The sequence below is a fragment of the Sinomonas terrae genome, assembly GCF_022539255.1.
Classification (GTDB): domain Bacteria; phylum Actinomycetota; class Actinomycetes; order Actinomycetales; family Micrococcaceae; genus Sinomonas; species Sinomonas terrae.
The window spans coordinates 335550-1249984 of record NZ_JAKZBV010000001.1; the positions used below are offsets into that span (position 1 = coordinate 335550).

Consider the following 914435-nt stretch of genomic DNA (forward strand, 5'->3'; position numbering starts at 1 on the left):
CGTCGTCCTCGTGGGTGGCGTCGAGTCGATGAGCCGCGCGCCCTGGGTGCGCCCGAAGACCGAGAAGCCGTACCCAGCTGGCGATATGAAGCTCTCCTCGACCACGCTCGGCTGGCGGCTCGTGAACCCGAACATGCCCTCGGAATGGACCGTCTCCCTCGGCGAGGCGACCGAGCAGCTGCGCGAGCGGCACGCCATCGGCCGCGACCGGCAGGACCTGTTCGCCGCGCGCTCGCACAACCTCTCGGACAAGGCGTGGAACGAGGGCTTCTACGACGAGCTCGTCGTCCCTGTGCCCGGCACGGATCTCACCCGTGACGAGGGCATCCGCCCGGGCTCGAGCGCGGAGAAGCTCGCGGGCCTCAAGACGGTCTTCCGCCCGGACAACGGCGACCGCTCCGGCTCGACGAAGGGCGGCACCGTGACCGCGGGCAACGCCTCGCCGCTCTCCGATGGCGCGTCCGCCGTCCTGCTCGGCTCCGAGGCTGCGGCCGGCACGCTCGGCCTCGAGCCCATCGCCCGGATCGCGGGCCGCGGGGCGGCAGCGAACGAGCCGCAGTTCTTCGGCTTCGCCCCGGTCGAGGCCGCGAACCGCGCCCTCGCGAAGGCGGGAATCACGTGGGACCAGGTCGGCGCCGTCGAGCTCAACGAGGCGTTCGCAGCGCAGTCGCTCGCGTGCCTCGACGCGTGGAAGGTCGACCCCGAGATCGTCAACCAGCACGGCGGCGCGATCGCGATGGGCCACCCGCTCGGCGCGTCCGGCGGTCGCATCCTCGGCACGCTCGCCCGCAGCCTGCAGCGCAGCGGAGAGCGCTGGGGCGTGGCGGCCATCTGCATCGGTGTGGGGCAGGGGCTCGCGGTGGTGCTTGAGAACGTCGCGGCTGCCAAGTAAGGACGGAAGAGATGCTGGAATTCAAGGAGACCGTCGCCGAGGCCGTTGCCGGCGTTCAGGACGGCTCGACGGTCATGATCGGCGGCTTCGGCAACGCAGGGCAGCCGTTCGAGCTCATCGACGCCCTGCTGCAGAGCGGGGCAACAGGCCTCACCGTGGTCAACAACAACGCCGGGCAGGCCGACGAGGGCCTCGCGCTCCTCATCAAGGAGGGCCGGGTGCGGAAGATGATCTGCTCCTTCCCCCGGCAGAGCGACTCGTGGCACTTCGACGCGAAGTACCGAGCGGGGGAGATCGAGCTCGAACTCGTCCCGCAGGGCAACCTCGCCGAGCGCATTCGGGCGGCGGGCGCGGGGATCGGCGGCTTCTTCACGCCGACCGGCTACGGCACCATGCTCGCCGAGGGCAAGGAGACTCGCTTCCTCGACGGCAAGTGGCAGGTCTTCGAAACGCCGATCCACGCAGATGTCGCCCTCATCAAGGCGCTCAAGGCGGACGGCAAGGGCAACCTCGTCTACCGCAAGACGGCGCGGAACTTCGGGCCCATCATGGCCGCGGCTGCGAAGCAGACCATCGCGCAGGTGTCCGAGATCGTGCCCATTGGCAGTCTGGACCCCGAGAACGTCGTCACGCCGGGCATCTACGTCAACACGATCGTGAAGGTGGGCTGAATCATGGCTGAGACCTCGATTTCCTCTGTGCACAAGACCAGCGATGCACCCCTCGGCCGCGACGACCTCGCGCGGCTCGTGGCCCGGGACATCGCCCCCGGATCGTTCGTGAACCTCGGCATCGGCCAGCCGACCCTGGTCTCGAACTATCTCACCGAGGAGCAGAACATCACGCTCCACACGGAGAACGGGATGCTCGGCATGGGCCCGGAGGCGAAGGGCGACGAGATCGACCCGGACCTCATCAACGCGGGCAAGATTCCCGTGACCGAACTCCCCGGGGCGAGCTACTTCCACCACGCCGACTCGTTCGGGATGATGCGCGGCGGGCACCTCGACGTGTGCGTGCTCGGCGCGTTCCAGGTCTCCGCGACCGGCGACCTCGCGAACTGGCACACCGGCGCGCCCGACGCGATTCCCGCCGTCGGCGGCGCAATGGACCTCGCGACCGGCGCCAAGGACGTGTATGTCATGATGACTCTGCTCACGAAGGACGGGAAGTCCAAGCTCGTCCCCGAGTGCACGTACCCGATCACGGGCGTCGGCTGCGTGACGCGGGTCTACACGGACAAGGCGGTCTTCCTCATCACGGACGACGGTGTGCGGGTGCGGGAGACGTTCGGCGTCACCTTCGAGGAGCTCGAGAAGCTCATGGACGTCCCGCTGCTCGCGGTCTGAGCACATAGTGTTGCGAGGTGAACGGTGATGGGTGAGACGGTAGCGGCGCCCGGCGATCAGTTCGTGCAGTCGCTCGCGCGGGGACTCGCTGTCGTCCGCGCGTTCGACGCCGAGCATCAGGAGATGACGCTCTCCCAAGTCGCCGCCCGGACCGATCTCACCCGCGCGACGGCCCGGAGATTCCTGCACACGCTCGTCGAGCTGGGCTACGTGCGTACGGACGGGCGTCTGTTCGAGCTCACGCCCCTCGTCCTGCAACTCGGGTACGCGTACCTCTCCGGCCAGCGGCTGCCCGAGCTCGCGCAGCCGTTCCTCGAGGACCTCTCGCATCGCGAGGGCGAATCCACATCGATGGCGATCCTCGACGGGACGGACATCGTGTACCTCGCGCGGATCCACACGCGGCGCATCATCTCGGTGGGGATCTCGCCCGGGACCCGTTTCCCGGCGCACGCCACGTCGATGGGTCGGGTCCTGCTCGCGGCCCTCTCACCCGCCGACCTCGATGCATACTTCGCCGCCGCACGTCTCGACGCACTCACACCCCGCACCCTCACGTCGCGCGAGGCGATAGAAGCGGAGCTGGCGAGGGTGCGGGCGCAGGGATACGCCGTGGTCGACCAGGAGCTCGAGGTGGGGCTGCGTTCGCTGGCCGTGCCTGTCCTCGCGGCAGACGGCCGGACGCTCGCGGCGATCAACCTCGCCCTGTCCGCTCGACTCGAGGAGAGCGAGGATCGCGACGCGGACGTGCAGCGCCTCGTTCCAGAGCTGCGGAAGACGGCGGCCGGAATCGCGGATGCGGCGCGGGCCGCAGGGGTAGCCTAGGGCGCTGCCCGTCTCCTCGCGCTCCGGCCCACTTCTGTCCGCTGGACCCCGCAACACGCCGACGATTTCCCGGCGACACGGTTTTGGCGGCGCAGAAACGGGCTGGAGCGCGGCGGATCGGCGCCGGCGGCAGGATCAGGCGAGCCGCAGGAACGTGTCGAGGATCCGGAACGCGTTCTCTGCCCGCCGGAGCGGGTTCGGCCGCTCCTGGAGCCGGTCGAGCAGACTCCCGTTGTGGCTGAGCCGTCGGCGCGCGCGGCTCAGCGCGGACCGGGCCACGGTGACATCGCCCGGGTGGCGCAGGATCGGCTGCGTCACCCCCTGCATGGAGCGGAGGCCTACTGCCAGAGCGTTCGCCTCCTTCTGGCGACCGGCTGCCCGGTGCCGGCGGAGTTCGTCGGCGAACTCGTCCCACACCTTGCTCGCGGCGATGCGGGCTACTTCCGTTCGAGCCTCGCTGTCGCTGAGGCCTTGTCCGACGAGCACGAGCCGGAGCCTCTCCCAGCGGGAGACCAGGTCGTCATCGACCGGCGGCTGCGGGGGAACGTCGTGGGATGGCTGGTGATTCGAAGGGTGTGCCCGAAGCGAGCGCGAGCGGGAGGTTTCTTCTTCCGAGGGCAGTGCATGGAGTCGGGGACGAACAGTGGCGGGGGTGTCGGCGAACATGCCGTTTCCTTTCCACGGCCGCTACCGTCAGTGGGCGGCCAAAACTACATCGATCTGTCCGCGGGAACCGCTGCCTGATTCCCAGCTAAGGGGCGGACGGTGCATCCTTCGGCCTCGCAATCTGAGGACCCGGGCGGGACAGCACCTCCATCAGGATCGCCGATGTGACCTCGCGCACTATAGGGCTAAAAGTCCCTATTCGGCGTGATTGAGGTGAATTTCGGCGAGTTGGGGCCCATCGGGGCCGCGCGGACGACGCCGACCACTGACTTTGGTCCCTAGCCTTCGCTGCTCGCTCGGTTCCAGACTGAGAGCTTGCTGCTCGGTGAAGGGCCTGGAAGCCCCTCGCCGTGCGCTCGCGCGTGGGGGCGTTGCGAAGCAAGGGGAGTCATCGAAGCGATGGGAGACGGTCTCGGCATGACAACAACAGCAGTGGAGGACACGCGCATCGACGCGATCCGCGTGTTCATCCTGGATGACCACGAGCTCGTGCGTCAGGGTCTCCGCGACCTGCTCGAACACGAGGGGATGGACATCGTGGGGGAGAGCGATTCCGCCCACGAGGCGGGCCGCCGCATCCCGGCCTTGAAGCCTGACGTCGCCGTGCTGGACGGGCGGCTGTCCGATGGCACCGGGATCGAGGTCTGCCGCGAGGTGCGCTCGGTAGACCCCCGGATCCGCTGCCTCATCCTCACGAGCTACGACGACGACCAAGCCCTCCGTGCCGCGATTCTGGCAGGCGCGTCAGGCTATGTCCTCAAGCAGATCCGCAGCCATGATCTCGCCAACGCGATTCGGCGAGCGGCCAAGGGCGAATCCCTCTTCGACCCGATCCTGCGGGACGCCGCGCTTAGGGGGATCGTCGCCGGCGGAATGCCCGACCCGCGGCTGGACGTCCTGAGCCCGCAAGAGCGCCGAGTCCTTGAGCTCATCGGCCACGGCCTGACGAACCGTCAGATCGGCGAGGAGCTCCGGCTCGCGGAGAAGACGGTCAAGAACTACGTCTCGTCGATGCTCGCGAAGCTCGGCTTCGAGCGCCGTACGCAGGCGGCCCTGTACCTGACCCAAACGGGGCAGGCATAAGCCGGGCCTGCTCCGCCTGGTCGGCCTGCTCTGCCTAGCCCGGCCTACTCCGGGAGCGGGACTCGCCAGGTGATCTTCGTCCCCTCGCCGAGGGCGCTCTCGAACACGCTCGTCCCGCCGAGGGAAGCAGCCCGGTGCTCCATGTTCGCGAGGCCGCTCAGGCGCTCGGGATCTGCGAACCCCTGCCCGTCGTCCTCGATGATCACCTCGAGCGACGCGTCGTCGCTCGTGACAGAGACGCTCACTCCTTGGGCCCCTGAGTGCCGCACCGCATTGCTCACGGCCTCGGAGACGACGGCGAGGAGCTGGCGGGCGATGGGCCCGGGGACCTCGTCGATGCGGCCAGCAACGCTGATCCGTGGCCGGATCGGCGAGTTCAGGAGCCCCTCCTGCACAGTGTTCAGGAGGGTGCGCGAGAACGATTCGTCCTCTTCCTCCTCCGCCCGCAGTGAGTAGATGGTGTTCCGCAGCTCCCGGATGGTCTCGTCCAGCTCCTCGGTGACCTTGGTAATGCGGGCCTCGGCGGTGGGATCGGTCGTGAAGCGCCGCAGGTTCTGAACGCTGAGCCCGGCGGCGAAGAGCCTCTGGATCACCAGGTCGTGGAGATCCTGGGCGATGCGATCCCGGTCGACCGAGAGCAGCGCGTGTTCGCGCTGGCGGTTGGCACGGTTGAGGTCCAGGGCGAGCCCGACATGGGAGCCGAACACTGCCGAGGAGTCGAGGTCCGACGGCGGGTAGGGGCCAGTGCCCTCGCCCCGGGCCAGGATGAGAAGCCGGTTCCCCATCCCGCTGTGGCCGAGCGGCACGGCAAGGATCTCGCCGAGCTTCTCGGCACCTTCCGGCCCGAAAACCTCCTCGGCGTCGCCGATGATGACCGGTTTGCCCTGTTCGTCGACCTGTTGGAGGGCGGGGGAGAAGGGGATGTCTTCCCCTGCGAGCAAGGCCAGGGCGCCGACGGCGGTGCGCACCTCGAGGTGGTCATCGCCGGGCCGGGCGATGACCGCGAGCACCGAATCGCTCGCGTGGAGGGCTCGTTCGGCGACGAGGTCGAGATCGGCGGAGGCGTCGAGTTCGACCGTCACGTCGGCGCCGGAGACCGCCCCGCCGGGGGCGATGAGGGTCGTGCTGGCTTCCATGCTCGCCTCGAGCCACCGCTGCCGCCGTCGGCTGTCGTCGTAGAGCCGCGCATTCTGGATGGCGACGCCGGCCGCCGCGGCGAAGGCCGTCGCGAGCTCTTCGTCCTCGACCGAGAAGTCCTCCCCGTCCTCCTTCTCCGTCAGGTACAGGTTGCCGAAGACGGCGTCCCGGACCCGGATGGGGACCTCGAGAAGCGTGTGGAGCGGCGGGTTGTCCGCGGGGAATGCGGCCGAGACCGGAAGTTCGCGGAGATCGTGGAGGCGCACGGGCCGGGGGCTGTGCAGGAGGTCGCCGAGAGCTCCTTCCCCCGAGGTGAGCTCGCGGAGAAGCTGGGCCGTCTCCTCGTCGGTCCCCGCTGTGACGAAGTGGCTGAGCGTCTGGCCGTCAGCTATGACCCCAAGGGCGCCGTACCTGGCGCCGACAAGGGCGCGGGCGGATTCCACGACCCGCTCGAGAACAGACTGGAGGGCCAGATCCTCGGCGATCGAGACGACCGCGGAGAGCAGGCCGTTCATGTGCTCCTGCAGGCGCATGAGTTCCTCGGCGCGGGAAACGAACTCGCGGAGCAGGCCTTGAAGGCGGCGGGGTAGACGGTCCGGCATGGCAGCAACCTCCGATTCAGTTGTCGGCTCTCACCGCTGGGAACTGCGCCGGAACGGATCGGCACAGCTCCTGACCGCGAAAGCAGGCGCCCGGTAAGGCGTCTGGGACGTCCGGCAACTGCCCGGCGGCTGCTTCACCGGGTGGCCCGAAGGCCGTTGCTTTCCATCCTCAGGTACGAACGGAACAAGACCAGTCTGGCCGAAGGGCACATCCTCGGGAAGAGTCACGCGTCAGATTTCAAGCGATTGGACAAACGTGGCGGCTCGCTTGCGCTCGGCGTGCCTGAAAGGGCAAGGTAGAAGCTTGACCTTCCATTGAATAGAAGGAACGTTCGGTGGCTAATTCGAGCTCGGGGGACTCCGTCATCGACCGCGTCGTCCGCGTCCTGGAGGCGTTTCCCGAAGGCGTCAGTTCGCTTCCGCTGACCGAACTCGCCGATCGCGCGGGACTTCCCCTCACGAGTGCGCACCGCCTCGTGCGCCAGCTAGCGGATCATCGGCTGCTCGAACAGGCCCCGGGCGGAAAGGTCCAGCTCGGCCTGCGTCTGTGGGAGCTCGTGAATCGCAACTCGCCGATCCTCCTCCTGCGGCAGGCGGCGCTCCCTTTCATGGACGACATCCATCAAGTCCTCCATCAGAATGTCAACCTCGGGGTCCTCCAGGGCGACGACGTCCTGTTCGTCGAGCGACTCTCTCGCCGAGGTTCGGTGGCGAACCGAGCGAAGGTGGCCGGGCGCATGCCGGTCCATGTCTCGTCGGCCGGGGTCGCGCTCATGTCCGGCCAGCCCCGCGCCGCGCAGAATGCCTACCTTGCGCGGTTTCGGGACCCGACGGGGAAGGTCGACGCCGACCACGTCCGGCGGCTTCTCGCGACCTCGGCGGAGAGGGGCTATGCGGAACTCGCCGGTGTTGTCGACCCGGAGACCTGGGGCATCGCTGTGCCCATCGAGGATCGCCAGCGGCGCACGGTGGCGGCGATCGGCGTCGTCGTCCCGCTCGCCGAAGTGCGCATCCACCAGATCGTGCCAGCCCTCCGCACGGCCGCCCGCGGCATCGGCCGCCAGCTCGGCACGCTCTCCCCAACCCCCTAGCCCCTGAACCCCCAGCCCCCTAGCCCCCGAACCCCCAGCCCCCGCCCCACCCTGTCGTCTCGGGTACAGATAATCCCCTGCTCAGACGTTTCGGGTACGCCAACCTCCCCTCCAGAGCATTTCGGGTACAGATAACGCCCCACATGGTTCCGTTGAACGGAAAGCCGATAACGCCGTCGTCGTGATTCGGCGCACACTCGAAGTAGACGTTCGCCGCCGCCCAAGGACGGGCGCACCGGCCGGAAGGAAGCAGAAAGCGAGTGACCACGATGACCGAGCGCAAGACCCACAAGACCCAGGTGGCGATCATGGGGGCGGGGCCGGCCGGCCTCATGCTCTCGCACCTGCTGTCCCGCGCAGGGATCGACAGCACGGTGGTGGAGGTCCGGAGCCGCGACGCGATCTCGCGGACGGTCCGCGCGGGCATCCTCGAGGCGGGGTCGGTGGACCTCCTGGTCGGATCCGGTGTGGACAACGTGCTTCGCAACGGCCACGAGCACGAGGGCACCGAGTTCCGTGTCAACGGCGAGGGGCACCGGATCGACTTCAAGGGGCTCACCGGCCAGTCCGTCTGGCTCTACCCGCAGAACGAGGTGTTCGACGACCTCTCGGCTCGGCGCGAGGCCGACGGTGGCGATGTGCGGTACTCGTGCTCGGAGACGCAGGTCAGCGACCTCCTCGGGCGGCCGAAGATGCAGTTCAAGGACGCCGAGGGCCAAGAGTGGGAAATCGAGGCCGAGATGCTCGTCGGCGCGGACGGCTCGCGCTCGCATTGCCGCGTCCACATCCCCGAGGCTGAGCGCACCTGGTATTTCAACGAGTACCCCTTCGCCTGGTTCGGCATCCTCACGGAGGCACCCCGGAGCGCTCCCGAGCTGATCTATGCGAACTCGTCGCACGGCTTCGCCCTCATCAGCCAGCGCACCGACACGATGCAGCGCATGTACTTCCAGTGCGATCCGAAGACCAACCCGACCGACTGGACCGAGGAGCAGATCTGGGAGCAGCTGCGCCTGCGAGTCAACGGCAACGGCTTCGAGCTCAAGGAGGGGCCGGTCATCGACAAGGTCGTGCTGCCGTTCCGCTCCTTCGTGCACACTCCGATGCGCCACGGAAACCTCTTCCTCGCGGGCGACGCGGCCCATACCGTCCCGCCGACCGGTGCGAAGGGCCTCAACCTCGCGCTCCACGACGTCCGCCTGCTGTTCGAAAGCTTTGACTCGTACTTCAAGAGCGGTTCGACGGCGCTCATCGACACCTACTCGGACCGTGCCCTGGATCGGGTGTGGAAGGCGCAGTACTTCTCCTACTGGATGACCACGCTCCTGCACACCGTCCCGACCGAGGAGAACCACGGCTTCTTCCGCTCGCGTCAGCTCGGCGAACTCCGCTCGCTGCTCGAGTCGGAGCATGGGCGTGCCTACATCGCCGAGTGCTACACGGGGTGGCAGGGCAAGTAGCCCCCCGTCTCCCGTTGCGTCGTCACCTTCGCAGGGTGAGCGGACGACGGCGGCCGGGATCCCGCCGTCGCCCGCTCGCCGCTCGCTGTTTCCGACCTTGATTGAAATGCGCGCCCCGGAGTGTCGCGAGGGACACGCCGTTCCCGCCCGGACCTGGCGGGCAATCAAGGTCGGAAACCGGGCGGCGCCGCAGCAGAGGCCCCGGATTCGGGTGAAAGGATGCGTCTATGGCAGACGCACCTGGCACCCGCACGTCCTTCTACCTCGACAAGGCCGACCCGGCGTCGTGGAAGGCGCTCAACTCGCTCGCCGCCGCCGTGCGGGATACGACGAGGGCGGCAGGCTTGGGGCGCGACGTCGTCGAGCTCGCGAACGTCCGGATCTCCCAGCTCAATGGATGCGCCTACTGTCTGGATCTCCACGTGCGCCTCGCGGAAGAAGCCGGCGTCGCGGCCGTGAAGCTGCGCGTCCTGCCGGCCTGGAAGGAGACCTCGATCTTCACCGAGACCGAGGAGGCCGCGCTGACGATCGCCGAGGCGGTCACGCTCCTGCCCGACGAGGACGAGCGGGTGGCCGCGCTCGATTCGGCGCGATTCGTGCTCGGGGACCAAGCCTATTCGGCCCTGTGCTGGGCTGCGGCGACGATGAATTCGTTCAATCGAGTCTCGATCGTGAGCCGTCATCGGGTCAGATCCTGACCCAGCCGAGCCCGGAAGGCCCTGCACGCAATGAGCGTGCGGGGCCTTTCTCATATTCGTAGGCCTTGTTCTTCGACAGTCACCGATATATCGTTAAGCACCGGATCACATCCGACCCGAATTCCGTTAACGCTCAGGAGGACACCATGCGCGGACATCCAGAACACCACCATCACGAAGGGCGCGGCTTCGGCCCCGGCGGCCCGGGCGGCTTCGGTCCCGGCTTCGGCGGCCCGGGGTTCGGCCCCGGCTTCGGGCGCGGACACGGCTTCCCACCCGGTTTCGGCCCCCGGGGAGGCCGCCGCGCGAGCCGCGGCGACGTGCGGGCGATGATCCTCTCGCTCCTCACCGAACAGCCCCTCACCGGCTACGGCATCATCCAGGCCGCGAGCGAGCGCACCAACGGCATGTGGCGCCCCAGCCCCGGCTCCGTCTACCCAACGCTCCAGCAGCTCGTCGACGAGGACCTCGTCGAGCAGGCGGGCGAGGGAAAGCGGACGGAGTACACGCTGACCGAGGCGGGCCGGGAGTACGTCGCCGGCCACGCCGAAGAGCTCCGCAAGGCCTGGGAAGCCGCTCCGGGGCGGAGCGAGGAAACCGATGCCTTCATGGAGAGCGCCATGAAGTTCATGGGCGTGCTCCACCAGTTCAAAGTCGCCTCGACCGACGAGCAGCGCGCGAAGGCGGCGGCCGCCATCGACGAGGCGCGCAAGGCGCTCTACCTCATCCTCGCCGAATAGGGCGATCGACTAGCCTAGGAGGCCTATGTCCCACAACGTCCCGGGGCGACCACCCGCCGTCGTCCGCGGGGGCCGCATCTCGAGCGGTGACGCGGCCCTTCAACGGAAGCTCAACGCGGAGGCGCCGCGCATTCCGCACCTCTTCCGCCGGATCTCGGAGCTGTTCGCCCCGCACAAGTATTCGCTCCTCCTCACCGTTGTCCTGGTCCTGGTGGGGGCGGCGCTCTCCGTCGTCCCGCCGCTGCTCACCCAGAGGACGTTCGACGACGGGCTGTTCCCGCCCGGCGGCCACCCGAACCTTCCGCGGTTGGCGCAGCTTGTGGGGCTCATGATCGGCGTCTACGTCGTTTCCGCGCTGCTCGGGGTTTGGCAGACGTACGTGACGTCGACTGTGGGCAACGCCGTGATGGGCTCGCTGCGCGTGAAGCTGTTCAGCCACCTGCAGTCGATGGAGCTGAGCTTCTTCACGCACACGAAGACGGGCGTCATCCAGTCGCGACTTCAGAACGACGTCGGCGGCGTCGCCAATGTCCTGGCCAACACGGTCTCGGGCGTGGTCGGCAACGTCGTCACGGTCGTCGCGGCGTTTGTCGCGATGCTCGCGCTCAATCCGCAGTTGACCCTCATCGCCGTCCTGCTCATGCCGCTCCTGGTCGTGGCCCAGCGGCGGGTCGGCCAGGTGCGTGCCCGGATCGCGACGAAGACCCAGGAATCGCTCTCCGACATGACGGCGATCACCCAGGAATCGCTGAGCGTCTCCGGCATCCTCCTCTCGAAGAGCTTCAACCGTCAGCGGGACGAGATCGGGAAGTACTCCGCGGAGAACCGCAACCTCGTGGGCCTTCAGATCAAGCAGGCTATGAGCGGCCAGTACTTCTTCGCGCTCGTGAGCATCTTCCTCTCCTCGATCCCGGCGATTGTGTACCTCGTCGCCGGGTGGCTCCTTTCGGGAGGCTCAGTCAACATCACTGCGGGCACGATTGTCGCGTTCACGACCGTCCAGGCCCGGCTGCTGTTCCCGCTCATCGCGATCATGCGGGTGGCGCTCGATTTGCAGACGTCCGGCGCGTTGTTCGCCCGCATCTTCGAATACCTCGACCTGCGCCCCGCGATCGTCGATGCACCGGACGCCGCTCCGCTCCCGGCGGACACGCCGCGCCTCGGGGAGGTCGAGTTCGATCGGGTGTCCTTTCGCTACCCGGACGCTCGCGGCGAGGAGCGCGCCACGCTCGACGACGTCTCGTTCTCCATCCAGCCCGGCCAGTTCGCCGCGTTCGTGGGGCCGAGCGGCGCGGGCAAGACGACCGTCTCCTACCTCATCCCGCGCTTCTACGAGGCGAGCGCCGGGTCCGTCCGGTTTGCGGGGCGGGATGTGCGGGAGATCGACAGGGAGTCGCTCGTGAGTCACATCGGGATCGTGAGCCAGGAGACGTACCTCTTCCACGCCACGATTGCCGAGAACCTGCGGTACGCGAAGGTCGACGCAACCCAGGAGGAACTCGAGGCAGCCGCCCGGGCGGCCAACATCCACGAGACGATTGTGACCTTCCCGGACGGTTACGACACCGTTGTCGGCGAGCGGGGGTACCGGCTCTCGGGCGGCGAGAAGCAGCGCATCGCGATCGCCCGCGTGCTGCTCAAGGACCCCGAGGTCCTCGTCCTCGACGAGGCGACGAGCGCCCTCGACACCATCTCCGAGCGCATCGTCCAACAGGCCCTCGACACCGCCGCGCACGGCCGCACCACCATCGCGATCGCCCACCGACTCTCGACTATCGTCGGCGCGGACGTCATCTATGTCGTGGAGCGGGGGCGGATCGTCGAGCACGGATCACACGCCGAGCTCCTCATTGCAGGCGGCGCCTACGCGAGGCTCTACGCGGAGCAGGCGGCGGAACCGTCGGCGACGGGACAGCTCTAACCCAGCTCTAACCCCCCACCCCCGTATTGCCGTCTCGGGTACAGATATTCCCCTCCCTGGTCGTCTCGGGTACAGATAATCCCCTCCTTGGCCGTCTCGGGTACGGATAATCCTCTCCTAACGCGCGCACGACGGCGGGTTCGCCGCATGCGAGGCCCGGGCACCCGGCGTCGTGCGTCAGGAGAGCCGGGGGCCCCGGCGGATCTGTACCCGAAACGATGGAACCTGCGCGGATCTGTACCCGAAACGACGAATCGTGCGCGGATCTGTACCCGAAACGACGAATGGTGCGCAGATCTGTACCCGAAACAGGCAGTGGGCGGGGCAGGAGAGCGGAATCATAGTCGCCCGATTGGGAATCACGAAAACCGGCGTGGGATGATGGACGGGATGACTTCCCCCACTCGTACCCCGAACACCCCCGTGACCTCCGACGCCGGCGAGCGCCCTCAGGTGCGCCCCGCGGCCGAGGGCTGGGAGCAGCAGCGCACGGCGGAGGGCCGGCCGCTGCTTCAGTTCGCGTCCCCGCGGGTGAAGCAGCCGCCACAGCACCTCGCGGACCTCACCCTCGCGGAGCGTCAGGCGAAGCTCAAGAAGCTCGGACTCCCGGCATTCCGGGCGAAGCAGTTGAGCACGCATTACTTCCAGCACTGGACCACGGACCCGGAGCGCATGAGCGACCTGCCGAAGGCCGGCCGCGAGGAGCTCGTAGAGGCGATGTTCCCGCCGCTCCTCACCGAGGTCCGCCGCCTCCGCACCGACGACGGCAACACCATCAAGTTCCTCTGGCGCCTCTTCGACGGCGCGCTGGTCGAGTCCGTCCTCATGCGCTACCCGGGCCGGATCACGCTGTGCGTGTCCTCCCAAGCGGGCTGCGGCATGAACTGCCCGTTCTGCGCGACGGGACAGGCGGGGCTCACGCGCAACATGTCCACGGCTGAGATCGTGGACCAGGTCGTCGCGGCGAATCGGGTCATCGCGGCGGGGGAGCTAGGCGTCACCGAGCACCCTGATGAAAGGGTCACCAACATCGTCTTCATGGGCATGGGCGAGCCGCTGGCGAACTACAAGCGCGTCATGGCCGCCCTGCACCGCTTCGTCGACGCTTCGCCCGAGGGCCTCGGCATGTCGGCGCGCAACATCACGGTCTCGACCGTCGGCCTCGTCCCCGCGATCCGCAAGCTCGCCGAGGAAGATCTGCCCGTCACGTTCGCGCTGTCCCTCCACGCGCCCGACGACGAGCTCCGCGACGAGCTCATCCCGGTGAACAACCGCTGGAAGGTCGATGAGGCGATCGACGCCGCCTACGACTACTTCCGCCAAACGGGTCGGCGAGTGAGCATCGAATACGCGCTCATCAAGGACATGAACGACCACGCGTGGCGCGCCGCCCTCCTCGCGAAGAAGCTCAACAAGCGCGGCCGCGGCTGGGTCCACGTCAACCCGATCCCGCTCAACCCGACCCCCGGATCCATCTGGACGTCGTCCGAACCCGAGGTTCAGGACGAGTTCGTCGAGACGCTCCGCGCCGCCGGCATTCCCACGACGCTGCGCGACACGCGCGGCAAGGAGATCGACGGGGCCTGCGGGCAGCTTGCCGCCGTCGAATGAGGGGCGCAAAGACTCCGGACACCTCAGGAAGCGCGGGAAAGCCCGCGGAGGCGGACGACGGCGGAGCTCGCCAGCGCGCGCCGCTCGCCGTCGTCGGCCGCTTCCTGCATGAGGTGCTGTTCAGCATCGGCCCGGGGAAGAACGACCATCACGCGGCGCTCCGCGCGGCGGCGGGGCTGTTCATTCCGCTGCTGACCCTCACGCTCACCAACCGGCTCGACCTCGCGATCTTCGCGAACTTCGCCGCGTTCACGGGGATCTACGGCCGCAATGAACCGCATCGCGTCCGTCTCGTGGCCCAAACGCGGGCAGGGCTGCTCATGATCGGCGTCATCCTCGCCGCGACGCTGTCAGCCCGGCTCAGTCCGGGTGGGGCGCTGGGTCCTTGGGGGATCGTCGCTGGAACGACGATCGTGGCCTGGGGGTGCAGCGTCGTCGTCGGCTATTGGCGGCTCCGACCTGCCGGCTCGCTGTTCCACATCTTCGCGTTCGCCGCGATTGCCTCGCTTCCGCATCAGCCGCCGCTTGCCGACGCGACACTCACTGTCGTCGCGACGTTCCTTCTGTGCCTTGCGATCGGCGTCGTTTCGCGCGTGCACCCTGGGCACCGGACGCCCTTGGCGTGGAAGGGGCTGCGGGCGGCCTGGCGAGTACGTCTCGGAGCCACGGAACGGCGGGTGCTGTGGCTCGAGTCCATCGGGTATTTCGTGGCGTCGGCCGCTGCGGGCTCCGCGGCCACGGCTGTGGGCCAGGCGCTCGGCTTCGGGCACAACTATTGGGCGATCGTTGCCGCCGTCGTGCCGCTCGTGGGCCACTCGACCCGCCACCGCGTGAACCGCGGGCTCCAGCGCGTGCTGGGAACCGTCGTCGGCCTCGCGCTCCTCGCCGGGATCGCGGCGCTGCGACCGGAGCCTTGGGTCATGGTGGTGCTCATCGGCCTGTGCCAGTTCGTGGTGGAGATGCTCATCGCGCGGCAGTACTTCCTCGCGCAGGTGTTCGTGGCGCCGCTCGCGCTGCTCTCCACCCTCCTCGTCGCGCACACGAGCCCCGGCGCGCTGCTTCACGACCGGTTCATCGACACCGCAATCGGCTCCGCGGTCGGTGTGCTCGTGGTGCTCGCGCCGAGCGCGTACCGGCGTTGGGCGGCGCGCTGGGAGCCTGCTCGCGTTCGTTCCTGACCTTCATTCGCCGGCCCGTTGGCCCCCAAATCGGCGTGTCGCGAGGGACGCGCCGATTGGGTGTCTGAAAGACGGTCGGAATCGGACGGCGAACCGCCGGGTGAGGCGCCCTCTCAGCTCGCGACGGCGTGGATCCGCACGGGGGACATGATCGGCTTCGCGTAGCAGGTGGACTCCTCGACCTCCTGATACGGCCCGAAGTTGGGGACCTTCCGGTAGCCTGCCGCCTCGTAGAACATCCTGCCGTCGGGCTGCGCGGAACCGGCCTCGGCCATGATGAGCGTGATGCCGGCCTCGTGGGCTTCCGCCTCGAGCGCAAGGAGGATGGAGCTCGCAACACCGGACCCCCGCGCATACGGGAGAACGTAGACCCGCTTGACCTCCGCCGTCGTCCGGTCGAACCAGCGCAGCCCGCCGCAGCCGAGGGGTTGGCCAGTGGCGCGCTCGTAGGCGATGAGGAACACGGCGATGTCGGCCGCCGTGGGAGGCGTGCCGGCTTCGTGCCCGGAGTGGCCGAACCGTGCGTCGAGCTCCGCCTGCTGCGCGGCGCGGAGGTCGCGCCCCACGGGGTTGAACCATGACGTTCTGCGGATTGTCAGCTTCGGATGGGTCTGCATGCCGCCTCCTGATTCGGGGGTATGCCTCTCAACGCTAGGCCCCTGCCGTTTCCGTGCCGTTACGCCCCTGTGAGTTCTGCGGAACGCTTTGCGGCGCGAGGGCTCCCTGCGGAGGCGGACGACGGCGGGCGCCCACCCGCCGTCGTCCGCTGACTCAGCCCCCGGCGCCGTCCGCCGGCACCGTCCGCTGGGGCCGTCCGCCGTTCGTGACCTTCATTCGGACGGACTCATCGGCGCGTCGGTGGCGACACGCCGATGAGGCCCGGAATTCGCGGCCAAAGATGGTCGGAATCGGGAAGCAAGCACAGCCGCGGAAGGCCGCGGATCGGCGAGCTAGCGAACCGCAGCGATCGCCTCGTCGAGGGCGCCGAGAATGAGCGTCACAGAGGCCGGGGTCGCGTTCGGCCCCATGAGCCCGATCCGCCAGACCGATTCCGCGTACCGCCCCACGCCGGCCCCGACCTCGATGCTGTACCGCTCGAGCAGGTGACCGCGCACGCGGGCTGAGTTCACGCCGTCGGGCACCTTCACGGTGGTGAGGCTCGGGAGCCGGTGGCCCTCTGCGGCGAAGAGTTCGAGGCCCATCGCCTCGAGACCGTCGCGCAGCGCCGCCCCAGCCGCCTCGTGCCGGGCCCACACGTTCTCGAGCCCCTCGGCGAGGATCCGGTCAAGGCCGGCCTCGAGCCCAGCCACCATCGTCACCGGCGCCGTGTGATGGTAGGTTCTGCTGTGCCCCTCAGCCGCGCCGACGTACCCACCGAGCAGGCCGATGTCGAAGTACCACGAACGTGGATCCGTCACGCGCCGCTCGAACGCGCGCTCCGAAACCGTGAACGGCGAGAGGCCAGGCGGCACTCCGAGGCACTTCTGGGTGCCGGCGTACCCGATGTCAATGCCCCACTCGTCGGCGCGGAGTTCGAGACCGCCGATCGAGGTCACGGCGTCGACCAGCAGGAGGGCGTCACCCTTGCTGGCGCCGAGCGCGGCGATGTCCGAACGCACACCCGTCGAGGTCTCCGCATGCACGGCGGCTATCACCTTCGGGTGCGGGTGCGCGCTGAGGACCCGTTCGGCGTCGACCGGTTGGCCCCACTCGTGGTCCACTCGGACCACCTGCGCGCCGCAGCGTCGCGCGATCTCGCACATGCGCTCCCCGAAGAGGCCGTTGACGGCGATGACGGCGACATCGCCGTCCGACACCATATTGACGAAGGCCGCCTCCATGCCGCCCGAGCCGGTCGCGCTCACAGGCCAGGTGCGGGCGTTGCGGGTGCCCCACACGCGCCGGAGGCCCTCCGCGACCCGGTCCAGCCTGTCGATGAAAGCCGGGTCGAGATGCCCGATCACCGGGTGGGACAGAGCCGCCATCACTTCGGGGTAGGCGTTGCCCGGACCGGGGCCGAACAGATAGCGGAAGGGCAGGATTTCGGGCACGCTTCACTGTCTCACACAGCACCGGAACGGGCGACGGCGCGAAGCGGCGACGGCGATTCGCAGCACAGCGGCGGCGCCCCCCTTCGTGCGGAAGGGGAGCGCCGCCGTCGTGCGCTTTGAAGAGGTACCGCGTTTGATCAAGCGCCCCGCAAGCTAAGCCGTGACTGACTCGGCGTCGAGCTCGACGGCGTCCTCCTCCCGCATGCTCACGTTGATCGTCTGGCGGAAGCCCCGCGTCATCACGAGGAGGCACACGATGCCGATGCTGAGCCAGATGGCGCCGTAGGTGAGGGCGTCGGCCTGGAGGTTCGCCCACAGGACCCCGGTGAGCCCCATGCCGACCACGGGGAGCACGATGTTCCGGAAGACGTCGCGCGGCGAGCGGAACTGCTTCCGGCGGAAGACGAACAGGATGATCACCGTGAGGTTCACGAACGTGAACGCGATGAGCGCGCCGAAGTTGATCATGGAGGAGATGAACTCGAGCGTGAAGGGGATTGCGAGGAGCGAGACGGCTCCGACGAAGAGGACCGCGTAGGTGGGGGTCCGGTACTTCGGGTGCACGAACGAGAAGAAGCGCGAGACCGGCCCCCGGCCGTTGCGGCCCATGACGTAGATCATGCGCGACACCGACGCGTGCGAGGAAAGGCTCGAGGCGACCGTTGCGGCGAACGCGGCGGACGTGAAGAGGATCTTGAAGAACTCGCCGCCGACCTTGAGCGCCATCTCGGGGAGGGTGTCGTCCGTGTTCTGGAAGCCGTCGAGCGTGGGGAAGACCGACTGGCCGAACCACGCCGCGACGAAGAAGATCGCGCCGCCGATGAGGAGGGCCAGGACGATCGCCTTCGGCACGGTGTTGGTGTCCTTGGCCTCTTCCGTGTACATCGTGATGGCGTCGAAGCCGATGAAGGAGAAGCAGACCACCGTCGCGCCGCTGATGACCGCCGACATGTCCACGCCGTCGTGGAAGAGCGGGGCTGAGGAGAAGAGGGAGGCGTCCCCGGCTCCGTGGGTGAGGGCGTTCCAGGCGAGGACCACGAAGACGCCGATGAGCACCACTTCGAAGACGACGAGGATCCCGTTGACCTTCGACGTCGAGTTCATGCTCCAGAGGTTCATCACCGTGATCAGCACCACGTAGGCCACGACCCAGATCCACGCGGGAACGTCCGGGAAGAACGACTGCATGTAGATCCGGATGAGCAGGGCGTTGACGAGCGGGAGAAGAAGGTAGTCGAGGAGCGAGGCCCAGCCCACGAGGAAGCCCACGTTCGGGTGGATCGTCTCGGAGGTGTACGTGTAGGCGGAGCCGGCGGACGGATAGATGCGGGTCATGCGGCCGTAGCTGACGGCCGTGAAGACCATGGCGACGAGCGCGACGAGGTACGCGAGGGGCACCACGCCATTGGTCTCGCCGGAGACGATGCCGAACGTGTCGAAGACGGTGGTCGGGGTCATGTAGCCGAGACCAAGGCCGACGATCGCCCACAGGCCGAGTGACCGTTTGAGCGCTGTTGAATTCTGAGACATCAGAGGCCATTTTCTTTCGTGCGATCCGCGGCGGCAATGCCAGCGGATGGGCGGTGGCCAGAGGACGGCGGGGGGACCGGCCTCGGGCCCTGGGGAGTATCACTCCTTGGGTGCGAGTGCTTCTGCCTGAAGGGCAGTTGTCTGAAGGGCAGTGCGGGGACAGCGTCAGGCCGGGTATGGCCCTTCGTCGCGGCTAGGCGATCAGTGGGTCCTGCCGGACGCGGGCTGCTGCTGGGTGATGCAGTGGATGCCGCCGCCGCGGGCAAAGATGACGCGGGCGTCGACGGCGGAGACCTGCCGACCGCGGTAGGCGTCGGCGAGGAGGCGCAGGGCCTTTTCGTCCTGAGCGTCGCCGAACGAGCAGGCCACGACCCCGTCGTTCACGGCGACGTGGTTGATGTAGCTCCAGTCGACCCAGTCCTCGCCGTCGTGCAGTTGCTCCGGCGCCGGGACCTCGGCGATCTGCCAAGGCTTGCCGTCCGCGGTTCGCGAGGCGTGGAGGACCTCGAGGAGTTCGTGGCTCACCTCATGGTCGGGGTGCTCCGGATTGGTCTGGACGTGCACGAGCAGCGCCCCCGGCGACGGGATCGCCGCGACGAGGTCCACGTGGCCGCGCGTGCCGAACTCCTTGGTGTCCCTCGTGAGGCCACGTGGGAGCCAGACTGCGTGGCGGGCGCCGATTGCACGCTCGAACTCGGCTTCGACGTCGGCCTTCGTGAGGCCGGGGTTCCGGAATGGATCGAGCTGGACTGATTCCGTGAGGAGCACCGTACCGAGGCCGTCGGTCTGGAACCCTCCGCCCTCGTTCACCAGCGTGCTCCGGACGATCTCGGCGCCCGTGGCTTGGGCAACCGTCGCTCCGATCGCCGAATCGTGCTCCCACGAGGCCCAGCTCTGCTGCCCCCAGCCGTTGAAGACCCAGTCGACCGCCCCCAGCCGCCCGGCGTAGTCCTTGACGAAGCTCGGGCCGATGTCACGCATCCAGGCGTCGTCGAGCGGCGCCTCGACGACGCCGATCCGGGCATCGAGGTAGGCCGCTGCGATCGCCCGGTCCTCCGGGCGGACAACCATGGTGACGGGCTCGAAGCGGAGGGCGGCATGGGCGACGGCGGCCCAGGCAGCGCGCGCTTCATGGGCTTCGGCGTCGGTCTCTCCGAGCGTGTAACCGCCGGAGGGCCACGCCATCCAGAGCCGCTCCTGCGGCTCGGTCTCTGCAGGCATGCGCCAGGTCATGCTCGGGCGCCTTCGAGTTGACGGGCGACGCCGGGTTGACGGGCGACGCCGAACGGAGCGTCCGCGTCGACCGGTGCGGTGAGCGCGGCGTAGGTCTCGGGACGGCGCGTGGTGAGGAACGGGAAGAGGGCGAGCCAGTCGCGGCGCTGGTCGAGGTCGAGGTCGGCGATGAGGACGGCCGAGCCCTCTCGCGGGGCTCGGGCGAGGATGCGACCGTAGGGGTCGGAGATGAAGGACGAGCCGTAGAACGTCACGAGGCCCTCGCTGCCCCAGCGGTTGGGGACGACCATGAAGAGGCCGTTGGCGATCCCGTTGCCGACGATCACCTGACGCCAGAGCGGCTCGGTGTCGAAGTCGGGATGCCCCGGCTCGGAGCCGATGGCCGTCGGGTAGGCGAGGATCTCGGCGCCGTTGAGCGAGTAGACGCGGGCGAGTTCGGGGAACCACTCGTCCCAACAAGTGGGCAGGCCGAGGCGTGCGCCGCCGAGTTCCGCCGGAGCGTGGATGGGGTAGCCCTCGTTGGCCGCCTGCGGTTGGCCGGGCTGGGGGCCCTGATGGAAGAACTTGTCCTCGTAGTAGCCTTCGGTGACCGGGATGTGGAGCTTGTCCGTCGCGGCGAGGAGCGAGCCGTCCGGGCCGACGAGGATGGCGGTGTTGAAGCCGCGCTCGTCGCCTGCCTCGCCCTTTCGGTAGAGGCTTGCGTGGACCGCGACGCCGTGTTTCTGGGCGGTGCGGCGGGCGAAGGCGAGCGTGGGGCCGGTCTCGAGTTCTTCGGCGATGCTGCTCGGCGTGTAGTCCGGGAGCATGTCCGCGGGGTAGCGCGAGAGCGTGAGCTCGGGGAGGAAGACCACCTTCGCCCCGCGGGCCGCGGCCCGGCGGATGCCTTCCTCGAGTTCGGCTTCGGTCTCGGCCGGGTCCTCGTGCCAGCGGTGCTGGACGAGCGCAACGCGCAGTGGTTCTCTGCGTTGGCTGTGGCCTTCGGCCGCGTCGCTCGTGCGGGCCCACGACACCGGGGGCTGCAGGGCAAGGATCTCGTGCATGGGGTCCTTCTTGAGAGTGGGAGTCTAGGGAGTCACTAAATGAATGACGTTCGTTTATTAGAGCAGTGACGCAGCCCACGGTCAAGAGCGTGAACTCGGGGCGTCCGTCCCCGCTGGACAAGATCTGCCCACTCGTCGCGTAGGAAGTGCCCACTCGTCGTAAGGGGGCGAGTGGTCACGTCTTGCCCGACGAGTGGTCACCTTTCGCCCGACGAGTGGTCACCTTTCACCCGACGAGTGGTCACGTCTTGCCCGACGAGTGGTCAGCTCCGGGTCGCCAGCGTCGCGGCGAGCGTGCCGCGGAGGCCCGCGATGAGAGCGTTGAGCCCGAGGGCGAACGCGTCGTCGGCCGCTTTGCGCCCGCGGCCCCGCCGGGCCGCCACCGCATCCGCGAAGGTCGGAGCGAGGTCGCGCTGCTCGCCGACGTCGAAGATCCATTCCGGGGCCGCAACGTCCATGGCGGAACCGAGCACGAACGACTCGACAGCCACGATCGTGTCGATGACCAGGTCCTCCGGCCATCCGCCGGCTCGCAGGCCTTCGGCCACGCGTTCGTACATCTCGAGCGTGTGCGGTGCGCCCGTGATCGGGAGGACGGCGATGACCGGGATGAGCGGCGAATGCTGTGCGAACGCGTCCCGGTAGGAGTAAGCCCAGCGCACTAAGGCGACATCCCAGGGGTCGTGGCCGAAGGCCGAGGTGTCGATGGTGTCGTTGACGTCGTCCTGGACCCAGTTGAGGACCTCGTCCTTCGAGGCCACATGGTTGTAGAGGGCCGACGGCGCCGTCTTGAGTTCGCGGGCGAGGGCCGCCATGGTGAGCCCGTCGTAGCCTGCCCGGCCGATGATGGCGAGCGCCGCCGTCGTGATCTTGGCGCGCGAGAGGACGGGCCTCGAGGGACGTCCACGCCGCCGCGGCGCGGGCGCGCCCGTCGCCTCGGGCGCATCGGGCAGGGCGGATTCCATGTCTCGGAGTCTAGGCGACGGGAAGGGTTGCGCCCGCAGATAAATGAACTATATTCATTTAGAGACCTCCACCACTTTTCGCGAAGGGAACACCATGGCAGAGCAGAAGCCGGAGCTCCAGGCCGACGTCGTCGTCGTAGGAGCCGGACCAGCAGGCCTCATGGCCGCACGCACGCTGACGAAGGGAGGCGAGCGGGTTGTCGTGCTCGAGGCCCGGGACCGGGTCGGCGGCCGCACATGGAGCGACACGGTCGACGGCGCGTGGCTCGAGATCGGCGGCCAGTGGATCAGCCCGGACCAGACCGAGCTGCTGGGCCTCGTCGAGGAGCTCGGCAAGGAGACGTACCAGCGCTACCGCGAGGGCCGAAGCGTCTTCGTGGCGGGCGACGGCGCGCGCACCGTCTACGAGGGCGCGGACTTCCCCGTCTCGCCCGGGACCCTCGCCGAGGTCGAGCGCCTCACAGCCATCCTCGATGGGCTCGCCGCCGAGCTCGGGCCGGAGGAGCCGTGGGCCCACGAGAAGGCCCGCGAGCTCGACACCATCTCCTTCCACCACTGGCTCCGCATCCAGTCCGCCGACGAGGACGCGTGCGAGCTCATTGGCATGTTCATCGCCGGCGCCATGCTGACCAAGCCCGCCCACGCCTTCTCCGCGCTCCAGGCGGTCCTCATGGCCGCCTCCGCCGGGTCGTTCAGCAACCTCCTCGACGAGGACTTCATCCTCGACCGCCGCGTGATCGGCGGGATGCAGTCCGTGAGCCAGGCCATGGCCGCGGAGCTGGGGGACGCCGTCGTCCTCAACGCCCCGGTGCGTACCCTCGCGTGGGGCGGGGACGGCGTTCGCGCCGAGGCCGACGGCGTGACCGTCACCGCGCGCCGTGCGATCCTCGCGGTCCCCCCGACCCTCTACAGCCGCATCTCCTACGAGCCGCCGCTGCCGCGCCGCCAGCACCAGCTGCACCAGCACCTCTCGATGGGCCTCGTCATCAAGGTCCACGCCGTCTACGAGCGCCCGTTCTGGCGCGACGAGAACCTTTCGGGCACGTGCTTCGGCGTTGGTCAGATCGTGCAGGAGGTCTACGACAACACGAACCACGGCGACGAGCGCGGAACCCTCGTCGGCTTCGTCTCCGACGAGTACGCCGACGCGATGTTCGCCCTGAGCGCCGAGGAGCGCAAGGCCGCCATCCTCGGCTCGATCGCCCACTACCTCGGCCCGGAAGCGCTCAACGCCGAGGTCTACTACGAGTCGGACTGGGGCTCCGAGGAGTGGACCCGTGGGGCCTACGCTGCGAGCTTCGACCTCGGTGGCCTTTCGCGTTACGGCGCCGACCAGCGCACCCCGGTCGGGCCGATCCACTTCGCCTGCTCGGACATCGCCTCAGAGGGGTACCAGCACGTCGACGGCGCCCTCCGCATGGGCCGGCGCGCCGCCGAGGAGATCCTCGCCGCCCGCGTCTGAGCCAGTCAGTCCCGTGTGGCGCCCACGAGGTGCCACACGGGCCGGTCCTTTCGGTACCGTGGGACGAGCCCCCGGCTCCGCACGACGTCGACCATCGCCTCCGGCGGGTGGACGTACCCGCGGAAGGACCGTCCCGACGCGTTGAGCATCGCGTTCATGCTCCTGATGAAGAGCCGCGACACCGGATTGGCGGTCGGGTAGCTGAACACGAGCGCCCGGCGCGCGTGGTCCGCCGCCGTCCCCAGCAGGCGAGCGTAGTCCGGATAGCAGCACACCACGCGGTGGAGGACGACGACGTCGGCGGGCTCGACGTCGTCCGGCGCCTCGGCGATGTCCACGCCTAGGCGGCGCTGCACACGTCCTTCCAGCCCCGCGGCCGCGGCGAGCCGCCGCGCGTCGTCCTCGTATCCGGCCGACAACTCGAGGTTCGTTGCGCGGGCCGCCCCGCGTCGGAGCAGTTCGAGCTGGATCTCGCCGACGCCGCCGCCGATCTCGAGCACGGACGCGCCCTCGATTCCCGCGCTCGCGAGGAAGTCGACCATGCCCTGCTCGACGGGCCCGAGGCCCTTGCGCCCGTAACGTCGCGCGACGGCTTTCGAGAACCGCGCGTCGAAGATGGCGTCGTACCCCCGGGGATCGCGACCGGGGACGCGGGGGCCGCAGCAAGAATCCATGGCACGAGTATCCGCCTTCGTTGACGTTGCGTCGCCTGGACGGAAGGCTGGGCTCTGTTCCCGATGGAAGGGCCCAACACGTGCGGAATTCCCTCGACAGTGACGTCATCGTTGTCGGCGCAGGCCTTGCCGGGCTCGTTGCTGCGGTCGAGGCCGCCGAGGCTGGCCGCCGGGTGACCATCGTCGAGCAGGAGCCCGAGCAGTCTCTGGGCGGGCAGGCCTTCTGGTCGCTCGGCGGACTGTTCCTGGTGGACTCTCCTGAGCAGCGGCGTATGGGCGTGAGGGATTCGCGGGCCCTTGCAGGGCAGGACTGGTTCGGGAGCGCCCAGTTCGACCGCCCCGAGGACTACTGGCCGCGCCTCTGGGCCGAGGCGTACCTCGATTTCGCGGCGGGGGAGAAGCGCGCGTGGCTGCATGGGCTTGGCGTCCGGTTCTTCCCGGTCGTCGGCTGGGCCGAGCGAGGCGACGGGCGCGCGGATGGGCACGGAAACTCGGTGCCTCGATTCCACCTCACGTGGGGTACCGGCCCGGGCGTTCTGGAACCCTTCGTGCGCCGGGTCCGTTCGCACGTCGATGCTGGTCGCGTCCGTCTGCTCTTCCGGCACCGGGTGGACGCCCTGCTCACCGAGGGAGGCTCCGTCGTCGGCGTGCGCTGCGCCGTGCTCGAGCCGTCGTCGACGCCGCGCGGGACGGCGAGTTCCCGGAGGGTTACCGGGGACGCGCAACTGCGGGCCCGTGGCGTCGTGGTCGCCTCGGGCGGGATCGGGGGGAATCACGACCTCGTGCGGAGGATGTGGCCCGCACGGCTCGGGACCCCGCCGTCGTCAATGATCGCGGGGGTGCCGGCTCATGTGGACGGGCGAATGCTCGGAATCGCCGAGTCGGCTGGCGGGCGGCTCATCAACGGGGACCGGATGTGGCACTACGTCGAGGGACTGCGGAACTGGGACCCGGTGTGGGAGAACCACGGAATCCGGATCCTCCCCGGTCCGTCCTCGGTGTGGCTCGACGCGACCGGGCGACGGCTCCCTCCACCTCTGTTCCCGGGCTTCGACACGCTCGGCACGCTCCGGCATCTGCGGGGCACCGGGTACGACTACTCCTGGTTCGTCCTGACACAGAAGATCATCGAGAAGGAGTTCGCGCTCTCCGGCTCAGAGCAGAACCCCGACCTCACAGGGAAGGACCTGCGGCTCCTGCTCGGGCGTGTGCGTGGTGGTGCTCCCGGGCCGATCGCCGCTTTCATGAGGCACGGCGCGGATTTCGTCGTGGCGACGTCGCTCGGCCAGCTTGTGGAGGGGATGAACCGCGTGGGCGAGCCGGGCCTCATCTCGGAGAAGGGGCTGCGCGCTGTGCTCGAGGCGCGGGACCGCGAGATCGAGAACCCTTTCGGGAAGGACGCGCAGGTGATGTTCCTGCGCGGGCACCGGCGGTACCGAGGCGACCGGCTCATCCGGGCTGCAGCCCCGCATCGGATCCTGGACCCCTCCGCCGGCCCTCTGATCGCGGTTCGGCTCAACATCCTCACGCGCAAGACTCTGGGCGGTCTCGAGACTGATCTCTCGGGACGCTGCCTCTCGGCCTCCGGCCAGCCGGTGCCGGGGTTGTTCGCCGCGGGGGAGGCCGCCGGATTCGGGGGCGGCGGGATGATGGGCTACAACGCCCTCGAGGGGACCTTCCTCGGCGGGTGCCTCTTCTCAGGCCGGGTGGCCGGGCGGGCGGCGGCTTCTGTTTGAGGCGGGGCGGCTCCGGGTTCGCGCTCCTGCTCGTTTCTCTGGTGCCCGTTGCCCGCTTCAGCCCGTTTCTGTGGTGCCGTCAGCCGTGGCGGCGCGAGACACGCCGATTCCCGAGTGATTGGGAAAACACAACCGGGCGGGAGCGCGGCGGCGCGAGGACTTGAGGGGGAAGGCGAGGATTTGATGGGCCAAACGCGAGGACTTGAGGCGCGAAAAAGGCCCCGGATCCAATCGGATCCGGGGCCACACGTGGTTGCGGGGGCAGGATTTGAACCTACGACCTCTGGGTTATGAGCCCAGCGAGCTACCGAACTGCTCCACCCCGCGGCGCTTGATCTACTTTACCCGCTCGCGGCTCAGGACGCGAATCGACGGCCCGCGGCCTACGCCCGGCGCCCGGCCTGCACCAGGCGCCCGGCCCGCGGCCTGCGCCCGGCCTAGGCCGGCCACGTCTGGGCGAACAGAGGCGGCCGGAGGATCAGCGGAGGTGATCCACGAGGTCGCTGGCGATCCCGTTGTACGAAGCGGGCGTCAGGGCGAGGAGCCGGGCTTCGGCGTCGGACGAGAGTCCGAGGCCCGAGACGAACTCCTTCATGCGTGCGGCATCGACGCGGTGGCCCCGCGTGAGGTCCTTGAGCCGCTCGTATGGGTTGTCCATCCCTGGGACGCCCGCGATGGCTTCCGCCCTCATGACCATCTGGATGGCCTCGGCGAGGACTTCCCAGTTCTGGTCGAGGTCGGAGGCGAGGACATTCTCGGCTACATCGAGCCCGCCGAGACCGCGCACGACATTGCTGATCGCGAGCAGCGAGTGGCCGAATGCGACTCCGATGTTCCGCTGGCTCGAGGAATCGGTGAGGTCGCGCTGCCAGCGGCTCGTCACGAGCGTCGAACCGAGGGTGTCGAGGAGGGCCGAGGAGATCTCGAGGTTGGCCTCGGCATTCTCGAAGCGGATGGGGTTGACCTTGTGCGGCATGGTCGAGGACCCGGTGGCGCCCGCGACCGGGATCTGTGCGAAGTAGCCGATCGAGATGTAGCTCCAGACGTCGGTGCAGACGTTGTGCAGGATCCGGTTGAAGCGCGCCATGTCGGCGTACAGCTCGGCCTGCCAGTCGTGGCTCTCGATCTGGGTAGTCAGCGGGTTCCACGTGAGGCCGAGGCCTTCGACGAACGATCGCGAGACCTGCTGCCAGTCGGCGCTCGGAACCGAGGCGACGTGGGCCGCGAAATCGCCCGTTGCGCCATTGATCTTCCCGAGGAATTCCGTTCGCTCAACACGGTCGAGCTGGCGACCGAGGCGGTGCGCCATGACGGCGAGTTCCTTGCCGAGGGTGGTCGGCGTGGCAGGCTGCCCGTGAGTGCGGGAGAGCATCGGCACGTTCCGGTTCTCGCGTGCCATGGCCCCGATCTGCTCAACGAGCTTGCGTGCCGCAGGCAGCCAGACTTCCTCGACAGCGCCCTTGATGCCCAGCGCGTAGGAGAGGTTGTTGATGTCCTCGGACGTGCAGCCGAAGTGGACGAGGGCGGTGAGATTGCCGAGCCCCAGCGCCTCGAGCCGGCGACCGATGTAGTACTCGACGGCCTTGACGTCGTGCACAGTGACAGCCTCGATCTCGGCGAGCTCCTTGACGGAGTCGGCATCGAACTCCGTCACGATAGACCGGAGCCCTGCCTCCTGCTCCGCGGAGAGCGCTCGTGTGCCGGGAAGCACGGAGTTCCGCGTGAGGTGAATGAACCACTCGACCTCGACCGCGACCCGGTCACGGTTGAGGGCAGCTTCCGAGAGGTAGTCGACGAGGGGGGCGACCGCCGGACGGTACCGACCGTCGAGGGGGCCGAGCGCGATCTGCTCAGAGGAGCTCGCGAGGGACAGCCTGCCGGAAGGAATACGCGCGGGGGTCTCAGCCATGGCCTCCATTCTTCCAGATCTGCCGCGCTGAGGAGGGTCGCCTGTGGATAACGGGCCGCCTGTGGATAACACAGTGCCGGACGAGAGGACTTCAGGCGGTTTTCCACATACGACGGCGGAGGCCAGCGGAGCGACGGGCAGCGCGCCTAACGTCGATTGCGGGACGTGCGAGCGGCGTGCGGACTAGCGAAGGGGGACACATGCAGTGCCGTCACGATGAGGCGCTTCTCCGGGCAGGCCAGGAGGGCCTCGCCCGGGTGGACGCGGAGGTAAGGGAAGCCGAAGCGGCGCAGCGCCGGGCGGACGACGCCGAGTGGGAGGGTGCCGCTGGAGACTCCTTCAGAGCCAGGACCGCATTCATCGCGGCTGAGCTCGCGGCAGTCACGGCCGGCGTGGCCGCACTCGGCTGCTTGTTGGCCTCCATTCAAGGTGAGCTGCGGGATTGCGAAGCCAAGCAGGCCACGACGGCGGCGACTTCCGGTGGGCTTCCGCTCGGGGGACCACGCTTGCCCATAACCTCTGCTGGGCGTCCTCTCCTGCCGACTGGGTCTTCAGGTTCTCTCCTCCCACAGGTCACGCAGTCACCGCTGCTCCCTTACCAATCAGCGTTTCCGGCTGCGCCTTTGGCGAGCGGGCAGGAGCTCTGCCGGTGATGGCCGGGCCGGTCAGGGCAGGAAGCGAGGGCTTCGTCGTGACGGGAGGACCACGCTTTGTCGTGACGCTCGAGTCTCTCGAGGCTTCGGCCGTTGCACTGAGGGCGGCGTCATCGAGCCTCGAACGGGCCGGGCGAGGCCTCTACGCGAGTCGGCAGTCGGTGATCGCGGGCGCGTGCTGGCCGTCGAATCTCGCGTTGCGGTTCGACGATGAAGCCCGGCGGGTGGACGTGCGGGCAGCGCGGGCACGTGAGGAGTCCGAGGGCTGGGCTGCCGCTGTGGCGAGAGCCGCAGAGACCTACAGGAAGGAGGAAGCGGCTCGGGCCAGGGCGATGGACGGGCTGCAGAACATCGTCTTCCAAGCGGGAGCCATTCCAGGCCTCCTCGACGTGCTGGGTCTTGGGGGACTCAGTGTGGCAGGAGCGAGGGTCGTTCCCGGAACGACGCTCGCAACCCTTCTTCGGTCTCTTCAAGCCGGGCGGCTTGCAGGCTCTGCCGGCGAACCCGCAGGGGTGAACCGCGCCTCGATCGCGGCGGGAACTGGGGACCCGAGTTGCTTCTTGTACGCGGTCTCGAGCCTCCGCCGGGCCCAGGGCCAGGAACCGCTCGAGGACGGAAGCTTCGTTCCCCCTTCGTCGATCCTCGTGGAGAGGGTCCCGCGCGCTGACGGGAGCATCGCCGTCATGGTGACAGTGCCCGGAACCCAGACGTGGGCTCTCGACCCTGAAGACGGCAACGTCTTCGATTCCGAGGGAATCCTTGATGGCATGGCGTACCGCGACAGCCAGGTACGCGGCCTCATCGACGAGGCCCTCCGGGACCAGAACCTTGGGGCAGACGATGTGGTGCTCTTCAACAGCTACAGCCAAGGCGGGATCCACGTGCTGGGGCTCCTCGAGGACCAAGAGTTCCTTGAGCGGTACCGGGTAGCCGCTGTGACCACCGTTGGAAGTCCCGTCTCAGCTTTCGCGATCCCGGAGGGCATTCCGGTCCTGAGCCTGACCAACGCGGACGACATCGTTCCGACCGCGTCCGGGCAGGTGGTTGAACCCAGCGAATCCGTCGTCAACGTCCGCTCGCCGAGCCGGGCCGGTCCCGCCGCCCTCCTCTTCCCGCAGGAAGTCGTCGCCAAGGCTCACGACCTGGGGAATTACGCGCACGACGCAGAGCGGCTCGACGAGTCCGCCGACCCCGCGGTCCTCGGGCACCGAGCAGCAGTCGGAGCCGCGCTGGGAGTGGGGGTTGCTGCGGGCGCCGCGGCTGGTGCTCCCCAGACGGGGAGCCCTCAGCGCGAGCGCTTTGCCTACACAGCCACGGACCCCAAGACGAAGAGCTGAAGAGCCGCCCTCGGCGCAGAGCATCAGCGCTTGCGATTGGCTCCGAGGATCCACCCCATGATGGCGGAAACGATCGAGATGATGATCGCTCCGAAGATCGCAGTCCAGAAGAAGGAATTGATGGTCAGATGAACAGGCGTGTAGCTGCTCAGCCAGGCAGTGAGAGCGAGCATCGCGGCGTTGATGATGAGCGCGAAGAGCCCGAGAGTCAGGCACGTGACGGGAAGGGAGAGGACTTCGATGATCGGGCGGACGAGCGCGTTGACGAGGCCGAAGATGAGGCCGATGAACAGATACGCGAGCACAATGCCCACCACGTCACTGTGCTGGCCCGCGCCGTGATTGGCGGCGAGGTCCGTGACGGCCGTGGAGTTGATCTTGATCCCCGGCAGAATCCAACTGGCCACCCACAATGCGATGGCGTTCACGACGACGCGGATCAGGAATCGCAGCATGCGCCCATCGTTCCACACGGCGTCCTCCACGTCTCGGGACCCGGTTACGCTTGAAACCATGACTTCTGCACTCAACAGTCACGACGGCGTCGAAGCAGCCGCCGTCGTCGCAGCCGGCCCCGAGGGCAACACCCAGAGCCCTCTGGTCGTCGGCCCGCGTCCCGTCGTCGGCCGCCTCCCGAAGTATGCAGCTGGAAAGCCGCCGGCTCCCGTTGAAGGGCTGGAGAGCTTCAAGCTGTCCTCCAACGAAAACCCCCTCCCGCCGTTGCCAGCAGTTCTGGAGGCGATCGCCGCCGAAACCGCCATCAACCGCTACCCGGATCCCGTCGCAAGCTCGCTTCGTGCCCGGCTCGCCGACTTCCTCGGTGTCCCGGCCGAGGACATCGTCACCGGCGGAGGAAGCCTCGGGGCGCTCAATCAGCTTCTCGCCGCGTTCGCGGGCCAGCAGGACGACGGCGTCCAGGACGAGGTCGTCTACGCTTGGCGGTCCTTCGAGGCGTACCCGATCTCGGTGGGGCTCGCGGGTGCCAAGAGCGTCCAGGTTCCGGTGAAGGATGACGGCCGCCACGATCTTGAGGCGATGGCGGCAGCGTTGACGGACCGGACACGCGTTGTGCTGCTCTGCACCCCGAACAACCCCACTGGGCCGATCCTGCGAACGAAAGAGACCGAGGCCTTCATCGAGTCGGTCCCGGAGGACGTCGTGATCGTCATCGATGAGGCCTATCAGGAGTTCGTGCGCGATCCGGAGGCCGTCGACGGTCTCCGGATGTACCGCAAGTACCCGAACGTCGTGGTGTTGAGGACCTTCTCGAAGGCCCATGGGCTCGCGGGACTCCGCGTGGGCTACTCGATCTCGCGTCCCGAGATCACCCAGCACCTTCGGGTCGCCGCAGTTCCTTTTGCCGTCTCGTCGGTAGCAGAGCGGGCCGCGATCGCCTCGCTCGACCACTACGGGGAGGTTGTAGAAAGGGTACAAAGCCTGGTGGACGAGCGGGATCGTGTCACGCAAGGGCTCCGCGAGCTCGGATGGTCGGTTCCCGAGGCGCAGGGGAACTTCGTCTGGCTCAAGCTGGGCGAGGCGACCCCGGCCTTTGCCGCGGAAGCCGCTGCCCGAGCCCTCTCTGTGAGGGCGTTCGGGACCGAAGGAGTGAGAGTCAGCATCGGCGAGGTCGAGGCCAATTCTCGCTTCCTCGAGCTCTGTAGGACGTTCACAAAAGCCCCCATCGCTTCCTAGCGGTTAGGCTGAGCCGGCGGCCCGGCTGCACTCGGTAGAGTTGCAGCTGGGCCGACCGCATATATTCCAGATGCAGTACGTATTCCCCCGGCGGAATATCTGGCCCGGTGCACGCCGTCCGGGGCGGAAAGACGATTACGGCAGGAGGCGGCGGAATGGCAGGAGAACTGCCCACCACGGAGTTCGACGACATCCCCGAGGAATTGCTCGACGAGCTCGAGGCCCTCGCTCACGAGCGCACCGAGGGCCACGTCAACATGGTGCAGCTCCTCGACGAGGACGGGCGCTTCCTCAACCGTTCTCATTTCGCCGAGCGGGCCGCATCGCTGAGCGTCGACGAGCTGCGCGCGCTCTACCGCGACATGGCGATGATCCGACGGTTCGACGCCGAGGCGACGGCGCTCCAGCGCCAGGGCCAGCTCTCGCTGTGGGTTCCGGTCAGAGGTCAGGAGGCGGCGCAGATCGGTTCCGGCCGCGCGACGCTCCCGCAGGACTACATTTTCCCGACCTATCGCGAACATGGCGTCGCGCTGACGCGGGGAGTCGAGCTCGGTGAGCTTCTGCGGCAGTTCCGGGGCGTGTCGAACGGCGGCTGGGACCCGAAGGAGAACAACTTCCACCTCTACACCCTCGTCCTTGCGGCACAGGTGCCGCACGCGGTCGGCTACGCGATGGGCCTTCAGCGCGATGCGTCCCGTGCCGCAGCCGCGGGCCGGGAACTCCCTGAACCCGCAGCTACGATCGCCTACTTCGGCGATGGAGCGAGTTCCGAAGGCGACGTGCACGAGAGCATGGTCTTCGCCGCGAGCTTCAAGGCGCCGGTTGTCTTCTTCTGCCAGAACAACCAGTGGGCTATTTCGGTCCCGACCCAGGTGCAGTCGCGCATACCCCTGCACAACCGCGCGAAGGGCTATGGCTTCCCCGGCCTTCGGGTGGACGGGAATGATGTCCTTGCCGTCCGGGCCGTGACGGAATGGGCCCTGGAACGGGCGCGGAGCGGCAAGGGGCCCGTGCTCATCGAGGCTTACACCTACCGCCAAGGTGCCCACACCACGGCCGATGATCCCACCAAGTATCGGCTCACGGCCGAGGAGGAGTCCTGGCTGGCGAAGGACCCGATCACGCGCTTCGAGAAGTTCCTCCGTGCTGAAGGCCATGCCGACGAGGCCTTCTTCGCCGAGGTTGCAGCCGAAGCGGAAGCGCTGGCAGCCAAGTCCCGCAGGGACGTTCTCGCGTTCGAGGCTCCGAGTCTGGCGGCCGAGATGCAGAACGTCTACGCGGAGCGGCACCCGCTCGTGGAGGAGGAGCTTGCGTGGCACCTCGAGTACGAGGCCGGCTTCGCTGATGCCGATGCCGGTGCTGATGCCAATGCCGATACCGACGCTGCGGAAGGCGGTCGCTGATGCCCACGATGACTCTTGCGAAGGCCATCAACGCTGGCCTCAGGGACGCCTTGGCCGCCGACGAGATGGTCATGCTCATGGGCGAGGACATTGGTTCGCTCGGTGGTGTCTACCGAGTGACCGAGGGACTCAAGGCCGAGTTCGGCGAGGATCGGGTCGTTGACAGCCCACTCGCCGAATCGGGGATCGTCGGGACGAGTATCGGTCTTTCCCTGCGCGGGTACCGTCCAGTCGGCGAGATCCAGTTCGACGGTTTCGTGTTCCCGGGCTTCAACCAGATCACGACCCAGCTAGCGAAGCTCCATGCCCGCAGCAGGGGCCAGCTCACCGTCCCGGTGACCATCCGCATCCCGTACGGCGGCGGCATCGGGTCGGTCGAGCACCATTCGGAGTCGCCCGAGGCACTTTTCGCCCACACTGCGGGACTCCGGATCCTCACGCCGTCCAATCCGCATGACGGCTACTGGATGACTCGCCAGGCGATCGAGTGCGAAGACCCCGTCATCCTCTTCGAGCCGAAGCGCCGTTACTGGCTCAAGGGCGAGGTGGACTTGGAGGATCCGGGCACGTCGGCGGACCCGTTCCGCGCACACATTGTGCGCGAGGGCAGCGACGCGACGGTCGTGGCCTACGGCCCGCTCGTTCCAGTGGCGCTTGCGGCGGCGGAGGCGGCAGCGGAAGACGGTCGCAGCGTCGAAGTCGTCGACCTCCGGTCGCTTTCACCCATCGATTTCGAGACCGTGACGGCATCCGTCCGCAAGACCGGTCGGCTCGTCGTGGCCCATGAGGCACCGACGTTCGGTGGCCTCGGCGGCGAGATTGCTGCTCGCGTGTCCGAACGAGCCTTCCTGTCGCTTGAGGCCCCCGTGATCCGGGTGGGCGGCTTCCACATGCCGTACCCGGTCTCAAAGGTCGAGGGCCAGTACCTTCCGGACATCGACCGCATCCTCGAGGCCCTCGACCGGGCGTTCGCGTACTAGGAGCCCCATGAGCAAGCAGATCTTCACCCTCCCTGACGTCGGCGAGGGGCTGACCGAGGCAGACATCGTCGCCTGGAAGGTCAAGCCCGGCGATACCGTCGCGATCAACGACATCCTCTGCGAGATCGAGACGGCGAAGAGCCTCGTCGAGCTCCCGAGCCCGTTCGAGGGCACGGTGCTCGAGCTCCTGGCTCCCGAGCACGAGACCATCGAGGTTGGCTCGCCGATCATCGCGATAGGCGCGGCCTCCGATGCGGTCCCTGCAACGACTGCCCCCCTCTCCAACGCCCCGGCCTCCAACGCTCGTGCTTCCAAGGCCCCGGCCTCCAAAGAAGCGGACGACGGCGGGAGCGCACCTAGCGTCGCCGCCGCACCGTCGTCGTCCTCCAGCGCAGCGAGCCGAGCGCCTCAGGTGCCCACGGGAGAGACCGTCAACGCCCCCGTCCCGCACCTCAACGAGCCGGGGATCGAGAGCGGCCCCTTGGTGGGCTCTGGTCCGAAGGCAGACGCCATAAGGCGCCGCCCCCGCAAGCAGCAATCAACGAGTCCGAGCTTCCCGCTCCCTAGCGCCTCCCCCCAGCAGCCGACGTCCCGTCAGCAGCCGGCGACTCCGCAGCAGCCTGCGCACCCCCAGCAGCCGGCGACTCCCCAGCAGCCTGCGCACCCCCAGCAGCGGACCATGCACCCTGCTGCCGATCCGACCGCTCGAGCCGGGGCGGACGCGCAAGAAGCGAGCACCGCCGTCGCCCGCCTGCTGACCCGCGTCCTCGCCAAACCCCCGGTCCGCCGGATAGCGAAGGAACTCGGCATCAACCTCGCCGATGTCCCGGCAACGGGTGCGCGCGGGGAGGTGACCCGCGCGGACCTGGAGTCCTACCAGGTGCAGCGCGAACGTGAGATCGCCGCCGCGCCGACGTTCTGGGAACCTGCGAAGAAGCCGCTGGACCAGCGAATCGAAGTTGTCCCGGTTCGGGGTGTCCGCAAGGCCACGGCGAAGGCGATGGTGGATTCGGCCTTCACAGCGCCGCACGTGAGCATCTTCGTGGATGTGGACGCGTCGCGGACGATGGAGTTCGTTCAGCGGCTCAAGAAGTCGCGCGATTTCGAGAACATCAAGGTCTCCCCGCTGCTCATCCTCGCGAAGGCGGTGATTTGGGCGGCGGCGCGCAATCCGAGCGTGAACTCGGAGTGGGTCAGCTCGCAGAGCGGCGACGAAATCCACATCAAGCACTTCATGAATCTCGGGATCGCTGCTGCGACACCTCGTGGACTACTCGTGCCGAACATCAAGAACGCCCAGGACCTTTCCCTCAAGGAACTGGCGGTCGCGCTCAACGATCTCGCGACAACCGCCCGCGCAGGGAAGACGAAGGCCGCCGACATGCAGGGCGGAACGCTCACGGTCACGAATATCGGTGCTCTCGGCATCGATATCGGCACGCCGATCATCAATCCGGGGGAGGTCGCGATTGTCGCCTTCGGCACGATCAAGCAGAAGCCGTGGGTGGTTTCAGGCGAGGTGATTCCACGCTGGATCACGACCCTCGGCGGCTCGTTCGACCACCGGGTGGTCGACGGCGACCTTTCCGCGCGCTTCATGGCGGACGTCGCGGCGATCATGGAGGAGCCGGCTCTCCTGCTCGACTGACGGTCCGGGACGAGGGAAGCGGCCGCGGCTCCGAGTTGCGTACTGCGCCTTGTATCGCCGGTGGTGCAGGCGCACAATGGCGCCAGCAGCCGGGGCAGTCCTGGCACGGTACGCGCCACCCCGGGTGTGGGAGGTTGATCCATGTGAGCTCGTCCATGGACGCTGGTTCCGTCAGCGCCCCCTCAGGGGAGCAGATCGTTGCCCGACTCGAGCGGCTTGAGGTGTGGAGTCTTTCCTACCTCTTCATCGGGATCATTGGGCTTGGATTCCTTTTCACGTTCTACGACATCTTCGACATCAACGTCTCGTTCATCCAGACCTGCGTGGAGCTGAACAAGGGCTGCACCCCAGAGAATGCGCTGGGTGCCCTGCCGCTTCCAGTGCTCCTCAATCTCGCCGGGTACGTGGTCGGCACCCTCGTGTTGAGCCCGATCGCCGATCGTGTGGGCCGGCGCAACATGCTGATGGTCACGATGCTCATCACGGGCCTCGGCTCCCTCTACAACGCATTCGTCGGCGACTACGCGAACTTCAACATCGCCCGCATCATCACGGGCATGGGCATCGGCGCCGACTTGGCGATCGTCAACACTTACGTGAACGAGGTGGCGCCTCGGAGATCGAGGGCTCAGTTCACGACCATCATCTTCATCATGTCGGCCCTAGGCGCCTTCGTCGGCATCTGGCTCGGCCTCATCCTGACGACGCCGCCGACGCCCTGGCCGCTCGGGCTCCCCTTCGCGGCGGCCGGGCCGGGGTTCGACTCCGGTTGGCGGTGGATGTATGGGATCGGTGCGATTCTGGCCGTCATCGCCGTCCTGCTCCGGTTCGAACTGCCCGAGTCGCCGCGATGGCTCATCGGGCAGGGGCGCTTTACTGATGCGGACGCCGTCGTCCGCGCGATGGAGGTGCGCGCCGCCCGGCGCGGACCGCTCGCCGAGCCGCTCCTCGCGGACACCTACGGCGCGACTGTGCCGCCGTCGCCCGTGCCGTACCGTGACCTGTTCGGGCGCGCGCTGTACGTGCGCCGCATCATCCTGCTGTTCCTGATCTGGTTCATCGGCTACATCACCGTCTACTCGTTCGCCTCGGGCTTCACGGCCGTCCTCGCTGCCCTGCGCTATCCGCCGCCTGAGGCCGGAGTCATTGCCGCTGTGGGCACGATCGGTTTCGTCGCTGAAGCGGCGGTGATGAGTGTGATCGTCGAGAAGCTCGAGCGCCGCTACTGGCTCCCCATCGCCGCAGCGGTGACGATCATCGGTTCGCTCGTCGTCGCCTCCGCGGGCACCAACATCTGGGTTTCATTCATCGGCGCGATCCTCATCTTTGCCGGGTTCAACCTCTGGGTCTCACCGACGTACGCGCTCACGGCCGAGTCCTTCCCGACTCGGGCCCGCACGACGGGCTTCGCCCTCGTGGACGGCGTCGGCCACATCGGCGGGGGCATCGGCGTCATGATTATCGCGCCGATCCTGCCTCAACTGTCGGTCGTGTGGGCCCTCGGTCTGATTTCCGTGTTCCTTGTGGTGGCGGCGATCTTGGTCCAGTTCACTCCGCATACGCGGAATCGGCACTTGGACCACATTTCGCCGTGATCTCGGCCTGTCCCTCGAGCGCCACCGTCTGACGCGGCTCGAGTCCCTCAGGAAGCGAGTGCGCGATGAGGATGACGAGCCGCGTGCTGGCCCATTCGGCGAGTTCGCCTACAAGGGTCTGGACCCCGTGGTCGTCCATGCCGTTGAAGGGCTCGTCGAGGATGACGAGAGGCGTGGGCAGTGCGGTGCACGCGAGGAGCCAGAGCTTGCGCTGGTTTCCCGTAGAAAGCTCGGCGGCAGCCACCTCGAGCCAGTCGCCGAGGCCGTAGCGTTCGGCGCGCGCGAGTGCGGGGGCCAACTCGGTGCGCCGGCAGCGAGCGGCGAACGCAAGATGGTCCCTGGTAGTCATCGACGGGTACAGCGCTGGGGCCGTCCGGCAGACGCTTCGGAGGAGCCGTGCCTCAGGCGCGCCGGCACGCGTCCCAGAGATGCGGACCTCGCCGTCGAAGGGAGCGAGGAATCCCGAGACGAGTTCGAGCAGCGTCGACTTTCCGCTGCCGTTCGGGCCAGCGATGCGGACGAGGCCCGGACCCTGCAGCGAGAGGCTCAAGTCGCTGAAGACCGGCTGCTCGCGATCGTAGCCCGCGCGGACCGATGTGAATTCGAGGTGAGGTGGCTGAGGCGATAGCGAAGGCAAATGAAGGCTCCCAGTGTCAAAGCGAGGGCGTAGAGGGTCACGAGCAGTTCGGCGAGGTACGGATCGAGGACAAGGGCCGCAAGGCACGGCGTCATCAACCCGTAGGCGGCGACGCTGCCCGCGATATCGAAGGTGCGGCTCCCGTCCGTGTTCGGAAGGGGAGCGACAAGTGACTCGCCTGCGGTCTCCGCCGCGGCGCCCACGAGGGCGACCGCGAGCGGCGAGATGAGGACGTGCCCGGTGAGAAGCCATGCGGCGAGGGTGGCGAGCGCTCCCATTGGCAGAGCCATGGCGACGTAGAGACCGAGCAGCGACGTCGCAGCACGCTGGACGGGGATCCCGCTTTCGAGGGCGAAGCGCGCGTGGTAGATCTTCGCCGTAGGACCGATGCGTTCGAAGGCGATGGCCAGCACGCATGAGCAGAGTAGGAGGACAGCTCCGACGACGGAGCGCAGCACGTCAGTCCGGGGCAACGAGGCGAGCGAGGGGACCGGGAGCAGGGCAGAGGCGCCAACCAGGCCGCTGCAGACGGTGATCACAGCGAGGTAATACACGGAAACGAGCGTCCCGTGCGGCGTTCCGGCGAGGTCCTGAAGGAACGCCATCGCGAGGCCCCTCGCTTGACGGTCCCCCGAGCGCTTCCGCCTCGAGGGCAGGAGAAGCGCCGCATAGTGGCCTGCGTTCAGGCAGACAATGGTGGCCGCGACGAATCCAATTGTGGCGATCATCGCCATCGTCGTTAGCATCGGTACCGCAAAAGGAGGCAGCGCTGGCACGCTTATGACCGCGCCTGAACCGAGTGTCACCGCAGTTGCGGCCCCCAATGCGAGTCCGACGACGGCGCACGCCACCGCGCGAGCCCATGTCGCCGATCCGCGGCGCGGGGGATTCAGCGCGCACCATGCCGCGATGAAGCAGGCCGAGGCGGTGGCACAGAGGGAACCGGGCAACAGCCAGGCGTAGGCTGCGGTCCGGGCTGGGTCCTCCGCACCGAACACAGCGACAAACAACGCTGTCGCCACCGGGAGCGGCGCCGCGGCGAGTCCGGCAGGGAGTACTCCATAGCGCAGGGCGACGTGGGAGAGCGGCAGGTCGAGGTCGCGGAAGAGTCTCAGGTGCGGATTGGCGACCACTGCGAGTCTTCGGCTCGTGAGCAGGCCCGATCCAACCACAACGGCCGAGACGTACAGGACCACGAGCGACCACAGCTGCCATGCGAGATCCCGATCATGGCTGAAGACGCTGTCCCGCAGTACTCGAAGCGTCAGGAACCACAAGACGCCTCCCACAAGGGTGCCCACGCCGACCCCAGCACTCGCCAAGAGCTTGAAGGCCCCGAGGCTGAGCGGGAGTCGGAAGGAATTGACTATCTCGAAGGCACGAAAATCGCGCGCGAGCCGAAAGTCGGTGATCCAGACGGAACGAACCATGCTCAGAATTTGCTTTTAGGGTCGTTCGCCAAAATTGATCCTTGCAGCTCAAGAACTTGTCCGGCTGCCAAGAGCGTGCAGACGGCGGCTGCCAGAAATGATGCTGCGGCCTGAACCGGCGTTGCGAGGTAGGGGCTCAGGCTCAAGCCGTGGGATACACCGGCGAGGGTGTAGACCACGAGCTTGAGAGAGGACAGCGTGGAAGTTTTGGTGAACATGAAGATGAATGGAATGATCGCACCGAAGAGCGACACGCCGGAAATGGCGATTGTCTTGGCGGCGACGGGATCAAGGTTTTTGAGGCCCGTTGCCAGAGGTGCGAGCCATAACCCCGCAATAGCGACTATCGAAGAGACAACCAGTGCCCCAAGCTGGATCTTCGCAAAGAGCGGAAAGAAGCGGATATACAGTTTCTCGAGCATCCTTGTTCACCGCCTCATCCGAAGCTGATAAGAAGGGGGAGTACGACTGCGGTCGCCACGGCGAGCACCTTCCTGCCTACGGTGAACTCCCACCAATAGCGCCGATAGGCGACGAGGGCGAGAACTCCGACGAGCGGAAAGTATGCGTAATAGCCTGGGACTCCGCGCAGGTCGGGGTACTGCGTGACAACGCTCGCGAGGTGTACCGGCACAGTGCTCAGGATGGCGACGACGAAATAGAGCCCAACCCTCCACTTCCCCCACACCACTGGCTTGGTCAGAATGATCCGGCGGTCAAGGAAGGCGGCGAGGAGCAAATAGAGGGCAATGATCACGGTGTAAACGAGGACGAACATGATGCCGCCCACCGTGGTGGAAAAGTTGACGAGCCTTTCATCGCCGATCTCCGCCTTAACATCCTCGGGTATTTGAGACGCTGCTTGCCGAAGGACGAGCGGGAGTCGCGCGAGCACGAGGGCCATGATGAGGAGGTAAGCGAGGACCCACAGGAGTCGTGGCGTCTTCTGCTGGCCGTCGTCTGGCCGTTCCTCGGGTTTCATCTGGCCAACGTGTGCGACGGTGACCAGAGGTTCTTCGTAGCGCGGGGATTCTTGAGGGCGAGGAGGCTCGGGGGTTGAGATGCTCATTGTTCCTAGATGGTTCGGAGGGAGATGAGGGTCGCCTCGATCGCTGCGGCCACGAGAATCAAGGCCAGCGCGAGAGCGAGGGTGCGAAGTGAGTCAGCGAAATCGCGATGAAGTGACGCGAGCGAGATCTTGTCTCTGTCGATCAGGACTAACCTGACCGCGCCGCATGCTGGCTGGAGCCCGGCGGTGGCGGCGAGGACCAAGCCCCCGAACTCGAGAGGCACATACAAGGCGACGTCTGATGCGAGTTGGGCGACGCCTGTTGAATGGACGCCGAGGGAAACTGTCGCACCGACGTACAGAGCGAGGATTCCACCGGCAACGAGCGTCGTCAGCCCAAGCGTCACGACGCCGGAGTACAGCACGAGCGCCGCTCCCGCGTTCCGCATGAGGATCTGAAGGAATCCTCCTGAGAACAGGGAGCTCTCCTCGAAAGCAGCATTGTCTGCAATCCACGAAACGTCGAGCGCCGCATATGCTGCCCAGGCAACCGCCGTCATGCCTGCCGCCGTGCCGAGGAGCAGGCCCATGGGCACGCTCCTCAGCACGGCGACCATTTTCGTTGAGCGCACTTACCGAATCGCCGCAGCAGCGCCGAAGCGCATGAGGAACGCGCGCGTGGACGCAATGACGATCCCGGCAATTCCGGCTCCGACTATCGCTCCGACGATCGCGAGCGCCCAACCTCCGAGCGCGGTTGCTTGCACAATCCGCTCTGCCGCTCGTTGGGACAAATTCTGGGAGGCGATAAGCCAGCTGACAGCGACCGAGGTGCTGACGAGGCCTGTCGTTCCCAAAAGCAAGGCAGTAGCTGTAGCTCTGGGCGCGAAACGATTGATCTGAATGCTTGCCACTGGACTCCTCTTCGACTTGCCTGCCATGCCTCAGGCGACGGCCTGGGCGCGTCCCCAGCGGAGCGCGACCGAGCGGGCGGTCGCGATGAGCGCACCGGTGATCCCGGCACCGAAGACAGCGCCGATGACCACAAGGGCCCAGCCACCGACCTCGATAGCCTGCATAATCTGGCTTGCAGCAGCGGCGGAGATTCCGAGCGAGCCAGCGATCCACGAGACGGCCAACGATGCGCCCAGCAGCCCGACGATGCCGAGCACAGCTGCAGCTGCAGTCGTCAGAACCGCGCTGCGTTCGGTGGACGTGGTTTCCATAGCGATGCCCTTCCTGTTGGTTGCCTAATGACAATTCGCACAGTAGCAATCACCTCTTTCAAAGTTTCAAGCCACTGTTGCCTGGGGGACTTGTCAGGCCCGACAACATGGGGGAAATGGCGCCGAACTCAGTGGCTCAAAGCGTCCCGGACGGGTTCACGGATGGGACCGTCAGTGACCGGTCAGTGGAACGCTCCCACCCCTGTGAGCTTCTGGCCGAGGATGAGGGTGTGCACCTCGTCGGTGCCCTCGTAGGTGCGCACGGATTCGAGGTTGTTCGCGTGGCGCAGGGGCGAGTAGTCGAGGGTGATGCCGTTTCCGCCGAGGATGGTGCGGGCCTCGCGGCAGATCTCGATGGCCTCGCGGCAGTTGTTGAGCTTGCCGACGCTGATCTGGTGCGGCTCGAGAGTCCCCGCGTCTTTGAGTCGGCCGAGGTGCAGGGCGAGGAGGAAGCCCTTGTCGACCTCGAGCGCCATGTCCACGAGCTTCTGCTGGGTCAGCTGGTAGGCAGCCAGCGGCTTGCCGAACTGGAGTCGCTCCTTCGAGTAGGCCAGGGCGTCCTCGAACGCGTCGCGGGCGGCGCCCATCGCGCCCCACACGATCCCGTACCGGGCCTCGTTCAGGCACGAGAACGGGCCCCGTAGCCCCACGACCTCGGGCAGGACCGCCTCGGCCGGGAGCCGCACGTCGTCCAGCGCCACCTCACACTGGATCGAGGCGCGCATCGACAGCGTGGGCTCGATCGGGGTCGCCGTGTAGCCGCGGGTGGAGGTCGGGACGAGGAAGCCGCGGACGCCGTCGTCCGTCTGCGCCCACACGACGGCGACGTCCGCGATGTTGGCGAGCCCGATCCAGCGCTTGGTCCCGGAGATGACCCAGTCCGAGCCGTCGCGGCGGGCGAAGGTGCGCATGGACCCGGGGTCGGAGCCCGCCGTCGGCTCGGTGAGCCCGAAGCAGCCGATCGCCTCCCCGGCCGCCATGGCAGGGAGCCACTCCTGCTTCTGCGCCTCCGAGCCGTGCTTGGAGATCGCACTCATCGCGAGCGAGCCCTGGACCGAGACGAACGTCCGCAGCCCTGAATCGCCGGCCTCGAGCTCGGCGGCAGCGAGGCCGTACTCGACCGCCGAACGTCCCGGGCACCCGTAGCCTTGGAGGTGCATCCCCAGCACGCCCAGCTTCGCGAGCTCCGGCACCAGCTCGAGCGGGAACCGTGCATCCTCGTACCAGCGGGCGATATTCGGCTTGATCTCGACGCGCACGAAGGCGCGCACGCGCTCGCGGAGGTCCAGTTCGTCGTCGCTGAGGAGGGAGTCGAACGAGATGAGGTCGGCGGCGTCCATGGGGCAAGAGTAGCGGCGCCGCTCCCGGGCGTAGGGTGGAGGGCGTGACAGAGACCACCCACACGGCTCCGCTCCCTGCCCACCTCCGCCTCGCGGCGTCCCCGAAAGCCCAACCGGCCGCCGTCGTCCAAGGCCCGAACTACCGTTTCACGGTCTTGACTTCCCAGCTCATCCGCCTCGAATACAGCGCGGACGGAGAGTCCGAGGACCGACCGTCGCAGGTGGTCCTCCACCGGGACCTCGACGTCCCCGACTTCCGCGTCTTCGACAAGCCGGAGGCGCTCGAGATCATCACGGAGCACGTCCACCTCGTCTACGACAAGCGCCCGTTCACCCCGCACGGCCTGTCGATCAAGGTCCTCGGCAACGTCAGCAATTACCACAGTGTGTGGCACTACGGCGAGGTCGGCGAGAAGAACCTGGGCGGCACGGCGCGCACCCTCGACGGGGTCGACGGCGCGTGCGAGCTCGAGCCGGGCCTCATGTCCCGCTACGGATTCGCGGTCCTCGACGACAGCGAGACCCTCGTCTTCGACGACGCGGGCTGGCTCGATACCCGTGGCGAAGGGAGAACCGACCTCTACTTCTTCGGCTACGGCCGCGACTACCGCAAGTGCCTCCGCGACTTCTATCGCATCTCGGGTTTCACGCCGCTCGTGCCCCGGTTCACGCTCGGCAACTGGTGGAGCCGCTACCACCGGTACACCGAGGACGAGTACCGCGGCGTCATCGAACGGTTCGCGGCCGAGCGGATCCCGCTCTCGGTCGCCGTGCTCGACATGGACTGGCACCTCACGGACATCGATCCGGTGCACGGTAGCGGCTGGACGGGCTACACGTGGAACCGCGAGCTCTTCCCTGACCCTGAGGGCTTCGCGCGCTGGCTCCACGATTCGGGGCTCGCGCTCACGCTCAACGTCCATCCTGCCGACGGCATCGCGGCGCACGAGGAGGTCTACGCCCGCACGGCCGAGGCGCTCGGCCTCGACGCCGAGGCAGGCGACGCCATAGCCTTCGACCCCACAGACCCGGAGTTCCTCCGCGCCTACCTCGAGGAGGTCCACCACCCGCTCGAGGAGGCCGGCGTCGACTTCTGGTGGCTCGACTGGCAGTCCGGCCCCTACTCCCGCATCGAGGGCCTCGACCCGCTCTGGGTCCTCAACCACATCCACTTCCTCGATTCGGCGCGGAACGGCAGGCTCCCACTCACGTTCTCGCGCTACGCCGGCCCCGGCAGCCACCGCTACCCGATCGGCTTCTCAGGCGACACGATCGTCACGTGGGAGTCGCTCGCGTTCCAGCCGTACTTCACGGCGACGGCGTCGAACATCGGCTACGGCTGGTGGAGCCACGACATCGGCGGCCATATGTGGGGGTACAAGGACGACGATCTCGCCACCCGTTGGGTCCAGCTCGGAGTCTTCTCGCCGATCAACCGTCTGCACAGCTCGTCCATGCCGTTCACCGGCAAGGAGCCATGGCGCTTCCGTCCGGATGCGGAGGCCGCGATGGGCGAGTTCCTGCGGCTCCGCCATCGCCTCGTCCCGTACCTGCACACCATGAACCACCGCATGGCCTCGGGAGGCCAGCCCATCGTCGAGCCGATGTACTACGAGTATCCGGAGGTCGACGAGGCCTACGAGGTGCCGAACCAGTACCTGTTCGGCAGCGAGCTCATGGTCGCGCCGATCGTCGCTCCCCGCGAGCGGGCCTCCAACCGCGCGAGCGTTGACGCTTGGCTCCCTCCGGGGCAGTGGATCGACTTCTTCACGGGTGTGCGCTATCGGGGAGGCCGCAGGGCGCGGCTGTTCCGCACCCTCGACTCCATCCCGGTCCTCGCGAAGGCCGGCGCGATCGTTCCCCTGGTCCACGGGAAGTCCTTGGGGAATGGCGTGGCGGAGCCCGAGCAGCTTGAGCTTCGTGTCTTCGGGGGCGCCTCGGGGGCGTTCACGCTCATTGAGGACGACGGCGGCGCCTCGGCGGGGGAGCGCGGCCACCAGGTCCGCACCCCGATCGAGTTCGACTGGGGCGCGGGCGAGCTGCGGGTCCGTCCATGCGAGGGAGCGGCCGACGGCGTCCCCACCGTTCGCTCGTACGACGTCGCCTTCGTCGGCGTCGAGGAGCCGTCCGCTGTGCGGGTGCTTTCCGGCGATCGCGAGGTCTCGGCTTCCGTCTCCTACGACGAGGCGGCGGGGACTCTGCAAGTGCGCGTGGACGGCGTCGCCGCGCACGTGGGCTTCACCATCGCAGTAGATGGCTCGCTGGCCTTGGCACCCAACTCGACGGTCGACGCCGTCGAACGCCTCCTCGAGGACGTGCACGCCAAGTTCACTGTGAAGGGGGATATTTTCGCAAGGATTGCTTCTGGCGAGTCTCCGGCCGCCGTCGTCGCTGCGCTCGCCGGGATGAACCTCGACGCGGACCTTTTCGGCGCGCTCGTGGAGCTCATCCTCGCGGACGCGGGTTAGCCGACGTGGAGGCACCGGCCCCAGCCCGACGGTTCGCTGTCGCGCGGGCGATCACCGAGGCGCTCCAGCCGCCGATCGTCACCGCCGTCCTCATGCTCCTCAGCCCAGCCGGCAGCCCCGGTTTCCCTGGCACGCTCTGGTACGGGTTCGTGGCGGCGGCCTTCACGTGCCTCCTGCCGTTCGGGATACTGCTCGTGCTCGTTCGGGTCGGCAAAGTGACGGACCATCACGTGAGCGACCGCCGGCAGCGCGGCCCAGTGCTTGCCGCCGCGATCCTGTGCGTCCTGCTCGGCCTCGCCGTGCTCCTTCTGCTCCGGGCGCCCGCGAGCGTGATCGCCATGGTGCTCGCGCTCATCGGAGGCCTAGCGCTGCTTGCCCTCGTGAGCCTCGTCTGGAAGGTCAGCGGGCACGCCGCCGCGATCACCTCGGCCACCGTCTCGGTCCTGTTCCTGTTCGGCGTGGGCTGGTGGCCCGTGCTGCTGCTCGTTCCCGCGGTCATCTGGTCCAGGCTCGTGCTCCGCGCCCATACCCCCGCGCAGCTGGCCGCCGGGGCGCTCTTCGGCGGTGCTGTCATCGTCGGACTCTGGCGGGGGCTTCTCGCCTGGATGGGCTGAACGCCCGGAAGGCTTAAGCTCCCTCACCAGAGCCGATGGCTCGCATTGCCTGAGGCCCTCCACGCGGCGTCCCTCAGCCCGTCGGTGGTCTGGGACATCTCGCCCCCTCGCCGCCAAGCCGTCCGCAGGTCGGTGAGCGCGCGTCGGAGCGGCGAAACGCGATGTATCGCGCTTTCCTCTGGCACCTCTGACGGCGCCGCGGATGGGGTCCAGACGTGCTTCGGATGGGAAGTTAGAGCTGCCGACCCCTGACGGGCAATGGTTGACATGGTGGTCCCCTCTTGGTTGGTCTTCGCTTCGTGGTTCTTCGGTTGTTGCCGACTACCGAGCTTCCCCCTGCTTCAAGTCTCCTAGCTGAGCAGGACAGGTTCGGTCCGCTAGATTTCGAGATATAACGCGTTGTTCGATTCACGATATATCGCGAGTTCGGGGAAGGCAATGGTCTCATCCTCTTCCTCCTTCTTCCTTCTCTTTCTCCTCTGTTCCGGACAGTTTCTGTCCTAATTCAGAGGGATGATTGACCCATGGGTGACACGACTCAACGCGTGCTGAGCCTGCTCAACCTGCTCCAGCAGCGCCCCGTTTGGACCGGAAGCGAGCTCGCCGACAGGCTAGGAGTCACGACCCGCAGCGTCCGCCGCGACGTCGAACGCCTCCGCGCCCTTGGATACCCGGTCCGAGCCGAGCATGGGACGGGCGGCGGGTACCAGCTCGGGGCGGGCAAGGCCCTCCCGCCCCTCCTCCTCGACGACGAGGAGGCGGTCGCTGTCGCCGTAAGCCTGCGCCTTGCGGCGGGCGGCACCGTCGCGGGCCTCGGTGAAGCCGCCGTGCGGTCACTCGCGAAGCTCGACCAAGTGCTGCCCGCCCGGCTGCGGGCCGAGGTCAAGGGCGTCATCGAGGCGACCGTGAGCCTCGACAGCCCGGTTACCGCCGTCGACGCGGATGTCCTCGTCGCCCTCGCCCGGGCGATCCGTACCCCCGAGCGCGCGACGTTCGACTACACGAAGGCCGATGGCGGCCACGGCGAGCGGCGCGTCGAGCCCTACCGGCTCGTGGCGGCGGCGCGCCGCTGGTACCTCATGGCGTGGGACCTCGACAGGGATGACTGGCGGACGTTCCGACTCGACCGGATGACGGCGGCCCGCGGTACAGGCTGGCGCTTCAAGCCGCGGGACGCGCCGGACGCCGTCGAATTCATCCGCTCCTCGATCACGCAGGCCCCCTACCGCTTCGTCGCCAAGGTGAGGATCGAGGCGCCGGCCCACGAGGTTTCGCAGTTCGTGCCCTCGACCATGGCCGTCGTCGAGCCCGACGGTGACGGCGGTTCTATTCTCACCGCGGGGGCCGACGATCTCGATTACGTCGCCTACCACGTAGTGCGGCTCGGCTGGCCGGTCACTGTCATCGATCCGCCCGAGCTCAGGGATGCGATGCGGAGCCTGGGCGAGAGGCTGAAAGCGGCGAGCGGGTGACCCTGCGCGAGATCACGCCAGCATTCTTCCGCTTCCTTCCTTGATCATCCCCTCGCCGACGGGTGCAATGGACCTCGACGGCCTGAGCGCGCCGTCGCCGTTGCCGCGTCGAAGGAGCCTTCATGTTCACGAGCCCGTTGCCAGACGCCGAGATTCCCGAGTCCACGCTCTACGACTACCTCTTCGGGACTCTGGGCGACGAGGACCTCGACCGCGTGGCCGTCATCGACGGCACGAGCGGGGCCGAGCTGAGCTATCGCGGCCTCGTTCAGCGCATCGACGCTCTCGCGGGATGGCTCGCGAGCCAAGGCGTGGGCGCGGGGACCACAGTGGCACTGTTCAGCCCCAATATCCCGGCGTTCGCCGTCGTCTTTCACGGAATTCTCCGCGCGGGCGCCGTCGTCACCACGGTCAATGCCCTCTACACCGCCGAGGAGACTGCGCGGCAGCTCTCCGACGCCGGTGCCGAGTGGCTCTTCACGGTCTCGCCCTTCCTCGAACGAGCCTGGGCCGCTGCCGAGGAAGCGGGCATTCCCGCAGAACGCCTCGTAGTGCTCGACGGCGGAGAGGCGGCCGCCGCTGGGGGGCACCCCTCCCTGGCCGACGCGCTCAAGGCCGGACTTCCGGCGCCGGACATCCGCATCGACCCCCACGCCGTCGCCGTCATCCCCTACTCTTCCGGGACAAGCGGCTCGCCCAAGGGCGTCATGCTGAGCCAGTACAACCTCGTGGCCAACGTCGCGCAGGCGCACGCCCTCGTGGGAGTCACTCGGGACGACGTCCTGCTCGCAGTGCTGCCCTTCTTCCACATCTACGGCATGACGGTTCTGCTGAATGTGGCCCTGCGCGAGCGCGCCCAGCTTGTCACGATGCCGAAGTTCGACCTCGCCGAATTCCTCCGCCTGGTGCAGGACTTCCGCTGCACTTACCTGTTCATCGCGCCGCCCATCGCCGTCGCCCTGGCGAAGCATCCGATGGTCGATCAGTACGACCTCTCGTCCGTCCGCGCCGCGCTCTCCGGCGCCGCGCCTCTCGACGGGGAGTTGGGGCACGCCGTCGCCCGTCGCCTCGGCTGCATCATGCTCCAGGGCTACGGCATGACCGAGCTGAGCCCGATGTCCCACGCCATACCGCTCGAGACCGCCGACCGGTATCCGCTTGATTCCGTGGGCATCACCGCCCCGAATACGGAATGCAAGCTCCTCGACCCCGCCACGGACGAGGAAATCCCGGTGCCTACGGAGGGCGAGAGCGCACGTGGCCAGCTCCTGGTCCGCGGCCCGCAGGTCATGCTGGGCTACCTCAACCGGCCCGACGCGACCGCGGCGACGATCGATCCAGACGGCTTCCTCCGCACGGGCGACATCGCGACCGTCTCGGCCGATGGCGCCGTCACGATCGTCGACCGACTCAAGGAGCTCATCAAGTACAAGGGCTACCAGATCGCCCCTGCCGAGCTCGAGGCACTGCTGCTCACCCATCCGCAGGTCGCCGACGCGGCGGTCATCGGAGTACAGGCGGACGACGGCGAAGAGGTGCCGAAGGCGTTCATCGTGCGGCAGGCGGGGGCCGAGCTGGGCGACGAAGACATCATGGGGTTCGTCGCCGAACACGCGGCCCCGTTCAAGCGCGTGCGGTTCGTCGAGTTCGTCGACGCCATCCCGAAGTCGTCGTCCGGCAAGATCCTGCGGCGTGAGCTGCGGGGGACGAAGGCTTAGCTCTCACTGCTTCGAGCTGGATTCGTCGAAGCCTGTTCCCGCGCTCACCGACTCCCACACCTCGATGTCGGCCGCCTGCGCCTTGGCGACCGCACGGTAGCCAGCGAGGGCGTCTTGGCCTAGCAGGAGGAAGCGCGGTGTGTTCTCCGCTTCGACTGCGGAGATGATCGCTTCAGCGGCCTTCGCGGGATCTCCGGGCTGGTTGCCGTGCGCGGTGTCATGCTCCTTGCGGCGCTTGCCGGCCGTCTCGGCGTAGTCGCCGATCGGCTCGGCCGACTGGGTGAGCGAGCGGCCGGCGAAGTCGGTCCGGAAGCCCCCGGGCTCGACGATCGTGACCGTGATGCCGAGCGGCTCGAGTTCCTTCTGCGCTGATCCGGAGAGACCCTCGAGCGCGGCTTTGCTTGCGGAGTAGTAGCCCGATCCGGGCGCGCAGCCGCGCGCACCGATGGACGAGATGTTGACGATTGCGCCGCTGCGCCGGGCACGCATCCCCGGGAGCACGGCCTTCATCATGGCGACCGGACCGAAGACGTTGGTTGCAAACAGGCGCTGGACATCGTCGTCGTCGCCCTCCTCGAGCGCCGCACGGTAGCCGTAGCCGGCGTTGTTCACGAGGACGTCTACCGTGCCGAACCGCTCCTCCGCGACGCGCACCGCCTCCGTGACCTGAGAGGGATCGGTGACGTCGAGGGCCAGAGCGAGGGCCGTCTCGGGGTAGGCGGTAGTGAAGTCCTTGACCGCATCGACATCGCGGGCGGTGACGACGGCGCGGTGTCCCTTCGCGAGGACCGCGTCCGCGAGGGACCGGCCGAGGCCCGTAGAGCAGCCGGTAATGAGCCAAGTGGTCGAGTTGTGCGAGGCCATGCGTTTCCTTCTTTTGGTTAGGGATGTCACTCGGGGACGTGACTGGAGGATGTCACTTGGGGATGTCACGTCAGGTCGTTTGCCTTCCTCACGCTATTGTCCCCGTGCTCTTTGAGGGAGGGCCTGACAGTACATGGATCGCCCAGTGCATGGGTCGTCGCGGGGACCCGGGTTGTGTCGATGCGGAGGCTTCAAAACGGTGGGGGCTCTGGCGGAGGCTGCGGTTGGAGGGAATCGGGCTGAGGGGGTTCGGGCTGAGGGGGTTCGGGCTGAGGGGAATCGGGCTGAGGGGGTTCGGATTGAGGAGGATCTGATTGAGGCATGCCATGCTCCGCCCGATCGGGTGCGGCTGTCACGATGTGCTCGCGCTGCATCCGCCTTCGCACGATCGGATCGACGACGTGAACTGGCTCAGTCGAGAAGGTGCGGCCGAGGGGTGAACGCCAGTGGAGGATGCCGTCTGGCCGGTGATGGCCTGCGGGGTGGCCTTCGGGGTCATGGCCTTCCCGTTGGTGGCCTTCCCGGTGGTGGCCTTCAGTGTGGTGGTAGGTCCAAGCGCCGATGGATTTGAGGGCGTGATGTTTTCGGCACAGCAGGGCCAGGTTGTCGGGGTCTGTTCCTCCTCCGTCCTGCCATTCAATAGTGTGGTCGGGTTCGCACGCCCTTGGTCTACTGGTGCAGCCGGGGAAGGTGCATCCGCCGTCGCGGTAGGCGAGGTAACGGCGCAGGGCCTTGGGCGGCCGGTAGGCGGTCCTCCCCATGCCAAGCAGTGCCCCGGTGTCCCAGTCGGTATAGATCCGGTCCCAGTTCGGGGCAAGGGAGGCCAGCCGCCGGGCAGTCGCCGAGTCGATCGTCCCGTAACCTTCCAACTCAGCGAACCCCGAATCGGCAGGCGACGCAGCCTCGCCACTGCTCGACAGGGATTCCGACTCAGCTTGGGTCATGTTCGTGGCTGTGCAGCTCTCCGTCGCCCCGTTCTGGGCTGCGTGGTTCTGGCCTGCGTGGTTCCGGACTGCGTGGTTCTGGCCTGCGTGGTTCTGGACAGCGCGATTCGGGGCTGCGTGGTTCGGGGCTGTGTGGTTCTGGACTGCTCTATTTTGTGCCCTGTCGCCCGCCGTCTTGTCGTCCTCGGTGGGGACGACTGTCCGGACGGGGATGGTGAGGGTGACGTGGGGGCGGAACGGGCCGGGGAAAGCGGGGTCGAGACTGCCGAGGAGGCGGTGGACCAGGGCGTCCGCGCGCAGCTGGGACAGGGTCCTCTCCTCCGCGGCCAACCTCAGCGGACCGGCGCCTTCAGCGCCAGAACTGCAGGCCTCTGCGTGATGGTCGGGGAGGGTGCCGTCGTCGATGAGGGCTTCGGTGTCGTTGAGGGCGCTGGTGCCAGTGAGGGGGCCGGCATCGGCGAAGTGACCGGTGTCGGCGAACGCACCCGTCGCAGCCACTCCTGCCCTCGCCAGCACACGGCCAGCGTTGCGGGCGGCGCGGGCATCGGCGTCGAGGCCGTTGTACAGGGCGAGGCCAGCCTCGGCTGGCAGGAATGCGGTGAGGCTGCACATCCCGTCCGGCTCACGGGCGAACCAGACCCCGCGGTCCTGTACCGCTGCCTTCTTCCGCGTTTGGATGCTCTCCGGGTGCTCCCGCTCCCGCAGCCGGCGCAGGGTGGAGCGGAGCTCCGCGGGGGTTCGGCGCCGCCCGGTGCGGGTGGTGGCGCGTTCGAGGGCGTCGTGGGCGAAGGTGGCTGCGTGCTCGGGTGGGAGGGTTCTGGACTGGTCGAGGATGACCTTGGCGTGCTGGAAAGAGAGCCGTCCATCCTGAAGGGCGTCCAAGACGGGGCGTTGGGGCCCCGTGAGGTCGGCGGCGTCGTGCAGGAGCCGGGCGGCCGTGGCCTCGGAGACGGCAGTGGAGGTTGCAGTCTCGGCCACGGCCAGAGCATGGACCTCTGCCCCGCCCAGACGCACGGGCTGGCAGTCCCTTCGTGGGGTGGGCTCGTGCGCGAGTGCCTGTTCGAGGCGGGCCAGGGCGCGCAGCTTGAAGGCGGTGGCCCAGCCGATCACGCGCTCGGCACACTCAGCGACGGCTAGAGCGGCATCGGCGGTCAGCGCCTCGGTCGCCGGCAGACCGACCGAGCCGAAAAGGGGCGAGTCCGGCCTGTCACCGAACACCACCACTGAGTCCCACGCCTCGGCACGCGGCAGCGCAGGAACGGGCAGCGCAGGAACGGGCAGGGCGGTCTCCTGGAATGGGTCCTCCGTCCACTCGCCGGTGGCAGACGCGGTGAAGTTCTCGGACTCGTTCTCCAGCCAATCCTGCGGCCAGTCATCGGGCCAGCCCTGATCGCCAGCGTCGGTCTCAACGCTCATTCTCTTCACCCCCGTCCCGTTCACGGATTCGTTCCCTTGAACTCTGATCCGAGCCTACAAAGGTGCTCCGACAAAATAAGGCGGGCGCCGAGGCCGGGCGACTGCGGGGTCGATCCCGGGCTGGCGCCCTACTGCCACGACGGCCTCGCCACCCGGTGTTTCGGCTGCGTACACCTCGCCAGCCGTTTCAAAGGTCCGCGTGACTTCGACCCTGAACTCGCACAGCAGTACGCGCAGCGCGCGATGCACGAAGCTCGGCAGCGAGCCCACGCGCCTAGACGAGCCACGCGCCTAGAGGAGCGGCGCCACGGCTACGACCTGTGGCCGGCCCGGCCCGGGACCTGGCTCCATGTCGACGAGCGCGAGTTGGGTGAGGCGCAGCCGGACGCTCTCCTCGGCCGCTCCACGCGTCGTCGTCGTGATGTGCGGCCGGAAGCCCTCGCCGGCGTAGTGAGGCGAATCGAAGGAGGCGCCGAGCGGGGCGAGGGCATCGAGGAGGGCGTCGTGCAGGAGGCGGATCGCAGGGGAGTCAACCAGGGCGGCCGGGGTGTCGTGTCGGGGCCCGAAGAGTTCGTTGCCGCCGACGACGACGTCGATCACCGCGTGCGCGGAGGCGACCTCACTCATCCGGGAGGCGAGCATCGGGGTCGTCGCATCGGTCGAGAAGACAGGGGCAACAGTGATGTGCAGCGGCCAATTGCGCACGGCGTACCGCTCGCCCACCTCCATGGGGGCCAGGGGGAGGACGACGGCGAAGCGGTGCACCTCCCGATCCTACGGTCGGAATGTCGGAGGTGGTCGCTAGGCTGAGCAATATGACCACGACACCCCGCATCGCGATCCATGGCGAGCCGCTGCCCTTCCTGATCGACGCCATCGCGGGGGGAGGCGGCGCCGTCGTCGGCCTCAACGAACAGCCGGAGGGGCTGGTCCTCGACCACGGCAACGACAAGCGAGCCCTCCAAGGCATCCTCGACTCGACGCCCTCGATCCGCTGGGTCCAGCTGCCCTCGGCCGGCATCGAGTCCTACGCGCACTCGCTCGCCACGCACCCCGACAAGATCTGGACGAGTGCAAAGGGGGCCTACGCGAAGCCGGTTGCCGAGCATGCGCTCGCCCTCACGCTCGCGCTGTTCCGGCACCTTCCCGAGCGCATCAACGCGCGGAGCTGGGGCAAGTCGGCAGGGACGTCGCTGCACGGCCTCACCGCCCTCGTCATCGGTGCGGGAGGGATCGGGCTCGAGCTTCTGCGGCTCTTCTCTGCGTTCGACATGGAGGTCGACATCGTCCGCCGCACCGAGGCGCCCGTTCCCGGCGCGCGGCGCACGACGACGGCGGACCACCTCGCCGAGCTGCTCCCGGAGGCCGACGTCGTGGTCGTGGCCGCCGCGCTCACGCCCGGGACGTCGAAGCTCATCGGAGAGGCGGAGCTCGCGGCGATGAAGCCCGGCTCGGTGCTCGTCAACATCGCGCGAGGCGGTCTCATCGACACCGACGCGCTCGTGGCCGAGCTCGCCGAGGGGCGCCTCCTCGGGGCGGGACTCGACGTGACAGACCCGGAGCCGCTGCCCGATGGCCACCCCCTGTGGGACGAGCCGCGGGCGATCATCACCCCGCACACTGCCGACACTATCGAGATGATCCGCCCTCTCCTCGGCGAGCGGGTCGAGATCAACGTGCGGCATCTCGCGATGGGACTTCCACTCGAGGGCGTCGTGGACTCGGCGGCGGGGTACTGAGGTGGAGTACACCATCCGCTCGGGCGGTTACACCGCCGTCGTGACTGCACGCGCCGCCGCCCTGCGAAAGCTGACGTACCAAGGCCGCGATCTCGTGGTTCCCTTTCCCGAGGGCGGCCCTATTCCGGACTATCGCGGGGTCGTCGCGGCGCCTTGGCCCAACCGTATCGAGGACGGCCGCTACACCTTCGACGGCGTAGCCTTCCGGGTCGAGGCGAACGAGACGGAGCGGGCGTGCGCCCTGCACGGCCTCGCGTTCCCTCTCGACTGGGACCTCGTCGCCGAGGACGAGCATTCCGTGACGCTCGCCGCTGAAATCGCGGGTGATGGCCGCTACCCCTCGTCCCTTCGGCTTGAGGCGACGTATTCACTGGAGGGCGAGGACGGGCTCGCCTGGGCGGTGCGGGCAGCCAACACGGGCGACGCCGCGGCCCCCTACGGCGTGTGCCCCCACCCTTATCTTGTGGCGGGTGAATCGCCTCTGGACGCATGGGAACTCGAGGTCCCGGCCGAGCGGTTCCTCGAAGTCACTCCTGACCGCCTCCTGCCGTTGGGGGAGCGGAGCGTGGAGGGGCACGAGTTCGACTTCCGGAAGCCGCGCCCCATCGGGGCCACCGAGATCGATCACGCCTTCACCGCAATCGACTTCGAGCCCGACGGGACCGCTCGAGTAGCAGTGCGGGACGTCGAGCGGGGCACCGGCGTCGGGATGGAGTGGGATCGCAGCTGCACGTGGCTCCAGATCCACACCGCGGACAAGAAACCGCCCGCGCCGAATCGCCTCGGCCTCGCGGTCGAGCCCATGACCTGCCCGCCGGATGCCTTCAACTCAGGCACCGACGTCATCCGCCTCGAACCGGGCGCCGAGCACACCGCAAGGTGGAGGATCTATGCCCTCTGACGACTCCCCGCGCAGGCGCATCAACGCGGTGCATACTGGATAGCGATGCCGATGGGGGCTAGCTGGGAGGAACCGAAATGATTGCGGTCTCGGTCGAAGAACATGAGGGTTACTCCGAGATCGTGGTCAAGGGCCGCCTGACCATGACCGGCGTCGGCCATCTCAAGAGCGCAGTCGCGGACGCGATCGCCCAGGGCCACCGTCTCCTCGTCCTCAACATGCGCGAGACGGAGTTCATGGATTCCTCCGGGCTCGGCGCGATCGTCGGCTGTCTCAAAGTCGCCCGCGAGGCCGGAGGCGATCTGCGACTGGGCCAAATCAGCGAAGGGGTTGGCGCCGTCCTGACGAGGACCAGCATGGACAAGGTCCTCGCCCCGAACGGCGCCAATTCCGCCGCGACCTCTACAGAGGAGCCGTAGCCCGCCGCCGCCCTGCTCCTCGGCCGCGTTAGGCCCGGGTCTGATGGGCCGGGATCTGATAGGCCCGGACCTGCTTAGAGCAGACCGCGCTCGGCGTTGCCTGCAGCAATCGGCGTCATGGTGGTGACTGTGGTGGGCTGCGAGATGAACGGGTCGACGGCCTTTCCGAGCGCCTCGACCGCCGAGCCCTTCGAGTGGGCTTCAAGGGCCTCCGCTGAGCTCCACTTTTCGATCATGGTGACCGTGCCGTCCTGAGCGTCATGGATGGCATAGAGGAGGCAGCCGTCCTCCTCGTGCACGGCGGGCATGGTGGCTTGGAGTGCCTCGATCAGCTGATCCTTCTTGCCCTCCGCGGGGTGGAAGATGGCGGTGACGACGACAGGCATGTTGCTCCTTCTCAGGTATGTGCTGGGACTGGTTGGTGAACGTGTGGGTGGTCCGTCGAATCGTGGGGGATCAGTCGAATCGGACAGGGTCCCACGCGAGGATGCGCGGCGACGCGAGCCCCTCGGTGACGAACGGATCGCTCGTGACGAAGCGTTCGGCGTCCTCCCGGGAGGTGAACAGGCCCATCGACCCGTTGACCACCGGATTCTCGAACGTCCCGAGGGCCTTTACACCCCCGCCCGCCGCGTGGAACGCCTCGTAATACGCCTTGTGCCGCGGAAAGACCTGGGGCAGACGCGAGACGTCGGCGCCCGGTCGGATGTCATAGAGGACCACGAACTCCATGAATCGATCCTATAAGCGCGGGATACTGGGAGGCATGCCTCAGAACATCGTGGGTGACGCCGCGACCGTCGTCATCCTCCGCGACGCCTCCGGACCCGCAGGGGAGACCTGGGTCGAAGTCCTGCTGCTCGAGCGTCCGGGGCGCGGCTCGTTCGCGGGCGCGTGGGCGTTTCCGGGCGGGCGTGTTGACCCCGAGGACGCGCTTCCCGAGGACGCGCTTCCCGAGGATGCGCTGCCCGACGACGGCGGCACCTCGCCGCAGCCTGCGCCCATCGCCGCCCGCCGTGCTGCCGTTCGCGAGACGTTCGAGGAGACGGGCCTTGAACTGCAGGAGGAGGCAATCGTTGACCTCTCCTGCTGGGTGCCGCCGCAGGAGGCGAAGAAGCGGCTGCGCACGTGGTTCTTCCTCGCGGCCGACCCGGGGGGCGACGTCGTGCTCAACGTCGGCGAGCACATGGCGTTCGTGTGGATCGCCCCCGCCGTCGCCCTCGCCCGCCACGCAGCGGGGGAGATGACCCTGTTCCCGCCGACCTGGGTGACCCTCCATGGTCTGCTGGGGGCCGAGGCGTCCGCCCTCGCGATCGCGGATGCTGCCTCACGCGAGCCCGAGCTCTTCGAGAGCCTTCAGCTGTACGCCGAGGACGGCCGGATTGAGGCCGTCCTCTGGGCCGGGGACGCCCAATACGGCAATGAGGCCGCTCAGGGGCCGGCGCGCCATCGGCTGCGGATCGGCACGTTGCCATGGGACTACGAGCGTCGCGACTGACCGGGAGGTGGCCCTTGAAGCCTCAGTTTGACTTCGCCGCCTGAGCTTCCACGGCCGCGCAGATCACGGGAGCGAGGCGGCGGACGCCCTCGTGGATCTGCTCTGGCGCGACCCCGCTGAACGCGAGCCTGAGCTTGCTGCTGGGCTCGTCCGACGGCGTGAAGGCGGCTCCCGGGATGAAGACGACGCCGGCGTCGATCGCCTGATAGAGGAGGGGGTATGTGTCGATCCCCTCCGGGAGGGTGACCCACACGAAGAAGCCGCCCTCCGGCGTCGTCCATGTGGCCTCGGCGGGGAAGTACTCGGAGAGCGCCTCGAGCATTGCCGCGCAGCGCTCCGCGTAGTCGCTTCGGGATTCGGCGAGGTAGGAGCGCCAGTCGAAGACGCGGAAGAACTCGGTGACGATGAGCTGCGTGAGCGTCGACGGGCAGAGGACGACGGCCTCCGCGGCGAGGTAGAAGCGGCGGTAGAGGTGCCGCGGAACGAGGGCCCAGCCGAGGCGCACGCCCGGGGAGAAGATCTTGGAGAACGATCCGCAGTAGATGACGTCGTCCGGGTTGTCGGCGCGCAGGGGCGTAAGGGGATGGCCGTCGAAGCGGAGCATGCCGTAGGGGTTGTCCTCGAGGACGAGGATGTTGTGGTCGCGGCAGATGTCGACGACGCGCTGGCGGCGCTCGGCCGCGAGCGTGATGCCCGAGGGATTGTTGAAGCTCGGGATCGTGTAGAGGAGCTTGATGCGCTTGCCCTCGGCCTCGAGCGCGGCGATGCGGCTCTCGAGATGCTCGGGGATGAGGCCGTTCTCGTCCATGAAGATCGGCTCGACCTGGACTTGGTACGCCTCGAAGGTGTTGAGCGCGCCCACATAAGTGGGGTCCTCGACAAGCACCACGTCGCCGGGGTTGCAGAAGACCTTCGCTGCAATGTCCTGGGCGGACTGTGAGCCCGTGGTGACGACGACGTCCTCCGGCGAGGCGCCGAGGATCCCCTCTTCGGCCATGATCCCGCAGATGAGCTCGCGGAGCTCTTCGGTGCCCTTGCCTCCGCCGTAGTGCAGGGCCGTCATCCCGTGCTCGCGAATGACACGGGACGCGGTCTCCGCGACAAGGTCCACGGGCAGTTTGGACAGGCTCGGGGAGCCTCCGGCGAGGGAGATGAGGCCCGGGCGGATGGAGATGTCGAAGACATCGCGGACGGCCGACTGCTTGATGTTGTGCGCGCGCTCCGAGTACAGCGCTTCGTGGCGATGGCTAGCTTCGGCACGCTCGAGCGCTGTCTGGGTTTCGGCGGTCAGTTCCACGGTGGTGTCCTGTGATGTCACCCACATAGGGTAACGCGAGGTTTCCGAATATGCACCCTTTGTTGTTCGCAATCACTTCTCGAGGGGTCTGCTCAACATCCGAAGTGACCTAGATGCGGCGCAGGTCACACTCTCATGCCTACCATTCAGGTATGTCTGCCTACACCGTCACGCGCAGCGCCTTCATCCCCGCCCCGCCCGATCAGGTCTTCCGGCACGTGAACAGCTTCCGCAGATGGACCGCGTGGTCGCCGTGGGAGGACCTCGACCCGCAGATGGAACGCGTCTACACCGGGCCCGAGGAGGGGCCAGGCGCGCAGTACGCGTGGATGGGCAACCGCAAGGCCGGCTCCGGCCGGATGGAGATCGTGGAGTCCGTCGAGCCTAGGAGCATCCGGATCCGGCTCGAGTTCCTCAAGCCGTTCAAGTCCCTCAGCCCGACGGGCTTCACGTTCGAGCCGCAGTCGGGAGGGACGCGCGTGACGTGGTCGCTCGCAGGCGAGGTCCGGGGCGCCGCGAAACTATTTGCCCCGTTCATGAACCTGGACAAGATGGTCGGGAAGGACTTCGAGAAGGGCCTCGCGCGTCTCTCCCAGATCGCGGCACCGCGTTAGCTCGGCGGCCTGCGTCTGCCTGTCTGTGTCGGGCCCACTCGGTCGGGCACTCGCCCGCCTAGGGCCTACTCGTCGTCGGCGCCCTCGGCCGGGTCCTCCGAATGGGCACGGATCTCCGTGGCGTCCAGTTCGTCGTCGCCCTCAGCCGGAGCCTCGGTGTGGATGCGGTCTTCGTCGCCTTCGATGCGTGACATCTCAGCGTCGCCTCGATTCTGTCCTTTTGTCGTTTGTTCCCCCGCATCCAGCCTAGGCGCGTCCCGCGGCGGGGGCCATGGCGAGGAGAGAACCAGTCCCGGTGAGAAGCCGCGCGCATGAAAGAACCGCCGCTGGCACCCGAAGGCGCCAACGGCGGTTTCTCTGCGAAAGGGCTCAGTCGTCCTTGCCCTTGAAGGAGTCCTTCACATGTTCGCCAGCCTGCTTGAGGCCTGCCTTGGCCTGATCGCCGTGGCCTTCGGCCTCGAGGCTGTCGTTTCCGGTTACCTTGCCGGTCGCTTCCTTGGCCTTGCCCTTGAGCTCTTCGGCCTTGTTCTCGATCTTGTCGTCGGCACCCATTGCTGCTCCTTCCGTCGGGAGTTGTCGGTCTGACAGCTTCCGCCTTCGCGGATGTGCCACTCTGTTCCCCAATCCGGGATAGGTCCAAACATGGCGCGGGAAGCGCGTCTGAGTTTGAACAGACTAGTCGGTCTGCCTAGTCTGAAGAGTCGAGCAGCGGCACCCCTCCCTTCCTACGGAGTTATGCCGATATGCCCTCAACCCGAGCCGAGGACGGCCCGGGCCCCGAATGTGCGCCCGACCTGACAGCTGCCGACCGAGCTGAGCTCGTCCTCCGGCACCTCGGCCTTGCCGATTCCCTCGCCCGTCGGCATGCAGTGCGCGGCCATGACCTCGCCGATCTGGTCCAGGTGGCGCGGCTCGGGCTCCTCAGTGCGGCCAGCCGCTATGACGCGGGTGAGGGCGAGTTCGTGAGCTTCGCCGTCCCGACGATTCTCGGTGAGATCCGGCATTACGTGCGGGACTATTCCTGGGTGGTCAGGCCGCCTCGCGGTATTCAGGAGCTTCGCTTGCGGGTCAACGGTGCGCGTGTGGACCTTGAGCAGGCTCTTGGCCGCGAGCCGACGACGGCGGAGATCGCCGAGCATCTTGACCTCACCCTCGCTGAGGTCGCCGAGGCGGTGGTCGCAGACGCGGCGCTCGTGCCGCATCCGCTTGCGGGCGGCGAGGAGGACGACGGCGCCCCCGAGATGGGCGTCCTGGATCCCGGCTTCCGCGAGGCCGAGCTTCGCGTCATGGTCGAGAACATTCTTCAGGACGTCTCTGCCAGGGAACGGCAACTGCTCCACCTTCGGTTCGTCCGGGAGATGAGCCAGAAGGAAATCGCTGGGGAGCTCGGCGTAAGCCAGATGCAAGTCTCCCGGCTGCTCCGGAAGGTCCTGCAGCGCCTCCGGGAACGTCTCGGCAAGGAACCGCGTCTTGACGGGCCGCCGTCGGAAGTCCAGCCTGAGGAGCAGGACAGCTGGTGAGGAGGCCACCGCATGATCATGGAGGAGTCGCCGTCGAGCGGCCCGCTGGGAAATGAGCTCAAGAACGTCCTTGTCACCCACGACGACCTCCAAGAAGTCATGGATGAGCTCGCCGCTTCGACGGCCCGCTGGCTCTCCAAGCACGCACCAGATCTTCAGTGCGGCATCGTCGTGGAGCGGCCGAAGCACAAGACGGTCGTCTCCGGAAGCACGGCCGAGGCGGCGCGCCTGCTGACGTACTGGGTTGAATCGCGCAACGAGGCGCTCTACAGCGCGCTCGCGGACGGGCGGACCGTCGTCGAGCGTGCCGAAAGCGGGCGCATGCCTTGGCCGGGGTTCGTCCGACCGTTGTCGCTCATCGTCATGCCAGTCGATGCGGACCACGCCGGCCGCGGCGCCATGGTGCTCATGGGCCGCCTTTCCCGCGGGCCGAGCAGGCGACTCATCGGCCTCGCAGGCGGTGCGCGCAACCAACTGAACTGGTCGCTCCACCTCGCCGCGAGGTATCAAGAGCAGCGTGAGCTCGCGGCGAATCGGGCGAAGGCAATGGAGAACAGAACGGTGATCGACATCGCCATCGGCATCATCATGGGGCAGAACGGCTGCACCTCGGAGGAGGCCTTCGAGGTTCTGCGCCGCGCCTCGAACGCGAGGAACGAGAAGCTCCAGGACATCGCCCGCGAACTCGCCCGAAAGGTCGGGGGCGGAGACGTGACGACGAAGTTCGAGGCCTAGCGCGGCGAACTCCAGATATGGCGAACTCCAGATATGCCGAACTCCAGATACGCCGAGGCCCGCTACGCGACGCGCAGCGGGCCCGGCGCGGCGAGATCCGGAGATGCCAAATCCGGCGCGGCTAGATCCGGATCAGGCCGAGACGAGACCGTGCCAGTCGGCGGCGAGCGGAAGGCCGTGCGCCTCCGAGACGGAACGGTTCGTCACGCAGCCGCCCGCGACGTTCAGGCCCGCGGCAAGGGCCGCGTTCTTCTCGAACGCCTTCTCGACGCCGAGGTCGGCCAACAGGACCGCGTACCGCAGCGTCACGTTCGTGAGTGCGTACGTCGACGTGTTCGGGACCGCGCCGGGCATGTTCGCGACGCAGTAGAAGATCGAGTGGTGGACCGTGAAAGTCGGGTCCTGGTGCGTCGTCGGGCGGGAGTCCTCGAAGCAGCCGCCCTGATCGATCGCAATGTCGACCAGCACAGAACCCGGCTTCATGCGGGAGACGAGCTCGTTCGAGACGAGCTTGGGGGCCTTCGCGCCCGGGATGAGCACCGAGCCGATCACGAGATCCGCCTCGACGAGCGACTTCTCGATCTCGTACTTGTTCGAGGCGACGGTCTTGATGCGCCCGTTGTACAGGGCGTCGATCTCCTGGAGCCGCGCGATGTTGATGTCGAGGATCGTGACGTCCGCTCCGAGGCCCATCGCGACCACGGCGGCGTTGGTCCCGGCGACGCCGGCCCCGAGCACGACGACCTTCGCCGGGCGCACACCGGGCACACCCCCGAGGAGCACTCCCTTGCCGCCGTTCGGCGCGAGGAGCGACTGTGCCCCGACCTGGACCGAAAGGCGGCCTGCCACTTCGGACATGGGTGCGAGGAGCGGGAGCGCGCGGCCCTCCTGCACCGTCTCGTACGCGATGGCGGTGACGCCCGAGTCGATGAGCGCCCGGGTGAGCGCGGGCTCGGCTGCGAGGTGGAGGTACGTGAACAGGATGAGGCCCTGGCGGAAGTGGTGGTATTCGGAGGCGATCGGCTCCTTGACCTTCATGACCATGTTGGAGCGCGCCCAGACGTCCGCTGCGTCCTCGACGATCTCGGCGCCGGCCACGCGGTACTCGTCGTCGGCGATCCCAGAACCGAGCCCTGCGCCGCCCTCGACGAGGACAGTGTGACCGTGCGACACGAACTCGTGCACGCCAGCGGCCGTGATGGCCACCCGGAACTCGTTGTTCTTGATCTCCTTGGGGACTCCGATGATCACTTTCGTCTCCGTACTTCGGGGCCTTGCGGGGGCCGTGTGAGAGGTTTCTTCCGCGGTGTATCCAGCGTAGGCATGGTGTGAGCTAGGCAACACCGGTCAGGCGATGCCTGGGAAGGCGACTTCCGCGGAATTCCGGGGATCTTGCCGTCGTGCGTTCGACATCTGTTGCAGCTAGGGGCGGCAATTGTCCCCGCGTGTGGGGTGTTCCCCGTATGCTGGAGGGCATGCGTGAAGGGGTCGAGGAACTCGTCGAAAAGGCCGCCACAACACTCGGGAGAGGACTCTCCGTCGAGGACCTCGACGGGCTGCTCGTCGCGTACTCCTCGAACCAAGCCCACGCCGACCCCGTGCGCGTGAACTTCCTGCTCAGCAAGCGCGTGCCCGCTGACGTCAGCGCCTGGCAGCTCTCACACGGGATCGCGACGGCGGTCCGGCCCGTCACAGTGCCGCCGAACCCGGACCTCGGCATGTACGGGAGGGTGTGCGTGCCGCTCCTGGTCCGCGGGTTCCGCGTTGGCTACCTCTGGGTGCAGCAGGAGCCAGACGAGGAAAGTGCGACGGCGATCCTCGCCGCCCTGCCGAGCGTCCGCCTTGAGATCGAGCTCATCGCGGCGCTCCTGCTGGACTCGAACACTGCGGCGTCTGCCCACCGTCGCCAGCGCGAGTCGCGGTTCCTCGCCGCGGCGTCGGGGGAGAAGTCCGCGCAGGCCGAGATCGCGGGCTGGCGCGAAGTCCATGGGCATGCGCCGTGGCAGGTGGTCACGCTGCTTGACCCGGACGGTGCCGACCCCGAGGATCCGCAGGCCGCCGTCGTCGCCACGAGCACCGCCGCCATGCTCGCCACCGCGGGCATCGACCCGGCGCTCTTCACCGCTGGGACCGAGACGCACGCCGTCGTCCTCTTTATGCACTCGACCGGCCGCGCCAACCACGCCGCCGTCCTGACCCACTACGAGCGAGAGCTCGCGAAGCGCTCGGGGAGGCCCGCGGGGCGCGTGCTCGTGGGGATCAGCGAGCCGTTCACGAGCCTGCGCGCGCTTCCCGACGCGTACGTCCAGGCCAAGGTCGCAGCTCAGGCCGCCGCCGTCGACCCTGCGCTCGGCGAGCTCGTCGACGTGCGCTCGGTCGGCGTCTACCAGCTCATGGGCTCGGTCGCATCGGAGCCGTCGAGCGTATTCGCCGATCTGCTTGCCGAGGAGGACCGTGACGGGGAGCTGCTGCCGGTACTCGAGCAGCTGTACGACAGCGACGGCGCCGTCCAGATCGTGGCGGACCGGCTCCACATTCACCGTTCGACCGTCTACCACCGGGTGGCCCGGGTTCGGAAGCTCCTCGGCGCCGACCCCCTCGGCGGCCGCGTCCGCCAGGAGCTGCACCTCGCCCTGAAGGCGCGGCGCTGGGCTGGGCGGCCGCGGATCTAGGACGGCCTGAGCTGCCTAGTCGGTTGCGCCCTTCTGGCCCGCGACCCACGCGAGGACGTCCTCGCGCCGGATGCGCCGGTGAGTCCCTCGATACTCGACCGGCCATACCCCCTGATCCGTGAGCTTGCGGACGTAGCTGTGGCTGATGCCCGCGAGCTCGGCGGCCTGCGCGACGGTCAGTACCTCTTCCGCGCTGCTGACCGTCACCGATTCCCCGCGGGCCAGCCGGGCGAGGAGGTCCAGGACTGCGTCCCGCGCTGCGTCCGGCAGGCGGTAGGCGGTGCCGTCGGCAAAGACCGTGACGTCGCCAGCGCCGAGTGAGCGCGCGAGCGCTGCTGCGTCGGCGGGGTCGAGGGCAGGCGCGGTGCGCGGGGCGAAGCGGCTCATGAACGTCAGCGTAGCCGCCGGTGGGTGGCGGTCGGGTGGCGGGGGCTGGCGACGGTCAGCGGCTGGGGTGGCGGTCGGCGTCTTTGGCTATCGGGTGGCGGTGGCCTGTGGTCGGGGGAGGTGGATGGCGGCGTCTTTGCGGCGGACCCCCTTCCCCGATCCAGTTCCGCCGGTTGGCCGGACTTTCGGGGGTGGCCACCCCCTCCTTTGCGGCCAGCCCCCTTCCCCGATCCAGTTCCGCCGGTTCACCGCTTTGGAGGGGCGAGGTGGTGGACGTCGGTGGGGGCTGGCGGCGGTCAGCGGCGGGGGTGGTGGGTAGTGGTCGGCGTCTTTGCGGCGGACCCCCTTCCCCGTCTCAGTTCCGCCGGTTGGCCGGACTTTCGGGGGTGGCCACCCCCTCCTTTGCGGCCAGCCCCCTTCCCCGATCCAGTTCCGCCGGTTCGCCGCTTTAGAGGGGGCGAGGTCGGAGCGAGTAGGTGTACCCGAGATGGTCGGGGTGGGGGGGGTGGTGTACCCGAGATGGTGGGGGGAGCGAGTATGTGTACCCGAGATGGTCGGGGTAGGGGGTTGGTGTACCCGAGATGGTCAGGGAGGAGAGTTGGTGTACCCGAAACGTCTAGGGGGTGGGGACGTCCTCTCCGCGCTCCACGTCCTCCTCGCGCTCCTCACGCTGCCGCCGCTCCTCACGCTGCCCCTGCTCCCAGCGCTCCCTGCGCTCGTCGCGAAGCGTGCCCGCGTGGGCGGCGATTCGTGCCTGGTGCAGTGGCGAGCGGCGCAGCACGAGCCACGCGACGCAGAGGATCGCGAACCAGATCGGGGTCACGAGGAGCGCGATGAGAGTGTCGGGCTGGGTCGTGAGGGCCCACACGAGGAACGCGAAGAACGCGTAGACGACCCACACCATCACGGGTCCGCCGGGCATCTTGTAGCTCGAGGCCTCGTGCAGTTCGGGGCGGCGCTTCCGGAACACGAGGTAGCTCGCGAGGATCACTGACCACACAAACATGAAGCACACGGCGGAGACAGTGGTCACCATGTCGAAGGCCGTGCCGATGTCCTTGCCCGCGTAGAGGAGCACGACGCCGGAGAGCAGCAGAATGCAGGAAAGGAACAGCGCGTTCTGGGGAACCTTGCGCGAGGAGAGGCGCCCGAACACTGATGGCGCGTCGCCCTCTTGGGCGAGTCCGTACACCATCCGGGACGTCGAGTAGATGCCCGAGTTCGCGCTGGACATCGCCGAGGTCAGGACGACGAGGTTCACGAGGGTCGCGGCGGCGCCGAGGCCTGCGAGGGAGAACATTCCGATGAACGGCGAGTGGCCGGCGTGGAACTCGGTCCACGGGGTGACGGACATGAGGATGATGAGCGCCCCGACGTAGAACAGGCCTACGCGGATGGGAATTGCGTTGATCGCCTTGGGGAGGTTCCTCTCCGGGCTCTTGGTCTCCGCCGCTGCCGTGCCGACGAGTTCGATGCCGACGAACGCGAAGACCGCGATCTGGAAGCCGGCCACGAAACCCATGAACTCCTTCGGGAACAGGCCACCATGCTGCCAGAGGTTCGTGAACGAGGCCGTGCCCGCGGCGGACGTGAAGCCGGAGAAGATCATGATGAGGCCCGTCACGATGAGCGCGAGAATGGCCACGATCTTGATGAGTGCGAACCAGAACTCGACCTCGCCGAAGGCCTTGACGGTGGGCAGGTTGAGGGCGAGGAGGATGAGGATCGTTGCGAGTCCGGGGATCCACAGCGGGATGCCGGGCCACAGGGTGTCCGCGTAGCCGGCGATCGCGACCACGTCGGCAACCCCTGTCACGACCCAGCAGAACCAGTAGGTCCACCCCGTGAAGAAGGCGGCCCAGGGCCCGAGGAGGTCTCCCGCGAAGTCGCTGAAGGTCTTGTAGTTGAGGTTGCTCAGGAGGAGCTCGCCCATGGCCCGCATGACGAAGAACAGCATGAAACCGATGACCATGTAGACGAAGATCACCGAGGGCCCCGCGACGGAGATGGTCTTGCCCGACCCCATAAACAGGCCCGTGCCGATGGCGCCCCCGATCGCCAAGAGTTGGATATGGCGGTTGGAGAGGCCGCGGTTCAGCCCCTCTGAAGCACCTTTTTCAGGTGTGATCTTGCTCATAGTGCGAAGGCCTTCTCGTGATAGCTGGAAATGTGATTCCCGTAACAGGTTTCTATGTACATTACCGCTACCTGTACGGCTCAAAGAGCATGCAACCTGCCGAAGATTCGGCAAGGTACTTGCGAAGAGCCAGCAGGCTTACCCTAGACTGGACGATCTGAAACACAACTCTTGACTCGGAAGGAGGGTGCGCATGTCCCCCGATGTGCACCACCATCACAGCCTGAGCGTCGTCGTCGACCATGCCCATGAGATCGACGCCGCACTGGGCACCGCAATTGAGACGCTTCAGCAGACAGCTGTCGCGAACCCCTGCTGCGGGATCCTCGTGACTCGCGAGGCCGCCGGTCAGTTCACCGTGGCCCACGACATGAGCGTCCCCTTCGGGATGACGCACCAGCGCATCGCCTGAGTCGAGACGACCGACCCCCCAGCGGCCGCCTCACCTGCAGAAGCACGACGGCGCGCGGACCCTTCCAGCGGAAGGGGCCGCGCGCCGTCGTTCTTGTCCGGTCTTCTCATTCCGGTTCCGCTCGCGCGGATGCCGCATCAGCGGGAAGCCGTGAAGAGCAGTCCCTTCGGGTGGATCTCTGCGAGCTGGGGGATCGGGGTGAGCGAACCGTCGGAGAGGTTCACGGAGGCGAGGTAGTCCGCGCCGGTATCAGGGGTCACGGACGTGATCGCCTCGCCGGAACGGAAGTCTCCGTCAACGGCGTACACGGTGTTGTGGTCCGGGTCCGTGATCCACAGCTCGCGGTGCGACTGCGTGGCGAAAGCCGTGTCGTCGACCGGAGAAGTGAGGTTGAGGACCTGGAGCTGCTCCTGCGGCGTGCCGGAGTGCTTGGCGAAGACCAGCTGCTGATCACCCTGGGAGTCGAGCAGGAAGTCGTTGGCAAAGCGGGCGCTCTGCGGCGGGACGACGGTGCTCGAATCCGGGTCCGTGAGGGCTAGCGCGGTGGAGGTTCCGGCTTGGGGGCCGTTGGCGAGGACTGCCTTGGCGTCGTCGGCGAATACGGGGGTCAGGGCCGCAGTCGAACCCGAGAGCGTGACCTCGTAGACGGCGGGCCCCGTGCTGTCTGCCGGGTTGGATGCCGAGACGAAGATCTTGCCTTCGTAGATCGTGACGGCGTCGGTGCCGCCGCCGTGCGTGATACCGGAGTACGAGAAGTCGCTGACGCCGCGGGCGCCCTCCTCGGGGGTGACCGTGTGGAAGGACGAGTTGCCATCCTCGTTCGTGGTGACGAGCAGGCGGTGGCCCGCCGCATCAGCCCCCATCCCGTCGATGCGTCCCGGGATGCTCCAGGTTCCTCCCGGCTTGCCATCGAGGGAGTACTGCTGGATCGTGCTCGCGGTGGCCCCGCTCGTCGAGGCCTCGCCCATCGGGCCCACGCCGTTCTGGTACGCGACGTAGATGCTGTCGCCGAGGCGTGTGATGTCGTCCGGGACGGATTCACCCGACTGAGCCGGAAAGGCCTTGACGGTGAAGGCCGATGCCGGTTGAGCGGGGGCCGGGGCAGCGAAGGCTGGAGTCGCTGTCAAGGCAAGCGCCGCGCTCGCGGTGAAGGCGGCAGCAGGCAAGAGGGTTCTGCGGGAGATGTTCATGTGGTCCTCCGTGATTGGTCGCAATCCGTCCCCCACCCAAGGGAAGAGTTCGCCCAATCCCTTGCCGGAGGATGGCGCAAGGGTGAACCTGCGGTGGACTCCACGTGGGAGCAAGCTGGGAAAGCGATCGCGAAGGCCGCGGCCTAGGCGGTGGCGGGCTCCTTGAACGCCGCCTTCGGGTCCTGGAGTTTCGCATTGGGGAGGGCCAGCGTGATGAGGAACGCCACGACCATGAGGCCTGCTGCCGTAAGCATTACGACGTCCACCGACTGCGAGAAGCCGTCCTTGATCGGATGGGTGAGCACTGAGTTCGCCTTGGAGAGCCAGCTCGTGTCGTTGAGGTTGTCAGCGCCGAGGCCGCCACCCGAGGTGCCGCCCTTCAAGAGGTCGAAGAGCGGCTTGTTGGCTGGGTCCGCCAAGACTGCGGGGTCGTGAAGCGTCTTGAGGAAGTCGGGCTGCGTCACAGCCGTCTTCATTGCCGAGGTCACTTTGTCCGCGGCGAGGCTGAACAGCATCGAGATGAAGACGGCGGTGCCGAGCGCACCGCCCATCGATCGGAAGAAGGCCGCGGTCGAGGTGCCGACCCCCATGTCCTTGAGCGGAACCGAGGTCTGCATGGCGAGCACGAGGGGCTGCATGCAGCACCCGAGACCCATGCCGAAGAAAACGGCGATGGCAGCGGGCACCCACAGGGGCGAGTCGGCCGTGAGGGCGAACCCCATCGTGGTCGAGGAGCCGGCCAGTAGGAGCGTTCCGAGGACTGGCCAGATTTTGAACTTGGAGGTCCGCGAAATAGTCCGCCCAGCTGTGATGGACGCGGTCATGATGCCGACGGTGAACGTGATCATGAGCAGGCCGGCCTCGGTCGGGGTCAGCCCCTGCACGAGCTGGAGGTACAGCGGGAGCATGGCAATCGCGCCGAACATCCCGATGCCGATGATGAAGTTCAAGAGTGCCGAGAGGCTGAACTGCGGGTTCTTGAACAGGCGCAGCGGGATAAGGGCATGGTCCCCGGCGCGCTTCTCGAACAGCACGAAGGCGGCGAGGCCGATTGCGCCCACGATGTAGCACGCGAAGGAATTCACGGAAGTCCAGCCCCAGCCGCGTCCCTGCTCGGCCACGAGGAGCAGGGGCACGAGGCCGATCGTGATCGCCGCAGCGCCCAGATAGTCGATGCGCTGGCGCGCGTGCCGGGTGGGCAGATGTAGGAAGAGGAAGACGGTGATGAGGGCCGCGACGCCGACGGGGATGTTGACGTAGAACACCCAGCGCCACCCGGTGATCCAGAGGATCTGGTTGGCCCCCGCGAACGCGCCGCCGACGACGGGGCCAAGCACCGAGGAAACGCCGAACACCGACATGAAGTAGCCCTGGAACTTCGCGCGCTCCTCGAGCGGGACGATGTCGCCGATGATGGCGAGCGCGAGGGCCATAAGGCCGCCGGCGCCGAGGCCTTGGATGCCGCGCGCGACGGCGAGTTCGTTCATCGAGTGAACCGAACCGGAGAAGATCGATCCGCCGAGGAAGATCGCGATGGCGGCGATATAGAGGGGGCGACGGCCGAAGATGTCCGACAGCTTGCCGTAGAGCGGTGTGCTGACCGTCGAGGTGATGAGGTAGGCAGTGGTCGCCCACGCTTGGAGGCTCAGGCCGTCCAGATTGTTGGCGATGGTGTAGATGGACGTCGCGACGATTGTCTGGTCGAGCGAGGCGAGGAACATGCCCAGCATGAGCCCGACCATGACGCCGGTGATCTGGCGGCGGCTGAGTGCTCCTGGGGCGGCGGCGGACGATGCGGCGTGGGACACGGAGTGCTCCCGAAGAGGAGAAGGGAATCAGCAGGAGGAGAGAGGGAAAGGAAGCGCAGGAACATCGTTGCGAACCGTAACCATCGTGCGGCTGATTCTCTTCCCGAATTTCCGGAAAATTAGTTCGAGGTGGCTTTTCCGGGCCGCACGAAGAGGGTTTCCGCCTGCTCGAGCGACATGCCGTTCGTCTCCGGAACCTTCGCGAGCACGAAGAAGAACGAGAGTGCGGCGAACAGGGCGTACATCCCGTAGGTGATCGGGAGCGACCACGCGGCCATGGGCGGGAACGAGACCGTGATGAGGAAGTTCGCGATCCACTGTGCGGCGGCCGCGATGCCGAGACCGCGCGCGCGGATCGACGGCGGGAAGATCTCGCCGAGCAGAACCCACACGAGCGGGCCCCACGAGGCGCCGAAGCACACCACGAACACGTTGGCGGCTACCAGTGCGATGGGACCCCAAGCTCCTGAGAGGGCAGGCTCGCCATTGACGAGGCTGGCTGTGGAGAACGCGAGGGCCATGGTCCCGAGCGAGACGGCCATGCCGATGGACCCGACGAGGAGGATCGGACGGCGGCCCACGCGATCCACGAGCGCGATCGCGATGAGCGTGACGAGGATGTTCGTGATCGAGGTGACCACTGAGATGGTGAGCGAATCCTCCTCGCGGAAGCCGACCGACTTCCACAACGTGGTCGAGTAGTAGAAGATCACGTTGATCCCGACGAACTGCTGGAACACCGAAAGCGCAATCCCGACCCACAGGACCGGCTTGAGTCCGAAGGCGTGGCCCCGGAGGGCGCCTCGACGTTCGGAGAGCTGATCCTCCTCGATGGCCTGCCGGATGTCGCGGATCTCGCGCTCGATGTCGTCGTCGGGGGCGATCGACCGGAAGACATTGCGGGCGCCCTCGTCATTGCCGCGGAGCACGAGGAAGCGCGGCGACTCCGGGAGGACGAAGGCGATCCAGCCGTAGACGACGGCGGGCACCGCGCCTGCGATGAACATCCACCGCCACGCGTCGACGCCGAACCACAGCGTGTGCGTAGCGCCGCCCGCCCCGTTGGCGAGAAGGGCGTCGCTCAGGAGTGCGGCGAAGATGCCGGTCGTGATGGCGAGCTGTTGGAGGGAAGCGAGGCGGCCACGCATCTGCCGCGGCGAGATCTCCGAGATGTACGCCGGCGCGATGACCGACGCGAGGCCGATGCCGAGGCCTCCGACGAGCCGCCAGGCGATGAGGTCCCACAGCCCCACAGAGAAGCCGGTGCCAATGGCGCTTGCGAGGAAGAGGAGCGCCCCGAGCTTCATCGCGGGGATTCGCCCGAAGCGGTCGCCGACGGCGCCGGCGAGCCAGGAGCCGACGGCGCAGCCCAGCAGTGCGACAGCCACGGCAAAGCCAGTGACGGCGTGGGAGAGCGAGAAGCTCCCCTGAATGGCGTCGACGGCGCCGTTGACGACCGAAGAATCGAAGCCGAAGAGGAATCCGCCGACAGCTCCCGCAACAGCCAAACCGACGACTTTCCCGTGAGAGGCCTTCGGCGCCGACGAGACGACGGCGTGTTCTTGAGGTTCCTGCACCACAGTGGGCCCTGCCTTCGCATGTTCACCTTGCACCTGCCTGGACGAACAGGTGTGCGCGCTGGACCCACCAGCGGGCGCGCAGAGCGCCGTGCCAGTCTGCCACTCCTCGTATCCGGGCACCACCACGGGGAACAGAAGTGTCCTTTCTGTGACAGAGTCCGTCATCGGCGAGGTCTATGCCCGCCCCCTCACGCCCGTCCGGTCCCGCCGTCGGACGTCCCTCGTGGTGCGCCCCTTCAAGCGCGGCGGCGTCGCGATGCATGGTTCGGCCTCCCACCGGGTAGCTAGAACGCAATTCCCTAGCTGAAAGGCACGACAATGCCGCAGCCAACCCCGTCCGTCCCGTCCGTTCCGCAGACCACCTCGCACATCTCAGAGAACACGCCCCCGCGCCCGAGTCTCGCAACCCTCTGGACTGACGGTCTGGGGAAGGCGAGCATCCGCTCAGTCCAGGCGCTCGCGGTCGCGGCGCTCGTCGTCGTCGTCCTCTGGGCGATCACGCGGGTGCCGCTCGTCCTCATCCCGGTGACGCTCGCGCTCATCCTCGCGTCGGCGATCTCGCCGCTCGTGCACTTGCTCGCCCGCCGCCACTGGCCGCAGGCGCTCGCTGTCGCTGCGTCCTTCCTCGCAATCCTCGTGGTCTTCGGCGGCGTGGTCACCGGGGTCGTCTACCTGATTAGGGCTCAGGCGAGGGAGCTCGCCGTGCGGTTCACGAACGGGATCCAGCAGCTCCATGACCTCCTCAACAACGGACCTGTCAAGGTGAGCGACGCCCAGCTCAACAGCGCCCGCGACTCGATCCAGCGGTTCTTCACCAACGGCAGCATCGGCGCCGAAGCGCTGAGCGGGGCCAAGGCCGTGGGCGAGATCTTTGCCGGCGTTGTGCTCATGGTGGTCATCCTGTTCTTCTTTCTCAAGGACGGCCCCAAGATCCGCGGCTTCTTCGTCGGCTTCATGCCATCCGCGCACCAGGCCACCGCGCACCGCGCCCTCGAACGCAGCGCCCGCGTCCTCGGCGGCTATGTGCGCGGCACCGCGCTCGTAGCGCTGACCGACGCCGTGATCGTCGGCGTCGCGCTGCTCATCCTGCATGTCCCGCTCGCCGTGCCGCTCGCCGTGTTCGTCTTCATCGGCGGCTTCATCCCGATCGTGGGCGCCACCGTCGCCGGGTTCCTCGCCGTCGTCGTCGCGCTGGTCTCGAACGGACCCGTCGCCGCGGTCGTCGTGCTCGCGGTGATCATCGCCGTGAACCAACTCGAGCACCACGTCCTCCAGCCGGCGTTCATGGGCCGCGTCCTCAGCATCCACGGCCTCGCCATCGTCCTCTCGCTCGCGGCCGGCACGATGCTGGCCGGGATCGTCGGCGCTCTGCTCGCCGTTCCCGTCACGGCTGTCGGCTGGACGATCATCAAGACGTGGAGAGGGCGGGACGAGATTCAGGCCGCTTAACGTTCGCCCAGAGCCTCCCGCACCGTCTTGAGCAATGAGCCGAAGCGTTCGTTCCGGGGGAGCTCGTCGAGCAGGATCGCCTCGCCGTCCGGACCGGCGAGCGGGATCCGCCAGTTCGGATACTCGTTCTCGGTGCCTGGCTGGTTCTGGGTGCGCCGCTCGCCGACAGCGTCGACGAGCGCGATGCCGAGCAGGGCCGATGGCGTGAGGGCCGTGAACGCGTAGAGGGCCTCGACCGTCCGCTGGACGCCCGCCTCGGACTCCAGGGGCGGCAAGAGCCCGCGCTCGCGGACACGCGCGAGGACTGCCTCCCGTTCAGCCGCGTCGGCAGCCCGCTCCTCCTCGACCGGCCGGCGGAGGAGGCCGAGCGATTCGCGCAGCTTCACGTGCTCCCCGGCGAGGTAGCCCGCCGTCGGGGGCAGGTCGTGGGTGTTGACGCTCGTGAGGCAAGCCCGCCGGTACTGCTCCGGCGCAAGCGGGCCGCCGTCGTCGTGCTCGAACCACAGAATGGACGTGCCGAAGATGACCCGTTCGGAAAGGTAGTCGCGAACCCACGGCTCGAACACACCCAGATCCTCGCCCACGACAATCGCGCCCGCGCGCTGCGCCTCGAGGGCGAGGATCCCGATGAGGGCCTCATGGTCGTAGTAGACGTACGTGCCTTCCTCAGGGCCGCCGCCCTCGGGGATCCACCACAGGCGGAAGAGGCCCAGGATGTGGTCCACCCGGATGCCGCCTGCGTGGCGGAGGATCGTGCGGAGCATATCGCGGTACGGCGCGTAGCCGGCCGCCGCGAGCCGCGCCGGGTGCCAGGGCGGCTGGTTCCAGTTCTGCCCCTGCTGATTGAAGACGTCCGGAGGGGCGCCCACCGTCACTCCCTTGGCCAGGACGTCGGAGAGCATCCACGCGTCCGCGCCGTCCAGCTTCACCCCCACGGCGAGGTCGTGGACAATGCCGATCTCCATGCCGGCCTGCTTCGCGCTCCGCTGCGCCCGCTCGAGCTGCTCGTCGCAGATCCATTGGAGCCAACGGTGGAATTCGATGCGGTCCGCGAGCTCCTCCCGCAACTCATCGGCGCGGCGCGAGGAGGGCGACGACGCCGCGGCCCACTCCGCGGACGACGGCGGCAGCGTCTCGGCCAGTGAACACCAGAGTGAGAAGTCGTCGAGGCCACGGCCCAGCTCGGCTCGGAAACGCTCGTACTGCCGCTCCCGAGAGGGGCTCCGCGGGACGGCGAAGACGAGCCTGAGCGCGGCGAGCTTCGCGTCGAAGCTCGTGGCCCGGTCGAGCAGGTCGGCGGCCCGGTTGGCCGGGTGGAGGCGGTCCGCGAGCCGTTCGATCTCCTCGCGTGCTGCGGGCTCGAGATAGCCGTACTCGGGAATGTCCTCGATACGCACATAGAGCGGATTGAAGAACCGGCGTGTGGCCGGAAGGTACGGCGAATCCTCGACGGGAGGCTTTGGCTCGGCCGCATGCAGCGGGTTGACGAGGACGAAGCTCGCGCCCTCAGCCCCGGAGATCGCGCCCAGATCGTTGAGGTCGGCGAAGTCCCCGATGCCCCACGAGCGGGACGACCGAACGGAGTAGAGCTGGGCCATGAGTCCCCAACTGCGGCTGTCTTGCAGCCGGTCGGTCGTCGCGAGCCGCGCGGGCGTCACGACGAGCGGGCACTCCGAGACCCGGCCCTCGTTCTCCGCATACAGGGTGTGCCATCCCAGCGGGAGGCCGAGCGGGAGGCTGAATGTCGCGCGGCCGGTCAGGACGCCGTCGACCTCTCGCGGCGACTCCCAGTCATCCGTCTGCGCGACATCGAAGCGGCGGCCGTCCTCCGCCGAAATCCACACTCGGAGCGCGCTGCCGTGGGGGACATGCAGCGGGACGCGGCTTTCCTGGCGTTCACGGACGACGACGACGGGCGGCAGGAGCCGGCGCCATGGCTCGAGCGAGGCGTCGGCAAGGGAGGTTTCGACCTCCTCGGAGGTGTTCGCCGGGACGCCGAGCGCGGTGAGGACCTTGCGCAGGGTCTGGGACGAGACGGCGCGCTCTTGGCCGTCGAAGCCCCAGAAGGAGGTGGCAACGCGGTGGGCAGAGGCCAGTTCGCGAAGGAGAGTGTCGGTACGGTCGTGCTGGATCTGCTCGGTTCCGGCCATGGCCCCACTCTAGGCTGCGGTCCGGCGTGCAACTAGGAAGGCCGGCTCGGGAGGGCGGGTTCGGGAGGGCACTGCTGGGAAGTCCTCACTAGGAAGAGGGAGTACCGTGTCGGTCTGTGACTTCCCTGAACAGCACCAAGGTAGAGATTTCTACCGCCGACGGCGTCGCCGACGCCTACTTCACCCATCCCGACGACGGCGCGGCGCACCCGGGCGTGCTCCTCTACATGGACGCGTTCGGGCTCCGTCCGCACCTCGAGGCCATGGCCGACCGCCTTGCCAAGGCGGGCTATGCGGTCCTCGTGCCGAACGTCTTCTACCGCAGCGGGCCAGCTCCGGTCTTCGACCTTCCCGAATTCATCGACACCTCGCAGCGGACGGGCATCTTCGAGCAGATCGGCCCCGTCATGCGTGAGCTGACGTCCGAGCGCGCTGTGAGCGACGCCGAGGCGTACCTCGCGTGGCTCGCCGACCGGCCCGAGGTCACGGAGGGACCCGTCGGCGTCACGGGCTACTGCATGGGTGCGCGCCTCGCGCTCCGCACCGCAGGCGCTTTCCCCGATCGGGTAGCGGCCGTAGGCGGCTTCCACGGCGGCAACCTCGCGACCGACGACGCCGACAGCCCCCACCTCGTGGCCGACCGCATCAAGGCCGAGCTCTACTTCGGACACGCCGACCACGACCACTCTCTCCCGCCGGAGCAGATCGATCGGCTCAACAAGGCGTTCACGGACGCCGGTGTGCGGTTCCGGGCCGAGGTCTACGAGGGCGCGAGCCACGGCTACACCCAGGCGGACACCGCCTCGTACAACCGTGACGCTGCGGAGCGCCACTGGAAGGAACTGTTCGCGCTGTTCGAGCGGACCCTTCCCCAAGGCTAACCAGAAGCCCCGCAAACCCAAGGCAGGACCGGCGGATTCGTCCACCGGTCCTGTCGTTGCATAGGGCCTCTCGGGCGGACCCTCCGGCAGTTGGCTGCTGATTCGCCGGTTGGCCGCAGGGGCGCCGGTTGGCCGGAGCAAATCCGCCGGCTCGCTGCAGATCCGCCGAGTGCTCGCTGCAGATCCGCCGGTCTGGTGCAGATCCGCCGAGTGCTCGCGTCAGATCGGCCGGTCTGGTGCAGATCCGCCGAGTGCTCGCGTCAGATCCGCCGGTGTTCGCGCAGATCCGCCGGTTGGCCGTGGGGGAGCCGGTTGGTGCCCCCTCTTTTGCGGCCGACCCCCTTCCTCGACGCAGCTTCGCCGGTTGGGCGCAGTTTCGCCGATCGGCCCGGAACAGAGCCGCCGGTTGGGTGCAGTCTCGCCGCTTGGCCGGAGCGGATCCGCCGGCTCGCCGCAGGTCCGCCGGTTGGCCGTGGGGGAGCCGGTTGGTGCCCCCTCTTTTGCGGCCGACCCCCTTCCTCGACGCAGTTTCGCCGGTTGGGCGCAGTTTCGCCGATCGGCCCGGAACAGAGCCGCCGGTTGGGTGCAGTCTCGCCGCTTGGCCGGAGCGGATCCGCCGGCTCGCCGCAGGTCCGCCGGGTGGCCGCAGGGGAGCCGGTTGGTACCCCCTCTTTTGCGGCCGACCCCCTTCCTCGTCGGAGTTTCGCCGGTTGGCAGCAGTTTCGTCGATCGGCCCGGAATAGAGCCGCCGGTTGGCAGGAGTTTCGCCGGTTGGGCGCAGTTTCGCCCGAGGACCGAGTTTCGGCGGAGGGAGCGAGCGTGATCGTGCATGGGGAGCCGTCCCGTGCCGCCGAAGTCGCAGAGCGGCAGCGGATCACGGCTGGGGAGCCGTTCGCTGCCGGCGCGGTGGACGAGATCGTAGAGGAAGGGCTGGATACGCGTCGGCTCTGTCGCCGGGTGGCGGAGGCGGTGGCGCGCCAGCTAGATCAGTGAGCCACGCGCTCAGTCCAGGCCTTCGGTGATAGTCCCATAGGGATTGTTCTCATCGACGAGTGCCTGCACGCTTCCGCCCGTGAAGCGGACGTGCACTCCGTGCCTCTGACCCGCGGCGGACTGCTCGAGTATCGGCCGCACAGTCTCGACGAAGGCGGGGTCCTTGTCCGCGAGGTACGCGGCGTACTGCTCTGGAAGCTCGGGCATCGAAGGTGGTTCCCTTCTGCTGTCGTTGAGGTCGTTTCGCAATGATTGCGTAATCGCAAGAGTACGTCGCGAACTGGGTCGAAGAAAAGGCCGGCCTCGACGGCAGCGGGCGGTGGCCTCAGTGGCTGTGGTCGCCGCGGCTGTATTCGAACACCCACCCCAGAAGGCCGATGATGGCGAAGGCCGCGCCGATCGGGACGAGCCAGAACGCTATGGCCACGCCGAGCACCGATATCGCGCAGGCGGCTCCGAGCGAGATGGGCCACCAGCTCCAGGGGCTGAAGAACCCCTGATCGCCCGCGCCCTCGTGGATCTCGGCGTCCTGGCGGTCCTCCGGCCGGGGGCCAACCCGCCTTCCGGTGACCCAGAGGTAGGTCGTGATCATGAGGGCGAGCCCGGCCACGAGAGCGAGCGGCACGCCGCCGGCGAATTCCGCGAAGTGGGTCATGAGGGCGTAGATGAACCCCACGATGAGCAAGAAGACGAAGATCGCTCCGAAAAGCAGGGACTCTATCTTCATGACCGCTCCTCCAAGAGGCCTCGCGGCGCGGTCGGAGTGGGCCGCACCGCCATGCCAGATTAGGCACCTCGGGTGCCAGATAAGGAAGCCCCCGGCACGAATTCTCCCGCTGCAATTCGGGACCGTCCTCAACGCGGTGCAGGCTCTGCATGTGCGCTGGAAGCCTCCACCATTGCCGAGGCGCAAGGAGGTCACCCGAGCAAAACCTATCGGATATTCGATATAGGATTTGAAGGTTTGGTTGGGATGTCCGTGCACTGCCGGCACGGGTAAAACCCAGCAAGTAAGGAAGGAGTGCGCCGTGGATCGGAAGCCCCGAGTCGTCGTAACCGACTTGGACCAGCCGTCGCTGGCGGAGGAAGAGGCGGTCAGCGCCGCCGAGGGGTTCGAACTGGTGCGGACCGACTGCCGCACTGAGGACGACGTCATCCGCGCCGGCGAGGGAGCCGACGCCCTGATCGTGCAGTACGCACCCATCACGCGCGCCGTCTTCAAAGCGCTGCCAGGCCTCAAGGTCGTTGCCCGCTACGGCGTCGGCGTGGACACCGTCGATCTCGAGGCGGCCACCGACGCCGGAGTCGCTGTCTGCAACGTCCCCGATTACGGCACTGAAGACGTGAGCGACCATGCGATCGCCCTCGCGCTGAGCCTCGCGCGCGGCGTCGTGGGTCTCGACCGCGAGGTGCGCCGCGGCAACTACTCGCTCGCACCGGTCCAGCCGCTGCACCGCGTTGCCGGTCGGGTCTTCGGCGTCGTCGGGCTCGGTCTCATCGGCGCCGCAACCGCGCGCAAGGCGCGCGGCGTGGGCTACGAGACCGTCGGCTTCGACCCCGTCTATGAGCCGGGGACGACGACGGCGGAAGGCACCGCCGTCGTGAGCTTCGACGAGCTGATCAGCCGCGCGGACGTCATCTCGCTCCACGTGCCCCTCAATGCCCACACGCGCCACCTCATCAATGCCGACGTCCTCGCCGCCATGAAGCCGGGCGCCATCCTCGTCAACACGTGCCGGGGCGGCGTCGTCGACACGGAGGCGTTGATCGAGGCGCTGCGCTCGGGCGGCATCCGTGCCGCCGGGCTCGACGTCTTCGAGGAGGAGCCGCTGCCGAAGGACAGCCCGCTGTTCGATGTCCCCAACACCGTGCTCACGCCCCACGCTGCCTGGTACAGCGAGGAGTCGCAGGTCGAGCTCAAACAGAGGACGGCGCAGAACGTCGCGGACGTGCTGGCCGGACGGAAGCCCAGGAACATCGTGAACCCGGAGGTATTGGCATGACGACGATGAGCCCGAACACAACGCCGGCCGCACCCAAGGCCGGAACAGGCGCTCGGCCTGAGGTGAGCCACAAGCCGGGCAGCGCCCCGGCTGTGCAGGCTCCCGACGCGCGCGTCGCGGTGCGCCGCCAGCTGCCCAAGATCTCCGAGGTGCGCGAGCTCCTCCAGTTCCGTGCCCCCGTCCTGGACCCGGTTCGGCGTCGCCTCGAGGGTGCGCTCACGATCGGGGACCTGCGCAAGATCGGCCGCCGGACCACGCCGCGCGCGGTCTTCGACTACGTCGACGGTGCGGCCGAGTTCGAGATCACAGCCCAGCGCAACCTCGCGGCGTTCCGTGACGTCGAGTTCGTGCCGGAGACCCTCAACTCGGTGGCCGAGCCCGACCTCTCGACCGAGCTGTTCGGCGAGCGCATCGCCTTCCCGCTCGTCTTCGCACCCACGGGCTACACCCGCATGATGCACCACGAGGGTGAGGCCGCCGTCGCCCGCGTCGCTGAGCGCAGCAACCTCCCGTACTCGCTCTCGACGGTCGGCACCACGACGATCGAAGAGGTGCGGGACGCCGCCCCGAACGGGCAGAACTGGTTCCAGCTCTATCTCACGAACAACGAGGCGCTCAACGAGGAGATGGTGGGCCGGGCCCTCGACGCGGGCTGCAAGACCGTCATCCTCACGGTCGACACGGCCGTAGCCGGCGGCCGGCACAAGGACACCCGCAACGGCCTGACGATCCCGCCGTCGCTGACGGTGAAGACATTCCTCGACATGTCTCGCTTCCCGTACTGGTGGTTCAACAAGCTCACGACGGCGCCGATCAACTTTGCGCTGCTCCGTGACTACCCGGGGACGTCGGCAGACGTCGCTGCCATGCTGTTCGATCCGGGGCTCAACTACGAGGATCTCGAGTGGCTGCGCAAGGCCTGGCCGCACAATCTCCTCGTCAAGGGCATCACGAACCCGCAGGATGCTGCGCGCGTCGTCGAGCTCGGCGCTGACGGCGTCGTCGTCTCGAACCATGGCGGCCGGCAGCTCGACCGGACGCCGGCGACGCTCGACGTCCTTCCCGCAGTCCGGGAGGCCGTCGGAAGCGATGCGACCCTGCTGCTCGACAGCGGCGTACGCAACGGGCAGGACATCGTTGCGGCGATCGCGCGCGGTGCGGACGCCGTGATGATCGGCCGCGCCTACCTGTACGGCCTCATGGCCGGCGGCGAGCGCGGCGTCCAGCGGGCGGTCGAGATTCTGCAGACCGAGTACCGGCGCGCGCTGCAGCTGCTTGGGCTCAAGGAGACCTCGCAGATCGCGTCGCGTCACGTGCGAACGCGGGGCTGACCTCTCCGGCGAGGCGGGACAGGGGCGGCCACTGAGGGTTTCGCGGCGGGAGACGCAGAGGCGTGCCGCGCGTCGGTTAGGGTCGATGCAACTGACCCGTTCTTCGAAGGCAGGGGAGTTATGCGCGCAGAACCGCCAGTCGATGGCCTCATGGGCCCACTCGAGCTCCTATTCACCGGGACCGTGTGGGCCGAGGGCCCCGTCTGGGTCCCGTCGTCGCAGACCGTCCGCTGGAGCGATATCCCCAACAACCGCATCCTCGAGTTCGATCCGGTCACGGGCAAGGTGCGGGACTACGCGACGGAGGTGGAGTTCACCAACGGCCGCACTCTCGACGCCGATGGGAGCGTCGTGCAGTGCAGCCACGGGCGGCGTCGGGTCGAGCGGGACCGCGACGGCGACGTTGTCGCCATCGTCGATTCCTTCGAGGGCAAGCGTCTCAATTCGCCGAACGACGTGGTCGTCGCACGAGACGGCACTATCTGGTTCACCGATCCGCCCTACGGCATTCTCCCTGGGACAAACGAGGGCCATGAGGGGGAACAGGAGTACGGCGCCTGCTACGTCTTCCGCTGCGGGTCTGGGGGAGAGGACCTCACCCCCGTGGTGACAGACCTCGTGCATCCCAACGGCCTCGCCTTCTCGCCCGACGAATCGCTGCTCTACGTCGCGGACACCGCCGGACTGCGCCACAACGTTCCGTTCCGCATCGCCGTCTATGACATCGTCGACGGCGCGTGCCGTAACGGCCGAACTTTCGTGCAGTTCGACGACGGGCACCCTTCGGACGGGTTCCGCGTGGACGTCGAGGGACGGGTCTGGACCTCGGCCGGCCCGTCGGTGCGCGTCTACTCACCGGACGGCACACTCCTCGCCGAGACGGAGCTGCCCGAGACGGTCTCCAACGTGTGCTTCGGCGGCCCGGACGGGCACGATCTCTACATCACCGCCACCACGAGCCTGTACCGCCTGCGAACCGCCACCCGCGACGCTGTCCAGGCCCGCCGCGCCAGATGAGGGCCGTGCTCGCGCTGCTCGTGCTGCCCCTAGTGTTGGGGCTTCTGGGTATGCACGCCCTGGCCGCGCACGCGGTCGAGCCCGCTGCGGCTCCCGGACAGGCCGCTGCCGACCACTTCGCTGCCGGGCACAGCTCTAGCTCCGGAATGGACGACGACGCCTGCCACCCCGGCTGCCCACCTTCCGGCGCCGCCCATTCCTCTGACTGCATCCCCGCACCGGGGGCCCAAGCGCCCACAGTGCCCGCCGCCGTCGTCCTTCTGCGCTCGGACGCAGTCCTGACGGGACCCGCGGGGTCTGTCGCACCCCGCCCGGATCGCCTGGGCGCCTCTCCCGCACCTGAGCTTCACGACCTGTCGATCAGCCGAACGTAGGCCGAGCCCGCCGCGGCCATCGATCCAACAGCGCCTTGGCCGCGCTCGCGCGTTCCCGACATTTCTCATCGACAGGAAGACCATGACCACACTTCAGCACACCCATGCCCGCCGTCGTCCGCTCGGCTTGACGCTCCTCGCGGTGGGCGCGCTCGCGCTCGCGGGGTGCGGGGCACCCGCCGCGACGCCGGCGTCGACGGCCACGGCCGACATCCATAGCGGGCACTCGATGCCGAGTGCCTCGGCCGGATTCAACAGCGCCGACGGGATGTTCGCGCAGATGATGATCCCGCACCACGAGCAGGCGGTGCAGATGAGCGAGATCGTCCTCGCGAAGCCGGGGCTCGACCCACGGGTCGTCGCCCTAGCCCAACAGATCAGGGCCGCGCAGGCTCCCGAGATCGCCACGCTCAAGGACTGGCTCGCCGCGTGGGGCCAGCCTGAGAGCATGCCCGGCCATGGTGCGGGCGAGGCGATGAGCGGAATGATGAAGGACGAGGACCTCGGCCAGCTCCGTTCGGCCGAACCGGCCAAGGCATCGAAGCTGTTCCTCACGCAGATGATCGCCCACCACGAGGGCGCCGTCGAGATGGCGCGCACGGAGACGCAGGAAGGGCAAGATGGCGGCGCCGTTGGGATGGCTTCGGCGATCGTGGCGTCCCAGAGCAGGGAGATCGAGGAGATGAAAGCGATCCTCGCGCAGCCCTAGCACTGCTCTGCATGCACGTCCCGCGGGGGAACCAGCGGGATCGCCGCGAGCGGTGCCGCCGCGACGAGGCAGAACGCAAGGGGGTAGCCGAGGACGGTGACGAGGGCGCCCACCGCGGGTCCAACGCCCGACGCCGCGATGAACTGCCCGGTGTTTTGCGCCCCGAGCGCCTTGCCCGACCAGCGCGGTCCCGCCGCCTCGGCGACGGACGTGAACGCGAGGCCGTTGTCCGCGACGCTGACAATGGTGGCGATCACGAACGCCGCCACAGCGGCGGCCCGCAGGGACGCGACGTCGGTCGCGGCCGCCAAACCCATGGTCACGGCGGCCGCGACCGCGACCCAGCGGAGGAGCCGCACCCGGCTCCCGAGGCGATCGCTCCACACGCCGACCGCGATGCGCCCGAACGCTCCCACGACCTGCGCGATGCTCACAGCCGCGCCTGCCGAGACGCTGTCGAGACCGACGTCGGCGATGAGCCACACGAGCCCGAACGTCGAGAGAGTGAACTGCGGGACCACGAGGAGCACCGAGACAGCATGGATGCGCAAGAGGAACGAGCCCGCGCGATACGGGTTCGGCCCGCTCGCGGAGCCGCCGCGGCTGGGGGTCCGCGGCGGATTGACGAGTCCGAGGCCGCAGAGGACAGCGAGCACAGCGTTGAACACGAGCGGGAGGATCAGCGCTGCGCTCGTCCCGTGCCCCGCAGCGATCCACGGGACAGTGAGCGCCGCGACGGTCACGCCGAGCGGCTGGGCCATCTGCCGGATCCCCATGGCCAGCCCCCGGCGGCTCCGCGGGAACCAGCCGACGACGACGCGCCCACTCGCCGCGTTGCTGCTGGCCGCGGGTCTCCCGATTCGCTCCCTTGGCCATGCCGTCCATGCCGCGCCCCTTCCGCCACGGCCATCGTGCTCCAATGTCCACTAGGTGAGCATTTTCGTCTCACTATTCGGAAAATGACTAGCGGCGCGGCAGGTTGTGACTTCGCCGCCGTCGTTTCGCCGCGCTCCACGCGAGGTAGCCGCCGAGGCCGCCGAGGGCCGTGAGCCCGGTCCGCATGAACGGTGCGCGCCACCCCGTCCACCGCTCGCGATCGATGGAGACGAGTTCTCCGACACCACGGATGAACGCCGCCGTGATCACGCCCGCCACCACGCGGTCGCCGATCTTCTCCGCGCGGATGAGGAGCGGCTCGAGCTCGGCAGCGCGGAGGCGCACCTCGAAACCACCCGAATCGACGATCCGCACGAGCCCGTCGACGAGGTGCGGGAGATCCTCGACGAGGTCCATCGCGCCCAGCCCCGCGTCCTTGAGCCCCTCGAGGATCGCCTGGGGCGAGTGCCGCTCAATGAACAGGTCGACCACGTAGGGCTGGAGCGCCTGGCTGAGTCGGAAGCTCGGGTCGAGGACTCGGCCAAGGCCTTCGGCCATGACCAGCATCTTGGAGATGACGGCGATCTCCTCCGGCAGCTGAAGCCGGTGCGTCCGCACCACCGTTAGCAGCCGCTGCACAAGCCGGGCCGTGTCGACGTCCTGCAGATCCACCCGGTCGTAGAGCGAGATGAAGTCGGCAACGTCGTCGGCCAGGTCCGGGAGATCGGCCTCGTGGCTCCCCGCTGACATGTCGAGCAGCGTGCGCGCGAGCCGTCGAGCGTCCTTGCGGGCGACGGCGAGGAGCAGGCGGCTCAGCTGATCGTGGAGCCGGGCATCGATCTCCCCGATCATGCCGAAATCGATGAGCGCGATCGCGCCATCGGTCTGCACGAACATGTTGCCCGGGTGCGGATCCGCATGGAAGAAGGCGTCCTGGAAGACCATCTGGGCGAGGGCGCTGGCAGCGTTGAGCGCGAGCGAGGAACGATCGAAGCCAGCGGCGTCCAATCCTTCGACGTCGTTGATCTTGAGCCCCTCGACCCGCTCGAGCGTGAGCATGCGCGATGTCGTGGTCTCCCAGAAGACGCGCGGAATCCGGATGTGGGGATCCTCGGCGAAGTTCGCCGCAAAGCGCTCGGCGTTGCGGGCCTCCTGGAGGTAGTCGAGTTCCGCGAGGATCGTGCGGCCGAACTGCTCGACGAGGCCGACGAGGTTGTAGTCGGCCGCCGCGGACCACTGGCGGCTCGCCGACGAGGCGAGGTTCCGCAGGATCTCGAGATCCTCGCGGATGCGGTCCACCGCACCCGGCTTCCGGACCTTGACGACCACGCGCGTCCCGTCCGCGAGGCGCGCACCGTGGACCTGGCCGATGGACGCGCTCGCGATCGCTTCGTCGTCGAACGTCGCGAAGGCCTCCTCCACGTCGACGCCCAGCTCCTCGCGGACGACGGCGCGGATATCCTCTGCGGGGACGGGCGGCACCGCGTCCTGGAGCTTCGCGAGCTCTGCCTGATACGCCTCCGGCACGAGGTCGGGGCGGGTGGAGAGGATCTGCCCGAGCTTCATGAACGTCGGCCCGAGCTCCTCGAGGGCGAGGCGCAGGTGCTCGGGGCCGCCGGCCGTCGCGTCAACAGCGTCGCCGAGCAGGTTCGTGGGGGACCAGCGGCCGAGGCCGGTGGCGTGGAGAAGGTGCCCGAGGCCGTGGCGGGTCAGGACTTCGCCGATCTGGGCGTAGCGGGCGGCGCGGGAGCCGGAGATTCCGAAGGCCATGCTCTACTCCGGGAGTCTTCCGGCCAGGCCGTCAATGACGGGTTGGCGGCCCAGTTCGATATGCGACGCGGCGAGCGATTCTGCGAGTTGGGTCCGGCCGGCGAGGATGGCTTCTCGCAGCTCGTCGTGCTCGATCGTGTTGAGCTCGACCGGCCGGCTCACGCCCAAGCCGAAGATCCATCGAGTCAAGCCTTGGAGCGGCCGGAGGGAACGGGCCAGGAGGCGGTGGCCGGCGACGTTGACGATTTCCGCGTGGAATTCCGTGTTGAGGTCAGAGGCCAGCTCGTCGTCGCCCGCTGCCGTTGCCTCTTTGGCGAGCTTGAGCAGCTCGCTCAGCCGGCCGCCGTCGGCCCCTGCAGCGACGCGCTCCGCGGCGCGGCGGGCTGCGAACGATTCGAGGATCACGCGGAGGTCGAAGAGCTCCTCGACGTCGGTGAGCGTCAGCTGGCGGACGACGGCGCCCCGGCGCGGTGCGGTGACGATGAACCCATCCTGCTCGAGCCGGTGCAGGGCCTCCCGCACGGGGATGCGCGAGACGCGGTGCTGTTCTGAGAGCTCCCGCTCGCGGAGGCGCTGCCCCGGGGCAAGCCGTCCAGCGACGATGTCCTCGAGGATGAGCTGGTAGACGTGGTTCGCAAACGCCTCCTCGGGGGCGGCCTGCACAGGGGTCTCCATGAGGGAGACAATACCGGTGCCGCGGTCGAGGGGCGCTGAGCCGAGAGCGGAGGTTTGGCGCGAAGGCGCAGGTTTTCCGCGAGAACGCACGTTTGGGGGCGTTCAAACCTGCGCCCTGAGAAGAAACGTACGTCTTCGGATGCAACCTGCGCACTCGCGTCACGGCCTCTTGGGCGACGCTCCCGGACGAACAATAAACCCACCCCAAGGGGGCCGGGCGGTATGGACTTACACTGACACAGTGTTAGTCGAGGTCCGCTCCCGACCCTTGGCTTTGCCGTCACCGTGGCGTGGCACCGTCGAGGATCCCTCAGCGATCAACCGCAAGTGAAAGGCCTCCCATGACCGACATCCTCGATGAACGCGAGTCCCGGAAGCAGCCGAGCGAAGCGGACCTCCGCGAGCGCATTGGCTGCTTGAACCTCGAGGAGAAGGTCCGCCTCCTCACGGGCAGTTCGTTCTGGTCCATTGAGGCCGAGCCGAAGGCCGGGCTACGCCGTTTCGTCGTCTCGGACGGCCCCGTCGGTGTGCGCGGCGAGACCTGGGATGACCGCGACTGGTCCGCCAACGGCCCCTCGCCCACAGCCATCGCAGCGACGTGGGACCCCGAGCTCGTGGAGCGGATCGGTCACGCGATGGGAGCCGAGGCCCGGCGCAAGGGCGTCGACGTCATCCTGGCCCCGACCGTGAACCTGCACCGCACGCCCGTCGGCGGACGCCACTTCGAGTGCTTCTCGGAGGACCCGCTGCTGACGGGCGCGATCGCGGCGGCCTGGGTGCGCGGGGTCCAGGGACAGGGCGTCGGCACGTGCGTCAAGCACTTCGTCGCGAACGACCAGGAGACGGAGCGCATGGGCGTCGACAACATTGTCGACGAGCGCACCCTCCGCGAGCTGTACCTCGCGCCGTTCGAGCACATCGAGCGAGAGGCGAAGCCGTGGTCCTACATGGCCGCCTACAACAAGGTCAACGGAACAGCCATGACCGAGTCACCGCTCCTCGACGACGTGCTCAAGGGCGAGTGGGGCTCGGACGCGCTCGTCATGTCCGATTGGTTCGCGACGCGCTCCACCATCGAGTCGGCGAACGCAGGCCTCGACCTTGCCATGCCTGGGCCCGTTTCCCCGTGGGGCCAGGCGCTCGTGGATGCGGTGCGCGCGGGCGACGTCGACGAGACGAAGGTCGACGAGAAGCTCCTCCGCCTGTTCCGGCTCGCCGCGCGGACCGGTGCGGTCGAGGGTTTCGAGGGCAGAGAGGCCCAGCCGGTCTCTGAGGAGGAGATGGACGACCTCCTCCGAGAGGCCGCGGCGGCGGGGTTCGTGCTGGTCAAGAACGATTCCGTACTCCCGCTTCCGGACGTGACCTCGCTCGCCGTCGTGGGCCCGAATGCGGTGCGTGGCCGCGTCGCCGGGGGCGGTTCAGCATCGGTCATGCCGAAGCACGTCGTGCATCCGGCCGAAGCCCTCGCCGCGGCACTTCCCAACGCCAAGGTGCGCACAGCCCTCGGCGTCCGCTCCACGGAGCGGGTCGGCGTCCTCGAGGGAGCCGCGGCACAGCTCCCAGACGGCTCCGGCGAGGGCCTGCTCGTCGAGTTCCTCGATGCCGAGGGCAAGGTCCTCGGGAGCGAGCAGCGCCGCATCGGGCAGTTCGTGTGGATGGGAGACTTCGCGCCCGGCATCCCCGCCGATCGGGTCGCCACGGTACGGACGACGACGCGCGTCACTGCAGCACAGCCCGGCACCCACCGCTTCGGCGCCTCGGGCGTCGGGCGCATCACCGTCGCGCTCGACGGCGACATCCTCGCCGACGAGGACGTGCGGCTTCGCGAAGGCGCCGACATCGTGGAGGCGCTCATGCTTCCGCCGCAGCTCCTCGTTGAGCGCGAGCTCGCGGAAGGCGAATCGATCCTGCTGGCCACGACCTTCGCCGCCGTCGCCGACCCCACGACCGGTGCCCACTTCTGGGCGACCCTCGTCAATCTCGAAGAACCCCACGGGACGGACGACGAGGAGATGGCCGCCGCCGTCGAACTCGCGCGCTCCTCGAACGCCGCCGTCGTCGTCGTCGGCACCACCGAGGAGGTGGAGTCGGAAGGCTACGACCGCGAGTCCCTCGGCCTCCCCGGGCGCCAGGACGAACTCATCGAGGCGGTCATCGACGCCAACCCGAACACGGTCGTCGTCGTCAACGCGGGCGCCCCGGTTCTCATGCCGTGGCTCGCGAAGGCCAAGGCGGTGCTCCTCGTGTGGTTCCCGGGGCAGCAGATGGGTGCAGCGCTTGCGGATGTCCTGACGGGCGCCGTCGAGCCCGGTGGCCACCTGCCGACGACGTGGCCCGCGCCGGGCGGCATCGTCCAGCCCGAGAACGTCCCCGTCAAAGGGACGGTCGGGTACGAGGAAGGCCTCGATGTCGGCTACAAGGCCTACCTGCGGCGCGAGATCCAGCCCGCAGTCCCGTTCGGCCACGGACTCGGCTACACGACGTGGAGCCTTTCGAACCCCGAGACTGCTGGGGATGCAGTGAACGTGAGCGTGACAAACACAGGGCACCGTGCGGGTGCCCACGTCGTCCAGGTCTACGTGTCCCGCCCCGACTCCGCCCTCGAACGTCCGGCTGCTTGGCTCGCAGCCTTCGCCAAAGTGACGCTCGAACCAGGGGAGACGCGCCGCGTCGAGATCCCGATCCCTGCCCGCGCCTTCGAGCACTGGGACGCCGAGGGTCACAGCTGGACAGTGGAACCGGGCGAGTTTGTGGTCGAGGTCGGCCCTTCGATTGCTGAGCGGACTCGGGCCGGCAGCGTGGTGAGATGACCTCACGTCTCATGCCCGGGCTCAAGGCGCGCTTGGCGTTCGGGCTCGAAAGTCACGTTCTCGGATTACTCTGAGTCCGGGTGCCGCCTCTGTGCCGAGGGGGCCACGACCGTCGGGAGCCACGCATGAGTGCAGACGCCTCACCGCAGCCTGTTCCCCAGTCCGCGCTCGCCGAGCCCGTACGGCGAGTCGGACCCCTCTGGATCACCGGTCTCGTCCTGGTCAACGTCGGCATCAATGCTGCGTTCTTCGGGCCCATCCAGGTCCTCCTCGGCCTCCAAGCGCAGGCGTTCGACCCAAGCCAGAAGGAAGCGATCCTCGCCCTCATCACGGGGGCGGGGGCCGCCGTCGCCCTCGTGGCGAATCCCCTCTTCGGTGCTTTCTCCGACCGCACGTCTGGCCGCTTCGGGCGCCGTCGGCCATGGGTCCTCGTCGGCGCGGTGCTCGGGACGATCGCCCTCGTCGGGCTCGCTGGTGCGCCCAACGTCGCCGCCGCGACCGCGCTGTGGTGCCTCGTGCAGGCGGGCTGCAACGGCGCCTACGCGGCGATCACCGCCGCCATTCCTGACAGGGCGCCCATCGAGCAACGAGGGATCGTCGGCGGTCTTGCCGCGATGGGCCAGACGGCCGGAATCCTCCTCGGGGCGGTGATCGCCGCTGTCGTCGCCGGGAGCTTCGCGCTCGGCTACATAATCTGCGCGGTGGCACTCGTGCTGGGCGTCATCCTGTATCTCACGACGGCGGCGGACGATCCCCTTCCGCGCTCGGCTGTGGGCCCCTTCTCGCTCGCCCGCTTCTTCGCGTCATTCTGGGTCAGCCCCGCAAAGCACCCCGACTTCGCGTGGGCCTGGATCACGCGCCTGCTCGTCAACATCGGAAACCACATGGTGACGCTCTATCTGCTCTTCTTCCTCACCGATGAGGTCCGGCTCAAGCAGACGCAAGGCCTCGACCCCGCGACGGGCGTCCTCATCCTCACCGGCCTCTATGCGGTGTTCGTCATCATCACGAGCGTGATCGGCGGGAAGCTCTCGGACCGGCTTGGCCGCCGCAAGCCGCTCGTCATCGGCTCCTCGATCATCATCGCGATCGCCTCGCTCACCATCGGGTTCTTTCCCGTATGGCCGGGCGCGATCGTGGGCGCGTGCGTGCTCGGCATCGGCTTCGGGACGTATCTGGCTGTCGACTTCGCCCTCATCACCCAAGTTCTCCCCAAGGCGAGCGACCGCGGCAAGGACCTCGGCGTCATCAACATCGCCAACTCGCTCCCGCAGGTCATCGCACCGCTCATCGCCTATCCCTTCGTCGCGTACTGGGGCGGCTACATCTCGCTCTACGTGGCGGCGGCCGTGATCGGCCTGCTCGGGGCCGTCTTCGTGACCCGCATCCGCAGCGTGAATTGAGCGGGCTGGAGCAGGTCAAAGGGCGCCGTCGGGAGGACCCGCCTACGGGTCTCTGAGGCTCGGGCGCTATAGTTGGGAAGACCCATTGCGCCATGAGCCGGGGCGCAGCCATGGGTTCGGACCGTTGCCGGACGACAGCCGGAAAGAGGTTGCTGCGAGTGCTCGAACTGCCCAAGGACCTGGTGTCGATGGAGGCTCCACCGACCACACCTCGCCTTGCCGAGCGTTACCGCAGAATGCTCGATGCCACGGCAGAGTTCGCGCGGCTCGAATACCCGCAGGTTGAAGTTTCAGCGATCGCCACCCGCGCGGGTGTCTCTCTCAGCACCGCCTACCGGTACTTTCCGTCCACGGCCCATCTCCTGCTCGCGCTGCACCGCCGGCAGCTCCTCGAACTCCGCGAACGCGTGGAGAGTCGAGCGCGCAATGCGCGGGGCAGGGGGATCGAGGAGCGCTCGCGGCAATTGGCCGGCGCCGCTATCGAGCTACTGCAGATGCGACTTTCGCAACCTGCCGTCAACAGCTGCCTCGACGAACTCGTCGTCCCCGCGGATCACGAGCTCGCCCGCATGATCGGCGAAGTCGACGAGCTCTCGTGGTCCGTGCTGGGCCGCTTGGGTGGCGGCGCCGCGCGCGGCAAGAGCATCGTCCTCATGGTGTCCGGGCTTGTCTCTGCGATTCGCACGGGCCGCCTCCTGCCCTACGAGGCGGAGCAGCAGCTCAAGGAAGCGTGCGCGCTCCTCGAGCCGCGGGCTTCCGCCGCACGGCTGGCCTGACAGGGCCCGCCCGGCTCACAGTCACCGTAACTTCCGCGTCCGTAACTTCCCCCGGTAATTTCCGCTGCGCGGAAACCGGTGTTGCGGAAACTCTCGGCCGCGCCCGTATGATGGGGATACCTCCTTCCCCGAGGCCAGCCACGCGGACATCCCCGCATCGCCGAGTCTCCCGGAAGCGCCTCATCCGGCGCATTACCCCCGGAACCTTCACTTGCCACTTACCTGATGCGGTTGCGCCCTGCCCGACGAAGTACAGGACGCTCCCGCAGCAGCCGAGTGGCGCCGTCGGCCGCTCGTGCCGGCGACCGATCCAGGAGACAGCGCGATGTCGACTTCTTCCACCTCTGTTTCGTCCACCCCCGCCAGCATCAGCCAGCCCTCGCGTCCGCAGGGCGAGCAGTCCGCCGAGCCGATGGGCAACGAGCCGATCACGAGCGAGGAGATCTTCGCCGCGCATGAGGGCGGGAAGCTCTCGGTCGCGGTCGGCCGCCCGCTTGCGAGCAAGCGGGACCTCTCGATCGCGTACACCCCTGGGGTGGCCGAGGTGTCCCGGGCGATCGCGGCCGATCCGGATTTGGCCCGCACGCACACGTGGGCGTCCCGGCTCGTGGCCGTGGTCTCCGACGGGACGGCGGTGCTCGGCCTGGGCAACATCGGCCCGAGTGCTTCGCTGCCGGTGATGGAGGGCAAGAGCGCCCTGTTCAAGACCTTCGGCGGGCTGGACTCGATCCCGATCGTCCTGAACACGACCGACGTGGACGAGATCATCGAGACCCTGGTCCGGATCTCCCCGAGCTTCGGGGCCGTGAACCTCGAGGACATCGCCGCCCCGCGCTGCTTCGAGCTCGAGCGGCGCCTGATCGAGGCCCTCGACATGCCGGTCATGCACGACGACCAGCACGGCACCGCCGTCGTCGCCCTCGCGGCCCTGGAGAACGCGGCGAGGGTCGTGGGCAAGGACCTCGGATCGCTGCGCACGGTGATCGCCGGGGCGGGGGCGGCGGGCATCGCCGTCGCCGAGATCCTGCTCACCGCCGGGGTGCGCGACGTCGTCCTGCTCGACTCGAAGGGTGCCCTGCACGCCGGACGGGGCGACCTGACGGGGATGAAGGCCGAGTTCGCGGCCCGGACCAACCCGCGCGGTGTAGCCGGTGGCACGGCGGAGGCCCTGGCCGGGGCGGACGTGTTCATCGGCGTCTCCTCCTCGAAGGTGCCGGAGGAGCACATCGCGGCGATGGCCGAGGGCTCGATCGTGTTCGCCCTCTCGAACCCGGACCCGGAGGTCGCGCCCGAGATCGCCCGGCGGCACGCCGCCGTCGTCGCCACCGGGCGCAGCGACTTCCCGAACCAGATCAACAACGTCCTGGCGTTCCCCGGGATCTTCCGCGGCGCGCTCGACGCCGGCGCCCGGCGGATCACCCCCGCGATGAAGCTCGCCGCCGCCCGCGCGATCGCCGCCCTCGCCGAGGACAAGCTCTCCGCCGACTACATCGTCCCCAGCCCTCTGGACCCCCGCGTGGCCCCGGCTGTGACCGCGGCAGTGGCCGCCGCCGTCGTCTCAGGGGAGTAGGCCGGACGCCGAGATCGCAGCCAACGGACGAGACCGCAGCCAACGGACGGGACCGGAGATCGTTCCTTGCGGTCTCGTCCGTTGCGTGGGTGTTCGCTAAGCGAACTGGCCGCTGGGCTAGGCTGGGGTCCCGTGGACGGACCCGCTCTCGCTGCCTTACTGACCGGCCTGGCCCTCGCTGTCGCAGTGGTCGGCACGATCGTGCCGGTCCTCCCCGGGAGCCTGCTGGGAATCCTCGCGCTCCTCGAATGGGCCCTCTTCGGTCGCTCGGGCTCGGGCGGCTGGATCGTCTTCGCAGTAGGGACCGTGCTCTTCGCCGCAGGGATGGGCGCCTCCTGCGTCCTCACTGGCCGAACACTGGCGGCCCGGAAGATTCCGAACAGCTCGATCCTCGCGGCGACCATCGTCGGCGTCGTCGGGATGTTCGTCGTGCCGGTGCTCGGTCTGTTCATCGGCTTCGTCGTGGGGCTTCTCGGGAGCGAGTGGCTGCGCACGCGCGACTTCCGTGCGGCCACATCGTCGTCGCTCCTGGCTCTCAAGGCCATCGGCATCGGCCGCATCGTCGAGTTCGCGTGCGCGGCCAGCGCGGTCACCGTGTGGGTCATCGCCGCCTGGATCTACTTCTCGAACCGGTGAACGCCTTCGTTAGCATGGAAGCCATGGCTTCCAGCGATGTGGACCGCCAGCGCACGTTTCACGATCCCCGTGACCTCACGCCCTTCCGAGGCGTGCGGGTCTCCACGCCTGTCCACGATATCCTCGATCGTTTCGCACGGCGGTCGCGCAGCCCCCGGCTGCGAAGATTCCCGGCGAAGGTCGAGCGGGCGGTGTTCGACGCCGTCTTCCGCTCCCACGAGCCCGAGCGGCTGGTTGTGCTCGCCCGATCCCACTCCGGCTGGTCTGGCCTCTGCTACGTGCTGGCCGGGCTGCTCGCGTACCGCGCGCATCAGCATGCGCAGGCTGCCGAGCTCCTCCAACGCGGGCTCGCGGGGGAGAACGAGCCCGCCGCCGCGCAGTTCGCTGCCGACTACCTCGGCGCCTGGTCGCAGTGGATCGAGCTCTCAGAGGGCGTGAGCGTCGAGGTGCTGTTCAGCGAGGAGGCCGTGTGCCTCGCCCTCGCCCACAGCCTCCGCGAGATCGGTCACCCCGGCGAAGCCCTCACGGCCCTCGCCCCGCTCCCGCCGTCCCTGCCGACCACGCTTGCAGGTGCGCGGCTCGCAGAGATCCTGGGCCGCCCCGTCGACGTCGTCTCGTGGACGGAAGGGCTCACCAATCGCGACGACCTCGCAGCGGCCCTCCTTCTGCTGCGGGCGCGGGTGCTTCGCTCCCTCGGGCGCCGCGCTGACGCTCAGGAGGCCGTGCGCGAGGTCCTGCGCCGTCGTCGTACACCCCTCGTGCTGCGCCACGCAGCCATGACGGAGCGCGCGCTCCTGCTCGTCGGCGTCGGCCGTCGCCGTTCCCTCCGGAAGGCGCACGACGCCGGGCAGCGCCCGGGTGCGAAGCGAACCAAAGACGCGGAGGTGCGCGAGCTGTGGCTCCGTGACTTCGAGCGGCTCACGGGGGAGCGCCCCGAGTAGTCGCTCTGCCTACACCGAGGGCCCCTGATCCGACCGCATGATGTGGTCAGGTCAGGGGCCCTCAGCTGTGTGAACAAGAAGCTGCGAATGCGGCCGGGCCGGTCGGTGCCCGTTGTCCGGCTCCATGCGGTGGTGTGCGCAGGGGCCGTAGCCTGGCTCAACGGTCTCGTGAACCGTTGAGCGGATTGCCAACATTCCAGCAGTGTGGCAACAGTTCGTGCAAGAGTCACGAGCTAGACTGGTCGATCTGACCAACCGCAGCACGCTTGTCCCGGGAGAAGTGATCAGATTGCCTCAGCTCGACGCGACCGACCGCAGGATCCTTCTCGCGCTGGATTCCGATCCGCGCATGCCGATCATGGTCCTGGCCCAGCGCCTTGGGCTGGCCCGCGGCACCGTTCAGGCACGGCTCGAGCGAATGACGGCGAGCGGCGCCCTCCGGCTCCACAGCACGAGGGTCGATGCGACGGCGCTCGGCCGCGGCGTCTCCGCCGAGGTTGCGGCCGAGCTCGACCAGAGCCACCTCAACGAGGCGATCGCGGCCCTGCGCGAGATCCCCGAGGTCCTCGAGTGCCTCGCACCCGCCGGCGACACGGACCTCCTGATCCGGGTCGTCGCGACGAGCCCCGACGACCTCTACCGCGTCTCCGAGGAGATCCGGCTCTGCCCGGGGATCACGAGGACTTCGACCCGGATGATCCTGCGGACCGTGATTCCGTATCGGACGACGGCGCTTCTGGCCGAAGGTGAAGAGCAAAGGTGAAGAGCCGGGGTGAAGAGCGGGGCTGAAGAGCGCGGCTGAACAGCCGCCATGCTGGGTCGGCAAAGCAAAGGACGGGATCCTGCCCCTGCAGGATCCCGTCCCTCGGACGTGGTGGTCTGACGAAAAGTGTGCCGCTCCGAAGGTCAGCCGGCTTTGACGAGGGGCTGGGTCCCCGTGAACGGCCCCGTGCGGTCCGGGAAGGCGAGGGTGAGGGCTGCCTTTTCCGAGACGGCAGTCGCACGGGCTGCGGGAGCCTTCTCAGCCTCGGTCTTGGCTGCCCGGCGCATCCGCTCAGCCTCGGCGGCAGCGGCCTCCTCGGCCTTTGCGACCGCAGCCGATTCCTCGGCCTGCACCCGCGAGGCCGCGAGGATCGCGTCCGCCTTGGCGAGCACCGCGTTCCGCACGTGGGCCGGCGTCGAGTCCTCGACCGCCGTCGTCTGCTCAGGCCGGTACACGAACAGCCGCTGGCCGAGCTTGACGAGGGAGATCAGCGTCTGCGTGACCCCGGCGATGAGCATCGTGCCGACGAGCGAGACGAAGATTATCACCAGCATGACGCCACCGATCACGAGCGTGCCGCTATACACGAGGTTTGCCACAACGGTTGCGTCGTCCACGCTGTCTCCCATCCCCAGAGAAGTGTGTGAAGGAAGTCCTGAGAGCCGCCTGCGTCTCGGACAAGATCCATTGTTGCTTACCCCGTCAGGTGCTTTTCAATGGTGTGACTGTGATGTTGTGGAAAAGCAATGGAGACGTTATCGAACGTGACAAACATCTCGCTCGGTGTGTGAAGAGGGCCACACCAACAGTCGGGGCGGGAACAAGACCAGCGGTCCCAAGGTTGCCTAGCGTGTGACTGCGCTCTCCGTCCTCGACCTCGCTCCCATTGTCCAAGGCTCCTCCGTCGCCGACGCGCTCTCGAGCGCCACGCGCTTCGCCCAGGTCGTCGAGGAGGCGGGCTACGAGAGGCTCTGGTACGCGGAGCACCACAACAGCGCGGCGCTCGCCTCGAACGCGACGGCGCTGCTCATCGCGAATGCGGCGGCGAACACGCGCACCCTCCGAATCGGTTCGGGAGGGATCATGCTGCCGAACCACTCGCCCCTCGCTGTCGCGGAGGCGTTCGGCACGCTCGCCAATCTCTACGGCCCGCGCATCGACCTCGGCCTCGGCCGCGCGCCGGGCACGGATCCGCGCACGGCGGCGATCCTCCGTCGGGGCGCGAGGGACGACGACGAACAGCACTTCGCGCGGAGCATCCAGCTGCTGGCGTGGTACTTCGGGGAGCAGGAGGATGACGCCGAGAGCGTCCAGCTCTCGTTCGGCGTCCACGCCGAGGTCGCGCGCAACACGCACGTTCCGCTGTGGGTGCTGGGAAGCTCGACGGCGGGCGCTGCGATCGCCGGCCAGCTTGGCCTGCCGTACGCGGCGGCGAGCCACTTCGCGCCGTTCCAGCTCAGCGAGGCGATCTGGACGTACCGCCAGATGTTCAACCCGTCCGCCCCCACTGCCCAGATCGCGGAGCCGTACGTGATGGCGGGGGCGAACCTCATGGTCGCGCCAAGCCATGAGGAGGCCGAGTACCTGTTCACGTCGCACCAGCAGATGTTCCTGGGCATCCGGCGCGGCGAGCGCGGCCCGATCAAGCCTCCCGTCGCCGAGATGGACTGGGCGCCGCACGAGCAGCAGATGGCGGAGTCCGCCCTGCGCGTCTCGGCCGTGGGCGCGCCTGCAGAAGCGGCCGAGTTCCTCCGGACGTTCGCGGCTTCCTACGGGGTGGACGAGATCATCCTCACCGGCTATTCGCACGATCCGGCTCTGCGCGAGCGCAGCTTCCGGCTGCTTGCCGAGGAGTGGGGAAAGGTTCCCGCCGCCTGACCGCGGTTCGGCGTGGCGTCAGCGTCGCCGCACGAGGCCGATGGTCATCGTGAAGCCGAACTCGCGCCAGATCTGCCCGTCATCCCACTCCTCGGGCACGGACTCCGCGCGCAGCTCAAGCACGGAACCGATGCGCAGGAGCGTCAGCACCGTTCGCTGGCCCTGGGCGAGCGATCCAGCGACGGCCGCGGTCGCGCCGTCGAACGTCTGCACGGTGAGCGCCCCCGCTCCGGCGATGAAGAGGGCTCGCCGGAGCTCGCGCACATGCCGCAGCACGACGACGGCGTCCCGGTTCACGTAGCCGACGAGCGGGCGGCCGCCAGTGGTCTGGAGGGTCGTCCCGATCTGCTCCCGATGGACACTCTGCGCACCGGTGATGCGCGCGTTGTCCTCCCACGCGGTGCCCCGTGAGCCTGTGACAAAGAGCGAGCCGATCGCCGACTGCCGCGCGTTCAGGCGCACGACGGCGTCCCTCGCCGTGAGCTCGGGCCGAACCCCGAATGCGGGGGCCGGGTAGAGGCGTGGCTCGGGAGGGGCGGACGCGAAGTTCCCTCCGGGGGCGCGGGGGAGGGTGAGGCCGTCGTCGTGATGGCCGGGCGCGATGCGGCGGGTGAGGTAGGGGAAGTCGAGGGGGTGCTGTTCGGGCATCACACATCCAGCCCGAACTCGGCCCCGACGCCCGCGAGGCCGTTCTCGTACGCGCGTCCGAGGGCACGGAATGCCCATCCGTCCTCATAGCGGTACAGTTCGCCGCACAGCACGGCCTGGGCGTCCTCGGGGCTTGCCGGCGAGGCATCGAAGCGGACGAGCTCCGAGCCGTCCGGACGCACGACGCGCAGGTGCAGCCCCCCGACCTGAGCGAAGGAGCCGGCTCCGCGGACTTCGGGATCGATATAGGTCACGAACGCGATGCGGGCTACCTCGGGCGGCACCTGGGAGAAGTCGACGTCCACTTGTTCGGCGTCGGCGGCGTCCCCGTAAGTCGCCCGGTTGGGGTCCTGGGCGGCGAAGGCCACGCCGGGGGACGCCGTCGTGAGCTGGTTGAAGAACACGAGGTGCTCGGGCGTGAGCGCGCGGCCGTCGTCCCCGCAGACGATCGCGAGCGGAACGGGCTCCGGCTGGGCTGCGGAGACCGGTTCGACCCTCCAGCCCATGGCGACCATGACTCCGGTCAGCCCGGGGTCCTGCCCGGTGAGCCCCACACTCTCGCCAGCGGCCAGCGTGCCCATCAGCGTGACTCTTTCGTGCCGGGATGGATGCGGACGCCGTCTACATCGAACCTGTCGCGCAGGAAGCGCCCGTGGGCGCTGAGCTCGGCGATCGCGCCCGTGCGGACCTGGTGGTCGAGGTCGAGGGCGGTCGCGTAGAGGATGTCGAGCTGCTCGAGCAGCTTCTCTGTCTCGGGGCTCGAGTCCGTCTGGGTCTCCGGCGGGAGGGCGCGGTACACGCGGAGAGAGGTCGGCAGGTAATCCGAGGCGATCGCGTGGAGCAGAACGCGCTGCTCGGTCGAGGCGCCGTGCTCGGCGACATAGTCGAGCAGCAGGCGCAGGACGTCATCGATCTGGCGCATGTGCGAAGACGCGAGCGGTGGCAGGAGCGAACCCGCCCGCCGGATCGAGCTGCGCAGCTCAGCGAGGGCCTCGCGCGTCTGCTCGAGCTCCTCGGCCTGAGTGGTGGGCAGGTCGTCATCGAGGATGCGCTCTGGTTCCCGTCCACCGCCGAAGAGCGATCCGAAGAACTTCGCCATGGACTCACGATAGCCGCTCGGCCTGAACGGTGGCCCGGTGCGGGGATCTGAAGGCAAACTGTAAAGATTCCTTCAAGTGTGCTTGGGTGGAGGGGTGGAAGATCCGGTGGCCACGAAGGGCTTGTCAACCGGCGGAGACGCCCCGCCCACGAGCGCAGCCTCCGCCCAGGTGGCGGCCGAACTGCGCGGTGTGCTGGGCCGACTGAACCGGCGGCTGCGGCAGCAGGCCGACGTCGGCGACCTCACGCGCTCCCAGCTCAACCTCATCTCCCGCATAGAGCGCGACGGGCCGGCAACCGTGAGCGACCTCGCCCGGGCCGAAGGCGTACGCCCCCAGTCGATGGGCGCGACTGTGGCCGCGCTTGAGGAGGCGGGCTACCTCCGCCGGGACCCCGATCCCGGCGACCGCCGCAAGACGGCGATCTCGCTCAGCGACTCCGCCCGCGAGCAGATCGCCGCGAGCCGCCTCGTCCGCCAGGACTGGCTCCAGCGGGCCTTGAACCGCGAGCTCACGCGCGAGGAACTCGAGCAGGTCCGTCAAACCATCGGGCTGCTCGCGCGAATTGTAGGCAACACCTGAACTGGCGTTTCCGTTTCTCAGCGCAGCGCTTCCTCAGCGCAGCGCATTTTCAGCCCAACCCCTCAGTAGAAGGAGTCCCGAGTGACCATCTCCGCCCTCGACCCGAAGACTGCCCTCGTCGTCATCGACCTTCAGAATGGGATTGTGAATCGCCCGCAGCCTCCGGCCGACGGCGCGAGCGCCCCCTCGATTGCCGAGGTCGTCTCGAACTCCAAGGCCCTCGCCGACGCATTCCGCGCGAACGGCCTGCCGGTCGTCCTGGTGAATGTCGCGGGCGCGCCCGCCGGCCGCAACGAGACGCCGCGCCGTATGCCGGCCGATGTCCGGGCCGACTACTTCAACCTCATCGACGGCCTCAACACCTCTGAGGACGACATCCTCGTGACCAAGCGCAGCATCGGCGCGTTCGCCACGACCGATCTCGACGATCGCCTTCGTGAGAGTGGAGTGACGCAGCTCGTGTTCACGGGCATCGCCACGAGCATCGGCGTCGAGTCGACGGCGCGCTACGCCTACGACCTCGGGTACAACGTCGCGTTCGCCCGGGACGCGATGACGGACCTGACGGCGGCTGCTCACGAGAATTCCGTCAGCACCGTCTTCCCGCGGATCGGCGAGTCCGGAACGACCGAGGAGATCCTCGGCCTCCTCGCCGACCGGGCGTGACCGAGCAGGAGCGCGCACCCGCCGGAACCGTGGCGCAGGAGGGCAAGGCCTTCGGCATCCGCTACCTCGGGCCGCTCCTGCTCGGCTCCACGCTGAATCCGATCAACAGCTCGATGATCGCCACGGGCCTCATCGGGATCGGCAGCGAGTTCCATCTCGGACCGGGCCAGACGGCGTCGCTCATCTCGGTGCTGTACCTGTTCAGCTCCGTCATGCAGCCGACGATGGGCAAGCTCGCGACGCTGCTCGGGCCCCGCCGTGTGTTCGTCTCGGGGATTGTGATCCTGCTCGTCGCGGGCCTCGTGGGTGCGCTCGCGCCGTCGTTCGCGTTCCTACTCGTCTCGCGTGCGCTCATCGGCATCGGCACCTCGGCCGCGTATCCCACGGCGATGGCGCTCGTCAGGGCCCGCGCGGACGCGCGCGGCGTCGGCGTCCCGAGCCGGGTGCTCGGGGCCTTTTCGATCGCTGCCCAGGTGACGATCGTCGTCGGCCTCCCACTGGGCGGCATCCTCGTCAGCACGCTCGGCTGGCGGGCGCTCTTCAGCGTCAATGTGCCGCTCGCGCTCGTGACGCTAGCGGCGACCCTCGCCGGCGTCGAACGCGACGCCAAGCGGTCCCAGACGTCGTGGAGAGCGCTCCTCCATGCGCTCGACCTGCCGGGCATCGCGCTGTTCGGGGGCGCCGTCGTCGCCCTCCTCATATTCCTCTCGGGCATGGCGGAGCCGCAGTGGTGGCTTGCCGCCGTCGCCCTCGTTCTCGCCGCTGGGTTCATCTGGCGCGAGCGCCACGCCTCGAGTCCGCTCATCGACGTCCGCGCGCTCGCGAGCAACGGGCCGCTCCAGCGGACCTACTCGCGGCAGCTCCTCGTGGGTCTCGGGATCTATGCGTGCATGTACGGGATGAGCCAGTGGATGGAGGAGGGGCGGGGCCTGGATGCCGCGGCGGTCGGGGTCATCATGATCCCGCTTTCGCTCGTGAGCATCGTGGTCGCGCGGCTGGTGTCGCTGCGCGGCTGGGTGCGCACGCCGCTCATCCTTGCCGGTGCCGCCTTTGCGGGGACTGCCCTCATGATGGGGACGGCGAATGTCGGGACCTCCGTGGTGCTGCTCGTCGTCATGACGAGCCTCCTCGGCCTCACGAACGGCTTCGCGGGGTTCGCGAACCAGACTGCGCTCTACGTGCAGGCGCCCGGGGAGGGCATCGCCGTCGCCGCCGGGCTCTACCGGACGTTCAACTACATGGGGGCGATCTTCTCGTCGAGCCTCATCGGTCTCGTGTTCGGGCCCCGCGCGACGGACCCGGGGTTCCACTCGCTCGCGTGGGTCCTGGTGGGGATCGGTGTGGCAGTGCTCATCATGACGATCCTGGACCGGAGGATCCCGCGGATCGCGAAATGACAGCGTCAGGCGAAATGACAGCCTCAGGCGATCAGCGCGAACCGATCGGGGACTCGCGGGCTCAAGCTGGCGTACTCTCTTGGCATGCCAAAGAGCCGCACCCGCAAGCCCAAGAGCCGTTCGACGAGCCCGGGGGACCGGCGGCAGCGCCGCGTCGACGCACTCATCGACGGTCTCGCCGACGACTACGCGACGTGGGCCGTCAACTCCGCTGAGGCAGACGGCGCCGACGACGCCGCGCGGAGGGACTTCATGGTCTTCGCGCGGGGGCAGCTCGACATCGTCAAGTTCCTGTACGGGTTCCTCGGCGCCGGCGAGCGCTTGGTGCCGAACCTGAGGATCGATCCGGGGGCGCTTCCCGATGCGCTCGACGGGCTGCTCGACAGCGACGACGTCGACGACCTCCGCTACTACATCGGCACCCTCGTCGACTGGGTCTCCTTCCTCGAGGAAACCGAGCGCTGGGAGGGCACGGCCGAGGACCTCGAGGCCGTGACCGAGCTGCTCGACGCCGAGGCCGAAGCCGTGGGCGGAATTGTGGACATCGGCCTCGATGAGGACGGCGAGGTTGTGCCGCGCCGCGAGCCGAGCGAGGAGGAGGCGCTCGCTTTCGCGACGGCGTCGCCCCTTGTGAAGCATGCGCGAGCTCTGCTCGACTGGGTCGGCGAAGGGCGGGCCGTGGCGTCCGACGGCGCGCTGACGCCGGCTGAGGCGACCGAGGCCGCAGCCCTCGTCGGCGAGGGATCAGCCGACCCGGCCCGGCGCCTTGCCCGACTGTGGGCAGCCCTGCATCACGCCGAGCTCATCGAGATCGACGAAACACGGGCTCCCGACGACAGCGGGAGCACCGCCCGTCTCGGGGAGGACGCGGCGCGCCTCGGGTCCGGGGACGCCCTCGGTCGGCTCGAGGCCCAGTTCCTCGCAACCGAATTCATCATCACGACGTGCTCCCGCGCCCTGTACACGCCCGAGGGAGACGCGGTCGAGGCCGCCCTCGCGACCCTCCTGACGCGTGCCGTCCTCGAGGACCCCCTGCCCCTGACCGTCGTCGAGGACCTCGCCGTCGATGCGCCCGACGACGCCGACCCGGCCGAGCTGCAGACCGTCTCCGTGGTCCTGCTCGACGAGCTGCGCGAACTCGCGGCCCTCGGCCTCGTCGACCTGCGCGCAGGACTCGTCGACGTCCCGGCCGCGGCGCTCGACGCTGTGTACGACGCGTTCGAATCGCCCGAGGGTGACGAGGACTGGGAGGACGACGTCGACTGACAGCTCCCCGGTGTGCCGCCCAGGAGCACGGGGCGTGCGGCGACGTTCGGCGCAAGCCAATCAGCCGTCGTCGTCCGCCTAGCTGGCGTTGCCCTCCTGGCGGCGTACGCGCTCGATGTGCGGGCGGGCCTTCTCAAGCCCCTGCTCGAGGGCTTCGACGGTGCTTTCCATGCTCTTCGCGGCCTGGGAACGGAACGTGTCGATCGCGTCCATCGTCTGGTAGAGGTTCGAGAACGCGCGCTCGAGGGTCTCGACTGAGACGCCCGAGCTGGTGGCCTGCTGGTGGATGCGGCCGGTCTGCTCCTTGAGCATCTCCGACGTGCGCAGGATCATCGCGTTCGTGGTCGTGTTGATCGCATCGATCTGGTCGAGGACGAGCTTCTGGTTCGAGAGCGCCTGGGCCGTGATGACCGCGGTGCGCAGGGCCGAGACTGTGGTGGCGCGGGCGCGGTCCACGCCCTTGATGAGCTCGTTGTTGTTCTTCCTGATGACGTCGATCGCGAGGTAGCCCTGCACGGAGACCGCGAGCTGCGTGAGGATGTCCTGACGGCGCTGGCGCACCGGGAAGAGGACGTCTGCCTCGAGCTGCTGCGCGTGCTCGGTCTGGCCCTGGGCACGGACATCGCCGATCTTCGTGACAGTCGCCCGGTCGAGCTGCTCCGCGAACACCGCGTACTCGGAGAGCTGCTGCATGACCTCCCACAGGTTCTGCTTCTCCTGCGCGAGCGCGGCGTTGTCGCGGAGGAGCTCGTCCTGGCCTGACATGAGGGCCTTGATGATCTTGTCGAGCTGCGTCTGCGCCGACTCGTAGCGCTGGAAGTACTTCGCGACCTTCTTGCTGCCCGGCACGAAGCCGAGGATCTTGCGCCCCGTGCCGAGGTCCGCACGGTTGGGGGTCAGGCTCTCGACCGTGCTGCGGAGATCCCCCAGCGTGGTTGCGACGTAGGTCTGGGCGCTGTCGCCGGATTTCTTCGCGCCGCGCACGGACGTCGACGCGCGGTCGAGGAGGCGGCCGGACGCGTCCGAGGACGCGATCATCTCGCGGCCCGCGACCTTGTTGATTCCCTCGACCTTCCGCGCGAACTCCGGGCTGCGAGAGTCCATCGCCGCTACCTCGGCCACCCACGCCTTGGCCTGCTCGGCGATCTGGGCCTGCCGGTCGGGTGCGACAGGCACCATCCCGGGCGCGTCTTCTTCGCGGACCACGGGGGCCGCGTCGGAGGCCTGCAGCACGAGGGCGTCTTCGCTGGGGTCTGGAGGGGTCAGAGGGGTGCTCATCGGGTTCTCCTTGGTCACTGCCCGGACGAAGTCAGGCTATCTCGCCCAACGGGGGAGCGTGAGGGGAGGTTCCCGGAGGCACCCCTGAGGTGCCCCTGAGCCCTGGCCGGGGTGTGCCGCGTGTTTTCCCGAAACCGTAGGAAACGGACGACGCCGCACCTCATCACCTCGGGTTTCGTCAGTTTGCTGCCGGTTCGGGATGCGAACACACGGGGTTTATCCACATACGGGTCCTGGGCCGCCTTCTTGGGGCACTGAAGCTGCGAGATTCGGATTATGCAGCTCGAGCTCCCTCATCCAGGACCATGGCAGGCCTTTGAACTCGCCGACCGCCTCGCATCGCCCAAAGCAGCGGAACGCCTCGTGCAGGCTGGGGTCCTCGTTCGAATTCGACACGGGGCGTACTTCGTCGCCGACGAGTGGCGGAAGCTCTCCCCGGAGAACAGACATCTCGCGGCGCTTGCGGCCCACTACGACAACGCGTCCCGCAGACGCGAGATTGGGTTCGACTACAGCCACCTGAGCGCGGCCAGACTCCACGGCATCCACCTCTGGAATCCGGACCCCTATGTTCACTTGACGATGCCGCGATGCCCTAGCAACCAGGGGCGGGCGAGTGATGTCAGGGTCCACTCGGCGATCTTGGGGGAGGACGACCGCAGCTCCATCCGAGGGCTACCGGCAACGTCGCTCGAACGAACCGTCGTTGACTGTGCGCGAATTCTCCGACGGGGCCAAGCACAGATCGTCGTGGACCACGGTGTCCGCCTTGGAGCAGACCCTTCCCGGGTCACAGAACTCTTGGCCGACGCGCAAGGCAAGAGGGGCGTCCGCATTGCTCGGGCTGCGTGGGACATGGCGTCCGGCCTCTGCGAATCGCCCGGCGAAAGTCTCCTGCGTTACGTGCTGAGCCGGATGCCATTCCCGCTGCCAGCTCAGCAGGTAGAGGTCCCGACGCGCCTCGGAACGTACCGACTCGACTTCGCGTGGGTGAAGATCAAACTGGGCCTGGAGTTCGATGGAGACGTGAAGTACTTCGCCTACGATCCCACTGCTGATGTGCTGCTTCGGGAACGGAAGCGTGAGCGGGCGCTCATCGAGGAAGGGTGGATCCTGCTGAGGGTCGAGTGGAAGGATCTCTTCGACGAGGCTGCGCTTCGTCGGCGCATTGGCAGCGCTCTGGCCGCGGCGGGACTGTGAGCGGCGTTCTCCAAACCGTAGCTATCGGCCGACGACGCGGGTAACGGACGACGGCGCAGGTAACGGACTGCGGTTTGGTCCGTTTGCTCGGGTCTCGCGAACCACGTCCCGCGAACCACGTCGGCGAGAGGGAGGCGCGGCGCCGGTAGACTGGGCTGCCGTGCCAGAACCCGCCCCGAGCCGCCACCGCCCTCCGTCCGGGGCGCCGTCGTCGGCCGCGATGCTCGGGCGGCTCGCGGAACTCGAGGTCCTCACCAAGGGCCCCGCGTGGGCGCTCACCCGCTCGGCGCCATGGGTCATCGCAGCGCTCCAGACCGCGTTCACGCGCAACCGGCCCCACGTCGAGCTTGAGGCCTTCCACGACGAGATCGATGAGTTCCTCGCGGAACTCCGTACCCGGGACGCCTCGATCGGGGCGCCCAGCACCGCGGGGACTCTCACGGGCCGTCTCGTCGCCGACGATTGGACGCGCCGCCGTTTCCTCGCCCGCCGCGCCCAGAGCGGCCGCATCGTCTACGAGCTCACTGAACCTGCTGCCCGCGTCCTTGCCTTCCTGGATTCGCTCTCCTCCGACCGCTCCACCCTCACCGGCTCGCGCCTCGGCACGCTCCTTGCGGATGTCGAGAAGCTCGCCCAGGAGACCAATCCCGATACGAGCGCGCGCGTGGAGACCCTCGAGGCCGAGATCGGGGAGCGGCGCGAAATGATCCGCGGCCTCGAGACCGGCGAGATCGAGGCTGCCCTCGAGACGGACGACGCCGTCGAGGCCGCAGAGAACATCCTCGACCTCGCGGCTGGGCTCCCGGCGGACTTCAAGCGCATGCGCGACCGGATCGAGGAATCCGTCGGCCAGCTGCGCAACCAGATCATCGAGGAGTCCCTCAGCAAGGGCGCCACGATGGCGCAGGTGCTCGAGGCCGACCGGCGGCTGCGCGAGTCGAGCGAGGGTCGCACCTTCCGCTCGTTCACCGCGTTCCTCGAGAACCCCGAGCAGCAGCTCCGCTTCCGATCCGCCATCGCAGAAGTGCTCTCCCGCGACTTCGCGGACCGCCTCGGAGCCGAGGAGCGCCAGACCCTCCGGCACCTCGTCGCCGAGCTCCGCGACCAGCACTCCGAGATCCAGGGCATCTACGGAAAGCTCTCGGAGAGCCTCAACACTTACGTGCAGAGCGATGACTACCGCCAGTCCGTGCGGCTCCGCGACGCGATCCGCCGCGCTGAGCAAGCCGTGCGTCGCTTGCCGTACCAACGCGAGCAGACCGGGTTCGCTCCCGCGCCCGAGCTGTTCGGGGCCGAGTTCGATTCGCTCTCCATGGTGAAGCTCTTCGACCCCGACGAGTACGTCGCCCCTCCGCGATTGGCGGAGCCGATCGCGTTCGCCGAGGAGGATCGCGTCCGCTCCGCCCGGACCGGCAAGGCGAAGGCCGCGGCGCTGCGGCAGGCGTTCGACGTCGCGCTCGCTGCGGGAGGCGGGCGGGCTACGGCGGCGAGTGTGTGGCGCGAGCTCCCGCCCGAGGAGCAGCACATCAACTCGATCCGCGCCCTGCTCGGCGAGCTTCTGCACCGGGGGGCGGCGTTCGCGGGAGAGCCGGGCGAGGGCTCGGTTGGCGAGTGGGAGGCCCTCGACTTCGAGCAGGTGGACGGTTCGACCCGGCGGGCCTACGTGCCGGCCGTGGAGGTTGAAGCGCGGGAGGGCCACGGGGCCGATGTTCAAGAGAGGGGAACGGCATGAGCGAGGACGTTGAGGCGGAGGCCGAGGTCGCGCCGGAGCTCGAGCGCGGGTTCGAGGCGGGCACGCGCGAGCCCGAGGCCGCTCTTGGCCGGCTCGCGAATGCGGCGGCGCTGTACGACGGCGACACAGGCGTGCTTCCGCTGCGCGTGCGGCAGGTCCTCGTTCGCCTCCTCAAGGGGCCCTACCTCGACGGCGGCCGCGACGAGCGTCTCTGGACCACCCTGCTCGACAGCCAGGACGTGCTCCGCTCCCGCCTGTCGGAGCTGTTCCTCGGCCTGCACGTCGACCACGCGCGGAAGATCGCCGTCGTCCGTCCTGTCGATCCCGAGCTGCTCGGGGCGGCCTCCCGCTCGACGATCCTCCGCCAGCAGCGCGCCCTGAGCCGGGTCGAGACCATCCTGCTCCTGCGCCTCCGGCTGCTCCTCGACCGCCACACGACGGCGCAGACCGAGCCGACGGTCACGCTCGAGGAGCTCTCCGACGTCGTCGCCCATTACCAGCCGTCCGACCAGCGCGACGCCCTCCGCGACGCCGATACTGTCTCGCGCGCCGTCCAGAAGCTGCAGGCCCGCCGGCTCCTCCTGCCCACGCCGCTCGAGGACGTCTACCTCATCTCCAACGCGCTCCCGCTCGCGCTGCCGTTCGAGAACATCGGGGACGTCGCCCGGCACCTCGAGGCGCTGGCCGAGGCCCCGGACGGGGCGGACGACGACGGAGCCAACCCGACGCTCGACCTCGACGGCGGGGCATCGGGTCAGGAAGGCGAGGCCGACGAGGAGGGGATCGAATGAGCATCGCGACCATGCTCCCGCTCGACGACCAGATCAACCCGGGCCAGTTCCGGCTGACCCAGGTCCAGATCGTCAACTGGGGCACGTTCCACGGCGCGCACACGATGCACGTGGACCGCGCGGGAACCCTCCTGACCGGCAACTCGGGCGTCGGCAAGTCGACGCTCTTCGACGCGATCGCCCGCGTGTTCGACGCCCGCCCCCGCTCGAACGAGGCAGCCGCAGCGCGCACCGGCCAGAGCGAGGACCGCCGTACGACGTTCACCTACATGCGCGGGAAGGTCGGCGACGTAGCAGTCGGCGAGAGCCAGGCCAGCGCGTTCCAGCGCCCCGGGGCGACGTGGAGCGCGATCGCCCTCACGTTCGACAACGCCGCAGGCACCCGCCACACCCTCACGGCCCTGTTCGACCTGCCGAAGAACGGCACGGAATCGAGCCTCGGCCGCTTCTTTCTTCTCGACTCGGCCTCGCTCGACGTCCACGCGATCGAGGGCATCGCGGACCGGCGGTTCACGCGCGGATCGCTCGAAGCGCTGTTCCCCGGTGCCCAGGTGTTCGACGTGCACAAGAACTTCGCCGAGCGCTTCCGCCGCCTCCTCGGCATCTCCTCGGATCAGGCGCTCCCGCTCCTGCGCGTCATCCAGGCCGGCAAGGGACTCGGCGGAAGCGTCAACAGCTTCTTCCGGGACCAGGTCCTCGACCCGCCCGAGACGCTCGCGGCTGCAGACCAGGTGGTCGAGGAATTCAGCAACCTCATGTCCATCCGGCAGCGGCTCGAGGATGTGCGCGAGCAGCGCGACCAGCTGGCCCCCGTGCCCGGCCTCAACCAGCAGTACGGGCAGGCCCTCCTCGACGCCAACCGCCTCCGAGACCTCTCGGGCGAGGCGTTCGAGCGGGTGCGGCAGCAGCTCACCGTGGCCGTGCAGGAGCGGATTGCGGCCCGGGCCGCGGAGGCCGCCCAGTCGAAGGCGGCCGAGCTCGCCGCCGAACGCAAGGTCCGGGACGCGCTCGCGAAGGAGCTCCGTGCCCTCGAGGCCGAGTACAACAACGCGGGCGGGAACCAGATCAGCGCGCTCGAGCAGCAGGCCGAGAACGCACGCGTGGGCCTGCGGCTGCGGCGCGAGGTCGAGGCCGCGGCGCGGCAGGGCCTGGACGACGCCGGGCTGGAGCTTCCGTGGTCGGCTGAGGGCTGGGCGGCAGCCCACGAGGAGGCCGCGGCTGCGACCGAGTCGCTCGAGGGTGATTCCGCCGCGCTGCGAGAGGCCCGCTTCGAGGCCTTCGACGCGCATGCTTCCGCCAAACGCGACCTCGCCGAAGCCCGCCGCGAGCTCGAGTCGATGGCCGTGCGCAAGAGCCTCCTGCCGCCGTCGTCCGTTGAGAACCGGGCCGCGATCGCCCAGGCGACCGGCATCCCCGAGGAAGCGATGCCGTTCGCGGGGGAGCTCATCGATCTCGCCGAGGGGGAGGATCGGTGGCGCCCGGCCGCGGAGCGGGCGCTCCGTTCGCTCGCGACGACGTTGCTCGTCCCCGGTGAGCACTTCGCTGCCGTCACACGCTACCTCGATGCCCACGCGGTCCGCGGGGCGCTGCGGGCCGTCGATCTCTCGGTCCCCGTCGCGGGTTCCGCGCAGGCGCTCGACGACGTTCGTGCCGATGATCTGCTCACCAAGCTCCAGATCCTCGACGGGGAAGCTGGAGACTACGTCCGCGCCCGCATCGCGAGCGAGTTCGCGTACCCGTGTGTGGAGGATCCGGACGAGCTCGCGCTGCGGGACCGGGGGCTGAGCCTCGGCGGCGTCGTCAAGCGGCACCGTGGCACCGTCGAGAAGGACGATCGCTTCGCTTCCCGCCAGGACTGGGTGCTCGGCTTCGACAACGCCGTGAAGGTCGCCGATCTCACGGCGCGCATCGGGGAGCTCGAGGCCGTTCTCGTCCGGGCTGCCGAGGCGGCGCAGGCGAGCGAGGACTCGCATCAGGGGATGGCCCGGCGCCTCGAGGCTCTTCGCCGGGTCGCGGCCGATCCGCGGCCCTGGGAAGAAGTGTCCGCCGCCGTCGCCGAGGAGGAACTCCGGCGGGCCGAGAAGCGTCTCGAGGACGCCCTTGCGGGACAGGCGGACCTCGAGCCGCTACGCGCAAAGGTCGAGCGAGCGCGGGCCGATCACCAGGCTTCGACAGAGACGGCGGCCGTCCTCCAGAGCGAGCATCGCCAGCTCGACGCCGCCGCATCATCGGCGGCGCGCCTGCTCGACGCCGCGCGGGAGCAGCTCGCCGGGATGCGGCGGCCGGTCTCGGGCGATTCCTTGTCTGGGGACGAAGCCCTTGCGCCGTACTTCGAAGGTGCCGCAGAGCTCACCGAGCTCCACGCGCTCGACACTCTCGCCGGCGATGTCCGGGCCCGCCTGCTCGAGGAGCTCCACGCCGCCGAGAGCCGTGGCCAGTCCGCGGGGGAGCGGCTCACCCGCATCTTCGAGGCGTTCGAGCGGGAATGGGGCCCGGGCGTCTCCGCGGACCACGGCGTCTCGGTGGCCGCGGCGGGCGCCTTCGAGGCGCGGTACCACGAGATCGTCTCGGAAGGGCTGCCCACCCAGGAGGCCGAGTTCCGGCGCTTCTTCCAGCAGCGCACCCACGAATCGTTCAGCACCCTCCTGCACCTCCTCGACGAGGAGCGCCGCGCTATCTCGGCCCGGATCCTGCCGCTCAACAGCATCCTCGGCGGGGTCGGGTTCCATGAGGGCAGCTACCTTGAGCTCGACATCAAGCAGACCGTTCCGGCCTCGGCACGCCAGTTCAAGGAGGCCATCGTCTCGGCCCTCAAGGCGCGGCACGCCGTCGAGAGCGCCGAACCGGCTGGCGAGGACGCCCTCGCGGCTCGCTACAAGACCCTTGAGACGCTCGTGAAGCGCCTCGCCTCCTCGGCTCCCGAGGATCGGCGCTGGCGAGCGGAGGTCCTGGACGTTCGGACGCACGTGTTCATCTCGTGCAAGGAACACCGCGCCGTCGCCCTTCCCGGCGGTCAGACACGGGACGAAGTCTTCGTCCACTCCGATACCGGCAGCATGTCCGGCGGCGAACGGCAGCGCTTCACTGCGTTCATCATGGCTGCGGCGCTCAGCTACCAGCTCGGCATTGCGGAGCAGGGCTTCACTACGTATGGCACCGTGATGATGGACGAGGCCTTTGTGCTGGCCTCAGAGGAGTTCGCGGGCGCGGGCATCTCAGCCCTGCACGAGTTCGGTTTCCAGCTCCTGCTCGCGGCGCCGGAGAACGTCATCGACCTCTCGCGGCACCTCGGTTCCGTCACGGAGATCCTCCGCGACCGCCGGACCAACCGCTCGGGACTCCTCGAGGGCCTCGGGCGCCCCGACGCCGGGCGCCCCGACGCCGGGGGGCCCGTGTCGCAGGCCAACCCCGTCGACATCGTGCTCCGCGCGCCCGTGTAGCCCGAGCCTGACGCGGGTAGCGTGATGCTGTCATGGCTACCGAAGAGCGCTCGGCGGGTGGAGGACACGGGTGGCGAGCCGTCGCCGTCGTCCTCGTGGGAGCCTTCATGGCTCTTCTCGACACCACGATCGTCAACGTCGCGCTGCCGTCGATCCGCTCCGGGCTGCACGCCTCGCCCGCAAGCCTCGAGTGGATCGTCTCCGGCTACGCGCTCGCGTACGGACTCGTGCTGGTCCCAGCCGGCCGCGTCGGCGACCGCATCGGCCACAAGCGGCAGTTCATCGCGGGCCTAGCGCTGTTCACCCTCGCCAGCGTCGCGTGCGGCCTCTCAGTGACCCAAGGGCAGATCATTGCCGCGCGCATCGTGCAGGGCCTCGGCGCGGGCGTGTTCTATCCGGCCATTTCCGCGACGATCCAGCTCTCGTTCACGGGCCATCAGCGGTCGAAGGCCTTCGGGACGATGGGCGCGGTGATCGGCGTCGCGACGGCGCTGGGGCCGGTGCTCGGCGGCCTCATCATCCAAGCTGCGGGTCCCACCAACGGCTGGCGGTGGGTCTTCCTCGTCAACCTGTTCGTCGGCGTGGTTGCGCTGCCGGTCGCCGCCTGGCTCCTGCCGCGGCCGACGTCGCACACCCGCCGCAGCATTGATCCCGTGGGGCTGGGGCTGCTCACCGTGGGCCTCCTTCTCGTGCTGATACCGCTCGTCGAGGGGCAGCCGAGCGGATGGCCCCTTTGGACGTATGTCGCGTTCGGAGCGTCCGTCCCAGTGCTGGCCCTCCTCGTGCTGTGGGAAGTGCACACCGACCGGCGCGGCGGCGACGCGCTGCTGAAGCCGGGCCTGCTTTCTCGCTCGTCGTTCTCGGCGGGGGCGGTCTTCGCCGTCGTCTATTTCGCTGGGTTCACGAGCGTCCTGTTCACGCTGTCGATCCTGTGGCAGGTCGGGCTGCAGCGCAGCGCGCTCGCGAGCGGTCTCGTGTTCACGCCGTTCGCCCTGGGCAGCCTGGTCGGGGCCTCCAACAGCGCGAGGCTCTCGGCGCGGCTTGGCCGCTCCGTGCTGGTCACGGGGTGCCTTCTGGTCGCGGCGGGCCTCGCCGGCGTGACCGTCGTTCTCTATCTCACGGCACCGAATCCCAGCGGGTGGGGACTGGCCGGGCCCTTGGCGGTGGCAGGATTCGGGAGCGGGATCGTGATCGCACCGAACCAGGACTTCGTCATGGCCTTCGTCCCGCCGGCCGAGGCTGGCACTGCCAGCGGCACCCTCACCACGGCCCAGCGCGTCGGCAACGCGATCGGCATCGCCGTGGTCGGCACCGTGCTGTTCGGCACGGTCAGCGTCCGACCCGGGCCGGACGGCGCGGCCCGTGCGTTCGCCTCGAGCGCCCAGCTCGCCATGCTCGTGAGCGTGGCCTTCGTTCTCGTTTCCCTGTTGCTCGTGATCGCCCTCCCGCGCCAAGTGCCGTCCCGCCGCTGAGTCGGTCCCTGAGCCGCCCCCGAGCCGTCGGCGAGGCTCTCCACGTAGGCCCTCGGCGCCGTCGTCCGCCTGCAAAATAACCGCGAGTTGTCTGGAGAGGCGGCGAGCCTCTCAGCTTTCACAGAGTTTGCATCGCTAGTGTGGGCCAGCGCGCCTTAGCGGGCGCGCGTCCTGAAGCCAACCTTAGGGAGCCGCATGCGGCGCAAGCCTGACACCCAGAGGGACAGCAGCCAGAGCAACGAGCCATGGCACAACCTGTATGGGCAGCTCATCGATCGCGACCGCCGCCGGAAGTTCCGGCGGCGCAGAACGCTCGTGCTCTCGATGGCTCTCGTCATCGCCCTCGTGGTCGGTGGCGGGGTCTTCGCGCTCACCACCTACATCAGCTTCGAGAACGGAATCCGCCGCTCACAGGCGCTCACGGGCGGCGCGGGGCTCGACCAGGACCTCAACATCCTCGTCATGGGGCTCGACAGCCGCCTCGACGAGAACGGCAACCCGCTGTCCCAAGAGGAGTACGACGCGCTCCACTCGGGAGATTCGTCCGACGGCGGGTACAACAGCAACGTCCTCATGGTCCTGCATGTCCCGAAGGACGGAAGCCAGGCGACCGTCATCTCGATTCCCCGCGACGACTACGTGGACCTCGCGGGTTCGCCGGACGGCATCTCGCAGGGCAAGATCAAGCAGGCCTACGGGTATGCGATGGACGACGCCATGAAGAAGCTCAAGGCGGATCCCCAGGGCAAGAGCGACTCCCAGATCTATCAGGAGGCGCGCGACGACGGCCGCAAGGCCGAGATTCAGACGGTCCAGAACTTCCTCAACATCAAGATCGACCACTTCGTCGAGGTCACGATGGGCGCCTTCCTCGATGTGGCGAAGGCCCTCGCACCGATCACCGTGTGCCTCCAGGAAGCCACGCAGGACACGTACTCGGGGGCCAACTTCAAGGCTGGCGTCCAGCAGCTCAACGCCCAGCAGGCCGTCGCCTTCGTCCGGCAGCGCCGCGACACGACGGGCTCCGGCGTCGCCCTCAGCGACCTCGACCGCGAGCGCCGGCAGCAGGCGTTCATCTCCTCGCTCCTGACGCAGCTCAAGCAGAAGAGCACCTTCACCGACCTCAACAAGATCGAGGGCATCCTCAACGCCGTCAAGGACAAGATGGCCGTGGACCAGTCCCTCAACCTCATCGACTTCGGCCTCAAGGCGAAGCAGCTCACGGCGGGCCACATCCGCTTCGCGACGCTGCCTATTGTGCAGTTCGGCACGTCCGACACCGGCGAGTCGGTGAACATCGTGGACAAGGGCGCCGTCCAGGCCCAGGTCGCGCAGCTGCTCTCGCCGCAACCCACGGTTACTCCGACGCCGAGCGCCGTCCCGGACTCGGGTTCGCAGAATTCGGGCACGCCGGCCCAGCAGGCGCCGGCTCAGCAGGCCCCGGCTCAGCAGGATTCGTCGGCTCAGCAGGCGCCCGCCCAGCAGGCACCGGCTGCGCAACCCGCTGCCACTCCTTCGCCCTCGTCGTCGAACGGCACCTTCAACGCTGGCGATTGGTCGAACGTCCTCCAAGGCGGCGGGATCCCCTGCGTCAAGTAGCGGCGTTTACCTGATCGTCGCCGGGCCGTTGCCTCTGCTTGGCCTTGCGTGCCTAGAGTGCGGCGCGTGGGCGGTAGCGTTCGACGGCGGTATGTCGCCCTCGGAGATTCCTTCACCGAGGGCGTGGGCGATCGAAATCCGAACCTGCCCAACGGCGTGCGCGGCTGGGCGGACAGGGTTGCCGAGAAGCTCGCGAAGCACGAGAAGGGCTGGGAATACGCGAACCTCGCCATCCGTTCGAAGCGTCTCCGGCAGATCATCGACGAACAGCTCGAACCCGCCGTCGCCCTCGAGCCGACCCTCGTGACGCTCTACGCGGGCGGCAACGACATCCTCGATCTCGGCACCGACATGGACCGGCTCCTCGAGGAGTACTCGGGCTTGGTAGGGCGGCTCGCGGGGACGGGGGCCACGCTCGTCCTGTTCACGGGCTACGACGTCAAGGTCAACCCCCTTCTCGAGCCTCTCCGACGGCGCAACTGGCAGTACAACGCGCGCGTACGGGAGCTCGCACGGGAGCACGGAGCGGTGCTCGTGGACTACTGGTGCTTCGACGAGTACAACGACAAGCGCATGTGGGACGCGGACCGGCTTCACATGTCCACCGCTGGCCACAAGTTCCTCGCACGCCAGGTCCTCGCCCACCTCGGTGTGCCCACGACCTTCAAGCCGCGCGATGGGGAGCCCGTCGCGCCGCGGAACGCGCGCGAGTGGGTTGCCGCACAGCGTGAGTGGATGAACGACTGGGTCGTTCCGCTCATCGGCCGCAAACTGAGGGGCGTCACCCTCGGGGACTTCCTCCTCCCGCGGTGGCCCGAACCCGTGAAGGTTCCGCGCAAGGGCGGCCTGCGGCGGTACGCGCTCGAGCATCCGGAGGTCCTCGAAGGGAGGACGGTTCTTCGCGGATCCTGAGTCCTGGATGCCGGGCCGAGTCTGGATGCCGGACCGAGTCTGGATGCCGGACCGAGTCTGGATGCCGGACCGAGTGCGTCCCTACGGCGCGGGTAACTATCCTGTCAGGGCACCCGGAAGAACCCGAGAGGACTCGAGAACCCGACATGCCGCTGCCTGCCCTGAACCGCGCCGGGAACCTCAGCGCCGCTTGGCTCCTGGTCCTCGCGTTCCTCGCGACGACGGCCCCGCTCTCGACCGACCTCTACCTCCCCGGCTTCCCCCGCGTCCAGCAGGACTTCGCCGCGAGCGCCTCCGGAGTCCAGCTCACGCTCACGGGATTCCTCGCGGGGATGGCTTTCGGCCAACTCGGGTTCGGAGCGATCTCGGACAAACGAGGGCGCATCGTCCCGCTCCTGTGCGGCAACGTCCTCGCCCTCGGCTCCTCCGTGCTCGCGGCCCTCGCGCCCTCGATCGAGGTGCTTATCGCGGCCCGGCTCCTTCAGGGCATCGGTGGGGCGGCCGGCGTCGTCATTGCCCGCGCCATCATCGTGGACCTGACCCACGGCTCCGAGTCCGCCCGCACGATGAGCCTCATGATGACCGTCGGCGGCATCGCGCCGATCGTGGCGCCCTCGCTCGGCGCTCTCCTGCAGGGACCGGTCGGATGGCGCGGCGTCATGTGGACGCTCGCGGGCCTCTTCGCGCTCATGATGTGCGCCGTGTCCCTCGTGTTCCGCGAGACGCGACCCCCGGAGGCGCGGGACGGTTCGAGCCTCCTCGGCGGCCTGCGGGCCGTTGTCCGGGAGCCCCGATACCTCCTGTTCGCGGCCCTGTTCGCCACGACGTTCGCGGTCATGATGACGTATATCTCTGCGTCGTCGTTTGTCTACCAGGACGTGATGGGCTTCAGCCCCATCGGGTATGGGCTCGCGTTCGGCATCAACGCCGTGGGGCTCATCAGCTCGGGCTACATCTCGTCCCGGCTCGCGCGGACCGTCGGGCCTCTCGCCACAGTCCGTGTCGCGGTGCCGCTGCTCCTGGCATTCAGCATCCTGACCCTCGTGGCCGCCGTCCTGCCCGGCCCGCGGTGGCTACTCGCCGTGCCGATCTGGCTCTCGGTCACGACGGTGGGGTTCATCATGGGCAACTCGTCCGCGCTCGCCCTCGACGCCGTGCGGCACGTCTCCGGGAGCGGCTCGGCCGGGCTCGGTTTCGCACAGTTCGTGTTCGGCGCGGTCGTGTCGCCGCTCTCGGGCATCGGCGGCGCTGGCACCGCTCTGCCGATGGCCGTGATCATGACCGTTGCGGCGGCCATTGCCGCGCTGCTCCAGGCCGCTGCAGCCCTCCGCGCGCGGCGACGCACGACGGCGTCGACCACCCCCTGAACGGCGCCGCCTGACAGCGCGGGCCGGGTGAGGGACGACGGCGCGGGCTACTGCCCGAGGTCCGCGACCTCGAAGCTCCACAGCTCGGCGGAGACGCCGACGGGCCGCTGGCGTTCCTGCGCTGCGCCTTCTGTGCCCGCGCCTTCTGCGGCTGCGCCTTCTGTGCCCGTTGCACTTGCCGCGCTGGCACCGGCAGTTGCCTCGCTGCCCTCGGCGCCCTGTGCGCCGCCGCCCTGCGCGCCGCCGGGACGCCCGTGGCCGTGCCCGAACGAGGCCGAGTTCCGCCACGCCTCGTAGCTCTCCTCGTCGGCCCACCGGGTCACAACGAGCCACACGTTGCGGCCGTCGCTCGGCTGGAGTAGCTCGAAGCCCTCGAACCCGGGCTGACCGTCCACGGCGTTCGCACGGCCGGCGAAGCGGCGTGCGAGTTCGTCGCCGGAGTCGGCGGGCACGGTGATGGCGTTGATCTTGACGATGCTCATGCTGACCATTCTGGCAGCCGCCACCCGGCCGAAGTCACCTTCTCGCGGAGAAGTCACCCTCAAGCGAACTTCTCGGCGAGAAGGTGACTCCAATCCGATGTGAAGCGCCCCGCTACGCCCCCGCAACCCCTCGGCCACGCGCCGCCGCTACACTCGGCACCAGGCCAGCAGCGCAAAGGAGCACCCGCATGACCACGTGGCGGATCCGGGACTTCCATCCCTCGGACCTTGACGGCATCCTCCATCTGTGGAGCGCCATGATGGAATCGGGCATCGAGCCTGTGTATTCCCTCTCGGAGGTGCTCGCGAGCTGCCAGGCCGACTACGCCGTCGTCGCCGTCCACGGTGAGGACATCGTGGGGGCCGCGGTCGGACGCGCTGCGCATGAGCAGGGGTGGATCGTCTTCCTCGCGACCCTGCCCGAATGGCGGGGGAGGGGCATCGGCACCGGGCTCCTCGCGGCACTCGAGCACCGCATGGCGCCGCTCGGCCTCGCGAAGCTCTCGGCGCTCATGCCCGACACTGAGACCCGCATCGACGCGTTCCTCAACCGCGGCTTCAAGGACGTGAAGAACCTCCGGTTCTTCGAGCGGCAGATCCCGGTGCAGCGGGCGGAACTCGGCCCGCTCGCGCAGCTCGGAGGCCGCGTCCTGCCGCGCAATCTGTGGGACAACGTGGCCGGGATGCAGCGCGAGAAGCAGCTGCTCGAACGCCGGCTCGTGCTTCCGCTCGCCGAGGCGGAGCTCGCGGACGAATTCGGCGTCGTGCCGCCGCGCGCCGTCGTCCTCTTCGGCCCTCCCGGCACGGGCAAGACGACGTTCGCGAAGGCGATCGCTTCCCGCCTCGAGTGGCCGTTCGTGGAGGTCTTCCCGTCTCGTCTTGCCGCGGACTCGGAGGGCCTCGCCGGCGCGCTCCGCCGCACGTTCCTCGAGATCGCCGAGCTCGAGCACGCCGTCGTGTTCCTTGACGAGGTGGAGGAAATCGCCTCGCGCCGCGCCGGCGATCCGCCCAGCCCCACTCAGGGCGTCACGAACGAACTCCTCAAGATCATCCCCGCGTTCCGCGAGCAGCCGGGTCGGCTCCTCGTGTGCGCGACCAACTTCATCCGGGCCCTGGACCCCGCGTTCCTCCGGCACGGGCGCTTCGACTACGTCGTGCCGATCGGGCTTCCCGACGCCGAGGCGCGGCGCGCTATGTGGAACCGCTTCATTCCCGAGGCCGTTCTGGGGGGTGTCGACGTGGAGCTCCTCGTCGAGCGGACCGAGGGCTTCTCCCCGGCAGACATCGAGTTCGCCGCGCGTTCGGCGTCGCAGCGGGCGCTCGAGAAGGCGGTCTACGCCCCCGCCGAGGCGGCCGCCGCCCGCAACGGCCGCCGAGGCCCCACGACCGAGGACTACCTCGAAGCCGTCTCAGAGACGAAGACGACCGTGAGCGAGGAGGTCGCGGCGGCCTTCCTCGAGGACATCGAGGAACTCGCCCGGGTTTGACCCCTCCCCTCGCGCCGTCAGCTCTGCAGGGTGATCACCGCGCAAAGCTGACGGCGCAACGGGTTCTGCGACGGGCCACCAGCCGTGGCAGAGTGTTGCGCATGACTGGAGCGCTCCTGAAGGCCGCCCACCGTGTCGGCGACCGTGTCCACGCCGCCCAGACCGTGTGGGCGCGGAGGCTCGGCTTCGTCCCGCAAGTGGTGGCGTACCGGGGTTACGGCACCACGTCTCGGGTACGGATCCTCGCGCGTGTCCTGTATGGCGCCCCGGGTCTGCACAGGATCGGCGCGAATGCGACGACGGCTCCCGACCGTGGACGCGGGCGCTGCCGCGACGCGGGCTGGTACGAGCCGCCGACGCCGAGCGGGTGGACCGGCACCGAGGACATCCGCGGATGGCGCGCGTTCACGAGCATTCCGATCGAGTATTCGGCCGTCACCATTGAGGTCGGGGGGCATACGACGACGGTGCGCGCCGACTTCGGCGGCGTCATCGACGCCATGGTGCATGTCTCGCTCGAGCCCGGATGGCACGACGTCAAGATGAGCGCCGAGGGCGCCGAGCCGGCCGTGGGCCAAGTCCTCGTCATCGATCCGTCCTCGACATTCGGGATCGTCTCCGACATCGACGACACCGTGATGGTCACGGCCCTCCCGCGCCCGTTCCTCGCCCTCTGGAACACCTTCGTGCTGAGCGAACGTGCACGGACCCCCACGCCAGGGATGTCCGTGCTGCTCGACCGCCTCGCGGCCCACCACCCCGCGGCCCCCGTCATGTACCTCTCGACGGGCCCGTGGAACGCGGCCCCCACCCTCGCTCGCTTCCTCGGCCGCAACCTCTACCCGTCCGGCCCGCTCCTCCTGACCGACTGGGGCATGACGGCGGACAGCTGGTTCCGCAGCGGCCGCGAGCACAAGGCCCGGAACCTCGCGCGCCTCGCCGCCGAGTTCCCGGACCTGAAATGGCTCCTCATCGGCGACAACGGCCAGCACGACGAGTCGATCTATGCCGAGTTCGCTCGGCGCCATCCCGAGAGCGTCGCGGCCGTCGCGATCCGCGAGCTCTCCGCGGGCGAGGCGGTGTTCTCGGGCGGCACAACGCACGACGGCGGTCCCACCCCGGTCCCGGGCGTCCCCTGGGCATCCGCGCCCGACGGCGCCGGGTTGGCAGAGCAGCTCGAGAAGTTCGGCCTCCTCTAGCCTCCCGCCGGGAGGTGACGCTTGGACGTTTTCGGCCGAGAGCAATACCCAGCCCCTTGCCCTCGCCGTCCCTCCCGTAGAGAGAATGGCCCATGACAGTCCTCCTGAGGTCTCTCCAAACCGCTGTCCCTCCTACGGTTCTCAAGCAGGCGGAGGCGCGCGATGTCTTTGCGGCGCAGGAAGGCCTCACGAGGCTCGGGACCCGCTTGGTCCGCACGTGCTTCGATGCGGCCGCCATCGACACCCGCCACTCCGCCGTCGCCGAATTCTCATGGGACCTCCCCGAGACCGCCCCCGACTTCTTCGACCCATCGACCGGCCGCATCCTGAACCCGAGCACGAAGACGCGCAACGACGTCTTCGTGTCCGAGGCCACCCCGCTCTTCACCGAGACCGCACGCGCCGCACTCGAGGCCGCCGACGGGATCGGTCCCGAGGACGTCACCCACGTCATCACGGTCTCGTGCACGGGCTTCTTCAACCCCGGTCCGGACTATCGAATCGTCCGGGAGCTCGGCCTCCGCCCGTCGGTCCAGCGTTTCCATCTCGGATTCATGGGCTGCTACGCAGCCTTCCCGGCCCTGCGCGCCGCCAAGCTCTTCTGCGAGGCGGATCCGAACGCCGTCGTCCTCGTCGCCATCGTCGAGCTCTGCACACTCCACGTCCGCAGCTCGAACAACCCGGACACCATCCTCGGCGCATCCCTCTTCGCGGACGGCGCCGCGGCCGCCGTCGTCACCGCACGGGATCTCCCGCTCACTCGCCCCGCCCTGAGCCTCGATGCCTTCGAGACCACCCTCACGCCCGTGGGCGAGGACACGATGGCGTGGAACATCGGCGACCAAGGGTTCGAAATGGTGTTGGGCTCCTACGTCCCGCACATCATCGACGACCACATCACAGGCGCGCTCGAGCCGCTCCTCGCCGGGGACCCCGCGCTCGCAGGACGCCCCCACAACGGGATCGAGCACTGGGCGATCCACCCGGGCGGCCGGAGCATCGTCGACAAGGTCGTGGCCCGGCTCGGCCTGAGCGAGGCGCAGGCCGAGCCCGCGCGCGAGACGCTTCGGGAATTCGGCAACATGAGCAGCGCGACCATCATGTTCGTCTTCGAGCGGATCCTCGGCCTGCCTCGGCCAACCGGGCAACCGGCGGGCCCTGACGCGGAGCGGGTGTGTGCGATGGCCTTCGGCCCCGGCCTCACGGTCGAGACGGCGCTGCTCACCCGCGTGAACCCTTGACCTCTGGCATCGAGACCTCTGGCATCGAACGCCACGAGGTCGTGATCGTGGGCGGCGGCCCCGTCGGCCTCTGCCTCGGCGTGCTGCTCGCGGACCGGGGGATCGACGTCGTCGTCCTCGAGTCCCGTGCCGAGCGGAGCCAGCACTCGCGGGCTATCGGCATCCATCCGCCCGGACTGCGCGTTCTCGCGGCAGCGGGGGTCGCCGAGACGCTCAAGGCTGCGGGCGTGGAGCTCACCGAAGGCAGAGCCCGTTCGCAGGGGCAGGAGGTGGCGCGGCTCGAGTTCGATCCCCCCGTCCTCTCCGTCCCGCAGTGGCTCACCGAGCAGACGCTTGAGGCGCGGCTCGCCGAGCTTGCGCCGGGGGCGCTCCGGCGAGGAGTGCACGCGGTAGGGCTCGGAAAGGCGGGCGGGGCGGGTCAAGGCGGTGCCGCCGTCGTCCGCGCTCTCGACGGAGGCAGCGAGGTGAGCGTCGCCGGCCGCTGGGTCGTGGCGGCCGACGGCGCGCGCTCGCCCCTGCGCGGCGCCCTCGGCATTCCGGTGCGGGAGCGGCAGTACCCGGACGCCTATCTCATGGGCGACTTCGCGGACACGACGCCCGACGGCGCGGCCGCCGTCCTGCACCTCGAGCCGGAGGGCATCGTCGAGTCCTTCCCGCTCCCGGGTGGCGTGCGGCGGTGGGTCGTGCATACGGACGCGCTCGAGACGGACCCGACTCCCGAGCGGCTCGCGCGCCTCGTCGTCGAGCGGACGGGCCTCGCCGTGGATCCGCGGACCAGCACGATGCTCAGCGCGTTCACCGTGTGCGAGCGCTTGGCGGCGGCGATGCTTCGCGGCCGCGTCGTGCTGATCGGCGACGCGGCGCACGAGGTGAGCCCGATCGGCGGCCAGGGCATGACCCTCGGCTGGCTCGACGCAGAGGCCTTCGCACCGCTGCTCGCCGAGGACGTCCGGGCGGTGCGCTACGGGTGGGAGTCCGATGGCGCAGTGGCCTGGCCCGCCCTGCGGGCTCGGGTCGCCGAAGGACGACGGCGGGCGGCGGCCGAGGCGGCCCGGCATGCCGCCCTCAACATGGCCCTCGGGCGCCCGCTGCCGCCCACGCTCATGGCGGCGCGCAACGCGGTCTTCCGTGGGTTGTACGGGGCGCCGGTGATCCGGGGCTGGACGTCGCGGCGCTTCACCATGCAAAGCTGACGGCGCGAGCTCGAGGACCGCGACCCCTCTCGTCGCGCCGTCAGCTCTGCAGGGTGCGCTCCTGTCGCGCCGTCAGCTCCGCAGGGTGCGCTCCTGTCGCGCCGTCAGCTCCGCAGGGTCGAGAACCCACGGGTCTCGCGGCAGCGCGGCTGCCGAGAACGCCTCGAGAGCGGCGGGAAGCGAACGGGGCAGGCCGAGGGACGCGAGGAGGATCTCCGCGACCCGCTCGGCCGGAACGCCGTGAGCCGCGAGAGCGGCGAGCGTCACGGCGCCGTCGCGCTTCGCGAGCCGCCGCCCCTGCGGGTTGAGCACGAGCGGAACGTGCGCGTACTCCGGCACCGCGTATCCCAGCAGCCCTGCGAGGTAGGCCTGCCGCGGGGTCGAGGGCAGGAGATCGTCGCCGCGGATCACCTGGTCCACGCCCTGCGCAGCGTCGTCGACGACCACCGCGAGGTTGTACGCGACCACCCCGTCGTTGCGCCGCAGCACGAAGTCGTCGACGAGGCCCACGTACCGGCCGTGCAGCACGTCCGCGACCGCCCCTTCGGTGACCCCGGCACGGAGCCTGACGGCAGCGGGACGCTCGGCCCGCCGTCGTCCGCGCTCCGCCTCAGTGAGGTCGCGGCACGTGCCCGGGTAGGCGCCCTGGGGTGCATGGGGGGCACTGGGGGCCTCCTGGATCTCGCGGCGGGTGCAGTAGCACTCGTACGTGAGTCCGGCGTCGGTGAGGGCGTCCAGGGCCCCCTCGTAGAGCTCCGTGCGCTCGCTCTGCCGCACGACCGGCCCGTCCCAGCCGATCCCGATCGCCGCGAGGTCCCGGAGCTGGGCTTCCTCCGCTCCCGCGCGGGCGCGGTCGAGATCCTCGACGCGGACCAGGAACTGGCGCCCGGTCGACCGGGCGAACAGCCACGCGAGCAGTGCAGTCCTGAGGTTCCCGAGGTGGAGTTCGCCGGAGGGGCTGGGGGCGAAGCGGCCGGCGGGCATCATGGCCACAAGGTTAGCCCGCCCTCCTGCGCTCCCGATTTGAGGGTGCGCTACCGCACGCGCCTATGCTTGATATCCGTGACAGATCCCCGCTGGCTCTCGGCTGAGGAGCGCCGCGCGTGGCTGGCCCTCTTGAGCGTGACGACGCTCCTGCCGGCCGCCCTCGACGCCCACCTCATGTCCCTCGGCAGACTCTCGCTCTTCGACTACAACGTCCTCGCGATGCTCAGCGAGGCGGACGGCCGCTCCCTGCCCATGAAGGAACTCGCGGCCCGCACCTCGGCCTCGCTCTCGCGCCTCTCCCACGTGGTGACGAAGCTGCAGAGCCGCGGCTGGATCGATCGGCAGCCCTCGCCCGACGACGCCCGCGTCACGAACGCGCACCTCACCGACCTCGGGTGGGAGACGATCGCCGACCTTGCGCCTGAGCACGTCGAGCGCGTGCGGGAGATCGTCTTCGACGGGCTCGGCGCAGAGGATGCGCGCCGGCTCGGCGATATCGCAGAGAAGATCGTCGCCCAACTCGACGAGGCTTCCTGGATCTTCCGGGACAGCGAGCGGGACTCCGGCCTTCCGTGTCCCACGCGGCGCGTCGTGCGGGAGACACCTCGAACAGCGGACGACGGCGGGAGTGCGGCATGAGCGGGGAGTTCACGAAGCGCTGGGTCGCCCTGGGCGACTCGTTCACTGAGGGTGTCGGTGACCCGGATGCGTCACGGCCGAACGGTGTGCGCGGGTGGGCCGATCGGGCCGCCGAGCAGCTCCAAGCCGCTGATCCCGATTTCGGGTACGCCAACCTCGCCATCCGCGGCAAGAAGCTGCGTCAGGTGATCACCGAGCAGCTCGAACCGGCCCTCGCGCTCCGCCCGACCCTCGTGACCCTGTACGCGGGTGCCAACGACATCCTGCGTCCGAAGGTCGACATCGACGGACTACTCGAGGAATACGACGCCGCCGTGGCCCGCCTCCAGCAGGCCGGAGCCCAAGTGCTCCTGTTCACGGGGTTCGACGCGGGGACATCGAAGATCTTCGGCGCCATGCGTGGTCGCACCGCGATCTACAACGAGCAGATCCGCTGGATCGCCGACCGCCGCGGGGCCATGCTCGTCGACTACTGGCGCTTCCACGAATTCCAGGACTGGCGCATGTGGGCCGAGGACCGCATGCACATGTCCAGCCTGGGCCACGCGACCATGGCCAACCGGGTCCTGGGGATCCTCGAGCACGAGGGCCTCGCAGACCTGCCCGACGTGCCCGAGCTCCCGATCCTGAGCGTCCGCGAACGGTTCCGCGCCAACGCAACGTGGGCCCGCGAGTTCGCCGGTCCGTGGGTGATGCGGCGGCTCACCGGCCGCTCCTCGGGGGACAACCTGAGCCCGAAGTACCCGGAGCTCGTGAGACTCTAGCCGCTCGGACGCCACCTCCCGCGTGTGGGGAGGCGTTCGGTTCGACGGCTCTTCCGCCGGGTTCCCCGGTTTCTGGGCCGGGTTCCCCAGTTTCTGGGCCGGCTTCCCCAGTTTTTGCGCCGGGTTCCCCAGTTTTCTGGGCCGGCTTCCCCAGTTCTTGACCCGGCTTCCCCAAGGTCTCGAGTCTTGACCCGGCGTGTCGCCCTGTCTTCGCGGCGAGTCGCCTCGTCGTCGGCCTAATGGTTGGTGAGCGCGGCCGGGAAGTTGGGGAGGACGGCGCGGATGGTGGGGAGGACGGCGTAATGGTTGGGGAGTGCGGCCGGGAAGTTGGGGAGGACGGCGTAATAGTTGGGGAGCGGGACGCCGCACCTAACGCGGGCCGCCGGCCGCGTTACGTGACCAACGAAGGGCCCGCCCCGCCTACGCCGCGCGCGGGGCGCGGAAGCCGGGGGTGGCGAGGAGGCCGCCGTCGTTCGTCACGGCCAGCACGTCCACGTCCCACTGCGCCGTCGCGAGGTCGAGCATTTCGCGCCCTCCCGCCACGATCGCGGTCGCGAGGACGTCGGCGGTCTCGATGTCCCCGGCCGCGACACTGACCTGCACGAACTCCGGGCTGCCGCCGCCCACCGCCCAGATGTGGTCGCCGCGCTCGGCGCTGCCCGACGTCGCGAGCGCCCTCCGCGCCACGCAGCCCGGCGCCCCAGCCAGCGGGTAGGCGCCCAGCAGCGTGCGCCGGTCGTCAGGGTCGACGACGCCGGCGAGCCACGGGCGGCCGGCGTCCCCGCCGGGAGTGGCGTCCGACGGCGATGGCGTGCCCGAGACCAGCACGTCACCGCCAGCGTTGAGGCACCAATCGGTGAGGCCGAGTGCCACGAGGGAGCGCCCCGCCTCGGCGATCGCGCGGGCCTTGACGATGCCGCTGAGGTCGAGGACGCCGTCGGGCCGTTCAGGGGTGAATGAGCCGTGGGTCCGCCGCCGCCACTCGATCGCGTCGGTGTATACCGCCCGCGTCTCAGCGCTCGCGTTGGCAAGACGCAGGACGCCCCGTGCGAGCGCGCTGGCCTCCGAGTCCTCTCGGAACAGGCTGAACCGGTCCTCGAGGGTTGCGAAATCGGCCTCGATGATTCGGACGGCCGCGTCGAGCCGTCTCGACGCAATGGCCGCGCCGTCGGGTCGGGCAGGGAAGGCGGCGCTCAAGCTCACGACCGTCCCCATCGCCAGGAACGTCCGCGCGTTGAGGCTCGTCGGCTGGGTCTCAGGCATGGGCTGCATTGAGGGCCGCCTGCAGGGACGCCACGTAGCCCTCCGAGGTGTAGGTCGCGCCGCTCACCGTGTCGACGTTTGCCGACTGCGCCTGGAGCACTTCGGAACGGAGGATCGGCGCCGCCTCGGAGTTGATCATGTCGGAGCGCATGTCGTCGCCGGTCAGCTGGGGCGTCTGCACGTCCGTGATCTTCCCGCCGGACACCACGACCTGCACCTGGACGATCCCATAGCGGGTTTCTTCCGCGGTCCCGGTGAACGTGCCGTTCTTGAGCGCGGACGACGTCGACGCCTGGCCCCCGCTGCTGGCCGATCCCGAGTTGGAGGTGCTTGAGCCGCTGGTTCCGCTGGACCCTGTGGTTCCAGAGCCTGTGGTTCCAGAGCCTGTGGTCCCAGCAGCCGCCCCGTTCGTACCAGAGCTTCCCGTCGAGGTCGACGATCCGCTGGAGGCAGTTCCCGCGTTCCCGTTCGTCGCCGAGTTCGTGACGCCGGTGACCTTCGAGGCTTCGATGCTCTGCGCGCCGGCCTGCCAACCGATGGCGAGGATTCCGAAGGAAGCGAGGGCGGCTGCGGCCGCTGCCCGGGCCCTCACCAGTCGAACCTTTCGTGATGGAGCTGCTCGTCCGAGAGGCCTGCGGACTTTGCGTCTTCGAGGACGGCGTCCGCCCACTTCTTGGGGCCGCAGACGTACACGTCGGACGCCCTGAGGTTCGGCACGTAGTTGCTCAGGGCAAGGCCGGTCTGGTGCCGGGGCAGCCAGGGGTTGCCGTGGCGCGCACGCTGGCCGACGAGTTCGTACATGGTTGCTCCTCTCTGCCTGCAGAGTTCGGCGATCTCGTCGCGGAGGTAGAGGGTCTCAGGGGTTGAAGCACGGAGGATCACGGTCGCCTCGCCGGGCTCGAACTCGGCGCGCTCGAGGATGGCGCGGAGCGGGGTGATGCCGATCCCGGATCCGACGAGCACGAGCCCCGGGCGGGTCCGCGCGGCATGGCCGAACAGGCCGTAGGGACCGGATACGGCGACTTTGGTGCCGGGCTTGACGGACGTGAGCGCCGCGCTGCCCTTGCCGAGGTTCCGGACGGTGATCCGGAGTCGTCCGGCGGCCGGGTCGGCCGAGAGGCTGAACGGGTGGTGGTGCCACCAGAGCCGCGGGGCCAGGAAGCGCCAGATGAAGAACCTGCCGCCTGCTCCGGCGAGTTCCTCGAGCCGCAGCCCTGTGAGCTCGATGCTCACCGCGCCGTCGCCCGCCGACACCACCCGTGTGACGCTGAGCTGGTGGCGGAACGTGAGGGCCACTGGAGCCCAGACCCGGTAGCGGAGCAGCGCCGCGAGCACCACGAGGTAGAACACGATCCAGTACCACCGCTGCCACTGGCCCGGGCTGAAGAGCTGGCCCTCGCTGAACTGGTGGGGCAGGGCGGTCAGGACCGCGGCGTACGTGAGGAGGTGGACCACGTACCAGAATTTGTACGGGTACCTCTTCCTGACCGCGACGAGCGAGGTCACGACGACGAGGATGAACAGCACCATCGAGATGAACGCGATCCACATGTCCGGGAGGCTGTTCCACATGGAGACGCCCTCGGCGATCGGGTTGAGCCTGTCTGTGAGACCGTAGCCGATGAGCAGGAAGACCATGTGCGCGAGGATCAGGTAGAGCGCGGGCTTGCCGAGCTTGCCGTGGATCTCCATGGCACGGTCGTGCCCGATGGTGCCGTCGATCAGGGGGATCCGCGCCGCGAGCAGCAGCATGACCAGCACGAGATCGGTGCCGATGAGGCCGGTGATGATGCCGACCGAGGTCGTGGCGGTGGTGAAGTTGTTGAACTGCGCCGCCCCGCCGTCGGCCAAGTAGAGCGCGACCGAGGCCGCCGCGGAAGCCCAGGCGAGCGTCGTGAGGAAGTCTTCGCGCAGCAGGCGGCGCCGGCCCCTTTGGCGCAGCTCACGGGCGAGCCCGTTGCTGCCCGGACGGGGGCGGGGCGGCGGTGCGGGCCGCTCGGCGGATCGGAATGCTGTGGTCATGCCATTAACTTTCGGCTTCAACCCTGTTGAAACCCTGTGACCGCGCTTGACGCCGAGTATGGGAGCCCGCTAAAGGGTGTGATGTGCCTCCTACCGGCCCGGGAAGACTGCCGCGCGCTTCTCGATGAACGCCGTCGTGCCCTCTTTCATGTCCTCCGTGCCGAAGGCCGCGCGGAAGGTGCGGGCCTCGATGTCGAGGCCCTCCGTCGTCGTCCTGCCGGTGGCCTGGTTGATGGAGCGCTTCGAGAGGGCGACGGCGGTCGGGGACTTGGTGGCGATCTCGCGGATCGTCTCGGCTGCGGCTGCGAGGAGTTCCTCGCGGGCGGGAAGCACACGGTTGACGAGGCCGAGGCGGTGGGCCTCGTGGGCGTCGATGCGGCGGCCCGTGTAGATGAGCTCCCGTGCCATGCCGAGGCCGATCCGCTGCTGGAGGCGCACCGAGCCGCCGAAGCCGGGGACCAGCCCGAGGTTGACCTCGGGCTGACCGAACTGGGCGCGTTCGCTCGCGTAGATGAAGTCGGCTGCGAGGGCGAGTTCGCAGCCTCCGCCCAGAGCGAATCCGTCGACGCAAGCGATGACCGGGACCGGGACCGTCTCGAGCGCGAGGGTCACGGCGTGCATCGATCGGGCGTAGAACTCGGCCTGGTCGGCGTCCATGCCGGTCATCTCGCGGATGTCCGCGCCGGCCACGAAGGCCTTCCCGCCCGCGCCGGTGAGGATGACGCCGCGAACCGGCCACGCGCCGTCGTCCGCCGTCCCGTGAACGCCTGTGGATGCGGGGCTCGTGCCCGTCCCGCCGAGCCTGTTGAGCACCTCGCACACCCTTGCGAGTTCCTCGACGACCTTCCCGGAGAGGGCGTTGAGCGCATCGGGGCGGTTGACGGTGACGGTCGCGACCCCGCCTGACGTCTCAATGGCCAGGGTTTCGAAGCTGCCGAAGTCCATGGATCCTCGTTCCTCATGCTCGTCGTCGGGCCGGGGCTGGAGGTATGCCCGCTGTCACAGGCTAGCGGAGGGCGTGGGAGTTGGTTCAGTACCGCGAGGCTCAGTGATCGGCCACGGAGTCCTGTCGCGGCCTGCTTACGGTCTTGGCGTCCATGCTGCACATCGAGGAGGACCAATGAAGCTCGCCATTCTCGCCTCAGCGGCCGGCGAGCGGATGACGGTGGCGGGGCACCGTCTGCACGCCAGCGCCACTGCGCTCGTCTCCGAGGCGGGGCTAGGCTGGGGCCATGTCGACGGAGCAGACTCAGTCCCAGTCCCCAGCAGCGTCAGGCACCGACAGCACAGCCACCTACAGCACCTCGGGTTCCTACGTGCACAGCGGCGAGGAGTTCACGCGCGACACGAGGTACATCGAGGACAGGATCACGCGGGACGGCACCTTCCCGCCCGGATCCCGGGCCCCGGAAGGGGCGAAGGCCTGGCCGGTCGAGGCCGGCCGCTACCGCCTCGTGGCCGCCCGAGCCTGCCCGTGGGCGAACCGCACGATCATCGTCCGCCGGCTCCTCGGCCTCGAAGGCGCCATCTCCCTCGGCCTGCCCGGCCCAACCCACGACTCCCGTTCATGGACGTTCGATCTCGACCCCGACGGCCGCGACCCGGTCCTCGGCATCGAGCGGCTCCAGGAGGCCTACTTCAAGCGCTTCCCCGACTACCCGCGCGGCATCACGGTCCCCGCGATCGTCGACGTGCCGAGCGGCGCGGTTGTCACCAACGACTACCCCCAGATCACCCTCGACTTCGGGTCCGAGTGGACGGAGTTCCACCGCGACGGCGCTCCCGACCTCTACCCGGAGGCGCTCCGCGACGAGATCGACGAGGTCAACGACCGGGTCTTCAAGGACGTCAACAACGGCGTCTACCGCTGCGGCTTCGCGGGCTCGCAGGAGGCCTACGACCGCGCTTACGACCGTCTCTTCGACGCGATCGATTGGCTTGAGGAGCGCCTCACGAGCCGCCGCTATCTCGTCGGGGACACGATCACCGAGGCGGATGTCCGCCTCTTCACGACGCTCGCGCGCTTCGACGCCGTCTACCACGGCCACTTCAAGTGCAATCGGAACAAGCTCAGCGAGCAGCCAGCCCTCTGGGCCTACGCCCGCGACCTGTTCCAGACCCCCGGCTTCGGCGACACGATCGACTTCGTGCAGATCAAGCGGCACTACTACATCGTCCACGAGGACATCAACCCGACGCAGATCGTCCCGAAGGGCCCGGATACGTCCAACTGGCTGACCCCGCACGGCCGCGAACAGCTTGGAGGCCGACCGTTCGGTGACGGCACGCCTCCCGGGCCGCCGCCCGAGGACGAGCGCGTCGCCGCGGGCCATAACCCGCTGTACCCGGGGGAGCAATCGTGACGCCTCCGCGCATCGCGGTCACCTGGCCCGGGTCTGCGCCCGCCTACCCCGAGTGGTTCCATGCCGAACTCGATCGCCTGACCAAGAGTGCGGCGGACGCGGTCGAACGCGCAGGAGGTACCGCCGTCGTCTTCGACGCCGCCGATCCACAACTCGCGGGGGCACTCCTGCGGGACGACGACTGGGACGGCTTGCTCGTCATGGGCGGTGGGGACGTGGACCCGCTGCTGTACGACGGCGACCCGCACCACCCGAGCGTGTCCGACGTCGATCCCACAGCGGACGCTTTCGAGGCCTCGGCGGTGGTCCACGCCCGCGCGGCCGGCCGCCCTGTCCTCGGGATCTGCCGTGGCCTCCAGATCATCAACGTCGCACTCGGTGGGAGCCTTCATGAGGACCTTCCGTTCGAGGGCACGCCGCACCGCAACTATGCGGACCCGAGCGGACCGATGGTCCCGCACGAGGTCACGATCGAACCCGGTTCCCGCCTCGCCGCTGTCGTCGGCACGAGCGCCACCGTTCCCTCCGGCCACCATCAGGCCGCGGCGCGCGTCGCCGACGGACTCCGCGTCGTGGCGCAGGCCCCGGACTGCGTCATCGAGGCGCTCGAGGCGGAGGACCCAGGGGAGTGGATCGTCGCTGTCCAGTGGCACCCCGAGGACGCCCAAGGCGATCCCGAGCAGCTCGAGGCGATCATGGGCGCGCTCGTCGAGGCGTGCCGCCAGAAGGGGACCCGCGGCGCCGAGCACGCGCGGGAGGAGGCGGTCCAGTGAGCGAACACCTCCGTTCCGAGGTCCGCGGCGGCCTCGGCATCATCACCCTCGACCGGCCGAAGGCCCTCAACTCGCTCGACCACGGCATGGTCCTCGCCTTCGAGCGGCAGCTCCGCGAGTGGGCGGAGGCGCCCGAGGTGCGGGCCGTCGTCGTCCGCGGCGGGCCTCGGGGGCTGTGCGCGGGCGGCGACGTGCGCTCGCTGTACACCGGGGCCGACGACGACGCCGTCCGCTTCTGGGCGGACGAATACCGGCTCAACGCGCTCATCGGCGCCTACCCGAAACCGTACATCCCGCTCATGGACGGGATCACGATGGGCGGTGGCCTCGGCATCTCGGCCCACGCGCCCAAGGCCTCGGGATCGGTGCGCGTCGTGACCGAGCGGACGGTCGTCGCGATGCCCGAGACGCGGATCGGCTTCACTCCCGACGTCGGCATGAGCCTTCTGCTCGCGAACGCGCCCGGCGAGCTCGGTACGCACCTGTGCCTCACATCAGGGCAGGCCGGGGGAGCGGACGCGATCCACCTCGGGTGGGCCGATGCGATGGTCCCCGCCGAACAGCTCGACGCGCTCGTCGACGCGCTCGCGGAGGCGACGGCGGCGGACTCCTGGATGGCGGCCGGTGCGGACGACGTCGTAGCCTCCTTCGCCGTCGAACCTCCGCCCGCGCCGCTCGCCGAGGTGCGCGCCTGGGCGGACGACGCATATGCGGGCGATTCGGCGACCGCCATCGCTGCGCGCCTGGAAGAGCTCGCGGCGTCCTCCGGACCGCACGCAGACGCCGCCGCGGCCGCACTCAAGGAGCTCCGTTCGGTGTGCCCCTTCTCGGTCGCGGTGGCACTCGCGGCCCTCCGGCGCTCCCCGAAGCTCGGTTCGCTCGAGGCCGTCCTCGAACAGGACCTGGCCCTCGGCACCGCGATGGTGGCCCGCCCCGACTTCCGCGAGGGCATCCGGGCGCTGCTCATCGACAAGGACGGGGCGCCCGCGTGGAACCCGGCCCGGATCGAGGACGTGGATCCGGCCGAGGTCTCGGCGGCCTTCGGCCCCTAATCCGTCGGTTGGTCGCCTCCCGCGAGCGCCTGCTCCCGCCTCCCGCCGCGCCGGCGGGACCTGACCATCGAACGCTAGTCGCCCACCCGCCGTCGCACGTCCGGCTTCCCGCTGGCACCCTCGCGGCGCTCGGCGATCCACGGCCCCGTTCCCTCGGACTGGTCGAGGATGCCCTCCTCGAGCCACGTGAAGTCCCCGTCGAGGACGCGGCGGGTGAGCCGGTGATCGGCGGGATCGGTGTTGACCCAGAGCGCGTCGAAGAGCGCTTCGACGCGGTGTCGGGACTGCTCGCAGAATGCGTCGGCGAGGTCGCGCGCGCTGTCCCCGCCCGGCGCTCCGCTGGTCCGGAGGAACTCGGCCCGACTGCAGGAGGCCGCCATCGCGAACAGCTCGGCTCCGATGTCCACGATCCGGCCGAGGAACGCCTGCCGGTGCTCGAGGCCGGCCTGCCACCGCCCCATCCCGGCGAAGGTGTGCCGCGCGAGCCGCCGCGAGGCGCGCTCAACGTAGCGGAGGTGCTTTCCGAGCGGACCGAACTCGCGGAATGACCGCGGGTCGAGGCCTGGCCCCGCGAGGAGCTTGGGGAGCCAGCGGGCGTAGAAGCCGGAAGCGTCCTTCGCGGCCCGGGCCTTTTCGGCGAGGGTTGCGTCCGGCCGGGCGAGGTCCCCGGCCGCGGCCAGATGGGCGTCGACGGCCTCGCGCGCGATGAGCAGCTGCATGATCTCCGTCGATCCCTCGAAGATGCGGTTGATCCGGATATCCCGCACGAGCTGCTCGGCTGCGACCCCGCGTTCTCCGCGTGCCATGAGGGAATCGGCCGTCTCGTACCCACGGCCGCCGCGGATCTGCACCAGCTCGTCGGCCACCCGGTAGGCCATTTCGCTCGCCCACATCTTCGCGAGCGCTGCCTCGATCCGCACGTCCTTCATGCCGGCATCGGCGAGGGCAGCGGAGAGCTCGAAGACGGACTCGAGCGCGAATGCAGTGGCCGCGATGAAGGCAATCTTCTTCCCGACCGCCTCGTGCTGGCCGATCGGCCGGCCCCACTGGACGCGGGCCTGCGACCATTCGCGCGCGATCTTGAGCGACCACTTCCCTCCGCCCGCGCACAGGGCTGGGATCGAGAGGCGCCCCGTGTTCAGGGTGGTCAGCGCGATCTTGAGCCCTTGCCCCTCGCGGCCCACCCGGTTGGCTGCCGGCACGCGCACGCTGTCGAAGCGCGTCACCCCGTTCTCGAGGCCCTTGAGGCCCATGAAGGAGTTGCGGTTCTCGACCGTGATCCCGGGGGTGTCCATCTCGACGACGAAGGCGGTGATGCCGCCCTTCCCGGCTGGCACGTCCCCCGCCTCGTCGTGGGGGAGGACCTTTGCCATGATGACCACGAGCTCCGCGACGACGCCGTTCGTCGTCCAGAGCTTGGAACCGTCGAGGACGTAGCTCTGGCCATCTTCGGCGAGCTGCGCCGTCGTCGTGAGCCTCGCGGGGTCGGAGCCGACGTCGGGCTCGGTGAGCAGGAATGCCGTCACGGCTCCGGCCGCGCACCGCGGGAGGAAGGCGTGCTTCTGTTCCTCGGTGCCGAACATCTTCACGGGTTCCGGGACGCCGATGGACTGGTGAGCGGAAAGCAGAGCGCCAATGCTCGGGTGCACGGTTCCGAGGAGCATGAGTGCGCGGCCGTAGTAGACGAGCGAGAGCCCGAGGCCCCCGTACTCCTTCGGGATCTTCATTCCGAAGGCGCCGAGGTTGGCGAGGCCGCGGATGTACTCGTCGGGAATGCGGTCCTCGGACTCGATCCTGCGCCCGTCCATCCCCCGCGCGAGCTCTTCGAGGCGCCGCAGGAACTCCTCGCCCTCGGCCACCTCCTCCTGCGGTGCGACCGGCGGCGGGTACAGGAGGTCCCACTGGAAGTCCCCGAGGTAGAGGGCCTTCGCGAAGCTGGGCCGCGTCCACGTCGTCTCCCGGCTGGCCTCCGCAACGGCGCGGGACTCCTCCCACCCCGGCTCGTGGCCCTCGGGCTGCGACTCCGGCTGGGGCTCGTTCGGGTCGGATTCGGCGTGGGTCCCGGTCGTCGTCGTGTCCGTGGTCATGGCAGCTCCCTCGCTCCCGGGGCCGCCGTGGGCCGGTGACCCTTCAGCTGTCTTTCTATGTTACGCCGGGGTACTACCCGCGGGTAGGGCGCCTCTCGGCGCTGTGCCCAAGGGACGTACGACGACGGCCGCGCACCTTTCGCGCGCAAGCTGCGAAGTCCGCGTTAAGGACGCGCTAAGAACGCCGGTTCGCCGCGTATCGGACGGTAGCCTTACTGGCGGTTGATGCGGGCATTCCCCCATACGTCCGCATCGCCGCCTGTGGTCGCCCCGGCGCGTGTTTCCCCCAAACGCACGCTGGGGCGACCCTTTTTTGCTGGCCGTTTTTTTGCTGGCCGGTTTTCTGCTGGCCGGAACCTATTGCGGCCCACCCTCGCCACGTCCGGGCGGATAGGCGTGGCGCCGCCCGACCACGGTCATCCCGAGCGCCACCGCGGCCGGTATGGCGGCGGCGAGCGGAACCAACTGGGCGCCGGCGACGCTGAGGGACAGCGCCCCGTAGGCCGCGCCGAGCGCGATGCCGAGCTGGATCGTCACGACGCTCAGCCCGTTGGCGGCCTCCCCCTGTTCACCGCCCGCCCGGAGGATGGCTGCCTGGTTGTAGATGCCCACCGCGCCGATCCCCGCGCCCCACAGCGCGGTGAGCGTGATGAGGCCACCCCACGTCCCCGAGAACAGCGGCATGGCGGCGAAGGCAATCGCGATGACCGCGATGGTCACGATGAGGGACCTGCGCGGGAAACGGTCGGCGGTGATGCCCGCAGCCCAGATCCCGAGCAGACCCGCGACTCCGATGACGGAGAGGGAGACGCTCGTGGCGGCATCGGGCAGTGCCTCGGCGCGGACGAACAGGGCGATGTAGGTGAAGAGCGCGAAGTGGGCGAAGAGGAGAAGCGGCCACGCCGTCGCGACCGTCACGACGCCGGGCTGACGGACGGCCAGGCGGATCGAGGGGCGCGCGCTCGCGGCGCTGAGGCTTATGGCAGGGAGCAGCAGGATCGCGAGCACGCCGAGCACCGCGGCCACTCCGGCGAGCACGAGGAAGGAGGCTCGCCAGGACATGATTCCGCCGAGGAGCGTCCCGAGCGGGGCGCCCGCGGCCATCGCGATGCTGTTGCCGCTGAAGACGACGGCCATGCCACGGCCCATGGCGTCGGCCGGCACGATCTTGGCCACATAGGGCGCCATGGTGGACCACAGCAGGCCGTGCGCGATGCCGCCCAGGAGGCGCGCCGCTACGGCAAGCGCGAGCACGGGGCTGGCCGCGAGCAAGACGTTGCTGAGCGCGAAGAGGAAGACGACGCCGACGAGGAGTCGCTTCCTCGGAACCCTTCCCGCGAGGAACTTCGAGAGCGGCAACGCCGTGACGACAATGACGCCGGCATAGGCGGCCGTGAGGGAGCCCACCGTCGACTCTCCGACCTGGAGGTCGCGGCTGATCTGGGGCAAGAGCCCGGACGGGAGGAGCTCGGTCGTCACGGCCGTGAACCCCAGCGCTGCGAGCACCACGAGGGGGGCCCACGGGAGGTTCCGGGAACGGACGGGCGGCGAGGGGCGAACGCTGCTGGCCGCGGTGGCTGTGGGCTGCTTCTCGGCAGCCATGGGGCAGTCCCTTCTGCGGGACTCGCCTGCGGGCTGGCCCGCTGGTCGTTCAACGTGTTCTTTCTAGAGAACCACAGGCCGAGTGCGGGCGGGGCGCCGAAAGGTGGTCCTAGGAGTCCTAGGGTGGCTTGACGCGTAGGAAATTTCCTACGTATGGTGGAACCCGTGCCACGGCAGAGCAGGGAGACCCCGACGGACCACGTGTTCGGAGCCCTCGCGCATCCCGTGCGCAGGGACCTGCTCGCTGCGCTGCTCGAGGGGCCGCAGACCGCTCAATCGCTCGCCGACCGCTACGAAATGGCCCGGCCGAGCGTTGCCGAACACCTCAGGGTGCTTCGCGCCGTCGGCCTCGTCGCCGAACGGCAGGCGGGGCGCAACCGGTACTACTCCCTCACTCCAGAGCCGCTCTCGCTCCTGCGGGCGTGGCTCGAACCCTACGAGCAGTTCTGGCGGGGACGCGTCTCGCGGCTCGCCGCGCTGCTCGACGAATCCGCTCAGGATGAATCCGCTCAGGATGAATCCGTTCAGGATGAATCCGCTCAAGAAAGGGACACTTCCCGTGACTGACGCCAACTCCGCCGATCCCACCGAGATCCGAGTCGACGACTTCCTCCCGCACCCTCCCGCCGTCGTCTGGCGCGCTCTGACCACGCCCGAGCTGCTCGCCAAGTGGCTCATGCCCAACGACTTCGCACCCGTCGTCGGCCATCGCTTCACGTTCCGGAGCGCGCCGATCGAGGCGACCCGCTTCTCGGGCGTCACCGCGTGCGAGGTCCTCGAGCTGCGCGAGCCGGAGCTCCTGGTCATCTCGTGGGCGGATGCATCGCCCGGGAATGACATGAAGACCACGGTCACCTTCCGCCTCGAGGCGCACGACGGCGGCACGCGCCTGAGCCTTGTGCAGGCAGGCTTCCGCCCAGATCACGAGAACGACCAGCTGGCCCGTAAGATCATGGGCGGCGGCTGGGGAGGCCACCTGTTCCGCCGTCTGCGGGAAATCCTGGACGAGGGGGCGGGCGTCTCACCATCCCAGACCGCCTGATTTGCAGGCCCCGCACGCGCGGCCTAGTATTTAACGCTGTCGTATGCAGTGGAGTCCACTTCTCGGCACTGAAGACACCGTCTAACCCGCGGCGAGGAACTTCGGCTGGCTCTCACCCCGCCTGGTCACCCTCCGGAAAGCTGCAGAACTACGGTGCATCAAGGTGGCGGGACGCATCTGCGGACCGTCATTTTTACTGCAACTGTTGACTACAACTTGGAGGAGCGAACTGTGGCAGCTCATTGCCAGGTGACCGGGGCCAAGCCCGCGTTCGGTCACTCAATCTCCCACTCGCACCGCCGCACCAAGCGTCGGTTCGATCCGAACATCCAGAAGAAGCGCTACTGGGTGCCTTCCCTGCGCCGTAACGTGACCCTCACGGTCTCGGCCCGCGGCATCAAGACCATCGACGTGCGCGGCATCGACTCGGTCGTCGCCGAGCTGCTTGCGAAGGGTGTGAAGCTCTGATGGCCAAGAAGGACAAGGACGCACGTCCGATCATCAAGCTCAAGTCCACCGCGGGCACCGGCTACACGTACGTGACCCGGAAGAACCGTCGGAACGACCCCGATCGTCTCGTGATGAAGAAGTACGATCCGGTCGTCCGCAAGCACGTCGACTTCCGAGAGGAGCGCTAAACCATGGCCAAGAAGTCCAAGATTGCCCGCAACGAGCAGCGCAAGGTCATCGTTGAGCGCTACGCCGCGAAGCGTGCCGAGCTGAAGAAGACCCTCGTCGACGAGAACGCGTCGGACGAGGCCCGCGAGGCCGCTCGCCTCGGCCTGCAGAAGCTTCCGCGCGACGCCTCGCCGGTCCGCCTCCGCAACCGCGACCAGATCGACGGCCGCCCGCGCGGCACGTTCCAGAAGTTCGGGATCTCCCGCGTGCGCTTCCGTGAGATGGCGCACCGCGGCGAGCTGCCGGGCGTCACGAAGTCGTCCTGGTAGAGGCCTGCGCTTCCTGAGCGCAGCGTCAGCCACGTCCGAAGGGGCGGCACCCGATGGGGTGCCGCCCCTTCGGCGTTCCCGGAACCCTCTTCCGTTCGCGGCGCTGGGCCTTCCGTTCGAGGGGCGGGGCCGGGCAGCATGGGACCCATGGAGAGCATCTATCCGTCCGTCTACAAGCTCCAGCGGAGCGTCGGATCCAACGGCTATGCAGTGGTCGACGGCGATGCGGTCGCCGTCGTGGACCCCGGAATGCCCGCGGGGAGTGGCCGGGTGATCGAAGAGCTGACGAGCGCAGGACTGCTCGACCGTGTGACGGACGTGCTAGTGACCCATGCGGACCTCGACCATGTGGGAGCCGCGGCGGCCGTTCAAGGCGCTACAGGTGCCAGGGTGTGGCTCGGGCGTGCTGACGCCGAGATTCTCGAAGGGAAGCGACCGCCGGCGACGTGGTTCCGTCGGCTCCTTGCGCGGCGGGAGGCGCCCGAGGTTGCAGGGGGTCTTGAATTGCTCGACGGCGGGGAGGAACCATTCCCCGGAGTGAAGGCGATTGCCACTCCCGGGCATACGCCGGGGCACATGGTCTTCACTTTCGAGGAGGTCGTCTTCGCCGGGGATGCCGTGCGCGGGACCGACAAGGGCCTGCGACTCATGCCGCGGGCCCTCACGAGTGACCTGAGCGAGGCCAAGGCTTCCCTCGACCTGATCGCCGGACTCGGTGCGCGATGGCTCTGTCCTGGGCACGGGCGCATCCGCGAGTTGTCGGCCCTCTGAAGCACGGGGTTGCCCGCGGGGTGCTGGCGGTATGCGAGGGCTTTGGCTGGGCGGGTGCGGACGGGCGCGGAGCCCACGGGCGACCGATTTGCGAGGCCCTTGGGGAGCCTGTAATGTAGTCCGGGTTGCCGCCGAGCAGTGAGCGGCACGAATCCTTGAAATCCGAACCTTCAACAGTCGAGTTGGACCATGTCCGAATCGGCTGGGAACGGGCGAAAAGGAGCCCCTCTTGGCAAATTCGAGCGGATAGCGCGGATTTGCGGGAGAGCGGGAAAACCGATAAAGTTTTACCTCGTTCGGTTGGGAGATATCCCGGGTTTTGGTGCCTGGGGGATGTACTTTCTGGGCCTGTTGTTTGAGAACTCAATAGTGTGCCATGTTCGATTGACGCCATTTTTTTTGATGGCTGTATTGCCTGGCCTGTGCGCCCTCGTGTGTGCGGGCTGGGTTTTTGGCTTGGATCTGGTGGTCGGGGGTGTCCTTTTCCGGGGCGTGCCGGCTGCCTGTGCTTTTTTGTTTTTTGACGGAGAGTTTGATCCTGGCTCAGGATGAACGCTGGCGGCGTGCTTAACACATGCAAGTCGGACGATGATGCCCCTTCGGGGGTGGATTAGTGGCGAACGGGTGAGTAACACGTGAGCAACCTGCCCTTGACTCTGGGATAAGCCTGGGAAACTGGGTCTAATACCGGATGTCCGCTTCCTGCCGCATGGTGGGGGGTGGAAAGCCTTGTGCGGTCTTGGATGGGCTCGCGGCCTATCAGCTTGTTGGTGGGGTGATGGCCTACCAAGGCGACGACGGGTAGCCGGCCTGAGAGGGTGACCGGCCACACTGGGACTGAGACACGGCCCAGACTCCTACGGGAGGCAGCAGTGGGGAATATTGCACAATGGGCGCAAGCCTGATGCAGCGACGCCGCGTGGGGGATGACGGCCTTCGGGTTGTAAACCCCTTTCGGCGGGGAACAAGCCGCTTCGGTGGTGAGGGTACCCGCGGAAGAAGCGCCGGCTAACTACGTGCCAGCAGCCGCGGTAATACGTAGGGCGCGAGCGTTATCCGGAATTATTGGGCGTAAAGAGCTCGTAGGCGGTTTGTCGCGTCTGCTGTGAAAGCCCGGGGCTCAACCCCGGGTCTGCAGTGGGTACGGGCAGGCTGGAGTGCAGTAGGGGAGACTGGAATTCCTGGTGTAGCGGTGAAATGCGCAGATATCAGGAGGAACACCGATGGCGAAGGCAGGTCTCTGGGCTGTAACTGACGCTGAGGAGCGAAAGCGTGGGGAGCGAACAGGATTAGATACCCTGGTAGTCCACGCCGTAAACGTTGGGCACTAGGTGTGGGGGGCATTCCACGTCCTCCGCGCCGCAGCTAACGCATTAAGTGCCCCGCCTGGGGAGTACGGCCGCAAGGCTAAAACTCAAAGGAATTGACGGGGGCCCGCACAAGCGGCGGAGCATGCGGATTAATTCGATGCAACGCGAAGAACCTTACCAAGGCTTGACATGGGCCGGACAGGGCTGGAGACAGTCCCTCCCTTCGGGGCCGGTCCACAGGTGGTGCATGGTTGTCGTCAGCTCGTGTCGTGAGATGTTGGGTTAAGTCCCGCAACGAGCGCAACCCTCGTTCCATGTTGCCAGCACTTGAAGGTGGGGACTCATGGGAGACTGCCGGGGTCAACTCGGAGGAAGGTGGGGACGACGTCAAATCATCATGCCCCTTATGCCTTGGGCTTCACGCATGCTACAATGGCCGGTACAAAGGGTTGCGATGCTGTGAGGCTGAGCCAATCCCAGAAAGCCGGTCTCAGTTCGGATTGGGGTCTGCAACTCGACCCCATGAAGTCGGAGTCGCTAGTAATCGCAGATCAGCAACGCTGCGGTGAATACGTTCCCGGGCCTTGTACACACCGCCCGTCAAGTCACGAAAGTCGGTAACACCCGAAGCCGGTGGCCCAACCCCCCTGTGGGGAGGGAGCCGTCGAAGGTGGGACTGGCGATTGGGACTAAGTCGTAACAAGGTAGCCGTACCGGAAGGTGCGGCTGGATCACCTCCTTTCTAAGGAGCCCCTCCCCGTTGCGGGTGCCGGCGCGCTGCGCCGGTGTGCCCGTGGGGCAGGTGGGAGCCCGTTGCGCAGGCGGATGCCCTGCGGCGGGTGCTCGTGGGTGGAACGTCATATCGGATGGCCTGGCGCCCTGTGGGGTGCCGTGGTGCGAGTACGTCCCGTGCCCTCCCTGTTCCCGTCTCTGTGCGGGTGCGGGGGGTGTGCTGGGGCTGGAAAGCGGCTGCGGTGCCCGGTGGGGCCGGGCCGGCGCGTGCGCCTTCCCTTGGTGGGGGGTGTGCGGGTGGTGGCACGCTGTTGGGTCCTGGGGCAGCAGTCCCGGATCTGTTCCCTTCCGGGTCCTCCCCGTTGTCCCCTTGTGGGGTGCGGGGGGCCGGTGGGGGTTGTTGTTTGAGAACTGTATAGTGGACGCGAGCATCTTGCGGTGCCATGGGCCCGGGTGCCTCCCTTTCTGTGGGGGGTGCGGGGGTCGTGTGGTGCCGTGTGCAATTTCTTCTTTTTGTTTCTTGGTCCTGCGCCCTGCTGCTTTCGGGTGGTGGGGTTGCGGGCCTTGTTCCTTGGAAGTGTTTTTTTGTGCCCGTGTGGGTGCGAGGTTTTCAAGGGCGTACGGTGGATGCCTTGGCATCGGGAGCCGATGAAGGACGTGGGAATCTGCGATAAGCCTGGGGGAGTCGATAACCGGACGGTGATCCCAGGGTGTCCGAATGGGGAAACCCCGCCGCATGTCATGTGCGGTGACCTGCCGCTGAACGCATAGGCGGTGTGGGGGGAACGCGGGGAAGTGAAACATCTCAGTACCCGCAGGAAGAGAAAACAACAGTGATTCCGTCAGTAGTGGCGAGCGAACGCGGACGAGGGCCAAACTGTGCGCGTGCGATACCCGGCAGGGGTTGCGCGCATGGGGTTGTGGGGTCCTGCTTGGTGCGTCTGCCGGCGTGCCGGGGCGTGGTGGGGTATAGGCGAACGGTCTTGAACGGCCGGCCGGAGTGGGTGTGAGTCCCGTAGCCGTGAATGCCCTGCTTTTCGTCCTTGCGGGTGTCCCCGAGTAGCACGGGGCCCGAGGAATCCCGTGTGAATCTGTCAGGACCACCTGATAAGCCTGAATACTACCCGATGACCGATAGCGGACCAGTACCGTGAGGGAAAGGTGAAAAGTACCCCGGGAGGGGAGTGAAAGAGTACCTGAAACCGTGCGCCTACAATCCGTCAGAGCCGGCTTGTTCCGGTGATGGCGTGCCTTTTGAAGAATGAGCCTGCGAGTTAGTGCCGTGTCGCGAGGTTAACCCGTGTGGGGGAGCCGCAGCGAAAGCGAGTCTGAACAGGGCGTTCAGTGGCGCGGTCTAGACCCGAAGCGGGGTGATCTACCCATGGCCAGGTTGAAGCGACGGTAAGACGTCGTGGAGGACCGAACCCACTTCAGTTGAAAATGGAGGGGATGAGCTGTGGGTAGGGGTGAAAGGCCAATCAAACCCCGTGATAGCTGGTTCTCCCCGAAATGCATTTAGGTGCAGCGTTGCGTGTTCCTTGCCGGAGGTAGAGCTACTGGATGGCCGATGGGCCCGACCAGGTTACTGACGTCAGCCAAACTCCGAATGCCGGCAAGACCAGCGCAGCAGTGAGACCGCGGGGGATAAGCTCCGTGGTCGAGAGGGAAACAGCCCAGACCGCCGGCTAAGGCCCCCAAGCGTGTGCTAAGTGGGAAAGGATGTGGAGTCGCAGAGACAACCAGGAGGTTGGCTTAGAAGCAGCCACCCTTGAAAGAGTGCGTAATAGCTCACTGGTCAAGTGATTCCGCGCCGACAATGTAGCGGGGCTCAAGCACACCGCCGAAGCCGCGGCAGTCCCATGCGTCCCTAGCCTTCGTGGTTCAGGGGTGGGGCTGGGTAGGGGAGCGTCGTGCGGGCGTCTGAAGCCGCCGGGTGACCGAGCGGTGGAGCCCGCACGAGTGAGAATGCAGGCATGAGTAGCGAAAGACGGGTGGGAAACCCGTCCGCCGGATGATCAAGGGTTCCAGGGTCAAGCTAATCTGCCCTGGGTGAGTCGGGACCTAAGGCGAGGCCGACAGGCGTAGTCGATGGACAACGGGCCGATATTCCCGTACCGGCGAAGGACCGCCAGTGCCGGAGGGCCGATGCTAACCGACGGATCCCCGTCGCCCTTCCCGCCCTTCGGGGCGGGGGGTGCGGGGTGAGCGCGGGAACCGAGGCCCCGAGGCAAGCGCATTAACAGGTGTGACGCAGGAAGGCAGCCCGGCCAGGCGATGGTTGACCTGGTCCAAGGATGTAGGGCGGACGGTAGGGAAATCCGCCGTCCATGTGCCTGAGGTCCGACGGGACCCCCGCGAGGGGGGATCGGGTGATCCTATGCTGCCGAGAAAAGCATCGGCGCGAGGTCCTAGCCGCCCGTACCCCAAACCGACACAGGTGATCAGGTAGAGGATACCGAGGCGATCGAGAGAATCGCGGTCAAGGAACTCGGCAAAATGCCCCCGTAACTTCGGGAGAAGGGGGACCCCGACCCTGGAGGCCACGCGCTGGCCCGAGGGGGGAGGGGTCGCAGAGACCAGGGGGAAGCGACTGTTTACTAAAAACACAGGTCCGTGCGAAGTCGCAAGACGATGTATACGGACTGACTCCTGCCCGGTGCTGGAAGGTCAAGAGGACCCGTCAGCCCCCTCCGTGGGGTGAAGCGGAGAATTCAAGCCCCAGTAAACGGCGGTGGTAACTATAACCATCCTAAGGTAGCGAAATTCCTTGTCGGGTAAGTTCCGACCTGCACGAATGGAGTAACGACTTCCCCGCTGTCTCGACCGCGAGCTCGGCGAAATTGCACTACGAGTAAAGATGCTCGTTACGCGCAGCAGGACGGAAAGACCCCGAGACCTTCACTACAGTTTGGTATTGGTGTCCGGAGCGGCTTGTGTAGGATAGGTGGGAGACTGCGAAGCGGGCACGCCAGTGCCGGTGGAGTCGCCGTTGAAATACCACTCTGGTCGCTTTGGGCATCTCAACCTCGGCCCGTGATCCGGGCCAGGGACAGTGCCTGACGGGTAGTTTAACTGGGGCGGTTGCCTCCCAAAGGGTAACGGAGGCGCCCAAAGGTCCCCTCAGCCTGGTCGGCAACCAGGTGGCGAGTGCAAGTGCACAAGGGGGCTTGACTGTGAGAGAGGCATCTCGAGCAGGGACGAAAGTCGGGACTAGTGATCCGGCGGCACCTCGTGGAAGGGCCGTCGCTCAACGGATAAAAGGTACCTCGGGGATAACAGGCTGATCTTGCCCAAGAGTCCATATCGACGGCATGGTTTGGCACCTCGATGTCGGCTCGTCGCATCCTGGGGCTGGAGTAGGTCCCAAGGGTTGGGCTGTTCGCCCATTAAAGCGGTACGCGAGCTGGGTTTAGAACGTCGTGAGACAGTTCGGTCCCTATCCGCTGCGCGCGCAGGAGATCTGAGAAGGGCTGTCCCCAGTACGAGAGGACCGGGACGGACGAACCTCTGGTGTGGCAGTTGTACCGCCAGGTGCACCGCTGCTTGGCTACGTTCGGATGGGATAACCGCTGAAAGCATCTAAGCGGGAAGCCCGCTTCGAGATGAGATCTCCAAGGACATCTGTCCTGAAGGCCCCCAGCAGACCACTGGGTTGATAGGCCGGACGTGGAAGCAGGGACCAAAGACCTGCGAAGCCGACCGGTACTAATAGGCCGACAGCCTCACACACACACAACGGCACTGCCCGCGTCCACTCTACGGTCCCCGGACAACAACCCCACGGGACACCCCCCAAAAGGGGAACACCCCCCCAACGGGGGACCAGCACGACCGAACACAGCACAACCGAACACAGCACCGCGCACCAGCGCACCGCGACCGCACGCTTCCCCACCACTCCCGCACAGCCGGGGGCCGGTGCGAGGAGAGAGGGTTACGGCGGCCATAGCGTGGGGGAAACGCCCGGACCCATCCCGAACCCGGAAGCTAAGCCCCACAGCGCCGATGGTACTGCACCCGCCAGGGTGTGGGAGAGTAGGACACCGCCGGACAGCACCACACGCCGAGGGCCCCACAACGACCGTGGGGCCCTCGCCGCACTTAAAAGGACCACCACAGGCACCCAGAGACGACCACAGGCAAGCCGGGCCCCGCGCCCACCGGCCCGCCCGCATCCCCGTCTCGGGTACAGAAAACCGCCCCCACAGGCATCTCGGGTACGCGAACCCACCCCCACAGGCGTCTCGGGTACAGGTCATCTGTACCCGAAACCGGACGGGCGGGGAGCTACCGCACCCGGGCGGGTCGCTCCCAGAGTCGAATCCTTCGGCGAATCGCTCTCTCAGGCGAATCGTTCGACGACCCGTGCGAGCATCTCGCGACCGTTTTGCTCAAAAGGTGCGTCACCGACGTCGTGCGCCCAGACTATGGTGCCCAGCGACTGAAGGAGGTTGTCGAGGAGCCAGGAGCCGGGTTCATCTTCGGGATCGCGCCGATATGCGCCTAGGAAGGCGCTCCTCAATTCAGGATGGTCCGTGAAGTACGCGTGCTCGAGTCGTACGAGGTCTGTGACCCACGGGCGGTAGCCGGCGCGACCGAAGTCGATGACCCGAACGACGCCTTGGTCTTCGACCCAGTTGCGAGGTTGGTAGTCGCCATGCGTCGCATAGAGCATCCGGGGCGCCGGGCGGTGCGTTCGGAGCAGATGGCGTGCGGCTTCGAGGTGCGGCTGCGGCGCAAGGCGATCGGCTCGATTGAGGAAGTCGCCGATCTTGTGAATGGCAGCCGGGTCATAGCTTGGTGTCTCTTGAACTGGCCGGTGGAGGAGCGCCAGGAGTTCGCCTGCTTGCCGGAACGTTTCCGGTGAATATTCGTGCGCACCGCCTTCAACGAGGTGGCCGGGGAGCCAGGTCGCGACTATGAGGCCAACTCTGCCGTTGCCATACAAGAGGCGCGGGGACCGCGTTCCGAGGGGCTCGGTCATATCCCGATATGCCCTGATCTCCCGCTGGATGTGATGCAAAGTCGGGCTGGCCTTCACGACGACAGGACCTTCGGGGCTCCTCACACGGAGCACTCGGATGTCCTGCACACCCCACGACATGTCCTCCTCTAGATGCCATTCGCCGAGCCAATGGTCGAGGAGACGGAGCTGCTCCCGCGGGAGAAGATCGGCGCGTGAGACGGTCACGGCACCACGCTACGCCCCTGATCAGGGCCCCAAGGGCACCATTTGGCCCAAAAATCCTTGAAAACACGCGGAATCTGCTGGCGCGCCGCGCATTAACTGGTAGTTTCGTCACCAGCAGTTCCGGGCGAACGCTCGCGGGCTGACGTACCAACCGACGTCCAGGAGGACACATGGCTAAGAACCGCAGCGAGCTTGTTGCCGAGGTGGCGGGCAAGACCAACCTCAGCCAGACTGCCGTCAACGGTGTGCTCGACGCACTGTTCGAGGTCTTCGAGAGCTCCGTCGCCAATGGCGAGAAGGTCAGCATCCCCGGCTGGCTCGCCGTCGAGCGCACCGAGCGTGCTGCCCGCACGGGCCGCAACCCGCAGACCGGCGAGGAGATCCAGATTCCGGCTGGCTTCGGCGTCAAGCTCACCGCTGGCTCCAAGCTCAAGGCCGCCGCTTCCACCAAGTAGCACCACACTTTCTGCCCTCGGGGGCGGCGGTTACGATCGCCGCCCGCGAGGGCTTTTTGCGTCCTGCGCATGCTCGACCTCGTGGTCTTATCCACATAGCGAAGATCCCGGCTCTCAGCTCCCCGCGCATCTGGGAGAATGGTGGGGTGCCGAGCTCCACACGATCTGCCCCCGCCCCCTCAAACGTCAGCAGTGAGGAGCGCGGAACCGCAAGGGGCTATGTGTACGGGGCGGTCGGAGCGGCGGTTGTCGTGCTCGTTGCCGCCCTGGTGTTCTCTGGCGCGGCAGGTGCCCGGCAGGTTCTCGACCCCGGAGCCCTGGTCAGGTGGGGCTTGCCGATCGCCCAGACCGCCCTCAACATCTCTGCATCGCTCGTCATCGGAGGGCTGGCTTTCGCTGTCGGCATCCTTCCTCACGTAAAGCGTCCGGAGCGCGTGTACGGCGGTTCGCGTGACGACGGGTCCAGTCAGCCCGAGGAACACCCTGCCTTCAGCCGCGCACTCCGGATCGCGACCGTAGCCTCGCTCGTTTGGACCGCAAGTGCCGTAGCCGTTCTTGTCTTCACCGATTCGGATCTGATTGGCCAACCGGTCTCGGGCAGCTCGGACTTCACAAAGCAGCTCGTCTTCTACATGACCCAGCTGGACGTTGGTCGGGCCTGGCTCATCACGGTCATCGTCGCCGCGACAGTAGGCACACTTCTGTTCGCGGTGCGCTCGCTCACCGGCCTCGCACTGACGTTTCTGCTGGCTGTTGGCGGTCTCGTCCCGATGGCCCTGATTGGCCACTCCGCGAGCTCGGGAGACCACGAGGCGGCAGTCAACTCGTTAGGCCTTCACCTTGTAGGTGCGGCTTTGTGGGTTGGGGGCCTGGGGGTGCTTGCGCTCCTCGGGGGGACACTCGTCGGGCGTGTGCGAACCGTTTCGGGGCGAACCTCCGGGCCCGATCTGATCGAGGCAGTCCTGCGACGCTACTCTGCGCTCGCCCTGTGCTGCTTCATCCTCGTCGTCGTCTCTGGCATCATCAACGCCTCCCTGCGGGTGTCCAGTTGGGGAGCGTTGTTCGGGTCGTCTTACGGTCAGCTCGTCATCGGGAAAGTCGTGTTCGCGGTCGTCCTCGGAGGGATCGGCTACATGCACCGGCGATGGGTCATCCCACAGCTCTCGCGAGGGGCTTCGCCGAGACGCGTCCTGTGGCAACTCATCGGCGTGGAGGCGATCGTCATGGGCGGCGTGTCCGGCCTCGCGGTCGCGCTGAGCCGGTCGGCGCCACCGCAGCCCACGTCGTACGCCTCGGATGCCTCGCCTGCCTTCATCCTCTCTGGCTACAATCTGCCGCCGGAGCTTACGACGCCGCGCTGGTTCACAGAGTGGCGACCGGACTGGCTGTGGGTCGCCATTGCGGTCTTCGGAGCGCTCACCTATGCGCTCGGTCTTCTGAAGGTGCAGCGTCGCGGTGACGGGTGGTTCTGGCCGCGGAGCGTCTCGTGGTACGCGGGGCTCGTTGTCTTGACCTACATCACGAGCGGCCCTCCGGCGGTGTACGGGCGCGTCTTGTTCTCAGCGCACATGGTCGACCACATGATGCTCACCATGGTCGCGCCGCTCTTCCTTGTGCTCGGCTCGCCGATCACACTCGCGCTCAAGGCGCTTCAGCCGCGGCAGGATGGCAGCCGAGGATTGCGCGAATGGATCCTCGTCTTCGTGCATTCCTGGTGGTCGAAGCTCATCACGCACCCGCTGTTCGCGGCCGCGAACTTCGCTGGCTCGATCATCATCTTCTACTACTCCGACCTGTTCGGGTACGCGATGCGGGACCACATCGGCCACGAGCTTATGAACGTCCATTTCACGCTCACGGGCTACATCTTCATCCTCACGATGATCGGTTCGGACCCCCTCCCACGCCGCGCCCCGTACCCGCTCCGGTTGCTCCTCCTCTTTGCGACGATGGCCTTCCACGCCTTCTTCGGTGTCACCCTCATGGGCTCGAATGTGCTCCTCCAGCCGACCTACTTCGGCAACCTTGGCCGATCGTGGGGCCTTTCTGCCATTGCCGACCAGCAGCAGGGCGGTGCCGTCGCTTGGGGCATCGGCGAGATACCGACGCTCGCCGTCGCGATCGGGGTGGCCGTCATGTGGTCGCGCTCCGACGCACGCGAAACAAAACGACGGGATCGCGCTGCCGACCGTGATCACGACGCCGAACTCGAGGCCTACAACGCGATGTTCAACAAGCTCGAGGAAAGGGACCGTACCCGCGGCATGTGACGCGGAGCTACGCAACCGGATGGGTACCGGAACAAAGCCTTCGATAATGGGGTTGCCCCTAAACGACCCTTTATCCGCCGACACGTCAGGAGTGCCTGTGACCGCCGAGTCTGCCGAGTCCGTCAACGCCAGCACCGCTGGTCTGCGTACAACCCATCGCGTACGCGCGAGCGAGCTCGCTGGCCGGGGCTGGCTCAACACCGGCGGGACTGAAGTCGATCTTGCTTCCCTGCGCGGCAAGATCGTGATTTTGGACTTCTGGACGTTCTGCTGCATCAACTGCCTCCACGTCCTTGACGAGCTGCGCCCGCTCGAGGAGAAGTACGGCGACGTCCTTGTGACCGTTGGCGTCCACTCACCGAAGTTTGAGCACGAGGCGGACCCCGTTGCGCTGGCCGCCGCGGTCGAACGGTACGAGATCCACCATCCGGTGCTCGACGACCCAGAGCTCCTCACATGGCAGGCGTACACCGCCCGCGCGTGGCCGACGCTGGTCGTCGTCGACCCGGAGGGCTACATCGTCGCGCACCTCTCAGGCGAGGGGCATTCTGCAGGCCTGGGAGTCCTGGTCGAGGAGCTCGTCGCGGAACACGAGGCGAAGGGCACCCTCCACCGCGGAAATGGCCCCTACGTCCCACCCGAGCCGGTCTCCCGCACCCTCCGGTTCCCGGGCCAGACCGTCCCCCTTGAGAACGGTAACTACCTCGTGGTCGACACAGGCCATCACCGCCTCGTAGAGCTGCGCGCCGATCTTGAGACGGTCCAGCGCGTGATCGGTTCCGGGACAAAGGGCTATGCGGACGGCGCGGCCCAGGCTGCCCAGTTCAACGAGCCCCAGGGCATCGCAATCCTCCCCGCCGACATCTCGTGGCAGACCGGCTACGACGCCGTCGTCGCCGACACGGTCAACCACCGCCTTCGCGGGGTGACGTTGAGCTCGGGCCATGTTGAGACGATCGCCGGCAACGGAATCCAGCGGCTGCTCGACGCCGGCCCAGCTCGTGTCGACGGCGATGGAGCCGGGACCTGGGCTGGAGGACGGGCGACGGCGAAGGTCGCCCCGGGAGCCGCAGGCGCTTCTGATGGGACGAAGACGGCTGACGACGATGCCATCTCCCCCGCGCTCGGCGAACACGCCAATGACTATGCTGGCGACGCGTTCGACATCGGTTACGTGGGCCACGGTAGGAACGTTTCGCTGTCATCCCCTTGGGATGTCGTTTGGAGCGAGAAGCTGCGCAAGGTGGTGATCGCGATGGCGGGGACGCATCAGCTCTTCACCTTTGACCCGCTGACCAACGAGGTCGCGATCCTTGCGGGCTCAGGGCTCGAAGGCCTGCTGGACGGAGGGGGTCCGGAGGCTTGGTTCGCCCAGCCTTCTGGACTCGCCGTTGACGCCGAGGGAAACCTCTGGGTCGCGGACTCCGAAACCTCGGCACTCCGCCACGTGGTGATTGACGTCGACGCCGACAGCTCAGGGGGCGGCGTTCGGGTTGAGACTGCTGTTGGCAAGGGCTTGTTCGACTTCGGCTTCCGGGACGGCGACGCTAAAGAAGCCCGCCTCCAGCACCCGCTCGGTGTCACAGTGCTGCCCGATGGCTCAGTTGCTATCGCGGACACGTACAACGGCGCCGTCCGCCGTTACGACCCTTCCACGCAGACAGTTTCGACGCTTGCACGGTCCCTCGCTGAGCCGAGTGACGTCGTCGTCGTTCGCCCTGAGGAGGGTGAGCCGCTGCTCCTCGTGACCCAGAGCAACCGCCACGAGCTCACTCTCGTACCGATCCCCAAGGACGCCCAGCAAGTCGACGAAGGCGCGAGCCAGACGCAGCGGCCCAAGTCAGCACTCGCGCCGGGCGCCCTCGGCCTGACGGTTCGCTTCAAGGCGCCGACCGGGCAGAAGCTCGACGAGCGCTGGGGCGACCCTACCCAGCTCAAGATCTCGTCGACGCCTCCCGAGCTGCTGCGCGCTGGTGCAGGGACCTCACAGGGGCTCCTCCGGACCCTCGAGCTCAATCCCGAGGTGGTCGAGGGCGTACTGCACATCACCGCCCGTGCGGCGGCGTGCGACGGCGCTCCCGGGGAGGAGATCCCCGACCACGCGGCCTGCCATCTGTATCAGCAGGACTGGGGCATCCCGGTCGTGCTGCAGGAGGGTGCCGAATCTGAGCTCGTCCTGGACCTGCGCGGAATGAACTGAGCGCGCTCCCTACTTCATCGAGCGAGGGGGTCTTGGGGCGGAGCCTCAGCCGAGGACCGGAGTCATGGTAATCGTGGTACCCGAGACGCTCAGATCCACCCTGAAGATAAAGTCTGTATCAATATTCAGCTGGCTCACCTGGCCGGTGAAGAGGTCGATCTGCCGCGCCGTCAGATGCGCTTTTCCCGATAGCGGCGAGACGGTCCATTGGCCGCTGAACGGCGTGACGCTTGCGCTTGGATACTGGGTGATCGACCACGCGATGGTCCCGTCGACGATGCGGTTGTCCGTCGAATAGGAGAACGGGCAGTCAGGCTGCAATCGCTGCTGCGACGAGGCCGTCTTGGCGCATTCGTCGAGGAAGTCTTTGGCTTTGGCGTCTAATGCAGTGGTGAGGGCGGGGGTGGCTTTGGTGTCGAGTGACATCGATTCGGGGCTCGTCTTCTGCGAGACGACGGTCGTTACCGGACTGGCAGCAAAATACTCGCCGGGGAGCGAACCGACGTAGCTTCCCGGATAGAAGACGGGAAAGGAATTGTGGCCGGAGGGCATGTTGACGGCGGCGCCGTTGATGGTGGCCCGCGATGAATTCACGACCGACGCCTGGAGGGTCGGCAGTTGGTCGGGGACGATGCTCCAGCGGGGGAAGAAGATCCAATCTGACCCCGTCTCCTCCACGAGGAAACTGCTCGTGTAGCTCTTCCCGCCGGACGTGAAAGTAACAGGCACCGACTCTTTGCCGTTGGCCGCCGGCCGGGCGGCCCCGACCTCAAGATCATGGACGCGGGACATCGAATCGCGGAGGGGGCCCCCGTCGAGGAGCGCGGCGCTGCCGGACGGCACCTGGGCGTGGAGGGCACCTAGGGCGCGCCCGCCGTCGCCCGCTTGAAGAGCGTCCAGATACGCGCGGACTGGCTGGTCCGGTCCCTGCGCACCGGCCACAGCCATGATCGAGACAATTCCAGCGATCACTGCGAGCACGAGGCCCAATCCCCAGAGCAGCGCGACCCGCAGAGGGCTGGTCGGCATCCGCGTCCCCCCACTCACGGACGCTGCACTCACCGGCGGCTCGTCGTGGCCTCGGCCACGCACATGGAACTCGTGCGGATGTGGGTCGAAGGCAGAGCAAGCATGTCGCTAGCCTAGCGGCCCGCGGCTTTCAGACCATTTCGGGTACGGATACTCCTCTTCCTGAGCGTCTCGGGAACAGCTAATCCCACCTCCGCGGCTTCCGGGTACGACGACGTCGCCGCCTTCCGAGCGAAAGGCGGCCCTCGTCGTCGTCCGCCTGGGTCTTCACGGCCGAGGGAGGGGAGTTTGTGTACCCGAGACGGGCGGGGAGGGGAGTTTGTGTTACCCGAGACGGGCGGGGAGGGGAGTTGGTGTACCCGAGATGGTTAGGGAGGGGAGTTGGTGTACCCGAGACGGGGCGGGTGGGGGGTTAAGAGAGCAGTCCTGCCATGATTGCCATTGCGGGGACGGCCAGGACCGTCGTGATGAGCACCGTGTCCTTCGCGACGACCAGACCGTGCTGGTATCGCTGAGCCGCGACGTAGACGTTCTGCGCGGTGGGCAGGCCGGTCGTCACTACGGCGGCGAACAGGGCATGGCCCCCCATGCCGAGGCCGAACCGCGCGAAGGCGAAGGCGATGAGCGGATGCACCACGAGCTTGATCCCTGAGGCGAGCATCGTGTCGAGGCGCCGCCCGTCGTCGGCCCGCAACGGGCGCGAACCGTGGAGGGATATTCCGAAGGCCATGAGGATCGCCGGGATCGCCGCGCCCCCGATGAGGTGGATCGGCTGCATGATGAGGTCAGGCAGCTTCCAGCCCGTACCGGCAAGCACGAGGCCGATGGCGGATCCGACGATGTTCGGGTTCGTCACGACGGGGAGCACGAACTGGAGGGCGCGGGCCGCACCGGGCTTCGCGGTCGACGTCGTGCCGTCGAGGATGAGCAGGTACGACGGCGTGAGCAGCGCGAGCTGGAAGATCAGCAGGGGTGCCACGTAGCTCGCGTTGCCGAGGACGAAGACGGAGATGGGGATGCCCAGGTTTCCCGAGTTGGCGATCGACGAGCTCATCGACGCGACGAGGGCCTCTGGCAGTTGGCGTCGCCGGATGAACCGGAACGCGCCGAACGAGACGATCCCGACGAGAGCCGAACTCACGGTGATGACGAGCAGGTGGGACGAGAAGACCGTGCGGAGGTCGGCGTTGCTCAGCGTGTCGAGCAGGAGCGCTGGGCTCGCAACGAAGAACGAGAGGCGGCTGAGCACCGTTTGGGCGCCTTCTCCCAGAAGTTGCTTCCGTGCTACAAGCCATCCGGTACCGATGATCGCCCAGACGACGAAGAATCCGGAAAGGACCCCTAGCACGGCGCGCTGCCGCGTGTTTTCAGGTCAGTCCTTTGCACGGGGTACAGCCTAGAGCACGTTTCCCGACGGAAAGAAACCGATTTCGCATGTCGGCGCGTTGGGGTCGAATCGGAGGTTCAGCGGGCCTAGTTGAGGTGCGCCTGGATGGCGAAGGGCGGCCGCATGAGGCCGGGCGTGATGCCATCTGCGGGATCCGTGCCGAGCTCGACGACCTTGTTGTCAGCATCGACGTGCACGACCGTTGGCACGAATTCCCGTGCCTCCTCGTTGCTCATGGCCGCATAGCTGATGAGGATGACGATGTCCCCCTCGTGGATCAGGTGCGCCGCGGCGCCGTTGATCCCGATGACGCCCGACCCGCGCTCGCCAGCGATGGTGTACGTCTCGAGGCGCGCCCCGTTCGTGACGTCGACGATCGAGACCAGCTCGCCGGGCAGGATGTCGGCCGCCTCGAGCAGGTCAAGGTCAACCGTCACGGAGCCGACGTAATGGAGATCGGCGTGCGTGACCGTCGCGCGGTGGATCTTCGACTTGAACATTGTGCGGTTCATCGCACGCAAGTCTACTCCGGCGGCCTTGGGCGCGCCGTGGCGAGCCTCACTCGAGAGGCGCGCTGCGCCGTCGTGCGCTCCCGCCCTGACGCCTTAGGTACGGCTCAGCGTCCGCCCCATGATCGCGTCCGTCAGTGCGTCGACGGCAGCGGAATTCGCGAGCGGATTGCGGATGAGCGTGAAGTCGACGTCGCCCACCGGCGGAAGGTCGAAGCGGCGCGTGATGATCGAGAGGTCCTCGGGGACGAGCGTGGTCGGCATGACGCCGACGCCGAGGCCCGCGCGCACCGCGGCGAGGACGCCGGCGATCTGCTTCGTGCTGCACGTGACCTTCCACGTGCGGCCGCTGGCCTCGAGCGCCTCGATCGCGAGCGTCCTGCTGAGGCTCGGCGCGGGGTAGACGACGAGGGGGACCGGCTGGTCTCGCTCGAGGACGGTCTGCTCGACGCCGACCCAGGAGAAGACGTCGTGCCGCACGACCGTTCCTTCCTGTGCGCCGGCGACCCACTTGATGAACACGAGGTCGAGCTGGCCCGCCTTGAGCCGACGGTGCAGGTCATCGCTTTGGCTGACCGTGAGCTCGAGGTTCAGCTGCGGATAGGCGCGTCGGAATTCGCGCAGGATCTTTGGCAGGCCGGTAATGGCGAGGTCATCCGCTGTGCCGAACCGGAGGCGCCCGCGCATGGCCGAACCGCGGAAATAGCGAAGCGCTTCGTCGTGGGCGGCGAGGATCGTCCGGGCGAAGCCAGCCATCGCGTCGCCGTTGTCGGTGAGGCGAACCCCGTGGGTGTCGCGGATCAGGAGCCCCCGACCCGCGGCCTTCTCCAGCTTCGCGACGTGTTGGCTCACCGTGGGTTGCGCGATTCCGAGCCGCTCTGCCGCGAGGGTGAAGCTGAGGTGTTCTGCGACGGCAAGGAAGCTGCGGAGATGGACGGGATCGAACATGTCTCCTATCCTCTCGGGGCAAATTGCAGAACGCAATAGCTCTTATACGGCAAATAACCTTCCGCAATGGTTTCCGGGCTGTCTAGCGTGGAATTACTCGAACGCTCAAACTGACCCGAACGAAACTTCAGGACTCTTCCGTGACCTCGCCCAGCTCTGCCATGCCCTCTTCCGCGTCCGACTCCTTCCGAGCCTCGCTCTCCCCGGGTCCAATGAACCCCTCCACCGAGCCCATCGCCGTCGTCCCCGAACGGCTGCCGTGGCGACACACGTTCATCTCGCTTCGGGTCCACAATTACCGGCTCTTCGCCGCCTCGAATTTCATCGCAGTGATTGCCGTCTGGATGCAGCGCATCTCGCAGGACTGGATCGTGCTCCAGCTCTCGGGCTCCGTCGCCGCCGTCGGCGTCACGGTGGCGATGCAGTTCACGCCCGTGCTCCTGCTCGGTCCGTGGGGCGGGCTCATGGCCGATCGGTTCTCGAAGCGGCGCCTCCTCCAGATGTGCCAGGCCACCGCCGGACTCTGTGCCGCGACGCTCGCCTTCCTCGCGCTCACGCACTCCCTTCAGGTGTGGCACGTCTACGCCATCGCGGTCGTCCTCGGGCTCGTGACCGTGCTCGACCAGCCGTCTCGCCAGGTGTTCGTCAACGAACTCGTGGGGCCGCAGTACCTGCGGAACGCCATCAGCATGAACTCGACCATCTTCCAGCTCGGCGGCCTCATCGGCCCCGCTGTCGCTGGCGCGCTGCTCTCCGCCGTCGGGGGCGGGTCTGCATTCGTCTTCAACGCCGTCGCCTGCACGTTGACCGTCGTCATGCTCTCGTTGCTTCGAGTGGACGACCTGCACACCGCGCCTCCGACGCCCAAGTCGAAGGGCATGCTGCGGGAGGCCGTGCGCTATGCGTGGGCGAAGCCCACGATCCGCTGGCCCTGGGTGCTCGCGGGCGCCGTCGCGGTCTTCGCTCTGAGCCTGCCGGTGCTGCTCGCCGGCTACGCCGACCATGTCTTCGGGATCGGGGCGAGCGGCTATGGCCTGCTCAATACCCTCGTGGCCCTCGGCTCGCTGACCGGCGCCGTGGCCTCGGCGCGCCGCCGGCTTCTGCGGCTCAGGACCGTGGTGTTCGGCGCAGGGCTCTACGGGGCGCTGCTCGCACTCGCCTCGTTCATGCCGTCGCTCCCCGTGTTCGGCGCCCTCATGGCGGTCTCCGGGTTCTGCGCCCTGACCTTCCTGACCTCGGCGAATCAGCTCGTCCAGACGAGTGCCAACATGGCAATCCGCGGCCGCGTGATGAGCCTCTACACGATGGTCCTCATGGGCGGGCAGGCACTCGGCGGCCCCATGCTCGGCGGGCTCGCCCAGCTGTGGGGGACGCGCTGGGCCCTGCTGCTCGGCGGCACGGTTCCGGCTGTCGTCGCCGGTCTTCTGGCCCTGTGGCTGCGGGGGAAGCACGAAGAATGAGCGCTTGGCAGGCGGCAGCCCGCGCTCCAGCCCGTTTCTGAGCTGGCCGCCGTGCGATTCCCTCCGGACACGCCGCGTCCCGCCCGATTGGGAAATCACAACCGGGCGGGACGGAGGGGATGCGAGGTGCTCAGGCGGTCTTGGCGGCCGCTCCGGCCTCGTGGCCGACGGAGCGGTCAGCGGTGTCGAGCGCATCGAGGCTCAGGTGCGAGGTCTCACGGGTGGCCCACGTCGCGATGGCCGAGATCACCGCGAGCCCGAGCGTGAGGCCGCCGATGAGCAGCGGGACGTTCGCCGATCCGGGAGGCGCCACGAGGGTGAAGATTGTCGGCAGGAACGCGACGATGAGCAGGCCGATGTTCTGCGAGATCGCGAAGCCCGTGACGCGGGTCCGCGTCGGGAACAGCTCCTGGAAGAAGCTCGCGAACGTCGCATTCCACATCTGGTACAGGACGCCCCACATGAGGATCGCGAGCACGAGCGTGAGCACCACGTTCCTCTGGCTGATCGCCCAGAGGTACGCGAAGGAGAGCACGCCGGAGCTGAGCGAGCCGAAGATCATGAGGGGCCGGCGGCCGATCCGGTCGGAGAGCTTGCCGAAGAAGGGGATGAGGATGACGGCGACGATGTTGGCCATGACGGGCATCCACAGGTAGGTCGCGGGGCTCATCTTGATCCCGTACGAGGGCTGCGTGGCATAGGCGGTGCCGAAGACCGCGGCAGTCGTGCCGATGACGTTCGTGAGGCCCATGAGGATCGCGCGGAAGATGGTCCAGCCGCTCTCGCGGACCACCTTGACGATGGGGGCCTGCGGCACCACGTGCTCCTTGGCCTCCTGGAGGAACACGGGGGTCTCCGCGACGCGGCGGCGGATGAGGTAGCCGGCGATGACAACGAGCGCGCTGAGCAGGAACGGCACGCGCCAGCCCCATGAGTGGAAGGCCTGGGCGGGAAGCATCGCGGAGAGCGGGATGAAGGCCGCGGAAGCCAGGATGCTGCCCGCTTGAGTGCCCTGGAGGCTGAAGCTCGTGAAGAAGCCGCGGCGTCCGGCGGGCGCGTGTTCGGCGATGAGGGCGCTCGCACCGCTCAGCTCACCCGCGACCGCGAAGCCCTGGATGAGGCGCAACGCCACGAGAAGGATCGGGGCGAGGATGCCGACCTGGCTGTACGTCGGCAGGAGGCCGACGGCGAACGTCGAGAAGCCCATGAGGAGCAGCGCGAAGACGAGGACGTTCTTGCGGCCGTGACGATCGCCCCAGTTGCCGAGGACGAAGGCACCGATCGGACGCGCCACATAGCCGACGGCGTAGGTCGCGAGAGATGCGACGAGGGCCACCGTGGGGTTGCCGCTCGGGAAGAAGACCGAAGGGAAGACAAGCGCGGCGGCGGAGGCGTAGATGGAGAAGTCGTAGTATTCCAGGGTGCTGCCTAGGAAGCCGCTCAAGGCCGCCTTCTTGTGCATGTTTCCGGGCTTCTGCTGCTGCTCTGGGCTTGATTGCCCGCGCACCTCTTCGTGCATGAGACCCTCCTAGGTCATCGTGACTGTAACGCTCGTCCGGTGCCTTGGCCCCTGGTGGAAGCGGTCCGGATAACGCTTGGTAAGCGCTTTCCAATGAACCACGCCACATCCGTGCTGTCAATCCCTTCGCATCTCGTGGCGCCGTTCCGGGTGGCCGTCTGGCGGGTCTTCGAACGGCCTTCCAGAGTCCTCCCGCAACCTTTCACGCAGTCAGAGCGGCGACCCGGGATAAGGCCCGTGGGCCAGCTTCGGCGGGAGATCGTTGTGGCGTCGGAGAGCGAGCCGCAGCCCGACGAGACCCACCGCCGAGATGATGATGATCCCTGCAAAGTAGAAGACCGAGGAGAGCGACGAGACCTCGGCGGAGGTGCCGGGCCGCAGGAAGCCATACTGGAGCGCCGGCACCGCGTTCCCGGTGACGACGACGGCGATCAGCGCGGCGAGCCCGCCCATTGAGTCCCAGAGGGCGTGCAGGATCACGACCACGATGAACGCGACAATGACCCGTCCCGTAAGCCTGTACTTCGCGGTCCGGCCAGTCGCGCCGAAGATCACGGCTCCGAGGAGCGCGGTCCACAGCACATGGCAGACGGGCGTGAGGATGGACCGCATCGCCTCGGTCTGAAGCATGGACGCCAGATCGATCCCCTGGGAAGTGACCGCCGCATTGAACGCATACCCCGCCGATTCGAAGGCTGCGAAGCCCGCCCCCACCGCGGCGCCGAGGAGGGCCCCCTGACGCGCCGTCTTGGGCACCACAGAACGGCCGACGACGAGCAGCACCACTGCCTTCACGGCCTCCTCGATGAGCCCGACCCGGAGGTAGATCCAGGTCGTCACGTGCAGGTCGGCCTCGAGCAGCGACGCGGCCAGGACCCCGACGACGCCGCCCGCGAAGAAAGCGAGGAACACGTGGATCGGGGCGAGATTCCCCGTAACGCGTTCAACGGCGAACAGGACCACGCTGAAAGGCACGAGGAAGCTTCCGAGCAGGATGAGCGTCGGGATCAGATTCGTGTTCAGGGTTGACGCCGTGACGAAGATCGTCGCGATCCACAGCGCAAGCCCGATGAGGAGGGCCTTCCACCACCAGCCGTGGCGATGGGTGCGTCGGGCAGGGTAGTAGTTAGCGTCCACGAGGCGGCAATACCCGGCCGTCTGCACCCGAAACGCCCCCTGAACAGGCCTCAGACGACGATGTCCCCGCGGCCAAGGGCTGCGGGGACATCGTGCACATGGAGCGGCCGACGGGAATCGAACCCGCGTATCAGGCTTGGGAAGCGTGCGCTCTGCCATTGAGCTACGGCCGCGTTGCCCCGGAGGGCTCCACCCAGCTTACCGCACCGGGTGGAGTGCTCCGTGCAAGGAAATCACCTCCCGCGGAGGGGTCGGTTGGCGATGACGGGTGCTGTTCCGGTGTGGCCGTTGCGGGTGGCGGCGATGTGGTGGATGCGGTCGCGGCAGGCGTGCCAGCCGATGACCATGAGGATGATGGCGATGGCGGTGGCCAGGAGGGTCCAGGGGGAGTCGGCCAGGATCATGGTCAGGACGACGGCGAGGAAGGCCAGGGTGAGGTAGCCGGTGTAGGGGGCGCCGGGCATGCGGAAGGCGGGGCGTTCGAGCCAGCCCTTGGCGGCCCAGCGTTGGAGCTGGATCTGGCAGATGACGATGGTGGCCCAGGTGGCGATGATGCCGACGGAGGCGACGTTCAGGACGATCTCGAAGGCGTCGGCGGGGACGAGGTAGTTCAGGGGGACGCCCAGGAGGGAGACGGCGGCGGTGATGGCGATGCCGCCGTAGGGCACTCCTGCCTTGTTCATGCGCAGGGCGAATTTGGGGGCGGAGCCGGCGGCGGCCATGGAGCGCAGGATGCGCCCGGTGGAGTAGAGGCCGGCGTTGAGGGAGGAGAGGGAGGCGGTGAGGACGACGAGGTTCATGATGACGTCGACGCCGTTGACGCCGATGTGGCCGAAGAAGGTCACGAAGGGGCTCACGCCCTCCTGGTAGTCGGTGTAGGGCAGCAGGAGGGAGAGCAGGACGACGGAGCCGACGTAGAACACGGCGATGCGGGCGACGACGGAGTTGATGGCCCGGGGCATGATCCTGGCGGGGTTCTGGGTCTCCCCGGCGGCGGTGCCGACGAGTTCGACGGAGGCGTAGGCGAACACGACGCCCTGCATGAGCAGGATCATGGGCATGATCCCGGCGGGGAAGATGCCGCCGTGGGCGGCGATCAGGCCGGGTCCGACGGGGCCGCCGGTGGGGGTGCCGAAGACGACGAAGTAGATGCCCAGGGCCAGGAAGGCCAGCAGGGCGGCGACCTTGATCAGGGCGAACCAGAATTCCATCTCGCCGAAGACCTTCACGGAGACCAGGTTCAGGGCCAGGACCAGGACCAGGGCGATCAGGGCCCAGGCCCATTGGGGGACGGTGTCGATCCAGGGCACGTACCGGCCGAAGAAGTGCATGTAGAGGGCGGCGGCGGTGGTGTCGACGATGGTGGTCATGGCCCAGTTGATCCAGTAGAACCAGCCGGAGACGAAGGCTGCCTTCTCGCCGAAGAACTCGCGGGCGTAGGAGACGAAGGACCCGGAGGAGGGCCGGTGCAGGACGAGCTCGCCCAGGGCGCGCAGGATCAGGAAGACGAAGAGGCCGCAGATCGCGTAGGAGAGCACCAGGGAGGGCCCCGCGGCGGCCAGGCGGCCGCCGGCGCCGAGGAACAGGCCGGTGCCGATCGCGCCGCCGATCGCGATCATCTGGATCTGGCGGGCCTTGAGGCCCTTGTGGTAGCCGGCATCCTCGGCATGGATCACATGGTCCGTCGAATGCGCATGGCCATGATCCTCAACGTGGTCTAACTCGGGCTTGGGGGACGACATAAGGCTCTTTTCGGAAGGGAGAGAGTTTCCGAGGCGACAGTGTGCCACAGGCCACGTGCTTGGTGCCACACGAGCCCTGATTCAGACAAGAGGGGTCCGCATGTTGGATACATGGCCAAAGTGTGGACGCAAAATTTGGACCAGACTGACTAGGCGACGGCCGCCGAAGAGCTGAGGGTCGGCGTCGTCCGCTCCTCGCTCAGGGGACGCCGAAACCCGTTCCCGCCCTCCGCTACGGTATTTTGGGGAGGTGCTCCTCTCCGACCGCGACATCCGAGCCGAGATTGACGCCCAGCGGATTGTCCTCACGCCCTACGAATCGGCGATGGTCCAGCCGTCGAGCGTCGACGTGCGGATCGACCGGTTCTTCCGGCTCTTCGACAACCACAAGTACGCGCACATCGACCCCGCGCTCGAGCAGCCCGAGCTGACGCGGCTCGTCGAGGTCGGTGCTGATGAGCCGTTCATCCTGCACCCGGGCGAGTTTGTCCTCGGATCCACGTTCGAGACGGTGAGCCTGCCCGACGACATCGCCGCGCGCCTCGAGGGAAAGTCCTCGCTTGGCCGGCTCGGACTCCTCACGCATTCCACCGCTGGCTTCATCGACCCCGGATTCTCCGGCCACGTCACGCTTGAGCTCTCGAACGTCGCGACCCTGCCGATCAAGCTGTGGCCCGGCATGAAGATTGGCCAGCTCTGCTTCTTCCGGCTCACCTCAGCCGCCGAGCACCCGTACGGCTCCGGCGCATACGGCAACCGCTACCAGGGCCAGCGCGGACCCACCGCCTCGCGCAGCTACCTGAACTTCCACCGCTCCCCGGTCTGACCTGCTCAGAGCGTCTGGGCGTAGAACCACTCGATGTGGTCCCGCACGAGCCGCGCGGCGCGGTCGCCGTCGCGGGCCTCGACGGCCTCGAGGATCTCCCAGTGCTGGCGGCGCAGTTCGGCGACGATGTCATTCCACTGACCCCGGGTGCTGACCGCCTGGTCGACGTATTCGCGGATCGACTCCCGGAGGGAGTCCATCATCGTGCTCACTACGGAGTTGCCCGCGAGGGCGCTGAGTGCGACGTGGAACTGGGCGTCGAGGGCCGTGAATGCGGGGGAGGGGAGGCTCGGATCGTCCATCGCCTCGAGCAGGCGGCGCGCTTCCTCGGCCTGGCTCGGCTCCCACTCGACATCTGCCGCGTGAGCCAACGACCACGTCTCCATCATGACTCGCGCCTCGACGATGTCCTTGACTGGGAGGCGTTGGCTCGCAACATGCAGCCGCAGCGCTGAGCCGAGGGCAGACGACGGGTCGGAGACGACAATCGTGCCAGCGTTGGGACCAGAGCCGGTCGCCGAACGGACGATGCCCATGACCTCGAGCGCGCGGATGGCGTCCCGGACTGAGGCCCGGGAGATGCCGAACTGTTCGGCGAGGGCCCTCTCGCCCGGCAGCCGGTCTCCCAGCTTGAGCCCCCCGGACCGCAGGCTGTCCTCGATGTGGCGGAGGACCGCGTCGTGGGCACGTTCGCTCGCGCGTTCAACAGACATGGGTCCATCTTGCCGCAGGCCGATTGCCGGTGGCGCCGCAGGCCGCACTTCCGGTGGCGCCGCGGTCTGGCCCACTTCTGCCGGGGACTCCGGCTCCGCAGCGGCGTGTCGCGCGGCGACACGCAGTTGGCGGCCTCAGAAACGGGCTGGAGCGAGACCCTCTTTGGATTGCGGCGGCCGGAAATGCCTGACAGTATGGTCAGACCACATGGTCCGGTCCTCCTGCCCGGGCCGGAGAGGACACCATGAAGATCGCGCTCTTCGCCACGTGCATCGTCGACGCGATGTATCCGCGCGTTGCGCAGGCCACGGTCCAGATTCTGGAGCGGCTCGGGCACGAGGTCGTGTTCCCGGCCGGGCAGGCGTGCTGTGGGCAGATGCACTTGAATTCGGGCTACTTCCGCGAGGCGCTTCCCGTGGTCGAGAACCATGTACGGGCGTTCGAGGCCGGGTTCGACTCCGGCGAGTACGACGTCGCTGTCGCGCCTTCCGGTTCGTGTGTCGCGTCTGTGAAGCATCAGCACGCGATGGTCGCGCAGTGGGCGGTGGAGCGAGGGGGCAGCGGACGTGCCGACCCGACGCTCGCCGCGCGCGCCGACGCCGTTGGGCAACGCACCTACGAACTGAGCCAGCTCCTCACCGACGTCCTCGGTGTCTCCGACGCGGCCGCCCAACTCGGCTCCTACCTGCCCGGCACGATCACGTACCACCCCTCGTGCCACGGAATGCGGCTCCTGCGCCTGGGCGACCGGCCGCTCAGTCTTCTCCGCACGGTGGAGGCGCTCGACGTTGTCGCGCTTCCCGAGGCAGACCAGTGCTGCGGGTTCGGTGGCACCTTCTCCATCAAGAACGCCGACGTCTCCTCGGCGATGCTCGCCGACAAGGTCGCAAACGTCTGCGGGACCGGCGCGGGGGCGTGCGCGGGCGGCGACGTCTCATGCCTCATGCACATCGGCGGCGGCCTCTCGCGGGAGGGGCGCACGACGGCGGAGGGCACGCCCGTGCGGACCGTCCACCTCGCGGAGGTGCTTGCATCGACGCGCGAGAATCCGCTTCGCTTCGATGGTGAGTTCGCCCTGGTGGGAGGTGCGCGATGACCACGGTGAATCTCGGCCTCCCCGCCGTTCCGCCCCGCGGCTTCGGCAACATCTCCGCAACCGAGCCGTTCCCGAAGGCTGCCCATCGCGAGCTCGGCAACGCCCAGCTGCGCGCGAACCTCGGCCACGCGACCCACACGATCCGCGACAAGCGTCTCCGCGTCGTGTCCGAGCTTCCTGACTGGGAGGCGCTGCGGGACGCCGGCTCGGCAATCAAGACCGATGCCATGTCACGTCTGCCCGAACTGCTGGTGCAGTTCGAGGAGCAGTTCACCGCTCGTGGTGGCACGGTGCACTGGGCCCGGGATGCAGCCGAGGCGAACGCGATCGTCGAGCGGCTCGTGCGCGCGACCGGCTCGCAGGACGTCGTCAAGGTCAAGTCCATGGCGACGCAGGAGATCGGGCTCAACGAGTACCTTGAGGAGCGTGGGATTTCGGCCTTCGAGACCGACCTCGCCGAGCTCATCGTCCAGCTCGGGCACGACAAGCCGAGCCACATCCTCGTCCCCGCGATCCACAAGAACCGGACCGAGATCCGCGACATCTTCCTGCAGGAGATGCCCGACGTTGACCCCGAGCTGACGGACGAGCCGCGCCGCCTCGCGATGGCCGCCCGCGCCCACTTGCGCAAGAAGTTCCTCTCCGCGAAGGTCGCAATTTCGGGTGCGAACTTCGGTATCGCCGAGACGGGGACGCTCGGCGTCGTCGAGTCGGAGGGCAACGGGCGAATGTGCCTCACGCTGCCCGAGACCCTCATCACGGTCATGGGCATTGAGAAGGTGCTCCCGCGGGCCCAGGACCTCGAGGTGTTCATGCAGCTGCTCCCGCGTTCTTCCACGGGCGAGCGCATGAACCCTTACACGTCGCTGTGGACCGGGGCCACTTCGGGCGATGGGCCGCAGAACGTCCACGTCGTCCTGCTCGACAACGGCCGCACCCGCGCGCTCGCGGATCGTCATGGTCGCAGCGCGCTACACTGCATCCGCTGCTCGGCGTGCATGAACGTGTGCCCCGTGTACGAGCGGACGGGCGGTCACGCCTACGGCTCGACGTATCCAGGGCCGATCGGCGCGATTCTCTCGCCGCTGCTCACCGGCGTCGAGGCCGAGGAGAATTCCTCGCTCCCATACGCATCGTCCCTCTGCGGCGCGTGCTTCGACGCTTGCCCAGTCAAGATCAATATCCCCGAGATCCTCGTGTACCTCCGCGGCGAGGACGTCGAGGCGAAGCATGGGCGGGGCCGGGCAGCCGGTGAGGCCGGCGGCGCGTCGGATCTGAAGGGCAACGGACGACGCCGGAGCCTCCCCACCCAGATGGACGTGGCCTTGGGCGCGGCGTCTTGGGCGCTGTCGTCGGGTGACCGGCTCGGACTGCTCGAAAAGGGGCTGCCGGTGGCGCGGGCGCTCGCCGGGCGTGATGGGAAGATCTCGCGGCTCCCCGGCCTCGCGGCTGGCTGGACTCAGAGCCGGGACGTCCCGGCTCCGCCGAGCGAATCGTTCCGGAGCTGGTGGAAGAAGCGGGCGACGGGTGGCGCACCCGGCGAAGGTGACGGCGCGAGGAGGGGAGGCGCTCCGGGAGGGGGCGCCGCACCCGGCGAAGGTGACGGCGCGAGGAGGGGAGGCGCAGAGTGAGCGCGCGTGAGGAGATTCTGGCCCGGGTTCGTGAGGCGCTCGGCGACGATTCCCAGCCGGTCACACAATCCGTGGCGCCGTCAGGTCCGCAGGGTCGTGCGGAGGGTGCGCCTGTCGCGCCGTCAGGTCCGCAGGGCCGTGCGGAGGGTGCGCCTGTCGCGCCGTCAGGTCCGCGGGGTCGTGCGGAGGGTGCGCCTGTCGCGCCGTCAGGTCTGCAGGGTGCCGCCTCACCGACGGCGGGTGCCGGGGAGCGGGGCTATCGCACCGCCTCTGGCCTCGACGAGGACGCTCTCGTGGAGCTGCTCGTCGATCGGCTCGTTGACTACAAGGCACGCGTCGAGGTCGTGGGACCGGATGCCCTCGCGGGAGCGATCCGCACCCGTCTGGAGGGCAAGCGTTTCGTCGTGCCGGAGGGCCTCCCGTCCGAGTGGCTGGACCCGAGCCTCGCCGGTGTGACGGTGACGGATTCACGAGAGGCGCCCATCGGCGTCGAACGTCTCGATGAGCTGGACGGGGTCGTGACGTCGTCGGCGGTGAGCATCGCCGAAACCGGCACGATCATCCTCGACGGCTCGCCGGATCAGGGCCGGCGGGCGATCTCGCTCGTGCCGGACCACCACGTGTGCGTGGTCCCGGTCGAGACGATCGTGGGGATCGTGCCCGAAGGTTTCGCACGGCTGGACACGACTCGGCCGCTGACGCTCATCTCGGGCCCGTCGGCGACGAGTGATATAGAGCTCGAACGCGTCGAAGGCGTCCATGGTCCACGAACACTCGACGTCATCATCGTGCGGTAGGCGCCAATTGGGGACCAATACCCCTATGAACCGTTGCTCCATCGGGGCACAATGGCGCCATGAGCGACGCTGCGGTCGTGGCGATGCTGCCGGTGCTCGTCTTGGCGGGCGGCCTCGCGTTCTGGGCGATTTCGATCCTCGATTTCGCGCGAAGTGATGCTCGCGTGGTGCGGACCTTGCCGCGCGACGCGTGGGTCGTGATTCTCGTGTTGGGCAGTGTGGTCGGAGCTGCCGCCTGGTGGACGTTCGGCCGCCCGCGCCATTAGTTGCCGGCCGTCCAGGACCTCGGGCTCAAGGGATCGGCGCCGTCGCTTCCTTGCGCGCACGGCGGCTGCGGCGAACGTTCTGAACCGTCCGCATGGCTGGGTCGACGAATCGCGCCCCGAGCGGGCCGATGACGGCCATGAGCAGCACGTAGGCGGTCGCGAGCGCTGCGAGATCGCTCGAGACAGCACCCGAGGTCACCGCGAGGCCGGCGATGACGATCGAGAACTCGCCCCGCGGGATGAGTTCGACGCCGGCCCGCGCCCGGCCCGGAATGCCTATCCCGGCCCTGCCTGCCGCCCACCAGCCGGTGGCGATCTTAGTAAGCGATGTGACGACGGCGAGGAGAAGCGCCCATCCGAGCACAGGCGGGATTGACCGGGGATCCGTGTTGAGCCCGAAGGCGACGAAGAAGATGGCGGCGAACAGGTCGCGGAGCGGCTCGAGCAGGCGCGAGGCGAGGTGCGCCGTCGTCCCCGAAATGGCGATGCCGAGCATGAACGCGCCCACAGCCGCCGAAACCTGCATCGCGGAGGCCAGCCCCGCCACGAGCAGCGCGAGCCCCATGACGTTGAGGAGGAAGACCTCGGAATTCTCGCTGTGGACCGCACGCGAGACCTGGTTCCCGAGACGCAGCGCGACCACGAGCACAACCGTGATGACGGCGAGCGAGATGGCGACAGTCTGGAGGCCGCCGAACCAGCTCACCCCCGCGAGAGTCGCCGTGAGGATGGGCAGGTAGATCGCCATCGCGAGGTCCTCGAAGACGAGGATCGAGAGGATGGTCGGGGTCTCCCGGTTGCCGAGTCGGCCAAGGTCCGTGATGACCTTCGCGACGATCCCGGAGGACGAAACATACGTGACGCCGCCGAGGACGATGGCGCCGATCGGCCCCCAGCCGAGGAGCAACGCGAGCCCGACCCCGGGCGCCATATTCAGCAGGCCGTCCACCACGCCCGCCTGCCACGACCGGCGCAGCCCGGTGAAGAGCTCCTTCGCCGTGTATTCGAGGCCAAGCAGCAGCAACAGGAGGATGACGCCGATCTCGCCGGCCAAGTGCGAGAACTCGCGGACCCCGCTGAGGTCGACCAGGCCGCCGGCGCCGAAGATGAGGCCGCCGAGGAGGTAGAGCGGAATGGGGGACATGCTGATCCGCCCAGCGAGGCGCGCGAGCAGCCCGAGGGCGAACACGACGGCCCCGAGCTCGATGAGAGCGAGCGCGAGCGGATCCATGGGTCAGCCGTTGCGCAGGATCGTCGCGGTCTGCTCCAACCCTTCCTCGGTTCCTACCGCGACGACGAGGTCACCCTTGCGAAGGACGACGTCGGGCCCCGGCGAGGGCACGACCTCACCTTCACGCATGATCGCCACGATCGAGACGCCGGTGCGAGTGCGGATGCTCGCATGGCCCATGGGCTGGTCACGGTACGGCGAGTCCGCGAGGATGGTGAACTGGCGAGTCACGATCCCGGGCACTTCCTTGTGCTCCTCGGTGAGCTGCATGACGATCCGCTGGCTTCCGAGAAGATTGCCGAGGGCTGTCGCCTCGTCGCCGGTGAGCGGAATGGACGCCTGACAGGAATCGGGATCGTCCCACGTCGAGATGATGAGCTCGGTTTCGCCGTCGCGATGGGTGACGACACCGATGCGCCGCCCCGCCTGCGTCATGAAGTCCTTGCGAACGCCGAACCCGGGCAGTTCGGTCTCCTCCACGTTCATGGAACAACTCTAATCCGGGCCTCCGACAATCCAGCGGAGAGTCGGGAGGCGACGGGTGGGCGGGCCAGCCTAGAGCTCGGGGACGACGGCGGTCGCGACCTTCGCGGGCGGCCGCACGGGGAGCAGCACGAGGAGGCCCGCGAGGAGCACGACCATGATGCCGAGGATGCCCCAGCGCTGGGCCTGGCCGCTAGCGACGAGGGGTGTTGCGACGGCGATGGAGAGGCTGAAGAGCGTCGGCGAGAGGAAGCTCACCGCACGGCCGGTCGTCGCGTACAGGCCGAACAGTTCGCCGGACTCGCCGTCGGGCGCGAGCCGGGCCAGATAGGCGCGCGCGGAGGCCTGCGCCGGGCCCACGAAGAGGCACAGGAACAGCCCGAACACCCAGAAGGTCGCTGCTCCCGGCCACGTGAACCCCCCGAGATCGTAGGTCCCGTTGCCGAGCGCCAGTACGGCGAAGCCCGCGATCAAGAGCCCAATGAGCGACCCGACGATGACACGTTTGGGACCGATGCGGTCGTCGAGGATCCCGCCGAGGATCGCCCCCACAGCCGCCACGACGTTCCCGAAGACCGCGAAGAAGATGACCTGGCTCAGTGAGAACCCGAACGTCCCGGCTGCGATCACCCCGCCGAACGTGAACACGGCGGCAAGCCCGTCCCGGAACACCGCGCTCGCGATGAGGAAGTAGAGCGTGTGCGGGCTCGTCTGCCAGATCGCGCGGATCCTGCGGAACAGCAGCGCATACGAGGCGACGACTCCCAGCTTGGCCGCGCGCCGTCGTCGTACTTCCGGCACCGAGACCATGACCGGAACGGAGAAGACCACGATCCACAGCATCGAGAACACGGCGACGAGCCGGATGTTGAGGCTCTCCGCCGTCGACGATCCGAACCAGTGGAAGACGGGCTGGACGAACAGGACGAGGACAAGCAGGAGCGCGACGATGCCGCCGAAGTACCCTGCCGACCATCCGAGTCCCGAGACGCGGCCGATGGTCTTCGGCGTCGCGATCTGCTCGAGCATCGCGTTGTAGTTGACGCCCGCGAGCTCGGAGAACACGTGGCCTGCAGCGATGAGGCCGGCTCCGTACCAGAGGAACTCCGGGCGCGGATACGCAAAGAAGCACAGGCCGGTCAGCAGCGCGACCACAGCGGTGTGGATCCCGAGCCACAGCTTGCGGCGCCCGCCCGCGTCGGAGCGCTGGCCCGAGACGGGGGCGAGCAGCGCGATGAGGAGGCCACCGATGCCGAGCGCGAGGCCGAGCACCGAGGAAGCGTGGTCGGAACCACCGAAGGCCGAGGACGTGAGATATACGGTGAACACGAACGTGGTCATGACGGCGTTGAAGGCGGCTGACCCCCAGTCCCACGCGGCCCACGCGAGGACTTGGCCCTTCCGGACGGGCGCAATGTGGAGCTCGAGCTCCGAGGGCTGCGGCGCGGCAGTCGACATAGCTCGCATGCTAGCGCTTGATAGGCTGATGTTCCCGACAGCACCGAACCCAACTGATGATCGCCCGACCCCAACTCCCTTTGACTCGATACCGACTGACGTAGCGGAGGCGCCCTGTGGTACCAGTCATCGCCCTGCATTATGCGGTGGCGGCTGGTGCGCCCTGGATCTTCCGGCGGTGGGGCCGCGCGTCGTTCCTCATCCTCGCGGCGGTGCCCGCGCTCTCCCTCGTCTGGCTCGTATTCCAACACGGCGCGGCCTACGGGAGCGGCTTCGTCGAGACGTACCCGTTCGTCCCGGCGCTGCACTTCGACGTCGCGTTCCGCATCGATCCGCTTGCCTGGGTCATGGAGCTGCTCGTCCTGGGCGTGGGCGCGCTAGTCCTCGCCTACTGTTCGCGGTACTTCAAGGACGACGACGACGGCCTCGGCGGATTCGGAGGCCAGCTCCTCGCGTTTGCCGGGACCATGTTCGGCCTCGTCGCTGCCGACGATCTCGTCTCTCTCTACGTCTTCTGGGAAATCACGAGCGTCCTCTCATTCCTCCTCATAGGCTTCGCGCGCACACGGCTCACGGCGCGGCGCTCCGCGGTCCAGGCGCTCATCGTGACGACGGCGGGCGGCCTCGCGATGCTCGTCGGGATCGTCCTGATCGGGACGGCGGCCGGCACTTACCGCATCTCCGAGATCCTCGCCAGGGCGGATCAATTGACGACGGCGCCCGGCACCTCGGGCGTGATCGCGGCGGGGGCGCTCTTGCTCCTCGTGGGCGCGTTGAGCAAGTCGGCGCTCGTCCCGTTCCATTTCTGGCTGCCTGCCGCGATGGCCGCACCGGCTCCGGTCTCGGCGTACCTGCACGCCGCCGCGATGGTCAAGGCAGGGGTCTACCTCGTGGCGAGGCTCGCGCCCGGCTTTGCGGACACGCCGTTCTGGCGGCCGGTCGTCCTCGGCCTGGGAGCGGCCACCCTTCTCGTCGGCGGCTACCGCGCCTTGCGCCAGACTGACATCAAGCTGCTCCTCGCGTTCGGCACGGTGAGCCAGCTCGGGTTCATGGTCGCCGTCGTCGGCCTCGGCACGCCCGAAGCGACGCTCGCGGGGCTCGCACTCGTCGTCGCCCACGCCCTGTTCAAGGCGGCGCTCTTCCTGATCGTCGGGATCGTCGACCACCAGACGGGAACGCGCGACATCCGCCAGCTCTCCGGCCTCTACCGCCACGCCCCACGGCTCACGGTCCTTGCGGTGCTCGCCGCGGCGTCCATGGCCGGGCTCCCGCTCTTCGGCGGCTTTGTCGCGAAGGAGAGCATCTTCGCGGCATTCACCGAGGCGTTCGGGGCGCACGGTCCCCTCTCGGCACTTGCGGGAGTCGCCGTGCTCGCGGCGCTTGTCGTTGGTTCCGCCCTCACCGTGGCGTACAGCGCGCGTTTTGTGTGGGGCACGTTCGCACGCAAGCCAGGTCTCCCTGACACTCACTTCAAGCCCGTCACCGCGCTGTTCGTCGCGGCGCCGCTGATTCTCGCAGTGCTCGGGCTCGTGTACGGGGTGTGGCCGGCCGCCGTCGATGCCTGGGTGAGCCCGTACGCGCACGCCGCGAGCCACCTCTCGGCCTGGCATGGCTTCGAACTGCCGCTCGCCCTGTCTGCTGCCGCGTGGGCCGGCGGTGCCCTGCTGTTCTGGGCGCGCGAGCCTGTCTACCGGCTCCAGGTCGCGCTCTCGGGACTGCCCGACGCCGAACGGGCCTACCGGGGCCTCGTCGGTGCCGTCGACGACGCTGCGATCTGGGTGACGGGCCGCACCCAGCGCGGTTCGCTCTTCTTCTACCTCGCAGTCATCCTCTCGGTCGCGACGCTCCTGCCGCTCGTCGTCATGCTCTTCACCCGCCCTGCCATTCCAAGCGGTACCTACTTCGTCGACCCGAAATCGCCGCTGCAGGCGGTCATCGGCGTCGGGATTGTGATCGGGGCGCTCGCCGCCGTCCGGGCCAACAAACGCTTCCTCGCTGTCCTCATGGTCTCCGTGACGGGCTACGGGATCGCACTCATCTTCGCGCTGCAGGGTGCGCCGGATCTCGCCATGACCCAGCTGCTTGTCGAGACGATCGTGCTCGTCGCGTTCGTGCTCGGCATGCGCCGGCTGCCAGCGCAGCTGCGCGGGCGAACCGGCGGGGCCTACCGCGTGACGCGTGTGATCATCGCCGTGCTGTTCGGCGCGGTCATCGTGTTCGCGGGGATGTTCGCCATGGGGGCGCGGACGGACGCGCCGATCTCGCTCCGGTTCCCCGAACTCGCCTACACCGAGGGCGGCGGGAACAACATCGTCAATGTCACGCTCGTCGACATCCGCGCATGGGACACCTTCGGCGAGATCTCAGTCCTCGTCCTCGCAGCCACGGGCATCGCGAGCCTCATCTTCATCAGCCACCGCGGGCGCCGACCCGGACCCACGCACGAGGTGGAGACGGGGAGCATCGGGCGCGTCCGCGGCGTCGACCCCACTTCGCGCGGCGGTGCGGAGCTCGCTGTTGCCCGGACGTTTGCCTCAGTCGAGCGCGATGCCTGGCTCGTGGCCGGCCGGACCCTCGCTCCCGAACGGCGATCCATCATCTTCGAGGTCATCACCCGGCTCGTGTTCCACAGCATGGTGCTCTTCTCGCTCTATCTCCTCATCGCGGGCCACAACGCGCCGGGGGGCGGGTTCGCGGGCGGACTCATCGCCGGCATCGCCCTGACGATCCGCTACCTCGCAGGGGGACGGTTCGAGCTGCACGAGGCCGCGCCGTTCAACCCTGGCATCCTCCTCGGCGCCGGGCTCGCGACGGCGGCGCTCTCTGCCGCGGTTCCCCTGCTGGTGGGCGGCCAGATCCTCCAGAGCGCGATCATCACCCTGTGGCTCCCCGTCTTCGGCGATGTGAAGTTCGTGACGTCGACGATCTTCGACGTCGGCGTGTACCTCATCGTCGTCGCCCTCGTGATCGACGTCCTGCGCAGCCTCGGCTCGCGGATTGACGAGCAGCTCGAGGACCAGGCGCACACCGAGGCTGCGCACGACCTCCGGAACCTGAGTGAGCGCGAGCAGGAGAGGGAGCGCGCATGAACCCCAACGTGACCCTGCTCATCATTTCCGGCGTGCTCTTCGCGTGCGGGATCTACCTCGTGCTCGAGCGGAGCCTCACGCGTGTGCTCCTCGGCCTCATGATGCTGACGAACGGCGCCAACCTCCTGCTCCTCACGACCTGCGGCTATGCGGGCCTCGCGCCGATCTTCGCCAAGGGCACGGACCCACGGGCCTACACGGATCCGCTCCCTGAGGCGTTCGTGCTGACCTCGATCGTCATCTCGTTCGCGGTGACGGGCTTCATGCTCGCCCTCGTCTACCGGACGTGGCAGCTCGGCCGCGGTGACGAGGTCGCCGACGACCTCGAGGACCGGCGCGTCGCGGCCCAGACCGGCTCGCAGCCGGAGGAGGACGCGATCCTCCCGGAGGACGTGAGCGAGTTCATGGACCGCGAGGAGGCGGCGGCAGCGGATCGGGCCGCGGTCCATAGCGCGCGCCAGAAGGTCATGGCGCGAGAGGCGGCCGTGCCGCTGGGCGCGGCTCATGATCCAGCACCCGACGGCGTAGCCCGCGACGGGGAGGACGCCGAGTGAATCTGGCCAGCCTGGCGCCGCTCGCCGTCGTCCTCCCCCTCTTCGGCGCGGCGGTGACGTTCGTGCTCCTGCGGCAGGAGCGCGCCCAGCGGATCGTGAGCATCGGCGTCGTCGCGCTCACCCTAGCGCTCGAGGTGACGCTGCTCGTCTCGGTGTGGGGCGGTGGGACCGTCGCGGTGCCGATCGGGGAGTGGGTTCCCCCGTGGGGCATCACGCTCGTCGTTGACCAGTTCTCCTCGCTCATGCTCGTGATTTCGAGCTCGGTGAGCCTCGCCGTCCTCATCTACGCGGTGTCCCAGGGCATTGCCGACGGCGACAAGGACGGCCCGATCTCCGTCTTCCACCCGAGCTTCCTCATCCTCATAGCGGGGGTCTCCGACGCGTTCCTCGCGGGCGACCTCTTCAACCTGTACGTCGGCTTCGAGATGCTCCTCACCGCGAGCTATGTCCTCCTCACCCTCGGCGGCACGACGGCGAGGATCCGCGCCGGGGTGACGTACGTCGTCGTCAGTGTGGTCTCGTCACTCCTGTTCCTCATCGCGATCGGGATGGTCTACGCCGCGACGGGCACCGTGAATATGGCCGACCTCGCGGTCAAGCTTGGGCACCTGAGCCCGGGCATGCAGCTACTCCTGCACGTCATGCTGCTCCTCGGGTTCGGGATCAAGGCCGCCGTTTTCCCCCTCTCGTTCTGGCTGCCGGACTCGTATCCCACCGCTCCCGCGCCGGTCACCGCGGTGTTCGCCGGCTTGCTCACGAAGGTGGGCGTGTACGCGATGGTGCGTACCGAGACGCTCCTGTTCCCCGAGGACCAGCTCAACGCGCCTCTCATGGTGGTCGCGCTCCTCACCATGGTCGTGGGCATTCTGGGCGCGCTCGCGCAGACGGACATCAAGCGCCTTCTGTCCTTCACCCTCGTGAGCCACATCGGGTACATGGTGTTCGGGCTTGCCATGAGTTCCGTGATCGGTCTCGCGTCCACGGTGTTCTACGTCATGCACCACATCACGGTGCAGACTTCCCTGTTCCTCGTCGCCGGGCTCATCGAACGCCGCGCGGGATCCGCCTCGATCGACCGGCTCGGCGGCCTCGCGAAGCTGTCCCCGCTGCTCGCCCTCCTCTATATCCTGCCAGCGATGAACCTCGCAGGCATCCCTCCGCTTTCCGGCTTCCTCGGGAAACTCGGTCTCATCCAGGCTGGCGTCGCGCTCGGCACCCCGCTCGCGCTCGCCGTCGTCGTCGCTGGCGTTGCGGTGAGCCTTCTGACGCTCCTTGCGCTCGCGCGCGTGTGGGCGCGCGCCTTCTGGCGGACGCCGGACGACGCCGAGAATCCCGACCGCGCGCTCCTCGCCCCCGCGCACGCCGGTTCGATGCCCCGCGCCATGGTCGGCGCGACGACGGGGCTTGTGGCCCTCGGCCTCCTGTTGACGGTTTTCGCGGGCCCGCTCTTCAGCGTGAGCCAGCAGGCCGCGAACGACATGCTCAACCGCACGCCGTACATCACGGCTGTGCTGGGACAGCAGGCGGCGCAGGAGGCCGCGCATCAGGCTGCGGAGGCGGGGGTGGCGCAGCCATGAGCCCGGTTCGTCGCATCTCGCTTCGCACGGAGCTGCCTCTGCTGGCGTGGCTCGTGATCGTCTGGGGTGCCCTGTGGCAGGACTTCAGCGTCGGGAACCTCGTGTTCGGGCTCGTGCTGGCCCTGCTGGTAACCCGGTTCCTGTATCTGCCGCCTGTTGAGCTCAACGGCCGATTCAACGTGTTCCATGCCCTGCGCTTCGCGTTCGTCTTCGTCTGGCACATCATCGACGCGAGTCTGAGGCTGCTGCTGCTCGCCCTCGTGGCGGGACCGAAGGCGAGCAGCGCCATCGTCGCCGTGCCCCTGCGGAGCCACAGCGATCTCATGGTCACCGCCACGGGCCACGTGATCTCGCTCATTCCCGGGTCCCTCATCGTGGACGTGGACCGCGCCAATGCGACGCTGTATGTCCACGGAATCGATGTTCCGGACGCCGCAGCCGCCGAGAAGCTGCGCCGCTCCGTGCTTGCCGCCGAGGCAGAACTCATCCGGATCATGGGGTCGCAGGAGGACCTGAAGGCGCTGCGGGACGAGGAGGCGATGCTCGTGTCGGGGCGGGGTCCGTCGGGAACAGACTCGTCGGGGCCCGGCTCCTCCTCCGCTGGAAGGCGGTCCGACTCGTGACGTTCCTCGACGGAAGTGTTCTCGCGTGCGGCGTGCTGCTCGCGCTCGCTGCGCTCGGTGCCGTCGTCCGGATGATCAAGGGGCCCGCGCTTCTCGATCGCGTGCTCGCGGCGGACGTGCTGCTCGTGGTCCTCGCGTCCGGCCTCATCGTCAATATGGCGGTCAGCAGGAACACCAACAATCTCGCCCTCGTCGTGGCGATCACGCTGATCGGCTTCGTCGGCTCGGTGACCGTGGCACGGTTCGTGCAGGACCGGAGGCGGCCATGAACTCCAATTCGATCGTCGACGTCGTGGCTGGCGTGCTCATGGTGCTAGGTGCGCTCATGTCGCTTGGCGCGGCTGTCGGCCTCCTTCGCTTCCCCGACCTGCTCACCCGGATGCACGCCGCAACGAAGCCCCAGGTGCTCGGGTCGCTGCTCCTGCTGACGGCGCTCGGGCTTGAGCTGCGTTCGTGGGCGCTCGTGCCGCTCCTTGTCGTCGCGTGGATCTTCCAACTGCTGACCGTCCCGGTGTCTGCGCACATGGTGGGGAGAGCCGGCTACCGGACCAAGCACGTCGACAAGGCGCGCCTCACCGTCGACGAGCTCGACGACGTCGTCGCGCGTGTCGAGCGGGCCGACGACGACGCGTAGGTCCCGGGAGGCGGGCCTCCCCAGTTTCTGTGGCCGGTTTCCCCAGTTAGTGTGGCCGGCTTCCCCAGCTCTTTGGCTGGTTTCGTGCCGGCTTCCCCAGTTCTGTGGCCGGTTTCGTGCCGGCTTCCCCAGTTCTGTGACCAGCTTCCCCAGTTTCCGCTCCGGCTTCCCCAACTTCTGCGCCGATGACGACGCCGCGGGCCCGGTTTTCCGCGGCTGACGGCCTTTACTCGAGCGAGTAGTTGGGGAGGACGGCGGAGAACCTGGGGAGGACGGCGGGGGAGTTGGGGAGGACGGCGGAGAATCTGGGGAGGCCGGTACGGAGCCCAGAAAGATCTCTCAGCCAACTTATCCACATAGCTAGGCTCCGGCGTCGTCCGGGCATGGTGAGGTTGGCACGATGGCTTGATGGCCGACGTTTTCGAGGTGCTCAGACGATGGGGCGGCGTCGCACGCCGCGGCGACCTCTTCAAGGACGGGATCACGCGGATGGAGGTGGAGGCTGCCCTGACAGCCGGCACGCTGGTGCGACCGCGGCGCGGTATCTACGCGGTGCCCGATGCCGACCCACTCCTCGTGCGATGTGCGGCCACTAGCTCTCGGCTCACCTGCGCATCGGCGGCGCGACATCACGGCTTCTGGGTGCTCCGGGAGCCGGACGAGGTCCACATCCTGAGGACGGATGGCCGGTACGACTCAGGACGAGCCGTCGTTCACCGACAGTCGTGGTGGCCACCCGAACCGCGAAGCCATGTGGCTTCTCGCGCCGACGTGCTGCTCCATGCGCTCCGGTGCCTTCCAGAACTCGAAGCGTTGGTGATGGTTGAGTCTGCCGTGCAACAGGGGTTCTCGCTTGACTTCCTTCTGGAACGACTTCAAGGACGGCGGAATGGGCCAGCCCGGAGAGTATTGGAAGCCGTCGAACCCGGTGCTGACTCCCTCCTCGAGACTCTCGCGAGGGAGCAGTTTCGGCGGGCCGGCCTGAGCGTTCAGACACAGGTCCAGGTAGAAGGGGTTGGCTGGATGGATGTGCTCGTCGAGGGCTTCGTCGACGTGGAGACCGATGGACAAGTCCACAACGAACCTCTCCAGCGCGCGAAGGATTACCGACGCGATCGGGCGGCGCAGCTTCGGGGATACGAAGTACTGCGTTACACGTACAGCGACATCGTCGAACGTCCTGAGGCGATGGTGGCAGAGGTGCGTGAAGTGGTTGCGAGGCGCCGGGCCCTCGGCGGACTCACAGCCGTCGGATGAGTCCGCGTCGTCGCCGAGTTCCCCAGCTTTCGGCGCCGTCTTGCCCAGCTTCTAAGCCGAACTCCCCAAGATCATCGGCGGGCTCCCCAACAGCTGACCCGAATTCCCCAGCTACTCATCCGACCTCCCCAACTTCAAGGCCGACGACGCCGCGCGTTCCCGAGAAGTCCCGGTCGCGAACGGTTGGGGCCAGCCAAAGGGTGGGGATTCCGGCGCGGAACGTGGGGAGCCCGGTTCGAGAGGTGGGGAAGCCGGTTCGAGAGGTGGGGGATCCGGCGTGGAAGGTGGGGAAGCCGGTTCGAGAAGTGGGGAGCCCGGTGCGTCCAAAGGCGAGTGGGGAGCCGGGCCCGGGAGCGGCGACGCCAGCCCGAGACCCGGCTCCAGCCCTAGCCCCGGCCCGGCCCGGCTCCAGCCCTAGACCTTCTCGGGCGAGTTGTTGAAGCGCGCAACCGCCTTCTGCGTGTACCGCTGAGTGAACACCTGCACCACGGCGCCGACGGCCGATGCGACGAGCGCGAACACGAGTGTGTCGCGGAGGCTGGCCTCGAGGTTTGTGGGGTCCTTCGGCGGCTTGTGCCCCGTCCCCTTCTCCCAAGCCTTGTCAAGGACCTTCGTCGCCACGAAGCCGGCTCCGATGCCGATTACCGTCCCGAGCATTTTGATGACCACAGTCACGTCCGTCTCTCCTTCGCGTTCGGTACAGTTCCGCAGCTAGCCAGAGCTTTCCCGCTCAGCCTAGCGGTAGACTGGCTCCACTTCATACGACAGGGGAGCGCCGTGCCGCCGGGCCAACCGGGGGCAGAGGGCGCTGAGAGTGCGGACCACCGCAGACCCTCGAACCTGCTCCGGCTAATACCGGCGAAGGGAGTCGAGTTCTCAGGCAGTCGCACTGCCGCCCCTCCTGATCCCAGGGGGAGAAAACTATGAGCACCACCATCAAGAAGCGCACCGCATCCTGGCGGGTCGTAGACATCGTCGTCGCCGCCGTCGTGTCCGTGGCGTGCGGCGTCATCTTCTGGCTGTGGGACCAGGCTTACGCCGGGGTCGAAGTCGCCACTGCCGCCTTCGCACCCCTCAGCGGCCTCTACTCGGGCGGTTGGCTGCTGGCCGGCGTCCTGGGCGGCCTCATCATCCGGAAACCGGGGGCGGCACTGTTCTGCGAGATCCTCGCGGCCGTCGTCGAGGCGCTCCTCGGCTCCCAGTTCGGCGTCACGGTCCTCCTTTCGGGCCTCGTCCAAGGCCTTGGGGCCGAGGTCGCGTTCGCGATCTTCGCGTACCGCCGTTGGAACCTGGGCGTCGCGCTGCTGGCCGGTGGCCTGTCCGGCCTGGCTCTCGGCGTGAGTGAGGTCATCCAGTTCTTCCCGGCCTGGGAGTTCGGCTGGCAGGTCGCGTACACGGTGTTCGCCGTGATCTCGGGCATTGTGATCGCAGGCCTCCTGAGCTGGCTCGCGGTCAAGGCGCTCGCGAAGACGGGAGCCCTTTCCGCCTTCGCATCGGGGCGCGCCGCGGACGTCTGAGATGCCCCACCTCCCTTCCGGCCCGGCCCGGGTCTGCGCGAGCGGTTGGGGTTGGCGTCACGCGGGCCGCAAGGCCTTCGCCGTGAGCGGCGTCGACCTGGATATTTCTCCCGGCGAGCGGGTCCTGCTGCTCGGCGCGTCCGGCGCCGGCAAATCGACCCTTCTGCACGCGCTCGCGGGCGTGGTCGGGGCCGCCGAAGAGGGCGAGGAGCGGGGCGAGCTCAGGGTCGACGGCGTCCCCGCACCTGCCGCACGGGGACGTGCCGGCCTCGTGCTTCAGGATCCGGACGGCCAGATCGCGATGGCCCGCGTGGGCGACGAGGTCGCGTTCGGCTGTGAGAACCTCGCCGTGCCCCGCGACGAGATCTGGCCGCGAGTGCATCGGGCGCTCGACGACGTCGGCCTCGACGTCCCCCTCGACCGATCGACCGCCGCGCTCTCCGGCGGGCAGAAGCAGCGTCTCGCCCTCGCCTGCGTCCTCGCGATGGAGCCGGGCTTGGTGCTCCTCGACGAGCCGACCGCGAACCTTGACCCCGAGGGCGTCGAGGAAGTCCGTGAGGCCGTGCGGCGCAGTCTCGACCGCACTGGGGCGACGCTCGTCGTCGTCGAACACCGTGTCTCGGTGTGGGCGGAGCTTGTGGACCGCGTCGTCGTCCTCGGCGCGGGAGGCGGACTCCTTGCGGACGGCTCGCCCGAGCGTGTGCTCGGCGATGCAGACGTACGACGGCGACTGGCCGCCGCGGGCGTGTGGGTCCCCGGCTGGCATCCGCTCACCGGAGAGCTCGCCCCGCGTGCCCTCCGAGGCGAGGCCTCTGCCGGCGAGGCCTCTCCCGGCGAGGACGGCCATGCCGAGCTCCTCAGTGCTCAGGGCCTCGCGGTCGGGCGATCCCCGAAGTCGACGCCCGTCGTCGGCGGGATCGACCTCGTGCTCCGCGCGGGGCGGGCCGCGAGCGTGACCGGGCCCAACGGGGCTGGGAAGTCGACCCTAGCCCTCACGCTCGCTGGCCTGCTGCCTGCCGTCGGGGGCCACCTCGAGGCGCTCCCGGCGCTCGCCCGCGGGGCCGGGACGAGCCCTCACCGCTGGCGCTCGAGCGAGCTCGTGAGCCGGATCGGCACCGTGTTCCAAGAACCAGAGCACCAGTTCCTCACACCCCGCGTGCTGGATGAGCTCGAGTTCGGCCCGCGCAGGGTGGCGCGGAGGCCGGAAAAGGAGGTGCGGGCGCTGGTCGACGGACTCCTCGAGCGGCTCCGCCTCGAGCGGCTTGCCGAGGCGAATCCGTTCACGCTCTCGGGCGGCGAGAAGCGCCGCCTCTCCGTGGCCACGATGCTCGCGACCGAGCCGAGCCTGCTCGTGCTCGACGAGCCGACGTTCGGGCAGGACGCGCTCACATGGGCCGAACTCGTCCGACTCCTCGCGGAACTGCTCGAACAGGGCACATCGCTTCTCGCCGTGACCCACGACGAGGACTTCACCAACGCCCTCTCCGACACGGTGTACCGGGTGGACGGTGGCCGGGCGGCCCGGGTGGAGGCGGTCGCATGATCTCGCGGGTCTCCACCCGCTGGGCCCGGCAGGATTGGGCGGACCCCGCATGAGCGTCGACATCCTCACGCCAGAGCTCGCGAACTCCGTCCTCACCCGCGCCAACCCCGTCGCAAAGCTGGCCGCGGCGCTCTGCATCACCATCACGCTGCTGCTGAGTGTCGACTGGGTTTCGGCCTCGGTGGCGCTGGTGTGCGAGCTGTTCATGCTGCCCCTGCTAGGCGTGCGTCCTGTGACGTTCCTCCGCCGTACCTGGCCCCTCGCCGCCGCAGCAGCGGTCGCGGCGTACTCGACCGCCCTGCTCGGTGCGAAGCTCGGTCCGGTCTGGCTTCAGATCGGCCCGGCGGTCTTCACCGAGCACTCAGTGCTGACCGGCATTGCGATCGGCCTTCGCGGCCTCGCCGTCGCGCTCCCCGGCGTCTTCCTCCTGTTCTCCACCGATCCCACGGACCTCGCCGACGGTCTCGCACAGAAGCTCCGCCTTCCCGCACGATTCGTGCTCGGTGCGCTCGCGGGGATGCGCCTCGTAGGCCTCCTCGTCGACGAGTGGCGGACGCTCGGCCTGGCTCGGCGGGCCAGAGGGGTTGGGAGCGGCCACAGCCCGATTGCGCGGTTCAAGGCGTTCCTCGGGCAGGCGTTCGCGCTGCTCGTCCAAGCCATCCGGCGCGCGACGCGGCTCGCGGTCGCGATGGAGGCGCGCGGCTTCGGCGGAACGGTGGACGGCCGGCCAGCCCCGCGCACGTGGGCGCGCGAGTCGAGCTACTCGCGCCTCGACGCCTGGGTGCTCGCCGCCGGCGCCGGCGTCGCCGCGCTCTCGGTGGGGGCCGCCGTCGTGCTCGGAACGTGGAATGTGGTGTGGGGCTGAACTGGGGCGCAGCGCCTCTGGCGCGCCGACGCGGGTGAGTGGGATCGTAGCCGCGGGGAGGAACCGCGAACGAAGGAGTGAGCGATGGTTGAGATCGTCGGTTCGTTCTCGAGCTTCAGCGTGGACGATATTCCGAAGGCCCGCGAGTTCTACGCCGAGACCCTCGGCTTCAAGATCGAGGAGGTCATGGGCGGCCTCCGGATGACGCTCCCCGGTGGCGGCCAGGTGTTCGCCTACCCCAAGCCGGACCACGTGCCCGCGAGCCACACCGTGCTGAACCTCGTGGTCGCCAACGTGGACGACGCCGTCCGCTCGCTTCATGAGAAGGGCGTCCGGACAGATCACTATCCGAGCAGCGAGCAGATGCCATTGGATGAGAACGGAATCCTGCGTGACCGAGAGGGCGGAGAGGGCCGCGGAATCGCGTGGTTCAAGGATCCGGCCGGCAATGTTCTCTCAGTCGTGACCGATTAGTGACAGGATCTTTATCTCATGGTATGACGCTTTTGCGGTCTAGACCGGTCGGACGCGTCCAATGGTGTGTCGATTTGCAGTCGGCTATCGCATAGGTGATATTTTGGCTTTATGGCACAACAGACTGCTGAGACCGTCGGCGCGATCCTGCGCGGAGTGCGCAGCGACAGGGGATGGACGCAGGGGCAACTGGCTGCCGAGCTAGGGACGAGCCAGAGCGCCATTGCCCGGATGGAGCAGGGCAAGCAGAACCTGAGCCTCAAAATGCTCCAGCGCATCGAGGACATCCTCGGGCAGCGAATCCTGAATATCGGCCCGTCCAAGATGACGCACCTGCGGGTCGAGGGCGGCCGCCGCCTCTCCGGAGCCGTCGACGTCAACACGTCCAAGAACGCCGGCGTCGCGCTCCTGTGCGCGAGCCTCATCAACCGCGGCACCACGACGCTTCGCAACCTTGCCCGCATCGAGGAGGTCAACCGCATCGTCGAGGTGCTGACCTCGATCGGCGTCGAGTGCACGTGGCTCCCCGGTGCCCCCGGCGCCCAGCCGCGCGACCTCCAGATCCGCCGTCCTGCCAAGCTGAGCCTCGAGGCCATGGACGTCGAGGCCGCCCGCCGTACCCGGAGCGTCATCATGCTGCTCGGGCCCCTGCTCGACGAGCGCAGCGAATACAAGCTCCCGTACGCCGGCGGCTGCGATCTCGGCACCCGCACGGTCGAACCGCACATGCAGGCGCTCCGCACCTTCGGCCTCGACGTCGAGGCCTCGAACGGCTTCTACTCCGTCAGAGCGCCGGAGGCGGACCAGCACGACCGCACCTTCGTCCTCGCCGAACGAGGCGACACCGTCACGGAGAACGCGATCATGGCCGCCGCGCATCGCGAGGGCCTCACGGTGATCCGCAACGCCTCGCCGAACTACATGGTCCAGGACCTGTGCTTCTACCTTCAGAGCCTCGGCGTCGAGATCGATGGCATCGGGACGACGACGCTGCGGATCCGCGGCCGCTCGCGCATCGAGCAGAACATCGACTACTTCCCGTCGGAAGATCCGATCGAGGCGATGAGCCTCATCACGGCGGCGATCGTCACGAACTCCGAGGTGACGGTTCGGCGCGTGCCGATCGAGTTCATGGAGATCGAGCTCGCCACTCTCATGCAGATGGGCCAGAAGCTCGAGATCTCGGGCGAGTACATGGCCCGCAACGGCCGCACCCGGCTCGTCAACGTCACGACGCTGCCCTCCGAGCTCGTCGCGCCGACGGACAAGATCCACCCGATGCCGTTCCCCGGGCTCAACATCGACAACCTGCCGTTCTTCGCCGTCATTGCGGCCAACGCGACGGGGCAGACCCTCATCCACGACTGGGTCTACGAGAACCGGGCCATCTACCTCACGGAGCTCAACCGTCTCGGCGGGCAGGTCCAGCTCCTCGACCCGCACCGCATCTACGTCAACGGCCCCACCAAGTGGCGTGCCGCCGAGGTCGGGTGCCCGCCCGCGCTTCGGCCCGCCGCGTGCATCCTGCTGGCCATGCTCGCCGCGCGCGGCACGAGCGAACTCCGCAACATCTACGTGATCGAGCGCGGCTACCAGGACCTCGCCGAGCGCCTCAACTCCATCGGCGCCCGGATCGAGTACTTCCAAGACTGACCGGCGGCGGCCCGCCCGAACCCGGCGCGCCCAAACCTCCCGGTTGCGCCGTCACGTCCGCAGGGTAGTGACCCTGCGGAAGTGACGGCGCAACGGGATGTTGAGGAGAATCGGGCTCATGAAGGCGATCATGTACAACCGCACGGGGGACTCCTCGGTGCTCGAACTCCGCGAGCGCGAGATCCCCGAGCCGGGAGACGGAGAGGTGCGCGTGCGCATCGCCGTCTCGGGCGTCAACCCCACGGACTGGAAGGCCCGGGCCGGCGGCACGTATGGCAAGCTCGAGGGCTGGCACGTTCCGAATCAGGACGGCGCTGGGGTGGTCGACGCCGTGGGGCCGGGTGCCGAGGGGTTCGAACCCGGGCAGCGGGTCTGGCTCTGGGACGTCGCGTACGGCGGTTCGGAGGGGACGGCCCAGGAGTACGTCGTGGTGCCCGGCGAGAAGGCGGTCCCGCTTCCTGACGGCGAGACGTTCGACGCCGGAGCTTCAGTCGGGATCCCGGCCCTCACCGCGCACCGGGCACTCACCGCAAGCGAGCACGGTCCGGCCCAGCTCGCTCCGGGAGCGCTCGAGGGCCAGACGATCCTCGTCACGGGTGGCGCTGGAGCGGTGGGCCACGCCGCGATCCAGCTCGCAAAGTGGGCTGGGGCGACCGTCATTGCGACAGTGAGCGGGGAAGCGAAGGCCGATCTCGCGCGGAAGGCGGGTGCCGCCGTCGTCCTCAATTACCGCGAGCAGGACGTCGCCGAGGAAGTCCACAAGGTCGCTGAGAAGGGCGTCGATCTGATCGTCGACGTGAACGCCGCGGCCAACCTCGAATCCGACCTCAAGGCCCTCAAGAACGGCGGGACGATCTCGATCTACGCCTCGTCCAAGAATGACGAGGTCCTGCAGGTCCCCGTGCGGCCCAGCATGAGCAAGAACGTGCGCTTCCAGTTCATCCTCACCTACACGGTGACCGACGAACAGAAGCAGGCCGCGGTCTCGGCCGTCTCTGCGGCTCTCGCCGACGGCGCGCTGCCGGTCGGTGCCGAGCACGGGCTTCCGCTGACCCGCTTCCCGCTCGAAGAGACTGCTGCGGCGCACGACGCCGTGCAGGAGGGATCCGTGGGCAAGGTCCTCATCGACGTCGCGGGGGAGGGCGTCGGAGAGGCCCCGGTGGGCTGACTTCCGCGTTTGACGGGCGCCTCCCGCGGATGGACCCGCAGGAGGCGCCGGTGAACACGGGTCAGGCCGCGGCGAGCTCCGTCATCGACTCGAGGGCGTCCCACGCGAAGCTCGCGAGCCAGTGGGTCGACATGAAGTCGTCGCTGCTGAGGGCCGCGAGCCCGGCACGCAGAAGCGGCTCGAGCGCTCCCGCGAGCACGGGCTCGGTCGCCGAAGCGGCCGACGCACCCTTGAGCGCCTGCACGATCCGCGCGATCTGGCCTGCGCGGCTGAGGTTGAGGCCGTGGAGGTGCACCATGTACCCGTCGGACTCGTCGGTCACGCCAACGACCGAGAGCATCCGCGAATCGGCCCGCAGCCCCGGCAGGAACCGCTCAAGCCACGCCGCGAACTCGTCGGCCGGGAGCACGCGCTGCATGAGGTCGGCCTCGCTGAGCCCGGCCGAGAGGAAGTCCTGGCCGCTGAGCTCCCACTCGCTCGCCCAGCCCGCGTCAGACCCGAACCAGCCCCGCGCCGCTGCCTCGCACGCCTCCACGGCGTCCGTCCGGCCGAGCGAGCGGAACGCGTCGAGCAGGAAGGCGACGCCGAAGGCTGAGTTCGTGTGCAGCCCGTGCCGCACGGGGTACTCGGCCTTCGCGAGCCACTCCTTGACCAGTCGGGCGACGACGTCGACGCACCCCTCGAGATTGCGTCCCCAGCCTTGGATCTCCTCGTCCGGGGAGGCAGCGCAAGCAGCCGCGAGACGGACGAGCCAGGCCCAACCGTACGGCCGCTCCCACGACGGGTTCGCCGCGAGATACTCGGCCTCGACGGCGAGCTTCTCCGCCGTGAGGTTCTCGCCCAAGGCGGCCCGCAGCTGAGCCGCGGTCGCAGCGTCGAGGCCGCGTCCGCCGTCGTCCGCTGCGCCGGCGTTGCCCACACCCAGCACGGAGTTCAGCACGCTCACGCCCAGCCAGTGCATGTGGACGCACGAGTGCCAGTCGAACGACGTGTAGAACGAGGGGTGCAGCTCGGAGGGCGTCGGGCGGTCGTCGGGCGAACTCTGGGTGTGGTGCGCCGAGTACGGGTACGCGCGGCCCAGGTTGTCGAGGACGACGCCGGCGCAGTGCTCGGCGGCGGAGGGGAAGAGGTCGAGTTCCATTCAGGTGCTCCTAGAAGGCGAGGAAGTACATGAGGGCGGTGTTGACGACGAGGAGCGGGAAGGCCGTGCCGAGCTGCGCCCCGATGACGCCGTACTTGTTCTTCATTTCCAGGAGAGCCGAGGGGACGAGGTTGAAGTTCGCCGCCATCGGGGTGCAGAGCGTGCCGCAGAATCCGGCGAGCATGCCGATCGCGAAGACGATCGGCGGGTTGCCGTGGAACTGCTGGACGAGCACGGGCCAGCCGATGGCTGCCGTCATGATCGGGAAGGCCGCGAAGCCGTTGCCCATGAGCACCGTGAACACGAACATGCCCACGCAGTACACAATGACGGCCGCGAGAAGCGAGCCCTTCGGCATGACGCCCGTGGCGAGCGTGCTCACCGCGGTGCCCACGCCGGCCTTCGTGAAGAGGATCCCGAGCGTCGAGAGCATCTGGGGGAGGAGCGCTGCCCAGCCGATGGATTCGAGGATGCGGCGGCTTTCGAACACCGGCGTGAGCGGGTGCTTGGGCCGGAGGATGAGGAGGGCGACGACGGCGGCCGCGACCGCGCCGATGGCCAAGGCCACGAGGGTCGTGTTCTTCGGGTCGAGGATCGGGGTCTTGCCGATGTTGAGCACGGGCGCGAGCAGCACGAGGATGACCGTGACGATCGGCAGCGTGAGGGCCGGGATGAAGAGCTTGTTCCCGAAGCGCGCGGCGAAGGCCTCGCGCTGTTCACCGCTCGACGTCTTGGCCCTGCCGTCCGCGAGCTGCCCGGACGCGGCGAGCGCCACGAGCACGAGGACGGCGATCCCGAGGATCCAGCCGGGCGCAGTGCCGGCCTGGACCCACGTGCCGTAGAAGAAGCACAGGCCGAGCAGGCCCCAGAAGGCGGAGCTTCCCCAGCGGCGGGGATGATTCGGGTCGCGCACGATGAGCGCGGCCCACGCGATGAACAGGATTCCGATGAACCAGTAGACGGCTTCGACGTTGATCACTTGGCTTCTCCTGCAACCGCGGGTTCCGTGGCCTCGAGCTTGCGGTATTCCTTGTCGAGCTGCTTGTCCAGCCGAAGGAGCCGGAAGCCGTGGATGAGGAACGCCGCGATCGCGCTGGGGATGGCCCAGAGGGCGAGCTGGAGAGGCTCGAGATGGAGGTGGTACGTCGTGTCGACGAAGGTCGTGATGAGCAGGATCGAGCCGACGGCGACGAAGACGTCCTCGCCGAAGAAGACGCCCACGTTGTCCGCGCCGGCCGAGTGCCCCTTGATGCGCTCCTTGATGTGCTCGGGAACGTGGCCGTAGCGGCGCAGCGCCGCGCCCTCGGCCATCGGGAAGACCAGCGGGCGCACGGTCTGCGCGTGGCCGCCGATGCTGTTGAGGCCGACCGCGGCCGTGATCTGCCGCACGGCGAGGTAGCCGAGGAGCACGCGGCCGGCGGTGAGCTTCGCGAGCTTGCCGATGAGGGTCTTGGCCTGCTCTTGGAGGCCGAAGAACTCGATGATGCCGACGACGGGCAGCACCGCCACGAAGATCGTGACCGAGCGGCTGCTGGCGAAGCCGCTGCCGAATGCGTCGAGGATCTGGACTGGGTTGAGGCCCCCGAGGAGGGCGGTGACGATGCCGGCGACCGTGACGACGACAAGTGGGTTCAGGCGGATGGCGAAGCCAACAATCACCAGAAGAACCCCGATAAGTACGAGCATGATGATCCGTTCCGGAGGGAGTGCTGTCCTGGGAAGGGGGTGCGCCGAAATGGCGTGTGATCTAAAGCATATCCTTTTGTTCAACAATCAGGCAAGAGCTTGTTGAACAATCGCCGTTCTCGCACTGTGCGCGGCAGTTCCCGACCTTCTTTCGCCACGCAAAAGAGTGCACGACGGCGTGGCGCGCGGCGTGTCGCAGAAAACGGCGTTGAAAGAAGGTCGGGAACGGGCGGCGCAAGAGCGAGAAGGGGGCGCGGCGAGGAACGGGCGGCGCACGAACCAGACAGGGGCGCGGCGAGGGACGGTTGCGCGTGAGGTCGGGTGTCAGGCCCCGACAGCGGCCAGGAGTTGGCGTTCGGCCCGGTCGAGGTAGTCGGCCATGAGCTCCGCGGCCTCGGCGGGGTTGCCGGCCTCGAGGAGCTCGACGATCCGGGCGTTGTCCTCGACATACGGCGCGTGGAACCGCGGATCGGAGCCCATGGTCGCGAACACGAGGCGCATCTCGGCGAGGATCTGCTCCATGAGGCTGTCGAGGCGCTCGCTCCCGGCGCGGGCGACGAGCGCCCGGTGGAACTCCTGGTTCGCGTTCGCCATCGCAGGCACGTCCCCGACTTCGGCGGCCTTCCGGGCTTGGCGCACGATCTTCCCCAAGTGCTGGGTCGGGCCAGAGGGCGACCACAGGAGCGACGCCGGCTCGACGAGCCGGCGGGCACGGTAGATCTCGCGGATGTCGTCCGGTGTGGGGTGGGAGACGAAGACACCGCGATTGGGGATGCGGGTGACGACGCGCTCGGCGTGCAGCGTCGCGAACGCCTCGCGCAGGGTGTTGCGGGATACGCCGAGCGCCTCGCGCAGGGCCTCTTCGGCGAGTTTGGCGCCGGGGGCAAGGTCGCCGTCGGCGATCCGCTGGCGAAGCTGTGCGGCGACCCAGGTGCTCGTCTCGGCGTGCTTCGTGCTCCGCGCCTGCGCACGCAGACTGGCCAGAACCCCCTCGGATGTCATGGCTCCACCCTAATGGCGGTCAGGGGTGTGGCCCCCGATCACAGCTCGGCGGGCTTCCACGCCCGTCCGGCCTCGATGAGGATCTTCCGCATGGCTGTCCCGGCTGGAGTGAGCCGCTCCCCCCGCCGGTGGGCCAGCACGATGCGCCGGGACGGCGGCTTCGGCGAGACGACCCTGAGGACCCGGGTGTCATTCCGGAGGCTGTAGAGCGAGAGTCTGGGCACCAGGGCGATGCCCATGCCGACGGCGACCATGGCCTGCGCTTCCTGGTAGCTGCGGGCTTCGAAGGTGACGATCGGGTCGAATCCGGCCGCCTCGCAGGCTGTCTGGAGCAGGGCGAGGACGTTGGGCGAGGTCCGGATGATCCATGGCTCGTGCCTGAGCTCGTCCATCCGGACCGTTGACCGGTCGGCGAGTGGATGGCCGGCGGGCACGAGGAGGACGTTCGGGTCGCGGAAGATCAGCTCGCTGCTCAGGCCGGTCGCAGAGGTGCCGTCGGAGCCGTCTCGGTCCCAGGTGATCGCCAGCTCGATCTCCCTCGCCTCGAGCAGATGTTCCAGACCCGAGAGCTGGGCGCTGTGGATCCGCAGGTCTACGCCCGGGTGGCGCTCCCGGAAGGCCGAGATCGCCGTGGGAAGGAATGACTCGGTGACTGTCGGGATCGTCCCGAGCCGGAGCCTGCCCGAGTTGAGCCCGGCGAGGTCGCGCAGCTCCTCGTGCGCGGCGGAGACGATCCGCTCGATCTTCTCGGCGTGGCGTACGACGGCGTTCCCCGCCTCGGTCAGGGTCACGCCCCTTGGGCGGCGCTCGATGAGGGGTTGGCCCGCCTCGTCCTCCAGCTGGCCGACCTGCTGCGAGACAGCGGAGACCGTGTAGTTGAGGGCCGCGGCCGCCGCCGTCAAAGAGCCTGTCCGGGCGACTTCGACCAGCACGAGCATGCGCCTGATGTCCATTCCCATGCGTCGATCCTACAGCATAGCTAAAGGAGACTTCAGAAACTTTAGCTGGTTCAAATCCTCCTCGCACTTCAGGCTTGATCTGGAAGGAATCAGTCAAAGGAGTCGCCGTTGAATCCGAATCCAACAGAGGCCATGCTCGACATCGCGGGAGCATGGGTGCGAGGAGGCACGAGCAAGTGCTGGATCTTCGCCGCCGAGGCGGTGGAGGCCGCCCATCTGGACCTCGATGTCCTGCTGGAGAACGCCCTTGGATCGGGCGATCGCCGACAGGTCGACGGCGTCGGCGGCGCCACCTCGACCACATCGAAGGTCGCGGTCGTCTCCCGCTCTGCCCAACCGGGCGCGGATGTCGACTACCTCTTCGGGCAGGTGGGAATCGAGGACCGCGTGGTCGAGTGGGGCAGCAACTGTGGAAACTGTGCCACAGCCGTCGGCCTCTACGCCGTCCAGGAGGGCCTTGTCGCCATCGAGGGGGAGACGACGACCGTACGCCTGCGCAACATCAATACAGGCGCAGCCCTGCAAGTCGCGGTCGCGACGCCGGGCGGCCTCGCCCCCCGCGCGGGGCAGGCCCTCGTGCCCGGCGTCGGATCGGGCGGAGTGCCGGTCGAGCTGACGTTCCACGGTCCGTTCGACTTCGCGGGAGCCTTCCCCACCGGCCAGGCGCGCGAACTCGTCAGGGCCGGCGAGGTGGCCGCCGAGGCGACCATCGTCAAGGCCGGGGCGCCGGCGATCCTCATCGACGCGCACAGCGTCGGGATGACCGGGACCGAAAGCGCCCGGGACATCGCGGGGATGCTGCCCATGCTGACAGGCTTCCGGGCCGCTGGTGCGGTGCTGCACGGCCTGATCCAGCCGGGCGAGCCCGCCCCGAACGCGGTGCCCAAGACGGGCGTCGTCGGACCGGCGACGGACTACCGCGCCTCGGACGGAACCCTTATCCGGGCCCAGGACTACGACGTGGCGGTGCGGATGCTCTCCATGCACGCAGCCCACCCGGCGATCGGGCTGACCTCGGCGGTGGCAGTCGCCACGGCTGCGGCCACCCCCGGGACCGTCGTGCACTCCTCCGCGTGCAGCCGTGGGAACAGGCTGCGGATCGGCACCCTCTCGGGGGTCGTCGAGGTGGAATGGACGACCTCCGAGGACGGCAGCATCGAAGGCGTGTCCCTGCACCGGGCCGCACGCAGGCTCGCCACCGCGATCCTGCACGTGCCGACCGCAGCCGACCCCCGGCTCATCAAGGCAGCCGCAGGGGATTCCAAGGCATCGACGGCCAAGCTCGCCGTCCCAGCCTAGAAGGGCTCCCCCGGAGCAGCCCTGCCTTCAATCCATCGACTACCCCTAGGCGGCGGCGAAAATGTCGCCGACCATTTCTATCAAGGAGGATAGATTGCTCACCCCATCCATGACGGCAGCACGGCTGGACCGTCTTCCCATCACCAAGGCGCACAAGATCGCCCTGGTGACCCTGTCCTTCGTGTTCCTCTTCGAGTTCGGAGACTTGAACACCTTCGCGTACGTCGCTCCGGCGCTCGCCAAGCACCTCAAGTTCTCGGTCCAGGACATTGCTGTGGTCACCTCGGCCGCGTTCCTGGGAATGGCCGTCGGCGCCATCTTCGGCGGCCGGGTCTCGGACATGATCGGACGCAAACGCGCGCTGCTGTATTCGACCCTGATGTTCTCGGTCTTCTCCCTCCTCAACGCGGCTGGGTTCAATGTGCCGACCTTCATCGTTTTCCGCTTCCTGACCGGGGTGGGCCTCTCGGCGATGGTCGTCGCCGCCACGACCTACATCTCGGAGGTCATGCCGGCCCCACGGCGCGGGCGCATGCAGTCCGCCGTCATGGCAGTCGGTCTGGCCGGTATCCCGTTCATGTCGTTCTCGGCCAGGGGGATCGTCCCGATCGGCAGCGAGAGCTGGCGTCTGGTCTTCGTCCTCGGCTCGGCCGCGCTGCTGGCCGTCCCGGCCCTGCTTCTCCTGCCCGAGAGCCCTCGCTGGCTCGTCCACAAGGACCGCCTGCAGGCCGCCGAGGCCGTCATCGCACGGCTTGAGCGTCTGGCCGGTCCCCTCGCACCCCTCGAGGAGACGACCGCGGCCGTGTCGGCGACGCAGCCCAAACTCGGGTATCGGCACCTCTTCCGCGGCCGGACTGGACGCACGACGCTGTTCCTCGCCGTCGTGTGGATCTTCCAGACGCTCGGCTTCTACGGCTTCGTGGCCTGGGTCCCCACCCTCCTCGCGCAGCACGGCTTCAGCGTCGCAGAGTCCCTGGGCTTCTCCGCCCTGACCACCATCGGCGCCGTTCCCGGAGCGCTGCTGGCGTGGCCGGTCACGGACCGCCTCGGGCGCAAGGTTCCCCTCGTCGTCGTCTCCCTCGCCACCGCAGCCAGCGGTCTGGCCTACGGGCTGACCTTCAACCCCGTGGCGATCGTCGCCTTCGGCTTCTGCGTGAACCTCCTGATCCAGACCTTTGCCACCCTGCTCTACGCGTACAGCCCGGAGCTGTTCCCGACCGGGCTGCGCAATGCCGGCCACGGCCTCGTCTATGGAACAGGGCGCCTCGCGAACATCTTCGGCCCCATGATCGTCGCGGCGATCTTCGCGGGAATGGGCTACCAGGCCGTCTTCGTCTACATCGCAGCCTGCTGGCTCGTCGTCGCCCTCGCGATCGCCTTCTTCGGGCCCCGCACCGGAAAGCAGCCGCTCGAGGCCCTCTCGCAGGAGACCGTGGAGACGGTGAGCGCACCGAAGCCCGGCACGCGCACGGAATCCTCCCCGGCCTGACCGCCACCACAGAACCCACACCAGTCCGGCGCTGCCCTGCGCGGCAGCGCCGGATGCAATGAAAGGCACACACTCTTGAGCGAGTCCAAAACACCCAAGAACCCGAACAAGGCCGCGGACGTCATCGTCGTCGGGGGAGGCAACGCTGCCTTCACCGCGGCACACGCAGCAGCAGTGCGCGGCCGGAAGGTCCTGCTCCTGGAGAAGGCGCCGCGGGAGCTCTTCGGCGGAAACAGCTACTACACCGCCGGAGCCACGCGCATCGCCCATGAAGGACTAGCCGACCTGGCGGACTTCATCGAACCCGACGAACGCCACGCGCGAACAGAAGTTCCGCCCTATACGCCTGCGGACTACACGCGGGACATGGAGAAGGTCACCAGCGGCCGCAACGACCCTGACCTGACGCAGGCCCTGGTCAACGAGGCCGGACCCGGTCTGCGCTGGCTGAACTCCCTCGGCCTGAAGTATCGCCTGATGTACGAGCGCCAGGCCTACGAGCGCCACGACGGCACGTACCTGTTCTGGGGCGGCCTGCACGTCGGAAACGTCGGCGGTGGGGAAGGGCTCATGCACGACCACCTCAAGGTCGCCGAACGGCTCGGCACCGAGGTGCGCTACAGCCAGGACGTCTTCGACCTCCTCGTCGAGGACGGGGCCGTGAGGGGAGTCAGGGCCCGGCAGCAGGACGGCACCGTGCAGGAGCTGTTCGCAGAGTCCGTGATCCTGGCCTCAGGCGGGTTCGAAGCGAACAGGGAGCTGCGTCGTGAACACCTGGGCCCAGGCTGGGAGAACGCCAAGGTCAGGGGCACTCCCTTCAATACCGGCCAGATGCTAACGGCCGCCCTCGAGCTCGGCGCGGCGAAGGGAGGGGACTGGGGATCCTGCCACTCCACCCAGTGGGACGCCTTCACGCCGGGGAACGAATCCAACCGGGAGCTGACCAACAGGCTCACGCGGCAGAGCTACCCCCTCGGCATCATCGTCAACAGCCGAGGCGAACGGTTCGTCGACGAGGGAGAAGACTTCAGGAACTACACCTACGCGAAGTTCGGCAAGGACATCCTCGAGCAGCCCGGTTCGATCGCCTACCAGATCTTCGATGCCGCCCTGCGGCCGATGCTGCGCTCGGAGGAATACGAGATGCCCGGCGTCTCGGTCGAGACGGCCGACACCCTCGAGGAGCTCGCCGAGCGGATCGGCCTGGACCCGGAGGCCCTGGCCAAGACGGTCAATGACTACAACAACTCCATCGACCCCTCGATCCCCTTCGACCCCAACATCAAGGACGGGCGCAGGGCGAACACGACCCCAGTGAAGAGCAACTGGGCCACGCCCCTGGCCACCGGACCCTTCTACGCCTACCCGGTCACCTGCGGGATCACCTTCACCTTCGGCGGCTTGAAGTCAGACACGCAGGGACGGGTCATCGACACCGCCGGCGATCACATCCCGGGGCTCTACGTCTGCGGCGAGATGCTCGGGGGCCTCTTCGCCGGTAACTACCCGGGAGGCTCAGGACTCGCGGCCGGCGTTGTCTTCGGCCGCCGCGCAGGCTCGATCGCCTGACCACGACCTCCGGCGCCGGCACGCATGGGAGAACTCGCAACAAGCACCTCGAAAGCCGAGGGCCGGCGCCGGAACCCCTCTCCCGACGATCTCGCACTTCGGTCTCGGGTACGGATACTCCGGGTACGGATATTCCGGGTACGGATACTCCGGGGTCGCCTACTCGATCGTCGTGAGAACAGCTCCCGGAACGACGGCGTCCCCCGCCGCCACTGCGTGCTCGCCGAGGGTCCCAGCGCGGTGGGCTTGCACGGTCGTCTCCATCTTCATCGCTTCGACGACGACGACGCCGGTCCCCGCCTCGACTGCCTCACCCGGGCCGACGAGCCACTTCACCACGGTGCCGCCCATGTGCGCCGTGAGGTTCGCGGCCGAGGCACCATCCAACGCCGCGCCCGAGGCGCGGGCGGCGCCGTCGTCCGCCGCCGTCGTCGTGCGCTCGCCGGTGCCCGCGCCGGCCCCGCGGGTTGCGGCGCCCACGGCCAACCCCGCGAACAGCGCCTCGGGGACGCCGAGGGAGACGCGGCGTCCGTCGACGTCGATGGCGAAGGTTCGGCGCCCGCTTTCCGGCGCGGCGGGGCTGAACTCGGGGTTCGCGGCGAGCTCGGAGGCGAACTCGGACTCGATCCACGTCGTGTACACGCCGAGCTCGTCCTCCGCTGCGAAGGCGGGGCTGTCCACGACGGCCCTATCGAACGGGAGGACGGTCGCGAGGCCGTGGATCTCGAATTCACGGAGGGCGCGCCGGGCGCGGCGGAGGGCCTGCTGCCGGTCGGCGCCCCACACGACGAGCTTGGCGAGCAGCGAGTCGAACTGCCCGGGCACCACGGAGCCGTCGCGAACGCCCGAGTCCACCCGAACTCCGGGACCCGTCGGCGCCGCAAAGCGGGTCACGGTCCCCGGCGAGGGCAGGAAGCCTCGCCCGGGATCCTCGGCGTTGATCCGGAACTCGATCGCGTGGCCGCGCGGCTCGGGATCCTCGAGGACGGGCAGGAGGCCGCCGTCCGCGATCATAAGCTGCGCGGCGACGAGGTCGACGCCGGACGTCTCCTCGGTGATCGGGTGCTCGACCTGGAGGCGCGTGTTAACCTCGAGGAAGCTCAGGGTGCCGGTGCCGTCGAGGAGATACTCGACGGTCCCGGCGCCGACGTAGCCCGCCTCGCGGCAGATCGCCTTGGCCGACTCGTGGACGCGGGCCCGCTGCTCGGAGGTGAGGAACGGCGCGGGGGCCTCCTCCACGAGCTTCTGATGCCGCCGCTGGAGCGAGCAGTCCCGGGTCCCGACCACGACGACGTTCCCGTGCGTGTCCGCGAGAACCTGCGCCTCGATGTGCCGCGGACGGTCGAGGAACTTCTCGACGAAGCACTCCTCGCGCCCGAACGCCGCCCGGGATTCCCGGACGGCCGAATCGAAGGATTCCTCGATCTCGCCCATCGTGCGGGCGACCTTGAGCCCGCGGCCGCCGCCGCCGAACGCCGCCTTGATCGCGACCGGCAGGCCGTGCTCCCGAGCGAACTCGCGCACTTCCTCCGCGCTCGCCACCGGCCCGTCGCTGCCCGGTGCGAGGGGCGCACCGGCACGGACGGCGACTGCACGCGCGCTGACCTTGTCGCCGAGGAGCCGGATGGTCTCGGGGGAGGGGCCGATCCACGTGAGACCAGCGTCCAGGACCGCCTGGGCGAAATCGGCGTTCTCGGACAGGAAGCCGTAGCCGGGGTGGACGGCGTCGGCGCCTGTTCGCGCCGCGACAGCGAGGATCTTCTCGGCGTTGAGGTACGTCTCGGCCGGGGACGTGCCGCCGAGCGCGTACGCCTCGCTGCAGACTGAGACGTGCAGTGCGTCCGCGTCCTGGTCGGCGTAGACGGCCACGCTTTCGAGGCCCGCATCGTCGCAGGCGCGGGCCACGCGGACGGCGATCTCGCCGCGGTTGGCGATGAGGACTTTACGCATCGGTGTTCCTTAGATGGATCGGTGTTCCTTAAGCGGTTTGCGTACGTACTAGTGGGTGGCGGCCGGCGGCGCGACCATCACGAACCGGACGCGCGCCCCGGGCGGGAGCTGGGCGGCGAGGTCGAGGTCGGCATCGACGACGACGCCGATCACCGGGTATCCGCCCGTCACGGGGTGGTCCGCGAGGAAGAGGACGGGCTGTCCGTTCGGCGGGACCTGAACGGAGCCGAGGACGGTCCCCTCGCTCTTGAGCTCGCCGTCGCGGCACCGCTCGAGCTGCGGTCCGGCGAGGCGCAGCCCCACGCGGCTGGACTGCGGCGTCACGCTCCACTCTTCCGAATAGAACGCCTCGGCCGAGGCATCCGTGAACCAGTCCTGCCGCGGCCCGGGGACTACGCGGAGTACCGCCACGCCCTCCGGCAGGGGCGGCGCGCTCTCGGGGGCTCCGACGACGTGAGCGCCCGCAGGCGGGAGGACCGCGAGCGTGCTTCCGGCGCGGAGGGGCTCGGGCCCGATCCCCGAAAGCGTGTCGGTCGAGCGGCTGCCGAGGATTTCGGGCGCGTCGAGGCCGCCGCGGACCGCGACATAGCTGCGCAGGCCCGCCGTAGGCGCGCCGAGCGTGAGGGTTTCGCCCGCGAGGAGAGCGAACGGTGCGTCGAGCGAGGGGTGGCGTTCGACGGCGGGCGCGCTCCCGCCGTCGTCCGCGCTGCCGCCGTCGTCCGCGCTCGCTTCGGCGCGGCGGACGCTGAGCGGCACGCGCGCGCCCGTGACGGCGAGGACCTGGTCGCGTTCGGCTCGCACGACGAGGCCGCCGAACAGCACCTCGAGCCCAGCCGCGGTCTCGGGATTGCCGGCCAGGCGGTTCGCTCGCCGGAGCGACGAGCGGTCCACCGCACCGGCGGCGCTCACTCCGAGCGCGGCGAGCCGGGGCCGGCCGAGGTCCTGGACCGTGCTCTGCAGCCCGGGGGAGACGATGACGAGTCCCGGGTTCGCGGCGGGCCCCGCGGACGAGGGCGCGGGCGTCGTCGTCGGCTGGCTGCCCTGTGTCTCGGCGAGCCGCGCGCTTGCCCGCACAGGCTCGAAGCGGACGCGGTCGCCGGGCCGGATGAGCGCCGGGTTGGCACGCTCGAGGTCCCACATGACGGCGGACGCGCGGCCGAGGAGCTGCCACCCGCCTGGCGACTCCCGTGGATACACCGCGGAATAGGTGCCCGCGATCGCGACCGATCCGGCCGGGACCGCCGTCCGGGGCGAGGACCGGCGCGGGACGTCGAGGCCGCCGTCGCCCGCGAGATAGGCGAAGCCAGGCGCGAAGCCGCCGAACGCCGCGTTCCACACTTGCCCGGAGTGCGCGGCGACGACCCCTTCACGGCTCAGCCCGGTGAGCTGGGCAACCTCGTCGAGGTCGGCGCCGTCGTACACGGTCTCGATGACCACGAGCTCGCCCGCGCGCTGCTCGCCCGAGGCGAGGTCGAGCGAGCGCACCCGACGCGCGATCAGGGCGAGCGCCTCGGGGGAGTCGGCGACGACGAGCACGGTCGTGGCCGCCGCGACGACGTCGAGCTGGCCCGGGAGCGGTTCGGCGTCGAGCTGGCGCTGGAGGCTCAGGACAGCGTCGAGCGAGGGGAGCTCGATGAGGACGGCGCGGTCGCCGGCGGGCCGGAGGCCGACGACGGCGGCTCGGCTCGGGGCTGCGACCGAACCCTCACGACTGGGCAGGTGAACAGACATGGCCTACGCGAAGCTCCGGATCTCGACGCCGGCCTCGGTGATCGCGGCGCGGATGCGCGCGGCCATGGCGACCGCGCCTGGGGTATCCCCGTGGACGCAGATGCTCTCGGCGCTGATCGGGACGACCGTGCCATCGACCGCATGGACCTTGCCGTCGAGGATACGGAGCACGTGCTCGACGATCGCGTCGAGGTCGTGGAGCACCGAGCCCGGCTCGCGGCGGGAGACGAGGGTTCCGTCCGGGTTGTAGGCGCGGTCGGCGAAAGCCTCGACGACCGGGCGCAGGCCGATCTTCTCGGCGGCGCGCTGGATCTCGGAACTGGGGAGGACGAGGATCGGTAGGTTCGGGTCCACCTCGTGGACCGCACGCGCGACGGCCTCCGCCTGGGCTGCGTGGTGGACGATCGTGTTGTAGAGGGCGCCGTGGGGCTTGACGTAGCGGACCTCGGTGCCTGCGGCGCGGGCCAAGCCCTGCAGTGCGCCGATCTGGTACACGACTTCATCCGTCAGCTCCCGCGGGTCCATGTCGATGAACCGGCGGCCGAACCCGGCCAGATCCCGGTACCCCGGATGGGCCCCCACGGCGACGCCCGCCGTCGCCGCGGCTTCGCACGTCTTGCGGATGTGGTGCGGGTCGCCGGCGTGGAAGCCGCACGCCACGTTGGCGCTGGAGACGCTCGTGAAGATCGCCGCGTCGTCGCCGAAGGTCCAGTTGCTGAAGGACTCGCCGACGTCGCTGTTGAGATCGATGCCGAAGCGATCGCGCCCGAAGCGCTCGCGTCCGAAGCGGTCGCCGCCTGAGCCGTCGATGCGTGCCAATGTGACCTCCGTCGCAGATGTGATGCTTCAAGCATGCACGATCCCGACGGATTGTTCAACAATTTAGCGTGTCTTACTCGCTGACCCGCCGCCCGTCGACCATCCTCGCCACTCCGAGGGGGTTCTCCTCGCGGAGAGCCTCCGGAAGGAGATGCTGCGGGAAACCCTGATACGCCACGGGGCGCAGGAAGCGCTCGATCGCCGCCGTACCCACGGACGTCGAGGTCACCGCTGTCGTTGCAGGGTAGGGGCCGCCGTGCTGCTGGGCGTAGGTCACCGAGACTCCGGTGGGCCACTGGTTCCAGAGGACGCGGCCGGCCTTTCGCGCGAGCACGGCGACGAGGTCCGCGACCTCGCACGTGTCGGTCCCTTGGATCGTCGCAGTGAGCTGACCCTCGAAGGACTCGGCGAGCGGCACGAGTTGGGACTCGTCGTCGTACTCCACGATGACCGCGGTGGGCCCGAAGCATTCCGTCTGAAGCGCGTGCGGCTCGGCGAGCATGTCCGCGGCCGTGGTCAGGAGGAGGGTCGGCGTGGGCGGGTCGGCCAGCGGCGAAGGTCCCTCGGCAAGGACCTTGAGGCGCGGGTGCCGCTCGAGCGTGCTGAGGACTTCGACGTAACCGGATTGGATCCGTTCGTTGAGCAGCGGCGCGGCGGCCGGAAGCGCGGTCCGTCGGAGGGCCTCGACGAGGCGCGAGGCGGCAGGGACGAAGAGTGTCCCGGGCTTGGTGCAGAATTGCCCGGCACCGAGGGTGAAGGATGAGACGAAGCCTTCCGCGATCTCCTGGCTGCGCGCCGCGGCTGCCGCCTCGGTCACGAACACCGGGTTGTTGCTGCCGAGCTCGCCGTAGAACGGGATCGGCTCGGAGCGCGAGTTCGCGATGTCGAAGAGGGCACGACCGCCCGGGATTGAGCCGGTGAACGAGCCGGCCTTGACTCGGTGGTCTTTGAGGGCGGTGGAACCGGCCGCGGTGCCGACGATGAGAGCGAACGTACCTGCAGGGGCGCCGGCCGCGGCGAGCGCCGAAGAGACGATTCCGGCGGTGAGTCTGGACAGCCGCAGATGGCCAGAGTGCGCCTTGAGCAGCACCGGGCAGCCTGCCGCGAGGGCCGAGGCCGTGTCGCCGCCCGCGACCGAGAACGCGAACGGGAAGTTGCTCGCGGCGAAGACGACGACGGGCCCGAGCGGGATGCGAACGCGGCGAAGGTCGGGGCGCGGCGCGCCCATGGGCCAGGCAGCGTCGGCGTGGTCGATGCGCGCGTCGAGGTAGTCCCCGTCGCGCAGGACCTCGGCGAAGAGGCGGAGCTGGAAAGTGGTCCGCTGGAGCTCGCCCCGGAGCCGTCCTTCGGCGAGATGCGTTTCGGCTTGGGCGACCGGCACGAGTTCGTCCGCGGCGGCGTCGAGCGCGTCCGCCACGGCTTCGAGGAACCGGGCGCGCTCGGCGGGGCGCAGGGCCGCGAGCGGCGCGGCCGCGCGGTGCGCCTCCTCGAGGAGGGTCTCGAGCTGCTCGTCGGTGGTGGGGGTGGTCGTCGTTTCGGTGGCGGATGGGGAAGTCGCGGTCATGCGAGAGTTCCTTTCTGCGAAGTCGGTCTAGGGTCAGTCGGTCTAGGGTCAGTGGACGGCGCCCTCGGCGGCCGCGTCTTCGAGACTGGCGAGCTCGCCGAGGCTCACGGGCGCGGCGAGGGGACGCCTCGCCGTTGCCGCAAGGGAGGTTTCAGAGGGCTGATTCCCTTCCGCCAGGCACGACGCCGCGAAGCCGCACACGCGGCCCTGGCACCAGCCCATTCCCGTGCGGGTGAAGGATTTCAGGCTGCGGGAATCGGCGGCTTCGAGGTCGCTGCGGGCCGCGACGATCTCCCCGGCCGTGACTTCTTCGCACCGGCACACGATCGTCTCGGGAGTCAGCCAGTCAGACCATCCGGCCGGAACGGGGTGGGCCTCGTGCATCGCGCGGGCGAAACGGCGGTGCCGTGCGGCGCGGGCGGCGGCCTTGGCTGGCAGGGCCGAGCTGCCTCCCGCAGCAGACCCCGCGGCGAACCCTTCGAGGACCGCGAGTGCGGCTCCGCCGACGCCGGTGACCTCGCCGGCAAGGAAGAGGCCCGGGACGCTTGACTCCTGCCGGTCGTCGACCACGCCGACGAGGGATCCGTCCGCGTCCACCCTCGTGCGAACGCCCAAGGAGACGGGAAGCTCGAGCTGCGGCGTGAAGCCCCACCCGAAGCCCACGACGTCAACGTCCTCGTAGACGCGCTCAGAACCGGGCAGCACTCGGCCGTCGGCGTCGGCCCGAGCGGTCCGCACCGCCTCGACTCGGTCGGAACCGAGGACCTCGGTGACGATGCTCCTGGTGCGGTAGGGGATGCGATGCCGGGCGAAGACGGCGGCGTAGGCCGCACCCTCGAGCGCCTTCTCGGGGACTCCGGCCGCGGCCTTGAGATGCGGCAGCCAGGCCGACGGCGCCGAGGCCTCAAGCACCGCGACGACTATGCCGCCAGCCGCGGCGATGCCAGCCGCCACGGGCAGGAGGAAGGGACCGGTCCCGGCGATGACGAAGCGTCTTCCGGGCAGCGAGCCGTTGGCCTTGACGAAGGCCTGGAGCCCACCGGCCGCCATGACGCCCGGCAGGTCCCAACCGGGCACGGGCAGCTGTCGGTCGTAACCTCCCGTGCACAGGACGAGGCGACGAGCGCTCACAGCCCCGGCCCCCGCCCCGGCCCCGCCCCCCTCTGCTTGCGCCGTCACGTCCGCAGGGTGTGCACCCTGCGGACGTGACGGCGCAACGGGAGCGGGAGAGGCGATGGTGGGCGTCGTGCGGAGGGTGAATCCGCCGTCGTCCTTCTGCGCCATCCACACCGAGCGCCCCGGAAGATACGTGATCCTCCCCAGAGCCCGGGCGGCGTCGAAACGGGACCGGAGGTCCAGGTACACCGACCAGTCGTGATGCCCGTGGCCGTCGGGCTCGGGCACCACAGTTTCGGGCCGGTGCCGCCAATACTGGCCGCCGGGCTGGGCGGCGGCATCGACGACGGCGACGCTCGCCCCAGCTTCCGCCGCGGCGACGGCGGCTGCGAGGCCCGCAGGACCGGCGCCGACGACGGCGACGTCGGCATGGGTCGAGGCCGCGGTCACGCGAGACCTCCCCGAGCCGCCTCGGACCCCTCGATCGCCATGCCGTCGCGCACTTCGGCGAGGCACGCGCGCTGGTTGGGGGCGCCGTCGACCGTCACGAGGCAGTCGAAGCAGACGCCGATCCCGCAGAAGAGGCCCCGCGGGCGGGCGCCCTTGCGCGTGGTGCGCCAGGCCGTGATCCCGTTGGCGGTCAGCGCCGCGCCCACGGTCTGTCCCGGGCTCGCTTCGACGGGCCGGCCATTGAAGGTGAAGGAGATGCTCATGCGTAGGCCTTTGCGAATCGGGCGGGGGAGAAGGGGGCGAGATCGAGGTCGGGCGCCTGCCCGGCCAGGGCTTGGGCCAGGAGCTTTCCGGTGCCTGCCGAAAGGCCGATGCCGGCGCCCTCATGGCCGGCCGCGTGCCACAGCCCGGGGGCGCGCTCGTCGTGGCCGATCACGGGAAGGTGATCCGGGCAGTACGGCCGGAAGCCGTGGTAGTGCCGGATCGCCTTGACATCGGCGAGGAAGGGGAAGAGCGAGACGGCGTTCCGCGCGAGCAGGCGGAGGGCTTCCGTGCTCACGGTGCGATCGAAGCCCACCCGCTCGCGGGTCGAGCCTATGAGGATCGTGCCGCTCGGCGTCCCCTCGACGACGGGCGAGGCCTGGAGCCCGGCGTCGGAGCTGCCCACGTTGTCGATGTACTCGGCGGCGTAGACCTTGTGGTGCACCATCGGCGGGAGCGGTTCGGTGACCATGACGAAGCCGCGGCGTGGCATCACAGGGACGTCGACGCCGGCGAGCGAGGCGAGATTCCCCGCCCACGTGCCGGTGCAGTTGACGACGGCCGACGCCGGGAAGTCGCCCCGCGCTGTCCGCACGCCTGTGACGCGGTCGCCCGAGCGCAGGAAGCCGGTGACGGGCGTGTCCGCGTGGAACTGGGCCCCGGCTTCCTTCGCGAGCCGGACGAGATGCGCGGCCACGAGCATCGGCTGGACTTGGCAGTCCTCGGGGTAGTAGGCGCCGCCGAGCGCGTCACCCGTGATGTTCGGCTCCGCCTCACGGAGCCCGTCGCGGTCGAGCTCCTCGACCTGTACTCCGAAGGTCGTCTGGACGGCCATCGCACGGTGGAGGGACGCGAGACTGCTCTCGCGGGACGCGACGATGACCCCACCCTTGCGCTCGAACTCCCACAGGTGCTCGTGTTCTGCGAGATCGCCCTGCCAGACGCCCAACGAATAGCGAGTGAGCTCGAGCTCGGGGCCGCGCTCCTTGTCCGAGACGAGGATGTTGCCCTCGCACGCCGATGAGGTCCCGCTCGCGGGGCGCCCCTTGTCGAGGACGGTGACGCTCAGGCCCTGCCGAGCGGCGAAGTAGGCGGTTGCGGCGCCCATCACGCCCGCACCGACGACGACGATGTCGCTGGGTGGGTTCATGCTCTCTCCTAGTGTGGTTGCTCCTGCTCGCCCGTGGCCCAGAGGCCGCGCGCGTGGCTGATGTGGCGCCGCATGAGGGCGAGGGCGGCCTCGCTGTTGCCTGCGTCGAGGAGGTCCAGGAGCTCGTGATGCTCCTGTGCCGAATCGGCGAGGCGGTTGGATTCGCTCAGGCTCTTGAGCCCGTACATGCGCGTCTTCATGCGCAGGCTCGTCGCGAGGTCCACGAGCTGGGCATTGCCCGCATACCGCAGGACCTCCGCATGGAAGTCACGGTCCGCGGCCAGGTACGCGGCGAGGTCACCCTCCCGGGCGGCGGCGACGATCGCGTCCGCGAGGGCGCGGAGGGAGGTGATTCCCTCCGGCGGGATGCTTCCCGCGATGTCGGCGACGACGGGCGGCTCGAGGAGCAGGCGGATCTGGGTGATCTCGTCGAGCTCCCGGTCGCTCATCCTCGTGACCCGGAAGCCCTTGTTCTTCACGGTCTCGACCAGCCCCTCGCGGGCCAGATCCATCATCGCCTCGCGGACCGGCGTCGCCGAGACACCGAAAGCGGCGCCGAGGGCAGGAGCTGAGTAGAGCGTCCCCTCTTCGAGGGAACCGGCGATGATGGCTGCGCGGAGTGACTCGGTCACGGATTCGCGCAGGCTCCGCTGTGGGCCTAGCGGTGCGATGGGAAGGTTGTTGCTGGCTGCCACGGCGGACACTCCTTGGGCGGGCGTCATTTTCTCGTGCCCCCTTCATACACCAAGGCCGCGATCACGAGGTCTTCCCAAGCCATGCCGACTCCCGCGTACAGGCACGGCCGCCCGGGTGTCCTCGCCAACCCACCCTGCACGAGCTCCCGGAGGTTGGCCGGCTTGATCGCTTTCCACTCCTCGGCACTTCGTGCGGGAATGAGGTCCCCGGCCTCGCGCAGCGCCGAGGCGCGGCCTTCCACGACGATGTCGCTGCGCCGCACGAGCGTCGCGTCGACCTCCCGCGCGTCGAGCCCGTGTTGCCCAACCGCGGCAATCACGGCGTTCGGGGCCACGAGAGCGCCGTCGAACAGGGGAGCGGTGGACGTCGTCGTGCAGAGGACGACGTCGGCGTGAGGCACTTCTTCGACCCTCCCCTCCCGCGCGTCGATCCCCTCCTCGGCGAGCGCCGCGATGAGCTCGCGGACCCTTTCGGGACGGCGGCCGACGACGGCGAAGCTCGCCTCGGGCAGGAGCGCGTGGGCCGCGCGAACGTGGTTGAGGGCCTGTATCCCGGCGCCGAAGACGAGCACTCGCGGCCTCTCGGGCTGGCCGCCTGGCGTTGCGGCGAGGATTCTGCTGACTGCGAGAAGCGTGGTGGCGGGCGTCCGTACGGACGTGAGCTCGGTGCCGTCCATGACTGCGAGCGGGGCGAGGGTGTCAGAATCGATGAGCACGTACACGCCCTGGATCTTCTCGAGGCCGCGGGCCGGGTTGCCCGGCGCAACCGTGAGGGCCTTGACTCCGCTGTACCCGGCGCCAGATGCGGGCATGAGAAGGAATTCGCCGCCCGGCGCTGGGCTGAACAGTCGCGGGCTGTCCTGCTCGGGGTCCACAGCGCCAAGGAGGGCGCGCTCGAGGGCCGCGACCGCCGTCGTCCATGGAGCCGCCGTCCGCACGGCGGCTGCGCCGAAGTAGGGGAGATCCGCCGTCTTCGGGCTCTCAGCCTTCGCCGTCACAGCAGGAACCCTGCTGGGAAGGGGTCGGTGGGGTCGAGGAAGTACTGCGCGGTGCCGGTGAGCCATGCGCGGCCGGTGACGGTGGGGACGACGGCGGGGCGCCCGGCTACCTCGGTCTCCTCGACGAGGCGGCCGATGAATTGGGAGCCGATGTAGGACTCGTTGACGAAGTCGGCGCCGAGGGCCAGCTCCCCCCGGGCGTGGAGCTGGGCCATGCGGGCGCTGGTGCCCGTACCGCACGGGGACCGGTCGAACCAGCCGGGGTGGATGGCCATCGCGTGCCGGGAGTGCTGCGCCGTCGAGCCCGGCGCCTTGAGGTAGACGTGGTGGCAGCCCCTGATGTCCTCGCGCTCGGGGTGCACGGGCTCGCCGGAGGCGTTGATCGCATCCATGACCGCGAGCCCCGCGCGGAGGAGGTCGTCCTTGCGCGCCCGGTCGAACGGCAGGCCGAGGGCGTCGAGGTCCACGATGCCGTAGAAGTTCCCGCCGAACGCGAGGTCGTACCGGATGCGGCCGTAGCCGGGGACCTCGACGCTCGCGTCGAGCCTGTCGACGAACGAGGGCACGTTCCGGATCGTGACCGATTCGGCGTGGCCGTCCTTGACGGCGACGTCGGCGAGGACGAGGCCCGCCGGGGTGTCGAGCCGGACGGTCGTGACCGGTTCGACGACGTCGACCATGCCGGTCTCGACGAGGACCGTCGCGACGCCGATAGTGCCGTGCCCGCACATGGGCAGCAGGCCGGAGACCTCGATGTAGAGGACCCCGTAGTCCGCATCGGGCCGGGTCGGCGGCTGGAGGATGGCCCCGCTCATCGAGGCGTGCCCGCGGGGCTCGTACATGAGCAGCGTGCGGATCCAGTCGCTGTTCTCCATGAACCACAGCCTGCGCTCGGCCATGCTCTGGCCGGGGATCGTGCCGACGCCTCCCGTGATCACGCGCGTCGGCATGCCCTCGGTGTGGGAGTCGACGGCGTGGAAAATGCGGCTCGTTCTCATGCTCCGCTCCTGCTTGTCTGTATGGGGTCGGGGCCGCCGGGCCGGCACCTTGGGTGTTGCACCTTGGGGTGTTGCACCGTGGGGTGCCGGGCCGGCGGACTGGGCTGGCTGGCTGGACTGGGCCGGGGAGGGCCTACTTGTAGCCCTTGGCGAGGGCCGCCTCGGTGTCGCGGGTGATGGCTTCGCGGATGTCGGGGGCGAGCGGGCCGCGCGGGGGCCGGCAGGTCCCGCCCTTGCGGCCCACGATGTCCATCGAGAGTTTGATCGCCTGGACGAATTCGGTCCTGCTGTCCCAGCGCAGGAGCGAGTGGAGGTCGCGGTAGATCTCGCCCGCCCGCGCCAGATCGGCCGCGTCCCCGGAGGTCGAGAGCCGGTAGAGCTCGAGCGTGGACTCCGGGATCGCGTTCGGGTAGCCCGCGATCCAGCCCACGGCCCCGGCCAGGCCCATCTCGAGCACGGTGTCGTCCGACCCGATGAGCATGTCCAGCCCGGGGGCGAGCTCGCGGGTCTCGTAGGCGCGGCGGACATCGCCGCTGAACTCCTTGACCCCGACGATCAGGCCCTCGCCGTGCAGGCGCGCGATCAGCCGGGGAGTGAGGTCAACCTTGGTGTCGATGGGGTTGTTGTAGGCGACGATCGGCAGGCCGACCGAGGCCGCGCGCCGGTAATGGTCCACGACCTCCTCTTCGTTCGCGCGGTACGTGTTCGGCGGCAGGAGCAGGATCGAGTCGGCCCCGGCCTCCGCGGCCTGCTCGACCCAGCGCTGGGTCTGGAGGCCGCCGTATGCGCCAGCGCCCGCCATCACGCTGAAGCCCTCGGGCGCCGCCTCGACCGCCGTCGTGATGACCCGGGCGCGCTCGTCATCGCTGAGCGTCTGGTACTCCCCGAGCGAGCCGTTCGGGGCCACACCATCGCAGCCCGCCCCGGCGAGGAACCGGACGTGCTCGGCGTACGCGTCGAAGTCGACCCCGAGGTCATCATTGAAGGGGAGAGCGGTCGCGACGAAGACGCCGTGCCAGGGCTTGCGGTTTTCGGTCATCTTGATTCCTTTCGAGGAGGCCCTCCGAGCGGCACCTTACAGTGCTTGCTGTGATCGGCCTCACTAGTATCTTACTATGTGACATTGCACAGATAGGGGTAGAAGAAGCCGCGGCGAGTGGCCGCGGCTTCTTCCGGGGCTTTTTCGGGGCTGGGCTCAGCTTGAGGGAACCACGTACTGCTGGGCACCCACCTTGCCGAGGCCTGCCGAGAGGCCGGCGTCCGTCAGCAGCTTCGTGATGGTGCCGTCCCGGCGCTGGGCGAGGATTCCGTCGTCGAGCGCCTGCTTGAGGCTCGTGTTGCCCTTGGTGAGGGGGAAGGCCGCTTCCGGTGCGTGGGTGATCGCGCCGACGCGGGGATCCGGCTTGTCGTTGGCAAGCGACACCGTCACTCCCTGGACCCCCTTGAACTGCAGGACCTGCACGCCGTAGGCGTCGACATCGCCCTGGATGCGCCCTGCGTCGAAGTCGGCCTTGAGCTCGACACTGCTCGGGTACGTGACGAGCTTGTTGCCGAGGATCTTCTTGAGATCATCGACCCAGAGGTAGCCGTCGATCGTGCCGACCTTGCTCATCTTCTCGAGGTCGGACACGGTGGCCGCGCCGCTCTTCGAGGCGATGCCCATCCCGTCGAGGTACGTCGACGCGGAGAAGTCCCCGGCCTTGAGGCGCTTCTCCGTCGCGTCGATCGTGCCGACGGCGAGGTCGATGTTGCCGCCCGAGATCGACTGGACGGCGTCCGCGTAGGTGGCCTGCTGATAGGTGGGGGTGAGGCATTCGTCCTTGGCGATCTTGTTGACGATCGAGATGTCGATGCCGGTCGGGTTGCCGCTGTTGTAGCTGCTGAACGGCGGGATGTCGATGACGCCGATTGTCAGCTTCCCTGGCGAGACCGTCTGTACGCCCTGGTGCTTGGGCGTGCAGTCGGATTGAGCGGCGCTCGTACTGCCTCCGCAGGCAGTCAGGCCCATGCCGGCGGCGAGGACGACGGCGGCAAGGGCGCCAGCGCGGGCCAGATGTCGGTTCTTCATGATGGTTCCTCTCATGAGGGTTAGGGCGGGTGAAAGGGCAGGGCGTAGTGGCGGGTGCCTAGGCGTGGCGGGCTGTGTACTTGGCGAACTCGGTCAGGCGTGGCGTGCCATTCGCTTCTCAAAAAAGACAGTGATCCACGTGGCCGGCATCGAGATGACGGCGTAGCAGATGCCAGCGAGGGTGAAGATCTGCAGATAGTTGAAGTTGTCGCTGCCGATGTTGTACGCGGACTTCATCAGCTCGGGGACGGCGATGGCGTAGGCCAGGGACGTTCCCTGGAACATCTGGATCGCTACGCCCATGAGCCCGGGGACAGCCGAGCGCATTCCCTGAGGCATGATGATGCGGAAGAAGGTATCGCGGGAGGAGAGGCCGAGGGCGTTGGAGGCCTCGAGCTGGCCGCGTGCTACGGACTGGATTCCGGCTCGCATGATTTCGCTCGAGTACGCCGCGGCGTTCCAAGTCAGCGCGAGGCATGCGGCAGTGATGCTGCCGAAGGTCACGCCGAACTTGGGAAGCCCGTAGTAGAAGAGGTAGAGGATAACGAGCGCGGGGGCGCCCCGGCCGATTTCGACGACGGCGAGTCCGAGGGTTCGCACCGCGAGGTTCTTCGCCGTGACCATGAGGCTGAGCGCGAGGCCCAACGGGTAGCCTGCGGCGATGGAGATGCCTGCGATCATGAGGCTCACGCCGAGTCCGGACATCATCTGTGGGAGGTATCCCACCCAGTCTGTGAGCCAGCTCATGCGAACACTGCCTTCCTCATACGCGAATCGAGCCGACGGGACAGGTAGGCGATCGGCAGGCTCAGCACGATGTACAGGACGCCGACGATGATGTACGGCAGGATGCCCTCGACGGTCGGGTGCTGTCGGGCGAAGGACTGCGACTGGAAGACCATCTCCGAAACGATGATGGTGGAGGCGATCGAAGAGTCCTTGAGCAGGCCGACCAGATACGTTGCGATCGACGGCGACACGATCCGGAAGGCCTGCGGGGCCACGACCCCGGCGAAAGTTGTTCGGTTTGCCAGGCCCAGGGCATGGGAGGCTTCAAGCTGCCCGCGTGGGACGGCCTGCAGCCCGCCACGGTAGATCTCGGCGAGGTACGCGACCGAGACGACGCCCAAGCCCACAATTGCCACATTGACCGGGTTGAATCTGAAGGTGCCAGCGTGGATGCCGAACTTGAGCAGGAACAGCCAGACGATGATCGGGACGCCACGCACGAGGTCGACGAACAGCCGGGAAACGAGTCGGAGCGGGGCGAGCCGCGATGTCAGGCCCAGCGCCAGCGGGACAGCGCCGACAATGCCGATCGCGAAGGCGGACAGGGTCAGGATCAGGGTCATCGGCAGGCCCTGGAGCACTGCGGTGAAGGGGTTCATGTCAGCGCTCCAGCACCGCCCGGAGGAAGCGGCGAGTGCGGGCTTCCTGCGGGTCGCTCATGATGGCGCCCGGATCGCCCTGCTCGATGATCTTGCAGTCTGCCATCACCACCAGGGTGTCCGAGACGTCTCTGGCGAACTGCATCTCGTGCGTCACCACGACCATCGTCATCCCGTCTGCGGCCAGCTCCCGCATGACGGCGAGAACCTCGAGGCCGACTTCGGGGTCGAGGGCGGAGGTCGGCTCATCGAACAGCATGATGGACGGGTCCAGCGCGAGAGCGCGGGCGATGGCGATCCGCTGCTGCTGTCCGCCAGAGCATCGGCCCGGGTGCTGCCCGGCCTTCTCCTTGAGCCCGACGCGGTCCAAGAGCTGCATTGCCCGCTCGTCGGCTTCCGCCTTGCAGCGTCCGAGGACGCGCTGCTGCGGATAGCTGATGTTCTTCAGCGCCGTCATGTGCGGGAAGAGGTTGAAGGACTGGAACACCATCCCGACGCTGCGCCGTAGCGCCGCGAGATCCCGAGCCGTCACATTCTTGCCCGGTTCGATGGTGTGCCCGGCGACGCGAATCGTTCCCGAGTCCGGTCGCTCGAGGAGGTTGATGCACCGCAGGAATGTGCTCTTGCCTGCTCCCGAGGGTCCGATGAGTGCGGTGACGGTACCCGGCTCCACATTGAGCGAGACGTCGTCGAGGACCACATGGTCCCCGTACCGCTTGGAGATGTTGTTGAGTTTGATTCCTACGTGTGAGGCTCTTGCCTCGTCTGTGGTCGCTGAGACAGTCATTGTCATGCTTCCCTGATCTTCCGCTTGCGATCCGAGACCCTCGACCGAGTGGTCGGCGTCACACCATGTGAAATGTTACATTGCACAGTGCCCGTGTCAAGAGGTCTTCCGGAGTTCAGTATTGGGGCGCGAGAGCATAAGGAAAATCAATGTTTTTCGCACGGTATCGATCAGCTCTGTCGAAGGTTCCCCTCAGTTCGCCTTCTCGGCACCTCTGGAACCCGGGCGCTTGCGGGCGCTTTCCCCTCTGACGGGCGCTTTCCCCGCTCAAGTGCCGCTGCCCCACGGCACTTATGAGGGCCAGGGCGTCACGTGAGGGCGAGGGCGTCACGTGGGGGCCAGGGCGCCAGATGCGGGCGACGGCGCCAAATGCGGACGACGGCGCGCGGCCGGCCAGGCAGCGCAGTTGGCCAGGCGCGGCCGGCCGGACGCGCAGTTGGCCAAGCGCGGGCGGCTAGGAGCGTGGCCTCGGGCCGAGAGCACGGCCTCGGGCTCGCCTCTCTTCGGACATGCGACGCCGGCGGTCACCTTCGCGCCGCTAAAGACGTCGCGCCGTCACGTTTGCGCGGTCCTCACCGCGCAAACGTGACGGCGCAAGCTCACGCCTCCAGGGTCACATCCTGCGGGTCCTTGTCCGGTCGCCAGCCCCGCCACACGGGATGGCGCAGCCGCCCCGCGTCCGTCCACTCGCCGTAGCGGACCTCGCCGACGAGCTTCGGCTGGACCCAGTGGACGTCGACGGTGTCCTCGCGGGGGATGTCGCCGAATGGCGTCGTCTTGCGCTCCAGACGGTGGAGCTTCTTCGCGATTTCGACCAGATCCCGCTCGGAGAAGCCGGTCCCGACCTTGCCCGCATAGCGCAGGCCGCCGTCGTCGTCCGGGATCCCCAGGAGCAGGGAGCCCACCGTGTTCTCCCGGTTGCCCTTGCCCTCGCGCCAGCCGCCGATCACGACTTCCTGCATACGCTCGTGCTTGATCTTGAGCCACGCCCCCGAGCGCTTGCCGGGCTCGTAGCGCGCGGAGAGCCGCTTCGCGACGACGCCCTCGAGCCCGTGCTCAGCCGAGGCCTCGAGCACGGAGTCGATGTCGTCGTGGAAGATCGGGGAGAGCTGCACGTTCTCGGGAAGGCCGCCCTCGGCGAGGACTTCGAGAGCCTCGCGCCGTTCGCGGAACGGCAGGGGAGTGAGGTCGCGTCCCTCGAACTCGAGGAGGTCGAAGAGCACGATCTGCACGGGATAGTTGCGTCGGGCGGCCGCGACGTCGGTTGGGTCCGTGAGGCCCATGCGCTGCTGGAGCCGGGAGAACGAGGGTCGGCCGCGCGAATCCATGGCGACGATCTCACCGTCGAGGATGGCGGGGCCGAGTTCGGCGAGGCCCGCGAGTTCGGGATAGGTCCCGGTGGTGTCGAGGCCGCGCCTGCTGATGAGCTTGAGCTGGTCTCGCGCGTCGACGACCGCGCGGACGCCGTCCCACTTCATCTCGAGGGCCCAGTCGTCGCCGTGGACGAGGCCCGGTGTGCCGATCTGGGCGAGCATGGGCGACGGCGCCGCCCCGCCTCCCGTTGCGCCGTCACCTTTACCGTGTAGACGTGACGGCGCGACCGGGGGACCCTGCGTAGGTGACGGTGCGACAGGGGTGGGTTCGGCGCTGGGGGTGGGCTCGGCGCCCGGGGTGGGTTCGGCGGCGTCGTCCTCCTCGTGGTGACGCGCGCCCTGTCGCCAATGGCCTTTCGCCTGGTCCTTCATGAGGTGGATGAGCCAGTTCTTCTCGTCGCCCCCGCTGCCAGTCTGGATGAGCGCGATCCGCACGGGCCTGCCGTCGGCGATCGAGGCGAGGCCGCCGCCCTCGCGACCGTGCAGGATCGCGATGATCTCCTTGTCGCGCCACTTCTCGAGCTCGTAGGTGCCGGTGTCCCAGATGAACATGTCGCCGGCGCCGTATTCGCCCTTCGGGATGCTCCCCGAGAACGTGAGGTACTCGATCGGGTGGTCCTCGGTGTGCACGGCAAGATGGTTGCGCCCTGCGTCGGAAGGCACGCCCTTCGGCAGCGCGAACGAGGCGAGCACGCCCTCATGCTCGAGCCGCAGGTCCCAGTGCAGGCGGCGCGCGTGGTGCTCATGGATCACAAAGGTGTTGCCCTCGCCGGGCGTGGGGGATTCCATCGGCACGGGCTCGGGAGTCGCGGCGGCGTCCCGCTTTGCGCGGTAGGCAGTGAGGGAGTCGTTGCCGCCCTTAGTGGTGGTGGCCTTGGAAGGCGCGGACGACGGCGGGGGCGGGCTGCCGTCGTCGTGCGCGGCCTTCTTGCGGCTCCCCGAGCCGTGGTCGTCGGACGAACGCTCCACGGGGTCCGACAACAATGGCGCGAACAGGTTCCCGTACTTCTCGATCCGCGCCGCCATCTGGTCGTAGCGCACATGTGCCAGATCGGGCGATTCGAGCTCGGCCCATGTCCTCGGGGCCGCAACCATCGGCTGGGCCCGGCCGCGCAGCGAGTACGGCGCGATCGTTGTCTTCTGCCCGCTGTTCTGGCTCCAGTCCACGAGCACGCGGCCTTGGCGCAGCGTCTTCTTCTGGTCGCTCACCACGAGGTCGGGGTGGTCGGCGGCGAGGGATCGGGCGAGTTCGTGGGCGACGGCGGAGACCTGTTCCCACTTCTGGCTCATGTCGAGCTTGGCGTAGAGGTGGATGCCCTTGCTGCCGCTCGTCACAGGAACCGTGGTCATACCGAGATCGTCGAGGATCGGCTTGATGAGATGGGCGACTTCGACGCACTCCGGAAGCCCCGCGCCCGGGCCGGGGTCGAGGTCGAGGACAAGCCTGTCGGGGTGGAGCATCTTGTCGTCGCCGGCGACCCGCCACTGGGGCACGTGGATCTCGAGGGCGGCCATCTGGCCGAGCCAGATGAGGGTTGCGAGGTCGTTGACCAGGGGATACGTGTTGGTCGAGTGGCGGTGATGGAGCGTCACCCGCTTGACCCAGCGGGGAGTGGAATTGTCGAGGTTCTTCTGGAAGAACACCTGACCGGGCTCCTCGGCAGTCCCGACGCCGTGCACCCAGCGCTTGCGGGTCGCAGGCCGATCCCTCACGACAGGGATCATGAGCGGTGCGACCAAACGCAGGTAGTCGAGGATCTCGGCTTTGGTGACCCCGGCCTCTGGATAGAGCACCTTGTCCAGATTCGAGAGGCGGACCTCGCGGCCTTCGACCTCGACGATCTCGCGATTCGCTGCCATGGCGTCACCTTTCCACTCGGCGCGGCAAGAGTGAAGGGTTGCCTGAAAACGCCTCCGCTCTGTTTGAATACCCAGAAGCGACGCAGGATATCGGCATGGACCTTCCTGTGATGCCGCCCATCGAACCGATGCTCGCCAAAGCCGTGCCCGAGATCCCGGACGTCGGCCACAGTGAGCCAAAATGGGACGGCTTCCGCACGATTGCCTTCAAGGACGGCGACGAGATCGTGCTCGGCAGCCGAAACGACAAGCCGATGACCCGCTATTTCCCGGAACTCGTCGAAGAACTTCGCCGGGCCCTTCCCGAGAAATGCGTGCTCGACGGCGAAATCGTGCTCATCCGCGATGGGCGGCTCGATTTCGAGGCACTCCAGCAACGTATTCACCCTGCGGAAAGCAGGGTCAAGCTGCTTTCGAGGGAAACTCCTGTGGCACTCGTTGCCTTTGACGTCCTCGCGCTCGGCGACTCGAATCTCATGCGCAAGCCCTTCGAGGAGCGCCGCGACACGCTCCGCGAAGCCCTCGACGAGGGAACGGAATCGGTATTCCTCACGCCCTCGACCAATGATCTCGAGCAGGCGAAGAAATGGTTCCGAGAATTCGAGGGAGCAGGCCTCGATGGAATTGTCGCGAAACGGCTCGACAAGCCCTACGAACCGGGCAAGCGGACCATGTTCAAGGTCAAGCACGAACGGACAGCCGACTGCGTTGTCGCAGGATTCCGGTGGCACAAGACCGGTGGCGTAGTCGGCTCGCTGCTCCTGGGGCTGTACGACGGCGAAGGCCGGCTTCATCACGTTGGCGTCGCCGCCTCCTTCCCCATGGCGAAGCGGCGGAGCCTCGTCGGGGAACTCGAGCCGCTCGTCGAGAAGGATCTCTCAGCCCATCCGTGGGGAGACTGGGCGAACCAGGAGGCGCATCAGGGAACGAGGATGCCGGGCGCGGTCAGCCGCTGGAGCGCCGGGAAAGACCTTTCGTTCGTCCCCCTGCGGCCGGAGTTGGTCGTCGAAGTGGCCTACGACCATATGGAGGGCGACCGCTTCCGCCATACCGCGCAATTCCGCCGCTGGCGCACCGACAGGGATCCCGAGAGCTGCAACTACGCGCAGCTCGAAACCGCGGCATCGTTCGACGTCGAGAAGATCCTGGGCAGGTAATTCGCCACCCGCAGCGCGGGGGAAAGCGCGCGGGAAAGGGGGACGCCGGCCCTCCCCGGATTTGGGACGGCCGGCGTCGACTGCTTTCAGCGAGTTCTAGGCGCGAACTCCGAGTTCTTGCCACGAACTCCTTTTTAGTCGTGCTTCTTAAAGGCGTCCTTGACGTCCTCGAAGGCGTCCTTCACCTTCTCGCCGGCCTGCTTCAGGCCCGCAGACGTCTGATCCCGCTGGCCTTCTCTCACGAGCTCAGGGTCGTCATTGGAGCGGCCCAGCGCTTCTTTGGCCTTGCCGCCGAGTTCTTCGGCCTTATTGCTGGCCTTGTCGTCGATTCCCATGCTGCCCTCCGTTCCAGCGGGCACTTTGCCTGGCCCGCTTCTTCAGTCAGATCGGCGCTCGCGATGCGGCGGGCGCCAGCGCTTGGGTCGGGGCTGCTCTGTTCCTTACCCGGAAGGGTGGGATTCAATCCGCTAGGAGAGCCGAGAGCGGAGGAGTTGGTGAAGCGAAGGGGCTGATAAGGGAGGGCGCCGACCGATCGCGGCAGTTGCCCGGCTACTGATCGCTGGGCGGTTTGCGTCGATGGAATAAGTATCGCTGCGGAACAAAAAACCAGAACAGGAAGAGGATCATTAGAAGAATGACCACGACGTCCGCATTGAGCAACGTCTTCCCCGTCGCAGCCCAGAGGAGGATGTATCCAGAACTGGTTGCGCCGACGCAGGCAACGTAAGTGACTAGGCGACTCATCGGCGTGGACGGAGTTCGTATATCCCTTACGCGACGAATTCTCCCCCTGCTGGGATCTCGAGGGCGGAACCAATATTGCTGCGGTAACCAAAAGACATAAAGCGGCGACGCCGCGCTCACAAGCACGCCCGCTAGGCTCCAAAGGGGAAAATTTGGCGAAATCAATGGCCCACAAAAGCCACAATGTTCCCCAAAGGGCGATGCCAACACATAGCGGTGGTAGCAGCGTAGTAGCCGCCTGCCGCGAACCATGCCCATCCGCAGCAGCTCCGGGCCGTCTACACCGCCAAGGACCCCGCAGCCGGAAGGAGGACTGTAGAGGGGTCCTGGCCGTCTTCCCGGCCTGCCCGATCCCCGAGATCGGGCGGGCTCGGGAAGACCCTGCGCCGTTGGAGGAAGGCGTTCCTGCCTACTTCACGCCAAGGACGCTTCCAACGGACCCACAGAGGACGTCGACGGAGTCATCGAGATAACTCGGCGGGTCGCCCGCGGCTTCCGCGACTTCGGCATCTACCGGCAAATATGCCTACTCTCAGCCGGTGGCCACCGGGCCTGGAGGAAGGCCCCCCAGCCATGCTTAGATCCGAAGCTCCCCTACACCGCGTGCGCCGACTCCCGTTCCCGGACAACAGGGGCAGGCTTGAGTGGGGTCAAAGTAAGCCCGATCAGCTGCGCCGTCCCGCCGACCGCGTAGACGGAGGCGCCTGTGCTCGCAGAACCGGGGAAGACCTGCTCCGCGAACGTCACCAGCCCTCCCTGAGCGAAGACCTCGACCGAGCCTGCGTCGACGTAGATCTCGAGCCGGAGCCGGTTGCCGACCAGCTCCACTGGTGCCCCCTCGACGGAGGGGAACAGCGGATGGAGTTCGGCGTGCCCGGAGGCGCGCCGGTCCAGCACAAGTTCACCACGTTCGACGTCGTAGCACAGTCGTGTTCCTTCCTCGCCGGATTGCTCTCCCGGCTGCAGAAGCACAAGGCCGAATTCCTCGGCGGAGCCGGCGTCGAACGTCGCCTCGACGAGGCACGGCTCGGCGCCGCACTCCACGGGAAGCCGGTGGACGCCTTCCGGCACGTCCAAGAGGCCGAGCGATCGAGCGGCGCCAGTCGCCTCGAGGCCGGGCACCACGCGCTGCTCGAGCACCAGACGCCCCGCACGAGTGCGGAGGGCGGCCTCGCGGGGGAGGGCCATCGAGCCGCGCCAGGGGGAGGTGGGCAGGCTGCGGGCGTAGTCCCAGTTGTTCATCCAGCCGACGAGGATCCGGCGGCCATCCGGGACATTGTTGAACGAGACGGTCGCGTAATAGTCCCGGCCGAAGTCGAGCCACCCGTATTCGGCGGCGGGAGCGCCGTCGTCGTCCGCCGAGGCCCCCACACCTGTGGAGGTGAACGTCATGCCGTCGAAATCGCCGAGGAAGTAGATCCCGGCCGAACCGCCCTCGCCGTCCTCACGGTGGAGGTTGATCACGAGGACCCACTTCACGTGCTCGGGGTTGCCGTCGACGGCAAGGGGGAACAGATCGGGGCATTCCCAGATGAGCCCCACCTTGCCAGCCGCCTCGAAGTCGCTGAGGTGGCTCCAATTCCGCAGGTCGTCGGAGCGGTACAGAACCGCCTTCCGCTCGACCGCCTCGACCGCAACCATGACCCAGTACGAGCCGGCAGCCCCCGAATAGCGGAACACCTTGGGGTCGCGGAACTCGCGCGAGCCGCGGTCCAAGACGGGGTTGCCCTCGAACTTCGCCCACGTCTCCCCGCCGTCGAGGCTGTACGCGAGCGACTGCGCCTGCAGGCCGTGGAACCGCGAGTCCTCGGCGTACGCGCTCGTGTAGATCGCGACGAGGGGCGAGCTTCCCGGCTCCCCGAAACCGCTCGTGTTGCCCTCGTCCACCACCACGCTGCCGGAGAAGATCTGCTCCTCGTCGTCACACAGGATGGCTACGGGCCGGTCGTGCCAGTGGATCAGGTCGCTCGAGACCGCATGGCCCCACGACATGTTGGCATGGGTGGTTCCGTACGGGTTGTTCTGGAAGAAAAGGTGGTACAGGCCGTCCGCGTAGACGAGGCCGTTGGGGTCGTTGATCCAGGTGTCGGCGCCCGTGTAGTGGATCTGGGGTCGGTAGGCTTCCTCGCCGAAGGAAACGGGCTCGCCGGAGGTGGAGGGCGGGGTCGGTTCGGTCATGGTCTTCTTTCAGGTGTGGTCAGCGGAACGAGCCCGCGGTGATGCCTTCGACGAAGTAGCGCTGGGCGAGCAGGAAGATGGCGATGCTCGGGATCAGGGCGATGACGATGCCGGCCAGGACGATCGAGATACTGCCCGTGCCGAAGTTTCCCTGGAGGGAGACGAGGCCGACGGGGAGGGTGAAGTTGTTGGTGGACTGCAGGAAGATGAGAGGCCGGAAGAACTCGTTCCAGTAGGCGGAGAAGTTCAGGACGGCGAGGGTCGCCATCGGCGGGAGCGCGATCGGTGCGTAGATCCGGGCGAAGATCTGGAAGTTCGAGGCCCCGTCGACGCGGGCCGCCTCGGCGAGCTCCGACGGCATCTGCAGGAAGTACTGCCGCATGAGGAACGTCCCAAAGGCCCCGCCGACGGCCGGGATCACGAGCGACCAGAGGTTGTCCGAGAGTCCGAGGTAGCGGATGAGGATGAAGATCGGGATGATCGTCGTCTGGGCCGGGACCATCATGGTCGCGAGGACCATGGCGAACACCGCGCCCTTCCCACGGAACCGGACCAGGGCGAACGCGTACCCGCTCATCGTCGACGTGATGAGCTGGAGGATGACGATCGCGCCCGTGACGATGACGCTGTTGAGGAAGAAGGTCGCGAGCGGCACCTGATCGAACACGGCCGAGTAGTTCGACCAGACAGGGTTGAGCGGGATCCACTGCGGCGGATTGTCGAAGGACTGCGCTGGGATGCGCAGCGACGTCGAAATGGTCCAGAGGATCGGCAGGACGAAGACGGCTGCGATGACGATCAGGAGGACGAGGCCGAGGCCCCGGTACACCTTCCGCCGGCCGACGTGGGGGATCCGCGCCTTTTCGATGGTCGACGACGGCGGGGCCGGCTGGGGCTTGATGGCAGTGCTCACGAGTAGAACACCCACTTCCGGGAGATGAGGAACTGCAGCCCGGTGAGGACAAGCAGGAGCACGAACAGGACAACTGAGATGGCCGAGCCGTACCCGAACTGTATGTTCTGGAAGGCGGTGCGGTAGATGAGCATGACGGTGGTGGTGGTCGCGTCGCCGGGACCGCCCTTGGTCATGACGTAGGGCTGGTCGAAGATCTGCATCGCGTTGATGAGGCCGATGACGGCGGCGAAGAAGATCGTCGGGCTGATGAGCGGGAGCTTGATGGAGAAGAACGTCCTGATCGGGCCGGAGCCGTCGAGGGAGACCGCCTCGAGGATGTCCTTGGGGAGGGACCCCAGAGCGGCGACGAACAGGATGAACACGAACCCGAGCTGCTGCCACACGGCGACGATGACGATGGTCGCCGTCGCGCCGCCGGAGGAGCTGAGCCACTGCACGGCAGGGAGGTGCAGAAGCTGCAGATAGTAGTTGATGACGCCGAAGTGATCGTCGAAGAGGTAGCTGAACACGATCGAGATCGACGCCGCGGAGACGAGCAACGGCAGGAAGAACGCGGTGCGGAAGATCGAGCGTGCCCACATGGACTTGCGCTGTTGGACCAGGAGGGCCATGGCGAGGCCGACGACGATCTGCAGCACCACGATCAGCGCGGCCAGCAGGGCGGTCACCCCGAAGGAGTGGATGACCGACTGGTCGGCGGCGAGGTGGGTGAAGTTCTTCAGGCCCACGAACTGGGGCGGGCTGATGATGTCCCACGAGAAGAACGAGAGCACGAACGTGAAGACGATCGGGGCGGCCGTGAAGACGAGGATCGAGGCGGCCGAGAGGGAGATCATGGCCCATCCGAACGCCCCTTCGCGGCGTGCGGCGCGCTTGCGATTGCGGGCCCTGTCCCCTTCAGAGCCGGGAGCGGCCCTGAAGGACTTGGTGCGGGTAGTGAGAGTGGTCATGGCTAGCTTCCGACTGATGCTGCTGCGGTTTCGAGGTCCTGCTGAAGGCCGTCAAGGGCGGACTTCGCGTTGCCCGAGGACATGGCCTGGGTGGTGCGCTGGTTGAGGGCGTTCGCCATCGCGTTGTAGTAAGGCGGGGCTGGGATGGGTGCGGTGTTGGGGAGCTTGTCCAGGGTGTCGTAGAAGACCTGCCAGTTCTTCGGCCCGGTGCTCGCGTAGCGGTCCGCCGTCATCATGGAGCGGCGCGCCGGCGTCGTCGAATTGCCCGCGGTCAGCACGCCAATCGCGGCCGGGTCGACGAGGGACTTGAGGAACTCCCACGCGAGGTCCTTGTTCTTCGAGGACTCGAAGATGCCGTAGCCGCCCGTGCCGAACAGGTGCCGCTGCACCTTCCACTTCGGGAAGAACTGGACGTCGAACGAGCCGTTGGGCATTCCGGCGTTATGGAGGCCGCCGGCCCAGAATCCGCCGCCGATGCTCATGCCGATCTTGTTGCTCGCGAAGAGGCCCTGGAGGGTCGAGCCGCCGCCGACGTCGGGCTTCGCGGAGAGCCCGCTGTTGGCGAGCTCGACCATGTAGTCGAGGGACTCGACGACGGCGTCCGAGTTCGCCGTCGGCGCGCCCCACTTCCAACCGCCGCCGCGGCCTGCGGCGGCCGGATCGTTGGCGTAGAACTGGCTCCAGAGCCAGTCGCCGCCGTCGTACTTGCCCTCGGTGACCAGATTGCCGCCGTTCGCGTACATGAACGAGGTCCACGAGCCCCACAGCCGCACGACCCAGTCGAACGGGATAGCGCCCGAATTCGACTTGAGGCTCGTGGCGACGGTGTGGAAGTCGTCCATGGTCCACGACGATGAGGGCAGCTGGAGGCCGGACTTCTGGAGGAGGCTCGTGTTGAAGTACATGTTGCCGGCGTTGAAGTCGGTGGGCAGCTCGTACAGGTTGCCCTGGTACATCATGGCCTCGACGAGGCTCGGGTGGACGTCCTTGAAGTAGGGGGCGAGCTGGTCCTTGTCGCGCTTGACGTAGTCGTCGAGCGGGTGGGCGAGCTTCTTCTGGGCGAAGAGCTGGACGCCCTCCGTCGCGACGCTCACGATGTCCGGCGGGTTGCCTGCCGCGATCTGCGTGAGGACCTTCGTGAAGAAGTCGTTCCAGTCCGTGCCGTTGATCCCGTTGAACTTCACCGTCACACCGGGATTGGCCTTGATGAACGGCTCGGCCACCTTGGCTGTCGCGTCCGCGGCTTGCTGGGTTCCGAAGTAGGCGACGTTGAGCGTCTTGGAGCCCGACGACGACGCCCCCGACGGGCTGCAGGCCGAGAGGCCCGCCGTCCCCAGGAGAGCGGCTCCGCCGATCAGCACTGACCGTCGGCTGAGCGGCGACGAAAGGAAGGAAGTCATTGTGGCCCTCTCTATTCATACGTATGAACGACCTGATGCGAATGAGTGTGACGCACATCTCGGAGCGGTGTCAACCCCGCTTTCGGGAGGCGGAGTTTTGAAACGATCTGAAGCGGGTACGCTCGCCAGCTCGTGCTAAAAGGGCCTCTCGGAGCCGCCTGAGGAGGTGTTCTAGCGCCGGGCTGGCGCGGCTACTGAGCCTCGGCGAACGAGGGCGCCGGGGATGGTCGCACCCTTGGGGGCGCGCCCCGAATCGAGGGCGTCGAGGAGATGTTCGACGGCGGTGCGTCCCATTTCGTAGTGGGGGATCGTGACCGTCGTGAGGCCGGGGGCGATCTGGTCCGCGAGGTCTTCCTGGTCGTCGTAGCCGACCACCGAGAGATCCTCCGGAACCCGCAGCCCATGCTCGAGCGCGGCGGTGATCACGCCCACCGCCATGCGGTCGTTGCCGCAGACGACGGCGGTCGGAGAGTTGCCGCCGTCGAGGATCCGGGTCGCTAGGTGGTGCCCGCTGCTAATCTGGTAGTCCCCTGAAAGGACCCATTGCTCGTTGACCGGAATTCCGGCGTCGGCCATCGCTTTCCGGAAGCCGGCTTCGCGCTCTATGCGCGCCGGGTCGTCCTTGGGTCCGCCGAGGAAGGCGATCCTCTCGTGCCCCGCCTCGATGACCGCGCTCGCGGCGAGCCGGCCGCCTTCGGTCTCGGCCGGAACGATCGCCGGGATCTTGCGGCTGCCCGAGGGCCAGGCGTTGACCAGAAGCGACGGGAGCTTCGTGAAGCCCGCCGATGCGTCGACCCCGCGCCATGACATCGCGGCGTAGAGCATGCCGTCGACCTGGCGCGCGAGCAGGGTGTCTACGGCGGCGGACTCGATCGACGGATCCTCCTTCGCGTCGACGAGCAGCAGGAGGTAGCCGCGTTCCCATGCGAACTCTTCCGCGCCGCGGAGCACACGGCCGGCGAACGGGGAGGAAGCGATGCGGTCGGTGACCATCCCGATGGTGTGGCTGCGGCGAAGACGCAGGTTTCGGGCGGTCTCGTTGGGCCGGTAGCCGAGTTCGCGAATCGCCTCGCGGACGCGCTTCTCGGTTTCTTCGGGGATCTTCCCCGTCTGGTTCACCACGTGGGAGACGGTGCTCTGGGAAACGCCCGCGAGAATTCCGACGTCCCTCATCGTGGGCTTCGCGGATCGGACTCCATGCGGCGGCATGGCTCTAGGTTAGTGGTGCCTCCGCAGAGGCCGTTCATATCGATTGTTATTCTTATCGGTGGCTCGCGGATAGCTGGACCTGGGGGGAAGATGGCTGACATCTACATGTACGCGGACGAAACCGGCAATCTCGATTATGACGCTGGTACCAAAGATGGAGCTTCTACTTACTTTGGCTTCGGGACAGCTACCTTCGATGGCGACCACGGCGATGCGCTCTTTCAAGGGTTGCGCCTGAGAGCAGAGCTCGAAGGAGTAGGCGTCCAGCTCAAGGATGGGTTCCACGCCAAGAACGACAGCGCTCGAACGAAGAGTCAGGTGTTTGAAGTCATTAAGGATCAGGCGCCGCGGTTCGATACGACGTTCCTCCTCAAAGCTGCGGCAACTCCAGCTGTTCGGGAGAAGGGACAGAATTACCTCTACAAGCTCGCTTGGTACTTGCACCTTAAGCAGATTGCCCTCCAGGTCTCCTCCAGGAGGGACACTCTCTACGTCATCGCTGGCAGCTTTGGGACGGCGGCTCGGCAGACGGCAGCCCGAGTCGCTCTGGAAGACGTCTGCAGTCAGGTGGCACGAGATATCCGCCTGTGCGTGTGGAGCGCTGCGTCCTCGTGGGGCTTACAGGTCGCAGACTATGGCCTGTGGGCAGTTCAGCGCGACCTCGAAGGCAAGCGGTGCGGGTGGCTCGGATCGAGTGTGGAACCAACTCTGCAGTCCGTGTTCATGCCGTGGGGCACGACGGGATGATACGCAGCTAAAGGTAATGCCGGCTATCCCTAAGGAAGACATCCCCTGGACGTCTTATCGCCGGCCACTCCATCGTCTGATGCACTTCAGGCTCACGTCAAGTGCGGGTCACTCGCCAAGCCCGGGATTCTGCGGTTCACTGGGGTCATGCGGTCGATCTGGAAGGGCGCCATCAGCTTTGGGCTGGTGAGCGTGCCCGTGAAGGTGTACAGCGCCACTGAGGACCACGACCTGAAGCTCCACCAGGTCCACGACAAGGACAAGGGGCGCATCCGGTATCAACGCAAGTGTGAGGTGTGTGGCGAAACCGTCGAGTACGGAGACATCGACAAGGCGTACGAGGAGGGCGGCCGCACGGTGGTCCTCACGGACGAGGATCTCGAGTCGCTCCCCGTCGAGCGGAGCCGCGAGATCGAGGTAGTCGAGTTCGTCCCCGATTCGCAGATCGATCCGATGCTCTTCGAGAAGAGCTACTACCTCGAGCCCGAGAAGATCGGCGCGAAGCCGTACCAGCTCCTGCGGAGGACCCTCGAACAGACCGAACTGACCGCCGTCGTGAAGTTCGCCCTCCGGCAGAAGACGCGGCTCGGCGCGCTCCGCGTCCGCGGCGACGTCATGGTGCTGCAGGCCCTGCTCTGGCAGGACGAGGTGCGCGAGGCCGAGTTCCCGATCCTGTCCGAGGACGTGAAGATCTCGGACAAGGAACTCAAGATGTCCTCCTCGCTGGTCGAGAGCCTCTCGACCGATTTCACCCCCGACCAGTTCACTGACGAGTACCAACAGCAGTTGCGCCAGCTCGTCGAGGCGAAGCTCGAGCAGGGCGAGGCCGTGGACACCGAGGCAACGTTCGGCGAGGCCCCCGAGGAAGGCGAAGGCGCCGAGGTCCTCGATCTCATGGAGGCCCTGCGGCGCAGCGTCGAGAGCAGGCGGAAGGCCTCGAAGGGCGCCAAAGAGGGCGAGGAGAAGGAGACGACGGCGGAGAAGCCCGCCGCGAAGAAGCGCACCCGCAGCGCGGGGTGACTCCACCGTCACTTCTGCAGGGTCCCCGTCGCCAAACCTCAGCAAACGGACGAGACCACAGGGAACGCCCTGCGGTCTCGTCCGTTGGCTGCGGTCTCGTTAGTTGCGGTCTCGCGATCCCAGGAACTGGTCGGCTGAGGTGTGGTGTGCCGAAGGCGGACGTTTGGTGCCGAAGGCGGACGATTGGCACGAGAGCGCAGGTTTCAACGCGTTGAAGGTACGTGCTCGTCGCAAACCTACGCCCTCGGGCTGAACACCTCCCCGCGACCACGTCGCCCCGTCACCTCTGCAGGGTCCGCGCCGCCAAACCTCACCAAACGGACGAGACCACAGGGAACGCCCTGTGGTCTCGTCCGTTAGCTGCGGTCCCGTCCGTTTACTGCGGTCTCGCGATCCAGGAACTGGGCGGCTTGGAGTGTCGGGCGCCGAAGGCGGACGTTTGGTGCGAGAGCGCAGGTTTCAACGCGTTGCAAGCTACGTGCTCGTCGCAAACCTACGCCCTCAGGCTGAACACCTCCGGCGAGTACGTCGCCCCGTCACCTCTGCAGGGTCCCCGCCGCCAAACCCCAGCAAACGGACGAGACCACAGGGAACGCCCTGCGGTCTCGTCCGTTAGCTGCGGTCTCGGTAGCCGCGGTCTCGCGATAACCCAGACCCGGGACCCCGCCCCTACGCCCGCGCTCGCAACTGGACGCGCCCGTCCTGGACCCGCGCCTCGTAGCTCGGCTCTGGCGCGGCGGCGGGGCCATGCACGGCGGCGCCGTCGGAGAGGCGGAACTGGCTCCCGTGCCAGGGGCACGTGACGCAGCCGTTCTCGATCGTGCCCTCGTTGAGCGGGCCGCCCTCGTGGGTGCAGATGTTGTCGAGGGCCCGGATGATTCGGCCGTCGCGCACCACCATGACCTGCACGTCGCCGAGCGAGGCGAGCTTCGGCTTCCCGTCCTCGAGGTCGCTCTCGGCGAGGGCGTCCTGCCAATCGGTGGGCGCCTCGTGCCACGCGGTGTGGTTGACCTTCACGCCCTTCGTGTACGCGAGGTGGCCGCCGAGGTAGCCGCTCGCGAGCAGGACGCCGAGGCCCGCGAGGGCGAGCGTGCAACCAGCCCCGCGTCGGCCGGCCTTCCTCGCGACGAGCGAGGTCGCGTAGAAGCCGAGGGCCGTTACGTTCAGTGCGGCGTGCGCGACGCCGATGCGGCTCGTCTCGCCGAAAGTGTCCGACCAGTCGTTGAGGCCGGAAGCCGCTGTCGGGACCGCGGCGACGAGCCCCGCCCCGATGAGGACGTCGGCCGCCTGCTCCGTCGATTGCCCTCCGACGAGGTCGAGCAGCGAGGCCATCGTCCATGCGCCGATGGGGATGTCGGTGATGACGGCGTGCAGCGGATGCCCGGTCGGGATGCCGCTGAGAAGATTTCGGACCATGCGGGGCTTGACGGCGACCTGGGTCGCTTTGCGGAGCGGATCCCCGACCTTGTCGAGGAGCGGCCAGCGTTCGAGGCGGCTGACGGCGGCGTCCAACACGTTCATTGCGTCCTCCTGTGCTGCGGACAGAGACACCGGAAGGTTACCCCCGTGGCAATGATTGACCCAGACCCTACGCGGGTACTGGCCCGGCATGAGCGAGAACGACCTGAACAGCGACGAGAGCATGGCTGAGAACCAGTACAAGCCAGGCAACCCCGACGACGAGCCCAAGGACTCGGGCGATCAGGCGAACGACATTCGTTTCAGCGAGGAGGAGCAGCTCATCCGCGAGCAGGCTCACGGGAACATGCCGCAGAAGGACGATGTCCCGCGCGATATGACGAATATCGATCAAGCCATGGCCGGAGTCGACGTGCCCGACGCCGACATCAAGGGCGGCGACGCGAGCGACGACCCGGCGCACTACGGCGAAGAGCAGTAGTCACCTCGTGAGCAGCTGGGCGAGGCTGAGCGGTCGGCGGCCGGTGAGGCGTTCGACGTCGTCCGTCACCTCGGCGAGCTCGCCAGCCGCGATCGCGGTGTAGGTCGAGACCCAGGCGTCGTATTGCCACGGCGGGGCCGGCCACTTCTTCCGCGATTCGTAGGCTTCGTCGATCGTCTCGTTGTGGAAAGTGAACGGACGGCCGCGGACAGTCGAGATGACGTCCGCGGCCTCCGCGAGGGTCAGTGCGGGGCCCGTGAGCGTGTACGCAGTTTGCGCGTGCGCTTTCGGGTCCCGAAGCACCGCTGCGGCTGACCGGGCGACGTCGGCCTGTGCCACCGCGGCGACGCGGCCGTCGTCGGCCGGCCCCCGGATGACGCCTTCCGGGCCACCGAAGGGCTCGAGGAAGTCCAGGTAGAGGCAGTCGCGGAGGAACGTGAAGCCGAGGCCAGCGGCCTTGATGTGTTCCTCCGTGTGGAAGTGGTCGCGAGCGAGGGTGAAGACGGCGTCCGGCGCCGCTCCCATGAACGACGTGTAGACGATCTGCCGCACGCCAGCAGCCTTCGCCGCATCGATGAACGCCTTGTGCTCGTCCAGGCGGTTCTCGTTCTCCCGGCCCGACACCATGAACAGGGTTTCGACACCCTCGAGCGAGCGCTCGCAGAGCGCGCGGTCGCCGTAGTCGCAAGGAAGGACGACGGCGCCAGGCAGCTCGGGTGCCTTCGCCGGCGTCCGCGCTAGGAGCCGTAGCTCGACGCCAGCCTCGGCGAGTAGGCGGGAAACAAGGCCTCCAACGGTGCCCGTGACACCCGTAATGGCGAGCGGGGGAGGGGTGCTCATGAGGGGATCGTACGCTCGGTTCAACGAACCCTCGAATAGTCACCTGCCCTATGTTGTGTTGCCGATTGCAGGTCTACAGTGTGCGCATGACAGAGCAGCGTGACACCCCCAGCGAGCCTCCTGACGACGACGCCGAGTCCCGCCCCGAGCGCAAGGACACGGGCCCAGGCGATTCTGGCGACGAAGCCAACGACCTCCGCTTCTCCGAAGAGGAGCAGCTCATCCACGAGCAGATCCGCCGGCACCGCGAGGAGCGCGAGCGGCGGGAGCGGGAGCAAAAGGGGTAGCTCCGCTAACCCGCGACTGCATTGGCCACCGCGAATACGTCCGCCGGCATGGGACGCTGAAGGCGCCACGTGATGGCAATCGGGCGTTCTCCGTTGTGCTGGACATAGTCAACTGGCCCAAGACACGTATATGGAACACCGGTCCCCCAGTCGTCCTTTGCAGCGCGACGCGTGAAGAGCAGGACCGTTGAGTCTCCGCTCAAGTACCGGCGCGCCGCCGGTGACGCGAGTGTTGTCGTACTCTGCGATTCCCAATGGAACAGCTCGGGCGAGATCGCATAGTCTCGGTACATTGTGGTCGGTGAATGTTGGGCCTCGTCCTTATCAAGTGTCACAAAGAAGACATCCGCGCCCGTGTTCTCGCACCACGCGACGCCCTCACGGTGGCTTCCGATTCGAGAGTCGTCCAAGCCCAACGCAGCAAGTACCTCATACCGGTTATAGGTGGCGTGTGTATACAGCGGCACCTGAGCTAGGCCAAAGTGCGAGCTTCCTGCAGTTCCGAGCGTTCGTGGTGCATGGGCAGCATTCCGCACTCCGAGCTCGACAACCTGTGAAATCTCCCTGCACACCCATGGGAAGCTTCGTACGTAATCAAGTCCAGTGTCGTACGCCTCCTCACCCAGTCCGAACTTTCGCTGCAATTCGAGCGTGAAGAAGATCATGCGTGCGAAAGCCTGCTCCCGCACGCCAAGCTCTTGGTAACGTGAGCCCACTGAGCTGAGCAGGGCGGTGTATGAGTCGGCACGTTCTCTGTCATCTACATGCAGGAAGCGTCCTATTTTGCGCAGCAGCTCTTGTTCGGCTTCCTCTGCCCCGACCGCAAGGGCAGCGGCGGCGACCTGCTCGAATATTGAATCCGGACTGATGAGCCTTGCTGTCCTCAGGTAACCCGTCCAGGAGTCTGCCGTGCCGCGGTAGACGTCTCGAAGCTCGCTGCCTGAGCGATCAAGATAATCCGCGAGGTAGGTGGTGCCGTAGGAGCGGATGTCTTCTGAAAGGGCGCGGCGAGTCAATCGTAATTGGGCGCGCACTCCTTCTAGCACAGTGCGCTGGGCGACACGGTCGAGGACGAGCTGGCAACCCGATGGTAGGGATGGGAACTCGGCTTCGATCTCCCGCCCTAGCTGCTTGCGCCCGATCCCAAGCAGCGCGCGATATTTGAGGTCGAAGCGGAACTGGCGATGCTGCTGACCGATAAAGTCGAGCACGGTTAGACGGTATGGAGTAACCGCCTTTCGTGGGTGGTTGCGGGCCGGGGCCTCGCTCACGCAGATTCGTGGGTTACCGAGCAGAGTCCCCTGCTCGGCCTATCCGACATGCGTGGGAGGTCCCGAATCTTCTATGTCGCGTCAAGCTGCTGCGAGTGCGTCGCGGTGGAGTGCGTTGAGGGTGCGGTAGAGGTGGCGGGCGAGGTATCTCTTGAGGCAGCGACGGATCTCGCGTGTGGTTCTGCCTTCGGCTGTGCGTCGTTCGGCGTAGGCACGGCTGTCGGGATCGTGGACCATTCGGGTGATGGTGGCCATGTGCAGGGCCCGGTTGAGGCGTCTGTCGCCTCCTCGGTTGAGCCGGTATCGGACGATGTTCCCGGAAGAAGCCGGGACGGGGCTGACCCCGGCAAGAGTGGCGAAAGCGGCCTCGGAGCGGACCCTCCCGAGGTGTGACCAGGCGGTGTAGACCACGGCGGCGGTGACCGGTCCTATGCCGGTCATCTCCAGCAGGGGCGCGGCGGGGCTAGCCTTGACGAGCTCGGATGTGCAGTGCTGGTTGTCCGCGAGCTCCTCGTCCAGAACGCGGATTCGTTTGGCAAGGCGGACCGCCTCCGTCCGGGCGGTGGCAGCCGCGACGCCCTCTTCCCGTGCCCGCCATCGCGCCATCTCCGTGACCTGGGTGGCTGAGAGGGGCCGGCGGGCGTCGATCCCGAGGTCGACGGTCCGGGCCAGGGCAGTGAGTGCGTTGACCTTGGCCGTGCGCTCGAGCGTCATCTGCTCCCTTGCCGCGATGAGCACTCGCAGGGCAGCGCGCACGCCCTCATCCTGGCGTGGGATACGCAGGCGGGTGCCCTCGAGCGGGAGGGCTGCGGCCGCGATCGCGGCCGCGTCCAGCGGATCGGATTTCCCTGTGGTGGTTCGTGAGCGAACGTAGCCCCTGGGGGCTTCCACAGCCTCGAAGCCGGCCTTCACGACTGCCGCTGCGAGCTGGGCTCCATAGCTGCCGATTCCCTCGATGACCCAGAGTGCGTCTGCGTCTCCTCCCGTGCGGCGGGCCGCCCAGTCGAGGGCCCTCCGCATGCCCGCCGCGGTGGCCGGGAATTGCTGGCAGCCGAGCTGTTCACCGGTCGCCGCGCGGACCATGGCAAGGGTGTGGGTGCGGGCGTGGGTGTCCACGCCGATGACGAACGGGCGCGTCTGTGCGACAGTAGTCTTCGCGGCCACGGGGTTCCTTCCTCGAGTAGGGGCAGATGCTTCTGGCCGCGGCGCGGCCGGCGTCGGCCCGGGTGAAGGTCACTCCGAGGCATTCCTGTGATGGGCCACGGCCCCGCAGGGGTCGGGCAGTCTTCTGATCAAGCCATCGGTGTGGGCCGGGCGGGCGCCGGGCACCAACCCCATGGCTGGACAATTCGGGGCGAAGGCCTATGAAGGGGCCAGTGTTCATTCGAGTCACAGCCGAGGAGAAGGCGTCCAGCACCTACCCTGCCAGCCGGTCCCGGACCAGCCGCTCCAAGACTCACAGGTGTTCATTGAGCGTACGAGTGTTGGGCTGGATGTGCACGCCCGTTCGGTTGCCGCGGCGGCGATCGACGGGGTGACCGGCGAGCTGGTGCAGGCCAGGCTCGCCCCGTCCGAGGAGGCGATCACGGGCTGGCTTGCTGGTCTTCCGGGCCCGATCGCCGTGGTCTACGAAGCCGGCCCGACGGGGTTCGGACTTGCGAGGGCCTTGACCTCACAGGGAGTCAGGTGCGTGGTCGCCGCACCGTCGAAGCTCCAGCGGCCATCGGGAGACCGTGTCAAGACCGACGCCAGAGACGCGGTGCACCTGGCCAGGCTGCTGCGCCTGGACGAGATCACTCCCGTGGCGGTCCCGACCATATCCCAGGAGTCCGCGCGTGATCTGGTGCGGGCCAGGGAGGACTGCCGTGGGGACCTGATGCGCGCTCGGCACCGGCTCTCGAAGCTGCTGCTTGTCAGCGGCCATGAGATTCTCCCCATTGGCGGCCAGATAGTTCCCCGCTGACGGCCAGTTCTTTCTCCCCGTCCACGGCCAGTTGTTCTCCCCGGGTGCGGGATTCCTTCCGCCGGTCGTGGTGATGATCGCGGATGAAGAGCAACGAGGAGATCATGGAGATTCTTGAGGCGTATGACCTCACCGGCAGCTACCGTGCCGCGGCGGAGCTCGCGGGGTGTGACCATCACACGGTGGCCAGGTATGTGAAGCTGCGGGCTGCCGGAGGGCCGGATCGCGAGAAGGGGCAGCGGGCCAGGCCGATCGACGGGTTCCTGCCGAAGATCGAAGAACTCGTCGAGCGCTCGGGAGGCCGGGTCCGGGCGGATGTGGTCCATGAGCGGCTGGTCGCGATGGGGTTCACCGGCGCGGAGAGGACCACGAGGCGCACGGTCGCGGAGGCCAAGGCGCAGTTCGCGGCGGGGCGGCGGCGCGTGTTCCGCCCCTGGATCGTCGAGCCTGGGCTGTGGCTGCAGTGGGACTACGGATGGGGGCCGAGGATCGGGGGCCGGGCGACGCTGCTGTGGTGCGCGTGGCTGGCGTGGTCGCGGTTCCGCGTCGTGATCCCGATCTGGGACAAGAGCCTGCCGACGGTCGTGGCGTGCATGGATGCCACGCTGCGCAGGATGGGCGGGGTCCCGGCGTTCGCGCTGACCGACAACGAGCGCACCGTGACCGCCGACCACATCGCCAGGGTCGCGGTGCGCAACCCGCAGATCGTGGAGATGGGCCGCCACTACGGGATGACCGTGCGCACCTGCGTTCCCGCCGACCCGCAGTCCAAGGGCGGCTCGGAGTCCACGGTGCGGATCTCGAAGGCGGATCTGGTGCCCACGGCGGCGAACCTGCTCGAGGAGTACCGCACCTTCGGGCAGTTGGAGAAGGCGTGCCACGATTTCTGCGACGAGGTCAACGCCCGCCCGCACCGGGAGACACGGCAGGCGCCGGCGGCGATGCTCGCTGCGGAGCGGGAGCGGCTGCATCTGCTTCCGAAGGCGCCGTTCACGGTGGTGTTCGGGACCACCCGCCGGGTGAACTGGGACGCGACCGTGTCGATGAACGGGGTCCGGTACTCGGTCCCGCACGAGCTGGCCAACACCAGGGTCTGGGTGCGCGAGGCGGGCGAGGAGGTCATCGTCACCTCCGTGGCCGAGCGCGGGGAGGCCCGCGAGGTGGCCCGGCATGCGACCGGGCGTCCCGGGACCCCAGTCCTGGACGACGCGCACTACCCGCCCCGGGCGGATGAGGCCGCGGACCGCCAGCCCAGGGCGACCACCCCGGAGGAGGCAGCGTTCCTGATGCTCGGCGCGGGTGCCAAGGCGTGGCTGGTCGAGGCCGCCGCCGCGGGAGCCAGGCGGATCCGGGCGAAGATGGCCGAGGCCGTCGCGTTCGCCAAGCTCTACGGCACCGACCAGGTCGACCGGGCCCTGGGCACGGCCGCGACGACGGGCAGGTTCGCCGACAGGGACCTGGTCTCGATCCTGGGCTACCAGGCCGGGCTCGCCCACGTGGAGCCCTCCCGGGCCTCCGAGGCCCATTCCCTCCAGCCGGGCACGGGCGGCTGGGGCCGCCTCGATGGCTCAGAGCCCGCCGCCGCCGACATGACGGGCGAGGAGGAGGGCCGGTGACGATCACAACGATGCAGACCGTGGTCGCCCGCGCCCACGGCGACCCGCTGGCCGAGGCCCTGGAGCTGACCCGCCGGCTGAAGCTGCCCCACATGCGCAAGGCGCTCACGGACCTGATCCCCACCGCGAAGGCCCAGCGCTGGGACCCAGCCGAGCTCGTGCGGGTCCTGCTCGCGGAGGAAGTCGCCGGCCGCGACCGCGCCAACCTGATCACCCGCCGCAAATCCGCCGGCTTCCCGGCAGGGAAGACCTTCGGCGACTGGGACGAGGAGCTCTCCCCGATCCCGCGCCCGACCCAGGAAGCACTCAAGTCCCTCGAATGGGTCCGCCGGCGGGAGAATCTCGCGATCTACGGGCCGTCGGGGACTGGGAAGTCGCACTTCTGCGAGGCGCTCGGCCACGCGGCAGTCGAGGCCGGCATGATCGTGTCCTGGTTCGGGATCGAGGATCTCGGCGCCCTGGTGCGCAAGCACCGCGCCGACGACTCCATCGCCCGGGCCCTGACCAGGGTCGTGCGCAGCGATCTGATCATCGTGGACGACATAGGCCTGCTCCCGGTCTCCCCAGACGCCGCCGAGGGGTTCTACCGCCTCGTGGACGCCGCCTACGAGCGCCGGGCGATGGCGGTCAGCTCGAACCTCGCCCCGGCCGGATTCGACGAGATCATGCCCAAGACCATCGCGACCGCGACGGTGGACAGGTTCATGCACCACGCCCACCGGGTCGAGACCAAGGGCGAGTCCTACCGCCTCGCCCAAGCCGCCTCCGGCAAGGGGGTGACGCCCTTCCGCTGACCCGACAGACAGTCCAAACCCGAACCGGGGAATCAACTGGCCATACGTGGGGAGGAAAGATGGCCGCCACCGGGGAGAACAACTGGCCGTCCACGGGGAAAACCAACTGGCCGTTGACAGCTGCTGCGCCACGGGATCGTCTACGAGGGTGGGGACGCCTGGACCGGCGCCCACGATGCCTGGCTGCGGAAAGAGGCCGCTCTGCAGCTGGGGTCCACGGCTACCCGGACGGCCTTCGACTCCGGCTACGAGGCCGCCCTCGCCACGAAGTCCCGTCGTGGCCGGCTCGACTCCGCGATCGAAGAGCTGGCCGCCGAGAGCGAGTTCGCACCCGTCGTGCGCCGCCTGGGCTGCCTGCGCGGTGTGAGCACCCTGACCGGTTTTGCCCTCGCAGTGGAGATCGGGGACTGGCACCGGTTCACCGGGGCTACGATCGGCTCCTTCGTCGGACTCACCCCGTCCGAGCACTCCTCGGGCTCCTCCCGCGCCCAAGGACCGATCGCCAAGACCGGCAACTCCCACGTCCGCCGGCTCCTGGTCGAAGCGGCTTGGCACCACAGGGCCCGCTACACCGTCGGGAAGACCATGCTCGACCGGTGGGATCTGGCCCCCGCCGCCGCGCGGGTCCGGGGCGATGAGGGCAACCGTCGCCTGCACGCCCGATGGGTGAAGTTCCTCGAGCGCCGCAAGCGCCCCACCGTCGCGAACGTCGCGATCGCTCGCGAGCTCGCCGGCTGGTGCTGGTCCCTGGCCGTCATGGACGACGACTGAGCCCCCGCTGACTGCTTCGCCCGGGGTTGGGTGTTGGCGGCAGCGCGTGGAGCCACCCGCGAGAGTTCTATGAGCAGGGCCGAAGGCCTCACGCTCGTTCTTAGACACGCGGACCGGCTCCAGCCGAACCACCGTCCTGCGGTAGCCAACCCGCGCATATCAGTGTGACCGCGCGTCGCCCAATGACACGCTCGACCAACACCCCCCGCTCGCGAAGCAGCGAGGCGCCGCCGGGAAACCTCCCGACGGCGCCTCACCATGCCCACTTGACAGCAGGCCACTCCATATCAGTACTGCCTTGCCCTCTGCTCGTCGCAGCCCGCGCCCGAGCTGCTGGAGAAACACAGTCGCGCTTTGGGTGGGTCGGAGCAGCAATACTGTGTCGATTTCGGGGACGTCGAGACCCTCGTTGAAGAGGTCGACAGCGAAGAGGCAGTTGATTTCACGATCGCGCAGCTGGCGAAGGGCCTCGTCACGCTCTGGTTGGGAGGTGGAACCTGAGACAGCCGACGACGGGATGCCGGCGCGAGTGAAGACCTGCGCCATGTATTCGGCATGTTGAACCGAGACACAGAATCCGAGTGCTCGCATCTGGGAAATATCTAGGACTTTGTCACGTAATTCCGCGATTACTTTTGCGGCCCGCGCCTCATTTCCGGTGTACAAGGCGGAGAGCTGGGCTATCTCGTAATTACCGCGCCGCCATTCGAGGTTCCGAAGATCGGTCTCGTCGGCAACTCCGAAATAGTGGAAAGGCACCAGGAGGTCCTCGCCGAGAGCATCCCACAGCCTGAGTTCGCTCGCGATGCGTCCCTCGAAGAACTCGTCGGCCACACTCTTGCCGTCCCCGCGTTCCGGCGTTGCAGTAAGTCCGAGGAGGTGGGTCGGTCTCAGGTGCTCGAGAAGCCGTCGATAGGTCGGAGCGTCGGCATGGTGGAATTCGTCAATCACCACTACGGCGAACCGAGAAGGGTCGATCTTGTCCAGCCTCTCCGGCGTCAGGGACTGGACTGATGCGAAGACGTGAAGCCACTCGGTGGGTGCCTCGCCGCCTACGAGCAGTTCGCCGAAGCTGCCATTGTTGAGGACCCGGCGGTAGGCGCGCAGAGACTGCTCGAGGATCTCACGCCGGTGGGCGACAAATAGCAGAGTGGGGAGGCGGCCTAAGCCATCTGCCAGGCGCTTGTAGTCCAGCGCAGCGACGACAGTCTTTCCTGTGCCGGTTGCTGCAACAAGGAGGTTCTCCTTGAAGCCCTTTGTGCGGGCTGCATCGAGGTCCTCGAGCATCTCCTGCTGATGAAGGAACGGGACGACTTCGAGTCCAGTGGGGCCGAATTCTCGGCTGGGAGTCGTGCCGCCTGCCCTACGCAGAGCATCATCGAGGCGCTCAGCATCCGTCGCCGGATCGTACGGGACGAAGTTGGCCTTCTCCCAATACGAATCGAACGTGATCTGGAACTTCTGGACGAGCCGCGGGGTGGCCACCCCGGAGAGGCGGACATTCCATTCGAGGCCGTCGAGCAAGGCCTGCTGACTGAGATTCGAACTCCCGACGTATGCAGTGTGGAAACCAGTATTCCGCTTAAAGAGCCACGCTTTCGCGTGGAGCCGCGTCGCGTTGGTCTCATAATTGATCCGGATTTCGGCGTTATACCGATTGGCGAGTTCGTCGAGGGCGTGGCGCTCGGTGGCTCCCATGTAGGTAGTGGTGATGACACGAAGTCGAGCGCCTCTTTCGGATAGCTCTTTGAGAGCCCCTTCGAGGAGGCGGAGGCCGCGCCACTTGATGAAAGCGCAGAGCAAATCAACTTGATCTGCAGATTCGAGCTCACGTCGCAGCTCATGGGCAAGATTCGGGTCCTCGTGACTCGCTGTCAGCAGGGCAGCATCGCTAAGCGGCGTAGTTGGCCGGCGGAGGGCGCGGCGGCGGATCTGCTTCGTGTCGTAGACCGCGTGTAAGACCTGCGGCGGATCGGTTATGGCGTCAGCTCGGGCGAGGTTCGACAGGAGCTGATTGGCCAGTTCGAGGCGGGCACCGCTCGGTGCTGAAGAGAGAGCCTTGCGGACCACTCGTCCGATATGGCGAGCAAGAGCCTCAGGAGCTTCCTCCTCCGAGACGGTTTCGAACTGGGTGGCCAGTCCTTCGCCAAGGTGCTTCAAGTTTCGCTCGATGTGCTCGGTGCGAAGGGTTTCGTATAGCCCCTGTGGCAGGTCTTCTTCTAGTTCATCCGGCACGGCGGATCCCCCAACGGTGAGTCATTTGACCAGGCTATTGGTTGACGAAGGTCCTTCAGTGATCGGCACGCGCTTCGAGAGGCGCTCATACTCCTCAACGATGAATCCTGCATCGAACTCGGTAGCCACGGCCCTGACTAAAGTCATGGGTCCGAAGAGTGCGACGTGATTTTGGATTTGCAGTCCAAGGAGGTGATCAAGGGGTGCTGGCGAGCCAGAAGAATCGCCGATGAGGCATTCCAATGCATCGGCGGCATGGTTCTTGAGGGTGTCTGGACTCTGGGCGGCGCAGATTGTATGGATCGCCCACGTCAGTTCGGCGTGTAGAGACAGGAATGCTTTCACGGTTTGACTCTCACCCGCATAGCGCATCGCGTCGCTCCCACTCGGTCACGTTGTCTCCTTTGGTCAGCCTTCCTCTAGGAGGGTAGAGGTCCCGACCGACAAAACAGCGTGGGCCTGAAGGTGCATACTCACGAATAGGATGAGACGTGTCCGACTCCTACCTTGAGATCCCCCTCCCCGGCGGCGACGTCACCGAGGGCGTCGTGCGCGTGGGCAACACCGTGCGCCGGCCACTCGGCCGGCACTCGCCACTCGTCCACGCGATTCTTCGCCACCTTGAGCACAAGGGATTCGACGGCGCACCCCGCTTCCTCGGCATCGACGACCAAGGCCGCGAAACCCTGACCTTCATCGAAGGCGAGGTCGCGAACCGGCCTCACCCGGACTGGCTCGCCGACGAGACTCGCCTCGTCTCCCTGGCCCGCCTCGTTCGGCGACTCGACGACGCCATGGTTGGCTTCGCGCCGTCGTCGGACATGCTTCAAGCAGCGGCCTCCCCGGAAATCCCAGGAATGCCGCCTGCTCCGCCCGAAGAGCCGGAATTCATCGGCCACATGGACATCACCCCGGAGAACGTCGTTTTCCGCCAGGGCGAGGCGGTCGCGCTGATCGACTTCGACATCGCCAAACCGGCCACCCGGGTCGACGAGGTCTTCAATCTGTGCATGTGGTGGGCACCCTTCGCGCCTGACGAGGACCGCAGCGAACCGCTCAAGGGGGTCGACGCCGTCGCCCGCACGCGCCTCATTGCCGACGCGTACGGTCTCGGCCGCGAGGACCGTGGGCGCCTGATTCCCACAGCCCTCCGCCGCAGCGAGCGCAGCTGGTACCTCATGAAGTACCGCGCGGAGCACGACGGCGGCGGCTGGCTCCGAATGTGGCAGGAGGGGGCGGGGGAGCGGATCCAGCGCCGCGTCGCGTGGCTCGAAGCGGAGGGGGAGCGGTTGGCCAAGGGGCTCGCCCTCTAGGCAAGAGGCCGAGCCCAAACGGGCTCTACTCGTCCCGGCTTCCGCCAAGTAGTGCCACGGCAAGAATCCCCCGGGCGACGGCGGCGCGAAGCCCGGCGGGCACCTCAAGGGCGCCCGCGGAGGCGCCGGTGACGAGGCCGGCCGACTCGAGGTTCCGCAGCGTCCACACTGGACCTCCGCCGGTAATGCCGGACTCCGTCTGGTTCAGCTCGAAATCCTCCGGCGCGAGAGCATGCATCAGCTGGGCGACGGATTCCTTGGCGATGATCGCGCCGAAGGCGCCCTGGTCCAACGGGCGCGTCAGCGTCTCTGCGACGAACATTGCCGCGACGACCTCGGCCAACTCGAGCGGCGGAACCTCCTCGGTCTTCCACTCGGCGGCTGCCGGCCCTGGCCGCACGCGGGAAGAGTTGGTCTCGATCACCTCCGTGATCGAGAGCGCCTCCCACCACTGAGCGAGCAGGCGAACATCGGACATCGACCGCGCCTGGATCGGCGCGTTCTCATGGGTTTCGAAGCCGTCCCGCTTGGCGACTCCAACGGCGCGGACGCCCAGCATCCTTGCAACAGTCTCGATGTCCGCTCGGCGCACACCACCGGTCTGCGTGACCGGCCTGCCGGTGCCGATCCACTCGAGCAGCTCGCTGACGGCCGCGATGAGCGGAGTCCGAGCGAGGGCGCCGCGGCGCGCTTCGGGGTCGACCTCCTCCGCCCGAGCGAGCACCGCGGCGAGGGCTTCCGATGGGCCGCTGTACTCGTCGAGCGCAGACTCGATCGCCTCGTGCGCCTCCTCCCATCCCGCAAGGTCCTGGCCTTCGTCGAGGCGGAAGTGCACGTAGTCGTGAAGTGTCTCGAGCACGCTCTCGAGCGCCTCGGCAGGCTCGCTGTCCTGAGGGTCGAAGAGCAGGTCGACTAACCCCCCGACGTCGGGCCCGCGGTGCAGATCGAGGCCTTGGCGGCGCGCGAGGTCCACGAGCGCCTGCATCACCTCCAGCTCCTCGGCCACGGAAGGCGCGGCGATCGACGGCTCTTCTTCGAGCCACGCGCCGAAGCTGCGCCGCAGCGCGCGGTCGACGGACGGTGGTGTGCCATCGCGCTGAGGAGCTCCGGCGCGCCGTGCCGTCGCACTGCGCTCCGGCTGGGGGCGCATGAAACTGCTTCCCGGCGCATGGGTGGACGCGGCCCGCGGGACGAGCGGCACCGGAAGTTCGCCCGACTCGCCGTCGACCAGCATGCGCCCGGCGACCTCGCGCACCGATGCCTTCTCGCTCGCCGCGCACGCCATCAGGGATGCCGCCACGACAAGCGCCGATCCCTCGAAGAGCGCCAGCCCTCCATGCCGGTGCAGTCTGTTCAGCGACGCGAAGGCGCGCCCCTTGCGGGCGAGGGCGAGGACATCGGTCGCCGCACCGCGAGCGGCGCGATTCCACTTCGGCACGCGTGTGGCCGCCAAGGCAGCACGCAGCGCGGGGTCGGTGTGCCAGCCGTCGAGGAGCCCGAGAGAGACACCGATGACGTGCGAGATTGCCGGCGCATCGCCCGCCGGTTCGCTCTCGACGGCGGCAAGCACGGCAGCGGCGTGGGCTTCATCGCCCTCAGCGAGTGACTCGGTGAACGCCCGGAGAACCGCAAGGGCCCCGGCACGCTGTGCACCGACCGGGGTGAACAGCATGAGGTTGTGCCGTTCGGTCGCACGGGCGAGCGCTGCATTGAGGGCGTCGAGGTCGCCGTCGAGGTTGTCGAGGTCGATCCCGTCCTCGGCGAGCAGTGGCGCGAGGTCATCCATCATCCTGGCCGCCATGCCAGGCGTATGGACAATGCCCATCTCAGCCATTTTCGCGACGAACTCGGGGTCTTCGAAGGGCGAAGTCACCCGACTAGGGTACGCAGGCTTGGCCGGCGCGCGAGCATTCGGGCGCCGGCGCCCCCAGTACATGGACCAGCATGACGGCGGTTACTCGTCACCTCTCGAGGAGCAGGGCGTCGCCTTGCCCACCGCCGCCGCACAGCGCAACAGCCGCCCGCCCGGTGCCACGGCGCACGAGCTCGTGCACGGCCGTGACGACGAGCCGGGCGCCCGACGCGCCGATCGGGTGCCCGAGCGCGATGGCCCCGCCGTGGACGTTGACGCGCTCGAGGGGCACTCCGAGGAGCTCAGCCGAGTGCGCGGCGACGGAAGCGAAGGCCTCGTTGATCTCGACCAGGTCGAGGTCGCCCTGGCTCCAACCCTCACTCTCGAGCGCAGCAGTGATGGCGCCCGCCGGCTTGTCGGGAAGCGTCGTGTCCGGTCCCGCGATCTGCCCATGAGCGCGCAGTGCGGCGAGGATTGGCAGGCCGAGGCGTTCAGCGGTCGCGCGGGTCGAGAGGACGACGGCGGCGGCGCCGTCCGTGAGCGGCGAGGCGTTGCCGGCCGTGACGGTTCCCTCGGGCGAGAACGCGGGCCGGAGCCGGGCGAGGACCTCGGCCGAAGTCTCGGAACGGATGCCCTCGTCCTCTGCGATCTCAACGAGCGCGCCCTTACGCTGCGGGACTTTGACCGGCACGATCTCCTCGCCCCACACGCCTGCCTCTCGAGCAGCCGCGGCGCGCTGATGCGAGGCGGCCGCGACAGCGTCCTGCTCCTCTCGGCTGATCCCAAGCGCAGCGTTGGCCCGGTCCGTCGCCAGACCCATCGCCTCGTGGTCGAACGCATCGGTGAGGCCGTCACGAGCAGTGGAGTCCAAGAACTCGAGCGAGCCGTACGCCTTGCCTTCGCGGGTGCCGCTCACGAGCCGCGGTGCCTGGCTCATCGACTCCTGCCCGCCGGCGACGACGATGGAGGCCTCCCCGAGCCGCAGCATCCGGGCCGCTTCGATCACCGCGGAGAGCCCTGAGAGGCACACCTTGTTCACCGTGACAGCCGGGGCGGTCAGCGGGATCCCGGCGGTGACGGCGCTCTGACGGGCCGGATTCTGGCCCGCCCCGGCTTGGATCACGTGACCCATGACGACGGCGTCAACGGCCTCAGGTTCGACCCCGGCCCTTGAGAGTGCCCCGGCGATCGCGGCACCTCCGAGCTCCACGGCCGTCAAAGAGGAGAGCTGGCCGAGGAGCCGGCCCTGGGGCGTCCGGGCCGCCCCCACAACGACTACGTCAGAGCCGCTGGCGCTCAGGTCCGAGCCCCTCAGGCCAAAGCCGCTCAGGCCCGAGCCACTCACGCCGTCACCCTCTCGGCCAGGAGCGGCGTGAGGCCGCCCTGGGGGTAGTTGGCGCCGAGCACCATGCAGAGGTCTAGGTCTTCGGCACTGCCGACGGCGCCTTCCTCGAGCATCAGCTGGACCTCCTCGGCCAAAGCGGCCCGGACACGTTCGCGCACGTCCTCCGGATCGACGTCGTGCGGCTCGGGAAGCAGCTCGCGGACTTCGGGCCGCAGCGTGCCGTCGGCGCGGAGGAACCCCGGAAGGCCCGCCGCGACGACCGCGGCAAGCGAAGCCGGCTCGCGGAATCGGTCCGGGAAAGCCGCGTGCAGGGCAGTGCAGATGTGCGCCTGGACGGCTGGGCCGATGTAGTCGATGAGCGCCAGCGGCGTCATGGGCAGTCCCCACGGGACCAAGGCGCGGTCGACGGCGACGGGGTCTCCGCCGTCGTCGATCTCTTCCAGCACCTCATCGAAGAGCCGCGTAAGGAGGCGGTTGACGACGAACCCGGGGGAGTCTGCGACGGGGACCGCGGTCTTGCCCAGCCGCTCCGCGAGCCCGGCGGCCGCGGCCATCGCCGCCTCGGAGGCGAACGGTGTGCGGACGAGCTCGAGGAGTGGAAGGACAGCGACCGGGTTGAAGAAGTGGAACCCGACAACCCGTTCGGGGTGCCGCAGCCCTTCCGCCATGGCCGCCACCGACAGGGACGAAGTGTTGGTCAGGAGGAGCGCCTCCGGGCTGACAACGGCTTCAACCGCGCGGAAGACGCCCCGCTTGACCTCCAATTCCTCGAAGACCGCCTCGATCACGGCGGTGCAGCCGGCGAAGTCGGAGGGATCGGTCGTGCCGGAGATGAGCGCAGCGATCTGCTCTGCCTCCGCTGGCCCGAGCCGCCCCCTGGCCGCGTCCCTTTCGAGGCGGGACCGCATGCGGACCACGGCGTCCCGGACACGTTCCTCGGAGAGGTCGCTGATGACCACGGGAACGCGCAGCTTCCGGGCGAAGAGGAGCGCGAGCTGGCTGGCCATGAGGCCCGCACCGACCACGCCGATCTTCGCGACCCCGAGGGAATCGCTTCCCGTCACTGGCCTGCCTCCAGGATCGAGGCTTCGCCGCCCGCGGGAGCGGCGTCGGATTCGAGGCCACGGTCGGCCTCGGCGACCCGACGGCGCTCGTCCTCGAGATCGAGCGAGCGGGTCAGGATCCAGTAGACGACGACGGCGACCGCCAGGCCGATGAGCATCGAGACGTCGACGCCGCCCATCGCCTTCGCGACGGGGCCCTCCATGGTGCCGACGACGGCGAACGGCATCATCGAAGCGAAGCCGATCACGTAGGCGAGAAGCCCCCGCCAGTTCCACCGGCCGTACATCCCACGCGGATTGAAGATTTCACGGATGGAGTAGTGGCCCTTCCGCACGACATAGAAGTCGACGAGGTTGATCGCGGTCCACGGGGTGAACAGGTAGCCGAGCACCGTGAGGAAGTCGCCGAACTGCGAGAGGAAGCTCTCGCTGGAGGCGAAGGCGATGACGGTTGAGAGGCCGCCGATGACGAGGAGGGTGATGACGCGCGTCCGGACCGTCAGCTTGACCCGCTTGATGGAGTCCATCATGGACAGCAGCGTGAGGCTGCCGCCGTAGAAGTTGAGCGTTCCGATGGTGATCAGCGGAAGCACTGAGATCACCAGGAGCGCCGTGCCGAAGTGCGGGAAGATCTGGTCGCCGGCAGCGATCACCGCGGGCACGACGTCGTCCTTCGGGAACATCCCGGCAGCCAACGTGCCGACGAGCATCATCCAGGCGCCGCCGACGCCCGCGCCGAGGTACGTCCACCAGAAGGAGGCGCGCACGCCGACGTTCGGCGGCAGGTAGCGCGAGTAGTCGGAGACGTAGATCGACCAGGAGAGCTGGTAGACCGCGGCGGTGAAGAACTGAATGAGGAACGGGGTCAGCGCGAACTGGCCGAGATCGAGCTGCGCGGCCGTGAGCGGGTGGACGGCGATCATGCCGATGCTGAACGTCATGAGCACGACGAACATGAGCATCGTCAGCCAGCGCGAAGCCTTGTGGATGACGTCGTAGCCCACCACAGCGAGCACGACGCCGACGACGGCGTACCCGACATAGCTGACCCAGCTGGGCACTGAGGCGAGGCTGCTCAGCGTGCTCCCGACGAGGATCTGGTTGAAGCCGGTGTAACCGACGTAGGTCACGAGCGCGACCACCCACACCAGGAGGGCGCCGAGGAAGCCGAACTGCGGCCGCGACTGCACCATCTGCGGAAGGCCGAGCTGGGGGCCCTGCGTCGAGTGGAACGCCATGAAGAACGAGCCGAAGAACGAGCCCAGAACGACGGCGATCGCGGACCAGATGAGGTTTCCGCCGAGTGAGATGCCGATGACGCCGACGGCGATCGTCGCCAGGTGCGCGTCGCCCGCGAACCACACCGGGAACAGATGCCAGACCTTGCCGTGGCGTTCCCGGAGGGGGACGTAGTCGATCGAGCGGGCTTCGACGCGCAGCCGGGATCCGTGGGCCTCGGCGCTGGGGGTCACTGTTTGAGGATAAGTGTTGACAGAGTCGACCATGACAATCTCCTAGAGGAGGCCTGCAGCGGGACGGCGTCAGTGCGGTCCGGCCACAGGGATGGGTCTTCTTGGCTGGTGCGGTTCTTAGCTGGTGCGGTTCTTAGCGGGGCTGGTTCTTGGCTGGTGCGGTTCTAGCTGGTGCGGTTGAGTACGGCGTACGCGAGCTGTTCGAGCAGCAGCGCGGTGTGGTGCGACGATTCGGCGGCCGCGTCGATGACCTGACTCGTGAGGGTCAGCGCGAGCGGCGGCGCCTGGAGCAGTTCGTCGGCGATCTGCAGGGCACGCTTGAGATGGGTTCCTGCGCTGACCGTCTCGGTGATCAGGCCCCACTGTTCTGCGAGCGCGGGGTCGAAGCGGCGACCGCGGAGGATCAGGTCGCGTGTACGGGCGGGGCCGATAGTCCTAACCGCTCGGGCCACGCCGCCCGAGGAGGGCAGGATGCCCAGTCCGATCTCGGGGAAGCCGAAGACAGCCGTGTCGTCGGCGACCCGGAAGTCTGCGGCCAGTGCGAGCTCGAGCCCTCCGCCGAGGCAGTAGCCGGCGATCGCGGCGATGGTCGGCATGGGCAGCGAGGCGAGCTGCTCGTAGACGGCCCCCGAAGAGCGGTAGTAGGCGCTGATCGCTTCGGGAGTCATCTCCCGCAGCTCGGTGATGTCCGCGCCCGCGGAGAACACCTGGTCGCCGCCGGTGATGACGACGACGCGGCTCGTCGCGACCGCTTCAGACGCGAGCTGCTCGGCGAGCTGGGCCTCCAAGCCGGTCGAGAGCGCATTGCGCTTGCGCTCGCGTCGAAGGGTGACGACGGCGATCTCGCCCTGCCGCGTCACTCCGACGGTGCCGGTGTCCTCCGCGGGCATCGCTCACGCCTCCGGGCCGAGGAAGGAGACGAGGCCGGCCAGGCCGCGCTTCTTGGTCTCGTTCGCGATGACGAGCCGCTGGATCTCCGAGGTGCCTTCCCAGATGCGGTCGACGCGGAGCTCGCGCCACAGGCGCTCCACAGCGTAGTCGCGCATGTAGCCGCGGCCCCCGAAGATCTGCTGGGCGCGGTCGACGACGCGGTTCGACGCTTCGGACGAGGCGAGCTTGACGGTGGCTGCCTTGGCATGCAGCGTCTTGCGGACGTTCGGGTCGGTGAGGTCCGAGTTGTCGAACTCCCACGCGACCTGGTGCGTGAGGGCGCGGTTGGTCGCGATGTCGGCGACGGAGTCCGCGATCATGCCCTGGATCAGCTGGCGGTCGATGAGCTTCTCGCCGCCCTGCTCGCGCTGCTTGGCCCATTCGATGGCGAGGTCGAGGGCGCGCTCGGCGGCACCGATGGTGCGGGCGCCGATCATGAGGCGCTCCTCGGTGAACCAGTCACGCGTGAGCTCGTAGCCGTTGCCGACACCGCCGAGCACGGCGTCCGCGCCGACGCGCACGTTCGTGAAGTGGAACTCCGGGTGCTCGTAGACGAAGGTGTGGGTGTAGCGGGGAGTCTTGGCAACCGTGACGCCGGGCTGGTCGACGTCGACCAGGAACATCGTCGGCCCCTCATCGGGAACGTTGGCCAGCACGAGCAGGAAGTCGGCGACGTCGCCGACCGTCACGAACCACTTCTCACCGTTGATGACGAAGCCCTCGCCGTCGCGGTGCGCCGTCGTCCGAATCCCCGACGGATCCGAGCCCGCGTCCGCCTCGGTGATTGCGACCGCGTCGCGCCGCTCGCCGCGAGCCTCCGGGATGAGGTACCGCTCGCGCTGCTCCTCGGTCGCGTGGGCCAGGGGATTCGCCGGCCGCCAGACGGCGTCCCAGAGCGCGTTGGTGAGCTTGCCCAGCTCGTCCTGGACGACGACCTGCTCGAGGACCGTCAGGCCCGCGCCGCCGAACTCGGCGGGCGTGTTGATTGCCTGCAGCCCGGCGCTCAGGACCGCCTCCTTGATCACGGCATGCGATTCCGCCGACAGGCCGTTGTTGGCCTCGCACTCGTCCTCGAACTGCATCATCTTCGTGGTGAGGTCGCGAGCGCGCTGCTTCAGCTCGACGAGCCTGGGTGTGTAGGCGAATTCCATTGCTCGTTCTCCTTGGGTGGTGAGGGCTTAGTGCCCGGGTGCCCCGGGCACGGGTCTTGTTGGGGTCTTTGTGTCTTGTGGGGTCTTCGTCTGGCCTAGTGAGCCAGGACGATGCGGGCGTCCAAGCCGAGCGCCCCCGACGGGGTTGCGAGAAGCGGGTTGACCTCGAGCTCGGCGATCTCCGGATGGGCAGCCGCGAGCTCGGTGACACTCGCGATTGCCGCCGCTGCCGCGTCGAGGTCGACGGCGGGCCGCCCGCGGACGCCGTGAAGAATGGCGGCAGCGTGCAGCGACTCCAGCAGCTCCCGGGCCGATTCGGCGTCGATCGGTGCGAGGGCGAAGGCGACGTCTTCGAGGACTTCCGTCATGATCCCGCCGAGCCCGACCATCGCGACGGGCCCGAACCGCGGATCGGTCTGCACCCCGACGATGAGCTCGACGCCGTCGGTGAGATCGGCCATCGCCTCGACGCAGTATGCGGGCGCGGCCAGCCGCCCGTCCATGCCGGCATAGGCGGCGCGAAGGGCGACGGCGTCCTTCAGGCCGAGGGCGACCCCGCCGGCGTCGGACTTGTGGAGCAGGCCCATCGCCTTCAGGACGACGGGGTACCCGGCCCGCTCGGCCGCCGCGACGGCGTCGTCGGCGGAACCGACCATCTCGGCCGCTGGGTACGGCAGGCCGGCCCCGGCAAGCAGCTCCCGCGCCTCCCAGTAGCTGTCGCTCACGGCGGGCAGTGCAGCGGGCACTTCGGCCGGTGGGCGCGGAGCCGCGGCTCCCCGCGCGAGGATGCCCAGGGCCCTCGCCGCGTCCTCGACTGCGGAGAAGACGGGCACTCCCTGTTCGGCCAGCACGCGGGCCGCGGGGGAGGAGGCCCGCATCGTGTGCACGGCGACTGGCTTCTGGTGTTGCCGCGCGACCTCGGCCAGCCGGTGCGCGGTCTCGATCTCACGGCGCGCGAGGCCCTCGCCGTATTCGCCGTACCCACCGAAGTAGCCCGTCATGAGCACCGCGTCCACGTCGGCGTCGGAGAGCATCGTCTCGAGCACCCGGCCGAAGGACGTGATGTCCTGTTCTCCGGCGCCCGCCAGGTCGACAGGGTTCGCGACGCCCGCCGAAGGGGGCAGCTCCGCGGTCAGCACCGCTTGGGTCGCGGGCGCGAACTCGGGCACGGACAGGCCGGCGGCAGTGGTGACGTCGGAGGCGACGCTCGCGTGCCCTCCGCCGTCGGCCAGAACGCCGACGGAACGCACCGGGCGCGGCGGGCAGCTCAGGAGCATGGCGACGACGCCGGCCAGCTCGCGTGGGCTGTTCACGCGGTAGACGCCCGCGGCCCGGCAGGCGGCGTCGATCACGGCCGTGTCCGAGGTGAGGGAGCCCGTGTGGGACTGCGCTCCGCGCACCGACGCCTCGCTGCCCCCGACCGTCAGCAGGACAACCGGCTTGCCCGCCTCACGCGCCGCCGCCGCCGCGGCGACGAAGTCGCGGCCGTCGCCGAAGTCTTCGCAGTAGGCGGCGATGACGTGCGTGCCCTCGTGCTCAATGCATGAGCGGATCAGATCGGCGACCCCGACGTCAGCCTGATTGCCCAAGGAGGCGAATCGGGCAAAGCCGAGGTTGTGCTCGCTCAGGAACTGGCTGAGCTCAAGGGCCATGTTGCCGCTCTGGGACAGGAGCGTCACCGGGCCGGCTGGCAGCGGGTTCGAAGCGAGAGTGAGACCGACGGTCGAATCGATGACCCCAAGACAGTTGGGCCCGAGAAGGACGGCACCTGCTTCGCGGACCTTCGCGACGATGCGCTCCTGGGCCGCGCGGCCCTCGGCGCCGGTCTCAGCGAAGCCCGCCGTCACCCCGACGAGAGCCCGCGCTCCGGCGAGGAGCGCGTCGTCGACCGCTGCCTCGAACGACTGCGCCGGGACGGCGATCACGGCCAGATCGACGGGCTCGGTCAGCTCGGCGAGGCTCCGCACGGTCGGGCGGCCGAGTACCGGCTCGCCGCGGCGGTTCACCAGATGCACCGTGTGGGTCTCGACCATGCGCAGGGCCTGGACGCTGAGCCAGTTGCCGTACTTCGTGTGATCGTTGCTCGCGCCGATGATGGCGACTGATCGGGCATCGAAGAGTGCGTTGATGTCGCGTTGCGTGGCCGTCTTCATTGGTGGCCTCCTTCCGGCGTCGGAGCGGCGTGTCCGATGCCCCAGGCATCGGCGCCTCCGTCCACCACGATCGTCGTTCCAGTGATGTAAGAACCGCCAGCGGAGGCGAGGAATGCGACCAGCCCGGAGACGTCTTCCGGCGCGCCGAGGCGGCCCATCGGGACGGCCTCGGCCCAGCGCTTGCGGTCCTCGTCCGTGTAGTTGTCGCCAAGGCCCTCGGTCGCGATCGTCCCCGGGGCGATGCAGATGCTGCGGATGCCATAGCGGCTCCATTCCAAGGCCAGGCCCGCGGCGAGGTTCTCGACGGCGGCGCGCGCGCTCGCGGCGTGGACGAAGCCCGGAATGCCGCGGCGCGGGGAGAAGGCCATGAAGAACACGACCCCCGACCGGTTGGGGATCATCGAGCGCGTCGCGACCTCGCGAGTCAGGGCCCACGTGGCGTCGACGGCGAGTCGGTGGACCGCGCGCCAGCCCTTGAGAGTGATGTCCTCGGCGGCGGCGCTGAACTGGCCGCCCGCGTTGTTGACGAGGATGTCGATGCGGCCGAACTGGTCGAGTGCTTCGGTGACGAGCGCGGCGATCTGGTCTTCCTCCCGCACGTCTGCGACGACGGCGAGGCCCCGCGCCCCGAGGGACTCGATCTCGGCGACCACCTTCTCGAGCAGCTCGAGCCGGCGTCCCGCGACGACGACGTCGGCGCCCGCACGGGCGAGGTCGAGCGCCGTCGCCCGGCCGATCCCGGTACCTCCGCCTGTCACGAGGGCGACTTTGCCCTGCAGTGCATCGGGCTGCAGAACTTCCCGATCTTCGGGTCTGGGTGCAACAGTCATGGCTTCAAAACCTCCGGTCTGACTGGTCAGTCAGTCAACGCTGATTCTGGGGGACTGTCAAGAGTCTGAGAGAGATGATTTCTCGATCTCAGATCCCCTGAGCCTTTGTTTTCCGCAGGAATTCGCGGATTCTCCCGGCGGAGTCATCGTGGTTTGCGTCGCTGCCATAGACCTGACTCTAGCGTCAGATATCCCCTTACTGACTCTAGCGTTGGTAAGCTGTCCCCGTCGGGTCGAAAGGAGATCGCACGTGACTCAGACTGCTCGCGAAGACCGTATGGGCGCCCGGGGCTCCAACGACGAGGTGCGGAAGGCTGCCATCTTGGACGCCGCCGCCCAGCTCATCGCAGAACGCGGATACCACGCGGTGCGAATCGCCGACATCGCGAAGATCGTCGGAAGCAGCACCGGGGCGGTCCACTACTACTTCCCAGGCAAGAGCGATGTCCTGCGCCTCGCGCTCAACCATGCGATCACGCGCGCGTTTGCGAGGCAGAGCGCCGAGCTCAAGAACATCCCCTCGGCCCGCGAGCGATTGCTCAAGCTGATCGACATGCAGCTGCCGCGAATCGGGCAGGTCCGGGACGAATGGTCTGTGTGGGTGCAGTTCTGGGCCGAGGCTGCGGTCCGGCCCGAATTGCGACCCGAGCACAACGAGTTCTATGCACGATGGCGAGAGACCGTCGAACGCATCATCGAGCGCGGGCAGCGCGCCGGCGAGTTCCGCGCCGACGTCGACCCGAGTCTCGTCGCAATGCAGCTCACTGCGATGACCGACGGCGCCGCGATCCAGGTGCTAACGGGTTCCCCCGGCCTGAACGTCACCGCGATGCGGGAGCTGCTCATCGCATTCGTCCAGAGCGCCCTCGTCGACTGACCCTCCCTGAGGGGCCGGCGGCGGCTCCCAAGCTGCCAACCCCGCCGTCGCTCCGCGCGCGAGTTCGCGCTCCGCATCTTCCGTGCGGAGCAGCCACGTCTTGCGTCCCCGGCTGACTACGGTCCGCCTGCCTCGATGGAGCACATCGCAGAGGATCTGGTCCCAGTGGCGGTATTGCACATCATGCCCCTCGTTGGCATAGAGCCGGACGAGGGGCTGCTCGGGAAGCACCTCCACCCAGCGGCGCAGGTGGGCGGTCGGCACCACGGCGTCGTCGTTCCCCCAGTAGAGGAATGCCGGCGCGCTGAGCCCGGAAAGGCCCGGCAAGTCCCCGTGCTCATAGAGCTCCAATGCCTGCCGCAGTCCGTCCGGCGTCGAGGATGCGCCCTGCGCGAGCAGGGCGTGGGTCGCCTCCTCAACGGCCGACGCCGCGAATCCAGGGATGCGGTGCACTGGGCTCGAGGCGGGGAAGGCCCACCATCCGACAGGATCCGCGATGACAGCGTCCAGATCGACGTGCAGAGGAGCGCCCGCGCCGTGATCGGAGAGCGTGCAAGCCAAGTGCACACTCGTGACGCGCTCGGGCCGTGCCGCTATCACATGGGCCGCGTAGGGGCCGCCGCCGGAGATCGCAACGACCGCGACCCGCTCTACGCCAAGCCTGTCCAGCAGATCCCACACGTCCCCCGCATGCTCGGCGGCCCCGCACTCCGGGTCGAAAGGCGTCAGGCCGAGCCCGTTCCTCTCGACTGCCACGAGCCGTATGCCCAGCTCCTCGCGAAAGCTGCGTGCGAACTCCAGAAGCCGGAGGACACGCACCGAGGTTCCCGCCCCGCCGAAGACGAGTGCGACCGGCCACGGCTCCCGTCCCTCGTCGATATATCTCACGTGCCGCCCCGAAGCGAGCTGACAGGTGCGGACGGTCGGCCCGAGGGGGTCGAATGCCGTCGATCCGACCTCGATGGCTGAGGGGCCGAGCGGGACCCCATGCTGAACCACGGCACCCTCCTTGGTGTCGTTGACTGTTGTCGAAGCGCATCTGACGCTTGCGTCAGTGTTCGATTCTCGTTGGATGCTTCAGGGCCTGTCAATGGGCGTCGTGGCTTGCGATTCGGGCTTCAAGCGATGATTGACGCGCGAATCAGATTCCCGGTAGTTTGAGGGCGTTTGAGAGGGAGGCAACCATGGGCGCAGCCGAGATCGAATTCAGACCTGACGAGACGGGCCTCGACGCGGGCGCGGTGCCCTCGCTCGAACAGCTTGCGCTGCGGGCGGCCGAGCGGCTCGCCGATCGGCCGCACCGCGAGCTGCCCCGTGCCCCGCACGAGCGGCAGGCGGCGGTGGCGATCACACTGATCGAACGCGCCGGCGTCCCCTGCGTGCCCGTGATCAAGCGAGCCGCGCGCGGACGCAATGCCGGTCACTGGGCACTTCCCGGTGGACGAGTGGAGCCGTCCGAATCCAGTGAGTCGGCGGCGCTGCGGGAACTCGCCGAGGAGACCGGCCTGTTGTGCGAGCACGACGACGTCCTCGGGCGCCTCGACGACATCACCACTGCCACCGGTCATGTCATCAGCCCTTGGGTGGTCGCAGCGCCCGGGAAGCGTCCTTTCAAGCGGAGCGCCGCGGAAGTCGCCTCGCTCCATCCCATCCCGGTGGCCCGCCTGCTCGCGCCGGGCGTTCCTCGCTGGCGCGAAACTCCCGAGGGCTCGCTTCTCCAGATGCCGTTGCGTCATGACATGGTCATCCACGCGCCCACCGGGGCGATTCTCTGGCAGTTCGCGGAAGTCGTGCTTCGAGGTCGCGACGTTGACTTCGGTCATATCCTCGAGCCTGCCTTCGTTGGGCGCTGACAGGAGCGACGCCGTCCAGCAGGGAAGCCGTCCCGCAGGGCAGGTCGCCCACCAGGGCAGGTGGATCAGTCGCCCCTCAGGAGCCTGAGCGCATCGATCCGGTTCGTGCACCCGAGCTTCGAGTAGGCGTGTTCGAGGTGCTTCGCCACCGTCCTGGGACTGATGCCGAGCAGGTGGCCGATCGCCATCCCTGTCAGCCCTTTGCTGAGGAGGCGCAGGATTTCCTGTTCCCTGCTCGTCACGTCGTGCTCCTCGGCCACCCCCTCCCATCGCTGGCCGAGCCGCCCGTCTGAGCGCGCCGCCTCGAGAAGCCTGAGAACAGGTTGGAGGTGCCGAGCGAGTTCCACCTCATCGTCCGTGAAATCCATGCCGAGCCGGTTCATCGTCCAACCTTGGATGCGGAGCGGAGACGTCCTCCGGGCGAGGAAGGAGAGCTGCCTGTTCGTCCCGAGCTGGGCGAGCCCCTCGCGGTACGCGCGGGTCCGGTACAGCTGCTCATCGGTCACGAGATCGCTGAGGCGCCGGGGACTCCAGATTTCTTCGCCCCGGGCCTCCAAATAGCTGAGAACCAGAGGATGGTCCTCCCAGAGCTCAAGCAGGATCCGGGCCACGTCGGCATCGGCCAGAGGACTTCCCGGGTAGGCGCGGACTTCGGCGCTCGGCGCCTCTGCGTCCAGCATGTTCCATGCGACGTTCTCGCCGGGGAAGAGCTTGAAGAGGAGTTCGCTGGCGGCGCGGAGGTACTCGTCGTGGTCTGGGAGGCCGAGGAGGTCGGCCGCAAGTTGGGCGCGTGGCTCCATGACAAGCCTCCCGACTCTCTGCTCGATCGGATGGCAAGAGAGTAGGAACGTTGCGCTATACGTACAAGTGCGCATTGCGCGGAGAATGCGCAGGACCTCAACACCTTCCCCTTGGCGACTGGCTGAGGGCAGGGCCCGAGACTTCGCACCAATTTCTTCAGACTCCCCGGGTAACACAAGCGATCCCGAGGTGTCGGGTTTGTGAGAGCTTGGCGAAGAAGAGCGCAAACCCTTGAAAAAGAGCCACGGGCTGGGCACGGCTCTAGTGCGCCGCGGGGAGACAGCGCACTAGAGGTATTGGGGGCTATCGGCTCAATTCGCGACGCTCTTGATGATGAGATCGTCGATGTAGGAATCACCCATTTGCTGGTAATGCTCGGCACCGAGCTGCACCTTGGTGGCGGATGAAGCCACCGTGCTCACGCTCGAGCTCGAGTAGACCTTCAGACCGTCGAACCACACCTCCACGGTGGACGCACTGCCATTCGGGATGACATGCATCACGACGTGGTGCCAAGCGCCCAGTGAAATGCTGGACGACAGCAGCCGCGTGTAAGTGAACGACCCGCTGGGTGCCAGAACGCGCAGCCACAATTGCCCATTGCTGTTGTACCGGTAGACGTCGACGAACCGGGTGCTTCCGGAGAAGAAGCGGAAGTACGGGACGTCGTTGCCAGAGAGACCGGCTGTCGTGATGTTGAACCAGGCCTCGGCGTAGACCTGCCGAGTCCCCGAGGGCAAGGCGGCCGAAAAGTCCGCGAGCGAACCCGGGTCCGAGGTCACGTGCAGGTAGGCGGAGCAGGCCCCATCGTGGGCCCGGGCCGAGGAAACCGTTGCGGTTCCCGTCCCGCTCGTTTGGACGGAGTACCCGGACAGGGTCCCTGATTCAAAGTTGTTGGCCGTCACGACGGTGCCGGGGTAGCCGTCCGTCGGTGTGCTCGTCCCCGGCAAGCAGGTGACGGCATTCGCTGGAGCGGCTAGGACCGCTGACCCTCCGGCCACTGGCAGGGTGAGTGCGGCCGCGGCGGCCAGAACACGAATGAGCTGTCTCGATGATGGCATGGTGAGGTCTCCTTCAAGCGGCCTGTCATTGGCTCGGGGGTGCGTATTGCCGGATCCAATCCACTTGCATCCACGAGAGCTGTGGTGGGGTGGTGTAGCCCGCGGGGAACCAGTCGAGCTGGACCGTCTCATGCATCGGCACGGTCATCGACTGGGCAGCGGCACTCGTGTCGCTGAACCAGAGCACGCCGTCGATCCAGCCGCGGATGCCGCTGCGAGACCATTCGACCGCGTAGTTGTGCCACTGGGTTGTGTCGATGGTCACCGTGGAGGAGTTGCGCAGCCCGCAGGTGGGGTAGTGCAACCAGAAGTGCATCTGAGTGGTGTTCTGGGTCCCTTCGGCGTAGTCAATCTCGGAGCACCCGGTATTGGAATCCGGCCACAGGATCAGGACCGGGTGGTACTGGGGGTCGCGCTGATTGGTCCGCATGCGGGCTTCGATGCGCTGGTACGGGGCGATGTTCCGGTCCCAGATTGCAGACATTCCGCCGGTGTTGCCGCTTGAATCGCCGGTCACCTGGGCCACCGACCCGTTGACGTACCAGGCCTTGGGGGTGCGGATGCCGTTTCCATTCTGGCCTGGGCTGCTGTAGACCCTCCATTTGGTGGGATCGGGCGCACCGACGTAGTTGAATTCGTCGCCGTTGATCACCGGCCCCCATCCGAGCACGACGGCGGCCTGCGTCCCATCAGTGCTGGAAGTCGTGGCGCCGACGGCGGGAGTGCCTATTGCGAACGTGGCCGCGAGGGTGGCGAACATCAGGGCAGAAGACGTGACGAATGCGAGGATTTCTTTTTTCATGGTCTCCCCGATCAAAGGCCGACAAATGCGCCGGGGGGAGGGAAGTTCGGGTGGCAACGGTGAGGCTGTCCCGCGCCGGGTGTCCGAGGGTGCGGCGGAGACCTTCGGATGGTTGAAACGCTTCCGGGGTACATGCTCCGTCCGCAGCAATTTTCGAGCAATACGCAGTTGTACGTATTCGGTGCGGTTCTCAGACTGGTCAGAGGATTCGGAATCTAGGAGGACCCCGTGACCGCAGAAGGCATCATTGACACCTCAGCCGCCCTTCGTTCCTACTACGCGGTCCTCCTCGGCGGCATCAAGCGGTACGGCGAGGGCGGCGAACTCCTCCCGCTCCTCGCCGAGGACTTCACCTTCGACGGGCCTCTCGCAGGCCAAGTCTCCGGCGCGGACCGCTTCGTCAGGGGCGTCAAGGGGTTCATCGAGGCCGTCCGCGAGATTACCTTCATCGAGGCGGTGGCAACGGACGACGGCGCGGCCCTGCTTTACGACGCGGAACTCCCCAATGGGACGGTCCGCTTCGCAGAATTCTTCGAGCTCCAGGACGGAATCATCAAGACGATTCGCATCCATTACAACGCCGCCGACTATCTGGCCGCGGGCGGCCACTAAGGGGATCGTGCCGCGAGAGCACGGTCCGCTTTGCCGTGGCCTAACCGGCCGAAACCTTCCCGGCCTCGGCGGCGGCTGCCAGGGCACCGTTGCGCCGGATGATGTCGAGGAGTTCGCCCGTCCGCGCGATGAACTCGTCCCGGCCCGCGAGCTCCTCGCCGAGCAGGTGCTGCTCGCCGAGCACTCGGCTCGCCAGCTCGGCGGACGACGACGACAGCTCAGCCGCGCGGGCAAGCATCGGCCGAGCCGGATCGACCATAGCGGCGGCGTGAGGCCCGGGGTCGAAGCCGGGCAGGGGAGCGAGACACGCGAGGTACGCGGCGGCAGTCAGCGCGAGGAAGTGCGGCGCCCGGCCGGAATCGAGCGCGGCGAGGGCCGGAACGGGGATCCGCTGGCGGAGCTTGAGCGAACCGTCCGAGCCGACCTGGCTCGTCCGATGCCCCAGCGCCGTGTTCCGCCAGCGCGTGAAGAGCTCTTCCTCGTAGGCATCGAGGTCGACGCCGCGCGGCGCCGTCACGCTGGGGCGGTACTCGTCGCGCAGCACGGCCCGTGCTGCGGCTTCGATCTCCGGTTGCCGAACGGACTCCGGGATGGTTGCGGCGCCCGTCAGCGCCCCGAGGTACGCGATGAGCGAGTGCGTGCCGTTGAGCAGCCTGACCTTGAGCTCCTCGTACCGGGAGACCTCGTCCGAGAACACGGCCCCGCCAGCTTCCCAAGCGGGCCGCCCCGCCGCAAAACTGTCCTCGAGGACCCACATCGTGAACGGCTCTGCAGGCACCGGCACGTCATCGCGGTAGCCGCATCCCTCGGCCACGAGCCGACGGTAGTGGTCCGCGGTCGCGGGCACGATCCGGTCCACCATCGTGGACGGGAACGTCACGTGACGCTCGATGAACGCGAGGGTCTCGGCAGCCTCGCCTTCAGGCAGCAGGCTGGCGAACTCCTTCACGAGCCGCTCCGTGTGGTGCCCGTTGTCGGCGAGGTTGTCGCAGCTGAGCACCGTGATCGGCGCGCCATGGCCGCGCGCCCGCGACTGGAGCCCGCGCACGATCTGCCCGATCGGCGTCGACGGACGCGCCGCCTCGGAGAGGTCCCGCTGGATGGCCGGATCGTCGACGGCGAGGTGGCCGGTCCGGGGGCTGTAGTAGTAGCCGTTCTCGGTCACCGTGAGCGAGACGATGCGGGTCTCGGGGGCGCCGATCGACGCGACCACCCGCTCGGGCTCGCCAGCGGCCGTGAACACGTCAGTGTGCACCCCCGGGATCGAGAACGACTCGCCCTCGGGCGAGATCTCGATGACCGTGTAGAGCAGATCCTGGGCCTTCATCGCGTCGGGAACGGCCGCGGACCGGCTCCCGACGCCGATGATGCCCCAGTCCGAGGCGCCATCGGCGCCCGAACCGGCAGCCTCGAGAGCGGCCCGCGTGTAGACCGCCTGGTGCGCGCGGTGGAAGTTGCCCAGGCCGAGGTGGACGATCCCGGGACGCAGGGCACCAAGGCGAGGGGCGCCGTCGTACGCGGCGGAAAGGCGAGGAAGTGGGGAAGCGGCCATGCTCACCAGTCCCTCATGGTGCCGTCGAGGTCCCGGGCGATTGGCAGGTAGGCGGGGGAGTAGGGGAAGCGGGCGGCGGCGGCCTCGTCGACCTCGACGCCGAGCCCGGGCTCGTCGCCGGGGTGGAGGTAGCCGTCCTCGAACGTGAAGCTGCTGCGGAAGATCTCGGAGACGAGCGGGTCGTAGCCCATGTACTCCTGGATGCCGAAGTTGGTCGTCGCGAGGCCGACGTGCAGGGAGGCGGAGAGGTTGACGGGGGAGACGTCCGAGGGCCCGTGCGGGGCGCCCTTGACCTGGTAGACCTCGGCGAGGGCGAGGATCTTGCGGACGTGGGAAATGCCGCCCGCGTGCACGACGGCCGTGCGGATGTAGTCGATGAGCCGCTCACTCAGCAGCTGCTCGCAGTCCCAGATCGTGTTGAACACCTCGCCGATCGCGAGTGGGACCGTGGTCTGGGCGCGGACGGCGCGCAGGAGCTTCTGGTTCTCCGCGGGCATGACGTCCTCGAGCCAGAACAGGTCCACGTCCTCGAGCGAACGCGCGAGCCGGCCGGCTTCCGTCGGGGTGAGGCGATGGTGCACGTCGTGGAGGAGCCTGAGCTCGGGACCGACGTGCTCGCGGACGGCGTGGAGCACCTTCGGGGCGTGCCGCAGGTACGCGGAAGTGTCCCAGACCTCTTCGGCCGGGCCGCCGCCGCGGCCCGCGGGCTCGTAGGACGCCTCGCCCTTCGTGACGCCGTAGACCTTGTCGAGCCCCGGCACCCCCGATTGGGCGCGGACCGCGCGGAAGCCCTGCTCGCGCCGTCGTTCGATGGAGTCCAGCAGCTCCGGCAGATCCCAGCCGGTCGCGTGCGTGTAGGTGAGGACCTTGTCCCGCGCCGCGCCGCCGAGGAGCTGGTAGACGGGCACGCCGAGCGCCTTGCCCTTGATGTCCCACAGGGCGAGGTCGACGGCGCCGACCGCGGCCATCGTCACCGGCCCGCGGCGCCAGTACGCGCCGCGGTAGAGGAACTGCCACGTGTCCTCGATGCGATCCGCGTCCCGGCCGAGCAGCGCGGGCGCGAGGTGGTCGCGGAGGTAGGCGGCGACGGCGAGCTCGCGGCCGTTGAGGGTCGCGTCACCCCAGCCGACGATGCCGTCATCCGTGGTGATCTTGAGGGTGACGAAGTTGCGCGACGGGCTCGTGATGAGGACGTCGACGGCGGCAATAAGACGGGTCATTCTCACTTCTTTTTCGAGGGGATGGGGGAGATTCGAGGGGCGGAGGTGGAGCCGCGGACGATCAGCTGGGACCCGAGGCGCACGGGTGCGGCCGGGCGGGGCTTGCCGGCGAGCTGCTCGAGCAGGAGGTCGAGGGCGAGGGCCCCGCCGCGCTCGATATCGACCCGCACCGACGTCAGGCCGGGCTCGGCGGCGGCAGCGACATCGAGGTCGTCGATGCCGACCACGCTGAGGCCCTCCGGGCAATGCCTGCCGAGCTGGCGCGCGCCCGCGAGCAGGCCGATGGCCACGAGGTCGTTGTACGCGATTGCTGCCGTGGCACCGCTCGCGACGACCGACGCCGCCGCCGCCAGCCCGCCGTCGACCGTCGCATTCTGGTGGCCCACCGAGGCGAGCTCGATCTCCCACTCCTCGCACAGCCGCGTCACCGCTTCGAGGCGCTGAGCGTCCGCCCAGGACGTCGGCGGCCCAGGCACGTAGGCGAGCTTGCGGTGCCCGAGCGCGAAGAGATGCTCGACGGCTTGGCGGAGTCCGTCCCCGGCATCGAGGAGCACGCTCGGCGCGCGCTCGGCTTCGCCGTTGACGACGACGGCGGGCACCGGCCCAACCAGGCCCCGCAGTTCGTCGGCGGGCAGGCGCGGCGAGCAGAGGACGACGCCGTCCGCCACCGCTGCCAGGGCAGCGACCTGTTCGCGCTCGCGGTCGGCCGACTCGGCGGTGTCGGCGAGGAGCATGCGGTGCCGGCCCGGCCACGCCCGCTCCTGGATCGCCTTGATCAGGGCCGCGAAGACGGCGTTCGCGACATCTGGGACGACGACGCCGATCATGCGGGGTCCGCTCTGCCCCGGGGCCTCGTAGCCGAGTTCCTCAGCGGCGGCCGTGACCTTCTGGCGTGTAGCGGCGGCGAGCCTGCCCGGCTCGCTGAAGGCCCTCGAGGCGGTGGCGAGGGAGACGCCTGCGCGTTTTGCAACGTCGGTGAGCGTCGCGGGCATCGGGGCCTCCTCAGGTTCGCATCATTCGTCTTGGCAAGACTTGTGCAAGGTTATCAGGGATCTTTCACTTGTCTTGTGACCTTGAAACGTTCTTGTTACTTTCGTTATACGGAAATATGATTCCCTCTTGTGGAATAGCCCAAGGCGCGCCTACGCTGGATTCGTCCATACAGCGTGAGGCAGTTCACATCGAACTCCTCTTCGACACGAGAATGGCAACCCCGTGACCCCCACCCCCCACAGCGCGCTGAAGGCGAGTTCGGCGCGCGGCGAGAACCGGCAGCGTAGCCGGTCCTCTCGTCTCCTGATCGCCCGTGTGGCCCCGAATCCGAAGGCCGCAAGCGGCCGTCGGGCGGGGCTGTGGCCACAAGCCCCGGGCTCAGGAATCTCTCGTTTCTGCAACTGATTCCCGCGAAGCCTTAGCCTTGATCCACCGATCCGCGGCCGTTCCTGAGTGGTTCTGGGGAGCAGCCCAGGTCATTGTTATCGGGCGTGGGGTATCGGCCGGCCTCGCTGCTGACGCGTTCCACGGTGGCTGTGTTCTGGGCCTGATCGGGCCGGCGGGCGGGTTCCTATGCCGTTCGCGGAGGTGCGTGGGCGGTGATGAAGAGCTTTTCCCACGCGGCCTGCCATGGCCAGGAATCGGGCAGGCGGAGGCGGATCTTTCGGGCGCTTGAGGCGATCCGGGCCGGGATGTTGACGAGCTTGCGGCGGATGGTGCCGGTCCTGGCCTTGATGAAGGGTCCGGCGGCGAGGATCCCGGCGGCCCGGGCGAGGTTGAACGCCATGGCCGCGGCGACGAGCCAGGCCGAGTTCGCGGCGAACTTTCCGGAGGGCAGATGGGCCAGGGCCGAGTCCTTCAGATCGGCATGGACCTGCTCGATGACCGCGTGGCCCCGGTGGGTCGCATCCGCCGCGACGGTGCCGAGGTCCTCGGCGGGGACGGTGGTGAAGAACGCGTGGTGACGGTGGGTGGCGAACAGGGTTCCCTGCCCGTTCTCGGCCTTGGGGTTCAGGTCCGGGATCCGGCGCACGACGAGCCGCCCGCTCACGCGCTCGGCCTTCTTCCGGGAGGCGAACGCGGTGAAGGGCACCTCGGCGACCTCCGCCTTCGAGACCCAGGCTCCGGCTGCCTCGTCGAAGACCGCGTCGGTGTACTCGATCGTCGTCCACGCCTCGTCCCGGATGGAGCTGATGGCGCGCTTGATGGCCGGGTCCAGACGGACCGTGACCGAGATCTCGGCCCCTGCGGCGCGGGCAGCGGAGACGGTCGGATGCCCGTAGAAGGCCGAGTCGGCCCGCACCAGCACCCGCCCGGCGGTGCCGGTACGGCGCAGGGCCGAGAGCGCATCGGCGACCAGCCGGGAGGCCCCGCGGGAGGAGTTCGCCGCGCCCTTGCGCAGCCGCTGGGCCAGGATGACCGGGGCGGTGTCCTGCGTGGTGGCCGTGGCCAGCAGGGCGTTCAGCCCGCGGACCCCGGAGTACCCGTACCCGGATCCCTGCTTGGCGTAGCCGTGGACCTCGACGATCGTGTCGTCGAGGTCCACGAACACGAAGTCCCCTTCCTCCCGGTTCCCAAAAAGGGGTGCCCGGGCGGCCAGGCTGGCCAGGAACCGTGCCGCGACCGCGTCGAGCTGGCGGACGTGGCCGAAGGCGAACGCGCGCAGGAACGAGCCCAGGGTCGAGGGCGCATAGCAGCCTTTGAACAGCTTCTTCATGCCCCCGTGCCGCAGCAGGGCCATGTCGTCGATCGAGTCCGCCCCGGCGACCATCCCGGCCACCAGCGCGCCCAGCTTCAGCCCGGCATTCGCGCCCTTGTCCGTCGGCACGCTCAGGTGCTCGTCGGCGAGAGCCTGGAGACCGGCGGCCTCGGCCAGGCGCATCACCGGCACCAGCCCCGCCGCGGAGACCAGATTCGGCTCGTCGAAGGACGCCGCCACCGCGGCGCGAGTGTGGGAAACTAGCACCTACGAGATGCCCTCTCATCCTCAGGCAATTGGTTCTGTCGCAAGTCCAATTTTCCCCGAGATGGCGGGCATCTCGCCTTTAATTACGCAGCGCTACTCACAGGCCCCATCGGTGGATCAAGGCTTAGGAGCTAGCTGTGTCCTCTCAGCTTTCCAAGAAGTCCCCTCACGAGGGCCGGAAGAACCGCCCTCATCCAGGAGCCCAGACTGCGGCTCGCTCAGAAGCCCAGGCTGAGACCATCGCCCGGCCCCGAGGCAAGGCGCGCTGGAGCATCGCCCTGCTCATGGGCTTCGGCATCCTCATCAACTACGTCGATCGGCTCTCCATCTCGGTCACGCAGAAGCCCCTGACTCATGACTTCGGGCTGACCGCCACGGAATTCGGCATCCTCTCGTCGGCCTTCCTCTGGTCCTACGCGATCATGCAGATCCCGTCCGGGATGCTCCTCGACCGCTTCGGCGTGAAGAAGATCTGGGGCGGAAGCGCTGTCCTGTGGACGATCGCCTCGGTCCTCACGGCCGTTGCCTCCGGTGCGTGGATCATCGTCATTGCGAGGATCCTGCTCGGCGTCGCCGAGGCACCCGCCTTCCCGGGCGCCATGAAGGCCACGGGCCAGTGGTTCCCGCGGCATGAGCGCGGCCTGTGCACTGCGATCTTCGACAGCGGCACGCGCCTCGCCAACGTCATCGGGCTTCCCCTCATCGCGTTCACGGTCGCGACTTGGGGCTGGCGTGAGGCGTTCTGGCTCCAGGCGGCGCTCTCCGTCGTCTTCCTCGTCGCGTTCCTCTGGCGCTACACCGGCCCGAAGGCGCGCCTCGCGAAGGGCCGCATGTCGGAGGAGGAGTACGGCTACATCGTCGATGGCGGCGCGTCGAGCGAAGAGATCCGCCCGTCGAGCGACTGGGCCACGGTCGGCTACCTCCTGAGGCAGCGCAAGGTCTGGGGCCTCTCGCTCGGACTCGCAGGTGCCGGGTACGTGCTGTGGATGCTGCTCACCTGGCTCCCCGGCTACATGCAGACGAGCATGAACCAGAGCGTGCTCCAGAGCGGCATCTACGCCGCGGTCCCGGCCTTCGCGATGTTCGTCTCGGAGATGACGATCGGCGGCTGGTGGGTCGATCGCGTGATCGGCCGGGGCGCGAACCCGGACAAGGTGCGCAAGGGCATCCTCGTGGCTGGAATGATCGTGGCCCTGTTCACGGTCGGTGCAGCGTTCTCGAACACTCCGGTCGTTGCGATCATCTGGATCGCGATCGGCAGCGCAGGCATCGCCCTCGTGTACGTCACGAGTAACTCGCTCCCCGCGCTCATCGCCCCCGAGGGCAGCGCCGGCTCGCTCGCTGCGATCGTGAACTGCGTGAACCTCCTCGCGGGCGTCGCGGCTCCGATCGTGACCGGCTTCGTCGTCGACACCACCGGGCACTTCTTCTACGCGTTCATCATCGGCGGTATCGCACTCATCGGCGGACTCGCCTCGTACGTCCTGCTCATGGGGAGGATCGAACCGATCCCGGCACGCGGCGTCGTCCGCGAGCCCCTCGAAGGATAGGCGCCTCGAAGGGTAGAGAACGGACATAGAAGGGGCCCAGCATTTGGCTGGGCCCCTTTTTTGTCCGTCAGGGGGTTAATCTCAAAGGGATGACTTTGGAACCCCATGTCCTGCGCGAGCTCGCGATTCAATTGCGCGAGCTCGCTGGCGTGCCTGAACCGGCAGCCGTGACGCTCCCCGAGCTGGCCCACCCCGTGCCGCGGCCGGCGCGGGCCCCGGGTTCCGGCGTCGAACTCCGGCCCGAATTCCAGCGCCGCCTCACCGCCGTGGCCCATTTCAAGGCCGAAAATGGGCGTCTTCCCCAGACCGGCGGCATCATCACGCCCGCAGAGCGGTCCCTCGGCGTCTGGCTCCTGCGCCAGCGACGGCGGAACCAGGGCGGGCGGCTCCCCGACCCCGAGCGGGACGCGCTCACCACGACGCTTGGCCCCGCGTGGGTGCTCCCGCCCGGCGACGCCTGGTGGGCCGAGAACGGCGGGGACGCGAACGGCGGGGACGAGCTGGAAGAAGCGCGGCCGCGTCGGCGGAACCGCGCGACGGCCGACGACGACCGCCACCGGGCCCCCTGGTCACCCGAGGAGGAGGACCTCGTGCTCAACGCGGACCTCTCGCTCGCGGAGATCGCGGCCAAGATCGGGCGGACTCACGCCGCCGTCAGGAACCGGCGGCAGATCCTCCGCTCTGCAAGCCGCCGGACTTGGTAAGGGGCCCTCGCGGAGCCTGGCCGGAGGCCCTCGCGTGCATGGCGAGGGGCCTCGCGGAAGACCCGCCGGCTGCCCTCAGTTCCGCCGGTTGGCCGCACTTCCGCCGGTGGGAGCCCCCTCTTTTGCGGCCGACCCCCTTCCCGGACGCAGTTCCGCCGGTTGGCCTCACTTCCGCCGGTTGGAGCCCCCTCTTTTGCGGCCGACCCCCTTCCCCGACGCAGTTCCGCCGGTTGGCCTCACTCCCGCCGGTTGGCCTAGCTTCCGCCGGTCGGGACCCCCTCTTTTGCGGCCGACCCCCTTCCCGGACGCAGTTCCGCCGGTTGCCCTCACTCCCGCCAGTTCGCTGCAGTGCCGCCGAGAGCCCATCACGTCGCTGACCTATGGGGGCAGCAACTGTCAGGTGGGTTTAGGCCGGTTCTGGGGGCGAGACCGCTGCCGAAAGCCGCATCTCCTTGGTAAATCCCGGCCGGAGATGCGGTCGAGGGCAGCTGTTGCGGCTGACGGCAGCATCTGGCGGGATTGCCTGGCTGCCTGAGGCTGCTCATGACGGCTGGGAGCGCCACAGACCCAAGCGACATCGTGTCCGGTGGGGGAGTCCCGCCAGTCGACCCCAGTTCCGCCGGTCGGCCTCAGTTCCGCCGGGGTGCTGGAGTTTCGCCGGTTGGAACCCCCTCTTTTGCGGCTGACCCCCTTCCCGACGCAGTTCCGCCGGTTGGGCTCAGTTCCGCCGGTTGGGCTCAGTTCCGCCGGTCGGCCGCCCTCACGCCCCCGGGCGCACCACGTACGTGTTGACCGGCCGGCCGGTGGTCCCGTACTCGAGGGTCAGCTCGAGCCGCCCCTTGCGCTCGAGCTCGCTGAGGTACCGCTGGGCCGTCGGCCGCGAAATGCCGATGAGCTCGGAGACGTCCTGGGCGCCGAGTGGCCGCTCGGCCGCGCGGACGGCGTCGAGCACCTTCTGCATGGTCGGCGGGAGGCTGCGCGCGGTGGGCCCCGGGGTCGGCGCGTGCCGCGCGGCGAAGAGCGCGTCGACGTCGTTCTGCCCCGATATGTGACGGGAATCCGCCTCGGTGCGCCACCGACGGTAGGCCGCTAGCTGCGCGGTGAGCTGGTCGAAGCCGAACGGCTTGACGAGGTAGTAGACGGCGCCGCCGCGCATCGCGGCACGCACGGTCCCAACGTCGCGGGCGGCGGTGATGATGATGGCGTCGACGTCGTGCGTCTCGCGGAGGGAGCGCAGCAGGGCGATCCCGTCCTCGTCGGGCAGGTAGACGTCGAGGAGCAGGAGGTCGGGTTCGAGGCGGGCGACGGCGTCGCGCGCCTCCGCGGCGGTGTGCGCCTCGCCGATGCACTCGTACCCCTGAACCCGTGCGATGTGCGCGGCATGGATTCGCGCCACCCGGTAGTCGTCGTCGACCACGAGGGTTCGGATCATAGAGCCGCAGCTCCTTCCGTTCGGTGGGCCGGCGCCGGTGCCGGCACCCATACTTCGAAGCGTCCGCCGGGGCCGGCGAACACGTCAATCGTGCCACCAGCACGGTGCACAATCCGCGCCACGAGCGCGAGCCCGATCCCGCGGCGCATCCCGGGGCGCGGCACCTTGGTCGTGTAGCCGTCGCGGACGACGGCGTCGATCGCCTCGGCCGGCACACCGGGGCCGTTGTCGGTCACCGAGATGAAGATGCCGGACGAGTCGTCGAGCTGGAGAGTCACCTCGCGCGGCGCGGGCTGGCTCACGACGGCGTCGACCGCGTTGTCGAGGAGGTTGCCGACGATCGTGACGAGGTCCTGCGTGCCGAGGAACGGCTGGCGGAGCTGCGAATCGTCGGTCACGGTCAGCTTGACGTCCTGCTCACCGGCGACCGTGATCTTCGCCAGGATGAGGGCCGCGAGCTCGGGCGGTTCGACGCGGCCGCGCAGGCCCTCGCCGAGGGAGCGGGAGGTGTCCGCGACGCCGGAGATGAAGTTGCGGGCCTGATCGACCTCGCCGAGCTCGAGGAGGCCGCTCACCACGTGCAGCCGGTTCGCGTACTCGTGCTCTTGAGCCCGGAGCGCCTGCATGAGGCCCTCCGTGGAGCGAAGGTCGCGGACAAGCGCTTCGACCTCGGTGCGGTCGCGAAGCGTGACAACGGCCCCGATGCTCCGACCGCCCACGCTCACGGGCATGCGGTTCGCGACGAGCAGGGCATCGTCGGTCAGCACCGCCTGGTCCGCGCCGCGAGTGTCCCCCGTGAGGATGTCGCGGAGGCGCCCGCCTGGCAGAAGCTCGTCGATCTTCTGGCCCAGCGCGTTGCCCTCAAGCTGAAGGAGGCGCCGGGCCTCGTTGTTGATGACTGTGACCCGATCGTCGTCGTCGAGCCCGATCATGGCCTCCTTGATCCCGTGCAGGAGCGCCTCGCGATCCTGCAGCAGCGAGGCGATCTCAGCCGGCTCGAGCCCGAAGGTCGCGCGCTTGATCGCCCTGCCCAGCAGGAGCGAGCTGACGGCTCCGATGAGCAGCACGAGAGCGGAATAGCCGACGATGAGCCCGGCCTCACGGCCAATCGCCGAGTTCACGTTGGCCTCGAGGATGCCGACCGAGACCTCGCCGATGACGTTTCCGCGCGAGTCGAAGATCGGTGCCTTGGCGTTCGCCGAGTTGCCCAGACTTCCCGGATCGGTGCCCAGATGGGTCTGGCCGTCGAGGACCGCGACGGGTTCTTCGAGTCGCTTCCCGATGAGCGCGGGGTTCGGGTGGGAGTACCGAATGCCGTTCCTGTCGGCGACGACGACGTAATCCGGCTGAGCGTGGATCATCACCTGTTCGGCGAGGGCCTGGATCTGGTGATTCGGGTCCTTGGCCTCGAGGTCGGCGACGATCTGGGGCATCGCGGCGACCGTGGTGGCGATTCCGAGGGCGCGGAGACGGTATTGGTCGTCGAGGACCTGCCGGGTGATCTGGCTCGTGACGAAGCCGCCGAGGGCGACCGTGAGCAAAAGTATGCACAGCGTCCACACGAGGATCTGCGAGGCCACGGGCCGGGCGCTCCACCATTTTCGCGGGCTTTTCATCGTGATGCGCCTTGGATGATCAAAAGGCTCAAAACCTGAATGAAAGCTAATAATCCTCGCAATCCGCGCAACTCTGGCCGCACCCTCGTGGTCCTTTCTACGGTTGTACCAGTCGCTGTGATTCAGCTCACCGGGTACATAGAAAGGATCCCGCAGCCAAAGGCATCCGCGCAAATTACCGAGTATGCCGAATCGCAGCCAACCTGCACTGAAAGACGCAAAGCTCTTTCCCGAAAGACAGAGAGGTCTTTGACCATGGGTGGAAATCATCCCCGCCGCACACCGGCGGCCCCAGGCCAAGCCGACGAGCCTGCAGGCATCGAAATTGTCGGTCTCACCAAGCGCTATCTGACCCCGAAGGGGGAGACCTTCACGGCCATCAAGGACGTGACGGTCTCGGTCGAGCCCGGCCAGTTCTGCTCGATCGTCGGGCCGACGGGCTGCGGCAAGTCCACCACGCTCGCCCAGGTCTCGGGCCTCGAGCGGCCCAGCGCCGGCTCGGTCAAGGTCGGTAGCCACATCGTGGACGGCATCACGAGCGGTGTGAGCTACATGTTCCAGGCGGACGCGCTGTTCCCCTGGAAGAGCGTGCTCAACAACGTCATGATGGGCCCGATCCTGCTCGGCACGCCGAAGCGCGAGGCCACCGAGCTCGCCATGGACTGGCTCCGCCGCGTCGGGCTGGCCGGCTTCGAGGACCGCTACCCGCACCAGCTCTCCGGCGGCATGCGCAAGCGCGTGGCGATGGCCGCGGCGCTGATCAACAACCCGCGGATCCTCCTCATGGACGAGCCGTTCGGCGCGCTCGACGTGCAGACCAAGGCGATCATGCAGAACGAGCTCCTCAAGCTCTGGGAGGAGCTGCGGCCCTCCGTCCTCTTCATCACCCACGACCTCGACGAAGCGGTTGCGCTCTCCGACCGGGTCGTCATCATGACCACGAGCCCGGGCTCGGTCAAGGACATCTTCGACATCGACCTGCCCCGGCCGCGTGGCAACGTCCAGGAGATCCGGCACGAAAAGCGCTTCCTCGACCTCCAGGGTCAGATCTGGGACTCGCTCAAGGACGAAGTGACCCGAGCGTACGCCCGAACGGCAGGTGCAGCAGCATGACAACAGCAATCAATCCGGCAAGGACTCCTGTGGTTGAGCGAGCGACCGACATGCAGGCGGCGGGACGCCGCAAGGCACGGCGACGTACGACGGCGATCTGGGCCGGCCGTGCGGCCCTCGCCGTCATCGTCGTGGGCGGTTGGCAGTGGTTCACCGAGATGGGCTGGGTCGACAAGTTCTTCTTCGGCCAGCCGTCGATGATCTGGGACAGCCTCGTCAAGCTCTTCACCGAGGGCACCGCGTTCGGCTCCATCTGGGACAACCTCTGGGTCACCGTCCAGGAGGCCTTCCTCGGCTTCCTGCTCGGCACCCTCGTCGGCGTGGTGCTCGGCATCCTCCTCGGCTCGAACAAGTACCTCTCCTCGGTCATCGGCCCGTACATCCGGATCGTGAACTCGATCCCCCGAATCGTGCTCGGCTCGATCTTCATCGTCGCGTTCGGCCTCGGGGTGTTCCCGAAGATCCTGCTCGCGGCAGTCCTGGTCTTCTTCGTCGTCTTCTTCAACGCCTTCCAGGGCGTCCGCGAAGTCGATCAGAACCTCGTTGCGAACGTGCGGGTGCTCGGAGCCTCACCGCTACAGGTCGCGATGCACGTGACGATCCCCTCGGCGATGACCTGGATCATCGCGAGCCTGCACACCGCCTTCGGCTTCGCGATCATCGGCGCCCTTGTCGCGGAGGTGCTCGGCGCCCAGAAGGGCGTGGGCCTGATCATCAGCCAGGCGCAGGGGACCTTCGACCCGAATACGGTCTTCGCCTGCATGGTGATCATCGCGATCGTCACCCTCGCGGCCGAATACCTCATCAGCCTCCTCGAGCACAGGCTGCTCAAGTGGCGTCCGCCGAACCGCTCCGAGGCCCAGGCAATCTGAGGCCCAGACAATCTAAGGCCTAAGCGATCTCATCGCAGATTTCCGAACCGTGGATTTCCGAACCGCAGATTTCCCCACGAAGTTTTCCATCACAACACCCGAATCAGAACAAAGGAAAAGTGCGCCAATGAAGAAGCACACGATTTTCTCCGTCGCAGCTGCAGGAGTGATTGCGCTCGGCCTCGCGGCCTGTGGCAGCAACAGCGCCAGCAGCGGTTCCGCCAGCGGCGGCTCGAGCGGCAGTGCCAACGCCTCGATGCCCACCGTCAAGATGATGGTCGGCGGCATCGACAAGCAGATCTACCTCCCGTACCAGCTTGCAGAGCAGCTCGGCTACTACAAGAAGTACGGCGTGAACGTCCAACTCTCCACGGAGCAGGAGGGCGGCGTCGGCGCCGAGGACGCGATGGCGTCGGGCCAGGTTGACTTGGCTGGCGCCTGGTACATCCACACGATCGACTTCCAGTCGAAGGGCAAGGATGTCATCAATCTCGTGCAACTCTCCGGCGCTCCGGGGGAGCGGATCATGTGCAACCCGAAGGCCAACGTCCACTCGGGTGCGGATCTCAAGGGCAAGACTGTCGGCGTGACCGACCTGGGTTCCGGCACGGATGAACTGACCCAGTTCATCGCCGCGAAGGCCGGCGTGTCGAAGAACGACTACCACACCATCGCCGTCGGCGCTGGCTCCACGGCGATCGCGGCTATCCAGCGCGGCTCCGCCGACTGCGTCATGACCACCCAGCCAACCGTCGGCGCACTCGAAAGCAAGAACCTTGCTGTTCCTGCGATCGACCTCGCGACGGCTGACGGAGCCAAGGCCGCCCTCGGCGGCACGCTGCCCTCGGCGGGTCTCCTGGCCCGTGCCGACTGGGTCAAGAACAACGAGGACACGGTGCAGAAGGTCGTGGATGCGCTCGTCGACACGATGCACTGGATCAGCACCCACTCGGCGGCCGACATCGCGGACAAGCTCCCGCAGTCCTTCGTCCAGAACAGCACCATCACCAAGGACCAGTACGTTTCGGGTCTGAACCAGGACAAGGCGCAGTTCCTGCCTGACGGCATCATGCCGGCCGGCGGCCCGAAGACGATCTTCGACGAGGAGAAGACCATCGGCGTCGATACCTCCAAGATCACCTACGCCGACACCTTCACCAACAAGTACGCCCAGGCCGCGCTCAAGCTCGAGGGCTACACCGCAAGTTCGACGCCGGCTGGTGACAATGGCTAACCACCTCCGCGCTCGATAAACTCCCCGGGGCCGCGCCCCCCATCGGGCCCGGGGAAAGCGGCGGGCTCGCACCTCGAAAGGTGCGGGCCCGCCGTCGTGCGCCCAGGGCGGAGAAATCACCGGGAGTCGCTCCGAGGACTTGACGTGGGGCACACCCCAAGGGGTTGGCTGGAGGCATGACTGAGCAGACGCGAACCCTCGGTACCGTTTCCCCTCTGACTGTTTCCTCCATGGGCCTCGGCTGCATGGGGATGTCCGAGTTCTACGGAGCGCCGGACGAGGCCTCGGGCATCGAAACCATCCACCGCGCACTCGACCTCGGCATCACGTTCATCGACACGGCTGACATGTACGGGCCGTTCACGAACGAGAAGCTCGTGGGCCGGGCGATTTCCGGCCGACGCGACGAGGTCCAGCTCGCGACCAAGTTCGGCAACGTGCGCGGTGAGAACGGCGAACGGCTCGGCATCAACGGAAGCCCCGAGTATGTGCGCTCGGCCTGCGATGCCTCGCTCGCCCGGCTCGGCGTGGACCACATCGACCTCTACTACCAGCACCGGGTCGATCAGAAGGTCCCAATCGAGGAGACTGTGGGCGCGATGGCGGAGCTCGTCGAGGCCGGCAAGGTTCGTCACCTCGGCCTCTCGGAGGCTTCCCCGCAGACCATTCGCCGTGCGCATGCCGTGCACCCGATCACTGCCCTGCAGACGGAATACTCGCTCTTCACGCGTGACCTCGAAGACGAGATCCTTCCGACAATCCGCGAGCTCGGCATCGGCCTCGTGCCGTACTCCCCGCTGGGCCGCGGGATCCTCACGGGCCGCCTCACAGCCGAGTCGCTCTCGAAGGAAGGCGATGCGCGCAGCAGCCGCTACTTCCCACGGTTCCAGGGTGAGGCGCTTGAGGAGAACCTCCGGCTCGTCGACCAGATCAAGGCGATCGCCGAGCAGAAGGGCGTGACCCCGGGCCAGATCGCTCTCGCGTGGGTCCTAGCTCAGGGCGACGACGTGGTGCCGATTCCCGGAACCAAGCGGGTCAAGTACCTCGAGGAGAACGCGGCCGCCCGCGATATCCGCCTCTCCGGCGACGACCTCAGGGCCCTCGAGGAAGCCGTGCCGCGGGGCGCCGTCGTCGGCTCCCGCTACGGCGACATGAGCAGCATCGACCAAGGCTGAGGTGCTTCGGGCGCCTCCCGGCCGCGAGACGGGAGGCGCCCGCATCGTGTCAAGATCCCTTATGCGGGCAGAATGGCGTCATGCGCACCTTTGGGGTAGAGGAAGAGCTCCTCGTCGTGGATCCCACGACGGGCCAGGCCCTTCCGCTTGCCGATCGCATGCTCGCGGTGGCCGGCAGACCACAGGACATGTCCCACGAGTTCAAGCTCGAGCAGATCGAGATCCAGACCGTCCCGTGCCGCGATCATGACGAAATCCTCGGCGCCCTGTACACCGGGCGGCGGCTCGCGGACAGGGCGGCCCGCGCGTGCGGCGGCCGGATCGCAGCCCTTGCCACCTCGCCCCTCCCGGTCGAGAGCTCGCTTACCCCGAACGATCGGTTCGCCCGGATGAACCACGAATTCGGGCTCATCTCCCGCGAGCAGCTCACATGCGGCCTGCACGTGCATGTCGGCGTGGACTCGCCGGCCGAAGGCGTCGCCATCCTCGACCGGATCCGGGAATGGCTCCCGGCTCTCGTCGCGCTCACGGGCAACTCGCCTTATTGGTTCGGCATCGACACCGGCTACTCGAGCTTCCGGACCCAGGCCTGGAACCGCTGGCCCTCCTCAGGCCCCCAAGAGATCTTCGGGGAGGCCGCGACCTACCGCAAGCGGGTCGACGCCATGATCGCAACGGGCGCGATCCTCGACGAGGGCATGGCCTACTTCGATGCGCGGCTCTCGCGGCTCCACCCGACCGTCGAGGTCCGGGTCGCCGACGTGCCGCTTCTCGCCGCCGATTCCGCGCTGGTCGCCGTCCTCGTGCGCGCACTCGTCGAGACGGCGGCGCGGGAAGCGAACGACGGCGTAGCCCCCTTGGGCACTTCCGTCGCCCTCCTGCGGCTCGCCGCATGGCGCGCGAGCCGTTCGGGGCTCGACGGCGAGTTGGTGCATCCCGCGACGTGCCTCCCTGTCCCCGCTGCCGAGGCGCTCGATGCACTCCTCGCGCACGTCGCCCCCGTGCTCCGCGAGACGGGCGAGTTTCGCCGCACCGAGCGGGCTTTCGCCGAGGTGCTTGAGCGGGGAACCGGGGCCCGGGCGCAGCGCCTGGCCGCCGAGGCGGCCGGCATCCCTGCAGCCGTCCGGATGGCGCTCGAGCGCACAGCGTCCCCCGAAGGGACCTGGGACGACGGCAGCAGGGTCGCGCTGAGCGTCGTGCGCCGGGCGACCAATGTCTTGAGCGCCTAGCGTTCGGCAGCCTCAGGCCGGGCGTGTCCCAGCGCGCGTCTCAGTCCGGGCGGGTCTCAGTCCGGGCGCGTCTCAGTCCGGGCGCGTCTCAGCGCGCGCCTCGTCCGGGCGCGTCTCGGTCCGGACATACCTCCGTAGCCGCGAGCCCTCCGTTTCCCGCCGCCCCATCTCCTGCCGCTGGGCGGCGGCGGCCTCGTATCCGCTTCCGCCCCCGCCCGTGGCCGCGTAGCCGGTGGCGGTCGTCGCGGCATCAGTGATCGGCCTCTCCCCGGCGTCGGGGCCGCGGCCGGTCCATCCGAGGCCACGGTAGTAGTCGTAGAGGCGGTCTTCCTCGTCTTGCTCCAGCCGATTGTCCGGGTCGATGTGGGGCGCGTCCTTCACCTGGTCCTTCGAGTAGGGAACCACCAGGTCATCGTCCTGGAGCCTCGCCTCATCGAGCGGAACGAAGGACTCGTGGGTCCCGAACAGGCCGGTCTTGACTGTCAGCCAGTTCGCCTCGCCCGTCTCGTCGTCGAGGTAGAAGTGCCCGATTCCCCCGATTTTCTCCCCGTCCGGGGTGACGACGTTGCCGCTCTTGTCCGTCAGGCTGTCGATCTGATCGTTGGTGAACATTGACCCTGATTACCCGCCGAAGCGAGTCGGCAAGCACCGGCCGCCGGGCTTTCACCCGCGAAGCAGCCGCTTGAGCGTGACCCAGTACGCGGGGCGGGCGACGGCGAACGCCGCCAGGCCTACGATCCACGGGAAGCGCGACAAGCCGAAGTCCTGGACCCAGCGCACCGTGGAGCCCGCCGTCGTCCGTTCTTCGGGGTGACCCGCGGCGCCTCCGCGCCCCGGACTCACAGTGACCTCGATCGAGCCGCGGACGAGCTTGCCCGACTTCACAATCCGTGCGTGCCCCGCGCGGGAGCCCTCGGGCGGATCGATCTCCTCAACCGTCATGACGTCGTTGAACCCGAGCAGGCGGCCGCGGAAGCCAACACGGGTGAGCAGCGTGCACGCAACGAATCGGTGGCCTGGCTGCAACTCGTCCGCGGAGGCGAGGCCCTCGATGATATGCGTGAACGGGATGAGCCGGTCGTGGGCCCGGAGATCCAGGATCCGGGCCCACGCGACCGGGGCAGGCAGCGGCGTCTCGAGCCGGAGTTCGAAGTGCCGCAGCCGCCCGGGCACGCTCAGGCCTTGAGAGCCTGCTCGAGGTCGCCGATGAGGTCGCCGACGTCCTCGAGGCCCACGCTGAGCCGCAGGACGCCGTCGCCCAGCCCGATCGCCGCGCGGCCCTCGGGACCCATGGCCCGGTGGGTCGTCGTCGCCGGATGGGTGACGAGCGACTTCGAGTCGCCCAGGTTGTTCGAGATGTCGACGATCCGCAGCCCGTTGAGGAACCGGAACGCGGCGTCCTTGCCGCCGCCGTCGGGCGCGTTGAGCTCGAACGTCAGCACGGTGCCGCCCGCGCTCATCTGCTTGCGGGCGAGCTCGTACTGCGGGTGCGACTTGAGGTGCGGGTACTTGACCCAGCCGACCTCCGGCTGCGCCTCGAGCCACTCCGCGATCGCGAGCGCGTTCGCCGACGAGTGCCGCACCCGCAGGCCCATCGTCTCGAGGCCCTTCGTGAGGACCCACGCGTTGAACGGGCTGAGCGCTGGGCCCGTGTGCCGCATGAGCTGCTTGACCGGGCCTTCGATGTAGTCCTTCGGCCCGAGGATCGCGCCTCCGAGCACGCGACCCTGACCGTCGATGTGCTTCGTGCCCGAGTACACGACGACGTCGGCGCCGAAGTCGAGGCTCCGCTGCAGGAGCGGGGTCGCGAAGACATTGTCGACGACGACGGTCGCCCCAGCCGCGTGCGCAAGGTCCGCAACCGTCTGGATGTCCACGAGCTCCTGCATCGGATTCGACGGCGACTCGAAGAAGACCGCCTTTGTCGGTACCGAAAGCGCCTCGCGCCACTGGTCGACGTCGGGGCCGTCGACGAAGACGGTCTCGACGCCCCAGCGGGGGAGGATTTCGTTGAGGATCACGAAGCACGAGCCGAAGAGGCTGCGGGCCGCGACGACCCTGTCGCCAGCCCCGAGCAGCGCACCGAGCGCGGTGAACACGGCCGACATGCCGGAGGCCGTCGCGAAGCACGCCTCGGTGCCCTCGAGGAGCCGAAGCCGCTCTTGGAACGTGGCCACGGTCGGATTGCCGTAGCGGGAGTAGACGAAGCGCTCGTCCTCGCCGGTGAACGCCCTCTCGGCTGCCTCCGCCGACTCGTATACGAAGCCGGAGTTGAGGAACAGGGCCTCTGAAGTTTCCTGAAAATTGCTGCGGTCAAGCCCGCCGCGCACAGCCTGGGTGTCTTCGCTCCAGCTCGCGGCGTCGATGTTGAAGGTCACTGACTACTCTTGTCCTACGTTCGTGGGGAGGCCCCGGTTCTTCCATCCGTTCACGTTCCGCTGCCCATCGGGCCCGGGCACGCCCTCGAAGCCCTCGAGCACGTTGTACGCCCTGAAGCCGAGGTTCGTCGCGGCGGCCGCCGCCGCAGCGGAGCGCTGGCCCGAGCGGCACAGGAAGAGCAGCTCAGTCTCGCGGTTCTCCGGGCCTTGGAGCTCGAGTTCGATGACGAAGTCCGGGTTCGGAATGCCGCCCGAGAAGACCCACGGGATGAACAGCGGGTCGTTGTCCGTCTGGCGCGTGTCGGGGATCCCGATGTGCGCCCACTCTTCCTCGGTGCGCACATCGACGAGGACGGCGGAGCCCGACTTCAGCTTGTCCCAGGCCTGCTCCGGCGTGAGGTCACCTTCATAGAGGCTCATGCGTGGCCCTCCCCGTCGTACTCGCCCTCGCTGGTGATTCCCTCTGCGAGCTCGTCGACGGCGGAGGCCACGGCCGCGTCCGCCCGGGCGACGGCGTGGGGGAGGATGATGGCCTGGGCGACGATCACGTCCGTGCCGTTGAAGGTGGCGGCAGGGCTCCCGTGGAGCACGTAGCCCTCGGCAAGGGCTTGGGAGATCCGGGCGCAGAACTCGCGAGTGTCCGGACCGGTGAGCAGACGGTAGGCGAGGCGCTCCTCGGAGGCGCTCGCCGGTGCGGCGGGATCGTTGAGCGGTGTGGCGGCCGCCTCTCCCGTCTCTGTGGCAGTGTTGGACATGGGCGGGCTCCTTCTGGCTTGCGTATCGATGGTCGAATTGCCGAGTCGTCACCTGAGGCACCCCGCCGGATGGAGGGTTGCCGGCCAGCAAGTCAGGGCAGTGCGACCGCGCGGGGAGGCCCCGCCGTCGCGCGCTGGCGCTCGTTACTCTGGCTTGAAAGTAGCACGCGACCACGGGGCCAGCCACGGCGAGCCGGTAACGATTGGCAACACCGCGAAACACGCGCGCCGAGCCGTTTCTAGCTTTCTCCTGTGAGAAGGCCGGGGGCACGAGCGGAACGCTTCCCTGCAGCCGCCGGAGACCTATGCTCATGGTGGAGGAACTGAATAACACGACGCGGAGGTAGCCCGGGTGAGTGAGGCAGAGCGGCCCACAGTTCTCGAGGTGCAGGATCTCGTTGTCCGCTACGGTCAGCAGACCGCAGTGGACGGACTCGGCTTTTCCATTCTGCGGGGTGAGATCTTCGGGCTCCTCGGCCCGAACGGGGCGGGAAAGACGACGACGCTGAGCGTCATCGAGGGCCTGCGCAAGCCCTACTCCGGACGGGTTGTGATCGATGGCGTCGAGACCGTTCACGCTCCGCTCGCCGTCAAGGCGAAGCTCGGCGTGCAGCTCCAAGCTTCGAGCTTCCAGTCCGAGCTCACGATCGAGCAGATTGCGCGCCTGTACGCTGGGCTCTACGGGCTTGACCTCCCGCAGCGGCAGATCAGGGAACGGCTGGCGGACGTCGGGCTCCAGCAGGAGATCACGAAGCCGTTCAAGAAGCTCTCGGGTGGGCAGCAGCAGCGTTTCTCGCTCATGGTCGCCACGATCCACAATCCCTCGATCCTGCTCCTCGACGAGCCGACCGCAGGCCTCGACCCGCAGTCCCGCCGCCAGCTCTGGGACCGCATCGAGGGCTCGCGGCAGAGAGGCGGAAGCATCCTCCTCACGACTCATTCCATGGAGGAGGCCCAGGCGGTCTGCGACCGGGTCGCCATCATCGACCACGGTCGGCTCCAAGCCCTGGGCGCCCCGAAGGAGCTCGTCGCCATGCACCGCGACGATCCGCGCGTGCTCGCCGTCGCCCACGGCGACGTGACCCTCGAAGATGTCTTCATCGGGCTGACAGGAAGTGCCATCCGTGACTGAGACCATCGCCCCCGTCGTCCCGCCAATCGGGCTGACCCTGCGCTCGCTCCTTCGTGCGGACGCCACCGTCCTGCTCCGCAGCAGGCAGGCCTTCGTCCTCAACCTCGCCGTCCCGATCCTCATCCTCATCGTGACCAACCGCGGCGGGAGGCTCGGAAATCCGGGCTTCCTCATCGGCATGGCGCTCACCTACGGGCTGCTGTCCTCGGCGCTCATCGGCTACTCGATCACCGTGGCGCGCGACCGGGAGGCAGGCGTCTTCCAGCGGCTTCGGGTGACGCCGACTCCGACGTGGGCCATCATGGCAAGCCGCCTCGCAGTGCAGCTCGCGGCAAACCTGATCGTCTCCGTGATCGTCATGATCGTCGGCAGCATCATGCACAGCACGACGTTTTCGTTCGGCGTCTACCTGCTCATGTTCGCTGTCTCGCTGCTGGGCGCCGTCGTCTTCCTCAGCATCGGGCAGGCGCTCGTGGGGCTCGTGAAGAACGCGACGGCGGTCAACGCGGTCGGCAGGGTCCTGTTCATCCTGCTGATCCTCACCGGCATTCTCGGCTCGACCGGCATCCTCGGCGACGACTTCAAGAACTTCGCCTCGTGGACGCCGGTCGGTGCCCTCATCAACCTGTTCTCGGCGGTCCTGAACACGTCGGCGTGGGGCGCCGACCAGACGGACGGCATCATCGCCTCCATCGGCTACATCGTGGTCTTCGCGGGCATCGGCATCCGGTGGTTTCGCTGGGAGCCGCAGTAGGTCTGGCTCGAGGTCTTCAGGATCCGGTCTCCAGCAGGTGGTTCGGAAGGCGGTTCCCCGGGGCCCGGCCTCGGATCTCGAGGAGCTCGCGGGCATGCGCCCACAGCCGCCGGTCCTCGTCCGAGACCGGCACCCAGGGCCTGACTGACCGGGCGGTGCCGTTCTCGTCGCGCGCCACCATGACGGTGAGGCAGTACGTCGTGAGGTGCAGCTCGCCTCCCTTGGGGCTGCCTGACCGGACGTGGACAGCAATGTGCATGCCCTTGTTGCCGGTGTAGACGAGACGCGCCTCGACCTCGACCACGTCGCCGATGAGCAGGGGCCGGTAGAACCGGACACCGCCCGAGAACACTGCCACCGTGTCTTGGCCGGAATACCGCGCCGAGCACACGTACGCGGCCTCGTCGATCCACTTCATGACGGTGCCGCCGTGGACCTTGCCGCCCCAGTTGACGTCGGTCGGAGCAGCGAGGAAGCGCAGGACCACGCGCTCCGCCGTGCCCGCCTCCGTGTACACCTGGCGGCCCATTGATTCGACGATCTCGTCGCGGACCTCGATCCGAGCGACCGCGTGCGCCTCGGCCTCCCGCTCCGCGTCCGTGCTCGGCACGAACTTCGGCACCTCGACAGGCTTCCCGTCAGTCCCGACGGCTACGAAGATCACGAGGCACTGGCTGCGCATCGTCGGCGTGCCGCCCCTCGGATCGCCCGAGGAGACGACAGTGCTGATGTGCATGGACGAGCGGCCGGTGTACACGATCGTGGCCGTGACCTCGACCATGTCGCCCACGTTCACGGGATCCGCGAAGTGGATGTTGCCGACGTAGGCGGTCACGGCGTACGTCTTCGACCAGCCGACGGCGGCTGCGTAGGCGGCCTTGTCGACCCACTCGAGGACGGTTCCGGCATCGACCGAGCCGGAATGCCCGACGTCGGTCGGCGCGGCCAGGAAGCGCAGGGTGACTGTGTTGCTCTCAGGCTGGGTCACGCCGTCGTCCGCCCTCAGCCCCAGAGCCGCTCGGTGGCGAGGCGCGCGCCTTCGGAGAGCGCCTCGAGCTTCGCCCATGCGATCTGCGGGTGCACGCGGCCGAGGATCTGGGCGAAGCGCTCGATCCGGTCCGCGACGAGCTCGGGGTGCTCGATGACGTTCGTCGCGTGCGAGACGACCCCGGGCACGACGGTCTTCTCCTCGGGCAGCGTGAGGTCGCGCCACACCTTCCACTCATGCTCGTGCCGCACGTTCGCAGCCTCGAACGAGTAGGAGCCGGCATTGATGGAGAGCATCGTCTGGGCAAGGTCCGCGAACGGGAGGTCGGTCGTGTGCGGGCCGTGCCACGAGCCCCAGCACAGGTGGAAGCGGATCTGCTCCTGAGGCAGGTCGCGGATCGCATAGTTGAGGGCCTCGACGCGCAGCCGGGTGAACGCGAGGTAGTCCTCGACGGTGGGCTCCGGGTTGATCATGTCCCAGTTCTCGGCGATCGAGGGGTCATCGATCTGCACCGTGAGGCCGGCCTCGACGATCGCCTTGTACTCCTCGCGCATCGCGTCGGCGCACGCGTAGACGAGCTCCTCGTCGCTCTTGTAGTACTCATTCGCAATCCGCGATGCGGAGCCGGGGGAGAGGGCGGGGAGGAAGCCGGTCTCGAAGCCGTTCGCCGCGAGGGCCTCCTTGAGGTGCGCGATGTCGCGCCGGACGGCGTCCTGCCCCGTGTAGGTGATGGGGCCCGTCACGGAGGGCTGGGGTACGGCCTTGCGGCCGGTGAGGATGAACGAGTTCGGATCGTTGTAGGCCTCGTCGAAGCGCACCCGGTCGCGGCGGTCCCGCATGCTCGTGAGGCGGATCTTGCCCGGCTCGGAGCGGACCCTCTCCGTGCTCTGCCACCGGTCGACGCCGCCGGGAGTGAGGCCGCCGAGGCGCGAGAAGGAGTAGTTCCACCAAGCCCCGTAGTCAACGGAGTTCGACATCGTGTGGCCGTACTCGCCGTCGTTCGGGAAGGTGATGCCCACCTCGCGCTGTCGCGCCACGACATCCTTCACCGAGCCCGCGAGCAGCTCTTCGAACGCCGCCGGGTTCTGCGGGTTCTCCGTCATCGCTGCGTTCGCGGCGAGAAGCTCGGGTGAGCGGGGCAGGGAGCCGGCGTGCGTCGTCTGGATGAAGTCGGTGTTGTGCATGGGGCCAGTCTGGCCCATCGCACCGACAGAATTGTCGGGTTACGGCGGGTTAAGCAGTGCCGCCCCCGCGGCAACCCGACAATTCCGCCAGGAGTGAGTCAGTCGCGGTCCTCGTCGCCGAAACCGGTCTGCGTGTGGCCCCCGCTCTCGGAAGGGATGCCCGCGGCCCCCGCTGTCCCGAGCCCAATCCCGCTGCCACGCCGGCGCCGCTCGCGATGCGGAGGCTCCTTGGCCTCGCCGTCGGTGTGCGGGTGGTGCAGCAGCATGGACTCCTGATTGTGGCCGTAGCCCTCGTCCTGGTTGTAGCCCTCGCCCAAGCCCGGGTCGTCGCCGTAGACCGGAGTGTCGATGTTGGCTGGCTTGGTCGAGGGGGCGGGCTGGCTGGCTTCGGTCTCGGTCACTTCGCTCGGGTCCATACCGGAACCGTAGGCATACGACGGCGAAGGGCGCCAGATGCGTCCGCCCTCGGCTGAGCGGGGCCGACCGGGCGCGCCCTCAGACGAACGCCGACTTGCCCGTCACGGCCCGCCCGACGATGAGCGAGTTGATCTCGTAGCTGCCCTCGTACGTATAGAGGACCTCGGCGTCCCCGAAGAGCTTCGCCATCTCGAAGTCGCTCGAGATCCCGTTGCCGCCGAGCAGAGACCGGCCGAGGGCAACGGATGCGCGGGCGAGGCGCGTCGTCGTCGCCTTCGCCATGGCGGCCTGCGCCATCCCGAGGCGGCCTTCCTGTTGGAGCCGCGCGATCTCGAGCATGAGCGAGAGCGAGGCGTGCGCGTTGCCGAGGATCTCGGCGAGCTGCTGCTGCACGAGCTGGAACGAGGCGAGCTCGCGCCCGAACTGCTGCCGGCCGAGCGCGTACGCGCGGGCGACGTCGAACGCTGCGAGCTGGATTCCGGCCGCCTGCCAGCCAACCCACGCACGCGAGTCGCGGAGGAGCTCGTTCGTGTGCGCGAAGCGCGTCGCTCCGGGCAGCCGATTCCCCTCGGGCACGCGCACCTCTTCGAGCGAGATGTCCGCGTTCTGCATGATCCGCAGCCCGATCTTGTGCGGGATCTTGCTCGCGCTGAACCCGACGCGGTCGGTCTCGACGATGAAGCCCTTGATCTCGTGGTCCTCTTCGTCGCGGGCCCAGACGAGCACGAAGTCCGCGACCGTCCCGCTTCCGATCCAGCGCTTCGCGCCGTTGAGGATCCAACCCTCGCCGTCGCGCCGGGCCGTCGTCGCAAGGCCGCCCGCGATGTCCGAGCCGTGCTCGGGCTCCGTGAGCGCGAACGCGCCGAGCGCGGCGAAGCTCTCGAGCGGGGCGATCCAGCGCCGCTTCTGCTCGGGCGAGCCGAGGGAGCCGATCATGCCGAGGATGAGCTCGTTGTGGATGCCGACGAGCGCCGAGAGCGAGACGTCCGCCCGTGCAACCTCGGCGTAGACGAGGCCCTTGAAGAGCGCCGACGTGCCGTCCGTGTGCAGCTTTGCGAGTCCGGCGTCCGCGAGGCCAGGGAGCAGCTCGTGGGGGAAGGCCTCGTTGTTCCAATGCTCGATGCTCGCGGGCCGGATCACGCTCTGGAGATAGTCCCGTATCGCGTGGTAGCGGCGCTGTTCGCCGGACGGGAGCAGGTCGACGACGTGGAGCAGGTCGGCGTCGGGGAACGGCGGGGCCGCGGGCGGGCTGGTGGGCGACGCGAGGGCTGGTTGGGGCAGCAGTGGAACTTCGAGCATGGGTGGCACTCTCCGTGGTGGGGCTTCCCGGCCCTTGTGAGGCGGGAAGCAGTCTTCCGAACCGTTGGACGTCCTAGTATATTTCAGGGTGACGTGGATCACTAGCTCGGGTCCAAGGGGGAGCGCGGGCGAGGGCGAGAGGCGCAGCATGACAGTCACCGACGACTTCCGGGCGGCCCGAGACCGGCTCCTGGCGCTCCGAGAGGATTACGCCCAGGCTCACAGCGAGTTCGAATGGCCGCAGCTCGCAGAATTCAATTTCGCGACCGACTGGTTCGACCACCTCGCCGCCGACCCCGAGCGCGGTCCGCAGCCAGCCCTCGTGATCGTCGAGCAGGGCGGCGCCTCCACGCGGCGGACCTTCGCCGAGCTCGCCGAGAGCTCGCGGCGAGTGGCCTCGTGGCTCCGCGAGCAGGGTGTGCGGCGCGGCGACCACATGATCATCATGCTCGGCAACCAGGTCGAGCTGTGGGAGCTCATCCTCGCGTGCATTCGGCTCGGCGCCGTCATGATCCCCACGACGACCCTCATGGGTCCTCGCGATCTGCAGGACCGCGTCGAGCGCGGCGCCGTGCGATGGGCCGCCGTCGGCGCGGCCCACGTGGGCAAGTTCGACGACGTCGCGGGCGACTACGAGCTCATCAGCGTCGGCAGTTCGGCGCAGCCAGCGAGAGGTGCGGACGACGACGGCGCGCGGCAGGGCGGCGTCGTCCGCTCTGTCCTCGACTACAACCAGACGGCGACAGCGGGCCCCGACTTCGAGCCGGACTCCCCGACCCGCGGCGACGAGACGCTCCTGCTCTACTTCACGTCCGGGACCACGTCGAAGCCCAAGCTCGTCGAGCACACGCACACGTCGTATCCCGTGGGCCACCTCTCCACGATGTACTGGATCGGGCTTGAGCCGGGCGACGTGCACCTCAATGTCGCCTCGCCGGGGTGGGCGAAGCACGCGTGGTCGAACGTCTTCGCGCCGTGGCTCGCCGAGGCCACCGTGTTCATCTACAACTACGAGCGCTTCGACGCGCCCGCTCTCCTCGAGCAGATGGGCCGCGAGGGCGTCACGAGCTTCTGCGCGCCGCCGACGGTCTGGCGCATGCTCATCCAGTCGGACCTCACGCGTCTGGCCACGCCGCCGCGGAAGGCTGTCTCCGCGGGCGAGCCGCTCAACGCCGAGGTCATCGAGCAGGTCGAGCGAGCGTGGGGCCTCACGATCCGCGACGGCTTCGGCCAGACCGAAACCACGGTCCAAGTCGCCAACACACCGGGCCAGCCCGTCGCCGCCGGTGCGATGGGACGGCCGCTCCCGGGCTACGACGTCGTCCTCGTCGATCCCGCAACCGGCGAGGAGGGCGACGACGGCGAGATCTGCCTGCGCCTCAATCCCCGGCCGGTCGGGCTCATGGCGGGGTACCACGGGGACCCCGAGCGGACTGCCGAGGCGTTCCGCGGAGGCTATTACCACACGGGCGACATGGCGCGGCGGGACGCCGACGGCGTCATCACGTACGTCGGCCGGGGCGACGATGTCTTCAAGTCCTCGGACTACCGGCTCTCGCCGTTCGAGCTCGAGAGCGTGCTCATTGAGCATCCCGCCGTGGCGGAGGCCGCCGTCGTGCCGTCGCCGGATCCGGTGCGCCTGTCCGTGCCGAAGGCATTCGTGGTGCTAGCCCCGGGGTATCAGGCTGGGCCCGAGCTCGCGGAGGAGATCCTGCGGTACTGCCGCGAGCACCTCGCGCCGTTCAAGCGCATTCGCCGGCTCGAGTTCAGCGAGCTTCCCAAGACGATTTCGGGCAAGATCCGTCGCGTCGAGCTGCGGCACGGTGAGGAGGCGCGGCATTCGGGGGACTTCGCCTCTGATGGGGGCGTTGAGTACTCCGAGGCCGACTTTCCGAGCCTGAAGGAGTAGCGGTGGGCGCTCCGCTTCCGCGCGATCCGATCGGCGATGCCCAGCGCAACTGGGAGCGGCGCGGGTGGGGCGAAGTCGCCGCGCCCATGGCTGCCATCACGGCCATCATGCGGACCCAACAGATCCTGATCGGACGCATCGAGGAGGTGCTCAGGCCGTTCGGCCTCACGTTCGCACGCTACGAGCTGCTCGCGCTGTTGAGCTTCGCGCGCGGGGGTGCCCTCCCCATGAGCCGGGCGAGCGCCCTCCTGCAGGTCCACCCGACCTCGGTGACCAACGCCGTCGACCGCCTCCAGGACGCCGGGCTCGTGGAGCGATCGCCCCACCCCACGGACGGCCGCACGACTCTCGTCGGGCTCACCGCCGAGGGCCGCTCCCTCGTGCAGCGGGCGACGGCGGCGCTCAACTCCGAGGTCTTCGCCCAGTCGGGCTTCACCGACGACGACGTCGAGCAGCTCATCCGCGTCCTGCACGGCTTCCGACGCCGAGCAGGAGACTTCACAGACCCCTAACCTCCCGCCCTTTCCTCGTTTCGGGTACAGAAACTCCCCCTCTTTTTTCGTTTCGGGTACGGATAATCGCCCCATTTCTCCATTTCGGGTACGGATAATCGGCCTCCGGATCATTTCGGTACGGAGCGGGAATGCCCGCGGCGTGGGTTATCTGTACCCGAGAGGGGTTTGGGGTGGGTTATCTGTACCCGAGAGGGGGTTGGGGTGGGTTATCTGTACCCGAAACGAAAAGGGGGTTAGGGGTTGGAGGAGCGGTCGCGGATGTCGGTGATGATGCCCGAGAAGTCTCGGTGCGCGCCGTCGCCCGCTGCGAACTCGTCGTAGATCTTCGAGGCGAGCGGACCCATCTGGGCCGCGACGCCCGCATGCTCGATCGCCTGGAGCGCGAGCCGGAGGTCCTTGGCCATGAGGGTGCCAGCGAAACCCGGCCGGTAGTCGCGATTCGCCGGGCTCGTGGGAACCGGACCGGGGACGGGACAGTTCGTCGTGAGGGCCCAGCATTGGCCGGAGGCATGCGCAGCGACGTCGAACAGCGCCTCATGGGTGAGGCCGAGCTTCTCACCGAGCACGAACGCCTCGGACACCGCGATCATCGAGACGCCGAGGATCATGTTGTTGCACACCTTGGCGGCCTGGCCGAGGCCGTGGCCGCCGCAATGCACAACCCGCTTGCCCATGAGACCCAGGAGCGGCTCGACCTCGGCGAAGTCCCTGCCCTCCGCGCCGACCATGAACGTGAGCGTCGCGGCTTCGGCCCCGACAACCCCGCCTGATACAGGCGCGTCGACAAAGCGGTGGCCAGCAGCGACCGCGACTTCGGCGGCCTCGCGGGCCTCCACGACGTTGATCGTCGAGCAGTCGAGGAACAGCGTCCCGGGAGCCGCGCCAGCGAGCAGACCCGGATCCCCATCGCCGCCGCGGTACAGGCCGAGGACTTGTTGGCCAGTCTGCAGCATGGTGAGGACGACGTCGGCTCCCTCCGCCGCTTCGGCCGCGGACTCCGCGACCTCCACACCGAGGGCGCGAGCAGCCTCGGCGGCCGGCGGGAACGGGTCGAAGCCGACGACCTTCTTCCCGGCCTTCACAAGGTTGGCAGCCATGGGGGCACCCATGTGCCCGAGTCCCAGGAATGCGATGCGCCCGCTTGCGGCTCCGTTCTCGCTCATCTCAGCTCCCTTCCGGCATCACGAAGTGGGCGCCTTGCCGGATGCCCGAGGGCCAGCGGCTCGTGACGGTCTTGGTCTTCGTATAGAACCGGAAGGCGTCTGGGCCGTGCTGGTTGAGATCGCCGAAGCCTGAGGCCTTCCAACCTCCGAAGGTGTAGTACGCGATGGGCACTGGGATCGGCACGTTCACCCCGACCATCCCCACCTCGACCCGGCTCGCGAAGTCCCGGGCGGAGTCGCCGTCGCGCGTGAAGATCGCGACGCCGTTGCCGTACTCGTTCTCGCTGCAGAGCCGTAGGGCATCTTCGTAGTCCTCAGCGCGGACCACGCTCAGCACGGGCCCGAAGATCTCGTCGCGGTAGATGCTCATTTCCGGGGTCACCCGGTCGAAGAGGGTGGGTCCGACCCAGAAGCCGCCCTCGTAACCCTCCACCGAGGCGCCGCGGCCGTCGCTCACGAGAGTCGCGCCCTCCTCGACCCCCGCCGCGATGTAGCCCTCAATCCGTTCCTTCGCGGCCGGCGTCACGACGGGACCGAAATCCGAGCCCTTGTCGAGACTTGGGCCGACGGTCAGGCCTTGGATGCGGCTTTCGAGTGCGGCGATAAGGCGATCTCCAGTCTCCTCGCCAACCGGCACCGCGACGGAAATGGCCATGCAGCGCTCGCCCGCGGAGCCGTAGGCGGCGCCGATGAGGGCGTCAGCGGCCATGTCGAGGTCGGCGTCCGGCATGATCACCATGTGGTTTTTCGCCCCGCCGAAGCACTGCGCGCGCTTTCCGTGCGCTGCGGCGGTCGCGTAGATGTACTGCGCGATCGGCGTCGACCCGACGAAACCGATCGCCTTGACGCGCGGGTCCTCGAGGAGAGCGTCAACGGCTTCCTTGTCCCCGTTGATCACGTTGAACACGCCGTCCGGCAGACCCGCTTCGGTGAAGAGCTCTGCGAGCCGCAGCGGCACGGAAGGGTCGCGCTCGGAGGGCTTGAGGATGAACGCGTTGCCCGCCGCGAGGGCGGGGCCGCACTGCCACAGCGGGATCATGGCGGGGAAGTTGAAGGGCGAGATGCCGGCGACGACGCCGAGCGGCTGCCGCAGTGAGTGGACATCGATGCCTTGGCCCACGCCGTCCGAGAATTCGCCCTTGAGGAGGTGCGGTGCTCCGGCGGCGAATTCCACCACCTCGATTCCACGCTGGACGTCGCTTCGGGCATCCGCGAGCGTCTTGCCGTGCTCACGGGCGAGGGGCTCGGAGAGCTCGTCGAGGTGGGCATTGACGAGGTCCACGAACCTGAGAAGGATGCGGCCCCGGCGCTGCGGATTGAGCGCCGCCCATTCGACCTGGCCCTTCTCGGCGCTCGCGATGGCGCTGCGGACTTCCTCCGCGCTGGCCAGCGGGACTCGCCCCTGAACCCTTCCGGCACACGGGTCGAAGATGTCGCCGAAGCGTCCCGACGCGCCCTCGACCCGCTGGCCGCCAACGTAATGGGAAAGCTCGTACACCGTCTGGGAAGGCTGCTGCACCATGACGGAACGCTCCTTTGCATCCGGTCGGGGTTGTGATCCGCGTCTCTTCGGGATCTAGGACCGAAGATACTCGGACTTCCAACTAATGGCCAGAGCCTGGGGCGCGGGGGCCAGGCCCGGCTCGATGCGTGCTCTCAGGGAGGACGACACCTCGATCTAGCCGGAGGACATGGTCGGCCGCCGCAATGTCGGCTCGATCATGGGTGACGCAGAGAACTGCTATGCCGCGATCGGCCTCCTCGGCGAGGATTCGGCGGGCACGAGTCTGGCTCTCGTGATCGAGGCCCGCGGCGGGTTCGTCGAGAATGAGGATCCGGGCGGAGCGGGCGAGTCCCTGAGCGAGGAGTGCTCGTTGGCGTTGGCCTCCCGAGAGGGCAGAGAACGGGCGTCGCTCCAAGCCGCCCATCTCCACCCGAGCGATGGCACGGCTCACGTTTCGGGCGCGTTCGCGGGAGGAGCGGGCCCCACGTCCATATTTCCGATCACCCCAGGTTCCCATGGCGACCACGTCCTGGACGGTGAGGCTGAGCGTTTCGGGTGCGGCTGGCCGCTGGACGACGAGTGCGACATCCGCGTCACGCTCGATGACTCCTCCAGCCGGCCGGCGGACTCCTGCTAGCAGTTCCACGAGCGTCGACTTCCCTGCACCGTTAGGACCCGTCAACGCAGTCACCGTGCCCCACGGCACCTCCATGCTCACGCTCTCGAGCACTCGGTTGCCGTCGAAGGCGTAGCAAAGACCCCTTGCTTGGATTGCTGGTCGCATCACATCGATCTCCCGTTTTGAGAATGAATCTCATTAATCTTAGACTCTCGGACATGCCTTCGCTCGCGGATCCTCCAGTCGCCGACTTTCTCGTTCGCGCGTTGGCCGGGGGGATGCTGGCCGCGCTGATCTGCGGAGTCGTAGGAACGTGGGTGGTGATCCGCGGGATGGCCTTCTTCGGAGAAGCCATCGGGCATGGCATGCTGCCCGGCGTCGCCGTCGCAACGGTGCTCGGCATGCCCGCCCTCGTAGGCGGCGCCCTCAGTGCGGTCGCGATGAGCGGAATGATCGGCCTACTCCAGAAGCGTGGGCGTCTTTCCTACGACACGAGCATCGGACTTCTGTTCGTTGGGATGCTCTCCCTCGGTGTCATCGTCGTCTCGCACTCACGAACATTCGCCACAGACGCCACAGTGATGTTGTTCGGGGACATTCTTGCCATTGGTGGGAGCGAGATTCTCGTACTGGCCGTCACCGCCGCGCTGACGATCGCGATCGCCGTTGCGTTCCATCGATCGTTCGTCGCTGTGGCGTTCGACGAGCGGATCGCCCAGGCTCTCGGGCTGCGGCCCCAGCTGGCGAAACTCCTGCAGGTGGGACTGGTCACGCTTGCGGTCATGGCGTCATACAAGGCAGTGGGATCGCTGTTGGTGGTTGGTCTTCTGCTCGCCCCAGCGGTAGCGGCGAGTCCGTGGACCAACAGGGTTCCCATCCGAATGTGCGCAGCTGTCGCATTCGGAACAGCCGCCGTCGTTCTCGGCCTGACCGTCTCCTGGTACGCCAGCACTGCTGCTGGCGCCTCGATCGCCGCAGCGGCCATTCTCCTCACCTGCTGCTCCGCGAGCGCCCACCGACTCTGGGTCCGGCTCGCGTTCCTGCGGGCCGCCCGCCACGACCAAACGCATCTGTCGATCGACCGTAAGAGGGAAAAGCATCCATGAATCGTCGCCTCGCCCCAGTGCTCGCCGCTCTGGTGCTCACAGCCGCGTCAGCGTGCTCGAACACCGCGCCGTCCGCCGAAGTCTCTCCGAGCTCGGGCACGCCGTCGGGCAGCGGCCACGGGGCGGTGACTGGAGCGGCGGAAGTCGCTGAGCCCCAGCTGCACCTCGTGGCCATCGATCAAACCGGCAACGTCGGCATGCTCAATTTGCTGGAGAACAAGGAGACAAAGATCGGTACGGTTGGCGCCCCGTCGGCTGTGGCAACCGATGGGCGTTACGTCTTCGCCACGACCTCGAAAGGGGTCGAGATCCTCGACGGCGGCACGTGGACCTGGGACCACGGTGACCATTTCCATTACTACCGGGCCGCGCCAGCACTCCTCGGGACAGTCCCCGGCGGCGGTGCCCCAGCCGTCTCGACCGGAATGGTCTCCACCGCGGGTGGTACCGGCCTGTTCTTTCCAGAATCAGGGGATGCTGTGCTGCTCGACAACGCTTCGCTGTCGCGAGGTGAGATCCGGGAGAGGTTCCGGGCGCAGTTGTCGCCGCACCAGGGGCTCGTCGTGCCGGTAGGTGAAGGCGCAATCGTGACTACTCCGGATGCCGAGGGAAGACCGGCCGCTCTGCAGTATCACGACGCCGGGGGGAAGCCGGTGGAGGGGGCCCGCGCCGATTGCCCCGAGGCGCGAGGCAGCGTCGTGACGCGAGTCGGCGCAGTCGTGGGCTGCGGCGACGGTGCCCTCGTGATCACCACGCAAGATGATGCCCCGGCCTTCGAGAAGATCCCGTACCCGAACGGGGCTTCAGCCAGCGCGGCCGTCAAGTTCGACGCGCGCAAGGGCCGGCCGACTGTGGCGGGCGTTGGCGGGCCTACCGGAGTGTGGTTGCTGAGTACCCGGCAGCGCTCCTGGCAATGGTTGCCAACGCCCGTCCCGATGGTGCACGCGAGCGCCGTCGACGACCAGAAGGGCCACGTCGTCACCCTCGACGCCGAAGGCCGGGTGCACGTCTACCTCGCAAAGACCGGCGAAGAGGTCGGCGTCACTGAGCCGTTGCTGCCGAAGACCCTTTCCACCTCACCGTCGCTGGATAGCGTGAGCCTGACGGTCGACGCACAGCGTGCCTACGTGAACGCCCCCTCGGAAGCGGTGGTGTATGAGATCGACTTCGCGGACAGCGCCCGGATCGCTCGAACACTCTTACCTTCCGTGCAGCCGGCGTTCATCGCGGAGACGGGCCGGTGAGGCGCGTTCTGGCCCTCGCGCTTGTTGTGGCAGCTGCACTGCTTTCCGGATGTGCCCCAAGTGGTGGTGGCGACAAGCCCCAGATCGTCGTGACCACCAACATCCTCGGCGACGTCGTCCAGCAAATCGTCGGCGACGGGGCCCAGGTTACAACGCTCATGAAACCGAACGCAGACCCCCATTCGTTCGAGATTTCCGCCCAGCAGGCGGCCCGGATGGGCGAGGCGGATCTCGTCGTCGCGAATGGACTCGGCCTCGAAGAAGGCCTCCAACAACATCTCGACCGCGTAGCCAGCGTCGGCGGAAGGGTGTTCACGGCCGGAGACCACTTGAGGCCGCTTCCCTATTCGTCGGGCGAGTCCGAAGGAACGCCCGACCCGCACTTCTGGACCGACCCGGGCCGAATGATCGACGTCGTGAAGGCCTTGGAGGGAGCGCTTTCCGGCATCAACGGCATCGAGCCGAATGGCCTGAGAGAGCGGGCCGCCGACTACCGCGAAAGGCTCCAGCGGCTTGATCGCGAAATGGAAGAGTCCTTCGCCGCCATACCACCCAGCCAGCGGGCCCTCGTCACCAATCACCATGTCTTCGGCTACCTCGCTGACCGCTTCAACTTCCGGGTAATCGGTGCGGTGATCCCGGGCGGCACAACCCTTGCCGCTCCGAGCGCCGCCGACCTGCGAGCCCTCGCGGAAGCGATCAGGCAGGCCGGCGTGCCCGCGATCTTCGCAGAATCGTCGCAACCCGATCGACTCGTTCAGGTGCTGGCCCGAGAGGCGGGCATCAACGTCGCCGTCGTCGCCCTCTACACGGAATCCCTGTCCGAATCGGGCCAGGACGCCGAAACGTATCTCGCGATGATGCGGACCAACACAGACCGAATCACCAAGGCACTGACCACAGCGTCCGTCCACTAGAGAGGAACACCCATGAAGAGATCACGATCCGTGCGCCTTGCCGCCGCGTCAGCCACCGCAGCAGCGGCGCTCGCCCTCAGCTCTTGCGCCAGCACAGCGACCCAGACTTCGCCCAACTCCGAATCGGCGGCAGCCGAGACCGCGGGACGAGTGGCGGTGGCCTACAAGAACGGCATCGCTGTACTCGACGGCAAGACCCTCAAGGTCGTTGGAACCTTCCCCACTGAAGACTTCACCCGCGTCAACGCAGTGGGGGACGGGCGTCACGTGCTCGTCACAACTTCACAGGGGTTCCAAGTCCTCGACACCGGCAAACCGGCGCTCACCGACGCTGTCTTCAAGGCCACCACCCCTGGGCACGTCGTGCGCCACGCAGATCACACCATCCTCTTCGACGACGGAAGCGGCACCACCACCATCTTCGACACTCGCGCACTTCTCAACAGCGGAGGCAAGCTTCCCAGCACAGAGACCTACACAGCAGCGGCGCCGCACCACGGGGTCTCCATTCGGCTCAGCGACGGCACCCTCCTCACCACGGTGGGGGACAAGACCGGGCGAACAGGAGCCGCAGCCCTCCGCCCCAACGGTGGAAAGTGGGACAAGGTGTCCGAGAACAGCGAGTGCCGTGGGATCCACGGCGAGGGGGCTGCAGCTGACGAGGCCGCCGTCTTCGGCTGCGAAGACGGCGCACTGCTCTACCACCATGGAAAGTTCGAGAAGTTCGCTGCCCCCGACAAATACGGCCGCATGGGCAACGCCTACGCCACGGAGACAAGTTCCATCGTCGTCGGCGATTACAAGAACAACCCGGATGACGAAGGCTATCTTTTGAATGCCGTCACTCTCATCGACACCGCGAAGCACACGTACAGGGTCGTGAACCTGCCGGACAACGTTCACTACACCTGGCGCGATGTAGTCCGGGGTTCCGATCACCGCGCCTATATCCTCTCCACCGACGGATCAATCCACGTGCTCGACCCGGCATCGGGAGAAATCGTCAAGGAATACCCGGTGATTGCGCCCTGGGAGGGTCCAGCGCACTGGCAGGACCCTCACCCCGCGATCGCGGTGAACGGCACTACCGGCTACGTCACCGAACCCGGCAGCAGCACGGTGCATGCTGTTGACCTCAAGACGGGCGAAAAGCTCGGGTCGGTGAAGCTGTCCGCGCCACCGAACGAAATCACGGTAGCTCTCGGCTGACCGGCCAGCCCGTCACGCGATCCGGTCGAAGAGCCCCGCGAGCTCCTCTGTGAGGGTCCTGACGAGCGAGGGCTCGCCGATCGGCTTGCCGTCGAGGTGGTTCACTGGGGTGAGCAGTCGCACCGAGGAGATGAGCCAGACGGCGTCGGCGTCGAAGAGGTCCTCGGGCTCCAACGGCCCGTAGCCGAGCTCCCACCCGGCCTGCTTCGCGGCGGCGAAGAGCGCCCCCTGCGACGTGCCGGGCAGAATCCCGGAATCGAGCTGGGGGGTGACGAGCCTCTTCGCGGTGACCCGGCCGTCGTCGTCCGTTTCCGCGTGGGCGACCAGAACGGTCGAGGTAGGGCCCTCGAGCACCTGGCCGTCCGAGGACGTGAAGATCACATCGTCGGCGCCCTGCGAATGGGCGTAGCGCAGCGCAGCCATGTTGACCGCATAGCTGAGCGTCTTCGCCCCGAGGAGGAGCCACGGCGCGCGCTCGGCGATGTCGGAGTCGTAGCCGCGGTCAAGGAGGACGACGTCGACCCCCTCCTCGCGCTGCCGCTTCGCCGAGTGCGCGGGGGCGAAGGCGGCGACCCAGCAAGTGGGGGCGTGCTCGCCCTCCACGCCTCGCGTCGCGACGAGCCGCACAACGACTTCGTCGAGCACCCCGACCGTCCGCTGGTACTCGGCCAGAGCCGTCACGATCGCGCGCTCCCAGACGTCGTGTTCGGGGACGCCGAGTTCGAGCATCCGCGCGCTCGAATGGAGCCGCGCGAGGTGCGCAGGGAGCTTGCGGACGTGGCCGTCCAGCACAAGGAGGGTCTCGAAGACGCCGTCTCCGCGGGTCACGCCAAGATCGGTCGCGTAGAGCGTGGGCCTACTCGCGTCCTCGACACGTCCGTCGGGATAGGCGGGGTCGAGGAAGACAAGTACGGTCTGAGTCATGGGGACAGCTTAGGCTGTGCCCATGCTGTTCCAGCTGCCTCTCATCGGCCTCCTGCCGGACTGGGCAACGTTCCTCATCGCGGTCATCGACCTCGTGATCCGCATTGCCGTCGTCGGCATCATCCCCGGCAACCGCCGTCCGACCACCGCGATGGCCTGGCTGCTGGCCATCTTCGTGATCCCAACAGTCGGGCTCCTGCTGTTCCTCATGTTCGGCAACTTCCGCCTCTCGCGGAACCGGCGTGAGCAGCAGCAGGAGGTCGACAACCGCGTGCGCGCTACGCTCGCGAGCTCGGACGACGTCGACACTCGCTTCCCGGGGGCGGACTGGCTTCACTCGGCCGCCGCGCTCAACCGGCATCTCGGTTCCCTGCCGATGGTCAACGGCAACAACGTCCGTCTCATCCCGGGCTATGAGGACGCGATCGCCGAGATGGCCGAGGCGGTGCGGTCCGCGAAGCGCTTCGTGAACGCGGAGTTCTACATCATGAGCTCTGACGATGTGACCGACAAGCTTTTCACTGCTCTCGAAGAGGCCGCGGAGCGCGGAGTCGAGGTGCGGCTCCTCTTCGATCACATCGGGACCGCCCGCATCCACGGGTATCGCGGGCTCCTGCACCGGCTCGGCGCATCGAAGATCCAGTGGCGGCGGATGCTCCCGCTTCTTCCGCTTCTGGGTCACTGGCGCCGTCCCGACCTGCGCAACCACCGCAAGATTCTGGTCGTCGACGGCCAGATCGCGTTCACGGGTTCGCTCAACCTCATCGAGCGCTCGTACCGGAATCCGCGGCACCGCCGGGTGGGCCGGAAGTGGGTCGAGCTCATGGCCCGGCTCGAGGGGCCCGCCGTGACAACCCTCAATGTCGTGTTCGCGACGGACTGGCTGAGCGAGACGGGTCAGCTTCTGGCCGAGCAGATGGAGCCACCGGAGCCGGTGGGGGAGATGCCGGCGCAGGTCGTTCCGAGTGGGCCTGCTTTCGCAAACGAGAACAATCTGCGGCTCTTCAACACCCTCATCTACTCAGCGCAGCACCGGCTCTCGATCTGCAGCCCGTACTTCGTCCCCGACGACTCCCTTCTCTACGCGGTGACGACGGCCGCGCAGCGAGGGGTCGACGTCGAGCTGTTCGTGTCCGAGCAGGGCGACCAGTTCCTCGTCCACCACGCGCAGCAGTCCTACTACGAGGTGCTGCTCGCGGCGGGGGTGAAGATCTATCGCTACCCGAAGCCGTACGTCCTCCACGCGAAGCACTTCACGGTCGATGACGACGTCGCGGTCCTCGGCTCCTCCAACATGGACATGCGCTCGTTCTCACTCAACATGGAGGTCTCGCTCATGCTGCCGGGGGCGAGCATCGTCGCCCAGATGCGCCGGGTCGAGGACATGTACCGCGAGATCAGCCTTCCGGTCGATCTCCACATGTGGCGCCAGCGTCCGCTCCTGAGCCGCTATGTGGACAACGTCGCCCGGCTCACGGCGACGGTGCAGTAACGGAGACAGCGCAGTAACGGGGACCAGTGCAGTAACGGTGACCAGCGCAGTAGCGGGGACCGGTGCAGTAAGGGGGACCAGCGCAGTAGTCGTCTGGCCAGGAGCAGGGCGGACCGGGCGTCGGACAGGCAGCAGTCACTTCGGGAATTGAGCACTCAGTGTGCTGAGGACCGCGAACGACTTGGCGCGGATCTCGTCGTGCTCGGCGTCCGGATCGGAATCGGCGACGACGGCGCCGCCCACCCCGAGCGAGAGCCGCGCGGTGCCGTCGGGGCGTTCGACGACGACGAGGGTGCGGATGACGACGGAGAGGTCGGCAGCGCCTGTGCGCGAGAAGTAGCCGATCGCGCCCGAGTAGACGCCCCTCGGCACTCCTTCGAGCCGGTCGAGGATGTCCATGGTGCTGATCTTCGGGGCGCCGGTCATCGAACCAGGCGGGAAGGCCGCCGCGACGGCCTCCGCCCGCGACGCCCCAGGCCGGAGCTGGGCCTCGATGGTGCTCACGAGCTGGTGGACCGTGGCGTAGGTTTCGACGGCGAAGAGCCGGGCCACGGCGACCGATCCGGGGACAGCGAAGTGGCTGAGGTCGTTGCGGAGCAGGTCGACGATCATGAGGTTTTCGGCGCGGTCCTTCGGGTTCCCGGCCAGTTCCGCACGAACGAGAGCGTCCTCCTCAGGCCCTGCCCCGGCCGACCGGCGGCGCGTGCCCTTGATGGGTTCGGCGCGGAGACCGCCGTCGTCCGTGATGCTCAGGAACCGCTCCGGCGACGTGCTTGCGATAGCGACCGAACCGAAGCGGGCGAACGCCGCGAATGGCGCCGGGCTGCGGCGCCGCAAGGATCGGTAGGTAGCCCAGGGGTCGAGCTGATCGGGGGCAATGTCCGCCTCAAGCGCCGTCGTGAGGCAGACCTCGTACGTGGTGCCCTCGGTGATCTCCGCCTTGGCCGCGCGGACCTTGTCCCGGTACGTACCGCCGTCGTCCCTCGCCCGGAAGGCGGGGGCGGGGGCGAGCTCAAGGGGCGTGTCGCTGGCCTCGGCCGCGGGCGCCCGGACGGCTCGCTCTGCCTCGTCGAGCCAGGACGCGGCATCGGGCGCGGCGAGGGCCAAGAGCCACACGCCACCGCGATCGTGGTCGACGACGACGGCGCGGGCAGCGTAGACGAGCTGGGCGTCGGGGATCCCGCTGTCTGGAGGGGAGGCGGTGCTGACATTGTTGCCACCGCACTCGCGCTTGAGCTCATATCCGAGGTACCCCAGCCAGCCGAGCGCGAAGCCGCACTCGAGGCCCTCGGGCGGTGCTTCTCCACTGTGGCCCCATGCGCTGTCGAGCCAGCGGAAGAACGGCTGGTCGAAGCGCGCTGTCGCGGGCGAGGGCGTTTCGGGCCCGTAGGTCACGCTCGTGACCCCGTCGCTGTGCACCGCCCGCCGACCAAGGAGGCCACCGTCGTCGGCCATGATGCTGAAGCGGCTCCGCGTTCGGGTGCTGGGCGGCCGCGCGTTGGGCCCTTCAGCGCGGTCGGAGTCCGGCCGATCGGAGGAGTCCAGCCATATCGCATGCTCCGATCCGCCGAACAGGGTCTCGAAGAGCGCGACCGGCTCGGGCGCGGCCGCGATCCGGCGGACGACGACTTCGGGGGACTCGCGCTGGGCACGTTCCGGCGCGAGGGCGTCGCGGAACGCCGGGAGTTCGGCGAGCGCATCGAGCACGCGGCGAGTGGCCTGCTCCGACCGCGCAGCACCGGGGGAGGAGACGACTGTGACGGTAGCGGCAGCCGCGACGTCGTCGGCGGCGAGCCAAGCATCCTCCTGCGCGGCCCAGCGCTCCCAGTGGGGCGCGTACGTCTCGCCGTCACGGTCGAGCGCACGGCGGCGGCGCTCGTCGGCCGGGGACTCGAGCCAGACGACGGCGTCGGCGAGGCCGCGCAACTGCTCCGCGCCGGCCCCGACGCCTTCGAGCACGACGATCTCTGCGGGTTCCGTGACCCGCTCCTCGCCTTCGTCCCCCGTGAGCCAGTCCCATGCGCGCCAGCGCGCGGTCTCGCCTCGGCGGAGCGGTGCGAGGATGTCAGTGGCACAACGTTCGATGCCGCGCGCTAGCCCGTCCCACCCCGGGTAGAGGTCTTCGAGGTGCACCAGCGCGACGGTTCGGTGCTCTCGCAGTGCCGCGACGAGTTCGACGGCGAGTGACGTCTTCCCAGCACCCGAGCGGCCGTCGACGGCGATCACGCTCGAGTGGGCGACGTGCTGCCGGGTCACGCCTCGGCGAGCAGCGGCGGCCGGTGCGTGAGCTCGTGGCGTACGTGCTCGACGATGCCGGGGACTGCCGCGTTGAGGAGCTGCCACGTCGTCTCGAAGTCGCTCTGGTCGCCGAACCAAGGGTCTTCGATCCCTTGGTCGAGCGCATCGAGATGGGCGACGGCGGGGTCGAACGAGCGCAGCATCCGCACCTTCTCCGCGGCCCCCTCGGGAGCAAATTCGCGGAGGTGGCCGTAGTGGTCGATGTCGAGCGCGAGAATGAGGTCCCGCTCGACGTACCACTCGGGCCGGAACTGGCGTGCGACGTGCTTGCCAGGACGGAGCCCATGGGCGTCGAGGACGCGTGCGGCGCGGGGATCGATCGGTCGCCCGGCCTCGTAGTTGGTGGTGCCCGCAGAATCCACGACAGCCCGGTCCGCGAGGCCCGCCATGCGCAGGGCGTAGGCGAGCATGAACTCGGCCATGGGCGAGCGGCAGATGTTCCCGGTGCAGACCGTGATGATCCGGTAGGGGCTCGCCGTCGAGTTCATGGATCAAGCATAGGGTTACGAGTCCCCACTGCCGGAATCGGGCGGCTAGATGGCGGCCAGCAGAATGCCGACGCCTACGAAGAGCGACCCGAATGCGCGGTTGAGCACGAGCTGCGCGCGTTCGTTGTGGGTGAAGCGCTGGAAGCTCTTCGCTGCGAGGGCGAAGAAGAACCACATGACCACGATGTCGACGCCCACGATCGTCGCCCCGATGACGAGGTATTGGCTCCACAGTGGGTGATCCGGCCGCACGAAACCCGGGATGAACGCGAGGAAGAAGACGATCGCCTTGGGGTTGAGCAGGTTGACCCAGAGCCCCCTCTGGGCCATCGACAGCGCGGACTCGTTGACCAGGGCGGCTGCAGCGGCTTCGGAGGCATCCGGCTTGCGGAGGAACTGACGCACGCCGAGGTACATGAGGTAGGCCGCACCGAGGTATCGGATCACATTGAAGGCGATCGGCGAGCTCGCGACGAGGACCCCGATGCCTGCCGCGACGATCGCAAGATGAACTACGAGAGCGGCCTGCTGGCCGAGAATGCCCCAGACGGACCGACGGAAACCCGCCGTCAGCGAGTTGCTCATGGTGTTGATGGCGCCGGCGCCGGGAGTGAAGCTGATGAGGAGGCAGGCACCGAGGAGGGCGGCCCAGATCGAGAAAGGCACCTTTCAAGATTAGTGCCCCCAATCACCAGAGGATGTCGAGGCCGTCCAAGGCCGAGAAGACCGGGTCGGCGGTGATCAAGGTGAATCCCTCGACGAGCGCTTGCGCCGCGAGCAGGCGGTCGAAGGGGTCACAGTGGTTCCAGGCGAGCCGTCCAGCTTCGAGAGCGTGTTGCGCGGTGATCGAGATCTGGTCCGAGACGAGTGCCAGCACGTGCTTCTCGTAGCCGGTGAACAGGCCTTCGAGGTGCGTGATCTTGCCGATCCGGCGCTTGTTCGAGAGCTCGTATGCGGAGACTGCCGAGGCCACGAGCTTGGAGTCTCAGGATTCGAGGGCATTCCGGGATTTCCGCGAAAGCCGCTCTGGTTCCGTCAGCGCCCAGACGAGGACGTGGGTGTCGAGGAGATAAGCGGCCCTTCCCATTCCGAGAGTTCCTCCTCACTCATCGGCTCGAGGAAGTCGTCCGGAAGGTGTCCCTTGATGAAGCCGAGCGGCCGTTTCTTGGGGGAGTCGATCCTGACGAGGCGAGCGACCGGGCGCCCCGCCTTCGCGATCACCACGTCTTCGCCCGACTCGAGCCGATTGAGCAGCTCGGAGAGCCGCGTCTTGGCGTCCAAGATGTTGTATTGCCCCATGCTGGTCAACTCTACTTGGTCAAGAAGGGGGCTGGAAGTTCTCATGCCTCGACGCTACGGCGCTTGGCTTCCGGGAAGGCGTGCTTCGTCGTCGTATGTGGACGACCCGCCACGGCGGGCATTGTGGAGGGGGAAACGGGCTTAAGCGCGCCCGATGACCTCCCCATTGGGGATGAGGAACCAGCCGTCCGCCGAGGAGCCCCAGCGGTGCCAGCCCGCGGCGATCCGGTCGAGGTCCGCTTGGTCGGCGAAGCCGTAGGTGAGGGCCTGCTCTGCAAAGGCCGAGTGCAGCACCCGCTCGCTCCAGACCCGTGCCTGCCACGCCCGGAGCTGCGGGGTCGCGTAGAGCCAGTTGCTGCTCGACGGTGCCACGTCGCTGAAACCGGCCTCCTGCATCCAGCTCACGAGCCGCCGCCCGGCGTCGGGCTCCGCTCCGTTGCGCCGCGCAATCCGCTGATACAGCTCCATCCATTCGGCCAGTTCGGGGATCTCGGGGTACCAGCTCATGCCGTGGAAGTCGGCGTCCCGGACCGCAACGATGCCGCCGGGCTTGGCCACTCGCCGCATCTCCCGCACTGCCGCGACGGGATCCGTGAGATGCTGCAGCACTTGGTGCGCGTGCACGACGTCGAACGACTCGTCCTCGAGGTCGAGGTCGTACACATTGCCGACGCTGAAGCTCACGTTGCCGATCCCACGGTCCTCGGCCAGAGCGCGTGCTTGGGCGAGGACATCCTCGGAACGGTCGAGGCCGACGACCTCGCCGGGCGCGGTGAGCACCGCGAAATCGCACGTGATGCTTCCCGGCCCGCAGCCGACGTCGAGCACTCGGACTCCTGGCACGAGATGGGGGAGGACGAAGGCGGCCGAGTTCTCAGCCGTGCGAGCCGCGTGAGCGCGCACAACGCTCTCGTGGTGACCGTGGGTGTAGACGTCCTCGGGGGTGGTCTGCGGGCCTTCCATGGCACAACGTTACGCAGGACACCCCGGAGTCGGTGATAGGCGCGACAGACGCCCGTGATCTTGGCTACGAAAAGGCCGTCTCTGCAAAAACTGCAAAGACTACCCGCCTACGCTTAAAAGGCCAAAAAGAAACGCGGCGGGCAACGGTGCCCATTCTCCGCAGCGAAAGGAGCACCATCCATATGTCCCTCTTGGACAGCCACACCCCGCACCGCCGCAAGGGCCGCTTCGGCCGCCGCACCATGCGCCTTGGCGAGGATATCCTGCTCGCTCGCCACGGCTCGCACATCAGCCGCATGAGCCACGATCGGCGCAACCACCGGATGGTCGCCGTTCTGGACAACGGCACCGTCGACTATGCCTCAAATGTCCTCCTCGCCCCTCGCCAGACGCCCATCGTGCGCCTTCAGCAGCAGATCCAGGACGTCCGCGACGACGTAGCGCCCATCAAGAAGGCAGACCTCCGCGTCCTCGGCTGGTTCACGCTCGGATGGGCCGTGATCTCGGCACTCTTCATCGTGGGCATCATCGCCCTCGCTTCGACGTCCGACGGCGCAGCGTTCGCTCAGGCAGCAACCACCTTCCCCTCGTACTGACCGAGCCCCTCGTGCTAACCGAGCGGGCCCCTAGCCCCACGGGGCATGGGCCCGAGACCGCAGGAGAAGGACCAGGCCGCAGGCAATGACCTGCGGCCTCGGCATTTAACCGCCTGTTCGCGTTGTGGACGGCTTATCCCACATCACGGACGCGAGCGTAGGCTGGATCGGTGACCCAGCCCGCGGGCCAGCCAGCCCAGCCCGAGACGCCCTCTGCCCCCACCGCGGCATCTTCGTGGAGTCCTCGGCTCGCGCTGCTCGTCGCGGCGACGTACTTCATGGAGTTCCTCGACGGTACGGCGCTCTCGACGGCGCTTCCTGCCATCGGCTCGGATTTCCGGGTGGTTCCGGCGGACGTGAACGTGGCGATGACGGCCTACCTCATCGCCGTCGCGATGGGCATTCCGTTCAGCTCGTGGCTCGCGGAGCGGTTCGGGCCTCGGCGCGTGTTCTGTTCGGCGATCGCCGTCTTCACCATCGCATCGCTCCTGTGTGCCATGAGCCCCAACCTCTTGGCCCTCACAGGGTTCCGGGCGCTCCAGGGCTTCGGTGGCGCGATGATGGTGCCCGTCGGCTCGCTCGTGGTGCTTCGAGGAACCCCCAAGGACCAGCTCCTCAAGGCCACCGCATATCTCGTCTGGCCCGGCCTGCTCGCGCCCGTGCTGGCCCCGCTCGTGGGCGGCGCGATCACCCAGTTCCTTTCGTGGCACTGGATCTTCTTCGTGAACCTCCCTCTCGGTGCGGCAGCGTTCGTGGCCGCGCTGCGGCTCGTTCCCTCTGGGGGAGCGGACCGTGGGCGGCGTCTCGACTGGGCTGGCCTTGCGCTCACGACGCTCGGTGTCGCCGGCGTCGTCGTCGGCCTCGAGCTGTTCAGCGAGGGGCGCCCCGTCGAATGGGCGGTGCCCGCCATCCTCGCGGGCTTCGCTTCGCTGGCCGCCGCCGTCGTCTGGATGCGCCGCGCGCCTCGGCCGCTCTTCAATTTCTCGGTCCTGCACGTCCGCACGTTCCGGGCGACGCAGACGGGCGGCTTCGTCTACCGCCTGACGATTCAGTCCGTCCCCTTTCTCCTCCCGCTGCTCTTCCAGGACGGGTTCGGCTGGGACCCTGTCCATGCGGGCCTGCTCGTCGCGGCGGTCTTCGTGGGCAACATCGGGATCAAACCGGCGACGACGCCGCTCATCCGCCGCTTCGGGTTCAAGCCCGTGCTCGTGGTCGCGGCCGCGGCCTCGGCCGCGACCTTCGCCGCATGCGCCTTCCTCTCGCCGGATGACCCGGACCTGCTCATCGCCCTCCTCCTGCTCGCTTCGGGGGCGTTCCGCTCGATCGGGTTCTCGGCCTATATGAACGTGCAGTACGCCGATGTCTCGGCCGAGCAGCTCCCGAGCGCGAACGCGATCGCGAACACGCTCGTCCAGCTCGCGGCGGCGCTCGGCGTCGCCATCGGTGCCCTCCTGATCCGCGCGGGCATCGCGTTCCTGCCGCGGGGGACCGACCATGCGGGCCCCTATCGGGTGGCCTTCGCCGCCATCGCGGTCCTCATGCTTGTGAGCGTTGTCGACAGCCTTCTCCTTCCTCGGCACGCGGGGACCCAGGTGAGCGGCCGCGGCGCCCGAACTTGAGCCGTCTGCACTCAAGTCCATTTGACACTGGGCACAGAGCGCGTAGAGTTGAGTGCAGATCGCTCAACTTGACCGTTCGACGTCGGTGACGGCGCCGCGGGCGGGTTGGCCTCTTTCGAGCATCAGCAATCAGCAGGAGGAACTATGTCCCGCGCAGTCGGTATCGACCTGGGAACCACCAACTCCGTCGTGTCCGTCCTCGAGGGCGGCGAGCCGACGGTCATCGCGAACGCTGAAGGCGGCCGCACCACGCCGTCCGTCGTCGCGTTCTCCAAGACCGGCGAGGTCCTCGTCGGCGAGATCGCCAAGCGCCAGGCCGTGAACAACATCGAGCGCACGATCTCCTCGGTCAAGCGCCACATGGGCACTGACTGGACCATCAACATCGATGACAAGAAGTACACGCCGCAGGAGATCTCGGCGCGCATTCTCATGAAGCTCAAGAACGACGCCGAGTCGTACCTGGGCGAGAAGGTCACCGACGCTGTCATCACCGTCCCGGCCTACTTCAACGACGCCGAGCGCCAGGCCACCAAGGAGGCCGGCGAGATTGCGGGCCTCAACGTGCTCCGCATCATCAACGAGCCGACCGCGGCCGCGCTCGCGTACGGCCTCGACAAGGGCAAGGAGGACGAGCTCATCCTCGTCTTCGACCTCGGCGGCGGCACGTTCGACGTCTCCCTCCTCGAGGTCGGCAAGGACGAGGACGGCTTCTCGACCATCCAGGTCCGCGCGACCGCCGGCGACAACCGCCTCGGCGGCGACGACTGGGACCAGCGCGTCGTGGAGTACCTCCTGAGCCAGCTCAAGGTCAAGGGCATCGACCTCTCGAAGGACCGCATCGCGCTCCAGCGCCTGCGCGAGGCTGCCGAGCAGGCCAAGAAGGAGCTCTCGTCCTCGACGAGCACGAACATCTCGCTCCAGTACCTCTCCGTCACCCCTGACGGGCCGGTCCACCTCGACGAGTCGCTCTCCCGCGCGAAGTTCCAGGACCTCACGAAGGACCTCCTCGAGCGCACCAAGAAGCCGTTCCACGACGTCATCTCCGAGGCCGGCATCAAGGTCGCGGACATCAACCACGTCGTGCTCGTCGGCGGTTCGACCCGCATGCCGGCCGTTTCCGAGCTCGTGAAGGAGCTCACGGGCGGCAAGGAGCCGAACAAGGGTGTGAACCCGGACGAGGTCGTGGCCGTCGGCGCCGCCCTCCAGGCTGGCGTCCTCAAGGGCGAGCGCAAGGACGTCCTGCTCATCGACGTCACCCCGCTCTCGCTCGGCATCGAGACCAAGGGCGGCATCATGACACACCTGATCGAGCGCAACACGGCGATCCCGACCAAGCGTTCGGAGACCTTCACCACGGCTGACGACAACCAGCCGTCCGTGTCGATCCAGGTGTTCCAGGGCGAGCGCGAGTTCACCCGCGACAACAAGCCGCTCGGCACGTTCGAGCTGACCGGCATCGCCCCGGCGCCGCGTGGCATCCCGCAGATCGAGGTCACGTTCGACATCGACGCGAATGGCATCGTCCACGTCTCCGCGAAGGACAAGGGCACCGGCAAGGAGCAGTCGATGACGATCTCGGGCGGCACCGCGCTGTCCAAGGAAGACATCGACCGCATGGTCGCCGACGCCGAGGCCCACGCGGCCGAGGACAAGAAGCGCCGCGAGGCCGCCGACACCCGCAACACGGCCGAGCAGCTCGCCTACTCCGTGGACAAGCTCATCGCCGACAACAAGGACAAGCTGCCGGAGGAAGTCCGCAGCGAGGTCCAGGGTGACGTCGATGGCCTCAAGAAGGCCCTCGAGGGGACCGACGACGACGCCGTGAAGGCCGCGTTCGAGAAGCTCCAGCAGTCCCAGTCCAAGCTCGGCGAGGCGATCTACGCGTCGCAGAGCGCGGCGTCTGCTGACGGTTCGCCCACCGCCGACGGCGCTGGCTCGGCCGGTTCCGGTGCGGGCGGTCAGGATGAGGACATCGTCGACGCGGAGATCGTCGACGAGGACGAGAAGAAGTAAGCCATGGCCCCCCACCACGGCAACGAGGAAGAGCACGAGGTCCGCGGCGAACCGCAGAAGCCGGTGATCCGGGACAACCGCAAGGTTGACCCGGTCACCGGCGGGGTGCGGCAGCCTGACCAGGACCAGCCGGAGACCGCCCCTGCGGGAGCTGCCGAGGCTGGCCAAGCCGGACCGACGAAGGCAGATGTGCCCGAGCACGAGGAGATTCGACCTGTGGACGATGCCCACGACTCGGAGGACGTCCTCGCCCAGGCCGAACGGATCCTGAGCGAAGCGGAGGGGGTCCAGAACGAGGCCGCCGAGCTGCGCGCTGATCTCCAGCGGCTTCAGGCCGAGTACGTCAACTACCGCCGGCGTGTCGACCGTGACCGGGCTGTCGCTGGGGAGGCTGCCGTCATGGGCGTCCTCTCCTCGATCCTGCCTGTCCTCGACGACATCGATGCGGCGCGCGCCCACGGCGACCTGACCGAGGGGCCGTTCGCGTCCATCGCTGCCAAGCTCGAGGGGATCCTCACGAGCCACGGCCTCGAGCGGATCGATGCGACCGGCGTCGAGTTCGACCCCAACATCCACGAAGCCCTGATTCAGCAGCAGGGCGAGGGGATCGAGGTCGACACGGTGCAGCAGGTCCTCCGGGCCGGCTACCGGACCCAGTCGCGCGTGATCCGCGCGGCGCAGGTCATCGTAGCCGTCCCGTAAGGGCAACCGCGGAGACGTCGGTTGAACCGCGGCAACTGCGGAGACGTCGGTTGGACCGCGGCAACCGCGCACGGACGACGGCGGGCGCCCACCCGCCGTCGTCCACCCCTTTCCGTTTCGGGTACAGATAATCCCCTTCGGAGACGTTTCGGGTACAGATAGCCTCGAGTTGGCGTACCCGAAACGGGGAATGGGGGCATTATCTGTACCCGAGACGATAAGAATTGATGCAGAGACGAGAAGGAGGCCTCAGTGGCTAGTCAGGACTGGGTGGAGAAGGATTTCTACTCCATTCTGGGCGTGCCCAAGGACGCCTCCGACGCCGACATCAAGAAGGCCTACCGGAAGCTCGCCCGCAAGTACCATCCTGACCAGAACCCCGGGGATGCCGAGGCCGAGAAGAAGTTCAAGGACATCACCGAGGCCAACTCCGTCCTGAGCGACCCCGAGGAGCGCCAGCAGTACGACGCGATCCGCGCCATGGGCGGTGCGCGCTTCACGGCAGGCGGTCCGGGTGGCGCGGGCCAAGGAGCCGCGGGCTTCGAGGATCTCTTCGGAGGACTCTTCGGCGGAGGCGCGGGCAGGCATTCGCGAGGGTTCAACACGGGCAACCTGCCGCCCGAGTTCGCCGACCTGTTCGGCGGCTTCAGCACCGGGGGCGGCGGATTCCAAGCCCCGCCCCAGCGCGGCGCCGACCGGCAGGCGAGCACCACCATCTCGTTCGCGGGCTCCATTCGTGGAACCACCGTCGGCCTGCGCGAGCAGAACGGCGAGGTGATCGAGGTGCGGATCCCAGCCGGCATCCGCGACGGACAGAAGGTCCGGGTGCGCGGCAAGGGTGGGCCGGGATCTGGCGGAGCGGGCGACCTCATGGTCACCGTGAACGTGACCCCGCACCCGTTCTTCACCCGCGACGGCGACAACATCCGGATCCACGTGCCCGTCAGCTTCGACGAAGCCGCGCTCGGGGCCCAGATCGAGGTCCCGACCCTCGACGGTCATACCGTGCGGATGAAGGTCCCCGCGGGCACGAACTCAGGCCGGACCCTCCGCGTGAAGGGCCAGGGCGTCAAGACTTCGAAAGGCACGGGCGATCTCCTCGTGACGGTCGACGTCGTCGTGCCTCAGAACCTCTCGAAGGAGGCGGAGGAGGCCGTCAGGGCCTTCGCGGCTGCGACGGCCAAGAACTCCGAGTCCAACCCGCGCTCCGGCTTGGCAGCAAAGGCGAGGCTGTAGACCATGGCCATCGATCCGTACGCTCCGATCTTCGTGATCTCCGTGGCGGCGGAGCTGGCCGAGATGCACCCTCAGACCCTTCGCCAGTACGACCGCATGGGCCTCGTCTCGCCATCGCGCCAATCGGGGCGCCAGCGGCGCTACTCGCAGCACGACGTCGAACTCCTCCGCGAGGTCCAGCGACTTTCCAAGGGCGGCGTCTCTCTCGAAGGCATCCGTCGCATCCTCGAGCTCGAGAACCAAGTTGCCGCGCTCCGAGCGCGCGTATCCGAGCTTGAGCAGGAAGTCGTCGACGCACGACGCCGGGGTCCCGACTCGCGCCGCGTGTTCGCCGCGGGGATCGCGGGCGACGTCGTGACCCTCACCCGAGGTCAGCGGCCCGAGCAGCGCTCGCAGGCCGTCGTCGTCTGGCGCCCTCGGCCCTCAAGCGGCGCTTCGGCGGGGCCAATCCAGTTCTGAGATCTGGCCACTCGTCGGTCGGGAGGTGGCCGCTCGTCGGTCGGGAGGTGGCCACGCGTTGGTCGGGAGGTGGCCACTCGTCGCAGCGGTCAGGCAGTGCCGAATTGCGGGCATGCCTCGTTTGAGCACCCGCGGTCGCGGGGGACCCAGCGATCGCCCTCCTGATTCCAGACGACGTGCCGATGCTGCCCGCACAGTTCGCACGACGGCGCGACGTAGCTGTGCTTTTCCTCTTCCGTGTAGCTGCGGAAGCCTGACATGACTCCTCCTCGCTTCGGGGTAACCCAATCTACTCCGGACCATGAAAACCGGGTACAGGTGTGATACCCGGGAGCGGGGAGGTTCAGCGCGTCCTGTTGTTGCCTCAGTAGCCGGACGTACCCGAGTTGTTCGATGAGCTGGACGGGTTCGTTGAGCTGGACGGGTTGGATGAGCTGGACGGGCTCGAGGTCGTGGCCATGAGCGGCGACTGGATCATGGAGCCGTCAGCGCCCACGACGTACCACACGCCCGCGACACCCTGCCCCTTCACCTGTCCGGGGGCGGTGTCCTTCGAGAAGTAGTAGATGGGCATCCCGTTGATGGTCACCTGCTGCTTGCCGTCGGCGGTCGGGAGGGTGCCGATCTTGCCCGTGACGCCCTGGAGGGTCGGAGCCGTGTCGCTCGTGACGGCCGGCCACAGCGCGACGCATCCTCCTGTGCAGGCGCTCGTGGTCTCGCCCGGCTTGTCCAGCGTGTAGTAGTAGACAGTCATTCCCTTGCCATCGACGACGATCGTCTGGCCGCCCACCGTCGACGTCTGGAGGCTCAGGGCCGCCGAGGTCGACGGCGCGGCTGCCGGGGCGCTCGAGGTCGCCGCGGCGGGCGCGCTCGACGTCCCCGAACCGCTGCTGCTCGTGCCGCCGCACCCCGCGAGTGCGAGCGCGGAAACCGCTGAGGCAGTCGCGAAGAAGAGAGCTGCTCGCTTGTTCATGATGTGCCCTTTCGTTCCGGGCGGCTTGTGGCCGCGCTGACCTAGAGACGGCGGGGTGCCTCATTCGGTTCAGACGGGAGCGCGTGTCGGCGGGGGCGAGGAGAATTGGCTGCAGCAAGCTGTGCGAGCAAGAAGTTTCGACGAGCAGTGAACCGTCGACGAGGAGTGAACCTTTCGAGACGCCACGTCGTCTTAGCGGGCGGAAGGGCCATTCGGCAGCCGGGAGGCAGCATGCCCATGGACGAGGATGCGGTCGCGGCGATCTACCGCGATCACGGCGCGGCGCTCCGGCGCTTCGCCCGTGGAGCCGTAGGCAGCGACGAGCAGGCTGAGGACATCGTGCAGGAAGCGATCGTCCGGGTGTGGCGGCAGGCGCCCGAGGTTACCGTGGGGCTGCGCGCATACCTCTACCGGACGGTGCGGAACCTGATCGTCGACCAGCACCGGCAGCGCTCCCGGAGGCCGAGGACAGTCCCGGCCCAGGGGACCGACGGCTTCGACGTTGCCGTTGACGCCGAACGGATCGACGAGCTCTTGGACAGAGTGGTGATGGAGGAGGCACTCATGCGGCTCACGCGCGAGCACCGGGAGGTGCTTGTTGCTGTCCATTACCGCAGGCTGAGCGTGCAGGAGGCGGCCCGCGAGCTCGGTGTTCCCGCGGGGACCGTGAAGTCGCGCTGCTTCTACGCCCTCAGAGCCCTCCGGACCGCGCTTGATGAGCTGGGGGTGGAACGATGATTCTGGATCATCACGACGCTCGCCTCGCCCTCGGCGCCTACCTCCTCGGCGCCCTCGACCCAGAGGAGGCCCGCGCCGTCGAGGCCCACGTGGCCACGTGTCCCGACTGCCAGGCGGAGATCGAGGATCTCGAGACGCTCCCCGCACTCCTCGACGGCGTCCCCTCGGCGCGCGCCGAGGCGCTCGCCGAAGCCCCTGCGTTGCTCAATGAGGGCCCGACCCCGCCGGCCCTCCTCGCTCGGGTGCGCGCCCGCCGTCGTGCGCTCCGCCTCCGGTGGACGGGGGCGCTGGCGGGGGCGGCCGCAGCCTCGCTTGCGCTCGGCGCCGCGCTCGGTCCAGTAGTCGTCGGGGCGCCGACGGCGACGCCGAGCCCTAGCACTTCGTCGCCCGCCGCTTCCTATTCGCTCACTTCGTCGGACGGCGCCCAGGTCGACCTCGCGCTCGTCCGCAAGGGCTGGGGTACCGAGCTCGACCTGGTGTGCCGTGGGATGCCTTCAGCGGGGGTGTTCAGCGTGTGGGTCGTGGCCGACGACGGCGCCCCGGAGCGGGCGGCAAGCTGGAGTTCGACCGGCTACGCGGGACGGGCGGTCCTGACGGGGGCGACGTCGTACCAGCTCGCCTCGATCCGCTCGATCCAGATACGGGACGACACGCAGCGGACGCTCGCGACCCTCACGCTCCCGGCCACGCCGTCGGGTTGACAGGGTGGTCCGGAATGCGCCCCGCGCCCATCGCGATGGCGTTGAGCGCGCTGAGGCGCGACATCTCGGCCCGCACGGAGACGGTCGCGCTGCCGATGTGTGGCAGGAGGACCGTATTCGGTAGGTCGGCGAGGCCCGGGGCCAGCAGCGGCTCGTCCTCGAAGACGTCGAGGCCGGCACCCGCGATCCTTCCGTCCCGGAGGGCCGCCACGAGCGCTGCCTCGTCGACCACCGGCCCGCGCGCCGTGTTGATGAGGATGGCGGATTCCTTCATGCGCCCGAGGACGTCTGCATCCACGAGGTGGTGGGTGTCCTCATTGAGGGGAACGTGCAGCGAGAGGTAGTCGCTCGCCGCGACGAGTTCGTCCCACTCGACCTTCCGGACCTTCCCGGCGAACTCTCCGAGTTCCGAGTCAGTGACGGCGCGGTCGTGGGGTGGACGCGGCGCGAAGAGCACCTCCATCCCGAAGCCTAGCGCGCGCCTCGCTGTGGCCCGCGCGATCCGACCGAACCCGGCCAAGCCGAGCGTCCGGCCCGAGACGTCTGCGCCGAGCATGAGCTCTGGCTCCCAGCCGTGGAAGCGCCCTTCTCGGACCATCCTGTCCGCCTCGATGACTCTGCGACCGGTCCCGAGAATGAGCAGCATCGCGATGTCCGCCGTAGCATCCGTGAGGACCCCCGGCGTGTTTCCCACCATGATCCCGCGCTCGGTGGCTGCAGCGATGTCGATGTTGTTGTAGCCGACCGCGAAGTTGGAGACCCCTCTGACCGTCGCCTTGGCGAGCAGCTCCGCGTCGATCCGATCCCGCAGCTGGGTCAGGACGACGTCGTACTCCCCGCTTGCGCAGCGCTCCGCAAGTTCCGCATAGGTGGGTGCCTCCTCCAGAACCGTCACATCGGCCGCCCCTGACAGGAGCGAAGGGCCGGGCTCCGGAATCGGCGTGGTGACCAGAATGCGGGGCCGCATCACGGGGCTTCCGTTCCCGAGAGCTCGCGGCTGCCCTGGATGACCCATTCGAACGCGTTGGCCTTGGAGCGTGCGCCTTGGGCTGCCTTGGAGCGGTTCGGCTCGTCGACTTCGCGGAGAACGTTCTCGGACAGCCGGACCAGACCCGCGAAGGCCGACGGATCGAGCCAGTCCGGGCGCGTCGCGAACAGGAGGTCCTCGCTCGAGGTGTTGCCGCTCGCCCCGGGAGCGAAGGGGCAGCCGCCGAGGCCGCCCAAGGCACCGTCGACGACGTCGGCGCCCGCCGAGGCAGCTGCGAGAGAGTTAGCGACCCCTTGGCCCCACGTGTCGTGCCCGTGGAAGACGATGCGCCGCTTCGGCGTCTCGGAGGCGACGCGCGAGACGAGCTCAGCGACCTGCCCAGGGAACGCCTGCCCCAAGGTGTCGCAGACGACGACGTCGTCCGCGCCGGCCGCGCGCTCGTCGTTCGCGATCTCGAGGACCTTCTCCGGGTGGACTGGCCCGTCGAACGGGCACGTGAAGGAGGTCGCGATGCACAGCTGAATCCGACCGCCGGCCTCCTTCGCGAGGGCGATCGCGTCCGGCATGACCGCGAGGCTCTGGTCAGTGGTCCTTCCGATGTTCGCCAGGTTGTGGGCGTCCGAGGCGGAGAAGCAGTACTGGAAGTTGCGTGCCCCCGCGGCGATGGCCTTCTCGACGTGCCGCGGCGTCGCGACCCAGATCCAGCACTTCTCAAGTTCCTCGGCCGTGAGCCCGGCGACGACGTCGAGGGTGTTGGCCATGGGCGGGACCAGATCGGGGCGGGCCATCGAGCCGATCTCGAGCTCGGGGACACCCAGACGGAGCAGCTCCCGTGCGAGGCGGATCTTGAACTCCGTCGGGAGGAGTTTTCCCGTGAGCTGGAGGCCGTCGCGGAGGGTGACGTCTCGGAGGACTGGTTTCACAGGAAGGCTCCTTCTGAATGCACGACGGCGTCGATCTGCTCCTCGCTCATCCCCAGGACCTCTGCGAGGACCGCCCGGGTGTGCTCGCCGAGGTCCGGCCCCAGGGAGCGGATCGGGAGCGACTTGCCCCCGATCACGGGGACGATGCCGGGGAAGCCGACGTTCTCGAGCACCTCCTCGCCCGTCGAGACGGGGAGGCGCTGGATCATGTCGCGTGCCGCGTACTGCTCGTCCTGGCAGATGTCGGCCGCCGTGTAGATGGGGCCGCTCGGCACTCCTGCCTCGTCGAGGATGCGGAGCGCCTCGGCCTGGGTGTGGCGGCCCGTCCAAGCTCCGATCGCAGCGTCGAGCTCCTCGCGCCGCGCCCACCGCGCGTCGTTGTTCGTCAGCTCAGGATCGTCGGCGAGGTCCGGCCGCTCGATGACCCGCATGTAGCGCTGGAAGATGGAGTCGCCGTTGCCGGCGACGACGATGCTCGCGCCGTCTTTGCAGACATAGGCGTTCGACGGCGCGATCCCCTCCATCCGCCCGCCAGTGCGCTCGCGCTTGAGCCCGTAGGCCTCGTAGTCGGGAACGAGGGACTCCATCATCGAGAGCATCGCCTCGTTGAGGGCGACGTCGATGATGCGCTCGCCGAGCGGGACGGCGGGCCCGGCAGTCCGTTTGCGGGTCTCGCGCTGGAAGAGCGCCATGACGGAACCGAAGGCGGCGTAGAGGCCGGCGATCGAATCGCCGATCGAGACGCCGACGCGAACGGGCGGACGGTCCGGATCGCCGACGAGTTCGCGGAAGCCTCCGAGCGCTTCGGCGACGGCGGCGAACCCGGGTCGTGGAGACAGGGGGCCGGTCTGGCCGAAGGCTGAGACCCGCGTGATGATCAGATCCGGGTTCGCCTCGTTGAGGACATCCGGACCGATGCCCCACTTCTCGAGGGTGCCAGGCCGGAAGTTCTCGAGCAGGATGTCGCAGTGGTGGGCGAGCTCGAGCACGAGCTTCCTGCCCGTCTCGGTCTTCAAGTCGAGCACGATCGACTTCTTGTTGCGGTTGATCGTGCGGTAGAGCATCGAAGTGGTCCCGGCTTGGAGACGCCAGTTCCGCAGCTCGTCCCCGGTGCGGGGGCGCTCGACCTTGATGACCTCGGCGCCGAAGTCGCCCAGGAGGCGCCCGGCCGTCGGCGCCGCGATGTAGTTGCCGAGTTCGAGGACTCGGACTCCCGCGAGCGGGGCGATGGTGTGGTCTCCGTGCATGGTGCTCCCTTGGTGCAGGCCTTCGTCGTCGAAACAGCCGAAAAGATCATCGGAAGTAACTACATTATGAGCAAGAAACCACGAAGTGGGCAAGAGGCTAGCGAGGAAGGCGGCCGCCGATGAGGCGGGTGGCCTGTTCTGCCGCCTCCACGAGCGGTTCGATCCAGGCCTGGCACTTGTCCGCTGTGACGCGCAGGGAGGGTCCGCTCACGCTCAGCGCGCCAGTGAGGTCTCCCATCGAATTGAAGATCGGCGCAGAGAGTCCGGTGGCCCCTTCGTCGCGTTCGTCGGAAGTGATCGCGTAGCCGTCGCGTCGCGTCTGGTCGACGTCTGCGTGCAGTCGCTTGGGGTCGGTGATGGTGTGCTCTGTCAGCCGCTCGAGCGTCGACGACAGCGCGGCTTCCTCGGCCTTGGGGTTCCAGGCCATGAGGACGCGCCCCGCCGAGCCAGCGTGAAGAGGCAGGAGCTTCCCCACGTGCATCTCCCTGCGGAGGGCGTGCCGCGTCTCGGCCATGGCGACGCACACGCGGAAGTTCTCCTCGAGGCGGAACAGCGAGACCGTCTCGCCCGTCAGGTCGCGGAGTCCCTCGAGGACGGGCTTGATGACCTCGAGCTCGTCGAGCCCTCTCGTGGCGGGGGCCGCCCAGTAGGCGAACTTCACTCCGATCCGGACCCGATCGCCTTCCCGGTCCAGGAATTCCTCGGCGACGAGGTTGGCCACGAGCCGCTGCACGGTCGAGGTGGGGTAGCCGGTTGCGGCCCGGATCTCCGAGAGGGTGAGGGCGGGCCGCGAGAGCGTGAACGCATCGAGGATTCCGCGGATCTTCCCGAGGACGAGCAGCGGCTTGACTCCGCTTGAGAGCTCCCGTGCCGGGCCTTCCCGTCGCTGAGGGGCTGGGCTCAGCTCCTCCTCGTCCCAGTTCTCCTGATCGGATGCGGTCACTTCCGGCCCCTCTTCATCGATTGCGGCTTCTGAAGCGCGAGTCTAGGCGCCTTGGCTGAAGCGGACGACCACGCTTCGGACGCAGACCTACCCAATCCGTATGACGTGGGTTATATTCGTCCATGACCTGAATCACATAGTGAGTTGTGAACCACTTCGTAGGTCTCAAAGAGGAGAGAACTATGGCTTCGTCGCCATCTACAAGCTCGATGACGAGCAGCAGGATCAGCTATCACCTGGACCGCCTGCCCGTCGGCAAGGTCCACTGGAAAGTGGTCGTCGCCGTCGGCCTCGGGCTCTTCTTCGATATGTACGAGGTCTTCCTCTCGGGCTCGATGAGCGTCGCCCTCGGCAAGGAATTCCGGCTCTCCGGGCTCGAGCTCAAGCTGCTGCTCGCCTCGGCCTTCCTCGGAATGTTCCTCGGAGCGGCGCTCCTCGGCCGGCTCGCGGACCGGCTGGGCCGGCGCAAGGCCTTCCTCTTCAACCTCATCTGGTACTCGGTCTGGTCCCTGGTCGGGGCGTTCTCGCCCAACGCCGGCTTCCTCGTCTTCGCCCGCTTCATGGCCGGCATCGGCGTCGGGGCCGAGTACCCGGTAGCCGACGCCTACCTCTCCGACGTCCTGCCCAAGGACAAGCGGGGAAGGCTCGCCACCTGGGCCTACACGAGCTCCTTCGTTGCGGTCCCTGTGGTGGGCTTCCTCGCCCTGTGGCTCAACACGACGCCTCTGCTCGGCATCTCGGGCTGGCGGTGGCTCCTCGCCCTCGGCGGCGTCGGCGCCGTCGTCGTCCTCTTCCTCCGCCGCTCGCTCCCCGAATCGCCGCGGTGGCTCAACAGCGTGGGACGTACGGAGGAAGCCGCTCAGGCCCTCGAAGTCTTCGCTCAGGGCGCGGGAACGAGTGTCAGCGAACTCGAGAAGGCGGCCCCGAGCGCGGCCGAACTGGCCTCGCGACCGGCACCGGACCAGGACGAGCGCAGGAGTCTCTCCCACCTCGGGAAGGCCCCGTACCGCGGCCGACTCGTCATGCTCGTGATCTTCCACGTGTTCCAGACGTTCGGGTACTACGGATTCGGGACTCTCGCAGCCCTCGTCCTCGTCGCGAGCGGCCACAGCGTGACGAACTCGCTGCTCTTCACAGCTCTCTCGTTCCTCGGCTACCCGATCGGCTCGCTCGTCTCCACGCCCCTCGTTGCCAGGTTCGAGCGGAAGCACCTGCTGATCGCGTCGATCGTCGCCCTCGCGGCGAGCGGCGTCGCGTTCTCGGTGTCCGGGAGCGACGCGCTCATCGTGGTGTTCGGCTTCCTCACGACCCTGATCAGCAACGTGTTCTCGAACGTCTACCACATCTACCAGGCCGAGATCTTCCCGACAGCGCTGCGCGCGACCGCCGTCGGCTGGACCTACTCGCTCTCCCGGCTCTCGAGCGGCGCCCTGCCGTTCATCCTGCTCCCGGTCCTCGACAGCTTCGGCGCTCCGGCCATGTTCGGCGTCGTCGCCGTCGCCCTCGCGATCATCGCCGCGACTGTCGGGATCCTCGGACCGCGGACCACCCGCAGGAGCCTTGCAGAGATCAACCCGGTCTGACGCTCGTCGGTGCGCGTTCAGGCGCGCACCGACGACGGCGTTGCCTCCGCCTCCGCGCGGGCTCCCCACCGCCGGGCGAGCCACGCGCACACCATGAGCTGGATCTGGTGGAAGAGCATGAGCGGGAGCACCATGAGACCCACCGCGGGACCGGCGAACAGCACGGAAGCCATCGGCACGCCGGTCGCGAGGCTCTTCTTCGAGCCGCAGAAGACGATCGTGATGCGGTCCTCCCGGTTGAAGCCGAGCCGGCGGCCCGCAAAGCTCGTGGCGGCTAGGACCGCGGCCAGCAGCACGATGTTCACGAGCAAGAGCCCGGCGAGACTCGACGGCGAGAGCTGCCCCCAGATTCCGCCGACGACGCCCTCGCTGAACGCGCCGTAGACGACGATCAGGATGGACCCGCGGTCGACGAGGGTCAGCACTTTGCGTGACGTCCCATCCAGGCCACGATCCACCGGCGAGCGAACTGGCCCGCGATAAACGGCACGAGCAGCTGGACCACCACGTCCAGGATCTGGCGGCCGACGTCGCCCCCGCCGTGCGTCGCGTGGAGCAGGAGCGCGGCGAGCAGAGGCGTGACCACGATGCCCGCGAGGTTGGAGAACGTCGCGCTGCACACAGCCGCGGCCACATTGCCTCGGGCGATCGAGGTGAACGCGATCGAGGACTGGACGGTCGAGGGCAGCATGCAGAGGAATAGGACCCCTTGGTAGAGCTGCGGCCCGAGGAGCGAAGGCTCGAGGAGGCCCGCGGCGAGACCCAGCAGCGGGAAGACGACGAAGGTCACCGCGAAGACGAGTCCGTGCAGCCGCCACTGCCGCAGTCCATCCAGAGCCTCCCGCGGCGAGAGGCGGGCACCGTACAGGAAGAACAGCAGCGCGACCGCGACCGTCTGGAGATCCGTGACCCCGTGAGCGAGGGCGTTCCGCGCCGGGAACAGCGAGGCGACCACAACCGTGAGCAGGAGGGCGGTGATGAATCCGTCGAACGGCCAGCGGCGGGGGAGCGAGACGGAAAAGCGGCGGGGCATGGTTCGATTTTCCCGAGCCAAGGCATCTATCGCGAAATGCCAGCCCGCAATAGACGGCCCATTCAGTCGCCAGACCCTGTGACTCGGCCCCGAATCTGGGGTAGCACTGGAACATGACGTCGATCGCAGTGCGCCCTCCAGTGAAGCGGCCCGGGCAGAAGACGGTACAGTCCCTCGTCGATGAGCTCCGCACTCGGATCGATGGCGATGTCGATGACTCCTCCCTCGCCAAAGCCCTCTATTCCTCGGACGCGACGAACTATCGGGTGGTGCCGAGCGTCGTCGTGCTTCCGCGCTCGCGGAACGATGTGCTCGTCGCGGTCGCCGCTGCGCGCGAGCGCGGCATCCCGGTGACCGTGCGCGGTGGGGGCACGTCCATGGCGGGAAACGCGATCGGACCAGGCCTCGTGATCGACTTCTCCCGCTACCTCAACCACATCCTCTCGGTCGATCCCGAGGCGCGCACCGCTGTCGTCGAACCCGGGGTGGTGCTCGCCGACCTCGAGGCCGCGTGCGCGCCCCACGGCCTGCGGTTCGGCCCGGACCCCGCGAGCGGGACCCGTTGCACGGTCGGCGGGATGATCGGCAACAACGCGTGCGGAGCGCACGCGATGTCCTATGGCCGCACGGCGGACAACGTCCTCTCCCTGACGTGGCTCACGGGGACGGGCGAGATCGTGACGGCGTCGTCCGGCCCCGAGACGTTCAATGCCGTCCCCGGCCTCGGCGAGCTCGTTGACCGGCACCTCTCGGTCCTGAGGAAGGAGTTCGGGCGCTTCAGCCGCCAGATCTCGGGCTACTCGCTCGACCATCTCCTCCCCGAGAAGGGCCGCAATCTCGCGGCGACTCTCGTTGGGGTCGAGGGCACGTGCGGCGTTCTCCTCGAGGCCACGCTCCGGCTCGTTCCCCGCGCCGAGAACCCTGCGCTCGCCGTGCTCGGCTACCGCGATCTCGCGACAGCGGCCGACGACGTCCCGAACCTCCTGCCCTTCCATCCCCTTGCGCTCGAGGGACTCGACACGCGGCTCCTCGACGCCCTGCGCCGGGCGAAGGGCGCGGACAGCGTGCCCGACCTCCCCAAGGGCGGGTGCCTCCTGCTCGCCGAGGTGCCCGGGGACACCCCAGAGGAGGCGGAAGAGGCAGCCCGGAAATTGGTCGACGCCGCAGCTACGGACCAGTCGCAGGTGCTGCCCGCGGGCGAGCAGAGCGAGCGGCTGTGGCGCATCCGCGAGGACGCCGCCGGGCTCGCTGGCCGGACGGAGAAGGACGACCAGGCATGGCCCGGCTGGGAGGACTCAGCCGTCCCGCCGGAACACCTCGGCGACTATCTTCGCGACCTCGCGGCGCTCCTGGACGAGGAGGGCCTCACCGGGATGGCCTACGGGCACCTCGGCGACGGCTGCGTGCACATGCGGATCGACTTTCCGCTCGAGCAGGACGGCAGCCTCATGCGCCGCTTCCTCGAGCGGGCCGCCGCGCTCGTCGCCCGGCACGGGGGCTCCCTTTCGGGCGAGCACGGCGACGGCCGCGCCCGCTCCGAACTGCTGCCCGCGATGTACAGCACCGAGGCCCTCACCGCGATGGCCGAGTTCAAGGCGATCTTCGACCCGGAGGACTTCCTCAACCCGGGCATCGTGGTGCACCCGGCTCCGGTCGACGCGGACCTTCGGCGACCCCGCGCCGTCGAACTCCACGTCGACCGAGGCTTCGCGTTCAAGCACGACGGCGGCAGCGTCACCAAAGCTGTGCACCGCTGCGTGGGCGTCGGCAAGTGCCGCGCGGATCCTCGGGGAGCGGGCGGGTTCATGTGCCCCTCCTACATTGCGACGCGCGAGGAGAAGGACTCCACGCGGGGGCGGGCGCGCGTGCTGCAGGAGATGCTCAACGGCACCGTCGTGCAGCTGGGCTGGCGGTCGCCGGAGGTTCACGCGGCGCTGGACCTGTGCCTGAGCTGCAAGGCGTGCTCGACTGACTGCCCCACAGGCATCGACATGGCCATGTACAAGGCCGAGACGCTCTTCCAGACGTATCGGGGCCGCTTGCGCCCCCGGAGCCACTATTCCCTCGGACGGCTCCCGCAGTGGCTGCGCCTCGCGGCGCCGTTCGCCTCCCTCATGAACCTCGCGGCCCGTGTCCCGGCGCTGCGCAAGGCGGCGCTCACGGCGATGGGTGCGGACCCGCGCCGCTCACTCCCCAAGCTCCCGAAGGCGCCGTTCCGCTGGGACCTGCGCTCGCGCCGTCGTCGTCCGGCTCCGGAGGGCGCGCCTCGGGTGGTGCTGTGGGTGGACTCCTTCTCAGACGGGTTGGATCCGGAGATCCCGCGCGACGCCCTCACCGTGCTCGAGGCGGCCGGCTGCGACATCGAGGTCTCCCCGGGCGAGGCGTGCTGCGGCCTCACGTACATCTCGACCGGCCAGCTCGACGCCGCGAAGGCGCGGCTCCGGAGGACCCTCGACGTCCTCATCCCGCACGTGCGGGCAGGGAGGACCGTCGTCGGCCTTGAGCCGAGCTGCACGGCCGTGCTGCGCTCGGACCTGCTCGAGCTTCTGCCGGACGATCCGCGCGCCAAGGAGCTCGCAGGCGCGGTCAAGACTGTCGCCGAGTTCCTCACGGGCATCGAATGGCAGCCGCCGCAGTCCGCGGAGAAGCTCCTCGTCCAGCCGCACTGCCACCAGTACTCGGTGATGGGCTACGACGCGGACCGCGCACTCCTCGACGGGATGGGCTGCGACGTGGACGTCTCGGCGGGCTGTTGCGGACTCGCGGGGAACTTCGGCATGGAGCAGGGGCACTACGAGGTCTCCGAGAAGATCGCTCGGGGCGGGATCCTTGCGAAGGCGGCCTCGGAGCCCGAGCGGGCGATCCTGGCAGACGGCTTCTCGTGCCGAACCCAAGTCGGGGACCTTGCCGGGCTGGGCAGCAGGCACCTCGTGCAGGTCATGGCCGAGGCTCTGCGGAAGGGAGGGACCCCGTGACTGCCATTTCCGTCATGCTGATCGTCCCGGATGCTGCGGCTGCGATGCTCTGGTATCGGGAGGCGCTGGGAGCCGTCGTGCTCTGGGACCTCGGCGGAGTGGCCGGGCTCGAAGTCGATGGCGCGCCGTTCTTCCTCCACGAGATCAACCCGGGCAACCCTGTCGAGACGAGCCCGGAGCACGCGGGTGTGACGAGCGCACGCGTGGAGCTTTTCGTCGACGACCCGGATGCCGTCGTCGGGAGGGCCGTCGCCTCCGGTGCAACCGCGGGCTCGCCCGTCGAGGACCGCCAGATGCCGTGGGGCGTCCACCGTCAGGGTGGCTTCCGTGACCCGTTCGGGCACGTGTGGTCGGTGGGGGACAGGTCACCGCTTCAGGGCCATCGGGGCGGGTAGGCGGGCGGCGTTCGGACGGAAGGTGACCGGGTGGCCGGAGGGCGCGCGTTGGTCGCGAAAGCGTAGGTCTGCCACGAGGGCGGACGTTTCCTCCCAGGACGGACGTTTGGGGCTGGAGAAACGTACGCGTTGGCACCAAACGTGCGCCTTCGGAGATCGGCGACCGGCGAGGGAGAGCGGCGATCGGCGAGGGGCGGCCTCCCGCAGGGGCTGCCGTTCGGCCTGTCGAGGCAACCTGTGCTGAGACGCTTTTGTCCGCCGGAGACCTCGTGCGCCGAGACCTCCTGTGCCGAGACCACTTGTCCGTCGAGACCCGAGCTAACGGACGAGACCGCAGGGGATTACCTGTGGTCTCGTCCGTTGGCTGTGGTCTCGCCGAAACGGACGTCGCGACGGAGGCCCCGACCAGGGTGACCGGGTGGCGTGAGGGTGCGCGTTCGTCGCGAAAGCGCAGGTCTGCCACGAGGGCGGATGTTTGCTCCGAGGGCGGACGTTTGGGGGCGTAGAAACGTACGCGTTGGCACCAAACGTGCGCCTTCGGGGACCGGCAACCGGCGATCGGCGAGGGGCGAGGGGCGGCCTCCCGCAGGGGGCTGCCGTTCGGCCCGTTGAGGCCACCTGTGCTGAGACATTGTCGGTCGTGACCCCTCGTCGGCTGAGACGCCTGTCCGCTGTGACCCTCGTCGGCTGAGACGCCTGTGCGCCGAGACACTTGTCCGCCGGAGACCCCCCTGTGCCCAGACACTTGTCCGTCGAGACCGGAGCTAACGGACGAGACCGCAGGGGATTACCTGTGGTCTCGTCCGTTGGCTGCGGTCTCGCCGAAACTGACGCCGAAACTGACGCCGAACCGGACGCCGAATCGCACCCCCCCGACGAACCCCCGCCAGAGGGGCCCAGAGCCTAGGCCCGCACCGCCTCGAGGTCGAAGATGACGCGTCCGGCCTTGAGCGCCTTGTTCTCGAAACTCGTGAGCACCCGGCCCTCGAACCGCGGGGCCCAGCCGCCGTCGTCGTCCGTCTCGCCGGTCGGCTCGCAATCGACCCCCGAGGCCCACGCCGCCGTCAAGGGGCTCGCCGCCCCCGCCCGCTCGCCGTCGTGCGCGTTCTGGAAGTCCGGCGAGGAGGCGACGACGTCGCGCATCTGCTGCGCGTAGCCCGACCAGTCAGTGGCGAGCCGCCAGATCCCGCCCGGCACAACCACTCGCGCGGCCAGCTCGGCAAACGAATCCTTCACGAGGCGCCGCTTCTGGTGCTTCGTCTTGTGCCAGGGGTCGGGGAAGAACACCCAGAGCTCGCTCACCGATCCCTCCGGCAGCATCCAGCCGAGCACCTCGGGGGCGTTGGCCTGCACCACTCGCACGTTAGTGAGCCCGCGCTGGCCGATCCTCAGGAGTGTGTTCGCGAGGCCGGGTCGGTAGACCTCGACCGCGAGGAAGTTCCGTTCGGGGCTCGCCTCCGCGGCGGCGACGATCGCCTCGCCGAGGCCGGAGCCGATCTCGACGACAAGCGGCGCCTCGCGCTCGAACTCGGCTGCGGCGTCGAACACGTAGTCCGGGTGCACGGAGGTGTCGGCGACGTGGCGGGGAACGTCGACGACGAACGACGGCGCGTGCTCGTCCCACGCCTGCTGCCTGCGCCCCTGGAGGCGGGTCCCCCGGCGGACGAAGCTCACCGGCTGGCGGCGATAGGTGCCGAAGGAGGCCTGACTGCCGGGTGTGACCGGGTTGCCGGCAGAGCCCGGGGCTGTGGTCGGGGAATCAGGGTGCTGCTCGCTCATCGCCCTCAAGCCTAGTGGTGCCATCACAAGGGTCACGTCCCGACGGTGACCGCAGCGTCGGAACGTGACCCATGGATGGGAGGGGGCAGAACCGACCAATCAGGCAGTGAGGTCCTTGCCCTTCGTCTCGGGGATCGTCAGGACGACGGCGGCCGAGATGACGGCCATGAGCACGGCGTATCCGTTGAACAGCCAGGTCTGCTTCACGACGTCGGTGAACAGCGTCTGGAGGTAAGGAGCGGTCCCGCCGAACAGCGCCACGCAGATCGAGTACGGGACACCCACGCCCACGGTGCGGATGGACGTCGGGAAGAGCTCTGCGTACACGGCCGGCACGATCGAGGCGGACGCGGCGATGAACACGAGCATGACGGACATCGAGATGAACAGCTGCCACGCCGAGTCCCGGAGGAGAGCCTGCATCGGGAAGTTCAGCACGGCGGCCCCGATCGCGCTCACCAGCAGTACGGGCTTGCGGCCGATGCGGTCGCTCAGCCTGCCCCAGAGCGGAAGGGCGATGAGGAAGACGATGTTCGCAGCGACGCCGGCCCAGAGCGCCTGCCCCGGGTCGATCTTGAGGGTCGTCGAGGCGTAGGTCGGAGCGGCGATGGCCCACACGTAGTACACGATCGTCAGGCCGACGGTCAGCCCGATGACCTGCAGGGCCTGCTTGCGGTGCCGGACGATCTCTGGCCAGAGCTTCGGCTTCACGGGGGCAGCCTTGGCCTCGGCCTCCTCCTCTTGGAAGACCTCGGTCTCCTTGAGCCGCGCCCGCATCACGAGGCCCCAGAGGCCGAGCAGGGCACCCACGAGGAACGGGACGCGCCAGCCGAAGGCTCCCATCTGGGCCGGAGTCAGGACGATCGTGAAGACGGCGCCCATGAGCACTCCGGCGATTGTTCCGATGGTGCCGGAGAAGTAGATGAGGGTGGACCAGAGGCCGCGCTTCTCCCTCGGCGCAGATTCGGCAAGGAACGTCTGCGACGACGGGAGCTCGCCGCCGTGGGCGACGCCCTGCACGAGGCGGGCGACGAGCAGAACCAGCGAGGCAAGAGCGCCGACGGCCGCGTAGGTCGGGGCGACGGCGATGAGCAGGCTGCCGACGGCTGCGAGCCCGATCGAGAGCGTCATGGACGCCTTCCGTCCCACGCGGTCGCCGATCCAGCCGAAGAGGAAGCCGCCGAACGGACGCGCGAGGAAGCCGACGGCGAAGATCGCCAGCGTGGACAGGATCGCTGAGGTCGGGTTGGCGGCGCTGAAGAGCTGCTTCGAGAAGAACGGCGCGAACGTGGCGTAGATGCCCCAGTCGTACCATTCGGCGGCGTTGCCGATTCCGGTGCTCAGGACGGTGTGGGTCGTGCTGGTCCGGCGTGTCGTCCCGCTCGCGCGGGCGGTCCGTTCCACACGGGTGCTGTTCGGGGTCATGGGTGGCGTCTCCATAGGTGTGTCCCTGGCGGTGTATTCTCTGGCGGCTCAGCCCGCGAGCTGGGCTGTCTTGGCGAGGGCGAGCTGGGCGTAGAGGGCGGCACCGTCGGTGAGGACGGCGTCGTCGAACGTGGCGAACGGGGAGTGGTTGAACGCGCTCGTCGCGGGGTCGCCGCCGGCTGGCACCGCGCTGAGCCCGATGAAGCTGCCGGGCACCTCGGCGAGCACCCGCGAGAAGTCCTCGGAGCCGCTGAGCGGTTGGGGGAGACGAGCGTGCCGGCCCTCGAAGAGTTCCGCGATCGCGGTCTCAGCGAACTCGGTCTCCGTCTGATCGGTCACCGTGAGCGGGTATTCGGCCTCGTACCGGACGTCGACGTCGAGCCCGTGCGCGTGGGCGATGCCCTCGAGCAGCCGCGGGATCGCGCTCTGCATGCGCTCGCGGTGTGCGTCGGAGAAGGTGCGGATCGTTGCGTCGAACTCGGCGGTGTCCGGGATGACGTTGCGCTTCGTGCCCGCGGCGAGGCGGCCGACAGTCACCACGACAGGGTCGAACATGTCGAACTGGCGGGTCACCATCGTCTGGAGCGCGAGGACCATTTCGGCCGCGACGGTGACCGGGTCCTTGGCTGCGTGAGGTGCCGAGCCGTGCCCGCCAGCGCCGCGAACGGTCACGAACAGCCCGTCCGAGGCGCTCATCATGACCCCCGGCCGCGTGACGAACTGCCCGTGAGGGGCCATCGAGGAGAACACGTGCATGCCGAACGCTGCGTCGACGCGCCGCCCCGCTGCGTCGAGCACGCCTTCGCGCACCATGACGCTCGCGCCGTCGTAGCCTTCCTCGCCGGGCTGGAACATGAAGACGACGTCGCCGGCGAGCCGGTGCCGATTGTCGGCAAGGAGCGTCGCGGCACCCAGGAGCATCGAGGTGTGGAGGTCGTGGCCGCAAGCGTGCATCGCGCCGTCGATCCGTGAGGTGAAGGCGGCACCCGTGCGCTCCTGGACGGGCAGCGCGTCCATGTCGGCGCGGAGGAGGACGACGGGTCGCCTTCCGGAAGCCTCGGGAGAGCCAACGGACGACGACGGCCGGCCGCCGTCGTCGGGCGCCTCGCCGGCGGTGCCCCGCAGCACCGCGGTGACGGATGTGGTGTCGGTGCCCGTGGAGACCTCGAAGCCGAGGCCATCGATCGCGGCGAGGACCTTCTCCTGGGTGCGGGGCAGCTCGAGACCGACCTCGGGCTCCCTGTGGAGGGCGTGCCTCCACTGGACGAGCTCGTCGTGCAGTCCTCGCGCCTCGGCCCTCAGCTCCACTGTGTCTCCTCGCTTTCCCGCCAATCAGGCGGTCCGTGTGGCGTGCGCCACTTTTCTCTCCAATGCCAGCAAGTGTGCAGGACGGCCTACGGTATTGAGGGCAGCCTGCAATAATCGCTCATGTGGACGCAGGACAGCAGCGGTTTCCTTCATGGAGTTCCTCCGTTGTCGAGTTCTCGGAGGAGGATCTCGCGCTCCTGCATGGCCTGCAGATCGCCCCGCGAGCGCCGTGGCTCGAGGCGGCTGAGATCTTGGGCGCGCACCCCGCCACACTCGCGCGCCGTTGGGAGCGGCTCCGCTCGGCCGGCCTTGCCTGGATCACGGCGCATCTCAAGGGCGACCCGGCGGAGATGGTCCTCGCCTTCGTCGACGTGGAATGTGCACCGGGCGAGCGGGATGCCGCGACCTCAGCGCTCGCCGCGATGCCGGAAGTCCAGACGATCGACGTCGGGGCGAGCCACCCGGACCTCGCCCTCACAGTCTTCGCGAAGTCCCTCGTCGAATGCAGCGAAACCGTCCTCCCGCTCATCGCCGAGGCCCCGGGCGTCCGGCGAGTGCAGACGCATCTGTGCACGCGACTCCACTCAGGCGGCCATTCGTGGCGTCTCGCGGCCCTCGACCGAGCCCAGATCGCTGCGTTCTCGGAGCTCGCCCAGATCGAGCCATTCGGAGGCCGCCTGCCCGCCGGGTGCTACGACCTCCTCCCGATCCTCGCGAGGAACGGCAGGGCGAGCGCGGCGGAGATTTCGCGTGAGCTGGGCCGGAGCCCGGCGACGGCGCACCGTCAGCTCTCGCGTGTTGTGAGCAGCGGCATGCTCTCTTTCCGATGCGAGGTCGCGCAGGGACGGGCCGGGTATCCCGTGGCATGCAAGTGGCTCGCGAAGGTGCCGCCCGGGCAGCACGCGTCGGCCGCCGCGGCGATCGGCGGCCTCCGGAACTTGCGCCTCGTCGCGTCCACGACGGGCCAGACCAACTTCACGATCATGATGTGGCTCCGCACTGTAGCGGATGTCATGACAGCGGAACTCGCGCTTCAGGAGCGCATTCCCGGGATCGAACTTGTCGAGAGCATCGTGATGCTGCGCGCGGTCAAGCGGGTCGGTGTCATGCTCCGGCCAGATGGGACGACGACGGGCGAGGTGGTTGCAGCGCCGGCCCTGATAGACTAGGGAAGTTGCGCGTTCTGACCGGGCTCTTCTTGACGGTCTTATTCAAGCCCAACAAGCGTCGATGAACGCGTTGACAGGCCCACCCGCACGCTCGTGCGCTGCGGAGCAGAGGCCCGGCTCCTTTCCTCGGCGAACCCGTGACGCCGACGTGGCCCATGGGAAGATCCGATGCTGGAGATGCCTTAGCCATGCCTGCCCCCACTTTCGCCTCGCTCGGCGTGCCCGCCGTCCTCGATCGCACCCTCGCTGCCCAGGGCATCGAGTCCCCGTTCCCCATCCAGACGGCGACGCTGCCTGACACCCTTGCCGGCCGTGACGTGCTCGGCCGAGGCCGCACGGGGTCCGGGAAGACGCTTGCGTTCGCGATCCCGCTCGTGGCCCGCCTCGACGCGGCCGGCGCCGCCGTCGTCCGTGCCCCGCGCCGCCCGCTCGGCCTGGTGCTCGCCCCGACCCGCGAGCTCGCTACCCAGATCAACGCCACGGTTGAGCCGCTCGCCAAAGCCGCAGGGCTGACGACGACGGTCATCTACGGGGGCGTCTCCCAGATGCGCCAGGAGCGCGCGCTCAATGCGGGCGTCGACATCGTCATCGCGTGCCCGGGGCGCCTCGAGGATCTCGGGCGTCAGCGGCTCATCGACCTCGGCCACGTTCAGATCACGGTGCTCGACGAGGCGGACCACATGGCTGACCTCGGCTTCCTCCCGGTTGTTCGGCGCCTCCTCGACGCGACCCCGAAGGACGCCCAGCGCCTCCTCTTCTCCGCGACCCTGGACAACGGTGTGGACGCGCTCGTGAAGCGCTACCTCCACAACCCTCTGACCCACTCGGTGGATGAGGCCCGCGCCGCTGTCACGACCATGGAGCACCATGTGTTCGTCGCTGCCGACGCCGGCGCGAAGAAGAACCTCGTGCATGCACTCGCCTCGGGCCGGGGGCGGCGCGTGCTCTTCATGCGCACCAAGCACCACGCGAAGCGCCTCGCGAAGCAGCTCACGCAGTCGGGCATCCCCGCGGTCGACCTCCACGGCAACCTCTCGCAGAACGCGCGCGACCGCAACCTCGCCGATTTCTCGTCGGGGGCCGTGCGCGTGCTCGTCGCGACCGACGTCGCCGCGCGGGGTGTCCACGTCGACGACGTCGAGCTCGTGGTCCACGTCGATCCGCCGGCTGAGCACAAGTCATACCTGCACCGCTCGGGCCGAACTGCTCGCGCTGGGTCTGAGGGCGCAGTCGTCACGGTTGCGCTGCCCGAGCAGCAGCAGGAGGTCCGGCAGCTCCTGCGCAACGCGGGGGTCAAGGTCGAATTCCAGCCCGTCACCTCGTCGTCGGCCGCCGTCGCCCATCTCGTGGGTGAGCCGGCGGAGTACGTCGATCCAGCGGAGCGCGAGGCGGCCGTCGCAGCGAAGCAGCCGCGCCAGGGCGGCGGGACGTCGACCGGCGCGAACGCCCAGCGCAAGCGCTCGCGGCGTGGCCGCGGCGGTTCGGGCGCGGGGACTTCGGAGGGCCGGAGCGGGATGCCGCAGCGGACGACGACGCGGCGCGCGACTCAGGCCAAGGCGCCTATGCAGGGCAACCCGGCGCAGGGCAAGCCTGCACAGGGTTCCGCTGCCAAGAAGCCTTCCTCTGGGGCGCAGTCGAAGCCCAAGGCTTCGCACACCTCCGGGACGCATCACGCGTCCACTCGCTCCGCGGGACAGGGTGGCGCGCCGACCTCGACCCCGAGCCGCCGTGGTCCGCGTCGGGCCGGTGCTCCGGCTTCCAACACCCGTCGGGGCTGACCTTCAACCCCCTCCTCCGTGGTCTCCAGCGTCCGTACTGAGCTTGGCGCTTGACGCCACGGACGAGGCCGTTCTCTAACACTTAGCTATTTGCAATCGTGCAAGTCTTTTCCTTAGGCGACCGCCTCTACGGCGGTCGGGAACGGGAGAGATCGATGAAGCAGGCTGTCGCGCCACCTTCGCGTGCGTTTTCGACGGCATTGGCGCTAGCGATGGTTGTACTTGGAACTGCGGGATGTGCGCCCCGGCCGACCGCACCGCCTGCCCCATCTCTGGGAGAGCTGCCGGCCATAGATCGGACCATCGCGGCAGATGCGCGCGCCTCTCTCAACGAAGCCACCGGGGAGGTCTTCCTCCCCATGGACAAGTACTGGTACTCGGATCGGGAGAACACCCTCGTGAATGAGGCCGTGGCCTATCTCATCGAGGATTGTGTAAAGGCTCAAGGGCGCGCCATCCGTCCGTCACGCGGTTACACGACGGTTCTTCAGGACGAAACCTACGGGCAGTGGTCGCGGGGGCTGGCAGCTAAGAACGGGACCGAACGGGTGGTTCGCCTGATTCCGGGCCTGACTGAAGGCCGGGAATATCAGGTGAGCGCCGCCGACGACGAGGCGGGCACCCAGTGCTCGCGGTCAGTCGACCGTGCAGGCTTTCCCGAGCTCCTTGCCGGACTCGGCGGCGACACGTCCATCCAGCAGCGGATCCACCAGACCGCCCAGGTTCTGACAGAACGCGACCCCGAGTATCTCCGCTATCGGGAGGCATGGAAGGCCTGCGTTGAAGGCAAAGGGCTGACGGTGGTGGACACGTGGGGCATCGCGTCGGGTGCCAGCAAGGAGGACGACATCCGCGTGGCCCTCCTCGACATCGAATGCAAGGAGTCGAGCGGGGGCGCTAGGACGCCGTACGACATCCTCGCGCAGTACCAGGCCGCCCAGATGAAGGACCATCAAGCCGAGCTCAACGCGCTCGCCGAGCAAAAGGCAGCAGCCGTGGAGCGGGCGCGTCAGGTCCTGCGTGATCACGGCATTGCCGATGCGAAGCTGAATGAGACGCCGGACGCGAAGCTCTTAAGGCTCTCGGATGCCAAGCTCTGATCCCGCGCTTGGAGCGGCGATGCGACGGGTGCCACGATGGTGGCTCCTCCCCACCATCGCGGTTGTGGTCTTAGGTGGGCTTGTCGGGGCGTATTGGGCTGGAGCGGTCACCGCGGCAGGAGCGGACCCGGAACAGGCGACCACGGCTGCCGTCCCGGTTTCGGCTACGGTCGAACGGCGAGCCGTGGCGAAGCAGTTGGTCATTCCGGGGAAAGTCGTGGCAGGCGCCCAGACGGTGGTGAGCGCGAGTGCCACGCCCGGCGTCGACCGACTCGTGGTCACTTCGCTCGCCAAAGCGGTCGGCGACGATGTGACCCCCGGCGACCTCCTCGCCGTCGTATCCGGGCGGCCGCTGTTGGTCCTGCAAAGCCGCGTCCCGCTCTACCGGGACATCAACGACGGTGACAAGGGGCCGGACGTGGTCGGGTTGCAGGCCGCCCTCGCTGCCCTCGGCTATGCCTGCCCTTCCACGGGAACGTTCGACGCCGCGACCCAGCGAGCGCTGTCCAAGTTCTACGCGGCGGCGCGGAGCACGGCACCAACTGGCGATTCACCTTCGTCGGTGGCGTTTCATTGGCGCGAATTCGTGCAGATCCCCGGAGACAAAGGAAAGATCTCATCCATCTCCGAATCTGGGACCATCCTCGACGACGGCATCGTGGCCCGCGTCACGATCGCGGACGACACGATCGTGGCGCGCGCAGACCTTCTGCAGGCCGACTCCTTCGCTCCCGGTACTCCCGTGACTGTCCGAGCAGGATCGGCGGCGCTGGAGGTGAAGGTGGCGCAGGTCAGCGGCTTCAAGGACGGGGATCCGAACCAGAACCCGGTGCCGGGAAAGGACATCGTGCTGCCCGTGTCGAGCGGTACGGCGGGGTTCGCGGCCAATCAGTCCGTGACCGTAACAGCGGGCCCTCCGGCAGCCGAATCGCTCGCCGTCCCGCTGATTGCCATCCGTCAGGAGGCGGGGAAGGCGTACGTTGAGGTCGAGTCAGGGGCGGTCTTCAGGAGGGTGGATATCAAGGTCACAGCCCAATCCGAGGGCTGGGCTGCATTGGCCGATGTGGAGGGACTTTCCCCGGGCGATCGAGTGAGGCTCCCTTGAGGGAAGCGCGCTCGCCAGCCGAGAAGGCTGCCACAGAACCAGCGCCGCTCCTCAGCCTTCGTGGCATCTCTCGCGAGTTCCCGGGCGCGAAGGCCCTCGCCGGAGTGGATCTGGACATCCACGAGGGGGAGTTCGTCGCGATCGTTGGGCCATCCGGCTCGGGCAAGTCGACCCTTCTCAATGTGCTCGGCGTCCTGGACACGCCCACCTCTGGGACGTATCGGATCCACGGCACCGACGTCGCACTGCTCCGCGAGCAGCAGCGAAGCGAGGAACGGGCACAGACCTTCGGATTCGTCTTCCAGGACTCCCACATGGTCGGGCGCGACCCAGCTGCCCGCAATGCTGTGCTCGGCCTGCGCGCACGGGGGATCAGCCTCGCGGTCCAGAAGCGCCTCGTGGGTCCCGTGCTCGAGAGGTTCGGACTAGCCCATCGTGCCGGTACCCCAGCATCCCTGCTCTCCGGCGGCGAACGGCAGCGCCTCGCCATAGCCCGAGCGGTGATCGGGTCTCCCGAAGTGGTCCTTGCCGACGAGCCCACAGGTAGCCTCGACACGGCCAACGGGGAGATCGTCCTGAGGCATCTGCGCGAACTCCATCGCAAAGGAACCACGGTCATCCTGGTGACCCACGATCCCGCAATAGCTGCGTCCGCGGATCGCGTGGTGACGATGCGAGACGGAACCGTAGTCAGCGATACGGGGAGCGTGGTCCGATCTGGAGAGGACGACGGGGGACGGGCACCCGAGTCAGTGCGGGATCGACGCCTCGTACGCCGAAGACGTGACGAATTCGCCGACGCCATCGCCGACTCCCTCTCCTCGCTCACCGTCCGCCCCGCCAAGGCACTTCTCCTCGTCCTCGCGTTCCTTTTAGGCAGCGGTGGGCTCGTCGCGGCGATCGGGCTCAGTGAGAGCGCAGCGGTCAAGGTCTCGTCGAGGATCGACGCCGCGGCGAACGACGAGGTTCGGGCGAACCGAGAAACTGGCTACGGCTCGTGGGACGAGGCCACTGCTGACATCAGCCGTGCGAAGAGCCTCTCGGGCGTCCGGGGAGTGGGCGTCGTCGCGGACCTCTCGGCCTCGGTAGTCCAGCCCTCGACGTTTCGCCCGGGATCGTTCCCTGCTCAGTCGGGGTTCAGTGGAGCGGTGCGGGTGACGGACTCCGAGTATCTCCGTATCCAAGGCGCAAAGGTCAGCCAAGGGGACGCGGCCCTTCTCGACTACTCCTTCGGTGGCCCTGTCGCCTTGCTCGGAGCGGATGCGGCGCGGCAGCTCGGGGTCGCAAAGCCGGGCCCCGGCGTCGTCGTCTGGCTCTTCGGTGAGCCGGTCCCCGTGGTGGGGCTCATCGAGGATCCGGGCCGGGATCCGGTCCTGAGCGGAGCTGTCGTGGTCGGCGTCGGCTCCTATCCGGTTACTGACCGGATCGCGGCAACTTTGGTCCTGCGAACGGTTCCCGGCATGCCGGCCGCGCTCGCCGACGCCCTGCCCAAGGCGCTCAACCCTGCCCAGACGAGCGATGTGAAGGTTCAGACCGTGGCAGACCTCCGCGAGCTCAAACACGGCGTCAACGAGGACCTCGGGCGGCTCGTCGCCGTCGTCTCGGTTGTCCTGCTCGCAATTGCCTGCCTGAGTGCTGGCACCACGATGTACTTGGGGGTCCTCGCCCGCACGGCTGAGATTGCCCTCCGGCGCGCTCTGGGGATGCGGAGGGCGGCGGTCGCGGGCATGTTCCTCGTCGAGGGCGCGATGGTTGGTCTCATAGGCGGCGCCGCCGGGGGCGCCGTGGGGATGGCCGCGGTTCTGGCTTACGCGAGAAGCGAAGGGTGGGCTCCTGCAGTCCCGTGGTATGCCGCGGGTTGGGGAATTGCCTTGGGGCTGGGCAGCGGGATAGTTTCGGCCGTCTATCCGGCCCTCGTCGCGTCCCGAGCGAACCCGGCCCAGCTGATCCGTGGGTGATGAATCAGTCGCCGGTGACGACAAATGTCAGGGAGCACCGGCAGACTGGACCCATGAAGACCCTGCTGAATCTGATCTGGTTCGTCTTCGGCGGCTTTGTGCTCGCCCTCGGTTACTTCCTGGCCGGGATCGTGTGCTGCCTCCTCGTCGTCACGATTCCCTGGGGAATCGCCTCGTTCCGCATCGGCGCCTACGCCCTCTGGCCCTTCGGCCGGACGGTCGTGGACCGGCACGAGCGCCCGGGCGTCGCGACGGACCTTGGCAATATCATCTGGCTGCTCGTGGCAGGCATCTGGATCGCGATTGGTCACATCGCTACGGCTATCGCCATGGCAGCGACGATCGTCGGAATCCCGCTCGCCGTCGCGAACATCAAGCTCATCCCGGTTTCGCTGTTCCCCCTCGGCAAGCGGATCGTCCGGTCGAACAGCCTCCTGCCGAGCTACAGCCGGTGAACCTCCTCTAATACCCCGGAGTCGAGGGGTACTAACACGGCTGTGTTGCAGCCCACTTTGTGACAGCCAGCCTCTCCGGCTATAAGTTGGGTACGACTAAGGAGGCCACATGCCGGAAATCGATCCTTCGTACGCGGGGGAATGGCGCTTCGACCCAGCCCACACGCGCCTCGGATTCTCGACCCGCCACGCAATGGTCACGAAGGTCCGCGGATCGTTCAACGAGGTCGAGGGCATCATCAATGTCGATGCCGAGGACCCGACGGCCTCGACGGTCAACGTCACGATCAAGGTCGCCAGCATCGACACGCGCAACGCCCAGCGCGACGAGCACCTTCGTACCAACGACTTCTTCGACGCCCCGCATTATCCCGATATCACGTTCGTGAGCAAGCGGATCGACCAGGTGGAGGAGAACAGCTTCATTGTGAGCGGCGACCTCACGATCCGCGGCGTCACGAAGGAGATCGCCGTCCCGCTCGAATTCATTGGAGTTGAGCGGGACCCGTTCGGCAACCTCCGCGCAGGCTTCGAGGGTTCCCGCCGGATCGACCGCAAGGACTTCGGCGTGAACTGGAACGCGGCCCTCGACTCCGGCGGCGTGCTCGTCTCGGACCGCATCTTGCTCGAGTTCGAGATCTCGGCGGTCAAGACCGAGGCGTCGCAGAACTAGTCCATGGACGCAAACGAGGCGCCCGCAGGCCCGGCTTCGGTCGGCCCGCTGGGCGCCTTCGTCGTCGTCGCGTTCGTCGAACCCACTGCGGTCGGAGTGCCCTTCGGCAAGCGCCACTGGCCGCTCCACGTCACCCTTCTGCGGTTCGACGCACCCCGGGTGGCTGCCCTCGACGCCGTGGGCCGGGCCATCGCCTTCGATGACGCGCCGATCCCCATCGTCGTGGGGCATGACGCCGACTTCGGCTACCGCGGCCGGGTCCGAGTTTCGCTCGTCGAACCAGAGCCCCGGCTCCAGGCTCTGCACGACCGGATCGTCGCCGAGGTCGCAGGAGTGCTCGATGCTGGCGTCGGAAGGATCCACAGCCCCCAGCACACCGGTCGCGGCTTCCGGCCACACATCAGCATTCAGGGCGAGCGCCGCGTCCATCGCGGCGACAGGCTGATCCTCGACAACTTTGCGCTCGTCGACATGGCGCCCGACGGTGACAGCTCGGTCCGCGTATCGGTCGCCGCGTGGGGTGACGGCGCCGAGCGGGACGGCGCCGAGCGGGGCGCTGGCGGAGCCTAAGGGGTCAGTCTGGGCGGCCGATCCCCGGAGCGCCGAGGTGCGCGAGCTCCGCGCGCAGGTTCGCGTGCGCCTGCGCGAGCCAGAGTTCGCGTCCACGTCGGGTGTGGAAGAGCGGGTCCAGGCCGAGGAGCTGATCGAGGACGGCGGCGCGGCCCGCGCGGAACATCTCGTCGGGAACGTGCGCGTACTCGGCCCGCACCTGTTCGGTGTACCGGCGGTAGCCGGCCGGCTGCCGGCCCAGCACCGAAAGGTCCGCATCGCACAGGAGCTGCCCGCCGTCGTCGTACGCCTCGGGCCGGTGATCGGCAGTGAGCCGGACGAGCCGCGCCACTTCGTCCACCTCCGCCGCCGCGAGGCCAGCGTCGCGCAGCCGCGCTTCCGCGAGCAGCGCGGAGTCCTCCTCGTCGCGACCCGCGGCGCCCCTATGGACGGCGTCGTGGAACCAAGCGGCAAGTTCGACGGCGCGGGGTGGGGCGGCGGCGTCGGCCAACGCCTCGAGGGCAGCAAGGACCGCGAAGAGGTGGGCCCCTGTGTGGTACCGGCGGTGCGGCTCGGACCACCGCCCGACCAGCTCTCGGCCAAGCGCCTCCCTCCCCGGAAGGACCCGCTCCCACCGCTGCGCGAGCGGGGTGATAAGCGCCTTTGCGCGCTCACGGGCTGGGACGCGCAGGCCAGACGCGATGAGCGCGCGGGTGAGCGTCTTCCCGTCGACTGCGATCGCGCCCCTTCGGACCAGGTCGGCATGCCGCCGCTCCGGCACGTCGTAGTGGTCTTCGTCGAAGGCTCGCTCGGGAATCTCCGCAGCGGCGGCGAATGCATGCAGCTCGGCGAGGGAGGTGTCGGAGACGAGGTGGGCGAAGACGGTCCCGTGCGCGGGCCACATCGGCGTGTCGATGAGGATGGCCATGGGGTCCATTCTGGCCCCCTCGAGGGCCCTTCGAGTTGTGCGGAGAGACTTGAGCGGAGTACACTCAACTTAGGTGCGTTGACCTAAGTAAGAACTATGCCCTTCAGTAGGAAGTGCGCATTTCAAGTCCGGTAGCAGGGGGAAGGAGCTCGCATTGGACGTCAAATTCACCACCAAGAGCCAGGAGGCGCTCTCGGCCGCAGCGATGAACGCCTCGACGGCCGGGAACCCGCAGATCGAGCCGGCCCACCTGCTCAAGGCCCTCATGGACCAGCGGGATGGCGTCGCCGTCGCCCTCCTCAGGGCAACCGGCGCCGATCCCGACGCCGTGAGCGTCGCCGCTAGCACCGCGATCAAGGCGATGCCCGCGACCTCGGGCAGCACCGTGGCTCAGGCCCAGCTGAGCCGCCAGGGGCTGCAGGTCATCCACGCTGCCCAGCAGGAATCTGAGCAGATGGGGGACAGCTTCGTCTCGACGGAGCACCTCCTCCTGGGGCTTGCGGCCGACGGCGGGGCGGCAGGCAAGGCGCTCCGGGATGCTGGGGCGACCCTCGAGGCGCTCAAGGCGGCGCTCCCGGGGGTGAGGGGTGACCGCAAGGTCGACAGCCCGGACCCGGAGAACACCTTCCAGTCCCTCGAGAAGTACGGCACGGACCTCACTGCCATTGCCCGTTCCGGCAAGCTCGACCCGGTGATCGGCCGCGACTCCGAGATCCGACGCGTTGTGCAGGTCCTCTCGCGCCGCACGAAGAACAACCCCGTGCTGATCGGCGAGCCCGGCGTGGGCAAGACAGCCGTCGTCGAGGGCCTGGCCCAGCGCATCGTGGCCGGCGACGTTCCGGAGAGCCTGCGTGGCAAGACCCTCATCGCGCTCGACCTCGGCTCGATGGTCGCCGGGGCGAAGTACCGCGGCGAATTCGAGGAACGGCTCAAGGCGGTCCTCGAGGAGATCCGCAGTTCCGAGGGGCAGATCGTCACCTTCATCGACGAGATCCACACCGTCGTCGGGGCGGGGGCGACCGGGGATTCCTCGATGGACGCCGGCAACATGCTCAAGCCCATGCTCGCCCGCGGCGAGCTGCGGCTCATCGGCGCGACCACGCTTGACGAGTACCGCGAGAACATCGAGAAGGACGCCGCCCTCGAGCGGCGCTTCCAGCAGGTCTTCGTGGGCGAGCCGAGCGTCGAAGACACCATCGCGATCCTCCGCGGCCTCAAGGAGCGGTACGAGGCGCACCACAAGGTGGCCATCGCCGATTCCGCGCTCGTCGCGGCCGCCTCGCTCTCGAACCGGTACATCTCGGGCCGCCAGCTTCCCGACAAGGCCATCGACCTCGTCGACGAAGCCGCCTCGCGCCTCCGCATGGAGATCGACTCGGCGCCGGAGGAGATCGACCAGCTGCGCCGCGCCGTCGACCGCCTCACCATGGAGGAGCTCGCCCTCGAGGGCGAGACCGACGAAGGCTCGATCGAAAGGCTCGCCGCGATCCGCGAGGACATGGCGAACAAGAAGGAGGAGCTTGCGGCCCTCAACTCCCGCTGGGAGGCGGAGAAGGCCGGGCTCAACCGGGTCGGAGAGCTCAAGGCAAAGCTCGACGAGCTGCGCTCGCTCGCGGACAAGGCGCAGCGCGAGGGTGACCTCGCGGAGGCCTCGCGCATCCTTTACGGCGAGATCCCGACGCTCGAGCGCGAGCTGAAGGAGGCTTCCGCCGCGGAGGAGCAGGTGAGCGGGAAGTCGAAGATGGTGGCCGAGGAGGTCACCGCCGACGATATTGCCGAGGTGATCTCGGCCTGGACCGGGATCCCGGCGGGACGCATGCTCCAGGGCGAGAGCCAAAAGCTCCTCCACATGGAGGAGGAGCTCGGCAAGCGGCTCATCGGGCAGAAGAAGGCCGTCGAGGCTGTCTCCGACGCCGTCCGCCGAGCCCGCGCTGGGATCAGCGATCCGAACCGGCCCACCGGCTCGTTCCTCTTCCTCGGCCCGACCGGCGTCGGCAAGACGGAGCTCGCAAAGGCCCTCGCGGACTTCCTGTTCGACGACGAGCGAGCTATGGTGCGCATCGACATGAGTGAGTACTCCGAGAAGCACGCGGTCGCCCGGCTCGTCGGGGCGCCTCCGGGATACGTCGGCTACGAGGAGGGCGGCCAGCTCACCGAGGCTGTGCGTCGTCGGCCGTACTCGGTGATTCTGCTCGACGAGGTCGAGAAGGCCCACCCCGAGGTGTTCGACATCCTGCTCCAGGTGCTCGACGACGGCCGCCTCACCGACGGCCAGGGGCGCACCGTGGACTTCCGCAACACCATCCTCGTGCTGACCTCGAACCTCGGCAGCCAGTTCCTCGTGGACCCTGATCTGAGCGAGGCCACGAAGCGGGATGCGGTCATGGGCGTGGTGCACTCCTCGTTCAAGCCGGAGTTCCTCAACCGGCTCGACGACGTCATCATGTTCGAGCCGCTCTCTGTGGACGAGCTCTCCCGGATTGTGCAGCTCCAGGTCGATTCGCTGCAGCGGCGGCTGCACGAGCGGCGCCTCACGCTCGACGTCACCGATGGGGCCCGTGCGTGGCTCGCTATGACCGGATACGACGCCGCTTACGGCGCGCGTCCGCTCCGGCGGCTCGTCCAGCGCGAGATCGGTGATCGGCTCGCGAGGGAGCTTCTCTCGGGGGAGATCACCGACGGCGATACCGTGCTCGTCGATGTCGCGGACGTCTCCGTCGACCTCCAGGACCTCAGCGGCGCGACGAGCGGCCTGAGCGTTACTCGGAAGGCGGCCGCGTCTCAGGAGGCCTGACGCCACCCATCAGGGGCCGCGCTTTGCAGGTCACGTCCCCCGAGTCATGCCCGCGGGACGTGACCTGTAAAGCGGCGGCGGGATCCCGCCCTCGTCAGGGGAGGAAGGTTGCCGTGAGCGTGTTGCCCTTGGTGCTTTCCACGAAGCAGTCGACGCGGCGGTCCCCGGCTGACCAACTGCTCTGGCTCGGGAACGCGTTGCGCTGCCGAAGCATGCTGGTGTCCTGGGGGAGCGTGAGCTGGGTCTGCCGGCAGAGGTCCGAGGCACGCTGCTCAAGGGCGTCCTTGCCGGGGTAGGAATCCCCGGCGCCGTACATGGCCGTCGCGACTAGCTGGGCCGAATGCGCCTGAGTGCACGGGACGAGCCGGTTGGCCGCGGCGCCTGCGTCGAAATTGGCGAAGCAGTCGCCGGTCTTGTAGTTCGCAGATGGGGTCAGGCCCTCCGCCGCGGGCGCCGTCACCGCCGTCTGGGTTTTCGCGCTTAGCGAAGAGATCAAGGCCCACAGGATCAGGAGAACGACGACGCCGCCGCCTGCGCCGAGCACCTTGCCCCACGCTGTGGCCGGGAGGCGGGAGCTGCGGGGGGCTCGCCGCGGACGCTCGGGAATGCGGTTCTGACGGCGCGTTATGGGCTCGCTCGGTTCCGCCACTGAGTGGCCGTACTGACCCTGCGCGCTCTCCATGCCGAATGGTGCCCTTCTGACGTGCTCTCGAGGACCGAGGGCCCAGCGTCGCGCCAGCCCTCACATGCCGTGGGCCGCACACTTCGCGAATACGCAGGCGGCCGCAATTACATGTAGTCTAGACCTACGACAAATTGATCAATGACTCCGGGGCCTCGCGAGCCTGCCTTCGCGACTACCTCCGGGACGAGGCAAAAGAGGGGGTCACGCCATGGGGCGCGGCCGTCAAAAGGCTAAGGCAACCAAGCAGGCTCGGGACATCAAGTACTACAGCCCGAACACTGACTATGCGGCACTTCAGCGCGAACTCGGCGCTTCGAGCAGCCACTCGCATCATGACGCAGACGACCTCGAGCCGGACTACTCCGACTACGAGGACAAGTATGCGGATCAATTTGAGGACGACGACGAGGAATCCCGACAGACCGGCTGACCCCTGCTCATGAGCGAGGTCGCTGATCGCGAGGTTGATCCGGCGGTAGCGCGAGCCCATGCGGCTGCGCTCCGATCTATAGCCCGTGAAGTCGTCGAGACTGTCGAACCACAGGATCCTTCCGAGGCCCGGTCTGGGCTCTTGTCGATGCTGCACAGCGGCGGAGTCATGGCCTTGACCGGTGCCGGTGTCTCCACCGCTTCCGGCATTCCGGATTACCGCGGAACCCAGGGGTCGTGGCGCAAGCATCGACCGATGACCTATCAGGAGTTCCGCCACGATCCGGCGGCGCGGCATCGGTATTGGGCTCGCAGCTTCGTGGGCTGGCGGCATATCGACAGGGCGTGTCCGAATGCCGCTCACCGGATCCTCGCTGAGCTGGAGGCTCGGGGCGTTGTGCTCGGCGTCGTGACCCAGAACGTTGACGGCCTGCACGCCGCTGCGGCTTCGCGGAACCTTGTGACGCTCCACGGCGACCTCGACAAGGTCGTTTGCCTCAACTGCGGCAACGTCGAGGGGCGCGCGAACCTCGACGAGCGGCTCGCCCAGGCAAACCCGGGATACGCCGAGGCCGTGCGCCTCGACCCCAAGACGGTGAACCCCGACGGCGACGTCGAGCTGCCGCAGGCTTGGGTCGACAGGTTCCGCATGGTCGGTTGCCTCGTGTGCGGCTCGGTCGAGCTCAAGCCGGACGTGGTCTACTTCGGCGAGAGCGTGCCAATCGAACGCAAGGAGCGGGCGACGGCGATGCTCGCCCAGGCGCGAAGCCTCCTCGTGCTGGGCTCATCCCTCGCGGTGATGAGCGGCTTTCGCTTCGTGCTGGACGCCGTTCGGGACGGCAAACCTGTGGGGATCATCAACGCGGGGCCGACTCGTGGAGACAGCAGGGCCCACTGGCGCTGGCGCTCGGACGTGGGCGATGCCCTAAAAGACCTGGCCTCGGCCCTCTGACCTAACCCCACCCCGCCCCAAACCTTGCCCCCCAAACCGTTTCGGGTACAGATAACCACCCCCACCGGCGTTTCCGGTACAGGTAACCACCCCCACCGGCGTTTCGGGTACAGATAACGCCTACCTGACGCGTTTCGGGTACGCCAACTCCCCGTCGGGGTTGTTTCGGGTACGCCAACTCGGCTCAACAGCGAGGCGCCGGTCGCCCGTCCATCGTGTTGTGTGGGTCAGACCGAAATGCCAGCTACGTGCGTTAGATCCTTCGCGAGTTCGCGTACCCGAGATGGCCAGAGAGGTGGATTGGCGTACCCGAGATGGTCAGGGAGGTGGGTTGGTGTACCCGAAACGACCAAAGGAGGGAGTTGGCGTACCCGAGACGGTCAGGGGCGGGGGTTGGCGTACCCGAAACGGTCAGGCGTAGGCGTTGACGAGGCGGACAGCCCCGCCGTCAACACCCTTCGCGCCTTGGACGTAATCGGGGTCGCTGGAGGCGTCGGCAGCCGAGGAGGCTCCGGCGTCGTCCGTTCCCACGCTGCCCATCGACCAAGCGGGCACGCCTCGCTCGGCGAGACGAGCAAGGGCCGCGTCGGCTGCGTCGGGGGCGACGATGGCTACCATCCCGACACCCAGATTGAGCGTTCGCTCGAGATCGGCCTGAGGGACGTTTCCGAGTTCGGCGACGAGCTTGAAGATCGCGGGGAGTTCCCACGTCGAGCGGTCGACGGTCGCGAGCAGGCCCTTGGGGAGCACGCGGGCGAGGTTGGCAGCAAGGCCACCGCCCGTGACATGGCTGAACCCACGCAGTGGAAGATCAGTGCCACCTGAGCTGCCGTTGAGGGTCCGGACGAGGTCGAGGCAGTCCGCCGCGTATACGCGGGTCGGCTCGAGCAGTTCCTCGCCGAGGGTCCGGCCGAGTTCGGAGACCTGGCGGTCCAGCGCCCATCCGGCATGGTTGATGACCCGACGCACAAGGGAGTAACCGTTTGAATGGATCCCCGAGGAGGCCATGCCGATCACGACATCCCCCGCCTTGACCCGCTCCGGGCCCAGAAGCGCATCGGCCTCGACGACGCCCGTTGCTGCGCCCGCGACGTCGTACTCATTCTGCCCGAGGAGGCCGGGGTGCTCGGCCGTCTCCCCGCCTACAAGGGCCGTGCCCGCCTGCGCACATGCTGCGGCAATTCCGCGGACGATGCCAGCGATCCGTTCAGGAACGACCTTGCCACAGGCGATGTAGTCAGTCATGTAGAGCGGCTCGGCGCCGACTACGACGATGTCGTCCACCACCATGCCGACAAGGTCGAAGCCGATGGTGTCATGCACGTCCATCGCCTGGGCGATGGCGACCTTGGTGCCCACGCCATCGGTCGACGTCGCGAGCAGGGGCCGGCGGTAGGTAAGCAGTCGGCTCACGTCGAAGAGCCCGGCGAATCCGCCGACGCCGCCAAGCACCGAGGCGCTGTGAGTCGCCTTGACGGCGTCCTTCATGAGTTCGACGGCGCGATCCCCGGCTTCGACGTCGACGCCGGCGGCGGCGTAGGTGATGCCGGTCGCGGCGTGGGATGCAGTGGGCTGGGAAGCGGAGTTCGTCATACGTTGGCCTCGTCGCGGTCGGCGGGGGTCAGGAGGGGTTCGAGTTCTGAGTCCGGTCCCGGGTCGCAGCCGGCCGCGCCTGGGCGGTCTGCTGGATCCTCGGTGGCTCCGGCTTCGGTCGCCTCGGACGTGACGTCACGCTCGAGGAGGTTCTTGCCGAGCTTGTCGGCGCTCGGAAGCTCGATCGGGTACGTGCCGGTGAAGCACGCGGTGCAGAGCCGTTCGCGGGGCTGCTGGGTCGCGGCAATCATCCCGTCCTCCGAGATGTAGCCGAGGGAGTCGGCGCCGATCGCCTGGGAGATCTCCTCCACAGTGGCGCCGTTTGCGATGAGCTCGGCGCGCGAAGCGAAATCAATGCCGTAGAAGCAGGGCCACTTGACGGGCGGCGAGGAGATCTTGACGTGGACCTCCTTGGCACCGGCCTCCCGCAGCATGCGGACAATCGCCCGCTGGGTGTTGCCACGCACGATCGAATCGTCTACGACCACGACGCGCTTGCCTCGGATCACCGACTCCAGGGCATTGAGCTTGAGCCGGATGCCCAGCTGGCGCAGCGTCTGCGAGGGCTGGATGAACGTCCGGCCCACGTAGGAGTTCTTGACGAAGCCGTGTGCGAAGGGGATGCCCGATTCTTCGGCGTAGCCGACGGCCGCCGGCGTACCTGACTCGGGGACCGGAATGACGATGTCGGCCTCGTGGGTGTTCTCCCGAGCCAGCTGGCGACCCATCTCGACGCGCGATTCGTAGACGGACCGCCCGGCGATGCTCGCGTCGGGCCGTGCGAGGTAGACGTATTCGAACACGCAGCCCGCGGGAGTGGGCTTGCCGAAGTGCCGCGAGCGGACGCCCTTCTCGTCGATGGCGATGAACTCGCCGGGCTCGATCTCGCGGATGAAGCTTGCTCCCACAGTTGCCAACGCCGACTGCTCGGACGCGACTACCCAACCGCGCTCGAGGCGGCCGAGGCACAGGGGGCGGACGCCGTACGTGTCGCGGGCCGCGTACAGAGTCCCCTCGTCCATGAACACGAAGCAGAAACCGCCGCGGATCTTGGGCAGGAGCGCCATCGCGGTCTCTTCGAGGGTCTGGCCCTTCTCGCCCCCGAGCAGCGCCGTGACGAGCGCCGTATCCGAGGTGTTGCCTTGCTTCATCTCGCCGGTGAGGTGGCCGCCCGTGAGCTCTTCGATCATGTCGCGGAGCTCGGCGGTATTGGTCAGGTTGCCGTTGTGGGCGAGGGCGACGGTCCCGTTGGCCGTCGCGCCGAGGGTTGGCTGCGCGTTCGCCCAATGGCTAGCGCCAGTGGTCGAGTAACGGCAGTGGCCGACGGCGATGTGCCCAGTAAGCGTGTTGAGCGTCGACTCGTCGAATACCTGCGAGACGAGGCCCATGTCCTTGTACACACTGATGCGCGTGCCATCGCTCGCGGCGATGCCCGCGGACTCTTGTCCGCGGTGCTGCAGGGCATACAGGCCGTAGTAGGTGAGCTTGGCGACCTCTTCGCCGGGTGCCCACACACCGAAGACGCCACAAGCGTCCTTCGGGCCTTTGTCGACTGGGTCTAGGTCAAGTGAGAGGAGTCCGTCACCGCGTACCACTGGCTAATTGTCTCATGGTCGGGAGGAGCCCCGTCTCAGGAGTCGGCGCCGTCGTCCTCTGCGTCTTCGGGAAGCTCCTCCACGGTCGCGCGGCGAGCACGCTTGACGCTCATTCGATCGACGATGAGCACCGCGACCCCACCGACCAGCACGCCGACCGCGACGAACAGGACGAGGAAGTATCCGAAGGCAGATTCATTCGTGTAGCCGTCCGGCAGATCGCCCCCGACGCCGAAGATGACGGCCGCGATGGCGCCTAGGAGTCCGCCTGTCACGAGGAACGGGACGAACTTCGGGGCACGGCGGACGGTGATCTGGCGCTGCGAGGGCATGTATCTAGGGTACCGAGTTTCCTGCGTCAGGATTCCATGCTTCTACCAATGAGGTGGGCCCCTCGCAGGCAGCGGGAGACCCACCTCGCTTGGTCGCTCGGCTACTTTCGACCGAAGACCCCACCGTGACTATTCGGGAAAAAGCCTGAGGCAACAACGGGAGCACCGGGCCCGGTCAGAGCACGAACCGGATTGGTGAGGTAGACCGTCGTCGTTCCGTTTGCCCCCTGTCCGTAGGCGCCGTAGCCCCAGTTCCACACCGAACCGTCCGCGAGGCGGATGTGGGTTCCGTAATAGCTGACCGCCATCTCGGTGATCGTGCCGGCGGGCAGACCTCCCGCATACGGTGCGGCGAAGACTCGGCTGGCCTGGCTCGAGGGCGAATGGACGAAGTACGAGCCGTAGCCCCAGGTGTAGAGAGTGTTATCGTTCCTGAGCGCGGCGCTGTGATAAGCCTCGTGGTAGAACTTCGGCAGCTGCGCCACGCCGGTCAGGGGCGTTCCGGGTCCGGTCAGGACTGGTGCGGCGTAGTTCTGGTTCGAACTGCTCCCGTTGGCGTTCATGCCGCCTGCACCGTAGCCCCAGCTGTACACCATGCCGTTCCGGAGGGCCAAGCCTCCCTTGAATCGACCACGGATCTCGCTGACGCCCGAGATGGGCGTCCCGTCCTGAAGGATGACGGGCTTCATGACAGATTGGTTGCCGCTGAGGCCTGTCCCGAGGTCGGACTGGTCGTTGATGCCCCAGGTCCAGACACGTCCCTTCGTGTCGAGAGCGATGCCACCGGTGTAGCCGGCGGAGATCGACGTGATGAAGACGTCCGGTCCCGGATTGAGGACGAGCTTGGGCACGTTCGTGTCCGGTCCGAAGGTCCCGTTGCCCAGCGAGCCGGTGGACGTGTTGAAGCCCCAGGAGAAGATCCGGCCGTGGGTCGTGAGGACGTAGCCCCCGCCTGTGAAGGCTACGGTATCGACGAACTTCTCGCCGGTCAGCAGCGCTGAGGCGCCCCCGAATCCGAAGATCCCAGCAGTTGTCGTCGTCGTCCCCGGAGCGCAAGCGTTGGACCCTGCACCATGACTCCAGAGCGTATTATCGCTGCGGATGAGGTAGCTGTTGTGATCCCGATAGCCGCCCGCCATCGCGATGATTGACTTCGCGCCGAGGGTGCCCGGCCCGTTGAGGTTGTCAGGCGTCACCGCATAGGTCTGGAGCGTGGCACCGCTGCGATACAGCGTGGTCGCGAGGTTCTCGCCCCAGACGATACCGTCGGTCGCCGCAGGAACCGGGTTCGTGGCGACGATGAGCGTAGTGGTGCCCGGCGTGAAGCCAGAGGAGTTCGCCGAGAGCGGCGCGCTGCCCACGTTGCTGGGGGCTACGACACCGTTGACGGTGAAGGTCCCGTCCACGGGATTGACTGATGCCGTCGCTGGACCACTCCAGCCTGCCGGATAGGTAAGCGTCACGGTCGCGGGCAGTGAAGTCCCGACGTTCGGGACAACCTTGCCCGTGATCGTGCCGTAGGTCATGCCCGGGCCGACGATGTACTCGGGGTAGTCGAAGAGGATGACGCCGCCTGTCGGGGAGGCGGCCGCGAGGGGCGTCGCAACCACTGCGAGGGCGACGGGCACGGACCACGCGGCCGTGCGCGTGATCGCCCGCCGAGGGATGCCTTCGGTCGCGGCGTTCTCGCCGTTCGGGGGGCCGGGGACAGTGGGCTCGGGCATGCTGACTCTTTCTCGCAGGAATTCGTTGATGGCGGCTTCGGACGGAAGCCGGACATTCTGAACCGTAGAGGTGCGATGAGACGCACGCGGTGCAAACGGCAAATCTGCGCCAAGACGCCAGCACTATCCGTCTAAGTGGTGCGGAGCGGTGTTTATCGTGTGGGAAAAGTCCCGCTCCGAACGCCTCACAGAGGTCCGAGGGGCGCTGGCATAAATTCTCGATTTGTATGGCGCACAGGGGGACGTGTGGTGAAGAGATGGGTCGACGGGAACCAGCATGACTTCGTCGGGGCGGAAGGCCTCGCCGAGCTCGGCGGACTGGTCGAACCGCTCACTGAAGCGGATGCGTTCGCCCTGCGTCTGAGGGCCGTCCGCGCCGGTCAGATGGTCCTAACCTACGTGGCCGTGACTGAATGCCGCTTCACAGGCATGGCCGTCTTCCCCTCAAGGAAGGACTGCGTTCACCTCATGCTTCCGTTCGACACGCAGTTCCAGGTTGAAGAGCGCAGCGTGCCGGCAGGGGGCATGGTGGCGATGCGGGAAACGGCTCCTGTTGCACTGCGTCTTGACGCACCAGGCAGGGCGCTTGTGGTGAGCATGACAAAGGGAGTGGGTCCTGCAGAGGTCGCCTTCTCCGTGGACACGCCGTACCTTCTCCGTGGTGCCTCGACGAGCATGGCGGCAGTTCGGGCAGTCGCGGAAGTAGTCTTCCGGTCGCCGGGGCGGGATGCAGGTGTTGCGGAACTTCTTCTCGGACTTTCGACCGCCGTCCTCGTAGAAGCATCGATTACGGCTTCGATTTCGGTGGACAGAGAGGAGCGGCTGGCGGTGGAAGCATTGAAGGTGATCTCGAGCGAGTTCCGAAGTCGCGAGCTGACGGCGAAGCAGCTTGCGGGGAGGGTCGGCGTCTCAGTGAGGGCGCTCCAGCGCGCGTTCACAGCCCGAGGCGGCTTGGGGCACGTGATCCGTTCCTATCGGACTCAGGAAGCCATCAGATTGCTGGGATTAAGGGATATGGAGGACGCGACTTTCGAGATGATCGCCAGAATGAGTGGATTCCTGGACGCGCGTGCGATGCGAAAGGCGGTGATCGGCGCCACGGGAATGCTCCCGGCCCATCACCGGAGGAATTGAGACAAATTCTTAAAGGCGCAAAGAGTCGAATGATAAAGGTAGGCCCTGCTCTCTAAGTGGAGAGCAGGGCCTACCTAGGTGTTTACTCAGTGCGCAATCTCAGTGTCAATGAACGCCGTCGGACGTCTCGACCAGGACTTCGTTGCCGTCCTTGTCGAGGATCTTCCCGTTCTCGCAGCGATCGCCCTCCTCGAGAGCGTCGAGGACCACGATCGGCACCATGCGGGTCGGCGCTGCCGCGAACACTGAGGGGCTCTTGGGGGTGCCGCGCTTGATGACGTTGAACAGGATGTTCAGCAGGACTGCCATGAGGGCCGCCGAGCTGATGCCCGAGTCGAAGATGACCTGGACCCACGTCGGGAACTTCGAGTAGAACGTCGGGTCGACGACCGGCACGAGCCCGAACGCGATCGACGTCGCCACGATGATCAGGTTCATGTTGTCCTTGTAGTCGACCTTCGAAAGCGTCCGGATGCCGGAGGCCGCGACAGTGCCGAAGAGGACGATTCCGGCTCCGCCGAGGACCGGCATCGGGATGGCGGCGACAACGCGTCCGAGCACGGGCATCAAGCCGAGCACCATGAGGACGACGCCGCCGGCGGCCACCGCGAAACGGCTCTTGATCCCGGTGACCGCCACGAGGCCGACGTTCTGGGCGAAGGCGCTCTGCGTGAATCCGTTGAAGACGGGGGAGACCGCGGAGGACAGCATGTCGGCACGGAGACCGTTGGCGATCCGCTTCGAGTCGACCTTGGCGCCGGTGACCTCAGCCACGGCGAGGATGTCCGCCGTCGTCTCGGTCAAGATCACGAGGACGACGATGACCATCGAGATGATGGCGGCTGGCTCGAACGTCGGAAGGCCGAAGTGGAACGGCTCCGGGAAGGCGAAGATCGGGCCGTTGAGAACCTGCGAGAAGTCCGCCTTGCCGAGGAACACCGCGATGATCGTGCCGATGACGATGGAAAGGAGGATGGACAGCCGCGAGATGACCCCGCTCCCGAGCTTGCTCAGGATCATGATGATGACGAGGGTGAGGGCCATGAGGCCGATGTTCGCGGGGCTCCCGTAGTCCGGTGCGGTCTGGGAGTTGCCGAGCGCCCAGCCTGCCGCGACCGGGACGAGCGATAGGCCGATGGTCGTGATCACCACGCCCGTCACTACCGGCGGGAAGAAGTGGATGATCTGCGAGAAGAAGGGGGCGATGATCAGGCCGATCACAGAGGCCGCCATGACGGCGCCGAACACGGCCGGGAGTCCTCCGCCGCCACTCACGATAGCGAGCAGCGTCGCGACTGAGGCGAACGAGGTGCCCTGGACAAGCGGCAGACGCGAGCCGAACCACTTGATGCCGAGGGTCTGCAGCAGCGTTGCAAGACCGCCGATGAAGAGGCACGCCGTGATCAGCAGGGCAAGATCTGGCCCTTTGAGCCCCGCGGCCGAACCGATGATGAGCGGCGGGGCGATGATGCCGCCGTACATTGTGAGCACGTGCTGGATGCCATAGGCGAAGGCCGTGGAAACCGGCAGCTTCTGGTTCTCTGGGCTCGTGGTCTCCGTGCTGGAATCAGCGATAGAGACAGGCGCCGTCTTTCGGGACATAGCAGACCTCCTTGTCAGCTTTGAATACCGAGTGCGCAACTGAGAGTGGTGATGGTGGGTTGGGTGGGTGATGGATCAGGTGATGCGGTGGAAAGGGCGGACGACGACGGCCGGAGTTCACCGCCGTCGTCCGCTCCTTGCTCAGGGTGCGGAGTGAGAGAGGCTGCAGCTCAGCAGAAGCCGGCGATGCCATCCCAAGCGTTTCCGGGGTCGGAAATGCTCTCACGCTCGAAGTTCGCCTCGATGAGGCCGTACGGGCGATCAGCCGCGTAGAAGACCTCGTTCGGGTTGTCGAGACCGAACGGAGTCAGGTCGACGACGAAATGGTGCTTGTTCGGCGTCGAGAAGCGGACCTCGTCGATCTCGGGGTGCACGTCCAGGACCTTCTGGGCCATCTGGAACAGCGTCTGCTGGAGGGCGTGCGAGTAGCCCTCGGTGAAGCCCTCGAGCAGGAGGGCCTTGACGTCGTCGTACGCCTTGTTGAAGTCGACGGTGCCGTTGGCGATCGCCTCGTTGTTGTAGCGCCAGCGGGCCGAGACGTCGGTCGCGAGGATTCGGTCGGTCGTCTCCTGAAGGGTGGTGAAGCGATCCTTCGGGTAGCCGACGAAGCCGGACTCGGTGGACTTCAGGACCGTGAGGTCGTTGAGGCCCGAAATGACGTAGATGTTGTCGCCATCCTTGGTCACTACCGCGTTGCGGACCTCCTGGCCCTTCCGGACGAAGGAGTGGTCGTGGCCCTCGCCGTGGGCGATGATGCGCTCCCAGGCGTACTGCTCGGCCTCCCAACGGCCGCCCGTGACCCATCCGAACTCGGACGTGAAGTGCTTGGCGAGCCGGATGAGGAATTCCTCCGGGGAGCCAATGCCCTCACGGGCGAACCCGTAGACGGTGTTCTTCTGGGTGTCAGTCGGGACGACGTGACCGTTGTCCCCGTCGAGGTGGGCTGCCTCGAAGTCTCCGCGGAGCTGCGAGGTGACGCTGAGATCCTCGATCTCGTGGCGCGCCGTGTCGCGGGTGATCTTGACGACGCGGACCTCGGCCTTGCCGTACTGGTTCTTGCCCAGGACGATCTTGCTGCTGGTGTTCTCAGTGGTGTTCTGCGCCATGGCGCTTCAGCTCCCTCGGTAAGTAGAAAAGGCGAATGGACTCAGCAGGAGCGGCACGTGATAGTGCGCCTCGTTCTCGTCGACCGTGAAGGTCAGAGAAACCTCCGGGAAGAAGGTCTCCTGCCCGATACCGGCGAAGTAGGCTCCGGTCGCGAACTGAAGACGGTAGGAACCGCTCTCCAGACGCTCCGGGCCGAGGTCTTTCACCCGCCCGTCGGTATCGGTGGTGCCCGTTCCAATCTGGGACCATGCCTCGCCGTCGCGGGCGTAGAGTTCGACGACGACACCTGCCGCCGGCTTGCCGGCTGCGGTATCCAGAATGTGGGTGGTCACATGGGAGACGCTCACGCGCTGGGCTCCTCTCGAGTCGGGCTCTGCTCCAGCAGGCTTTGCTTCAGTCGAAGCACTGCGATCTCGCGGAGCTGCTCCGCGACGACAGGCTCCTCCTGCTCGGGCGTGTGGCCCAGACGTTCCTGGAGCGCGGTGAGCATCTCGTTGGCCGAACGGCCCGCGGCGCGGATCAGGAAGACCCTGCCGAATTTCTCCTCGTAAGCCCGGTTCCCCTCCGCCAGCGCGGCGGCCGTCTCCGGGTCGCGCTGGTCGACGCCGGACTGCTCGTTCCGGGACATCGAGGCTTCTGCGGACTTGCCGCCTGCCTTCTCGCCGATGCGCGGATGGTGGGAAAGAGCGCCCTCAAGCTCCGTAGGGGTGAAGGGATCGGCCGCTCCTCGCGCCGTCGACAACAGGGCGTCGAGGCTTGCGAAAGGGCGGGCGGCAGTGATCTCTTCGATCCAGCGGGGCACATCGAGGCACGGCTTCAAAAGCTCACGAACCTCGCGGGCGGGGGCGGCATTGAACTGTTCAAGCAACATGGCTTGTCGGGTCCTCAACTGCTCAATGCTGGCATCCACGGTGACGGCTATACGGAACGTCGGTTTCTTGGTTCCGTATCGTGGAACTGTTATTTCAGCATGTGTAAATAGTTTGAGGGACTGGGGTGTGATTGTCAACACCTTATTGTGTGACCGGCTTCCCTTTCGACCTCAAACCGGGCTTCGGCTCGCGCTCCAGCCCGTTTCTGAGAGGGGCAGGCGCGTGTCCTGCCGAGACACGCCGCTCAGGAGACTGATTGGGAAAACACAACCGGGCGGGAACGGGGTGGCGCGGGGTGCACCGGCGGGGGCGGGGGCGCGCAGGCGGGGGGGGGGGGGGGGCGCCCAGGCTGCGGGGGTAGAGCCACCAGGCGCGGACGCGGGGGGTGCAGCGGCGGCGGGGGCGCGCGGCGCGCCGGCCGGTGCCGAGCGCAGGCTGCGGTACGAAAGACAGGGCCCCGGACAGATGTCCGGGGCCCTGAGGCGGCGCGGGGTGCTGCGGGGTAGCGGCGTCTTAGACGCCCAGCTTCTCCCGCAGAGCGGCCACATGGCCGTCCGCGTTCACGCTGTAGTCGATCGACTCGATCGTGCCGTCGGGTGCGACGACAGCCGTCGAGCGCAGGATGCCCTCGACCACCTCGCCGTTCCGGATGCGCTCGCCCCATGCGCCCCAGGCCTTGGCGACGGCGGCGCCCTCGTCGGCGAGGAGTGGGAAGGTGAGGCTGAAGTCATCGGCGAATGAGGCGATGGCCTCCACTGGATCCGGCGAGATGCCGATAACGCTCACACCCGCCGCGTTGAGCGAGTCGAGGCTGTCGCGGAAGTCGCAGGCCTCGGTCGTGCAGCCGGGGGTGGCCGCCTTCGGGTAGAAGTACACGACCACGCGGCGGCCACGGTAGTCCGCGAGCGAGACGTCCTTCCCGGAAGCGTCCGGGAGCGTGAAGTCCGGAGCCTGCTGCCCCGCACTGAGCTTCGTGGTGGTTGTCATGGTTCCTCCTAGGGGAGTTCGGTCAGGCCGTGCCGCGGCGGATCAGCTGGCCCCTTGGCTCGCTGAAGTCCACCTCGGTGCCGCGCACGAACGTGCGGCGTACCACGCCGGAGAGGGTCTTTCCCTGATACGGCGTGATGTGGTTCTTGTGGTACAGCTTGTCCGCGTCGACGACGAACGCCTCGTCCGCCGCGAAGATCGCAAGGTCAGCATCGTACCCCGGGGCGAGGGTTCCCTTCCGCTGGAGCCGGGCGAGCTCGGCGGGCTTGTGGCCCATCCACTCGACAACGCGCTCGAGCGGAATGCCGCGCCGCCGCGCCTCCGTCCAGATGATCGGGAGCCCGAGCTGGAGCGAGGCAACGCCGCCCCATGCAACGCCGAAATCGCCGTTCTCGAGATCCTTGAGATCGACCGTGCTGGGGGAGTGGTCCGAGACGATGCAGTCGATGATGCCGTCCTCGAGGCCCTGCCACAGCAGCTCGCGGTTGGACGCCTCGCGGATCGGCGGACAGCACTTGAACGCTGTTGCCCCATTGGGGATCTCCTCCGCGAGGAGCGTCAGGTAGTGCGGGCACGTCTCGACCGTGAGCTTGACGCCGTCGCGCTTTGCCGTGGCAATCATGGCCAGAGCGTCCGACGACGAGAGGTGCAGGATGTGCGCACGCGCACCTGTCCACCGGGCCCGCTCGATGACCTCCGCGATCGCAACGTTCTCCGCCCCGCGCGGCCGCGAGTGGAGGAAGCTCTCGTAGATGTCGCCCTCGGGGTTCGGCGCGTGGTCGATGGCCCGGGAATCCTCGGCATGGACGATCATGAGGCCGTCGAAGGACGCGATCTCGCTGAGGTCCTTTTCGAGCTCGTCGACTTCGAGGTGCGGGAACTCGTCGACACCTGAGTGCAGGAGGAAGCACTTGAAGCCGAAGACGCCCTCGTCGTGCAGCGCCCGGAGGTCGCCCGTGTTCCCCGGAATCGCGCCGCCCCAGAACCCGACGTCCACGAACGACTGCGTCTCCGCCGCCGCCCGCTTCACGCGGAGCGCGTCGACATTGACGGTCGGCGGGATGCTGTTGAGCGGCATATCGATGATGGTCGTGACACCGCCGGCCGCGGCAGCACGCGTCGCGGAGGCGAATCCTTCCCACTCGGTGCGGCCAGGCTCGTTCACATGGACATGGCTGTCCACGAGGCCCGGGATGAGGGTTTCGTCGTCGGCGAGCTCAATGACCTCGCGGCCCGCGAGCCCGTTCCCGAACGGCTCGAGCGCCACGATGCGCCCGTCCGTGATGCCCACTTCGCGCGGGACAATGCCCGCCGTTGTGAGGACGCGCTGCCCGCGGATGACCAGATCGAATCCGGTATCAGTCATCGCACAGATTCCTTCCTGCTCTCAATGTCAACGTTAGTGAGGGGGTCCGACGTTCCCTCCAGCCGATCCCGGACGAGGCCATCGGCAATCAGGCGCCCCGTCTCGCGCACGAGGCGGCGGGCCTCCCTGAGGCAGACATCGACGTCGGCCTCGAGGTCCAGGAGCGCGTGCACCGAGTCGAACCCGGCCGCGCGGCGGGTGTTCTCGTCGAGCTGGTTCCGGCCGCATACGGCCACGGCCGGTACACCGTGAGCGCGGGCGACGGTCGCGACACCGACAGGCGCCTTCCCGGAAAGCGACTGGGCGTCGAGGCTGCCCTCACCCGTGACCACAAGGGCGGCTCCCTCGAGCTTTTCGCGCAGGCCGGTGAATTCGACGACGACATCGATGCCGCGCCGCCGCTGGGCCCCAAGGGCGAGTGCCGCGTAGCCGACACCGCCGGCTGCGCCGGCCCCCGGGGCGTCCTTCGCGGCAGCAGCGAGGCCGCCCATGGCCGCGCCGAGTACCTTGGCGAAGCGCGCGAGAGCGGCGTCGAGTTCGGCGACGTCCGACGGCGTTGCCCCCTTCTGCGGGCCGAACACGGCGGCAGCGCCGCGCTCGCCGAGGAGGGGATTGTCGACGTCGGCCGCGAGAACCAAAGTTGCCGCGTCGAGCCGAGCGTCGAGCCCACCGAGGTCAGCCTCGGCAATCCGCGCGAGAGCCGCGCCCCCGAGCGGGAGCTCGTTCCCGGCGTCGTCCGTGAAGCGCGCGCCCAGGCCTTGGAGCATGCCGGCGCCGCCATCAGTGCAGGCACTGCCACCGACGCCGAGGACGATTTCGCGCGCCCCGGCGTCGAGCGCGGCGCGGATCAGCTGGCCGGTGCCGAGGCTCGTGGCATTTCGGGCATCCTTGATGCCCCCGGGAAGTACGTCGAGTCCCGAGGCGGCGGCCATTTCGACGACGGCGCGCGAGCCCGGGGTGTCGACGGCGAACTCGGCCGTGAGCGGCTGGCCGGTGGGGCCCGAGACGCGCGCTCGGCGCGGGGAGAACCCCGCGCCGAGCGCTGCAGTCACGGTGCCCTCGCCGCCGTCGGCCACTGGGACCAGGATCAGCTCCGCCCCGGGAAGCACCTCGCGGATGCCCTCCGCGAGTGCCGCCGCCACCTCTGGTGCGGTGAGGGATCCCTTGAATTTGTCCGGAGCGAGGACGATCTTCATCGCTAGTCCAGCAGGGCGACGATCGCGGTCGGGGCGTCCTCGCGGCGCTCCGCGAGGTCCTCGAACTCCACGACGTTGTCCAGCTCGGTGCCCATCGCGATGTTGGTGACGCGCTCGAGGATGGCCTCGACGACCACGGGCACCTTGTACTCGGCCATGAGGGCGCGGGCCTTCTCGAAGGCGGGTCCCAGATCCTCGGGGTGCTCGACACGGATCGCCTTGCAGCCGAGGCCCTCGGCGACCTTGACGTGGTCCACCCCGTAGCCCTGAGCTGCCTCCGAACCGGTCGCGTTCACGTTCTCGAACGCGAGGGAGACGTGGTAGTCCATCTCGAAGCCGCGCTGCGACTGGCGGATGAGGCCGAGGTAGGAGTTGTTCACCACGACGTGGATGTACGGCAGCTGGTGCTGCGCGCCCACGGCGAGCTCCTCGATCATGAACTGGAAGTCGTAGTCGCCCGAGAGCGCTACAACGGTCTCGCCCGGCTTGCCGCGCACGACGCCGAGCGCCGCGGGGCCTGTCCACCCGAGGGGACCTGCCTGGCCGGCGTTGATCCACTTGCGCGGACCGAACACGTGCAGCATCTGGGCGCCGGCGATCTGGGACAGCCCGATCGTGGTCACATACGTGGTCTCCGGGCCGAAGGCCTTGTTCATCTCCTCGTAGACGCGGAACGGCTTCATGGGCACGTTGTCGAAGTGCGTCTTGCGCTGCATCCGGCCGCGCTTCTCCTGAGCGGACTGAGCCCAGGCCGAGTAGTCGGGCAGCGTGCCCGCGGCCTTGCGCTCCTTCGCGACCTCGATGAGCGCGTCGAGGGCGAGGCCGGCGTCGGAGACGATGCCGAAGTCAGGGGAGAACACGCGCCCGATCTGGGTCGGCTCGATGTCCACGTGCACGAACTTCCGGCCCTCGGTGTACTTCTCCACCGTGCCCGTGTGGCGGTTGGCCCAACGGTTGCCGATGCCGATCACGAAGTCGGACTCGAGGAACGTCGCGTTGCCGTACTTGTGGCTCGTCTGGAGGCCCACCATGCCCGCCATGAGGCGGTGGTCGTCGGCGATCGCGCCCCAGCCCATGAGGGTCGGGACCACGGGGACGTTCAGGATCTCGGCGAACTCCACGAGCTTGTCCGAGGCGTCCGCGTTGATGATGCCGCCGCCGGCCACGATGAGCGGCTTCTCGGAGGCCGTCAGCATGTCGAGGGCCTTCTCGGCCTGCTTGCGGGTGGCGCGCGGCTTCTCGACCGCGAGCGGCTCGTAGGCGTCGATGTCGAACTCGATCTGCGCCATCTGCACGTCGAACGGCAGGTCGAGCAGCACGGGGCCGGGGCGGCCGGTCCGCATGAGCTGGAACGCCTTCTGCACCGCGCCCGGCACCTGGCCGGGCTCGAGGATGGTCATGGCCATCTTCGTGAGGGGCTTCGCGATGGACTCGATGTCCACCGCCTGGAAGTCCTCCTTGTGCAGCTTCGCCACCGGCGCCTGGCCCGTGAAGCACAGCATCGGGATGGAATCGGCCTGGGCGGCGTAGAGGCCCGTGATCATGTCGGTGCCCGCGGGGCCCGAGGTCCCGAGGCACACGCCGATGTTGCCGGCCTTGGCGCGGGAGTAGCCGTCAGCCATGTGCGAGGCGCCCTCGACGTGGCGGGCGAGGGTGTGGCGGATGCCCCCGTGGGCCTTCATCGCCGAATACAGCGGGTTGATTGCGGCGCCGGGCAGGCCGAACGCCTCCGTGGCGCCCTCCTTCTCCAGGATGGCCACAATCGCGTCGACAGTGCGCATCTTTGCCATTGTCGTGCTCCTTACGTCTTTGAGGTCTTAGTTCTTGCCGGAGAGCCGGTCTTTGCCGGAGAGTTCGGCGGTCAGCTTGAAGAGGCCCGAGTGATCGAGGCCCCCGTCGCCGCGGGCGACGAGAGCGGAGACCAGCTGCGCGACCGCTGCCCCGAGCGGGACGACGACGCCGGCCTCGCGGGCTGCGGAGGTGACGATGCCGAGGTCCTTGTTGTGGAGCGCGAGGCGGAAGCCCGGGTCGAAGTTGCGGTCGAGCATCTTCTGGCCCTTCTGGTCCAGGACCTTGGAGCCGGCAAGGCCGCCGCCGAGGACCTTGAGGGCCGCGTCGGTGTCGACCCCGTAGGCCTCGAGGAACACGATGGCCTCGGAGAGCGCCTGGATGTTGACGGCGACGATGAGCTGGTTGGCGGCCTTGACGGTCTGCCCGGAGCCGGAGGGGCCGACGTGGACGATCGTCTTGCCGACCGCGTTCAGGATGGGCTGGGCGGCCTCGAAGTCCTCGGCTGCGCCGCCGACCATGATGGACAGGACGGCGTCGATCGCGCCCTGCTCGCCGCCGGAGACCGGGGCGTCAAGCGGCCGGAGGCCAGCGTTGCGGGCCTGCTCGGCGAGGCGGACCGCGACGTCGGGGCGGATGGAGGATGCATCGATCCAGAGGGCGCCGGGCTTGGCGTTGGCGAAGATGCCGTCCTCGCCGGTGGTGACGGCCTCGACGTCGGGGGAGTCCGGGACCATGGTGATGACGACGTCGGCGTCCTTGACGGCCTCGGCGACGCTCGCCGCGGCCTTGCCGCCGTCGCTCGCGAGCTTGGCGGACTTCTCAGGGCTGCGGTTGTAGCCCGTGACCGCGTAGCCGGCCTTGACGAGGTTGACGGCCATGGGAAGGCCCATGATGCCGAGGCCGATGACGGCGATGCTGGCCTTGTTCTCTGCGTTGGTCATTGTTCTTTCCTTCGGGAAGCCTGTGCGGGGCTGTGCTTTGCGGGCTGGTCGGCTGGTGCTTGCTTCGGCGGTCAGCCGGCGACGGGGCGGATGGCCCACGTGAAGGCCTCGGCAGCGGGGGCCTTGTACTCGAGGCCGATGTAGCCGTCGTAGCCGAGTTCGCGGGAGCGCGTGATCCAGTCGCCCAAGGGGAGGGCGCCGGTGCCGGGGGCGCCGCGGCCGGGGTTGTCGGCGATCTGGATGTGGCCGAAGTCCTTGGCGTGGTCCTCGATCACGGCGGCAACGTCGTCGCCGTTGACTGCGAGGTGGTAGAAGTCGGCCAGAAGCTTCACGTTCTCGGCACCGGTTTCCTTGGCCTTCGCGATGACGGCCAGAGCGTCCGCGGCGGTCTTGAGCGGGTAGGACGGTGTGCCGGAAACGGGCTCGAGGAGCACGATGCCCCCGACCTTCGCCACGCCCTCGGCGGCCGCGATCAGGTTCTTCAGGCCCAGCTCGTCCTGCGCCTCAGGGCTGAACTCGGGGAGACGGTTGCCGTAGAGGGCATTGAACGCCTTGGTCCCGGTGCGCTCGGCGATGCCGACCACGACATCGATGTTGTCCTTGAACTCGCCGCAGCGGCCCTTCCACGACACGAGGCCGCGGTCGCCCCCGGGCATATCGCCGGCGAAGAAGTTCAGGCCGCTGAGCTGGACGCCCGCGTCCTGCAGGGCGGCAATGAACGCGTCGACGTCCTTGTCCGCGGGCACTGCCTCGGCGAAGGGCCACCAGAATTCGACCGCGTCGAAGCCTGCGGCCTTCGCAGCCGCGGGGCGCTCGAGTAGGGGAAGCTCGGTGAGGAGGATCGAGCAGTTCACCGTGTACGTCATTGTCGGACCTTCCTGCTTTGCTTTCGCAATGTGGAATAAGAATTTCTCTTGATGAAAAGTGTAGAACCGAGCTGTGACTCGGGTCAACCCGGCGGAGGGGACCTGCTCGCTCCGGCCCATTTCTGAACGGACGCCCCCGCGACTCGCCGAGGTTTTCGGCTCCGACACGCGATCGCCGCCCTCAGAAACGGGCTGGAGCGCGGGCCCGCGGGACTTTGGGCCACTGGCGCGTCCGGTCGAGCGCGGTGAACAATGGCCACATGGCCAGTTACGTCGGCGCGGAGCGCGCCTCAAGTACAGATCCCCGTGACTGGGGACGAGCCCTCGCGGTTGCTCTCGAGCGACTCCTGGAAGCAGCCCGACTCGACGGACGTTACGCGCAGCACGAGCATCTGTGCGGTGTGGACCTCGTACTCCGGATCGAAGAAGACGGCGATGGCGCCAAGGTCGCAGTCCGGTGGGTTCCTGAAGATGGCGGCGCGGACAACGGCGAGCGGGAGAGGCTCGCGAGCTGAAGGACGAAATGCCTCCGCCCCCGGCGTTGCGCGACCGGGGGCGGAGGATTGGGTACGACGACGCGGAGCGGCTCAGTGCCAGTCCGGCCCCGCGCCGTCGTGCTTTTGAGGCCCGCACCGCTGGTCTTCCCACGAGGGGGAGGCGCCAGCGAGCAGGCGGGGAGGGACGTCAGGTCAGGCGGATCTGCCGGTTGACGTCCTTGTACAGGAGGTAGCGGAAGCGGCCCGGACCTCCCGCGTAGCAGGCCTGGGGGCAGAAGGCCCGCAGCCACATGAAGTCGCCGGCCTCGACCTCGACCCAATCGTCGTTCAGCCGGTACACGGCCTTCCCCTCGAGGACGAAGAGGCCGTGCTCCATCACGTGCGTCTCGGCGAACGGGATGACCCCGCCCGGCTCGAACGTCACGATGTTCACGTGCATGTCGTGCGCGAGGTCGTTGGGGTCCGCAAACCGGGTGGTGGACCAGACGCCATTGACGTTCGGCATGGGGGTCGGGGCCACCTCCTTGTCGCTCGTCACGAAGCTCTTGGCCTCGTAGCCCTCGAGCCGCTCGTACGCCTTGCGGATCCACTGGAACGAAGCGATCTCGCTCGACTCGTTGGCCACTGACCAGTCAGCACCTGCCGCGAGGTACGCGTAGCCGCCCTCCTCGAGGTGGTGGGTCTCGCCGTCGAGTGTGAGGGTGATCTTCCCCTTGGTGAGGAAGACGACGCCCTCGACCCCGGCCTCGGGCTCCGGCTTCTTCGAGCCGCCCCCGGGGCCGACCTCGACGATGAGCTGCGAGAAGGTCGTCGCGAAGCCCGCGATCGGCCGCGCAAGGATCCACGAGCGGGTGTTCTCCCAGCCCGGGAGGTTGCTCGTGACGATGTCGCGCAGCACGCCCTTGGGGATGACCGTGTAGGCCTCCTTGACGATTGCGCGGTCCGTGAGGATCTGCGTCTGCGGCGGCAGGCCGCCCTCAGGGTAGAAGTAGCTCATCGTGACGCTCCTTGGGGTTCTGCGGCGGGCGCCGCAACGATGGTCGCAGGGATCTGTTCCGCGAGGCGCGGGTGTGCGAGGCGGATGAGGTCGCGCTCGGAGAGGCCCGTCGAGGCCCGGACCTCGTCCGGTCCGACAGCGCCGCACTGGACGCCGCGGAGCACGAAGGCGGCGAGGGCGCGAGCGGTCGCGGGCTCGTCGAGGACCGCGCCGACCGTCTGCTGCACGTAGTTCCGGAGCCGCTCGGTAGCCTTCGGGAGACCCTCACGGTAGAACGCGTACGTCGCGATGTAGCGGGTTGGCAGCTGGTGGGCGTGGAGGTCCCAGCCCTGGTAGTAGCCGCGTTCGAGCGAACGGCGAACCAGCCGCGCGTGCAGCTTCCAGGCTTCCTCGCGCTGTGCGGCGTCACCCACCGGAAGGATGTTCGTCGAGCCGTCGGAGAGCCGGATCCCCGTACCCGCCACGGCGAGCTGCATGACTTCCTTCGCGAAGTCCGCTGCGGGGTGCTCCATCGACTGGTACGCGGCAGCGATCTGGAGGGACGCCGAGTAGTCGTACGTGCCGTAGTGCAGGGCGGTGATGCGGCCGTCCGCCTGATGTGGGAGCTGCGCCACGGGGTGGCTGCCGTCCGCGCCGATGATGAGCTGCGGTGTCTCGACCTGGACTTCGAAGCCGAGGCGGCCCGGGTGCAGGCGCAGGGAGGACTCGAGGCGTTCGACGGCGTAGACCATCGCCTTGACCTGCTCCACCGTGCTCACCTTGGGCAGTGTGAGCACGAGGCCCTCGGGAAGCCCGCCCTGCTGGACGAGGCGCGAGACGAACAGCTCGAGCGTCCGCAGTCCGCGGCGGCGCGTGGCCTCCTCGAGGCACTTGAAGCGGATGCCGACGAACGGCGTCACCCTCCCGGAAGCGACCGCGGCGGTGACCCGATCAGCCGCCCGGACCGCTTCGGCGTCCTCCGTCGCCTCCGGATCCGACGCCTTCGCGGGGGCAAGGTACCCGTCCTCGAAGTCGATCCGGAGGTCCTCGATCGGCTCCTCTCGCAGCTTGGCCTCGACGCGCGGCGCGACCTCGGCGGCGAGCTCGGGGGTGAGGCCCACGAGCTCGGCGAGGCGCTGGATGCCTCCCGCCTCCGCCGCCGCGGCCAGGGCCTGCTGGCCCCAGTCGGCGGCGAGCGACGGTGAGTAACGGTCCGCGGGCACGTAGACGGTGTGCACGGGCTGGCGCGTTCCCGCGTCTCCCGGGTAGCCGTCGGCGAGGAGGCGGTCGGTGTCGGCGAGGCCGGCGTCGATCCGCTCGTAGTCGCCCTGGTCGAAGACGCGGGGCGGGAAATCGGCTCCGCTGCTCGGCAGGCTCATCATCCCACCAGCTCGTATGCGGGAGTCGTGAGGAAGTCCGTGTAGTCCTCCGAGAGGCAGATGTCTGCGATGAGGCGGCTCGCCGGCTCGTAGAAGTTGGCGAACTGCTGAGGATCCACCTCGCCGCGCAGTCGCTCGGTCTCCTCGGCGAGGATGCGCTCGACGAGCTCGCGCGTCACCGTGTTGCCGGTGTCGGCGAGCACCACCTTGTTGCGGATCTGCTGCCAGACCTGGGAGCGCGAGATCTCAGCCGTCGCCGCGTCTTCCATGAGGTTGTGGATCGCCACGGCGCCGTTGCCCGAGAGCCACACGGCGGTGTAGGCGACGGCGACGTACAGGTTGAGGTGCAGCCCCTCCTCGGTCGCGACGCCCTCGGTGGAGGCGACGTCGAGCAGCTGGTCCGCGGTCACGTGGACCTCGGGACGCTGCCGGTCGACTTGGTTCGGCTTGTCGCCGAGGAAGCTGTCGAAGACCTCCTGGCACGTGGAGACGAGGTTCGGGTGCGCGACCCACGAGCCGTCGAAGCCGTCCGTGGCCTCGCGCGTCTTGTCGGCGCGGACCTTCTCGATCGCCGCCGCGGTGATCTCCGGTTCCCTGCGGTTCGGGATGAACGCGGCCATGCCGCCCATCGCGAAGGCGCCGCGCTTGTGGCACGTCTGCACGAGGAGCTCCGTGTACGCCCGCATGAACGGCGCCGTCATGACAACGGACGCGCGGTCGGGGAGCGTGAACTGCTCGCCGGCATCGCGGAAGTACTTGATGATGCTGAAGAGGTAGTCCCACCGGCCCGCGTTGAGGCCGGAGGCATGGTCACGGAGCTCGTACAGGATCTCGTCCATCTCGAAGGCGGCCGGGATGGTCTCGATGAGCACCGTCGCACGGACGGTGCCCTGCGGGATGCCGAGGTAGTCCTGGGCGAACACGAAGACCTCGTTCCAGAGGCGCGCCTCGAGGTGGCTCTCCATCTTCGGGAGGTAGTAGTACGGGCCCCGGCCCGACTCGATGAGGAGCTTCGCGACGTGGAAGAAGTGGAGCCCGAAGTCCACGAGCGCGCCCGAGGCGGGCGCGCCGTCGACCAGGACGTGCCGCTCCTCCATGTGCCACCCGCGCGGGCGGGTGACGACGACGGCGAGCGGCGCGTCCGTGCGCAGCCGGTACTCCTTGCCCTCGGGCGACGTGAAGGACAGGGTCCCGAGCGCCGCGTCGCGCAGGTTGAGCACGGAGTCGACGACGTTGCTCCAGTGCGGGCTCGAGGCGTCCTCCATGTCGGCGAGCCACACCTTGGCGCCCGAGTTGAGGGCGTTGATGGCCATCTTCGCCGGGCTCGCGGGGCCGGTCATCTCGACGCGGCGGTCCTGAAGCGGGGCCGGCGCTTCCGCGACCTTCCAATCGCCCGCGCGGACCTCTGCCGTCTCCGGCAGGAAGTCGAGCTTGCCGCTAGAGGCGGCCTCCGCGCGTCGTGCCTTGCGCGCCTCGAGGCGGGCCTTGCGCTCGCCGGCGAAACGGCGGTGCAGCTCCTCGACGAACGCGAGCGCTTCGTCGGTGAGGACCTCCTCGGCGCGGTCCACGGGGTGGTTGTCGGTCACGGTGATGGCCATAGCGATACTTTCCTTCTCCCTGGTCTGAAGTCTTGGGTGTTGAGTTTTGGCCCCCAGGGCCGGGTCCCGAAGGGTCAGGCGGTCGCGGCGGCGACGATGGCCGCTGCGACATCCTGCGCGACGTGCGGATCGAACACGCTCGGGATGATGAAGCTCGCGTTGAGCTCCTCCTCCGAGACCCGCGCCGCGATGGCCTGTGCCGCTGCGACCAGCATGGCAGGCGTGATGTCGGCCACGCCAGCGTCGAGCAGGCCGCGGAAGACGCCGGGGAACGCGAGCACGTTGTTGATCTGGTTCGGGAAGTCGCTGCGGCCCGTCGCGACGACCGCCGCGTGCTCAGCGGCCGCGATCGGATCCGTCTCGGGGTCCGGGTTCGCCATCGCGAAGACGATCGCGTCCTCGGCCATCGTGGCGACCTGCTCCGGGCCGAAGAGGTTCGGTGCCGAGACGCCGATGAAGACGTCGGCGCCCTTGAGGGCATCGTGGAGGGTGCCGGAGAAGGCCTCCGGGTTCGTGTTCTCCGCGATCCAGATGCGGTGCGCGTCCGTGAGGTCCTGGCCCTTGTGGATCGCGCCCTTGCGATCGCACGCGACGATGTTCTGCGCGCCCTGGGCGAGGAGCAGCTGGATGATCGCGTTGCCCGCCGCGCCGACTCCGGAGACGACGATCCGCACATCCTCGATGTTCTTCTTCACGAGCTTGAGCGCGTTGACCAGGGCTGCGAGCGTGACGATCGCGGTGCCATGCTGGTCGTCGTGGAACACGGGGATGTCGAGCTCTTCGCGGAGGCGGGCCTCGATTTCGAAGCAGCGCGGAGCGGCGATGTCCTCGAGGTTCACGCCCCCGTAGACCGGCGCGAGGGCCTTGACGATCTTGATGATCTCCTCGGTGTCCTGCGTGTCGAGGCACACGGGCCACGCGTCGACGTTCGCGAACTGCTTGAACAGCGCGGCCTTGCCCTCCATGACAGGCAGGGCGGCGGCGGGGCCGATGTTGCCGAGGCCCAGCACCGCGGAGCCGTCGGTGACGACGGCGACCGTGTTCCGCTTGACGGTGAGGCGGCGGGCGTCCTCGGGGTTCTCGGCGATGGCGCGGCACACGCGGGCGACGCCGGGGGTGTAGGCACGCGAGAGGTCGTCGCGGCTGCGGAGGGGAACCTTCGGGACGACCTCGAGCTTGCCTCCGAGGTGCATGAGGAAGGTGCGGTCCGAGACCTTGCGGACGCTCACGCCGTCGAGCGCCTCGAGCGCGGCGGCCACCTGCTCGGCGTGCTGCTCGGACGTCGTGTTGCACGTGATGTCGACGACGAGGTGGTCGTGGTGGGACTCGCTGATGTCGAGGGCGGTCACGGGTGCGCCAGCCGCGGCGACTGCGGCGGCGAGCTCGCTCGTGATGCTGATGCGCGACGGCGCGTCGAGGCGGAGGGTGATGGAGTTGCCGGGGCTGGGACTCGCCATTGAATCATCCTTCGATCGGGAGGCATCAGCCTCGCTAAAGTTTCCGTACTACGGATATTATTGTCTGCATCTTGGAAACACAAGTCCCTCTCGTTCGCGCCGTCATCTCTGCAGGGTTCCGCACCCTGCAGAGATGACGGCGCAAGAAGATCGGGTGTGCGGTATCGTGAGATAGCCGCAGAGTTTCCGGGATGCGGATAATATTTGCCGGAACATCACCGGCCGCTACCCATGGAGGACACATGGCCGAGAAGGCCTCAGGCGGCGTCCAATCGGTCGAGCGGGTTTTCGAACTCCTCGAACTCATCACCGACGCCGGCGGAGATGTGACGCTGAGCGAGCTGTCGTCGTCGACCGAGCTCCCGCTGCCCACGATCCACCGGCTGCTGCGCACGCTCGTCGCGCTCGGCTATGTTCGGCAGCTGCCCAACCGGCGCTATGCGCTCGGCCCGCGCCTCATCCGCCTCGGCGAGGGCGCGAACAAGCAGCTCGGGGCGCTCGCACAGCCCGAGCTCAAGACCCTCGTCGACAGCCTCGGCGAGACGGCGAACATGGCCGTGCTCGACTCGGACATGGTCATCTACGTCGCCCAGGTCCCCTCGCCGCATTCGATGCGGATGTTCACCGAGGTCGGGCGCCGAGCCCACATGCACGACACCGGCGTCGGGAAGGCAATCCTCGCGCAGCTCGACGACGAGCAGGTGCGGTCCATCGTGGGTCGCCAGGGCATGCCCACCCCCACGACGTACAGCATCGGCGACGTCGAGACGCTCCTGGCGGACCTCGACAAGATCCGCGCACGCGGCTACGCGATCGACGAGCAGGAGCAGGAGGTCGGCGTCCGCTGCTTCTCCATGGCGGTGCCGGGCGCGCCGACGCCGACGGCCATCTCCGTCTCTGGCCCTGTCTCCCGTGTGGATGAGATGTTCGGCGAGCGCGCCGTCCCCGCGCTCCGCTCGGCGGCCGAGCGCATCTCGGCCGAGCTCAACCGCGCGTAGCCTCGCCCATCCCCGTTCCCGTCTTCTGCTCGCGCCGTCACGTTTACAGGGTCAGCACCCTGCAAACGTGACGGCGCAAGGGGGAAAGGGGTGCGCGAGGGGGGAGGGGTGGGCGTGGAGGCGGTGCGCGCGGGGAAGGGGGTGCGCGGGGGAGGGGTGCGCGGGTGAGGGGTGCGCGAGCGGGAGTTCCGCCTCGCGGAAGCAGAATTCCAAAAAATCTCCTCAAAGGTATGGTGCGGATCACAGCCCCTTGCTACCGTTGAGGGGTCACGGCGGGCCAACGGGCGATCTGACTGAAGCAGATCCCGGAAGGCTATCTACCAGGCAACCTCAATTCAGAGCTTTCGAAGTCTGGTCAGGCCTGGTCTGCACGGATAGCCCCGGGCGAACTCGGTGGGCCGGACTTCCCCAAGCGAGGGAGTCTCCCATGACCACCACCCCCAGCCGCACGTCCGCTCAAGCCGACAGTCTCTTCCTGAGCAGGGCAATTGAGCTCGCGGCCCAGAATGTCCTCGACCGCGGCGGCCCGTTCGGCGCCGTCGTCGTCACGGCAGACGGACAGGCGTTCGACGGCGTCAATCGCGTCACCGCGAGCAACGACCCGACTGCCCACGCCGAAGTCACAGCGATCCGCGCGGCGTGCCGCGAACTGGGCACGTTCGACCTCACCGGCGCCACCCTGTATTCAAGCTGCGAGCCATGCCCCATGTGCCTCGCCTCCGCGCTCTGGGCGCGCATCGCCGTTGTCCGCTTTGCCGCGGACCGGCACGACGCGGCGAGCGCAGGCTTCGACGACGCCGTCTTCTACGACTACTTCGACACCCCTGTCGAACTGCGGTCGATGCCCGTGCTGCACACCGAGCCCGAGGGAGTAAGCCGCATGGCGCCCTTCGAGCAGTGGGCGGCCTTCGCGCAGCGCATCGAATACTGAGGCGGCTGCCATGAGCATCGAAACCAGCGCCCAGACCAGCACTGAGGAATTCGAGCCCGGGCAGGAGGACAGCGAGCGGACGACGACGGCGCCCGCCACCCGTGCGGGCACGCCGAAGGCCGCGAACGGCTTCCTGGACAGGTTCTTCAGCGTCACGCTCCGGGGCTCCACGGTCTCCCGCGAAATCCGGGGCGGCCTCGTCACGTTCTTCACGATGGCGTACATCGTGATCCTCAACCCCCTCATCCTCGGCGGCTTCAACGCCTCGAGCGCTCCGGTGGACGTCACGGGCGCGTTCCTTCCCGCCGCGCAGGTCGGGGCCGTCACTGGCCTCACTGCCGGCGTGCTGACCATCCTCTTCGGCATCTTCGCGAATCTCCCGTTCGGCCTCGCGGCTGGCCTGGGGATCAACTCGTTCCTGGCGGTCGCCGTCGTCAAGGACGTCTCGTGGCCCGAGGCCATGGGTCTCGTGGTGATCAACGGCGTGCTCATCGTCCTTTTCGGGGTGACCGGGGCGCGGACGGCGATCTTCCGGGCGGTCCCGCGCGAGCTCAAGGCCGCGATCACGGTCGGGATCGGCCTGTTCATCGCGTTCATCGGCTTCGTGGACTCAGGCTTCGTGCGCGGCACGCAGTCGGGGCCGCCGGTCCAGCTCGGCGAGAACGGCTCCATCACCACGCTCCCCACGCTCGTCTTCGTGGTCGGGCTGATCCTCATGGGTATTCTCGTTGCGCGGAAGATCCAGGGCGGACTCCTCATCGGCATCGTCGCGACGACGGGCCTGGCCATGCTCGTCGAGGCGATCTGGCACATCGGGGCGGCCGGCCCGAAGAACCCGGACGGCTGGCATCTCAACACCCCGGTCCTCTCAGGCCAGCTCATCTCCGTCCCGGACCTGAGCCTTGTGGGCCACTTCGACCTCTTCGGCGCGTTCCACCGCATCGGCCTCCTCGCGGGCCTGACGCTCGTCTTCACGCTCGTGTTCACGAACTTCTTCGACGCGATGGGCACGATGACCGGCCTCGCGAAGGGCGCGGGCCTGACCCACAAGGACGGCACGTTCCCGCGGCTCAAGGCCGCCTTCATCATCGAGGGCTTCGGCGCCGTCCTCGGCGGGGCCAACTCCGGCTCGTCGAACACGGTCTACGTCGACTCCGCGTCCGGCATCGGCGAGGGGGCGCGCACTGGCCTTGCATCCGTGGTGACCGGGACGCTGTTCCTCGGCTCGATGTTCCTCACGCCGCTCACGAGCGTCGTGCCCCTCGAGGTCGCCTCGGCGGCGCTCGTCGTCGTGGGCACGATGATGGCCGGCCAGATCCGCGAGATCAACTTCCGCAAGTTCGACGTCGCCCTGCCCTCGTTCCTCACGATCGTGACTATGCCCTTGACCTACTCGATCGCGAACGGCATCGGCGCCGGCTTCGTCACGTGGGTCGTTGTGCGGGCAGCGAGCGGCAAGGCGCGGAAGATCCATCCGCTCATGTGGGTGGTCGCGGCAGGCTTCGTCGTGTACTTCGCGCGCGGGCCGCTGGGGAACCTCATCGGGGCGTAGCCACCGGGCCTCATCCAAGACCGCGCCCGCGGGGCCCCGGAAGTGACGCTCCGGGCCCCCGTGGGCGCACGATAGATAACAGGTGCGTCCGACGACGTTCGCCGCCGGACGTTCGCCGCCGGACGCACGTCGCTTAAGGACGCACCTCGCTTAAGAAGGGGGAGCCATGATCGAGCTCCTGAGCACGCTGCCCTCCTGGCAGCCAGTGGCGCGCGGGGAGCGCTGTGCCGTCGCGACCGTGGTCTCCGCAACGGGCTCCGTGCCGCGACCGGTTGGGACATCGATGCTCGTCGCGGCACCGGGACCGGGTCGCAGCAGCGGCGCGCCTCGCGTCCTCGGCAGCCTCTCCGGTGGATGCGTCGAGAGCGCCGTCGTCGCGGCGGCTCTCGACGCCCTGGGCGAGGGCATCGCCCGGATCGAGCGCTTCGGCTACACCGCCGACGACGCGTTCGCGGCGGGGCTCACGTGCGGGGGCGAACTTGAGGTTCACCTCCAGCCCATCTCGGCCGAGGCCTTGGCGGCGCTCGCCGCCTGCTCCCGGCCGGTCGCCGTCGTCCGCCGCCTTCGGGCGCCGGGGGAGCGAGCAGACGACGCCGCCACGCGCCCCGTCATTCTCGCCGCGGCGCCCGCAGGCCTCGCCGAGCTGGCCGTGGCCCTCGCCCCGCTGTTCTCGGCGGATTCGGCGGAGGCTCTCCGCGCCGCCGGACTCGTGGCGCCGGTCCTCGCGCAGGAAGTCTCCGCCGTCGTGCCCGTCGAACCGGACGGCGGCTGCTCGGGCGCGCCCGAGACCGGCCCCATCCGCCTCCTCGTCGAGAGCCGCCTTCCGGCCCCGCGGCTCATCGTTGTCGGCGCCAACGATTTCGGTGCCGCACTCGTGCCTGCCGCGAAGCTCCTCGGCTACCGCGTGACGCTCGTCGACGCGCGCCCGGCGTTCGCCCAGCAGGAGCGGTTCTCCGCCGCCGACGAGATCGCCGTCGCGTGGCCGCATGCCTACCTCGCAGCGGAGGCCGCGGCCGGGCGCCTCGACGACCGGACGGCCGTGTGCGTCCTGAGCCACGACCCCAAGTTCGACCTTCCGCTCCTCGACGCCGCACTTCGCCTCCAACTCGCCTACGTGGGCGCGATGGGCTCGCGCCGAAGCCACGAGCAGCGCATCGCGTCCCTCCTCGAGGCTGGCCACGGCCCGCTGGATCTCGCACGGCTGCACTCGCCGATCGGGCTCGACCTCGGGGCGGTCACACCGGCCGAGGTCGCGGTCTCGATCCTCGCCGAACTCGTTGCGTCCCGGGATCCGGCCGCGAGCGGCGCGTCGCTGCGGAACGGCACGGGACGGATCCACGGCGTTCGCTCTTCCCCGCGGCTAGACCCGCCGAACGTGGCCCTCTGGGAAAGCGAGCCCTCATGGACCTGAACACGATCGAGGCCCTCGTCCCGACCGCCGATCCGGCGGAGTGGCGCGAGGGGGACGCCTGGCTCGCAGGGGGGACCGTCCTGTTCTCCTACGGGAGCCAGACGCTCAAGCGCCTGCTTGACCTCACCTCAGCCGGGTGGGAACCGGTGCAGGAGGACGACGGCGGAATCACCTTCGCCGCGACGTGCACCATCGCGCGCCTCTGGGAAGTCGGGGACCCCGCGGGGCCGACGGTCGCGCGTTGGCCCGGGCTCGGCGTCGTCCGCTCATGCTGCGACGCGTTCGTGGCGTCCTTCAAGATCTGGAACCTCTCGACGATCGGCGGCAACATCGCGACCTCGCTCCCGGCGGGGCCCATGACGTCGTTGTGTGCGGGGCTCGATGGCGTCGCGACCCTCTGGAGCGCCGGAGGCACACGGGAACTGCCGGTCGCGGAGCTCGTCACCGGCGACGGCCGCAACGCGCTCGCGCGCGGTGAGCTGATCCGCTCAATCCGCCTGCCGGCCCACGCCCTCTCGGCCCGCACGGCGTTCCGGCGCCTCTCGCTCAGCAACCTCGGGCGCTCGGGCGTGCTCCTCATCGGGCGCCGCGACCCCGATGGCGGCTTCGTCCTGACAGTGACCGCCTCGACCAAGCGGCCCGTTCAGCTCCGGTTCGCGGCGGAGGCCCTCCCTGACGGCCCGGCCCTCGCAGGGGCCCTCGACGGCGCCATCCCCGAAACCCTTTACCACGACGACATCCACGGCCTGCCCGCGTGGCGCCGCGACATGACCTACCGGCTCGCCGAGGAACTGCGGGCTGAGCTGCTGGGGCAGGAAGGAGCCTGACATGGCCATCGAGATCAACGGGACGCCCGCCCAAGGGGCGCCCCGGGCCGGCCAGTGCCTGCGCACGTTCCTCCGCGAACAGGGCGCGCTCGGGGTCAAGAAGGGCTGCGACGGCGGCGACTGCGGCGCGTGCACGGTGCACGTCGACGGTGTTCCGGTCCATTCGTGCCTCTACCCGGCCCAGCGGGCCGAGGGCCATGCGATCACGACGATCGAAGGCCTCGCCGCGACGTGCACGGGCGGGTCCGGTGAGCTCCACGCCGGTGAGCTCCACCCCATGCAGCAGCAGTTCGTCGAGGCGCAGGGCTTCCAGTGCGGATTCTGCACGGCCGGCATGGTGATGACAGCGGCCACCTTCGACGGCTCCCAGCTCGCCAACCTGCCCCGCAACCTCAAGGGGAACCTCTGCAGGTGCACGGGGTATGCCGCGATCGAAGCCGCGGTCTCCGGCGTCGGCCAGGGCGGCCCGACCGACGGCCGGATGGGGGAGGACGTACCGGCCCTCGCGGGCCGCCGGATCGTTTCGGGTACAGAAAAATACACGCTTGACATCACCGACGCCGAGGTCCCGGGTGGTGCTGCGGCCCTCCTGCACCTGAAACTCGTGCGGTCGCCCCACGCCCACGCCCGCATCCGGTCGATCGACGCCACCGCGGCCCTTGCGACGCCCGGCGTCGTCGCCGTCTTCACGTCCGACGACGCCCCGAACCTCCTCTACTCGACCGCGCAGCACGAGCTCGTCGAGGACGACCCAGACGACACCCGGCTCTTCGACACCGTGGTGCGGTTCCGCGGGCAACGCGTCGCCGCCGTCGTGGCCGAATCGGTCGCCGCCGCCGAAGCCGGGGTGCGCGCCGTCGTCGTCGACTACGAAGTGCTGCCCGCCGTCCTGACCCCGGAAGACGCCCTGGCGCCGGGCGCGCCGCTCGTGCACGGGGACAAGGACGCCGCCACCGCACGGATCGCTGATCCGGGGCGCAATATCGTGGCCGAACTCCACTCCGAGATCGGTGACGCTTCGGCGGGCCTCGAGGCCGCCGATTTCGTCTACGAGGACACCTTCCGGACACAGCGCGTCCAACACGTCGCGCTCGAGACGCATTGCTCCATCGCCTGGACCGAGGGCGACGTGCTTGGCGAAGGCACGCTCGTCGTACGATCCTCCACCCAGGTCCCGTTCCTCGCGCGGCGCACGCTCTCGCGCATCTTCGGGCTCGCACCCGAGCGGGTGCGAGTGGTGGCGGGCCGTGTGGGCGGCGGGTTCGGGGGCAAGCAGGAGGTCTTGACCGAGGACGTTGCGGCGCTCGCCGCCCTCCGGCTCGGCCGCCCCGTTCAGCTCGAGCTCACCCGCTCCGAGCAGTTCCGCGCCACGACCACGCGCCACCCGTTCACCATCCGCCTCCGCGCAGGGGCGAAGCGGGACGGGACGCTCACCGTGCTCGCGGTCGACGTCGTGACCAACACGGGCGCGTACGGGAACCACGCGCCTGGGGTCATGTTCCACGGCTGCAACGAGTCGGTGAGCGTCTATCGGTGTGCGAACAAGAAGATCGACGCCAGGGCCGTCTATACCCACACGGTTCCGGCCGGGGCGTTCCGCGGCTATGGCCTGAGCCAGATGATCTTCGCGATCGAGTCGGCGATGGATGAGCTTGCGGCGGGGATCGGAATGGATCCACTGCAGTTCCGGCGGCGCAACATGGTCCACCGCGACGATCCCATGATCGCCTCGCACCCTGAGCCCGAGCCGGACGTTCTGTACGGCAGCTACGGTCTCGAGCAGTGCGTGCGGCTCGTGGGGAAGGCGCTCAAGCGCGGACGGGAGCGGGAGCGGCTGTTCGGGACACGCGAGCTCGGGCCCGAGTGGCTCGTGGGTGAGGGCGCCGCGCTGTCGATGATCGACACCGTCCCGCCGCGCGGGCACTTCGCGCACTCGCGGATCGCTCTCCTGCCGGGCGGCCGCTTCGGGCTCGATGTCGGCACCGCCGAATTCGGCAACGGCACGAGCACCGTGCACGCGCAGCTTGCCGCGACCGCGCTGTCGGCCGGGGCAGAGGACGTCGTGCTTCGGAACGCCGACACCGCCCTCACCGACCACGACACCGGCGCCTTCGGTTCGACCGGCACGGTGGTCGCGGGGAAGGCCACGCTCGCCGCTGCCGAGGATCTCGCGAGGCGGCTCCTCGCCTTCGCGGCAGAGGTGACCGGTGCCGACGTCGGCGAGTGCGCCTTGGCGCGAGGCGCCGTCGTCTGCTCGGGACGCCACGTGCCGCTAGCTGAACTGGCTGCGGCTGCCGCTGGGCGGGGGGTAGAACTCGTCGCGGAAGGACGCTGGGGCGGGACGCCGCGATCGGTCGCATTCAACGTGCACGGCTTCCGGGTCGCCGTCCATCGGGGGACCGGCGAGCTGCAGATCCTGCAGAGCGTCCAGGCGGCAGATGCTGGCGTTGTCGTCAACCCGCGGCAGTGCCGGGGGCAGGTCGAGGGCGGGATCGCGCAGGCGCTCGGCGCGGCCCTGTGGGAGAACGTGCGGGTCGACGAGGCCGGAGAGGTCACCACGGACATCCTGCGGCAGTACCACATACCGACCTTTGCGGACGTCCCGCGCAGCGAGGTGTACTTCGCCGAGACCTCTGACGTGCTCGGACCGCTCGGTGCGAAGTCGATGAGCGAGAGCCCCTTCAACCCCGTGGCCCCCGCGCTCGCCAATGCGCTCAAGGCCGCAACGGGAGTCCGGTTCACCGAGCTGCCCTTCACCCGGGATCGCATCTATCTCACGCTCAAGGAGGCCGGCCTGACCCCGCCGGCCCGGCCCCTTCCCGCGGGGAACCCGGCTCGGGACACCCCCCGTGCCGATGTCGAGAACCCCGCCGGCCCCGCTCCCGCCCGGTTGTGATTTCCCAACCAGTCAGTATGGCGGCGTGTCGCCCTCCTTCCTCACATGTCGGCTCCAGAAACGGGCCGGAAGGAGGCGACCTCTTGACCCCGTTCCTAAGCTCCGACTAGAATTTCATGTGTCAGAAAAAACTTTTCGTATAACGGAAACAAGAAGTTCACGAAACCAAAAGTTCAGAAAGGGGAGGAAGATGCCCACCAAGGAGAACGTCCAGCTTGCACCCACGCAGGAGGCGCCGGCAGTCGAGCGCTACATTCCCCGCGAATGGACTACTGACCCCGATTTCTCTGTCGATACCGATCGCCATGACGGCAGGCGAGGCTGGTTCACCCGAATTCTCCGAGCCGTCGCCGCCCGCTGAACGAACCCCGCTGACGTCGAACCGCGACGTAGAGAAGAGGGCTCCCGACATCGCGTCGGGAGCCCTCTTCCGTCTCTCCTGCACCTGACCCCAGCCAAAGGACGAGACCCCGCAACGCCGTGTTGCGGGGTCTCGTCCCTTCGCGGGGTCTCCTGGCCCGGGCGGCCTCAGTCCTCCGTGCTCGCGGCCGGGCCGGCGTTGACGTCGAGCAGCCGGTACTTCTCGATGGCCTTCCGGGGCACGTCGGCCGGGATTTCGCCGCGTCGGGCGAGCTCTTGCAGGGCACGGACGACGACCGAGGTCGAGTCGATCTTGAAGAACCGCCTGGCCGCCGCGCGAGTGTCCGAGAACCCGAAGCCATCGGCGCCGAGGACGGCGTAGTCGCCGGGCACGAACTGGCGGATCTGGTCCGGGACGGCCTTCATGTAGTCCGTCACCGCCACCACTGGGCCATGCGTGCCAGCGAGCTGCTGCGTCACGAACGGCACACGAGCCTCGATCTCCGGGTGGAGGAACGCCTGCTCCTCCGCCGAGAGACCGTCGCGGCGGAGCTCGCTCCACGAGGTCACGCTCCACACGTCCGCGCCGACGCCCCAGTCCTGCGCCAGAAGGCGCCGGGCCTCGACCGCCCAGGGCACAGCCACGCCCGAGGCGAGCAGCTGGGCGCGGGGCGCGTCCTCGGCGAGGCGGGCGGTGGCGTCGTCTGCCTCGCCGAGCGGCAGCCGGTACATCCCGCGCAGCAGCCCATCGACGTCGAGCCCCTCGGGCTCGGCCGGCTGGACGATCGGCTCGTTGTAGACCGTGAGGTAGTACATGACGTTGGCGTCTGCGTGTTTGCCGCCGTACATCCGCTCAAGGCCAGCCCGCACGATGTGCCCGATCTCGTACCCGTAGGCGGGGTCGTAGGTGACCACCGCGGGGTTGGTCGAGGCGAGGATGGGGGAGTGGCCGTCGGCGTGCTGGAGGCCTTCGCCGGTGAGGGTGGTTCGGCCCGCGGTAGCGCCGATGATGAAGCCGCGCGTCATCTGGTCGGCGGCCGCCCAGAAGGAGTCGCCTGTGCGCTGGAATCCGAACATGGAGTAGAAGACGTAGATCGGAACGAGCGGCTCGCCGTGCGTGGCATACGACGTCCCCGCAGCAGTGAATGCAGCGACCGCCCCGGCCTCGTTGATGCCCGGGTGGATGAGCTGGCCGGCTGGCGATTCCTTGTACGCGAGCACCAGGTCGCGGTCCACCGAGAGGTAGTTCTGCCCCTTCGGGTTGTAGATCTTGGCGGTCGGGAAGAAGGCGTCCATGCCGAAGGTCCGGCTCTCGTCGGGGACGATCGGCACCACGCGCCGGCCGAACTCCTTGTCCCGCATGAGGTCCTTGAGGAGGCGGACGAAGGCCATCGTCGTCGCCGCTTGCTGCTTGCCGGAGCCGCGGCGGGCGACGGCGTATGCGGACGACGGCGGGAGGCTCACCTCGGTGTGCCGGTTGCGGCGCTCCGGGACGGAGCCACCGAGGGCGCGGCGGCGCTCGAGCAGGTACTGGATCTCGGGGGCATCGGGGCCGGGGTGGTAATACGGCGGCCGGTAGGGATCGGCCTCGAGCTGCTCATCCGTGATGGGGATGCGCAGGAGGTCGCGGAAGTCCTTGAGGTCCTGGAGGGTGAGCTTCTTCATCTGGTGGGTCGCGTTGCGGCCCTCGAAGTGCGAGCCCAAGCCGTAGCCCTTGACGGTCTTCACGAGGACGACTGTCGGCTTGCCCTTGAACTCCGTGGCTGCCTTATACGCCGCGTACACCTTGTGGTAATCGTGGCCGCCGCGCTTGAGGTTCCAGATCTCCTCGTCGGTGAGGTCGGCGACGAGCTCCTTCGTCTCCGGCGACTTGCCGAAGAACTGCTCGCGGACAAACCCGCCGTCCTCCGCCTTGTACGTCTGGTAGTCGCCGTCGGGCGTCTCGTTCATGATGCGGAGCAGGTGGCCCTCGCGGTCCTTCTGCAGCAGCGAGTCCCACTCGCGCCCCCACACCACCTTGACCACGTTCCAGCCCGCACCGCGGAAGAACGCCTCGAGCTCCTGCATGATCTTCCCGTTGCCGCGCACCGGGCCATCGAGTCGCTGGAGGTTGCAGTTCACCACGAACGTGAGGTTGTCCAGGCCTTCGTTGGCCGCGAGCTGGAGAAGTCCGCGGCTCTCGGGCTCGTCCATCTCGCCGTCGCCGAGGAACGCCCAGACGTGCTGGTCGGAGGTGTCCTTGATCCCGCGCTGCTGGAGGTAGCGGTTGGACTGGGCCTGGTAGATCGCGTTCATCGGTCCGATGCCCATGGACACCGTCGGGAACTCCCAGAAGGACGGCATGAGACGCGGGTGCGGGTAGGAGGAGAGGGCGTGGCCCTCGTGGGACTTCTCCTGGCGGAAGCCGTCGAGGTCCTCTTCGGTGAGCCGGCCCTCCATGAAGGCCCGCGCGTACATCCCAGGCGACGCGTGGCCCTGGAAGAAGACCTGGTCGCCGCCACCGGGGTGGTCCTTGCCACGGAAGAAGTGGTTGAAGCCGACCTCGTACAGGGTCGCCGCACCGGCGTACGTCGAGATGTGCCCGCCCACGCCGACGCCCGGCCGCTGCGCGCGGTGCACGAGGACGGCCGCGTTCCAGCGCATCCATGCGCGGTACCGCCGCTCGGTCTCCTCGTCACCGGGGTACGCAGGCTCCTGATGTGCGGGGATGGTGTTGACGTAGTCGGTCGTCGTGACCATCGGGACGCCGACGCTCTGGGCGCCCGCGCGCTGGAGGATGTTCCGTACTACGAACTGCGCCCGCTCAGAGCCGCGTTCCTGTACGAGCGAGTCGAAGGACTCGATCCACTCGGCGGTCTCCTCCGGATCATGGTCGGGGAGCTGGGCGCCGAGCCCGCCGAAAAGATGCTGGGTATGCTCTCCAGTCAACACGTCGAACCTCTTTCCTGCACGCGGGGTTGCGCGCGCTCGTCCGGGGGACTTCGTTATCCCTGCGGATGGCTTGGGCTGCATCGCTTCTCAAATTTCGTATAATGGAAACGATTTATTGCAATGTGGATTAAGAGTGACGTGAGGACGTGACGCGCGTCAAGCTCGGTTGGGTAATGGGAGGTTGTATGAACGAGACTGCACGGGTCGCCGTCGTCACGGGAGCTGGCTCGGGGATCGGGCGCGCGGTGGCACGCAAGCTCCTGGCCGAGGGGTGGAACGTCGCTCTGGCGGGGCGCCGCCGCAAGCCGCTGGAGCAAACCGCTGAGGGCTTCGGCGAGCAGGCACTTCCCTTCGTCGCGGACATCACCGCGGCCGACGCCGTCGAGCGGCTCTTCGACGAGGTGATCCGACGCTGGGGCCGAGTCGATGTGCTCTTCAACAATGCGGGCATGTTCGGGACGAGCGGCGACGTCGGCGAGGTCTCGCCGTCGGACTGGGACGCCGTCGTCGCGGTCAATCTCACTGGGAGCTTCCTCTGTGCTGCCGCTGCGTTCCGGGCCATGAAAGCGCAGGACCCGCAAGGCGGCCGCATCATCAACAACGGCTCGATCTCTGCCCACAGCCCGCGTCCCAAATCGGTCGCCTATACCGCCACAAAGCACGCCATCACTGGCCTCACGAAGAGCATCGAGCTCGACGGGCGCCCCTACGGAATCACGTGCGGGCAGATCGACATCGGCAACACACGCACCGAGATCATGGACACGCTCGGCGTCAGCGAGGGGGCACTTCAAGCCGACGGGTCTCGCCGGGTCGAGCCGACGTTCCCCGTCGAAGAGGCCGCGAACGCCGTCTTCCTCATGGCGTCCCTGCCTCCATCGGCGACCGTCGGCTCGATGCTCATCACAGCGTCCGGCATGCCGCTCGTGGGGCGCGGGTAGAGGGTTACGCGAGCGGCAGGAGCTCGCTCAGGTCCGTCCGCGTTCCGGAGGCGTTGAGCTTCCCGGACGCGAGGGCCTCCGACCACGCCACCCGGCCAGTTGCGAGGGCGAGCCACGTCTCGGCGTCGGACTCTACGACGTTCGGCGGGGTTCCGCGCGTATGGCGGGGCCCCTCGACGCACTGGGCCACCCCGAACGGCGGCACACGTACCTCGACCGAGTTGCCGGGCGCCCGGGTCGCGAGTTCCTCGAGGGTGTAGCGGACGGCGGTGGCGAGCTGGGGGCGGGCGAGCGGCGCCGTTTCCGCGCCGGCCGCTGCCCGGGAAGCGAGCCAGGCCGCGATGGCCGCGCGCCCTTCGTCGGCCCCGATCCTCCGTCTTGGTGGCACTCTTGTTCCCTCCTCGTTCCTCTTACGCCACGCTAGCCACCCTTCTGGCCCACTTCTGACCGCTTGCGATCCGTGTCGCCGCCCGGCGCGCCGCGTTTCTGAGTGATTGGGAAATCACAACCGGGCGGGAGCGGGGGCGCGAGGCTCCGGCCGGGCAGTCTCAGACGCGGGAGGGCCGGAGGGGGCCGGAGGTGCCAGGGCGGCTAGCCCAGGAGGGCCGCCACCGCGCTGCCGAGGCGGATCCGTCCCACCGGACGCCCTCCACCCATAACCGGTTCGACGACATGCTCGAGGACGCGCGCAACATCCGGGATGTCGACCGCGTCGGCGGCAGCGAGCATCGTGAGCCCGACGAGGGTGGTCGCGCGGACATTCCCGTCGAGGACCTTGACGGCCGCCGTGGCCCCCTGCGGGGTCGCCAGGACCAGAACGCCCTCGGCCCCGATCTTCGCGAGGATGCCAAGCTCTTCCATGACCACGGTATTCTCCCGTCCGCGCCCCTGGACGGCCCACGGATAGTCGAGCATCGACGTCGCGATGGTGGCGGCCCGGGCGTCGCCCGCCGCCCCGCGCGCACCGGGCGCCTTGGCGAGGCGTGAGAACGCCCGAGCGAGGCCAGTGAGCGAAACGGCTGCGACCGGCGCCCCGCAGCCGTCGATGCCGAGATGCGCGATGCTCTCCTCGGCGTACTCCTCGACCGTCTCGCGGACGCGTTGCTGGAGCGGGTGGTTCGGCTCGAGGTAGCTCTTGCGGTCCCAGCCGTTCACGGAGCAGGCCCACAGGAACGCGGCGTGCTTGCCCGAGCAGTTGTACGCGAGGCGCCGGCGGCCGATCTCAGAGCGGACAAGCCACGCGCGGGCCTCCTCGTCCTTGGGCCAGTCGGGCGGGCAGAGGAGGTCGGCCTCGCGGAGCCCGGCGGCCTTGAGCATGCCTTCGACGACGTCCATGTGGTCGAGGGAGCCGACGTGCGAGGCGCACGCGAGCGCCACCTGTGCGCCGCGGAGCGGTACGCCGCTCCGCATGGACGCCAGTGCTTGGAACGGCTTGAGGGTGGAGCGCGCGAAGACGGGCGAAGTGACGTCTCCCAATGCGGTTACTACCGTGCCGTCGCCAGCGAGTACGACGGCGGAACCGATGTGCCGGGACTCGACGAATCCGCTGCGTTCGATCACAGCGAGTTCGACGGCGTCGTCCGCCGTGAACGTTGAATGGGAGGCCATGTGCGAAGTCTATGCGGCGCAGAACGGCCGTCATGGGAGGGCTCGCTGTGCACGGGCTTCGGCACGCCCGATACCCTTGTCGGGTGAAGGTTCTCGTGATCGGCCCGGGCGGCCGCGAACACGCTCTTGTCCGTTCCCTCCTCGCCGATCCCGCCGTGACTGAAGTTCATGCGGCTCCGGGCAATGCGGGCATCGCCCAGGTCGTGCCGACCCACTCCGTCAACGCCAATGATCCGGCGGCCGTCACCGAACTGGCCCAGAAGCTCGACGTCGAGCTCGTCGTCGTCGGGCCTGAGGCGCCGCTCGCGGCTGGGGTCGCGGATGCGGTGCGCGCAGTGGGCATCCCGGTTTTCGGCCCGAGCAAGGCGGCTGCGCAGCTCGAGGCGTCGAAGGCGTTCGCGAAGCAGGTCATGGCCGAGGCAGGGGTACCGACGGCGATGGCGCGCGTTGCGACGACGGCGGGGGAGGCCGCGGACGCGCTCGATGCGTTCGGAGCCCCCTATGTGGTCAAGGACGACGGCCTCGCGGCGGGCAAGGGCGTCGTCGTGACGGAGGACCGCGACGCGGCGCTCGCCCACGCCCAAGCGTGTTTCGATGCGGGCGGCTCGGTGGTCATCGAGGAGTTCCTCGACGGTCCGGAGGTCTCGCTCTTCGTGCTCAGCGACGGCCAGACGGTGGTCCCGCTCTCTCCGGCCCAGGATTTCAAGCGCATCTTCGACAACGACGAGGGGCCCAACACAGGCGGCATGGGCGCGTACACGCCGCTGGACTGGGCGCCCGAGGGCTTGGTGGACGAGGTCGTGCGGCGCATCGCGCAGCCGACGGTCGACGAGATGGCCAAGCGCGGCACCCCCTTCGTCGGTGTTCTTTACTGCGGCTTGGCGCTGACCTCCCGCGGCACGCGCGTGATCGAGTTCAACGTCCGCTTCGGCGACCCGGAGACCCAGGCGGTCCTCGCGCGCCTCAAGACTCCGCTCGGCGGCATCCTGCTCGCGGCGGCGAAGGGACAGCTCACGGGCATCCAGGAGCTGCGCTGGTCCCCGGAGAGCGCGGTCGCCGTCGTCCTCGCATCCGAGAACTATCCGGACAAGCCCCGCACCGGCGACCGGATCCGCGGCCTCAAGAAGGCGGGGGCGGTCGAGGGCGTGCACGTCCTGCACGCTGGAACGAAGGCCGACGGCGAAGGCAACATCGTGAGCGCAGGCGGCCGGGTGCTGGCGGTCGTCGCGCTCGGCGAGGACCTCCAAGAGGCGCGAGAACACGCGTACGAGGGCATCGGCCTCATCCGCCTCGAAGGCGGCCAGTACCGCAAGGACATTGCAGCGAAGGCCGCGCGCGGCGAGATCAGGGTCCCCGAGCGGGCCGGGAAGGCAGGCGTGTGATGACCGACTCCGGCGCACCCACCGGTGCGAGCGCCAAGCGCGGCTACGACGCGGACGCCCCGCAGCTCGAAGGCTGGAAGCACATCTACTCGGGCAAGGTCCGCGACCTCTACGAGCCGATCGACGGATCAGGCTTCTCTCATCCTGCCGACGTGGTCCTCGTGGTTGCGAGCGATCGCATCAGCGCCTACGACTACGTCCTCTCGAGCACGATCCCGGACAAGGGCCGGGTCCTGACCCAGCTGAGCCTCTGGTGGTTCGAGCAGCTCAACGTGCCGAATCATGTGGTCGGATCAACGGCCGACGACGGCGTCCCCGCCGAAGTCGTCGGCCGCGCCATGATCTGCCGGCGCCTTGAGATGTACCCGGTCGAGTGCATCGCCCGCGGCTACCTCACGGGCTCCGGCCTGGTGGAGTACCGCGAGCACGGGACGGTGTGCGAGATTCCGCTGCCGGGTGGCCTCGTGGACGGCTCGCGCCTGCCGGAGGCGATCTTCACCCCGTCTGCCAAGGCCGAGATCGGGGAGCACGACGAGAACATCACGTACGAGGACGTCACGGGGATGGTGGGCGACGACGCCGCCGCCCGGCTGCGTGACCTCACCCTCGAGGTCTACCGCGAGGCGGAACGGATCGCGCGCGAGCGAGGCATCATCCTCGCGGACACGAAGGTCGAGTTCGGTGTGGACCCCGTGACCGGGGACATCACGCTCGGCGACGAGGTGCTGACGCCCGACTCGTCTCGGTTCTGGGATGCAGCCACGTGGGAGCCCGGGAAGGCGCAGCCTTCGTTCGACAAGCAGTTCGTCCGCGACTGGCTCACGTCGTCGGCCTCTGGGTGGGACCGGCATTCGGGCGAGGAGCCGCCCGCGCTCCCGGCCGACGTCGTCGAACGAACCCGCGAGCGGTACGTCGAGGCCTACGAGCGCCTCACCGGACGCAACTTCGACTCCTGACCCTGCTCGGTCAACCCTGCTCCGTGCGTGGGCCGGCGGCCCATTGGACGCCGGCCCACAATTCCTGATCGGGTCTAGTCGCCTGATTGGGTCTAGTCGCCGGCCCGCTGCTGGGCGAGCCGGATCTCAAGGATCGCGTCCATGGTCTGCTGGACTTTCTCCGACGCTCCCGCATAGCTGAACTGCTCGCGGGCGTCTTTGAGCAGTTCGAGGGCCTCATCGTTGCGCCCGAGCGCCTTGAGGGCCCGGCCGTAGAGCAGCGCGACCTCGCCGGCGGTGTGCCGCCCCAGCATCGTCTTCTCCGAGTGGATCTCCTTGAGCCGCTCGATCGCCTCCGGGATCTGGCCGTTGAGGTAGAGCCAGCGGGCCCGGATGAAGGCAACCTCGAGCTGCTCGGGCCTCGAGCCGCCCACGATCGAGAGGGCGAGCTCTGCGCGTTCGATCGCGGCGAGGGTTTCGGGCTCGACGATCCCTCCCGAGAGGCGGACGGCGGCCGAGGCCTTGTTGAAGCGGGCCCAGAGCTCGATGTCGTTGGCGGGGGAGAGCAGCTTCGCGGCTCGCTCGTGGTGCTTGACGCCCTCCTCGTAGTCCGCGCGCATGAACGCGACGTTGCCGATGACCCACTCGACTTCGCCCGAGAGCTGCCCCATGGACTCCTCGTCGACGAGCGTGCCGAGGATGCGGCAGTAGTCCCACGCCTCGTCGAGTCGCCCGCTTTCGGCGAGCGCTCCGATGAGGGCGCGGAGGGCGCCGATGTAGATCGTGGAGCCGGCAGGAAGCTGGGCGCCGAGGCGCACGGCCTCCCGCGCGTGCTCGACGGCGGTGCCCAGCTGCCCGAGGCCGTGGGACACCGCGGCGAGCATCTGGTGTGCGCGCACTGCGAGGCCGTCCGACTCGGCGATGATGGGGTGCTCGAGGAGGTGCTGGACGATCCGCTGGCACTCGGCGAGTTGGCCCTGCTTCATGAGGCACTCGGCCTGCATATAGGTCATGTTCCACCACGCGCTGTTGTTCTTCGCCTCGAGGGCGAACTGTGCAGCGGTGGCGGCGTGGCTCGCAGCCTGGGCGTAGTCGCGCATGTCCCACGCCTGCCGCGCATAGAGGCCGGCCAGGACGTATTCGGCGTCATTTGCCGTGACTGGCTGGCTCCAGGCCTCCAACGCCTTTGGCGCGAGTTCGAGCCGACGCGCGAGCTCCTGGATTACCTCAGGGGTTGGCTCGCGGCGCCCGGTCTCAAGGAGCGAGATGTAGCTCGGCGAGTACAGGTCCTTCCCGAGCTCCGCCTGCGTCAGCCCACGCTCGAGACGCTCGGCTCGCAACTTCTCGCCGAATCCGCTCCCCACAACTTCCTCCTCGACTTGGCCCCCCACCCAGTGGCTTGGGGGTAAGGCGATAGACTAGCGGCTTGACACCTGCTGTGGATGTTATTTTACTTGGGGTGTCAATCACGACAAAGCACGCTCTGCCCGATTGCACCCGCTACAACTAAGGACACGACATGCTCAAGAAGCTGACTGCGTCATTCGCCCTCATCGGCGCGCTGGCAGTTGGAGGCGTTTCCGTTGCCCCGACCGCTATTGGCAACTGGCCCGACCCCATGAAGACTACGGCGATCGGCAACTGGCCCGATCCCATGAAGGCCGCCGCTATTGGCAACTGGCCTGACCCCATGAAGGCCGCCGCTATTGGCAACTGGCCCGATCCGATGAAGGCCACCGCTATTGGCAACTGGCCCGACCCGATGAAGTCGACCTTCTGATTCGACTTCGGTGAGGGTCCTGCCCTCGTCTAAGATCCGCTGTTGATCTGGCGGGTCCAGAGAAGTGCCAGGAAGCCCCGTCCGTCTGCCGATGGACGGGGCTTTTCCTGTCTGGCGGGCCGTCAAATCCTCGCTCCGTCCCTTGACAAACGTGTCAAGGGCCAGCTCAAGTTTGAGACTCTTGCTGGGCTTGTCCGTCCCGTTGGCTTGGCATTTGGACGAATTGTTCGACACTGAGGGTCTTCGTGTCGAGGACGATCGAGTTGCCGAGGCGGCGCTGCATGTCGAGGACATGCAGGAGCGTATCGGTCCCCGGGACAGGAACCGTGAGGCGCAGGTGCCAGTGGCCCGAGAACATCTGGGCAGGCCGCGTGGCTTCGACCGCTGCCTGCACGAATTGCCGGCTGCGATCGGCGGCGAGGGCCGTGTCCGGATGAAGCCGAAATGGGATTGGCAGTTCCACCCCCGAGGGCACCTCGTGGGTGAGCAGGACGTCCAGCCGCCCATCGCCGAGGCGGCGGACGTCGTCAGCCGTGACCTCCTCCTCGGGCCACCAGTCCACGTGATGGCGCCGTTGCCGGCGGTCCACTGAATAGGCCCCGCCCAACGCTCCGAAACGCCTCCCGCCCAGACGGAACCGTGTGCCGCGGGGGAGGTACGTCAGCCCCATCATTTCTGCTAGTCCGCTTCGGCGCCGCGGCAACTGGGCGAGGAATTCGTGGTTGTCGTTGTTCCCGTCGATGAACATGAACCGCATGTTCGCGTCGCGGACCGCGTCCGACAGGGAGCGCGTGAAACCGTAGGCCCTTCCGAAACGGTTCGTGCGGCCGGGGAGTTCTGGATAGTCGGAGGGCCAGAAGACACCCAGGTCTCCGAGATGGATGAGATGCCGCAACCCCTGCTGGCGTGCTGCCTTGATGGTCTCGACCGCCCAGTGGGCGTCCCGATGCCAGTCCGCGGCGATCAGAATCTTCATGGTGCCCTCCTGACCCGTCGTCCTCGATTCTTCCATGGACGCGGGTCGCGGTTCCCCGGGGCCGGTGGCTATGTGGATAAGCCCCGGCAACAAAAATGGCGCCGATTCCTCGGCGCCATCCTTGTTCAACCGGTCGGGATGACAGGATTTGAACCTGCGACCTCTTCGTCCCGAACGAAGCGCGCTACCAAGCTGCGCTACATCCCGATCCGTTGCTGGCTTCCCCGTATGGTTTCCCATACTGGCTGGGTTCCTGACTGGGTTCCCCCGAGCAACTCATACAGAATACCCGATTTGGGACCCGCACGTGAAATCGCGCCCCTGCCTTCAGGGACGGAAGCCGAACGGCCTACACGAGGGATTCGCGCCACGCTCCGTGGAGGGCGGCGAAGCGCCCGCCACCGCGGATGAGCTCCTCCGGCGTGCCGTCTTCGATGATGCGGCCGCCGTCCACAACGAGCACCCGGTCGGCAATCTCCACCGTCGAGAGGCGGTGAGCGATGATGATGGCCGTCCGCCCCCGCCGGGCGAGCAGGTTCGAGAGGCCGGCCTGCACGAGGCGCTCCGACGGGATGTCGAGCGACGAAGTCGCCTCGTCGAGGATGAGGACCGCGGGCGCCGCGAGGAACGCGCGTGCGAACGAGATGAGCTGGCGCTGGCCGGCCGAGACCCGGCCGCCGCGCTTGTTGACGTCCGTGTCGTAGCCCTCCGGCAGCGCCGAGATGAACTCGTGGGCACCCACCGCTTTGGCGGCGGCCTCGATCTCGTCGCGGGTCGCCGTCGGACGCCCCAAGGCGATGTTGTCCGCCACCGAGCCGCTGAATAGGAAGGCTTCCTGGGTGACCATGACGACGGCGCGGCGCAGGTCGGGTGTCGAAAGGCGCCGGAGGTCGACGCCGTCGAGCGTCAGTGTGCCTGAGGAGACGTCGTAGAACCTCGCGACGAGCTTCGCGAGCGTGGACTTGCCGGCCCCCGTCGCGCCCACGAGGGCGACGGTCTGGCCGGCTGGGATGTCGAGGCTGAACTCGGGGAGCACCACGGGGCCGTCGCCGTAACGGAATTCGACGTGGTCGAAGCGGATGCTGCCCCGGGGGTCGGGGAGAGGCTCCGGGTCCCGCGGCGGGACGACCGTCGGGACCTCCTCGAGCAGGCCGGACACCTTCTCGAGGGCCGCTTGGGCACTCTGGAAGGAGTTGTAGAACATGGCCATGTCCGCAATGGGCTGGTAGAACCGCTTGACCGAAAGGACAAGGGCGAGGAGGACGCCGACGGCCAGGGCACCGTCGAGCACGCGAAGGCCAGCCACGAGGAGCACGACGGAGACCGTGACGTTGCCGATGAGGACGAGGCCGGGCTGCAGGATGCCGTTGAGCTGGATCGAGCGGGCTGTGACCTTGCGGTAGTCCTCCGTGAGGGCCCCGAACTCCGCGTTGTTCTCGGGCTCCTTGCGGAACGCCTTCACCGCACGGATCCCGGTCATGGTCTCGACGAAGTGCACGATGAGCCGCGCTGACGCGACCCGGGAGGCGCGGTAGGCGATCTGCGAGCGGATCTGGTACCAGCGCGCGAGGGCGAACATCGGGACGGCCGCCGCGAGCATGATGAACCCCGACAGCCAGTCGAGGAGGAACACGGTTCCGGCCGTGAACAGCATGAAGAGGACGCCCGAGACGAGGGAGCTCACGCCGGAGTCGAGGAGATCGCGCAAGGCCTCGAGGTCGGAGGTCTGGCGGCTGATGATCCGTCCCGAGGTGTAGTGCTCGTGGAAGTCGAGGCTCAGCCGCTGGGTGTGGCGGAACACACGGACGCGGAGGTCGAGGAGCATCGTCTGGCTCAGCTTCGCCGTCGAGGTCACGTAACCGGCGGTGAGGCCCGCTGTCGTCAGGGCAGCGGCGAGGTACATGGCGCCGGCGAGCCACACGAGCAGCGAGTTGCCATGGATGAGCGCGGGCAGGGCGTTGTCGATGCCGAAGGCGATGATGGCGGGGCCGGCGGCTTTCGTCGCCTGCGACACGACGACCATGCCGAGCGTCGCCCAGAAGCGCACCCGAACCGGGTGGATGAGGTCGCGCAGGAGGCGGAGCGAGCGGCGCCGGACGGCGCGGGAGTCTTCGCGGGTGAGGTCGACGGCGTCTTCCGCGTGATCCTGCCCGACGCCCGCGCGCTGGGTAGCGGGAGCGGTGCGGGGAGCGGGGCTCATCGTGCCTCCTCGAGATCGTCCAGGCTGTCGTCAGGGTCGAGCCCGGAGTCGAGATCGCGCGGCTCGGTGTCGAGGCTCGCGATGACGTAGCGGTAATGCGCGTTGCGGGCGAGGAGCTCCGAGTGGGTACCTACGTCGTCGATCTCGCCATCCCTCAGGAGAGCCACGCGGTCCGCGAGGGCGACCGTTGACGGGCGGTGGGCGACAATGAGCGTCGTCGTTTCGGCGAGCACCTCGCGGAGGCGCCCCTCGACCCGTTCCTCCGTCGCGACGTCGAGCGCCGAGAGCGGGTCGTCGAGAACGAGGACGGACGGCTTCGCCGCGATGGCCCGGGCGAGCGCGATGCGCTGCCGCTGGCCGCCCGAGAGGCTCAGCCCCTCCTCGCCGATCCGCGTGTCGAGCCCATCAGGGAGCGAGTAGGCGAACTGCGCCTGCGCGACGTCGAGCGCCTCATCGAGGAGGGCCTCGGCTTCGGCCCCCTCACGGACGGGGGCGCCGAGGAGCACGTTGTCGCGGACGGAGCTCGAGAAGAGCGTCGTGTCCTCGAAGGCGACCGAGACGATGCGCCGCAGCTCGGCGAGGGGGAGGTCACGGACATCGACTCCGTCGATCTCGACGGCGCCGCCGCTTACCTCGTAGAGGCGCGGGACGAGCTGGAGCAGAGTGCTCTTGCCCGATCCCGTGATCCCCACGAGGGCCATCGTCTCGCCGGGGACGAGCTCAAGGTCGATGCCGCGCAGCACGGGGCGGCCGTCGTCGTGCGCGGCGGCGCGGCGCGGCGCCTGCTTTGCCGCTTGAGCGGGCCTCGCCGTCGTGCGGCTTGGCCGCGGCGGTTCATAGGCGAAGCGGACGTCGCGGAAGGCGAGCGCACCGTGTGAGGCGGACGACGGCGGCCGCGAGCCTGCGCGGGCAGGACCGACGGGACCGGCAGGATCGGCAGGACCGACGGGACCGGCGGGGTCGGTGATGGTCACGGGCTCGTCCATGACCTCGTAGTGGCGGTCGATCGCCGTCTTGGCGGTGAGGGCCATGCCCACGAGCGCCCCGGACATCTCGACAGGGTTCGCAACGGCCGCCGCGGTTGCGAAGAAGGCCGCGAGCGCCCCGACCGTGATCTGCCCGGTCGCCGCGAGCCAGAGCCCGACCATGAGCCCACTGCCCAGCGCGAGCTCGGGGAGCAGCGTCACGACCATGCTGAACACCGCGAGGTGGCGGGCCTTCGCGACCTCCGTCTCCCGCAGGCCCTCGGCCTGAAGCGCGAAATTCTCGAGCGCTTCCCGGCTCCGTCCGAAGGCCTTGAGGACCCGGATCCCGTGCACGGACTCCTCGACGGCCGTCGCGAGATCGCCCGCCTGGTCCTGGCTCCGCCGCGAGGCTGCGACGTACTGGCGGCGGAAGCGGAAGCTGTAGATGCTGATCGGAATGGCGGCCGCGAGGAAGATGAGCGCGAGCTGCCACGAGATGGTGAACAGCATCGAGATGCCGACGATCACCGTCGCGAATGAGATGACGAGATAGATGGCGCCGAAGGCGAGCCAGCGGCGGAGCATGTTGAGGTCCGTCATCGCACGCGAGAGCAGCTGGCCCGAGCCCCAGCCGTCGTGGAACGAGACGGGGAGCAGCTGCAGATGCCGGTAGATCTTGACGCGCAGCGACGCCTCGACATTCGTCGCCGGGTCGAGCACGAAGAGCCGCCGCAGGAACGTCAGGACCGCTTCGAAGACTCCCATGACGAGCACGACGGCGGACGCCCAGACCACCGCCGAGGGCCCGGCGCCCGGGCGGAGCAGTGCGTCGATAACGGCGCGGAAGACCTGCGGGACGAGCACGGCGAGGACAGATGCCGAGAGCCCGACCCCGAGGCCAGCGAGAAGCCTCGGAATAATGGGACGGGCTTCCGGGGCCAACCGGGCAAGGCTGCTGCGGAAGGAAATCTGGTGACTGGCGGGGCCCTGTACAGGCATGCCGGCGCTCACACCTCCGGCTAGAAGTAGTTAGCTGTGGCAACTACCCTACGCCATGCGCCCGCTGTGTGGGAGCAGGCTCAGGGCTTGGCAGTCAGCGTCAGCAGGACAGCCTCAGGGCGGCACGCGATGCGGATGGGCGCGAAGCGGGAGGTCCCGATCCCACCCGAGACGTTGAGCTGGGCCCAGTTGTCTGCGTGCTCCCACTTCGTGAGGCCCTTCGCGCGCCAGGTGGGGAGGTCGCAATTCGAGACGAGCGCTCCGTAGCCCGGCAGGCAGATCTGGCCGCCGTGGGTGTGCCCGGCGAGGATCAGGTCCGCCCCCGTGTCCGTGAAGTGGTCCAGCACCCGCTGGTACGGCGCATGGATCACAGCGATCTTCACGTGCGGATCCCGGTCGTGACCGGAGGAACCGCGTGGCCAGTCGGCGTACTGCTCGCGCTTGAGGTGCGGATCGTCGACCCCCGAGAAGTCGAACCTCAGGCGGTCGAAGATCACCGACTGTGAGCGGTTCGTCAGGTTGATCCATCCGGCCGCGCCGAAGCCGCCGAAGAGCTCCTTCGAGTCGAGTTCGACGCGATCGGGGAGGGGCCGGCGGTTGGAGGGTCCGAGCAAGTACGACGCCGGGTTCCTCGCGATGGGTGCGTAGTAGTCGTTCGAACCGGGCACGAAGACGCCCGGGAAGCGCAGGAGGGGGCCGAGCGCCTCGAGGAGCGGGGCGACGCCGTCGACGTGGCTCAGGTTGTCGCCCGTGTTGACCACGAGATCCGGGTAGAGGTCGGCGAGGCTTGAGAGCCAAGCCGCCTTCTTCGCCTGCCCCGGCACGAAGTGGATGTCGCTCAGATGCAGGACACGGATCGGGGCCGAACCCTTCGGGAGGATCGGGACGGTCTCCTCGCGGAGACGGAACTGATCCTTCTCCCACCAGCCGTAGGCCGCAGCAGCGGCTCCAGCGGCGGCCCCCATGCCGGCCAGGATGCCCGCCCGCTTCGCCCCGGTGGCGAGGGCCGCCGTCGTGCTCTGGAGCGCGCGGGAGAGGGCTCCCCTCTGAGCGGGGACGGACCCTCCGACGGCGGCCATCAGCCCCTCTTGCCCTTGGTCGGGGCTGCAGGCGGGGCAGGCTGCGGGAAGGTGGTCGGCAGCGGCGCCGTGGTCGGCAACGGAACCGTCTGGTTCTGGCCCGTGGTGCCACCGCCCTGGCCCGCGTTGCCTTGATCCGAGTTGCTCGGCGTCTGGAACTGCGGCTGCGAAGCGCCCGTGATCAGGTTCTGCGGCGGGGCGTCGAAGTCACCGTGATCGTAGAGCGGCGCTGCCTGCTGCATGTAGAGCGCCCACTGCGGGCCGGCGATGTAGGCGCCGTCGACGCTCTGGTAGAAGCGCCCGTTGATCGTGACATTCTGGCCGACGTGGCCAGCGGGCTTGAACGCGTCGCCGAAGAAGGACGCGGTGGAGAGCCCCTTCGTGTAACCGACAACCCAGGTCTGGCCGTTGTACTGGTTGGTGCCGGTCTTGGCCGCGTCAGGAACGCCGAGCTTGATCGTCTGGCCGTTGGCGTCCTTGATGTTGTAGCCCGAACCCTTCGTCAGAACGTCCTGGAGGACGTTGGTCACGGCCTTCGCGACGTCAGGGTTGAGCGCGTTCGCCTGGCAGCTCTGGTTCTGCCCGCCGATCTTCTTGCCCTGAGAGTCGTCCACCTCGGTGATGGACATGGGCTGGCAGAGCGTGCCGTTGCTCGCGAACGTCGCGAACGCGTTCGCCATGGTCATCGGCGAGACATTCGAGCCACCGAGCAGGTTGCCCAGGGTCGACATGTCGAGCTTCTCGTTCTTGCCCGAGCCGAGATGCATGCCGATCGCGTCGGAGGCCCGCTGGATGTCGCAGAAGTCATTCAGGGCCGCAGCCGAAGCGAAGGTTGCCGTGTTGATGGACTGGTAGATGCCCTCGCGGACCGACATCGGACGGTACCAGTTGGGCTCGTCATTCTGCAGATCTTCTGAGCCTGGCACCGTCGAGTCATAGATGCCCACGACCTTTTGGCACGTGGTCTTCCACGGGTAGTTGGCGGGGTATCTTCGCTGTGCCGCATTGACGATCTGGTTCGTCGGCTTGCCCTCGTTGAGCCATGCAGCAAGGGTGATGGGCTTCATTGTCGAGCCCGGCTGCATGCCGCCGATGCCGCCCAGCGGATTGCCGTTGGCGTCAGCACTGTCGACGTTGAAGTTGTATGACGTGAGGAAGTCAGCGCCCTGACCGGCGACAATCCTGGTGTTCTGAGCCATCGCGAGGACCTTGCCGGTGCCCGGCTGGACCGTCACCAGGGAGGAAGACCACTTGTCAGGGTTCGCCCCCGCCGTCGAATCGACCTGCCGCTGAGCGGGGCCTTGAAGCCGCGGGTCGAGCGTGGTCTTGATCGTCAAACCGCCGCGCGTGAGCTTCTGCACGCGGTCGTCCGTCGTGGCCCCGAAAGCGGGATCGTTCTGGATCTGGTTTACAACGTAGTCGCAGAAGTACTGAGCCTGGGAGGCGTAGGCGCAGCCCTGCTTCGGCGGGTTCACCTTGAGCTGGATGGGGGTCTTGACGGCGTCGTCGTGCTGCTTCTGGTTGATGTATCCGTGCTGGAGCATCGCGTCGAGGACGAGGTCGCGGCGTTCCTTGGATGCCTGCGGGTGCTGGGTTGGATCGTAGCCCGAGGGGCTGTTCACGAGACCCGCGAGAAGGGCGCCTTGCGGGAGCGTGAGGTCCTTGGCGTCCTCAGAGAAGAAGTACTGGCTCGCTGCTTGGATTCCGTAGGCGTTGCTGTTGAAGAAGACGATGTTGAGGTAGCCCTGAAGGATCTGGTCCTTCGAGTACTGCTTCTCGAGCGCGATCGCGAGCTTCATCTCGCGCAGCTTGTCTCCCACGCCCTTCTGCCCGTTGAGCACCACCTGGGCCTGCTTGCCCTGCGATATGAGGTTCTCGTTGATGACGTTGGTCACATACTGCTGCGTGAGGGTGGAGGCGCCCTGCTTGTCGCCACGCACATTCGAGACGAGCGCACGGAGGATGCCCGTCATGTCCACGCCGCCGTGCTGGTAGAAGCGGTAGTCCTCGATCGCGACGATCGCGTTCTTGATGTTGGGCGACATCTGGTCGAGGGGGACCTGCGTGCGGTTCTCGCTGAAAAGCGTTGCAATCTGGGACCCGTCAGAGGCGAGGATCTTCGTCACCTGGCCGGGAGGGGTTACGGTGAGTTCGCTCGGCAGACTGTTGAAGAACTGTACCGAGCCGTTTGCAGCGCTCCCCGTGACCGCGGCAGCGGGCACCATGAGGCCCGCCACGAGCACTCCGCAGATCGCGCTGACGCCAAGGAAAGCGAGGATCTTGCCGAGCGTTGTGGCAGTGTCGAAGAGCGGGTTATTGCCAGACGCCATGTAGGGCAGTCTACCGGGACCGATTACTCTGGATTTTATGACCACGTGGGAGTACGCGACCGTACCGCTGATTGTCCACGCGACCAAGCAGATCCTCGACCAGTGGGGCGAGGACGGCTGGGAGCTCGTCCAGGTTGTTCCTGGCCCCGGCGGAAACGGACTGGTGGCGTACATGAAGAGGGAGAAGCAGGCATGAGCGAAGCACAGGCCGGCACGGCAGGGACTGAAGCCGCGAGCGCCGTCGAACGTCGTCTCGCGGACCTCGGCCTCAACCTGCCCGAAGTGGCCGCGCCCGTCGCCGCATATGTTCCCGCCGCGGTGGCCGGAGGCTTCGTCTACACGTCCGGCCAGCTTCCTTTCGTCAAGGGCGAGCTGCCTGCCACGGGCAAGGTCGGCGCCGACGTCAGCGCCGACGATGCAAAGCGCTACGCAGAGCTCTGCATCATCAACGCGCTCGCCGCGGTCAAGGCTCAGATCGGCGACCTCGACCGCGTGACGCGCATCGTGAAGGTCGTGGGCTTCGTGGCCTCTGATCCGTCGTTCACCGGGCAGCCCGGCGTCGTCAATGGCGCCTCGGAACTGCTCGGCAAGGTGTTTGGCGATGCGGGCGCTCACGCCCGATCCGCCGTCGGCGTCGCGGTATTGCCGCTTGACGCACCGGTCGAGGTGGAGTTGATTGCAGAATTCGCATAGCCGCCGCTTCATCGTCCCCAAGCGGCTTCAGGGGGCGGCGCGCAGCTGGCTTGAGGAGGCGGACCGGCCGCCGCGGACCGCTCGGCTGGCCTCCTCCGTAGTACTGGTCCGGGATTCGGCCGAAGGCACGGAGACGTGGCTCGCTTACCGCCCCGGCGATTCACCGCTCGGGGTCGTCGCGTTCCCCGGCGGCTCTGTGCAGAACGCCGACCACGACACCTTCGACTGGTTCGGCCCCTCTGTGGGCCAATGGGCCGAGATGCTCGGAGTCGAGGAGTTCTCCATCGCGCGCGCCCACGTCGTGGGAGCCATCCGGGAGCTCTTCGAGGAGACCGGCGTGCTCCTCGCAGGCTCGGACGCCACGACCGTGGTCGAGGGCACCAGCACCGCCGAATGGATGCGTGCCCGCGAAGCCGTGGCCAATGAGGAAATCAGCTTCGCGGACCTCATGGCCAAGCGCGGCCTCGGCCTGCGGACCGACCTCCTGCGGCCGCTCGTGCATTGGGTCTCGCCCGATTTCGCCCACCGTCGCTTCGACACCCGCTACTTCGCAGCGACGCTTCCCGTGGGGCAGACTCCGATGCTCCTTCCGAGCCGTGGGGTGTGGGGCGAGTGGGTGCTGCCCGCGCGGGTCCTCAAGGATCGTGAGACCTCGGCCTTCGGCGATCAAGTCGGCGAGGACGACACCAAGGGCCTGGCATTGGCCGAGCTCCTGGTGCCGGCGAGCGAGATCATCCTCGAGAAGATCGCCAAGGCCAAGGGCTGCATCGCGTACCTGAACCTCAAGCGCTCGACGCACACCTATCAGGCGCAGCTCGAGCAGGAGGACGGCACCCTGTGGCTCCGCGTCGAGGCGCCCACCGCGGCCCCGGCAACGGCTGCCCTCTCGGCCGTCCCCCGCCCCACCGTTTCGGGTACAGATAATCTCCCCTGAGCCCATTTCGGGTACGGCTACCCGCCCCTTGGGGCGTTTCGGGTACAGATAATCTCCCCTGAGCCCATTTCGGGTACGGCTACTCGCCCCCTGAGGCGTTTCGGGTACAGATAATCTCCCCTGGGCCCACCTCGGGTACAGATAAATGAACGACGACGGCCGGTGCCTTCCGCTGCAGAAGGCGCCGGCCGTCGAGTTTCCGTACCCGAGATGGTCTGGGGAGGGAGTTGGTGTACCCGAGACGGTGGGGTTAGCGGGAGCGCTGGCGCAGGCGCGGCATGTCGAGGATGACGACGGCGCGCGCCTCGAGGCGGATCCACCCGCGCTGCACGAACTCGGCGAGGGCCTTGTTCACGGTCTCGCGCGAAGCGCCGACGAGCTGCGCGAGCTCCTCCTGAGTGAGCTCGTGGGCCACGAGGACGCCGTCGGTCGCAGGGCGGCCGAAGCGGTCCGCGAGGTCGAGGAGGGCCTTGGCGACACGCCCGGGGACGTCGCTGAAGACGAGGTCGGAGAGCGAATCGTTCGTGCGGCGGAGGCGGCGGGCGAGGGCCTGGAGGAGCTGGGCCGAGACCTCGGGGCGGGCGCGGAGGAGGGCCACGAGAGCATCATTCTTGAGGCCGGCGAGCCGCGTCTCGGACACAGCGGTCGCGGTTGCGGTGCGCGGAGCCGGGTCGAAGAGGGCCATCTCGCCGAACAGCTCGCCGGGGCCGAGGATCGCGAGGAGCGATTCGCGCCCGTCCGGCGAGGTGCGGCCGAGCTTGATCTTGCCGGAGACGATGAAGTACATCTGATCGCCCTGATCGCCCTCGCGGAACACCGAGGCACCGCGGGAGAGGTCGACCTCCGTGAGCTCATCGGTCAGAAGGCGGAAAGCCTCGTCGTCGAGAGTTGCGAAGAGCGGCGCACGGCGAAGTACCTCGATGTCCAATTCAGTCTCCTAGTCAATAGCCAGTCCTAGCGCTGGGCCTCATTCTTCCAGACTTTGCAAGGGTTTGTGACGAACGCGCCACCTCCGCCGCGCCCAGCTTGACCCCAGCACGCGCCGATAGACTGAGCGCAATGTTCGACACGGCCTTCCTAGACCTCGTTCTCGTGGTGGTCCTGATCGGCTACCTCGTATATGGGGTCCGGGCGGGATTTCTCGTAAGCCTCGGCGGCATCATCGGTTTTCTGGTGGGTGGCGCTGCGGCCTTCTTCGCCGTGCCTCTCGTGAGCCAATGGCTCTCCGACAACTCATGGCGCGCTGCCGCCGTCGTCATCACGGCGATCCTCCTCATGGTCGCGGGCAACGCGGTGGGGACGACTCTCGGGCGGAAGGTGCGACGCAACATTCCGTGGAAGTCGTTCGGCGTGGTGGACCGGGTCCTCGGCGGGATCGCAAACGTCGCCGTCGCGGCGCTCGTCATGTCGATGCTGGCCTTCACGGTCTCGACCGTGGGGGTTCCGGTGCTGTCGCAGCAGCTCGCATCCTCCCGCGTGATCACCGCCATCAACGGGCTCACGCCGGACCCCGTCAAGGCTGAGGCAGCACAGCTGCGCGCGTTCGTCCTCGGCGACACGCTTCCCCGGATCATCGAGGGGATCGGTCCCCTCCGGCCCGTGCCGATCCCGCAGGAGAACACGGACTCGACGGCGCTCAGGACTGCCTCGACGTCGATCGTGCGGATCACCGGAACCGCGTATCAGTGCGGCCAGAACCAGACGGGCAGCGGTTTCGTGGTGGCGCCGAACCGGGTCATCACGAATGCCCACGTCGTCGCAGGAGTGCAGGAGCCCGTCGTCGACCTTCAGGACGGAGGCGTCCGCACAGCCCGCGTGGTCTACTTCGATAGCGTCCACGACCTCGCGGTGCTCGCCGTCGACAACCTCCCGCTTCCGCCCCTCCGCCTCACGGGCAACAGCCAAGGCGGAACCTCCGCGGCGTTCGGCGGCTACCCGCTCGGCGGTCCCTTCCAGATGCGGCCCGCCGCCATCCAAGGCACGACGACGGTGCTCGCCCCTGACATCTACGGCGCCAATGCGGTGCCGAAGGTCGTGTACCAGATCGCGGGCGACGTGCAGCAGGGAAACTCGGGCGGCCCGCTCCTGACCCTCGACGGGTCCGTGACGGGGATCGTCTTCGCGAAGTCGGACAACACCACGAACGTGGGCTATGCGATCACGATGACCGAGGTGCGGCCTGTGGCGGACCAAGCCCCATCACTTTCCCAGCCGGTCCAGCCGGGGCAGTGCACGCGCAAGTAGGCCCGTTGTACGCCACGCCCGAGGAGCTCAGCCACGGTCAGGGCCCAGCCACGGTCAGGGTGCAGAGCCTCAGACGTTGCGGTCGCGCGTGAGCTCCGCGAGGTAGTCGATCGCGAAGCGGTAGCCCAGCGGGCCCGCGCCGGCGATGACGGCCCGGCACACGTCGCTCAGGTAGGAGTGGTGCCGGAAGGGCTCGCGGGCGTGAACGTTCGTGATGTGCACCTCGACGGCGGGCAGCTCGACGGCTGAGATCGCGTCGCGAATTGCGACCGACGTATGCGTGTACGCTCCCGCGTTGATCACGAGGCCGAGGGCGGCCTGCCGCGCCTGGTGGATCGCGTCCACGAGGGCACCTTCGTGGTTCGACTGCACGAAATCGCATTCGAGCCCGTGGGCGTCGGCCGCTCCAGCACAGAGCCGTTCGATGTCGCCGAGGGTGGCGGTCCCGTATTTCTCGGGCTCGCGCGTGCCGAGGAGGTTCAGGTTCGGGCCGTTCACCACGAGGATGCTCGAGCGGGCAGGGGCGGGGGAGACAGTGGGCTCGGTCATGGTTCCGATCCTAAGCCGGGCAGGGCGTTGCCGGATGCCGATAGGAGGCCTACCCTTGACGCAGGTCCCCGGGGGACAGAGGGACCGGCACCCTATCCTCGACGAGGTCTCGGAGTCGCATCGGCGTCTACCCGGTGAAGCTGGGCATCGTGTCGCGCCGTCCGCTCTCGGCGTGCGCTCGGCGCGCGCCAGCCACCCGCCGTCGTCCGCGCTGGACGGGCCCGGCACGCACCTCTTGCGAGGAGCACCCCCATGTCATTCCCACCCCATCGGCGCCGTCTCGCCGTCGTCGTCGCTCTGGCCGGCCTGCTGATCGGCCTCTTCGGAACGGCGCCCGCCCAGGCGTCCGACACCGATGACCACTCCGCCCCGGTCACCTGGAAGGTCCTCGTCGGCGAGCAGTCCCCAGACATGGCCATTCAAGGAATGAGCTTCCTTCCGGGCAGCATCACGATCGACCAGGGCGATTCGATCAACTTCGTCGCCAACAGCGCAGAGATCCACACGGTGAGCTATGGGACGCCACCCGTCCCGCCCACGACCGTCAACAATGTCCTCGCGGACGCTGTGCCGCGCGTTGGAGGCCCTGTCTTCAATCCGAATGCCCAGTGGACCAATTCTGGGATCATCACCACGATGCCGTCGCCGGAATTCCCTTCAGTGACGTCGTACGTGCAGAAGTTCACCACCCGTGGAAACTTCACCTTCTACTGCCTCATTCACGGACAGATGATGTCCATCACCGTGCACGTCCACGGCCCGCACGCCTCCTACCCGCACACGCAGGCCTACTACGATCAGCAGGCTGCGGAGCGGACCGAGCAGATCATCGCCGACGGCAAGGATCTGTGGGAGGACACAGCGGACAAGGCAACTCCGACGCACGTCTACGTTGGGGCGAGCGACGGCATGGCCATGATCATGCGGTACATCTGGCCTCGTGACGTGGTGCAGCCCGGAACGACCGTGACGTTCGACATGAGCGCCAACCAAACGTTTGTGCCGCACACCGTGACGTTCACGACCCTTCAGCAGAACGGCAAACTCGTTGATTCCGGGACGATGCTGCCAGCGATTGCGGGAGGGCCGTCGACCTTCTCCGTCACGTTCACCCAGAGTGGGACGTGGAACTACTTCTGCCAGTTCCATGACGGCATGGGGATGGTCGGCAGCGTGACTGTGCGCTGACCAAATCTTCCTCGGAAGCCGCATTGATCGTCGCCTCCCGCGGGCTGCAACCCGCGGGAGGCGACGCCTTATTGGGCTAGACGGAATCCGCTAGGCGACGCGGACGGAAGGGATGCGTTCCCGCAGATAGCCGAGGGCCGGGGCAGGAAGCCCGTGGTCCGTGACGAGGCAGTCTGCCTCGTCGAATCCGCAGATGCTGCCGATTCCTTGGACGCCCCACTTGCTGTGATCCGCAACGACGACGAGACGCCGAGATGAGGCCGCGAACGCCTGATTTGTCTCCGCCTCGAGCAGATTGGGCGTCGTGAAGCCAGCGCGCTCGTCCATCCCATGGACGCCGAGGAAGAGCAGATCGAGATGCAGGTGCCGAATGGACGACGTCGCGAGCGGACCTACGAGGGCGTCCGACGGCGTTCGCTCACCGCCCGTGAGGAGCACGGTCGAGCCGGACGACGACGTGTCGAACGCCTCCATCACGCGCACCGAGTTGGTGAGCACCGTGATCCGCGGGCCCGTCGAGAGTGCCTGGGCGAGCATCCACGTCGTGGACCCTGCCGTGATGCCGACCGCCATCCCCTCCGTCACGAGGCTCATCGCCTCCCGTGCGATCGCTGCCTTCTCTTCGAGCCGCTGAGTCGACTTGAGCGCGAAGCCCGGCTCATGCGTGCCCACCTCGCCCTGGATCATCACGCCGCCATGCACGCGGGTGAGCAGGCCGGAATCACTCATGGCGTCGATGTCCCGGCGGACTGTCACGGCGGAGACTCCGAGCCGATGGGCCAGATCGGCGACCTTCACGACGCCCTCTCGGTGGACGGCGTCGAGGATGGCTGACTGACGTGCGGCGGCGAGCATGGCTACCCCTTGCTCGCGCCGAGCGTCAGGCCCGCGACGAACTGGCGTTGGAGGACGAGGTAGATCACGAGCGTCGGGATGACCGTGATGGTCGCGCCGGCGGCCAGCAGGTTGTAGTTGCTCAGGAACACGCCTTGGAGGTTGTTGATGGCGGTTGTGACAGGGAGGCGGTCACCGCTCTGGATGAAGAGGAGCGGCCAGAAGAAGTCGTTGTAGATGAAGATGACCTCGAGGGTCCCCAGCGCGGCAAAGGCCGGACGGCAAAGGGGCATGATGATGGACCAGTACTGCCGCCAGATGCCCGCACCGTCCACGAGGGCCGCTTCGGTGAGGTCCGAGGAGAGGGCCTTCATGTAGTTCGAGAGCACGAACGTGCAGAAGCCGATTTGGAAGGCCGTGTCAACGGCGATGACGGAGATGTAGGTGTTGAGCAGAGTTCCCGAGTCGCTGAACCAGTAGGGGAGGTTCAGGTGCTTGAACATCTGGAACAGCGGCGCGGCGAGGACCTGCGGGGGCAGCAGGTTTCCGGCCGTGAACAGGATGAGCAGGGTGATGTTGAACTTCCAGTTCACGCGGCTCACGGCAAATGCCATGAGCGACGAGAAGAACAGTGTCAGCAGGACTGAAGGGACCGTGATGAGGGCGGAGTTCAAGAAGTACTTCGAGAAGCCGCCTTGGTTCCATGCAGCGATGAAATTGTCGAAGTTGTAGGGGCCCGCAAGGCTGAAGTAGCCATACTGGTTGGTCGAGGCGATGGGCCTCAGCGCGGTGTAGACGGACCATCCGAGCGGCAGGAGCCACATCGCCGCGAGGACAATGAGGATGAGGTGCGTGGCGTAGTGGCGCCTGGGCCGAGATCCACCGATTCCCGTCGCCTTGGGGGCCTCCTTGATCGAAGGTGCTGCGATGACGCTCATTGCTCTTTCGCTTCCTTCCCGAAGGTGCGGGTCAGATAGAAGATGATCGGCACGAGTGAGATGACGAGCAAGATGGTGGCGAGGGCGGAGCCGACGCCGATGACCTGCCCCTCGCCGACGAGGTTCTGAATGACGAGCGCGGAGATGAGTTCGAGGCCGTTGGTCCCGCGGTTGATGACGTAGACGATGTCGAAGGCGCGGAGCGATTCGATGATGGTGATGACCACGATGACGATGTTGATGGGCCGCATGGCCGGGAAGACCACCCGGAAGAAGGTCTGGTACGCGTTGGCGCCGTCGATGGCCGCAGCCTCTTTGAGTGCTGGGTCCACGCCCTTGAGCCCCGCTAGATACAGGAGCATGACGTAGCCCGCGTGCCGCCATGTCGCGGCGACCAGGGCGGCCCAGATATTCACGTTGCTGTCGCCGAACCAATCCACGGCGGCGGGGGTGCCCGCTGTGCCGAGGAGGAAATTCAGGAGGCCGTGGTCGCGCTGGTAGAAGAGCTGCCAGATGGCGCCGACGAGGGCGAGCGAGAGCATGACCGGAGCGAAGAAGATGCTCTGGTAGATGCGGCTCCCGCGGATCTGCTGGTCGAGGAGGACGGCGAGCAGGAGCCCGAGCGGGGTTGCGATGATCCCGAGGAAGAGGAGCCACAGGATGTTGTGCTGCACTGCGGGCCAGAACGGCGGGTAGTTCTGGGCAACGTATTGGTAGTTGGCCAGTCCCGCGGGGTGGATGTCGGTGAGATCGAGGCCGTTCCAGCGGGTGAAGCTGAGGCCGATGGAGAAGAGGGTGGGCAGCCAGACGAAGACGAGTTCGATCAGCGTCGGGATGGCCACCATGGCGGTCAGGACGATCTTGTCGCGGGTCGAGAGGCGGCGAACCTTGCGGATTCTTGGCATCGTGCTTCCTGCAGGGTTGGGCCGGCGCGGGCGGGAGTGGGCGTCCGCCCGCGCAGGCAGTCGCTGGGCTTCGGAGGGAGCTCTACTGGGCCGCGTAGAGCGACGCCGCCTGGGACTCTAGGTTCTTGATGTCCACGGTCCCGTCCTTGATGAAGGACTGAAGCGCCGGGATCATGACGTTGTTCGCCATGGCCGGGAGGGCGTCCCGGTCGAAGAACTGGCTGATGTGCTTCGCGTTCGCGATCGCATCGGCGCACTTCTTGTTGAGCGGGGTGAACTTGGAGGTGTCGGCACCCTTGGCCGTCGCGATGTTCGAGGAGTCGATGGAGTAGTAGGTGTTCTGGGCTTCCGGTGTTCCCATGAACTGCAGGAAGTCCTTGGCGGTCTGGTTCTGGCCGCCCTTCTTCGACAGCAGGAGGCCGTCGATAGGCGCCTCGATCGCGTCCTGACCCTCGACCGCGATGGCAGGGAACGGGAAGAAGTCGATGTCGTCGAGGATCGTCTTGTCGGTGAACTGCTGCGTGACGAAGGAGCCGAGAAGGTACATGCCCGTCTTCTTCTGGCCGAGGAACTGGGCGGCATCCTGCCAGGTCTGGCCAAGGGCGCCGGGATCCTGGTAGGGCAGGAGCGCCTTCCAGGTGTCGAAGACAGCCTGCACCTTGGGCTGGTTCCAGGATTCCTTGTGCGCACACAGGTCCACGTGGAATTGGTAGCCGTTGAGGCGCATGTTGATGTAGTCGAAGGTGCCCATCGCGGGCCAGCCATCCTTGTCGGCGAAGCCGATGGGGATGATCCCGTCGCCCTTCATCTTGGCGGCGAGGGTCTTGAGCTCGTCGAACGTCGTCGGGACCGCGTAGCCCTTCTCGCTCCAGAAGCTCTTTCGGTAGAAGAAGCCCCATGGGTAGTTGTAGTTCGGGACGAAGTACATCTTGCCGTCTGGCCCAGTCGAGGCCTTCTTGAGGGCGTCGGAGAAGTTCGAGCCGATCTGCTGCCATACGTCGTCGATGGGCGCCAGGAGGCCTTTCCCCGCGTAGTACTGCATGCGATAGCCGGCGAACCACGTGAACGCGTCGTCCGGGCTGCCCTCGAGGTAGGAGTTGATCTTGTTCTGGAAGTCATTGTGGGAAACGGTGTTCACCGTGACCGTCGCGCTCTCCTTCTTCTGGAAAGCGTCCACGACGGCTTGGTAGGCGCGCTTGGGAACATCGTCCGAGGCCGATGAGCCGAACGTGAGCGACTTGCTGGACCCGCCTGCAGGCCCCGCCCCACCGGTGCAGGCCGAGAGGAGCGGGACGCCTGCCAGACCGACGGCGCCGAGGCCGAGCGTCTTCAGGACAGTTCGTCGATCAATGGGTGGGAGAGGGCGGGAGGGGGAGAAGGAGGAACGGCTGCGAGTGTCCATGATGTCTCCTGGGGTAGGCCGCGGATCGTCTGTGATCTGCGTCACATCATCGTGGCAGTCGTTCAAAAACGATCGGAAAAGATCAGGAACGAAAGTTTTTCGCTTCCTTTCTTCCCTCTGGCCGTTCCTCCCCGCCCCCCGGCGGCTCGCGCCTCAGCTTCCCAAACGCACGACGGCGACGCGTCCCGCGGCCACGGTGAGCTCGCCTTCCGTCGGGGTGCCTGAGAGCAGTTCGACGCCATTGACGGCCAAGCGGGCGTCACCCTGACCGTGGTTGATCGCGAACACCCACGTGCCCTCGTTCGACGCTCGCGTGACCACCTCGAGGTCGGGATGTTCAGTGGCATGCTGTTGGCCCTGCAATCCCGCGTCGGCCAGAACCCTCGGGAGGATGTGGCCGAGCGCTTCGGCGTCCGGAGCAGTACCGACGTAGAAGGCGCGCCCCTCGCCAGCGCCGTTGCGCGTGAACGCCGGGGACCCCGCCGTCGGCCCTGCCTCGTAGCGCGAGAGGACCTCCGCCGTCGTCGTCCGCCCCAGCTCGCTCCAACGGCTGCCCGCCCCCTCGCTGAGAGGAACGGACCCACCGCCCCTGAGCGGGAAGAACTCCTCGATCTCGACGCCCAGAAGGTCTCGGAAGGCCCCCGGGTACCCGCCTCCCTCGATGGGATCCATGATGATGCGGTCGTTCTGGTCGACGATCCCGGAGAAGTAGGTCAGGACCAGCGTGCCGCCCTGCTCGACGTAGCGGCGGAGGTTCGCTGCGCCGTCGTCCGTCACGAGGTAGAGCATCGGCGCGACGACGAGCTTGTAGGCGCCGAGGTCGTCGGTGCTCTGGCGCACGTCTGTGGTGATTCCGGCCCGGAAGAGCGCGTCGTGCCACTCTCGCAGCTCACGGACCGGCTGGGCCTCGGTGCTCGGGTGCGAGTCCAGTTCGGCGGCCCAGCGGGCATCCGTATCGAACACGAGGGCCGCTTCGGCGATGACCCGCGAGCCGGCCACTTCGGAGGCCTTCTCGAGGGCCGAGCCCAGCTCGACGACCTCGCGCCACACCTTCGTCTCACGCCCCGCGTGGGGGACCATTCCCGAGTGGTACTTCTCGGCGCCCGCCCTCGAGGCGCGCCACTGGAAGAAGAGGATGCCGTCGGCGCCGCGGGCGAGGTGCTGGAACGAGTTACGCACCATCTGGCCCGGGCTCTTCGCGATGTTGCGGGGCTGCCAGTTCACGGCCGAGGTGGAGTGCTCCATGAGGAGCCAAGGATTGCCCTGGGCCCAGCCGCGAGTGAGGTCGGCGACGAGGGCGAGGTCCTGGTGGTTCCGCGGGTCTTCGCTGATGAGGTAGTGGTCGTTCGAGACGATGTCCATCCGTGGGGCCCAGCGCCAGTAGTCGATCGGCCTGGCCAAACCCATGTTGGTGCCCATGAAGTTCGTCGTGACGGGCTTGTCGGAGTGTTCTCGGATGATGGCAGCCTCCGCCTCGAAGCACTCGAGGAGCGAGTCCGAGGAGAAGCGCGCGAAGTCGAGCTGCTGGGTCGGATTGACCCACGTTCCGGAACGCCGTGGAGGCATGATCTCGGCCCAGTTGTAGTAGCGCTGCGACCAGAAGGCCGTGCCCCACGCATCATTGAGGGCCTCGAGGTTCCCATAGCGCTGTTGGAGCCAAGAGCGGAAGCCGCGTTCTGCGTGGGGGCCGAAGTCCGGTTGGTTGTGGCAGCCGTACTCGTTGTGGATGTGCCACATGGCGAGGGCGGGGTGGGACGAGTAGCGCTCGGCGATGGCCGTGGTGAGAGCCGCTGCCGCGCTGCGGTAGTCCGGGGAGCAGGCCGCGAAGGCCTGACGCGAGCCGTGGGTCTGGCGCACGCCGTCCGCGTCGACCGGCGCCGAGTCCGGGTACTTCACCGTGAACCACGGCGGCGGCGAGGCGCTCGCGTTGGCGAGGTCGACGGCGATCCCATTCGCGTGCAGGAGGTCCATGACTTCGTCGAGCCAGCCGAACTCGTAGCGGCCCTCCTCTGGCTCGAGCAGCGCCCAACTGAAGATCCCGAGGCTCACGAGATTGACCCCAGCCTCGTGCATGAGTTCGACGTCATGCTTCCACACCTCCTTGGGCCACTGCTCCGGGTTGTAGTCGGCGCCGAAGGCGATGCGAGGGGTTCCGTTGCCGAGGCGACGGGTGAGGTCGTTCATGTCCATGGCGGTCTGCCCTGCCTTGAGGAGTCGGTGGAGATTCCAGCGTAGGGGAGGCGCACAGAAACGTACAGAAGGGATCAGAATCGAAAGCTGTGAGGGGCCGGAAGGTGGTGGTGCTGCACCTATGGCCAACACGCACTTCCTACGCCTAAGCGGACTTGGGACGGTGTTGGAAGCGCTCTACGCGTTCGGCGTCAGCCGATGCCGCGAGTGTCGTCCATTGTGAAAAGCCATTTTGGGGGAAGCCTTGTTCAAGAAGCTCTTATCATGGGCCGCCGTCCTCGGAATTGCAGCGGGAACTCTCCTTGCCGCTGCACCTGGGGCGACGGCGGTCCAAACTGTGGCACGTATCGCGCGGTCTGTGTCTGGCACGACGAGTGGTATCAAGGGCCTCGCATCGACTTCGCACCATACGTCGGCGAGTACGGCGCGTTCGGGTGGCATGATCGGGCATCTTCATACGACAGCAATTTGCCGTGGGACTTGGTCTTCTACGAGGATCCGTATATGAGGGGCCGCGGAATCATCGTTCCCGCCTACTCCTACAACCGCAGTCTCGGCTCATGGAGCTACGGGCTGAACTGGTGGGAGAACTGGAACGATCGTATCGACAGCCATACCACCTGATGCGTGATGGACTGATCGCAATTGTTCTGGCCCTTGCACTATCATTCGGTGTCAGTGGCTGCGCTAACAAGCCATTTGAGGCTAGCGAAGTAGACCTCGCGGGCGTCGAGTCAGTCAGGGCTCGATTGGACACCGAGGCTGGAACCATTCGTATGCCCCTTGACGACGTGCTCTTCTCGCCGACCGAGAGGATTCTCGTCCAGCAGGCGAACAATATCCTGATGAGCAGATGCCTGGCGAAGAGCCAGATTAATCTGTCGAAGGACTTCGGCGTTTTCAAGCCGGACCAAGAAGATGGCCGATATGGAATCTGGGTCCAGAGGTTGGCGGACGAAAACGGTTATGCCAAGACGAACAGAGAGGGCATCAGCCCCGAGTCGACGGCGCCGTACGATGCTCAGGAAGGCTTTAGGGATGCGTACGTGAAGTGCCGAGACGATCTTCAGGGAAGTCTCATCGTGATGAGACAGATCGGAAGACCGGAGGCTCCCGAAGCAATTCAGCGGATCGATTCCATGGCGTATGGGAGCGCAATGAAGGCTCCCGCTTGGAGAAAGGCCAAGCAGGATTGGAGGGACTGCCTGCAGGAACGGGGAGTCGTGGTCAGCGAGGATAAGGATTCATGGGTTCCGCAGGTGCCCGTCGATGAACTCAACCAACAGATCCGAACAGCCAAGATCGACATTGACTGCAAGAATCGCACTAATCTGATACAGAAGGTCGCGGACCTGGAGGCCAAGTTCCAAGCGATATACATGGCAAGGGACCAGGCCGCAATCAACTCTCTTCGGTCTGCAAAGGCAGTGGACCTCGCTAGGGCTAGAGAGATCGTCTCCGGTGTCAGGACGGCAGACGAAGCCCGCTAATGAGCAGAATTCGGCGGGAGAAGAGGGCAGGAGACCCCAAGAAGGATATTTACAGGAGGCTCAGTCGCCCATGGCTTGTCTCCTCATTTGCGTTGGCTGTGATCTTGTCCGCTGTGGCTGGATACGCTGGCGCGATTCTCATCGCCAAGCCGAGTCTGGACGCGGAGCGGATCGCAAAGTCTGCCGTTCCGGTATACGCCAAGGCGGAGAAGCATCCAGTTGGCGTCACCCTGACGTTCCAGGGCGGAGTTCGCGAAGGCCGCGTGGTCAATCTCGAACCAAACAGAGGTTTTCCCTCCAGCCCCCGGGTCACGGCCGTATTCGCCAAATCCGGGGATCCGTACGAAGAGCTGAAGCTGCTCGCCGTGGCCTCAGGCCGCCCTCTGATCACCATGGCCGGCTCAGTACCCATCTATCGCGACCTTCGCCTCGGAGATAAGGGCCACGACGTACTCATCCTTCAGGGGTACCTGAGGGGCCAAGGCTATCGAGTTCGCGCAAGCGGAGTGATGGGGAGCGATTCGATACGTGCTGTCGTTCAGATCTATGAAGCACTCGGTCTCGAAGCGCCGACCGAGGGCGGCGGTGTCATTTTCAGGTACTCGGACTTCCTACAGATCGAACCCAGCGCCGGAACAATCGTCAACGTGGCGCCCGTCGCGCAGATCCTCGATGACAAGCATCCGATTGCTGGAGTTCGAGTGGAGCCCAAATTCATTTCGTCCCGCGTCACAGTAGACCAGAAGATGCGGCTCGCCGTTGGAGACAAGCTTGCGGTCCTGTCTGAGAAGCGGCGAGGAAGCGCGCAGATCGTGGAAATTGGTCCTTTCGCAGAATCCACGCAAACGGGTGTTCCAGCTGGTCACGACGTTCGAATCGAACTCCCGGTGGATCTCAACGATCTCGAACCGGGACAGCCTGTGGCATTGTCGAAGACTTCCACGAGCGAGCTGGCTCTCGCCGTGCCGGTTCTTGCCATACGAACTGAGAACGGCAGCGGATACGTGCTCCGGAGATCCAGTGAGGGTGAGCCCGATGAGCGAGTACCCATCGAAGTAATCGAGCAGGCGGGCGGTTGGGCCGCGATAGCCGATCGGGGTTCCATAATGGAAGGAGACGAGATCCGCGTTGAATGATGGGACTCCGTTCACCTCCGCCATCGAATTGAACGGCGTATCGAAGGTGTTCGATGGAAATGCTGTCCTCAGGAACGTCGATTTTGAGTTGGCGGCGGGCGAGTTTGTGGCCATCATCGGCCCATCCGGATCGGGAAAATCAACGCTCCTCAATATCATGGGCCTTCTGGCGCTGCCGTCAGAGGGTACGGTCAAGGTGTTCGGCGAGGCGGTGGACCGACTTCCGTCCAGCTTGCTGGACAGTCTCCGAAGCCAACAGATCGGCTTCGCGTTCCAAGCTTCGCATCTGGACGAAACCAGATCGGTTCTGCGGAACACCGCCCTTCCGCTTCAGATCGCGCGTGCGGATCCGAAAGGGAGTGTTGACGCGGCCTTGGAGTCTCTGACTTGGGTCGGGATGGGTGACAAATGGGATGAACCCGCCTGCAACCTGTCAGGCGGCGAGAAGCAACGTGTGGCATTGGCTCGTGCTGTCGTGCACCAGCCGAGGATCCTGTTGGCGGACGAGCCTACGGGGAACCTCGATTCCAGTAACACTGCGCAGGTCGTGCGCCTCCTCCAGCAGTTCGCGGCCCGCGGCGTCGCGGTTGTGATTGTTACGCACGACCCCCGCGTAGCAGACCTAGCGGATCGCGTGATTCGCGTCGAAGACGGTGCCTTGGTCGACGAAAGACCTTCGAGGCTGTCGATGGGTCGACGAAATCACACGCAGGTTCCGCTGAAGCGCGAACTGGCGCCGGCCAGGTGGATGGCGCGAGCGGCAGGAGACATTGCTGAGGCCATCAATTCTCTTACGTCACCTCTCGGTAAATCGGCAGTAATCGCTATGGCATTTGCGCTCGGGGTCTCAGGATTGGTTCTTGCTAGAGGGCTTTCCGAGAGCGCCGCAAGAATGGTGGATTCCTCCATCGTCAACAGTTCCTCATCGGTCCTGTACGGGCGTCCCGAGGTATCGGACCGAGGATTGTGGGATGCGAGCAGGGCTGAGTCCGTGGCTCATATCGTCGGGGCCGTGAAAGAATTACCCGGTGTATCCGCCGTAGGCGTTCAAGGAGCCATCCCGTCCGAGGCCACGCGGATCTCCAAGCTCGGGTCGAAAGGGCAAGAGCTCTTCACAGGCCAGGTCCATGTCGGATCTTCGAGCCTGCTGAATGCTCGCGATGCAGCGTTGACGACAAATTCCCGTCCTGACCTTCTGGACAACCCTAGCGTGTCATCTGCGTTTGTCGGGGTCGAGGCCGCGAAGGGCCTGGGACTATCCCTTGAGCTAGACCAAGAACTGCTCTTGAATGGTCGCCCTATCGCCATTGCGGGGTTCGTTGTTTCTGCTGCAGACGACTCATTGCCCTCTTCCATCCTGCTTTCGCGTTCAAGCATCCTCACGGCAATTGTTCCAACCTTCATTATCAAAGTGGAGCCGGGGTATAGTCTGCCGCTGTCCACGTCTATTCCCCTCGCTGTTGATCCAGCAAATCCCTCGTCCTTCAGAATTGATGCGGTTGGAAATGTTGATGGACTGCGGGCAACTGTCGCCGACCGGTTATCCAGTTTTATCTCGATGATCTCTTCTCTAGTGCTCGGGCTGGCGTGCTTGAGCGGAGGATTAACGATATATCTGTCAATTCTATCGAGGCTTCCCGGGATCGCCTTGAAAAGAGCAATGGGGGCTTCTCGGGCGGGCATTGTGAGAGCCTTCCTGCTGGAAGGATCAATAGTGGGACTGGCAGGAGGGCTAGCAGGCTTGGCCATGGGACCTTGTCTGCTGATCCTTATCTGCAGCGCGCAAGGCTGGGTTCCGTCTCTGGATGTTCTGACACTGCTGATTGGCCTATCTTCCGGCATAGCCGCAGGACTTCTGTCTGCCGCCGTTCCTGCCTATTTGGCCTCGCGGGCAGATCCCGCTGAGCTCATTCGAGCTTGACGACCGGGAAGGTAGGTGATCAGTCGCAACTGAGCCTCGTCGTCGAATGTAAGGCTAAGGGGTTCGAAGGTCAGCAGGCCGAGTTTTGCATGCCTGAACGTGATGTCCTCTCGATATGACTCTCCGACTACGTGTAGGTCCCAGTACTTGCGAAAGAGTGCCGACCGTGCTCTGAGTCGCTGGGCCGTCCTGTCGAAAATCAAATCCTCAGGATACCGCGCTGACTGCGCTCTGAATTGTTCCACGAGGGATCGCCCGATCAGGTCTTCATTCAGAAAGCGTGTGGAGAAATCACTTTCGAGGAAGAACTTCTCAAGTCGGCTCTTGCCGATCTCGGTCTCGAAGCATTCTCTCGCCGGGTTGTTGGTGGCGATGACGCGCCAGCATGGGTCGATGACATAGGCAGGAGCAGTGATTGTCTCCGCGAGACCCGCGTAGCGGGAGTAATCGGCGGGGGAGGGCTCGAGAACCCTCGCCCCGCCGTCGACTCGTGCAAGGCCGAGGACATAGCGGTGCTCATCGGCGTCGAGCCTTAACGCCGCGGCAACGGCGTCGAGCACTTCAATTGAGGCGCCCGCGGCCCTTCCCTGCTCGAGCCATGTGTACCAGGAGACGCCGACATTGGCGATCGACGCGACTTCCTCTCGGCGCAGGCCTTGGGTGCGGCGCCTGCCGGAGGATGGGAGACCTACTTCATCGGGAAGCAGGCGCTCCCTCTTCAGCCTCAGGAACTCGCCGAGCCGCCGGTAACGCTCGGGTACGGGCGAAGACACTCTCTCCACCCCCAAGTTCTCGCCTGGAAGAACTACTTCCAGATCCTTCCTTCAGGAGTAGTTACCATAAAACTTTATTCAGTTGTCAAGAAGATGTGCGCTTCGCTGTTGGTCGGTAGTCCTAGGTCGCCTTCGCGTGCAGCAGGAGCGCGTGCTCCGGGCGGAGGATCGGGAGCGGGAGGCCCACCTCGGCCAGGAAGCGGCCGCTCGCCGTCGCGCCTTCCGCGAGCCACGCGGGGGGCGAGGTCTGGATGAACGTGGTGTTCCAGTCGCCGTCGTCCGGTGTCGGTAGGGCGACCTCGACCCGGTAGGTGCGCTCGGGATCGAGTCCCGGAATTCCGACCCGACCCGGCGTCTCTGCGGTCAACGTACCCAAGGCGACGGCCGAGAACAGGCCCTCACCGCCGTCGTCCGCCACCACGCCATGAACGGCGAGGTTCGGCTCGGCAAGGTCCGCGTTCACGCGGACGCCGGAGTGGAGCAGCCCCCGATGCTGCTTGTAGAGCGCGATCGCCCGACTGAGGGTTCCCCGCTCGGCGGGCGTCGCCTGACGGATGTCCCACTCCATCCCGAAGTGCCCGAACAGGGCAGTGATCGCCCGGAACGAGATGTCGTGGACGCGCCCTGTGGTGTGCGAATGGGTCGGGCCGACGTGGGCGCCGACCAGCTCGGGCGGCAGGACAGCCTCAGTCCAGCGCTGGATGGTCTGCCGCTCGAGGGCATCGTTGCAGTCCGAGGCCCACACACGGTCGGTGCGCTGCAGGATCCCGAGGTCCACACGGGCGCCGCCGGAGGAGCATGACTCGATCTCCACCCCGGGGTGGGCCGACTTGAGCGCGTCGAAGAGCCGGTACGCGGCGATGGTCTGTTCGTGGACGGACGGCCTGCCGCCGTGGCCCTGCTCGGCGAGGTCGCGGTTCTGGTCCCACTTGAGGTACGCGATGTCGTTCTCACGGAGGAGGGTGTCGAGGCGCTCGTAGATGTACTGCCACGCCTCAGTGTTGGCGAGGTCGAGGACGTGCTGATGGCGCCACTCGAGCGGGAGCCGCCCGCCGTCCTTGGGGGAGGCCGCAGAGGGCCGGGCGATCCACTCCGGGTGCGCCCGCGCGACGTCGGAGTCCAGGTTCACCATCTCCGGCTCAACCCACAGTCCGAACTCCATGCCTCGCGAGGTCACGGCCTCGATGAGCGGTGTGAGGCCCTCGGGCCACACGGTCTCGTCCACGTACCAGTCCCCGAGGCCGGCGTGGTCGTCGCGGCGGCCGCGGAACCAGCCGTCGTCGAGCACGAAGCGTTCGACGCCAAGCTCGGCCGCGGCGTCCGCGAGCTCGAGGAGCGGCTCGAGGCGGTGGTCGAAATAGACGGCCTCCCACGTGTTGAGCACCACGGGCCGGGAGCGATATCCGGGCCTCGCGCTCGCGGTCACGTGCTGGGGGCGTGCCCGGAACCAGCGATAGAACGCGTCCGTGACCCCGTCCAGGCCGCTGCCCGAGTACGCGGCGTAGAGGATGGGGGTCCGGTAGCTTTCGCCCGGCCGAAGGACGATCTCGCCCGAGCCGAGCAGCTCGGCGGCTCCGAGCACCCGACGCCCATCGGCGAGCGAATCGAGGTACTGCTCGTGGTCTCCCGACCAGCCGAAGTGGACGGCCCAGACGCGGCCGCTGCGGTTCGAGAAGCCCGCCGTGCCGGCCGCGACGAGGAGCGACGAGTCGTGCCCCGTGCGGCCGTGCCGGCCCGAACGCACCCACGTCCCCTGAACGATCTGCTGCCGCTGGGGGTGATTCTCGCGGCACCAGCGACCCGTCAGGTCCAGCAGTTCGGCGGCGTCGCCGGGGACGGGGACGACGACGCCGAGCTCGTCAAGCTGGTAGTCGCCACTCCCGCAGTTGGTCAGCTCGTGCGAGATCTCGAGGAGACCGCCCTCATGGAGTACGAGCTCGGTCGTCACCTCCAGCCCGGCCTCCGCATCCCCTTGGACGATCCGCGCGCCGCGACCCCGCGCCGTCGTCTCCGCCGAAGTGACGCTGAGCGCGGGCGAGAACGCGAAGCCGGGGACGGCAACCTCTCTTCCGGCAGCGTCCGGCCGATGCCCGCGTAGCGCAGGCCTCCCCAGCCAACCCGAAGAAGCCTGGGGGAGGATGCCTGCGACGACGGGCCGATCGTGAGCCGAGTGCGGGACCGGGCTACGGAGGATACGGAGGTCGGGGAGCGTCTCGCCGAGGTCGGCACCCCAGTGCACCATCTCGGCCTCGCCGGAGTCGAAGGCGAGCAGCACGCTGATGCCGGCTGAGCGGAGATGCAGGGGGTCCATGAGGTCGCTTTCGTGTCGGTGGGAGTGATGGGGTGCCGGACATCATGCACCGGGGACCAGCCGAAGCCGGACCCCGGTGCGGTCCAGTATTGTCGCGGATTCGACCCGCTGGAAGAGGCGGCCGGGGCCCCTACTGCTGGAAGAGGGCGTTGACCTGCTTGTTCGCGTCGGTGAGCGAGCTTGCGGGGGCCTTGCCGGAGACGACGGCGTCCATCGCGGGCTTCATGATGCCGTCGATCTTCGATGCGTTGTCCGTGATCGGGAAGAGGAAGGTGGTCTTGTCCTTCACCTGCTGAGTGAAGGCGGAGACGTCGACGCCCTTGGCCTTGAAGGCTTCAGCGGCCTTGTCGGTCGAGCTTGAGATGGCCGGGAAGACGACTGCCTTGGAGGCAACGACGTCCTGGCAGGCCTTGGAACCGGTGTACTCGACCCACTTGACGGCGGCGTCCTTCTTCTTGGTGCCGGCCCAGACGGAGTCGGCGAGGCCGTTGAACATCGAGGAGCGCTTGCCGTCAGTTCCGACGGGCGTCGGGGCAATGCCCACGTTGACGCCCTTGTAGCCGGTGTACTGGCCGATCATCCACGAGCCGCTCGAGTTGATCGCGGCCTTCCCGGCGCCGAAGTTGTCCGCCATCGAGGCGCCCACGGTCGTCTCGAGCTTGGGCATGTAGCCCTTGTCGGCGAGGCTCGCCCACCAGGCGATCGTCTGCTGGAACGTCGGGTCGTCGTAGTTGTACTTGGTGCCCCACGGGTTCTTGTCGGTGTGGGTCCAGCCGGTCGTGCCCGTGAGGAAGCTCCACTGCGTCTGGCCCATTCCGGAGCCGGAGCTCTCGAGGCCCAAGCCGTAGACGGCAACGTTGTTCTTGTCGAAGCCGGGCTCGTCGCCGCGCTTACCGTTCTTGTCAATGGTCAAGTGGGCGATGACCTTCTCGTACGAACCGCCGTCCTGCGGGTTCCACGTGAGGTTCTTCATCTGGTCCTCGGAGATGCCGGCCTTGGCGAGCATGTCCTTGTTGTAGAAGAGGCCGATCGTGTCCCAGTCCTTCGGGAGGCCGTACCGCTTGCCGTCGGGGCCGACCCAGAGGTCCGCGAGACCGGAGTTGTACTGACCGAGGTCCACATTGTCTGCCTTGACCGCGTCGTCGAGGGCGAGGAGCTGGCCGTTCGTCACGAATTCCGGGTACTTCGAGAGGTGGTCGGCGAACGTGTCCGGGGCGGTGCCCGAAGCCATGCCGTTGGTGAGCTTGCCCCAGTAGTCGTCCCAGCCGGTCTGCGTGATCTTGACCGTGATGTCCGGGTTTGCCTTATGGAAGTCATCGGCGCACTGCTGATACGCCGGAAGCTGGTTGGCGTCCCACATCCAGTAGCTGACTTCGCCCTTCGCGGAGTCGCCGCTTCCTTGACCGCTTCCGCAGGCGGAGAGTGCAAGGGTCGCCGCAGCGGCGACGGCGATGGCGCCGAGTGTCTTCTTCATGATGGGTCCTTTCGGGGGATTTGGGTTACTTGGTGCCGTTGAAGCCGATGGAGTTGACGATCCGCTTGCCGAACGCGGCGAACAGGATCAAGACCGGCAGGGCTGAGACGAGGGTGGCCGCCATGAGGCCGGACCAGTCGGGGGCGCCCTGCGGCGATTGGGACTTGAAGACGCCGAGGCCCACGGTGAGCACCCGAGTGCTCTCATCCGACCCCACGAGTAGTGGCCAGAAGTACTCGTTCCACTGGCCCATGAACGTCAGGAGGGCGAGCGTGGCGATCGGTGCCGCGGCGTTCGGGAGGACGATCTGGAAGAAGATCCGCCAGTGCCGCGCGCCGTCGAGCATCGCTGCTTCTTCCACCTCACGGGACATGTTGAGGAAGAACTGGCGCATGAAGAAGATGGCGAACGGCGTCATGAAGAGGTACGGCAGCACGAGGCCGAGCATCGTGTTGAGGAGGCCGAGGTTCTTCACGAGGAGGAAGTTCGGCAGGGCCGTGAAGATCGGCGGGACGAGCATGGTCCCGAGGAACAGCGAGAAGACGGCGTTGCGGCCTTTCCAGCGGAGCCTCGCGAAGGCGTAGGCAGCCATTGAGCTGAAGAACACGGCGCAGATTGTGGTGGTCCCGGTGAACACGAGGGAGTTCGCAAGGTACTGCCAGAAGTTGATGGACGCTCCGGAGCCGCCCTCAGCAACAGCCTGCGCGGGTGACTGGAGCCCGAAGACGCGCTCGAACGCGCCGAGGCTGAAATCCGCCGGGAGCAGGTTCGCGGAGTTTGCGGCGAGGGCGTGGTTCGACGAGAGCGCGGTTCGGAGCACCCAGTAGAACGGCAGGACGCTGACGGCGATCGCGAGCGCGAGGAGCGTCCACGCTATTGCTCGACGCCAGTTCAAGCGGCGCGGGGCGGGGCGGTGGCTGCGGACAGTGACGGTGCTGGCAGGCATGCTGGGCTCCTTAGTCCAGATCCGACTCGTTGCCCCGCAGGAACTTCATCTGGATGAAGGCGACGAGGGCGAGGATGAGGAAGAGAATGACGGCGAGGGCCGAGCCGTAGCCGAAGTCGTGCTGGGTGAAGGCGCGCTGGAAGATGTAGTACTGGATCACGCGGCTCGCGTTGATCGGACCGCCTTGGGTGGTAACTGCGACGGTGTCGAAGACCTGGAACGAGCCGATGACGGTGACCACGAGCACGAGGACCAGTACGGGGCGCAGGAGCGGCAGCGTGATCTTCCGGAAGGTTTGGCCCGCGGACGCCCCATCGAGGTGAGCGGCCTCGTACACCTGGTTCGGGATCGCCTGAAGGCCCGCGAAGATCAGAAGCGCGGTGTAGCCCATGTGCCGCCACGTATTGATGAGCGCCTGGGTGGGGATGGCCCACTCCTCGGACCCGAAGAAGGCGACGCGGGGGAGACCTATCCACTCGATGATCTGGTTCACAATGCCGATCTGGTAGTCGAGCATCCAGAACCACAGGAGTGCTGCGATCACGTTGGCCATGAGATAGGGGAGCAGGAGCGCACCGCGGATGATCGTGGACTTCGCGACCCGGTGCATGAGTAGAGCGAGGCCCAGGGCGAGGGCGGTCTGGAGCACGATGTTGATGACGACGTATTCGAGCGTGACGCCAAGGGCGTTCCAGAAGAGCGGGTCCTTCGCGATCGCCTCATAGTTGGCCGTACCCACCCACTTCGGATCGGCGAGGCTCAGGGTGCTGTACTTCGTGAAGCTCAGATAGATGCCGCGGACGGTGGGGACGAGGTAGAAGAGCACGAAGCCGATGAGGGCCGGTGCCACGAAGACGAGGGCAATCCCGAGGTCGCTCCGGCTGCGCCGCCGGCCGGGCTGCGCTTTCCCGATGCGAAGGCCGCGTTGCCGTGGCGCTCGGGTGTCCAGCGAGGTAGCCGCCAATGGATCCTCCTGTGATTTGTCTAACAACGGATGGAAACTGTCGAGAAATCTACACGAGTAAATTTAGGTGACGCAAGGCCTTTACTGCGCCTTCTTCTTCAGTCTTCAGTACTATTGACTCGAGTAACTTCAGCTGCCAGACTTCCCGCATGACGCAGAGCACACCTTTCTCCCTCGGCCTTGTCGGCGCCGGCCAGTTCGCCGGCCAGTTCGCGAAGCTCTTCGCGGCCCACCCGCTCATCACATCCGTGTACGTCACCGACGTCCTGCCGGAACGTGCAGCTGGCCTCGTTCGCAGCCTCGGCCTCGACGGCACGTTCCCGAGTTTCGAGGCCATGCTCGAAAGCGATCTGGACGCGGTCGCGATCTTCACCCAACGCTGGACCCACGGTCCGCTCGTCGTCCAAGCCCTCCAGGCGGGCAAGCACGTCTACTCGGCCGTGCCGATGGCGGTATCCGTAGGGGAGATCGGCGCGATCATCGAGGCCGTCCGCGAGACGGGTCTGACCTACATGATGGGTGAGACGAGCTACTACAACCCGGCGACCGTCTACGCCCGTGAACGCCGGGCCGAAGGCGCCTTCGGCCGCATCTTCTACGCCGAGGGCGACTACGTCCACGACATGGACCTCGGGTTCTACGAGGCCTACCAGTACAGCGGCGGTGCCGACTGGAAGCGCACGGCGAGCTACCCGCCCATGCTCTATCCGACGCATTCACTGGGCGGCGTGCTCGGTGCCATCGGGGGCAACGCCGTGAGCGTGAGCTGCATCGGCGTCCGCGACGAGCGCGGCGACGGCGTCTTCGACCGCGAGGTCAGCATGTTCGGCAACGACTTCTCGAACGCGACAGCCCTCTTCGAGCTCGCGGGCGGCGGGTCCATGCGGATCAACGAGTTCCGCCGCGTCGGCTACCCGTCGCACCTCCGCGAGAGCCGTTTCCGCTACTTCGGCACCGAGGGCAGCTTCGAGCAGCTCGTCGAGACGAGCGTGTGGCAGGACAAGGAGGGCGTCACCGACGTGAGCGAGCAGCTCACGACGGCGGCAACGCTCGACGCCGATGATCCTTCCCTCGCGCACGTGGCACCCGCGCTCCGCGACGCCTTCGTATCAGGCCTCGCCCCCGTGCATGACGCCGGGCGCCTCCCCGCCGAGCTCCGAGGCCTCCCGAACGGGCACGAGGGGAGCCACCACTTCCTCGTCGACGACTTCGCCCGCGCCGTGGCGACCCGGACGCTACCGCCCGTCAACGCCTGGGAGGCCGCTCGGTACACGGTCCCCGGAATCATCGCTCACCAGTCCGCGCTGCGCGGCGGTGAACGCCTGCTTGTGCCCGACTTCGGCGACGCACCGGGCGAGATCTCCCCGTCCGGGGACACGCCGTCGTCGTCCGTTCCCTCCGAAGCGGGCGTCGCGGGCCGAAGCTAGCATGGTGGCCATGCCCCATCCCGCCGCCGCCGCGAAGCCGACCGCCACCCGCAAGGATGTCGCGCGGCTCGCGGGGGTGAGCACCGCCGTCGTGAGCTATGTGGTCAATGGAGGCCCGAAGAAGGTCTCCCCGGCTACGGAAGCCAAGGTGCGGGAGGCGATAGCGGTGCTCGGGTACCGGCCGAATGCGGCGGCACGAGCGCTCAAGCTCGGTTCGAGCGAGATGCTCGGAATGGTGGTCCCGGACGCCACCAACCCGTTCTTCGCCACTCTTGCCCACGCCGTTGAAGTGGCCGCTGCCGAGCGCGGCTACGCGCTCCTCATCGCGAACTCGGGTGGCTCGCTCTCCTCTGAGCGGCGGCAGGTCGAGAACCTCGTCTCGCGTCGCGTTGACGGCGTGTTCCTGAGCAGCGTGCTCTTCGAGCCCGACCTCCGCGACCTCGAGGCAGCTGACATCCCCGCCGTCCTGCTGAATCACAGCGCCGACAGTCCAGGTTTCGACTCGGTCGGTGTCGCGCTTCTGGACGGTGCGCGGCTGGCCGTCGAGCATCTCGTGCAGCACGGCCACCGGAAGATCGGCCTCATCATGGGCACGAATGCCGGCGGGGATCTCGACGCTCGCGAGGTCGGGTGGCGCCAGGGTATCGAAGAGGCCGGACTCCACGCGGGGCCGGTGATGCGCGGGCCCTTTACTCGGGAGGGCGGCTATCAGGCCGGCAGGTGGCTCCTCAACGAGGCCGATTGCCCCACGGGCGTGTTCGCTAGCTCGGACCTGCAGGCGGTCGGCCTCCTCAAGGCGTGTCACGAAGCCGGGGTGCGTGTTCCGGAGGATTTGGCGATCGTTTCCTTCGACGGCTCGGCGGAAGCCGAGTACAGCTGGCCTCCGCTCACGACCGTCGCCCAGCCGGTCGAGGACATGGCTCATGCCGCGGTGGAGGCCCTCGTCGGCGGCGGGGGCCACAAACGCAACCGGATCTTCCCGGGAACGCTCATCCGCCGGGCAAGCTGCGGCTGCTGAGCGGGGGCCGCGGACGGCTCGGCCAGCGGCGAACTTGGGGGAGAAGTCACCTTCTCGCGGAGAAGTTCGGTTCCTTGAACAAACGAAGTTCGGTTCTCGCGGACGAGTTCCCGCTACTGAACTGCGCCGCGAGAAGGGACCGGCGTGCAGGACGAAGACCGCCCTGAACGAGCCTCGCTTGGAACAACTCAGGTTGTTCCAGCTCCGACCAATCCCACCGCAGGACCGGATGCCCCAACGCGAGCAGCCGATTTTCGCGTCGCTTTTCCCGTCGGATCACGTCTCGAGGATCCTCACCGCCGCTGATCTCACGCCGAAAGTACTTACCCCACCCGTCGAACTCGCCGACTGGTTCAGGCGTGATGTCCCACGCGAAGTCCGTTCGACCGACAAATCCCTGGGCGTCCCGATGCTCCCTTTGGAGGACCGGCTCCGGGAACCCGAAGAGGTGTATGAGTGCGCGGCTGACGGACTCTCCTGGTGACTCGGCTCCTGCTCGCGCCAGCAAGGCGATCGCCTCTGCCCGCTGGCGATGATTTCTGTGCCGAAGACCGGAAATGCCGGTCACAATCTCCGGCAGGTCGAGCAGAGACTCTGTGCCACTGAGACGGAGCACACCGTCCGCAACCGTGACAGCTCGCGCGAACCTTCCCGTCGCGAGGACCTCGATGAGAGCGCTTGCCACGGGCACCGTGCGATATGCGCCAATGAGGGCCAGAGGCCCGTTCTCATGACGATGGCGCCGAATCGGAGGGGGTGGCGTGATGCGTGCGCGGCGAGCAAGGTCGGACTCACCCCGGACCTCGAAAGCATTCGGTCGAAGTCCGAGACGGGTCGTTGACTCGACCGCGACGTCAATAGACGGAGGGACCTTGACTACTGGAACCCCGTGAAGGAACAAGGCTGTTTCGCCGCAGAAGACAGTGTCTGGATTGGCCAGAGCATGAGCCGTGACGGCGGCATGAAAGCGTTCGGGTGGAGTCGCTTCAAGCCAAATGGAAGTGGGCACGTAGAACCCGCGCCTGAGCCGCACGAGCCGCCCATCGCCGAAGCGGCTACGTGGGTCGAACGATTGCGCATCGACTTTTCGCAGAGAACTGTCTACGAGATGAGCGAGAAGGTCCATGTCATCGAGTCTTGCTGTCGCGCCTAGCTTGCTGAGCATCGACTGCAGAGAATGTGGACGGTTTCGCCGATCTTCTCCTGTTGAGGAGCAGAGAACTCCAAGAGCAGAGAACTTGAGGAGGAGAAACCAGCAGTGCGCTTGTTGTGGATAAGTCCACACAAGGTGAACTTATCCGCGAGGGCACGTCGCCCCACGTGCCGCGGAGTGACTTTTGGGCGAAAAGGTGACTTCGGGGTGGGGCGGCTATGGCCGGGTGAGCACGACGACGGCGGGGCCGCCTCCAAGAGGCGAGCCCCGCCGTCGTGCGCCGGTCGGGGAGGCGACTGGCCCTACTTCCTTCGGGGGAGGCTGGCCCTACTTTCGCAGGTCCGCCGCGATCTGCTGCATGACGCTCGGGTCTGCGAGGGTGGTCGCGTCGCCGGGGTCGCGTCCCTCGGCGACGTCCTTGAGGAGGCGCCGCATGATCTTGCCCGAGCGGGTCTTGGGCAGCTCGGGGACGACGAGGATGTGCTTGGGCTTGGCGATCGGTCCGATCTCCTTGCCTACGTGCGCGCGCAGTACCGCGGAGGGGTCGTCGCCTTCCGGGATCTCGACCTCGCCACGCAGGATCACGAAGGCGACGACGGCCTGGCCGGTGGTCTCGTCGACGGCGCCCACGACGGCGGCCTCCGCCACCCACTCGTGCGAGACGAGGGCCGATTCGATCTCGGTGGTGGAGAGGCGGTGGCCGGAGACGTTCATGACGTCGTCGACCCGCCCGAGGAGCCAGATATCGCCGTCGTCGTCCTTCTTCGCCCCGTCGCCCGCGAAGTACACGCCCTCGAACCGGGACCAGTAGGTGTCCTTGAACCGCTCGGGGTCTCCCCAGATGGTGCGCAGCATGGACGGCCAGGGCTCGCGGACCACGAGGAAGCCGCCGTGCCCGTTCGGGACCGGCTTGCCGTTCTCGTCCACGACGTCCACCGCGATCCCGGGCAGCGGGACCTGCGCCGAGCCCGGCTTGGTCGCGGTGACCCCCGGCAGCGGGGCGACCATGATCGCCCCGGTCTCGGTCTGCCACCATGTGTCCACGATCGGGGCCTTCCCGCCGCCGATGACCTCGCGGTACCACATCCACGCCTCGGGGTTGATGGGCTCGCCGACCGAGCCGAGGACGCGGATGCTGGAGAGGTCGTACTTGTCCGGGATGTCCCGGCCCCACTTCATCATGGTGCGGATCGCGGTGGGGGCGGTGTAGAGGACCGAGACCTTGTACTTCTCGACGAGCTCCCACCAGCGGCCCTGGTGCGGCGAATCGGGGGTGCCCTCGTACATCACCTGGGTCGCGCCGTTCACGAGCGGCCCGTACACGACGTACGAATGCCCTGTGACCCACCCGATGTCCGCGGTGCACCAGTAGACGTCGGTCTCGGGCTTGAGGTCGAACACGGCCGAGTGGGTGAAAGCGCACTGGGTGAGGTAGCCGCCGGTCGTGTGGAGGATGCCCTTGGGCTTCCCCGTGGTGCCCGAGGTGTAGAGGATGTACAGCGGGTGCTCGGAGTCGTGGCCGACGGCGGTGTGCTCGGCTGATGCGGCCTCCATGACCTCGTGCCAGTGCAGGTCGCGCCCTTGCGTCCAGGCGACGTCCTGGCCGTTGCGGCGGACGACGACGACGTGCTCGACCGTGTGCCCGGGCTCGGCGAGGGCGTCGTCCACGGCGGGCTTGAGCGAGGAGGGCTTGCCGCGCCGGTACGTGCCGTCGGCGGTGACGACGAGCTTGGCTTCGGCGTCGTCGATCCGCGACCGGAGCGCGTCGGCCGAGAACCCGCCGAACACGACCGAGTGGACCGCACCGATGCGGGCGCACGCGAGCATCGTCACGACCGCCTCGGGAATCATCGGCAGGTACACCGCGACCCGGTCGCCCTTGCGCACCCCGAGCGACTCGAACGCGTTCGCCGCCTTCTTCACCCGCTCGGTGAGGTCCGCGTACGTGATCGTCTCGGTGTCCCCGGGCTCGCCCTCGAAGTAGATCGCGACCCGGTCCCCGAGCCCCGCCTCCACGTGCCGGTCGAGGGCGTTGTAGGCCGCGTTGACCTCGCCGCCCACGAACCACTTCGCGAAGGGCGCCTCAGACCAGTCCAGTGCCTGATCGAAGTCCTTCGACCACGTCAGGTACTTCCTCGCCTGCTCGGCCCAGAAGCCGACCCGATCCTCCGCCGCGGTGGCGTAGATGTCCTCGTGCACGTTCGCAGCAGCCGCGAACTCGGGCGTGGGTGGGAAACGGCGCTCCTCGTGGAGCAGGTTCTCGAAAGCGTCACCGTTGACGGTTTGCTGGGACATGAACGTCCTTTCGGCTCGATCCATCGCATGATCCAGCCCTGCGTACTCGCGACACGGACCCGCGAATCCGGGGTCTGTGGACGGAACACAGTCGGCTGCCTCTTCCCACACTAGACCTTGCGCAGTAGCAGTGGAGTTGCGCACGTCACATCGCGGACGGCCGAGGAGGGCCTTGCGCGCTAGGTGCCGCACAGACGTTATGGCTAGGCTGAACGCCAAGGACGACCGAAGGAGCAGCCCATGTCTGATTCCCGTCAGGGTCCCTCTCGCGGTAACAGCGCGGTGCCCGGACCCGGCAGCGTGCCCGAGACCGCTGGGGACCGCAACGCGGCCCAGGATGGCATTGCCGCAGCCGTTGTAGGCCCTTTCACGGCTCGTGACATCGCCGTATTCGTGGGTGTACTCATTACGTTCATCGGTTCGCTGCTGCCGCTCGTCGAACGTGGCAGCACGCTGAACCTCTGGAATGCCCAGAACCTCTACTTCATCGGAATCGGGATCCTGCTGCCGCTCGTGCTTGCGGGCCTCTTCGTGTGGCGCCGTCTCTCGCCGGAGATGCACCTCCGAGTCGGCTCGCTCTCACTCGACCAGTTCGCCTCCGTTGTCGCAGCCTTCGCGTGCTCGTACTTCTTTGTCTTCGCTGTGACGGCGTTGACGCCGGGCGGCATCGTCGGCTTCCTGGGAGGGGCCGTCCTGGTCATCGCGACAATTCTGGCTCCGGCCATCCCGGCCTTCGCGGTCGACTTCGCAGGCCGGGCGGAGGTTCCCGCCCATGTCATTGCGCGCGACGCCGTTGCACCGGTGCAGAAGCCCAAGGCTCAAACTGCCGAGGCTCAGAAGTCCGGGACTCAGAAATCTGGGGCCAAGAGGCTGGCGGCGTTCAGACCCTCGCAAGAGTCGAAGGCGCCACAAGGCGCCCGGTCTCGGTTCCCTGCGGCCGCCCGTGGAAAGAATGCTTCGAACGCTGCACCTACGCCGTGGGCAGGGAGCCTGGCGTCCGACGGCGCGAGCGCACCCGAGAGTCCCGACACCCGTGGCGCTGGCGTTTCCTCGGCGGGAGCAGCGGCCGCCGCGACCGGCGCTGCCGGTGCGGCGGCGGCTGGGGCGAGCGTCGCCGCGCTCGCAGCCGGAGCTATGGCGGCGCAGGGCGAGAGCACTCACAGCACGAGCGATCAGGAAGCTGCGTCTGAGACGTCCAAGGATCGGGCGGCCCAAGCTCCGGCGGCCGCCGACGGTTCCACCTCCGCCGGACCCGGTCCAGAGGAGCTCCTCGGCCGTCACGGGTCTCGGACTCCTGCGGGAGAGGCGCCTGTCGGTCCCGCCGCGGACGACGACGTAGTGCTCGGTGACGCGGACGGCGAGGCCTACGGTGCCCCGTCGAGTGCGGAGCCGGTTCAACCCGCCGTCGAGCCCACGGTCCAGCCGTCGGTTGAGCCGGCCCTCGAGGCAGGTGCAGTTGATCCGGCCCTGGAGGCGCGCGCAGTCGAGCCGGGAGCGGACAAGACGGCCGTGATGCCTTCCTCCCATGAAGGCGTACGGGAGCCGGCCGCCGGGGAGGGAACGGCTGAGGCTGAGGCTCATGAAGCGGCCCGCGGGCCGCTCCAGAACGAGCCCGCCCCGACGCAGGCTTCGCCCGTCGTCCCCCCTGCCGAACCGGAACCCGAGGTGGGGCCAGCCACTCAGCTCGCCCCCGCCGTCGACCGCTCGGCTGGCTTCGAGGCGACCCGGAGCTATCAAGAGCCGGAGCCTGAGTACGAGGCGTTCTGGTTTGCTGTGAACCGCGCGAGGGCGGCGCTGGATCCGGAGAGCGGCCTTCCGGCGTTCACGCTCGAGCCCGGCCAGTGGATCCTCGCGCTGCAAGACCGTGGGAACGAGTTCCTCGTCCAGAGCCAGGATGGGAGGATCGGCGTGCTGCGCGATCTGTCCGGAATCGAGCGGGGCTGACCAGCCTTGCCGGCGCCGCTCGGAAGCCCGTGCGGCGCCGGCTCACCGCCGACGAATCACCGCTTGCGCTCAAACGGCGCGCCCGGAAGATCGATCGGATCCTCGCGGACTTCTACCCCTACGCGCATGCGGAACTCGACTTCCGCAATCCGTTCGAGCTGCTCGTCGCGACGGTGCTCTCAGCGCAGACCACAGACGTGCGGGTCAACCAGGTCACCCCGACCCTGTTCGCTCGCTACCCCGATGCGCGACGGCTGAGTGAGGCCGACCTCGCTGATATCGAGGAGATCATCAAGCCGACTGGCTTCTTCCGCGCAAAAGCGCGAAGCGTGCACGTGCTTTCGCAGAAGATCGTCGACGACTTCGACGGCGTCGTCCCGGGTCGGCTCGAAGATCTCGTGACGTTGCCCGGCGTCGGCCGGAAGACCGCGAACGTGGTGCTCGGCAACGCCTTCGGCGTCCCGGGGATCAGCGTGGATACTCACTTCGGCCGGCTGGCGAAGCGGTTCGGCTGGACGGAGTCCGACGATCCGGTCAAGGTCGAGCAGGACGTCATGCAGCTCTTCCCGCCTCGCGACTGGACGATGGTCTCCCATCGCGTGATCTTCCACGGCCGCCGCGTGTGCCATTCCCGCCGCCCGGCCTGCGGCGCCTGCCCGGTCGCTGCCTTGTGCCCGTCCTTCGGTGTTGGCGAGACGGATCCCGAGAAGGCCCGCAAGCTCCTGAAATACGAACTCGCGCCGGGCCAGGAGACGCTGCGCGACGAGATGGTCGCCAACGTCCACCGGGCTGCCGAGATCCGGATGCGCGAGCAGGGACATCCCGTCGCAGGGCTCGCCGACCCGGAGCCGGGCGGGACGCAGTGAGCGCGAGGGCCGAGCTCGAGGCCCTCGCCGCCGGGATCCGAGAGGGGAAGGTCGATCCGTTCGACCCGCGGTGGCACCCCAAGGTCGCGGGGCAGAAGGCACGCGAGGCGGCTGTCCTCGTGCTGTTCGGCAAGCTCGACACGGTTCCGGCCGCCTCGGAGAAGCCCCTCGCTCCCGCCGACCTCGACGTCCTCCTGCTCGAGCGCTCCCCGACTCTCGGTTCGCATCCCGGTCAAGTCGCGTTTCCAGGCGGCAGCCGCGATCCCGGGGACGCGAGCATTGTCGACTGCGCGCTGCGGGAGGCCGTCGAGGAGACGGGGTTGGATCCTACGGGAGTCGACGTGTTGGCTGAGCTCCCCGCCCTCGGCCTCGGGGTGAGTGGCTTCCTCGTGACGCCGGTGCTCGCTTGGTGGGCGTCGCCGTCGCCCGTCGCCGTCGTTGACTTCGCCGAGTCGGCGCAGGTGTTCCGCACCCCGGTCCGCGACCTCCTCGATCCCGCCAACCGGGTCATGGGGGTGCTGCGGCGCCGCGGCGCGATCTTCTCGAGCCCCGCCTTCCTCGTCAACGGCGTCCTCGTCTGGGGCTTCACCGCAATGGTGCTCGACGCGCTCCTCAATGGCCTCGGCTGGGCGGTCGAATGGGATCGGGACCGGAAGCACTACATCGCGGTGTGATGTGCGGCCGTTCGCTATTTTGCTTGATCGTAGGAGTCGACGACGGCGATGCTCACCGGGAATTGCACGGGCGCGTCGCCGAAGAGGAGCCGCTTGGCCGCCGTCGCCGCCTCCTGCACGGCGTCCGCGCAGGCGGCGGCGGCCTCCTCCTCGGCATGGATCATGACCTCGTCGTGGAGGAAGTACACGAGTTCGCCCTTCACGCCGAGGGCCGCGAGGCGGCGCAACTGCTGGCGGAGCTCGGCAATCCAGCACTCCGCCCACTCCGCCGCCGTCCCCTGGACCACAAAGTTACGCGTGAAGCGGCCCCGGTCGCGTGCGGCGGCGTCAGCCCGTCGCTGCTCTTCGGCTGAGGTTGAGCGCTGGAGTCTCTGCCAGCGCTCCGAGGGGGCTGGGGAGCTCCTGCCGAGGTGAGTTGTCACGGTCAAGCCGCGTTCGCCGTCGCGCGCCGCCTGCTCGACGAACGCGACGGCGCGCGGGTACAGGCGCGTGAGCTGGGGCATGAGGCGGCCGGATTCGCCCGTCGTCGCGCCGTAGATCGCCCCCAGAAGTGCAACCTTTGCCTTCGCTCGGTCGCCGCCGAAGCCGGCGGCCGCGATGCCCGCGTAGAGGTCCGCGTCCCGGGCCGCGGCGGCCATGGCATCGTCTCGCGCGAGCGCCGCCAGTACACGGGGTTCGAGCTGCGACGCATCGGCCACGACGAGCTTGTGGCCCGGGCGGGCACGGACAGCCGAGCGGACCTGCTTGGGAATCTGGAGCGCGCCTCCACCCCTTGATGCCCAGCGCCCGGTGACCACGCCCGCCACGACGTATTCGGGCCGGAACCGGCCGTCGCGGACCCATGCGTCGAGCCACGCCCATCCGTTGGCCGCGAACAGCCGCGCCATCTTCTTGTATTCAAGGAGCGGCGGGATTGCCGCGTGCCCGAACTCCCGCAGCTCCCACGCCCGAGTGGTGCGCGCCTCGATGCCCGCTCGGTGCAGGGCCCGCATGAGCTCTTGAGGCGAGTCGGGGTTCAGGCCCGGAGCTCCGAGCTGGGTGCGCAGTTCGTTGGCCTTGTCCTCGAGGCGGCCGGGTCGTTCGAAGCCCCGAGGACGCGGCCCGAGCTGGTCGGCGAGGAGCCGTTCGTGGGTTTCGACGTCCCAAGGGATGCCGGCAGCCTGCATCTCCGCGGCGACCAGCGCGCCTGCCGAGTCCGCGGCGCACAGGAGACGCAGCCTGCCCGGATGGGCGGAATCGGCGATGGATCGAAGCTGCGCAGCGAGTTCGCGCTCGAGTTCGTCGGCGCTCGGCCCGTGAACGGGCTCCTCCTCGAAGAGCGAGCCCTGGCCTTGCGGCGGAGCGGCTGGTGGGAGGCTTCCCGGCTGCTCGATGAGGTCATCGGAGCTTGTGAAGGAGGTCGCATAGGCGCCGGTGTAGGCGGAATTAGTGAGAAGGGTGGCGCAAAGCATCAGGTCGTGGCATCGGCGAAGCGTCACTCCTGAGGCCAGCAGGCGGGGGTACCAGTCGGCCGCCGTCCGCCAGACCCAGCGGGGTCGTTGGGAAGCCTCGAGGCGGGCCACGAGGCCCGGCAGGTCAGAGCGGGGGACGGTGGTGTCGGGTCCGGCTCTCAGCCCTGATGAGTCGAGTGTCCTGAGCACGATCTGGCCGTCGGGGGAGGGGGCCAGGATCTCGTACACCTCCACATTGTCCCGTGCGCCGAGGACTGATCTTGTCCTCCACACGAATGCCCGCGGAGCTCCTCCACATGGCACTTGTCCTCGCCCCCATCGGCTGCGGGCGAGCGACAGGGTTGAACCATGGGGATGAGACAGGAAATGGTCGAGGCCGAGGCCAGTGGGGCGGGCGAGGGAACCGTCCTCTGCGTTACCGGGGACCCGCTGCTTCTCGACGAGTGCGGCCGCGTCGCAGCCGTGGCCGGCATCGCGCTCCGAGCGGCCCCTACTCTGGGCGAGGCAATGCAAGGAGCCGACGACGGCGTGCCCCTCCTTCTCGGCGCGGACGTCGGGGACGGACTCCCGCGGAATCGGCCCGACACGGTTCTTGTCGGCAGGGAACATGACCGGGGGCGTCTGTGGGAGCGAGCGGCCGATTTGGGGGTAGAACACGTCGCCGAACTGCCCGAGGCGAGCGGCTGGCTCGTTGAATTTCTGGGACGGCGGCTGTCCCAGGCGAACGACGGACTTGTCGTGGGGGTCATCGGCGGCTGCGGAGGCGCCGGCGCGAGTACGACGGCGGTGCTTCTCGCCGTGGCGGCGAGCGCTCGCGGCGACTCCGTGCTCCTCGTCGACGGCGATCGTCTCGGCGGCGGCTTGGAGCTGTGCCTGTCAGAGGACCGCCCCTCGGGGCTGGCATGGCCCGACCTTGCCGCCGCAAGCGGTCGCATTCACCCTCCCCAGCTCGAGGCCGCCCTCCCTCGCGCCTACGGCGTTCCCTACGTGTCGTGGCCAGCTTCGCCCGGATCAGCCACCTCCGTGGGCCCGGAGGCCATCGGGAGAGTGCTCGAGGCGGGGAGAAGCGCCTTCGGTTCCGTGGTGATCGATGTCGGGAGGGGCAAAGAAGGAATCGAGGACTTTGGCTGGGCCAGCGATCGGCTCCTCCTCGTCGTTCCAGGCCGGCTCCGCGCGGCCGTGGCAGCAGCCCAGCTCCTGCACGAGATTCCGCCCGTTCCAACCGGTCTCGTGGTGCGGGGGCGCCTCGGCGAGGGTGTCGATGCCGAACGACTCGCCGAGGCCGTTGGCTGCCCGCTCGCGGCCCACCTGCCGGAGCTCAGGGCAATAGGGATGGCGGCCGAGGAGGGCCGTCTCCCTGAACTCGCCCGTCATCGCGCGCTGCGCCGAGCGGCCACGTCGATCCTCGAAGGACTGGTCCCTTGGCCGCCCAGGTCCTCATCGAGTCCCGGCCTTCCGGCGCCACGTCACGCGCGAGTTGAGGGCACTCGATGAGCGCCGTCCCCATCGTCGACTCGAAGCTTCTGGATGAGGTGCGAGAGCGGGTCCTTGCTGTGCCTGGGCCGGTGACACCTGCCCGCATCGCGGCGGCTGTCCACGAGAGCGGCCGGTTGCTGGGCACAGCAGGCACGCTTGCTGCCGTGGAACTCATATCCGCTGAGCTGAGCGGGCTCGGGCCCCTTCAGAAGCTTGCCAAGGATCCCGCCGTCACCGACATTCTCGTGAATGGACCCGACGATGTCTGGCTCGACCGGGGACGCGGGCTTGAGCCTGCTCCTGTCAGCTTTCCATCTGAGGAGGCAGTGCGCGCGCTCGCGGTGCGCTTGGTCGCATCGGGCGGTCGGAGGCTGGACGACAGCTCGCCGTGTGTGGATGTGCGCATCGCGGGCGGGTATCGGGTGCATGCTGTTCTCCCCCCGATCTCTACTGGGACGACTCTCCTGTCCGTTCGGATCCGTCGGCATCAGGCCTTCGATCTACCGGAGCTCGAGCATGCCGGAACGATCCTCCCGGAGCAGCGGTCCGTCCTCGAATCTATGGCCACCAGTGGACTGAGCTACCTTGTGAGCGGCGGTACCGGAACCGGCAAGACCACGTTGTTGAGCACCTTGTTGGGGCTTGCGGCGCCTACCGAGCGGATCGTCCTGGTGGAAGATGCGTCCGAACTCAACCCGGAGCATCCGCACGTCGTGGGTCTTGAGGCCCGCCACGGGAATGTCGAGGGCAGTGGGAAGGTCGATCTCGCGGAGCTCGTCCGGCAGGCACTTCGGATGCGACCCGACCGCCTTGTGGTCGGCGAGTGCCGTGGATCTGAGGTGCGTGAACTGCTCGCTGCGCTCAATACAGGGCACAGCGGTGCCGGGACCGTTCATGCAAACTCGGCAGAGGCCGTCGCTGCTCGCCTCGTCGCACTCGGTGCCCTCGCCGGCCTCTCGTCCGAGGCGATGACGCTGCAGGCGGCAAATGCTCTCAGCGTGGTACTCCATCTTGAGCGCAGGGACGGCCAGAGGCGTCTTGCCACCATTGCAGCCGTTTCCGAGAATGCCGGAAGGCTCGTCGTTGCTCCCGCTCTCACGCGTGCTCCCGAAGCGGATCGACTGGCAGAGGGACCCGGCTGGGACCTCCTCTGCTCCCGGCTCGCCGGGGCGCCTGAGGCTAGACCATGATCGCCGCGGTCATCGTGTTCACCCTCTCGTGGTCAGCCTTCATCCTGATGAGGCCGGATGGGTCCGCTCTGCGCCGTCCCTTCGTCCGGCCGCTGGCGTCCACGCTGTCCATTGCCTCGGAGGCACGCAAGAAGACGGCTTCCACGACACTGCATGATGCCGCACTCCTTGTCGGTGAACTAGCAGCCCTGCTTCGCGCAGGGCGATCAGCCGAGCAGATGTGGCGGCAAGCAGCGCTGAGTGCGCGGCGGCGACTGGGCGAGGCGGCCCTTGATGACCCAAAGAAGTCACTGGCACCCACGCACCCGACCCTCTCTCCCGAAATCCTCTGCGCCGTGTTCGTTCTCGAGGCTGCTGCTCGGGCAGCGTCGCTCGGCATCCCTGTTGCGCCGGCGATTCGAGATGCAATGGCTCTGGTGTTGCGGCATGGGTTCCCCACCGCGGCCTCTGCTCTTTGGACGAGTGCTGGGTCTCTGACGAGTGCCGGGCCTCAGATGAGCGCGGGGTCTCCGACGAGCGCTGAGCCTCGGATGGGCGCTGGGCCTCCGAGAACGCCGAGGAGCAAGCGGCTTCGTCTACGAGAGCCGCGCGTGCTGGCGGTGTGGGGCGAAGTCGCCGCCTGCGTCGAGACCGCGGAGGCCTCTGGCTGCCTTCTCGCCGCCGTCTTCGACCGGCTGTCGTCGCATCTTGAGGCGGATGCCGATGCCGCTGCCGCCCGAGCCACCGCCCTCGCCGGCCCCAAGGCCACAACCCGGATTCTCACCGTGCTGCCGTTCGGTGGACTCCTACTCGGGACCCTCATCGGAGCCGAGCCATTGGAGGCCCTCACCGGCACGTTGCTCGGCTTCGTCTGCCTCATTGCCGGTATTGGACTCGCGCTGGCAGGGCGGCTCTGGTCAAGCCGGTTGGTCGCCCAGACGGGGGTGCTCCGATGAGTGGTGGAGGGGGCATTGTGGCGCCTGGCCTTCTGTCCGCCGCGATAGGCGCCCAGTTGTTCGCGGCATGCTGGATTCTCCTACTGGAGCGAAGCCACTGGAGTGGGGCAGGCGTCCGGCACGGGTCGGCCGATATCGGGCGGCGGGAGGGGGTCCCTCGGGGTTCTGGAAATCAGCTCCCAGGATCCGGGGACGAGCAGTCAAAGGCTGCTCTCGTGCTTGAGCTTGTCGCGGCGATGCTCGAGTCAGGGTCGTCGCTTCATCGGGCTTTGCGGATCGTCACCCACGCTGTGGGGGAGGGGAACGGGTCCGCCGCTCGCGCGGCCACCGCGCTCGGCCTCGGCGTTCCGTGGGAGGACGCTTGGGCCACTGCTTCGGGGGATCGCCTCGCGAGGGAACTCCATGAGGCTCTCGACTTTGCAGCGGCTTCGGGGGCTCCCTCTGCGGAGTTGATTTCGGCTCGTGCCCGGATGCTCCGACGTGAGAGGCATCGGGAGCTTGAGCGGCGAGCGGCTGCGCTCGGCGTGAGGCTCGTCGTTCCTCTCGGGGTCTGCTCCCTTCCCGCGTTCCTGTGCCTGGGCATCGTCCCGGTACTCCTTTCCATGACTCCATAACCGTGACAAGGAGATTCTGTCGCTCGGGATGAATATCAAGTGGTGAAAATAGCAAATATGAGGGAACGGCGGACGATAAGAAACGACACCACTAGCAGAAAGATGTCAGCAGAAAGGTGTAGCAGCAAGAAGCAGCAGGGAAAGAGCAGAACAAATAGAAAGAGCAGAACAAGTAGGAGGAGAAATGATGGTGCAAAAGAACACCTTGGTACGCGAGCACGACCCTTCGGGGGACGGCGGCACTGTTCCGGTAGAACCGCAAGGCGCCCGAATCAGACCCGCAGAGGTCGTTGAGCTTTACCCCGGGGCTGCAGCGAGACGGCCTGTCCGTCAACCGCAGAACTCAGACGAAATCCGTCCGGACGCCGCTTCTCGCCGAACCCCGAGCTCTCGGGAGCCACGCCGTTTGCGGGTGATCCTCGGGAAGGCGGGACGAGGACTCCCGCGAGGGGAAGCGTCGCGGACCGGACTGCCGCGAGGGGGAGCGTCGCGGACCGGACTGCCGCGAGGGGAAGTGCGGCGGAAGGGAATATCGCGAGATGAAGCAGCACCACGGAGGGAGACGCCACCAGATGAAGCACTGCGAAGGCCAGGAACGCGCGGGAGCGAAGCGGGAATGGCAACGGCCGAGTACGCCATCGCTACCCTGGCAGCCGTCGCCTTCGCCGGACTCCTCGTTGTCATCATGCGAAGCGACGAGGTCCGAGGCTTCCTGCTCAATATTATTCGAGCGGCCCTCGCCATTCCGTGAGGCCTGAGTCCGTGAGGCCTGAGAGCTTGAGAGGCGGCGGCGAAGCAGCAGATCGGAATCCCTCGCCCCCGGTCCGCAAAGCAGCTGGGGCGCGCAATTCAGCTGCTGCGCCCGAATTGGCTGGGGCGCGCAATTCGGCTGCTGCGCCCGAATTGGCTGGGGCGCGCAATTCGGCTGCCGCGCCCGAATTGGCTGGGGCACGCAATTCAGCGGATGCCTGCGAACCGGCTAACGACGTCATCTCGGCAGGCGCGGTCACGGCCGAGTTGGCTGTGGGGATCCTGGTTGTCGTTGCCCTCCTAGGGGTGCTTCTAACGGCCCTCAGCGCGGGCATCATGCAATTGCAGGTCGAAGAGGCGGTGCGGGGTGCCGCGAGGGAGATTGCCCGAGGGGAATCACCTGAAACTGCCAGTGCCGTTGCCAAGCGGATAGCCGGTGATGCCACCGTCATCACGATCGAAGTGGACAGATCGACGGCCAAGGTCAGCGCGCGCCAGCCTATTCCGGGCCCACTCGCAGTTGCCGGCGGCATCGTTGCTCAGGCCACCGCGTCAGTCCGACTGGAGGCTGCCTCTTGACGGGCGGGGACTCCGGCACGCGAATGACGACCGCTGAACGGTGCGAGAAGTCCTCGCCCCCGGCCTCGGCGAGACATCGCTTCGCGCAATCTCGCTCTGATCGCAGCCATTGCGTTGAACGGGCTGATCACCTTGAACGGCCCGATCGCGGAGCAGGGACGATTCTGGCCTTGGCGCTGGCTCTGGTCGCAATTCTCGGCTGTTCCGCGGCGGTCCTGCTGTCCCAAAGCGTCATCGCGGGCGAACGTGCGGGGCGGGCGGCCGATCTCGCTGCGTTGGCCGCTGCAGATACGGAGCGAGGTCTCACAAGCGGCGCGACGTGCGCGACAGCCGAAGAGGTTGCTCGGCGCAACGCCGCCCGCCTGGTGTCGTGCGAGGTCGAGGTTCCCGGGGCCGTTGTCCGGGTGGTGGTTCGAGGGGAGGACGTTGTCGCCGGCAGCCAGGCCGAGGGACGAGCCCGCGCAGGCCGCCCGCCGTGACCCCAGTGAGCCAGATCGCAGAGGCTCACCTCGTCGTTCACTTGCCGCCGGCAGGAGGGGTCGCAGTTCGGGGCATCACAGTGCGAGGGTGTCACCAGGGGGAAGGCCCCACGCCCAGCTCTGCGCGCTCGGCCTCTCGCAGGAGCGCGCCGAGGAGGAGGATCGCTGCCGCTTTGTCGAGGGGATTGTTCTTGTTGCCGCACTTCGGGCTCTGAACGCAGGAGGGGCAACCGGCCGGACATTCGCAAGCCTCGATGGCTGCCTTGGTCGCGGAGAGCCAGTCGCGGGCGCGCTCGAAGCCTCGCTCAGCGAACCCGGCACCGCCGGGGTGGCCGTCGTAGACGAAGATGGTCGGGCCCTCGGTGTCAGCATGCAGCGCGGTCGAGACTCCTCCGACGTCCCACCGATCGCTCGACGCGACGAGAGGGAGCAGCCCGATTGCCGCGTGCTCGGCCGCGTGAAGAGCTCCGGGGAATTGGGCCTCGATCAGTCCGGCGGCGAAGAGATTGCGGTTGTCCATGGTGAACCACACGGCTTTGGTGAACAGCTCCCGTGCTCCGAGCTCCAGAGGCTCCTCGCCGAGAACCTCGTTGGAAATCAGCGCCTTGCGCTGGAAGGAGACGACTTGAGTCGTGACCTTGACCTCGCCAAAGTGCACGCCGACTGGACCCCAGGTTTCGCTCCGTTCCTCGGAAAGGACGTCGATCTGGGTGATGTCCCGAGCGGTGGTGTAGTAGTCCGGGTTGACCCGCCTTACCACCACACAGTGTTCGGCCTCGTTGAGCTCTTCCACGAGATAGCTCGCGCCCTGATGTACGTAGATTGCGCCCTGATGTGCCTGATAGTGCGTCTGCGGCGAATCCATCGAGCCCAAGACCTGCCCCGTCTCGGATTCGATGATCTGGACCGGACCGCCGCCGTCGGCCCTCAGGTTCACCATGCCGGCGGCGCTCTCCGGGTGGGTCCAGAACCAGCCCGAAGGACGACGCCGGAGAAGCCCCTGGCGTTCGAGCTGCCCGAGGATTCCCTCGGCCGCCGGGCCGAAGAGCTCGAGGTCGGCGCGCGTGAGCGGCCTCTCGGCAGCCGCGGCGCACAGGTGCGGGCCGAGGACATAGGGGTTCGAAGGGTCGAAGACCGTCGCCTCGACGGGCACGTCGAAGATGGCCTCGGGATGATTGACGAGATAGGTGTCGAGAGGATCGTCGCTCGCGACGAAAGCAGCGAGAGCGTCCTGGCCGGCACGGCCAGCGCGGCCGATCTGTTGGAACAGCGATGCCCTCGTCCCGGGCCAGCCGGCGACGAGCACCGCGTCGAGCCCCGAGATGTCGATGCCCAGCTCAAGCGCCGAGGTGCTCGCGATTCCGAGCAGTTCGCCCGTCCTCAGCCGCCGTTCGAGTTCGCGGCGTTCCTCCGGCAGGTAACCGGACCGATAGGCAGCGACCCTTCCCGGAAGGCTTGGGTCGACCTCGTCGAGAAGCCGTTGGGTGATCGAAGAAATGGCTTCGGCGCCTCGACGGGACTTGATGAACGCGATGGTCCGCACGCGGGAGGAGACGAGGTTGGCGAGCAGGTCCGAGGTCTCAGCGACCGCGGTTCGGCGCTGCGGCGCCCCGTTCTCGCCCCGGGCTTCGGTCAATGCAGGCTCCCAGAAGGCAACCTCTGTGGCTCCATGCGGAGATCCATCCTCCGTCACGGCGACCACCGGCGCTCCGATCAGCCGGGACACGGACGTCTCGGGCTCGGCGGTGGTGGCGGAGGCGGCAATGAAGACCGGTTCTGCACCGTAGTAAGCGCAGACCCGCCGGAGCCTCCGAAGGAGGTTGGCGACATGAGAACCGAAGACGCCCCGGTAGCTGTGGGCTTCGTCGATCACGACGAATCGCAGGCGCCGGAAGAACGCGGACCACCAGGCGTGGTTGGGCAGCACCCCGTAGTGCAGCATGTCCGGATTGGCCAGCACGACGTTCGCATGCTCACGGATCCATCGCCGGGCCGACTGCTCAGTATCCCCGTCGTACGTCTCTGCCCGGATGGTGGAGAGTCGAAGCGCGCGGATCGAGGCGAGCTGGTCAGCTGCGAGAGCCTTCGTCGGGGAGAGGTACAGGACGACGGCTCCGTCGTCGTGCACCCGCCCGGGTTCGGCGAGCACGCGCAGTTCCGAACGGTGGACGGCGTTGAGCGCCGGTAGCTGGTAGGCGAGCGACTTCCCTGAGGCAGTACCCGTGGCAATCACGACATGACGCCCCGACTGTGCATGATCGGCCGCTTCGATCTGATGCGTGTAGGGCGCCGCGACGCCGAGGCGGGCATAGGCCTCGACGAGGTCAGGGTGGACCCAATCGGGCCAATTGGCTGTCCGGGCCGCCCGCGCTGGCACTCGGCGAACATGACGCAGCTGCTCAGGCTCGGGACTTCTCCCGAGGAGCGGAATCAAGGAATCGTGCTGCGCCACCCCAGCATTCTGCCAGCGTCGCGCGCCCGCTGCTGATCCGGGTCATCAGCGGGCGTCTTCGAGGACACAGAGGTCAGTCGTTGAGGGAAGGACCGTCGGGATTGCTCGCGTTCTTGAGCATGAGGACGCCCGAGACATCGCTCCAGCCGAGGTGATGGTAGAGGTGCTGTCCGTCGATGGAGGCGATGAGGAGCCCTTGATCGGCCCCGTGCTCGCTCACGGCTGCTGTGAGTGCACGCATGATGAAAGAGCCGAGCCCGCGTCGACGGTACTTGGGTTCCGTGACGATGCGGTCGAACACCGCGAAGCCATCCGCGACGGCGACGTGCCCGCTCGCGGCCAGCTCGCCGTCGTGCGTCGCCACGGTGACCGTCGCGGACTTGTCCTCGATCTCGGTCTTGAGCTTGAGCTCGTCGTCATTGAGCCAGGGCTCTTCGACGTCCTTGCCCTCGAAGTCCATGACCATGAGCTCTTGGTCCGCGCCGAGCACGGCGAGACCGTGCTGCTCGGCCAGGGTCCGGAAGCGCAGGTGGTTGTCCGTGAGGACGGCAAGAACGCGGTCGCGGCTCGCCGACATGAATTCCGCAAGCCGCGCGAAGTCCTCGTCGGAGGGTTCCGCTGCGAACGCCACCCAGTCCCCGCTGCGGTCCGTCAGCTGGGCAGCCGGGAAACCGCTGATCGACTGCGTCGGATAGTGTCGTGACGAGGCCCAGCCCTCTACCCACGTGACCAAAAGATCGTTGAGCTCTGCCTCTGCCATAGGCATGACGATACCGGCGCCGCGAGTTCCTGATAAGCCTCGTGACACAACTGTCACTCCCCGGCAACCCGGCGGCCACCGGCCCACCTCCGCGGGCCTCGGTACCCTAGAATGCGTGGCTCTGAACCGAATCGTCCTCTTCTACTGCTTCACTCCGCTATCCGACCCAGAGGCCGTGCGGCTGTGGCAGCGGGCGCTGTGCGAGGGGCTCGGACTGCGGGGACGCATCATCGTCTCGTCCCATGGAATCAACGCCACTGTGGGTGGTGAGCTCGCTGCCGTAAAGCGCTACGTGCGTGCGACAAAGGAGTATCCCGGCTTCCACGGAATTGACGTCAAGTGGTCCGAAGGGGGCGCCGAGGACTTCCCGCGCCTGAGCGTCAAAGTCCGCCCCGAGCTCGTTTCGTTCGGAGCACCGTCGGAGCTTGAGGTCGACGCCGACGGCGTGGTTGGCGGGGGCACTCGCCTCACCCCGCAGGGGCTCCACGAGCTGGTCGACTCCCGGCGCGCCGAAGGGCAGGAGGTCGTGTTCTTCGACGGACGCAACGCGTTCGAGGCCCAGATCGGCCGGTTCAAAGGGGCAGTCGTGCCCGAGGTGGAGACGACGCGCGATTTCATCCGTGAACTGGATTCTGGTGCGTACGACGATCTCAAGGGCAAAGCTGTAGTGACCTATTGCACTGGAGGCGTGCGCTGCGAGGTCCTCTCAGCCCTCATGCGCCGCCGCGGTTTCGAAGAGGTTTACCAGCTCGACGGCGGGATCGCCCGCTACGGAGAGGCCTTCGGCGATGCGGGGCTGTGGGAAGGCTCGCTCTATGTCTTCGACGGTAGGATGCGCATTGAATTCAGCGAGGACGCGGTTCAGATCGGGGACTGCGCTCGATGCGGTGCCCCCACGAGCGACTTCCACAACTGTGAGAACCCTGCTTGCCGTCAGCTGACGCTCTTCTGCGGGGACTGCGCTGCTGGCCCGGAGCCGCTCCACTGCCCGACCGGATGTGCCCCGGCGTCGTCGGACACCTCCGCGCTCACCGTTTGACGACGCGGAATGCGTACGCTGCGGCATTGCCCCCGGCCGCGGAGGCGGTCACCTCGGCGACCCCGTCCTGAGGGGCGGCGAACGTCCTCGCCCACATCCGCCCGCACGCATAGTCCCCGTTGATGATCGCGGTGGCCCCGAGCTGGAGAGTCAGGTGGAACGCCGGGCCCCCACGGCACTCGTATTCGATCGTGAAGGTTCCTCCCGGGACGGCGGTGCTCGCGAGGACAGGCTCGCCCTGAATCACCATGCCGAACCCGAAGCCGAACGAGAGCCCCCTGTCGTCCGGCAGCGCAGCTTCAGCCCAGGACGCGACCATGTCCGAGGTCCAATCCCGCAGCGGAGGGTCGGAGACAGCGGGCGCGGGCACGCGCTTGAAGGCGAGCGGCGTGGGAGCGGACGACGGCGTCGAGCGCTCGCCGAGGGGCGGGAGGCCGTCGTCGTAGGAATAGGCGCACGCGGAGAGCGCCGCGGCGGAGGCGAGCAAAAGGCCGAGGGCGCCGGACGCCCGTCTGATCCCCATTCCGGTTCCTGAACCCCGAAGCGGCATGCGCACCTCCTCGTCCTCTCCGATCATGCGCTCGGGTTCCTCAGCGGCGCCAGAGCGGAAAGCTCTCGGTGCGGAGGGTTGTCCACATCGCGAGGTTTTGGGGCGGACGCCCTCGGGAACTCGTTATAGCGTGGACAGGCAGCCGTATAGCGTGGACAGGCCGCCATATAGCGTGAACAGGCAGCCGTATAGCGGGGACAGACCGCCATATAGCGCGAACAGGCAGCCATCATTCAGCGAAGGAGACTCCGTGGGCCAGCCCGGTGCAGTCAGCAATGTAAGCCTCAACAACGGGGTGGAGATCCCACAACTCGGATTCGGCGTCTTCCAGGTGCCGTCGGCCGAGACCCAGGCAGCAGTCGAAGCCGCGCTGGAGGCCGGCTACCGTCACATCGACACTGCGGCGGCATACCAGAACGAGGCTGGGGTGGGTGCTGCTCTCCGCGCGACTGGCATTCCGCGCGAGGAAGTATTCGTCACGACGAAGCTCCGCAACGGAGAACAGGACACCCCCCGTGCAGCTTTCGACGCGAGCCGGCGGGCCCTCGGCCTGGACGTGATCGATCTCTACCTCATCCACTGGCCCGTTCCTTCCCGCGACCTCTACGTGTCCGCCTGGAAGGAACTCGAGCGGATCCAGGCCCAAGGCGAGGCGAGGTCGATCGGGGTCTCGAATTTCCTGCCGGAACACCTCGATCGTCTCCTCGCAGAATCCGACGTCGTGCCAGCGGTGAACCAGATCGAGCTCCACCCCACGTTCCAGCAGCCTGCAACGGCACAGCGGACCCGGGAGGCAGGCATCGCCGTCGAGGCGTACAGCCCTCTGGGCCAGGGCAAGGACCTTGACGCGGATGCGGTCACCGCGGCCGCCCGCTCGCACGGCGCGACGCCCGCCCAAGTCGTCCTCGCGTGGCATCTCGCTCACGGCACGATCGTGATTCCGAAGACGACCAGTGCCGAGCGCATGCGCGAGAACTTCGCTGCGGCCGCCCTCGACCTCACGGCGGAGGAGATCTCCGCGATCGACGCGCTGGACTCGGACGCCCGCATCGGGTCGGACCCCGCCACTGCTGCGCACACGCAGATGCCGCAGGCTTGAGCGTGGAAACCAGCACCGTCGACGCGCCCCAATCGGAGGACCTGAACCTCCTTCGGGGTCTTGCCGCGGATCTGGCGGCCCTCGGCTACACCGTCGACGGTGTTGCGGACCTCCTCGGCCCAGCGGCTCATGCCGCCCTCGCACGAGATCAGATCGTTCCTGCTCTCGTTGCGCTCGAACGAAGGGGCCGGGGTGCTCGAGATGCTCAAGAGGGCACCCTGGCCGCCGTCGTGCGGTTCTTCCTGCTCGGGCAGGACGTGCCGGCCGAAGAGCTCGAACCAGCCTTTCCAACGGCTCGGACGGGCGGTCTTCTCGCGCTGGGGCTTGCCGAGGAGGCCGGAGAGTCCTCGCTGCTCCGGGCCAGCGTGGACCTTCGCCCCTATGCCTGGGACGAAGGGGAAGGTGAAGTCCGCCTGTGGGTCGCCTCGGACTTGGCGGCCCATCAGCGCGCGGGCGTCCTGCGCAAGGATCATGTGCTGGGGATCGGCCACGCCTCGGCCACGCTCATCCAGTCGACCGCACGCCGCCCAGTCGAGAGTGCCCTGGACCTCGGGACCGGGTGCGGGATCCAGACCTTCCACCTGCTCCGGCATGCGCGCCGCGTCGTTGCCACGGACATCTCCGAGCGAGCACTGGCCTTCACGCGCTTCAACCTCCTGCTCAACGCCGAGACGCTCGCGATCGCGCCGGAGCACCTGGAAGAACGTGTCGAGCTTCGGCTCGGTTCGCTCCTCGAGCCAGTGGCGGGCGAGCGCTTCGACATGGTGGTCTCCAACCCTCCGTTCGTGATCACGCCGCGCGTCGAGGGAGAGACGGCGCAGGACCAGTTCACGTACAGGGACGCGGGGCTCCCCGGGGATCAGCTGGTCGCGGGACTCGTCTCGAGCCTCGGCGATGTCCTGACTGAGGGTGGGACGGCACAGATGCTCGGAAATTGGGAGGTCCGCGAGGGCTCCCGGTGGCAGGAACGCATCCGCTCGTGGGTTCCGAAAGAGCTCGATGCTTGGATCGTCCAACGTGAGCTGGTCGGGCCCGAGCAGTATGCGGAAACCTGGCTTCAGGATGCCTCGGAGCAGAGGGACGCCGACTCGTACGCCCGCTCCTACGCGGCCTATCTGGATGACTTTGCGTTGCGGAACACGTCCGGCATCGGCTTCGGCATGCTGTGGTTCCGCCGCCCCAGCCCAGGGCAGGCTCGGTTCGATCGCTACGAAGAGCTCGGCCATCCTCTCGAGCAGCCGATCGGCCCGCATTGGCAGGCTGCCGTGGAGCGTGCCGACTGGCTCGAGGAAATCGGGGAGGCGGGCCTGGAAGGCGCCCATCTCGTGGTCGCGGACGATGTGACGGAAGAACGCCATCAGAGGCCGGGCGCCGAGCATCCGGGAGTGATTCTCCTGCGGCAGGGGGCGGGCTTCCGCCGAACGTCACTTTTGAGCACCGAGCAGGCGGGTTTTGTCTCGGCCTGTGACGGCGAGCTGGCAGCGGGCCAGATCGTGGGCGCACTTGGCGCGCTTCTGGGCCGGGATGACGAGGAATTCCGGCGGAATCTCGTGCGCGAGGTGAAGGAGTTGATCCTCGACGGGTTCCTTGTGAAGGCATAGTTTGACATCCTTGGAGAGATGTGGCGTAAATAACAGCCACACCCCACGAAGTAAGAAGCACATGACCGAGAAGAAGCGCAGTCCCCGCACCGAGAACCCCGTGCGGATCACGGACCCCAAGGCGATCAGGGCGCTGGCCCACGGAGCACGGCTCGCTGCCATCAATGAGCTGTACTCGAGCCAGAAGAGTTGGACTGCGACGGAACTCGCGGCATTCACAGGGCTCACCCCGAGTGCAATGAGCTATCACCTCAGGGCCCTCAAGAAGTGGGGCATCGTGGTGGACGCGCCGAACGACGGTGACGGCCGAGAGCGGCGTTGGAAGGCCGCAGGAACCGACCTCAACCTCGACACGGCGACGACTGGCCAGACCCCTGGCCTTGCGATTGTCGACATGGAGCTGGACGCCTTGCGCAAGCGCATCTCGAGCCATGCGAAGCACCGTGACGCCGCACGGCGCCGCGGGGAACCGGATGAGTCGCCGGTCATGATGGTCTCGGGCAACGTGCTCAAGCTCACCCTTGAACAGCGCGACGAATTCAAGCGCCGCATGTCCGATCTCCTCGACGAGTTCGATCAGGCGTCGGTCGAGGACCAGGAAGAGATCGACGCCACGCCTCCGGGAACCGAGCGAATGTACGTCCTGTGGTCGATGCTTCCCGAGGTTCGCGAGCCGGCAGAGCCCGCAGGCAAGACGCCCAGACGCCGCGCGGCCGCCAAGGCTGCGACTGCCAATCCCGCCTAGCGCGAAGCTCGGCCGGGTTCTCCACAAGGCGAACGGCTCCACTTGCACACCGGTCGCCGTCGTATGGTGAACTAGGGACTTGCGCGCACGGCGTCATCGATCGGTGGTGCTGTCGCGCCGTCGGGCGGCCCTGAGCCGCTCGCCCTGCATCGTTTGCTGTCCTGAGGAGTAGCGTGGCCACGAAGGCTAGATCCGGCAAGAAGCTTGTGATTGTGGAGTCGCCGGCCAAGAGCAAGACCATCGCCCAGTACTTGGGCGAGGGCTTCGAGGTCGACGCGTCCATGGGTCACATCCGCGACCTGCCGCAGCCGTCCGACCTCCCTGCCGAGCTCAAGAAGAGCTCTCTCGGGAAGTTCGCGGTGGATATCGAGCACAACTTCGAGCCCTACTACGTGGTCTCTCCGGACAAGCGCAAGAAGGTCGCGGAGCTCAAGGCCAAGCTCAAGGACGCCGACGAGCTCTACCTCGCCACCGATGGTGATCGCGAGGGCGAGGCCATCGCGTGGCACCTGCTCGAGGTGCTCAAGCCGAAGGTGCCCGTGCACCGCCTCACGTTCCCGGAGATCACGAAGGAAGCGATCCAGCGCGCGATGGCGGAACTGCGCGACGTGGACGAGTCGCTCGTCGACGCGCAGGAGACCCGCCGGGTGCTCGACCGTCTCTACGGCTATGAGATCTCTCCCGTCCTGTGGCGCAAGGTCGCCGGCGGCCTCTCCGCCGGGCGCGTCCAGTCCGTGGCGACCCGCCTCGTCGTCGAGCGCGAGCGCGAGCGCATGGCGTTCCGCACCGCCGACTATTGGGACCTCCTTGCGACGCTCGCCCCTCGGTCCGAGGGAGCGAGCGACGGCGCGGCGGCCCAGCGCTTCCAAGCGCGCCTCGTGACGGTCGACGGCAAGAAGGTCGCTTCCGGGCGCGACTTCGACGACCGCGGGAACCTGACGGCCAGGAATGCCGTACTCCTCGACGAAGCCACTGCCCGAGCGCTCGCCGAGGGCCTAGAGAACTCTGCGTTCACCGTCCGTTCGGTCGAGGAGAAGCCCTACACGCGGCGTCCGGCCGCGCCGTTCACCACGTCGACCCTGCAGCAGGAGGCCGCCCGCAAGCTCCGCTTCTCGGCGCGGGTCACGATGCAGGTTGCGCAACGGCTGTACGAAAACGGGTACATCACCTATATGCGTACCGACTCGACGGCTCTGAGCGACCAAGCGGTCAGCGCCGCTCGTCGCCAGGCGTCGGAGCTGTACGGCCCGGACTACATCCCCCAGCGCCCTCGCGTCTACGCCTCGAAGGCGAAGAACGCACAGGAGGCTCACGAGGCGATTCGTCCCGCAGGCGACTCCTTCCGTACGCCCGCCCAGATTGCGAAGGAACTGCGCGGCGACGAGTTCAGGCTCTACGAGCTCATCTGGAAGCGCACCGTCGCCTCGCAGATGGAGGACGCGAAGGGCTCGACCGCCACGGTGCGCCTCGGCGCCGTCGCCAGCTCGGGCGAGGCGGCCGGACGTGACGCGGAATTCTCCGCCTCGGGCACGGTCATCACGTTCCGCGGCTTCCTCGCCGCCTATGAGGAGGGGCGCGACGAGGTCCGCGAGGACACCGAGAACGGGTCCGGAGCCACCGACGGTGGCCGGCTTCCGGCCCTCAGCAAGGGCCAGCCGCTCGATGCCCTCGAGTTGGCCGCGAACGGCCACCAGACGTCCCCGCCGCCGCGTTACACCGAAGCTTCGCTCGTGAAGACGCTCGAGGAACGGGGCATCGGGCGTCCCTCGACCTACGCGGCGACGATCTCGACCATCATGGACCGCGGTTACGTCCGAACCCGCGGCAACGCCCTTGTCCCGAGCTGGATCGCGTTCTCTGTCGTCCGGCTTCTCGAGGATTACTTCCACGACTACGTCGACTACGACTTCACAGCCGAGATGGAGGAGGACCTCGACCGCATCGCCGCCGGGCAGCAGGCCGGCGCCGAGTGGCTCAGCGATTTCTACTTCGGCGGCGAGGGCAAGCCGGGCCTCACAACGATCGTCAACGGGCTCGGCGAGATCGACGCGCGCGTGGTCAACTCGGTCGAGATCGCGCCCGGCATCGTACTGCGGGTCGGCAAGTACGGTCCCTACCTCGAGAAGCCCCTGCCTGCCGATGCGCCCGAAGACGCGGTCCCGGAGCGGGCGAACGTCCCGGAGGACCTCGCGCCCGATGAGCTGACGGCCGACAAGGCGCGTGAGCTCATGGAGAGCGCCGGCCCGGAGGAGCGCGTGCTCGGGAACGATCCGCTGACTGGCCACACCGTCGTCGCGAAGAACGGCCGGTACGGCGCGTACGTCACCGAGGTGATCCCCGAGCCGACGCCGGAGCAGCTCGCCGCGCAGCCCGTCGAGTACTACAAGAACGGCAAGCCGAAGCCGCCCAAGAAGCCCGTGAAGGTCAAGCCGCGCACGGCCTCCCTGTTCAAGTCGATGAGCGTCGACACGGTCACGCTCGACGACGCGCTCAAGCTCATGAGCCTGCCGCGCGTCCTCGGCAACGACGAGGAAGGCAACGTCATCACCGTGCAGAACGGGCGCTTTGGCCCGTACCTCAAGAAGGGCTCGGATTCGCGGTCGATCGGAAGCGAGGAGGAGATCTTCACGATCACCCTCGAGGATGCGCTCAAGATCTACGCTCAGCCGAAGACGCGGGGTGGCCGGACGGCCGCCGCGCCCCTCGCAGAGTTCGGCGACGACCCGGAGTCGGGCAAGCCCATCGTCGTGAAGGAGGGCCGCTTCGGCCCCTACATCACGGACGGCGTCACGAACATCACGGTGCCCCGCGCCACGGCGATCGAGGAACTGACGCGTGATCGCGCCGTCGAACTCCTCGCCGAGAAGCGCGCGAAGGGACCGGCCAAGCGCCCTGCGCGTCGCAGCACGGGCGGGACCCGAGCCAAGGCAGGAGCCAAATGAGCGACGAGCAGGAGCTTCCCGAGGCGGCCACGGACGACGGCGGGACGACAGCGGGTGCCGAGCAGTCGCCGTCGTCCGCTTCCCACCTTGACCCGGCGCCGCTCAACGACCTCGAGGTCGCGCTCGACTCGGCCTCCAAGGGCGAGGCAGAGAACGCGGAACCGGTGCTCGTGTTCCTCAACAGCCTGGTGTGCCTCCTCGTCCCGGAGCCCGTGCCGGGGCAGACCGAATACGTCGAGCCGCTCATCCTGACGAACTCAGAGGGCAAGCCTCTTGTCGCGGCGTTCACCGATGCGGCCCGCATCAGGCCAGACTTCCTCGAACACGCCCCCACGGTCGTGACGACCCAGGGGGCCGTGCTGCTCCAGAACTTGGGAACCGAACTCGGCGTGGTGCTCAATCCGGGCAGCGCCTTCGGATTCGAACTCGCGGCCGAGCAGGTCGCGGCGATCCTGAAGGACTTCAGGCCAGCGACCGAAGAAGAGATTGACGCGGCGCGGGACACCACGCCCGGGACGGGCGGGGAATAATAGGCTCATGCGTCTAGGCGTCCTCGACATAGGTTCGAACACCGTGCACCTGCTTCTGGTGGACGCCCATCCCGGCGCGCAGCCGGTCGCCTTCGCCTCGCACAAGCGGCCGCTCTCCCTCGTTCAGAACCTCGAGGATGACAACACCATCAGCGAGAAGGGCCAGCAGGAACTCATCGACTTCGTCCACGAAGCGTGGGAGTTTGCCGGCAGGCACGAGGCGGAGGACCTTCTCGCGTTCTGTACGTCCGCCATCCGTGAGGCCGCCAACGGCGACGCCGTGATCGAGCGGATTCACCTCGAGACCGGCGTGACGCTCCAGGAGCTCACGGGCCGCGAGGAAGCCGCGATGACCTTCTTCGCCGTCCGGCGCTGGTATGGCTGGGGCCGCGAGAAGATCCTATCCCTCGATATCGGCGGTGGATCGTTCGAGATGGCCATGGGCAACGACTCTCTCCCGGACCTTGCAGAATCCGTACCTCTCGGGGCCCAGCGGCTCACGCGGGACTGGCTCGCCGAAGACCCGCCCACGGCGAAATCGGTCAAGGAACTCCGGCGGTACATCCATTCGACGCTCAAGCCCGTGGTCCACGCGTTCAAGGAGCTCGGCCGACCGACCCTTGTGACCGGCACATCGAAGACCTTCCGCTCGCTGGCACGCATAGCCGGGGCCGCGCCCAGCGGAGCCGGTCCCTATGTCCGGCGGGTCCTGCAGCGCACCGACCTCGGGCTCTGGACGCAGCGGATCTCCGCGATGGCTTCAGGTGACCGGGTCCATTTGCCCGGAGTCTCGGAGGCACGCGCGCTCCAAGTCCTCGCCGGAGCGCTCGTCGCGGAGGCCGCAATGGAGCTCTTCGAAGTCGACGAGCTCGAGATCTGCCCTTGGGCCCTTCGGGAGGGGCTGATCCTCCGCCGGCTCGACCAGCTCGTCTTCGACGGGCCGCTTGCGCCACCCGACCACATCCGACCCATTGAGAGCGAGCGCCGACGCATCGAAATGCAGCATCCGGCTTGGAGCGCCCGGTGAGCGCCGACCAGCCGCAGTGGCGGCAGTCCGAGAGGATGCCCGACGTCCCGGTCGCGCTCTCAAGCGCTTCCGTCTACCCGCTGAGCGTCCATGACGCGTTCGCCTGTGCCGCCGACCTCGGCTACGACGGGGTGGAGGTCATGGTGACCAACAACTCGACGAGCCAGGAGCCGGACGCGCTCATCCACCTCTCGGAGCGGTACGACCAGCCGATCGTGTCGATCCACGCTCCGACCCTCCTGCTGACCCAGCAGGTCTGGGGAGGCGCGTGGAACAAGATTCGCCGCTCGTGCGCGATGGCCCGCGAGGTGGGCTGTGACACGGTGGTCGTCCACCCGCCGTTCAGGTGGCAGACCGGCTACGCGGACGGCTTCTCGGTCGGCGTGCGCGACCTCGCGGAAGAGTACGAGGTCCACATCGCAGTGGAGAACATGTACCCGTGGCGGGTCCGCGGGCGCGACGCGCGGGCGTATCTGCCGCACTGGGATCCGGTAGGCCAGGGCTACCGGGACGTGACGTGGGACTTCTCCCACGCCGCGACGGCTCGTGAGGACAGCCTCGAGGCGCTCAAGACCCTCGGCGATACCATTCGCCACATCCACCTCACCGACGGCTCCGGACTCTCGTTCCGCGACGAGCACCTGCTCCCTGGCCAAGGGACGCAGCGCGTGGGGGAGTGCCTCGCCTACCTCGCGGATTCGGCGTTCGACGGCGTGATCGTCGCCGAGATCAGCACCCGCAAGGCCCGTTTCGCTGGGGAGCGGGAAGAGATGCTCGGCGCGACGCTCGAGTTCGCGCGCCGGCATCTCGGGCAGCTCCCGGATCGGAGCGACGCCGAGCAGCGCGCGCGGTAGCGCCGGCGTCGTTCGCAGTCGCGGACAAGGGCCGGACTACGCCGATAAGGGCCGCATGAGAGGTAGGCCTCGAATTAGACGAAAAACGCCGGGCGGGTGCAGGGAACATTGGGGGAAATTTCCTGCACCCGCCCGGCGCTGGACCCGTTCCGTTGCCGGAAGGGCCCTTCACTCGCACCTATTGAGTGATTCGATTCTAGGAAGAGATACTGGACGAATCCTCACCAAAACCTGTACCTTGGCTGGGAGTCTGCGGAGCGCTCCGACTCAGCCCAGTTCGCGCGTGATGTCCTTCGAGCGCTCAGCCGCAGCGCGGGCACCGTCGGCGATGATGCCGGGCAGGCCTCGCTCGTCGAAGGTTGCGATCGCACGCTCGGTGGTCCCGTTGGGGCTCGTCACAGCGCGACGCAGGGCAATCGGGTCGGCACCCGGCTCCGCGAGCATGAAGCCAGCGCCCACGACCGTCTCGCGTGCCAAGCGAAGCGAAAGCTCTGGGTCGAGGCCGAGGCGCGCGCCGGCGTCGGCCATCGCCTCGGCCAGGTAGAACGCGTACGCCGGCCCGGATCCGCTCACCGCACTCACTGCGTCGACCTGGTCCTCGGGAACTTCGACGACGAGCCCTAGGCTGTCGAACAGGCCCTTGACCTTCTCGACCTGCTCGCGCGTGGCATGCGTCCCGCCAGAGATGGAGACGACGCCGCGTCCGAGGCGGGCGGGCGTGTTCGGCATCGTGCGGATGACGGCCTGCCCCTCGGGCAGGGCCCGCTCGAGCTGGGCGATCGAGACCGCCGCGGCGACGCTCACGACGACGGCATTCGGTGAAAGCGCCGGGGCGATCGCGCGCGCAAGATCTGCAATCCCGAGGGGCTTCACTCCGAGGATCACGAGCGTGGCGCCGCGGACGGCCTGTTGGTTAGCGTCGTCCTCTTCGCTGGTGGCCATGACCGTGACGCCGTAGCGCTTGGCCAGCTCCGCCGCCCGTTCGCGGCGTCGGACGGTCGCCGTCACATCGGTCTTGGGAACACCCGCGGAGAGGAGGCCGGCCATGATGGCCTCGTTCATGGAGCCGCAGCCGAGGAAGGCGATCTTGTTGCTCATGTGCCCATCCTGCCAGCCGCGGCCCCCGACGCGCATTCCCAGCTTCTTCACACGTCGGCTGAGGCCTACTCACAAGAAGGCTGCCTACTGTTGTAAATACCTCACAGGGTGCGAGTGATGGAGCGGCCGCTTCCCCAAGCGGTCGCACGGCGCTGGCAGACGCGGATATTGGTCCCCCACCTTCCCCGCTTCTGCCGGCGCCTTACTCGTTAAGGCAGCGCCCTACTCGATAGCGCTGACCCTGGAAGGTTGAAGTGCGGTCAGGGGCGTGCCGCGAACCGCTCGAGCAGGTCCACGTGGCCCGAGACGATGAGCATGTCACGGCTGCTGACCTTCGTGTGCGGCTGCGCGTACGTGAAGTCTTCTCCGGGGCTCTTGACGCCGACCACCGTCACGCCGTACTTCGCCCGCACCTGGGACTCGGCGAGCGTGAACCCCTGCGTCTCCTTCGGCGGGTACATCTTGACGATCGCGAAGTCGTCGTCGAACTCGATGAAGTCCAGCATGCGCCCGCTCACGAGGTGAGCGGTCCGCACACCTGCGTCCGACTCGGGGTAGATGACGTGGTTCGCACCGATGCGGGAGAGGATCTTGCCGTGGGAAGGCGTGATCGCCTTGGCCCAGAGGTGTTCGATGCCGAGGTCCACGAGGTTGGCCGTGATGAGCACGGAGGACTCGATCGACGTCCCGACGCCCACGACGGCGGACTGGAACTCCTGGGCGCCGAGCTGGCGGAGCGACTCGATGTTGGTCGCATCCGCCTGGACGGCGTGCGTCAGGACGGGCGCCCAGATCTCGACGAGGTCCCGGTCGCGCTCGATCGCAAGCACCTCGCGGCCCTGCTTGACGAGCTGCTGCGCGGTCGCTGCGCCGAAGCGGCCCAGGCCGATGACGAGCACAGGCGCGTTCGGGTGCGGCCGGCCCGAGGGATTCTTGTCAGCCAATGATCGGCCTCTCTTCCGGATAGTGGTACAGCGATCTGCGCTGACGCAAGGACAGGGCCGTGGCCATCGTGATGGTTCCGACACGGCCGAAGAACATGAGTGCGGTGAGGATGTAGACGCCCGCCGGAGGCAGCTCCGAGGTGAGCCCCGTGCTGAGCCCCACCGTCGCGAAGGCGGAGATCGAGTCGAAGAGCACGCGGTCGAGGCTCTGCCCGGAGATCGCGAGCAGGAGCAGGCACGCGACCATGAGGAGCGTGGCGGCCATGACGATGACGCTGATGGCCAGACGCATGATCTCCTGCGGGACGGTGCGCCCGAAGGCGCGGACGTCGCGATCACCGCGCGCCTCGGCGACGATCGCGAGGAACATGACGGCGACCGTCGTGACCTTGATGCCGCCCGCCGTCGAGGCCGATCCCCCGCCCGCGAACATGAGGGCGTCCGAGAGCAGGAGCGTCGACGGGGTGAGGTGGTTCATGTCGACGAGGTTGAACCCGAGCGATCGCGTCATGACGGACGCGAAGATGGCCTGGACGACCTTCTCGCCCGAGGGCATGTTCCCGATGGTCTGCGTGTTGTTCCACTCCAGACCACCCCAGAGGATGGCACCGACCACGAGCAGGATGATCGAGACCACGATCGTGAGCTTCGCGTGGAGGGTCCAGAGCCGTACGCGTGCCTTGAAGCGCAGGAACACGAGCAGCACCGGGAACCCGAGGCTCCCGACGAAGCCCCCGGCCATGAGCGGGATGAGCACCCAGAGGTCGTACTGGTAGGGCACCACGCCGTTGCTGTGTGGCGTGAAGCCCGCGTTGTTGAAGGACGAGATGGCGTAGAACACCGCATGCCAGACGGCGGGCCAGAACTGCTCGCCCTGCGCCATGAAGGCGGGAGCGAGGAAGAGCACGAGGATCCCTTCGATGACGGCCGAGGTGGCGACGACGACCCTCAGCAGGCTGCCCACCTCGCCGAGCCGGCTGGCATTGTTCATCGCCTCGCGAGCGATGAGCTTGCCTCGGACCCCGAGGCCGCGGCTCATCGCGAGCGAGAGGACCGATGCGAGGGTGAGGATGCCCAAGCCGCCGATCTGGATGGCGAGAAGGATCACGACGTGCCCGAACGTCGACCAGTGCGCGGCCGTCGAGACGACCGTGAGGCCCGTGACGCACACGGCTGACGTCGCCGTGAAGAGCGACTGGTGGAGCGGGGTCACTTGGCCGTCCGCTGCGGCGAACGGGAGGGACAGCAGGAGGGTGAAGACGACGATGACGCCGAAGAACGAGAGCAGCGCGAGGCGAGCGGGCGACGACGCCGCAAGCCGGTCGACGAAGTCACGCAGCCCCGTGAGGGGGCCGAGGCTCTGGCCCGGCGGCGTGGGCCGCCATGACGACTCCGTCTGTACCACGCTCAACCGTCTTTCATACCGGGTATGTTGGGCGGCCGAAGGCCGTACCGGACCAGTAAACCATGTGGGTCCGGTAGCCTGAACTTATGTCCGATGCCGCACCGACGCAGCACTCGCCGACGGCGTCAGGCGCAGGGTCCGGTGCGGCGCGCCGGCCGGACTACGAGACCAGAGTCGCGTGGTCCGAGGCGCTCTGCGGCTACAACTTCGGCCCCCGGCATCCCATGCACCCGAGCCGGCTCGACCTGACGGCCCGGCTCTGCGAGGACCTCGGTCTCTTCTCCCTGCCGCGGGTCACCGTCGTCGAGCCCCACGTCGCGAGCGACGACGAGCTTGCCGCCGTCCACACGCGCGACTACATAGCCGCCGTCCGCCGCGCAAGCGAGGACCCGTCGTCGTCCGATCCGAAACGGGGGATCGGGACGGAGGACGACCCCGCGTTCGCGGGCATGCATGAGGCCAGTGCGCGCATCGCGGGCGGCTCGCTCGAAGCGGCCGACGCCGTCTTGGACGGCCGCGCCCAGCATGCCGTCAATTTCGCCGGCGGGATGCATCACGCGGCCGCGGACCACGCGAGCGGCTTCTGCATCTACAACGACGTGGCTCTCGCGATCCAGCGGCTGCTCGACGGCGGCGTCCAGCGGGTCGCGTACATCGACGTCGACGTGCATCACGGCGACGGGATGCAGGGCGTGTTCTGGAATGACCCGCGCGTCCTGACCATCTCGCTCCACGAAAGCGGCCTCACGCTCTTCCCGGGAACTGGGTTCCCGCACGAGATCGGCGGCCCCGATGCAGCGGGGATGGCCGTGAACGTCGCACTCCCGGCGAGAACGGCCGACGGCGGGTGGTTGCGGGCGTTCCACGCGGTTGTCCCGCAGCTCGTCGAGGCGTTCCAGCCGGAGGTGGTCGTCAGCCAGCATGGGTGCGACTCCCACGCCCGGGATCCGCTCGCGGACCTCCGAACGAGCATCGACGCCCAGCGCGAGGTTGCGCTGACGGTCTCGCGGCTGGCGGCGCGCTTCTGCTCGGACCGCTGGATCGCCACCGGCGGCGGGGGCTACGACGTCCTCCACGTGGTTCCCCGAGTCTGGACGCACCTCGTGGGAATCGCCGCGGGGCACCCCATCCAGCTCCGCGCGGCGATCCCAGAATCGTGGCGTGACTACGTCCGCGAGCGCCACCCGGAGCGGCTCTTGCCAGGGGAAGGTCTCCCCGAGAGCATGGGGGAGGAGGCGGACACCTGGTGGCGCTCGTGGGACATCGGATTCAACCCGAACGACGCCGTGGACCGCGCGATCATGGCGACCCGGAAGGAAGTGTTTCCCCTTCACGGGCTGGACCCGTGGTTCGACTGAGGCGAGGCCCACGGGCATCGGAGATCGGTAGGCTGGAGGCATGATGACTGACATCTTTGCCGTCATCGCCGACCATACGCGCAGGGCCATACTTCGTGAACTGCGCGCCGGCGACAAGGCAGTGGGCGAGCTCGTCGAGGCCCTCGACGCGAGCCAGCCCACGGTGTCGAAGCACCTCAAGGTCCTCCGCGATGCGGGCCTCGTGACCACTCGCGCCCAAGGCCAGAAGCGCTACTACGCGCTGCGCCTCGAGCCGCTCGCCGAGGTCGGCGGCTGGCTCACCTCATTGCGCACGACGGCGGCCCCGGCACCGGAGGAGGCGCCGGCACCTTCGGCGGGCGTCGCTGTCGTCCCCTCGGCACCAGCCCTGCCGGCCCCGGCCGTGGCGAATGCTTCCATCGAACCTCTGGCTCCCTCGCCCGCAGGCGTCGCGGCAGCGTCGGGCACGCGTCCGCAGCAGATCCAGCGCACGGTCGAACGGACCGTCGAGCGTGCCGCGAAGGGCGCGGCCGAGATCATCGCGAACCTCCCGAAGTGGCGCCGGAAGGAACCTGGCCGCCAACAGGGCTAGGCCGAGAAACGCCGGCTACGCTCGCCCGGCCGTGGACTCGCGGACCACGAGCTCGGGTTTGAACACGAGGTTGCGGGGAGCCAGCGAGGGGTCTTCGGCCTCCTCGCGCAGGATCTGGACGGCGGTCTGGCCGATCAGGTCGCGTGGCTGCCGGACCGAAGAGAGCGGGACGACCGCCGCGCTCGCGAAATCGATGTCGTCGTACCCGACGATGGCCACGTCCTCCGGGACGCGCAGATGGCCTTCGCCCATGAGGACCTGGAGCGCGCCGATCGCGACGAGATCGTTGCCCGCGACGAGGGCATCGGGCCGATCGGGGGCGCGCCGCGCGAGGATTGCGCGAGCGGCGCGGCGCCCGTCCTCGAAACTGAGCCCGAGGGTCTCGACCGCCTCAACACTCGCGCCCTCGACGGCCGCTGCTGCGCTCTCGACACCTGTGAGGCGATCCTGCATCTGAGCAAGGCCCGCGGGGCCCCCGACGAAGGCGAGCTGACGCCTCCCGAGGCCGAGCAGGTGCTGGGCCGCGAGGCGACCGCCCTCGACGTCGTCGACCGCGACCGAGCTCAGGCTGCGGCTGCCCGCGACCCTGTCGACGAGCACCGCGGGAGTGCCCGCCTTGCGCAGACGCTCAAGGCGCTCGCCGATGTCCCCGATCGGGGAGATCAGCAGGCCGAGCACGCGCTGCGTCTCGAAATAGTCCACGTGCGCGGCCTCGCGGTCCGGGGATTCGTCGCTGTTGGCCATCACCACAGACAGGCCGTCCCGGCCGGCCTCGTCCTCGGCGCCCCGGGCGACGTCCGTGAAGAAGGGGTTCCGGGCGTCGAGCACCACGAGGCCGATCGTCGTCGAGCGCCCGGCCCGCAGCTGGCGCGCGGCATCGTTGCGGACGAAGCCGAGCTCCTTGATAGCCGCGTGGACCCGTTCGACCGTCGCCGCGCGCACGATGTCCGGACGGTTGAGGACGTTGGACACCGTGCCCACGGAGACTCCTGCAAGCTCCGCGACGTCGCGGATGCTCGCAGCCCCGTGGGACGACGCGGGGGAAGGGTGGGTGCGGCTCATGCTGGGAGACTACCGCGTCCTGAAAGGTTTCGCGTGATCCTGATTCAGTGCTCTCGTAACGGTTGTTCCTGCGGTCAAATCGAGGGTTGGGCGGAGACGGGCGAGGCGAGTCCGGTGCCTGGGGGAAGGTCGCACTCGAGGGTGAGGGCGGCGTCGTCGTCCCCGTCCTTGGCCCGGTGCCAGAAGATCCTGAGCGTCCCCTCGTCGAGCGGCAGCTCGGCTCTTACCCAGTCGAGGCGGCACTCGGGCGGGCGGATCTCGAACCTGCCCGGAGCGACCCGGCGCAGGCCAACGATGCCCTCCACGAGCACGGGCCACGCGGCCGCGGCCCACGCGTGAGACTGGCTGTGGTCCGATCCTTCCGCGAGCTCCCACGATTCCCACGCGAACGTCGCCCCCTTCGCGAGCCACGCCAGGGGGCCGCGGGACGGGTCGTCGAGCACGGTGCCGAGAGCGTCTTCGACACGGCCGGCCTCGACGAGAGCCGAGAGCAGTCGGTGCCAGGTCATGGGGCCCATGCGGAGCCCGAGCGAGGCGGCGCGTTCGGCATCGCTCGCGATGTGCTCCGGACGGGTCGCGCCGACCGCGAGCGGGAAGACGGTCGCGTGCTGCGACGCGTGCGGGCTCGAGGATCCGTCGGGCCGTAGGCCGTCCACGAACACGCCATCGACCCGGAGGAGCCGGTCCATCGCGTCGGCGAGGAGTTCGGCGCGTTCCGCGAGAGCCGCTTCTTTCCGCTCGAGGCCGACGACGCCGCAGAGGCGGCCTGTGGCGGCGAGCGCAGAGAATGCTTGGGCGTTGACGGTGGTCCGGGCAGCGGTGGACATGTCGTAGCCGAAGCGATTCGGGGCCGGCCAGTCCACGATTCCATGCAGATACGGGCCGGAACCGCCCTCGAGGTCCCTCACGAGGCCCGCGCAGGGTCCGTCCTCGGCGACGGAGCGCAGGGCATAGCCGCACGTCTCCTCGAGCTGGGGCAGGAGTTCGGCGACGAACGCGTCGTCGCCCGTGCGGAGCCAGTAGGCCTCGACCCACTCGGGCAGCATGAGGCTGAAGTCCGGGATGTCCCGTTTGCCGTCGCCGTTGGGGTAGACGGCGTTGACTCGGCCACGCTCTGCCGCAGAGCCCCAGTAGCGGCGTCCCGACCACATGAACTCGCGGAGGGCCTGGCGGGTGAACTCGCGCTCGCCGAAGGCGGCCATCGTCGCGTAGGAGATGTTCGCGGCGTCCGCGAGGAACTGCCCCTTCTCGCGCGTCGGCGTGTCGACGAAGCGCTCCTGGACCCCATGGAGGGCCGAGTCCTGAAGGAGCCGGAGGACACGGGTCAGCTCGGGTTCCGAACAGTCGACGACGGCGGCCGCCGGGTGCGCGGCGTGGACGACGGCGGCGTCCACCCGGGCGGGACTCGCCCCTTCGAACTCCAGGAACCGGAAGCCGAGGTGCACGCGCGCGTCGAAGGACACAGGCCCTCTGACAGTCGGCGCCTCTTCAGCGGGCGCCTCTTGAATCGGCCCCGTCAGGAAGGACATGTCCGTGTTCTGGCTCGCGTTCTTGGAATCGTCGACGCGCCCGTCCTCCCTTAGCCCGTACCCTGCCCGGAGGCGTGTTTTCCGGGCACTCCCGCTTGCGTCGAAGACGACGCGCGGCTGGCGTGCTCGGACGGTGCCGAAGTCGGCCACAGGGGTCCCGTCGCGTGCCTCGAGCCAGCGCACAGGCTCGTCGCGCTGCTCGACGACGTGGGCGCGGCGGGGGTGGAGCGCCGCCGGGAAGTCCTCCGACGGGTAGGGCCCGAGGACGAGGGCGGGCGACCATGCGGCGTCGTCGAAGCCCGGCTCGTCCCAGCCCAGAGGGGGTTCGGCGAGCCGGTGTTCGATGGGGTCGCCCTCGTCGTTGCGATAGCCGGCCTGCGCGTAGGGGGCTTCGGCGACCCGCCACCCGGGTGCCGTCCCGTACGCGACGTGGCGGCCGTCGTCGTACTCGACCCGCAGCTCGGCGATGACGCCGGGCTCGGTCGCCGCCCTGCCCTGGCCTGGACCGTACCAGTGCGAAAGGACGGCGATCGCTGGGTTCGGGCCCGCGCCGATCAAGGCCTCGGTGACATCCGCCGCGTCGTAGTAGTCCTCGCCCGCGTATCCGAATGATGAGAGGGCAAGGACCTCGCTCCCGCCGACGGACACCCAGGCCTGATGGCGCGCGGCGGCGTAGAGGACGGCCCGCTGCACGCGTCCCTCGAGCTCGATCTCGGTGCGCAGCAGCGTCCACTCGTCAGGCTGCCGGAACGGCGTCTCGGCGGGCCATCCGGGGAGGCCCTGCGCCGGCTCGTAGCGGAAACGGGTGACGCCACCCGGATCCGAGACTGTGAGGGAACGCAGGGCGCCCTCGGCGCGCGGTGCGGCGTGGAGGGCAAGGAGAGGCCCGGTCGCGGCCGGCAGCGGTGCCCCGAGGACGTGGTGCCCGTCGATCGCGACGGCGAGCCGGCCGAGGCGGGCCTCGAGCCGGAGGCGGCGCCATGGTCCGTCACCGGGCCGGGCAGATGCTGCAGCGGTCGGCGTAGCCGTAGCGGAAGGAGGCGCGTAGGCCTCGGCGAGCGGCGCCGTCGCCCACTCGGTGGGCTGCGCCGGTTGCTCCCACGCGGGAAGCGGCCGGAGCGCGACGTGGCCATCCCCGGCAACCTCCAGAAGCAGGCCGGTTCCGGGGCCATCGGAGTGGAAGGCAATGCCAGCGGCGCCGAGAACTGGACGGAGCTCGGCCTCGATCACGAACTCGGGGCTAGCCTCTGCCGGGATGGGGAGGAAGGGCGTGCCGTGCCAGCGCAGGGAGTCCTCGGCCAACCGCAACGGCGCTCGTCCGCCCGGACGGCGCCCGATCCACTGGGCCGACCAGTCCTCGTCTCGAAGCCCCGTCCCGAACGCGTGCTCTTCGCTCCAAGGCCCCCAGACGCCGTCGCCCGTCTGGAGGCGCACCCGCCAGCGGCATTCGGCTGCGGGCGGAAGGGCGGCGCTGGCCGGAACGGTGACCCGGGTCGTGGCGTGGGGCGGCAGGGGGAGGGGGCCCGGCGCCCAGAGGAGGCGGCCGTCTGCAGAGCGCACCTCAGGCTCGACGGCTGCTGGCGCGACGGGATCAACCGCATACGAGGGGGAAACCTGTTCTGCCTGCCAGGAGAGCCTCGGGCTCGGACCGGACGTCAGGCACCGCTCGACGCCCTCGACGCGCAGCCGGACGGGCTTCAGCGCGACCTCGCCCGGCATCAGGCGGCACCTCCGTCAGCGACGAGCGCCGCGGCACGGGAGGCATCGACCCGGCCGTCGACGAACCACATCCGGAACGTCCGCTCGAGCGGCTCGCCGTCCTCCAACTCGACAGCTCGCTCCCAAGCGAGCGCCGAGCCGATCCCCGGGTAGCCGGCCATCCTCACGAACCACGGATCCTCCGGTGCCTCGGGTGGCGCGGCGAGCACGATTCCGGCGTCGCCTTCGCCAAACGTCGCGCTCCAGGCCAGCCAAGGAGCCGGGCGGCCGTGGACCGCCTCCTCGCCTTCACTATCGGGCGTCAGGACGATCGATTCTGAGCATGGGGCGAGCCGCAGGAAGAATCCGCCGTACCCTCCACCCGCATTGCCGTTGGACCCCGGACCACCGAGGCTCACGGGACCGGCGGCCTCGAGGCGGCTCTTGAGCTCGAGCTGCCACGCCCCGTCGCCCGCCGGCACGGCGCGAGCGAGCCTGTCCTCGCGAAGGAGGGTCGCGCCGTCGTGCGCCTCCCACCGAAGGGAAAGCCGTAGCGAACCCGGAGCGCTCTCGACGGACTCCACGGCAATCCGCCCGTGATCCCGCCGCCATACATATCGACCGGCCTCGCGAGTGTAGGTACGGCCGCCCCACAGGTTGGTCCCGGAGACGTCCTGGAGTGCGACGCCGAGCCCGAGGTGCCACGGGTGGTCGAGGGGGAAGTGCTCACTCACCGTGACTCCGCCGAGGGTGCGGACAGGATGCAGGTAGGGGCGCGGCGAGAGGCTCGGAGCGACGCTGCGGCCATCGCGCAGCTCGGCCACTTGGCGGCCGTCTGGAAGGGAGAGGCGAGCGGCCGGCTGTTGCCCGGCCAGATGCTGGCCGGCCTCTGGCTGGCCGGCCTCTGGCTGGCCGGCCGCCCACGGTAGGCCGAGTTCGGCAAAGGTGGCCTGTGCTCGGACCGCCCGAGCGAGGTCCTCCTCGATTCCCCGCACGATCGGGCGCGCCGCCTGGCCTTCGCCTACCCACTCGACGAACTCGTCGGCGATCTGCAGGGGCGCCGGGGCCGTCCGGACCGCTTCGAGAACGCGCATGAACGCTCCCGCGTCGGCGAGGGAGCTCAGGAGGGGAGTGCCCGAGGCCAGATGCTCGAGGAGATTCTCGGTCAGATCGGTCCGCCCGAACTGCTCCTCGCGTTCGCCCTCGGACGTTCGGACAACCAGCCGGTCTTCGGTGTAGTAGAAGTCCGCTTCGCCTTCCGTGCCGTAGACCGTGACCCACGGTTCCGCGGACTCGGCAGCGCAGAGTGTGAGGGCGCACATGATCCGGAGCCCCTCCGCCGTGACGATCCTGACGGTCGACGTATCGTCCGCCTCGATCCGGTGGGCGTGATAGAGGTCGACGTCGACGCTCGCGACATCCCGCTCCCTCCTGGCCCCCGCGATCCGCAGCGCCGTTGCGACGGCGTGGGCGAGGGGGTTCGTCACGACGCCGTCCACGACCTCGACCCCGTTGAGGCTGCGCTTGCCCGCCCAGGGCGAGCGGGCATAGTAGGCGAGGTCGCGAGTCCAGGTGCCGAACGCCCCGACGGCACGCAGTTCGCCGATCTCTCCTGAATTCAGCAGTGCTTCAATCGCCGGGAGCGCGTGCGAGCCGAGGCTCTGGAAGCCCACTTGGACAGCCGCACCGCGGTCTTTTGCGTGCTCGAGCAGTTGGCGGTAGGCGGCGAGCGACGGCACGGGGGGCTTCTCGAGATACAGTTGAGCCCCGGCGTCGAGCGCGGCGGCCCCGAGCGGGCCATGGGTCTGGAGGGGCGTGGCGATGATGGCCACGTCCGGCGCGGGGCGCTCCGCAAGGAGCGCCTCCAGATCCGCGTACGACGGCGTGCCTTCCGGTACGGTCCCTGGCTCGGGAGGGAAGGGGTCGGCGACCGCATCGAGGGCGACGGCGCCCGACTCGAGGAGGCGCTTCAGATTGCGGAGGTGCACGAGCCCGAAGCCGTGCACGCCGACAAGCGCGATACGCGGCAGGCGCGTTTCCGGATCGCGCCCGGTTTCGGCGCTCGGAGCGGAAGCGGGGAATTCGGTGGAATGTGCGGGGATGCTCATGGAGCTCCTTTGCGCCGTGGCCCGTGTCGGGGGGGAAAGCGTTTTCCCACAGTCTGGCACGGGGATTGCGGCCCCGTCCAGAGCCCGCGGTCCCGGGGGCGCGCACCGTGGCGGCGCTTGCCGGGACGTGGCCCCGATCCCCTCAGTTGGCGCCCTGGCCGCACGGAGCGCCCTAGCCCCCACGTGGCGCCCTCGCCCGCACGTGGCGCCCTGGCCCGCACGTGGCGCCCTGGCCCGCACTTGGCACCCTCGCCCGGATAACCGCGGCGGGTGCGGCGCGGTTATGCGGGGAAGGGCGCCACGTGTCTGGGGCCGAACCTAGGCGGGAGCCAGCGGGAGCCGGCGCGAGCTCTTGGAGCGGTACCTGTATCAGTACCCCGCGGGGAAGCTGTACGAGGCGGGAATCGTGGCCGGCGGGGCGCCGTGGACCAAGGCGATCTCCTCATGCGGCTTCAGGACGACGTCCTTGGGACTCCCGGCCTGCTTGCTCCCGTTCACGTAGACCTGCCAATCGGCGGCACTCGAGTGGGCGCCGCCCGGCGTCGTGCTCGTCCCATCGAGGACGCCCCACTCGGTCAGGAACTGGCCGAGCGTGTAGGTCAATCCGGCGGTCGGGGCCTCGATGTGGACGATTCCGGACTCGTCGTGGGTGTGCAGCGCCGAGATGCCGTTGGGCTGGCCGTCTGTGCCGAAGCTGAAGCCGACCTCGGCCGGCACAGTGATCGCCTTTCCGTCCGCAAACACGTCCAGATGAGCGTGATAGTGCTCGGCGCTGCCTTCCGCGAGGAGTACGGAGAGGCCCGCCGCTTTGATATTGGCGGCGCCGTTGGCCGGCGTCAGTTGCCATCCTGCAGAGGCTGCGGAAGTCGTTTGGGAAGCTGTTTGTCCGTCCGACGCCGACGCGGATGAAGCTGATGACGCCGACGACGCCGGGGCCGTTCCGGGTGCCGCTGAGCAGCCCGAAAGCCCCAGGGCTAGTGCCGAAATCGCGATCAGGAGGGCAGGCTTCGTTCTCAAGGTGGCAGGTTCGCTTTCCGTCGGCTTATTGCGGGTCAGTCTAGGGGGCAGACCTTGACCGTTCCTGAGCCGCTTGACCGGTGCTGCCCCCGACCGGCCGAGGGGCTCCGGGCAGGCTCATGAATGAAAGTCGAGCCATGAGCCTGTTGACCCCGCCACATCCTGGCTCTAGTCTGATAAAGACAGGTTTTGAATCGATTCAGGAATGCGACGACAAGGTCGCCGTCGAACCCCAGGAGCACGGATGAGCGAGGCCGCAGCGCGGCGGCGGATCTGCTTTCGACAGCAGATCCATCCCGATCGCATCGAGGAGTACAAGCGGCGTCACGCGGCCGTCTGGCCGGAGATGCTGGAAGCCCTCCGCAGCGCGGGGTGGCACAACTACTCCCTCTTCCTCAGCCCTGACGGTCTGCTGATCGGTTACGTCGAGACCGACAGCCTTCAAGCCGCGGCAGAGCGGATGGCGGCGTACGAGGTCAACGCGCGCTGGCAGGCCGAGATGGCTGATCTCTTCGACGGCCTCGAGGCGCCGCCGGATGAATCCTTCGTTCCGCTCGAGGAGATCTTCAACCTTGAAGGGCAGCTTGCCGCCGCCCGAGCAGCACAAAACCCAGAACAGACGTCACAGACCACACAGATGTCACAGACCACAGGAGACCAAGCATGAGCAGTGTCCAGATCCCGGAGGCGCTTGGCAGCCTCGCCATCGAGGTTCCGTCGTGGGCTTATGGCAACTCGGGTACGCGCTTCAAGGTGTTCGGCACGCCGGGCACCCCGCGCACCGTGCAGGAGAAGCTGCAGGACGCGGCGAAGGTCAATGAGCTGACCGGCCTGGCCCCGACGGTGGCGCTGCACATCCCGTGGGACAAGGTCGAGGACTACGCGGCGCTGCGCGAGTACGCCGAGGGTCTGGGCGTGAAGCTCGGGACGATCAACTCGAACACGTTCCAGGACGACATCTACAAGTTCGGCTCGCTCACGCATTCCGAGGAGGCCGTGCGTCGGCGGGCGGTCGAGCACCACCTCGAGTGCATCGACATCATGGACGCCACGGGCTCTCGGGACCTGAAGATCTGGCTCGCCGACGGCACGAACTACCCGGGCCAGGACGACATCCGCGCCCGTCAGGACCGCCTCGCCGAGTCCCTCGCCGAGATCTACGCGCGCCTCGGCGACGAGCAGCGCCTCGTGCTGGAGTACAAGTTCTTCGAGCCGGCTTTCTACCACACTGACGTCCCGGACTGGGGCACGTCCTACGCGCAGACGCTGGCTCTGGGCGAGAAGGCGTTCGTGTGCCTCGACACGGGCCACCATGCCCCGGGCACGAACATCGAGTTCATCGTGGCGCAGCTGCTGCGGCTCGGGAAGCTCGGCTCATTCGACTTCAACTCGCGCTTCTACGCGGACGACGACCTCATCGTCGGCGCCGCAGACCCGTTCCAGCTGTTCCGCATCATGGTCGAGGTGGTCCGCGGCGGCGGCCTCGAGCCCGGTTCCGGCGTGGCCCTCATGCTCGACCAGTGCCACAACCTCGAAGAGAAGATCCCCGGCCAGATCCGCTCGGTGCTCAACGTCCAGGAGATGACGCTGCGGGCGCTCCTGCTCGACCGTGCGGCGCTCGACGAGGCCCAGCGGAACCACGACGTCCTCGCCGCGAACGCGGTCTTCATGGATGCGTTCTACACGGACGTCCGCCCTGCCCTCGCCGCATGGCGCCAGGAGCGCGGCCTGCCCGCGGACCCCATGGCCGCCTACGCCGCCTCCGGCTACCAGAAGCTCATCAACGACACCCGCGTCGGCGGCACGCAGGCCGGCTGGGGCGCGTAACCCTCCCAACCCACGGCCCAAGGGGCGCGGACGACGGCGGGGCTCGCCGTCGTCGTCCACCCCCACCTGCTGCCCACTTGCCCAACCCCAGGACTTACACAGAGGACACCATGAACCAGACCCAGAACCCGGCCGTCGCCGATCTGATCGCCCGCTCGAACCGGCTGGGCGCGGACAAGCGCAACACGAACTACGCCGGCGGGAACACCTCCGCCAAGGGCACCGAGACCGATCCCGTGACGGGGGAGCCGGTCGAGCTCCTGTGGGTCAAGGGCTCCGGGGGCGACCTCGGGACCCTGACCGAGAAGAACCTGGCGATCCTGCGCCTGGACCGGCTGCGCGCGCTCAAGGGCGTGTACCCGGGGGTGGAGCGCGAGGACGAGATGGTCGCCGCGTTCGACTACTGCCTGCACGGCAAGGGCGGCGCCGCGCCGTCGATCGACACGGCGATGCATGCCCTCGTCGACGCCGCGCACGTGGACCATCTCCACCCGGACTCGGGGATCGCGATCGCGACGGCGGCCGACGGCGAGGCGCTGACCGAGAAGGTCTTCGGCGGCCGGGTCGTGTGGGTGCCGTGGCGCCGCCCGGGCTTCCAGCTCGGCCTGGACATCGCCGCGATCAAGGAAGCGCACCCCGAGGCGATCGGCACGATCCTCGGCGGACACGGGATCACCGCCTGGGGCGCGACGAGCGAGGAGGCCGAGGCCAACTCGCTGTGGATCATCGCCGAGGCGGAGAAGTACATCGCCGAGAACGGCCGCCCCGAGCCGTTCGGCCCGGCCCTTCCCGGCTACGGAGCCCTCCCGGAGGCGGAGCGCCGCGCCAAGGCCGCGGCCCTGGCGCCGGTGATCCGCGGCCTGGCCTCGATGGACCGCCCGCAGGTGGGGCACTTCACCGACGACGCCCGGGTCCTGGAGTTCCTGGCCTCGGCGGAGCACCCGCGCCTGGCCGCGCTCGGCACGTCGTGCCCCGACCACTTCCTGCGCACGAAGGTCAAGCCGCTGGTCCTGGACCTGCCCGCGGACGCCGGGCTCGAGGAGAGCATCGCCAGGCTCAGGGAGCTCCACGAGGCCTACCGGGAGGACTACGCGGCGTACTACGAGCGCCATGCCGAGCCTGACTCGCCGGCGATGCGCGGCGCGGACCCGGCGATCGTGCTGGTCCCCGGCGTCGGGATGTTCTCGTACGGCAAGGACAAGCAGACGGCGCGGGTCGCGGGGGAGTTCTACCTCAACGCGATCAACGTCATGCGCGGCGCCGAGGCCATCTCGACCTACGCCCCGATCGGCGAGGGCGAGAAGTTCCGGATCGAGTACTGGGCGCTCGAGGAGGCCAAGCTCGCCCGCATGCCCAAGCCCAAGTCGCATGCGACCCGCATCGCCTTGGTGACCGGGGCGGCGTCGGGCATCGGCAAGGCCATCGCGACGCGCCTCGCGGCGGAGGGCGCATGCGTCGTCATAGCGGACCTGGACCTCGAGAAGGCCCAGGCCACTGCGGCCGAGCTCGGCACGGAAGACGTCGCGGTCGGGGTGCGCGCGGATGTGACCGACGCCGCCCAGGTCGCCGCGGCGGTCGACGCCGCAGTCCTGGCCTTCGGCGGGATCGACCTCGTGGTGAACAACGCGGGCCTGTCGATCTCCAAGCCGCTGCTGGAGACGTCCGAGAAGGACTGGGACCTCCAGCACGACGTCATGGCCAAGGGCTCCTTCTTGGTCTCCCAGGCGGCGGCGAAGGCGATGATCGCCCAGGGCATGGGCGGGGACATCATCTACATCTCCTCGAAGAACTCCGTCTTCGCGGGCCCGAACAACATCGCCTACTCCGCGGTCAAGGCCGACCAGGCCCACCAGGTGCGCCTCCTCGCGGCCGAGCTCGGCGAGTACGGGATCCGAGTCAACGGCATCAACCCCGACGGTGTGGTGCGCGGGTCCGGGATCTTCGCCGGCGGCTGGGGCGCCAAGCGCGCCGCCGTCTACGGCGTCCCGGAGGAGGAGCTCGGCAAGTACTACGCCCAGCGCACGCTGCTCAAGCGCGAGGTCCTCCCCGAGCACGTCGCGAACGCCGCCGCGGTCCTGACCAGCAACGAGCTCGACCACACCACCGGCCTGCACATCCCCGTCGACGCCGGCGTCGCCGCCGCCTTCCTCCGGTGAGCGGACCTCTGACGCCACGCTCCGACGTCGGCCGTTGCTTCGCCGCGGTCGACGTCGGGGCCTCCTCGGGGCGCGTCATCCTCGGCACGGTGTCGTCCGGCAGGGGAGCGGACGACGCCGTGCCCCGGGTTGCGCTCGAAATCGTCCACCGCTTCCCGAACGGCGTGCTCGACGACGGCGTGAACAGCGAAGGCGCGAAGGTGCTGCGCTGGGATGTGTGCGGGATCTTCGCCGAGGTCCAGATGGGCCTTGCGAAGGTGGCCGAGCTTGCGTCCTCCCGGGGGCTGCGGGTCGAGAGCATCGGCATCGACACGTGGGCCGTGGACTACGGCCTCGTCGATCCCGCCGGGCGGCTCAAGCTTCCGGTCCACGCCTACCGCGACTCCCGCACCGAGTGCACGGTTCCCGTGGTGCATGAGAAGGTCTCGCCCGAGCGACTGTACTCCGTGACCGGCCTGCAGTTCCTGCCGTTCACGACGCTCTACCAGCTCGCCGCAGAGCCGACGCTCGAGGGCCTGCAGGCGCTGCTGATCCCTGACCTCCTCGCGTTCTGGCTCACCGGCGCACGGCGGACGGAGGAGACGAACGCGTCCACGACCGGGCTCCTCGATGCCCGCACCGGCACGTGGTCCACGGAGCTGCTCGAGGCGCTCGGACTCCCCGCAGGCCTCTTCCCCGAGCTCATCGCACCGGGCGAGGCGTACGGGACGCTGCTGCCCGCCGTCGTCGAACGCACGGGGCTGCCGGCAGGAACGCCGCTGATCGCAGTCGGCTCCCACGACACGGCCTCCGCAGTCGCCGCCGTCCCGGCCGCCGCGGGGGAGGACGTCGCCTACATCTCGTCGGGGACGTGGTCGCTCGTCGGGGTGGAACTCGATGCGCCCGTGCTCTCCGAGGAGAGCCGCGCCGCGAACTTCACGAACGAGCGCGGCGTGGATGCCACGATCCGGTACCTGCGCAACGTCGGGGGCCTGTGGCTGCTGAGCGAGAGCCAACGGCACTGGGCGGCCGAGGGGCGGGAGCTCCCGCTCGCCCAGCTGCTCGCCGACGCCGCCGCCCTACCGGCTGGCGGACCCCAGGTCGACGCCGACTCCGACGAGTTCATCGCCCCCGGCAACATGCCCGCTCGCCTCGCGGCCGCCGTCGAACGCCGCGGGGGCACGCTCTCGGACGAGCCGGCCGCCGTCGTCCGCTGCATACTCGACAGCCTCGCGGCCGCGTACGCACGGACCCTCGAGCAGGCCCAGGCCCTCTCGGGCCGCCGCCCGCGCGCGGTGCACGTGGTCGGCGGGGGATCGCAGAACGAGCTCCTGTGCCGCCTCACGGCCGAGGCGACGGGCCTGCCCGTCCTCGCCGGTCCCGTCGAGGCGACCGCCCTCGGCAACGTCCTCGTCCAGGCGCGTGCGGGGGGCGCCCTCTCGGGTGGCCTCGAGGCGCTCCGCGCCGCGGTCGCGGCGAGCGTCGAGCTGCGCGAGTACGCGGCGGTGGGGGCGTAGCGCGCAGACGCACAAGCCTTCGATGTCTCGGGTACAGATATTCCCTATCCGTTCTTTCCTCCAAGCGGTCCCTACTCCCTCGGTAACCCCGAGTCGTCGCTAAAGCCCCGGCAACGCATCAGGGTCTCGCCGGTTGCGTGGGGTCCCGCGTATCTGTACCCGAGACGTAAGAGGCGGGGGACCGTCGTTCGGCATGCGCTTTCCCGCACCTCTTGGCAAGCCTTCGAGCGTGGAGTACGGTTGTGAGAAACCGGTTACTCCGCTTGATTGACGCCGCTCACCGAGGAGACCCAGGCCCATGGCATCGACTGAAAATCGCCGCAAGAAGTACGCCCTCGCTGGCACCGGATCTCGGGCCGAGATGTACGTGGACGCCCTCATGGGGCCGCATTCGGACCTCGGCTCGCTCGTGGCCTTCGTCGACGCGAACGGGCACCGGATGGACTACCACGGGGCGCGGATCGCCGAGCGCCGGCCTGACTGGCCCGCGCCGCGCCACTACGGTCCCGACCGCCTGGAGGAGATGTTCGAGGCCGAACGCCCCGACGCCCTCATCGTGACGACACCGGACTTCACGCACGCCCGCTACGTCACTGCGGCTCTGGACCGCGGGGTCGACGTCATCTGCGAGAAGCCGATGACGACGACGGTGCAGGGCATTGCGGAGATCGTCGCCTCGGCCCGCAACGCCAAAGAGGCGTCCGGGGCCAATCTCGTCGTGACGTTCAACTACCGCTATTCACCGCGCAACTCGGTCATCAAGGACATCGTCCAGTCGGGCAGGATCGGAAAGGTCACTTCGGTGCATTTCGAATGGTGCCTCGACACGGTGCACGGCGCGGACTATTTCCGCCGCTGGCACCGCAACAAGGCGAATTCCGGCGGCCTGCTCGTCCACAAGTCCACGCATCACTTCGACCTTGTGAACTGGTGGCTCGGGGACGTCCCCGAGACGGTCTATGCCCAGGGCGGCCTCCGCTTCTACGGTGCCGAGAACGCCGCTGAGCGCGGCCTCGGCGAGCGCCCCGAGCTGAGCCGCGACAATCCCGACCGGGACGACCCGTTCAACCTGGACCTCGCCGCGGACCAGAAGCTCCGAGGGCTGTACCTCGAGGGCGAGGCCGACGACGGCTATCAGCGCGACCGCGACGTCTTCACCGAGGGCATCGACATCGAGGACAACCTGAGCCTGGTCGTCGGCTACCGCGGCGGGGCTTCCATGGCGTACTCGCTGGTGGCCCACTCGCCGTGGGAGGGCTACCGCGTGGCGATCAACGGCACCGAGGGGCGGGTCGAGATCGAGGTCGTCGAGCGGAGTTCCGTCTCGCCGGACAGGCACACTCTCGACCCGTCGGTGGCGTCTGACGCCGAGGGCGCTGGCGGGCAGGTCCGCCCCGAGGGGACCAGGATCCTCCTCCAGCGCCACTGGGAGCCCGCCCGCGAGATCCCTGTTCCTGAGGGCGAGGGCGGGCACGGCGGCGGGGACGCGATGCTGCTCTCCGACGTCTTCGTCGGCCCGGGCCATGACCCCCTGCACCGCCAGGCCGGCTACATCGACGGCATCCGTAGCGTGCTCGTGGGGATCGGCGCGAATGAGTCGCTCCGCACCGGCCAGGCCGTCCGGCTGGCCGACTTCGGCGTCCCGCTCGACGACGACGCGCCGCTCGCCTTCGACGCTGCGGCGCCTGAGCACGAGCGGGCGACAACGGGGGCCCGGGCATGAGGATCGCCGTCACGGGGGGAGCCGGCAGGCTCGGCGTGAGCGTCGTGAACCACCTCGCGTCGCGGGGCCATGATGTGCACTCGCTCGACCGCGCGGCGTCGCCCCTCGTGGACGACGCCGCGCAGCAGCACACGCTCGACCTCGCCGACGTCGGGGCGACGAAGGCGACGCTCGCAGGGATCCGGCCGCACGCCGTCGTCCATCTCGCCGCCATCGCGGTGCCGTTCAGCGCGCCCGAGGACTTGATCCTCCGCACGAACGTCCAGCTCTGCTACTCGGTGCTGAGCGCCGCGGTCGACGCCGGTGCGGACCGGGTGCTCGTCGCGTCGAGTCCCACCGTGCTCGGGTACGGGACGCCGCAGGGCTGGTCGCCCCGGTATCTGCCGATCGACGAGGAACATCCCATCGCGCCGTGGAACGCGTACGCGTTGTCGAAGGCCACCCTCGAGGCGACGGTGCGGATGTTCGTCGCGCAGCAGGGGGACGCCGTGCGGTTCGGGGCCTTCCGGCCCTGCTTCGTGATCTCCCCGGATGAGTGGCGGGGCGCACCGACCCAACAGGGCCACACTGTCGCGGAACGCCTCGCGCGGCCGGAGCTCGCGGCCGTCTCGCTCTTCAACTATGTGGACGCCCGCGACGCCGCAGGGTTCGTCGAGCGATGGCTCGAGGCGGCACGCGAGGTCCCGAACGGCGAGGTGTTCTTCGTCGGCGCGGACGACGCCATGGCCCGCCGGCCGCTCTCCGAACTCGTGCCCCAGTACTTCCCCGGCACCGAGCAGATGGCAGCCGCCCTCACCGGAACCCAGGCCGCCTTCACCTGCGCGAAGGCGCTCCGCCTCCTCGGCTGGCGCCCCCAGCGCTCCTGGCGCACGGAACTGGAGGGCGAACCGCTCGCCGCGACCTCCGTCCACCTCAGCTGAAATCCCCCTCACCGAAGAACTTCCGACAGGAGCACCGATGCACTTCGACGGCATCCTCTTCTTCCCGGTCACCCCGTTCGCCGACGACGGCACGGTCGATGCCGGCCTCGCGCACGAGCACGTGGCCTCCCGGCTCCCGCACCACCCCGGCGGGGTCTTCGCCGCCTGCGGAACGGGGGAGTACCACTCGCTGGCCGCCGCCGAGGTCGGCACCGTCATCAGGGCCGCGGTCGGGGCGGTGGAGGAATCCGGCACCGCTGTCCCCGTCCTCGGAGGCGCCGGCGGCCCACTCGGCCACGCGCTCGAAGCGGCCCGCGCAGCCGAGGACGCCGGGGCCCAGGGACTCCTGGTCCTCCCGCCGTATCTCGTCAACGCGCCCCTCGACGGGCTCGTCCGATACGTCGAGGCCATCGCCAACGCAACCGACCTCGAACTCGTCGTCTACCACCGGGCCAACGCCAAGTTCACGCCCGACGCCGTCGCTCGCCTCGCCGCCGATCCCCAGGTCGTGGGCTTCAAGGACGGCGTCGGGGACGTCGCGCTGACGCAGGAGGTCGTCCTCGCAGTCGAGGCAACGGGCCGCACGGACTTCCAGTTCTTCAACGGCCTCCTCACCGCCGAGCTCACCCAGGCGGCGTACCGGGCGATCGGCGTGCCGCTGTACTCGTCCGCGGCGTTCGCCATGGCTCCCGCCGTTGCGAACGCGTACTACCAGGCCCTCGAGGCCGGCGACGAGGGGCGGCGCCGCGAGCTCCTCGACGGCTTCTTCCGGCCGCTGGTCGCCCTCCGCGACGCCGTCCCCGGCTACGCGGTCTCCCTCGTCAAGGCCGGTGTGCGGCTCGGGGGGCTCGAGGTCGGCGGCGTCCGGGCGCCCCTCGTGGACCCGCGGCCGGAGCACCTCAGGGAGCTCGAGCGGATCCTCGCCGTCGGGCGCGAGCTTGCCGGCGCAGCGAACGACGACGGCGCCTTGGTCCGCTCGTGAACGCCTCGCCCGAGCCTGTGCTCACCTCGCTCCGCACGCGCCTGCTTGTCCCGGCCCTCGCGCGGCCATGGGGAGCGGACGTGCCCGAGGTGCACTTCGTCGTCGTCGACGTCGAGGACTCCGAGGGGAACCGCGGAATGGGTTTCAGCTGGACGCCGACCATCGGCGCCGGGGCCGTGCAGAGCCTGCTCGACGAGGACATCGCCAAGGCTGCCCTCGGGGGGCCGACCCATCCTGAAGCGGTGTGGGACGCCCTCTGGGTCCGGCTCCACGAAGCCGGGGGCGGCGGGCTCACGACCATCGCCCTCGCCGGCCTCGACCTCGCCCTCTGGGACCTCCTCGCCAAGCGCCTGGGGACGTCGGTCGTGGACCTGCTGGGCCGCCGTCGTTCGGTCCTCCCGGCGTACGGAAGCGGAGTCAACCTGCACTACCCCCTCGATGAACTGCTCGACCAGGTCCGCCGCTGGATCGACGCCGGCTACGGGGGCGTGAAGATCAAGGTCGGGCGGCCAGAGCTCGAGGACGACGTCGAGCGGGTCGCCGCGGTGCGCGCGCTGCTCGGGCCGCGGCGACGGCTCATGGCGGACGCCAATCAGCGCTGGGACCTGCCGACGGCGCGGCGGGCGGCGGCCGCCCTCGAGCGCTTCGACCTGCACTGGCTCGAGGAACCTCTGCGGGCCGAGGACCTCGACGGGCACGCCCAACTGCGCCGCAGCACGCGTGTGCCGATCGCCGTCGGCGAGAACCTGCACACGCTCCAGCGGTTCCGCGAGTACGTTGTAGCAGGCGCGTGCGACATCATCCAGCCCAACATCGTCCGCGTCGGCGGGATCACGCCGTTCCGCCGGATCGCCGCGCTCGCGCGCAGCGGTTCCGTGGCACTCGCGCCGCACCTCCTCGCGGACCTCTCGGCCCAGCTCGTCGCGACGCTGCCCGGGGCGGTCGAGGTCGAGGAGGTCGAGGACACGGCGTTCGAGACGCTCGGCGTCCTTTCCTCGCCGTCGCCGGTGCGCCGCAAGGGTGCGCAGGTGAGCGTCGAGAGCGCGCCCGGTCTCGGCCTGGACTTCGCAGACCTTTCCACCTTCGCGCGTGTTCAGGAGAATCCATGACCGCCGAGCCCTGACCGCTTCCCCAGGTTTGGCTGCCCGCTTCCCAGAATCTGGGCCGTCCTCCCCACCTTTGACTTCCGAGTTCCCCAACTCCTCGGCCGTCCTCCCCAGGTTCTTTGCCGCCTTCCCCAACTTTTCCGCCGCTCTCCCCAGGTTCAGCCTCGACTTTGTCTCGGATTCGTCTCCTACGAGAGTGCTGGCCACGGAATCACCGGCCACGCTGTGGCGAGCACCGCCGTCGGCCTCCAAGACTTGGGGAGGCTGGATCTGAAAGTGGGGAGGGCGGATCTGAAACTGGGGAGGCTGGATCTGAAACTGGGGAGGCTGGATCTGAAACTGGGGAGGCTGGATCTGAAACTGGGGAGGGCGGCGGGGCGCCCCGGCTAGAGCTCGAGAACGTCCGGCCGGTCGAGGCGCTGCCCCGCGACATCGACCGCGACGGTGGGCCACTCGGGGTCGAGGGAGAGCACCTCGAAACCTGAGGCCCCGCTCAGGATCGTGTCCTCGACCTTGCAGCCCAGCGCCGTCGGATTCCAGGCGAAGGCCACATTGGTGCCGAGGCGAACGTCGGTGCCAAGAGCTGGATCGATGCCTGGCGCGGAGCGCGGGTCGCGCCCGGCGTACCCTGCTACACCGCCTTGATGGTGGCGCGTCCACTCATCCGGGGAGAAGCCGTTCTCGGCGTAGGCGGCGATGCCGGAGGCGAACGCCTTCGCGAGCGAGCTGCCCGGGCGCGAGGCCTCGAGGTACGCGGCCTCGACGCGGAGGATTCGAAGGTCGGCGTCGAGCTCGGAGGCGGGACGCTCACCGAATCTGATCCAACGGGACGCATTCAGGATGAGCCCGTGGCGGCGGGCACATACAACCACCATTGCTCGGTTCCCCAGCGGGGCTGACGTGGGCAGTGGGTGCCGTGCCATCCGCCGAGATTCCCCGCCGGCGAGGACGACGACGGGCTCCGCACCGAGCTCGACGATCCCAGCGGTGAGCCTCGCCGCCAGCGCCCGCTCCGTGTCCTCGGGGGAAGCCTTGGCGAGCGTCTGCGTGAGGAGGCGGGCGACGTCGTGCCCCAGCTCCCGGAAGCGACCCACCTCGGGGGGCAGCAGCTCCTGCCGAGCGGCCCGGAGTCCGTCTTCGAGGCGCGATTCGGGTCCACCCCCGGCGTCGCGCGCGTCGGCCTCGGCTGCAGCGACGACGCTCGCGTGCCACGGGTGCTCCACGATGTGCGCCCACGCGGGCAGTTCCTCGCCGACGAGCCGGTGCGCCTCGTTCGAGGTCACGTGGACACGGTCCTCGCCGCGCGAGACGACGGCGGCCACGATGGGCGGCGCAGCGAGACTCACGTGGGTTCGCGCGCCCTCGAGGTACCACGCGAGAGCGGCTGGGGACGTGAGGGCCACCGCGTCGAAGCCTTCCGCGTCGAGCAGCGCGAGGACACGGAGGCGCTTCTCCGCGTGTTCATCCGCGTGTTCCTCTGAGGTGGCCCCCGGTGCTTCTGCCGGGGACAGGCGGACGTTGCTGGTCACAGGGCTCTTCCTTGCATGGGAAACCGATTTCTCACACCGTAGGGCAAGGGCTTTCCCGGGTCAATAGGCGCGCGAGAGGACGGCGCGTCAGAAGCCGAGCACGTCCGCGAGCCATTTCCACGCCGCGTCCTGCATCTCGGGCGTGAAGACGTGTCCGACCGGCAGGAGCGAGCCAGTGTAGTTCTCCGGATGGCCCTGGGCTGCGAAGCGCCGCCGCAGCTGCGCATCGGCGCCCACCATCCCTGATGGCGGGAAGAGGTGGTCCTCGAGGCCGTACTGGACCAGGAGCGGGCGCTCAGTCCACGAGCCGACCACGGAGGGCCAGTCGCCAGCAGCACCGAGTCGCGGGCTGAGCCACGTCCATGCGTGGTTCTCGAAATGCTTTGGGACCATGGCGCCGAGCGTGCTCATCATCGTCACGACCACGGTCGCCGCCAGACCGGGCTCGAGGACGCGGAGCAGCCCGGCGCGTGCGCCTCCGCCGGACATTCCGACGGCGGCGAGGCGGGCGCCGTCGACCGCTGGCAGCGAGCGCAGCGCCGAGAGCGCGAGCCGGTCCTCGCCGGCAATCAGGGACGCCCACGATGTGCCGAGCACACCCGCCGCCTTTGCGGCCTGCGCCTCGGTGAGGCGAGGCGGGGCGCCGTCGTCCTCGGGGAGGCGGCGCGAGCCGAAGCCGAAGACGTCGTGGATGAGGACGGCGACGCCCCGGCGGGCAAGGTCCTCGGCCCACGCGCGCCCTCCGTAGCAGGCATTGCGGGAGCTGCGCACGGTCGCCGCGAGGTCCGCGTCGAGCTGGCCCGGCCCGTCAGTGAGCTTTTCCCTTCCGACGACCTTGACGCCGCCGTGTTCGAACAGGGCCAGCACCCCGGGAAGCGTTCCCGTCTCGCCGGCCGGACGCAGAAGCCACGCGCGAGTCCGCGGCCCAAAGCCGCAGTCCCAGCTGAGGTCGGTGCCGTCGAGGCCGTCCCGCGTCCACGTTCCATCGACGGTGACGGCGGCGCTTTCGGGGGCGGGCGAGGTCCCGAGGGCCGCCAGGAGACGGTCGCGCAGGACGGCGGCGGGGATCTCGGGCTGCTCTTCGAAGAGGGGCGCCGAGCGGGCGACGGCGGTCGCGAGGTCCTGCTGCCAGCTCGCCCACGTGCCGCTCGCCGTCATGCGACGCTAGTGGCCGTCGCCGACGCCGTCCCGGAGCTCGCGCGGGCCTCGAGGCGCGGCGTGACGACGACGTCGTCTTCGGGATCGCGCCCGTTCAGGAGGTCCCAGAGGCGAGCCCAGGCCTGCTCGCCCAGCTCGGTCTGGGGGACCGACACCGTCGTGAGGGCAGGCGAGGCGAAGCGGGCGAACGGAATGTCGTCGAACCCGGTCACGGAGAGCCGCTCGGGGACGGAAACCCCGGCCTCGTGCAGGGCGCCGAGCAGGCCGAGTGCGACGAGGTCGTTGAAGCAGACGGCCGCGGTCGCGCCCGAGCCGAGAACGTTCTCGCGTGCCTGGTATCCGTCCTCGAACATCGCGCCGCAGGGGATCTCGACGATCTCCGGAGCGTCCGCGGGAAGGCTGTGCAGGGCGTCGAGGCGGTCCTGGTTGCCGTGGGACGTCTCAGGCCCGGCAAGGTAGGCGACGCGCTTGTGACCGAGCCGCTCGAGTTCGCCGAGGATGCTGCGGATCCCCGCGCCGTAGTCGACGGCGAGGCTCGGAACGCCGGGGACCGGGCTCGATCGGTTCACGAGGACGACGGGGGCGAGCTCCGGCAGCAGTTCGCCCAGGTGTGCCACATCCATGCGGGGCGAGACGAGGACCAGCGCATCGCAGCGGCGCCGTGCCTCGCGGGCGAGGATGACCTCTTCCTCCGGGTTCTCGATCGAGTCCGCTACGAGGACCCTGTACCCCTCGCGTGCCGCGGCCCGGCTCAGTCCGCGAAGCGTCTCCTGGAACATGGGGTTGGCGAGGTCCGGGACCACGATCGCGACCGTCTGCGTGCGCCCGATGGCGAGGCTGCGCGCCACAGTGCTGGGGGAGTAGTTGAGCTTCGCGGCTGCCTCCCGGACTCGCTTCCCGATCTCGGGATCGACAGTCGCGAGGCCGTTCATCACACGCGAGACGGTGGCGCGGGAGACTCCCGCCTCCTGCGCGACATGCGCGATTGTCACTCGCTGCGGCGGGCGGGTGCTCATCCGTGCCATGGAGTCCTCCTGTTTGGTCCGCCGGAGGTCCGCTTGGTCTACGGGCCAAAGGCGGCCACAGCGCCCCGGTGCGACGAGTGTAGCAACGGGTTGCCCTGCAAGTGAGGCCTAGGAGAAACCGATTTCTGCCCCTAAGATTCTTGGCATGCCCGCCATCGACCTGCCGCTGCACGAGCTCCGTTCCTACCGGGGGAGCAGCCCGCTCCCCGACGACCTTGAAGCCTTCTGGGACGGGACCATCGCGGAGGCCCGCAAGCACCCTCTGGCTGTCCGCTTCGAACGGGTCGAAACCTACCTCCCGCTCATCGAGACCTTCGACGTCACGTTCGCCGGGTACGGAGGCGACCCGATCAAGGCCTGGCTCCATCTCCCCGCGGCACAGCCGGGGCAGCAGCGGGAGCCGCTCCCCGCCGTCGTCCATTACCTCGGCTACTCCGGCGGTCGGGGTCTGGCCCACCAGAACACACTGTGGGCCCAAGCGGGGTACGCGATGCTGATCATGGACTCGCGCGGGCAGGGCTACGGCGGTCAGGTCGGCGAGACGCCGGACCCGCATCCCAGTGCCGGGGAGACCGCGTACCCGGGCCTCATGACGCGCGGGATCCTCGACCGGAACACGTACTACCACCGCAGGCTCTTCACCGACGCCGTCCGCGCCATCGAGGCGGTCCAGGCGCATCCCGCGGTGGACGCGTCCCGCGTCGTCGTCCAGGGGGTCTCGCAAGGCGGCGGGCTCGCCGTCGCCGCGGCGGGTCTCGCTGCGGGAAGGGTCGACGGCGTCATCGCCTGCCTGCCGGACGTCAACTTCCTGGCCGACTACCCCCGCGCCCTCGACATCGCGACCACCGGCCCGTACCCCGAACTCGAGCACTACCTCAAGCGCCACCGCGAGCACGTCGACGCCGCGTTCACGACCCTGCCGTACTTCGACGTCGTCAACCTCGCGAGGTTCGCGCAGGTCCCGGCGTACTTCTCGGTCGCTCTTCGTGACACGACGTGCCCGCCGTCCACCGTCTATGCGACGTACAACCGCTACGGCGAGGCCTCGCGCGGGAACCTGCCGGTCGAGAAGGCGATCGAGGAGTACGCCTTCAACAACCACGAGGGCGGGGGCGAGCACCACGTGGTCCGGCAGCTCGCGTGGCTCCGGAAGCTCCTGTCCTGAACGTTCCTTCTCGCCTAAATGTTGCGCCGTCACGTTCGCAGGGTGCAGCAATGTTGCGCCGTCACCTTCGCAGGGTTGGCGGCCGGGCGGCGGATCCCGTAAGGTGCTCGCATGATCAAGCGTTGGTATGCGTATTTTGCGTTGGCTCTGGAGGGCCAAGCGTAGATACGCGCATACCAACCTTCAGAGCCGACAGGGCAGGGACTCCGGTCCCTGCCCTTCGCCGTTCCAGGCAGGCTCTGAACGCTCCGGGGCCTGTCGGAGAGAGACAGGAACCCCATGAATCCGCTGGCCCCCGCACCCTCCCTCGACCCTTCGCTGCGCAACAACCGAGTTGCCGAGTTCACCGCGCTCCCCACTCCCCGCGAGCTTCTCGCCGAACTGCCCCTCTCGGCTGACGCCGAAGCGGTCGTAGCCCGCGGACGGGACGAGGTCAGGGCAGTGCTCGACGGCGTCGACGACCGATTGCTCGTCATCGTCGGCCCTTGCTCGATCCACGACCCCGACGCCGGGCTCGACTACGCCCGCCGGCTCGCCGCCGTCGCCCGCGAACACCGTGAGGACCTCCTCGTCGTCATGCGCACGTACTTCGAGAAGCCGCGCACGACGATCGGCTGGAAGGGCCTCATCAACGACCCCCACCTCGACGGCACCCATGACATCGCGTCCGGCCTCCGTTCCGCGCGCGAGGTGCTCCTCGGCGTCCTCGGTCTGGGCCTGCCCACGGCGACGGAGTTCCTCGAGCCGATCTCCCCGCAGTACACGGCGGACGCCATCGCGTGGGGCGCTATCGGCGCGCGCACCGCCGAGAGCCAGATCCACCGCCAGCTCGTCTCCGGCCTCTCAATGCCGGTCGGGTTCAAGAACGGGACCGACGGCGGCCTCCAGATCGCCATTGATGCATGCGGGGCTGCGGCCGCAAACCAAGCCTTCCTCGGCATTGACGACGACGGCAGGGCGGCTCTCGTCGCGACGTCCGGCAACGCGGACACTCACCTCGTGCTGCGCGGCGGAGCGAGCGGCCCCAATTACGACGCCGCCTCCGTCACCGCTGCTTCGGCGACGATGGCAGCCAAGGGTCTCAATCCGCGCCTCATCGTGGACGCGAGCCATGCGAATTGCGGGAAGAACCACCACCGGCAGGCCGAAGTCGCGCTCGAGATCGGTGCGCAGCTCTCTGCGGAGGGCCCATCCTCCGGGGCCATCGCGGGGGTCATGCTCGAGAGTTTCCTCGTCGGTGGGGCGCAGCCTCTGAACCCGGAGATGCTCGACCGCCTGGTCTACGGACAGTCCGTCACGGACGCGTGCATGGACTGGGACGTGACGGAACAGGTGCTTGCGGCCCTCGCAGAGGCGGCGCGTTCCCGGAGGAGTGGCGCCTGACCTCGCAAAATACCTACTTTCACAAGAGTCCCTCCAGCATCTACAGTAGCTAGCACATGCACAAGTGAGGGTACCGACAGTCACGCCGTCGAGCGGGCCTCATGGGGATTGCGTCGACGGCGAGCAAGGAACTGAAGATGGCTGGTTCGGGGGAATTCGCGAACACTCGCTTCCTGACGGTTGCGGAGGTCGCGGCGGTCATGCGTGTCTCGAAGATGACCGTGTACCGCCTCGTCCATTCCGGCGAGATGCCCGCCGTACGCTTTGGGCGCTCGTACCGTGTGCCCGAGGCTGCTGTCGAGGAGTTCGTCCGACGCTCGACCGTGGACGGGAATACCGAGACCGCTTGAGGTCCCTGACCGCGGGCCTGCCTGTCAAGGGCTCCTATTCGGTGCTGTATTCTGTTCAGGAACGTTTTACGTCACGTCACCAGCAGTTGGTTGCCAGCGGCCCCCACGGCGCCCCGGCCAGCGGCCCGGTGCACCAAGTTACTGTAAGGAACTTCTGTGGGTTCAGTTATCAAGAAGCGCCGCAAGCGCATGGCCAAGAAGAAGCACCGCAAGCTGCTTCGCAAGACCCGTCACCAGCGCCGCAACAAGAAGTAAGGCGCCGCCTCGCTTGAGGTCTGGTGGAACGAGGCCCGTCCCCTCTTGGGGGACGGGCCTCTTCTTCGTTTCGGGTACGCCAACTCCCTCCCCAGGCCGTTTCGGGTACGCCAACTCCCTCCTCAGGCCGTTTCGGGTACGCCAACTCCCTCCTCAGGCCGTTTCGAGTACGCCAACCCATACCGCCCACGTCAGAACCCAGCCGATGGTTGGCAGGTGGTACCGCGGGTATCACTCTCAGGGACGAAGAAGGCGGGCTAAGCAGCTGCCCGGTAGCCCCTGAACCCGACGGGAGGGCTTCATGGGAACAACGCGCGAGCGCGCTAGGAAGACGCCTTCCCGGCTCGGCTGGCGAGGGTGGCTCAAGGCCCTCGGCCCAGGTCTCGTGACCGGATCGGCGGACGATGACCCTTCAGGCGTCGCGACCTATGCGCAAGCTGGCGCGCAGTACGGGTTCGCCGTGACCTGGACGGCGCCCGTCGTGCTGCCGATGATGATCGGCATCCAGGAAATGTGCGACAGGACGGCCACCACGACGGGCCAGACGCTCGGCAGACTCGCCCGGCGTCGCTTCCGCAGGGGCGGGGAGCTCGTCGTTGGCTTCCTGCTGCTGTGCCTGCTCGTGTCCAACGTTGTGAACGTCGGTGCGGACCTCATGGCCGTCGGCAAGGGCATGGAGTTGCTCGGCGCCGGGCCCTCCCAAGTATGGGCTCCAATTGCAGGCTTGGGACTAGCCGTGCTGCTGATGACCGGCTCGTACAAGCTTGTCTCCAAAATCTTCGTCTGGCTCTGTCTCGTTCTGTTCGCGTACGTCATCGTCATGTTCCTCGCCGGCGTGCAATGGGGAGAGGTCCTCGCCGGGATGACCTTCCAGCGGCTGCAGCCTGGGGTGCAGTTCTGGGGACTTGTCGCGGCCGTGTTCGGCACCTCGATCTCCCCCTACCTGTTCTTCTGGGAAAGCGGGCAACGCATCGAGGAGATGCGAGCCCGCCCAGAGCACGGTGACAAGCCGGCCGCGGACACGGACATTCCCGACTTCAAGGCGATCCGGCGCCGGCGGCAGCAGCGTATCGACGTCGTGACCGGGATGACCGTCTCGGTGGTGGTGATGCTCGCGATCATCGTCGCCACGGGCGCGACGATCGGCCGGCATCCCACAGATATCAGTTCGGCCGCCGACGCCGCCCAAGCGCTCAAGCCGCTCGCCGGACCGCTCGCGGGAGCGGTGTTCGCGCTCGGTTTCATCGGCACGGGGCTGCTCGGCGTTCCGGTCCTCGCGTCGGCAGCGTGCATCGGCATCAGCGGCCTCACCGGAAAGGCCTGGGGATTCGACCGCAGTCCGCGCAAGGCTCCGCTCTTCTATGGGCTGCTGCTCGCCGGGCTCATCGTCGGCACGATTCTGGCGTCGATGTTCACCGACGCCATTGCCCTGTTGGTCCTCTCGGCGATGCTCAACGCCATCGCCGCGGCGCCGTTCCTCGTCGTCGTCCTTCTGATTGCCGGGAACCGGGCGATTATGGGCAAGCGGACCAACGGCCGGCTGTCGAACACTGTCGGTTGGGTGACGGCGGGCATCATGGGGGCGGCTGGCATACTCGCGATCTGGGCCCAGTTCGCTGGGGGCTAAAGAAAGCAGGGGCTGGCGAAGGCTGGGGCTGGAGAAGGCTGGGGGCTGGAGCGCCGCCCACCTTCTCCATTTCGGGTACGCCAACTCCCTCCTCCTCGTACTCGAGACGGCCAGGGGGAGGGTATCCGTACCCGAGACGGCCCGGGGGAGGAATATCTGTACCCGAGACGGCCAGGGGGAGGGATATCTGTAGCCGAAACGGCAAGGAGGGCGGCTAGCGTCGGAAGCGCGTGTAGCTGCGCCAGAGTCCGTAGACCGCACCGCCGAGGGTCGCGAGCTTGAGGCCGAGGGTCGCGGCGCGTCGGCCCGCCCGGAAGTCGTAGATGGGCCAGTTGTGCGTGTTCGCGTGGTGGCGGAGGCGGGCGTCGGGATTGATGGCCACAGGATGGCCCACGAGGCTGAGCAGCGGAATGTCGTTGTGCGAGTCCGAGTAGGCCCAGCAGCGCTTGAGGTCCAGGCTCTCCCGCTCCGCGAGCTCGGCCACCGCTTCCGCCTTGGCTTTGCCATGCAGGATGTGGCCCACGATCCGCCCGGTGTACTCGCCGTTCTCGATCTCCGCGACAGTGCCGAGCGCGCCTGTGAGCCCGAGCCGCTCCGAGATGACGGACGCGATCTCGATGGGCGTCGCCGTCACAAGCCACACCCGCCGCCCAACGCGCAGGTGCTGCTCAGCGAGCGCCTTCGTGCCGGGCCAGATCCGGGATTCGATCATCTCGTCATAGACCTCGTACCCGACGGTTGCGACGTCCTCGGCCCGGATGCCGGCCGCGAGCGCGAGGGCTGAGCTTTGAATCGAGTGCACGTCTTCGAGGGTTTCGCCCCGGAGGAGGAACGTGAACTGCTTCCACGCGAACCCCGCCGCGTCGCGGAGGGTGAAGACCTTGCGCTCGTACATCTTCCGGCCCACATGGAAGAGGCTCGCGCCGCGCATGAGGGTGTTGTCGACGTCGAAGAACGCCGCCTCGGTAGGCCGCGCCTGCGGAGCCGGGCGCGCCGAGGCATACGCGTACTTCTGGGCGGGCATGGTCCGAGTGTAGTCAACACCGGAGGGGCACCGCGCTACCGTGGAGGCATGCACACCCCCGAGATCGTTCTGGTCACCCGTCGCGAGTGCCATCTGTGCGAGGCAGCGCGCGACGTCGTGGGCAGGGTTGCCGCGGACATCGGCGCCTCTTGGAGCGAGCGGCTCATTGACGACGACGGAGATCTTGCCGCGCGCTTCGCCGAGGAGGTTCCGGTGGTGCTCGTGGATGGCGTGCAGCGGGACTTCTGGAAGATCGATGAGGCACGACTTCGCCGCACGCTCGCTGCCGCTTCCCGGACGGAGCAGGGCTGACGCTTTGGCAACTGTCGTTTTGGCTGGCGAGCAGCACGGTCCTAGAGTGAGTCGGGCCTAGGAACGGTCGCGGAAGGAATGATGCAGTGACGTCTCACGCGCAGTCGCCTGAGGGCGTCACGGGTGAGGCGCCCGCGAAACGGTTGCCGAGTGCCGTCGTCGCCCGGCTCACCGTCTATCTCCGCGCGCTCAACGGCTTCGTCGCGGAAGGGATTGAGCGGGTCTCCTCCGATGCTCTCGCCGAGGCATCTGGGGTGAGTTCGGCTACTCTCCGGAAGGACCTCTCCCAGCTCGGCTCCTACGGCACCCGGGGCGTGGGCTACGAAGTGGACAACCTCCTGCAGCACCTCTCGGCCGCGCTGGGACTCACCCGCGATTGGCGAGTCGCGATCGTCGGCGCGGGAAACCTCGGCCGTGCCCTAGCCCGGTATGGCGGCTTCGAGGTGCGAGGCTTCGAGGTCGTCGCGCTGCTGGACACGGACCCGGAGATCATCGGCAACGAGGTGGGCTGGCTCCGCGTCACGGACGCGGCGAACCTCGAGGCCATCTTCCGCCGCACACGGGCGAATATGGCCGTCTTGGCCCTGCCGGGATCAGCCGCGCAGCAGGCCTGCGACCGGGTGATTTCTGCTGGCGTCCGGAGCATCCTCAGCTTCGCGCCGACGATCCTGCAGGTGCCCCGCGGCGTGACCCTCCGCAAGGTGGACATGGCGACCGAGCTGCAGATCCTCGCCTACCACGCGCAGCGCGGCGAGGCGGGCGGCCAGACCGGCGAGAACGAGCACGGCGAGCCAGCGGCGGGCACCGCCCCCTAGCGAGAGGGCGGGCGGCGCGGCTAGCGGATGTAGCCCCTCCGTGCCGCGGCGGCGGTTGCGAAGTAGAAGTTCGACGGCGGGAGCCACTCGAGCACGGTCGCCACCACGTAGGCGGTGGTCGTCGTAGCGCTCAAGAGGTAGAGCGGCGCCTGTGAGAAGAACTGGTTCACCATGATCGGCGCGAGGGCGAACAGGTAGATGATGCCCAAGAGCGCGCTCAGCGCGGAAAGGGCGGCGAAGACCGTCTGCAGGATCCGGACCCAGTTGCGCCCCGAGCGGATTCCGAAGGCTATGAGGATCCCGATTGCGGCGAAGACCAGCGTGGTCACCCACAGTGTCGGCTCGATCATGCCCTGGATCTGCTCAGCCAGGCCCGGCGGGAGGGACTGGCGGGAGCGGATGGCGACTTCGGCGAGCGTCGTGTTCACACTGTTCTGCGCGATCTGCGCTTGCGCCGGCACAGCCAGAAGCGGCAGCACCGCTGAGGCGATGAGGCACCAGAAGGCAGCATTGACCGTGCCGGGCCGCTCCAAGCGCCGCGGGCCGGGCATCCCCGGGAACGCACCTGTCGGGAGCTGGCTGGGCCAGGGGCCGGAGTGCGGACTCTGAGTCATGTGGCTCACCGCCTCACTGCCCATAGGGGTTTCCGAAGGACCGCGGGGGGCCGGAATAGGGGTTGTTGAACTGGTTCTGGTTGTCGAGGAACGCAGAGACCGGCCGGCGGAACAGGAGGATGATCGACGCGATCGCGAGCGCAATGGTGATGAGCGAGAAGAGCCCGGCGCCGAAGAAGCTCAGGATCGCGAGGGCGAGGAACACGGTGGCGAGTACGCGCGCCCAGCGGCGCCCTCTCCTGAGGAAGACAGCGGAAACCGCGAGCACGATGGCGTTGATCACCGCTCCGGCGAAGAGAACCCACAGGAACGTCAGGATGAGGCTACGGACCCTATCCGGTGCGAGCGGGGGCCTTGTCGCCTCCTGTGAGTACATGTTCTGGAGCGTGCCGATCTGGCTCGAGGTAACCGCGAGGCCCAAAATGCCCACGAGCACCTCGACGATGGCAGTCGCGATGATGAGCCAGAAGACAATCGTGACGGCCGACTGCTGGGCACTCGGCGGCGGGGTCTCGTAGCCGAAGGAGCCCGACCCGGGCGAGCCGTAGGGAGCCTGGCCGTACGGACTCTGGCCGTACTGGGGAGTTTGGCCGTACTGGGGAGTTTGGCCGTACTGGGGAGTTTGGCCGTATTGGGAAGGCTGGCCGTATTGGGGGGCCTTGTCGTACTGCGGAGGCTGGCCGTACTGGGGTTGCCCGTACTGCGGCTGCCCGTACTGAGAGGGTTGCCCGTACTGCGGCGGTTGCCCGTACTGGGACGGCTGCCCGTACTGGGGCGGTTGCTGCGCGTGGTGCCCGGGCTCCGGAGTCTGGGCGCCGGGGGCATACTGCCCGAAGCGAGGCGCCGGCCTCGGCTCCTCGGCGCCGGTCCCTGTGCTTTCGGTTCCCGTTCCCTCGGGTCGAGAGCTCCCAGTTCCCGCGCTCTCGGATGCGCTTCCCTCAGTTCCCGCGCTCCCAGTTCCCGCGCTTTCAGATCCGGTTCCCTCAGGTCCCGCGCTCTCGCGTCCCGCGTCATCGTCCCGCGGGCCCTCGGGCTGCTGGGGGTTGCTCATGGCTCGTCCTCCGCTCGGCGAATACGGAGCGGCCACTGTTCCGTCCCCGCAATGCCCACCATACCGGCAGGGACCCCGCAAAAGCTCGGATATTCGGGGCCGAGATCTCCACGGAATTCTTGCCGCAATCCTCCCTCTGACGCGACGAAGCCCCGCCCAGTGAGCGGTTGCTCGGGCGGGGCTTCGCTACGCCGTCAGGGGTCAGGCCTGGGGTGCCGTGAAGGCGAGGTCGAGGGAGATCACGACCTTGTCGCTCACGAGCACGCCGCCCGCCTCGAGGGCAGCGTTCCACGTGAGGCCGAACTCCTTGCGGGAGATCGTGGTCTCTCCGGAGATTCCGGCGCGGGTGGTGCCGAACGGGTCGACGGCAACGCCGTTGAACTCGGTCTCGATCGTGACCTGCTGGGTGACGCCCTTGATGGTGAGGTCGCCGGTGACGTCGTAGGACTCGCCGTTGTGCTCGATGGCGGTCGAGACGAAGGTCATCTCGGGGAATTCCTCGACGTCGAAGAAATCGGCGCCCTTGACGTGGGCGTCGCGATTCGCGTCGCCGGAGTCGAAGGATGCAGTCTTGATGCTCGCCTCAACGTGGGTCTCAGCGAGGCTGTGGCCGACGTTGACGGTGCCGACGGCGTCGGTGAACCGGCCGCGGACCTTGCTGATGCCGGCGTGGCGGACGGTGAAGGCGATGTCGCTGTGCGCGACGTCGAGGGTCCAGATGCCGGGAGTGATGCCGGAGGGAACGGTCATGGCGATCTCCTTTGGGGTTGTCGAGGTCCAGTAAGTGATTGAAGTGTCAATCAATGAAGCCATCTTATCCATGCAAATGCATGTTCTGCCACCCCCTGTGGGTGATCTCACAGCTAACTCACGGGAACGGAGAGTAGTTCTACTTCTCGTAGAATGAGTTCGAGCGGGCGCACTCGGCTGTCTGCAGCTCAGAGTGCCGGACGATTTCCCGCAGCCTCAACCATTTGAGAAACTGGATGCCATGCCTTCTTCCACCGTCCATCTGTTGCGCCACGGCGAGGTCCACAACCCCGCCGGCGTGCTGTACGGCCGGCTCCCGGAGTTCCACCTCTCCGAGCGCGGCAGGAAGATGGCGGAATGCGTCGCCGAATACTTCGCCGAGCGGGCGCACGACGGCGCGCGGATCGTCTATCTTGCCGCGTCGCCGCTCACGCGTGCTCAGGAGACGGCGGCTCCGACCGCCGCGATCCTTGGCCTCGAGATCGCGCCCGAGCCGCGGATCATCGAGGCGGAGAACCGCTTCGAGGGGCTGCGGGTCAACCGGAACGAGCTCGCCAAGCCGCGCCACTGGCGCTACCTCGTCAACCCCTTCCGGCCGTCTTGGGGCGAGCCGTACGAGCAGCAGGCGGGGCGCGTCCTCGCCGCCGTTGCGGACGCGGCGCGCATCGCCGTCGACCGCGGGGGCGACGGCGCCGAAGCCATCCTCGTTGCCCACCAGCTCCCCATCTGGGTCACGCGGCTCAAAGTCCAAGGGCGCCCGCTCTGGCATGACCCCCGAATGCGCGAGTGCACCCTCGCGTCGCTCACGAGCCTGACAGTCGACACCGCGAGCGGCGCCGTCGTCTCGCTCCGCTACGCCGAGCCCGCCGCCGCCCTTCTGCCGGGTGCCGCGACGACCCCGGGGGCTTGAGGATTATGACTGCACCAGATCCCACCCGCCGCCGCTTCCTCCGGCTCGCCGCCGCCGTTCCGGCGGCCGCGCTGTCCGTCGCCGCCCTCTCGGCCTGCGCGTCGAACGATCCCCTGGCCGCCCAAGCCCGCGCGGGCGACGACAAGAACTACGTGGCCGGCGACGGCTCCGTCACGGAGTACGCGAAGGACCAGCGCAAGCCCCCGATCACTTTCACGGGAACGCTCTACGACGGCAAAACGGTCGATTCCAAGACCCTCCTCGGCCATGTCGCGGTGCTCAACTTCTGGTTCGCCGCATGTGCCCCATGCCGCGTCGAGGCCCCGTCGCTCAAGGAGCTGCACGACGAGTTCGCGTCCCAGGGCGTGATCTTCTACGGCGTGGACCTGCGCGACGAGAAGGGCACGGCCGAGGCCTTCGAGCAGACGTTCGCCATGCCTTACCCGAGCTTCAACGACCAGAATGGTCGCGTGCTCCTCGCGGTCTCCGGCGTCGTGCCTCCCGGGGCCGTGCCAACGACCCTCGTGCTCGACAAGCAGGGCCGCGTCTCTGCGCGCATCCTGGGCGAGCTCGACAAGAGCACGCTCAAGGCACTCATCCAGACGGCGGCGGCCGAGTAGCGTGGGTGGGAACAGCTTCAGCGACGCGGTCCTCAATGGCTCACTCCTGCTCGCGGTGCCGGTGGCACTCCTCGCCGGCTTCGTCTCGTTCGTCTCGCCCTGCGTCCTCCCGCTCGTTCCCGGCTACCTCGGGTACGTCACCGGTCTGACCGGGGTGGACCTCGAGAAGCAGAAGCGTGGCCGTATGGTGTCCGGAATCGGGCTGTTCGTCCTCGGCTTCACCGCCGTGTTCGTCGCGACGGGCGCCGTGTTCGGGCAGCTTGGGGCGTGGCTCGCGATCTCGTCGTCGTGGCTCACGCGCGTGCTGGGCATCGTCGTCGTCCTCATGGGCATTGTCTTCATGGGAGGCCTCGGGATCTTCCAGCGCGAGGCGCGCGTGCACGCCAAGGCGCCCGCCGGGCTGTGGGGCGCCCCGCTCCTCGGGGTGACGTTCGGCCTCGGCTGGGTTCCGTGCATCGGACCGACCCTGGCCGCGGTCCAGCTCCTCGCGTTCACCAACGGCGCCACCGCCTACAAGGGCGCGCTCCTCACGTTCGTGTACTGCCTCGGACTCGGAGTGCCGTTCCTGCTCATTGCGCTAGCGTTCCGCCGGGGCATGGGCGCGCTCAAATTCTTCAAACGTCACCGCCGGGCACTGCAGGCCTTCGGCGGCGGCATGCTGATCCTGATCGGCGTGCTGATGGTCTCCGGAGTGTGGAGCCAGTGGATCTCCCAGCTGCAGATCTGGATCGGAACCGTGAGGCTGCCCATCTGATGACCCTCAAGACTGAAAACGAGAAGACCCCGAAGGAACCGCGCAAGGCGCGGCAGGGGAAGCGGGATGACATCGCGCTTCCGGTGCTTGGCTTCCTCGGGATGCTGCGCTGGGCATGGACCCAGCTGACGAGCATGAAGACGGCCCTCTTCCTGCTGCTCCTCCTCGCGGTGGCCGCCGTGCCGGGGTCGCTCTTCCCGCAGCGGCCCGTCAACCCGTCGGTGGTCACGCAGTACCTCAAGGACCACGCGGACTACGGCCCGATCCTCGACAAGCTCCAGATGTTCGACGTCTATTCGTCCGCCTGGTTCTCGGCGATCTACCTGCTGCTGTTCATTTCGCTCATCGGCTGCGTGATCCCGCGCGCGATCGCCCACTGGAAGGCCTGGCGCTCGAAGCCGCCACGGACGCCCGCGCGGCTCTCGCGCCTGCCCGTCTACGGCACCCTGGTGGTCCCGTCCGAGCAGCAGTTGGGCGCCGAGGAGGCAGCCCGGCAGGCGGCCGCGGCGCTCAAGAAGCGCGGCTACCGCGTCGACCTGCGTCCGGCGTCCGACGACGGCGGCCCCGGCGGCAAGGCGGCCCTCGCCTCGGTGGGGGCCGAGCGGGGCTATCTCCGGGAACTCGGCAACCTCTGCTTCCACAGCGGCCTCGTGGGCGTGCTCATCTCCGTCGCGATCGGGGTCCTGTTCGGCTACAGCGGGCAGCGGACCCTCGTCGAGGGCGACACATTCGTGAACACGCTCGTCGGGTACGACCAGTTCAACCCAGGGACAGACTTCCAGTCCTCGTGGCTCGCGCCATACTCGATCCAGCTCGACAAGTTCGACGTCGTCTACGACCGCGATTCGCCGGGCCACTTCGGCCAGCCGCTCGACTTCACGGCGCACCTCACCACGAAGGACTCCCCGGACGGCGCCGCCAAGACGCAGGACCTCAAGGTCAACGATCCGCTGAGCATCGGTGGCACGGACGTCTACCTCGTCGGCAACGGTTACGCGCCCGTCGTGACTGTCCGCGGCGGCGACGGCAAGATCGCCTACCAGGGCCCGATCCCGTCGCTTCCGACCGACACCGTCTACACGTCGACGATGGTGGTCAAGGCGCCGGACGCGAAGCCGTCCCAGCTCGGCTTCGTCGGGTTCTTCCTTCCGACGGCGGTCAAGGACTCGAACGGGGTCGCGTACAGCGCGGATCCGGATCCACTGGCTCCGCAGCTCAACCTCAACTCGTACGTGGGCAACCTCGGCCTCGACAAGGGCGCGCCGCAGAGCGTGTACGCGCTTGACGTCTCGAAGCTCAAGCAGCTCAACGGGCCCAACCTGCCGACGAAGGGCATCGTCCTGAACGCGGGGCAGTCCTATACGCTGCCCAACGGGCAGGGCTCCATCAGCTTCGACGGACTCAAGCGGTACGTGGCGCTCGACATCCATCACAACCCGGGGCAGGTGTGGGCGCTCGGCTTCGCCCTGTTCTCCCTCGCCGGCCTCATCGCCTCGCTCTTCGTGCCGCGCCGCCGCCTGTGGCTGCGGTTCGGGGACCACGAGGACGGACGCACCATGGTCGAGTACGGGCTCCTGGCCCGTGGTGAGGACCACGGCCTCGCAGGGGAGGGCAAGGCCGTTCGGGCCGCGCTCGCGAAGGCCTGGAATGTTGCCGACCCGGCACCCGGCGCTCCACGAGGAGCGGTGCAGGCGCAGAATAGGACTCAGTCAACCTCAGAGAAGGACATGTGATGCCTCTCAACCAGACCCTCGGCTCCTACAGCGAACTCTTCATGCTGCTTGCTGCCGGGACGTACGTCGTGGCCTTCCTCGCGTTCGCGTGGGACATGGCGACGAGCGGCAAGACCGGGCAGCGCGACGCCGGCCGCCTCGCCGAGAGCAAGGCGGCCAAGGTTCCGGTGATGGCCGGGGCGTCGGCTGCCGCGGGAGGTGCGGGCGACGCCGGAAGCCGGGTCGCGTCGTCGTCCGCCGCTTCGTCTCGAATCGCCACGGTGGCCGACTCCGGCCTCGGCTACACGACCCGCCGCAACGCGGCGCGTGTGGGTGTTGCGATCAGCATCATCGGCCTCGTGATCCACGGAGCAGGCGTCGTGACGCGCGGCATCGCGGCGGACCGCGTGCCGTGGGGCAACATGTACGAATTCTGCACGACCGGCGCGTTCCTCGTGGTCGCCGTCTTCCTCCTGACGCTCATCAAGCGCGATCTCCGATTCCTCGGCACGTTCGTGCTCGGCCTCGCCGTGATCATGATGGTGGCCGCTGCCGTCGCGTTCTGGACCCCCGTCGGGCACCTCGTCCCGGCCCTCCAGAGCTACTGGCTCATGATCCACGTCTCGATCGCCGTGCTCTCCTCGGCACTCTTCACCCTCACCTTCTCGATGGGGATCCTCCAGCTCGTCCAGTCCCGCCGCGAGTCGAAGATTGCGGCCGGGGGCCTGGACCGGGGCGGATTCCTCGGGCTCGTGCCGAACGCCCTCACCCTCGAGGCGCTCAGCTACCGCATCAACACGATCGCGTTCGTGGGCTGGACGCTCACGGTCATGTTCGGCTCGATCTGGGCCGAGAAGGCGTGGGGCCGCTTCTGGGGCTGGGACACGAAGGAAGTGTGGAGCTTCGTGATCTGGGTCGTGTATGCGGCCTACCTGCACGCCCGTGCGACGCGCGGTTGGACCGGGACTCGCGCCGCGTGGCTCTCGATCGTCGGGTACCTCTGCGTGATCTTCAACTTCACGGTCGTGAACATGTACTTCTCGGGCCTGCACTCGTACGCGGGTCTCCCGACGTCCTAAGGTCTCGCGACGTCGTCTCCCGGCGTCCTAAAGTCTCCCGGCGTCCTAAAGTCTCACGACGTCCTAAAGTCTCACGACGTCCTAAAGTCTCAACGGCTCCGGGACGCCCCGACCAAAAACTCGCGCCGTCACCTCTGCAGGGTGTGAACCCTGCAGAGGTGACGGCGCGACGTGTTTCCGGGCTCGTGACGTGTTTCCGGGCGCCGGAGGGTCTACTTGATGCCGGTGGTGGCGATGCCCTTGATGAGGAACTTCTGGCCGATGAGGAAGGCGATGAAGACGGGCAGGAGGGAGACGACGGACATGGCGAACATGGCTCCCCAGTCGGTGCTCGACTGGGCGTCGACGAAGGCCCGGAGGGCAACGGGGACGGTGAACACGTCGGGGGACGTGAGGTAGATGAGCTGGCTGAAGAAGTCGCTCCAGGTCCAGATGAACGTGAAGATGGTCGTGGTGGCCAGGGCCGGGGTCATGAGGGGCAGGATCACGCGCAGGAAGATGCGAGGGTGGCCTGCGCCGTCGATGCGGGCGGCTTCGTCGAGCTCGCGGGGGATGCCGCGGATGAACTGGACCATGAGGAACGTGAAGAACGCGTCGGTGGCCAGGAACTTGGGCACGATCAGGGGCGCGAAGGTGTTGATCCAGCCCAGCTGGGAGAACAGGATGTACTGCGGCACGATCACGACATGGATGGGCAGCATGATCGTGACGAGCATGGCGGCGAACATCCACTTCTTGCCCCAGAAGTTCAGCCTGGCGAACGCGTAGGCGGCCATCGAGCAGGAGACGAGGTTCCCGACGACGGCGCCGAGGACCACGATGGTGGAGTTCAGCAGGTAGGTCGCGAACGGGGAGGTCAGGGCGTTCCAGCCGTTGGCGTAGTTCTCCGGGTGGGCCTGGGTGAGCCAGAGGCCGGGGGCGCGGAAGACGTCGTCGCTGGGGCGGAACGAGGAGACGATCATCCACAGCAGCGGGTAGATCATCACGATCGCAGCCGCGATCAGGGCGGCGTGCTTCAGGACGCTCTTGGCCCGCTGGCCGGGCGTGAACGCAAGGTCGCCGCGGGAGGGGCGCGGGCGGCGCGGTCCCTTGGCCGGGGACCGTCCGGAGCGAACGACGGCGGCGGGGGCCCGGGTGCCGTCGTCGGCGGTGACGCGGCGTGCGGTGTGCGGGGCTGCTTCAGTCGTCATAGAACACCCAGAATTTCGATGCGTAGAAGTTGATGGCGGTGAAGGCTCCGACGATGATCAGGAGGACCCAGGCCATGGCCGAGGCGTAGCCCATGTCGAACTGGCCGAAGCCGCGCTGGTAGAGGTACAGGGTGAAGAACATCGTCGAGTCGGACGGGCCGCCGGTGCCGCCGGAGACGATGAACGCCTGCGTGAAGGACTGGAAGGCGCCGATGATCTGCAGGACGAGGTTGAAGAAGATGATCGGGCTCAGCAGCGGCAGGGTGATCTTCAGGAAGCGCGTCGCGCGGCCGGCACCATCGACGGCGGCGGCCTCGTAGTACATCGTGGGGATCTGCCGGAGACCGGCGAGGAAGATGATCATGGGCGAGCCGAAGGTCCACACGTGCAGCAGGATGATGCTGCCCAGGGCCGTGCTCGGGTCCGAGATCCAGCCTGGGCCGTGGATCCCGACCATGGCCAGGAGCTGGTTCACGAGCCCGGAGGTGCCGAACATCTGCTTCCACAGGATCGCCACGGCCACCGAGGAGCCCAGCAGGGAGGGCAGGTAGAAGACCGAGCGGTAGAACGCCAGGCCCTTCAGGCCCTTGTCCAGGGCCATCGCGACCGCGAGGGCCAGGCCGAGCTGGAGCGGGACGCCGACGATGACGTAGGTGAGGGTCACACCGAGCGAGTTCCAGAACCGGCCGTCGCCGAACATGCGGGTGAAGTTGTCCAGCCCGATGAAGTTCGGGTCCTGGATCAGGTTGTAGTCCGTGAACGAGAGGTACAGGGACATCACCATCGGCCCGATCGTGATGCACACGAGGCCCACGATCCACGGGGCCAGGAAGACGAACGCGGCGCGGTTGTCCTTCTTCGAGGCCGTCGCCCGCGGGCCCTTCGGCGCTGCACCGCCGGCGGTGGCGCCGGCGTCGTTGCCGCGCCCACCCTTCTTCTTGCCGAGGGTGCCGAGTTCGGCAAGCGCGCTCATGTCATGAAACCTTTCATAGACGCTGCTCCGCTGGTGAGCTGCGGTGCGGGATGTGCACTGGACACGGGGCGATCCTCCTTGCCTTGGAATGCGCTTTCACGCCAAGATAGGGCGGTGGCCGGGCCACGTCAAGGGATGAGGCCACCCTTGCAATATCAGGTGGAATGCGTTTTCCTTAGGCCTTGACGCTGAATGTGACCTCGGACATACTCAGTGAAACCAGAAACCGATTTCTCAGGCAATGCTCCGCCCTCGAGACCATGGAGAGACAATGACGACTCTGACCCGCCGATCGGCGCTCAAGCTCTTTGCCGGAACCGCAGCAGTGGGGGTCCTCGCGGGCTGCGGAACCAACAGCGGGAAGAACCCCGACGGCTCCGTAACACTCCGCTTCTCGTGGTGGGGCAACGACGTCCGGAACAAGCAGACGCAACAGGTGATCGACGCCTTCCAGAAGGCCCACCCGAACATCAAGATCCAAGCCGAGCCCGGGGTATGGTCGGGCTACTGGGACAAGCTCGCGACCCAGACCGCCGCGAATGACGCCCCGGACGTGATCCAGATGGACCTCGCGTACATCGCCGAGTACGGCGGCCGCGGCGCGCTCCTCGACCTCTCGAACCAGAGCCAGCTCAACCTCTCTGCCTTCGATCAGAACACCGTCAAGGCGGGCCAGTACAACGGCAAGCTCTATGGCATCAGCACCGGCCAGAATGCCCTTGCGGTCTTCGCGAACGTGAAGGTCTTCCAGAAGGCGGGCGTGCCGATCCCGGATGACACGAAGTGGACGTGGGACGACTATCTGAAGACGGCGCAGGCGCTCGCCGCGGGCGCGGGCAACTACGGCTCGTCCTACGGCATCACTGATCAGAACCTGAGCATCTGGCTGCGCCAGCACGGCGAGCAGCTCTACACGCAGGACGGCAAGACCGGCTTCACGGTCGACGGCGTGGCCTCGTTCATCGCGTTCCAGAAGAAGCTCCTCGATGCGAAGGCGGCTCCGCCTGCGAGCGTCGCGCAGGAGGACACCGGTGCAGCCGTCGAGCAGACGCTTGCAGCGACGAACAAGACGGGCATGTCCTTCTGGTGGACGAACCAGCTCGGCGCCCTCGAGAAGGCCACGGGCAGCGACATCAAGCTCCTCCGCGTCCCCAGCCAGGACGGCAAGCCGCAGGATGACGGCCTCTTCTACAAGCCCTCGATGTACTGGTCGGCCTCGTCCCGGTCCAAGCACCCGGCAGAGGCGGCAACGTTCATCGACTACCTCGTCAACAGCCCGGACGTCGCGAAGATCATCACCACCGAACGCGGCTTCTCGACGTCGCAGTCTATTCAGGACGCGATCAAGCCCCTGCTCACTCCCACGGACAAGGCGGCTCTCGACTTCCTCACCGAGATCAAGCCCGAGCTCGGCCAGCCGCCCGCCGTCCCACCGACGGGCTCGAGCAGCGCGGCCAACGCCCTCGGGCGCCACGTCACCGATGTCCTCTTCGGCCGCGCGAGCGCCCAGGACGCGGCGGCGGCGTTCAAGACCGACGCGGACAACATGATCAGCAGCGCTCAGAAGTAGCGCTGCGGGGGAAGGAACTAGAGGCCGCGCAGGAAGTCGGGGTCCTCGTCGGGCGCCATGGGGCGGCGACCCCCTCCGCTTCCACCGGCCTTGGGCGGCGAACCCCGGCGCGGGCGCCCGAAGATGAACCAGAGCGCGCTTCCGAGGGCGGGGAGCACTGTGATCAGGAACCAGACAGCCTTGGGGAGGCCGCCGCGGACCGCTTGGCGATCCGCCATCGCACAGTCCACCATCGCGTAGAGCCAGGCGGCCAGAATGGCGATGACGGGCAGAAGGCGGGCCATGGATCCATTTTAGTAAACTTGACCAGTGGCATTCCTGAAGTATTCCCTTGTCCGTGCAGCCCTCTTCGTGGTCCCGTTCGCTGTCTTCATGCTGCTCGGGATCGGTGGGGTGCTCTCGGCGGTCTACGCGTGCATCATCGCGTTCGCGGTGAGCTTCCTCTTCCTCCGCGGGCAGAGGAACGCGGCGGCCTCTGACGTCAGCGACGTCTTCGGCGGCCGCAAGAAGGTCCACACCTCCGTCGAGGAGGAGGACGCCGAGGCCGAGGACGCGATCGACGAGGCCCAGCGCGTCGACGAAGAGTACCCGGAGCTCCCTGAGCATGACTCCGCCAAAGAGAAGCGGACCAACAACGAGGCCTGATTGCCCAGAGGGGCGGAGGGGCCGTAGGCCGGAGCTACGCCCGGCCGAGCACCTCAGCCACCCCGAACAGCACGCTGAAGCCCAAATTGATGAAGCCTGTCTGCTGCAGGACGGGGATGAGGCCCGGTCCAGCCGTCCCTGAGAGCATGGTCCGCGACGGCCCGGCAGCCGCCGGAACGAGGACGAGCACGAGCAGCATCCACGGGTTCGACGGCGCGAGGAGCAGGGCCGCGAGGATCGCGACGCCCACCATCGCCGGGTACGAGCGCCGCGCGGCCCTGTCGCCGAGCCGGACGGCGAGAGTCCGCTTCCCCGCGATGCGGTCGGTCGGGATGTCCCGGACGTTGTTCGCCATGAGCAGCGCGTCCGCGATGAGGCCCGTCGCCACCGCACCAGCCCATGCCGACGCGTTGAGCGTGAGCGCCTGAGTGTAGGTCGTGCCGAGGGTCGCGACGAGGCCGAAGAACACGAACACGAACAGGTCCCCGAGGCCGAGATAGCCGTAGGGCCGCTTGCCTCCCGTGTAGCCCCATGCGGCAAGCACCGAGAGGGCTCCGAGGATGATGAGCCACCACGTGCCCGAGAGCGCGACGAGGATGAGCCCGAACAGCCCGGCGGCCCCGAACGAGAGGAACGCGGCCCGCTTGACTGCGCCGGGCGCCGCGGCGCCGCTGCCCACGAGCCGGAATGGGCCCACCCGGTTGTCATCCGTCCCGCGGATCCCGTCGGAGTAGTCGTTGGCGTAGTTCACCCCGACCTGGAGCATGACGGAGACGAGCGCCGCGAGGAGCGCGTTGAGCGGCCTGAACGAGCCGAGGCCGTAGGCGGCGGCGCTTCCGACGATGACCGGCGCGATGGCCATGGGGAGGGTCCGCGGGCGGGCGCCGTGGATCCACTGGGCGGTAGTTGCCACGAGTGTTCCTGAGGGTGTTGATGTGATGGGCGAGTCGATGTTGGGCGAGAGCGGCGGCTAGGCAGGAGGTCCCTGCGCGACGTGGGCGCGCGTGAGGACCAGCGCGAGCGCCTGCCGGTCCGGCTTGCCGTTGGGTAGGAGCGGCAGCGCGTCGAGCACGAGCCAGGTCTTGGGGGCGAGTCGGCCCAAGCGTTCGACGGCGGCGGCCCGCACGGTGCCGAGCGCGAGATCGCGCCCGACCGGCGTCGCGACGTCGCCCGTCCCCTCGAGGACGATCGCAGCTGCGAGGGCCTGCCCCCACTCGGCGTCCCGTACGCCGGCGACGAAAGCCTCCCGCACGCCGTCGACCGCCTCCAGCTCAGCCGCCACGCGCGCGGCGGAGGCCTTGACGCCGCCCGTGATGACGACGTCGTCGACCCTTCCCAGGACGCGAAGCTGCCCCTCAGCGGTGAGCTCGCCGAGATCGGAGGTGACGAACCAGCGCTCGCCGTCCTCCTCGACGAAGTGCGCCGCGGTGAGCTGGGGGTCGCCGATGTAGCCGGCGGCGACGACGGGGCCGCCGAGCCGAATGCGGCCGTCCTCCACGAGCCGCACGGAGACGCCCTCAAGCGGGAAGCCGTTGTAGACGCACCCGCCGCACGTCTCGGCCGAGCCGTAAGTGGTCACGACCTTGACGCCGGCCTCGCTCGCGCGTTCGAGGAGCCCCGGCGGGATGGGGGCTCCGCCGATCAGGACGGCGTTGAACCGCCGCAGCAGCTTGGCGAGCCGCGGCGAAGGGTCCTCGAGCAGGCGCCGCAGCTGGGTCGGCACGAGGGACGTGAAGCGGATCGGATCAGTGAGCTCCGCGGCGGCCGCCTCGAAGTGCTCGGGCGTGAATCCGCCCTCGAGGTCCATCTCGATCGGCCGGGTCCCCGCGAAGAGCGACCGCACGAGGACCTGTACCCCCGCGACGTACTCGAGGGGCAGTGCGAGCAGCCACTGACCCTCGCCGTGCAGCGCGAACGCGGTGCTCATCGAGGACGCCGCGAGCGCATCGACGGTCAGCGCCGTCGCCTTCGGGGTGCCCGTGGAACCTGACGTGCGGACGACGACGGCGGTGCCCGGGGGCAGCGACTCCGCCGCTGCCGTGGGGCGCCACGTGCGCCAGGCCTCCGAACGGGTCCCGCTCGGGCCGAACTCGACGGCGGGGCCCTCCGAGGCGAGCGCAGCGGCGAGCGCCTTGAGGACGGGGTCCAGGCTCATGCGGTTCCTTCCCGATCAGAAGTAGTAGGGGAAGGCGGACCAGTCAGGGTCACGCTTCTGGAGGAAAGCGTCACGGCCCTCGACGGCCTCATCCGTCATGTACGCGAGCCGCGTGGCTTCGCCCGCGAAGACCTGCTGGCCGGCGAGGCCGTCGTCGGCGAGGTTGAACGCGAACTTGAGCATGCGGATGGCCTGCGGGGACTGGCGGGCGATGTCCTCAGCGTATTCGAGGGCGACTTCTTCGAGGCGGCCGTGCTCGACCGCCTCGTTGACTGCGCCCATCCCGACCATGTCCTCCGCCGAGTATTCGCGGGCGAGGAAGAAGATCTCCCGCGCGCGCTTCTGGCCGATCTGGCGAGCCAGCAGCGCCGAGCCGTACCCGGCGTCGAACGAGCCGACCGTTGCGTCGGTCTGCTTGAAGCGGCCGTGCTCGCGGGAGGCGATCGTCAGGTCTGCGACGACGTGCAGCGAGTGGCCGCCCCCGGCGGCCCAGCCGTTGACGACGGCGATGATCACCTTGGGCATCGTGCGCATGAGGCGCTGGACCTCGAGGATGTGGAGTCGGCCTGCGCGGGCGGGGTCAATGGTCTCGGCCGTCTGGCCGGTCGCGTACTTGTAGCCCTCGCGCCCGCGGATGCGCTGGTCCCCGCCCGAGCAGAACGCATGGCCGCCGTCCTTGGGGGAGGGGCCGTTGCCAGTGAGGAGGACGGTTGCGACGTCGGGGGTCATGCGAGCGTGGTCCATCGCGCGGTAGAGCTCGTCGACGGTACCGGGGCGGAAGGCGTTGCGCACCTCGGGGCGGTTGAATGCGATCCGGACTGTCGGGAGGTCCCGGGTTATCTCGCCGGCCGAATCCCGCTCGACTTGCCGATGATATGTGAGGTCCTCGAAATCGAAGCCCTCGACGACGCGCCATCTGGTCGGGTCGAAGACGTCGGAGACTCGCTCGGGCAGGGCAGGCGCGGCGGAGGCAGTCACGCCTGAAAGTCTAGCCGCGCCGCCAGGGCTGCTCGTTCCCGGCCCAGTCTCGGGTACAGATCTGCACTGTCCTGGCCGACTCGGGTACAGATCCGCACCGCGCTAGGCGACTCGGGTACAGGTCTGCACGGAATCAGGAGATCGGATCACGAGATGCAGAACTCGTTCCCCTCGGGATCCGCCATGGTGTACCAGGAATGCCGCCCCTCGGCGGCCTCCCACAGGAACGTAGCCCCTCGCGCCTCGAGCTTCGCGCGGACGGCGTCCTTGTCATCGCCGTCGAGCCGGACATCCCAATGAACTCGGTTCTTCGAGGTCTTCCCCTCGGGCACTGCCTGGAAGAGGATCCGCCGGCGGTCACGGCTGTCGAGTTCGTCCTCCGGGGCGATCGCCTGAGCACTCGCCCAGACGAGGACGCCGTTCCGCGTCGTCGTCTCGTCCTCCGTCGCGTAGCCTTCCGCGATCATGCGGCGGATGAAGTCTTCGTTGCTCGGTTCGAGCGCCCAGCCGAGCGTCTCGGCCCACCATTCGGCCTGGGCGTGCGGGTCATGGGCGTCCACCACCATCTGGATCCGATATGCCATGGGTCAAAGCTAGGCTCCGAGCCTTCCGCCGGGAAGGGAGCATGCCGTTCCTTCTGGCTCAGGGCGCTTGGCGGCGGCCTATGGCGCTTGACACCCCGAACCGCGCGCCCCACGCTTGAACGCATGGTCCGCTGATCGCTTCCCTCTCCACGCCTGTGCAGTGGCACACGTGTGCTCCAAGACCGCCGAAGCGAGGCCTCATGCGACCTATTTCCCAGCCACATCATTCGGACCCACATCGTCATTCCGGCCCACATCATTCCGGCTCACATCATCATTCGGGCGCCGTGCACATCACCATGTCCGGCGTCTCCCACGGCTACGGCGACCGTCTCCTGCTCGACGGCGTCGACCTCGTCATTGCGGACGGCGAGCGGATCGCCGTCGTCGGCGAGAACGGGGCCGGAAAGTCGACTCTCCTGCGGCTCCTGGCGGGCGAGGAACGCCCGGACGCCGGTGCCGTCGCCATCCATGGGCGCGTGTCACGGCTCGCGCAGACCGCCGACGGCGCGGCCACGATCGCAGAACTGCTCGCCAGAGCCGAGGCGTCCGGAGACGAGGACGACGGCGGGTCAGCGGCGGGCGTCCGCGTCCGGACGGCGTTCGAGCGGCTCGGCGTGGGCCACCTCGCGCGGGGTGCCACCGACCGGGCACTCGGGAGCCTTTCCGGCGGAGAAGCGGAGCGCGCCGCACTGGCGGCCGCCCTCGCGGATCCGGCGCCGATTCTGCTCCTCGACGAGCCGACGAACCACCTCGACGCCGACGCGGTCGCGTGGCTCGAGGCCGAGCTTGCGACCCGTCCGGGGATTGTGGTGGCCGTCTCGCACGACCGCGAGTTCCTCGGACGTTTCGCACGCGCCATCCTCGAGGTGGACGCCGACCGCCGCTCAGTCCGCCGCTACGGCGAGGGCTACGCGGGCTACCGCGCGGAGAAGCTCCGCGAGCGCAGAGCGTGGGAGCTCGAGTACGCCGAGTGGGTCGCGGCGAAGGAACGCGAGCGGACGAAGGCGGCGTCTGTCGCGGGGCGCGTCGCCTACGGGCGCATGACGGATAAGGACAAGTCGGGGTTCAACTACTTCGGGCAGCGCGTGAGTGCGGCCGTCGAGAGCCAAGTCCGCTCGGCTCGGGAGCGGCTGCGGCGGCTCGAGTCCGACCCGGTCATGCCGCCTCCGCGGCCGCTGCACCTCGCGGCGGCCTTCGCGGTGGATCGAGGCGCGTCCGTGGCGCTCCGCGGGGCCTCCGTTCCGGGGCGGCTTCGCGCTGTCGACGTCGAGTTGCCCTCTGGCGGCCGGTTGGCGGTGACGGGCCCCAACGGCTCCGGGAAGACGACGCTTCTCGGGGTCCTTGCGGGGCGTCAGCGGTTCGAGGGCGTCGCCGTGGTGCGTCGCGGGGAAGGGGCGGACGACGACGGGTCTCCGGCCGCCGTCGTCGGCCTCCTCCCGCAGGAACTCGCCAAGCCGGCGGACCCGCACGCCCGCCTGCTCGCGGCCTACGCCGCCGGCCTCGTGGGCGACCTCGACGAGCACGCCGAGCGGCTCCTGCACTTGGGGCTTTTCCGGGTCGAGGACTTCTTCGTGCCTGTCGGTTCGCTCTCCGCGGGCCAGTACCGCCGCCTGGCCCTCGCCCGGTTGCTGTCCGTCCAGCCGGAGCTGCTGCTCCTCGACGAGCCGAGCAATCACCTCGCGCCGCTCCTCGTCGGGGAGCTCGAGGAGGCGCTCGAGCGGTACCGGGGGACGCTCGTTGTCACGAGCCATGACCCGGCGCTGCTGCGCTGGTTCGATCGGCTGGGAGGTGCCGAGCTACGACTGGAGCGCGGAGAGGTTCAGCGAGTACAGCAGCACCACTGAGAGCAGGTTCTTGAGGCCGTGGAGCGAGATGCTGAAGGCGAGATTGTTCCCGGTCCAGGCGTACGCGAACACGAGCACAACCCCGAGCCCCAGGTACGGGGCGAGGGTCTGCAGGGTGAACGCGGAGCTGCTCAGGACATGCAGCGAGGCGAACAGGACGGTCGAGAGGACGTAGCAGACCCACCGGTTGAGGTAGAGGCTCAGCTTGCCGATCATGAGGTGCCGGAAGATGAACTCTTCGACGAACGGGCCGAGGATCACAAGCAGCGGCACAGTGAACCACCAGGGAACGCCTTCCACGACGGTCTGGACGCTCTCCTGGTTCTGCGAGATCTGGGCGCCCCCCGCGAGGCTCACGACGATCGCCGTCACGACGAGCATCGCGACGAGCATGAGCGGCAGGATCCCGATGGTGAACCACGGCCGCGACGCGAGGATCCGCACATCGCGGGATACGTAGGCGTGGGCCGCGACCACGGCGACGATGAAGACCACCCCGTACACCGCGAGGTTGAGGAGATAGGAACCGGCGACCGGGTTCTCCCGGAGCCACGCGATGTCCTCGAGCGGCAGGAAGGCCGCGGCGAGGGGGAGGAAGGCATAGAGGACGACGGCGAGGGCGTCCGTTCCCGTGAACCGCCCGAAACGGCGCGCCGGCGCCGGATTTCCGGGCCGGCGTCGTGCAGGGGGCATCGAATGTACAGTGCGCATTTGCCGGTGGAACGAGCGGGCAGCCGAGAGCGTTCCGGCGTCACGGGTTGACCCTGTGGGCGTCGCGGGTAATCTTTATAGAACGAACGGTCGGTAATTCAATTCAAGCCGGTCGGAAATTCAATTCAAGGATGTGCTCATGGCTGAGGCCTTTCTGATCGGCGGCGCGCGGACTCCGGTGGGCCGGTACGGCGGCTCCCTTTCCTCGGTCCGTCCGGACGATCTCGCGGCGCTGACGGTGAAGGCTGCCGTCGAGCGGGCCGGGATCGACCCCGAAGCGGTGGACGAGGTGATCCTGGGCAACGCGAACGGGGCGGGCGAGGAGAACCGGAACGTGGCCCGGATGGCGTGGCTGCTGGCCGGCTACCCGGACAGCGTCCCGGGGATCACGGTGAACCGGCTGTGCGCGTCGGGCCTCTCGGCGATCATCATGGCCTCGCACATGGTCAAGGCTGGCGCGGCGGATTTGGTGCTCGCGGGCGGGGTCGAGTCGATGAGCCGTGCGCCGTGGGTCATGGAGAAGCCGGCGGCGGCGTTCGCGAAGCCCGGGGCAGTGTTCGACACCTCGATCGGGTGGCGGTTCACGAACCCGGCGTTCCTCTCGGGGGAGCTCGCCCGGGACGGAAAGGCGACGTACTCGATGCCGGAGACGGCCGAGGAGGTTGCTCGGGTGTTCGAGACCTCGCGCGAGGACTGCGACGCATTCGCGGTGCGCTCGCATGAGCGGGCGCTCGCGGCGATCGAGGCCGGCCGTCTGGCCCCGGAGATCGTGCCTGTGACGGTCACCGGGCGAAAAGGCGCGCAGACCGTCGTCGACACCGACGAGGGCCCGCGGCCCGGGACGAGCATGGAGGTCCTCGCGAAGCTGCGCCCGGTCGTGAAGGGCGGCTCGGTCGTGACGGCGGGGAACGCCTCGAGCCTGAACGACGGCGCCTCCGCGATCGTGGTGGCCTCGGAGGCCGCGGTGGAGCGCTTCGGCCTCGCGCCCCGGGCGCGGATCGTCGACGGGGCCTCCGCCGGAGTCGCGCCGGAGATCATGGGCATGGGGCCCGTCCCGGCGAGCCGGAAGGTGCTCGAGCGGACCGGCCTCTCGGTTGGCGACCTCGGCGCCGTCGAGCTGAACGAGGCCTTCGCGTCCCAGTCGCTGGCCGTGATGCGCGAACTCAAGCTCGACGAGGAGATCGTCAACGCCGACGGCGGCGCGATCGCCCTAGGGCACCCGCTGGGCTCCTCCGGTTCCCGACTCGTGGTGACCCTGCTGGGCCGGATGGAGCGCGAGCTCTCCGGGGCGGGCCGGAAGCTGGGTCTGGCCACGATGTGCGTGGGCGTGGGGCAGGGCACCGCGCTGGTCGTGGAGGGGGTCTGATGGGCCTGGACGCGTCCGGATTCACGACCCTGCAGGTGGAGGACCGCGAGGACCGGCTGCACGTGCGGCTGCACCGCCCCGAGGTCCGCAACGCGATCGACGCGGCAATGGTCGAGGAGCTCCACGCAGTCTGCGCCTACCTCGAGGCGAACCCAAAGGTCCTGATCGTCTCGGGCACGCCCGCCGACCCGGGGACCGGGGCCAAGGGGATCTTCGCCTCGGGGGCGGACATCGCCCAGCTGCGCGAGCGCCGTCGTGATGACGCCCTCGCCGGGATCAACTCGACCGTCTTCGACCGCATCGCGAAGCTCCCCATGCCCGTCATCGCCGCGCTCGAGGGCTACGCGCTCGGCGGCGGGGCCGAGCTCGCGTACGCCGCGGATTTCCGCATCGGCACCCCGAGCCTGCGGATGGGCAACCCCGAGACGGGCCTCGGCATCATGGCCGCGGCGGGCGCGACGTGGCGCCTGCGGGAGCTCGTGGGGGAGGCCCTCGCCAAGGAGGTACTGCTCGCCGGGCGGGTCCTGATCGGGCAGGAGTGCCTCGACGCCGGCCTGATCACCGAGCTCGTCGAGCCGGACGAGCTGCAGGCGGCCGCGGACAGGCTCGCGGACCGGATCGCGGCGCAGGACCCGCTGGCCGTGCGGATCTCCAAGGCCGTGTTCCACACCCCGCGGGAGGTCCACCCGCTCATCGACACGCTGGCCCAGGGCATGCTGTTCGAGTCCGAGGCCAAGTTCGAGCGCATGCAGGCATTCCTCGAGAAGAAGAACAAGAACGGGAAGAAGCAGCCATGAACATCGAAGACGCCCTCAACGAAGCCCTCGGCGAGAACACCGCGCCGGCCGTCCCGTTGGCCGAGGGCCTGCCCGCGACCGTCGGAGTCCTGGGTGGGGGCCGAATGGGAGCCGGGATCGCCCACGCGTTCCTGACCAAGGGGTCCAAGGTCGTCGTCGTCGAGCGCGACGCCGAGGCCGCCCGCGGCGCTCGGCAGCGCGTCGAGGCATCGGTGGCCGTTTCGATCGAGCGCGGTGCCGTGGCCGCGAGCTCCGAGGCACTCCTGGCGGACTTCGCGACCTCGGTGGACTACGCCGACTTCGCATTCTGCGACCTCGTCGTCGAGGCCGTCCCCGAGGACCCCACGCTCAAGGCCACCGCCCTCGCCGCCGTCGAGGAGCAGATCTCTCCGCACGCCTTCCTCGCGACCAACACCTCGTCCCTCTCCGTCACCGACCTCGCGGTCTCCCTCAAACGCCCCGGGCAGTTCCTCGGCCTGCACTTCTTCAACCCGGTCCCGGCCTCGACCCTGATCGAGGTCGTCATCGCCGAGGGAACCGCGGACGAGACGGTCGCCGCCGCCCGCCGGTGGGTCGAGGCGCTGGGCAAGACCGCCGTCGTCGTCAAGGACGCCCCGGGCTTCGCCTCGTCGCGGCTCGGCGTCGCGATCGCCCTCGAGGCGATGCGCATGCTTGAGGAGGGGGTCGCAAGCGCCGAGGACATCGACAACGCCATGGTGCTCGGCTACCGGCACCCGGTGGGCCCGCTCAAGACCACCGATATCGTCGGTCTCGACGTGCGCCTCGGCATCGCCGAATACCTCCACAAGACCCTCGGCGAACGCTTCGCGCCCCCGCAGATCCTCCGGGACAAGGTCGCGGAAGGGCAGCTGGGGCGCAAGAGCGGCAAGGGCTTCTACGACTGGGCCTGAGGCCCTCTTCTTGCGGGAAGTGGCCACTCGTCGGTCGGGAGGTGGCCACTCGTCGGGTGGGGCGGGGTAGGGTCGATGGATGGATGACGCCGTCGCATGGGAAGGTGCCGTGAACGCCCGGCGCGTGCTGGGCTCGGTCTACCGGATGGGACGCAGCGAGTGGCTCACCGAGCGCGGCTGGCGGCAGATGTACGACGACGGCATCCGCACGGTGATCGACCTGCGGAACCCCGGCGAGCGGCGGCGTAGGGAGACCGATCCCGCGGTCCCGGCCGAGGCGCTGGCTGGCATCGAGGTCGTGAACGCCCCGACCGAGGACCCGGAGCACCCCGAGCTCGCGGACCTCTTCGCGCGTCAGGTCCCGCCGTACCTCAACCACCCGAACGGCTACGCGGGCGTCGTCCGGCTCTTCCCCGAACAGATTGCCGCGGTGTTCCGGGCGATCGCGGAGGCGCCGGGCGGCGTCGTCGTCCACTGCTCCGCTGGCCGCGACCGCACGGGGATCATCGTGACCCTGCTGCTGCAGCTCGCCGACCCTGCGGTCGCCCAGGAGGCGGCCGCGGCGCAGTACGAGGCGAGCGTCCGGAGCATCAACGAATGGCACCGGATCAGCCCGTTCAAGCACCCGTACGAGCGGTATCAGGAGGCCGAGGAGCTCGAGCCGATCCTCGCCGAGCGCCAGGCGGCGCTCGCCGAGTTCGGGGCGGGGATCGACGCCGAGGAGTACCTCCTCGAGCACGGTCTCACTCGCGCGGAGCTGGAGCTGGTCAGGGAGAAGCTGCGCGGCTGAGGCCTCCTATGACTGGCCCTAGTTGTCTCCTTGCTGAATGAACGGCGCGACCGCCGGGACGTAGCCGTGCGTGTAGCCGCTGTCGTTCGGGTGGTACGAGCCGGGCGCGAGCCCAGTCGGCGTGAGGATCGGTCCGTTGATCCACGGGTCCTGCGAGCCGACCCCATGGCCCAGGAAACGGAAGGTGACGTCTGCGTACCCAGCCCCATTGCGCCATGCTGTCGTCGCGATCGTTGCGTTGAGAAGCAACGTTGCGGCGTTGACCGACGCAGCGGCTTGCCGCTGGGCGGCAGGCAGGCCAGAGACCGTGAACAGGAGCGGATAGCCCGTGAGCGTGATGCGGGCCGTCGGATCCTTCGCCCGTACAGCGGCGATCGTCGCGGACAGCTTCGCCGGGAGTTCCGGGATCAGGACTGTCGTCGAGTACAAGAGGGTCTGGTCGCACTGAGTCGCTGTGCCGAAGAAGCAGCTGACAACGGCGGCGCCTGCCCCGGCGTCGTTCGCGCCGACCGTAATCGTGACGTTCCGCGTGCTTGACGGAAGCTGGGGGACTTGCGTATTGACGACGTCTGAGGTCATTGCCCCGAAGCAGCCGAGGTCGGTGCCGCCGAGCTGGACGGGGTAGGCCACGGTGGTCTGCTGGCATAGGACGTTCGTCACCGTGCTGCCGCCGGTGCCGGCTGCGATCGAGTCGCCGAGCCCGACGTACGACGGCGATGATCCGGCTTGCGCAGGCAGAGCGGCGACGCCCGTGATGAATCCGAGCGCTGCAAGCAGCGCGACGATGGGGCGGGCGAGGCGGGCTGCGGTGGATGGTGAGGGTCGCGGGGACACGTTCACGTGAGGCTCCCTTCGATGAGGCGCCGTACCGTTGTCGCCCGACCACCCAGCCCGGCGGACCGACGCCGGAAGGCGATCAGTCATGACTCGCGCAATGGTAGATTCATCCCGCTCTGGGCAGAAGAAGCCGATCGTCGCAATATATCGGCCTGTGCCAGGCACGCCTCTTCCGTGTATTGTGGAACCATTACCGAACGGCCGGTCAGTAATTGGTGCGAAAGTGCCAGATGCCCGGCCGCTTCCAGGAGTCCCGCATCGGAAGGAAACGTCGACGATGACCACTGCCGCGGCAGAATCCGTCCAGACCACGATCGTCCCGAGCTATGTCCTCGACGCCTGGTGGACCCCCGAGACTGGCGCGGCAGGCAAGCCGGCCGAAGTCCGCGATGCGAGCACGGGCGAGCTCCTCGCTGCGGTGAGCACCGAGGGGCTCGACCTCGCCGCCGTCGTCCGCCATGGCCGCAGCGTCGGGCAGGCGGGCCTCGGCGCGCTGACCATCCACGAGCGCGCGCTCAAGCTCAAGGAACTCGCGCAGTTCCTCAATGGCCACCGCGACGAGATCTACGAACTCTCCTACAAGACCGGCGCCACCAAGCTCGACTCGATGGTCGACGTCGACGGCGGTATTGGCGTCCTGTTCACGTTCGGCTCGAAGGGCCGGCGCGAGCTCCCGAACAGCCACGTGATCGTGGACGGTCCCATGGAGACGCTCTCCCGTGACGGCTCGTTCGTCGGCGAGCACATCTACTCGCGCATTCCGGGGGTCGCGGTCCAGATCAACGCCTTCAACTTCCCCGTCTGGGGGATGCTCGAGAAGTTCGCGCCCGCGTTCGTCGCGGGCGTCCCCACGATCGTGAAGCCGGCCACCCCCACGGGCTACGTGACCGAGGCCGTCGTTCGGCTCATGATCGAATCCGGCATCCTCCCCGCGGGCTCGCTCCAGCTGATCTCCGGCTCGGCGCGGACCCTGCTCGACGAGCTCGACTACCGCGACATGGTCTCGTTCACCGGCTCGGCGTCGACGGCGAATCTGCTCAAGTCGCACCCGAACGTGGTTCACGGAGGCGTCCGCTTCACGTCCGAGACGGACTCGCTCAACGCTGCGATCCTCGGGCCCGACGCGGAGCCCGGCACGCCGGAATTCGATGCGTTCGTCCGCTCCGTCGTCACCGAGATGACCGTCAAGGCGGGCCAGAAGTGCACGGCGATCCGGCGCACCATCGTGCCGAAGGAACTCGTGGAACCGATCGTCGCAGCGATCGGTGAGCGCGTCACCCAGAAGGTGGTCCTCGGGGACCCTCGGGCCGAGGGCGTGACGATGGGGGCGCTCGCATCGGTCGGCCAGCTCGAGGACGTGCGGGACGCCGTCGAATCCCTCGTCGCAGCCGGCGCGCAGATCGCGTGGGGTTCGCTCGACGCGCCCGAGGTCGTCACGGCCGACGGCGGCAGGAAGATCGTGCCGGACGGCGCCTTCATGGGCCCCGTCGTCCTCACGTGGAACGACGTCCGCGCGGCGGCGCTGCACGGTACTGAGGCGTTCGGGCCGGTCTCCTCCGTGGTGGGCTACGAGTCGATCGAGGAGGCCATCGAGCTCGCGGCCCTGGGCTCAGGTTCCCTCGTCGCGACCGTGTGCACGAATGACCCCAAGACAGCCCAGACCCTCACGCTCGGGATTGCTTCCCACCACGGCCGCGTGCTCGTGCTCAATCGCGAAGACGCCCGGACCTCGACGGGGCACGGCTCACCGGTCCCGCACCTCGTGCACGGTGGCCCGGGCCGCGCCGGCGGCGGCGAGGAGCTCGGCGGGATCCGCTCGGTCAAGCACCACATGCAGCGCACCGCGATCCAGGGCTCGCCCAACATGCTCACGGCCGTGACCGGTGTGTGGCACAAGGGTGCCGAACGCCACCTCGCTGACCCTGCTGATCCCGCAACGCATCCCTTCCGCAAGTCGCTTTCGGAGCTGCGGATCGGCGACGCCGTCCGTTCCGAGCTGCGCCAGGTGACGCTCGAGGACATCTCGCACTTCGCCGAAGAGACGGGCGACACATTTTACGCGCATACGAACCAAAAGGCAGCAGCCGCAAACCCGTTCTTCCCGGGAATCGTGGCCCACGGATACCTCCTCGTGAGCTGGGCCGCAGGACTCTTCGTCTCTCCCGAGCCGGGGCCTGTCCTCGCCAACTACGGCCTCGAGAACCTGCGCTTCCTCACCCCAATCCCCGCGGGCGATTCCATCCGCGTCACGCTCACCGCGAAGCAGATCACGCCGCGCGTCACGGACGAATACGGCGAGGTCTGCTGGGATGCCGTGATCGAGAATCAGGATGATGAGATCGTCGCGACCTACGACGTGCTCACCCTCGTCGCGAAGGAGTGGCCCGCTTAAAATTGGGGGCGTCAGTTCACCCTCGTGGAGGTGTGCCATGACTCTGGCGACACGACCCGCAACCACCATCCTGACCGTAGCCGACGAGGCTCGTGCCAAGGACTTCTACGGGGGAGCTCTCGGGCTCCCCGTCCGCGGAAAGGACCCGACCGGGATGTTGATCCTCGGCCTGGACGGCTCCGCTTGCCTCGGCCTCATGGTGGACCCGGACGCGGTCCACACGGGCCACACCGCCCTCACGTTCGAAGTCGATGACCTCGAAACGGCGATGACGGACCTCGAACAGCACGGTGTGCACTTCGAGGACTACGACCTTCCCGACCTCAAGACGGATGAACACCACATCTTCGCTACGGGCGACGAGCGTGCCTCGTGGTTCGTGGACCCGGATGGGAACATCCTGTGCCTGCATCAGGGCGGGGCGATCGAATACAACATGTGAACAGTCGGCCATGTGAAAAGTCGGCCATGTGAAAAGTCGGCCGGCCAAGCCTCCTTGGCGCGGACGACGACGGAGGGCCGGGCTGGGTGCCCGGCCCTCCGTCGTGTCAGCTCGCCTTCTGCCGAGTCAGCTCGCCTTCTGCCGTGTCAGCTCGAGGGTGAAGAAGTCGGCGAGGCCGTGTTGCTGGGGCCTCCTCCTCCGTAGATCAGGGACCCGTCGGGCGAGACCACGTACCAAACGCCCGCGACGCCCTGGCCTGTGGCGGATCCGGCGCCGCTGTCCTTGGCGTAGTAGTAGATCGGCATGCCGTTGAGCGTGACCTGCTTGCCGCCGTCGGCCGCGGGCATACTGCCCACCTTCGCCGTGATGCCTTGGAGCTGTGGGGGCTGGGCGCCGCTCTCCACGGCGGGCCACAGCAGCGCGCAGCTGCCCAGGCACACGCTCTTCGACTCGCCCGCATTGTCGAGCGTGTACATGTACACCGGGGTGCCGTTGGCGTCGACGATGATCTTCCGGCCGTCCACCGTCGCGGTCTTGAGGCTCGTCGTCGTCCGCGACGAGGCTTGCGGCTCCAGATTCCCAGCCGCGTAGCCGCTCGCGGAGGCGTTGCTCGGTGGTGGCGGCGAGCTCCCACAGCCGGACAATCCCAGAAGCGCGGACGACAAGGCCGCTGCCAGTGCGAGGGACCGGTGCTTGAGCTTCATGCTGACGCCTCCCGTGCCGTTGCCTGCCGCTGGACCTCTACCCCCAATGGTGCTCCTGAGACGCCAAGAGGTGTATGGGTCAGGCAGATGGTGACAGTCTTTTCCCATGGGTCATGCTTTTCCCACGGATCATGCCGATCTGCTCACTCTGGGTCGCTTCCTCGCTCCAGTGCTGGGCGAGGTGCCCGAGCCCGGTGATTTGGGGCACGAGAGCTGGTGGCCCGAGAGCTGGTGGCGCGGGCCGCGCGTCTGGTGGGGAGGACCGCTCGACGTCGAAGGGCTCGGTCTCGGCTCGGTCGGAGCCCTCATCGCGGCCCTCCGCGCGCTCTCTGCAGCGCGTGGGCTCGGGGACGCCCCGGCGGGATCCGGGCCAGCGACGTCGTCCGCCCTTGTCTCCGCATCGTTCGGCTCGATCGGCCATCTCCGTGTCGACGGCGCGCCGCCCGACGTCTGGGCCCCACTTTCGGGCTTCCACGAAACGGGGGACGGCTGGGTCCGGGTCCACGCGAACTACCCGCACCACGCCGAGCGGCTGCTCGCCGCCCTCGGCCTTGCGACCGCGGAGGGGTTCTGCGCAGCCCTCCGCGAACGGACCGCCCTCGAGGTCGAACGGGACGTGCAGGCCGCGCGCGGGGTGGCGGGGGCCGTCCGTTCCCCGGAGGACTGGGAAGCCTCGCCGATGGGCTCGGCCGCCGCGAGCCGGCCCTGGATCGATTTCACGCTCGACGACGGCGCTCCACGCCCAGCGTCCGAGTCCGTCCCGCTCGCCACGGCCGAGCAGCCCCTCGCCGGCGTGCGTGTCCTCGACTTCACCCGCGTCATCGCGGGCCCGAGCGCAACGCGGCTCCTCGGTGCGCTCGGCGCCGACGTCCTCCGCATCGACCCTCCGCAGCTGCCCGAGCTGCTGGACCAGCACATCGACACCGACTTCGCGAAGCGCAGCGCGCTCGCGGACCTGCGCGACCCCGAACAGCTCGCTCAAGTCCGTGAGCTCATGCGGGACGCGGACGTCGTGTTCCTGGGGTATCGGACGAGCGGTCTCGAGCGCTTCGGACTCGACCCGCTCTCGCTCCGGGCGGATTTCCCGCACCTCGTGGTCGTCTCCCTCAACGCGTGGGGCCGCGAGGGGCCATGGGCCGACGTTCGAGGCTTCGACAGCATCGTGCAGGCGACGAGCGGGATCGCCCAGGTCTACGGCGCAGAGCACGACGGCGGGTGGCGCCCTGGGGTGCTGCCCGTCCAGGCGCTTGACCACGCCACGGGCATGGGGATGGCTGCCGCAGCCGTGGCCCTCCTCGCGGCCGGGGAGCGCGGCGTGACGGGCTCGGCTCACCTCTCACTCGCGACGACGGCGGCGCAACTCCTGCAGTCCGGTCCCGCACAGTCCCGACCCACGCAGTCCCGACCCGCAGGGCCAACACCGGACGCTCCAGCGGTCCTGGAGGTCCCCCGCAGGCAAGCGCAGAGCGCGTACGGCTTGCTCGACTTCGTGCCGCCGCCGCTGCGAGTGGCTGGCCAGCAGCTCGAGTACCCGCATCCACCGGAGCTTTACGGCACAGCCGACCTCCGCTGGCGCACCCGCTGACCCCGATCACTGATCATTTCGGCGGGGCGCCTTCCCCGATCACCGCCGCCTCCTCCCCGACCTGCTTCGCCCCTTCCCTACACATGTGCGTCTCGTCCGCAGGCGTGCGCCTCGCCCGCATGCGTGCGTCTCGTCCGCAGGCGTGCGCCTCGCCCGCATGCGTGCGTCTCGTCCGCATGCGTGCCGCGGCCCCAGCGCACAGGTGCGGGCGAGGGCCTCTCGTGCGGGCGAGGGCCTCTTATGCGGGCGAGGGGGTCTTACGTGGAAGACGGCGTCACGAACGAGGGCGCGTCAGGCAGGCGCCCAGCACTCGATCCAGAGAGGGCCTCCCGAGGTGCGCGCCCGGGACCGAAGGGTGAGCGAGCCGTCGTCGCCGATCCGGTAGGCCGTCACGTGGTCCGACCGTTCGCCGCAGACGAGCAGGAACCGCCCCGAGGGGTCGATGGCCGTGCCGCGGGGTTGGGCTTCGGTGGGCGTGCGGCCGAGGAATTCGATGAGGCCGCCGCCGCGGACGGCGAAGGCTGAGACGGTGCTCGTCGACCGCTCGGTGGCGAACAGGAAGCGACCGTCCGGCGTGAGCCGCAGATCCGCGCACCAGATCACGCTCTGCCCGGGGTCTTGAGTGCTGGGGGAGCGGACCGCGCCGCGTGAGAGATCGAGGCCGTCGACGGCGGAGACCACCTGGAGCAGCGCCAGATGCCCGTTGTCCGGATCGCGTTCGAAGACGGACACGTCCCCCGAGAGTTCGTGGAGCACATACACGCGTTCGCCGTCGGAGCTGAACCGCAGGTGCCGCGGGCCGGAACCGTGCTCGACGGCGACGTGCCCGCTTGGTGCGATCGCGCCGTCGTGCACTGCGCGCTCGGCCCGGCCATCGACGGCGAACCAGCTCACACGGTCATCGCCAAGCGATGCCGCGTACACGTAGCGGCCATCCGGGCTCACGACCGCACAGTGCGTATTCGCCCCCGATGCGTACGTGCTGACACCGTTCTCCTCGGCCCCCGGGACCGGGAACCTGATGAGCCGCCCCTCGTGGTACGACGCGCCGAAGAGTTCGCGCCGGTCCGGGGTGAGGGAGACGTAGCACGTCGTGACCGGCAATTCGCGTGTCCCGCCTACGGAGGCTTCCCCAGAGGCGGCGTCAAGCGAGAGGGCGACGACGCGCGGCGGCACCTCAGGCGAGGGCCGGTCGATGTTGCACGCCGCATAGAGCGTCCGGCTCTCGGGATCCAGCGCCATCGATGAGGCGTGCGATAGGCCCTCGGTCCGGCCGATCCGTTCGAGGGCGCCCGACTCCGGGTCGAGCTCGAAGGCATCGACGGTGCCAGCCGTCGCGCACGCGATGTAGACGAGGGACCGGGACGCATTCGCTCCTTGCAACGCTCACTCCTTGCGCTGGGCAACTCTGGCGATGGTGACTCCGCCCAGTCCATCACAGGGTTGGCTCATGTGGGGGATTGCCGTGGCGTTTATCTGGCCCGTGAGTTGAGCTGGCCCTTTGACGCTCGCGCCGTCAGGTCTGCGGGGTGTGGACCCTGCGGAGGTGACGGCGCGAGCGTTGTGGGGTGGTTGTAGGGGTTGGGGGTGGGGGTGGGTGGGGGGTGGTTATTGGGCGTCGTGGTCGGTTTCGAGGACGGTGACGAGTTGGTCGAGGGCGGTGTCGGCGCCGGGGCCGTCGGCGCGGAGGGTGACTTTCTGGCCGTATTCGGCGCCGAGGGACATGAGGGAGAGGATGCTGGAGGCGTCGAGGGCCTCGTCTTCGGGGTCGCCTTCTTTGGCGATGGTGACCTCGATGCCGGTGTTGGCGGCGGCTTCGGCGAAGATCGCGGCGGGGCGGGCGTGGAGTCCGACGCGGGAGCCGATGGTGGCGGTGCGTTCTGCCATGGGTTTCTTCCTTCTCCTTCTGGGTGTGGGTCAGAGGCCGAGGTCGGCCAGGGCGGGGAGGTGGGTGCGGACGGCGGTGCGGGCGGCGTCGGCGGTGGGGGCGGCGAGGGCGAGGGCGGCGAGGTGCTGGGCCTGGGGGAGGGTGGTGGTGGCCAGGACGTGGGCGACGGCGGGGATGGCGCGGGGGGTCATGGACAGGGTGGTGACGCCGAGGCCGGCCAGGACGACGGCGAGGGCGGGGTCGGCGGCGGACTCGCCGCAGACTCCGACGGGCTTGGGGGTGCCGGTGGCGGCGGCTGCGGCGGCGGCGCCGTCGGTGGTGGCCTTGACCAGGTGCAGGACGGCGGGCTGCCAGGGGTCGTTCAGGGCTGCGAGGGGGCCGAGCATGCGGTCGGCGGCCATGGCGTACTGGGTGAGGTCGTTGGTGCCCAGGGAGGCGAAGTCGGCGTGGGCCAGGACGTGGCCGGCGGTCAGGGCCGCGGAGGGGACCTCGACCATGACCCCGGCGACCGGGAGGCCGGCGGCGTGGGCCAGGGCGGTGAACGCGGCGGCCTCCTCGGGGGTGGAGACCATGGGGGCCATGACCCACACGTCGGCCTCGTGGGCGGCGGCGGCGTCGGCGATGGCGGCGAGCTGGCGGGCCAGGACCCCGGGGGAGGCGGCGTCGGTGCGGTAGCCGCGGACCCCGAGGGCGGGGTTGGGCTCGTCGGTGTTGGTCAGGAAGGGCAGGGGCTTGTCGGCGCCGGCGTCGAGGGTGCGGATGACGACCTTCTTGGAGGCGAAGTGGGCGAACACGGCCCCGTAGGCGGCGACCTGCTCGGCGTGGGTGGGCTCGGTGTCGCGGTCGAGGAAGGCGAACTCGGTGCGCAGCAGCCCGACCCCCTCGGCGCCGGCGGCGGCGGCCCTGGCGGCGTCGGGGCCGGTGGCGACGTTGGCCAGCAGGGGCACGGGGTGCCCGTCGGCCAGGCGCCCGTGCCCGTCGAAGGAGGCCAGGGCCGAGGCCCGGGCGGCCCAGGCCGCGGCGGCGGCCCGCTCGGGCTCCCCGGGGCCGGGCACGACCTGCCCGGCGGCGGCGTCGACGTAGACCAGCGTCCCGTCCGGGATGGCCTGGACGCCGGGGGCGGCGACGACGGCGGGCAGGCCCAGGGCCCGGGCCAGGATCGCGGTGTGGGACTGGGGCCCGCCCCCGGAGGTGACGAGGGCCAGGACCTTGGCCGGGTCCAGGGTCGCGGCGTCGGCCGGGGCCAGGTCCTCGGCGGCCAGGACGAACGGGGCCGGGGAGTCCGGGATCCCCGGGGCGGGGGCGCCGGTGAGCTCGGCGACGATCCGGGCCCGGACGTCCAGGACGTCCGCGGCGCGCTCGGCCATGTACCCGCCCAGGGACTTCAGCTTCTCCGCGACCGCGGCCCCGGACTCCCACACCGCCCGCTCGGCGGAGCGGGGCCCGCCGGCCGCGTCCGGGCCCAGCAGCTTCACGGCGCCCTTGACCAGCATCGGGTCCGCGGCCATCAGCGCGGTGGCCTCCAGCACGGCCTTCGCGTCCCCCGAGGCCGCCCCGGCCCTGGCCTTCAGCGAGGCCTGGACCGCCTTGGACGCGGCCCGGATCCGCTCGGCCTCGGCCTCCGCGGACACCCCCGCCGGGGCCCCCGCCGAAGGCTCCCGCACCGGGGCCGGCATCTGCCGCACCGGCCCCACCACACGCCCCGGCGTCACACCAACACCGTGAAACTGCTGGCTCATTGGGATCCTCTCGGTCCGGGCTCGCGGCCCTCGGCGGTTTAGCTCAGCGTTACGTTAGTCCCTATAGCGTTGCTATACAAGCGGGTTTCGTGATCCTCACCACAAGACTTTGTTCTGTGATGCAGTTCACTCTCGTCTCTTGTATAGCGTTGCTATATCGGTTACGCTAGCGGCCATGCGTGACACGGAGGTGGGCGTCGCCGGCGACGCCCAAGACGGAGAGCCCGCCAAGGCTTCTCCTCGTGAGCGGTTGATCTCAGCCGCCATGGAACTGCTTGCAGCATCGAGCGGCAAGCCGGTGTCTACCCGCCAAATCACGGATCTCGCCGGGGTGACAGCACCCACGCTGTACCACCACTTCGGCGACAAGGATGGGCTCATGGAAGCCGTCGTGGCCAGAGGCTTCGAGGAGTTCGTCCAACGTGAGGGAACGATCGAGCGTTCGGCGAGTCCGATCCTCGATGTGCAACGACTGTGGGACATCCACGTCCACTTCGGGCTGTCCCACGGCCAGCTGTACACCCTCATGTTCGGCAACGCGGGGCCTGGCAAGCGCCCAGTCCTCGTCGAGGAGGCAGAGCACCTCCTCGAACGGGAACTGGCGCGTGCGGCAGGCGCGGGGCAACTCGCCGTTCCGCCCGCTCAGGCGGCGCGGGCCGTCCTGGCCGCCAACATCGGGGTCACCCTCATGCTGTTGGCGGATGAGCAAGACGAACCTCTTACGGGTGGCGATATCGCGATCCTGCCGCTCTCCGCGCAGACGCGTGACGCCGTCCTCCGCTCCGTCGTCTCGGACCCGTCGTTTGTCGACGAGCCCGAGCGGGGAGCGATTTCTGGGGGCCAGCCGTCCTATGTCGCGGCTGCGATCGCCCTCAACGCGACGCTAGAGTCCTCGCACCCGGAGCAGCTCTCCGGGACCGAGATGCGGCTCTTCCTCGAATGGCTCCACCGCCTCTCCAACGCTCCGGAGAACGGCAGGGACCGCGGGGACGGCCAACCTCCCACTACTTCCGGCGGCCCGCAGGCTGCCTCCTGAAACGAAAGCAGGGAACCATGTCGACCACCGCAGCGCCCTCTCGGGGCCACGCCGCGCGGGCCGGGGTGCAGAAATTCGGCGCCTTCCTCTCCGGCATGATCATGCCGAACATCGGGGCCTTCATTGCCTGGGGCCTCATCACGGCACTCTTCATTCAGACGGGCTGGCTTCCGGTTGGCCAGCTGGGCGGCTTCGGCACGAATCCGGCCACTCACCAGACGTGGACGGGCCTCGTCAGCCCGATGATCACGTACCTCCTCCCGCTGCTCATCGGCTACACGGGCGGAAAGATGGTCTACGACGTCCGCGGCGGCGTGGTTGGCGCGATCGCCACGATGGGCGTCGTCGTCGGCACGGACATCCCGATGTTCATCGGCGCGATGATCATGGGTCCTCTGGGCGGCTGGACCATGAAGAAGATCGACTCGATCTGGGACGGGAAGATCCGCCCTGGCTTCGAGATGCTCGTCAACAACTTCTCGGCAGGCATCTGGGGCGCAATCCTCGCGCTCTTCGGCTTCTTCGCCATTGACCCGGTCGTCACGACCTTCAGTGCCGCCGCGGGCACCGCGGTGCAGTTCATGGTCAGCAACGGGATCCTCCCGCTCACGTCCATCTTCATCGAGCCGGCGAAGGTCCTGTTCCTCAACAACGCCGTCAACCACGGCATCCTCACGCCGCTCGGCATCCAGCAGTCCGCCGCCCAGGGCAAGTCGATCCTGTTCCTGCTCGAGGCGAACCCCGGTCCGGGCCTCGGCGTCCTGCTTGCCTACATGTTCTTCGGCAAGGGTGCAGCGAAGGCCTCCGCTCCGGGCGCCGCGCTGATCCAGTTCATCGGCGGCATCCACGAGATCTACTTCCCCTACATCCTCATGCGCCCGCTCCTCATCCTCGCCACGATCGGCGGCGGCATGACGGGCATCGCAACGCTCGTCGTCACCCACGCGGGTCTCGTCGCGCCTGCAGCGCCAGGCTCGATCATCGCGGTGCTGGCCCAGACGGCGCGCGACAGCTACTTCGGCGTCGTCCTCTCGGTGATTCTCGCGTGTGCAGTCTCGTTTGCGATCGCCTCGATCATCCTGAGGGCGTCCAGGAACAGGGAGGAAGGCGACCTCGCGGCCGCCACCGCGAGCATGGAGGGCATGAAGGGCCGCAAGTCGATGGCCTCCACTCTGCTCGCCGGCAGTGCCGCTGGTGCCGCTGGCGGTGGGGTCGCCACCGCGACGCAGATCAAGAACATCGTCTTCGCGTGCGACGCCGGCATGGGCTCGAGCGCGATGGGCGCCTCGGTCCTGCGGAACAAGATCAAGGCTGCGGGGCACAAGGACGTCAAGGTCACAAACCAGTCGATCGCGAACCTCACTGACACCTACGACATGGTGGTGGTCCATCAGGACCTCGCGCTCCGGGCGGAGCAGAAGACCCCGAGCGCTCAGATGGTGACGGTCGACAACTTCATGGGCAGCCCGAAGTACGACGAGATCGTCGCGCTGCTGGACGAGCTGTCCGCGAACGAGCCTTTCCCGTTCGAGGGAGTCGCTGGGAAGACGGAGCCGGCCTCCGAAGCCGAGGCGGCGTCGTCGCACGTTCCCGTTCCTCACGTCCATGCCGAGTCCCAGCAGGTCCTTCGGCCGGAATCGATCGTCCTCGCGGGCGCGAGCGTGGACATGGCCGGGGCCATTGAGGAGGCAGGTCGCCTGCTCAAGGAGGCGGGCGCGGTCGACGACGAGTACGTCGCCTCGATGCACGAGCGCGAGCGCTCGGTCTCGACGTTCATGGGCAACGGCCTCGCCATCCCGCACGGCACGAACGAGGCCAAGGGCCACATCGCGTCCTCGGCAGTGACGTTCGTCCGCTACGACCAGCCGATCGACTGGCAGGGCAAGCCGGTGACCTTCGTCGTCGGCATCGCCGGCAAGGACAAGGAGCACCTCGGGATCCTCGCGAAGATCGCGAAGGTCTTCGGTGACCGCGAGCAGGTGGCCCGTCTGGAGAAGGCAGAGACCGTCAACGAGGTGCTCGACATCTTCGGAAAGGTGAATGCATGAAGTCGGCCGTCCACTTCGGCGCAGGGAACATCGGCCGCGGCTTCGTAGGCCTCCTGCTCCATGAGGCAGGCTACGATCTCGTCTTCGCGGACGTCGCGGCGCCGCTCATCGACGCTCTCAAGGCCACCCCGTCGTACACCGTGCACGAGGTGGGGGAGGGCGGCCGCGACCACGTGGTCGACCGCTACACCGCCGTCAACTCGGGCACGGCCGAGGCCGAGCTCGTCGAGCGGATCGCCCGCGCCGACATCGTGACGACCGCGGTGGGTCCGAACATCCTCAAGTTCGTGGCCCCCACGATCGCCCGGGGCATCGCGGCGCGGCCCGCGGACGCACCTCGGCTCGCGGTCATGGCGTGCGAGAACGCGATCAACGCGACGGACCTCCTCGAGGAGGGGGTCCGCGCGGCGGCCCAGGCCGAAGGGCTCTCGGACGCGGACATTGATGGCAAGGCACTCTTCGCCAATACCGCGGTGGACCGGATCGTCCCGGCCCAGGCTCCCGGGGGAGGCCTCGACGTCCGCGTCGAGCCGTACTTCGAATGGGCCATCGAGCGCGGACCGTTCGGCGGGGAACTCCCCGAAATTCCAGGTGTCACGTGGGTGGACTCGCTCGGGCCATACATCGAGCGCAAGCTCTTCACGGTCAACACCGGGCACGCCTCGGCCGCGTACTTCGGCCGGGCGGCTGGCAAGGAGAAGATCGCGGACGCGATCGCCGATCCCGCCATCCGCGCGAAGGTCGAGGCGGTGCTCGACGAGACGAAGTCGCTTCTCGTTGCGAAGTACGGCTTCGCACCCGAGGAGCAGGAGGCGTACATCCGCAAGATCCTCGGCCGTTTCGCGAACGCCGAACTCCCGGACACCGTGGATCGCGTGGGCCGCGCGCCGCTTCGCAAGCTGAGCCGTCACGAGCGGTTCGTTGGACCCGCGGCGGAGCTCGCGGAACGGGGACTTCCCGCCGACGGCCTGCTCGAGGCAATGAGTGCGGCTCTCCGCTTCGACGCTGCGGACGACGACGAGGCGCAGCGCCTCCAAGCCGTCCTCGCCGGCGACGCGAGTGACGCGGACGTCGCCGAGGAGCTCTCGGGGCTGGAACCGGGGCACCCGCTGCACGACGCCGTCGTCCGCCTTGTCGGCAAGGCGCGGGCCGCGCACACGGCCTCCTAGCGGACGCCGGATAGCGAGAGGGCCGCCTTCCCCGGATTGCCGGGGGAGGCGGCCCTCTTCTCTAACCAGTTCTCTTTCCCTTTGCTTCCGTCCGTCTCCTCATCGAGCCGGACAGAATAAAACCTGCATCGCGCCGTTGAGATGCAGGTCACGTTTTTGAGTGTAGGCAGGTGCTCACAGGGAATCAAAGTCGAAGCAAACCATCGATGCCAATTTGAAACATATGGGCCCCCGTCGCTTCCCAAGGTAGCGACGGGGGCCCAAGTCGATGTGGCTAGCTGCAGGATCCACCCTGGCCAAGGTGCTGCCCGCTGTTCCCAGAGCAGTACGCGGCCTGCACGACCTGCCCGTTGGCCGGGTTGAGGATCAGGCCGTCGCGGCGAGGCTCGGCGTTGAAGTTGAACATGTTCCCGAGCGAGCCGGCGAGCTGGTCGAACGAGCCGTCGCCGAGTCGACCGAGGCTCCAGTTGTCCTCGATGAATCGAAGAATGGAGGACTGCTGGGTCTGCGTGTGGTCAACGAAGTTGCTCTTCGCGTAGGGCGAGATCACGAGCATCGGAAGGCGCTGGCCGGGGCCGCAGCGGTCCTGGTAGCCGCCGAGCGTCGGCGTCCCGGACTTCGCGGCGTTCTGGCACCACGCGGCGTCGTTCGCAGGGTCGTTCGAGGCGTTGGTGACCGGCGTTGAGGCGTGGTCGTACCAGCCGTCGGAGTCGTCGTACGCGAGGACGATCGCGGTCGAATCCCAGTTCTTGGACTTCTGGATCGCGTTGATCTCGTTCACCACGAACTGCTGCTCGTCGATCGGATCGGAGTACGACGCGTGGCCGTCCTGGTACTCCGGCGCCTTGAGGAACGAGACGGCCGGCATGTTGTCCGTGTTGACGACCTTGTCGAAGTCCGTCGTGTCGTACTGGTGGTTCGCCTGGCCGTTGTGGCCGATCTCAGCGTCGGAGGCCGGTGCGAGGTGATGCGGGTTGGCAGTCGACGCGTAGTACTGGAACGGATTGTGGTGCGGGCTGTAGTCCCGCGAGGACGTGCCGGCCACGTTCGTGTGCGTCACGGAGCACTGCGCGTACGAGGTGCCGCTGATCGTCTTGGTGCCCTGGGTGGCGAAGCCGCCCTGGAACCAGCCCCACGAGACGCCCTTCGCGTTGAGCATGTCGCCCACGTTCTTGCCCTGCATCGAAGCGAGCGCGTTGGGCGAGCCGTTGCGGCTGTTGTCCGAGCAGTCGTCGTAGGCCGGGTCGGGATCTCCCGTGACCGTTCCGACGCCCTGAGCGTTCGGGGACTTCACCGTGTACGAGTCCGGGGCCGAGGTCTGCTTGCCCGTGAGCGCGTCGATGCTCGTGACGCCGTGCGTCTGGCCCGAGACGAGGTTGAGCGCCCCGGGGGTCGAAGGGCCGAACTCGTCGTCGTAGCTGTTGTCGCTCATGGCGAAGTGCTGCGCGTAGTTCCACATGCCCGTGACGGTGTTGCCGTCGTAGTAGCCCATCGTGAGGCCGGCCGTGCCGTACTGGGGGGCGGAGCAAGAGTCGGTGCTCGTGTACTGGACGAACTTGTTGAGCAGGCCGCCGTTGTAGGCCTTCTGCTCGGGCGTGTACGCGTGGTCCTGATCGCAGGTCACGGCCTGGCTCGGCGTGAGGCGCATCGGCTGCACCGAGTTGGGGTTGTTCGGGGCGAGCAGGTTCGCGCCCGCGAGCGTGTTGATCTTCTTCGGCGTGTTGGGCGCGGCCGTGAACGACGACGCCGGGGCGCCGGATCCCTGGATCGTCTCGCCTGCCGTGTTGGCGGCGTTCGGGTAGGTCGCGAAGTAGTGGTCGAACGAGACGTTCTCGCCGAAGATGACGACAACGTGCTTGATCGGGGTGGTCGTGGTGTTGGTTGTGGCCGCCTGCGCGGGCAGGGCCGCTGCGATGGCTCCGCCCGACGCGGCGGCGAGCGCCAGCGCGCTCGTCACAGCGGCGGTGCGCATGCTGAACTTCGGCATCTGGAATGGTCCTTCAGGTCTAATGGAGAGGGTCCCCGCAAAGACCCTAGACCTGTGAAAAGGCTGTGATGCCCGAGTTCTGAATCAGTTCAACAAGAATTCATGAGCTGGCCCGGAGGCCGTTGAAAAGCACGGCGACCACGTCGTCCGCGAGCTTCTCCGACGTGAGCGCTCCGCCCGGACGGTACCACTCGACGATCGAGTTGATGGTGCCGAACAGGAGGCGCGAGACCGTGCGTGGATCGATGTCCCTCCGCACGGTTCCCTCCTCGCGCGCTTCCTCGATGAGCTCGGCGACCTTCCGGTCGAAGCCCCGCCGCCGCTCGAGCGCGCGCCGCTCGGTCTCCGTGTTGCCGCGGAGGCGGAGCAGGAGCGTGACGAACGGCAGCCTCTCGGTGAGGACCCGCACCGTTGAGCGGACCACGAACTCGAGCCGGTGCTCCGCGCTGCCCTCCTTGGTCTCGGGCGCCTCCCACACCGACTCGAGGCCGCCGAGAGCCTGCTCGAGGGCGAGCGCGAGCAGGTCTTCCTTCGACGGAACGTGGTGGTAGATGGCCGACTTCGAGATGCCGAGGTTCTCCGCGAGGATGCCCATCGACGTCGCGTCGTAGCCGTGCCGGTTGAACACTTCGACGGCGACGTTCAGCACTGACTGCTGGTCATAGCCCGGGCGCCCCCTCCGCCCGGAGGGCGCGGATCCTGAGGCCTCGGGGCCTGGGGGCTTTGTTGCAGCGGCGGAAGGCATGGGTTCGAGTCTATGCCCGGTTGCGCAGGTCGTAGATGCGGCGCAGCTTGCCGTTGGAGCGCTCGAGCGAGCCGGGTTCGACGACGTCGATGCGGCACGAGGAGCCGATGTGGATCTTGATCTGCTGGCGAAGTGAGACGGCAGCGGAGGCGCGCTGCTCCGGCGTCGTGCCCTCGCGGGGCTCGATCTTGACGGTGAGCTCGTCCATCCGGTGCGGGCGCGTGATCTCGAGCTGGAAGTGCGGGCTCAGCTCCGGGATCCGCAGGGCGATCTCCTCGATCTGGGACGGGAACAGGTTCACGCCGCGCAGGATGATCATGTCGTCGCTGCGGCCGGAGATGCGCCCCATGCGGCGGTGGCCCGGGCGGGTGCTGCCGGGCTGGAGCGTGGTGAGGTCCTTCGTCCGGTAGCGGATGATCGGCAGGGCCTGCTTCGTCAGGGACGTGAAGACGAGTTCGCCCGTCTCGCCGTCGGCCTTGGTCTGCGTCAGGTCGAACGGGTCGACGATCTCGGGGCGGAAGTGGTCCTCCCAGATGTGGCTCCCGTCCTGGGTCTCGACCGACTCGCCGGCGACACCCGGCCCCATGACCTCGGAGAGGCCGTAGATGTCGCACGCCTTGATGCCGAACATCTCCTCGAGCTCGTGCCGCATCTCCTGCGTCCACGGCTCCGCCCCGAGCACCGCGTACTTGAGCGAGGTGGCGCGGGGATCGAGGCCCTTGTGGATCATCGCGTCGCCGATGGTCAACAGGTAGGTCGGCGTGCACAGGATCGCGTCGGGGGCGAAGTCGCCGATGAGCTGGATCTGCTTCTCGGTCTGGCCCCCGGACATCGGGATGACAGTGGCGCCAAGCTTCTCGGCCCCGCCGTGCGCGCCGAGTCCGCCGGTGAAGAGCCCGTAGCCGTAGGCGTTGTGCACCTTCATCCCGGGCCGCACCCCCGAGGCGCGGAGGCAGCGGGCCACGAGGGTGGCCCAGTTGTCGAGGTCCTGCTTGGTGTAGCCGACGACGGTCGGCCGGCCCGTGGTGCCCGAGCTGGCGTGGATGCGGGCGACCTGGTCCATCGGGACGGCGAACATGCCGAACGGATACTCCTGGCGCAGGTCCTCCTTCGTGGTGAAGGGGAACTTCGCGAGATCCCCGAGCTCGGTGAGGTCGCTCGGGTGGACCCCAGCTTCATCGAACTTGCGCTGGTAGAGCGGCACACGGCTGTACGCGTAGGCCAGCGTCTCCTGGAGGCGCGTGAGCTGGAGGGCCTCGATCTGGTCCCGGGACATCGTCTCCTCGGCATCGAGGATCGCGGGACCGGAGGCTGAGGTGCGGGGGGACTCGGGGGCGGCGGTCTGGGTCACGGTTTCTCTCTCCGTAGTGGCCAGGGGGTGGGCGATGGGCGGCAGGGGTCGAGTGGGCTTGGGCTGTCAGCGCTGGGGGATCGTGCGCGAGCGGCCGCGGAATTCGGCGATGAGGCGCCCGGGTGCGCCGAACGACGACGGGTCCTCGGGTGACGCTGGGTCGCCAGACGGCGCTGGGTCGCCAGACGGCGCTGGGTCGCCAGGCGACGCCGGGTCCCCGGACGATGCCGGGAGCTGGGGCGAGGCGAAGACCTGGACGTCGTAGAGCCCGCTTCGGCCTGCTTGGGCGCGGCGGGCCGCGACTGCGGTGATGCGCTCGCCGACGTGGGCCGGAGCGAGGAAGTTGACGTCGACGCCGGCCGCGACCGTGATCGTTCCGGCTTGGTCTTCATCCGGGGTGTGGGGGTTGCAGGCAAGAGCGAAGGCGGAATCGGCGATGGCGAAGATCATCCCGCCGTGGGCGATCCCGAATCCGTTGAGCATCTCGCGCCGAAGCGTGGCGGCAACGGTCGCGCTGCCATCGCCGAGGGCGAGCACTTTCAGGCCCATCCATTGGGTTGCGTAGTCGTCGGTAAGGATCGGGTGGGCTACTGCCTCCGGATCGGCCAGTTCTTCCCGGTGGGCCGGTCCTTCCCGATCGGCCAGTCCTTCCCGATCGCCCAGCGCACCGGGGTTCAGATGGGTCTTGGCAGGAGCAGCGTCGCTCATAGGAGTACCTCGCAATTTTTTACCGAATGTTCATTAGGTAATCCCATGCGCGAGGATGTGTCAAGACACACAGAAAGGCAGCAGCCCGGCGAAGCTGTGCTCCACCGGGCTGCTGCACGGCCCTCAGACTTCCCTCTGCCCTCAGGCCTCCCGCTGCCGCCTCATCGCGGGTCCCATGACGGCGGCCAGCGCAAGGGCGGAGAGGATGGTGGCCGCCCAGAACCCTGCGCGGCCGCCGATCGTGAAGTCGCCCGGCACGGCGAACGCCGCGAAAGTCGAGGCGACGATTGCGAGCCCGACGGCGCCCCCGAGCTGCTGCATCGTCTGGAAGAGCCCGGACGCGGCCCCGGCGTGCTCGGGTTCGACGTTGCGCAGTGCGAGGGTCGTGAGCGGCATGAAGGTCATGCCCGCCGAGATGCCCGTGGCCACAAGGGCCGCCGCGACCAGCGCGAAGTTGGTCTGCGGGTTGAGCTGCGTGAGCGGCAGGAAGGCGATGACCCGCAGGGCCGCGCCGACGATGACAAGGCGGGCGGCGCCCACCCTCTCGACGAGTCGGGGGATGATCCGCGACATCGCGAAGATGCTCAGGGGCATCGGCAGGAACGCGAGCCCGGTCACGAGCGGCGTGAAGTGCAGCTGGTCCTCGAGGTACTGGACCATGAGGAAGAACATCGCGAGCATGCCGCCGTAGGTGGCCGCCATCGCGGCCAGCGCGCCGACGCGGCTCGGGCTGCGCAGGAGCTGCGGCCGGAGCAGGGGGTGGGCCACGCGGCGTTCGGTGAAGGCGAGGAGGGCGATGAGGGCTGCGCCGATCGCGAGGCTCCCTATGGTGCGCGTGCTGAACCAGCCGTAGTCCGGCGCCTGGATGAGGGCCCAGACGATCGCGACGGCGCCTCCAGTTGCGGCGACCGCACCGACGACGTCGAAGCGACCGGGTCTGCGCGGGGTCTCGCCGACGAGGCGTGGCACTGCGACGAGCACGAGAAGGCCGATCGGCACGTTGATGAAGAGGGTCCATCGCCAATTGGCCGTGTCGGTGAGCACGCCACCGAGGATGAGCCCGATGGCGCCGCCCATCGAAGCGATCGCCGAGAAGAGGGCGAGCGCGCGGTTGCGCGAGCCCTCATCCGGAGCGTTCGTCGTGATGAGCGCGAGCACGCTGGGGGCGGCGAAGGCGGCGCCGAGACCTTGGAAGGCCCTCGCGACGACAAGGAGGGTGGGCGAGGTGGCCAGGCCGCCAAGGAGTGAGAAGGCGGTGAAAGCGGCGACGCCGATGAGGAACGTGCGACGCCGGCCGACCACGTCGCCGATCCTTCCGCCGAGGAGCAGGAGGCCCCCGAAGGCGACTGCGTAGCCGTTGAGGACCCAGCTGAGGTCGGAACGGGAGAAGTGGAGATCGGTGGCGATGTGGGGGAGGGCGACGTTCACGACAGTGGCGTCCAGGACGAGCATGAGCTGGGCGAGCATGACCAGCCAGAGGCCGGTGTTGCCGCCGCGGCGGGATGATGTGACCGAATTGGGTGTACGTGTGGCAGTGACGGATGACATGAGGGGATGTCCTATTCGGAGTACACTAAGTGGAGAGAAGCTCCGATTAGAACTATACGGAGAGTCTCTCCGTTTGGCAACCGTCCGAGAGGGAGTAGTGGTTTCTGTGCGTGCTGACGCCCGCCGCAACCGCGATCGAATCGTCGAAGTCGCTCGCGACATCTTCCGTGCGAAGGGCTACGACGCCGTCTCGATGGACGAGGTCGCAAAGGCGGCCGGAGTCGGCGCGGGGACGCTCTACCGCCATTTCCCGACCAAGGAGGACCTCTACGACGCGGTCCTCGAGGCATGGGCTGAGCGCGTGAACGGCGCCGTCGAACGGGCCCTCTCGCTCGACGCGCCGTCCCGGGAACGCCTCATGGCGTGGCTGACTGATTTTGCGGCCATGCTCACTGAGCACAAGGGGGCGGCAGCGCGGATCACCGCCGCGTTGGGCGATCCCGGCTCGCCGTTCGCTGCCAAGTGCCAGAGGTACCTCGGAGCCAATGGGCGGATCATCGAGGGCCTAGGGCCGGCACTGCGTCCCGGGGTCGAGCCCCTGCAGATCAGCCGGCTGGTGGGTGGCGTCGCCGCAGTGGCGGACACCAGCGAGATGTCGCCCGACGCTTTGGTTGCGATGCTCGAGATCGTGGCCGACGGGCTGCTTGCGCGGGAGGGCGCCACGCCGCCCTCGGTGAGCGCATCGCGCTGATGCCTACGCGATCGGCTCCCGCGCACCGAGCGCGTCCGCAATGAACGCGTAGTCCCACGCCCGGTCCTTCCACTCCTCATATCGGCCCGAGGCCCCACCGTGGCCTGCGACCATCTCCGTCTTGAGCACGATCGGCTGCCCGCTGGTCGAGGCATCCCGGAGCGCTTGGACCCACTTCGCGGGCTCGACGTACAGCACGCGGGTGTCGTTGAAAGAGGTCACTGCCGCGACTCGGGGGTAGGCGGCCGGACGCACGTTCTCATACGGCGTGTACGACTTCATATACGCGTACACCTCCGGATCCTCGATGGGGTTGCCCCATTCCTCCCACTCCAGGGCCGAGAGGGGCAGCTCGGGGTCGAGGATGGTCGTGAGGGCGTCGACGAACGGCACCTCCGCAACGGCTACCGCAAACTTCTCGGGAGCGAGGTTGAGCACGGCGCCGATCAGCAGCCCGCCCGCGGACCCGCCCATGCAGCCGATCCGCGCCGGGTCCGCCCAGCCCGAGGAGACGACCCAGTCGGTGGCCGCGACGAAGTCGCCGAAGGTGTTCTTCTTGCGCAGCTTCTTGCCGTCCTCGTACCACCGGCGTCCGAGTTCGCCGCCGCCGCGGATGTGGGCGATCACGAAGACGATCCCGCGGTCGAGCAGGCTCAGCCGCGCGATCCCGAAAGCCGGATCCATGCTGACCTCGTAGGAGCCGTAGCCGTAGACGAGCGCGGGGTTCGTCCCGCCAGGGCGGACCGACGCACGCCGCAGGACCGACAGCGGGACCTGGGTGCCGTCGTCGGCCGTTGCCCACGCGCGCTCGGCCACATAGTCGCTGGGGTCGTAGCCCCCGAGCACCGGGGTCACCTTCCGCAGGAGCAACTCCCCGGTCGCGAGGACGTAGTCGTAGATTCGCGGAGGGGTGAAAAACGAGGTGTACCGCACCCGCACGAGCGGCGCGCGGTAGTCCGAGGCGCTTGCCCCGGCAGTGTACAGCTCCTCGCCGAAGGCAGGCTCCGCGAACGACGGCGCCTGCCCGCCTTCGCGCGATCCCTCGACGTGGGCGAAGACATCGTCGAGCGTTGCGAAGCGGACGGTTTCGATGGTGTCGCGCCTCAGGGAGAGGAGGAGATGGGTCGAGGTCACGTCCGCGCCCTCGATCTTCACGGCGTCGTCGTGCTCGACGACGGTGCGCCACTCCTGCTCGGCGAACGGCTTCGCGAACTCCTCGAGGGGCGCGAGCGAGACCATGTTGTTGAAGGCTGTGTTCTTGGAGGCCCTGCCCTGCCCGTTGTGCACGAGCAGGGCGTAGACCGCGCCGTCGTGCTCGAAGATCTCTGCGCTGTGGAGGATCCGCTCGCTCCGGGGGACGAGGACCGTGAGCGTGGCTGCCGGATCAGCGAGGTCGAGGTAGCGAGTCTCGCTGTACTCCGAGTTCCCGATGCTCACGAGGAGCCAGCGGCGATCGGACGAGAGGTCGATCGACGTCCACTGCGTGACGTCGTCCTCCTCGTACAGGACCTCGTCCTGCTCGGCTGGTGTGCCCAGCGTGTGGACGCGGATCTGGAAGGGCCTCCACGATTCGTCCGCGACGACGTAGAAGAGCCGGCGTCCGTCGGGCGAGAATTCGAGGCCATAGAAGACCCGCTCGATCGTTTCGGGGAGGTGCTCGCCCGTCCGCAGGTCCTTGATCCTCAGCGTGAACGTCTCATCGCCCGAGTTGTCCACGGCGTACGCATAGAGATGCCCGTCGCGTGTGAGCGCCGCGCCGCCGAGGGCGAAGAAGGGGTGCCCCTCGGCCTCGGCGTTGCCGTCCAGAAGGACCTGCTCGCCGTCGAGGGGGACGCCGGCGACGACGGCGGGCGGCGTCCAGGCTTCGAGCTCGCCGCCGTCTTCGCTCGCCGCCACGCGGCAGTACACCGGGTACTGCCTTCCCTCGACGGTGCGCGAGTAGTACCACCACTCGTCGAGCCTGCTCGGCACGGAGAGGTCGGTCTCCTGGGTGCGGCGCTTGATCTCGTCGAAGATCGCGTCCCGCAAGGGCTGCTGGTCCGCCGTGACGCTCTCGGTGTACGCGTTCTCAGCCTCGAGATGGGCGACGACGTCCGGGTTCTCCTTGTCGCGCAGCCATTCATAGGGGTCGACGAACACGTCACCGTGACGCTCGCGCTGGGAAGGGACCTTGCGGGCGATGGGCGGGACCTCAACACTCATGAAGCCAACCCTAGCTACTGGGGTCACTCCTACCGTTCACCACTGAGAGACGGCTGGCGTACCACTGATTTTTGGATCGCCACCACTTAGTTCCGTTCCTTACTTCCCGTTCGCCAGATTGTTGGCGACAACGTATTTCGGGACCGTCCCTTGGGCCATGGCATCCGCAAGACCGGTCGTCGCGGCCTGGTTCAGGATCACGATCGACTGCCCGTCGGTCGACCAGCCCGTCCCGCCCGTCGGAAGCGTGAACGTGGCGATGTCCTTGGGGCGCACGTTGACGAGTTCGAGTCCGAGCGATGCGACGGCCGAGGCGGTGAGGCCCGAATCGACCGTGAGGTACGGGGAGAAGCCGTTGACCGCGTTCGCGAGAGTGACCGGATTCGCGAGGGTCTGGGGAGTCGCGATCTTGGACACGAGGGCCTTCATGAAGGCCTGCTGGTCGCGCACGCGCTGGTAGTCCCCATCGGCGAAGGCGTAGCGCTCGCGGACGAACGCGAGCGCCTGTTCCCCGTTCATCGTCTGGGGGCCGGCGTTGAAGTGGATGTCCGAGGTCTGGCTCGCGGTGAAGGCCTTCTGGACGTCGACGGTGACCCCGCCGACGGCGTCGGTGAGGCCCTTGAACCCCTCGAAGTCCACGAAGGCGACGTGGTCCAGGCGCTGCCCGAGCAAGGCCTCGACGGTCTGGACCATGAGCGGGACCCCGCCGAAGGCGAGTGCCGCGTTGATCTTGGCCGAGCCGTGGTCCGGAATGGGGACCCACAGGTCTCGCATGATCGAGATGACGTAGACCTGCTGCCGGTCCTCCGGGATATGGACGAGCATCATGGTGTCCGAGCGCTGATTCGATGGCGCCCCGGACTCCGCGGTCGCGCTGGTCGCCCCTCGGCTGTCGGAGCCGACGAGCAGGATGTTCACGGGCCTCTTGCCGTCTGGCCCCGGATGTGGCTCCGCGGGGCGGGATGATTCTTGGGGGAACGCGTTCGGAAGCTTCTTGGTGTTGGTGTCGAAGCTCTGGGAGAGGCTCCCGAGGTAGATGATTGCGGCCACCGCCGCGAGCACGACGACGAGCAGCGCACCCAGCAAGACGAACGCGGCCGTCCGCTTCCTCTTCCTTCTCGAACGGGTCGCCGGGGAGGGGGCGGTCATGATGCCTCACTTTTCGTGGCTGGGCGGCGGACGAGATCAGTCTGCCCCTGAGGGCTGTCTGGGGGCCTTTCGAGGGCTTTGACGGAAGGGAAATGATGCCGATCTGGCGCAGAAGTGGCTTGGTTGCCGAGGTCCTCGGTGACGGGGGCGAATCAGTCGCGCTGCTCAATCTCCGCGCGAACCGACCCATCGTCCTGAAGGGTTCGGCGATGGTCATCTGGTCCCTCGTTGACGGAGTCCGCACCGACGGGGACATACTCGCCGAACTGCGTGACGAGTATGGGACGGAGGCGCCACCCGATCTCGAGGCACAGCTCGCCGCCTTCCTCGGCCAGCTCGCGGAGCAGGGGCTCGTGGAAGCGGTGCCCGCCGAAACCGTGGAACCGGAGGCGGCCCGGTGAGGCTCCGGATCCTGGGCGCGGCCCTCTCGGTTGTCTTCGACTCAGGCGTGAGTGCGGATGAGCGGGACGAGCTGCGGCGGGCCTGGTCGAGGTGCCTCGAGGAGGGGGAGGAACAGGCGAGCTACGACAGCGCGGTTCAAAACAGCGCGCTTCGAAACAGCGCGCTTCGAAACAGCGTGCTTCGAAACAGCGCGGTGCAAGGCGGCAGTCCCCGAACCTTCCGCGCGCGGATCCTGGCGGGACCCGCCGTCGTGCCCGTCTCGGGTGCTACCTTCGAGGGCTTCGCCGCGGACCTCACGAGCGCCCTGACCTTGGCTGCGATCGAGCAGCGCAGTGGCCAGCTGCTCATGCTGCATGCCTCGGGCCTTTCGGATCCGGGCACGGGCCGCACCGCCGCGCTCGTGGGGCCGTCCGGAATCGGGAAGACGACGGCGACGCGGGTGCTCGCCCGCGGTCTGGGCTATGTGAGCGACGAGACGGTCGGCGTCGAACTGTCCGGCGCCGTCGTCCCGTACCCGAAGCCGCTCTCGGTCATCGTCGACGAGCCGCCCGCCCCGAAACGGCAGCTTGGCCCCGATGCGCTAGGGCTGGGCGACACCCCCGCTCAGGGGAGCCTCGGCGCCCTCGTCCTGCTGGAACGTGAGCGCGCACCGGCCCGGGCCGGACGGCCTGCGGAAGTGCGCCGGCCTGCGGAAGTGCGCCGGCCTGCGGAAGTGCGGCCGCTCAGCCATGCCGAAGCGATCGTGGGCCTCGCGCCGCACACGTCGTCTCTCGGAAAGCTGCGCCACCCACTCCAGCGGCTTTGCCGGCTCCTCGACTCGTGCGGCGGCGCCGTGAGCGCGGTCTACGGCGAGGCGGAGGAGCTCGCGGCCCTCATCCCGAGCCTCCTCGCTCGTCCGGCCGTCTCAGGCGGGTGGGCTCCCGCCGTCGTCCCCAGCCCCCAAGCGGACGACGGCGACCTGCCGACCGGCCGCCTGAATCGGGGCGACGTCGTCGACGCCGTCGAGGTCACAGTCCCGGGCGGGGGAGGGACGGAGTTGCTCGTCATGGTCGGGCAGCGGGTCCTGCGGCTCGGCGGCATCGCCCCGGCCCTCTGGCGCGCCCTGCGCTCGCCGGCCCGGTTCGAAGACCTCCCAACGAGAATTGCCCCGGAAGTGGGACTGCCTGCCGGCTACGAGGAGGCGCTCTCGGACGCGGTCGAGCTCCTAGGGGACTACGGGGTGCTCACACGGAGCTGAGACAGGCCCGGGTTTAGATGAACCTTGTGCAAAATTCATTCCAAGACGACAGCGCCGCGGATGGGCGGGGCATGACCCTCGCGGACTACCTCGCGGTGGCCCGCAGGTATTGGCTCGGGATCCTGCTCTTCGTTGCCGTCGCGACGGCCGGCGCCTTCGGCTGGTACCTCGTGCAGCCCCGCGTCTACGAGGCGCAGTCGAACGGGATGGTCGTGACCGGCGGATCGGAGAACCTCAACCTCTCCCTCGCCGGAGACAACCTCTCGAAGTCGAAGGCGAAGAGCTACCGCTCGCTCGCCGACTCGCTCCTCGTCGCCGAGCGAGTCGTCAAGGAGCTGGGCATCAGCACCTCGGCCCAGGCGATCGCAGGCACAGTCAAGGTCACAGTCCCGGTCGACTCGTCCGAGCTCCAGGTGATCGCTACCTCTTCTGACCCCGTCCAGGCCAAGGAGGTCGCGGATGCGTGGGTCTCGGCGCTTGCGGCTCAGGTCTACGAGATCGAGAAGTCGATGTCGAGCACGGGCTCCGAGCCGGCCACGAAGGTCGTCCCGCTCGCGAAGGCCACGGTGCCAACGGCACCCGTTTCGCCGAACCTCCGGCTCGCGCTAGGGGCTGGGGCAGCGGGCGGCCTCGTGCTTGGCCTCGTCTACGCGCTCGTGCGCAACGTCCTCGACCGGCGCATCCGGGCTGCTGCCGAGGTCGAGCGGCGCTTCCACGTGCCCGTCGTCGGAACGCTCCCGCGGGACAAGCGCCTCGTCGGCGAGACGCGCGTCCTCGACATCCATGGGACCGGCGCGGGGCACGCGATGGGCGAGGCGCTCCGGGAACTGCGTACGAACCTGCACTTCATCGACGTCGACAACCCACCGCGGGTCCTCCTCGTCACCAGTTCGCTGCCGTCCGAGGGCAAGTCCACGGTCATCGGCAACCTCGCGGCAACGATCGCGGCGGCGGGCGAGGAGGTCATCGTCGTCGACGCCGACCTTCGCCGGCCTACGGCTCACAAGGTCTTCGGCGTGATCGGGGATGCCGGCATGACCGACGTCCTGACCGGCCGCGCGAGCATCGACGAGGTGCTTCAGGAGTGGGGCCCCATGCCTCAGCTCAAGATCCTCGCCGCGGGGCGAATCCCCCCGAACCCGTCAGAACTCCTCGGCTCGCGCGCGATGCAGCATCTCCTCGAGGAGCTGTCCCAACGGGCTGTTGTGCTCATCGACACGCCGCCTCTCCTGCCTGTCACCGACGCCGCGGTACTCTCCCGGGCGGCGGACGGGACCCTCGTGGTCGCGCGGGCGCGGAAGACGACGACGGACAGCCTCCAGCGGGCGCTCGGGAACCTAGGCCGCGTGCGGGGGCGAGTCCTCGGGGTCATCCTCAACTGTGTCCCGCCCAAGGGCCCGGACACGTACGGTTACGGCTACTACGGCACCTACACCAGCAAGCCCGAACGCCGCAAAGGTCGCTCCAGCGGAGGTCAGGGCTCCTCTGCCCCTGAGCCCGTTCCAGCGTTCAGAGGCAGGCGCTCGGCGAGCTGACGGCGTTCCGCTTCCCGCAGCGCGGCCCGGCTTTCGCCGGGGAACGCGCGGCGACGCCGACGGGGGAGAGCCGCTCGGATCAGGGTGCTGACGGGCGGGACGAGCTCCTCGGCCATCCGATCGTAGGCCGAGGCGTCGAGCCCGAAGGGGTCGGCAACGTCGTTGAGGCCGGGCTCGTCGAGGCGCACCTGATGGCGGATCCTGTCGCCGTCGGCCACGTACCGCCGCCATGCATCCTGCACCGTCTCCCTGGTCGAGGGGCCGGGCAGGATCTCGACGAGGCGTGCGAACTCGCGCAACGTGAACGTGCGCTTGAGGGCCGAGGGGGACAGCGCAAGGAGAGGGCCCCGGTGTTCCTCGGCCATGATCAGCACGAGATCCGCCTCGGCGACATGCTGCTGGGCGAGCTGCCGGGCCTCGAACGTGTCGAGGCTCGAGCCGAGCTGGGCAGCGATCGCCACTGATCTCGGATGGGCCGGCTGCCCGGCAAGCGCTCGAACGCCAGCGCTCGTGACGGCGAAAGCGCCCGGCGCGGCCTCATCGAGGCCGGACTGAAGGAGCCGCTCGGCCAGAGGGGACCGGCAGATGTTCCCGGTGCAGACGGTGAGGATGCGGAAAGGAGTTCCGTCGCTCATCGCTTCACGCTAGCACCCCAGCCCGCCAAATGGGCCAGACGCGAAGGGCCACCCGCCCGACCATTGCCGAGGCGGGGACGGTCCGCATGCAGGGATCCGGTGGGGACGGGACCCGGCAGGCGAGCGACGAGTCGGCGGACGCCGAGCGATGGTCGCCGAGGAGCACGAGTTCGCCGGGTGGCACCTTGAAAGGGCGGAAACAGCGGGCGGAGCGCGGCGTCGTCGTGCAGTCGAGCCGGCCGGGCACGAACGGGAGATCGAGCGTGACATACGGCTCGTCGACGCCAACGCCGTCCCGTTCGAGCCGACCGGCGGCATCGCAGCAGGCGATTGTCTGCCCACCCTGCGCGACGATCCGCTTGACGAGGTAGCTGCGGCTCGAAGGCCCGATGCCCGTGAGATCGCCGAAGGCGCGCGCGACATCGCCGACCGCGCCGGGAAGGCCCCCGCCGGAGGGAAGGCCGCCGCCGGCGGGGAGCGCCCTGCCGTCGTCCGTCTTCTCTCCGGCCCATCCCGCGGGCCGGACCACGACGACGACGTCGCCCACCTGAGGGGCCTTTCCGAGGCGCGTGGAGAGGCGGTCGGCGAGGATCCAGTCGCCCCCGCGCGGGCTGCCGCTGAGCGTCGGCTCCATGGACGCGGACGGTACGCGATACAGCTTCACGAGGAACGCCTGAACGAGCGAGACCACGAGGAGGGCCGCGAGGGCGTGGGAGGCGAAACGCAGCCAAGCGGGCGTGGTCTTTCGCCGGCGACGGGGGTCCATTCGCCCGAAGGTAGCAGCGAAGAAGAGCACGGACTGCGGCGTGCTGATTGCCTCCGTAGGCAGCACGTACGGCTTGACGCCTGTCCGCCGGTCCACATATTCTGAACGAACGGTCGGTAATTATTTGAGGAGGAGCTATGGCAGCTGCGCCCCTGCAGCCCGTGCCCGCGAGTGGGGAGACTTCCCTGTCCGAGGAGGACCGCGCTGGCCAGGCATATTTTGACCGCATCATCGCTGACGACTCCCGCATCGAGCCCAAGGACTGGATGCCGGAGGCGTACCGCAAGACGCTCACACGGCAGATCTCTCAGCACGCGCACTCCGAGATCATCGGCATGCAGCCGGAGGCCAACTGGATCACGCGCGCCCCGAGCCTCAAGCGCAAGTCCATCCTCATGGCCAAGGTCCAGGACGAGGCGGGCCACGGTCTCTACCTCTACTCGGCCGCAGAGACGCTCGGCACGCCGCGGGACGTCCTGAACCAGCAGCTGCTGGACGGCAAGGCGAAGTACTCGTCGATCTTCAACTATCCGGCTCGCAGCTGGGCGGATATGGGTGCGATCGGCTGGCTCGTCGACGGCGCCGCCATCGCAAACCAGGTGCCGCTGTGCCGGGCGAGCTTCGGCCCCTACGGGCGCGCGATGGTGCGCATCTGCAAGGAGGAGTCGTTCCACCAGCGGCAGGGCTTCGAGATCCTCCTCGAACTCTCCCACGGCACTCCCGCGCAGAAGAAGATGGCGCAGGACGCCGTCGACCGCTTCTACGCGCCGGCGCTCATGATGTTCGGGCCGCCGGACGACGATTCGCCCAACTCGAAGCAGTCCATGGCCTGGAACATCAAGCGGTTCTCCAACGACGAGCTGCGCCAGCGCTTCGTCGGGATGATCGCCGAGCAGGTCAAGGTCCTCGGGCTCACCCTCCCCGACCCGGAGCTCCGCTTCGACGAGGAGACGGGCAAGTGGATCCACATGGAGCTCGACTGGCAGGAGTTCAAGGACGTCATCGCCGGCCGCGGACCGTGCAACGCGCAGCGACTGGCCCGTCGCCGCGAGGCGCACGAGAACGGAGCGTGGGTGCGCGAGGCGGCTCGGGCCTACGCCCAGAAGACAGCAGACAAGCGGAAGGCAGGGGCCGCCTGATGAGCGACCAGACAAACATTTGGCCCCTCTGGGAGGTCTTCGTCCGCTCGAGCCGCGGCCTCTCGCACGTCCACGCCGGCTCGCTGCACGCGCCCGACGCCGAGATGGCGCTCCGCAACGCACGCGACCTGTACACGCGCCGCAACGAGGGCGTCTCGATCTGGGTGGTCCCCTCGGACGCGATCGCGGCGTCGGATCCTGACGCGAAGGGCGCGTTCTTCGAGTCGCCGCAGGGCAAGGACTACCGCCACGCGACGTACTACACGAAGAGCGAGGGTGTGAAGCACCTTTGAGCACCCACCAGGATCACTCCCTCGACAGCTTCGGCGACGCCGCGGCGTCGGCCACTCGCGTCACCCCCGGCAACGCGCTGCGCCCCGAGGACATCGCGCTCCGCCCGGACGCGCCGGGCGAAGACGTCGCCGAGTACGCGCTCCGTCTGGGCGATGACGCGCTCGTCCTCGCCCAGCGGCTGGGCCACTGGATCTCGCGCGGCCCGGAGATCGAGGAGGACATTGCGCTGGGCAATATCGCCCTCGACGTCCTCGGCCACGCCCGCTCGTTCCTCACCTACGCAGGCCACGCGTGGGGCAAGACGGAGGACGACCTCGCCTACTGGCGCGAGGAGGAAGAGTTCCGCTCCGCGTGGATCTTCGAGCAGCCCAACGGAGACTTCGGGGTGACGATCGCGAGGCAGCTCGTCGTCGCCGTCTATCAGCGCCTCCTCTACTCGCGGCTCGTGGAATCGACCGACAGCACGATCGCCGCGATCGCGGCGAAGGCGCTCAAGGAGGTCGACTACCACCGCGATCACGCGATCCAGTGGACGCTCCGCCTCGGCGACGGCACCGACGAATCACATCGCCGCATGCAGGATGCCCTGGAACTCATGTGGCCCTACGTGGACGAGCTGTTCGACGACGACGAGCTGATCGAGCGGGTCGGAGATGCGGGCGTTCGCCCGTCGACGCTCCGCGCAGAGTTCGACGCCGAGATCGCCACCGTGGTTGACGAGGCCACGCTGACCTTGCCCGCGGTTCCCCGCGCGCGGGGCGGAGGACGCCGCGGCGAGCACACCGAGCACCTTGGATACCTTCTTGCCGAGATGCAGGTGCTCGCCCGCAAGCACCCGGGCGCGACCTGGTAGAGGAGCTGACGGTGATCAGGACTGACGACGACGTCGTCGCCCTCGCGGCGACCGTCAACGACCCCGAGATTCCGGTGCTGAGCATCCGGGACCTCGGGATCCTCCGAGACGGACGCCTCGAGCCGGACGGAGCCGTGCACCTCACCATCACCCCGACCTACTCGGGCTGCCCGGCGATGGACGCGATCCGCGACGACCTGCAGCGCGTCTTCCGCGACGCAGGCTACGAGAAGGTCTCCGTCGACCTCGTTCTCTCGCCCGCGTGGACCACCGACTGGATGACCGACGAGGGCAAGGCGAAGCTCGCGGAGTACGGCATCGCGCCACCGACAGGAAAGGCCCACATGGGTCGTATCAAGCTAGGCCTAGCGGTCAAATGCCCGCGCTGCCACTCCCTCAACACCCGCGAGCTCTCCCGCTTCGGCTCGACGTCCTGCAAGGCGCTGTACGTGTGCCAGGACTGCCGAGAACCCTTCGACTACTTCAAGGTGCTGTAAATGACTTCGAGGTGTTTCCCATGACCGACCAGCTGACCGAGGGCGCCGAGGCGACCGGCCGTCGTCGTGCATCCTTCCACCCGCTCGAGGTGAGCGAGGTCCGGCGTCTCACGAACGACGCGATCGAGGTGACGTTCGCCGTCCCGCCAGCGCTCGCCGACGAGTACGACTACATTCCGGGCCAGTACGTTGCGCTCCGGGCGCGGGTTCTGGATCAGGAGGTCCGCCGGAGCTACTCGATCTGCGCCGTTCCCCAGCGCTTCGAGGACGGCAGCAGCGAGATCCGGGTCGCGATCAAGAAGGACCTCGGCGGCCTGTTCTCGACCTGGGCCAATGAACAGCTCGCGCCGGGCGACACGCTCGACGTCATGAGCCCGGCCGGTGCGTTCATCTCGAAGCACAAGATGACGGGCCTCAACGACCCGACGAGCATCGACACCGAGCGCGAGCACACGTTCGTCGCGGTGGCGGCGGGCTCGGGGATCACGCCGGTCATCGCGATCGCGAAGACCGTGCTTGCCGCCGATGAGAACGTGCGCTTCGATCTCATCTACGCGAACAAGGCCGCGATGGACGTCATGTTCGTCGAGGAACTCGCCGACCTCAAGGACAGGTACCCGGCGCGCTTCGCGCTGCACCATGTGCTCTCGCGCGAGCAGCGCATCTCGCCGCTGCTCTCGGGACGGGTCGACGCAGAGAAGCTCACCACCCTGCTCAACACGGTGGTCCATGCGGACGATGTCGACGAGTGGTTCCTCTGCGGGCCGTTCGAACTCGTCCAGCTCGTGCGGGACACCCTCTCAGCGCGCGGCGTCGAGCCGGAGAAGGTGCGCTTCGAGCTCTTCACCACTGGCACGCCGACCAACCTCGAGGGCAACATCGGGCGGCCGATCGTCGAGGACGAGTCGGGCAAGAACTTCGACATCGAGTTCCGCCTCGATGGCCTGTCCGGCGTCGTCAAGAGCCCGGCCGCCGCCAACGAGACGATCCTCAACGCGGCGCTGCGCGTGCGCCCGGATGTCCCGTTCGCCTGCGCCGGGGGAGTGTGCGGCACGTGCCGTGCCAAGCTCGTCAAGGGCACGGTCGACATGGCGGAGAACTACGCCCTCGAACCCGACGAGCTCGAGCGCGGGTACGTGCTGACCTGCCAGTCCCGCCCGACGTCCGACGCCGTGTCCGTGGACTTCGACGCCTGATCCCAACAGCTGAGGAGCACCCTTGATCTCGCTCACCATCGCCGACGGCGTCGCCGAAGTCGTCCTCGACGCACCCGGAAAGCTCAACGCCGTCGACCCCGAGGCGCTCGCCGAACTCTCCCACGCGTACGACGACGCCGCTGCCGCCGCCTCCCGCGGCGAGGTGCGGGCTCTGCTTCTGCGCGGCGTGGGGCGCGCCTTCTGCGCGGGCCGGGACATCTCCGGCGTCGACCCTGCGGACGACGACGTGCTCGGGTACCTCGGCGGGCTCGTGACCCCGCTCATGCAGAAGATGGCAGCGATCCCCGCACCCACGTTCGCCGCGGCTCAGGGTGCGACGCTCGGGGTGGGCCTCGGGCTCCTGCTTGCGACCGACGTCGTCTACGTCGCCGAGAACGCGAAGATCGGCTCGCCGTTCGCCAACCTCGGGGCCACCCTGGACTCGGGGGGCCACTGGTACTTCACCGAGCGGCTCGGCCTGCATCGGACCCTCGACCTCATCTATACGGGGGACCTCATGAGCGGCGCCGAGGCCGTGAGGTCGGGGCTGTTCAGCCGAGCTTTCCCGGCCGAGGAACTCCTCGAGCGGACGCGGGAGACCGCGAGCCGTGTGGCGCGCGGCGCGACCGGGGCGTTTGTCGCCTCGAAGGAGCTCGTGGCCCAGATCCGCGACCGCCGCTTGGGACTCTGGGAATCGATGGACGCCGAGAACAAGGCGCAGGCCGCGCTGTGCGACTCGGAGGACTATCGCGAGGGCTTCAAGGCGTTCCAAGAGAAGCGGAAGCCAGTCTTCTCGGGGAAGTAGCCCGTCTCATAGGCTGGGCGCGTGACCGCTCCTCGTAGAACGTCCCACGCCCATGAGTCGTCCGCCAATGTCGAGCTGAATCCGCTGTTCAGCCGACCTGGCGAGGCGACCGTCTTCCCCCGCTTCTCGATTCCTGAGAGCGAATCGTTGCCTTCGACCGCCTATCAGATCGTGCACGACGACGCGATGCTCGACGGCAATGCCCGGCTCAACCTCGCGACGTTCGTTGGAACGTGGATGGAGCCGGAAGCCGGGAAGCTGTATGCCGACACGGTCGACAAGAACATGATCGACCGCGACGAGTACCCCAAGACGGCCGAGATCGAGCACCGCTGCTGGCGGATGCTCGCCGACCTGTGGAACGCCCCCGATCCCGAGCGGTCTATCGGTACCTCGACGATCGGCTCGTCCGAGGCCTGCATGCTCGCCGGACTCGCGCTCAAGCGGCGCTGGCAGCACGCCCGCCGCTCCGCCGGAAAGCCTGCCGAACGCCCCAACCTCATCATGAGCTCGGCCGTGCAGGTGTGCTGGGAGAAGTTCTGCAACTACTTCGAGGTCGAGGCGCGGTACGTGCCGATCTCGGAGGAGCACCGTGTGCTCGACGGGCACGGCCTCGAGGACTACGTCGATGAGAACACGATCGGCGTCGTCGCGATCATGGGCGTGACGTACACGGGGATGTACGAGCCCGTCGAGAAGATCTCTGAGGCGCTCGACGCGATCCAGGCTGCGACGGGGCTCGACATTCCGATCCACGTCGACGGTGCTTCTGGGGCGATGGTCGCGCCGTTCCTCCAGCCCGACCTCGTGTGGGACTTCCGCCTGCCCCGCGTCGCCTCGATCAACACGTCCGGCCACAAGTACGGCCTCGTGTACCCGGGGCTCGGATGGGTTGTGTGGCGGGAGACCAAGGCCTTGCCCGAGGATCTCGTGTTCCACGTGAGCTACCTCGGCGGCGATATGCCCACCTTTGCCCTGAACTTCTCCCGCCCAGGCGCACAGGTGCTCCTGCAGTACTACCTGTTCCTGCGCCTCGGGGTCGAGGGCTATCGCGCTGTGCATGCATCGTGCCGCGACGTCGCCGAGTACTTGGCGCGGGAGATCGGGGCCATGGAGCCCTTCGAGCTCTGGAATGACGGTTCCGATATCCCAGTTTTCGCTTGGAGGCTGCGCGAAGGTCACACGGACAAGTGGAATCTGCACCACCTTTCCGACCGCCTTCGCATGGAAGGGTGGCTGGTTCCGGCCTACCCCATGCCGGCGGGGCTCGAGGATCTCACCGTGCAGCGGATCGTGGTGCGCAACGGCTTCACGCGGGATCTCGCGGCGAGCTTCCTCGAGGACCTGCGCAACGCGGTCGAGTTCCTTGACTCGGCGGACGGGCCGTTCCCGGATCCGGGCCATGCGCCGGCCTTCCATCACTAGCGGGTGCGCCTTCGAAGACCGGTAGCTGCGGTCGCTGCCTGAGAATAGGCACGTTCGAAGATTTATTTGGTTGATCGTTTGTCTTTCGAACTCATCTTCGATAAACTGAGTCCATGGTCGGTTTGGGGGAGTGGCTTCGTGGAGGTGATTCGGCGGGCGCCGATGCCTCCGTCCCCGCTCCTGTGGAGGATTGGCGGGGCGCGCTGGGTGCTCTGGTGGCCCGTCCGGTGGGTGGGCCGTCGAATGCGGAGGTCGTGTCGTTCCTTGCCCGGCTGGGGCTCCCGGGCCTGTTGGGGGGTCTGGATGGGCCGGGGCTGATCGACCGGCTGGATGCGCTGGAGCAGCTCAAGGCGGCCGCGGCGGCGGAGCAGGCCAGGGTGCAGGTGGAGTTCGCGCTCCTGTGCGAGGCGGGGATGGACCCCCGCGCGGCGGCCCTGGAGTCCCGGACGGGGCGGGCCGCGGCGAGGGTGGGGGAGCGTTCGGCGTCGGCGCAGATCGCCCTGGCCCGGAGGGTCTCCCCGGCCCGGGGGGCCAGGCTGCTGGCCGCGTCGAGGCGGCTGGTGGCCGACCTGCCGTGCACGCTGGGGGCCTTGTCGGCGGGGCAGCTGAGCGAGGACCGTGCGGTGTGGGTCGCGGAGGGGGTCGAGGTCCTTTCCCCGGATGCCCGTGCCGTCGTGGACGAGGCCCTGGCCGGGCACCCGCGCCGGCTGGAGGGCCTGGGCGACCGGGGGGTCCAGGACGCGGTGCGCGCCGCGGTCGACGCAGTCGACGACTCGGGGAGGTGTCAGATCTTCTGTGTAAGGGGTGACGGCCGGATCTGAAGGGATCAGGATCATGACCATGACAGAGGACGAGGAGCAGGGCCGGCGCCGCTCGACGGCCGAGGTCGCCGCGGACCTGGAGGCCTCCGGGGCCCTGGACGCTCTCTTCGCCAGGATCGACTCGGGCGAGGTCCAGCTCACCGGCGACGGGGGCCTGCTGCCCGGGCTTCTCAAGGCGGCCCTCGAGCGCGGCCTGCAGGCGGAGATGAGCTCCCATCTGGGCTACGAGAAGGGCGACCCGGAGGCAGCGTCGTTCCCGAACTCGCGCAACGGCACGAGCCCGAAGACGGTCGCCACCGAGGTCGGGGATGTGGGCCTGGAGGTGCCGCGCGACCGGGACGGGACCTTCGCCCCGCGCCTGGTCCCGAAGGGATCCCGGCGTCTCGGGGGCCTGGACGAGATGATCATCTCCCTCTACGCCGGCGGGATGACGATCCGGGACATCCAGCACCATCTCGCCTCCACCATCGGCACCGAGCTCTCGCACGAGACCATCTCCAAGATCACCGACGAGATCCTCGAGGAGGTCCTGGCCTGGCAGCGGCGCCCCCTGGAGGCCTTCTACCCGGTGGTCTACCTGGACGCCCTGGTCGTCAAGGTCCGCGACGGGGCCCACGTGCGCAACAAGGCCGCCCACATCGCCGTCGGCGTGGACCTGGAGGGCATCAAGCACGTACTCGGGATCTGGGTCCAGGCCGCCGAGGGCGCCAAGTTCTGGGCCGGGGTCTGCGCCGAGCTGGCCAACCGCGGCGTCGCCGACGTCCTGGTCGTCTGCTGCGACGGCCTCACCGGCCTGCCCGAGGCGATCGAGGCCACCTGGCCGGGCTCGATGGTCCAGACCTGCGTCGTGCACCTGATCCGCGCCGCCATGCGCTTCGTGAACTACGGCCACCGCAAGGCCGTCGCCGCCGCCCTGAAGACCGTCTACCAGGCCCCCGACGCCCCCACCGCCAGAGCCGCCCTGGACGCCTTCGCCGCGAGCGAGCTCGGCAAGAGGAACCCCAACACCGTCCGCGTCTTCGCCGACGCCTGGGAGCGCTTCACCCCGTTCCTGGCCTTCCCGCCCATGCTGCGCCGCGTCATCTACACCACCAACTCCATCGAGTCCCTGAACTATCAGCTGCGCAAGATCATCAAGAACCGCGGCCACTTCCCCAACGACGACGCCGTCGTCAAGCTCCTCTGGCTCGCCATCTGCAACATCGAGGACAAGCGCGCCCGCGACCGCCAGCGCGAACGCGACCAGAACGTCCCCTCCGACAAGCGCCACGCCGACGGACGCCTCGTCGAAGGCCAGGTCACCACCAACTGGAAGCAGGCCCTCGCCCAGCTCGCCCTCGCCTACCCCGACCGCATCAACCCCTACCTATGACCCCGCCCCTTACACAGAAGACTTGACAAGCTCCGACTCGGCGGCCTTGGCGCGGGTGCGCAAGGCCGAGGAGGGGCGAAGGGTCACAGTCAGGCGCCTGCCGGACGCGATGGCGCAGCTCACCGCGATCCTCCCCGTCGCCCAGGCCGCCGCCGTCGCCGGGGCCCTGCGGGCGGCAGGCGCGGCGGCCAGGGCCGCCGGGGACGCGAGGACGGCGGGGCAGGTCGCGGCGGACACCCTGGTCGAGCGGGTGACCGGGCAGGAGCACGCCGACGCGGTGCCGCTGCGGGTGGGCCTGGTCATGACCGACTCCTCCCTCTTCGGCGCCGGCCGGGAGCCGGCCCTGCTCCAGGGCTACGGGAGGATCCCCGCCGGGCACGCCCGCGCCATGGTCGCCGCCACCGCTACCGGAACCGCCCGGGGATGCGATCCCCCCTCAAGCGCCGGTGGCGGCCGGTCTGGGGGTGCTGCGTCGTTGGCGGGGGTGTGGCTGCGGCGTCTCTACCTCGATCCCGGCACGGGGGAGCTCGCGGCGATGGACTCCCGGCTGCGCCGCTTCCCGAGGGCCCTGGCCGAATTCATCCAGACCCGGGACCAGGCCTGCCGGACACCGTACTGCGAGGCCCCGATCCGGCACATCGACCACGTGGTCCCGGTCGCCTCCGGCGGGGAGACGAGCGTGGAGAACGGGCAGGGCCTGTGCGAGGCGTGCAACCACGCCAAGGAATCCCCCGGCTGGGAACGGCACGTCGTCGGGTGCGAAGCCCCCGACGGCACCAGGCCCGAGGGGACCCGGGGCGACATCCTCACCGTCACCCCGACCGGCCACGAATACTACTCACCACCACCCAAACTCCCCGGCTCCGACCCGCATCCCCAGCGCCGAGAACACGCCCCGCCCCAGTGGGAGCACGCCCCGCCCCAGTGGGAAAGCGCGCCCCAGTTGGAATACTCGCCGCAGTGGGGGCAATCGTCGCGGCGTCAGCATGGCTAGGGTGAGCCGGCCAGGGGCCAGTTGGTGCTAGTCCTATCCCCCTCCTATCTCGTGTCGAGGTCCTCGAACACCAGGAACGTCTGCGTGTCGAGGACGCCCGGCATGTTCTGGAGCTGGTCGAAGACGACGCGGCGGAGATCTGTGTTGTCGACAGCACGTACGAGCAGGATGACGTCGAAGTCGCCGCCCACAAGGGCAATGTGGTGCACCTCGGGGATTGCTTTGAGCTGCTCCCGGAGCTCGCGCCACGAGTGCTGGCGCACCTTGAGGGTCACGTAGGCGCTTGACCGGAGTCCCGCCTTGAGCGGATCCACGAGCGCCGTGTACTTCGTGATAATCCCTTGCTCCTGGAGCTTCGCGATGCGGTTGTATGCATGGGCGCGGGAGATGTGCACGTTCTCGGCGATTGTCGTGACCGAGCGTCGGGCGTCCTCGGTGAGCTGGGCGAGGATCGACCGATCCACTTCGTCCACGCGACCTCCTGTGATCTGAGTCATTATTTCGGTTCTGTCTACAGATTAGCCAATTCTGCTTCCAACTTTCCAAGATTCAGCCGATCCGTGGATACGAATCAGCGTCTAAGCGGATACTTGTGGCAACAAGCCTGGTCAAAACAGGACATGCTGCGAGGAGGCATCATGACGATTCCCGCTGAAGCCGAGGAGGCCATCAAGCGCTTCGGGATCAGCATCGAGGACTACATGCTCCCGGTGCACGGCCAGATCCAGATCCTGTCCGAGGACGGGACGATCCTCCCGGACGATCAACGTGGTTCAAGTCCCGGCCACCAATACCCGATCCCTAGCGACAGCGAGCTGCTCGAGGCGTATCGCCGTCTCGTCGTCGGCCGGAGGGTGAACGATCAGAACTCGGCGCTCGTCCGTCAGGGGCGGCTGGCGGTCTACCCGTCGAGCCATGGCCAGGAAGCCTGCCAGGTTTCCGCGGCTCTTTGTCTCCGCGAGGGCGACTGGATGTTCCCCACCTATCGCGACGCCGTCGCCGTCATGACCCGGGGCGTGGACCCCGTCGAGGCCATGACCCTCTTCCGAGGCGACTGGCACGGCGGCTACGACCCACACGAGCACAACGTGGGCATCCAGAGCACGCCCCTGACTACGCAGCTCCTCCACGCCGTCGGCGTCGCCCACGCCGCGAAGCTCCGCGGCGAGGACACCGTGGTGCTCGCGATGTGCGGAGACGGCGCGACGAGCGAAGGCGATTTTCACGAAGCGCTCAACTTCGCAGCCGTCTTCCACCTCCCGGTTGTCTTCTTCGTCCAGAACAACCAATATGCGATCTCGGTGCCACTCGCGCACCAGACTGTCGCACCGTCGCTCGCACACAAGGCCGTGGGCTATGGGATGGCGGGGGAGAGGGTCGACGGCAACGACATGGTGGCCCTCCTGGCCGTCCTCGATCGTGCCGTCACTCTAGCCCGTTCAGGTTCGGGGCCTCTCCTCGTCGAAGCCAACACGTACCGCATGCAGGCTCACACCAACGCCGACGATGCGACGCGGTACCGCCAACAGGCGGAGGTCGAGGCGTGGGCCGCCAAGGACCCGCTCAATCGGATGCGGCAGTACCTTCGAACGACGGGCGTGCTGACGGACGACGTCGAATCGGCCTTCGCCGGTGACGCCGAGGATGTTGCCCAGCAGCTCCGCGACGGACTCAGCGCGGAGCCGATCCTCGACCCGCAAGAGCTGTTCCGCCATGTCTTCACCGAACCCACGCCGCAGCTCCGGGAGCAGGCCGCCTTCCTGGCGGACGAGCTGGCGCGCGACGACCAGCCGCGAGAGGAGCACTGATGAGCACGGTTGCCGAGGCCGCCGCCGCACGAGCGGGGGCGAACGCCCAAGAAAGCAGCGGACCGGAGGCCGTGACCTTCGCGAAAGCCCTCACCACCGCGATGGCGGACGCTCTGCGCGCGGACGACGCCGTCGTCGTCTTCGGCGAGGACGTCGCCAAGCTGGGGGGCGTCTTCCGCATCACCGACGGGCTCATGGCCGAATTCGGAGAGAAGCGCTGTTTCGACACGCCTCTGGCCGAGTCAGGGATCGTCGGCATGGCTCTCGGGATGGCCATGAATGGGATGCGCCCGATTGTCGAGATGCAGTTCGACGCGTTCGCCTACCCCGCGTTCGAGCAGATCGCGAGCCATGTGGCGAAGATGCACAACCGGACCCGAGGCCATGTCCGCCTGCCGATGGTCATCCGGGTTCCCTACGCGGGTGGGATCGGAGGTGTCGAGCACCACTGCGACTCCTCCGAGGCCTACTACGCCCACACACCAGGCCTGAAGGTCTTCACTCCCGCGACGGTCGCGGACGCCTACCGGCTCCTCCGCGAAGCCATAGCGAGCGATGACCCGGTCGTCTTAATGGAGCCCAAGAAGCTGTACTGGTCGAAGGAAGCCGTGGACCTCGCAGCGCTGCGCAGCGAGTTCGAAGCTGTCTCCCGCGCCGACTTGTCTGAGGGTGCCGGCAAGGCTGAGGGGCGCGCCGTCGTCGCCCGCCCCGGAACCGACGCAACCCTCATCGCGTACGGCCCCGCCGTTCCACCCGCACTCGCTGCCGCTGAGGCCGCGGCCGCCGAGGGCCGCTCGGTCGAGGTCATTGACCTGCGGACCATCGTCCCGTTCGACGACGAGACCCTCGTTGCGTCCGTGCGCAAGACGGGACGCGCAGTGGTTGTGGCCGAGGCGCAGAGCTTCGCATCGGTCTCGTCGGAGATCGTCGCGCGGGTGCAGGAGCGCTGCTTCCATTCGCTCGCCGCGCCCGTGCGCCGCGTGGCCGGTTTCGACATCCCGTTCCCGCCGCCCAAGCTCGAGCACTGGTATCTGCCGAGCGTCGACCGAATCCTCGACGCCCTCGACGATCTCCAGTGGGAGGACTGATGACTATGACGCGGGAATTCCTGCTGCCCGATCTCGGCGAGGGTCTCACGGAGGCCGAGCTCGTCCGGTGGCTCGTCGCCGTCGGCGACTCGGTCGCCGTCGATCAGCCCGTGGTCGAGGTTGAAACTGCGAAGGCCGTGGTCGAGGTGCCCTCGCCCTATGCCGGTGTGGTCGCCGTGCTCCATGGGGAGCCCGGGCAGACGGTCGACGTCGGGCGCCCCCTCATCAGCATCGACGACGCCGGCAAGAGCGCCGGGTCTGGGAACGTCCTGATCGGCTACGGAACTTCCGAGGCGGCGACCCAGGGTCGGAAGCGCCGGCGCAAGGGCCAGGCTGCGCCGCCCTCGAACGGAGTCCGCCCGGAGTCAGTCGAATCGGCGCCCCAGCAGGCGCTCAGGGTCGTGTCCCCGCTCGTCCGCAAGTTCGCCCGCGAGCTCGGCGTCGACCTCCACTCGATCAAGGGATCGGGCCCCGACGGGCTCATCATGCGACGCGACGTGAATTTGGTTGCCCAGGCAGAAGGGCATGCAGCCGAGACAGGGCAGGCCGGCCAGACCAGAGCGGCCGCAGGAGTGGCTTCAGCGACGCCCACGTCCGCGACGGACCCCTCCACCGGCCTCCCGATTGCATCGCGGACTCCGGTCCGGGGCATTCGCAAGGCTGTCGCGCAGGCGATGTCCCGCAGCCGCACTGAAATTCCAGAGGCCACGGTGTGGGTCGACGTCGATGCAACCGAGCTAGTGGCCCTTCGAGAGGACCTCAAGCGGCGCGAGCCTGAGCGGGCACCGAGCCTTCTCGCGTTCATCGCGCGCTTCGCCCTCGCCGGGCTTGCGAAGTATCCCGAGCTCAACACGAGGGTTGAGACCGCGGAGGACGGGAGCCAGGAGATCGTCGCGTTCGACGGCGTGAACCTCGGCTTTGCGGCACAGACCCAACGCGGGCTCGTCGTGCCGAACATCCGCGGCGCCCACGGCATGAGCGCCAGAGCCCTCGACGCCGAGCTCCGTCGTCTTGCCGCTCTCGCGCGGGACGGCAAGGCCGCGCCCAGCGACCTGTCCGGAAGCACTTTCACGCTCAACAACTACGGTGTCTTCGGCGTGGACGGCAGCGCCGCGATCATCAACTATCCGGAGGCCGCGATCCTCGGTGTGGGCCGGATCCTCGACCGTCCTTGGGCAGTGGAAGGCCAGCTCGCCGTGCGGAAGGTCGTGCAGCTGACGCTCGTGTTCGACCACCGCGTCTGCGACGGAGGAACTGCCGGAGGCTTCCTGCGGTTCGTCGCCGACGCCGTCGAACATCCGGGCAGCATTCTCGCCGACCTCTGAGGGCCATGGCAGAATCGAACGCACGAACCTGCCCGAACAGCGTAGAAGTAAGGACGTACGGCGTATGGATGAACAGTCTGCTATGGCTCCCTGGCGCGACCTCGGCGGCGAGACCTACTGGCTGAGCCTCGAGCCCCTTCGACTGAACATCGGCCTCGTGATCGGCAATGAGCGCGCCCTGGTGGTGGATACGGGGGAGGGGCCGCGGCAGGCGCGCCTGATTCTCGACGCGGTGCGTGAGAAGACGGAGCTGCCCCTCGTCGTCGTGAACACACACGCCCACTACGACCACTACTTCGGCAACGCTGTGTTCGCGGCGGCCGGAGTGACGGAGTTCTGGGCGCATGAGAACGCGGCCTTCACGATCGCGACGCACGGGGAGGAAGCCCGTGCCGAGGTCGCCAGAGCCGAGGCCGGCGCCCGCGAGCCTGAGATGGCTGAGGGGCACGGGGATCACACCGAAATCGTGGTGCCCCAGGCCATCGTGCGCGACCAGCCCGTGCTCGTGGACCTCGGCGGCCAGTCCGTCACGCTGTTCTACCTCGGCCGCGGCCACACGGATGGCGACATCCTCGTCGGGACCTCTACGACCCTCTTCACGGGGGACCTCGTCGAAGAGGGCGCCTACCCTGAATTCGGAGACGCCTACCCCGAGGACTGGGCCGACGTGCTGCGGCACATCTCCGCGTTGCGCCACCGCTATGAGCACCTCGTGCCGGGCCACGGCGCGCTCTGCACGGACGTCGCCGTGCGGACGATGGCCGAGACCATGGCCACGGCTGTCCGCTCCGCGCGGCAGGCGACGCGCGAGTCGCCGAACGACGCGACGAAGGCCATTCCGATCCTTCCCTACGGCCCGGAGCAGTCCCGACTGTTCATCAGCCGACTCAAGGCGGCCAGCAGCCTGCACTAGAGTGGCCTGCGGGGCAGGTACGAAAGGGGCGGGATGGCCGACGACGGAACGCAGCAGCGCACAGACGACGACGGTGCTTCCGCCCCCTCCGCGCCACCCGTCCCTCTGACGCGGCGAGAGCTGCGCCGCCTGCGCGAGGCCGAGGAGGCGGCGCAGGCTGCTCGCGCCCACGACGAGGTCGAGCCCACACTCGCCCAAACGGGAGCCCCTGTGGCTGAGCCGGTACTGTTTGAGCCCGCGCCTGTTGTGCCCGCGCCGGTTGAGCGGGAGCCGGAGCCGGCGCCTGTTGAGCGAGAGCAGGAGCCGGCGCCGGTTGAGCGGGAGCAGGAGCCGGCGCCTGTTGAGCGAGAGCAGGAGCCGGCGCCCTCGCCGAACCCGCCCGCGCCGTCCCAGACCGAACAGCCGGCGGGCTTCATCAAGCCGTCCCAGGCAGCCCCACCGCGCGGCGGCTTCCGCGGCTGGCTGTACCGCCTCACGGGCGGCGCCTTGAATCTTGGCCCGTCGCCCGCTGAACGCGAGGAGGCCGAGCTCAACCGGCGCATCCGCCGTCGTCTTGAGGGCAGCCGCAACACCGCTCTGCTCTCGATGAAGGGCGGCGTCGGAAAGACTTCGACGACGGTCGGCGTCGGCCTCACCCTCGCAAGCGTCCGCTCGGGGAGCGTGTGCGCAATCGACGCGAATCCAGACGCGGGTGACCTCATCGAGCGAGCCCTCGGCGAAGGCGCGTACGAATCCGAGCGCCAGCTCACGATCACGAGGCTGCTCCGCGAACTCGGCGACAACGATTCGAGGGTCGCGCTCGACGCCTACCTGCACGAGGTCCGGAGCCTGCGGCTGCTGGCCGGTGAGCAGGACCCGGACCTCTCCGACTCGCTCCGTGCCGAGGACTACGAACGCGTCTACTCGCTCGTCTCCCGCCACTACGGCGTGACGCTGACGGACTGCGGTACGGGAGTCAGCCGCCCCGCGATGCGCGGGATCCTCGAGCACGCGGACAACATCGTCGTCGCGGCTGGCTTCGCGGTGAGTGGAGCCAAGCGGGCGCGCGATACCCTCCTCTGGCTCTCCGCACACGGCTTCGAGCACCTCGCGAAGGAGGCGATCGTCGTCGTGACCGACAAGGACGATGTCTCGGCCCGCGTCGACAAAGCCGCGATCGAGGCCGCCCTCGCGGGGATGTGCCGCATGCTCATCAGCGTTCCCCACGACAAGGCCGTGGCTGACGGCGATCTTGTCTCGCTCGAGGCCGTTCGCCCGGAGACTCGCCGGGCCTACAAGGAGATCGCCGCAGCGATCGTCGACGGTTACCGCTGACCGAACCGGGCAGCACGGCTGCCCCCAATAGCAGCCGTGTCGCCCCGGATTGGTCCCATGAGGGTTTATCCAATGACTGGATGAGTGAAGGTTAGCCTTCGCTGCCATCAAGCGCAACGGCCGTCCAGGTCGCGGAACCTCCGCTATGCCTCGGGACGGTTCCGCCGGACTGCGACCGCGAACAGCCACGTTGCCGCGATGCCGAGAAGGTACCCGCTGATCACTACGAGAGAGAGCCCTGTCCAGAAGTAGTTCGTCGTGCTGACGACCCCGGAGCCGGGTGAGATGCGGACCAGCATCACGACCGCGAGAGCCGTTGCGGCGAGGCCCACGAGCAGGGGAAGCATGAGCCAGGCGCGAGACGACGTCCACGTGCTGCCGAAGCCGTCCCACGTGTTCCATCGCGCCCCCGTCCTGAGCACGAGCCAACCGGCTGGCGCCATGCAGGCTGAGACCACAAGGAATGCGGCGATGACATCTGCTGGCCGATGCCACTGGTTGACGAGCGTCGCCGCGCCCGCCGCCACGGCGAACGTCGTGCCTGCAAAGGCGACAAAGGGACGCCTCGCGGGCGAGCACACGAGGAAGACGGCAGCAGCCGCGGAGGCCGCCGCCGTCGTATGCCCCGATGGGAGCGAATTCTCCATGATCGTCTGGATTCCTCGGAAAGGGCGCGTGAAGACGTAGGCCTTGAGCACTTGTGTGAGGATGTTGGCGAGCCCGGCCCCGGCGAATGCGATGAGCGCGCCCTGCCACCGTCGCTTCACGATCGCCGCGTAGAGGAGGCCCCCAATCCCAATGACGACGGCGATTATCGGCAGCGCGTCGAGGAAGCCGAGGGCGGCCTTGGTCGCCTTGCCATAGACCGCGACCGCCTCGTCGAGGGCCGATTCGTCGATGTACTGGCCGGTCGTGGTGCGGACGAAGAACCAGTAGGTTCCCAAGACGCCGATCGCTGAGGCGAAGGACGCAACGAGGAACAGACCCGGTCCCGCCACGACCTCGCGGACCGAGGCCGCTTGCCGTGCCGAAGCGGACGTGCCGACGTTCTCCTGGGTGGAAACCATGCCATCAAGGGTCGCACACGCCCCTGTTCATCTCTTCCCAGCACGCTCCGATAGGGTCGAGGACGTGCTTCAGGAATGGTGGACGGACTTCGTCAACGGCTTCACGCGCACCGACCCGCTCACTGTCCCCGGCTACGAGCTGGTGTGGCTGCTCGTCGGGGCGGCGGCCCTGTGCGTCGTCCCCGTGCTCTGGCGGTTCTTCGGCCGCTTCGTGACGATCGTGCACGAGCTCGGCCACGCCTTCGCTGGGCTCACGACCGGCATGCGCGTCACCGGGATCACCCTCCGGATGGATCAGGGCGGGACGACGCTCGGGATGGGGCGCGGACGGGCCGTGTGGTTCGGCTTCTGGGGCTACCCCACGCCTGCCGTTGTGGGAGCGGGCCTCGTATGGGCCTCGTCGCAGGGGTGGGGGCGCGCGGCGCTTTCGGCCACGGTCGTCGTGCTCGTGCTCACGTTCCTCTTCATCCGGAACCTCCAGGGCGCACTCATCCTGCTGGGAGCCATTTTCGTGGTCGGGATTCTCGTCGTCGCTGTCCCGCCGGATCTCCAGGGCCAGCTCGCCCTCGGGGCCGGAGTCGCCCTCGTGCTCGGCGCGGTGCGGGACTGGTGGAACCTCGTTTCGGTCCACACGAGCCGCCGCCGCGAGCTCGGGAGCTCGGACGCGTTCATCCTGTCCCGGAAGACGGGAGTTCCCGCGGCGGTCTGGCTCCTGCTGTTCGCCGCCGTCATCGGGCTTAGCGGAGCCGCGGCCTGGCTCGTCCTGCGGGTCGCCGCATGAGCCCCGCGTTGCCGCTCCCGCTCCCGCCCCTCGCCGAGCTCGAGGCGAGCGCCGTCGTCGTCCGCCTGCCCCTGACCGTCAAGTTCCGCGGGGTCCTCGAGCGTGAGGCCCTCCTGGTGCGCGGCCCGGCTGGCTGGGGCGAGTTCGCTCCCTTCCTCGAGTACGACGACGTCGAGTCCTCGCGTTGGCTCGCTTCAGCCATCGAGGCGGCATGGGAGGGCTTCCCCGAGGCCGTCCGCGAGACCGTCCCGGTGAACGGGACCGTACCCGCCGTCAGTGCCGAGCGCGTGCCCGAGATCCTCGCCAAGTACGGCGTCGTGTCTGCCGTCAAGGTCAAGGTCGCCGAGCGCGGGCAGTCCCTCGCGGACGACGTCGCGCGCGTCGCCGCCGTCCGCGAAGCTCTCCCGCGCGCGGCCGTGCGCGTCGACGCGAACGCGGCCTGGACCGTGGACGAGGCGGTCGAGGCCCTGACCGCCCTCGCGCCGTTCGGCCTCGAATACGCCGAGCAGCCAGCGGCGGGGATCGAAGGGCTCGCGGCGGTCAGGTCACGGCTCGCCGCGTCAGGACTGCGCGTGCCCATTGCTGCCGACGAGAGCGTCCGCAAGGCTGAGGACCCCCTGCGCGTCGCCCGGGCCGGCGCCGCTGACCTCATTGTCGTCAAGGCCGCACCCCTTGGGGGCGTGCGCCGCGCGCTCGGCATTGTCCGCGAGGCGGGCCTCCCCGCCGTCGTCAGCTCTGCGCTGGACACCTCCGTGGGCCTCGCCGCCGGAGTCGCCCTCGCCGCCGCGCTCCCGGAGCTTCCCCACGCGTGCGGCCTCGGCACCGGAGCGCTGTTTGCGTACGACGTCGCGCGCTCGCCCTTGGTGCCCCACGGCGGCGTCCTGCCCGTCGCCCCGGTGTCGGCGGGCGACGTCGTGCCGGATCCGGAACTGCTCGCTCAGCATGCGGCCAGCGGTGAGCGCCGCGACTGGTGGCTCGATCGGCTGCGACGGTGCTATTCGGTGTTGGTTGGCTAGGGGCGGTGCTGGCCGGCTAGGAGCGGTGCTGGCCGGCTAGGGGATAATCCAGCGCCGGCAGATGAGGTGCGCCACGAGGGCGGTCCACCCGGTCTGGTGCGACGCGCCGATCCCGGCCCCTGTGTCTCCGTGGAAGTACTCGCTGAACGTTGGGTGCGCATCCCAGAGAGGGCCCGACGGGTGATGCCGCGGCGTGCTCGGGCGGCGGCCGTTCGCGTCGGGGCGGAAGAGCCGCACGAGACGCTCTTCGAGCTCCCGTGCGACGTCTCCGAGCGCCAGCTTCACGCCCGAGCCCGTCGGGAAGTCCACGGTGACCCTGGCCCCGGAGCCCTCTGCGTAGACCGCGAGGGCGTCCGCGACGAGGACGTTGACCGGGAACCACACTGGGCCGCGCCAATTCGAGTTGCCGCCGAACAGCCCTGAGTCGGACTCGCCGGGGAGATACGTGATGCTCATGGGCTGGCCCGCGACGTCGACCGTGAACGGCTCGCGGTACGCTGCCGACAGCGAGCGGAGGCCATACGGCGAGAGGAACTCGCCCTCGTCGAGGAGCCGTGCAAGCACGCGCACGAGGCGTTCGTCGTGCAGGACCGCGAACGTGAGCCGGGTTGGCTCCGTTCCTTCGGGTGTAGCCCCATCCGTCTCCCTCAGCAGGGCGCCCATCTCGTCTTCCCGATGGCGCTGGAGCCAATGAAGGTTCTGGGCGAAGTCGGGGAGCTCCCTGACGGCCCAGTCAGGCGTCACCGCGACACCGAGGAGCGGGAGCAGGCCCACCATGCTGCGGATCGGGAGCCGTTCCTGACGCCCGTCCTCGCCCAGCAGCACGTCGTAGAAGAAGCCGTCCTGTTCGTCCCAAAGGGACACTCCGCCGCTTCCGAACGTGTTCATAGCCTGAGCGATCGTGAGGTAATGCTCGAGGAACTTTGTGGCGAGATCGTCCCAGACGCGGTCTTCGCGAGCGAGTTCGAGGGCGATGCGCATCATGGTGAGGCAGTAGAAGCCCATCCAGCTCGTCGCGTCCGACTGCTCGAGCCGATGACCGGGCGGGAGGCCCTTCGACCGGTCGAAGGCCCCGATGTTGTCCATGCCGAGGAAGCCGCCCTCGAACAGGTTCGAACCGTCGGCGTCCTTGCGGTTGACCCACCACGAGAAGTTCAGGAGCAGCTTGGCGAACACCCGCGTGAGGAAGTCGTTGTCCCGTGAGCCGTCGATGCAGTAGACCTGCCAGGCCGCCCAGACGTGGACGGGCGGATTGACATCCCCGAACGCCCACTCGTACGCGGGGAGCTGCCCGTCCGGGTGCATTGCCCACTCACGACACAGCAGCACGAGCTGGTTCTTCGCGAAGTCCGGGTCGATGTGGGCAAGCGCGACGCAGTGGAACGCGAGGTCCCACGACGCGAACCATGGGTACTCCCACTCGTCGGGCATCGAGATGATGTCGGCGAGCGCCAGATGCCGCCAGCCGCTGTTGCGGCCCCACGCCGACTCCCGGTCGGGCGGAGGCGCGGGGAAGGCAGGGTCTCCCTCGAGCCACTCACGCACCGAGTAACGGTAATGCTGCTTGCCCCACAGGAGCCCGGCGAAGGCGCGGCGGGCCACAAGAGCGTCCTCGCCTGCGGACGGCGCCGGATCCTGCGGGACAACGGCCGCATAGAATTCGTCCGCCTCGCGTTCCCGGTCCTCCAGCACGTCGTCGAACCCGACGCCGAACGGGTCGAGGGGGAGCGCCTCGCCGGTGAGGCGCAACCGAACCGTCACACTCGCTCCGGAGGCGATGGCCGGGAAGTGCCAGCGGATGGCAGCCTTCGTACCCTCCTCGGCAGGGTTGAGCAGCGAGCGGTCGCCCCGGACGATCGCGGCGTCGAGGGCGTCCTTCGGGTACGGTGACGGGTTCGACGGCGCACCGAAGAGCTCGACGTTGTTGCTCTCGTTGTCGCAGAACAGCACCTCGGGGGCAGGTGCGCCGGAAGTGGAGCTAGCAGCCTCGGCGGCAAGCACATACCTTCCGAGGAACCCGTGGGTCGCCTCGACGGCCACGACGCCGGCGGGCGAGAGTTCGGGCGCGCGCAGGCGCCGGATGTGGGGGCGGCGATCGTCGCGGCCCCACGCCCACGTGTTCCGGAACCACAGCTGGGCGACGAGGTCGAGCGGTGCGGATTCCGGCCCGTGATTGGTGGCCGTGATCGTGACGCACACGTCGTCAGGCGAGGCCTTCGCATGCACCGTCTCGATGTCGAAGAACCGGTTGTCAGCGAGGACACCCGTGTCGGCCAGCTCGTACTCCGGTTCGGTGCGGGAACGAGAGCCGTTGACGCGGACGAGCTCCTCGTAGGGGTAGGCGGCCTGCGGGTAGCGGTACAGGGTTTTGGCCCAGGAATGGGTCGGGGTCGCGTCCAGATGCCACCAGTGCTCCTTGACATCCTCGCCGTGGTTGCCCTGGCCGTTCGTCAGTCCGAAGTAGCGCTCCTTGAGGCGATCGTCCTTCCCGTTCCAGAGCGCTATGCCGAGATTGAGGAAGCCGAAGCGGTCGCACAGCCCCGCAATGCCGTCCTCACCCCACCGGTAGGCGCGCCGATGGGCGTGGTCGAAAGGGAAGAAGTCCCAGGCGTTTCCATCCGCGGAGTAATCCTCGCGGACGGTCCCCCATTGGCGACCGGCGAGGTATGGGCCCCAGAGGCGCCACGGATCCGAGTCCTCGGGCGACTCGGAAAGGCGACGGTGTTCGGCGGTATCCGGCATGGCGCCAGTCTGCCACGGCCCTCCGACAGTCTCCGCAGGCATGTTTTCCTGAAATTAACCTGAAAACTACCCGTGTTTTCTCTGTGACTGGTGGGATGCGGTCATGAACACTCCCCGCCGCCCCCTCCTGCCCATGCTCGACCACGTCCGCGGCAAGCGCAGTGCCGTGACGTGTGCGCTCAAATGCGACAACGCGTGCCTCGGCGAGGTCTGCAACACCTCGTCCAACGGCTACTTCCGAGACGTCGTCTCGAACGAACTCTCGCGTCGTTCGGCGCTTGGCCTCGGCCTCGCGAGCGCCCTCACACTCGCCTTCACCGGCGGCCAGCCTGCCGGGCGGGCGGAGGCGTCGTCGTCGTCCGCCCCCGCCGCAAAGCTGCCCCAGCCCACGATCCCGAAGTCCAAGCTCGACTTCACTCCCATCCGCCCGGTCGACAAGCTAGTCGACGAGCTGACGGTGCCCAAGGGCTACGTGTGGCGCCCGATCATCCGATGGGGAGACGGGCTCTTCCACGACAGCCCCGACTTCAACCTTGAGTCGCAGACCGCCGCCGCCCAGGCGCGGCAGTTCGGCTACAACAACGACTACACGGACATCCTTGAGCTCCCGGGCTCCGCCGGAAAGCGCGCGGTGCTCGTCACGAACCACGAGTACACGAACGAGGGGATCATGTTCTCCGCTGCCCAGCTGGCGTCGGACGCGGCCGGGACGCGCGCCGTCGCCCGCGCCGCCCACGGCCTGAGCGTCGTCGAGCTCGAGCGGCAGAACAAGAACCAGGCGTGGCGGTACGTCAAGGGCGCACCCCTCAACCGTCGGTACCTCATCGACACGCTGTACGAGTTCACTGGTCCAGCCGCAGGCTCCGCACTCCTGACGAACCCGGGCGACCCCAAGGCCCAAGCAGGCCGCACCGTCCGCGGCACCCTCGGCAACTGCTCTGGAGGCACGACGCCGTGGGGCACCGTGCTTTCGGGCGAGGAGAACTTCAACGGGTACTTCAGGGCGGCGGCCACCTCGAAGGAGGACAAGCGCTACGGGCTCAACGACAAGCCCACGACCAGGCTGTGGGAGCTCGACGACGCCCGCTTCGACACCCGGAACCCGGACTACGCGAACGAATCCAACCGCTTCGGCTGGATCGTCGAGATCGATCCCATGGACCCGACGTCGACGCCGAAGAAGCACACCGCGCTCGGGCGCTTCAAGCACGAGGGGGCGAACGTGCGGGTTGCCGCGAACGGCCGAGTTGTCGCCTACTCGGGCGACGACGAGCGCTTCGACTACCTCTACAAGTTCGTCTCGAAGGGGACCTATCGCGCCGGTACCAGCAAGGCCGACCGCGAGCACAACAAGACGCTGCTCGCCGAAGGGAACCTGTACGTCGCCCGCTTCGCCGGGAACTCGCCGTCGTCCGAGATCGACGGCAGCGGCAAGCTGCCCTCGGACGGCTCCTTCGACGGCCGGGGCGAGTGGCTCCCGCTCGTCGTCGACGGCAAGTCCGCCGTGCCCGGAATGAGCGTCGAGCAGGTGCTCGTCTACACGCGCCTCGCCGCGGACGCGGCAGGCGCGACCAAGATGGACCGGTGTGAGGACGTTGAACCGCACCCGGAGTCCGGCAAGGTCTACGTGGTCTGCACGAACAACTCGAACCGCGGGGTCGGCTCGAACGCACCTGCGGACGAGGCGAACCCGCGCCGGCAGAACCGCGACGGCCACATCGTGGAGATCACCGAGGACGGCGGCGATCAGACCGCGACGACGTTCTCTTGGAACCTCCTGCTCGTATGCGGCGACCCGGCGGTCAACAAGTCGACGTACTTCGCGGGCTACCCCGCGGACAACGTCTCGCCCATCTCGTGCCCGGACAACGTCGCGTTCGACTCGGCCGGCTTCATGTGGCTCGCGACCGACGGGGCGCCGAGCTCGATCGGCTTCAACGACGGCCTCTTCCGCGTGACGCTCGAAGGGCCGGAGCGCGGCAAGGTCGAGCAGTTCCTGTCCGTCCCGCGCGACGCCGAGACCTGCGGGCCGGTGGTGCGCGACGCCGAGCGGCACGTCTTCGTGGCCGTCCAGCACCCCGGCGAGGATGGCACGTTCGAGACGCCGTACTCGTACTTCCCGGATTACGTCCCGGCACTAGCCTCCGCTGGCAAACCCATTCCGGCCGGAGCCGTACGCGCGCCCCGGCCCGCCATCGTGCAGGTGCTGCCGGCACAGCACGCGAGGAAGTAGTCCCCCGGGTCAACCGATCTGAAGCCCTGCCACCTCGGCGCCCCGGCCAAGCACCTCGCGGAGCATGGCCGGGGTCAGGGTCCGAGTGAACATGTTCCGCTGGCTGGGGTGGTAGCAGCCGATCAGGTGCACGTCTCCGTCGCCCTCTGGGCTGGGAATGATCGCCTCGGAGCCGTGCCCGAAAGCCGGTCGGGGCCGCGGCACCCGCCACCCGCCGTCGGCCATCACCGGCAGCAGCGACTGCCAGCCGAACCCGCCGAGCACCACAATCGCCCGCAGGCTCGGCCGCAGGAGTTCCAGCTCGCGCGTGAGCCAAGGGCGGCACGTGTCGCGTTCGGCGGTCGTGGGGCGGTTGTCCGGCGGGGCGCAGTGCACCGGCATGGTGATGCGCACGCCGTAGAGCTCCAAGCCGTCGCCACGGCGGGCCGAGGTCGGCTGTGAGGCCAGGCCGAGGTCGTGCAGCGCTGCGTAGAGGGCGTCGCCGGACGGGTCGCCTGTGAAGGCGCGGCCTGTCCGGTTCCCGCCGTGCGCGGCAGGCGCGAGTCCGACAATCGCGAGCCGGGCATCGGGCGGCCCGAATCCCGGCACGGGCCGCGCCCAGTAGTCCCAGTCCCGGAAGGCAGCGCGCTTGGTCCGCGCCGTTTCTTCGCGCCACGCCACGAGCCGAGGGCAGGCCCGGCAGGTGGCCACGGCGTCGTCCAACTCTGGGATTGCCTCCAAACGCTGTGCCGTCACGGCGGGAAAGTCCTGCGCTTCCGTTGTGGGCTCGTCACGCATACTCACATCATGGAGCACGAGCCGGTGACGCTGCTGACCTTCGGCCACGGGACCGCTGGGCGCGAGACGCTGGCCCCGCTGCTGCACGGCGCGGGGATGGAGAGTGTCGTGGATGTGCGGACGGCGCCCGGGAGCCGCCGCAATCCCGACGTGGGACGCGAGATGCTGCAGGGCTGGGCTCCCGGACGCGGGGATCGAGTATCGCTGGGAGCGGCGCCTCGGCGGGTTCCGGAAGGCGGCCCCGGACTCGCCCGACGTCTTCTGGGAGAACGCGTCCTTCCGCGGCTACGCGGGCTACACCCGCAATCCCGACTTCATCCAGGCCATGGACGAGCTGCTGGTGCAGGCCGCCGGTCTCCGCACCACCGTCATGTGCAGTGAGTCCGTGTGGTGGCGCTGCCACCGGAGGATCATCGCCGACTTCGCCGTCCTCGCGCGCCACGCTCGCGTGCTCCATCTGGCCCATGACGGCCGCCTCGCCGAGCACCGCCCGAGCGCCGGCGCCCGGTTGCGCGACGACGGGCTGCTCGTCTACGACCGCGCGCAGCCGCCGCCCGAGCCTACGATGGATCTGTGACTTCCCTCGGCTCCCTCGACGCCGCCCGCGAAGTGGTGTCCGGACTCCTCGCGGGCGGCGTCCGTCGCGTAGTGGTCTGCCCCGGATCGCGGAGCGCGCCGCTCGCCTACGCGCTCGCCGAGGCGGAGGGCCGTGGCCTGCTCGAGCTTGTCGTCCGCATCGACGAGCGCGTCGGCGGCTTCACGGCGCTCGGCGCCGCGCTCTCCTCAGGGCGTCCGACGGCGGTGGTCACCACGAGCGGCACGGCCGTCGGGAATCTGCTGCCGGCCGTGATGGAGGCGAACCATGCCGAGGTCCCCCTGATAGTCCTCTCCGCCGACCGCCCTGCCGAACTCCATGGCACCGGGGCGAACCAGACGACCGAGCAGCTCGACCTCTTCGGCGAGCACGTGCGTTTCGCGACCTCGGTCACGGCGGGGGAGTCGCCGTCGTCGGCCGTGCGGACCGCGCTCAGCGCCGCCTCCGGGCTGCTGCCCGGTGTGCCCTCGGGGCCCGTCCAGATCAACGTGTGCTTCCGGGATCCACTCGTTCCCGCCGGGGAGTGGGAGCCGGCAACCGCGGGGTGGCAGCAGCCGCCGACCGAGGGATTTGCGTACCGCCGTCCGGCAGTCGCGGCGCTGGGAGGTCTTCCGCCGCGCCGGACCGTGGTCCTCGCCGGGCACGGGGCGGGGCCGCTCGCCGAGGCCTTCGCGGCCGCGCACGGGCTCCCGCTCCTGGCCGAGCCGTCGTCGAACGCGCGCTTCGGCTCGCACGCCGTCGGACCCTACCGAGTGCTGCTCGACGGGCACCCGGGCGACGGGATCGAGCGCGTCGTGCTGTTCGGCCGGCCCACGCTGAGCCGGCCTGTGACGGCGCTGCTCGCCCGCGAGGGCGTCGAGACGGCCCTGTACCATCCGCGGCCCGCCGCGTGGTTCGAGGAAGGGCGCAGGCGCGAGCGGCTCGTCGCGGACCTCGACGAGCTCTCCGACTTCGCCGGCCGTGGGGCGGACGGGTGGCTCGACACGTGGCTGCTTGCCGGCGCGAGCGCTCAGGAGGCCGTCGACCGGCTCCTCGCAGCCGCCCCGCTCTCGGGGCCGAAGCTCGCGCAGCTCGTGTGGCAGCACGCGCGGGGGCAGCTCCTGCTCGGCTCCTCGAACGGCATCCGGGACGTGGACCTCGCCGCCCCGCCCTGCCCCGAGCCCGGCGCCCGCGTTTTCGCCAACCGCGGCCTCTCTGGCATCGACGGAACACTCTCGACTGCGACCGGGCTCTGGCTCGGCAACCGCCTCGAGACCACGCTCTTCCTCGGCGACCTCACGTTCCTCCACGACGCCGGCGGCTTGCTGCTCGGCGTCGGCGAGGCCGAGCCGTCGCTCCGTATCGTCGTGCTCAACGACGCGGGTGGGGCGATCTTCGGGCTCCTTGAGCACGGTCGCGTGGGTGGCGACGAGGGCCGCCCGGGTGCCGGCGCCGCCGTCGAACGCCTCTTCGGCACCCCACACAAGGTCGACCTCCGTGCGCTCGCCGCGGCCTACGGCGTCCGGCACACAGCAGTGCGCACGACGGCGGAGGCCACCGCTGCGCTCGCCGCGCCCCGGGCGGGGGGACGGGAGATCATCGAGGCGCGCGTCGATCGGTCCGGGCTGCGGGGGCTGCACGAACGGCTGCGTGCGGCGGTCACGGATTCGGTCGCCCCCCAGCACCGTTTCGGGTACAGATAATCGTCCCTGGAGGCGTTTCGGGTACGGATACTCGTCTCTGGGGGCGTCTCGGGTACGGATACTCTCGGCCGCGGACCGGTTACGGACGAGACGCCCAGAAGGCGTCTTATCGGCGAGAAGCTGTCTTGACTCTTGCAGCCTGCGAGATCTGGCCACTCGTCGAGAGAGAAGTGGCCACTCGTCGGAAGAGAAGTGGCCACTCGTCGAAAGAGAAGTGGCCACTCGTCGGGGTTGCCGACGAGTGGCCAGATCTCGCTGTTCGAGGGGTCAGATCCCGTCAGAGGACCTTGCTGAGGAATTCCCTAGTGCGCTCCTGCCGCGGGTTGGCGATGACGTCACGGGGGTTGCCGGATTCGACGACGACGCCGCCGTCCATGAAGGTCAGGGTGTCCCCGACCTCGCGGGCGAACCCGATCTCGTGGGTGACGACGACCATGGTCATGCCGGACTTGGCGAGGTCCTTCATGACGTTGAGGACGTCGCCGACGAGTTCGGGGTCCAGAGCCGAGGTGGGCTCGTCGAAGAGCATGAGCTCGGGATCCATGGCCAGGGCGCGGGCGATTGCCACGCGCTGCTGCTGGCCGCCGGAGAGCTGGGCCGGATAGTGCTTGGCCCGGTCGGAGAGCCCAACCCGGTCCAGGAGTTCGAGGGCGCGCTTCTTCGCGGTGGCCTTGTCCTGGCCCTTGACCTGGACGGGGGCCTCCATGACGTTCTCGAGGGCCGTCTTGTGGCCGAAGAGGTTGAAGCGCTGGAACACCATGCCGATATTGCGGCGCTGTGCGGCGACCTCCTTCACGTGCAGCTCGTGGAGCTTGCCGCCCTTCTCCTTGTAGCCGATGAGCTCGTCCTTGACCCAGATCCGCCCGGCGCTGATGGTCTCGAGGTGGTTCACGCAGCGCAGGAGTGTGGACTTGCCCGAGCCGGAGGGGCCGATGAGGACAGAGACCTCGCCCTGCTTGACGGTCATGTCGATCCCGCGCAGGACGTGGTGCTCGCCGAAGTACTTGTGCACGCCCTCGATCCGGACGAGGTCCTTGGCGCCCCGCAGGGATGAGGGGGCGGAGACGGGCTGGCTGTTCGGGCTCGTCTGGGCTGGGGTGCTCATCGGCCGCTCTCCTCGATGCTGGTGCCGGCCGCGGTGGGACCGCCCGGGATGGTGTTCCCGGTGCCGGTGTCCGAGCCTGCGGGGATGCCGGCTGCGGCGGCCTTGGCCGCCGCGGCGTTGACGGGGGCGGGGACGAGGTTGTCCACGCCCTTGCCGTAGTACTTCTCGATGTAGTGCTGGCCGACCATGAGGATGCTCGTGACCAGCAGGTACCAGGCGGCCGCGACGATCAGCAGCGGGATCGGCTGGTAGGTGCGGTTGGCCAGGGCGTTCGTGACAAACGTCAGGTCGAGGGTGAAGGGCACGGCCAGGACCAGCGAGGTGGTCTTGAGCATGCCGATGGTCTCGTTCCCCGTCGGGGGCACGATGACGCGCATGGCCTGCGGGAGGACAATGCGCCACATGACCTTGGTCCCGCGCATGCCCAGAGCCTCGGCGGCCTCGACCTGGCCCTTGTCCACCGACTTGAGGCCTGCGCGGAAGATCTCGGCGAGGTAGGCGGACTCGTTCAGGCCCAGGCCGAGGACGGCGGGGACGAAGCCCTTCGTCGGGTCGCTGAGCACGTAGGTGGCCAGCTGCGGACCGAACGGGATGCCCAGGGAGATCGCCGGGTAGAGCACGGTGACCAGGCCCCAGAAGATCAGCTGCGTGTAGACGGGGGTTCCGCGGAAGAACCAGACCCAGAACCAGGCCGACCAGCGCAGGATCGGGTTGTCCGACTGGCGCATGAAGGCGAGCACGATGGCGAGGATGATCGCCAGGAGCATCGACAGGACGGTCAGCAGCAGGGTCCAGCCGACGCCGCGGACGACGTTGACGTCCATGATGTACGCAGCGACCGTGCCCCAGCGGAAGCGGGGGTTGGTCGCGAGGCTCTGAACGGCCAGCGCGGCGAGGATCAGGATGATGGCGGCTGCGACCCACCTGCCGGGGTGGCGCACCGGAACCGCCTTGATCAGTTCCGGTGCGCCGCCCTTTGCGGCTTCGGTGGTCTCCGCCTGACGAGCAGTCATGACAGTCACGAGGAGACGGACGGGTTGACCTCGGACTTGGTGACGGCGCCGTCGGCGTTGTTCCAAGTGTCGAGGATCTTCTTGTAGGAGCCGTCGGAGATGAGCTTGGTCATCACCTTCTGGACGAGGTCGGCAAGGGCGGTGTCGCTCTTGGCGACCGCGATGCCCTCAGGGGCCATCTCGGTCGTGTCGCCGACCTTCTCGAGCGCGCCGTTGGTCTGCTGGATCGCGTAGCTGATGACGGGCGAATCCGCCGACATCGCATCGAGGGCCCCGTTGACGAGGCGGGTGTTGAGGTCCGTCTGCGCCGCGAGGGAGACGATGTTGATCGCCTGCTTGCCCGAGGAGGTGCACTTGTCGCTGAGCGCCTTCACCTCGTCAGCCTCGGTCGTGCCGGTCTGGACGCCGACCGTCTTCCCACACACATCGCTGACCGAGAAGTTCTTCGGGTTGCCCTTCTGCACTGCCCACGCGACGCCCGCGTTGAAGTAGCTCACGAAGTTGACCGCCTTGAGGCGTTCGTTGGTGATGGTGAAGGAGCTGATGCCCAGGTCGTACTTCGGGCCGAGGGCGGGGAGGATGCCCGTGAAGTCGGCCGTCTGGACGTCCGCCTTGAGGCCGAGCGTCGCCGCGATGGCCTTGGCGAAGTCGACGTCGTAGCCCATCGGAGTGTGATTGTCCGAGCCCCCCAGGAATTCGGCCGGCGCGTACGTCGTGTCAGAGCCGACGGTGAGCGTGCCCTTGGACTTGATCGCGGCGGGCACCTGGGACGCCAGCGAATCGTCCTTCTGCACCGTGGTGGGGTCGAAGCTGGCGGCAGCCGAGCCCGAGTTGCTGGGCTGGGCGCCCCCGCCTTGTTCGGATGCGTTGGTGCAGGCCGTCAGTGCGAGTGCGCTGACGGCGAGGACCACCGCGCCCTTGGCGGCGAGCTTCGCGGAGAAAGTCATATGTCTTCCCTTACTTGGAGGTACTGGCAGTCAGGTGCTAGAGCGACGTCCATCCTACCGCCTTTCGGAGGTGGTGAGATGTGCATCACATGCAACTTTCGTTTCCCAATTGGACAACGAAAGAGGCTCCGGCGCAAGCCGGTTGGAAACGGAATCTTCTGGGACCCCGGACAGGGGCGCCTCAGCGTTCGACGCCGAGGGCTTCAGCGTTCGACGCCGAGCGCCTCCAGCATCGGGCGGAACTTCGCCCACGTCTCGGCGAGCTCGGCCTCGGGCAGCGATCCCTCGACGATCCCGCAGCCGGCGTAGAGGCGCGCCGCCGTCGTGCCCTCGAGGACGCCGCCCCGCAGGGCGATGCCGAACTCGCCGTTGCCCGCGCCGTCGAGCCATCCGACCGGCCCCGCGTAGGGGCCCCGATCGAGCTCCTCGAGCTCCAGGATGAGGTCTCCGGCGACCTTGGTGGGCGTCCCGCACACGGCCGCGGTCGGGTGCAGAGCGTTGACGAGCGCGAGCGGCGTCGGAACGTGCCCCTCGATCTCGGCGAGCTCCGCCTTGACGTCCGAGGCGAGATGGAACACGTTCGGCAGTTCGAGGATGAACGGCTCGTCGTGGGCGTTGAGCGCTTCGGAGAACGGTTCGAGGGCGGTGGTGAGCGACTCGATCGCGATCTGATGTTCGTGCCGCTGCTTCGGCGAGCCCGCGAGGACGCGCTCCGCATAGCCCGGTCCAGCGCCGTCGGCCTCGCGCCGGTCGAGGGTCCCGGCAAGCACGCGCGCCTGCGCCGTGCGCCCCTCGACCTGGATCAGCATCTCGGGCGTCGCGCCGACCAGCCCGTCGACCCCGTAGACCCAGCAGTCCCGGTACGCCGACGCCAGGCGCCGCAGCACGCGCTCGCGGGGGATCCCGCCGTCGTCCTCGACCAGGACATCCCGCGCGAGCACGAGCTTCTCGAGCTCGCCCGCACGGATGTGCCGTACCCCGGACGCGACCGCGCCCATCCAGCGCTGCTCGCCGAGCCGCCCGGGCCGCACCCTGAGATGAGTGCCGTTCGACGCCGGAGGCTCGCCCTTGGAGGTCCAGCGTCCGACGGCGGCCCGCAGCTCGCGCTCCGAGGGCCGCCGACCGTCGGCGGTGAGCTGGGTGGCCCACGCGCGGCCGGCCCGGATGCCGACGACGACCTCGGGCACCACGAGCCGCGAGGCGTAATCGGAAGTCTTCGAGAACGCGAACGAGCCGAAGGCGAGAGGGCCCGTTCCCGGGTGCTGCAGCGGGTCCTCGACCTCGGCGTCGAGGGTGAACTGCTTCCACCAGGCCTCGGCCTCGATGAATCGGTCCGGCCCGGTCGTGGTGAAGCGCGCCGCCTCGCCGAACCCGAGATGGCCCTCCCCCCGGCGGACCCAGCACAGGGCCTCAGGCCGGTTGAGCGCGCTCGCGAGGTCGTCGAAGGTGCTGCTCGCTTCCACAGGGCCCAGATCAACGGTGAGGGCGCGCAAAGGGGAGCTCATGATGGGTCAAGCGTACGCGCTGGCCTGCGGGCCGGCCGTGCCGGGCGCCGCTCAGGCCCGGAGGGTGCCCGGAAGAGCTCGGGCCGCGCAGCCTGGATCTGCTCGAGGTCGTCGAGGACGAAGCGGAGGTGGGCGCGGAGTTCGTCGCGGGCTGCCTCCAGATTGCCCTGTGCCACGGCCTCGTGCAGGCGGCGGTGGTCCGCCGCGTACTCGCCGATGGACCGGTATCCGCTCAGCCCCAAATACCGTGCCCGATCGAGGTGGCCCTTCGCGCTCTGCACCGCCGTCCAGGCGGACTCGTGGCCCGCGATCGCCAGGAGCGTCCGGTGGAACTGCTCGTCGAGGGGGTAGAAGTCCTCCCTCGTCGTGCACGAAGCCTGCGCCGCGAGGAGCTCCTCGATCTCGGCGCCCTGTTCGGGCGTCCAATTCTCGATGCACGCCTCGAGCGAGGCAACCTCGATGGCTTCGCGGACGAACTGGGCCTGCCGGACCATGTCGGGGTCGATGAGCGAGACGTAGCTCCCGCGCTGGGGGCGGATGTCAACGAGTCCCTCTTGGGAGAGCAGGAGGAGGGCCTCGCGCACGGGGGTGCGGCTGAGGTCGAGCCGGAGGGCCAGATCGTTCTCGCTCAGGAGGGCGCCTGGGGGTTCGTCGCCGCGCACGATGAGGTCGCGGATGTGCTCGTAGGCGAGGTCGCGGTTCGACGGCGGGCGCGCGGCCGACGACGCCGGCGCGCCGGGGAGGGACGGGGCCATGCGTCCAACATTAGGCGGGCCACGGCCCGGTTGAGGCGGTGCTCGATCGACAAGACTGGTATGGCAGTGATTGAATGGGGGAAGCCACCCCACCCCTCAGGAGGAACCCCATGAGTCTGGCCGTCGTCGTCCACGCTGCCGGTGATCTGCGACTCGACCCCGTCGAGCCCCGCGAGCCCGGCCCCCGGGAGGCCCTCGTCGCGATCGAGTACGGCGGGATCTGCGGAAGCGACCTGCACTACGTCAAGCACGGGGCGGCCGGCCTGAGCATCCTCAAGGACCCCATGGTCCTCGGCCACGAGGTCGCTGGCCGCGTCGCAGCCCTCGGCTCTGAGGTGACCGGCTTCGAGGTGGGCCAAGCCGTGGCGATCCATCCCGCGATCGTGTGCGGCGAGTGCGAGTTCTGCACGTCCGGCCGCCCGAACCTGTGCGGCAACGTCCACCACCTCGGTTCGGCCGCCTATCACCCACACACCGAAGGCGCCTTCGCCGCCCTCACCGTGGTTCCCGCGACCCAGCTTCGTGCCGTGCCCGAGGGCGTGAGCACGCGCCTCGCCGCCGCGGCCGAGCCGCTCGGCGTCGCCATCCACGCCGTGCGCCGCGCCGGCTCGATCGAGGGCAAGACGGTCCTCGTCAACGGCGCGGGGCCGATCGGCGCCCTCGTTGTCGCGGCCGCGCGGAAGGCCGGCGCCGGCCGCGTCATCGCGAGCGACCTCGCCGCGGGATCCCTCGCCATTGCCCGCCAAATGGGTGCGGACGACGTCGTCAACCTCGCCGAGGGTGGGAAGCTGCCCGAGACCGACATCGTCTTCGAGGCCTCGGGCGCGCCCGTCGCCGTCACGGGCGTTCTCCGCGCCGTGAAGCGCGGCGGGATCGTGGTCCAGGTCGGGAACCTTCCCGCGGGGGAGCTCGGGGTCTCGCTTGCCGAGCTCGTCTTCCGCGAGATCGACTACCGCGGATCGTTCCGTTTTGTGGACGAGATCTCGACCGCGCTCGAGTACCTCGCCGAGGGCCTCGACCTCGAGCCGATGCTCACGCACGAATTCCCTGTCGAAGAGGCAGCCGAGGCGTTCCGGGTCGCGGGGGACAGGGGCACGGGTTCGTCGAAGGTGCTGCTGCGCTTCTGAAGAAGGAGGGTTGTGGGCGGCGGCGTCCGGAGGGTCGGCGGAAGTTTGGCAGAATGGGCCGGGTGAGCACAGGCAAGAGGGCATCGCTTCAGAAGGTTCCCGGCGACGTGGCGAGCATGTTCGACGATGTGGCGCCCCGCTACGACGTCGTCAATGACCTGCTCTCGCTCGGCCAGACGCGCCGGTGGCGCAAGGTCGTCTTCGACGCCGTGGGGGCGAAGCCCGGACAGCGCATCCTCGACCTCGCCGCTGGAACCGGCACCTCCGCCGAGCCCTACGCCGACGCCGGGGTCGAGGTCGTCGCGTGCGATTTCTCACTCGGCATGCTCCGCGTGGGCAAACGCCGCCGCCCGGACATCGACTTCATCGCGGGCGACGCGACGCGGCTGCCGTTCGCGGACAGCTCGTTCGACGCCGTCACCATCTCGTTCGGGCTGCGCAACGTGAGCGACCCTCACCGGGCCCTCCAGGAGATGCTGCGCGTGACGAAGCCGGGAGGGAAGCTCGTGGTCGCCGAGTTCTCCTCGCCCGTCAACCCGATGTGGCGCACCATGTACCTCGAGTACCTCATGCGCGCGCTGCCCCCGATCGCGCGAAAGGCCTCCTCCAACCCGGACGCCTACGTGTACCTCGCCGAATCGATCCGCGCCTGGCCCGACCAGGACCACCTCGCCGACTGGATCGGTGAGGACGGCTGGGAGAACGTCGAGTACCGGAACCTTTCCGGCGGCATCGTGGCCGTGCACCGCGCCACGAAGCCTTTCCCCGCTGCGGCGCAGTCCGGCCCGGTCGAGAAGATCCGGCGCGCCCGGCGCGCGGCGGGCTGAGGGGCGCATGGAGGTCCTGATCGTCGGCGCCGGCCCGGCCGGCTCGACCGCCGCGCACTACCTTGCGCGCTCCGGCGTCCGCGTGACCGTGCTCGAGAAGACCCGGTTCCCGCGCGAGAAGGTCTGCGGGGACGGCCTCACGCCCCGCGCCGTGCGTGAGATCCAGCTCCTTGGACTTCCCCACAGCGAGGCGGACGGGTGGCGGCGCAATCGCGGCCTGCGGCTCATCGCTGGCGGGCGCACGCTCGAACTGCCTTGGCCCACGGGCGGAGAGTTCCCGGACTACGGCCTCATCCGCACCCGGCTCGGGTTCGACGAGGAGCTCGCCCGCCATGCCCAAGCGGCAGGCGCGGCGATCCTCGAGGGGCACAGCGTCACCGAGGTGCTCACGGACGACGGCGGGCGCGTCGTCGGTGCCCGTGCACAACTCCTCGACGAGGAGGGCAAGAAGACGGGGGAGACCCGCGACTTCCGTGCCGACGTCGTCCTCGCCGCCGACGGAAACTCGACGCGCGCCGCCGTCTCACGCGGCCTTGCAAAACGCGACGACCGCCCTCTCGGCGTCGCCTACCGCACGTATTTCCGCAGTCCGCGTCACGAAGACGACTGGATGGAGGGCTGGCTCGAGCTCCCCGGCCGCGACGGCAAGCCCCTGCCCGGGTACGGGTGGGTTTTCGGAGTGGGCGACGGGACCTCCAACGTCGGTCTCGGCATCCTGAACTCGTCGAAGGAGTTCGGCAAGCTCGACTACCGGCAGGTGCTCCGCGACTGGACCGCCTCGATGCCGGACGAATGGGGCTTCACGGAATCGAACCAGGTCGGGCCCATCCGCGGCGCCGCGCTCCCCATGGGCTTCAATCGGACGCCCCACGTGGTCCCCGGAATGGCGCTCCTCGGCGACGCGGGCGGGATGGTGAGCCCCTTCAACGGCGAGGGCATCAGCTATGCCATGGAGTCGGGCCGCTACGCGGCCCAGTTCCTCGTCGACGCCGCGGCAGCCCAGCGCTCGGCGGGGCGCCCGCGGCCGGCGGAGGGCGACGTCGACCGTCGCCTCCGCGCCTATGCGGACCAGGTGCGCGAGCAGTGGGGAAGCCACTTCACGCTTGGCCGCACGTTCGCGGCGCTCATCGGACGTCCCGCCGTCATGCGGCTCGCGCTGCGCACCGGGATGCCGGTCCCGGCGCTCATGCGCGTCGTCGTCCGCCTGCTCGCGAACCTCACCGAACCGCGCGGGGGAGGGCTTGAGGACCGAGCCATCCGCGTGCTCGAGTCGCTGACGCCCGCAACCAAGAACTCGCAATAGTTAGGCTTGACCCGTGACGAACACTGAACACAGCTGGACCCAAGCGGGGCACGGCAGCCGCGAGAGCGTCGAGCCGGCCCCGACCACGACGGCGATCGCCGCCGGGATCCAGCTGCCCGCCGGATTCGCCGCGATTGCGGGCGACCCCGACCTCGGCCCTGCGATCATGACGAGCATGGCCCGGGTCGAGAAGCGCCTGCGCGAGGCCATCTCCAACTCCGACCCTCTCGCGGACGCGACGAGCCGGCATCTCGTCGAGGCCGGCGGCAAGCGGATCCGGCCCCTGCTCACGCTCCTGTGCTCGCACCTCGGGGACTGGACGCGGCCCGAGGTCCTGCAGGCCGCGGCCGTCGTCGAGCTCACGCATCTCGCAACCCTGTATCACGACGACGTGATGGATTCGGCCCCCTACCGCCGCGGCGCTCCCACCGCCCACGAGGTATGGGGCAACACCGTGGCGATCCTTACCGGCGACCTCATCTTCGCGCGGGCCTCGATCCTCGTCTCCGAGCTCGGCGGGCGCGCCCTCTCGATCCAGGCCCGGACGTTCGAGCGGCTATGCCTCGGCCAGCTCCACGAGACCGTGGGGCCGCGTGAGGATCAGGATCCCGTGGAGCACTACCTCTCAGTGCTCGCCGACAAGACCGGCTCGCTCATCGCGGCCTCCGGGCAGTTGGGGGCGATTTTCTCCGGTGCGCCCGACGAGTTCGAGCATGTGCTGGTCAAGTACGGCGAGAACGTGGGGGTCGCGTTCCAGCTGGCCGACGACGTCATCGACGTGACCGGTGGGAAGGGGACCTCTGGGAAGTCTGCAGGGACCGACCTGCGGGAAGGCGTGCCCACCCTGCCCGTGCTGCTCCTCCGCCGGGCAGCCGACGGCGGCGACGAATCGGCGCGCGAGGTGCTTCGGCTCATCGACGGCGACCTCTCGAGCGACGAGGCCCTCGCCGAGGCCGTCGAGGCGTTGAGCGCCCATCCTGTGACGACCGAGTCGTGGGCCGCGGCGCGCGAGTGGGCTGGCGCAGCGAAGGCCGCGCTCGCGCCGTTGCCCGAGGGGGTCGTCAAGCAGTCGCTCGCGGCGTTCGCCGACGCAGTGGTGGAGCGCGAGGCGTAGTTCGGGCGGCCTAACTCGGGCGTTCGGGAGGGAACCTGCTCCCGGCTGCGCCCGGGATTTGAACGGTCTGGCTCTGGAATTAAACGGTTGGGCCCTGGTTGGCGGCAATGCCGCTTCCCAGGGCCCGTTTCCGTTCGCACCCGAATCCACTGGAGGCTGAAGTGGATCCAGTAACAAGCTTATGACCAGATCTGTCATAGGTCCAGTGGGTTCGGTCAACTTTTTTTCGAACCACCGGTTCTGGACCCGCAAGCCAGCGGTTGTCCAGCGGTTGTCCAGATAGAGCGTCCTGCCGACTCCGCCCTGCTTCCTTCTCCGGCAAGGCTGAGGACATGGGCAAGGGGCGCGGGACCGGAAGCTTCACCTCGCATGCGGCAATGGCCTGGCAGCTGCGTCCGACCAGGAGATCGTGGACCACCGTGCAGGCGGGGCTAGCGGGAGGTCCTGGAGGGACGGGCTGGAGGTAAGCAGCCCGCAGCTGCTAGACGTGCTCCTCTTCGTCGTCTTCGGCGGTCGAGAAGACCCACTCGAACATGTCGAACGTGAACTCGGAGAAGGTCCCGTCCTCGGACACCCACTCGCCCCGGGCGTTGTTCTTGCGGTAGACGATCGGGTCCGGCACGCGGAGATCCCCCGAGCGGAGGCCCCAGGTGAACTGCTCGTCCTCGTCTTCGAGGAACATGAGGAAGCCCTCTTCGTCGATCTCGAGCTCCTCCGGGTCCCAGAAGTAGTGGTACGCCTCCATGAGTTCCGAGCTGCCGAGGGCGAGGTAGAACTCGCGCAGCACAAGCGGGATCGTGAAGGCGTGCTCCTCGAGGGCCTCGTCGAGCTCGTCCTCGGAGATCCCGTCGCTCGGCTTCCACGGATCGCCGAGGTACTTGGGGACAAGCGCGCGGAACTTATCCAAGAACATCTCGCTCATGCCTTTATCCTAGCCAGTCGGCCCCGCCTCGGACCCGTGCCCCCGGTAGGCTCCACCTATGACCCAGCCGATCCTCGTCGCGTGCGCCCACGGAACGAGCAACCCCGATGGCAAGGCCGCGATCCTCCGGGTCGTCGAGGAGCTCCGCGATGCGCGGCCGGACGTCACGGTTCTCGACGCCTACGTCGACGTCCACGGCCCCGAGCTGCCCGAGGTCGTCGGAGGCCTTCCCGCGGAGGCACCCGCCGTCGTCGTCCCGCTCCTCTTGAGCGTGGGCTACCACGTGAAGGTGGACATCGGCAGGGCGGTCAAGTCTCGGGAACGGACGACGGCAGCCGCGCCCCTCGGTCCCGATCCCCGGCTTGCGCAGGTGCTCGCCGCGCGGCTCGCCGAGGCGGATCTGGGACCGGACGACGCCGTCGTGCTCGCGGCTGCGGGTTCCTCCAACCCGGCGGCGGCGGACGACGTCGAGCGCCTCGCCGACATGCTGCGTCACCTCATCCCCAACCGGATCCTGCCCGCCTATGGCGCGAGCGCGGAGCCGAGCGTCCCTGACGCAGTTGCGGAGCTCCGCGCGGAGGAGGTGAGCCGGATCGTCGTCGCGAGCTACCTCCTCGCGCCGGGCTACTTCCATGACCAGCTCGCGAAGGCCGGCGCGGACGCCGTCGCCCCGCCCCTGCTTCCGGCTCCCGAGGTCGCGCAGATCGCGCTTGATCGCTTCGAGGCGGCCCTCGCCGCGCTGTGATGGTGGCACGAGGCCAAGCGGTGAGGGCTGGCCCGGTCAAGGGGCGTGACGCGAATACGAAGAAATGTGTCCCTCGGTGACATCGCGTTGCACCTCTCTGGGGACACGCCCGGGGCGGTCCGTACCCTCGAATCATGACTGACACAGCCATTGCCGCGCGCACCGAACGGCCCTCCCGGCCTCGTTCCTCGAAGCCCAACGGGCAGTGGAAGGTCGACGGTATGGAGCCGCTCAACGGCACCGAGGTCATGAAGCAGGCGGACGACGGCCTGAACGTCCGGGAGCGGATCGAGAACATCTACGCCAAGGGCGGCTTCGATTCCATCGACCCCACCGACCTTCACGGCCGCTTCCGCTGGTGGGGCCTCTACACTCAGCGCAAGCCCGGGATCGACGGCGGCAAGACCGCGGTCCTCGAGCCCGAGGAGCTCGAGGACCGCTACTTCATGATGCGCGTGCGCATCGACGGCGGCGCGCTCACGACCGAGCAGCTCCGCGTCATCGGCGGCATCTCGCGTGACTTCGCGCGGGGCAGCGCCGACATCACGGACCGCCAGAACATCCAGCTCCACTGGGTCGAGATCGAGAATGTGCCTGAGATCTGGCGCCGCCTCGAGGGCGTGGGCCTCCGCACGACCGAGGCCTGCGGCGACGTCCCGCGCGTCATCCTCGGCTCGCCGGTCGCCGGCATTGCCGCGGACGAGATCCTCGACCCTACGCCGGCGATCCGCGAGATCTCAGAGCGCTACATCGGCGACCCGAGCTTCGCGAACCTCCCGCGCAAGTACAAGACTGCCCTCACCGGCCACCCGAGCCAGGACGTGGTCCACGAGATCAACGACGTCGCTTTCGTGGGCGTGGTCCACCCCGAGCTCGGCGCCGGCTTCGACCTCTGGGTTGGTGGCGGCCTCTCGACCTCGGCCCACCTCGCCCAGCGTCTTGGCGCCTTCGTCGAACCGTCGCGCGCCGCCGAGGTGTGGGTCGGCGTGACGAGCATCTTCCGCGACTACGGCTACCGCCGGCTCCGCAACCGCGCCCGCCTCAAGTACCTCATGGCCGACTGGGGTGCCGAGAAGTTCCGGCACATCCTCGAGACCGAGTACCTTTCATCCCCGCTTCCCGATGGCCCCGCCGCCAAGAAGCCGACGACGCCGGGCGACCACGTGGGCGTGCACCGCCAGAAGGACGGGCGCTTCTACGTCGGCGCGACCCCGACCGTAGGCCGGGTGTCCGGCGACGTCCTGCTGAAGCTCGCCGACCTCATCGAGGCGCACGGCTCGCAGCGGCTCCGCACAACGCCGCACCAGAAGGTCGTCGTCCTCGACGTCGAGGAGGACCGCGTCGAGTCGCTCGTCGCCGGTCTCGAGGAGCTCGGCCTCTACGCCGACCCGAGCCCTTGGCGCCGTTCGACCATCGCCTGCACCGGCATCGAGTTCTGCAAGCTCGCCATCGTGGATACGAAGGGCACGGCAAGCAACGCGATCGACGAGCTCGAGAAGCGGTTTGCCGACGACAAGGGCGGCCCGAACGGACTGCTCAAGCCGCTCACGCTCCACATCAATGGCTGCCCCAACTCGTGCGCCCGCATCCAGACGGCGGACATCGGGCTCAAGGGCCAGCTGCTGCCTGACGGCAACGGCGGCCAGACCCCGGGCTTCCAGGTGCACCTCGGCGGCGGTCTCGCCTCCGACACGCGCGAAGAGGCCGGGACCGGCCGGACCGTCCGCGGCCTCAAGGTCACCACCGACGACCTTCCCGACTACGTCGAGCGCGTCACTCGGCGGTACCTCGCCGAGCGGGCCAATGAGGACCAGAGCTTTGCCGAATGGGCGCTCGCGGCCGAGGAGGAGGCCCTCCAGTGAGCAAGAGATCTCTCGAGGAACTCCGTGCCCTCGCCGAGGCCGGCGCCGCCGAGCTCGGCTGGGAGGCGTCCGCGGACGAGGTGATCGGCTGGGTGGCGAGGAACTTCGCCACCCAGGCCACCGCCGTCGCCTGCTCCATGGCCGACGCCGTGCTGCCGGCGCTCGTCGCGGACCAGCTCCCGGGCGTCGACGTCCTGTTCCTGGACACCGGCTACCACTTCCCGGAGACCTACAAGACGAGGAACGACGTCGCGGAGAACCTTCGCGTCAACATCGTCGACGTGCTGCCGCAGCAGACGGTGGCTGAGCAGGACGCGTCGGAGGGCAAAGACCTCTTCTCCCGTGATCCCGCACGGTGCTGCGCCCTGCGCAAGGTCGAGCCCCTGCACCGCTCCCTCCAGGGCTACGAGCTGTGGTTCACCGGTGTGCGCCGCGATGAGGCCCCGACCCGCACCAACACACCCCTCGTGACGTTCGACGAGAAGAACGGCCTCGTCAAGGTCAACCCTGTCGCGCCGTGGTCCTTCGACCAGCTCGTCCAGTACTCCGAGGACAACCTGCTCCCCGTCAACCCCCTCCTTGCCCAGGGGTTCCTCTCGATCGGCTGCGCGCCGTGTACCCGCGCGGTAGCCCCAGGAGAAGACCCCCGAGCCGGCCGCTGGTCCGGCACCGACAAGACAGAATGCGGACTTCACGTATGAGCACCTACACCAACGAGAGCCTCGGTGCGGTCGAGGACCTGAGCGAGGCTGGCGTGCCCACTGAGGCTGGAGCGGGCAACGCCGCCCCGGGAGTGGCATCGGGCCTTAACGAGCCGCGCGCTGGGCAGATCGCAGATCACCCGCGCGGCGATGGGGCGGGGGCGGCATTGCCCGCGGAAGCGGGAGCCGAGCACCTAGGCCTCCTCGACGCGCTCGAGGCCGAGTCCATCCACATCATCCGCGAGGTCGTCGCCGAGTTCGAGCGTCCCGCGATGCTGTTCTCGGGCGGCAAGGACTCGGTGGTCATGCTGCACCTTGCGGCGAAGGCGTTCTGGCCCGGGAAGATCCCGTTCCCCGTGCTGCACGTGGACACGGGCCACAACTTCCCCGAGGTGCTCGACTTCCGCGACCGGACGGTCGCGCGGCTAGGGCTCAAGCTCGTGGTCGGGTCAGTGCAGGAGTACATCGACCGAGGCGAGCTCCAGGAGCGTGCCGACGGGACGCGCAACCCGCTCCAGACCGTCCCGCTCCTCGAGACGATCGCCGCGAATAAGTTCGACGCCGTGTTCGGCGGCGGCCGCCGCGACGAGGACAAGGCGCGCGCCAAGGAGCGCATCCTCTCGCTGCGCGACGAGTTCGGCCAGTGGGATCCACGCAACCAGCGCCCCGAGCTGTGGAACCTCTACAACGGCCGCCACACGGTGGGCCAGCATGTCCGCGCTTTCCCGATCAGCAACTGGACCGAGCTCGACATCTGGCGGTACATCGAGCGCGAGGGCATCGAGCTGCCGAGCATCTACTACGCGCATGACCGCGACGTGTTCCAGCGCGACGGCATGTGGCGCGCCGTGGGCGAGGTGAGCCTGCCGCGCGAGGGGGAGGACGTCGTCGTCCGCACCGTGCGATACCGCACGGTGGGTGACATGTCCTGCACGGGGGCCGTGCTCTCGGACGCCTTCACGGTGGCCGATGTGGTGCGCGAGGTCGCGGCGTCGACCCTCACGGAGCGCGGCGCGACCCGCGCCGACGACAGGATTTCCGAAGCGGCAATGGAAGACCGCAAGAAGGACGGGTACTTCTGATGACTGCTGAAGCAACACTCGAGCAGCCGACACTCGAGCAGGGCACGCTCTTCCGGTTTGCGACCGCGGGCTCGGTCGACGACGGCAAGTCCACCCTCGTGGGCCGCCTGCTCCACGACTCGAAGGCGATCCTCGCCGACCAGCTCGACGCCGTCGCGCGGACGTCCGAGGCGCGCGGCTTCGGCGGGGAAAAGGGCGGGCTTGACCTCGCGCTGCTCACCGACGGCCTCCGGGCCGAGCGCGAGCAGGGCATCACGATCGATGTTGCCTACCGGTACTTCGCGACGGACCGCCGCACGTTCATCCTCGCGGACTGCCCGGGCCACGTGCAGTACACGAAGAACACCGTGACGGGCGCGTCGACGGCCGACGCCGTCGTCCTCCTCATCGACGCGCGCAAGGGCGTGCTCGAGCAGACCCGCCGGCACCTCTCGGTCGCCGCGCTCCTGCGCGTGCCGCACGTCGTCGTCGCGGTCAACAAGATCGACCTCGTCGACTTCTCCGAGTCGGTGTTCGCCTCGATCTCTGCGGATGTCGCGCGGGTTGCTCGGGAGCTGGGGCTGCGCGAGGCGGTCGCCATCCCGGTCTCGGCGCTCGACGGTGACAACGTGGTCGACCGCTCGGACCGCACCTCCTGGTACACGGGGCCGACTCTGATTGAGCTGCTCGAGTCGCTGCCTGGTACGGACGAACTTGACGATGCCCAAGAGCCGTTCCGCTTCCCGGTTCAGACGGTTATCCGGCCGCAGGGCGCGCTCGCGCCGGGGCTGGATGACGCCGAGTTCCGCGACTACCGCGCGTATGCGGGGCAGGTCACAGAGGGCATCGTGCGCGTGGGCGACCGCGTGTCCGTGGTGACGCCCGGCCAGGCCTCGCGGGAGACGACCGTGGTGGGAATCGACGTCGCGGGCCGCTCGCTCGAGGAGGCCGCGGCGCCCCTCTCGGTTGCGCTGCGGCTTGCGGACGAGTTCGATGTGGCGCGCGGGGACACGATCGCGGCCGCCGGCACGCTCCCCGAGAGCACCGCGGATCTGTACGGATCGCTCTGCTGGCTCTCGACCAAGCCCCTACGGGAGGGCGCGAGGGTCCTCGTGAAGCACGGCACCTCGACCGTTCGGGCGTTGGTTCGTTCGGTGACGGGCAAGCTGGACCTCGACAGCTTCGAGGTCACGCCCGCCTCGGGTCTTGAGCTCAACGACATCGGCGAGGCGCAGCTCCGGCTCGCAGCACCGCTCCCGCTCGAGCCGTACGCTGCCCATCGTCGCACGGGCGCATTCCTCGTGATCGATCCACAGGACGGCGCGACGCTCGCCGCCGGCATGGTTCGCGAGCACCCGGGCGATACCGAGGACGAGCGGTACTGGATCTAGCCTCGCCGCCCGGCGCGCTCCCGCCCGGTTGTGTTTTCCCAATCAGTCCGCGCCGCGGCGTTTCTGCCGCGGCGCGGACTTTTTCGCGTGAGAAACGGGCTGGAGCGGGCCACAGCCAGCCCTAGACGCCCTCGCCGACCTCTAGGGAGGGCGTCAACGACCCTCTATGACGCCCCATGACGTACGGTGAACGACCGTGACCGGCCCCTTGGGCCCCCCATAGCCCCTCCCTACGCTGGAATGCATGGTCCGCACCAACCGCCTCGTCACAGCAGGGCGAATGCCCCGATGTCGGGCACGTCGCTAGGCCCGCATCAGACCTCCCGACCTATTTCCAGCGAGACCCGAGGACTCACCATGAGCAAGAGCCCTGCCCCAGACACAGGGACGCCCCAGCGCGTCCGGATTACCGCCGAGACTGACACGACCCGCGCCAGGCGAGGTCGAGGTCTCACGATCGGCATCGGAGCCGCCCTCGTCCTCCTCCTTGGAGTCGGCGCCGCCATCGCAACCGCCAACGCCAACCAGACGGCGAGCCAGCCGAACCAGGCCGCCATCGCCCAGACGGGCACGCCGGCCGCGCAGCTTCGGCTCGGCTACTTCGCAAACGTCACGCACGCCCCTGCCGTCATCGGGGTCCGCCAGGGCTTGATCAGCGAGGCACTCAAGGCGGCCGGCACCAACAGCCTCACGACGCAGGTCTTCAATGCCGGCCCGGCCGAGATCGAGGCGCTCAACGCGGGCGCGATCGACGCCGCCTATGTCGGCCCGAACCCCGCCATCAACTCCTTCGCCCAGAGCAAGGGCCAGTCCCTGGTCGTCGTGGCGGGCGTCGCGGCGGGCGGTGCGCAGCTTGTCGTGCGGCCGGGCATCAACTCCGCGGCCGACCTCAAGGGCAAGACCCTCGCGACCCCGCAGCTCGGCAACACGCAGGACGTCGCGCTCCGCGCTTGGCTGGCCAAGCAGGGCTACAAGACGAATCCCAACGGCTCGGGCGACGTCACTATCGACCCGACCGACAATGCCCAGACCCTCAAGCTATTCCAAGCGGGCAAGCTCGACGGCGCATGGCTTCCGGAGCCGTGGGCGTCGCGGCTCGTGCTCCAAGCCGGCGCACACGTCCTCGTGGACGAGAAGACCCTGTGGGACGGCTCGCAGACCGGAAAGCCCGGCCTGTTCCCAACCACGGTGCTTGTGGTGAACAAGAAGTTCGCCGCCGACCATCCGCAGACCGTCGAGGCCCTCGTCAAGGGAGACGCCTCGGCGATCGACTGGCTCAACAAGGCCAGCGACACCCAGAAGGTCCAAGCCGTCAACGATGGGCTCAAGGCGGCCGCGGGGCAGGCCCTGCCCGCGAACGTCGTCCAACGCGCCCTCGGCAACATCACTTTCACCACCGACCCCCTGGCCGGCGCCTACCCGAAGCTGCTCCAGGACGGCGTCGACGCGGGCGTGTCGAAGACGGCTGACCTGCATGGACTCTTCGACCTGAGCATCCTCAACCGGGTCTCCGGCGAGGCCAAGGTCAGCGCGGCCGGACTCGGCCAGGAGTAGGAGCGAGAAATGTCCGTACTGCTCGAGAACCTCGGCAAACGCTTCGGCGACGGCGCCCCCGTGCTCGACGGGGTGAATGCCAGCATCGGCGCGGGCGAGTTCGTTGCCCTGTTGGGCGCCTCAGGCTGCGGCAAGTCGACCCTGCTCAACATCATCGCCGGCCTCGAGCGCCCCACCACCGGTGCGCTCGAGGTCCCGGCGGACGGGGCCGCGTTCATGTTCCAGGACGCCGCCCTCTACCCGTGGCTCACGGCACGCGGGAACATCGAGCTCGCCCTCAAGCTGCGCGGCGTCGGAAAGGCCGAGCGCAGGGACCGGGCCACCGAGCTGCTCGAGCTCGTCCACCTCGGCGAGGCCGCGGAGAAGCGGCCGCATGAGCTCTCGGGCGGCATGCGTCAGCGCGTGGCTCTGGCCCGCGCCCTGAGCCAGGACCGCGAGGTCCTCCTCATGGACGAGCCCTTCGCCGCGCTCGACGCGATCACCCGGGACCTCCTCCACGAGGAGCTCACCCGAATCTGGCGCGAGACCGGCCGGACCATCATCTTCGTGACCCACAACGTGCGTGAGGCCGTCCGCCTCGGCCAGCGCGTCCTGCTCCTCTCCTCCCGCCCGGGCCGCGTGGTGAGCGAGTGGGATGTGCCCGGCGCCGTGAAGGACGACGCCGCAGCTGCCGCCGCCTTGACGGCCGACATCACCGCCCGCCTGCGCGAGGAGATCCGCCGCCATGGCAAGTAACGTGACAGAACTCGACCCCACCGTGGGCGTGGAGAACGAGACCGAGGAGCTCCGCGCCCTCGAAGCGGGCCTCGACGAGCTTCAGTCCGAGGCCTCCCACCGCCGCCGTGATTGGGGGCGGGTCGCGCTCCCGCTGGGCGCCGTCGTCGTGGTCCTTCTCGTGTGGCAGATCGTGGCCTCGCTCGGGCTCAAGCGGCAGGATCTCATGCCCGGACCGCTCGACGTCGCCGCGAGCCTCGGCCAGCTGTGGCAGGCGGGGCAGGTCCAGCAGGCGATCGTCACGTCGCTCACCCGCGGGCTGCTCGGCTTCGCGGTCTCGATCGTCATCGGGACGCCCCTGGGCCTCCTGCTCGCGCAGGTCCGGCCGCTCCGCCGTGCGTTCGGCCCGCTCATCTCCGGCCTTCAGGTCCTGCCCTCCGTCGCGTGGGTCCCGGCCGCGATCATCTGGTTCGGCCTCACGGACGCGACCGTGTACTTCGTCGTGCTCATGGGCGCGATCCCGTCGATCGTCAACGGCCTCGTCGCCGGCGTCGACCAGATCCCGCCGCACTATCGCTCGGTCGCGAAGGTCCTCGGAGCGTCGCGGTTCGAGCTCGCGCTCCAGGTCGTGCTCCCGGCGGCGCTCCCTGGCTACGTCGCGGGGCTCAAGCAAGGCTGGGCGTTCTCGTGGCGCTCGCTCATGGCCGCGGAGATCATCGCCGTGGGCGGAAGCCTCGGCTTCGGCCTGGGCTCGCTCCTCGATCAGGGCCGTACGCTGAGCGACATGGGCATTGTCATGGGAGCGATCATCGCGATTCTCGCCGTCGGCATCCTCATCGAGCTGCTCGTGTTCGGGCCGGTCGAGCGGCGGCTCCTGCGCCGTCGCGGGCTCCTCGCAGGGGCGACGCGATGACCGGCCGCGATCTCTTCCCCACCTCGCTCCGGCTTCTCGGCAAGCCGGTACTCGTCGTCGGCGGCGGGCGGGTGGCAGGCCGCCGCGCGCGGGCGCTCCTCGACGCGGGCGCGCTCGTCACGGTCGTCGCGCCCGAAGCAGCGGACGACGTCGCCCAGCTGGCCGAAGCCGGGCTCGTCACCTGGGTGCGCCGCGGCTACGAGACGGGAGACCTCGACGGCGTCTGGTTCGCGCAGACCGCGACGGGCGTCGCCGACGTCGATTCGCGCGTGGCGGCCGACGCCGAGGAGCGCCGGATCTGGTGCGTCAACGCGAGCGACCATGAGGCGTCCGCCGCGTGGACTCCCGCGTCCGCTCGCGTGGACGACGTCACCGTCGCCGTGAACGACGGGGGAGACCCGCGCCGGGCGAAGGCCCTCAAGGACGCGATCGTCCTCGCGCTCAAGACCGGCCGCCTCCCGCTCCGGAGGCATCGGGCCGGCACCGGGCGCGTTGCGCTCGTCGGCGGTGGCCCGGGCGAGAGCGGACTCATCACCGTCCGCGGCCGGCAGCTGCTTGCGGAGGCCGACGTCGTCGTCGCGGACCGTCTCGGCCCCCGCGGACTCCTTGACGAGCTGCCCGCTGCCGAAGCGGGCGGTCCTCGCATCATCGAGGTCGGCAAGGCGCCGGGCGCCCACACCGCGACCCAGGACGAGATCAACCGCATCCTCGTCGACGAGGCCCGCGCGGGCCACGTCGTGGTGCGGCTCAAGGGCGGCGACCCGTACGTCCTCGGCCGCGGTGGCGAGGAGGCCGAGTTCTGCCGCGAGCACGGCGTCGACGTCGAGGTGGTCCCAGGGGTGACGAGCGCGATCTCGGTGCCCGCTGCCGCCGGGATCCCCGTGACGCACCGGGGCCTCGCGACCGGCTTCAGCGTCGTGACGGGGCACGAAGAGCTCGACGAGCTCCCTGCCCGGCCCGACCACACGATCGTGCTGCTCATGGGCGTGCGTCGGCTTGCGCACTCGGTCCAGCATCTCCGGGCCCACGGGCTCCCGGCCGGGACGCCCGTGGCCATCGTGGAGAGCGGCTGGACCGAGCGGCAACGCGTCACGATCGGAACCCTCGGGACGATCGTGGACCAGGCCGAGCGCGTGGGCGTCGCGAACCCCGCAGTGATCGTGGTCGGCGACGTCGTCCGCGTGAGCCCGTATGCGCCGTCGTCCTTTCGAGCGTCCTTAGCCACCGCGGCCCCTCAAGCCGACCCGACCCTCTGACCCCAAAACCCGAAGGAATAAACCAAGTGTCGAACAACAATCCTGCTGAGCGCGCGCTGCGAGTCGCCGTCGTCGGCTCCGGCCCGGCCGGCGTCTACGCCGCGGACCTGCTGACCAAGAGCGCGCCGGTCGCGTCGGGGGAGCTCACCCTGAGCATCGACCTCTTCGACCGGTACCCTGCGCCATACGGCCTCATCCGCTACGGCGTCGCGCCGGACCACCCGCGGATCAAGGGGATCGTCAACGCCCTGCACAAGGTGCTTGACCGTGGGGACATCCGCTTCTTCGGCAACGTCGACTACGGAACGGACCTCTCCCTCGAGGACCTCCAGCGCCACTACGACGCGGTCATCTTCGCCACGGGCGCGATCAAGGACGCCGACCTCAACATCCCGGGCATCGAGCTCGAGGGCTCGTTCGGCGCGGCCGACTTCGTCTCGTGGTACGACGGCCATCCGGATGTGCCGCGCGAGTGGCCGCTCGACGCGAAGGAGGTCGCGGTCATCGGCAACGGCAACGTCGCGCTCGATGTCGCGCGGGTGCTCTCCAAGCACGCCGACGAGCTCCTCGTGACGGAGATCCCGGACAACGTCTACCGGATCCTCAAGGAGTCACCGGTCACGGACGTGCACGTGTTCGGCCGCCGCGGACCCGCCCAGGTCAAGTTCACGCCCCTCGAGCTCCGCGAGCTCTCGCACTCGCACGATGTCGACATCGTCCTCTACCCCGAGGACTTCGAGTTCGACGAGGCCTCGGACCGCGAGATCCAGACGAACAACCAGGTCAAGACCATGGTCGGCACGCTCACGAACTGGATCGCCGAGCAGCCCGAGGACCCGTCCGAGTTCACTGCCTCGCGCCGCCTGCACCTGCACTTCCTGCACAGCCCGGTCGAGATCGTCGACTCGGCCGAGACTCCAGGGAAGGTAGCGGGGATCCGCTTCGAGCGCACCGAGCTCGACGGGACGGGCAACGCCCGCGGCACGGGCGAGATTGTCGAGTACCCGGTCCAGGCCGTCTACCGTGCGATCGGCTACTTCGGGTCGCTGCTCCAGGACGTCGAGTTCGACCACCGCCGCGGCGTCATCCCGAACGACGGCGGGCGCGTCCTCGACGCCGACGGCGCCTTCGTGCCGGGGGTCTACACGACGGGCTGGATCAAGCGCGGTCCCGTCGGGCTCATCGGCCACACGAAGGGCGACGCGCTCGAGACCATCGGCCACCTCCTCGACGCCCGCGAGGAGCTTCCGGTTGCCGCCGAGCCCGCGGAAGACGCCGTCGTCGAGCTCCTCGAGGCGCGCGGAATCGAGTACACGACGTGGGAAGGCTGGCTCGCCCTCGACGCGCACGAGCGCTCTCTTGGCGAGGCCTCCGAGCCCGCGCCGACCCACAAGGGCCCGATCGCGCGTGAGCGCGTGAAGGTCGTGGCGCGGGAGCAGATGGTGGGGGTCTCGCGCGACGGCGCGGTGTCCCGCGACGGCGCGCCCGTCACCGCCCGCTGACCCCACTCGCCGCGCGACCATCATTCGCGCGACCCACTTCGGACGCGCCGTCAGATCCGCAGGGTGCACACCCTGCGGATCTGACGGCGCGACGTTTCGGGCCGGGCTACGTGTTGGGTGGGGCTACCTACGTGTTGGCGGGGCTACGGGTAGGGCGGGGCTTAGTTGGGCCGGTCAGGTGCGGGCGACCCGCCGCACCGCCAGCGCGAGGTAGAGCTGCACGCGGTCGGCGGTGACGGCCGGGTCGTACCCCGTGAGCTCGGCGATCTGCGCGAGCCGGTACCGGACGGTGTTCCGGTGCAGGTTGAGGTCGTCGGCAACGGAGGCCACGGAGCCGTTGAGGTTGAGGTACGTCTCGAGCGTGTGCACGAGTTCCGAGCCGTGCTGCTTGTCGAAGCGCACAAGCGGGCCGATCGCCTCCCCGGCCATGTCCGCGAGGGGGACGTCCTCGCTCGAGAGCAGGAGCGAGGTCAGGCTTAGTCGCTCCGGCTCGTTGACCTCGAGCCCCCGCGCAGCGGCTTCCTTGGCCTCGAAGAAGCTCCAACGGAGTCCGTTCGGCTTCGTGTAGCTGCCGCCGATGCCGATCGTCGCGTGGATGCCCGCCTCGAGGAGATGGTCCGCGAGGCTCCTTCCGAGCTTCGGCGCGCTGGCGCCGTCGTCCTCGATCACGACGACGAGGTCACGGTCGACGATCGCGCTCACCGCGCCGTCGAGCGCGGCCGGAAGCGTGGTCCCGCGGAGGTTCTTGTGGTGGGCGGCCGATTCCCCGAGCAGCACGACGTTCCGCTTGGTCGAGTTGACCCCCACCCCCGCGAGGCGGCGCGAGGCCTCGTCGGTGTCGAGGGAGCCGCGGACGACGTCGGCCATCACCTGCCCGGCGAGCGCCCGCTGGGCTTGGCGCTGCTTCGTGAGGTTGTTGAGCTCGACGCTGATGAGGTTCTGCGCGTAGCCGATGATGCCCGTGTCGTCGAACGGCTTCCTGGCCCAGAGGGTGCACGCGTCGCGACGGCCGGTCGGGACGGGGAACGGGACCCAGCGGTCCATGGTGGGCGCCCCGGCATCCTTGCTGCTCGAGTAGAGCTCGGCCGTGAACTGGGTCAGCACGAGCTCGGTTCCGAGCATTCCGCCGAGGTGTTTGAGGAGCTCGGCGAGGCCTCCGCCGGTCAGGAGCGAACGCGCGAGGACCTGATGGTCCCCGATGAGCTTCTCGAGCTTCGCGTAGTGGTCCGCGGAGTGCGAGTCGGCGACGAGGCGGCTGATCGCCATGAACGGTGTCCGGTAGGGGACCTCGAGGACCGGCAGGCCCCAGCGGTTCGCCTCTGCGACGAGGGCCGGCGGGACGTCGTCGTGCCCGAGGCCGACCCCGAACCCAATGCCGACGGCGCCCGCCCGCTGCAGGACGCGGACAAAACGGCGCTGCTCCTCCGCGGACCGCTGCCGGACCCCCGTGGTGAGCACGAGTTCGCCGCCGCTCAGGAACATCGAGGGGTTCTCCTGCTCAGTGACCGCGACCCAGACGATCTCGCGGTGAAGTGTCGACGTCGCCGAGCCCACGAGTGTGAGCCCCAGACCGGGGGCGTCGAGCAGTGCTGAGAGGGTCAGAGCCATGCGACCACTATAGGGCTCAGACGCTGGCCGTTTGCACCATGGATGCGATCGGAACCAGTGCAGTCGGCCATACTCGCTGTGGCGCAGGTCGCCTAGTCTCGTGAGGTAGCCAAAGAGGCTTCGAGAGTCCCAGCGAACGAGGAAAGACACCGTGGTCCAGACCTTGCAGAACTTCATCGGCGGCGAGTTCGTGACGCCGGCCGGCACCGAGGTGCTCGACATCGTCAACCCCGCGAACGGGGAAGTCGTCGCGAAGGCGCCGGTCTCCGTGAAGGAGGATGTCGACTCCGCGATGGCCGCGGCGGATCGCGCCTTCCGGACGTGGAAGCGGACGACGCCGAGCGAGCGCCAGCGCCTCCTGCTCCGCCTTGCGGACGCGGTCGAGGCAGCGAGCGACGAGCTCGTCGAGGCGCAGCACCGCAACACGGGCCAGGTGCGTTCGCTCATCGCCTCAGAGGAGGTCGCCGCCGGAGCCGACCAGCTGCGGTTCTTCGCGGGTGCGGCACGGCTGCTCGAGGGCAAGTCCGCAGGGGAGTACTTCGAGGGGCACACGTCGTTCGTCCGCCGCGAGCCGATCGGCGTCGTCGCCCAGGTGGCCCCGTGGAATTACCCGTTCCTCATGGCGATCTGGAAGATCGGCCCCGCCCTCGCAGCCGGCAACACGGTCGTCCTGAAGCCCTCGGACACCACCCCCGAGTCGACGCTCGTCCTCGCGAAGCTGATCCAGGCCATCTTCCCGGCCGGCGTCGTCAACGTCGTCCTGGGCAACGCGGCGACGGGTGCGCTCATGGTCGAGCACCCGGTCCCCGGCCTCGTCTCGATCACCGGGTCCGTCCGGGCCGGCGTCGCTGTGGCCACGGGGGCGGCGAAGGGGCTCAAGCGCTCCCATCTCGAGCTCGGCGGCAAGGCGCCCGCCGTCGTCTTCGCCGACGCCGACCTGAAGAAGTCAGCCGCGGCGATCGCCGAATTCGCGTTCTTCAACGCGGGCCAGGACTGCACAGCCATCACCCGGGTGCTGGTGGAGGAGCAGGCGCACGACGAGTTCGTGCGGCTCATGGTCGAGCACACGAAGACGCTCGAGACCGGCCACGAGAACGACGAAGAGAACTACTTCGGCCCCCTGAACAACGTGAACCACTTCAACGCGGTGAACCGGGTCGTGGAGTCGCTTCCGGAGTACGCGAGGGTCGAGACCGGTGGCCACCGGGCGGGGGAGAAGGGCTTCTTCTTTGAGCCCACCATCATCACCGGCGTGCACCAGGACGACGACGTCGTCCAGAAGGAGACGTTCGGCCCGGTCCTCACGGTGCAGAAGTTCACCACCGAGGACGAGGCAGTCGAGCTCGCGAACGACGTCGAGTACGCGCTCGCCTCGAGTGTGTGGACGTCGAACCACGGCCGCGCCATGCGCCTCGCGCGGGACCTTGACTTCGGGGCCGTCTGGATCAACACCCACATCCTGCTCACCGCAGAGATGCCCCACGGCGGCTTCAAGCAGTCCGGCTACGGCAAGGACCTCTCCATGTACTCCGTCGAGGACTACACGCGCGTCAAGCACGTCATGAGCAACCTGGACGCGTAAGGCCCACGCCTCAACCGTCCGGACGCATCACGCTTCAGAAAGGAATCATTCAATGGACATCACCTACCGCCTCGAGCAGAAGCGCAAGGTCCTCGGGGACTTCCCCGGTCCCAAGTCGCTCGAACTCGCCGCGCGGCGCGCCGCGAACGTCGCGAAGGGCGTGGCCTCCTCCGTCCCCGTCTACGTGGCCGATGCCGACGGCGGCGTGATCCACGACGTCGACGGCAACTCCTTCATCGACCTCGGCTCGGGCATCGCGGTGACGACCGTCGGCGCATCGGATGCCGCCGTCGTCGGCGCCGTCAAGGAGCAGGTGGAGCACTTCACCCACACGTGCTTCATGGTCTCCCCCTACGAGGGCTATGTGGCCGTCGCCGAGAAGCTCAACCAGCTCACGCCGGGCGAGCACGAGAAGCGCACCGTGCTGTTCAACTCGGGCGCGGAGGCCGTCGAGAACGCCGTCAAGATCGCCCGCGTCGCCACCGGCCGCAACGCCGTCGTCGCCTTCGACCACGCCTACCACGGCCGCACGAACCTCACGATGGGCCTCACGGCGAAGGCCATGCCGTACAAGACCGGCTTCGGGCCGTTCGCGGGCGAGATCTACCGCGCGCCGATGAGCTACCCGTTCCGCGAGGAGAACCCGCAGATCACGGGCAAGGAGGCCGCCGAGCGCGCCATCCTCATGATCCAGAAGCAGATCGGCGCCGACCAGGTCGCCGCGATCATCATCGAGCCGATCCAGGGCGAGGGCGGGTTCATCGTGCCCGCGGAGGGCTTCCTCCCGCGGATTGCGGAGTTCGCGAAGGAGAACGGGATCGTCTTCATCGCGGACGAGGTCCAGTCCGGCTTCTGCCGTACCGGCGAGTGGTTTGCGGTTCAGCACGAGGGAGTCGTGCCGGACCTCATCACGACGGCGAAGGGCATCGCGGGCGGCATGCCCCTCTCCGCGGTGACGGGCCGCGCCGAGCTGCTCGACGCCGTGCACGGCGGCGGTCTGGGCGGTACCTACGGCGGCAACCCCGTGGCCTGCGCCGCCGCACTCGCGGCCATCGAGACGATGGATACCCAGGACCTCAGGGGCCGCGCGCACGAGATCGAGACGACCGTGAAGCGCCGCCTGGGGGCACTCCGCGACGAGCTCGGAGACGGCATCATCGGCGACATCCGCGGCCGCGGGGCGATGCTCGCGATCGAATTCGTGAAGAAGGGCAGCGCGGCGACGACCAAGCAGCCCGACGGCGAGGTGACGAAGAAGATCGCTGAGTACTGCCTCAAGGAGGGTGTCATCATCCTGACGTGCGGCACGTACGGCAACGTGATCCGCCTGCTCCCGCCGCTCGTGATCAGCGACGAGCTCCTGGCTGACGGTCTCGACGTTCTCGAGGGCGCCATCCGGGCCAATTCCTGACCGCAAGCTCCACCTACCCGCCGTCGCTGCGCGCGAGGACCACGCGCGCAGCGACGGCGTCACATCGGCCTTCGTCCCTGTGACTCGGCCGTCATCTTCATGACATAGAGTCGGCTCCATGCGGTATGTGGTCGGCTACCAGTCGGACGAACGAGGGGTGGATGCCCTCGCACTCGCTGTCGCAATTGCGAGGGCTCAGGGCGCCCAGCTCTACGTCATTCTCGTTCTCGGGGAAGACGCCCCCTACGTGCCAGCGGACCAGGAGACGAACCCTCAGGGGAGACGGGTCAACCCGGACGAACGGCAGGTTCGGACGGCACAGCGGACCGTCCTTGAACTGGTTCCCGAAGACGTCGAGGTCGAGTTCCACGTGCGTCAGGGGCGCTCGCCGGCGGCCGTCCTCATCGAGACCGCCATAGAGGTCGAAGCCGCGCTCATCGTCGTCGGCGCAGCCAGCAACGGCCTGCTCAAGCGCTACACGGTGGGCACCGTCGCGAACGCGCTCCTCCACGCCTCCCCGGTCCCGGTCGCCCTCGCGCCGAGGGGGTACAGGCGCAGCGATCCCATCGAACGGCTCACCGCGTTCATCGGCCAGCGGCCGGGCACGGATGCCGCGGTCGACGTCGCGCTCGTCGCCGCCGGGCGCCGCGACGTTCCCCTGCGGCTGGTCTCCCTCGTCCAGCTCGGCGAGCGGGGCGACCACGGCGAGGACATCGACGCCGCACGCCGGCATGCCAACGCGGTCCTCGCCGACGCCGTGCAACGCCTGCCCAGAGGCCACGAGGCGCGTGTCGAGGTCGTCCACGGGCGCACGTTCGAGGAGGCCGTCGACAGCATCGACTGGCTCGCGGGCGAACTCGTGATCATCGGTTCGAGTCGGCTGGCCCAGAAGCGGCGTCTGTTCCTGGGCTCCATCGCCAACAAGGTCTTGCGGGTGCTCCCGGTGCCGCTCGTCGTCGTGCCCCTCGAGTACGAGCGGGCGGAGTCCCACCCGCTGGGGTAGCGCTTTTGAAGGCGGGCCGCGTCATCATAGTTCCATGGACTTCGCGGCCAGCATCGCCACGGCCGAAGCGGGCGGAGACCGTGCGCCCGCGGAGACCTCTAGCCTTCTCATCCGACATCACAAGACAGGCGCCGCCCACGTCTCCATCAGTTTGCCGACTGGCGGCCACGTGCTCCATCTGGCCGCGGCGACCTGCCTCTTCAACGACCTCCACACCGCCGCGGCCCAGCGCGGGCTGCGGCTCGGCCCCGTCGCCGTGCACGCCGACGGCGGTTTCGACGACACCATGACGTCCTCGACCGGCATCCGCGTCACGGTCGAGATCAGCGGCGAGGCTGCCGCGGACGAACTCCGCACGCTCGTCCTCGAGACCTTCGAGGTCTCCACCGTCGCGTGCGTCCTCCGGCGCGGCACAAGCGTCGAGATCGCCGGGATCACCGCGCGGACGACGACGCCGAGCGGCTCCCCGTGAGCGTCGACCCCCGCGCGCTGCCCCCGCGCATCCTCGCCGAGGTTCCCGACGGCGACACCGCCGCGCCGGCGACACCCTCTACGCCGTCGCCGGTGTCGGCTCGTTCTCCGTCGTCGACGCCCTCCGCGCCGTCGCCCGCCGTCGTCGCCCAACTCCTCGCGACCGAGCACTGGAGCCTTCTCGCGACGCGAAGCGTGCTGTGGGGCGAGCTCATGAGCCGGATCACCATCCACCTCACGGTGTCCTCGGCCGCCTTGGTCGTGCTCGCGCTGGTCGCGCAGGCGACCGGGTTCGGGACCGGGTTCTGGGTCATGGCCATCGGGCTCGCGTCGGTCCTGCTTGTGCTCGGAACGCTCACGCTCCTGCGCGTGACGCTGGGAAGCCTCGAAGACCATCGACTCGTTGCGGGGATGAATCGACTTCGAGGTGCGTACGGTGTTCTCGCGCCCGAGGTGCTCGAGAGTTTCGTGACGGCCTCGAAGGATGATGCAGCCGGAATCGAGCTGACGTACACCCTGGGGTCTCGCCGGCCGCTGTTCCTCCACGCGATTTCGAGCACCATCTTCTTCCTTGCGTGCTTCAACGCGATGGTGGCGGGCACGCTTGCCGCCCTCATCACGCACGCCGCGGGAGGTCCGATCGTTCTCGTCGCAGTCCTCGGCGGACTGACGGCGGCCGCCTATCTCGGCGCCCACACCTGGCTGAGCGGCGGCCTCTTCCGCCGCATCATCGGTTCGGCGTTCCGTTCCTGGATACACGGCCGTCCCCAAAAGACACGGCCGTTCCTCAAAGACATGGCCGTCCCTCGACGGCATGACCGCCCCGCGTGCCAGACGGTCATGCCGCTGAGGGACGGCGTTGTCCACATAGAGCAAATCGGCGCACCTTCGATGTCGCTCCGGCAACGAGACTGGCCTCATGCCCTCCAACGACATCACGAACTGGCTCGCCTCTCGATGGCCCACCAGTCGGATCGCGTCATCGAACCAGCTGCGCCTCGCTGGAGTCGACCACCGGGTCCTCACAGCTGCGGTCCGGCAAGGCATCTTGGTGCGAGTGCGGCGGGGCGTCTACGTGCGGCGCGATCTCTGGCTGTCATTGTCCGTTTGGGAACGCGACCGGTTGCGGATCGAGGCACACCGCATCGCCACGGGAGGCACATCCGTCTACAGCCACGTTTCGGCGGCTCGGCTGCAGGGCTGTTCAACCTGGGACAGCGACGAGCGCGTCCATGTCACCGTGCCCTACTCAGTGTCGAGGGCGAGCCACAGCCGGGACGTCATGCCCCACAGCCTCCGGCTGCCCGATGAAGATGTCGCCGAGATCCGTCTCAGCTCGGGCGTTGTCGCTCTGGCTACGACGTTAGAGCGGACCGTCTCCGACTGCGCGAGAATCAGCGAACTCGAGCGGGCCGCCGTCGTCGGCGACCACGCACTGCGGATCGGCGCGAGCCTCGACGGAATCCGGGCCGCCGCGGAACGCACGGGCGCAGTGCGCGGAAACCGCCGGATCGAGCGACTATTGCCGCTCCTCGATCCGCGTGCGGAGTCGCCGGGCGAGACGCGGACACGGCTGGCCCTCGCGGCTGCGGGCCTGCCTCCGCCGGAGCTCCAATTCGAGATCCCGACGGCCGAGGGACTCTTTCGGGCCGATTTCGCGTGGCCGGACGTGATGGTGATTCTCGAGTTCGACGGCGAGGCCAAGTACTTCGACTACCGCCCCACTCAGACAGTCCTTCTCGAGGAACGCCGCCGCGAGAACGCTCTCGTCGTGGAAGGCTGGACGCTCGTCCGGGCCAGATGGGCTGAGCTGTCGGTTCCCGGCGCCATACCGGCCAAGGTTCTTGGCGCACTTGACCGCGCGCGGCGACGGGCTGGTTGAGCTATCCGGTACTCAACCGTCCCTCAGCCACATGAGCGTCCCTCAGCCACATGAGCGTCCCTCAGAGGCATAACCGTCGCGCGTGCCAGACGGCCAAGCCGCCGAGGGACGGCCATGCCGCCGAGGGACGGCCATGCTGCCCGAGGGGCCCCGGAGTCGCCAGCCGGCTAAGCCGCCCGAGGGGCCCCGGAGTCGCCAGCCGGCTAAGCCGCCCGTGCCGTCGTCGTCCGAGCCAGCGCCGCCCGGGCCGAGCGGCGGCGCCGAGCAGCGACGAGCATGTCCACGGTGAGAAGCACAAGAGCGAGCCAGACGATCGCGAAGCCCGCCCAGCGTTCGAGGCCCATCCGCTCGCCGAAGATCGTAACCGCGATGACGAACTGGAGGAGAGGGGTCATGTACTGGAGCATGCCGATCGTCGTCATGGGGAGCCGCCGTGCGGAAGCGCCGAAGAACAGCAGGGGAGTGGCGGTGACGATGCCACTCGCCGCCAGGAGCCAGAAGTGGCCGGCCCCGTTGCCCAAGAGGGTGAGCGTTCCGGCCGAGCCGAGCCACGCAACAGCGACGAGGGCGAGCGGCGTGAGCACTACCGTCTCGACGGTGAGGCTAGTGACGGCGTCGACCGTTGCACCGACGCGGTTCTTGACGAGGCCGTAGAGGCCGAAGCTGAACGCGAGGATGAGGGCGATCCACGGTACGCGGCCGTAAGCGACCGCGAGGACGAGCACGGCCACGAAACCGGTGCCGACGGCGGCCCACTGGAGGGGTCGCAGCCGCTCCTTGAGCACGATGACGCCCAGAAGCACGCTCACGAGCGGGTTGATGAAGTATCCGAGGGACGCCTCGATGGCCTGCCCGCTGAGCACGGCGTACGTGTAGGTGAGCCAGTTGATGGCGATGAGGATCGCGGCAATCGCGAGGACGCCGAATCCGCGCCCCGAGCGGAAGACAGCGGCAAGCGATCCCCAGGCCCTCGTCACGGCGATGAGCACGAGGCACACGACGACCGAGAACAGCACTCGGTCGGAGACGATCTCGACGGGTCCCGCGGGAGCCAGCGTGACGAAGTACAGCGGCAGGAGGCCCCACAGGCCGTACGCTCCGATGCCGTACAGGAGGCCGGAAGTGGTCCGCCGGGCCTGGGCTGCGTCAGCCTGGACTGGGTCATCACCGGAGGGGTTCGTCGAGCTTACGTCGTTCTGGGCGGGCGGCTTCACGGTCACGACCGTACAACGGGATTGCTCCTGTCAGGTATTCCGGCGTCCCCAAACCCCGGCGGCGCACAGGCGGAGGGCGACGGCGGCCGCGATCGCGCCGACGGCGACGAGCGAGACAAGCACCACGAGCTGCACGATGGCGGCCTCCACGGGACTCGCCCCACCCAAGACCATGCCGACGAACGCGCCGGGGAGCGTCACGGTGCCCACGGTTCGTGTTTGGTCGAGGATGGGCAGGAGCCCTTCGCGAGCGGTGTACTGGGCGACGAGCAGCCGCGCGGGCCGCCATTCGAACCCGAGAGCCACTGCCGCTTCGACTTCCCCCCGCCGCACCTCGAGCTCGGCAAGGATGCGCCGCCCGGCGAGGCTCGTCGTCGTCATCGCTCCACCGACCTGCTGCCCGAGGAGGGCGATGAGCGCGAGCCCGTCGAACGGCAGCACCCCGGTCAGAAGCAGGATGAGGGCGGCGGGCAGCACACCCGCCGCGATGGGCACGGCGGCCCACCACCACCGGTCGGGATCGACACGCCTTCCCGAGGTCGCGACGGCGACGGCGAACATCGCGAAGGCGAACAGCAGAGCGAGCCAGGGATTCCGGCCGAGCTGCGAGACGAGGAGGGCGACGACGGCGAGTTGGCCGACGGCGCGCAGGCTCGCCGTGATGGGCGGGAGCCAGCCGCCGTCGAGCGCCCAGTGGTGCACGGCGGCGGCGAGGGCGGTAAGGAGGACGACGGCGACGACGACCCCGGGCCCGAGGCCTAGAAGCGTCGAACTCTGCACCCGAACTACAATAAGAGGCTGCGCGCCCAACCCGGTGCGCTTCCCGCCGGAAGGATGCTCCTGTGACCAACGTCCCTGTCCGTCCCCTGCGTGTGGCCGTGATCGGTGCCGGGCCTGCCGGGGTCTATGCGGCGGACATCCTGACGAAGTCGAGTGAGGTCAGGGATGCCGGGCTGGAGGTCAGCATCGACCTGTTCGACCAGTACCCGGCCCCGTACGGGCTCATCCGGTACGGGGTGGCCCCGGACCACCCGCGGATCAAGGGGATCGTGAACGCGCTGCACAAGGTCCTGGACCGGGGGGACATCCGCTTCATCGGCAACGTCGCCTACGGCCGGGACCTGACGTTGGGCGACTTCCGTCACCTCTACGACGCGGTGGTCTTCGCCACGGGGGCGGTCAAGGACGCCCGGCTGGAGATCCCGGGGGCGGACCTGGAGGGCTCCTTCGGCGGGGCGGACTTCGTCTCCTGGTACGACGGGCACCCGGACGTGCCGCGGGAGTGGCCGCTGGAGGCCCGGGAGGTCGCGGTGCTGGGCAACGGCAACGTGGCCCTGGACGTGGCGCGGATGCTCTCCAAGCATGCCGAGGACCTGCTGGTGACCGAGATCCCGGACAACGTCTACCAGGCGCTCCGGCGCAGCCCGGTCACGGACGTGCACGTGTTCGGGCGGCGGGGGCCGGCGCAGATCAAGTTCACCCCGCTGGAGCTGCGCGAGCTCTCCCACTCCCGGGACGTGGACATCGTCCTGTACCCGGAGGACTTCGAGTTCGACGAGGCCTCGGACGAGGCGATCAGGACCAACAACCAGGTCAAGACCATGGTCAACACGCTGGCGAACTGGATCGCCGAGGAGAAGGACACGGGGGCCTCCCGGCGCCTGCACCTGCACTTCCTGCACAACCCGGTGCGGATCTACGACTCGCCCGAGGCCCCGGGGAGGGTCGCGGGGATCCGGTTCGAGCGGATGGAGCTGGACGGGACGGGCAACGTCCGCGGGACCGGGGAGTTCGTGGACTACCCGGTCCAGGCCGTGTACCGGGCGATCGGCTACCACGGCTCGGAGCTGGCCGAGCTGGAGTACGACGAGCACCGGGGCGTGATCCCCAACGACGGCGGGCGGGTCCTGGACGCGGACGGGAACCCCGTCCCCGGGGTCTACACGACCGGATGGATCAAGCGCGGCCCCGTCGGCCTCATCGGCCACACGAAGGGCGACGCCCTCGAGACGATCGGCTGCCTGCTCGAGGACCGCGACTCCCTCCCCCGCGCCGAGGACCCCGACGAGCACGCCATCATCGCCCTGCTCGAAGAGCGCGGCATCGAATACACCACCTGGGAGGGCTGGAACGAGCTCGACGCCCACGAACGCGCCCTCGGGGAGAAGTTCACCGCCGAATCCGCCGAACGCGGCACCCCCGTCCAACGCGAACGCGTCAAGGTCGTGCCGCGCGAGGAAATGGTGAGGATCTCGCGCAAGAACGTCGGCTAGCGCCGGAGGCTCTCGAGGAGAGTCGCGATCGCGTCGGCGTGCGCTGGAAGCGGCTCGAGATCGAGCCGGCATCCTCGTTCGCCGCAGCTCGGCAGGAGCCGGTCAAGCCGCTCGGCGGCGTCCTGAAGTCGCGCGAACGCCGTTCGAGTCCTCGGCATGAGGGCCGTGACGATCGCGCCGACGTGGCTCAGCACCGCCGTCGTGCCCGTGAAGGCGCCCAGGACCGCGCTGCCGATCTCTGCCTGGGTCCCCCATGGAAGCGCCGCGACGGCGGGGGTACAGACGGGCAGTCGCACTGTTGCGATGATCCTCGCGCTCGCCCCCGCCAGATCCTCGGCGTACAGCTCATAGATGCGCGACGTGAAGTGTGCCCACGTCGAGAGCCCAGTTCCGGGGTCGACACACGAGACGCCGAGTTCTGCGCGCTCGACCGATTCGGCCCAGGCCTCGACGAACGCGGCGACGAGGGGGCCCGGCGGGTCCACCGTGAGTGCTTCGAAGAAGGCGTAGAGGTCCATGACAGCTTCGGCCGAGCCAACACCCTGAATCGCCCGGGCTCGGCCCAATGCGCGGACGGTGCCTTCGAGCCCGAGGATGAAGCCGCGGCCAGAGGCCCGTTCGACGAGGTCAATGACCTCGGGACACATCCAATCCGAGGCGACCCGCCAAGTCCCGGCCAGCGCCCGACGCCGCCACGCACCCAGGATCCCCTCCTCTCGGCCCCTCCTGCCCAGGCTCAGAACATTGCCCATGTCCAATGTGAGTAGCGGTAGGCCCGGACATGACGCAGAAAGTTCGGGGGCGAGAAACGGCGTCATAGAATCGGCCAAGCGAACTCTCACGTCATTGCGACCGTCGAGCCGGAAGGACGTTCCATGACCGCGAGTGCTGACGCCGAGGGCACAGTTGCCCCCAGCGACGCACAGCTCATCGCCGAAGTCCGCGCAGGCGCGACGGAGGCGTACGCCCGCCTTTTCGAGCGGCACCACAGTGCCGCCGTCGGACTCGCGCGCCGTTACGCCCGCAACGCGAGCGACGCCGAAGACCTCGCCGCTGAGGGCTTCGCCAACGTGCTGACGGCACTTCAGGGCGGCTCGGGCCCGGATTCGTTCTTCCGCGCCTACCTCTTCACCTCGATTGCTCGGCTGGCCGCCCGGGGAAACGTCAAGGCTGCCCGGCAGACGCTGAGCGAGGACATGGAGCGCTACGAGGGTGAGCAGCCGTACGACGATCCGGTGCTTGTGGGTTTCGAGTCGGATGCCGTTTCCGTGGCGTTCCGCACGCTCCCCGAGCGGTGGCAGGCCGTCCTCTGGTACACCGAGGTCGACGGCATGCCGCCCGCCGCCGTCGCGCCCCTCCTCGGGCTCTCGCCGAACGCGGTCTCGGCCCTCGCGCTACGCGCCCGGGAGGGCCTCCGCCAGGCTTATCTGCAGGCGCATATCGCGCCTGAGACGGTCGACGACGCGTGCGCACCGTTCGCGGACAAGCTCGGCGCCTACGCCCGGAACGGCCTGAGCCCGCGCAAGGAAAGGAAGGTCCGAGAGCACGTCGAGGCCTGCCCGAGTTGTTCAGCCGCCCTGCTCGAAATCCAAGATGTCGGCGCCGGAATGCGGGCGGTCATCTTCCCGCTCGTGACCGCGCTGCCGTTCGTGGCTCCGGCCGCTGGGAAGATCGTCGGGGGAGGCCTCGCCCTCGGAGGCCTCGAGTGGCTTCGACGCGGAGCCGGCAAGGTCGGGGCGGCGAATCTGGTTCTCGTCGGAATCGCCCTCGCCATGGTGATCGCGGGCGGCTTCGCCGTCGTTTCCCTTGGGTGGGTGCCCCGGGAGCCACCTGCCCAGGCTGCGGCCCCCACACCATCCGCGGGGTCCCCGGCAACCGGGGCGACGACGGCACCCGGGGCCTCGGCGCCGTCGTCGGCTTCTTCACCGAGCGCCCCTGAATCCGGCGCTGTGCCGGTTCAAGGGCCGGCGCCAGTTCAAGAGCCTGCGCCAGTCCAAGAGCCAGAGCCGGTTCAAGAGTCCGCGCCGGTTCAAGGACTAGGGCCAGTTCAAGGACCAGCGCCAGTTCAACAGCCCGCGTACCCGTTCCCCGCCGTTGTTGCGACGGCGCTCCCGGCACCTGCTCCCGTGCCTGTGCCGGTCCCCTCGCCGACCCGGGCGGCCCCGAAACTCTCGCCGAGTGCGACGGCGAGCCCGACCTTGAGTGCCACGGCTACTCCGACGCCAAGCCCCAGCCCGAGCTCAACAGTCTTCCCCTACACGCTGACCGGGGCAGTGACCCGGGCTTCGGGGACTTCGGCTCCGGGGACCTCGAGCACGGACACCATCCAGCTCAAGGCGAACCCAGCGCGGAAGCCTTCCGAGCCGACGGAGGCGGTCGTGACGGTCCGCTACGGCTCCCTCGTCCAGCCGGCCTGGTCGACGCCGTGGTCCTGCTCGCTATTCGTCGACGCGGCCGCTGCTTCGACGACGCTCACCTGCTCGACCCCGTTCGACGGCGGGCCCCAGATTCCCGCTTTGACCCTCGACTGGGGAACCGCCACACCGCCGAGGATCGGCGGCGACGCAGTTCTCACGTCTGTACTCACCGGAACGTCTGTCTCCAACCGTCTAGTGTTCTAGAGCACACTTTTCGAGGGAAAGCAAGAGGCGGGATTCCGCATACTGAGACGATTTGATCGTCCCATGGAGTGGACTCCTAAGGTTAACAGGTTGTTCTGGCCTCCCCGGACTTTTGCCTCCGTGCTATTTGCCTCCGTGGCTGCCATCGCCCGAGCCTCAGGAAGACGATGCAGATCCTCCGCACCAAGCCCATCGAGCAGACGCTCGCCGACTCCGACGAGCCCGGCAGGAGACTCAAACGGTCCCTGAGCACGTGGGACCTCATGATCATGGGTATCGCGGTAGCGGTCGGCGCCGGTATCTTCTCGGTCGGCGCGAAGGCCGCGGCGAGCTTCGCCGGTCCGGCGGTGACGGTCTCCTTCGCGATCGCGGCCGTCGCGTGCGCTCTGGCGATCATGTGCTACGCCGAGTTCGCGACGGCGATCCCGGTCGCCGGGTCCGCGTACGTCTTCACGTACGCGACGATGGGGGAGCTCCTGGCCTGGATCATCGGCTGGAACCTCATCCTCGAGCTCTTCACGGCCGGCGCCGTCGTTGCCAAGTACTGGGGCCTCTACCTGAGCAAGGTCTTCGCCCTCGCGGGGCTCAACGTTCCGGCGAGTGTCCACCTCGGCCCGGTCGAGCTCGTGTGGGGGCCGTTCCTCATCGTCGCGATCTTCACGGCCCTGCTCGTGCTCGGCACGAAGCTGTCCGCGCGGGTGGCGAACTTCTTCACGATCGTCAAGATCGCCGTCGTCCTCTTCGTCATTGTCGTCGGATTCATGTACGTCAAGGCGCAGAACTACAGCCCGTTCGTCCCCGCCGCAGTTCCCTCGCACGCCTCGGGCAGCACCGCCGTCCTCCAGCAGTCCCTCTTCTCGTTCGCGACCGGCTCTGCCCCGGCCCAGTACGGACTCTTCGGCGTGTTCGCGGGTGCGGCCCTCGTGTTCTTCGCGTTCATCGGCTTCGATGTCGTGGCGACGAGCGCGGAGGAGGTCAAGAACCCCCAGAAGACCCTCCCGCGCGGCATCTTCGCCGGCCTCGGTGCCGTGACGCTCCTGTACATCCTCGTTTCGCTCGCGCTCACCGGCATGGTTCCCTACACGACGCTCGCCGCCGCCGACCAGCCCACCCTCACCACGGCTTTCGAAGCCGTCGGCAACACGGGCGCCGCCAAGGTCATCGCGTTCGGTTCGCTCGTCGGCCTCACCACGGTCATCATGGTGCTGCTCATGGGCTTCGCCCGCGTGGTCCTCGCCATGAGCCGCGACGGCCTCCTGCCCCGCGCGCTCTCGGTCACCTCCGAGAAGCGGTCGACGCCGGCGCGCCTCCAGATCCTGTGTGGCGCCCTGGTCGCCCTCGTTGCAGGCCTCACGCAGGTCGATGTGCTCGAAGAGATGATCAACATCGGCACCCTCTCGGCGTTCGTCGTCGTGAGCCTCGGGATCATCGTCCTGCGCCGGCGCCGCCCCGACCTCAAGCCCTCGTTCCGGGTTCCGTTCGGCAAGGTCATCCCGATCGTGTCGGCCGTGCTCTGCCTCTACCTCATGACGAACCTCGCAGTCGAGACCTGGATCTACTGGGCAGGCTGGCTCGTGATCGGGCTCGTCATCTACTTCTCGTACGGCCAGCGCCACTCGCGGCTCAACGAACGGTTCGCGCAGGCGCGGCAGGCGGTAGCCCCTGAGGCCCGCGAACGTGTCCCGAGCCCGGAATCCTGAGAAGCCCGCTGTAGGATCACAAAGAAGGGGACACACACTCGGCAGATCCGATCGCACCTTTGTGATCGGTAGCAAGGAATGGTTATGGCAAGACCGCCGCGTCCAGAGCGGAAAACGGAGCTACTCGAGCAGATTCTCGAGTTCCTGCTGGACAAGACGCTTGCCGACCTCACCTTCCGGAGCCTTGCCGACGGGCTCGGCATCAGCAGCTACGTCCTCGTCTACCACTTCGGCAATCGCGAGCAGCTCGTCGCTGAGATCATCCGCGGCATCGAGTCTCGCTTCGAACGGCACCGTCCGGGGGCGGAGCGGCTGAGCCTCGACGAGCTCGTGCTCTGGGCGCGGACGGTTTTCGCCCAGTCGCTCGAACACCGCGGGCGGCAGCTGCAGCGGCTCGAGTTCGAGGCCGCCGTCCAGGACGCCGTCGCCGAGCGCGCTCGCGGCAACTCCGTTTCCGGCTACCTCAGCTGGTGCGGATTCCTCACGTCCTGGCTCGAGGGGGAGGGCTTTCCCGATGACGACGCCGCTGTCTGGGGCCGCACGTTCGTCGCCTCCGTGATGGGCATCCTCTACGACTACGTCATCTGTGGAGACCGCGAGGCTGTCACCGCATCGTTCGAGATGCTCATCGATACGTTCGTCCGCCAGCTGGAGGCCATGCGCCCGTGCCTCGGACGCCGCGCCTGAGCAGGGCTTAAACCCGTTGCGCCGTCACCTCCGCAGGGTTTAAACCCGTTGCGCCGTCACGTCCGCAGGGTCAGACCCTGCGGACGTGACGGCGCAATCAGGGGCGGGCCGCCAGCTGTTGCCCAGCGGCCACTGCCAAGGGGCTAACGGGAGCCGCTACTTGCCGAGCTCCGCCCGGAGCTTCGCGCCGAGCTCTGCGTCCACGTTGGTCCAGTACTGGATCGCGCGCTCCTTGATGTCGGCGCGCTTCACGCCGCCGATCGCCCCAGCGATGGTGTCGAGGAAGCGGGCGCGGGCAGCGTCGTCGAACACCTCACGGTAGAGGATGCCCGGCTGCACGAAGTCGCCGTCCTCGGCGTGGAGGGAGTGCGCGGCGAGAGTAAGCTCGCCGTCGTTCTCCCAGCCGCCGCCCGGGTTGGTGGGCTCGACGGCGGTGGGGCCACCGAGCGAGTTGGGCGCGTAGACCGGGGTCTCGGGCGAGTTGAAGTAGAAGCGAGCCGAGCCGTCCTGGCTGTAGTTGCGCACCTCATTCTTCGGTGCGTTGACCGGGAGCTGGGCATGGTTGGTGCCCACGCGGTAGCGGTGCGCGTCCGCGTAGGAGAAGATGCGGGCCTGCAGCATCTTGTCCGGCGAGGCAGCGATGCCGGGAACGAAGTTCGACGGCGCGAACGCCGCCTGCTCGATCTGCGCGAAGTAGTTCTCCGGGTTCCGGTTCAGGGTCATCGTGCCGACCTTGATGAGCGGGTAGTCCTTCTTGGACCACGTCTTCGTGAGGTCGAACGGGTTGTACCGGTAGGTCTTGGCCTCTTCGTACGGCATGACCTGGACGAAGAGGTCCCAGCTCGGGAAGTTGCCCTCTTCGATGTTCTCGTAGAGGTCCTGGATGTAGTAGTCGGCGTTCTCGCCGGCGATCCGCTGGGCCTCCTCGTTCGTGAGGTTCTCGACGCCCTGCTTCGTGTGGAAGTGGTACTTGACCCAGAAACGCTCGCCCTCGGCGTTGATCCACTGGTACGTGTGCGAGCCGTAGCCCTGCATGTTGCGCCACGTCTTCGGCAGGCCGCGGTCGCCCATCAGCCACGTGACCTGGTGGGCGGACTCGGGGGAGAGCGTCCAGAAGTCCCACACCATGTCTGCATCGTGCAGGTGGCTGCCCGGAAGGCGCTTCTGCGAGTGGATGAAGTCGGGGAACTTGATGCCGTCGCGGATGAAGAACACCGGGGTGTTGTTGCCGACGAGGTCGTAGTTGCCCTCGGTCGTGTAGAACTTCACGGCGAAGCCGCGGGGGTCGCGCCATGTGTCGGGGGAGCCGTTCTCGCCGGCGACTGAGGAGAAGCGGATGAGCATCTCCGTCTCGACGTCCGGCTGGAAGAGCGCGGCCTTCGTGTACTGGGAGACGTCCTCGGTGGTCTTGAACACACCGAACGCGCCGCCGCCCTTGGCGTGCACCACGCGCTCCGGCACGCGCTCCCGGTTGAACTGGGCGAGCTTCTCGACCAGGTAATGGTCCGTCAGGATGATCGCGCCGTCCGGGCCCAGCGACTGTGCATGGGCGTCCGAGGTGACAGGGGCGCCGGACTGGGTCGTCGAGTAGTTGACCGTCATGACTCTCCTTCTTTTTTTCCGCACTGGTGCGCGGTGTGGGTTTAGGTGGAGGGGAGGGATTGTGGGGAACCGGACGGCGCGTGCTGCTTCGCAGCGCAGTCCGAGCAGATGCCGACGTACGTGACGTCGGCGATCATGATCGTCATTCCGTGGGTCTCGCTCGGAGTGAGGCACGGCGCGTGGCCGACGGCGCACTCGACGTCCTCCACGCGGCCGCACACAGAGCAGATCGCGTGGTGGTGGTTGTCGCCGACGCGCGTCTCGTAGAGGGCGGGGGAGTGCGGGGGTTCGAAGCGGCGCAGCATTCCGAGGTCCGTCAGATCGCCGAGGACGACGTAGACGGACTGCGGGGTGAGTTCGGGGAGGTCTTCGCGCGCCAACGCGAGGATTGCGTCGGCCGAGGAGTGCGGATGGCGGTCGACGGCGTCGAGCACCGCAAGGCGCTGGCGCGTGACGCGCCTGCCGTGCTCGCGGAGTGCCGCAGACCAAGCTGGCACAGAGGGCTGACGCCCATCGCCGTGCATGCGTTCCATGGACCCATTGAAGCATTTATTTTGAGATACTCACAATAAGGTGAGCCTCACCTGAGCTTGACAGGAGGCGGTCCGAGTGTGACAGCTTCTGCACAGGAGCCGTGGCTACGCTGGCGGCAAGGGGACCTCGCGTCCCGCCTTGGAAGGAGTATCCGTGGACACAGCGATGGGCACGACGACGGCGCCCCGCGAGGCGCTCGCCGTCGCCGGCGGCGTCGTGCTCGACTGGAGCTACGCGCTCTGGCGGCAGGTCGCCTCCGTCGCCCAAGGGCGTGTGACGACGACGACAGTCCACCCTCCCCAGGGCGTGCCCGGCGGGGCGTCGGTCACCGGATCATCGTCGCTCACGGCGAGGGACGACGTCGTCCTCATCCCAGGAATCTACGAGCCTGCCGGCTTCATGGACCCCCTCCGCCGGAGGCTTCAGGAGTGGGGACACCGCGTCGTCGTGCTCCCGGAGCTGGGGTACAACCGACGGTCGATCCCTGAAACTGCGGACGTTGCCGCCGCCCGGCTCCGCGAGCTCGGGGTGAAGGACGCCGTCGTCATCGCCCACAGCAAGGGTGGCCTCGTGGGGAAGCTCCTCATGACGGCCTACACCCAGGACGCTCTCGTGGCCCGGATGCTCGCCATCGGCACACCGTTCGAAGGGGCCCGGTATTCGCGGTACGCGCCGACCCGGCCCCTGCGCTCGTTCTATCCCGGCCATCCAGTGCTCGGCTCGCTCGCGAAGAACCTCAAGGTGAACGCGAACATCGTCTCGGTCGGCGCGCGGGTCGACCCGCTTGTCGGGCGCTCGACGCAGCTCGAAGGCGGTCGCAATATCGTGCTTCCGGTGACCGGCCACTTCCGGATCCTCGCCAGTCCGGAGCTCATGACTGTGGTCGACGACTTCCTCCACGACGAAGTTGGCGGTTCCGGGGAGCAAGCAGGCTGAGTCGTTCGTTGAAGGTGCAGGAGGTTACTGTGCACAACCATCACAACGGGCTCAAGACCGCCGTCCTGTTCGGCGTCCTGTGGGCCGTGCTCCTCGGCATCGGGGGGCTTATCGGCGCGGGCACCCGCAGCGCCGCGCCGATCTGGCTGTTCGCGGCGATCGGCGTCGCGACGACCGCATACAGCTACTGGAACAGCGACAAGATCGCGCTCCGCTCCATGCAGGCCTACCCGGTCAGCGAAGCGGAGGCTCCGGGGCTCTATCAGATTGTCCGCGAGCTCTCGCAGCGGGCCAATCAGCCCATGCCGCGGATCTACATCTCGCCCACTCAGGCGCCCAATGCGTTCGCGACTGGACGCAACCCCCGGAACGCCGCCGTCTGCTGCACTGAGGGGATCCTCCAGATGCTCGACGCGCGCGAGCTCCGCGGGGTGCTCGGCCACGAGCTCATGCACGTCTACAACCGGGACATCCTCACGGCATCGATCGCTGCCGCGGTGGCCGGGGTGATCACGTCGGTCGCGCAGTTCGCGATGTTCTTCGGCGGCGGGGACAGCCGCAACCGGAACGCGAACCCGATCGCCCTCCTTGCGCTGGCCCTGCTCGCCCCGTTCGCAGCGAGCATGATCCAGCTGGCGATCTCGCGCACCCGCGAGTACGACGCCGACGAGGACGGCTCGCGCCTCACCGGCGACCCGCTCGGCCTCGCGTCCGCGCTCAGCAAGATCGAGGGCGGCGTGCGGCAGTACCCCTTGGCGAAGGACCAGTCGCTTGTCAACACCTCGCATCTCATGATCGCGAACCCGTTCAAGCGGGGCAGCGGCGTGGCCAACATGTTCTCGACCCACCCGCCGATGAAGGACCGCATCAACCGCCTCGAGAGCATGGCGGGGCGCTTGGAGCGCTGATCCACGCTTGCGCCGTCACCTCTGCAGGGTGCACACCCTGCAGAGGTGACGGCGCATCCTTTTGGGGGCGCGGAACTCTTGGGCGCGGAACTGTTGGGACCGGAACTCTTGGGCGCGCGAACTCTTTCGGGAGGCTAAGCTTTTTCGGTGCAAAGCCTGCTCGCCGATGTGACGCCCCTCAGGGAGAGCCTCGACTTCCGGCGCATCTGGACTGGGCAGCTCCTGAGCATCCTCGGAAGCCAGCTGACCCTCACCGCGGTGAGCCTTCAGGTCTACGACCTCACGCGCTCGAGCTTCGACGTCGGCGTGCTCGGTCTCGTCGCGCTCGTCCCGCTCATCGCCGCGGGCCTGTACGGCGGCGCGATCGTGGACGCCCACGATCGGCGCACCGTAGCGATCGCCTCGTCCGCGCTCCTGTGGGGCACGAGCGGGCTCATCGCGCTTCAGGCGTGGCTACACGTGGGGAGCGTCGCGCTCATCTACGTGCTCGTCGCGCTCCAGGCCCTCGGCTCCGGCATCAACATGCCCGCGAGGAGCAGCATCATCGCGCGGCTCATCCGGCCCGAGCTCCTCGTTGCGGCCAACTCCCTCAACATGATCACGTTCGGTCTCGGCGGGGCGATCGGGCCGCTCCTGGCGGGCGCGCTCGTGGCGAGCGTCGGGTACGGCTGGACCTACACGCTCGACGTGATGAGCTTCACCGTGGCCATGTGGGCGCTGTTCCGCCTGCCGTCGCTGCCGCCCGAGGGCGAGGTCCGGCGCGCAGGGCTGCGTTCTGTCGCGGAGGGCTTCAAATTCCTCGGCACGCGCCCGAACATCCGCATGACCTTCCTGGTTGACCTCTGCGCGATGGTCTTTGCGATGCCCCGCTCGCTCCTGCCGGCCGTCGCGGCAGTCTCGATCGGCGGAGGCGCCGCGACTGCCGGAGCCCTGCTCGGTGCCATCGCGGCCGGGACCTTCCTCGGCGGGCTCTTCTCCGGGCCCGTGGGGCGGCTGCGCAGACAGGGGCGGGGCGTGCTCCTCGCGGTTGCCGGATGGGGTGCGAGCATCCTTGCGTTCGGCCTCGTGGTCTTGGGTGCGGGCCGGAGCTCTCCGGGGGCAGTCACATGGTGGCTCGTGCCAGCGCTCCTGTGCATGGTGGCCGCGGGCGCGGCAGACTCGGTCAGCTCCTCGCTGCGGTCCACGATCCTCTTGGCGGCCACGCCCGACTCGATGCGGGGAAGGCTCCAAGGCGTGTTCACGGTCGTCGTCGCAGGCGGCCCACGGCTCGGCGATGTGTTCGCCGGCGGCATGGGGAGCTGGCTCGGGGAGGGACTCGCCGTCGTCGTCGGCGCGCTCGTGTGCATCGCGTTCGTCGGCGCGCTCCGCCTCGCCCAGCCGCGGTTCGCGGAGTACGACGCGCTGAACCCCACGCCGTAGCTAGCTCGCCGGGAGCTGCGCCGTGAAGTCGACGACGGCGGCCGCGAGCACGTCCGCCGCGGCGTCGTGAGTCTGGCCTTCAAGGGTGTCGAAGACCGATCCCGGAATCGCCTCGGCTGCCGCCCGCGCGCCGTCCTGCAGCATCTTCGGGCTGGCGCCGCCGGCCAGGACGAGCGCCGGGACGCTGATGGCGCCGAAGACGTCGGTGGGGATGGGACCGCCGAGGGCCGCGTCGTCGTGGGCGAGGGTTGGGGCGAGGCGCACGCCTTGGGGCCAGTACGGCGACTGGCGCATGCCCGCGATCGCCTCCGGTGGCAGGCCGACCCGTCCGAGGAAGAGGGCGAAGGCGCCGTCCTGGTCGTCGGCGTCGAGGCGGTCCCTGAGCGCGGCAGTGTAGGCATTGGCTGCTGCGAGGCCCTGCTCGTCCGTCGGATAGGGAGGCTCCCACATGACGAGCGCGCGGACGGGCAGCTTTGCGGCGGCCCGCGCAGCGAGCGCGGCGCCCGACGAGAGGCCGACCAGGATCGGGGCGGCCCCGACGAAGTCGAGCAGTGCGGCGATGTCCTCGATCTCGCGGTCGACGGCGAACGGCAGCGTGTCGGTGCTCTCGCCACGGCCGCGTCGATCGTAGTTGACGACGTCGAAGCGCTCGCCGAGCGCGTCGGCGAGGGCGGCGTCGGCTTGGCGGTCGCACGAGGCGCCCGCGACGAGAATGAGCGGTTCGCCCGCGCCGAGCCTGTCGAAGGCGATGACGGTTCCATCCTGCGAGGTCACGGTTTCCATGGGGATCACCGTAGGACGCGCAGGGCGATGAGGAAATGCTTGCGCGCGGCGACTCTGGGTGAAAAGCTGCATCCGGCATCTTGATTTATTGCCTTTGGCAACGGGCGTTTGGGGGAAATGGTGCGGATCAGGGCGGCTTCGTACTTGCGGGGCTTCGCAGCGACTGCGCTCGCGGTCGCCTTGGCCGGGTGCGGCGGGACGCCGGCTTCGACGGTCGGGGGCGGAGTGTCGTCGTTCGCGTCCTCGTCGGGTCCGGCCTCGATCGCCAGCTCGCCGAGCAGTTCTTCGTCCGCGAGCGTCACGCCGTCGGCCAGCGCCACGGCGACGCCGACGACGGCGGAGGCACCGTCGTCGTCCGCTCCGCCTTACGCTGGGGCGACCTTGGGCGGCACAGAGGCTGTGGCGAGCGGGGCGATCCTGCCGGACCACGCCGCCACCCCCGGCGCGACCAACCCCTCGGTGTCCCAGGGCGACATCGCGAGCACCATCTGCGTGTCGGGATGGACGACGACGGTCCGCCCGCCGTCGTCGTACACCTCGGAGCTCAAGCTCGAACAGCTGCGGGCCGGGTACGCGTACCAGGGAGACCTCAACCCGTCCGACTACGAGGAGGACCACCTCATCCCGCTCGAGCTGGGCGGCGCTCCCTCGGACGTGCACAACCTCTGGCCTGAGCCGTCGACGGCGGCGACTGGGGGATCGAAGGCCAAGGACGATCTCGAGAACAAGCTGCACGCGCTCGTCTGCTCGGGCGCGCTCGCGCTGGCGACCGCTCAGCAGGCCATCGCGTCGAACTGGTGGGACGCGTACGAGACGTATGTCGCGGCGGGGGCCGCTCCCGCACCGGCCCCGGTGGCACCTGCTCCTGCTTCGGTGGCACCTGCTCCAGCTCCGGTTGCTCCTGCTCCGGTTGCTCCTGCGCCGGCACCTGCTCCCGCAGGGGCGACGGCCGAGTGCAAGGACGGGAGCCTCTCCTACTCCGCGACGCACAGCGGGACGTGCTCACACCACGGCGGGGTGGCCGTCTGGTACAAGTAGGAGGGCCTTAGACGGTATGGAGTAACCGCCTTTCGTGGGTGGTTGCGGGCCGGGGCCTCGCTCACGCAGATTCGTGGGTTACCGAGCAGAGTCCCCTGCTCGGCCTATCCGACATGCGTGGGAGGTCCCGAATCTTCTATGTCGCGTCAAGCTGCTGCGAGTGCGTCGCGGTGGAGTGCGTTGAGGGTGCGGTAGAGGTGGCGGGCGAGGTATCTCTTGAGGCAGCGACGGATCTCGCGTGTGGTTCTGCCTTCGGCTGTGCGTCGTTCGGCGTAGGCACGGCTGTCGGGATCGTGGACCATTCGGGTGATGGTGGCCATGTGCAGGGCCCGGTTGAGGCGTCTGTCGCCTCCTCGGTTGAGCCGGTATCGGACGATGTTCCCGGAAGAAGCCGGGACGGGGCTGACCCCGGCAAGAGTGGCGAAAGCGGCCTCGGAGCGGACCCTCCCGAGGTGTGACCAGGCGGTGTAGACCACGGCGGCGGTGACCGGTCCTATGCCGGTCATCTCCAGCAGGGGCGCGGCGGGGCTAGCCTTGACGAGCTCGGATGTGCAGTGCTGGTTGTCCGCGAGCTCCTCGTCCAGAACGCGGATTCGTTTGGCAAGGCGGACCGCCTCCGTCCGGGCGGTGGCAGCCGCGACGCCCTCTTCCCGTGCCCGCCATCGCGCCATCTCCGTGACCTGGGTGGCTGAGAGGGGCCGGCGGGCGTCGATCCCGAGGTCGACGGTCCGGGCCAGGGCAGTGAGTGCGTTGACCTTGGCCGTGCGCTCGAGCGTCATCTGCTCCCTTGCCGCGATGAGCACTCGCAGGGCAGCGCGCACGCCCTCATCCTGGCGTGGGATACGCAGGCGGGTGCCCTCGAGCGGGAGGGCTGCGGCCGCGATCGCGGCCGCGTCCAGCGGATCGGATTTCCCTGTGGTGGTTCGTGAGCGAACGTAGCCCCTGGGGGCTTCCACAGCCTCGAAGCCGGCCTTCACGACTGCCGCTGCGAGCTGGGCTCCATAGCTGCCGATTCCCTCGATGACCCAGAGTGCGTCTGCGTCTCCTCCCGTGCGGCGGGCCGCCCAGTCGAGGGCCCTCCGCATGCCCGCCGCGGTGGCCGGGAATTGCTGGCAGCCGAGCTGTTCACCGGTCGCCGCGCGGACCATGGCAAGGGTGTGGGTGCGGGCGTGGGTGTCCACGCCGATGACGAACGGGCGCGTCTGTGCGACAGTAGTCTTCGCGGCCACGGGGTTCCTTCCTCGAGTAGGGGCAGATGCTTCTGGCCGCGGCGCGGCCGGCGTCGGCCCGGGTGAAGGTCACTCCGAGGCATTCCTGTGATGGGCCACGGCCCCGCAGGGGTCGGGCAGTCTTCTGATCAAGCCATCGGTGTGGGCCGGGCGGGCGCCGGGCACCAACCCCCATGGCTGGACAATTCGGGGCGAAGGCCTATGAAGGGGCCAGTGTTCATTCGAGTCACAGCCGAGGAGAAGGCGTCCAGCACCTACCCTGCCAGCCGGTCCCGGACCAGCCGCTCCAAGACTCACAGGTGTTCATTGAGCGTACGAGTGTTGGGCTGGATGTGCACGCCCGGTCGTTCGCGGCGGCAGCGATCGACGGCGACACAGGCGAGCTGGTCCAGGCCCGGCTTTCCCCGTCCTACGAGGCGGTGAAGTCATGGCTCGCCGGCCTGCCGGGCCCGATCGCCGTGGTCTACGAAGCCGGCCCGACGGGGTTCGGACTTGCGAGGGCCTTGACCTCACAGGGAGTCAGGTGCGTGGTCGCCGCACCGTCGAAGCTCCAGCGGCCATCGGGAGACCGTGTCAAGACCGACGCCAGAGACGCGGTGCACCTGGCCAGGCTGCTGCGCCTGGACGAGATCACTCCCGTGGCGGTCCCGACCATATCCCAGGAGTCCGCGCGTGATCTGGTGCGGGCCAGGGAGGACTGCCGTGGGGACCTGATGCGCGCTCGGCACCGGCTCTCGAAGCTGCTGCTGCGCCACGGGATCGTCTACGAGGGTGGGGACGCCTGGACCGGCGCCCACGATGCCTGGCTGCGGAAAGAGGCCGCTCTGCAGCTGGGGTCCACGGCTACCCGGACGGCCTTCGACTCCGGCTACGAGGCCGCCCTCGCCACGAAGTCCCGTCGTGGCCGGCTCGACTCCGCGATCGAAGAGCTGGCCGCCGAGAGCGAGTTCGCACCCGTCGTGCGCCGCCTGGGCTGCCTGCGCGGTGTGAGCACCCTGACCGGTTTTGCCCTCGCAGTGGAGATCGGGGACTGGCACCGGTTCACCGGGGGCTACGATCGGCTCCTTCGTCGGACTCACCCCGTCCGAGCACTCCTCGGGCTCCTCCCGCGCCCAAGGACCGATCGCCAAGACCGGCAACTCCCACGTCCGCCGGCTCCTGGTCGAAGCGGCTTGGCACCACAGGGCCCGCTACACCGTAGGGAAGACCATGCTCGACCGGTGGGATCTGGCCCCCGCCGCCGCGCGGGTCCGGGGCGATGAGGGCAACCGTCGCCTGCACGCCCGATGGGTGAAGTTCCTCGAGCGCCGCAAGCGCCCCACCGTCGCGAACGTCGCGATCGCTCGCGAGCTCGCCGGCTGGTGCTGGTCCCTGGCCGTCATGGACGACGACTGAGCCCCCGCTGACTGCTTCGCCCGGGGTTGGGTGTTGGCGGCAGCGCGTGGAGCCACCCGCGAGAGTTCTATGAGCAGGGCCGAAGGCCTCACGCTCGTTCTTAGACACGCGGACCGGCTCCAGCCGAACCACCGTCCTGCGGTAGCCAACCCGCGCATATCAGTGTGACCGCGCGTCGCCCAATGACACGCTCGACCAACACCCCCCGCTCGCGAAGCAGCGAGGCGCCGCCGGGAAACCTCCCGACGGCGCCTCACCATGCCCACTTGACAGCAGGCCACTCCATATCAGAACCTATGGACAGAACGTTCTGTCTACCTGTAGCGTCCAGACCATGGTTGAGGTGCTGTTAGCCGATGCCCTGCCCGAGCTGCCTCGCGAAGAGGCGGATAGGGAGACGCTGAGCGAGCAAGTGGTCGGGATCCTGCGAGAGGTGCTCGAAGGCCCAGCGCTCTGCGAAGCCGCGAAGGTCCGCCTCCGCCGCCTCCTCGTTACGCACCGTGGTCACCCCGAGAGGGCTCTCTTGGAGCACCTGCGCGAGATGGGCGTCGAACCGCCTGCGCCCTGACGCTGAACGGGGCGGTGCCCCGTACAACGCACCAGGCCCCGGACCAAAGTCCGGGGCCTCACCCATGCGAAGGGCACGTGGGCGATGCCCGGCACAGGGCCCCCGGTCCTGAGGCCCTCGCACCGTACCGGTGCATCGCTTGGAAAGAAGCTATCCAGCCCAGCTGTGCTACGGCTATGCCCTGGCAGTGAAGCTGCCCCAGAATGCAATCAGCCGCGAACTGCTAGCATCCGACTTAGGATTCCACAGCGCATTCAGGCAAAGCGCATTCAGGCAAGGGGGAGACGTGGGCCTCATCTACCGCAAGCGCTTCACGCTCGGCAAGAACACAAGCGTGAACGTCTCGAAGTCGGGCGTCTCGGTGAGCGAGCGCGTCGGTCCCGTGACGTTCAACAGTCGCCGGGGTGTGACGCTGAGACTTGCTCCAGGTCTCACATGGCGCATGGGCAAGCGACGCTAGCTGATACTGACGCTAGCTGATACTCAGGGACGCCGATCGGCGTCAAGATTCGCTTGGCCTGTAGGGTCGCCGGTTCCGGGACTCTAGGGCCGCAGTGAGTTTTTCGACCTGCTCGGTGAGCGTCCGGATCTGTTCCTCGAGCGGGTCGTCCATGGCTTCAACCGCTTCTTCGATCGCTTCCGCGGTCTTCGCTGCCGTCTCCTTCGATACGTTCTCGACAAGCCACGAGGCGATGGATGCGGTGACGACGCCGAGGACTGCAATTCCCGAGAGCATCAGGCCCGCGGCGGCGAAGCGCCCGACAATCGTCACCGGGTAGCGGTCGCCGTATCCGACAGTCGTTATCGTCGTCAGTGCCCACCAGAGCGCGTCGCCAAAGGATCGGATGTTGGCGCCGGGGTCATTCTGTTCGGCGTCGAGGCCCGCGAGTGCGCCGCAGTACACGAGGACGGCGGCCGAGCCCAGGACGAAGGTGAGCAGCCGTCCGCGCAACGCGGCCCCTGCACGGTTCTGGAAGACCCTTGAGCCGCGAAGGTCCGCGATCACCTGCACGGAGTAGGCGGCGAGAAACAGGAGGGCGGCGGCGATCATAGGCCATTCGGAGATCCGCTGCCATCGTTCAAGAGTCATGCGCAGACGGTAGCGCGCGGCTGGGCTCTGGGTAATGGAGCAGGCCTTTTCGCCTCGTCCCTCGATTTGAGTGTCGATCTCTCAATTAAGGGTTGGTCTTAGCCAAGCTGGGTAACCGGTACCCGAACGACGGGGAGATAGAGGGAGATGAGGCGCGAGGATGCCGGGGAAGACGGTGTGGGTGCGGAGGAAATGGAACGACCGACGGAGGAGCGAGGTGAGGCTCGCTGACCTCTCCGATGTCCATTGGTCGGGGGCTCCCGGTGGGCATCGCGCACGTGGGAACAGGCCTTACCTTCACGGCTACGTCGACTGCGACAGGATCATGGTCGGTGAGATCGGGCATTCGTGCGAGCCTGGTTCAGGGCCTCACCGAATTGAAGTCTGCATCGTCGGAAGGGACAACGACGCGACCACCATGACGGCGCTCAGGGCTCAGGCGAGCAGCCCCCAGCTCACTGATCTCGTCGTCTGGTAGAGCGGGGTCTGGCAGAGCGTAGAGCGGTCTGGCAGAGCGCGGACGTCCCCCGGCCATGCACTCAACCGAACTCCGGCCGGGGGGCACCACCCATGCTGCATGCGGCGCGACACCGTCAAGGCCCCAGCCCATGACAGCGGCATCTCCGCACGCTTCAGTCCCGATACCCGCACGGGGCGTCCGACAAAACAAAAACGATCCGACTGCTACCGTTTGCTCCGGCCTGTCAGCGGAAGTTGACGAACTGCAGGTCCGCTTCTTCGAAGCCCTTGAGAAGGGTGATCGTGGCCTGCAGGTCGTCGCGCGACTTCGACGAGACCCGCAGTTCGTCGCCCTGGATCTGGGCCTTGACGCTCTTCGGCGCCTCGTCGCGGATGAGCTTCGAGATCTTCTTCGCGTGCTCCTGCGAGATGCCCTCCTTGATGGACGCCTCGATGCGGTACTCCTTGCCCGAGGCGAACGGCTCGCCCGCGTCGAGGGACTTGAGGGAGATGCCGCGCTTGACGAGCTTCGACTGGAACACGTCGAGGACGGCCTTGACGCGCTCTTCCGAGTTGGCCTTCATGAGGATCTTCTCGCCGCTGTGGTCGATCTCCGCGCCGACCCCCTTGAAGTCGTAGCGCTGCGCGATCTCCTTCTGCGACTGGTTGAGCGCGTTGGCGACCTCCTGCTTGTCGACCTTGCTCACGACGTCGAATGTCGAATCAGCCATTGCTGCCTCCTGCACGTGGCGCGCCGCTTCGTGCGACGGGCGTGGGGTTGTCTGCGCCCCAGCCTAGTTGCTCCCTGTGGGCGGGCGCTCGCGGTCACAGTTCACTCTTAGCCGAAGTCCAGCGGGAGCGGATGTTGGCACGAGAACGTTGAGTGGACGGAAGACCCCGGAAGGGAGCAATCGTGGCACGAAAGTCCAACTCGGAATCCTCAGCGAAGCGTTCCGCAGTCCGCGTGGTCGTTGACGGTGTCGCGGCCGCTGCCGGCGGCGTCGTCGCTGCTACTGTCGCGGCCGGCATCGTCATGTCGCCCGCGCAGGCGCCCGAGGCGCGCCTCGGCGGCATCCACGAGGATCTCCAGCGGGCCGTTGCGCTCCACCAGATCACGGCTGAACAGGCAGCGCTCTTCGAGGTCAAGCTGCAGCGGGAGATCCTGAGCAGCACGTCCGACGACGGCTCCGTCGCCTGACGTTTGCGGCCGACGGCGCCGATTCGACTGGCGCCCCGATGTTCTGTAAGGTTGTCTTGCTCGCTCAGCGGAACCCGGCTTCGGCCAGTTCTGACGCGTGCTCGGCAGATTACCCGAGCGGCCAAAGGGGGCTGACTGTAAATCAGCTGGCATTGCCTACGGGGGTTCGAATCCCTCATCTGCCACCCACTGGAACCCCGGTCTACGGACCGGGGTTTCGTCGTATCTGAGGGTCTCTCCACAGGAGGGCGGCCGCCCCGCACAGGTGCCGGTTTCAAGCAGAGGCGCCGGTTTCGAGCAGAGGCGCCGGTTTCAACCCCCTGCTTTCCGGATAACCCCCTTCGCGATGGGATAACCCCCTTCCCGAAGGGATAACCCCCTTCCGAAAGGCCCTCCGCTGTGCGGTTCTTCCGCTGGCCCGAGCCGGCCCCGCCACCGTGAACTCCGTCTCACCCCTTGAATTTAGGCTTCCTAACATTTAGGCTACCTAAGTATGAAGGACAAGGAGCTTGCGGATCTCGCTGATCGCTTCCGCAAAATGCTGCGCCTCGCCGTCTTCGTCTCGCGCCGGCTCGACAGCGACCTCGAGCTCTCCACCACCCAAGTCAGCATCCTCACCATGTGTGGCGGGGAGGGGCTGCGGATGGGCGTCATCGCAGAAAACCTCGGCGTGAGGGTCCCTTCAGCCACCGAACAAGTCAGCCGTCTTGAACGGGCGGGCCTCCTCGAAAGGGGCACCGACCCCAAGGACGCGCGCGCCGTCGTCGTCCGTCGGACCGCAGCCGGCGACCAAGCCTCAGGCGAGGCCAACCGCCGCCGGACCGCCCGCATGGTCGATGTCCTCGAAACCCTCGAGCCCGCCGAGCTCGATGCCCTCCGCACGGCCCTGCCCGTCATGGACAAGATCAACGAGCGGCTTCACACCATCTCGAACCCCAAGGAGCACATCGCATGACTGCCGAGTCAGCAGTCCACAGTTCCCACGAGCCATCGGGCACGGAAAAGACCCTGGAGGCCGAAAAGGCCTCGTTCTTCCGGCAGCCCAAGGCGGTCTGGGCGACGGCCATCGCCGCCGTCTTCGCGTTCATGGGCATCGGGCTCGTGGACCCGATCCTCCCGTCCATCGCGGTCAACCTCAAGGCGACCCCGAGCGAGGTATCGCTCCTCTTTACGAGCTACTTCCTCGTCACGGCGGTGGCGATGCTGGTCACAGGCTTCGTCTCCTCGCGGATCGGCGGCAAGAAGACGCTCCTCATCGGCCTGGCCCTCATCGTCGTCTTCGCCTCGCTCTCCGGCACGAGCGGTTCGGTGTGGCAGCTCGTCGGCTTCCGGGCTGGCTGGGGCCTGGGCAATGCCCTGTTCGTCGCGACCGCGCTCGCGGTGATCGTCGGCGTCGCGACCGGCGGGACGTCGACCGCGATCATCCTCTACGAGGCCGCCCTCGGTCTCGGCATCTCGCTCGGCCCGCTCGCTGGGGCCCTGCTCGGCGGCTGGAAGTGGCGCGCCCCGTTCTTCGGGACCGCGACGCTCATGGCGATCGCCTTCATCGCCCTCGTCGTCATGCTCCCCAAGACTCCCGCCCCAGCCAAGAAGACGCGGCTCAGCGCGCCGATCCGGGCCCTCGCCCATGCAGGCCTGCGGACGACGGCGGGCAGCGCCTTCTTCTACAACTTCGGCTTCTTCACGGTGCTCGCCTTCGTCCCGTTCATCCTCGGCATGAGCGCGTACGGGATCGGCGCGGTGTTCTTCGGCTGGGGAGTTGCCCTGGCCCTGTGCTCGGTGTTCGTCGCACCCCAGCTCCAGACCCGCTTCGGGGACGTCAAGGTCCTCACGGGGACCCTCGCGTGCCTTGCCCTCGACCTCGCGGGTATCGGCCTCTCCGCTGCCGTCCACTCCGTGCCCGCCATCGTGGTCCTCGTGATCGTCGCCGGCGCCCTGCTCGGGGTCAACAACACCGTCTACACCGAACTGGCCATGGGCGTCTCCGATTCGCCCCGCCCAGTCGCGAGCGCCGGCTACAACTTCGTCCGCTGGATGGGCGGCGCGCTCGCGCCGTATGTCGCGACCAAGCTCGGCGAAACCTTCGGCGCGCCGATCCCGTTCTTCGTCGCCGCCGTCGCCCTCGTGATTGCCATCGGAATCGCGCTCGCGGGGCGCGCCTACCTCTCGGAGCACGAGCCGGCGGCCGTTTGACGCGTGGGCTTGGGGGAATGTTCCTCCGGAATAGGTCGTTGATTCCTTAGACGACCGCAATCGTGAGGAGAGCGTCAATGGCCACCAAGAACATCACAGGCGAAGACTTCGCCGACACCATCGAGAAGAACGACATTGTGCTCGTGGACTTCTGGGCCTCGTGGTGCGGGCCCTGCCGCCAGTTCGCTCCGACGTACGAGGCGGCGTCCGAGAAGCATGAGGACGTCGTGTTCGCCAAGGTCGACACCGAGGCCGAACAGGTCCTCGCGGCCCAGGCCAACATCACGTCGATCCCGACGCTTATGGCCTTCCGCGAGAAGGTCCTCGTATTCTCGCAGCCCGGCGCTCTTCCGCCCGAGGCGCTCGAGCAGGTCATCACTGCGGTCAAGGGCCTCGACATGGAGGACGTCCACCGCAAGGTTGCCGAGGCTCAGGCATCCCGAGGCGAGAACTAGCCGCACCCGACGCCACGGCGCCGTTCCCTTTCAGGGGGCGGCGCCGTCGTCGTTCTCGGGCGGCCATTCCCGCGCAGGCGTCAGCTTGTTAGCCTGCTGCCAGCCGCAGCTGGCGGTGCCCGCGCGATCGAGGAGGATCAGGAAAGCCATGCTGTCGTCTACCGCCGGAGAGACCGATGTGCCCCTGCTCGAGGAGACCATAGGGGAGAATTTCGCCAGGATCGTCGAGGGGTTCGGGGACCGGGAGGCGCTCGTCGAGGCCGCGGTCGACGGCGACCCTGGCGCCGCCCGCCGCTGGACCTTCCGAGAGCTCGACGGCGACATTGACCGTGTGGCGCGTGGCCTCCTCGCCGCCGGGGTGGCGGCGGGCGACCGGATCGGGATCTGGAGCCCGAACTGCGCCGAATGGACGATCCTCCAGTACGCGACGGCCAAGATCGGCGCGATCCTGGTCAACGTCAATCCCGCGTACCGGGCCCACGAACTTGTCTTCGTCGTGAAGCAGAACGGCATGCGGATGCTCGTGGTTGCGCCGTCCGACCGTTCGAGCGACTACGTCGCGCTGGCGCGCGAAGCGCTGGCCCAGTGCCCGGAGCTGCGCGAGCTCGTGTTCCTCCCGGCGCCGACGAGTGCGGGAGGCGCGGGGTTCGCCGCGGGCACGCCGGAGTCAGGCGACGAGACCACGTGGGACGCGCTTGCGGCCCGAGCCGAGGAGGTCCCCGCCTCCATCGAGGAGCGGGCAGCGACCCTCAGCCCGGATGATCCCATCAACATCCAGTACACGTCCGGCACCACGGGGTTCCCGAAGGGTGCGACCCTCACGCACCGGAACATCCTCAACAACGGCTTCTCGATCGGCGAACTGCTCGGGTACACGGAGGAGGACAGGATCGTCATCCCGGTGCCCTTCTACCACTGCTTCGGCATGGTCATCGGAAACCTCAACGCGTTCTCGCACGGCTGTGCCACGATCCTGCCGGGACGGGGCTTCAACCCCGCCGCCAGCCTCAGGGCAGTGCAGGAATTCGGCGGGACCTCGCTCTACGGCGTGCCGACGATGTTCATCGCCGAACTCGCGTTGCCCGACTTCGACTCATATCGCCTGGACACCCTCCGGACGGGCGTGATGGCCGGTTCCACCTGCCCGATTGAAGTGATGAAGCGCGTCATCTCTGACATGCACATGGAGGACGTGGCCATTTGCTACGGCATGACCGAAACGTCGCCAGTCTCCACCATGACTCGGCTCGGAGATTCGATTGCCCACCGAACCGAGACGGTCGGGCGCACGATGCCGCATCTCGAGAGCAAGATCGTCGATCCAGGCGGCGACGTCGTGGAGCGGGGGGAGATCGGGGAGCTTTGCACCCGGGGCTATGCCGTGATGGCGGGATATTGGGACCAACCGGACAAGACGGCGGAGGCAATCGACGCCGACGGCTGGATGCACACGGGGGACCTCGCGCGCATGGACGAGGACGGGTACATCGTGATCGAGGGCCGCATCAAGGACCTCGTGATCCGTGGCGGCGAGAACATCTACCCCCGCGAGATCGAGGAATTCCTCTACGAGCACCCCAGCATCCAGGACGTCCAGGTGATCGGGGTCCCGGACGAGAAGTACGGCGAGGAGCTCATGGCCTGCATCATCTTGAAGCCCGGCGCCGAACCACTCGCCGTCGAGGACCTCGCTGAATTCTGCCGAGGGCGCCTCGCGCACTACAAGATCCCCAGATACGTCGACCTCCGCTCGAGCTTCCCCATGACCGTCTCTGGGAAGGTGCGGAAGGTCGAGATGCGCGAGGAGGCCATTGTGCGGCTCGGGCTCGAGGGCTGACGGCCTGCGCGCAGAGATGTTCCCCGCTCCTGCCCGTTTCTGAGTGGCCCCTTCGGCGCGTCTCTCACGCCACGCCGTGTTTTGAGTGATTTGCGGAGGTCACCTGGGCCGGAAGGAGCCGCGCAGCGTACTAGAGCGAGGCGAGCAGCGCTGCAGGCACGATCATGAGGGGCACGAGCACGGTGCCCGCGGCCGCGTAGCCCCACCACGAGATCCTGACGCCGAGCCGCCGCAGCTGCTCGTGCCAGATGAGCGTCGCGAGCGAGGCCCAAGGGGTGATGAGGGGCCCCGCGTTGACGCCCACGAGCAAGGCTGCAAGCCGGGCAGGGGCACCCGCAGCCTGCTCGAGCGCGAGATAGGCGGGCAGATTGTTGACGACGTTGGCCACGGCCGCACCTGCTGCAGAAACCCTGACGAGGTCGAAGGGGCCACTTCCCGTACCCAACAGGCTGCCCGCGAGTTCCTTCGCACCCGCGTGCTGGAGCGCTTCCATCACCACGAAGAGGCCTGCCGCGAACAGGATGAGCTGCCATGGGACCAGTCTCCACCGGAGCGCAGTCCGCCGACGAGCACCGAACGCCGCAACGAGCACGGCGGCTGCCGCACTCGCGGGAATCCACACCGAGATCCCGGAGACGAGCGCGGGCAGAAGTGCAGCGAGCACCGCAGCGCCAATCCACAGCAGGACGGGGTCGGTCGTGGGCGGGTCGGTCGTGGGAGGGTCGGTTGCCGTCGGGGCGGTGTCAGCGCTGACCAGAATCGCCTGCTTCAGCTCGTAGCGCCCCAGCAAGTCCTTGCCGAAGAGGACGACGACGGCCGCGAGCGGCACGAGTGCGCACCACAGCGCTGGCAGTGCCATGCGTGCCGCGAAGGCTGCGGGCGAAACATCGCCGAACGTGTGCAGAGCCAGCAGGTTCGTCAGGTTGGAGACGGGCAGGAGCAGCGAGCCGGTGTTCGCGAGCCACACGGTTGTGAGGGCGAACGGGAGGGGCGGGAGGCCGCAGCGGCGCGCGAGAACCACGACGATCGGGGTGAGCAGGACGGCGGTCGTGTCGAGCGAGAGGAAGATGGTCGCGGCGAGTGAGAGGCAGGCGACGAGGATCCACAGCAGGAACGTGCGGCCGCGGCCCCAGCGCCGGAAGTGCCCGGCGATCCATTCGAAGAGCCCGGAGGCGTTGAGCAGTTCGGTGACGATTGTGATGGCCACGACGAACGCGAGGATCGGTACGACCCGGTCGGCCAGTGCGCCGAGCGCCGGCCAGGGCAGTATCCCAGTAGCCACCGCGATTGCGCCGAGAACGAGCAGGGCTGCTCCCGTGATGGCCAGTGGCATCAGTGCGTCCTGTGGTCCTGGATAGTCAGCTTCGGCCCGAAACGCGGGGCGCGCACGCCGGAGAGGAGGAGCAGCCGCACGACGCGCTGCCGCTGGCCGCGCCAAGGCTCGAGGAGACGGAGCATCCCGGCATCGTCGGTACGCTGGCCCGTCAGAGCGTGGCCGACGAACTTGGCGAGGTGGAAGTCGCCCACCGAGACGGAGTCCGGGTCGGCATGCGTCCGCTGCGTGACCTCGGCGGCCGTCCAGATCCCGATGCCCGGGATCGACTGCAGGGCGGCCGCCGCCTCGGCGGCTGGCCTTGCCGCGAGACGCTCGAGGCCCGACGCCGAGCGCAACGCGCGCATGACCGTTGCCGAGCGCTGGGGGCCGACTCCGGCGCGATGCCATTCCCACGACGGCACACGGAGCCACTCGGCCGCAGTCGGAGCGAGGAGGAGGCCCGGGGGCGCAACCCGGCCAGCACCGGGAGCGGGCGAACCGAACCGGCGTAGGAGATAGCGGTACGCGCGCCGGGCCTCGAGCGTCGTGACCTTCTGCTCGAGGATCGTCGGCACGAGGGCATCAACCACCCGCCCGGTCGCCGGGAGCCGCAACCCTGGATTCCGCCGTCGTGACTCTCGCACGAGGGGCGGCAGCGACGCGTGGAAGGCTTCGTCGTCGAACGCTTCCCAGGTATCCGTGAGCCCCAGAAGCGCTGGGACGGAGGCGACGGCCGCCGACGCCCCCTCGCCCCAGGCCCGCGCGCGCACCCGACCCGGCACCTGGGTGAGAAGGACGGACGCCGGGCCGTGCGGCGTGCGGAAGGCGGTCCAGAGCCCGTCTGGATTGACCGCGAAGGTCGGGTCGCCGTCCCCGCGCTGTAGGGGGAAGCATGTCGTGGCGAGCGAATAGCACTCGGGCGCCTCCCACTCGTCCCCTGCGTCGGCGGAACCGATCCGGGGGAGTGGGGCTGCGAGTGTCACCGGAGCATCATGTCACGGCTCCCCGACACCCGGTCCGTGACCCCGCCGGTCCTAAGTGTTGACGGCCGGAGGGGAGGCAATGAGAATCGCGGTGTCGGCCACGGGCCGATCTCGGGGAGGGCTGGCAGAGAAGACAGGAAGGCACCATCGTGTCCGGAAAAGTCGTGCACTTTGAAATCCCTGCGGACGATTCGGCCCGCGCGAAGACGTTCTATACCGAGGCGTTCGGTTGGAAGATCATGCCGGTCCCCGAGATGGACTACACGATGGTTGGCACCGCGCCTTCCGACGAATCCGGCTCGCCGCTCGAGCCCGGCAGCATCAACGGCGGCATGTACACCCGGAACGAACAGTTCCCGAGGACGCCAGTGATCACCGTGGACGTCGCGGACATCGACACGGCCTTGGCGAAAGTCGAGTCGCTCGGCGGGAAGACAGTCGTACCCAAGATGCCGGTGGGTCAGATGGGCTTCGCCGCGTACTTCGAGGATTCCGAGGGCAACGTGCTCGGGCTGTGGGAGGCCGCCCAGCCGCCAGCGGGACAGTGAGGGCAGCCGGCCCGTCAGCGGAAGTTGCGGGATGAGGTCTTCGCGGAGAGCCTGAGCGGTTCGAGACGGTCCGCGACCAGATTGGTCACACCTTCCTTCGACCGCTCAAGCATCCCCCGCACGATCATCGCGCCGGCTCCCTGGGCAACGCGACGGTATCGCGCCCACACGCCCCGGCTGCAGACCACGTTGAGGATGCCCGTCTCGTCCTCGAGGTTCATGAAGGTGATGCCTTGGGCGGTCCCCGGGCGCTGCCGGTGCGTGATCACGCCGGCGGCCTCGACGCGGCTTCCCGGCTCTGCTTGCCGCAGCTGGTCGATCCGAAGGACGCCCCGGTCATCGAGCTCAGCCCTCGCGTGGCGCACCGGATGATCGTCGGGGGCGACTCCGGTCGCCCACAGGTCGCTTGCGACGGCTTCTTCTGGGCCGAGCTCGGGCAGGAGAGGGGGCTGCACGAACGGCTGGCTGCCGGGCAGTTGGCCAGGCCGTTCGAGCGCCGCAGCGCCCGCCCGCCAGAGTGCCTCGCGCCGCGTCAGGCCGAGGATCTCGAACGCTCCCGCCGAAGCGAGGGCCTCGAGCTGCTCTGACGAGACCCCCACCCGGCGGGAGAGCTCGGCGAGATCCCCATAGGCGCCGTTGGCCTCGCGCTCAACGACGATCCGCTCCGCGAGGTCCTTGCCGATCCCTGTGACGCTCGAAAGGCCCATCCGAACCACGCGCGAGGCGTCGCGCCGGTGCTCCCGGCTGCGATCGGGCGCTTCCGGATCGAACGGACCAGGCTCAGGCTGGTTGAACTCGAGGCACGAGTCCATACCGGGATGATGGGGCACCTCCTCGAACGGTTCGAGGCACGCCTCCGCCTGCGAACGGAGGATGCACGGGCGCAGCACCGTGACGCCATGGCGCCGGGCGTCGGCGACGAGGGTCTGTGGCGAGTAGAAGCCCATGGGCTGGGCCCGAAGGAGCGCTGCGAGAAACGCCCCCGGGTAGTGGAGCTTGAGCCAGGAACTCGCGTACACGAGAACCGCGAAGCTGATCGAGTGCGACTCCGCGAAGCCGAAGTCCGCGAACGCCGCGATCTGGGTATAGACCGCTTTCGACTCCTCGGGCGAGAGGCCGTTGGCGGCCATGCCCGCGAACAGCTTGTCGTGGAGGCTTCCGATCCGCTCGACGCCGCGCTTGGATCCCATAGCACGGCGTAAGAGGTCGGCATCCTCGGCGGTGCAGTCACCGATCGCCATCGCCATCTGCATGAGCTGCTCCTGGAAGAGCGGCACGCCGAGCGTCCGCTCGAGGACGGGCACGAGCAGGGGGTGCGGGTAGGTGATCTCCTCCTCGCCTGCTCGGCGGCGGATGTACGGGTGGACGGCGCCACCCTGGATGGGCCCCGGCCGGATGAGCGCGATCTCGACGACGAGGTCGTAGAAGCGCCGCGGCCGGAGCCGGGGAAGCGTGCTCATCTGCGCCCGCGACTCGACCTGGAACACCCCCACGGAGTCGGCACGGCACAGCATGTCGTAGACCGCCGGCTCCTCCTTGGGGATGTCCTCGATCCGCCAGCGCTCCCCGAAGTGTTCATCGACGAGGTCGAAGCAGTACTGCAGCGCCGCGAGCATGCCCAGCCCGAGGAGATCGAACTTGACGAGCCCCATCCATTCGCAGTCGTCCTTGTCCCACTGCAGGACGGTCCGGCCCTCCATGCGGGCGTGCTCGATCGGCACGACTTCGCCCACCGGCCGCTCTGTCAGGACCATCCCGCCCGAATGGATGCCCAAGTGGCGTGGGGCCCCCAGCAGCTGCTCGGCGAGAGCCAAGACCCGCGGTGGGATCCCGTCGTCGTCCGAACCGTGCTCGCCTTCGGCGCGCTGCCCGGCCGAGAGCGCGTCCCAGCGCTCGAGCCGCTTGGACCACGCGTCCTGCTGCCCCTGGCTGTAGCCGAGAGCCTTCGCGACGTCGCGGACGGCGTTCTTGGGGCGATAGCTGACGACGTTCGCGACCTGCGCGGCGTTGGCCCGCCCGTACTTCTCGTACGCGTGCTGGATGACCTCTTCGCGTCGGTCGGAATCGAAATCGACGTCGATGTCCGGCTCCTCCTCCCGGAGGCTCGAGAGGAACCGTTCGAAGGGGAGCCGGTAGCGGATGCTGTCGACGGCGGTGATGCCGAGCAGGTAGCACACCGCGGAGTTCGCGGCCGAGCCCCTGCCCTGGCACAGGATCCCGCGGCTCCGCGCGAACTGGACGAGCTCGTGCACGATCAGGAAGTAACCCGGGAAGTCCTTCCGCTCGATCACGTCGAGCTCCTGCTCGACGCGGCGCCTCACGTCCTCGACCGCGGCGGGCCCCCGCCAATCCACCCCCGGCGTGCCGTACCGGTCCACGAGCCCACGCTCGACGAGCACCCGGAGGTAGGTCATGGGCGTGTGCCCCTCTGGGACCTCCTGCTTCGGGAGCTTGGGGCGGGCCGAGCGCAGCGGGAATGCGAGCTCATCGGCGAACCGCACGGTGTTCTCGAGTGCGCCCGGATAGCGGGAGAATCTCCGCGCCATCTCGGCCCCGCTGCGCAGATGCGCGCCGTCGCTCGCTGGGAGCCACCCGTCCGCCTCGTCGAGGCTTCGGCGGGCTCGTACGGCAGCGACGGCGGTCGCAAGGGGATGCCGGCCGGGGTCGGCGTAGTGAACCGCGTTGGTCGCGACGAGCGGCAGTGCGAGGCGGGCTGCGATGGCCGCGAGGCCGTCGTTGTGTGCGCTGTCGAGGGGATTGCCATGGTCGAACAGCTCGACGGCGACGCCCTCCTCGCCGAACAGGCGCATGAGGCGCCGCACTTCGCGCTCGGCGGCCAGCTCGCCGTCGTCCGCGAGCGCTTGCCGGACCGCTCCTTTGCGGCAGCCGGTGAGGACGAGCACATGGCCGCGCAGGCGCTCGGCGAGATCGTCGAGCCGGTACACAGGCCGCCCTTTCTCGGCTCCCTCCGCGAGCTGCGCCTCCGTGATGGCGCCGGCCAGTCGGTGGTAGCCCTGCTCGCCTCGGGCCAGGACCAGGAGGTGCTCGCCCTCTGGGTCGGGTACCCCGTTCTGCGGCGCGGACAGTGCGAGCGAGAGCTCCGCTCCGAACACCGTCTTCAAGCCGTAGGCCTCCGCGGCCTCGGCCAGCCGCACGACGCCGTAGAAGCCGTCGTGATCCGTGATCGCCAGAGCGTGCAGGCCCAGCTTCACGGCCTCCTCCACGAGTTCCTCGGGGGAGGAGGCTCCGTCGAGGAAGCTGTAGTGCGAGTGGGCATGCAGCTCGGCATAGGGGACGTGCGGCACGGCAGCGGACGACGCCGGCGTCCCGGCTTCCCGTCCCGGATCGACTTGCGCAGCGCTCGCCAGTTGCGGCAGCGGGATATACGGGCCGCGCTTGCGCGACCACGCGGGACTGTCGCCGCCGTCGTGCTCGATCGGCGGACGCCCTGCCCCGGTCCTCGGAAGCGTGACCTTCTTCCCCTCGAGGATGTCGTGGAGGTCCTGCCACCGAATGGAAGGATTGTTGAAGCCCAAGAGTTCCTCCTCAGTCGTAGCGGGCCTCGGCCCACCACTGCCCCTCGGTCCCAATGAGGAGCCACGCCTCGCCGTGGTCGTCGACAATCTGGTAGCGCTCCGCGCTCCGGCTCTCCGCGGGGTCCCACCACCGCTGCCGCAGAGGCCACGGCCCGGCCCAGCTACGCACGGGACGCCGGTCCTCGCGGGGTCCGGGCCGGAACCAGACAGGTGACGCGGCCGCCCCTCGCCCATTCACGCGGAGCGGCTGCGCCTCGGCATCGAGGAGCTCGACCGGTACGGGCTCGGTGAACACCGTTGTGGGCAGTGGCGCCGGGACGGACCCGGGCCACGGGCGCTGGGCCAGGGCGGACGCTTCAGATGGAGCGTCCTCGCCCCACGGGACCATGAGGCAGCGCTCCGCGAGAAGACGACCTCCGGCGCTGACCGGATGAAGCACTGAACCGTGCCCGAGCATGCTCTGGAGGCGTCTGAGCCCATGGTCGAGGCGCTCGTCGACGCCGCCGAACAACGCCTGGCCTCGCAGCCCTAGCTGGTCGGTCCGCTCGGGCAGCAGGCGGACCTGCACGACGGGCGCGGCGAGGGACTCGTCCGTCGAGCGCCAGGTCGGCCTCGCTCGGCCTCCCGTCTGGCCTTCCGTCTGGCCTCGCGTCCGGCCTCCAGCTCGGCCTCCCGACTGGCCCCCGGTCTGGCCTCCGGCGGACGCTCCCTCCCCGGACTGGAGCTGCCAGCGCACCCGGTCCAGGACGTCACTCGCCCCGAACTGCCGCGGGTGGCCCCAACAGCGCTCGGACCTCCGGCCGGCGTCGTCGAGGATCTGCACCCGGAGTTCAGTGCACGCGAGACCCGCGCGGCGCAGGCCCTCGACGAACTCCTCTGCAGCCGGTCGTAGCGCGAAAGCGATCTGGTCGATGCGGTCGAGCCCGGGCTCGAAGTCCGCTGCGCGTTCGAGGGGCGTGGGCGGAACGCGAGGCACGACGGGCTGTGGGTCGAGCCCGGAGGCCCGCGCGTGGGCGAGCGCTCCCTCGGGCCCGAATCGCGAACGGACCTCGGCTTCGGGCAGCGCAGCGAATGCGCCGAGGGTGCGGATGCCGAGCCGCACGAGGAGCGAGGCGAGCTTGGGGTCGCCGAGCGTTGCGATCGGAAGTGGCGCGAGGAAGTCTCGGGAGCCCCCCGGAGGCACCACGGAGAGGGCTGCGAGCTCGCTCGCGCAGCGGGCGGCCTGCTCGGCGGCGAAGACCGAGTCGGCCACGCCTACACGCGCCTCAAGCCCGAGTCTGGCAACCGCCTCGAGCGCGGCACCGCCGGCGTCCTGCTCGCTTCCGTAGAACCGCGTCGCCCCACGGGCGCGCCACGCGCACAGTCCGGGCCGCAGCACGTGGACCCCCGGCAGGTCGCGTTCGACGGCGGCGAGCACCTCGTCGAATTCCCTCGCGTCCCGTGTGGGGTCGGCTCGAATGGCCGCGATATCGGGGCAACGCGACTGGGCCTCGCGCACCCGCAGGCCACGGACGACGCCGGCCGCTCGGGCCTCCGACGAGCACACGGCAACGAGGCCCTTGTCGATGACGGCGGCCGGGACGCGGTCCTCCAGCTCGCCTGCGAGCTGGGCCGCGACGAGCGGCCAGTCAGGGAACCACACCACGAGTGCCCGCGGGAGCGCCGAGGCCTGGATCGGCGTCGCCATGCCCGCTGTGGCGCGCACGCTCACGGCCGCGCTCCCGAGAGCCGCGCCTCGCCCGGCTGGGTCGAATCGGCATGAAGCGCCGCGAGGTCCACGATCGTCGTCCGGCGCTTCCCCCGCTGCGACCAGACAAGGTCGACTCGATGGCTGCGCAGGTGCCCGTGTCCGTCTCCGAGGCCGTTCCACCGGGAGCCCTCGACGCTCAGGACTCCCTCGGCCTGAGGCCATGAACCGAGGATGAGGAGTGTGCATCCGCGCTCCCGGAGCCGGGACGAGAGCCGGGACGCTTCGCCGCCACTTGCCAGGGCGGGAGGCCGGACGAGCAGAAGAGGGAGGACGTCGGCGAGGGCCGAGACGGTCACGAGCCAGCGCTCGCCGGGATCCGGGACGAGAACCGTCCGCTCGAGAGAGATGCCGAAGCCCGCCGCCGCCTCGGCACCGAAGTCCGGAATGCCGGCGACGCCGCACCAGTGGCCCTCCGCGGAGGGGGCCGCGAGAAGGGCCATCGCCACGGAGAGGGGTGCCTCGAGTGAGTAGACGGCGCCCGCGCGGAGGCCGTAGGGGAGCAGTGGCGAGAAGGCGGGGAGGACGGCGTACGTCGCCTCGCGATTTCTGCGCCCCTGTAGGAGGTGGATGCGCTCCTGGAGCTCGCGCAGCTGCTCCGCCGCAGAGGCGGCGGACGCGGAGCTGAGCGGGAGCGACATACCTCCATTTTCGAAACTGTGTTCGATTAAGTCAATCGCGGGCGTGTCGCTTTCGAAGAGCCGCTCGTCGTCCCCTCGCTCGCGTCAAGGGAGTACATGCAATCTCTGGCCTGTCAGGCCCAACCGATAGAGTTGGGGCGTGAAATACGCCAACTCCATCGTCGAGCTCATCGGCCACACACCCTTGGTCAAGCTCCAGAAGGTTACCGAGGGGATCAAGGCCACCGTTCTTGTGAAGCTCGAGTACCTCAATCCGGGCGGCTCCATCAAGGATCGCATTGCCCTCAAGATGATCGAGGAGGCGGAACGCAGCGGCAAGCTTCAGCCTGGAGGCACGATTGTCGAGCCGACGAGCGGCAACACCGGCGTAGGCCTTGCGCTCGTGGGCCAGCAGAAGGGCTACAAGTGCATCTTCGTGGTCCCGGACAAGGTCGGCCAGGAGAAGCGGTCCGTCCTCGAGGCGTACGGCGCCGAGGTCGTCGTGACGCCGACGGCAGTCCCGCCGGACTCGCCCCAGTCGTACTACGGCGTCTCGGACCGCCTTGTCCGCGAGATCCCGGGCGCGTTCAAGCCTGACCAGTTCTCCAACCCGGGCGCCCCCGCGAGCCACTACGAGACGACTGGCCCCGAGATCTGGGCCGATACCGACGGCAAGGTGACCCATGTGGTCATCGGTGCCGGGACCGGCGGCACGATTTCCGGCACCGGGCGCTTCCTCAAGGACGTCTCGAAGGACCGTGCCGAAGCCGAGGGCGGCCAGGTCAAGGTCATCGGGGCCGATCCCGAAGGCTCCGTCTACTCCGGCGGCACCGGCCGGCCCTACTTCGTCGAAGGCGTGGGCGAGGACATGTGGCCCGCGAACTACGACAAGGCCGTTCCCGACGAGGTGCTTGCCGTGAGCGACGCGGAGTCGTTCGCCATGACCCGCAGGCTCGCACGCGAGGAAGGCCTCCTCGTCGGCGGCTCGTCGGGCATGGCAGTAGTAGCTGCCCTGCGCGCGGCGCGGGACCTGCCCGGGTCGGCGATCGTCGTCGTCGTCCTTCCCGACAGCGGCCGCGGCTACCTCGCCAAGATCTTCAACGACGACTGGATGCGGTCCTTCGGCTTCCTCCCCGGTGCCTCCGAGGCGACGGTCGGCGACGTGCTCAAGGGCAAGGACGGGAAGCTCCCCGACCTCGTCCACACGCACCCGAACGAGACCGTCCGCGAGGCCATCGACATCATGACGGAGTACGGCGTGAGCCACCTCCCGGTCCTCTCGAACGAGCCGCCGGTCGTGATGGGAGAGGTGCTCGGCGCGGTCGATGAGCGCGCGCTCTCCGCGAAGCTGTTCAAGGGAGACGCGAAGCTCACCGACAAGATCTCGGAGCACATGGGTGCACGCCTGCCCGTCATCGGCTCGCTCGAGAGCCAGGGCACGGCGCGCGAGATGCTCACCGAGGCGGATGCCCTCATGGTGACGTTCGTGGGCGCCCCGATCGGCATTGTCACGCGGCACGACCTGCTCGCGAACCTGAACAAATAGACGCAAGTGTCAGACAAGGAGCTGCACGTGAGCGAGACCAACCACGGCTTCAACACCCGCGCTGTCCACGCCGGTCAGGAGTTCGAGCCGCGCACGGGCGCGGTCGTTCCGCCCCTCCACTTCAGCACCACCTATGCGCAGGACGGCATCGGCGGCCTGCGCTCGGGCTACGAGTACGGCCGCGGCGGCAACCCGACCCGCGATGCGCTCCAGGAGCAGCTCGCCGCCCTCGAAGGAGGGTCGCACGCGTTCTCGTTCGGTTCGGGCCTCGCGGCTGAGGACGCGCTCATCCGCGCCCTGTGCACCCCCGGGGACCGGATCGTCCTCGGCAACGATGCGTACGGCGGCACGTACCGGCTCATCAGCCGGGTGCTGGGCGGTTGGGGCATCCAGAACAAGCCCGTCGACATGTCGGCGCCCGACGACGTCCGGACGGCAGTGGCCGCTGGCGGCAAAGACAGCGCCCGGCTCGTGTGGGTGGAGACGCCCTCGAACCCGCTCATGAAGGTCACCGACATCGCCGCGCTCGCCGAGGTCGCGCACGACGCCGGGGCCCTCCTCGTCGTCGACAACACGTTTGCGTCGCCCTACCTCCAGAACCCGCTCGCCCTGGGTGCCGACGTCGTCGTCCACTCGACGACGAAGTACATCGGTGGCCATTCCGACGTCGTCGGCGGCGCCGTCGTCGTCAAGGACGCCGAGCTGGCGGAGAAGATCGGGTTCGTCCAATTCGCGGTCGGGGCAGTGTCTGGCCCCATGGATGCCTTCCTCACGACCCGCGGCCTCAAGACGCTCGGTGTGCGCATGGAGCGCCACTCGGACAATGCCCAGAAGATCGCGGAGTGGCTCGTGGGCCGCCCGGGCGTCGAGAAGGTCCTCTACCCGGGGCTGCCGGAGCACCCGGGACACGACCTCGCAGCGCGGCAGATGCGGCGCTTCGGCGGCATGATCTCGGTCCAGTTCACGGGCGGGGAAGCCGCGGCCCGCAAGGTCGCCGAGTCCACGAGGCTGTTCACCCTCGCCGAATCGCTCGGCGGCATCGAGTCCCTCATGAACTACCCGTCCGAGATGACGCACGCCTCCGTCAAGGGCACCGAACTGGCCGTCCCCGAAAACCTCATCCGACTCTCCGTCGGCATCGAGGACGCGGACGATCTCATCGGGGACCTCGACAACGCGATGAGCCAGCTCTGACCCGACTCAACTGACGAGAGGACCTCCCCACGATGCCGACGTCGCCGTCGACTGCTCCCGCCTGGACCAAGGCGGCCTGGTTCAAGCCCGCTGTGATCGCCGTCGGCGCCGTCGTCGTCCTGGGGATCCTCGTCCTCCTCGCCAAGTGGCTCCGCAGCACGGAGGCCGTCTCCTCGTTCATCGCGACGTACCCGGGCTACGCCTCCCAGCCTGCCGGCACGCCCGTCGGGCTGCCCGTGTGGCTCAACTGGAGCCACTTCCTCAACATGTTCTTCATCGTGCTGATCGTGCGCTCGGGCCTGCAGGTCCGCTACACGACCCGGCCTCAGGGCTACTGGAAGCGGAACAACAAGGGCCTCATCAAGACCAAGGGCCAGCCCAAGAAGATCAGCCTCGACCTGTGGTTCCACCTCACGCTCGACGCATTGTGGGTGCTCAACGGGCTCATCTACTGGATCCTGCTGTTCTCGACGGGCCAGTGGAAGAGGGTGGTCCCGACAAGCTGGGACGTCTTCCCGCACGCGGTCTCAGTCGCGATCCAGTACGCGTCGCTCAACTGGCCTCTCGAGAATGGGTGGACGAACTACAACGCCCTCCAGCTGCTCTTCTACTTCATCACGAGCTTCATCGCGGCGCCCCTGGCGATCCTCACGGGGCTGCGGATGTCGGGGGCGTGGCCCGCGAAGGCGCCCCGCCTCAACAAGGCGTATCCGATCGAGCTCGCTCGCCGCGTGCACTTCCCTGTCGCGATCTACTTCATTGCGTTCGTGATCGTGCACGTCACGCTTGTGTTCACCACGGGTGTTCTCCGGAACCTCAATCACATGTTCGCAGCGAACGACGGCGAGAGCTGGCTCGGGTTCGGCTTCTTCGCCGCCGCCGTGGTCGTCATTGTGGCGGCATGGTTCCTCGCACGGCCGCTGTTCCTGCGGCCTATCGCCTCGCTGATGGGCTCGGTGACGCGCAACTGAGTCCCGCGGCCTGAGTGCACGTCACCGTCTCGGACGCGATGTACCAGGCCGAGGCGACCTCGGTGCAGGTCAGCGTCGCCGTGCCGTGGAGGGCGAGGCCTGTTCCGTCGGAGGTCACTCCCTCGATGGCCCAGACCAGCTCGCCATGTGCTGAGTCGCCGTCGACATCGAGACGCCGTAGGTGGGCGCGGATCGGGATGCCGAGCCGGGCTCGGTCGGTCGCGGCCTCCTCCGAGGTGCAGTCGAAGCTGTTGGAACCGAGATTGTGGCGGATCACGGACGTCGGGAGGTAGAGCGCGAGCAATGCGCCTTCGTCGCCGGCCTCGAGGGCTCCTTCCAGGGCCGAGAACAAGGCATCGAGCGAGCGTACGGGCATCCCGTGGTCCTTCCGAATGGTGAAGAGGCCGCGCTCTGCGCCTCCGCCTAGGGGAGAGCAGCTATCCGGGCGTGCATGACGCGGAGCGGTCCTCTCGGTTGCGGCGTGTGAAAACATGGGTGACATGCCCCAGCGCGTCCCGCTCCTGCCTGCCCGCGAGCATCGCCTCGGGCTCGCTGAGCTGGGTGTGCTGGACCGCCGTCGGACGCTGTGGGGCCTCGCCCTCGCGGTCGTCCTGCCAGCCGTGGTGGAGGTGACGGTCCTTGCCATCGGCTACCACAACATCGCGATGACGATGCTCCTGCAGCTCGCCGCCGCGGTCGCTGTCGCCGTCGTCGGCGGCCTCTGGCCGGCCGCGCTGGCCGCCGTTGCGGGCTCTCTGCTGCTCAACTACTTCTCGGTTGCTCCGGTCGGGAGCTTCCAGATCGCGGACCCGCAAGTCGTGGGCGAGCTCCTCATCTTCCTCATGGTTGCGTGCGCCGTCGGCCTCGCGGTCGGCGCGGCCACTCGGCGGTTCGAGCAGGCCACACGTGCGCAGGCGGACGCGCGGGCGATGGCGGAGCTCGCGCGGGGGATCCTCGGTTCGGGCGGCAGGGTGCAGGACTTCCTCGAGCGTGTTCGGTCCGCTCTGGGACTGCGGGCTGTGACCCTTCTCGAACGGCGCGAGCCCGGCACGCCGCGCGCGGTGAGCCCCGGCTGGGAGGTCGTCGCAAGCGCGGGCGAGGCGCCTCCCGTGACGCCTGCAGCGGCGGACGATCTCGTCGTCGCCGACGAGCACTACGCGCTCCTCGCGGGCGGACGGGCCCTCGAACCTGCCGAGCGGCGCATGATGGAGGCCTTCGGTGCCTACCTCGTCGCGATCCGGCAGGGGCGCCAGCTGGCCTCGAGCCGCGAGGCGAACCGGCGCCTCGAGGAGGGCAACATCATCCGGACCTCGATCCTCCGTGCTGTCTCGCATGACCTGCGCACGCCCCTTTCCGGCATCAAGCTGAGCGTGAGCAGCCTGCGCCAGCCCGACGTCGACTTCACCCGCGAGGAGCAGGCGGAGCTCCTCGAGACCATCGAGGACTACACGGACAGGCTCTCCGCGCTTGTGGGGAACCTGCTCGACATGTCCCGCATTTCGGCGGACAGCGTGACCCCGCTCCTGCGGCCGGTCCGCTGGCGCGAGGTCCTTCCGCCATGGCCGAAGGATGCGGTCGTCGAGGACAGGGTCTCGCCCGGCTGCCCGCCGGTGGAGGCGGATCCCGTTCTGCTCGAGCGCGTCGTGGCGAACCTCGTCGAGAACGCCCTCAAGTACGCCCCTGGCCTGCCGCTCGAGCTCGAGGCCGGCCCGGGCGAAGCGGACCCGTCGGGGCGCGCGATGGGGGAGTTGCGCGTCGTCGACCACGGCGGAGGCATCCCACCCGAGCAGCTCATGGCCGTGTTCAATCCGTTCCAGCGCGTCGGCGACGCGAGTCGGCACGGTGCCGGGATCGGTCTCGGCCTCGCCGTTGCGAAGGGGTTCGCCGAGGCGATGGGCGGGCGCATTTCGGCCGGGCAGACGGCCGGTGGGGGGCTGACCATGCGCGTCATCCTTCCGCTCGCCGCGCACGACGACGATGGGTCGTCACGCGCCGTCATCCGCGGCGCGACGCTGGGCGGCTCGGCCCCGGCCGCGAGAGGGGGCGTGGCGTGACCCGCGTGCTGGTCGTCGAGGACGAAGCGCAGATCGCGCGCGCCCTCCAGATCAACCTTCGGGTCCACGGCTACGAGGCGTTGACGGCACCCTCGGGCGAGGCCGCCCTCGAGGCCGCGGCGTCGACGCCTCCGGACATCGTTGTCCTCGACCTGGGGCTGCCGGGGATGGACGGCGTGGACGTCATCCGCCGCCTGCGCGAGTGGACGAGCGTGCCCATCATCGTGCTCTCTGCGCGGCACGCGGCCGAGGACAAGGTCGAGGCGCTCGACGCTGGCGCCGACGACTACGTCACGAAGCCGTTCGGCCTCGAGGAACTGCTCGCCCGGCTCCGGGCCGCAGCCCGCCGCAGCGCCGTCCGGCCCGAGGTTCCGCGCGTCCAGACCGCGGACTTCAGCGTTGACCTTGCCGCCCGCCGTGTTGAACGCGAGGGCAAGGATGTGCGGCTCACGCCGACGGAGTGGAGCATTCTTGCCCTCCTCGTGCGGCAGCCAGGCACGCTCGTGACCCAGCGGGAGCTTCTCACCCAGGTGTGGGGGCCGGCGTATGCCAAGGAGGCGCAGTACCTCCGCGTCTATATGGCACAGCTGCGCCGCAAGCTCGAGCGGGACCCCTCGAATCCGCGGCATCTCAAGACCGAGGCCGGCATCGGATACCGCTTCGATCCCTGAGGGCGTTCGGCTGCTCAGCGCTTGGTCTCGGCTATTCTGTGCCCCATGAAGTCCGCACGCCTCGTCGCCGTCTGCCGCGTCCGGCAGCTCCTGCCAGATTCGGGGCCCGTCGGCGTGACGGCGATCGACAAGCGGCCCGTCGAGGGGCCAGTCCGCATCCGTAGGCTCGGCCTCCACGGAGACATCCAGGCCGATCGCGCGAACCACGGCGGCGAGAACAAGGCGGTCTACGCGTACTCCGAGGATGACGCCGGGCTCTGGGCCAGCGCCCTCGGCCGTGAGATTCCGCCGGGCTACCTGGGCGAGAACTTCCGCGTGGACGGCCTCACGGCGAGCAACGCCGTCATCGGCGAGCGGTGGCGCTTCCCGGGTGGCACGCTCCTCGAAGTCACGATGCCGCGCTTCCCATGTGCAACATTCGCCCGGCGCATCGGTCAGGACGGTTGGGTCAAGCGCTTCAAGGAGTCGGGGCTGTCCGGCGCCTACCTGAGGGTCATCACGCCGGGTGACGTCGAGGCGGGGGAGCAGTTCGGCGTCGAACACGTCCCCGACCACGGCGTGCGCGTGGGGGAGTGGCTCGCGGACCCGACGCCTGAGCGGGCCGAAGCCCTCCTCGACGCCGAGGCCGAGGGGGCGATCCGTCTCGCCGCCGAGATCCGGCCCTACATCGACCGGGCGCTGGGCCGCGAGGCCTAGCCGTTCCTGGCACAAACGCCCGTCCCCGGGCGGCATGGCCGTCCCTTCCCGGCTTGACCGTTGCTGCCGTGACCGTCCCTGAGCAGCACGACCGTCCCTAACCGGCATAACCGTCCCCGACCGGTTGCTGCCGTGACCGTCCCTGAGCGGCACGACCGTCCCTGACCGGCATAACGGTTCGGCATGCGGGACGGTCATGTCTTCGAGGGACGGTCGTGACTTCGAGGGACGGTCGTGCCGCGAGACCGGAAGGCTGCGAGGAACTACCGTCCCTGTGCCCAAGCTCACGGGCGCTGACGTACGACGGCGGCAGGGCCGGCGTCGTACGTCCTGTAGGATAGATGTATCCCCCACTGCGCCGGTATTCCCTCTTCCTGCCCAATTCTTGAGGCAGGAGTAGTGCGTGTTGGGGCCCGCGAGGCGGGCAGTTTCATAGGGGAGCCGGCTGAAGAAAACGCTGTTGGTGCGCGTGTGGCGCCGAGTGCAGCGAGAAGTCCTGCCACGGGATTGAGACAGCGCCGGGCTTCGGCATTGACCGACGAGCCAACATTCAGGCTCCCCTACCGGAGGACACCTCTATGTCTGAAACTCTCGACGTCCCCTTCTCCACCGAAGAAGAGGCTACCGAGACCCCTACCCCCGAGACCACCACTACCCCCGAGCCGCAGAGCGGCGAGGAGCGCGGGGTGCTCTTTACCGACCTCGGCATTGACGAGCGCATTCTCACGGCTCTGACCGAGGTCGGCTACGAGAAGCCTTCGCCCATCCAGGCGGCGACCATCCCGCTCCTGCTCGAGGGGCGCGACGTCGTCGGCCTCGCCCAGACGGGCACGGGCAAGACCGCGGCGTTCGCCGTGCCGGCGCTCTCGCGCCTCGCCGAGCTCCACGACCAGAACGGCCCCTCCCGCTCCACCCAGGCGCTTGTCCTCGCGCCGACCCGCGAGCTCGCGCTCCAGGTCGCAGAGGCCTTCACGTCCTACGCGAAGCACCTCGAGGACTTCACGGTCCTCCCGGTCTACGGCGGTTCCGCCTACGGTCCCCAGCTCGCCGGCCTCCGCCGGGGCGCGCAGGTCGTCGTCGGCACGCCCGGCCGCGTGATCGACCACCTCGAGAAGGGCTCGCTGGACCTCTCCGAGCTCCAGTACCTCGTGCTCGACGAGGCCGACGAGATGCTCCGGATGGGCTTCGCGGACGACGTCGAGCGCATCTTCCAGGAGACGCCGGAGGGGCGGCAGGTGGCGCTGTTCTCGGCGACCATGCCGTCGCAGATCCGCCGCATGTCGAAGCAGTACCTCAGCAACCCGGAAGAGGTCACGGTCAAGTCCAAGACCACGACCGGGCAGAACATCCGCCAGCGGTACGTGCAGGTTGTGGGCTCGCACAAGCTGGATGCGCTCACCCGCATCCTCGAGGTCGAGGACTTCGACGGCGTCATCGCGTTCGTGCGGACGAAGATGGCCACCGAGGACCTTGCTGACAAGCTCAAGGCGCGCGGCTTCCAGGCTGCCGCGATCAACGGCGACATCGCCCAGGCCCAGCGCGAGCGCACCGTCGAGGCGCTCCGCGAGGGCAAGATCGACATCCTCGTGGCGACCGACGTCGCGGCGCGCGGTCTCGACGTGGAGCGCATCAGCCACGTCGTCAACTACGACATCCCGCACGACACCGAGAGCTACGTGCACCGAATCGGCCGCACGGGCCGCGCCGGCCGCAAGGGCGACGCGATCCTGTTCATGACTCCGCGCGAGAAGTACCTCCTCCGCGCGATCGAGAAGGCCACGCACCAGCCCGTCGAGCAGATGTCGCTGCCGACGGCGGAGACGGTCAACTCGCTGCGCATGAGCAAGTTCGCCGACCAGATCACGGAGACGCTCGAGTCCGAGGACGTCTCGCTGTTCCGCGACCTCGTCTCCTCCTACGAGACCGAGCACAACGTGCCCGCAGCGGAGATCGCTGCAGCGCTCGCGGTGATGGTCCAGGGTGACGCCCCGTTCTTCGTGGAGGAACTGCCGAGTGTCCCGGAGTTCGCCAAGCGCGGGCGGGATCGGGACGGGCGCGACGGCGGTCGTGGCCAGGGTCGCGGACCGCGCGGCTCCTCCGAGGGCAGCGCGACCTATCGCATCGCTGTGGGCCGCCGCCAGCGGGTGCAGCCCGGCTCAATCGTCGGTGCACTCGCGAACGAGGGCGGTTTCCACTCGAGCCAGATCGGCGGGATCGACATCCGTTCCGACTTCTCGCTCGTCGAGCTCCCCGCGGAGCTCTCGAGCGATCAGTGGCGGGCTCTCTCGAAGACGCGCATCGGCGGTGAGCTCATCCGGCTCGAGCTCGACAAGGGTGGCCGCCCGGCACGCGACAACGACGACCGGGGCTTCCGGGGCGGTCGGGATCGCGACCGCGGCCCGCGCGACGGCGACTGGGGCTCCCGCGGTGGGCGCGGGGGCTACGCCCGCGAGCGCCGGGACGACTGGGGTGACCGGCGCGACCGCGGTGACCGTGGAGGCCGTGAGGGCTTCGCTAGCCGCGGCGGCTTCAGCGGCCGCAGCGGGGGCTCGGGCGGTGCCCGTCGCTTCGGCGGGAGCCGCGGCTAGCCTGCCGAGTCCTTACTCTCGTTTAGTTGACTAGTTTGTCACTTCTGGTCACAGCTGATGACAAGACACGTCTCATCGTGTCAAGATAGTCGGGGGTGGGCAGCGGAAGCGCGGAGTCCCGCGCTTCCGCGACCGAGGTCCGGCTGCAGCCTGCTGGGGGGTGCAGCCGGACCTCGTCGTATCTGCTCGGCCTCTCTCGCGCCTGCCTGAAGCGGCGGAGCTGCGCTCTTTGAGCGCCACCGGTCCGGGCCGCTTTCGATTTGTCGGCGGCTCACGGCTCCGGTAAAGTATCTGTCTGTTGCCCCCCTAGCTCAGTGGTAGAGCGCCATCTTGGTAAGATGGAGGTCACGGGATCGATTCCCGTGGGGGGCTCTCTGGCGGTGTAGCTCAGTTGGTTAGAGCGCACGACTCATAATCGTGAGGTCGGGAGATCGAGCCTCCCCACCGCTACGGCTCAAGGCCCCGGGAGACCGGGGCCTTTGTCGTGTTTCGGGAGTATTCTGGGCGCTCACCAGGGTGCTCGACTGGCAGGGGGCACATGCCGCAGGAGACCAGCGGATTCGGCCGCGGAAGGCTCATGGCGTGGGCGGCCCTCGTCATCCTTGCGTGCGTCGTGGTCGCGGTGGCCGCCGTCCGAAGCGTGCCGGACGACGCCGGGCCGGCATGGCCCTCCTCCGAACCCAAGGTCGTCAGGTTCGCCGCCGTCGGGGACTCGATCACCCAAGGCAACAGCCCAAACTTCAGTGTTGGCCTTACCGGGAGCCTCTCGTGGGTGACCTACGCCCGTTCCCCGCTCTACCTCTTCGCCGGCGGCTGGGCTGCAGGCGGCGCGACGACGGCGCGGATGGCCGCCAACGTCGAGCCCGTCAAGGCCGATGTCCTCGTCATCATCGCGGGCACGAATGATCTCGCCCAAGGGGTTCCGTTCGCCGTCACGGCGTCCAACATCGAGCGCATCGTCGAGACCGTGGGGGCGCCGCGCGTCGTCGTCTCTGCGATCCCGCCGCGCAACTCGGCCCAAGCGGAGACGGCCGCGTTCAATGCCTCGCTCAAGGCGTTCGTGCTCGCGCATCAGTGGGAATGGGTCGACGCGCCCGCGGGCGTTCGCGAAGGCGAGCAGTACGCGGCGGGGATGTCCCTCGACGGGATCCACCCGTCCGAAGCGGGCGCGCAGGCGTTGGGCCGCGCGCTGGACGCTGCGATCTCGCGCTAGACCGGGCGTTCTCCTAGACCGGGCGTTCTCCTAGACCGGCCGTTCTCGCTGCATCGTCCGTTCCCGCTAGACTGGGCATTGATGACCGTTACTCAAACGTTACCCGCCCAGTCCTCTGCCCAAGGTGTGCGCGCCCCCCGCCTCGGCTACGTTCCGGCACTCGACGGGCTGCGCGCCCTTGCCATTGCGTTGGTTGCGGTCTACCACGCCGTCATGCCCGCCCACTTCGGCGGGGCGGGCGGCGTCGACGTCTTCTTCGTGCTCTCGGGCTTCCTCATCACCACGCTGCTCGTGCAGGAGCGGAAGGCGACCGGCACCGTTTCGTTCCGCCGCTTCTACACCCGGCGCCTGGTCCGCCTCTACCCGCCGCTCCTGCTCATGCTCGCGGTCGTCTTCGTGCCCATCGCTGTGACGATGGGGGTGAAGACCGCCCTCAGCGGCTCGGGGCTCTCGTTGTTCTATCTCATGCCGGTGGGTGCCGAGTCCGGCTCGACCATGCTCTCGCCCTATGAGCACACGTGGTCGCTCGGGGTGGAGGAGTGGTTCTACTTCCTCTGGCCTCCCGCCCTCCTGCTGCTTCTGCGCGGACGACGGCCCTGGGCCGTCGCAGTCGCTGCGGTCGCGGCGGCGGGACTCGCCGTCGCCGCGTTCATCGCCGAGGCCCAGTCCGCCGAAGTCTCCTTCATCCTGCGTGCGTGTGGGCTCATGGCGGGCTGCGTCCTCGCCCTTGTGCTTCAGCGCCGGGAGTTCTCGGTGGGGCGATGGGTCGGGCTGGCCGGCCTCGGCTTCCTCGCGCTCAGCGTGCTGCGCTCCTCCTTCGCACCGTTCTCGACCCTGGACGTCCTGACTGCGGACGTGGGCGCGCTGCTGCTCGTCCTGGGCATCATGCGAGGTCCCCAGAGGCTCCTTCACGAGGTCCTCTCGGCGCGACCGCTCGCCTCGGTCGGCCGCGTCAGCTACGAGATCTACCTCTGGCACTACCCGGTGCTCTGCATCCTCGGGGTTCTGAACCATTCCGACTGGCTCGAAGTCGGGTGGATCGCGCTGCCGATCTCGGTGGTGCTCGCCGTCGTCGCCCATCGCCTGACGCAACCGCTCATCGCGCGGCTCCGCAAGGCGCTGGGCTGACTGCCCGCGCCGGGCTATCCTGGCAGTGCGATCTCGAGGGAACGCTCGGCCACGTCGTCGAGCGCGCGCCTGACTGCGCCGAGCGCGACGGCCTCCCCACCGAGGCCTGAGACCTCGATCTCGGCGGGCGTCTCGGTCAGCTCGGGGAGCGCGGCGCGAATCCCCGGCAGGAGCCTCGCGGCGGCCGGCGCGATCGCCCCGCCCAGCACCACGAGTTCGGGGTTCAGGAGCGTACTGAGCACCGCGACGACACGCGCCATCCGGTCCTCGAGGCGCCGGAGGACGGCCGCCGCGGCCGGATCGCCGTCGTCGGCCGCTGCGAAGACCGCCTCGGCGGTGACCTCGGCTGGGTTCAGGCCGGCCAACCCCTTGGGCTGTGCCGCTGCGTCGGCACCCCACTCGCGCGCAAGCTGGGCGATGCCGTGAGGTCCCACCGCGCCGTCGACGAGCCGGAGGAACGCGAGCTCTCCCGCGGCGCCGTTCCGCCCCCGCAGAAGGCGCCCGGACTCGATGATCCCGCCGCCGAGCCGCTCTCCGGCGAGGAGGACGGCGACGTCGTCAAGGCCCTGCGCCGCGCCGCGCCATTGCTCGGCGAGGGCGGCGAGGTTCGCGTCGTTCTCCAGCAGCACGTGCCACCCGTGGCGGTCGAACAGTGCAGCCGCGAGCCCGACGTCGAACATCTCCCAGAACCCCGAGCCCTCCGCGACGTGCCCGTTGCGGTCCACCGGGGCCGCGACGCCGGCGCCGACGGAGAGGACGTCCCGCGGCCGGCGGCCGGCGTCCTGGAGTGCCGCGAGGGCCACAGCGCTCACGACGTCGAGGCGCGCCTCGCCCGTCTCAGTTCCGCGGGGGAGCCCTCCGGAAGCGGTCGCGAGGATCTCGCCCCGCAGATCGGCGACGAGCGCCGTCGTCTTGTGGGCGCCGATGTCGAGGCCGACGACGACGCCTGCGTCAGCCCGGAAGCCGAACGTCCGCGGGGGGCGGCCGCGCTGCGGGCCGGCGCGCTCGGGGTCCTGCTCCTCCGCCCAGCCGCGGCGCACGAGGTCCTCGCAGACGGCGATCACGGTCGCACGCGTGAGGCCGGCCAGCTCGACGAGTTCGGTGACTGTGTAGGGGCCGCCGCCGCGTAGGACGGTGAGCACGGTGCGGGCCGTGACAAAGCGCACGACGTGCGGCCCGACCTGACCGTTCACTGCTGCCCGACGTGCCGTCTTGACCACCTCCACTCCGGATCACAATAATGGTGACGCGACCTATATTTAGAGTCTAAATTATTCTTTCCATCCTCGTCCTCACCTCAAGGAGACACGGTGTCCAACCGCGCCGACATCGTCCGCGATCCCGCCCAAGACGCCCACTGGTGGCGGCAGGCGACCGTCTATCAGATCTACCCCCGCAGCTTCGCCGACTCGAATGGCGACGGCCTCGGCGACCTCAAGGGCATCACCTCGAAGGTCCAGTACCTCAAGGATCTGGGGGTCGACGCCGTCTGGCTGAGCCCGTTCTACCCGTCGGCGCTCGCTGACGGCGGTTACGACGTCGACGACTACCGCAACGTCGACCCCCGCCTCGGCACCCTCGAGGACTTCGACGAGATGGCGGCCGCGCTCCACGCGGCGGGCATCAAGGTGATCGTCGACATCGTCCCGAACCACACATCGAACCGTCACGAGTGGTTCAAGGAGGCGCTTGCCTCCCCGAGGGGTTCCGCCGCCCGCGGCCGCTACATCTTCCGGGAAGGCCTCGGCGAGAACGGCGAACTGCCGCCGAATGAATGGACCTCGATGTTCGGCGGAAGCGCCTGGGAGCGCGTGACCGAACCCGACGGGACGCCCGGCCAGTGGTACCTCCACCTGTTCGCGAAGGAGCAGCCCGACCTCGACTGGGACAACCCCGAGGTCCACGAGGACTTCCTCAAGACCCTCCGGTTCTGGTCGGACCGCGGGGCGGACGGGTTCCGGGTCGACGTGGCGCATGCCCTCAAGAAGGACATGGATGCGGAGCTTCCGAGCCTCGAGCTGCTCCACCGCGCCGATCTCTTCAGCAAGGGCGAGCACCCGCTCTGGGACCGCGACGAGGTGCATTCCATCTACGCCGAGTGGCGCAAGGTGTTCAACGAGTACAACCCTCCGCGGACCGCCGTCGCCGAGGCGTGGGTGCACGCCGATCGCCGCGCGCGCTATGCGTCCCCGGAGGGCCTCGGCCAGGCCTTCAACTTCGACCTGCTCAAGGCCGACTTCGACGCCTCGCAGTTCCGCACGATCATCAGCAAGAACCTCGCGGAGGCCGCGGCGACGGGTGCCTCCTCGACGTGGGTCTTCTCCAACCATGACGTGGTCCGCCACGCGACCCGCTACGGCCTTCCGAAGGGCAGCGGCCGCGAGGAAGGATCGGGGGCCGACGGCAAGGACTGGCTGCTCGAGGGCGGCGACCCTGCTCAGGTCGACGCCGAGCGGGGCCTGCGGCGCGCAAAGGCGGCCACGCTGCTCATGCTCGCGCTCCCGGGCTCGGCCTACCTGTACCAGGGCGAGGAACTCGGCCTTCAGGAAGTCGGCCAGATCCCGGACGAGGACCGTCAGGACCCCACCTTCTTCCGGAACAAGGGCGTCGAGGTGGGCCGCGACGGCTGCCGCGTTCCCCTGCCGTGGGAGGCTGCACCAGCCGAGGGTTCCTCGTTCGGCTTCGGCTCGAACGGCTCGCACCTCCCGCAGCCCGCGTGGTTCGCGGACTATGCGGCGAGCGTCCAAGCGGCCGACGCCGGCTCGACCCTCTCGTTCTACCGCCGGGCTCTCAAGCTCCGACACGAGCTGCAGGCAGCCGAGGCGCTCGGCTGGCAGGATTCCGCGGACGACGACGTGCTGCACTTCGTGCGGCCGGGCGGCTGGCACGTCGTGGCCAACTTCGGGACGGCCCCCGTGGTGCTGCCCGAGGGCGAGGTGCTCATCGCGAGCGCCGACGTCGAGGGCGGCAAGCTCCCGGGCGAGGCGACCGCGTGGGTGCGCGTGGCGGGTTGACCCGCTAGTTCACTCGGCGCAGCGCTGGTATTGCTTGAGGCGGCGAGCGGAAGGGACCAAGGTCCTTCCGCTCGCCGCCTCACTCGTGGCAGGCTGAGGCGTGACGCGTGAGGAGGCGGACATGCCCACGGTTGGGGACTACGGACCCGGGGTCCGGCACGAGGACTTCGAGCTCGACGAGGAGAAATGCTGGGCCTTGCTCGGGTCGTCGGGCATCGGACGGTTCGCGTTCACTCACGGAGGGCGGATCCAGGTCTTCCCGGTGCATTACGCCGTCCATCGGGGCAGCGTCTACTTCCGTACATCGGCCGAGGGCGTGATCGCGTCGGCCCTCCCGCAGGAGGGTGCGGCCTTCGAAATCGACTCGGCCCGGCCCGACGCGCAGGCCGGCTGGTCGGTGCTGGTCTCGGGCACGGCGAGCGCCGTCGAGGACTCCGATCTTCTCACCGAGCTCTTCGGGCTTGCCGTCGAGGAGCCGTGGGCCGGCGGCATTCGGGACCGGTTCGTGCGGCTCGTTCCGCGGGAATTGAGCGGCCGGCAGGTGTACTTGGCCTGACTCTTCTGCTCGGATCGTGAGCCTTCTGGGCAGAGGTCTGAGCAATTTATCAAATCGCTTGACATAATAATTCCGCCGTAGTCCACTGGTACTGGATCGTCGCGCTGGGGAGCGATTCTTCGACTATTCCGAGAAGTATCAGGAGCACAGCTATGGCTGATGTTGAGCCCCAGATTGCCGAAGGTACCACCGTGGAAGATGGAAGCTCCGGCCCCGAAAGGGTCAATCCCACACAGCGGACGGCGTCGACCGCGCACGCTCCGGGCATGCGCTCTGGGATCACCTGGTGGGAGGCCTGCGGGGGGTGGAATTCGAGGTACTCCCTCAGCATCTAGGGGGATCAGACGGGTAAGGCGGCGCAGAGGCTCCGGAACCGCGTCTCCCCGAGGGCGCCCACCCGAGGCCCGATGTGCCACGGGCGCGCGCGGGGGATACCGTGGACCCATGACCTCAACGACCGCCGCCGAATCGCCTCGCCCCACCGGGGCTGATCTCTCCCGCCCCACCGGCGCCGATTCCTCCCGCCCAGCCCGCAGCGTGAACCCCGAGATCGCTCGCTCATGGCTGCTGGTCAACGCGATGCGGCCAGAGATCTTCTCCGAGTGCTCGTCCTCGCGGGCGGACGCGGTCATCCTCGACATCGAGGACGCCGTGGATCCCTCGCACAAGGACGAGGCCCGCGAGAACGTGATCCGGTGGATGCACGAGGGCGGTCAAGCCTGGGTGCGGATCAACGATGCGACGAGTCCGTTCTGGGCCGACGACCTCGCCGGCCTGCGCGGAACGGCCGGCCTGCTCGGCGTCATGCTCGCCAAGACCGAATCCTCGGACCAGGTCACGGAGAGCTACCACCGCATGGACGGCAAGACTCCGGTGATCCCGCTCGTCGAATCGGCCGTGGGCATCGAGGAGGCCAATCACATCGCCAAGGCTCAGGGCGCCTTCCGCCTCGCCTTCGGCTCCGGTGACTTCCGTCGCGACACGGGCATGGCGGCCACGCCGGAGGCTATGGCGTACCCGCGGGCGAAATTGGTCGTCGCGAGCCGCGTCGGCGGCCTCCCCGGCCCCATCGACGGCCCGACCGTCGGCACCAACCACCCGATCCTGCGGGAGCAGAGCGCCATCACCGTCATGATGGGCATGACGGGCAAGCTCTGCCTCGCGGTCGATCAGACCACGGTGATCAACGAGGTCATCAGCCCGACCCCGAGCGACGTCGCATGGGCCTCCGACTTCATGCGGGACTTCGAGGCGAACGGCCGCGTGATCCGCGACGGCTCCGACCTCCCGCGCCTCGGCCGCGCCGAGAAGATCATGAAGCTCGCCACCGCCTTCGGCGTGCAGCCGGCCTGAACGAGGAGCCTGTGAACGAGTTCTGGGAGACGGCTCCTCCGCTGTACAAGAAGGTCGTGCTGTCGGGCATGGCCTTCTTGGGTGTCGGGATCATCCTCAACATCGTCGCGAACTTGAGCCACGTCACGTGGCTCCTGTACGCGTCCCTGGTGATCATCGGCGTCGGCCTCGTGGCGCACCTTTTCGGCATCGGCATCCGGGCCCGCGAGATGCGCCGTCGGATCCGGGGATAGGCTTCTTCCATGGCCATCAACCCCGACCTGCAGGGTCGCGTCTACCCGCCCGCCGAGGCGTACGACGTCGCCCGCGAGAAGATCCGCGAATTCGCCCGTGCCGTCAAGGCCGTCCACCCGGCCCATTTCGACGTCGAGGCCGCGAAGTCGATCGGCTACGCCGATCTGGTCGCGCCGCCGTCGTTCGCGATCATCGTCGCCCAGCGGGCGGACGCGCAGCTCATCGCGGACCCAGAGTCGGGCATCGACTTCTCGCGCGTGGTGCATGCCGAACAGCGCTTCACACACCACCGGCCGATCGTGGCGGGCGACAGCCTCACGGCCGAGCTGCACGTCGACAACGTGCGCGCTATGGGCGGCGGTGCGATGATCACGACCCGCGCCGAGATCGCGTCCGAGTCGGGGGAGAGGGTCGCGACCACGACCTCCTCCATCCTTGTTCGAGGGGAGGGCCAGTGACCACTGCAGGATTCGCCGCAGCGCCTGCGTTCGAGAAGCTCGAAACCGGGCTCGAGATCGGGCGTCGGGAGATTGCCGTGACGCGCAGCGACCTCGTCAGGTACGCGGGTGCCTCCGGCGACTTCAACCCGATCCACTGGAACAACGACTTCGCCCTGGCCGTCGAGCTTCCGGGAGTGATCGCCCACGGCATGTTCACGATGGGGGCGGCCGTCCAGCTCGTGGTCGACTGGGCCGGTGACCCGGGCGCCGTCGTCGACTACCAGACGCGCTTCACGAAGCCCGTCCCGGTCGCGGACACCACGGGCACGGACGAGCCGGGGGCCGTCCTCGAGGTTGTCGGGGCCATCGGCGCGCTCGACGCCGACGCACGGACCGCGCGCGTCGACCTCGCAGTGACCTGCGCAGGGCAGCGCGTGCTGACCAAGGCGCAGGCGGTCGTCCGCCTCCCGTGAGGCAGGCCGACTAAGCTGGACCGGTGAGCGAGACCCTCCTTTCCTCCCTGACCACCTCCGCCGTCGGCGGGCCCGCGGCCCGCTTCGAGGAGGCCCGCACGGAGGCGGAGATCATCGACGCCGTTCGGACAGCGGACGACGCCGGCGAGCCGCTTCTGATCGTCAGCGGCGGTTCGAACCTGCTCGTCGCGGACGAGGGCTATCCGGGAATGGTCCTCAAGATCGCCTCCGAGGGCCTCGTAGTCGACTCCGCGGACGCATGCGGCGGGGTCTCCGTCGGAGTCCAGGCAGGCCATTCGTGGGACGACTTCGTCGACCACGCCGTGCACCATGCGTGGAGCGGTGTCGAGGCGCTTTCGGGCATCCCCGGTTCGACGGGCGCGACGCCCGTCCAGAACGTTGGCGCGTACGGCTCGGACGTCTCCCAGACCATCTGGCAGGTGCGCACGTGGGACCGCAAGGCGAGCGCCGTCAAGACGTTCGTCCCGTCCGAGCTCAAGTTCGGCTACCGCGATTCCCTCCTCAAGCAGACGACGAGGGAGGGGTCGCCCCGCTATGTCGTCCTGCGAGTCGACTTCCAGCTCGCACTCGGCCGCATGAGCGCCCCGGTCCGCTATGCCGAGCTCGCCCGCGGGCTCGGTGTCGAGCCCGGACAGCGTGCCTCGGCCCTCGACGTGCGCCGCGAGGTCCTGCGTCTGCGCGGGTCGAAGGGCATGGTGCTCGATCCTTCAGACCGGGACACCTATTCGACCGGTTCCTTCTTCACCAACCCCATCCTCTCCGATGAGGCCGCAGCCGCCCTCCCGGCCGACGCGCCGCGCTACCCGGCAGGGGATGGGCTCGTGAAGACGTCCGCGGCATGGCTCATCGAGCAGGCCGGCTTCCACAAGGGCTACGGGCTCGAGGAAGACAGCGTGACCGGCGGTCGCGCCTCCCTCTCGACCAAGCACACGCTCGCGATCACCAACCGCGGGGGAGCGAGCGCGAAGGACCTGCTGGCCCTCGCCCGCGAGGTGCGCGACGGCGTGCGGGCGCGCTTCGGTATCGAGCTCACGAACGAGCCGCTTCTCATCGGACTCGAGCTGTGAGCGAGGCGCCCGGCCCGCGGGGCGCCTCTGGGGTGCACGATGAGCGCGTGCGGTTCCGTCACGACGTCGCGGCCGCGGCGGTCCGCCTCTACGCGGAACAGGGCTACGAGGCGACGAGCACGGATCAGGTGGCCTCCGCCGTCGGGCTCTCGCGCAGCACGTTCTTCCGCCAGTTCCGGTCGAAGGAGGACGTGGTCTTCGCCGATCACGATGCCCTCCTCGACGAGGCCCGGGCCTTCCTTGCCGAACCCCACTCGGATCCCTGGAGCGCCGTCTGCGCCGCGGCCGAGCTGGTCTTCGCGCACTTCGCCGAGCAGCCCGAACTAGCTCAGCTGCGCTACGAGGTGGTGAACCGCGAGCCGAGCCTCCGCGACAAGGAACTCGTGACGACCTTCCGATACGAGCGGCTCTTCGAGGGCTACCTCCGGGCGGCCCTCCCCGGCGCCGCGCCGCTCGACGTCGTGCGTTTCGCCTCGACCGTCATCGCGACCCACAATTACTTCCTCCGCGGCCTCATGCGCGGAGACGCCGACGCGGACGCGGGCCGCCTGCGCGCCGAGCTCGACGGCGTGCGGCGGCTCTTCGGGGTCCTCCAAGGCTCGGACGACGCCGGGGGCTCCCGGCCGCGGGAGGCGGACGACGTCGGGACCTCCCCGCCGCGCGAGGCGGACGACGTCGGGACCTCCCTGCCGCGGGAGGCGGACGACGTCGTCGTCCTTGTCTTTAAACGCTCGGTTCCCGCGTCCGAGGTGGTGCGCCGCGTCGAGGCCGCGCTCGATGGGCCTGAAACTCAGTCCCGCTTGACCTGATACTCAGTTTCACGGTAGATCTGAGGCGTGCCCGACTACGACCTCGAATCCGCCCTCGACACCGACTACTACTCGGTCTTCGAAGGGATCCCCCACGACGATCGCGCGGCATGGGAGCGTGCCCGCGGATTCGTCGACGAAACCCTCCCGGACGTCAACGGCTACTGGGACCGCGCGGAGTATCCGGTCCACCTCGTCAAGCGGATGGGCGAGCTCAACCTGCTCGCAGATGGCATCGAGGTGCCAGGGCTCCAGCCCATGAGCCCGCTCGCGGCCGGCCTCGTGAACATGGAGGTCTCGCGGGGCGACGGCTCGCTCGGGACAATCGTCGCCGTCCAAGGTGGCCTCGCCCTCCGCTCGATCGCGTTCCACGGTTCCCCGGAGCAGAAGGATCGCTGGCTCGGACCGCTCGCGCGGGGAGAGGAACTCGGGTCCTTCGCGCTCACCGAGCCGGACCATGGCTCCGACTCGGTCAGTCTCGAGACCACGGCCCGTCAGGACGGCGGCGAATGGGTGCTCGACGGCGAGAAGAAATGGATCGGCAACGGGGCCTCCGGCGGGGTCACTGTCGTGTGGGCACGCGACGAGGACGGGAATGTCCGCGGCTTCCTCGTGGAGCAGGACACGCCCGGCTACGAGGCCGAGGTGATCGAAGGCAAGGGCTCGCTCCGGGCCATCCATCAGGCTCGCATCCGACTCAACGGCGTGCGCGTTCGTGCGGAGAACGTCCTGCCTGGAGCCCGGACGTTCAAGGACACCTCCCGCGTGCTCGTCGCGACCCGCCTCGGTGTCGCGTGGTCGGCATTGGGCCATGCGACCGCTGCCTACGAAGCCGCGCTCGCCTACGCCCAGCAGCGGGTCCAGTTCGGGAAGCCGCTCGCGAACTTCCAGCTCGTCCAGGACCGCCTCTCGCAGATGCTCGCCGAGCTCACGAGCATGCAGCTGCACTGCGTCCACCTCGCGCGCCTCGACGCCGAGGGCCGGATGCACCCGACGCAGGCCTCGATGGCGAAGTACCACAACACGCGCAAGGCGCGCCTCATCGCGTCCACAGCGCGCGACCTGCTCGGCGGGAACGGCATCCTCCTCGAGAACCACGTCATCCGGCACATGATGGACATCGAATCCATCCACACCTACGAAGGAACCGAGAGCGTGCAGGCCCTGCTGATCGGCCGGGACGTGACAGGGGTCGGGGCCTTCGTCTAGCCCTGGCCCCCAACCCTGGCCCCCTCACCCCTGGCCCCCTCACCCCTGGCCCTTCGCCCCTGGCCCCCTCACCCCTGGCCGGGACGCTCCTGATGCGCCGTCACGTCCGCAGGGTGCATACCCTGCGGACGTGACGGCGCGACGGGAGCATGATGGACGCATGTCGACGGATTCCGCCTCGCGCAACAGTACGACGCCGGGCATCAGTACGACGGCGCTGGCCCGCCTGCGCCTTGCCGCACAGGGTCTCGTGCCGGGTGACTCGCTCCCCGAGCCGCTGAGGATGGCGCCGAACCCTGTCTCAGCGGTCCGGCGAATGGCGGCGCTGCAGAGTCAGGACCTCCCGGCCGGAATGCTCGCTGTTGGTGTGCGGACAGAGGGCGCCTCAGCGAGGGGTGTCGCCGCCGCTCTGGCGAGTGGCGCCGTCGTCCGCACGTGGACCATGCGCGGGACGCTGTTCATCGTCGCGGCCAGTGACGTCCGCACCTATGTAGGTCTCGCCTCGGAGCGTGTCATGCGCTCGGCCGCTTCGCGGCATCGGGGGCTCGGCATCGCGGAGGATGACGTGGCGGTCGCGCGAAAGGTCGCGGAGGAACGGCTCGGGGGAGGAATTGGCCTCACCCGGACGGAGCTGTTCGAGGCGTTTGAGGCTGCCGGCCAGCCCACCCGCAGCCAGCGCGGGATTCATCTGCTCTCGATCCTGAGCCATCGGCTGGTTCTTGTGCAGGGGCCGCTGCGAGGGCGGCAGCAGGAATTCAGGCTCGCGGACGAGTGGCTGCCACCGGGGGAGGGGCTCGCGGGCGACGAAGCCCTCGAATATCTCGCGGGCCGGTATGTGGCATCGCATGGGCCGGTGGACGAGCGTGACTTCGCATGGTGGATCGGCCAGCCGCTGGGGACCGTGAGGGGGCCTTTTCGTGCGGCAGCTGCAAAGGCGGTCGGGCTCGAGGCCGGTGGGCGGGAGCTCTTCTGCACGCCGGAAGTCGCGTCTCTGCTCGACTCGCGGGTGGGCGCCCGCACAGTCGTCGCACTGCCCGGCTACGACGAGCTCGCGCTGGGCTACCCCGACCGATCAGTGGCCATTCCGGAGCCGTATCTCGAGCGCCTCGTCCCGGGCGTGAACGGCGTCTTCAAGGCGATGCTCAGCGTTGGCGGCCGAGCGGTCGGGACATGGCTCAAGGAGGGGACCCCGGCCGCACCCCGCGTCCGGCCGGAGCTGTTCGAGGAGCTCGGGCCGTCGGCCGCCTCGGCGATGGCGCGAGCCGTGGCGCGGATCGAAGAATACTGGGCAGGCTGACCCCAATCCGGCTACGTCGCCGACCGCAACTCCTTCCCTCGACCGCAACTCCTTCCCTCGACCGCAACTGCTTCCCTCGACCGCAACTGCTTCCCTCGACCGCAACTCCTTGCGAAATTTCCACCAGACATGCGGCTCAGGGCAGCCCTTGTCACAACGCCGTCGGACGTTCGCCGCTGTTTGGGATCGCGGTTGTCCACATAGGGCCGGATTTGGACAAAGTCCTCGCAATTAAGCGGTGACGATGGGGGGCATGGAAAGCGCGCATATCGGCTCTTTGCTGGCAGCCAGATGGCCTCCCACTGACGTCGTATCGACGGCGAGCTTAAGAGCGGTCGGCATCGACGACCGATTGCTGAGCCGGGCGACGAAGGCGGGATTCGTCCTCCGTCTTCGTCACGGCGCCTACATTCCAGCCCATCGATGGCGGTCTCTTTCTCCTTGGGAACGCGATGAGGCCCGTTTGGAGGCCCACATCGAAGGGACAGACGGCGCCGGGATCTACTGCCTGACGAGTGCGGCGAGGCTGCACGGTTGTTCAGTATGGAACGTCGGATCGAAGATCCATCTGGCGACTCGGTACTCGGGTGCCGGGACGAGTCGGGCTTCGGACACCGCGACCCACCAGCTGTCTCTCGCCCCAGCTGAGCTGCAGGTCGTCCTGCGAAGAGGCCGCCGTCTGCGGGTCACGACGTTGTTGCGCACCGCAGCCGATTGCCTGCGGATCCTGCCGTTTGAACAGGCGGCCGTTGTGGGGGATAGCGCGCTCAGATTGGGGCTGGACATTTCGGATCTGAAAGCCGCTCTTGTTGCCGGGTCGGCGAGGGGCCGCCAGCGGGGTCTGCGTGCTTTGGGGGCAGTGGACGGTGCAGCCGAATCCGTGGGGGAGACCAGGGCGCGACTCCTGATTGAAATGCTCGGGTTTCCTCGTCCCGTGGCTCAGCTCGAGCTCAGGACCTTCGCAGGCCTCTACAGGGCAGACTATGCGTGGCCGCAGCTGAGAGTCATCCTCGAGTTCGACGGAGAGGGCAAATACAGCCTCGGTCCTGTTGATGAGGCGCTGCTTGCCGAACGGCGTCGCCAGTCGCTCCTCATGGAGCAAGGGTGGGTCTTCGTGCGCTTACGATGGGCCGACTTGGACCGGCCAGACGAGGTGCGGAACCGTATAGAGGCCGCGATCGCGATGGCCGGGCGTCGCTCGGCGTGAAGCGTGAAGTCCAAGCTGACCCGCAAGATGACGGACCAGATGCGACTGCTGCTCTTACCCGCATTTCTGTACGAAATTTCGCACGCAAATGCGGGTGAGGGCAGCAGTTCTGCGTCGCGCCAAATGCGTCAGAGGGTGCCGGTCGCGATCTTGAGCATGCGGCGGAGCGGCTCGGCCGCGCCCCACAGCAGCTGGTCTCCGACGGTGAAGGCCGAGATGTACTCGGGCCCCATCTCGAGCTTGCGGATGCGGCCCACGGGGATGTCGAGCGTTCCCGAGGCAGCCACGGGTGTCAGCTGGTCCATCGACGCCTGCTTCTCGTTCGGCACCACATGCGCCCACTCGTTGTCTGCATCGATGAGCTTCTCGATCTCGCTGACCGAAAGGTCCTCCCGGAGCTTGAGCGTGAGGGCCTGAGAGTGCGAGCGCATCGCGCCGATTCGGACGCAAAGGCCGTCCATGATGACCGGATCGATCGCGCCGCCAGCACTCGTCCCGAGGATCTTGTTGGTCTCAACCCCGGCCTTCCACTCCTCCTTGGACTGCCCGTTGCCGAGGTCGGCATCGATCCAAGGGATGAGCGAGCCGGCGAGCGGCACACCGAACTGCGTCGCATCCACGCCTCCGCGCTGGGCCGCCAAGACTTTGCGGTCGATCTCGAGGATGGCCGACGCCGGGTCCTCGAGCTCGGAGGCGACGGCACCGTGCAGGGCCCCGAACTGGGTGAGGAGCTCGCGCATGTGCCGGGCCCCGCCGCCCGACGCCGCCTGGTACGTCATGGACGTGCCCCACTCGACGAGGTTGTTGCGGAACAGCCCGCCGAGGCCCATGAGCATGCACGAAACCGTGCAGTTGCCGCCGATGAAGTCCTTGACGCCCGAGGCGAGGCCTTCGTCGATCACCGTGCGGTTGACGGGGTCCAGCACGATGATCGAGTCGTCGTTCATGCGCAGCGTCGACGCCGCATCGATCCAGAGACCGTCCCAGCCGGCAGCCCGCAGCTGCGGGTGGACCTTCTTCGTGTAGTCACCGCCCTGCGCGGTCACGATGATCGGCAGCTTGGCGAGGGCCTCGACGTCGTACGCGTCCTCAAGCCTGCCCGCGTCGCCCCCAGCAGAACCAGCGAAGGTGGGAGCGGCGCCGCCGGCGTTCGACGTCGAGAAGAAGACTGGGTTGATCGAGGCGAAGTCGCCCTCGTCCTGCATCCGCTCCATGAGCACGGAGCCCACCATGCCGCGCCAGCCGACAAAGCCCACCGAAGAAGTCATGCCTTCCATTTTACGGGCGACGGCGTTGCTCCCGCTGTGCGTTACTTCACGCCTCCCGCTGTGCGCTAGGACTCAGTCGTTGCGGACCGCACGCAGGGCGGTCAGGAGGACGCCGTCGTCGCCCGGGTCCTCGGCGATGTCCGCCGAGTCGGGCATCTTCACGCCAAGCAGCCAACCGCCGTCGTGCGCCCGCCGCACCGACAGCGCGTAGCCTTGGCCGACGCCGTGCCGTTCCACGAGGACGCGCCCGTCGGGATGTTCGCCGAGGTGGCCAGCTATGAGCTGGAACGTGGCCTCGGTCGGCGCGAGATCGGCCCGCTGGGGGAGGGCCCACCACGTGCCGTAGGCGCGGGGCCGGAGGAGGATCGCAATCCCGGGAGCCTCGAGCAGGATGATGCGGTCCGACCACTCAGAGGATTCGAGGGTGAGGTCCATCCTGCGTTCTGCGCCACCGAGCGCCGCCGCGATGCCCGCGACAGGACCCTCGACCAGGAGCTCGCCTGTGCTGCCGACCTCGGCGAACCGGCGGGCGACGAGGGCAGAGGCACCCGAGGACAGCACCTCCGGGATGTCCGCGTAGTCGATGATGCCGAGAAGCTCCGCGGTGGCCTGGGCGCTCGGGCCGCCGTGAAGGGCGAGGAGCGCGAGCAGCTCGGCGAAGCCGAGGCCGATCTCCTCGGCCGTACCCTCGGCGGCTGTCTTCTCTGCGTCCTCTTCTGCCTCGGCATGCACGCACGCCACCCTACACGCCGTCGGGCACCCCGAGACGCTCGCCGCGGGGGCGCCGACGCGCCGAAACACGGCAGGCGGAAACTCTTTCCACATCGGGGTTCCGCCGTTATCGTCTAAGGGTCGCTGGGGGCAGGTCGTGATCTGGAGCACGTGGACGGAGGTCGCTCCGCGCGCACCCGAGGCGCGGGGCTGTCCTCAGCCTCGGCATTCTCTAGGTGCATTGCAAGCGACAAGGAGTGGACCGCATGACCCAAGAAGTCGTCCAGACCCACCGTGGCCAGCCCCTCAAGCGGGTGGTCGGATTCTGGGGGCTCATGTTCGTCTCCCTCGGATCCATCATCGGCTCGGGCTGGCTGCTGGGTGCCCTCGGGGCCGCGAAGTCGGCCGGCCCCGCATCTCTCATATCGTGGCTGCTTGCGGCCGTGCTCCTCGTGGTTCTCGCCCTCATCCATGCCGATCTCGGTGCGGCCTACCCCGTGGCAGGCGGCACCGCCCGCTATCCGCACTACGCCTTCGGCGCTCTTGCGGGCTTCACCGCAGGCTGGGCGGGCTATCTGCAGGCCGTCACGATCGCGCCGATCGAGGTCGAAGGCAGCATCACCTATCTCGAGAGCGCTCCATGGGCATCAGGCCTCAAGATGGTGAACCCCGATTCGACCCTCACCCCGGTGGGCCTGCTCATCGCGGCGCTCGCCCTAGCCCTCTTCCTGGTCATCAACCTCATGGGCGCGCGGTGGCTTTCGGACAGCAACGTGGTGGTGGTGATCTGGAAGACGGCTGTGCCGATCCTGACCATCATCGTGATCATCATCCTGAGGTTCCACCCCGGCAACTTCGGTCAGGGCGGGGGCGGCTTCGCCCCGAACGGCGTCCATGGGATCTTCGCGGCGCTGCCGCTGGGCGTCGTCTTCGCTCTCCAAGGCTTCGAGCAGGCCGCCCAGATGGCTGGCGAGGCGCGCAACCCGAAGCGGGACGTCGCGCGGGCCATCATCATCGCCATGTTCATCGGCGCCGCGATCTACATCCTGCTCGAGGTCGCGTTCATCGGCGCACTGGATCCGGCGAACATCGCGAAGGGCTGGGACAACCCGCTCGGCGCCGGCGCGTACGGGCCGTACTACGATCTGGCGATCGCTGCCGGAGCCGGATGGCTAGCGACAATCCTCCTGATCGACGCGGTCGTCTCGCCCGCGGGCACTGGCCTCGTCTACGTGGGAACATCGGCCCGCATCTCGTACGCCCTCGGTGAGGACGACGCGCTGCCCTCGGCACTCACGCGGGTCAGCCGCCGCGGGGTTCCCTGGGCGTCGCTCGTCATCGCCTTCATCATCGGCCTCATCGCGCTGCTTCCGTTCCCGAGCTGGCAGTCCCTCGTCGGTCTCGTCACCGACGCGACGGCCATCATGTACGCCTTCGCCCCGGTCTCGCTCGAAGCCCTCATCCGCCAGCATGAGAGCCGGAGGCACCCGTACCGCGTGCCGTGGCCGAAGGTCCTCACCCCGTTCGGCTTCGTTGCCGCGAACCTGATCATCTACTGGTCCGGCTTCGAGGCCATCTGGAAGCTCCTGACGGCAATCCTCATCGGCCGGATCATCTTCGAGATCGCCCTGCGCCGCTCGAAGTCCCTCCGCGAGCGGCGCGACCTCGACTGGCGCGCGGCCTCGTGGATCTGGCCGTGGCTCATCGGCCTGCTCGTGCTCGGGCTCCTGGGCCGTTACGGGACCGGAGCGCTGAACGTCCTCCCCGAGTGGGTCGATATCGCCTTCGTCATCGGCTACGCCCTCGTCATCTTCTACTACGCCGTGGGTCTCGCGATGAAGACAGAGGACATCGAGGCCGCCGTCGGCGAGGACGAGTTCGAGTTCGAGGCCATCGACGCCCTCGAAGGCGGGGCGGCCGGCCGTCCTGCCTCTGGGCCCGCAGTCGGCTAGCGGCGGAACACGGTGATCCGGTAGCGGATACCGCTTCGCGACTCACGCCACCCGTCCTCGGCCGGATCGGCGCCAACCAGGCGCCATTCCGGACCGAGGGCGGGTGCTTTCGTGTCGCCGTCCACTTCGAGATCGAGGAGCGTGACGACGGCGATGTCCACACCGTCGAGGGCGAGTGCCTGTTCGAACAGCTGACCGCCCCCGATCAGCCAGATCCGCGTGCCGCCGGGCGCTGCCGCGGCTTGGGCCAGGCCGTCGCCGAGCGAGTGGACGACGACGGCGCCCTCCGCCTCCCAGCCCTTCTGACGGGTCACGACGATATTCGTACGCCCCGCGAACGGCCGGAACTTGGGTGGGATCGATTCCCACGTCCGGCGCCCCATGACGACGGGGTGCCCCTTGGTGAGGGAAGAGAAGTGCGCGAGGTCCTCGGGGACGTGCCAGGGCATGGTCCCGTCGCGACCGATCACCCCGTCCAAGGTCTGGGCCCAGACGAGGCCGACGCCGGGCGACGCGTTCGCGTCGAGGGGGGAGAAGTCCAGAGGTTCGGAGGTCATACGGCGACGGGCGCCTTGATCGCGGGATGGTGCCGGTAGTCGACGAGCTCGAAGTCCTCGAATCGGTAGTCGAAGATGCTCTCGGGCTTTCGCGCGAGATTCAGTCTCGGGTACGGATACGGCTCGCGCGAGAGCTGCTCGCGGACCTGCTCAAGATGGGTGTCGTAGATGTGGCAGTCGCCGCCGGTCCACACGAAATCGCCCACTCCGAGGCCAAGCTGGTGCGCCATCATGTGGGTGAGCAGCGCGTACGAGGCGATGTTGAACGGGACGCCGAGGAACATGTCCGCGCTGCGCTGGTAGAGCTGGCACGAGAGCTTGCCAGGCTCCCCATCGCTGCCGGGCTCGACATAGAACTGGAAGAACGCATGGCATGGCGGGAGCGCCATCTTGGAGACCTCGGCGACGTTCCATGCCGAGACGATGTGCCGCCTCGAATCGGGGTTGCTGCGCAGCGACTCCATGACTGCGGCAATCTGGTCGATGTGCTGCCCGTCCGGCGTGGGCCACGAGCGCCACTGGACGCCGTAGACCGGACCGAGCTCGCCGTCGTCGTCCGCCCACTCGTCCCAGATGGTGACGCCTTGCTCCTGGAGCCAACGCACGTTCGAATCGCCGCGGAGGAACCACAGAAGCTCGACGGCGACCGACTTGAAATGGACACGCTTCGTTGTCACGAGAGGGAAGCCCTCGGAAAGGTCGAAGCGGATCTGACGCCCGAACACGCTTCGCGTCCCCGTACCCGTGCGGTCGGACTTGTGAGCACCGTTTTCGAGGACGTCACGCAGTAGACGTTCGTAAGGAGTCGTGGTTTCCACGACCGCTAGCTTAGTTGAGTCCAGCGGTCAGGACTGGCTACCAGATCAGTCCTCGTACGGCTTGACCTGCTCGACCGCCACGACCTGCGGCGTGCCCTCGACCGTCACGTGGAACACGAGCATCTCGCCCGGCGTGAGGTAGGGATCTTCAGCGGGGAGCTCGCTCTCGATGCCCGGCTCGCACCGCTCGGCGAAGGCCTTGAGCAGGGTCGGCAGCACGGGTCGGTGGGTGCAGATGAGCCCGCTCGTCCGCTTGTCGAAGAGCTTGGGGACGATCGCGGCTGCCTTCTCCGGTCTCCTTTTGTACGCGGCCTCGGTGAGCTTCTCGTCGAGGCGGACCTTGACCTTGCCCTTGGAGGCCGCGATGTAGGGCCGTATGGTGTCGACGCAGCGACGCCAGGGGCTCGTGATGACGCGTTTCGGCCGCCAGGCAGCAAGCAGGCGGGCGACGGCTGCCGCCTGCCGGACCCCTGAGGCTGCCAGAGTCCGATCACCCTCTGCCTTGGTCCACGAGCCGCGCGGCTTCGCCTTCGCGTGCCGCAGCAGGATGAGGGGCAGAGTGTCGAGCTCGCTGCGTCGGTGGCACTCGGCGAGCCAACGCAGGGGCAGGACGTCGGTCGGGTTCGTCAGGAGCGTTGCCGCCTCCTCGACGCCGCACCAGTGCACCGAATCGACCTCGGTGCCATCGGGGCGGACGACGGCGCTCGGCGGCACCTTGACCGCCCAGTAGTTGACGATCTTCAACCCCGCCGTGACGTGATAGCTCGTGGCTGGGAGCGGGACCCCGAGTGGCTCCTCGAGGCTGATCTCCTCGCGCACCTCGCGGATCGCGCATTCGGGCATGGTCTCGCCGCGGTCCTGCTTGCCCTTGGGCCAAGACCAGTCGTCGTAGCGCGGACGGTGGATGAGGAGCACCTCGAGTTCGCCCGAGCGCACGCGCCACGGGAGGGCCCCGGCCGCATAGACCGCGACGGGCTCGCCCAAGACCCGGTCATCGTCGGCAATGCGCGGTTGGTCCGCCATCGTCACCGCAGAGACGAGGACCGCTGGCGGGCCCGGGACGCGAGCAGCCACGACTGGATGTCCTGGAGGGGGCGTCCCTCGGCATCGACGTGGTGTCGGGTCCAAGTGCCGGTCCGGTCGAGGTGCCAGCTTGCTGTGCCGTCGTCGAGGTAGCGGTCCAGAAGGGCGATGAGCTCGTTGATGTCCTCGCGGTTGCGGAGCTGGACGAGGGCTTCCACCCGTCGGTCGAGGTTGCGGTGCATCATGTCGGCCGAGCCGATGTAGACGACCGGGCTGCCGCCGTTCGCGAAGCCGAAGACGCGCGAATGCTCGAGGAAGCGGCCGAGGATCGAGCGGACCGTGATGTTGTCGCTGAGCCCGGGCACCCCGGGTCGGAGCGAGCAGATCCCGCGCACGATGATGTCGACCTTCACCCCGGCCTGCGAGGCGCGGTAGAGCGAGTCGATGATGGCTTCGTCGACCATCGAGTTGACCTTGATGACGACGCGCGCCCGGAGGCCCGCGCGGGCGTTCCTGATCTCTGTCTCGATGCGGTCGATGAGGCCCGAGCGCACGGAGCGCGGGGCCACGAGGAGGCGCTTGAACGTCGATTTGGGCGCGTACCCGGAGAGCTGGTTGAACAGCTTGGAGAGGTCCTCGCCCACCTGCTCGTCACACGTGAGGAGTCCGAGATCCTCGTAGTAGCGGGCGGTCCTCGGGTGGTAGTTGCCGGTGCCGATGTGGCAGTAGCGGCGGAGCCCATCGTTCTCCTGCCGCACCACGAGCGAGAGCTTGCAGTGCGTCTTGAGGCCCACGATCCCGTAGACCACGTGCACGCCGGCCTGCTCGAGCTTCCGTGCCCACGAGATGTTCGCCTGCTCGTCGAACCGGGCCTTGATCTCGACGAGGGCCAGCACCTGCTTGCCCGCCTCGGCCGCATCGATGAGTGCGTCGACGATGGGAGAGTCGCCCGAGGTGCGGTACAGGGTCTGCTTGATGGCCTGGACCTTGGGATCTGAGGCGGCCTGCTCGAGGAATGCCTGAACCGAGGTCGAGAACGAGTCGTACGGATGGTGCAGCAGGATGTCCCGGCGGCGCATTGCCGCGAAGACGTTCGCGGCCTTTGCCGTCTCGGACTCGTTGAGGAAGCGCGAGGTATGGGCGAGCTGCTTCGGGTAGTGGAGCTCGGGCCGGTCGATGGCGCTGATCACCGAGAGGCCGCGGAGATCGAGCGGCCCGGGAAGGGAGTACACCTCGGCCTCGTCGACTCCGAGCTCCCGTACGAGGAGTGCCCTGATGTTCGGGTTGATGTCCGTCGTGACCTCGAGGCGAACGGGCGGCCCGAACCGCCGGCGCAGGAGCTCCTTCTCGAGCGCCTGGAGGAGGTTCTCGGCGTCGTCCTCTTCGACCTCGAGGTCCTCGTTGCGGGTCACGCGGAACGTGTGGTGCTCGACGACCTCCATTCCGGGGAAGAGCTGGTCGAGGTGCACCGCGATGAGGTCTTCGAGCGGGATGAAGCGCGCGAGCCGCCCGGCGACGGTCCCGGCCCGCGGGCCGTCCACGGAGATGAGCCGCGGAAGCTGGTCCGGCACCTTGAGGCGGGCGAAGAGGTCCTTGTCGCTCACCGGATTTCGGACGACGACGGCGAGATTGAGTGAGAGCCCCGAAATGTAGGGGAACGGGTGGGCCGGGTCGACGGCAAGTGGCGTGAGGATCGGGAAGACCTGCTCGGCGAACAGGGTGCTCAGGCGCTCGTGCTCGGCCTCGCCCAGATCGTCCCACGAGACGAGTTGGATCCCGGCCTCTGAGAGGGCCGGCCGGATCTGGTCATTGAAGACGCGGCAGTGGCGCTCTTGGAGTTCGTGCGCAGCGACCGAGATCTGGTCGAGGACCTCGTGCGGGCTCAGGCCCGACGCGGACGGCACCGCGAGGCCAGTGGCGATGCGGCGCTTGAGGCCGGCAACGCGGACCATGAAGAACTCGTCGAGATTCGAGGCGAAGATCGAAAGGAAGTTCACGCGCTCGAGCAGGAAGAGTTCGGGATCCTCGGCGAGCTCGAGGACGCGCGCGTTGAACGCAAGCCAGCTCAGCTCCCGGTCCAGGAAGCGGTCCGGGCCAATCTCCCCAGCGGGTGAGGGGCTCGGCATGAACTGTGGGATGTCAATCCGATCCTCGGTCGCCCGGGACGCGGGGACCTCCGACGTGCCGAAGACGGGCGCAGTGCCGCTGGGCCGCACGGCGGTCCGTGTGGCACCGACGGTGGCGAGGTCAGGGTCCTGCGGCGCCAGTGCTGCAGTGCTCTCGTTCTGGGCTTCAGTCACTGTTCCTCCGCAGAGCTCTTGTCCGTTCGGAACCAGCCTACAAGGGCTGTCGCCTGATCGATCCCGTCGTAACGGGACGTCGGCTCAGACACGGGCTGGCTCGGCCGGCCCGTAGAGCACGTCCTTGTCCCAGAGCGTGAATCCAAGCTTGCGGTAGAGGGCAACGGCGGCCGCGTTGTCCGCATCGGTATACAGCATGATCGTCTTGAGGCCCTTGGAGTGGAGGTAGTCGATACCAGTCCGCGTCAAGGCGAGCCCCAGTCCGCGTCCTTGCGCCGACGGGTCGACGCCGACGGCGTAGACCTCGCCGATCGCCTTGTGCTCGCCGTGGGCGGGGTGCACCTTGGTCCAGTGGAACCCGAGGATGCGGTCATCGCCGTCGACCGCGAGGAAGAATCCGGCCGGGTCGAACCATGGTTCACCCATGCGGGCGTCGAGATCGCTTCGGCGAAGTGCGCCCTGCTCGGGGTGATGGGCGAACGCCGCCTTGTTGGCCGCGAGCCAGGCTTCTTCGTCCTGCCCCGGCACGAAGTTCCTGATCGTGATGTCCTCGGGCAGGCTCGGCGTCGGCCCCTCGGCGTGGCGCACCAGGACCATCCGCCACAGCTCGCGCAGAGGGACGTACCCGTACAGCGCGGCGAGCTCCGCGGCTGCCTCGTGATTCCCGTGGGACCAGGCGGTGAGCCCCTCCTGGCCAGCGGGCCCCCGCAGCTCCCGGATCGCCTCGACGAGCCGCACACCTACGCCCTGATTGCGGTAGTTGGGGTGGACGGCGAGCTCCACGACCCCTGTGCCGTCGGGCTGGAACGCGATCGCTGCGACGCCGGCAAGGTCCTGCGGCGCCGGCGATTCCGAGGTGTCATCGAGCGCGTGCACCGCCAGCAGCACGATCTCCTCCGACCTCGTCTCGGGCGAGCGCAGGAGCACGGTGGTCTGCTCGGAGAGCGACGGGGTGCCGTCGGAATCCTCGGCCGCGGCGAGGAGCGCCTCGACCTCGCTCCACAGGGCTCGGGGGACGCGTCCCTCGACGACGGTGGCGGGCCAATCCTGGGGGTATGCGCTCGTCATGCAGCAAGGCTAGCGAATGAGGGGGAGGCATGGGCGGTTTGGCGCCGCTCCCCGCCTCTGTGTAGAGTGGTGGCTCGCCGCTGAGAGCGGTGCAGGGGGGATCCACCAGTGGGGTGGCTTCGATACGTTCGACCCGTATGTCCTCCACAAACTGAAAGGCGCCACACGCCTGAAGGGCGCCACAGGCCGAAAGGCCCTACACAGATCGTGTAGGGCCTTTCGCGTGTGTCGGCCAGTCTCGGTCAGGGCGGCCCTAGGCGTCGCTGAGCTCGTCCTCGCTGAGCCGCGTGAGCGTGAGCCGGTAGCCGACGTTGCGCACGGTGCCGATGAGCCCCTCATGATCAGGGCCGAGCTTGGCGCGGAGGCGCCTGACGTGCACGTCGACCGTTCGCGTGCCTCCGTAGTAGTCGTAGCCCCACACCTCCGTGAGGAGCTGCTGGCGGGTGAAGACGCGGCCCGGATGCTGGGCAAGGTACTTGAGGAGCTCGAACTCCTTGAAGGTGAGGTTGAGGGCCTCCCCATTGACGCGCGCCGTGTAGCTTGCCTCGTCGATGACGACGCCGGCCGCCCTGATCTCGGTCTCGGGCTCCTCGACGCGGGCCGAGCGGGACATCGCGAGGCGGATGCGCGCCTCGATCTCGGCCGGGCCGGCCGATTCGAGGACGATGTCGTCGACCGCCCACGCCGATGAGACGGCCGCCATCCCGCCTTCGGTGAGGATCAGGAGGAGGGGAGCGCTGAGTCCCGTGGCCTTGAGGAGCTGGGTGAGCGAGCGGGCGCCCACCAGATCCTTGCGCGCATCGAGGAAGACGACGTCGGCCGGATCCGCGTCGAGTAGGGCGGTCGGCTCCGCAGGGAGAATGTGCACCTGATGGTTCAGGAGTTCGAGGGCAGGGAGGACTTCGACCGAAGAGCCGCGGCTATTGGTCAACAGCAGGATGTGCGACATGGTTCCTCCCGAAGAGCAGGCTGCACAGCGTCGGGCAGGTCGTTCCTATTTGAACGAGTATACGTGGAGCGCTATGGAAGGATGGCGGTGTGAAGACGTGGATCGGAGGCGCGACAGCCGCGGGCATCGGCGTGGCGGGCACTTTCGCACTCGTCGTGTCGAGCCTCGGGGGGCCTTTCGCGCAGGCAGCGGTCGCCGTCGTCCTCTCTGTCGGCGCGGGGCTCGGGTGGCCGTTCTTCCTCGGCATCCCGGCCAAGCGGACCAACGGAGTCATCCTCGCGCTCTCAGGGGCGGTCTCGGGCATCGCCGCGGCGGCGGCAAGCGGTCCCGAGTACCTCTCCTGGACGCCTTCGGTCATCGCCTTCGGGATCATAGCCGTCATCGTCGTCCAGCTGATCCGCGGAACCGGGCAGTCGCACCGGCTCGAATCCACGCTCGGGGCTAGCTCCGGCGTCCTGCTCTGCGCCCTCGGCGCGGGCTGGATCGCGACCGCCCGCTTCACCGGCATGGGCTCGATGCTCCTCGTGGCAGGCATCAGCACGGCCGTGGCGCTCCTGGTCGGGGCGATCAACTGGCCGGACACCATCGTTGCGCCTCTCGCGATCGTCTTCGCGGGGCTCGCCGCGCCCCTCGCCGCGCTCGTGCTCACGGGCGTGACCGTGATTCCTGCCACAGCCGCTGGCGTCCTCATCGGCGCAGTCCTCGCGGCGGTGCGCCGCCTCAACCGCACGCGCCTGCGGCCGATGCCCCGGCCGGGCCTCGTCGCGCTTGCCCTCGGGCCGGTGCTCGCGGTCGGGTCGCTCGCCTATTTCATCGACAAGCTCCTCATCTACTGAGCCGTCATGCGAGCCGCGTGCTCTGGGGGAGGCGTTACGATGGCGCTATGTCTGTTCTTGCCTGGGAAATCCTCTTCCTCGTCCTCCTCGTGATCGCCGGCGTCTCGATGGCGTGGTTCGCCGTGTACGCGATCCTCGGGCTGTTCCGCGGCCAGCGCTGACCTTCACGGAGACCACCGTGCCCATCGAGATCCCGACCGGACTCACCCCCGAGCTCGTGCCGTTGTCGTGGCTCATCGGGGAGTGGGAAGGCCGTGGGCGTCTCGGCGCGGGCGAGGCGGGTGACGAGCACTTCGGGCAGCACGTCACGTTCGCGCAGCACGGCTTTCCGTACCTCGAGTACAAGGCCGAGAGCTGGCTCTGTGACGAGAACGGCGCAAAGCTGCGCCCCCTCTCGGTCGAGACGGGCTATTGGCAGCTGGATCGCCCGCTGCAGGATGCCGACGGCGGTCCGGGCCTCGCTCCGGCCGACATCGTGCCGGCCTACAAGTCGGCGGACGAGGTCGAGCGGCTCCGCAACGCGGACGGGGGCTTCGACATAGCCGTCACGATCCTCCACCCGGGGAGCATCGCCGAGCTGTACTACGGCCAGATCAAGGGCCCCCAGATCCACCTCAGCACCGATGCCGTCATGCGCGGAGCCCACAGCCACGACTATTCGGCCGCGACGCGCATCCTCGGGCTGGTCAACGGGGACCTGTTCTGGCGCTGGGATGTCGCCTCGGGCGGATCGCCCCTCGCGCCCCACGCCTCGGCGATCCTTCACCGCGTGGCCGCGCCCGAGACGCCGCAGCAGCCCACAGAGTGAGATTCTCTGCCTTCCACGGACTGAATTCGAACGTCTGGACGTTGACACTGTCATGAGCTTCGTTTCTCCCCTCCTCGGACGGTCTGGCGCCGTCGCGGCGTCCGGTGCTGACTCTGGCGTGGCCGCTCACTACGGCGACCCCGTGCGCGAACAGCGCGCGCTCGCTGAGGGGAGCGCCGCCGTCGACCTCTCCTTCCGGGGAGTCGTCACCGTGGCGGGACCCGACCGGCTCACGTGGCTCACGACCCTGTCCTCGCAGCAGGTCTCGGGGCTCGTCCCGGGCCAGTCGGCGGAACTCCTCCTCCTGAGCGTCCAAGGGCGTATCGAGTACGACGCGCGGATCGTGGACGACGGCGAGCGGGCTTGGCTTCTCGTGGAGGCGGCCGAGGCTGAGGGCCTCGCCGCGTGGCTCGACTCGATGCGGTTCATGTTGCGTGTCGAGGTCGCCGACGTGAGCGACGAGTGGGGCATCCTCGGTGCGACGCGCCGGCTCGAGGCGCTTGCGGGAGTCCCCGGCGCCGGCGCGGTCTGGGAAGACCCGTGGCCGCACATCGCGCCCGGCGGATACAGCTATGCGCCGGTGTCCGAGGAACAGCACCCCGGTCTGGAGCGTCCTTGGTTCGAACACCTCGTCCGGTCCGACCAGCTCGACGCCGCTGCTGCCGCGCTTGACGCTGCGGGCATCAGCCTCGCGGGTTCGATGGCGGCGGAGGCGCTCCGCATCGCCGCCTGGCGTCCGCGCATGGGCTTCGAGACGGACGACAAGGCCATTCCGCACGAGCTCGACCTCCTGCGCACTGCGGTGCACCTTTCCAAGGGATGCTACAAGGGCCAGGAGACCGTCGCGCGGGTCCACAACCTCGGGCATCCTCCGCGGCGGCTCGTCATGCTCCAGCTGGACGGATCTACCCACACGCTCCCAGCGGCCGGGAGCCCCGTTCTGCAGCGGGCGGACGACGGCGGAGAGAAGCAGGTGGGACGCGTCACCTCGGCGGCCCTCCACTACGAGATGGGCCCGATCGCCCTGGCCGTCGTCAAGCGCAGCACCGACGCCTCGGCAACGCTCGTGGTCCGCGGCGAGGCCGAGGGCGAGGAGTATGCAGCCGCCCAGGAGCTCATCGTCGCGCCCGACGCAGGCCAGGTCGTGCACCGGCCCGCCGGCCTGCTGCGCGGCCACCCGTGATCCCAGGAGGAAACGTGACCGAACGCGCGCAGCGACCGACTGACAACGAGTCGGGCACTGGCCGGTCAGGTACTGACCAGTCGGGCACTGCCCAGCCCGTCCCCGGCCAGCCAGACGCTGACGTCATTGAGCTCGCCACCCGCCTTTTCGACGCCGCGCGGACGGGGGACGAGGCAACGCTGCGCGCCTACCTCGAGGCGGGGGCGCCGTCGTCGCTCGCCAACCAGTCGGGAGACACTCTCATCATGTTGGCCGCCTACCATGGCCACGCCAGCACCGTCCGCCTCCTCGGCGCCCACGGCGCCGACGTCCAGGCTCCGAATGACCGCGGCCAGACACCGCTCGCGGGGGCGGTCTTCAAGGGCTATGCCGACATCGTCGACGCCCTTCTCGAGTTCGGGGCCGATCCCGACGCCGGAACTCCTTCTGCTCGGCAGGCGGCGCAGATGTTCGGCCGCGACGAACTCATCCAGCGCTTCGCCCTCTGAGGTTCGTCTCCTAACGTCTTGAGGCGGACCCCTGCGGGCGCCGCTGGCGCTCCGCAGCCTACGGGTGCCGAGTCCCCCTCGCCTGTCGAGGCCGACCGACCCTAGGCTAGGCCCATGACTTCTTCGGCACCCACCATCCAGCTCGCGTCCGGACACGCCATCCCGCAGCTCGGCCTCGGGACCTGGCCGCTCGACAACTCGGAGGCGGCGGATGTCGTCGCCACCGCCTTCGAGCTCGGCTATCGGCACGTCGACACTGCGGAGAACTACGGCAATGAGGAAGGCGTTGGTGAGGGGATCCGCCGGTCAGGCGTTCCCCGCGAGGACGTCTTCGTCACCACGAAGTTCAATCGCGAGTGGCACAGCGTCGACGGCGTCCGGGAGGCGTGGGAGCACGCTGTGCGCCGACTGGGCCTCGAGTACCTTGACCTGTTCCTTGTGCACTGGCCCAACCCTGACCAGGGAACATTCGTCGAGGCATGGGAAGGGCTCGTCGCCCTGCGAGATCAGGGAAAGGTGCGCTCGGTCGGAGTCTCGAACTTCACGCCTGAGCACCTTGACGCGATCATCACCACAACGGGGGTGGGCCCGGACGTGAATCAGATCCAGTTGAGTCCGTACTGGGTCCAGGACAATGCCCGCGCCTACCATCAGGCGCATGCGATTGTGACCGAGTCCTACAGCCCGATCGGTCGTGGCCAAGAGCTGCTTTCCGAACCGGCTGTGGTGACGGTCGCGGAGGCGCACGGCGTGTCGCCGGCTCAGGCTGTCCTGCGCTGGCACACGCAGCAGGGCCTCGTCGCCATTCCGAAGTCTTCCTCACGTGAGCGGCTCGAGGCGAACCTTGCTGTCTTCGACTTCGACCTCAGCCCCGAGGAGATCCGGAGCCTCAACGCCTTGGACGGGAAGGGGCCTTCCGCGGCCGATCCGAACACGTTCGGCCATTGAGGAATCCGTCAGCGGCTTCGTAGCCTGACGGAGGCCACGCGGGCTGAGGGCGCGATCCCCACCGAGTCCGCGAGCCGCAACGCGCCGACGTTCTGCGCCTGCGCTTCAACCTGCACGAGGAATCCCTCAGCGAGTGCCTCGTGGGCGACGAGGCGCACCATGAAGGCACCGAGGCCGCGTTCCCGGAAGCTGGGAGCCACGAGAACGCCGAGGTCTGCGAGGAGACCCTCGCGCACGGCGTAGGCGGCGCAGGCCACGGGTTCGCCGTCGAGCATGAGCGTGAACCTGTGTTCGCGCCGCTCGATCCCGGCCGAGCTGACGTCATCGGGCGGGCAGCGCGTCTCGAGTTCGACAGCCTCGGGATTTCCTCGAGACACCTCGGGTTCCGTCTCCGGCTGGAAGAGGGGCAGGTCGTCGGCGAAACCGAGCACGGCGGTGCTGAGTGCGTGGGCCCCAGGGCCGGCGGCGCGCAGGAGCGCGCCGCCGCCGAGCAAGTCATCGTCCGCCAGATCCGCTGCTGCATTGACCAGATCTGTGGGTCCGGAGAGCGCGAGCTGCCCGAAGAGTTCGACGGCGATGAGCTCGCGGGCGCTGTCCCGGTACCCGAGGAGGCGCCCGCCGTCGTCCGAGAACGAGAGGTCCGGCAGTCCAAGGCGGCGCGCCCACGCCAGCCGGACGATTCCCCGGCTGCTTTCGTGGAAGGTGTCGTTCAAGCCCGCCCTAGCCGAAGAGGACCCGGGCCTCGTCGTACCGGTCCTGGGGAACGGTCTTGAGCCGGCCGAGGGCGGCTTCGAAGCCGACGTGGACGATGTCGGTGCCGTTGAGCGAGACCATGGTGCCCCAGCGGCCCTCGACCACGGAGTCGATGGCGGCCATGCCGAGGCGGGTCGCGAGGACGCGGTCGAACGCGGTGGGGACGCCGCCGCGCTGGATGTGGCCGAGGACGGTTGCGCGGGTCTCGATCCCTGTGCGGGCCTCGATCTCCGGGGCGAGCCGTTCGCCGATGCCTCCGAGGCGCGGCCGGCCGAACGTGTCGAGGCCGCGCTCGGAGTGGGCTTCCGCCATGGTGTCGGTCGTGAAGCCTTCGGCGACGACGACGAGCGGTGCGCGGCCACGGTCGTGGGCGAGTTTGACCCATTCGACGATCTGGTCGATGTTCACGCGCTGTTCGGGGATGAGGATCGCGTGGGCTCCCGAGGCCATTCCCGAGTGGAGGGCGATCCAGCCGACGTGGCGGCCCATGACCTCGGCAACCATGCAGCGGTGGTGGGACTCGCCGGTGGTGCGGAGGCGGTCGATCGCCTCGGTGGCGATCTCCACCGCGGTGTCGAAGCCGAAGGTGTAGTCGGTCGCGTCGAGGTCGTTGTCGATGGTCTTGGGCACGCCGACGATCCTGATTCCGGCGTCCGTGAGGCGCTTGGCCGCGGCGAGGGTTCCCTCGCCGCCGATCGCGATCATGGCGTCGATGCCGAGGCGGTCCATGTGGCCCTTGATGACCTCCGGGCCGCCCCCATTCTCAAAGGGGTTCGTGCGCGAGGTGCCCAGGATCGTGCCGCCCTGCTTCGAGATACCGCGCACCATGGTGCGGGGAATGTCGATGATGTCGCCCTCGACGACGCCGCGCCAGCCGTCCTTGTAGCCCACGAACTCCTGGCCGTGCACTGCGATTCCTTTGAGGACTGCGCCGCGGATCACCGCATTGAGGCCGGGGCAGTCGCCGCCGGAGGTGAGGATGCCGATCTTCATTCAGGGCCTTTCCGGGTGCGGCCGGCCGTGGGAGGCGGCAAGCCGTGGTGGGTGAGCTTGGGCGCCCCGTTGAGCCAAGCCGATTGTAGCCGCGCAGGGTGCGTGATGCACACCACAACAGACGACGGCGGCTGCCTGCCGTCGTCGTCCGTTGCGCCTGTCGATTTTGCCTGGCCAGACCCGCCCTGCTTGGCCAGACCTGCCCTGCTTAGCCAGGCCGATCTGGTGTGGGCCAGCTTGGGAGCCGCGCTGCCTCAGCCCATCGGGCCATCGCCGGGCCCCCGCACGGCACGGCGGCCTCCACCGCCCACGAGCCGCTCGAGGATGATCGCCCCGTTCGGATCCGGCAGGAGCGCCCACGCGATCACGTAGGCGAGGACGGCCGGCCCCGGGAGGAAGCACAGGACGATGAAGACGATCCTGACGAACATGACATCGACGTTGAGCCTCTCGGCGAGGCCGCCGAGGACGCCGCCGAGAAGTCGGCGAGGGCTCCGGCGCAGGCCTGTGGATCGAATGGCGTTGAAGAACGAGTCCATGGTGTCTCCTAGGTTGCGAAGTGGTGCGGATGGAAGCTCAGTCTTGGGTGGGAGTGTTGCTCTTGTAAGAGCCGGGAGCCTTGTAAGAGCTGGGCGTCTCGTACGGGGCCTCGTAGGGTCCCGTCTCGTACGGGCTCGGGCGCTGGTCCTCGGTATCGGGCGTGGGCGGCTCCCCGCCGTCGACTGCCCGCCGGCTCCGGGCGGCGGCGAGTCCGCCGCCGACGACGAGCCCGAGGCCCGCGAGGATCAGGATCGCGACGGCTGCCACGCTCGGATCCACCGTGAACCAACCGAGGCGGCTTGCGACGAGCAGGCCAGCGATTGCGACCACCACGGCTCCCCAGACGATCGTGCCCACCCGCGGGCCCTGCTTGTTCCCCTGCTGTCCGATGCTGGTGCTCATTTCACCGCTCCTGCTGAATGTTGACGTTGCTCATGGTCGCGTGCACCGTCACCACAAGGATCCCGCCGGTACGGCCCGCGTTGTAGGTCTCGGCGCCGTTCGTTCCGATGCCAGCGATGGACTTGTCGCCGAACTGCACATTGCTCATGGTCGCGTCCGCCTCGACGCGCACGGGCACGTCCTTGGGAATGCGGATCTGCAGCTGGCTCATGGTTGCGTCGACAGGAACGGTGGCCGTCGAGGAGAGGGGGCCGGACGAGTCGAGACGGCTCAGGTCGAGCTGGCCCGCGGCTGCCGTGATGTGATAGCCGGTTTGGGCCTGCTGGACGCTCGCTGGTGCGAAATTGCCCACCTGCCGCGATCGGCTCAGCTCGTAGGCCGGCTGGGTCGTGGCGGCGATGGCGAGGGCTACGACCGCGAGGAACGAGAGGATCCCGCCAGAGCGGCCGCGCAGTCCCGCGACGACGATCCCCAGGCCGAGGACCGCGGCTCCGATCGCCCACAGCGCCCCGGTGCTCGGGTCGACGAGGGTGACGCCGGCGGTCTGCAGGGCGAGCAGTCCGCCCGATACCAGCACGGCGACTCCGACGACGACGGCCGCGAAGGGGCCGCCGGGACCCGGGCGGCGGGTGCGGACGGCGGTTGCGCGGGGCGCTGGGGGAGTGCCGGGGACAGGGGGCGCGCCTTCGCCAGAGGTGGTCTGATAGCTGCGGGCGTAGGGGGTGCTCGAGTAGGGGCCGCCTGTGTACGGGCTGCTCGGAGAGGCGGCGCCCGCAGGCTGCGAGCTCGGATCCGCGCCCTGGGTGCCGGCATCGGTGCGTGTATCCGTGAGGTGCTCGTGATGGCTCGGACCGTACCCGTACCACCCGTAGCGCCGACCGCGCCGCGAACGGGAGATGCTGAAGATGGCGAGTGCGGCCGCTCCGATCCAGAAGAGCGCCCAGAACGGGCCCGCTCCACGCAGATCCCCGAACCAGAAGCCTGCACGCGCACCGCCGAGCCCGAGGATGGTCGCGATGAGGCCGCCCGTCATGCCTGCCGTCCATCGACCGCGCATGGCCTCCTGGCAGTGGATGCGGCCGTCCGGTTCGGGCAGCAGCAGCCAGAGGACGCCGTAGGCGAGGACGCCCACGCCGAGGAAGATCGCTGCCACGATGAAAAGCCCGCGGACCACGACGGGGTCGACGCCCCAGCGGTGCGCGAGGCCACTCGCGACTCCACCGGCCCAGCGGTCCGATCCGCGGGTGACGCGGAGTCGCCTTACCCAGCCGAAGAAGTCTGACCCGGCGGCCTTGCCGTGAGGCTGGCCGGAGGGGGCGGGGGAGGAACCCCCAGGAGTCTGTTCCGTGCTCATGCCTCCATCCTTCCGGCCGGGGGCGCCGCTCCCCATGGGGTGAAACCCTGAAAGCACCCTGATTCGTCCCCGGGAACCCCGGTTCCAAGGCCCTGAGAAGGCCCGATCGTGCTTGGATTGATGGCATGGACACCCTTGAGATCCGGCCGCCGCTTGTACGCGGCGAGGACCGGTTCGTCGCGGGAGTCTGCTCAGGCCTTGCCCGGCACCTCGGGGTGCGCGTCGACGTCGTGCGGTGGGTCATGGTCCTCGCGTCGCTCCTCGGCGGGGCCGGGATCGTTTTCTATGCCTGGCTCTGGATCATGGTGCCCACGGCGGCGGAGGCGGCCCGGCGCGGTGGGCGCAGGCCGGCGTCGCCCATCGCTCCCGCTGTGACCGGCCCGCAGGCACCGCGGACGACGGCGGAGCTCACCTCGCCCGCCCAGGTGCGGCGAGCGAGGCGGCTCGCCGGGCACGCGAGGGAGATGCTGCTCGGCGCCGTCCTGCTCCTCGGGGCTCTCGTACTCGGCAGCCGCCTGCTCGGGTTCGACGTCCCGCTCGGCGTGATCGTCCCGGTCGCTGCGATCCTCGGCGGTGCGGCCCTCGCCTGGATGCAGCTCGACGATTCGCGGCGCGAGCAGCTCGTCCGCGGCGCTGGGGCGGGCCGGTGGAACGGCGGGCTCCGGCTCGGTGCCGGCCTCGCGCTCGTGGTAGCGGGCGTCGCGCTCGCGGTCTCGGGCAGTCAGTGGAACGTCCTGGGTCTTGCCCTGCTTGCCTCGCTGGCAGTCCTCGCGGGCGTTGCGCTCGTGCTACTGCCCTGGGGCCTCAAGTTCTGGCGGGATCTCGGGGCCGAGCGCGCGGCGCGGGTGCGTGAGGAGGAGCGGGCTGAGATCGCCGCCCACCTCCACGATTCGGTCCTCCAGACCCTCGCGCTCATCCAGCGCCGTGCGGGGAGCGAGGCCGACGTGACCCGCCTGGCCCGGGCGCAGGAGCGCGAGCTGCGCGAGTGGCTGTATCGGGATGCGCGGAAGGGCGAGGGGACGTTCACGGATCGGCTCAAGGCGCTTGCCGCGGAGGTCGAGGACGCGCACGGCCAGCCCGTCGACGTCGTCTGTGTCGGAGACGCGCCTCTCGACGGCGACCACCGCGAACGGGCCGAGGCGCTCCTCCAGGCCGCGCGTGAGGCGATGGTCAACGCGGGTCGGCACGGCGGCGGGCCGGTGTCCGTGTACGCCGAGGCTGGCGCCGAGGCCATCGACGTCTTCGTCAAGGACCGTGGGCCCGGTTTCGACCTGGACGAGGTGCCCGCCGACCGACTCGGCGTGCGCGAATCAATCGTGGGGCGAATGCGGCGGCACGGCGGCGAGGCTGCGATTGTTTCCGGCGCCGGCGGGACCGAAGTGCGCCTGCATCTGCCCGGCGCGGGAAGGGAGGAGACATGAGAGAACCAGTCACGGTCGTCATCGTCGATGACCACACGATCTTCCGCTCGGGGCTCAAAGCGGACCTCGACGAGCGGGTCCGCGTCGTGGGCGAGGCTGGCACGGTCGAGGACGCTGTCGCGGTCATCGAGGCGCTCCGCCCGCAGGTCGTGCTTCTCGACGTCCATCTTCCGGGTGGCCTCGGGGGCGGGGGCCGCGAGGTGCTCACCCGCTCCGCCGCGCTCATCCCGCAGGTCCGATTCCTGGCTTTGAGCGTCTCCGATGCAGCAGAGGACGTCGTGTCCGTCATTCGCGCCGGCGCGCGCGGCTACGTGACGAAGACGGCCTCGGGGCCGGAGATCACCGATGCGGTGCTCCGTGTCGCCGAGGGCGACGCGGTCTTCTCCCCGCGTCTCGCGGGCTTCGTCCTCGACGCCTTCGGCACCTCTGCCGTGGCGGACGACGAGCTCGACAGGCTTTCGGCCCGCGAGCTCGAAGTCATGAGGCTCATCGCCCGGGGCTACTCCTATAAGGAGGTCGCCAAGGAGCTGTTCATCTCGGTCAAGACGGTCGAGACGCACGTCTCCGCCGTCCTTCGCAAGCTCCAGCTCACGAACCGGCACGAGCTGAGCCGCTGGGCCGCCGACCGAAGGATCTGGTAACCCCGTCGCACGCTTGGCGTCAGGGGGCGATCACCCGGAGGGCCCGCGGACGGATCTCCACGACGGCGGGAAGGCCACCCGCGCCGTCGCCGTCAAGGCACAGGGGCATGGGGCGATCGGCCGAGACAGTGATCCGACGGCCCGTGAAACGACGAACCCCAGGCTCGTTGACGTGCGCCCCGGATGCGGCGAGCCGCATGAATCGTGCGACGCTCCATTTCGAGATTTCCGCGCCCGCGACGAGGACGTGAACGAGCCCGTCGTCGAGGATGGCATCGGGGACGACGTCGAGTCCGTGGCCGTAACGGCCCGAGTTGGCCATGACCACGAGATGGGCGCGGACACGGTGCTGCACCCCGTCGATGTCCAGTTCGAAGTGGGCGGGATTCCAGCGGACGACGGCGAGGACCGGCGCTACCCGGTAGGCGACGGCTGAGGGGATGCGGGAGTCGTTCATCATGAGGTTCGCTACGGCGTCGAGCCCCGAGTATGCGTTGCCCGGCGCGAGCCGACCGTCCACGTCGAGCAAGTCGATGGCGCGCTCGGGCGCGGTGAGGAGGGTCCGCGCCAGCGCTTCGGGGTCGCGCGGAAGGGCGAGCTTCGCAGCGAGGCCGTTGCCGCGGCCTGCGGGCACGAGCGCGAACAGGCCGTCCGTACGGGAGACCGCGGCTGCGACGTCTCGCGCGCTCCCATCCCCGCCCACGGCGACCACGACGTCGCCGCGCGCAACCGCCTCGGAAGCCAGCCGCCCGACGTCGTCCGGGGTGCCCGTGGTCACGGTCCGCACTGACGCACCTGACGACTCAAGGAGACGGGAAACGGGAGCCCACGCCGACAACGCGCGTCCGCGGCCCGCGATCGGATTGACGATGCCCGTGAACGAGCGCCGGCCGGCGGAGGGATCCGCCGGCCGGCCACTGCTCTCCACTGGTCAGCGAGCCGTGCCCAGGAACTCCTGGATGCGGCCGACGCCTTCGGCGAGGTCGTCGTCTCCGAGCGCATAGGAGAGACGGACGAAGCCGCTCGGCCCAAATGCCTCGCCGGGAACAATGGCGACCTCGACCTTGTCGAGGATGAGCGCGGCGAGCTGGGCGGACGTCGTCGGGCGCACCCCGGCGATCTCCTTGCCCAGCAGTCCGCGCACGTCGGGGTAGGCGTAGAACGCGCCGTGCGGGGTGGGGCAGTTGACGCCCTCGATGGAGGAGAGCCTTTCGACCATGGCGCGGCGGCGGCGGTCGAAAGCGACCTTCATCTCCTCGACAGCGTCGAGCGGTCCCGAAACCGCCGCGAGGGCCGCCATCTGGGAGACGTTCGAGACGTTCGACGTCGCGTGCGACTGCAGATTCGTGGCGGCCTTGATGACGTCGGCCGGTCCGATCATCCAGCCGACCCGCCACCCCGTCATGGCGTAGGTCTTCGCCACGCCGTTGAGGATCACGACCTTGTCGCCGAGGGCGGGCGCCGCCGTCGCAATCGAAGTGAACGGCACGCCGTCATACGTGAGGTGCTCGTAGATCTCGTCGGTGACGACCCACAGGCCCTTCGAGGCGGCCCACTCGCCGATCTCCTTGACCTGCGCAGGCTCGTAGACGGCGCCCGTGGGGTTGGAGGGCGAAACGAAAAGCAGGACCTTGGTGCGCTCGGTGATCGCGGCTTCGAGCTGATCGACGGTCACGAGGTACCCCTGCTCGGGACCCGCGAAGACCTCGACCGGCACACCGCCTGCAAGCCGGATCGCCTCGGGATACGTGGTCCAATACGGGGTGGGGAGCAGGACCTCGTCACCCGGGTCGAGGAGCGTCGCGAACGTGTTGTAGACGGCCTGCTTGCCGCCGTTGGTCACGAGGACCTGCGACGCGGAGGCTTCGTAGCCTGAGTCGCGGAGCGTCTTCTCGGCGATCGCCTGCTTGAGCTCGGGGAGCCCACCCGCGGGGGAGTAGCGGTGGAAACGCGGCTGACGCGCCGCCTCGATCGCGGCCTCGACGATGTAGTCGGGCGTCGGGAAGTCGGGTTCGCCAGCCCCGAAGCCTATGACGGGCCTCCCAGCCGCCTTGAGCGCCTTCGCCTTCGCATCGACGGCCAGGGTCGCGGACTCGGCGATGGATCCGATGCGCTGGGACACACGGGCGGAGGTCATGGGCTCTTCCTGACTTTCGATGGGAGTGGAATCGGCGTGACGGTGGCTTTGCGGTGACTGTGGCTTTGCGTGGGGGCGATGCCCCGCCCACTACTCTAGGTGCTCCGCCTTGCACTGAGGGTCCCGGTTCGACGCGGACGGCGATTGTGCGTAGACTGGACCACCGGTATCAGAAACGAAGCCTCAGTCGGCCGCGCCCCGGTGCGGACGGTGCTAAGGCGGCCCGGCCAAGCCGCGTCCGATCCTTGGTAAGCTGAAGAGTCGGTTTTCTGACCGAAGGGTAGTGGCGCAATTGGTAGCGCAGCGGTCTCCAAAACCGCAGGTTGCAGGTTCGAGTCCTGTCTGCCCTGCGCACGGCGTGTCCCGGTAGCCCGGGACGTTCCAGCACCAAAGAACCGTCAGCGGGGATCCCGCAGGCATCCAGGATGAGCGAGGAACAGGTGACCGAAACAGCTGCGAGCAGCTCTCAGGGCCGCCCAGCCAAGCAGGCCAAGAAGCTCGGCTTCTTCGGCCGCATCGCTCTCTTCTTCCGGCAGGTCGTGGGCGAACTCCGCAAGGTCGTCACGCCTACCCGGCAGGAGCTCCTGAACATGACGTTCGTGGTGCTGGCGTTCGTGGTGGTCATGATGGTCATCGTCTTCGTTCTCGACTTCCTCCTCGGACTCGGTGTCGGCTGGGTCTTCACAGGGTCGTCGCAGAGCCATTAGGCGAGCGGTCTCCGCAGACCATGTTCCGATCGGATGAGGGATCCGGTGGCGTGGTGTGCGGATTCGCATTTAAGTCGCAAGAGGAGAGCAGGAGACTAAGTGTCTGAGCACGAGAGCGATACCGAGCGCGAGGCTCTGGCCCCTGAGGCCGCGGTCTTCAGCGACGCTGCCCCGGTGCCCGGGGCGGCGCCTTCGGCGTCCGATGTCGATCTCGCGTTCGACGACGAGTCCTCCGCTGAGGAAGTCGCTGCGGATGAGGACGTCGCCGCAGAATCCGCGGACGACGACGGCGCTGCCGCAGTCGAGGCTGAGACCGTCGCCGAGGGCGAGGAGACCGAGGCGACGGCTGCAGGCGAGGAAGAGCCGGTCGATCCTGCCGAAGCAGCTGCGAAGGCCGCCGAGGACTTCAAGGCCAAGCTGCGCCGTCAGCCGGGCGACTGGTATGTCATCCACTCCTACGCAGGCTACGAGAACCGCGTGAAGGCGAATCTCGAGACGCGCATCCAGACGCTGGACATGGAGGATTTCATCTACGAGATCCAGGTCCCGATGGAGGAAGTCGTCGAGATCAAGAATGCGCAGCGGAAGATCGTCAAGCGCGTCCGGATTCCCGGCTACGTCCTCGTCCGCATGGATCTCACCGACGCCTCGTGGGGCGCCGTCCGCCATACTCCGGGTGTGACCGGCTTCGTGGGCAACGCCCACAACCCGGTGCCGCTGCGGCTCGACGAGGTCTTCACGATGCTCGCGCCAGTGTTCGAGCAGGAGCAGCAGGCCGAGGCCAAGGCTTCTGGCAAGGGTGGCGGCCGCCAGCCGAGCGCTCCCGTCAGCGTCGACTTCGAGGTCGGCGAGTCGGTCATCGTCAAGGAAGGTCCGTTCGAGACGCTTCCCGCGACGATCTCCGAGATCAAGCCCGAGTCGCAGACGCTCGTCGTCCTGGTCTCGATCTTCGAGCGTGAGACCCCCGTGACCCTCGCGTTCAACCAGGTCTCCAAGATCTGATCCCAACTGAAGACTTCGCCCCGGGGACGGCCCGCTTTGCCGGCCCCGGGGCGGCCGACTGTCTGGCCAGGGCAGTCATCACCTGGGCGGCGCTCCTGCTGCTCAGGAAGCAATGAAAGAGAAGGATCCTCAATGGCTCCCAAGAAGAAGGTCACCGGCCTCATCAAGCTGCAGATCCAGGCAGGCGCCGCCAACCCGGCTCCGCCGATCGGTCCGGCGCTTGGTCAGCACGGTGTCAACATCATGGAATTCTGCAAGGCGTACAACGCCGCGACGGAGTCCCAGCGTGGCAACGTCATCCCCGTGGAGATCACGGTCTACGAAGACCGCTCCTTCACCTTCATCACGAAGACGCCGCCTGCTGCCGAGCTCATCAAGAAGGCTGCGGGCGTCCCCAAGGGTTCCGCGACCCCGCACACCGTGAAGGTTGCGAAGCTCACCGACGCTCAGGTCGAGGAGATCGCCAAGACGAAGCTCGAGGACCTCAACGCGAACGACGTCGAGGCCGCGAAGAAGATCATCGCGGGTACGGCCCGTTCGATGGGTATCACCGTCGAGGGCTGAGGCGTGAGCGGAGGGTAGGAGCGGAGGCCAACACGCCTTTCGGCACCTGCCCGCAGCGAACCCCGCAAGGCCCTCGAAAGTGAACTACAGCGAGGGCTGATTGCCGTCACGGCACACAACTGAAGACAAAAGACGCACGGTGATTTCCGCCGTCGTCCGTGGCAGGGCCGAGCGCGGCCCATGTGGACCACAACTGCACAAGGAGACACAGAGCAGCATGGCAAAGCGCAGCAAAGCATACGAGGCAGCGTCGGCGAAGATCGAGACTGGCAAGGTCTACGCGCCGGCCGAGGGTATCGCCCTCGCCAAGGAGATCAACCCGTCCAAGACGGACTCGACCGTGGAGGTCGCGTTCCGCCTCGGCGTTGACCCCCGTAAGGCGGACCAGATGGTCCGCGGCACGGTCAACCTCCCGCACGGCACCGGCAAGACCGCCCGCGTGGTCGTCTTCGCGACGGGCGACAAGGCAGCGGCCGCCGAGGCTGCCGGCGCCGACGTCGTCGGTTCGGACGACCTGATCGAGCGCATCCAGGGCGGTTGGACGGACTTCGACGCCGCCGTGGCGACGCCGGAGCTCATGGGCAAGGTCGGCCGTCTCGGCAAGATCCTCGGCCCCCGCAACCTCATGCCGAACCCGAAGACCGGCACGGTCACCCCGGACGTCGCCAAGGCAGTCACGGACATCAAGGGTGGCAAGATCGACTTCCGCGTCGACAAGCACTCGAACCTGCACTTCATCATCGGCCGGACCTCGTTCGAGGCCCGCCAGCTGGCCGAGAACTACGCGGCCGCCCTCGAGGAGGTGCTTCGCCTCAAGCCGTCCGCTTCGAAGGGCCGCTACATCCAGAAGGCCACCGTGGCCACGACGTTCGGCCCCGGCGTTCCGGTGGACCCGAACGCAACCCGCGTGGTTCTCGAGGGCTGAGGAACGCACGGAGCCTGAACTTCAGCACGAATAACGCCCCTTTCCGCGACCCGCGGGGAGGGGCGTTGTGCTTTTGTGGCACCGTTTGTGAAACTTGCCCCATGAGCTCCCAGTACCGGGTGCAGCGACTGCGTCTGCCGGCCTCGATCTACGACGCGGATGCTGCTGAGTTCCGGGAGTTCTCGGACCTCACGGACGCGATCGAGCGGCAGATCTGGGGGAATGACGATCGCTGCTCGCCCGCCGCGTTCCGCCTGGGCGTCTGGCGGGACACTAGCTACGAATTGACCTCGCTCTTCTTCGTGCGCGATGGCGAGCGAATGGTAGGTCGCGGGTGGTGCCAGATGTCCCTCAAAGAGGACCGGGACCGCGCGATGGTCCGCGCCGAGGTGCTTGACGACTTCACGGGCCGGGGGATCGGGCGGCTCCTCCTCGATGCTGCGACAGAGGAGGCCGCCCGCTACAGCAGGACCATCCTCAACTCCTTCACCGAGCACCCGGTGGGCTTCGACGAGGAGGCCCCGGACGCCGTCGTCCCTTCCACGGGCTACGGCGCGCTGCCCGCGGACTCCCGGGCTGTTGCCTTCGCGAGCGCAGCGGGCTTCGAGCTGAGCCAGGTGGAGCGCTACAGCGAGCTGATCCTCAGCGAGTACGACGGCGGGCGGCGGGCGCTGGAGGAGGCAGCGACGGCTGCGGCGGCGGACTACGAGGTCCTCGTGTGGGAAGGCATACCGGTCGAGTACCAGGCGGAGATGGCTGTGCTCCTCGGAAGGATGTCGACCGATGTCCCGTACGGCGTGGATCGCTACGAGTCGGCGGAGTGGGACGCGGACCGGGTGGCGTCGCTCGAGGCCCAGCTCTCGGACGCGAACACGCTCCCGCTGTACGCGGTCGCGCGGCACCGGGCTAGCGGCCAGCTCGTCGCCTACACCTCGCTCTGGATCAGGTCAGGCAAGGAGGACGTTGCGGATCAGGACGACACGCTCGTCGCGCCCGAGCACCGCGGCCACCTGCTCGGGACGCTCATCAAGCTCGCGAATCTGAACGCCTACCGGGACCGGTTCCCGACGGCGCGCAAGGTCGTCACGTTCAACGCGGAGGAGAATCGGCCCATGCTCGCCATCAACGAGGCGCTCGGCTTCCGTCCGGTGGGCTACGACGGCGAGTGGTACAGGAGGCTCGGATGACGACGGATCCGCGTTCCGCGGAGGCCGTCGAGCCGGCGCCGGAAGCGGAGGAAATCCGGGAAGTCCGCCCGAGCCTGCCGTTTCCGCCGACGTCGGCGGTCCGTACCGAGGCGCGCGCCGTGCAGATGGCGGGGCTCGCCGTCGTCGTGAGCTTTGTCGCCGCGTTCATCGCGTTCGCCGGACGGCGCCCGTCCCTTTCGGGGGACCACGGCGTGGGAGACGTCGCGGGTCTCGTGGGCGGCGCCGTCGCCGTGATAGTGCTGCCGCTGGCCTATCGGCACACTTTTGACCATCCGCAGCACCATTGGCTCGTCGAACGGCCCGCGTGGCGCCGCTATCTCGGGGTGCTGGCCCTTGCCGTGGTCCATGGGGCGATCGCGTTCATGGCCGCGTGGGCGGGGTTCCGCATCTTCCAGCAGGCCTTCGGCGACCTCACGTTCGATCCCTTCGCCGGCGCGATCGAGGCCGCGGTCGTGGGCGGGCTCTCCGCCTACGCGACGTACCAGTCCGGCGCGCGGATGAACAGCTATCTGCTCTCGAACCTCCTCGCGACGTACCTGGCCGCAGGAGTGCTCACCTCGATGGTGACGACGAAGAACCCCAACTGGTGGGAGATCAACTTCAGCGCGCTCGGCGCGGCCAACAGCGGGGTGGCCTGGACGTTCAACGTCACGCTCGTGACGGGCGGGATTGTGATCACGATGCTCGCGGAGTACGTCACGCGCGACATCCAGGCACTTGCGGCCTTCCGGGCCGACAGGTTCGCGAGCCTGAGCGCCGACCACGGCCTCGCCCGGCGGGGGCGCCGGCCGGGGCGCACGACCGACGTCCGCACCCGCCCGGTCTTTGCGTGCCTCGTGCTCATGGGGCTCATGCTCACCGGAACCGGGCTCGTGCCGGTCGACGTGTACATGCCTGGCCACAACATCTTCGCGACGTCGATGTCGGGCACCTTCGTCGTCCTCGTCGTCGGCCTGCCGTGGTGGCTTCCCGGCGTGAGCCGAACGTTCCAGGTCACGGGCTTCGTCATGCTCGGGGGAGCTGTGCTCGCCGTCGTCCTCTGGTACCCGCTGGGCTACTACAACATGACGGCGATGGAGATGTTCGTCGCGGGCGTAGTGCTCGGCTGGCTCGTCCTCCTCATCCGGAATCTGGCCGCCGCGGTCGAGGACGCCCGACGCACCGCCCTGAGTGAGCTTCTCGGAAGCTGACCCAACGACGCGCCCCCAAGTCGGCATCGCCTGTATTAGTTTTCGCTGATCGGTCCTTGGACCCTTCCGGTTCCGTCCAGCCCTTCCTAGGCTGACCCCCATGGCAGCCGGACCGCTTCGCCCAGGCACAGATGGCCCAGCTTCCGACGCGATGCTCGCCGTCGGAAGGTTCTTCAACCGTTGGGAAGAGACCGACGACGGCCGCGCGGTGTTCCGTGAGGGAGGCCGCGCGGGCGACGTCTTCTACCGCGATCGATGGAGTCACGACAAGGTCGTCCGCTCCACTCACGGCGTCAACTGCACGGGCTCGTGCTCGTGGAAGGTCTACGTCAAGGACGGGATCATCACGTGGGAGTCCCAGCAGACCGACTACCCGTCCGTTGGGCCTGACAGGCCGGAGTACGAACCACGGGGCTGCCCGCGCGGAGCGGCGTTCTCCTGGTACACCTACTCGCCGACTCGGGTGCGCTACCCCTACGTACGGGGGGTGCTGCTTGAGATGTACCGCGAGGCGAAGGCGCGCCTCAAGGACCCGGTTCTGGCGTGGGCCGACATCGTCGGGGACCCGGAGCGGCGACGGCGCTACCAGAGGGCGCGCGGCAAGGGCGGCCTTGTCCGCGCCAATTGGACGGAGGCCGTCGAGATTGCCGCGGCGGCCCACGTCCACACCATCAAGACGTACGGGCCCGACCGCTGCACAGGGTTCTCGCCGATTCCTGCCATGTCGATCGTGAGCCACTGCATCGGCACCCGGTTCATCCATCTCATCGGCGGCGTCATGACGAGCTTCTACGACTGGTACGCCGATCTGCCCGTAGCCAGCCCGCAGGTCTTCGGGGACCAGACGGACGTGCCCGAATCGGGCGACTGGTGGGATTCCACCTACCTCGTCATGTGGGGCTCCAACGTCCCCGTGACCCGGACCCCGGACGCGCACTGGATGACGGAGGTCCGCTACCGGGGCACCAAGGTGGTCGCGGTCAGCCCCGACTACGCGGACAACACCAAGTTCGCCGATGAATGGGTCGCAGCGCAGGCCGGCACCGATGCCGCGCTCGCGATGGCCATGGGCCATGTGATGCTCAAGGAGTTCTACGCCGAGCGGCGGGTGCCCTTCTTCACGGACTTCGTCAAGCAGTACACCGACCTGCCGTTCCTCGTCACCCTCGTCCCCTCGCCGGACGGGGCGGGACTGGTGCCCGGGAAGTTCCTCATGGCCGCGGACCTGCCCGAGCACGCGTCCGCGGAGGACGCTGCCTGGAAGACCGTGCTCCTCGACTCGGCGAGTGGCCAGCCTGTCGTACCGAACGGGTCGATCGGCTTCCGCTACAGCGCGAGCGGCGAGGGACGCTGGAATCTCGACCTCGAGGGCGTCGAGCCCGTCCTGTCCGCGGCCGACGACGTCGGCGGCAGCGCGTCGTCGGACGTCGCCGAAGTCCTCCTCCCGTGCTTCGAGGCGCCGGACGGCTCGGGGTCCGTGCTGCGGCGCGGCGTGCCGGTGCGCACGGTCGCCGGGCAGCGGGTCACCACGGTCTTCGACCTGCTCATGGCCCAGTACGGCGTTGCCCGTCCCGGCCTCCCGGGGGAGTGGCCCTCCGGGTACGACGACGCCGCGTCGCCCTACACTCCCGCCTGGCAGGAGGGCATCAGCTCGGTGCCCGCCGAACAGTGCATCCGGATCGCGCGGGAGTTCGCGCGGAACGCGGAGCAGTCCGGCGGGCGGTCGATGGTGATCATGGGCGCCGGCATCTGCCAGTGGTTCCACGGCGACGTCACCTACCGAGCCGTCCTCGCGCTCCTCATGCTCACGGGCTGCATGGGCCGGAATGGCGGCGGCTGGGCGCACTACGTCGGTCAGGAGAAGACACGCCCGCTCAACGGCTGGTCCTCGCTCGCGAACGCCCTCGACTGGAGCAGGCCCCCGCGAACGGTCCCGGGAACCTCGTACTGGTACATGCACACGGGCCAGTGGCGCAACGACGGCTACTCGGCCTCGGACCTCGCCTCGCCGCTCGCCGACGGCAGACTCGAGGGCCTGCACACCGCCGACGCGATCGCCAAGTCGGAGCGCCTCGGCTGGATGCCGTTCTACCCCCAGTTCGATCGGAGCCCGCTCGACCTCGCGGACGAGGCCCGGACGGCAGTCGAGGCTGGGACAGCCAACTCCGAGTCGGACTACATCGTCGGCAGGCTCCGGGACGGGAGCCTTCACTCGTCCATCGAGGACGTGGACGCGCCGGAGAACTGGCCGCGAACGCTCGTACTGTGGCGCTCGAACCTGCTCGGCTCCTCTGCCAAGGGCGACGAGTACTTCCTCAAGAACCTCCTGGGCACGCTGCACGGCGTGCAGGGCAACGCGGCCGAATCGCAGATGCCGAGACCCCGCGAGATCGTGTGGCGGGATGAGATGCTCGAGGGCAAGCTCGACCTCCTCGTCTCCGCCGACTTCCGCATGACTTCCACGACCCTGCTCTCCGACGTCGTGTTCCCCGCGGCCACCTGGTACGAGAAGCACGACCTCTCCTCCACGGACATGCATCCCTACGTGCATGCGTTCAGCCCCGCGATCGACCCGCCCTGGGAGACCAAGACCGATTTCGAGACCTTCCATCTCCTCGCGGAGGAGCTCTCCCGCCTAGCGCGGACCCACCTCGGTGTGCGCCGCGACATCGTGGCGGTACCCATGCAGCACGACACGCCGTCGCAGCTCGCACAGCCCGGCGGCGTCGTCCGCGACTGGCGCAACGGCGAAGTGGAGCCGATCCCCGGCGTGACCATGCCGGGATTCACGGTCGTCGAGCGGGACTACACCGCGGTCGCGGAGAAGCTGGCGGCCATCGGCCCGCTCGCCTGGGAGAAGGGCTTCACCACGAAGCACGTCACGTTCGAGCTCTCGGGCACGCTGCAGAAGCTCGCGGAATCGAACGGCGTCATGTCCCACGGTGCCGCGTCGGGCCTCCCGGCGATCGACACGGACGCGAAGCTTGCGGAGGCAATCCTCGCGTTCTCCGGAACGACCAACGGCGAGCTCGCGGTCCAGGGCTTCCACCAGCTCGAGCGCCGCACGGGCCGGAGGCTGGGCGATCTGGCAGAGGGCTCGGAGGAGAAGCGGATTCGCTTCGCCGACACCCAGGCCGCCCCCGTCCCGGTCATCACTTCCCCCGAATGGTCCGGCTCCGAGACCGGCGGTCGTCGCTATGCGCCCTTCACGATCAACGTCGAACGGCTCAAGCCCTGGCACACCCTCACGGGCCGCATGCACTTCTTCCTGGACCACGACTGGATGCGCGATCTGGGCGAGGCCCTTCCGCTCTACCGCCCGCCGCTCGACATGCACAGGCTCTTCGGCGAGCCGCGGCTCGGGACGAACGGCATGGAGGTCACGGTCCGCTACCTCACCCCGCACAGCAAGTGGTCCATCCACTCCGAGTACCAGGACAACCTGTTCATGCTCTCGCTCTCCCGCGGCGGCCCCACGTGCTGGATGAGCGCCGAGGACGCCGCCGCGATCGGGGTGCAGGACAACGAGTGGATCGAATGCGTCAACGCCAACGGCGTGTTCGTGGGCCGGGCAATCATCAGCCACCGCATGCCTCCCGGCGTCGTGTTCGTCTACCACGTTCAGGAGCGCACGATCGATGTGCCCAAGTCAGAGACGACGGGGCGCCGCGGCGGCATCCACAACTCGCCGACCCGGCTCCTGGTCAAGCCGACCCACCTCATCGGCGGATACGCGCACCTCGCGTACGCCTTCAACTACCTCGGCCCGACAGGAAACCAGCGGGACATGGTCAGCACCATTCGGAAGCGGAGCCAGGAGGTGCAGTACTGATGAGCAGCCTTTCGCTCACCGGAACCCCGGCTTGTATGGCGATCCCAGCAAAGGGAGGGCATCAATGAGAGTCATGGCCCAGGTCGGCATGGTGATGAACCTCGACAAGTGCATCGGGTGCCACACGTGCTCGGTGACGTGCAAACAGGCGTGGACCAACCGGGCCGGCACTGAATACGTCTGGTTCAACAATGTGGAGACTCGGCCGGGGCAGGGCTATCCGCGCCGGTACGAGGATCAGGAACGCTGGCGCGGAGGCTGGGAGCTGACCAAGCGCGGCCGCCTGCGCCTCAAGGGCGGCGGCCGGGTCAAGAAGCTCCTCGGGATCTTCGCGAGCCCCGTCCAGCCGGAGCTCGAGGATTACTACGAGCCGTGGACCTACGACTACAAGAACCTCATCGACGCGCCCCTCGGGGACGACTTCCCGGTCGCCCGGCCGAAGTCACTCATCACTGGCGAGGACACGAAGGTCACGTGGAGCGCGAACTGGGACGACAGCCTCGGCGGTGGGCCTCAGGCGGCTGAGCTGGACCCGATCGTCGAGAAGCTCCGGGCCGAGCATCGCAGCGAGGCGGAGCAGAAAATCCGCTTCGAGTACGACCAGACGTTCATGTTCCACCTTCCCCGGATCTGCGAGCACTGCCTCAACCCGTCCTGCATGGCCTCGTGTCCCTCGGGCGCGATCTACAAACGCTCCGAGGACGGGATCGTGCTAGTCGACCAGGACCGGTGCCGCGGCTGGCGCCAGTGCATCACGGGATGCCCGTACAAGAAGATGTACTTCAACCACAAGAGCGGCAAGGCAGAGAAGTGCACGTTCTGCTATCCGCGGGTCGAGATCGGTCTGCCCACCGTGTGCTCGGAGACGTGCGTGGGGCGGCTGCGGTACCTAGGGATCTTCCTGTACGACGTCGACGCCGTCACCGAGGCAGCCTCGACCCCGGACCCCAAGGATCTCTACAGGGCCCAGCTCGACCTTATGCTCGACCCCCACGATCCGGCCGTCGTCGCCGCCGCACGAAGGGATGGCATCCCTGAGGACTGGCTCGAGGCAGCGCGTCGTTCGCCCGTGTACAAGCTCGCCAAGGTGTATCAGGTCGCCCTCCCGCTGCACCCCGAATACCGCACCATGCCGATGGTCTGGTACGTGCCGCCGCTCTCGCCGATCGTCGACCTCCTGAGCAGTCAGGGGCATGACGCCGAGGACGCCGGAACCCTGTTCGGCGCGATCGATGCGCTCCGCATCCCGACCGACTACCTCGCCGAGCTGTTCACGGCGGGCGACACCGGCATCGTGGAGGGCGTGCTGCGCCGGCTCGCCGCAATGCGTTCGTACATGCGCGGGATCTCCCTCGGGACGGGCTCTGACGAGTCGATCGCCGAGGCCGTCGGGATGGACGGCCAGTCGGTGCGCGAGATGTACCGGCTCATGGCGATCGCCAAGTACAACGAGCGCTACGTCATCCCGAAGGCCCACGTGGAACAGGCCCACAACCTCGAGGAGATGGGATGCTCCCTCGACTTCGAGGACGGCCCCGGCATGTACCCGTCCGATTCCTTCGGGGAGGCGAGCGGCAAGCCGATGCCCGTTGCCGTCGAGACGTACTACGCGCTCCGGCAGCGCCAGACCACCGACGAGATGGTCCAGCCCGGCTCCCTCCACGGCCGCGTGAATCTGCTCAACTGGGACGGCAAGGGCGTGCCCCCGGGAATGTTCCCGGCCAAGGAGGAGAAGGCCGATGGCGCGGCGGGCTGACGACCTCCGCGAGCGGGTGGTGTATGCGGCAGCGGCGGTGCTGCTCGACTACCCCGACGAGCGGGTTCGGGACCGCCTGCCCTCCGTCCGGGCGGCCCTCGCCGAACATCCGGGCCCGCTGCCGCGGCTCCTCGAGACCACCGCGGCACAGCTCATGGCCGACGACGGCGAGACCTCCTGCGCGCGGTACGTCGAGACGTTCGACCTCTCCCGCCGTCACGCCTTGCACCTCTCCTACTGGACCGACGGCGACACCCGCCGCCGAGGGCAGACTCTCGCGACGTTCAAGCAGCGCTACCGCGACTGCGGCTGGGTCGTGAACCTCGGGGGAGAGCTGCCGGACTTCCTCCCGCTCGTGCTGGAGTTCACCTCGAGAGTGGACCCCGCCGTCGGACGCTCTCTGCTCCTCGAGTACCGGGCAAGCCTAGAGCTCCTGCGCCTCGAGCTCGCCGCGGACTCCTCGATCTACTCCCCGGTGCTCGAGGCCGTCTGCGGCTCGCTGCCCGGTCCGTCCCCGACGAGCCGTGCCGAGGCGATGGCGCTCGCTGGCCCCCCGCGCGAGCAGGTCGGTCTGGAGGCGTTCGACCCGAAGCTGCTGCCGCTCTCCGAAATCTCCCCGCCCCACCCCGCTCCAGTGAAGGGAACGCGCTGATGGACGTTCTGCTCTGGGGCGTGGCCCCGTACCTCATGGTCCTGATCCTCGTGGGCGGCAGCATCTGGCGCTACCGCTACGACAAGTTCGGCTGGACAACGCGGTCGTCCCAGCTCTACGAGTCGCGGCTGCTGCGCATCGCTTCGCCGCTGTTCCACTTCGGACTCGTGTTCGTCATCGCAGGGCATTTCGTGGGCCTCGTCATTCCGAAGTCCTGGACACAGGCCATCGGCATGAGCGAGACCCTGTACCACGCCCTCGCGCTCTCAGTCGGCCTCATCGCCGGGATCTGCACACTCGTCGGCATCGTGCTGCTGATCTACCGCCGGCGCCGTACCGGCCCCGTGTTCATGGCGACCACGCGCAACGACAAGGCGATGTACATCTTCCTCGTCGGTGCGATCGCACTCGGTGTCCTCACCACTCTCGTGAGCGTCACCCAGCCCACCTCCACCGCGTTCGACTACCGCGAGTCCGTGAGCCCCTGGTTCCGCTCCCTGTTCGTCTTCCAGCCCAACATCGCCGCGATGTCGGCCGCCCCTGACGAGTTCAAGTGGCACACGCTCGTGGGCATGGCCCTCTTTGCCCTGTGGCCGTTCACGCGGCTCGTTCACGCGCTCACCGCGCCGTTCCACTACCTCTTCCGGCCCTACATCGTCTACCGCTCCCGGGATGCCGGCCCAACCCCCGGGGCGCGCCCGTCGCGGCGTGGATGGGAGCGCATCGGAACGAGCGACAGGGACCGCTGACCCGCCGTCGTCGTCTGTGAGGAGGAACCGTGAGCGCCGAATCTGAGCGAATCCGCCCGCAGGCGCTGCAGGGCGCCGCGTGGAACCTGACCCTCGCGACCGTCGCGTCGGTCATCGGCTTCTGGGGCTGGACCGTCATCGCGCCTCTGGGCACTCGCTACGCGCAGGAGATGGGCCTCAACCCGGGGCAGACCGGCGCCCTCGTCGCCATGCCGGTGCTGGTCGGGGCCATCGGGCGGGTGCCGGTAGGGGTGCTCACGGATCGCTTCGGCGGGAGGCGCATCCTCGCCGTCGTGCTCGTCGCCACGGCACCGCTCGTGGTGCTCGTTGCCCTGGCCGGGAGCCTGCACTCGTTCCCGCTCATGATCCTCTTCGGTTTCTTCCTCGGTGTGGCGGGAACGGTGTTCACGGCGGGTATCCCGTTCTCTTCCGCGTGGTACCCCGCAGAACGCCGCGGGTTCGCGACGGGCGTGTTCGGCATGGGCATGGGCGGCACGGCGCTCTCGGCCTTCCTCACACCGCGCCTCGTCCAATGGATCGGATACTGGCCCACCCACGTGCTCATCGCAGCGCTCCTGCTCGCGACGGCCGCGCTCGTGCTCTTCGGCATGAGGGAATCGCCCGCGTGGACCCCTGTTCGCTCAGGCGTCTTCGGCAAGCTCGTCCAGGCGGCGAGACTTCCGGTGACGTGGGAACTGTGCTTCCTCTACGCTGTCGTGTTCGGCGGCTTCGTCTCTTTCAGCACGTACCTTCCCACGTATCTTCGCGACATCTACAGCTTCGACCTCACGGCCGCCGGCACTCGGACCGCGGGCTTCGCCCTCGCCGCCGTCATCGCGCGGCCTATCGGCGGGATCATCGCCGACCGCATCGGGCCGCGGACCGTGGTGGCGGTCTCCCTCGTCGGGGTGGCCGTGCTCGCCTTCGTGGTCAACCTTCAGCCCGCGCCTGAGATCCCGACCGGCCTGACCTTCGTCGCCATGGCGGCTGCGCTCGGGCTCGGCACCGGCGGCGTGTTCGGGTGGGTCGGCCAGCAGGCACCGCCGGGCATGGTCGGAGCCGTCACCGGCGTTGTCAGTGCGGCCGGCGGACTCGGGGGATACGTCCCCCCGCTCATCATGGGCGCGACGTACAACGCGGCGGAGCACAGCTATGCCATAGGCCTTCTGCTGCTCGTGGCGACTGCTCTTGTGGCCCTCGTCCTCGCCCTCGTCATGGGGCGCACACGACGGCGGGCGAAGGGGCGAGCGGCGCCGAACGCCGTCTGACGTTGGTAGGCTAGGCCGCCCAGTTTTAGGCCAGGGCGCCCAATTTGTCCCACAGGTGCCGCATCCCGTACGCTTGAAGGACCAAAGACCGCCGGTCGCTGATTGTCGTGTGCATCTGCCCGCGCAACCAGCCTAAGGTCCCCGGAACAGGGGCGGCCTGCGCAGGTGAACGAGCGAAAGCTACGGCCGGGTTTTCCCGGTCGGCCCTCCACGCCCCGTGCATCTGCGCGGGGCGTCTGTTGTTCCGGGACCGAGTATCGGCCTAGTTTCCCCGGAAGGAGGGTTATGGCAACGCCTGCCAAGGTGGCAGCTGTCGAGGAGATCACGAAGGATTTCCAGGAGTCGGCAGCCGCAGTCCTGACCGAATACCGTGGGCTCTCTGTCGCCCAGCTCAAGAAGCTGCGTCGTGCGCTCGGCCAGGACAGCAAGTTCTCGGTCGTGAAGAACTCCCTGACCGCCATCGCTGCGAAGGAGGCCGGCGTCGACGCGTTCGACGGCCAGCTTGCCGGACCGACCGCGATCGCGTTCATCAAGGGTGACGCCGTTGCGGCCGCCAAGAGCCTGACCGACTTTGCCAAGGAGAACAAGCAGCTGGTCATCAAGACCGGCTACTTCGAGGGCAAGTCGCTCGATGCGAACGAGGTGGCCGCTCTGGCCGCCCTGGAGTCCCGCGAACTGCAGCTCGCACGGGTCGCCGGCGTCCTCAAGGCGCCCATGTCCGCCGTCGCGCGCGTCGTCGATGCCCTGCGCATCAAGCTCGAGGAAGAGGGCGGCGCTCCGGCCGCTGCTTCCGAGGCTCCGGCCGCCGAGGCCCCTGCCGAAGCCGCTGCTGAGGAGGCCCCTGAGGCCGCCGAGGCAGCTGTCGAGAGCTGATCTCAACTACCCACACACTCGGCGCGCCGAGGGACTGTCCCGGCCGCGCCACAGAATGAAAGGACGCCAACTATGGCGAAGCTCACCCAGGACGAGCTGATCGAGGCCTTCAAGGAGCTCACCATCATCGAGCTCTCCGAGTTCGTGAAGAAGTTCGAGGAGGTCTTCGAGGTCACCGCTGCTGCCGTGGCCGTTGCCGGCCCCGCCGGTGGCGGTGCCGAGGCTGCTGCTGAGGAGGAGAAGGATTCCTTCGACGTCATCCTCGAGGCTGCTGGCGACAAGAAGATCGCGGTCATCAAGGAGGTCCGCAGCCTCACGTCGCTCGGCCTCAAGGAGGCCAAGGACCTCGTCGACGGCGCTCCCAAGGCCGTCCTCGAGGGCGCCAACAAGGAGACGGCGGAGAAGGCCAAGGAGGTCCTCGAGGCCGCTGGCGCTACCGTCACCCTCAAGTAAGCTCTCACGCTTGCCCGAAGGGCCCCCGGTTCCCATGTGGAACCGGGGGCCCTTCTCGTCTTTGGCATCGGATCAGAGCGGCTCGCTGATGTCCGCGACCGTCGCGTCCAAGGACCCGAAGAGCTGTGCCGCGTCCACGAAGGCGCTGCGCCCATGCTCTCCGGCCCCGAGGGAGATCCGCCCCGAGATGCTCTCGTCCGCGAACACCGGCCACGCCGTCGTCGATCCGACGGGCGTGATCGTGCCGCGCTCGTAGCCCGTCGCGTCGAAGGCGACGTCGGCGGGCGGCATCGAGAGCCGGTTGACGCCCAGGAGCCGGCGCAGCTTGGGCCACGAGATCTGCCGATCGCCCGGAATGAGGGCGAAGAGGAAGCTCCCGTCCGGGTGCCGGACGACGAGAGTCTTCACGATCTCCCGCGGCTCGATCCCGAGGTTCGACGCCGCCTCCTCGAGGCTCTTCGCCCGCCCGCGGTCGGCGAGCTCGACGCGCAGGCCGCGCGCCGCGGCGTCGTCCACAAAGCGCTCGTGGCCGCCCACAGCTGACTCAGTCCCCGTAGAGAAGAAGCGCTTCGCCCTGCCCGCCGCCGCCGCACAGGGAGACCGCGGACCGGCCCTCGCCACGTCGTGCGAGTTCGAGGGCGGCGTGCCCGGCGAGCCGGGCTCCGGAGGCGCCGATGGGGTGCCCCAGCGCTATCGCCCCGCCGTGGATGTTCGTCTTCTCGAGCGGGTACTTGAGCTCTTTGAGCGACTGCACGGCCACGGATCCGAACGCCTCGTTGATTTCGATGAAGTCGAGGTCCTCGGTGGTCCAGCCTGCGCGCGAGAGGGCGTTCGCGATCGCGTTGGCCGGCTGGGAGTGCAGCGAGTTGTCGGGCCCGGCCACCTGCCCCGGCTTGCCGACGACGGCGAGCCACCGGAGCCCGTGCTCTTCCGCGTAGGCGCGGCTCGTGACGACGAGGGCCGCGGCGCCGTCGGAGAGCGGTGACGAGTTGCCGGCCGTGATCGTGCCGTCGGAGGCAAAGGCCGGCTTGAGGGGCGAGAGCGTCTCGAGGGTCGTGCCGGGGCGGATGCCTTCGTCGGCGGTGAGCCTGACCGGCGCTCCCTTGCGCTGCTTGACCGTCAGGGGCGCGATCTCGTCGTCGAACACGCCCGATTCCTGCGCGGCCGCGGCGCGCTGGTGGGACGCCGCGGCGACCTCGTCCTGCGACTTGCGGTCGATGCCGAGCGTGAGGTTCCGGCTTTCCGTCGAGAGCCCCATCGACTGCCCGTCGAAGGCATCCGTCAGCCCGTCGTGGGCGGCGACGTCGAGCGCCGAGACGGTGCCGTACATCCAGCCCTGCCGGGAGCCGGGCAGCACGTGCGGGGCCCGGCTCATCGACTCCTGGCCGCCGGCGACGACGACGGTCGCGTCGTCCGCGCGGATCATGCGGGCCGCGTCGATCACCGCGGTGAGTCCCGAAAGGCACACCTTATTGATGGTCACGCACGGGACGTTCCAGCCGATGCCAGCCGCGATCGCGCTCTGGCGCGCGGGATTCTGGCCGGCCCCGGCCTGGAGGACCTGGCCCATGATGACTGCGTCGACTGCCTCGGGGCCGACACCGCTCTTGGCGAGCGCCGCCGTGATGGCGTGCGCGCCGAGGTCGACGGCGGTGAGCCCCACAAGCTGCCCATTGAGCCTGCCGAACGGGGTGCGGGCTGCGGAAAGGATGACCACTTCGTCGGTGCCGCTGCTCATGGCATCTCCTGTCACGTCGTCGTGCCTGCTCCGGGAGTCGGAGCGCGCGTGGCCGTGGGCCACGCTGGATTCAGCGCAGGCCGCGCCCGGTTCAGGGCGGGCCATGCTGACTTCAGGCTACCGCCGATGAAGCGGCGGTGCGGAGGGCGGGGCCGGGTGTACAGTGTGTGCGGCAGGATCCTCGCGGAGACCCCTCAGGAGCCCAAAGAAGGGCACTTGACCCCGCTCGAGATGTGCGCTAGACACGCGCGCTCATAACGGCTATGATAGATCTTTGCGTTCTCCCTTTCTGACCTCCAGCCTTCATATAGCGGTGGGCTCGTGGGCGGCCGTCCATCCAACAGAAGAGTTGCTGGGCAGCTGCACGGTTGGGGGAGGGTGCGGACAATCCTGAAGGTCTGTGGAAGGATCCCTCTTGGTCGCCTCGAGCACCTCTGACAACCAAACCGCTAACACGGACGGCGCACGCAACCGGCTCTCATTCGCGAAAATCCACGAGCCCCTCGACGTCCCCAACCTCCTGGCCCTCCAGACCGAGTCCTTCGACTGGCTCGTCGGGAACGAGCGCTGGCAGGCTCGCGTGGCGAAGGCCGCGGAAGAAGGCGACGCGAGCGTCGCGACGACGTCCGGCCTCTCCGACATCTTCGAGGAAATCTCCCCGATCGAAGACTTCCAGGGCACCATGTCCCTGAGCTTCTCCGACCCTGAGTTCGCGGACCCGAAGTACACGATGGAGGAGTGCAAGGAGCGCGACGCCACCTACTCGGCCCCGCTGTACGTCAAGGCCGAGTTCATGAACAACAACACGGGCGAGATCAAGCAGCAGACCGTGTTCATGGGCGACTTCCCGCTCATGACCGACAAGGGCACGTTCGTCGTGAACGGCACCGAGCGCGTCGTCGTCTCGCAGCTCGTCCGTTCTCCCGGCGCCTACTTCGAGCGCGCCGCGGACAAGACGAGCGACAAGGACATCTTCACCGCGAAGATCATCCCGTCGCGGGGTGCCTGGTTCGAGCTCGAGATCGACAAGCGCGATCAGGTCGGCGTCCGCCTCGACCGCAAGCGCAAGCAGTCCGTGACCGTCCTGCTCAAGGCGCTCGGCTGGTCCGAGGGCCAGATCCTCGAGGAATTCGGCGAATACGACTCGATGCGTGCAACGCTCGAGAAGGACACGACGGAGACCAAGGAAGACGCGCTCCTCGACATCTACCGCAAGCTCCGTCCGGGCGAGCCGCCCACGGTCGAGGCTGCCCAGTCGCTGCTCGACAACCTCTACTTCAACCCGAAGCGCTACGACCTCGCGAAGGTCGGCCGGTACAAGATCAACCGGAAGCTCGGCGTCGACCGCCCGCTCTCCGACCGCGAAGCTTCCGTCCTCCACATCGAGGACATCGTCGCGATGATCAAGTTCCTGGTCGCCCTCCACGCCGGCCAGAAGACCATCCCGGGCGTCCGCGATGGCCAGCCGGTTGAGGTGCGCGTCGAGGTCGACGACATCGATCACTTCGGCAACCGCCGCATCCGCGCCGTCGGCGAGCTCATCGAGAACCAGGTCCGCACGGGCCTCTCCCGCATGGAGCGCGTGGTGCGCGAGCGCATGACGACGCAGGACGTCGAGGCGATCACGCCGCAGACCCTCATCAACATCCGCCCGGTCGTGGCTGCGATCAAGGAGTTCTTCGGAACGTCCCAGCTCTCGCAGTTCATGGACCAGAACAACCCGCTCTCGGGCCTCACCCACAAGCGCCGCCTCTCGGCGCTCGGTCCGGGCGGTCTCTCGCGCGACCGTGCCGGCATGGAGGTCCGTGACGTCCACCCGTCGCACTACGGCCGCATGTGCCCGATCGAGACCCCTGAAGGTCCGAACATCGGCCTCATCGGTTCGCTGGCCTCGTACGGCCGCATCAACCCGTTCGGCTTCATCGAGACCCCGTACCGCAAGGTGACCAACGGCGTCGTCTCGGACGAGGTCGAGTACCTCACGGCCGACGACGAGGCCGAGGTCCAGATCGCCCAGGCGAACTCGCCCCTGAACGAGGACGGCAGCTTCGCCGAGGACATGGTCCTCGTCCGTCAGCGTGGTGGCGGCGGCGAGCCCGTCCTGATCCCGGCCGACGAGGTCGAGTTCATGGACGTCTCCCCGCGCCAGATGGTGTCGGTCGCGACGGCCCTCATCCCGTTCCTCGAGCACGACGACGCGAACCGAGCCCTCATGGGCGCGAACATGCAGCGTCAGGCCGTCCCGCTCGTCCGTTCCGAGGCGCCGTTCGTCGGCACCGGCATGGAGCGCTCGGCGGCGGTTGACGCGGGCGACGTCGTCGTGGCGGCGAAGGCGGGCGTCGTCTCCGAGGTCTCGGCGGACCTCGTCGTCGTCCTCAACGACGACGGCACGGAGACGAACTACCGCATCGGCAAGTTCGACCGCTCGAACCAGGGCAACTGCTACAACCACCGGGTGCTCGTGAACGAGGGCGAGCGCCTTGAGCGCGGCGGCATCATCGCCGACGGCCCGGCGACGGACCAGGGCGAGCTCGCGCTCGGCCGCAACCTCCTCGTCGCGTTCATGTCGTGGGAGGGCCACAACTTCGAGGACGCGATCATCCTCTCGCAGCGACTCGTGGCCGAGGACGTTCTCTCCTCGATCCACATCGAGGAGCACGAGATCGATGCCCGCGACACGAAGCTCGGTGCCGAGGAGATCACCCGTGACATCCCGAATGTCTCCGAGGAGGTCCTCGCGCAGCTCGACGAGCGCGGCATCATCCACATCGGCGCCGAGGTCGAGGCCGGCGACATCCTCGTCGGCAAGGTCACGCCTAAGGGCGAGACCGAGCTGACGCCCGAGGAGCGCCTGCTCCGTGCGATCTTCGGCGAGAAGTCCCGCGAGGTCCGCGACACGTCCCTCAAGGTCCCGCACGGCGAGTCCGGCACGGTCATCGGGGTGCGCGTCTTCGACCGCGACAACGACGACGAGCTGCCCCCGGGCGTGAACCAGCTGGTCCGCGTCTACGTGGCCGCCAAGCGCAAGATCACCGACGGTGACAAGCTCGCCGGCCGTCACGGCAACAAGGGCGTCATCTCCAAGATCCTGCCCGTGGAGGACATGCCGTTCCTCGCCGACGGAACCCCCGTCGACGTCGTTCTCAACCCGCTCGGCGTGCCGGGCCGTATGAACGTCGGCCAGGTCCTCGAGACGCACCTCGGCTGGGTCGCGAAGACCGGCTGGAAGATCGAGGGCGAGCCGGAGTGGGTCCAGAACCTGCCGAAGCTCCCCCGGGAGACCGGCCCGAACCAGAAGCTCGCGACGCCCGTGTTCGACGGCGCGCGCGAGGAGGAGATCTCCGGTCTGCTCGACTCGACGAACGTCACGCGTGACGGCGACCGGCTCATCGACTCCTCGGGCAAGGCCCGGCTGTTCGACGGCCGCTCCGGCGAGCCGTTCCCGGACCCGATCTCCGTGGGCTACATGTACATCCTGAAGCTCCACCACCTCGTCGACGACAAGATCCACGCTCGGTCGACCGGCCCGTACTCGATGATCACCCAGCAGCCGCTCGGTGGTAAGGCGCAGTTCGGCGGCCAGCGCTTCGGCGAGATGGAGGTGTGGGCGCTCGAGGCCTATGGCGCGGCGTACACGCTCCAGGAGCTCCTCACCATCAAGTCCGACGACATCCACGGACGTGTGAAGGTCTACGAGGCAATCGTCAAGGGCGAGAACATCCCCGAGCCGGGCGTCCCCGAGTCCTTCAAGGTCCTCATCAAGGAAATGCAGTCCCTGTGCCTGAACGTGGAGGTCCTCTCCGCCGACGGCCAGACGATCGAGATGCGCGACTCCGACGACGCGGTGTTCACCGCCGCGGAGGAACTGGGCATCGACCTCTCCCGCGACGAGCCCAGCTCGGTCGAAGAGGTCTAGTCCTTCAGGCATCGGCGTTACGAACGACTTAGAGAACGAGAGAACAGGGACCATATTGTCCAGCGAATCCTCCTTCGGCCTCATGCAGATCGGCCTCGCCACCGCGGATGACATCCGCAACTGGTCGCACGGCGAGGTCAAGAAGCCGGAAACCATCAACTACCGCACCCTCAAGCCCGAGAAGGACGGACTCTTCTGCGAGAAGATCTTCGGCCCGTCCCGTGACTGGGAGTGCTACTGCGGCAAGTACAAGCGCGTGCGCTTCAAGGGCATCATCTGCGAGCGGTGTGGCGTCGAGGTCACCCGGGCCAAGGTCCGCCGCGAGCGCATGGGGCACATCGAGCTTGCCGCTCCCGTGACCCACATCTGGTACTTCAAGGGCGTCCCGTCGCGTCTGGGCTACCTGCTCGACCTCGCCCCGAAGGACCTCGAGAAGGTCATCTACTTCGCCGCGTACATGATCACGAGCGTCGACGAAGAGCGTCGCCACGACCAGCTGCCGAACCTCCAGGCCGAGCACGACCTCGAGAAGAAGCAGCTCGTCGACGCACGCGACTCGGACATCGCCGCCGTCGCCCGCGACCTTGAGGAGGACCTTGCTCGCCTCGAGGCCGAGGGTGCGAAGGCTGCCGACAAGAAGAAGGCCCGCGACTCCGCCGACAAGACGATGGCGACCATCCGCAAGCGCGCGGACGCCGACATCGAGCGTCTCGAGGCCGTGTGGGACCGCTTCAAGAACCTCAAGGTCGCAGACCTCGAGGGCGACGAGGCGCTCTACCGCGAGCTCCGCGACCGCTACGGCATGTACTTCGAGGGCTCGATGGGCGCCGAGGCGATCCAGAAGCGCCTCGAGTCCTTCGATCTCGAGGCTGAGGCCGACCTGCTTCGCGAGATCATCCAGAACGGCAAGGGCCAGCGCAAGACCCGCGCGCTCAAGCGCCTCAAGGTCGTCAGCGCGTTCCTCACGACGGACAACAAGCCGCAGGGCATGGTCCTCGACGCCGTCCCGGTGATCCCGCCGGAGCTGCGCCCGATGGTCCAGCTCGACGGTGGCCGCTTCGCGACCTCCGACCTGAACGACCTGTACCGTCGCGTGATCAACCGCAACAACCGCCTCAAGCGGCTCCTTGACCTCGGCGCGCCCGAGATCATCGTGAACAACGAGAAGCGCATGCTTCAGGAAGCCGTCGACTCGCTCTTCGACAACGGCCGTCGTGGCCGCCCGGTCACGGGCCCCGGCAACCGTCCGCTGAAGTCGCTCTCCGACATGCTCAAGGGCAAGCAGGGCCGGTTCCGCCAGAACCTGCTCGGCAAGCGCGTCGACTACTCGGGCCGTTCGGTCATCGTCGTCGGCCCGCAGCTCAAGCTGCACCAGTGCGGTCTGCCGAAGCAGATGGCGCTCGAGCTCTTCAAGCCCTTCGTCATGAAGCGGCTCGTGGACCTCAACCACGCGCAGAACATCAAGAGCGCCAAGCGGATGGTCGAGCGCTACCGGCCGCAGGTCTGGGACGTGCTCGAGGAGATCATCACGGAGCACCCGGTGCTGCTCAACCGCGCACCTACCCTCCACCGCCTCGGCATCCAGGCGTTCGAGCCGCAGCTCGTCGAGGGCAAGGCCATCCAGCTCCACCCGCTCGTGTGTGCGGCGTTCAACGCCGACTTCGACGGCGACCAGATGGCTGTGCACCTGCCGCTGAGCCCGGAGGCCCAGGCCGAGGCCCGCATCCTGATGCTGTCCTCGAACAACATCCTGAAGCCGTCGGACGGCCGTCCGGTGACCCTGCCGTCGCAGGACATGATCATCGGCCTCTACCACCTCACCACCAAGCGTGAGGCGGCAGCTGGCGAGGGCCGCGTGTTCTCCTCGGTGTCCGAGGCCGTCATGGCGTACGACAACCGCGAGCTTCACCTCAACGCACAGGTGAAGATCCGGCTCGAGGGCTTTGTGCCTTCGGCCGAGCGCTCGGCCCCTGAGGGCTGGGAGCCCGGCGAGCCGGCGCTCGTCGAGACGTCGCTCGGCCAGGTGATCTTCAACGACACGCTTCCTGCGGACTACCCGTGGGTCGAGTCGGTGGCGGACAAGGGCCAGCTCTCGAAGATCGTCAACGACCTTGCGGAGCGCTACCCGAAGGTCGTCGTCGCGGCGACCCTCGACAACCTCAAGGATGCGGGCTTCTACTGGGCGACCCGTTCGGGCGTCACAGTGGCCATTTCGGACATCGCGGTGCCCGAGGCCAAGCCGGCCATCCTGGCGGGTTACGAGGATCGTGCAGCGAAGATCCAGAGTCAGTACGACAAGGGTCTGATCGACGACGAGGAGCGCCGCTCCGAGCTCATCGAGATCTGGGACAAGGCGACCACCGAGATCGCGGCCGTCATGCGCGAGTCCATGCCGAAGATGAACACCATCAACCGAATGGTCTCCTCCGGTGCTCGTGGTAACTGGATGCAGGTCCGCCAGATCGCCGGTATCCGTGGCCTCGTGGCCAACCCGAAGGGCGAGATCATCCCGCGCCCGATCAAGTCCTCGTACCGTGAGGGCCTGTCGGTGCTCGAGTACTTCATCGCCACGCACGGTGCGCGAAAGGGCCTCGCCGATACGGCTCTCCGTACGGCCAACTCGGGCTACCTCACGCGTCGTCTCGTCGATGTGTCGCAGGACGTCATCGTGCGCGAGGAGGACTGTGGCACCGAGCGCGGCCTCATGGTCCCGATCGCGATCCCGGATCACAACGGCGAGCTCGTCCGTGACGAGAACGTCGAGAACACGGTGTACACGCGTACGCTCGCAGTCGACGTCGTCGACTCCGAGGGCAACGTGCTCGCCGAGGGCGGCGCGGATCTGGGCGATGTGCTCATCAACCGCCTCGTCGAGGCGGGCATCACCGAGCTCCGCGTCCGTTCGGTCCTGACCTGCGAGTCGGCTGTCGGCACCTGCGCGAAGTGCTACGGCCGTTCGCTCGCGAGCGGCAAGCTCGTCGACATCGGCGAGGCGGTCGGCATCATCGCCGCCCAGTCGATCGGTGAGCCCGGCACGCAGCTGACCATGCGTACCTTCCACACCGGTGGCGCCGTCTCGGCGTCCGGCAGCGAGGACATCACGCAGGGCCTTCCCCGTATCCAGGAGCTCTTCGAGGCGCGTACCCCGAAGGGTGTCGCCCCGATCTCCGAGGCGGCGGGCCGTGTCTCGATCGAGGACACGGAGAAGCAGCTGCGCATCGTCCTCACCCCGGACGACGGCACCGAGGAGATCGCCTACCCGGTCTCCCGCCGTGCGCGTCTGCTCGTCGAGGAAGGCCAGCACGTCGAGGTCGGGCAGAAGCTCGTCAACGGCCCGGTCGACCCGAAGCAGGTCCTGCGTATCCAGGGCCCGCGCGAGGCGCAGAAGTTCCTTGTCGACGAGGTCCAGGGCGTTTACCGCTCGCAGGGCATCGGCATCCACGACAAGCACGTGGAGGTCATCGTCCGGCAGATGCTGCGCCGCGTCACGGTCATCGAGTCCGGTGACACGGATCTGCTTCCGGGCGAGCTCGCCGAGTCGCGTCGCTACCGTGACGAGAACCGCCGCGTTGTGTCCGAGGGCAAGAAGCCGGCCTCGGGCCGTCCCGAGCTCATGGGCATCACCAAGGCGTCGCTCGCCACGGAGTCCTGGCTCTCGGCGGCGTCCTTCCAAGAGACGACCCGCGTCCTCACGCAGGCGGCAATGGAAGCGAAGAGCGATCCGCTGCTCGGCCTCAAGGAGAACGTCATCATCGGTAAGCTCATCCCGGCCGGCACCGGCCTGCCTCGGTACACCGAGGTCGCGGTCGAGCCGACCGAGGAGGCCAAGGCGACGCTCTTCACCGGTCCGAGCGCGTTCAGCGACTTCGCCTACGATCCGCTGAACGGCGATGGCGTCCAGGAGTTCCACGCGATTCCGCTCGACGACTACGACCTCGGCGGCGGCGACTACCGCTGACGTCAAGGTCCCGAGTCGCTGCCCCAGTAGGGCAGCGGACGACGGCGTAGCGAACCACGCGCGGTCGGCATCCCTTCGGGGGCGCCGGCCGCGCGGTCGTCTCTCGTCGCCCGCGCGACCGCTTCCCGTCGCCCGCGCGGCCGCTTCCCGATTGGCCGCACCGTCGTCTCCCTCTCCCGTCGCCCCCGCGGACGCTTCACGTCGCGCCGTCACGTCTGCAGGGTGAAGACCCTGCAGACGTGACGGCGCAACCCTCGTTTAGGGAGCTGCCTTCGGCTCGTGCTAAGATTTCTACGATTGTTTCTGTGTGGCAGAGGATGATGGCCGCCGTGTTGACGCGCGGAGGAAGCCTGTTTCCGGGTTGCGGGGTTGATGCGCAACAAATGCCACACTTTCGCACGCCTACGGTCGAACACACCGCAGCGAGTGTGGAATCGACCGTCAAATGCTCTTGAGGCAGGCCCGGCATCCCGGGCAAGCCTGTCCGGGCGAAGTTCAACGAAGTACGGAGAACACGAAAGTGCCTACTATTCAGCAGTTGGTCCGCAAGGGCCGCACGCCGAAGGTCTCCAAGACCAAGGCTCCTGCCCTCAAGGGCAGCCCGATGCGCCGTGGCGTGTGCACCCGTGTGTACACGACCACCCCGAAGAAGCCGAACTCGGCCCTCCGCAAGGTGGCCCGTGTCCGCCTCAACGGTGGCGTTGAGGTCACGGCGTACATCCCCGGCGTCGGCCACAACCTGCAGGAGCACTCGATCGTGCTCGTCCGCGGCGGCCGCGTGAAGGACCTCCCGGGTGTGCGCTACAAGATCGTCCGCGGTGCGCTCGATACGCAGGGCGTCAAGAACCGTCAGCAGGCCCGCAGCCGCTACGGCGCGAAGAAGGAGAAGAAGTAATGCCTCGCAAGGGTCCTGCCCCGAAGCGCCCGCTCGTCGTCGACCCGGTCTACGGCTCGCCGCTCGTCACTCAGCTCATCAACAAGGTGCTCGTCGACGGCAAGAAGTCCACGGCTGAGCGCATTGTCTACGGTGCCCTCGAGGGCGCCCGCCAGAAGACCGGCGGCGATCCGGTTGCGACGCTCAAGAAGGCGATGGACAACGTCCGTCCGACCCTCGAGGTCAAGTCCCGCCGCGTCGGTGGCGCGACCTACCAGGTTCCTGTCGAGGTCAAGCCGGGCCGCGCTACGGCGCTCGCCCTTCGCTGGCTCGTCGGCTACTCGAAGGCCCGCCGTGAGAAGACCATGACCGAGCGCCTCCAGAACGAGCTTCTGGACGCCTCGAACGGTCTCGGTGCCGCGGTCAAGCGCCGCGAGGACACGCACAAGATGGCCGAGTCGAACAAGGCCTTCGCGCACTACCGCTGGTAAGAGCCTGATTCGCCGCCGGCCTCACGAGGGCCGGCGGCGAATGCGCAGCCTACAAAGGGAAACATAGGGAGACACCGTGGCACTCGACGTGCTTACCGACCTCAGCAAGGTCCGCAATATCGGCATCATGGCGCACATCGATGCCGGCAAGACCACCACGACCGAGCGGATCCTCTTCTACACGGGCGTGAACCACAAGATCGGCGAGACGCACGACGGTGCTTCGACGACCGACTGGATGGAGCAGGAGAAGGAGCGCGGCATCACGATCACGTCCGCCGCTGTCACCTGCTTCTGGAACCAGAACCAGATCAACATCATCGACACCCCCGGTCACGTGGACTTCACGGTTGAGGTCGAGCGCTCCCTGCGCGTGCTCGACGGCGCCGTCGCCGTCTTCGACGGCAAGGAGGGCGTCGAGCCGCAGTCCGAGACCGTCTGGCGCCAGGCCGACAAGTACGACGTGCCCCGCATCTGCTTCGTCAACAAGATGGACAAGCTGGGCGCCGACTTCTACTTCACCGTCGACACGATCGTGAAGCGCCTTGGTGCGAAGCCGCTCGTCATGCAGCTTCCGATCGGTTCTGAGAACGACTTCGTCGGTGTCGTCGACCTGCTCACCATGAAGGCCCTCGTTTGGCCTGGCGACGCCAAGGGCGACGTGACCATGGGTGCTGCCTATGAGACCCAGGAGGTCCCCGCGGACCTCAAGGAGCGCGCTGAGGAGTACCGCCACCAGCTCGTCGAGACCGTCGCCGAGGCGTCCGAGGAACTCATGGAGAAGTACCTCGAGGGCGAAGAGCTCACGGTCGAGGAGCTCAAGGAGGGCGTGCGCAAGCTCACCGTCAACTCCGAGATCTACCCGGTCTTCTGTGGCTCCGCGTTCAAGAACCGCGGCGTCCAGCCGATGCTCGACGCGGTCATCGACTACCTCCCCTCGCCCCTCGACGTGCCGCCGATGATCGGCCACGATCCGAAGGACGAGTCGGTCGAGCTGAACCGCAAGCCGAGCGAGACGGAGCCGTTCTCGGCTCTCGCGTTCAAGATCGCTGCCCACCCGTTCTTCGGTCAGCTCAACTTCATCCGCGTGTACTCGGGCAAGGCTACGTCCGGCATGCAGGTGCTGAACTCGACGAAGGGCAAGAAGGAGCGCCTCGGCAAGCTCTTCCAGATGCACGCCAACAAGGAGAACCCGGTAGACGAGCTCCACGCTGGCCACATCTACGCCGTCATCGGCCTCAAGGACACGACGACGGGCGACACGCTGTGCGACATCAGCAACCCGATCGTCCTCGAGTCGATGACGTTCCCGGAGCCGGTCATCTTCGTTGCCATCGAGCCGAAGACGAAGGGCGACCAGGAGAAGCTCTCGACCGCCATCCAGAAGCTCTCCGCTGAGGATCCGACGTTCACCGTCTCCCTCAACGAGGAGACCGGTCAGACCGAGATCGGCGGCATGGGCGAGCTCCACCTGGACATCCTGGTGGACCGCATGCGCCGCGAGTTCAAGGTCGAGGCCAACGTGGGCAAGCCGCAGGTCGCGTACCGCGAGACCATCAAGAAGAAGGTCGAGAAGGTCGACTTCACGCACAAGAAGCAGACTGGCGGATCCGGCCAGTTCGCGAAGGTGCAGGTCACGTTCGAGCCGCTCGACACGGCCGAGGGCACGTTCTACGAGTTCGTGAATGCCGTCACGGGTGGTCGCGTCCCGCGCGAGTACATCCCTTCGGTGGACGCGGGCATCCAGGACGCCATGCAGTTCGGCATCCTGGCCGGCTATCCGATGGTCGGCGTGAAGGCGTCCCTCACCGACGGTGCCTACCACGACGTCGACTCCTCGGAAATGGCGTTCAAGATCGCCGGTTCCCAGGTCTTCAAGGAAGGCGCTCGCCGCGCTAACCCTGTTCTCCTCGAGCCGCTCATGGCAGTCGAGGTCCGCACGCCTGAGGACTACATGGGCGATGTCATCGGCGACCTCAACTCCCGCCGTGGCCAGATCCAGGCCATGGAGGATGCGGTGGGCGTCAAGGTGATCCGCGCGCTCGTCCCGCTGTCCGAGATGTTCGGCTACATCGGCGACCTGCGCTCCCGGACCCAGGGCCGCGCTGTCTACTCGATGCAGTTCGACAGCTACGCCGAGGTCCCGAAGGCTGTCGCCGAAGAGATCATCCAGAAGTCGCGCGGCGAGTAGTTCTGGAAGGTGCCCCGCGCCGTCGTCCGCTCGGGATTCGTCCCGAGAACGGGCGACGGCGGCGGGTCACCACACCGTGGGGCTGAACGCCCCGCGAATTTTACGAAAGAAACAGCCCCCCAGTAGACTTGCCAGAGTTTCAGTTGCGACAAGCGCGGCTGGAGGCAGTCTTCTTAAGAAACCTTCATAGGAGGAACCAGTGGCGAAGGCAAAGTTCGAGCGGACTAAGCCGCACGTCAACATTGGCACCATCGGTCACGTCGACCACGGTAAGACCACGTTGACCGCTGCCATTTCCAAGGTGCTTGCCGACAAGTACCCGGACCTGAACGAGAAGCGCGACTTCTCGTCGATCGACGCGGCTCCTGAGGAGCGCCAGCGCGGCATCACCATCAACATCGCCCACATCGAGTACCAGACGGAGAAGCGTCACTACGCTCACGTCGATGCTCCGGGCCACGCCGACTACATCAAGAACATGATCACCGGTGCGGCTCAGATGGACGGCGCGATCCTCGTGGTCGCCGCGACCGACGGTCCGATGGCCCAGACTCGCGAGCACGTTCTGCTCGCCCGCCAGGTCGGCGTTCCCTACCTCCTGGTTGCGCTGAACAAGGCCGACATGGTCGACGACGAGGAGCTTCTTGACCTCGTCGAGATGGAGGTCCGCGAGCTCCTGTCCTCGCAGGGCTTCGACGGCGACAACGCCCCGGTGATCCGCGTCTCGGGCCTCAAGGCTCTCGAGGGCGATCCCAAGTGGGTCAAGTCCGTCGAGGACCTCATGGACGCTGTCGACGAGAACGTTCCGGACCCGGTTCGTGACCGCGACAAGCCGTTCCTCATGCCGATCGAGGACGTCTTCACGATCACCGGTCGTGGCACCGTCGTTACGGGCCGCGCCGAGCGTGGAACCCTCGCCCTGAACTCCGAGGTTGAGATCGTCGGCATCCGCCCGATCCAGAAGACCACGGTGACGGGTATCGAGATGTTCCACAAGCAGCTCGACGAGGCGTGGGCCGGCGAGAACTGTGGCCTTCTGCTCCGCGGCATCAAGCGCGAGGATGTCGAGCGCGGTCAGGTCGTCGTCAAGCCGGGTTCGATCACCCCGCACACCGACTTCGAGGCGAACGTCTACATCCTCTCCAAGGACGAGGGTGGGCGTCACAACCCGTTCTACTCGAACTACCGCCCGCAGTTCTACTTCCGCACCACGGACGTGACCGGTGTCATCACCCTCCCTGAGGGCACCGAGATGGTCATGCCTGGCGACAACACTGAGATGACCGTTCAGCTCATCCAGCCGATCGCTATGGAAGAGGGCCTCGGCTTCGCCATCCGTGAGGGTGGCCGCACCGTTGGCTCGGGCCGCGTCACCAAGATCATCAAGTAGTCTCTTCGAGATCTTGGAGGCCTGTTGTAGGCCTTAGCGGAGAAAACCCCGTCGCAGCATTGCGGCGGGGTTTTCTTGTCGCCTATTATTCCAACGAGTGGATAAACCATCGGAGGGGGAATGATGGCAAGCAGGTCTCCGGAGTTCGATGCCGGTTACGCAGAGGGCTTCGAGGCCGGGCGACGTGAGGGTTTCTCAGAGGGGCACCGAGTGGGCTTCTTCGAGGGGCATCGTGCTGGCTGGGACGAGCGGGCCGCAGCGGGTCCGCCCGTACAGGTTCAGGCCCCGCCGCAGGCACCTCAAGCGAGACCAGTCGCCCAACCGAAGGCTCCCTTCGTCCGTCCGCCCGCCCCGCCGCCTCTGCCTCCGGGGCCTCGCCCTGCACAACCCCCGATTCTGAAGCCGAGCTCGGAGAGGTACGACGACGAGGAGGCCGCCCGCCGTCGTCGGCGTCGCGGGATGCTGAACGCGAACATCGCCCTGTACGCCGCCACGCTCCTGTTCGTCGCGGCTGCTGCGCTGTTCCTCGCCAGCGCTGCGAGCGATGTCCTGCGCCTCATCGCCCTGCTGACGGTCACAGCGCTGTTCTACTCGGCCGGCCTGCTGGTCCACGCGCGCGTGACACGGCTCCGGCCCGCCGCAGTCGCCTTCACCGGCACGGGGCTCGCGCTACTGCCCGTGTCTGGCCTCGCTGTCGACGTTCTGGCCGTGCACAACCCTGCGCTCACATGGTTCGCGACGAGCGTCGTGGGTCTCATAGCGTTCGGGGCGGCGGCGGTTCGGCTCGAAAGTCGCATCCTCATCTACGCCTCGATCACGTTTGCGTTCTCTGGTGCGTGGTCCGGTGCTGCCGCGTTGGGCGGTGCCCTTGCCATCGATCTGGCAGCGCTGCTCGCGTTGTCGGCAGGCTTGGGAGTCCTCGTGCTCGCTCGTCCGCGATGGATTCCGCGGGCCTACCTGCGTCCAGTCGTCCGCGTGCATCCGTTGGTGGCCCCCGCGGTGCTGGTCGCTGCAACCTTTGCATCGGCGGCCTTGGACCGTTGGCAGTACCCGGGGCTGGCAGCCGCCGTGTGCGCCTCGCTCGCCGTCACCGCGCTCGTGCGGGGCTCGGCGCTGGTCCGTCGCCTCTCGTGGTGGGGCGCGCGGGCGACGGCGGTCCTCGCCCTGACGGTTGGGTTCGCCCAAGCGGCCGACGCCGGCTGGCTGGGCAACGGCGCAGACCCGTTCGACGTCGCGATCGCTGCGGCCGGGGTGACAGCAGCGGTCGAAGTCTTCCTTGTTGTGTTCCTTGAGGATCGCCTTGAGGTTCGGCTAGGGCTGACGCGGCGTCTGATGGGACTCGAACAGGCGACGGCGGTCGGCGTGGTCTTCGTCCTGGTCGTGACTGCGGTTCTGGCGGAAGTTCTGACGGAAACGGCACAGAGCCATCCCCGTGGCGGCGCTGTGGTGTGGTGCTGCACGGCGCTGCTCTTCTCCGCCCAGCTTGTGGGGTGGCGGCACGGTCGGGCGGCCGAGTGGCTTCCGTGCGCGGCCTATGCGGCCCTCCCGATCGCGCACGGATCGTTGGGGCGTACTGCCTTTGCGGTGCTCGTTGTGTGGGGTGCCGCGTACTGGCTCGTCCGTGCCAGGTGGCCCCGCAACCCACGCCCTCTCGCGGGCCGTCCTTGGAACCCAGTGCACCTCGTGGCGGTGGCGCGGTACGCGTCCCTCCTCGCCGTTCCTGCTGTGGCCGACGCCTGCTTGCCCTCCGGATGGGATGCCGATGGCCGCGCAGCCGTTCTGGGTTCCGCTCTCGCAGGGATTGCGGCCGTCCAGCTTGCGCTCTCGGCGCTGCTGCGAGCCCGCCATCTCGCGGAATTCGGGCGCCCTGCGAGCCTCGTAGTGATGGCGGCTGCGGCTGCCATCGGGTGTGGGCTGCTGGCCGTCACGGCGACGAGCTGGGTTCTCTACGCCCTGACCGTGACGCTCGTCTGCGGAGCCAGCGTAGCGGTCTCAGTGGTCCCCACCCCGCTCTCAGTGGTCCCCACCCAGAGTGGTGAGGCGGAGAGTGGCGAGGCGGACGAGCGATGGGCGTTCCTCGGCGCTTTCGTCCCGCCGAGCCTCTTGGTGTTCGTGGCGGGGGAGGCGTACGCCGTGAACGAGTGGGGCATGGGCAATTGCGTCCTGTGCGTGCTGACCCTCGTGCTCGGATTCAAGGCAGCGCGATCGCCAGTCGGCGTCAGCCGTTGGACCTACGTTTTGCTCACTCGGGCCTCTGGGACGCTCCTCGCCCTCGGGGTCTTCCACGCTCTTGGCCTCGCAGGGTGGACCTTCAACCTCGGCGGTCGGCCGGTTTCGGCGTGGCACGTGCTCGCGGCGGCAACGCTAGCGCAGCTTTGGGTCCCTCTCGCCGCCGCGGCCAGAGGCAGAGACGCTAGAGGCGGAGAAGACGGAGGCGACGAGCCCCGAGACAACGAAGCCCGAGGCAGAGAGGAGCGTTGGGCCCTCCATGACGTTGCCGTCACCCTTGGCGTTGCGGCCGTAGCCTCAATCCTGGCCAGCTTGACCGAAGGGCTCGCAGACTCCGGCCCCATCGGTCCTATGACCGGGATCGTCTTGGTCGGTCTCACTGTGGGGGCCGCGGCGTCCGGCATCGTGCTGCGGCGGCAGCCCGTTGCGCTTGTGCTCGTGCCGGCCGTCCTGATCGTGACCCCGCTGGCGGCGCGCGGCAACCTGCGAGTCCTCGAGATCGCAGTTGGGCTCTGCGCCGCCTACGCCGCAGTGATGGTGTACCTCGCGCCCGGTGTGAGGCTGCGGGGCGTTCATCTGCTCGCGGCACGAGCGCTGCCGCTGGTCGTGGCGGGGCTCGTCGCCCACGACGCGACCGCCTCGCCAACGGTGCTGAGCCTCGTGTTCGCCGTAGGGCTTGCGTTGCAGCACGGCGTGCGCCGCTTGCTCAAACGGACGACGGCGGCCCTCCCGTTCCAAGCCACGGCGTACTGGAGTGGCTTGGCGGCCCAGCTTGCCCTGCCGATCGCCTACGCCTTCACGGCCCGGGCCGAGGCGGGCGGCGGGCGGTGGGTTCTGCTGGTCGAAACGGCACTCGCAGCAGCCTCGGTGATGATGACCCTCCGCGAGCATCCGCGGGCGAGCTATGGGGCGGTCGGGTCCGTTTTCCTCGCGCTTCTCTGGCTTGGGCCAGTGTTCCCGTTCCCGTCGGGCCAGCTCCTGTCAGAGCCCCTCCTCTCGTCACTGGGCTTCGTGCTGGTGTCGGCTTCGCTCGCGGCGGCGCATGCGTTTGGCCTTGGGCATTGGGGCGGCTCAAGCATCCGGCTCAGCACGGGAAGAGGCGGAAGCCCCTGGCATCCTTCCATCTGGCCATGGACGACGGGCGGCGCGTTGTTTGCGTCGGCAGGGCTCATCGCCGGGCTCGGCGAGGAGCCGTGGGCCCTGGGCCTTGCGGTGGGCGCGGCGGCGGCAGTCCTCGTCACGGCCAGCTGGGTCTGGCGGGGCGTCAGCGGCGTGACGGAGGCGACGTTCCCCACCGGAGCCATCGGATTCGTGATGGCGGGCATCGCCATCGCGACGAGCGTGTTCGAAGGAGAGGCAGCGCCTTGGCGGTACGTTCTGCCTTTGCTCGTCGGCGGCCTGGTTCCAGCCGGGGTCGGGCTCGCCCTCCGCTGGACCGCCGTGTGGCTGAAGGACGACGAGCGCCTCACCGCGTCCCTCGTCCAGCTCGCGCTGGATCCGGTCCGCCGCTGGTCACTCGCAGCCGTGACGGGCCTCGCCCTGGTCCTCCCGGCACTAGCCTCGTGGCATCTGCCCGCGGCCCACCTCCTTCCCGGGCTCGCGGCCGCCCTCGTCGTCCTCGTTGTCTCCGAGGTGCCCCCGCGGTGGCGCAGGTCGTCAGCGGAATTCGGCGCCGTCGTCGTGCTCGCTGCAACGCAACGCGCGGTGTTCGCCGGGGATGACCCGAGTCTGTTCTGGCTCGTTCAGTGGTACGTCGTCGCGGCGGCCCTTGTAGCACTGCTGCGCTACATCGCCGGGGACCGTCGAGTGGGCCAGAGATGGCTGGCGGGTGCGGCAGGGATAGCGAGTTTCGTCGGCCTCGTGTCCGCGCCTGAGGCGGATACGGCCCGGCAGATCTGGCTGCTGGTGGTATTTGTCGGGCTGACGGTCTCCGGTCTGGCGGCTGCGGACCGCAGGTTCACGGCATGGGGCGGAGTCGGGGTGCTCGCGTGCGTCCTGTGGGCTGTCCGCGCCTACCCGTATCTGCTGCTCGCCGCCCTCGGCTTGGCTCTCGTCGGGGCGGCTGTCTGGTGGCTTCTGCGCGCGTCCCGGGGCACGCTGTTACGGTAGGAGCGTCGGCCGGACAGCCGGTGCACTCGAGGGAGGAAGCCCGCCGTGGCCTGGATAATCGTCATCGCTCTGGTCATCGTGATCGTGGGCGGCTATTTCAGCATTCGTAAGAACTTCAAGAACGAGATCGAACGCGCCCGGCGCATCCGGCGGGCAAACCGCGGAGAATAGCCGGCGAACCGCGGCGAATAGCCAGGGAATCCCAGCGAAGCTACGCCCGGGTTCGTTCGCGTGCCGCAGCGAGCTGCCGGAGCCACTCGAACGAGGCCTTGGGGGTCCGCTCGAGGGTGTCGAAGTCGACATGGACGAGCCCGAAGCGCTGCGTGTAGCCCGCGGCCCACTCGAAGTTGTCGAGGAGGGTCCACACGAACCAGCCGGCAAGCTGCACCCCGTCCGCGGGGCCGCCCGGCGCCACCGAGCGGAGCGCGGACTCGAGGTGGGCCGCGAGGAAGTCGATCCGCTCGCTGTCGTCGATCGGTCCGTCGGCGCTCTCGGGCTCGGGAAAGCTTGCGCCATTCTCGGTCACGAGGACCGGCGGGAGTGAGTTGCGGTAGCGGTCTCGCATCTGAGCCAGCAGGGTGCCCAGATGCGCCGGCGCGATCGGCCAGCCGAACCCGGTGCGGCGGAATTCGGGGAAGTCGGCGAGGTGGAACGGCAGCCGTTTGAGCGCGGCTATGTGATGGTGGTGCCCGGCAGGTGCGTCCGTGGTCCGCGCGGCGCCCGCGCCGATCCGCACCGGGAAGTAGTAGTTGAGCCCGTAGAAGTCCAGTGGCTGCCCGATGAGATCGAGATCGCCAGGGCGTACGGCGCGCAGGAGCGGTGCGAAGTTGCGTTTCGCGATCCACGGAACGCGCGGGTAGTGGCCGAGCAGGACGGGGTCGGCGAAGAGGCGGTTGAAGATGACGTCGAAGAGCCCCGCGTGGAGCCGGTCGAACGGCCGCCACGACTTTGCCGAGACGGGCGAGTGGAGGTTCGTGATGCCGATCCCGCCGTCGGTTGTCGTCCGAAGTGCCTGAACCGCGAGCCCGTGGGCGAGGAGCTGATGGTGGACGGTCGGCAGGGCCTCGTAGAGGAGCTGCTTTCCCGGTGCGTGCAGCCCGAGGGCGTACCCGTTGAGCGTGACGGTCGCTGGCTCGTTGAGCGTGATCCACTGGTCCACGCGGTCGCCGAGCCGTCGCCCAGCCTCGGCGGCGTAATCGGCGAACCGCTCCGCCGTTCCGCGCGAGAGCCAGCCGCCGTCCTTCTCGAGGGGGAGGGGAGTGTCCCAGTGGTAGAGCGTGACGAGGGGGCGGATTCCGGCTTCGAGCAGGCCGTCGAGGAGGCGCTCGTAGAAGGCCCAGCCCTTCTCGTTCCACGCGCCGCGGCCGTCGGGCTGGACCCGCGGCCACGCGATCGAGAACCGGTACGCGTCGACGCCGAGGCGCGCCAGAAGAGCCAGATCCTCGCCTAACCGGTGGTAGTGGTCGTCGGCCACGTCGGCGGAGGCTCCCTCGGCGATCACGCCGGGGGAGTGCGCGAAGGCGTCCCACCCCGACGGTCCGCGGCCGTCGTCGTCGACCGCGCCCTCGATCTGGAAGGCGGCCGTGGCGACCCCGAGCGCGAAGCCCGGGGGCAGCAGGGCTGCCAAGCGATCGACGGCGGTACGGGGCATGGGCCTATCATCGTCCCGAGTGCGCGTCTTGGCCATTGCGCAAGCAGCTTGGGGTTCAAAGGTCGGTGATCAAAGGGCCGCGGCTCGCAAAGGAACGCGGGTCAAAGGGCGTGTCGAAAGGCCCGGCTCAGCGCGCGGCAGCGGGCGCGTCCGTGAGAAGCGCGGCGACGGCGGTTCCGGCTCGCAGCCCGTCGTCGAACGCGCGGACGGCGTTGAGGCCGCTTGCGTCCCGCGCTCCGCCGATCACCGTGTGCGGGATGCCCTCGCGCGCGAGTCCCTCGGCGAGCGTGACGTGGGGTTCCTGCCCGGCTGCGAGGATGACCGTGTCGCCGGGGACGAGCTCCGGGGCCCCTTCCGCATTGGTGATCTCGACGCCGTCGGCCGTGATCCTGGTGTAGACGACGCCGGTGAGCGTCCGCACTCCAGCGGCACGCAGCTCTGCGAGGACTGCCCAGCGGGTCGACGGGCCGATCCCCTCGCCGATGCGCCCGTTCCGGCGCATGATCGTGATCTCCCGCTCCGGGTCCGCTTCGGCGAGCAGATGGGCGAGGTCGACGGCGATTCCCCCGGCCCCGATGATGGCCACGCGACGGCCTACTGCCGTGGGTTCGGCGAACGCCTGACGGTAGTCCACGACGTGCCCGAGATCCGTTCCCGGGAGCTTCACGGTGCGCGGCAGGACACCGCTTGCGACGACGACATGCGCGTAGCCCGCGAGATCGCTTGGCTCAACATGCGTACCTGTGACCACCCGCACGCCCAAGCCTGGCAGGAGGTTCTCGAAGTATCGGATGGTCTCGAGGAAGTCCGCCTTGCCGGGCACGCGCCCCGCGAGCTGGAACTGGCCTCCGATCGCGCCGGCGGCCTCGAACAGGTCCACGCGGATCCCGGCCGCCGCCAGGGTCGCGGCGGCTTGGAGCCCCGCGGGACCTGCGCCGACGACGGCGACCTGCCCGGGACCGTCGATGGAAGCCGGCGGCGCGGCCTGCTCGTGCGACGCAGGCAGGGCCGGGAGCGGGATCGGCGGGTACTCGAGCTCGCGCCCGGCTCGGGGGTTGACGAGGCACGAGACCGGCTCGTCCCCAAAAGAGCGGTCGAGGCACGCTTCGTTGCAGCCGATGCAGGTGTTGACCAGTTCGAGCCGGCCCGCGCGGGACGTCTCCACGATCCGCGGGTCGGCAAGGAACGGCCGGGCCATGGCCACGAGATCCGCGTCGCCCCGGGCGAGGGCTTCGTCAGCGAGCGGGATCGAGTTGACCCGGTTCGAAGCGATGACCGGAGCCTCGAACCCGGCCCCGCGGACAGCCTCGCGCACGCGCCGGGCAACCGCGAGCCAATGCCCGTGCGGGACGAGGGCCTGGACCGTAGGGACCGAGGACTCGTGCCAGCCGATTCCCACATTGAGCGCGTCCACCCCGGCGCCCACGAGCGCGACGGCGAGGTCATCGAGTTCGCGGTCGCTGCTCGAGCCGTCCACGAGGTCCGCCCCCGAGGTCCTCACGATGACGGGGAAGTCAGGCCCCACGGCGTCGCGCACCGCCCTCAGGACGGCGAGGGGGAAGCGGCGCCGCCGCTCGGCGTCGCCTCCCCACGCATCGTCACGCAGGTTCGTCAGCGGCGAGACGAACTGGTTGATGAGGTAGCCCTCGGACGCCATGATCTCGACGGCGTCGAAGCCGAGCTCGCGAGCCCGCCGGGCGCCGGCAGCGAAGTCGGCGATGGTGCGCTGGATCTGCTGCTCGTCCATCGCCTCCGGCTCACAGCGCGAGAAGCGGCTGTAGACGGACGACGGCGCGATCGGCTTGAGCCCGAACGTCGCCTCGAAGGCGTACCGGCCTGCGTGGAAGAGCTGCAGCGCCAGGTGGCCGCCCGCCTCGTGGACCGCAGCCACGGCACGAGAGAGCGCGGGGGTGGACTCGGGCTCGTTGACGAGCGCATAAGTCCGGCCCCCGGCCCCCTCTCGGTTCACGGCGGCGCCGCCCGTGATGATGAGGTCGGCGCCCCCGAGAGCCCTTTCGCGGTAGAACTGGGCGAGCGCGGCCCCGCCGTCGTCGGTCCGCTCGAGGTTGAGGTGCATTGAACCCATGACGATCCGGTGCTTCAACTCGAGCGTGCCGATGCGCACCGGCGTGAACGCGCGCGCCGTCATCAGCGGGTGGGCCGTTCCGGGATGCTGATCGGCTCGCTCGTCTCGTGGAAGTACGGCGGCGCGGCGACTGTCATCCCGCCGTCGACCACGAGGGTCTGCCCGGTGATGTAGTCCGAGTTGGGGGAGAGCAGGAACTCGATCGCGTTCGCCATGTCCGCGATGGTGCCGGGACGGCCCTTCGGGATCTTGGCGATGACAGAATCCATCGGAGCCTGGCCGGGGACGTTGTAGAAGTACTCGAGCGAATCCGAGTCGATGAGCCCGCCGTTGACCGCGTTCACGTTGATGCCGTACGGAGCGAACTCCACCGCCATGTAGCGCACGAAGGACTCGATCGCGGCCTTGTACGAGCCGAGCGCGGCGTACGTCGGGAACGCGCGCTGGCTGCCGTAGCTCGTCACGGCGACGATCCGACCGCCCTGGTCCATGAGCTTCACCGCCTCCTCGCTGCCGAGGACGAATGGGCGCACGTTCATGGCGTACGAGCGGTCGAGGTGGTGGGTGCGAAGCTCCATGACGCGCTTGAACGCGGCGGCGGCAGCGTTGTTCACGAAGTAGTCGAGCCTGCCGTACGTCTCCGCGACGGTGTCGAAGAGGCGCACGATGTCCTCGGGGTTCTCGACGTCGGCCTGCACGGCGACCCCATCGCCGCCGAGCTCCTTGAGCCGCTCGACGACGTCCTGGGCGAGCCCGGCGTTCTTCTTGTAGTTGACGACGATCTTCGCGCCGCCTGCCGCGAGCTGCTCGGCCAGCTGCCGCCCGATGCCCCTCGAGGACCCGGTGATGAGGGCGATCTTGCCTGCGTGGATCTGGTCCGTCACTTCGACTCCTTCACGGCGGCGCGGCGGAACACGTCCCGCGCCACGACAGTCTTCTGGATCTCGTTCGTGCCCTCCTCGAAGCGCTGCGCCCGGGCGTCCCGGTACACGCGCTCGATGGTCTGGGTCTTCCAGTACCCGAGTCCACCATGGACCTGCAGGGCCTTGTCCGTCACGCGCGTGAGCATGTCGACGGCGGTCATCTTGGCCATGGAGGAGAGGGCGCTTGCGGTTTCGCGCCCTTCCTGCCACTGCCCGGCGGCGTGGAGCACGAGCGCTTTCGCGGCCTCGATGTCCGCCTCATTCTCGGCGATCTGGAACGCGATGGCCTGGCGCTCCGCGAGCTGCTTGCCGAACGTCACACGGCGCAGGGCGTAGTCGACGGCGAGCTCCTGGGCACGCTCCGCGAGGCCGACGCAGGACATGGCGACGGAGATGCGGCTCGGCGTGAGGAAGCCCCCGAGGGCGACGGCGAGGCCCTCGCCTTCCTCGCCGAGGCGGTTCGCGACGGGCACGGGGGTGTCCGCGAAGACGAGCTCGGCGTGGTCCGTGCCGCGCACGCCCATGGTCTCGGACGTGTCGATCACGGTGGTGCCCGGCGCATGCCGGTCGACGAGCAGCGCGACGGTGCCGTGCTTGCCCGTGCTGCCCTCGAGACGTGCGAACAGGAGCCAGTAATCACAGCGGACGCCGAAGGTGATGAGGTGCTTCCGGCCCGTGAGGTAGTACGTGTCGCCCTCGCGGCGGACAGTGCTCGTGATGTCCGCGCCCGTGCCGTTGCCCGGCTCGGTGAGAGTGAAGGCGACCTTGATGTCGCCGGCGATCGAGGGCTTGATGAAGCGCTCGCGCTGGGCCTCGTTCGCGAACGGGTTCATGGCGCGCCACGTGCCGTTCACGACGTGCACGATCATCCGCACCGACGCGTGCGAGCGGGAGAAGATCTCCATGAGGCCCATCCACTGCACGAAGCTCAGGCCGCGCCCACCGAGCTCCGTCGGGGCAGCGAGCGAGAGGAAGCCGTGCTCCTTGAGCTCGGTCCACAGCTCCTCGGGTACCTCGCCGGAGGCCTCGATGCGCTCCGCCCAAGCCTCGCCCGGCCCCTTGACCCACGCGTCGACGTCGGACCTGAGCTGCTCGTACTCCGCCTCGGAAAGGGCGCTTCCGCGCCCGTCGAGACTGATGCTGGTGATGGTCACTTGCTTCCTCCATGGTCTGTCCGCTGCGGCGTCAGGTTCCTCGCCTGCTCGCGCAGCAGGTACTTCTGGATCTTGCCCACCGCGTTGCGGGGGAGGGCGTCCACGATTTCGAGCCGTTCGGGCCAGTAGTGCTTGGAGACCTGGTGCGCGTCCAGGTATTCCTGCATCCCCTCGAACGTGAGCGTGCCGTCCGGAGCCGGCACGACGAACGCGCACGCACGCTCGCCGAGCCGCTCGTCGGGGATGGCCGCGAGGGCCACGTCTTCCACGAGCGGGTGCTCGAACAGCAGCTGCTCGATCTCGGCCACCGGAATCTTCTCGCCGCCGCGGTTGATGACGTCGCGGACCCTGCCTGTGATGCGCAGGAAGCCAGCGTCGTCGATGATGCCGAGGTCGCCGGTGCGGTACCAGCCGTCCTCGGTGAACGCTGCCGCGGTGAGGTCCGGCCGGTCAAGATAGCCCTCGAACATCGTCGGGCTGTTGAGCTCGAAGTTGCCCTCGACGCCGGAGGGCAGGGGCTGGCCGTCGTCGGTCACGATCCGGAGCTTGACGCCCTCGAGCATGCGCCCGTCGGTTCCCCACATCTTGACCGGCTCATCGCTTGGAGTGGCGAGGGCGCCCAGGCAGGTCTCGGTTGTGCCGAACGCGCCGCATACAGCGGCTCCGAGGACGCGAGTCGCTCGCTCCGCGAGTGCGCGCGGCACCGCGGCGCCGGTCGCGACGAAGATCCGCAGGCTCTCGGGCACCTGCCCAGTCTCCTCGACCTTTTTCAGGAGGTCCATGAGGAACGGCGTGGCCGCCTGCACGAACGTCGCGCGCCACCCCTGCATCGCATCGAGCGCGCGCTGCGGATCCCACACCTCCTGGACGACCTGAGGCGCTCCGAGCACGAAGGCGAGCCACATGCCGTAGAGGAAGCCGGTCTGGTGGGCGAGCGGCGAGGGGATGTAGATCGTGTCGTCGCCAGTGAGCCCGAGGTGGCGGGCCTCCATGGCGGCGGCGCGGCTCAGCACCGAGTGCCGCTGGAGGACGCCCTTGGGCTCGCCCGAGGTGCCGGACGTGAAGAGGAGCTGGGCGTGGGCCGAGGCGTCGGGCGCGAGGGCGTCGAGCGCGTCGCGGTCGACGACGACGCCCGCCAGCGCTTCGTCCCAGTCGTGCCACTGCGGGCCGTTCTCGCTCCTTTCCTGGGGCGGGGCGCCCTGGGCCGCAGCGCCCTGGTTCGCTGCGGCGTCGTCCTCGGAGATGACGACGACGTGCCGCAGCGCGAGCGGAAGGCCTGACCCGCCGTCGTCCTCGCTCTGGAGGATCGAGGCGAGCTCGTCGGCATGGCGGCGCCCGCGGAAGGACGAGGGAAGGATGATGACGCTCGCCTGTGACCGGCGGAGCGCGAACGAGACCTCCCGCTCGCGGAAGATCGGCATGATGGGCGCGATGACTGCCCCTATGCGGGCAGCGGCCACGGCGCACCCGACGAATTCCGCGCGGTTGGGCAGCTGCACCGCCACGCGGTCGCCCGCTTGCACGCCGAGCTGGGTCAGGAGGGTGGCGATGCGGTCGGCGCGTTCGTCGAGCTCGGCCCACGTGCGGTGCTCGGTCACGCGGGGGCGCACGGCGACGACGGCGCTCGCGTTGGGCTTCTCGGCGGCCCACCGGCGAACCCAGTCGGAAGCCGGAACCGAGGCCGCGGCGTCGACGTCTCGCTGAGTGGTGATCCGGTGGAGGCTGTCCCGCGCTGCTCGAGCTGCCGGCTTCTTGGGCTCCGGACGCCGGACGGGCCCGTCCTCGACCCGCATGGAGAGGCCGAGCGAGTTCATGGCCGTGAGGAACTCGGGGTAGGAGATCCGGTAGGCGTTCGGGTAGGTGAGCGTCGAGCGGCCCTCGGCCGCGGAGGCGGCGACGGCCAGCGACATGAGGACGCGGTGGTCGTTGAACGAGGAGAGGTCGGCCGCAACGAGGCGCCGTACACCGCGGACGCGCAGATCGTTGCCGTCGATGCGAAGGTCTCCGCCCATGCTGTTGAGCTGGAGCATCGCAGCTACCCGATCGGATTCCTTGAGGCGGACGTGGGCGACGTTGCGGAAGACACTCTCGCCGTCAGCGAAGGTCGCGAGCGTGGACAGGATGGGCAGCATGTCGGGGACGGTTCTGCAGTCCACCTCGATGGGGGAGAGGCGCAGGCCGTCATGGCGGACCCGGACGGCGTCCACCGAGGGGTCGTAGGCCATGGGCAGGCCCATTGCCGAGACGATGTCGAGGAAGTCCGACTCAGGGTGGTCGGACTCGCCTGCGCTCGTCTTGCGCAGGCCATGCAGGACGACGTCGGCGGGCTGGAGGGCCGCGGCTGCGAGCCCAAAGGCCGCCGAGCCGATGTCCGGCGGCATCACGAGGTCCGTGGGGACGGGTACCTGGTTCGGCTCGATCTCGTAGTGGCGCCAGTCTTCCGAGACCGTCACGTGGAGGCCGAACTGGCGCATCATGCTGACCGTGAGCTCGATGTAGGTGCGCTCGTTGAACTCGCCCTCCACGGTGATCGTGGTCGGCCCGGTCGCAAACGGCGCGAGCAGGATGAGCCCGGAGATCCACTGGGAGAGTGTGCCTGCGATGTGGACGTCGCCGCCCGTGGGGCGCCGGCCGCGGACGCGGATGGGCGGGCAGTCGTCGGGCGAGGAGACGTCGGCGCCCATCTGCCGGAGGGCGGCGAGGAGGGGGCCGATCGGCCGGCGCTGGAAGTACTTCTGCCCGGTCACGACGACGTCGGACTCGCTCAGGGATGCCAGGCCCACCATGAAATACAGGGTTGTGCCGGAGCTCCCGGCGGAGACGGATTCACGCCGCGGGCGGTAGGGGCCTCCTTCGACGACGAAGGTGTCGCCCACGACGTCGATCCGGGTGCCGAGGCCGCGGAGGAGGCCGACCGTGTACTGGACGTGGCGGGCATCCGTGAGCCCGCGGATTCGGCTCACACCGGGTGCGAGCGAAGCGAGGATGAGTGCTCTGTGTGCGTGGTATTTCGAGTTGGGTACTAGTACCTCGCCCTTGACTGGTGCGGCCGTTCCGAGGACGGAGAGATGCATGGGTGTGCCCTTTGCGGTGAGGCCGCAGGGGTTCCGGAGCCCCCACGGCATTCAATTAGGATCCCTAATGACTTTCCGTAACCGAAACTAGTAAGGAAGCCGCAAGATAGGCAAGGGCGTGTCCGGATCGTGACTGAACGGGTCCGTATGCTGAACTGGGACCGCGTCGCGCGCTCGTCGTCGGTAGGTCTTCTTGCGCCGATTTCGCTTCTCCGCCGATCTCTGGCACACTAGATGAGTTGTTCAAGCGCTCCTTCGCGTCCCGATCCGGATAACGCCGGGTGCAGGGTCCAAGCTGGAGCCCAAATATGACCCACCTCCGCAAAGAAGCTACGGGTACGTGCGTGTGCAAATCACGACACGCCCGACCGCGGGGGTCGGAGGGCCGGCTGATTGAGGAACCCGGGAATGCTCGGATTCAGTCAGTGCGGCCTGTGGTGGCCTCGACCTTGAATGCCTCGGCAGCCACGGATAGCTGAAACCGAACAGTGCAGCACTGACATGAAAGCGAGTCGGACGATATGGCGGGACAGAAGATCCGCATCCGGCTGAAGTCGTATGACCACGAGGTCATCGATACTTCGGCCCGGAAGATCGTTGAGACGGTCACGCGCGCAGGCGCAACGGTGGTCGGCCCCGTGCCGCTGCCCACGGAGAAGAACGTGTACTGCGTTATCCGTTCTCCCCACAAGTACAAGGACAGCCGCGAGCACTTCGAGATGCGCACGCACAAGCGGCTGATCGACATCATCGACCCGACCCCGAAGGCCGTCGACTCGCTTATGCGCCTCGACCTGCCGGCGGACGTCAACATCGAGATCAAGCTCTAGTAGGGAGGTGCTGAGAGAACTATGACCGCAACCCGCAACGTCAAGGGGCTGCTGGGCACGAAGCTCGGCATGACCCAGGTCTGGGACGAGAACAACAACGTCATCCCCGTCACTGTCGTCAAGGCTGACACGAACGTCGTGACCCAGCTGCGCAACGCTGAGACCGACGGCTACACGGCCGTTCAGATCGGCTACGGCCAGATCGATCCCCGTAAGGTCACCAAGCCGCTCGCCGGCCACTTCGAGAAGGCCGGGGTCACCCCGCGCCGCCACCTCGTCGAGGTCCGCACGGCTGATGCAGAGGCCTACTCGCTCGGCCAGGAGCTCTCCGTCGAGCAGTTCGCCGCCGGCCAGAAGATCGACGTCGTCGGCACGACCAAGGGCAAGGGCTTCGCCGGTGTCATGAAGCGTCACGGCTTCGCCGGTGTCTCCGCCTCGCACGGTGCCCACAAGAACCACCGCAAGCCCGGTTCCATCGGTGCTTGCGCCACCCCGGGCCGCGTCTTCAAGGGCCTGCGCATGGCGGGCCGCATGGGCAACGAGCGTCAGACCACGCTCAACCTCACGGTCCACGCTGTCGACGCCGAGAAGTCGCTGCTCCTCATCAAGGGTGCCCTCCCCGGTGCCCGCGGCTCGGTCGTCCTCGTCCGCACCGCTGTGAAGGGAGCCTGAACTCATGGCTAACGCAACTGTGAATGTGGATCTCCCCGCCGAGATCTTCGACGTCCAGACCAACGTGCCGCTGCTGCACCAGGTTGTCGTCGCCCAGCTGGCCGCTGCACGCCAGGGCACGCACAAGGTGAAGAACCGTGGCGAGGTCTCGGGTGCCGGCCGCAAGCCGTTCAAGCAGAAGGGCACCGGCCGCGCCCGTCAGGGTTCCGTCCGCGCCCCGCACATGACCGGCGGCGGCGTCGTCCACGGCCCGACCCCGCGTGACTACTCGCAGCGCACCCCCAAGAAGATGAAGGCCGCCGCGCTCCGCGGTGCCCTCTCGGACCGCGCCCGCAACGGCCGCATCCACGTCGTGGAGTCGCTCGCCTCGGGCGAGAAGCCGAGCACGAAGGGCGCGATCGCGACCCTCAAGTCCATCACTGACCGCAAGAACATCCTTGTCGTTCTCGAGCGCGCCGAGGAGAATGCAGCCCTCTCGGTCCGCAACCTCCCCGAGGTCCACGCGCTCTACGCAGACCAGCTCAACACGTACGACGTGCTGGTTTCCGATGACGTGGTGTTCACCAAGGCGGCCTTCGACGCGTTCGTCGCCGATCGGGCGCCCAAGAACGAGGAGACCTCCAAGTGACTGCATCGAGCTACAAGGATCCGCGCGACGTCATCATCGCTCCGGTCGTCTCCGAGAAGAGCTACGGCCTGATCGACGAGGGCCAGTACACCTTCCTGGTGGACCCGCGGTCCAACAAGTCCGAGATCAAGAACGCGGTGGAGCAGATCTTCTCCGTCAAGGTTGCGTCCGTGAACACGGCAAACCGCGAGGGCAAGCGCAAGCGCACCAAGTTCGGCTGGGGCCAGCGCAAGGCAACCAAGCGTGCAATCGTCACTCTCAAGGACGGCAGCACGATCGACATCTTCGGCGGTCCGCTCGCCTGAGCGGAGACCACTTTAACGAGGAACAGGTAAATGGGAATCCGTAACTACAAGCCGACTACCCCGGGCCGCCGTGGCTCGAGCGTGGCCGACTTCGCAGAAATCACGCGCTCGACGCCGGAGAAGTCCCTGGTTCGTCCGCTCCCCAAGAAGGGCGGCCGTAACAACACGGGTCGTATCACCACTCGCCACAAGGGTGGTGGGCACAAGCGTCAGTACCGTCTGATCGACTTCCGCCGCCACGACAAGGACGGCGTCAACGCCCGCGTCGCGGAGATCGAGTACGATCCGAACCGCACCGCGCGCATCGCCCTCCTCCACTTCGTGGACGGCACCAAGCGCTACATCATCGCGCCGAACAAGCTCGCTCAGGGCGACTTCGTCGAGTCCGGCCCGGACGCCGACATCAAGCCCGGCAACAACCTGCCGCTCCGCAACATCCCGGTCGGTACGGTCATCCACGCCGTCGAGCTCCGCCCGGGTGGCGGCGCCAAGCTCGCCCGCTCCGCGGGTGCCTCGGTGCAGCTCGTCGCGAAGGAGGGCAAGTACGCCCAGCTCCGCCTGCCTTCGGGCGAGGTCCGCAACGTCGACGTCCGCTGCCGCGCGACGGTCGGCGAGGTCGGCAACGCCGAGCAGTCGAACATCAACTGGGGCAAGGCCGGCCGCCTGCGCTGGAAGGGCGTCCGCCCGACCGTCCGCGGTGTCGCGATGAACCCGATCGACCACCCGCACGGTGGTGGTGAGGGCAAGACGTCCGGTGGTCGCCACCCGGTCAACCCGAACGGCAAGCCCGAGGGCCGCACCCGCCGCCCGAACAAGGAGAGCGACAAGCTCATCGTCCGCCGTCGTCGTACTGGCAAGAACAAGCGATAGGAGCCTGGACACATGCCACGCAGCCTGAAGAAGGGTCCTTTCGTTGACCAGCACCTCTTTGTGAAGGTCGCCCGGGAAAACGATAAGGGCACCAAGAACGTCATCAAGACCTGGTCCCGCCGCTCGATGATCATCCCCGACATGCTCGGGCACACGATCGCCGTGCACGACGGCCGGAAGCACGTCCCGGTCTTCATCACCGAGTCGATGGTCGGGCACAAGCTCGGCGAATTCGCCCCGACGCGGACTTTCCGCGGCCACGTGAAGGACGACAAGAAGGGCAAGCGCCGCTGACCCTGCCGCATGGCAGAGGAAAGCAGTGCTTGAACTTCGAGAAAGAGAAGGAAAGCAATGGAAGCCAAGGCAATTGCGCGCCACATTCGCGTAACGCCGATGAAGGCCCGGCGCGTCGTCAACCTTGTTCGTGGCAAGCAGGCGAATGAGGCTCTGGCGATCCTGAAGTTCGCCCAGCAGGCGGCTTCGGAGCCGGTCTACAAGGTGGTCGCCTCCGCGATGGCCAACGCGCGCGTCCTGGCCGACCGTGACGGTCTGGCGTTCGACGAGAGCGATCTCTACATCAGCGAGGCGTTCGTCGACGAGGGTCCGACCATGAAGCGGTTCCAGCCGCGTGCCCAGGGCCGCGCGTACCGCATCAAGAAGCGCACCAGCCACATCACTGTGGTCGTGGCGACCCCCGAGAACGAGGAGGCCCGCTAAATGGGACAGAAGGTCAACCCGCACGGGTTCCGGCTCGGCATCACCACTGACCACGTCTCGCACTGGTTTGCCGACAGCAACAAGCCCGGTCAGCGCTACAAGGACTTCGTCCGCGAGGACGTCAAGATCCGCAAGCTCATGACCACGGGCATGGAGCGCGCCGGCATCGCCCGCGTCGAGATCGAGCGCACCCGCGACCGCGTCCGCGTGGACATCCACACGGCTCGTCCGGGCATCGTGATCGGTCGCCGCGGCGCCGAGGCCGACCGCATCCGCGGCGAGCTCGAGAAGCTCACCGGGAAGCAGGTCCAGCTGAACATCCTCGAGGTCAAGAACCCCGAGATCGAGGCTCAGCTCGTCGCCCAGGGCATCGCGGAGCAGCTCTCGAGCCGCGTCGCGTTCCGCCGCGCCATGAAGAAGGCCATGCAGTCGGCGCAGCGCGCCGGTGCCAAGGGCATCCGCGTGGCCTGCTCGGGCCGTCTCGGCGGCGCCGAGATGTCCCGTTCCGAGTTCTACCGCGAGGGTCGCGTGCCGCTGCACACCCTTCGCGCGAACATCGACTACGGCTTCTACGAGGCCAAGACGACCTTCGGCCGCATCGGCGTGAAGGTCTGGATCTACAAGGGCGATGTGACGTCCAAGGAGCTGGCTGCCCAGGCCGCCGCTGCTCCGTCGTCGCGCGGCCCCCGCGGCGACCGTCCCGGCCGCCCCGGTGGCGAGCGCCGTCGTCGTCCGTCTGGCGACCGCCAGGCCCAGGCTGCCGCTCCTGAGGCAACCGAGGCTCCGGCCGCCGAGGCTGCTGCTCCGGCAGCGGAAGGAGGAGAGGCTTAAATGCTTATCCCGCGTCGTGTAAAGCACCGCAAGCAGCATCACCCGGGTCGCTCGGGCGCTGCGACCGGCGGCACGAAGGTCAGCTTCGGCGAGTTCGGCATCCAGGCCCTTTCCCCGGCCTATGTGACGAACCGTCAGATCGAGGCCGCTCGTATCGCGATGACCCGCTACATCAAGCGTGGCGGCAAGGTCTGGATCAACATCTACCCGGACCGCCCGCTTACCAAGAAGCCTGCTGAAACCCGCATGGGTTCCGGTAAGGGTTCGCCGGAGTGGTGGGTTGCCAACGTCAAGCCGGGCCGGGTTCTCTTCGAGCTCGCCGGCGTGAACGAGGACGTGGCGCGCGAGGCGCTGCGCCTCGCCATGCACAAGCTCCCGTTGAAGGCGCGCATCGTGCGTCGCGAAGGTGGTGAATGAGAATGGCAGTTGGTTCGAAGGACCTGACCGCTGAGAAGCTCGACCAGCTGGACAGCGAGCGCCTCCTCGAGGAGCTCAAGAAGGCGAAGGAAGAGCTGTTCAACCTCCGCTTCCAGTCGGCCACGGGCCAGCTTGAGAGCCACGGCCGCCTCGGCGCCGTGAAGAAGGACATCGCCCGCATCTACACGGTTCTCCGTGAGCGCGAGCTTGGCATTCGTGTTGAGCCCACGTCCACCGTTGAGGACACGAAGGACGCGAAGAAGTCCAAGAAGGCTGCCGAGGCCGAGAAGGCTTCTGAGGCAGAGACTGAGACCTCCGAGGCTGAGACCGAGGAGGCCAAGTGAGCGAGGAGAACAACGTGACGCAGAACGCTCCTGAGGCGGCGGCCGACGAGCGCGGCCACCGCAAGACGGCCCGCGGCTACGTCGTGTCCGACAAGATGGAGAAGACCATCGTCGTCGAGGTCGAGGATCGCGTGAAGCACTCGCTCTACGGCAAGGTCATCCGCCGCACGAGCAAGCGCAAGGCCCACGACGAGGACAACACCGCCGGCATCGGCGATCTGGTTCTCATCGCGGAGACCCGCCCGCTGTCCGCGACCAAGCGGTGGCGCCTCGTGGAGATCCTCGAGAAGGCCAAGTAAGCCTTCCGATCTCCGGCGAATCGGTGCAGCATTGAGCGGCCCGTCCCTTTTCGAGGGGACGGGCCGCTTCCCGTTTCGGGTACGCCAACTCCCCTCCCAGACGGTCTCGGGTACGGATACTCTCCTCCCAGGTCGTTTCGGGTACGGATACTCTCCTCTCAGGCCGTTTCGGGTACGCCGGTTCCCATCTTGCTCGGTTGACGGTGCGGCAACACGAGCCTTGGGCTTTCAACGCACGACGCCGACCCGACCTTGGCGACTAGCCTCGCCTCTTCGGCGGGGAGTTGGTGTACCCGAGATGGTCTGGTGGGGGAGTTGGTGTACCCGAAACGACAGCAGGGGGTCTGTCAGGGGGCTTCGCCGTTTCGTGCTACGATATTGAGCTTGTACGGCTGCATTCGGCGTGCCTTCCGGAGGTCCTCGCGGACTGAAAGAACGGACGGCTGGCAGGCGTGCAGTACCTCGTGAACCATCGTGCCACCGCATAATGCCCTCCCGCGTGCCCACGCACGGGCGTGTCGGAAGGGGTCCATTGCCTCTGGCACGGTGATTCAGGCCCGTACTGGCAACATCCAGGCGGGTCGAGAGACACCCCGACAATCCGTTCCGCAAGGCTCGGCGCAAGCTTCACCGCGATCTGAGAACCAGCGTGACGTAAGGAGTAAGTAGTGATTCAGCAGGAGTCGCGGCTCAAGGTCGCCGACAACACGGGTGCGAAGGAAATCCTCACCATCCGCGTTCTCGGTGGTTCTGGCCGCCGCTACGCAGGTATCGGCGACGTCATCGTCGCCACCGTCAAGGACGCGATCCCTGGCGGAAACGTCAAGAAGGGCGACGTGGTCAAGGCCGTCGTCGTCCGCACGAAGAAGGAGCGCCGCCGCGCGGACGGCTCCTACATCAAGTTCGATGAGAACGCGGCAGTCATCCTCAAGAACGACGGCGACCCCCGTGGCACGCGCATCTTCGGCCCGGTCGGGCGCGAGCTGCGCGACAAGAAGTTCATGAAGATCGTCTCGCTGGCTCCGGAGGTGCTCTGACTCATGGGCGCAAAGATCAAGAAGGGCGACCTGGTCCAGGTCATCACCGGCTCCAAGCAGGACAAGGGCGGTGACAAGGGCAAGCAGGGCAAGGTCCTGAAGGTGTTCCCCGAAACGAGCCGCGTGCTCGTCGAGGGAATCAACCGTGTCACCAAGCACACCAAGGTCGGCCAGTCGCAGCGCGGCACCAAGACCGGCGGCATCGAGCAGGTTGAGGCCCCGATCCACGTTTCAAACGTGGCTCTCGTGGACCCCGAGACCAAGAAGCCCACGAGGGTGGGCTTCCGCGTCGAGACCGTGGAGAAGGACGGCCGTCAGAAGACGGTGCGCATCCGCTACTCCAAGGCCACTGGGAAGGACATCTAATGACTGAGACTGTCGATACTCCGGTCAAGATCGTGCCCCGTCTCAAGGCGAAGTACGCGGAGACCGTCAAGGCCTCGCTCCAGGACGAGTTCAAGTACGCCAACGTGAACCAGGTCCCGCGCCTGGTGAAGGTTGTCGTGAACATGGGCGTCGGCGACGCCGCCAAGGACTCGAAGCTCATCGAGGGCGCTGTGCGCGACCTGACCCTCATCACGGGCCAGAAGCCGCAGGTCACGAAGGCACGCAAGTCGATCGCCCAGTTCAAGCTCCGTGAGGGCATGCCGATCGGCGCCTTCGCAACGCTGCGCGGCGACCGCATGTGGGAGTTCGTCGATCGCCTGGTGACCCTCGCCCTGCCCCGTATCCGCGACTTCCGCGGCCTGAGCGGCAAGCAGTTCGACGGCAACGGCAACTACACGTTCGGTCTCACCGAGCAGGTGATGTTCCATGAAATCGATCAGGACAAGATCGATCGCCCCCGCGGCATGGACATCACGGTTGTCACGACCGCCAAGACTGACGACGAAGGCCGCGCGCTGCTCAAGGCGCTGGGCTTCCCGTTCAAGACCGAAGACTGAATCACTACGTGACAGGTCCGCACGGCGCTGAAAGCCGAAAGGCTCAGTACTGCGCGGAAACCGGCATGAGGAAGGGCACGAGCCCACATGACTATGACTGATCCCGTCGCAGACATGCTTACCCGTCTGCGCAACGCCAACTCGGCCTACCACGACGAGGTTGCCATGCCGTCGTCGAAGTTCAAGGTTCGAGTTGCCGACATCCTCAAGGCCGAGGGCTTCATCGCCGGCTGGAAGGAAGAGGACGCCGAGGTCGGCAAGAAGCTGACCCTCACGCTCAAGTTCGGTCCGAACCGCGAGCGTTCGATCGCGGGTGTCCGCCGCATCTCCAAGCCGGGTCTCCGCGTGTATGCGAAGTCCACGAACCTCCCGCACGTGCTGGGCGGCCTCGGCATCGCCATCCTGTCTACCTCTTCGGGGCTTCTGACTGACCGTCAGGCTTCCAAGAAGGGCGTGGGCGGCGAAGTCCTCGCGTACGTCTGGTAAGGGAAGGAAGGAAGAAGATATGTCCCGCATTGGACGTCTCCCCATCACCGTCCCGACCGACGTCGAGGTGAAGATCGACGGCGCCGTTGTCACCGTCAAGGGCGGCAAGGGCGAGCTCACGCACACCGTGGCGACCCCGATCGAGGTCAACCTCGAGGACAGCACGCTCTCGGTGACGCGCCCGAACGACGAGCGTCTCTCGCGCTCGCTGCACGGCCTCACCCGCACGCTCCTCGCCAACATGATCGAGGGCGTGACCAAGGGCTACGAGAAGAAGCTCGAGATCGTCGGCACCGGTTACCGCGTGCAGGCTAAGGGCTCGGACCTCGAGTTCGCACTGGGCTTCTCCCACCCGGTCACCGTGTCTGCCCCGGAGGGCATCGCGTTCACCGTCGAGAACCCCACGAAGTTCACCGTGTCCGGAATCGACAAGCAGCGCGTCGGCGAGGTGGCTGCCAACATCCGCAAGCTGCGCAAGCCTGATCCCTACAAGGGCAAGGGCATCCGTTACGCCGGCGAAGTTGTCCGCCGCAAGGTCGGGAAGGCTGGTAAGTAACCATGGGTCTGAGCATCAACAAGAAGCGTCCGGCCAAGTCGCGCACTGCGTCTCGTTCGCGTCGCCACATCCGCCTGCGCAAGCGCGTCGTCGGCTCTGCCGAGCGTCCGCGTCTCGTCGTCTCGCGCTCGTCGCGCCACGTGTTCGTCCAGGTTGTCGACGACAGCAAGGGCATCACCGTCGCGTCTGCCTCGACGCTCGAGGCTGACCTCCGTGCGTTCGAGGGTGACAAGACGGCCAAGGCCAAGCGCGTCGGCGAACTCGTCGCCGAGCGTGCGAAGGCTGCTGGCGTCGAGGCTGTCGTGTTCGACCGCGGCGGCAACAAGTACCACGGTCGCGTTGCTGCGATTGCAGACGGCGCCCGGGAAGGCGGACTGGCACTGTGACCGCTGAGAACAACCAGAAGGACAACGTGTCTGAGAATGTGACCGAGGGCGCCGCTGAGGCTGCCGCTCCCGCCAACGAGGACCGCCGCGGCGGCCGTCGTGGCGAGGGCCGCGGCCGTGGCGACCGTGGTGGCCGCGGCCGCGACGGTGGCCGTGACGCCGAGAAGAACCAGTTCGTCGAGCGCGTCGTGACCATCAACCGCGTCGCCAAGGTCGTCAAGGGCGGCCGCCGCTTCAGCTTCACGGCTCTCGTGGTGGTCGGCGACGGCAACGGCACCGTGGGTGTTGGCTATGGCAAGGCCAAGGAAGTTCCCGCGGCCATCGCCAAGGGTGTGGAGGAGGCCAAGAAGTCCTTCTTCCGCGTCCCGCGCGTCGGCACGACCGTTCCGCACCGCGTGCAGGGTGAGGCCGCCGCCGGCGTCGTCATGCTGCGTCCGGCTGCTCCGGGTACCGGCGTTATCGCCGGTGGTCCGGTGCGCGCCGTCCTCGAGTGCGCCGGCATCCACGACGTGCTGTCGAAGTCCCTCGGCTCGTCGAACGCGATCAACATCGTCCACGCGACGATCGAGGCGCTCAAGGGCCTCGAGGAGCCGCAGGCTGTGGCTGCCCGCCGTGGCCTCGCGCTCGAGGATGTCGCTCCGGCTGCTCTCGTGCGCAACCTCGAGAACCAGAAGGCAGGTGCATGAGTCATGGCGAAGAACCTGGCTCCCTCCGACGCCACGTTGGAGATCACCCAGATCAAGGGCGTCATCGGCGCCAAGCAGAACCAGCGCGAGACGCTGCGCTCCCTGGGACTCAAGCGCATCGGTCACACTGTCGTCCGCAAGGCCGACGCCGTGACGGTGGGCATGATCAACACGGTTCCGCACCTCGTGAAGGTTGAGGAGGCGAAGTAATGGCTGAGAACGAAACTGAGCAGAAGACTCACGCGCTCAAGGTCCACCACCTGCGTCCGGCCGCTGGCGCCAAGACCGCGAAGACCCGTGTGGGTCGCGGTGAGGGCTCCAAGGGCAAGACCGCTGGTCGCGGCACCAAGGGCACCAAGGCCCGTTACCAGGTGCGTGCGGGCTTCGCGGGCGGGCAGCTTCCGCTGCACATGCGCCTGCCGAAGCTCCGTGGCTTCAAGAACCCGTTCCGGGTCGAGTACTCGGTCGTCAACCTCGAGCGGCTCGTCGAGCTGTTCCCAGAGGGTGGCACCGTGGGTGTCGAGGAGCTCATCGCGAAGGGCGCCGTCCGCAAGAACCAGCCCGTCAAGGTGCTGGGCAGCGGCGACGTCACCGTGAAGCTCGACATCACCGCACACGCCTTCTCGACGTCCGCCGCCGAGAAGATCGCCGCCGCCGGCGGCTCCACGACCGTCCTCTGACGATCCCCGGAGCCCAGCTGACGCTGTGAGCTGAAGGCCCCCGCCGCCGTCGTGAATTAATTACGACGGCGGTGGGGGCCTTTTGCTGCACCTGCAACCCCGCTGCAACGGCCGGAATTATCTCGTCAGGGCGCCGGGCAGTTAGACTCGGTAGCTGTACCATGCTCGCTGCATCCTCCGCGCGAGCCCCACACACCCTACGTTCCTCGTGATCGGGGAGGAGAAGCGTGCTTTCTGCCATCGTCCGGGCTTTCCGTACGCCGGACCTGCGGCGCAAGCTGCTGTTCACGCTAGGCATCATCGCCATCTTCCGTCTGGGCGCGTTCATCCCCTCCCCGGGGGTCAACTACAGCAACGTCAAGACATGCCTCTCGCCACTCGTGAGCGGGCAGGACCAGCAGCAGGGCATCTACCAGCTCATGAACCTGTTCAGCGGCGGTGCGCTGCTTCAGGTCTCGGTGTTTGCGCTCGGCATCATGCCGTACATCACGGCAAGCATCATCGTTCAGCTGCTCCGCGTGGTGATCCCGCGGTTCCAGGAACTGTACGAAGAGGGCCAGGCCGGGCAGACGAAGCTCACGCAGTACACGCGCTACCTCACGATCGCCCTCGGCCTGCTGAACGCGACGACGCTTGTCTCGCTCGTGCGCTCGGGCCAGCTCTTCCCGAACTGCCAGCTGCAGATCATTCCGGATCAGAGCATCGTCGCAACGATCCTCATCATCATCACGCTGACGGCCGGCACCGGCCTGATCATGTGGATGGGCGAACTCGTGACCGAGAAGGGCATCGGCAACGGCATGTCCATCTTGATCTTCACATCGATCGCGGCGAACTTCCCTTCCTCGCTCGGCGCGATCTGGTCCTCGAAGGGCCCGGGCACGTTCTTCATCGTGCTCGTGATCGGCCTCGTCACGATGGCCCTCGTGGTCTTCGTTGAGCAGTCCCAGCGCCGCATCCCCGTGCAGTACGCGAAGCGGATGATCGGTCGTCGGACGGTCGGCGGCACCACCACGTACATTCCGGTCAAGGTCAACATGGCGGGTGTCATCCCGGTCATCTTCGCCTCGTCGATGCTGTACCTGCCGGCGCTCGTGGCCCAGTTCAACACCCCGAAGAACGGCTCGAACATCCAGCCGTGGGTCGAGTGGATCAACAACAACCTGACCAAGGGCGACCACCCGGTCTACATGATCATCTACTTCGTCCTGATCATCTTCTTCACATACTTCTATGTCGCGATCACCTTCAACCCTGAAGAGGTCGCCGACAACATGAAGAAGTACGGCGGCTTCATCCCCGGCATCCGTGCGGGGAAGCCGACTGCTGACTACCTGCAGTACGTACTTTCGCGCATCACGCTGCCGGGCTCGCTGTACCTCGGCCTCGTGGCCCTCATCCCGCTGATCGCCCTTGTGCTGGTTCAGGCCAACACGAACTTCCCGTTCGGTGGGACGTCGATCCTCATCATGGTCGGCGTCGGCCTCGAGACGGTCAAGCAGATCGATGCACAGCTCCAACAGCGACACTACGAAGGACTCCTGCGATGACGAGAATGCTGCTCATTGGCCCCCCCGGCTCCGGCAAGGGAACGCAGGCCGAACGGATCTCGGAACGGCTTGGCATCGTCGCCATCTCGACCGGGGACATCTTCCGCTTCAACGTCAAGGAGCAGACTCCGCTCGGCATCGAGGCGAAGAGGTATATCGACGCTGGGGACTTCGTTCCGGACAGCGTGACGAACAGCATGGTTCGTGACCGCCTCGCCCAGGATGACGCCCGCGACGGCTTCCTCCTCGACGGCTACCCGCGGACCGTCGCGCAGGTCGAGTACCTGGACGAGGTCCTCGCCGAGACCGGCCTGCAGCTCGACGTCGTCCTCCAGCTCACCGCCGATGACGAGGAGCTCGTCCACCGCCTGCTCGGCCGGGCCAAGGAGACGGGGCGCAGCGACGACAACGAGGGCGTGATCCGTCACCGCCTCGAGCTCTACCACACGCAGACGGAGGCCGTGGTGTCCCGCTACGAGGAGCGCGGCATCCTCACGAAGGTCGACGGCATTGGCGCCATCGACGAGGTCACCGAGCGTGTCTTGGCCGCCATCAAGAAAGGGGCCGCGGACCTGGCCTGAGCCGGGATCCGCGCCACCGCCGGACAAATGACGACGGCGCCGCTCGTCCGCCTGCCGACCCTGCACTTCGCCGGGCAGACAGCGCGGGTGGGGCGGCGCCGTCGTCCGCTTTCTGTGAGAGGAACGTTGTGATCGGGCAGCGGAAGATCGAGTACAAGAACAACGGGCAGCTTCGCATCATGGCGGAGGCCGGGGTGCTGCTGAGCCGTGCGCTCGACGCCGCCGTCGGCGCCGTCGCGCCGGGCGTCACCACCGAGGAGCTCGACGGCGTGTTCGCCGAGGTCGTCGACGCGGCTGGCGCCCAGTACAACTTCTTGGGCTACTTCGGCTACCCGAAGCACATCTGCGTCTCGGTCAACGATGAAGTGGTCCACGGCATCCCGGGGCCGCGGACGCTCAAGGAAGGGGACATCCTCTCGATCGACGGCGGATGCATCGTCCGCGGCTGGAACGCGGACTCTGCGCGCACCGTGATCGTGGGCGAGGGCGACCCTGAGGACGAGCGGCTCTCCGAGATCACGCGCTTGGCGATGTGGAACGGAATCGCGGCGTTCGCGAAGGGCACGCACGTCGGTGACATCGGAGACGCGATCGACGACTTCGTGACCGCGCAGCCGGGCGCGCCGCTCGGGATCCTCGAGGACTACGTGGGCCACGGGATCGGCTCTGAGATGCACATGGCTCCGGATGTCCTCAACTACCGCACCGGCCACCGCGGCCCAAAGATCAAGCCCGGTCTGGCGCTCGCGATCGAGCCCATGCTCGTCCGCGGTTCGATCGAGACCCGCGTGCTCGACGACGAGTGGACCGTCGTGACGACCGATGCCTCCCGCTCGTGCCAGTGGGAGCATTCTGTGGCGCGGCACGAGGGCGGAATCTGGGTGCTCACCGCAGAGGACGGCGGCGCATCGGAGCTTGAGCCGCTCGGCGTCACGCCAGTGCCGATCCCGGCGTAGGCGGCCGACGAGCCCTAAACTGACCGATGGATGCCAGCGGTGTGAGGGGGACTTGTGGGTCGTGAGGCGGGCGCGTTGAGAGAAGAGCGCGAATGCACCGCGGCGCCCTTTCCCGCATGGGCATCTGAACTCACTGGGTGGATCGTTGCTCTGCTACTGGCCCTCGTCGCTGTCGGCCACATGGCTGCCACCGACAGGTCGTGGATGCTCTACTACGACTCGGAGACGGTGCTGCCAGCGCTCGTACGCGGTTCGGTTTTAGCAGGGCAGCCGCAGGACTGGGCCCTTTCCGCCGTCTTGTTCATCCCGGAGATGGGGGTGTACTGGGCAGTCGCCGCCCTCGGGTTCGGCGTCAAGGGGACCTTCATCCTCAATGCCGTGGTGAACTTCCTCCTGCTCTACGGATCGCTTCGGCTCCTGAGCGGCCTCGTGCGGCCCGAACGCCCCCGGAGTCGTCGCATCGTTGGGGCTTTGGTGGCGTTTGCAGCGACGGTATTCCTCACCTTTCTCGAGAATTCATCTCGCTGGGACTCGTTCGAAGTCGTTTCTCTCCTAGCTACCGGGACGTTCTACGGCACGACGGTCCTCGCGTCCGTCCTCTCGACCGGGCTGGCCGCACCTCTGGCCGTTCCGCGGGCGTCGCCCCGCCGTCGTGCGGTCCTCGAAGTCGCCCTCCTTGTGATAATCGCTGTCGCGACGTTGACTAATCCACTGATTCTGGCTTGGGAAGCAGTCCCCCTGGCGTTCGTCTTCGCGCTCCTCGCCCGTCGGCGCATCACTTCGTGGAAGTTGGCCGGGCGCCTCGGCGCAGTTCTGACCATCGGTGCGGTATTTGGTCTCATCTCGAGGATTCCGTTCGCGTCGCTCATCACGAAAGACGGGCCGGCCTATGCAAAGCCCAGTGCAGCCGTGGGGGCCGGGCTCTATTTCCTCAAACAATTCTCGGATTTGGCATCAACACCTGCTGGCACGGTCGAGATGGGCTTCGTTGTCGCGCTGATCCTGTCTGCGGTCATCGTGTTCCGCAGTTCGACGAGAGATGGGGACGTGCGGACGGCTGTCCTTGCGGGAATGGCGTGGGCGGCCCCGCTGGTGGTGGTTGTCGGAATGGTGGCGCTGGGAGGGGTGGGAACGCGATATTTCCAGCCCATCTTTTTCGCTCCGCTCTGCCTTCTCGTCCTTGTGCCGGAACTTCTCGCCCAGCGGACGCTCGGCGTGCACTGGCGGAGGGCGCGCGTCTTGGTCGCATCGATAGCCGGCGTGTGCCTTGTAGGTTCAGGGCTCGTTGCGCTCACGCTGCGCGATTCTGCCGAGGCGTTGAACCCTGACATCGGCTGTGTGGACGCGTGGATCACTTCGAGCCAGAGAACGGGCGCGGGGCGCTTCTGGACAATCCGCGGGCCGAAGGCCTATCTGAGGGACCCCGGGCAACTCATTCAGGTAGACAAATCGTTCGGCGCTTATCAGTGGCTTACCAACCGTACCGACTATGCGACGAAGAACGTTTCATTCGTTCTGAGCGACACCGAGTATCCGGCCCCGGCACTTCCGGTAGGGGTCGAGAACGACCCACGCCAGACCATTAGATGCGGCCGCTACACAATCACCGACTTCGTCTCACCCGTGCTCGTCATTGGGCCGGCAAGCACCAACCCGGTTCCCTGAGGGTGGCTTGCGGGGAATTCTCCGCAGCCGTGGCACGTTCGCCACAGACGTGAAGGCGATGACGTATGAACGATTCGGAAATGCAGATGTCCTCGAACTGAAGGAAGTTCCCGACGCCCATCCGGGCTCGGACTCCGTGCTTGTCAAAGTGAAGGCCGCGAGCCTCAACCCGGTCGACTACAAGGTCCGTCAGGGCCACCTCAAAGGCCTCATCGATACGGTCTTCCCCGTGATCCCCGGGTGGGACGTGGCCGGCGTCGTGGTGAAGCCGGGTCTGGACACACCGGAATTCGAGGTGGGCGACGAGATTCTCGCGTACGCCCGGAAGGACTTCATCTCGAATGGGACGCTCGCCGAGCTCGTCGAGGTCCCCGTCCGAACGGCGGTCCACAAGCCGAAGGAGCTGAGCTTCGAGGAGGGGGCAGCGCTGCCCCTCACCGGCCTCACCGCGCTCCAGACCGTGAGGCGCGCCGGAGTGTCCGCTGGCCAGACGGTGCTCGTCCACGCAGCTGCGGGAGGGGTCGGCTCATTCGCGACCCAGCTCGCCGTCCTCGCGGGAGCGCGCGTGGTTGGGACGGCTTCTGAGCGGAACCATGATTATCTGCGCTCGCTCGGCGCCGAGCCGATCATCTACGCAGACGGCCTCGTCGAGTCAGCTCGCGCCCTTGTGCCGGAGGGCTTCGACGTCATCCTCGACTTCGCGGGCCACTCCGCGATGAAGACGGTCCCCGACCTCCTCCGCAACGGCGGCATCGTCGCCTCGATCACAGATCACCGGGCTCGCGACGTGTACGGGGGCCAGTACGTCTGGGTCCGGCCCGACCGTGCCAATCTCGCCGAACTCGCGGGGCTCGCGGCCCGGGGGAGCCTCAAGATCGAGATCGCTGACGTCTTTGACCTCGCCGAGGCCGCCGAAGCCTACCGAAAGCTCGAGACGGGGCACGTCCGCGGGAAGATTGTCGTGCGCGTCTGATTCCCTCTGTGTACCGAGATCGTTTACCTAGGACGGACGGCGGCGTGCGGCACAATGTCCCCATGGGATCCCTCCTCGATGTCCCCGGGATGCGCGTGGGTCATGCGCAGCGCATCGGGGATGGCTGGCTCACGGGCGTGACTGCGGTGCTCGCTCCGCCCGGATCCGCCGGAGGCGTCGACGTGCGCGGCGGGGGCCCCGGAACGAGCGAGACCGACGCGCTCGATCCCTCCACCCTGGCCCAGAACGTCGACGGCGTGGCCCTCTGCGGCGGGAGCGCCTACGGTCTGGCGGCTGCGGCTGGCGTGCAGCAGTTCCTCGAATCCGAGGGGCAGGGTTTCGCAGTCCTGGGCGGCGTTGTGCCGATCGTGCCCGCCGCGGTCATCTTCGATCTCGGGCGGGGCGGCGACTTCTCGAAGCGCCCCGACGCGGCCATGGGTTTCGCGGCCGCGGCGGCTGCTGTGGGTTCGGGGGAGGCGGACGACGGCGCCCTCCGCGGCTGCGTGGGCGCAGGCACCGGCGCCGTGTTCGCGCGAGGACGCTACAAGGGAGGGATCGGGATGGCGTCCGTGGCACTCCCCGCGGGGCCTATTCAGGGGCCCCCGGGCGCGCCGGAGGTGAACCTGCCCGAGAGGCTCGTGGTGGGCGCGCTCGCCGTCGTCAATGCGGCGGGCGCACCGATCTTCCCTGAGGTGCCTCCCGCCGATCGGGAGCCTACGCTCGTCGGTGGCCAGGCGCCGTCGTCCGCCAACACGACCCTCGCCGTCGTCGCGACGAACGCGGCACTCACGCCTGCAGAGTGCAAGCGGACTGCGACGGCCGCCCACGCAGGGCTCGCCCGCGCCCTCAATCCGAGCCACACGATTGTGGACGGCGACACGATCTTCGCGCTCTCGACCCGGGCCGTCGAGTTCGACCGCGAGCCCGACTTCGCGCGGCAGCTCGCGCTCTTCTTCATCCAGACAGCCGCGGCCGAGGCAGTTCGGCTGGCGATTCTCGACGGCGTCCGCTCAGCGTCAACGGTCACGACACCTGCTGGGACATGGGAGCCGTACCCGGCCCCACCCGCGTAGGCGCGGTCGCGCCGGACTTTCACCACTTTCTGCCGCCCAGCCTCGGCGAGTTCTCCGTTTGGCCGGCGAGTCGCGCCGTCGTCTGTTCGAAAGATGGTGAGACTCCGACGCGGAAGTTATCCACATAGCGCCTCCGACGCCCCAATAGCCCCCCGACGGTGCGGCACGATGGCGGCATGGACCCAGCTCAGCTCCTGCCTCTCTGGGGTGGTGTCGCCAGGACGAGGCAGCTGCTCGAAGCGGGCATCTCGGAGCGGGAGCTGGCGCAGGCGGTGAGGGCCGGCCTCCTCGAACGTCCAAGGCCCGGCATCTACGCCCTTCCGGGAGCGGACCCCCTGCTCGTGCGGTGCGCAGCCACAAACTCCCGGTTGACCTGCGTCTCGGCCGCCGCGCATTACGGGCTTTGGCTTCTTCGGCGCCCGAAGGAAGTACACCTCCTGCGACCGGACGGCACCTTCTCCTCCGACCGCGCGGTCATCCACCGAAAGACCTGGCTGCCGGGCGAGCCGGACGTGTGGGTCGCGTCGAGGGCGGATGTGCTGCTCCACGCCCTTCAGTGCTTGCCCGAGCTCGAAGCCCTGATCATGGTCGAATCGGCCTCGCATCAGGGCTTCTCGATGGACTTCCTTCGCGACCGGCTGCCCGGGCGTCGCAACGCCGCCGCGAGAAGCATCCTCGACCTGGTCGACGTCGGCGCCGAGTCGCTGCTCGAGACCCTCGCGCGCACCCACCTCCGCCGCGCCGGGCTGCACGTCGAGGCTCAGGTCGACATCCGCGGCGTCGGCTCGATGGACCTGCTCGTCGAGGGATGCGTCGACGTCGAGACCGACGGCAAGGAGCACGAGGGCAAGAAGCGTCGCCTGAAGGACTATCGTCGCGACAATGTCTCCCAATCGCTCGGCTTCGCCGTGGCCCGGTTCGGCTACTCGGACATCGTGCACCGGCCGGAGGAGATGGTGCGGCAGGTCTGCGCGATCGTGGAGGCGCGGCTCGCGCTCGGAGGGCTCCCGCGGCTTGACCTGCTGTAGGAGTCCCACCACCTTTTGCGCGGGACGACGGCGGGACTCACCGCCGGGAACGCGGGACGCGCCGCTGGTGCCCGGCAGAAGCTGGTGAAACTCCAACGCGCCGTGATCCCTCGGGGGATCGCGTGTACGATAGGCGGATTTAACTTCCGGGCCGCTCTGGCGTACAGTTGTTTGTTGGCTGTCGGCCCAGCTGTGCCCTTTTCGGGGAGCTGCCGCTAGTCGAATCAACCATAGACGACCACCGGGCGCACCTGTGCCCGGCGGCACAACAGATAGCGGAGGCTATGGCCAAGAAGGACGGTGTCATCGAGATCGAGGGCGTCGTGACTGAAGCGCTGCCCAACGCGATGTTCCGCGTTGAGCTGACGAACAAGCACGTCGTGCTCGCACACATCTCCGGGAAGATGCGTCAGCACTACATCCGTATCCTCCCGGAGGATCGCGTGGTGGTGGAGCTCAGCCCCTACGACCTGACCCGCGGCCGGATCGTCTACCGCTACAAGTAAGCAGCGCGGCCAGGGGCACCTGGCCGGTCATGCTGACCACCTGCAGAACACGCAAAGGAATGCCATGAAGGTCAAGCCGAGCGTCAAGCAGATCTGCGACAAGTGCAAGGTGATCCGCCGCAACGGTCGGGTCATGGTGATCTGCGAGAACCCGCGCCACAAGCAGCGCCAGGGCTGATTCCTCCTAGGAGGAGACAGCTCGGACGGCGCCCACGCAATAACTAGAGAAGGCAGCACAAGCTGCGCTGGGACGAATAACAGAGCCCGGACAGCTAACCCCCGGCCCGGAGGCTGGGGCCGTACTGACAGTGCGGGTGTACTGCCTACGACCTCCGGACAACACAAGGAGAACCGCCACTATGGCTCGTCTCGCTGGCGTTGACATTCCCCGCGAAAAGCGGCTGGAAATCGCGCTCACTTACATCTACGGCGTGGGTCGCACCCGTGCGAAGGAGACGCTCGCTGCCACTGGCATCAGCCCGGACGTCCGCGTGAAGGACCTCTCGGACGCTGAGCTTGTCCAGCTGCGTGACTACATCGAGGGCAACTACAAGGTTGAGGGTGACCTCCGCCGCGAAGTGGCCGCCGACATCCGCCGCAAGGTCGAGATCGGCAGCTACGAGGGCCTGCGCCACCGCAAGGGCCTCCCGGTCCGCGGCCAGCGCACCAAGACCAACGCCCGTACCCGCAAGGGTCCGAAGCGGACCGTCGCCGGCAAGAAGAAGGCCGGCCGCTGATCGCGGCTAGCGTCACCAAGAAGTAGGAGTACTCATGCCCCCGAAGACTCGTGCGACCTCGGTCCGCAAGCCGCGTCGCAAGGACAAGAAGAACATCGCGCTCGGCCAGGCGCACATCAAGAGCACGTTCAACAACACGATCGTTTCGATCACGGATCCCTCGGGTGCTGTGATCTCGTGGGCCTCGGCCGGCGAGGTCGGCTTCAAGGGCTCGCGCAAGTCGACCCCGTACGCCGCGCAGCAGGCCGCAGAGTCCGCCGCGAAGCGCGCGCAGGAGCACGGCCTCCGCAAGGTCGACGTGTTCGTCAAGGGCCCGGGTTCGGGCCGCGAAACCGCGATCCGCGCCCTTCAGGCCGCGGGCCTCGAGGTTGGTTCCATCCAGGACGTCACCCCGAGCGCACACAACGGCTGCCGCCCCCCGAAGCGCCGCCGCGTCTAACTGGTTGTCGAAGGTCCTGGCCGGCTGAGGGGAACCTTGGCCGGCCAGAGGCCGGTTACTTAGTCAGACCGTTTTCCATCCATCTGTGTTGCGTCATATAGCGGATGCTCGCTGAAAGGAAACTACGTGCTTATTGCACAGCGCCCCACACTGTCTGAAGAAGTGGTGTCCGACAACCGCAGCCGATTCGTCATCGAGCCGCTGGAGCCCGGTTTCGGATACACGCTCGGCAACTCGCTGCGCCGCACCCTGCTGTCCTCGATCCCGGGGGCTGCAGTCACCAGCATCCGGATCGACGGCGTGCTGCACGAATTCACCACGGTTCCCGGGGTCAAGGAAGATGTCACCGAGATCATCCTGAACCTCAAGAGCCTGTCCATCTCCTCCGACCAGGACGAGCCGGTCGTCGCCTACCTGCGCAAGCAGGGCCCGGGCGTCGTCACCGCGGCGGACATCGCCCCGCCGGCCGGTGTAGAGATCCACAACCCGGATCTGCACATCGCCACGCTCAACTCCAAGGGCAAGTTCGAGCTCGAGCTCACGATCGAGCGCGGCCGCGGCTACGTCTCGGCAGCTCAGAACAAGTCCGCCGACTCGGAGATCGGACGCATCCCGGTCGACTCGATCTACTCGCCCGTGCTGAAGGTCACCTTCCGCGTCGAGGCGACTCGTGTCGAGCAGCGCACCGACTTCGATCGCCTGATCGTGGACGTCGAGACGAAGCCGGCCATCAAGCCGCGCGACGCCGTCGCCTCCGCGGGCACGACGCTTGTCGAGCTCTTCGGCCTCGCCCGCGAGCTCAACACGGCGGCTGAGGGCATCGAGATCGGTCCGTCCCCGACGGATGCCGCGCTCGCTGCGGACATGGCCCTCCCGATCGAGGACCTGGACCTGACCGTGCGCTCGTACAACTGCCTCAAGCGCGAAGGCATCCACACCGTGGGTGAACTCGTGGCGCGCTCCGAGGCCGATCTGATGGACATCCGGAACTTCGGTGCCAAGTCCATCGACGAGGTCAAGGCCAAGCTCGTCGAGCTCGGTCTCTCCCTCAAGGACTCGCCTCCAGGCTTCGATCTCGCCGCTCGCGCTGCAGCGATCGACGAGGACGAGGCCCCGTACGGCGACGACGACCTCTAAGCCACCATGAATTGACCGCCACCGGGTGTATCCCGGCGGCGGCCCACCCGAGGAGAAACTACTATGCCTGCACCCGCCAAGGGTCCGCGTCTGGGCGGTGGCCCGGCGCACGAGCGCCTCATGCTCAACAACCTTGCCGCTGCGCTCTTCGAGCACAAGCGGATCACCACGACCGTGACGAAGGCCAAGCGCCTCCGCCCGGTCGCGGAGCGCCTCATCACGTTCGCGAAGCGTGGCGACCTCGCCTCGCGCCGCCGTGTCCAGGCCGCCATCTCGGCCCGCACCAACACCAACAAGGGCATCATCCACGAGCTCTTCACGGAGATCGCGCCGCAGCTGTCCGACCGCGAGGGTGGCTACACCCGCATCACCAAGATCGGCAACCGCAAGGGCGACAACGCCCCCATGGCGGTCATCGAGCTCGTGCTCGAGCCGGTTTCGGCGAAGCAGGCTGTCGTGAGGGAGGCCGAGGGCGCTGCCCAGCGTGCCGCGGCTCCGAAGGCTGAGCCGGCTGTCGAGACTCCCGCCGAGGAGACTGCTGCCGAGGAGACCGCCCCTGAGGCGGAGGCCACCGAGGCTCCCGCCGAGGAGACGGCTCCTGAGGCTGAGGCCAACGAGGCCGAGGGCGACGCAGCCAAGTAAGTCCTGCCGTCGGGCGTCACCCGTGGCGCCGATAGACTGGGGCGCATGAGCGCAGAGAAGGCCCCCGTTCCCGATTCTGGGAGCGGGGGCCTTCCCGCGTCTGGCGCCGAAACGCCGCAGGCCGTCCGTGTGCGGTTGGATCTCGCGTACGACGGCGGCCCATTCAGCGGGTGGGCCGTGCAGCCAGGCTTGCGGACGGTTCAGGGGTCTCTCGAGGAGGCGCTCGCCCTGATCCTGCGCCGTCAGCTTCGCGTCGTCGTCGCCGGTCGCACCGACGCCGGCGTCCACGCCCGCGGCCAAGTGGTCCACGCAGACCTGACCCACCAGGAGTGGGCGAACCTGCCGCGCCGCTCTGACGCCGGGCCCGAGGATGTCCTCGCCCGCCGGCTGCGAGGTGCCCTCAGCCGCGTCCTGGGCGAGGCGACCGGCGCGATCGAGGTGCGCCGCGCCGTCGTGCCCCCCACGGGCTTCGACGCCCGCTTCTCAGCGTTGTGGCGCCGCTACTCGTACCGCATCGCCGACCGGCCGGAGCACTGGGACCCGACGCTCCGCGGGATCACACTGTGGCACAAGGCCGCGCTCGACGTCGGGCGTATGAACGGAGCGGCCGCCCAGCTGCTCGGCCTTCAGGACTTCCTCGCGTTCTGCAAGCCCCGCGAGGGTTCGACCACGGTGCGCGAGCTGCAGGACTTCTCGTTCGAGCGCACGCCCGAAGGCGTCGTCGTGGTCCACATCCGGGCGGACGCCTTCTGCCACAACATGGTCCGGGCCCTCGTGGGCTCGGCGCTGCGCGTGGGGGAGGGCCTCGAACGCCCCGAGTGGCTGCACGAGCGGATGCTCGCCCGAGTCCGTGACGCGAAGACGAAGCTTGCTCCGGCCCATCCACTCGTCCTCGAAGAGGTCGGCTACCCCGAGACGGCGGAGGCGCTTGCTGCGCGCGCCGAGCAGACGCGCGCGCTCAGGGACCCAGCCCAGCAAGCCTAGTCGGACGGCCAGCAGGCCTAGTCGGACGGCCAGCAGGCCTAGTCGGACGGCCAGCAGGCCTAGTCGGACGGTCCGGAAGCCGGCAGGCAGAGCGTGAAGACGCTCCCGCAGCCGGGATCGCTCACCACTTCGAGCCGCCCGCCATGCCGCTCGGCGATCCAGCTGCAGAGGGCGAGGCCCAGGCCGACGCCGGGGATGTCCGAGCGCCGCGCCTCTGACGTCCGGAAGAAGCGCTCGAAGATCCGTTCACGCTCGTCTTCCGAGATGCCCATCCCGCTGTCGCGGACCTCGATCGCGATCCAGCCGTCCGAATGCGTCGCGCGAAGCGTGATCGTGCCGCCGTCGGGCGAGTACTTGATGGCGTTCGAGAGAAGGTTGTCCACGGCCTGCCCGACGCGCAGCGGGTCGATGCGCGCCCAGAGCGAATCCTCGAGTTCGACGACGAGCTGGACCCCGGCGGCGACCGCGGAGAGCCGCGCGGCGTCCGCTCGGCCCTCGAGGACGGGCCGCAGGTCCGCGAAGCCGAGGCGCACCGGTATGGCGTTCGACGACGACGCCACGAGGTCCGCCGCGAGGTCCAGGAGCCGCTCGGCGCTCCTTTCGGCGACTTCGAGCCGGAGCCGGTCATCGGGCGTGAGCTGGTGGGATTCGAGAACGAGGTCGAGGTTCCCGAGGACGGCCGTGAGCGGCGATTTGAATTCGTGGGCAACCGTCCGGACGAGTTCGGCCTTGTCGTCGGCAGCGGCGGCAAGTGCGGTGACGTCTCCGAACGCCACGACGGCACCGCCTTCGGGGCCCTCGATGGGGCGGGCGACGACGGAGACCGCAATCGCGTCCGGCCCTGAACCGAGCCAGTACACCTCGCCGTCGATCCGTTCCCCCGCGGCCGCCCGGACGAGGGGCCACCGCTCGCGCGTAACGGGCGTGCGCTTGTCCCGGGCCAGGAACGGCAGTTTGGCCTGCCCGTTGCTCATCGCGGGAAGCCAGCCCGAGGCGGCCAGAACCTCCTTGAACCGGCGGTTCGAGCGGACGGGAAGGCCGTCGGGCCCGATCGCGACGATGCCGACGTTGACGGCGTCGAGGATCGTCGAGAGGAGCCGTTCAGTGGACTGAGACTCGGCCAGCAGTGCGCGGAGCTGCTCCCGCTGGGATCGGAGGAGGCGTTCTTGGACGCGGAGGCCTGCAGTCGCCGCGCGGATCGCGATGGCCACGATCAGCATGAGGACCGGGAGCAGGAGGGAGTAGCTTGCGCTGGCAGGGATCCCGCGCCGGACCGCTTCGGTGAGCGTGGGGATGGAGATGAGGAGCGGCCCGACGAAGCACGTGACGAGCGACCACGCGACGGAGCGCATCGAGACTGCGATCCAGATGACGGGGAAGATCGCGAGGGTGCCGAGCCCCTGAAGCGTTCCGTCGCCTGCGTTGCGGATGAGGCCGATCGAGATGAGGTCCGCAATCGGGATGAGGAGGACGGTCTGTTCGGGGAGTCGGTCCCATGGAGCGGTGAGGCATGCGGCGCCGGTTGCGCACACAAGGATGAACCCCGCGAGGATGAGCGGCCGCGCCGCTTCGCTGCTCCACGGCCCGGGCGCAGCGACGGCCACGATGACGATTGCGGCAACGAGCGGGAGCTGCCACAGTGCAACTCGGGACGTCGAACGGAGGCGTTTGAGGTATCGCTGCGCGCGCTGAACGACCACTTGCTCGTTCGCGGACACGTAGTCTCCTTCCCTCTACCCCCTTATGACACATCGTCTGATGTCATATTTGCCCCAGTAATGAGAATATGACATGAGATATACCCTTGAATGACAAGGGCTGTCGATGCGGGGACAGGAGAGACAGCGATGGACGACTTGGGCGTGGCCTTGGTGGTCGAGGATGACGACGACGTACGACATCTTGTCGAGGACGTCCTGCGGCAGGCGGGATTCGAGGTGATGAGTGCCGCGACGGGCAGGGAAGGCGCGGAGATCGCGCGGCGCGAGGATCCGGCCGTCGTGACGCTCGATCTTGGCCTGCCGGACATCGACGGCTTCGAGGTCCTCCGGCGGATCAGGACGGCGAGCGATGCGTATGTCGTGATGCTCACCGCGCGCGACGAGGAGCCGGACACGCTGCTCGCGCTCCAGTCCGGCGCCGACGACTACCTCACGAAGCCCTTCCGGCCCCGCGAGCTCCGAGCCCGCATCGCCGCCATGATGCGCCGGCCCCGAGGTGGCGTTGCGGCCCCATCGCCCGTCGCGCCAACTCCCGCGACCACAGCCTCCGAACCGACCCTCGCGAACACGCACCTCCGGCGCCCAGTCCAGGAACGGGCGACGGCGCCCCGGCCGGACCCGCTGTTCCGCCACCGGGGGCTCACGCTCGACCCGCGCACGAGGACGGCGATGCTCGCGGGCGAGGAACTGGAGCTCACCCGCACGGAATTCGACCTCCTGCACGCGCTTCTGCGGGCTGGCGGCGCTGTGATCTCCCGGGCCGACCTCGTGCGCGTCTCGCGGGGCGAACGGTTCCGGGAGGACTCCTACGTGAGCGAGGCCGACGAGCGCGCCGTCGAGGTCCACCTCGGCAACCTGCGGCGCAAGCTCGGGGACGATCCGCGCCAGCCCCGATGGCTCGTCACCGTGCGGGGCGTGGGGTACCGGCTGGCGCCGGCGACGTCCTGAGCTTCAGCCCGACCTAGCCAGCCCCCCCACGCAGGACACGCTCAGGCCTGCGGCGAGCTCCCGCCGTCGTCCGCCGTCAAGACCGCAACGGTGCGTTCGCCGCATTCGACGATCTGGGGGAGGAGTCGCGCCGCGGCTGCGGTGCCCTCGGCGCGCAGCCGCCGCTCGAGGTCGCAGGCGAGGCCTGCGAGACGCGCGGCGCCCACCATGGTCGAGGAAGTCCGCAGGCTCAGCGCGGCGTCGTGCGCGGCGTCGTAATCGTCCCGCCCCAGCGAGGCGCTGAGGCTGTCGCGGCGGCGGGGCCAGATGCGCACGAAGTCGCGCGCGAATGACGCCGCCGACTCCGGGCCCACATCCTCGGCGAGGACCCGCAGGGCAATGGGGTCGACAAGCGGCAGCGCGTTCCCCGTGTCTTCGGACGGGATACCGGGTGCCATCATGACCGTCTCCTTCCGGCTCATACGCTACCGCCCCGAGAGAGTAGCGATGGTGTTGATGACCGCGGGTCCGAGGATCGCGATGAACAGCACCGGGAAGATGAAGAAGAGCAACGGGAAGAGCACCTTGACGGGAAGCTTCATCGCCTGTTCCTCAGCGCGCTGGCGGCGCCGGACGCGCATTGCCTTGGCCTGGATGCGCAGCACCCGGGCGATCGCGATGCCGTAGGCATCGGCTTGGACGATGGCCTGCACGAACGTGCGCACCTCCGGGGCTGTCGTGCGTTCGGCGAGGCCGAGGTAGGCCTCGCGCCGTGACCGCCCGACCTGCATGTCCTGCAGCGTGCGCACGAGCTCCTCCGAGAGCGGCCCCTTGCCGTTCGAGCTCGCCCGCGAGAGGGCGGCTTCGAAGCCGAGGCCCGCCTCGACGGAGATGAGCAGCTGGTCGAGGGTGTTGGGCAGGTCCGTCTGGATGGTCTTCTGGCGCTCCATGCCCCGGCTGAGCAGCATGAGGTCCGGCACCATATACCCCAGGATCACCAGGAAGAGTGCGATGAGCCGGAATGTCGGTGCGGAGCCGAGGGAGAGGATGAGCATTCCGAGCACGCCGCCCACGACGGCGAGGGCCGGCTTCGCGGCGAGCAGCCGCCCGAGCGGGAGGGACGCAGGGCGTCCCGCGAGGGCGAGGAGCCTGTCGAGCCGGCGCACGTAGGCCGCGGGCGTCAGCCGGCGTGCGATCCGCTCGAACACGGTGCTGAGACTGGAACCCGATTCGGGAGCGGCTCCGACCGGCGCGATGCCGCGTCCGAGGTTGGTCTGGATGGCGCGCACCTCGCGCCGATCCACGGAGAGCAGGGACCACAGCAGCGCCGCGACGGCGACGCCCACGAGGGCCGCTGCGAAAAGGGGAATGCCCATCGGTCTCTTCCTAGAACTTGATCTGGATGATCTTGCGGAGCCAGAACGCGCCGATGCCCATGAGGACGATCGAGGCAGCGATCATGGCCCAGCCGAGCGGATTCGTGAACATCGGGGTCATGTAGGTGGGATTGACCATCATGAGCATGACGACGATGCCAACCGGAAGTGCCATGAGGATGTACGCGGAGAACTTGCCTTCTGCGGCGAGGGCGGAGATGTGGCCTTTGATCTCGCTGCGCTCTCGGATGGTCTCGTTGACCTGGTCGAGGACGTCGGCGAGGTTGCCGCCGACCTCGCGGTTGATCTGGATGGCCTGCGCTACCCACACGAAGTCCTGGCTGTCCATCCGCGACGCGGTGTCTTCGAGCGAGGCGAGCAGGTCGCGCCCTAGCGCCGTCTCGTGGACGACGCGGCGCATCTCGTGCGCGGTCGGCTGAGGGCTCTCTGCGGCCGCCGCGTCGATGGCCCGCAGGATGCTGTGGCCGGCCCGGAGGCCGCCTGCGAGGAGGTTCAGCGTGTCCGAGAGCTGTCCGTCGAACTTCTTCCGGCGCCCCGAGATGCGGAACCGCACCACGAGGTGAGGGACGAGCGGGGCGATGATGGCGAGCAGGAGGCCGAGCCCGAGGCTGCCGCCGAGGAGCCCGAGCGCGATGCCGACGGCCATCCCGGCGATGACCCAGATGAGCAGGTCGGCCTGACGCACGTGGAGGCCGGCGACGTCGAGCAGTTCGGGGGAGACGACGCGGAGCCGACGCGCGGAGATCCACCCCTGGAGGGCGTCTGCCATGCCGGTGGCGGCCCGGCTGAACGCTCCTTCGCTGTCGGTGACGATGGGCCGCCGCCGCGAGACGGGCAGGGCCCGGTGGCCGGGACGGAGTACGAGGATCGCCGAGACGAGGCCGCCCGCGAGGATCAGGCCGCAGCCGAGCATTACTTCCATGGCTGCTGCTCCTGATCTCGCTGAGGCGGGGTGAAGATACCGGGGCGGACGTTGATCCCGAGGTCCTCGAAGCGCTCGAGGAAGCGGGGCCGGACACCGGTCGCGATGGCGCTTCCGCGGAAGCGGCCGTTCGCGTCGAGGCCAGCCGCGTAGTCGAAGACGAACGCGTCCTGGAGCGTGACGATCTCACCCTCCATGCCCTGCACCTCGGTGATGTGCGTGATGCGGCGAGAGCCGTCGCGCATGCGCGAGATCTGCACGATGAGGTTCACGGCCGAGGCGATCTGCTCGCGGATGGCGCGCAAGGGAAGGTCCATGCCGGCCATGAGGACGAGGGTCTCCAGACGCGCGATTGCGTCCCGCGGGGAGTTCGAATGGACGGTCGAGAGCGAACCGTCGTGGCCAGTGTTCATGGCCTGGAGCATGTCGAGGGACTCGCCGCCACGGACCTCACCGACCACGATGCGGTCGGGGCGCATACGGAGCGAGTTGCGGACGAGGTCGCGGATTGTGACCTGACCTGTGCCCTCCGTGTTCGGCGGCCGGCTCTCGAGCCGAACGATGTGCTCCTGCTGGAGCTGGAGCTCGACGGCGTCCTCGATCGTGACGATGCGCTCGTCGTCGGGGATGAAGGAGGAGAGGACGTTGAGGAGCGTCGTCTTTCCCGTGCCCGTACCGCCCGAGACGATGATGTTGAGCTTGGCCTTGACGCACGCCTGCAGGAGCTCGGCCATCTCGAGTGTGAGGCTACCGAAGCCGATGAGGTCCCGAACCGTGAGCGGAATCTTGCCGAACTTTCGGATCGTGAGCGAGGATCCGCCGACGGCGAGGGGCGGGATGACGGCGTTGACGCGAGAGCCGTCGGCGAGACGCGCGTCCACGAGCGGCGAGGACTCGTCGATGCGGCGTCCCACTCGGGAGACGATGCGCTCGATCACCGTGCGGAGCTGGGTCTCGGAGGTGAACCGCAGCTCGGAGAGCTGGAGCTTGCCCTTGCGCTCGATGTAGATCTGGTCGTGGCGGTTGACCATGATCTCGGTGACGTCGTCGTCGTCCAGCAGGCGCTGGAGCGGCCCGTAGCCCAGGACGTCGTCCTCGATGTCGCGCAGGAGGCGCGAGCGTTCGGTGGCGCTGAGCGGGACGTGCTCCTCGTCGATGACGTGCGTGAGCTCGTCGCGGGCGGCGGAGCGCAGCTCCTCCTCTGTGGCGCCCGAGTCGCCGAAGCGCGAGCCCATGCGCTCGAACAGGGCGTCCGCCGCGCGCTGCTTGAGGCCAGCGAGGGCGTCCGAGGGCAGCAGCTTGGGGGCGCCCGGCGTGGGGGGCAGGGCGAACGCGGAGAGATCGGGCGCGACGGGGTCGACGACGTCGACGGCGGTGCCCCCGGCAGCGGCGGGCGCCGACGGGGCGGCGGGGACGGGACGGCCTTCGGCGATGCCGATGCGCTCGGAGAGCTTCACGAGACCACAACCCTTCGGTGGAGACGCCGGCGTGCGGAGGCAGCGCCGGCTGGCGTGAACCGGTCGACGACGTCGCCGAGCGCCGTCGTCGCCTTGTCACGGCGGGTGGACTGGAGGACGGGGATGCCGCGGTTGGTCGAGTAGGAGACCCACCGCGAGCGGGGGACGCTCACGTCGACGGGCACGCCCACGGTCGCTTCGACATCGCGCACGCTCAGGCCTGCCTTCGTATCGGCCATGTTGATCACGAGGTGGCGCGTCTCGGGCAGGAGACCGAGGCGGCCCAGGACGTCGAGGCTCGAGCGCAGGCCACGTACGCCGGGGACGTCCATGCCCGTGACCCACACGCCGTCCGTGCATTCCTCGAGTGCCGAGAGCGTGCACTCGCCGAGGCCCGGCGCCGTGTCCACGACCACGTACTCGAACTGGTCGGCGAGCTGGCGGATGAGACGTGAGACCTGCTCCGGCGTGATGTGGTCCGCCTCGACCGGATCCCGGGGCGCGCACAGCGCGTAGATGCCGGCCGGATGGAGGGTGAGGAACGCCTTGAGCACGAGCGAGTCCTGCGCCGCCGCGCGGGAGACTCCGTCCGTGACGGTGTGCTCGGGGTCGAGGTCGAGGCCCGAGGCAACGTCGCCGAACTGGAGGTCGAGGTCGACGATCACCACGTTCATGGGGGAGACCTTGCCGAGCCCGACGGCGATGTTCGTCGCGAGGGTCGTCTTGCCGACGCCGCCCTTGGGGGAGAAGACGCCGATGACGCGGCCGCGGTGATCGTCGGTCGGCGTCGGGACGGTGGCCTCGCGGCGTCGTCCCTCGGACGTCTGCACGGAGCGCTGGAGGATGACCCGCAGCTGCTCGGGCTCGACGTTCGCCGAGACCACGTCGCGGATGCCGGCCCTCATCGCCTGGAGCATGAGCTCAGCGTCCGCTTCCGCCGCCAGCAGCACGGAGACATCGGGGAAGCGGACGTCGAAGACCGTGGCGAGGCGGAGTGCGCCTTCGAGCGGCACGCCCGGCCCGAGGACGACGACGGCGGGCCGCACGCCGCCGAGGAGCTCGAAGATCTGCTCGGGCTGCTCGGGGAGTTCCGCCGTGGCGACGGTGTGCACGCCGCCCGGGAGGGCGCCGTCGATCGCCGCCCGCATGCGCTCGGCGAAGTCGGGGCTCGGGGTGATCAGCACGAAGCGGCTCATTGGTACACCTTCGATCGGTCGATCGGGCTCGGGGTGGTCTGCGGGAGGTTGGCCTGTTCCTTGCTCAGCCAGATGGTGCCGAACTGGGCGGCGAAGACGATCTTCGTGGCCTCCACGTCGTTGACCGCGACGGTCAGCGTGATGGTTCCTGTGGCTGGCTTGGCGTTGTCGACGGGTTGGGCCACGCCCTGCACCGAGGTGATGAGCACCGAGTGGTACACGAGCGCGGTGCTTTCGGGGCCGCCGCTGGGGAGGGCGCCGTGGTCGAACGAGAGGAAGACGCCCACCGTGTCCCCCGCCTGGAGCTTGCCGCCCACCGCCCGGTCCGCGTTCACCGTGAACGAGACCTGCTGGAGGCCCGCCGGCACAGCTACCGAGCCGGGCGCCGTGAGCGTGCTCGGATCCGCCAGGTGGTCCGAGAGGACCTGCTCGCCAGGCTGCATCGCCGCCGAGACGACCTTGCCGGACATCCCGTCGAGGGAGTGCAAGGCCGTCGGCGCGACCGCGCTCGCCGGGAGCGACTTGAGCTGCACCGAGCCGCTGATGTTCGCCGCGGCCGTGCCCTGGGGGATTGCCTTCGTGACAACCAGAACGTCGGTCGGCTGCATTCCGGCCTGAGCGCGGGCGTCGGCGCCGTTGGCGTATGAGATCACCAGCACGACGCCGAGGATGGCCGCGACAAGGGCGGCGGCGCCGGCAACGAGTCTGGACTTCACGATGCTCCTGAGTTCGGTGGTTCGGTGGAGTGATTAGTTGGTGAGGCGAACGATGGTGGCGCCGAAGGGGGTCGAGGGGCCAACCTGGTAGGTGTTGTCGAGGGCGACGAACGTGACGAACTGGCCGATGATGCCAGTGCAGTTGCCCGTGCAGCTGAGGGCTGAGGACCCGTTCGGATTCTGGTTGTTGTAGGAGTTGTTCGGGTTCGTTGTGCTGGTCCCGCCGAAATTCCACCCGATCACGCTGTAGGCGGCGAAACCGGAAAGGGTATAGATGGCGCTCGAACCGGTGCCCGTGACTGCCGTGAAGACGGGCAGGAGAACGATGACCCTCTGGCCGGCGCTCAGGGTCGCGACCCACTGCGCCAGGATCGTGCCGCAGTTGGAGGGCGCGCTGTTTCCTGGGCTGCTGCCGCCTTCGGACTGTGCGATGTTGATGGTCGCCCCGCACTGGCCCGAGTCCTGGACGAGCCAGCCGAACCCGCCTGGCACCACTGCCCCAGAGGGACCGTAGTTGCAGCTTGGATTAGCGCCCGAGCCGTGGCTCTCGAGGAGCTGGTAGGCGCCGTTGATCATGCCTTGGACCTGGCAGATCGAGAAGGCCAGCGGGAAGGGAGCGACCCCCGTGCTGGGGCTGCCCCATGCGGCGGTTGCCGACGCACCCACCTTGGCGCTCGTGATCCCGAGCGTCTGGGCGAGGAACAGGGAAACTGAACCAGCCTGCATGCCCGGCTGGAGCGGCTGCGTGGCGGCGGTGACCGTCTGGGCTGTCGTGTTGACGGTCAGCGACGCGATGCCGGCCTGCGCTTGGTACATGTTCGACTGAGCGAGCGAGGTCGCCAGAGTCGAGGTGCTCGCGCACTGTGGGTCGCTGAGCGAAGCGGCGCACTTCTGCGCGACGGCGATTGCCGCAGCATCCGCACCGCTCTGCAGTTGGGCTTGCTTCCCGTACAGCATTCCGCCGTCGACCGCGAGGGCGCTTGCCGCGAGCAGTACGACCAAAAGCAAGGCCGTGACAACGGCGACGGCTCCGCGCTCGCGGTCCGCTCCGCCGTCGTACATGGACTTGCACTTCGAGACTAGCCGCCGCACAGCATGACCCCCTTCCCCTGAAGAGGGAAGGTGCCGAAGAAGCCGGTGCCCTTGTACGTGTAGTTCACGGTGAAGGTCACCTGGGCGCCTGCCGTGCACGTTGTGGGTGAGACCGAGAATGACGACGACGGCAGCTGGGCGAGTGGTGATGCCGCGTTCTGGGCCGCCGTCACCGCCGCGGTCTGGCTGTTCTGCAACACCATGACCCGTGCTCCGGCCCGGGCCGCATAGGTGAGCGTCTGCTGGGCGCTGAAGATCCGCCCGAAGTCGAGGACGCCGAGCACCAGCAACAGCAGCGCCGGCAGCACGAGCGCAAACTCGACTGCTGCGGCTCCGCGTTCGCGGTGCTGGGCCTGCATGGGGACTCCTCTGGAACTCAAGCTTGGGTGGTGCGAGAGGTGCGGGGCACGATGAAGCCGCCCGGGGCCAGCACGAAGCCGGGTCCGGGCGGCCTCAAAGAATCACGGGTTGGTTGTGGGAACCTGCCCGGCGACGTTGTTGAACATCGTGGTGAGGTTCTTGCCGAGAAGCGTGACCGCGACGATGATGACGACGGCGATGAGGGCGACCATAATGCCGTACTCGACGGCGGTCGCGCCCTTCTCGTCGGAGAGGAAGCGCTCCTTGGCCTTGATGCCGAGGACGTGCAGGGAAGCGATAAGAGAAAGCATGTCTGGCTCCTGTTGGGGGGGTGGTTCCGCTGGCGGTTACCAGCTCCACGATCAAAGTTAGGAGCGCGGACATAGCTCAGGTACGAATCTTGCTTGAAGCTCGGGGAAGCCTTGGGGAACTCGCGGGCTGCGGGTTTTTCCTGCGCTTTCCTTGGGGTGGAGCTTGGGAATGGCTGGGAGGCTACCGGGCGCCAGCGAGCTTCATCGGAGTCTTCAGGCGCTCTGGGCGAGATCGAAGCCACCGATGGGAGGGCTGCTCGACGAAGACGCTGCTTAGGAACGCAAAAGGCAGGACTGCGACGAGGCCTGCAGCCGCATATCCGAGCGGCGGCAAGGAAGCCGGGAGGTGCAGCGCGGCGAGCAGCTGTTGGACTGGCCAGCCGTAGAGGTAGATGCCGTAAGAAAGGTCGCGTCCCAATTCGATTCGGGCGAGGGCCCGATGGGAACCAGCGGCGAGGAGCAGATAAGTCAGGGGGAGTGCGGTCAGAACGGGGCCGAGGCCCGTGATGAGAAACGCGAACGCGAGTGCAGCGGCCAGCATCGCCGGGAGTGGCTCTACTCGTACTCGGTCGCAGTAGAAGGCGAGAAGGGAACCGGCGAGAAAGAAGGCGATGAAGGGGAGCACAAACGCGGTCCGGTCGGGTTCGAAACCCTTGGCGAAGATCTGGCTGCTGTCGACGACTGTCGTTGCCCCGAGGAGGAGCGCGATGACCATGGGTGCGAGCCGCTCGGCCGAGCGGCGACGGAGCAGGAAGACGATGCCGGCAACGATCACGTAGCAGAGTGCCGCCCACGTCAAAGTCCAGAGGATCCCGTTCCAATCGAGGTAATCGACGTTGCCCTGCAACGAGGTGCCGATCGAAGGGGTCGTTGTCACTCCGTTGAGCACGAGGAATGCCAGGCCCAGGAACTCCAGAGCGGAACGGATGTCGTAGTGGCCACCTGTTAGCAATGCGCCGAAGGGAGCGGCGAGGAACGCTACGGCAAGTGCTGCAACGACCAGACCGGCGTAGAAAGGGGAAATGCGAGCGGCTGCAAATGCCCGGAACGACGATGCACGCTGGGCGCTGAGGGTAGTCAGGTAACCCGAGATGGCGAAGAATCCCAGAATGCCGGCGGTGCCTAGCTTGATGCCCAAGAGGGCAGGCTGTGGCCCGTATCCGCCAAGCCACCAAGCGTTCGAGACGACCACGGCGCCCGCGCAGAGGAGCCGGAGGACGTTGAGCGCATTGGCGGAAGGGTCGAGACGACTTTGATCCCGGAGGGCGGAGTCCCCTCCCGGTTCTGGGTGCCGGGAGAGGACTCCGGATCGGAGAGCCCGTCGAAGGTGAGCCTTCGTGGCGGGCAGGGCGAAGGTCATGGCAGGTGCAGCCCAGTCCTGAGGAGGTCGACGAGATGGTTGTAATAGTCGCTGAGGGATGCGCCGAAGAGCATCACTCCCGCGAGAATCACCATCGCGATGAAGCCGCAGAGAATTGCGTATTCAGTCGCGGTCGCTCCTCGGTCGCACTGATCTGGATAGACTGGTTCTGGCATTTCCATGACCTTCTCCTTACGAGAAGACTTTGAAGATGTTCATTACTGTGGGGCCAAGAATGATGACAAAAAGTGCGGGGAGGATCGCAAAGACCAAGGGGAACAGGATTTTGACCGGGATCTTCATGGCGTGTTCCTCGGCATGCTGTCTGCGCTTAAGACGCATCTCACCTGCCTGGGCGCGGAGAACATTGGCGATCGCGATGCCATATTGATCCGCCTGAACGACGGACCGAATGAAGGAGCGCAGCTCCGGGAACGCCGCCCGTTCGGACAGGTCCAGATAGGCCTCCCGTCGTGGGCGTCCCACTTGAATGTCCTGAAGCGTTCGGACAAATTCGTCGGCGAGTGGACCGCTGCTGTTCTGGGCAGCCCTGTCCATTGCGCCTTCAAAGCCGACTCCCGCCTCGACCGAGATGAGCATTTGGTCCAGCATGTTAGGAAGTGCGATTTGCATCGCGCTTCTTCGCTTCTGAGCCGTATTGTTCAGAAGGATGTCGGGCACGAAGTAGGCGAAGGCACTGGCTGCAAAAAGGATGACAAACCCTTGTGTCCCTGGGTTCTTCAGGACCATGACGAGTCCGAGGGCGAAGCAGAGCAGGCCGAGGAGGGGCTTGGCCACCAGCACTCGGTCCAGGGGCCACGCCTTGGGCCGTCCTGCCCCCGCGAGCTTGTGGTCGAGCCAGACGGTGTAGCGCTTCGTCGTGATCCTACGAGCCGCTTCGTTTAACATGCCAGGAACGGACGAGGGCGATGACTTCTTGGCGCCCCCATCAGAGGCAAGACCGAGGTTGCGCTCGATTGTCTTCCGAACGGTCCGATCCGTTCCGACGAACGACCAAGTCAGGTAGGTAATCGGAATGATGATGGCTGCGATTGATCCAACGACGGTGACAGACATGGGTCCTTCCTCAGAACTTCGGCTTAATGATCCGAGAAAGCCAGAAAGTACCGATCGTCAGCATCACTGCAACGGCCGCCAACATGAGCCATCCGGGCAGCGTCGTGAAGAAAATGGCGGCATAGCTTGGATTCATGAAGCAGATGATGACGAGCATGAAGATGGGGAGCGCGACTAGAACCCCGGCCGACATTTTTCCCTCGGCGCTGAGCGCTTTTACCTGACGGGCAAGTCGGGTTCGATCCATGATTGTGTCGTTGACGTTTACGAGAAGTTCGGCGAGGTTGCCGCCAACTTCTCGCTGCGTTTCGATCGCCTGTGCCACCCACAGGAAGTCCTGGCTCTTCATTCGAGCTGCGGTGTCAAGCAGGGACTCGATGAGGTCGCGTCCAATGCGCGTCTCGTTGACTACACGCCGGAGCTCTTCGCCCATGGCACCTTCGGACTCCTCGGCAGCACCGTCGAGCGCTCGGAGCAGACTATGTCCGGCGCGCATGCTTCCCGCCAGCATCGTCAGTGTGTCCGGGAGTTGCTCGGCGAACTTTGACTGCCGGCGCGACGCCTTCATATTGAGCCAGATGAAGAGTCCGGCAGGCCCTGCGAGTGCTAGAAGGAGGGCCACCCCGAGGCCCGCAAGCAGAAATCCGACGATACCGAGTGCGAAGAACGCGGCGCCGCACATGAGCAAGAAGTCAGCTGCCCGAATACGGAGTCCCGCCTGTTCGAACTTGTCCGCAGACAGAAGGCGGAGCTGTCGTCCTTTCAAACCCTTGTTGATCGCACCTAGCGCGCCTTCGGTGAGCTTGGAAAGTGCAGACGCGGAGCCCTGGGCCTCGGGACGACGGCGGTCGAGCGGCACGACTCGGCGGGATCTCGCGACCATGAAGACGAACAGGAAAATTGCCCCGTATGCCGCTATTAGACCAGCGATGAGAACAGTAGGGGAATCCACAGTCTCACACCCTTCCGAACTGTTGGCCGAAGATGTTCGGGCTGATCTTGATGCCGAGATCCGCAAAGCGTTCGGTAAACCGCGGACGGACGCCGGTGGGGATGGGCTTCCCGCGGAACCTGCCATTGGCGTCAACGCCTGCACTGAAATCGAAGAGGAAGGCGTCCTGCAAGGTGACTATGTCGCCCTCCATGCCCTGCACTTCCGTCACGTGGGTTACTCGTCGGGTTCCATCCCGAAGACGGGTCAGGTGAACGATGAGGTTCACCGCCGATGCGACCTGCTCGCGGATCGCGCGGAGCGGGAGGTCCATGCCTGCCATGAGCACTAGTGTTTCGAGACGCGCGATCGCGTCGCGCGGCGTGTTGGCGTGGACGGTCGAGAGAGAACCGTCGTGACCGGTGTTCATCGCTTGGAGCATGTCGAGCGTCTCGCCACCACGAACCTCACCGACCACGATGCGGTCGGGCCGCATACGCAGAGAGTTGCGGACCAGATCACGAATCGTAATCGCCCCCACGCCTTCAATGTTCGGTGGCCGGCTCTCCAACCGAACAACATGGTCCTGTTGGAGCTGAAGCTCAACCGCATCTTCGATCGTGACGATACGTTCCGTTGAGGGGATGAAGGACGACAGGACGTTTAGCAGCGTTGTCTTTCCAGTGCCCGTACCACCAGAGACGATGACGTTCATCCTCGCTTCGACGCATGCCCGGAGCAGCTCGGCCATCTCCGGGCTCAGCGATCCCAACTCGATAAGTCGGTGGACCGAAAGCGCGTCTTTTGAGAACTTCCGGATAGTGAGGGCTGCACCGTTCACGGCCAGCGGCGGGATTATGGCGTTGACGCGGGATCCGTCGGCGAGGCGTGCGTCCACGAGAGGGGATGACTCATCCACCCGGCGTCCGATCCGCGAGACGATCCGGTCAATGACGCGACGCAGCTGTTCCTCTGACGTGAAGGTCGTCTCGGTTGCTTGTAGACGGCCCCCGCGCTCTACGAACACTTGATCGGCCCTATTGACCATGATCTCTGTGATGCTCGGGTCGTCGAGGTAGCGCTGGAGCGGCCCAAGACCGAGGACATCGTCCATGACCTCGTTGATGAACCGTTCGCGTTCACTTGAAGTGAGCGGGACATCCTGGGTAGCGACTACATCGCGCAACTCGGTGCGGACGTAGTCGTGGAGTTCGGCCTCATTCAGTGAGGAGTCGGCAATGCGGCTCCCAACTCGCTCGTAGAGCTCCGCTGTCGCCTTTTCCTTGAGTTCCCGGAGCGCCTGACTGCTTCGAACGCTCCCAAGTGGTCGGTTGCCGGCAAGTCGGGCTTCGGCCTCAGCCGCTACAGCGGCATCCCGGCGCACGCTCAAGGTCGAGCCGCCTGCCTCCGCCACGTTGATCAGCGGAATGCCTGTGGGCGGAGTAAGGACCGACGCAGCCAGCTCCGCCACTACTTTCTGGGAGGGAGCGGAACGTTCTGGGTTTCGGGCTGAGTGGAGACGATCGCTGAGGCTCACTGGAACACCACCCGCCGATGGACTTGCCGACGGTTCCGTTCTTCCCAAGAAGGGTGGAACCGTTCGACGAGCTTCCGGAGGCCCTTCACAGTGGCATCGCGTATGCCGTCTTGAAGAGCGGGAACGCCACGATTAGTGGCCAGAGGCATGGCCTTGGACCGCGAGAGAATCACATCTATCGGGACGCCGATCGTTGCCTCGATGTCCTGAACCGTGATCCCTGATTTCCGGTCCGCCATATTCACCACGACGTGGCGATGCTCGGGAAGCATGTCGAGTTCGTTCAGGATCTCGAGGCCCGACTTGAGTCCTCTGATGCTGGGAAGGTCCATGCCGCAGACCCACACGACGTCGGTCGCCTGATCCAGGGCGGCGAGGACGTGCTCGCCGAGGCCCGGCGACGTATCGATGACGACGTATTGGAATTCTGAGGCCAGCCGCGAGATGAGCTCGCTTACCTGCTCTGCGGAGACTCGATCAGCGTCGGCTGGATTGAGCGGAGCGCAGAGTGCATAGAGCTTCGTCGCATGGGGGACCAAGTAGGTCTTAAGCGACAGGGAGTCCATAGGTCCGCCAACCGCGTCGACGATGGACCGATCGGGCTTCATCATAAGGCCGCTCGCGACATCGCCGAATTGCAGGTCCAGATCGACGATCACCACCGACATCGGGGAATTCTTGGCGAGGCCGACCGCGATGTTGGTTGCGATTGTCGTCTTCCCCACTCCGCCCTTAGGTGACATCACGGTGATGACGCGTCCACGCCCCTGACTCGTATTCTCACCGGCCCCAGGCTGAACGGCACTTGCACTCGAGAGGCGATAGGACGCCGCTGTGGCGGCCTGCTCAAGGTGAACACGGAGCGTGTCGATGTCCGCATTGGGCGTCACCAGATCCCGGACACCGGAGCGCATGGCAGCGAGAGCGAGATCCGGCGATGCGTCGGCTGCGTACATGACGCTGACATGAGGTGATCGCACATCGACGGCCGCGGCGAAGTTGAGCACATCCGACGAGGGGAGGTCGGGGCCTAGGACCAGCACCTCCAGGGGCTCACCCACGAGCTGCCCGAACATGTCGTCGATGGTAGAAGGGAGGAAATCAGCTCTGAAAGCTTGTAACGTCCCTGGGAGACCGGCAGCGGCGAGGCGAACTCGTTCGTCGAAATCCGGTTCAGCGGTGACCAGTGCGAAGCGGCTCATCGCAGTACCTTCGTCCGGTCGATGGGAGCCGAATTGCTGTCGGCAGCGGAGGCAGGATCCTTGGTCAGGTACACCTGGCCGTAGAGGTCTGCGTATACAAGGCGCTCGATGTCGGAAGCCGGTCGGGCGAAGGTGACGAGATAGTCACCGGTACTCGCGTTTGAGTTGGCGTTGCCACCAGCCACGCTGCCTCCTTGGCTAGCCTGGGGCGTGGGCGATCCGGACGATCCCTGGGCCAGAGTCCCACTGGGAAGCTGAACGGCGGTGACGAGCACTTTGTTGAAGGTCATCTGGGTCTGCGCTGGAAGTGCGTCCTCCTTCGCGAAGGAGATGACGATGCCAACGGTATCGCCAGCAGCAATGTCGCCTCCTACAACCCTGTCCGCGGACAGCTTGAGAGTCACTTCCTGCATTCCTGCAGGAACAGCGACTCGACCGGGAGGAGTGAGGCTGGTGGGGTCAATGAACCGGGTCGTCAGGAGCTGCTCGCCCGGCTGGAGTGCGACCGAGGCAACCTTTCCCTGAACCGAGGTGAGGTCGGTGACCGGATCGACTGGAACGGCGTTCTTCGGCACTGGCTTCTTGCTTACGTAGTCGCCGAGGTTGGCAGCCGGGGTGCCGGCGGGAATCAGCTTCTGGACAACATAGACGTCCTCGGTCTGAACTCCGGCGAGGGCGCGGCTATCAGCCGCGTTGACGTAGGTAATGAGAAGGACGGTGCCGATGATTGCGACAATCAGAGCAGCCACGCCTCCCAGTAGGCGGGTTCTCACAATGTGTCCCTTCGATAGAACTTACTTGGTGAGGTAGAAGGCGCTCGTACCAAAGTCCTGGCCGCTGTTTCCAGAGGACTGTACTGATGCGTCAAAGCGAACGAACTGCCCGATGATGCACCGGTTGCTTCCTCCACTACAGGCGAGAGTTGGATAGCCCGTCGGCGGGTTTGAGTTGTACCAGTACGGGATGTTGCCGTTGCCTGTGGCGGAGAATTGCCAGCCGATGACTTCGAGGGTGGCGTAACCGAGGATCGTGTAGACGGCGTTGTTTCCGTTGTAGGCAGACTGACTGAAGACCGGAAACTGGACCTCGACTTTGCCGCCACTCGACAGGGTGTTGATCCAGCCTTGAAGGACCGAGGTGCAGCCGGAGTAGTTCGGACTGATGCCGGTGTTGGAACCGACGGTGCCACCGGCCGAAGTCGTAACGCTGCATGTTCCCGAGTCCTGTAGCCAGCCCCAGCCGCCGGTCGTGCTCTGGCCGCTCGCATTGGTGCAGGTATCTGTCGGAGTGGCTGCAGGTCCATTTCCAGGCTTGTAGGAGAACACCTGCATTTGCCCGCTGGCGGAGCCAGACGACAAATCAAAGCAGGCGTTCGAGAGGGCAAGTGGGAAACCGCTTCCGCCACCCGGAGGGCCCCACTTCGCCGTCGCTTGCGCAGCCACACTGATGGGTCCACCGCCGACCGCTTGCCGGAGTAGCGGGGTGAGGAACCCGGCGTTCGTGCTTCCGTCGAGCGTGGTTGTGGTGACCGTCACCTGATTGGCAACAGAGAGGTCTACGGCCTTGACGGTCGTAGCACCGTCATTGGCGTTGCCGTTGACGAGAGGTTGTGCCCAAGACATTCCATCCGCTGCGCTGCAACCACCAGCTTTGTAACACTGCTGTGCGATGCCCAGAGCTGCGGAATCCGCGCCGTTCTGAAGCTGAGCTCGCTCGGCGTAGACCTGTCCGACGTCGACGGCCACTGCTCCAAAGCCGATCAGGGCCATGATGATAATTACGGTGATGATGGCGATGGCCCCGCGCTCACTGTCTTTGCGGGACTTGATGAGAACCTTGATCATCCTCCACACCTCATTGCACTGACTCCCGTGACGGTCCAGGGACCCATGGTTCCGGTGAGGCTGGATAAGGAGTACTTGATCGTGACAGTCATGGTTAGCCCCGAGGAACAAGCCGGCGAGCTGAACGTGTACTGGAAAGCACCGGAGTTGATCGTTGGGGAAGCCGTGGCCGCTGCAGCTTGGGCATCTGCCTGCTGAGTTGCGGCGGAGGCCGTTGGATCGGAAACCGCCATGGCTCTCGCCGCTTCCCGTGCAGCCTGCGTGACACTGATCTGCACTCGGAAGAAGTTTCCGTATTCGATGATCCCGAGGAGGACCGCGAGGAAGAGCGGCGCTACGAGGGCGAACTCGACCGCGACTGCGCCACGTTCTTGCCAGCGCTTCGTAAGAGCCATGGTGTCCTCCGTTAGGTGGCTGGGCGGATGGGGTGGGAGCATCCCACCCCATCCATTCACCCGAAGTCGACTAAGTCAGCCGGCCATTTGTTAGGCCTCCAAGGTGCTTGGAGGACGGTGGCGTTGTTGCCAATACTCAGAATTGCGATTGGTCTCGCAAGAGGACCGCTGATTCTCAGTTGCTGGCTTTGCTGGGGGTCACCAACCGCCAACCTTGGCTGCGAGGCCCTGGAAGAAGTTCTGCAGATTGTTTCCAAATGCGGTGACACCGAAGATGATGACGAGCGCAATGAGGCCGACAAGAAGTGCGTATTCGGTTGCCGTGGCACCCTTTTCGCCCTTAGCGCGATCGGTGATGTCGTTCCAGAAGGTGACGAGCGAAGCCAGGAAAGCGTTCATGATAGTTCCTTTGCCGAGAAGCATCGCCGGATCCAAGGCAACGACCCCCAAATCGAGCGCCGTCGGGAACTGGCAAATCAAACTTCCCATTCGAACCGCGTGCTGACCATCCGTAATCAGTACTCGAGTTTTTCGAGAAGGGCGCGAATGGAGTACTCATGAGCTTGCGAGTAGTACTCGGTTTCCACCGTGGTACCTAGGGCGTATCTCGAGCTCGTGTCCGGCTCTGTGGACCTGCTTTTGACCCCACAGGGCAGGGCGGGTAAGCTCGATAGCTGTTGTGCGTGTCCTACCTCGATGGGACGCGTCCCGCGGGTGTCCAGTTGCAGGACTCACCAGCCGGCGGGCGCATTCGAGGTTCAGGGATGACTGGTCGGTAGAGTCCTCACCTCTTCTCCGGTAGCGCACGAAGTAACAGGTGCACCTCTGGGCGCCTACCAAGACCGAGAACGAAGGCAATAACTGTGCGTACGTACACTCCGAAGCCGGGCGACGCCGACCGTCAGTGGCACGTCATCGACGCCACTGACGTCGTCCTTGGTCGTCTTGCCAGCCAGACCGCAACACTGCTGCGCGGGAAGCACAAGCCGACCTACGCGCCCCACATGGACATGGGCGATTTCGTCATCATCATCAACGCCGACAAGGTTGCCCTCACCGGCGCCAAGCTCGACCAGAAGCGCGCTTACCGCCACTCGGGCTTCCCGGGTGGTCTGACCAGCGTCACCTACGCTGAGCTCCTCGAGAAGAACCCGGTTCGCGCCGTCGAGAAGGCCATCAGGGGCATGCTTCCCAAGAACAAGCTGGCTGCCCAGCAGCTGTCCAAGCTCAAGGTCTACGCGGGTCCGAACCACCCGCATCAGGCGCAGCAGCCGAAGACCTTCGAGATCAACCAGGTTGCCCAGTAGTCCTGGCCACTGCCCAAGAATTTACCAAGGAGAACACTGTGGCTCAGAACGAAGAGCTGAACACGGCCCCTGAGGCCGAGGAAAACCTGACCAGCTACACCTCGGAGAGCGCGCCCACCACCGAGACTGCCAAGCGCGAGCGCCCGGCCCTCACGGTTTCCGGTGCAGCTGTCGGTCGCCGTAAGCAGGCTGTCGCCCGTGTCCGCGTGGTCCCGGGGTCTGGCCAGTGGACGATCAACGGCCGCACGCTCGAGAACTACTTTCCGAACAAGCTCCACCAGCAGGAAGTCAACGATCCGTTCAAGCTCCTCGACCTCGAGGGTGCCTACGACGTCATCGTGCGGATTCACGGTGGCGGTCCCTCGGGTCAGGCTGGTGCCGTTCGTCTCGGCGTGTCCCGCGCGCTCAACGGCATTGACGTTGAGAACAACCGCCCGGCCCTGAAGAAGGCTGGCTTCCTGACCCGCGACGCCCGTGTGGTCGAGCGCAAGAAGGCCGGTCTCAAGAAGGCTCGCCGCGCCCCACAGTACTCGAAGCGCTGATACTCAGCCCATCCTGGAGGCCCGTCCCTTTGTTGGGGCGGGCCTCCGTTGTTTGTCGAAGGTGGTCGTTTTCAGAGTCAGACACCGTCCTTTATCTCAGGTTTCCGGGGGTTAGCATGTAGATGACTGCGTCGTCGATGGGTTGGCCTTTGTAAGTGGATTTCACCCACCCTGCAATATCTGAAGCTTCGGACCCGAGTCCAAAATCTGCCATAGATGGGTGATCGACGAAAAACTGCACCTGCCCGGCGGACACAAGTGCCTTGAATCGTTCGAGCGTTGGCGACGGATCATGACCCGCCCAACCGCCGATGGCCATGATCGGTCTTCCGGTTGTGAGTTGAATCAGCGCCGCGTCTTCTGCAGGGAAGGTTGCAGCAAGCCATTTGCTGCTGCTATTCCCCGTGCCTAATGTTTGGAGCATTCTGGCGCTCGGTGCTACACCCTCACTGATGTGGGCGACCCAATTTGGCTCCTGGTTCGAGCGGATGCTCTGGATTAGTCGGGAAATTGAGTTCGGATCCCGGCCCACGGGGCCTGACGTAGGCTGGGTTCCAGTTATCGGGTGCGATGCCGTCACGATATCGGAAGCGAGCTGTCCTGACACGAGGGACGCAATGACCAGTGCCCACGTCACGCCCGGGCGTCCCTGAGGCGCTAAGAGCAGCCACCTGGCCGAGGCGATGAGCGACAGGCACATTAATGCGAGGGGCATCCACCAGGCCCAAGTGTCTGAATATTGCATGACCCGAACCCCCATGTAGCCGGTCGACACGAGAAGAACAACGCCGAATAGCCGTCCGATTGGGGCGTGTGACCTCAGCCAGATCAATCGAAAAACTATGGCGATGACGACGGATTCGGGAATGGCCAGAGAGTAGGTGTAGTAGGGGTGGCCTGACGAAGCCATGAAGCTCAGCAGCAACCAAGCTAAGGTGAGCCACATCGCGGCGGCAAGCGCCATCAGACGTTCCTGTCTGCTGACGAACGACTTATTCAGGGCGGCTACGAGGAGCAGCGAGATGAGCGCCGTGGGCAAGAGCCAGCCGATTTCTGGAGCGAAGTCTGCATTGAAGAGACGGCTGAACCCACCGTCGTAGGGCGTTCCGACCGACGCAGCAGAGCCGAGGGAGCCATCCCCTTGGGTTATCCTTCCGAGTCCGTTGTAGCCGAAGGCCAAATCCAGAACGCTGTTGGACTGGGATCCGCCGACATAGGGGCGCTGGGAGGAGGGGGTCAATTCAACCACAGCGACCCACCAACCAGCCGAAGCAACTAAGGCGGCGAGAGCGGCCAGCAGCTTAATCAGTCGGTCGCGAACGTTCCCAGCGCCCAGTAAGAGTAGAGCGAAGGCAAGGGCTGGAACAGGTATGAGCCCCTGAAACTGCTTCGTCAGGAATGCAAGCCCGAAGGAGGTTCCGCAAAGCAAGTACCACCGCCAAGAACCTTTAGTGCCGGCGCGGATTGCAGCGTAAAAACCTGCAGCAGTCATGAAGCCCATCATCGGCTCTGGATTATCGTAGCGACTCATCAAGAAGAAGACCGGAGTCGTGCCGCAGAGAATAGCGGCGACGAATGCAATAGTGGCAGGAAAGACGCGACGGACTGCGGCGAACACCAGGGCCACCGTGGCCGTTCCGAGAAGTGCCTGTGGGGCGAGAAGGCTCCAAGGGGCCAGTCCGAACGTCTTTATAGATAGGGCCATGGGCCACAGGGCCAAAGGAGGCTTGTCTACCGTGATGGCGTTGCCCCAATCGAGGGAGCCGAAAAGGAATGATCCCCAGTCCTGAGAAGCGGCCTGGGCCGCAGCAGCGTAGTAGGGGTTTGCCCACCCGTTCAGAGGGAGGTCCCAAAGGTAGGCAGCCGCCGTGAGCACCAATAGCCCTTTGAACAGCCACCGTTCCCTCGCCGTTCGTCGGTCGCGTACTAGCGCTTGCTGAACGTTGGTGCTTACCGGAATCACTCTTGCTGTCCGCGGGCTGCTCATGGATGTAATTTCCTTCTCCAACTCGCAGGAGCTTACGGGCGTGTGTAATACGTTGGTCTCGACGTCGGTGGGCTCCTACCGCAACCAACTCCGCCACAGTACTCAGCCCCGAAGCACGGTGACCACAGGCGGCAGGAGAATCGAGTACACCAAACTGCGATCCAAGTAGTGACGAGCCCCTGAGCCTCTTGTGAGACTCTGAAGAGGTTCTATCGGGGGGAAACATGATGTGGGTGCAAGCAGTTCCGGTATACGGACTGGCGGCCGTTCTAATTCTCGTCCCAGGAGCGGCGGCTCTTCGTTTGATGGGCGTCTCCTGGGTTTGGAGTGTCAGTTTGGGGCCCGCAGCGTCTCTCGGACTTGAGACGGCGGCTCTCGTGGTGTGCTGGATCTTCCGGGTGCCTTGGAACCCCCTTACCGTCTTATTACTCCTATTGGTGACTGCGGCACTCGTGTGGTGGGCGCATCGAATTTCAGCGGTGAAATGGCCCAGAGCCTTCAGTTCTCCGGCCATCCGCTTCAGCCGGGCAGAGGGCGCTGCCGCAGTAGTCGCGATTGCTGTCTGCTACGTGCGCTTTGCTCAGATCATCAGGAGCCCGGACGCGATCTCACAGGGCATAGATGCTCCCTTCCACGTAAATCTTGTCCGTCTCATTCTTGACAATCAGGAGATAGGGCCTTTCATTTCGGCGAAACTGATAAGTTCGGCTCAGGTCTACCCTCCTCTGTGGCACGGTGTGGCTGCGCTCATCGTGCAGATGACGGGGGCATCGATTCCGCTCGCTTCTAATGCGCTAAATGGAGCCGTCGTGGCTGTTGCTTGGCCGCTCTCGGTCCTTGCGCTGACTCGATGCCTCACAGGGGCGAGGGCAGCTGCCTTGATACCGGCCGCCTTCACGACAGCCGCAGCATATGCCTTCCCCTGGACTCCCATTCAAGGGCAATGGTCCGATGTAGGAGCCCTCTTCCCGTTCACGATGTCAACGTCGATCTTGCCTGTCGTGATCCCATTAGTGGCCAGAATGTTCGGCTTTCTCCGAGAATCATTTCTGTCACGTTCGATGGCTAGTATCATGTTGGCGGCGACCATGGCCGCCCTTGCTATGAGCCAACCTTCTGGTGTTGCCGCTGCTGGAGCAATCTGCGGATCACTTATAACCGCCCTACTGGTACGCAGATTCGTTTGGGAATTGCGTGCACGGTCGCCATTTGTCCGGCATCTCCGGCTACTCGTCGTCGGCCTGCTCTTCGGAGTTGCGTTCTTTACATTCTGGATTTTGGCCAGACCTACCCCTGTTGTGGGGTGGGGGGCATTCACCGATCCCTGGAGGGCGTTCGCAGGCGCCTTGCTCAACGCACCGCTCAATGGCCCTGTTCCGTGGGTCACTGCTCTTGCCTCACTTGCTGGCCTGATTGTCGCCCTAGCCCTGCGATGCTGGTGGTTCGTTGCTCCCTATATCGGCATGCTGTATATCTACCTGGTCGGTGCGGCATCAGGCAACCAGGTCTTCCGCGCATTTACTATCGGTGCTTGGTGGGGTGACAACGAACGTACGGCAGCAATGCTCCCTATGTTTACTGTCGCCTGTGTGGGCCTTTCCGCCGGAGCGATGGCGGCGTGGGTTGGCCGTCAGAGAAGCGAAAGAAGTTGGAACCAGCCAGCCTTGGCAGAATCGACGATGACAGCACTTGTCGCGGTCCCCATTCTGCTGGGCGCTCTGGTCTTTCCTGGGGAAAGGCCGCACGATCCCGCTCGCGCAACTTCTTTCGGAGTGTGGGCAACATCACCAATCCTCACGTCAGACGAATTGACTCTGTTGGGGCGTCTAGATCGATTTGTTCCGGTTGGAAGTGTTATTGCAAACGACCCATGGGACGGGAGTTCGATGGCTTATGCTCTCACTGATCGAAAAGTTCTCTTTCCTCACGCCTACCTTGGCGCCGATCCAGAGCGCGTCATAGTGGCCAGTTCGTTGCACGATGCAGAGCCGGGATCCGCAGTGTGTCGGGCGCTGGGTCGGCTTCATGCTCAGTACGCGCTCGACTTCGGTGGTCACCTTATTGATCCTTATCGACCCGAGATCGTCGACTTTTCCGGTTTTCAGGGTCTCAGCGAATCGAAGAGTTTCCAACTCCTGGACAGCCAAGGAAGCGCTCGGCTCTACAAGATCGTAGGCTGCAATTATCACTGAATGAGTTATTTCGAAGGGATTGGGTTCCGCCCAATCCCTTCGCTCTCGCCCTTATGCCGCTTCGCTGAGCCGGGCGGCTTCGATGTCGGCACGAGGGGGCCGAGCTGTCCTCCGCGTCCTGAAGACCCAAGCCTTGAGGAGGGCGAAGCGAAGGACCGTCGCCAGGATGTTCGCCACCATAAGCGTTACGAGCTCGGCGGTTGCGGCGGGCCGCACCATCAGTGCATGGAGCCCAAGGAGCGACGATGAGGTCAGCCCCCATGCGAGGCCGAAGACGATGAGCCCTTGGAACTGCTGGATCCCGTAGTGCTCAGGCCCGCTGATGCCGAATGTGAACCGGCGGTTCGCCGCCGTGTTGAGCACCGCAGTGATGAGCAGGGCTGCGAAGTTTGCCGCCTGCGCTCCGGCCATCGGCTGAATCATCAGGTACAGAACCGCGTATGCGAGCGTCGAGAAAACGCCGATGGCACCGAAACGGAGCACCTGCCCGAAGAACGACGGCGTCCCGACCGGGAGGAGGGGGCGTCGCCCGAGTTCGGCGTAGATCGCGGTGAGCGGGACCTTTCCACGGGTCAGCGAGGAAGCCACCCGGACGATCCCGCAGATGTCGTCAAGCGCAGTCTGTTTGATGTTGACGCTGCTCGTGGGATCGTCCGTCCAATCGACTGGGATCTCGTGGATCCGTAGGCCGGCTCGCTCGGCGAGGACGAGCAGCTCTGTGTCGAAGAACCATGAGTTGTCCTCGACGTGGGGGAGCAGCGCTCGGGCCACCTCGGTTCGCACCGCCTTGAACCCACACTGCGCATCCGAGAACCTCACGCCAAGGGCTCCGTGCAGCATCGCGTTGTAGGTCCGCGAAATGAACTCCCGCTTGGGCCCGCGCACAACCCGTGAATCGCGACGGAGCCGCGTACCGATAGAGATGTCCGAATGCCCGGAAAGCAACGGGGCGATGAGTGGTGGGAGAGCCGCGAGGTCGGTGGAGAGGTCGACGTCGAGGTAAGCCACCACCTCGGCGGGCGAGGCCTCCCAAGCGTCGCGCAGCGCATAGCCGCGGCCCTTCTTGGCGAGACGGCGGTAGACGACGGCGTCGTATCGGTTGGCAAGCGCCTCGGCAATTGCCGGGGTGCGGTCCGTACTCGCGTTGTCCGCGATCGTCACACGCCACGGCACGTGGAAAGCCTCGTCGAGGTACTCCACAAGAGTGGTCACGCACGCCTCGAGGCTGAGCTCTTCATTGAAGACTGGAACGACGATGTCGATTGCCAGGCCCCCAGTGACTCTGGTCATGGCGAACAAGCTAACTGCTGCAAACAGGCGGGGCCATATATCCGAGCAAAGACGAGTACTGTCGCCGGAAAGGCAAGTAGCCCGTTTGTCACTCGCCTCAGTAGGCAGGGTGGGTTAATCGCGACGGCAGCCTTTGGCTCAATGGCGGACGAAAAGAGCGGACGTACCATCCGCGGCTGTCTCCTGCCAGTCGGGGCTCCGATGGAGGGATTGGGCAAGCCCATCATCTGGGGGGACTACGACGCATCCTGCACCCGTTAGCTCCTGATCGAGGTCGCCTTGTCCCTCAATGATTTGCTGGTCTTTGCGAATTCGCTCTGGCCCGTAGAGGTCGTTACGGGAATCGAGTGAAACTGTGACATCCGGGCGTTCTAATAGGATGAAGCCGCCGAGATCATAGGAATTGAACACTCTGCATCCAGTCGGGATCGAACTGATCACGGTCGTCGAGAATCGGCTGGGATCGGGGCGGCCGAGATGGCCAAGGCTCAACAATGCCATGACCGACGCTACGACGACAGCGACGGCGGCCCCTGGACCTAGGACGACGCGACGGCTGTAGATGTAGCGTCTTAGCGCTGGATGCGAGGCGAAATCAGCCAGGACGGGCAGAGCCAGCAATGTCAGAATCGGGAGAATTCGTATGGCGTCCACGCTGGCGATGACGCCGACGGTAAGGGCTCCGACGTGAACCAAATTCCTTCGGCGCACGGCCACAACTAACGCGCCGATCCCGAGGCCGAGCATGATGATCTGGGAAGGATTCGCAAGATTAATGTGCTGCCATTCGACAACGATGCCTTCCGAATCTTGTTGGACCTGCGCGGTCTGTGCCAGCAGGCCTGGACCGTAGGGGTTGAGGCAGGAAGCCGCGGTGGCTGTGAAGAGGGCGGCAATGCACCAAACTCCTCGCACACGAGTGCTGCGCCTGGCCAGCACGAGCGTTGCAACCGCAGCGATGATCGCGACCCCCAGAAGGGCGCCTGCATGCAGGTTGACCCAGACAACGGTGAGAAGGCCAATCGCCGCTAGGTTCCATGCGCGCGGGTGGTCGAGGAGCCGGTGGAGCAGCAGCACCAGTATTAGGACGGCGATGTAATCGATAAGCTGAGGCCGTGCCGAGAACCAGGCGATGAGCAGCGGCGAGGCAAGGAAGATCAACGCCCCAGCGACTATGGCACTTGCGCCTAGCTGGCGGGCTTGGAGTAGCACCAGCCCCGTGACGGCGGCGACCAAGGCGGCGCAGGCGAGAGCTGCTCCGGGAAGCGATGCGAACCGGTATGCGAGCGCGACGAAAACGTTGAAACCCCAGGAGTTAAGTGTCCAGGGCTGCCCGTGGACTGTCCAAGAGAAGGGGTCCGTACTGGGAATGCTTCCCTGCTGAATCGTGAGCAAGCCGGTGCGGATTTGCCAGAACGTGTCGGTTTCGGCCAGAGTCCCGGCTCTGAGCAATGCAAGCGGCAGAGTTGCCAGCCAGGCCAGCAACCATGGCCTTTGCTTGATCCAGACGGGGTCCAGAAAGCCATTGCAGCGTTGTCTTTTCTGGTCAGGAACGGATTCGCTAAATCTACCGTGAAGGGCATTCTGCTGCTGAGATGATCGCCATCTACCGCTGGTTGCTTTCGTGGTATCGCCCAAGATTTTCTCCTTCACGAGACTCTCGCAGGGTATCTCAGGAGCCAGTCAATTCCACGGTCCCCGACTCCAAGCGGCCGCCTGCTGGATCCTGTCATGCGAACAAACCTAGGGCCATTCCCGAGGCGTGGCACCGCGCTCCAGCTAAGAATGAGTACTATGCGCCCAGAACCAAGTAGCAGGGCCGGCCACTCGCCTCGAACCGCGAGAATACGCGGAAAAGTCGAGTACTCAGCACCCCCGACCAAGTGGTGCGTTCGATAGTTGCCTTTGGATACCGTCTGGCTCACGCCCCAGCTGGGGACCGTTTTCGCATCCGACGGAAAGCTGGAACTAGTGATCAAGAAACGCTCAATTGCGGTCGCCTCTGCGACCGCCTTCCTCGTCGCGGCCGGCGCTGGTGCGGCAGTGGCCGACACTGTCGGCTTCGATGGCGACTACGCCACCACGGGGACCCAGCACGCAGTCACTCTGGGAACCATTCCCTGCAATGTAGGGACGACAGCCACAATCGGCCTTTGGGCGAACCGCAACGGCCTAGGCACCGGAACGCAGACGTTCGCGAATGGGGCGTCCCTCTCTCCTTACGTCTCAGAGCCGGTGACCGGAGTGACTCTGGGCACTGCCCAAATGATCACCTTGCCGGGCAACTGGCAGAACCTCGGAAACAACGCCGTGAGCTCCGTGATGAGCGTGCCCTTGACCGTCACGCCTACCTCCACGGGTACCGTGAGCGAGACCCTCGGGCTCGGGCTTACTGGAAAAGGCTCCGGTGGGGGAACGATTAGCCGCGCAACGACGATGACGATCTCGTGGAACACGGACTGCTCGCCGAAGCCGCCGCCCGCGCCAGTCAACACGGCGCCGACGGCGCCCGGGGTCCCCGTGCCGAGCACGGTCGTTAATCAGGGCGCCTTCAGCCTCAATTGGGACGCCTCCACCGATGCAGAGGGCGACGCCTTCACCTACACCCTCCAAGGCAAGAACGCCTCGGGCACCGGCTGGCAGACCATTGAGAGTGGCCTGACGTCGCCGTCGTACTCGTTCACGACAGGCAACCCGGGCGAGGGCACCTGGGTCTACCAGGTCCAGGCGGTCGAGACCTCGACCAGTCCGGCTCTCTCGAGCGACTACAGCCAGTCTTCGGCAACCGTGACGGTCGACCGCACGGGGCCGAACGCCCCAATCGCCAGCACGGATACCGCCTCCGCCTACTTCGACGGCACGACGAACTGGTGGAAGGACAATGTCACCGTCAGCTTCGCGGGCAACGGCGACCCGGCGCTCGCAGACGGCTCGGCCGGTAGCGGCGTCGATCAGGTCTCGGGCCCGCAGTCGTTCTCGACTGAGGGCCCCTTCACGGCGATGGGCACGGCGACCGACGTCGCGGACAACATCTCGGCGGCGACGGTCGTCTCCGGCAAGATCGACAACCAGGATCCGACCGTCACTGCGACCTGTCCCTCGAACATCGTCATCGGCTCGGCCGCGACCGCCTCGTGGACGGCGGTCGACGAGAGCGACGGCTCGGGGATCCAAGGACCATCTACCGGGACGGTTGCCCTCGATACCTCCTCGGTCGGTAACCACACAGCGAACATCCCGGTTGGCGTCGCCAGCGACAACGTCGGCCACCCGAGTACCGAAGGGACCTGCACCTACAACGTGATCTACAACTTCGCAGGCTTCTTCCAGCCCGTCACCATGACTGGCATGAACGTCGTGAAGGCTGGCAGCGCCGTCCCGATCAAGTTCAGCCTGAACGGCAACTACGGCCTCGGCATCCTGCCGGCGGCGCCCCAGTTCTTGGCCAACGGAACGGCGTCCTCAGGAGCAACCATCACTGACACCGTCACCGCCGGCTCGAGCTCGCTGAGCTACGACCCGACGACCGACCAGTACGTCTACGTCTGGAAGACGGACAAGGCGTGGGCCGGCCAGAGCGGCACGCTGACGGTCACCCTCAACGACGGAACCAAGCACACGGCACAGTTCTCGTTCACCAAGTAAGAAACAACGACGACGGCGGGGCGGCTCACCAGCCGCCCCGTCGCTTTGTCATATCGGCCGCTTTGTCATATGGGTACTTACCTGAGTATCAGCCCTGTCACCTGCGTACCGGCGGAAAGCGACTAGGTGTAACTCCTCAGAGGAGACGCGTAGCAATTACTGAGGACAGGCCCCTCGTCTCTCGCTGTACTGGTCATAGGAAGGGCCGGAGGCGAGCAAGGATGCACGCAGCGGTCCGGACGGGGGTAGGAAAATGTCTGTCACCGTGGGCTTCTGGCCGGAGATTCTCTCCGTCACGCGTGCGAAGAGCGCGAACGATCGCGCCGAGTGGCTCGTGCTCGTTTCGCTTCACCCCGACGGAACACCGGGGGTAGGAGTCCGGATCGACGCTGAACCTGGAAAGCTGCTGCCGCCACAGGCCGTGCAGTGGGCTGTCGGGCACGTCAGGACTGATACCAAGTTGGAGAGCATTGTTGCAGTAGTCGACGCGGGTGTGGCGCCTGACCGGGCCGAGGCGATCCGCGGCGAGATCTCCCACGAGGCGGGGCGCTTCGGAATGAAGCTCCAGCCACTCCCAACTTTCCAGTAGGTAAGGCGCTGACTGACAGGTATTGCAGGATCTGTCAGTAAATTGTCAATGCGCGGCCTCCTCTTGTGCCCCCTTCCGGGTTCACCATTGGAGAAGGGTGATTCAAGAAGCTGGGTACCCTATTCGCTTGCGGGCAGACGCCTGATAGGACCTGAGCACGATGAGCAGCAGAGCTGATGATAGTTTGCGCGCCTTCCTGCGGCACGAGCACGGGCAGACTCCCGTCTTCCGTCCCGCAGAGCACTGGCCGCCGCCAACGCGGCTAGGAAGCAGGGACAACCGGGCGCTGCGAATGCGGGAGCATCTCCTGGGGAACCTGAGGGAAGCGGGGATGACCGACGACGAAGCCCGAGCCGAGGCCGAACGGATCTTGGCGGGGGACGTCTGGGGCGGCTGAGCAGGCTCGGTCAGAGCGGGCCGACGCCTTCGCGCGCCAGATCGTGGAGCAACTGGTGGTAGCTCGCGAGGGCGAGCGGCGGCGCCTGGTGCAGGTCGGCGAACGTAGCGCGCGGCCGGTCGACCCGGTAGAGGGCGAGGACGGCACGGTCTTCCTCATCATCGCCCAGAGTGTGGTATGCCCCGATCCGACACCCCGAGGCTAGCGCTTGCGCATATCGGCCCAGCCGGTCCACCGGCATCGGGTTGCCCGCCCTGTTCCAGATTCGGACGACATCCTGAGTGTCCAACATGGCCCAGCCCTCCTAGATCCTGCCGGTCGGTGCTTCAACTCTCCCAACTCGCCGTACTCACAAACCACACTTGTCCGTACTCGAATTTCGCACCCGACCACTGGTCTCATTGGACCACCGGAGAATCGCCTGTGAGGGACCTTCGGGGCGTGTCTTCAAACCACTCGAGAAGGCCGATGCGGGACGATGGGGGAGTGTCCCGCAACCGCCGCGCGTCACGATCTACCCGCCCTTCTACACCGATCACGGCCTGAACCTCGACCTCGCCGAACGGGTGTTCATCAACCAGGGCTGCACCTTCTTGGACTACGCGGGCATCCGTCTCGCCGAACGGGTCATGGTTGGCCCGAAGGCCACCTTCATCACAAGCGGCCACCCAGTCGACCCAGAGGAGCGGCGCATCTGGTTGACCGGCGCTCCCATCGTTGTCGAGGAGAACGTCTGGATCGGCGCGGGTGCGACGATCCTTCCCGGGGTCACGATCGGGCGGGATTCGGTGATTGCCGCGGGAGCGGTCGTGGCCGACGACGTCCCGCCGGCGAGCCTCGTCACAGGCACCAAGGCGAGCGTGCGCCGACAGTGGTGACGGCGGGGCAGGGTCAGCTTCTTCGCCCGCGCCCCGTAGACTGGTCCCGATGACTAGGCTCTTCGGAACGGACGGCGTCCGCGGGCTGGCCAATGGCCTGCTGGACGCGCAGTTGGCACTCAGGCTGTCCCAGGCGGCCGCCGTCGTGCTCGGACACCGCGAGGTTCCCGACGGCACGCGGCCCCGCGCCGTCGTCGCCCGGGACCCGCGCGCAAGCGGTGAATTCCTGAGTTCGGCGGTCGAAGCGGGCCTGGCGAGTGCGGGCGTGGACGTGTACAACGCAGGAGTCCTTCCGACCCCCGCGGCCGCATATCTCGTGGCTGACCTGAAGGCGGATTTCGGGGTCATGATCTCCGCCTCGCACAACCCGGCCCCGGACAACGGCATCAAGTTCTTCGCCCGAGGCGGCCACAAGCTTCCGGACGAGATCGAGGATGCGATCGAGGCCGAGCTCGCGTGCGAGCCGGTCCGGCCGACGGGCGACGGCGTCGGCCGCGTGCGCCGCTTCGCCGACGCCGAGGACCGCTACATCGTGCACCTCCTCACGACCCTCCCGCATCGCCTCGACGGGCTCACTGTCGTCCTCGACTGCGCGCACGGAGCGGCGTCCGGCTGCTCGCCGCAGGTGTTCAAGGACGCCGGCGCGAACGTGATCGTGATCGGCGCCGAGCCTGACGGAATTAACATCAACGAGGGCGTCGGATCGACGCACCTCGAGGCCCTCCAGGCCGCGGTGGTCGCCCACGGCGCCGACCTCGGTGTGGCGCACGACGGCGACGCGGACCGCTGCCTCGCCGTGGACCACGAGGGCAACGTCGTGGATGGCGACCAGATCATGGCCATCCTCGGGATCGCCCTCAAGCAGGATGGCCGGCTGCGCGAGGACGTGCTCGTCGCAACCGTCATGAGCAACCTCGGCCTCAAGATCGCCCTGCGCGAGGCAGGCATCACCGTCCGCGAGACCGCGGTCGGGGACCGCTACGTGCTCGAGGAGATGCGCGCCAACAACTACTCGCTCGGCGGCGAGCAGAGCGGCCACGTCATCTTCCTCGACTATGCGACGACGGGCGACGGCGTCCTGACCGGCCTCCAGCTCGCGGCCCAGATCGCGAAGACGGGCAAGCCGCTCAAGGAACTCGCCGCCGTCATGACCCGGCTTCCGCAGGTGCTCATCAACGTGAAGGGCGTCGACAAGTCTCGGGTCAAGGACGACGACGGCGTGAGCCTTGCCGTGGCGGAGGCCGAGGCGGAGCTCGGCGAGACCGGACGCGTCCTCCTGCGCCCCTCGGGCACCGAGCCCGTTGTGAGGGTCATGGTCGAAGCCGCGGACGAGGACACGGCGCAGGCGATCGCGCAACGGCTCGCCGCCGTCGTCGAACGTCGGCTTTCCCTCGCTCTCAACGACACGGAATCGGTGCGCCCGGCCTAGGCAGGCCGCCCCTCGGGGCGGCCCGCTCCAGTGCAGGGGCGCCTCATCAAAAGAAAAGACGGCCCCGCCATGATGACCCCTCACGAGACCCATACGAAGGAGATCCGACCTTGGCCTGCGCTCTGGGCGCTGGTCATCGGCTTCTTCATGATCCTGATCGACACGACCATCGTCTCGGTCGCAAACCCCTCGATCCAGACTGGGCTGTCCACGACCACAGACAACGTGATCTGGGTCACCAGCGCATACCTGCTCACGTACGCGGTCCCGCTGCTGGTGACGGGCCGGCTCGGTGACCGATTCGGGCCGAAGAACATCTACCTGATCGGCCTGGTGGTCTTCACCCTGGCCTCGCTGTGGTGCGGCCTGTCCAACCTCCTGCCGGGCAGCGGCATCGCGAACCTCATCATCGCCCGCGCGGTGCAAGGCCTCGGTGCCGGACTCATGACGCCGCAGACGATGGCCGTCATCACGCGCACCTTCCCGCCCGAGAAGCGTGGAACAGCCATGGCCCTCTGGGGCGCGACTGCAGGCTTCGCCACGCTCGTGGGCCCGATCCTCGGCGGCCTGCTCGTCGACGTCTTGGGCTGGGAGTGGATCTTCTTCATCAACGTCCCGATCGGCGTCGTCGCCTTCGTGATGGCCGCGATGCTGGTGCCCCGGCTCGAGACGCACAGCCATAGCTTCGACTGGCTGGGGGTGCTCCTCTCGGCGGCCGGCATGTTCTTCCTGGTCTTCGGCCTTCAGGAGTCGAACACCTACAACTGGAACGGCTGGGTGTGGGCGTCGGTGATAGCCGGTATCGCCTTCCTCGCGCTGTTCGTCCTCTGGCAGGCCCTGAACAGGAAGGAGCCCCTGCTTCCGCTCACGTTGTTCAAGGACCAGAATTTCTCGCTGGCGAATGCCGCGATCTCGGCGGTCGGCTTCGCGATCACCGCGATGTTCATCCCGCTGATCTACTTCTTCCAGGCCGTCCGCGGGATGACACCGCTCGAGTCCGCCCTCATGGGCACACCCTCAGCAGTGCTGACGATGATCCTCGCCCCGATCGCCGGTCGCCTCACGGACAGGGTGCATCCGCGCTACCTCGTCGTTCCGGGCGTGATCCTGGTCGGGCTCGGGATGTGGCTCTACTCCGCGATGCTCTCCCCGAGCATTGCGTGGGGCCTGCTGCTCGTGCCCTCATTCGTGATGGGCCTGGGCAGCGCGTTCATGTGGGGGCCGATCGCGACCACTGCGAACCGGAACCTGCCGCTGCGCGCAGCGGGTGCCGGTTCGGGCGTGTTCAACACGACCCGGCAGGTCGGCGCCGTCATCGGCTCGGCCGCGCTTGCCGCGCTGATGACCAACCGCATCAGCACGGACATCAAGGCCGCGCTCCCTCCCGGGAGCAAGGTCGCGGGGGGCCAGCTCACCACCTCGAACTCGACCGTCCTGCCAGCGTTCCTGCACGATGCCTTCACTCAGGCCATGAGCGAGACGCTCATCCTGCCCGCATCGGTCATCCTGGTCGCCGCAGTGTGCGCGCTCTTCTTCGTCAAACCCCACCACCTTCGCGCCGAGCAGGCGCAACCCGTCGGGCAGGCGGGGGATCAAGGCTCCCGCCCGGCATCAGCACGGGGCCAAATGGAGACTGACTAGTCGAGAAGGGGCCTGAGGCCGCCGAGCCGGCCCCTCGGAGCTTCCCGGATGGCACGCCTTAGCCGGGCGGCTGATCAGGATCCGATGCCCGTGAGGGTAGTGAAGACCCCGATGGCGCCGGCAACGGCCATGATGGCGGCAGTGGACCACCCGATGATGGTGGTCACCCTTCCGTTGGCGTATTCGCCCATGATCTTCCGGTCCCCGGAGACGAGCATGGTCACGATCAGGAACGGGGCGGCGGCAATGCCGTTGACCACGGCGACGAAGACCAACAGGCCGATCGGGTCGCTCAGGGCCAGGGCGAGCAGGATTCCGCCGATGATCCCGGCCCCCAGAAGGCTGTAGAAGACCCGGGCGTTGCGGGGGCTCCGGTCGAAGCCCCAACGGGTGCCCAGGAGCCCGGCGAGCCCGACCGAGCCCGAGCCTGCGAGGACCGGGATCGCGAGGAATCCGGTGCCGATAAAGCCTATCGAGAACAGCGCTTTCGCCGCTGGCCCGGCGACCGGCGCCAATGCCTTGGCTGCGTCCGCGGCGGTGGCGATCTGTACCCCATTCTTCCCGAGGGTCGCCGCGCTGGCAGCGATGATCGCGAACATGACCAGCACTGAGAAGGCCATCCCGGCGAAGACGTCCGCGCGGGCTGCTCGGAGCTTCTGCCTCGCCCGAGCGTCGCCGCGCTCGGGCAGGGCGACAGGGAGGTTCCCGCCGAGGTCCTCGGCACGCATCTCCTCGACGCGGTGCGCGGACTGCCAGAAGAACAGATAGGGGGAGATGGTCGTCCCCAGGACTCCGACGAGCAGACCGAGGTAGTCCCAGCTCCACCTGAACTGCACTCCGGCCAGACCGGCGAGGACATCGCCCCAATCGACCTTGGCGACGAACAGGACCGCGACGTAGGCCAGCAGGGCCAAGCACAGCCATTTGAAGACCTTCGCGATGACCGCGAACGAGCCCGTCATCAGGGTCACCGCGATCGCGCATCCGGCGACGGCGGCCCAAAGATGGTCTGGGCCGGCGCCGAGCAGTTCCATTCCCTGCCCTATGGCCATCAGGTCTGCTGCAATGTTCAGCGTGTTCGCGACCAACAAGGCCACAACGAGAATGCCGATGACGATTCGGGGCCGGCGGGAGAACTTCCTACGGATCAGAGTCCCCAAGGGCTCTCCGGTGGCGAGGGCGGTCCGGTCTGAGATCTCCTGGACGGAGATCATCATCGGCAGCGTCACGGGAGCCGTCCAGAGCATCCCGTTGCCGAAGGTAGCCCCCGCCTGCGCATAGGTCGCAACTCCCGAAGGGTCGTCGTCGGCCGCCCCGGTCACCAGACCCGGCCCCAGGAGCCGCAGGTACCGCCGGAGACGCCCCTCCTGCACAGCCTCCTCAACAGCCACCCTCTGCTCAAGGCCATCTGGGGTGCGACTGTCTGCCTCCGTCATAGGGCCCCTCTCGTCGACTGAACAAAAATTCGCATCGCAAGTGGCCGTTTACCCCGGGGGAGGCAGGCCAAGCAGTGGGCCCTCGCTCAGGGCAGCCGACGGCGATAGGCAGCTGACGCTACGGCATGCGGTCCGCGCTCCGGATTGAGTCGTCCCTGAGAGTGGTCCGTGGTTTCGACGTTGGGATCCGCCAGAGCCCGACCACGTAGCTTCCCAGAGCGAGGGCGAAGAGCGAGGCCATGATCATCGAGCTGAAGTCCTCGCCGTAGTTCAGGAAGCTCCCACCATTGAAGCCGGCGCCTAGAACCGCTAGGAATCCAACCGTCGTACTGACGACGGCGGCGCGGCTCCCGCTGCGCGTCGCAGCGAGCAGCGCGGCCAGGGCCATCAGGACCAATGCCAGTCCCAGGCCCGCGTGCAGGGCGAGCCAGATGCCACCGTGGGCGAGTGCCCATGCGACGCTCTGAGTGACGCCGCTGAAGTATTCGGGTGGCTTGGCTCCCGGGTGGCTGTCGGGGACCTTGACGAATAGGTTCACGGCCATACCTAGCAGGAATTGGCACAGGAGTGCGAAGGAGAGCACCAGTTCGAGGCCGCGAACTGTGCGGAGCCGACCGGTCCCCGCGCGCGGTGCTGCTCGCCGGCCGTTCCTCGCGGGCTCTCTTCTTGTAGCGGACATGGCGCGATGCTACTTCTCGTTGAGGCTTGGGGACGAGGCTTTGCCCGCCATTCACCCCTAGTCTGGGTCCATGCGCCAGCCGCCGCCCGCCGTCGTCCGTCAGGCCCTTCTCAGGCCCGCGCTTGTCCGAGGAGTGCAGCGCCTCAGCGCCGCACTCGGCCGGGCGGGCAGCGCACTCCAACCGCCGCAGGCCCGGTTCCTCCAGCTTACCGGCGGTGTCGGCTCGATCATGCTCATGCGCGCGGCGGTCCAGACGGGGCTCGTCGAGCCTCTCGCGCACGGCCCGCTCACGGCTGGAGCGATCGCGGCCCAGCTCGGGCTCCACGCCGATACCGTTCACCGGGTGCTCCGGGGGCTGGCCGTGTACGGGCTGACCCGCCTCGACCGGGCTGGCCGGTTCTCGCTCACCAAGACCGGACGTCTGCTCCTCGACAGCCACCCGCACACGATGGCCGGCTGGATCCGGTACATGACCTCGCCGATGGTCATCGAAGGCTGGTCGCGGCTTCCCGAGACGCTGCGCGACGGCCGTCCCGCCTTCAACGCGGCGACGGGGACCACGATCTGGGAGCACCTCGCCCAGCATCCCGACGAGGAGGAGGGCTTCGCGCGGACGATGCGCGAGCTCACCCTCATGGCGGCGCCGCTCATCGTCGCAGCGTATCCCTGGCCTGAGGAAGGGACGGTCTGCGACGTGGGCGGCGGCGTGGGATCGATGCTCGCGGAGGTGCTGCGGGCGCGGCCGGGGCTCTCCGGTCTTCTCGTCGACCAGGTAGGCCCGCTCGGTGGGGCGGGGGAGTATCTGGCGTCGCGGGGCGTGGAGGGGCGCGTAACCACGGTCGAGGGCGACCTGTTCGAGGGGTTCGCGGCAAGCGCCGACATCTACCTGCTCAAGGACGTCCTGCATGATTGGGACGACGAGCAGTGCGCCCGGATCCTCAGGACGGTCCGCGCCGCAGCTCCCGCCGGAGCCCGGCTGCTCGTGCTCGAGTGGCTTCAGGAGCCCAATCGCGCCGAATTCCCGGTCTCGATCTCGGACATCATGATGCTCGCCCAGACCGAGGGCAGGCAGCGCTCGGCCGAGGAGTTTTTTGCCCTCGCGGCGCCAGCGGGTTTCGCGCCGGGCCGCGTCGTCGACACGGGGGCCTACGGACTCGTCGAGCTCGTCGCCGTGTGAGGCTTAGCCGACGCCCTCGGACTGCAGCCGCTTCGCGACGTCCTGCGGCATGGTCGAACAGCCGTCCGAATTGCCCTCGGTGGCCGCGTGATCCGCAGCGGTGTCCGTGATCCCGATCGTCTTGACGGCCGCCTGCCAGCCGCCCATCCCGTCGAGCTGCCGCGGCACCCAGACGTTTGCCGCGCCGTTGATGAGGTCCACGGCCTCCGGGTTCGCGGTCGCGCTGATGTCGAGCCCCCCGGTCGGCGCGCGCCGGACGTTGTCCGGGTCCGGCAGCACGCCCATGAGCTGCTCTGACTCGTACTGCGTGAGCTGCGAGGGCGGCGCGTTGAAGTAGTACCAGCTCGCCGCGCAGATCCCGAACAGCTTCGGCCCGAACTGCGCGTAGTTGAGGTACAGCTCCATGATCCGTTCCTTCGGCATGAGGAAGTCGAACTCCTCGGAGAGCCCGGCCTCGATGCCCTTGCGGAGCGGGTCCTGGCTCGGCCACAGGAAGATGTTCTTCACGAGCTGCTGAGGGACTGTGGAGCCACTGGGGTCTGGCTGCCCGGAGGTGAACGCTTGGGCGCGGGCCATGAAGTCGTCGATCGAGAAGCCGCCGGCTCGCGTGCCGAGCTGCTCGTCCTCGTGGGCGATCACGGATGCGATCGTGTAGCGGCTGATGTGGTCGATCGAGACGTACTGGTAGACCGTCGGGCCACCGGCCTCGAGCATGAACGCGGTGCGCGAGGGAGTGATCCAGTTGTACGCGATCGTCGTGACGAGGCTCCCGAGGATCGCGATGACTGCCAGGATTGCGGTGAGCCGGAGGGCCCGCCGGAACCGGCCGCGCGGCTTCTTGGCCTTGCCGGCCTTGGACTTCGGCGGCCGGGGGACGCGTGGCAGCCGCCCTCGCCCACGCCGCTCACGAGGCTCGTCGTCCTCCGGCTCGAAGGGAGTGAGAGCCGGCATACGACGGCGGTCCCTCCAGCCCTGCTGAGAGGGCGCCGAGGGCTCTGCCTCCACAGGGCCCAGAGGCGTGATCCCGCGTCCGCGGAGGCGGGGAGGAGGCAGCGGCGTCGTGTCGGCCTGGTAGTCCATGGTGAGCGGGCTCCTGGGGGTAGCGAGATGGGTCCCATGGAGAGGGCGGGCCGGGTCAGTCTAGGCGAAGAACCTCAAAGCGAGCGGCCGCCCACCTCGAAAGGGGGGCGGCCGTCGTCGTGCGTTTCGGTTGGGGGAGCCGCTCAGCGCTCGCGGGCAGTGAGCGCGTCGCGGATCTCGGTGAGGAGCGCGATCTGGGGCTCGACCGGCTCGTCGGCGGTCTTGTCGTGGATGCCGAGACGGCGGTTGCGGCGCTCGATGAGGTGGTTCATCGGCATGACGATCAGGAAGTAGATGGCCGCCGCGACAATGATGAAGTTCACGACGGCGGTGAGGAACACGCCGATCTTCACGGGGCCGAACACGAGGAAGTTGTCGAAATTGGGCTGCCCCACGATCACGGAGATGATCGGCATGAGGACGTTCTGGACGAGGGCGGTAACGACCGTGTTGAACGCGGCGCCCATGATGACTGCCACCGCAAGGTCTAGGACGTTGCCCTTCATGATGAAGGCTTTGAATCCGTTGAGCATGCCGCCAAGGGTAACGTGGGCATAGCGGACGTTATGTGAATTCGGGGTGATCATCTGGTGCGTGTCACCGGCGTATGCCCCAGTCGGAATCAGACCTTGCGAAGAAGCATCCGCCGGATCGAGTGGTCCGCGTCCTTGCTCAGAACGAGCTGGGCCCTGCCGCGGGTCGGCAGGACGTTCTGGACGAGGTTCGGCTCGTTGATCGATTTCCAGATGCCGCGCGCCGTCGAGATGGCCTCCGTGTCCGAGAGCGAGGCGTAGCGGTGGAAGTAGCTCTCCGGCTGGGCGAAGGCGCCGGACCGGAGCTTGAGGAAGCGCTGGACGTACCACTCCTCGATCGAGCTCGTCTTGGCATCGACGTAGATCGAGAAATCGAAGAAGTCGCTCAACGCCAAGCCGGTCGTGCCGTCGAGTCGGGGCCGCGCGGGGGCTAGGACGTTGAGGCCTTCGACGATGAGCACGTCCGGCCGGCGCACCACGACCTCGCGGCCCGGAACGATGTCGTACGTCAGGTGCGAGTACCACGGCGCGCGCACTTCCTCCGCGCCGGACTTGATCTCGGCCACGAACCGCAGGAGGGCTCTGCGGTCGTACGACTCGGGGAAGCCCTTGCGGTCGAGCAGCCCGCGGCGCGTGAGTTCCGCGAGCGGGTACAGGAACCCATCGGTGGTGATGAGCTGCACATCGGGTGTGGAGGGCCAACGGCGAAGCATCTCGCGCAGCACGCGGGCGATGGTGGATTTCCCGACGGCGACCGATCCCGCTACGCCTATAACGAACGGAGTGCGCTGCGTTTTCTCTCCGAGGAACGTCTGGGTCGCGCTGTGCAGCTGGCCCGAAGCCTCGACGTAGAGCGAGAGCAGGCGGCTGAGCGGGAGGTAGACCTCGCGGATCTCGCGGAGGTCAAGGGGGTCGCCGAGACCGCGCAAACGGTCGATGTCCTCTTGGTTGAGAGGCTGCTCCATGCGGTTCGCGAGCTGGGACCAGCGCGCGCGGTCGAGCTCGACAAAGGGAGTGGCCCCGTCGCCGTCGAACTCGTTCCTGTCCAGATTCACTCAGGTGATTCTGCCAACCCGCTCGCCCTGAGCGAAATACGCTGGCAAATGAGTCCCCGGTAGGATGTTCGGCATGTGTGGAATCGTTGGCTACGTCGGTAGTGTTCGCGAGCGCAGCGATGCGGGGGACCTGGACGGAGACTATTGCGCCCTTGACGTCGTGATCGAGGGCCTGCGCCGCCTCGAGTATCGGGGCTACGACTCGGCGGGCGTCGCCGTCGTCGCCGATGGCACTGTCCAGTCTCGGAAGAAGGCCGGCAAGCTCGCCAACCTCATCGCCGAGCTCGAGGAGCACCCGCTGCCCTCGACGCTCACCGGCATCGGGCACACCCGGTGGGCCACCCACGGCGGCCCCACGGACGCGAACGCCCACCCGCACCTTGCCGATGAGGGGCGCCTCGCCGTCATCCACAACGGCATCATCGAAAACTACGCCGAGCTCAAGCAGGAGCTGCTCGCGAAGGGTGTGAAGTTCGAGTCCGAGACGGACACCGAGGTCGCCGCCGCGCTCATCGGAGACTTCTACCGCGGAGCGGCCGACGGCGACATCACCAAGGCGATGCAGCTCGCCGCCCAGCGCCTCGAGGGAGCGTTCACGCTCCTCGCCGTGCACGCGGAGCAGCCCGGCGTCGTCGTCGCCGCCCGCCGGAACTCGCCCCTCGTCGTCGGCCTCGGCGACGGGGAGAACTTCCTCGGATCAGACGTCTCGGGCTTCATCGACCACACGCGCCGCGCCGTCGAACTCGGCCAGGACCAGATCGTGACGATCACGCCCGACTCGTTCGAGATCACCGACTTCTATGGACGCCCTGCCCAGGGCAAGGAGTTCGAGGTCTCGTGGGACGCCGCGTCCGCGGAGAAGGGCGGTTTCCCGTCCTTCATGGAAAAGGAGATCCACGACCAGCCGGCCGCGGTGCACGACACCCTCCTTGGCCGCTCCGACACGCGGGGCCGCCTCATCCTCGACGAACTCCGGATCGATCCCGCCGAGCTCAAGCAGGTCAACAAGATCATCGTCCTCGCGTGCGGCACGGCCGCCTATGCGGGCATGGTCGCCAAGTACGCGATCGAGAACTGGTGCCGAATCCCCACGGAGGTCGAGCTCGCGCACGAGTTCCGCTACCGCGACCCGATCGTGGACAAGAACACGCTCGTGGTCTCGATCAGCCAGTCCGGCGAGACCATGGACACGCTCATGGCGGTCCGGTACGCGCGCGAACAGGGCGCTAAGACTGTGTCGATCTGCAACACGAACGGCTCGACCATTCCGCGCGAGTCGGACGCCGTGCTCTACACGCACGCGGGCCCCGAGATCGCCGTCGCCTCGACCAAGGCGTTCCTCGCCCAGATCACGGCCGCGTACCTCCTCGGCCTCTATCTCGCACAGCTGCGCGGCAACATCTTCTCCGGCCAGATCAAGGATGTCCTCGCCGACCTGAACAAGATCCCCGAGAAGATCCAGCGGGTCCTCGACACGACCGGCCCCCTCCGCGAGCTCGCTCGGAGCATGAAGGACGAGAAGTCCGTGCTCTTCCTCGGCCGCAACGTCGGTTACCCGGTCGCGCTCGAGGGTGCCCTCAAGCTCAAGGAGATCGCGTACCTGCACGCGGAGGGCTTCGCCGCCGGCGAGCTCAAGCATGGTCCGATCGCGCTCATCGACGAAGGTCAGCCCGTGTTCGTCGTCGTGCCGTCGCCGCGCGGGCGCGATTCGCTGCACTCGAAGGTCGTCTCCAATATCCAGGAGGTGCGGGCCCGCGGGGCGCGCACGCTCGTGATCGCGGAGGAAGGCGACGAGGCTGTGCGCGAGTACGCGGAGCACGTCGTGTACGTGCCGGAGACCCCGCCGCTGCTCATGCCGCTGCTCACGACCGTCCCGCTGCAGATCTTCGCCGCCGAACTCGCGGCAGCGAAGGGCTTCGACGTGGACCAGCCGCGAAACTTGGCCAAGTCGGTCACCGTCGAGTAACCCCCCCACCCCCTTCCGTTTCGGGTACGCCAACTCCCCTCCCTACGCGTCTCGGGTACGGATATCCCGCTGCCTGCGCGTCTCGGGTACGGATATCCCGCTGCCTGCTCGTCTCGGGTACGGAAACTCGCCTCGGCCCTATCCGTCGGGGTGAGTTGGCGTACCCGAAACGGATTTGGGCGCGAGTTGGCGTACCCGAAACGGTTTTCGGCGTGAGTTGGCGTACCCGAAACGGACGCGGGGGCGGGGCTAGCGCGAGGCGAGCAGCCCCTTCACGTAGGCGGCCTGGCCGACGTGCTGAGTCGCGTCGTTGAGGATGCTGACAAGCCGCACGGCCGCGGTGACGGGCGGGTCCCACCGTCGGTCCACGACCTTCCCGAGGTCCTCGGCCGAGATTCCGTGAAGAATCTCAACAGCCCGCTTATGAACAGCATCCTGATATTCCCCGAGCAGCTGCGGTTCGATCTGCGGAAACGCCGCGACCTCCTCCGGACTGTGACCATAGCCCGTGGTGGCCTCGGGGTACGGCGTGCCGATCCGCGCGCGCCAACTGGCCCAAAGTTGGCCGGGCGGCATGGAAAAGTCGCGTCCGGCAGGCGGCTCCGCCCCGCCCAGCGTGTGGGCGAGCGCCGCGAAATGGTCGTCCGTGATCCGGGTGAGGTGCCACAGGATCCACCCCACGGAATTCGTCTCAGGCGAAGGCTGCTCAACGAGCCGCGCCGGCGAGAGGCCGAAAACAACACGCTCGACGCTCTCCCGGACTCGACCGAAGCCGTCCTCGAGGATGCTGATGGCCCAGTTCTGCTCCTCTGTCATGGGGCCAACCCTAGCCCCGTCCGACCGCCCAAGTGGAGGGCAGGCTGACGATACAGTAGCCCCATGGCTATCATCGGCATCGGCGTTGACGTCGTGGACATCGACCGGTTCGAGCGGCAGCTCGAGCGAACTCCCGGCCTGAGGGATCGTCTCTTCGTCCCGGCCGAGCGCGAGCTCCACCCACGCTCGCTGGCCGCTCGCTTTGCCGCGAAGGAAGCCGTCGCCAAAGTGCTCGGCGCACCGGCGGGCATGAACTGGCAGGACTGCTGGATCGGCCTCGACGCGTCCGGGCCGACAATCCAAATCAAGGGGACTGTCCTCGCCGTCGCGCAGGACCGCGGCGTCCGCACCTGGCACCTGAGCATGTCGCACGACGGCGGGATCGCCACCGCGATGGTCGTCGCCGAGGGCTGAGGCAGTGCTGAGGGCCTTCACCGGCAGCCAAGTCCGCGACGCCGAACGCCCGCTCCTCGAGCGAGGCATGGGACGCGACCTCATGGCCCGCGCCGCCCACGGACTGTACCGTTCCCTGGTCGCCGAGCTGCGCCGCACCCGAGGTGGGCTGTACGGGGCGCGGGTCACCGCCGTCGTCGGCAAGGGCAACAATGGAGGCGACGCCCTCTTTGCACTCGCCGAGCTCGCTGGCAGGGGAGTGCGGACGACGGCGATCCTCGCCTCCGGTTCGGCCCATACCGAGGGTCTCGCAGCCTTTCTTGCAGCGGGTGGTCGCGTGGAGCGGACGCTCGGGCGAGCTGACATCGTCGTCGACGCCGTGCTCGGCACGGGTGCGAGCGGCGACTACCGTGCGCCTTTCCCGCGCCCGGAAGGGATCGTCGTCGCCTGCGACCTCCCCTCCGGAGTCGACGCAGACTCGGGGACGGCGTCGCCCGAGGTGTGGCGCGCGGACGTGACCGTGACGTTCGGCGCGCTCAAGAGCGGCCTTCTGGCCGGCCGCGGCCGGGCACTGGCGGGGCGCGTGGAAGTCATCGACATCGGGATCGGCGAGTATCTTCCCCAGCCGGACGTGTACGTCCTCGAGGCTGAGGATGTCCGGGGCGTCCTTCCGGAGCCGCGTGACGACTGGCAGAAGTACACGCGTGGGGTGCTGGGCGTCATTGCGGGTTCGGACCAGTACCCAGGAGCAGCCGTCCTCACCACTTCAGCGGCTCTCGCTACCGGCGTGGGGATGGTGCGTCACATTGCGCCCGAGAGCGTACGCCGCGCAGTCCTCGCCGCTCATCCTGAGGTTGTCGCATCGGGCTCGCCAGAGGGCCGGGTGCAGGCTTGGGCCGTGGGGCCGGGAATAGGCGACGACGCCGGTCAGCAGAGCGCCTTCGACGTCGCCTTGGACTCGGGCTTGCCCATCGTGGTGGATGCCTCCGGACTCAACCGCATCCCCGGGCCGCCGTTGGACGGTCGGGCAGTCCTCACACCGCATGCCGGCGAGCTCGCCCGCGTCCTATCTCGGCTCGGCCTCGACGTGGAACGGCCCGAGGTCGAGGAGCGGCCGATCCGGTGGGCCAGGCTTGCCGCCGAACGGCTCGGCGCAACAGTGCTGCTCAAAGGGCCCGCGACAGTCTGTGCCGCGCCGGACGGAACAGTCTGTGTCCAGGCTGTGTCACATCCGTACCTCGCGACAGCCGGTTCCGGTGACACGTTGACGGGAATTGTTGGAGCCCTCCTTGCGACGACCTCTTATGCGCGGCCCGTGCACGTCGCAGCGGCGGCAGCCATGGTCCACGGACGGGCTGGCCGGATCGCGGCCGAGGGCGGTCCCTTCGGAGCCGGTGAGCTTTCGGCAGCCGTACGGCAGGCGGTTGCAGCGTTTCAAGGAGGCGTTCCGGAGGCTCCGCTCGGGGCCGCGGTAGACCTGCCCTTCGCCGGCCGGTAGAACTGGGCACGGGCATGCAGGCGCATGCTCGCCAACTCAGGAAGGTCGGGGGACCAATGAAACAGATGATGGAGAGCGAAGCACCACCGGAAGTGGAGCGCCGCCAAGTGGTGAAGAGTGCGGCGTGGGCTGCGCCCGTCATCGCTGCGGCGGTCGCCGCGCCGATGGCGGCCGCGTCGCAAGCGTTCTGGGATGTCGGGATCACGGGAAGATGCTCCACGGGCCTGCTGGGGATCCTCGGACAATCGCGCTTGGACTTCACGATCACGGCAGTTCAGGGGACGGTCCCCGCGGGGACGAGTTTCACGCTCACGTCGAGCTCTCTGCTCGACGTGAGCGCCCTGGCTGCCAGCCCCAACGGGCTCGTGTCGATTTCACTACTGAGCGGCTCGTCGGTGATCCTCACGCTCACCGCGCCGCTCGCGCAGGGGAGTACGGTGACGATCGACCTGCTCGGCCAGTTCGTGACGGTCGGGCTCGTCTACACGTACACGCTCCAGCTCAACGGGACGGACCATCCCTCGAGTCCGACGACTGCGGCCCCGAACTCGGCCTCGGTCTCGGCGCTCGCCCAGCTCAACTTGGGCGTCAAATCTCTCGTGTGCCTGTGACAGCTTCCTAAGCCCGGCCCGGGCAGCTATTCTTCGTAGCCGCCCGGGTTGAGCTGCTGCCAGCGCCAGTGGTCCTCGACCATCTCGCGGAGACCGCGGCGCGCTTTCCAGTTGAGTTCTCGTTCGGCTTTGGCTGTCTCAGCGAACGACGACGGAACATCCCCTGGGCGGCGCTCGGCGAAGCGGTACGGCACGTCCCGGCCCGCAGCTTCCGAGTAGGCGTCCAAGACCTCAAGGACGCTGTACCCGCGCCCGGTGCCGAGGTTCCATACGTGGGCTCCTCTCTTCGAGGCAATCCAATCGAGAGCCGCAACGTGGCCTTCGGCAAGGTCGAGGACGTGGATGAAGTCTCTGATCCCGGTGCCGTCGGGGGTTTCGTAGTCGGAACCGAAGACCCGGACGAATGGGAGCTTCCCTATCGCGACCTGCCCGACAAACGGGACGAGGTTAGCCGGGAGGCCGCGAGGATCCTCGCCCAGCCGGCCGGAAGGGTGGGCACCGACCGGGTTGAAGTACCGCAGCATCCCGATAGACCAGCGGTTATCCGCAGCGGCCAGGTCGCCGAGCATCTGTTCGATGACCAGCTTCGTGCGGCCGTAAGGGCTTGTTGCCGAGAGGGGCTCTTCCTCGGACACGGGTACGGCACGTGGTGCGCCGTAGACGGTGGCCGAGGACGAGAACAGCAGGCGCCTGACTCCGCTCGCTTCCATCGCTTCCAGAAGGTTGAGCGTGCCGCCGATGTTGGATGCGAAGTACCGGAGCGGGTTGATGGTCGACTCGCCGACCGACTTCAGCCCAGCGAAATGGACGACGACGTCGGGAGCCGTCGCGACGAGCGCTTTCCTCGTGGCGGCGGCGTCGGAAAGGTCGGCGATGAGGTACGGGACCGGTGCACCGGCCAGTTCGCCGACCCGTTTGAGGGCTGTGGGAGACGAGTTCTGGAAGTTGTCCAGCACCGTGACGTCGTGTCCGTCCGTGAGCAGCGCGAGAACGGTGTGGGAACCGATGTAACCGGCACCGCCGGTGACGAGGACGCGCATTTCAGTACGCCCCTGTTTTGGCGGAGACTGCGCCTACCGTTCGAAACAGGATCATAAGGTCCTGAATCATCGACCAGTTCTCCACGTAGTAGAGATCCAATTTGATGGAGTCGTCCCAGGAAAGGTCGCTTCGACCACTCACCTGCCACAGTCCAGTGATTCCCGGTTTGATTAGTAGCCGACGGTGGGCGAATTTGTCATAGCGCTCAACCTCTTGGGGGAGTGGGGGCCTCGGGCCGATGAGGCTCATGCTGCCGCCCAACACGTTGAAAAGCTGTGGGAGTTCATCGAGGGAATGGCGGCGGATAAATCGTCCGAATCGCGTCACCCGCGGGTCTTCTCGGAGTTTGAAGAGAGGGCCGCTTCCTTCGTTCCGTCCGTGGAGCTTCGTCAGCTGCTTTTCCGCGTCCTCGATCATTGAGCGGAATTTGAGCATTCGGAATGGTTCACCTGCGCGACCGATCCTGGTCTGCCGGAAGATGACCGGCCCGGGGCTGTCGAGCTTCACCCAGAGTGCGATCACGAGCATGGGGAGGGCGAGCGCGACGAGGAGGACCAGCGTGGCGACGAGGTCGAAGCCTCGCTTGGCCAGACCCTTCGGGCCGTCGAGCCGCGGGGTCGTCACGTGGATGAGCGGGAGGCCGGCGACTGGCTGGGTGTGGATGCGTGGCCCCGCAATGTCTGTGAGGGCCGGCGCCACCACCATGCCTACCTCGCGAGTTGCGAGGGCCCAGCCGAGCTGCCGGAGCGCAGAGGGGTCGAGGCTCGCGCCACCTGAGATGACCACCGCGTCGGCAGCCGAGGCGTGCACAGCGGCAAGAACTCCGTCCAGGTCTGGACTCCGGCGCGCCACCGGCACGTTAAGGCCGCCCGACAGCCTGCCTAGGTCCTCCAGCTCAGTATCCGGGTCGGTTACGTAGGCCGCTACCGGCCGATATCCGGCTTCCGGGTGACGGCTGAGCTGCAGGTTCAGGTGTTGCACGCTTTGCGACGCACCGACAAGCAGCACGGTGCGGATAGCACGGCCCAGCTGGCGCTCGCGGATCAGCCTGCGCCGAAGCAGTCTGCGGCCGACGAGCAGGCAGGCAAGGCCGAGGGGGAGCGCGACGGCGACATAGCCGCGCGCGGTCTCGAGCTGGAAGACATAGGAGAGGACCGCGATCCCGCCGAAGAGCCATAGCGACGCTGAGGTGACCCGTTTGTACTCCTCGGGGCCGTACCCAAGGACCCGGACGTCCCGCGACCCGGAGAGCCCAAGAGCTGCCCACCACGAAAGGCCGAGCACCACGCTCACGAGCGCGTACGGAATCGGGCCCTCGCCGAGATCGGCCGACGACCCTCCTAGCCCGAAGCGGAGCAGTTGGGCGCCGGCCATAGCCACCGTGACAGCCGCGAGGTCGGCAAGCATGATCCTCGCAGCATGGTCGGTGGGCAGCCTCGCCGACGTGCCGGTTGCCCCCGAGCGAGAAGGCATCCGCGTCACAATTGTGCCTGAATTCGAGGAGAGATTGTCCGTCAGCTTCCGAGACTCCGTCACATTCGCGAAAGACGTAAGGGGCCATTTGTTCCTAACCCTCTCACCACCGGTCACATTCGTGACATTGTCTTTGTCGCTATTGTCCTGGCCATCAGCTAAGAGGCCAAGCTTTGCAGCACTTTCGCTCATCCCTGTCCCCATGAATGCAGCCGATACCTGTGTTTGAGCCGCCAGTCGCGGCGCCGTCGAGAGCATAACCGAGGCTAGAAGCGCGTGATCAAGTCGTCGGATGCGAGACCCCATCAAACTGGGTCGGGAGTTGCTGTTTCTAGCCTGAAGGATTCGATGGAGGCGATGGGAATTCGCGACGCTTTGGGAGCACGGCTACGCTGTGCCGAGCACATTCATTTATGGGGGATATATGCGTTCATCCTTGATCCCGTCCGCTCTGACGAGGACCGGTAGACCTCGGGCGGTCGCGCCGGCGGCGGAGGGGCCGTGATCGAAAGGCTGAGGACTGTCCGGGGGCTCGTGGGAGGGCCAGTTGCCGGGCGAACAGTTCTTTCAGTGCTCGGTTCTTGCCTTGTGGCAGTGCTGGACATGCTCGGCGTTGCCGCCGTTCTCCCGCTGATGCAGCTGGTTACAGGAGCTTCCCCCGAGAGCGGGCCAACGGCGTGGGCCGCTCGCCTCGTCGGATCCTCGGAGCCCGGAGTCCTGATTCCGGCCATTGCCGGCCTCATAGCATGCGCCTTTGTCCTCAAGAGCCTCGTCACGATCGGTTTCCGCTGGTGGCAGCTCGGCTTCACGACCGGTCTCGAGGCCGCGGCTTCCGTCGAACTGACCCGCCGCTACGTCCTGTCGCCTTACGGAACGCACCGTCTGCGCAATGTCGGCGAGATCCGTCGCTGTGTCGAATCGTTCGTCCCACAGACCTTCTCCCAAGTGGTCCAAGGCCTCCTCAACTGGGTCACGGACGCGCTCACCCTGCTTGCCGTCGTCGTCGTTCTGCTCTTTGTCTCGCCCTCCGCGACGGTGCTTGCCGCAGTGGTCTTCGCGGGCTCAGGCTGGGCGGTCCAGCGTGTCCTACGTCCTCGCTTCGGGAAGGTCGGCGAGACCATGGCGCGCGTAGATCTCGAATCCTGGTCTGCACTTATGCCGACTCTCAGTGGCTTCCGCGAGGTGCGGCTCGGCGGAGCAGCGGAACTCTTCCTTGGACGCCTCAGCCAGGCCAAACGAGAACGAGCGCACGCACAGCGGGAGCTGTCCCTCATCTCGGAACTTCCGAAATACGTCCTCGAGGTGGCCTTCGTCGTCGGCATCGGAGCCGTCGCAGCACTGCTGTTCGCCACTCAAAGCCCCGGTGAAGCGGCCTCCGTCATCGGTGTCTTTTCGGTCGCGGCGACCCGCATCCTTCCCACCGTCAACCGTCTCGTTGCGACGACTGGCCTCATCCGTTCCGGGCAGAAGGCGCTCACTGTCCTGGCGGCCGAAACGCAGGAGCTCGATCGTGCCGAACGCCACCCGTCCGGGCCGCCGAGCAGGGCGTACGACGGCGACATTCGCCTCGACGAGGTGACGTTCGCCTTCCCAGACGCAGACGAGCCGGTGCTCAGCAGTGTGTCGACGACGATCGAGCACGGGCGTACCACCGCCTTCGTCGGCGCGAGCGGGGCAGGGAAGAGCACGTTGCTCGACCTCGTCCTTGGGCTCCTGGAGCCCACGAGCGGCTCGATCACGTGCGGCGGTGTCGATACGAAGAGCGATCTCAACGGCTGGTACGCGGGCCTGGGCGTCGTCCCGCAGGAGGTCTTCCTCCTCGACGACACGCTCGAGGCGAACATCACTCTTGGTGAAGGCACCGCCGATCTGGTCCGGCTCGAGGAGGCTGTGCGACTTGCTCAGCTCGACGCCGTGATCGCGGACCTTCCGGACGGGCTCGGAACTCGGCTGGGCGAACGCGGTGTGAGGCTCTCGGGCGGCCAGCGGCAGCGCGTGGGAATCGCGCGAGCGCTGTACCGGGAGCCCAAGATCCTGGTCCTCGACGAGGCCACGTCGTCGTTGGATGGTGCCACGGAGTACCGCATCACCGAAACGGTCGAGCGGCTGAGCGGGCTCATGACCGTCATCGTCGTTGCCCACCGCCTCTCGACCGTTCGCCATGCTGACAAGATCGTCTTTCTCTCCGCCGGCTCAGTTGCAGCGGAGGGGACCTTCGAGGAAGTGCGTGAGCTGAGTCCGGAATTCTCCCAGCTCGTGTCCTTGGGGCAGGTGTGAGGATGACTGCGGGTCAGAATGGGCTTCGGACTGAGGGGGCCGAACCCGCGCAGGACTCTCGGGTCTCCGTGGTGATTCCCCATTACGGCGATCCCGCACCGACGTTGCGGCTCATCGGCGCCCTTCGAGGTCAGGAGCCGCTGGTTCCCGAGCGGATCATCGTGAGCGATGATGCGTCGCCGATTCCCTTCCCTCGAACTGAGGGCGTCGAGGTTGTTCGGCGCCCGAGGAACGGAGGCTTCGGCAGCGCGGTCAATTCGGGCATGGAGCTCGTCGAGACGCCGCTCGCCCTTGTGCTCAACAGCGACCTGGCCGTGGGGGAGACCTTTGTTCGCGATCTGGTCGCGGCAGCGTTGCCTTGGCAGCCAGCACTCGTCGGTCCGCAGCTGCGCGATCCCAGCGGGGCCCCGCAATGGGTGGGGCGCCATTTCCCGACGGTCGCTCATCAGACGGTTGAATGGCTTACCCCTCTCGCTCGCTTCCGGCATTTCGACGTCTGACACGAGGCGGTAGGTCACAACCTTGCATGCACTGATGGCGCTGTCGTTCCGGTCGACTGGGTCGTCGGAGCGGCGATGCTGGTGCCGGTCGCAGAGTTTCGGGCTGTGGGTGGATTCGACGAGCGGTTCTTCATGAATGCCGAGGAGGTGGACCTTCAGCGGAGACTCCGTCTGCGCGGGGTCCCCTCAATCTTTGCCGGCACGGTTAGCGCCCTTCACGAGGGCGGTGGCTCTTCCGATCCCGCCCTCCGGCGCGAGTGGCTCGTGTCGGGGCGGCTGATCTACGCCCAGAAATGGGGCGGGGAACGCAGGCTTCGGGCCGCCCTCGCCACCACGTCTGTCATCAACGCGGGTGCCAATGCCCTTCGTCAGCTCATGGGGCGGGACGTTAGCGCCCTCGCCACGCTACGGCGCGAACTCGGCTATGTGGCTCGGAGGGCACGATGAGAAGTCGCCGGCTCCTGCTCGTCACTCCGTCCTTCCACGGCTACCACCGCTCTATCGCGCGCGCGTTCGCCGGCCGCGGGTACGACGTCGTGACCCATTGCTACGACGGGTTCGAAACCTTCCCCGACAAGCTGCGCAACAAGGCGTGTTTCGAACTTCCTGCTCGGCTCGGCTTCGACGGCCACACGCAAGCTGAGGCCTGGGCCACCCGACGAGCCCTGACCGTCCTTCGGCAGTCACGGCCTGACCGAGTCGTGGTGATCAAGGGCGACACGCTCGGAAACGAGTTCTGGCACGATCTCGGCGAGCGCCGTACTCCGCGCATCCTCTGGCTCTACGACGACCTGCGGCGGCACCGGTACACCGACGAGTTCCTCCGCGACGTCGGGCCGATCGTCAGCTACGCCCGCATCGAGGCACAGCAGCTGTGCGAGCGCGGCATCCAGACGACCTTCGTGCCGAACGCGTTCGATCCGGACTTGGCGTCCCCCTCCGCCAGACGTTCCGGGGAGATCGTGTTCGTCGGGGCCCGGTATCCGAATCGCGTGGACCTTCTGACCAGGCTTGGGGAAGCGGGCGTCCCGGTGCGGGCCTACGGGCGCCAGTGGTCCCATCACTTCTTCGACAGGTTGAGGACTTGGGAACTGGCGCGGCCATCCGTTCCGGCCGAGCGGGACATACCCCTCGACCGTGCATATGCCGTCCAAGCCGAAGCGGCGGCCGCGGTGAACGTCCACGGTTCCCAAGCAGGCTTGGCCATGCGAACGTTCGAAGTCCCGGGCATGGGTGGGCTCCAGCTAGCCGACCGTCAGGACATCGGTGAGTTCTACGAAGTCGGAAAGGAAGTCCTCGTCTTCGACTCGGCGGCCGAGCTCGTGGACCTCGCCGTCCGGGCGCAGCGCGATCATGTGTGGTCCGAGCGCATCCGCGAGGCCGGGCGGCGCCGGAGCCTCGCCCACCACACGTTCGCCCACCGCATTGCCGAGGTGGATGCACTGTGGGCGTGACCGGGACGGGACTCCTCTTTCCACGGGACATCGACGAATGGCGTCGGTGGCAGGGACGGCAGCACCGATTGCGGCGGATCCGCGCTTCGCTCCTCCCACGGCGCGAGAGCGTCCTCTGGCTCGCGGTCCGGGGGTCCACGCCCGAAGCACTCATCGGCCTCGACGCCGAGACTCCCACTCAAGTGGCTTCGCTCGTGCGTCCTCTCGAGCTGCTTCCCCGTCTAGACGTGGCTGTGCTCATGCCGACGCGGCGTCCGGGCCTCCTGCCGGGACATGGCTGGCGGTGGCTCGAGGTGCCGGCTGGCGGTGGGGCGCCGGGTGCGTCCGACGACGCCGGTACGGCCCCGCGCGCTTCCGACGACTCCCGTACAGTCCCGCGCGCGTCCGAGCACCCGAGTTCGGCCGCGCCCCCTGTGCCCGAGGTCTTGGGCTCCGTCCGAGCAGTGGCGACCATCGGTCACTTCCTGCCTGTGGGTGCGGTCGCGAATCGATGGGCTGGGGACCTCGGAGCGGCGAGAGTCGTCGTCCAACACGGTCTCCTCACCCCGCACGCGCCGCCGCTGCCACCGGAATCTCATTTCCTCGCATTCAGCGATCAGGACGGGGCGTTCGTTGCGGCGGGGCGAGACGACGTCGTCTGTTCGAGCATCGGATCTCAGCTGCTGTGGGCAGCAGGGAACGAGAAGCCCGCGCCCTGCGGAGACCAGCGGCCGATGTACTTGGGGCAGCTCCACGGCGCCGAGCTTCCACGGGGTATCAAAGGGCGGGTGACGGCAGACTTCTGCCGAGCGACCGGGGCAATGTATCGGCCCCATCCTGCGGAGACCGATGTTGCGTCCCGCCTTCAGCACGCTCTGTGGGAGCGTCGCGGCATCGTCGTCGACCGTTCGGGACTACCGCTGCGCGAGCTGGGACGCCCGGTCGTCTCCGCCTTCTCCACGGGCGTGCTCGAAGCCGCTGCCCGAGGCGTTCCGGCCTGGGTCGTGTTCCCCGAGGCACCTCGTTGGCTCCTTGAGTTCTGGGACCGCTATTCCATGCGGCGTTGGGGTGGGGCGCCGACCTCGCCCCCGGCGAGGCCCGAGCGCGAACCCGCAGCCGCCGTCGCCGACCACATCGTACGGCTCCTCAGGCGCCGCATCCCGCACACATCTGACAAGCCATCCGCACCGCAGCATTCGAGGGGAAGAAGTTGACGATACTCTGCGTGATACCCGCACGAGGCGGGTCGAAAGGCATCCGCCGCAAGAACGTCCGCAGCATTGCTGGCAAACCGCTCCTCGTCTGGACGATAGAACAGGCCCTCAACGCACGCTCTGACCTTGATGTCCTCGTCTCGACGGACGACGCGGAGATAGCAGACGTCGCACGGCGAGCTGGCGCAGACGTGCCTTTCCTCCGGCCAGCGGCTCTCGCGCTCGACGAGACTCCCACCGAGCCCGTGATTCGCCACGCCATCGCCGCACGTGTTCGGCAGGGCCGGCGCCCGGACGCGGTCATGCTCCTCCAAGCCACGTCGCCCGTGCGCTTCCCAGGAACCTTGGACCGCGCTGTCGAACAGTTCGAGGCGGGCGGAATCGACTCGCTGGTGGGAGTCGTCCCGCAGCCACCGTTTCTGTGGCTGTCGGGGGACGTTCCATTCGCGGCGTACGACCCCGCGCACCGGCCCCGGAGGCAGGATCTCGATGAAGCGTCCTACGCGTACCGCGAAACCGGCTCTCTCTACCTCACTCGCACCGAGATCTACGAGCGGGGCGGCCACCGTCTCGGCGGCAAAGTGGGGCTCTTCGTGATGGACGAGCGAGAAGGCACCGACGTGGACACCGAACTGGACCTGCTCATCGCCGAACAGCAGCTCAAATGGTTCCGAAATGCGCTCGAGGCAAAGGACGCAGAGCTGTGATCATCGAGCGGAATATCGCGCCCTTTATCGTTTTCGCGGAGGCTCCGATCCTCACCGCCCTCGCGAAGATCACGGAGAACCAGGAGCGGATCGCCTTCTGCGTCGACGAGCACGGCGTCCTCCGCGGTTCCCTCTCTGACGGTGATTTCCGGCGGTGGATCGTCGAGAACCCGAACGCCGAGCTGGACGTTCCCGCCGTTCAGGTGGCCAATCCAGCGGTGCACAGTGCGAGAGCCGGAACGCCACTTCGGGATCTCGGCAACCTCATGGGGCGGGAGATCCGCCACCTGCCCCTCGTCGATGATCGGGGTCGTCTCGTGGCAGTGGCCGTGGACCGCGCCGAGGTCCTGACCATAGGGAAACGCGAGATCGGGGCGGGCCAACCGGCTTTCGTGATCGCCGAAATCGGGAACAACCACAACGGTTCGGTCGATCTCGCACGCCGCCTCGTGGATCTCGCGGCCGACGCGGGGGCTGACGCCGTCAAGTTCCAGCTGCGCGACCTCGACGCGCTCTACCGCCAGGCGGGAGGCTCGAGCGTGGGGGAGGATCTCGGCGCCCAGTACACGCTCGACCTCCTCTCACGCTTCTCGCTCCCGGCAGGGAAGCTCTTCGACGTCTTCGACCACTGCGGGGACCGCGGCATCGATGTCATGTGCACCCCGTGGGATGGTCCGAGCGTGGGTGCGCTCGTCGACTACGGCATCCCCGCGCTCAAGATCGCCTCGGCCGATCTCACGAATCACGGGCTCTTGCGCGAGGCCGCGTCGACGGGCCTGCCGCTCGTGCTGAGCACGGGAATGTCACGGGAAGACGAGATCCGGGAATCCTCTGCGCTGATTCGGGGTTTCGGTGCGAGCTTTGCCTTGCTGCATTGCCAGTCCTCGTACCCGGCCCCGTTCAAAGACGTGAATCTCGCATACATGGACCGGCTCGCCGAGATCGGCCAGTGCATTGTCGGCTACTCCGGGCATGAGCGCGGCTATCACGTGCCGGTCGCAGCCGTGGCGCGCGGGGCCAAGATCATCGAGAAGCACTTCACGCTCGACGTCTCGATGGAGGGCAACGACCACAAAGTCTCGCTGCTCCCGCATGAGTTCGCAGAGATGGTGCGCTGGATCCGGGAGGCCGAGGAGTCGATCGGGGAGAGCGTTCCGCGAGAGGTCTCGACAGGTGAGCTCATGAACCGAGCGAACCTCGCGAAATCGCTCGTTGCTGCCAAGCCACTTCCCGCGGGCCACGTCGTGCAAGAGGCCGACGTCGATATCAAGAGTCCTGGGCGCGGCCTCCAGCCCAACGCCCTCCCACGCCTGCTCGGCCGGACCCTGAGGCGATCCGTGGCCGAAGGCGACTTCTTCTACAGCGGCGACCTCGCCGACGTCGTGCCCGCGGGCCGCGACTTCCGGTTCCGCCGGCCATGGGGTCTGCCGGTCCGCTATCACGACCACGCCTCCCTCATCAGTGACTGCACTCCTGACTTCCTGGAATTCCACTTCTCCTACAAAGACCTCGAAGTCGACGTCGAGTCCGTCTTCTCCAAGCCGCTCGACATGCGCTTCACCACGCATCTTCCTGATCTGTTCGCGGGGGACTTCCTTGTGGACCTCGCCTCGCCCGACGCCGACGTGTGGGAGCGCTCGATCGCGGAGGTCCAGCGAACGATCGGCATCACGCGGTCCCTCGCCCGATGGTTCCGCGAGGACGAACCGATCGTAGTGGTGACGATGGGCGGGTTTACCCGTGACCGGCACGTCCCGTCGGAGCGGAGGGCCGGGATGTACGCGCGGATCGCAGAGGCCCTCCGGCGGCTCGACACGGCGGGCGTGCGCCTCGCGGCCCAGACCTTGCCTCCCTACCCCTGGCTCATGGGTGGCCAGCAGTTCCACAACCTGTTCCTCGATCCGAAGGACACCGCGGAGTTCGCCGGTGCGACCGGGATCGGTCTGTGCCTCGACGTTTCTCACTCGAAGCTCGCCGCCAACCACCTCGGTATCCCGTTCTCCGAGGCGGTCGAACTGTTGGCCCCTCACACGATCCACCTCCACCTCGTGGACGCGAAGGGCGTCGACGGCGAAGGCGTGCAGATCGGAGAAGGAGAGGTCGACTGGGCGGCACTGTCCGCGCAGCTTGATCGGCTTGCGCCGGAAGCCGGGTTCATCCCCGAGATCTGGCAGGGGCACACCAACAGCGGGGAGGGTTTCTGGACCGCACTCGAAAGGCTCGAGCGATGGTTCTGAGCGTTCGACGGCGGCGCTCGCCGGTGAGAGCCCATCCCACCGCGTTATGGGTTGTACCGGTTGCGGACCTCGGCGGCGTCGCTCGACACGTTCTCGATGTCGCCGAGGTCGGTCTGCCCGGCTGGCGGCTGGTGGTCCTATGCCCAGAGGGCCCGCTCGCCCAAAGGCTGAGACTTGCGGGGGCCGCCGTCTGCGCCACCGAGTTCGGTCCCGGGGCAGGGCTCACGGCCTCGGTGAACGCACTGCGCCGGGTGATTCGCGCGCTTCAACCCGACGTCGTCCATGCGCACCTCGCCTATGCAGACGTCATAGCGGCGCTCGCCACCCGGGGCATGGCGGTGCGGCTCGCGACGACCGAGCATGGGATCGCGGCTGACGACGCCGTGTATCACGGGTCTGCTTGGCGCTCGCGAGCCATGGCGGAAGTCCACCGCAGGCGACTCGCGATGACCGATATCCCAATAGCGGTCTCCCGTGCGACCAAAGGTGCGATGCTCGCGAAATGGTCGGCCCGAGGCGAGATCGCGGTCATACCTAACGGCGTCGATCGGCCGAGCGCTGGAGGCAAGGCGGCAGCCCCGTCGGGGAAGGGCACGCCGTCTCTCGCCTCCACGGGCAGCGCGAGTCAGGGCGAAGGTCTGCGCGTCCTCTCGCTGGCCAGACTCTCGCGGGAGAAGCGCATCACCGACCTCCTGCACGCCTTCGCTGAGCTGAGAAGCCTCAATCCTCACGCAACGCTCACCATCGCGGGGGAGGGCCCCGAGCGGGCAGCGCTCCATGCCGCCGTCAGCGGTATGGGCCTTGGCGAAACGGTTGACCTGCCCGGCTTCCTCGATCCGGCCGCAGCCATGGCGCACGCCGACGTCGTGGTTCAGCTCTCCACATGGGAGAACTGCTCCTACACGCTGCTCGACGCCATGAGGGCAGGTCTCGGGGTCGTTGCGACACCTGTGGGCGGAAACCCGGAGATCCTTCCGGAACGATGCCTCGCTGTCGGCGACCGTCCGCGGAGCGTGGCCGAGACCATCGTCCGTCAGGCTCACGACGGCGAGCGCCCCTCCCTGCCAAGGGGTTGGCCGACCAGGCAGGAGATGGCCGCGCTGATCGTTGCGGAGTACGAACGGGGTGGCACCGCATGACGTCCTGGCCCTTGTCGGTTCCTCGGACGGCAGGTGACGAAGAGAGGAGCCTTGACGGAAGGAGCATTGGCAGAAAGGGGAGCCTCGTTAACCGCGAGTCTGGGACGACAGAGCTCCTGGCCTTCCTCTGTGCGGTTGGCTTCGTGGTCGGCGGAGTCGACGTGCCCGGGCTCGGCATCCCGGTCGACTCGGTCGCAACAGCACTCGCTGTCCTGATAGGTCTGGGCTCACGGCCGAACGGCGTATCACTTCCGCGCTGGATGCCGGCCCTCGCCGTGGCAGGCGCACTGTGGATCGCATTGGTTTCCATCGCACTAGGTGCTCCGGACATTCGACGCCTGAGTCATCTGGCGATCGATGCAATCGCGATCATCGTCGTCGCCGCTGGCCGCCTCGATCGCGCAGCCCTCGGGCGAGGCCTCGCGTTCGGGATGGTCCTAGGGGTTGCATGGGGAACCGCGACATTCAAGGAAAGTGGCTACGCGAACCGCCTCACAGGGATCTTCGGTGATCCGAACACGGCTGGGCTCATCATCATTGTGTGCGCAGGTCTGGCGTTCCCGACCCTGCGAAAGGGATGGAGCAAGCTCGTCGTGGTGGGGTCGGCGGTTACTGGGGTGGTGCTCACCGACTCACGGACGACACTCCTTGCCGCGTGCTCAATGATCGTGTGGCTGCTGCTGAGCCGGCTTCGAGTGCACCCGTGGTTTGCCCTAGGCCTTCTCGCTGTGGCCGTTCTCTGGGTCAGCAACGCGACGCATGAAGGTCTCGGAGCCGATGCTTTTGCGGGGCGGGCAGGAAGCGATGCACTGCGTGCGCGAATTGATGAGGCGGCGCTCGCGGACGTTGCGACGAGCCCGTGGTTCGGCCATGGTGCAGGGACAGCGCGTACTCTCGTCGACGGCCTCACGTTTTTCTACCACAGCTCATATCTGTCGGTCCGGACGGAGGGCGGCTGGATCGCGTTCGCGTTCGTCGTCGGCCTTCTGGTCGCCACGTTCGCCACCCTCGTCAAGCTCGGTTCGCGGCGCATTCCGCTGTACGAGGCCACGCTCATCGGCATCGCAGTGTGTGCGATCAATCTCGGTGAGGTCCTCATGACCGTGTCGTCCGCAGCGGCGGTGGGGGTTTCGATGCAATATGCGGCTATCACCCAATTTCCGCGGGCGGGTTCGGCGGCCAGCCCCTCGGAAGAGACCCAGCGGTTCAGGAGGAATGGGACATGACGCACATCGTTCTCGCGGCCAACAACGGTGAGATCGGCGGAGGAGAGGTCATGCTCCTCGCAATCGCTGAAGCACTCAGGGATATGGGAGTTGACGTTCTGGTGCTGGGCCCGGAACGGCTAGGAGGTGTGATCGCTGCCGCGCAAGAGCGAGGCTTTCCCGTCGAGGCGCTCCCGTGCCGCGGGCGGCCTGAGTACATGATCGCGCTCCGGCGCTGGCGGAAGGCACACCCCGAAGGGGTCCTGTGGTGCAACGGCCTCATCCCGTCCGCCGCGACCGCTGGCATGCCACAGCGGATCGTCCACCTTCACCAGCTCCCCGTCGGGCCCCAGCAGCTCGTCGTGCCCGCAGCGCGCGCCCGCGCCATGGCAACTCTCGTGCCGTCCCAGTTCATGGCATCGAAGGTGCGTGGTGCCCGGGTGCTCGCGAACTGGTCGCCCGCGCTCGAACGCGTGCTGGTTCCGCGGGGGAAGGGCCCCATCCGCCTCGGCTTCCTCGGGCGGCCGTCCGAGGCCAAGGGGATTCCCGTGCTTGCCGACGCGATGGGCAGACTCCGCCACCGCGGTCCCCTTCGCTACTTCCTCCGCATCGCGGGGGAGCCACGCTTCGTCGACGCGCGGGAACGCGTCGTCGTCGAAGGCCGGCTCCGGTCCCTCGGGCGCTCCGTGCAGGAACTCGGCTGGATGGTCACCGACGAGTTTCTCGGCACGATCGACATCCTCGTGGTGCCGTCTGTATGGGAGGAATCATTCGGCCTCGTGGTCACGGAGGCGATGTCAGCCCGCGTGCCGGTTGTCGTGAGCGACGCGGGTGCCCTCCCCGAGGTGATCGGGCACGATCATCCCTGGATTGCGCGCGCGGGCGACCCGCAGTCTCTCGCAGACGTCATCGCCGAGGCTGCGTCCGCGCTTCCCGCGGATGACGTCGTCGAACGCGCCCACAAGCGTTGGGCCGAGCTCTTTGCACCCGAGGTAGGCCGCGAGTCGGTCAGGAGTCTTCTGGCCACTCTCGGGCTTGCGCCCCAGGAGAAGCGGGTCGAGCAAGCGGAGAGTGCCCCATGAGCAGGCTCGCCGCATCTGTCGTCGTTCCAACCCGCGGGGGCGCCAAGCGGTTGCCGGTGCTCCTCGCCGCTCTCGCCGCCCAGGACACCGACGACTTCGAGGTGTTGCCGGTGGTCGATGGAGACATCGACGGGTCTGAGGACGTCCTTCGCAGCTGGTCCCACCGCCTCGCCCTGAAACCCATAGTGTTCAGAGAGAACCGAGGCCGAGCCGCCGCGCTCAATGCCGGAGCTGCTGCGGCCACTGGCCGGATCATCATTCGCTGTGACGACGACCTCGAACCGCGTTCGGATTTCATCACCGGCCACGTTGCAAGGCACTCGGGCCGGAGGTGTGGCGTGGTGGGCCTGACCACCAACGCCCTCCCGGACACGGCCTACGCGAGGGCGTACGGGCGCAAGGCCAACGCCCACTCGATCACTTCAGCCCTCGCCCTCCCGCCCAAGCGGACGTGGCGGCTTTGGTCGGCCAACGTCTCGCTGGCCGCCGACCTCCACGCGCGGCTCGGGGGCTACGACGCGCGCTATCGACGCTACGGATGGGAGGACGTCGACTTCGGCTACCGCCTGCATCGCGCGGGAGTTCCCATCGTTGTGGCGCCCGAGCTCATCGCAGTCCACCACGGCGCGTCGACGACGACGGCGGCTCGCGCAGTACGCGCGCTGCACGCAGGTGCCGCGCGCGAGACCTTCCTTGCCGTGCACGGCCCGGAAGCACTTCAGGAGTTCGACGACGGCCCCCTCAAGAGCCCGCCCAGCCTATGGGACAGAGTTGTCGCTGGCACGAGTTCCTTTGTGACGGAGCGGACCTTGCATGCCTACGGCGCAGCGGCGGACGCTGCTGTTCCACGGCTCCCCGCTGCTGTCGCTGAGAAGCTCATTGCGCTCGCGGTCGAATCGGCAGGAATCGCGGGCGTCAAGTATCCGCACCGGGCGCGCGGCACGTTCTAGCACGGCCCGGCCACAACCGCGGCCAGGCCACAACCACGACGCCGCGCGACGGCGAGACCCATGGGGGCCATATTTTGGGGCACACCAGACCTGTCGTGGCGATCGCTCACGACTACCTGACTCAGCGCGGCGGGGCCGAGCGCGTCGTGCTCGCGATGCACCGAGCCTTTCCCGACGCCACCATCTACACGACGCTCTACGATCCCGACGGTACGTTTCCGGAGTTCCGGTCCGCGCGGATCGTCACCTCCGCCCTCAACCGATTCGCCGTGCTCCGCAGGCACCATAGAGCGGCCCTTCCTCTGTTGGCCACCGCAGCGAGCGCGCTCTCGGTGCCGGCCGACGTCGTCATCGCTTCGACGAGCGGCTGGGCGCATGGCTTCGCTACGGAAGGGAAGGTGCTCGTCTACTGCCATTCGCCGGCGCGCTGGCTGTATCTTGCCGAGCAGTATCTCGGCAGGGCCGCACGTCGGAGCGTGCAGAGGGCAGCCCTCGCAGCGCTCAAGCCTCACCTCGTGCGGTGGGACCGGCGGGCCGCGTGGGGCGCCCGGCGCTATCTCGCCAACTCGACCGTTGTCCGTGACCGCATCGCCCGGGTTTATGGCGTAGAGGCTGACATTCTCCACCCGCCCCACAGCGTCGATGTGACCGGGAGGCGTGATCCGATGTGCGAACTCGAGGATTTCGTGGGCGATGGCGGCCATTTCCTGATCGTCTCGAGGCTTCTTCCCTACAAGAACGTGGACCGGGCCATCGAGGCTTTCCGCGGTCTGGACGAGCGCCTGCTCGTGGTGGGGACGGGTCCGCTCGCTCGGGCCCTCCAAGCTGCACGGCCCTCGAACGTCCGGCTCGCCGGGCTCGTCACGGACGCACAGATGCGATGGGCATACGCCTCCGCGAAGGCCCTCATCGCGCCGTCCCACGAGGACTTCGGGATCACGCCGCTCGAGGCCGGAGCATGGGGAAAGCCGACGATCGCGCTCCACGCCGGAGGCTATCTCGACACGATTGCGGAGGGCGTGACGGGCACCTTCATCGAGCGTCCGACCTCGGAGGCGATCCGGGAAGCGGTGCTCGCCTTCCGGGAAGAGGACTGGGACGCGCTCGCTATTCGCGAGCACGTCCACCGGTTCTCAGAGGAGCGGTTCCGCGAACGGCTGTGCGCCGAAGTCGATGCGATGGCGCGGCGCCGAACCGGCTAGCCCGCCTAGCGCCGTCGACGTGGTGCGAGCACGGACCGCGCGACGTCGGCCGCTCGGGATCTGAGCTCTCGGGCATAGTCAGCTGGTCTCGGCTCTCGCAGGAGCTTCATCCGAAGGTGGTCCCCGTTGATCAGCAGAAGCGAACGGAGGAGCTCCCAGCGCTCTGCCTGGCCACGCGAGGCGCGCCAGCGGGCGCGGAAGAGCTCCACTCGCGAACCGCCTCGCGAGACCACTTCCCACACGGCGCGCTCGGGATGGCCCTGCCAGTCGTCGAGCCGCCCGGTGGCCGCGGCCCAGCTGACGCCAGCTTCACAGGCGCGGGCGGCGCTCTCAAGCTCCGCCCACCTTCTTGGGCCGACCGCCTCGCGCACGGTCTCCACGTCGGCCGAACCTCGGTGCGGATCCCGGGCCGCGTGCAGGACGATCAACAGGGCCTGGTCCTCGAAGGCGGGAACACGGCAGGGCCAGGCAGCGATGGGCGACTCCCCTCTGCGCGTCCAGAGGCGCTCGAAGAAGTCCTCGGGGGCGAGGCCGACGCCGGGGAAGCTCCGGTGGATGTCGACGTGGCCCCAGTGCTCGCTCCAGAGCGTCATCGCGTGGTGGAACACCGAGCCGCTCCGGAAGGTCGTCGTGACCTCCCACCCGTGGGCCACGAGAATCTCGGCCAGCCGTCCCGCGTGTGCCGGCCGTACGAGGACGTCGACGTCGCTGCTCGCACGCCCCACCGCGTAGAGGCGGCGGTCAGCGGCGTATCCCTTGATGTGCAGGAGGTCGATCCCGGCCTCGGCCGAGAGCCACTCGACGAGCGCATGGGCAAGCTGGATCCGGTCGCTCAGCGGCAAGTCAACCAGCGGTGTGCCGCGGTTCGGATGTGCTTCTGTCTCGAGTCCCCCCACAGCTCCATCATTCTGACCCGTGAGGGCGAAGGCAAACAGCCTAGGGGCGGCCGTTGACTGCCGAGATGGAGAGGGAGACCCAGCGGGTGAAGTCCATGACGGTCTGGGTGGTCGCGGGGGCATCGGTGGTGACTCCGCGGAAGAACCTCCAGAGGTTCCGATGCACCCCTGATCCGATGACGTGGCCACGGCCGAAAGTGCCGTCCAGACCGCGCGCGTCGCGCTCCCAGTCGATCATCGTGTACTCGACGGCGTTGCTCTCATCGACGGGACGGCTGAGGATGACGATGCGTTGATCAGGCGAGACTGCACGGACGTTGAAGGGTTTCGGGCCGGTGTCATAGAACGTGACCTTGTCCCCGAGAGCGAGGCTCCTGAAGCTCATTGCGCCCCCCTAACGACCGTATCCCCGCTGGCTCTGAGCTGGGATCTCGGGCACCAGTGTAAGCGGTTGCGCAAACGGATGTCATAGGCGGTGCGCAAGCGTCGCCTATGTAACGGCTGGGCCGTCGCGAGGGGCTCCCGGGCAATCCGGGGAAGTCACACAGCGAACTCCCGGGCCAAGCGAAAGTGTCGGCGCCGTGGGATAGTGTCGCTCCATGGAACAGGAGCCCTATGGGGCGCATCTGACCGATGGGGGAACGCGCTTTGCTGTGGCGACTGCGCCAGAGGCCGAGCGCGTAGAAGTCTGCCTGGTCACGGACGACGGCGGGCAGACGTGTGTGGACTTGGTGCGGCAGGGCGAGGCCGACGGCGCGATCCGCTGGGAGGGCGAAGTCGCCGGGGCCGGGGAAGGCCAGTTCTACGGCTACCGCGTGCACGGCCCGTGGGAGCCGGAGCAGGGACTTCGCTTCAATCCCGCGAAGCTACTCCTGGACCCTTACACGCTCTCGGCCTCCGGGACGTTCACCGGCGAGCAGGAGCTGCACGGATACGTCTTCGGCGAGCCCGGGACGATGGACACCTCGGACTCACTTGGGCGTGCCATGCTCTCCGTCGTCTGCGACCACGGCGAGTACGACTGGGAAGGCGATCGGGCCCCGCGCCGCCCGTACCACGAGACCGTTGTGTACGAAGCCCATGTCAAGGGGCTCACCCAGCTCCATCCTGAGGTTCCCGAGGAGCTCAGGGGGACGCTCCGCGGCGCGGCGCACCCCGCCGTCGTCGGCCATCTCGCCTCGCTTGGCGTCACGGCACTCGAGCTCATGCCCGTCCATCAGTTCATCGAGGATCCCATCCTCGTAGAGAAGGGCCTCTCGAACTACTGGGGCTACAACAGCATCTGCTTCTTCGCGCCGCACAACGCCTACTCGTCCAGTGGCCACCACGGCCAGCAGATCGCCGAGTTCAAGGACCTCGTCAAGGCCTACCACCGCGCCGGGATCGAGGTGATCCTCGACGTCGTCTACAACCACACGGCAGAGGGCAACCATCTCGGGCCGACGCTTTCGTTCCGAGGCATCGACAACGCGGCGTACTACCACCTCGTGCCGGGCGACGAGTTCCACTACATGGACTACACCGGTACCGGGAACACGCTCAACGTCGGTCATCCTTTGACGCTTCGCCTCGTCGTTGACTCGCTGCGCTACTGGGTCACCGAGATGCACGTGGACGGCTTCCGGTTCGACCTCGCGGCATCGCTCGCGAGGGAAGCCGGCGAGGTGGACATGGTCTCGCCGTTCTTCGAACTCGTGGCCTCCGACCCGGTTCTCTCCCGGGTCAAGCTCATTGCGGAGCCATGGGACGTGGGCCCTGGCGGCTACCAGGTGGGCAACTTCCCGTCTCAATGGGTCGAGTGGAACGGCAAGTTCCGCGACTGCGTGCGGGACTTCTGGCGCGGTGAGCCGGGGAAGCTGCGGGAGCTGGCGACGCGGCTCTCGGGCTCCGCTGACCTCTATGAGGAGGAGGGGCGAAGGCCCTCTGCCTCCGTGAACTTCGTGACCATCCACGACGGCTTCACGCTCCGCGACCTCGTCTCGTACAACGCCAAGCACAACGAGGCGAACGGCGAGGACAACCGCGACGGGACCGACGACAACCGCTCGTGGAACTGCGGCGTCGAGGGGCCGAGCGATGACCCGCACATCCTCGAGCTTCGTGCTCGCCAGCAGCGAAACCTGCTCCTGACGCTCATGCTGGCGCAAGGGGTACCGATGCTCTCCCACGGAGACGAGCTCGGGCGCACCCAGGGCGGGAACAACAACGCCTATTGCCAGGATAACGAGACGACGTGGATCGACTGGGCGCACGCGGACGGGGAACTCGTCGACTTCGTGCGGCGCCTCGTGCGCCTTCGCCGTGAGCATCCGGTCTTCCGCCGCCGCAGCTTCTTCGATGGCACACCGGTTGCGCCTGCGGAGGGGGATCCGCTCCCCGACATCGTCTGGCTGGACGCGGACGGAACCACCATGGGCAGCGACGACTGGGATGAAGACTGGGCGAAGTCGCTTGCGTTCTTCCTCAATGGCAATGCGGTTCCCGGAGCGAACGGGGCGGCCCGGGACTCGGATGTGCTCGTGATCCTGAATGCCGCGGACAACGACGTCGACTACCTCATTCCTGCCGGCCACTTTCCCGACAAATGGACGACGGTCCTCACCACGTGTAGTTCGGGCCTGGTGGGGGAACGGACTGGTGCGGGGGAGCGCTTCGTCGTGCCTGCCCGCAGCGCTGTCGTGCTCGAGGCCGTAAGAGAGTGAAGGGCTGAGGCGCGGCGGAAAGAGAACGACGGCGTCACCCCCCCATCGCTATGATGCGAGGCACCGGGTCCGGCGTGACCCACCACTGATAGAGGAGCTACATGGAGATCTGGCCCGGCACCCCATACCCCTTGGGTGCGACGTTCGACGGAACCGGGACGAACTTTGCCCTGTTCAGCGAGGCCGCGAGCAAGGTGGAGCTGTGCCTCTTCGACGCGGATCGGAATGAGAAGCGGGTCGAGCTCAACGAGGTGGACGGCTTCGTGTGGCACTGCTACCTCCCGGACATTCAGCCCGGGCAGCTCTACGGCTATCGGGTACACGGCGAGTACGACCCGAGCAAGGGGCTTCGCTGCAACCCGAACAAGCTCCTCCTCGATCCGTATGCCAAGGCAGTCCACGGGCAGCCCGAGTGGTCCCAGCCGCTGTTCTCGTACAACTTCGGCGATCCGTCGAGCCGCAATGACGAGGACTCGGCGCCTTACATGATGCTCGGCGTCGTGACCAACCCGTTCTTCGACTGGGGTCCGGACGCGCAGTTGCGCATCCCGTACCACGAGACGGTCATCTACGAGGCCCACGTCAAGGGGCTCACCGAGCTGCATCCCGAGGTTCCCGAGAACCAGCGGGGAACCTATGCGGGCGTGGCGCACCCCGCCGTCGTCGCCCATCTGAAGAAGCTCGGGGTGACCGCCCTCGAGCTCATGCCCGTGCACCAGTTCGTGGACGACAGCACCCTGCAGGAAAAGGGCCTGCACAACTACTGGGGCTACAACACAATCGGGTTCTTCGCCCCGCACGCCGGATACAGCTCTGCCGGCGACCTCGGCACCCAGGTGCAGGAGTTCAAGGCGATGGTCCGCGCTCTCCATGAGGCGGACATCGAGGTGATCCTGGACGTCGTGTACAACCACACGGCCGAGGGCAACCATATGGGCCCGACGCTCTCCCTCAAAGGCATCGACAACGCGCGCTACTACCGGCTCGTCGAGGATGACCCGCAGTACTACATGGACTACACGGGCACGGGCAATTCCCTCAACGCCCGGCAACCCCACTCCCTGCAACTGCTCATGGACTCGCTCCGCTACTGGGTAACCGAGATGCACGTCGACGGCTTCCGCTTCGACCTCGCCTCGACACTCGCCCGGGAGTTCTACGACGTCGACCGCCTCTCGAGCTTCTTCGAACTCATCCAGCAGGATCCCGTCGTCTCGCAGGTGAAGCTGATCGCCGAGCCGTGGGACGTCGGGCCAGGCGGCTACCAGGTGGGCAACTTCCCGCCGCAATGGTCGGAGTGGAACGGCAAGTACCGCGACACGGTGCGCGACTTCTGGCGAGGCGAGCCAGCCACGCTCGGGGAATTCGCTTCGCGGCTCACCGGCTCTGCCGACCTCTACGAGCGGGATGGACGCCGCCCAGTCGCCTCCATCAACTTCGTGACCGCCCACGACGGCTTCACGCTGCGGGACCTCGTCTCCTACAACGAGAAGCACAACGAGGCCAACGGCGAGGACAACAACGACGGCGAGTCCCACAACCGTTCGTGGAACTGCGGTGCCGAGGGGCCCACCAAGGATGAGAAGGTCCTCGAGCTGCGCGCACGCCAGCAGCGGAACTTCCTTGCCACGATGTTCCTTTCGCAGGGTGTGCCGATGATCTGCCACGGTGACGAGCTCGGGCGGACTCAGCACGGCAACAACAACGCCTACTGCCAGGACTCCGAACTCACCTGGATCAACTGGGAGGCCACGGACCGGCCGCTCGTCGAGTTCACCGCGGCTGTTGCACGCCTGAGGGCGGAGCACCCGACGTTCCGCCGCAGCAAGTTCTTCGTCGGCAAGCCCGTCCGGCGCGAAGAAGGCGACCGGCTTCCGGACATCGTGTGGCTCAGGCCTGACGGCGAGACCATGGTGCCCGAGGACTGGGACACCCCCTTCGGCCGATCGGTTGCCGTGTTCCTCAACGGCAACGGCATCAACGGCGTGGACCGACGGGGTCAAGCGATCACCGACGCCCATTTCCTCCTTTACTTCAATGCGCACGACGGCGAAGTGAGCTTCCGCATTCCGTCCCGGAAGTACGCGCCTGGGTGGGACGTCCTCATCGACACGTCAGGGGCGCTGCCACACGGCAAGGAAGTGCTCGCGGGTACCGAGATCGGGATCGCAGCCAAGAGCCTTGCCGTGCTGCGGGCCCACGAGCCCGCCCCGGCCGAGGCGGATCATTCCGTCGCGGCGTCGCTCGCAGCACTCGCCGAGAGTGAGGGGCGCGCGCCGGAGGCGCCCGTCGAGGAGGAGACGCCCGTCGAGGAGGCGGCTCCGGCTGAGGCGGATGTGGAGACGCCCGTCGAGGAGGCGGCTCCGGCTGAGGCGGATGTGGAGACGCCCGTCGAGGAGGCGGCTCCGGCTGAGGCGGCGGACCAAGCGGCGCCGGACTCCTCCAAGACGAAACGATCCGAGTCCGGCCCGCGGAGGGGCAAGGACTGACATGCGGTATCCCACGTCAACGTATCGACTGCAGATCCGCCCGGGCTTCACGCTCGACGACGCCGCACGCCTCGTGCCGTACCTGCACAGGCTGGGCGCTGGCTGGGTCTACCTTTCCCCGATCCTCACGGCGGTCCGCGGATCCGAGCACGGCTACGATGTCGCCGATCCGACGCGGGTGGACCCCGAAAGGGGTGGCGAGGACGGGCTGGCGCGGCTTGCCGCTGCTGCGCACGAGGCCGGCATGGGCGTTCTGGTGGACATCGTGCCGAACCACCTCGGCGTCGATGTACCCGAACAGAACCCGTGGTGGTGGTCGCTTCTCCGGGAAGGGCGGGACTCGCGTTTCGCCGAAGCGTTCGACGTCGACTGGGCGGCAGGGGATGGGAAGATCCTCCTTCCGCTGCTCGGCTCGGAGGCGGACCTTGACGGTCTCCGTCTCGAGGGGGATCGCCTGTACCTAGGCGAGATGCCGCTCCCGGTCGCGGAAGGCAGCGCCAGCCCTGACGACAGCCCGCGGGACGTCGCGGGCCGCCAGCACTACGAGCTCATTCCGTGGCGTGAGGCCGACACCCGGCTCAACTACCGGCGGTTCTTCACCGTCACTAGCCTCGCAGGGGTTCGCGTCGAGGTTCCATGGGTCTTCCACGCGGCCCATGCCGAGGTACGTCGCTGGTTCGACGAGGGGTTGGCCGATGGGCTCCGGATCGACCACCCGGATGGGCTCGCGGACCCGATCGAGTATCTCGGGCGGCTTCGCGAGCTGACCCGCAACTCGTACACCGTGATCGAGAAGATCCTCGAGGCAGACGAGCGACTTCCGTCGGAGTTCCCCTGCGAAGGCACGACGGGCTATGACGCGCTCGGTCTCATCGACCGCCTCTTCATCGACACGGCTGGCGAGGCGCGGCTCAACGAGGTGGAGGCGACCCTTCGTCGTCGTTCGCCCCGTCCTGCAGGATCGCCCGGCTCTGCAGGATCGGGTGAGGAAGCCGGCGGGGGCGTCGATGTGGAGGCCGTGGAGCGCACCGCCAAGCGGATGATCACCTCCGGGCCGCTCCGCGCGGAGATCCTTCGGCTCGCACGCCTCGTTCCCGCCGCGGCAGACGCCCACAACCTGACGGAGGCCGGCGCGCTTCCGCGTCCGTTCGCCTCAGAGGACGACGTTGCCGACGCGCTCGCCGAGATCGCGGTCGCTTTTCCGGTCTACCGCACGTATTTCCCGCATGTTCCCGGCGAGGCCGAGCTTGTGGACCAGACGTGCCGTCAAGCCGCTGGCGAGCGCCCTGATCTTGCGGAGACAATCATGGCTCTCGCACCGCTCCTGACGGATCCAGCCACGGAACTCTGCGTCCGGTTCCAGCAGACCACCGGGATGATCATGGCCAAGGGCGTCGAGGACACGGCGTTCTACCGGCTTTCGCGGCTCGGGACGCTGACCGAGGTGGGGACCGATCCGGGACGCTTCTCGATCGGCCTCGATGAGTTCCACGCGCGGATGAGCGAGAGGGAGGCATCGATCCCGCACTCGATGACCGCCCTCACGACCCACGACACCAAGCGCAGCGAGGACGCACGGGCCCGCATTTCGGTCCTTGCCGAGATGGCAGACGAGTGGGCGCAGCTGCTCCCACGCCTCCTCGAACGCGCAGAGCTTCCCGACGGCTCGCTCGCGAATCTCGTGTGGCAGGCCATTGTGGGCGCCTGGCCAGCGGACGCCGAACGGCTCACGGGCTACGCGCTCAAGGCAGCCCGCGAAGGGGCGTTGGACACGACTTGGACCGAGCCGAACGCCGATTTCGAAGACAAGCTCGAGGCACTCGTCCACTCGGCTGTGTCGGACCCCGAAACACGGAGCCTCGTCGAGGACTTCGTCGCAAGGATCAAACCGTACGGCGCGTCCAACGCGCTCTCCGCCAAGCTTGTGCAGCTCGCAGGCCCCGGCGTTCCCGACGTCTACCAAGGCACCGAGTTCTGGGACCGCTCCCTCACGGATCCCGACAATCGGAGGCCAGTGGACTTCGAGGCTCGGGATGCCGCGCTGTCGGCACTCGACGTCGGTTCGCTGGTCCCGCTCCCGACTGCGGAGGAAGCCAAGCTCCTCGTCGTCTCTCGGGCACTCCGGCTCAGGCGCGACCGGCCCGAGCTCTTCGAGGGCTACGTGCCGCTCAAGGCGAATGGGCCGGCCGCCGCACATTTGGTGGGCTTCAGACGCGGAGTGCGCGGCGCCGTCGTCCTCGCCACCCGGCTTCCCGCCGGGCTAGAGCGGCGCGGTGGGTGGGGCGACACCTCCGTCGTCCTCCCGCGGCCCACCCTCAACGCCTTCACAGGCGCCGTCCACGAGGCGGGGCAGCTGCCCCTTGCAAAGGTGCTCGCAGAGCTTCCCGTCGCCTTGCTCGTCCCGGAGGAGAAGTGATGACCGAACAGGTGCAGACTGCCGGCCGTACCGCACACGAGCCGGGGGACGTGTGGGCGCCGGCGGCGAAAGAGGTTGAACTCGTCCTCGGGGCCGAGAAGCTCGGTCTCGTCGAGCAGGACGGCGGATGGCGGACCGTCCCCGAGGCCGAGCGGGCCCGCGTGCGCGCGGCGCTGGCGGGAGGGGAGCGGTACGGCTATGTCGTCGACGGCGAAGGGCCCTTCCCTGATCCTCGCTCCCTCCGACAGCCCGAGGGGGTGCACCAGCTCTCGGCTGGCTTCGACCCGTCCTCGCACCGCTGGTCCGACGACGGCTGGACCGGCCGGGAACTCGCAGGTTCGGTTGTCTACGAGCTCCACATCGGGACCTTCACGCCGGAGGGGACCCTGGACGCAGCCGCCGAGCGGCTCCCGTACCTCGCCGATCTGGGCATCGGCTTCGTAGAGCTCCTGCCCGTCAACGCGTTCAACGGGCCCCACAACTGGGGTTACGACGGTGTCCTCTGGTCAGCCGTCCACGAGGGCTATGGGGGGCCGGCGGCCTATGAGCGCTTCGTCGACGCCGCGCACTCGCACGGCATGGGAGTCATCCAGGACGTCGTCTACAACCACCTAGGACCAAGCGGCAACTACCTCCCGAAGTTCGGCCCGTATCTGCTCGAGGGCGGAGCAACCGTCTGGGGTGACTCGGTCAACTTGGACGGGCCGAATTCGGACGAGGTCCGTGCCTTCATCCTCGACAATGCCCGGCTTTGGCTCGAGGACTACCGAGTGGACGGCCTACGCCTCGACGCGGTTCACGCGTTCGTCGACCGGCGCGCAGTTCACCTCCTCGAGGATCTTGCCGTGCTTGCGGATGAGGTCGAGAAGCGGACGGGTCGCGCCAAGGTGCTCATCGCGGAATCGGACCTCAACGACCCCCGCATCATCTCGCCGCAAGACCGTGGCGGCTACGGGGTGCATGGACAGTGGAGCGATGACTATCACCACGCGGTGCACGTCGCCCTGACGGGTGAAGCGGAGGGGTATTACTCGGATTTCGCGGACCCTGAAGCGCTTGCGAAGGTTCTCCGGGGCGGCTTCTACCACGACGGCACCTATTCGAGCTTCCGAGAACGCCGCCATGGCAGGCCCATCGATGCCGATCTCGTGACACCCAGCCAGCTGGTGGTGTGCAGCCAGAACCATGACCAAGTGGGCAACCGGGCCGCCGGTGATCGCCCGAGCGCGTCGCTCGGCTACGATCAGCTCGCCGTCGCGGCGACCCTCGTGCTGGCCTCGCCGTTCACCCCGATGCTCTTCATGGGGGAGGAGTATGGGGCACGCACGCCGTGGCAGTTCTTCACTTCCCATCCTGAGCCCGAGCTCGCCCGCGCGACTGCGGAAGGCAGGCTCAAGGAGTTCGAGAAGATGGGTTGGGATTCCTCCCTCGTCCCAGACCCCCAGGACCCCGAGACCCGCAGCCGCTCCATCCTTGACTGGAGCGAGGCAGAGACGGACGACGGCGCGCGCCTCCTTGCGCTGTACCGACGCCTCATCCACGCGCGGCACGAGCTCCCCGGCCTGTGGTCCGGGCGCTTCGACGAGACTGAGGTCGCGACGGGCGCTGACGGCGGGAGCAGGTGGATCGCTTGGAACCGGCCGGGCGCGGCTGTTGCCGTCAACCTCGGCCCGGGTTCGGCCAAGGTGCGCCTTCCTGGCGCGGGTGGAAGGCGCGTGGTGATCTCGACCGACGAGGCGATTCGCATGGACGGCGACCTCATCGCCTTCCCCGGTCCTGGCGCCGTCGTCCTCGGGGATTAGGCAGCCGCGAGCTCCTCGCGACACGAAGAGGCCCCGTCCGGCGCTGCCGGACGGGGCCTCTCGCTGGTGAGGGACTAAGCCCTGCGGCGGTGCACGATGGCACCCCAGATGAGGAGGACGATGATGGACCCGACGATGGCAGTGACCCAGGTGCGGATCTCAAAGAAGGTGCCGATCGTATTGAAACCGAAGATCAGGCCACCAATGAAGCCTCCCAGCCAAGCGCCGATGACGCCCAAGATGAGAGTGGCAATCCAGCCGCCGCCCTGACGGCCAGGGAGGATGGCCTTCGCAATCGCCCCGGCGATCAGACCGAGGATCAGAAATCCGATGAACCCCACGTTATTCTCCTTTGCTGGTGCGATCCCGTAGAGAACTACGTATTTCCCCGATCCAGTTGTTCTAACACGCAACTACGTGCGCGTCACCGTTGTCCTCGAGACGATGCTGAATCTTTATAGGATGGTGCGCTGTGACGTACATCGCAGATTCCACCCGTTATGAATCCATGCAGTACAACCGGGTTGGGCGCAGCGGTCTCAAGCTGCCGGCCATCTCCCTCGGGCTCTGGCACAACTTCGGGGACGACAAGACGTTCGAGGAACAGCGTGCCATCCTTCGGCGCGCCTTCGACCTCGGAGTCAACCACTTCGACCTGGCCAACAACTACGGGCCGCCTCCAGGGAGTGCCGAGTCCAACTTCGGCCGGCACCTCCGTGAGGACTTCCGCCCCTATCGGGACGAGCTCGTCATCTCGACCAAGGCCGGCTATTTCATGTGGGACGGGCCCTACGGCGAATGGGGATCTCGGAAATATCTGATCTCTAGCCTTGACCAATCGCTCAAGCGCATGGGTCTTGAATACGTCGACATCTTCTACAGCCATCGGCCGGATCCGGATACTCCGCTCGAGGAGACGATGGGGGCGCTCGACTACGCCGTCCGCTCGGGGCGTGCTCTCTACGCAGGCATCTCGTCCTACTCGCCTCAGCAGACGCTCGAGGCGGCCCAGATCCTTCGCGATATGGGCACGCCGCTGCTCATCCATCAGCCGCGTTACTCGATGGCTGACAGGTGGACGGAGCAGGGCAGCCCTAACCTGTACCAGGCTCTGGACGAGGTGGGGGCCGGGTCGATCGTCTTCTCGCCACTGGCGCAGGGCCTGCTGACGAACCGCTATCTGCACGGGATCCCCGAGGACTCTCGGGCGGCGAAGGAGCACTTCCTCAAGTCGTCCTCGATCACCGAGGACAAGGTCGAGATGGTGCGAGCCCTCGACGCCATCGCGCGTGACCGAGGGCAGACTCTTGCGCAGATGGCCATCGCATGGGTGCTGCGCCCGCAGCCCTCGGGAGCGACGCCAGTGACCTCGGCGCTCATCGGTGCCTCGTCTGTGGGTCAGCTCGAGGATTCGCTCGGCGCCCTCGCCGGGCCCGAGTTCCTCGACGGGGAGCTGGCCCAGATCGATCAGATCCTCGCGAGCCACTGACCACTCGTGGGTCATCATCTGGCCAGTCGTTGGACGACATCTGGCCACTCGATAGGGGAGATGTGGCCAGTCGATAGGGGAGATGTGGCCACTCGTCGAAACCACCCGACGAGTGGCCACTTCTCGCCCGACGAGTGGCCACCTCTCAACCCACGAGTGGCCACCTCTCAACCCACGAGTGGCCAGATCCTGCCCGGAGGCGTCGAGCCGGGGTCAGCGGTGCGCCGGCGAGACGGCTGCGGGGCGCCGTCCGAAGATGAAGTAGGCGATCGGCCCGAACGTGTTGACGAAGGTGGCCGCGAACCACGCCGCCTTCCGGCCGTTGATCTGCTGCGCGGGGCGCCGGGCGAGGTCCCGCCACGCGAGCAGCTTGAGGCCGAACTCGAGCATCGAGAAGCTGACGACCCAGAACCTCTTCCGTCCGCTCATCTTCTTCCATTCCTTTTGGGCGCGGCGTGCCATAGACCCTCCTGTGAAATGCTGTGCTTTCGAGTCTAGGTCCGGTTGGCCCGGAGAGGCGTTGGGTAGGATGACTTTGCTTTCCGGCGTCGGACGCATCCTTCGCCGGTGCCAGCTAATCTGCTAGGAGAACCGTGTCTGAGAACCCGATCCGTGTGGCCATCGTCGGCGTGGGCAACTGCGCCTCCTCCCTCGTCCAGGGAGTGCACTACTACCGCGACGCGGACCCGGGGGAGACAGTCCCCGGCCTCATGCACGTCCAGTTCGGGCCGTACCACGTTCGGGACCTCGAGTTCGTTGCCGCCTTCGACGTGGACGGCAAGAAGGTGGGGGTCGATCTCGCCGACGCCATCGGCGCTAGCGAGAACAACACGATCAAGATCGCCGACGTCCCGCCGACTGGCGTGACGGTCCAGCGCGGCCACACCCTCGACGGACTCGGCAAGTACTACCGCGAGACTATCGAAGAGTCCGACGCCGAGCCGGTCGACGTCGTCGCCGCGCTCCGCGACGCGAAGGTCGACGTGCTCGTGTGCTACCTTCCCGTGGGTTCCGACCAGGCCGCGAAGTTCTACGCCCAGTGCGCGATTGACGCCCACGTGGCGTTCGTCAACGCCCTCCCCGTGTTCATCGCCGGCACCCCCGAGTGGGCGCAGAAGTTCACTGAGGCCGGGGTGCCGATCGTGGGCGACGACATCAAGAGCCAGATCGGCGCCACGATCACCCACCGCGTGCTCGCGAAGCTGTTCGAGGACCGCGGCGTGACCGTGGACCGGACGTATCAGCTCAACGTCGGCGGCAACATGGACTTCAAGAACATGCTCGAGCGCGAGCGGCTCCAGTCCAAGAAGATCTCCAAGACCCAGGCCGTGACCTCGAACGTCGAGGCGGAGCTCGCCGAGCGCGACGTGCACATCGGCCCGAGCGACTACGTCGAGTGGCTCGACGACCGCAAGTGGGCGTTCGTGCGCCTCGAGGGCCGCAACTTCGGCGACGCTCCCGTCTCGCTCGAGTACAAGCTCGAGGTGTGGGACTCGCCCAACTCGGCGGGCGTGATCATCGACGCCGTCCGGGCCGCGAAGATCGGCCTCGACCGCGGCATCGGCGGCCCCCTCGTCTCGCCGTCCGCGTACTTCATGAAGTCCCCGCCCGAACAGCGTGCCGACGACGTCGCCCGCGCTCAGGTCGAGGCCTTCATCCGCGGCGACGTGGAGCGCTAAGCGACGGTTGCGGGCAAGCCGAGTGCCGCCGTCGTCCGCTGAGGGGGACGACGGCGGGGCGCGGCTTCCAGCAGAGGGCCCCCGAGGCAGGCATACTGCCTCGGGGGCCCTCTTCGATTGGTCTCAGAGAGCGAGGGGACCGGGCCGGAAATCCACGAGCCGTTCGATTTCGTGGGCGATGGCGAGCACTTCGTGATCGTGGAACCGCCGCCCCACCACTTGAATGCCGATCGGCATGCCGTCGTCGCCCAGGCCGACGGGAACAACGGCACTCGGAAGCCCCAGAATGCTGATCGCGCGGCAGCTCGCCCCAAGCTGCGATCGCGGGACTTGCTGGCCGTCAACCTCGACAACGGACGTTCCAATGAGGGGGGCCGTGGCGCTTGCTACGGGCAGGAGCAGTATCTGATGCTCGCCGAGGAAGCGTGTGGCAGCGGCAAACACGGCATCCCTCCGGGCTGTGGCCCGGAGGTTCGCCACGAGCAATTCCGCTCCCGAGACCTTCGCAAGCTTCGCCTCGATGCTGGAGAGGTACTTGAGGATCCCGACGGTGACCTCGACCGGGTGGGGCTGCGACTGTGAGCGACGTATCGCCTCGGCGACCTCGGGCAGTCCTTCGGCATCACGCAGCTCAATAAACAGTCCCGCAGCCTCATCAAGGCGCGGTGGTCTCTGGTTGACGACCGCGCGGACCGTCGAGCCGAGGAGCCGAGCGGCGCGCGAGAGGGCACGGATGACGTCGGAGCGGACAGGAACGGTGCCTTCACCCTCGCACCAGGCAACCGAGATGGCCGCGAGGTCGACCTCCTCGGAACGGCGGAGTGGTACAGGCGCACACGCGGCGTCAATGCCGTCGGGCCCCGCCATAAGACGCACGAGCAGTTCGACGTCCTCGACTCGGCGGGCAAGGGGACCCGGCGTCATGTAACGATGCAGAACGGATGCCGTGTTGGGCGGGGACAGGGGCGCAGCCGTGTCATAGGGCAGAATCCCGGTTCCTGGCAGGAGCCCTACCGTGGGCCTCATGCTTGCAAGCCCGGTACAGTGCGCGGGCCAGCGGATGGACCCGCCGAAATCTGTTCCCAAGCCGAAGGCGGCGAGCCCAGCGGCGACTGCCGCCGCATCCCCACCGCTCGACCCGCCCGGTGTTCGCCCAAGGTCGAAGGGATTGCGCGTGTCCCCGAAGATGAGGTTGCCGGCATGGGTATCGACCGCGAACTCAGAACAGTTGGCTTTGCCGAGCAGGATCGCTCCGGCAGCCAGAACACGGGCGACGACGGGAGCGGTCGCCTCGGGCATGTAGTCCTTGAGGACGGCGGAGCCAGCCGTCGCGGGGTAACCGGCCACGGCGAGCGTGTCCTTCACCGTGAACGGCACCCCATGCAGGGGCCCGAGCTCATCCCCCCGTTCACGTGCGGCATCTGCAGCGGCCGCCTGTTCGAGCGCTTCCCGGCGGATGGCCGCAGCGTCTGGTGCGATGATCGCTCGGATGGCCCCATTGCATTGGTCGACACGGTCCAAATACGCAATGACGGCGTCGACCGCGGTGAGCTCTCCAGCGCGGATCGCGCGGGCGAGCCTGACCGCCCCTGTTTCGAGGACGTTGGGGCTGACGGAGGGGGACTGCATGAGGATCTCTCTTCGTTCCATGGTATTTCTTGCGCTATACACCCGCTGCGGTGCGGCACCCGGAGTGAGCCGAGCGCCGCACTGCTGTTGGGCTGAGCTGCGTTTCCTTAGCGCTGAACCGCCCTGCTGCCGTCCGACCGTTGCGATGAGCTAAGGTTCGCGGACTCCTGGCTGCCGGGCGCCTCGGGCGCCGGTTGGCCGGAAGCTTCGCCTTCGAGGCCGGCGAGGTCGTTGGGCGTGGCAATCTCAAGGCGCTCCACGGCGTCGTCGAGCTCGGAGATCTGTTCGAGCGTCTTGCCCAGAGTCTCCGGGCCGAACCGGACCGCAACGGCCGCGATGAGGTACATCGCGACGACGAGCCCGAAGATGCCGAGCGCTCCGAAGGACTCGAGGACCCGACCGGCAAACGGCGGGATGATCGAGCCGGCGGCGGAGGCGATGAAGACGGAGGCGCCGACTCCGAACGCACGGACGCGGGTCGGGTACATTTCCGGAGCCCAAACCCAGATGAGTGTGTTGAGAACCATCGACATCAACTGGAACAGCGAACCGAAGAGGAGCACCAGACCCAAGTTCGGAGACATGACGAATCCGATCGCCGTAACGACCGCCGCGAGGCATCCGTAGCCGAGGACGATCTTGCGCCGGAGCCTGTGGGCGCCGAAGGAGCCAAGGATCGAGCCGACGAGGCCGCCCACGTTGATGATGAGGGTGAAGCCGAGACTTGTCGCTACCGCGTATCCCTCGTTGACGAGGATGGAGGGCATGAAGATCGTGATCGTGTCCTGGGCACCGAACGCCATGAACGAGACGATCCAGAGGACAGCAGTGCGCCGGCGCAGAGTGCCGCGGAAGATGTCCAGGAGGCGGACCGACTCGGTGCGGGTCACGTGGCCTTCCGGAGTCTGCACGTAGTCGGTGACCTCTCCGCCGTCGTTGCGCAGCCGCCCTCGTGAGAGCAGGCTCAGCACTCGGTTCGCTTCGTGAACCCGGCCGCGGGTGAGGAGGTAGCGAGGGCTCTCGGGCATGTAGCGCCGGTAGACGAAGACCAGCAGGGCGGGGACTGCGAGCACGCCGAGAAGCCAACGCCAACTCGTGTCGGCTCCGCCGAACACGGTGCCTCCGGGAACCAGGATGGCCCATGAGAGCGCGCTCGACAGGAAGATTCCCAAGCCGCCGCCGGCGACCTGGACGATGGCAGTGCATGCGCCGCGGACCTTTGTGGGGACCATCTCCGAGACGATCGTGACGCCGGTGTTGAGCTCGCCGCCGAGCCCGATGCCGACCATGATGCGGCCGATGATGAGGACGGTGTAGTCCGGGGCAAATGCGCAGACGAGGGCGCCCAGAGTGTAGAGGGCAAGGTTGTAGAGGTAGGTGATCTTGCGTCCGAGGAGGTCGCCGGCCATGCCCGCCAGCAGACAGCCGATGGCCACGCCGCCAAAGGTTGCCGTGCTCAGGAGGCCGACCTGGAAGTCTTGCAGTGCCCACACGCGCTTGATGTCTGGCGCCGCGTAGCCGATGTTGAACTGTTCGATCGCGTCGAAGATCGTGCCAATCGCGACCAGCAGGATGATGATCTTCTGGGCCTTGCCCAGGCCGATCTTGTCCATTGCGCTCGCGAGCTGTGAATGTTGCCGCTGGGAAATGGCGGCTTCTTCGGGGGTGAGCTGAGTGCTCAAGGGGTGTCTCCCTTCAGGGGGCAGGCGAAGGGCCTGCGGACACTGGGCGACCGGGCACTTTCTTGCTCGGCTTGTTGCCTGCAAGGACGGTCTTGTGGATGGGTGAGACTCGCGGGTGGGACGGTCGTTCAGCCTGCGAGGTCTTTGGGATCCCTGCTTGGGATCCCAAATTCAAGGTAAATGTGATCCCGGCCACCGTCAAGAGCTTCACGAAAAATGGGATCCCATTCCGGGATCCCAACTCTTGACGGCAGAATCCTCTGCCCCTAGGCTGAATTTGGGATCCCAAACCGAGCGGATCCCGTTGCGCACTTGGTCTGGTGGGAGGGCTCTCCTCCCACGAGCGTCCCCTTGAACTGTCAAGCGAAGGAGGACCCGTGTCCCTTCAAGAAGAAGAATTCGCCCCGCAGGGCACCGACATTGCCGTCGGCTCCCCGCGGCGCACCCGCGTCCGATGGAAGCTCTTCATCCTGCTGCTCGCCCTCGTCACGATCAACTACGTCGACCGCGGCTCCATCTCCGTCGCTCTGCCCATAATCCAAAGGGAGTTCCGTCTCACGCCCGAACTCGTGGGGCTCCTCCTCTCGGCATTCTTCTGGACCTACGCACTCATGCAGGTTCCTGTCGGCTGGCTCATCGACCGTTTCGGCCCCCGAAAGGTTGTCACGGCGTCGTGCTTGGGCTGGGGTGCTGCGACCGCGGCCTCCGGAATGGCCGGCGGCTTCCTCAGCATGTTCATCGCACGGACGGGGATCGGCATCACCGAGGCTGGCGTCATGCCGGCCGGAGGAAAGCTCAACGCCATCTGGATGCATTCCAAAGAACGGGGACGCGGCGCAACTATCCTCGATGCCGGCGCTCCCCTCGGCGCTGGGGTGGGAGGCATCCTTATCACCGGACTCATCGGTGCGTTCGGGGGATGGCGGATGGCGTTCGTCATCGCTGGCATCGTGACGGTCGCCTTGGGTGCTTTCATCTGGTGGTATGTGCGGGACAATCCGCGTCAGCACCGTGCAGTCAATGACGCCGAGGCCGAGTACATCGAGGCGTCCCAGCGCGCCGAGGACGAGGAGGCTCGGGCCCTTGGCGGCACCTCGCGCCGCGGTCTCGCTCCTTACCTCAAGTTCCGCTCGTTCTGGGCCATGTGCTTCGGGTGGCTCGGCTTCAATGGCGTGTTCTACGGGCTGCTCACTTGGGGTCCGCTCTATCTCGCCCAGGCCAAGGGATTCAACCTCAACTCGATCGGCTGGTCGACCTTCGTGATCTTCGGTTCAGGCTTCATCGGCGAGATCCTCGGCGGCGCATTGGCGGACCGCCTTCGCGCAAAGGGCTACGGGACGAACGTCGTAATGCGTTCACTCCTCGGTGCCTCGAGCGTGATCGTCACAGCAGGCCTCGTCGGCGTGACCGTCGTGGGCGATTCGATCACCGCTGTTGCGCTCCTGTCAGTCGTGCTGTTCTTCCTGCGTTGGGTCGGCCTCTTCTGGGCGGTCCCCGCGACCCTGGGCGGACGGACGAACGCAGGCGTCCTCGGCGGTGCCATGAATCTCAGCGGCAACATAGCCGGTTTTGTCACACCGATCGCCGTCGGCTTCATCGTCGGCGCGACCGGCGGATACACGGGGGCACTCCTGTTCTTCGTCGGATCGGCGATCATCATGGGCGCCTCAGTCCTGGCGCTCGACTACAGCCGCAGGCTTCCCGTCTGATCGTGGTCGAATAAAGCCTGGAAGCATCCGCTGCGCCTCGTCGCAGCCCGAATCGAGGGGGAGACCCAGATGGCACAGCCCGCCGAAGAACCGCAGCGCGACCGACCGCTGCGCGAGGTGATCCGCGACACGCTGCGGACCCGGATCTTCGAAGGCCACTATGCCCCCGGAACCCGTCTCATCGAACGGGACCTCGCGGCGGAGTTCAACGTCTCGCGGCTTCCGGTGCGGGAGGCGCTGCGGATGCTCGTCCAGGAGGGGATCCTTGCGGAGAGGGCCTCACGCGGATCCGTCGTCGCGGCGCTGAGCGAGAAGGACGTCGAGGACCTCTTCGACGTCCGGCACTCGCTCGAGGTGCTCGCGTGCCGCCTCGCCGCCCAGCGCGCTACTCCTGAGGATATCGACAGGCTCGAATCCCTCGTGGGCCGGGCCGAGGACGCCCTCGCGAGAGGCAGCATCAACGAAGCCCACCGGCTCAACAGCGAGTTCCACGACGAGGTCACACGGATCGCCGACAACGGCTTCCTCCGCACAGCACTCGAACCATTGCAGGGCCGCATGCACTGGCTGTTCCGTCACGTCACGGACCTGCCGGAGCTCGTGCGCGAACATCGCGAGCTCCTCGCCGCCATAGCGAGCGGGGACCCCGAGCTCGCCGCTGTCCAGTCAACGCATCACATCGACAAATACCGAGAACAGTACCCGGAAACGATCTGAGCTCCGACTCGGTCGAGGCCAGAACTTCCGCCATCCTAGGAACCCCCATGAGACTTCTCGTCGTCAACCCGAACATCAGCTCCGATGTCACGGAACTGATCCGCGCCGAAGCGGAGCGTTCCGCAGCTCCCACCACCGACCTTGTGGTGCGTACCGCCCCCCGCGGCGTCGAGTACATCGAGACGCGTTTCGAATCCCTCCTCGCGGCGGAGGCCGTTGCGGAGGTCATCGCCGAACACCGCGACGAGGTCGACGGCGTGGTCGTCGCCGCATTCGGCGATCCCGGTATGCCGGCGCTCAAGGAACTCGTCGATATCCCCGTCATCGGCATCACCGAAGCCGCCCTCTGCGCGGCGGCCCTCCAGGGCAGTCGTTTCTCGATCATCGCGATTTCGGACCGGATCACCGCTTGGTACCGCGAGTGTGTGGAACACTTCGGATTTGCGGGCCGACTCGCTTCGATCCGTTCCGTCAAGGAGGCATTGCGGGGAATCGGCACGGTTCAAGACGACTTCCGCCCGACTCTCGTCGAGCTGGCCCGGCTTGCGGTCGCCGAGGACGGCGCCGACGTCGTGGTTCTGGCAGGCGCCCCGCTCGCCGGCCTCGCACGCGACGTCGCGTCGGAAATCCCCGTCCCTGTCGTAGACGGCATCGGTGCGGGAATCCGGCTCGCGGAGGCCGTCGTCGGACTTCGCTCGGGCGCGCATCGGGCAGGTTCCTTCGCCGTCCCCCCGCCCAAGCGCCGGGCCGGCCTCGCCAAGGTGATCGACGCGGCCCTGGACGAGCGCCAGCTCGCCGCCCGTCCGGTCGCTGCCCCTTCCGAAGCCACCCCGATGGCAGCTTCGGCCGGATCATCCGCAGCTTCCCTCGAAAGGGGCGATCTCTCATGACAGACCTCGTCATCGCCAACGCCCTCGTCGTGAACTCGTTCGGCACGCGGACGGCCCACGTCGTCGTCGACGCCGGCAAGGTCAGCGCCGTCGTCGACGCGTCAGAAACGGTTCCTGCGGCAGACAGAGTGATCGACGCCGGAGGCCGCGCGGTCATTCCAGGGGGAGTGGACAGCCACTGTCACATCGCTCAGGTCACCGGCCCCTACCGCACTCTCGACGACTTCGCCGTCACATCCACGGCAGCCCTCTGGGGCGGAACGACGACCATCCTCGATTTCGGCATTCCACGCGACCGTTCCGAATCGCCCCTCCACGCGGCGAGGAACAAACTCGCCCTGGCCCGTGAGGCACGCTGTGACGTCGCCCTCCACGGCTCCGTCCTCGACTGGGACGAAACCGTCCCCGGGCAGCTCGAAGAATTGGCTCGCCTCGGCATCCGCTCGGTCAAGATGTACATGACGAACCGCGGGACGACCATGGCCGCGAACGACACCGTCCTCAAGGTCATGAGGGAGATGGTCCGTCTGGACGGGCTCACCTACATCCACGCGGAGCACGATGCCATCACCGTCGCATGCACACAGGAGCACGTCGAGGCCGGTGAGATCGGGATCGAGCACCTCCACGAGACGCGTCCCGAGCTCGCGGAGGAGGCCTCGGTGCGGGAGGTGCTCGCGATGGCCGAGTTCACGGGCGCGCCGGTGTACTTTGTGCACCAGTCCACGCCCGGCGCCGTCGATCTCGTAGCCGAAGCCCGTTCGCGGGGCCTCGCGATCCATTCGGAGACCTGCCCCCACTACCTCGTGCTTGACGACGACGTGTACAGCTCGCGCTTTCCGGAATGGTTCGCGTGCTGCCCACCGATGCGGTCGCCAGAGACGGTTGCTGCGCTGCGCGAGCGCTTCGCGGATGGGTCGATCCACACCGTTTCGAGCGACCACTCCTGCTATGACCTGAGTCAGAAGCGTGAGCATCTGGAGGATATCCGCCAGATGCCACACGGCCTTCCCGGGGTCGAGACCCGAATGCCGGTTGCCTTCACAGCCCTTCTGGAGGCAGCGGATGCACCCGCGTCCTCTGCAGCGTACGACGACGGCGCGTCCCCGTCCGCAGCGCACGGCACGCCTGGGCTGGGGCTGCTTGAGCGGTTCGTGGAGCTGTTCTCGGCGGCACCGGCGAGGATCAACGGGCTGCCCGGCAAGGGCGCCGTTGCCCCGGGCTACGATGCCGACCTCGTGGTCTTCGACCCTGCTGAAGCGAGGACCGTCGAGGGCTCGGCTCTCCACATGGGCACAGACTTCTCGCCCTTCGAAGGCCAGAAGCTGCGCGGCTGGCCCCAGATCGTCGTGGCGGGAGGCCGCGTCGTCCTCGACGAGCACGGCTTCCACGATCCGGGACCAGTCGGCCGCTTCGTGCCGCGCTTGGGCTATCGCGAAGCGTCGGCGCTCCCGGCCCCCGGCCAGCTCCCAGCCGACCGCGACCTTGCCGCGGCAGCTCCATTTGGCGCGGGGGAGGGGAAGTGACCGCCATTCAGACAACACGGCCCACACGGATCGGGATGATCGTCCCGTCCTCCAACACCTGCCTCGAGCCGATGACCTACCGGATCTTGGGCGCTCGTGAGGACGTGACAGTCCACTCGACCCGCATCCCGGTGACCCGAATCGCGCTCGACTCGGGCTCAGACCGTCAGTTCGACGTCGAAGGCATGCGGCGCGCCGCGGAGCTCCTCGCGACCGCGGACGTCGATGTGATCGCTTGGAACGGGACTTCGGGGTCTTGGCTCGGACCGGAACACGACCGGGAGATCGTCGCTGAGATCACGGCCGCCACTGGGATCCCTGCCACAACGTCAACGCTCGCGTACCTCGACGCGTTCGCCCAGTTCGGCACCGAAACCGTGGGTCTCGTGACGCCCTACACCGCGGACGTGAACCTGGAGGTCGTCGCGAGGTACGCCGCCGAGGGCGTGCGCGTGAAGGGGCATCGAGCCCTCGGGCTGAGCGACAACGAGTCGTTCGCCCGCGTTGCACCCGAGGAACTCCTGCCCGGATCGCTCGAACTCGCCGCCGAACGGCCCGACGCCCTCGTGTACCTCTGCACGAATCTCTACGGGGCACCCGTCGTCGCCCGCGTCGAGGAGCAGACCGGGGTGCCCGCGCTCGATTCCGTCGCCGTCACCCTGTGGCGCTGCCTCCAGCTGGCTGGAGCGCCTCTGCTGGATCCGCACTGGGGCAAGCTTCTGGCCTGAGCGGCGACGGGGCTCAGCTCGGCGGCGCGGCTCAGCTCGGCACGCGCGCATATAGGGCGCTCCCTCAGGTGGGGGATGGCAGGGGCCTCGCTCAGAACAGTCCCTCGGGGCGTCCTCGCTCGTCGAGGCCCATCCGCAGCGCGCCGGGGTCCTTCGGAAGACCGGGCATCGTCATGAGGGTACCTGTGACCGCGATGATGAAACCTGCGCCGGTCCGCGCCCGCAGCTCCCGCACATGGACCGTGAACCCTTCGGGCGCGCCGAGCAGCGATGGGTTGTCCGAGAACGAGTACTGCGTCTTCGCCATGCATACGGGCAGCGCGTCCCACCCGTTCTCCCGGATCTGGGCGAGCTGGCGCCGTGCGGCTTCGGAGAATTCCACGTCCGCGCCCCCGTAGACTTCGCGGACGATCGTGCGGACCTTCTCTTCGACTGGCAGTTCGAGGGGGTACAGCTGACGGCAGGCCCCAGGGGCGGCGAGCGCTGCCAGAACCTCCTGCGCCAGGTCGTCGCCGCCGTCGTCCCCGCCGCCTCGGGCCCAGACATCGGCCACGGCCGCCCTCACCCCAGCTTGCCGGCACCAGGCGACGATCGCTGCGAGCTCTTCCTCGGTATCAGTCACGAAGCGGTTCACCGCAACCACCGGTTCGAGCCCGAACTTGCGCACCGTGGCGATGTGCCGCGCCAGATTGGGCAACCCGTCCTCGAGGGCGGCGACGTCCGGCTCGCTGAGCCGGTCGAGGGGGAGACCGCCATGGTGTTTGAGCGCGCGGACGGTCGCGACGAGGACGACGGCGGAGGGCGCCACATCTGCGCACCGCGCCTTGATGTCCACGAACTTCTCCGCGCCGAGATCCGCCCCGAACCCCGCTTCGGTCACGACTACCTCGGCCAGACGGCGCGCCGTCGTCGTCGCGATGACCGAATTGCAGCCGTGGGCGATGTTCGCGAACGGCCCGCCGTGGACGAGGGCGGGGGTCCCCGCGATGGTCTGGACGAGATTCGGCTTGATGGCGTCCTTGAGGAGCATCGCCATGACGCCCTGCGCCCTCAGGTCCGCGACCGTGACGGGGCGGCGGTCGAACGTGTAGCCGATCGTGATCCGGGCGAGGCGCTCCGTGAGGTCCTGAGGCGAGGAAGCAAGGCAGAAGACGGCCATCACTTCGGAGGCCACCGTGATGTCGAAGCCGTCCTGCCGGGGCACCCCTTGAGCCGGACCGCCGAGTCCCACGACGATCTCGCGCAGGCTGCGGTCGTTCATGTCCATGACCCGCCGGAACGTGATCCGCCGCGGGTCGATGCCCAGCTCATTGCCCTGGAAGATGTGGTTGTCGATGAGGGCGCAGAGCGCGTTGTTGGCGGACGTGATCGCGTGGAAGTCGCCGGTGAAATGAAGGTTGATGTCCTCCATGGGCAGGATCTGGGAGCGGCCGCCGCCCGTCGCCCCGCCCTTCATGCCGAGCACAGGGCCGAGGCTGGGCTCCCGGATCGCCACCATGGTGCGCTTCCCCGCGCGGGCGAGGGCGTCGGCGAGCCCGACGGTCAACGTCGACTTGCCCTCGCCAGCGGGCGTCGGCGAGATGGCCGAGACGAGGACCACCTGACCGAGCGCATCCGGCGGAGGGAGCTGGGCGACGTCGATCTTTCCCTTGTAACGGCCGTACGGCTCGATCGCCTCCTCCGGAATCCCGGCTGATGCGGCGATCTCTCCGATGGGGCGGAGGTTGGCGGCCCGCGCGATTTCGAGATCGCTGGGCGTTGCGGCCGTGGCGCTCATGCGCCTCACCCTACCGCGCTGCCCAGTGCGCGGTGAGGCGCCCTGCCCGGCGTGGGGGTGCTAAAGGGAGCTGTCAGGTGGTCACGGGGTGTGCGGTGGCGTGCGCGCGGACTGCCCGTCGGTAGGCCGCCCGGGTCCCTTCCGCGGTCTGCTCCCAGCCGAAGCGCTGGGCATAGATCGACGCCGCGCGGCCCAGGTCCACGCGGGTCGACGGGTCGTCGTAGAGCTGCTCGAGGACGCTGGCCCACTCGACGGGATGGTGGCCCCCCACGAGGAATCCGGTGCGTCCGTCGCACACCGCCTTCGGGAGCCCGCCGACGCGTGCGGCGACGACCGGAGTGCCGCACGCCTGTGCCTCGAGCGCGACGAGCCCGAACGATTCGGAGTAGCTGGGCATGGCCACCACATCAGCGGACCTGAACCACTCCGCGAGCACGCCTGCGGGGACGGGCGGGAGGCGGTGGACGACGCCGTCGAGGCCCTCCTCGTGGGCGAGCGCGTCGAGGTCGAGGCCCAGAGAGCCGCTCGGCGCGCCGATGATGGTCACGGCGAGCGGGATGTCCGGACGACGACGGCGGAGCTCGCCTGCCGCTGCCACGAGTACCTGGGGCCCCTTGAGCCGCTGCAGGCGCCCGGCGAAGAGGATGTGGAACGTGGCCGCAGGCACCCCTGAGGCGACGCGCGAGCGCGAACGGAACGCGGGGCGGAAGACGTCGAGGTCCACCCCCGGGTTGACGATGTCGATCCGGTCCTCGTCGACGTCGTAGTGCCGCACCAGCTCGTCCCGCTCGGCCGCGGTGTTCGCGGTGAGCCATGTCGCGCCGTCGGCGATGAGCTGCTCCCCGCGCTCGCGCCAGGTCGGCTCGGGCAGGTCCCCGGCGGCGAGGTGACGGTTCTTGACCCGCGCCATGGTGTGCATCGTGTGGACGAGCGGAATCTCCCATTCGGCCGCCGCGCGGAGGCCTGCGAGGCCGGACACCCAGTAGTGGCTGTGTACGACGCGTGGGCGCGGAGCGTCCTGCATCCGGCGGAGGAGGCCCTCGGCGAACTCATCCGCGATGGGCGGCATCTGCTCCTTCACGAGCCGGCGGCGCGGGCCGGCCTCGATGTGGTGGACCCTGACGCCGGGGCTGAGGAGCACGGTGTCGGGCTGCAGGGGATCGGTCGCCCGGGTGTAGATGTCGATGCCGAGGCCATCCGCGGCGAGTGCGCGCGCGAGGTGGCTGATGTACACGTTCATGCCCCCCGCATCGCCCGCTCCCGGCTGTTCGAGGGGAGACGTGTGGAGGCTGATCATCGCCACGCGGTCCTGGTGCTGCACGATACAAGGCTACGGTTTCCCTGGCGTTGGGCCGCAGTCGAGTGGCCTCAGCCTTGGGCCGGCAGCCTTGGGCCCGCAGGGCGTTGTGGGCGCCGCCGGTAGACTCGGGGCGTGACTTCCACGCCGGACCCCGCAGTAGAACGCCTTCCCGAACGTGCCGCCGTCGTCGATCTGGAGGCGATCCGGCACAACGTCCGCGTCGTGCGGACCGTCGCGGAGCCGGCGCGCGTCATGGCCGTCGTCAAGGCCGACGCCTACGGCCACGGAGCCGTGCCGGTGGCCCGGGCGGCGCTCGAAGCAGGCGCGGCCTGGCTCGGGGTCGCCCACATCGGTGAGGCGCTCACGCTCCGCGCAGCGGGGATCGACGCGCCGACCCTCGCGTGGCTCCACACACCCGACAGCAACTTCTCGGCGGCAGTGGGCGCCGGCGTCGACCTCGGATGCTCGGGCTGGGAGCTCGGCAGGATCGTGGATGCGGCCCGCGAGCAGCAGCGCCCCGCCCGCGTCCACCTCAAGATCGACACGGGACTCGGCCGAAACGGCGTGACGCCGGACCGTTGGGAGGCCGTGCTCGACGAGGCCACCGACTATCAGGATCAGGGATTGCTCCGCGTCGTCGGCGTCTTCAGCCACCTTGCCGTCGCCGACGAGCCTGACCGGCCCGAGACCGACGTCCAGCTCGACGTCTTCCGCGACGCCGTCGCGCTCGCCGAGGACGCCGGCTGCGACCTCGAGGTGCGCCACATCGCCAATTCGCCCGCGATCTTCTCGCGGCCCGACACCCACTTCGATCTCGTCCGTGCAGGCATCTCCATCTACGGGCTCTCGCCGTTCCCGGACCAGTCGTCCTCTGATCTCGGCCTTCGCCCCGCCATGACGCTGCGCACGCTGGTCTCCCAGTGCAAGCGCGTCCCTGCGGGGCAGGGCGTGAGCTACGGGCTGACGTACCGCACGCCGGGGGAGAGCGCGCTCGGGCTCATCCCGCTCGGCTACGCCGACGGTGTGCCCCGGACGTCCAACGGCGGCCCTGTAAGGATCGGGGACAGGACGTATCGCGTTGTCGGGCGTGTCGCGATGGACCAGCTGGTCGTGGATCTCGGGCCCGACGCCGACGTCGAAGCCCTTGCCGGCGGCGAGGCGGTGCTCTTCGGCACGGGCGACGACGGCGGCCCCACAGCGGACGACTGGGCTCGAGCCGCCGGGACCATCAACTACGAGATCGTGACCCGGATCAGCCCGCGCGTACCCCGCATCCACATCGATTCGGCACAGCACGAGTCCGAGACAGGCTTCGCTCCCGGTGCCGTCGCGACCGTAGCGGGAGGGCCGGCGTGAGCACTGCCAGTCCGCCTTCCGGCGATCCGACCCCAGCCTGGGAACTCCGGGCGAGGCCGACGACGGCGGAGGAGACCCAGGCGCTCGGCGCGGCGCTGGGGAGAGTCCTCGAAGCGGGTGATCTCGTCGTGCTCACGGGCGCGCTCGGCGCGGGGAAGACCACCTTCACCCAGGGCCTCGGCGCGGGCCTCGGCGTGCGCGGCGGGATCATTTCGCCGACCTTCGTGCTGGTGCGCATTCACCCGAACCTGACCGACGGCCCTCGGCCGGGCGGTCCCGACCTCGTGCACGTCGATGCCTACAGGCTCGAGGGGGAGGCCGAGGTAGAGGACCTCGACCTCGAGAACTGGGCGGACACCTCTGTGACCGTTGTCGAGTGGGGCCGCGGGCTCGTCGAGGACCTCGCCGAGTCCTGGCTCGACATCGAGCTCGAGCGGGGCCCGCTGCCCGCCGCTGCTGGCGGGGCAGCGGGGGCGGATCCCGAAGTGGACTTCGACCCCGCGGGCGCCGAGGCGACCGTCGACGAAGAGTACGACGACGACGAGCCGCGCCTCGTCGTCGTGCGTGGTTTCGGGCCGCGCTGGGGCGAGCCGCCAGCCCTGCCTGGCGCCGTCGCAGCCGAGGGGTCGGAGGACGCGCGGTGATCCTCCTCGTCATCGACACGTCTGCTATCGCGTCCGCGGCGATTGTGCGCTGGCACGAGGATGAGGCTCGGGGCGCCGTCCTTGCCCAGTTCGCGACGGAGGACACCAAGTCGCACGCCGAGGTCCTCGCGCCCGGCATCCGTGCGCTGCTCATCGAACAGGAGCTCAAGGGCTCGGACGTCGACAGGATCGTGGTCGGCGTCGGGCCCGGCCCCTTTACGGGACTCCGCTCCGGCATCGCGACGGCGCGGGCCCTCGCCTTCGCGTGGAACACCCCGCTCGCGGGCCTCATGAGCCTCGATGCGATCGCGTGGGACGTCCTCGCGGGAGTCAGGCCGCCGGCCACCGAATTTCTCGTCGCGACGGACGCGCGGCGCCGCGAAGTCTACTGGGCGCGGTATTCCGCGCGCGGCGTCCTCCTCGAAGGGCCTCAGGTCGACTACCCGGATGCGCTCCCGGCGCTGCCCGTGTACGGCGCGGGCGGCGGGATCTACCGGGAGAAGCTCGAGTCGGCCGGCGCCGTCGTCGTCCGGACCTTCGAGAACGCCCAGCCGACGGCCGCGTCGCTGGGGCTCGCCGCCGTCGAACGCTTGGCCCGCGGCGAGGAACTGCTGGACGCGGCGCCGCGCTACCTCCGGGAATCCGATGCGAAGGTTCCTGGGCCGCGGAAGAAGGCGCTCTCATGACCGCGGCGCAGTCGTTGCCCGCCGACGTTGTGCTCCGGGACATGACCGCAGCAGACGTCCCCGCCGTCCACGCGCTCGAGAAGGTCCTGTTCCCCATGGACGCATGGCCCGAGCACATGTTCCGCGACGAACTCTCGCAGCCGGAGACGAGGCGCTACTACGTGGTCGAGGAGCACGGGCCCGACGGCGCGCCGCGGATCGTTGCGTACGCCGGGGTCATGTGTGTGCCGCCGATCGCGGACGTGCAGACCATCGCCGTCGTGCCTGAACGCGAGGGGCAAGGCATCGGCTCGGCCGTGCTCACGGAGCTGATCGCGGAGGCCCGACGGCGCGGCGCGCACGACGTGCTGCTCGAGGTCCGGGCCGACAACCCCAGAGCGCAGGGGCTGTACCGCGGGTTCGGCTTCACCCAGATCCACACGCGCCGGCGCTACTACCGCGACGGCGTCGACGCCCACATCATGCAGCTGCCGCTCGAGCGGCCCGAGGGAGGAGACCAGTGAAGGAGCCACTCGTCCTCGGGATCGAGTCGTCGTGCGACGAGACCGGCGTCGGGATCGTGCGGGGGACGACCCTGCTCGCGAACACCGTCTCAACTTCGATGGACGAGCATGTGCGCTTCGGCGGCGTCATCCCCGAGATCGCGTCCCGTGCGCATCTCGACGCCATGGTGCCCACTCTCACGGAGGCCCTCGCCACGGCCGGCGTGACGCTCGAGGACGTCGACGCGCTCGCGGTCACGTCCGGGCCGGGACTCGCAGGGGCGCTCATGGTGGGGGTGTGCGCCGCGAAGGCGCTCGCCGTGGCCACCGGCAAGCCGCTCTACGCGATCAACCACCTCGTGGCGCACGTGGGCGTGGGGCTCCTCGACGACGGCGTGTACGGCGGGGCGCTGCCCGAGGACCTCGGGGCACTGCTCGTCTCGGGCGGCCACACGGAGATCCTGCGGGTGCGGAACATCGCATCGGACGTCGAGCTTCTCGGGTCGACGATCGACGACGCGGCCGGCGAGGCCTACGACAAGGTGGCCCGGCTCCTCGGGCTCGCATACCCCGGCGGCCCGGCTATAGACCGTCTCGCGAAGGAAGGCGACCCGCGGGCCTTCCGCTTCCCGCGCGGCCTCACCCAGCCCAAGTACATGGGCTCGCCCGAGGCGCCCGGCCCGCACCGCTACGACTGGTCGTTCTCGGGGCTCAAGACCGCAGTGGCGCGGTGCGTCGAGCAGCACGATGCCGCCGGGAAGCCGGTGCCCGTCGCGGACATCGCGGCCTCGTTCCAGGAGGCCGTCGTCGACGTCGTGACGTCGAAGGCGATCCTCGCGTGCCGCGAGCACGGTCTGCGCAACCTCCTGCTCGGCGGGGGAGTGGCCGCCAACTCGCGGCTGCGCGAGCTGACTGCCGAGCGCTGCGCGGCCGCCGGCATCTCCCTCGCCGTGCCGCCGTTCTCGCTCTGCACGGACAACGGAGCGATGGTTGCCGCCCTCGCCGCGCGGGTGATCATGGACGGGCGCTCGCCGAGCGAGCTCTCGTTCGCTCCGGATTCGTCGCTTCCGGTGACGACCGTCTCCGCCTGACGTCGCGCCGTCACCTTTGCGGGGTGTTTTCTCGATGCGCCGTCACCTTTGCGGGGTGGGTTCTCGTTGCGCCGTCACCTCTACCGCGTAGAGCTGACGGCGCAACTGATCACGGCCTCTGATCCCGGCCCCTCCGCCATGCGATGAGGGCCTCGATGACCCCGTAGATCACGCCCGCCACGACGACGAGCACGGCCGCCTGCGCGTGCGAGGTCACGGCGAGAATGATGGCGAGCACCGCGAAAACGAAGAGGAGTCGACCTGGCGAGCGGCGCCGTCGTGCTCGCGGCTCGCTCACGCCGGGTGGCCCTCCCGCATGAGCCGCGCCTCCTCGAGGACGACGGCGCGCAGGTCGCCGCCGTGGGCCTCTGCTGTGCGACGCTGCCGCTGGTACCCGGCGCCGCGCCGGATGATGCCCGCGATGTCGCGGAGCTCCTTCTCGCAGCCGAGATCACTGGCGATAGGCTCAAGGCGATCGAGTGTCTCGGCGAGGTGTTCCGTGACGAGCTGTTCGTGGCCCGCTGCGTCGAGGATGATGATCGCGTCCAGGCCGTACCGGGCGGAGCGCCACTTGTTCTCCTGCACGTGCCAGGGGGGCATGGTCGGGATCGAGCCGCCGCTGTCCAGCGTCCGCGATGCCTCCTCCACAAGGCATTGGGTCAGGGCGCCGATCGCGCCGACCTCCTCTAGGGTCGAGAGGCCGTCGCACACGCGCATCTCGACCGTGCCGAGGCGTGGCACAGGGCGGATATCCCAGCGGATCTCACTGATGACGTCGATCACGCCGGTCGTGAGCATGTCCTGGACGTAGCCCTCGAAACCGGTCCAATCGGAGAACTGGAATGGAAGCCCGGCCGTGGGGAGCTGCTGGAACATGAGCGCGCGCTGCGACGCGTACCCCGTGTCCTCGCCGCCCCAGTATGGGCTCGACGCCGAGAGGGCCTGGAAGTGCGGGAAGTAGTTCACGAGGGCATCGAGGACCGGCATCGCCTTGTCGCCTCGGTCCAGGCCCACGTGGATGTGCACGCCGTAGATGACCATCTGCCTGCCCCACCACTGGGTCCGGTCGATGAGCTTCGCGTAGCGGTCCTTGTCAGTGACCGGCTGGAGGCGCGGTGGGCTGAACGGGTGGCTTCCGGCGGAGAACAGCTCGACGCCGAGCCGATCAGTGACATCGCGGACTGCGTCCATCGTCGTTGCGAGGTCGTCTTTCGCCTCGTGGACCGTGTTGTGGACATCCGTCACGATCTCAACGGTGTTGAGCAGGAGCTCCTGGTGGACCCGCGGGCACTCCGCGTTGAGTTCAGGATGCTCGGCGAAAACGCCCCGCATCACGTCGGGGGCTGCCGAGACAAGCTCGCCTCCGTGCCGGTCCACGAGTGCGAGTTCCCATTCCATCCCGATTGTGGACTGCTTCGAGGGCGCGAAGTCGATGTGCATGGTTCGCCCCCGCTTCTGAGCTCAGGCTCCGGCCGGGCCGCAGCGTCCTTACAGAACGTGCCCAGTCTAGGGCAGTGGCGCTCTCCACCGAGCCACGTCGGGCCCGCGTGACTGAGCCGGTCCTCGTGAGGGCGTCTGAGCCTCTTGTGGGTACTTGGGCCGCTTGGGGGCGTCTGAGCCTCTTAGGTGCCGTTGGCCAGCCGCACATTTGCGGGAGAAGGCGTCGCTTGCGGGGAAAGAGCCCACCTGTCGTGCCCGATCAGCTTCCCTCGTTATCCACATACGGCGGAACGAGGGGGCCAAGCGGGCAGTTCTCTCGGGAGGATGGCGGCATGGATTCCACGACCGCGAGACTCCTCGTGTCCCGACGCTGGCCGGAACGGATGGTCGTCTCTACCCAAGACCTTCAGGATTCGGGCCTTGACGACCGTGTCCTCACCGCTTCCGTCCGCGCTGGAATACTCGAGCGGATCCGCCGAGGAGCGTATGCACGAGCTGACGAGTGGAAGGCCCTCAGTCCTTGGATTCGTGACGACTACCGCATTGATGCACATGCTGCCGGTACCGGCGGCAGGGCCATCTACAGCCATGCTTCTGCGGCGCGTCTCCACGACTTCGCGACGTGGGACGTCGGGCCGGCGGTTCACATCATCGGAAGCACGAACTCCGGGACAAGCCATGCCGCGGATACCGTGGCACACCGCCTGCCGTTGGCGGAGAACGAGACGGTGATCGCTCGAACTCGTGACGGACGCGTTGTCCGCGCGACGAGCCCAGTTCGTACCGTCCTCGACTGCGCGAGAACTCTGACGGTCGAACGCGCCGCGGTCATCGGAGACAGTGCGCTCCGAAAGGGAGTCGCGCTGAGCGAACTTGAAGCCTCGCTTGAAGAATCACCGATCATCCGTGGAACTGCCCGAGCGGCGCGTCTTCTTCGCCTCGTCAACGGCCTGGCTGAGTCCGCAGGCGAGACACGCACTCGATTGCTCCTGGCCAAGTTGGGGATTGAGCCGCCGGAGGTGCAGCTCTGCATCGAGACACACCTTGGTCTCTACCGAGCCGATTTCGGGTGGCGCCGCTACAAACTCATTCTCGAATTCGACGGACGAGGGAAATACTTCGACTACCGGCCGACGGCGGAGGTGCTCCTCCTCGAACGTCGGCGCGAAGCTGCTCTGATGGAGCTCGGATGGCGTTTCATCCGTCTCGTCTGGGCAGACCTGGAACACCCCGAGCTCATTTCCGCGCGGCTCGCGGCAGCTTTCGCCACCGCCGCGTGAGCTCTCCAGCCCGCATATAGGTCCTTGCCCGGCTCATGGGCGCTTGCCTGGCTCATGTGCGCTTGACCCGCTTGGGTGCGCCTGCCCCCGCTTACGTGCGGTCGCCCTGCGGCACTTATGCGGCCCAAGGCGTCAAATGAGGCCTAGGGCGTCAGATGCGGCTACACCCGCTCGAGGATCTCGCGCGTCCGGGCGGTGTCCGGGAGGCAGCCGAAGCCGAGACTTCGGTCGTCGCCCAGCCTGGCGGCCAGAAACGCCTCGGCGACGGACGACGGCGCGTGGCTGACCAGGAGCGCGGCCTCGAGGGCCAACGCGAGCTCCTCCGCGAGGCGCCGAGCCCACGATTGCGCGGCATCGGGTTCGCGCCTCGCGTCCGCCATGAGCGAGAGGGCCCGATTCAGCTGGCGGTCCAGCAGCGGATCGGCTCCGCGCCGGAGTTCGAGTTCGTCCGCGAAGGCCTCGGCGGACTCGGGCTCGCGCGCAAGCGCCCGCAGCACATCCAACGCCACAACATTCCCGGACCCCTCCCAGATCGCCATCACGGGCTGCTCCCGATACCGCATCGCGAGGGGAAAGTCCTCGGTGTAGCCGTTTCCGCCCAGGCATTGAAGAGCCTCGGCGGCGTGCATCGGTCCGCGCTGGCATACCCAGAACTTCGCCACCGCGGTCGCAATCCGGGCGAAGCTGCGCTCGCGCTCGGCGTCATCGGACGGGCTGGGTCCATCGGCGGGCAAAGCCCCCTCGACCCCCTGCCTCGACGTGGCCTCTCGCACCCCAGCCGGCCACGCGACGTCGTCCGCGGCCGCAAGCCGGAGCCCGAGCGCAATGGAGGCCTCGGCCTCGATGGCAAGGTCGGCGAGGACCGCCGCCATGGCCGGCTGGTCTATGAGCAGCTTGCCGAAGGCCCGTCGGTGCCGGGCATGCCACACCGCCTCGGCAACACCCTGCCTCATGCCCGCGGCCGTGCCCAGCACGCAGTCCAAACGGGTCTCGTGCACCATCTCGAGAATCGTCCGGACGCCTCGGCCAGCCTCCCCGATACGCCAGCCGAGTGTCCTCTCGAACTCGACTTCGGCCGACGCATTGGCCCGATTTCCGAGCTTGGACTTGAGCCGCACCAGCCGGAAGGCATTTCGGGTCCCGTCGTCGAGAACTCGTGGGACCAGGAAGCACGAGGGCCCGGTCCGTTCTTGCGCGAGCACGAGGAACGCGTCGCTCATCGGCGCGGAGCAGAACCACTTCTGGCCGGTGATGCGGGCGGTACCGTCACCGGCGTCGAGCGCTCTCGTCGTGTTGGCCCGCACGTCCGAGCCACCCTGTCGTTCGGTCATCGCCATGCCGACCAACGCACCCGGCTTTCCCGCGGCCGGCATGAGACGCGGCTCGTAGCCCGTGCGGTAGAGGAGTGGGAGCCATGAGCGGGCGACGGCGGGCTCTCGGGCGAGCGCGGGCACGGCGGCATGCGTCATGGAGACAGGGCAGGCGTGGCCGGGCTCGGCTTGGGCGAACAGCATGAAGGCAGCTGCCCGCGCCACGTGAGCACCCGCGCGCGGGTCCGCCCACGACGACGTGTGGGCGCCATGCGCGATGGCGTCGCCGAGGATGCGGTGGTAGGCGGGGTGATATTCGACCTCGTCGAGCCGTTCGCCATAGCGGTCGAGGGCGCGGAGCAAGGGAGCGTGGAGATTCGCGAGGCGAGCGTTCTCCTGGAACTCGGCAGAACCAACGAGCCTTCCGATCGAAGCGAGTGCTCCCGCCGCCCACCCGGCGCCGTATCGCCGAACGCCGTCGACTAGGGCGGTGTTCGTCGAGAACTCGTCGATGCCCATTCGGGGAGGCACCTGATTCGCCATCGCGTCCGGCATGCGACCATTGCACACCGCCAGCTGCAGAGGGGCCAGAGGCCGCGCGGCGAGCGTTCTGCGCCCGCGTTCTGCGCCCCGATAGCCTTGGCATCGTGCCGATCCTCAACAAAGACATGACCCTGTGCATCTCGCTCTCGGCGCGCCCGAGCAACAACGGGACGCGGTTCCACAACTTCCTCTACGACGCCCTCGAGCTCAACTGGATCTACAAGGCTTTCGCGCCGACCAACCTCGAACAGGCCATCGCTGGCGTGCGCGGGCTGGGAATCCGAGGATGTGCGATCTCCATGCCCTACAAGGAGAGCGTCATCGCGTTGGTGGACCAGATGGACGCTTCGGCCGCGGCCATCGATTCGGTCAATACGATCGTCAACGACGGCGGAGTCCTCACCGCCTACAACACCGACTACACCGCGATAGCCCAACTCATCGAGTCGAACGGGCTCGACCCCGCGTGGTCGGTGCTTCTCCGCGGTTCGGGCGGCATGGCGAAGGCGACGGCGGCTGCGTTCCGCGACGCAGGTTTCCGCGATGTGACGGTCGTAGCACGGAATGAGGAGACCGGCCAGGCGCTCGCCAGCCTCTACGGATTCCGCTGGAAGGCCGAGCTCGAGGATTCAAACGCGGACGTCCTCGTCAACGTGACTCCCATCGGCATGGCTGGCAGCCCCGACGTCGAATCCTTGGCCTTCCCGGAACCGGCCATCGCGGGTGCCCAAGCGGTCTTCGACGTCGTTGCGGTTCCTGCGGTGACCCCGCTCGTGAAGGCGGGAAGCGCCGCGGGCAAGAAGGTGATCAGCGGCGCCGAGGTCATGACTATCCAAGCGCTCGAACAGTTCGTCCTCTACACGGGGATCCGCCCGACGGAGGCGCAAGTGCGCGCGGCGGAGGAGTTCATGCGGGAGCCCTGAGGGAATCCCGTTCCCTCCGAATCGATCTCGTTGGGTGAACCAACCTCGTTGCGCCGTCACCTTCGCAGGGTGCAACACCCTGCGAAGGTGACGGCGCAACGGTGGGGCGTGGAAGCTCACCAAGCTCAGACGGGCTCGACGACGGCGGCCACCCGATCGTCTCCGATCCGGGTGAGCACGAGCGTGGCTCGCCGGTGGGGCTTCTTCTTGGGCCCCTTCCCCTGGCCGAGGAACAGGAGCTTCCGCAGTTCCTCCGGCGTCACGGAGGTGCCGCGTTTCTTGATGTCGAGCGCCGTGATGCCTTCGTCCCGGACCCACTGCCGCAATGCCCGCACGTTGTACGGCCGCACGTCGAGCACGCGATAGGCCTTCGCGAACGGGGTGGCAACGAGGTTGGGGGCACAGATGTACGCGATGTGGGGGTCCACGAGATGGCCGCCCAGGCGGTCCGCGAGTTCGGCGACGAGCCCAGCCCGGATCACGGCGCCGTCGGGCTCGTAGAGAAACCCTTCGAGCGGGCCCACTTCGGCCCGCACCCCGCCGCCGAAGTCCGTCTCGGCGACGAGCTCGGATGCGGTCTGCCCTGCGAGGACAAGCGCCGCGCGGCGGACGCTCGGCCGCTTGAGCGCATTGAAGTAGAGGCCCACTTCGGCGACCTCGCCGTCGGTAGAGACCCACTGCGCCTCGCACCCCTCCGGCACTGAGGAGTGCGGCAGGCCGGGCCCTAGCTTGACGCCCACCGGCCGGCCCGCATCCGCGAGCTCGGAGACGAAGCTCAGCGGGGGAGAGAACTGCTGGGGGTCCCACAGGCGCGTGGTGCCGGACGTCGTCGTCGTTCGACGCGCGGGATCCAGCCAGACGCCTTCGATCCCCTCGAGCGGGACCGTTTGCGCGTCCTCGTGGACGACGCGGACGTTGGGAAACGGCATGAGGTTGATCGTCGCGCACGCGGCGGTCGTCTCATCGAGTTCGACGGCGGTGACGTCGAGGTCGAGCGATGCCATCGCCATGGCATCGGCACCCAGCCCGCACCCGAGGTCCGCGACGCTGCGTACGTCGGCGTCGACGAAGCGCCGCGCGTGGCGGGCCGCGATGCTCAGGCGCGTAGCCTGCTCGAGGCCGGCGCGTGTGAACAGCATGTGGCGGGAGAACTCGCCGAACTTCGCCTCTGCCTTGACCCTCAGCCGAGCCTGGCTCAAGACGGCCGAGACAAGCTCGGGTGCGTGGCCGGCCTTGCGGAGCCGAGCGGTGATCGCGAGTGCGTCCTCTTCCCGATACGGGCCGAGCGAGTTGAGGAGGGCCCAGCCTTCCGAGGTCAGCAGTGGCGCGAGCTGCTCGGCGGCGTGGGGGTCCTGAGCCATGGATCAAGCCTAGTTCACCCTCCACGGGTCCGAGCTGAGAGCAGCTGTTCCGGATATGGTGGAGGTATGGAGACGACGCCTGCTGACGCTTCGCCCGCCGCCAACCACCGGGGACTCTCCCGTTTTGTCCGACCTTTGCTCATCCTCGGCATCGTTCTGGCCGCGGTGTCTGCGATCCTCCTCTTCATCGTCCTCGGCCTCGACGCGTTCACTGCCACCGTCTACTCGGTAGGCGGCAAGAGCATCAACGACGCGACCCCGGAGGCAGAGGCCCTCCGCGACCAGTACCTCGGCGCGAAGATCGCCGCGATCGTCGGCCTCGTGATCGGGGGCATCCTCCTGATCGGCTCGCTCATCGTGATGTACGTCAACCGCGGGCGCTCGAATGGCGACGACGGCGACGACCTGAGCTTCGAGGATCTCGCGGGCGAATAGACAGACACGCGGGGTGTTGGACTGGCACTCGCCTTGACCGAGTGCCAGCCGCTCAATAGAGTCAGCGGTAGCACTCGACCTGTGCGAGTGCTAACTGTCCAGGCACGCTCCCGGCACCCGCGACGACGGTTGCATGCCCGGCTCCCATTTCTGTGACCCGTTCATGAAAAGGAGAGATCCGTGTCGGTCTCCATCAAGCCTCTCGAGGACCGTATTGTCGTCAAGCCGCTCGAGGCGGAGCAGACCACTGCTTCGGGCCTCGTGATCCCGGACACCGCCAAGGAGAAGCCGCAGGAGGGCGAAGTTGTCGCCGTCGGCCCCGGCCGTGTCGATGACAACGGCAACCGCGTCCCCGTCGACGTGACGGTCGGCGACGTCGTCCTCTACTCGAAGTACGGCGGAACCGAGGTCAAGACGGGCGGCTCCGAGTACCTCGTGCTCTCGGCCCGCGACGTCCTCGCGATCGTCGTCAAGTAGTCCCAGCCGAGCAGGACTTCAACGTCAGCACCCCGGTCATGCGGCCGGGGTGCTGCCCTTGAACCCAAGGAGAAGCGAATGGCAAAGCAGCTCGCATTCAACCAAGACGCCCGCAAGGCCCTCGAGGCCGGCGTCGACAAGCTCGCCGACACCGTCAAGGTGACCCTCGGCCCGCGCGGCCGCAACGTCGTCCTCGACAAGAAGTGGGGCGCGCCGACCATCACCAACGATGGCGTGACGATCGCCCGTGAGGTCGAGCTCGAGGACCCGTACGAGAACCTCGGTGCACAGCTCGCCAAGGAAGTTGCGACCAAGACGAACGACGTCGCCGGCGACGGCACGACGACGGCGACCGTCCTCGCGCAGGCGCTCGTCAAGGAGGGCCTCCGCAACGTGGCCGCCGGCGCGGCGCCGGGCGAGATCAAGCGCGGCATCGAGGCGGCCGTCGAGGCCGTCGTCACGCGCCTCGGCGAGAACGCCCGCGAGGTCTCCGGCCAGCACGTCGCCAACGTCGCCGCAATCTCGGCACAGTCCGATGAGATCGGCGAGCTCCTCGCCGAGGCGTTCGCGAAGGTCGGCCAGGACGGCGTCATCACGATCGAGGAAGCCTCGACGACGCAGACCGAGCTCGTCCTCACCGAGGGCATGCAGTTCGACAAGGGCTACCTCTCGCCGTACTTCGTGACCGACGCGGAGCGCCAGGAGGCCGTCCTCGAGGACGCGCTCATCCTTATCCACCAGGGCAAGATCTCCTCGCTGCAGGACTTCCTCCCGCTCCTCGAGAAGACCCTTCAGGCGTCCAAGCCGCTGTTCATCATCGCAGAGGACGTCGAGGGCGAGGCCCTGTCAACGCTCATCGTCAACAAGATCCGTGGCACCCTGAACGCCGTCGCGGTCAAGGCCCCCGGCTTCGGCGACCGCCGCAAGGCCATGCTCCAGGACATCGCGACCCTCACGGGCGCCCAGGTCATCTCCCCCGAGGTCGGCCTGAGCCTCGACCAGGTGGGCCTCGAGCAGCTGGGCACCGCGCGTCGCATCACCGTGACGAAGGACACGACGACGATCGTCGACGGCGCCGGCTCGGCCGAGGACGTCGCGGCTCGCGTTGCGCAGCTCCGGGCTGAGCTCACGCGCACCGATTCCGACTGGGACCGCGAGAAGCTCCAGGAGCGCCTCGCGAAGCTCGCGGGCGGCATCGGGGTCATCAAGGTCGGTGCCGCGACCGAGGTGGAGCTCAAGGAGAAGAAGCACCGCATCGAGGATGCCGTGTCTTCGACTCGTGCCGCCCTCGAGGAAGGCATCGTGGCGGGCGGCGGCTCCGCCCTCGTCCACGCCGTTCGCGTCCTCGACGAGAACGAGGCGATCAAGGGCCTCTCGGGCGACACCGCCGTCGGCGTCAACATCGTGCGCCGCGCGCTGATCCAGCCCCTGCGCTGGATCGCGCACAACGCGGGCTTCGACGGCCACGTCGTGGCGGCACGCGTTGCAGAGGCAGAGGTGAACAACGGCTTCAACGCGAAGACCGGCGAGTACGAGGACCTCATCGCGGCCGGTGTCATCGACCCGGTCAAGGTGACCCGTTCTGCCCTGCGCAACGCGGCTTCGATCGCGGCGCTCGTGCTCACGACCGAGACGCTCGTCGCGGACAAGCCGGCCGAGGACGACCACGCGGGCCACAACCACTAAGGCACGCTGGCAGCCGTTCGCCGCCTGATTCAACGAGGGCCGCCCCATTCCGGGGCGGCCCTCGTGTGAATCTTCTATGTCTGTCAAGCTGCTGTTGTGACCGGGTGTTGGTGGAGTGCGTTGAGTGTGCGGTAGAGGTGTCGGGCGAGGTAGCGCTTGAGGCAGCGGCGGATCTCGCGTGGGGTCTTTCCCTCTGCGGTGCGCCGCTCGGCGTAGGCCCGCGTGTCGGGGTCGTGGGCCATTCTGGTGATGATCGCCATGTGAAGCGCGCGGTTGAGGCGCCTGTCGCCTCCCCGGTTGAGCCGGTGCCGGACAGTGTTCCCTGACGATGCTGGGATGGGGCTGACGCCGGCGAGGGCGGCGAAGGCGGCCTCGGAGCGGACCCGGCCGAGGTGGGACCAGACAATGTAGGCCACTGCGGCGGTGACTGGCCCGATGCCGGTCTCCTCCAGCAGCGCTGCCGCTGGGCTGGCCCGGAGCAGTTCTGTGATGCGTCCTTGGTTCTGCTTGAGCTCCGTATGGAGGGCGGTGATGCGCTTGGCCAGCCGGACGGCCTCGGTGCGTGCGGTGGCCGTGGCGATGTCTTCCGCCCGTGCCCGCCACCCGGCGGTCTCGGTGATCTGGGTGCCCGAGAGCGGGCGGCGGGCGTCGAGGCCGAGGTCCACGGTCCGGACCAGGGCGGTGAGGGCGTTGACCTTGGCCGTGCGCTCGAGCGTCATCTGCTCGCGGGCCGCGACGAGCACCCTAAGGGCTGCGCGCGCGCCGTCGTCCTGGCGTGGGATGCGCAGGCGGTCCTCATCAAGCGGGAGGGCGGCCGCGGCGATCGCTGCCGCATCGAGCGGGTCAGACTTGCCCGTGGTGGTCCGTGAGCGCATATAGCCCCTCGGGGCCTCCACGACTTCGAAGCCGGCGTCTGTGACGGCCCCGCTGAGCTGGGCTCCGTAGCTGCCCGTCCCCTCGATCACCCACAGCGTGTCCGCGTCGCCGCCGGTCCGGCGGGCTGCCCAGTCCATGGCCCGGCGCATGCCCGCGGCCGTGGCGGGGAACTGCTGGCAGCCGAGCTGCTCCCCGGTCGCCGCGCGGAGCACCGCGAGGGTGTGGGTGCGGGCGTGGGTGTCCACGCCGATGACGAACGGGCGGGACTGTGCGACAGTGGTCATCGCGGCCACGGGTTTCCTTCCTCTTGACGGGCAGATGCTTCGGGCCGCGTCGCGGCCGGCGTCGGCCCGGGTGAAGGTCACTCCGAGGCATTACTGTGATGGGCCACAGCCCAGGGCTGGGCAGTCTTCTGATCAAGCCATTCGGTGTGGGCCGGGCGGCGCCGGCTGCCAACCCCCGGACTGGACAATTCACTAGGAAGGGCCCACGGGGGGCCAGCGTTTGATTGAGTCACAGCCCGGGGGAAGACGACCAGCTTCTACCCTGCCAGCCGGTCCCGGACCAGCCATACCGAGCCTCACAGCGTTTGGTCACCCGGCGCGGCGCCCGGAATACCTGCCTGCCCGGCGAAAGTTTAGGATAGAAAGCACCGCAGCAGGCCACGCCCGTAAGTACTGGCTGGTCATCAGCACTTCCCGTCAGTTTCGCGCCGCACCCCCTCGGCGCAGGCCAAGGAGCACTCATGACCACCGCCCCCGAGCACGATCCGTTCGGCTTCCTCGGACTTACCTACGACGACGTCCTCCTGCTGCCCGGCCCGACGGACGTCATCCCGTCCGAGGCCGATACCTCGACCCGCCTTTCGCGCCGCATCCGGCTCGGCATCCCGGTCCTCTCCGCAGCGATGGATACCGTGACGGAAGCGCGTATGGCGATCAGCCTCGCGCGCCACGGTGGCATCGGGATCCTCCACCGCAACCTGTCCATCCAGGACCAGGCGGAGCAGGTCGATCAGGTCAAGCGCAGCGAGTCGGGGATGATCACGAGGCCCGTGACCGTCGGCCCGGACGCCACGCTCAAGGAACTCGACGACCTGTGCGCCCACTATCGGGTCTCGGGCCTGCCTGTCATCGACGAGAACCGCCGGCTGCTCGGCATCATCACGAACCGCGACACGCGTTTCATCCCCTACGAGGAGTTCGCGAACCGCAAGGTCCACGAGGTCATGACCCCGATGCCGCTCGTGACGGCCAAGGTCGGAGTGGCGCGGGACGAGGTGATCGGACTCCTCGGCAAGCACCGGATCGAGAAGCTCCCGCTCGTTGATGACGACGGCTTGCTGCAGGGCCTCATCACGGTCAAGGACTTCGAGAAGGCGGACCAGTACCCGAACGCGACGAAGGACGAGTCCGGCCGGCTTCGGGTCGGCGCCGCCGTCGGCTTCTTCGGCGACGGGTACGAGCGGGCCATGACGATGGTCGAGGCTGGCGTGGATGTTCTCGTCGTCGACACGGCGAACGGCCACAGCCAGGGCGTCCTCGACATGATCTCCCGCCTCAAGAAGGACCCGGCCGCGGCTCACGTCGACGTCATTGGCGGCCAGGCGGCGACGCGTGAGGGAGCTCAGGCGCTCATCGACGCGGGCGCTGACGCGATCAAGGTCGGCGTCGGCCCTGGCTCGATCTGCACGACCCGGGTCGTCGCGGGCGTGGGCGTTCCCCAGATCACTGCGATCTACGAATCCGCGAAGGCCGCCATCCCGGCTGGCGTGCCGGTGATTGCCGACGGCGGGCTCCAGTACTCGGGCGACATCGGCAAGGCGATCGTCGCGGGAGCCGATTCCGTGATGCTCGGCTCGCTCCTCGCGGGCACGGCCGAGGCTCCCGGCGATCTCGTCTTCATGAACGGCAAGCAGTTCAAGTCCTACCGCGGCATGGGTTCGCTGGGCGCAATGCAGACGCGTGGGAAGAACACGTCCTACTCCAAGGACCGCTATTTCCAGGCGGACGTCCCGAGTGACGAGAAGCTCGTCCCCGAGGGCATCGAGGGCCAGGTGCCGTACCGCGGGCCGCTCGGCGCCGTCGCCCATCAGCTCGTGGGCGGCCTTCGCCAGACGATGTTCTACGTTGGCGCGCATACGGTCGATGAGCTCAAGGCCAAGGGCAAGTTCGTGCGGATCACGTCGGCGGGCCTCAAGGAGAGCCACCCGCACGACATCATGATCACGGCCGAGGCACCCAACTACCGCAAGTAGGCTTAGGCGCGCTCCGCGGAAGGCCCCTCGCACCCCGTGCGAGGGGCCTTCGCCGTCGGGCCCTCGGGTGTGGGGTCGACTAAGGTAGAGGCCGTGACCTACGAGATCGAAATCGGCCGCGGCAAGCGCGGACGGCGCGCTTACTCCCTCGACGACATCGCCATTGTCCCCAACCGGCGGACCCGTGACCCCCAGGATGTCTCGGTCTCGTGGCAGATCGACGCCTATCGTTTCGAGATGCCGGTCATTGCGGCGCCGATGGACTCGGTCATGTCGCCAGCCACCGCCGTGGAGCTCGGGCGCCTCGGGGGCCTCGGGGTCCTCGATCTCGAGGGCCTCTGGACCAGGTACGAGGATCCTGAGCCCGTCCTCGCCGAGATCGCCTCGCTCGAGGGGGATCCGTCGAGCCCCGCCGTCACGCGGCGCCTCCAGGAGCTGTATTCGCAGCCGGTCGACCCCGAGCTCATCACGTCGCGCCTCGCGGAAGTCCGCGCATCCGGTGTGACGGTCGCGGGTGCGCTCACCCCATCCGGCACCCTGCGCCACTACAAGACCGTCCTGGCCGCCGGCGTCGACCTCTTCGTCATCCGCGGTACGACGGTCTCGGCCGAGCATGTCTCGAAGAACCAGGAGCCGCTCAACCTCAAGAAGTTCATCTACGAACTGGATGTCCCGGTGATCGTGGGCGGGGCCGCGGGCTACACCCCGGCGCTGCATCTCATGCGCACGGGCGCGGCGGGCGTGCTCGTGGGCTTCGGCGGGGGAGCGACGACGACGACGCGGCGCGCCCTGGGCATCCATTCGCCCCTTGCGTCTGCCATCAGCGATGTTGCCGCCGCCCGCCGAGACTACATGGACGAGTCCGGTGGCCGGTACGTCCACGTGATTGCCGACGGCGGGATGGGAACCTCGGGCGCGATCGTGAAGGCCATCGCGATGGGCGCCGACGCCGTCATGCTCGGCTCGGCCCTCGCCCGCTCGCTCGAGGCTCCCGGCCGCGGCTGGCACTGGGGCGCTGAAGCCCATCACCCCGAGACCCCCCGTGGGGAGCGCGTCAATGTCGGGACCGTCGGCCCGATGGAGGAAGTCCTCTTCGGCCCGGGCCACCACGCGGACGGCACGTCCAACCTTGTCGGGATGCTGCGCCGTTCGATGGCAACGACCGGATACTCGGATCTCAAGGAGTTCCAGAGGGTCGACGTCGTCGTGTCACCGCAGGCGTCACGGTAGAACCGCGCGGAGGCAGTGATCGGGGCCTCGACGCGCCCGGGTGTTCCTTGACGCTCCGCCTAGACTCCTAGCAGGAAGTCTCGGGAGCGGAGGGGCGCAATGTCGGCACAGCTCGGGCCGGAGGCCCGAACGGCGGCCATCGAACGGTTCAAAGCGACGGGCGGCCCAGAGAAGCAGCTCGACGTCCTCATCGTGGGCGGCGGCATTGTGGGAGCCGGCGCGGCGCTCGACGCCGTGACCCGAGGCCTCGATGTCGGCATCGTCGAGCAGCGCGACTGGGCGTCCGGCACATCCTCGCGCTCCTCCAAGCTCATCCACGGTGGCCTTCGCTACCTCGAGATGCTGGACTTCCGGCTCGTCCAGGAGGCGCTGCAGGAACGCGGGCTCCTCCTGCAGAGGATCGCGCCGCATCTCGTGAAGCCCGTGCCCTTCCTGTACCCGCTGACCCGCCGTTGGTGGGAGCGGGCTTACGTCGGCGCGGGCATGCTGATGTACGACTCGCTGGGCCTCACGAACGGCCATGGGACTGGCCTGCCCGTCCACAAGCACATGTTCCGGCGGGGAACGCTTCGAGCGGCCCCGAGCCTCCGGGACGACGCCATGATCGGCGCCATCCGCTATTACGACGCCCAGGTCGACGACGCCCGGATGGTGGTGAATGTCGTTCGCACCGCAGCGCACCACGGAGCCCACGCGGTGAATCGGATGCGGGTCGAGAGCTTCCTCCGCGAGGGTGAGCGCGTCGTCGGGGCCCACGTACGCGACCTCGAAACCGGCGACGAGCTCGACATCCGCGCCAAGCAGGTGATCAACGCCACGGGCGTCTGGACTGACGAAACCCAGGCGATGGTCACTGAGCGGGGCCAGCTGAAGGTACGGGCTTCCAAGGGCGTCCACCTTGTGGTGCCGCGCGATCGGTTCCAGTCGACGGTCGGCCTCATCCTCCGGACCGAGAAGTCGGTGCTGTTCGTCATCCCGTGGGGGCGACACTGGATCATCGGTACCACGGACACCGACTGGCGCCTCGACAAGGCCCATCCGGCTGCCTCGAGCAAGGACATCGACTACATCCTCGAGCGCGTCAACCGCGTTCTCAGGCGCCCCCTCACGCGAGAGGACGTGGAGGGCGTGTACGCGGGCCTCAGGCCGCTTCTCGCGGGCGAGAACGATTCGACCGCGGAGCTGAGCCGCGAGCACGTCGTCGCGCACCCTGTACCCGGGATGGTCGTCGTCGCAGGTGGAAAGTTCACGACCTACAGGATCATGGCCCGCGACGCCGTCGACGAGGCCGTGCGGAATCTCGACGAGCGGGTCCCGGCGAGCGTCACCGACCGAATTCCGCTGCTCGGGGCAGACGGGTTCAAGGCCGTCTGGAACCGCCGAGCCCGTCTCGCCGGGGCAGCCGGAGTACACGTCGCCCGAGTCGAGCACCTGCTCAACCGCTTCGGCTCGCTCGCGACCGAGGTTCTGGACATCATCGCCCAAGACCCCTCGCTCGCCCAGCCGCTTCCCGGGGCGGACGACTACCTCCAAGCCGAGGTCGTCTACGCCGTCACCCACGAGGCCGCTCGGCATGTCGAGGACGTCCTGACACGCCGGACCCGCATCTCGATCGAGGCGTGGGACCGCGGTGTGTCGGCGGCCGGCGTCGTCGCTGAGCTCATGGCACCGTTGCTCGGTTGGAGCGATGTGCAGCGCGAACGGGAGGAGACGCATTACCTCAAACGCGTCGAGGCGGAGAGGCTGAGCCAAGAGCAGCCGGACGACGCGACGGCGGACGTTGCACGGCTCGGCGCGCAGGACATCATCCCGGTCCAGTGAGGCCCGTCCTCAGGACGAATCCGTAAAATGGCTGCATGCCCCAGCCTTTCGATCGCTATGACGCGCAGCTGACCTCGCCTGGACTCGTCATCCTCGAGATGGACGCCGAGGACCGGCAGGACGCGACGCGGCAGCTCGCCGAGCGTCTCGCCGCCGAGGGCCGGATCCTTGACCTCGAGGCCTTCCTCGCCGACGTCGACGCCAGAGAGCATCAGATGGCAACGGGACTCCCGGGCGGCATCGGCCTGCCGCACGCGCGGAGCGAGCAGGTGACCCAGCCCTCGATCGCCGTCGGCGTCGCCAAGTACGGGAGGGCGGTCGATTTCGGGGCCCTCGATGGCCCGGCGTATGTGGTGTTGCTCATAGCGACCCCGGCGTCGAGCTTCTCGGAGCACCTCGAAGTCCTCGCGACAATGGCTCGCTCGCTCTCCAAGGCCGGCTTCCGTGAGTCGCTTCGCCGAGCGAACGACGCCGACATCATTGCAGAGCTCGTCAACTCGGCTCTCGTCTTTGGAGACTGAGCCAGGTGGCTTAAGGCGCCAAGGGCGTTTAGTTTTTCTACAGCTTGTCGGAGTACCGTTGAAAGGTGCTGAGAACCGCCCTCAAACCCCGTTGGATCCTCGCGCTCATCGGCGCGCTCGCGGTCTCGGGCGTGTTCGTGCTCTTGAGCCAGTGGCAGTTCTCGCGTTCCACATCCGACGCGCCGCCCGTGGTGACGACGACCGAGACACCCCAGGCCCTGACGAAGACCATCCAGCCAGCGACCGACTTCCCGGCCACGGCTGCTGATCAGATGATCACTGCAACCGGTCATTACGACGCTTCGAAACAGGTGCTCGTTGGGAACCGGCTACTCAACGGCGTGAGCGGCTGGTGGGTTGTGACCGCGTTCGTGGTCGACGGCGCCCCGCCAGTAGGGGGCGAGCACACAGTCGTCATTCCGGTCGCCCGGGGGTGGCTCGCCGAGGCGAGCCAAGTGCAGGCTCCGCCGTCCGGGCAAGTCCACCTGACCGGCCGGCTTGAGCCGTCCGAGGCTCCTCAGGCGAACAAGAATCCTGCTCCGGGACAGGCATCGATGGTCGCCGTCCCCGAGCTCATCAACATGTGGGACGTCCCGAGCTACACCGGCTTTGTGGGCCCAACCCATGAGGTGACCGCCGCTGGCGACCAGTCGGCGTCGGCCATCCCGGGGGTTCTCAAGCCCCTCAACATCCCGCCACAGCCGAAGTCCACGCCGGTGAACTGGCTCAATATCTTCTACGCCGTCGAATGGGTCGTCTTCGCAGGATTCGCGATCTTCCTGTGGTGGCGGCTCGTCCGGGACGAATACGAACGCGAGCTCGAAGCGCGCGCCGACTACGAATCCGCCTCGCCTGAACCCACTCCGCCCGGTCAGTCCTCACCGGACGGGGAACATCTCCCATCCGACACCGGAGGAAAACCGTGATCGACCCCAAGCCCGCCACCGGGCGTACCCCCCAGCGCCGCTTCGGTGGCACCGTTGCACAGATTCGCTCAGCCCTCGGCTTCTACAAGGTCATGGCGTACGCGACTGGGTCCATGCTCCTGCTGCTGTGCCTCGAGATGATCCTCCGCTACGGCTTCGGCAAGTTCATCTTCGCCGGGGGCACCGACGCGCTCACCGGAAAGGCCTTCGGCTTCGGCCTGGCTGACGCGGACCCCGCTGGCGTGCTCGGTGGGGTGAACCTCTCGATCACGATCCTCATCGTGCACGGCTGGATGTACGTCATCTACCTCATCTCGAACTTCCGCCTCTGGTCTCTCATGCGCTGGCAGTTCGGGAGGCTGATCCTCATGGCCGCCGGCGGCGTCGTCCCGCTTCTCTCGTTCTTCGTGGAGCGGCGGATCCATGCCGAGGTGGAGCGCGAGCTCCTCGCGCACCCCGACGCCGGTCAGCGCTACTGACCACGGCGAGGCAAGGCCACCATTCTTGAAGTCCGGTAGGCTTGACAGGTGACAACAGCATCCCAGAGCACAGGTTCGCAGACAGCCCACAGGCCGGTGCTCGTGGTGGACTACGGTGCCCAATACGCGCAGCTCATCGCACGTCGCGTCCGCGAGGCGAACGTCTATTCCGAGATCGTCCCGCACACCCTCACCACTGAACAGATCCTTGCAAAGAATCCGGCTGCCATCATCCTCTCGGGCGGACCCTCCAGCGTCTACGCAGACGGCGCTCCACGTGTCGGCTCCGAGCTGTTCGAGGCGGGTGTGCCGGTCTTCGGCATCTGCTACGGCTTCCAGGCGATGGCCAACGCACTCGGCGGCCTCGTCGCGAGGACCGGCCTGCGCGAGTATGGTGCGACTCAGGTCTCTGCCGTGGGGGAGCCCCACTCGATCCTCGCCGGCGTCCCGGTGCTCCAGAGCACGTGGATGAGCCACGGCGACGCGGTCCAGGAGGCACCGGACGGCTTCGAGGTGCTCGCCACCACTCCCGGTGCTCCGGTCGCCGCGTTCGTGAACCTCGACAAGTCGCTTGGCGGTGTTCAGTGGCACCCGGAGGTCAAGCACTCCGAGTACGGACAGCAGGTCCTCGAGAACTTCCTGTTCGGAATCGCCGGCCTCGAGCGCAACTGGACCACCGGCAACATCGTCGACGAGCAGATCGGACGCATCCGCGATCAGGTCGGGGATGCGCGGGTCATCTGCGGGCTGTCCGGGGGTGTGGACTCCGCGGTGGCGGCAGCGCTCGTGCAGCGCGCGGTCGGCGACCAACTCACGTGCGTCTTCGTCGACCACGGGCTGCTCCGTGAAGGGGAGGCTGAGCAGGTCGAGCGCGACTTCGTCGCAGCAACCGGGGTCAACCTCTACGTTGCCAATGAGCAGGAACGATTCCTCTCGGCTCTCGCCGGCGTGACTGACCCCGAGCAGAAGCGCAAGATCATCGGCCGCGAGTTCATCCGGGCGTTCGAAGAAGCCGAGCGCACGATCATCGAGAAGGCCAAGGCAGAGGGCGAGCAGATCCGCTTCCTTGTCCAAGGCACCCTGTACCCGGACGTCGTCGAGTCGGGTGGCGGCGAGGGCGCAGCGAACATCAAGAGCCACCACAATGTCGGGGGGCTCCCCGAAGACATGCGCTTCGAGCTGGTCGAGCCTCTGCGGACGCTCTTCAAGGACGAGGTCCGCTCGGTCGGGCGGCAGCTTGGCTTGCCTGCCGAGATCGTCGGGCGTCAGCCCTTCCCGGGCCCCGGCCTCGGGATCCGGATCATCGGCGAGGTCACTCACGAGCGGCTGGAGCTCTTGCGCAAGGCGGACGCTATCGCCAGACATGAGCTGACGGCTGCGGGCCTGGACGACGAGGTGTGGCAGATGCCTGTCGTCCTGCTCGCTGATGTCCGCAGCGTGGGTGTCCAGGGCGACGGCCGCACCTATGGTCATCCGATCGTTCTTCGCCCCGTGTCGAGCGAGGATGCGATGACTGCTGACTGGTCTCGCCTTCCGTTCGACCTGCTCTCGCGCATCTCCAACCGGATCACCAACGAAGTCGAGGGCGTCAACCGGGTCGTACTCGATGTCACGAGCAAGCCCCCGGGAACCATCGAATGGGAGTGATTCCCCGCTGATTTGGCCCCCGGCTGCGTTGCGCCCGGGGGCCTTGGCGTCCGAGAGGCTAGTCTCGAAGCTATGCCGATCAGGTCCACAGGCAAACGACGGAGCGCTCCAGAGGGCGCAGAGGAGAGCAGGGACGTGCCCCAGCATCCGGGTATGCAGGAAGACGAGGCCCGCCTCGAGGCGTGGCTTTCGGCGCTCCCTGCCGTTACGGGACCCGACACCATGCTTGGCTTCTCTCCTACTGCCGAGGGTGTTATCGAGCTCACTTCCGCCAACGCCTCCGGTCTCGCGCAGCTGCTCGCTGGCCGCCGCACCCGTCTCTCGACCCTCGTTCGAGAGCGGCATGACTACACGACCGCGGCTCGTGCTGCCCGGAATCTTCGCGCGAAGATCTACGAGCTCGCGAACGAGCGCGGACTCGATGCCGGTCATCTGGCCGCCGGAATCGCGACGTGGACTTCTGCGGTGGGAGGCCGCCCACGCCGGGTGAGCGCCCCGGTCCTGCTGGCCGGCGTCGCGCTGACGGTGCGTTCTGAGCAGGACGATTTCGAGATCAAGCTCACCGAGCCCGCGCGTCTCAACCCTGCCCTGGTCCGCCATCTGCGCACGGTTCACCGGCTTGACATCGATGCAGCCGCGATCGAGCGGCTCGCCTACAGCACAGCCCGCCTCGACCCCCATCCCGTTCTCGAGCGCTTCCGCTCCATCCTGAGCGACATCCCGGGCGCTGCGGTGGAGACGCGTCTGCTCGTCTCCACCTTTGCCGACCTCGAGCATGCGCTCGACGACCCTGCGATCACCTCCGCGGCCCCCGTTGTTGCTTCTCTGGCCGCCGCAGCTCGCTCGGTGCACGTCGCACCGAGTCCCCTCGACCCCTCGCGCTTCACTCCGGTAGACGAGCGGCCACCCTCCCACGAGCTCCTCGTGCTCGACGCGGATGCGGATCAGCAGCTGGCCATCGACGCCACTCGCGCCGGCGACTCCCTCGTCGTCGAGACCCCTCCCGGCACGGGACAGACGCAGACCGCCGTCAACGTGATTGCGAATCTCGTGGACGCGGGTCGAACCGTCCTCGTGGTGGCTGAGCGCCGAGCGAGCCTCGTGGAGCTCAACCATGCATGCGAGCGGCTGGGCCTCGGCTCGCTGCTCCTCCAGCTGAGCGCGGGCTTGACCGCCAACCAGCTCAAGCAGCAGCTCGTCCGCGCGATCGTTCGGAATGAGAAGGCCGAGCAGCCTCGACTTGAGACGATGCACCGCACTCTCATTGAGCGGCGTTATCAGCTCCTCGAGCACGTTGAGTCCCTGCACAACGTCCGCGAAAGGTGGGGCTGCTCGCCCTACGAGGCCATGCAGTCCCTCGCCGCGCTCACGTCGATCCACCCGTCGCCGGCGACGACAGTCCGACTCAAGCGCAGCGTTCTCGACAGCATCCGTGAACGGCGGGAGCTCGCCGAGCGGCTCCGCCGCGCCGCGGAGCTCGGAAGCTTCAGTCGAGAGGCCACGACCAGCCCTTGGTACGGGGCAAGGATGCTGACGCGGCGCGAGACAGAGGACGCGCAAGCCCTCGTTCAGGCCCTCGTCAAGGATCTTCCCGCCCTGCGCGAGAGGATGGCGACGCTGGCCGCGCACTCGGAGATCCGCCTCGGATCCTCTGTCGAGGAGTGGGGGCGGCAGATCGAGATGCTCGTGGCAGTACGGGAGAGCCTCGACAAGTTCACCCCGGACATCTTTGACCGCCCAGTCAACGATCTCATCGCGGCGACGGCGCCGTCGGCTTGGCGCAGGGAGCGCGGGATCGAGATTCCGGCCATGCAGCGATCCCGTCTGCGGCGGGTGGCCAAGGAATACGTCCGGCCAGGCGTTCATCTGGCGGATCTCCACAGCTCGCTCATCCTCGTTCAGGGGCAGCGGGCCCAGTGGTCCGAGTACGCGGTCTCGCAACGGCATCCGATGGTGCCTTCGGGGCTTGCAGATCTCCGGGAAGACTACCGGGCCGTCCGGAAGGGCCTTGAGCGGCTGGGCCACGTCATTGTCGGGACGCGGAACGGCGGAGACCTGCTGTTGGATCCGGTGGTCGAAGTTCAGGGCCGGCTTCAAGATCTCTCCGACAGCTATGACTCGCTGCGCTCCCTGCCCGAGAGGACGCTTCTGGAGGACGAGCTGCGGGAGCGTGGACTCGGCGAGCTTCTGGAGGACCTCGCAGCCAGGCAGGCCTCGCCTGAGGTTGTGGCCTCGGAACTCGAGCTCGCGTGGTGGCAGTCCGTCCTCGAAGCGATGATCAGCGGTGATGACTATCTCGCGATGTCGGACGGTGCGCAGCTGCGCACCGCCGAGGACGAGTTCCGTCGCGCCGATCGCGCCCACATTGCTTCGGGTGCCGCACGCGTCCGCTGGAGGCTTGCTGGGGAATGGGGCCGTGCGCTCGGTGAGCATCCACGTGAGGCCGAGTCGCTTCGGAATCAGCTCAAGGACGGCCGGGTCAGCCTCGCGTCCCTCGACTCACAGGCGCCGCACCTCGTGCGGCCGCTCGTGCCGGTCTGGACCGCGAGCCCGTACTCTCTGGCTTCGGCGGCACCGGCCCAGCGCCGGTTCGATGCCGTTGTGCTCCTCGACGCGGATTCCCTGCCGCTTCGGGCCGCCCTGCCTGCCATAGCGCGGGCTCAGCAGGTCGTCGCGTTCGGCGACACCCATGTCGCGAATCCGAAGCCCTTCACGGTGGGAGTCGACTTCCGAACCCAGCCACAGGAGCCGGCAGAGCAGGTCGAGAGCGCCTTCGGCGCATTGGGCAGGATTCTCCCGACGGTCCGGCTCAAGACCGTGTACCGAGGCGTCGACGAGGAACTGGGGCTCCAGTTGAGCCACCGTTTCTATGACGGCAGTCTCCACCGGCTCCCGGATGGGCAGTCCGTCACGGGTCTGGATCGCGCACTCCTGGTCGAGTACCTCCCAGACGGCACGGGGATGCCCTCCGGGCAGGACGGCAACGTCGAGTCTGTGGCCGCGGAGGTGAACAGGGTGGTGGATCTCGTGTTCGAGCATGCTGCACACCGCCCCAACTCGTCGCTCGCCGTCGTCACTGCCAGCGCCCAGCACGCGGCGCGTGTCGGTGAGGCCATCCGTCTCCAGATGGCGAACCACGCGGATTCGAAGGAGTTCTTCAGTGGGGGCGAGGAGCCGTTCCGTGTCGTTCCCGTCGACCGGGCTGGAGGCCTCGTCCGTGACCATGTCATCTTCTCGCTCGGCTACGGACGCACCCCGCACGGACGCGCGATGCATCACTTCGGGCCGCTCAGTGAGCCCGGCGGTCGGCGTCGCTTCGCCCTTGCGATGAGCCGAGCGCGGCACACTATGCACGTCCTGACCTGCTTCCAGCCCGGGGAGCTCGACGAGAGCCGCCTCAGCGAGGGTGCACTGGACTTCCATGAGCTTTTGGAACGGGAACTGGCGGGTCGGACCGAACTGGGAACCCGGGCGACCCGGGCAGCCGCCAGCGGCGAATCCCTTGGTGCAGACCCCCTCGTGACCGACCTCGGGGAGCGTCTCGCGTCTCGGGGTGCGCGAGTGTGGCATCACTACGACGGCGAAATCGACATGGCCGCCGCCGTCGATCCCCTCCTCACGCTCTCTCGCGACGACCAGGAGCAGAGCGTACCGGTCGCCGTCGAGTCGGACGGAACGAATCGGTACCGAGAACTCAGCGTTCGAGAGCGCAGCCGGCAGCGGCCTGAACTGCTCGAGCGCATGGGGTGGCGCTACTTCACCCTGTGGACCATCGAGGTCTTCACCGATCCGGGTAGCTGCGCGGACATGATCGCCGATCTGCTGGGACTCGATGGCCAGTCGGATGAGGGCAACGGGGCGGGCTTCTTGGCAGGCGGGGTCATGGGTGCCGCCCTCCGGTCCGAGGCAACCCAAGCCTGGGGTGTTCAGGGCCGGCCAGACGGGGAGGCCCCGGGGAGCGTGTGGAACGACATGGTGCTCGGCGAAAGTGGTGCCGAGGACACCGCGCCTCGCGACGCCGCCGCGTATGACGATGTGATTCCACTCGACGACTACAGGGAGGGCTCCCCGGTGGCAGCTCGTGACCATCTCAGCTCTCATCGCCGCGTAACGGCGCCCTCGACCCGCTCGGCTGACGAGGAGTCGCAGAGGGCGCCCGGATCGGAGGATGCTGAGGACGCCGAGGAGAGCCATGAGCCGCCTCAAGGAGGAGAGGAGGCTCCCGGCGAGGCAGGGGAGCCACCTAGCCAGCCGATGTCGCGGAGGGAAGTGCGCGGTTCTGAGGGACCTGGGCGTCGCCGCAGTTCTGACGAGCCGGTGCTCCCGCGCCGTGCTGCGGAGGACGATCCGCGTGCCTGGGGCGACCGCGAGTCGGACCGGAACCACGACCAATGGCTCAAGGACCAGCGCCCTCCGCATTGGGGATGACGTCGTCAGCGCCCGCCTTTCCATCACCGGTGCGCCTCGACGAGGGCGAAGAAGACCTTGCCGCGTGCTGACGCCCCGGCGAGGAGTGGCGTCACTTCGGGGGAGGCCGCGACGACGAGTAGCCCGTTCTGGTCCTTCGGCGCGCCAAGCAACGTGCCCGACTGCTCGGCGCCCGAGCCCGTCCAGAGGACTGTCACTCCGGCCGCGAGGCGCGAGGAATTCCGCCCTTCGCGGCCGGACTCTTCGGCAAGTACAAGATCGACAGTCTGACCGGTACGGACCAACTGCAGCGAGTCCGGGTCGGCGACCCTGACCGGAACGGCCGCCGTTCCAGGAGGCGTTCCGGCCAAGAGGCCTGGCCCGACTGTCGAGGCGTCCGTAAGTACGCCGCCGCGGCGGACGGGAGCTGAGAGCCGCTTGCCTTCGGCGGCCGCGACTTCGCGCAACGCCCCGTCAGGTACTGCCCCTGCCGGAATGCGTGCTATTCGAAGCTGAGAGGCCGAGACGGGCGCCCCGGCGGGCAGATCGGCTGCCGCCACGACGACGGGGGACTGCGGCGCTGAGGCTGGAGTGAGCTGATAGACCGAAATGGCAACCGCTCCGCACAACAGCGCTGCGGCGAGGGTGCGGCGTCGTCGTCGGAGGAAACGGGCCAACGGCGGACGTGGCTTCGTGCCCCAAGGCTGCGAGGGTCCGGGTACGCCCCGACGGTCGCGATACGACGGCCGACGGCGAAATGTTCCAGAGAGAAGGGGCATGCCCCTGACGCTAGGACACTCGCTCTACCCCAAGTTCCGGATCAGGCCCCCATGTGGATGACCCGCCGGACCTATGGGTTGTGGAGGGAAAACGTCAGTTTGCAGAAGCCGAGGCCGCGGCTGGCGCCGGGGTGGAGGCGGGCGCAGCGGGCGCACTCGCGCTCGAGGATGAGCCGTTCGAAGACGAGGTGTTGGAGCCAGCCGGCACGGTGCTCGAACTGCGCGAGTCGGTGCGGTAGAAGCCACTGCCCTTGAAGACCACGCCGACGCTGTTGAACTTCTTGCGCAGGCTGCCGCCGCACTCCGGGCACGCCGTGAGGGAGTCGTCGCTGAACGACTGGACGATGTCGAAGGCATGTCCGCAGTCTTTGCAGGCGTACGCGTAAGTAGGCACAGTCACTCCTTGCGAAACGTGAGGTCGTTAGCAGTCGATGACCCCGAGTGCCAATTCTAACAGGCCCAGCTCATGCAATATTCCCCAAGTGCCGGATGCCGCTCGGCGTGATGGCAGCCTCAACACGCCGGTCCAGAGGCTCGTCCGGGACTCCGCCCGGCGGGAGGATCTCGGTGTCGAAGACGATCGCGGCCGTGGCCGGCGCCCTATCGCCACCCAGCTGTGCCAGAAAGCGGTCGTAGTAGCCCCCGCCTTGTCCGACCCGCCGCCCGTTGGCGTCGAGCGCCGTCGCTGGAAGGAGGATTGCAGCGAGAGGCGGCCGATCGCCGTCGCCCGCTTGAAGCGCACGGGCATCCAGCCTGGGGCCCACGGGCTCCTGAAGGGGCGCGAAGCGGCTGCGCTCGTACGAGATATCGGGCTGCCACTCGACCCACGAGAGTTGCCGTTCGGGTTCGCAGATCGGCAGAAGAAGGTGGAATCCGCGGCCATGGAGCCGGCCGAGGAGCGGGAGCGTGGGCGGTTCGGCACCGAGGCCTAGGTAGGCCGTGAGCGTGCCCCCTTCCGGGACGGTGCTGGTGGCCCACGCGAAGCCGTGGAACGCGATCCCCGCGCCCGCCGCCTCGCGCTCGTCGCTGCTCATCGCACGACGACGCTGCCACACTTCCGCGCGCAGGCTGCGCTTGCGCTCTGCTGCAGTTTCCACCCTGAGAGCCTATCCGCCAGGCTTGTCATCCGGCTCCGCACCTGCGGAATCGTCGTATAGAGTGACAGCGTGTCGACCACGAAGCCAGTCAGGAAAGCTGTCATCCCTGTCGCCGGGCTGGGTACCCGGTTCCTTCCGGTGACGAAGGCCATGCCCAAGGAAATGCTGCCCGTGGTGGACAAGCCCGCCATCCAGTACGTCGTCGAGGAAGCGGTCTCCGTCGGGCTCGACGACATCCTCATGATCACCGGTCGCAACAAGCGCGCTCTCGAGGACCACTTCGACCGCGTCCCCTCGCTTGAGGCGACTCTCGAGGAGAAGGGCGATGAGAAGAAGCTCGCCGCCATCCAGGAGTCCAACAACCTTGGTGACATTCACTATGTGCGTCAGGGGGATCCGAAGGGGTTGGGGCATGCGGTGCTGTGTTCGCAGCGGCATGTGGGGGCTGAGCCGTTCGCGGTGCTGCTGGGCGATGACCTGATCGATGAGCGTGATGAGCTGCTGGGGGAGATGATCCGGGTGCAGCAGGCCACGGGTGGGTCCGTGGTGGCGTTGATGGAGGTTCCGCGGGAGGCGATCTCGGCGTACGGGTGTGCGATGGTCAGCCCTGTGGAGGGGGAGTCGTTCGTGCAGGTGCATGGGCTGGTGGAGAAGCCGGCGCCGGAGGATGCGCCGTCGAATCTGGCGATCATCGGCCGGTATGTGCTGCATCCGGCGGTGTTCGGGGTGCTGGAGGAGACGGAGCCCGGCCGTGGCGGGGAGATCCAGCTGACGGATGCGCTGCAGACCCTGGCCCGTCGTGAGGGCGAGGGCGGGGGCGTGTACGGGGTCGTGTTCCGGGGGCGCCGGTACGACACGGGCGACAAGCTCAGCTACCTCAAGGCCGTCGTCACCCTCGCATGTGGCCGCGAAGAGTTCGGCGAGGACCTGCGGTCATGGCTGCGAGATTTCGTGTCCGAGGGCGCTGATGTGCCTTCGACCGCAGGCGCCTGACGACTATGTGGGGGCCCGGCGCCTGGCCGGTCTCGCTCGGATCGGGCGATATCGGACTGCGCCCGATCCGCCTCTCTGACCGCGCCGAGTGGATGGCGCTCCGGGCGCGGAACGCTGAATGGCTTGCACCTTGGGAGGCCTCAAACCCGCAGCCCGGGGGCAGCCTGCCGACCTTCCGCCAGATGGTCCGCTCGCTGAACCAGCAGGCGCGCGAGGGTTCGGCGCTGCCGTTCGTCATCACTCTTGCGGACCCCCGCATGAGCCGGCCGCCCATCGTGGGGCAGCTGACCGTTTCCTCGATCATCTGGGGCTCAGCCCTCATGGCCACTCTCGGTTACTGGGTGGACCACGAGCACGCTGGCCGCGGCATTGCCCCGACAGCCGTGGCCCTCGCCACCGACCACTGCTTCTTCTCCCTGGGCCTGCACCGGATGGAGATCAACATCAGGCCGGAGAACGGGCCGAGTCTTCGGGTCGTCGAGAAGCTCGGGTTCCGGTACGAAGGGCTCCGTCCGCGGTACCTGCACATCGCAGGGCAATGGGCGGACCACGAATCGTTCGCCCTCACGGCGGAGGAAGTGCCCGAGGGCCTTACCGCTCGCTGGCTTGCATCGCGAGCCTGAAATCGGCGCGTCTTACCGGAGTATGGCGACACACCGGCCGGAATCCGGCAGGGCACTGGGCTCGCCTCCTACGGTTTTGTCATGGACTTCACTCTCAGCAGCTCGACGGTGCTCGGCGCCGCCGTTGTCCTGTGGCTGCTGTGGGGTGCGCCCTACCTGTTGCGTCGTCTCCGGCCTGCCGGAGAGACAGGCATCCTCTTGGCAGAGGCCAATGCGGACGACGACGAAGCGTCCCCCGCGCCGTCGTCCTCGTCTGGGTGGCAGCATCCGCGGGCGTCCACCGAGAAGCCGGAACCTGTCCCCGTCACCACCGCCCGTCGAACCCCGGAGGAGGGGAAGCACGTGACCGACCAGAACCCAGCCCCCAGCAGGCTGCGAATCCGCTGGGGACGCTGTGCGCTGGCCGGGATCGGTCTTCTTGGCCTCGTCGTTGCGCTCCTCGGGGGCGTGCTCTCGGCGTTCCAAATCGTGGCTGGCGCCGTGCCGCTCGGTGGCTTGGCCGTGCTTGTGGCCTCGGTCGCCGTCCTGCGCCAGCTCGCCCTTGGCGATCGCCGTCGTCGTCTCGACGCTGCCTTCCGCTCCGCCATGACCGCTGCTCCCGCTTCTCCACCGCGTTTGCCGGAGGCGCCGCGTCGCGAGTCGACCGAAGTGTTCGACCATCAGCCCATCCCCGAGCCGGCGCCAGCCCCCTTGAGTCGAGACCAGCTCCGTGCTGCGGCCCTGGATGTCGCGAAGGCTGCGCAGAAGTCTGCCGCTGAGGCGGCGAGCCGGGAAGGAGTGGCGGAAGCCGATCCTTGGGAGCCGGTTGAGGTTCCCAAGCCCGCCTATATGGAGTCCGCAAAGGCAGAGCGGGAGGCGCCGGAGCCATTCGAGGAGCCGGAGCAGCCAAAGCCCGAGGGCAAGGTCACACTCAAGCCGAAGCCGGAGACCGATGAGGCGCCCGGCGTTCGGAGTGTGCCGCCCGCGCGGCCAGCTGGCCGCGGCGCACTCGGCAACTTGGACGCCGTTCTCCAGCGGCGCCGGGCCTGAGAATCTGCCCCGCTTTCATGTGCGGGGGCTAACGCGTACCGGATACTCTCGCTTGTATGACGCTTCTCGCAGTCGCAGGCGGCACCGGTCAGGCTGGCTCAGCGGTCGTCCGCGAAGCACTCGCTCGCGGGTACGAAGTCCGGTCATTCAGCCGGCGCCTTCCCGCGCCCGCGGCCGCCATCGAGGGCGTTGACTATGTCGCGGCCGATGCTGCGACGGGAGAGGGACTCGCGGCAGCGCTTGATGGCGCCCATGCTGTTGTGGATGCCTTGGAGGGTCGGGGAAGAGCCGCTCAGCGAGTCTTCCCCGAGGCCGGGCGGCGACTGCTTGCGGCCGCCCACGGGTCCGGCCTCCAGCGCGCGGTCATGCTGTCGATCGCCCAGTGTGATCAGGCGCCCTTCGGCTACTACCGCTCCAAGGTCGCCAAGGAGGAGGTGTACGACGCCGCGAAGCTGCCTACCGTCGTCGTTCGCGCCGCCCAGTTTCACTCACTGCTGGCCGAGATCTTCGCATACGGAAGCCGTCTCCACGTTGTGGCTTCGCTGCGCGGGGCCCAGATGCAGCCGATCGACGTAGCCGATGTGGCGCGTGCGCTCGTCGACGCGGCGGCCGAGGAACTGCCGGGGCACTTGCGACGCACGGTGAGCGGCCCCGAGACCAAGCCCGTGCGCGATTTTGCCCAGGAATGGAGGACGGCCGTGGGCTCGACGGCACGCATCCTGGACCTTCCGATGCCTGTCAGATTCTTCTCGCAGCGCCGCAATATCGCCCCCGGAACTGCCTTCGGAACCACCACGTTCGCGCAGTGGCTTGAGGGGCTCCGAGGGGCCTAGTCAACTTGTCTTGAACGTCTCCGCCCAGTAAGGTTGAAGCCGCACCAAGCACCACGGGGTCTTAGCTCAGTTGGTAGAGCGCTTCGTTCGCATCGAAGAGGTCAGGGGTTCAAATCCCCTAGGCTCCACATGTTTTTAGAACGCCCTCGGCATTTGCCCGGGGGCGTTCTGCGTGTTTGTGCCGCGTTTCGCGTTTGTGGGGTGAACTAGGAGCGGGCTAGTGCGCTGGATTCGCCGGTTGGCCTCGCTTCCACCGGCTCGCCCCATAGTCGCCGGGGCTGGCCCCCGCTGATCCGGCCGAACCCCTTCCCCGATACGTTTCCGCCGGTTGGCCGGAAAGGACGCCGGGGCTGGCCCCCGCTGATCCGGCCGAGCCCCTTCCCCGATGCGTTTCCGCCGGTTGGCCGGAAAGGACGCCGGGGCTGGCCCCCGCTGATCCGGCCGAGCCCCTTCCCCGATGCGTTTCCGGCGGTTGGCAGCAAAACGGCCGAGTGGCCGCCGAGGCGCCAGTTGGCCGAGAAAGGGGCCGGTTGGGTGCAGAGGCGCCGGCTGGCTGGGAAGGCGCCGGTTGGCTGCAGAGGCGCCGGGGCTGGCCCCCGCTGATCCGGCCGAGCCCCTTCCCCGACACGTTTCCGCACGCGTGACAGCAAAACCGCCGAGTGGCCGCAGAGGCGCCAGGTAGCCGGAGGGGCGCCGGTTGGGTGCAGAGGAGCCGGCTGGCCGGGAAGGCGCCGGTTGGCTGCAGAGGCGCCGGGGCTGGCCCCCGCTGATCCGACCGAGCCCCTTCCCCGATGCGTTTCCGCCGGTTGGCCTCGTTTCCGCCGCTTGGCCTCGTTTCCGCCGGTGGACTGCCTTTCCGCCGGTGGGCTGCGTTTCCGCCAGTTGGCCTCCGTCCGCCGCCGGTGCCGGTTCTCTCAGGCCTGCGGTGGATACGGCTGCTGCGGATACGGGGGTGGAGGGTAGGCCTGGCTCGGGCGGTCGAAGCGTTGCCCCGCCGGATTGGGAGGCATGATCATGAACACGAAGAGCGCGATCCAGCCGAGCACCGGGATGAGCGCGAGCAGGAGCAGCCAGGCGCTGACATTCACATCGTGGAGCCGCCGAGCGCCTACTGCGAGCGAGGGAACGACTGTCGCGAGGAACCAGAGTGCGCCCAGCGCGTTCGACGTTCCCGTGTTGCCGTTGCCGCTAGATCCAGCAGCGTTGATAACGCCCGAGACTATGGCGGAGGCGAGGGCCCACCACCAGTATTCGCTTCGACTCGCCCGGCCCGAGAACACGGCGTACTTCTGCCAGAAGCGTTTGATCGCCTCGATGGGCGGCGCTCCGTAGTAGGGGAGTTCGAGCGGGACATTGGCCTGAGTGGGATATCGGGGCTGATAGCTGGACATCGGTCGGCCCTCCTGCGCCGAGAGATTCGATAGCGCCCATGCTAGGAGCGTCCGTAGCCCGCCGGAAGGGTGGAAGGCACCGGTTAACCGATTCCTGCAGGTACTCCCGCGCGCGCAGTCCGGCCCGTCCGCGCCGTGCGGCGGGAGATGCGCCGCTCCAGGTAGCGCGCGAAGTGGGAGATGAGGATGTTGGTCACGACGTAGACCGCCGCGATGACCAGATAGGTCTGGATGAGGTGGTTCGTGTAGGCGGTGAGATTGTTCGCCGTCTTCATGAGCTCCGGGTAGCTCACCGCGTAGCCGAGCGTCGTGTCCTTGAGCAGCACGACGAGCTGGGCCACCATCGACGGCACGACAATCCGGACGGCCTGTGGCAGGACGATGAAGCGCGTCGCTTGGGAATGGCGCAGGCCGATGCTCAGCGCCGCCTCGACCTGCCCGGCCGGCAGGGCGAGGATGCCAGCGCGGAAGATCTCCGCCATGACGCCGGAGCTGCATAGCGAGATCGGGATGACGAGCTTCCAGAAGATGTCCGGGTTGATCCCATACGTCGGGAGTCCGCTCACAAAGACGTACACGACGAGCAGCAGCGGGACGGACCGGAAGAACTCGATGTACACCGTGGCGGGCCAGCGGAGCCACCGCCGCTGTGATGTCCGGCCAATCGCCATGAGCAGCGCGGTCGGGATGGCGATCACCGCGGATATCGCTGCGGCGATAGCCGTGTTGCCGAGCCCGGCCAGGAGGAACTGGATATAAGGCCACTGCGTGAACTCGGCCCAGCGGTCGCTCGCGAGCTGCCCCGCCGCACCGAAGCGCTGGATGATGAGGACGACGACGGCGGCGATCACAACGATGCTCGCGGCCGTCACCAGCCGGATCACGCGGCGGCCGCGGGGACCGACGGCGTCGAAGACATGCTCCTGTGAGCTCATCTCTGCACCCTCCATCGCTTCTCGAGCCACGCCCCGAACCCTCCGGCCAGAAGCGAGATGACGACGTACGCGAACGCGGCGACCATGTACGCAGTCAGGCCGAGCGCGGCTTGGTTGTTGATCTCCGAGACCTGAAGCGTGAGGTCCTTCACGCCGATCACGCCAGCGAGCGAAGAACTCAGGAGGATGCCGATGAAGACATTGACGAGTGGCTGCACCACGCTCCGGTAGGCCTGCGGGAACAGGACGTGCCGGAGGACGCCGAAGAAGTCGAGCCCGATGGAGCGGGCCGCTTCGATCTGCCCCACCGAGACCGCGTTCACTCCCGTGCGGATCGCCTCGCACGTGAAGGCGCCCCCGAGCAGGGCCATCGAGAGCGCGGCGCACGTGAAGAGGTCGAACGTGATTCCGATGTCCGGCAGTCCGAACGTCACGACCACGAGCAGACTGATGAGCGGGATGTTGACGAAGAGTTCGACATAGAGCCGGCCGACGGCCCGCAACGGGACGATCGGGCTGATCCGGAACCCCGCCGCGACTGTCCCTAGCACGAGCGAGCCGACGAAGCTCACGGCCGTCAGCCGCGCCGTCATCCACAGCCCGGCGAGCAGCTCCGGCAGGTACGTCGTGAAGAGTTCCTGCATCGCGTGCCCGCGGCCTCAGGCGCTGATCGCCGGGGGAGCGGGTGGCGCAGTCTTGACGACCTGCCCGACCGTTGCCTTCCAGAGCGCAGCCCACGAGCCGTCAGCCTCCATGACCTTGAGCCAGGCATTGACGAACGCGAGCGCGTCGCTGCCCTTGTGCAGCCCGATGCCGTAAGGGTCCGACGACCCGAAAGGCTCGCCGGCGAGCTTGACGTCATGGTTCTTGGCCGCATCGGAGAGCAGGATCGACTGATCGATCACGTACGCGTCGACCCGGCCCTGCTGGACGGCGGCGAGGCACTTGGGGTTGTCGTCGAACGTCTGCACGTTCGCCTTGGGCGCGTACTTCTGGAGGAGGGCGACGCCGGTGCTCGCCGCCTGGGTGGCGACGTTCTTGCCCGCGAGGTCGGCGACCGAGTTGATGTCGTTGTTGGTCGATTTGACGAGGATTGCTGACTGAGAGACGTAGTACGGACCGGCGAAGTCCACCTTCTGCTGCCGGGCCGGCGTGATCGAATAGGTCGCGACGATGAGGTCCACGGAGCTGTTCTGGAGAAGCGTCTCGCGCGTGTCGACCGTCACCTGGCTCAAGTTCTCCTTGGGCTGGCCCGTGATGTATTTCGCGAGCAGCTGCGAGATGCCCGCATCGAATCCGGCGACCTTCCCGGTCTCGGGGTCACGGAGGGAGAAGAGCGACGACGTGTCCGTGCCACCGCGGTTGATGACGCCCCGGTCCTTGATGGCTTTCGCCCACGAGTTCGCTTCCACGAGCGAAGCGTCGGCGACGGCTCCCTTAGCAAGGACGGCGTCGTATGCCGCGAGGTCGATGACCGAACCGGACGTGCTGCCCGAGGTCCCCGAACCCGAGGCGGCCGGGAGGGACGGTGAGCTCGAGCATGCCGCGAGCGCCCCTGCTCCGAAGGCCCCGATCCCGAGGCCCAAGAGTCCTCGGCGCGTGAGCTCGCCCTGATTGACCTTGAGTCGATCCATCCCAGTTCCTCCCGTTCCCTAGCGGCCACATGATCCGGCCGCTCTTTGGCCCCAGCGGCCGTAGGTTCCTAGCCGACGAGGCCGAGCGCGCGCACGGCCTCCCGTTCCTGCTCGAGCTCACGCACCGACGCCTCGATGCGCACTCTGGAGAACTCCGGGACTTCAAGCCCCGGAACGATCTCCCAGTGTCCCGCAACCGAACGAACCGGGAATGAGCTCATGAGTCCCTTCGGTACCCCGTACGTCCCGTCCGAAACGACGCCGGCCGACGTCCACGAGGCGTCGCCGCCCAGCACCCAATCGTGGACATGGTCGATGGCCGCACTAGCAGCGCTCGCTGCGGAGGAGGCGCCGCGCGCCTCGATGATCTCCGTTCCACGCCGAGCCACCCGGGGGATGAACTCCTGCTCGACCCACTCCTGTTCGACGAGCGAGGAGACGGGCTGGCCCCCAGCGGTCGCATGGGTGATGTCGGGGTACTGGGTGGCCGAGTGGTTTCCCCAGATCGTCAGGCCGTCGATCTCGGAGGTGCGGCACCCGAGCTTCGCGGCGAGTTGGGCCAGCCCGCGGTTGTGGTCGAGCCGGGTCATGGCGGTGAAGCGCTCGGCTGGAATGTCGGGGGCGTGCGCCGCCGCGATGAGCGCATTGGTGTTGGCAGGGTTCCCGACGACGAGCACGCGGATGTCGTCGGCAGCGTGGTCGTTGATGGCGCGGCCCTGGGGGCCGAAAATGCCGCCATTGGCCGCGAGCAGATCAGCGCGCTCCATCCCAGCTGCGCGGGGGCGGGCGCCGACGAGGAGGGCAACGTCGGCGCCGTCGAACGCCTCCTCCGCTCGGTCGGTGACATCGATGCTGTCCAAGAGGGGGAACGCGCAGTCATCGAGTTCGAGCGCCGTGCCCTCTGCGGCGTGGACGGCCGCGGGGATTTCGAGGAGGCGGAGCCTCACCCGAGTTGTGGGACCGAGCAAGGCGCCACTCGCGATCCGGAACAGGAGTGCGTAGCCGATCTGGCCCGCGGCACCCGTGACGGTCACCGTGGACTTCTGAGGCTCGGTCATGGTCCTCCTCGTGACGGGGCGTCGTCAGACTGGGCGCCATCGGACTTGGTGCGGACAGGCCGCGCCGCAGGGCCCGTCTAAGCACGGCTCAGAGCCACTTACGCCATTTGAAGATGAGCCACAGTACGAAGCCCGCGACGACCATGAGCGCGAGGCCATAGGGGTAGCCGTACTGCCACTCGAGCTCAGGCATGTTCTTGAAGTTCATCCCATAGATGCCGGTTACGAGTGCGGGGGCGAAGAAGATCGCAGCCCACGAGGAAATCCGCTTGACCTGTTCGTTCTGCGCGAGAGCGGTCTCGTTCTGGCGGCTGGCCGTGAGTGTTCCGTCGAGGACGAGGGCGTTCTGCAGGATGTCCCTGAAGGCATCGGCGCGCGAGATCACCTGCTCTACGTGATCGCGCACGTCGCGGAGATTGCGCTGGAGCTCGAGGTCTACGTGGTACTTCTCGAATCCCCGCTCGAGCCCTTCGATGAGGTGCCGCAGGGGGTGGATGGCCCGCTGGAACTGGATGACCTCGCGAGTGAGCTCGTAGATGCGCCGCGAGACCGCGGGGCTGCCTTGGAAGAGCTCATCCTCGATCTCGTCGATGTCGTTCTCGAGGCCGCCGACGACGGGGGAGTAGTCGTCCACGACGCGGTCGAGGAGGGCATACAGGACGGCCTGAGGTCCGCATGCGAGCAAGTCCGGCTCGGTCTCGAGGCGTTTCCTGACTTCTCCGACGCCGGCGGTCTCCGCATGGCGAACCGTCACGACGAAGTTGGGGCCCGTGAAGATGTGGAGCTCCCCGAACTCGACCGTCTCTGTCGCGTCGTCGTAGCGCGCGGGTCGGAGCACGGTGAAGAGGATCTCGCCGTACCGCTCCGCCTTCGGGCGCTGGTGGGCGTGCACCGCGTCCTCGACGGCGAGGTCGTGGAGCCGGAACTCGTGCGCCACCTGGGCCATTTCGTCGGGAGTGGGACGGTAGAGGCCGATCCAGGCCATGCTCCCGCCCAGGGCCTCGAGGGTCTCGAATGTCTGCTCGAGGCTGTCCGGGTGCGCCGCTCGATGGCCTCCGACGTAGACGGCATTGTCGATGATGGTCACGGGCACATTATGGCGCGGTCGGCTCGCCTTCCTGCCGGGCCACTCCGGCAGTCTCGAGGGAACGGCGGAGGATCTGGTCGGCCCGATAGCCGATGTGCGTGTGCAGGGCCAGGACCGTCTCGGAGCGGATGACTCCGCGGATGCGCAGGACGCTGCGAAGGGCCGACTGGAGGCCATGCGTGTCCGTCGCGGCGAGACGGCACCAGATGTCACCCCGGCCCGAGATCTCGTGTGCTTCGAGGATCGCGGGGACGCGCCGCAGCCCCGCGATGACCGCGTCGAGCTCGCGATGGACGACCTCGAGGGTCATGAAGGCCACGACGTCGTAACCGAGGGCCTCGAGATCGACTTCCCTGCCGCCGCCCCGGAGGATCTCGGCGCGTTGGAGACGACGGAAGCGGGACTGCACGGTGTTGCGTGCCACGCCAAGGCGTTCGGCGAGGTCGGCGATCTGCGCCCGGGGGTCCTCGATGAGGGCCAGGAGGAGCTTGGTGTCGAGGGCGTCTAGCGTGCTCAATGATCACTCCATCGTGTCAATGCATGAACTCTTCTGAGCATAACGCTCAATTCAGCCCTCTCAAATTGATCGAGAGGATCAAGAACCTTCGAAACTTGCAGCATGTCCCTCTTCGCCGAGCTCCGCATGCGTCCACTCGAGGCTGCCCCGTCCAAGGCAGCGCGCGGCTGGGACGCGTCTCGTAGCGTCCGTCTAGCGCTCAGCGGTGGAACCCTGTTCGTGCTCCTCGTCGGAGCCAACCTCGCAACCCCGCTCTACCCGCTCCTCGCGGCACGTCTCGGGCTGGACGCGCTGGGCATCTCAATCGCGTTCGCGAGCTACGTCGTGAGCCTGATCGCCGTCCTGCTCGTCGCAGGACACTGGTCGGATCACATCGGGCGACGCGCGGCCCTGACGGTTGCCGTCCTTCTCGGTATTGCGGGGCTGGCCGTATTCGCGTCCGCGAACTCCCTGCTCATGCTCTGCCTAGGGCGGGCGCTGCACGGAGCGGCGGTTGCCCTGGCAACGGGGGCAAGCGCTGCCTCGCTCCGTGAGCTCCTGCCTGGACGTCCCGAGTGGGCGTCACGCGCCACGCTTCTTTCGAGTTCGGGCGGAGTTGCGCTCGGGCCAGTCCTCGGCGGCCTCCTCGCTGTGGGAAGCCGGCCTACGGTGCTGCCGTTCCTCGCGTGCGCGGCGGCACTCGTGCTCTTGCTTGCCCCGCTCGTCTTGGTCCGGGCCCGTCCCGCTCTGCGGCCGCCCGAGGGAGTGTCCCGCTCAAGCGTCCTCGCCCCACGCGGCCTTTCCCTCGGGCTCGGCTCCGCGAGGGGATCGTTCTGGCGGGCGGCTGCCGTGGGATTCCTGAGCTTTGCGGTCTTCGGCTACTGCCTTTCCCTCGCTCCGGGCTACTTCGCGGCCACGCTGCGTCTCTCCTCCCTGCCTGCAGTAGGTGCCGTAGCGGGACTCGCGCTCGCGGCGTCGGCCGTAGTCCAGCTCGCCGGCCGCCGTCGTCCTGCTTCCCGCGTCCCGCTGCCCGCCACCCCGCTCGGCCTGGTTCTCCTGGGGGCCGGCACGTTGGGCGCCGGATTGGCCGCCCAAGCGGGCGTCGCCGTCGTCCTTGTCTTGGCGATCGTGGCTGCCGGGGTGGGCCAAGGCATCGCATTTCGCGCGCTCTTCGAAGAGCTGGCCGCCGCTGTCGGCCCGGAGCGTCACGCGCAGGCGGTGAGTGCGCTCTATGTCGTGACGTATCTGGGGAGCGCTGTCCCGGTGATCGGCCTCGGCGCATTTGCGGGCGTCGTCGGCATCCCGCTCGCCTCTGACGTGTTCACAGCTGGCTGCGCGGCCGCAGCCGGGGTCCTCGCCGCGATCTGCTGGCGGGCGAGGCACAGCCGGAGCTGATCATTCCGGAAGCGGCCCGCGGCCGGGGATCTGCTCGAACACGAGAGTCGTCTCCGTGTGCCCGACGACGGGGTCGGTCGTGAGATTGTCGAGCACCCAGTCGCGCAGTTCCTCCGTGCTGCCAACGGCGATGTGGAGGAGGTAGTCGACGGCGCCCGAGGTGTGGAACGTCGCGAGCACGCCTGGAAGCCCGGGCACCCTCGAGGTGAAGGAGTCGATCTGATCACGATCGTGCGCCCGCAGACTCACCGAGATGAGGGCCTGCACGCTGCGGCCGACGGCGCTCAGGTTCACCTTCGCCTCAAAGCCCGTGATGATGCCCCGCTCCGACAGCGCGCGCGTGCGCATCAGCGCCGTCGACGGTGCGATGCCCACGAGTTCGGCGAGCTGCTTGTTGGTCATCCGAGCGTCCTCGACGAGAGCCGCGAGGATCCGGCGGTCGACGTCGTCGAGCGGTTCGGCCATGGCCACGGGGCTCCCTCCTTGGGCTTGGGCGGCTGACGGCAGCCAACCCATCCTAGCGGGCGCCTTGGGGGCCCTCCTCCGCAGGATGGGCGACGGCGGCGACCGCGCCCGTCGCGAGCGCGAGGACGGCGATGCCCAGAGCGAGCCAACCCCAGCCGAACCCTTGGAAGACGAAGCCTCCGAGCCAGCCGAGGATGCTCGAACCGGTGTAGTAGAAGAGGTTGTACAGTGACGCAGCCTGAGCCTTGCCGGTGCTGGCCAAGGCACCTGTCCAGCCCGAACCGAGGCCGTGGGCTGCGAAGAAGCCAGCCGTCAGCGCGACGAGGCCCACGAGGATCGCAGGGAGCCAGTTGACGGCGGTCAGCAGGACGCCGGCGGCCATCACAGCCATGCTTGCCACGATGACGCTGCGGCGTCCGAACCGCTGGCTCAGGCGGGCGGCGTAGCCCGAGGAGAACGTGCCCGACAGATACGCGAGGAACAGGAGGCTCGTGATCGCGACCGGGAGGCCGAACGGCTGCGCCTCGAGGCGATAGCCCAAGTAGTTGTAGACGGCCACGAAGCCGCCCATGAGCGTGAATGCCTGAAGGTACAGCGCGAGGAGGCGGCGGCTTCGGAGCTGGCGTCCGAGCAGCTGCGCAGCGTGCGCGGCGCCTTCCCGCACGCCGTGAGGGACGGCGTCGTGCCGTTGGCGCAAGGGGACGAACCCCCGCTGCCGAGGCGCCAGTGCCACGAAGGCCGCTGCCGCCACGGCTCCCAGGACGGCGACGGCGAAGATCGCCGGCCTCCAGCCCCACACGTCGGCGAGGGGGCCGGCAACGAGCCGGCCGAGGAGGCCGCCGATCGTCGTCCCGGCGACATACGTCCCGGCCGCGAGGGCAGCATGGGCGCGGTGGACTTCCTCATTGAGATAGGCCACTGCGAGGGCGGGAACCGCGCCGAGCGCGGCTCCCTCGAGGCAGCGGAGGGTGAGCAGGAGGCCGACCGTGGGCGAGAACGGCGCGAGCAGACCGAGGACGGTCGCGGCTGCAACGCCTGCGGTCATGGCGGGAATGCGTCCGATTCGATCCGCCAGGAACGACCAGGGCAGGACGGCGACGGCGAGGCCCAGTGTTGCGAGCGAGACCGTCAGTGCCGACTGGGCCGCGTCGATGTGGAGCTCGGCCGAGATCCTCGGGAGGAGGGCCTGGGTCGAGTAGAGCTGGGCGAAGGTCGCGACACCGGCGAACGCGAGGGCGGCCAGGAGCCTGCGGTAGCCGCGGCTTCCTTTGGCGTGTCCGGTCCAAGCCGGAGCGATCGAGGGGGAGGACGGTACCGAAGTCACCCTTCCACGCTAGAAGGATCAGTCTCATGCGTCCAATACATTATGATCTAGAACATATGGCTGATTCGCATGAATTACCGCTCCACGGAGAGCTCGCCCGACTTCTCCCGCTCCTGCCCGTCCTCGACGCGGTCGGGCAGACGCGCCACGTGACCGCTGCCGCCGAACTCTTGGGCGTACCCCAGCCGACCGTGAGCCGCGCGCTCGCGAGGGCGGCCGCCGTCGTCGGAACCGAGCTTGTGCGCAGGGAAGGGCGCGGCATCCGCCTGACCCCGGCCGCAGAGCAGCTTCTTCCGGCGGTGCGGCGTGCTCTCGAGGGGCTGCAGGCGGGGCTCGACGAACTGCACGAACGGCGGCAGGAGGCGCGCGGCGTCGTTCGCTTAAGCTTCCAGATGACCTTCGGCGAGGCCGCCGTCCCCGCTCTGATCCGGGGATTCCGGCCCGCACGTCCGGATGTACGGTTCGAGCTTGTCCAAGGGTCGCGGCAGCGTTGCCTCGACGTCCTCTCGGCAGGAGAGGTGGACCTATCGATCGTCTCGCCCGTGCCGCGCCCGGGCCGCCAACTCGATTCGGACACGCTCTGCGTCCAGCCGCTGCGGCTCGCTGTGCCCGCGGGCCACCGCCTTGCACCGAGGGGCCGGGTCCGCTTCGAGGAAGCCGCGCGCGAGCCTTTCGTCGTCCTTGAACGCGGCTACGGAATGCGCAGCATCATGGACCGCCTCTTCCGCGAGGCTGGCACCCGACCCGACATCGCCTTCCAAGGCCAGGATTCGCGGACGCTCCTCGGCCTCGTGAGTGCCGGCCTCGGCGTGGCCCTCGTCCCTCCGTCGCGTGCCACCCGCTCGGCCGTCCACACGCCGGAGCTTGGATGGGTTGAGCTCGAACTCGAGGACGCCGATGCGGTGCGGGAGATCGGGCTCGTCTGGCCGAGAATCGTCGGCGAGCCCCTTCAGGTGCGCCTGTTCCGCGAGCACATCCTCCGCGAGGAGCCCGACGCCTTGCTCGACGCGTTCGGGATCTGACCACTCGTCGCGCGGGATCTGGCCACTCGACGTTCGGGATCTGGCCACTCGTCGTTCGGGATCTGGCCACTCGTCGCGGGGGATGTGGCCACTCGTGTGACCCCCCGACGAGTGGGCACCTCTTGCCCGACGAGTGGGCACCTCTTGCCCGACGAGTGGGCACCTCTTACCCGACGAGTGGGCACTTCTTGCCCGACGAGTGGGTACTTCTTGCCCGACGAGTGGCCACGTCTCGCTCTCTGCTACTCCGCGAAGCGCGCTACGACCTCCGCCGCCGTTTCCTCCCGGGCCTCCCTCCAGCCGGTCCCCGCCCAGAGGTTCGTCCCTTGCGGGTCGCCTGCGGCCACCGCGGCCGCCCGCAAGGGAGCCGTTAGATAGTGCAGCGTGGGGTAGCCGGCCGGGGCGTCGGCGAAGTCGCGCATGAAGGCGTTCTCGAGCCCCCGGGCAGCCTTGCCCGAGAAGGCGCGCGTCTGGGCGGTCCGCGCGAAGGCGGGGTCAGCGAGCGCGGCCCTGTGGACCGGATTTGTGCCCGCCTCAGGGGTGCGCAGGAAGGCGGTGCCGAGCTGGACGGCGGCGGCGCCGGCGGCGCGGACTGCACGAGCAGCTTGAGGAGTTCCGATGCCGCCTGCGGCGAGCACCGGAAGCCCGACGGCGGCGCGCACCGCGGAGACGAGGTCGGGAAGGTCCCCAGCGAATGCCGGGCCCGACGTGAAGGCTGCGAAGTGCCCTCCCGCGGCCGAGGACTGGACGACGACGCCATCCACGCCGAGCTCCTCGGCAGCCCTGGCCTCGTCAGGGCTCGTCACGGTCTGGATCACGAACGCGCCCGCTTTCCGGAGGCTCGCGACGTCGCCCGCGGGCGGGAGGGCGAACGTGAACGAGACGACTGGCGGCACACGCTCGAGGAGGTGCGCGAGCTTCGCCGGATATGCGTCGTCGTCCGCCCACCTCGGCTCTGGGAGGTCGACGCCGAGCCGCTCGGCGAGGGGGCGGAGCCGCTCTCGATAGGCAAGGACTGCCTCGCGATCCACGGGCTCGTTGGCCGGGACGAAGAGATTGACGCCGAACGCGAGGCCGGACGCGGACAGTTCGTCCACCTCGCGGGCCATCGCCTCGGGCGTCTTGTAGCCGGCGGCGAGGAAGCCGACCCCACCTGCGCGGCTCACCGCCTCAGCCAGCGCGGGGCGGCTCGGGCCGCCAGCCATGGGGGCGCCGACGACGCCCGTTCCGAACAGTCCTTCGGGCAGCTCTCGATCCATGCTCAGTACTCTAGGCGGGTGAACAAAGGCTCAGCCCCCCGGGGCACCATGATCGGGCTCGACATCGGCGGCACGAAGACCCGCGGGATCAAGGTGGTCGACGGCGAGGTCGTGGACGACCGCGAGGCCGGGAGCGCGAACGTCCAGAACGTCACCCGCGACCAAGCCGCGGCCAACCTCGCCGCGCTCTTCGCAGAGCTGGACGGTTCGGACGTCGCGCGCGTCGTCGTCGGTTCGGGCGGGATTGACACCGAGGCCGACGCGGCGGCCCTCGCGGCCCTCATCCGGCCGCATACGCCGAACGCCACCGTCACCGTGGTGCATGATTCGAGGCTCCTGCTGGCTGCCGGGCACGCGCGCGCTGGCGTCGCGGTGATCGCGGGAACGGGCTCCGCGGCTTGGGGGATGAACGACGACGGCGATGAGGCACGCGCGGGCGGCTGGGGCTATCTCCTCGGCGACGAGGGCAGTGGCTACTGGCTCGCCAGGGAGGCCGTCCGCTACAGCCTGCACCGTATGAATCTGGGCCTCGAGCCGGACGAGCTCACGGCTTCCCTCCTGGACAGCACGGGGCTCGCGGAGCCCGGGGAACTCATCGCGCACTTCCACGATGCGGCGACCGGCAGGCGCTACTGGGCCCAGCGCGCGCGGATCGTCGTGGACGCGGCGGACGCGGGCCACGCCGGGGCAGGCTTCATGCTCGACCAAGCGGCCCACGACCTCGCCCGCATGGCCGCCCAGGTGGCCCGGCAGCTCGGCATCGACGGCCCCGTCATCCTGGGAAGCGGGCTCGGGATGAACGTGCGCAGGCTGCAGGCGGCCTTTCGCGCGGCGCTCGAAGAACAGGGGATCGGCGACGTACGGGTGCTCGACCGCGATCCCGTCTTCGGGACGATCGAGCTTGCGGCCCGCGAAGCCTGAGCCAGCGGCCTCTTCACCGGCGCTTGCGCCCCAGAACGCTGGTAGGCTCGCCTCAGCCAGAGCGGTACAAGCCCTTCAGCCCAGCGCATGCCTTCAAGCGAGGACCAGCATGACAGAAGCCATGATCGAGTTCCGCGAGGTGACCAAGGTCTACGGCGGAGCAACAGCCGTCGACCGGCTCAGCCTGACCGTGCCTCGAGGCCACATCACCGTCTTCGTCGGCCCTTCCGGCTGCGGGAAGACGACTTCGCTCCGCATGGTCAACCGTATGGTGGAACCGAGCTCGGGCACGATCATCGTCGACGGCCAGGATGTCTCGTCGCTGCCAGCTGCCAAGCTCCGTCGGTCGATGGGATACGTCATGCAGGCCGCGGGTCTCATGCCGCACCGTACGGTGGTGGACAACATCGCGACTGTGCCCCGCCTCAACGGAGTCTCGCGTCGGAGTGCCCGGGCCCGCGCGCGCGAGCTGCTCGACGTCGTCGGCCTCCCGCAGGCGCTCGCCGGCCGCTACCCCGCGCAGCTCTCGGGTGGTCAGCAGCAGCGCGTCGGTGTCGCCCGCGCCCTCGCCGCCGACCCTCCCGTCCTCCTCATGGACGAGCCGTTCAGCGCCGTCGACCCGGTGGTTCGCCATGAGCTGCAGCAGGAGCTTCTGCGGCTTCAGCGCGAGCTCGGCAAGACGATCGTCTTCGTCACTCACGACATCGATGAAGCGGTGCTGCTAGGCGAGCGGATTGCCGTCTTCGCGGTGGGCGGCCGCCTTGCCCAGGTCGCAGGGCCTGAGGAGATCCTGCGTGCACCCGCCGACGACTTCGTGGCCGGTTTCGTGGGTCGCGACCGCGGCTTCCGGCACCTCGGCTTCTACGACGACGCGGGGCTCGCTGTCGACGGCGCCGAGACCCTGCTCAAGTCGGGCCTCTCAGGGGCGCGGCTTGCGGGATGGACGGTGGTGGTCGACGACGCCGGCCGACCCGCGGGGTGGGCGTCGCCTGCGGCTCCCGGCACGCTCGTCAGCGGGGGGTCGCTTCACCGGGCCGGTGCGTCTCTTAGGACAGCGCTCGACGCCGCGCTGTCCTCGCCTTCCGGGCGCGGGGTTGTGATTGACGACGACGGGCGGTTTGTCGGCACAGTCGGCGCCGCAGCGGTCATCGCCCAAGCGGACCGTCGACGCGCGGACGCCCAGCGCGAGCGGGCTGAGTCCCGGGCCGGTTCGCGGGCCGGCGCTGAGACTATGGCCGGGGGGGCCAGCTGATGGAGTGGGCCATCGCGAACTCGGGCCGCATCCTCTCGCTCGCCGGGCAGCACCTGGTCCTGGCGATCGTGCCGCTCGCGCTCGGCCTCGTGATCAGCCTCCCGCTGGCTCAGCTGGTCCGGCGGCACCCGGCGTGGCGGACCGCGCTCCTGACCGTGAGCTCGGTGCTGTACACCGTGCCCTCGCTCGCGCTGTTCATCATCCTGCCCGTCGTTCTCGGGACCAGGATCCTGGACCCCGTGAATGTCGTCGTGGCTCTGACGGTGTACGCGGTTGCGCTCCTTATGCGTTCCGCGCTGGACTCCCTCGACTCGGTGGACGGGGAGCTGAGCCTTGCCGCGCAGGCACTCGGACACACCGCGGTGACGAGGTACTTCCACGTCGATCTCCCGCTCTCGCTCCCGGTTCTGGTCGCGGGCCTGCGTGCCGTCTCGGTCAGCAACATCTCGCTCGTGAGCGTCGCGGCGCTCGTCGGGATGCCAAATCTCGGCATCCTCTTCACGGAGGGACTCCAGCGCGACTTCGTGACGGAGATCGTCGTCGGCCTTGTCGCGATCCTCGTGCTCGCGCTCCTCATGGACCTCCTTCTCGTGGTGATGGGCCGGCTGCTCTCGCCGTGGGCGCGTTTCGCCTCGGGGGCGGCGCCGCGCAGGGGAGCATTCGCCCGAAGGGCGGCGAACGCGTGAACCTCTTCGAGCAGACGTGGGCGTGGTTCACCGACCCCCTCCAGTGGTCGGGGTACTCAAGCATCCCCACGCGACTCGGCGAGCACGTCTTCTACACCCTGCTGACAGTTGCCATCGCGAGCGCGATCGCCTTGCCCATTGGGGCCTTCGTGGGACACACCGGGCGGGGGCGGGTCGTCGTCGTCGCCCTCGCCGGAGCGCTGCGCGCTGTGCCGACCCTCGGCCTCCTCGTCCTTTTCGTGCTCCTCGCGGGCATCGGGCTCATGCCGCCGATCTGGGCACTCGTGATCCTCACCATCCCGCCGATCCTTGCGGGAACGTACTCGGGAATCGCCGCCGTCGACCCCGTCGTCGTCGATGCGGCGCGCGCTCAGGGAATGCGCGAACTCCAGATCCTGTTCGGCGTCGAACTCCCCAATGCTGCGCCCGTGATCTTCGGCGGCATCCGCGCCGCGGTCCTGCAGGTCATCGCGACGGCGACCGTCGTCGCCTACACGAATCTCGGGGGGCTCGGCCGGTACATCTTCGACGGCCTCGCCCTCTCCGACTATCCCCAGATGCTCGGCGGGTCCGTCCTCGTGGCGGCGCTCGCCGTCGTCGCCGACCTCGTCCTGGGCGTCCTTCTTCGACGCCTCGGTCCTCGCTCGGCCTCCAGACGGGAGATCCCGGCTCCGGAGGCCCTAAAGGAAGGAATGCCATGACCAGTCACCTGCCCTCCATCCCGCGACGCGGGGCGGTCGCCGCACTGGCCGCGGGCCTTGGGCTCACGCTCGCGCTCAGCGCGTGCGGAGGCTCGTCCAATCCGCTGAGTTCAGGCGGTGCCTCGAGCTCGGCGGCATCCGGCGGCAGCAAGACGCTCGTCGTTGGATCCGCGGACTTCCCAGAGAGCCAGATCATCGCCGAGCTCTACGCGGGTGCCCTCAATGCGGCGGGGATCCCCGCGACGACCAAGCCCAACATCGGCGCCCGCGAGGTCTACTACAAGGCTGTCCAGGACGATTCGATCGACATTGTGCCTGACTACACCGGGAACCTGCTCCTCTATTTGGACCCGAAGGCGACCCAGGTTTCGGCCTCTGACATCGCCTCTGCCCTGCCGAACAAGCTGCCGAAGGGCCTCGGCGTCCTCGATCCTGCCCAAGCCGAGGACAAGGATGCGATGGTTGTCACGAAGGCCACGGCGACCAAGTACTCGCTCGAGAGCATCGCCGACATGTCCAAGGTCTGCAGTGACCTTGTCATAGGTGCTCCGGCCACGTTCGAGCAGCGCGCCTACGGCCTGCCGGGGCTCAAGTCCAAGTACAACTGCGTGCCGAAGCAGTTCCAGCCGTTCAACGACGGCGGCGGGCCAGTCACGCTGAAGGCGCTTCTCTCGAACGACATCCAAGTCGCCGACATCTTCACGACGACCCCGTCGATTCCGGACAACGACCTCGTGGTCCTCGCCGACCCGAAGAACAACTTCATCGCCCAGCAGGTTGTCCCCCTCGTGAACACGGCCAATCTGACGGATGCGGCGAAGAAGGCCCTCAACAACGTCTCCTCCAAGCTCACGACGACGGACCTCATCAACCTGAACCGTGCAGTGAGCGGCAACCAGAAGCAGAGCCCGGCGGACGCCGCCAAGGCATGGCTCAAGGACAAGGGCCTCGCTTCGTAGTCCTTGCCGCAAGTGACGCCAACAGGGTGTGAGCGGAATCTCGAAAGGGACGCTCACACCCTGTGGCATTCTTAGGGAATGGCCGAGTTCAAGCAGTCTTCCAAGCTCCATAACGTCCTCTACGACATCAGGGGACCGATTCTGGAGGCTGCCCAGCAGATGGAGGCCGAGGGGCACAAGATCCTCAAGCTGAACATCGGCAACCCCGCGCCGTTCGGGTTTGAGGCGCCGGACGCGATCCTCGTGGACATGATCCGTCACCTTCCGCACGCACAGGGCTACAGCGATTCGCGAGGCATCTTCTCCGCGCGCACCGCGGTGTCGCAGTACTACCAGACACGCGGCATCCAGAACATCGGCGTCGACGACATCTACCTCGGCAACGGCGTCAGCGAGCTCATCACGCTCTCGCTCATGGCACTGCTCGAGCAGGGCGACGAGATCCTGGTCCCGAGCCCGGACTACCCGCTCTGGACTGCGTCCGTCTCCCTCGCAGGCGGCCGGGCTGTCCATTACACCTGCCTCGAGGAGGCGGACTGGGAGCCGGACCTCGAGGACCTCGAGGCGAAGATCACCCCCCGCACCAAGGGCATCGTAGTGATCAACCCTAACAACCCGACGGGTGCCGTCTATTCGGACTCGACCCTGCGCCGGATCGTGGCGCTAGCCGAGCGGCACGGGCTGATCATCTTCGCGGACGAGATCTACGAGAAGATCCTCTACGACGGGAACACCCACACCAACATGGCCGCGTTCACGGACGATGAGGTCCTGTGCCTGACGTTCAGCGGCCTGTCCAAGGCGTACCGCGTGTGCGGGTACCGCGCCGGGTGGATGGCAATCTCGGGTCCGAAGAAGACCGCCTCGGACTACCTCGAGGGCATCAACCTGCTCGCGAACATGCGACTCTGTGCGAACGTCCCCGCGCAGCACGCGATCCAGACGGCGCTGGGTGGATACCAGAGCATCAATGACCTGATCCTGCCCGGCGGCCGGCTGCTCGAGCAGCGAAACAAGGCGTACGAGATGCTCAACGCGATCCCCGGCGTCTCCACCCGACAGGCCAAGGGTGCGCTGTACCTGTTCCCACGGCTCGATCCCGAGGTCTACCCGATCCAGGACGACGAGCGCTTTGTCCTGGACCTGCTCCGCGAGCAGAAGATCCTCGTCTCGCACGGCCGCGCGTTCAACTGGCACGCGCCCGACCACTTCCGCATGGTCACGCTCCCTGCCGTCGCGGACATCGAGGAAGCTATCGGCCGCATGGGGGACTTCCTCAGCAGGTACGAAGGGAACTGACCCAGCTGGAGGCGGGCAATGGCGCAGAGCGAGGCTGAGAAGGTATTCGAGGACAACCCTGAGCGACTGTTCGGGGTGGGGCCAGGGTTCTCGCTCGCGGCGATCGATCCAGCCTCGACGCCAGCCTTCGGGGGCAGGAAGTCGGACGGCAAGGCGGCGCTCTCCGCGAGGAGTTCTCGGCTGGCCCAACTCCAGGAGCGCCTTTTCGCCGAGGGCCATGCCGGCCGCCGTCGTTCCCTCCTCCTCGTGCTCGAGGGGATGGACACTTCCGGCAAGGGCGGGATCATACGTCACGTGGTGAGCGCCGTTGACGTCCAGGGCGTACAGCTCGCGTCCTTCGGGCCCCCCAGCGAGGACGAGGAGCGCCACGACTTCCTCTGGAGGGTGGAACGTCAGCTTCCGGGACCGGGCATGATCGGGTGCTTCGACCGTTCGCATTACGAGGACGTACTCATCCACCGGGTGCACGGATGGGTGGAGCCGCAAGAACTCGAACGGAGGTATTCGGCGATCCAGGATTTCGAGTCGAAGCTCCACGAGGACGGGACCCACGTCCTGAAGATCATGCTGCACATCAGCAAGAACGAGCAGCTCCGGCGGCTTTCAGCCCGGCTCGACGATCCGACCAAGCACTGGAAGTACGATCCCGGCGACGTCGACGAGCGTTTGCGTTGGGACGACTACATGGCGGCCTACGAGGCCGCCCTCGTTCGCACCAGCACCGCGTACGCGCCCTGGTACGTTGTCCCGGCCGACAACAAGTGGTACTCGCGCCTGGTCGTGCAGGATCTGATGCTGGGCGCCCTCCAGCGGATGGACCCGCAGTGGCCTACCGCTTCATTCGACGTCGAAGCCGAAAAGCAGCGGCTCGCCGAGAGCTGAGGAAACGACCTATTCGCCCGTGTCTTGGGCGCCGCTAGCCTCGGGCTGACGGCGGGCGGCGTCGAGCCGGCGTCGTGCGCCTTCGAGCCACTCCTCGCAACGCTGCGCGAGGGCCTCACCCCGCTCCCAGAGGGCGAGTGATTCCTCGAGGCTCACCCCTCCGGCCTCGAGCTTGGTGACAACTGCGACGAGCTGCTCCCGGGCTTCCTCGTAGCTCAACTCCGCGAAGGCGTCCTGCTGGGCTTCAGCCATGATGGGTTCCTCCGTCGGGATCGGGCGAGCCTAGTTGATGGGCGCTGCGTGCGGTGCGGGAGGGCAGTTCACCTTCCGATGTCGCGACTATCGCCCCTCGCGAGAGCCGCACTCGAAGCGGTGTGCCCGCGGGCGCGTCGCCGGGCTCGCGGATGACGGCGGCTGCAGGCCCGTCGAGCAGCTGCACGACCGAGTACCCCCGGTCGAGGGTCTGCTGCGGTGAGAGCGCCCTGATTTGCGCGCGCAGGTGGCGGACTGCGTCCTGGCCCCGGACGACGGCGCCGCTCACCGCGTGATGGGCGCGGTTGAGGAGCCGCCCGAGGTCGTCGTGGCGGACATCGAGCATCTGTTCCGGGCGTGCGAGGACGGGACGACTCCGTAGGAGCGTGAGCTGCTGTTCCTCGCGCGTAACGTGCAGGGCTATCTGACGTTCGAGGCGTTCGCGGCATTGCCGCACGCGAGCAAGCTCCTCGGTGACTTCGGGGACGATCCGCTTCGCCGCATCCGTCGGGGTGGAGGCGCGGAGGTCAGCGACATCGTCAAGGATCGGCCTGTCCGCCTCGTGACCGATTGCGCTCACGACCGGGGTCTGCGCGTGGGCGACAGCGCGGACGAGGCGTTCGTCGCTGAACGGGAGGAGGTCCTCGAGGGATCCGCCGCCGCGGGCAACCACGATGACGTCGACCTCCGGCATGGCGTCGAGCTCGCAGAGGGCCGAGACGACCTCGGTGACTGCGCTCGCTCCCTGGACTGCTACCTCGCGGATCTCGAAATGGACAGCGGGCCACCGCAGGGCCGCGTTCCGGAGCACGTCCTTCTTCGCGTCCGAGTCGCGGCCCGTTATGAGACCGATCCGGTGGGGGAGCAAGGGGAGGCGGCGCTTGCGGGATTCCGCGAACAGACCCTCGGCCCCGAGAGACTGCCGCAACCGCTCGATCCGGGCGAGGAGATCGCCCAGACCGACAGGCCGGATGTCGCGGACCTGCATGTTGAGGCGCCCGGTCTTGAGCCACATCTCCGGTTTGATAAGCGCCACGACACGTGAACCCCGCTCGAGCGGCTCCTTCACGCGGGCCATCACCTGGCCCCAAGCAGAGGCGGAAAGCGAGATCTCCGCCTCGACGTCGCGCAGCGTGAGGAACGCATTGGACCCGCGCTGATTCAGCTCGATGACCTGACCCTCGACCCAGACCTGCGGCGAGCGATCGATGTGCTCCTTGAGCTTGCGGGAGAGCAGTGCGAGGGGCCACGGGTTGTCAGGGCTCGTGTCCGCGGCGCGCTCGGGAAGGCTCGCCCGGGCTTCGTCCGCAGTTCCTCGCGCCGCGCCAGCAAGCGCGGAACCCTCGCTCGTTCCAGAGGCCAGGTCCTGTATTGGCTCGACTGACTCGGGCATGTCTTCCCCCTTTCCGCGCTGGGTCATGTCCCACAAGTATCACGGGCCAGCGACACTCTTAGACGGCCCCTCCCCGGAAGCAATGGGCTTCGCCCTCTACGATAGGTGCGTTGTCGCCGACCCCGGGAAGCCATGCGTACCGTTCTCTCCGCACTCTCAGTGCTGCTCGCCGTCGTCCTCACTGCCGTGGCCGTGCCGGCACTGTGGCTTGACCGGAACCTCGTCGACGAGTCGGGATTCGTTCAGCTGCTCTCCCCGATGAGCACCGACAAGCAGCTCCAGTCGACCCTCGTCTCGAATCTGGAGACTGCCGTGCTCTCGGATTCGGGCATCCCCGCGGTGCTCCGACCGGTGGCCGAACAGGCGGTCAAAGGGCTCGCGACGAGCCTCGTCTCGGATCCGGGGTTCCCTCAGGCATGGAGCGACACGCTGCGTGCGAGCCATCAGCTCAACTTCAGTCCTGACAAAGCTTCCGCCAACGCCTTCGAGCTCGAACTCTCCCCAATGGCCGCCCTCATGTCTCGACGGCTTGGAAGTTCGCTGAACGTGAACATCCCGCCTCCGCCCTCGCTTCAGGTCCAGGTGGGAACGGCCCAGCAGCGCTCGTGGTTGACGGGCGCGCAGAACCTCGCCGCGTTGGCCCTCCCGCTGTCCCTCGGGGCGGTCCTCGCGTTCGTGCTCGGTCTGCTCTTCGCACGACGGCGAGGGGTCGCCTTGGCGTGGGCTGGTATTGGTCTGCTGCTGATTGCCGCGCTATATCAAGGGGCAGTCGGCCTTGTCCCTTCCGCAGGATCCGCCCAGGGGAGCACAGGGTCGATGTCATCGGCGTTCGGAGCCCGGGCAGCGGAGCTCGCGGCCTCGAATTTCGAAACGTGGATCTTGGCCGTGGCCATCGGTGGAGCGGTGCTTCTCGTGCTGGGGGCGGTGCTCGGTGCGCTCCGGCGCAGATCGAAGGTTCGGACGGAGTCCACTTGGTGACTCGCTAGCATGGATTCATGACCTTTTCGCCCGTCTCCCTGTCCATGCCTACGGTTCCGCGCCGCCGCCGGACGCCCGAGGACGTGGCTGCCGCAGCTGCGGTTGTGGAGGAGAAGCGGGTTCTGCTCGCAGCGCCACGCGGATATTGCGCTGGTGTGGACCGCGCCGTCATTGCAGTTGAGAAGGCCCTCGAGCACTACGGACCGCCGGTCTACGTTCGCAAGCAGATCGTCCACAACCGGCACGTCGTCGAAACGCTCGAGGAGCGGGGTGCGATCTTCGTCGATGAGACGGACGAGGTTCCCGAGGGTTCCCTCGTCGTCTTTTCGGCGCACGGCGTGAGTCCCGCTGTTGTGCGTTCCGCTGAGGAGCGCGGATTGCGGACTATCGACGCCACCTGCCCTCTCGTCACGAAGGTCCACCGCGAGGCCGTACGGTTCGCGAAGGGCAACTACGAGATCCTCCTCATCGGCCACGTGGGCCATGAAGAGGTCGAGGGCACGTTCGGCGAGGCACCGGAACACACGCAGATCGTCAATTCGCCCGAGGAGGCGGACACGATCGAGGTTCGCGACCCGGACCGTCTCATCTGGCTCTCACAAACCACCCTTTCCGTCGACGAGACGATGGAGACCGTCCGTCGCCTGCGCGAGCGTTTCCCGAACCTCCAGGATCCGCCGAGCGACGACATCTGCTATGCGACCTCGAACCGACAGGCGGCCATTAAGAAGATCGCGCCTCAAGCGGATCTTGTGATTGTGGTGGGCTCGGCAAACTCGTCAAATTCAGTTCGGCTCGTCGAGGTCGCCCTCGAATACGGCGCAAAGAAGGCCCATCGCGTCGATTTCGCCAACGAGGTCGACGAGTCTTGGTTCGAGGGAGTGGCCACGATCGGAGTGACCTCAGGAGCGTCCGTGCCTGAGGTGCTCGTCCAGGACGTCCTTCGGCTCGCGGCTGACTATGGTTACGCCACAGTCGAGGAAGTCGTGACGGCCGAGGAGGACATTCTGTTCTCTCTCCCCAAGGAGCTCCGCGCGACGCTCAAGGAAGCAGGCGACGGCAGCCGAGGCCTCGGCGGACGCGGCCAGCGCCCTACGAGCTAGCGGGCTACCCTGCCTGGGAGAGCTCGTCGAGTAGCTCGCCGGCGCTCAGCACTCTCGGGGTGCTCGCGAGGGGAGCAAGCTCCGGTAGCGTCTCCGGTGCGCCGGGATCGAGAGCACTGATTCTCCGCGCTGTCGGCAGCACCCGCGATTCGAGGGCGCCGAGGAAGGCGTTGTAACGCTCGACTGAGGACTTGAGCGACGTCCCGAGCTTCGCGACATGACCCCCCATCGTGCCCAGCCTGCTGTAGAGCTGCTGGGACAGCTCGAACAGTTCGCGTGCGTTCTCTGTCAGCAGTTCTTGCCTCCAACCGAACGCGACGCCCTTCAAGAGGGCGATCAACGTCGCGGGCGAGGCGAGCGCCACGTTTCGGGAGAACGCATAGTCGAGAAGCGCGGGATCCTCGATGAGGGCTTCTGCGAGGAAGGACTCGGCAGGCAGGAAGCACACGACGAGCTCGGGGCTCGCGCCGACCGACTCCCAGTACTTCTTGGTGCCGAGCACATCCACATGGGACCGCAGCGCCTTCGCATGATCGGCAAGGTGCCGCCTCCGGGCCTCGGTTGCCGGCGTACTCGAATCCTGCGCGAGTCCCTGCGCTTTGAGGTAGGCACCGAGCGGGACCTTGGCATCGACGATGAGGTGCTTCATGCCCGGAAGATGCACGACGAGGTCAGGGCGGTGAGCGCCGGTCTCGCCTGCGGCCGTCATCTGTTCGCTGAAGTCGACTCTTTCGAGCATGCCGGCCGCCTCCACCACTCGTCGCAGCTGCACCTCGCCCCACATGCCGCGCGAGGCGTTGTTCGCCAGAGCGGCGTTGAGCGCGTGGGTGGTCTGCAGGAGCGCGGCGTCCGACTCGCGTGCGGACTGAAGCTGCTGGGCCAGCTGCCCATACTGTTCCACCCGGTCCCGCTCGAGCAGCGCGACCTGGCGTTGGACGGCCCCAAGCTTCTCGGCAACCGGTGCAAGGGCCCGAAGGACGTTGTTCTCCTGTTCATCGAGCGTTGTGAGTGCGGCGTTCTGCCGGGCAAGTAAATCCCGTTCCGCGGTCGCTGCGGCCAACTGGGCCTCGAGCTGAGCGAGGTGAGCCTGCAGCGAAGGCGACCCTCCGCCGTCGTGCGCTGCCCGGCGGCGGGCCAGTGTGTAGCCGCCCAGCGCGCCGAGGATCAGGGCTAGCAGTGTTGCGAGGAGCGTCACGAGTGTCTGGGTACCGTCCATGCATTTCACCATGCCACGGGGCTCCGACATTTCTGGGCCGACATTTCCGAGACGGGGCCGCCGGTATGATGGATGACCGTGGCTCTCACTATTGGCATCGTCGGACTCCCCAACGTCGGAAAGTCGACGCTCTTCAACGCGCTGACGCGCAACCAGGTCCTTGCCGCGAACTATCCGTTCGCCACGATCGAGCCGAACGTGGGAGTCGTGAGCCTTCCTGACCCGCGCCTCGGGCAGCTTGCCGGAATCTTCAACTCGGACCGCATCCTGCCTGCAACCGTCTCGTTCGTCGACATCGCGGGCATCGTCAAGGGCGCATCCGAAGGGGAGGGCCTCGGCAACCAGTTCCTTGCCAACATTCGCGAGGCGCAGGCCATCGCGCAGGTCGTCCGCGTCTTCGACGATCCGGATGTGGTGCATGTCGAAGGCCGCGTCGATCCGCGCTCCGACATCGAGACCATTCACATGGAGCTCATTCTCGCTGACCTCCAGACCATCGAGAAGGCGCTGCCGCGCGTCGAGAAGGAAGTCAAGAACAAGAAGCGCGACGCCGCCGAGCTCGCTGCCCTGCAAGCGGCGCAGAAGGTCCTCGAGCGGGGCGACACGATCACTTCCGCAGTGCAGAGTGACAAGCTCGATATCGATGGCCTCAAGGAGCTCAACCTCCTCACTGCGAAGCCCTTCATCTACGTCTTCAACGCGGATGAGGGGGTGCTGGGCGATCCCGAGAAGCAGGCCGAGCTGCGTGAGCTGGTCGCGCCCGCGGACTGCATCTTCCTTGACGCGAAGCTTGAGGCCGACCTCGTCGAGCTCTCCGAGGAGGAGGCCCGGGAGATGCTCGAGATGAACGGGCAGGACGAGTCCGGCCTCGACCAGCTCGCCCGCGTTGGCTTCCACACCCTCGGTCTGCAGACCTATCTCACTGCGGGGCCGAAGGAAGCGCGTGCTTGGACGATTCATCAGGGTGATACCGCGCCGCAGGCAGCCGGCGTCATCCACTCGGACTTCCAGCGGGGCTTCATCAAGGCCGAAGTCGTGCACTTCGATGACCTCATCAGCGCGGGTTCGATGAACGAGGCGAAGGCGCGCGGCAAGGTCCGCATCGAAGGCAAGGACTACGTCATGGCCGACGGCGACGTGGTGGAGTTCCGCTTCAACGTCTGACGGCGGAGGCATTCAGGGGCCGGCTCGATGGCTTGGGCCCAGCACCCAGAATGCCGTGCGGCCCCAGATTCAGGCCGTGCGCTCCGGCCCCGAGCCCTATTGGGCAGAGGGCGCCGCTGGAGCCCCAGGATGGTCACGCAGGCGGGCAAGACGATCCCGGGCCACCCGTTCGACGAGAACGGGCACGTAGTCCCGGACGGGCCCGGTCATCTCCTCGGACGCGCGGCTGACAGCCGCGGCAACGGCTTCTTCCCCCAGATCAGGGAAGCGGGCCCCCAGACGCGATCGGACGTTCTTGAGCGCCTGGATCTCGGTCTGCCGTTCCATCACCCCATGGTCCTATGGGCGGCCACGAATAGCGAGGGGTCATTCGTGCGCGGCTGGGCTACCGCCCGGGTCGATGCCTCCGCCGCGCCGGACAGGGCGTGCAGGCGCGGCCGGGCAGGAGGGTCGGCTTCTTCCACACGAGACCGCCCCCGAGAAGCCCCCGGGGGCCCCGATGCAAGGCGGGGCGCCGTCAGGTCAGTCCGCGGGGCAGCCCGCCTCGATGAGGCGCCCGGCGAGGTCGAGGGCCCGGCTGCCGTAGGTCGCGCCGTCGAGGACGGCGGCCGTGGCGTAGGCGCCGTTGAGGACGATCAGCAGGTCGTCGGCGAGCCGGTCGGGCTCGGCCGCTCCCGCCTCGGCGGCGAGGGAGCGGAACCAGTCCCGCACCTGCTGCTTGTGCGCCACTGCCGTCAGGTGAGCCGGGTGGGCGCCGTCGGGGAACTCCGTGTTGGTGTTCAGCATGGGGCAGCCCCGGTACCAGGCCGCGGCGGTGTCCTCGGCCAGGACCTCGAAGACCGCGAGCAGCCGGTGCCGCGGGTCGGAGTGCTCGGTCGCCGCCTGCTCCATGCGCTCGAACCAGGCGTCGGCGCGGCCCTTCACATACGCCGTGGCGAGGGCGTCCTTCGTGGGGAACTGGCGGTAGACCGTGGCGTTCCCAACTCCGCACTCCTTCACCACCGCGTCCATACCGACCGCGCGGATGCCCTGCCGGTAGAACAGGCGCGTCGCCACGTCTAAGACGTTGCGGCGGTTCTCCTCGGCCGTTCTGCGAGCCATCGCGGCCCACCTCCACTTCCTTCCGTTCCCGGATCCGACTGTTGGGTTCTGGACTCCAGTTTGACAGACGGAACGATCCGTCACAATCATGGTTCCGGAACGATCCGTCCCTTCGAGGCCAGAATCACGGCCTTGGGCAGTCAATTCACCTCCCACGCACATCCTCAGGAGCTGACCCGTGAAGATCGCAGTACTCGGAACCGGCATGGTCGGCCGCACGCTCGCAGCCCGCCTTGCCGAGCTCGGCCACGCCGTCACCGTCGGCACCCGCGACCCTCAGGCCACCCTCGCCCGCACGGCGCCCGATCCGATGGGCGGCGACGCCTACGCCACGTGGGCCGCCCGATAACCCCGGCGTGACGGTTTCCACTTTCGCGAAGGCCGCCGCTGGCGCCGAACTCATCGTCAACGCCACCAACGGGGCTCTTCGCGTTTCCGCGGGAATCGGGCTCGCGCCGTAGGGCGTGAAGGGGCTCGTGGCCCTGTTGGATGAGTGGTGTCTAGTCATTCGTCCGGAACAGGATCCACGAGCCTTGATCGAGCCTACGACGGGGCAGCCCTGTGCTGCCACCGTGATCTTCAACCTGCCCGAATACCGCGTCCTCTCCGCCGCGCTCACCGCCTTCGGCGTCCGCCGGATCACTGTGGAGTCCACCGGGGTGCCGGGCTGTCCCGCCTGCGGGGTCGTCTCGGCCCGCGTGAAGGACCGACGGCTCCAGCGGCTGCGCGACGTCCCCCTGGCCGGCGCTGTCGTGGTGCTGTGGCGCAAGCGGCGCTGGTTCTGCGACGAGCCGGCGTGCCCGCGTGGGTCGTTCACCGAGGCCACGGACGAGGTGCCCAGGCGGGCCCGGTCCACGCGCCGGCTCCTGCATGCGCTTGTGGATGCCGTGATCCGCTCGGGCCGTGCCGCACTCGAGGCTGCCCGGGCCCACGGGGTCTCGTGGTGGCTGGCCCAGACCGCCCTGGACGCCGCCGCGGCGACGCTGCCGGACGTCGACCTGCTCGCGCCGAAGAGGCTCGGGATCGACGAGCACAGGTACCGGTCCGTGCGCTGGTACCGGGCCGACGAGGCATCGCCGTGGGTGCGGGTCGAGCCGTGGATGACCACGATCGTTGACCTGGACACCGGACAGGTGCTGGGCATCGTGGACGGCCGCGACAGCACCGGTGTCGGGGACTGGCTGTTCGCCCGGCCGCTGGCGTGGCGCCTCGGGGTGGAGGTCGTGGCGATCGACCCGTCGGCGGCGTTCCGCAAGGCCCTGCGGATGTGGCTTCCGCGCACCGCGGTGTCGGTCGACGCGTTCCACCTCGTCCAGCTGGCGAACCAGGCCGTCACCGAGGCCAGGCAGCGGCTGAGCCAGGAGATCAAGGGCCGCCGCGGCAGGGCGGTGGACCCGGGGTGGGCGAACCGGCGCCTGCTCCTGCGCGGCGCCGAGACCCTCTCCGGCCGCGGCAGGGCCCGACTGCGGGCGGTCTTCGAATCCGACGACCCGACCGGGCAGCTGCAGGCCGCCTGGGAGGCCAAGGAGCAGCTCCGCACCCTGCTCGCGTCCGGGGCGCTCGAGGAGGCGCGGGACCACCTGCGGATCCTCGAGGGCCTCGTCGAGGCCGCCCCGACCGTGGAGACGAAACGGCTCCTGCGCACCGTGAAGCGCTGGTGGAACGAGATCGAAGTCCTCATCACCACCGGCGCGACCACGGCCAAGGTCGAGGCGAACAACACCGCGATCAAGAACATCAAACGAACCGGACGGGGCTTCCGGAACCCGGACAACTACCGATCCCGTATCCTGCTCAGGAGCGCCGCTCAGACAGCAGCGTGACAATCACCCAGCAGGACCATTCCCGCGGAAACGCGAAGAGCCACCAACGGCGGCGCGTCACTGGATGTTCTGGCCCAGGCCGGGGCCGAGAACCTTGCCGGCAAGGCGATCATCGACATCGCCAACCCGCTGGACTTCAGCAATGGCATGCCCCCCACCCTGTTCGTCAAGGACACCGACTCCCTGGGCGAACAGATCCAGCGCGCCTTCCCGGCCTCCCGGGTCGTGAAGACCCTCAACACCCTCAACGCCGACCTCATGGCGCGCCCGGCACAGCTCACCGACCCCGGCACGGTCTTCGTCTCCGGGAACGACGCCGACGCCAAAGACACCGTCACTACCCTCCTGAAGGAATTCGGCCACCAGGACGTCATCGACCTCGGCGACATCACCACGGCCCGGGGCACCGAGATGCTCCTGGCCGTCTGGCTGCGGCTCTGGGGTGCCCTCGGAACCCCGGAGTTCAACTTCAAGATCGTCCGCTGAACATGGAAGGGACCACGCAGCACCGGACCCTCGTGATCCTCGGCCACCCGAGCACCCAGGACTCCCGCGTCAACCGGCACCTCGCCGACGCCGTCCGCGGCCTGCCCGGCCTCACCGTCCGGGACCTGGCCTCCGTGCGCGGCGCTGCCGGGTTCGACGTCGAGGCCGAACAGGAGATCCTCCGCGCCCATGACACCGTGGTGCTCCGGTTCCCCTGGTACTGGTACTGGTACTCGATCCCCGGCATCCTCAAGGAGTGGGTGGACCAGGTCCTCACGTACGGCTTCGCCTACGGCACCGGCGGCGACGCCCTGCGGGGCAAGCGCCTGGTCGTCGCGACCTCGACTGGCGGGCCCGAGTCGTCCTACGGGCCGAGCGGGCACAACCGCTTCACCATGGCAGAGCTGATGCGCCCCATCGAGGCGACCGCGCACTTGTGCGGCATGGTGCTCGAGGAGCCTCTCGTGGTCCACGGCGCCCGCATGGTCGACGAGGCCGAGCTCGCAGCGCACGGGGCCAGTTACCGGAACCTGCTCGCCAACTCCAAGGGAGCAGCACGGGCCGCCTGAGGCCGACTGTTTGAACCGGACCCGCCTCGGGTAGCGCAGACAAGGCCGCCCCGATGGCCTGTGCCGGACACGCCCCCATCGCCCCCCGGACTCCGGCGCGGCTGCCCCCGGACACCGAGTCCCCAGACTTCAATCGACCAATCGCCACCCATCCCGTCTCCGAAAGGACCCCTTATGCGAGCTGTACAGATCAGCGCCCCCGGCGCCCCGCTCGAGCTCATCGAGCGCGACCTGCCCGACGTTCCCCCCGGCCACGTCCTGATCAAGGTCGCCGCCAACGGCATCTGCCACAGCGACGCCATGCCCGGCGCGGGCATGGCCTCCTCCTACCCGCGGACTCCTGGCCACGAGGTCGCCGGAACCGTCGAGACCCTCGGCGAGGGCGTCACCCGCTGGGCCCCTGGCCAGCGGGTCGGCGTGGGCTGGTTCGGCGGAGCCTGCTTCGAGTGCGACCCCTGCCGCGACGGGGACTTCATCTCCTGCCAGAACGGCAAGATCACCGGCCTCACGACGGACGGCGGCTACGCCGACTACCTCGTGGCGCCGGCGGACGCCCTCGCCGCCATCCCCGACGAGCTCAGCTTCGCCGAGGCCGCGCCCCTGCTCTGCGCCGGCGTCACCACCTTCAACGCGATCCGCTCCAGCGGGGTCCGCCCCGGCGACCGCGTCGCGGTCGTGGGCCTGGGCGGTCTGGGCCACCTCGGCGTCCAGTTCGCGGCCAAGCTCGGCTTCGAGACCATCGCGATCGCCCGCGGCACCGAGAAGGAGGCCTTCGCCCGCCAGCTCGGCGCCGACCACTACATCGACAGCACCGCTTCGGATGTCGCCGCAGAGCTGAAGGCCCTCGGCGGGGCCGACCTCGTCATCGCGACCGCCACGGACGCCCCCTCGGTCTCGGCCACCGTGAAGGGCCTGGCCGCCCGCGGACGCCTCGTCGTCCTCGGCGTCCCCCACGAGCACCTCGCTGTCCACGCCGGCGACCTCGTCATGGGCAGCAGCACCGTCGCCGGGCACGCCTCAGGCACCGCGAAGGACTCCGAGGACACCCTCCGCTTCGCCGCCCGCACCGGCGTGCGCCCGATGATCGAGACCTACCCCCTCGAGAAAGCAGCCGACGGCTACGAGCGCATGGCCTCCGGCAGGGCCCGCTTCCGCGTGGTCCTCACAACCGACTGACGCTCGGCACCCAACTCCAGGGCGCCCCTCAAGGCAGGCCAGACCGCCGCAGAGGGGCGCCCTGGTCGTATGCCGGACCCGGGCACATGCGTACGCCTAGTCAGGGCCGGCCGTAGTCGTAGTCAGCCTCTCGTGATCGGTTCTGTCGGGAGCCGCTTCAGAGATCGCAGCGGCGTCGGGGATGCCCTTCCAGCCGGCTGGTTGGTTCGGCGCGCCTGAGGGCGGCGCGGTCGGCTCAGGCGATGCCGAGAGCGGCCTCGTCGTAACGGCCTTCGAGCACGTCCGCAAATGACACTGCCCTTCCGAGGGCGGCGGAGATGTAGACGGCACGGACGGTAGCGAGGGCGGCGGTGGCCTCCTCGACGCCCACCAGTGGCATGGTCCCGTTGCGGATTGCGCTGACCACATCCGCGTACTGCTTCTGGTGCGCAGTCTCGAGGTCGTCGGCGCCCTGCGTGTTGGGCGAGGACTCCAGGCCGCCGACTTCGACTTCGGTCTGGTTGCCCGCGCCGGCCATGCCGTAGGACGGATTGCCGTCCCCTGCGGCGCCGTCGGCGGCGTGGAAGTAGGCGAGCCGGTCGTTGTCGATCACGGCCGAGCCCCGGTCGCCGTGGACCTGGATCCGGGCGGTGAGGCCCGGGTAGGCGGCGGTTGTGAAGTGGAGTGCGGCCAGGGCCCCGGATTCGAAGCGGATAGTGGCCACGGCGGTGTCTTCGACCTCGACGCGCTCGTGCGCGAGCAGACCGGTGTGCGCGTGGACCTCGGCCGGGCGGCCCAGGAACCACAGCAGGAGGTCCACGGTGTGCACGCCCTGATTCATCACGGCCCCGCCGCCGTCCAGCTCCCATGTGCCCCGCCAGGCTCCGGAGTCGTAGTAGGCCTGGGACCGCCACCAGGCGACCGAAGCGACCGCGGAAGTGATCCGCCCCAGACGGCCGCCGCCGATCGCCCGTGCGACGGCCGCACTCGCCGCGTCGAATCGGTGCTGGCTGATCACGGAGATGACCTGGCCCCCGGCGCCCGCCGCTGCGGCTGCGTGGGCAACCCGCCGCGCGCTTGGCAGGTCCACATCGAGGGGCTTCTCGACGATCACGTGCTTGCCGCCCTCGAGCGCCTCCACGGCGAGGTCGGCGTGCAGGCCAGAGGGGGTGCAGACGGAGACGAGGTCTATCTCCTCGCCGTGCTTCTCGAGCGCCTCCGCGAGCGATGCGAAGGCGGCCGGGCGTCCAAGTCCCGAGTCGTCGGCCACGGTGTCCGCGAGGGCGGAGGCGGCCGCCGGGTCGATGTCCACGAGGGCTGCCAGCTCGACGCCCTCGGTAGCGGAGATCACCTTGGCGTGCTGGCGGCCGATGACCCCGCAGCCGACGAGGGCGGCGCGCAGGGGACCGGTGCGGGCTGTGGGGCCTGTGCTCATCGCAGGGTCACCCCCGCGTCATCGGTGAGGCGGCGGAAGGCGCGCCCGGCGACCCCGAACGCCGAGGGGCCGGAGAAGCCGCCGAGGTGGTGCGTGTTCGCAAGGTGCGGTTCGAGCGAGGCGAATCCGGTGAAGCCGTCCTCGCGCAGCGCCGCGATGGTCTCCTGGAGCTCGCCGTCGCCCTCGCCCGCGGGCATGACCAGGCGGTCGGAGGCGCGGGCGTCCTTGACCTGGAGGTACTCGAGGTAGGGGCGCAGGTTTTCGTAGCCCTCGGTGAAGGGCTTGACGCCGACCTGGACGAAGTTCGCGGGATCCCATGCGACGCGCAGCGCCTCGGAATCCACGGTCTTCATGATGTCCAGGACGCGCTCGGGGGTGTCGCCGTAGATGTCCTTCTCGTTCTCGTGGAGCAGCACCACACCGCCGGCCTGGGCCTCGGCCGAGAGCGCCTGCATGCGTTCCATGACGGGGCCGCGGACGTCCTCGGGCCCCAGGCCTTCTCCGCGGTAGAAGGAGAAGATCCGGATGTAGTGGGTGTCGAGCACGTTCGCCGCGTTGATCGCCCGGCGCAGGCGTTCGACCTCGTGGGAGACGGGCAGGCTCACGTCGACCTTGCCGATGGGCGACGCCACGGCCGAGACGCCCATCCCCTCCTCTCGCAGGATGCCCGCGAGGCGGAGGAGTTCGGCCTCCTCCATCTCCACGATGTTGGTCTCCCACGCGCTGCGGACCTCGATGTGGCTTGCTCCGAGGGCCTGCAGGACGGCGGCCTGCACGAGAGGGTCGGGGCTGATCTCGTCGCCGAACCCGGAGAGGGTCCAGCCTGGCTGAGTGACGGTCACGTCGTTCCTTCCTTGTGGCACGGTCATGTGCGGGGCTACTTGACGCTGCCGGCGGTGAGTCCGCCGACGAGGAATCGTTGGAAGATGAGGTAGAGGATGACGACGGGGGCCGCGCAGACGAGCGAGGCAGCCATCATCTGGCCGTACAGCGGAACGGCGCCGCCCTCGGAGGAGGCCCCGAAGATCTGCAGGACGACGGCGACGGTCTGGGTGCTCGGGCGGGTGAGGACCGACGCGAACATGACGTCGTTCCAGCCCAGCAGGAACGAGAACACGCCGGAGACGACGAGGCCGGGCCAGCTGAGCGGGAAGATGATCCGGAACAGCACCCCGACGGAGCTCGCCCCGTCGATCCGGGCCGCCTCCTCGAGCTCTTTGGGAAGGCCGCGCAGGTACGTCACCATGACCCAGATCGAGAAGGGCAGGGCGAACGTGAGGTAGGCGAGGAACAGTCCCCACCATGTGCCGATCACGGTGATGCCCAGATAGTTCCCGGCCGACGCGAAGACCACGAACACCGGGAGGAGCAGGAGGCCGCCCGGGACGCTCTGCAGCCCGATCAGGCCCCGGAGGATCGTGAGGCGCCCGCGGAACTCGAACCGGACCAGGACGTAGGCGGTGATGATGGCGATGAGCGAGGAGACGATCGCGACGAGGCCGGCGATCATGACGCTGTTGGCCAGCCCTCGCCCGAGCGGCAGGGTGCTCCAGATCTTTGCGTAGTTGGCGAGCGTGAACTGGGTGGGGAAGAAGGCGCCGCGCGCTACTTCGACGTCCGAGTTCATGGACGCGCACACGATGTACAGCAGCGGTACGGCGACGGCGGCGCAGAGGACGACGAGGCCCCCCACCAGGAACGGTGTGGGCAGGAGCCTCATGACCTCCGCCGACTGGGTCATCCTCCGGCCCGCGGCCCTGCGCGGCAGGGAGCTGCTGCTGGCGGTCTCGACTGACTCTTCGAGGGCAGTCATCGCTTTCCTCCTTTCTCGGTTCCGGTGTCCAGGCGGACGGCTCGGAGGTAGAAGAACAGGGGCAACGCGATGAGCACGAGAGAGAGCAGCGCCATGGCCGCGCCCATCCCGAAGCGCAGGCTCGTGAAGCTCATGCTGTACACGAGGGTCGGGAGGAGCTGGACGTCGGTCGGTGCCGGGACTCCGAAGAGCAGGAACGCGAGCGTGAAGTTGTTCAGGTGATGCAGCGTCGCGATGAGGAAGGCCAGGGCGACCGGGCCCTTGAGGTAGGGGAAGATCACGTAGCGCAGCTTGGTCCACCACAACGCCCCGTCGATGGCGGCAGCCTCGTGGACCTCTTGGTCAACGGACTGCAGCCCCGCAAGCGCCATGAGGTAGATGAACGGCCACGCCGCCCAAACCTCCACGGCGATCAGCACCCAATAGCTGGCCGGCCCGTAGAGCCATTGCGGCGGGGCGATCCCCAGTCCCGAGAGGAACTTGTTCACGATCCCGTCGGGCTGGAGCATGGTGCGCCAGAACGTCCCCACCACGAAGGAGGGCAGGACGTATGGGACGAGGAACAGGGACCGGACCAGCGACCTTCCGCCGAACCGGTTCTGCGTCGCCAGCGCCGCGTACACGCCGATCGGCACCGTGATGAGCGTGGCGATGACCGAGAAGGAGACGCTGTTGAAGAACGCGTGGACCAGGTCGGTCCCGGTGAACGCCTCGACGAAGTTCTTGAGGCCGATGAAGGGGGCGCTGACCCACTTGCGGATCGTGTACTGGTCGAGCTGGAGCATCGAGATGTAGACGCCCAGGGCGAGGGGGACGGCGATGATCAGGCCGATCAGCAGCGCACCCGGGGTGAGCAGCCACAGGGGGCGGTTGCGCTCGCTCACCGTGCGCCGCCGGCCGGCAGGGGTGGTCCCGCCGGACGACGGGGCAGCGTTACGCCCCTGGGGGGCGTTCTTCCGCACCGTGATGCTCACTGGCTCGATGCCGCCCGGTCGAGGGAGGCCTGCGAGTCCTTCTGCGCCTTCTCCAGGGCCGCCTCGAGTGCGCTGTCGCTGACTCCGGAGCCGGAGAGTGCCTGGCGCGACTGGACGACGACGTTGGTGAGCGCGAGCTGGATGTCGCCCCACGCTCCGGTGAAGGGAGTCGACTTCGACTGGCTCGCGGAGTCGAGGACCGGCGCGAGCGACGGATCCGACTGCTCGACCTTCTTGGCGGCAGCAGCGTTCGCCGGGAGATCGCCGAAGGTCTTGTTGTAGTTGACCTGCTCATCGTCGCTGGTGATGAGCTTGATGTAGGCGGCGGCCAGGTCCTGGTTCTGCGAGTACTTGGCGATCACGAGGTTGTCACCGGAGATGATCGAGCTGACCGGGGCCCCACCCGCGGGCGCGCTCGACTGGCCCGGGGGCACAGTCGGCATCACGGCGTAGGCGTACTTGCCCTTGATGGCCGAGTTGTCGAAGGTGACCTTGCTCGAAACGGTCGTCATGAGCATCATCGCGGACTTGCCGGACGCGAAGTCCGCGGCTGCCTGGGTGTCGTTCCATCCGACCGCGGCCGGGTTGACGACCTTGTCCTTCGTGAGCCATCCGAAGTAGGCCTGGTAGGCGTTCTTCACCGTGGGTTCGTCGATGCGGGCCTTGTTGCCGTCGACGAGCGGGTTGCCGGCCTGGTTCGCCATGGCCCAGGCGAACTTCCACGGGGTGTAGTTGTCGGCGTAGCCGGTCGCGAAGCCGTACACGCCGTTGCCGGTGAGCTTCTTGGCCTGCGCCAGCAGCCCGTCCCAGGTCGTGGCGGGCTTGTCGATGCCCGCCTCCTTGAACAGGTCGGTGTTGTAGGCCAGGACATAGGGGCGATCGGTGAACGGGACGGCGATCTGGTTCTGCTGGGCGGGTCCCGAGATGCCCAGCGTGGCCGGCACGAAGCGGTCGCGGCCCCCGACCTTGTCCCACATTGCCTGGTCCAGCTTGACGAAGGCCCCGGTCGAGTAGGCGGTCGGCGTGAAGGTCGTGCCGATCTGGTACACGTCGGGGCCCTGCCCGGCGACGACCGAGGTCTGGATCTTCTGCAGCTCGTCGTTGGCCGACGCGAACGTCTCGAACTTCAGGTCAGCCCCTGTCTGCTTCTTGAAGGCGTCGGCGATGTGCTGCTGCCACGCCCGGAACTGGTCGGCGTGGTTGGCGTTCGCTCCCACCAGCACGTCCAGGGTCTTCCCCGAACCGGACGCGTTGCCGTCTCCGCCGCTGTCCTGGCCGCACCCTGCCAGCCCGAGGGCACCCATGCCCAAGGCCGCGGTCAGGCCGATGGCACGCAGTGTTGCTCTGTTCATATTTCGATTGCTCCTCGTCGAGTCGCTCAGATGTGGGACCCGGCTCGGTCGGCCGGAATGTTGCCCACGCCACACTAAAGCGGTGTTGCGGCAACAACGGCACCTTTTGCCATAATTTGCCATCTTTGCTCCTTGAGGCCATCCGATGGTGCAGAATCGAGGGAGAGGCAAGCCGGAGGGGCCGGGACGAGGGGAGTGCGACCTTGGATGCTGGTGAGGCCGGTAGCGGGGGACATGGGCGTCCCGCAACAATCCGTGATGTGGCGGCCCTGAGTGGCGTGGCCGCGTCGACGGTCTCCCGCGCGCTGTCGCAGCCGGGGCGCGTCAACCATGCCACCGTTGCGCGCGTGCGCGCCGCGGCGGAGGAACTCGGCTATGCCCACATCGCGCGGCCCCGGGGGCTCTCTTCCTCCCGCGCTGGCGCCGTGGCGGTGTTCGTCCCGGACATCACGAACCCGTTCTTCTTCGATTTCATCCACAGCACCCACCACCAGCTCCGCACCGCCGGCTACGCGCAGATGCTCGTGGACACCGAGGAGGACGTTGATCTCGAGGCGGCGTACCTGGAGGAGTTCCAGGGCTCCGCCGTCGGCTTCATCCTCGCCGCGACCCGACTCGAAGACGACCAGCTCGTCGCGGCGGCCGCCCGCACCCCGATCGTGGCGCTCAACCGAGACGCAGAGGGGGTGCCATCGGTCATGATCGCAACCCCAGAGGGCGTCAGGCAGGCGGCAGAACACCTCCTTTCCCTGGGCCACCGCGACATCGCGTACATCGCCGGCCCCCCGACGTCATGGTCTGACCAGAGCCGCTGGGCCGCGCTCGAAGAGAGCGCGGCCGTGCTTGGAATCACCATGAGGCGTCTCGGCCCCTACCATCCGAGCCGCAGCTCGGGGCCCGCGGCCGCGGACGCGCTCGTGAACAGCGGCGCCACGGCCTGCATCACCTTCAACGACCTTCTCGCCATCGGCATCCTCGCCCGGCTCGCCGAGCGCGGGATCGACGTCCCGGGCCAGATGAGCGTCGTCGGCTGCGACGACATCTTCGGGGCTGACTTCTGCAGCCCTCCCCTCACCACCTTGACCTCGCCCATCGAACAAGCCGGACGCGTGGCCACCGATCTGCTAATCAGCAGGCTTCGCCGCCCGGCCGGGGCCCAGCCCAGGAACCGCGCACTCCTTCCCACCCATCTGACCATCCGCTCCTCGACGGGACAGGCTCCTCTGAGGCCCGTCATGACGGGACAGGAAGGCCTCGCACAGCGCACCGGGTGACAGGCCGGAAGTCAACCGACCAGCGCCGGGCGCGGCCACCACCGAGGAAAAGAGCGGGGAAACCTGCGTGGCCGGCTGTCTTGAGGGCCGAGGCGAATGCCAGTGGGCCGACAGGTTCGTCTACGGCTGGAATGTGGTCGCGTTCCGCCTCGCGTTTTAATGTCGGGGCGGACGAGGCGCATGATCCGGCGAGGCGCTGTCTTCCCTTGACCGGCCGGGGTTTCCGCGCCGGTGGACGTCAAGGAGTTCGAGAAGTACGTCGCGGCGACGGCCAGGAGCGCTGCGAGGTCCTTCGCCTCGGGCGCTTAATAGCTGCCTTCGGGCGATCAACGGGAGCTGGCGGTCTCCTCTATCAGGGACTTTTTCGCCGTTTCGATAGGGTCCTGCGCCGTGTCCGCTTCGGAGGCAACCAGAGTGTGGATGCCGCTGATCTGCAGCGCGAGCTCGCGGAGAATGCCCGCGTCGGAGTGCGCCTTTCGTGGGTGATGACAGTGGCGCCTAGGGCAATGGTGAGGCCAATGACGGTCTCGAGGGCGCGCTGAGTCAGGAGGGTGCCGATCGAGGCTGGCAGCATGAGATCGCCGAGCAGAAGGGCCATCGGCGTGAAGAAGACCAGGCCGAGGCTGTAATTGCGCCCGGTCGTCAGCTCGGTGCACGCCTGGAGCGCGGCGATCACAATGATCGCGGCATAGCTGCTGGGGTGGGCGGCCAGGACGAGGGCTGCGACGCCAAGACCGGCGGCGGTGCCCATCACCCGCTGGGCAGCGCGCGTGAGGCGGGCGTGCAGATCTGGTGCCGACATGGGGACGGATGCCGTGACGAAGGTCCAGTAGGGGTGGCCGATGCCGCTGGTCGCGACGGCGAGGCCGGCGGCGGCGATACCGAGCAGATAGCGGGCGGCGTGACGGCCCACCGGGTCGGACGGGCGTAGGCCGCGCCACGACAGCCGATACCGCACCGGGCCGCCCTCGCAGCCGGGGCGACCCGGGAGGGCGGGCAGCAGCGCGAAGACGGCCGCGCCAGCCGCAGCGAGGGCGGCTGCGGGCACCGTGCTCAGCGGGATCGGGACCGTGGCCGAGGCTGTGAGGGCGAAGACCGGGTTGAGGGCTCCGGCCGGATGCCATCGGCCCAGCTCAGCTAGCACTACCGCGACGCCGGCCCAGGCGGCCGCGACCGGGACGAGTAGCCAGAGCCGGAACGGGACGGTCGCCACTAGGGCGCCGACGACGACGCCGACCACCAGCACCACGCCCGCCTGCGCCTGCATGGCTAGGCGTACCCGAGCCCGCTCGTGTCGGCCGTACAAGGCGGTGAAGGCGCCGATCGCCGCATACAGCAGCAGGTTGTCGCGGCCGGACGCCAAGCAAGCCACCAGCGGCACGAAGATCGCCAGGCTTGCGCGCAGGGCGGTCCAATGGGCGCCGGCATGCGGGCCGAGGTCGAACACTGCCGCCCACCAGGACCGCGTGGGGGTGGCGTGCGTCATTTGGACCTTCCGAGGTAGTACAGAAATGAAGTACCTCAAGGTTACTACATCTATGAACTACCATGGTGATTGACCGAAACGACGGCGACGGGGGCGCGGAGGAGCCGGATGGATAAGGACGCGGACGGCCTGCCCGCTCATGGCGACGTCGTGGACCGGATGCAGCGTGAGTGGGCCGGGCTGCGCCCGGACCTGAGCTTCACCAGCCTCGGCGTGATCCACCGCGTGCTGCGCGCTTCCCGCCTCATCCTCGAAGCCAGCGATGCCTTCCTCGCCGACTACGGGCTCACCCGCGGCGAGCTGGACGTGCTTTCCGCGCTGCGCCGTACAGGCGAACCTCTGAGCCCAACGACGCTGGCCCAGACGCTGCTTGCCCCGCGCTCCGCGATCACCATGCGGCTGAACGCCCTCCAGGGTCGGGGACTGCTGAGTCGGACGGCCAACCCGGCCGACGGCCGCTCGTTCCTGCTCGTCCTCACCGACACCGGCGCCGCGCTCGTGGACGAGGTGATTCCCGCCCAGCTCGCCCTCGAAGATGCCCTACTCGCCGAAGCCCCGGCCTGGGCCGTCGAGGGTTTGGTCGATCCCCTGCGGGCACTGACCTCCGTATGGGAGCAAGGACGCGGCAACCAAGCCGAGTCCAGCAAGGATCGGCGGAAAGGCGCGCTCGAGCCCTCCGAATGAGCTGCAGCAGCGCGCGCTTCGGGTGGGCATCGGCCGACTCGCTACCGGGTTCCGCGTGGTAGACCATCAACGGCGCTCGCTTCAACCTGAGGATGAAGAACGGCGAACCCAAGCCCGTGCCCGGTTCAACGATCCTCCCGCGCCTCAGAGCCGCTGGTCGGAGACGGAATTGACCATGCCGTGCAGGGACGCCTCCAGGAATCGCACGATGTCGTCGGCGTTCGTCTCCCGCTCGATCGCCAGGCTGATCAGGGTCTCCTCGGCGAACGCGACCCAGGACCTCAGGGCGACGCGCAGCAGCGTGGTGTCCGCCAGGCCAAGCTCGATGAAGGAATCGTACAGGCGCTCGGCGTTCAGGTCCCGTGACTCGTCCACGATCCTCCGCACCGCGGGGTCACCGCTGGCAGTGCCCCTGACCAACGAGAAGAAAGTTCCGCGGTGCTCCTGCACGAACACGACGATCCTCAGCAGCGTGTCCCGGATCCGCTCGCGCGGCTCGAGGTCTTGGCGGGGAACGCTGGCGACGAGCAGGCTGTCCCGCGCCGTCGTGACCACTGCGCGATGCATGCCCTGCCGGGTCTCGAAGTAGTGGAACACCAGCGGGCGCGAGACGCCTGCCCGGCGCGCGAGCTCGTCCATGGTCAGCTCGTCCAGCGCGTGGTCGGTCAGGAAGTTCACTCCGACCGCGATGAGCTGCGCCCTCCGGTCCTGAGGGCTGAGGCGGGCGCGCTGCGGTTCGGACACAGCAGAAAGTCTACTGATCGGCGTGTCTCCATCTCGGACTGCTATTGACTAGCAGTCAACAGGCTGGGTATCTTCGACCGAGTTCCCGCCGCTCGGGGCGGGCCCTGTTCCGGGAGGATCAATGAAGTTCCCCTTCTCGCAGCGCGTCCGCAGGATGCATGCGTCCCACGCAGGCCGCATCATGCTCGTCGCTGTGCCCTCGGCCCTCGCCGCCTCACTCCTGATGGGCGGCGTCGCCGAGGGAGCGGTGCCCGTCTCCTTTGCCGTGTCCGGCAGCCAGTTCCAGATCGGCGCCTCCAAGCTCGACGGAACCGGGTTCTCCCAGTACGCCGGCGTCGCTAAGGACACCGAAGGCAAGGAGCATCCGGTGGCGATCGCTAACATCAAGAGCGCCACCCTCTCCGACCTGTGCCAGGCCGTGGTCACGGAAACTCCGCTGGGCAAGGTGGGCGTGCTGATCAAGGCCGGCGGCGGCGGCAACCCCGCCTCGGCCTCCGACTTGCAGATAGGGATGACGGGGCTGAAGGGGGATGCGGCCTTCGGCAACATCCGCATCGGTGTGGACGCCTCGACGGTCAATACCGCGGCCAAGGGCTCCGTCGGCGACTTCGCGCAGGACTCCGGCAGCATCTCGATCTCCAACCTGCAGCAGACAGCCTGGAGCACGCAGGCCTCAGTGTTCACCCTGACCGGGATGAGCATGCAGCTGACGGATGGGTCCAAGGGATGCTTCTGAGCAGCCGCGCGTCGACGACCACGGAGGACGGCATGCCCGTGCAGTCCCCGAGCGCGACGGCGCCTGGACGGGCCGCCGGGCTCCGCAACTGGCGCCGCGGGCGGCCGTTCGTCGGCGGCCTGCTGGCTGGCCTCGGCGGGGTGGAGATGTTCTTCTCCGGGCAGCTCGATCTCGGCCACCTCCACATTCAGCTTGGGATCGAAGGGCTCCAGGCCACCGTCATCCCGATCGCGCTGGTGCTGCTGGGAGTCCTGTCGATCACCATGCCCGCACACCACGTCTTCTACGGAATCCTCACGCTCGTGGTGGCCATCTACTCCCTCGTCGGCGTGAACATGGGCGGCTTCGTCATCGGCATGCTCCTCTCCGGGGTCGGCGGAGTCCTGGTCGTCGCGTGGATGGGTCCGCCAGGGGCCGAGCGGGCAAAGAGGGCAGAGTGAACGTGCGCCGCATCCGCGCCGTGGCCACCGTCCTGACCGGCTCGGTCCTCGCGTTGCCCCTCACCCTCGGAGCCGCTCGGGCCCCTGAGAGCGCCCCGACTGAGCTGTGCATGCCGCTCCTGATCTCCTGCGCCACCTCAACGCCGAGCCCCTCGGGGCAGGGGACTACCACCCTGGGCCCGGCCGCCCCCGGGCCGCTCCCCACAGTCCCCGGCACCCTGCTGCCGGGCCCCGGCTCCAGCTCCAGCGCCCCGGCGGCCCCGGGCGTCGGGTCGACCGCAAGTCCGGCCCCCACCGCGACCCCCGAGCCCACGTCCAGCGCCCCGGTGGCGGCGCCCCGGGACAGCGGGACGCCGGTCTTCACCAAGACGCCAGCCTCGATGGGCTCCCAGAGCCTGTCCTTCACGGGCCTCAGCTCGGTCAGTATCGTGACCGTGCCGACCGCCGACGGCAGCGGCCAGCGCGCCCTGAAGATCACCGCGGACTCGATCACCATCACGGGCTTCACCCTCACCGTGCGGCACGCCACCGGCCCCGGCCTCGTCACGTCGGCGGACAAGATGGTGCTGAGCGGGCACGTCAGCGTCTATCTGGGGTCGGTCACCGGCACGACCTCCAACGGGCACAGCCTGTCGCTCGGCACCGATACGCCTCCGCCGCTCGACGACGTCGCGCCCGGGCTCCTCAGGGTCACCATGGGTCTCGTCGGGGCCACGGCAGACTCGATCAGCTACACCAACACCGACCAGCGGATGGTGCAGCCCTAGCCTCCCTGCCGGGACCGGCCGCGGCGCTCCTGCGGGGGAGGCCCCGGCTCCTCCGCAGCCGGGTCTCCGAGCGCGTCGCTGAACCCCGGGCACCTTCGAACGCACCATGGACTGTCGAAGCTGGCTGTGCCAGGTGCCGAGGTACTGGACTGGTCCTTCTTCAGAGTCGAATCCCTTGTCGGCCCTCCAGCTCAGGCTGCTGGTGTCCGGGCTGCCGCTGAACGGCCCCGGTGATCCCGAGCCGAGGTCACGGCGCGTGACCGATGAGCACAGGCTCGTCTATCTCCTCGACGGCATGGCCTAGTGATGCTGTCCCGGCACCACTACCGAGAAACTCTGCCTCCTGCGGTGGAGGCAGGGTCGAGCTGAGGTTCAGATCTTGTGCGTGCCGGCCCGGCTGCGCCGACCGCTGCGCTAGGCGCGTTTTTACGTTGGAGCGGCGGGTAGATCCTTGGTGGCGTGACTGCTGCGAAGGCATTCGGTCCGGCCAGACCCATCGAATCCGCAGGGACTCCCTATAAGCAGGGACTCCTGTAAATGGGCGACGGCGGGAGATGGGTAAGGAGGGTTCTATGCCCCGCATTCCTCGGTCTTCCCTCCCCGATCGGGAGGAGATCCGCGATCGGCTCGACGGGTTCCTGAATCCGCCCCTGACGCTTGCCGGCGCCGCGATCGCACTCGTCGTCGTCTGCCAGATCGTCGCGCCTCCCGGCGTCCTGTGGGGTGCGGCACTCTGGGCGATTGCTGCCGGGCTTTACGTGCTGATCCTGCTCGACTTCGCCAGCAAGCTCGCCCTGTCGAGGGACCGTGCCGCCTACCTGCGCACCCATTGGCCCGACGCGGTGTTCGCGGTGCTGCCTGTCCTGCGCCCGCTGACGTACCTTCGCCGCCTGCACGTCTACAGGCTGATCGAGTCCCTGTTCGCACTGTTCTTCGGACGGCACCCCGACGGAAGAACGGCGCGTCTGGGAATGACGATCTTCAAGCGCCGTCAGCTGGGCAAACTGGGGCTCTCGACTCTGGTTCTCACCCTGATCTTCGCCGAATTGTTCTATCTAGCGGAGATCAACGCGAAGGGAAGTCAGATCTCGTCCTTCGGCGGTGCGCTCTGGTTCACGGCGTCCTACATCACGACCGTGGGCAGCGAGGTCTACCCGGTCACCTTCGCGGGAAGGCTGGTCGGTTGGGCCCTCATGATCTATGCCGTGACCGTCTTCACCTATCTGGCCGCCTCACTGGCCTCTGTCATGGTCGGCGGTGACAGGCAGCAGTCCGGCTCCGACCAGTCCGACGCCGACCAGTCCGGCTCCGACCAGACTTCGCCTGCGCCCGCCTCCGCCCCTGCCGCCCCGACGAACAACGGCGCTCGATCGTCGTCGGCCCCTTCGAAGCCGTCCGAGAGAGGAACGGGCGACGACGAGGAGCAGGCACGAGAACTGCTCCGTCAGGCCGAGGAACTGCTGGCACGTGCTCAGGCCCTGCTCGGCCCCGCAAGTGGACCGGAATAGCTCGAAGGCGTGAACGCCGCCGGCGGCGTCGCAAGCCGTCGGATATGCTCTCGCCGAGCGCGCATCTGCGCCGGTGGCAGCACGCGCTCTTTGCGGAGCGCCCGCGTCGCTCCGCCGGGACGAGCGAGGCGCTAATGCCTCGTCAGGAACCCTTCCACGACCGCCTGATCGATCTCGCGGCCCGGCTCATCGACGGACGCCGGCTCTGGGAGACGATGAAGGAGAACGCTCGGAATGCGAACTTCCAGGACGACGGCGGTGGCCTTCACCATGTTCTCAATGGCGCGCGAGACGGCTCTTAGCGATCACGCACTTGGCCTCTATCAGGGAGGATCGATGCTGTATTTCGTGCGCAACGCGCTTGAACCGGAGGCGGACAAGGGCATGCTCGGGCTTCAGGAGGACGTCGAGGATTCGGGTCTCTCGGAGTATTTCGATCAGGACCCAGACCAAGGAAGGATCAGTGCCGTCTGGTCTGTGACCATGGGGTCGCCGCGTTCGTCGAGTCAGCCACGACCCACGCCGCCTTCACTACGGATGCCCTGACCCTCGACAGCGTGGCCCGCCGAATACTCGGCCTCAAGGAGGAATCAACATATGACGTCCGGCCGCGCTTCCCTCTCTGATTCCGCGTGGACCCACCCGCTCTCAAGGCCGTTTGCGATCATCGGCACACTCGCCGTGGTCGGCGGCGGCTTGCTTTCCGCGATTACCGCTGCGGAACCCAGTTATCACGCCAGCTGGGCAGTTGCGTATATCGTTCTCGTGATTGGTGCGGCCCAGATCACACTCGGAGTGGCTCAGACCTCCCTCACCGATGCGGCGGTTCGGGGCCGCACCGTTGCGTGGGAGGCTATCTGCTGGAATCTCGGTAATGCCCTCGTGCTCGTCGGCACTCTGGTTGGCGCCACGGCCATCCTGTATGCCGGCATCGTCCTTTTTCTCGTGGCGCTCGTTGTATTCGCGGTCGCGCTCCGACACGGCCGCCGGGGGATCTTGCGCGGGGTCGCGTGGCTGGTCATCGTGGTCCTCTTCGTCAGCGCGCCCGTCGGCGTTATCATCCAAGCTCTCACGGGTTGAGGTGACGGGCCCGGTGCTCCCTCACGCACCGAATTGGGTCGTGGCCGGACCCGCCACTCCTAGTGGCCTACCCTCGGGTAGGGTTCCAAAACCCACCGACTCGCACCTCTGTGAGGCTGCCGTCAGCCCTCATGGGACTGCTGGGACGCCGCGGCGTTCGCGTCTAGGTCCGAGAGTTCGAGCTGGACCGCTGGCCGGGCTGGGAAGGGGCGACTCGACCGTGGTCGTAGATCAGGGCCGACATGGATCAGCTCGCCGGAGTCCATGAGACGCCACCGCGGATCGTCGTCCATCCGCTTCGTGGCGACGAGGACGCGATCCGAGATGTCGTGGCTGCGGACGCTGATGCGAGGGCTCGTGGCCTCAAGGACATGGGAAGCCGTGGCTGGCCCGGCGTGGTCCTCCCGTACGTAGAGCTCGTGCGACTCGGGATAGCGCAGGGCCCACAAGTCAGTGGCCGTCGTGATGATGAAGTTCAGGCTGAAGATCGGTAGTTTTCCCGCCATCCACGAAACGGCGTTGACGATACCTTCCTCAAGGTTCCCATTGGCGTGACGGGTTTCGGCGGTGATGAGGGCGAACATGCGCTCACTGTCAGTCTCACCATGCACAAGCCCTGCCCCTCCTACATCCTCGAGCCGCCGCTCAAGCTTGTCCAGCCCAGCGAAGGCTCCATTGTGTGCGAAGAGCCTGCCGGCCTGCTCGAACGGATGGGTGTTGGCGTAGGTGTGCGCCCCCGTGCTTGCGTACCGAACATGGGCGATGAAGGTGGTGCTTTCGAGGCTGCGGGCTTCCCGGGCGAACGCTCGGTCCTGCCAAGCGGCCAAGGCTTGCTTCTCCACCCTCGGTCGTCCCTCTGGGGTGAAGACGCCCACGCCCGTTCCGTCAGGCTCTCGGCGGCTCTGCTCCAAGAGGCTTGACGGGGCATTCAGCAGCCAGAAGGTTGCCTTGGCTCGCGCCCGTCCTGAATGAAGTCCGAACAGTCGGCACATCGCCCCTCCCAGCGCCTTTTTGACGGCGGGTGTCGTCGACAGTTGGCCACACTCTACTCGCCCACCGCCTACAGTTCGGAACACGAGTGATGGCTCCAAGATTGCTGACGGTTCGCCGAATCCTCTTGGCACTGGGACGCGGTAGAGGAAGCTTTCTCTATGGGGACTCGTCTTCACCGGCCGGTAGCGGGGCCGAGGGAAGGCGGGTCCCCATACTGCCCCATCCTGGGCCATGGCCCCGGCGCACTGAGCAGAAACCTGCTCGCTCAGCACAGCGGCGAGACGGTCTGATCGACCGCGGCCTGCAGGCTCCGGCGGATCAGCTCCTGCTCGTTGAACGCTGGAATGACGATCGAGACTTGGCGCACCAAGCTGGTCGACGTTCCGCTCAGCCCCTCGCCACCCATCCGGTCTCTCCTCCCGCTTTCCGCCCGGCCTACGTCCGCGGTGCCTCTCCGAGAGCCGAGCGAAGAGCTGCGGGATCGAATGTGCCTTGCTCCCGAACCGCAGCAGCCCATCGTCCAGGATCAGTCAGATGCTCGCGGGCAAAGGCTGCGACTGGGTCCGCAGGTTCGTGCATGGATGCCCACCCGAGGTAGGGAAGATTGCGTTCGTAGGCGAGGACGAACGTCATCAGGAACGCCCCGGCGCGCTCGCGAAGATCGTCGTCTGCCGCGAGGTAATCGATCTGTGGGAGGGCAGCAAGGGCGAACGCTTCCGTGTCCTCGGTCGCGTCTTCCGGCGGCCTGGGAACCTCACCGGTTTCGAAGACCTTCAGGGCCACGGGAAGAGCATTGTCCCTTAACTCATCGCCCTGGTCATCACAGATGCCGTCGAGGACCTCCCTATAAGCAAGCGTGTTGGCGACGTTCGCAGACATGATGCTGCAGGCGGCGCCCAAGGACGTCTCGCCGTCGTCCTCCCTTTTTTCTTGACTCATGAATCCGTCCGCCACGGTGCTGGCAAGCATCCCCACGGCTTCACAGATCTGATGCCTCGCCGCGGGCGTCGCAGCGGGAAAGTCACCGGCAAGCGTCTGCAACGTACGGGGCGGTAGGAGCGCCAGTGCAGTTCGGGCGGTCGGTTCGTCTGTCGGCCAGAGGCGTCCATCGAAACCCATCAGGGTCCCGGTCTCGGGGTCGGCAAGGGGGCAGAGCATGGACAGGACGTCGTGTGCTTTGTCGGCGTGGGTCACCCTCACTGTCTCCCCGCTCATCGCGGCTCTCAACCCATTGGATCGGCAGCTTCTGTCGACGAGGCAAGCGGACGCACCAAGGATCCGGAGGGCCCAGAGGGGCCCGGAGTCCGTTTTATTGGAGTCCGGGCTCCTCTCGATTGAGGAGGATCTCAGGGGGTCGGCTCGACGAGGACCCTAACGTCCCAGGGCCCGAGCTCGATCTTCTCGAGCTTCGCTTGCCCGGCGTCGAAGAGATCGTCCATCGCCCGCGGCGTGGCGAGCGTATGCGGATCGCGGCCCCAGTTGTGGAGGAAGTGAATCCGGCGCCCATCGCCCCCGGTGGCCGAATGGACTGTCACCGACTCGGGCATCTCATCCCACTCCTGCTCCCGAACCCAAGCCGGGGAAGCCCAGCGGATGACGTCGGCTGCGAGCTCCACATTCGGAAGCGTGCCGACGACGGTAATCCGGCCCTCCCCGGCCTCGTTGCTGGTAATGGCGGGGTAGCGGCCGAACTCGGGATGCTCGTAGCTCGCGACGACCTGTGCCTGGTCTTCCTCGAGGTAATCAAGCCAACGGCTGCCACGGCTTGCAGTCGAAAGGCTGAGGCCCGTTGATGACGTGAGTTCGAGATCGACGTCGAGCTGGGAGAACTCCTGATAATGGACTCCCGCCGCATCCGCGAGCCGCGCAGGCTTGGTCTCGAGCCGCGCGCGTGCCTCCTCGTCGGCGTATGCGGTACGCATCCCGAGGATGAGGTGCCCACCCGCCTCAGCGTAGGCAACGAGCCAATCGAGAAGCTCGTTGTCGGCGATGTACAGCCCCGCAGCGACGAGGACCGGCAACTCGCGGGCGAGCTGCGCTGGATCGAGCCGTGCACCAGAAGTAGAGTCCACGATTTGGCGGTCGTGGAGAATCCTGACCGGCGCCCCAGCCTGGAACGATCCGTGGTAAAAGGCCTCGAAAATGCGCTGGTAGGAGCGTTCGTCTCCCTTCATGGGGGCTTCGGCGAGGAAGCACGGTTGGCCCGCGAGCCCCCATTTCGATTCGTTCGAGTAGATCATGCCGATTGCTGCGTCGGGTTTGATTCCCACCAGAGCGTCGCCCGCGGCTTCGAGTTCCGCTCCGAGGGCTGAAAGTTCCCTGTAGACGCGGCCCGGCTTCTGATCGTGGGGGAGGACTCCGACCCAGAAGGTCTCGGTGCCGTAATGGTTGGTTGCCCAGTGCCAGTACTCGATCATCTCTGCGCCGCGAGAGATGAAGGCATAGGCCGCTTGCCGCCATTGTCCGTCAAAAGCGGGGTACTGCATCGCCGAGCCGCCGATGGCGCCCGCGTTGGTCTCGGTGACGAGGAACGGCGCCTGCTTCGATGAGTACATGCGGTCTGCGCTCTGGAAGAGGCTCCAGGCTCCGCTGGTTGCCCACCCGCGAGGCGACGAGCCGGACTGCGGGACCGCGAAGGCCTCCTGCATGGCGTAGTACGGGTTTCCGGCAGTGATGTCGAAGGACCTCGTCATGTCCTGGTCGTGTTGGGATGGTCGGTCGTACGCAATGCAGGTCGTCACGAACTGCTCGGGCGTGGCGTATTCGCGCACAATGCCCGTCTGCCATTCCAGGAACTCAGTAGTGAGGCGTGCTTGGAAGCGCCGCCATGCGAGGTCATACTGCGGTTGGGCGTTGTTGTCCGGCGTCCACAGGTCGGCCCAGGTCGAGAGCTGGTGCGACCAGTAGACGAGTCCCCACGCCCTGTTCAGATTTTCGACAGTGCCGTATTGATGGCGCAGTTCGTCAGTGAAACGCTGGAAGACGCCTCGATTGTGGAAGGCGAGCAGCCCTGGTTCATTGTCGACCTGATACCCGATCACAGCGGGATGGTCGGCGAATCGGCCCACGATCTTCCGGATGACGCGCTCGGCGTGGAATCGGAAGGCCGGGTGGGTGTAATCCACTTCCTGACGCGCGCCCCAGCCAAGCGGCTGTCCGGTACGGGTCTCGCCAGCAATCTCGGGGTACCGGCGGGCGAGCCACATGGGTACCGCGTAGGTCGGAGTGCCGAGGATGACCGAGATGCCCCGCGCATGGGCACCGTCCAGCACGGGGGCCATCCACTCGAGGTCGAACTGGCCGTCCTCCGGCTCCCACTGGGACCAAGTGGATTCGCCCACCCGAATCACCGTCATATGGGCAGCTGCCATGAGATCGAGATCCTGCTCGAGACGGGGGGAGGGTTGATATTCGTGGTAATAGGCGGCACCGAAGAGGACCTTGCGGGGTCTGGAAGACATGTCACTGCTTTCGTTGTAAATGTGGCAATTCAGTAAGCGAGGTGAACGCGGCCGCCCGTCAAGCGAGGTGAATGCGGCAATGCGGAAAGGGACGGACGACGCCGATTGGCCGGCTCACGCTTTGACGGCGCCAGCTCCCAGTCCCGACTGCCAGTACCTCTGAAGGAAGAGGAACGCGATCATGAGAGGGAGCACCGAGACGAGCGAACCAGTGATGACGGTGGAGAACAGAGCCTGTGAGCCCGAGCCCGCGGCGGACGCGGCCTGCCATTGAGCCAGACCGACGGGGAGCGGGAACAGTTCTGGGCTGTTGAGCATGATGAGCGGCAGGAAGTAGTTGTTCCACGTCGCCACCAGCGTGAACAGCAGGACCGTGATCGAGCCAGGCACGAGCAATCTGGACACGATCTGGAAGAAGATCCGCATCTCGCTCGCCCCGTCGACCCGGGCGGCTTCGATGAGCGAATCCGGCACGGCTTCGGCGGCGTAGACCCGCATGAGATAGACGCCGAACGGACTTACGAGGGACGGGAGGATCACGGCCCAGGGGGTGTTCGTCAGCCCTGCCCCCGCAAATAGCAGGTACGTCGGGATGGCGAGGGCAGTCATAGGGATCATGACGGCGCCCAGCACGATGGCGAACATCGCCGTCCCGCCAGGGAACTTGTACTTCGCGAACGCGTAGCCTGCCGCCGTCGCAAGCGCAGACGCCCCGAAGCCGCTGGTGATCGCGTAGAAGAGACTGTTGAGGATCCAGTGCCCGAAGACGCCGTTCTGGAATGTGAAGACGTCGTGCAGGTTCTGAATGAGGCTGAAATGCGAGAACCAGAGCCCGAAACTCGTGAACAGGTCGGCGTTCGACTTAGTGGAGGAGACGACGAGCCAGAAGATCGGCAGCAGGAAGTACACAAGGCACAGCAGCATGACTACGGTCAACAGGGTGCTCTTGGGTGCCCTCTTGCGGCGGCGCGGAGGCGCCTCGGTGCGGCGCTGGGTTGCTTGTTCCGCGACGGAGACTGTCATGCGGCGTCCTTCCTTCTCGCGCCCAGCTGGACTGCGTAGCTGACCGCCATGATGACGATGCCGAGAAGGAAGGCGATCGCCGCCGCATAGTTGTCGTCCTGGTTCACGAAGGAGAGCTGGTATGCGTACATGTTGGGGGTGTAGTCCTGCCCGATCGCCACAGGCGCGATGACCCGCAGGAGGTTGGGCTCGTTGAAGAGCTGGAACGATCCGATGACCGAGAAGATCGTCGTCAGGAGGAGCGCACCCTTGATCGCGGGGACCTTGATGCTCCAGGCAATGCGCCATTCGCCAGCGCCGTCGACGCGCGCTGCCTCGTAGAGTTCGGACGGGATCGACCGCAGCGCGGCGTACATCACGATCATGTTGTAGCCGACGAATCCCCACGTCACGATGTTCATGATGGAGAACAGGACATTCCCGCCTGCGAGGAAGTCAGGGGTGGGTAGCCCGAGAACCTTCGCGAGCTGGGCGAAGGGGCCGAAGTCCTTTCCATAGAGATAGCCCCACATGAGCGTCGCCACGACGCTTGGGATCGCGTACGGGAGGAACACTCCAAGGCGGATGATGCGCTGCAGCCGCAGCATGCCGCTGTCTAGGGCCAACGCGAACAGCAAGGACAGTCCGAGCATGATCGGCACCTGGATGATGAGGAACAGGGCCATCCGCCCCACTCCACCGAGGAATGAAGGGTCGGAGAGCGCCCGGATGTAGTTCTCGAGACCGACGAAGGACACCCCGCCAATGAGCTGCTTCCTGTAGAACGAAAGGTATCCGGCATAGACCAGGGGTACGGCAACCATCAAGGTGAAGACGGCCATGAAGGGTAGAGACAGGGCGTAGGCAGCGGCATACTGTCGACGCCGGGCACGGTTCACGCGTGCCCTTGGCCCTGTTCGCGGGGCCGTGGCGCTAGCTGGCAATGGTGAACCCCTGTCCCTTGGCGTACTGCACGAGGTCGTCCTGCCAGGCTGTTAGGGCCGCGTTGAGGTCTGACCGGTTGCCGATCGCCTGGCCCATCGTCTTGTCGTAGCTCGTAGCGGCGTAGTCGTTGAAGGGCAGGAACTGGAAACCCTCCTTCACGGTCTTGGAGATGTCCGTGAATTCCTGATTGACCTTCTGACCGCCATAGAAGCTAGACGTGGCATTGGCGAAAGCAGGGTCGGCGAGGATCTTGGTCGATGACGGGAAGAGGAATTGCTCGTTGGCAAGGGTGAGAGCCGACTTGTCGTCGGTGTTGATGAACTTGGCGAGCATCGCCGCAGCGATGGGGTTCTGGGAGCTCTTGAGGACCGCGTCCGTCGAGCCGCCATAGTTGCCGCTCGAAACGCTCGTGGCGTCCCACTGCGGCAGGGGAGCTGCACGCCACTTCCCGGCGGTGCTCTTGGCCGTCCCCTGGAGGAAGACGGGTCCCCATGCACCTGTAAGCCACGACGCATACTTCCCGCTGTTGAGAGCCTGGTACCAGGCATCCACGAAGTCCGGCTCGTTTCCGATGTTCCCCGACTTGAACAGGTCGTTCCAGTAGGAGGTCACCTTTTTGCAGGCGGCGTCTCCGCTGAGGTTGATCGTGACGGTCTTCGCGCCGTCGTAGGCGAAGGGCCGCCCGCCTGCCTGCCAGAACAGCGCAAGCATGTTGGCCTCCGAACTGGGTGCCCAGTTCGTCAGCAGGCCGGAGCCGGACTTGCCACGATAGGAGGTAGCGGCGGTTGCGAAGTCGTCCCACGTCTTCGGGACGCTCAGGCCAGCAGCGGAGAAGAGGTCTTCCCTGTAGAGCATCCCCATGGGGCCCGTGTCCTGCGGTACCCCGTAGATACCCTTGCCCCCGGGCGTGATCCCGTCCCAGACCCAAGCCGGGTAATCCGACTTCAGGCCCCCGATTCCGTAAGGGGTGAGGTCCAGCAGGCTGTCGGTGAGGGTGAACGAGGGGAGCTTGTCGAACTCCATCTGGACGACGTCGGGTGCGCCCTTCCCCGCCTGAATGGCGGCACGGAGCTTCTGATAGTGGGGCGCGCCTTGGCCTACGTTGACCACTTCGACCTTGATGGCCGGATACGCCGCCTGGAACATATCGACTTCCTTCTGGATGTTGGGCACCCAAGTCCAGAACGTCAGATTCGAGGCCTTCTTCATCGCCGCATCAATGTCGGATTGCGAAACGGGAGAGGCCGACGCGCCGGCGGACGAGGAGCCACCGTTTCCGCAAGCGGCGAGGACACTCGCGCTGAAGGCAGCAAGGGGAATCGCTGCCAGGATCGAACGGCGTGAAACTTCTCGGGTCATTTGCTCCTGCTTTCACGGTTGTTGATCGGTGCGGCCTGGCAGACGAAAGTGGCGCGCCGCAGCGCCAGGACCGCAAGCGGGCCTGTTCGTCTGAAGTGATGTGACGGCTAGCCGGAGATGTCTGGGCGCGGAGTCTGCGACGAGTCGCGGACCACGAGCTCGGTCGGCAGCCGAACGATGGAATCCTCTGACGTGCTGCCTTCAACCAGCTGAATGAGTTCCCTTACGGACCGTTCGGCTGCAGCTGCGAAATCCTGGCGAACTGTCGTCAGGGGAACCATTTGGAATTCCGCTTCGGGAACATCATCGAAGCCGACAATCGAAACGTCGGCAGGAACGTTGAGACCTCCTTCGGTGAAGGCACGAATTGCGCCCATCGCCATATGGTCATTCGCAACGAAAACCGCGGTGACGTTGCCGCTGACGAGCGATTTCCCTGCTTCGTATCCCGAGCGCGCTGACCAATCGCCTTCTACGACAGGTCCCGGCTTCAAGCCGACCTCGGACATTCCCAGAAGCCAGCCGTCTCTCCGCTGGGCGGCGGCGTACCACTCAAGTGGGCCTGCGATGTGCGCGATGCGACGATGCCCCAGGTCGAACAAGTGACGAACAGCGGCCGCGGCGCCCCCAACCTGGTCGGTGTCCACCACCACGTGACTCGGCGCATCGTCCGAGAGCGGACTGGTGCTCACGACGGGCAAGCCCGCGAGTGCCGACCGGGACATGTGGAGAACTCCCATGGCCCCAGACACCAGAATGCCCTCGACGCCTCGTCCCAAGAGATATGAAATTGCGTCCGCCAGTTCTGCCTCGGAGGAGGATCGAATGGTGGAGAGTGTCAGGGAATATCCCGCCTTCCACGCTGCCTGTTCCAAGCTGAAGAGGCCTGCAGTGGGCCCATAGAGTGGGCTGGCGGTCGTTATGAGTCCGATCTGGTGGGTCCTCTGAGTGGCGAGGGCCCGCGCAGCAGCGTTCGGGCGGTATCCGAGCGCCTTTACCGAGCGCATCACGAGTTCGCGTACTTCTGCGCGCACGTTGGGTTCGTTGTTGACGACCCGGGACACCGTTTTGGCGGAAACCCCGGAGTGGGCAGCGACGTCCGCGAGGGTCGTGCCTCCGCCCTTTATCTGCACCTGGGTCTCCTCCTTGACAGCGCTGTCAGCCGTGGAAGTGATCTAAGCCTGCTCTGACAGCGCTGTCAAGAGGGAGCGCAGAACCTTCCCCCGAAGCGCGGGTCATGCCCGGAGTTGGAGGCGTCGTGCTTAGGATGACGCCGTGACCGAGACCCCCGCACCCCGCGCCCCCGGAGTCCGCGAAGTTGCTGCCGCCGCTGGTGTCTCCCGCCAGACGGTCTCACGGGTGCTGAACGATTCGCCGAGCATCCGCCCCGAGACGCGGGAGCGGGTGCTCGCCGCGATGGCCGAGTTGCAGTTCCGCCCGAATCGCGCTGCGCGGATGCTGACGACGGCGCGTTCGCACACTATCGGGGTGCTGGCTTCGTCGGCGTCGTCCCTGTACGGGCCGGCGTCGAGCCTGGACGCGGTGGAGAACGCGGCGCGCGAGGCGGGCTATTTCGTCACGGTGGCTCACGCGGCTTCGCCGGCGAGGGAGGAGATCCTGGCGGCGCTCGAGCACCTCGTGGACCAGTCCGTGGACGGGATGGTGGTGATCGCGCCGCAGCAGCGGGTGCAGGACGCCATGGCGTCGGTCTCCTTCGGCGTCCCGACCGTCGAGCTGCACGGCGCCGGCGACGCGGACGGGCTGGCCGTGGACCAGGCGGAGGGGGCCCGACTCGCGGTCCGGCACCTCGTTTCGCGGGGGCACCGGAGGATCCTGCATGTGTGCGGGCCCTTGGACTGGGCGGAGGCCCGCGCCCGTAGGGAGGGCTTCCTCCTGGAGGCCGAGGCTACGGGGGCGGAGGGGAGCGTCTCGCGCGAGGGGGACTGGACCGCTGCCTCCGGCGCACAGATCGCCGCCGAGCATCTCCCCGGCCGAGGCATCACCGCGGTGTTCTCCTCTAACGACCAGATGGCCTTGGGCGTCCTGCATGGCGCCCGGAAGGCCGGTCTCAGGGTGCCCGAGGACCTCGCCGTCGTCGGCTTCGACGACATCCCCGAAGCGGCCTTCTTTGCCCCGCCCCTGACGACGGTGCGGCAGGACTTTGCCGAGCTCGGCCACCGGGCGGTGGCTCGGCTCGTTGCGCTGGTTGAGGGTCGCGATGTCGCCTTCGCCGAGCCCGTCGCGCCGACGCTCGTGAAGCGCGAGTCCGCCTGACCCTTGCCGTCGCCCTTTGGGGCATGCATACTTCTGAAGAGGAATGTGACCGGTCACAAGATGATAGGGAAACGATATGACGCGAGAGCCGAAGCCCGACCGTGGGCGCGAGGCGATCCTGCAGGCGCGCACCGCGCTGGGCATCGAGCTCGGTTCGACGCGGATCAAGGCGTGCGTGGTCGACGCCGACGACCCCTCGATCGTGCTGGCCGTCGGGAGCCACGAGTGGGAGAACGAGTTCGCCGAGGGGATGTGGACGTACTCTCTGGAGTCGGTCTGGTCGGGCCTGCAGTCCGCGTACGCGGGTCTGGTCGAGGACGCCGAGCGCCGGCACGGGGTGCGCCCGGAGGCGTTCGGCGCGATCGGCGTCTCGGCGATGATGCACGGGTACCTGGCGTTCGACGGCGAGGGCGATCTCCTGGTGCCGTTCCGAACGTGGCGGAACACGACGACCGGGCTGGCTGCGGGCGAGCTCACTGGGCTGTTCGGGGTGAACATCCCGCTGCGCTGGTCGGTCGCCCACCTGCACCAGGCCGTGGTCGACGCCGAAGCCCACATCCCGCGCATCCGGTTCTGCACGACGCTGGCCGGCTACGTCCACTGGCGCCTCACCGGCCGGAAGGTCCTGGGCGTGGGGGACGCCTCGGGCATGTTCCCGATCGATGCGGACACCAAGACGTACGACGCCGCGCTCGCCGCCCGCTACGACGAACTGGCCGGGGGGCGGGTGCCCAAGCTGGTGGACCTGCTGCCCGAGGTCCTCGTCGCCGGCCAGCCCGCGGGGGAGCTGACCCCCGAGGGCGCGCGCCTGCTGGACCCGACAGGCGCACTGCGCCCCGGCATCGCGCTGTGCCCGCCGGAGGGCGACGCCGGCACGGGGATGGTCGCGACCAACTCGGTGGCGCCCCGCACGGGAAACGTCTCGGCTGGGACGAGCATCTTCGCGATGGTCGTCCTGGAACGGCCGCTGGCCGGTGTCCACCACGAACTGGACCTGGTCGCGACCCCGGCGGGGGACCCGGTGGCGATGGTCCACTGCAACAACGGCGCGAGCGAACTCGCCGCCTGGGCGGGGCTCTTCGGCCGCTTCGCCGCCGTCGCCGGCGTCGCCCTGGACCCGGACGCGGTCTACGGCGCCCTGTTCTCCGAGGCGTTGGCGGGGGAGGCCGACGCCGGGGGGCTCCTCGCGTACAACTACCTCGCCGGCGAGCCGATCACCGGCCTGGAGAGCGGGCGCCCCCTCGTGGTGAGGACCCCGGACAGCCGCCTGAGCCTGGGGAACTTCGCCCGCGCCCAGCTCTACGGCGTCTTCGGGACCCTCGCCCTGGGCATGCGGGTGCTCGCAGCCGAGGGGGTCGGCCTCGACCGGATGTTCGCCCATGGGGGCATGTTCCGCACCGCCGGGGTTGCGCAGCGGTTCCTGGCCGGCGCCTTGGGGGCGCCGGTGTCCGTCGCCGAAACCGCTTCGGAGGGCGGCGCGTGGGGGATCGCGGTCCTCGCCGCTTACTTCTCGGCCGCCCAGACGGGCGCCGAACGCGCGGACCTGGGCGCCTGGCTGTCCCGGCACGTCTTCGCCGGCTTCGCCTTCGAGACCGTGGACCCGGACCCGGAGGACGCCGCGGGCTTCGCTGCCTACCTCGAACGGTACCGCGCGGGCCTGGCGGTCGAGCAGGCTGCCTCCCACGCAATCCCGCTCAAGAGCGCGACACCACCGGAATCAGACCCAATCCCATCGACAGAAGCCGCCGCGAAGGACGCGACGGCCCTGGAAGGACCCCTCGCATGACCTACGAACCCGACTCCCCCGCGATCCGCAGAGTGCGCGAGCAGGTCGCGGCCCTGCACGCCGAGCTGGTCCGCTACGGCTTGGTCGTGTGGACCGGCGGCAACATCTCCGGCCGGGTCCCGGGCGAGGACCTGTTCGTCATCAAGCCCAGCGGCGTCCACTACGACGTGCTCGCGCCGGAGGACATGATCCTGTGCACGCTCGACGGTGAGGTGGTGCCGGGCTCGCTCGGATGCGAGCGCTCGCCGTCGTCGGACACCGCCGCGCACGCCTACGTCTACCGGAACATGCCCGAGGTCGGGGGAGTGGTGCACACCCACTCGACGTACGCGACCGCGTGGGCCGCCCGAGCCGAGCCCATCCCCTGCGTGATCACGGCGATGGCGGACGAGTTCGGGGGAGAGATCCCGGTGGGACCGTTCGCGATCATCGGCGACGACTCCATCGGCCGCGGTGTCGTGGCGACCCTGTCCGGGCATCGCAGCCGGGCCGTGCTCATGCAGAACCACGGCGTCTTCACGATCGGCAGGGACGCGCGCGATGCGGTCAAGGCCGCGGTCATGGCAGAGGATGTCGCGCGCACCGTGCACATCGCCCGTCAGGGCGGCACCCCAGTGCCCATCCCGCAGGACGCGATCGATTCCCTCTTCGACCGCTACCAGAACGTCTACGGACAGAACCCGGAAGGATCCCTCGCCTGATGCCCAAGCTCACCACCGCCCTCGACGCCTACGAGGTGTGGTTCCTCACCGGCAGCCAGCACCTCTACGGCCCCGAGACCCTCGCGCAGGTTGCCGAGCAGTCCCGCCGGATCGCCGAGGAGCTAGACGGCGCCAAGGCCGTGCCCGTCAAGGTCGTCTGGAAGCCCGTCCTGACCGACGCGGACGCGATTCGCCGGATGGCGCTCGAGGCCAACGCCGATGACCGCGTGATCGGCCTCATCGCCTGGATGCACACGTTCTCCCCGGCGAAGATGTGGATCACGGGCCTGTCCGCGCTGAGCAAGCCGCTCCTGCATTTCCACACCCAGGCCAACGTCGAGCTCCCGTGGGGCGAGATCGACTTCGACTTCATGAACCTGAACCAGGCCGCCCACGGCGATCGCGAGTTCGGCTACATCCAGTCCCGCCTCGGCGTCCCCCGCAAGACCGTCGTCGGGCACGTCTCCGACCCCCGCGTGAGCGAGAGGATCGGCACTTGGGCGCGCGCCGCCGCCGGCTGGGCCGCCACGAAGTCCCTCAGGCTGGCCCGCTTCGGGGACAACATGCGCTACGTCGCGGTCACCGAGGGCGACAAGACCGAGGCCGAGATCCGGCTCGGCGTCCAGGTCAACACCTGGAGCGTCAACGAGCTCGCCGCCGCGGTCGACGCCGCCAGCCCGGCCGACGTCGATGCCCTCACCGCCGAGTACGAGGACCTCTACGATGTCGCCCCCGAGCTGCGCAAGGGCGGCGACCGCCACCAGTCCCTCCGGGACGGGGCCGCGATCGAGCTCGGCCTGCGCTCGTTCCTCGAAGAGGGCGGCTTCGGGGCGTTCACCACGAGCTTCGAGGACCTCGGCTCGCTCAAGCAGCTCCCGGGGCTGGCCGTTCAGCGGCTCATGGCCGCCGGCTACGGGTTCGGCGCCGAGGGCGACTGGAAGACCGCGATCCTCGTCCGGGCCGCGAACGTCATGGGCGCCGGCCTGCCCGGCGGGGCCTCCCTGATGGAGGACTACACCTACGACCTCACCCCCGGCGCCGAGCGGATCCTCGGCGCCCACATGCTCGAAGTCTCCCCGTCCCTGACCACCTCCCGTCCGACCCTCGAGGTCCACCCCCTCGGCATCGGCGGCAAGGACGACCCCGTCCGGCTCGTGTTCACCGCGGACCCGGGGCCCGCCGTCGTCGTCGCCCTCTCCGACATGCGCGACAGGTTCCGTCTGGTCGCGAACGCCGTCGAGGTCGTCGAACCGTCCGCCCCGCTGCCCAAGCTCCCCGTCGGGCGTGCCGTGTGGAAGCCGGCCCCGGACTTCCAGACCTCAGCTACCGCCTGGCTGGAAGCCGGTGCGGCCCACCACACGGTCATGAGCACGGCCGTGGGCATCGAGGCCTTCGAGGACTACGCCCGCATCGCCGGCACCGAACTCCTCGTCATCGACCAAGACACCACCACCCGCGGCTTCGCCCACGAGCTCCACTGGAACGCGGCCTACTACCGGCTCGCACAGGGGATCTGATCCGGGAAGACGACGGCGGGCACCCTCGGTGGGTGCCCGCCGTCGTCCGTGTGGGGTTCAGCCCTTGAGCCCCGAGCCGGCCACGCCTTCGACGATGCGCCGCTGGAGGAAGAAGTAGATGATGACGAGCGGCAGCGCGCCGAGGATCGCTGATGCCTGGATATCCGCGAGCCGCTGCCCGTAGGAGCCTTGAACCGTGGCGAGACCGACGGGGATGGTCATGAGCTTCGGGTTCGAGAGCGTGAACAGCGGAAGGATCAGGTTGTTCCATACCGTGACGAACGTCAGGATCCCGACCGCCGAGACCACTGGCCGCGAAAGCGGCAGGATGACTGACCAGTAGATGCGCCAGTAGCTCGCGCCGTCAACCCGCGCCGCTTCCTCGAGCTCCCGGGGGAGCCCGCCGAAGAACTGCTTGAAGATGAAGACGGCGACGACGGCCGGGACCTGGGGGAGGATCACCGACCAGTACGTATTGAGCAGTCCCATCCCCGCGAGCTCTTGGAACACGGGCACCACGAGGACTTGGGTCGGCACCATGATCCCGGCGAGGACGAGCAGGAACACGAGCTTGCGCCCGCGGAACTGCATGCGCGAGAGCGGATAGGCCGCCATCGACGCGAAGGCCACGGTGAGGATGACCGTGAAGGCCGAGGTGATCGCGCTCGCGAGGTACCAGTTCCACAGGTCGCCCGAGCCGAGCAGCACTGAATACGAGTGGCCCGTGAGCTGGGTGTCCGAGAGGATTGCGGGTGCCCCGAGGGAGGCGGTTGCGTTGGAAGTGAGCGATGTCTTGATCGCCCAGATCGTCGGCAGGAGCCAGAGGAGGGCCAGCAGGCCGAGGACGACGGCGGACGCTAGCTTGAATCCGCGGGCCTCCTTTCCGTTGAGGGCCTTGGGCGAGGCAGGGGCGGGAGCAGCCGCGGTGAAGACCCGACGGCTCCGGGATGTCTGGATCGTCGCCATGTCAGGCCCTCGCATCCTGTGCCCGGGTGAGCAGCTGTCGGGCCGCCGCGATCAGCAGGATCGCGATGAAGAGCAGGACCGACGCGGCGGATGCCGCTCCGACACGGTCGCTCGTGAAAGCGGTGTTCGCAATGAAGGTGAGCGCGACGTTTGTCGACTGTCCTGGCCCCCCGCTCGTCATGAGGTAGATCTGGTCGAAGATCTTGAGGCTCGCGATGATCTGCAGGAGGATCACGAGGGTCGTCGTCCGTCCTAGGAGCGGGATGGTGATGAAGCGGATCTGCTGCCACGGGGAAGCGCCGTCGACCGCCGCGGCCTCATAGAGCTCGCGAGGGATGTCCTGCAGCGCGGCCAAGTACAGGATGAAGTTGAACCCGATGGTCCACCACACGGTCGCGGCCGCGACTCCGGCCATGGCCCAGGCGGGGTCGGCGAGCACCGGAGTGGGTGCGAGGCCGAGGAATGCCTGGAACTCGTTGAGCAGGCCCGTGTCCGGAGTGAAGATGAACGACCAGATCAGGGCAATCGACGCCGAGGGCAGGATGAAAGGGACGAAGAAGGCCAGCCTGAAGAACCACTGGCCGCGGCCCACCCGATTGGTCAGAATCGCCATCACGAAGCCGAGCACCACGAGTGGAGGCGTCGTGTAGAGCGTGAACTGGACGGTGTGCCACATGGCGTTCCAGAAGTCCGGTCGCGTGAGCATCTCCGCATAGTTAGCCAGCCCGGCGAAGGTGCCGAGGCCGGAGCGGACCAGGCTTGTGTTGAAGAAGCTGGCCACGATCATGTACAGCGTCGGGCCGATGAGGAAGGCGAGATAGATCACGGCGAACGGTGCGAGGAAGAGCCACGCGGGGCGGCTTTGGCGGGTGCCGCCGCCCAGTGAGCCAGCCTTCGTCGGCGTCGCTCTCAAGGTTCTGGGGGTGGAGGTCGTGATGGTCGTCATGGGTTTGCTCCGCTCTTGCTTGATCCCCGTCAGAGGGGATTTGCCGCATTCAGGTACGGGGAGAGCTGCGAGTTGATGCTCGCGAGGGCAGCGTCTGGGGAAGCGAGGCGCTGCTGGACGAGCGCGGTCTGCGCTCCGACGATGTTCTCGAAGACGGAACCCGAGCCCGAGTACCAGGCGAGGGCGTCGTAGTGGGTGTACTGGGCGACCTCCGAATAGCTCGCCTGCGGCTCGAGCTTCTGGTATTCCGAGCTGTTGAGCGTTGGGAGATAGGCCGGAATGTGGCCGCCTTGGGCCCACGTCATGCTCTGTTTGAGCATGGCCGCGATGAAGTTCATCGCGAGTTGGGTCTGTTCTGGGGTGCGTGCCTTCTTCGGCAGGACGAATGTGTGGGAGTCCGCTTGGGCGGCCTTGCGGTCGAAGAGCTGGGGCACCGGCGCCATTCCGAACTTGAGTCCCTTGACCTTCTGCGCCGTCGTGAGCTCCCATTCGCCCTCAAGGTAGAAGGCCGCCTTCCCGGTGAACATCATCGTCTCCGCTCCGGCGTAGTCGGTGATGGGCGCGAGCCAGCCCTGCGTGCTCATCCGCTGGATGTAGGCGAGCGCCTTCCGTGCGAGGTCCTCCTTGACGGTGATGCTCCGTCCGCTGTCGCCGAGGAACGGCGTGCTGCCGTCCATCTGCGAATAGAGGGTCTGGAAGAAACGCCAGGGTGTTGCGAAGTCGCCCACGGTTGCGGAGGCGATCGCATAGCCGCCGGTGGCCTTCTTTGCCGCCTCGAGAGCGGCCTCCCACTGGTCCACTCCCTTGATCGGCTTGAGCTTGCCGTTGCCGTCGAGCAGCCCGGCCTTCTCGCACACGTCGACGTTGTAGAACAGTACGAAGGGGTGTGTGTCGAGGGGAATCGCGTAGTTCTGCCCTCCGCGCTTCTGGTTCGCCCACGCGTTCTGGTTGAAGTCCGACGCCGCGAGCCCGGCGCCTGCGAGCATCTCATCCGTGATGGGGGTGAGCAGGTCAGCCTCGGCGAGGTTCTGCATGCGGGTCAGGTGCGAGACGGCCACGTCCGGAGGCTGGCCTCCCACCGTCGCAAGGGTGAGCTTCGTGTAGTAGGGATCGCCCCAGGCGAAGGTGGCGGCAGTCAGGGAGTTGGATCCGTGCTGCTTCGTGTAGGTGTCGAGCATGGTCTGGAGCCGTGCGCCGTCGCCGCCGCCGAAGAGGTTCCAGAACGTGACGGTCGAGGCGTCGAGTGCGCTTCCAACCAGCCCGGCGCCGATCGGCGCGTCGCATCCACTCAGCAGGGGCGCCGCCGCGAAGGCTGCGGCTCCGGCCATGAGGCCGCGGAGAACGGTCCGACGCCCGACGGCGCCGGCCCCCTGCGCGTTCATTGCTCACGCCCCAACTCGATGACCGTCCAAGATACGGGCGGAAGCGTCACGTGGACGAGGTTGCCCTCCTCCTTGGCGAGGCCCTCACGAGGCACGACGGCGCCAGGTTCTTCGGCGCTGTTGCGACGGTACGGGTCATCGTCCGTCAGCGAGCTCACTTGGCGAACGCGGGCGCCCTCGAGGGCAGCGAGGTCGATTTCGACATCGATCGTCGTCCCCGCAGTCCTGTTGACGAGGAAGACGGCTCCCGATTCCGAGTCCTCGTCCCACGTCGCGACGCCGTCGACGCTCGAGACGACACCGTGTCCGGCGGTCTCGTGCATCGGGGACTTGAGGTGAAGAGGGACTGCGACTCCTCGAGCCAGCCGCGCGGCCTGAGCGAAGGGATGGAAGATCGTCTGCCGCCACGCAGGGCCGCCGGGCTCAGCCATGATCGGGGCGATCACGTTGACGAGCTGCGCCTGGCACGCGGCAGTGACCCGGTCGCTGTGCTTGAGCAGCGAAACGATGAGCCCGCCCACCACGACGGCGTCGGCGACGTTGTACTTGTCTTCCAGGAGCCGCGGGCCGACGGGCCAGTCGTCTCCCGTCGGGACCTTGGACTCCTCGCGGGACTGATACCAGACGTTCCACTCGTCGACGGAGATCGAGATCTTCTTGCTGCTGCGCCGCTTGGCACCGACGTGGTCTGCCGTTGCGATGACCGCCTCGATGAAGTGGTCGAGGTCGACGCCAGAGGCGAGGAATGTCGCGAGATCCCCGTCCTTCTCCTCGTAGTAGCGGTGCAGCGAGATGTAGTCGACTTCGTCGTAGCAGGCCTCGAGCACCGTGCGCTCCCAGTCGCCGAACGTCGGCATGAAGGGCCCGGAGCTTCCGCAGGCGACAAGGTCGAGGTCGGGATCGATCATGCGCATGGCGCGGGCTGCAGTCAGAGCTGCGGTGCCGTACGCTTCGGCGTCCATGTGGCCGATCTGCCAAGGTCCGTCCATCTCGTTTCCGAGGCACCACATCCGTACCCCGTACGGCTCCTCGTGCCCATTCGCACGCCGAAGGTCCGCCATCGCTGTCGGCGCCGTGCCGTTGACATAGTCGAGCAGGTCGACCGCATCGAGAACTCCGCCCGTCCCAAGATTCACGGCCCACATGGGTTCGACGCCGGCCTTGGCACACCAGCTCAGGAACTCGTCCGTGCCGACCTTGTTGGGCTCGAGACTGTGCCACGCGAGGTCCAACCGCGCAGGTCGGTCCTCAGCTGGGCCGATGCCGTCGCGCCAGCGGTAGCCGGAGACGAAGTTGCCGCCCGGGTAACGGACGATCGTTGCGCCGAGTTCGCGGACGAGTTCGAGGACGTCAGTCCGGAAGCCTTCCTCGTCCGCGCTCGGATGGTCGGGTTCGAAGATGCCCGTGTAGACGCAGCGCCCGAGATGCTCGACGAAGGAACCGAAGATGCGGCGGGAGACTGGCGCGAGGGCTTGGCGCGGATCGAGCACGCCACGGGCGATGGTGGGGGACGACATAGGACTCCAATCGGTTGCGGCGCCTACTGGCGAGACCACCTCGGTGTGATCTGCGCCTCACGTTACATCGTTGTAATGGATGCGGACAAGAGGGCGCTGTGACCGGTCCCAATGAATTTTGGGGGAGGGAATCAGGCGCTGGTTGCGCCGGTGCTGGCCCGGTGCCGGATGGAGAACGGAACTGTGACGGTGCGTGGAGGGCGACCGCGGTGCTCGATCTGCTCGAGGAGCAGTTGGACCGCCTTCTCGGCCATTGTGCGGCGGCTGAAGTTCACGCTGGTGAGGGCGGGGACGGCGTAGGGGCTCATGGCGAGGTCGTCGAACCCTGCCACCGAGACATCCCTCGGCACCGAGAGGCCGGCAGAGGCGAGGACCGAGAGTGCGCCGTAGGCGAGGCTGTCTGTAAAGCAGAAGAGCGCGTCGGGCGGATCGTGACGAGCAAGGAAGCCGGAGAGCGCCTCGGCCCCGCCTTCGGAGTGCCAGTCCTCGCAGATGATCTCGAGCTCAGGTTCCCACGGAAGGCCCAGCTCGGCGAGCGCCTCACGGTAGCCCCTCGTGCGCGTCTCTGCGGTCGCGGCCGCTCCCGGCCGCCGCGCGCCCAGGACCGCAATCCGTCGTCGTCCTCCCTCGGCGAACATCCTCGTCACGGCCCGCGCCGCACCCACGCTGTCCACGCCCACGGCATCGACGATGTTCTGCTGTACCTCGCCGAGGATCACCGCCGGGGGCAGGACGATGCCCGGAGCGATGGCGCTCTGGTCGAGGACGAGCGGATTGAGGATCAGGCCGTCGACGAGATTCGCGCGAGCCCGGGTGAGCAATTGCAGCTCCCGCTCCGGATCGTAGCCCGTCTCTTCGAGCTGGACGGCGAGCCGATTCCGGTGGGCGGCCTCGACGACTTCGTGGACGAGTTCGGCGGAATATGGCGTGCTCAGGTCTGGCAGCGCGAGGGCGATCAGGCCGGAGCGTCCGTTCCGCAGGCCGCGCGCGGACAGATTTGGAACGTAGTCGAGGCTTGCCATGGCCGCCTCGACGCGTTCGCGGGTATCCGGGTTTACCGGGACGGTTCCGTTGACGACGTTGGAGACGGTCTTCGGGGACACGCCCGCGAGACGCGCAACGTCCCTGACCGTGGCTCGCATCCGCCGCCTCCTGTGTTGAGCCATGGCAGTCCGCCATGGCTTTCGATTCTCGCATGAGAGAGGAGACCGTGCGGGGGAGGGGAGCGGGGGTGAGGGCCGACGGCGGGTGGGGAGGAAGGAAGCTCCGTCCAGCAGCATTGCCCACCTTGACGGGGCGGTCCTAGCCCGGGACGCAGCGATTGGACGGGTGCGGCTACCGGGGAGTATGCCGCGGAACCTCGGGGAAAAAGCGATTGGGGTTTCCCAATCACCTCGACGGGTGAGGAGGTCTGCTGGGGGAAATCTGAAAGATATGTTGCAGCTCGATAACAACCGCAATCTGAAACGTCGCTTTCGTAGCCAGCGCGCCGTTACTGTGCGTAGGCTGTGTGGCATGTGAGGCGCGCCACGTCCCTGCGTCTGGGGGTAGGGCCCTCCGCCGGATGCGTCCGGCACAGAATTCACCGAACATAGGAGGCGGAATGCGTTTCAGGCGTATTTCGAAGGTGGTTGGGGTTGCAGCTGCGGCTGTCCTAGCACTCAGCGCCTGCGCGACCCAAGGCGGCGGAACGGCGGCATCGTCTTCGTCGAGCAGCGGGGCGGCCAAGACGGGCGGCAGCGCCACGGTTGTCGAGGTGAACGCGTTCAACACGTTCAACGCGAACACAGCCAACGGCAACACGGACATCAACTCGAAGATCAGCTACGCGACCCACATGGGCTTCTACTATGTGGACAACAATCTGAAGGTCGTCCACAACGACAAGTTCGGTTCGTACGAGAAGACCTCGGACAACCCGCTCACGGTCAAGTACACGATCAACGACGGCGTCAAGTGGTCCGACGGGACCCCGGTGACGGCGTACGACGTCGCTCTCAACTGGGCCGCCAACTCGGGTTGGTTCGATGACGCGAACGCGGACGGAACCACGGGTACGAGCTACTTCTCGACGGCGGCGTCGACGCAGGGGCTCAACGGAACGAACTTCCCGGACGTCTCGTCTGACGGCAAGACGTTCACCCTGACCTACACCACGCCGTACTCCGACTGGGAGACCGCGATCGGCGGCAACAACGGCACGATCGACATCCCGGCGCACATTGTCGCCAAGCATGCAGGTCTCTCGGACGCCAAGGCGCTCTACGACCTCATGAAGGGCATGAAGAAGGGCGACCCGGCACATCCGCAGCCGGCCAACGAAACGCTCAAGAAGGCCGCGGACTTCTACAACACGGGCTTCGACACCAAGACCCTCCCGTCGGACACGAGCCTCTTCCTCTCGAACGGCCCGTACATCGTCAAGGACATGGTCTCGGACCAGTCGATGACGCTCGTGCGCAACAAGGACTACAACTGGGGTCCCGCCGCCCACCTCGACCAGATCGTGGTGCGCTACATCGGTTCGTCCCCGGCGCAGATCCAGGCACTCAAGAACGGCGAGGCGGACATCATCGCCCCGCAGGCCTCGTCTGACACGATCCAGCAGCTCAAGGCGCTCCAAGGCGTGACGGTCGATCAGGGCAACCAGCTCTCGTACGATCACATCGACCTGAACTTCAACGGCGTCTTCGCTGACCAGAATGTCCGCACGGCATTCATGCTCACGGTTCCGCGGCAGGACATCGTGAACAAGCTGATCACCCAGATGGATCCGAACGCGAAGCCGCTCGACTCGCAGATCTTCGTGCCGCAGCAGGCGGGCTACGCAGACTCGGTCAAGAACAATGGCTCGTCTGCCTATGACTCGGTCAACATCGACAAGGCGAAGCAGCTCCTCGCGGGCAAGACGCCGACGGTCCGGATCATGTACAACAAGGACAACCCGAACCGTGTTGACGCCTACACCCTGATCGCGGCGAACGCTGCGAAGGCTGGCTTCAAGGTGGTCGACGACGGCCTCGGCAAGTCGGACTGGGGCAAGGCACTCGGCAACGGTACGTATGATGCGTCGATCTTCGGGTGGATCAACCCGGGTGTCGGAGTCTCCGGCGTCCCGCAGATCTTCCAGACCGGCAGCGGCTCGAACTTCAACAAGTTCTCCGATCCGCAGGCGGACGCGCTCATGAAGCAGCTCATCCAGACGACTGACCAGTCCAAGCAGGTCAGCCTCGAGCAGCAGATCGACCAGAGGATCTGGGCTTCGTCCTACGGCCTCCCGCTCTTCCAGGCGGTCGGCGTGGATGCGTACAGCAACCGCGTCACGGGCGTGAAGTACATGCCGAACAGCAGCGGCGTGTGGTGGAACTACTGGGACTGGGCGACCACGTAACCACCTTCAGTTCTGATGCTGTGAGCGCCGGGACCGAGCTCCATGGTCCCGGCGCTTTGCAGCGCCACCCGGCACACCGGCCACCCGCCGTCGGGCCCCCGCCGACCGCGGGGTACAGCCCCCAGGCCCCCAACGAGCTGCCGTCCTACCTATCCGGCAGCCGACTTCCAGAGGTACAACAAACCATGGTGACTTACGTCGTCCGGCGCCTCATCACCGCAGCTCTGATCCTCCTCGGCGCATCGTTTCTGGTCTACAACCTGACTGCGCTCTCCGGAGATCCGCTCGCTGATCTGCGTGCCAGCAATCTCCCCAATGCGGCGCAGCTCATGCAGGCGCGCGCTCAGCTTCTCGATCTGGGCACCCCAGCCCCCATCCGTTATTTCAAGTGGCTCGGAGGAGCCGCCGGCTGCATCGTCGGCAACTGCAATCTGGGCATGAACCTCGTTGGCCAGCCGGTGACTCAGGCACTCGGCCAAGCCCTCGTCCAGACGCTCACCCTCGTCACGGGCGCGATCATCCTCGCGATCCTCATCGGCGTCGCCCTCGGCATCGTCACGGCCCTGCGCCAGTACAGCGCCCTCGACTATGGCGTGACGTTCATGGCCTTCCTCTTCTTCTCCCTCCCGATCTTCTGGGTCGCCGTCCTCCTCAAGGAATTCGGCGCCATCGACTTCAACAACTTCCTCGCTAATCCCACCATCCCGCTGCCCGTCTCGCTTGGCATCGGCATCGTCTTGGGCCTTATCGCCGCCGTGGTCTCCTCTGGTGCCCTACGGCGGCGCGCCATCAACGGCGCCATAGTGTTCGCCTTCGTTGCGCTCGTGTGCATCGTCGCGAGCCTGACCCGTTGGTTTAGCGCCCCCGGACTCGGACTCGGCCTCATCCTGATCCTTGGCGTGGGCCTCGCCTTCGGCGTCACCGTCCTGGCCTCCGGACTTCAGAACCGCCGGGCCCTGTACGCGGGACTGACGGCCGTGCTCGTCGGCGTGATCATCTATTTCCCCATCCAGCCGCTACTGGATGAGGCAACGGGCCTCATGATCTTCATCCTTGCGCTCGTCACCGTTCTCGTCGGCGTGGCAGCTGGCTGGTTCTGGGGCGGCTATGACCGGGGCCAAGGGATGCGTGTCGGTGGGATCACGGCGTTCCTCGTAGGGGCGATGGTGCTTCTCGACCGCTTTATGCAAGCGTGGCCCGAGTACTACAACAACGACAGCATCCGCGGCAGGCCCATCGCCACGATCGGTGGGGCCACGCCGAACCTGGAAGGCGACTTCTGGCAGCACGGCCTCGACAGCTTCACGCACCTTATCCTGCCGACCATCGCCCTCATCCTCATCTCCCTCGCGAGCTACACGCGGTACACCCGCTCGTCGATGCTCGAGGTCATGAACACGGACTACATCCGCACGGCGCGGGCGAAGGGCGCGAGCGAGCGCTCCGTCGTCATGCGCCACGCGTTCCGCAACGCGCTCATCCCGATCTCGACCGTGGTCGCACTCGACATCGGTCAGCTGATCGGCGGGGCCGTCATCACCGAGACCGTCTTCTCGGTGCCCGGCATGGGCTACATGTTCCTGCAGGGGATCTCGCATGTCGATCCGAACCCGGTGATGGGCGTCTTCGCGTGCGTCGCGATCACGGCCTTGGCATTCAACCTCATCGCGGACCTCGTGTACTCCGCGCTCGATCCTCGCGTTAGGGTGAAGTGACATGAGCCAGCAGTCTCAACAGGAAGACCTCACGGCCACCGTCCG

At 67.9% G+C, this 914435-nt stretch carries 826 protein-coding genes, 8 tRNA genes, 3 rRNA genes, 5 pseudogenes and 2 riboswitches (2 of these 844 cut by a window edge); of the genes and pseudogenes, 476 read left to right on the top strand and 366 right to left on the bottom strand.

The features are described from left to right. The 4 genes in view from L0M17_RS01625 to L0M17_RS01640 are tightly spaced (at most 27 nt apart) and all read left to right on the top strand, a layout consistent with a single transcriptional unit that may run on beyond the window. A protein-coding gene (locus tag L0M17_RS01625; RefSeq protein ID WP_241050621.1) for a thiolase family protein crosses the window boundary here: on the top strand, positions 1 to 892 show its 3' portion. 359 nt of this gene lie to the left of the window's left edge; the window shows 892 of its 1251 coding nt (coding positions 360-1251); its start codon lies beyond the left edge, outside the window; the stop codon is at positions 890 to 892. 11 nt (positions 893 to 903) lie between these two features. Beyond that, entirely contained in the window at positions 904 to 1563 is a 660-nt protein-coding gene (locus L0M17_RS01630) for a 3-oxoacid CoA-transferase subunit A (protein WP_241050623.1), read from the top strand. 3 nt (positions 1564 to 1566) lie between these two features. Beyond that, entirely contained in the window at positions 1567 to 2241 is a 675-nt protein-coding gene (locus tag L0M17_RS01635) for a 3-oxoacid CoA-transferase subunit B (RefSeq protein WP_241050624.1), read from the top strand. A gap of 27 nt (positions 2242 to 2268) precedes the next feature. Continuing rightward, entirely contained in the window at positions 2269 to 3066 is a 798-nt protein-coding gene (locus tag L0M17_RS01640; RefSeq protein ID WP_241050625.1) for an IclR family transcriptional regulator domain-containing protein, read from the top strand. 135 nt (positions 3067 to 3201) lie between these two features. On the opposite strand, the gene L0M17_RS01645 is transcribed toward L0M17_RS01640, so the two are convergent. Continuing rightward, positions 3202 to 3732: a hypothetical protein gene (locus L0M17_RS01645; protein ID WP_241050626.1), complete on the bottom strand. Its 531-nt coding sequence runs from the start codon at positions 3730 to 3732 to the stop codon at positions 3202 to 3204. Positions 3733 to 4149: 417 nt separating this feature from the next. On the opposite strand from L0M17_RS01645, the gene L0M17_RS01650 reads away from it, so the two are divergent. After that, positions 4150 to 4815: a response regulator gene (locus L0M17_RS01650; RefSeq protein WP_241050627.1), complete on the top strand. Its 666-nt coding sequence runs from the start codon at positions 4150 to 4152 to the stop codon at positions 4813 to 4815. A 44-nt stretch (positions 4816 to 4859) separates the two neighbouring features. On the opposite strand, the gene L0M17_RS01655 is transcribed toward L0M17_RS01650, so the two are convergent. Next, positions 4860 to 6554 (bottom strand): GAF domain-containing sensor histidine kinase, encoded by a 1695-nt coding sequence (locus L0M17_RS01655; RefSeq protein WP_241050628.1) that lies wholly within the window; start codon positions 6552 to 6554, stop codon positions 4860 to 4862. A gap of 335 nt (positions 6555 to 6889) precedes the next feature. Between L0M17_RS01655 and L0M17_RS01660 the strand changes: the two genes are divergently transcribed. The 7 genes from L0M17_RS01660 to L0M17_RS01690 all read left to right on the top strand — a co-directional run bounded on the left by L0M17_RS01660 (position 6890) and on the right by L0M17_RS01690 (position 15253). After that, positions 6890 to 7645: an IclR family transcriptional regulator gene (locus tag L0M17_RS01660; protein ID WP_241050629.1), complete on the top strand. Its 756-nt coding sequence runs from the start codon at positions 6890 to 6892 to the stop codon at positions 7643 to 7645. Between the two features lie 269 nt (positions 7646 to 7914). Beyond that, positions 7915 to 9105: a 4-hydroxybenzoate 3-monooxygenase gene (locus L0M17_RS01665; protein ID WP_241056276.1), complete on the top strand. Its 1191-nt coding sequence runs from the start codon at positions 7915 to 7917 to the stop codon at positions 9103 to 9105. Positions 9106 to 9332: 227 nt separating this feature from the next. Continuing rightward, on the top strand, positions 9333 to 9803 hold the full coding sequence (locus L0M17_RS01670; protein WP_241050631.1) for a carboxymuconolactone decarboxylase family protein: 471 nt from the start codon (positions 9333 to 9335) through the stop codon (positions 9801 to 9803). Positions 9804 to 9949: 146 nt separating this feature from the next. Next, entirely contained in the window at positions 9950 to 10543 is a 594-nt protein-coding gene (locus L0M17_RS01675; RefSeq protein WP_241050633.1) for a PadR family transcriptional regulator, read from the top strand. Positions 10544 to 10568: 25 nt separating this feature from the next. Then, the gene (locus L0M17_RS01680; RefSeq protein ID WP_241050635.1) at positions 10569 to 12464 is read left to right on the top strand and encodes an ABC transporter ATP-binding protein; all 1896 of its coding nucleotides are present in this window, start codon (positions 10569 to 10571) and stop codon (positions 12462 to 12464) included. 390 nt (positions 12465 to 12854) lie between these two features. Continuing rightward, positions 12855 to 14075 (top strand): dual-specificity RNA methyltransferase RlmN, encoded by a 1221-nt coding sequence (gene rlmN, locus L0M17_RS01685; protein ID WP_241050637.1) that lies wholly within the window; start codon positions 12855 to 12857, stop codon positions 14073 to 14075. Further along, on the top strand, positions 14072 to 15253 hold the full coding sequence (locus L0M17_RS01690; RefSeq protein WP_241050639.1) for an FUSC family protein: 1182 nt from the start codon (positions 14072 to 14074) through the stop codon (positions 15251 to 15253). The genes rlmN and L0M17_RS01690 overlap by 4 nt, the downstream gene beginning before the upstream one ends. Positions 15254 to 15366: 113 nt before the next feature. On the opposite strand, the gene L0M17_RS01695 is transcribed toward L0M17_RS01690, so the two are convergent. From L0M17_RS01695 to L0M17_RS01720, 6 genes are all read right to left on the bottom strand, one after another. Then, positions 15367 to 15870, bottom strand: coding sequence for a GNAT family N-acetyltransferase (locus L0M17_RS01695; RefSeq protein ID WP_241050641.1), 504 nt, complete (start codon positions 15868 to 15870; stop codon positions 15367 to 15369). A 333-nt stretch (positions 15871 to 16203) separates the two neighbouring features. Beyond that, complete coding sequence (locus L0M17_RS01700) at positions 16204 to 17304, bottom strand: pyridoxal-phosphate-dependent aminotransferase family protein (RefSeq protein WP_241050644.1); 1101 nt, start codon at positions 17302 to 17304, stop codon at positions 16204 to 16206. Positions 17305 to 17457: 153 nt separating this feature from the next. Continuing rightward, the gene (locus L0M17_RS01705; protein ID WP_241050646.1) at positions 17458 to 18834 is read right to left on the bottom strand and encodes an APC family permease; all 1377 of its coding nucleotides are present in this window, start codon (positions 18832 to 18834) and stop codon (positions 17458 to 17460) included. Positions 18835 to 19035: 201 nt separating this feature from the next. After that, on the bottom strand, positions 19036 to 20067 hold the full coding sequence (locus L0M17_RS01710; RefSeq protein ID WP_241050647.1) for an agmatine deiminase family protein: 1032 nt from the start codon (positions 20065 to 20067) through the stop codon (positions 19036 to 19038). Further along, positions 20064 to 21107, bottom strand: a complete 1044-nt coding sequence (locus tag L0M17_RS01715; RefSeq protein ID WP_241050649.1) for a nitrilase-related carbon-nitrogen hydrolase — start codon at positions 21105 to 21107, stop codon at positions 20064 to 20066. Before L0M17_RS01715 ends, L0M17_RS01710 begins: the two co-directional genes overlap by 4 nt. A gap of 263 nt (positions 21108 to 21370) precedes the next feature. Continuing rightward, positions 21371 to 22072, bottom strand: coding sequence for a TetR/AcrR family transcriptional regulator (locus L0M17_RS01720; RefSeq protein WP_241050651.1), 702 nt, complete (start codon positions 22070 to 22072; stop codon positions 21371 to 21373). Positions 22073 to 22166: 94 nt separating this feature from the next. On the opposite strand from L0M17_RS01720, the gene L0M17_RS01725 reads away from it, so the two are divergent. Further along, the gene (locus tag L0M17_RS01725; protein WP_241050653.1) at positions 22167 to 23534 is read left to right on the top strand and encodes a flavin monoamine oxidase family protein; all 1368 of its coding nucleotides are present in this window, start codon (positions 22167 to 22169) and stop codon (positions 23532 to 23534) included. Positions 23535 to 23539: 5 nt separating this feature from the next. Here the strand turns inward: L0M17_RS01725 and L0M17_RS01730 are convergent, their stop codons facing one another. After that, positions 23540 to 24208, bottom strand: coding sequence for a methyltransferase domain-containing protein (locus tag L0M17_RS01730; RefSeq protein WP_241050655.1), 669 nt, complete (start codon positions 24206 to 24208; stop codon positions 23540 to 23542). 80 nt (positions 24209 to 24288) lie between these two features. Here L0M17_RS01730 and L0M17_RS01735 point away from each other — a divergent pair, with 80 nt between their 5' ends. Continuing rightward, entirely contained in the window at positions 24289 to 25944 is a 1656-nt protein-coding gene (locus L0M17_RS01735; RefSeq protein WP_241050657.1) for an FAD-binding dehydrogenase, read from the top strand. 250 nt (positions 25945 to 26194) lie between these two features. On the opposite strand, the gene L0M17_RS01740 is transcribed toward L0M17_RS01735, so the two are convergent. Both L0M17_RS01740 and purB read right to left on the bottom strand, forming a co-directional pair. After that, positions 26195 to 26271: transfer RNA gene (locus tag L0M17_RS01740), tRNA-Met, on the bottom strand. A 151-nt stretch (positions 26272 to 26422) separates the two neighbouring features. Further along, positions 26423 to 27853 (bottom strand): adenylosuccinate lyase, encoded by a 1431-nt coding sequence (gene purB, locus L0M17_RS01745; protein WP_241050659.1) that lies wholly within the window; start codon positions 27851 to 27853, stop codon positions 26423 to 26425. A gap of 715 nt (positions 27854 to 28568) precedes the next feature. On the opposite strand from purB, the gene L0M17_RS01750 reads away from it, so the two are divergent. Next, a complete protein-coding gene (locus L0M17_RS01750) occupies positions 28569 to 29843 on the top strand; it encodes a hypothetical protein (RefSeq protein ID WP_241050660.1) in 1275 nt (424 codons plus the stop codon). A 23-nt stretch (positions 29844 to 29866) separates the two neighbouring features. Here the strand turns inward: L0M17_RS01750 and L0M17_RS01755 are convergent, their stop codons facing one another. Then, positions 29867 to 30298 (bottom strand): phage holin family protein, encoded by a 432-nt coding sequence (locus L0M17_RS01755; RefSeq protein ID WP_241056277.1) that lies wholly within the window; start codon positions 30296 to 30298, stop codon positions 29867 to 29869. Positions 30299 to 30356: 58 nt separating this feature from the next. Between L0M17_RS01755 and hisC the strand changes: the two genes are divergently transcribed. The 5 genes from hisC (at position 30357) to L0M17_RS01780 (ending at position 37161) form a co-directional block, all read left to right on the top strand. Next, the gene (gene hisC / locus L0M17_RS01760) at positions 30357 to 31535 is read left to right on the top strand and encodes a histidinol-phosphate transaminase (RefSeq protein WP_241050662.1); all 1179 of its coding nucleotides are present in this window, start codon (positions 30357 to 30359) and stop codon (positions 31533 to 31535) included. Between the two features lie 155 nt (positions 31536 to 31690). Continuing rightward, positions 31691 to 32938 carry a pyruvate dehydrogenase (acetyl-transferring) E1 component subunit alpha gene (gene pdhA, locus L0M17_RS01765; protein WP_241050664.1) on the top strand — a complete coding sequence of 416 codons (1248 nt, stop codon included), beginning with the start codon at positions 31691 to 31693 and terminating at the stop codon, positions 32936 to 32938. Beyond that, positions 32938 to 33918 (top strand): alpha-ketoacid dehydrogenase subunit beta, encoded by a 981-nt coding sequence (locus L0M17_RS01770; RefSeq protein ID WP_241050666.1) that lies wholly within the window; start codon positions 32938 to 32940, stop codon positions 33916 to 33918. Before pdhA (L0M17_RS01765) ends, L0M17_RS01770 begins: the two co-directional genes overlap by 1 nt. A 7-nt stretch (positions 33919 to 33925) precedes the next feature. Continuing rightward, positions 33926 to 35566, top strand: coding sequence for a dihydrolipoamide acetyltransferase family protein (locus L0M17_RS01775; protein WP_241050668.1), 1641 nt, complete (start codon positions 33926 to 33928; stop codon positions 35564 to 35566). Between the two features lie 143 nt (positions 35567 to 35709). Continuing rightward, a complete protein-coding gene (locus L0M17_RS01780; protein WP_241050670.1) occupies positions 35710 to 37161 on the top strand; it encodes an MFS transporter in 1452 nt (483 codons plus the stop codon). On the opposite strand, the gene L0M17_RS01785 is transcribed toward L0M17_RS01780, so the two are convergent. The 8 genes from L0M17_RS01785 to L0M17_RS01820 all read right to left on the bottom strand — a co-directional run bounded on the left by L0M17_RS01785 (position 37115) and on the right by L0M17_RS01820 (position 42803). Then, a complete protein-coding gene (locus tag L0M17_RS01785; protein WP_241050672.1) occupies positions 37115 to 37711 on the bottom strand; it encodes an ABC transporter ATP-binding protein in 597 nt (198 codons plus the stop codon). The two genes, L0M17_RS01780 and L0M17_RS01785, sit on opposite strands and share 47 nt — an antisense overlap. Then, positions 37708 to 39228 (bottom strand): hypothetical protein, encoded by a 1521-nt coding sequence (locus L0M17_RS01790; RefSeq protein WP_241050674.1) that lies wholly within the window; start codon positions 39226 to 39228, stop codon positions 37708 to 37710. Before L0M17_RS01790 ends, L0M17_RS01785 begins: the two co-directional genes overlap by 4 nt. A 2-nt stretch (positions 39229 to 39230) precedes the next feature. Further along, entirely contained in the window at positions 39231 to 39650 is a 420-nt protein-coding gene (locus L0M17_RS01795) for a hypothetical protein (protein WP_241050676.1), read from the bottom strand. A 14-nt stretch (positions 39651 to 39664) separates the two neighbouring features. Continuing rightward, a complete protein-coding gene (locus L0M17_RS01800) occupies positions 39665 to 40210 on the bottom strand; it encodes a hypothetical protein (protein WP_241050678.1) in 546 nt (181 codons plus the stop codon). Between the two features lie 92 nt (positions 40211 to 40302). Continuing rightward, positions 40303 to 40845 (bottom strand): stage II sporulation protein M, encoded by a 543-nt coding sequence (locus L0M17_RS01805; protein ID WP_241050680.1) that lies wholly within the window; start codon positions 40843 to 40845, stop codon positions 40303 to 40305. Between the two features lie 24 nt (positions 40846 to 40869). Then, positions 40870 to 41151 carry a hypothetical protein gene (locus L0M17_RS01810; RefSeq protein ID WP_241050682.1) on the bottom strand — a complete coding sequence of 94 codons (282 nt, stop codon included), beginning with the start codon at positions 41149 to 41151 and terminating at the stop codon, positions 40870 to 40872. 30 nt (positions 41152 to 41181) lie between these two features. Then, complete coding sequence (locus tag L0M17_RS01815; protein ID WP_241050684.1) at positions 41182 to 41463, bottom strand: uberolysin/carnocyclin family circular bacteriocin; 282 nt, start codon at positions 41461 to 41463, stop codon at positions 41182 to 41184. Between the two features lie 182 nt (positions 41464 to 41645). Beyond that, on the bottom strand, positions 41646 to 42803 hold the full coding sequence (locus L0M17_RS01820) for an acyl-CoA dehydrogenase family protein (protein WP_241050686.1): 1158 nt from the start codon (positions 42801 to 42803) through the stop codon (positions 41646 to 41648). A 44-nt stretch (positions 42804 to 42847) separates the two neighbouring features. Between L0M17_RS01820 and L0M17_RS01825 the strand changes: the two genes are divergently transcribed. From L0M17_RS01825 to L0M17_RS01840, 4 genes are all read left to right on the top strand, one after another. After that, the gene (locus tag L0M17_RS01825; protein WP_241050687.1) at positions 42848 to 45271 is read left to right on the top strand and encodes a glycoside hydrolase family 31 protein; all 2424 of its coding nucleotides are present in this window, start codon (positions 42848 to 42850) and stop codon (positions 45269 to 45271) included. Between the two features lie 5 nt (positions 45272 to 45276). Continuing rightward, complete coding sequence (locus tag L0M17_RS01830) at positions 45277 to 45885, top strand: phosphatase PAP2 family protein (RefSeq protein ID WP_241050689.1); 609 nt, start codon at positions 45277 to 45279, stop codon at positions 45883 to 45885. A 524-nt stretch (positions 45886 to 46409) separates the two neighbouring features. Further along, a complete protein-coding gene (locus tag L0M17_RS01835; RefSeq protein ID WP_241050690.1) occupies positions 46410 to 47357 on the top strand; it encodes a helix-turn-helix transcriptional regulator in 948 nt (315 codons plus the stop codon). Positions 47358 to 47479: 122 nt separating this feature from the next. Then, positions 47480 to 49075, top strand: a complete 1596-nt coding sequence (locus L0M17_RS01840; protein ID WP_241050691.1) for an AMP-binding protein — start codon at positions 47480 to 47482, stop codon at positions 49073 to 49075. Positions 49076 to 49078: 3 nt separating this feature from the next. Here the strand turns inward: L0M17_RS01840 and L0M17_RS01845 are convergent, their stop codons facing one another. From L0M17_RS01845 to L0M17_RS01855, 3 genes are all read right to left on the bottom strand, one after another. After that, positions 49079 to 49939: an oxidoreductase gene (locus L0M17_RS01845; protein WP_241050693.1), complete on the bottom strand. Its 861-nt coding sequence runs from the start codon at positions 49937 to 49939 to the stop codon at positions 49079 to 49081. A 191-nt stretch (positions 49940 to 50130) separates the two neighbouring features. Beyond that, positions 50131 to 52299, bottom strand: coding sequence for an HNH endonuclease (locus L0M17_RS01850; protein WP_241050695.1), 2169 nt, complete (start codon positions 52297 to 52299; stop codon positions 50131 to 50133). A gap of 291 nt (positions 52300 to 52590) precedes the next feature. Further along, the gene (locus L0M17_RS01855) at positions 52591 to 53064 is read right to left on the bottom strand and encodes a 2'-5' RNA ligase family protein (protein WP_241050697.1); all 474 of its coding nucleotides are present in this window, start codon (positions 53062 to 53064) and stop codon (positions 52591 to 52593) included. A 50-nt stretch (positions 53065 to 53114) separates the two neighbouring features. On the opposite strand from L0M17_RS01855, the gene L0M17_RS01860 reads away from it, so the two are divergent. The 3 genes from L0M17_RS01860 to L0M17_RS01870 all read left to right on the top strand — a co-directional run bounded on the left by L0M17_RS01860 (position 53115) and on the right by L0M17_RS01870 (position 55358). Then, positions 53115 to 54038: a D-isomer specific 2-hydroxyacid dehydrogenase family protein gene (locus tag L0M17_RS01860; protein ID WP_241050699.1), complete on the top strand. Its 924-nt coding sequence runs from the start codon at positions 53115 to 53117 to the stop codon at positions 54036 to 54038. 1 nt (position 54039) lies between these two features. After that, the gene (locus L0M17_RS01865; RefSeq protein ID WP_241050701.1) at positions 54040 to 54939 is read left to right on the top strand and encodes an aldose 1-epimerase family protein; all 900 of its coding nucleotides are present in this window, start codon (positions 54040 to 54042) and stop codon (positions 54937 to 54939) included. Positions 54940 to 55016: 77 nt separating this feature from the next. Continuing rightward, the gene (locus L0M17_RS01870; RefSeq protein WP_241050702.1) at positions 55017 to 55358 is read left to right on the top strand and encodes an STAS domain-containing protein; all 342 of its coding nucleotides are present in this window, start codon (positions 55017 to 55019) and stop codon (positions 55356 to 55358) included. Between the two features lie 74 nt (positions 55359 to 55432). Here the strand turns inward: L0M17_RS01870 and L0M17_RS01875 are convergent, their stop codons facing one another. Beyond that, positions 55433 to 55744: a putative quinol monooxygenase gene (locus tag L0M17_RS01875; RefSeq protein ID WP_241050704.1), complete on the bottom strand. Its 312-nt coding sequence runs from the start codon at positions 55742 to 55744 to the stop codon at positions 55433 to 55435. Between the two features lie 70 nt (positions 55745 to 55814). Continuing rightward, positions 55815 to 56090: a YciI family protein gene (locus L0M17_RS01880; RefSeq protein WP_241050706.1), complete on the bottom strand. Its 276-nt coding sequence runs from the start codon at positions 56088 to 56090 to the stop codon at positions 55815 to 55817. Between the two features lie 34 nt (positions 56091 to 56124). Between L0M17_RS01880 and L0M17_RS01885 the strand changes: the two genes are divergently transcribed. After that, complete coding sequence (locus L0M17_RS01885) at positions 56125 to 56856, top strand: NUDIX hydrolase (RefSeq protein WP_241050708.1); 732 nt, start codon at positions 56125 to 56127, stop codon at positions 56854 to 56856. Positions 56857 to 56878: 22 nt separating this feature from the next. Here L0M17_RS01885 and L0M17_RS01890 read toward each other — a convergent pair whose 3' ends face one another. After that, positions 56879 to 58174 (bottom strand): aminotransferase-like domain-containing protein, encoded by a 1296-nt coding sequence (locus L0M17_RS01890; RefSeq protein WP_372497978.1) that lies wholly within the window; start codon positions 58172 to 58174, stop codon positions 56879 to 56881. A 131-nt stretch (positions 58175 to 58305) separates the two neighbouring features. Here L0M17_RS01890 and L0M17_RS01895 point away from each other — a divergent pair, with 131 nt between their 5' ends. After that, positions 58306 to 58767 carry an SRPBCC family protein gene (locus L0M17_RS01895; RefSeq protein WP_241050712.1) on the top strand — a complete coding sequence of 154 codons (462 nt, stop codon included), beginning with the start codon at positions 58306 to 58308 and terminating at the stop codon, positions 58765 to 58767. 65 nt (positions 58768 to 58832) lie between these two features. Here L0M17_RS01895 and L0M17_RS22115 read toward each other — a convergent pair whose 3' ends face one another. Next, positions 58833 to 58961: a hypothetical protein gene (locus L0M17_RS22115; protein WP_255731702.1), complete on the bottom strand. Its 129-nt coding sequence runs from the start codon at positions 58959 to 58961 to the stop codon at positions 58833 to 58835. Between the two features lie 175 nt (positions 58962 to 59136). Continuing rightward, the gene (locus tag L0M17_RS01900) at positions 59137 to 59319 is read right to left on the bottom strand and encodes a CsbD family protein (protein WP_043125983.1); all 183 of its coding nucleotides are present in this window, start codon (positions 59317 to 59319) and stop codon (positions 59137 to 59139) included. Between the two features lie 191 nt (positions 59320 to 59510). Between L0M17_RS01900 and L0M17_RS01905 the strand changes: the two genes are divergently transcribed. Then, the gene (locus L0M17_RS01905) at positions 59511 to 60287 is read left to right on the top strand and encodes a sigma-70 family RNA polymerase sigma factor (protein WP_241050714.1); all 777 of its coding nucleotides are present in this window, start codon (positions 59511 to 59513) and stop codon (positions 60285 to 60287) included. 12 nt (positions 60288 to 60299) lie between these two features. Next, entirely contained in the window at positions 60300 to 61022 is a 723-nt protein-coding gene (locus L0M17_RS01910) for an ANTAR domain-containing protein (protein WP_241050716.1), read from the top strand. A gap of 132 nt (positions 61023 to 61154) precedes the next feature. Here the strand turns inward: L0M17_RS01910 and ald are convergent, their stop codons facing one another. Continuing rightward, a complete protein-coding gene (gene ald, locus L0M17_RS01915) occupies positions 61155 to 62273 on the bottom strand; it encodes an alanine dehydrogenase (RefSeq protein ID WP_241050718.1) in 1119 nt (372 codons plus the stop codon). Between the two features lie 224 nt (positions 62274 to 62497). Here ald and L0M17_RS01920 point away from each other — a divergent pair, with 224 nt between their 5' ends. After that, positions 62498 to 63694, top strand: coding sequence for a PucR family transcriptional regulator (locus L0M17_RS01920; protein WP_241050720.1), 1197 nt, complete (start codon positions 62498 to 62500; stop codon positions 63692 to 63694). A 15-nt stretch (positions 63695 to 63709) separates the two neighbouring features. Here L0M17_RS01920 and L0M17_RS01925 read toward each other — a convergent pair whose 3' ends face one another. Together L0M17_RS01925 and L0M17_RS01930 are read right to left on the bottom strand one after the other, a co-directional pair. Next, positions 63710 to 64081: a helix-turn-helix domain-containing protein gene (locus tag L0M17_RS01925; RefSeq protein ID WP_241050722.1), complete on the bottom strand. Its 372-nt coding sequence runs from the start codon at positions 64079 to 64081 to the stop codon at positions 63710 to 63712. A 616-nt stretch (positions 64082 to 64697) separates the two neighbouring features. Beyond that, a complete protein-coding gene (locus L0M17_RS01930) occupies positions 64698 to 66218 on the bottom strand; it encodes an amino acid permease (RefSeq protein ID WP_241050724.1) in 1521 nt (506 codons plus the stop codon). 193 nt (positions 66219 to 66411) lie between these two features. Here L0M17_RS01930 and L0M17_RS01935 point away from each other — a divergent pair, with 193 nt between their 5' ends. Further along, the gene (locus L0M17_RS01935) at positions 66412 to 66630 is read left to right on the top strand and encodes a hypothetical protein (RefSeq protein WP_241050726.1); all 219 of its coding nucleotides are present in this window, start codon (positions 66412 to 66414) and stop codon (positions 66628 to 66630) included. Positions 66631 to 66767: 137 nt separating this feature from the next. Here L0M17_RS01935 and L0M17_RS01940 read toward each other — a convergent pair whose 3' ends face one another. The 3 genes from L0M17_RS01940 to L0M17_RS01950 all read right to left on the bottom strand — a co-directional run bounded on the left by L0M17_RS01940 (position 66768) and on the right by L0M17_RS01950 (position 71208). Continuing rightward, on the bottom strand, positions 66768 to 67820 hold the full coding sequence (locus tag L0M17_RS01940) for a hypothetical protein (RefSeq protein WP_241050728.1): 1053 nt from the start codon (positions 67818 to 67820) through the stop codon (positions 66768 to 66770). A 143-nt stretch (positions 67821 to 67963) separates the two neighbouring features. After that, positions 67964 to 69628, bottom strand: a complete 1665-nt coding sequence (locus L0M17_RS01945) for an MDR family MFS transporter (protein WP_372497979.1) — start codon at positions 69626 to 69628, stop codon at positions 67964 to 67966. A 119-nt stretch (positions 69629 to 69747) separates the two neighbouring features. Further along, a complete protein-coding gene (locus L0M17_RS01950) occupies positions 69748 to 71208 on the bottom strand; it encodes a sugar porter family MFS transporter (protein ID WP_308196789.1) in 1461 nt (486 codons plus the stop codon). 318 nt (positions 71209 to 71526) lie between these two features. On the opposite strand from L0M17_RS01950, the gene L0M17_RS01955 reads away from it, so the two are divergent. After that, entirely contained in the window at positions 71527 to 72657 is a 1131-nt protein-coding gene (locus L0M17_RS01955; RefSeq protein ID WP_241050730.1) for an AI-2E family transporter, read from the top strand. Here the strand turns inward: L0M17_RS01955 and malQ are convergent. Continuing rightward, complete coding sequence (malQ, locus tag L0M17_RS01960) at positions 72654 to 74807, bottom strand: 4-alpha-glucanotransferase (protein WP_241050732.1); 2154 nt, start codon at positions 74805 to 74807, stop codon at positions 72654 to 72656. The two genes, L0M17_RS01955 and malQ, sit on opposite strands and share 4 nt — an antisense overlap. A gap of 116 nt (positions 74808 to 74923) precedes the next feature. On the opposite strand from malQ, the gene L0M17_RS01965 reads away from it, so the two are divergent. Beyond that, positions 74924 to 75688, top strand: a complete 765-nt coding sequence (locus tag L0M17_RS01965) for a dienelactone hydrolase family protein (RefSeq protein ID WP_241050734.1) — start codon at positions 74924 to 74926, stop codon at positions 75686 to 75688. Between the two features lie 1002 nt (positions 75689 to 76690). Here L0M17_RS01965 and L0M17_RS01970 read toward each other — a convergent pair. Together L0M17_RS01970 and L0M17_RS01975 are read right to left on the bottom strand one after the other, a co-directional pair. Beyond that, on the bottom strand, positions 76691 to 76888 hold the full coding sequence (locus tag L0M17_RS01970; RefSeq protein WP_241050735.1) for a hypothetical protein: 198 nt from the start codon (positions 76886 to 76888) through the stop codon (positions 76691 to 76693). A gap of 118 nt (positions 76889 to 77006) precedes the next feature. After that, entirely contained in the window at positions 77007 to 77408 is a 402-nt protein-coding gene (locus tag L0M17_RS01975) for a cytochrome c oxidase subunit 4 (protein ID WP_241050737.1), read from the bottom strand. Between the two features lie 301 nt (positions 77409 to 77709). On the opposite strand from L0M17_RS01975, the gene L0M17_RS01980 reads away from it, so the two are divergent. The 5 genes from L0M17_RS01980 (at position 77710) to L0M17_RS02000 (ending at position 82115) form a co-directional block, all read left to right on the top strand. Continuing rightward, positions 77710 to 78684 (top strand): C-terminal binding protein, encoded by a 975-nt coding sequence (locus L0M17_RS01980; protein ID WP_241050739.1) that lies wholly within the window; start codon positions 77710 to 77712, stop codon positions 78682 to 78684. Then, positions 78681 to 80015, top strand: coding sequence for an alpha-hydroxy acid oxidase (locus L0M17_RS01985; protein ID WP_241050741.1), 1335 nt, complete (start codon positions 78681 to 78683; stop codon positions 80013 to 80015). Before L0M17_RS01980 ends, L0M17_RS01985 begins: the two co-directional genes overlap by 4 nt. Before the next feature lie 120 nt (positions 80016 to 80135). After that, positions 80136 to 81032, top strand: a complete 897-nt coding sequence (locus L0M17_RS01990) for an SMP-30/gluconolactonase/LRE family protein (RefSeq protein WP_241050742.1) — start codon at positions 80136 to 80138, stop codon at positions 81030 to 81032. Continuing rightward, entirely contained in the window at positions 81029 to 81406 is a 378-nt protein-coding gene (locus L0M17_RS01995) for a DUF6153 family protein (protein ID WP_241050745.1), read from the top strand. The genes L0M17_RS01990 and L0M17_RS01995 overlap by 4 nt, the downstream gene beginning before the upstream one ends. A gap of 82 nt (positions 81407 to 81488) precedes the next feature. Continuing rightward, on the top strand, positions 81489 to 82115 hold the full coding sequence (locus L0M17_RS02000) for a DUF305 domain-containing protein (RefSeq protein WP_241050747.1): 627 nt from the start codon (positions 81489 to 81491) through the stop codon (positions 82113 to 82115). Here the strand turns inward: L0M17_RS02000 and L0M17_RS02005 are convergent. The 3 genes from L0M17_RS02005 to L0M17_RS02015 are packed head-to-tail and all read right to left on the bottom strand — an operon-like array spanning position 82112 to position 85436. Continuing rightward, complete coding sequence (locus tag L0M17_RS02005; protein WP_241050748.1) at positions 82112 to 83035, bottom strand: MFS transporter; 924 nt, start codon at positions 83033 to 83035, stop codon at positions 82112 to 82114. The genes L0M17_RS02000 and L0M17_RS02005 overlap by 4 nt on opposite strands. Before the next feature lie 43 nt (positions 83036 to 83078). Further along, positions 83079 to 84761: an ABC1 kinase family protein gene (locus L0M17_RS02010; protein WP_241050750.1), complete on the bottom strand. Its 1683-nt coding sequence runs from the start codon at positions 84759 to 84761 to the stop codon at positions 83079 to 83081. A 3-nt stretch (positions 84762 to 84764) separates the two neighbouring features. Beyond that, a complete protein-coding gene (locus L0M17_RS02015; protein WP_241050753.1) occupies positions 84765 to 85436 on the bottom strand; it encodes a GntR family transcriptional regulator in 672 nt (223 codons plus the stop codon). Positions 85437 to 85777: 341 nt separating this feature from the next. Here L0M17_RS02015 and L0M17_RS02020 point away from each other — a divergent pair, with 341 nt between their 5' ends. From L0M17_RS02020 to L0M17_RS02050, 7 genes are all read left to right on the top strand, one after another. After that, complete coding sequence (locus L0M17_RS02020; protein ID WP_241050755.1) at positions 85778 to 88246, top strand: beta-glucosidase; 2469 nt, start codon at positions 85778 to 85780, stop codon at positions 88244 to 88246. A 125-nt stretch (positions 88247 to 88371) separates the two neighbouring features. Beyond that, positions 88372 to 89649, top strand: coding sequence for an MFS transporter (locus L0M17_RS02025; RefSeq protein ID WP_241050757.1), 1278 nt, complete (start codon positions 88372 to 88374; stop codon positions 89647 to 89649). Between the two features lie 158 nt (positions 89650 to 89807). Then, positions 89808 to 90425 carry a TetR/AcrR family transcriptional regulator gene (locus tag L0M17_RS02030; protein WP_241050758.1) on the top strand — a complete coding sequence of 206 codons (618 nt, stop codon included), beginning with the start codon at positions 89808 to 89810 and terminating at the stop codon, positions 90423 to 90425. A gap of 412 nt (positions 90426 to 90837) precedes the next feature. Continuing rightward, the gene (locus L0M17_RS02035; protein WP_241056280.1) at positions 90838 to 91995 is read left to right on the top strand and encodes an NAD(P)-dependent malic enzyme; all 1158 of its coding nucleotides are present in this window, start codon (positions 90838 to 90840) and stop codon (positions 91993 to 91995) included. A 132-nt stretch (positions 91996 to 92127) separates the two neighbouring features. Beyond that, positions 92128 to 92631 (top strand): DUF456 domain-containing protein, encoded by a 504-nt coding sequence (locus L0M17_RS02040; RefSeq protein ID WP_241050760.1) that lies wholly within the window; start codon positions 92128 to 92130, stop codon positions 92629 to 92631. Positions 92632 to 92654: 23 nt separating this feature from the next. Beyond that, on the top strand, positions 92655 to 93572 hold the full coding sequence (locus L0M17_RS02045; protein ID WP_241050762.1) for a hypothetical protein: 918 nt from the start codon (positions 92655 to 92657) through the stop codon (positions 93570 to 93572). A gap of 289 nt (positions 93573 to 93861) precedes the next feature. Further along, entirely contained in the window at positions 93862 to 94335 is a 474-nt protein-coding gene (locus tag L0M17_RS02050) for an Lrp/AsnC family transcriptional regulator (protein ID WP_241050764.1), read from the top strand. A 143-nt stretch (positions 94336 to 94478) separates the two neighbouring features. Here the strand turns inward: L0M17_RS02050 and L0M17_RS02055 are convergent, their stop codons facing one another. Then, entirely contained in the window at positions 94479 to 94952 is a 474-nt protein-coding gene (locus L0M17_RS02055; protein ID WP_241050766.1) for a hypothetical protein, read from the bottom strand. A 235-nt stretch (positions 94953 to 95187) separates the two neighbouring features. Between L0M17_RS02055 and L0M17_RS02060 the strand changes: the two genes are divergently transcribed. Then, positions 95188 to 96213: an LLM class flavin-dependent oxidoreductase gene (locus L0M17_RS02060; protein ID WP_241050768.1), complete on the top strand. Its 1026-nt coding sequence runs from the start codon at positions 95188 to 95190 to the stop codon at positions 96211 to 96213. Between the two features lie 18 nt (positions 96214 to 96231). Here the strand turns inward: L0M17_RS02060 and L0M17_RS02065 are convergent, their stop codons facing one another. Genes L0M17_RS02065 through L0M17_RS02075 form a run of 3 tightly spaced genes read right to left on the bottom strand, consistent with a single transcriptional unit; the run spans position 96232 to position 97960 of the window. Continuing rightward, a complete protein-coding gene (locus tag L0M17_RS02065) occupies positions 96232 to 96861 on the bottom strand; it encodes a hypothetical protein (protein ID WP_241050770.1) in 630 nt (209 codons plus the stop codon). Further along, on the bottom strand, positions 96861 to 97442 hold the full coding sequence (locus L0M17_RS02070; protein ID WP_241050772.1) for a TerD family protein: 582 nt from the start codon (positions 97440 to 97442) through the stop codon (positions 96861 to 96863). The genes L0M17_RS02065 and L0M17_RS02070 overlap by 1 nt, the downstream gene beginning before the upstream one ends. Further along, positions 97442 to 97960 (bottom strand): hypothetical protein, encoded by a 519-nt coding sequence (locus tag L0M17_RS02075; protein WP_241050774.1) that lies wholly within the window; start codon positions 97958 to 97960, stop codon positions 97442 to 97444. The genes L0M17_RS02070 and L0M17_RS02075 overlap by 1 nt, the downstream gene beginning before the upstream one ends. Before the next feature lie 106 nt (positions 97961 to 98066). Between L0M17_RS02075 and L0M17_RS02080 the strand changes: the two genes are divergently transcribed. The 4 genes from L0M17_RS02080 (at position 98067) to L0M17_RS02095 (ending at position 101869) form a co-directional block, all read left to right on the top strand. Continuing rightward, positions 98067 to 98540, top strand: coding sequence for a MarR family winged helix-turn-helix transcriptional regulator (locus tag L0M17_RS02080; protein WP_241050776.1), 474 nt, complete (start codon positions 98067 to 98069; stop codon positions 98538 to 98540). 81 nt (positions 98541 to 98621) lie between these two features. Next, the gene (locus L0M17_RS02085; RefSeq protein WP_241050778.1) at positions 98622 to 99206 is read left to right on the top strand and encodes an isochorismatase family protein; all 585 of its coding nucleotides are present in this window, start codon (positions 98622 to 98624) and stop codon (positions 99204 to 99206) included. Next, positions 99203 to 100603 (top strand): MFS transporter, encoded by a 1401-nt coding sequence (locus tag L0M17_RS02090; RefSeq protein ID WP_241050780.1) that lies wholly within the window; start codon positions 99203 to 99205, stop codon positions 100601 to 100603. The genes L0M17_RS02085 and L0M17_RS02090 overlap by 4 nt, the downstream gene beginning before the upstream one ends. An 84-nt stretch (positions 100604 to 100687) precedes the next feature. Next, a complete protein-coding gene (locus L0M17_RS02095; RefSeq protein WP_241050782.1) occupies positions 100688 to 101869 on the top strand; it encodes a hypothetical protein in 1182 nt (393 codons plus the stop codon). Between the two features lie 78 nt (positions 101870 to 101947). Here the strand turns inward: L0M17_RS02095 and L0M17_RS02100 are convergent, their stop codons facing one another. After that, entirely contained in the window at positions 101948 to 103147 is a 1200-nt protein-coding gene (locus tag L0M17_RS02100; protein ID WP_241050784.1) for a toxic anion resistance protein, read from the bottom strand. Positions 103148 to 103423: 276 nt separating this feature from the next. Here L0M17_RS02100 and L0M17_RS02105 point away from each other — a divergent pair, with 276 nt between their 5' ends. The 8 genes from L0M17_RS02105 (at position 103424) to L0M17_RS02140 (ending at position 115660) form a co-directional block, all read left to right on the top strand. Then, positions 103424 to 104347 (top strand): hypothetical protein, encoded by a 924-nt coding sequence (locus tag L0M17_RS02105; RefSeq protein WP_241050786.1) that lies wholly within the window; start codon positions 103424 to 103426, stop codon positions 104345 to 104347. Between the two features lie 220 nt (positions 104348 to 104567). Then, positions 104568 to 106079 carry a DUF3375 family protein gene (locus L0M17_RS02110; RefSeq protein ID WP_241056281.1) on the top strand — a complete coding sequence of 504 codons (1512 nt, stop codon included), beginning with the start codon at positions 104568 to 104570 and terminating at the stop codon, positions 106077 to 106079. Beyond that, positions 106076 to 106870, top strand: coding sequence for a DUF4194 domain-containing protein (locus L0M17_RS02115; RefSeq protein WP_241050788.1), 795 nt, complete (start codon positions 106076 to 106078; stop codon positions 106868 to 106870). The genes L0M17_RS02110 and L0M17_RS02115 overlap by 4 nt, the downstream gene beginning before the upstream one ends. Continuing rightward, a complete protein-coding gene (locus tag L0M17_RS02120; RefSeq protein WP_241050789.1) occupies positions 106867 to 110310 on the top strand; it encodes an ATP-binding protein in 3444 nt (1147 codons plus the stop codon). The genes L0M17_RS02115 and L0M17_RS02120 overlap by 4 nt, the downstream gene beginning before the upstream one ends. A gap of 32 nt (positions 110311 to 110342) precedes the next feature. Then, complete coding sequence (locus L0M17_RS02125; RefSeq protein ID WP_241050791.1) at positions 110343 to 111782, top strand: MFS transporter; 1440 nt, start codon at positions 110343 to 110345, stop codon at positions 111780 to 111782. 195 nt (positions 111783 to 111977) lie between these two features. After that, positions 111978 to 113381 (top strand): LCP family protein, encoded by a 1404-nt coding sequence (locus L0M17_RS02130; RefSeq protein ID WP_241050792.1) that lies wholly within the window; start codon positions 111978 to 111980, stop codon positions 113379 to 113381. A 66-nt stretch (positions 113382 to 113447) separates the two neighbouring features. Further along, positions 113448 to 114293: an SGNH/GDSL hydrolase family protein gene (locus L0M17_RS02135; protein WP_241050794.1), complete on the top strand. Its 846-nt coding sequence runs from the start codon at positions 113448 to 113450 to the stop codon at positions 114291 to 114293. A 146-nt stretch (positions 114294 to 114439) separates the two neighbouring features. Further along, positions 114440 to 115660: a multidrug effflux MFS transporter gene (locus L0M17_RS02140; RefSeq protein WP_241050795.1), complete on the top strand. Its 1221-nt coding sequence runs from the start codon at positions 114440 to 114442 to the stop codon at positions 115658 to 115660. Positions 115661 to 115707: 47 nt separating this feature from the next. Here the strand turns inward: L0M17_RS02140 and L0M17_RS02145 are convergent, their stop codons facing one another. Next, positions 115708 to 116142: an antibiotic biosynthesis monooxygenase family protein gene (locus L0M17_RS02145; RefSeq protein ID WP_241050797.1), complete on the bottom strand. Its 435-nt coding sequence runs from the start codon at positions 116140 to 116142 to the stop codon at positions 115708 to 115710. 188 nt (positions 116143 to 116330) lie between these two features. On the opposite strand from L0M17_RS02145, the gene L0M17_RS02150 reads away from it, so the two are divergent. The 4 genes from L0M17_RS02150 (at position 116331) to L0M17_RS02165 (ending at position 121262) form a co-directional block, all read left to right on the top strand. After that, positions 116331 to 117629 carry an ATP-binding protein gene (locus L0M17_RS02150; RefSeq protein ID WP_241050799.1) on the top strand — a complete coding sequence of 433 codons (1299 nt, stop codon included), beginning with the start codon at positions 116331 to 116333 and terminating at the stop codon, positions 117627 to 117629. Between the two features lie 101 nt (positions 117630 to 117730). Then, on the top strand, positions 117731 to 118828 hold the full coding sequence (locus L0M17_RS02155; protein WP_241050801.1) for an App1 family protein phosphatidate phosphatase: 1098 nt from the start codon (positions 117731 to 117733) through the stop codon (positions 118826 to 118828). Between the two features lie 92 nt (positions 118829 to 118920). Then, positions 118921 to 120069: a type III polyketide synthase gene (locus tag L0M17_RS02160; protein WP_241050803.1), complete on the top strand. Its 1149-nt coding sequence runs from the start codon at positions 118921 to 118923 to the stop codon at positions 120067 to 120069. Next, positions 120066 to 121262, top strand: coding sequence for an FAD-dependent oxidoreductase (locus tag L0M17_RS02165; protein ID WP_241050804.1), 1197 nt, complete (start codon positions 120066 to 120068; stop codon positions 121260 to 121262). Before L0M17_RS02160 ends, L0M17_RS02165 begins: the two co-directional genes overlap by 4 nt. 72 nt (positions 121263 to 121334) lie before the next feature. Here L0M17_RS02165 and gluQRS read toward each other — a convergent pair whose 3' ends face one another. After that, a complete protein-coding gene (gluQRS, locus tag L0M17_RS02170; RefSeq protein ID WP_241050806.1) occupies positions 121335 to 122249 on the bottom strand; it encodes a tRNA glutamyl-Q(34) synthetase GluQRS in 915 nt (304 codons plus the stop codon). Positions 122250 to 122324: 75 nt separating this feature from the next. Here gluQRS and L0M17_RS02175 point away from each other — a divergent pair. Both L0M17_RS02175 and L0M17_RS02180 read left to right on the top strand, forming a co-directional pair. Continuing rightward, positions 122325 to 122801, top strand: a pseudogene (locus L0M17_RS02175) (MarR family winged helix-turn-helix transcriptional regulator); the annotation flags it as partial. A gap of 83 nt (positions 122802 to 122884) precedes the next feature. Continuing rightward, positions 122885 to 123652, top strand: a complete 768-nt coding sequence (locus L0M17_RS02180; RefSeq protein ID WP_241050807.1) for an SGNH/GDSL hydrolase family protein — start codon at positions 122885 to 122887, stop codon at positions 123650 to 123652. A 420-nt stretch (positions 123653 to 124072) separates the two neighbouring features. On the opposite strand, the gene L0M17_RS02185 is transcribed toward L0M17_RS02180, so the two are convergent. From L0M17_RS02185 to L0M17_RS02200, 4 genes are all read right to left on the bottom strand, one after another. Then, positions 124073 to 124915 carry an FAD:protein FMN transferase gene (locus tag L0M17_RS02185; protein ID WP_241050809.1) on the bottom strand — a complete coding sequence of 281 codons (843 nt, stop codon included), beginning with the start codon at positions 124913 to 124915 and terminating at the stop codon, positions 124073 to 124075. Then, entirely contained in the window at positions 124908 to 125507 is a 600-nt protein-coding gene (locus L0M17_RS02190) for an FMN-binding protein (RefSeq protein ID WP_241050810.1), read from the bottom strand. Before L0M17_RS02190 ends, L0M17_RS02185 begins: the two co-directional genes overlap by 8 nt. Then, positions 125504 to 126937 (bottom strand): ferredoxin reductase family protein, encoded by a 1434-nt coding sequence (locus tag L0M17_RS02195; RefSeq protein WP_241050812.1) that lies wholly within the window; start codon positions 126935 to 126937, stop codon positions 125504 to 125506. Before L0M17_RS02195 ends, L0M17_RS02190 begins: the two co-directional genes overlap by 4 nt. 90 nt (positions 126938 to 127027) lie before the next feature. Next, complete coding sequence (locus L0M17_RS02200; protein ID WP_241050814.1) at positions 127028 to 127882, bottom strand: enoyl-CoA hydratase/isomerase family protein; 855 nt, start codon at positions 127880 to 127882, stop codon at positions 127028 to 127030. A 287-nt stretch (positions 127883 to 128169) separates the two neighbouring features. Between L0M17_RS02200 and L0M17_RS02205 the strand changes: the two genes are divergently transcribed. Genes L0M17_RS02205 through L0M17_RS02215 form a run of 3 tightly spaced genes read left to right on the top strand, consistent with a single transcriptional unit; the run spans position 128170 to position 131125 of the window. Then, positions 128170 to 129300 (top strand): glutathione S-transferase family protein, encoded by a 1131-nt coding sequence (locus L0M17_RS02205; RefSeq protein ID WP_241050816.1) that lies wholly within the window; start codon positions 128170 to 128172, stop codon positions 129298 to 129300. Continuing rightward, positions 129297 to 130073: a gamma-glutamyl-gamma-aminobutyrate hydrolase family protein gene (locus L0M17_RS02210; protein WP_241050817.1), complete on the top strand. Its 777-nt coding sequence runs from the start codon at positions 129297 to 129299 to the stop codon at positions 130071 to 130073. Before L0M17_RS02205 ends, L0M17_RS02210 begins: the two co-directional genes overlap by 4 nt. Continuing rightward, positions 130070 to 131125 (top strand): 3-hydroxyisobutyryl-CoA hydrolase, encoded by a 1056-nt coding sequence (locus L0M17_RS02215; protein ID WP_241050819.1) that lies wholly within the window; start codon positions 130070 to 130072, stop codon positions 131123 to 131125. Before L0M17_RS02210 ends, L0M17_RS02215 begins: the two co-directional genes overlap by 4 nt. A 74-nt stretch (positions 131126 to 131199) precedes the next feature. Here L0M17_RS02215 and L0M17_RS02220 read toward each other — a convergent pair whose 3' ends face one another. Together L0M17_RS02220 and L0M17_RS02225 are read right to left on the bottom strand one after the other, a co-directional pair. Beyond that, the gene (locus tag L0M17_RS02220; protein WP_241050821.1) at positions 131200 to 133212 is read right to left on the bottom strand and encodes an acyl-CoA dehydrogenase family protein; all 2013 of its coding nucleotides are present in this window, start codon (positions 133210 to 133212) and stop codon (positions 131200 to 131202) included. A 357-nt stretch (positions 133213 to 133569) separates the two neighbouring features. Further along, positions 133570 to 134814, bottom strand: a complete 1245-nt coding sequence (locus L0M17_RS02225; RefSeq protein ID WP_241050823.1) for an MFS transporter — start codon at positions 134812 to 134814, stop codon at positions 133570 to 133572. Between the two features lie 165 nt (positions 134815 to 134979). Here L0M17_RS02225 and L0M17_RS02230 point away from each other — a divergent pair, with 165 nt between their 5' ends. From L0M17_RS02230 to rrf, 9 genes are all read left to right on the top strand, one after another. Next, positions 134980 to 135381 carry an ArsR/SmtB family transcription factor gene (locus L0M17_RS02230; RefSeq protein WP_241050824.1) on the top strand — a complete coding sequence of 134 codons (402 nt, stop codon included), beginning with the start codon at positions 134980 to 134982 and terminating at the stop codon, positions 135379 to 135381. Further along, positions 135374 to 135856, top strand: a complete 483-nt coding sequence (locus tag L0M17_RS02235; RefSeq protein WP_241050826.1) for an SRPBCC family protein — start codon at positions 135374 to 135376, stop codon at positions 135854 to 135856. The genes L0M17_RS02230 and L0M17_RS02235 overlap by 8 nt, the downstream gene beginning before the upstream one ends. A 231-nt stretch (positions 135857 to 136087) precedes the next feature. Continuing rightward, entirely contained in the window at positions 136088 to 136324 is a 237-nt protein-coding gene (rpmB, locus tag L0M17_RS02240; protein ID WP_043122008.1) for a 50S ribosomal protein L28, read from the top strand. Next, complete coding sequence (gene rpmG, locus L0M17_RS02245) at positions 136324 to 136494, top strand: 50S ribosomal protein L33 (protein WP_043122011.1); 171 nt, start codon at positions 136324 to 136326, stop codon at positions 136492 to 136494. The genes rpmB and rpmG overlap by 1 nt, the downstream gene beginning before the upstream one ends. A gap of 3 nt (positions 136495 to 136497) precedes the next feature. Beyond that, positions 136498 to 136803, top strand: coding sequence for a 30S ribosomal protein S14 (gene rpsN / locus L0M17_RS02250; protein WP_043122014.1), 306 nt, complete (start codon positions 136498 to 136500; stop codon positions 136801 to 136803). 147 nt (positions 136804 to 136950) lie between these two features. Further along, complete coding sequence (locus L0M17_RS02255) at positions 136951 to 137574, top strand: MBL fold metallo-hydrolase (RefSeq protein ID WP_241050828.1); 624 nt, start codon at positions 136951 to 136953, stop codon at positions 137572 to 137574. 520 nt (positions 137575 to 138094) lie between these two features. Beyond that, positions 138095 to 139626, top strand: a 16S ribosomal RNA gene (locus L0M17_RS02260). Between the two features lie 590 nt (positions 139627 to 140216). Then, positions 140217 to 143345, top strand: a 23S ribosomal RNA gene (locus tag L0M17_RS02265). 206 nt (positions 143346 to 143551) lie between these two features. Continuing rightward, positions 143552 to 143668, top strand: a 5S ribosomal RNA gene (gene rrf / locus L0M17_RS02270). Together the 16S, 23S and 5S rRNA genes form the textbook arrangement of a ribosomal RNA operon. 290 nt (positions 143669 to 143958) lie before the next feature. Here the strand turns inward: rrf and L0M17_RS02275 are convergent. Next, positions 143959 to 144807, bottom strand: coding sequence for a phosphotransferase (locus L0M17_RS02275; protein ID WP_241050830.1), 849 nt, complete (start codon positions 144805 to 144807; stop codon positions 143959 to 143961). A 170-nt stretch (positions 144808 to 144977) separates the two neighbouring features. Between L0M17_RS02275 and L0M17_RS02280 the strand changes: the two genes are divergently transcribed. The 3 genes from L0M17_RS02280 to L0M17_RS02290 all read left to right on the top strand — a co-directional run bounded on the left by L0M17_RS02280 (position 144978) and on the right by L0M17_RS02290 (position 149732). After that, positions 144978 to 145262 (top strand): HU family DNA-binding protein, encoded by a 285-nt coding sequence (locus L0M17_RS02280; RefSeq protein WP_043125012.1) that lies wholly within the window; start codon positions 144978 to 144980, stop codon positions 145260 to 145262. Positions 145263 to 145408: 146 nt separating this feature from the next. Continuing rightward, positions 145409 to 147532: a bifunctional copper resistance protein CopD/cytochrome c oxidase assembly protein gene (locus L0M17_RS02285; protein WP_372497980.1), complete on the top strand. Its 2124-nt coding sequence runs from the start codon at positions 145409 to 145411 to the stop codon at positions 147530 to 147532. Positions 147533 to 147578: 46 nt separating this feature from the next. Further along, positions 147579 to 149732 (top strand): NHL domain-containing thioredoxin family protein, encoded by a 2154-nt coding sequence (locus L0M17_RS02290; RefSeq protein WP_372497981.1) that lies wholly within the window; start codon positions 147579 to 147581, stop codon positions 149730 to 149732. 45 nt (positions 149733 to 149777) lie between these two features. On the opposite strand, the gene L0M17_RS02295 is transcribed toward L0M17_RS02290, so the two are convergent. The 4 genes from L0M17_RS02295 to L0M17_RS02310 form a co-directional block, all read right to left on the bottom strand. Next, entirely contained in the window at positions 149778 to 150761 is a 984-nt protein-coding gene (locus L0M17_RS02295; RefSeq protein WP_241050834.1) for a hypothetical protein, read from the bottom strand. A gap of 412 nt (positions 150762 to 151173) precedes the next feature. Next, the gene (locus tag L0M17_RS02300) at positions 151174 to 152109 is read right to left on the bottom strand and encodes an AEC family transporter (protein WP_241050836.1); all 936 of its coding nucleotides are present in this window, start codon (positions 152107 to 152109) and stop codon (positions 151174 to 151176) included. Positions 152110 to 152234: 125 nt separating this feature from the next. Beyond that, positions 152235 to 152660, bottom strand: coding sequence for an aspartate 1-decarboxylase (panD, locus tag L0M17_RS02305; RefSeq protein ID WP_241050838.1), 426 nt, complete (start codon positions 152658 to 152660; stop codon positions 152235 to 152237). Between the two features lie 93 nt (positions 152661 to 152753). Next, positions 152754 to 153605, bottom strand: a complete 852-nt coding sequence (locus L0M17_RS02310; protein ID WP_241050840.1) for a LysR substrate-binding domain-containing protein — start codon at positions 153603 to 153605, stop codon at positions 152754 to 152756. 161 nt (positions 153606 to 153766) lie between these two features. On the opposite strand from L0M17_RS02310, the gene L0M17_RS02315 reads away from it, so the two are divergent. Then, positions 153767 to 155065, top strand: coding sequence for an MFS transporter (locus tag L0M17_RS02315; protein WP_372498052.1), 1299 nt, complete (start codon positions 153767 to 153769; stop codon positions 155063 to 155065). A gap of 130 nt (positions 155066 to 155195) precedes the next feature. Here L0M17_RS02315 and L0M17_RS02320 read toward each other — a convergent pair whose 3' ends face one another. The 4 genes from L0M17_RS02320 to L0M17_RS02335 all read right to left on the bottom strand — a co-directional run bounded on the left by L0M17_RS02320 (position 155196) and on the right by L0M17_RS02335 (position 159463). Then, complete coding sequence (locus tag L0M17_RS02320; protein ID WP_308196791.1) at positions 155196 to 156584, bottom strand: MFS transporter; 1389 nt, start codon at positions 156582 to 156584, stop codon at positions 155196 to 155198. Between the two features lie 210 nt (positions 156585 to 156794). Then, on the bottom strand, positions 156795 to 157721 hold the full coding sequence (locus tag L0M17_RS02325) for a PrsW family glutamic-type intramembrane protease (RefSeq protein WP_241050842.1): 927 nt from the start codon (positions 157719 to 157721) through the stop codon (positions 156795 to 156797). 99 nt (positions 157722 to 157820) lie between these two features. Further along, positions 157821 to 157894: transfer RNA gene (locus L0M17_RS02330), tRNA-Gly, on the bottom strand. A gap of 60 nt (positions 157895 to 157954) precedes the next feature. Further along, positions 157955 to 159463, bottom strand: a complete 1509-nt coding sequence (locus L0M17_RS02335; protein WP_241050844.1) for an amino acid permease — start codon at positions 159461 to 159463, stop codon at positions 157955 to 157957. A gap of 250 nt (positions 159464 to 159713) precedes the next feature. On the opposite strand from L0M17_RS02335, the gene dcd reads away from it, so the two are divergent. Then, positions 159714 to 160289, top strand: coding sequence for a dCTP deaminase (gene dcd / locus L0M17_RS02340; protein ID WP_241050845.1), 576 nt, complete (start codon positions 159714 to 159716; stop codon positions 160287 to 160289). Positions 160290 to 160294: 5 nt separating this feature from the next. Here the strand turns inward: dcd and L0M17_RS02345 are convergent, their stop codons facing one another. After that, positions 160295 to 161002 (bottom strand): FadR/GntR family transcriptional regulator, encoded by a 708-nt coding sequence (locus L0M17_RS02345; RefSeq protein WP_241050847.1) that lies wholly within the window; start codon positions 161000 to 161002, stop codon positions 160295 to 160297. 245 nt (positions 161003 to 161247) lie between these two features. Here L0M17_RS02345 and L0M17_RS02350 point away from each other — a divergent pair, with 245 nt between their 5' ends. From L0M17_RS02350 to L0M17_RS02365, 4 genes are read left to right on the top strand one after another with little or no spacing between them, the layout of a single operon-like run. Further along, on the top strand, positions 161248 to 162099 hold the full coding sequence (locus L0M17_RS02350) for a (Fe-S)-binding protein (protein WP_241050849.1): 852 nt from the start codon (positions 161248 to 161250) through the stop codon (positions 162097 to 162099). Next, a complete protein-coding gene (locus L0M17_RS02355; protein WP_241050851.1) occupies positions 162096 to 163730 on the top strand; it encodes a lactate utilization protein B in 1635 nt (544 codons plus the stop codon). Before L0M17_RS02350 ends, L0M17_RS02355 begins: the two co-directional genes overlap by 4 nt. Continuing rightward, entirely contained in the window at positions 163727 to 164527 is an 801-nt protein-coding gene (locus L0M17_RS02360; protein ID WP_241050853.1) for a LutC/YkgG family protein, read from the top strand. The genes L0M17_RS02355 and L0M17_RS02360 overlap by 4 nt, the downstream gene beginning before the upstream one ends. 59 nt (positions 164528 to 164586) lie before the next feature. Beyond that, positions 164587 to 164793 carry a PLDc N-terminal domain-containing protein gene (locus L0M17_RS02365; RefSeq protein ID WP_241050855.1) on the top strand — a complete coding sequence of 69 codons (207 nt, stop codon included), beginning with the start codon at positions 164587 to 164589 and terminating at the stop codon, positions 164791 to 164793. A gap of 25 nt (positions 164794 to 164818) precedes the next feature. Here the strand turns inward: L0M17_RS02365 and L0M17_RS02370 are convergent, their stop codons facing one another. From L0M17_RS02370 to L0M17_RS02380, 3 genes are all read right to left on the bottom strand, one after another. Then, a complete protein-coding gene (locus L0M17_RS02370; protein ID WP_241050857.1) occupies positions 164819 to 166024 on the bottom strand; it encodes a cation:proton antiporter in 1206 nt (401 codons plus the stop codon). Positions 166025 to 166027: 3 nt separating this feature from the next. Next, a complete protein-coding gene (locus L0M17_RS02375) occupies positions 166028 to 166510 on the bottom strand; it encodes a cation:proton antiporter regulatory subunit (RefSeq protein WP_241050859.1) in 483 nt (160 codons plus the stop codon). A gap of 69 nt (positions 166511 to 166579) precedes the next feature. Then, positions 166580 to 167965: an MFS transporter gene (locus L0M17_RS02380; protein WP_241050861.1), complete on the bottom strand. Its 1386-nt coding sequence runs from the start codon at positions 167963 to 167965 to the stop codon at positions 166580 to 166582. 116 nt (positions 167966 to 168081) lie between these two features. On the opposite strand from L0M17_RS02380, the gene L0M17_RS02385 reads away from it, so the two are divergent. The 7 genes from L0M17_RS02385 (at position 168082) to L0M17_RS02415 (ending at position 175699) form a co-directional block, all read left to right on the top strand. Next, positions 168082 to 171054: a Na+/H+ antiporter subunit A gene (locus tag L0M17_RS02385; protein WP_241050864.1), complete on the top strand. Its 2973-nt coding sequence runs from the start codon at positions 168082 to 168084 to the stop codon at positions 171052 to 171054. Continuing rightward, positions 171051 to 171608, top strand: coding sequence for a Na(+)/H(+) antiporter subunit C (locus L0M17_RS02390; protein ID WP_241050866.1), 558 nt, complete (start codon positions 171051 to 171053; stop codon positions 171606 to 171608). Before L0M17_RS02385 ends, L0M17_RS02390 begins: the two co-directional genes overlap by 4 nt. After that, positions 171605 to 173185, top strand: coding sequence for a Na+/H+ antiporter subunit D (locus L0M17_RS02395; protein ID WP_241050868.1), 1581 nt, complete (start codon positions 171605 to 171607; stop codon positions 173183 to 173185). The genes L0M17_RS02390 and L0M17_RS02395 overlap by 4 nt, the downstream gene beginning before the upstream one ends. Then, positions 173182 to 173808, top strand: a complete 627-nt coding sequence (locus L0M17_RS02400) for a Na+/H+ antiporter subunit E (RefSeq protein ID WP_241050870.1) — start codon at positions 173182 to 173184, stop codon at positions 173806 to 173808. Before L0M17_RS02395 ends, L0M17_RS02400 begins: the two co-directional genes overlap by 4 nt. Then, on the top strand, positions 173805 to 174077 hold the full coding sequence (locus tag L0M17_RS02405; RefSeq protein WP_241050872.1) for an MrpF/PhaF family protein: 273 nt from the start codon (positions 173805 to 173807) through the stop codon (positions 174075 to 174077). The genes L0M17_RS02400 and L0M17_RS02405 overlap by 4 nt, the downstream gene beginning before the upstream one ends. Continuing rightward, positions 174074 to 174442: a monovalent cation/H(+) antiporter subunit G gene (gene mnhG, locus L0M17_RS02410; RefSeq protein WP_241050874.1), complete on the top strand. Its 369-nt coding sequence runs from the start codon at positions 174074 to 174076 to the stop codon at positions 174440 to 174442. Before L0M17_RS02405 ends, mnhG begins: the two co-directional genes overlap by 4 nt. A gap of 408 nt (positions 174443 to 174850) precedes the next feature. Next, complete coding sequence (locus L0M17_RS02415; protein ID WP_241050876.1) at positions 174851 to 175699, top strand: type IV toxin-antitoxin system AbiEi family antitoxin domain-containing protein; 849 nt, start codon at positions 174851 to 174853, stop codon at positions 175697 to 175699. A gap of 414 nt (positions 175700 to 176113) precedes the next feature. On the opposite strand, the gene L0M17_RS02420 is transcribed toward L0M17_RS02415, so the two are convergent. Beyond that, positions 176114 to 176374, bottom strand: coding sequence for a DUF4235 domain-containing protein (locus tag L0M17_RS02420; protein ID WP_241050879.1), 261 nt, complete (start codon positions 176372 to 176374; stop codon positions 176114 to 176116). Positions 176375 to 176455: 81 nt separating this feature from the next. Beyond that, positions 176456 to 176583, top strand: a riboswitch (TPP riboswitch). Positions 176584 to 176622: 39 nt separating this feature from the next. Here L0M17_RS02420 and L0M17_RS02425 point away from each other — a divergent pair. The 6 genes from L0M17_RS02425 (at position 176623) to L0M17_RS02450 (ending at position 182919) form a co-directional block, all read left to right on the top strand. Further along, positions 176623 to 177216, top strand: coding sequence for an ECF transporter S component (locus tag L0M17_RS02425; protein ID WP_241050881.1), 594 nt, complete (start codon positions 176623 to 176625; stop codon positions 177214 to 177216). Between the two features lies 1 nt (position 177217). Further along, positions 177218 to 178759: an ABC transporter ATP-binding protein gene (locus L0M17_RS02430; protein WP_241050883.1), complete on the top strand. Its 1542-nt coding sequence runs from the start codon at positions 177218 to 177220 to the stop codon at positions 178757 to 178759. A 49-nt stretch (positions 178760 to 178808) separates the two neighbouring features. Next, on the top strand, positions 178809 to 179624 hold the full coding sequence (locus tag L0M17_RS02435; protein ID WP_241050885.1) for an energy-coupling factor transporter transmembrane component T family protein: 816 nt from the start codon (positions 178809 to 178811) through the stop codon (positions 179622 to 179624). Between the two features lie 84 nt (positions 179625 to 179708). After that, a complete protein-coding gene (locus L0M17_RS02440; protein WP_241050887.1) occupies positions 179709 to 180098 on the top strand; it encodes a VOC family protein in 390 nt (129 codons plus the stop codon). Between the two features lie 111 nt (positions 180099 to 180209). Beyond that, complete coding sequence (locus L0M17_RS02445) at positions 180210 to 181751, top strand: UDP-N-acetylglucosamine 1-carboxyvinyltransferase (protein WP_241050889.1); 1542 nt, start codon at positions 180210 to 180212, stop codon at positions 181749 to 181751. Between the two features lie 118 nt (positions 181752 to 181869). After that, a complete protein-coding gene (locus L0M17_RS02450) occupies positions 181870 to 182919 on the top strand; it encodes an NADPH:quinone reductase (protein WP_241050891.1) in 1050 nt (349 codons plus the stop codon). Positions 182920 to 182980: 61 nt separating this feature from the next. Here the strand turns inward: L0M17_RS02450 and L0M17_RS02455 are convergent, their stop codons facing one another. The 5 genes from L0M17_RS02455 to L0M17_RS02475 form a co-directional block, all read right to left on the bottom strand. After that, positions 182981 to 184060 (bottom strand): DUF2891 family protein, encoded by a 1080-nt coding sequence (locus tag L0M17_RS02455; protein ID WP_241050893.1) that lies wholly within the window; start codon positions 184058 to 184060, stop codon positions 182981 to 182983. A 10-nt stretch (positions 184061 to 184070) separates the two neighbouring features. Further along, the gene (locus tag L0M17_RS02460; RefSeq protein ID WP_241050895.1) at positions 184071 to 185039 is read right to left on the bottom strand and encodes a DUF979 domain-containing protein; all 969 of its coding nucleotides are present in this window, start codon (positions 185037 to 185039) and stop codon (positions 184071 to 184073) included. After that, positions 185036 to 185746 (bottom strand): DUF969 domain-containing protein, encoded by a 711-nt coding sequence (locus L0M17_RS02465; protein WP_241050897.1) that lies wholly within the window; start codon positions 185744 to 185746, stop codon positions 185036 to 185038. The genes L0M17_RS02460 and L0M17_RS02465 overlap by 4 nt, the downstream gene beginning before the upstream one ends. Before the next feature lie 324 nt (positions 185747 to 186070). After that, entirely contained in the window at positions 186071 to 186748 is a 678-nt protein-coding gene (locus L0M17_RS02470) for a GntR family transcriptional regulator (protein ID WP_241050899.1), read from the bottom strand. A gap of 38 nt (positions 186749 to 186786) precedes the next feature. Beyond that, complete coding sequence (locus tag L0M17_RS02475) at positions 186787 to 187707, bottom strand: LysR family transcriptional regulator (RefSeq protein WP_241050901.1); 921 nt, start codon at positions 187705 to 187707, stop codon at positions 186787 to 186789. 108 nt (positions 187708 to 187815) lie between these two features. Between L0M17_RS02475 and L0M17_RS02480 the strand changes: the two genes are divergently transcribed. The 3 genes from L0M17_RS02480 to tcuA all read left to right on the top strand — a co-directional run bounded on the left by L0M17_RS02480 (position 187816) and on the right by tcuA (position 192064). Continuing rightward, on the top strand, positions 187816 to 189006 hold the full coding sequence (locus tag L0M17_RS02480; protein WP_241050903.1) for a PrpF domain-containing protein: 1191 nt from the start codon (positions 187816 to 187818) through the stop codon (positions 189004 to 189006). Positions 189007 to 189115: 109 nt separating this feature from the next. Then, positions 189116 to 190495, top strand: coding sequence for an MFS transporter (locus tag L0M17_RS02485; protein ID WP_241050904.1), 1380 nt, complete (start codon positions 189116 to 189118; stop codon positions 190493 to 190495). A gap of 75 nt (positions 190496 to 190570) precedes the next feature. Continuing rightward, complete coding sequence (tcuA, locus tag L0M17_RS02490) at positions 190571 to 192064, top strand: FAD-dependent tricarballylate dehydrogenase TcuA (RefSeq protein ID WP_241050905.1); 1494 nt, start codon at positions 190571 to 190573, stop codon at positions 192062 to 192064. A gap of 159 nt (positions 192065 to 192223) precedes the next feature. On the opposite strand, the gene L0M17_RS02495 is transcribed toward tcuA, so the two are convergent. From L0M17_RS02495 to L0M17_RS02570, 16 genes are all read right to left on the bottom strand, one after another. After that, on the bottom strand, positions 192224 to 194014 hold the full coding sequence (locus L0M17_RS02495) for an acetyl/propionyl/methylcrotonyl-CoA carboxylase subunit alpha (protein WP_241050906.1): 1791 nt from the start codon (positions 194012 to 194014) through the stop codon (positions 192224 to 192226). Positions 194015 to 194062: 48 nt separating this feature from the next. After that, entirely contained in the window at positions 194063 to 195745 is a 1683-nt protein-coding gene (locus tag L0M17_RS02500; RefSeq protein ID WP_241050907.1) for a 5-oxoprolinase subunit B/C family protein, read from the bottom strand. A 3-nt stretch (positions 195746 to 195748) separates the two neighbouring features. After that, positions 195749 to 196555 (bottom strand): LamB/YcsF family protein, encoded by an 807-nt coding sequence (locus L0M17_RS02505; protein WP_241056285.1) that lies wholly within the window; start codon positions 196553 to 196555, stop codon positions 195749 to 195751. Positions 196556 to 196637: 82 nt separating this feature from the next. After that, on the bottom strand, positions 196638 to 198128 hold the full coding sequence (locus tag L0M17_RS02510; protein WP_241050908.1) for an aldehyde dehydrogenase (NADP(+)): 1491 nt from the start codon (positions 198126 to 198128) through the stop codon (positions 196638 to 196640). 48 nt (positions 198129 to 198176) lie between these two features. After that, positions 198177 to 199694: an NAD(P)/FAD-dependent oxidoreductase gene (locus tag L0M17_RS02515; protein ID WP_241050909.1), complete on the bottom strand. Its 1518-nt coding sequence runs from the start codon at positions 199692 to 199694 to the stop codon at positions 198177 to 198179. After that, the gene (locus L0M17_RS02520) at positions 199691 to 199957 is read right to left on the bottom strand and encodes a (2Fe-2S)-binding protein (RefSeq protein WP_241050910.1); all 267 of its coding nucleotides are present in this window, start codon (positions 199955 to 199957) and stop codon (positions 199691 to 199693) included. Before L0M17_RS02520 ends, L0M17_RS02515 begins: the two co-directional genes overlap by 4 nt. Beyond that, on the bottom strand, positions 199954 to 201105 hold the full coding sequence (locus L0M17_RS02525; RefSeq protein ID WP_241050911.1) for an NAD(P)/FAD-dependent oxidoreductase: 1152 nt from the start codon (positions 201103 to 201105) through the stop codon (positions 199954 to 199956). Before L0M17_RS02525 ends, L0M17_RS02520 begins: the two co-directional genes overlap by 4 nt. A gap of 8 nt (positions 201106 to 201113) precedes the next feature. Beyond that, a complete protein-coding gene (locus tag L0M17_RS02530) occupies positions 201114 to 201800 on the bottom strand; it encodes a GntR family transcriptional regulator (protein WP_241050913.1) in 687 nt (228 codons plus the stop codon). A 23-nt stretch (positions 201801 to 201823) separates the two neighbouring features. Next, complete coding sequence (locus L0M17_RS02535; RefSeq protein ID WP_241050915.1) at positions 201824 to 202798, bottom strand: ornithine cyclodeaminase family protein; 975 nt, start codon at positions 202796 to 202798, stop codon at positions 201824 to 201826. Continuing rightward, positions 202795 to 203796: a proline racemase family protein gene (locus L0M17_RS02540; protein WP_241050917.1), complete on the bottom strand. Its 1002-nt coding sequence runs from the start codon at positions 203794 to 203796 to the stop codon at positions 202795 to 202797. Before L0M17_RS02540 ends, L0M17_RS02535 begins: the two co-directional genes overlap by 4 nt. A gap of 133 nt (positions 203797 to 203929) precedes the next feature. Beyond that, on the bottom strand, positions 203930 to 204835 hold the full coding sequence (locus L0M17_RS02545; RefSeq protein WP_241050919.1) for a dihydrodipicolinate synthase family protein: 906 nt from the start codon (positions 204833 to 204835) through the stop codon (positions 203930 to 203932). 156 nt (positions 204836 to 204991) lie between these two features. Beyond that, entirely contained in the window at positions 204992 to 205864 is an 873-nt protein-coding gene (locus L0M17_RS02550) for a substrate-binding periplasmic protein (protein WP_241050921.1), read from the bottom strand. Between the two features lie 93 nt (positions 205865 to 205957). Continuing rightward, positions 205958 to 206611 (bottom strand): amino acid ABC transporter permease, encoded by a 654-nt coding sequence (locus L0M17_RS02555; protein ID WP_241050923.1) that lies wholly within the window; start codon positions 206609 to 206611, stop codon positions 205958 to 205960. After that, positions 206608 to 207252: an amino acid ABC transporter permease gene (locus L0M17_RS02560; protein ID WP_241050925.1), complete on the bottom strand. Its 645-nt coding sequence runs from the start codon at positions 207250 to 207252 to the stop codon at positions 206608 to 206610. Before L0M17_RS02560 ends, L0M17_RS02555 begins: the two co-directional genes overlap by 4 nt. 1 nt (position 207253) lies before the next feature. After that, positions 207254 to 208045, bottom strand: coding sequence for an amino acid ABC transporter ATP-binding protein (locus L0M17_RS02565; RefSeq protein ID WP_290427273.1), 792 nt, complete (start codon positions 208043 to 208045; stop codon positions 207254 to 207256). Positions 208046 to 208638: 593 nt separating this feature from the next. Continuing rightward, complete coding sequence (locus L0M17_RS02570) at positions 208639 to 211272, bottom strand: ATP-dependent DNA ligase (RefSeq protein WP_241050926.1); 2634 nt, start codon at positions 211270 to 211272, stop codon at positions 208639 to 208641. 95 nt (positions 211273 to 211367) lie between these two features. Here L0M17_RS02570 and L0M17_RS02575 point away from each other — a divergent pair, with 95 nt between their 5' ends. After that, positions 211368 to 212429 (top strand): ATP-dependent DNA ligase, encoded by a 1062-nt coding sequence (locus L0M17_RS02575; protein WP_241050927.1) that lies wholly within the window; start codon positions 211368 to 211370, stop codon positions 212427 to 212429. Positions 212430 to 212563: 134 nt separating this feature from the next. Here L0M17_RS02575 and L0M17_RS02580 read toward each other — a convergent pair whose 3' ends face one another. The 6 genes from L0M17_RS02580 to L0M17_RS02605 all read right to left on the bottom strand — a co-directional run bounded on the left by L0M17_RS02580 (position 212564) and on the right by L0M17_RS02605 (position 219826). Next, on the bottom strand, positions 212564 to 212764 hold the full coding sequence (locus tag L0M17_RS02580) for a CsbD family protein (RefSeq protein WP_241050928.1): 201 nt from the start codon (positions 212762 to 212764) through the stop codon (positions 212564 to 212566). 1003 nt (positions 212765 to 213767) lie between these two features. After that, positions 213768 to 215351, bottom strand: coding sequence for a glycoside hydrolase family 32 protein (locus tag L0M17_RS02585; protein WP_241050930.1), 1584 nt, complete (start codon positions 215349 to 215351; stop codon positions 213768 to 213770). 19 nt (positions 215352 to 215370) lie between these two features. Further along, complete coding sequence (locus L0M17_RS02590; protein ID WP_241050931.1) at positions 215371 to 216264, bottom strand: carbohydrate ABC transporter permease; 894 nt, start codon at positions 216262 to 216264, stop codon at positions 215371 to 215373. After that, entirely contained in the window at positions 216261 to 217217 is a 957-nt protein-coding gene (locus L0M17_RS02595; protein WP_241050933.1) for a carbohydrate ABC transporter permease, read from the bottom strand. Before L0M17_RS02595 ends, L0M17_RS02590 begins: the two co-directional genes overlap by 4 nt. A 2-nt stretch (positions 217218 to 217219) precedes the next feature. Next, positions 217220 to 218617, bottom strand: coding sequence for an ABC transporter substrate-binding protein (locus L0M17_RS02600; protein ID WP_241050935.1), 1398 nt, complete (start codon positions 218615 to 218617; stop codon positions 217220 to 217222). Positions 218618 to 218788: 171 nt separating this feature from the next. Next, the gene (locus tag L0M17_RS02605; protein WP_241050937.1) at positions 218789 to 219826 is read right to left on the bottom strand and encodes a LacI family DNA-binding transcriptional regulator; all 1038 of its coding nucleotides are present in this window, start codon (positions 219824 to 219826) and stop codon (positions 218789 to 218791) included. A 90-nt stretch (positions 219827 to 219916) separates the two neighbouring features. On the opposite strand from L0M17_RS02605, the gene L0M17_RS02610 reads away from it, so the two are divergent. Then, a complete protein-coding gene (locus L0M17_RS02610; RefSeq protein ID WP_241050939.1) occupies positions 219917 to 220573 on the top strand; it encodes a DUF3800 domain-containing protein in 657 nt (218 codons plus the stop codon). Between the two features lie 147 nt (positions 220574 to 220720). Beyond that, a complete protein-coding gene (gene ku, locus L0M17_RS02615; protein WP_241050941.1) occupies positions 220721 to 221593 on the top strand; it encodes a non-homologous end joining protein Ku in 873 nt (290 codons plus the stop codon). Between the two features lie 669 nt (positions 221594 to 222262). Here the strand turns inward: ku and L0M17_RS02620 are convergent. Further along, complete coding sequence (locus L0M17_RS02620) at positions 222263 to 223114, bottom strand: Rieske (2Fe-2S) protein (protein WP_241050943.1); 852 nt, start codon at positions 223112 to 223114, stop codon at positions 222263 to 222265. Between the two features lie 88 nt (positions 223115 to 223202). Here L0M17_RS02620 and L0M17_RS02625 point away from each other — a divergent pair, with 88 nt between their 5' ends. Beyond that, on the top strand, positions 223203 to 223493 hold the full coding sequence (locus L0M17_RS02625) for a hypothetical protein (protein ID WP_241050945.1): 291 nt from the start codon (positions 223203 to 223205) through the stop codon (positions 223491 to 223493). Here the strand turns inward: L0M17_RS02625 and L0M17_RS02630 are convergent, their stop codons facing one another. Next, the gene (locus tag L0M17_RS02630; RefSeq protein WP_241050947.1) at positions 223494 to 224333 is read right to left on the bottom strand and encodes an SDR family oxidoreductase; all 840 of its coding nucleotides are present in this window, start codon (positions 224331 to 224333) and stop codon (positions 223494 to 223496) included. It lies immediately after the preceding gene. An 86-nt stretch (positions 224334 to 224419) separates the two neighbouring features. On the opposite strand from L0M17_RS02630, the gene L0M17_RS02635 reads away from it, so the two are divergent. Further along, positions 224420 to 224620: a hypothetical protein gene (locus L0M17_RS02635; RefSeq protein ID WP_241050948.1), complete on the top strand. Its 201-nt coding sequence runs from the start codon at positions 224420 to 224422 to the stop codon at positions 224618 to 224620. Positions 224621 to 224625: 5 nt separating this feature from the next. On the opposite strand, the gene L0M17_RS22585 is transcribed toward L0M17_RS02635, so the two are convergent. Next, positions 224626 to 225831, bottom strand: coding sequence for a DUF3427 domain-containing protein (locus L0M17_RS22585; RefSeq protein ID WP_241050950.1), 1206 nt, complete (start codon positions 225829 to 225831; stop codon positions 224626 to 224628). 141 nt (positions 225832 to 225972) lie between these two features. Continuing rightward, a complete protein-coding gene (locus L0M17_RS02645) occupies positions 225973 to 227055 on the bottom strand; it encodes an IS110 family RNA-guided transposase (protein WP_241050952.1) in 1083 nt (360 codons plus the stop codon). 298 nt (positions 227056 to 227353) lie between these two features. Here L0M17_RS02645 and L0M17_RS02650 point away from each other — a divergent pair. From L0M17_RS02650 to L0M17_RS02665, 4 genes and pseudogenes are all read left to right on the top strand, one after another. Beyond that, positions 227354 to 227812 (top strand): annotated as a pseudogene (locus L0M17_RS02650) (IS110 family transposase); the annotation flags it as partial. A gap of 125 nt (positions 227813 to 227937) precedes the next feature. Further along, the gene (gene istA / locus L0M17_RS02655; protein WP_290427274.1) at positions 227938 to 229470 is read left to right on the top strand and encodes an IS21 family transposase; all 1533 of its coding nucleotides are present in this window, start codon (positions 227938 to 227940) and stop codon (positions 229468 to 229470) included. Then, a complete protein-coding gene (istB, locus tag L0M17_RS02660) occupies positions 229467 to 230264 on the top strand; it encodes an IS21-like element helper ATPase IstB (protein ID WP_308196793.1) in 798 nt (265 codons plus the stop codon). Before istA ends, istB begins: the two co-directional genes overlap by 4 nt. A gap of 336 nt (positions 230265 to 230600) precedes the next feature. Continuing rightward, the gene (locus tag L0M17_RS02665) at positions 230601 to 231035 is read left to right on the top strand and encodes a transposase (RefSeq protein WP_308196794.1); all 435 of its coding nucleotides are present in this window, start codon (positions 230601 to 230603) and stop codon (positions 231033 to 231035) included. Between the two features lie 159 nt (positions 231036 to 231194). Here the strand turns inward: L0M17_RS02665 and L0M17_RS02670 are convergent, their stop codons facing one another. Then, the gene (locus L0M17_RS02670; protein ID WP_241050956.1) at positions 231195 to 233270 is read right to left on the bottom strand and encodes a DEAD/DEAH box helicase; all 2076 of its coding nucleotides are present in this window, start codon (positions 233268 to 233270) and stop codon (positions 231195 to 231197) included. Between the two features lie 21 nt (positions 233271 to 233291). Next, positions 233292 to 233615 carry a hypothetical protein gene (locus tag L0M17_RS02675; RefSeq protein WP_241050958.1) on the bottom strand — a complete coding sequence of 108 codons (324 nt, stop codon included), beginning with the start codon at positions 233613 to 233615 and terminating at the stop codon, positions 233292 to 233294. Positions 233616 to 233761: 146 nt separating this feature from the next. On the opposite strand from L0M17_RS02675, the gene L0M17_RS02680 reads away from it, so the two are divergent. Further along, positions 233762 to 234583 carry a phosphotransferase gene (locus L0M17_RS02680; RefSeq protein ID WP_241050960.1) on the top strand — a complete coding sequence of 274 codons (822 nt, stop codon included), beginning with the start codon at positions 233762 to 233764 and terminating at the stop codon, positions 234581 to 234583. A gap of 25 nt (positions 234584 to 234608) precedes the next feature. On the opposite strand, the gene L0M17_RS02685 is transcribed toward L0M17_RS02680, so the two are convergent. From L0M17_RS02685 to L0M17_RS02720, 8 genes are all read right to left on the bottom strand, one after another. After that, the gene (locus L0M17_RS02685; protein ID WP_241050962.1) at positions 234609 to 236456 is read right to left on the bottom strand and encodes a hypothetical protein; all 1848 of its coding nucleotides are present in this window, start codon (positions 236454 to 236456) and stop codon (positions 234609 to 234611) included. Between the two features lie 88 nt (positions 236457 to 236544). Then, positions 236545 to 237780, bottom strand: coding sequence for an acetyl-CoA C-acetyltransferase (locus L0M17_RS02690; protein ID WP_241050964.1), 1236 nt, complete (start codon positions 237778 to 237780; stop codon positions 236545 to 236547). After that, complete coding sequence (locus L0M17_RS22590; RefSeq protein WP_241050965.1) at positions 237777 to 238844, bottom strand: 3-hydroxyacyl-CoA dehydrogenase family protein; 1068 nt, start codon at positions 238842 to 238844, stop codon at positions 237777 to 237779. The genes L0M17_RS02690 and L0M17_RS22590 overlap by 4 nt, the downstream gene beginning before the upstream one ends. Next, complete coding sequence (locus L0M17_RS02700; RefSeq protein ID WP_241050966.1) at positions 238841 to 240316, bottom strand: purine-cytosine permease family protein; 1476 nt, start codon at positions 240314 to 240316, stop codon at positions 238841 to 238843. The genes L0M17_RS22590 and L0M17_RS02700 overlap by 4 nt, the downstream gene beginning before the upstream one ends. Positions 240317 to 240480: 164 nt before the next feature. Then, complete coding sequence (locus L0M17_RS02705; RefSeq protein WP_241050968.1) at positions 240481 to 241206, bottom strand: enoyl-CoA hydratase/isomerase family protein; 726 nt, start codon at positions 241204 to 241206, stop codon at positions 240481 to 240483. Positions 241207 to 241209: 3 nt separating this feature from the next. Then, complete coding sequence (locus L0M17_RS02710; protein ID WP_241050970.1) at positions 241210 to 242397, bottom strand: acyl-CoA dehydrogenase family protein; 1188 nt, start codon at positions 242395 to 242397, stop codon at positions 241210 to 241212. Between the two features lie 95 nt (positions 242398 to 242492). Then, complete coding sequence (locus tag L0M17_RS02715; RefSeq protein ID WP_241050972.1) at positions 242493 to 244550, bottom strand: acetate--CoA ligase family protein; 2058 nt, start codon at positions 244548 to 244550, stop codon at positions 242493 to 242495. Beyond that, a complete protein-coding gene (locus L0M17_RS02720) occupies positions 244547 to 245380 on the bottom strand; it encodes an SDR family NAD(P)-dependent oxidoreductase (protein WP_241050973.1) in 834 nt (277 codons plus the stop codon). Before L0M17_RS02720 ends, L0M17_RS02715 begins: the two co-directional genes overlap by 4 nt. A gap of 250 nt (positions 245381 to 245630) precedes the next feature. On the opposite strand from L0M17_RS02720, the gene L0M17_RS02725 reads away from it, so the two are divergent. After that, positions 245631 to 246257: a TetR/AcrR family transcriptional regulator gene (locus L0M17_RS02725; RefSeq protein ID WP_241050975.1), complete on the top strand. Its 627-nt coding sequence runs from the start codon at positions 245631 to 245633 to the stop codon at positions 246255 to 246257. Here the strand turns inward: L0M17_RS02725 and L0M17_RS02730 are convergent. Further along, complete coding sequence (locus L0M17_RS02730) at positions 246177 to 247256, bottom strand: alpha/beta fold hydrolase (protein ID WP_241050977.1); 1080 nt, start codon at positions 247254 to 247256, stop codon at positions 246177 to 246179. The genes L0M17_RS02725 and L0M17_RS02730 overlap by 81 nt on opposite strands. Before the next feature lie 185 nt (positions 247257 to 247441). Between L0M17_RS02730 and L0M17_RS02735 the strand changes: the two genes are divergently transcribed. Then, positions 247442 to 248110 (top strand): NUDIX hydrolase, encoded by a 669-nt coding sequence (locus L0M17_RS02735; protein ID WP_241050979.1) that lies wholly within the window; start codon positions 247442 to 247444, stop codon positions 248108 to 248110. Between the two features lie 65 nt (positions 248111 to 248175). Here L0M17_RS02735 and L0M17_RS02740 read toward each other — a convergent pair whose 3' ends face one another. The 3 genes from L0M17_RS02740 to L0M17_RS02750 form a co-directional block, all read right to left on the bottom strand. Beyond that, the gene (locus tag L0M17_RS02740; protein WP_241050981.1) at positions 248176 to 248910 is read right to left on the bottom strand and encodes a helix-turn-helix transcriptional regulator; all 735 of its coding nucleotides are present in this window, start codon (positions 248908 to 248910) and stop codon (positions 248176 to 248178) included. 312 nt (positions 248911 to 249222) lie between these two features. Beyond that, entirely contained in the window at positions 249223 to 249972 is a 750-nt protein-coding gene (locus L0M17_RS02745) for a LamG-like jellyroll fold domain-containing protein (protein WP_241050983.1), read from the bottom strand. Between the two features lie 25 nt (positions 249973 to 249997). Beyond that, the gene (locus L0M17_RS02750) at positions 249998 to 250774 is read right to left on the bottom strand and encodes a glycoside hydrolase family 16 protein (protein WP_241050985.1); all 777 of its coding nucleotides are present in this window, start codon (positions 250772 to 250774) and stop codon (positions 249998 to 250000) included. Positions 250775 to 251002: 228 nt separating this feature from the next. Here L0M17_RS02750 and L0M17_RS02755 point away from each other — a divergent pair, with 228 nt between their 5' ends. Further along, entirely contained in the window at positions 251003 to 251386 is a 384-nt protein-coding gene (locus L0M17_RS02755; RefSeq protein ID WP_241050987.1) for a nuclear transport factor 2 family protein, read from the top strand. A gap of 40 nt (positions 251387 to 251426) precedes the next feature. On the opposite strand, the gene L0M17_RS02760 is transcribed toward L0M17_RS02755, so the two are convergent. The 4 genes from L0M17_RS02760 to L0M17_RS02775 all read right to left on the bottom strand — a co-directional run bounded on the left by L0M17_RS02760 (position 251427) and on the right by L0M17_RS02775 (position 257117). Further along, positions 251427 to 252938 carry a mannitol dehydrogenase family protein gene (locus L0M17_RS02760; protein WP_241050989.1) on the bottom strand — a complete coding sequence of 504 codons (1512 nt, stop codon included), beginning with the start codon at positions 252936 to 252938 and terminating at the stop codon, positions 251427 to 251429. 2 nt (positions 252939 to 252940) lie between these two features. After that, on the bottom strand, positions 252941 to 254158 hold the full coding sequence (gene manD / locus L0M17_RS02765) for a D-mannonate dehydratase ManD (RefSeq protein WP_241050991.1): 1218 nt from the start codon (positions 254156 to 254158) through the stop codon (positions 252941 to 252943). A 2-nt stretch (positions 254159 to 254160) separates the two neighbouring features. Next, on the bottom strand, positions 254161 to 255150 hold the full coding sequence (locus tag L0M17_RS02770; RefSeq protein WP_241050993.1) for a LacI family DNA-binding transcriptional regulator: 990 nt from the start codon (positions 255148 to 255150) through the stop codon (positions 254161 to 254163). A gap of 572 nt (positions 255151 to 255722) precedes the next feature. Then, the gene (locus L0M17_RS02775; RefSeq protein ID WP_241050994.1) at positions 255723 to 257117 is read right to left on the bottom strand and encodes an IS1380 family transposase; all 1395 of its coding nucleotides are present in this window, start codon (positions 257115 to 257117) and stop codon (positions 255723 to 255725) included. 137 nt (positions 257118 to 257254) lie between these two features. Between L0M17_RS02775 and L0M17_RS02780 the strand changes: the two genes are divergently transcribed. Continuing rightward, a complete protein-coding gene (locus L0M17_RS02780; RefSeq protein WP_241050996.1) occupies positions 257255 to 258667 on the top strand; it encodes an MFS transporter in 1413 nt (470 codons plus the stop codon). A gap of 89 nt (positions 258668 to 258756) precedes the next feature. After that, positions 258757 to 259371 (top strand): hypothetical protein, encoded by a 615-nt coding sequence (locus L0M17_RS02785; RefSeq protein WP_241050998.1) that lies wholly within the window; start codon positions 258757 to 258759, stop codon positions 259369 to 259371. A 760-nt stretch (positions 259372 to 260131) separates the two neighbouring features. Here the strand turns inward: L0M17_RS02785 and L0M17_RS02790 are convergent. Together L0M17_RS02790 and L0M17_RS02795 are read right to left on the bottom strand one after the other, a co-directional pair. Further along, positions 260132 to 260803, bottom strand: coding sequence for a response regulator (locus L0M17_RS02790; RefSeq protein WP_241051000.1), 672 nt, complete (start codon positions 260801 to 260803; stop codon positions 260132 to 260134). Next, a complete protein-coding gene (locus L0M17_RS02795; protein WP_241051002.1) occupies positions 260800 to 262419 on the bottom strand; it encodes an ATP-binding protein in 1620 nt (539 codons plus the stop codon). The genes L0M17_RS02790 and L0M17_RS02795 overlap by 4 nt, the downstream gene beginning before the upstream one ends. Positions 262420 to 262674: 255 nt before the next feature. On the opposite strand from L0M17_RS02795, the gene L0M17_RS02800 reads away from it, so the two are divergent. The 5 genes from L0M17_RS02800 (at position 262675) to L0M17_RS02820 (ending at position 268042) form a co-directional block, all read left to right on the top strand. Beyond that, entirely contained in the window at positions 262675 to 263532 is an 858-nt protein-coding gene (locus L0M17_RS02800) for an ABC transporter ATP-binding protein (RefSeq protein WP_241051003.1), read from the top strand. 29 nt (positions 263533 to 263561) lie between these two features. Then, entirely contained in the window at positions 263562 to 264404 is an 843-nt protein-coding gene (locus tag L0M17_RS02805) for an ABC transporter permease (protein ID WP_241051005.1), read from the top strand. A 127-nt stretch (positions 264405 to 264531) separates the two neighbouring features. Continuing rightward, a complete protein-coding gene (locus L0M17_RS02810; protein ID WP_241051007.1) occupies positions 264532 to 265638 on the top strand; it encodes an ABC transporter substrate-binding protein in 1107 nt (368 codons plus the stop codon). Positions 265639 to 265814: 176 nt separating this feature from the next. After that, entirely contained in the window at positions 265815 to 266813 is a 999-nt protein-coding gene (locus L0M17_RS02815) for an aldo/keto reductase (RefSeq protein WP_241051009.1), read from the top strand. Positions 266814 to 266893: 80 nt separating this feature from the next. After that, complete coding sequence (locus L0M17_RS02820) at positions 266894 to 268042, top strand: glutamate--cysteine ligase (protein ID WP_241051011.1); 1149 nt, start codon at positions 266894 to 266896, stop codon at positions 268040 to 268042. Positions 268043 to 268114: 72 nt separating this feature from the next. Here L0M17_RS02820 and L0M17_RS02825 read toward each other — a convergent pair whose 3' ends face one another. The 5 genes from L0M17_RS02825 to L0M17_RS02845 are packed head-to-tail and all read right to left on the bottom strand — an operon-like array spanning position 268115 to position 271175. Further along, on the bottom strand, positions 268115 to 268654 hold the full coding sequence (locus L0M17_RS02825; RefSeq protein ID WP_241051013.1) for a PRC-barrel domain-containing protein: 540 nt from the start codon (positions 268652 to 268654) through the stop codon (positions 268115 to 268117). 51 nt (positions 268655 to 268705) lie between these two features. Continuing rightward, positions 268706 to 269215 carry an SRPBCC family protein gene (locus tag L0M17_RS02830; RefSeq protein ID WP_241051015.1) on the bottom strand — a complete coding sequence of 170 codons (510 nt, stop codon included), beginning with the start codon at positions 269213 to 269215 and terminating at the stop codon, positions 268706 to 268708. 2 nt (positions 269216 to 269217) lie between these two features. Further along, positions 269218 to 270420, bottom strand: coding sequence for an O-succinylhomoserine sulfhydrylase (locus L0M17_RS02835; RefSeq protein WP_241051017.1), 1203 nt, complete (start codon positions 270418 to 270420; stop codon positions 269218 to 269220). 3 nt (positions 270421 to 270423) lie between these two features. Continuing rightward, a complete protein-coding gene (locus L0M17_RS02840; RefSeq protein WP_241051019.1) occupies positions 270424 to 270840 on the bottom strand; it encodes a rhodanese-like domain-containing protein in 417 nt (138 codons plus the stop codon). Further along, complete coding sequence (locus L0M17_RS02845) at positions 270837 to 271175, bottom strand: DUF1737 domain-containing protein (protein ID WP_241051021.1); 339 nt, start codon at positions 271173 to 271175, stop codon at positions 270837 to 270839. Before L0M17_RS02845 ends, L0M17_RS02840 begins: the two co-directional genes overlap by 4 nt. Positions 271176 to 271184: 9 nt before the next feature. Next, a riboswitch (SAM riboswitch) is annotated at positions 271185 to 271324 on the bottom strand. A 203-nt stretch (positions 271325 to 271527) separates the two neighbouring features. Here L0M17_RS02845 and L0M17_RS02850 point away from each other — a divergent pair. Both L0M17_RS02850 and L0M17_RS02855 read left to right on the top strand, forming a co-directional pair. Beyond that, positions 271528 to 272307 (top strand): ABC transporter ATP-binding protein, encoded by a 780-nt coding sequence (locus L0M17_RS02850; protein ID WP_241051023.1) that lies wholly within the window; start codon positions 271528 to 271530, stop codon positions 272305 to 272307. Next, a complete protein-coding gene (locus L0M17_RS02855; RefSeq protein WP_241051024.1) occupies positions 272300 to 273061 on the top strand; it encodes an ABC transporter permease in 762 nt (253 codons plus the stop codon). Before L0M17_RS02850 ends, L0M17_RS02855 begins: the two co-directional genes overlap by 8 nt. Before the next feature lie 16 nt (positions 273062 to 273077). Here the strand turns inward: L0M17_RS02855 and L0M17_RS02860 are convergent, their stop codons facing one another. The 4 genes from L0M17_RS02860 to L0M17_RS02875 form a co-directional block, all read right to left on the bottom strand. Further along, a complete protein-coding gene (locus tag L0M17_RS02860; RefSeq protein ID WP_241051026.1) occupies positions 273078 to 274049 on the bottom strand; it encodes an acyl-CoA thioesterase in 972 nt (323 codons plus the stop codon). A 14-nt stretch (positions 274050 to 274063) separates the two neighbouring features. Next, positions 274064 to 275233: a cobalamin-independent methionine synthase II family protein gene (locus L0M17_RS02865; protein WP_241051028.1), complete on the bottom strand. Its 1170-nt coding sequence runs from the start codon at positions 275231 to 275233 to the stop codon at positions 274064 to 274066. A 98-nt stretch (positions 275234 to 275331) separates the two neighbouring features. After that, on the bottom strand, positions 275332 to 275649 hold the full coding sequence (locus L0M17_RS02870; protein WP_241051031.1) for a hypothetical protein: 318 nt from the start codon (positions 275647 to 275649) through the stop codon (positions 275332 to 275334). Positions 275650 to 275728: 79 nt separating this feature from the next. Continuing rightward, entirely contained in the window at positions 275729 to 276949 is a 1221-nt protein-coding gene (locus L0M17_RS02875; RefSeq protein ID WP_372497983.1) for an acyl-CoA dehydrogenase family protein, read from the bottom strand. 148 nt (positions 276950 to 277097) lie between these two features. Here L0M17_RS02875 and L0M17_RS02880 point away from each other — a divergent pair, with 148 nt between their 5' ends. After that, complete coding sequence (locus L0M17_RS02880; protein ID WP_241051033.1) at positions 277098 to 278858, top strand: AMP-binding protein; 1761 nt, start codon at positions 277098 to 277100, stop codon at positions 278856 to 278858. A 2-nt stretch (positions 278859 to 278860) separates the two neighbouring features. After that, complete coding sequence (locus tag L0M17_RS02885) at positions 278861 to 279370, top strand: MarR family winged helix-turn-helix transcriptional regulator (protein WP_241051035.1); 510 nt, start codon at positions 278861 to 278863, stop codon at positions 279368 to 279370. Between the two features lie 236 nt (positions 279371 to 279606). Here L0M17_RS02885 and mmsB read toward each other — a convergent pair whose 3' ends face one another. From mmsB to L0M17_RS02900, 3 genes are all read right to left on the bottom strand, one after another. After that, a complete protein-coding gene (gene mmsB / locus L0M17_RS02890; RefSeq protein ID WP_241051037.1) occupies positions 279607 to 280536 on the bottom strand; it encodes a 3-hydroxyisobutyrate dehydrogenase in 930 nt (309 codons plus the stop codon). Position 280537: 1 nt separating this feature from the next. Then, the gene (locus tag L0M17_RS02895; protein ID WP_241051039.1) at positions 280538 to 282058 is read right to left on the bottom strand and encodes a CoA-acylating methylmalonate-semialdehyde dehydrogenase; all 1521 of its coding nucleotides are present in this window, start codon (positions 282056 to 282058) and stop codon (positions 280538 to 280540) included. Positions 282059 to 282140: 82 nt separating this feature from the next. Continuing rightward, positions 282141 to 282824 carry a metal ABC transporter ATP-binding protein gene (locus L0M17_RS02900; RefSeq protein ID WP_308196796.1) on the bottom strand — a complete coding sequence of 228 codons (684 nt, stop codon included), beginning with the start codon at positions 282822 to 282824 and terminating at the stop codon, positions 282141 to 282143. A 53-nt stretch (positions 282825 to 282877) separates the two neighbouring features. On the opposite strand from L0M17_RS02900, the gene aztB reads away from it, so the two are divergent. From aztB to aztD, 4 genes are read left to right on the top strand one after another with little or no spacing between them, the layout of a single operon-like run. Beyond that, the gene (gene aztB / locus L0M17_RS02905; RefSeq protein ID WP_241051040.1) at positions 282878 to 283765 is read left to right on the top strand and encodes a zinc ABC transporter permease AztB; all 888 of its coding nucleotides are present in this window, start codon (positions 282878 to 282880) and stop codon (positions 283763 to 283765) included. Continuing rightward, positions 283762 to 285009 carry an ABC transporter gene (locus L0M17_RS02910; protein WP_241051041.1) on the top strand — a complete coding sequence of 416 codons (1248 nt, stop codon included), beginning with the start codon at positions 283762 to 283764 and terminating at the stop codon, positions 285007 to 285009. The genes aztB and L0M17_RS02910 overlap by 4 nt, the downstream gene beginning before the upstream one ends. Then, the gene (gene aztC, locus L0M17_RS02915; RefSeq protein WP_241051042.1) at positions 285006 to 285926 is read left to right on the top strand and encodes a zinc ABC transporter substrate-binding protein AztC; all 921 of its coding nucleotides are present in this window, start codon (positions 285006 to 285008) and stop codon (positions 285924 to 285926) included. The genes L0M17_RS02910 and aztC overlap by 4 nt, the downstream gene beginning before the upstream one ends. A 12-nt stretch (positions 285927 to 285938) precedes the next feature. Then, a complete protein-coding gene (aztD, locus tag L0M17_RS02920; RefSeq protein WP_241051043.1) occupies positions 285939 to 287135 on the top strand; it encodes a zinc metallochaperone AztD in 1197 nt (398 codons plus the stop codon). A gap of 12 nt (positions 287136 to 287147) precedes the next feature. Here the strand turns inward: aztD and L0M17_RS02925 are convergent, their stop codons facing one another. Then, the gene (locus L0M17_RS02925; RefSeq protein ID WP_241051044.1) at positions 287148 to 288059 is read right to left on the bottom strand and encodes an aminodeoxychorismate lyase; all 912 of its coding nucleotides are present in this window, start codon (positions 288057 to 288059) and stop codon (positions 287148 to 287150) included. Positions 288060 to 288081: 22 nt separating this feature from the next. Here L0M17_RS02925 and cls point away from each other — a divergent pair, with 22 nt between their 5' ends. Continuing rightward, complete coding sequence (gene cls, locus L0M17_RS02930) at positions 288082 to 289551, top strand: cardiolipin synthase (protein ID WP_241051045.1); 1470 nt, start codon at positions 288082 to 288084, stop codon at positions 289549 to 289551. 135 nt (positions 289552 to 289686) lie between these two features. Here cls and pabB read toward each other — a convergent pair whose 3' ends face one another. The 6 genes from pabB to L0M17_RS02960 form a co-directional block, all read right to left on the bottom strand. Beyond that, positions 289687 to 291807: an aminodeoxychorismate synthase component I gene (gene pabB / locus L0M17_RS02935; RefSeq protein WP_241051047.1), complete on the bottom strand. Its 2121-nt coding sequence runs from the start codon at positions 291805 to 291807 to the stop codon at positions 289687 to 289689. Then, positions 291804 to 292337 carry a low molecular weight protein-tyrosine-phosphatase gene (locus L0M17_RS02940; protein WP_241051049.1) on the bottom strand — a complete coding sequence of 178 codons (534 nt, stop codon included), beginning with the start codon at positions 292335 to 292337 and terminating at the stop codon, positions 291804 to 291806. The genes pabB and L0M17_RS02940 overlap by 4 nt, the downstream gene beginning before the upstream one ends. 45 nt (positions 292338 to 292382) lie before the next feature. Continuing rightward, positions 292383 to 293003, bottom strand: coding sequence for a LysE family transporter (locus tag L0M17_RS02945; RefSeq protein WP_241051051.1), 621 nt, complete (start codon positions 293001 to 293003; stop codon positions 292383 to 292385). A 22-nt stretch (positions 293004 to 293025) separates the two neighbouring features. After that, positions 293026 to 293310 carry a type II toxin-antitoxin system VapC family toxin gene (locus L0M17_RS02950; RefSeq protein WP_241051053.1) on the bottom strand — a complete coding sequence of 95 codons (285 nt, stop codon included), beginning with the start codon at positions 293308 to 293310 and terminating at the stop codon, positions 293026 to 293028. A 62-nt stretch (positions 293311 to 293372) separates the two neighbouring features. Beyond that, a complete protein-coding gene (locus L0M17_RS02955; RefSeq protein ID WP_241051055.1) occupies positions 293373 to 293636 on the bottom strand; it encodes a type II toxin-antitoxin system Phd/YefM family antitoxin in 264 nt (87 codons plus the stop codon). 141 nt (positions 293637 to 293777) lie between these two features. Continuing rightward, a complete protein-coding gene (locus L0M17_RS02960; protein ID WP_241051057.1) occupies positions 293778 to 294599 on the bottom strand; it encodes a methyltransferase domain-containing protein in 822 nt (273 codons plus the stop codon). A 182-nt stretch (positions 294600 to 294781) separates the two neighbouring features. Between L0M17_RS02960 and L0M17_RS02965 the strand changes: the two genes are divergently transcribed. The 6 genes from L0M17_RS02965 to L0M17_RS02990 all read left to right on the top strand — a co-directional run bounded on the left by L0M17_RS02965 (position 294782) and on the right by L0M17_RS02990 (position 301227). Beyond that, positions 294782 to 295195 carry a hypothetical protein gene (locus L0M17_RS02965; RefSeq protein WP_241051058.1) on the top strand — a complete coding sequence of 138 codons (414 nt, stop codon included), beginning with the start codon at positions 294782 to 294784 and terminating at the stop codon, positions 295193 to 295195. Positions 295196 to 295365: 170 nt separating this feature from the next. Next, the gene (locus L0M17_RS02970; RefSeq protein WP_241051060.1) at positions 295366 to 296814 is read left to right on the top strand and encodes an MFS transporter; all 1449 of its coding nucleotides are present in this window, start codon (positions 295366 to 295368) and stop codon (positions 296812 to 296814) included. 144 nt (positions 296815 to 296958) lie between these two features. Continuing rightward, positions 296959 to 298830 (top strand): molecular chaperone DnaK, encoded by a 1872-nt coding sequence (gene dnaK, locus L0M17_RS02975; protein WP_241051067.1) that lies wholly within the window; start codon positions 296959 to 296961, stop codon positions 298828 to 298830. A 3-nt stretch (positions 298831 to 298833) separates the two neighbouring features. Further along, complete coding sequence (locus L0M17_RS02980; protein WP_241051070.1) at positions 298834 to 299532, top strand: nucleotide exchange factor GrpE; 699 nt, start codon at positions 298834 to 298836, stop codon at positions 299530 to 299532. 252 nt (positions 299533 to 299784) lie between these two features. Continuing rightward, entirely contained in the window at positions 299785 to 300768 is a 984-nt protein-coding gene (locus L0M17_RS02985) for a DnaJ C-terminal domain-containing protein (RefSeq protein WP_241051072.1), read from the top strand. 3 nt (positions 300769 to 300771) lie between these two features. Beyond that, positions 300772 to 301227 carry a heat shock protein transcriptional repressor HspR gene (locus tag L0M17_RS02990; protein ID WP_241051073.1) on the top strand — a complete coding sequence of 152 codons (456 nt, stop codon included), beginning with the start codon at positions 300772 to 300774 and terminating at the stop codon, positions 301225 to 301227. A gap of 89 nt (positions 301228 to 301316) precedes the next feature. Here the strand turns inward: L0M17_RS02990 and L0M17_RS02995 are convergent, their stop codons facing one another. Both L0M17_RS02995 and L0M17_RS03000 read right to left on the bottom strand, forming a co-directional pair. Continuing rightward, positions 301317 to 301487, bottom strand: coding sequence for a hypothetical protein (locus tag L0M17_RS02995; RefSeq protein ID WP_241051075.1), 171 nt, complete (start codon positions 301485 to 301487; stop codon positions 301317 to 301319). 104 nt (positions 301488 to 301591) lie between these two features. Then, the gene (locus L0M17_RS03000; RefSeq protein ID WP_241051077.1) at positions 301592 to 302200 is read right to left on the bottom strand and encodes a COG4315 family predicted lipoprotein; all 609 of its coding nucleotides are present in this window, start codon (positions 302198 to 302200) and stop codon (positions 301592 to 301594) included. A gap of 231 nt (positions 302201 to 302431) precedes the next feature. Between L0M17_RS03000 and L0M17_RS03005 the strand changes: the two genes are divergently transcribed. After that, the gene (locus L0M17_RS03005) at positions 302432 to 302938 is read left to right on the top strand and encodes a sigma-70 family RNA polymerase sigma factor (RefSeq protein ID WP_241051078.1); all 507 of its coding nucleotides are present in this window, start codon (positions 302432 to 302434) and stop codon (positions 302936 to 302938) included. Beyond that, the gene (locus L0M17_RS03010; RefSeq protein WP_241051079.1) at positions 302935 to 303639 is read left to right on the top strand and encodes an anti-sigma factor family protein; all 705 of its coding nucleotides are present in this window, start codon (positions 302935 to 302937) and stop codon (positions 303637 to 303639) included. The genes L0M17_RS03005 and L0M17_RS03010 overlap by 4 nt, the downstream gene beginning before the upstream one ends. On the opposite strand, the gene L0M17_RS03015 is transcribed toward L0M17_RS03010, so the two are convergent. The 4 genes from L0M17_RS03015 to L0M17_RS03030 all read right to left on the bottom strand — a co-directional run bounded on the left by L0M17_RS03015 (position 303611) and on the right by L0M17_RS03030 (position 307740). Then, entirely contained in the window at positions 303611 to 304606 is a 996-nt protein-coding gene (locus L0M17_RS03015; RefSeq protein WP_241051080.1) for a 2-hydroxyacid dehydrogenase, read from the bottom strand. The genes L0M17_RS03010 and L0M17_RS03015 overlap by 29 nt on opposite strands. Next, a complete protein-coding gene (locus L0M17_RS03020; RefSeq protein WP_241051081.1) occupies positions 304606 to 305550 on the bottom strand; it encodes a hydroxymethylglutaryl-CoA lyase in 945 nt (314 codons plus the stop codon). The genes L0M17_RS03015 and L0M17_RS03020 overlap by 1 nt, the downstream gene beginning before the upstream one ends. Beyond that, positions 305547 to 306797, bottom strand: a complete 1251-nt coding sequence (locus tag L0M17_RS03025; RefSeq protein ID WP_241051082.1) for a CaiB/BaiF CoA transferase family protein — start codon at positions 306795 to 306797, stop codon at positions 305547 to 305549. The genes L0M17_RS03020 and L0M17_RS03025 overlap by 4 nt, the downstream gene beginning before the upstream one ends. Positions 306798 to 306894: 97 nt before the next feature. Continuing rightward, the gene (locus L0M17_RS03030; protein WP_241051083.1) at positions 306895 to 307740 is read right to left on the bottom strand and encodes an IclR family transcriptional regulator; all 846 of its coding nucleotides are present in this window, start codon (positions 307738 to 307740) and stop codon (positions 306895 to 306897) included. A 182-nt stretch (positions 307741 to 307922) separates the two neighbouring features. On the opposite strand from L0M17_RS03030, the gene L0M17_RS03035 reads away from it, so the two are divergent. Next, complete coding sequence (locus L0M17_RS03035) at positions 307923 to 309323, top strand: MFS transporter (protein ID WP_241051084.1); 1401 nt, start codon at positions 307923 to 307925, stop codon at positions 309321 to 309323. 17 nt (positions 309324 to 309340) lie between these two features. On the opposite strand, the pseudogene L0M17_RS22855 reads toward L0M17_RS03035, so the two are convergent. After that, positions 309341 to 310356, bottom strand: a pseudogene (locus L0M17_RS22855) (bile acid:sodium symporter family protein). Between the two features lie 113 nt (positions 310357 to 310469). Here L0M17_RS22855 and L0M17_RS03045 point away from each other — a divergent pair. Then, positions 310470 to 313331, top strand: coding sequence for an FAD-binding and (Fe-S)-binding domain-containing protein (locus L0M17_RS03045; protein WP_241051086.1), 2862 nt, complete (start codon positions 310470 to 310472; stop codon positions 313329 to 313331). Next, positions 313328 to 313726 carry a VOC family protein gene (locus L0M17_RS03050; protein ID WP_241051088.1) on the top strand — a complete coding sequence of 133 codons (399 nt, stop codon included), beginning with the start codon at positions 313328 to 313330 and terminating at the stop codon, positions 313724 to 313726. Before L0M17_RS03045 ends, L0M17_RS03050 begins: the two co-directional genes overlap by 4 nt. A gap of 903 nt (positions 313727 to 314629) precedes the next feature. Here the strand turns inward: L0M17_RS03050 and trmB are convergent. The 3 genes from trmB to L0M17_RS03065 form a co-directional block, all read right to left on the bottom strand. Next, the gene (gene trmB / locus L0M17_RS03055; RefSeq protein ID WP_241051090.1) at positions 314630 to 315505 is read right to left on the bottom strand and encodes a tRNA (guanosine(46)-N7)-methyltransferase TrmB; all 876 of its coding nucleotides are present in this window, start codon (positions 315503 to 315505) and stop codon (positions 314630 to 314632) included. Positions 315506 to 315604: 99 nt separating this feature from the next. Next, complete coding sequence (locus L0M17_RS03060; protein ID WP_241051093.1) at positions 315605 to 316930, bottom strand: MFS transporter; 1326 nt, start codon at positions 316928 to 316930, stop codon at positions 315605 to 315607. Between the two features lie 48 nt (positions 316931 to 316978). Beyond that, a complete protein-coding gene (locus L0M17_RS03065) occupies positions 316979 to 318238 on the bottom strand; it encodes a M20 metallopeptidase family protein (RefSeq protein WP_241051095.1) in 1260 nt (419 codons plus the stop codon). 122 nt (positions 318239 to 318360) lie between these two features. Between L0M17_RS03065 and L0M17_RS03070 the strand changes: the two genes are divergently transcribed. From L0M17_RS03070 to L0M17_RS03105, 8 genes are all read left to right on the top strand, one after another. Next, positions 318361 to 319407: an Lrp/AsnC family transcriptional regulator gene (locus L0M17_RS03070; protein ID WP_241051097.1), complete on the top strand. Its 1047-nt coding sequence runs from the start codon at positions 318361 to 318363 to the stop codon at positions 319405 to 319407. 188 nt (positions 319408 to 319595) lie between these two features. Further along, positions 319596 to 321185, top strand: a complete 1590-nt coding sequence (locus L0M17_RS03075) for a DEAD/DEAH box helicase (RefSeq protein WP_241051099.1) — start codon at positions 319596 to 319598, stop codon at positions 321183 to 321185. Positions 321186 to 321340: 155 nt separating this feature from the next. Then, positions 321341 to 322285, top strand: coding sequence for a hypothetical protein (locus L0M17_RS03080; protein ID WP_241051101.1), 945 nt, complete (start codon positions 321341 to 321343; stop codon positions 322283 to 322285). Beyond that, on the top strand, positions 322272 to 323390 hold the full coding sequence (locus tag L0M17_RS03085) for an efflux RND transporter periplasmic adaptor subunit (protein WP_241051103.1): 1119 nt from the start codon (positions 322272 to 322274) through the stop codon (positions 323388 to 323390). The genes L0M17_RS03080 and L0M17_RS03085 overlap by 14 nt, the downstream gene beginning before the upstream one ends. Continuing rightward, positions 323387 to 325348 (top strand): ATP-binding cassette domain-containing protein, encoded by a 1962-nt coding sequence (locus L0M17_RS03090; protein WP_241051105.1) that lies wholly within the window; start codon positions 323387 to 323389, stop codon positions 325346 to 325348. The genes L0M17_RS03085 and L0M17_RS03090 overlap by 4 nt, the downstream gene beginning before the upstream one ends. A 53-nt stretch (positions 325349 to 325401) precedes the next feature. Next, positions 325402 to 325803 carry a YccF domain-containing protein gene (locus L0M17_RS03095; protein WP_241051107.1) on the top strand — a complete coding sequence of 134 codons (402 nt, stop codon included), beginning with the start codon at positions 325402 to 325404 and terminating at the stop codon, positions 325801 to 325803. A gap of 109 nt (positions 325804 to 325912) precedes the next feature. Next, the gene (locus tag L0M17_RS03100) at positions 325913 to 326476 is read left to right on the top strand and encodes a YceI family protein (protein WP_241051109.1); all 564 of its coding nucleotides are present in this window, start codon (positions 325913 to 325915) and stop codon (positions 326474 to 326476) included. Between the two features lie 3 nt (positions 326477 to 326479). Next, a complete protein-coding gene (locus L0M17_RS03105) occupies positions 326480 to 327046 on the top strand; it encodes a 2'-5' RNA ligase family protein (protein ID WP_241051110.1) in 567 nt (188 codons plus the stop codon). 4 nt (positions 327047 to 327050) lie between these two features. Here L0M17_RS03105 and L0M17_RS03110 read toward each other — a convergent pair whose 3' ends face one another. Further along, positions 327051 to 327953, bottom strand: a complete 903-nt coding sequence (locus L0M17_RS03110; protein ID WP_241051112.1) for a DUF4031 domain-containing protein — start codon at positions 327951 to 327953, stop codon at positions 327051 to 327053. Between the two features lie 154 nt (positions 327954 to 328107). On the opposite strand from L0M17_RS03110, the gene clpB reads away from it, so the two are divergent. Beyond that, positions 328108 to 330747 carry an ATP-dependent chaperone ClpB gene (gene clpB / locus L0M17_RS03115; protein ID WP_241051114.1) on the top strand — a complete coding sequence of 880 codons (2640 nt, stop codon included), beginning with the start codon at positions 328108 to 328110 and terminating at the stop codon, positions 330745 to 330747. Between the two features lie 94 nt (positions 330748 to 330841). On the opposite strand, the gene L0M17_RS03120 is transcribed toward clpB, so the two are convergent. Continuing rightward, positions 330842 to 331429: a septum formation family protein gene (locus tag L0M17_RS03120; protein WP_241051116.1), complete on the bottom strand. Its 588-nt coding sequence runs from the start codon at positions 331427 to 331429 to the stop codon at positions 330842 to 330844. Positions 331430 to 331640: 211 nt separating this feature from the next. On the opposite strand from L0M17_RS03120, the gene L0M17_RS03125 reads away from it, so the two are divergent. After that, positions 331641 to 331862: a DUF3073 domain-containing protein gene (locus L0M17_RS03125; RefSeq protein ID WP_241051118.1), complete on the top strand. Its 222-nt coding sequence runs from the start codon at positions 331641 to 331643 to the stop codon at positions 331860 to 331862. Between the two features lie 9 nt (positions 331863 to 331871). Beyond that, complete coding sequence (locus L0M17_RS03130) at positions 331872 to 332813, top strand: Sir2 family NAD-dependent protein deacetylase (RefSeq protein ID WP_241051119.1); 942 nt, start codon at positions 331872 to 331874, stop codon at positions 332811 to 332813. Positions 332814 to 333224: 411 nt separating this feature from the next. Here L0M17_RS03130 and purM read toward each other — a convergent pair whose 3' ends face one another. The 4 genes from purM to L0M17_RS03150 all read right to left on the bottom strand — a co-directional run bounded on the left by purM (position 333225) and on the right by L0M17_RS03150 (position 338057). After that, positions 333225 to 334406, bottom strand: coding sequence for a phosphoribosylformylglycinamidine cyclo-ligase (gene purM / locus L0M17_RS03135; RefSeq protein WP_241051121.1), 1182 nt, complete (start codon positions 334404 to 334406; stop codon positions 333225 to 333227). Then, positions 334403 to 336001, bottom strand: coding sequence for an amidophosphoribosyltransferase (purF, locus tag L0M17_RS03140; protein WP_241051122.1), 1599 nt, complete (start codon positions 335999 to 336001; stop codon positions 334403 to 334405). The genes purM and purF overlap by 4 nt, the downstream gene beginning before the upstream one ends. Before the next feature lie 35 nt (positions 336002 to 336036). Then, positions 336037 to 336333: a hypothetical protein gene (locus tag L0M17_RS03145; protein WP_241051123.1), complete on the bottom strand. Its 297-nt coding sequence runs from the start codon at positions 336331 to 336333 to the stop codon at positions 336037 to 336039. Positions 336334 to 336434: 101 nt separating this feature from the next. Then, positions 336435 to 338057: an RCC1 domain-containing protein gene (locus L0M17_RS03150; RefSeq protein WP_241051125.1), complete on the bottom strand. Its 1623-nt coding sequence runs from the start codon at positions 338055 to 338057 to the stop codon at positions 336435 to 336437. 249 nt (positions 338058 to 338306) lie between these two features. On the opposite strand from L0M17_RS03150, the gene L0M17_RS22605 reads away from it, so the two are divergent. After that, positions 338307 to 339191, top strand: a complete 885-nt coding sequence (locus L0M17_RS22605; protein WP_241051126.1) for a helix-turn-helix domain-containing protein — start codon at positions 338307 to 338309, stop codon at positions 339189 to 339191. 105 nt (positions 339192 to 339296) lie between these two features. On the opposite strand, the gene L0M17_RS03160 is transcribed toward L0M17_RS22605, so the two are convergent. The 10 genes from L0M17_RS03160 to L0M17_RS03205 all read right to left on the bottom strand — a co-directional run bounded on the left by L0M17_RS03160 (position 339297) and on the right by L0M17_RS03205 (position 349919). Next, positions 339297 to 340793 carry a nucleobase:cation symporter-2 family protein gene (locus tag L0M17_RS03160; protein ID WP_241051128.1) on the bottom strand — a complete coding sequence of 499 codons (1497 nt, stop codon included), beginning with the start codon at positions 340791 to 340793 and terminating at the stop codon, positions 339297 to 339299. Positions 340794 to 340963: 170 nt separating this feature from the next. Then, positions 340964 to 341899, bottom strand: a complete 936-nt coding sequence (pucL, locus tag L0M17_RS03165) for a factor-independent urate hydroxylase (RefSeq protein ID WP_241051130.1) — start codon at positions 341897 to 341899, stop codon at positions 340964 to 340966. Between the two features lie 6 nt (positions 341900 to 341905). Further along, the gene (uraH, locus tag L0M17_RS03170) at positions 341906 to 342247 is read right to left on the bottom strand and encodes a hydroxyisourate hydrolase (protein ID WP_241051132.1); all 342 of its coding nucleotides are present in this window, start codon (positions 342245 to 342247) and stop codon (positions 341906 to 341908) included. After that, complete coding sequence (gene uraD, locus L0M17_RS03175; RefSeq protein WP_255732435.1) at positions 342244 to 342789, bottom strand: 2-oxo-4-hydroxy-4-carboxy-5-ureidoimidazoline decarboxylase; 546 nt, start codon at positions 342787 to 342789, stop codon at positions 342244 to 342246. Before uraD ends, uraH begins: the two co-directional genes overlap by 4 nt. Before the next feature lie 496 nt (positions 342790 to 343285). Beyond that, a complete protein-coding gene (gene bcp, locus L0M17_RS03180) occupies positions 343286 to 343759 on the bottom strand; it encodes a thioredoxin-dependent thiol peroxidase (RefSeq protein ID WP_241051135.1) in 474 nt (157 codons plus the stop codon). Between the two features lie 22 nt (positions 343760 to 343781). After that, complete coding sequence (gene allB, locus L0M17_RS03185; RefSeq protein ID WP_241051137.1) at positions 343782 to 345125, bottom strand: allantoinase AllB; 1344 nt, start codon at positions 345123 to 345125, stop codon at positions 343782 to 343784. Further along, a complete protein-coding gene (locus L0M17_RS03190) occupies positions 345122 to 346321 on the bottom strand; it encodes a glycerate kinase (RefSeq protein ID WP_241051139.1) in 1200 nt (399 codons plus the stop codon). The genes allB and L0M17_RS03190 overlap by 4 nt, the downstream gene beginning before the upstream one ends. A 2-nt stretch (positions 346322 to 346323) precedes the next feature. Then, positions 346324 to 348111 carry a glyoxylate carboligase gene (gene gcl / locus L0M17_RS03195; protein ID WP_241051140.1) on the bottom strand — a complete coding sequence of 596 codons (1788 nt, stop codon included), beginning with the start codon at positions 348109 to 348111 and terminating at the stop codon, positions 346324 to 346326. A 27-nt stretch (positions 348112 to 348138) separates the two neighbouring features. Continuing rightward, positions 348139 to 349152: a 2-hydroxy-3-oxopropionate reductase gene (locus L0M17_RS03200; RefSeq protein WP_308196800.1), complete on the bottom strand. Its 1014-nt coding sequence runs from the start codon at positions 349150 to 349152 to the stop codon at positions 348139 to 348141. After that, a complete protein-coding gene (locus L0M17_RS03205; protein WP_241051144.1) occupies positions 349125 to 349919 on the bottom strand; it encodes a hydroxypyruvate isomerase family protein in 795 nt (264 codons plus the stop codon). Before L0M17_RS03205 ends, L0M17_RS03200 begins: the two co-directional genes overlap by 28 nt. 260 nt (positions 349920 to 350179) lie before the next feature. Here L0M17_RS03205 and L0M17_RS03210 point away from each other — a divergent pair, with 260 nt between their 5' ends. Continuing rightward, on the top strand, positions 350180 to 350434 hold the full coding sequence (locus L0M17_RS03210) for a hypothetical protein (protein WP_241051146.1): 255 nt from the start codon (positions 350180 to 350182) through the stop codon (positions 350432 to 350434). Positions 350435 to 350603: 169 nt separating this feature from the next. Here L0M17_RS03210 and L0M17_RS03215 read toward each other — a convergent pair whose 3' ends face one another. From L0M17_RS03215 to L0M17_RS03230, 4 genes are all read right to left on the bottom strand, one after another. Further along, positions 350604 to 351413, bottom strand: a complete 810-nt coding sequence (locus tag L0M17_RS03215; protein ID WP_241051148.1) for a bifunctional allantoicase/(S)-ureidoglycine aminohydrolase — start codon at positions 351411 to 351413, stop codon at positions 350604 to 350606. After that, on the bottom strand, positions 351410 to 352771 hold the full coding sequence (locus L0M17_RS03220) for a DUF6986 family protein (RefSeq protein ID WP_241051150.1): 1362 nt from the start codon (positions 352769 to 352771) through the stop codon (positions 351410 to 351412). The genes L0M17_RS03215 and L0M17_RS03220 overlap by 4 nt, the downstream gene beginning before the upstream one ends. Then, positions 352771 to 354369: a malate synthase A gene (gene aceB, locus L0M17_RS03225; RefSeq protein ID WP_241051152.1), complete on the bottom strand. Its 1599-nt coding sequence runs from the start codon at positions 354367 to 354369 to the stop codon at positions 352771 to 352773. Before aceB ends, L0M17_RS03220 begins: the two co-directional genes overlap by 1 nt. A 74-nt stretch (positions 354370 to 354443) precedes the next feature. Then, entirely contained in the window at positions 354444 to 355826 is a 1383-nt protein-coding gene (locus L0M17_RS03230; protein WP_241051154.1) for an NAD-dependent malic enzyme, read from the bottom strand. A gap of 242 nt (positions 355827 to 356068) precedes the next feature. On the opposite strand from L0M17_RS03230, the gene L0M17_RS03235 reads away from it, so the two are divergent. The 7 genes from L0M17_RS03235 (at position 356069) to L0M17_RS03265 (ending at position 364802) form a co-directional block, all read left to right on the top strand. After that, on the top strand, positions 356069 to 356824 hold the full coding sequence (locus tag L0M17_RS03235; protein ID WP_241051156.1) for an IclR family transcriptional regulator: 756 nt from the start codon (positions 356069 to 356071) through the stop codon (positions 356822 to 356824). 427 nt (positions 356825 to 357251) lie between these two features. After that, the gene (locus L0M17_RS03240) at positions 357252 to 357755 is read left to right on the top strand and encodes a nucleoside deaminase (RefSeq protein WP_241051158.1); all 504 of its coding nucleotides are present in this window, start codon (positions 357252 to 357254) and stop codon (positions 357753 to 357755) included. Positions 357756 to 357765: 10 nt separating this feature from the next. Further along, positions 357766 to 359307 (top strand): NCS2 family permease, encoded by a 1542-nt coding sequence (locus L0M17_RS03245; protein WP_241051160.1) that lies wholly within the window; start codon positions 357766 to 357768, stop codon positions 359305 to 359307. A gap of 166 nt (positions 359308 to 359473) precedes the next feature. After that, entirely contained in the window at positions 359474 to 360718 is a 1245-nt protein-coding gene (locus L0M17_RS03250) for an XdhC family protein (RefSeq protein ID WP_241051162.1), read from the top strand. Further along, positions 360709 to 361545 (top strand): FAD binding domain-containing protein, encoded by an 837-nt coding sequence (locus L0M17_RS03255; protein ID WP_241051164.1) that lies wholly within the window; start codon positions 360709 to 360711, stop codon positions 361543 to 361545. Before L0M17_RS03250 ends, L0M17_RS03255 begins: the two co-directional genes overlap by 10 nt. Before the next feature lies 1 nt (position 361546). After that, complete coding sequence (locus tag L0M17_RS03260) at positions 361547 to 364441, top strand: molybdopterin-dependent oxidoreductase (RefSeq protein ID WP_241051166.1); 2895 nt, start codon at positions 361547 to 361549, stop codon at positions 364439 to 364441. Between the two features lie 190 nt (positions 364442 to 364631). Beyond that, the gene (locus L0M17_RS03265) at positions 364632 to 364802 is read left to right on the top strand and encodes a hypothetical protein (protein WP_241051168.1); all 171 of its coding nucleotides are present in this window, start codon (positions 364632 to 364634) and stop codon (positions 364800 to 364802) included. Positions 364803 to 364969: 167 nt separating this feature from the next. On the opposite strand, the gene aceE is transcribed toward L0M17_RS03265, so the two are convergent. Next, positions 364970 to 367732, bottom strand: coding sequence for a pyruvate dehydrogenase (acetyl-transferring), homodimeric type (aceE, locus tag L0M17_RS03270; RefSeq protein ID WP_241051180.1), 2763 nt, complete (start codon positions 367730 to 367732; stop codon positions 364970 to 364972). A gap of 185 nt (positions 367733 to 367917) precedes the next feature. Between aceE and L0M17_RS03275 the strand changes: the two genes are divergently transcribed. Then, a complete protein-coding gene (locus tag L0M17_RS03275; protein ID WP_241051182.1) occupies positions 367918 to 368673 on the top strand; it encodes an SDR family oxidoreductase in 756 nt (251 codons plus the stop codon). A 4-nt stretch (positions 368674 to 368677) separates the two neighbouring features. On the opposite strand, the gene L0M17_RS03280 is transcribed toward L0M17_RS03275, so the two are convergent. Together L0M17_RS03280 and L0M17_RS03285 are read right to left on the bottom strand one after the other, a co-directional pair. Next, positions 368678 to 369061: a sterol carrier family protein gene (locus tag L0M17_RS03280; protein WP_241051185.1), complete on the bottom strand. Its 384-nt coding sequence runs from the start codon at positions 369059 to 369061 to the stop codon at positions 368678 to 368680. Positions 369062 to 369264: 203 nt separating this feature from the next. After that, positions 369265 to 370281 (bottom strand): asparaginase, encoded by a 1017-nt coding sequence (locus L0M17_RS03285; protein ID WP_241051187.1) that lies wholly within the window; start codon positions 370279 to 370281, stop codon positions 369265 to 369267. Positions 370282 to 370364: 83 nt separating this feature from the next. On the opposite strand from L0M17_RS03285, the gene purD reads away from it, so the two are divergent. Continuing rightward, the gene (purD, locus tag L0M17_RS03290; RefSeq protein WP_241051189.1) at positions 370365 to 371663 is read left to right on the top strand and encodes a phosphoribosylamine--glycine ligase; all 1299 of its coding nucleotides are present in this window, start codon (positions 370365 to 370367) and stop codon (positions 371661 to 371663) included. Then, entirely contained in the window at positions 371663 to 372619 is a 957-nt protein-coding gene (locus L0M17_RS03295; RefSeq protein ID WP_241051191.1) for a phosphoribosylaminoimidazolesuccinocarboxamide synthase, read from the top strand. Before purD ends, L0M17_RS03295 begins: the two co-directional genes overlap by 1 nt. A 92-nt stretch (positions 372620 to 372711) precedes the next feature. Here L0M17_RS03295 and L0M17_RS03300 read toward each other — a convergent pair whose 3' ends face one another. After that, positions 372712 to 373962, bottom strand: coding sequence for a helix-turn-helix domain-containing protein (locus L0M17_RS03300; RefSeq protein WP_241051197.1), 1251 nt, complete (start codon positions 373960 to 373962; stop codon positions 372712 to 372714). Between the two features lie 155 nt (positions 373963 to 374117). Here L0M17_RS03300 and L0M17_RS03305 point away from each other — a divergent pair, with 155 nt between their 5' ends. Then, complete coding sequence (locus L0M17_RS03305) at positions 374118 to 374378, top strand: hypothetical protein (protein ID WP_241051199.1); 261 nt, start codon at positions 374118 to 374120, stop codon at positions 374376 to 374378. 166 nt (positions 374379 to 374544) lie between these two features. Here L0M17_RS03305 and L0M17_RS03310 read toward each other — a convergent pair whose 3' ends face one another. The 6 genes from L0M17_RS03310 to L0M17_RS03335 form a co-directional block, all read right to left on the bottom strand. Continuing rightward, positions 374545 to 375354 (bottom strand): metallophosphoesterase family protein, encoded by an 810-nt coding sequence (locus L0M17_RS03310; RefSeq protein ID WP_241051201.1) that lies wholly within the window; start codon positions 375352 to 375354, stop codon positions 374545 to 374547. Positions 375355 to 375487: 133 nt separating this feature from the next. Continuing rightward, positions 375488 to 375561: transfer RNA gene (locus L0M17_RS03315), tRNA-Pro, on the bottom strand. Positions 375562 to 375703: 142 nt separating this feature from the next. Continuing rightward, on the bottom strand, positions 375704 to 377554 hold the full coding sequence (locus tag L0M17_RS03320; RefSeq protein ID WP_241051203.1) for an ABC transporter ATP-binding protein: 1851 nt from the start codon (positions 377552 to 377554) through the stop codon (positions 375704 to 375706). After that, the gene (locus L0M17_RS03325) at positions 377551 to 379518 is read right to left on the bottom strand and encodes an ABC transporter ATP-binding protein (RefSeq protein ID WP_241051205.1); all 1968 of its coding nucleotides are present in this window, start codon (positions 379516 to 379518) and stop codon (positions 377551 to 377553) included. Before L0M17_RS03325 ends, L0M17_RS03320 begins: the two co-directional genes overlap by 4 nt. 80 nt (positions 379519 to 379598) lie before the next feature. Beyond that, on the bottom strand, positions 379599 to 380483 hold the full coding sequence (locus tag L0M17_RS03330) for a metallophosphoesterase (RefSeq protein ID WP_241056290.1): 885 nt from the start codon (positions 380481 to 380483) through the stop codon (positions 379599 to 379601). A 113-nt stretch (positions 380484 to 380596) separates the two neighbouring features. Beyond that, positions 380597 to 382927, bottom strand: coding sequence for a transglycosylase domain-containing protein (locus L0M17_RS03335; RefSeq protein WP_241051207.1), 2331 nt, complete (start codon positions 382925 to 382927; stop codon positions 380597 to 380599). Between the two features lie 37 nt (positions 382928 to 382964). Between L0M17_RS03335 and sp36 the strand changes: the two genes are divergently transcribed. Genes sp36 through L0M17_RS03350 form a run of 3 tightly spaced genes read left to right on the top strand, consistent with a single transcriptional unit; the run spans position 382965 to position 384554 of the window. Beyond that, positions 382965 to 383123: a Sp36 family protein gene (gene sp36, locus L0M17_RS03340; protein ID WP_138414528.1), complete on the top strand. Its 159-nt coding sequence runs from the start codon at positions 382965 to 382967 to the stop codon at positions 383121 to 383123. Continuing rightward, entirely contained in the window at positions 383120 to 383620 is a 501-nt protein-coding gene (locus L0M17_RS03345; RefSeq protein WP_241051209.1) for a RidA family protein, read from the top strand. Before sp36 ends, L0M17_RS03345 begins: the two co-directional genes overlap by 4 nt. Continuing rightward, entirely contained in the window at positions 383604 to 384554 is a 951-nt protein-coding gene (locus tag L0M17_RS03350) for an NUDIX hydrolase (RefSeq protein ID WP_241051211.1), read from the top strand. Before L0M17_RS03345 ends, L0M17_RS03350 begins: the two co-directional genes overlap by 17 nt. Before the next feature lie 250 nt (positions 384555 to 384804). Here L0M17_RS03350 and L0M17_RS03355 read toward each other — a convergent pair whose 3' ends face one another. Continuing rightward, positions 384805 to 385482, bottom strand: a complete 678-nt coding sequence (locus L0M17_RS03355) for a Crp/Fnr family transcriptional regulator (RefSeq protein WP_043119506.1) — start codon at positions 385480 to 385482, stop codon at positions 384805 to 384807. Between the two features lie 131 nt (positions 385483 to 385613). Here L0M17_RS03355 and L0M17_RS03360 point away from each other — a divergent pair, with 131 nt between their 5' ends. Next, entirely contained in the window at positions 385614 to 386798 is a 1185-nt protein-coding gene (locus L0M17_RS03360; protein WP_241051219.1) for a MarP family serine protease, read from the top strand. 69 nt (positions 386799 to 386867) lie between these two features. Here the strand turns inward: L0M17_RS03360 and aroQ are convergent, their stop codons facing one another. After that, positions 386868 to 387347, bottom strand: coding sequence for a type II 3-dehydroquinate dehydratase (gene aroQ / locus L0M17_RS03365; protein ID WP_241051221.1), 480 nt, complete (start codon positions 387345 to 387347; stop codon positions 386868 to 386870). 252 nt (positions 387348 to 387599) lie between these two features. Here aroQ and L0M17_RS03370 point away from each other — a divergent pair, with 252 nt between their 5' ends. Beyond that, on the top strand, positions 387600 to 388535 hold the full coding sequence (locus L0M17_RS03370) for a cupredoxin domain-containing protein (RefSeq protein ID WP_241051222.1): 936 nt from the start codon (positions 387600 to 387602) through the stop codon (positions 388533 to 388535). 90 nt (positions 388536 to 388625) lie between these two features. Here the strand turns inward: L0M17_RS03370 and L0M17_RS03375 are convergent, their stop codons facing one another. The 5 genes from L0M17_RS03375 to L0M17_RS03395 form a co-directional block, all read right to left on the bottom strand. Then, a complete protein-coding gene (locus L0M17_RS03375; protein WP_241051224.1) occupies positions 388626 to 389390 on the bottom strand; it encodes a DeoR/GlpR family DNA-binding transcription regulator in 765 nt (254 codons plus the stop codon). Between the two features lie 2 nt (positions 389391 to 389392). After that, positions 389393 to 390307, bottom strand: coding sequence for a carbohydrate ABC transporter permease (locus tag L0M17_RS03380; RefSeq protein WP_241051226.1), 915 nt, complete (start codon positions 390305 to 390307; stop codon positions 389393 to 389395). Further along, complete coding sequence (locus L0M17_RS03385) at positions 390304 to 391212, bottom strand: carbohydrate ABC transporter permease (RefSeq protein WP_241051227.1); 909 nt, start codon at positions 391210 to 391212, stop codon at positions 390304 to 390306. The genes L0M17_RS03380 and L0M17_RS03385 overlap by 4 nt, the downstream gene beginning before the upstream one ends. Positions 391213 to 391294: 82 nt before the next feature. Further along, a complete protein-coding gene (locus L0M17_RS03390) occupies positions 391295 to 392614 on the bottom strand; it encodes an ABC transporter substrate-binding protein (RefSeq protein WP_241051229.1) in 1320 nt (439 codons plus the stop codon). Positions 392615 to 392767: 153 nt separating this feature from the next. After that, a complete protein-coding gene (locus tag L0M17_RS03395; RefSeq protein ID WP_241051231.1) occupies positions 392768 to 394804 on the bottom strand; it encodes a beta-galactosidase in 2037 nt (678 codons plus the stop codon). Positions 394805 to 395068: 264 nt separating this feature from the next. Here L0M17_RS03395 and L0M17_RS22860 point away from each other — a divergent pair. The 4 genes and pseudogenes from L0M17_RS22860 to L0M17_RS03410 all read left to right on the top strand — a co-directional run. After that, a pseudogene (locus tag L0M17_RS22860) lies at positions 395069 to 395308 on the top strand (peptidase inhibitor family I36 protein); the annotation flags it as partial. A gap of 56 nt (positions 395309 to 395364) precedes the next feature. Then, on the top strand, positions 395365 to 396294 hold the full coding sequence (locus L0M17_RS03400; protein WP_372497984.1) for a hypothetical protein: 930 nt from the start codon (positions 395365 to 395367) through the stop codon (positions 396292 to 396294). Next, positions 396294 to 397430 (top strand): efflux RND transporter periplasmic adaptor subunit, encoded by a 1137-nt coding sequence (locus L0M17_RS03405; RefSeq protein WP_241051235.1) that lies wholly within the window; start codon positions 396294 to 396296, stop codon positions 397428 to 397430. The genes L0M17_RS03400 and L0M17_RS03405 overlap by 1 nt, the downstream gene beginning before the upstream one ends. Next, complete coding sequence (locus L0M17_RS03410; protein WP_241051237.1) at positions 397423 to 399351, top strand: ABC transporter ATP-binding protein/permease; 1929 nt, start codon at positions 397423 to 397425, stop codon at positions 399349 to 399351. The genes L0M17_RS03405 and L0M17_RS03410 overlap by 8 nt, the downstream gene beginning before the upstream one ends. On the opposite strand, the gene L0M17_RS03415 is transcribed toward L0M17_RS03410, so the two are convergent. The 5 genes from L0M17_RS03415 to L0M17_RS03435 form a co-directional block, all read right to left on the bottom strand. After that, positions 399306 to 400133: a helix-turn-helix transcriptional regulator gene (locus tag L0M17_RS03415; RefSeq protein ID WP_241051239.1), complete on the bottom strand. Its 828-nt coding sequence runs from the start codon at positions 400131 to 400133 to the stop codon at positions 399306 to 399308. The genes L0M17_RS03410 and L0M17_RS03415 overlap by 46 nt on opposite strands. A 112-nt stretch (positions 400134 to 400245) precedes the next feature. Continuing rightward, a complete protein-coding gene (locus L0M17_RS03420; protein WP_241051241.1) occupies positions 400246 to 402435 on the bottom strand; it encodes an alpha-galactosidase in 2190 nt (729 codons plus the stop codon). A gap of 130 nt (positions 402436 to 402565) precedes the next feature. Then, positions 402566 to 403909, bottom strand: coding sequence for an ABC transporter substrate-binding protein (locus L0M17_RS03425; protein ID WP_241051244.1), 1344 nt, complete (start codon positions 403907 to 403909; stop codon positions 402566 to 402568). Positions 403910 to 403934: 25 nt separating this feature from the next. Next, positions 403935 to 404855: a carbohydrate ABC transporter permease gene (locus L0M17_RS03430; protein WP_241051246.1), complete on the bottom strand. Its 921-nt coding sequence runs from the start codon at positions 404853 to 404855 to the stop codon at positions 403935 to 403937. 10 nt (positions 404856 to 404865) lie between these two features. Further along, entirely contained in the window at positions 404866 to 405768 is a 903-nt protein-coding gene (locus L0M17_RS03435; protein ID WP_241056291.1) for a carbohydrate ABC transporter permease, read from the bottom strand. A 200-nt stretch (positions 405769 to 405968) separates the two neighbouring features. Between L0M17_RS03435 and L0M17_RS03440 the strand changes: the two genes are divergently transcribed. After that, entirely contained in the window at positions 405969 to 407246 is a 1278-nt protein-coding gene (locus L0M17_RS03440) for a Gfo/Idh/MocA family protein (RefSeq protein ID WP_241051248.1), read from the top strand. 1 nt (position 407247) lies between these two features. Next, a complete protein-coding gene (locus L0M17_RS03445; RefSeq protein ID WP_241051250.1) occupies positions 407248 to 408264 on the top strand; it encodes a LacI family DNA-binding transcriptional regulator in 1017 nt (338 codons plus the stop codon). A gap of 46 nt (positions 408265 to 408310) precedes the next feature. Here L0M17_RS03445 and L0M17_RS03450 read toward each other — a convergent pair whose 3' ends face one another. Next, positions 408311 to 409390: a hypothetical protein gene (locus L0M17_RS03450; protein ID WP_241051252.1), complete on the bottom strand. Its 1080-nt coding sequence runs from the start codon at positions 409388 to 409390 to the stop codon at positions 408311 to 408313. 354 nt (positions 409391 to 409744) lie between these two features. Beyond that, positions 409745 to 411712, bottom strand: coding sequence for an acetate--CoA ligase (gene acs / locus L0M17_RS03455; RefSeq protein ID WP_241051254.1), 1968 nt, complete (start codon positions 411710 to 411712; stop codon positions 409745 to 409747). A 240-nt stretch (positions 411713 to 411952) separates the two neighbouring features. Here acs and L0M17_RS03460 point away from each other — a divergent pair, with 240 nt between their 5' ends. From L0M17_RS03460 to L0M17_RS03470, 3 genes are read left to right on the top strand one after another with little or no spacing between them, the layout of a single operon-like run. After that, positions 411953 to 413656, top strand: a complete 1704-nt coding sequence (locus tag L0M17_RS03460; protein ID WP_241051256.1) for a solute carrier family 38 member 10 — start codon at positions 411953 to 411955, stop codon at positions 413654 to 413656. A gap of 29 nt (positions 413657 to 413685) precedes the next feature. Continuing rightward, positions 413686 to 414522 (top strand): endonuclease III, encoded by an 837-nt coding sequence (gene nth / locus L0M17_RS03465; RefSeq protein ID WP_241051258.1) that lies wholly within the window; start codon positions 413686 to 413688, stop codon positions 414520 to 414522. Further along, entirely contained in the window at positions 414519 to 415196 is a 678-nt protein-coding gene (locus L0M17_RS03470) for an NUDIX hydrolase (RefSeq protein WP_372497985.1), read from the top strand. Before nth ends, L0M17_RS03470 begins: the two co-directional genes overlap by 4 nt. Before the next feature lie 14 nt (positions 415197 to 415210). On the opposite strand, the gene L0M17_RS03475 is transcribed toward L0M17_RS03470, so the two are convergent. Further along, entirely contained in the window at positions 415211 to 416875 is a 1665-nt protein-coding gene (locus L0M17_RS03475; RefSeq protein WP_241051259.1) for a bifunctional 3'-5' exonuclease/DNA polymerase, read from the bottom strand. Between the two features lie 120 nt (positions 416876 to 416995). On the opposite strand from L0M17_RS03475, the gene ssd reads away from it, so the two are divergent. Both ssd and L0M17_RS03485 read left to right on the top strand, forming a co-directional pair. Beyond that, positions 416996 to 418141, top strand: coding sequence for a septum site-determining protein Ssd (gene ssd, locus L0M17_RS03480; protein ID WP_241051263.1), 1146 nt, complete (start codon positions 416996 to 416998; stop codon positions 418139 to 418141). Continuing rightward, a complete protein-coding gene (locus L0M17_RS03485; protein WP_241051264.1) occupies positions 418138 to 419313 on the top strand; it encodes a TadA family conjugal transfer-associated ATPase in 1176 nt (391 codons plus the stop codon). Before ssd ends, L0M17_RS03485 begins: the two co-directional genes overlap by 4 nt. Here the strand turns inward: L0M17_RS03485 and L0M17_RS03490 are convergent. Further along, positions 419303 to 419458 (bottom strand): hypothetical protein, encoded by a 156-nt coding sequence (locus L0M17_RS03490; protein ID WP_241051266.1) that lies wholly within the window; start codon positions 419456 to 419458, stop codon positions 419303 to 419305. The genes L0M17_RS03485 and L0M17_RS03490 overlap by 11 nt on opposite strands. A 445-nt stretch (positions 419459 to 419903) precedes the next feature. Here L0M17_RS03490 and L0M17_RS03495 point away from each other — a divergent pair, with 445 nt between their 5' ends. The 5 genes from L0M17_RS03495 (at position 419904) to L0M17_RS03510 (ending at position 422670) form a co-directional block, all read left to right on the top strand. Beyond that, positions 419904 to 420248 carry a hypothetical protein gene (locus tag L0M17_RS03495; protein ID WP_241051267.1) on the top strand — a complete coding sequence of 115 codons (345 nt, stop codon included), beginning with the start codon at positions 419904 to 419906 and terminating at the stop codon, positions 420246 to 420248. Positions 420249 to 420463: 215 nt separating this feature from the next. Next, positions 420464 to 420862, top strand: a complete 399-nt coding sequence (locus L0M17_RS22610) for a type II secretion system F family protein (RefSeq protein WP_241051269.1) — start codon at positions 420464 to 420466, stop codon at positions 420860 to 420862. Positions 420863 to 421391: 529 nt separating this feature from the next. Next, positions 421392 to 421613, top strand: a complete 222-nt coding sequence (locus L0M17_RS03505) for a DUF4244 domain-containing protein (protein ID WP_372498053.1) — start codon at positions 421392 to 421394, stop codon at positions 421611 to 421613. 272 nt (positions 421614 to 421885) lie between these two features. Next, positions 421886 to 422191: a TadE family type IV pilus minor pilin gene (locus L0M17_RS22865; protein WP_372498054.1), complete on the top strand. Its 306-nt coding sequence runs from the start codon at positions 421886 to 421888 to the stop codon at positions 422189 to 422191. 23 nt (positions 422192 to 422214) lie between these two features. After that, positions 422215 to 422670 (top strand): Rv3654c family TadE-like protein, encoded by a 456-nt coding sequence (locus L0M17_RS03510; RefSeq protein WP_255731712.1) that lies wholly within the window; start codon positions 422215 to 422217, stop codon positions 422668 to 422670. Between the two features lie 91 nt (positions 422671 to 422761). Here L0M17_RS03510 and sftH read toward each other — a convergent pair whose 3' ends face one another. Together sftH and L0M17_RS03520 are read right to left on the bottom strand one after the other, a co-directional pair. Further along, positions 422762 to 425122, bottom strand: coding sequence for a DEAD/DEAH box helicase (sftH, locus tag L0M17_RS03515; protein ID WP_241051274.1), 2361 nt, complete (start codon positions 425120 to 425122; stop codon positions 422762 to 422764). 73 nt (positions 425123 to 425195) lie between these two features. Beyond that, complete coding sequence (locus tag L0M17_RS03520; RefSeq protein WP_241051276.1) at positions 425196 to 425882, bottom strand: GNAT family N-acetyltransferase; 687 nt, start codon at positions 425880 to 425882, stop codon at positions 425196 to 425198. 115 nt (positions 425883 to 425997) lie between these two features. On the opposite strand from L0M17_RS03520, the gene trhO reads away from it, so the two are divergent. Then, on the top strand, positions 425998 to 426921 hold the full coding sequence (gene trhO, locus L0M17_RS03525) for an oxygen-dependent tRNA uridine(34) hydroxylase TrhO (RefSeq protein ID WP_241051278.1): 924 nt from the start codon (positions 425998 to 426000) through the stop codon (positions 426919 to 426921). Here the strand turns inward: trhO and L0M17_RS03530 are convergent. After that, complete coding sequence (locus L0M17_RS03530) at positions 426911 to 427498, bottom strand: hypothetical protein (protein WP_241051280.1); 588 nt, start codon at positions 427496 to 427498, stop codon at positions 426911 to 426913. The genes trhO and L0M17_RS03530 overlap by 11 nt on opposite strands. A gap of 223 nt (positions 427499 to 427721) precedes the next feature. Between L0M17_RS03530 and L0M17_RS03535 the strand changes: the two genes are divergently transcribed. The 7 genes from L0M17_RS03535 (at position 427722) to L0M17_RS03565 (ending at position 436269) form a co-directional block, all read left to right on the top strand. Continuing rightward, complete coding sequence (locus L0M17_RS03535; protein ID WP_241051282.1) at positions 427722 to 428570, top strand: aldo/keto reductase; 849 nt, start codon at positions 427722 to 427724, stop codon at positions 428568 to 428570. Between the two features lie 2 nt (positions 428571 to 428572). Then, positions 428573 to 430171 carry a DUF7059 domain-containing protein gene (locus L0M17_RS03540; RefSeq protein WP_241051284.1) on the top strand — a complete coding sequence of 533 codons (1599 nt, stop codon included), beginning with the start codon at positions 428573 to 428575 and terminating at the stop codon, positions 430169 to 430171. Positions 430172 to 430232: 61 nt separating this feature from the next. Beyond that, positions 430233 to 430916 carry an ArsR/SmtB family transcription factor gene (locus tag L0M17_RS03545; RefSeq protein WP_241051286.1) on the top strand — a complete coding sequence of 228 codons (684 nt, stop codon included), beginning with the start codon at positions 430233 to 430235 and terminating at the stop codon, positions 430914 to 430916. A gap of 173 nt (positions 430917 to 431089) precedes the next feature. Next, entirely contained in the window at positions 431090 to 433858 is a 2769-nt protein-coding gene (gene topA, locus L0M17_RS03550) for a type I DNA topoisomerase (RefSeq protein ID WP_241051288.1), read from the top strand. Further along, on the top strand, positions 433855 to 434388 hold the full coding sequence (locus L0M17_RS03555) for an SseB family protein (protein WP_241051290.1): 534 nt from the start codon (positions 433855 to 433857) through the stop codon (positions 434386 to 434388). The genes topA and L0M17_RS03555 overlap by 4 nt, the downstream gene beginning before the upstream one ends. 7 nt (positions 434389 to 434395) lie before the next feature. Further along, on the top strand, positions 434396 to 435415 hold the full coding sequence (locus tag L0M17_RS03560) for a Ppx/GppA phosphatase family protein (protein ID WP_241051292.1): 1020 nt from the start codon (positions 434396 to 434398) through the stop codon (positions 435413 to 435415). Between the two features lie 35 nt (positions 435416 to 435450). Continuing rightward, the gene (locus L0M17_RS03565) at positions 435451 to 436269 is read left to right on the top strand and encodes a sugar phosphate isomerase/epimerase family protein (protein WP_241056293.1); all 819 of its coding nucleotides are present in this window, start codon (positions 435451 to 435453) and stop codon (positions 436267 to 436269) included. Between the two features lie 267 nt (positions 436270 to 436536). Here L0M17_RS03565 and proC read toward each other — a convergent pair whose 3' ends face one another. From proC to L0M17_RS03580, 3 genes are all read right to left on the bottom strand, one after another. After that, positions 436537 to 437367: a pyrroline-5-carboxylate reductase gene (gene proC / locus L0M17_RS03570; RefSeq protein WP_241051294.1), complete on the bottom strand. Its 831-nt coding sequence runs from the start codon at positions 437365 to 437367 to the stop codon at positions 436537 to 436539. Between the two features lie 260 nt (positions 437368 to 437627). Continuing rightward, on the bottom strand, positions 437628 to 438266 hold the full coding sequence (locus tag L0M17_RS03575; protein ID WP_241056294.1) for a potassium channel family protein: 639 nt from the start codon (positions 438264 to 438266) through the stop codon (positions 437628 to 437630). Between the two features lie 37 nt (positions 438267 to 438303). Then, complete coding sequence (locus L0M17_RS03580) at positions 438304 to 439716, bottom strand: TrkH family potassium uptake protein (RefSeq protein ID WP_241051296.1); 1413 nt, start codon at positions 439714 to 439716, stop codon at positions 438304 to 438306. Between the two features lie 86 nt (positions 439717 to 439802). Here L0M17_RS03580 and L0M17_RS03585 point away from each other — a divergent pair, with 86 nt between their 5' ends. Further along, positions 439803 to 441074 carry an acetoin utilization protein AcuC gene (locus L0M17_RS03585; RefSeq protein ID WP_372497986.1) on the top strand — a complete coding sequence of 424 codons (1272 nt, stop codon included), beginning with the start codon at positions 439803 to 439805 and terminating at the stop codon, positions 441072 to 441074. A 40-nt stretch (positions 441075 to 441114) separates the two neighbouring features. Further along, positions 441115 to 441645, top strand: a complete 531-nt coding sequence (locus tag L0M17_RS03590) for an ArsR/SmtB family transcription factor (RefSeq protein ID WP_241051298.1) — start codon at positions 441115 to 441117, stop codon at positions 441643 to 441645. A 15-nt stretch (positions 441646 to 441660) separates the two neighbouring features. Here the strand turns inward: L0M17_RS03590 and L0M17_RS03595 are convergent, their stop codons facing one another. The 4 genes from L0M17_RS03595 to L0M17_RS03610 all read right to left on the bottom strand — a co-directional run bounded on the left by L0M17_RS03595 (position 441661) and on the right by L0M17_RS03610 (position 448786). Beyond that, complete coding sequence (locus L0M17_RS03595; RefSeq protein ID WP_241051300.1) at positions 441661 to 442707, bottom strand: LacI family DNA-binding transcriptional regulator; 1047 nt, start codon at positions 442705 to 442707, stop codon at positions 441661 to 441663. Positions 442708 to 442781: 74 nt separating this feature from the next. Continuing rightward, positions 442782 to 445955, bottom strand: a complete 3174-nt coding sequence (locus L0M17_RS03600) for an alpha-L-rhamnosidase-related protein (RefSeq protein WP_241051301.1) — start codon at positions 445953 to 445955, stop codon at positions 442782 to 442784. Continuing rightward, entirely contained in the window at positions 445955 to 448042 is a 2088-nt protein-coding gene (locus L0M17_RS03605; RefSeq protein ID WP_241051303.1) for a DUF6807 family protein, read from the bottom strand. The genes L0M17_RS03600 and L0M17_RS03605 overlap by 1 nt, the downstream gene beginning before the upstream one ends. Before the next feature lie 369 nt (positions 448043 to 448411). After that, the gene (locus tag L0M17_RS03610; protein ID WP_241051305.1) at positions 448412 to 448786 is read right to left on the bottom strand and encodes a hypothetical protein; all 375 of its coding nucleotides are present in this window, start codon (positions 448784 to 448786) and stop codon (positions 448412 to 448414) included. A gap of 517 nt (positions 448787 to 449303) precedes the next feature. On the opposite strand from L0M17_RS03610, the gene L0M17_RS03615 reads away from it, so the two are divergent. The 9 genes from L0M17_RS03615 (at position 449304) to L0M17_RS03655 (ending at position 459659) form a co-directional block, all read left to right on the top strand. Beyond that, a complete protein-coding gene (locus tag L0M17_RS03615; protein ID WP_241051307.1) occupies positions 449304 to 449726 on the top strand; it encodes an L-rhamnose mutarotase in 423 nt (140 codons plus the stop codon). Continuing rightward, positions 449723 to 450886: an L-rhamnose isomerase gene (rhaI, locus tag L0M17_RS03620; protein ID WP_241051309.1), complete on the top strand. Its 1164-nt coding sequence runs from the start codon at positions 449723 to 449725 to the stop codon at positions 450884 to 450886. The genes L0M17_RS03615 and rhaI overlap by 4 nt, the downstream gene beginning before the upstream one ends. A gap of 110 nt (positions 450887 to 450996) precedes the next feature. Further along, positions 450997 to 453042 (top strand): bifunctional aldolase/short-chain dehydrogenase, encoded by a 2046-nt coding sequence (locus L0M17_RS03625; RefSeq protein ID WP_241051311.1) that lies wholly within the window; start codon positions 450997 to 450999, stop codon positions 453040 to 453042. Continuing rightward, positions 453039 to 454538, top strand: coding sequence for a rhamnulokinase (locus tag L0M17_RS03630; protein WP_241051313.1), 1500 nt, complete (start codon positions 453039 to 453041; stop codon positions 454536 to 454538). The genes L0M17_RS03625 and L0M17_RS03630 overlap by 4 nt, the downstream gene beginning before the upstream one ends. Before the next feature lie 298 nt (positions 454539 to 454836). Continuing rightward, positions 454837 to 456261 (top strand): Gfo/Idh/MocA family protein, encoded by a 1425-nt coding sequence (locus L0M17_RS03635; protein ID WP_241051315.1) that lies wholly within the window; start codon positions 454837 to 454839, stop codon positions 456259 to 456261. After that, positions 456258 to 457181 (top strand): NAD-dependent epimerase/dehydratase family protein, encoded by a 924-nt coding sequence (locus L0M17_RS03640; protein ID WP_241051317.1) that lies wholly within the window; start codon positions 456258 to 456260, stop codon positions 457179 to 457181. Before L0M17_RS03635 ends, L0M17_RS03640 begins: the two co-directional genes overlap by 4 nt. Before the next feature lie 37 nt (positions 457182 to 457218). Continuing rightward, on the top strand, positions 457219 to 458163 hold the full coding sequence (locus tag L0M17_RS03645) for a 5-dehydro-4-deoxyglucarate dehydratase (protein WP_241051319.1): 945 nt from the start codon (positions 457219 to 457221) through the stop codon (positions 458161 to 458163). Continuing rightward, a complete protein-coding gene (locus L0M17_RS03650; protein WP_241051321.1) occupies positions 458160 to 459272 on the top strand; it encodes a mandelate racemase/muconate lactonizing enzyme family protein in 1113 nt (370 codons plus the stop codon). The genes L0M17_RS03645 and L0M17_RS03650 overlap by 4 nt, the downstream gene beginning before the upstream one ends. A gap of 222 nt (positions 459273 to 459494) precedes the next feature. Beyond that, entirely contained in the window at positions 459495 to 459659 is a 165-nt protein-coding gene (locus L0M17_RS03655) for a hypothetical protein (protein ID WP_241051323.1), read from the top strand. On the opposite strand, the gene L0M17_RS03660 is transcribed toward L0M17_RS03655, so the two are convergent. The 3 genes from L0M17_RS03660 to L0M17_RS03670 all read right to left on the bottom strand — a co-directional run bounded on the left by L0M17_RS03660 (position 459656) and on the right by L0M17_RS03670 (position 462981). Further along, positions 459656 to 460798 (bottom strand): M24 family metallopeptidase, encoded by a 1143-nt coding sequence (locus tag L0M17_RS03660; RefSeq protein WP_241051325.1) that lies wholly within the window; start codon positions 460796 to 460798, stop codon positions 459656 to 459658. The two genes, L0M17_RS03655 and L0M17_RS03660, sit on opposite strands and share 4 nt — an antisense overlap. An 87-nt stretch (positions 460799 to 460885) precedes the next feature. Further along, a complete protein-coding gene (locus tag L0M17_RS03665) occupies positions 460886 to 461956 on the bottom strand; it encodes a dienelactone hydrolase family protein (protein ID WP_241051327.1) in 1071 nt (356 codons plus the stop codon). Then, complete coding sequence (locus L0M17_RS03670) at positions 461953 to 462981, bottom strand: LacI family DNA-binding transcriptional regulator (protein WP_241051328.1); 1029 nt, start codon at positions 462979 to 462981, stop codon at positions 461953 to 461955. The genes L0M17_RS03665 and L0M17_RS03670 overlap by 4 nt, the downstream gene beginning before the upstream one ends. Before the next feature lie 145 nt (positions 462982 to 463126). Here L0M17_RS03670 and L0M17_RS03675 point away from each other — a divergent pair, with 145 nt between their 5' ends. The 5 genes from L0M17_RS03675 to L0M17_RS03695 all read left to right on the top strand — a co-directional run bounded on the left by L0M17_RS03675 (position 463127) and on the right by L0M17_RS03695 (position 467761). Beyond that, complete coding sequence (locus L0M17_RS03675) at positions 463127 to 464146, top strand: acetylxylan esterase (protein WP_241051330.1); 1020 nt, start codon at positions 463127 to 463129, stop codon at positions 464144 to 464146. Between the two features lie 279 nt (positions 464147 to 464425). Continuing rightward, entirely contained in the window at positions 464426 to 465529 is a 1104-nt protein-coding gene (locus L0M17_RS03680) for a 3-deoxy-7-phosphoheptulonate synthase (protein WP_241051332.1), read from the top strand. 137 nt (positions 465530 to 465666) lie between these two features. Then, positions 465667 to 465879, top strand: a complete 213-nt coding sequence (locus L0M17_RS03685; RefSeq protein WP_043124759.1) for a helix-turn-helix domain-containing protein — start codon at positions 465667 to 465669, stop codon at positions 465877 to 465879. Between the two features lie 156 nt (positions 465880 to 466035). Then, a complete protein-coding gene (locus L0M17_RS03690; RefSeq protein ID WP_003792170.1) occupies positions 466036 to 466134 on the top strand; it encodes a 30S ribosomal protein bS22 in 99 nt (32 codons plus the stop codon). A 301-nt stretch (positions 466135 to 466435) separates the two neighbouring features. Next, positions 466436 to 467761, top strand: coding sequence for an Nramp family divalent metal transporter (locus L0M17_RS03695; RefSeq protein ID WP_241051335.1), 1326 nt, complete (start codon positions 466436 to 466438; stop codon positions 467759 to 467761). A gap of 214 nt (positions 467762 to 467975) precedes the next feature. On the opposite strand, the gene L0M17_RS03700 is transcribed toward L0M17_RS03695, so the two are convergent. Further along, a complete protein-coding gene (locus tag L0M17_RS03700) occupies positions 467976 to 468785 on the bottom strand; it encodes an HAD family hydrolase (RefSeq protein ID WP_241051344.1) in 810 nt (269 codons plus the stop codon). A 48-nt stretch (positions 468786 to 468833) separates the two neighbouring features. Here L0M17_RS03700 and L0M17_RS03705 point away from each other — a divergent pair, with 48 nt between their 5' ends. Continuing rightward, entirely contained in the window at positions 468834 to 469097 is a 264-nt protein-coding gene (locus L0M17_RS03705) for a glutaredoxin family protein (protein ID WP_241051346.1), read from the top strand. Between the two features lie 86 nt (positions 469098 to 469183). Further along, positions 469184 to 469912, top strand: a complete 729-nt coding sequence (locus L0M17_RS03710) for a redox-sensing transcriptional repressor Rex (RefSeq protein WP_241051347.1) — start codon at positions 469184 to 469186, stop codon at positions 469910 to 469912. A 20-nt stretch (positions 469913 to 469932) separates the two neighbouring features. On the opposite strand, the gene L0M17_RS03715 is transcribed toward L0M17_RS03710, so the two are convergent. The 3 genes from L0M17_RS03715 to L0M17_RS03725 all read right to left on the bottom strand — a co-directional run bounded on the left by L0M17_RS03715 (position 469933) and on the right by L0M17_RS03725 (position 472327). Further along, the gene (locus tag L0M17_RS03715) at positions 469933 to 470526 is read right to left on the bottom strand and encodes a hypothetical protein (protein ID WP_241051349.1); all 594 of its coding nucleotides are present in this window, start codon (positions 470524 to 470526) and stop codon (positions 469933 to 469935) included. 13 nt (positions 470527 to 470539) lie between these two features. Beyond that, positions 470540 to 471577 (bottom strand): hypothetical protein, encoded by a 1038-nt coding sequence (locus L0M17_RS03720; protein WP_241051351.1) that lies wholly within the window; start codon positions 471575 to 471577, stop codon positions 470540 to 470542. A 201-nt stretch (positions 471578 to 471778) separates the two neighbouring features. Continuing rightward, positions 471779 to 472327: a YceI family protein gene (locus tag L0M17_RS03725; protein WP_241051353.1), complete on the bottom strand. Its 549-nt coding sequence runs from the start codon at positions 472325 to 472327 to the stop codon at positions 471779 to 471781. Positions 472328 to 472568: 241 nt separating this feature from the next. On the opposite strand from L0M17_RS03725, the gene L0M17_RS03730 reads away from it, so the two are divergent. The 5 genes from L0M17_RS03730 to ccsB are packed head-to-tail and all read left to right on the top strand — an operon-like array spanning position 472569 to position 477402. Continuing rightward, positions 472569 to 473237, top strand: coding sequence for a histidine phosphatase family protein (locus L0M17_RS03730; protein ID WP_241051355.1), 669 nt, complete (start codon positions 472569 to 472571; stop codon positions 473235 to 473237). 5 nt (positions 473238 to 473242) lie between these two features. Further along, complete coding sequence (locus L0M17_RS03735; protein ID WP_241051357.1) at positions 473243 to 473857, top strand: TlpA family protein disulfide reductase; 615 nt, start codon at positions 473243 to 473245, stop codon at positions 473855 to 473857. Between the two features lies 1 nt (position 473858). Then, positions 473859 to 474611 (top strand): cytochrome c biogenesis CcdA family protein, encoded by a 753-nt coding sequence (locus tag L0M17_RS03740; RefSeq protein ID WP_241051359.1) that lies wholly within the window; start codon positions 473859 to 473861, stop codon positions 474609 to 474611. Then, complete coding sequence (resB, locus tag L0M17_RS03745; RefSeq protein ID WP_241051360.1) at positions 474611 to 476344, top strand: cytochrome c biogenesis protein ResB; 1734 nt, start codon at positions 474611 to 474613, stop codon at positions 476342 to 476344. Before L0M17_RS03740 ends, resB begins: the two co-directional genes overlap by 1 nt. Continuing rightward, the gene (ccsB, locus tag L0M17_RS03750) at positions 476344 to 477402 is read left to right on the top strand and encodes a c-type cytochrome biogenesis protein CcsB (RefSeq protein ID WP_241051362.1); all 1059 of its coding nucleotides are present in this window, start codon (positions 476344 to 476346) and stop codon (positions 477400 to 477402) included. Before resB ends, ccsB begins: the two co-directional genes overlap by 1 nt. Before the next feature lie 212 nt (positions 477403 to 477614). Here ccsB and L0M17_RS03755 read toward each other — a convergent pair whose 3' ends face one another. Both L0M17_RS03755 and L0M17_RS03760 read right to left on the bottom strand, forming a co-directional pair. Next, the gene (locus L0M17_RS03755; RefSeq protein WP_241051364.1) at positions 477615 to 478592 is read right to left on the bottom strand and encodes a carbohydrate ABC transporter permease; all 978 of its coding nucleotides are present in this window, start codon (positions 478590 to 478592) and stop codon (positions 477615 to 477617) included. Next, a complete protein-coding gene (locus L0M17_RS03760; protein WP_241051365.1) occupies positions 478582 to 479565 on the bottom strand; it encodes a carbohydrate ABC transporter permease in 984 nt (327 codons plus the stop codon). Before L0M17_RS03760 ends, L0M17_RS03755 begins: the two co-directional genes overlap by 11 nt. Positions 479566 to 479836: 271 nt before the next feature. Between L0M17_RS03760 and L0M17_RS03765 the strand changes: the two genes are divergently transcribed. Continuing rightward, complete coding sequence (locus L0M17_RS03765; protein ID WP_241051366.1) at positions 479837 to 481135, top strand: ABC transporter substrate-binding protein; 1299 nt, start codon at positions 479837 to 479839, stop codon at positions 481133 to 481135. Between the two features lie 17 nt (positions 481136 to 481152). On the opposite strand, the gene L0M17_RS03770 is transcribed toward L0M17_RS03765, so the two are convergent. After that, complete coding sequence (locus L0M17_RS03770) at positions 481153 to 481419, bottom strand: PLD nuclease N-terminal domain-containing protein (protein ID WP_241051367.1); 267 nt, start codon at positions 481417 to 481419, stop codon at positions 481153 to 481155. A 25-nt stretch (positions 481420 to 481444) separates the two neighbouring features. On the opposite strand from L0M17_RS03770, the gene L0M17_RS03775 reads away from it, so the two are divergent. After that, positions 481445 to 481780 carry a DUF4229 domain-containing protein gene (locus L0M17_RS03775; protein WP_241051368.1) on the top strand — a complete coding sequence of 112 codons (336 nt, stop codon included), beginning with the start codon at positions 481445 to 481447 and terminating at the stop codon, positions 481778 to 481780. A gap of 34 nt (positions 481781 to 481814) precedes the next feature. Here L0M17_RS03775 and L0M17_RS03780 read toward each other — a convergent pair whose 3' ends face one another. The 4 genes from L0M17_RS03780 to L0M17_RS03795 form a co-directional block, all read right to left on the bottom strand. Further along, entirely contained in the window at positions 481815 to 482693 is an 879-nt protein-coding gene (locus tag L0M17_RS03780; RefSeq protein WP_241051376.1) for a 1,4-dihydroxy-2-naphthoate polyprenyltransferase, read from the bottom strand. A 57-nt stretch (positions 482694 to 482750) separates the two neighbouring features. Beyond that, the gene (locus L0M17_RS03785) at positions 482751 to 483935 is read right to left on the bottom strand and encodes an AMP-binding protein (RefSeq protein ID WP_241051378.1); all 1185 of its coding nucleotides are present in this window, start codon (positions 483933 to 483935) and stop codon (positions 482751 to 482753) included. A gap of 15 nt (positions 483936 to 483950) precedes the next feature. Further along, positions 483951 to 484913 carry a 1,4-dihydroxy-2-naphthoyl-CoA synthase gene (locus L0M17_RS03790; RefSeq protein ID WP_241051380.1) on the bottom strand — a complete coding sequence of 321 codons (963 nt, stop codon included), beginning with the start codon at positions 484911 to 484913 and terminating at the stop codon, positions 483951 to 483953. A gap of 146 nt (positions 484914 to 485059) precedes the next feature. After that, positions 485060 to 485497, bottom strand: coding sequence for a VOC family protein (locus tag L0M17_RS03795; RefSeq protein WP_241051382.1), 438 nt, complete (start codon positions 485495 to 485497; stop codon positions 485060 to 485062). Positions 485498 to 485784: 287 nt separating this feature from the next. Between L0M17_RS03795 and L0M17_RS22515 the strand changes: the two genes are divergently transcribed. Further along, complete coding sequence (locus L0M17_RS22515; protein WP_308196804.1) at positions 485785 to 487344, top strand: ATP-binding cassette domain-containing protein; 1560 nt, start codon at positions 485785 to 485787, stop codon at positions 487342 to 487344. Here L0M17_RS22515 and L0M17_RS03810 read toward each other — a convergent pair. Beyond that, positions 487297 to 488037, bottom strand: coding sequence for a CPBP family intramembrane glutamic endopeptidase (locus L0M17_RS03810; protein WP_241051384.1), 741 nt, complete (start codon positions 488035 to 488037; stop codon positions 487297 to 487299). The genes L0M17_RS22515 and L0M17_RS03810 overlap by 48 nt on opposite strands. A 157-nt stretch (positions 488038 to 488194) precedes the next feature. Between L0M17_RS03810 and L0M17_RS03815 the strand changes: the two genes are divergently transcribed. From L0M17_RS03815 to L0M17_RS03830, 4 genes are all read left to right on the top strand, one after another. Next, a complete protein-coding gene (locus tag L0M17_RS03815) occupies positions 488195 to 489421 on the top strand; it encodes an acetyl-CoA C-acyltransferase (RefSeq protein ID WP_241051386.1) in 1227 nt (408 codons plus the stop codon). Next, the gene (locus L0M17_RS03820) at positions 489421 to 490218 is read left to right on the top strand and encodes an enoyl-CoA hydratase/isomerase family protein (RefSeq protein ID WP_241051388.1); all 798 of its coding nucleotides are present in this window, start codon (positions 489421 to 489423) and stop codon (positions 490216 to 490218) included. Before L0M17_RS03815 ends, L0M17_RS03820 begins: the two co-directional genes overlap by 1 nt. Then, positions 490215 to 491129 carry a 3-hydroxyacyl-CoA dehydrogenase family protein gene (locus tag L0M17_RS03825; protein WP_255731714.1) on the top strand — a complete coding sequence of 305 codons (915 nt, stop codon included), beginning with the start codon at positions 490215 to 490217 and terminating at the stop codon, positions 491127 to 491129. Before L0M17_RS03820 ends, L0M17_RS03825 begins: the two co-directional genes overlap by 4 nt. Positions 491130 to 491208: 79 nt before the next feature. Further along, positions 491209 to 491919, top strand: a complete 711-nt coding sequence (locus L0M17_RS03830) for a tyrosine-protein phosphatase (RefSeq protein ID WP_241051390.1) — start codon at positions 491209 to 491211, stop codon at positions 491917 to 491919. A gap of 18 nt (positions 491920 to 491937) precedes the next feature. Here L0M17_RS03830 and L0M17_RS03835 read toward each other — a convergent pair whose 3' ends face one another. Next, positions 491938 to 492759, bottom strand: coding sequence for a GDSL-type esterase/lipase family protein (locus tag L0M17_RS03835; protein WP_241051392.1), 822 nt, complete (start codon positions 492757 to 492759; stop codon positions 491938 to 491940). Between the two features lie 274 nt (positions 492760 to 493033). On the opposite strand from L0M17_RS03835, the gene paaZ reads away from it, so the two are divergent. Next, positions 493034 to 495148, top strand: a complete 2115-nt coding sequence (paaZ, locus tag L0M17_RS03840; RefSeq protein WP_241051394.1) for a phenylacetic acid degradation bifunctional protein PaaZ — start codon at positions 493034 to 493036, stop codon at positions 495146 to 495148. 37 nt (positions 495149 to 495185) lie between these two features. Continuing rightward, positions 495186 to 495590, top strand: coding sequence for a VOC family protein (locus L0M17_RS03845; RefSeq protein ID WP_241051396.1), 405 nt, complete (start codon positions 495186 to 495188; stop codon positions 495588 to 495590). 146 nt (positions 495591 to 495736) lie between these two features. Here L0M17_RS03845 and L0M17_RS03850 read toward each other — a convergent pair whose 3' ends face one another. Beyond that, positions 495737 to 496294 (bottom strand): COG4315 family predicted lipoprotein, encoded by a 558-nt coding sequence (locus tag L0M17_RS03850; RefSeq protein ID WP_241051403.1) that lies wholly within the window; start codon positions 496292 to 496294, stop codon positions 495737 to 495739. A 106-nt stretch (positions 496295 to 496400) separates the two neighbouring features. Between L0M17_RS03850 and L0M17_RS03855 the strand changes: the two genes are divergently transcribed. Further along, positions 496401 to 497879, top strand: coding sequence for a CoA transferase (locus tag L0M17_RS03855; RefSeq protein WP_241051405.1), 1479 nt, complete (start codon positions 496401 to 496403; stop codon positions 497877 to 497879). 291 nt (positions 497880 to 498170) lie between these two features. On the opposite strand, the gene L0M17_RS03860 is transcribed toward L0M17_RS03855, so the two are convergent. From L0M17_RS03860 to L0M17_RS03870, 3 genes are all read right to left on the bottom strand, one after another. Further along, positions 498171 to 499262, bottom strand: coding sequence for a lactonase family protein (locus L0M17_RS03860; RefSeq protein WP_241051406.1), 1092 nt, complete (start codon positions 499260 to 499262; stop codon positions 498171 to 498173). Positions 499263 to 499487: 225 nt separating this feature from the next. Next, positions 499488 to 499766: an HPr family phosphocarrier protein gene (locus L0M17_RS03865; RefSeq protein ID WP_241051408.1), complete on the bottom strand. Its 279-nt coding sequence runs from the start codon at positions 499764 to 499766 to the stop codon at positions 499488 to 499490. A 30-nt stretch (positions 499767 to 499796) separates the two neighbouring features. Continuing rightward, a complete protein-coding gene (locus L0M17_RS03870; protein WP_241051410.1) occupies positions 499797 to 501506 on the bottom strand; it encodes a putative PEP-binding protein in 1710 nt (569 codons plus the stop codon). A 175-nt stretch (positions 501507 to 501681) separates the two neighbouring features. On the opposite strand from L0M17_RS03870, the gene L0M17_RS03875 reads away from it, so the two are divergent. The 3 genes from L0M17_RS03875 to L0M17_RS03885 are packed head-to-tail and all read left to right on the top strand — an operon-like array spanning position 501682 to position 505759. Further along, entirely contained in the window at positions 501682 to 502542 is an 861-nt protein-coding gene (locus tag L0M17_RS03875) for a TetR/AcrR family transcriptional regulator (protein WP_255731716.1), read from the top strand. Positions 502543 to 502559: 17 nt separating this feature from the next. After that, complete coding sequence (locus tag L0M17_RS03880; RefSeq protein WP_241051419.1) at positions 502560 to 504590, top strand: PTS mannitol transporter subunit IICBA; 2031 nt, start codon at positions 502560 to 502562, stop codon at positions 504588 to 504590. Next, a complete protein-coding gene (locus tag L0M17_RS03885) occupies positions 504587 to 505759 on the top strand; it encodes a mannitol-1-phosphate 5-dehydrogenase (protein WP_241051421.1) in 1173 nt (390 codons plus the stop codon). The genes L0M17_RS03880 and L0M17_RS03885 overlap by 4 nt, the downstream gene beginning before the upstream one ends. A 274-nt stretch (positions 505760 to 506033) precedes the next feature. Here the strand turns inward: L0M17_RS03885 and L0M17_RS03890 are convergent, their stop codons facing one another. From L0M17_RS03890 to L0M17_RS03910, 5 genes are all read right to left on the bottom strand, one after another. Then, entirely contained in the window at positions 506034 to 507746 is a 1713-nt protein-coding gene (locus L0M17_RS03890; protein ID WP_241051422.1) for a phospholipase C, read from the bottom strand. A gap of 100 nt (positions 507747 to 507846) precedes the next feature. Next, a complete protein-coding gene (locus tag L0M17_RS03895) occupies positions 507847 to 508491 on the bottom strand; it encodes a TetR/AcrR family transcriptional regulator (RefSeq protein ID WP_241051423.1) in 645 nt (214 codons plus the stop codon). 10 nt (positions 508492 to 508501) lie between these two features. After that, entirely contained in the window at positions 508502 to 509767 is a 1266-nt protein-coding gene (gene paaK, locus L0M17_RS03900) for a phenylacetate--CoA ligase PaaK (protein WP_255732462.1), read from the bottom strand. 141 nt (positions 509768 to 509908) lie between these two features. Further along, positions 509909 to 510550: a hotdog fold thioesterase gene (locus L0M17_RS03905; protein ID WP_241051425.1), complete on the bottom strand. Its 642-nt coding sequence runs from the start codon at positions 510548 to 510550 to the stop codon at positions 509909 to 509911. Between the two features lie 141 nt (positions 510551 to 510691). Then, on the bottom strand, positions 510692 to 512098 hold the full coding sequence (locus L0M17_RS03910; protein WP_241051426.1) for an MFS transporter: 1407 nt from the start codon (positions 512096 to 512098) through the stop codon (positions 510692 to 510694). Positions 512099 to 512195: 97 nt separating this feature from the next. On the opposite strand from L0M17_RS03910, the gene L0M17_RS03915 reads away from it, so the two are divergent. Then, positions 512196 to 512789: a TetR/AcrR family transcriptional regulator gene (locus L0M17_RS03915; protein WP_241051427.1), complete on the top strand. Its 594-nt coding sequence runs from the start codon at positions 512196 to 512198 to the stop codon at positions 512787 to 512789. Between the two features lie 3 nt (positions 512790 to 512792). Here L0M17_RS03915 and L0M17_RS03920 read toward each other — a convergent pair whose 3' ends face one another. Next, positions 512793 to 514991: a S9 family peptidase gene (locus tag L0M17_RS03920; RefSeq protein WP_241051428.1), complete on the bottom strand. Its 2199-nt coding sequence runs from the start codon at positions 514989 to 514991 to the stop codon at positions 512793 to 512795. Positions 514992 to 515090: 99 nt separating this feature from the next. Continuing rightward, entirely contained in the window at positions 515091 to 516140 is a 1050-nt protein-coding gene (locus L0M17_RS03925; protein WP_241051429.1) for an LCP family protein, read from the bottom strand. Positions 516141 to 516232: 92 nt separating this feature from the next. Between L0M17_RS03925 and L0M17_RS03930 the strand changes: the two genes are divergently transcribed. The 3 genes from L0M17_RS03930 to L0M17_RS03940 all read left to right on the top strand — a co-directional run bounded on the left by L0M17_RS03930 (position 516233) and on the right by L0M17_RS03940 (position 519314). Beyond that, the gene (locus tag L0M17_RS03930; RefSeq protein WP_241051430.1) at positions 516233 to 516541 is read left to right on the top strand and encodes a PqqD family protein; all 309 of its coding nucleotides are present in this window, start codon (positions 516233 to 516235) and stop codon (positions 516539 to 516541) included. Then, positions 516538 to 517779, top strand: coding sequence for a hypothetical protein (locus L0M17_RS03935; protein WP_241051431.1), 1242 nt, complete (start codon positions 516538 to 516540; stop codon positions 517777 to 517779). The genes L0M17_RS03930 and L0M17_RS03935 overlap by 4 nt, the downstream gene beginning before the upstream one ends. Before the next feature lie 71 nt (positions 517780 to 517850). After that, positions 517851 to 519314 (top strand): tyrosine-protein kinase domain-containing protein, encoded by a 1464-nt coding sequence (locus tag L0M17_RS03940; RefSeq protein ID WP_241051433.1) that lies wholly within the window; start codon positions 517851 to 517853, stop codon positions 519312 to 519314. On the opposite strand, the gene L0M17_RS03945 is transcribed toward L0M17_RS03940, so the two are convergent. Both L0M17_RS03945 and L0M17_RS03950 read right to left on the bottom strand, forming a co-directional pair. Next, positions 519254 to 519949, bottom strand: a complete 696-nt coding sequence (locus L0M17_RS03945; RefSeq protein ID WP_241051435.1) for an arsenate reductase/protein-tyrosine-phosphatase family protein — start codon at positions 519947 to 519949, stop codon at positions 519254 to 519256. The genes L0M17_RS03940 and L0M17_RS03945 overlap by 61 nt on opposite strands. 4 nt (positions 519950 to 519953) lie before the next feature. Next, the gene (locus tag L0M17_RS03950; RefSeq protein ID WP_241051438.1) at positions 519954 to 520715 is read right to left on the bottom strand and encodes a S26 family signal peptidase; all 762 of its coding nucleotides are present in this window, start codon (positions 520713 to 520715) and stop codon (positions 519954 to 519956) included. A 137-nt stretch (positions 520716 to 520852) separates the two neighbouring features. On the opposite strand from L0M17_RS03950, the gene paaA reads away from it, so the two are divergent. The 10 genes from paaA (at position 520853) to L0M17_RS04000 (ending at position 530111) form a co-directional block, all read left to right on the top strand. After that, entirely contained in the window at positions 520853 to 521854 is a 1002-nt protein-coding gene (gene paaA, locus L0M17_RS03955) for a 1,2-phenylacetyl-CoA epoxidase subunit PaaA (protein ID WP_241051440.1), read from the top strand. Beyond that, the gene (paaB, locus tag L0M17_RS03960) at positions 521854 to 522147 is read left to right on the top strand and encodes a 1,2-phenylacetyl-CoA epoxidase subunit PaaB (RefSeq protein WP_241051442.1); all 294 of its coding nucleotides are present in this window, start codon (positions 521854 to 521856) and stop codon (positions 522145 to 522147) included. The genes paaA and paaB overlap by 1 nt, the downstream gene beginning before the upstream one ends. Further along, the gene (gene paaC / locus L0M17_RS03965; RefSeq protein ID WP_241051444.1) at positions 522144 to 523001 is read left to right on the top strand and encodes a 1,2-phenylacetyl-CoA epoxidase subunit PaaC; all 858 of its coding nucleotides are present in this window, start codon (positions 522144 to 522146) and stop codon (positions 522999 to 523001) included. The genes paaB and paaC overlap by 4 nt, the downstream gene beginning before the upstream one ends. An 11-nt stretch (positions 523002 to 523012) precedes the next feature. Further along, positions 523013 to 523498, top strand: coding sequence for a 1,2-phenylacetyl-CoA epoxidase subunit PaaD (gene paaD / locus L0M17_RS03970; RefSeq protein WP_241051446.1), 486 nt, complete (start codon positions 523013 to 523015; stop codon positions 523496 to 523498). 20 nt (positions 523499 to 523518) lie between these two features. After that, entirely contained in the window at positions 523519 to 524694 is a 1176-nt protein-coding gene (gene paaE, locus L0M17_RS03975) for a 1,2-phenylacetyl-CoA epoxidase subunit PaaE (protein WP_241051448.1), read from the top strand. A 22-nt stretch (positions 524695 to 524716) separates the two neighbouring features. Beyond that, positions 524717 to 525499: an enoyl-CoA hydratase/isomerase family protein gene (locus L0M17_RS03980; RefSeq protein ID WP_241051450.1), complete on the top strand. Its 783-nt coding sequence runs from the start codon at positions 524717 to 524719 to the stop codon at positions 525497 to 525499. Positions 525500 to 525520: 21 nt separating this feature from the next. Further along, positions 525521 to 526924, top strand: coding sequence for a glutamate decarboxylase (gene gad / locus L0M17_RS03985; protein WP_241051451.1), 1404 nt, complete (start codon positions 525521 to 525523; stop codon positions 526922 to 526924). Positions 526925 to 527037: 113 nt separating this feature from the next. Next, complete coding sequence (locus L0M17_RS03990) at positions 527038 to 527745, top strand: 13E12 repeat family protein (RefSeq protein ID WP_241051452.1); 708 nt, start codon at positions 527038 to 527040, stop codon at positions 527743 to 527745. Positions 527746 to 527758: 13 nt separating this feature from the next. Then, a complete protein-coding gene (locus L0M17_RS03995) occupies positions 527759 to 529117 on the top strand; it encodes an IS256 family transposase (RefSeq protein ID WP_372497987.1) in 1359 nt (452 codons plus the stop codon). 22 nt (positions 529118 to 529139) lie between these two features. Next, positions 529140 to 530111 (top strand): HNH endonuclease, encoded by a 972-nt coding sequence (locus L0M17_RS04000; RefSeq protein ID WP_241051454.1) that lies wholly within the window; start codon positions 529140 to 529142, stop codon positions 530109 to 530111. Positions 530112 to 530155: 44 nt separating this feature from the next. Here the strand turns inward: L0M17_RS04000 and L0M17_RS04005 are convergent, their stop codons facing one another. Beyond that, complete coding sequence (locus tag L0M17_RS04005) at positions 530156 to 530608, bottom strand: Lrp/AsnC family transcriptional regulator (protein WP_241051456.1); 453 nt, start codon at positions 530606 to 530608, stop codon at positions 530156 to 530158. Between the two features lie 141 nt (positions 530609 to 530749). Here L0M17_RS04005 and pdhA (L0M17_RS04010) point away from each other — a divergent pair, with 141 nt between their 5' ends. The 5 genes from pdhA (L0M17_RS04010) (at position 530750) to L0M17_RS04030 (ending at position 536559) form a co-directional block, all read left to right on the top strand. Beyond that, a complete protein-coding gene (gene pdhA / locus L0M17_RS04010) occupies positions 530750 to 531919 on the top strand; it encodes a pyruvate dehydrogenase (acetyl-transferring) E1 component subunit alpha (RefSeq protein WP_241051458.1) in 1170 nt (389 codons plus the stop codon). Then, the gene (locus L0M17_RS04015; RefSeq protein WP_241051460.1) at positions 531919 to 533007 is read left to right on the top strand and encodes an alpha-ketoacid dehydrogenase subunit beta; all 1089 of its coding nucleotides are present in this window, start codon (positions 531919 to 531921) and stop codon (positions 533005 to 533007) included. Before pdhA (L0M17_RS04010) ends, L0M17_RS04015 begins: the two co-directional genes overlap by 1 nt. After that, complete coding sequence (locus L0M17_RS04020) at positions 533007 to 534332, top strand: dihydrolipoamide acetyltransferase family protein (RefSeq protein WP_241051462.1); 1326 nt, start codon at positions 533007 to 533009, stop codon at positions 534330 to 534332. Before L0M17_RS04015 ends, L0M17_RS04020 begins: the two co-directional genes overlap by 1 nt. A gap of 64 nt (positions 534333 to 534396) precedes the next feature. Continuing rightward, on the top strand, positions 534397 to 535245 hold the full coding sequence (locus L0M17_RS04025) for an MBL fold metallo-hydrolase (RefSeq protein ID WP_241051470.1): 849 nt from the start codon (positions 534397 to 534399) through the stop codon (positions 535243 to 535245). A gap of 33 nt (positions 535246 to 535278) precedes the next feature. Further along, positions 535279 to 536559: a MinD/ParA family protein gene (locus tag L0M17_RS04030; protein ID WP_241051472.1), complete on the top strand. Its 1281-nt coding sequence runs from the start codon at positions 535279 to 535281 to the stop codon at positions 536557 to 536559. 143 nt (positions 536560 to 536702) lie between these two features. Here L0M17_RS04030 and L0M17_RS04035 read toward each other — a convergent pair whose 3' ends face one another. After that, a complete protein-coding gene (locus L0M17_RS04035; protein ID WP_241051474.1) occupies positions 536703 to 537626 on the bottom strand; it encodes a phosphatase PAP2 family protein in 924 nt (307 codons plus the stop codon). Positions 537627 to 537690: 64 nt separating this feature from the next. On the opposite strand from L0M17_RS04035, the gene L0M17_RS04040 reads away from it, so the two are divergent. Beyond that, on the top strand, positions 537691 to 538407 hold the full coding sequence (locus L0M17_RS04040; protein WP_241051475.1) for a M50 family metallopeptidase: 717 nt from the start codon (positions 537691 to 537693) through the stop codon (positions 538405 to 538407). Next, positions 538404 to 539423, top strand: a complete 1020-nt coding sequence (locus L0M17_RS04045) for an o-succinylbenzoate synthase (RefSeq protein ID WP_241051476.1) — start codon at positions 538404 to 538406, stop codon at positions 539421 to 539423. Before L0M17_RS04040 ends, L0M17_RS04045 begins: the two co-directional genes overlap by 4 nt. A gap of 36 nt (positions 539424 to 539459) precedes the next feature. On the opposite strand, the gene L0M17_RS04050 is transcribed toward L0M17_RS04045, so the two are convergent. Next, complete coding sequence (locus L0M17_RS04050; RefSeq protein ID WP_241051478.1) at positions 539460 to 542165, bottom strand: MGH1-like glycoside hydrolase domain-containing protein; 2706 nt, start codon at positions 542163 to 542165, stop codon at positions 539460 to 539462. Between the two features lie 103 nt (positions 542166 to 542268). Between L0M17_RS04050 and L0M17_RS04055 the strand changes: the two genes are divergently transcribed. After that, a complete protein-coding gene (locus L0M17_RS04055) occupies positions 542269 to 544398 on the top strand; it encodes a PhoX family protein (RefSeq protein ID WP_241051483.1) in 2130 nt (709 codons plus the stop codon). A 9-nt stretch (positions 544399 to 544407) separates the two neighbouring features. On the opposite strand, the gene L0M17_RS04060 is transcribed toward L0M17_RS04055, so the two are convergent. Next, positions 544408 to 545175 (bottom strand): uracil-DNA glycosylase, encoded by a 768-nt coding sequence (locus L0M17_RS04060; protein WP_241051485.1) that lies wholly within the window; start codon positions 545173 to 545175, stop codon positions 544408 to 544410. Positions 545176 to 545287: 112 nt separating this feature from the next. On the opposite strand from L0M17_RS04060, the gene L0M17_RS04065 reads away from it, so the two are divergent. Beyond that, positions 545288 to 545752, top strand: coding sequence for a DUF488 domain-containing protein (locus L0M17_RS04065; RefSeq protein ID WP_241051487.1), 465 nt, complete (start codon positions 545288 to 545290; stop codon positions 545750 to 545752). Then, positions 545749 to 547452 carry a 2-succinyl-5-enolpyruvyl-6-hydroxy-3-cyclohexene-1-carboxylic-acid synthase gene (gene menD, locus L0M17_RS04070; protein ID WP_241051488.1) on the top strand — a complete coding sequence of 568 codons (1704 nt, stop codon included), beginning with the start codon at positions 545749 to 545751 and terminating at the stop codon, positions 547450 to 547452. Before L0M17_RS04065 ends, menD begins: the two co-directional genes overlap by 4 nt. Positions 547453 to 547729: 277 nt before the next feature. Here menD and L0M17_RS04075 read toward each other — a convergent pair whose 3' ends face one another. The 5 genes from L0M17_RS04075 to L0M17_RS04095 all read right to left on the bottom strand — a co-directional run bounded on the left by L0M17_RS04075 (position 547730) and on the right by L0M17_RS04095 (position 552777). Continuing rightward, the gene (locus L0M17_RS04075; RefSeq protein WP_241051490.1) at positions 547730 to 548557 is read right to left on the bottom strand and encodes an amino acid ABC transporter ATP-binding protein; all 828 of its coding nucleotides are present in this window, start codon (positions 548555 to 548557) and stop codon (positions 547730 to 547732) included. After that, a complete protein-coding gene (locus tag L0M17_RS04080) occupies positions 548554 to 549570 on the bottom strand; it encodes an amino acid ABC transporter permease (RefSeq protein WP_241051492.1) in 1017 nt (338 codons plus the stop codon). The genes L0M17_RS04075 and L0M17_RS04080 overlap by 4 nt, the downstream gene beginning before the upstream one ends. Before the next feature lie 5 nt (positions 549571 to 549575). Next, positions 549576 to 550517 (bottom strand): ABC transporter substrate-binding protein, encoded by a 942-nt coding sequence (locus tag L0M17_RS04085; protein WP_241051494.1) that lies wholly within the window; start codon positions 550515 to 550517, stop codon positions 549576 to 549578. 203 nt (positions 550518 to 550720) lie between these two features. Further along, positions 550721 to 552022, bottom strand: a complete 1302-nt coding sequence (locus L0M17_RS04090; protein WP_241051496.1) for an isochorismate synthase — start codon at positions 552020 to 552022, stop codon at positions 550721 to 550723. Next, a complete protein-coding gene (locus L0M17_RS04095; RefSeq protein WP_241051498.1) occupies positions 552019 to 552777 on the bottom strand; it encodes a GntR family transcriptional regulator in 759 nt (252 codons plus the stop codon). Before L0M17_RS04095 ends, L0M17_RS04090 begins: the two co-directional genes overlap by 4 nt. 110 nt (positions 552778 to 552887) lie before the next feature. On the opposite strand from L0M17_RS04095, the gene L0M17_RS04100 reads away from it, so the two are divergent. The 4 genes from L0M17_RS04100 to L0M17_RS04115 all read left to right on the top strand — a co-directional run bounded on the left by L0M17_RS04100 (position 552888) and on the right by L0M17_RS04115 (position 557148). After that, positions 552888 to 553904, top strand: coding sequence for an L-idonate 5-dehydrogenase (locus tag L0M17_RS04100; protein WP_241051506.1), 1017 nt, complete (start codon positions 552888 to 552890; stop codon positions 553902 to 553904). Positions 553905 to 553966: 62 nt separating this feature from the next. Then, complete coding sequence (locus L0M17_RS04105; protein ID WP_308196807.1) at positions 553967 to 554731, top strand: demethylmenaquinone methyltransferase; 765 nt, start codon at positions 553967 to 553969, stop codon at positions 554729 to 554731. A 7-nt stretch (positions 554732 to 554738) separates the two neighbouring features. Next, positions 554739 to 556034, top strand: a complete 1296-nt coding sequence (locus L0M17_RS04110) for a geranylgeranyl reductase family protein (protein ID WP_241051508.1) — start codon at positions 554739 to 554741, stop codon at positions 556032 to 556034. Between the two features lie 13 nt (positions 556035 to 556047). Then, on the top strand, positions 556048 to 557148 hold the full coding sequence (locus tag L0M17_RS04115) for a polyprenyl synthetase family protein (RefSeq protein ID WP_241051509.1): 1101 nt from the start codon (positions 556048 to 556050) through the stop codon (positions 557146 to 557148). A gap of 481 nt (positions 557149 to 557629) precedes the next feature. Here the strand turns inward: L0M17_RS04115 and L0M17_RS04120 are convergent, their stop codons facing one another. Then, on the bottom strand, positions 557630 to 558070 hold the full coding sequence (locus L0M17_RS04120; RefSeq protein WP_241051510.1) for a hypothetical protein: 441 nt from the start codon (positions 558068 to 558070) through the stop codon (positions 557630 to 557632). Positions 558071 to 558128: 58 nt separating this feature from the next. Here L0M17_RS04120 and L0M17_RS04125 point away from each other — a divergent pair, with 58 nt between their 5' ends. From L0M17_RS04125 to L0M17_RS04170, 10 genes are all read left to right on the top strand, one after another. Continuing rightward, positions 558129 to 558815, top strand: a complete 687-nt coding sequence (locus tag L0M17_RS04125) for a sirohydrochlorin chelatase (protein ID WP_241051511.1) — start codon at positions 558129 to 558131, stop codon at positions 558813 to 558815. A 134-nt stretch (positions 558816 to 558949) separates the two neighbouring features. Next, entirely contained in the window at positions 558950 to 560677 is a 1728-nt protein-coding gene (locus L0M17_RS04130; RefSeq protein ID WP_290427275.1) for a nitrite/sulfite reductase, read from the top strand. Then, the gene (locus tag L0M17_RS04135) at positions 560641 to 561378 is read left to right on the top strand and encodes a phosphoadenylyl-sulfate reductase (protein WP_241051512.1); all 738 of its coding nucleotides are present in this window, start codon (positions 560641 to 560643) and stop codon (positions 561376 to 561378) included. Before L0M17_RS04130 ends, L0M17_RS04135 begins: the two co-directional genes overlap by 37 nt. Beyond that, positions 561375 to 562460: a sulfate adenylyltransferase subunit CysD gene (gene cysD, locus L0M17_RS04140; protein ID WP_241051513.1), complete on the top strand. Its 1086-nt coding sequence runs from the start codon at positions 561375 to 561377 to the stop codon at positions 562458 to 562460. The genes L0M17_RS04135 and cysD overlap by 4 nt, the downstream gene beginning before the upstream one ends. Further along, entirely contained in the window at positions 562460 to 563830 is a 1371-nt protein-coding gene (locus L0M17_RS04145; protein ID WP_241051514.1) for a sulfate adenylyltransferase subunit 1, read from the top strand. The genes cysD and L0M17_RS04145 overlap by 1 nt, the downstream gene beginning before the upstream one ends. A gap of 357 nt (positions 563831 to 564187) precedes the next feature. Further along, positions 564188 to 565384 carry an ABC transporter substrate-binding protein gene (locus L0M17_RS04150; protein WP_241051515.1) on the top strand — a complete coding sequence of 399 codons (1197 nt, stop codon included), beginning with the start codon at positions 564188 to 564190 and terminating at the stop codon, positions 565382 to 565384. A 9-nt stretch (positions 565385 to 565393) separates the two neighbouring features. Continuing rightward, on the top strand, positions 565394 to 566119 hold the full coding sequence (locus tag L0M17_RS04155) for an ABC transporter ATP-binding protein (RefSeq protein ID WP_241051516.1): 726 nt from the start codon (positions 565394 to 565396) through the stop codon (positions 566117 to 566119). Next, on the top strand, positions 566109 to 567011 hold the full coding sequence (locus L0M17_RS04160; RefSeq protein WP_241051518.1) for an ABC transporter permease: 903 nt from the start codon (positions 566109 to 566111) through the stop codon (positions 567009 to 567011). The genes L0M17_RS04155 and L0M17_RS04160 overlap by 11 nt, the downstream gene beginning before the upstream one ends. Further along, positions 567008 to 568267, top strand: coding sequence for a uroporphyrinogen-III C-methyltransferase (gene cobA, locus L0M17_RS04165; protein ID WP_241051520.1), 1260 nt, complete (start codon positions 567008 to 567010; stop codon positions 568265 to 568267). The genes L0M17_RS04160 and cobA overlap by 4 nt, the downstream gene beginning before the upstream one ends. Before the next feature lie 26 nt (positions 568268 to 568293). Next, a complete protein-coding gene (locus tag L0M17_RS04170; RefSeq protein ID WP_241051521.1) occupies positions 568294 to 569769 on the top strand; it encodes an FAD-dependent oxidoreductase in 1476 nt (491 codons plus the stop codon). 174 nt (positions 569770 to 569943) lie between these two features. Here the strand turns inward: L0M17_RS04170 and L0M17_RS04175 are convergent, their stop codons facing one another. Beyond that, entirely contained in the window at positions 569944 to 571377 is a 1434-nt protein-coding gene (locus L0M17_RS04175; RefSeq protein WP_241051522.1) for a PucR family transcriptional regulator, read from the bottom strand. A 151-nt stretch (positions 571378 to 571528) separates the two neighbouring features. Between L0M17_RS04175 and L0M17_RS04180 the strand changes: the two genes are divergently transcribed. The 4 genes from L0M17_RS04180 to L0M17_RS04195 all read left to right on the top strand — a co-directional run bounded on the left by L0M17_RS04180 (position 571529) and on the right by L0M17_RS04195 (position 575845). Further along, a complete protein-coding gene (locus L0M17_RS04180; RefSeq protein ID WP_241051523.1) occupies positions 571529 to 572959 on the top strand; it encodes a gamma-aminobutyraldehyde dehydrogenase in 1431 nt (476 codons plus the stop codon). Between the two features lie 52 nt (positions 572960 to 573011). Continuing rightward, entirely contained in the window at positions 573012 to 574370 is a 1359-nt protein-coding gene (gene gabT, locus L0M17_RS04185) for a 4-aminobutyrate--2-oxoglutarate transaminase (RefSeq protein ID WP_241051524.1), read from the top strand. A gap of 118 nt (positions 574371 to 574488) precedes the next feature. Further along, a complete protein-coding gene (locus tag L0M17_RS04190; RefSeq protein ID WP_241051525.1) occupies positions 574489 to 575373 on the top strand; it encodes a universal stress protein in 885 nt (294 codons plus the stop codon). A gap of 34 nt (positions 575374 to 575407) precedes the next feature. Then, positions 575408 to 575845, top strand: a complete 438-nt coding sequence (locus L0M17_RS04195; protein ID WP_241051526.1) for an OsmC family protein — start codon at positions 575408 to 575410, stop codon at positions 575843 to 575845. Here L0M17_RS04195 and L0M17_RS04200 read toward each other — a convergent pair. Beyond that, positions 575808 to 576446: a hypothetical protein gene (locus L0M17_RS04200; RefSeq protein ID WP_241051527.1), complete on the bottom strand. Its 639-nt coding sequence runs from the start codon at positions 576444 to 576446 to the stop codon at positions 575808 to 575810. The two genes, L0M17_RS04195 and L0M17_RS04200, sit on opposite strands and share 38 nt — an antisense overlap. A 317-nt stretch (positions 576447 to 576763) precedes the next feature. Between L0M17_RS04200 and L0M17_RS04205 the strand changes: the two genes are divergently transcribed. After that, positions 576764 to 577726: a type IV toxin-antitoxin system AbiEi family antitoxin domain-containing protein gene (locus L0M17_RS04205; RefSeq protein ID WP_241051528.1), complete on the top strand. Its 963-nt coding sequence runs from the start codon at positions 576764 to 576766 to the stop codon at positions 577724 to 577726. A gap of 203 nt (positions 577727 to 577929) precedes the next feature. Here the strand turns inward: L0M17_RS04205 and rarD are convergent, their stop codons facing one another. Together rarD and L0M17_RS04215 are read right to left on the bottom strand one after the other, a co-directional pair. Continuing rightward, a complete protein-coding gene (gene rarD / locus L0M17_RS04210; RefSeq protein WP_372497988.1) occupies positions 577930 to 578946 on the bottom strand; it encodes an EamA family transporter RarD in 1017 nt (338 codons plus the stop codon). Between the two features lie 24 nt (positions 578947 to 578970). Beyond that, the gene (locus L0M17_RS04215) at positions 578971 to 579720 is read right to left on the bottom strand and encodes an ABC transporter permease (RefSeq protein WP_241051529.1); all 750 of its coding nucleotides are present in this window, start codon (positions 579718 to 579720) and stop codon (positions 578971 to 578973) included. A gap of 62 nt (positions 579721 to 579782) precedes the next feature. On the opposite strand from L0M17_RS04215, the gene L0M17_RS04220 reads away from it, so the two are divergent. Next, positions 579783 to 581213, top strand: coding sequence for an FAD-dependent oxidoreductase (locus tag L0M17_RS04220; RefSeq protein WP_241051530.1), 1431 nt, complete (start codon positions 579783 to 579785; stop codon positions 581211 to 581213). On the opposite strand, the gene L0M17_RS04225 is transcribed toward L0M17_RS04220, so the two are convergent. Continuing rightward, complete coding sequence (locus L0M17_RS04225; RefSeq protein WP_241051532.1) at positions 581210 to 581965, bottom strand: hypothetical protein; 756 nt, start codon at positions 581963 to 581965, stop codon at positions 581210 to 581212. The genes L0M17_RS04220 and L0M17_RS04225 overlap by 4 nt on opposite strands. 123 nt (positions 581966 to 582088) lie before the next feature. Here L0M17_RS04225 and L0M17_RS04230 point away from each other — a divergent pair, with 123 nt between their 5' ends. The 3 genes from L0M17_RS04230 (at position 582089) to L0M17_RS04240 (ending at position 586221) form a co-directional block, all read left to right on the top strand. After that, positions 582089 to 583834 (top strand): sigma-70 family RNA polymerase sigma factor, encoded by a 1746-nt coding sequence (locus tag L0M17_RS04230; protein ID WP_241051534.1) that lies wholly within the window; start codon positions 582089 to 582091, stop codon positions 583832 to 583834. Positions 583835 to 584001: 167 nt separating this feature from the next. Continuing rightward, complete coding sequence (locus L0M17_RS04235) at positions 584002 to 585534, top strand: APC family permease (RefSeq protein ID WP_241051536.1); 1533 nt, start codon at positions 584002 to 584004, stop codon at positions 585532 to 585534. 84 nt (positions 585535 to 585618) lie between these two features. Beyond that, positions 585619 to 586221: a TetR/AcrR family transcriptional regulator gene (locus L0M17_RS04240; protein WP_241051538.1), complete on the top strand. Its 603-nt coding sequence runs from the start codon at positions 585619 to 585621 to the stop codon at positions 586219 to 586221. 156 nt (positions 586222 to 586377) lie between these two features. On the opposite strand, the gene L0M17_RS04245 is transcribed toward L0M17_RS04240, so the two are convergent. Then, on the bottom strand, positions 586378 to 587823 hold the full coding sequence (locus L0M17_RS04245; protein ID WP_241051540.1) for a catalase: 1446 nt from the start codon (positions 587821 to 587823) through the stop codon (positions 586378 to 586380). A 41-nt stretch (positions 587824 to 587864) separates the two neighbouring features. Next, complete coding sequence (locus tag L0M17_RS04250) at positions 587865 to 588356, bottom strand: Fur family transcriptional regulator (protein WP_290427276.1); 492 nt, start codon at positions 588354 to 588356, stop codon at positions 587865 to 587867. Between the two features lie 154 nt (positions 588357 to 588510). On the opposite strand from L0M17_RS04250, the gene L0M17_RS04255 reads away from it, so the two are divergent. The 3 genes from L0M17_RS04255 to L0M17_RS04265 all read left to right on the top strand — a co-directional run bounded on the left by L0M17_RS04255 (position 588511) and on the right by L0M17_RS04265 (position 591620). Further along, positions 588511 to 589293, top strand: coding sequence for an esterase/lipase family protein (locus tag L0M17_RS04255; protein WP_241051542.1), 783 nt, complete (start codon positions 588511 to 588513; stop codon positions 589291 to 589293). Positions 589294 to 589322: 29 nt separating this feature from the next. Beyond that, on the top strand, positions 589323 to 590201 hold the full coding sequence (gene htpX, locus L0M17_RS04260) for a zinc metalloprotease HtpX (RefSeq protein ID WP_241051544.1): 879 nt from the start codon (positions 589323 to 589325) through the stop codon (positions 590199 to 590201). Between the two features lie 147 nt (positions 590202 to 590348). Then, positions 590349 to 591620: an MFS transporter gene (locus L0M17_RS04265; protein WP_241051552.1), complete on the top strand. Its 1272-nt coding sequence runs from the start codon at positions 590349 to 590351 to the stop codon at positions 591618 to 591620. Here the strand turns inward: L0M17_RS04265 and L0M17_RS04270 are convergent, their stop codons facing one another. Both L0M17_RS04270 and L0M17_RS04275 read right to left on the bottom strand, forming a co-directional pair. Further along, positions 591621 to 592403, bottom strand: coding sequence for an alpha/beta fold hydrolase (locus L0M17_RS04270; RefSeq protein WP_241051554.1), 783 nt, complete (start codon positions 592401 to 592403; stop codon positions 591621 to 591623). Between the two features lie 5 nt (positions 592404 to 592408). Beyond that, entirely contained in the window at positions 592409 to 592723 is a 315-nt protein-coding gene (locus tag L0M17_RS04275) for a hypothetical protein (RefSeq protein ID WP_241051562.1), read from the bottom strand. Positions 592724 to 592784: 61 nt separating this feature from the next. On the opposite strand from L0M17_RS04275, the gene L0M17_RS04280 reads away from it, so the two are divergent. Next, positions 592785 to 593441, top strand: a complete 657-nt coding sequence (locus L0M17_RS04280) for a DUF3761 domain-containing protein (protein ID WP_241051563.1) — start codon at positions 592785 to 592787, stop codon at positions 593439 to 593441. Between the two features lie 146 nt (positions 593442 to 593587). Here the strand turns inward: L0M17_RS04280 and L0M17_RS04285 are convergent, their stop codons facing one another. Further along, positions 593588 to 594670, bottom strand: coding sequence for an IS110 family RNA-guided transposase (locus L0M17_RS04285; RefSeq protein WP_241050952.1), 1083 nt, complete (start codon positions 594668 to 594670; stop codon positions 593588 to 593590). Between the two features lie 173 nt (positions 594671 to 594843). Between L0M17_RS04285 and L0M17_RS04290 the strand changes: the two are divergent. The 4 genes and pseudogenes from L0M17_RS04290 to L0M17_RS22615 all read left to right on the top strand — a co-directional run. Beyond that, positions 594844 to 595362 (top strand): annotated as a pseudogene (locus L0M17_RS04290) (IS110 family transposase); the annotation flags it as partial. Positions 595363 to 595675: 313 nt separating this feature from the next. Next, positions 595676 to 596065, top strand: coding sequence for a transposase (locus L0M17_RS23080; RefSeq protein WP_504970740.1), 390 nt, complete (start codon positions 595676 to 595678; stop codon positions 596063 to 596065). Between the two features lie 334 nt (positions 596066 to 596399). Then, entirely contained in the window at positions 596400 to 596633 is a 234-nt protein-coding gene (locus L0M17_RS04305) for a hypothetical protein (RefSeq protein ID WP_241051565.1), read from the top strand. Positions 596634 to 596919: 286 nt separating this feature from the next. Then, on the top strand, positions 596920 to 597093 hold the full coding sequence (locus tag L0M17_RS22615) for a DUF4236 domain-containing protein (protein ID WP_241051567.1): 174 nt from the start codon (positions 596920 to 596922) through the stop codon (positions 597091 to 597093). A gap of 42 nt (positions 597094 to 597135) precedes the next feature. On the opposite strand, the gene L0M17_RS04315 is transcribed toward L0M17_RS22615, so the two are convergent. Next, positions 597136 to 597723, bottom strand: a complete 588-nt coding sequence (locus L0M17_RS04315; protein ID WP_241051574.1) for a potassium channel family protein — start codon at positions 597721 to 597723, stop codon at positions 597136 to 597138. A 217-nt stretch (positions 597724 to 597940) separates the two neighbouring features. Between L0M17_RS04315 and L0M17_RS04320 the strand changes: the two genes are divergently transcribed. Next, entirely contained in the window at positions 597941 to 598201 is a 261-nt protein-coding gene (locus L0M17_RS04320; protein WP_241051576.1) for a hypothetical protein, read from the top strand. Positions 598202 to 598427: 226 nt separating this feature from the next. On the opposite strand, the gene L0M17_RS04325 is transcribed toward L0M17_RS04320, so the two are convergent. Further along, a complete protein-coding gene (locus L0M17_RS04325; RefSeq protein WP_241051578.1) occupies positions 598428 to 598913 on the bottom strand; it encodes a YajQ family cyclic di-GMP-binding protein in 486 nt (161 codons plus the stop codon). Positions 598914 to 599095: 182 nt separating this feature from the next. Here L0M17_RS04325 and L0M17_RS04330 point away from each other — a divergent pair, with 182 nt between their 5' ends. From L0M17_RS04330 to L0M17_RS04355, 6 genes are all read left to right on the top strand, one after another. Continuing rightward, the gene (locus tag L0M17_RS04330) at positions 599096 to 599380 is read left to right on the top strand and encodes a hypothetical protein (protein WP_241051587.1); all 285 of its coding nucleotides are present in this window, start codon (positions 599096 to 599098) and stop codon (positions 599378 to 599380) included. Between the two features lie 103 nt (positions 599381 to 599483). Then, positions 599484 to 599565, top strand: a tRNA-Tyr gene (locus L0M17_RS04335). Positions 599566 to 599873: 308 nt separating this feature from the next. Next, positions 599874 to 600335 carry a MarR family winged helix-turn-helix transcriptional regulator gene (locus L0M17_RS04340; RefSeq protein ID WP_241051594.1) on the top strand — a complete coding sequence of 154 codons (462 nt, stop codon included), beginning with the start codon at positions 599874 to 599876 and terminating at the stop codon, positions 600333 to 600335. After that, positions 600332 to 601573: an MFS transporter gene (locus L0M17_RS04345; RefSeq protein ID WP_241051596.1), complete on the top strand. Its 1242-nt coding sequence runs from the start codon at positions 600332 to 600334 to the stop codon at positions 601571 to 601573. The genes L0M17_RS04340 and L0M17_RS04345 overlap by 4 nt, the downstream gene beginning before the upstream one ends. Before the next feature lie 77 nt (positions 601574 to 601650). Further along, positions 601651 to 602028 (top strand): thioredoxin, encoded by a 378-nt coding sequence (gene trxA / locus L0M17_RS04350; protein WP_241051608.1) that lies wholly within the window; start codon positions 601651 to 601653, stop codon positions 602026 to 602028. Positions 602029 to 602176: 148 nt separating this feature from the next. Beyond that, on the top strand, positions 602177 to 603865 hold the full coding sequence (locus L0M17_RS04355; protein WP_241051611.1) for an AMP-binding protein: 1689 nt from the start codon (positions 602177 to 602179) through the stop codon (positions 603863 to 603865). Between the two features lie 130 nt (positions 603866 to 603995). On the opposite strand, the gene L0M17_RS04360 is transcribed toward L0M17_RS04355, so the two are convergent. Together L0M17_RS04360 and L0M17_RS04365 are read right to left on the bottom strand one after the other, a co-directional pair. Beyond that, positions 603996 to 605198: an SLC13 family permease gene (locus L0M17_RS04360; protein ID WP_241051624.1), complete on the bottom strand. Its 1203-nt coding sequence runs from the start codon at positions 605196 to 605198 to the stop codon at positions 603996 to 603998. Then, the gene (locus tag L0M17_RS04365; RefSeq protein WP_241051626.1) at positions 605198 to 606163 is read right to left on the bottom strand and encodes a DNA-3-methyladenine glycosylase family protein; all 966 of its coding nucleotides are present in this window, start codon (positions 606161 to 606163) and stop codon (positions 605198 to 605200) included. The genes L0M17_RS04360 and L0M17_RS04365 overlap by 1 nt, the downstream gene beginning before the upstream one ends. A gap of 149 nt (positions 606164 to 606312) precedes the next feature. Between L0M17_RS04365 and L0M17_RS04370 the strand changes: the two genes are divergently transcribed. Continuing rightward, entirely contained in the window at positions 606313 to 606711 is a 399-nt protein-coding gene (locus L0M17_RS04370; protein ID WP_241051627.1) for a VOC family protein, read from the top strand. A 14-nt stretch (positions 606712 to 606725) separates the two neighbouring features. Here the strand turns inward: L0M17_RS04370 and L0M17_RS04375 are convergent, their stop codons facing one another. The 3 genes from L0M17_RS04375 to imuA' are packed head-to-tail and all read right to left on the bottom strand — an operon-like array spanning position 606726 to position 612635. Then, positions 606726 to 610247, bottom strand: a complete 3522-nt coding sequence (locus tag L0M17_RS04375) for an error-prone DNA polymerase (protein ID WP_241051629.1) — start codon at positions 610245 to 610247, stop codon at positions 606726 to 606728. A gap of 10 nt (positions 610248 to 610257) precedes the next feature. After that, entirely contained in the window at positions 610258 to 611958 is a 1701-nt protein-coding gene (locus L0M17_RS04380) for a DNA polymerase Y family protein (protein ID WP_241051642.1), read from the bottom strand. Then, the gene (imuA', locus tag L0M17_RS04385) at positions 611955 to 612635 is read right to left on the bottom strand and encodes a DnaE2-dependent mutagenesis accessory factor ImuA' (RefSeq protein WP_241051643.1); all 681 of its coding nucleotides are present in this window, start codon (positions 612633 to 612635) and stop codon (positions 611955 to 611957) included. The genes L0M17_RS04380 and imuA' overlap by 4 nt, the downstream gene beginning before the upstream one ends. A gap of 139 nt (positions 612636 to 612774) precedes the next feature. Here imuA' and L0M17_RS04390 point away from each other — a divergent pair, with 139 nt between their 5' ends. The 3 genes from L0M17_RS04390 to L0M17_RS04400 are packed head-to-tail and all read left to right on the top strand — an operon-like array spanning position 612775 to position 616325. After that, the gene (locus tag L0M17_RS04390; RefSeq protein WP_241051645.1) at positions 612775 to 614160 is read left to right on the top strand and encodes a cystathionine beta-synthase; all 1386 of its coding nucleotides are present in this window, start codon (positions 612775 to 612777) and stop codon (positions 614158 to 614160) included. 21 nt (positions 614161 to 614181) lie between these two features. Then, positions 614182 to 615354 carry a cystathionine gamma-synthase gene (locus L0M17_RS04395; RefSeq protein ID WP_241056304.1) on the top strand — a complete coding sequence of 391 codons (1173 nt, stop codon included), beginning with the start codon at positions 614182 to 614184 and terminating at the stop codon, positions 615352 to 615354. Between the two features lie 32 nt (positions 615355 to 615386). Beyond that, on the top strand, positions 615387 to 616325 hold the full coding sequence (locus tag L0M17_RS04400) for a cytochrome b/b6 domain-containing protein (RefSeq protein ID WP_241051653.1): 939 nt from the start codon (positions 615387 to 615389) through the stop codon (positions 616323 to 616325). On the opposite strand, the gene L0M17_RS04405 is transcribed toward L0M17_RS04400, so the two are convergent. Beyond that, entirely contained in the window at positions 616288 to 616701 is a 414-nt protein-coding gene (locus L0M17_RS04405; protein ID WP_241051664.1) for a hypothetical protein, read from the bottom strand. The two genes, L0M17_RS04400 and L0M17_RS04405, sit on opposite strands and share 38 nt — an antisense overlap. Positions 616702 to 616825: 124 nt before the next feature. Between L0M17_RS04405 and L0M17_RS04410 the strand changes: the two genes are divergently transcribed. The 8 genes from L0M17_RS04410 to L0M17_RS04445 all read left to right on the top strand — a co-directional run bounded on the left by L0M17_RS04410 (position 616826) and on the right by L0M17_RS04445 (position 624675). Then, positions 616826 to 618379, top strand: a complete 1554-nt coding sequence (locus L0M17_RS04410) for a sensor histidine kinase (RefSeq protein ID WP_241051673.1) — start codon at positions 616826 to 616828, stop codon at positions 618377 to 618379. Continuing rightward, positions 618376 to 619050, top strand: a complete 675-nt coding sequence (locus tag L0M17_RS04415; RefSeq protein ID WP_241051700.1) for a response regulator — start codon at positions 618376 to 618378, stop codon at positions 619048 to 619050. Before L0M17_RS04410 ends, L0M17_RS04415 begins: the two co-directional genes overlap by 4 nt. A 45-nt stretch (positions 619051 to 619095) precedes the next feature. After that, positions 619096 to 619746 (top strand): MOSC domain-containing protein, encoded by a 651-nt coding sequence (locus tag L0M17_RS04420; protein ID WP_241051707.1) that lies wholly within the window; start codon positions 619096 to 619098, stop codon positions 619744 to 619746. A gap of 578 nt (positions 619747 to 620324) precedes the next feature. Next, complete coding sequence (locus tag L0M17_RS04425) at positions 620325 to 622334, top strand: DEAD/DEAH box helicase (protein WP_241051715.1); 2010 nt, start codon at positions 620325 to 620327, stop codon at positions 622332 to 622334. A 300-nt stretch (positions 622335 to 622634) separates the two neighbouring features. Then, positions 622635 to 622706, top strand: a tRNA-Thr gene (locus L0M17_RS04430). 4 nt (positions 622707 to 622710) lie between these two features. Next, a tRNA-Met gene (locus tag L0M17_RS04435) sits at positions 622711 to 622784 on the top strand. Positions 622785 to 622872: 88 nt separating this feature from the next. Continuing rightward, entirely contained in the window at positions 622873 to 623547 is a 675-nt protein-coding gene (locus L0M17_RS04440; protein ID WP_241051722.1) for an SGNH/GDSL hydrolase family protein, read from the top strand. 81 nt (positions 623548 to 623628) lie between these two features. After that, a complete protein-coding gene (locus tag L0M17_RS04445; RefSeq protein ID WP_241051724.1) occupies positions 623629 to 624675 on the top strand; it encodes an acyltransferase family protein in 1047 nt (348 codons plus the stop codon). A 14-nt stretch (positions 624676 to 624689) separates the two neighbouring features. Here the strand turns inward: L0M17_RS04445 and L0M17_RS04450 are convergent, their stop codons facing one another. Further along, positions 624690 to 625901, bottom strand: coding sequence for an ROK family protein (locus L0M17_RS04450; protein WP_241051726.1), 1212 nt, complete (start codon positions 625899 to 625901; stop codon positions 624690 to 624692). A gap of 84 nt (positions 625902 to 625985) precedes the next feature. On the opposite strand from L0M17_RS04450, the gene L0M17_RS04455 reads away from it, so the two are divergent. The 11 genes from L0M17_RS04455 to L0M17_RS04505 all read left to right on the top strand — a co-directional run bounded on the left by L0M17_RS04455 (position 625986) and on the right by L0M17_RS04505 (position 636355). After that, positions 625986 to 627689, top strand: a complete 1704-nt coding sequence (locus L0M17_RS04455; RefSeq protein ID WP_241051757.1) for a glycoside hydrolase family 13 protein — start codon at positions 625986 to 625988, stop codon at positions 627687 to 627689. 121 nt (positions 627690 to 627810) lie between these two features. Beyond that, entirely contained in the window at positions 627811 to 628245 is a 435-nt protein-coding gene (locus tag L0M17_RS04460) for a pyridoxamine 5'-phosphate oxidase family protein (protein ID WP_241051759.1), read from the top strand. Positions 628246 to 628689: 444 nt separating this feature from the next. Then, positions 628690 to 629598, top strand: a complete 909-nt coding sequence (locus L0M17_RS04465) for an HpcH/HpaI aldolase/citrate lyase family protein (protein WP_241051761.1) — start codon at positions 628690 to 628692, stop codon at positions 629596 to 629598. Positions 629599 to 629609: 11 nt separating this feature from the next. After that, entirely contained in the window at positions 629610 to 629831 is a 222-nt protein-coding gene (locus tag L0M17_RS04470; RefSeq protein WP_241051763.1) for a DUF3188 domain-containing protein, read from the top strand. A 9-nt stretch (positions 629832 to 629840) separates the two neighbouring features. Further along, entirely contained in the window at positions 629841 to 630290 is a 450-nt protein-coding gene (locus tag L0M17_RS04475; RefSeq protein WP_241051765.1) for a MaoC family dehydratase N-terminal domain-containing protein, read from the top strand. Further along, entirely contained in the window at positions 630287 to 630745 is a 459-nt protein-coding gene (locus L0M17_RS04480) for a MaoC family dehydratase (RefSeq protein WP_241051767.1), read from the top strand. Before L0M17_RS04475 ends, L0M17_RS04480 begins: the two co-directional genes overlap by 4 nt. A 23-nt stretch (positions 630746 to 630768) precedes the next feature. Beyond that, a complete protein-coding gene (locus L0M17_RS04485; protein ID WP_241051775.1) occupies positions 630769 to 631833 on the top strand; it encodes a UDP-N-acetylmuramate dehydrogenase in 1065 nt (354 codons plus the stop codon). Continuing rightward, the gene (locus L0M17_RS04490; protein ID WP_241051784.1) at positions 631830 to 632642 is read left to right on the top strand and encodes a TetR/AcrR family transcriptional regulator; all 813 of its coding nucleotides are present in this window, start codon (positions 631830 to 631832) and stop codon (positions 632640 to 632642) included. The genes L0M17_RS04485 and L0M17_RS04490 overlap by 4 nt, the downstream gene beginning before the upstream one ends. A gap of 27 nt (positions 632643 to 632669) precedes the next feature. Beyond that, positions 632670 to 633851 (top strand): acyl-CoA dehydrogenase family protein, encoded by a 1182-nt coding sequence (locus L0M17_RS04495; protein ID WP_241051793.1) that lies wholly within the window; start codon positions 632670 to 632672, stop codon positions 633849 to 633851. Between the two features lie 160 nt (positions 633852 to 634011). Further along, positions 634012 to 635148, top strand: coding sequence for a winged helix DNA-binding domain-containing protein (locus tag L0M17_RS04500; RefSeq protein WP_241051800.1), 1137 nt, complete (start codon positions 634012 to 634014; stop codon positions 635146 to 635148). A gap of 934 nt (positions 635149 to 636082) precedes the next feature. Continuing rightward, positions 636083 to 636355 (top strand): putative endonuclease domain-containing protein, encoded by a 273-nt coding sequence (locus L0M17_RS04505; RefSeq protein WP_241051802.1) that lies wholly within the window; start codon positions 636083 to 636085, stop codon positions 636353 to 636355. A gap of 128 nt (positions 636356 to 636483) precedes the next feature. On the opposite strand, the gene asd is transcribed toward L0M17_RS04505, so the two are convergent. Both asd and L0M17_RS04515 read right to left on the bottom strand, forming a co-directional pair. Next, entirely contained in the window at positions 636484 to 637623 is a 1140-nt protein-coding gene (asd, locus tag L0M17_RS04510) for an aspartate-semialdehyde dehydrogenase (RefSeq protein WP_255731721.1), read from the bottom strand. 72 nt (positions 637624 to 637695) lie between these two features. Next, positions 637696 to 638355, bottom strand: a complete 660-nt coding sequence (locus L0M17_RS04515) for a hypothetical protein (protein WP_241051805.1) — start codon at positions 638353 to 638355, stop codon at positions 637696 to 637698. Positions 638356 to 638600: 245 nt separating this feature from the next. Between L0M17_RS04515 and L0M17_RS04520 the strand changes: the two genes are divergently transcribed. Next, positions 638601 to 640286: an APC family permease gene (locus L0M17_RS04520; protein WP_241051807.1), complete on the top strand. Its 1686-nt coding sequence runs from the start codon at positions 638601 to 638603 to the stop codon at positions 640284 to 640286. On the opposite strand, the gene L0M17_RS04525 is transcribed toward L0M17_RS04520, so the two are convergent. The 6 genes from L0M17_RS04525 to L0M17_RS04550 form a co-directional block, all read right to left on the bottom strand. Continuing rightward, a complete protein-coding gene (locus tag L0M17_RS04525) occupies positions 640283 to 640843 on the bottom strand; it encodes a dihydrofolate reductase (protein ID WP_241051809.1) in 561 nt (186 codons plus the stop codon). The genes L0M17_RS04520 and L0M17_RS04525 overlap by 4 nt on opposite strands. Next, on the bottom strand, positions 640840 to 641661 hold the full coding sequence (locus tag L0M17_RS04530; RefSeq protein ID WP_241051811.1) for a thymidylate synthase: 822 nt from the start codon (positions 641659 to 641661) through the stop codon (positions 640840 to 640842). The genes L0M17_RS04525 and L0M17_RS04530 overlap by 4 nt, the downstream gene beginning before the upstream one ends. A gap of 45 nt (positions 641662 to 641706) precedes the next feature. Continuing rightward, positions 641707 to 642684 carry an NUDIX hydrolase gene (locus L0M17_RS04535; protein WP_241056306.1) on the bottom strand — a complete coding sequence of 326 codons (978 nt, stop codon included), beginning with the start codon at positions 642682 to 642684 and terminating at the stop codon, positions 641707 to 641709. Between the two features lie 2 nt (positions 642685 to 642686). Further along, positions 642687 to 644810 (bottom strand): RNA degradosome polyphosphate kinase, encoded by a 2124-nt coding sequence (locus L0M17_RS04540; RefSeq protein WP_241056307.1) that lies wholly within the window; start codon positions 644808 to 644810, stop codon positions 642687 to 642689. A gap of 258 nt (positions 644811 to 645068) precedes the next feature. Beyond that, positions 645069 to 646052, bottom strand: a complete 984-nt coding sequence (gene mshD / locus L0M17_RS04545; RefSeq protein ID WP_241051824.1) for a mycothiol synthase — start codon at positions 646050 to 646052, stop codon at positions 645069 to 645071. A 253-nt stretch (positions 646053 to 646305) separates the two neighbouring features. Further along, complete coding sequence (locus L0M17_RS04550) at positions 646306 to 647001, bottom strand: winged helix-turn-helix transcriptional regulator (RefSeq protein ID WP_241051831.1); 696 nt, start codon at positions 646999 to 647001, stop codon at positions 646306 to 646308. 89 nt (positions 647002 to 647090) lie between these two features. On the opposite strand from L0M17_RS04550, the gene L0M17_RS04555 reads away from it, so the two are divergent. The 5 genes from L0M17_RS04555 (at position 647091) to L0M17_RS04575 (ending at position 651264) form a co-directional block, all read left to right on the top strand. After that, entirely contained in the window at positions 647091 to 647837 is a 747-nt protein-coding gene (locus L0M17_RS04555; RefSeq protein WP_241051838.1) for a permease, read from the top strand. Between the two features lie 178 nt (positions 647838 to 648015). Next, positions 648016 to 648645, top strand: coding sequence for a nitrobindin family protein (locus tag L0M17_RS04560; RefSeq protein WP_241051840.1), 630 nt, complete (start codon positions 648016 to 648018; stop codon positions 648643 to 648645). 52 nt (positions 648646 to 648697) lie between these two features. Beyond that, positions 648698 to 649828: a CAF17-like 4Fe-4S cluster assembly/insertion protein YgfZ gene (ygfZ, locus tag L0M17_RS04565; RefSeq protein ID WP_241051842.1), complete on the top strand. Its 1131-nt coding sequence runs from the start codon at positions 648698 to 648700 to the stop codon at positions 649826 to 649828. A gap of 125 nt (positions 649829 to 649953) precedes the next feature. Continuing rightward, a complete protein-coding gene (locus tag L0M17_RS04570) occupies positions 649954 to 650316 on the top strand; it encodes an ankyrin repeat domain-containing protein (protein WP_241056308.1) in 363 nt (120 codons plus the stop codon). 114 nt (positions 650317 to 650430) lie between these two features. Next, the gene (locus tag L0M17_RS04575; protein ID WP_241051848.1) at positions 650431 to 651264 is read left to right on the top strand and encodes an aldo/keto reductase; all 834 of its coding nucleotides are present in this window, start codon (positions 650431 to 650433) and stop codon (positions 651262 to 651264) included. Between the two features lie 8 nt (positions 651265 to 651272). Here L0M17_RS04575 and L0M17_RS04580 read toward each other — a convergent pair whose 3' ends face one another. The 5 genes from L0M17_RS04580 to L0M17_RS04600 form a co-directional block, all read right to left on the bottom strand. Beyond that, positions 651273 to 651977, bottom strand: coding sequence for a GNAT family N-acetyltransferase (locus tag L0M17_RS04580; protein ID WP_241051850.1), 705 nt, complete (start codon positions 651975 to 651977; stop codon positions 651273 to 651275). 7 nt (positions 651978 to 651984) lie between these two features. Further along, positions 651985 to 653010 (bottom strand): 6-phosphofructokinase, encoded by a 1026-nt coding sequence (locus tag L0M17_RS04585; RefSeq protein WP_241051858.1) that lies wholly within the window; start codon positions 653008 to 653010, stop codon positions 651985 to 651987. Positions 653011 to 653264: 254 nt separating this feature from the next. Beyond that, positions 653265 to 653549: a PspC domain-containing protein gene (locus L0M17_RS04590; RefSeq protein ID WP_241051874.1), complete on the bottom strand. Its 285-nt coding sequence runs from the start codon at positions 653547 to 653549 to the stop codon at positions 653265 to 653267. A 37-nt stretch (positions 653550 to 653586) separates the two neighbouring features. Further along, positions 653587 to 653952, bottom strand: coding sequence for a hypothetical protein (locus tag L0M17_RS04595; RefSeq protein ID WP_241051881.1), 366 nt, complete (start codon positions 653950 to 653952; stop codon positions 653587 to 653589). A gap of 1 nt (position 653953) precedes the next feature. Continuing rightward, positions 653954 to 655306 (bottom strand): PspC domain-containing protein, encoded by a 1353-nt coding sequence (locus tag L0M17_RS04600; protein WP_241051895.1) that lies wholly within the window; start codon positions 655304 to 655306, stop codon positions 653954 to 653956. Between the two features lie 125 nt (positions 655307 to 655431). Here L0M17_RS04600 and L0M17_RS04605 point away from each other — a divergent pair, with 125 nt between their 5' ends. Together L0M17_RS04605 and L0M17_RS04610 are read left to right on the top strand one after the other, a co-directional pair. Further along, entirely contained in the window at positions 655432 to 656727 is a 1296-nt protein-coding gene (locus tag L0M17_RS04605) for an ATP-binding protein (RefSeq protein ID WP_241051908.1), read from the top strand. Continuing rightward, positions 656724 to 657368, top strand: a complete 645-nt coding sequence (locus L0M17_RS04610) for a LuxR C-terminal-related transcriptional regulator (protein ID WP_241051911.1) — start codon at positions 656724 to 656726, stop codon at positions 657366 to 657368. Before L0M17_RS04605 ends, L0M17_RS04610 begins: the two co-directional genes overlap by 4 nt. Positions 657369 to 657387: 19 nt before the next feature. Here the strand turns inward: L0M17_RS04610 and L0M17_RS22620 are convergent, their stop codons facing one another. Together L0M17_RS22620 and L0M17_RS04620 are read right to left on the bottom strand one after the other, a co-directional pair. Beyond that, positions 657388 to 658296 carry a diacylglycerol/lipid kinase family protein gene (locus L0M17_RS22620; RefSeq protein WP_241051915.1) on the bottom strand — a complete coding sequence of 303 codons (909 nt, stop codon included), beginning with the start codon at positions 658294 to 658296 and terminating at the stop codon, positions 657388 to 657390. Between the two features lie 3 nt (positions 658297 to 658299). Then, a complete protein-coding gene (locus L0M17_RS04620) occupies positions 658300 to 659505 on the bottom strand; it encodes a pyridoxal phosphate-dependent aminotransferase (protein ID WP_241051916.1) in 1206 nt (401 codons plus the stop codon). A gap of 277 nt (positions 659506 to 659782) precedes the next feature. Here L0M17_RS04620 and L0M17_RS04625 point away from each other — a divergent pair. The 14 genes from L0M17_RS04625 to rplL all read left to right on the top strand — a co-directional run bounded on the left by L0M17_RS04625 (position 659783) and on the right by rplL (position 674684). After that, positions 659783 to 659855: transfer RNA gene (locus L0M17_RS04625), tRNA-Trp, on the top strand. 75 nt (positions 659856 to 659930) lie between these two features. Next, the gene (gene secE, locus L0M17_RS04630) at positions 659931 to 660212 is read left to right on the top strand and encodes a preprotein translocase subunit SecE (RefSeq protein WP_241051919.1); all 282 of its coding nucleotides are present in this window, start codon (positions 659931 to 659933) and stop codon (positions 660210 to 660212) included. Positions 660213 to 660311: 99 nt separating this feature from the next. Next, on the top strand, positions 660312 to 661214 hold the full coding sequence (nusG, locus tag L0M17_RS04635) for a transcription termination/antitermination protein NusG (protein ID WP_241051933.1): 903 nt from the start codon (positions 660312 to 660314) through the stop codon (positions 661212 to 661214). A gap of 132 nt (positions 661215 to 661346) precedes the next feature. Continuing rightward, entirely contained in the window at positions 661347 to 661778 is a 432-nt protein-coding gene (gene rplK, locus L0M17_RS04640) for a 50S ribosomal protein L11 (protein ID WP_043119418.1), read from the top strand. Between the two features lie 217 nt (positions 661779 to 661995). Then, on the top strand, positions 661996 to 662703 hold the full coding sequence (gene rplA / locus L0M17_RS04645; protein WP_241051950.1) for a 50S ribosomal protein L1: 708 nt from the start codon (positions 661996 to 661998) through the stop codon (positions 662701 to 662703). 101 nt (positions 662704 to 662804) lie between these two features. Beyond that, the gene (locus tag L0M17_RS04650) at positions 662805 to 663890 is read left to right on the top strand and encodes a GNAT family protein (protein WP_241051951.1); all 1086 of its coding nucleotides are present in this window, start codon (positions 662805 to 662807) and stop codon (positions 663888 to 663890) included. Then, positions 663887 to 665101 carry a hypothetical protein gene (locus L0M17_RS04655; protein WP_241051953.1) on the top strand — a complete coding sequence of 405 codons (1215 nt, stop codon included), beginning with the start codon at positions 663887 to 663889 and terminating at the stop codon, positions 665099 to 665101. The genes L0M17_RS04650 and L0M17_RS04655 overlap by 4 nt, the downstream gene beginning before the upstream one ends. Positions 665102 to 665201: 100 nt before the next feature. Further along, complete coding sequence (locus L0M17_RS04660) at positions 665202 to 668933, top strand: nitrate reductase subunit alpha (protein ID WP_241051962.1); 3732 nt, start codon at positions 665202 to 665204, stop codon at positions 668931 to 668933. A gap of 64 nt (positions 668934 to 668997) precedes the next feature. Beyond that, positions 668998 to 670689 carry a nitrate reductase subunit beta gene (gene narH, locus L0M17_RS04665; protein WP_241051963.1) on the top strand — a complete coding sequence of 564 codons (1692 nt, stop codon included), beginning with the start codon at positions 668998 to 669000 and terminating at the stop codon, positions 670687 to 670689. Continuing rightward, positions 670673 to 671341 (top strand): nitrate reductase molybdenum cofactor assembly chaperone, encoded by a 669-nt coding sequence (gene narJ / locus L0M17_RS04670; protein WP_241051965.1) that lies wholly within the window; start codon positions 670673 to 670675, stop codon positions 671339 to 671341. Before narH ends, narJ begins: the two co-directional genes overlap by 17 nt. Further along, a complete protein-coding gene (narI, locus tag L0M17_RS04675) occupies positions 671341 to 672090 on the top strand; it encodes a respiratory nitrate reductase subunit gamma (RefSeq protein ID WP_241051973.1) in 750 nt (249 codons plus the stop codon). Before narJ ends, narI begins: the two co-directional genes overlap by 1 nt. A 29-nt stretch (positions 672091 to 672119) precedes the next feature. Then, a complete protein-coding gene (locus L0M17_RS04680; protein WP_308196808.1) occupies positions 672120 to 673358 on the top strand; it encodes an MFS transporter in 1239 nt (412 codons plus the stop codon). Positions 673359 to 673643: 285 nt separating this feature from the next. Further along, positions 673644 to 674231 (top strand): 50S ribosomal protein L10, encoded by a 588-nt coding sequence (rplJ, locus tag L0M17_RS04685; protein ID WP_241051975.1) that lies wholly within the window; start codon positions 673644 to 673646, stop codon positions 674229 to 674231. A 72-nt stretch (positions 674232 to 674303) separates the two neighbouring features. Then, complete coding sequence (rplL, locus tag L0M17_RS04690; protein WP_043119411.1) at positions 674304 to 674684, top strand: 50S ribosomal protein L7/L12; 381 nt, start codon at positions 674304 to 674306, stop codon at positions 674682 to 674684. 72 nt (positions 674685 to 674756) lie between these two features. Here the strand turns inward: rplL and L0M17_RS04695 are convergent, their stop codons facing one another. Further along, complete coding sequence (locus L0M17_RS04695) at positions 674757 to 675221, bottom strand: aminoacyl-tRNA deacylase (RefSeq protein WP_241051977.1); 465 nt, start codon at positions 675219 to 675221, stop codon at positions 674757 to 674759. Between the two features lie 7 nt (positions 675222 to 675228). Then, a complete protein-coding gene (locus L0M17_RS04700) occupies positions 675229 to 676422 on the bottom strand; it encodes an acetyl-CoA C-acetyltransferase (protein WP_241051980.1) in 1194 nt (397 codons plus the stop codon). 415 nt (positions 676423 to 676837) lie between these two features. On the opposite strand from L0M17_RS04700, the gene rpoB reads away from it, so the two are divergent. From rpoB to L0M17_RS22160, 8 genes are all read left to right on the top strand, one after another. Next, entirely contained in the window at positions 676838 to 680338 is a 3501-nt protein-coding gene (gene rpoB / locus L0M17_RS04705; protein WP_241051983.1) for a DNA-directed RNA polymerase subunit beta, read from the top strand. Between the two features lie 55 nt (positions 680339 to 680393). Next, complete coding sequence (locus tag L0M17_RS04710) at positions 680394 to 684296, top strand: DNA-directed RNA polymerase subunit beta' (protein WP_241051986.1); 3903 nt, start codon at positions 680394 to 680396, stop codon at positions 684294 to 684296. 520 nt (positions 684297 to 684816) lie between these two features. After that, positions 684817 to 685191 carry a 30S ribosomal protein S12 gene (gene rpsL / locus L0M17_RS04715; protein WP_043119407.1) on the top strand — a complete coding sequence of 125 codons (375 nt, stop codon included), beginning with the start codon at positions 684817 to 684819 and terminating at the stop codon, positions 685189 to 685191. Next, on the top strand, positions 685191 to 685661 hold the full coding sequence (rpsG, locus tag L0M17_RS04720; protein ID WP_043119406.1) for a 30S ribosomal protein S7: 471 nt from the start codon (positions 685191 to 685193) through the stop codon (positions 685659 to 685661). Before rpsL ends, rpsG begins: the two co-directional genes overlap by 1 nt. Positions 685662 to 685737: 76 nt before the next feature. Then, positions 685738 to 687852 carry an elongation factor G gene (gene fusA / locus L0M17_RS04725; protein WP_241051995.1) on the top strand — a complete coding sequence of 705 codons (2115 nt, stop codon included), beginning with the start codon at positions 685738 to 685740 and terminating at the stop codon, positions 687850 to 687852. 199 nt (positions 687853 to 688051) lie between these two features. Next, entirely contained in the window at positions 688052 to 689242 is a 1191-nt protein-coding gene (gene tuf / locus L0M17_RS04730; RefSeq protein ID WP_043119403.1) for an elongation factor Tu, read from the top strand. Positions 689243 to 689701: 459 nt separating this feature from the next. Then, entirely contained in the window at positions 689702 to 693580 is a 3879-nt protein-coding gene (locus L0M17_RS04735; protein ID WP_241051999.1) for a hypothetical protein, read from the top strand. Between the two features lie 45 nt (positions 693581 to 693625). Further along, complete coding sequence (locus L0M17_RS22160; protein WP_255733191.1) at positions 693626 to 693751, top strand: hypothetical protein; 126 nt, start codon at positions 693626 to 693628, stop codon at positions 693749 to 693751. 40 nt (positions 693752 to 693791) lie between these two features. On the opposite strand, the gene L0M17_RS04740 is transcribed toward L0M17_RS22160, so the two are convergent. The 5 genes from L0M17_RS04740 to aroA form a co-directional block, all read right to left on the bottom strand. Then, on the bottom strand, positions 693792 to 695231 hold the full coding sequence (locus L0M17_RS04740) for a GH1 family beta-glucosidase (protein ID WP_241052010.1): 1440 nt from the start codon (positions 695229 to 695231) through the stop codon (positions 693792 to 693794). 127 nt (positions 695232 to 695358) lie between these two features. After that, a complete protein-coding gene (locus L0M17_RS04745) occupies positions 695359 to 697317 on the bottom strand; it encodes an oxidoreductase (protein ID WP_372497989.1) in 1959 nt (652 codons plus the stop codon). A 62-nt stretch (positions 697318 to 697379) separates the two neighbouring features. After that, a complete protein-coding gene (locus tag L0M17_RS04750) occupies positions 697380 to 698201 on the bottom strand; it encodes an SDR family oxidoreductase (RefSeq protein ID WP_241052023.1) in 822 nt (273 codons plus the stop codon). Next, entirely contained in the window at positions 698198 to 699394 is a 1197-nt protein-coding gene (locus tag L0M17_RS04755; RefSeq protein WP_241052025.1) for an acyl-CoA dehydrogenase family protein, read from the bottom strand. The genes L0M17_RS04750 and L0M17_RS04755 overlap by 4 nt, the downstream gene beginning before the upstream one ends. Next, the gene (aroA, locus tag L0M17_RS04760; protein WP_241052029.1) at positions 699391 to 702468 is read right to left on the bottom strand and encodes a 3-phosphoshikimate 1-carboxyvinyltransferase; all 3078 of its coding nucleotides are present in this window, start codon (positions 702466 to 702468) and stop codon (positions 699391 to 699393) included. Before aroA ends, L0M17_RS04755 begins: the two co-directional genes overlap by 4 nt. Before the next feature lie 521 nt (positions 702469 to 702989). On the opposite strand from aroA, the gene rpsJ reads away from it, so the two are divergent. The 34 genes from rpsJ (at position 702990) to truA (ending at position 725427) form a co-directional block, all read left to right on the top strand. Continuing rightward, positions 702990 to 703298, top strand: coding sequence for a 30S ribosomal protein S10 (gene rpsJ, locus L0M17_RS04765; RefSeq protein ID WP_043119398.1), 309 nt, complete (start codon positions 702990 to 702992; stop codon positions 703296 to 703298). A gap of 21 nt (positions 703299 to 703319) precedes the next feature. Next, positions 703320 to 703970: a 50S ribosomal protein L3 gene (rplC, locus tag L0M17_RS04770; protein WP_241052030.1), complete on the top strand. Its 651-nt coding sequence runs from the start codon at positions 703320 to 703322 to the stop codon at positions 703968 to 703970. 4 nt (positions 703971 to 703974) lie between these two features. After that, positions 703975 to 704598, top strand: a complete 624-nt coding sequence (rplD, locus tag L0M17_RS04775; RefSeq protein WP_241052039.1) for a 50S ribosomal protein L4 — start codon at positions 703975 to 703977, stop codon at positions 704596 to 704598. Next, positions 704595 to 704903, top strand: a complete 309-nt coding sequence (rplW, locus tag L0M17_RS04780; protein ID WP_043119394.1) for a 50S ribosomal protein L23 — start codon at positions 704595 to 704597, stop codon at positions 704901 to 704903. Before rplD ends, rplW begins: the two co-directional genes overlap by 4 nt. Positions 704904 to 704933: 30 nt before the next feature. After that, the gene (gene rplB / locus L0M17_RS04785) at positions 704934 to 705773 is read left to right on the top strand and encodes a 50S ribosomal protein L2 (protein WP_241052043.1); all 840 of its coding nucleotides are present in this window, start codon (positions 704934 to 704936) and stop codon (positions 705771 to 705773) included. A gap of 12 nt (positions 705774 to 705785) precedes the next feature. Next, positions 705786 to 706067, top strand: a complete 282-nt coding sequence (gene rpsS / locus L0M17_RS04790) for a 30S ribosomal protein S19 (protein WP_043119392.1) — start codon at positions 705786 to 705788, stop codon at positions 706065 to 706067. A 57-nt stretch (positions 706068 to 706124) separates the two neighbouring features. Beyond that, entirely contained in the window at positions 706125 to 706490 is a 366-nt protein-coding gene (rplV, locus tag L0M17_RS04795) for a 50S ribosomal protein L22 (protein WP_043119391.1), read from the top strand. Continuing rightward, positions 706491 to 707321, top strand: coding sequence for a 30S ribosomal protein S3 (gene rpsC, locus L0M17_RS04800; protein ID WP_241052045.1), 831 nt, complete (start codon positions 706491 to 706493; stop codon positions 707319 to 707321). It begins immediately after the preceding gene. Beyond that, the gene (gene rplP / locus L0M17_RS04805; RefSeq protein WP_043119388.1) at positions 707322 to 707738 is read left to right on the top strand and encodes a 50S ribosomal protein L16; all 417 of its coding nucleotides are present in this window, start codon (positions 707322 to 707324) and stop codon (positions 707736 to 707738) included. Between the two features lie 2 nt (positions 707739 to 707740). Beyond that, complete coding sequence (gene rpmC, locus L0M17_RS22520; RefSeq protein WP_290427293.1) at positions 707741 to 708082, top strand: 50S ribosomal protein L29; 342 nt, start codon at positions 707741 to 707743, stop codon at positions 708080 to 708082. After that, positions 708079 to 708381 (top strand): 30S ribosomal protein S17, encoded by a 303-nt coding sequence (gene rpsQ / locus L0M17_RS04815; protein ID WP_308196809.1) that lies wholly within the window; start codon positions 708079 to 708081, stop codon positions 708379 to 708381. Before rpmC ends, rpsQ begins: the two co-directional genes overlap by 4 nt. Before the next feature lie 668 nt (positions 708382 to 709049). Next, positions 709050 to 709418 carry a 50S ribosomal protein L14 gene (gene rplN, locus L0M17_RS04820; protein WP_043119386.1) on the top strand — a complete coding sequence of 123 codons (369 nt, stop codon included), beginning with the start codon at positions 709050 to 709052 and terminating at the stop codon, positions 709416 to 709418. Between the two features lie 3 nt (positions 709419 to 709421). Further along, on the top strand, positions 709422 to 709784 hold the full coding sequence (rplX, locus tag L0M17_RS04825; protein ID WP_241052053.1) for a 50S ribosomal protein L24: 363 nt from the start codon (positions 709422 to 709424) through the stop codon (positions 709782 to 709784). After that, the gene (rplE, locus tag L0M17_RS04830) at positions 709784 to 710362 is read left to right on the top strand and encodes a 50S ribosomal protein L5 (RefSeq protein ID WP_241052057.1); all 579 of its coding nucleotides are present in this window, start codon (positions 709784 to 709786) and stop codon (positions 710360 to 710362) included. Before rplX ends, rplE begins: the two co-directional genes overlap by 1 nt. An 87-nt stretch (positions 710363 to 710449) precedes the next feature. Next, positions 710450 to 710848 (top strand): 30S ribosomal protein S8, encoded by a 399-nt coding sequence (gene rpsH / locus L0M17_RS04835; RefSeq protein WP_241052062.1) that lies wholly within the window; start codon positions 710450 to 710452, stop codon positions 710846 to 710848. A gap of 19 nt (positions 710849 to 710867) precedes the next feature. Beyond that, the gene (gene rplF, locus L0M17_RS04840) at positions 710868 to 711404 is read left to right on the top strand and encodes a 50S ribosomal protein L6 (protein WP_241052067.1); all 537 of its coding nucleotides are present in this window, start codon (positions 710868 to 710870) and stop codon (positions 711402 to 711404) included. A gap of 2 nt (positions 711405 to 711406) precedes the next feature. Continuing rightward, complete coding sequence (rplR, locus tag L0M17_RS04845; protein WP_241052076.1) at positions 711407 to 711790, top strand: 50S ribosomal protein L18; 384 nt, start codon at positions 711407 to 711409, stop codon at positions 711788 to 711790. A gap of 38 nt (positions 711791 to 711828) precedes the next feature. Then, on the top strand, positions 711829 to 712476 hold the full coding sequence (rpsE, locus tag L0M17_RS04850) for a 30S ribosomal protein S5 (RefSeq protein WP_241056311.1): 648 nt from the start codon (positions 711829 to 711831) through the stop codon (positions 712474 to 712476). A 3-nt stretch (positions 712477 to 712479) separates the two neighbouring features. Next, positions 712480 to 712686, top strand: a complete 207-nt coding sequence (gene rpmD / locus L0M17_RS04855) for a 50S ribosomal protein L30 (protein WP_043119375.1) — start codon at positions 712480 to 712482, stop codon at positions 712684 to 712686. Beyond that, positions 712686 to 713156 carry a 50S ribosomal protein L15 gene (rplO, locus tag L0M17_RS04860; RefSeq protein WP_241052077.1) on the top strand — a complete coding sequence of 157 codons (471 nt, stop codon included), beginning with the start codon at positions 712686 to 712688 and terminating at the stop codon, positions 713154 to 713156. The genes rpmD and rplO overlap by 1 nt, the downstream gene beginning before the upstream one ends. A 227-nt stretch (positions 713157 to 713383) precedes the next feature. Next, positions 713384 to 714706 (top strand): preprotein translocase subunit SecY, encoded by a 1323-nt coding sequence (secY, locus tag L0M17_RS04865; RefSeq protein WP_241052083.1) that lies wholly within the window; start codon positions 713384 to 713386, stop codon positions 714704 to 714706. Continuing rightward, positions 714703 to 715287 (top strand): adenylate kinase, encoded by a 585-nt coding sequence (locus L0M17_RS04870; protein ID WP_241052098.1) that lies wholly within the window; start codon positions 714703 to 714705, stop codon positions 715285 to 715287. Before secY ends, L0M17_RS04870 begins: the two co-directional genes overlap by 4 nt. Before the next feature lie 128 nt (positions 715288 to 715415). Then, positions 715416 to 716243 (top strand): type I methionyl aminopeptidase, encoded by an 828-nt coding sequence (gene map / locus L0M17_RS04875; RefSeq protein ID WP_308196811.1) that lies wholly within the window; start codon positions 715416 to 715418, stop codon positions 716241 to 716243. Positions 716244 to 716423: 180 nt separating this feature from the next. Continuing rightward, positions 716424 to 717908 carry a hypothetical protein gene (locus tag L0M17_RS04880; protein ID WP_241052107.1) on the top strand — a complete coding sequence of 495 codons (1485 nt, stop codon included), beginning with the start codon at positions 716424 to 716426 and terminating at the stop codon, positions 717906 to 717908. Positions 717909 to 717957: 49 nt separating this feature from the next. Then, positions 717958 to 718881 carry an NADP-dependent oxidoreductase gene (locus L0M17_RS04885; protein ID WP_241056313.1) on the top strand — a complete coding sequence of 308 codons (924 nt, stop codon included), beginning with the start codon at positions 717958 to 717960 and terminating at the stop codon, positions 718879 to 718881. Between the two features lie 62 nt (positions 718882 to 718943). Next, entirely contained in the window at positions 718944 to 719954 is a 1011-nt protein-coding gene (locus tag L0M17_RS04890) for a P1 family peptidase (RefSeq protein ID WP_241052109.1), read from the top strand. A gap of 176 nt (positions 719955 to 720130) precedes the next feature. Further along, positions 720131 to 720982, top strand: a complete 852-nt coding sequence (locus L0M17_RS04895; RefSeq protein WP_241052131.1) for a type IV toxin-antitoxin system AbiEi family antitoxin domain-containing protein — start codon at positions 720131 to 720133, stop codon at positions 720980 to 720982. 284 nt (positions 720983 to 721266) lie between these two features. Continuing rightward, positions 721267 to 721488 (top strand): translation initiation factor IF-1, encoded by a 222-nt coding sequence (gene infA / locus L0M17_RS04900; protein WP_011775571.1) that lies wholly within the window; start codon positions 721267 to 721269, stop codon positions 721486 to 721488. Positions 721489 to 721552: 64 nt separating this feature from the next. Beyond that, positions 721553 to 721666 (top strand): 50S ribosomal protein L36, encoded by a 114-nt coding sequence (gene rpmJ, locus L0M17_RS04905; RefSeq protein WP_011775570.1) that lies wholly within the window; start codon positions 721553 to 721555, stop codon positions 721664 to 721666. 181 nt (positions 721667 to 721847) lie between these two features. Then, positions 721848 to 722225 (top strand): 30S ribosomal protein S13, encoded by a 378-nt coding sequence (gene rpsM, locus L0M17_RS04910; protein WP_077491066.1) that lies wholly within the window; start codon positions 721848 to 721850, stop codon positions 722223 to 722225. Between the two features lie 34 nt (positions 722226 to 722259). Continuing rightward, the gene (gene rpsK / locus L0M17_RS04915) at positions 722260 to 722664 is read left to right on the top strand and encodes a 30S ribosomal protein S11 (RefSeq protein WP_043120112.1); all 405 of its coding nucleotides are present in this window, start codon (positions 722260 to 722262) and stop codon (positions 722662 to 722664) included. Positions 722665 to 722790: 126 nt separating this feature from the next. After that, positions 722791 to 723801 (top strand): DNA-directed RNA polymerase subunit alpha, encoded by a 1011-nt coding sequence (locus L0M17_RS04920; RefSeq protein ID WP_043120111.1) that lies wholly within the window; start codon positions 722791 to 722793, stop codon positions 723799 to 723801. A gap of 63 nt (positions 723802 to 723864) precedes the next feature. Further along, entirely contained in the window at positions 723865 to 724443 is a 579-nt protein-coding gene (gene rplQ, locus L0M17_RS04925) for a 50S ribosomal protein L17 (RefSeq protein ID WP_241052134.1), read from the top strand. Positions 724444 to 724488: 45 nt separating this feature from the next. Further along, entirely contained in the window at positions 724489 to 725427 is a 939-nt protein-coding gene (gene truA, locus L0M17_RS04930) for a tRNA pseudouridine(38-40) synthase TruA (protein WP_241052188.1), read from the top strand. A gap of 59 nt (positions 725428 to 725486) precedes the next feature. Here truA and L0M17_RS22625 read toward each other — a convergent pair whose 3' ends face one another. Next, complete coding sequence (locus L0M17_RS22625) at positions 725487 to 727145, bottom strand: sensor histidine kinase (protein WP_241052192.1); 1659 nt, start codon at positions 727143 to 727145, stop codon at positions 725487 to 725489. 129 nt (positions 727146 to 727274) lie between these two features. Here L0M17_RS22625 and L0M17_RS04940 point away from each other — a divergent pair, with 129 nt between their 5' ends. Further along, positions 727275 to 728096, top strand: a complete 822-nt coding sequence (locus tag L0M17_RS04940) for a response regulator transcription factor (RefSeq protein ID WP_241052195.1) — start codon at positions 727275 to 727277, stop codon at positions 728094 to 728096. 41 nt (positions 728097 to 728137) lie between these two features. On the opposite strand, the gene L0M17_RS04945 is transcribed toward L0M17_RS04940, so the two are convergent. The 19 genes from L0M17_RS04945 to L0M17_RS05035 all read right to left on the bottom strand — a co-directional run bounded on the left by L0M17_RS04945 (position 728138) and on the right by L0M17_RS05035 (position 744271). Further along, complete coding sequence (locus L0M17_RS04945; protein ID WP_241052197.1) at positions 728138 to 728536, bottom strand: Hpt domain-containing protein; 399 nt, start codon at positions 728534 to 728536, stop codon at positions 728138 to 728140. A 24-nt stretch (positions 728537 to 728560) separates the two neighbouring features. Further along, positions 728561 to 729451, bottom strand: a complete 891-nt coding sequence (locus L0M17_RS04950) for a type II secretion system F family protein (protein ID WP_241052199.1) — start codon at positions 729449 to 729451, stop codon at positions 728561 to 728563. Positions 729452 to 729461: 10 nt separating this feature from the next. Then, positions 729462 to 730394 (bottom strand): type II secretion system F family protein, encoded by a 933-nt coding sequence (locus L0M17_RS04955; protein ID WP_241052200.1) that lies wholly within the window; start codon positions 730392 to 730394, stop codon positions 729462 to 729464. Continuing rightward, positions 730385 to 731851, bottom strand: a complete 1467-nt coding sequence (locus L0M17_RS04960; protein ID WP_241052209.1) for a TadA family conjugal transfer-associated ATPase — start codon at positions 731849 to 731851, stop codon at positions 730385 to 730387. The genes L0M17_RS04955 and L0M17_RS04960 overlap by 10 nt, the downstream gene beginning before the upstream one ends. Then, entirely contained in the window at positions 731848 to 733047 is a 1200-nt protein-coding gene (locus L0M17_RS04965; protein ID WP_241052211.1) for a CpaE/TadZ family protein, read from the bottom strand. The genes L0M17_RS04960 and L0M17_RS04965 overlap by 4 nt, the downstream gene beginning before the upstream one ends. Beyond that, positions 733044 to 733763 carry a Flp pilus assembly protein CpaB gene (cpaB, locus tag L0M17_RS22630; protein WP_241052213.1) on the bottom strand — a complete coding sequence of 240 codons (720 nt, stop codon included), beginning with the start codon at positions 733761 to 733763 and terminating at the stop codon, positions 733044 to 733046. Before cpaB (L0M17_RS22630) ends, L0M17_RS04965 begins: the two co-directional genes overlap by 4 nt. A gap of 33 nt (positions 733764 to 733796) precedes the next feature. Continuing rightward, positions 733797 to 734855, bottom strand: a complete 1059-nt coding sequence (locus L0M17_RS04975; RefSeq protein WP_241052215.1) for a pilus assembly protein TadG-related protein — start codon at positions 734853 to 734855, stop codon at positions 733797 to 733799. Then, positions 734843 to 735214 carry a TadE/TadG family type IV pilus assembly protein gene (locus L0M17_RS04980; protein WP_241052217.1) on the bottom strand — a complete coding sequence of 124 codons (372 nt, stop codon included), beginning with the start codon at positions 735212 to 735214 and terminating at the stop codon, positions 734843 to 734845. Before L0M17_RS04980 ends, L0M17_RS04975 begins: the two co-directional genes overlap by 13 nt. 102 nt (positions 735215 to 735316) lie before the next feature. After that, entirely contained in the window at positions 735317 to 735526 is a 210-nt protein-coding gene (locus L0M17_RS04985; protein ID WP_241052219.1) for a Flp family type IVb pilin, read from the bottom strand. 181 nt (positions 735527 to 735707) lie between these two features. Then, positions 735708 to 736886, bottom strand: a complete 1179-nt coding sequence (locus tag L0M17_RS04990; protein ID WP_241052221.1) for an acyltransferase family protein — start codon at positions 736884 to 736886, stop codon at positions 735708 to 735710. After that, positions 736883 to 737062: a Flp family type IVb pilin gene (locus L0M17_RS04995; RefSeq protein WP_241052229.1), complete on the bottom strand. Its 180-nt coding sequence runs from the start codon at positions 737060 to 737062 to the stop codon at positions 736883 to 736885. Before L0M17_RS04995 ends, L0M17_RS04990 begins: the two co-directional genes overlap by 4 nt. Positions 737063 to 737078: 16 nt before the next feature. Further along, complete coding sequence (locus L0M17_RS05000) at positions 737079 to 737963, bottom strand: type II secretion system F family protein (RefSeq protein ID WP_241052239.1); 885 nt, start codon at positions 737961 to 737963, stop codon at positions 737079 to 737081. Between the two features lie 10 nt (positions 737964 to 737973). After that, the gene (locus tag L0M17_RS22635; RefSeq protein WP_241052241.1) at positions 737974 to 738915 is read right to left on the bottom strand and encodes a type II secretion system F family protein; all 942 of its coding nucleotides are present in this window, start codon (positions 738913 to 738915) and stop codon (positions 737974 to 737976) included. Positions 738916 to 738919: 4 nt separating this feature from the next. Next, a complete protein-coding gene (locus tag L0M17_RS05010) occupies positions 738920 to 740365 on the bottom strand; it encodes a TadA family conjugal transfer-associated ATPase (RefSeq protein ID WP_241052246.1) in 1446 nt (481 codons plus the stop codon). A gap of 62 nt (positions 740366 to 740427) precedes the next feature. After that, complete coding sequence (locus tag L0M17_RS05015; RefSeq protein WP_241052250.1) at positions 740428 to 741633, bottom strand: CpaE/TadZ family protein; 1206 nt, start codon at positions 741631 to 741633, stop codon at positions 740428 to 740430. Continuing rightward, positions 741630 to 742382 carry a Flp pilus assembly protein CpaB gene (gene cpaB / locus L0M17_RS05020; RefSeq protein ID WP_241052252.1) on the bottom strand — a complete coding sequence of 251 codons (753 nt, stop codon included), beginning with the start codon at positions 742380 to 742382 and terminating at the stop codon, positions 741630 to 741632. The genes L0M17_RS05015 and cpaB (L0M17_RS05020) overlap by 4 nt, the downstream gene beginning before the upstream one ends. A 45-nt stretch (positions 742383 to 742427) precedes the next feature. Next, the gene (locus tag L0M17_RS05025; RefSeq protein ID WP_241052254.1) at positions 742428 to 743477 is read right to left on the bottom strand and encodes a Tad domain-containing protein; all 1050 of its coding nucleotides are present in this window, start codon (positions 743475 to 743477) and stop codon (positions 742428 to 742430) included. Continuing rightward, positions 743474 to 743872, bottom strand: coding sequence for a TadE family protein (locus L0M17_RS05030; RefSeq protein ID WP_241052257.1), 399 nt, complete (start codon positions 743870 to 743872; stop codon positions 743474 to 743476). The genes L0M17_RS05025 and L0M17_RS05030 overlap by 4 nt, the downstream gene beginning before the upstream one ends. A 198-nt stretch (positions 743873 to 744070) precedes the next feature. Beyond that, positions 744071 to 744271 (bottom strand): Flp family type IVb pilin, encoded by a 201-nt coding sequence (locus L0M17_RS05035; RefSeq protein WP_241052259.1) that lies wholly within the window; start codon positions 744269 to 744271, stop codon positions 744071 to 744073. Between the two features lie 464 nt (positions 744272 to 744735). Between L0M17_RS05035 and rplM the strand changes: the two genes are divergently transcribed. Both rplM and rpsI read left to right on the top strand, forming a co-directional pair. Beyond that, complete coding sequence (rplM, locus tag L0M17_RS05040) at positions 744736 to 745179, top strand: 50S ribosomal protein L13 (RefSeq protein WP_241052261.1); 444 nt, start codon at positions 744736 to 744738, stop codon at positions 745177 to 745179. Between the two features lie 38 nt (positions 745180 to 745217). After that, on the top strand, positions 745218 to 745721 hold the full coding sequence (gene rpsI / locus L0M17_RS05045) for a 30S ribosomal protein S9 (protein WP_241052268.1): 504 nt from the start codon (positions 745218 to 745220) through the stop codon (positions 745719 to 745721). 91 nt (positions 745722 to 745812) lie between these two features. On the opposite strand, the gene L0M17_RS05050 is transcribed toward rpsI, so the two are convergent. Then, positions 745813 to 747708: an ArnT family glycosyltransferase gene (locus L0M17_RS05050; RefSeq protein WP_241052270.1), complete on the bottom strand. Its 1896-nt coding sequence runs from the start codon at positions 747706 to 747708 to the stop codon at positions 745813 to 745815. Positions 747709 to 747935: 227 nt separating this feature from the next. On the opposite strand from L0M17_RS05050, the gene L0M17_RS05055 reads away from it, so the two are divergent. After that, entirely contained in the window at positions 747936 to 749900 is a 1965-nt protein-coding gene (locus tag L0M17_RS05055) for a DUF6541 family protein (RefSeq protein ID WP_308196907.1), read from the top strand. A 51-nt stretch (positions 749901 to 749951) separates the two neighbouring features. Here L0M17_RS05055 and L0M17_RS05060 read toward each other — a convergent pair whose 3' ends face one another. Then, positions 749952 to 751190, bottom strand: a complete 1239-nt coding sequence (locus L0M17_RS05060) for a bifunctional glycosyltransferase family 2/GtrA family protein (protein ID WP_241052280.1) — start codon at positions 751188 to 751190, stop codon at positions 749952 to 749954. A 138-nt stretch (positions 751191 to 751328) separates the two neighbouring features. Further along, positions 751329 to 752828: a hypothetical protein gene (locus tag L0M17_RS05065; protein WP_241052282.1), complete on the bottom strand. Its 1500-nt coding sequence runs from the start codon at positions 752826 to 752828 to the stop codon at positions 751329 to 751331. 333 nt (positions 752829 to 753161) lie between these two features. Between L0M17_RS05065 and L0M17_RS22640 the strand changes: the two genes are divergently transcribed. The 3 genes from L0M17_RS22640 to L0M17_RS05080 all read left to right on the top strand — a co-directional run bounded on the left by L0M17_RS22640 (position 753162) and on the right by L0M17_RS05080 (position 755821). Beyond that, positions 753162 to 754835 carry a PxKF domain-containing protein gene (locus L0M17_RS22640; RefSeq protein ID WP_241052289.1) on the top strand — a complete coding sequence of 558 codons (1674 nt, stop codon included), beginning with the start codon at positions 753162 to 753164 and terminating at the stop codon, positions 754833 to 754835. Positions 754836 to 755088: 253 nt separating this feature from the next. Next, a complete protein-coding gene (locus L0M17_RS05075; RefSeq protein ID WP_241052291.1) occupies positions 755089 to 755424 on the top strand; it encodes a hypothetical protein in 336 nt (111 codons plus the stop codon). A 160-nt stretch (positions 755425 to 755584) separates the two neighbouring features. Then, positions 755585 to 755821, top strand: coding sequence for a hypothetical protein (locus L0M17_RS05080; RefSeq protein WP_241052293.1), 237 nt, complete (start codon positions 755585 to 755587; stop codon positions 755819 to 755821). 10 nt (positions 755822 to 755831) lie between these two features. Here the strand turns inward: L0M17_RS05080 and L0M17_RS05085 are convergent, their stop codons facing one another. Beyond that, a complete protein-coding gene (locus tag L0M17_RS05085) occupies positions 755832 to 756113 on the bottom strand; it encodes a hypothetical protein (RefSeq protein ID WP_241052295.1) in 282 nt (93 codons plus the stop codon). Positions 756114 to 756222: 109 nt separating this feature from the next. Between L0M17_RS05085 and L0M17_RS05090 the strand changes: the two genes are divergently transcribed. The 3 genes from L0M17_RS05090 to L0M17_RS05100 all read left to right on the top strand — a co-directional run bounded on the left by L0M17_RS05090 (position 756223) and on the right by L0M17_RS05100 (position 759769). Further along, positions 756223 to 756699, top strand: a complete 477-nt coding sequence (locus tag L0M17_RS05090) for a DapH/DapD/GlmU-related protein (protein ID WP_241052297.1) — start codon at positions 756223 to 756225, stop codon at positions 756697 to 756699. Positions 756700 to 756748: 49 nt separating this feature from the next. After that, positions 756749 to 758128, top strand: a complete 1380-nt coding sequence (gene glmM, locus L0M17_RS05095; RefSeq protein ID WP_241052301.1) for a phosphoglucosamine mutase — start codon at positions 756749 to 756751, stop codon at positions 758126 to 758128. A 69-nt stretch (positions 758129 to 758197) separates the two neighbouring features. After that, positions 758198 to 759769 carry a DHA2 family efflux MFS transporter permease subunit gene (locus tag L0M17_RS05100; RefSeq protein ID WP_241052311.1) on the top strand — a complete coding sequence of 524 codons (1572 nt, stop codon included), beginning with the start codon at positions 758198 to 758200 and terminating at the stop codon, positions 759767 to 759769. Positions 759770 to 759843: 74 nt separating this feature from the next. Here the strand turns inward: L0M17_RS05100 and L0M17_RS05105 are convergent, their stop codons facing one another. Beyond that, complete coding sequence (locus tag L0M17_RS05105) at positions 759844 to 761160, bottom strand: Nramp family divalent metal transporter (protein ID WP_241052317.1); 1317 nt, start codon at positions 761158 to 761160, stop codon at positions 759844 to 759846. Between the two features lie 163 nt (positions 761161 to 761323). Further along, positions 761324 to 761884 carry a hypothetical protein gene (locus L0M17_RS05110; RefSeq protein ID WP_241052320.1) on the bottom strand — a complete coding sequence of 187 codons (561 nt, stop codon included), beginning with the start codon at positions 761882 to 761884 and terminating at the stop codon, positions 761324 to 761326. A 70-nt stretch (positions 761885 to 761954) separates the two neighbouring features. On the opposite strand from L0M17_RS05110, the gene L0M17_RS05115 reads away from it, so the two are divergent. Next, complete coding sequence (locus L0M17_RS05115; protein ID WP_241052334.1) at positions 761955 to 763061, top strand: methyltransferase; 1107 nt, start codon at positions 761955 to 761957, stop codon at positions 763059 to 763061. A 3-nt stretch (positions 763062 to 763064) separates the two neighbouring features. On the opposite strand, the gene L0M17_RS05120 is transcribed toward L0M17_RS05115, so the two are convergent. The 3 genes from L0M17_RS05120 to coaA form a co-directional block, all read right to left on the bottom strand. Further along, positions 763065 to 764141, bottom strand: a complete 1077-nt coding sequence (locus tag L0M17_RS05120; protein WP_241052342.1) for a transglycosylase domain-containing protein — start codon at positions 764139 to 764141, stop codon at positions 763065 to 763067. A gap of 143 nt (positions 764142 to 764284) precedes the next feature. After that, positions 764285 to 764674, bottom strand: coding sequence for a large conductance mechanosensitive channel protein MscL (gene mscL / locus L0M17_RS05125; protein WP_241052345.1), 390 nt, complete (start codon positions 764672 to 764674; stop codon positions 764285 to 764287). Positions 764675 to 764763: 89 nt separating this feature from the next. Next, a complete protein-coding gene (gene coaA / locus L0M17_RS05130; protein WP_241052347.1) occupies positions 764764 to 765729 on the bottom strand; it encodes a type I pantothenate kinase in 966 nt (321 codons plus the stop codon). A gap of 73 nt (positions 765730 to 765802) precedes the next feature. On the opposite strand from coaA, the gene glmS reads away from it, so the two are divergent. Beyond that, on the top strand, positions 765803 to 767695 hold the full coding sequence (gene glmS, locus L0M17_RS05135) for a glutamine--fructose-6-phosphate transaminase (isomerizing) (RefSeq protein WP_241052348.1): 1893 nt from the start codon (positions 765803 to 765805) through the stop codon (positions 767693 to 767695). Between the two features lie 249 nt (positions 767696 to 767944). Here glmS and L0M17_RS05140 read toward each other — a convergent pair whose 3' ends face one another. Beyond that, positions 767945 to 768511 carry a mycothiol transferase gene (locus tag L0M17_RS05140; protein ID WP_241052350.1) on the bottom strand — a complete coding sequence of 189 codons (567 nt, stop codon included), beginning with the start codon at positions 768509 to 768511 and terminating at the stop codon, positions 767945 to 767947. 63 nt (positions 768512 to 768574) lie between these two features. Here L0M17_RS05140 and L0M17_RS05145 point away from each other — a divergent pair, with 63 nt between their 5' ends. Genes L0M17_RS05145 through L0M17_RS05155 form a run of 3 tightly spaced genes read left to right on the top strand, consistent with a single transcriptional unit; the run spans position 768575 to position 771013 of the window. Next, the gene (locus tag L0M17_RS05145) at positions 768575 to 768925 is read left to right on the top strand and encodes a holo-ACP synthase (protein ID WP_241052352.1); all 351 of its coding nucleotides are present in this window, start codon (positions 768575 to 768577) and stop codon (positions 768923 to 768925) included. Positions 768926 to 768929: 4 nt separating this feature from the next. Next, positions 768930 to 770402 carry an NAD(P)H-hydrate dehydratase gene (locus L0M17_RS05150; RefSeq protein WP_241052354.1) on the top strand — a complete coding sequence of 491 codons (1473 nt, stop codon included), beginning with the start codon at positions 768930 to 768932 and terminating at the stop codon, positions 770400 to 770402. Positions 770403 to 770458: 56 nt separating this feature from the next. Next, positions 770459 to 771013, top strand: coding sequence for a hypothetical protein (locus tag L0M17_RS05155; RefSeq protein WP_241052357.1), 555 nt, complete (start codon positions 770459 to 770461; stop codon positions 771011 to 771013). A gap of 26 nt (positions 771014 to 771039) precedes the next feature. On the opposite strand, the gene galE is transcribed toward L0M17_RS05155, so the two are convergent. Both galE and L0M17_RS05165 read right to left on the bottom strand, forming a co-directional pair. Beyond that, positions 771040 to 772053 carry a UDP-glucose 4-epimerase GalE gene (galE, locus tag L0M17_RS05160; RefSeq protein WP_241052360.1) on the bottom strand — a complete coding sequence of 338 codons (1014 nt, stop codon included), beginning with the start codon at positions 772051 to 772053 and terminating at the stop codon, positions 771040 to 771042. 1 nt (position 772054) lies between these two features. Further along, positions 772055 to 773527 carry a sugar transferase gene (locus tag L0M17_RS05165; RefSeq protein ID WP_241052368.1) on the bottom strand — a complete coding sequence of 491 codons (1473 nt, stop codon included), beginning with the start codon at positions 773525 to 773527 and terminating at the stop codon, positions 772055 to 772057. Between the two features lie 570 nt (positions 773528 to 774097). On the opposite strand from L0M17_RS05165, the gene L0M17_RS05170 reads away from it, so the two are divergent. From L0M17_RS05170 to L0M17_RS05225, 12 genes are all read left to right on the top strand, one after another. After that, on the top strand, positions 774098 to 775804 hold the full coding sequence (locus L0M17_RS05170; protein WP_241052371.1) for an ABC transporter ATP-binding protein: 1707 nt from the start codon (positions 774098 to 774100) through the stop codon (positions 775802 to 775804). A gap of 68 nt (positions 775805 to 775872) precedes the next feature. Then, positions 775873 to 776304 carry a glycosyltransferase family 2 protein gene (locus L0M17_RS05175; protein WP_241052380.1) on the top strand — a complete coding sequence of 144 codons (432 nt, stop codon included), beginning with the start codon at positions 775873 to 775875 and terminating at the stop codon, positions 776302 to 776304. Between the two features lie 105 nt (positions 776305 to 776409). Further along, positions 776410 to 776751 (top strand): glycosyltransferase family 2 protein, encoded by a 342-nt coding sequence (locus L0M17_RS05180; RefSeq protein ID WP_241052382.1) that lies wholly within the window; start codon positions 776410 to 776412, stop codon positions 776749 to 776751. Beyond that, positions 776748 to 777758, top strand: a complete 1011-nt coding sequence (locus L0M17_RS05185) for a CgeB family protein (RefSeq protein ID WP_241052386.1) — start codon at positions 776748 to 776750, stop codon at positions 777756 to 777758. Before L0M17_RS05180 ends, L0M17_RS05185 begins: the two co-directional genes overlap by 4 nt. After that, entirely contained in the window at positions 777755 to 778951 is a 1197-nt protein-coding gene (locus L0M17_RS05190) for an RNA-binding protein (RefSeq protein WP_241052395.1), read from the top strand. The genes L0M17_RS05185 and L0M17_RS05190 overlap by 4 nt, the downstream gene beginning before the upstream one ends. 11 nt (positions 778952 to 778962) lie before the next feature. Continuing rightward, on the top strand, positions 778963 to 779658 hold the full coding sequence (locus tag L0M17_RS05195) for an acylneuraminate cytidylyltransferase family protein (protein WP_308196812.1): 696 nt from the start codon (positions 778963 to 778965) through the stop codon (positions 779656 to 779658). Beyond that, the gene (locus L0M17_RS05200) at positions 779655 to 781895 is read left to right on the top strand and encodes an N-acetylneuraminate synthase family protein (RefSeq protein ID WP_241052405.1); all 2241 of its coding nucleotides are present in this window, start codon (positions 779655 to 779657) and stop codon (positions 781893 to 781895) included. Before L0M17_RS05195 ends, L0M17_RS05200 begins: the two co-directional genes overlap by 4 nt. Then, positions 781886 to 783034: a glycosyltransferase family 4 protein gene (locus tag L0M17_RS05205; RefSeq protein WP_241052413.1), complete on the top strand. Its 1149-nt coding sequence runs from the start codon at positions 781886 to 781888 to the stop codon at positions 783032 to 783034. The genes L0M17_RS05200 and L0M17_RS05205 overlap by 10 nt, the downstream gene beginning before the upstream one ends. 143 nt (positions 783035 to 783177) lie before the next feature. Continuing rightward, a complete protein-coding gene (locus L0M17_RS05210; protein WP_241052421.1) occupies positions 783178 to 784260 on the top strand; it encodes an O-antigen ligase family protein in 1083 nt (360 codons plus the stop codon). Next, the gene (locus L0M17_RS05215) at positions 784257 to 785321 is read left to right on the top strand and encodes a glycosyltransferase (protein ID WP_241052423.1); all 1065 of its coding nucleotides are present in this window, start codon (positions 784257 to 784259) and stop codon (positions 785319 to 785321) included. The genes L0M17_RS05210 and L0M17_RS05215 overlap by 4 nt, the downstream gene beginning before the upstream one ends. Further along, complete coding sequence (locus L0M17_RS05220) at positions 785318 to 786271, top strand: glycosyltransferase family 2 protein (protein ID WP_241052430.1); 954 nt, start codon at positions 785318 to 785320, stop codon at positions 786269 to 786271. The genes L0M17_RS05215 and L0M17_RS05220 overlap by 4 nt, the downstream gene beginning before the upstream one ends. A gap of 95 nt (positions 786272 to 786366) precedes the next feature. Next, positions 786367 to 787473: a glycosyltransferase gene (locus tag L0M17_RS05225; RefSeq protein ID WP_241052432.1), complete on the top strand. Its 1107-nt coding sequence runs from the start codon at positions 786367 to 786369 to the stop codon at positions 787471 to 787473. A gap of 5 nt (positions 787474 to 787478) precedes the next feature. On the opposite strand, the gene L0M17_RS05230 is transcribed toward L0M17_RS05225, so the two are convergent. Continuing rightward, entirely contained in the window at positions 787479 to 788369 is an 891-nt protein-coding gene (locus L0M17_RS05230) for a nucleotidyltransferase family protein (RefSeq protein ID WP_241052434.1), read from the bottom strand. A gap of 40 nt (positions 788370 to 788409) precedes the next feature. Continuing rightward, on the bottom strand, positions 788410 to 788754 hold the full coding sequence (locus L0M17_RS05235; RefSeq protein ID WP_241052436.1) for a hypothetical protein: 345 nt from the start codon (positions 788752 to 788754) through the stop codon (positions 788410 to 788412). A gap of 214 nt (positions 788755 to 788968) precedes the next feature. On the opposite strand from L0M17_RS05235, the gene glgX (L0M17_RS05240) reads away from it, so the two are divergent. The 4 genes from glgX (L0M17_RS05240) to treZ all read left to right on the top strand — a co-directional run bounded on the left by glgX (L0M17_RS05240) (position 788969) and on the right by treZ (position 797778). Further along, positions 788969 to 791071: a glycogen debranching protein GlgX gene (glgX, locus tag L0M17_RS05240; RefSeq protein WP_241052442.1), complete on the top strand. Its 2103-nt coding sequence runs from the start codon at positions 788969 to 788971 to the stop codon at positions 791069 to 791071. Between the two features lie 101 nt (positions 791072 to 791172). Next, positions 791173 to 793560, top strand: coding sequence for a glycogen debranching protein GlgX (glgX, locus tag L0M17_RS05245; RefSeq protein WP_241052445.1), 2388 nt, complete (start codon positions 791173 to 791175; stop codon positions 793558 to 793560). A 1-nt stretch (position 793561) separates the two neighbouring features. Further along, positions 793562 to 795976 (top strand): malto-oligosyltrehalose synthase, encoded by a 2415-nt coding sequence (gene treY / locus L0M17_RS05250; RefSeq protein ID WP_241052447.1) that lies wholly within the window; start codon positions 793562 to 793564, stop codon positions 795974 to 795976. Further along, entirely contained in the window at positions 795976 to 797778 is a 1803-nt protein-coding gene (gene treZ, locus L0M17_RS05255; protein WP_241052449.1) for a malto-oligosyltrehalose trehalohydrolase, read from the top strand. The genes treY and treZ overlap by 1 nt, the downstream gene beginning before the upstream one ends. A 74-nt stretch (positions 797779 to 797852) precedes the next feature. On the opposite strand, the gene L0M17_RS05260 is transcribed toward treZ, so the two are convergent. Beyond that, positions 797853 to 798119 (bottom strand): GlsB/YeaQ/YmgE family stress response membrane protein, encoded by a 267-nt coding sequence (locus L0M17_RS05260; protein WP_043120042.1) that lies wholly within the window; start codon positions 798117 to 798119, stop codon positions 797853 to 797855. A 131-nt stretch (positions 798120 to 798250) separates the two neighbouring features. On the opposite strand from L0M17_RS05260, the gene mgrA reads away from it, so the two are divergent. Continuing rightward, entirely contained in the window at positions 798251 to 799267 is a 1017-nt protein-coding gene (mgrA, locus tag L0M17_RS05265; RefSeq protein WP_241052450.1) for an L-glyceraldehyde 3-phosphate reductase, read from the top strand. Between the two features lie 213 nt (positions 799268 to 799480). On the opposite strand, the gene L0M17_RS05270 is transcribed toward mgrA, so the two are convergent. Continuing rightward, entirely contained in the window at positions 799481 to 799696 is a 216-nt protein-coding gene (locus L0M17_RS05270) for a PLDc N-terminal domain-containing protein (RefSeq protein ID WP_241052452.1), read from the bottom strand. 164 nt (positions 799697 to 799860) lie between these two features. On the opposite strand from L0M17_RS05270, the gene L0M17_RS05275 reads away from it, so the two are divergent. Next, on the top strand, positions 799861 to 800946 hold the full coding sequence (locus tag L0M17_RS05275) for an inositol-3-phosphate synthase (protein WP_241052462.1): 1086 nt from the start codon (positions 799861 to 799863) through the stop codon (positions 800944 to 800946). Between the two features lie 123 nt (positions 800947 to 801069). Here L0M17_RS05275 and L0M17_RS05280 read toward each other — a convergent pair whose 3' ends face one another. Both L0M17_RS05280 and L0M17_RS05285 read right to left on the bottom strand, forming a co-directional pair. Further along, on the bottom strand, positions 801070 to 802596 hold the full coding sequence (locus L0M17_RS05280) for an amidase (protein WP_241052464.1): 1527 nt from the start codon (positions 802594 to 802596) through the stop codon (positions 801070 to 801072). 86 nt (positions 802597 to 802682) lie between these two features. After that, positions 802683 to 804257: an MFS transporter gene (locus L0M17_RS05285; RefSeq protein WP_241052466.1), complete on the bottom strand. Its 1575-nt coding sequence runs from the start codon at positions 804255 to 804257 to the stop codon at positions 802683 to 802685. 377 nt (positions 804258 to 804634) lie between these two features. Between L0M17_RS05285 and L0M17_RS05290 the strand changes: the two genes are divergently transcribed. From L0M17_RS05290 to L0M17_RS05310, 5 genes are all read left to right on the top strand, one after another. Beyond that, positions 804635 to 805966, top strand: coding sequence for an MFS transporter (locus L0M17_RS05290; protein ID WP_241052473.1), 1332 nt, complete (start codon positions 804635 to 804637; stop codon positions 805964 to 805966). Positions 805967 to 806035: 69 nt separating this feature from the next. After that, positions 806036 to 806683, top strand: a complete 648-nt coding sequence (locus L0M17_RS05295; protein ID WP_241052480.1) for a GntR family transcriptional regulator — start codon at positions 806036 to 806038, stop codon at positions 806681 to 806683. Between the two features lie 47 nt (positions 806684 to 806730). After that, positions 806731 to 807573 (top strand): aspartate/glutamate racemase family protein, encoded by an 843-nt coding sequence (locus tag L0M17_RS05300; protein ID WP_241052482.1) that lies wholly within the window; start codon positions 806731 to 806733, stop codon positions 807571 to 807573. Then, positions 807570 to 809099, top strand: coding sequence for an amidohydrolase family protein (locus tag L0M17_RS05305; RefSeq protein ID WP_241052484.1), 1530 nt, complete (start codon positions 807570 to 807572; stop codon positions 809097 to 809099). Before L0M17_RS05300 ends, L0M17_RS05305 begins: the two co-directional genes overlap by 4 nt. Next, positions 809096 to 809827, top strand: a complete 732-nt coding sequence (locus L0M17_RS05310) for a maleate cis-trans isomerase family protein (protein WP_241052486.1) — start codon at positions 809096 to 809098, stop codon at positions 809825 to 809827. Before L0M17_RS05305 ends, L0M17_RS05310 begins: the two co-directional genes overlap by 4 nt. A 91-nt stretch (positions 809828 to 809918) precedes the next feature. Here the strand turns inward: L0M17_RS05310 and L0M17_RS05315 are convergent, their stop codons facing one another. Both L0M17_RS05315 and mshA read right to left on the bottom strand, forming a co-directional pair. After that, positions 809919 to 811604: a formate--tetrahydrofolate ligase gene (locus L0M17_RS05315; protein WP_241052488.1), complete on the bottom strand. Its 1686-nt coding sequence runs from the start codon at positions 811602 to 811604 to the stop codon at positions 809919 to 809921. Between the two features lie 73 nt (positions 811605 to 811677). Continuing rightward, entirely contained in the window at positions 811678 to 812901 is a 1224-nt protein-coding gene (gene mshA, locus L0M17_RS05320) for a D-inositol-3-phosphate glycosyltransferase (RefSeq protein ID WP_241056314.1), read from the bottom strand. 135 nt (positions 812902 to 813036) lie between these two features. Between mshA and alr the strand changes: the two genes are divergently transcribed. Genes alr through tsaD form a run of 5 tightly spaced genes read left to right on the top strand, consistent with a single transcriptional unit; the run spans position 813037 to position 817163 of the window. Then, positions 813037 to 814260, top strand: a complete 1224-nt coding sequence (gene alr, locus L0M17_RS05325; RefSeq protein WP_241052490.1) for an alanine racemase — start codon at positions 813037 to 813039, stop codon at positions 814258 to 814260. Beyond that, positions 814257 to 814904: a tRNA (adenosine(37)-N6)-threonylcarbamoyltransferase complex ATPase subunit type 1 TsaE gene (tsaE, locus tag L0M17_RS05330; RefSeq protein ID WP_241052511.1), complete on the top strand. Its 648-nt coding sequence runs from the start codon at positions 814257 to 814259 to the stop codon at positions 814902 to 814904. The genes alr and tsaE overlap by 4 nt, the downstream gene beginning before the upstream one ends. After that, a complete protein-coding gene (gene tsaB / locus L0M17_RS05335; RefSeq protein ID WP_241052514.1) occupies positions 814901 to 815590 on the top strand; it encodes a tRNA (adenosine(37)-N6)-threonylcarbamoyltransferase complex dimerization subunit type 1 TsaB in 690 nt (229 codons plus the stop codon). Before tsaE ends, tsaB begins: the two co-directional genes overlap by 4 nt. Beyond that, positions 815587 to 816093, top strand: coding sequence for a ribosomal protein S18-alanine N-acetyltransferase (rimI, locus tag L0M17_RS05340; RefSeq protein ID WP_241052516.1), 507 nt, complete (start codon positions 815587 to 815589; stop codon positions 816091 to 816093). The genes tsaB and rimI overlap by 4 nt, the downstream gene beginning before the upstream one ends. Beyond that, positions 816090 to 817163 carry a tRNA (adenosine(37)-N6)-threonylcarbamoyltransferase complex transferase subunit TsaD gene (tsaD, locus tag L0M17_RS05345; RefSeq protein ID WP_241052530.1) on the top strand — a complete coding sequence of 358 codons (1074 nt, stop codon included), beginning with the start codon at positions 816090 to 816092 and terminating at the stop codon, positions 817161 to 817163. Before rimI ends, tsaD begins: the two co-directional genes overlap by 4 nt. A 109-nt stretch (positions 817164 to 817272) precedes the next feature. On the opposite strand, the gene L0M17_RS05350 is transcribed toward tsaD, so the two are convergent. Together L0M17_RS05350 and L0M17_RS05355 are read right to left on the bottom strand one after the other, a co-directional pair. Then, positions 817273 to 817461, bottom strand: coding sequence for a hypothetical protein (locus tag L0M17_RS05350; RefSeq protein WP_241052533.1), 189 nt, complete (start codon positions 817459 to 817461; stop codon positions 817273 to 817275). After that, positions 817458 to 818603, bottom strand: a complete 1146-nt coding sequence (locus L0M17_RS05355) for a glutamate--cysteine ligase (RefSeq protein ID WP_241052540.1) — start codon at positions 818601 to 818603, stop codon at positions 817458 to 817460. Before L0M17_RS05355 ends, L0M17_RS05350 begins: the two co-directional genes overlap by 4 nt. Before the next feature lie 332 nt (positions 818604 to 818935). On the opposite strand from L0M17_RS05355, the gene L0M17_RS05360 reads away from it, so the two are divergent. Next, entirely contained in the window at positions 818936 to 819883 is a 948-nt protein-coding gene (locus L0M17_RS05360; protein WP_241052542.1) for a hypothetical protein, read from the top strand. A 161-nt stretch (positions 819884 to 820044) separates the two neighbouring features. On the opposite strand, the gene L0M17_RS05365 is transcribed toward L0M17_RS05360, so the two are convergent. Further along, positions 820045 to 821748 (bottom strand): acyl-CoA dehydrogenase family protein, encoded by a 1704-nt coding sequence (locus L0M17_RS05365; protein WP_241052549.1) that lies wholly within the window; start codon positions 821746 to 821748, stop codon positions 820045 to 820047. Positions 821749 to 821840: 92 nt separating this feature from the next. Between L0M17_RS05365 and L0M17_RS05370 the strand changes: the two genes are divergently transcribed. Beyond that, positions 821841 to 822659, top strand: coding sequence for a shikimate 5-dehydrogenase (locus L0M17_RS05370; protein WP_308196814.1), 819 nt, complete (start codon positions 821841 to 821843; stop codon positions 822657 to 822659). A 125-nt stretch (positions 822660 to 822784) separates the two neighbouring features. On the opposite strand, the gene L0M17_RS05375 is transcribed toward L0M17_RS05370, so the two are convergent. Next, positions 822785 to 824020, bottom strand: a complete 1236-nt coding sequence (locus tag L0M17_RS05375) for a class I SAM-dependent methyltransferase (protein ID WP_241052553.1) — start codon at positions 824018 to 824020, stop codon at positions 822785 to 822787. Positions 824021 to 824086: 66 nt separating this feature from the next. On the opposite strand from L0M17_RS05375, the gene L0M17_RS05380 reads away from it, so the two are divergent. The 3 genes from L0M17_RS05380 to groL all read left to right on the top strand — a co-directional run bounded on the left by L0M17_RS05380 (position 824087) and on the right by groL (position 826618). Next, entirely contained in the window at positions 824087 to 824455 is a 369-nt protein-coding gene (locus L0M17_RS05380) for a hypothetical protein (protein WP_241052555.1), read from the top strand. Between the two features lie 180 nt (positions 824456 to 824635). Then, positions 824636 to 824932 (top strand): co-chaperone GroES, encoded by a 297-nt coding sequence (gene groES, locus L0M17_RS05385; protein ID WP_043120020.1) that lies wholly within the window; start codon positions 824636 to 824638, stop codon positions 824930 to 824932. Between the two features lie 78 nt (positions 824933 to 825010). Continuing rightward, positions 825011 to 826618, top strand: coding sequence for a chaperonin GroEL (gene groL, locus L0M17_RS05390; protein ID WP_241052557.1), 1608 nt, complete (start codon positions 825011 to 825013; stop codon positions 826616 to 826618). 83 nt (positions 826619 to 826701) lie between these two features. On the opposite strand, the gene L0M17_RS05395 is transcribed toward groL, so the two are convergent. Further along, a complete protein-coding gene (locus L0M17_RS05395) occupies positions 826702 to 827778 on the bottom strand; it encodes an IS110 family RNA-guided transposase (protein ID WP_241052565.1) in 1077 nt (358 codons plus the stop codon). 461 nt (positions 827779 to 828239) lie between these two features. On the opposite strand from L0M17_RS05395, the gene guaB reads away from it, so the two are divergent. The 8 genes from guaB to L0M17_RS05435 all read left to right on the top strand — a co-directional run bounded on the left by guaB (position 828240) and on the right by L0M17_RS05435 (position 840803). Beyond that, the gene (gene guaB / locus L0M17_RS05400; RefSeq protein ID WP_241052567.1) at positions 828240 to 829751 is read left to right on the top strand and encodes an IMP dehydrogenase; all 1512 of its coding nucleotides are present in this window, start codon (positions 828240 to 828242) and stop codon (positions 829749 to 829751) included. A 93-nt stretch (positions 829752 to 829844) separates the two neighbouring features. Then, entirely contained in the window at positions 829845 to 830981 is a 1137-nt protein-coding gene (locus L0M17_RS05405; protein ID WP_241052574.1) for a GuaB3 family IMP dehydrogenase-related protein, read from the top strand. Positions 830982 to 831080: 99 nt separating this feature from the next. Then, a complete protein-coding gene (locus L0M17_RS05410) occupies positions 831081 to 832802 on the top strand; it encodes a glycerol-3-phosphate dehydrogenase/oxidase (RefSeq protein ID WP_241052582.1) in 1722 nt (573 codons plus the stop codon). Positions 832803 to 832837: 35 nt separating this feature from the next. Then, on the top strand, positions 832838 to 833323 hold the full coding sequence (locus tag L0M17_RS05415; protein ID WP_241052584.1) for a PTS sugar transporter subunit IIA: 486 nt from the start codon (positions 832838 to 832840) through the stop codon (positions 833321 to 833323). A gap of 65 nt (positions 833324 to 833388) precedes the next feature. Then, positions 833389 to 834249 carry an SURF1 family protein gene (locus tag L0M17_RS05420; protein WP_241052586.1) on the top strand — a complete coding sequence of 287 codons (861 nt, stop codon included), beginning with the start codon at positions 833389 to 833391 and terminating at the stop codon, positions 834247 to 834249. Further along, a complete protein-coding gene (locus L0M17_RS05425; protein ID WP_241052588.1) occupies positions 834246 to 834728 on the top strand; it encodes a DUF3817 domain-containing protein in 483 nt (160 codons plus the stop codon). The genes L0M17_RS05420 and L0M17_RS05425 overlap by 4 nt, the downstream gene beginning before the upstream one ends. Positions 834729 to 834824: 96 nt before the next feature. Then, positions 834825 to 836375 (top strand): glutamine-hydrolyzing GMP synthase, encoded by a 1551-nt coding sequence (gene guaA / locus L0M17_RS05430; protein WP_241056316.1) that lies wholly within the window; start codon positions 834825 to 834827, stop codon positions 836373 to 836375. Positions 836376 to 836528: 153 nt separating this feature from the next. Further along, positions 836529 to 840803: a DUF4011 domain-containing protein gene (locus L0M17_RS05435; protein WP_241052590.1), complete on the top strand. Its 4275-nt coding sequence runs from the start codon at positions 836529 to 836531 to the stop codon at positions 840801 to 840803. A gap of 23 nt (positions 840804 to 840826) precedes the next feature. On the opposite strand, the gene L0M17_RS05440 is transcribed toward L0M17_RS05435, so the two are convergent. From L0M17_RS05440 to L0M17_RS05450, 3 genes are all read right to left on the bottom strand, one after another. Next, positions 840827 to 841459: an RcpC/CpaB family pilus assembly protein gene (locus L0M17_RS05440; protein WP_241052592.1), complete on the bottom strand. Its 633-nt coding sequence runs from the start codon at positions 841457 to 841459 to the stop codon at positions 840827 to 840829. A gap of 196 nt (positions 841460 to 841655) precedes the next feature. Further along, positions 841656 to 841955, bottom strand: a complete 300-nt coding sequence (locus L0M17_RS05445; protein ID WP_241052594.1) for an FmdB family zinc ribbon protein — start codon at positions 841953 to 841955, stop codon at positions 841656 to 841658. A gap of 70 nt (positions 841956 to 842025) precedes the next feature. Beyond that, on the bottom strand, positions 842026 to 842658 hold the full coding sequence (locus tag L0M17_RS05450; RefSeq protein ID WP_241052595.1) for a 5-formyltetrahydrofolate cyclo-ligase: 633 nt from the start codon (positions 842656 to 842658) through the stop codon (positions 842026 to 842028). A gap of 69 nt (positions 842659 to 842727) precedes the next feature. Between L0M17_RS05450 and galU the strand changes: the two genes are divergently transcribed. From galU to L0M17_RS05475, 5 genes are all read left to right on the top strand, one after another. Next, positions 842728 to 843651 carry a UTP--glucose-1-phosphate uridylyltransferase GalU gene (gene galU, locus L0M17_RS05455; RefSeq protein ID WP_241052597.1) on the top strand — a complete coding sequence of 308 codons (924 nt, stop codon included), beginning with the start codon at positions 842728 to 842730 and terminating at the stop codon, positions 843649 to 843651. Between the two features lie 5 nt (positions 843652 to 843656). Beyond that, the gene (locus L0M17_RS05460; protein ID WP_241052605.1) at positions 843657 to 844274 is read left to right on the top strand and encodes a GNAT family N-acetyltransferase; all 618 of its coding nucleotides are present in this window, start codon (positions 843657 to 843659) and stop codon (positions 844272 to 844274) included. Between the two features lie 81 nt (positions 844275 to 844355). Then, positions 844356 to 845303 carry a hypothetical protein gene (locus tag L0M17_RS05465; RefSeq protein WP_241052607.1) on the top strand — a complete coding sequence of 316 codons (948 nt, stop codon included), beginning with the start codon at positions 844356 to 844358 and terminating at the stop codon, positions 845301 to 845303. Positions 845304 to 845359: 56 nt separating this feature from the next. Next, on the top strand, positions 845360 to 846136 hold the full coding sequence (locus L0M17_RS05470) for an SDR family oxidoreductase (RefSeq protein WP_241052610.1): 777 nt from the start codon (positions 845360 to 845362) through the stop codon (positions 846134 to 846136). A gap of 55 nt (positions 846137 to 846191) precedes the next feature. Further along, positions 846192 to 846264: transfer RNA gene (locus tag L0M17_RS05475), tRNA-Ala, on the top strand. A 786-nt stretch (positions 846265 to 847050) separates the two neighbouring features. Here L0M17_RS05475 and L0M17_RS05480 read toward each other — a convergent pair. The 7 genes from L0M17_RS05480 to L0M17_RS05510 form a co-directional block, all read right to left on the bottom strand. Continuing rightward, entirely contained in the window at positions 847051 to 847527 is a 477-nt protein-coding gene (locus L0M17_RS05480; protein ID WP_241052619.1) for a DUF805 domain-containing protein, read from the bottom strand. Positions 847528 to 847610: 83 nt separating this feature from the next. Further along, positions 847611 to 848462 carry an amino acid ABC transporter permease gene (locus L0M17_RS05485; protein ID WP_241052622.1) on the bottom strand — a complete coding sequence of 284 codons (852 nt, stop codon included), beginning with the start codon at positions 848460 to 848462 and terminating at the stop codon, positions 847611 to 847613. After that, positions 848459 to 849106 carry an amino acid ABC transporter permease gene (locus L0M17_RS05490; protein ID WP_241052623.1) on the bottom strand — a complete coding sequence of 216 codons (648 nt, stop codon included), beginning with the start codon at positions 849104 to 849106 and terminating at the stop codon, positions 848459 to 848461. The genes L0M17_RS05485 and L0M17_RS05490 overlap by 4 nt, the downstream gene beginning before the upstream one ends. Before the next feature lie 15 nt (positions 849107 to 849121). Continuing rightward, the gene (locus L0M17_RS05495) at positions 849122 to 850096 is read right to left on the bottom strand and encodes a glutamate ABC transporter substrate-binding protein (RefSeq protein WP_241052625.1); all 975 of its coding nucleotides are present in this window, start codon (positions 850094 to 850096) and stop codon (positions 849122 to 849124) included. Positions 850097 to 850164: 68 nt separating this feature from the next. Further along, complete coding sequence (locus tag L0M17_RS05500) at positions 850165 to 851154, bottom strand: malate dehydrogenase (RefSeq protein ID WP_241052628.1); 990 nt, start codon at positions 851152 to 851154, stop codon at positions 850165 to 850167. 88 nt (positions 851155 to 851242) lie between these two features. Continuing rightward, on the bottom strand, positions 851243 to 852241 hold the full coding sequence (corA, locus tag L0M17_RS05505) for a magnesium/cobalt transporter CorA (protein ID WP_241052633.1): 999 nt from the start codon (positions 852239 to 852241) through the stop codon (positions 851243 to 851245). A gap of 7 nt (positions 852242 to 852248) precedes the next feature. Beyond that, a complete protein-coding gene (locus tag L0M17_RS05510; RefSeq protein ID WP_241052635.1) occupies positions 852249 to 852758 on the bottom strand; it encodes an Lrp/AsnC family transcriptional regulator in 510 nt (169 codons plus the stop codon). Positions 852759 to 852860: 102 nt separating this feature from the next. On the opposite strand from L0M17_RS05510, the gene L0M17_RS05515 reads away from it, so the two are divergent. Next, the gene (locus L0M17_RS05515) at positions 852861 to 854132 is read left to right on the top strand and encodes an MFS transporter (protein ID WP_241052637.1); all 1272 of its coding nucleotides are present in this window, start codon (positions 852861 to 852863) and stop codon (positions 854130 to 854132) included. On the opposite strand, the gene L0M17_RS05520 is transcribed toward L0M17_RS05515, so the two are convergent. Together L0M17_RS05520 and L0M17_RS05525 are read right to left on the bottom strand one after the other, a co-directional pair. Further along, on the bottom strand, positions 854133 to 854597 hold the full coding sequence (locus tag L0M17_RS05520) for an Lrp/AsnC family transcriptional regulator (protein WP_241056317.1): 465 nt from the start codon (positions 854595 to 854597) through the stop codon (positions 854133 to 854135). It lies immediately after the preceding gene. Between the two features lie 52 nt (positions 854598 to 854649). After that, on the bottom strand, positions 854650 to 855921 hold the full coding sequence (locus L0M17_RS05525) for an MFS transporter (RefSeq protein WP_241052639.1): 1272 nt from the start codon (positions 855919 to 855921) through the stop codon (positions 854650 to 854652). Positions 855922 to 855977: 56 nt separating this feature from the next. Here L0M17_RS05525 and L0M17_RS05530 point away from each other — a divergent pair, with 56 nt between their 5' ends. After that, on the top strand, positions 855978 to 856943 hold the full coding sequence (locus L0M17_RS05530) for a LysR substrate-binding domain-containing protein (protein WP_241052641.1): 966 nt from the start codon (positions 855978 to 855980) through the stop codon (positions 856941 to 856943). A gap of 242 nt (positions 856944 to 857185) precedes the next feature. Here the strand turns inward: L0M17_RS05530 and L0M17_RS05535 are convergent, their stop codons facing one another. Then, on the bottom strand, positions 857186 to 858202 hold the full coding sequence (locus L0M17_RS05535) for a nitronate monooxygenase (protein WP_241052649.1): 1017 nt from the start codon (positions 858200 to 858202) through the stop codon (positions 857186 to 857188). Positions 858203 to 858250: 48 nt separating this feature from the next. Between L0M17_RS05535 and L0M17_RS05540 the strand changes: the two genes are divergently transcribed. From L0M17_RS05540 to L0M17_RS05570, 7 genes are all read left to right on the top strand, one after another. Then, the gene (locus L0M17_RS05540) at positions 858251 to 859123 is read left to right on the top strand and encodes an N-acetylglucosamine kinase (RefSeq protein ID WP_241056318.1); all 873 of its coding nucleotides are present in this window, start codon (positions 858251 to 858253) and stop codon (positions 859121 to 859123) included. 109 nt (positions 859124 to 859232) lie between these two features. Then, positions 859233 to 860375, top strand: coding sequence for an ABC transporter ATP-binding protein (locus tag L0M17_RS05545; protein WP_290427277.1), 1143 nt, complete (start codon positions 859233 to 859235; stop codon positions 860373 to 860375). Beyond that, positions 860375 to 861061, top strand: coding sequence for an ABC transporter permease (locus L0M17_RS05550; protein WP_241052652.1), 687 nt, complete (start codon positions 860375 to 860377; stop codon positions 861059 to 861061). The genes L0M17_RS05545 and L0M17_RS05550 overlap by 1 nt, the downstream gene beginning before the upstream one ends. Further along, a complete protein-coding gene (locus L0M17_RS05555) occupies positions 861058 to 861762 on the top strand; it encodes an ABC transporter permease (protein ID WP_241052654.1) in 705 nt (234 codons plus the stop codon). Before L0M17_RS05550 ends, L0M17_RS05555 begins: the two co-directional genes overlap by 4 nt. Next, positions 861759 to 862721 (top strand): ABC transporter substrate-binding protein, encoded by a 963-nt coding sequence (locus L0M17_RS05560; RefSeq protein ID WP_241052655.1) that lies wholly within the window; start codon positions 861759 to 861761, stop codon positions 862719 to 862721. Before L0M17_RS05555 ends, L0M17_RS05560 begins: the two co-directional genes overlap by 4 nt. A 78-nt stretch (positions 862722 to 862799) precedes the next feature. Next, on the top strand, positions 862800 to 864020 hold the full coding sequence (locus tag L0M17_RS05565; RefSeq protein ID WP_241052657.1) for a pyridoxal phosphate-dependent aminotransferase: 1221 nt from the start codon (positions 862800 to 862802) through the stop codon (positions 864018 to 864020). An 18-nt stretch (positions 864021 to 864038) separates the two neighbouring features. Next, a complete protein-coding gene (locus L0M17_RS05570) occupies positions 864039 to 864902 on the top strand; it encodes a polyphosphate kinase 2 family protein (protein WP_241052660.1) in 864 nt (287 codons plus the stop codon). 9 nt (positions 864903 to 864911) lie between these two features. Here L0M17_RS05570 and L0M17_RS05575 read toward each other — a convergent pair whose 3' ends face one another. Then, entirely contained in the window at positions 864912 to 865154 is a 243-nt protein-coding gene (locus tag L0M17_RS05575) for an exodeoxyribonuclease VII small subunit (protein WP_241052662.1), read from the bottom strand. After that, on the bottom strand, positions 865147 to 866547 hold the full coding sequence (gene xseA, locus L0M17_RS05580; protein ID WP_241052668.1) for an exodeoxyribonuclease VII large subunit: 1401 nt from the start codon (positions 866545 to 866547) through the stop codon (positions 865147 to 865149). The genes L0M17_RS05575 and xseA overlap by 8 nt, the downstream gene beginning before the upstream one ends. A 132-nt stretch (positions 866548 to 866679) precedes the next feature. Here xseA and L0M17_RS05585 point away from each other — a divergent pair, with 132 nt between their 5' ends. Both L0M17_RS05585 and L0M17_RS05590 read left to right on the top strand, forming a co-directional pair. Then, a complete protein-coding gene (locus L0M17_RS05585; RefSeq protein ID WP_241052670.1) occupies positions 866680 to 867525 on the top strand; it encodes a hypothetical protein in 846 nt (281 codons plus the stop codon). Between the two features lie 17 nt (positions 867526 to 867542). After that, on the top strand, positions 867543 to 868628 hold the full coding sequence (locus L0M17_RS05590) for a 4-hydroxy-3-methylbut-2-enyl diphosphate reductase (protein ID WP_241052674.1): 1086 nt from the start codon (positions 867543 to 867545) through the stop codon (positions 868626 to 868628). A gap of 4 nt (positions 868629 to 868632) precedes the next feature. Here the strand turns inward: L0M17_RS05590 and L0M17_RS05595 are convergent, their stop codons facing one another. Further along, positions 868633 to 869844 carry a DNA recombination protein RmuC gene (locus L0M17_RS05595; protein WP_241052675.1) on the bottom strand — a complete coding sequence of 404 codons (1212 nt, stop codon included), beginning with the start codon at positions 869842 to 869844 and terminating at the stop codon, positions 868633 to 868635. A 78-nt stretch (positions 869845 to 869922) separates the two neighbouring features. On the opposite strand from L0M17_RS05595, the gene ychF reads away from it, so the two are divergent. After that, on the top strand, positions 869923 to 871008 hold the full coding sequence (ychF, locus tag L0M17_RS05600) for a redox-regulated ATPase YchF (RefSeq protein ID WP_241052678.1): 1086 nt from the start codon (positions 869923 to 869925) through the stop codon (positions 871006 to 871008). A 96-nt stretch (positions 871009 to 871104) separates the two neighbouring features. Here ychF and L0M17_RS05605 read toward each other — a convergent pair whose 3' ends face one another. Next, positions 871105 to 871335: a three-helix bundle dimerization domain-containing protein gene (locus tag L0M17_RS05605; protein WP_241052679.1), complete on the bottom strand. Its 231-nt coding sequence runs from the start codon at positions 871333 to 871335 to the stop codon at positions 871105 to 871107. Positions 871336 to 871530: 195 nt separating this feature from the next. Further along, positions 871531 to 872109: a TetR/AcrR family transcriptional regulator gene (locus L0M17_RS05610; protein ID WP_241052680.1), complete on the bottom strand. Its 579-nt coding sequence runs from the start codon at positions 872107 to 872109 to the stop codon at positions 871531 to 871533. A 178-nt stretch (positions 872110 to 872287) separates the two neighbouring features. On the opposite strand from L0M17_RS05610, the gene L0M17_RS05615 reads away from it, so the two are divergent. The 5 genes from L0M17_RS05615 to L0M17_RS05635 all read left to right on the top strand — a co-directional run bounded on the left by L0M17_RS05615 (position 872288) and on the right by L0M17_RS05635 (position 876163). Then, complete coding sequence (locus tag L0M17_RS05615) at positions 872288 to 872458, top strand: NAD(P)-binding domain-containing protein (protein WP_241052682.1); 171 nt, start codon at positions 872288 to 872290, stop codon at positions 872456 to 872458. Positions 872459 to 872642: 184 nt separating this feature from the next. After that, the gene (locus L0M17_RS05620; protein ID WP_241052686.1) at positions 872643 to 873932 is read left to right on the top strand and encodes an ISL3 family transposase; all 1290 of its coding nucleotides are present in this window, start codon (positions 872643 to 872645) and stop codon (positions 873930 to 873932) included. Positions 873933 to 874079: 147 nt separating this feature from the next. After that, on the top strand, positions 874080 to 874418 hold the full coding sequence (locus L0M17_RS05625; protein WP_308196815.1) for an NADPH-dependent F420 reductase: 339 nt from the start codon (positions 874080 to 874082) through the stop codon (positions 874416 to 874418). 2 nt (positions 874419 to 874420) lie between these two features. Beyond that, positions 874421 to 874987, top strand: a complete 567-nt coding sequence (locus L0M17_RS05630; RefSeq protein WP_241052688.1) for an NAD(P)H-dependent oxidoreductase — start codon at positions 874421 to 874423, stop codon at positions 874985 to 874987. A 174-nt stretch (positions 874988 to 875161) separates the two neighbouring features. Next, positions 875162 to 876163 (top strand): alcohol dehydrogenase, encoded by a 1002-nt coding sequence (locus tag L0M17_RS05635; protein ID WP_241052691.1) that lies wholly within the window; start codon positions 875162 to 875164, stop codon positions 876161 to 876163. Between the two features lie 235 nt (positions 876164 to 876398). On the opposite strand, the gene L0M17_RS05640 is transcribed toward L0M17_RS05635, so the two are convergent. The 5 genes from L0M17_RS05640 to L0M17_RS05660 form a co-directional block, all read right to left on the bottom strand. Next, positions 876399 to 877577: a Gfo/Idh/MocA family protein gene (locus tag L0M17_RS05640; protein ID WP_241052694.1), complete on the bottom strand. Its 1179-nt coding sequence runs from the start codon at positions 877575 to 877577 to the stop codon at positions 876399 to 876401. Continuing rightward, positions 877574 to 878419 (bottom strand): sugar phosphate isomerase/epimerase family protein, encoded by an 846-nt coding sequence (locus tag L0M17_RS05645; RefSeq protein WP_241052695.1) that lies wholly within the window; start codon positions 878417 to 878419, stop codon positions 877574 to 877576. Before L0M17_RS05645 ends, L0M17_RS05640 begins: the two co-directional genes overlap by 4 nt. 35 nt (positions 878420 to 878454) lie before the next feature. After that, positions 878455 to 879318, bottom strand: coding sequence for a carbohydrate ABC transporter permease (locus L0M17_RS05650; RefSeq protein WP_308196908.1), 864 nt, complete (start codon positions 879316 to 879318; stop codon positions 878455 to 878457). A 68-nt stretch (positions 879319 to 879386) separates the two neighbouring features. After that, positions 879387 to 880364 (bottom strand): carbohydrate ABC transporter permease, encoded by a 978-nt coding sequence (locus L0M17_RS05655; protein ID WP_372497990.1) that lies wholly within the window; start codon positions 880362 to 880364, stop codon positions 879387 to 879389. Next, complete coding sequence (locus L0M17_RS05660) at positions 880361 to 881716, bottom strand: ABC transporter substrate-binding protein (RefSeq protein ID WP_241052699.1); 1356 nt, start codon at positions 881714 to 881716, stop codon at positions 880361 to 880363. The genes L0M17_RS05655 and L0M17_RS05660 overlap by 4 nt, the downstream gene beginning before the upstream one ends. Positions 881717 to 881976: 260 nt before the next feature. Here L0M17_RS05660 and L0M17_RS05665 point away from each other — a divergent pair, with 260 nt between their 5' ends. Beyond that, the gene (locus L0M17_RS05665) at positions 881977 to 882990 is read left to right on the top strand and encodes a LacI family DNA-binding transcriptional regulator (RefSeq protein WP_241052701.1); all 1014 of its coding nucleotides are present in this window, start codon (positions 881977 to 881979) and stop codon (positions 882988 to 882990) included. A 352-nt stretch (positions 882991 to 883342) separates the two neighbouring features. Here L0M17_RS05665 and L0M17_RS05670 read toward each other — a convergent pair whose 3' ends face one another. Then, positions 883343 to 884476 (bottom strand): FUSC family protein, encoded by a 1134-nt coding sequence (locus L0M17_RS05670; RefSeq protein ID WP_241052703.1) that lies wholly within the window; start codon positions 884474 to 884476, stop codon positions 883343 to 883345. A gap of 108 nt (positions 884477 to 884584) precedes the next feature. Between L0M17_RS05670 and L0M17_RS05675 the strand changes: the two genes are divergently transcribed. Next, positions 884585 to 885160 (top strand): MarR family winged helix-turn-helix transcriptional regulator, encoded by a 576-nt coding sequence (locus tag L0M17_RS05675; RefSeq protein ID WP_241052706.1) that lies wholly within the window; start codon positions 884585 to 884587, stop codon positions 885158 to 885160. 144 nt (positions 885161 to 885304) lie between these two features. Here L0M17_RS05675 and L0M17_RS05680 read toward each other — a convergent pair whose 3' ends face one another. Next, positions 885305 to 885904 carry a TetR/AcrR family transcriptional regulator gene (locus L0M17_RS05680; protein ID WP_241052710.1) on the bottom strand — a complete coding sequence of 200 codons (600 nt, stop codon included), beginning with the start codon at positions 885902 to 885904 and terminating at the stop codon, positions 885305 to 885307. Between the two features lie 121 nt (positions 885905 to 886025). Here L0M17_RS05680 and L0M17_RS05685 point away from each other — a divergent pair, with 121 nt between their 5' ends. The 8 genes from L0M17_RS05685 to L0M17_RS05720 all read left to right on the top strand — a co-directional run bounded on the left by L0M17_RS05685 (position 886026) and on the right by L0M17_RS05720 (position 890435). After that, a complete protein-coding gene (locus L0M17_RS05685) occupies positions 886026 to 886640 on the top strand; it encodes a DUF6230 family protein (RefSeq protein WP_241052712.1) in 615 nt (204 codons plus the stop codon). A 32-nt stretch (positions 886641 to 886672) separates the two neighbouring features. Then, on the top strand, positions 886673 to 887080 hold the full coding sequence (locus tag L0M17_RS05690; protein WP_241052714.1) for a DUF6114 domain-containing protein: 408 nt from the start codon (positions 886673 to 886675) through the stop codon (positions 887078 to 887080). A gap of 2 nt (positions 887081 to 887082) precedes the next feature. Further along, positions 887083 to 887847 carry a hypothetical protein gene (locus L0M17_RS05695; RefSeq protein WP_241052716.1) on the top strand — a complete coding sequence of 255 codons (765 nt, stop codon included), beginning with the start codon at positions 887083 to 887085 and terminating at the stop codon, positions 887845 to 887847. Between the two features lie 175 nt (positions 887848 to 888022). Next, the gene (locus L0M17_RS05700) at positions 888023 to 888151 is read left to right on the top strand and encodes a type II toxin-antitoxin system RelE/ParE family toxin (protein ID WP_241052719.1); all 129 of its coding nucleotides are present in this window, start codon (positions 888023 to 888025) and stop codon (positions 888149 to 888151) included. Between the two features lie 268 nt (positions 888152 to 888419). Further along, entirely contained in the window at positions 888420 to 889355 is a 936-nt protein-coding gene (locus L0M17_RS05705) for a potassium channel family protein (RefSeq protein ID WP_241052722.1), read from the top strand. A 134-nt stretch (positions 889356 to 889489) separates the two neighbouring features. After that, positions 889490 to 889657: a hypothetical protein gene (locus tag L0M17_RS05710; RefSeq protein WP_241052724.1), complete on the top strand. Its 168-nt coding sequence runs from the start codon at positions 889490 to 889492 to the stop codon at positions 889655 to 889657. Beyond that, positions 889635 to 889901, top strand: coding sequence for a hypothetical protein (locus L0M17_RS05715; protein ID WP_241052726.1), 267 nt, complete (start codon positions 889635 to 889637; stop codon positions 889899 to 889901). The genes L0M17_RS05710 and L0M17_RS05715 overlap by 23 nt, the downstream gene beginning before the upstream one ends. Before the next feature lie 51 nt (positions 889902 to 889952). After that, the gene (locus L0M17_RS05720; RefSeq protein WP_241052728.1) at positions 889953 to 890435 is read left to right on the top strand and encodes a hypothetical protein; all 483 of its coding nucleotides are present in this window, start codon (positions 889953 to 889955) and stop codon (positions 890433 to 890435) included. Between the two features lie 122 nt (positions 890436 to 890557). On the opposite strand, the gene L0M17_RS05725 is transcribed toward L0M17_RS05720, so the two are convergent. The 8 genes from L0M17_RS05725 to L0M17_RS05760 form a co-directional block, all read right to left on the bottom strand. Next, positions 890558 to 891427: a class II glutamine amidotransferase gene (locus L0M17_RS05725; protein ID WP_241052730.1), complete on the bottom strand. Its 870-nt coding sequence runs from the start codon at positions 891425 to 891427 to the stop codon at positions 890558 to 890560. A 266-nt stretch (positions 891428 to 891693) separates the two neighbouring features. Then, positions 891694 to 891834 carry a glycosyltransferase gene (locus L0M17_RS05730; RefSeq protein ID WP_241052732.1) on the bottom strand — a complete coding sequence of 47 codons (141 nt, stop codon included), beginning with the start codon at positions 891832 to 891834 and terminating at the stop codon, positions 891694 to 891696. 29 nt (positions 891835 to 891863) lie between these two features. Further along, complete coding sequence (locus L0M17_RS05735; RefSeq protein ID WP_241052735.1) at positions 891864 to 892643, bottom strand: hypothetical protein; 780 nt, start codon at positions 892641 to 892643, stop codon at positions 891864 to 891866. 131 nt (positions 892644 to 892774) lie between these two features. Beyond that, positions 892775 to 894889: a beta-galactosidase gene (locus tag L0M17_RS05740; RefSeq protein WP_241052737.1), complete on the bottom strand. Its 2115-nt coding sequence runs from the start codon at positions 894887 to 894889 to the stop codon at positions 892775 to 892777. 114 nt (positions 894890 to 895003) lie between these two features. Then, positions 895004 to 895912, bottom strand: coding sequence for a carbohydrate ABC transporter permease (locus tag L0M17_RS05745; protein WP_241052738.1), 909 nt, complete (start codon positions 895910 to 895912; stop codon positions 895004 to 895006). Beyond that, a complete protein-coding gene (locus tag L0M17_RS05750; protein ID WP_241052739.1) occupies positions 895909 to 896733 on the bottom strand; it encodes a carbohydrate ABC transporter permease in 825 nt (274 codons plus the stop codon). Before L0M17_RS05750 ends, L0M17_RS05745 begins: the two co-directional genes overlap by 4 nt. A gap of 91 nt (positions 896734 to 896824) precedes the next feature. After that, a complete protein-coding gene (locus L0M17_RS05755; protein WP_241052740.1) occupies positions 896825 to 898195 on the bottom strand; it encodes an ABC transporter substrate-binding protein in 1371 nt (456 codons plus the stop codon). Between the two features lie 107 nt (positions 898196 to 898302). Beyond that, entirely contained in the window at positions 898303 to 899328 is a 1026-nt protein-coding gene (locus L0M17_RS05760) for a LacI family DNA-binding transcriptional regulator (protein ID WP_372497991.1), read from the bottom strand. Between the two features lie 142 nt (positions 899329 to 899470). Between L0M17_RS05760 and L0M17_RS05765 the strand changes: the two genes are divergently transcribed. From L0M17_RS05765 to araA, 4 genes are all read left to right on the top strand, one after another. Next, positions 899471 to 900469, top strand: coding sequence for a LacI family DNA-binding transcriptional regulator (locus tag L0M17_RS05765; protein WP_241052741.1), 999 nt, complete (start codon positions 899471 to 899473; stop codon positions 900467 to 900469). 76 nt (positions 900470 to 900545) lie between these two features. Then, on the top strand, positions 900546 to 902255 hold the full coding sequence (locus L0M17_RS05770; protein WP_241052748.1) for a xylulokinase: 1710 nt from the start codon (positions 900546 to 900548) through the stop codon (positions 902253 to 902255). Then, on the top strand, positions 902252 to 902956 hold the full coding sequence (locus tag L0M17_RS05775) for an L-ribulose-5-phosphate 4-epimerase (RefSeq protein WP_241052750.1): 705 nt from the start codon (positions 902252 to 902254) through the stop codon (positions 902954 to 902956). Before L0M17_RS05770 ends, L0M17_RS05775 begins: the two co-directional genes overlap by 4 nt. After that, entirely contained in the window at positions 902956 to 904473 is a 1518-nt protein-coding gene (gene araA / locus L0M17_RS05780) for an L-arabinose isomerase (protein ID WP_241052756.1), read from the top strand. The genes L0M17_RS05775 and araA overlap by 1 nt, the downstream gene beginning before the upstream one ends. A 57-nt stretch (positions 904474 to 904530) precedes the next feature. Here araA and L0M17_RS05785 read toward each other — a convergent pair whose 3' ends face one another. The 5 genes from L0M17_RS05785 to L0M17_RS05805 all read right to left on the bottom strand — a co-directional run bounded on the left by L0M17_RS05785 (position 904531) and on the right by L0M17_RS05805 (position 910426). Further along, positions 904531 to 905439: a carbohydrate ABC transporter permease gene (locus L0M17_RS05785; RefSeq protein WP_241052757.1), complete on the bottom strand. Its 909-nt coding sequence runs from the start codon at positions 905437 to 905439 to the stop codon at positions 904531 to 904533. A gap of 1 nt (position 905440) precedes the next feature. Continuing rightward, a complete protein-coding gene (locus tag L0M17_RS05790; protein ID WP_241052759.1) occupies positions 905441 to 906385 on the bottom strand; it encodes a carbohydrate ABC transporter permease in 945 nt (314 codons plus the stop codon). 29 nt (positions 906386 to 906414) lie between these two features. Beyond that, the gene (locus tag L0M17_RS05795) at positions 906415 to 907767 is read right to left on the bottom strand and encodes an extracellular solute-binding protein (RefSeq protein WP_241052761.1); all 1353 of its coding nucleotides are present in this window, start codon (positions 907765 to 907767) and stop codon (positions 906415 to 906417) included. Continuing rightward, on the bottom strand, positions 907764 to 909284 hold the full coding sequence (gene arfA / locus L0M17_RS05800) for an arabinosylfuranosidase ArfA (RefSeq protein WP_241052764.1): 1521 nt from the start codon (positions 909282 to 909284) through the stop codon (positions 907764 to 907766). The genes L0M17_RS05795 and arfA overlap by 4 nt, the downstream gene beginning before the upstream one ends. Before the next feature lie 131 nt (positions 909285 to 909415). Then, the gene (locus L0M17_RS05805; RefSeq protein WP_241052766.1) at positions 909416 to 910426 is read right to left on the bottom strand and encodes a LacI family DNA-binding transcriptional regulator; all 1011 of its coding nucleotides are present in this window, start codon (positions 910424 to 910426) and stop codon (positions 909416 to 909418) included. Positions 910427 to 910887: 461 nt separating this feature from the next. Here L0M17_RS05805 and L0M17_RS05810 point away from each other — a divergent pair, with 461 nt between their 5' ends. From L0M17_RS05810 to L0M17_RS05820, 3 genes are all read left to right on the top strand, one after another. Continuing rightward, positions 910888 to 912675 carry an ABC transporter family substrate-binding protein gene (locus L0M17_RS05810; RefSeq protein ID WP_241052769.1) on the top strand — a complete coding sequence of 596 codons (1788 nt, stop codon included), beginning with the start codon at positions 910888 to 910890 and terminating at the stop codon, positions 912673 to 912675. Between the two features lie 185 nt (positions 912676 to 912860). Then, entirely contained in the window at positions 912861 to 914390 is a 1530-nt protein-coding gene (locus L0M17_RS05815; protein ID WP_241052771.1) for an ABC transporter permease, read from the top strand. Position 914391: 1 nt separating this feature from the next. Then, positions 914392 to 914435, top strand: partial view of an ABC transporter permease gene (locus tag L0M17_RS05820; protein WP_241052773.1) — the beginning only. Its footprint extends 1171 nt past the window's final position; the window shows 44 of its 1215 coding nt (coding positions 1-44); it begins with the start codon at positions 914392 to 914394; its stop codon lies beyond the right edge, outside the window.

Coding starts and splice junctions, on each gene's coding strand:
- L0M17_RS01630 (WP_241050623.1), top strand. CDS start 904: ATGCTGGAATTCAAGGAGACCGTCGCCGAGGCCGTTGCCGGCGTTCAG.
- L0M17_RS01635 (WP_241050624.1), top strand. CDS start 1,567: ATGGCTGAGACCTCGATTTCCTCTGTGCACAAGACCAGCGATGCACCC.
- L0M17_RS01640 (WP_241050625.1), top strand. CDS start 2,269: ATGGGTGAGACGGTAGCGGCGCCCGGCGATCAGTTCGTGCAGTCGCTC.
- L0M17_RS01645 (WP_241050626.1), bottom strand. CDS start 3,732: ATGTTCGCCGACACCCCCGCCACTGTTCGTCCCCGACTCCATGCACTG.
- L0M17_RS01650 (WP_241050627.1), top strand. CDS start 4,150: ATGACAACAACAGCAGTGGAGGACACGCGCATCGACGCGATCCGCGTG.
- L0M17_RS01655 (WP_241050628.1), bottom strand. CDS start 6,554: ATGCCGGACCGTCTACCCCGCCGCCTTCAAGGCCTGCTCCGCGAGTTC.
- L0M17_RS01665 (WP_241056276.1), top strand. CDS start 7,915: ATGACCGAGCGCAAGACCCACAAGACCCAGGTGGCGATCATGGGGGCG.
- L0M17_RS01670 (WP_241050631.1), top strand. CDS start 9,333: ATGGCAGACGCACCTGGCACCCGCACGTCCTTCTACCTCGACAAGGCC.
- L0M17_RS01675 (WP_241050633.1), top strand. CDS start 9,950: ATGCGCGGACATCCAGAACACCACCATCACGAAGGGCGCGGCTTCGGC.
- L0M17_RS01680 (WP_241050635.1), top strand. CDS start 10,569: ATGTCCCACAACGTCCCGGGGCGACCACCCGCCGTCGTCCGCGGGGGC.
- rlmN (WP_241050637.1), top strand. CDS start 12,855: ATGACTTCCCCCACTCGTACCCCGAACACCCCCGTGACCTCCGACGCC.
- L0M17_RS01690 (WP_241050639.1), top strand. CDS start 14,072: ATGAGGGGCGCAAAGACTCCGGACACCTCAGGAAGCGCGGGAAAGCCC.
- L0M17_RS01695 (WP_241050641.1), bottom strand. CDS start 15,870: ATGCAGACCCATCCGAAGCTGACAATCCGCAGAACGTCATGGTTCAAC.
- L0M17_RS01705 (WP_241050646.1), bottom strand. CDS start 18,834: ATGTCTCAGAATTCAACAGCGCTCAAACGGTCACTCGGCCTGTGGGCG.
- L0M17_RS01710 (WP_241050647.1), bottom strand. CDS start 20,067: ATGACCTGGCGCATGCCTGCAGAGACCGAGCCGCAGGAGCGGCTCTGG.
- L0M17_RS01715 (WP_241050649.1), bottom strand. CDS start 21,107: ATGCACGAGATCCTTGCCCTGCAGCCCCCGGTGTCGTGGGCCCGCACG.
- L0M17_RS01720 (WP_241050651.1), bottom strand. CDS start 22,072: ATGGAATCCGCCCTGCCCGATGCGCCCGAGGCGACGGGCGCGCCCGCG.
- L0M17_RS01725 (WP_241050653.1), top strand. CDS start 22,167: ATGGCAGAGCAGAAGCCGGAGCTCCAGGCCGACGTCGTCGTCGTAGGA.
- L0M17_RS01730 (WP_241050655.1), bottom strand. CDS start 24,208: ATGGATTCTTGCTGCGGCCCCCGCGTCCCCGGTCGCGATCCCCGGGGG.
- purB (WP_241050659.1), bottom strand. CDS start 27,853: ATGGCTGAGACCCCCGCGCGTATTCCTTCCGGCAGGCTGTCCCTCGCG.
- L0M17_RS01755 (WP_241056277.1), bottom strand. CDS start 30,298: ATGCTGCGATTCCTGATCCGCGTCGTCGTGAACGCCATCGCATTGTGG.
- hisC (WP_241050662.1), top strand. CDS start 30,357: ATGACTTCTGCACTCAACAGTCACGACGGCGTCGAAGCAGCCGCCGTC.
- pdhA (WP_241050664.1), top strand. CDS start 31,691: ATGGCAGGAGAACTGCCCACCACGGAGTTCGACGACATCCCCGAGGAA.
- L0M17_RS01770 (WP_241050666.1), top strand. CDS start 32,938: ATGCCCACGATGACTCTTGCGAAGGCCATCAACGCTGGCCTCAGGGAC.
- L0M17_RS01775 (WP_241050668.1), top strand. CDS start 33,926: ATGAGCAAGCAGATCTTCACCCTCCCTGACGTCGGCGAGGGGCTGACC.
- L0M17_RS01790 (WP_241050674.1), bottom strand. CDS start 39,228: ATGGTTCGTTCCGTCTGGATCACCGACTTTCGGCTCGCGCGCGATTTT.
- L0M17_RS01795 (WP_241050676.1), bottom strand. CDS start 39,650: ATGCTCGAGAAACTGTATATCCGCTTCTTTCCGCTCTTTGCGAAGATC.
- L0M17_RS01800 (WP_241050678.1), bottom strand. CDS start 40,210: ATGAAACCCGAGGAACGGCCAGACGACGGCCAGCAGAAGACGCCACGA.
- L0M17_RS01815 (WP_241050684.1), bottom strand. CDS start 41,463: ATGGAAACCACGTCCACCGAACGCAGCGCGGTTCTGACGACTGCAGCT.
- L0M17_RS01820 (WP_241050686.1), bottom strand. CDS start 42,803: ATGGACGCCGCCGACCTCATCTCGTTCGACTCCCTCCTCAGCGACGAC.
- L0M17_RS01835 (WP_241050690.1), top strand. CDS start 46,410: ATGGGTGACACGACTCAACGCGTGCTGAGCCTGCTCAACCTGCTCCAG.
- L0M17_RS01840 (WP_241050691.1), top strand. CDS start 47,480: ATGTTCACGAGCCCGTTGCCAGACGCCGAGATTCCCGAGTCCACGCTC.
- L0M17_RS01845 (WP_241050693.1), bottom strand. CDS start 49,939: ATGGCCTCGCACAACTCGACCACTTGGCTCATTACCGGCTGCTCTACG.
- L0M17_RS01850 (WP_241050695.1), bottom strand. CDS start 52,299: ATGAGCGTTGAGACCGACGCTGGCGATCAGGGCTGGCCCGATGACTGG.
- L0M17_RS01860 (WP_241050699.1), top strand. CDS start 53,115: ATGACCACGACACCCCGCATCGCGATCCATGGCGAGCCGCTGCCCTTC.
- L0M17_RS01870 (WP_241050702.1), top strand. CDS start 55,017: ATGATTGCGGTCTCGGTCGAAGAACATGAGGGTTACTCCGAGATCGTG.
- L0M17_RS01875 (WP_241050704.1), bottom strand. CDS start 55,744: ATGCCTGTCGTCGTCACCGCCATCTTCCACCCCGCGGAGGGCAAGAAG.
- L0M17_RS01880 (WP_241050706.1), bottom strand. CDS start 56,090: ATGGAGTTCGTGGTCCTCTATGACATCCGACCGGGCGCCGACGTCTCG.
- L0M17_RS01885 (WP_241050708.1), top strand. CDS start 56,125: ATGCCTCAGAACATCGTGGGTGACGCCGCGACCGTCGTCATCCTCCGC.
- L0M17_RS01895 (WP_241050712.1), top strand. CDS start 58,306: ATGTCTGCCTACACCGTCACGCGCAGCGCCTTCATCCCCGCCCCGCCC.
- L0M17_RS22115 (WP_255731702.1), bottom strand. CDS start 58,961: ATGTCACGCATCGAAGGCGACGAAGACCGCATCCACACCGAGGCTCCG.
- L0M17_RS01900 (WP_043125983.1), bottom strand. CDS start 59,319: ATGGGTGCCGACGACAAGATCGAGAACAAGGCCGAAGAGCTCAAGGGC.
- L0M17_RS01905 (WP_241050714.1), top strand. CDS start 59,511: ATGCCCTCAACCCGAGCCGAGGACGGCCCGGGCCCCGAATGTGCGCCC.
- L0M17_RS01910 (WP_241050716.1), top strand. CDS start 60,300: ATGATCATGGAGGAGTCGCCGTCGAGCGGCCCGCTGGGAAATGAGCTC.
- L0M17_RS01920 (WP_241050720.1), top strand. CDS start 62,498: ATGCGTGAAGGGGTCGAGGAACTCGTCGAAAAGGCCGCCACAACACTC.
- L0M17_RS01925 (WP_241050722.1), bottom strand. CDS start 64,081: ATGAGCCGCTTCGCCCCGCGCACCGCGCCTGCCCTCGACCCCGCCGAC.
- L0M17_RS01930 (WP_241050724.1), bottom strand. CDS start 66,218: ATGAGCAAGATCACACCTGAAAAAGGTGCTTCAGAGGGGCTGAACCGC.
- L0M17_RS01935 (WP_241050726.1), top strand. CDS start 66,412: ATGTCCCCCGATGTGCACCACCATCACAGCCTGAGCGTCGTCGTCGAC.
- L0M17_RS01940 (WP_241050728.1), bottom strand. CDS start 67,820: ATGAACATCTCCCGCAGAACCCTCTTGCCTGCTGCCGCCTTCACCGCG.
- L0M17_RS01955 (WP_241050730.1), top strand. CDS start 71,527: ATGCCGCAGCCAACCCCGTCCGTCCCGTCCGTTCCGCAGACCACCTCG.
- malQ (WP_241050732.1), bottom strand. CDS start 74,807: ATGGCCGGAACCGAGCAGATCCAGCACGACCGTACCGACACTCTCCTT.
- L0M17_RS01970 (WP_241050735.1), bottom strand. CDS start 76,888: ATGCCCGAGCTTCCAGAGCAGTACGCCGCGTACCTCGCGGACAAGGAC.
- L0M17_RS01975 (WP_241050737.1), bottom strand. CDS start 77,408: ATGAAGATAGAGTCCCTGCTTTTCGGAGCGATCTTCGTCTTCTTGCTC.
- L0M17_RS01985 (WP_241050741.1), top strand. CDS start 78,681: ATGACGACGATGAGCCCGAACACAACGCCGGCCGCACCCAAGGCCGGA.
- L0M17_RS01990 (WP_241050742.1), top strand. CDS start 80,136: ATGCGCGCAGAACCGCCAGTCGATGGCCTCATGGGCCCACTCGAGCTC.
- L0M17_RS01995 (WP_241050745.1), top strand. CDS start 81,029: ATGAGGGCCGTGCTCGCGCTGCTCGTGCTGCCCCTAGTGTTGGGGCTT.
- L0M17_RS02000 (WP_241050747.1), top strand. CDS start 81,489: ATGACCACACTTCAGCACACCCATGCCCGCCGTCGTCCGCTCGGCTTG.
- L0M17_RS02010 (WP_241050750.1), bottom strand. CDS start 84,761: ATGGCCTTCGGAATCTCCGGCTCCCGCGCCGCCCGCTACGCCCAGATC.
- L0M17_RS02015 (WP_241050753.1), bottom strand. CDS start 85,436: ATGGAGACCCCTGTGCAGGCCGCCCCCGAGGAGGCGTTTGCGAACCAC.
- L0M17_RS02020 (WP_241050755.1), top strand. CDS start 85,778: ATGACCGACATCCTCGATGAACGCGAGTCCCGGAAGCAGCCGAGCGAA.
- L0M17_RS02025 (WP_241050757.1), top strand. CDS start 88,372: ATGAGTGCAGACGCCTCACCGCAGCCTGTTCCCCAGTCCGCGCTCGCC.
- L0M17_RS02035 (WP_241056280.1), top strand. CDS start 90,838: ATGGGCAACGAGCCGATCACGAGCGAGGAGATCTTCGCCGCGCATGAG.
- L0M17_RS02045 (WP_241050762.1), top strand. CDS start 92,655: ATGGCTTCCAGCGATGTGGACCGCCAGCGCACGTTTCACGATCCCCGT.
- L0M17_RS02065 (WP_241050770.1), bottom strand. CDS start 96,861: ATGCCCGAACAGCACCCCCTCGACTTCCCCTACCTCACCCGCCGCATC.
- L0M17_RS02070 (WP_241050772.1), bottom strand. CDS start 97,442: ATGGGCACGCTGGCCGCTGGCGAGAGTGTGGGGCTCACCGGGCAGGAC.
- L0M17_RS02075 (WP_241050774.1), bottom strand. CDS start 97,960: ATGGCGAAGTTCTTCGGATCGCTCTTCGGCGGTGGACGGGAACCAGAG.
- L0M17_RS02095 (WP_241050782.1), top strand. CDS start 100,688: ATGCCAAAGAGCCGCACCCGCAAGCCCAAGAGCCGTTCGACGAGCCCG.
- L0M17_RS02100 (WP_241050784.1), bottom strand. CDS start 103,147: ATGAGCACCCCTCTGACCCCTCCAGACCCCAGCGAAGACGCCCTCGTG.
- L0M17_RS02105 (WP_241050786.1), top strand. CDS start 103,424: ATGCAGCTCGAGCTCCCTCATCCAGGACCATGGCAGGCCTTTGAACTC.
- L0M17_RS02110 (WP_241056281.1), top strand. CDS start 104,568: ATGCTCGGGCGGCTCGCGGAACTCGAGGTCCTCACCAAGGGCCCCGCG.
- L0M17_RS02115 (WP_241050788.1), top strand. CDS start 106,076: ATGAGCGAGGACGTTGAGGCGGAGGCCGAGGTCGCGCCGGAGCTCGAG.
- L0M17_RS02120 (WP_241050789.1), top strand. CDS start 106,867: ATGAGCATCGCGACCATGCTCCCGCTCGACGACCAGATCAACCCGGGC.
- L0M17_RS02125 (WP_241050791.1), top strand. CDS start 110,343: ATGGCTACCGAAGAGCGCTCGGCGGGTGGAGGACACGGGTGGCGAGCC.
- L0M17_RS02130 (WP_241050792.1), top strand. CDS start 111,978: ATGCGGCGCAAGCCTGACACCCAGAGGGACAGCAGCCAGAGCAACGAG.
- L0M17_RS02140 (WP_241050795.1), top strand. CDS start 114,440: ATGCCGCTGCCTGCCCTGAACCGCGCCGGGAACCTCAGCGCCGCTTGG.
- L0M17_RS02145 (WP_241050797.1), bottom strand. CDS start 116,142: ATGAGCATCGTCAAGATCAACGCCATCACCGTGCCCGCCGACTCCGGC.
- L0M17_RS02150 (WP_241050799.1), top strand. CDS start 116,331: ATGACCACGTGGCGGATCCGGGACTTCCATCCCTCGGACCTTGACGGC.
- L0M17_RS02155 (WP_241050801.1), top strand. CDS start 117,731: ATGACTGGAGCGCTCCTGAAGGCCGCCCACCGTGTCGGCGACCGTGTC.
- L0M17_RS02160 (WP_241050803.1), top strand. CDS start 118,921: ATGACAGTCCTCCTGAGGTCTCTCCAAACCGCTGTCCCTCCTACGGTT.
- gluQRS (WP_241050806.1), bottom strand. CDS start 122,249: ATGATGCCCGCCGGCCGCTTCGCCCCCAGCCCCTCCGGCGAACTCCAC.
- L0M17_RS02180 (WP_241050807.1), top strand. CDS start 122,885: ATGAGCGGGGAGTTCACGAAGCGCTGGGTCGCCCTGGGCGACTCGTTC.
- L0M17_RS02185 (WP_241050809.1), bottom strand. CDS start 124,915: ATGCCTGAGACCCAGCCGACGAGCCTCAACGCGCGGACGTTCCTGGCG.
- L0M17_RS02195 (WP_241050812.1), bottom strand. CDS start 126,937: ATGACCACAGCATTCCGATCCGCCGAGCGGCCCGCACCGCCGCCCCGC.
- L0M17_RS02200 (WP_241050814.1), bottom strand. CDS start 127,882: ATGGACTTCGGCAGCTTCGAAACCCTGGCCATTGAGACGTCAGGCGGG.
- L0M17_RS02205 (WP_241050816.1), top strand. CDS start 128,170: ATGTCGACGGAGCAGACTCAGTCCCAGTCCCCAGCAGCGTCAGGCACC.
- L0M17_RS02220 (WP_241050821.1), bottom strand. CDS start 133,212: ATGACCACGGACACGACGACGACCGGGACCCACGCCGAATCCGACCCG.
- L0M17_RS02225 (WP_241050823.1), bottom strand. CDS start 134,814: ATGGCTGCCGAGAAGCAGCCCACAGCCACCGCGGCCAGCAGCGTTCGC.
- rpmG (WP_043122011.1), top strand. CDS start 136,324: ATGGCCAAGAAGGACAAGGACGCACGTCCGATCATCAAGCTCAAGTCC.
- rpsN (WP_043122014.1), top strand. CDS start 136,498: ATGGCCAAGAAGTCCAAGATTGCCCGCAACGAGCAGCGCAAGGTCATC.
- L0M17_RS02255 (WP_241050828.1), top strand. CDS start 136,951: ATGGAGAGCATCTATCCGTCCGTCTACAAGCTCCAGCGGAGCGTCGGA.
- L0M17_RS02280 (WP_043125012.1), top strand. CDS start 144,978: ATGGCTAAGAACCGCAGCGAGCTTGTTGCCGAGGTGGCGGGCAAGACC.
- L0M17_RS02290 (WP_372497981.1), top strand. CDS start 147,579: ATGGGGTTGCCCCTAAACGACCCTTTATCCGCCGACACGTCAGGAGTG.
- L0M17_RS02295 (WP_241050834.1), bottom strand. CDS start 150,761: ATGCCGACCAGCCCTCTGCGGGTCGCGCTGCTCTGGGGATTGGGCCTC.
- panD (WP_241050838.1), bottom strand. CDS start 152,660: ATGAACCGCACAATGTTCAAGTCGAAGATCCACCGCGCGACGGTCACG.
- L0M17_RS02310 (WP_241050840.1), bottom strand. CDS start 153,605: ATGTTCGATCCCGTCCATCTCCGCAGCTTCCTTGCCGTCGCAGAACAC.
- L0M17_RS02315 (WP_372498052.1), top strand. CDS start 153,767: ATGCCCTCTTCCGCGTCCGACTCCTTCCGAGCCTCGCTCTCCCCGGGT.
- L0M17_RS02320 (WP_308196791.1), bottom strand. CDS start 156,584: ATGCACGAAGAGGTGCGCGGGCAATCAAGCCCAGAGCAGCAGCAGAAG.
- L0M17_RS02335 (WP_241050844.1), bottom strand. CDS start 159,463: ATGTCGTCCCCCAAGCCCGAGTTAGACCACGTTGAGGATCATGGCCAT.
- L0M17_RS02345 (WP_241050847.1), bottom strand. CDS start 161,002: ATGTCTGTTGAACGCGCGAGCGAACGTGCCCACGACGCGGTCCTCCGC.
- L0M17_RS02350 (WP_241050849.1), top strand. CDS start 161,248: ATGAAGATCGCGCTCTTCGCCACGTGCATCGTCGACGCGATGTATCCG.
- L0M17_RS02355 (WP_241050851.1), top strand. CDS start 162,096: ATGACCACGGTGAATCTCGGCCTCCCCGCCGTTCCGCCCCGCGGCTTC.
- L0M17_RS02365 (WP_241050855.1), top strand. CDS start 164,587: ATGAGCGACGCTGCGGTCGTGGCGATGCTGCCGGTGCTCGTCTTGGCG.
- L0M17_RS02370 (WP_241050857.1), bottom strand. CDS start 166,024: ATGGATCCGCTCGCGCTCGCTCTCATCGAGCTCGGGGCCGTCGTGTTC.
- L0M17_RS02375 (WP_241050859.1), bottom strand. CDS start 166,510: ATGAACGTGGAGGAGACCGAACTGCCCGGGTTCGGCGTTCGCAAGGAC.
- L0M17_RS02380 (WP_241050861.1), bottom strand. CDS start 167,965: ATGTCGACTGCCGCGCCGCAGCCCTCGGAGCTCGAGCTCCACATTGCG.
- L0M17_RS02390 (WP_241050866.1), top strand. CDS start 171,051: ATGAACCCCAACGTGACCCTGCTCATCATTTCCGGCGTGCTCTTCGCG.
- L0M17_RS02400 (WP_241050870.1), top strand. CDS start 173,182: ATGAGCCCGGTTCGTCGCATCTCGCTTCGCACGGAGCTGCCTCTGCTG.
- mnhG (WP_241050874.1), top strand. CDS start 174,074: ATGAACTCCAATTCGATCGTCGACGTCGTGGCTGGCGTGCTCATGGTG.
- L0M17_RS02415 (WP_241050876.1), top strand. CDS start 174,851: ATGGCCGACGTTTTCGAGGTGCTCAGACGATGGGGCGGCGTCGCACGC.
- L0M17_RS02425 (WP_241050881.1), top strand. CDS start 176,623: ATGAGCACCACCATCAAGAAGCGCACCGCATCCTGGCGGGTCGTAGAC.
- L0M17_RS02430 (WP_241050883.1), top strand. CDS start 177,218: ATGCCCCACCTCCCTTCCGGCCCGGCCCGGGTCTGCGCGAGCGGTTGG.
- L0M17_RS02435 (WP_241050885.1), top strand. CDS start 178,809: ATGAGCGTCGACATCCTCACGCCAGAGCTCGCGAACTCCGTCCTCACC.
- L0M17_RS02440 (WP_241050887.1), top strand. CDS start 179,709: ATGGTTGAGATCGTCGGTTCGTTCTCGAGCTTCAGCGTGGACGATATT.
- L0M17_RS02445 (WP_241050889.1), top strand. CDS start 180,210: ATGGCACAACAGACTGCTGAGACCGTCGGCGCGATCCTGCGCGGAGTG.
- L0M17_RS02450 (WP_241050891.1), top strand. CDS start 181,870: ATGAAGGCGATCATGTACAACCGCACGGGGGACTCCTCGGTGCTCGAA.
- L0M17_RS02455 (WP_241050893.1), bottom strand. CDS start 184,060: ATGGAACTCGACCTCTTCCCCTCCGCCGCCGAGCACTGCGCCGGCGTC.
- L0M17_RS02465 (WP_241050897.1), bottom strand. CDS start 185,746: ATGCTCGTACTTATCGGGGTTCTTCTGGTGATTGTTGGCTTCGCCATC.
- L0M17_RS02470 (WP_241050899.1), bottom strand. CDS start 186,748: ATGACATCCGAGGGGGTTCTGGCCAGTCTGCGTGCGCAGGCGCGGAGC.
- L0M17_RS02475 (WP_241050901.1), bottom strand. CDS start 187,707: ATGGGAATGGACATCAGGCGCATGCTCGTGCTGGTCGAAGTCGCCCGG.
- L0M17_RS02485 (WP_241050904.1), top strand. CDS start 189,116: ATGACGGCAGCACGGCTGGACCGTCTTCCCATCACCAAGGCGCACAAG.
- L0M17_RS02495 (WP_241050906.1), bottom strand. CDS start 194,014: ATGCGTAAAGTCCTCATCGCCAACCGCGGCGAGATCGCCGTCCGCGTG.
- L0M17_RS02500 (WP_241050907.1), bottom strand. CDS start 195,745: ATGTCTGTTCACCTGCCCAGTCGTGAGGGTTCGGTCGCAGCCCCGAGC.
- L0M17_RS02510 (WP_241050908.1), bottom strand. CDS start 198,128: ATGACCGCGACTTCCCCATCCGCCACCGAAACGACGACCACCCCCACC.
- L0M17_RS02520 (WP_241050910.1), bottom strand. CDS start 199,957: ATGAGCATCTCCTTCACCTTCAATGGCCGGCCCGTCGAAGCGAGCCCG.
- L0M17_RS02525 (WP_241050911.1), bottom strand. CDS start 201,105: ATGAACCCACCCAGCGACATCGTCGTCGTCGGTGCGGGCGTGATGGGC.
- L0M17_RS02540 (WP_241050917.1), bottom strand. CDS start 203,796: ATGAGAACGAGCCGCATTTTCCACGCCGTCGACTCCCACACCGAGGGC.
- L0M17_RS02545 (WP_241050919.1), bottom strand. CDS start 204,835: ATGACCGAAAACCGCAAGCCCTGGCACGGCGTCTTCGTCGCGACCGCT.
- L0M17_RS02550 (WP_241050921.1), bottom strand. CDS start 205,864: ATGAAGAACCGACATCTGGCCCGCGCTGGCGCCCTTGCCGCCGTCGTC.
- L0M17_RS02555 (WP_241050923.1), bottom strand. CDS start 206,611: ATGAGCTGGCTCACAGACTGGGTGGGATACCTCCCACAGATGATGTCC.
- L0M17_RS02560 (WP_241050925.1), bottom strand. CDS start 207,252: ATGAACCCCTTCACCGCAGTGCTCCAGGGCCTGCCGATGACCCTGATC.
- L0M17_RS02565 (WP_290427273.1), bottom strand. CDS start 208,045: ATGACAATGACTGTCTCAGCGACCACAGACGAGGCAAGAGCCTCACAC.
- L0M17_RS02570 (WP_241050926.1), bottom strand. CDS start 211,272: ATGGCAGCGAATCGCGAGATCGTCGAGGTCGAAGGCCGCGAGGTCCGC.
- L0M17_RS02575 (WP_241050927.1), top strand. CDS start 211,368: ATGGACCTTCCTGTGATGCCGCCCATCGAACCGATGCTCGCCAAAGCC.
- L0M17_RS02580 (WP_241050928.1), bottom strand. CDS start 212,764: ATGGGAATCGACGACAAGGCCAGCAATAAGGCCGAAGAACTCGGCGGC.
- L0M17_RS02585 (WP_241050930.1), bottom strand. CDS start 215,351: ATGACCGAACCGACCCCGCCCTCCACCTCCGGCGAGCCCGTTTCCTTC.
- L0M17_RS02595 (WP_241050933.1), bottom strand. CDS start 217,217: ATGACCACTCTCACTACCCGCACCAAGTCCTTCAGGGCCGCTCCCGGC.
- L0M17_RS02600 (WP_241050935.1), bottom strand. CDS start 218,617: ATGACTTCCTTCCTTTCGTCGCCGCTCAGCCGACGGTCAGTGCTGATC.
- L0M17_RS02605 (WP_241050937.1), bottom strand. CDS start 219,826: ATGCCGCCGCATGGAGTCCGATCCGCGAAGCCCACGATGAGGGACGTC.
- L0M17_RS02610 (WP_241050939.1), top strand. CDS start 219,917: ATGGCTGACATCTACATGTACGCGGACGAAACCGGCAATCTCGATTAT.
- ku (WP_241050941.1), top strand. CDS start 220,721: ATGCGGTCGATCTGGAAGGGCGCCATCAGCTTTGGGCTGGTGAGCGTG.
- L0M17_RS02620 (WP_241050943.1), bottom strand. CDS start 223,114: ATGAACGTGTTGGACGCCGCCGTCAGCCGCCTCGAACGCTGGCCGCTC.
- L0M17_RS02625 (WP_241050945.1), top strand. CDS start 223,203: ATGAGCGAGAACGACCTGAACAGCGACGAGAGCATGGCTGAGAACCAG.
- L0M17_RS02630 (WP_241050947.1), bottom strand. CDS start 224,333: ATGAGCACCCCTCCCCCGCTCGCCATTACGGGTGTCACGGGCACCGTT.
- L0M17_RS02635 (WP_241050948.1), top strand. CDS start 224,420: ATGACAGAGCAGCGTGACACCCCCAGCGAGCCTCCTGACGACGACGCC.
- istA (WP_290427274.1), top strand. CDS start 227,938: ATGAAGAGCAACGAGGAGATCATGGAGATTCTTGAGGCGTATGACCTC.
- L0M17_RS02705 (WP_241050968.1), bottom strand. CDS start 241,206: ATGCCCGCGGAGGACACCGGCACCGTCGGAGTGACGCGGCAGGGCGAG.
- L0M17_RS02710 (WP_241050970.1), bottom strand. CDS start 242,397: ATGGAATTCGCCTACACACCCAGGCTCGTCGAGCTGAAGCAGCGCGCT.
- L0M17_RS02715 (WP_241050972.1), bottom strand. CDS start 244,550: ATGAAGACGGCCACGCAACGCGACATCAACGCACTCTTCGATGCCCGA.
- L0M17_RS02720 (WP_241050973.1), bottom strand. CDS start 245,380: ATGACTGTTGCACCCAGACCCGAAGATCGGGAAGTTCTGCAGCCCGAT.
- L0M17_RS02735 (WP_241050979.1), top strand. CDS start 247,442: ATGGGCGCAGCCGAGATCGAATTCAGACCTGACGAGACGGGCCTCGAC.
- L0M17_RS02740 (WP_241050981.1), bottom strand. CDS start 248,910: ATGGAGCCACGCGCCCAACTTGCGGCCGACCTCCTCGGCCTCCCAGAC.
- L0M17_RS02745 (WP_241050983.1), bottom strand. CDS start 249,972: ATGCCATCATCGAGACAGCTCATTCGTGTTCTGGCCGCCGCGGCCGCA.
- L0M17_RS02750 (WP_241050985.1), bottom strand. CDS start 250,774: ATGAAAAAAGAAATCCTCGCATTCGTCACGTCTTCTGCCCTGATGTTC.
- L0M17_RS02760 (WP_241050989.1), bottom strand. CDS start 252,938: ATGGCCGCTTCCCCACTTCCTCGCCTTTCCGCCGCGTACGACGGCGCC.
- manD (WP_241050991.1), bottom strand. CDS start 254,158: ATGACCCGTCTTATTGCCGCCGTCGACGTCCTCATCACGAGCCCGTCG.
- L0M17_RS02770 (WP_241050993.1), bottom strand. CDS start 255,150: ATGCCCGCGACGCTCACCGACGTTGCAAAACGCGCAGGCGTCTCCCTC.
- L0M17_RS02785 (WP_241050998.1), top strand. CDS start 258,757: ATGACTTTGGAACCCCATGTCCTGCGCGAGCTCGCGATTCAATTGCGC.
- L0M17_RS02790 (WP_241051000.1), bottom strand. CDS start 260,803: ATGATCCGAACCCTCGTGGTCGACGACGACTACCGGGTGGCGCGAATC.
- L0M17_RS02795 (WP_241051002.1), bottom strand. CDS start 262,419: ATGAAAAGCCCGCGAAAATGGTGGAGCGCCCGGCCCGTGGCCTCGCAG.
- L0M17_RS02800 (WP_241051003.1), top strand. CDS start 262,675: ATGGGTGGAAATCATCCCCGCCGCACACCGGCGGCCCCAGGCCAAGCC.
- L0M17_RS02810 (WP_241051007.1), top strand. CDS start 264,532: ATGAAGAAGCACACGATTTTCTCCGTCGCAGCTGCAGGAGTGATTGCG.
- L0M17_RS02815 (WP_241051009.1), top strand. CDS start 265,815: ATGACTGAGCAGACGCGAACCCTCGGTACCGTTTCCCCTCTGACTGTT.
- L0M17_RS02820 (WP_241051011.1), top strand. CDS start 266,894: ATGCGCACCTTTGGGGTAGAGGAAGAGCTCCTCGTCGTGGATCCCACG.
- L0M17_RS02825 (WP_241051013.1), bottom strand. CDS start 268,654: ATGTTCACCAACGATCAGATCGACAGCCTGACGGACAAGAGCGGCAAC.
- L0M17_RS02840 (WP_241051019.1), bottom strand. CDS start 270,840: ATGAGCCTCTATGAAGGTGACCTCACGCCGGAGCAGGCCTGGGACAAG.
- L0M17_RS02845 (WP_241051021.1), bottom strand. CDS start 271,175: ATGTCCAACACTGCCACAGAGACGGGAGAGGCGGCCGCCACACCGCTC.
- L0M17_RS02865 (WP_241051028.1), bottom strand. CDS start 275,233: ATGCACAACACCGACTTCATCCAGACGACGCACGCCGGCTCCCTGCCC.
- L0M17_RS02870 (WP_241051031.1), bottom strand. CDS start 275,649: ATGGACCCGAGCGAAGTGACCGAGACCGAAGCCAGCCAGCCCGCCCCC.
- L0M17_RS02875 (WP_372497983.1), bottom strand. CDS start 276,949: ATGCTCGAAGTTCCACTGCTGCCCCAACCAGCCCTCGCGTCGCCCACC.
- L0M17_RS02880 (WP_241051033.1), top strand. CDS start 277,098: ATGACAGTCACCGACGACTTCCGGGCGGCCCGAGACCGGCTCCTGGCG.
- mmsB (WP_241051037.1), bottom strand. CDS start 280,536: ATGAGCGAGAACGGAGCCGCAAGCGGGCGCATCGCATTCCTGGGACTC.
- L0M17_RS02895 (WP_241051039.1), bottom strand. CDS start 282,058: ATGGTGCAGCAGCCTTCCCAGACGGTGTACGAGCTTTCCCATTACGTT.
- L0M17_RS02900 (WP_308196796.1), bottom strand. CDS start 282,824: ATGCGACCAGCAATCCAAGCAAGGGGTCTTTGCTACGCCTTCGACGGC.
- aztB (WP_241051040.1), top strand. CDS start 282,878: ATGCCTTCGCTCGCGGATCCTCCAGTCGCCGACTTTCTCGTTCGCGCG.
- L0M17_RS02910 (WP_241051041.1), top strand. CDS start 283,762: ATGAATCGTCGCCTCGCCCCAGTGCTCGCCGCTCTGGTGCTCACAGCC.
- aztD (WP_241051043.1), top strand. CDS start 285,939: ATGAAGAGATCACGATCCGTGCGCCTTGCCGCCGCGTCAGCCACCGCA.
- L0M17_RS02925 (WP_241051044.1), bottom strand. CDS start 288,059: ATGACTCAGACCGTACTTGTCTTCCTCGACCCCGCCTATCCCGACGGA.
- cls (WP_241051045.1), top strand. CDS start 288,082: ATGCTGTTCCAGCTGCCTCTCATCGGCCTCCTGCCGGACTGGGCAACG.
- L0M17_RS02940 (WP_241051049.1), bottom strand. CDS start 292,337: ATGAACTCGACGGCGAGCCCCTACCGGATCATCACGGTCTGCACCGGG.
- L0M17_RS02955 (WP_241051055.1), bottom strand. CDS start 293,636: ATGGGGCAATACAACATCTTGGACGCCAAGACGCGGCTCTCCGAGCTG.
- L0M17_RS02960 (WP_241051057.1), bottom strand. CDS start 294,599: ATGGAAGGCCCGCAGACCACCCCCGAGGACGTCTACACCCACGGTCAC.
- L0M17_RS02965 (WP_241051058.1), top strand. CDS start 294,782: ATGTCCCTCTTGGACAGCCACACCCCGCACCGCCGCAAGGGCCGCTTC.
- dnaK (WP_241051067.1), top strand. CDS start 296,959: ATGTCCCGCGCAGTCGGTATCGACCTGGGAACCACCAACTCCGTCGTG.
- L0M17_RS02980 (WP_241051070.1), top strand. CDS start 298,834: ATGGCCCCCCACCACGGCAACGAGGAAGAGCACGAGGTCCGCGGCGAA.
- L0M17_RS02990 (WP_241051073.1), top strand. CDS start 300,772: ATGGCCATCGATCCGTACGCTCCGATCTTCGTGATCTCCGTGGCGGCG.
- L0M17_RS02995 (WP_241051075.1), bottom strand. CDS start 301,487: ATGTCAGGCTTCCGCAGCTACACGGAAGAGGAAAAGCACAGCTACGTC.
- L0M17_RS03000 (WP_241051077.1), bottom strand. CDS start 302,200: ATGAACAAGCGAGCAGCTCTCTTCTTCGCGACTGCCTCAGCGGTTTCC.
- L0M17_RS03005 (WP_241051078.1), top strand. CDS start 302,432: ATGCCCATGGACGAGGATGCGGTCGCGGCGATCTACCGCGATCACGGC.
- L0M17_RS03010 (WP_241051079.1), top strand. CDS start 302,935: ATGATTCTGGATCATCACGACGCTCGCCTCGCCCTCGGCGCCTACCTC.
- L0M17_RS03015 (WP_241051080.1), bottom strand. CDS start 304,606: ATGCGGCCCCGCATTCTGGTCACCACGCCGATTCCGGAGCCCGGCCCT.
- L0M17_RS03025 (WP_241051082.1), bottom strand. CDS start 306,797: ATGCACGGAGACCACACCATCGCCCCGCTCGCGGGAGTCCGAGTCCTC.
- L0M17_RS03035 (WP_241051084.1), top strand. CDS start 307,923: ATGGCTTCGTCGCCATCTACAAGCTCGATGACGAGCAGCAGGATCAGC.
- L0M17_RS03045 (WP_241051086.1), top strand. CDS start 310,470: ATGACGTCGATCGCAGTGCGCCCTCCAGTGAAGCGGCCCGGGCAGAAG.
- trmB (WP_241051090.1), bottom strand. CDS start 315,505: ATGAGCGAGCAGCACCCTGATTCCCCGACCACAGCCCCGGGCTCTGCC.
- L0M17_RS03060 (WP_241051093.1), bottom strand. CDS start 316,930: ATGACCCCGAACAGCACCCGTGTGGAACGGACCGCCCGCGCGAGCGGG.
- L0M17_RS03075 (WP_241051099.1), top strand. CDS start 319,596: ATGCCTGCCCCCACTTTCGCCTCGCTCGGCGTGCCCGCCGTCCTCGAT.
- L0M17_RS03080 (WP_241051101.1), top strand. CDS start 321,341: ATGAAGCAGGCTGTCGCGCCACCTTCGCGTGCGTTTTCGACGGCATTG.
- L0M17_RS03085 (WP_241051103.1), top strand. CDS start 322,272: ATGCCAAGCTCTGATCCCGCGCTTGGAGCGGCGATGCGACGGGTGCCA.
- L0M17_RS03095 (WP_241051107.1), top strand. CDS start 325,402: ATGAAGACCCTGCTGAATCTGATCTGGTTCGTCTTCGGCGGCTTTGTG.
- L0M17_RS03100 (WP_241051109.1), top strand. CDS start 325,913: ATGCCGGAAATCGATCCTTCGTACGCGGGGGAATGGCGCTTCGACCCA.
- L0M17_RS03105 (WP_241051110.1), top strand. CDS start 326,480: ATGGACGCAAACGAGGCGCCCGCAGGCCCGGCTTCGGTCGGCCCGCTG.
- L0M17_RS03110 (WP_241051112.1), bottom strand. CDS start 327,953: ATGGCCATCCTCATCGACACGCCGATGTGGCCCGCGCACGGGACCGTC.
- L0M17_RS03120 (WP_241051116.1), bottom strand. CDS start 331,429: ATGGAGAGCGCGCAGGGTCAGTACGGCCACTCAGTGGCGGAACCGAGC.
- L0M17_RS03125 (WP_241051118.1), top strand. CDS start 331,641: ATGGGGCGCGGCCGTCAAAAGGCTAAGGCAACCAAGCAGGCTCGGGAC.
- L0M17_RS03130 (WP_241051119.1), top strand. CDS start 331,872: ATGAGCGAGGTCGCTGATCGCGAGGTTGATCCGGCGGTAGCGCGAGCC.
- purM (WP_241051121.1), bottom strand. CDS start 334,406: ATGACGAACTCCGCTTCCCAGCCCACTGCATCCCACGCCGCGACCGGC.
- L0M17_RS03145 (WP_241051123.1), bottom strand. CDS start 336,333: ATGCCCTCGCAGCGCCAGATCACCGTCCGCCGTGCCCCGAAGTTCGTC.
- L0M17_RS03150 (WP_241051125.1), bottom strand. CDS start 338,057: ATGCCCGAGCCCACTGTCCCCGGCCCCCCGAACGGCGAGAACGCCGCG.
- L0M17_RS03160 (WP_241051128.1), bottom strand. CDS start 340,793: ATGTCCCGAAAGACGGCGCCTGTCTCTATCGCTGATTCCAGCACGGAG.
- pucL (WP_241051130.1), bottom strand. CDS start 341,899: ATGGCGCAGAACACCACTGAGAACACCAGCAGCAAGATCGTCCTGGGC.
- bcp (WP_241051135.1), bottom strand. CDS start 343,759: ATGACAACCACCACGAAGCTCAGTGCGGGGCAGCAGGCTCCGGACTTC.
- allB (WP_241051137.1), bottom strand. CDS start 345,125: ATGACTGATACCGGATTCGATCTGGTCATCCGCGGGCAGCGCGTCCTC.
- L0M17_RS03190 (WP_241051139.1), bottom strand. CDS start 346,321: ATGAAGATCGTCCTCGCTCCGGACAAATTCAAGGGATCCCTCACCGCA.
- gcl (WP_241051140.1), bottom strand. CDS start 348,111: ATGGCAAAGATGCGCACTGTCGACGCGATTGTGGCCATCCTGGAGAAG.
- L0M17_RS03205 (WP_241051144.1), bottom strand. CDS start 349,919: ATGACGTACACGGTGAACTGCTCGATCCTCCTCACCGAGCTTCCCCTA.
- L0M17_RS03210 (WP_241051146.1), top strand. CDS start 350,180: ATGGCCAGTTACGTCGGCGCGGAGCGCGCCTCAAGTACAGATCCCCGT.
- L0M17_RS03215 (WP_241051148.1), bottom strand. CDS start 351,413: ATGAGCTACTTCTACCCTGAGGGCGGCCTGCCGCCGCAGACGCAGATC.
- L0M17_RS03220 (WP_241051150.1), bottom strand. CDS start 352,771: ATGAGCCTGCCGAGCAGCGGAGCCGATTTCCCGCCCCGCGTCTTCGAC.
- aceB (WP_241051152.1), bottom strand. CDS start 354,369: ATGGCCATCACCGTGACCGACAACCACCCCGTGGACCGCGCCGAGGAG.
- L0M17_RS03230 (WP_241051154.1), bottom strand. CDS start 355,826: ATGGCGAGTCCCAGCCCCGGCAACTCCATCACCCTCCGCCTCGACGCG.
- L0M17_RS03235 (WP_241051156.1), top strand. CDS start 356,069: ATGGCCGAGAAGGCCTCAGGCGGCGTCCAATCGGTCGAGCGGGTTTTC.
- L0M17_RS03240 (WP_241051158.1), top strand. CDS start 357,252: ATGACCACCACCCCCAGCCGCACGTCCGCTCAAGCCGACAGTCTCTTC.
- L0M17_RS03245 (WP_241051160.1), top strand. CDS start 357,766: ATGAGCATCGAAACCAGCGCCCAGACCAGCACTGAGGAATTCGAGCCC.
- L0M17_RS03250 (WP_241051162.1), top strand. CDS start 359,474: ATGATCGAGCTCCTGAGCACGCTGCCCTCCTGGCAGCCAGTGGCGCGC.
- L0M17_RS03255 (WP_241051164.1), top strand. CDS start 360,709: ATGGACCTGAACACGATCGAGGCCCTCGTCCCGACCGCCGATCCGGCG.
- L0M17_RS03260 (WP_241051166.1), top strand. CDS start 361,547: ATGGCCATCGAGATCAACGGGACGCCCGCCCAAGGGGCGCCCCGGGCC.
- L0M17_RS03265 (WP_241051168.1), top strand. CDS start 364,632: ATGCCCACCAAGGAGAACGTCCAGCTTGCACCCACGCAGGAGGCGCCG.
- L0M17_RS03275 (WP_241051182.1), top strand. CDS start 367,918: ATGAACGAGACTGCACGGGTCGCCGTCGTCACGGGAGCTGGCTCGGGG.
- L0M17_RS03285 (WP_241051187.1), bottom strand. CDS start 370,281: ATGGCCTCCCATTCAACGTTCACGGCGGACGACGCCGTCGAACTCGCT.
- L0M17_RS03295 (WP_241051191.1), top strand. CDS start 371,663: ATGACCGACTCCGGCGCACCCACCGGTGCGAGCGCCAAGCGCGGCTAC.
- L0M17_RS03305 (WP_241051199.1), top strand. CDS start 374,118: ATGCTCAAGAAGCTGACTGCGTCATTCGCCCTCATCGGCGCGCTGGCA.
- L0M17_RS03310 (WP_241051201.1), bottom strand. CDS start 375,354: ATGAAGATTCTGATCGCCGCGGACTGGCATCGGGACGCCCACTGGGCG.
- L0M17_RS03320 (WP_241051203.1), bottom strand. CDS start 377,554: ATGAGCCCCGCTCCCCGCACCGCTCCCGCTACCCAGCGCGCGGGCGTC.
- L0M17_RS03325 (WP_241051205.1), bottom strand. CDS start 379,518: ATGCCTGTACAGGGCCCCGCCAGTCACCAGATTTCCTTCCGCAGCAGC.
- L0M17_RS03330 (WP_241056290.1), bottom strand. CDS start 380,483: ATGGGGGCCGCCGCTGGAGCCGCTGCTGCGGCCTACGGCTGGTGGGAG.
- L0M17_RS03335 (WP_241051207.1), bottom strand. CDS start 382,927: ATGGCGTCTGGCAATAACCCGCTCTTCGACACTGCCACAACGCTCGGC.
- sp36 (WP_138414528.1), top strand. CDS start 382,965: ATGACCACGTGGGAGTACGCGACCGTACCGCTGATTGTCCACGCGACC.
- L0M17_RS03345 (WP_241051209.1), top strand. CDS start 383,120: ATGAGCGAAGCACAGGCCGGCACGGCAGGGACTGAAGCCGCGAGCGCC.
- L0M17_RS03360 (WP_241051219.1), top strand. CDS start 385,614: ATGTTCGACACGGCCTTCCTAGACCTCGTTCTCGTGGTGGTCCTGATC.
- aroQ (WP_241051221.1), bottom strand. CDS start 387,347: ATGACCGAGCCCACTGTCTCCCCCGCCCCTGCCCGCTCGAGCATCCTC.
- L0M17_RS03370 (WP_241051222.1), top strand. CDS start 387,600: ATGTCATTCCCACCCCATCGGCGCCGTCTCGCCGTCGTCGTCGCTCTG.
- L0M17_RS03375 (WP_241051224.1), bottom strand. CDS start 389,390: ATGCTCGCCGCCGCACGTCAGTCAGCCATCCTCGACGCCGTCCACCGA.
- L0M17_RS03380 (WP_241051226.1), bottom strand. CDS start 390,307: ATGAGCGTCATCGCAGCACCTTCGATCAAGGAGGCCCCCAAGGCGACG.
- L0M17_RS03385 (WP_241051227.1), bottom strand. CDS start 391,212: ATGCCAAGAATCCGCAAGGTTCGCCGCCTCTCGACCCGCGACAAGATC.
- L0M17_RS03390 (WP_241051229.1), bottom strand. CDS start 392,614: ATGGACACTCGCAGCCGTTCCTCCTTCTCCCCCTCCCGCCCTCTCCCA.
- L0M17_RS03395 (WP_241051231.1), bottom strand. CDS start 394,804: ATGGACATGAACGACCTCACCCGTCGCCTCGGCAACGGAACCCCTCGC.
- L0M17_RS03400 (WP_372497984.1), top strand. CDS start 395,365: ATGGAGCTACGGGCTGAACTGGTGGGAGAACTGGAACGATCGTATCGA.
- L0M17_RS03405 (WP_241051235.1), top strand. CDS start 396,294: ATGAGCAGAATTCGGCGGGAGAAGAGGGCAGGAGACCCCAAGAAGGAT.
- L0M17_RS03420 (WP_241051241.1), bottom strand. CDS start 402,435: ATGGACCCCCTGCATCTCCGCTCAGCCGGCATCAGCGTGCTGCTCGCC.
- L0M17_RS03425 (WP_241051244.1), bottom strand. CDS start 403,909: ATGAAGAAGACACTCGGCGCCATCGCCGTCGCCGCTGCGGCGACCCTT.
- L0M17_RS03430 (WP_241051246.1), bottom strand. CDS start 404,855: ATGCCTGCCAGCACCGTCACTGTCCGCAGCCACCGCCCCGCCCCGCGC.
- L0M17_RS03440 (WP_241051248.1), top strand. CDS start 405,969: ATGACGCAGAGCACACCTTTCTCCCTCGGCCTTGTCGGCGCCGGCCAG.
- L0M17_RS03445 (WP_241051250.1), top strand. CDS start 407,248: ATGGTGGCCATGCCCCATCCCGCCGCCGCCGCGAAGCCGACCGCCACC.
- L0M17_RS03450 (WP_241051252.1), bottom strand. CDS start 409,390: ATGGACCTTCTCGCTCATCTCGTAGACAGTTCTCTGCGAAAAGTCGAT.
- acs (WP_241051254.1), bottom strand. CDS start 411,712: ATGTCCCAGCAAACCGTCAACGGTGACGCTTTCGAGAACCTGCTCCAC.
- L0M17_RS03460 (WP_241051256.1), top strand. CDS start 411,953: ATGTCTGATTCCCGTCAGGGTCCCTCTCGCGGTAACAGCGCGGTGCCC.
- ssd (WP_241051263.1), top strand. CDS start 416,996: ATGGGGATGAGACAGGAAATGGTCGAGGCCGAGGCCAGTGGGGCGGGC.
- L0M17_RS03485 (WP_241051264.1), top strand. CDS start 418,138: ATGAGCGCCGTCCCCATCGTCGACTCGAAGCTTCTGGATGAGGTGCGA.
- L0M17_RS03510 (WP_255731712.1), top strand. CDS start 422,215: ATGACGACCGCTGAACGGTGCGAGAAGTCCTCGCCCCCGGCCTCGGCG.
- L0M17_RS03520 (WP_241051276.1), bottom strand. CDS start 425,882: ATGGCAGAGGCAGAGCTCAACGATCTTTTGGTCACGTGGGTAGAGGGC.
- L0M17_RS03530 (WP_241051280.1), bottom strand. CDS start 427,498: ATGATCGGAGAGGACGAGGAGGTGCGCATGCCGCTTCGGGGTTCAGGA.
- L0M17_RS03545 (WP_241051286.1), top strand. CDS start 430,233: ATGACCGAGAAGAAGCGCAGTCCCCGCACCGAGAACCCCGTGCGGATC.
- L0M17_RS03555 (WP_241051290.1), top strand. CDS start 433,855: ATGAGCGACGAGCAGGAGCTTCCCGAGGCGGCCACGGACGACGGCGGG.
- L0M17_RS03560 (WP_241051292.1), top strand. CDS start 434,396: ATGCGTCTAGGCGTCCTCGACATAGGTTCGAACACCGTGCACCTGCTT.
- L0M17_RS03565 (WP_241056293.1), top strand. CDS start 435,451: ATGCCCGACGTCCCGGTCGCGCTCTCAAGCGCTTCCGTCTACCCGCTG.
- proC (WP_241051294.1), bottom strand. CDS start 437,367: ATGAGCAACAAGATCGCCTTCCTCGGCTGCGGCTCCATGAACGAGGCC.
- L0M17_RS03585 (WP_372497986.1), top strand. CDS start 439,803: ATGTCCGATGCCGCACCGACGCAGCACTCGCCGACGGCGTCAGGCGCA.
- L0M17_RS03590 (WP_241051298.1), top strand. CDS start 441,115: ATGATGACTGACATCTTTGCCGTCATCGCCGACCATACGCGCAGGGCC.
- L0M17_RS03595 (WP_241051300.1), bottom strand. CDS start 442,707: ATGAGCCGCACCCACCCTTCCCCCGCGTCGTCCCACGGGGCTGCGAGC.
- L0M17_RS03600 (WP_241051301.1), bottom strand. CDS start 445,955: ATGCCGGGCGAGGTCGCGCTGAAGCCCGTCCGGCTGCGCGTCGAGGGC.
- L0M17_RS03605 (WP_241051303.1), bottom strand. CDS start 448,042: ATGAGCATCCCCGCACATTCCACCGAATTCCCCGCTTCCGCTCCGAGC.
- L0M17_RS03615 (WP_241051307.1), top strand. CDS start 449,304: ATGAGCGAGGCCGCAGCGCGGCGGCGGATCTGCTTTCGACAGCAGATC.
- rhaI (WP_241051309.1), top strand. CDS start 449,723: ATGAGCAGTGTCCAGATCCCGGAGGCGCTTGGCAGCCTCGCCATCGAG.
- L0M17_RS03625 (WP_241051311.1), top strand. CDS start 450,997: ATGAACCAGACCCAGAACCCGGCCGTCGCCGATCTGATCGCCCGCTCG.
- L0M17_RS03635 (WP_241051315.1), top strand. CDS start 454,837: ATGGCATCGACTGAAAATCGCCGCAAGAAGTACGCCCTCGCTGGCACC.
- L0M17_RS03640 (WP_241051317.1), top strand. CDS start 456,258: ATGAGGATCGCCGTCACGGGGGGAGCCGGCAGGCTCGGCGTGAGCGTC.
- L0M17_RS03645 (WP_241051319.1), top strand. CDS start 457,219: ATGCACTTCGACGGCATCCTCTTCTTCCCGGTCACCCCGTTCGCCGAC.
- L0M17_RS03665 (WP_241051327.1), bottom strand. CDS start 461,956: ATGACGGCGAGCGGCACGTGGGCGAGCTGGCAGCAGGACCTCGCGACC.
- L0M17_RS03670 (WP_241051328.1), bottom strand. CDS start 462,981: ATGGCACGGATGAGCACCCGCCCGCCGCAGCGAGTGACAATCGCGCAT.
- L0M17_RS03675 (WP_241051330.1), top strand. CDS start 463,127: ATGCCCGCCATCGACCTGCCGCTGCACGAGCTCCGTTCCTACCGGGGG.
- L0M17_RS03680 (WP_241051332.1), top strand. CDS start 464,426: ATGAATCCGCTGGCCCCCGCACCCTCCCTCGACCCTTCGCTGCGCAAC.
- L0M17_RS03685 (WP_043124759.1), top strand. CDS start 465,667: ATGGCTGGTTCGGGGGAATTCGCGAACACTCGCTTCCTGACGGTTGCG.
- L0M17_RS03695 (WP_241051335.1), top strand. CDS start 466,436: ATGGGAACAACGCGCGAGCGCGCTAGGAAGACGCCTTCCCGGCTCGGC.
- L0M17_RS03700 (WP_241051344.1), bottom strand. CDS start 468,785: ATGCCCGCCCAGAAGTACGCGTATGCCTCGGCGCGCCCGGCTCCGCAG.
- L0M17_RS03705 (WP_241051346.1), top strand. CDS start 468,834: ATGCACACCCCCGAGATCGTTCTGGTCACCCGTCGCGAGTGCCATCTG.
- L0M17_RS03715 (WP_241051349.1), bottom strand. CDS start 470,526: ATGACTCAGAGTCCGCACTCCGGCCCCTGGCCCAGCCAGCTCCCGACA.
- L0M17_RS03720 (WP_241051351.1), bottom strand. CDS start 471,577: ATGAGCAACCCCCAGCAGCCCGAGGGCCCGCGGGACGATGACGCGGGA.
- L0M17_RS03725 (WP_241051353.1), bottom strand. CDS start 472,327: ATGACCGTTCCCTCCGGCATCACTCCCGGCATCTGGACCCTCGACGTC.
- L0M17_RS03730 (WP_241051355.1), top strand. CDS start 472,569: ATGCCTTCTTCCACCGTCCATCTGTTGCGCCACGGCGAGGTCCACAAC.
- L0M17_RS03735 (WP_241051357.1), top strand. CDS start 473,243: ATGACTGCACCAGATCCCACCCGCCGCCGCTTCCTCCGGCTCGCCGCC.
- resB (WP_241051360.1), top strand. CDS start 474,611: ATGACCCTCAAGACTGAAAACGAGAAGACCCCGAAGGAACCGCGCAAG.
- ccsB (WP_241051362.1), top strand. CDS start 476,344: ATGCCTCTCAACCAGACCCTCGGCTCCTACAGCGAACTCTTCATGCTG.
- L0M17_RS03755 (WP_241051364.1), bottom strand. CDS start 478,592: ATGACGACTGAAGCAGCCCCGCACACCGCACGCCGCGTCACCGCCGAC.
- L0M17_RS03760 (WP_241051365.1), bottom strand. CDS start 479,565: ATGAGCGCGCTTGCCGAACTCGGCACCCTCGGCAAGAAGAAGGGTGGG.
- L0M17_RS03765 (WP_241051366.1), top strand. CDS start 479,837: ATGACGACTCTGACCCGCCGATCGGCGCTCAAGCTCTTTGCCGGAACC.
- L0M17_RS03770 (WP_241051367.1), bottom strand. CDS start 481,419: ATGGCCCGCCTTCTGCCCGTCATCGCCATTCTGGCCGCCTGGCTCTAC.
- L0M17_RS03785 (WP_241051378.1), bottom strand. CDS start 483,935: ATGAGCCTGGACCCCGTCCTCAAGGCGCTCGCCGCTGCGCTCGCCTCG.
- L0M17_RS03795 (WP_241051382.1), bottom strand. CDS start 485,497: ATGGCATATCGGATCCAGATGGTGGTGGACGCCCATGACCCGCACGCC.
- L0M17_RS03810 (WP_241051384.1), bottom strand. CDS start 488,037: ATGCCCCCTGCACGACGCCGGCCCGGAAATCCGGCGCCGGCGCGCCGT.
- L0M17_RS03815 (WP_241051386.1), top strand. CDS start 488,195: ATGGCTGAGGCCTTTCTGATCGGCGGCGCGCGGACTCCGGTGGGCCGG.
- L0M17_RS03820 (WP_241051388.1), top strand. CDS start 489,421: ATGGGCCTGGACGCGTCCGGATTCACGACCCTGCAGGTGGAGGACCGC.
- L0M17_RS03825 (WP_255731714.1), top strand. CDS start 490,215: ATGAACATCGAAGACGCCCTCAACGAAGCCCTCGGCGAGAACACCGCG.
- L0M17_RS03830 (WP_241051390.1), top strand. CDS start 491,209: ATGGATGACGCCGTCGCATGGGAAGGTGCCGTGAACGCCCGGCGCGTG.
- paaZ (WP_241051394.1), top strand. CDS start 493,034: ATGACCACTGCCGCGGCAGAATCCGTCCAGACCACGATCGTCCCGAGC.
- L0M17_RS03845 (WP_241051396.1), top strand. CDS start 495,186: ATGACTCTGGCGACACGACCCGCAACCACCATCCTGACCGTAGCCGAC.
- L0M17_RS03850 (WP_241051403.1), bottom strand. CDS start 496,294: ATGAAGCTCAAGCACCGGTCCCTCGCACTGGCAGCGGCCTTGTCGTCC.
- L0M17_RS03855 (WP_241051405.1), top strand. CDS start 496,401: ATGGGTCATGCTTTTCCCACGGATCATGCCGATCTGCTCACTCTGGGT.
- L0M17_RS03865 (WP_241051408.1), bottom strand. CDS start 499,766: ATGGCAGAACGCACCGCCACCATCGGCTCCCGCGTCGGACTCCACGCC.
- L0M17_RS03870 (WP_241051410.1), bottom strand. CDS start 501,506: ATGAGCCAGCAGTTTCACGGTGTTGGTGTGACGCCGGGGCGTGTGGTG.
- L0M17_RS03875 (WP_255731716.1), top strand. CDS start 501,682: ATGCGTGACACGGAGGTGGGCGTCGCCGGCGACGCCCAAGACGGAGAG.
- L0M17_RS03880 (WP_241051419.1), top strand. CDS start 502,560: ATGTCGACCACCGCAGCGCCCTCTCGGGGCCACGCCGCGCGGGCCGGG.
- L0M17_RS03885 (WP_241051421.1), top strand. CDS start 504,587: ATGAAGTCGGCCGTCCACTTCGGCGCAGGGAACATCGGCCGCGGCTTC.
- L0M17_RS03890 (WP_241051422.1), bottom strand. CDS start 507,746: ATGCCGAAGTTCAGCATGCGCACCGCCGCTGTGACGAGCGCGCTGGCG.
- L0M17_RS03895 (WP_241051423.1), bottom strand. CDS start 508,491: ATGCCTTCCGCCGCTGCAACAAAGCCCCCAGGCCCCGAGGCCTCAGGA.
- paaK (WP_255732462.1), bottom strand. CDS start 509,767: ATGTCCCGGGACCAGATCGAGGCCCTCCAGCTCACGCGCCTCCAGGAG.
- L0M17_RS03905 (WP_241051425.1), bottom strand. CDS start 510,550: ATGAGCGACGCTGCTCCTGCCAAGACCCATCTGAACCCCGGTGCGCTG.
- L0M17_RS03910 (WP_241051426.1), bottom strand. CDS start 512,098: ATGTCATCCGTCACTGCCACACGTACACCCAATTCGGTCACATCATCC.
- L0M17_RS03920 (WP_241051428.1), bottom strand. CDS start 514,991: ATGAGTGTTGAGGTCCCGCCCATCGCCCGCAAGGTCCCTTCCCAGCGC.
- L0M17_RS03925 (WP_241051429.1), bottom strand. CDS start 516,140: ATGACCGCCCCCTCCCCGGCGACCCGTTCGAGAAGGAAGAGGAAGCGG.
- L0M17_RS03930 (WP_241051430.1), top strand. CDS start 516,233: ATGATGCCGATCTGGCGCAGAAGTGGCTTGGTTGCCGAGGTCCTCGGT.
- L0M17_RS03940 (WP_241051433.1), top strand. CDS start 517,851: ATGACCCTCGCGGACTACCTCGCGGTGGCCCGCAGGTATTGGCTCGGG.
- L0M17_RS03945 (WP_241051435.1), bottom strand. CDS start 519,949: ATGAGCGACGGAACTCCTTTCCGCATCCTCACCGTCTGCACCGGGAAC.
- L0M17_RS03950 (WP_241051438.1), bottom strand. CDS start 520,715: ATGGACCCCCGTCGCCGGCGAAAGACCACGCCCGCTTGGCTGCGTTTC.
- paaA (WP_241051440.1), top strand. CDS start 520,853: ATGGCAGCTGCGCCCCTGCAGCCCGTGCCCGCGAGTGGGGAGACTTCC.
- paaB (WP_241051442.1), top strand. CDS start 521,854: ATGAGCGACCAGACAAACATTTGGCCCCTCTGGGAGGTCTTCGTCCGC.
- paaE (WP_241051448.1), top strand. CDS start 523,519: ATGACCGACCAGCTGACCGAGGGCGCCGAGGCGACCGGCCGTCGTCGT.
- L0M17_RS03990 (WP_241051452.1), top strand. CDS start 527,038: ATGGTCGGTTTGGGGGAGTGGCTTCGTGGAGGTGATTCGGCGGGCGCC.
- L0M17_RS03995 (WP_372497987.1), top strand. CDS start 527,759: ATGACCATGACAGAGGACGAGGAGCAGGGCCGGCGCCGCTCGACGGCC.
- L0M17_RS04005 (WP_241051456.1), bottom strand. CDS start 530,608: ATGACTCAGATCACAGGAGGTCGCGTGGACGAAGTGGATCGGTCGATC.
- pdhA (WP_241051458.1), top strand. CDS start 530,750: ATGACGATTCCCGCTGAAGCCGAGGAGGCCATCAAGCGCTTCGGGATC.
- L0M17_RS04015 (WP_241051460.1), top strand. CDS start 531,919: ATGAGCACGGTTGCCGAGGCCGCCGCCGCACGAGCGGGGGCGAACGCC.
- L0M17_RS04020 (WP_241051462.1), top strand. CDS start 533,007: ATGACTATGACGCGGGAATTCCTGCTGCCCGATCTCGGCGAGGGTCTC.
- L0M17_RS04025 (WP_241051470.1), top strand. CDS start 534,397: ATGGATGAACAGTCTGCTATGGCTCCCTGGCGCGACCTCGGCGGCGAG.
- L0M17_RS04030 (WP_241051472.1), top strand. CDS start 535,279: ATGGCCGACGACGGAACGCAGCAGCGCACAGACGACGACGGTGCTTCC.
- L0M17_RS04035 (WP_241051474.1), bottom strand. CDS start 537,626: ATGGTTTCCACCCAGGAGAACGTCGGCACGTCCGCTTCGGCACGGCAA.
- L0M17_RS04045 (WP_241051476.1), top strand. CDS start 538,404: ATGAGCCCCGCGTTGCCGCTCCCGCTCCCGCCCCTCGCCGAGCTCGAG.
- L0M17_RS04050 (WP_241051478.1), bottom strand. CDS start 542,165: ATGCCGGATACCGCCGAACACCGTCGCCTTTCCGAGTCGCCCGAGGAC.
- L0M17_RS04055 (WP_241051483.1), top strand. CDS start 542,269: ATGAACACTCCCCGCCGCCCCCTCCTGCCCATGCTCGACCACGTCCGC.
- L0M17_RS04060 (WP_241051485.1), bottom strand. CDS start 545,175: ATGCGTGACGAGCCCACAACGGAAGCGCAGGACTTTCCCGCCGTGACG.
- L0M17_RS04065 (WP_241051487.1), top strand. CDS start 545,288: ATGTGCGGACGGCGCCCGGGAGCCGCCGCAATCCCGACGTGGGACGCG.
- L0M17_RS04075 (WP_241051490.1), bottom strand. CDS start 548,557: ATGAGCACCCCAGCCCAGACGAGCCCGAACAGCCAGCCCGTCTCCGCC.
- L0M17_RS04080 (WP_241051492.1), bottom strand. CDS start 549,570: ATGACTGCTCGTCAGGCGGAGACCACCGAAGCCGCAAAGGGCGGCGCA.
- L0M17_RS04085 (WP_241051494.1), bottom strand. CDS start 550,517: ATGACTTTCTCCGCGAAGCTCGCCGCCAAGGGCGCGGTGGTCCTCGCC.
- L0M17_RS04090 (WP_241051496.1), bottom strand. CDS start 552,022: ATGAGCTCCCCTTTGCGCGCCCTCACCGTTGATCTGGGCCCTGTGGAA.
- L0M17_RS04095 (WP_241051498.1), bottom strand. CDS start 552,777: ATGGCCCCGTCCCTCCCCGGCGCGCCGGCGTCGTCGGCCGCGCGCCCG.
- L0M17_RS04100 (WP_241051506.1), top strand. CDS start 552,888: ATGAGTCTGGCCGTCGTCGTCCACGCTGCCGGTGATCTGCGACTCGAC.
- L0M17_RS04110 (WP_241051508.1), top strand. CDS start 554,739: ATGGAGGTCCTGATCGTCGGCGCCGGCCCGGCCGGCTCGACCGCCGCG.
- L0M17_RS04120 (WP_241051510.1), bottom strand. CDS start 558,070: ATGAGCGAGATGTTCTTGGATAAGTTCCGCGCGCTTGTCCCCAAGTAC.
- L0M17_RS04125 (WP_241051511.1), top strand. CDS start 558,129: ATGACCCAGCCGATCCTCGTCGCGTGCGCCCACGGAACGAGCAACCCC.
- L0M17_RS04130 (WP_290427275.1), top strand. CDS start 558,950: ATGACTGACACAGCCATTGCCGCGCGCACCGAACGGCCCTCCCGGCCT.
- L0M17_RS04135 (WP_241051512.1), top strand. CDS start 560,641: ATGGGCGCTCGCGGCCGAGGAGGAGGCCCTCCAGTGAGCAAGAGATCT.
- cysD (WP_241051513.1), top strand. CDS start 561,375: ATGAGCACCTACACCAACGAGAGCCTCGGTGCGGTCGAGGACCTGAGC.
- L0M17_RS04145 (WP_241051514.1), top strand. CDS start 562,460: ATGACTGCTGAAGCAACACTCGAGCAGCCGACACTCGAGCAGGGCACG.
- L0M17_RS04150 (WP_241051515.1), top strand. CDS start 564,188: ATGAGCAAGAGCCCTGCCCCAGACACAGGGACGCCCCAGCGCGTCCGG.
- L0M17_RS04155 (WP_241051516.1), top strand. CDS start 565,394: ATGTCCGTACTGCTCGAGAACCTCGGCAAACGCTTCGGCGACGGCGCC.
- L0M17_RS04160 (WP_241051518.1), top strand. CDS start 566,109: ATGGCAAGTAACGTGACAGAACTCGACCCCACCGTGGGCGTGGAGAAC.
- cobA (WP_241051520.1), top strand. CDS start 567,008: ATGACCGGCCGCGATCTCTTCCCCACCTCGCTCCGGCTTCTCGGCAAG.
- L0M17_RS04175 (WP_241051522.1), bottom strand. CDS start 571,377: ATGGCTCTGACCCTCTCAGCACTGCTCGACGCCCCCGGTCTGGGGCTC.
- gabT (WP_241051524.1), top strand. CDS start 573,012: ATGGACATCACCTACCGCCTCGAGCAGAAGCGCAAGGTCCTCGGGGAC.
- L0M17_RS04190 (WP_241051525.1), top strand. CDS start 574,489: ATGCGGTATGTGGTCGGCTACCAGTCGGACGAACGAGGGGTGGATGCC.
- L0M17_RS04195 (WP_241051526.1), top strand. CDS start 575,408: ATGGACTTCGCGGCCAGCATCGCCACGGCCGAAGCGGGCGGAGACCGT.
- L0M17_RS04205 (WP_241051528.1), top strand. CDS start 576,764: ATGCCCTCCAACGACATCACGAACTGGCTCGCCTCTCGATGGCCCACC.
- L0M17_RS04225 (WP_241051532.1), bottom strand. CDS start 581,965: ATGGGCAATGTTCTGAGCCTGGGCAGGAGGGGCCGAGAGGAGGGGATC.
- L0M17_RS04230 (WP_241051534.1), top strand. CDS start 582,089: ATGACCGCGAGTGCTGACGCCGAGGGCACAGTTGCCCCCAGCGACGCA.
- L0M17_RS04235 (WP_241051536.1), top strand. CDS start 584,002: ATGCAGATCCTCCGCACCAAGCCCATCGAGCAGACGCTCGCCGACTCC.
- L0M17_RS04240 (WP_241051538.1), top strand. CDS start 585,619: ATGGCAAGACCGCCGCGTCCAGAGCGGAAAACGGAGCTACTCGAGCAG.
- L0M17_RS04245 (WP_241051540.1), bottom strand. CDS start 587,823: ATGACGGTCAACTACTCGACGACCCAGTCCGGCGCCCCTGTCACCTCG.
- L0M17_RS04250 (WP_290427276.1), bottom strand. CDS start 588,356: ATGGAACGCATGCACGGCGATGGGCGTCAGCCCTCTGTGCCAGCTTGG.
- L0M17_RS04270 (WP_241051554.1), bottom strand. CDS start 592,403: ATGGAAACCGTGACCTCGCAGGATGGAACCGTCATCGCCTTCGACAGG.
- L0M17_RS04305 (WP_241051565.1), top strand. CDS start 596,400: ATGGTTGAGGTGCTGTTAGCCGATGCCCTGCCCGAGCTGCCTCGCGAA.
- L0M17_RS04315 (WP_241051574.1), bottom strand. CDS start 597,723: ATGACTCTTGAACGATGGCAGCGGATCTCCGAATGGCCTATGATCGCC.
- L0M17_RS04325 (WP_241051578.1), bottom strand. CDS start 598,913: ATGGCTGATTCGACATTCGACGTCGTGAGCAAGGTCGACAAGCAGGAG.
- L0M17_RS04340 (WP_241051594.1), top strand. CDS start 599,874: ATGAAGGACAAGGAGCTTGCGGATCTCGCTGATCGCTTCCGCAAAATG.
- L0M17_RS04345 (WP_241051596.1), top strand. CDS start 600,332: ATGACTGCCGAGTCAGCAGTCCACAGTTCCCACGAGCCATCGGGCACG.
- trxA (WP_241051608.1), top strand. CDS start 601,651: ATGGCCACCAAGAACATCACAGGCGAAGACTTCGCCGACACCATCGAG.
- L0M17_RS04355 (WP_241051611.1), top strand. CDS start 602,177: ATGCTGTCGTCTACCGCCGGAGAGACCGATGTGCCCCTGCTCGAGGAG.
- L0M17_RS04360 (WP_241051624.1), bottom strand. CDS start 605,198: ATGCCACTGGCCATCACGGGAGCAGCCCTGCTCGTTCTCGGCGCAATC.
- imuA' (WP_241051643.1), bottom strand. CDS start 612,635: ATGTCGCTCCCGCTCAGCTCCGCGTCCGCCGCCTCTGCGGCGGAGCAG.
- L0M17_RS04400 (WP_241051653.1), top strand. CDS start 615,387: ATGCCGACGTCGCCGTCGACTGCTCCCGCCTGGACCAAGGCGGCCTGG.
- L0M17_RS04405 (WP_241051664.1), bottom strand. CDS start 616,701: ATGCCCGTACGCTCGCTCGATGCCTTGTTCTCGGCCCTGGAAGGAGCC.
- L0M17_RS04410 (WP_241051673.1), top strand. CDS start 616,826: ATGCCCCAGCGCGTCCCGCTCCTGCCTGCCCGCGAGCATCGCCTCGGG.
- L0M17_RS04420 (WP_241051707.1), top strand. CDS start 619,096: ATGAAGTCCGCACGCCTCGTCGCCGTCTGCCGCGTCCGGCAGCTCCTG.
- L0M17_RS04425 (WP_241051715.1), top strand. CDS start 620,325: ATGTCTGAAACTCTCGACGTCCCCTTCTCCACCGAAGAAGAGGCTACC.
- L0M17_RS04440 (WP_241051722.1), top strand. CDS start 622,873: ATGCCGCAGGAGACCAGCGGATTCGGCCGCGGAAGGCTCATGGCGTGG.
- L0M17_RS04445 (WP_241051724.1), top strand. CDS start 623,629: ATGACCGTTACTCAAACGTTACCCGCCCAGTCCTCTGCCCAAGGTGTG.
- L0M17_RS04460 (WP_241051759.1), top strand. CDS start 627,811: ATGCCCACGGTTGGGGACTACGGACCCGGGGTCCGGCACGAGGACTTC.
- L0M17_RS04465 (WP_241051761.1), top strand. CDS start 628,690: ATGACCTCAACGACCGCCGCCGAATCGCCTCGCCCCACCGGGGCTGAT.
- L0M17_RS04475 (WP_241051765.1), top strand. CDS start 629,841: ATGGCCATCAACCCCGACCTGCAGGGTCGCGTCTACCCGCCCGCCGAG.
- L0M17_RS04500 (WP_241051800.1), top strand. CDS start 634,012: ATGTCGACGGATTCCGCCTCGCGCAACAGTACGACGCCGGGCATCAGT.
- asd (WP_255731721.1), bottom strand. CDS start 637,623: ATGACTTCTTCGGTGGGCTTTGTCGGCTGGCGCGGCATGGTGGGCTCC.
- L0M17_RS04520 (WP_241051807.1), top strand. CDS start 638,601: ATGACCCAAGAAGTCGTCCAGACCCACCGTGGCCAGCCCCTCAAGCGG.
- L0M17_RS04525 (WP_241051809.1), bottom strand. CDS start 640,843: ATGACCTCCGAACCTCTGGACTTCTCCCCCCTCGACGCGAACGCGTCG.
- L0M17_RS04535 (WP_241056306.1), bottom strand. CDS start 642,684: ATGGCGGACCAACCGCGCATTGCCGACGATGACCGGGTCTTGGGCGAG.
- L0M17_RS04540 (WP_241056307.1), bottom strand. CDS start 644,810: ATGCCGAGCCCCTCACCCGCTGGGGAGATTGGCCCGGACCGCTTCCTG.
- mshD (WP_241051824.1), bottom strand. CDS start 646,052: ATGACGAGCGCATACCCCCAGGATTGGCCCGCCACCGTCGTCGAGGGA.
- L0M17_RS04550 (WP_241051831.1), bottom strand. CDS start 647,001: ATGTCGCACATCCTGCTGTTGACCAATAGCCGCGGCTCTTCGGTCGAA.
- ygfZ (WP_241051842.1), top strand. CDS start 648,698: ATGAGCTTCGTTTCTCCCCTCCTCGGACGGTCTGGCGCCGTCGCGGCG.
- L0M17_RS04575 (WP_241051848.1), top strand. CDS start 650,431: ATGACTTCTTCGGCACCCACCATCCAGCTCGCGTCCGGACACGCCATC.
- L0M17_RS04585 (WP_241051858.1), bottom strand. CDS start 653,010: ATGAAGATCGGCATCCTCACCTCCGGCGGCGACTGCCCCGGCCTCAAT.
- L0M17_RS04590 (WP_241051874.1), bottom strand. CDS start 653,549: ATGGACTCGTTCTTCAACGCCATTCGATCCACAGGCCTGCGCCGGAGC.
- L0M17_RS04595 (WP_241051881.1), bottom strand. CDS start 653,952: ATGAGCACCAGCATCGGACAGCAGGGGAACAAGCAGGGCCCGCGGGTG.
- L0M17_RS04600 (WP_241051895.1), bottom strand. CDS start 655,306: ATGAGCACGGAACAGACTCCTGGGGGTTCCTCCCCCGCCCCCTCCGGC.
- L0M17_RS04605 (WP_241051908.1), top strand. CDS start 655,432: ATGGACACCCTTGAGATCCGGCCGCCGCTTGTACGCGGCGAGGACCGG.
- L0M17_RS04610 (WP_241051911.1), top strand. CDS start 656,724: ATGAGAGAACCAGTCACGGTCGTCATCGTCGATGACCACACGATCTTC.
- L0M17_RS04620 (WP_241051916.1), bottom strand. CDS start 659,505: ATGACCTCCGCCCGTGTGTCCCAGCGCATCGGATCCATCGCCGAGTCC.
- secE (WP_241051919.1), top strand. CDS start 659,931: ATGAGCGAGGAACAGGTGACCGAAACAGCTGCGAGCAGCTCTCAGGGC.
- rplK (WP_043119418.1), top strand. CDS start 661,347: ATGGCTCCCAAGAAGAAGGTCACCGGCCTCATCAAGCTGCAGATCCAG.
- rplA (WP_241051950.1), top strand. CDS start 661,996: ATGGCAAAGCGCAGCAAAGCATACGAGGCAGCGTCGGCGAAGATCGAG.
- L0M17_RS04650 (WP_241051951.1), top strand. CDS start 662,805: ATGAGCTCCCAGTACCGGGTGCAGCGACTGCGTCTGCCGGCCTCGATC.
- L0M17_RS04655 (WP_241051953.1), top strand. CDS start 663,887: ATGACGACGGATCCGCGTTCCGCGGAGGCCGTCGAGCCGGCGCCGGAA.
- L0M17_RS04660 (WP_241051962.1), top strand. CDS start 665,202: ATGGCAGCCGGACCGCTTCGCCCAGGCACAGATGGCCCAGCTTCCGAC.
- narH (WP_241051963.1), top strand. CDS start 668,998: ATGAGAGTCATGGCCCAGGTCGGCATGGTGATGAACCTCGACAAGTGC.
- narJ (WP_241051965.1), top strand. CDS start 670,673: ATGGCGCGGCGGGCTGACGACCTCCGCGAGCGGGTGGTGTATGCGGCA.
- narI (WP_241051973.1), top strand. CDS start 671,341: ATGGACGTTCTGCTCTGGGGCGTGGCCCCGTACCTCATGGTCCTGATC.
- rplJ (WP_241051975.1), top strand. CDS start 673,644: ATGGCAACGCCTGCCAAGGTGGCAGCTGTCGAGGAGATCACGAAGGAT.
- rplL (WP_043119411.1), top strand. CDS start 674,304: ATGGCGAAGCTCACCCAGGACGAGCTGATCGAGGCCTTCAAGGAGCTC.
- L0M17_RS04700 (WP_241051980.1), bottom strand. CDS start 676,422: ATGAGCAGCGGCACCGACGAAGTGGTCATCCTTTCCGCAGCCCGCACC.
- rpsG (WP_043119406.1), top strand. CDS start 685,191: ATGCCTCGCAAGGGTCCTGCCCCGAAGCGCCCGCTCGTCGTCGACCCG.
- L0M17_RS04735 (WP_241051999.1), top strand. CDS start 689,702: ATGCTGAACGCGAACATCGCCCTGTACGCCGCCACGCTCCTGTTCGTC.
- L0M17_RS04740 (WP_241052010.1), bottom strand. CDS start 695,231: ATGCCCCGTACCGCCGTCGATCGCTTGGCAGCCCTGCTGCCCCCGGGC.
- L0M17_RS04745 (WP_372497989.1), bottom strand. CDS start 697,317: ATGGGTTCAATGCACCTCAACCTCGAGCGGACCGACGACGGCGGGGCC.
- aroA (WP_241052029.1), bottom strand. CDS start 702,468: ATGCATCTCTCCGTCCTCGGAACGGCCGCACCAGTCAAGGGCGAGGTA.
- rpsJ (WP_043119398.1), top strand. CDS start 702,990: ATGGCGGGACAGAAGATCCGCATCCGGCTGAAGTCGTATGACCACGAG.
- rplC (WP_241052030.1), top strand. CDS start 703,320: ATGACCGCAACCCGCAACGTCAAGGGGCTGCTGGGCACGAAGCTCGGC.
- rplD (WP_241052039.1), top strand. CDS start 703,975: ATGGCTAACGCAACTGTGAATGTGGATCTCCCCGCCGAGATCTTCGAC.
- rplB (WP_241052043.1), top strand. CDS start 704,934: ATGGGAATCCGTAACTACAAGCCGACTACCCCGGGCCGCCGTGGCTCG.
- rpsS (WP_043119392.1), top strand. CDS start 705,786: ATGCCACGCAGCCTGAAGAAGGGTCCTTTCGTTGACCAGCACCTCTTT.
- rplV (WP_043119391.1), top strand. CDS start 706,125: ATGGAAGCCAAGGCAATTGCGCGCCACATTCGCGTAACGCCGATGAAG.
- rpsC (WP_241052045.1), top strand. CDS start 706,491: ATGGGACAGAAGGTCAACCCGCACGGGTTCCGGCTCGGCATCACCACT.
- rplP (WP_043119388.1), top strand. CDS start 707,322: ATGCTTATCCCGCGTCGTGTAAAGCACCGCAAGCAGCATCACCCGGGT.
- rpmC (WP_290427293.1), top strand. CDS start 707,741: ATGGCAGTTGGTTCGAAGGACCTGACCGCTGAGAAGCTCGACCAGCTG.
- rplX (WP_241052053.1), top strand. CDS start 709,422: ATGGGCGCAAAGATCAAGAAGGGCGACCTGGTCCAGGTCATCACCGGC.
- rplE (WP_241052057.1), top strand. CDS start 709,784: ATGACTGAGACTGTCGATACTCCGGTCAAGATCGTGCCCCGTCTCAAG.
- rpsH (WP_241052062.1), top strand. CDS start 710,450: ATGACTATGACTGATCCCGTCGCAGACATGCTTACCCGTCTGCGCAAC.
- rplF (WP_241052067.1), top strand. CDS start 710,868: ATGTCCCGCATTGGACGTCTCCCCATCACCGTCCCGACCGACGTCGAG.
- rplR (WP_241052076.1), top strand. CDS start 711,407: ATGGGTCTGAGCATCAACAAGAAGCGTCCGGCCAAGTCGCGCACTGCG.
- rpmD (WP_043119375.1), top strand. CDS start 712,480: ATGGCGAAGAACCTGGCTCCCTCCGACGCCACGTTGGAGATCACCCAG.
- rplO (WP_241052077.1), top strand. CDS start 712,686: ATGGCTGAGAACGAAACTGAGCAGAAGACTCACGCGCTCAAGGTCCAC.
- L0M17_RS04870 (WP_241052098.1), top strand. CDS start 714,703: ATGACGAGAATGCTGCTCATTGGCCCCCCCGGCTCCGGCAAGGGAACG.
- L0M17_RS04880 (WP_241052107.1), top strand. CDS start 716,424: ATGGCTGCCACCGACAGGTCGTGGATGCTCTACTACGACTCGGAGACG.
- L0M17_RS04890 (WP_241052109.1), top strand. CDS start 718,944: ATGGGATCCCTCCTCGATGTCCCCGGGATGCGCGTGGGTCATGCGCAG.
- L0M17_RS04895 (WP_241052131.1), top strand. CDS start 720,131: ATGGACCCAGCTCAGCTCCTGCCTCTCTGGGGTGGTGTCGCCAGGACG.
- infA (WP_011775571.1), top strand. CDS start 721,267: ATGGCCAAGAAGGACGGTGTCATCGAGATCGAGGGCGTCGTGACTGAA.
- rpmJ (WP_011775570.1), top strand. CDS start 721,553: ATGAAGGTCAAGCCGAGCGTCAAGCAGATCTGCGACAAGTGCAAGGTG.
- rpsM (WP_077491066.1), top strand. CDS start 721,848: ATGGCTCGTCTCGCTGGCGTTGACATTCCCCGCGAAAAGCGGCTGGAA.
- rpsK (WP_043120112.1), top strand. CDS start 722,260: ATGCCCCCGAAGACTCGTGCGACCTCGGTCCGCAAGCCGCGTCGCAAG.
- rplQ (WP_241052134.1), top strand. CDS start 723,865: ATGCCTGCACCCGCCAAGGGTCCGCGTCTGGGCGGTGGCCCGGCGCAC.
- truA (WP_241052188.1), top strand. CDS start 724,489: ATGAGCGCAGAGAAGGCCCCCGTTCCCGATTCTGGGAGCGGGGGCCTT.
- L0M17_RS04940 (WP_241052195.1), top strand. CDS start 727,275: ATGGACGACTTGGGCGTGGCCTTGGTGGTCGAGGATGACGACGACGTA.
- L0M17_RS04945 (WP_241052197.1), bottom strand. CDS start 728,536: ATGATGGCACCCGGTATCCCGTCCGAAGACACGGGGAACGCGCTGCCG.
- L0M17_RS04950 (WP_241052199.1), bottom strand. CDS start 729,451: ATGGGCATTCCCCTTTTCGCAGCGGCCCTCGTGGGCGTCGCCGTCGCG.
- L0M17_RS04955 (WP_241052200.1), bottom strand. CDS start 730,394: ATGGAAGTAATGCTCGGCTGCGGCCTGATCCTCGCGGGCGGCCTCGTC.
- L0M17_RS04965 (WP_241052211.1), bottom strand. CDS start 733,047: ATGAGCCGCTTCGTGCTGATCACCCCGAGCCCCGACTTCGCCGAGCGC.
- L0M17_RS04980 (WP_241052217.1), bottom strand. CDS start 735,214: ATGCAGGCCCAGCACCGCGAACGCGGAGCCGCAGCAGTCGAGTTTGCG.
- L0M17_RS04985 (WP_241052219.1), bottom strand. CDS start 735,526: ATGCTTTCTCTTATCGCTTCCCTGCACGTCCTCGGCATCAAGGCCAAG.
- L0M17_RS04990 (WP_241052221.1), bottom strand. CDS start 736,886: ATGACCTTCGCCCTGCCCGCCACGAAGGCTCACCTTCGACGGGCTCTC.
- L0M17_RS04995 (WP_241052229.1), bottom strand. CDS start 737,062: ATGCCAGAACCAGTCTATCCAGATCAGTGCGACCGAGGAGCGACCGCG.
- L0M17_RS05000 (WP_241052239.1), bottom strand. CDS start 737,963: ATGTCTGTCACCGTCGTTGGATCAATCGCAGCCATCATCATTCCGATT.
- L0M17_RS05015 (WP_241052250.1), bottom strand. CDS start 741,633: ATGAGCCGCTTCGCACTGGTCACCGCTGAACCGGATTTCGACGAACGA.
- L0M17_RS05025 (WP_241052254.1), bottom strand. CDS start 743,477: ATGATCAAGGTTCTCATCAAGTCCCGCAAAGACAGTGAGCGCGGGGCC.
- L0M17_RS05030 (WP_241052257.1), bottom strand. CDS start 743,872: ATGGCTCTTACGAAGCGCTGGCAAGAACGTGGCGCAGTCGCGGTCGAG.
- L0M17_RS05035 (WP_241052259.1), bottom strand. CDS start 744,271: ATGAACGCTTTCCTGGCTTCGCTCGTCACCTTCTGGAACGACATCACC.
- L0M17_RS05050 (WP_241052270.1), bottom strand. CDS start 747,708: ATGAGCAGCCCGCGGACAGCAAGAGTGATTCCGGTAAGCACCAACGTT.
- L0M17_RS05055 (WP_308196907.1), top strand. CDS start 747,936: ATGTGGGTGCAAGCAGTTCCGGTATACGGACTGGCGGCCGTTCTAATT.
- L0M17_RS05060 (WP_241052280.1), bottom strand. CDS start 751,190: ATGACCAGAGTCACTGGGGGCCTGGCAATCGACATCGTCGTTCCAGTC.
- L0M17_RS05075 (WP_241052291.1), top strand. CDS start 755,089: ATGTCTGTCACCGTGGGCTTCTGGCCGGAGATTCTCTCCGTCACGCGT.
- L0M17_RS05080 (WP_241052293.1), top strand. CDS start 755,585: ATGAGCAGCAGAGCTGATGATAGTTTGCGCGCCTTCCTGCGGCACGAG.
- L0M17_RS05085 (WP_241052295.1), bottom strand. CDS start 756,113: ATGTTGGACACTCAGGATGTCGTCCGAATCTGGAACAGGGCGGGCAAC.
- glmM (WP_241052301.1), top strand. CDS start 756,749: ATGACTAGGCTCTTCGGAACGGACGGCGTCCGCGGGCTGGCCAATGGC.
- L0M17_RS05100 (WP_241052311.1), top strand. CDS start 758,198: ATGATGACCCCTCACGAGACCCATACGAAGGAGATCCGACCTTGGCCT.
- L0M17_RS05110 (WP_241052320.1), bottom strand. CDS start 761,884: ATGTCCGCTACAAGAAGAGAGCCCGCGAGGAACGGCCGGCGAGCAGCA.
- L0M17_RS05115 (WP_241052334.1), top strand. CDS start 761,955: ATGCGCCAGCCGCCGCCCGCCGTCGTCCGTCAGGCCCTTCTCAGGCCC.
- L0M17_RS05120 (WP_241052342.1), bottom strand. CDS start 764,141: ATGGACTACCAGGCCGACACGACGCCGCTGCCTCCTCCCCGCCTCCGC.
- mscL (WP_241052345.1), bottom strand. CDS start 764,674: ATGCTCAACGGATTCAAAGCCTTCATCATGAAGGGCAACGTCCTAGAC.
- glmS (WP_241052348.1), top strand. CDS start 765,803: ATGTGTGGAATCGTTGGCTACGTCGGTAGTGTTCGCGAGCGCAGCGAT.
- L0M17_RS05140 (WP_241052350.1), bottom strand. CDS start 768,511: ATGACAGAGGAGCAGAACTGGGCCATCAGCATCCTCGAGGACGGCTTC.
- L0M17_RS05145 (WP_241052352.1), top strand. CDS start 768,575: ATGGCTATCATCGGCATCGGCGTTGACGTCGTGGACATCGACCGGTTC.
- L0M17_RS05155 (WP_241052357.1), top strand. CDS start 770,459: ATGAAACAGATGATGGAGAGCGAAGCACCACCGGAAGTGGAGCGCCGC.
- galE (WP_241052360.1), bottom strand. CDS start 772,053: ATGCGCGTCCTCGTCACCGGCGGTGCCGGTTACATCGGTTCCCACACC.
- L0M17_RS05165 (WP_241052368.1), bottom strand. CDS start 773,527: ATGCCTTCTCGCTCGGGGGCAACCGGCACGTCGGCGAGGCTGCCCACC.
- L0M17_RS05185 (WP_241052386.1), top strand. CDS start 776,748: ATGAGAAGTCGCCGGCTCCTGCTCGTCACTCCGTCCTTCCACGGCTAC.
- L0M17_RS05205 (WP_241052413.1), top strand. CDS start 781,886: ATGGTTCTGAGCGTTCGACGGCGGCGCTCGCCGGTGAGAGCCCATCCC.
- L0M17_RS05215 (WP_241052423.1), top strand. CDS start 784,257: ATGACGCACATCGTTCTCGCGGCCAACAACGGTGAGATCGGCGGAGGA.
- L0M17_RS05220 (WP_241052430.1), top strand. CDS start 785,318: ATGAGCAGGCTCGCCGCATCTGTCGTCGTTCCAACCCGCGGGGGCGCC.
- L0M17_RS05235 (WP_241052436.1), bottom strand. CDS start 788,754: ATGAGCTTCAGGAGCCTCGCTCTCGGGGACAAGGTCACGTTCTATGAC.
- glgX (WP_241052442.1), top strand. CDS start 788,969: ATGGAACAGGAGCCCTATGGGGCGCATCTGACCGATGGGGGAACGCGC.
- glgX (WP_241052445.1), top strand. CDS start 791,173: ATGGAGATCTGGCCCGGCACCCCATACCCCTTGGGTGCGACGTTCGAC.
- treY (WP_241052447.1), top strand. CDS start 793,562: ATGCGGTATCCCACGTCAACGTATCGACTGCAGATCCGCCCGGGCTTC.
- treZ (WP_241052449.1), top strand. CDS start 795,976: ATGACCGAACAGGTGCAGACTGCCGGCCGTACCGCACACGAGCCGGGG.
- L0M17_RS05270 (WP_241052452.1), bottom strand. CDS start 799,696: ATGAGCGGACGGAAGAGGTTCTGGGTCGTCAGCTTCTCGATGCTCGAG.
- L0M17_RS05280 (WP_241052464.1), bottom strand. CDS start 802,596: ATGGAACGAAGAGAGATCCTCATGCAGTCCCCCTCCGTCAGCCCCAAC.
- L0M17_RS05295 (WP_241052480.1), top strand. CDS start 806,036: ATGGCACAGCCCGCCGAAGAACCGCAGCGCGACCGACCGCTGCGCGAG.
- L0M17_RS05300 (WP_241052482.1), top strand. CDS start 806,731: ATGAGACTTCTCGTCGTCAACCCGAACATCAGCTCCGATGTCACGGAA.
- L0M17_RS05305 (WP_241052484.1), top strand. CDS start 807,570: ATGACAGACCTCGTCATCGCCAACGCCCTCGTCGTGAACTCGTTCGGC.
- L0M17_RS05315 (WP_241052488.1), bottom strand. CDS start 811,604: ATGAGCGCCACGGCCGCAACGCCCAGCGATCTCGAAATCGCGCGGGCC.
- mshA (WP_241056314.1), bottom strand. CDS start 812,901: ATGATCAGCCTCCACACGTCTCCCCTCGAACAGCCGGGAGCGGGCGAT.
- rimI (WP_241052516.1), top strand. CDS start 815,587: ATGACCGCGGCGCAGTCGTTGCCCGCCGACGTTGTGCTCCGGGACATG.
- L0M17_RS05355 (WP_241052540.1), bottom strand. CDS start 818,603: ATGCACATCGACTTCGCGCCCTCGAAGCAGTCCACAATCGGGATGGAA.
- L0M17_RS05360 (WP_241052542.1), top strand. CDS start 818,936: ATGGATTCCACGACCGCGAGACTCCTCGTGTCCCGACGCTGGCCGGAA.
- L0M17_RS05365 (WP_241052549.1), bottom strand. CDS start 821,748: ATGCCGGACGCGATGGCGAATCAGGTGCCTCCCCGAATGGGCATCGAC.
- L0M17_RS05375 (WP_241052553.1), bottom strand. CDS start 824,020: ATGGCTCAGGACCCCCACGCCGCCGAGCAGCTCGCGCCACTGCTGACC.
- L0M17_RS05380 (WP_241052555.1), top strand. CDS start 824,087: ATGGAGACGACGCCTGCTGACGCTTCGCCCGCCGCCAACCACCGGGGA.
- groL (WP_241052557.1), top strand. CDS start 825,011: ATGGCAAAGCAGCTCGCATTCAACCAAGACGCCCGCAAGGCCCTCGAG.
- L0M17_RS05395 (WP_241052565.1), bottom strand. CDS start 827,778: ATGACCACTGTCGCACAGTCCCGCCCGTTCGTCATCGGCGTGGACACC.
- guaB (WP_241052567.1), top strand. CDS start 828,240: ATGACCACCGCCCCCGAGCACGATCCGTTCGGCTTCCTCGGACTTACC.
- L0M17_RS05410 (WP_241052582.1), top strand. CDS start 831,081: ATGTCGGCACAGCTCGGGCCGGAGGCCCGAACGGCGGCCATCGAACGG.
- L0M17_RS05415 (WP_241052584.1), top strand. CDS start 832,838: ATGCCCCAGCCTTTCGATCGCTATGACGCGCAGCTGACCTCGCCTGGA.
- L0M17_RS05435 (WP_241052590.1), top strand. CDS start 836,529: ATGCAGGAAGACGAGGCCCGCCTCGAGGCGTGGCTTTCGGCGCTCCCT.
- L0M17_RS05460 (WP_241052605.1), top strand. CDS start 843,657: ATGTGGGGGCCCGGCGCCTGGCCGGTCTCGCTCGGATCGGGCGATATC.
- L0M17_RS05465 (WP_241052607.1), top strand. CDS start 844,356: ATGGACTTCACTCTCAGCAGCTCGACGGTGCTCGGCGCCGCCGTTGTC.
- L0M17_RS05470 (WP_241052610.1), top strand. CDS start 845,360: ATGACGCTTCTCGCAGTCGCAGGCGGCACCGGTCAGGCTGGCTCAGCG.
- L0M17_RS05480 (WP_241052619.1), bottom strand. CDS start 847,527: ATGTCCAGCTATCAGCCCCGATATCCCACTCAGGCCAATGTCCCGCTC.
- L0M17_RS05485 (WP_241052622.1), bottom strand. CDS start 848,462: ATGAGCTCACAGGAGCATGTCTTCGACGCCGTCGGTCCCCGCGGCCGC.
- L0M17_RS05490 (WP_241052623.1), bottom strand. CDS start 849,106: ATGCAGGAACTCTTCACGACGTACCTGCCGGAGCTGCTCGCCGGGCTG.
- L0M17_RS05495 (WP_241052625.1), bottom strand. CDS start 850,096: ATGGATCGACTCAAGGTCAATCAGGGCGAGCTCACGCGCCGAGGACTC.
- L0M17_RS05500 (WP_241052628.1), bottom strand. CDS start 851,154: ATGACCGAGCCTCAGAAGTCCACGGTGACCGTCACGGGTGCCGCGGGC.
- L0M17_RS05515 (WP_241052637.1), top strand. CDS start 852,861: ATGTCCCTCTTCGCCGAGCTCCGCATGCGTCCACTCGAGGCTGCCCCG.
- L0M17_RS05520 (WP_241056317.1), bottom strand. CDS start 854,597: ATGGCCGAACCGCTCGACGACGTCGACCGCCGGATCCTCGCGGCTCTC.
- L0M17_RS05530 (WP_241052641.1), top strand. CDS start 855,978: ATGGCTGATTCGCATGAATTACCGCTCCACGGAGAGCTCGCCCGACTT.
- L0M17_RS05535 (WP_241052649.1), bottom strand. CDS start 858,202: ATGGATCGAGAGCTGCCCGAAGGACTGTTCGGAACGGGCGTCGTCGGC.
- L0M17_RS05540 (WP_241056318.1), top strand. CDS start 858,251: ATGATCGGGCTCGACATCGGCGGCACGAAGACCCGCGGGATCAAGGTG.
- L0M17_RS05545 (WP_290427277.1), top strand. CDS start 859,233: ATGACAGAAGCCATGATCGAGTTCCGCGAGGTGACCAAGGTCTACGGC.
- L0M17_RS05550 (WP_241052652.1), top strand. CDS start 860,375: ATGGAGTGGGCCATCGCGAACTCGGGCCGCATCCTCTCGCTCGCCGGG.
- L0M17_RS05560 (WP_241052655.1), top strand. CDS start 861,759: ATGACCAGTCACCTGCCCTCCATCCCGCGACGCGGGGCGGTCGCCGCA.
- L0M17_RS05565 (WP_241052657.1), top strand. CDS start 862,800: ATGGCCGAGTTCAAGCAGTCTTCCAAGCTCCATAACGTCCTCTACGAC.
- L0M17_RS05570 (WP_241052660.1), top strand. CDS start 864,039: ATGGCGCAGAGCGAGGCTGAGAAGGTATTCGAGGACAACCCTGAGCGA.
- L0M17_RS05575 (WP_241052662.1), bottom strand. CDS start 865,154: ATGGCTGAAGCCCAGCAGGACGCCTTCGCGGAGTTGAGCTACGAGGAA.
- xseA (WP_241052668.1), bottom strand. CDS start 866,547: ATGCCCGAGTCAGTCGAGCCAATACAGGACCTGGCCTCTGGAACGAGC.
- L0M17_RS05585 (WP_241052670.1), top strand. CDS start 866,680: ATGCGTACCGTTCTCTCCGCACTCTCAGTGCTGCTCGCCGTCGTCCTC.
- L0M17_RS05590 (WP_241052674.1), top strand. CDS start 867,543: ATGACCTTTTCGCCCGTCTCCCTGTCCATGCCTACGGTTCCGCGCCGC.
- L0M17_RS05595 (WP_241052675.1), bottom strand. CDS start 869,844: ATGGACGGTACCCAGACACTCGTGACGCTCCTCGCAACACTGCTAGCC.
- L0M17_RS05605 (WP_241052679.1), bottom strand. CDS start 871,335: ATGGAACGGCAGACCGAGATCCAGGCGCTCAAGAACGTCCGATCGCGT.
- L0M17_RS05610 (WP_241052680.1), bottom strand. CDS start 872,109: ATGGCTCGCAGAACGGCCGAGGAGAACCGCCGCAACGTCTTAGACGTG.
- L0M17_RS05625 (WP_308196815.1), top strand. CDS start 874,080: ATGCCCCCCACCCTGTTCGTCAAGGACACCGACTCCCTGGGCGAACAG.
- L0M17_RS05630 (WP_241052688.1), top strand. CDS start 874,421: ATGGAAGGGACCACGCAGCACCGGACCCTCGTGATCCTCGGCCACCCG.
- L0M17_RS05635 (WP_241052691.1), top strand. CDS start 875,162: ATGCGAGCTGTACAGATCAGCGCCCCCGGCGCCCCGCTCGAGCTCATC.
- L0M17_RS05640 (WP_241052694.1), bottom strand. CDS start 877,577: ATGAGCACAGGCCCCACAGCCCGCACCGGTCCCCTGCGCGCCGCCCTC.
- L0M17_RS05650 (WP_308196908.1), bottom strand. CDS start 879,318: ATGACCCAGTCGGCGGAGGTCATGAGGCTCCTGCCCACACCGTTCCTG.
- L0M17_RS05660 (WP_241052699.1), bottom strand. CDS start 881,716: ATGAACAGAGCAACACTGCGTGCCATCGGCCTGACCGCGGCCTTGGGC.
- L0M17_RS05670 (WP_241052703.1), bottom strand. CDS start 884,476: ATGACGCACGCCACCCCCACGCGGTCCTGGTGGGCGGCAGTGTTCGAC.
- L0M17_RS05675 (WP_241052706.1), top strand. CDS start 884,585: ATGGATAAGGACGCGGACGGCCTGCCCGCTCATGGCGACGTCGTGGAC.
- L0M17_RS05685 (WP_241052712.1), top strand. CDS start 886,026: ATGAAGTTCCCCTTCTCGCAGCGCGTCCGCAGGATGCATGCGTCCCAC.
- L0M17_RS05690 (WP_241052714.1), top strand. CDS start 886,673: ATGCCCGTGCAGTCCCCGAGCGCGACGGCGCCTGGACGGGCCGCCGGG.
- L0M17_RS05705 (WP_241052722.1), top strand. CDS start 888,420: ATGCCCCGCATTCCTCGGTCTTCCCTCCCCGATCGGGAGGAGATCCGC.
- L0M17_RS05710 (WP_241052724.1), top strand. CDS start 889,490: ATGCCTCGTCAGGAACCCTTCCACGACCGCCTGATCGATCTCGCGGCC.
- L0M17_RS05715 (WP_241052726.1), top strand. CDS start 889,635: ATGGCGCGCGAGACGGCTCTTAGCGATCACGCACTTGGCCTCTATCAG.
- L0M17_RS05720 (WP_241052728.1), top strand. CDS start 889,953: ATGACGTCCGGCCGCGCTTCCCTCTCTGATTCCGCGTGGACCCACCCG.
- L0M17_RS05725 (WP_241052730.1), bottom strand. CDS start 891,427: ATGTGCCGACTGTTCGGACTTCATTCAGGACGGGCGCGAGCCAAGGCA.
- L0M17_RS05730 (WP_241052732.1), bottom strand. CDS start 891,834: ATGGGTGGCGAGGGGCTGAGCGGAACGTCGACCAGCTTGGTGCGCCAA.
- L0M17_RS05735 (WP_241052735.1), bottom strand. CDS start 892,643: ATGAGCGGGGAGACAGTGAGGGTGACCCACGCCGACAAAGCACACGAC.
- L0M17_RS05740 (WP_241052737.1), bottom strand. CDS start 894,889: ATGTCTTCCAGACCCCGCAAGGTCCTCTTCGGTGCCGCCTATTACCAC.
- L0M17_RS05745 (WP_241052738.1), bottom strand. CDS start 895,912: ATGACAGTCTCCGTCGCGGAACAAGCAACCCAGCGCCGCACCGAGGCG.
- L0M17_RS05750 (WP_241052739.1), bottom strand. CDS start 896,733: ATGGCCGTCTTCACCTTGATGGTTGCCGTACCCCTGGTCTATGCCGGA.
- L0M17_RS05755 (WP_241052740.1), bottom strand. CDS start 898,195: ATGACCCGAGAAGTTTCACGCCGTTCGATCCTGGCAGCGATTCCCCTT.
- L0M17_RS05770 (WP_241052748.1), top strand. CDS start 900,546: ATGACGCGAGAGCCGAAGCCCGACCGTGGGCGCGAGGCGATCCTGCAG.
- L0M17_RS05775 (WP_241052750.1), top strand. CDS start 902,252: ATGACCTACGAACCCGACTCCCCCGCGATCCGCAGAGTGCGCGAGCAG.
- araA (WP_241052756.1), top strand. CDS start 902,956: ATGCCCAAGCTCACCACCGCCCTCGACGCCTACGAGGTGTGGTTCCTC.
- L0M17_RS05785 (WP_241052757.1), bottom strand. CDS start 905,439: ATGGCGACGATCCAGACATCCCGGAGCCGTCGGGTCTTCACCGCGGCT.
- L0M17_RS05790 (WP_241052759.1), bottom strand. CDS start 906,385: ATGACGACCATCACGACCTCCACCCCCAGAACCTTGAGAGCGACGCCG.
- L0M17_RS05795 (WP_241052761.1), bottom strand. CDS start 907,767: ATGAACGCGCAGGGGGCCGGCGCCGTCGGGCGTCGGACCGTTCTCCGC.
- arfA (WP_241052764.1), bottom strand. CDS start 909,284: ATGTCGTCCCCCACCATCGCCCGTGGCGTGCTCGATCCGCGCCAAGCC.
- L0M17_RS05805 (WP_241052766.1), bottom strand. CDS start 910,426: ATGCGAGCCACGGTCAGGGACGTTGCGCGTCTCGCGGGCGTGTCCCCG.
- L0M17_RS05810 (WP_241052769.1), top strand. CDS start 910,888: ATGCGTTTCAGGCGTATTTCGAAGGTGGTTGGGGTTGCAGCTGCGGCT.
- L0M17_RS05815 (WP_241052771.1), top strand. CDS start 912,861: ATGGTGACTTACGTCGTCCGGCGCCTCATCACCGCAGCTCTGATCCTC.